Below are 908,560 nucleotides of genomic sequence, written 5' to 3'. Positions count from 1 at the left end.
CATTCTCCAGCCGCGACAGCGTCGGTTGGGAACACAGATCGCGGCCCGTGTCCGGCAGCCGTCCGCAGGCCAGCTTGAATGCGGGATCGGACCGCAGATGATCGAGGTCGTCGGCGTCCTCGTAGCCGCAGCAGATCGCGAACATGCGCGCGCGGAACATATCGACAAGGCTGTGCACGACCCGCGTCGGATCGCGCCGATCCGGGAACACCCGGGCCAGATTGTCGGCCAAGCCGAGACGCCGCTCGGCCATCGCCAGAAGCATCACGCCCCCGTTCGAGGTTAGGCGCCCACCATCGAAGGCAGCTGTGACTTTCTTGGCGTGAATGGCTGGAAACGAGAAGGGCAGAATCGTATCATCGGTCATGGCGGGCGTGGCGTTCGCGGTTGAAGGTGATGGGGTGGCTTCGCAACCGAATCCTACGCCGCATCAGCGCTTTACACCACGCTCGCCAGCCCTCAGGCGCACTCTTACGAATAAGACGGGTTAGAGCGTCTGCAGCACAGTAACGCCAAAGAGCGTGTTGAATAAAGCGCGGAAAGTCGGCCGGAAAATTGCGATCAAACTGCCGTGCGTCGATCTTTGCCGAGATAAGCCGCAAGACGGCCGCGCAGCCGCCAGTTGCGTAACAACGTGGACCGTAAGGGTGATCGGTGCCGAGCCGTTTCAAAATTCCGGAGCGGACGAGGAAGTTATGCACCAAGCTATCTACAACGATCATGGCGCTGCCGACTGCAAACCAATCAGGGCGGCTCTCACGATCAGCCATGAGGACCGACGAGAGGGTCATCGTTAGAACTTTGTCTGAAACTCCAAAGACGTGACGGGTCGGACCGACCAAAGCCTCTTGAGCAGACGCGTAGCCAACCTCAGTTGCGGTTGAGAGTTGGTGATCGATCCAGGCAAACAGATCGGAATCGGCGACGTCTCTGACAAACAGAAAGAAGCTAAAGGCGGTTTGGTTGAGGTGACCGTTCCTGAGCGGAGCTTTCGGAACCGGACATCGGTCGATAAGTTTGAGATGGCTGCAAGCATGCCGGGTCTTGTCGTAGCGGCAGTTCTCGTAGGTCCAGTAACTGTCCAGGAGATGGCACGCTGGGTCACATGCCGTCTGACTGATCTCTTGCCAGGTTATTCCGCCGTGAGCCTGAAGGTACGACTTAGCGACTCTGTCTGAAATTCCCTGGAAGGAGAACGTTTCGACCATCCAGCTGAATAGGAGCGGCGTTTCCCGAGCTCGCACGATTTCATGAAGGTCGGCATCTGGCGAGCTGATACTGAGTTGAGGAGCGGACGAGAGTTGGCCACTGCTATTGCGGCATATGGCCTCGATCAGGCCGGTTGCGTACCTGACCGCCGCTGCGCCGGTGGACCGAGAGTGCCCCGTCGCTGCCAATGATCGAGGCTTTGCTAGATCAAAGATACGAGCCTCCTCTGGGCATCGCTGTCACCATCGATGTATCGCTGGGTTGTTTGGATCGAGCGATGGCCAGCCAAGAGCTGCACGTCTCTTAGCGAGCCGCCTGCCTTGTGAACGAGCCGCGCGGCTCGCGTAATAAAGGTTCGTCGGCCCGAATGTGAGGAGCAGCCACTGAGACCGATCGCCTGAAATGCCCGATTGAACCAGACTACGATACTGAGTGGCGTCATCGGTCCGCCGCGCTCAGATCTCACGATTGGCCCGTTCCCCGTGGGTCGGTCAAAATCCCCCGGGTATGGTCACTTGAAACTCCCCCACCTGATGATCGCCGTCAGCGCCGCTGAACAGCAGTAGCCGGTCAGGCAGGACGTTTATGTTCGACCCCTTTAGCCAGCAAGGGGCCGGGGAGTTGAACGTCTTGAAGCGACATCTGCAAAGCACCGTACTTACATTACTTGATCGCAACACCAGCCAGCGCGAGATTCACCGGCTGACGGGTGTCGATCGCAAGACGATCCGGCGTTATCAGGCGCTGCGGGCCGGTGCGGAGGCAAATTCCCCCGGGGAAGTGACCACCGGCTCGGTGAGCGCGGACGGCCAAATTCCTCCACCCCGACCACCGGCTTTTGGGACATCGGAAGCGACGGTCACCAGCAGCCTGGCCCGTTCGGCTTGCGAAGCGCATCGGACGTGGATCGAAGAACAGGTCCGGCTGAAGCGGAACGCGCAGGCGATTTACCAGGACCTGGTTGATCAATTTGGCTTTCCGTCCAGCTACCAGAGTGTCAAGCGGTTTGTGCGCCGGTTGCGGCACGCTGATCCTGAGCAGTTTGATCGTCTTGAGTTCCTCCCCGGCGAGGAAGCTCAGGTCGACTATGGCGAGGGCGCGCCGACGGTTGATCCGAAGAGCGGGCGGTACCGTCGTCCCCGCCTGTTCGTGATGACGCTACGCTACTCGCGGCGCAGCTTCCGGCGGGTAGTCTGGAAGTCCAGCCAACAAGTCTGGGCGCAGCTCCACGAAGAGGCGTTCCGGTATTTTGGCGGGGTCCCCAGCTATGTCGTGCTCGACAACCTGAAGGAAGGCGTCCTCAAGCCGGATTTGTACGAGCCCCAGCTCAACCCGATTTACAGCGCGATGCTGGCTCATTACGCCGTGGTCGCCGATCCCGCGCGCGTGGCCGATCCAAATCGGAAAGGATGCGTCGAGAATGCGATTCAACATACCCAGGGCACTGCGCTGGCCGGACGGCGCTTCGAGACGCTGGAGGCGCAAAACGAGTTCTTGAGGCACTGGGAGGAGAACTGGGCTTCCAAACGCATCCACGGCAGCACGCGCCGTCAGGTCGAGGCGATGTTCCAGGAAGAGAAGCCGCACCTGCGGCCGCTGCCTGTCGCTCCCTTCCGCATCTTCACCGAAGTCGTCCGGACTGTCTGCGACGACACCACCGTACGCGTCGACAACAGCTATTACGCCGCGCGGCCCGCGCCGATCGGCAGCCAGGTCGTCGTGCGCATCTACACCACCACGATCGAGATCCGTGATCGCCACACCCGTGCGCTGCTGCGTGTTCATTCCCGGATGGCGCACCCCGGTTCTGTCGTCCTGCCGACCAGCGAACGGCCGTTCAACCCGTCGCGGCAAACCGCCGTGCTGCTGGCGAGCGCCGAGCGCATCGGACCGCAGACCAGGGCCTTGTGCCAGCAGGTGTTCGACACCGAAGGGCGCCCCGGACAGCGCGCGATGTGGGGCATTGTCGGGCTGGGCCGGAAGTACCCGGCGCGGCTGGTCGAGCAGGCCTGCGCGCACGCCATCGACAACCGCATCTACCGCTACAAGCACGTGCGTGCGACCGTCGAGCGGTTGTTCGAACAGGCGATCGAGCAGGTTGGAGTGACGCCACAGCCGGCATCGCCGCTCACCCAGGATCATCCGCTGATCCGTACCCCCGCGGAATACGGCGACCTCTTCAGCCGCGCTGTGCGGCGCGACGCCGACGACAATGGTCGGCAGGCCGAGGCTCACGACGATCACGCCACGGCAATCCGCGCTCGTGTCGCCTGCGCAACCCCGGCCAACTCCGGCGCCACGAGCGCTCCCGCTGCACCTTCTCACCTTAAACTGGAGACCTAGCCACATGATGACCATGCCGGAAATTGAGCGTTGCCTACGACAGCTGCGCCTGTCGGGTGTCCGCGACACGCTGCAGACGCGCGTGCTCCAGGCGCAGGGCGCCAACCAGCCCTTCCTCGAGACCTTCTCCCTTATCCTGCAGGATGAACTGGACCGTCGTCAGTCCCGTCTTATCGAGCGGCGATACCAGCAATCCGGGCTCGACGAAAAGCTGACGCTCGCCGAGTTCGACTGGTCCTTCAATCCCAAACTGCCACGTCAGACCTGCTTCCAGCTCCACACCCTGGCGTTCATTGCCGCTGGCGAGAACGCTCTGCTTGTTGGCAAACCTGGCACCGGGAAGTCGCACATCGCCAAGGCGATTGCCTATCAGGCGATCCTGCAAAGCCACAAGGTCCAGTATCTTGAGACCGACGACTTCTTCCACCGCTACGCCCTGAACTCTCCGGCACAACGCGAGGTCCGGCTGCGAACCATCATCGACTGCGATCTCCTCGTGCTGGACGATCTATTCCTCGCACGCGCCATCCCCGACGACGCCGGCACTTTGCTGCAGACCCTGATCCATCAGCGTTACAAACTGCGCCGCAGCGTCATCGTCACCTCCAATCGCGTCGTGCAGGATTGGGGGGCATACCTTGGGGACAACACTATGAGCACGACGATCCTCGATCGCCTTATGCATCATTGCCATCTGCTTGAGTTCGACGGACGCAGCTATCGGCTCAAAGAAGCCGCTGAAGCTCTTGCCCGGGAAACAAACTCAAACTAACAGTCCCTTGTCCTGCCTCGCGGGTGGAGGAATTTGACTGACCACACCCGGAGGAATTTGAAGTGACCCGCGGGGCGTTTCCTGGAGACAGCCTTCGTAAGACGAGCAGTGCTTGTCGGAGATCCTTTTGAACCGGGATTCGTCGACCGTGGCGCTTCTTCGCGACGCTGTCCCGTACTTCAATCGTCGCGCCGATCTCGCCTTCGGCGCTTTCGACCATATCCCATGTCAATTTGGCAATCTCAGCGGCGCGTAAGCCTGCCTTCAACGACAGCAAGATGATGGCGCGATTTCTATCCGGGTGTCGGGTCATGTCGGCGAATGAGAGTAAATCTCGTGCCGCTTGATCAGAAAGTATCTTGGCTTGCTTGCCTGCCATCTCGATCAAACCGAATGCCAGATTCTAGCTGTTCGGCTGAGCGCTGCAACAGAATAAATGCTTATCAGTTCGCTCGATGCAATGAGCTTTCGCGAAGAGATCAGCCAAGAGGAAATGAAAGGCTCTCGGTTACTGATAAAATCAGAATATTCATTATCAGTCTTCAAACGGACGGAGGGCCTCGAGCTCGATCCAGCTGTCGGGTGTCACTTAGGCAGTCTCGTAAATGATCAAGCAGGCCCCAATCCGCGCTGCGCGGTAAGTCACAAAGACCACAAGAGCTGGCCCCGGTTGTTTGGACGGCGACGGTCATGCGGCCATCACCATAGCTTGCGTGCCGAAGTAAGCCTCGTCGGGCGTGCGCCCGTCAAGGCTCGAGTGAGGGCGTCCCTGATTGTAGAAGGCCAGATACTTGGCAATTGACGCTCGCGCCTCGGACACGCTGTCGTAGGCGCGGAGATAAACTTCTTCGTATTTGACCGTGCGCCAGAGCCGCTCGACAAACACGTTGTCGCGCCAGGCGCCCTTGCCGTCCATGCTGATGGCGATCTTCGCGTCCAGCAGCACATCGGTGAACTCGAGGCTGGTGAACTGGCTGCCCTGATCCGTGTTGAAAATCTCGGGCCTGCCGTGCTTCGCCAACGCCTCCTGGACCGCTTCGACGCAGAAGGCCGCCTCCATTGTGATCGAGACGCGATGGGCCAGGACCCGTCGGCTGAACACATCGACGACCGCCGCGAGATAGACGAAGCCACGCCGCATCGGAATGTAGGTGATGTCCATTGCCCACGCATGGTCGGGCCGCTCGATCTTCAATCCGCGCAACAGGTACGGGTAGATCTTGTGACCCGGAGCCGGCTTGCTCGTGTTCGGGCGACGATAGACCGCCTCGATCCGCATGCGCTTCATCAGCGTCGCGATGTGGCGGCGACCGGCGTATACGCCCTCCCGCCGCAGCAACGATCGCAGCATACGCGCTCCCGCGAAGGGATAATCGAGATGCAGCTCATCGAGCCGACGCATCAAGGCAAGGTCCTCGGCCGAAACTGGCCGAGGTTCATAGTAGACCGTGCTGCGAGCCAGCTTCAGGACCTTTAGATCATGACCGCGGTCGATCATCGCTTTGCGCTCAGCAGGCCCGCCTTGGTGAGCGCGCCGGACAAAAAATCGTTTTCCAACGCCAGCTCGCCGATCTTGGCATGTAACGCCTTCAAATCGACCGGCGTCTCGGCCGATGTCTTGTCATGCCCAAACACGCCGGCGGCGCCTTCCAGGAGCTGGTTTTTCCAGATCGTGATCTGGTTCGGATGAACATCAAACAGTTGCGCCAGCTCCGCCAGTGTCTTGTCGCCTTTGACCGCAGCCAAAGCAACCTTCGCCTTGAATGCCGGAGAATGCGTCCGGCGGCTCTTCTTCGTCATCTTCGCTCCTGATTCGCAGCAAGAATCCTCGCCGCTGTCAGGCAGAAAATCCACTCAAGCTACTGTCCGAATTTGCGGGGCCAGCTCTGATCGACGTTGACGTTCCATTCGACACCTCCGGGCTCAATGAGCCTACTACAGGTGTCCACTCATTCGGAGGAGGTCACAGCAAATTCTGCAACTCTAGCTGACCCCTGTTTGCGTCTGCCACAAGCGAAGGTAAGCGGCTTCACCCAGCAGATCAGTATGCCTGCCTTCAGCAACGATCCGCCCCTTGTGTAACATGACAAGCTTCTCGGCAGTGCGGATGGTGCTGGGTCGGTGAGAGATGACCACGATGGTCTTGCCGGCGCCACGCAAATCATCAAGGAGCTGGTGAATGGTGGCTTCGGCAACGGAGTCCAGAGAAGAGGTAGGCTCGTCAAGGATCAGGATGTCCGGATCCCGATACAGAGCTCGGGCCAACGAAAGGCGCTGCTTTTCGCCGCCAGAGAGCCGTACGCCGTTTTCGCCTAGATAGGCCTGGAAGCCTCCCGGCCAATTCTCGATCGCCTCCCGCAGCCCAGTTTGATCGCAGACCTTCATGATCCTGTCGATCTCCGGTTCGAACTCGCCGAGCGCGATGTTCTCGATCAGCGAGCCTGAGAATACGTCCGTCGACTGCGGTACCGAAGCAATAACCCTACGCAAGGATACGGTCGAGAAGTCTTTAAGGTCATAGGGACCGATCCGAATGCGGCCGCTTTCGAGCGGGTAGACGTTCTGCAGCAGCGCCGCAAGGGAGCTCTTGCCTGAGCCGCTTTCTCCCACCACGGCCGTCATTTCACCTCGACGAAAGGTGAGGTTAAGATCTTCAAAGAGCTTCGGCTGCGAGCCATGGCGGAAGGTGACGTTCTCCAGGCGGATATCACCAAGCTCGGATTTGGTGGCATCAATACCGCCGCTGCGTGCCGGCTCAAGGTCGAAAATCTCGAACAGGCGATCCGCCGCGATAAACGCGTCCTGAACGATTCTGTTGGTTTGGATCAGGTTGGCGACAGGCCGGGTGATATAGCCGAGCAGTGCGTAGCAGGAAAGTAACTCACCCGGAGTCACGGCCTGATCCATAGCAAGCGTCGCGCCAAACCACATTAGCAGGATTGTGAAGAGAGTTGAGAGAAAGGTAGAAGCATTGTCTCCGACGATCGAGATGAGGCCGGAGCTGTAGACCGATTGCAGGGTCTTGACAAAGCGAGTTTCCATCTTAAGGCAAGCGAAGCTCTCCACGCCGAAAGTCTTGACCGTGGAAACAGCTCCGAGTGATTCAACCAATTGCGCCTCCAGTTCGGCGGCATTCTCCATGATCGCGCGCTGGCGCTTCCTATTGAGTCGGTTAACGGTCCAATAGACTAAGACATATAGTGGGATGGAGATAGCCACGACCAAGGCGATCTTCCACGAGTAGATGAACATCAGGCCGAACGAGAACAGTATGACCAGCATGTTGACGAACATGGTGATCGAGACGTCGTTCAGAAAGCTCCTGATTTTCACCGCATCATTCATCCGGGAGACGATTTCTCCCATGCGCATGCTGTCGAAGAATTTTTGTGGTAGGCTTAGGATGTGATTGTAGTAGCCGAGGATCAAGCAGACATCGATCTTCTGACCTGTTTGCAGGACTAGCCGGTTTCTGAGCAGGTTGATTACGATCTGCGGCACCAGGATCAGCAGCATCACGACGCTCATGAGATTGAGCAAATTGCGGTTGCCCGCTGTGATCACGTGGTCGACGATCTTCTGGACGTAAATGGCTGTCGACAGCCCCAGGAGGGTGGTTACCAGTGCGCCGACGAGAGCCTGCGTTAGCGCCGCTTTGTGCGATGCAAGCAGCCGGGCGAAGCGGAGAAGAGGTGAGGTGGTCTCATCGCGGCGCTTGAAGGTGTCGGCCGGAACCAGGAGCACCAGGACGCCAGTCCATTGCCTCTTGAATTCTTCATGCGATAGCTTGCGGATTTCGCCGTACGCGGGGTCCATGACGGTGACCCACCTCGTGTCGATCGCCTGGATCACTACGAAGTGGTGCAAGACATCCTTGATGATCACATGCGCGATGGCCGGCTTGGGGATCTTGTACAAGCTGTCGAAGCCGCCCTTGACGCCCTTGGCAATGAACCCCAGCTGATGAGCCGCTAGCAGAAGACCCGACACGGTGGTGCCCGATTGGTCCGTCGACGCATACTGGCGAATGCGCGACAATGGCAACTTGTAACCGTAGAAGGCTCCAACGGAAGCGAGGCTGGCAGCCCCACAATCCGTGATGTCGCGCTGCTTGACTTTGATGATTTGACCCAACATGGCGGCTCACCGGCTTCTTGGAATGGATAATTAACGAGCCGCTAGGACCGGGTTGAGCCAATCGTCAATCTCATTGTAGAGAAGTTGCAGCAGAGTGCGCTCCGCCACGAGAAAACGGGCTCTCACCGTCATGCCTTTCTTCAGATGACCAATGATGCCATTTGTGAGCTCGAGGTAACTGCGAGAAAGCGCGCAGCGAACCTTGAAGACCGGGCTCTTCTCCTGCAGGGTAAAGTCCTGCGCGACGTCTAGCACTGTCGCGTCAATCATCCCCCATTGATTGTAGTTGAAGGCATCGACCTGGAGCCTCACCGCCTGGCCAGGCTGCACGAAGCCGATGTCTTTGGGCGAAACGTAGATATCCGCCACCAGTTCGCCGTCGGGCGAGACCCAACCGACAGTTTGCCCCGCCTGGACGTAGCTGCCTGGGGTGACGCCGTTGAATTGCTCGAGTGCGCCGGACACGGGAGCGCGAATCTGGGTCAAGTCGCGTTCGTTCTCAAGTTGGTGCAAGCTGGCGGTGAGTTCCTGAAGGCGGAGGTTTGTATCGAAGAGCTGCTGATTCCATTCGGCGGATTTGCTCCGGACGAGGATCTCGCCCTTCACCTCGAGGCTCTGCAACGCGAAAGCCTTTTCTTCAACCGCCTTGGTGGGCGCTGCAGCAACCGCGACGAGTCGCTGAGCGCGCTCGAGTTCTGCCGCGGCGTTGCTGCGGGCATATTGGTTCTCCCGCAACAGGTTGAGAAAATGCAGGCGCTCGGCCGTGGCGAACTCCGAGCGGAGGCGGACTGGGGCGTCGGACTGTGCGCCGGAAGAGATCAGGGCCTGGAGGTCGCTGGCACGATCGCGCTTCAGACGGATTTCGCCTGTAAGCGCACCGATCTTTTCCTTAATGACCACATCGTCGAGAGCTAGGATCTCTCGTCCTTGTGCAACGAGATCGTTCTCGACGGCAAGAACACGAGAAATTCGTCCGGAGACGGGTGCTATCAGAGGAGTTTTCTCGATTGTGGGACGAATGGTACCGGCACTTTGAGCAGACAGCGTCACGGTGATGACTGGCAGCGACACAAACGTCGCAACGACAGACAACACAATTATCTTGTAGATCGCCAAAGATCGTCCTGATTCTCGCGATAGGATGCTCTCTGCAGTGTAGCGGACCGTCTCCGGAGGCAGCATTACATCAGCCATAGCAGCCCTGTCACGGATTACGACGATTGGCAGTGCCAAACGACTCATCAGGATTGAGCGACGCACGGGGAAGGTGCGCCAGCTATTGTCCTTCACACCTAAGGGTAGCCAACTAACGTATCGACTTTCATTGTTATCTCCTTGTCAGATGTGGAACACTCGCTGGTGCTGCTCGGCCAATTTCGTTGATTACCCGAAAAGAGGTGTGGAGCGATCATGCGATTGCTCCACAACAAATCCAGAGCAGCCGCTTTGTATTTGATTTGCATTCGATCCTGCCACTCAGCTGAGAGCCCCCGCACGCCGGTGAAGTCTTATCGTTGCGCCCGCGACAGAGCCGTTGAACGGAATTTCTCAAACGTTCAACCGCGGCGCGCCCAAAGACCTTTCGTCCGGCACGAAACTTTCGCGGGGCGGCATGAAGAAGAGCCTGCCTGGCGCCGCAGGCAGGCTGCAGACACTTTTGCAATTAAGGGCTAGGCTCCTCAGGGCAAGGAATTGGAATGATGCTGCAACCACCGCCCTCAATGGGACGAACCTCCCAACCGCAACCGCGCCACGTCCGAGCGATACCTTCCTTCCCGCAGTTGCCCATGCTTCTTCAGGAGTCAATTCCGGAAGCTGACATATAGCTTCTCATGTTGTTTCCTTTTCAATAGCCGTGAGTGTGGTCGACCAGCAACTGCTGCCGACCCCGTAGCAACTTCAAGTCTCGTGCCAACTGCTCAGGAACGGCAGAAAACGCTCTCCTTGCTTTTATGATGCTAAACAGCAAATGTGCGGCAGACCGCCCGAACATCATTGTGGTTGCAAATGCGACAAATCGAACGGGGCGAACACGGCATGCTTCAGGAAGCCTTCGAGCTATCCGCCAGCTCACGTCGCTACCACCGCCCAACCTGGGCAAATCCAACAGCCGGGGCGAACTCAGGACTTGATAACACTTAGGGGCAAAAGGTCATGCCCCCTCAGCGTCACGAGCAATTGCCCCTTCTTGGATAGCTGAGGAGAGAGCGAATGAACGAGGAACGAATCACGGAAGGCTCCTCGTGGATTGATCCACGGGGGGCAGGTGATGAAGACGCCGGATGACGTGGCGGACGTGTTGCGCCTGAGGGCGTGCGGCTGGCTCTGAAGCGGATTCCGCGGCAGCTGGGCTGCAGCCATCTCGGTGAAAGACTACGTGGTGGCGGGCGGGGTGAAACGTTCAAGTCGCCTGAACGCCCCGAAACGACTCCATGGCCTTCAGGGTTGGCTGCGCGAGAGGTTCATTCGGCATCGCGGCAATGCGGATGTCGCCGCGGCCCCACTAGGTCGCTTTCGGTATCATCAAAGAAGCAGCGGGGCGAGCTGAGCGATCAAATCCAAATCGCTTGGCAGGCTTGGGCAAAGAACGGCGCAGAGTGCGACGCGTCGGGGCGCATAAAAGCGATTGTTCGCGTCGGTTTGCATACGTCCAGAGTGTGTTTCAGCTGCATGGCGTTGATGGGAACGAGCAGCCGGTTTTGCGGCTTAAATTGAGCCGCGGGCTGGTTTAGAAGTTCTTCAAGCGCTGCCGCGTGCGCTTGTGGCTCTGGAGGCCTGCGGGCATCGCATTGTTAGGCGTGGGAATTGCAATCAAACCGGCATGAAGTGGCGATGATGCCGATCGCAATATATTTGCGTGCGGCAAGCCGGCCGAAACTGCGTAAGAACTTTGTGCCCATCAAAAGTCCCGAGCAAGGGCGCACAAATGTTGGAGCGTGTGCGCAACCAGTTCATCGGCAGGCGGACCCGGTTTGCCAATTCAATCCGCGGCTACGCCGCGGAATACGGCTTTGCCGCGCCTAAGGGGCTTTCGCGGTTGCTGATCGACATTCAGGCCGACGCAAAGTCTCCGACTTTACAAAGCAGCTGGGTGGACGCTCTGGCAGCAGAACTGGCGCACGTCGAGGACCAGATCGCAAAGGTCGGCAAGTAGCTCATGCAACTCCGCCGGAGTAAAGAGATGAGTGAACGGCTGCCGGCTATCTCGGGGGTCGATTCGATCGTTGCGAGCTGCTGTCGATCAAGGTCGTGGATGCGCGCGGGTTCAAGTCGGCAAGAAACTTTGCGGCATGGCTCTGCCTGAAACTAAAGAACCGCTCGACGGCCGGAAAGAACAGGCTTGGCCTGACTACACGCGCCGGCGACAGCATCAAGAAGTGGCTCGAGCGGAAGATGAATTAGGGACGGCGAGGGAAAGCCGACATCGGAATGCGCGTCGGCACAACGAAAGGGAATGCTGGATACGCGCCGCGACATGAATGTCCAGCAGACGACGTTGGCACGAAGAGACCGCCGCGCTTTTCACATACGCTCCGGCAAAAAAGGCCTGTTTGGCGCCTCTATCGCCACTCCGCTGCGCGGCACGCGATTTGAATTCTCTGCGTTGCGGCAGCGGCAGCTGACGCCTTGTAGGAAAGGAAACAACTATGGATATCTCAGATTATGGCGTAACCGAACTGACTTTCGAAGATGCGTGCGCCGCTGTCGGCGGTCAGCCTTGGTGTGTTTGGAACCCGGATGAGCAGAAATGGTCCTGCCACCCCCTGAGCTCTCACGAGGAGCTCTTGTAAAGGCATTTTGTAGCCGGTCCGCGGCGCAGCCACGGACCGGCTTACCCCAGAACTCCTTTCGCGTGTCCGTAAGGACGCAGCCCTGGAAGGATTTCTGGTTCATCGTAGCCACCAGCAGCGAAGATGAAACAGAAATCCGGACCGGGCAAAGCGTCGGCAGACCAAGTGCGAAAGGACATTCGGCGCCAGAACCGCCGGCAGTATTCGGCGGAAGAGAAGATCCGCATCGTGCTGGAAGGATTGCGCGGCGAGGAGAACATCTCCGAGCTTTGTCGCCGAGAAGGCATTGCCGCCTCGATGTGTACTACGGCTGGTCCAAGGAGTTCTCGAGGCCGGCAAGCGCCGCCTGGCCGGCGACACGGCACGAGCTACGACCTCCGGCGAGGTGAAGGACCTCCGCCGGGAGGCCGCCGCCTTGAAGGAGGCCGTCGCCGATCTGCCCCTGGAGAACCGTCTGTTCAAACAAGTATGAACGGAGATGGGGAGGACGAGGCATGAGGTATCCCGCCTCAGAGAAGGCCGAGATCATCCATTTGGTCGAGCAATCGCACCTTCCGGCCAAGCGCACACTGGACAAGCTCGGGATCCCGCGCGCCACATTCTATCGCTGGTATGATCGCTACCGCGAGGGAGGCGTTGAGGCGCTGGCCGATCATCGGTCTCGACCAGACCGGGTCTGGAACCGCATCCCGGACGATGTGCGGGGCCAGATCATCGACCTGGCGCTGGAGTTACCTGAGCTGTCGCCACGCGAGCTGGCCGTGCGGTTCACCGACGAACGAAAGTACTTTGTATCCGAGGCGTCGGTCTATCGGCTGCTGAAGGCGCATGACCTCATCACCAGCCCGGCCTATGTGGTGATCGAGGCCGCGAACGAGTTCGAGGACAAGACGACGGCGCCGTCGCGCACTGGCCAAGGCTTCTCAGCGACAATGGTTCGAGTTACGTGGCGGATGATCTGGCCGAGTGGCTCGACCAGAAGGGCATGCAGCATGTGCGCGGCGCTCCGTACCATCCTCAGACCCAGGGAAAGATCGAGCGCTGGCATCAGACGCTGAAGAACCGCATCCTGCTCGACAACTATTACCTACCCGGTGATCTCGAGCGTCAAGTAGGAGCCTTCGTCGAACACTATAATCACGTCCGCTATCATGAGAGCATCGACAACCTCACGCCAGCCGATGTCTACTTCGGCAGGGCTGAGGCGATCCTCGCAGAACGAAACCGCATCAAGCGCGACACCATCGCGAACCGCCGCTTGCAGCATCAACTGCAGGTCGCTTAAACTCTAACCCTGATGAACCAGAGCCTCCCTTCTCAAAAAGTCTGACCAGTCTCAAATTATCTGACGACGGACAAAAAGCTTCGAACGCTCAGGACATCCTTTGTGTTACGACCGTCGATATATCACGTCGGTTCGGGTTCCTGTAGCCGCGCACCTCCGAGCAGTCCTTGCACCGCATGTAGCGCTCCAGTTCATGAACCGGCGTCGCCTTCGGTCGCCGCACGATGTCCAAGGGCGACGGTCTGGTGCGTGTCGCAGCCAAGGCAGCGCACTTCGAGGTAGCGGTAACCGGCATTAAGCGCATCGCCGAGCGTGGGCGACGGTTGCGCGGGCCCCTGGAAACCGAGCATGCGCGCGTTCCACGCCGCAACGGCGAGCCGGTCGGCCTCCTTCCGCGCTTCGGTCGCCCGTTCTGCCGCTGCCCGGACCGACCCACCGTAAATGGTCTCGCGTGATTTGGTGCCCATCGCGCGAGCATCGCCCGGAGGTAGAGCGTCGGCAAGCCGCTACAGCTTGCGGTGGATAACGCGCCGGGCACAACGGAGGCGACCACGTCCCAAAAGCGGCGGATCAAGCTGCTATCGTTTCCGGGTTTGCACGAGCGTGGTCACGACCACTGCCACCAGAACAAAAACAACGACTGATCTCCGTCAGGCCGGTCTCTTCCCTAATGTTAATTCATCAGAAGGACGGTCGCGTGCGACAAATCGCTACTGTGCGCTTTCGTCTCCGCGCATATCCAATGACGGTCACCACCACGCATCGAGGTCGAGGGCGATGCCGTACTCGATGCTCGACGTAATGCGCAGGCAGTGACGCCTACACCTAGTGCGGAAGTGGTCGGCTCTGCCATAAACCTTCGTATAGGTCCGTGACCCCTTTAGATGCCCGACGTTTACCTACGTGCAATTGAGCCGCTGATCGCGATCGTCTTAGCTAGGGTATGCGGTAGCGCTCTCGCTATCGCTGCCCTCCTTGGGCGTTTCCTCCCTAGACTTGGGCCGCTTGTGGCAACGCAGGCGGCCTCTCTTTTTATGTATGTCGTCACGTTCTCCAGAGCAGAATGAGGCCGAGCGGGTCTGCTCGTGCTTGTCCCGGCGCACCGCCCGTCGCGCTCACATTAGCCCCTCGAATTTTGTACCGATCCGCAACGCAATCTGAAAAATCGCCGGGTCAAATATCTTGACCGGGTCAAATATCTTGAAAGCGTGCCGTTGCGCGGTCCCCCCATCCGCCTATGCCCTTCAAAGGACCCCAGCCCCAGAAATCTCAGGAGATGTCTCTGGCGGCGGGCGGCGGCGGGCATCACGTCACTGACTTCGGCTCATGGCCCTCGTCGGACATCCGACTTGGCCTTCACAATGTCCGCCTTCGAGGGCTACGCGGACGTGGCTTCAGGTTGATCAGCCGCTTTGCGCCGAAGGGGAAAGCTCATCACGTCGCGCGATTGCGTCGCTCAAAGGCGGGCGATGAGCCGTGGTGCGTCTGTCCCGTCGCGCGCGTGATAGACATCCCCCAGCTCGTGAACGCACCAGCGCGCGTCCCTGCAGGAGCTGGGGATAGTCTCGAACACAACCACAAAGAAGGAGCCGAGCAGGCTACAAGCTCGGCTACAGAAGCGTCGCGTTGGGGAACCCTGCGAAGGGGACACTATAGGGACACTACTTTTGGTTTCCCATGCCCGATCAACAGGTTACATAGACCCTCATTCTCTCACAAGGGGAGAAGGGCAGGGGCGCCCCGCGGGGATTTACGCCACCGACACCAAAAACTCGGCGGAAACCTGTCGGCGGGAACGTAGGTAGCCCTCCCCCTGACTCAAACCCCCGACTGGTCAAATAGGCCGAGATGATTTCAGTGAGAGCAGATCGGAAGCTGACCACCGATTGACCACCGAAACCCCGTGAACGAACGGAGATAAAGGTGGTCGATCGGGAGCAAACTTCATTGTTTTTGTTGATCTTTTCGGCCGCTATTTACGTTCGGGACGCAGGGGTCGCAGGTTCGAATCCTGCCACTCCGACCATTCTTTCAAAAGTTACCGTTTTCCAGAGGCTTGGCGGACCGGCCGCCGGCGCCTCGGGAGCGCCTTTTTGCAACGATTTTCGGGGCGGGTCCACGGCCGATTTGGCCCAAGCAGGGCCGTCTGTGCGCGCGGCATGGCTCGCAAAGCTCGTCCCGCCGGCCAGCGCCTTGATGGCGTGAAGCGCGTCGCAAGGTTCACGAACGCGAATGGTGTCGTTGGAGCAGGATTCGCTCCGGCTTCTTCGGCTGCCGAAAAGTTCAACTTAAGCTCGCATTCATTTTGTAATACACATTACGCATTGTTTTTTTCTTCTTAAGGCATTGCGCCATGGAATTGACCCCCAACAATTTGGACCAGCTTTCCGGCATTGCCCAATGCCTTGACGATCAGTGGGCCCCGCCGGATATCGCCCAGGAAGCTGCAGAAAGTGAAAAGCCGCTTTCCGACTACGCCAAGCGGATACAGCCGGCGATGAAGATGGAGTTCTTCAAGGCGCTGCTCACGCTGCGTTCGGTGGTGGTCAATCGCGCGTACCTTCTCCACAATGAGGCGGTCAAGGAGCTCTATCTCGGCGGAGATTCGGAGGCGGAGTCGTTCGAAAGACTCGTGCAGGAACGCGCAATCATCCCATTCCTCTACGACGAGCGGCAGCTCTCGGACTTCAAGGGCACGGACCTGTCCCGCGATGTCGAGGACTACTGGGTCAAGGCCGAGGCGAAGGGTACAAGCTGCGATTGAGTTGGGACGACAAGCGAAACGGGACCCTGATCACCGATCACATTTCCAAGCGCTTTGGAGGTTTCTTCAAGACGATCGACGATCTCAGGCCTGATCTGCTTCGCAACGACTTCTCGCTTTCGACATTCGATGACGAGAGCATCAGGCAGATGCTCAAGAATATGCGCGACTTTGCCAATCGGGTGCAGGACGAGACCGGCCGCCCGGTCAAACGCAAGGAAATCTATCACGAGTTCGTCTGCGTCGGCGGCCTGCACAAGGACCACCTGGTTTTTGATCTCAAGAAGCCGCTGGCCATGCAGATCAAGGCGCTCGCGGACCTCAAGTACAACGTCAATTTGCCGGATGTTCTCAACCGCTATGTTGTCACGTCCCAAGGGTCGACCAGCCGTGAGTGTTTGCAGGAGATCAAGGAACTCACGGAGGGTATCAAGGAGGTGGACGAGAAGGAGTTGCAGGATCTCATGATGGCTGTCGCCGGGGTCGGTCTGGACATCGCCAGTAAAGCCGTTCAATTGACCGATATTGGTTCGGTGAGCCTGGACGACATCGTGGCAGTCCGGAACGATCCGATATGGGCGTTGCATCATCAGATCGCTGTCGAGAATCTGCCGGACAACAAGCGGCCGATGTCGGAGCAGAAGTTTGTTCAGGATCCCCTGGAGTCCATTCGGCGCGTCTCCGGTTCGCTGGGCAACGTCGTCGAGCGTTTAGGCCAGATCCAGCGCGACAGTCGCCTCCGCGAAGCCACTGAGCGTTGGGAGGTTCGACTGAGTGCGTTGGGCATTTTCGAAATGGTCGCCTCGGAAGCCGGCCACGCGTTTGGCTTGCCACATCTGCCCGAGGATCCGGTCAGCGAACACTCGCTGTCGCGAGGGATGGTGCCTCTCGTCGCTCACGCGGTCGTCTATCTCGAGGGAGGCGGGTTGAAGTATGAAATCAAGCAGCCGGTCTTTCAGGGTAAAATCTGGGCGGAAACCGCCGCAAAGATCGCTCGGGAGGTTCGTGGCCGACTGTCGTTCGAGGGGACCGAGATTGCGCCGACGGGCGATCAATTGCGTCCCGACCAGCAGGGTGGCGGACTTGAGGTCAAGGATCGGGACGATTGAATTGCGGCGCGACGCGCGGGAAGGCGGGCGGCGGGCAAGGCATTGCCGCCAAAACGACAAGAAGCGGCTCGACCGTGATCGTGGTTCACTGGCCAGCTGGTGGCAGCGGCAGGCCCGTATCAATCTTTATCGTTGACCAGGGGAAATCTGCTCGATCCAGCAGCCGGCATCGAGGCCTATTTCGAGGCGCTCGCCGAATACCCCCGGCTCTTCGAGCCGCGCCGATATCGGCGGCTCGTGCTCGACCGTGCCCGCCTGGTGAGCTACGCGCGCGAGCATGGTGTCGCGCTCGGGCTTACCTTCTCCAACGACTACGTGCTCGTGCTTGTCGATCTGGTCGAGGTGGGCGAAGGCCCGGCCACGATCGTCCATCCTTATTTTCGGATCGTCTCGCGCGGTCAACTGCTGGGTGGGCACAATGTCGTGGTGGTGGCCACGGTTGCCGACCCGAAGCTTGGGAATGTCGGCGACATCGTGATGGTCGAGCAGGAGCGTCATGCGCTCGGACGGCTCATGCTGGAGCTGCCGCGCGGATTTGCCGAGCCGGGGATCGGGTTGGAGGCCAATGCCTTGAAGGAGTTGGAGGAGGAGACCGGCTATCTCGGTGCCGAGCCGCGGCTGATCGGAACCGTCTTGACGGATACCGGCCTGATGGACAACGAGGTCCACATCGTGCACGCCTCGGTCGTCGGCCGCCGGGAGCGATCTCCCGAGATCCGCGAGGTCATTACCCGAACTCTGTTGATGCCGGCCGATATGATCTGGTCGAAAATCCTGTCGCGTGAGATCAAGGACAGCTACACGCTCGAGGCAATCGGGATCTGGAGCAGGCTGTCGACGCACAGCACTTCTCGATGATGCTCGCTACCGCCGCGCCACCAGCACGCCCACCAGGAACGCCACCATCAGCGACGGCAGCGGCGCCTCGCGCACCATGCTGCGGACGATGTCCGGCCAGTGCTGCTCCGGGACCAGCCTTGGAGACCTGACTTCGGCTATCGGCGTCATGCCCCAATCCGACGCGAGGTCGGCGATCTCGCTCGCGGCCAGACGCGAACCGTCGCGGACGCGGAAGATGGCGGCCTCCGATCGCTCGCGCGGCGCGAGCGCCATCAGCGTCGCGATCGCCGTGCGCAACGTCATCTCGCCAAAACCTTGCAGCCTCACCGATTCCTCGGGTTCCGACGTCATGCGAGATCCCTCACAGCGCGAAGTGGTGCGCGATGGTGAATGCTGCCGTCGCGCACAGGACCAGCGTGGAAACCGCGCCGGCCACGCCGCGCGCGAGATGGGCTCGCGTCAGGTGCCTGGTCATGATTTTGCTCCATGCTCCGCATGGCAATGGCGGCGGCGGATGTTGGTTCCCAACGCGACGCCGAATCGCCGCCGTCCCGCCTACTTCCGCAGCAATTCGCTCAATGCCGCGGTCGCCTCGGCGCAGCGGATGTCGTCGATCTCGCGCGACAGGCTGAGTGCGCTTGATCTCAGCTCTTCGACCTTCCAGCTCTCAGGATGCTGGCTTTCGAGCTGACTGAGACGCTTGTTCAGATCGTCCAGTCTGGATTGGAGCTGCCCGATGCTGGCGGCCCCGTTCACTTTCCAAACGCGTTGTGCACGCATCGTAGTTCCCCTGTAGTCTCACGGCGTTGTGAGCGGGGTTCGTGGCTGGAATGGGAGTTTCTTTTGTCCGGCTTCAGACCGTGGGGAACCGTTGCAAAAGGGCAACGCGCGTTCCTGCGCGTCGACCGGCGCGGACAGTGCTACCCTCCATAGCCCGCGCCCTCCTGCATATGCCGTCGCGTTGCCGGGTCGGGCCCGGCACTGTTCGCGTCAGGCGGCGTGCGGCCAGTCGGTTGATCGCTTTTCAATGCGGCTTTCCAGGATCGCGATGCTCACCTGGAGGTTGTCGCGCCGGGCTCTCAGGTTCTGCGCGAGTATCGGGTAGGCGAGATTCTTTGGATCGGAGATTCCGGCCTTCCGCTCTTCCTCCAGAATGTCGGCGTCGAGCAATTGCGCGCGCCAACGCAGATCGGAGATCAGGGCGTGGAGCTGTGTCGGGATAGTCGCTTCGAAACGGGACGTCGGCTGCATATGATCGCCTCACTATGAAACAGGCCCACTGCGGGTCTGAGGGATTGGCGGAAGAGCAGCAAGGAGAGTGCCAGCGCGCCGGCCGAGGGCGAAGGCCTGCCCTGTCGTTGGGCATCGTGCCGGACAGCGAGGCTGTGCGCGTGACGCGTCGCGCGTTAGGGTCTGCCTCGACGTGATTCCGAAAGAGAACGAAGGAACGACGCGTGGCGAGATTTGTGACTATCGCGGCCGGCCAGCTTGGCCCGATTGCCCGAGCTGAGACGAGGACGGAGGTCGTGGCGCGGCTGATGGCGTTGATGCGCCAGGCGCGGGCCAACGGCTGCGACCTGATCGTCTATCCCGAGCTCGCCCTGACCACGTTCTTTCCGCGCTGGTATTTCGAGGACCAGGCGGAGATCGACGCCTTCTTCGAGCGCGAGATGCCGGGGGCGCAGACGCAAGCGCTATTCGACCTCGCGCGCGAGATCGGTATCGGGTTTTACCTCGGCTATGCCGAGCTGACGGTCGAGGCCGGCGTCGCCAGGCGCTACAACACCTCCATTCTGGTGGACAAGAGCGGCGCGATCGTCGCGAAATACCGCAAGGTTCATTTGCCCGGCCATGCCGAGCATGAGCCATGGCGCGAATTTCAGCATCTGGAAAAGCGCTACTTCGAGCCCGGCAGCGGCTTTGGCGTGACCAATGCCTTCGGCGGCGTGATGGGAATGGCGATCTGCAACGACCGCCGCTGGAGCGAGACCTACCGGGTGATGGGCCTGCAGGGCGTCGAGATGGTGATGATCGGCTACAACACGCCGGTGCACAATCCGCCTGCGCCCGAGCACGACGATCTCTCGCTGTTCCACAATCACCTGGTGATGCAGGCCGGCGCCTACCAGAACGGCACCTTCGTGGTCGGCGTCGCCAAGGCCGGCATCGAGGAGGGCGTCGACCACATCGGCGGCAGCTGCATCATCGCACCTTCGGGTGAGATCGTCGCGGCGTGCACGACCAAGGGCGACGAGATCGCGCTGGCGCGCTGCGACCTCGATCTCTGCAACTCCTACAAGCGCACCACCTTCAATTTCGACGTCCACCGCCAGCCCCGCGCCTACGGGATGATCGTCGAACGCAAGGGCGTGACGACGATGGCGGATGGGACACAAGTGCCGACGAAGGGGTGATGCTCCCGCCCGTTGTCTTGCGTTTCCGTCTCTCCCGCGTCGTCCTTGCGAAAGCCAGGACCCATTACCACAGGGAGAAGTTTGGCGAAGACTGGTTGGGCGGGACTAATACTGCCTTAAATCGATAAACCTCGCGGTATGGGTCCTGGCTTTCGCCAGGACGACGGTTGAGTTGAGCGCTTCCCAGATCCGCGGAGCGTCACGGTTGCCCGACGGGCAAAACACCTGCGAAGCTGTCAACCCGCCTTCGCTAAAATATTCCACTTTACCGAAATTCGGAAATGGCGTACGTCTCGCCCATCCCGGCTCATCCTTGAGGGGCGATCTTGTGTCGTCACGTTTCGCGAGCCGGGCTTGCGGTGGACGCGGCAGCGTCGGGTGCGAGGCCAAGGGCAGGGCGGATTGCTCTCCGTGAGCCCAGAACTTCGTGCTGGATGAGCGGCGCTGTCAGGTTCGTCTCGTCTGTAAGTTTCCGGCTCCGTCGACAGGGCTGGGAAAACTGCGGCGAAATGGCGGGCCGTGCGTACGGCAAAACCGTGTGGTCCTGGCCGTCGTTGCTACGGTCAAGCCTTGGCGGATGCGGCAGTCGCGTCAACCGGCGCGGCGCCGGTGAATTTCGCTGGGGTGAGGGAGGCCAGAACGAACTCGGCTCCCGGGAGAGCACGGCATAAGCCGTCCAACCACTGCGCAGGGGTTCTCCGGCAGCAAAAATCCCAATAAAATCAATACTATGACGCGGATGTGTCCTCCGTTGTGTCCCGATCCGATGTTCTTGAAATATTTTCGTGGGATAGCTACCGGCGGGCGCGGGCCGGCTTAGACCCATCGCAATCCAAGCCCCCCGACCATCTAGGATGTTTACAACGCTCCTTTCGGAAACGTTGTGATTCGCTTTTGCATAGCTCTCGCCATCGGGCGAATCTCGGGTAAGGGTTGTGTTCAACTGTAAAGACTACGCCAGGAGGGGCTATGAACGTGCCGCCGCACTTCGTGCCGAACGAGACAAATGTGTTTCGGGCGGACGGAGGCTTCTCCCAGGATACGTCGCGTCTTCCGGTATCGATAAGATGCCCGCATTGCCGCGAATTGGGCTCTTTCAACGCAATCGGTCCCGCGAAGGCATTCAACAAGCCGGGGAAAGTTGGGAACAGTGGTGTAATCGGGACCTACTTTGCGACCATCAGGATTTGTCCCAACGTGAAGTGCTTCGGTTTGGTTTTTGTGATCGAAGCGGGAAACGCGGTTGTCGAAATTGAACCGCCGCAGTTGCTAGACTTCAACCCGGAAGGACTATCTCCGCGCCTCCAGCAGACGTTGAAGGAGGCTGTCGCGTGCCATGGTGCAGGCGCGTATAGGGCGGCCACGATGATGGTCCGAAGGCTGCTCGAAGAAATATGCGATGAGAACGGAGCAGCGGGAGCGAATCTGCACCAGCGACTTGCTTCGCTGAGGAACGCAATCGTGCTCCCGGAGCCGTTATTTGATGCGATGAACGAACTCAAAGCCCTTGGGAACGATGCAGCCCACGTTGAGGCAAAGGTTTACGACAACATCGGCGCAGATGAGGCGCAAGATTCAATTGAGCTGGCTAAGGAAATCGTTAAGGCGCTTTACCAGCTCAAGGGACTGATTGCACGCCTTCAGGCACGTAAGGCGCCCTGAGGACAGGAAATGCTGATCGAAATAGCTGGCGGAATCGTGCTTGCCGTACTGGTTCTGGCACTACTCCCTGCCCTTATTCAAGGTGCTCTCTGGCTCGTTGCGGTTGGCTTCGTCTTGATTGCAGTCATAGGTGCGGGTTGGCTCCTGTTCGCGGGAATGCAGTCGACTGAGGGCTTGGTTGTAGAGCTGACTATTGCTGGCGTATTTCTCATTTGGCTGCACTACGAGATCAAGGCGCGCCGAGAAATCGCTATTGAGAAGGCGGCCGAGAAGGCTGAGAAGCTCTGTAAAGCAGAAGACTAGGAGACTGCTGTGGACGAAGAGTTCATGGATATTCCTATCTCCAATGTCGAAATCACCTTCAGAGTGTCCACGGTAGACGGCAAACAGGTTTACTCCGCGGGCATCACGTATTCGCGGCCGCTTCCTTTGAAGGTTTATGGCATCTGGGCGCTCCGCCAAGGCATCCCAGTGGGCATACTGAATTTGACACAGGAAGCGCAGCCTCCGTTTGCAGAATGCTTCCAGGTGCTGATTGCAACCGATGAACGCGCGATGTGGGGGCGCAAATGCCCGCATTGCGGTGGATACTGGCGCACGGGCTCGCCCGGGCTCGTCCAGACTGCCGTTTGTTGTTATTGCGGCGGGCATTCCGAGGCGCACGAGTGTCTGAGCGACGCGCAGCGCGTGTACGTTGAGGCCTGCTGCGCTATTTTTCGGAGAGTATTGGACGAGAAGAAGGACGGCCAGTTCTCCATAGCAGCTCGCAAGCTGCTTGAGGGCGTTGAAGTAACAAGCTTCGATGGACCTCCGCCTGAATTCTTTGTCGAAAAATCAAGGCAGACAAAGTTTAGCTGCGTGGCGTGTGGAAACCACAACGACATCCTTGGCCGCTACGGATACTGCTCAACCTGCGGGACGAGAAATGACGTTTCCATGTTTGAGAGTGATATTGATGCGATCCGCTCAGCACTGAACGGTGGGGGCTCACCGACTACCGCCCTGAAGGAAGCGGTTGATGCGTTCGACACGGTTGGCCGAAACTTCGCTCGGCAACTGCTGGGGCAAGTGCCCATGACACCTTCGCGCCGAGCGAAGTGGGAGAGGGCCAATTTTGCGCAACTATCGGATGTGGCCGCTGATCTCAAAAGCGATTTCGACATAAGTATTTTGCAGGGAGTGGATGCTGTAGATTGCAGATGGGCAAATCTGATGTTTCACCGGCGCCATCTCTTCACTCACAAGGGAGGTATCGTCGATCAAAAATACTTGGATGATAGCGGGGACGCAGCCGTCCAACTTGGGCAGCTTGTCCGCGAAACGAAGGAAAACGTGCATCGATTGCTCTCTTTGTTGGTGCGGATGGCTCGCAATCTCCAACAAGGCTTTCATTCGATCATCCCTGTTCACCCAGACCCCGTCAGATACCATCAAGAGGCGGAGGCTCGGCGAAGGCGCTCGGAGGTGCCCTAGCCCCGAATGCTTGCAGGTGGTAGCCGACAGTGGTAGCAATGTTCTTGCAGTAAGGTTGGATTTGTTCTTGTTTTTCAGTTGGTTCCTTGCGTGCCCTTCGTCTCCCCTAGGGAGCGCGCTTTCGCCACCACAACAAGCCAGCCATCGTGGTGTCCCTTTACGGCGATGGCGAAACTGACATTCGGAGCGCCCTTCATAGAGGGCAAGATGCATCACGCTTTGCTGCAAATGCTCCATGGGTTTGTCCGCTCTCGGATAAACCTAGAAATAAACTCTGAGGCATTCGCCGGCAACCAATGAAACCCAACCTGCCGCAGCAACTCTGATTGCAGCTCATGATCGCCGTAGTCTTCTAAGAGTTCTTCGTATGCCTGCAACACCGCAGGTTCGACATTTGTCGCAGTCGCAGCGAGCCGGTCGAAGCATTCTGCAGCTTCGATGTTGCGTTCGTCAGGATATTCGCGCGCTTTCTGTCGTCGCCATTCTGCTTGCTCTCTGAACACCTCAGCAAGGTCCGTGCAGTCCATGAGATCAGTTCCGTGCGTGAAGTTGAGGGGACCGCCGGAGGTCATCCGGCGGCCCTATTTTGAGGTTCTGATTTTGCTGCTGGTCTCTGTCGGTGCGGGATGGTGCGAGAAACCCGATGATCAACCATGGTCTAATTTAGCGGCCACGATGATTGGTGTCGAGCAACTGACATGCGAATGAAAATAAAACACGTGAGTGCGATTGAAAATTCGGAGGGAACTGTTTGATCTGGAGCAGGAATTTTTTGTCGGAGTTTCTGTTGAGGTGATCGAGGGAGCGGAGCGCGACCTGAAGTCTGTTCAGCATCGCTGCCGCCGACGCTAGTCTAATGCAGCCGCTGTTGAGCGGGACGGACGTCACTCAGCAGAGCCAGCCGCTGCTCCAACTGCTCATTCAGCAGCATCAGCGCTCTGAGCGCACCGCGCAGGTCACCGTCACAAGCGGCGACGATCTCATCGACCGCCAGCTCGTATTGATCAAGATCAGAGTTGGTGCGTTGGCGTGGCATACGAACAACATCCAAGCAGAAATCTAAGTAGATGGTGCCACGGCACCACCTTTCTCCCCGCAATTCACAAGCGGCGTATGTTGTTGCAGGGTTACAACCTGCGCGACCATCATAGGTGCCAAGCTGGTCGATTGAGACCACCCAAAAGCGCATTTGATACTTGGTTCAATTAGTAGATCACGGGAGCGGAAAGTGTTTGATGTCTATCGCAACGGGACGCGTGACTTGCTCGTTCTAAGATTAGGCTCGCCGATACCGCCGGCTTACTCCGGCAAAAGGTGGCGCAAGAGTAGAAGAAGAATTCTGAAGGTGAGCGATGAGATCAAGTCAGCCGTTCAGCGGCACGGTTATTACGTCCGAAGCTTGCGGTTCGCAAAGCTAGTGATCGAAGTCAAGTAGATCGGCCCCCACACGTGAACGTGACAACTGAAGAACGCGATGTCTGGATGCTGGCGTCCTGGAATGAGATCAACGCGCTGCAACTGCCGTTGCTCAAGATTGTGATGCGGGGCGGAGAAGGAAGATCACGCGGTGGCGTGAGTTGTCGGCTTGGCTTCAACAAGCGGACCAAAGGCGGATAGTCCGGTATCGTCGCGATGGGCGAATAGCGGAACTTTTCATTTCATCGACGCGAACTGAAGAAACGCCTCAGGGAGTCTCAACAAGAATATACCCGCGATTTTCAACTGTATCGAAAGTCCGCATGCCCTTAACGAGGGCCGCAGTTGGCATCCACACCCAGCCAGCGCTCGCAGGGTTGACGTCAAGGACGAGGAATGAGTCGGATTGAGCGTCGTATGCGCCAAGCGGCGAGATATGACCGGGGCCCTGCTGGCCTACAGCCTTGCGTTGGTAGTTGACGATCACATAGTCACCCCGGCGCTTGAGGTTTTCAACCAAATCGGTCCGAATATCCTGCTCGAGCTTGCTGTCATCAACGATGACAAGCCGGGTCGTAAGACCATTTGCCCTCAGCATCTCATCGAGCTGACGTATCTGGTAGCCGAAGTCCTGTACCTGTTTTCCATTGATCGTGACCGGTTCGCCGAGAACTTGCGCGCGGGTCTTAGGGCCTTTGGTGATCACGTTGTCCTGTGTGAAGCGAGGGATCGTGGGATCGTAGGCGCTCGGAATGTATTTAAGGTCTTCTGAATGTAATCGACTCCGGTCCCGTGGCAGATCAGGGCTCCGGCCTCGAACGGCGTTGAGCACAATGGCGGCAGACGCGGGTCCACAGAACGCGACGTTCGACTCTGCTTCAAACTGATTGGCAAGCGCGGGAAAGTCCACCTTGGCAGTTGAGCGGGCAAGTCGCGCAAGCCCCTCATCGGACGAGAATTGCACAAGCTCCCGCGAAATGGTCGCTGGTGAATTGTCGAGCGCAAATGTTGCCGGAAGTTGCACCGTCGCCAGCAACAGCGCGAGTGCAATTCGCGCGAGGTGTAACATGGCTACCTCCTATTCTTGGAAGCCCGACCCAAAAAGCGATCGGAGTATTGATCATCTGAGTTTGATCTAAGCCAAGGAAAAGAGTTCGGGGCAGCTGTAGATCAGGTCCCTTTGTAAGCGTGTTCAGCCTCGACAGCGCGGACCAGGGCGGCAAGGCTGGGATATTCTACGCCATTGCGAACGTAGCGATTGATGTGCTCGACATATCGGGCCGTTCCGTCGGGCTTGCCGTGCCAGCTGAACAGCAGCACCGCACTGTTGTGCTGGCGCAGTACGTGGCCGACGCCATTACCGAAATACTTGCTCAGGGCGTGGCGCTTCATGGCCGCGCCTCCAGCTTCGCCAGAGCCTCGTCCGTTGCCGGAAACGGAGACGTTCCTACTCCTATCTAACGAGCCTCAAAGGCCGGTTACAGCAGAAATGTTGACACGTTTTGCGCCGGACGCCGCATTATTCGAGTACGCTGAACCCTACACCCAATGGGAACGGCTTCATATGTGCGATTGCCATCAAATGACCAGAGCGCTATTGCGATTTCTCTTGGCACGGAGTTTTCAAGGACGCTCGATATCAGGGTTGTCCTCGGCAGCGCGGTCCGAGCTTGGGCGGTTTCCCTGGCTACTCGTTTGAAGCTTGCAGCACGGCTTCTAATTCTGCGACGATATCGTGCAGGAGCCCGAGTGCGAGCGGATCGGTGACGTCGCGCTCCATCATGCGGTAGCACATGATCTGATCTTCAAGCTCTTGATGTTCCTCGTCGTCGTCCATTGCGCGCTCCTCAATTGAGCATGACGCCGAACAGGGCAGATGGTTGCGGCGGATTTCGAAAAATCTGAGCGAAATTAAGGCATTCGGCATGCGATATCTGAGCGGATGAGTGATCCATTCAGAACATCCCGATCAGGATGAAAAGGCCGATCTCGACCACGAAGGTCACGGCCATGACTGCGACCGTCAGGAGCACATCGCCCACCGGGACAGGGGTCATGGCACGCCTCGCACGTTGCGAAGCCCCGAAGCCCAATAGCCAACCTCCCGATCTCCGGAATGTTTCAGTTCCCCGGTCGGCGCTCGCCTAGCATTTCGAGTTCGGTGATCGCCTGCGCTGAAATCTGTGCAGGGTCTTTGAGCCCTTTTTGGGCGATCTTAATGATTGTTTTCGCCACCAGTTCCGTGAGCGGATCGTCGCGATCTTTAACGCACAGAGCACGTAACGTTTGTTCGTAAGCCTTTGTGATACACGCAATTTCTTTCAGTGCCATACCGTGGGTTTGCAAATGTAGGTAGATCGCCATGTCTCGCCCTCCAGCACGCCTATGAGGTCGGACAATACTATGGAACCGTAAGTTTACCGGCAAACCTTCATTGGAAGCGAACCGGAACGTCGAGCCGAGCGCGGCCGTCGCTGAACCAAGCCACCTCGGGTCTTCTGTTGTTTTTCTCGCTTTGATGCCGCTGGGCACCCCATCGGACCAGCCTGCCCTCCCTACGGGGGCTGGAGGGGGACATTAGGGGCAGGCGGCCCGACGGCTGGCGCGTCAAGAAACGCGCCATGCAATCGGATGCTACGCCATCTTGGTGATTTCGCTGTGTTCACTTGTGAGCTGGAGCGAGTATTTGTAATGTTCCCTCAAGGGAACATGGAGGCCGCAGATGAAAGACATGCAGGCCCAGCTAGAGAAGCTTCGGCGAGACGCTGCTGAGTGCGCCCTTATTCGAGACTTGGCAACCGATCCCAAAAAGCGCGAGTTGTTTACCAGATTGGCCGAACACCTTGCTGTGCTGGCATCGGCCGTGGAGCAAGCTAAAGGTGAGAACACCCGTAGCGAAATGACTGCTGATCTGCCGCCAAGGCCGTAGAGCAGGCCGCAGCTTTCGTCGGGTTGCTCCATCTCGCATTTTGGGCCGCGAATGCCTATTTTTCCCGCATGCGTTCATTTGAGTTTTGCCTGCCGACGAAGGGCATTGTAGTCCCGGACGGCCCCGATTGGCTCCATGAAGTAAAGTACGACGGTTATCGCCTCCGCTTGGAGCGCGCTGGCGACCGCGTGCGCCTGATCACGCGTGGCGGGCACAATTGGGCGAACCGTTATCCGTGGATCGTAGAAGCCGCTAGTAAGGTCCGCCAGAGGCACTTCGTACTCGATGGTGAAGCTGTCGTGCTCGGCGTTGATGGAATCTCGGACTTCAACGCGCTGCACTCCCGCAAGCACGATCACGAAGTGCAGTTCTGCGCCTTCGATATTCTCGCGGAAGGCGGCGACGACCTCCGCATGCTCCCCTTGTCGATGCGGAAGGCCAACTTGGAGCGTCTGCTTGCGCGGCGCCCTGAAGGTGTCTTCGTCAATCCCTTCGAACGCGGCGAGCTTGGGCCTGATCTGTTTCGCGCTGCCTGCAAGCTAGGACTTGAAGGGTTGGTATCGAAGCGGCGCGACCGGCCCTATCAGGCCGGACGTAGCAAGTACTGGGTTAAAGTGAAGAACCGGCAGCATCCGGCGATGGAGCGGGAGCTGTGAGCAGAGCGACAGGTCCGATCTGCAACTAACAGCGGACCTCAACGGCCGATTGGACCACTTCGCCTTGGGGCCAACAGGCGACTGAGGCGGCACTTACTCGGCTGGTGGGATCGCGTTGAGAAGCTGAGAAATGGCAGTGACAAGCTGCGCGGGCGCGAACGGCTTCGCCAACATGATGCTGTTAGGTACGCCCTTTGATGCCCAATCGTCTGCTTCGATGCCGCTCATGTAAACGACGGGAAAGTGGGGGCGATCTCTCTGGCGTGTCGCGCGACCTCCCACCCGTCGATCTCACCGGGCTTCAGATTGATGTCCGTGACGAGCGCCCGGTATTTGCCCTCGGCCACATCAAGTAGCTCAATGGCCTTTTCGCCGGACGGAGTTGCTACAGTCTCGAACCCGCCCTCGCACAGGCAGTCTTCGACAAGGTTCTGAACAAGCTGGTCGTCTTCAACGACCAGGATAAAAAGCTGTTGGTTTTCCACTCGGGGACCTCAGTGCGCCGCAATAGGAGCGCAAGGGCACACGCGGGGAACAGACTATCGTTCCGGGGAAAGTGAGCAATATTGCTCACAATGAAACTGGGGCCACTAGGGGTTAAAACACCCATCTTGAGAGAACAGACGGGAAAGTGGAACAAAACCCGGACGCGACTGCCTCTCTGGGCCTCGCAGTTTCCCATGGTCTGCTTGAGGCCCCCTATTCGGCAGCCTATTCGGAACAATGCTGTCTGGAAGCACTTGGCGCACTAGAGGTTGCCGATGCCCCGCTACTTTTTTGATGTTGAGGATGGCCACAGGCTTTTTGATTCATCGGGCTTTGTTTGCGACGACGATATCGCTGCAATCATCAGGGCGACAGTGCTGGCCATCGGCGTTTCACTTGATAAGCCCGAAGATGATCCTAAGCGTCGCATCGCCATAATCAGCGATGACGGACGTAAGATTGGCACCGTGCCCGTGTATTCAAGGCCCTCATACGAAAACCCGGCCCAATAAGGTGCAGCCGCTACGTCGGCGCTTGCAGTTGACCGTGAAGCCAGCCGGTTGTTCGCGGGGATTTCATCGGATCAACCAGATCGGCCACAAGCTGGTGGACGTCCTTGCACGCGGGGCACTCAAACGTCCGGATATCGAAGCCAAAGCGGCCGGGCGTAATCCGAGCCAGCACCGCTTCTGTTCGGCACGCTGGACATAGCGTTCGGGGATGGCGGAACATGTTGCACGCCTTGATCAGGCGGGAGCGTTACAGAACTCTCAGTCACCGGTAGTTGCCGTGGTGGGCGGTGATGGGACCCACTGTGGAACCGCCGCTGGGCTCGGCGCTGGTCAGTAGTGCTCACATGCCAAGAGAAATTAACGTGTCGTTAGTGAGTTAGGTCGCCGCTAGATATCTACAGGCCGACTTCTTCAACACAATCGCCCAGAAGTGGACAGCCTGAGATCATCATTGGCGGGCGTCCCTGAGACGACGCCAAACCCCGTCAGCCATCGTCCGGGGCCAGCGTTCATTCCCGCAAGCACCCGGTCGCGCAAGACTGTGGGGCAACGTTCGCCGCGCTGGGCCAGCTCGATGACTCTCGTTGCGATGGTCTCGCGAGCCGTGTCGCCGTTGATATGAAGGTAATGGCAGACTTCCTCACAAGCCAGGGACATCGCCTCAATATCGTTCGGCTCGAACACGCCCGCTGATAAGAACGGAAGGATGACACCCATAATTCAGCTCCTCTGTTACTGGGACGCCTCTTGGTTCGGCATCTCCATAACGAACGAGTCTGCGCACATTTGGAGCCGAAATCTGAGCTTTAGTGCTCACTTGGCCGCCGGGGACACGTGCCACTACACTGCCACCGACATCCGGGCCGGGTTTTCCTGATGTTCGGTTTGCCCTAGAATGTAAGCCAGTTGATAATTAAAGGCGGGAAGCGTGGCCAAGGCAACGAAGAAGCAGCCCTTCGACGTCCAGGAGTTCCTCCACACCGTGGCCTCGGGGAGGACCGTTTCAAACTATCGGAAGAATCGGAAGGTCTTCTCTCAGGGAGACCCCGGTGATGCGGTCTTCTACATTCAGGAGGGCAAGGTCAAGGTCTGCGTCGTCTCCGAGCAGGGCAAGGAGGCGGTCGTCGCGCTCCACGGAAATGGGGACTTCTTCGGTGAGAGCTGCCTAAATGGGCATCCGCTGCGGGTGGCGACGGTCGTAACGGTGACGGAGTGCGTCATCATGCGGCTCGAAAAGGCAGCTATCGTGCGTGTGCTCCATGACGAGCCGAAATTCTCTGAGATGTTCATGGCTCACCTGTTGTCTAGGAACGCCCGAGTCGAGGAGGACTTGGTCGACCAACTTTTTAATTCCAGTGAGAAGCGTCTGGCGAGGGTGCTCCTCTTGATGGCGAACTTCGGCAAGGAGAGTAAGCCCGAGCCGGTCATAGCGAAGATAAGCCAGGAGACACTCGCGGAGATGGTCGGGACCACCAGGTCGCGCGTCAGCATGTTCATGAACAAGTTCCGCAAGCTTGGGTTCATCAAATACAACGGATCACTGGAGGTCCATAATTCCCTGCTGAACGTGGTCTTGCATGACAGTCCTCACCTAAGAAAGCGTGCCGAAAAGGAAAAATGAATTGAACCTGCTCGGACGTTGCCCCTCTGGTCTAGCTGCCGCACCAGCGTGGGGTCATCTAGCCGGCTTGTGAACCTGACAGCCTCACGACCGCTACGGGTCAAAACGCGAAGAACCTCAGATTGAGCAAATCTGGTCCGCTCTGGCTCGACGAGCGGACTACCGACCCGGCCTTAGTTCAACTTACGCCGGAGCTTCTGGATGATCTCCCGCAGCTCGGCGGCATACTCCTCGATGATGCGCCGCGCCTCGTTCAGCCGTGATGGCTTGGCTTCCTTACCCTCGGTCTGGTTGTCAGGTTCGGGCATGGCCCGATGGTCCGGCATGGAGCTGTGCGCTGCTTGAGATAGATCAAGGAAGGTGCCTCACATTCCTCGGCAAGAGCCACGGCATCAGTAACGCCGCGCATGTGAATACGCCGCGCATGTGAATTCGATCATCCTTTTGGCATTCGGTGCTTTTGCTGCCGTTCCTGACGGCGTGCGAGGGATGCATCTAGTGTCGTTCCGTCGATTGCGCCGTAGTCGCACCGAACGCGCGGATGGCGACTTCCTGCGTTGCCCACATGCGCCACTCTTCGAGATCACCGGCATAGCGCAGCATCGATTCGCGAAATGCCGCATCATCGACGCTCATGCCTTTGTCGAGCAGCAGGTAATTTCCATGCTTGACCAATGCCTCGTTCCGACGATCGATAAACAATTGCCGTGCCTCTTCGAACGTCATTTCGAACCTCCGCGCTTAACTGCCAGTTTCCAAAATCCGCCTTCACCCGGCCGAACGCCGGTGGTTTCCGTGCCGGTATGCCAAATCGAACCCCCATGCGTGACGAAGGTCCCCGCCGGATAAGTCCGCGACGCGTCCCAAATGCCTAAGTAGCGGAGTGTCGGGCGCGACTCGAGTTCCTTGATCCGGTTTTTCAGCGGCGTGATTGCTGCCAGCACGAAATCGCCGATCACCGGTGCCAGCGATTTGACGAAGCCTTCGATCTCGGCTCGCCGCTGGGGCGACACTCTGGCTTCCAAAGCGCGACGTTCTTCGGGAGTCGGGAGGTTCGTCATTGGGGGGCTTTCCCATGGCGTCGCTCATACGCAAGCGACAGCCGAGCTTGCTCGCGGACCAACGCGCGACACGCGCGCATGTTGTCAGCATTATCGGGATGCCAGAGCAATTGGCGGATTCGCTTCTTGATCCGATGGATTGCAATCAGATCATCGGCTTCCGGCAAAATGCGAACCACCGAACGGGTCATCTTGCCGGCAACCAAACGGCGGCCAGTTTCCAGTTCACTCGCTGTTAGCCTGACGACCATTGTCGTCCCCCTTCATTTCGAAGTCGACCTTAGCAGATCGCGATCTCAACCTTCGTTACGCTGTAACTTGCGATGCTGTTTCCGCAGCGCCAGCTTCAGGGCCTGCGCGAGTGCTGGTGCATCGTCCTCGTCCCACTCCCGCAGCACGCCCTGGCTGCGAAGCCAATCTTTGTCGCTTCCGTCGAGATCAACGGCAATTCGCGTAGCGCCGATCGCCTGGCGCGCGCGGTATTCCCGCATGCGTTGGGCGGCGGCCGTCCGTGCAAGGTGCGCCTTCGCCTTGGTTTTCACGGTGGACCTCCTGGGCTGAATGTCGTCAAAACGCGCAACCCCCCGCTAGGAATTTGATCCTACTGCATACGAACCGGCCGGTGCGGTCCGGAACCCCCGGCGCATGGATTTCGACTTGCCCCCCCAGTGAACCGTCCCGGAGGGGGAAAGAAGGGAAAATGGGGGATTGCTGCGGTCCTCCCCGCGCATTTGGCACATGCCGCATCACTGATGCTGATGGAGTACACCTGACATCTGCGCGCGCGACGAATAAAACATCCCCCCATTTCCCAACTTTCCCCCACGTCAGCGGTCCTACCGAGGCTTAGCACTGTTACCGCCCTTGCTGATCATCACCCTGCTGCTCGGGCTTGCCCGCCTGCTGCGCCCGCTCGACCCACCACTGCGCACCGTGTTTGGGATCGGGCAGGTTCATGAATTTCTTGCCGCCAACAGGACGCCCCTTGAAGCGTTGCAGCCATTTGCCGAGCAAACGCGCATCGGGCAGTGTCGGCTTGCCCAGATAGCGTTGACCAACCACCTTGAGCGCAGCATTCAGGCGCGGATAGGTGGGAGCCAGCTCTCCGCCCTCGTCGTCGCGGCACATCGCGTCGGCGCGCAGCAAAACGTCGGAGAGCTTCGCGCGGCTCTCGCCACCAGTGCCCATGACCTCGCTCCACGCTTCCAACATCTCGGCCAATTCGACGAGTTCCGGGTCTTCCTGGCGGGCAAACTCCATCGATTTCACTGGGTCTTCCTTGCCAAGCCAGATCAAGGTGGAGCGCACCGTGTCGCTCCAGCCTTCGAACGACGCCAGTTTCGGTGCCTTGTCGGGACGACCTGCAACGAAGTAGGCGCGGACGACGGTCAACGCCGCCGCGATATATTTCCCGCGATCCGCAAGCACACGCTCGATGGGGTCGAAATCGAACTGGCGCATCTCGGGCCGCTCCATGCCCGCGTCGAGGTTGATGGTGATGACGCGGCGGCAGATGTCGCCCACGAGTGTGAAGTTGTTGCCCGTCGCAAAGACGGACGTGCCCCGTGCCTCAATCCGCATGTTCTTCGACTGGCCGAGCACGCGAATCTCCACCACCGGACGCTCAATGATCTGGCACAGGGCGTCGCCGCCAAGCTCGCCAGAGATGTTGTCGATCGAGATCAGCGGCTGCCCTGTCATGAGGGCCGCGCCGAGACGCTTCTCCATCTCGATTTCATCCTTGCCGGTCGAAATGACAGGCATGGGGTGGCCGCTGATGATTGCCGCCACGATGTCCCACAAGAAGCTCTTGCCCGAGCCGGCGGTCGGGGCGCGACTGGCGTGGAGCGGCGTCACGGGGAATGCACCGCGCGCTACAGCTGTGACAATGGCCGACAAGGCTCCGGCGCGAGCAACCTCATCGACAAAGGGGAACCCCGCGAGGAGGTCTTCCAGCAGCTTCAACGCGGCTTCTGCGTCAGCTTTTGTCGGTTTTTCGGGAATGTCCGGCATCGGCGGCGGTTCGACCAGCAACAGCCCCGTTTTGTGATCGTAGCCCGGCTCCATCAGCAACGAGCCATCGGGCCGCATCGTCGGTGCAGAGGTCACGCCGCAAACAGCCGGAAACAGCCGCCACTCTCCCGTGCGCGCCAGGATCGTCGCGGCGACACCACGCGGCGGATCAATCGGCACGGTCTTTCTGCTGCGCTCATCAAATGCCAGCCACCCAGCGTGGCGACACAACAAATCACGCAAGTAGTCCGGGACGACCGGAATGAGCTGACAGATTTTGGTTTTCCGGCCGCGCGTCGCGTCAACCTCCTCGATCACTGGCCGCACCAACTGGCGGCTGCGCTGGAAGATTTGAACACCTGCTTCGCCCAGGATTTCCTCCCCCCGGCTTGCCAGGTTCGAAAGCTCGCCACCGCGAACGACTACAACCGGGAGCGATGTCGGGTGCGTTGTCTCCTTGTTGGTCTCGGAGGTGCCATCCTCAGATGCAGGCTTGTTTTCCGCGCGTGCATCATCATTGCGAGACACGCTATAGCCGAGCCATTCAGCAACCTTGGAGGCAACCTTCTCGCCGAAGGTCTCCTTGAGCTTGGGATAGCCGCGCGTGTAGTCGCCCTTCTTGTAGGCGAGCGCCGCGCTGTGGGCGGCCGTGAGGCGGTCGCGCCATTCCTCATCCTGCGCTCCGCGCGCGATCCATTCGACGCACAGCTTGACGTAGCTCGGCTTGAACCCGCAGCGGGCGAGAAAGCCACCGACTGTGAGTGCCGCATCGTGACGGCCGCCGCTCTCATTCGGCTTGGGTTTCGGCGGCCAGTAGCGCGCCAGCAGGCAGAGTGCCGCTAGCTGCTCGGCCTTGCGCAACAGCTCGTCATCATCCACCTGCGCGGGCTCGCAATCCACCTCCCATTCGATCGGTTCGCCGCTCTCGTGAACCGAACCAGGGAAGACGGTCTGCGCGCCCTTGTCACCACCGCCGATCCGGACCTCCAGCAGCATGCTCTTGCTGATCGGGTCCTTGAACTGCAACGCAGCACGGTCGACCTTCGACGCCAGCGACGTGCTGTACAAGTAGTGGCTATCGCGCTTCGACGCGCGACCGAAGATCGCGGTCTTGCTCGGCAACACCGCCGGCGCCAAAAAGATCGCTTCCGCGCAATCGAGATCAACGTCGGTCAACCCGCGGGACTTCGAGCCGAGCTGCACGCCGATGTTCTGCGGCTTCTCGCCGAAGAAGCGCTCGACCTTGCTGCCGGTGATGACGCGGTGTTGCCAATCGTTGCCGGTCGGCTTCTTCTGACGAAATTCAATCGGCACCGGGTTCCAATCGCGCATGGCGTACTGGAGCGCAGTGGCCTCCGGCGTGCCCGCCTTCGGCCGTTGCTCCCACGGCGCAAAGAACGGCGCGCGGTCGATGGTCTCGGCCGAGCTGGCTGCGTAATCCTCGTAGAACTTTGCAAAGGCATCGAATTGTGTGCTATCAAGCATGAGTGGATTTCCCAAAAGTTCACATGAAGATGAACCAAGCGCTCACTTGGTTTTACGGAAATTAGGCCCGCCGCGACGACGGCGGGTCTTCGCGTTTTTCGGATCAGGCCGCATTCTCGCGCGCGCGACGCCAAGCCGCAGCAGCCTCGCGGGAGATCAAAACCCGCGTGCCAAGTTTGAAAGTCGCAGGCATCATGCCCTGCGCTTTCAGCTTGTAAAACAACTGACGGCTGATGCGATGACGCGCGCAAAATTCGTCGATGCCGTAGGCGTCGGCGTCATCAGTGTGGGTCGTCTTGCGGCCGGTTACTTCGGGGCGCATTCCTTGTCCTCCGGGTCCATGTGGCTACGTAGGAACAATCTGGAGGACTGATCGGAGTCGCGGTAGTTACATTATTAAAACCGGCAGCGGCGGTTCAAAGCGGTAAGTCGCCGGACTTCCTGTATTGATCAATGACCTTCGCGAGCCCGTGCGGCCCCGGTGCTCGGCCAGCGATGATTTTGATCGTCAGGGTGAGAAAGTCGATCAGCGGCCCGTAGGGTGTGTTGTCCGGTTTGCGGGCGAACGAAAGTTGCCCGCGAAGCGGCCCCACCCATACATTCAACAACCACACATAGAGCCAGTCGCGACCGAAATCCTCGCGCGGTGTGGATGACCCGTGGATAAGAATCCAATCCTCTAGGTCTTGCTCAAGGTCCGCCAGTGACTCGTGATGGTCCCCAAAGTCACCCAGCGCGTCTGCGTCTTGCAAGGCGCCTTGCAGTTTGCGAGTTTGTCGCAGCAGTCCATTCAGCGTGGCGCGGACTTTGGCTGGTTGCCCCAATTGCGATCTACTGCGACGCATCCATCGAAAGAAGCGCCCCGCTGCCTCGGTCCGCGCACGGGCTTTCTGCCAATCAATATCCTTGGACCTATCCTTTCGGGTCGCGCAAACGGACTGCCACTGCGCGTCGGTGAAGACAGCGGATGTGTCCTCAGGGGTCTTGGAAAAAACGATTGTGCGGAGCAAAATGTCTCGCAGCCAAGGAGGTATGCCCTCGACAGAAGGCAGGCTGTGCAGCCCTTCGGGGGGCAGTGGAACGGATGTCTTGTCGGATGTCTTGCCACTTGATCCGCGTTTAGGCATCGCAAAGCCCCGACCGATGGCACCTATAGCCAACAACGCAGATAGTTGTAGCGAGTTGCCACGCGAACTCCATGTATCTTCATTGATCAAGTTAATGCAAGACGACACGCAGTCCCGGCGTCGCCGGCTAGAGGCGCCGACAACTAATGTTTATCACCAAGTATCAGCTAACGTTGGTGACCAACTGTTGGATAACAACCGTTACAGGACAACGTTACTCGTCCACTGACGAATAGACTCGGGCTGATCAACTCGCCAGCGCTACGATCTTCGCGCCGCTCGGCGGCTCATCCTGCAGCAGCGCCTTGCGAGAGATGTCGTCGCTGTGCTCGGTAATGTACTTCGAATACGTTCGTTCGATCATGGTGACGCTGGTGTTGTGCAGCGACGCCACCAGCCTGATCGGAATGTTCTGCAAGAGCATTCGCACGATGCTCGAGTGTCTCAGGGCGTAGATCGTCACAACGGCAGGGTCGAGTCCGATCGCAGTGACAATCTTGTCGATCTGCCGATGATAGGTCTGGCCGGGATTCTCACCCCAGGGGCTGCCGTCGCTCTGCAAGAGCAGCGGCGCGTCGTCGGGGCGATTCTTAGCCGCTTGCGTCAGCTTCGCCGCCAGTTGCACGGTGATCGGTACTGAGTAGCGCTCGACCTTCTTCTTCGCGCGATTGCGTCCGCCGCCCTTGGCCGACTTCGGCATCATCAGCTTCGGCCGCACCGGATGATCGTGCAGGTCCTCGACCCGCATCCGCACGGCTTGGCTTGGCCGCGCGCCGGTGATCGCCAACGTATCGACCACCAGCCCCAGATTCCCGTCCAAGCTATAAGCGGTGGCGACGAATTCGCGCACCTTGTCGTCGGACAGGATGACGTTACGCGCTTCTATGGCGTCCGGTAACCCGGCAAGCCCGACTTCCCACGCCTGCTGGTTCTGAATGCGGTCATCATGCTGCCTCGCCAACTCCAGCGCGGCGCCGAGACAGCGGCAAAGGCGGTTGATGGTTGCCGCCGCCATCTTGGCGAGCAGGCTATCGCGCCATTTCTTCAGCTCAGCAGCGGTGAGCAGCGCCACCGGCTTCGCGAGCAGCACCTTGGAAAGATGCACGCGCGGCCATTCGGCATTGTAGGGATTGGCGCCGCGTGCTTCGAGGTCGGTCTTGTAGGCAGTAAGGGCACCATCGACGGTGATGAGTGCAGTGTCGGAATCCCCACGAGCCAACTTCTTTGCGGCGTCCTGCGCCTCGTAGAACGTGAGCACACTCTTGCCGTCGCTGTCCTCGTAGTCCTCGGCGAGCGCAAAGCCCTTGGTCCAGTAGGCGCCGTGACCATCGCTGGCCTTGAGCACCCAAGTGCCGTTGGTCTTGTTGCGGCGGTACATCAGCGAGATGCCGCGTGCCAGGGATGGGCCGCTGTACGGTCTGCGGCGGATTTTCAGACGCAGGCGAGCGCTGCGGCTTTCGAGGGCGCTAAAGCTGACTTTGCGAGCCATGATCGTGTCCCCCCGTTCTCGCGATGTGTCGCGATTGTGTCCGCGCACGCCGACGCACGCCTGCGGCATTATGGGGATAGAAGTTTTGAATAATCAACGAGTTGAAGAGTTCGCACGTGTACGCGCGCGTGCCTCGGCGTTTTTATTTTCCACTGCGCAGGGAAGGCCGAGTGATTGGCTACACCTGTATGCTGCTGTGCGGTTCTTTTGCGCTACATCTTCGCGCAGCGGACCGCGGGTGCCAGCCGGCACCCGGCCTTCCCTGCGCCCTCTTGGCTCAAGAGTGTGGAGCGACGAGGCAAAGCTCGGGCGAAATGCGCCGCGAGGATGCGAAGGCGCGTCTGCGAGTTGAGATGCGAGTTAGAGGATGACGACGATGCCCCTTGCTCCGTCATTGCGAGCGCAGCGAAGCAATCCAGAATCCCTCCGCGGAAAGACTCTGGATTGCTTCGCTGCGCTCGCAATGACGATGTGGAGGCGGACGTGCGCCATTTCATCACTGTCCCCCCCGCGCAACAGCGAAGCCGTCGTCGCCGGAGATGCGCGCTCAGTGGCGCAACCGCGCCGTTGAGCAAGCGACTGGTAACGGCACGCGGCAGGTCCCCCAATCACAACCAGGTGTCTTGATTAGGGAACAACCATTCCCTATTATCCCGCAATGCAAAAATCCGCCCGCCGATCGCAAGCCATTGCTCAACCACCCGGTCGTCCCCGGGAGTTTGACATGGACACCGCCCTGGACGGGGCGGTGCGGGTGTTTTGCGAGCGCGGCTATCATGCCACCTCGATCGGTGACCTCACTGCCGCGATGCGGCTTGCCACCGGCAGCGTCTACAAGGCGTTTCGCGACAAGCACGCCGTGTTCCTTGCCGCCTTCGAGCGCTACGCCACGGTGCGCCGGGAGCAGACCCGCAGCGCGGCCGCGCGCGGTGTGAACGGCCGCGAGCGGCTGCGCCATGTGCTGCTGTCCTATGTCGAGCACTCCCAGGGCAGCGAGGGGCGCCGCGGCTGCATCGTGGTCGGCAGCGCGGTCGAGCTCTCCGCGGTCGATCCTGCGGTCCGCGCCCGCGTCAATGCGCAGCTCGCGACCAACGAGAACTTCATCGCCGGCCTCATTCGCGAGGGGCAGGCCGACGGCTCGATTCCCCGCCATGTAGCGGCCGACGACACCGCGCGGCTGATGATCTGCATCACGCAAGGAATGCGCGTCGTCGGCAAGGCGCGCCTGCCGCTCGACGGGACGCGCCTCGTCGGCGTCGCGATGAAGCTGCTCGCCTGAATTCTTGTCATATTAGGGAATGATCGTTCCCAATCTCTGGAGACCGTGTAAATGACGATGAATGCCACCATCGAGACCGCGCCCGAACCGGATGCGGTGTCGCAGCGCCTGACCTTCGTGCCTGCCGCGGCCTGTGGCATGGTCGCTGCCAACATCTACTATGCCCAGCCGCTGATCGCCCCGATCAGCGCCGCGCTGGGCCTGTCGCACGCCGCCGCCGGGCTGATCGTCACCATGACGCAGATCGGCTACGGCACCGGGCTGCTCTTCATCGTGCCGCTCGGCGATCTCGTCGAGAACCGTACGTTGATTTGCTCCGTCATCACGCTCGGCGCCGTGGCGCTGCTCGCAGCCGCGTTCGCGACGCACGCCCTGCCGTTCCTGATCGCCGCGCTGTTCATCGGGCTCGGCTCGGTCGCGGTGCAGATCATCATTCCTTATGCGGCGCATCTGGCGCCGGAGGCCATCCGCGGCCGCGTCGTCGGCAACGTCTCGACCGGCCTGATGCTCGGCATCATGCTGGCGCGCCCGGTGTCGAGCTTCGTCACGGCGGCCTCGTCATGGCATGCGGTGTTCTTCGCCTCCGCGGCGCTGATGATTGTGCTCGCAGCCGTGCTCTGGATGGTGCTGCCGACGCGCAAGCCGGTGGCGCGCATGCATTACGGCACGCTGCTGCTGTCGATGCCGCATCTGGTGCGCACCATGCCGCTGCTCCGGCGGCGCGCACTCTACCAGGCGAGCCTGTTCGGTTGCTTCACCCTGTTCTGGACGGTCGCACCACTCCAGCTCGCCTCCGAGTTCGGCTTCTCCCAGCGCGGCATCGCGCTGTTCGCGCTGGCCGGTGTCGCCGGCGTGTTCGCCGCGCCAATCGCGGGGAGGCTCGCCGATCGCGGCCATAGCCGCATCGCGACGCTGATTGCGATGTTGCTGGCGGCCGCGGGCTTCCTGGTGACCTATATCGGCGCGGCCGGCTCGATGCTGAACCTCGCCTGCCTGGTCGTGGCCGCGATCGCCATCGATATCGGCGTCCAGGGCAACGTGGTGCTCGGCTTCCGCGCCATCTTCGCGCTCGGGCACGAGCATCGCAGCCGCCTCAACGGCCTCTACATGGCGACGTTCTTCGCGGCCGGCGCGGCCGGCTCCGCGGTCGGCGCCTGGGCCTTCGCGCAAGGCGGCTGGGCGCTCGCATCGGGAATCGGCCTCGCTCTGCCCGTCGCGGGCCTGCTCTATGCGGCCACGGAGTAGCGGCGGGATGGTGCGATGCGGCGTTTACCAAACGCCCGGGCATGCGTTTTCCGCCTCGCGATTTCCCTGCCGCTGTAGTACTTTGGTCGCAAGCGGGCCCGGTTAACGGGCGGCAGGGGGAGGCTGATGAGGCGTGCGGGGCTGTTTGGCGTACCGTGGGTACGGCCATGGTCGTGGCAGGCGTTTCTGCTGGGATTGGTCGTCGTCGGACTATCGGCGGTGTTTCAGGGCATCTGCGTCGCGCTCGGCGCAAAACTCTATTTCGCGGCGTTCCTGCCTGGCCTGTTCGTGCTCGGACTTGTCGCGGGCGCGCCGGCGGCGGCGTTCGCCGCGTTGCTCACCATTCCGCTGGTGTGGTGGGCGTTCATGCCGCCCTTCTTCGAGTTCAATGCGCTGACCAGCGCAAACACCGATTCCATCAACCTGTTCTGCCTCCTCGCCGTGCTCCTGATCGGCCTTGCCGATCTCTGCCGGGAGACGATGACGATCGTCAACCGCGGCGGGCTGAAGCGTTCGGGCGAGAGCGCGGCAACGAATTCGCAATAAATCGGCGATGCGCTCGCGCCCACGTTGCGCGCGCGCAACAGTCCGGCAACCATTCGCAAGCTTGCCGCGCGCCGCTAACTTTTCGAAAAAGATTTGGCCGCAATTTCTCCCCCGGGAATGACGAGGGAGTTTTCGGACATGAACGGCCAGATCAACGGACACGCCGTCTTGGAGAACGTGCGCCGCTATCGCGGCATCGCATCGCTCTATCGCCAGACCGCTGCATTCCGCCCGGGCCAGAGCTGGTCGCTGCTGGAGCAGGCGAGGGATTGGGAAGCGCGGGCGCTGTCGGAGCTGGAAGCCTATTTCGCCACGCACATGGATCGCGCCGCTCCGCGCGCGGCCTGATCGTTAACCATCGCCGCAAGCAGACCGGCGACGAACATCGGCGATCGCTGGCTTCATTCGGCAGCGGAACCCGTGGCGACTACGGGGTTACCCCGGCGCCCGCACATGATAGCCAGTCGCCCGGATCTCCTTCACGTCGGCCGGGGGCGAGCGATGACCACCTTCAACCGTATCTTCACGACAGAGCGCCTGCTTCAGATCATCGTCATCCTCGCGGCGACGATCGCAATGAAGCTGATGGGCTGAGCATCGGCGAGCTAGCGCTCGCCGAACTCGGGCACGTCGGGCAGATAGTTCGACCCTTCCGAGCCCAGAAAATCGAACATCGCCTGCGCCGGCGGCAGCAGCACCTTGTCGCTGCGGCGGATCACGTACCATTGCCGCACGATCGGCAGGCCGGCGACGTCAAGCACGATCAGGCGGCCCTCGGCAAGCTCGTGCGCCACGGTGTGGGCCGAGATGAAGGCGATGCCGAGCCCGGCGATCACCGCCTGCTTGATGGTCTCGTTGCTGCTCATCTCCATGCCGATGACCGGCTCGAGGTCCGACTTCTGGAACATGCCCTCCATCAGCGTGCGCGTGCCCGAACCCGGCTCGCGGGTGAGGAAGGTCTCGTGCACGAGGTCGGTCAGGCTGAGGCCGGAATCCTTCTCCAGCCAGTGCCCCTTGCGCGCGACGATGATGTGCGGATTGCGTCCGAGCTGACGGACGTCGACGCTGACGTCGGCCGGTGGCCGACCCATCACCGCGAAATCGAGGTCGTAGCCGTGCATGGCCTCGCGGATCTCCTCGCGATTGCCGATAGTGAGCCTGATCTCGATCTTCGGGTACCGCTTGGTGAAAGCCGCGATCGCATGCGGGACGAAATACTTCGCGGTCGAGACCGCGCCGAGATGCACGGTGCCGCCGGTTCGCCCCGCGAGCAGGTCGAGCGCGCCCTGGCAGTCCATGATCGCGGCCTCGACGCGCTCGGCGAGCGCCAGAACCTCCTTGCCGGCTTCCGTCAGCAGCATGCCGTCGCCGGTCCGCTGCACCAAAGGCAGGCCGGCGAGGTCCTGAAGCTGGCGCAACTGCTGGGTCACAGCCGGCTGCGTCAGGCCGAGATGGCCGGAGGCCGCCGTCACGCTGCCCTTGGCCGAAAGCGCCGCGAGCGAGCGAAGCTGCCGGATCGTCAGATGCCGGAGCTGGGCCGCCGCATGGCTGGGGCCATTATAAGAAAATTCTTTGGCGCTCATTATGAATAGAAATTTTCCTTATTAAGCCTCCCCTGTCAATCTCCTCATGCCGGGACCGACCGCATCGACCTCCACCGGGGAGGGAAATGGATGCGGCGCCGGCCAGGGGATGGACGCAGATGACCGGGCAACTCAGGCTGGACGACCACCTTCAACGGTACTCGGAGACCGCACCCCACGCGCTGGCGGTGGCGACCGCGGTCGATGCCATCGCGGCGGCGGCGATCGAGATCGCCGACCTCATCGGCGCCGGCGATCTCGCGGACGCCTCGGGCCTGACCACGGGCCGCAACAGCGACGGCGACGTCCAGCGCGATCTCGACGTGCAGGCGGACGCGATCCTGCGCCGCTGTCTCGGCAAGCTGCCGATCGCAGCGCTGGCGTCGGAGGAGATGCGCGAGCCGCAGATCGGCGACCGCGCGGCCAGGATCTGCGTCGCGATCGATCCGCTCGACGGCTCCTCCAACATCGACATCAACATGACCGTCGGCACGATCTTCTCGATTCTGCCCGCGCCCGACGATCTCGCGCTCGCCTTCCATCAGCGCGGCTCGGCACAGTTCGCGGCGGGCTTCGTCACCTACGGTCCGCAGACCTCGCTGGTGCTGACGCTCGGCGACGGCGTCGACATCTTCACGCTCGACCGCAAGGCCGGCTGCTTTCGCCTCGCGCGCAGCGCCATCCAGATCTCCGAGGCGGGCGAGGAGTTCGCGATCAACGCGTCGAATCGCCGGCATTGGGATCCTCCGGTGCGTGCCTTCATCGACGAATGCCTCGCCGGCGTCGAAGGCCCCGCCAATCACGATTTCAACATGCGCTGGGTCGGCTCGCTGGTCGCGGAGGCCTATCGCATCCTCACCCGCGGCGGAGTGTTCCTCTATCCCTCGGACGCGCGGCCCGGCTATGGCGACGGCCGCCTGCGCCTCACCTACGAGGCGCATCCGATGGCCTACATCATCGAGCAGGCCGGCGGCTCGGCCTCGACCGGACGCGAGCGCATCCTCGACCTGTCAGCGCAAAGCCTGCACCAGCGCGTGCCGCTGATCATGGGCTCGAGCAACGAGGTGCGGCGCGTCGAGGAGCTGCATTGCGATCCGCTGCTGGTTGCCAGCATCTCAGCGCCGCTGTTCGCGCGGCGCGGCTTCTTCCGGCTGTAAGCGAGGCGTCCCATGTCCAGGAAGCATCCGATCATCTCCATCACCGGCTCCTCCGGCGCGGGCACCACCTCGGTCAAGAAGACCTTCGAGCAGATATTCTTCCGCGAGAAGGTCAATGCCGTCTACATCGAGGGCGACGCCTTCCATCGCTACGACCGCGCCGAGATGCGCACGCAGATGGCGAAGGAGGCCGAGCGCGGCAACAGGCATTTCAGCCATTTCAGCCCCGAGACCAATCTGTTCGAGGAGCTGGAGCGCGCCTTCCGCGACTACGGCGAGACCGGCACGGCGGTGACGCGACACTATGTGCACGATGCCGAGGAATCTGCGCTGCACGGCACGCCTCCCGGCACCTTCACGGAATGGGAGCGGCTGCCGGAGAATTCGGACCTGCTGTTCTACGAAGGCCTGCACGGCGCCGTCGTCACCGACAAGGTCAACGTCGCGCGTTATGCCGACCTCAAGATCGGCGTCGTGCCGGTCATCAATCTCGAATGGATCCAGAAGCTGCACCGCGATCGCAGCGCGCGGGGCTATTCGACCGAGGCCGTCACCGACACCATTCTGCGGCGGATGCCGGATTACATCCACTACATCTGTCCGCAATTCACCGAGACCGACATCAATTTCCAGCGCGTGCCGACCGTGGACACCTCCAATCCGTTCGTCGCGCGCTGGATTCCGACGCCGGACGAATCGATGGTCGTGATCCGCTTCAAGAACCCGCGCGGCATCGACTTTCCCTATCTGCTCTCGATGCTGCCGCACAGCTGGATGTCGCGCGCGAATTCGATCGTGTGTCCCGGCGCCAAGCTTGATCTCGCGATGCAGCTGATCCTGACGCCGCTGATCATGCAGCTGATCGAGCGCAAGCGAAACCTGAAGTGAACAAGGGGAGAATTCGATGAACATCTCCGTCCATGCCGAAGCCGACGTTACGGCTGTCGCGCATAACGATCTCGCCAACGCCGTCCGCTTCCTCGCGGTCGATGCCATCGAGACCTCGCAGTCCGGCCATCCCGGCCTGCCAATGGGCATGGCCGATGTCGCGACCGTGTTGTTCTCGCGTTTCCTGAAGTTCGACTCGGCGCACCCGAACTGGCCGGACCGCGATCGCTTCGTGCTTTCCGCGGGCCATGGCTCGATGCTGCTTTATGCGCTGCTCCATCTCACCGGCGGCGATGTCAGCCTCGACGACATCAAGGCCTTCCGGCAGTGGGGCTCGAAGACGCCGGGCCACCCCGAATATGGTCACACGCCGGGCGTCGAGACCACGACGGGGCCACTGGGGCAGGGGATTGTCACTGCCGTCGGCATGGCGCTCGCCGAGCGCATGGCCAATGCGCGGTATGGCGATGGGCTCGTTGACCACTTCACCTATGTCATCGCGGGTGACGGCTGCCTGATGGAAGGCATCAGCCAGGAGGCGATCTCGCTTGCCGGCCATCTCCAGCTTGGCCGCCTGATCGTGCTGTTCGACGACAACGGCATCTCCATCGACGGGCCGACGTCGCTTGCGACATCGGACGACCAGCTCGCGCGCTTCGCCGCCTCCGGCTGGTCGGTGCGCCGCGTCGATGGGCACGATCCCGAAGCCGTTGCGCAGGCGATCGGCGAAGAGCGCGAGACCGCAAAACCGTCGCTGGTCGCCTGCCGCACCATCATCGGTTATGGCGCCCCGGACCGGCAGGGCACCGAGAAGGCCCATGGCGCGCCGCTCGGCACCGAGCAGACGGCGGCGGCGCGCCGAACGCTCGGCTGGGATTATCAGCCGTTCGTGGTGCCGATCCCGATCCTCAAGGCGTGGCGCATGATCGGACAGCGCGGGCAGGTCGAACGTCTCGCCTGGCTCGATCGTTACGAGAGTGCGACGCCCGAGCAGCGCGATTTGTTCGTCGAAGGCAAAGTCGTCGCTCTGCCGGCCGCCTATGCGCTGGCCGCGGCGAAGTTACGCGAACGCTTTGCGAGCGAGCGGCCGAAGCTCGCGACGCGGCAGGCCTCGCAACAGGTGCTCGACGGTATCGCCGGGACAATTCCGGGCCTCGTCGGCGGCTCTGCGGACCTGACCCATTCGAACCTGACCCATGCCAAGCCGCAGACTCCGGTCACGCGCGGCGCCTTCGCCGGCGACTATATCCACTATGGCATCCGCGAGCACGGCATGGCGGCCGCGATGAACGGCCTCGCGCTGCACGGCGGCTTCATTCCCTATGGCGGCACGTTCCTGGCGTTCTCCGACTATAGCCGGCCGGCGATCCGCCTTGCCGCTTTGATGCGGCTGCGCGTCATCCACGTGATGACGCACGACTCCATCGGTCTCGGAGAGGACGGCCCGACGCACCAGCCGGTCGAGCATCTCGCCGCGCTGCGCGTGATCCCGAACCTCCTGGTGTTCCGCCCGGCCGACGCGGTGGAGACGCTCGAGGCCTGGGACTGCGCCCTTGCGGCGGAGCATCGTCCTTCCGTGCTCTGCCTGTCGCGGCAAGCCTTGCCGACGTTCCGCAGCGATGCGCGCGGCAGAAACCGAGTCGCGCGCGGTGCCTATCTCGTGGTCTCGCCGGACGGCGGCCGCGATGTGACGCTGATGGCGACCGGCTCGGAAGTCTCGATCGCGCTGGAAGCCGCCCGCCTGCTCGCGACCGAGCACATTCGCGCGGCCGTCGTCTCGGCGCCCTGCTTCGCGCTGTTCGAGGAGCAGCCGGAGGATTATCGCGCCACCGTGCTCGGCATCGCGCCGCGTGTCGGGATCGAGGCGGCCGTGCTCGGCGACTGGCCGCGCTGGATCGGCGCCGACGGTGAATTCGTCGGCATGCGCGGCTTCGGCGCCTCGGCGCCGGCGCCGGTGCTGTATCGCGAATTCGGCATCACCCCGCAAAGCATTGCGGAAGCCGCCCGCCGGGCGATCGCCCGCAAGAGCCAATAAGGAGGACGACCCTTGGCCCGTATCACCCTTCGCCAACTGCTCGATCACGCCGCCAGCCACGGCTACGCGGTGCCGGCGTTCAACATCAACAACATGGAGCAGGGCATCGCGATCATGCAGGCGGCCGCCGAGGTCGATGCGCCCGTGATCATCCAGGCCTCGCGCGGCGCGCGCAGCTATGCCGGCGATCTCATGCTTTCGCACATGATCGACGCGCTGGAGCGGACCTATCCGGACATCCCGCTCTGCATGCACCAGGACCACGGCAATGACGAGGCGACCTGCGCGTCGGCCATAGCGCACGGCTTCACCTCGGTGATGATGGACGGCTCGCTGAAAGCCGACGCCAAGACCGCGGCCGACTACGACTACAACGTCGCGATCACCCGCCGCGTCGTCGATCTCGCCCATTGGGTCGGCGCCTCGGTCGAAGGCGAGCTCGGCGTGCTCGGCTCGCTCGAGCATGGCGGCGGCGAGCAGGAGGATGGTCACGGCGTCGAGGGCAAGGTCAGCCACGACCAGCTGCTGACCGATCCCGACCAGGCCGTCGATTTCGTCCGCGCCACCAAAGTGGACGCGCTGGCCATCGCGATGGGTACCTCGCACGGCGCCTACAAGTTCAGCCGCAAGCCCGATGGCGATATCCTGGCGATGCGGGTGGTCGAGGAGATTCACCGCCGGCTGCCGAACACGCATCTCGTCATGCACGGCTCGTCCTCGGTGCCGCAGCCGCTCCAGGACATGTTCAACCAGTTCGGCGGCGAGATGCCGCAGACCTGGGGCGTGCCGGTCGAGGAGATCGTGCGCGGCATCAAGAGCGGTGTGCGCAAGGTCAATATCGACACCGACTGTCGCCTGGCGATGACTGCCGTGTTCCGCAAGGTCGCGGCGCAAAGTCGCAATGAGTTCGATCCACGAAAATTCCTCAAACCCGCGATGGACGCGATGCGCGACCTCTGTCGCGAGCGCTTCGAGCAGTTCGGCACCGCGGGCCACGCCGGCAGGATCAAGGTCGTTCCCCTGAGCGAGATGGCGCGGCGTTATCGCGCCGGCGAGCTCGATCCGCGCGTCGATGCCCGAGAGTCAGTCGCCGCCTAGTCATTCAGAGAGAGAAGAACAGGAGAGAGTCATGAACGCACATACCGGCACGGTTCGCGGCAAGGAGCGTTATCGCTCGGGCGTCATGGAATACAAGCGCATGGGCTATTGGGAGCCCGACTACACGCCAAAGGACACCGACGTCATCGCGCTGTTCCGCGTCACGCCGCAGGAGGGCGTCGATCCGATCGAGGCGTCCGCTGCGGTTGCCGGCGAGTCCTCGACCGCGACCTGGACGGTGGTGTGGACGGATCGCCTGACGGCCGCGGAGAAATATCGCGCGAAATGCTATCGCGTCGATCCGGTGCCGGGCACGCCGGGCTCGTATTTCGCCTACATCGCCTACGACCTCGACCTGTTCGAGCCGGGCTCGATCGCCAACCTCTCGGCCTCGATCATCGGCAACGTGTTCGGCTTCAAGCCGTTGAAGGCGCTGCGGCTCGAGGACATGCGTTTCCCCGTCGCCTATGTGAAGACGTTCCAGGGGCCGGCGACCGGCATCGTGGTCGAGCGCGAGCGACTCGACAAGTTCGGCCGGCCGCTGCTCGGCGCAACCGTGAAGCCGAAGCTCGGGCTTTCGGGGCGCAACTATGGCCGCGTGGTCTACGAGGCGCTGAAGGGCGGGCTCGACTTCACCAAGGACGACGAGAACATCAACTCGCAGCCCTTCATGCATTGGCGCGATCGCTTCCTCTATTGCATGGAGGCGGTGAATCGTGCGCAGGCCGCTTCCGGCGAGGTGAAAGGCACCTACCTGAACATCACCGCAGGGACGATGGAGGACATGTACGAGCGCGCAGAGTTCGCCAAGGAGCTCGGGTCGTGCATCGTCATGATCGACCTCGTGATCGGCTACACCGCGATCCAGTCGATGGCCAAGTGGGCCCGGCGCAACGACATGATCCTGCATCTACATCGCGCCGGCCACTCGACCTATACGCGGCAGAAGAGCCATGGCGTGTCGTTCCGTGTCATCGCCAAATGGATGCGGCTCGCCGGCGTCGATCACATCCACGCCGGCACGGTGGTCGGCAAGCTCGAAGGCGATCCCAACACCACGCGTGGCTACTACGATGTCTGCCGCGAGGATTTCAATCCGACCAAGCTCGAGCACGGCCTGTTCTTCGACCAGTCCTGGGCGAGCCTGAACAAGATGATGCCGGTGGCCTCCGGCGGCATCCATGCCGGCCAGATGCACCAGCTGCTCGATCTGTTGGGCGAGGACGTCGTGCTGCAATTCGGCGGTGGCACGATCGGCCATCCCATGGGGATCGCGGCCGGCGCGATCGCCAACCGCGTGGCGCTGGAAGCGATGATCCTCGCCCGCAACGAGGGGCGCGACTACGTCCACGAAGGCCCGGAGATCCTGGCCAGGGCGGCCCAGACCTGCACGCCGCTCAAGTCTGCGCTCGAGGTCTGGAAGGACGTGACCTTCAACTACCAGTCCACCGACACGCCGGACTTCGTGCCAACGGCGCTGGAAACCGTTTGAGGAGATGAGACATGAAACTGACCCAGGGCTGCTTCTCGTTCCTACCCGATCTGACCGACGACCAGATCTATAAGCAGGTGCAGTATTGCCTCGCCATGGGCTGGGCGGTGAACATCGAGTTCACTGACGATCCGCATCCCCGCAACACTTATTGGGAGATGTGGGGCCTGCCGATGTTCGACCTCCAGGACGCCGCCGGCGTGATGATGGAACTCGCGGAGTGCCGCAGGGTGTATTGCGACCGCTACATCCGCATCAGTGGCTTCGATTCCAGCCCTGGCTGGGAGTCGGTGCGAATCTCCTTCCTCGTCAACCGGCCGCCGCAGGAAGTCGAATTCGAGCTGGTGCGCCAGGAAGTGGGGGGACGCGCAATCCGCTACACCACCGTGCGAAAGGCTCCCGCACACGTGTCCTGATCATCCGTTTCCGCGCGGAGCTCTCCCTGCTCCGTTTCCTTGGCGGACCACTGCTTCGCCGCCTCCCCGCGGCGAAGCTCTTTTCTTCGAGGTGCCGATGCTTGACGTGCCCCATGCGACGGCCGCCGAAGGCGGCGAGACCAATTTCGATCTCCGCAAGGAAGCCGAAGCGGCCGGGATCACGGATACGCTGCAGCAGCTCGAGCAGGAGCTGGTCGGCCTCCGGCCGGTCAAGAACCGTGTGCGCCAGATCGCTTCGCTTCTGCTGATCGAGCGCATCCGGCAGCGTGCGGGCCTCGCCTCCGCACCGCCGACGCTGCACATGTCGTTCACCGGCAATCCCGGCACCGGCAAGACCACCGTGGCGCTGCGCATGGCGAAGATCCTGCACGGCCTTGGTTTCGTGCGGCGCGGTCAGGTGATCTCGGTGACGCGAGACGACCTCGTCGGCCAGTATATCGGGCACACCGCGCCGAAGACGAAGGAGATCTTGAAGAAGGCGATGGGCGGCGTGCTGTTCATCGACGAAGCCTATTATCTGCACCGGCCGGACAATGAGCGCGACTACGGCCAGGAGGCGATCGAGATCCTGCTTCAGGTGATGGAGAACCAGCGCGAGGATCTCGTCGTGATCCTCGCCGGCTATGGCGAGCGGATGACCAGCTTCTTCGCCTCCAATCCCGGCTTCCGTTCGCGCATCGCCCACCACGTCGAGTTTCCGGACTATGCGGAAGCCGAGCTGCTCGTCATTGCCGAGCTGATGCTGAAGGAGCGCGGCTATCGCTTCTCGGCGGCCGCGCGCGAGGCCTTTGAGAGATACATCGCGCTGCGGCGGACCCAGCCGTTCTTCTCCAACGCCCGCTCGATCCGCAATGCCGTCGATCGCATGCGGTTGCGGCAGGCCGATCGCCTGGTGTCCGATCTCGACCGGGTGCTCGACATTTCCGACCTTGAAACCATCGACCCCGTGGACGTGCTGGCGAGCCGCGTCTTCAGCGGCGGGGCCGACGTGCGGAGTGCAAAGCCATGACCAGCGAGATTCTTATCGCCCCCTCGATCCTCGCTGCAGACTTCGCCCGTCTCGGCGAGGAGATCGCGGCCATCGACGCGGCCGGCGCCGACTGGATCCATTGCGATGTCATGGACGGACATTTCGTCCCGAACATCAGCTTCGGCGCCGACGTCATCAAGGCGATCCGGCCGGTGACGAAGAAGGTCTTCGACGTGCATCTCATGATCGCGCCGGTCGATCCTTATCTCGAGGCGTTCGCGAAGGCCGGGGCCGATGTCATCACCGTTCATGCCGAAGCGGGCCCGCATCTCGACCGCACACTGCAGGCGGTCCGTGCGCTCGGGAAAAAGGCCGGCGTCAGCCTGTGCCCGGCGACATCGGAAAGCGCGATCGAATACGTGCTCGACCGTATCGATCTGGTGTTGGTGATGACGGTCAATCCGGGCTTTGGCGGACAGTCCTTCCTCGAGTCCCAGCTTGAAAAGATCAAGCGCATTCGAACCATGATCGGCGACCGGCCGATCCGGCTCGAGGTCGATGGCGGCATCACGCGCGAGAACGCAGCTGCTGTAGCCGCCGCGGGTGCCGATACGCTCGTAGCGGGTTCCGCGGTGTTCCGCGGCAAGAGCAGCGCCGACTACGCCGGCAACATCGCGGCCATTCGCGTCGCCGCCGAGGCCGGCCGGGTTCCGAAGCTGCAGGATATTTCGGTGCAGCCGATGCGCGCCGGCGAAAGCGTGCGCGTCCGGTAGACTACGGGAGCCGTGCACTCCGGGTGCCGGTTGTGCCAACGCGTGCCACTTTCCTCCGGGGTTCCACGGAACTGCCGCACAAGGCGATCGGATTCCTTCAGGCCGGGGTAACCACCGCGTCCGAGGCGAAAGCGCGATTAACGCCCGCGCAATGCTAGTCGTGATTCAAGGTCGGGATGATACCCGAAGCAAGAGAAGTCCACCTTTCGAGGAAAGATCGCAAGGTGCTTGAGGCGTGCTGTCGCTCACCGGTGACGTTGCAGCGCGATTTGAAGCGGGCGCGGATAGTTCTGTTGGCGGCGGATGGGCGCAGCACCCGGTCGATCGCCAAGGAAGTTGGGGTCCAGCCGCGGATTGTCAGCCTTTGGCGGCATCGCTATGCCGACCATGGCCTTGAAGGGCTGCAAGACAAGCCGCGGCCTGGCAAGCAGCCGATCTATACGAAGACGACCGACAAGCGGATTCTGAAGCTGCTGGATAAGCCGCCACCGCAAGGGTTTGCGCGCTGGACCGGCCCCCTGCTGGCCGAGGCGCTGGGCGATGTCGATGTCCAATATGTCTGGCGGTTCCTGCGCAGCCACAAGATTGACCTGGTGGCTCGCAAGTCCTGGTGCGAGAGCAACGACCCGAACTTTACGGCCAAAGCCGCCGATGTTGTCGGCCTCTATGTCGCGCCGCCGGCGAAGGCCATTGTGCTGTGCGTGGACGAGAAGCCCTCGATCCAGGCTTTGGAGCGAGCGCAGGGTTATCTGAAGTTGCCCAATGGCCGCGCCTTGACCGGCCAAAGCCACGATTACAAGCGGCATGGCACCACAACATTGTTTGCGGCGCTCGAAGTCGCCACCGGAAAGATCATCGCGACCCATTCAAAACGCCGGCGCCGCGTCGAGTTTCTCGATTTCATGAACAGCGTCACCGCGGCTTTTCCGAACCGCAAGCTTCACGTCATCCTCGACAACCTCAACACCCATAAAAAGAACGAGGACTGGCTCAAGGCCCACCCCAACGTGCAATTTCATTTCACGCCGACAAGTGCGTCATGGCTCAATCAGGTCGAAGTATGGTTTTCCATCTTGCAGGGGCAGTCGCTCAGCGGCACCTCCTTCACGAGCCTCAAGCAGCTTCAGGAACACATCGATGCCTACGTCAACGCATACAACGACAGAGCCGAGCCCTTCGTCTGGACCAAGAAAAAGGTCCGTCAACGCCGTTTCAAAGGCCGCCGTATCACTCAGCTCTGATTCCGGGTACTAGGTGTCTCAATCTGCGGTTCAGGAACGCGAGAGAGCGCGGGGATGCGGATCGAAGACATTTGCGGGCATGAGGCCCGCACGCGGCGTGGGGCGATGGCATGAGCATGCATCGCTTGTTCGCCGAGCAGCTTCGCTGTGCGACGGGAGTGACCGGCCAGCTCGATGTCGTCAAGCTGGGCGAGCTCGTCAGTGCGGCCTATGAGGCGAACGAACGCGACCGCCACCGGGTCATCGACGCAAGTGCGCACACGCACGATGAGGTCGAGCAAGATCTGCTGCGGACCCGGGAGTTCCTCGACACCATCGTCGAAAACATCCCGATTGCCGTGTTTGCGAAATGCGCGAAGGATTCCCGCTACATCCTGCTCAACCGTGCCGGCGAGGACTATTACGGCCTGCCGCGTGAGCAGATGCTGGGGAGGACGCCCGAAGAGATTTTCCCGGCCGACGTCGCCCGCGTCGTCAACGAACAGGATCGCCGGGTCGTGGACACCGGCGAGCCGATGTTCCTGGAGGGGCATCTGCTCGAAGTTGGTGTCAACGGTCACGATCGCGTCGTCAATTCACGCAAGCTGCTGATCAGGGATGGGAACGGTACGCCTCAATACGTGATCGGCGTGATCGAGGACGTCACCGAGCAGCTCGCGAGCCAGGCACGCATCAGTCATCTTGCCCATCATGATGCCTTGACCGACCTGCCGAACCGCAGCGCCTTCAACGCGGAGCTGGACGAACGGCTGGAGCTGGCGCAGGAGGCGTTGACCAGTTTTGCGGTGCTCAGCCTCGATCTCGATCGCTTCAAGGAGGTCAACGACGTGTTCGGCCATCCCGTCGGCGACATGCTGATGCGGGCGGCGGCGGATCGCCTTGCCGCGGAAGCCGACGTCGCTTTCGTCGCCCGCATCGGCGGCGACGAGTTCATGATCCTGATGCCGGACAACGCCCGCCGCGAGGATATGCTGACGCTCGCCGAGCGCCTGGTCGAGGTCATAGGCAAGGAGCTCGAGATCGACGACTATCTCTCCCAGGTCGGCGTCAGCGTCGGCATCGCCGTTTATCCCGATGACGGCGTGGATGCCGCGACGCTGCTCGCCAACGCCGATTCCGCGCTCTATCGCGCCAAGCGCGAGGGCAGGGCCAGGGTCCGCTTCTTCGAATCCGAGACGGACCAGGAACTGCGCGATCGCAGGCTGTTGCAGCACGATCTGCGTCAGGCGCTGGAGCAGAACCAGTTCCTCGTCCACTTCCAGCCGCAGGCGCGGATGGATGGCGAGGTCATCGGCTTCGAGGCGCTGCTGCGCTGGAATCACCCGACGCGGGGCTTCGTGCCGCCGGACCGGTTCATTCCGCTCGCCGAGGAGAACGGGCTGATCGTCCAGATCGGCGAATGGGTTCTGCGCGAGGCTTGCCGCGAGGCGGCATCCTGGCCGCGGCCGCTGCAGGTCGCGGTCAATTTGTCACCGGTCCAGGTCCAGGCCGGCGACCTCGAGCGCTCGATCCACCAGATCCTGCTGGAGACAGGGCTTGCGCCGACGCGGCTCGAGGTCGAGATCACCGAGGGCGTGCTGATCGGCGATTTTACCCGCGCGCTCAACCTGCTGCGGCGGTTGAAGGCTCTCGGCATCCGCATTGCGATGGACGATTTCGGCACCGGCTACTCCTCGCTGTCCTATCTCCAGTCGTTTCCGTTCGACAAGATCAAGATCGATCGCAGCTTCATCTCCAACCTCGAGGCGACGCCGCAATCGGCCGAGATCGTCCGCGCGGTCCTGAGCCTCGCGCACGCGCTGAATATTCCGGTCATCGCTGAAGGGGTGGAGACGGAGGCGCAGCGCGCCTTCCTGACGCGCGAGGCCTGCGAGGAGATGCAGGGCTATCTCGTCGGCCGTCCCGACCTGATCGAACGCTATCTCGACCTGGTCGGCGTGACCGTGGAACGCCGCCTCTACGCCTAGCCATCGCCGCCAGAAACGAAATGAGCCGCCGGTTCCATGCCCGCGCGGCTCCAAAGTCGCAGGCTGCGTTGATAGCGTAGCCTTGGTGTACCGCCGTTACCTTGTTTGCGGCCATACGCAAAAATTTATACGCGCGATAAGGACCTCCGGCTGTGCTTTGCCTCACACATGCCGTAACTTTGTGGCTGGGTCCGCATTGAGCCGTGCCAAGAACAATCGCCAAACAATTGTAAAGTTTGCGCCAAAGCAAAGCGGCCGCGTTGCAGCACAGGTTAACATTCCCGAGACTGACCGGCATTGCGCAGAAAATGTTTCGCACAAGTGCAATGCCCCTGACGCAAACCGGAGAAATAAGCCGGGTGTGACCGAGAGGGAGATTCTCATGGAGCGAGAGGGAGATTCTCATGGAGAACGTACGTCGCTACCGGGCGCTTGCGTCCCTCTGTCGCCAGCAGGCGGCCTATCGGCCGCTCCAGAACTGGGAACTCCTCGGCCAGGCCGAACATTTCGAATACCTCGCCGAGCTCGCGCTGAAGGCGCATTTCGATGCGTGCAATGTGCAACGCGACGAGGACGCCACCGCAACCGCTGGATGGGAGACCCCCGCTGCGGCTTGAGAGCGTCGGGCCGGCTTCGGTCAGTGCGACATCAGCGTCGGCACCGTCATGGCTTCCAGCATGGCGCGGGTGACGCCGCCGAGAACGCGCTCCTGCAATCGCGAATGGCCGTAGCCGCCCATCACCAGGAGATCGAGGCTCTCGTCGGCCGCCAGCGACAGGATGGTCGGCTGAATCTCGGAGCGGGTCGCTGACAGGCCGACCGTGCGGGTCGAGAGCCCGCGCCGGCCGAGATGTCTTGCCAGATTGCCTGCCGACACTTCGCCGGGCACCGTGTCGGCTTCGTTGATCGTGATGATCACGATCTCTTCGGCGCGGGCCAGGAACGGTGCGGCGTCGCGCATCGCGCGGGCGGCGAGCCGGCTGCCGTCCCAGCAGATGCCGATCCGGTTCGCCTTGAAGGCGCCACGGAAGGTGTAAGGCAGGAACAGCACGGGGCCGCCCGCGTGGAACAGAATCTCGCGCGGCAGGTCGTTGTCGAACGAGCCTTGCTCCGGATTCGGCTGAAGTACGATGCTGAGATCGTGCAGTCGCGCCATCTCGCCGAGCGAGCCGGCCGCGTCCGCCGGAATCGCGCCGATCGGGCGGCACGTGTAGGAAATGCCGGCGTTCGCCGCTTCGCTTCCGAACACCGCGAGCGCGGCCTCGGCCCGCTCAACTGCCCGCTCGCGTTCCAGTTCGAACACGGCCGCCACGGCGGCCCCGCCCTCCATGACATAAGCCGCGCTGGTTGCGACATAGCCGACCGCGACCGCGTCGAGATGGGCGTTGAAATGCGCCGCGAGCGAGATCGAGCCGTCGATCACGGGACGCATCGGGCGCTCGGTCGGGACGTGGACGAGAATATCTTTGTACATGGCGCGCCTCCGATGGACATCATTCGGTGGCCGCAGTCTTTCACCGCGCGAAGGGGCGGCGTTGAGCTGCATCAAATGTGCAGCCCCGATTTTTGACCCGGCCGCTGACCGCACCACCTTTGCCAAGATTTAATCGCGCGGACGGGACGCCGTAAGGTCGCGGCGGCCATGTTGCGTGCAAGGCGACACCTGACCCAACATGGACATTTCGACATGAATGACCGCGTCAATTCCGACATCACCACGTCCCGCAGGATCTTGAAGCCGCGCCGGCTCGCGCTGCTCGGCACCGTGGCCGCGCTTGGCGTGGCTGTGCTTGCGGCATCTCCCGGCTCTTCGCCGCTCGGCGTGACCTCCTTCATCGCGCCGGCCCAGGCCGCGGAAAGCGCTGCGACTCCGCCGGGCTTCGGCGACCTCGTCGCCAGGGTCAAACCTGCCGTCATCTCGGTGCGGGTCAGGATCGACCAGGACAACGACAAGAGCGCGATGCTGCAACAGAACCGGATGGATTCCGACGAGGACGCGCCGTTCGACCAGTTCTCGCGGCAGTTCGGCTTCCGCCTTCCGGGTGGCATGAACGGCATGCCGCGCCAGCGTCACCAGATGGTCACGGGCGAAGGCTCCGGCTTCTTCATCTCAGCCGACGGCTATGCCGTGACCAACAACCACGTCGTCGACCACGCCGAGTCCGTGCAGGTCACCATGGACGACGGGACGAGCTATACCGCGAAGGTGGTCGGCACCGATCCGAAGACCGATCTCGCCCTCATCAAGGTCGATGGCAAGAAGGACTTTCCCTTCGTCAAGTTCTCCGACCAGAAGCCGCGGATCGGCGATTGGGTGGTCGCGGTCGGCAATCCCTTCGGCCTCGGCGGCACCGTGACCGCCGGCATCGTCTCGGCGAGCGGCCGCGACATCGGCAACGGCCCCTATGACGACTTCATCCAGATCGACGCGCCCATCAACAAGGGCAATTCCGGCGGCCCGGCCTTCGACATGAGCGGCAACGTGATAGGCGTGAACACTGCGATGCTCTCGCCGTCGGGCGGTTCGGTCGGCATCGGCTTCGACATTCCGGCCACAACCGCAAAGCTCGTCGTCGCGCAATTGAAGGACAAGGGTGCGGTCACCCGCGGCTGGCTCGGCGTGCAGGTGCAGCCGGTGACATCAGAGATCGCCGACAGCCTCGGCCTGAAGGAGGCGCGCGGCGCGATCGTCGACAATCCGCAGGACAATAGCCCGGCGGCAAAGGCCGGCATCGAGGCGGGCGACGTCATCACCGCCGTCAACGGCACCGCGATCAAGGACTCCCGCGATCTCGCCCGCACCGTCGCCACGCTGGCGCCGGGCACGTCCGTGAAGCTCGACGTCTTCCACAAGGGCACGAGCAAGACGGTGACCCTCGCGCTCGGCGAGCTGCCGAACGAGCGGCAGGCCCAAGGCAAGGCCGACGATGGCAAGGTGCAGCCTGGCACGCCGCGCCTCGGGCTCAGCCTGGCGCCGGCCGGCGACGTGCAGGGCGCCGGCCAGAAGGGCGTCGTCGTCACCGAGGTCGATCCGCAAGGGCCGGCGGCGCAGCGCGGCATCCAGACCGGCGACGTCATCCTCAATGTCGGCGGCAAGCCCGTCGCCAATGTCGGCGACGTCCGCGCCGAGCTGGCGCAGGCTAAATCGTCCGGCAAGAACAGCGTGCTGTTGCAGATCAGAAGCGCGGACGCGACCCGGTTCGTCGCGGTGCCGCTCGCGTAAGTCGAGCTCCACCAGCGCAAATCCAAAAGGGCGGCCTTCGGGCCGCCTTTTCTCGTTTGCATCCGGGATACCAACAGCCCGCCGATAACATTCTCGTTAACGGCAGCATTGGTGACGGGTTCGTCCGAAAAAGCCGCGTTCGCTCGTCAGAATTCGAAATCGCTGTCGCCTTGGCGGCAATGAAGACGCCCAGGCGAGCTGCTAGAGTGGAACTTCGGACGTCCGGCCGTTTTGTGGAACCGGCCGGCGGTTCGTATTTGATCGGTGCCGACATGGATCGATTGAAGCTCTCGCTGAGATGTGCGCTGCTCGTTGCGCCGCTCGTGCTGTCGGCTGGAAGCGCCCTGGGGCGTGATGACGGCCGCTACGCCGATTCGCCGCTCAAGCCCTGGTTCGACAGTCTGCGCAGCCATCTCGGCCCGTGCTGCTCGGATGCCGACGGATTTGCCGTCTCCGATCCCGATTGGGAATCGCATGACGGGCACTATCGCGTACGCCTCGACGGGCAGTGGGTCGATGTGCCCGATGAAGCCGTCATTACCGAGCCGAACCGCGCCGGTCGCACCATGGTGTGGCCGGTGAAGACCGCGTTTGGCATCTCGATCCGCTGCTTCATGCCGGGCAGCATGATCTAGCGCCGATTGCCACTACCGCTTGGCGGATTTGCGCTTGGACTTTTTCTTGGCTGCTCTCTTGGCCGTCTTCTTCTTGGCAGTTTTCGAGGCCTTTTTCGGGACCTTCTTGCCTTTCTTGCGCGCCTTCGACAGGCCGATTGCGATCGCCTGCTTGCGGCTCTTCACGCGTCCGCCGCGACCACCGCGGCCGCTCTTGGCCGTGCCCTTCTTGTAGCGCCGCATTTCGCTTTCGACATCGCTCCCGGCGCTGCGCGAGTAACGGCGCTTCTTTGCCTTGCGTGCCATTCAGATTCTCCCTTGGCCGGGAGAAAACCATTCGACACAGGCATGGTTCCGAAGGCGCGCCCGCAACGTCCGGATGCGCGACGCAGCCTGGCTAGAAGGAATTCGCCAGTTCGATCTCCGCCTCGAGCACCTGGATGCGGCGCGCAGCTTCAGTGAAGGACAGACCCCGATCATATTGCGTGGGCTGATAGGCCTCCTCGCTGAGCCGCTTCAACCTCAGGCCTTGTGCCCGCGTCATCTGCTCCGCGAGGAAAACCCTGGCGTCGTATTTACCTTGAACCTGCATCTGGCCTCTCCGTTCTGAAATCGTGACTTGACTATATGTTCTTATTTTGTTCTAACAAGCTATGGACAACAGAATTAATGAAATTCGACGTAAGATCAGTGCCTTGAGGCTGGAAATGGCCGATGTCGAGGCGTCCGTGCGCGAGCTCGTCGACCGCGATCGCGACTGCACAGAAAAGGCCCTGGCGCAGATGGATCTGCGCCGGAAAATCAATCTGCTGATCGGCGAATGGAAGGCGGCTGGTGGTGGTGATGTCCTGCCGGATGTTCGCGATCGTGTACGTCTTCGTTCCCTCAAGAAAGCCGCTGATCCCGTGCGCGCAATCGTGCGTCGCTGAGACATTTGGGAGCGTGCCGTGGAGGAAGACCCGGACACGTACCGGATCTTGAGACTGCGCGCCGAGATCCTGGAGCTTGGGTCCGCGATCCGGCAATTGCAGCGTGAGGGTCTCGACGACGCTGCGGCCCAGCTTCTGATCGCGCACAAGCGGGCGCGGCTCGACCATCTCGTGAAGACGAACTCCGCAGGCGGCCTGAACATCGCCGACATCCGGCGCAGCTAAAGGCGTTTGCCGACGATGTGGCGTAAGAAGGATTGTATCGAACAGCAAAGCAAGAAGGCCCCGCGATCACGGGGCCTTCGATCAACGGCGGCGAGCCTACTTGGTGTTGCCAGTACCCTTGTTCGTCATGGTGCCGCCCTGATCGGAGCCGGGACCGGAGCCGCCCTGACCGGAAGGATCGGCGCCCTTGGATTTCGTGTTGGCGCCCGTCGTCTGCGAGGACGACGTCGAGGATTCATGTTTCGCCTTGTGCGACTTCGCCTGTGCGGCGAACGGGGCGGCGGCGAGGCCGGTTGCCAACATCAGGCGAGGGCGAGCTTGGTCGTCTTCATGCGCAGGAACTCCCTGAGTTAAAATGACGCAGGCAGCCAACTGCCATTCGCCGCAGGAGTTCCCGGCAAAGCAGCCTCGCGGGTTTCACGCTCGCTTCAAAATTCCTTGTCCTCGGCGATGATGAACACGATGCCCGTGAGCATCGCGCCGATCGCGAACGTCGTCACCAGCGTGACGACGAAAACGGCCGCGGCCGAATCTCCGCCATGGTTCAGCAAATTTGCCACCGCCGGGTTGGACAGAATGAGCACGAGACCGAAGGCGAGGCCGATCGCCGCGCCCATCATCGCGTGCGTCAAGAGCGTGATGATGCCGGAAGGAGAGATCAGCCTTGGCGACTTTTTCGGCGACTTTTTCGCGCCCATGGAACCGCCCTCGATCTTGCATGCAACGCAGCCGGCGATTGCGGGTTCCATCGGCATGAACGATTTGTCACGTCGGGCTTCATCCGACGTTCATGCCCACCTTGCGACCATGGAGCCCGTCAACACGGGAACATTCGATATGGGTAAGGTTGTCTTTCTCTATCGCTCGCTGGCCTATCGAAACGCGGCGGCCGATATGCTGCGCAAGGCGCGCAAGCTGCCGCGCGGTGCCGAGCGAAGCGCGGCCCGCCGCTATGCGATGGCGTTACGCGATCTCGCGCAAACGGAAGCCTGGCTCGAAGGGCGCATCGCCCATGAACCCCGGCCGGTGCGGCGCATGAAGGTCGCCGCGTCGGGTTAACCCGACGCGCGCTGGAGCGCGAGGGAGGTGGTGCCCTCGAACTTGCCGTGCGCGGCGCCGGTCGGGGTTTTCCGGGTCAACGGCACTTCCAGGCGGCACAACAGGCCCTCGGCGCGCCAATCGAATTGCGCCTTTCCGCCGAGCTGGGACTCGACGCTCGCAAGCAGGCTCCGCGTGCCGAAGCCGCGAGATTTCGGCGTCCTCACCAGCGGACCGCCGGATTCCTCCCAGATCAGTGTGAGGTGATCCTCCTCGACCTGCCAGCCGATCATGAGCCGGCCCGACCGCGTCGAGAGCGCGCCATACTTGGCCGAGTTGGTGAAAAGCTCGTGCAGCGCGAGCGCCAGCGTCTGGGCGGTTGCCGGCAGCAACTGAACCTCGGGCCCCGCCAGCTTGATCTGGCCGCCGAGCGAGTAGGGCGCGAGCTCCTCGTCGATCAGCTTCGAGAGTTCGGCACCCTGCCAGCTCGACAGCGACAGGATCGTATGCACGCGCGCCAGCGCGTTGATGCGTCCCTCGACGGCGTTGACGTAGGCCTTGACCTCGTCGGCACGGGTGAGACGCACGATCGATTGCGCCAGCGCCAGCGCATTCTTGGCGCGATGATCGACTTCCCGCGCCAGCAGATTTTGCCGCTCCTCGGCACGTTTGCGCTCGGTGATGTCCACGGTGACACCGCTCACGCGCACCACGCGGCCGCTATTGTCGGCGGTGGCGGCAGCCGTGCCGACACACCAGCGCACATCGCCGTCGGGCCGCACAATGCGGAATTCGGTCTCATAGGCGCGTGTGCCCTTGCTGAATTCGGCGATCGCCTTGCGCAATTGGTCGACGTCATCGGGATGCAACAGTGCCTGAACGTTGGCCGGATTGACCTCGAAGCTCTCCGGGCTCACGCCAAAGATGCGATACTGCCCCTCGTCCCACATCCAGTCGCCGCTGACCCAGTCCCAGTCCCATGATCCCATCTTGCCGGCGGCGATCGCCATGCTGCGACGCTCTTCGCTCTCGCGCAGCTTCGCTGTGGAGTTCTCCAATTCCGCGGTGCGTGCACGGACACGGTCTTCGAGATCGTGGTTTAGCCGTTCGAGCTCGCGGGTCTTCCGGTACAGCTCGGCAAACACCTTGACTTTGGCGCGCAGCACCTCCGGCACGACCGGCACCGGAACATAGTCGACCGCACCCATCTCATAGCCGCGCAACCGGTCGATGTCGCTCACCTGAATGGCCGAGATGAAGATCATCGCCGTCTTCTGGAAACGCGGATGCTCCCGGATCATCGCCGCAAGCTCGAAGCCGTCGAGCTCGGGCATGCAGACGTCGACCAGGATCACCGCGATCTCGGTCTTGAGCAGAACCTCCAGCGCCTCGCGGCCGGACGAGGCGATCACGAGGTTCTCGCCGAGTTCCTTCAAGATCACCTCATAGGCGAGCAGCTTGGCCGGCTGGTCGTCGACGAGGAGGATGTTGACCTTTTCGTGGTCCATCGCGCATCCAGCTCAGCGGTGCAGCCACATGCGGATCGCAAGCAGCAATTGATCGGTGTTGACGGGCTTGGCGAGGTAGTCGGACGCGCCGGCCTCCAGGCATTTCTCGCGGTCGCCCTTCATCGCCTTGGCGGTCAGCGCGATGATCGGCAGGCGCAAGAAGGCCGGGTTCTCGCGGATCACGCCAATGGTCTGATATCCATCCATCTGAGGCATCATGATGTCCATCAGGACGATGGCGATTTCCGGATTGGACTCGACCAGCGTTACCGCCTCGCGGCCGGTGGTCGCCGTCAGCACCTTCATGCCGCGCCGTTCCAGCACGCTCGACAACGCGAAGATGTTGCGGGCGTCGTCGTCGACGAGCAGCGCGGTCTTGCCGATCAGGTCCTCGTCGGAACTGTTCAGCTTCTCCAGCATGCGCTGCTTCTCGACCGGCAGTTCCGTGATCACGCGATGCAGGAACAACGCGGTCTCGTCGAGCAGGCGCTCCGGCGATTCCACGCCCTTGACCACGATGCTGCGCGCCATGGTGTGGAGCTCGGCATCTTCCTCCGCCGAGAGCTCGCGGCCGGTGAACACCACGACCGGAATGTTCGAAAGTGCTTCGTCGTGACGGATCTGGTCCAGCACCTCGAAGCCGCTCATGTCCGGCAATCTCAAGTCCAGCACCACGCAGTCGCAGGGCGCCTCGCGCAGCGTCGAGAGTGCGCCGGCGCCGGTGTCGGTCGTCACGATCTCGATATCGTCGTGATGCAGGAGCTCGCGGATCGAGAGCTGTTCGGCCTCGTTGTCCTCGACGATCAAGAGCCGCTTGCGTCGCGGCCGCGCATATTCCTTGATCTGCGTCAGCGCGGCCGAAACTCCTTCGGTCGTCGTCGGCTTGTTGACGAAGGAGAAGGCGCCGCGCGCCAGCGCATGCTGGCGGTCCTCGTCGAGCGTGATGATCTGCACGGGGATGTGGCGCGTCAGCGGATTGTGCTTGAGCTGGCTCAGCACGGTCCAGCCGAGCATGTCCGGCAGGAACACGTCGAGCGAGACCGCTCTCGGCTGGTATTGCTTGGCAAGTTCCAGCGCCTCGGCACCGCGGGCCGCCACCAGCACCTTGAAGCCCTTGTCGCGTGCGAGATCAACCAGCACGCGCGCGTAATGCGGGTCGTCCTCGACGATCAGGAGGATGCTGTCGCCGGGTTCGAGGTTAAGGCGGTCGTCGGGAAGCTGCTCGATGACGCGCTGCTCGGGCGCCGTCGGTTGCAGCGCCGATGGCTGGCTATATTGCTGTGGCGTGGCGCGCGGCGCAAGTGTCGGGCCGGAATATTTCAACGGCAGATAAAGGGTGAAGGACGAACCCTTGCCCGGTGCGCTGCGCAGATGGATTTCGCCGCCGAGCAGGCTGGCGAGCTCGCGGCTGATGGCGAGGCCAAGGCCGGTGCCGCCATATTTGCGGCTGGTGCCGGCGTCGGCCTGCTGGAAGGCCTCGAAGATCAGCTTCTGCTTCTCCAGGGGAATGCCGATGCCGGTATCCGACACCTCGAACGCAATCACGGCCGGCGCGGAGTTCAGCACCGGGTGATCCGTTCCCCACCCGCCGAGCGCACCGCCGACCTTCAGGCGCACTTCGCCTTCGGCGGTGAACTTGAAGGCGTTGGAAAGCAGGTTCTTCAGGACCTGTTGCAGGCGCTTGGAGTCGGTGACGATGCTGCGCGCGAGGTTCGGGTCGACGTCGATCTTGAACGACAGGTTGCGGTTTTCCGCCTCGTGCCGGAACGGCCGCCCGACGGTTTCGAGCAGGTTCACGGTCAGGATTTCCTCGGCGTCCACCGTCACCGTGCCGGACTCGATCTTGGAGAGATCGAGAATGTCGCTGATGAGGTTGAGCAGGTCGGTGCCGGCGCCGTGGATGGTGCGGGCGAATTCGACCTGCTTGGCCGAGAGGTTGCCGTCCGGGTTGTCGGTGAGCTGCTGTCCGAGGATCAGGATCGAGTTCAGCGGCGTGCGCAGCTCGTGGCTCATATTGGCGAGGAATTCGGACTTGTACTTCGAGGTCAGCGCGAGCTCGGTCGCCTTCTCCTCGAGCGCGCGGCGGGCCTGCTCGATCTCCTGGTTCTTGCGCTCGACCTCGACGTTGCGCTCGGCGAGCTGCTGCGCCTTCTGCTCGAGCTGGTCGTTGGTCTGCTGCAATTCGCGCTGCTGGGTCTGAAGCTCGCCGGCCAGCTGCTGCGACTGCTTGAGCAGGCCTTCGGTCTGCATCGTCGCCTCGATCGAGTTGAGCACGATGCCGATGGAGTCGGTGAGCTGCTCCAGGAAGGTCATCTGCGAGGTCGTGAACGAGGTCAGCGAGGCGAGCTCGATCACGGCCTTGACCTGGCCCTCGAACAGCACCGGCAGCACCACGAGGTTCTTCGGGGCGACGCGGAACAGCGCCGAGTTGATCGGCACCACGTCGGAGGGAATATCCGCGACCACGCGCGGCCGCCTGTCGAGCGCGCATTGGCCGATCAGGCCGTCGCCGAACGGCAGTACGCGCTGGTAGGGGTAGATGCCGTCGCCGGCGTAGGAGGCGAGCAGCAGGAGCTGTGGATTCTCCTCGTTCTCGACCTGGTAGATCACGCCGGTATGCGCGTTCACCAGCGGCGACAGTTCGGTCAGCAGCAGCCGGCCGACGGTGGCGAGGTCGCGCTGGCCCTGAAGCATGTTGGTGAATTTCGCGAGGTTGGTCTTCAGCCAGTCCTGCTCGGTGTTCACGTCCGTCGTGAGACGGAGGTTCGTGATCATCGTGTTGATGTTGTCTTTCAATTCCGCGACTTCGCCGCGGGCGTCGACCTGGATCGACCGCGTCAGGTCGCCCTTGGTCACGGCGGTCGCCACTTCCGCGATTGCGCGCACCTGCGAGGTGAGGTTGGCCGCCAGGAGGTTGACGTTGCCGGTGAGGTCCTTCCAGGTGCCGGCCGCACCGGGCACGTTGGCCTGGCCGCCGAGGCGGCCCTCGACGCCGACCTCGCGCGCCACCGACGTCACCTGATCGGCGAAGGTCGCGAGCGTCTCGGTCATGTTGTTGATGGTGTCGGCGAGCGCCGCCACCTCGCCCCGCGATTTCATCGTCAGGTTCTGCTTAAGGTCGCCGTTGGCGACCGCGGTCACCACCTTGACGATGCCGCGCACCTGCTCGGTCAGGTTCGCAGCCATCAGATTGACGGTGTCGGTGAGGTCCTTCCAGGTGCCGGCAACGCCGGGCACCGCGGCCTGACCGCCGAGCTTGCCTTCGGTGCCGACCTCGCGCGCGACGCGGGTGACTTCACCGGCGAAGGCGTTGAGCTGGTCCACCATGGTGTTGATGGTGTTCTTCAGCTCGAGGATTTCCCCCTTCACGTCGACGGTGATCTTGCGCGACAGGTCGCCGCGGGCCACGGCCGTGGTCACTTCGGCGATGTTGCGGACCTGCGTGGTGAGGTTCGCAGCCAGGAGGTTGACGTTGTCGGTGAGGTCCTTCCAGGTGCCGCCGACGCCGGGCACGACGGCCTGACCGCCGAGCCGGCCCTCGGTGCCGACCTCGCGCGCCACGCGCGTCACTTCGGCGGCGAAGGAGCGGAGCTGCTCGACCATGGTGTTCAGGGTGTCCTTGAGCAGCAGGATCTCGCCGCGCACGTCCACCGTGATCTTCTTCGACAGGTCGCCGCCGGCGATCGCGGTCGCGACCTCGGCGATGTTGCGGACCTGGGCCGTCAGGTTCGAGGCCATGAAGTTGACGTTGTCGGTGAGGTCCTTCCAGGTGCCGGCGACGCCGGGCACCTCGGCCTGGCCGCCGAGCTTGCCTTCGGTGCCGACCTCGCGCGCGACGCGCGTCACTTCGCCCGCAAAGCCGTTGAGCTGGTCCACCATCGTGTTGATGGTGTTCTTCAGCTCGAGGATTTCGCCGCGCACGTCCACGGTGATCTTGCGCGAAAGGTCGCCGCGCGCCACGGCGGTGGTGACCTCGGCGATGTTGCGGACCTGGGCGGTGAGGTTGCCCGCCATCGAGTTCACGCTGTCGGTGAGATCCTTCCAGGTGCCGGCGACGCCGGGCACGTTGGCCTGGCCGCCGAGCCGGCCCTCGGTGCCGACCTCGCGCGCCACGCGCGTCACCTCGCCCGCGAAGCGGTTGAGCTGGTCGACCATCGTATTCAGCGTGTCCTTGAGCTGAAGGATCTCGCCGCGCACGTCCACGGTGATCTTGCGCGAGAGGTCGCCGCCGGCGATCGCGGTTGCGACCTCGGCGATGTTGCGGACCTGGGCGGTGAGGTTACCGGCCATCGAGTTGACGCTGTCGGTGAGGTCCTTCCAGGTGCCGGCGACGCCGGGCACCTCGGCTTGGCCGCCGAGCTTGCCTTCGGTGCCGACCTCGCGGGCGACGCGCGTGACTTCGCCGGCGAAGGCGTTGAGCTGGTCGACCATTGTGTTGAGCGTTTCCTTCAGCTGAAGGATTTCGCCCGACACGTTCACGGTGATCTTCTTCGACAGGTCGCCCTTGGCCACGGCGGTGGCGACTTCGGCGATGTTGCGGACCTGCCCCGTCAGGTTCGAGGCCATCGAGTTGACGCTGTCCGTCAAATCTTTCCAGGTGCCGGCGACGCCGCGCACCTGGGCCTGGCCGCCGAGCTTGCCTTCGGTGCCGACCTCGCGGGCGACGCGCGTGACTTCGCCGGCGAAGGCGTTGAGCTGGTCCACCATGGTGTTGATGGTGTCTTTCAGCTCGAGGATCTCGCCGCGCACGTCCACGGTGATCTTCTTCGACAAGTCGCCGCCGGCGACCGCCGTCGTCACCTCGGCGATGTTGCGGACCTGTGCGGTCAGGTTCGATGCCATCGAGTTGACGCTTTCCGTGAGGTCCTTCCAGGTGCCGGCGACGCCGAGCACATTGGCCTGACCGCCGAGCCGGCCCTCGGTACCGACCTCGCGGGCGACGCGCGTGACTTCGCCGGCGAAGGCGTTGAGCTGGTCGACCATTGTGTTGAGCGTTTCCTTCAGCTGAAGGATCTCGCCGGACACGTTCACGGTGATCTTCTTGGAGAGGTCGCCGCCGGCGATGGCGGTGGCGACGTCGGCGATGTTGCGGACCTGCGCGGTCAGGTTCGAGGCCATGAAGTTGACGTTGTCGGTGAGGTCCTTCCAGGTGCCGGCCACACCGGGCACCTGGGCCTGGCCGCCGAGCTTGCCTTCGGTGCCGACCTCGCGCGCGACGCGCGTCACTTCGGAGGCGAAGGAGTTGAGCTGGTCCACCATGGTGTTGATGGTGTCCTTCAGCTCCAGGATTTCGCCGCGCACGTCCACCGTGATCTTGCGGGACAAGTCGCCGCGCGCCACGGCGGTGGTGACGTTGGCGATGTTGCGGACCTGCGCGGTCAGGTTGCCGCACATCGCGTTCACGGAGTCGGTGAGATCCTTCCAGGTGCCGGCGACGCCGGGCACGATCGCCTGGCCGCCGAGCTTGCCGTCGGTGCCGACCTCGCGCGCCACGCGCGTCACTTCGGAGGCGAAGGAGCGGAGCTGGTCCACCATCGTGTTGATGGCTTCCTTGAGCTGAAGGATCTCGCCGCGGACGTCGACGGTGATCTTCTTGGACAAGTCGCCATTGGCAACTGCGATCGTCACCTCGGCGATGTTGCGAACCTGGTTGGTCAAGTTGTTCGCCATCGAGTTGACGCTCTCGGTCAGATCCTTCCAGACGCCAGTCACCTCGGGCACCTGGGCCTGGCCGCCGAGCTTGCCTTCGGTGCCGACCTCGCGCGCCACGCGCGTCACCTCGGAGGTGAACACGCCGAGCTGCTTGATCATGGTGTTGACGATGTTCGCCGACTGCAGGAATTCACCGCGGAGCGGACGGCCGTCGACGTCGAGCTTGACGGTCTGGAGCAGGTCGCCTTGCGCCACCGCCGCGACCGCGCGGGTCACCTCGCGCGTCGGCCACAGCAAATCGTCGATCAGCGTGTTGACGGAGCCTTCCATGTCGGCCCAGGAGCCGGAGGCGAGGCCGAACTTCACACGCTGCCGGGTCTTGCCCTCGCGTCCCACCACCTGGCCGACCAGCTCGAGCTGCTGCGCCATGCGCTGGTTGGCGGCGATGATTTCATTAAAAGTGTCGGCGATCTTGCCGTCGATGCCGAGATAGTCGCCGCTCATACGCACGGAGAAATCGCCGCTGCGCATGGCCTGTAAGGCGAGGAGCAATTCCGGTCGGGAATCGGGCTCCGACGTACCGTTGATTTTTGGCTTTGGGACGCGACGACCGGAGCGTGATGCAGATCCGGGATCGAGGTCGCTCATACTGATTCCCCCGCAAGCGTGGGCCGAATCTTAGGCGTGACGCAATTAGTCAAACTAGAGCGTCAGCCTAATTCGAAATCAAGCGCCAAGGTTGCGGCGCGAGGAAATGGAACCTGCTTTGCTCAGCCCGACCACAGCAACGAAGAAAAAGCCGATTGGTTCCAAACGGCTCCAAAAGAATTTTGGCCGGTTCGCCGCCTCTGCTGGCACTTGCCTGCCAATCGGCGGGGCGGGCACCACGGGTGACGGCGGCCGGAGGACGAATGGGGGCTATTTGTCTGCCATCGTCCGCTCCACATCCTTCATCTGCGAACGCAGCACCGGTAGCTGGTCGTGGGCAAAGGCGGCCAGTGCGGCGTTGTCGGGAGCTTTGAGATAGTGCTCGAGCAGGCCAATGGTGGATTCATATTCAGGGATCTGCGCGGCATAGAAGGTTCGGACGTAGGCCGGTCCGTCCGAATTGTCGGGCTCGGCGAGGCTTGTGCTCGCCGTTGTCTTGCCGACGCGCGGCTCAGCGCCGATCGCCTCTTGTATGTCCTTCAACGCTTTGTCGCGTTTCGCCGCTTCCTCGGCGCGCAGGGCGGCGAGGTTCTTCACCTCCGCGTTGCCCTTCAGGTCGGTGCTTTCCAGCAGGCCCTGCTGGAAGCGGCTGAACGCGTAGAGGCCGCTGATGACATCGGTCGCCGTCGGCACGCGTTCGCCCGGCCTTCGCTCGCCGGTGCTATCGGCAAGCGCTGCGGTGCTGATGAACATCAGGATGATCGCGACAAGAACTCGCATCGATATCAATGACCGATGGCGTGCAAGGTTCCCTGAACGTTACGATCCGGTAAGGGCGGTTGCGACGCGACAGTTCCGTCCCCACGTCATGATTCATGAAACAGTCTGACATTTACAGGGACAACGCCGACAACTGCTTGCAACTCGCCGAGCGGGCGGAAGGGCAACCTGCCTATAAGCGCTATTTGCGCATGGCAGACGCCTGGACCGCGCTCGCGACAGAACAGGACTGGCTTGATGGCGAAATTCCGCCCGTAACGACCCGTGCCTCCCAAAAGCAGGATGCATAGGCGCTCTCGTTTGGGTGTGACGCCGCGCACGGAATGCAAGTGACCAATCCAGGATCATTCGGGAACAGTCAATCGCGTTGATTTTCGATTCCAGAAGGAGATTTTGCAATGGCTCCGCGTCTTGCTCTTCTTTCACTCATTCTCGCTTTTGGCGTCTCGGTGGCGTTCGCGACGGTGACGACGGTGCGGCAGGTGCATATGGAGAATGCATCGGCTGCGGTGCATGCGGCGCATAGCTAGCGCCGCGGCCTCTCGCCTGAACCGGAACATTCGACGCGCCGGTGCGTAAGCGCTTCAGGACATCTGGAGAAGCGAGAGGTATCATGGCGCATTCCGACCACGGTATCGTCAGGGATCAGCGCGCGGAGGATCAACCGCGCGACAAGCAGCGCGCGCAGACCGCGCAAGACGGGCTCGAAGGGCTCGCCGTCGCGTGAGGCGACCCGCGATCCCAAGCTCAACGACAACAACAAGACGCCTGGATCCGGCGTGATGCCGGACGATTCCGGCGACGCCCCGACAGGCTAGTTCTCGCAAGGAACGAATCCCTGCGCGAAGAGTCGACGGATTGCTTCCGGTCGTCATGCCCCCGGTGCGCCGGAAGCAATCTCCAAGGACGGCCCTGGCACCCCACTGTGCCGGGGTCGTTTTGTCTTGCGAGGTCGATCGAATCAATCCTCGGCGTCGTTCTCGGATTTTCCCGGGGCGTGTCCGTCTGGCCCCCGGCCAAATACACCAAACTCGCTTGATTTGACGCCCGTTGACGGGTCGATGCTCGTCTCGATGCCCGCGGCTGCGAGTCCGAATTTGAGCAGTTCGCGTACCGCTGCGGCACGCGTTGGCATGCGGTGCTTGAACCGGAAATCATCCACTGCGGCCAGCTCTTCCGGGGAAAGCATGACTTGGAGCCGCTCGGCGCGAAGGTCGTTCATGGTCAATCACGCAAATTGAGCAAGATGAGTAATTTGCTAAACCGGCCAACTTGCCGCGAGTTCCACAGGAGTCCAAAAAAGCGCCAGTTGAACAATATAGTCTAAATAAATCAATAGGTTAGTTGAAACGATTCGCGCGGAGGCGCATTCTCATAGGGAAAGGGAGATGCGTCATGACGGACGAGGTCAGGTTACCCCGCAAGCTTTCTGAGGAACGCGAAGCACAAAGACCGGTGCGTCCAAGCCATCAGAAGGTCATTGAGCAAGTCGAGCGCTGGGCCAACAGCCCGGGCCTGCAACCCCCGAGGACGGACGATGCGAAGACGGTCTGAGCCCCACACATTCGCGCAACGTCTCGACGCGCACAGGCTACGGCTCGAGCATGAGCTTGCGAGCTTGCCGGTCGGCGTTCAGCGCGATTCCGTTGCCGCGCGCATCGAGCAGCTTCAGACCGCGGCCGAGATGTTTGAATTCCTGATGCCGCGGGAAGCTCTGGTGCCTCGCTGACCGCGGCCGGCATCAGGACGTTGAGCGTCGGGAAGCGATGTGAAGCTTTCGCCTCAGCCACCAGATCGACACGGAGACCGCGGCCCAGGTTGCGACGGCAGCGACGAATGCGCCGATGGTGCCCACCCAGCGATGAAGCGCAGGACGTATTCGGTCATTGCCGTGCCCGCATCCTGCGCTTGTGGATCGGTTTCGCCAGCGTCCATTGCCGCAGCAGCCCGGCTAGTCGGCCGGATTGCGGCCGGTACGCGGATTGATGGGGTCGGTCGGCTTGCGCCGCAATCGCTCCGGCAGGAACGGTTCTTCCGGCGAGGCCGACGGCGCTGACCGTACGTCGGCATGGTGCTGCGCACGCTCATGCGGTGTCTGGGTGGAGTTGATGTGCCGCTTCACATCGAGCCCATCGACGGGATCGTTGACGCCGTGCTGGATGTCGCGAAAGTCGCTCATGGTTCATTTCCTTTAGAGACTCAGAGAACCGCTCGTTTCCGGCGATGTTCCTGATGAGTCGCCGAACCGACCCCAATTTGGAACGATCACAACCGGAACCGGTTGGTCCACGCACTGGCTGAGTGGAGAAATGAGATGTTGAATCAACGCGAACTGGACCGCAGCGAAATGGGCCGGTTGATCGGCAGCGACAGGGTCGAGGGAACGTCGGTCTATGGCGCGGATCGCAACAAGATCGGTTCGATCGAGCGGGTGATGATCGACAAGATCAGTGGCAAGGTGTCCGCGGTGCTCGGCTTCGGTGGATTTTTGGGCGTCGGCAATGACCACTATCCCTTGCCGTGGCAGTCCCTGAAGTACGACACCGATCTCGGTGGCTACGTGACCGGGATTACAGCCAAGGAGCTGCAAGGCGCGCCGAAATATGGTGAGCAGAGCGATTGGAACTGGAGTGACGATGCTGCGGTGCGCGGCATCAACTCCTACTATGGCGTTCCCTTCGCGTAGGCCCGCACCAGAGGAGATCCGATGAGCAAGGAAAAGCCGACCGACGATCCTCGTCATCAGAACGATTGGGGATCGCACGCCCAGACGGACAAGCCCTGGAAGGGAAATCCGGAGAAGGAGCAGCGATCGGGCGAGGCGAAGCCGGATCTGGAAAAATGGCAAACCACCAAGACGCACTGACCAAGGTGCGCCGAGGCTGAAAGTATCACGAATGAAGCGCGCGGCATCGCACCGCGCTTTCGCCCGTGATCGTCAACCGTGCCGATGATCTCACGGCGGCAGTGCTGCGCGCGCCAGCGCCGCTCAGCCCACCGTTTCCCTCCGCCCGGGCCCCGCATGCACATGCACCTGCTTTGCATGCAGCACCTCGCCGCACTCCGAGCACACCATCACCGGGTCGAACAGCTTGCCGCAAGTTTTGTGCTCATGCAGCATCGGGCGACCGCGCTCGTCGCCCATGTGGGTGTCGCCCCAATGCACCATCGCCATGATGATCGGGTAGAGGTCGAGGCCCTTCTGCGTCAGGATGTATTCGTAGCGCTTGGGCGCCTCGGAATAGGGGACGCGGCGCAGGATGCCGAAGCGGACCAGCTTCTTCAGCCGCTCCGAGAGCAGGTGCCGTGTGATCTGGAGCGAGGACTGAAATCCCTCGAACCGGCGCACGCGCAAAAAGCATTCGCGCAGGATCAGAAGCGTCCAGCGGTCGCCGACCACGGCGACGGTGCGGGAGAGCGAGCAGGACTCTTCGTCCAGCGTGTCCCACTTCATGATACGGTCTCCGACGCAGGCGTAGTAAGTCAGAAAAAGGAACTGACTTGAATGATCAGTGCAATTTGCACATTAGGCTAGCATTCTGCCTCGCAATTTGACAGTTCTATTTTAGAACTATAGCCTTTGCTTCAAACATATCCGCACCGGAGGAGGCGACCTTGTCCAAGCGAAACGCGACAGCTGCCGTGATCGGGGCCGGCGATTTCATCGGCTCCGAAATCGCGAAGAAATTCGCCGCCGAAGGTTTTTCGATCTTCGCCGGCCGCCGCAACGGCGACAAGCTCGCGCCGCTGGTGAAGGACATCGAGGCGGCCGGTGGCGAAATCCACGCGCGCTCGCTCGATGCGCGCAAGGAGGAAGAGGTCATCTCCTTCCTCGATGACGCCGACAAGCACGCACCGCTGGAAGTTTGCATCTTCAACGTCGGCGCCAACGTCAATTTCCCGATACTCGACACCACCGAGCGCGTGTTCCGTAAAGTCTGGGAGATGGCCTGCTATTCCGGCTTCCTGGCAGGCCGGGAAGCTGCGCGGCTGATGCTTCCGCGCGGCGGCGGCAAGATCTTCTTCACTGGCGCAACGGCCTCCTTGCGTGGCGGCAGCGGCTTTGCCGCGTTCGCCAGCGCAAAGTTTGGTCTGCGTGCGGTGGCGCAGGCGATGGCGCGCGAGCTTGGGCCGAAGAACATCCACGTCGCCCATCTCATCATCGATTCCGGTGTTGACACCGAGTGGGTGCGGCTGCGCCGGCTCGAAGCGCTCGGCCCGAACGCGCTGGACAATCCCGACCTGCTGATGCCGCCGTCGGCCGTGGCCGATTCCTATTGGCAGCTCTACCAGCAGCCGAAGAGCGCTTGGACATTCGAGATGGAGATCCGGCCCTTCGGAGAGAAATGGTGACCGCGGCACGAGACTGCGGCTAGCCCGTCCTATTCGTGAGAGTGCGGCTTTTGGGCCCGATTGATGCGGCCGCACATCTTGTCTGACGAGGCGCACAGGATTGCCTTCGGCTTTTCGCCGCCTGACGACCGGTACTTTGCAACGCGCTTGAGGGATGGGTTGGGCGAACGGGGGCGGACGCCCCGCCGGTCAAGGACCGAGCGGCAGCAGCGCGCCGGGCAAGCCGCAGATCAGGTCGGCTTCGGGACATGCCGCGGCAAACGCAAGGCGAATGCGGCTCGAGGTCTCGACCACACGGGCGGCGAGCTTCAAGAGCCGAAGACGCAGCGTCGCGAACTCGGCAGCGGCCAATTCCCGGACTTTGGGAATGGCCTCGCGCACGGTCAGCATCAGCCAATAAGCGGCCGTATGGAGCACGAGACGGACCTGGTTGGCGAGCGCCGAACGGCAGCTGGTGCGGTCGGAGGCGAGCTGTGTCTTATGCAGCTTGATCAGATTCTCTGCTTGGCCGCGCGCGCAATACAGGCTGTCGTAGATCCACTCGGCCGAGCCGACATCGAGGCTGGTGACGACGAAACGGATGTCGAGGCCGAGCATCGTCGCCTCAATACGGGCGACGGTGCGCCGTTCGCGATCCCAGGACTTTGCCTTGTGGCGCGTCTCGGTATAGCCACGCAGAACCGGCAGGTTCTCGATGGCGCGTCGGGTGCGGATGTCGTCGGCGACCTCGTCGACTTTTCTGGCGAGAGGCTTGGTGCCGGACAGACCGAAGATGTAGTCGATGCCGTTGGTCTCGCACCACGCCATGGCCTCCGGCCGGGCATAGTGCCCGTCGCCACGGAACGTAATTCGCGTGTTGTGCCACCGCGTCCGGATATGCCGTACCAGGCGGCGCAGAAGGGCACGCACCTCGACGCCGCCCGGCGTCTTGCCGGGCCTCAGCACGACCGCCACGGGACGGCTCTTCTCCGTGTCGTAGACGTGGATCGGCAGGAAGCAGCGTTCGTCATAATGAGCGTTGAACAGCGAGAGCTGCTGATGGCCGTGGACGACATCGCAGGTATCATCGATGTCGAGCGTGACGGATGCCGGCTCGCGCGGGTAGCTATCCATCCATGCGTCGACCAAAATGTAGGTCAGTCGGATCACGTCGCGCAGGCGCGGAGCATTCTCCAGCCGCGACAGCGTCGGCTGGGAACACAGATCGCGGCCCGTGTCCGGCAGCCGTCCGCAGGCCAGCTTGAATGCGGGATCGGACCGCAGATGATCGAGGTCGTCGGCGTCCTCGTAGCCGCAGCAGATCGCGAACATGCGCGCGCGGAACATATCGACAAGGCTGTGCACGACCCGCGTCGGATCGCGCCGATCCGGGAACACCCGGGCCAGATTGTCGGCCAAGCCGAGACGCCGCTCGGCCATCGCCAGAAGCATCACGCCCCCGTTCGAGGTTAGGCGCCCACCATCGAAGGCAGCTGTGACTTTCTTGGCGTGAATGGCTGGAAACGAGAAGGGCAGAATCGTATCATCGGTCATGGCGGGCGTGGCGTTCGCGGTTGAAGGTGATGGGGTGGCTTCGCAACCGAATCCTACGCCGCATCAGCGCTTTACACCACGCTCGCCAGCCCTCAGGCGCACTCTTACGAATAAGACGGGCTAGACTGATCCCAAGCAAACCGAAATCCGGGAGGAAGCCTACGTGAAGACCGCGATCACCGAACTGTTCGGCATCGAGCACCCCATCATCCAGGGCGGCATGCATTTCGTCGGCTTTGCCGAGCTGGCTGCCGCCGTCTCGAATGCCGGCGGGCTCGGCATCATCACCGGCCTCACGCAGAAGACACCGGAGCTGCTGGCGAAAGAGATCGCGCGCTGCCGCGACATGACCGACAAGCCGTTCGGCGTGAACCTCACGTTTCTGCCGGCCTTCTCGGCACCGCCTTATCCGGAATACATCGCGGCCATTGTCGAAGGCGGCGTCAAGGCGGTGGAGACTGCGGGTCGCAGCCCGGAACAGTATATGCCGGCACTTAAGGCGGCTGGCATCAAGGTGATCCATAAATGCACGTCAGTTCGCCATTCGCTGAAGGCCGAGCGGATCGGCTGCGATGCCGTCAGCGTCGACGGCTTTGAGTGCGGCGGCCATCCCGGCGAGGACGACATTCCGAACATGATCCTGCTGCCGCGCGCGGCAGAGGAATTGAAGATCCCGTTCGTTGCCTCCGGCGGCATGGCTGACGGGCGCAGCCTCGTCGCGGCGCTGTCGCTGGGCGCGGCCGGCATGAACATGGGCACGCGCTTCATCGCGACCAAGGAAGCGCCGGTGCATCAGAACGTGAAGAACTCGCTGGTCGCCGCCACCGAGCTCGACACCCGTCTGATCATGCGGAGCTTGCGCAACACCGAACGCGTCCTGAAGAACGCCAATGTCGATCGTCTGCTCGAGATCGAGCGCGAGAAGGGCGACAAGCTCACCATCGACGACATCCACGACCAGGTCGCGGGCGTCTATCCCAGGATCATGCTGGACGGGCAGATGGATGCGGGCGCCTGGAGCTGCGGCATGGTCGCAGGCCTCATCCACGACATCCCCTCCTGCAAGGAACTCGTCGATCGCATCATGAGTGAGGCGGAAACCATCATCCGCGGCCGCCTGATGGGGTTCCTGGACGGGACGGGTGCGACACGAAAGGTCGCCTGAACACCGCCGAACTTCTTAACCACGGTGGGACTTGACCGCTGGAATTGCGCGCGAGGCTTCCTAAATAGGGGTAAATTACCCCTTTAATAAATCAATTTCAGGAGGCGTCCGTGGTCCTGAAGAGCGTTCATTTTGCTGTTGCCGTTGCCCTCGTGCTCGCATGGGGCGGCGCATCGCGCGCTGATGACTACAAGCCCGATGAATATTTCGGTCTCGATCTGTCCAAGGCGGTGTTGTCGCCGAAGCGGCTCGGGCCGGAGACGCGGTTCGCACCGGTCGCGTTAGAGGCCCGCGGCGGCAACGAGGCGCAGGCCCGCGCCGAGCCGGTGGACGTGCCGAAAAAGGTCGCCGCCGAACGCGTGCATGTGGCCGAACCGAAGGTCGCGCACGTCAAGGCCGCGCAGCCGCGTGGTGCGGCCCGGACCAAGCTCGCGCATCGCCGCGGCAATCCGTTGGATGCGCAGGCGAGGGATACCCGCATCCAGACCTGGCCTTGCCGCTCCGGCGGCATCTGCAACTGGCAGCGTTAGCCGCGACGACGCGCCTTCTTCACCTCGCCCCGCTTGCGGGGAGAGGTCGGATTGCGAAGCAATCCGGGTGAGGGAGTACAGGTCTATCGATGATCTCACCTGTGGAGAGAGGCCCCTCACCCCAACCCTCTCAAGGCGAGCAAAGCTCGTCCCGACCCCGTAAGAACGGGGCGAGGGAGCGCACCGCGCTCGGGGCTGCATCTCACCCGTCATCCCCGCGTCGCAAAACCGTCGGCGCGGAGTCAAGAAACCGTAAGGGTAGGAGTCAAGGAGCGCAGGCACCTTCCGTCGCGATTCGACGAAGGTCTCCTGAATGGCAACGCTCCGCGCCCCGCGCGCATGGACCCGGCGGCAATTCCTGGTCCGCTCCACCTCCGGCCTCGCCTTGGCCGCGCTCGCAAAGCCATCCATCAGCCGTGCCGCCGACCGCCCGCGGATCGCCGGCGGCATCCAGTCCGGCGACGTCTCGGACGGCTCCGCCGTGATCTGGGCGCGCGCCGATCGGGCCGCGCGCATGCAGGTGGAATGCTCGACCGTCGAGAGTTTCAAGACCATTGTTGCCGCGGCCTCCGGCGACACGCGGCCGGACGCCGACTTCACCTCGAAGCTGCTGCTGAGCGATCTGCCGCCGGGGCAGGACATCTTCTATCACGTCCGCTTCGATGACATCGCGACCGGCATCGCCGGCGAAAGCCGCGTCGGCCATTTCCGCACTGCGCCGGCCGCAGGGCAATCGATCTCGTTCCTGTGGTCCGGCGACACCGCGGGGCAGGGCTGGGGGATCGACCTCTCGCGCGGCGGCTATCGCAGCTATCGCACCATGCTCGACAACCGCCCTGACTTCTTCATTCACTCCGGTGACCATATCTACGCCGACTGCACGATTCCATCCGAACAGAAGCTGCCGAGCGGCGAGACCTGGCGCAACATCGTCACGGAGGAAAAATCGGAGGTCGCGCACACGCTGGCGCAGTTTCGCGGCAACTACAAATACAACCATCTCGACGAGCATTTTCGCGATTTCCACGCGAATGTGCCGATGTTTGCGCAGTGGGACGATCACGAGGTCACCAACGACTGGTCACCGTCCGGCAGCTATGACGAGGCCGGTTATGAGGACGACGGCACGCCGCGCCTGGTCGCGCGCGCCCGCCGCGCCTTCTTCGACTTCATGCCGTCATCGGCGCACGGCAGGGGCGGGTCTATCGCAAGATCGCTTACGGTCCGCTGCTCGACGTCTTCATGATCGACATGCGCAGTTTTCGGGATGACACCTGGAACAAGGGCAGCGATCATCGCGGCTGGATACTCGGCGCCGAGCAGCTGGCCTGGCTGAAGCGGGAGCTGGCCGCCTCGCGCGCGACCTGGAAGGTGATCGCCGCCGACCTGCCGATCGGCCTGATCAGTCTCGATGCGGTCGCGCTCGGCAATGGGCCGCCTGATAGACGCGAGCACGAGATCGCCGATCTGCTCGGCTCCATCAGGCGCGCCGGCGTGCGCAACGTCGTCTGGCTCACCGCCGACATGCACTACACCGCCGCGCACTACTACGATCCCAACAGGGCGCAATTCCAGGACTTCGAACCGTTCTGGGAGTTCGTCTCCGGCCCGCTGCATGCCGGCACCTGGGGCCCGGGCGAGCTCGACGACACTTTTGGTCCGGTCGCGATGTACCAGAACGGATGCAGCGAAGCGCAGGGCGAGAACCTCGCGCCCTGCTTCGGATTGCAGTTCTTCGGCCGCGTCGACATCGATGGCACGAGCGGCGTGATGACCGTGACGCTAAAGGACGTCGACAACCGCGACCTCTGGTCGGTCGACATCGTGCCGCAGTCGCAGGCGCGCCCGACCGTGGTCGCGCAGCATTCGTGAGGCCGGTTCGTCATGCCCGGGCAGGAGCGCGAAGCGCGTCTTCGCGCTAGATGTCTCGGGCATCCACGTTCTGCGTGCCAAGGGGCAAGTCGTGGATGACCGGGGCAAGCCCGGTCATGACGTTGGGGAGGCACTCAGTGCGCCGACGCTAACCCGATCTTGATTGGCCGCTCCGCGTCTCCCGCGCTACACTGACCGCTCCCGCCACACGTTTCCATCAACGAAGCGTCTGTCCCCGCGGCCTCACCGCGGGCATCTCGCGGGCTGAAATACGTCAGGAGCCTGTTTTATGGACAATCTGAAGACACAGGGCATCAGCATGCCCAAGCTCGGCCTCGGCACCTTTCGCATGCAGGGCGATGCCTGCCGCGCCGCGGTCGAGAGCGCGCTGTCGATCGGCTACCGCCACATCGACACGGCTGAAATGTACGCCAACGAAGAACCCATCGGTGCCGCGCTCGCCGCGGCCCGGCTGCCGCGCGGCGAGTTGCACGTCACCACGAAGGTCTGGCACGAGAATTTGGCGCCGGATGCGATCCGGCGGGCCTTCGACGCCAGCCTGAAGAAGCTCCGGCTCGACCATGTCGATCTCTATCTCGTGCACTGGCCGTCCAGGTCCGCGAACTGGGGCGCGGTGTTCGAGACCTTGATGAAGCTGAAGGAGGAGGGACGCGCGCGGGCGATTGGCGTTGCCAATTTCACCACGGCGCTGCTCAAGATCGCGGTCGAGGACATCAAGGCGCCGATCGCCTGCAATCAGATCGAGTATCACGCGATGCTCGATCAATCGAAGGTGCTGGCCTATCTCACTGCCAGGTCGATCCCGCTGGTCGCCTATTGCCCGCAGGACGCGTTGCCTCCGATCCGGTGCTGGCGGAGATCGGCGCCAGGCACAACGCGACCGCTGCACAGGTTGCGCTGAAATGGCTGCTCGACCAGGGCGGCGTTGCGGCGATCCCGAAGGCCTCGCGCCGCGAGAGCCAGCAGGCCAATCTCGATGCGCTGAAGATCACGCTCGACGATGCCGACCGCAACAAGATCGCCGCGCTACCGAAGGACAGGCGTTGCGTCAATCCCGGCTTTGCGCCGGCGTGGGACTGACCATAAGAACGTCGCGAACGCAAAGAAATGGCCCCGCGAGGGGCCATTTCGATGTTGCGTTGCGCGTTAGTCCCAGTGGTGATGGCTGCGCTTGACCACGACGACACGATCGCGATGGTGCCAGCCGCGATGCCAGCCATGATCACGATGCTCGCGCATTTCGGCGCGGGCACCGTAACCGTAGCCATGGTGGCCGTTCCTGATCACCACCGTTTCGGCACTCGCCATCGTCGGTGCAATGATCGCGAGCGCGCCGAGAGCAGCAACCACATAACCAAGCTTCTTCATGATGTCCTCCTCCAACTCAATGCACATGAGAACCGCGCATTCGCGCGAACGTTCCGGAGGAACTGGCAGAGAATTCTGAACGGATGTTCAGATGCTCAATCGCAGCGTTGCTGCGCAGGGGGCGGCGCGCCCGTGGCGACGTATTTGCCGTCCCTGATCGTATATGCGCCGCGCTCGCTGCGATTGTAGATCGCGCGCAGGCTGCCGTCCTTGGCCAGCAGCAGCCCGAACTCGCGGGTCTGATGCAGCGATGGAAAGTACACCATCACATTGAGCAGGCCCTCGGCGTTGACCGTGGCGGACACGACTTCGTTCTCGTCCTTGGCCTCGCCGAAATTGCGCCGGTACATCACCCGGCCGTCCTTCTGGATCTCGTAAGTCAGGAGCGCCCCCCTGTCGCGGTCGGGCCGGGCCGCGCAATCGACCGCCCATGAGCCGAGCAGGCCCCATTGTTCGACCGTCGCCGCAAGCGTCTCGGCACCGGCCGTGGACGTGAACGCGACCCACACCACCGCCGCCGTGGTCCAGCGGCTCAACCAACGCGTCATGTCCTGAAAGGCCCCACCTCGAAGAATTCCAAAGTGTAGCATCCCGCCCGCGGTCGTCCACGGCAGCCGCCGATCGCTCGCGAATTTGATCCGCGTCAATGAGGCCGGCCGTATCGGGGGTAGGATGGCTGCTCCCGAAGGCGAACGTGGATAGACCAATGCTGAATCAAGTCATGGATTTTGCGGGCGAAGTGCTGCCGGGGAGCTGTGCCGTGCCGCCTTATTCGGAGACCGCGTTTCTGGCCGAGCTGGGCGACCGCTTGAAGTCCTCGCGCACGCGCTGCGACCTCTCGCGCCGGGAGCTGGCCCGCCGCTCCGGGATTTCCGAGCGCTATATCGCCCAGATCGAGGCCGGCAAGGGCAACGTCTCGATCGTCCTGTTGCTGCGGCTGGCCTCCGCGATCCACGGCAGCCAGCCCCAGGCGGCTTGACGAGGCGTTAAGCCCGCTTCTCCACATTGGCGCTGCGGGCCGGCACGCCGAACTCCTTGCGGCAGACCTCGGCCAGCACAGCGACGCCCTCGCGGATCTGCTGATGCGTCGGGCTGGCAAAGCACAGCCTAAGGCGTGAGCTGGAATGGCTCTTGCTGGTGGACCATTCCGGCCCCGGATTGATCGAGACACCGGCGGCAAGCGCGGCCTGATAGAGCTTCAGCGTATCGACCTGGTCGGGCAGCTTCACCCACAGGAAGATGCCGCCCTTGGGCTCCTCGAACTCCGCCGCCGTTCCGAACTGCTCATTGAGGGCTTCCATCAGCGTATCGAGCTTGGTGCGCAGCGTCTTCGTCAGGGCCGGCACGTGGCTTGCGAAATGCGGCTTGCAATAGGCCGCCAGCACCATCTGCTCCAGCGCACCGGAGCCGGCATCCGTCTTCAGCGACAGCATCCGCGACATCACATCCCAGGGCGCGACGATGAAGCCGACGCGCAGCGCCGGCGCGATCGATTTCGAGAACGAACCGATGTGGATCACGCCGCCGTTCGGGCTCATCGCATAAATCGCCGGCGGCCGCTGTCCCGACCAGACGAGATCGGCATAGCAGTCATCCTCGAAGATCGGCACCCCATACTCGGCCGCGAGCCGCACCAGCTCGGCGCGGCGGCTCTCCGGCATGATGCTGCCGGTCGGGTTCTGCACAGTCGGGATAGTGTAGATGTATTTTGGGCGGATGCCGCGGCTCTTCAAGTCGGCCAGCGTCGTGGCCAGCACGTCCATGCGCATGCCGTCCGCATCGAGCGGAATGCCTGCTACGTTGACGCCGAGCCGTGCCAGACGGTTCAGCGAGCCCTGATAGCTGTCCTGCTCGAAGATCACGGTATCGCCGCGGGCGAGCAGCGTATTGTTGACGAGGTCGAGCGCCTGGAGCGAGCCCGAGACGATCAGGAGATCGTCGACCGTGCAGTTGATGCCGGCATCGCGCTTCAGTTTTGTTACGAGGAATTCGCGCAGCGGCAGGTAGCCTTGCGGCCCGTGCGCCAGACCGTAAGTGGCGAGCGATCGGCCCTCGCGTTGCAGGGCGAGGTTGGCCGCCTCGATCAGCTCATCCAGCGGCACCTGCTCGGAATCATTGTTGCCGCCGACAAAGCTGTATTTGGCAAGGCCCGTCCAGCGCGCGGAAGGGGCCGGCAGCCCTGCGGGAAACAGGGGCGCGAAATCGAAGCTGGACGTCATGGGAGCGTTCCTCGTTTTGTTCTTGTTGAGCGGCCGGCTTTGCGCCGACCTGCTTTACGTCTTGCTGACCGTCCGGGTCGGTCGGTCTCTACTTCTTTGTGGCCGTCCGGGTCGGACGGCCCTGGCTGATGAAAGCGTAATGCGCATTGGCGACGCCGCCAACCATCAAGGCCTCGACCACCGGCTCGGCGATCTCGCCCGTTGCCGCCCAGTCGACGATGAAATTGGCTCCGGTCCCGCCGCGCACGTCATCGGTCGGAATGAAGATCGAGACGGTGGCGAGGGGCTTCAAGGCCACCGGCGCTTTCAGATAGCTCTCGACCTGTTTGCCTGCGGTGTCGAAATAGGCGATGCGGTTGACCACCGGCGGCTGGCTCTCGGAGGCGTTGTGAACGCTCAAGGTCACCGAGAAGTCGACGCGCAGCTTGCCCTGGCTCATCGCGACGCTGGAATAGGCCGGCACATAGAACCCGCCGGCGACGGCGAGTTGCTCCTTCGGCAGCACAGTGAGCGAATCGGCAAAGTTTTGTTCGATATTGACCTTGGATTGCGCCGCGGCCGGCAAGGCGAACGCGAACGGAGCTAGCACGGCTATCAGCCAGAGCACGATCCGCATGTGACGAATTGCTCGCTTGCCGCGGCGCAACCTGTCTCTAGGGTGCGGCAAAACGGACCAATTTCGCATGCATGAGCTTATTCGCGACATCACTCTCTGTATCCTGTTTGCCTGGATGCTGGGCCTGCTCGCCCATTTCTCCCGGCAACCTCTGATCCTGGCCTACCTTATCGCCGGCTTCTGCATAGGTCCATTCGGCGCCGGCTGGGTCAAATCGCAGGAATCGATCAGCGTCATCTCCGAGCTCGGCCTGATCTTCATGCTGTTCATGATCGGGCTGGAGATCGACCTGAAGAAGATCGTGCGGGCGGGAAAGGTGATCCTGTTCGCGGCGGGCGGCCAGCTGCTCGGCGGCTGCCTGCTCGGGGTCCTGTTTTTCGCCGGCATCGGCCTGTCGCTCGGCGGCGGGCATTTCGATGCGGTCTATCTCTGTATCGCCTGCGCGCTGTCGAGCACCGTCATCATCGTCAAGGTGCTCTACGAGAAGCGCGAGCTCGACACGCTGCCCGGCCGCATCACGCTCGGCGTGCTGGTGCTCCAGGACATCTTCGCCATCCTGTTCCTGGCGGTGCAGCCGAGTCTTGCCAATCTGCAAGTGAGCGTCATCCTGCTCTCGATCGGCCGCGTCGCGGTGCTGGTCGCCGCCGCGCTGCTGGTCAGCCGCTATGTGCTGCCGCGCCTGTTCCACCAGATCGCCCGCCGGCCCGAACTGATCCTGCTCGGCGCGCTCGCCTGGTGCTTCCTCGTGGCCGAGACCGCGGAGCGGCTGTCGCTGTCGCGCGAGATGGGCGCCCTGATCGCCGGCGTCTCGCTCTCGACCTTTCCCTATGCGCTCGACGTCACCGCCAAGGTCACCACGCTGCGCGACTTCTTCATCACGCTGTTCTTCGTCGCGCTCGGCATGACCATTCCCGTGCCCGGCCTCTCCGTGATCGGGCTTGCCTTGATGATCGCGGCGTTCACGGTGGTGAGCCGGCTCGTCACGACCTTCACGCCGCTCTACCTGATGAAGCAGGGGCTGCGTGCCAGCCTGTTGCCGGCCCTGAACCTCGCGCAGATCTCCGAGTTCTCGCTGGTCGTGATCCAGACCGGCGTCACCGACAACCACATCGCAGCCGAGACGGCGAACGCGGCCTCCTTCGCCTTCGTGGTGCTGGCCGTGCTCTCGACCTTCGTGATGACGCGCAGCGACGAGATCGCCCGCTGGGCGATCGGCCCGTTGAAGCGGATCGGCCTGCGCGATCTCGATCACGGCAACGGCCATGCCGAGGAGGGCCACGAGGGCGGCCATGGCGAGGCTCGCCGCATCGTCATCCTGGGCTTTTTCCGCGCGGCGAGCGCGCTGCTGGCCGAGATCGAACGGCAGGCGCCGGTGTTGCTCGAGCAGATCACGGTGGTCGATTTCAACCCCAATGTGTACCAGACCCTGCTTTCACGCGGCCTGCACGTGATCTATGGCGACATCAGCAGCGCGGACACGCTGCTCCATGCCGGCGTCGGCAAGTCCGAGATGATCATCCTCAGCGTGCCGGATGCGCTTCTCAAGGGCGCCAGCAACGAGAAGCTGGTCCGCCACGTCCGCACCCTCAACCCGACCGCCATGATCGTGGCTACGGCCGATCTTTTGTCGGATGTCGGCGAGCTCTACGAGGCCGGTGCCAGTTACGTCACCGTGACCCGACTCAGCGACGCCCACGAGCTGTTTACCGTGATCGAGGCCGCCCAGGCCGGCCTGCTCGCGGATAAGCGCGCCGAGCTCGACCTGCGGCTCGGCGAGCGGAGAGAGGTGCTGCCCTGACGGCGTCCGGCCGTCTTCCTTCCGGGGTTTGTGCGCCTATATCCCTGGTATCTTCGGTGCAAGCCTGAGACCCGCCGCCCTGACGGCCATCTGGCATATGCGGTTGCGTCCAGCTAGCGCTTGGGGCCAAGTCCGGCTAAGGCGTCCGGCTAAGCCTCCGGCCCATAACCGATAGAGATTGGGAAATGCCCGATACCGTCCAGGAAGTCTTGCAGGCCTTTGCCAGGGGCGAGCTCGTCGTCGTCACCGACGATGAGGACCGCGAGGGCGAGGGCGATCTGATCGTCGCGGCCTCGCTCTGCACCGCCGAGAAGATGGCGTTCATCATCCGCCACACCTCCGGCATCGTCTGCGCGCCCGTGACCACGGAGGACGCGCGCCGCCTGCGGCTCGATCCCATGGTCGCCCACAACGATTCCGCGCATACCACCGCGTTCACGGTCTCGATCGACTACAAGCCCGACGGCGGCACCGGCATCTCCGCCGAGGAGCGCGCCTCGTGCTGCCGCGCGCTGTCCAATCCCAATGTCGGCGCCAACGATTTCGCCCGGCCCGGCCACATCTTCCCGCTGATCGCCAAGGACGGCGGCGTGCTGCTGCGCTCCGGCCATACCGAGGCCGCCGTCGACCTCTGCAAGCTCTCCGGCCTGCCGCCGGTCGGCGTCATCAGTGAGCTGATGAACGACGACGGCAGCGTGATGAAGGGCGAGCAGGTCGCCCGCTTCGCCGCCCAGCACAAGCTCAAGCACGTCACCATCGCGGACATGATCGCCTACCGCCAGGTGCGCGAGAAGCTGATCGAGCGGGTCTCGACCTTCGTCACCGACAGCCCGATCGGCCCCTTGCAGGGCTATGCCTATCGTTCGCCGTTCGATTCCATCGCCCACGTCGCCTTCGTCTACAACGGCGTCGGCGACGGCAAGAACGTGCTGACGCGCTTCCACAAGCCGAACATCGTCAAGGACATCTTCACCGGGCACAAGCGCATGGCGGCCGTGCTCGAGCATTTCGAGAGGTCCGGCCGTGGCGTGCTGGTTTACTTGCGCGACGGCGCTGCCGGCGTGCCGGTGGCTCCGCTGCCCGACGAGACGTCGACGGAGGCCGACCGCAACCGCCAGTGGCGAGAGATCGGCGTCGGCGCGCAGATCCTGCGCGATCTCGGCGTCACCTCGATCCGGCATCTCACCTCCTCGGTGCACGACTACAAGGGCCTGTCGGGCTTCGGCATCGAGATCGTCGCCAACGAGCTGCTCGAAATCTGACGACGTCGTTTCCGGGCGCGCGCCGTTGCGCGAGCCCGGAGTGATCGAAACCAGGATGCAATTGAACTTGTTGCCGCGGCGCTTTACTTTGTCGGGCAATTGTTGACGGAACCAGACGCGAAAGGACGTTTCATGAGCGTGCGCCCTCAGACCAAGGACAAGCCGGCTGCGGCTTCTTTCCAGTGGGACGATCCGTTCCTGCTCGACGAGCAGCTTACCGAAGACGAGCGCATGGTGCGCAACACCGCGCGCGCCTACGCCCAGGACAAGCTGCTGCCGCGTATCACCAAGGCCTATCTCGAAGAGACGACGGATCGCGAGATCTTCAACGAGATGGGCGAACTCGGCCTGATCGGCATCACGCTGCCCGAGGAATATGGCTGCGCCAATGCGAGCTACGTCGCCTACGGCCTGGTCGCGCGCGAGATCGAGCGGGTCGATTCCGGCTATCGTTCGATGAACTCGGTGCAGTCCTCGCTGGTGATGTACCCGATCTACGCCTATGGCGACGAGAACCAGCGCAAGAAATACCTGCCGAAGCTCGCCAGCGGCGAGTGGGTCGGCTGCTTCGGCCTGACCGAGCCCGATGCCGGCTCCGATCCGGCCGGGATGAAAACCCGCGCCGAGAAGGTCTCCGACGGCTACCGCCTGACCGGCAGCAAGATGTGGATCTCGAACGCGCCGATCGCCGACGTGTTCGTGGTCTGGGCCAAGTCGGCCGCGCACGACAACCAGATCCGGGGCTTCGTGCTGGAGAAGGGCATGAAGGGCCTCTCCGCGCCGAAGATCGGCGGCAAGCTCAGCTTGCGCGCCTCCATCACCGGCGAAGTCGTGATGGACGGTGTCGTGGTTCCGGAAGACGCGCTGCTGCCCAACGTCTCCGGCCTCAAGGGCCCGTTTGGCTGCCTCAACCGCGCCCGCTACGGCATTTCCTGGGGCGCGCTGGGCGCGGCCGAGGACTGCATGCACCGCGCCCGCCAGTACACGCTCGACCGCAAGCAGTTCGGCAAGCCGCTGGCCGCGACCCAGCTCGTCCAGAAGAAGCTCGCCGACATGGAGACCGAGATCGCGCTCGGCCTCCAGGGCTCGCTTCGCGTCGGCCGCCTGATGGACGAGGGCAAGTTCGCCCCCGAGATGATCTCGATCATGAAGCGCAACAATTGCGGCAAGGCGCTCGACATCGCCCGCGTCGCGCGCGACATGCACGGCGGCAACGGCATCTCGATCGAGTACCACGTGATGCGCCACGTCCATAACCTCGAGACGGTCAATACCTACGAGGGCACGCACGACGTCCACGCCCTGATCCTGGGCCGCGCCATCACGGGCATTCAGGCGTTTTTCTGACGAGGTCATCCGTCATTCCGGGGCGCGCGAAGCGCGACCCCGGAATCTCGGGCCGCATTATTCCTGTTCCATCGAGATTCCGGGTCTGGCCCTGACGGGCCATCCCGGAATGACGTCAAAGAACAAAGAAGAAGCCATGTCCGACAACGACGACGTCCCGTTCAACCGCAACTTTCCACTCAAAGCCGGAATCGTCGAGGAAGTCCGCCCCGGCGTGCGGCGCGTGCTCTGCAACAATCCGAGCCCGTTCACCTTCAGCGGTACAGTCAGCTACATCGTCGGCACGGGCAACGTCGCGATCATCGATCCCGGTCCTGATGATGCGGCGCATGCGGCTGCGCTGCTCGATGCCGTGCGCGGCGAGACGGTGAGCCACATCTTCGTCACCCACACCCACCGCGACCATTCGCCGAACACCGCGCGGATCAAGCAGGCGACCGGCGCGCCTGTTTATGCCGAGGGCCCGCACCGCGCCTCGCGCCCGCGCTTCGAGAGCGAGAAGCACAATCCGGAATCCGGCGTCGATCGCGATTTCGCGCCCGATATCAGGATCGCCCATGGCGACGTCGTCGAGGGTGCGGGCTGGCGCCTCGAGGCGGTGGCGACGCCGGGTCATACCGCCAACCATCTCGCCTTCGCCTGGCCCGAGCGAAAATTCAACTTCGTCGGTGACCACGTGATGGGATGGTCGACCTCGATCGTTGCGCCGCCCGACGGGTCGATGATCGACTACATGGAATCGCTCGATTGCTTGGCCGCCCGCGAGGAGGATCTCTATTTCTCAGGCCATGGCCCCGAGATACCGGATGGTCCGCGCTTCGTGCGTTTCCTGATCCGCCACCGCAAGGCGCGCGAAGCCTCTATCCTGCATCGTCTCGCCAAGGGCGAGGCCGACATCCCGACCATGGTGCGTGCGATCTATATCGGCATCGATCTACGGCTGACGACGGCCGCGGGCTATTCCGTGCTGGCGCATCTGGAAGATCTGGTCGCCCGCGGCGTGGTGGCGACGGATGGCGATCCCGTGATTGGCGGGACATACCGGATGGCGGGAGCCTAGCTCACCGTCACTTCTTCACCGTCTTCGCCGGTGCCTTCGGCGGCGTCACCGGGGTCTTCTTCACCGGCTTCAGCGCGTCCGCATCGGCGGCGGTGTTGAGATCGTCGATGAATTTTGTGACGCGGGCGGCGTTGCTGCCGAGGTCGCTCTCGAAATAGCGCGAGGCGGAGCGGATATCGACGCGGGAATCGTCGCCGTCGGGCACGACCCTGATGGAAATGTCCTCGCGCAAACCCATGATCGGCGTGCGCGCCACCGCCTCGATGCGTCCGATGCGGCGCGGCGGCTGCGGCGCGCGCTCGTCGATGACGAGCCATTTGCGCTTGTTGACGATCTGGAGTGCGATCGCATAGGCGCGGTCGACCGGGATCTCGAGTTCGATCGGCTCGATATCGGGATAGAAATGGCGCTGCTGCTCGGCCGAATAGAGGCCGGCATAAACCGCGGTATTGGCGCCTTCACCGGTGCGCAGGCGCGCCAGCGCGTCGAAGCGGGGCGGGTCGATCGGGTCGGTCGTGACGTCGTGGATGGCCGGCAGCTTGCGGTATTGCAGGCCGAGATAGGCCGGGTAGGCGAGGATCATGCCGTCGATCAGGAAGGCGAGCAGGATGCGCGCCATGCCGCGCGAGCCGTTCTGCCAGATCGCGGCGAAGCCGGCGAGGCCGAACAGGATCGAGAGCGCGGCGATGGCGAGGCCGCCGAAGAAGGTGGCGAGCGCCGGCTTCGGCTCCAGAAAGCCGAACCGGACGACGAGGATCGACACCGCCACCGCCACCACCGCGAACACGGCCAGATTGCGCGCCCAGCTGGCGAGGCTGGACACGGGCTCCGACTGGTAGGGAGCGGAAAACCTGCGGGCCATCGGGTGAGCTCTGCCGGGGTTTCGGAGGCGGTGCCGCGCCGATCTGGCGCGACGACAGGAGGCGTTGAGACCACGCCCCGGCGGCAAATTCAAGGGAGACCGGGTTGCTACTGCCCGTCATTCCGGGGCGCCCGAAGGGCGACCCCGGAATCTCGAGATTCCGGGGTCGATGCCGTTGGCATCGCCCCGGAATGACGTGTAAGTCCTACGCCGCCGCGTTCGGGAAGCGGTAATCCTTGAACTGGTCGCGCAGCGCAGTCTTCAGGATCTTGCCGGTGGCGGTGTGCGGGATGCCTTCGACGAAGGCGACGTCGTCGGGCATCCACCATTTGGCGATCTTGCCGTCCATGTACTTCAGGATGTCCTCACGGCTGGCCTGCTGGCCCTGCTTGAGCTGCACGATCAGTAGCGGCCGCTCGTCCCATTTGGGGTGGAAGACGCCGATCACGGCGGCCTCCGCCACGGCCGGATGGCCGACCGCGAGGTTTTCGAGGTCGATCGAGGAGATCCACTCGCCGCCGGACTTGATTACGTCCTTGGAGCGGTCGGTGATCCGCATGTAGCCGTCCTCGTCGATGGTCGAGACGTCGCCGGTGTCGAAGAAGCCGTCCTCGTCGAGGATGTTGGCATCGAGCCGATAATAGGCCTTGGCGACGGCGGGGCCGGACACCTTGAGGCGGCCGAAAGTCTTGCCGTCCCAGGGCAGCTCCTTGCCGGCGTCGTCGGTGATCTTCATCTCGACTGCGAAGGGCGCGTAGCCCTGCATCTGGAGCACATCGAGCCGCGCATCGCCGGTCGCGTTCTGGAACGGCGGCTTCAGCGCCGCGACGCTGCCGATCGGGCTCATCTCGGTCATGCCCCAGGCGTGGCGGACGTTCGAGCCCATGTCGAGGAAGGCCTTGATCATCGAGCGCGGCATCGCCGAGCCGCCGCAGATCACCATCTTCAGGTGCGGCAGCTTCAGATTGTTGGCGGTCATGTGCTGGAGCAGCATCAGCCACACCGTGGGCACGCCGGCGGTGTGCGTCACCTTCTCGGTCGAGAGCAATTCATAGACCGAAGCGCCGTCGAGCTTGGCGCCGGGCATCACCAGCTTGGTGCCCTGCGAGGGCGCGGAGAAGGCGATACCCCAGCTGTTGGCGTGGAACAGCGGCACCACCGGCAGCATCGTCTCGGAGGCGCTGGTGCCGAGCGCATCGACGTTGTTGGCCATCAGCGCGTGCAGCACGTTGGAGCGATGCGAATACAGCACACCCTTCGGATCGCCCGTGGTGCCCGACGTGTAGCACATCGCCGCCGCCGTGTTCTCGTCAAAGTCCTTCCATTTGAATTTGCCGTCGGCCTGCGCAATCCAGTCCTCGTAGGCCACCGCATTCTTCAGCGTGGTCTCGGGCATATGCGCCTTGTCGGTCAGCACGACGTAGCGCTCCACGCTGGGCAGCTTGTCGGCGATCTTCTCAAGGATCGGAACGAAGGTGATGTCGGTCATCACGATGCGGTCCTGTGCATGGTTGATGATCCAGGCGATCTGCTCGGGGAAAAGGCGGGGATTGACGGTATGGCAGATGGCGCCGATCCCCATGATGCCGTACCACGCTTCGAGATGGCGCCAGGTGTTCCAGGCGATCGTTGCGACGCGGTCGCCGAGCTTGATGCCGTCGCGCTCCAGCATCTGCGAGACCTTGAGCGCCCGCTTGTGGATCTCGGCGTAGGTGGTGCGATGGATCGGTCCCTCGATCGATCGCGTGACGACCTCCTGCTTGCCATGAATCCTGGCGGCGTGTTCGATGATCCGGTGGCAGAGCAGGGGCCAGTCTTGCATCAAACCAAGCATTCCGACGTTCCTCCGAGAAGTCGCTGGACGCGTTATCGCTCTCAGCGTTGGGCCAAAGAATTGTCATGAGTTTTAGCCTGCCGGACTTTCGCCGCAAATGGTCTTGTCGCGGCTATATGTCCGCCGGCGCGGCAATGGTTACCGTCGCGCTGGGGCTGACGCTTGGGCTCGCGGATCGGGCGGAGGCGCGAAAATATGCTGCGCCGCTCGATATCTTTGGCTTTGGTACACCACGGCCGCGCGCGAAGGTTCATTCCGCCAAGATCCCGCTACCAAAACCTCGCCCCGCGGAGGCCCCCAAAGCACCGGACGGGGCCGCACCGGAGGCCGACGGCAAGCCTTCCCCGGACAAGCCTTCCCCCGACGAGCCGGCCGAGGCGCCGCCGCTGCCCGAGAAGCAGGTCTCGGCCTGCCGGCTCGCGCTGACCGAGGAGATCGCAATTGCACCCTCCATCCCCGATATCCGCGGCCCCGGCGGCTGCGGCGGCGAGGATCTGGTGCGGCTGGAGGCCATCGTGCTGCCGGACAAGCGCAAGGTGGCGGTCAAGCCGGCGGCGATCCTTCGCTGCACCATGGCGTCTGCGATAGCCGACTGGGTGCGCAAGGACATGGTGCCGCTGGCTACCAGTCTCGGCTCGACCATCAGCGATCTCGACAATTTCGATAGCTTCGAGTGCCGCGGCCGCAATCGCATCGTTGGAGCGTTGCTGTCCGAGCACGGCAAGGCCAACGCCCTCGACGTCCGCGCCGTCAAGCTCGCCAACGGGCAGTCGATTGGCCTCACCGATCGCACCATGTCGCGTGACGTGCGCGAGCGTGTGCTGCATTCGGTGTGCGCGCGCTTTTCCACCGTGCTCGGCCCTGGCTCGGACTGGTACCACGAGGACCATATCCATCTCGACCTGGCGCAGCGGCGCAACGACTATCGGATCTGCCAGTGGAACGTCTGGGATCCCCTGCCGCAGATCGCCCCGCTGCTGCCGGCGGAACGGCCCGAGGAGGCGCCGCCGCGCGAGGTCGCGTCCAAGCCTGAGGCAAAGGATGGGGCTGGTGACGAGGCGGCGGAGAAATCCCCCGCGCCTGCGGACAAGCCGGCGGCCGACAAGGTCCAGCCGTCCAAGCCGGCAACAAAAAAGCGCCGGTAAAACCGGCGCTTTTGAATGTCGGAGATCGGGAGAGGCGATCAGTAGCTGCCCGCCTGGCCAGTTCCGCCGGCGCCGAGCGCCAGGCGCGAATTGTAGGGCGAGTCGCCGTGCTTCGGCTCGAGCACCACCACGATGGTGCCGACCTTGACGCGGCCATAGAGGTCGATCGCGTCCTCGTTGGTCAGACGGATGCAGCCCGACGAGATCGAGGCGCCGATATATTCCGGCTGGTTGGTGCCGTGGATGCGGAACAGCGTGTCCTTGCCGCCCGAGTAGAGATACATCGCGCGGGAGCCCATCGGATTGTCCGGACCGGGCGCAACATAGGTCGGCACGCCCAGGCGCGAAATCTCGCCCGGGGTCGGATGCCAGGCCGGCCACTCGGTCATGCTGCCGACCTTGGCGATGCCCGACCAGGCCATGGCTTCTTCGCCGACGGTGATGCCGTAACGGATCGCCTTGCCGCCATCCAGCACGTAATAGAGGTAGTGGTTGTCGGAATCGACCACGATCGAGCCGGGCGATTCTTTGCGGTGATATTCGACGATGGCGCGGCGGAACGGCTCTGCGACCGGGGTGTTTTCGTACCGGACCTTGGCGAGCAGTTCCTTGTCCTTCGGCTTGAAGGCCTTGGTGTCGGTCGCTTCGAAATGCGTGGCCTGCATGCAGCCCGACAGCATCAGGCCAGCGGCCAAAATCCCCAACTTAACTTTCAGCGACGACATGATTTGGTTCCAATCAAAACAATACCGCGCGGGAAAGCCTGAGCTTAGCGCCCAACTTCCTCGACTCCGTTAATCCCATTATCGTTGAAATCTGCCACAATTCCAGCACTCAAGGCCTTTATCCCGCGCTGCGAGACCTCAGCTGTGGCTTTTTTGCCGCAAGTTTTTCAGGTTTACGCGGGTTTTGGGGCAAAGCGTGCCGGATTGTCGATTCTGTGTCACGGTTGGGCCACGGCGTCGCCACAAATGCAAACGCTCCGTTAATGTGCTTGTCATGATGAACTTGTCAGAATCGCGCTAAAGGCTGTCATTCTGTCGCAGGTTCTCTGGAGTTGTTCATGTTTTCGGTGTTTGTTCCCTCCGAGTCCTCCCTCAAGAAGGCCGTCATCGAGGATCTCACGGCGCTGCCGGAGAATGCGGTCTGGATCGACCTCTTCAGTCCGAGTGCGGCCGAGGACAAGGCGGTGGAGCGGCTTGCGAGCATCGCCATCCCGACCCGGGAAGACATGCAGGAGATCGAGATCTCCAGCCGCCTCTATATCGAGAACGGCGCGCGCTACATGACCGCGACGCTGATGTGCCACTCCGATACCGACATGCCCCGGACCACGGCGGTGACCTTCATCCTCGGCGACCACCGCCTGGTGACGGTGCGCTACGACCTGCCGAAGCCGTTCGCCCTGGTCGAGGCCAAGCTTGGCCGCTCGTGCACGCCGGCGATCACCGGCGAGATGGTGCTGATGGAACTGCTGGACGCCGTGATCGACCGCTGCGCCGACATTCTGGAGCGCTGCGGCGCCGAGATCGACCAGGTCTCGCACGACATCTTCGAGCCCGAGAGCGAGCGCCACGGCCACGCCAAGCAATATTCCCAGATCCTGATCTCGATCGGCCGCAAGGGCGATCTGACCTCCAAGGTTCGCGAGAGCCTGGTCTCGATCGGCCGCGTCGTCGCCTTCCTCTCGGCGGTGGTTGAGGGCGTGAAATGGTCCAAGGACATGCGCGAGCAGCTCAAGACCATGCAGCGCGACGTCTCCTCGCTGACCGACCACGCCTCCTATCTCTCCAGCAAGATTACCTTCGTGCTCGACGCCATGCTCGGCGTCGTCAATCTCGAGCAGAACAACATCATCAAGCTGTTTTCGGTCATGGCTGTTGTCCTGATGCCGCCGACGCTGATCGCCTCGATCTACGGCATGAACTTCAAGTCGATGCCGGAACTCGAATGGGCGCACGGCTACCCGATGGCACTGGTGCTGATGCTGATCGCGGCCATCGTCCCGTACTGGATCTTCAAGCTCAAGAAGTGGCTCTGATACCTACCGAGACCTTACGCCGTTCGTCGAGACACGGTGGTTGGTGTCGCAGAATAGAGCGGGATTGCGGCGTCGCGGTGATGCGTGGCTGCCGCCCCAATTCCTCCGGTAAAATTTGAGCGGTGAGCTGAACGTTTGCGCGAAACTTGTCTGCGATAAGTAGTGCGTAGCCGCGAGGAACAGCCATGGTTGAAAAACACATAACGTCGCCCCGGAACGTCATCGATCTGGCGAACTATCGTCAGGCCCTGGCGAACGGCAAGGCGTCGTCGATGTCGGCACGCATGTGCCGGCACTGTGGTGCTCCGCTGCTCGATGGTGAGAACGACGACGACTGCTCGACTGCATTCAGCACGGCCACGCCAAGGCCGCGCGAGAGGTCACGTCGGATTCGACTCGATTGAGCAACGGAAGGTAAGGGCGATCCAGGTCTTGCGGCGGCTTTGTCTGGATCGCCTGCTTCCCTAGGCACTGTTTCCAATTCCGTCATTGCGAGAAGCGAAGCGACGAACCAATCCAGACCGTCTCCGTGGAGGCGGCCTGGATTGCTTCGCTGCGCTCGCAATGACGACCGCTAAAGGATGGTCTAGACGTGCTGGCCGCCGTTGATGTGGATCTCGGCGCCGTTGACGTAAGACGAGGTGTCCGTGCACAGCACGTAGACGATCTTGGCGACCTCGTCGGGCGTGCCGAGCCGGTGCATCGGGATCTGCTGCTCCACGATCTTCTCGGTGCCGGGCGACAGGATCGAGGTGTCGATCTCGCCCGGCGCGATCGCGTTGACGCGGACGCCGACGCGGCCGAAGTCCGAGGCCATCTCGCGCGTCAGGGATGCAAGCGCGGCCTTGGAGGTGGCGTAGGCCGCGCCTGCGAAGGGATGCACGCGCGAGCCCGCGATCGAGGTGACGTTCACGACCGAGCCCCTGGCCGCCTTCAGCTCCTCGATCAGTCCGCGCGCCATCATGATCGGCGCGAAGAAGTTGACGTGGAAGACATGCGTCCAGGTATCGAGGTCGGTGTCGACCGAACCGAGCCGGGAGCCGCCCGGGCCCTTCGGCGAGATCGCGGCGTTGTTGACCAGCGCATGAAGCATGCCGCCCTCGAGGCGGTTGCGGATTTCGGAGATCGCGCGGGTCGTGTCCTTGGGGTCGGCGAGGTCGACCTGGATGTGGTCCTCAGGGCCCGCATCCCAGGGGCAGTCCTCCGGGAAGGGATGCCGCGAGCAGGTGATGACGCGCCAGCCCGCCGAGGAGAAGCGGATCACGGTCGCATGGCCGATACCGCGGCTCGCTCCGGTCAGGAGCAGCGTGCGTCGCGGTGCGTTTGACGAATGCGGCATGAAGGTCTTTCAGGTCGGGCCTAAGGGTACATCCGCGTCTTGGACCACTTCTGGCCCGCGGCGTCACGACGAAATTCGATGCGGTCGTGCAGACGGAATGGGCGATCGTGCCAGAACTCGATGCGGACCGGCGTGATGCGCCAGCCGCTCCAGCCGGGCGGCCGTGGCACCTCGCCGATGATGTATTTGGCCGCGACTTTTGCGATGGCCTGTTCGAAGGCGAAACGGCTCTCCAGCGCCTCGGACTGCTTGCTCGCCCAGGCGCCGATCTGCGCCTGCTTGGGGCGGGTGGCGAAATAGGCGTCGGCCTCGGCGTCGGTCACCGGCGTCACGTTGCCGCGGATGCGGACCTGACGGCGCAGCGACTTCCAGTGAAAAAGTAACGCTGCCTTAGGATTTGCGGCGAGTTCACGGCCCTTCTGGCTCGCGATGTGGCTGTAGAAGACAAAACCCTCGGTATCGAAGCCCTTCATCAGCACCATGCGCACGTCAGGCAAGCCGTCCGGGTCGACGGTTGCGAGCGCCATGGCATTCGGATCGTTCGGCTCGCTCTTGATCGCTTCGTTCAGCCAGGTCTCGAACAGCGCAAAAGGCTCGTCGGCGGCGGTGAAATCACCGGATGTTAAGGGTGTCTGGTGTTTCATCGAGGTCGTGTCGGTCATGTCTGGAGTCCGAGTTGCGTTCCGCGGCCCAAAACGCGTTGTTGTCCGCTACCGCCCTATATAGGGCATGGGGACGCGTTGGCCTATCGGCGATCCGGCCGTCCGGCCTTGTCATGACGATGGTCCTGATCGGCTTCGGCGCCGGCGGCTGCAGCTTTTCGCGCAACGACACCAGCGCCTATGCCAAGGCCGACGACAGCGACCTCACCGGCTCGATCGCGCGGCCGGCGAAGGACGCAGCACCGACCGAGACCGATCTTGCCTTCGCCCGCAACGCCGCCTCCGACGTGCTGAGCAAGGGCGACAAGGATTCCAGCCAGCACTGGGAGAATCCGGTGACCGGGGCGCGCGGCTCAGTGACGCCGATCGCGCAATCCTATGCCGCCGAGGATGGCCGCAGGTGCCGCGACTTCCTCGCCAGCTACGTCAACGGCAATACCGAAAGCTGGCTCCAGGGCGCCGGCTGCCAAAGCAGCCGTGGCCGTTGGGAGATTCATACGCTAAAGCCGTGGCGGAGCTAGGATTCGGCCGGCAATCCTAGTTGCAAAAATGCCACTCTCTCCCCACATGGTTCGCAGGTGGGGCGGGGAGCCCTTTGAACAATTCGATTTCTTTGAAGGAGACGTGACGGATGCGCGACCCCTATGAGGTCTTGGGGGTGCCGCGGAGCGCCAATGCTGCCGCGATCAAGAGCGCCTATCGCAAGCTTGCCAAGAAGCACCATCCCGACAGCAACAAGGACGACCCGAAGGCCGCCGAGCGTTTCGCCGAACTCAATTCGGCCAACGAGATCCTCGGCGACGAGGACAAGCGCAAGCAGTTCGACCGCGGCGAGATCGACGCCGACGGCAAGCCGCGCTTCCAGGGCTTTCCGGGCGGCGGCGGGCCGCGCGGCCGCGCGGGTCCCGGCGGGTTCGAGAGCTATACGTTCCGCTCCGGCGGCGGCCCGGGTCAGGGCGGCGGCGCGTTCGAGGACATCCTCAACAGCATGTTCGGCGGCGGGGTGCGCGGCGCGCGGCCGGGGGCCGGCGGCGCCGGGCAGTTCGAATTCGACACCGGCGGGATCGGGCTCGATCTCGACGTGAACGTCGCCATGTCCGTCTCGCTGGAGGAGTCGGTCAAGGGCGGCGAGAAGCGCGTCCGTCTGCCGACGGGCAAGGAGCTCAACGTCAAGATTCCGGCCGGCGTCACCGAGGGCCAGCAGATCCGGCTGCGCGGGCAGGGCGAGAGCGCCCAGGGCCATCCGCCGGGCGATCTTCTGATCACCATCGGCATCGCGCCGCACCCGTATTTCAAGGTCGAGGGCGCGGATCTCAGGATCGACCTGCCGGTCACGCTCTACGAGGCGGTGCTCGGCGGCAAGGTCCGCGTTTCGACCCTTGGGAATGCAGTCGAACTCTCGGTCCCGAAGAACACTTCCAGCGGCCGCACCTTCCGGCTGAAGGGCAAGGGCCTGCCGAAAGCAGGCGGAACCGGGGATCTCTTCGTCACTGTCAGGATTATGCTACCGGACGGGAACGACGCCGAGCTTGAAGCATTGATGGAGAAGTGGCGGGACCAACACCCCTACAATCCACGCAGCGGGCTTGGTTAGGGCGCGGTCGGAACTGAAGGGGTTTTCCCAAGGTCTACAGCATCCTCTCTTGCAGATGATGCTCATCATATGCCTGAGGCGCGATAGCGCTTCTCGGCTCATATGCTCGACGTGTCGGCTGTCCGGCGGGGCAGCCGATAAAAAGGTGCGGCCTCGAGAGGGGGACCAGCGCGGTACCAAAAACCCCAATCGAGGCCGCCCGCGTCGATCGGCGGATCGAACGCTGCTCATTTTCGCGTGATCATCCGGTGCGATAATGAGACGCGCCGATGTCTTGATTCCAAATTTTCAATGACGGAATCGAGGCACCGCGCTTGCGCGGTTGTCTAGGTGCCGTTTTTCTCTGCCTGGTCGTACACGGCCTGCGCCACCTTGGTCAGCCGGTCGCGATCGCCGCCGCCGCTGACGACGTAGCCGACCCCGCGCTCCGCCCAGAACAGCGCGCCGTCCTTGTCCGTCTTGGCGTACCGCATCTGCGTTGCACCATTCTCGGTCTTGGCGGTGTAGATCGTGTACCGCTCGCCCGAGGCGCCCTCATACATCAGGAACGACGCCGGACCGTTCGGCCCCGGCAGGAGCCGGCCGCCGACCAGCTTCAACCCGCTCGCCTCCAGGTTCGGCGCGAACACGGTCCAGCCGCAGCGCCGGGTCAGCCAGGCCTGGAGATGGTCACGCTCGTTGCCGCCGACCTCGACGGGGTGGCGGACCTCGACGACATAGAGACGGTGGGCGTCGAGTGCGTCGGCCGTAAAACTCTGGAAGGTCGAGGGGGAGTTGGCGGCGCCATGCGCGATCCAGCCGGCGGTGCCGCCGGCGACGAAGGCAACCAGCACAGCCGCGGCGGCGCCATAGAGCCATTGCCGGGGGCGGCGCTCCAGCCGTTCGAGCTCCAGCCGTACCGGCACCGGCTCCTGGGCGACGGAATCGTAGCGGGCGTGCAGCATCTCGGCCATGTCGCGCCAGGACTGCACCCGCTCGGCATCGTCAGGATGGGCGGCAAGCCAGGCCTCGACGTCGGCGCGGCGCTCGGCCGGCAGCTCGCCATCGACATAGGCGTGCAACTCGTCTTCGGTGATCGGAATATTGCGGTCGTTCATATCGATCGTCTCTGGCTCTGCGGCCCAAAATATCCTTCGTGACTCAACTTCGCTCGCTTTGTCGGCAGGCTGCGGACGGACCCAACGCGTTGCATCAATCCTGCCATCATTTCACCCGCCTGAGCGCCGGGCGCTCACCCTCCAGCGAGGCTTTAACGTGGGCGCGGGCGCGTGCCAGGCGCGACATCACGGTGCCGATCGGCACGCCCTGGATGTCAGCGACCTCGCGGTAGCTCATGCCCTCCAGCATCACCAAAAGCAGCACCGAGCGCTGCTCCTCGACCAGCGTTGCCAGCGCCTTCTCGATGTCGCGTCCCTCGGCTTCGGTCCCGCTGGCGTCCGGGTTGTTCTCTGTCAGCTGCATGAATTGCGGCCGCCTTGCCAGCGAGCGTCGCCGGTTCTTGTTGAGGTTGGTCAGGATCGTATAGAGCCAGCTCCTGACGTCGCCTCCGAGAAACAGGCGCTCCGAACGCAGAGCGCGCACCAACGTATCCTGCACCAGATCGTCGGCCGCATCCGCATCGCGCGTGAGCGCGCGGGCGTAGCGTCGCAACGCCGGGATCATGGCTTCCACACTTTGGCGAAACGCGCTCATTGCCGCCTTGACGTCCTGGTGTTCGGCGCAAGCGCCTTACCCATCATAACACCCGAACGGAACGGCTATTCCGGCGCTCGAAACAGCGTTAACGCCGCGTATTAGGACTGTACCGCGAAGGAGGGCTGGTGTACCTCCAAACCTCAACGAGAGCTCGACGGGACGTTCAAAAATGGCGCAGAATTCAGGTCTGATGCAAGGCAAGCGCGGGGTGGTCCTCGGCGTTGCCAACAACCGCTCGATCGCCTGGGGTATCGCCAAGGCATGCCACGCAGCGGGCGCCGAGCTCGCCTTCACCTATCAGGGCGATGCGCTGAAGAAGCGCGTCGAGCCGCTCGCCGCCGAGATCGGCGGACTCGTGCTCGGCCATTGCGACGTCACCGACGCTGCGACAATCGACGCCGCCTTCGCGGTGCTGAAGGAGAAGTGGGGCAAGATCGACTTCCTGGTGCACGCGATCGCCTATGGCGAGCAGCTCGACGGCCGCTACGTCGACACCACGCAGGAGAACTTCTCCAAGTCGATGCTGATTTCCTGCTACTCGTTCACCGCCGTGGCACAGCGCGCCGAGAAGCTGATGACCGACGGCGGTTCGCTCATCACGCTCTCCTATTACGGCGCGGAGAAGTGGATGCCGCATTACAACGTGATGGGCGTCGCGAAGGCGGCGCTGGAGGCGAGCGTGCGCTATCTCGCGGCCGACCTCGGCGAGAAGAACATCCGCGTCAACGCGATCTCGGCCGGGCCGATCAAGACGCTCGCGGCCTCCGGCATCGGCGACTTCCGCTATATCCTGAAGTGGAACGAGCACAACGCGCCGTTGCGGCGCAACGTCTCCACCGAGGACGTCGGCGGCAGCGCGCTGTATTTCCTCTCCGACCTCTCGCGCGGCGTCACCGGCGAGGTGCATCACGTCGATTCCGGTTACCACGTGCTCGGTATGAAGCGCCCGGACGCGCCGGATATCTCGCTCGGTGGCAAGGACTAGTTCTTGGAACGTGAGTCGTGATTCAAGGTCGGGATGATACCCGAAGCAAGAGAAGTCCACCTTTCGAGGAAAGATCGCAAGGTGCTTGAGGCGTGCTGTCGCTCACCGGTGACGTTGCAGCGCGATTTGAAGCGGGCGCGGATAGTTCTGTTGGCGGCGGATGGGCGCAGCACCCGGTCGATCGCCAAGGAAGTTGGGGTCCAGCCGCGGATTGTCAGCCTTTGGCGGCATCGCTATGCCGACCATGGCCTTGAAGGGCTGCAAGACAAGCCGCGGCCTGGCAAGCAGCCGATCTATACGAAGACGACCGACAAGCGGATTCTGAAGCTGCTGGATAAGCCGCCACCGCAAGGGTTTGCGCGCTGGACCGGCCCCCTGCTGGCCGAGGCGCTGGGCGATGTCGATGTCCAATATGTCTGGCGGTTCCTGCGCAGCCACAAGATTGACCTGGTGGCTCGCAAGTCCTGGTGCGAGAGCAACGACCCGAACTTTACGGCCAAAGCCGCCGATGTTGTCGGCCTCTATGTCGCGCCGCCGGCGAAGGCCATTGTGCTGTGCGTGGACGAGAAGCCCTCGATCCAGGCTTTGGAGCGAGCGCAGGGTTATCTGAAGTTGCCCAATGGCCGCGCCTTGACCGGCCAAAGCCACGATTACAAGCGGCATGGCACCACAACATTGTTTGCGGCGCTCGAAGTCGCCACCGGAAAGATCATCGCGACCCATTCAAAACGCCGGCGCCGCGTCGAGTTTCTCGATTTCATGAACAGCGTCACCGCGGCTTTTCCGAACCGCAAGCTTCACGTCATCCTCGACAACCTCAACACCCATAAAAAGAACGAGGACTGGCTCAAGGCCCACCCCAACGTGCAATTTCATTTCACGCCGACAAGTGCGTCATGGCTCAATCAGGTCGAAGTATGGTTTTCCATCTTGCAGGGGCAGTCGCTCAGCGGCACCTCCTTCACGAGCCTCAAGCAGCTTCAGGAACACATCGATGCCTACGTCAACGCATACAACGACAGAGCCGAGCCCTTCGTCTGGACCAAGAAAAAGGTCCGTCAACGCCGTTTCAAAGGCCCGCCGTATCACTCAGCTCTGATTCCGGGTACTAGCCTTTAGCTGGAATGCCCGTGCCCACGATCTACTATCTTCGCCATGGCGAGACCGAGTGGAATGCGCTCGGGCGGCTCCAGGGCACCAGGGACGTTCCGCTGAACGCGCGCGGCCGCAGCCAGGCCGTGCAGGCCGGCGGCATTCTCGCCGATCTGTTCAAGCGCGACGGCCGCGACAAGGCGGCGCTGCCCTATGTGTCGAGTCCGCTCGGCCGCGCGCGCATGACCATGGAACTTGCGCGCGGCATGCTCGAATTGCCCGTGGCCGACTATTCGCTCGACGATCGCCTGCGCGAGATCGGCTACGGCGTCTGGGAAGGGCTGACGCTGGCCGAGAGCGAGGCGACCGATCCCGAAATCTATGCCAGGCGCCTTGCCGACAAATGGACGGTGGGCCCCGTAGGCGGGGAGACCTACGCCGATGTACAGGTCCGCGTGCGGGCCTGGTACGATCAGCTCCGGACCGACACCGTCGCGGTCGCCCATGGCGGGACCTGCCGGGCCCTGATGGTTTCGCTTGGCCTGGAGACGCCGGCCAGCGCCGCCGAGCTCTATATCGAGCAGGGCGCCGTCTACGTGTTCCGGGACGGGCGGCTGGAGAAGTTTAGTTAAGCCAAGTTTTTGTCATTCCGGGGCGATGCGCAGCACCGAACCCGGTGCGCCCTTGCGCACCTGAGAATCTCGAGATTCCGGGTCTGGTCCTTCGGACCATCCCGGAATGACAGGGAGTGTGCGGGTTTGACCCCCGGCCCCCCGCGCGTTACCACACGCCGGAACCGAGCGAGCACCAATGTCCTTCAACACCTTCGGCCACATGTTCCGCGTCACGACCTTCGGCGAGAGCCACGGGGTGGCGATCGGCTGCGTGGTCGATGGCTGCCCGCCCATGATCCCGCTCACCGAGGCGGACATCCAGGGCGATCTCGACCGCCGCCGGCCCGGCCAGTCGCGCTTCACCACCCAGCGCCAGGAGCCGGATCAGGTGAAGATCCTGTCCGGCGTGATGGCGCATCCGGAGACCGGCGTGCAGGTGACGACGGGCACGCCGATCGGGCTCCTGATCGAGAACACCGACCAGCGGTCGAAGGACTATTCCGAGATCAAGGACAAGTTTCGGCCGGGCCACGCGGACTTTACCTACGAGGCGAAGTACGGCCTGCGCGACTATCGCGGCGGCGGCCGCTCCTCGGCGCGCGAGACCGCGACGCGCGTTGCCGCCGGTGCCATCGCGCGAAAAGTGCTGCCCGACGTCAAGGTGCGCGGCGCCCTAGTGCAAATGGGCCCGCACAAGATCGACCGCGAGAAGTGGGACTGGGACGAGGTCGCCAGGAATCCGTTTTTCTGTCCGGACAAGGACAAGGCTGCGTTCTTCGAAACCTATCTCGACGGCATCCGCAAGAGCGGCTCCTCGATCGGTGCGGTGCTCGAGATCGTCGCTGAAGGCGTGCCGGCGGGCCTCGGTGCGCCGATCTATGCCAAGCTCGATTCCGATCTGGCGGGTGCGATGATGACCATCAATGCCGTGAAGGGCGTCGAGATCGGCGCCGGCTTTGGCGCGGCTGAGCTGACCGGCGAAGAGAACGCCGACGAGATGCGCACCGGCAATGACGGTACGCGCTTCCTGTCCAACCACGCCGGCGGCGTGCTGGGCGGCATCTCCACGGGGCAGCCGGTGGTGGTGCGCTTCGCGGTGAAGCCGACCTCGTCGATCCTCCAGCCTCGCCTCACCGTCGATCGCCAGGGCGCCGACACCGAGATCATGACCAAGGGCCGCCACGACCCCTGCGTCGGCATCCGTGCCGTCCCCGTCGGCGAAGCCATGATGGCCTGCGTGCTGGCGGATCACTTCATCCGAGACCGCGGGCAGGTGGGACGCTAGAGCGGGGTGAGGCGTTAGTGTCGCGGTACCAGCCCACCGCGCAGCTTGACGTCCCCCGAACTTCGTCCGCAAATGCGGACATGCAAAACTCCGAGCTCCAGCGCATCACCAACTGGCTGATCGACGGCGCGAGGTCGTCCGGGACCCCGGCCGAGATGATCGCCGACGTTTGCGAGCATCTGGTCGCAGCTGGCCTGCCGCTGTGGCGGTTCGGCATCTTCATCCGTACGCTGCATCCCGAAATCTTCGGCCGCAACTTCATCTGGCGGGAAGGCCAGGAGGTCGAGATCGGCACTGTCGATTTCGAGATCCTGGACACGCCTGAATTCGCACGCAGCCCGCTGCGGATCGTGTTTGAGGAGGGGCTGGAGGTCCGGGGACGGATGGACGACCCCGACAGCAAGCGGTTTCCGTTCCTCGACGACATGCGCGCCGAAGGCGTGACCGACTACCTCGCGATGCCGATGCCGTATCTCGACGGCTCGATCCACGCAACGAGCTGGACCACGCGTCACCCCAGCGGTTTCAGCGACGACGACGTCGCGGCGATCCGGGCCATGATGGCGCCGCTCGCGCGCGTCAGCGAGATCGTCAGCCTGCGCCGTACCGCCGAGATGCTGCTCGACACCTATGTCGGTAACCGCGCCGGCGCGCGCATCCTCGGCGGCCAGATCCGCCGTGGCCACAACGACACCATGCAGGCGGCCATCTGGCTCTCTGACTTGCGCGGCTTCACCGCGTTGTCGGACCGGCTGCCGGCCGAGACCGTGGTCGAGATCCTCAATCAGTATTTCGACTGCCAGGTCACCGCAATCCGGGGCCATGGCGGCGAGGTGCTGAAGTTCATGGGCGACGGCCTGCTCGCGGTGTTTCCGATCGACGAGTATGTCGGCGATGCCGCCCATGTCTGTTCGCGCGTGCTGGAAGCCGCGCGCGAATCCCGCGCCAGCGTCGAGGCGCTCGCCTTTCCGGTCGGCGACGTCGTCGAGCGCTTCCGCTTTGGCGTTGCGCTGCATGTCGGCCACATCCTCTACGGCAATATCGGCGGCGGCAACCGGCTCGACTTCACCTGCATCGGCCCTGCCGTCAATCTCGCGGCGCGGCTGGAGAAGATCGCCGGCCGGCTCGGCCGCACCGTCGTGGTCTCGGAGGTTTTCGCGAACGCCTGCCGCCACGACTGGCGCGAGCTCGGCGAATTTCCGATCGCGGGGTTTTCGAAGGCGCAGCGTGTGTATGGGCTGGCCGAAGAGACGCCGGTGGTGATGGCCTAAGGGCGTTCAGGCCGACGATCGCGCCGGTCGGCTGAGCAGAGAGCTGCGGCCAGCGCTCTCGGCTGCTGCGCGCCTCAGTCCGTCCGCTCCAGGTTGTCGCGCACGCGCCGCTTCAGCGCATCGATGTCGATCTGATGCACGCTGCCGCTACCGGCGAGGTCGAGCGCGTGCGCAGCGGCGGCGCCCATCGCCATGCAGGGGCCCATCACCCGAACGCTGGAGAGTGCGGCCTTGTCGGCATCGATGCAACGGCCGGCGGCGACGATGTTGTCGGCTTCCTGCGGCGTCAGGCTGCCGAACGGCACATAGTGGACGTGGTCCTTGTCGAAGACGTGCCAATGATGGCCGGAGCCGTGGTCGTGCAGTTCGATCGGCCACGCCGTGCGGCCGATCGCGTCTTCGAATTTGGTGCCGGCGCGGACGTCGTCGACCGACAATTGCTGGCGGCCGACGATCCAGCGCGTCTGGCGGATCCCGGGAAAGCCATAGGCGCGGATGCGCGCCTTGCCGAAGCAGGCGGGGAATTCGTTCCTGAGGAAGGCGAAGGCGCGGTCGGCCTGGTCCTTGCCCTCGATGCCCTTGCGGCTCGCCTCTAGCGGCTCCAGTGGCGTCTCGACATGGGTCATGTTCATGGCGGCAACGCCGCGCCCGGGAATGACGAAGGACAGGCCCTCGCGCCGCAACAGGCCGTAGTCGCCGGCCTTCTCTCGCATGCGCGCCGGCAATTCCTCCCGGCTCGGCACCTTGCTCTCGTCGATATTCTCGACGATCAGCATTTGCGTGCCGTAGATCGGGCCGTCGTCCGGCTCGCGGCAGGCAAAGCCCGCCTGCCACACCAGCGCGGCGTCGCCGGAGGCGTCGACGAAGCCGTTCGCCTCGACCTCGACGTCACCGTAGCGGGTGGAGAGATCGATCCCGGTCACGCGCCGACCGGCGACGCGGACGTTGCGCATGACGGCGCCGACGATCACGGTGACGCCGGCCGCAAGCATCGCCTTCTCGACCCAGCGTCCGAGCGCGACCTCGTCGTAGTAGACGACGGTGGTGTGCGGCCCGCGGCGGTAGAACAGCGCGTTCTCCTGCGCACCGAGGTCGCCAAGGAGATCGTCGGCGATACCGTGGGTGAACTGGTAGCCGTCGCTGCCGTTCGAGAACAGGCCGCAGAAGGTGCCGATGATGGAGTTGACCGCCTGGCCGCCGAGCGCGGGCAGGCTGTCGACCAGCACCACCTTGCGTCCGGCACGCGCGCCCTCGATCGCCGCCGACATGCCGGCAGCACCCGAGCCGACCACGCAGATGTCGGCGACGACGCGCGAGGGCTTTTGGTTCGCGGCACGCCGGACGATTTTGGTGCCTGCGGTGACTTCGCTCGCGCTCATGGGTAGCTCCGTGTTCTTGTTGTCGTTGTCGTCAGTCATTTCGGCGCCGTCGGCCGGTCCGGGACGAAGGATTTGTCGATGATCTTCTCGGCATCGATATCGGGTTCGATCATCTTCTGGCGCTTGAACCAGGCGATCTGACGGGCGATGTCGGCGCTGTCGAGCGCGGGGTCGACGACCGACAGCCCGATGCGGAGCTGCTCGACCTTCTGCTCGGTGTATTTGGAGATGATCGCAAGCATCGCGTCACCTTCCTCGCTGCGGACGAATTTGCCGTCCGCATCGCGTTTCAACAGCACGCGCGCGTAGTCGTCGGCGCCGCGGCGATAGACGGCCAGCACCTTCTCGACCAGCTTGCGGTTCTTCTCGATCGTCGCGGTCGAAGCCACGACGCAGCCGAGCATCCAGGGCGTCTCGTCGCCGACGAAGCCGAGCACGATCGCGTCGCCGGAGGCGACCACCGGGCTGATCGTGGTCGTGGCGGTAAGCGCCGCGTCGAGCTGGCCGCCCTTGATGGCCGCGGCGACATTCGGCAGCGACTGCAGCGGAACGACCCGGACGGAGGTCACGTCGAATTTCAGCTTGTCGGCGATCAGGCCGAGCGAATAATGGAAAGTGGAGCCGACTTGCGTGATGCCGACGGAATGGCCGGGCAAGTCCTTCAGCGTCTTCAGGCCCGAATCATAAGCGCGCTTGGAGGCGACGTAGGCCGTGTTCTGGAAGCCGGGTGCCTCGCGCGCCGTGCCGGCAACCACCTTCAGTCCGCCCTTGCCCGCGAGGTTGTAGAAAGCGGCCGTGAAGCCGGTGAAACCGATGTCGATATCGCCGGACACGCTGGCTACCGCGATCGGCACGGCGGCATCGAAGAATTTCAGATCAGCCTCGATCCCTTCCTGCTCGAAATAGCCGCGCTCCTTGGCGAGGAACAACGGGGCTGCCGAGGAGAGCTTCAACAGCCCGATGCGGACCCTTTCGCCCGCTTGCGCCATGCCGGTGGTGAAGAAGGCGATCGCCACCAGCGTCAGGACCAGTCGGCCTCTTGTCACGAAGCTTCTTATTGATATGCCCACTTCCGTCGTTTCCCGCTTTGCTTATTGTTCGGCCTGCGCCGGTTTTGCGGCATTGTCGGCGATCCCCGGCGGGAATGCAAAGTCGGAAAGCGCGGATGGCTTATTCCTCCGGCTCAGTCGTCAAAAGCAGTGGCGCGATGTTTCTGTGATCACCGGCCACTGCGAGGCGTCCCCCTCAATAAGCGACCTTCATCGCATCTTGCAACTTCTCGTCACCATGGTGCAGGCCGGCCGCGGCATGGCCTGGCTGCCGGAGAGCCTCATCGCCGATCAGCTCGCATCGGGCGAACTGGTGAAGGCGGGCGGGCCGGAATGGGAGATTCCAATCGAGATCCACGTGTTTCGTCCGAGATCGCGACTGACGCCTGCGGCGGAGGCGTTCTGGAAACACGTTCAGGAGCATCCGCGCCCGAGCATTGCGCGCAAGCCAGTGCGCTCCCGTCGCGGCCGAGGCTAGCGGCCTATTCCTCCGGCTCGGTCGTGAACAGCAGCGGATAGCCCTTGGAGCGGCCGGCGTCGGTGGCGCGGGTTGCCTTGGTCTCGGCGACGTCCCTGGTGAACACGGCGACCACGCAGGCGCCCAGCTTGTGCGCCGTGATCATCACCTTGTAGGCCTGATCTTCCGTCATGCGGAACTCGGCCTTGAGGATCATCGTGACGAATTCGCGCGGCGTGTAGTCGTCGTTGATCAGGATGACCTTGTGCAGCTTGGGCCGCTCGACCTTGGTCTTGGTTCTGGTTTTCGGCTTGGTGACGGCGTCGTTCATTCCGCCTCCTTGACACGGCGGGCTCGGGTTCCCTGCCGGAGCGATCAGCTCGCGGCTTTCTCACCATATTGCAGGACCTGCACTTTCTCCAAGGTGATCAGCCCGCTCGACATCATGCCATCCAGGATGGGCAGGAATGCGTTGATGTTGTCCTCGCTGTCGACGATCTCGATCAGCAGCGGCAGGTCTTCCGAGAGCCGCAGGATTTTCGAAGTATGCAGCCGGCTCGACTTGCCGAACCCCATCGGACCGCGCAGCACGGTGGCGCCAGCGAGGTGCAGCTCGCGCGCCTTCATCACGATCGCTTCATAGAGCGGCTTGCCGTCGAAATGGTCGCTCTCGCCGATGAAGATGCGGAGCGAAACAGCCTGATTGGGAATTTGCATGGTCAGCTCCTTTTCAAGCGGTTGTAGCGGCTCGCCATGATATGGCCGAGCCAGACCGACACCAGCCAGCAGACGACGGAGGACGCGACATAGGCCAGCGCGGTGTATTTCATGCCGCCGTGGAACAGGCGGAATGTTTCCAGGCTGAAGGCCGAGAAGGTGGTATAGCCGCCACAGAACCCGGTCATGACGAACTGCCGGTGCTCGGGCCGTGCCAGCATCCGGCCGTCCGGGCCGGTCAGCGTCGCATAGAATCCGATGATCAGCGAGCCGGTGGCGTTGATGAACAGTGTCGCGAAGGGAAAGCCTGGACCGGTATCGAGCGCGAGCCCAACCAGGTAGCGCGTCAGGCCGCCGACGACGCTGCCGGCGGAAACCCAGGCATAGAGCATCGCGCTGCGCCAGCGCTCGGCGGAGGAGGGAACGTTCATCGGCCTCTACCCTCCAAGACCGTCAGCGAGCAGGAAGCCGCAACTCACTGCGGCGAGGCACAGTCCAACCGAGAAGGCGACATTGCCGAGCGCGTGCATCGGCTCGCCGTTGCGGGCGAGCGTCAGCGTTTGCAGGCTGAACGAGGACACCGTGGTGTAGCAGCCGAGGAAACCGGTCACTGCGAACAGCCATGGATTGGGCGAGGCGAACATCGAGCCCGGATGGGTTGCCAGCGCGCCAAAAATGCCGATCAGGAAGGCGCCGGTGACGTTGATGGTCATGGTGCCCCACGGAAAGGTCTCGCCCAGCCGCCGCGCGACAGCGCCGGAGATGAAGTAGCGCGCACAGCCGCCGAGCACGCTGCCGACCACGATTGCGATCACTCCGCTCAGCACGACGAACGACCCCCCATCCTCACTTGCCCTCCGCTGCCAGCCCGTTGCCGACGGCGAGCAGCACTACGAGCGACACCAGCGCGAAGCCGAGCCCTGCCAGGAACGTGCCGGCTGGACCATAGGCGTCCCACAGCGCACCGGCGATCACGCTCGCGGCCAGCAGTGCCAGGCCGGTGAACAGGTTGAAATAGCCGAATGCGGTGCCGCGCAAGCTTGGCGGCGCGGCGTCGGCGACGAGGGCCGAGAGCAAGCCTTGCGTCAATCCCATATGCAGCCCCCACAGCACGACCCCGAGCGCCAGGCCGCCAAGGTTCGGCAGCAGCGCGAGCGCGAGATCGGCGCCGGCGAGGAAGACGAGACCGAGCGCGAGCAGGCTGGTCCGGTTGATGCGGTCCGACAGCACGCCGGCCGGATAGGCCGACAGCGCGTAGACGATGTTCATCAGCACCAGCACCGCCGGCACCCACATCGCATTGAGGCCGTTGTTCTGCGCGCGCAGGATCAGGAAGGCTTCGCTGAAGCGCGCCAGCGTGAAGACGATTCCGACCGCCACGACACGCCAGTAGACCGCTCCGAGTTGCCGCATCGCGGCGAGATTGAGCGGATTTTTCGCAGATTCCCGGCTCGGGTCCGGCTCCGGCTCGCTCACGGCAAAGGCGATCAGGCCGAAGGACAGAAAGGCCGGCAGCACGGCAACCCAGAACACGGCGGTAAAATTGTCAGCCGTCCACCACATCAGGCCGATCGCCGCGAGCGGTCCGACGAAGGCGCCGATGGTGTCGAGCGATTGGCGCAGGCCAAAGCTCGCGCCGCGCAGGCCGACGGGTGCGATATCGGCGATCAGCGCATCGCGCGGCGCGCCGCGAATGCCCTTGCCGACCCGGTCGATGAAGCGCGCCGCCACCAGCCATTCGACGCTGGGCGCGAGCGGGAATAGCGGCTTGGTGACGGCTGCCAGCCCATAGCCGAGCGCGGCAAGCAGCTTGCGGCGGCCGAGCCAGTCCGACAGCGCGCCGGAGAAGATCTTGGTGATCGAGGCCGTCGCCTCCGCAATGCCCTCGATGAAGCCGACCGTGAGCGTCGAGGCGCTGAGCACGGTGACGAGATAGACCGGCAGCAGCGCGTGGATCATCTCGGAGGAGACGTCCATCAGCATCGAGACGAAGCCGAGCACCCAGATCCCCCTGGGCAGCCCCGCGCGCGCAGCATTCGGTGTCGTCGTCGTCACGCCTTGGACTTCCCCTCGAACGTCCCCTTGGCCTTCACGTCCCGGCCTTCGCCTTCAGGCAACAAAAAACCCGCCATTGGCGGGTTTGTCCATGCTCCCGCCAAAGGCAGAGGCTCAAAAATTGCCCCACCTCAAGCAGGAGTCATCAGCCCATCACGGTCACCGACCGCCGGGCGGTTGTCGGGGGACTCCATCCCCATCTGTGCGGCCAGCCTAGCATGGAAATCACGCCGGACAAGTGGGCGGGGTGCGTGTCCGGTACTGTCATTCCGGGGTCGGCTCTTCGAGCCACCCCGGAATGACGGAGCCTGTGGTCGCACGTGTTCCGATGACGCTAGCGCGGCAACACGGCGGCAGCTTTGCGTAATTCCTAACTCGAATGTGAAGCGCAGGCGATCTTCGCACTTTGCGGCAAGGCGATTGCATGTCACCATCGCGTCATACGACGGGAGACTGCGATGCGGTTGCTGTTCTCGATCGGGGCTGTGCTGGTGGCCGGCGTGCTTGCCGGGGGGGACGTCGCGGGCATCGCGGCACCAGGGCCGAAGTTTGAGCCGCCCAGGACTCAGCGGCTGGCGGCCGACAAGGATGCGCAGACGGTCGATGTCGAGCTGATCCTCGCGGTCGACGTGTCCTACTCCATGGACATGGACGAGCTGGCGATCCAGCGCGAGGGCTACGCGCAGGCGATCCAGTCGAAAGAGTTTCTCCAGGCGTTGAAGATGGGCCCGAACGGCCGGATTGCGGTGACCTATTTCGAGTGGGCTGCTTCCACCGACCAGAAGATCATCATTCCCTGGCGGCTGATCGACGGACCTGAGACCGCGGACGCGGTCGCCACCGAAATCATGAAGACGCCGATCCGGCGCGCCTCGCGCACCTCGATCTCCGGCGCGATCACGTTCGCGATGCCGCTGTTCGACGAGGATCCCTATCGGGGCTTGCGTCGCGTCATCGACATCTCCGGCGACGGCCCCAACAACAATGGCGGCCCGGTCACGGTGGCGCGCGACGCCGCGCTCGAGAAAAGCATCGTCATCAACGGCCTGCCGATCATGGTCAAGGAGCCGTCCTATTCGACCATGGATATCGACAATCTCGACTACTACTACGAGGATTGCGTCATCGGCGGTCCCGGCTCCTTCGTCATCACGATCAAGGACCGCGAGAAGTTCAAGGAAGCGATCCGCACCAAGCTCCTGATGGAGGTCGCAGGCCGCGTGCCCGATCGTCCCGTGATGCGGGTCGCCGACAAGGAGCCGCGCGTCAGCTGCCTGATCGGCGAGAAGATCTGGTCGGACCGCTGGGGACGCTAAGCGGCCCCCGGCTGAGACCTTTTGCCGTCTCGGCCGGCGGTTGAACTTAACGGCTCATTAACCTGCGCGTGGCCCTAATCGGATGGTTTCCGTTCGTTTCCGGTCAGCGTCCTGGCATGGCTGGAGCGAACGAAAGCGGATTCGCCAGACCTGTCCGCCGAGCAATCCAATGGCCATCGTCACATCGAGCACCAGCCAGATTTCGCCCGCGAACGAGCGGATCTTTCACCAGAGCGCTCTGGTCGGTGACTGGAAGGGCAATTGGGTGGGCAACAACCAGCCGGTCGGCTTCAAGGTCGTGAACATCCGCGGTGCGCGGGCGCAGGTCGAATACACCCATAACGGGCACACCGAGCGCGGCTTTGGCGAGGTCCAGGGCTCGCTTATCACCTTCGGCGGGGTCACGGTCGGCACCAAGGACGGCAAGAACATGGTGCTGCTGTTCTCTGCGGGCGGCGCCGGCAAGCAGACCGCCAATCTCGAGAAGCAGGCGCCGCCGGCCTCCGACAGCCGTCTCATGGGAAGCTGGGGCGGCTATTCCAGCGACAACGGCAAGAGTGCGAGCTTCAAGGTGCTCGCCGTCAACGGCAAGGAGGCGCAGGTCAGCGTCACCACCGACGGCATCACCCGGCAGGGCACCGGCTACGTCTACAAGAACGTCATCATGTTCGGGCAGGCGCAGATTGCGACCGATGACGGGAAGAACGGCAAGGTCATCTACCAGGTCGGCACCAAGTCCTTCATGGTGCCGGTGACGAAATATCCACCGGCCGATTCATCGTCTTCGGTCGACAAGACCGCCTGAACGCTTCGCGTTCCCGACGCGCGCGGCGGCCGGCCGTCCTCACCATTTCGGTGCCCGTTTCTCCACGAACGCCCTCAGACCCTCCTGCGCCTCGTCCGACGTCGCGACGTTGCAGAAGTCGTCCACGGCGCTGGCAATGCTGCGCCGATAGTCGAGGTCGATCTGGCGCATGAAGGCGGCCCGGCCCATCCGCAGCACCGCGGCTGATTTCGCGGCGAACTGCGCCGCGAGCCTCACGACTTCGGCCTCGAGCTCCGTATCTCCGACGACGCGGTTCACCACGCCGAGCTCGCGTGCCTCGGCGGCGCTGAAGACGCGGCCGGTGAACAGCAGCTCGAAAGCGCGGTGGCGCCCGATGATGCGCGGCAGATGCGCGTAGTGGATCGCGGGAATGACGCCGACGTCGATCTCGGGATAGCCGAACGTCGCGCTCTCGGATGCCAGCACCACGTCGCAGGACACCGCCATGGTCATGCCGCCGCCGCGGGCCGCGCCGCCGACCGCGGCGATCGACGGCTTTCCGAGCCCGTACTGGGCGTCGTAAAGGTCGATATAGAGTGCCTGGAGGAATTCGCGGATCTGGGCGCCGGATTTGCCAAGCAGGATGTCGAGGTCGAGGCCTGCCGAAAAGCGCCTGACGATCGCGCTCGCCAGCACGACCACGCGCGCATCCGGATCGTCGGCGGCGCGGCGCAGTGCCGCGACCACCGCCCGGATGACCTCGAGGCTCAGCGCATTGACCGGCGGGCGGTTGAGCGTGATGCGGGCGATGTTGCCCACGCATTCGTAGGCGACGGGGCTGTCAGATGTCACCGGGGTCTCCAGGCTTCTTGGGATCGTGCGGTATCAACCGCGGTTGCTGCGTGGCTATTTCGCAGCCAGCGGCGGCAGCGGGGGCACGCTGTCGTTCGGCGCTTCCGCCTGCATCGTGATCAGCGTCATCGAGACCAGGTCGTAATAGCCGATCAGGCCGATGACATCCATGATGCCGCGCTCGCCGAATTTTTGCTGGGCCGCGCGGTAGATATCGTCGGACACCTTCTTGTCGCGATAGAGCGCCATCGCGAGGTCGTAGAGCGCGGCCTCGTCGTCCTTCATCGCCTTCGGCCGCACGCCGTTGGCGACGTCCTTGGCGACATCAGGATCGAGCCCGGCCTTCATCGCAAGCGGATAATGCGCGAACCATTCATACTGCGCCGTCCATTGCCGCGCGGTGATCAGAATCGCGAATTCGCTGAGGCGCGCCGGCAGTGACGAATTCCAGCGCAGATAGTCCGACATCGCAGAGAGTTTTGGCGCCAGCTCCGGGTTGCGGATATAGGCGCGGTAGGGCGGGTTGGTGAATTTCGCGTTGCGCGGGGGCACCGCGATCGCGTCCGCCCATTCTCTCTGCGACGACGAAAGTTCGTCGGGTTGCAGCGGCACGAAGCGGGTCGGCTCGGCCGCGCGGCCGGCTTCCGAGGTCGCGATGGTGAACAGCACAGCCAGCGCCAGACCCAGATATCGCATCGTCATCCTCCCATTGCGGCGGACTCGCGCCGCCTGCTCGACGCCAGCTTACGTTGCGGCGCGAGTGAGGCAAGGATGTCGGCACCCGGCGAGGCTGCGGTACGGGCATGGCCGCATGCCGCCTCCCTTCGCCCGGCGCGATCGAGATCAGATCCGCGCCTCCAGGATCAGGTTGAAGGGCGTTTCGGCGGCGCGACGGAAGCGCGTCAGGCCGCCTTCGCGGGCGACCTTGCGCAGCCTTGCTTCGCCCGCTTGTGCGCCCAGCGCCAGGCCGACCTCCTGGTCGAGCGAGGCCGGTGTGCAGATCATGGTCGACGCCGCATAGTAGACGCGACCGACCGGATTGAGATTGTCTTCGAGGCGGTCGCCCGCGAACGGCTCGACCAGCATGCAGGTGCCGTCCTTGTCCATGGCTTCGCGTACGTGGCTGATGGCGCCGACGGGATCGCCCATGTCGTGCAGGCAATCGAAGAAGCAGACGAGATCATAGCCTTCGGCCGGATAGGTCTTGGCCGAGTGAACAGCGAAGCTGACCCGGTCGCCCAGCTTGGCCTCATTGGCCGCCTTTCGCGCGGCCTCGATCGAGCCCTCGTGATAGTCGAAGCCGTAGAACCGGGAGTTCGGGAAGGCGTTCGCCATCAGCCGCGTCGAAACGCCATGCCCGCAACCGACGTCGGCGACCTTGGCGCCGCGCTTGAGCTTGTCCACCACGCCGTCGAGCGCGGGCAGCCACTCCTGCACTAGATGATGCATGTAGCCGGTGCGGAAGAAGCGGGCGGTGCCGCAGAACAGGCACTCGCTCCGCCGGTTCCAGCCGACTCCCTTGCCGGACTTGAATGCATCCGTAATTTTCGGCTCGTCGAGGAACGCCGCGGCAATGACATTGCCGACTGCGCCGAGGAACACCGGGCTGTCCTCGTCGGCAAGCGCCATCGCCTGCTCCGGCAACATCGAGAATTTTCCTGAAGCGGTATCATATTCGACGTAACCAGAAGCCGCCTGGCTCGACAGCCACTCGCGGACGTAGCGTTCGTTCGTTCCGGTGGCGCTTGCGAGTTCGGCAGAGTTCATGGGCCCCTTGGCGGCGAGGGCGCGGTAGAGGCCGAGCTTGTCGCCCAGCAGGACCAGCGATGCGTTCATCGCGGCCCCGACCTCGGTGATCATCTTGCCCATAAAGGCATTCAACCTATCGGAATTGACCTCCATGACGACCTCCATGCTGTGTCGGGCATTTTCAAAGGTCAGCGCAAACTGCGCATTGCTGGATCGCACGAGGCTCTGGCGATCGCGATGACGGCTCGAGCTTGCGCGTCCTCTATGTGGGTCAATCCGGCGGATGGGAGGTTCAATTTGTCAGGAATACGTGACCCTGGAACCGGGGCCGCGGGGACCGCCATTGCTTCGCTGGCCATCGCGATATACCGAGGGTATAATTTGTGAGCATTTTGACGGTAGCCGGAATGTCCAGCCTTGCAGGTTCTTGCGGTCTCGCAGCTCTCTTCGCCGTGCTTTGCCTCGGCGGAGCGCCCGCTCATGCGCAAGTTGCACCCTTGAGGTATTGGATACCGGGCGGACCTTTCGGCTTTGGCGGCAGCGATGGCCAGCGCTCCGAAAGTTACGGCAATTTTCCAGGCTTCAGTGCCAGCGACGCAGGCGGGCGCGCCAACTTTGCGAACGGCTTCTTCGTCGGTAGCCAGCGTGGCAACCTCAATTGGAGCGGTCTCGGCCAGGCTGGACAGGCCGGCAATTTCAGCGCGCTCTCCTATGACAGCACGCAGTTCGGCTACAACACCAAGACGGCGGGCGGCATGCCCGTCACGTTCTTTGCCGGCTTCGACACGCTGAAATACGGCAACGGCATTGGCAGTTCGCTTGCGCCGCTCACCTCCGGCGCCGGGCCCGGCTACGGCGCGTTCGCGGGGGTCGAATTCAAGCCGACCTCCAACCTCAGCCTGTCGTTCGGGGCCGGGTTCACCCAGCAGGACTCGGGCCGCATGGACAGCGATATCAGATCGAACATGCTGCCCGGCGAGTCACCGGCGCTCGGCGGCCTTCGGCGCTAGGAGACTATTGCGTCGGCCGCATCACCAGTTCGGGAGCGCGGCGGAGCGATTTCGGCAGATCGGGCCCGGCTCCGAAGCGCATCACGATATCGGGACGCCGCTCGCCGAGTCCGAGCGAGACTGCGAACTGCGGCCTTAGCGTCGCCACCTCGATCGGCTGGTTGACGAAGGAATATTTGAGCCCGAGCGCGGTCGCCTGCAGGCCGAACCGCTGGCAGGCACGGCCGACCGCAATCCAGTGCGACGTGTCGCTACGATCGGCGGCAAGCACGACGACACCCGCGGAGCTGTCGAGCTCGGCGCGGTATTTCCCGCTCTCGCCGCTTTCGGTGAAGAAGAACCTGAGCAGCGGTCGCGCGATCCATGCCGGCAGGGACGGGCTTCCCGAGGCCCGCGAGAACAACCCGTCCATGGTCGCGACCGCATCGGCCTCGTTGAAGCGCATCCAGCCCACGAGCTCGCGCATGAAGGCCTTGTCGCGCATTTGCGCGGCATTGCCTTCGAGCACGTAGTCGGTGATCTTTGCGATGGCGGCGCGTTCGGTCATAAGGATTGCCGAGACGTTCGGCTCCCGGCAGGCGTTCTCGAGCTGGCGCAGAATGTCGGGCGCCACCGGCTTGCCGTCGAAGGCTGCACGGGTGCATTGCCTGAGGGGAATCGCGTTGACGAGCGACGACGCTTCGGGGCGCGCCTGCTCCAGCGCGATCCGGACCTTGTCACCGTCGATAATCGGGTTCGCGCGCCAGCCGAGCGCTGATGCCGCGAGAACGAGGTTCTCGGCGGCGCAGCCGAGGCTGACGAAAAGGTGGTGATCGTCCGGATCGACCACCGGACAGCGGCGCGCGAAATCGGGCGCAATCACGATTTCATTGCCGCGGGCGGAGAAGATCCAGGGTTGGGTGTTGTGGCTGTTGGCGGCGAGCGTGGCAAAGCGCACGAGCTCGCGGTCCCGCGGCACCGATTGCAGCGGCGCTCGCGACGCTCGCACCGTTTCCTCATAGGTCGTCGTCGCCGCAGCCGAGGGGCGGGCGGTGATTGCCGCCGCGGAAAGTCCGAGCGCGGTGGTCATGAGTTGTCGCCGGTCGATCGCCATCATCCGCTCCACGGCCCTTTCGCCACGACGCTTCTAGCGTCCCCGGAAGCTCGGGCGGTTGACCGGTATCAAGGTTCGGATCGGCACCGGGTGAGGCGCCCGCGGCGGGCCGTCCCACGAGGCTTGCAGCTACCGCGCAAACCGCGCCACCAGCTCGACATGCGGCGTGTGGCGGAATTGGTCGACCGGCACGACGCCGTCGATCCTGTAGCCGCCGTCGATCAGCAGCCGTGCGTCGCGGGCGAAGGTTGCAACGTTGCAGGACACCGCGACGATGACGGGCACCGTGCTCGCGGCGAGCTTCAGTGCCTGCGCCTGTGCGCCCTGGCGCGGGGGATCGAACACGACGGCGTCGAAGTCGCGCAGCTCCTGCGGCACCAGGGGGCGGCGGAACAGGTCGCGCGGCTCGGACCTGATTGGCTTCAGGCCGGGCGTGCGCGCGGCCTTTGCCAGCGCGGCAACTGCGCCGGCGTCGTTGTCATAGGCGGCGACGCGCGCCTTCTCGGCGAGCCGCAGCGCGAATGGTCCGACACCGCAGAAGAGGTCGAGAACCTCCTTGGCCTTGCCGACGCGTTCGGCGACGAGAGACGCCAGCGTCTCTTCGCCCGCGACGGTTGCCTGCAAGAACGAGCCCGGCGGCAGCGTCACTTCAGTGCGGCCCATCTTCACCGTCGGCGGCAGGCGCTGCAGCACCAGCTCGCCATGCCGCGTCAGCCGCGCCAGGCGATGCTGCTCGGCGACGCGCGACAGCGCCGTGACCAGCGGCGTCGGCAGCGGGCCGGAGCCGCGCACATCGACATCGAGGCCGTTCGCGGTCGCCGTGACCTGGATGTCGAGCGGCTTCGTCACCGGCATTTTGGACGTGAGCGGCTCGGCCAGCGCCCAGGCGGCATCGAGCGCGCCGTCGAGTGCGGGATCGAGGATCGGGCAGCGATGAATCGGGATGACGTCGTGCGAGCTCGCTGCCGAGAAGCCGACCTTGAGGATGTCATGCGTGCCGAACCGGCCGTGCAGCGTGACGCGCCTGCGCCCCACGCCATGGGCATCGACCAGCGGCGCGACCTCGCAATCGATGCCGGCCTGCGCCAGCGTCTCGACCACGATGCTGCGCTTCCAGGCATGATACGGCTCGGCCGCCCAGTGCTGGATCGCGCAGCCGCCGCAGATGCCGAAATGCGGGCAGAACGGCGCGACGCGCTCGGGGCTTGCGACGTCGACCGCCAGCAGCTTGCGGCGGTCGGGATGGTTGCCCGCGACGTGGTCGACCTCGACGGTCTCGCCGCCGAGCGCATACGGCACATAGATCGCTTCGCCGGCGCCGAGCGCGACGCCGTCGCCGCGATGGCCGACGTGATCGATCCTCAGGCGCTCAACCACGGCGCGCGCCCAGGAAGAATTCGATGTTGCCGTCGCCGCCGGTGATCGGCGAGGGGAACACCTCGATGTCGGTGCAGCCGAGCGAGGCGGCGAAGGCCGCGATATCGTCGCAGATCTGCTGATGCACGGCGGCGTCGCGGATGATGCCCTTCTTGTTGTGCTTCCGCTCGGCCTCGAATTGCGGCTTGATCAGCGCCAGCAGGCTCATCGGTGCGGCCGCCAGCGACAGCGCCACGGGCAGAACGGCCTTCAACGAGATGAAGCTGACGTCGATCACGACGAAATCGGGCCGCGCCGGCAGGCGTTTGCCTTCATAGGCGCGGATGTCGGTCTCCTCCATCGACACGATTTTGGGATGATCGCGCAGCGAGGGATGCAACTGGCTGGTGCCGACATCGATGGCGAACACCAGGCTTGCGCCATTGGCCAGCAGCACCTCGGTGAAACCGCCGGTGGAGGCACCGACGTCGAGGCAGACATGGTCCTCGATCTCGATCGGGTAGCGTTCCAGCGCGCCGGCGAGCTTGACGCCGCCGCGCGACACGTAGGGGTGCGCGGGCTCGGCCTGGATCACCGCGTCCTCGGCGATGGTCTCCGACGGTTTCGTCACCTGCTTGTCGTCGGCCGTGACGAGGCCGGCCTCGATGGCCGCGCGCGCCCGTGCCCGGCTCTCGAACAGGCCGCGCTCGACCAGCAGAATATCCGCGCGTTTGCGGGAAGGGGACATTACGCTCTCATGAGACGATTCTTGGGACGATTGATGCGCTTATGGTGCAATCAATCGCGCGGCCGCCATCCGGACGCAAGCCTCGAACACGGCGAGATCGTGCCAGACGTCGATCGGCATCGTGGCCGGCGTCACCAGCGGGCAGCCGTGCAGTTCCAGCGCATGGATCATCATGAGTTGTCGACGAGGCCAAAATCCTCGACCGTCAGGCCCTGCGCATCGACCAGCCGCCCGTCCTCGGACGTGACGTCCACGAAACGGCCGACGCGGTCGGCATAGGTGGCGCCATCGTTGGAATAGGCGAGACACAATTTACGGCGCCCGGCCATGTAGCCAAGCTCGTAGACGGTCCCTGGATCGGCGCCGGCACCGCGGAACGGCGTCAGGTTGGCGATGATGGCGTCGGCCGCATCCATCATCGCCTCGTTGCCGCAAAAGATCTGCCGCGAGGCGTCGGGGGCGGTGAGGTCGATCTCGTTGTCGAGAGGATAGAGGCCGGTGAGCCCGAAGCGCTCGCAGATCTCGGCCTTGCGCCGGCCGATCTCGACCGCATCCGGCAGGAACACGTCGGGGCCTGCCAGATAGATTTTCATGGGAATACCGACCGAGGAGGCATCGAGTTGCCGCGGCGTCGGCGGTGCAAAACCTCTCCCGAAGGGAGAGGTCGCGCCGAAGGCGCGGGTGAGGGGTTACGCTCTCACGTGGGACCTGAACCCCTCACCCGGATCGCTTGCGCTATCCGACCTCTCCCAATGGGAGAGGTGGGTCCAGTGCCCGTACGACGTATCAAGCCAGCTTGACCGTCTCGGTCTTCACGTCCTTGCCGAGCGCCTCGAACACCTTGGCGACGATGCCCTTGGCGTCGAGACCGGCACGGGCGTACATCGCGGCCGGCGTGTCGTGGTCCTGGAACACGTCGGGCAGCACCATCGTGCGGAACTTGACCATGCCGCTGTCGAGCGCACCCTGGTCTGTCAAGAACTGCGCGACGTGCGAGCCGAAGCCGCCGACCGAGCCTTCCTCGATCGTGATCAGGATCTCGTGGTCGCGGGCGAGCTTGAGCACCAGCTCGGTGTCCAGCGGCTTCATGAAGCGCGCGTCCGCAATGGTGGTCGAAAGGCCGTGCGCGGCGAGCTCGTCGGCTGCCTTCTCGCATTCGGCGAGGCGGGTGCCGAACGAGAGCAGGGCGATCTTGCTGCCCTGGCGGATCATGCGGCCCTTGCCGATCTCGAGCGGAATGCCGACCTCGGGCATCTCGATGCCGCGGCCTTCGCCGCGCGGATAGCGCAGCGAGCTCGGACGGTCGTCGATCGCGACCTGGGTTGCCACCATGTGCACGAGCTCGGCCTCGTCGGCCGCCGCCATGATCACCATGTTCGGCAGGCAGCCGAGATAGGCGTTGTCGAACGAGCCGGCATGCGTCGCGCCGTCGGCGCCGACGAGGCCGGCGCGGTCGATGGCGAAGCGGACGGGCAGGTTCTGGATCGCGACGTCATGCACGATCTGGTCGTAGCCGCGCTGCAGGAAGGTCGAGTAGATCGCGCAGAACGGCTTGTAGCCTTCGCTCGCCAGACCCGCGGCAAAGGTCACCGCGTGCTGCTCGGCGATGCCGACGTCGAAGGTGCGGTCCGGGAAGGCCTTGTTGAAGATGTCGACGCCGGTGCCGGACGGCATCGCCGCGGTGATGGCGACGATCTTCTCGTCCTTCTGCGCTTCCTTGACGAGGCTCTGGCCGAACACGTTCTGGTAGGCTGGCGCGTTCGGCTTGGCCTTGGCTTGCGTGCCGGTCGCGACGTCGAACTTGACGACGGCATGGTACTTGTCGGCGGAAGCTTCCGCCGGGCCGTAGCCCTTGCCCTTCTGCGTCACGACGTGGACCAGGATCGGGCCTTCCTCCATGTCGCGGACGTTCTTCAGCACGGGCAGGAGGTGGTCGAGGTTATGGCCGTCGATCGGGCCGACGTAGTAGAAGCCGAGCTCCTCGAACAGCGTGCCGCCGTCCATCATGAAGCCGCGCGAATATTCCTCGACGCGGTTGGCGCGGTTGGCGATGATCTTGGGCAGGCGCTTGTTGATCTGCTTGGCCGCCTCGCGCAGCGTGCGATAGGTCTTGCCGGAATACAGGCGCGACAGATAGGCGCTCATGGCGCCGACCGGCGGCGCGATCGACATGTCGTTGTCGTTGAGGATGACGATCAGGCGCGAGTTCATCGCCCCGGCATTGTTCATGGCCTCATAGGCCATGCCCGCCGACATCGCCCCGTCACCGATGACGGCGATAACGTTGTTCTTGCCGCCGGAGAGGTCGCGTGCCACGGCCATGCCGAGGCCGGCGGAGATCGAGGTCGAGGAATGTGCCGCGCCGAACGGATCGTAGTCGCTCTCGCTGCGCTTGGTGAAGCCGGACAGGCCGCCGCCGGTGCGCAGGGTGCGGATGCGGTCGCGCCGACCGGTGAGGATCTTGTGCGGATAGGCCTGGTGGCCGACGTCCCAGATCAGCCGGTCGCGCGGCGTGTCGAAGACGTAATGGATCGCGGTGGTGAGCTCGACCACGCCGAGACCCGCGCCGAAGTGACCGCCGGTTACCGAGACGGCATCGATGGTCTCCTGCCGCAGCTCGTCGGCGACCTGGCGAACCTGCTCGATCTTGAGCTTGCGCAGGTCGTCCGGCGTCCGGATGGTGTCGAGAAGCGGCGTCTTACTGTATGCGTTCACGGCGATTTCCAATTTGTCAGCGCCGGAAGGTCGTTCCGGTGCGCGATGGGTTTGCACAATATCGGCGCAGCGCGAGTCCTTAAACCGTCGGAGCCACCTGCATGGGGCAAGGCCCCGTCTTCAAGCTTAGGTGAGCTTAAGTGCGCTCCGGTTCAGTCTCTGTGATCCCTGTCACTTAGATCGGCTTCGTCCGTCCCAGCCAATTTCATTAGCAATTTGAAGCACTTGTCGTCGGTAATCGATGCCTACGCAAGGCTAACAAAAAGCCACACTCCGCGCAGCTTTACACCAAAGCTTGGGCCAAAGCCAACCCGCTGGGGCGATTACGGGCATACGCCTGCAACCCCCGGGCCAGAGTGGTTAACTGCGGCGCCCGCGGCGGAGTTCCTGCCTTGCCCGGCTCCCCGGCAGGATTTTCGGCGAGAGGAGGGCTATTTTCCGCTCGATTCGCGGGGCCGAATGGCCCCGGCGGGGGAACTCTTCGATCTCGGTGCCCGGCCGCCCGCCCCATGAGCACACACAGCTACGTGCGATCATGAAAAAATTGCAGGCGTCCGATGCCGAAAGAGGCTTGGTCGGGGTCCCTTACTGGACGTCGAGCGGTGCGGTGCCGGTGGCCTGGCCGCTCGCATCGGTGGTGATCTTGTCGACGCGGGCTTCGGCCTGGCGCAGCAGTTCCTCGCAACGGCGCTTCAGCGCTTCGCCGCGCTCGTAGATCGTCACGGATTCCTCGAGCGGCACCTTGCCGTCCTCGAGCCGCTTCACGATCGTCTCGAGTTCCTCGATCGCGCGCTCGAAGGTGAGCCTGGAGACGTCGACTTGGGTATTTTCGGCCATATCCGTTTCCGATTGCCCGATTCGCTTGCCTCGCAGTGAAGGCGGGTTTTGCGGGCTTAATGTGGCGGGCGTCGTCAGGCGCCCATCAGGGCGCCGACATGCGCCGTAACAGATTCTTTCAGTCCTTGCAGGTCATAGCCACCCTCGAGCACCGAAACAACGCGGCCCCCGGCGGTCCTGTCGGCAAGGTCCATCAGCTTGCGCGTCACCCAGGCATAATCCTCCGCGCGCAGATTCAGCGAGGCCAGCGGGTCGCGATAATGTGCATCGAAGCCCGCAGAGATGATGAGGAGCTCGGGGCTGAATTTTTCGAGCTGCGGCAGAATCAGGTTCTCGAAAGCGCTGCGGAATTCCGGGCCACCGTCCTCGGACGCCAGCGGCGCGTTGACGATGGTGTCGTGGTCGCCGCGTTCGCCCTTCGCGCCGGTGCCCGGAAACAGCGGCATCTGGTGCGTCGAGCAGTACATCACCGTGGGGTCCGACCAGAAGATGTCCTGCGTGCCGTTGCCGTGATGCACGTCGAAATCGACGATGGCCGCGCGCGTGATGCCGTATTTGCGCTGCGCGTGACGCGCGGCGATCGCAACATTGTCGAAGAAGCAGAAGCCCATCGGCTTGCCGATCTCGGCGTGATGGCCGGGCGGGCGCACCGCGACGAAGGCGTTGCGGTGCTCGCCCGCCATCACCGCTTCGGTCGCCGCGACCGCGCCGCCGACGCCGCGCATCACCGCTTCCCAGGTGCCCGGCGACATCGAGGTGTCGCCGTCGATATAGACGAGCCCGCTGGACGGCGCGATGTGGCGCAGCTCGGTGACGTAGTGCTCGTTGTGGCAGAGCGTGACGAGATCGAGATCGCCCTCCGGCGCCTGGTCGCGGACCAGGAACTGGAAGCGCTCGTGCGACAGCGCTTCCTCCACTGCGCGCAAGCGGTCCGGCCTTTCGGGATGTCCCGGCGGCGTGACGTGGTCGAGGCAGGCCTTGTGGGAGAGGAGAAGCGTGCTCATCAGGTCGGGCTCACTGGGAACGGGCTCTTGACGTCGCTTGGCGCATCCGGCGCCAAAACGCAATGCAAAACGCAATCTATGCGCTCCACCGGGAATGGCAAACGGTTGTCCCGTTCCGGCCCGTTTGATCCGGATCAATTCACGCGCAGGATGCGGCTCAGCGGCAGCGGACCGATCGGCCCGTGCGCCCGGAAAAACGCGAACAACGCGTCGGCGTCGTAGCCGCCATATTGCGGCGCCGTGCCCTGTCTGGCGACCGTGAAGCCGTCGCCGCCGACGGCGAGGTAATCGTTGAGGGTGACGCGGTAGCCGCTTCCGGGCTCCATCGGCCTGCCGTTGAGCGTCATCCTCTCGGCCATCACGCGTTCGCCGAACGGCTTCGACGCATCCCAGGCGTAGCTGAACCCGTTCGACACCTGGAGGATTCGCGGCCGCTTCGGATCGAGCCATTGCTGCTCCAGCATCTCCTTGAGCTGGCTGCCTGTCAGCGTCATGGTGACGAGGCGGTTGCGGAACGGCTGGCTCGCGAACAGCTCGCCGAAGGACACCGCGCCGTTCTCCTTCGGAACGATATCGGTGCGGATGCCGCCGGGATTGGTGAGCGCGATGACAGCGCTGCCATTCATGGCCTCCTTGGTCGCGGCGAGCTGCGCGTCCGCGATGACGTCGCCGAGCGGGCTTTCACCGGCTTCGTTCGGAATGCGCGACAGCGTCTGCGTCACCGATCCGGCCGGGCGATTGGCGATCGGCGCGGCGAGCTTGTCATAGGCCTCGATCAGCGCGGCCTGCTCCGCGTCCTTCGCCAGCGAGGCATTGGCGACGATGACGTTCTCGGCCTTGGCGGCGACGATGTCGCGCGTTGCCGGATCGAGCTTGAGATCGATCGCCGTGACCAGGGTGCCGTACTTGTCGCCGCTCGTCACCAGCCGCCCGTCGATATTGCAGACATAGGCGCGATGGGTGTGGCCGCTGACGACGACATCGACGGTGCGATCGAATTTCTTCACGATCTCGACGATCGGCCCCGAAATGCCCGGGCATTCATTGTAGTCGCCGGCAGGCTCGCCACCTTCGTGGATCAGCACGACGATCGCTTCCACCCCGCGCGCCTTCAGTTGCGGCACCAGCGCATTCACCGTTTCGGCCTCGTCACGGAATTCGAGGCCGGCAATGCCCGAGGGCGACACGATGCCGGCGGTGCCTTTCAAGGTCAGCCCGATGAAGGCGACGGGAATGCCGTCGAACTCACGGATCTCATATGGCGGCAGCACGCTTTGACCGGTCGCCGTCTCCACGGTGGAGGCGGCGAGATAGTGAAATTTGGCGCCCGTGAAGGGATGCGGTCCCTGGCAGCCGTCGACCGGATGGCAGCCGCCGTTCTGCATCCTGAGCAGCTCGGCCTTGCCCTCGTCGAACTCGTGATTGCCGACCGAGGTGATCGCGAGCCCCATCATCGAGAGCGCTTCGACCGAAGGCTCGTCGTGGAACATCGCCGATAGGAACGGGCTCGCGCCGATCAGGTCGCCGGCGGCCACGAAGATCGTGTTCTTGTGCCCGTCGCGCAATTGCTTCACCAGCGTCGCCATGTACTCGGCGCCGCCGGCCGCCACCATGACCTTCTTGGCTCTGTCCTCGGGATCGTTGATGCGGATGCCGCCGGGCGGCGGCCGCAGATTGCCGTGGAAATCGTTGATCGCAAGGATGCGCAGCTCGACCGGCGCGGCGGTCTGGGCAGAGGCGGGCAGGGCGGCGAGCGCAAGGGCGAAAATGGTCAGGCGGAGAAGATGTCGCATGGAATAAGATTAGTCGTTGCGCGCGAAGATTTCACGAAGGTTCTCGCTGTCATTCCGGGGCGCGCGTAGCGCGAGCCCGGAATCCATTCATCTACCAACTCTGCGGCCCAATGGATTCCGGGCTCGCCACTTCGTGGCGCCCCGGAATGACGGGATCTACCGCTTCTTCCTGCTCGCAAACGCGTTGAACGCAGCGATAGCATCGTCCGACTTCAAGCGCTCGCCGAACAGATGGGTCTCCTGGTCGATGCGGCGGGTGAGTTGCTCCGGCGGGGCACGCAGCAGCTTGCGCGAGGTCGCGACCGCCTCGGCGGGCAGCCGGCAGATATCGCGCGCCACCTTGCGCGCCTCGACCTCGGTGTGCCCCGGCGAGACCACGGTGTTGACGAAGCCGGCGGCGTGCGCCTCCGCGGCGGTGAAGGTCCGTCCCATCACCAGCATCGCGAAGGCGCGCTGGTAACCCATCGTGTTCGGCATCAAGAGGCTGGCGGCGCCGACCGGCACCAGCCCGAGATGGATATAGGGCGCGGAGAAGGTCGCCGCGTTCGAAGCGAGCACGTAGTCGCAATGGAACAGCATCACGGTGCCCATGCCGATCGACGCGCCGTCCACGGCCGCGATGATCGGCTTGACGTTGAGGGCGAGCGAATAGAGAAACTTGGCGCCGTCCGAAAGCGTCTCCGGGCGTGCCGTGTCGGCCTTGAGAAAATCGTCGATGTCGTCGCCGGCCGTGAACACGCCGGAGCCACCGGTGATGATCATGCAGCGGATATCGGGGTTGTTCTGCGCGGTGTCGATCGCGCGGCTCATCTCCCGATACATGTCCTGCGTGATCGCGTTCTTCTTGCCCGGACGGCGCAGGGTGATCACGCGCGTTCCACGCTCTTCGGCGACGATGATATTGCCATTCGGCATGATGACCCCCTGCGGTCGCCGCGACGGCTTGCCGCCGGCGAGTCTCGCAAGCATCAGCCTACATCATCTTGCAGACGTGCCAATCCGCCCGCTCGGCCTTTTCGACGACGATTCCCTTGATCCCGGCGCATGGCGCCGCCCGTCGCGGCGGTATTCCGTCCAGGGAACCATGATCGGCTGGATCGCACCGGCGCACCGCTCATGGGATCATTGCGCATTGCAACAAATGGCTACAATGTTTCATTTGAAAAACCGGTGGTTGTGGTGCACGATCGTGCCGTTCCATTTGGCCGATTGCTCGATTGATGATTGCCGCGACGAGTGTCGACGAATCCTCGCTGCATTATCGCGGCTGGCGCGTTGTGCTGGCCTGTTTCCTGATGGCCTTCTTTATGTTCGGCTTCGGCCTCTACGGCCAGGGCGTCTATCTCGCCGAGCTTCAGCGCGCCCATGGCTGGCCGGGCACGCTGGTCTCCGCGGCCAGCACCTTCTCGTTTCTGCTGACCTCCGTCCTCGTCATCTTCACCGACGATCTGCTCGCCCGTATCGGGCTGCGTTCGCTGATCCTGTGCGGCCTCTCGGCGCTCGGCGCATCGACCGTTCTGCTGGCGCTGATGCAGACGCCCTGGCAGCTCTATCTTGCCTATGCGCTGATGGCGGTCGGCTGGACCGGCATGGGCACCGTGGTGATCGCGACGGTGCTGAACTCCTGGTTCGATCGGCGCCGCGGCCTCGCGCTCAGCCTCGCCTTCAACGGCGCGACCTGCGGCGGCATCGTCCTCGTTCCGCTGTTGCTGTCGCTTACCTCCAGCATCGGCTTCCGCTCGGCGATGCTGGCGGCCACGACGGTGATGGTGCTGCTGGTGCTGCCGGTGGTCGTCGGCTTCATCGGCTGGCCGGCCGGGCTGCCGCTGGCATCGGGCGAACGCCCCGCCGGTGGCGGCACGCCCGCGCCGGCCCATTCCCGCAAGGCGCTGCTCGCCAACGCGGCGTTCTGGACCATGGTGCTGCCGATCGCGATCGCGCTGCTGGCGCAGATGGGCTTCATCGTCCACCAGGTGACATTCCTCGAACCGCTGATCGGGCGCGCCAGCGCCGGCCTTGCCGTGACCATCATGGCCGCGATGGCGGTGGTCGGGCGCCTGTCGCTCGGCCTGTTCGTCGACCGGCTCGATCCGCGGCTCGCCTGCGCGGCGTCGATGACGAGCCAGGCGGCGGCGCTGTTCGTGCTCCTGCAGAGCACGAGCCCGACGGCGCTGCTGGTGTGCTGTGCCGTCTACGGCTTCTCGATCGGCAACATGATCACGTTCCCACCTTTGATCATCCAGCGCGAGATCGGCTCTGCCGCCTTTGCCGCCGCGATGGGCCTGGGCACGTCGATCAGCGGCGTCGTCAGCGCCTTCGGCCCGGGCATCGTCGGCCTGGTCCGCAGCCTGACCGGCAACTACACGACGGCGTTTGCGATGTGTGTGGCGCTGGATCTCATCGCCGCGAGCATCGTGCTGCGGCGACCGGGGAGGCGGGCGAAGCTCGCAGCTTCATAGCCTGGATGGAGCGAAGCGCAATCCGGGATGACCGTTCTCGCTACGATCTGCGAGCGGGACGACACCGAATGTGTAGCAGCACCTTACCCCAGCAACACCGCATCCGCCGCCGCGACCGACTCCGCGCTTTCCGTCACGGTGCGCTCCAGCCCCGCCGCCTGCACCGTGATGTTCTCGGCGAAGAAGCGGGCGAGCGAGACGTAGCGCTGTGCATCGGCAAGGCCGTCGCTCTTCGCGGCGAGCGCCTCGGACGCCAGCATGCAGCCGCCGAGCGTGGCGCCGAACTGCTGCAGATACGGCGTTGCGCCGGCAAGCGCCTCGTTCGGCGCGGACGTGACGCGCTCCAGCAGCCACTTGCTGGTGCGCGTCAGCGCGTCCAGCGCTTCGCGCAGCTTTGCGCCCGTGGTGCCGAAAGCGGGGTCGTTGGAGGCTTCGACCTGCTTGACGACGGCCGAGAGCTCGTCGAGCAGCGCCCACACCGCGGCGCCGCCATTGGCCGCGAGCTTTCGCGTGACGAGGTCGATCGCCTGGATGCCGTTGGTGCCCTCGTAGATCGCGGTGATGCGGGCGTCGCGATAGTACTGCGCGGCGCCGGTCTCCTCGATGAAGCCCATGCCGCCATGCACCTGCACGCCGAGATAGGCGACCTCGTTGCCGATATCGGTGGAATAGCCCTTGGCCATCGGCGTCAGCAGCGCCGCGCGCGCGGCCGCGTCAGCGCGGACCTTTGGATCCCTGGCGCGGGTCGAAACGTCGATTGCGACGGCGGTCGCGTAGCAGATGGTGCGCGCCGCCGCGGTCTGCGCCCGCATCCGCATCAGCATGCGCTTGACGTCGGGGTGAACGAAGATCGCGTCCGAACCGTCGCCCTTCTTGCCGACGGCGCGGCCCTGCTTGCGCTCCTGCGCATAGGACAATGCCTGCTGATAGGCGCGATCGGCAACGCCGACGCCTTCGAGGCCGACGCCGAGGCGGGCCTGGTTCATCATCGTGAACATGCAGCGCATGCCCTGGTTCTCTTCGCCGATCAGGAAACCAATGGCGCCGCCATGGTCGCCCATGGTCATGGTGCAGGTCGGCGAAGCATGCATGCCGAGCTTGTGCTCGACGCCGCTCGCAAAAATGTCGTTGCGTGCGCCGAGCGAGCCGTCGGCATTGACCATGAACTTGGGAACAAGAAAGAGAGAAATCCCCTTGGTGCCGGCGGGCGCGTCCGGCAGACGCGCCAGCACGAAATGCACGATGTTGTCGGTCATGTCGTGCTCGCCATAGGTGATGAAGATCTTCGTCCCCTTGATGCGATAGGTGCCGTCGGCCTGCTTTTCGGCGCGGGTGCGCAGCGCGCCGACGTCGGAGCCGGCCTGCGGCTCGGTGAGCTGCATGGTGCCGGTCCATTCGCCCGAGACGAGCTTCTCGAGGTAGATCGCCTTCAGCTCGTCGTTGCCATGCGCATCCAGCGCCTCGATCGCCGAGGCCGTCAGCAGCGGGCACAGGCCGAAGGCGACGTTGGAGGCGCTCCAGATCTCGGTGCAGGCGGCGTTGATCGCAACGGGCAGGCCCTGGCCTCCGAACGCTTCAGGCCCGGACACCGCGTTCCAGCCGCCCTCGGTCCAGCGCTTATAGGCATCGGGCCAGCCCGGCGCAGTCGTGACTTTCCCGGCGTCGAGCTTGATGCCGTGCTCGTCGCCGACACGGTTGAGCGGCGCCAGCACGTCGGTGGCGAACTTGCCGGCTTCCTCCAGCACGGCGGCCACGATGTCGGCGTCGAAATCGCCGTAATGGCCGGCTTCCACGGCGGCCTTCAGGCCGGCGCCATGATTGAGCGACAGCAGCATGTCAGAGATTGGCGCGCGGTAGGTCATGGCTCACTCCCGTGGACAGATGTTGGCGCCGTCTTCCCATGAAACGCCGGAGGTCTCAACTGCCCGGACGCCGGCCGCCGGACGGCTCCGGCCCGGAACGGGCCTTCGTCCCGGGCGTATAATAGAGTGTGGCGCGGCCGGTCCCGGAAGCTGTGGTATTTTGCGCGTTCAGGCGGTTGAAATGCCGCGCCGCACCCTATAGACCGGCTGCGACCGAAGGGAATCTGCGGTAGCCAGTTCTTCCGCCGACCCCGGGTCGCCTGTTGGGGCGTAGCCAAGCGGTAAGGCAGCGGATTTTGATTCCGCCATTCGGAGGTTCGATCCCTCCCGCCCCAGCCAGCGCTTCCGACCAGCCTGAAATCGCGCACGAGGCCGGCCTGGCCGGGGAACTGCTGCACGGCTCTGCGACACATTGCTGCTGCACGGGGTGTCGTTCGAGATGGCTTTCCACACCTTTCGCCGGGACGCGGTGTATGTCTAAGGGGAAAATCGCGATCCGAAGGTTGCAGACAGAGCGACGCAATTCGTGGCACGATATGTTGCAGCATCTGGCGGGCCTTGCGGGTAAGCAAGGTTTGCGTCGAACTCGGAGCGGTTGATGAGGTTTCGGTCCGTTCTGAAGGCCGCACTCGGGCTCGCCCTGATCTGTCCGGCGGCAAGCGCGTTGGCCGCTGAGGCCGACGACGACAGCGACGGCGACAAAAAGCCGGCCGTGCCGACGATGTACCTCGATCTCAGAACCTATTACGCGCAAATCCCACCGGGATACTTGGCGTTTGGCTTTGGTCATCCCTCCTTCTTCAATGCGGTGCCAACGCTCGCCGGATCGAACGGCGCTGCATTGTCGACCGGATTGCCGGCAGCAAAATCACTCAACGTCGATCTTCCGTTTACGATCGATGTCACCGATCGCGTCTCGCTCTACGCCGGCGTGTCCGGCAGTTCCACGCAGTTTGCGGGCAGCGGATGGTCTTCGTTTGACATCACCAGTTGGAATATCGGTTTCCAGGCCGACATCTACCAGCAGAATGGCGGGAATTTCCCGACCGTGACGCTGCAATCCACGATCACCCAATCCGTTCCAAACGGCCCACTGACCGCAACGTCTTTCAACAACATTCTCGAGTTCGATTATGCTCTGGACAAGGACGAGACTCGCGGCTTTCTCGTAGGCATCCAGCACACACGCGTTGATGTGGGCAGCGCAGCGGTGAGAGTTAATCCAAATACGATCGGTTATGTCGGCGGCTATTATCAATGGCCGAATAACTGGAAGTTTACGGGGCGCGTCGGGGTACAGTCGTTCGAAGGCGCCCAGCTTCTGAACCTCGCGCCGATCCAGTCGTTCACCCAGCCCATCGTGCGACTCGATCTGGACCGCATGGACGACAATGACAACCGACTGTTTGGCTTGACCGCCGAGATCATGTGGCTGCCGAAACCGGCGTACCAGCTCACGCTCAGGACGCCACTATACGCGGTGCGCAACTAGCCGAGCGGCAGAGTCTCGCTAGTCGGCTATTGCTTGAGCTGCTTGATGAGATCTTCAATCTCGCGATTGCCTGGGATCAAGCGCGAGAGTTGCTCGGCATAGCCCAAGGCAGAGGCGGAATCACCTTCTTCGCGGCTCAGCGCGAGTGCCGCAGATAGGTGTCCCGATCATTCGGATGCGCTTGCAAGTTGGTACTTAGAACGGCAAGGGCGCGGACATTGTTCTGGTGCGATCGTTGACCTGCATCAAAATGTCGTGCTCTTCCACAACATATCCTGCCAACCTGGCGGTCGGTCTGTCAGGAAGGTTGCGATTATGAAATCCATAACACGCAGAACTTTTGCCTGCGGAATTGCTCTGCTCCCGTCTTTCCGTTCCGCGCTTGCGCGCGCACAAGCCGCGGTCAGTCCCACCGAAGCCCGCGCAATTGCCAAGGAAGCTATGTCTACGGCTACCCAATGGTGGATAGCTATCGCATCCAGCATGCCTATTTCGTGGATGCCCAGAACCCCGAATATAAAGCGCCATGGAACGAGCTCCGTAACTTCTCTCGTGTCTTCACCCCGGAAGACAAGGCGGTGCAAACGCCCAACTCGGACACACCCTACTCTTTCCTCGGCATGGACTTGCGGGCCGAACCCATCGTGCTCACCGTTCCGGTGATCGAAAAGGAACGGTATTTCAGCATTCAGCTCATTGACGCCTATACTTTCAACTTCGACTACATCGGGAGTCGTAGCACCGGCAACAATGGCGGTAGCTTCCTCATCGCCGGACCTAATTGGCAAGGCTCAACCCCGAAGGGGGTGACGAAGGTTTTACGCGCCGAGACCGAATTTGCGCTGGCTGCGTACCGCACGCAACTTTTCAACCCTGGCGACATCGACAACGTGAAGAAGGTGCCGGCCGGCTACAAGGTGCAGACGCTTTCGGCTTTCCTTGGCGCGCCGGCGCCGAAGGCCGCCTCCGCGATCGATTTCATCAAACCGCTTACGTCCGACACCGAAAAGACCTCGCTTGAGTTTTTCAACATCGTCAACTTCCTCCTACAGTTCTGCCCCACGAACCCCTCCGAGAAGGAACTGATGGCGCGGTTCGCCAAGATTGGCGTTGGGGCTGGCAAGAACTTCAACGCAAGCAATCTCACGCCTGAACTGAAAACTGCCATTGAGAGCTGGCCCCGGTTGTTTGGACAGCGCCCCGCTGGATTTAAGTGGATTCCTGCCGGGTTATGCTGAACGCGGGGCTTTACGGTTTTGTCGTTGCGTCGGGAGGGCGTAGCCCGACCAGAGCGACGACAAAACCGTCGGCGACGGTCATGCGGCCATCACCATAGCTTGCGTGCCGAAGTAAGCCTCGTCGGGCGTGCGCCCGTCAAGGCTCGAGTGAGGGCGTCCCTGATTGTAGAAGGCCAGATACTTGGCAATTGACGCTCGCGCCTCGGACACGCTGTCGTAGGCGCGGAGATAAACTTCTTCGTATTTGACCGTGCGCCAGAGCCGCTCGACAAACACGTTGTCGCGCCAGGCGCCCTTGCCGTCCATGCTGATGGCGATCTTCGCGTCCAGCAGCACATCGGTGAACTCGAGGCTGGTGAACTGGCTGCCCTGATCCGTGTTGAAAATCTCGGGCCTGCCGTGCTTCGCCAACGCCTCCTGGACCGCTTCGACGCAGAAGGCCGCCTCCATTGTGATCGAGACGCGATGGGCCAGGACCCGTCGGCTGAACACATCGACGACCGCCGCGAGATAGACGAAGCCACGCCGCATCGGAATGTAGGTGATGTCCATTGCCCACGCATGGTCGGGCCGCTCGATCTTCAATCCGCGCAACAGGTACGGGTAGATCTTGTGACCCGGAGCCGGCTTGCTCGTGTTCGGGCGACGATAGACCGCCTCGATCCGCATGCGCTTCATCAGCGTCGCGATGTGGCGGCGACCGGCGTATACGCCCTCCCGCCGCAGCAACGATCGCAGCATACGCGCTCCCGCGAAGGGATAATCGAGATGCAGCTCATCGAGCCGACGCATCAAGGCAAGGTCCTCGGCCGAAACTGGCCGAGGTTCATAGTAGACCGTGCTGCGAGCCAGCTTCAGGACCTTCGCCTGGCGCACGATAGAAAGATCATGACCGCGGTCGATCATCGCTTTGCGCTCAGCAGGCCCGCCTTGGTGAGCGCGCCGGACAAAAAATCGTTTTCCAACGCCAGCTCGCCGATCTTGGCATGTAACGCCTTCAAATCGACCGGCGTCTCGGCCGATGTCTTGTCATGCCCAAACACGCCGGCGGCGCCTTCCAGGAGCTGGTTTTTCCAGATCGTGATCTGGTTCGGATGAACATCAAACAGTTGCGCCAGCTCCGCCAGTGTCTTGTCGCCTTTGACCGCAGCCAAAGCAACCTTCGCCTTGAATGCCGGAGAATGCGTCCGGCGGCTCTTCTTCGTCATCTTCGCTCCTGATTCGCAGCAAGAATCCTCGCCGCTGTCAGGCAGAAAATCCACTCAAGCTACTGTCCGAATTTGCGGGGCCAGCTCTTGTTGTGATCCTTGCCGAACCACGAAGTCGCGTAGCCGTTCGCCTTCAGAATGGTGCCGATCGTGCCTTTCTCGATCGGGATGATCGAGTCGTAACCCGGGAAACCCGTTGCGATTTCGCCGACCACCCCATAGCCGACCGAGTGATGGTTGCGTCCGGTGATCAACGCTGCGCGGGTCGGCGAGCATAGCGACGTCGAATGGAAGTTCGTGTAGCGCAAGCCGGCCTTTGCGATCCGGTCCATGCTGGGCGTCGGGATGATGCCGCCGAAGGTGCTCGGTGCGCCAAAACCCTGGTCATCCGTCATGATCACTAGCACGTTCGGCGCGCCCTTGGGCGGCACGACGCGCGGCGGCCACCATGGCGTCGACTCGGATGCCTTGTCCTTGATGACCCCACCGAACTTCGGATCGGGAGGCGGGAGCTGGTTGCCGGGAATGGTGATGGTCGCGGCCGGGGAGCCCGGAGGCGGCGTGGTCGGTTGCGCTTGCTGCGCAAATGCAGGGGCGGATATCGCCGATGTCAAAAATAGTATGGAAACAATCGCACGAAAATTCATTGCATGCCCTCCTGAGAGGTGCGCAAAACGCGCGGATGTTGTCATCCTTCAGGATCATGCAGAGAGTGACGTTGATGCAGATCAACCCACCGGGGGCGACGCCGAGGGGCAGCGTCGGTCGCCCGGCTATCCTAACCAGCAGGGCATGCTCATCTTTTGTATGGGTTTACCGGTGCCACGCGGGTCAAGCATCTGCAACACGCCAGCACATTGGAGAGCAGAACGCGCTCACACTCGCCATCGTGTACCGGACGGCCGAACGACGGAGCTTGAGCGAAATCAACGGGACGAAATTTCAGGGTCGCACACTTCCAAGGGCAAGCTTTCTTGACCTTCACCCCGGATCGACAGCGACCCGCTATGCGCGTCCACAAGCTCAATCATCCCGTCGCCGGTGCCGTGCTCGCGATCACCTTGGTTGCAGCAATTTCGTTGGCGTCCTGGCAGAAGCTTCCTGCGAAGCACCGGCTTGCAATCAAGAGCGATCGTCTCGAGCAAATCGATCCTCGTGACCCGGGGCTCGGTTGTGCGCAAGCCGTGTGGCCCTATGGATGTGGTTGGCAACTGCCTCCGGAAGGACGAGAGACGAAAAGGCACTTCCCAAAACGGCGGCAGGGATTGCTTTGGTTTTTCTCATGACCAGGCGCGAGGTCTTCACCGCAGCGGCTCGACCTTTGCAGCCATGTCGGGCGCACGGCTGACCCTGTAGGTCGCGTTGCCACACTTCAGCACCCACACGGCGTGGTCGGGCTTTGATCGTTGTCGATCCCTGACTGCACCGAGTGGCTTGTCACAGGCAAAGCCTTGCATGCGTATCTGCGCCGCGAGCATGCTCTGCGGCGTTTCCTGAGCGGCTTGGGCGGGCCCTGTCGTCAGTCCGCCCATCGTGCTTGCCAGCACCAGTACACCAAGCGTCCTGTAAACGTTACCCTCCTGCTGTGACCGGGGACCTGCCTTCGCGAGCTTTGGCATGAATCATGTGGCCGGAACCTTCCGTTCGCCAACGAACCTACTGCTTGTCTCGCATTGTCTTCGCGACCGTCTCCTTTTCCGCGGGCGACATCTCGTTCGGCCCGAGCTTCACCGTCAGCTTGTTGAGCTTGCCGGTGAAGCGGAATGGCACCTGATAGTCCTGGTCATCCACCGACGTGCCGGTATCGAGGCCGACGTTGAAGGTCTCATCCCACATCAGGGTTATGGGAAGACTGCGCGGCATCGGATGGCTGTCCACCACCTTGCCGTCCACCTTCAAGGTGCCGGTGCCGCCCTTGCCCAGGCCCGGTCCGTCATATTTCCAGTCGAACTCCAGCGTGTGCTTGCCCGGAGCGAGCGTCTCCTTGGCCTGCCACTACTTGACGCGCTCCAGGGCGACCAGATTCCAGGTAAACACCGGCTGGCCCTTCAGCAGGTAGAAGCCGTAGCCGGCGAACCGGCCGCCGTCGGTCATCAGCATGCCGTCGCCGCCGCCTTGGGGAACGTCGACCTCGGCGGTGACCGTGTACGACCGGTTCAGCAGGCTCGGCGCGGAGCCTGTTTCCGGGAACGGCACGTTGCTCAGCTCACCCGAATAGGTGAACTGGGTCCGGCCCGGAGCGTAGCTCGGCTTGTGCGAAATGAACCTGGTCAAACGCGTGTCGTCGAGCGGGAACACCTGGTACTTCGCAGCTTCCATGGTGAACAATTGCTGCATGTCGCGCAGCTTGTCCGGCATCTTGGCGGCGAGGTCGTTCGACTGCGTCCAGTCTTCGTTGATATTGTAGAGCTCCCAACGGTAGGCGTTCATGACGTCCGAGGGCGGCTCCGCCAAACTGAGGTCCCAAGGCGGGCTCAGCGGAGGCGTCGAGGCCATCCAGCCATCCTGATAAACGGCCCGCTTGCCGAACATTTCGAAGTACTGCGTCGTCCTCCGGCTGGGCGCGCTGCCACCTTCCCAGGTGTAGGCCATGCTCACGCCTTCGATCGGCTTCTGGGCGATGCCGTTGACCGTCACCGGCTCGGGGACGCCAACCGCCTCGAGGATTGTCGGCACGACGTCGATTACATGGTGGAATTGGTGACGGATGCCGCCAGCGTCCTTGATTCGCGCCGGCCAGGCCATGGCCATGCCGTTGCGGGTGCCGCCGAAATACGACGCGATCTGCTTGGTCCATTTGAAGGGCGTATCCCAGGCCCACGCCCAGCCCACCGCGTAGTGGGGGTAGGTCTGGTCGGAACCCCAGGCGTCATAGAACTTCATGTTCATTTCGACCGTCGGGTGCACGGCGTTGGCAACCGCGAACTCGTTGTAAAGACCATGGAGCGTGCCCTCCGGGCTCGCGCCGTTGTCACCGCTGACGTAGATGACGAGCGTGTTGTCGAGCTTGCCGGTGTCCGCGATGGCCTGGATGACACGACCAATCTCGTAGTCGGTGTAAGCTAGATACGCAGCATAGACGTCGGCTTGCCGGGTGTAGAGCTTCTTCGCCTCGGGCGAAAGCGTATCCCACTTCGGGATGCTGTCCGGCCAGGCCGTTAGCTGCGCGTTCTGCGGAATCACACCCAGTCGTTTCTGGTTAGCGAAGATCTGTTCACGCAGGTCGTTCCAACCCTTGTCGAACAGATGCAAATCGCTGATCTTCTTGATCCACTCGGGCGTCGGATGGTGCGGCGAGTGCGTGCCGCCGGGCGCGTAGTAGATCATGAAGGGACGGTCGGGCTGGACGTCGTTCAGCATCTTGATGCGCCCGATCGCCTCATCGGCCATCGCGGTGATCAGATTCCAGCCGGGATTTCCCTGGAAGGGTTGGATCGGAGTGGTGTTGCGGAAGAGATTGTTCGGCTGCCATTGGCTCGTGTCATCGCCTGGGAAGCCGTAAAAGTAGTCGAAGCCCTTGATGGGTCCGGTCGGCCAGTTGTGGAAGGGGCCAGCCTGGCTCGCCTCCCACTGCGGCAGGTTGTGGTCCTTGCCGTACCACGAGGTGTCGTAGCCGTGCTGCCGGAGGATCTCGCCGATGGCGACGGCGTCGCGCGGGATGATGCTGTTGTAGCCGGGGTAGCCGGTCGCCTGATCGACGACGACGCCAGTGCCCACGGAGTGATGGTTGCGGCCGGTGAGGAGCGCAGCGCGCGTTGGCGAGCACAGCGCCACGGTGTGGAACGCCGTGTAACGCAGACCCGTCTGGGCGATACGGTCCAGCGCCGGCGTCGGGATCACGCCGCCGAAGGTGCTTGGCGCGCTAAAGCCGACATCGTCCGTCATGATCAGAAGCACATTGGGCGCGCCCTTTGGCGGGACAATGCGCGCCGGCCAGTACGGCTTCGATTGCACGGCGTTGGGATTGATCTCGCCCCTGAACGGCTGCGGCGGATTCGGCAGGTACCTGCCGTCGATCGTGGTCGTCGCCCCGGGCGAACCGGGAGTGCCAGTGGTTTGCTGGGCGTTGGCGTTGAGGGCTGTCAACGGCATCAGCAAGAGAGCAGCGAGCAGAAAGCGCGAACTAATTCGGCGATGCAGGCTCGAGGCGCTCATCATTGGCTAACTCCCGAAAACCGAACTGATCTGACTTGGCTGGAAACCGAAATCTTCTCTCCTGGTCGGCGGTACGTAGCCCCTACGTGAACCTCGGGGCAGTTTCCGTCTTAATCTGATCAAGACGGATCGCGCGCGAGCGGTGCTTTGAGCAGCTCATGGCGTTATGTTTGCGGTGCAAATGCTGGAGGCGTGACGGTGAAGGCAGGGATCAGCGCAATAAGTATCTTGCGAGTATCCATTGCAATATACTCCGAACACGCGCGAACACTCTACTTCGGATCGCATCCGGCTGTCGAGCGCTGATCCAACTCGATGACACCCGAACGATGCCGGAGACATGAGCGACACAAAAGGCTGAGGTTTGCTCGCTTATCATCCCGCACGAGTGCGTGACGAATGTCACAACGACTTAACCAAGAGCGTTCGATGTGGCCGCCGCCTGAGCTATGGCGGAATCTGGGTGATGACGGTGTGAGGAAGGCGGCGTATCGAGGCGGGTGACGAGCCTGCCAGAACCTCTCGAGGAGAGCGATACGCCATGACCGAGACTACCAATGTTCTTGCTTTCCGTCAGCCGTCCGCGGTTGATGATCCACTGACCGATATCGTTCGAGCCGGCGCGCGGGACCTGCTTGCCAGGGCGATCGAGATCGAGGTTGGCGCGTTTCTGGCCAGCACGGCCAATCTGACGCTGCCCGACGGTCGAGCGCGCCTGGTCCGACATGGGCACGGTCCGGTGCGCGAGATTGCGACCGGCATCGGTCCGGTGGAGGTCGCTCGTCCCAAGGTCCGCGACCGCGGAGCGAGCGGGCCAGGCGACCGCCTCCGCTTCAGTTCGGCAATCCTGCCGCTATGGGCGCGGCGGACGAAGAGCCTGGATGCCTTGATCCCGGTCCTCTATTTGCGCGGCATCTCGACCGGCGACTTCCAGGAGGCGCTCTCGGCGCTGCTCGGCAAGGATGCGCCGAACCTGTCGCCTTCGGTGATCGCCGGCCTGAAGGCCGATTGGCAGGTCGAGTACGAACGCTGGCAGAGACGCGATCTGTCGGCGCGTCGCTATGTCTACATCTGGGCCGATGGCGTGTACCTGCAGGCCCGCATGGAAGATCACAGCGAATGCATGCTGGTGCTGATTGGCACCACGCCGGAAGGCAAGAAGGAGCTGATCGGCTTCCAGGTCGGCGTGCGCGAGAGCGCGCAGAGCTGGCGCGAACTCCTGATCGACCTGCGGCAACGCGGGTTACGGATTGCCCCGCAACTCGCCATCGGCGACGGCGCCCTCGGCTTCTGGAAGGCACTGGACGAGGCCTTTCCCGGCACGCGGCACCAACGATGCTGGTGCCATAAAGTGAGCAACGTACTCGACAAGGTCGCCAAATCCGTGCAGGGCCCCATGAAGAACGACCTGCGGAACATCTATCTGGCCCCACACCGGGCCGAAGCTGAAACCGCGATCGACGTCTTCGTCGAGAAATACCACGTCAAATACGGACGTGCGGTGGAGTGCCTGATCAAGGATCGCCATGCGCTGCTCGCCTTCTTCGACTTCCCTGCTGAGCACTGGATCCACCTACGCAGCTCGAACCCGATCGAGAGCGTCTTCGCCACGGTGCGCCACCGAACGGTGCGGACCAAGGGATCGCTGTCGCAACAAACTGCGAAGCTGATGGTGTTCAAGCTCATCGACGCCGCATCGAAGACCTGGCGGCGATTGAAGAGCACGAACCAGTTGCCGAAAGTCATCGCCGGTGTAAAGTTCATCGACGGAATCGAAGTCATTCCGAACACTGAAAGCCACGCCGCCTGATCAGGCCGCGTCACCCAAAATCAGCCATAGCTCCCGCCGCCTCTGGCAGGGGCACTATCTTGCAGTCTTCTTGCTACACACGGGCGCTGCTTGCCTAGATATGGATACCTCCGGTCAACGATGCTGTCGGTAATCCTACGGGCCAGCGGCGATGCTGAGTGCTTTTAGCGCAACATGTTGAGCCGAATCTGACGAAGTCGTTACCTTGGAGCGAGACATTGAATCGCCGATCGATACACTGTCATTCGTCGGCGGGAGGACGAGCGGATGAAGCGGTACCTATCCGAACCAAAGTCTCATTGTCGGCTTATTCGCGCAACGATCGGTCTGGCTGTGGCATTGGCCGGAGTTTCGTCCGACCCAGCATATGCCGACGAGGATGGCGTTTCATACTGGCTTCCGGGGCGCTTCAGCAGCCTCGCGGCAGTCCCTGCGGTCCCCGGCTGGTCGATGGCCGAGGTCTATTATCACACCAGCGTGTCGGCCTTCGGTAACGCAGCCGCGGCAAGAGAAATCCGCGTCGGCCGGATCCCCGCTAACGTCAATGTCGATTTGAATCTGCGTTTAAACGCGCAGGCGGACCTTGTCCTGCTCAACCCGACCTACACGTTCGCGACGCCGGTACTTGGCGGACAATTGGCAATCGGCATCACCGGCTTGTTTGGCCGATCCGCCGCAACCCTCGACGGAACGCTGACAACAGCGGTCGGGCCCTTTGTGACGACCCGCACGGGGACCCTCTCTGATTCAATCACCTCGGTGGGCGATCTGTATCCGCAAGCAACGCTGAAGTGGAACGCCGGCGTCCACAATTTCATGACCTATTTGACCGGCGACATTCCTGTTGGCGCCTACTCTCCAACCCGTCTTGCTAACCTCGGCATCGGACACGGCGCGATCGACGGCGGCGGCGGCTACACCTATTTCAATGAGAAGGCGGGGCACGAATTTTCCGCAGTCGCCGGGTTCACCTACAATTTCAAGAATCCTGACACGCAATATCGGAATGGCGTCGATTTCCACATCGATTGGGGTGCTTCGCAGTTTCTCTCGAAGCAGCTCTTCGTCGGGCTGGTCGGCTACTACTATCAACAGGTCACGGACGATTTTGGTCAGCCCCCGATCCTTGGGGGTTTTCGGTCGCGCGTGGTGGGAGTCGGTCCTCAGATCGGATACCTGTTTCCGGTCGGTGACCTGCAGGGATATTTGAACCTGAAAGGGTACGGCGAGTTTGCCGCAGAAAATCGGCCAGCCGGCTGGAATACGTGGCTGACTTTCTCGCTGTCGCCAATGGCGCCGACCAGCACGGTCGCGCCGACGCGAAGGATCGTGACGAAGTAAACGCGGCCTACGTTCGTCATCGCGCTTCGATTCTCTCAGCGATTCAGTGACGGGCTTTGGCGACCTGATCCCCCAGTTCGCACTGCGCTGGAATGCGGGCGTCAACAACTATATGACCTACGTCATGGGTGACATCCCGGTCGGCGCGTGCCAGTCCGCGCGCCTCGCCAATATCGGGCTCGGACATGGGACGATCGATGCAGGCGGTGGCTACACCGATTTCAATCCGCAGACCGGCCATGAACTCTCTGGCGTGCTCGGCTTCACCTACAATTTCAAGAACACTGACACGCAGTATCAATGCGGCGTCGGCATGTACTTCGACTGGGGCGCCTCTCAAATCCTGACCAAGCCAATCCAGATCGGTCTGGTGGGCTACGTCTATAAGCAGCTCGGTTGCGATAGCGGCTCCGGCGATCGCCTCGGCTGCTTCCGCTCGCAGGTCGCGAGCGTCGGCCGGCAAGTCGGGTTCATCTTTCCGGTTGGCGACATGCAGGGCTATCTGAACCTGAAGGCCTACAAGGAATTTGCCGCGGAAAACCGGCCCGACGGCTGGAATGCCTGGGTGACGTTTGTCATCTCGCCGGCAGCGCCTGCGCCGACCGCGCCACCGAAGCGGATGACTACAAAGTAGTACCCACATCGCGCTGACGATCTCTCTGGAGACCAGCGGCAACACCTGTTGCGCGCATCATCAAGGCTGACGCCCATGGGCGGTCGGCCTTTGCTTCCCATTCAAGAGCGCGAGTCGTTTGAGATGGATCAAACCGATTGATCGCGGCTCATCGATTATTGACAACTAGGAAAAAAGGGCATCCGGGCGTGTACTGCTTCGAGGAGGCAGGCCATGGCGCAACAAGTACTGGGTGGGACTGCCGAAAACCTCGGCCTTGAGGGCCGCGACGTCGGCGAAGCAAAGTCGACTTTCGATCGCTTGTTGAGAGCTTATTTCGCAAGGCTGGTCGGAGAGTTTCCGGCGCTGAGCGACGTCAGCCACGAGCCTCCCCCTGGTCGACGAAATCGCCACTCCCCCTCGAACGAGCCGCACGTAGCGCGCGACGGAGTGGCGTAGCTCTCGCGCCCTGCGCAATGCGGGAACGCCGACGTGAGCTTGATCTGGATCAAGGCCGGTCCCGTAACGTCGTGCCCCGTTATGCCCGACGTTCGCCGAGTGCCGGAGAGTTCACATGTCTCTTGCTGCATCACGTGCCCGCACCGTGTTTCGTCCGTCGCAATCGCGGGCACAGCACTCGCTCCGGCGACTATCCCCATCCGCCTTGTTACCGAACGACGGGCCGTTTGACCGGCGCGGTCGGTTTACCGCCTGCGCCCGGCCAGCAAAGGAGCGCTGATCCCATGAAGAAGACGTGCTTGCTTACCGTCCTTTGCGGGCTTGAGGTTGTCCTGGTCACGGCCGCCCTCGCCAAGGCGCCGCACGCAAAGATCGCGGCGGCCGCCGATGTTCGCCGGCCTGCTCCTCCGGCGGTTAGCTGCGGGAACGGCTTCATCTGCAGGCAAGACCTCTTCGATCGCAACAACAGGAGCAACCTGCGATCCGATTGGCCCGGTCCCCCGGCTCAACCGGGGCAATTCTAGCGCGGTGCCTCGTGGTGGCAGTTCAAGGGGGGTCATTTGATAGAGCTTGAAGGAGGTCAAGATGACGATGGCAGCATTATCCGCAGCGCTCCTCGGGACCCAACTGCTCGTGATGCCCGTCTCCGATCGCGTCCCCGAATTGAAGGTAGAGGCGACGTGCCAGGCGACCACGGCTGATGACAAGGCAATGGGGCTTGCCCTTTCCCAGAGCTTCGCAGACTGCATGCGCGATGAGTTGGCTGCGCAGCAACAGCTCAGCACGGTGTGGAGCGCTGCGCCAAATCCCCTTCGCGATAGCTGCGAAGGGGAAGCCTCGGCCGGCGGAAGTCCGAGCTATGTCGATCTTCTCACCTGTATCCAAATGGCGGAGTGGGTGAAGTCGCCCACGACGGCACCGCGTTTGAGAGGAGCGAGCAAGAACCGAAATTCGCAGTGATCCGGCGCTCGCTCGCGGAGCGCAGCTAGCTCCTACTGGAAGCCCATTCGCCAGGGGCTCTCCTGATCATTTGAACGAAGGAGTGATTTGTATGAAACATTTTCCGATCGTTGTCGCCGTGATGACAGCTGCGCTTGCGCCGACTCTTGTGTCAGCCCAGTTGATCAATCTGACCGGCATCTACAAATGTGTTCGAGTATGCCGGGGAAATTTGCCGGCTTACATTACCCAAAACGGGACTGAACTTAATCTCTTGACGGAAGCGGGGCAGCCGTCCCGCGCGTGGCCCGACTGGTACTGGCCGGCAACCCGGATCTGGATCGACGCATTCAACCAGAGTGCGGTCTATTCGCCGGATGGCATGCTCATTCAGTTCGACAATGGCACCATCTGGCAGCGCGATTTGGGGCCCGTCCCGCCACCGCCGCGCTCTCGCCGGTAAGAGACGGCAGGTGGCAAATTTCGCCATCGGTGCGCCCGTCGCTGTTGGGCGCAAGACTCGAAACGAATAGCGATTCAACAACGGAAGAAGGAGGTCGACCATGAAACATACCTGCAGAAACTGGTGCTTTGGAGCTGCCATTATTGCCGTCGCCGCGATCGGTTCCGTGCAATGGTCGCACGAGCGTGGTCCGTCATTTTCGGTCGACAGCGCGCAGGCGAGGGTATCGACGCCCGCAAGTGTTGCCGGAGTCGCGCGACGGACCACGCGCCGCGCTGTCGTGGGCGGCGCGGTAGCGGCAGGCGCTGCGGCCACCGTCGTGGCGCCGGCATGCGCCCGTGTGCTGGTGAACGGAGTATGGGTCTGTCGCTAGGCAGCGCAAACGATCGAAATCTGATCTGTTCACCGAATAACGGCACGAGCAGCAAGACCATCAGAGATGTCAATATGACTACTGCGCGGCGGGTTGCCTGGTGCAGTGTTGCCAAGGCCGCTCAACCCTGGCGGCGTAGAAAGCCCGTGATCGTGACCTTGTCCCAGATGCCGGCCGCGGCGAAGGGATCGGCGCGGTTGAAGGCTTCGACCTCCGCTCGGCCCGGCGCCTCGATCAGAAACAGGCTGCCGATCATGGTTGCGCCGTCGTCGGAGACGAGCGGCCCCGACATCACGATCTTGACGCCGAAGCGCGAGGTGTCGCTGAGGAAGGTCTTGTGGGCGTCGTAATTGGCGAGCCGGGTCGGCAGCGCGCCGGTGCGGTCGATGGCATGAATGGCGAACAGCATGGTGTCTCCGTTTATGTCTTGGTCTTCTTGGGACGGCCGCGGGTGCGGCCGTCCGTGCTTGTGATGATCGGTTGGGTTACTTGGCGGCGAGCTTGCCGGCGTCCTCGAAGGTCGGGCAGGTCCGCTGCTCCAGCGGCACGTCGAACGGCTGGAAATTGTCCTTGGTGATGACGGTCGGCTTCAGCACGATCTCGCCGATGACGGGCTGACTACGCAAGGAGCGGATCGCCATCATGGTGCCGAGGCAGCCTTGCGCAAATCCGTCGTAATCGCCGCTCGCGAGCAGCTTGCCGGACTTGATCGCGTCGATCGCCTCCTTGGTGCCGTTGATGCCGATCACCTGCGCCTTGCGGTTGGCGCCGTCGAGCGCCTCGATCGCACCGACCGCCATGGCGTCGTTGGCGGCCAGCACGCCGTCGATCTGCGAATTCGACTGCATCAGGTTTTCCATCACCTGGAGCGCCTGGAGCCGCTGGTAGTTGCCGGGCTGCGAGGCCAGCAGCTTGGCGCCCGCGTTTTCCTTCAGCGCGTCGTTGAAGCCGCGGACGCGGTCGACATTGGTCAGGGAGCCCTTGACGCCCTCGATGATGACGATGTTGCCCTTGCCACCCAGCGTCTTGAGCAGGAAGCGTGCGGTTTCCAGCCCAAGGCTGTAATCGTCGGCGCCGACGAAGGACAGGAATTTTCCGCCGGCCGAGCGGTCGGTGATGTTGACGACGGGGATCTTGGCTTCGTTGATCTTCTCGACCCCCGGCACCATCGCCTTGTAGTCCACCGGCGTGAAGACGATGGCGCTCGGCTTCTTCACCACGACGTCCTCGATCTGGCTGAGCTGCTCGGGGATCGAGTCCGGCTTGGTCGGGATGTACTGCAGCGTCTTCGCGTTCAGCGCTTTCGCCATGTTGTCGGCGCCGACCCGCACCGTCTGGAAGAACGGGTTGGTCTGGTTTTTGGTGAAGACGGCGATGGTCTCGCCGTCGGCACGCACCTCGGTGGTGATCGCGGCCGCCATCAGCAGTGGCAGCGCCAGATAGCCCAGTTTCAGTCTCATGTTGCCTCCATCCCTCATTTTGCTTGTTGGAACTCTAGGAACTCATTGCGCGCGGCGGCGGGTCTTCATGTCGAGCCAGACCGCGAGGATGACGATGACGCCGGTGACGAGCGGCTGCCAGTTGGCGCTGACCGAGAGCAGGTTCATGCCGTTCAGCACCAGCGTCAGGATCAACGCGCCGATGAAGGTGCCGAACACGGTGCCGACACCGCCGAACAGCGAGGTGCCGCCGATCAGCACGGCCGCGATTGCCGGTAGCGTCAGGCTCTCGCCGATGTCGGCCTCGGCCGAATTGAGCCGCGACAGGAAGATGATCGAGGCGAGCCCCGCCATGGTGCCGGAGACGGCATAGACCAGCAGCAGGCGCCGCGCGACCGGAATGCCGGAGAGCCGCGCCGCGACCGGATTGGCGCCGATCGCGTAGATCTCCTGGCCCCAGATCGTGCGCTGGGCAAACAGCGTTCCGATGCCGAGGAAGACCAGCAGCAGGTAGACCGGGATCGGCAGGCCGAACAGATAGCCGCTGCCGATCTGGCGGAAGCCTGCCGGAAAACCGTGAAGGGTCTCGCCCGCCATGTACCAGTAGGTGAGGCCGTTCAACACCCAGAGCATGCCATAGGTCGCGATAAAGGAGGGGATGCGCAGTGCGGTGACCATGACACCGTTGAGAAGGCCGACGATACCGCCGCAGGCAAGGCCGGTGAGGATGCCGAGTGCCGGCGAGCCGGTCTTGTGGATCACGGTTCCGGCGATACAGGCCGACAGCGCGACATTGGCGCCGACGGAGAGATCGAGGCCCGCGGTCAGCACCACCAGCGTCAGGCCGGAGGCGATGAAGAAGGTCAGGCTCGCCTGCCGGAGCACATTGAGGATGTTGCCGAGGCTGAGGAAGGAATCGCTGAGCACGGCCAGCACGGCGCAGATCAGCAGCGCCGCGAGCAGGCGATAGAACACCTGGATCGCGTCCTGCGACAGGAAGGAGCGGGGCGGCACGATCGCCTCCTTGGTGATGTCGGTCATGCGCGGCTCCGCAGGCCGTCGAGGAATAGTGCGACGATGACGAGGACGCCGACGCTTGCGACCTGCACCGAAGAAGGCATCGAGATCAGGTTGAGCCCATTGCGAAGCACGCCGACCGCGATCACGCCGAGCAACGTGCCAAGCAGCTAGCCATTGCCGCGCTCAAAGGATGTACCGCCGACCGCGACCGCTGCGATCGCATCGAATTCAAGGCCGAGGCCCGCGGTCGGATGACCTGAATTCATCCGCGCGGTCATCAACAGGCCCGCGATGCCGGCCATGGCGCCGCCGAGCGCATAGACCGCGATCAGCAGCTTGTTCGGTGAGAGGCCGGCATAGCGCAGCGCCTCGCGGTTGCCGCCGAGCGCGAAGATGTAGGTGCCGAAGCGGGTGTGATAGAGCAGGCCGTGAAACGCGGCGTAAGTCACCAGCGCCATCACGATCGGCACGGGCACGCCCAGTAGCGTCGCCGAGTAGATGTCGCGCACGCTGTGAGGAATGCCGACCACGCTCTGGCCGTCGCTGACGATCAGCGACAGGCCCTGGGCCATGCCGAGCGTGCCGAGCGTTGCGACGAATGGCGGAATGCCGAGAATGGCGACCAGCCAGCCGTTGACGGTGCCGAAGGCGGCGCCGACCAGCAGGCCGGCACCTAAGCCCAAGAGCATCGACTTGGTCGCGAGCGATACGATCGCGACACAGAGCGAGGTCAGCGTCAGCACCGCACCCATCGACAGGTCGAGCCCCTCGGTCATGATGATCAGGGTCATCGGCAGCGCCAGCATGGTCAGGATGGTCGACTGCACCAGCACGTTGGAGAGGTTGGCGACCGACAGGAAGCCGGGTGCGATCGCGCTGAACAGCGCGATCAGCAGCACCAGCACGATGGCAACGCCGGGAATGCGTTGCAGCGGATTGGGCTCGGAAACGACCGCAGCTTCACGCATGATGCATCCCCAGTCGCACGATGTTCTCCTCGGTCAGTTCGTTGCGCGTCAGGTGTCCCGCGATGCGGCCCTCGCGCATCACATAGGCGCGGTCGCAGACATGGCAGATCTCGACCTGCTCGGACGAGATCATCAGTGCGGCGGCGCCTTCCGCGACCAGGCGGTCGATCAGCGCAAAAATCTCGGACTTGGCGCCGATGTCGATGCCTCGCGTCGGCTCGTCGAAGATGAAGAGCTTCGAGCCGGCGGCCAGCCACTTGCCGATCACGACCTTCTGCTGGTTGCCGCCCGAGAGCAGGCCGACGGTCTGGCGCGCGCTGGGCGTCGCGATCCTCAGCTGCCGGATCAGGCCGTCGGAGGTGCGCTGCGCCGAACGCTGGTCGAACAGTCCGCTCGGGAACAGTTTTCGCAGCGCCGACACCACCAGATTGTCGCTCACCGACCGCAGCAGAGCGAGGCCCTCGCTCTTGCGGCTCTCCGGGATCAGCGCGATGCCGCGGCGGGCGGCGAGATCAGGCTCGCCGGAGATGGTCTTGCCGTCGAAGATGATCTCGCCGGAGCTGACGGGATCGGCGCCGAAGATGGCGCGCGCGACTTCGCTGCGGCCGGAGCCGACCAGGCCGCACAGGCCGACGATCTCGCCCCGGCGCACCTCGATGTTGATGTCGGAGATCCCGGTCGAGGAGCTCAGGCCCTTGACCTGCAGCAGCACCTCGCCGGGCTTGTCGGCGAAATTGCGCGGATAGGTCATGTCGACGGTGCGTCCGACCATCATGCGGACGAGCTGGTCCGGCGTGACGTCGGCCGGGCGGACGCCGTCGATGCGGCGGCCGTCGCGCAGCACCGTGATGCGATCGCCGAGCGCGAACACCTCCGCCATGCGGTGCGAGATATAGACGATCGACACGCCGTCGGCTTTCAGCCGCGCGATCAGCGCGAACAGGAGCTCGGTCTCGCGGTCGGACAGCGCCGCGGTCGGCTCGTCCATGACGAGGATGCGGGCGTTCTGGCTGATCGCCTTGGCGATCTCGACCATCTGCTGCTGCGCCACCCCGAGCTTGTCCACGATCGTGGAGGGATCGATGTCGAAGCCGATGGTGCCGAGCACGCGTTTGGCGTCGGCGAGGATCTTGCGCCGGTCGATCGTGCCGGGGATGCGGCCCTTCGGCTCGCGGCCGAGGAAGATGTTCTGGGCGATGTCTAGATGGGGGACCAGCGAGAACTCCTGAAAGATCACGGCAATGCCGAGCTTCTGCGCATCCGCGGCGGAGCCGATCGCGACCTTCTCGCCCCTGTAGTAGAACTCGCCGGCATCGGCGCTGTAGGCGCCGCACAGCACCTTCATCAGGCTCGACTTGCCGGCGCCGTTCTCCCCGAGCAGCATATGGACTTCGCCGGGGAAGACGGCAAAGGACACGTCATCCAGCGCCTTGACGCCGGGAAACTCCTTGCTGATGCCGCGCAGCTCGAGCAGTGGCGTGGGTGAGGTGACCTCGATCGGAAGCGCGTCGCTCATGCCTTGGCTCCGCTCGCAAAGATCTTTCCGGGATTCATCAGTCCATCAGGATCGAGCGCGGTCTTGATCTGTCGCATCACATCCACGGCCTCGCCGAGCTCGTCAGCGAGATAGTCGATCTTGCCGAGCCCGATGCCGTGTTCGCCGGTGCAGGTGCCGTCCATGGCAATGGCGCGGGCGACCATGCGGGCCTGGAGCGCCTTGGCGCCCTCAGCTTCGTCCGGTTTTGCCGGATCGATCAGGATCAGCATGTGGAAGTTGCCGTCGCCGACATGGCCGACGATCGGCGCGGTGAAGCCGTGCTCGTCCGCATCGCGCCGCGTCTCGGTCAGGCATTCCGCCAGCCGCGAGATCGGCACGCAGACATCGGTGATCACGGCGCGCGCGCCGGGCCGGAGGCCTAGTACCCACTTTTCTTGGAACGTGAGTCGTGATTCAAGGTCGGGATGATACCCGAAGCAAGAGAAGTCCACCTTTCGAGGAAAGATCGCAAGGTGCTTGAGGCGTGCTGTCGCTCACCGGTGACGTTGCAGCGCGATTTGAAGCGGGCGCGGATAGTTCTGTTGGCGGCGGATGGGCGCAGCACCCGGTCGATCGCCAAGGAAGTTGGGGTCCAGCCGCGGATTGTCAGCCTTTGGCGGCATCGCTATGCCGACCATGGCCTTGAAGGGCTGCAAGACAAGCCGCGGCCTGGCAAGCAGCCGATCTATACGAAGACGACCGACAAGCGGATTCTGAAGCTGCTGGATAAGCCGCCACCGCAAGGGTTTGCGCGCTGGACCGGCCCCCTGCTGGCCGAGGCGCTGGGCGATGTCGATGTCCAATATGTCTGGCGGTTCCTGCGCAGCCACAAGATTGACCTGGTGGCTCGCAAGTCCTGGTGCGAGAGCAACGACCCGAACTTTACGGCCAAAGCCGCCGATGTTGTCGGCCTCTATGTCGCGCCGCCGGCGAAGGCCATTGTGCTGTGCGTGGACGAGAAGCCCTCGATCCAGGCTTTGGAGCGAGCGCAGGGTTATCTGAAGTTGCCCAATGGCCGCGCCTTGACCGGCCAAAGCCACGATTACAAGCGGCATGGCACCACAACATTGTTTGCGGCGCTCGAAGTCGCCACCGGAAAGATCATCGCGACCCATTCAAAACGCCGGCGCCGCGTCGAGTTTCTCGATTTCATGAACAGCGTCACCGCGGCTTTTCCGAACCGCAAGCTTCACGTCATCCTCGACAACCTCAACACCCATAAAAAGAACGAGGACTGGCTCAAGGCCCACCCCAACGTGCAATTTCATTTCACGCCGACAAGTGCGTCATGGCTCAATCAGGTCGAAGTATGGTTTTCCATCTTGCAGGGGCAGTCGCTCAGCGGCACCTCCTTCACGAGCCTCAAGCAGCTTCAGGAACACATCGATGCCTACGTCAACGCATACAACGACAGAGCCGAGCCCTTCGTCTGGACCAAGAAAAAGGTCCGTCAACGCCGTTTCAAAGGCCGCCGTATCACTCAGCTCTGATTCCGGGTACTAGGCCCGCATAGAGCGTGTTGTCGCGGGCGTGCCAGAGCCGGCTGCGGTCTTCCTGCGCCTTGGCCCAGGCAAAGCCATGACCGCCATGGTCGGCGGCGATCGCCTCTGCGGCCTCGGCCTGCTCGGCGACGGAGGCCTCGGAGCCGTGGAATTCGAAGAACAGGGTCGGGGCCTCGCGATAGCCGAGCTTTGCGTAGGCATTGATGCCGCGCATCATGACGTCGTCGAGCAGCTCGATGCGCGCCACGGGGATCGCGGACTGGATCACGGAGATCGCGGTGTCCACGGCATTATGCAGGGTGTCGAAGCTGCAAACCGCGGCCGAGATCGCCTGCGGCACGGGATGCACCTTCAACGTGATCTCGGTGATGAGCCCGAGGGTGCCTTCGGCGCCGACGAACATGCGCGTCAGGTCGTAACCGGCGGCCGATTTGCGGGCGCGCCTGGCGGTCCGGATCACGCGCCCGTCGGCCAGCACCACTTCCAGCGCCATGACGTTGTCCTTCATGGTGCCATAGCGCACCGCCATGGTGCCGGAGGCCCTCGTCGATGTCATGCCGCCGATCGAGGCGTCGGCGCCCGGATCGATCGGGAAGAACAGGCCGGTGCCGCGCAGCTCCGCATTGAGCTGCTTTCGCGTGATGCCGGGCTGCACCACGACGTCCATGTCGCTGTCGTGCACGGCGAGCACCTTGTTCATGCGCGCGAAGTCGAAGCAGACGCCGCCGGCAACGGAGGCCGCATTGCCCTCGAGCGAGGTGCCGGCGCCGAACGGGACGATCGGCATGCCCGCGCTTGCGCACAGCTTGACGATGTCGACCACTTCCTGCGTGGTTTCAGGAAAGACGACGATGTCGGGCGGCAAATTGCGATAATGCGACTCGCTCTGGCCGTGCTGATCGAGCACGCCGCGCGCGACGCTCGCGCGCGGGCCGATCATGCCGGTGAGGCGATCGGCCAATGCTCCTGTGCTGACCCGCGGTCCCATCCTTGCTCCCTGTCTGCCCCGATGACGGACTCTTGCCGGTCCGCTGCGTTGTGGTTCGGCTTAGGCGGCTCTTGCGCTGCTCGCAACCTGCTTCAGGCCGAAATCGTAGTTGAGATGGAAATAGTCGGTGTCCACCATGCGACCATCCGGCGCACGGCCCGCCGGGTGGCGGACGAACTCGCGGATCAGGCTGTCCTTGACGCCGAACACCACGTCGCTGTCGAGATATTTGTCGCCGGCGACGAACACATGGGTCACGAGCTGCTCGAAGCCGGGCGCCGAGATCATGAAATGCACATGCGCCGGACGCCAGGGATGGCGGCCCTGCACCTCCAGCATCTCGCCGACCGGGCCGTCATGCGGGATCGGATAGGCGGCCGGCTTGATCGACCAGAAATGGAAGCGGCCATTGGCGTCGGTGTGGAAGCGCGCGCGCATCGCGAGATCGCCGATCTGGTCGAGCTGCTGCACGTCGTAATAGCCGTCATCGTCGGAATGCCAGACGTCGACGACGGCGCCCGCCAGCGGACGTCCGTCGACGGTCGAGACCGATCCGGTGACCAGCATGGGATCGCCTTCCATGGGACCGGAGATGTCGGAGCCGATGTCCTTCTCCGGCGCGGCCTGGACGAAGAACGGGCCGAGCACCGTGGTCTCGGTCGCACCTTCCGGCACCGGGTGGTTGATCGCGTCGACCAGCATGGAGACGCCGAGCGTGTCCGACAGCAGGATGAACTCCTGGCGCTTGTCGTCGCACATGTGGCCGGTGCGGGTCAGGAAGTCGATGCCGTATTCCCATTCCTTCTGGGTCGGGCGGACCTCGCGGACGAAGGCGTGAAGGTGGCGCACCAGCGCCTCGCTGACCTGCTTGATGCGCGGATCGGTTGCGCTTGCGATCCGCTCCAGCACCGCCTCCGTGATCGTGGTCTCGTTGAAGTTACGCATGGATGTCTCCGTTGATCAGAGCTTCGGTTCGCCGAGGCCGGACAGCCGCTCGAGATGCTTGACGGTCGCGATGAAGTCGGCCTCGCCGTCGCCCTGCGCGACCAGCGAGCCATAGGTCTCGCGCACTTGGGCAGCGAGCTGCAGCGGCACGCCGACGGCGTGGCCGGCGCCGAGAATGAGATCGAGGTCCTTGGCCATCTGCTTGCAGGAGAAGGTCGATTCGAAATCCCGCGTTCGAAGCGGCGCGGTCTTGTACTTCACCATCGGCGAGGCCACCGCGCTGTCGTCGAGCACTTTCAGGATGTCTTGCCAGGCGATGCCGCCCTTGCGCGCCAGCGCCAGGCTCTCCGCCATCATCGCGGCCGACACCGCGATCATCAGGTTGACCGCGAGCTTGGCGTAACGGGCCTCCTCGCCGGGCCCGAGATAGGTCTGGGCGCGGGTGAAAGCGGCGAACAACGGTTTTGCGTTGTCGAAGGCGTCCTTCGGACCCGAGACGAAGCAGGTCAGCGCGCCGGTGTGGACGATGCTGGCGTTGCCGGAGACCGGCGCGCGCAGATAGAGAACGCCGCGCGCCTGCGCGCTGGCCGCAACTTCGGTGGAGGCTTCGACACTCACGGTGCTGGTCTCGATCAGAACGGCTCCGGGGGCCATCGCGGCGATGACGCCGGTGGGACCGAGCAACGCGCCGCGCAAGGCTGCGTCGTCCGGCAGCGACGTGATGACCGCTTCCTTGCCGCTTACGGCCTCGGCCGGTGAGGCGGCGATCGAAATGCCCTGTGTGCGCGCCTCGTTGGTCCGTGCCGCGCTCCGATCGAACGCGGTGACGGCATAGCCGGCCTTGGCGACGAGCTGCGACATCGGCAGGCCCATCTTGCCGATCCCGATGAACGCGACATGTTTTAAAGCGTCAGTCATTGTTGTTGTCCATTGGCGCCTTCAGGCGGCGCGTCCCTGTCGTTCGATATCCTGCACCAGCCGCCGGCCCGATTGCGCCAGCAGCTCCTTCTTCGCCTCCAGCCCCTCGACCAGAAGCCGGCCGTCCCGTTTCTTCCAGGCGCCGCCGATCATGACGGACTCGATGTTGGCGAGGCTCGTCTGCATCACGACGGTCGCGACGGGATCGTGCACCGGGACGAGATTGAGATCGGATGCGTTGATGATGACGAGGTCGGCGAGCTTGCCCGGCGTCAGCGAGCCGATCTGGCTCTCCCGGCCGAGCATGCGGGCGCCTTCCATCGTGATCCAGCGCAGCGCCTCGCGCACGGGGATGGTGGTGGTCGCAGGAATGGTGCCGCTGCCCCGGCGCGACTCCGCATTGTCGAGCGCCCGCTGCATCGACAGCGCGACGCGCGCGGCGGAGAAGAGATCGCCGGCCAGCACGGATTCCAGATCAATGCCGATCGTCGGCCGGACGCCGCGCTTCAGCAGCCGTCCCGTGATCGGGAAGCCGTGGCCCTGGATCATCTCGTTCTCGGGCGTGACCGAGAACGACACGCCGAGATCGACCATCCGATCGAGGAGATCGTCGGGCAGATCGTTGCCGTGGACGATATTGACGCCGGCGCCGACGAGGCCGGCCGCGATCAGCTTCTCCCAGCCATCCGGCGTCTTGGCCGGACCGCCGCCCTGGTGCATCGAAGCGATCAGCTTCAGCTCCCGCGCCAGGCGGAAGTCGTGCATGGCGACGTCGAGCGTCGAATAATGCGGACCGAGGATCGCAAGCCCGAGCGTGACGAGACCGTCGCGGTCGGCGAGGGGGCCGGCGAGCAGCCGCTCGACCTCGCGGCGCGGATGCGGCACTTCCGAGAAATGCGGCTCGCCGGGCTTCGGCTCCGGCTTGGGCGAGCCGTGGAAGAACGCGGCGCGGATGCCACTCTCGATCAGGCCGCGCACGGCGGCATCGGTGTGATCGGGCGTCGGATTGTTGTGGCACCAGTCAACCAGAGTGGTGGTGCCGCAATTGATCTGGTTCAGCGCGCCGACCAGCGTGGCGATGTAGATGTCGTCGGGCCGGAACACGGTCGCGAGCCCGGCGTGCATGCGGCGGAAATATTCTAGCAGCGTCCAGTTCGCGGCATAGCCGCGTAAGCCCGTCTGCCAGGTGTGCATATGCGCGTTGACGAGGCCGGGGATGACGATGCGCCCCTTGCCGTCGACGATCTCGGTCTCGGCCGCGCCGCTGCCGAGGTCGATCGACGGCCGCACGTCAACGATGCGGCTGCCTTCGACCAGCACGTCGCCGGTGCGGAGGTCGCCGATAGCATCATCCATGCTGATGATGGTGGCGGATCTGATCAGCGTGCGCCGCATCGCTTCAAGCCACAGCTTTGGTGGTAACAGGCGGCTCGCCGGCCCAGGCGCGCGCGATCAGGTCGCGGATGGCGCCTCGCTCGAGCGGCCGCGGATTCCAGTAGGCGTTGGTGACGGCGAGATCGGCCGCCTTGTCGATGCCGCTCTCGGGCATGCCGACATCGCGTAGCGCCAGTTTTGCATTCAGCCGTTTCGCTAGCTCGTAGAGTCCCTGCGACGCATCGGCCGCGCCGATCGCGCGCGCGACGCGCGCCATCGCCTCGGGCACGGCGGGGGCGTTGTAGGCCAGCGCATGCGGCAGCACGATGGTGTGCGTCTCGGCGTGCGGCAGATCGAAGGTGCCGCCGAGCGTGTGGCAGAGCTTGTGATGCAGCGCCATGCCGACCGTGCCGAGGCAGACGCCGCACAGCCAAGCGCCATAGAGCGCCTCGGTGCGGGCCTCGCGATCGTCGCTTCTGGCGGCAATGGCGGGCAGGGCACGCGCGAGCGCGCGAATGCCTTCTTCCGCCATCAACGAGGTTACGGGATTGGTGTCGCGCGCATAAAGCGCCTCCACCGCATGCGCGATCGCGTTGATGCCTGACGTCGCAGCCAGGCTCGCCGGCAGCGTCAAGGTGAGATCGACGTCGTAGATCACGGTCTCCGGCAGCACGGCCGCATCGCGCACCGTGGTCTTCAGGCCGTTCTCGGTCTGGCCGATGATCGGCGTCATCTCAGAGCCGGCATAGGTGGTGGGGATGCAGAGCTGGTTGACGCCGGTGCGCAAGGCGAGCGCCTTGCCGAGGCCCGTCGTGGATCCGCCGCCGAGCGAGACGACGCAATCGGCATCGCACGCCTTCATCGCCGCGAGCGCCCGTTCGGTAACGTCAACCGGCGTATGCATGGTCGCACCCGGAAAGATGCCGGCATAAATCGGGCCGAGCGCGGTCCCTAAGCTTTTGCCCTGCGCCTCCTGCTGCGGCGTCGTCAGCACCAGTGCGCGCTTGCCGCCGAGTCGCTCCACCTCGGCCTTGGCGGTAGCCAACGTTCCGCTGCCGAACACGACGCGGCAGGGCAGGTTTTCGAAGGTGAACGAACCGATCATGCGCCGGTCTCTTTGATGGGATAATCGACCTGAAAGCGGCCGATCCGCAAGTCGCCAAGCGCCTCGCGCACGCGCAGGTGCTCCGGGTGGGTGGCGTAGGCCGCAAGCGCGGCCTGGTCGGTGAATTCGGAGAACAGCACGACGTCGCAGGCGTAATCGACAGCGCTGACGTCGAGGCCGACTTCGATATGAGTGAGGCCGTCGATCCGGCCGCGCAGGCCCTCGAACAGGGTCTTGACCTTGGCCCGGGCGGCGGACCGCTCCTCGGGGGTCTCCCCGCGCAGCCGCCACATCACGATGTGCCTGATCCGGCCCGACATTTCCCAGTTTCCTCGCCTGTCATCTTGCTTGTGTTGGGGCCATTTTGGCTTGCGGGATACGGAAATAAAGGCCAATACTTGTAAGTCTCTTTTCCTAAAAGTGGAAAAATGGATCGCCTGCTCCAACTGGAGGTGTTCGCCAAGACGGCCGAGCTCGGCAGCCTGTCCAAAGCAGCCGAGGCCTTGCGCGTGTCGAACGCGGCCGCGAGCCGCCATCTCAGCGCGCTCGAGGAGCGCCTCGCCGTTCGCCTGATCGAACGCAACACGCGCCGCCTGTGGCTGACGGAGGCGGGGCTAGAGCTGCTGGAGCGGTCCAGCCGGGTGCTGAGCGAACTGGCGGAAGCGGAGGACATCGTCAGCGATCGCGCGCTGTCGCCGCAGGGCATGCTGCGGGTCACGAGCTCGCTGTCCTTTGCGGTGATCTACCTGGCGCCGATGCTGCCGGCCTTCCGCGCGCGCTATCCGAAGCTCAACATGCAGATCACCACCGCCAACCGCTATCCCGACTTCATCGAGGCGGGCATCGACGTGGCGATCCGCACGCGCGAGCAGGAGCCGGATTCGAACATCATCGTCCGCCGCATCGGCCAGATGCGTCGCGTGCTGGCAGCCGCGCCCTCCTATCTCGCAAGCGCAGGCGAGCTGGAACAGCCCGCCGATCTCGCGCGCCACAACATGCTCGTCTACAACCTTGCGAACGATCCCTATTCGCTGCGCCTGCGCAAAGGCAACGGCGCGCAGACGGTGCGCATCACGCCGACGCTCGACAGCAATGACGGCCAGGTCATCCGCGGTGCGGCGCTGGCGGGTCTCGGCATCCTCATCCAGCCGCTCTACATCGTCCAGAGCGATATCGCGGCGGGCCGTCTCGTCCCGGTCCTGCTGGATTGGGAGCTGCCTCTGCTCACCATGAACATCGCCTACCAGAACCGTGCCGGGCTGCCGGCCAAGATCAGGGCCTTTTCCGACTTCCTCGTCACCCACATCCGCGAGCATTCGCAGCCGGGGATATGGATGGACGCGGCGAAGTAAGTGACAGACACTGAAATCCCGACTGTTTCCGAGAAGGCATATCCATTGAAATCCAGGACATCCGGGACGGCGTGGCGGCATGCCAATATCGGCCGCCTGCTCAACAACGCGGTGCGACGTTTCGAAGGCCGCGTGCTCGAATTGATGAGCGAGCGGGGGCATGACGAGACGCGCATCGCCCATGTCAGTCTCACCCGCAATCTCGACGTGGAGGGGACGCGGCTAACGGAGCTCGCCCGCCGCGCGTCGATGAGCAAGCAGGCGATGGGCGAGCTGGTCGATCAATGCGCCGAGCTCGGATTGGTGGACCGCATCGCCGATCCGACCGACCGGCGCGCGCGCATCGTCATGTTCACGCCGGCCGGACGCAAATGGCTCGATGCGTTCCGCGATGCCGTCGACATCGCCGAGCAGGAGATGCGCGCCGAGCTCGGCAAGGCCACGATGGAGGCGATCTTGAAGGGCCTGGCGGTCTATGGCGCGCAGTTCGACACGCTCGACGACGCCGAATAGTCAGGCTACTTGACGATATCGTCAGGCAACCTTACCATGCAAGATAATGCTGGTAGGGAGAAGCGCCTTGGAAACACGTCTGACGGCCGCCGTGCTCATCGTAGGCGGGGGCCCATGCGGGCTGATGCTGGCTAACGAACTCGGCCGCCGCGGCGTGTCCGCGATCCTGGTCGATGAAAAGCCGGGTACGGCGTTCAATCCGCAAGCCAATGCGACGCAGGCGCGCTCGATGGAGCATTATCGGCGGCTGGGTTTTGCCGACGAGATCAGGCGCGAAGGCCTGCCGGCCGATTATCCGACCGACGTCGCGTATTTCACCCGCTACACCGGCTATGAACTGGCGCGGTTTGCATTGCCGTCGTCCTCGCGCGCGAGCGAACTCGTCAAGGGCCTGTCCGGCTCCTGGAGCGCCGCGGAGCTGCCGCATCGCGTCTCGCAGAAATATGTCGAGGCGGTGCTGCGCCGGCACGCCGAACGGCTTCCCGGAATCCAGCTCAACTACGGTCATCGCCTCATCGGCTACGCCGAGAGCGACGACGGCGTCGTCGGCGAGATCGAATGTCTCGATGATAACAGCCGCTTTCAGGTTCGGGCCGACTTCCTGGTCGGCGCGGACGGGCCGCGCTCGCAGGTCCGGCAATCGCTCGGCATCGTCTATGGCGGCGAGACCGGGACGCAGCGCGACTTCATGGGGGGCCGCATGCTGGCGGTCTATGTCCGTTCGCCGGAGTTCTACGCCGGCATCCCGCATGCCAAAGCGTGGATGTATAATTGCTTCAACGGCGACCGCCGCGCCTTCATGGCCTCCGTGAACGGGCGCGACGAATTCGCGTTCCACACCCAGCTCCGGCCGGGCGAAGACGAGAGCGCGATCACGGTCAACGAGGCCAAGGCGGCGTTCCAGCGCGCCTGCGGCGCGCCGATCGCATGCGAGGTGTTGTCGTTCCTGACCTGGACCGCCGGCCACGCGCTGGTCGCGAATGCGATGCAGCGGGGCAGGGTGTTCCTTGGCGGCGATGCGGCGCATCTGTTCACGCCGACTGGAGGCCTCGGCTACAACACCGCGATCGAGGATGCGGTCAATCTCGGTTGGAAGCTCGCAAGCGTCGTCAAGGGCGTGAGCCCGGCCGCGCTGCTCGACAGCTACGAGGTCGAGCGGCGTCCGGTGGCGCTTCGCAACACCGACTATGCGCGCCGCTTCGCCGACTCCCTCGGCCTGTTCGCGCCCGCGCCGGAGATCGAGGACGCCACTGACGCCGGCGGCGAGGCGCGGCGGATCGCGGGCGTCTATCTCGAGCAGCACGCCCGCGCCGAGTTCAACATCCCCGGCATCACCTTCGGCGGACGTTACGACGGTTCGCCGATCATCGTCTCCGACGGCAGCCAGCCGCCGCCGGACGCCGCGAATGTCTACGTTCCGAGCGCCTGTCCCGGCGGCCGCGCACCGCATGTGTGGCTGGACGACGGCGTGTCCTTGTACGACCTGTTCGGTTTCGAGTGGACGCTGCTCCAGTTCGGCGACGTCACGTCCAGCCATGCTCCGCTCGGCGAGACGGCCCGCGCGCTCGGCGTCGACGTCAAGCTCGTCACGCTGCCGAAGTCGCTGCGCGATCTCTACGAGGCGGACCTCGCTCTGATCCGACCAGACCAGATCGTGGCCTGGCGCGGCAGCGCGTCACAGGCCGGGACGATCGGACGCGTTCTTGCCCGCGCGCTCGGGCACGGCGCGGGCGATGGCGCGCGGCTGGCAAGCTGATCTGTTCCCGCGGCCACATCCAACCCGTGGCCGCACGGCAATAACAACAAACGCAATAACAACAAGCAACGACAACGGAGGAGGAAAACGTGACCACAGGAGCATTCGAGGACTACGACGAACATGCCGCCACCGCTGCCGCTACCGCGCAGACGGCGAGCGGCCGCTGGCGCATTCTGATCGCCGGCACCATCGGCACGGCGATCGAATGGTACGACTTCTTCATCTACGGACTGATCGCGCCGCTGGTGTTCGATCAGTTGTTCTTCCCGAAATTCGATCAGCTCACGGCGACCATCGCTGTCTTCGCGACGTTCGCCGTCGGATTTCTGGCGCGTCCGCTCGGCGGCATCGTGTTCGGACATTTCGGCGATCGCCTGGGCCGCAAATCCGTCCTGCTGTGCACGCTGCTCATGATGGGACTTGCGACCATGTCGATCGGACTGTTGCCGACCTACGCCAGCGCGGGCGTGGCCGCGACGATCGCGCTCGTCGTGCTGCGCTTCCTCCAGGGCTTTGCGCTCGGCGGGGAATCGACCGCGGCGATCCTCATGGCAATCGAGACGGCGCCCGGCAACCGACGCGGCTTATCTGCCGCGGTGATCCAGGCCGCGGGACCCGTCGGCGTCGTGCTGGCCTCGTTCGCGGCGCTGGCGATCTCGCGGCTGCCGGAGGCGGATCTGCTGTCCTGGGGCTGGCGCGTTCCGTTCCTGATCAGCGCGGTGCTGGTCGCGCTCGGCGTCTAGATGCGCCTGCGCATCGAGGAGAGCGCGACCTTCCGCGAGGCGAGGCCGGCTGAAACCGTGCCTGTCGTCGAGGCGGTGAAGGGACATTGGCGGCCGATCCTCATCGTGTTCTTCGCCGAGATGGCGCAGACGTCCTACTTCTACCTGACGGCCATCTTCACCATCTCGTTTGCGACGCGCCAGCTCGGCGTTCCGAAGGACGTGATCACGCAGGCCGTGCTGTTCGCCAATCTCGTCGGGCTCGTGGCCATGCCCCTGATCGGGGCCTGGTCCGACCGGATCGGACGCAAACGCCTGTTCCTTGCCGGCGTTGCGCTCGCAACCATCTCGATGTTTGCATTCTACGGTGCGATCGCGAGCCGTGACACGCTGCTGGTGACCTGTGCGGTGATATTGGCCGCAGGCGTAATCCATCCCCTGATGTTCGGCACCGAAGGGAGCTATTTCCCGGAGCTGTTTCCGACCCGCATCCGCTTCACCGGCGTGTCGATCGGAAAGCAGCTCGGCACGGTGCTCGGCGGCGGCATCGCGCCGCTCGTCGCCACCAGCCTGTTCGCGCAGACGGGCTCCACCTACGCGATCACGGGATACTACGTCGCGCTCGCGCTGGCAGCGATGATCGCGCTCGGCTTCGCGCACGAAACCAGCAAATCGCGGCTGCTCGGCTGAGCCCAGCCACAAACATCAGGGAGGTTCTCATGGACGTCAATCTTCTCATCAACGGTCAGGATCAGGCCGCTTCGACCGGCAAGGTATTCGAGCGGCGCAATCCGCTCTCGCAGGAGGTCGCGAGCCGCGCGGCCGCCGCGACGGTTTCCGACGCCGACGCGGCGGTGGCGGCGGCATCCGCCGCGCTCGCCGCGTGGTCGGCGCTCGGGCCGAACGCGCGGCGCGCTCTGCTCTTGAAGGCCGCCGATGCGCTTGAGGCAAAGCGCGACGCCTTCATCCGGATCATGATGGCCGAGATCGGCACCACCGAAGTCTGGTCGGCCTTCAACGTCAAGCTCGCAACCGGCATGCTGCGCGAGGCGGCGTCGCTGACCACGCAGGTCGCGGGCGAGGTGATCCCGTCCGACAAGCCGGGATGTCTGGCGATGGCCGTCCGCCAGCCGGCCGGCGTGTGCCTCGGCATCGCGCCCTGGAACGCTCCGATCATTCTCGGCGTTCGCGCCGTGGCGACGCCGCTCGCCTGCGGCAACACGGTGGTGCTCAAGGCCTCCGAGATCTGTCCGGGAACGCACCGGCTGATCGGGGAGGTGTTCAGGGACGCGGGATTTCCGCCCGGCGTCGTGAACGTATTGACCAATGCGCCGGCCGATGCGCCGGCGGTGGTGGAACGTCTCATTGCAAATCCGGCGGTGCGGCGGATCAATTTCACCGGCTCGACTCGCGTCGGCCGCGTCATCGCCGAGCTCGCCGGCCGCCACCTCAAGCCGGTGCTGCTCGAGCTCGGCGGCAAGGCGCCACTGGTCGTGCTCGACGATGCCGACCTCGATGCCGCGGTCGCCGCCGTGGCGTTCGGGGCCTTCATCAACCAGGGCCAGGTCTGCATGTCGACCGAGCGCGTGATCGTGGATGAGAGCGTGGCCGATCAGTTCGCCGCTAAGCTTGCCAAGAAAGCCGGTGCGCTTCCGGCCGGCGACCCGCGCTCCGGGCCGGTGGTGATCGGTTCGATGATCGACGAGGCGCCGGCCAGGCATGTCGTTGCGCTGATCGATGACGCGATCGGCAGGGGCGCCGTCAAGCTTGCGGGTGGAGAGCGGGCCGGAACGGTCGTGCCCGCGACCGTGCTCGACCGCGTCGTCCCGGGCATGCGCATCTACAGCGAGGAGAGTTTTGGTCCCGTCGTGTCGGTGATCCGCGCGCGCGGCGTGGATGATGCGGTCCGCCTCGCCAACGATACCGAGTACGGTCTTTCGGCCGCCGTGTTCGGCCGCGACGTCGCGCGGGCGCTGACGGTGGCCCAGCGCATCGAAAGCGGCATTTGCCACGTCAACGGACCGACCGTGCACGACGAGGCGCAGATGCCGTTTGGCGGTGTGAAGGGATCGGGCTACGGCCGTTTCGGCGGTCAGGCCGGGATCGCCGAATTCACCGATCTGCGCTGGATCACGATCGAGACCCAGCCTCAGCACTATCCCTTCTGATCGCGTCACCACACGGCGAAGCATGCCGGGAAATCAACCCATGAACTCAAAAGTCCTGACGGTCCGGGAAGCAACCCTCGGCGTGCTTCGTTCCTTCGGTGTCGATCGTGTGTTCGGCAATCCGGGCTCGACCGAGCTCGCCTTTCTCGGCGACTGGCCCGACGACATCGATTACGTGCTCGGCCTGCAGGAAGGCTGCGTCGTCGGCATGGCCGACGGCTATGCGCAGGCGACCGGGCGTCCGGCCTTCGTCAACCTGCACTCGGCGGCCGGGCTCGGCCACGCCCTCGGCAATCTCTTCACCGCGTTCCGCAACAAGACGCCGATGGTCGTCACGGCGGGCCAGCAGGCGCGCAGCCTGCTGCGGATGCGGCCTTATCTCTTCGCGGAGGATGCCGAGCAGTTTCCGAGGCCCTATGTGAAGTGGAGTTCGGAACCTGCGCGGGCGGAAGATGTGCCCGCGGCCATTGCGCAGGCCTTCCTCACCGCCATGCAGCATCCGCGCGGCCCGACATTCGTGTCGGTGCCGTCGGATGATTGGGCGCGGGCGGCCGTCGCGCCGCCGGTGCGCCACATCGCAACGGAGTTTGCGCCCGATCCGGCGGCGATCGTCCGGCTCGGCGCAGCCATCGCAGCGGCCAGCAAGCCTGCCTTTGTCGTCGGACCCGAGATCGATCGCAACGGCTGCGTCGATGCCATGGTCGCGGTCGCCGAACAGGCGAGGGCGGCGGTTTGGGCAAGCCCGATGTCGAGCCGTTCGAGCTTTCCGGAATTGCATCCGCAATTCGCAGGCTTCCTTCCGGCAGCGCCCGGAGGGCTCGCGCGCGCCTTGCGCGGCGTCGATCTGATCGTCGTGGTCGGAGCGCCGGTGTTCACCTTCCACGTCGAAGGACAATGCGAATTGCTCGACGACGGAACGCCGGTCTGGCAGATCACCGACGATCCGGCCGAGGCCGCGGCCGCGGCGGTCGGTGACACCATCATCAGCACGCTCCCGAAGGCGCTCGTCGCGCTTCGTTCGGCGCTGCCCGACATCGCCAAGCGCGAGGGGCCGGCCGCGCGGACCCGGCCTGCCGTTCCCGCCGCGCAAAATCCGATTCCTCCGGCCTATGCGCTGAGCCGGCTGTCGGCGCTGATGCCGCGCGATGCGATCGTGGTCGAGGAGGCGCCGTCGCATCGTCCCGCCATCCAGCAGTTCCTGCCGCGGCCGGGCGCGGACAGCTTCTACACCATGGCAAGCGGCGGGCTCGGCTACAGCCTGCCGGCCTCCATTGGCGTGGCGCTGGCGCGGCCGGGCCGTCGCATCGTCGCACTGATCGGCGATGTACTGCATCCAGGCGATCTGGACTGCGGCGCAGCGTCGCCTGCCGATCACTTTCGTGATCATGAACAATTCCGGCTATGGCGCGATGCGGGCCTTCAGCCAGCTGATGCAGGCGCATCGTCCGCCTGGAATCGACCTGCCCGGGCTCGACTTCGTTGCGCTCGCCAGGGGGCACGGTTGCCCGGGCCGCCGCATAACCGACGTCGCCGATCTCGACCGCTGTCTCGCCGAAGCATTGGCCTCGGGCGGCCCCGCGCTGGTCGACATCGCCGTCGACGACGCCACGACGGACCTGTTCAACCATCCGCGCTAGATTTGTTCGGCGATGAAACCCCCTTTCGCGTCAGCGCGCGCCGGGTCCTTCAGCATCGGCGTCCTGCGAACCTTAAGAGCTCGTGGAGCTGCGGATCGCTTCGCCGGCACCGATCACCTGCGATCGCAGGCGACGGTCGGCGGAACGCGCGACCAGACAATACAAGACCAGCGCGAGGAGCGACGACGCTGCCATGACCGCCGTCATCGAGAGCGCAGTCCGTCCGTCGAAGCGAACCGCCACCAGCCCGCTCGATATGGCGCCGGCGATCAGTTGAGTGCTCCCGGCAGCCGCGCTGACGGCGCCGGCCGATCCTGCGGTCGATCATGCCGATGAGAAGCGGCCCCACGATCATCGCCAGCGTGAAAGCACCGAGCTGGTTGCCGGCCTCGACCCGCGTCAGTCCCTTGATCTCCATCAGCCATGGTCCGCCCCACAGGCCGCGCAGCACCAGCGAACTCGCCAGCGACACCAGCGCCAGCGCGATCAGGCCGCGCAGCGGCCGCGACAGGCCGAGCCTGAGCACCTCGATCATCTGCGCCATCGGCGAGGAATGGTCCTTGTGCTCGGCCGGCTGGTTCGGCACCAGCGCGAACACTGCGAGCGCCACCACGACGCCGCCAGCTGCGGAGATCCAGAACCCGGCACGCCAGCCCCAGGTGTCGACCACGAAGGCGAGCGGGCTCGACGACAGCAGCATGCCGATATTGCCGATCGAGAGGATCGCGCCCGACCACAGTCCAAATCGCGCCGCCGACAATTGCTTGGCCGCGAGCGTCATCGGGCACATCAGCATGCCCGAGGTGGCGACGCCGAGCATGAGCTGGCCGACCGCAAAGCTCTCGGGGCCTGTCGCAAAGCCCGACGCGACCGCACCGAACACGGTTCCCGCCAGCAGGGCAAGCGACACCGGCCGCACGCCGAAGCGATCCATCGCCGCGCCGACCGGAATCTGCGCGGCGGCAAAGGCGAAATGATAGACCGAGGTCAGGCTCGCCAGCGCCTGCGGCTCGATATGGAAGTCCGCCGCCATCAGGTCGAGGCTGATGGCCGGAATGGTGCGCAGCAAGGTCGAAAGCATATGACCGCATGCTAGCGCGACCAGCGCGAAGATCAGCGCGCGGGTGGCGCTTCCCGCGTCGTCAGTGGCAGCGGTCCCCATGAGTGTCCCGTCCCGTGAAGGTTTTGGCTGGGGTACATGATTGACGGGACGGTGCCAATGGGGGAAGGGCAGGCCCGGCTATTCGAGATTGTGGCGTCCGAACTTTCAGCTCGTCGGGTGGGTCGAGCAACACGAAACCCCTCAACCCGATTGCAACGAAGATGAGTCTCGCGAAGAGCTCGGCCCATCCAACGAGCTTAGTCGTCGCTGTCAGGCGCTTGTAACGCCATCTCGGGACCTTGGCCCCTTATAGGCTGTGGTGCCACGCTTCGAGATACAACGGAGACCTGCGCACCTCTTCAACAGTGCTCCTCGATAGGCCCAAGTCGGCGAGCAGCCGATCATCGAGTTCGAGAAGTTCCCCGTACTGGCGCCGTCGTTCCCACGCGCACACCATTCCAGCCAGCCACACAAGTGGAAGCTTCCACCATCGCAGGTCGGGAAGAGGCAGTGAGGGCGGGTTGATGATGTAAGCGGAATTGGAAGTAGTGCTGCCGCAAGACATGTTTCACCTCCATATTGGAGCGAAACAACACTTGGCTGCGGGAGCTCATCGGGCGGTTGTCAATGTCCCAAGCGATCTATGTATCACACGCTCCGTGGGTGCTCAAGCGATAGTCAGTGAATATGAACTCAGTCATCCGCAGCAGCGGTTGGGGAAGGGCAGGCCCCTTATTCCGGATTGTGACCTTGCGATCCGGTCCTAGAGGTTCTTGATGATCGAGACGAAAGTCGGCGGCGCCTTGGTGGACGTGCCGGTCGAAAGACCGCCTCCGGCTTCGAATGCGCTTTCCGCGATCTCGTAGCCGAGCATGCGGTAGCTCTCGAATTGCGACTCCGTGAAGAATTGATTCAACGTCGTCTCGTGCGGAAAGGTCGGGTGGGATATCGCGTAGCTCAGGACGCCCATGGGCTCCGTGCCGTGCAGGCCCGACCTGAAGTACAACAGCAGTCCGTTTTGCGACGTGCCGCCGTCGGCCTCGCCATAGAGAATATCGCCGACCGCCCAGTAAGGCGCTTTCGTTGCAGGGCTTGGCCGTTCCGTGAAGCGCTTCTTGAGCAGGTCCAGGCCCCGCAGGTCGATGCGCACGCCGAGATCGATCCAGATCTTGCGCAGCGCGTTGCCGAGATCCTCGAAGGAATAATCGGGGTCGCAGCCGGCGTCGCTGACAACGATCACGCGGCAGCGCCGGCGGACCATCTCGTAGAGGCCGAGGTTCTCGAAGTGCCCGCCGTCGGTCAGGTAGACCCAGCGCTCGGTCTCGCTGGTCAGGCCGAACATCTCCATGAAGAACGGCCGGAGCGCATCTGTCGGCTTGACCTCCGCGTAGTAGGCATTGTCGCCGCGCGGGTTGGCCAGCCACCAGCCGAGGCGCACGTTGAACAGCGCCATCAGGAAAGCGACGCCGGGCGAGGAGTTGTAGCCCATGCTCGGACTGACGGCCGCGCCTGAAATCGCCATGGCGGTCCCAAGGGTGAGCATTCCGCCGTAGGGCCGGGGCTGCTTGGTCGTCGCGTAGGTCGTCCGGTAGGCACCGTCCGAAAATACGGCGCTGCCGCTGCCGCAATGGAGCGGCGAGAACGTGAAGGGCGCCGCCATCCGTTCTTGCCAAGCCAGATTCCTGGACGACACGAGGTTGAGTGCCGCGCCGATGACGTGGAACGGCTTCCAATTGGCCCCCGTCGGTGCGACGCCATGCTCCCAGAGTTCATACAGATACGGGCTGTCGCGGCCGTCGAAATCCGTAAAGGCATTCTTGGTCTTGTCACGGTCCTTCTCTTTGCGCGACGCACCGAGAAAGGCGCGAACCAGTCGGTTCCGGTAGAGGCTGTGGAGCGAATAGCGGTTGATGCTGAGGACATGCGAGGCTGCATAGATCAGCACGCCGAGCGCGACGCCGGCTATGAGGACGACTTTCCAGGGTAGATGATCGGCGCCAGCCGCGAGTGTGAACGCCCTGTCCCAGGCGATGGACAGTAGAGCGACCAGGACCGACGCGAAAATTCCCGCCGCGATCGCCGCAATCGTGTTGAGCCCGAGATATTGGCGAACGCCCGACGCCTGCTCGGCGGCGGCCCTGGTCTTCGAGCTCGCTCCCAGGATGACGGAAAGCAGGCCTGAAAGACCTCCCCCGGTCGCAAGCGAGGGGACGAACGCGCTGCCAAGCTGACTCTCGATCCATCTTGCGGCCGGTGGCGTGCCAAGCACGAGCCCGAACCACAGCAGCCAGCCGAGATAGGCCAGCGTGAAGAGTCCGCTCGACCGCGCCTGGAATTCGAGCCCGACGTCCACCTCGGACAGGAATTCGGCAAACGAGATGTAGATCACGTCGGCGACGATCCGCGCCATGACGATCCAGGGCAGGCCGAGGACGCAGGCAAAACCCGCCGTCGTGGCAACGGAACCCGATGGGCCGTAATGCCAAAGCAAGACCAGTCCCGCGGCACCCAGCACGCCAAAAGCGGCGCCGGCGACGCACCAGGCGAAGAGATCGATCCATGGATGCTTGGGACGAGCCGCGAGCGGTGGGCGGGCCGACTTTCCAAAGACCAGGGTCCACAGGCGCGCCAGCACCCAGGAGGCAAGAAAGAATAGAACGCCAAGGATGGCGCCGCGAAGCACCACGACGGGGTAAAATTGAGCTTTTTCGACCTGCTTGTCGACTTTGAACCCGACGGCCGTGGTCACGTCCGTGAGCATCGACAGACCGTATTGGCTTCGCAACACGAAAACCAGCAATGCAGCACCGACAAGGAAGGGCATGAGATCGCAAACGAGAAACCGGGGTTGCGAGACATTGATGCATCCGCGGCCGGGACGGTTCGCGACGGAGAACGACAAGGACGCCAGAAAGCAGAGGGTTGGTATGAACATGACAACCAGGAACCAGGCCGACGTATTCTCGCGTCTGATGCTGTCGGCATCGATGACCGCAAAGTAGAGTGCGTTGGTGATGAGCACCGCAAGGATCATCGGAGGAACGAGCAGGACCCAGTTCAGGAACAGGTTGCGCAGGACACCGGCAACGTCGCTCCACAGGTCGGGAGAAATCGGCGAAAAGCTGGGGGCGAGAAAGTGCGAGTTGCGCCGGAGGTTGGAAACCGGCTCGGCTTCTTCGTGATCGCCGAGTTGACCGACGCTGTCTCGCCGATTGAGCGCCGAAACCACCGTGCCTGGACTGGAGCGCCGCTCGCGCTCCTGATGGAGCCAGGCTGATAGCCAACTGCCGATATAACCGCCGCCCGACACGGTCGACAGATACTCGAACTCCGTCAGGGCCGAGCCGGTCTTCCCGCCCTGGCGCTTCGACGTGACCTCCAGGGCCGCAAGTCGTTGCAGAATGCCGAGCGCAAACGCCGCGCTGCGAATTCCTCCGCCGGAAAGGCACAGGGCCCATCGGTCGTCCGCGTTCAACGCCTGGTAGACGTCGAGGAGTTTTCCCGGGACCGGGTCCGTCGGCGATGGTCTGGGCAGTGTTTGGGAGGGCTGCTGCGCAGGTTGCGGCGATGTCGCGGACGGCGGTTGGGTTGGTGTCTGCGAAGCGCCGGATGCCGGCTGCGCTGGTGTCCGCGAGATGTCGGGATCTTTTGGTGCGAATTCCAGGCGAACGCCCGCGAGCGCCCGCCGCTCCTCCCAAAGGACCTGTGAAAGGTTCAATGCCCCATGACGCCTCTCCCCCTGTTTCACTGAGATCGGCCCAAGCGGCCTGTTCAGTGTCTCCGCTGGGTCAGTTCTGGTCGGCGGGCGGAGCGTAGGCTTGACCGGAGCAAGCTAGCGGCACCGGCGACAGCAAGCGTGTGAAGCAATTCACAAACACGTAGAAATTGTCATGGCAACCGCGTGGAAGCGGTCGTGACGCTAGGCACGTTGTCCATCAAAACGAGTCTGACGCCGCTGCCTGAGACGATGAACCAGGCCGGCCGTCAGGACGTTGTTCGCGGCAAGATGTGGTATCATGGGGACCTGGATCTGCAGCTGGCGGCGGCAATGTCTTCCACCGAGAGTGCAAGCAAGACGACCAGTGAGGCGGCCCGCCGGGAGCGGAGGAGGAGCAATTCCTTACTGTTCGCTCTCGCCGTTGGATTTCTTGTCTTCGGTGCGGCCGCGGGTGCGCTCTATTACGCATTGCGGCCGGAGGTTCTGCGGATCGCCGTTGGACCGCCCGGCAGCGACGATTACAAAGTCGTCGAGGCAATGGCCGATGCCTTCAGGAGGGAAAGTCGAACCGTCAGGCTGTCCCCGGTCAAGACTGACGGGGCGGTGGAGTCACTCGCCCTGCTTGGGGCAGGCAAGGCGGACCTTGCCGTCAGCCGCGGTGATCTGGAAATGCCCGCCGAGGCGCAGACCGTCGCCGTCGTGCGCAAAAACTTCGTTGTGCTGTGGGCGCCCTCCGAGCCTGCTGGCAAGGGCGCGAAAAGAAAGCGGTCGCCGAAAATCAAGGAGGTCGCCGATCTCGCAGGGCACCGTGTCGGCGTGATTGGGCGGACCCCCGTGAATGCCGCGTTGCTGCGGGTCATCCTGAGCGCCTCCGGCGTGGACGCCGAGAAAGTCGCGGTGACGCACTTTGGCACTGAACAGATCGGGGAGCTGGCGCGCGATCCCGCCCTCGATGCATTCATGGCAGTCGGGCCACTCGACAGCAAGATCACATCCGACGCCGTTGCTGCTACGGCGCGGGCCCGCGGTGAACCGAAATTTCTCGCCATCGAGACATCGGAAGCGATCGCCTTGAGGCATCCCCGGTATGAATCGGAGGAAATTCCGCCCAGCGTCTTCAATGCGGATCCGGCTTGGCCGGGTGACAAGGTCGAGACGGTCAGCGTCAGCCACCTCATCGTGGCCAGAAAGAGCATGTCCGAAACCACGGTAGCCGCGTTTTTCCGGCAGCTCTTTGCCGTCCGTCAGGCGATTGCGCGGCAGGTACCTGGCGCTGCTCACATCAGCAAGCCGGACCTCGAGAAGGATACCGAGCTGCCGGTCCATCGGGGAGCGGCGGCCGTCATCGACGGCAACGAACGCACCTTTCTCGACCGGTACGGCGATTACTTCTGGTTCGGGCTCCTGCTTCTCTCCGGGATCGGCTCGGCCGGCGCCTGGTTGCGCCGCTATTTGAACCGCGAGGAAAGGGAGGACAACACCAGCCATCGCAAGAGAATCCTGGCCATGGTCGCGAGCGCGCGGACCGCGGAATCCAACCAGGAACTGCTGACCCTGCAGCGTGAGGCGGACGCCATCATCGCTGAAACCCTCGAGTGCTACGATGACGGCGCTGTCGAGGAAGAGGAACTCGCCGCATTCGGGCTGGTGCTCGATCTCTTGAGCAACGCCATTGCCGAGCGGCGAGCCGCGTTGCAACGAACCAGCTTCGAAACCGTTCGAGGCGCGACAGCAGGCTCCACGCTGCGAGGATAAGGGCGGCCATTTGAACCGGCCGTTGCGGATTCCGCCGCGCCGGCGCCGCCGTACGCGGGATCTCCGATTTCGTCGAGGGTTGCGGCGCCGGCGCGCGGCCACTGGCTGACGACGATGGCCGCCATCGCGCCTTTCCCGAACGTGCAGGTCGACTCGACAATGATGATCCAGTTCTCGGTCGTCAGCTTGATCTGCTTATCGGAGTGTCGCTGCTTGGCATGGTGAGCCAGATCGATGTCTGTGCGTTTTAGAAGCGATACAATTGCGGCGGGAATCTCTGTACAACAACTACCTGCATCGTTATCTATCGCGAAGGCCATGCTCTTCGGAAGTCGATCCGCGACCTCGATGCGTACCAATTCGTCCGAACTCCGACCTCACGATGTGTCGACACATTATCTGATCGACGTCTTGCTCGACGGAGCGCACGAATCTTACTCTGTGTTCTGGGCGCTGAAGGCCATCGGCTTGCTTGCAGTTATCACGGAAGCGCAGCAACAATCTTGTCACGCACTCGCGACTTGCCAAGTTGCTCGGTGCTTCCAGATCCGGTCTGTCGCATTGTCTCGCCTATCTTGACAGGCTCCGAATCTTGCACACGCAGCGGATGCATTTGCCCGGCTGCCTTGCGCCTACTCAAGTGTATTCAGTGCCGATTATGGCGCGCTGGCGCGACGATCATGGTTCGCCACTCACGGAGTCGGCCGAGCACGCGCAGGCCGCCAATTTGTCGACGCCAGCCCTGGCTTATCGATATGCGGAACTGCATGCGTCGATGCACATCTACGCTCGATCGAACTGCAGTCGAAAGAGACGTTGTCATCATGAAACGCTGGTTCAAACTCTTCGAGACCGCGTCGCGGCACTTGCAAGCCAAGGAGCGTGGTCTCTTCGTTGTGGTCGTCGGCTGCATGTTGATCGCCGCGGGATGCATGGCAATAACTCCATACATTCTCGGCGTCCTAACGGACAGATTGCTGGAGGGCCGCGCGTCGCATGATGTGCTGGTGCTAATGGCCGGGGCTTATCTGGCGACGGTGGCGATGCCAAGGATACTTCAGACCGTCGCCCTCCATCGACAAAGCAGCCTTCGTGTTCACGCCAATCGCTCGCTGCTGTCGAGCTATTTCAACTATCTGTGTGAACAGCCGGAAAGTTTCTTTACGAGCAGGAATTCCGGTGAGCTAAGTCAGGAGGTTACACAGGCGTCGAACGATCGGTACGTCATCATTCGCAACTTTTCATCCTCCATCATTTCCCCAATCGTCCAGATCAGCATTGCAATCGTTATTCTAGTACCCGGAATCAGAGCTGAGTGATACGGCGGCCTTTGAAACGGCGTTGACGGACCTTTTTCTTGGTCCAGACGAAGGGCTCGGCTCTGTCGTTGTATGCGTTGACGTAGGCATCGATGTGTTCCTGAAGCTGCTTGAGGCTCGTGAAGGAGGTGCCGCTGAGCGACTGCCCCTGCAAGATGGAAAACCATACTTCGACCTGATTGAGCCATGACGCACTTGTCGGCGTGAAATGAAATTGCACGTTGGGGTGGGCCTTGAGCCAGTCCTCGTTCTTTTTATGGGTGTTGAGGTTGTCGAGGATGACGTGAAGCTTGCGGTTCGGAAAAGCCGCGGTGACGCTGTTCATGAAATCGAGAAACTCGACGCGGCGCCGGCGTTTTGAATGGGTCGCGATGATCTTTCCGGTGGCGACTTCGAGCGCCGCAAACAATGTTGTGGTGCCATGCCGCTTGTAATCGTGGCTTTGGCCGGTCAAGGCGCGGCCATTGGGCAACTTCAGATAACCCTGCGCTCGCTCCAAAGCCTGGATCGAGGGCTTCTCGTCCACGCACAGCACAATGGCCTTCGCCGGCGGCGCGACATAGAGGCCGACAACATCGGCGGCTTTGGCCGTAAAGTTCGGGTCGTTGCTCTCGCACCAGGACTTGCGAGCCACCAGGTCAATCTTGTGGCTGCGCAGGAACCGCCAGACATATTGGACATCGACATCGCCCAGCGCCTCGGCCAGCAGGGGGCCGGTCCAGCGCGCAAACCCTTGCGGTGGCGGCTTATCCAGCAGCTTCAGAATCCGCTTGTCGGTCGTCTTCGTATAGATCGGCTGCTTGCCAGGCCGCGGCTTGTCTTGCAGCCCTTCAAGGCCATGGTCGGCATAGCGATGCCGCCAAAGGCTGACAATCCGCGGCTGGACCCCAACTTCCTTGGCGATCGACCGGGTGCTGCGCCCATCCGCCGCCAACAGAACTATCCGCGCCCGCTTCAAATCGCGCTGCAACGTCACCGGTGAGCGACAGCACGCCTCAAGCACCTTGCGATCTTTCCTCGAAAGGTGGACTTCTCTTGCTTCGGGCATCATCCCGACCTTGAATCACGACTCACGTTCCAAGAAACGTGGGTACTAGCCCTGAATCGAGACCTCATAGTTGCCGCAGCGATCTTGATTTATGCGGTCCTGTTTCTCACCAATAACGCCATACAAGGCAGAAGGCTGATGCAGCTCAGGGACGGCCTCATGGAGGCCGGGCGAAAGTCTTATGCAACACTTTCCGATTCCATCTCCAATATCGCAGTTGCGCGCCAGTACAACGGGTACGACTTTCTGCTTTCCCGGTATCGCGCGGTGCTGGACGAAGATCGCCACGCGCAAGGTCGATACTGGGCTGTTAGTCTTCAGATGCAGATCATCAACGCGCTGCTGTTTGTCGGCTTTTTTGGAGTGTCATTCGGGGTGGCTTTGTACGGGGTGGTTCACGGAGAGCGCTCCGTTGGGAGTATGGTGCTCGTCGGTGCGTACACGTTGACGCTGTTGGCCCCGATCGAAGGCCTCGGCAACATGCTTACCGAGATCACTCAGTCGCTAAGGACGTTCGGCGTGTTCATGGACAAGCTGGAATCCGTGCGCCCGTCGTCCAGGCGCCATGCCGAAGTGGTGCCGATGTCATCTTTCCAGCCGGCGATCGAATTTGACGATGTATCGCTGATCTATCCAGGCGCAACCGTGCCGGCCCTCAGGGGTATCAGCTTCTCCATCGCACCGGGACAGCAGGTGGTCATCACGGGTCCGAGTGGCGCGGGCAAGACTTCTATCATCAAGGCGTTGACCCGACAGTATTCGCCGGGCACAGGATCAATCCGCCTATTTGGACAGGATATCGCGACGATAGACGTGCGGACCTTGAGCGACCGGGTTGGATATGTTTCACAGGAGGTGCTCATTCTCAAGGACACGCTCCGCTTCAATCTGAAGATTGCGCGAGCAGAGGCATCGGATGAAGAAATACTCCACTCGCTCGAGAAGGCCGGGCTAGGCGATCTCGTTCCCAGCTTGCCGGCCGGTCTCGACACGATACTCGGTAATCGTGGTGCAACCCTTTCGGGAGGGCAGAGGCAGAGACTGGCCCTCGCCAGGCTGTTTCTACGGAAGCCTGACGTTGTCGTGATTGACGAAGGCACCGCGGCTCTGGATATCGTCACCGAGCAACGGGTGCTCGAAGAGTGTCTGACAACTTTTGACGGGAAGACGATTGTGATCGTCACGCATCGTCCGAGCGCGATGGTGTTGGGAGACACGTTGATCGTTGTGCAAGACGGGCGGGTCGAGGACAGCGGAAAACACGATGAACTGAGGTCGCGCAACGGTTTCCTTTCGCGCGTTCTCAGCGGAGCAGCGTCATGATCCGGCTCTCCCGAGGCGCTTCAAGCGGAATAAGCCGGTTTGGCTCATCCGGATGACTGCATCATTCTTTCGGCCTTGGTCACGAACAGGAGTGGCTGGTGAAGTGGAGTACCATTTGTTTGGTGGGCGTCGCGTCGGCATTGTTCGCGCAGTCCGGAGCCGTAATCCGATTGACGGCTGAAAGGCAGGTCTTGTTTCCAGCAACGGTGGTGCTTCCTCTGCCTTGGGATCCGACCTCGCCCGAGTGTCGCGAGGATCCAATGCCGCCAGGCTTTCGGGTGAATGGGGAGATCAGCTCGGCTGGTCCGCAAGGCCGGTGCGCGCAAATTGACGGACAGCCGATCTGATGCGGTTTGCGCCGTTACGTAGGCCGCACTTGGGCGATGATTGGCCGGCCTATCTCCAAACGCCGAGGAGATGAGCAGTGCTGGTGTCAAAAGGCATCCTGCTTAGGCTGCGTCAATTTCCGCAGTAGAGTTTGTGCGTCATCCAGCAATGCCTGCAGCTGCTGCCGCTCGCTGATCGCATCCCTCGTGAATAGCCCGTGCGTGCGCGCATTCTGATTTCCCTTCGGCGCGCCGGACCCTAGCGCGCCGCCGTGCATGCGGCAGCGTGTCTTGCCGTGCGCCGCTGGCGCGCGGCACGGGCTGCCGTCGCGGGTTCGGGCGCCGCAGCGGGGGCTGGTGCGCATCGGGACCGTGTTGCGGGTGTGGCCGCCGGTCATGGGGTGGCGCCTTGCGTTGCCTCGCTCCGGCTCGCCTCCGCAACAAGCACGTTCGTATGCTGCGTGACGTTGCCCACGATCGCTCGTCCTCCGTCCTGAACGGACAGGTTTTTCACCGTGATCGCGCGCTCGTCGCTGTTGCGGTGGCGGCTCAGGGCCTCGACCTGAGCGGCAAAGGTGCGGGTCAGCCGGGTCAATGCGCGCGTGACACTTTCCTGCGGGAGGTTGTCGGTGCAGGCGAGGCGGCAGGCGCAGCGCATCGTCGCCAGGTGCACCGAGACCATCTGCGACACCAGCATGGCTTCGATGGAATCCTTCGGTGCGATGCTCCTGATCATCGAGACCATGAAGGCGAGATTGGCCTCATCGGGTTTCTGTCCGACCGCGCTCGCTTTCACCAATTGCCTGAGAATGCCGTGCAGCGCGTCGCGGTCAACGGCACCGAGTGCCTCGGCCAGCAGGCGCTCGCCGGCTTGCGGGTCCGGATGGGTGATCGCAATGCGCCGCTTGTACAGTCTTATCCGCGGGCTCGCGGCGGGGCCGCCGCGATCGCTTGCTGCAAGCGGCGAGGTGATGCGGCGGTTCGGTGCTGTTGTCATGTGCTGTGTCCTTTGCTGGCGCAGGCGTGCGCGAGCGACCGTTCGCTGCTGCGCGCGGATGCGAATTTCGGGATGTCGATGAAGGGCTTATGCGCAACCACGTCGAGGCGGCCCGGATGAGGGTGGCCGTCACGCTGACGATGGTTGCGATGATGGCATTCTGCCGGTGTTTTGCCCGACGAGTCAAACGGCGTTGCGAAGCGCGCAAGTCCTTGTTCTTCCAAGCACCGGCTACTGTGCATGGGGTTGTTTTCGCGCTTTTTGTTTTGAGCCGGCGCTTACGTGCCGTGCGACGGAATTGCGAGGCGCGTCGTGTGTGGAAACGCGATTGCGCAATCCCGTGCGGCCGCTCATCATGATCCCCGAGCGCGCCGCACCAACAAGCATGCACACGCGGCGCCGAAGTCTGGGGAGAGAACGAATGCAACGAACGGCTCGCCTGCTGGCAGTCATCGCCGGATTGTGCGCCTGTGCGCCGGCGACAGAGGCCCTCGCGCAGAAATATCCAACGCGGCCGATCAAGATCATGGTCGGCTTCAGCGCGGGCGGGCCGGTCGATGTCGTCGCTCGCATCATCGGCGACCGGCTGGGCAACAAGCTCGGGCAGCCCTTCGTGGTCGAGAACCGCGCCGGCGCCAACGGCATGATCGCCGCCGAAGGCGTGGCTCGTGCGGATGCGGACGGCTACACCATGCTCGCCTGCAACTCGTCCACCATCACGCTCAACAAGACGCTGTTCAAGGACATCCGCTACGACCCGGAAAAGGACTTCGCGCCGTTGACCACAGTGGTGTCGGCGCCGCTGGTGCTGGTGGTCAATCCGGAGAATCCCAGGACGGCCGACATCAAGACCGTGGCCGATCTCGTTGCCGCGGCGAAGGCGAGGCCCGGCGAGCTTGCCTACGGTTCAGGCGGCAACGGCAACCTCGCCCATCTCGCCATGGAGCTGCTCGGCCAGAAGGCCGGCATCAAGATGATCCACGTGCCCTATCGGGGCGGCGCCGCGTCCGAGGTCGGCATCCTCGCGCAGGAGGTGCTGGCGGTGTTCGATCCCCTGTCGGCCGTGCCGCTGGTGAAGGCCGGCAAGCTGCGCGCGCTCGCGGTGTCCTCCGCCGAGCGGCTGCCGTCGCTGCCTGATGTGCCGACGGTTGCGGAGGCAGGCTATCCCGGCTTCGACCTGTCGTTCTGGGTCGGCTTCTTCATGCCGAAGGCGACCCCCGCGCCGATCCTGGAGGCGCTGCACCGGGAGATCGTCGCCGCCGCCAGGGATCCGGCGGTTGCGGAGAAGCTCGGCTCGCAGGGCGTGGTTAGCGTGCTGAGCCCGGCCGAGTACGCCGCGAAGATCGCGAAGGAGACCAAGGAGCTCGCCGAGGTCGTGGCGGCGGCAAACATCAAGGCGGAGTGAGGTGGCCGCTTGGATTTAGGCATGATCGTACGGCTCGCTCCGCTGCACCCCTCCCGCTTGCGGGAGAGGTCGGCGCGCAGCGCCGGGTGAGGGCTTTTTCCTCTGGGGGATTGTCCCGCCGCGGAGACACCCTCTCCCCACCCCTCTCCCGCGAGCGGGAGAGGGGGCGCACCTCCTTCGCGGTAGCCATCACGGCCACAGGATTTGCTTGCGGCAGCCCAAATCGTTCAGCAGCGACAAGCCGGTGTGAGCTAGCTCGAGGAGCGTTCGCGCGCCGCAAAGCGGATCGCACGAGCTTTTGCACTCTTTCCGGCCGCGCGGGCCGCGATCATGCTCCGCGCCTTGCCGTGGGCCCCGGCATTCCTGCGCAGCAAGGTTGCGAACCGCTTGCGTGCACGGCTAGCCGAGAGCCGCGCCGCGAGCTGCTCGGCCTTGCGCATGATGGTGACGACCGACGGTGTCAGGTTCACCGGAACCCAGGCGACGTCCTTCGTCTTGGACAGGCTGCCAACGCCTTCGCAAGGCGCTTCGCGCGGTAGGTCGATCCGGATTGCGAGAGCCTCCGCGCGCTCGGTCCAGTCCTCGGCCCTGGTGCCCGTGATGATGCGGACATAGTCGCGCGTCTCGCGCGGCAGCTCGCTCTCTCTGGCGAGCCACTTCTGGATGCGGCCGGGACCTGCGTTGTAGGCGGCCGCGGCGAGGCCGAGATTGCCGAAATCGTCACGCAGCTTGCGCAGGAATTTTGCTGATGCGGGCAGCGCCTTCACGGGATCGAAGGGATCGTCCAATCCGACCTCGGCCGCCGTTTCCGGCATGAACTGCGCGACGCCCTGTGCGCCGGCCGAGCTGACCTCGTTGGAACGAAAGCGGCTCTCCTGCCAGAGCAGGCGCGCGAAGAACGGCACGGGAATGCCGCTGGCCTCGGCGGCTTCGCGAAGCGCGTGGCAGAATTGTTCGGTCGGTGAAAGCGGGGCCTGCGCGACGGGTTCGACTGTGGGGACCGGCTCGATCGTCTCGATGTAGGCCGCGCGCGCATTTGCCAGCTCAATGGCCTGCACGCTTGCGAGGAAGAGTTCGGCGAGGGGAACCAGAGAAGGACCGCGATCAGTCTTGAGAGCAGCGTGGTCGATGCTTGACGGCTGCCAGGAGGACGACGAGCCGACGTCGCACATCAGAATCAGGAACGCAGCGCAAGCCGCGACGACAAATCGCATCTCGGTAAGAGTCCTCGAACTGTGGGGGAACGACCAGCGCGTGCGCCGGTGAGGAGGACTTCATTAACCGTAATTGCGGCGAAGCTGCGATTCCGCGCGAGGGCAGGTGTTAGTACGGGGGCCTGCCGCAGAACATGCGCCGCCGGCCCCGCGGATCTACGGGGACCGCGAGCAAATGCGACGTGCGAGTGGTGGCACGGAGGCTAGTCCTTCGGAAAGTCCTTGCGCATCGCGATCTCGGCGGCATCGCCGGGCGACAGCACGGTCTGGTCGAAGGCCGGCTGCGGCCTCGTCATGATGTCGTAGAGCGAGATGCCCTTGATCGGCTTGTCCATGAGCACGCGGACGCAGTCGGCGAGCGTGCCGTTGTAGACGAGATAGGGCGGACCCCGATCCTTCTGCCTCTCGCCCTTTAGCGATGGCCACTTCTTCAGTTCGGCCGGCGCGTCATAGGCGATCGGCGATCCTTCTTTGAACATGCGTTCGGCCCTGGACGGCTTGGATTGCCGGGAATCCTAGAGCCGCCGGGTAAACACACGTTAAAGAATTAGTTCAAATCAGCCGGCAACGAAGGCGAGCAGGGTGCCGTTGGCCTTGGCCGGCGGCACGACGATCGCAGGTCCACTGCGCAGCGCCGCCGCGCCCAGCGCCTTCTCGGTCGCCGCGAGATCGCCGCTGACCAGCACCAGCGCCGCGCCGCCGCGCTCGGAGAGGCCCGCTAGCGGCACGCCGGGATAGCGTTTGCCGAGCTGGTCCAGCGTCAAATAGACGAAGTCGGCACGATCGCCGCCGGAGGGCACGGTGACCGCGCCGTCGGCCTCGGTCTTCGGTTCGCGGTCGATCAGGCGCGCGAGGTGCGCGGCTTCCTTCGCGGGATCGGGCGTTGCGATCAGCGTCTGCTTGATCCGCTTGGCCGCATTGGCATGCTTCATCAGTTTGGGGATCCACACCGTCTCGCGGGTCTTGTGCTGGCAGGCGAAGATGCGCACGCCGCCCGGTGCTTCCGCGGTCGGCCACATGAAGGTGCGGAATTTCGCCGCCGAGACTGTGCCGTCAGGCAGCGTCACCGGCCGCTCGAAATCGGTCGGGCCGATCGGCGTCAGGCCACGCGCGCGGATTTCCTCTGCGCCGGCGGCGCTATCGACCGCCGTGAAGGCGATACGCTCGATGCCTTCGCCGCGTGTGTCGAGGAAGGCGCGGGCCGGCGCATTTTGCTCGGTCGCGGCCAGCAGGCCGAGCAGCTCCATATAGTCCGGGTCGAACATGATGGTGTAGTTGCCGGTGCCCATATGCGCGCTGTGGGTGCCGCGCGGCGACACCGTGAAGCCGAGCTGCCGGTAGTTCTCGGCGGCCTTGTCGAGGTCCTTCACCATGACCACGGCGTGGTCGATACCGATGACGTTCTTGAGGGCCACTGTGATTTCCCCGCGGCAGATGCAGATTGAATTTGGACGGCACGAGCGGCCGCTGTCCCTATCTACGCCGGATAGACGATCAAGTCATTTTCAATTCAGTGGGACATGCGGAAATTTCATTCCGCGAAACGTGATATCGACGCGCGATGGCGTCAGCGCGCCTGCTCGATATAGGCGGCGAGGATGGCACGCTCCTCGCCGGTCATTTCGGTGATGTTGCCGGGCGGCATCGCGGTGGACCAGGCCGCGACGCGGCCGATCAGGCGAATGTTGCGCTGGATGTGCTCGGGCGCGTCGAGCAGGATGCCCTTCGGCGCGGTGACGATCCCGGCCCAGACCGGTTCGGCCGCGTGGCACATGCTGCAGCGGGACATCACGATCTCCTCGACATTGGCGACCGTGACCGGTGCCGATAGCGCGCCGGTCTTCACCTCGCGCGGGCCGGCGGCGGACAGGAAGAGGATCGCGATCGCGCCCACGGCGGCCACGCCCCACACCCACCACGGCGATTGGCGCCCGGCATGGCGCTCGTTGAAGAAGTGGCGGATCACGGGGCCGAGCGCCAGGATGATCGCGACGATGATCCAGTTGAAGCGCGTGGCGTAGAGCAGGGGATAGTGGTTGCTGATCATCAGCACGACCACCGGCAGGGTCAGATAGTTGTTGTGGACCGAGCGCTCCTTGCTGGTCTTGCCGAGCTTCGGATCCGGCGCCTGTCCCGCGATCAGCGCTGCGACGATCTTCTTCTGGTTCGGGATGATCAGCGTGAAGACGTTGGCGACCATGATGGTGCCGATGATCGCCGCGATCTGGTTGAACGCGCCGCGACCGCTCAGCACATGGGTGAAGGCGTAGGTCAGCGCGACCAGGAACAGATAGCCGCCGATGGCGAACGGCAGCTCGCGCTGGGCAAGCCCGGTGCGGCAGGCAGCCTCGTAGAGCGCCCATGCCAGAGCCAGGCTGAAGAAGCTGAACAGCCCGGCCTGGAATGGCGTGAGGTCGAGGATCGACTTGTCGACCAGGAACAGGTCGGCCTCGAGATAATAGACCACCACCATCAGCGCGAAGCCGGATAGCCAGGTGGTGTAGGCTTCCCATTTGAACCAGGTCAGCTCATCCGGCATCTGGCTGGGCGCCACCAGATATTTCATGATCCGGTAGAAGCCGCCGCCATGGACCTGCCAGGCTTCGCCCTGAACGCCGTCAGGCAGATCGCTCTTGGGCTTGAGGCTGAGGTCGAGGGCGATGAAATAGAAGGAACTGCCGATCCAGGCGATCGCCGCCACCACGTGCAGCCAGCGGAGCAACAGGCTCGCCCATTCCGATATGATGGATCCCCACATGATCACCCCATCAGGTGCGACACAAATGCCGCAGCTTTGATCACCGCAACCGGCGGTCGCGCCCATACAATGTGTCGCACCGATCAACGGCATTTTCCAGTACGATGGGTCGTGGCTGATGCACATCGTGCGGGCATGAGCTGATGTGGGATTCGGCAGGCGTTTTTCCCGCCGGATCGATCGGCGTTGACGCTTGAGACATGCGCGCCGGGAGGAAGACGACGTGAAAAACAGGATATGGTCCGCAGCGATGGCCGCGGGATTGCTGGTCGCGGCCGCGACATCTGCGCAGGCCGAGCCGGTGATGCAGGGCAGGGACGCCTATGGCGACTGGCAGTCCGACAGGCCCGGCACGGTCAGGTTGATCCGGCCGCAGGATCTGGTCAAGCCTGGTGCCACGCGGTCGGTTGCGAGCTTCGCGCGCGTGGTGTCGCGGCCGTCGGATGCCTCGCCGCAGGTGCCTCCGGGTTTCAAGATCGAGCTGTTCGCCGAAGGCTTGCGCGCGCCGCGCATCGTACGCGTCGCGCCGAACGGCGATGTCTTCGTCGCGGAGACGCGGGCGGGCACCATCCGCGTGCTTCGTGCAGGAGAGGGCGGCAAGGTTGCGGCCAACGAAGTCTTTGCCAGCGGTCTGCGGCAGCCATTCGGCGTTGCCTTCTTTCCGAACGGCGACAATCCGCAATGGGTCTATGTCGCCAACACTGACAGCGTCGTCCGCTTTCCCTATCAGGCCGGTGACCTCAAGGCGCGCAGCAAGGCGGAGAAGATCGTTGCGAGCCTGCCGCATGACGGCGGCCATTCGACCCGCGACATCGTCTTCACGCCCGACAACAAGCGCATGCTGGTCTCGGTCGGCTCGCTCAGCAATGTCGCCGAGGGCATGGGCACGCCGCCGGGCGGGATGGATGCGTGGTCGAAAACGCAGCCGCTCGGCGCGGCCTGGGCCAGCGAGACCGAACGCGCCACCGTGCTGGCGTTCACTCCCGACGGCAAGGAGCGGAAGATCTACGCCACCGGCATCCGCAATTGCGTCGGCCTCGCGATCCAGTCGCAGACCGGCCTGCCGTGGTGCTCGACCAACGAACGCGATGGCCTCGGTGATGACCTCGTGCCCGACTACGTGACCAGTGTGAAGGAGGGCGCCTTCTACGGCTGGCCGTGGTTCTATATCGGCGGCAACGAAGACCCGCGTCATGCCGGTGCGCGACCGGACCTCAAGGACAGGGTGACGATCCCCGACGTGCTGATACAGCCGCATTCGGCCTCGCTCGGTATGACCTTCTATGAAGGCACGCAGTTTCCGTCCGACTACCAGGGCGATGCCTTCGCCGCCGAGCACGGCTCCTGGAACCGCTCCAAGCGCACCGGCTACAAGGTGATCCGCATCCGGATGAAGGACGGCAAGCCGACGGGCGAGTACGAGGACTTCGTCACGGGGTTTGTGCTGAGCGACACGGAGGTGTGGGGACGGCCGGTGGGCGTGGCGGTGGCGAAGGATGGGGCGCTGCTGATCTCGGAAGATGGCAATGGCACGATCTGGCGGGTAAGCCACCCATAATTTTGGAGATGGCGTCGCTATCTTGTCGACACCCCTTAACAACGGGTGAAAGCCGCCGAAACTACTTGCAACAACCGTTGATACTAGCCAAGGTAGAGCGTTCTTTGGGGGGAGAGCAAAATGGAAGGACTGGGGACAACTGAGCCGTTGGTTACGGCGGCTTGGCAGTGGTTTAGTATCGGACTAGGCGTCGCTTTCCTGGTCACCATCGGCATCATTGTCCTTTTTGTTTTCAAGGGAGATACCGAGTACGGGATCGATCAAGGATTTCTCGGACTTATTTTGATGCTGACTACCATTTTCTATCTTGTGGCTTTTTCATTTTTGGTCGCCGCGTCGACTAAGGGGTTGGATATTAAGGTGACGGTCGTAGTTGTCGATGCTCTCGTCCTGATCGGAAGCAAACTATTGGCGCCGCGCTTCCTCACCTACTTATCGTCATGAACGTCCGGAGTTGAGTGCTATCCTCTTCTCACGCTCGCCCCTCCATCCACCGGCAGCGTCACACCCGTAATGAAATTCGCCTCGTCCGACGCCAAAAACAGCGCGGCGTTCGCGACGTCCCATCCCGTGCCCATCTTCCTGCGCAGCGGCACCTTGCTGTCGCGCTCGGCTTCGACCTCGGCGCGGGTCTTGTGCCATTCGCGGGCGCGGGTATCGACCGCCATCGGCGTGTTCATCAGGCCGGGCAGGATGACGTTGGCGCGGATGCCGTATTCGGCGTTCTGGTAGGCAAGCTGTTCGGTGAAGGCGATCATCGCTGACTTTGTCGCCTTGTAGGCGACATATGGATACGTCGTGATCGCCGCCATCGAGGAGATGTTGATGATGGTGCCGCTTCGTTGCGCGCGCATGATCGGGATGACTTCTTTCGCCGCCAGGATGCAGCTCTTCAGATTGATGGCGACGACGCGGTCGAACGCCTCTTCGGTGATCTCTAGCAATTCGGCATCGCCGCCGGACAGGCTGACGCCGACATTGTTGTGCAGCACGTCGATCCGGCCCCAGCGCGACTGCGCCTCCTTGACCATCGCCTTGATGTCGGCGGTTTTGGTCACGTCGGCCTTGAAGGCTGCGGCGATGCCGTTCGTCACGGCGATCATCGCGACGGTTTCCTGCGCCGATTCCAGATGATGATCGACGCACAATACCTTGGCGCCCTCGCGCGCGAAGGTCAGCGCGGTGGCGCGGCCGTTGCCCATGCCTTCGCCGGGGCTCTGGCCGGCGCCGACGACGATTGCAACCTTGTCCTTCAAGCGCATGTCAGTTCACTCCGGGGATCGGGTACTGCTGGAGTACCTCTTTGTAAGTGGGCTCGTTGTCGATCTTCATGGTCGCGAGCACGCGCACGACGCCGCAATAGAAGGCAATGGTGAGGACGAGATCGACCATGTGCTCGTCGGAAACATGCTGCTTGATCTCGGCAAAGGTCGTGTCCGACATCGCGAGCTCGCGTACCATCTCGCGGGCGCCTTTCAGGACCGCCCTGGCCAGCGGCTCGAGCTTCGAGGGCTTGCCCTCGGTCTCCGCCATCAGGCCTGCGATGTCCTCGTCGGTGACGCCGAACTCCTTGCCGATCTTCACGTGATGGGTGAACTCGTATTCCGATTTCTCCATCCAGCCGACCTGGAGGATCGCAAGCTCCCGCAGGCGCGGGTCGAGCTTGCTCTTGAAGCGGATGTAGCCGCCGATGCCGTTGAAGGCGCGCGCCATCTCCGGCGAGTTGACCAGCAGCTTGTGCAGATTGGTGTTGCGCTTGAGCATGTCGCGATATTCAGGCGCGACCTGGTCGGCCTCGAGATAGGGCAGGCGGGCCATCGTGTGTCTCCTCAGTGTTCTCTGGACTCGCGTTCGGGGGCCTGCAGCGTCACGCCGCCATCGACCACCAGCACTCTTGCGCCGGCGCGTGCCAGCAGAATTGCTGCAGCGCGGCCGTTGCCGATGCCGTCGCCCACGGCGCCGCCGCTGATGAGCGCCACCTTGCCGGCGAGGCCGGCATCGTCCTCAGGGCCCTGCATCCCGTTTCATCCCGATATTTTCGTGCAAACTAGCAATGGAGTGCGGAGGTGAGAAGGCCGGCCGTCCCGCGTAGATGTCATTGACATCGCATGGAATTGCATGCCGCCGCGCGAGACGCTCCGCGGTTGAGCAGGCGCGGCGCGGAACCATCTTCACACAACTGCGTTTGCGGCGGGGGCGTTTTTCACGTTAGGCTTGCCCCCGGGGCTTCCCAATCGCCAGTGGCTTGCCGATGAATCTGCTCGATCCACAAGGGCCGGTGGCTGCCGCCAACAGCACCATCCTGGTCGATTCCGTCTTCATCATGCTTACGATTGTGGTGCCGACCATCATCGTGATCCTGGCGTTTGCGTTCTGGTTTCGCGCGTCCAATACCAAAGCGCGCTTCCAGCCGGACTTCGTCTATTCCGGGCGCGTCGAGATGGTGGTGTGGGCGATCCCGGCGCTCACCGTGATCCTGCTCGGCGGCGTGGCCTGGATCGGCTCGCATCGACTCGATCCCGCGGCGCCCGTGCCGGGCACCGGCAGTCCGGTGCGCATTCAGGCCGTCTCGCTCGACTGGAAATGGCTGTTCATCTATCCCGACCAGCGCATCGCCACCGTCAACACGCTGACGGTGCCGGCCGGCGCCGAGCTGAATTTTCAGCTCACCTCGTCGAGTGTGATGAACGTGTTCTTCATCCCGCAGCTCGGCAGCATGATCTACACCATGAACGGCATGGTGACGAAGCTGAACCTGCGCGCCGACAACGAGGGCAAGCTTCAGGGACTGTCGGCGCATTTCTCCGGCGACGGCTTTCCCGACATGATGTTCGACGTCAACGTGATCTCGCCGCTCGCCTTTCCGGATTGGGTCGCGAGCACGGCGAAGTCCGATGCCGTGCTGAACGAGGAGAGCTACAAGAAGCTGATGCAGCAGGGCATCGAGAGGGGCAGGCCGACCTATCGCCTGGAAGATCCCCGCCTGTTCGACCTGATCGCGACCCAGCACATTCCGCCGGGGCCTGGTCCGGAACTGCTATCCGATGCGGGCCGGCCGCACAGTGGAGGCCACGATGCTCGGTAAGCTCGATTGGTCGGCCATTCCATTTGATCAACCCATTCCGCTGATAGCGGGCGCGGTGGTGCTGGTCGCGATCCTCGCGGTGCTGGTCTGGGTCGTGGTGAAGGGGCATCTGCCGTATCTCTGGCACGAGTGGATCACCAGCGTCGACCACAAGCGGATCGGCGTCATGTACATCTTGCTGGCTTCGATCATGCTGCTGCGCGGCGGCAGCGACGCGATCATGATGCGGATCCAGCAGGCCGTGGCCTACCAGTCGCAGGGCTATCTGCCGCCGGAGCATTACAACCAGATCTTCTCGGCGCACGGCACCATCATGATCTTTTTCGTGGCGATGCCGTTCGTGATCGGGCTGATGAACCTCGTCGTGCCGCTCCAACTCGGCGTCCGCGACGTCGCATTTCCGACGCTCAATTCGGTCGGGTTCTGGCTGACCGCGACCGGCGCGCTGCTGGTCAATCTCTCGCTCGTGATCGGCGAGTTCGCCCGTACCGGCTGGCTCGCCTTCCCGCCGCTGTCGGGGCTGTCCTATTCGCCGGGCGTCGGCGTGGATTACTACGCCTGGTCGCTCCAGATCTCCGGCGTCGGCACGCTGGTCGCCGGCATCAATCTCGTCACCACCGTGCTGAAGCTGCGTACCAAGGGCATGAACTATCTGCGCATGCCGATGTTCTGCTGGACAACGCTGGCCTCCAATCTCCTGATCGTCGCGGCGTTTCCGATTCTCACCGCCACGCTCGCGATGCTGCTGCTCGACCGTTACCTGGGCTTCCACTTCTTCACCAACGAGGCCGGCGGCAATGTCATGATGTTCATGAATTTGATCTGGGCCTGGGGGCATCCGGAGGTCTACATCCTGGTGCTGCCGGCCTTCGGTATCTTCTCCGAGGTGGTGTCGACCTTCTCCGGCAAGGCGCTGTTCGGCTATCGCTCGATGGTGCTCGCCACTATGGCGATCTGCGTGATCTCCTTCATGGTCTGGCTGCACCACTTCTTCACGATGGGGGCGGGACCCGACGTCAACGCCATCTTCGGCATCGCCAGCATGATCATCGCGGTGCCGACCGGGGTGAAGATCTACAACTGGCTGTTCACGATGTATGGCGGCCGTATTCGCTTCGCGACCCCGATGCTGTGGGCAGTCGGCTTCATGGTCACCTTCATCATCGGCGGCCTGATCGGCGTGCTGGTCGCGGTGCCGCCGGCCGACTTCATGCTCCACAACAGCATGTTCCTGGTGGCGCACTTCCACAACGTCATCATCGGCGGCGTGCTGTTCGGCGCGTTCGCCGGCTTCGAATACTGGTTTCCGAAGGCGTTCGGCTTCCGCCTCGACGAGCGCTGGGGCAAGCTCGCGTTCTGGTTCACCTTCCTCGGCTTCTATGTCACCTTCATGCCGCTCTATATCGCCGGCATGCTCGGCATGACCAGGCGGTTGCAGCATTACGACGTCGCGGCGTGGCGGCCCTGGATGCTGGTTGCGGCGGCCGGCATGGCCGTGCTGACGATCGGTGTGATCTGCCAGATCATGCAGCTCGTCGTCAGCATCAGGAATCGCGAGGCCCTGCGCGACCGCACCGGCGATCCCTGGGACGGGCGTTCGCTGGAATGGGCGACCTCCTCGCCGCCGCCGGTCTTCAACTTCGCTTTCAGTCCCGATGTGCGCGGCGAGGATGCCTATTGGGACATGAAGACCCATGCCCGGCAGCAATCGTTCGAGCACGATGCGCCCGAATATCACGACATCGAAATGCCGCGGAATTCCCCGACCGGCTTCATCTGCGCGTTCTTCGCCACCATCATGGGCTTTGCGCTGATCTGGCACATCTGGTGGATGGTGATCCTGGGCGGCATCGGCGCGTTCGCGACCTTCGTCGTGTTCGCCTGGCGCGACCATGACGAATACGTCATTCCGGCCGACGAGGTCGCCCGCATCGATCGCATCAATCTCGAGGAACGTCGCAGCCTCGTCAGCATGGCGGGGGTGGTCTAATGTCGATGACCGCGACTGTCGGCCGTGCGCATGCCGATCCCCATCATATCGGGCTCGTGGTCGAGCATCCCGGGCCGGCGTCGAAGCGGATCGTGACCGCCTACGGCTTCTGGGTGTTCCTGCTCTCCGACATCGTGATGTTCTCCTGCTTCTTTGCGGCCTATGCGGTGCTGTCTGGCCAGACCGCCGACGGTCCCAAGGGCTCGGAAATCTTCGAGCAGCGGAACGTCGCGATCGAGACGGTCTGCCTGCTGCTGTCGAGCTTCACCTGCGGCATGGCCAGCATCGCCGCCGACGTGCGCAACCGGTTCTGGTTCTATCTCGGCATGGCCGTGACCTGCGTGCTTGGCCTGATTTTCCTGACCATCGAGTTCCGCGAGTTTGCCGATCTCGTCGCGCGCGGCTACGGCCCCTCGCGCAGCGCCTTCCTGACCTCGTTCTTCTCGCTGGTCGGCTGCCACGGCCTGCACGTCTCGGCCGGCGTGCTCTGGCTGCTGACCATGATGGCCCAGGTTTTTGCAAAAGGCTTTCGCGCCGACGTGTTGCGGCGGATGATGTGCTTTGCGCTGTTCTGGCACGCGCTTGATATCATCTGGGTCGGGGTGTTCTCCGTCGTCTACCTGCTTGGGGGGGCCGCATGAGCGATCAGACCCATTTTCCGACCGGGCACGATCTCGCGCCGGGCGAGGAAGAGCAGCATAGTGTCGGTGAGCGGATCCTGGGTTACGTCGTCGGTCTTGTGCTGGCGCTGTTGCTCACGGCGACGTCGTTCTTTATCGCCGGCACCGATCTGGTCTGGCAGCCTTCGATCCCGGTCGCGCTGATCGTGCTGGCGATCGCGCAGATGGGCGTGCACCTGGTGTTCTTCCTGCACATCACCACGGGCCCTGACAACACCAACAACGTGCTGGCGCTGGCCTTCGGACTGCTGGTCGTCTTCCTGGTGGTCGGCGGCACGGTCTGGATCATGTCGCACCTGAACGGGAACATGCCGCCGATGGACCAGATCATGCGGATGCGGAACTAGGGGGCACAAAAAAGAAGAGCCGCTTGTTTGTGACAAGCGGCCCAAGTCTAGGGAGGAAACGCCCGAGCAAAGCAATCCGAACCGGATTGCTGCCAAGGAAACGCACGCGCAAGCGCTTGCGTAGGCTTATAAGCTAAGCAACTCCCGACGGAGTGCAATTCCGGATCAATACTGTCTCCGGCTACCGCTCACGGCGGCGTGAACGGCTTGTTCACTTGGGCCGGCGGCAATTATAGGCCCTGCGGAAGCCGGCGGCCTGGGCGTCGTCCTCCGAGCAGAACCAGCGGTCCGGCTTGGTGGTTGCCGGATAGCTCGGGCAGCCCCGCAGATGATAGATGCCGATATTGCCGGTGACGCGGGCGCGCACCGCGAGCTTGCCCTTGATGCTGCAACTCGGCGGCATCGTCAGCTCGTCCGGAAACAGCACGGCGCGGATTTCCTTGTCGCGGTCGGGCCGGCAGGCGGTGCCCAGGAGCGCGCCGTCCTTCTTGCCGGTCCGGAATTCTTGCGGTGCAACAAAGCAGCCCTTCCAGATTCCGGACGAGGCCGTCTTGGCTTCGGCCGCCGCCGGCTTGACGTTCGCCTTGATCGGCTCGCGCGCGATGGCGAAGCCGAGCTTGACCAGTTGCTCGTTCAGGCTGGCCTTGTCGCCCTCGGCCGTGCAGATGGCGCGGTGGCGTTTGCCAAAGCTCTTTTCCGGCCCGACATCGTCACAGCGCACCGCCCGTTTGCCGATCAGCTTGGCCAGCTGGTCGCGGGCCTCGATGCCACAGGTCCAGGGATCCGCGTGATCGTCGATGCAGACCTGGTCGAGCTCGGGCGCGTCGACGCCGTCGAGCCGGTAGGTGACGTCGCCAAGCTGGATGGAATTGGCGTCCCGGACGGTCGCCGTCGCGGTCAGTGCGAACGCAGGCGCTGAGGAGGCCAGAAATCCGGGCAGAGCAAGAAACAAAACAAGCGCGAAAGCGCGGGCGGCGGCAAATGAATTCTCGAAGGACATACGGTCTCGCTATCGATTGCTCTTTCGCCTCGTTCCTAGCATCCGGATGTGGCGATACCAATGGTCTGCGCCCTGCGAAGTGCGACATTCCGGCCCCGCGGCTTTACTCAGCCGTCGCTCTGACCCTATCGTTTGCGCCGGCCTCACGGACTGCGGAGGCCGAATCGCCCGGGAAGCGGCGAGGGGAGGAAAAAGATCGCGATGAAAGACCCCGTGGACGTCCTGATCATCGGCGCCGGCGCTTCAGGCGCGGCGGTGGCGTGGTCGCTGGCCGAGACCAAGATGCACATTCTCTGCCTGGAGCAGGGCGGCTGGATGAACCCGGCGGAATATCCCAGCACGGGCCGGGACTGGGAAGCCAAGTTCTACGGCGAGTGGTCGTCGAGCCCGAACGTCCGCGGCCGGCCCGAGGACTATCCGATCAACGACGACAATTCGCCGATCAAGGTCGTCAACTACAATGCGGTCGGCGGCTCGACGGTGATGTACACCGCGCACTGGCCGCGGCTGCATCCTTCCGATTTCAAGGTGAAAACGCTCGACGGCGTCGCCGACGACTGGCCGATCGACTACGACGCGCTGACCCCGTTCTTCGAGGAGAACGACCGGATGATGGGCACATCCGGCCTGTCGGGCGATCCGCTCTCGCCGCTGACGCATCCGCCGATGCCGCAGCAGCCGATGGGATTGTCCGGTGCGATCATCGGCAAGGCCATGAACAAGCTCGGTTGGCACTGGTGGCCGTCGGACACCACGGTCGCGACCATGGATTATGAGGGCCGGGCCCGCTGCATCAATCTCGGCCATTGCACGCCGGCCTGCGCGCAAGGCGCCAAATCCTCGACCGATATCACCTATTGGCCGCATGCGGTCCGCGCCGGCGTCGAGCTGCGCACCCATTGCCGGGTGCGCGAGATCACCACCGACGAGAACGGCATGGCATCGGGCGTGGTCTATTACGACAAGGACGGCGTCGAGCAGTTCCAGCCGGCGCATGTCGTCATCGTTGCCTGCAACGGCGTCGGCACGCCGCGGCTGCTCTTGAACTCGGCGTCGGGGCGCTTTCCGAATGGGCTTGCCAATTCGTCGGGCCTCGTCGGCAAGAACCTGATGTTCCATCCCTATGCGCAGATCTACGGCTATGTGAAGGAGCCGACCGATAGCAACCGCGCGCCCCCGACCTGCCTGTGGAGCAAGGAGTGGTATGACACTGATCTGTCGCGCGGCTTCGTGCGCGGCTACGGTGTCCAGTTCGTGCGCGGGGCAGGGCCGGTGTTCGAGGCCGTCGTCAGCGAGCAGAAGGGCATCCTGCCCTGGGGCGCCGATCATCACCGCGTGTTCCGCAAGCTCAACGGCCATCGGCTGGGTTTCTCCGCGATCTGCGAGGACCTGCCGGAAGAGCACAATTGCGTCACGCTCGATCCTGTCCTGAAGGACAGCCACGGCATTCCCGCGCCGAAGATCGACTATACGATCAGCGAGAACAGCCGGAAGATGATGGAGCACGCGCTGGCGCGCGGCCGGGAGGTTCTCGAAACCGCCGGTGCGACCGACATCTGCGTCAACTCGCCGATCCCGTGGGGCGGCTGGCATCTGCTCGGCACGGCGCGGATGGGCACCGATCCCGAACGTTCCGTCGTCAACGAATGGGGCCGCTCGCACGACGTGAAGAACCTCTTCATCGTCGACGGCAGCATCTTCGTCACCTCGGGCGGGGTCAACCCGACCTCGACCATCCAGGCCCTCGCGCTCTACATCGCCGACCAGATGAAGCAGCGTCTCGCCAATTTGTTCGATTGAGGATTTTCATGACCGAACAGATCACCCTCACGCCGCGGCAGCGCCAGGATTTGCGCGCCATCGCCGCGATGATCATTCCACCGAGCGAGGAATACCGGGTTCCCGGTGCCGATGACGAGATCATACAGGCCGACATTCTTGCGACCCTCGGCCGCGACACGAGGCCGGTCGCGGCTGCACTCGATCATCTGGCGCGGCTCGCCGGCATGCCGCTGGCGGACCTCGAACCCGCCGCGCGCGATGGCGTCGCGCAGCAGTTCCGCAGCTCCGGCGGCGCGGCTACCCTCGTCCGCGTGGTGCTGCAATGCTACTACCGCGACGACCGCGTGCTGCGCTCGCTCGGGCTGGAGCTGCGCGCGCCGTTCCCGAAGGGCTATGTGCTCCCGGATGGCGACTGGTCGCTGCTCGACCCGGTCAAGGCGAGGGCGGGCACGCTGCGACGGGCGCCCTAGCCACTTGGGCAGTCAATACCCGGCAGTCCAGCCTTGCGCCCCAGGCGGGCTACTTGCGCGAGGGGGAACAGGCCACCATCTGTGTGAGCCTCAAGGACTCTTGCCATGCTGGATTTTACCTCAGACATCGCCGATGACGCCTCGTCATCGCGAACGACAGCTTCTGCGCCGGTCGATGACCGGGCGCTGCTGGATGCCTATTCCAATGCCGTGATCGACGTCACCGACCGCGTCGGCCCTGCCGTCGTGCGCGTCGAGACCGGGCCCAAGGTGCCGAACGGCCGCGAGCGCGGCGGGCTCGGCTCGGGCATCGTGATCTCGCCGGATGGGCTCGTGCTCACCAACAGCCATGTGGTCGGCGCCTCCAAGGAGATCCGGCTGCGGGATGTGGAAGGCCATGTCGGCGACGCCCAGGTGCTCGGCGCCGATCCCGACACCGATCTTGCGCTGCTGCGCGCCAACGGCGTGCGCCACTTGCCCTATGCCGCGCTCGGCAACTCCAAGACCCTGCGGCGCGGCCAACTCGTGATCGCGATCGGCAATCCGCTCGGATTCGAATCGACCGTGACCGCGGGCGTGGTCTCGGCGCTGGGACGCTCGATCCGTTCGGTCAGCGGCCGCACCATCGAGGACGTCATCCAGACCGATGCCGCGCTCAATCCCGGCAATTCCGGCGGGCCGCTGGTGTCGTCGAATGCCGAGGTGATCGGCATCAACACCGCTATCATCAATGGCGCGCAAGGCATCTGCTTTGCGGTCGCCAGCAACACCGCCCAATTCGTGCTGGCGGAGATCATCCGCCACGGCTATGTCCGCCGCGCCTATATCGGCGTCGCCGGGCAGACCGCGCCGGTCCCGCGGCGGCATGCGGTGCTGGCCGGCGTCGAGAATAAGATGGGCGCGCTTCTGATGCAGATCGAGCCGGACGGGCCGGCCGCGAAGGCGGGCCTGTTGCCCGGCGATGTCGTGATCAGGCTCGACGGCGTCGAGATCAACGGCGTCGACGACCTGATCCGCGTGCTCGACCGCGACCGGATCGGCCGGCGGCTCGCCATGGACGTGCTGCGGCTCGGCCGCCTGCGGGCGATAGACATCGACCCGATCGAGCGCAAGCCCGCCCGCTAGCTGCGAGCCGCGGGCGAGGTATGACGATGTCATGCCTCGCCTCCGGAAAATTGCCGCATGATGCCGGCGCATGAGACTTACGACGTCATCGTCGTCGGCGCCGGTGCCGGCGGCATGACGGCGGCGGCGGTCGCCGCCGCCGAAGGCCTGAGTGTGCTCGTGATCGAGAAGACCGCGTTCGTCGGCGGCACCACCGCGTGGTCCGATGGCATGGTCTGGATTCCTGCCAATCCCAAGATGAAGGCGGCGGGGCTTTCCGACAGCGTCGCCGATGCCGTGCAGTATCTGTCGAGCACGGTCCCCGAGCCCGCCAATGCCGGCCTGCGCGCGGCCTTCCTCGCGCGCGGGCCTGAGGCCGTCACCTATCTCGAAGCCAAGACGGAAGTGCGGCTCCAGCCGGTGAAGACCTGTCCGGACTATTATCCCGAACGGCTGGGCGCAACATCAGGCGGGCGCGCGCTCGAGCCCGTGGCTTTCGACGGCACGCGGCTGGGCCGGGCTTTCGCGCGATTGCGGCCGCCGCTGCCGGAGTTCACGCTGTTTGGCGGAATGATGGTCAATCGGCTCGACATTCCCCACCTGCGCCGGATCGGAAAATCGCTGCGTTCGAGCCTGCGCGCGGCGCGGCTGGTCTCGGAATACATGATGCAGCGGCTGCGCAGCTCGCGCGGCACCACGCTGCATCTCGGCAACGCGCTCGCCGCGCGGCTCTACGCCTCGCTGCTGGCGCGGCAGGGCGAGATCCTCTTTAGCGCGGATGTCGAGGATTTGTCGATGCAGGGCGATCGCGTCAGCGGGGTGGTGATCCGTCACGGCTCCCGCGACCGCGCGATCGCGGCGCGCCGCGGCGTGGTGCTTGCGACCGGCGGCTTTTCGCACGATGCCGCTTTGCGTAAGCGGTTCTTCCCGCCTGCGGCAGGATTTGTCTCGGCGACCAGTCCATCAGGCACAGGCGACGGGCTTCGGCTCGCGGCGACGGCCGGTGCTGCGCTCAATACCGAGGCGACGAGCCCGGCCTATTGGGTGCCGGCCTCGCTGTTCCGCCGCGCTGACGGCAGCCGTGGTGTTTTCCCGCACACGGTGACCGATCGCGCCAAGCCCGGCGTGATCGCCGTCAACGCCGCGGGCCGGCGCTTCGTCAACGAGGCGCTGTCCTACCATGAGTTCGTGCTCGCCATGCTGCGCGACGGCCATGGCGAGCCCGATCGGCCGTTCTACCTGGTCTGCGATCGTCAGTTTTTGTGGAGCTATGGCCTCGGCCGCATCAAGCCGTTCACGCGTAACTTTCGGCGCTATGTCGCGAGCGGCGAGTTGGTCGAAGCTCCCGACATCACGCAGCTCGCTGCGAAGATCGGCATCAAGCCGTCTGTGCTCACAGCGACGATCGCGGCCTACAATATTGACGCGAAGGAGGGACGCGATCCCGAATTCGGCCGCGGCAGCACGATTTACCAGCGCCATCTCGGCGATATCAGCCACAAGCCGAACCCTTGCGTCGCGCCGATCCTCCGCGCGCCGTACTTCGCGCTGCGGATCTATCCGGCCGATCTCGGCACGGCGATCGGCATGAAGGTCGATGCGCAGGCCCGTGTGCTGCGGGGCGACGGCACGCCGATTGCGGGCCTTTACGCCTGCGGCAATGACATGGGCTCGATCATGAACGGCAACTGCCCTGGCCCGGGGATCACACTCGGGCCGGCGCTGACGTTCGGGTATATCGCGGGACGGCATCTGGCGGAGGGTGGTGTGACGCGCGAGTTGGCAAAAGAGCAGATGTGATCTGGGCGGCGGCCTCTTCGCCTCTCCCCGCTTGCGGGGAGAGGGAGAGAAACATTACTCCGCCGCCGCTGCAAACCGGCTGTTCTCGAGCTCTGCTTCCAGCCGCGCCGTCTCGGCCATCGCCTGCTTGATATTGCCTTCCTTGACGTGGCCGAAGCCGCGGATCGTCTCGGGCACGCGAGCAAGCCTTGCCAGCAGCGGGATCTGCGCCGCTTTCAGCCCAACGATCCGCTGATCGATCATCGTCAGATAATTCTCGATCAGCTTCCGCTCGGTCCGGCGCTCCTCAGTGCGGCCGAACGGATCGAACGCGCCACCGCGCAGGAATTTCAGCTTGGCCAGCACGCGGAAGGTGTGGATCATCCAGCCGCCGAACTCCTTCTTCCGGAGATGCCCGGTCGTCTTGTCGCGCTGCGCGAAGATCGGCGGGGCGAGGTAGAACTTCAGCGAAAAGTCGCCGTCGAACTTCTCCGAGACCTTCTTGGCAAAGCTGCCGTCGGTGTAGAGCCGCGCGACCTCGTACTCGTCCTTGTAGGACATCAGCTTGAACAGATTCTTGGCCACGGGCTCGGTCAGCTCCGTGGACGCGGGCGAGGCCGCGCTCTCCGCCTTGCGCACCTTGGCGACGGCTGCGAGGTAGCGGTCGGCATACGCCTTGTCCTGATAGCCGGTCAAAAATTCCGCGCGCGTTGCGATGATGTCGTCGAGCGATTTGGTCGGCGCGGACGCCCGGCTCTTGAACTGGAGCACGCTGCGCACCCGCGACATGTCGTGGGCGGCCAGGCGCCCCCAGGTGAAGGCGAGCTTGTTCATCTCGATTGCGGCGCCGTTGATCTCGATGGCGCGGAGCAGGGCCTCCAGCGACAGCGGAATCGCGCCCTTCTGGAAGGCGAAGCCGAGCATGAAGGGATTGGTCGCGATGGAATCGCCCATCAAGGCTGCGGCAATGCCTGTCGCGTCGATGATGTCGAGATTCTTGTCGCCGACGGCGTCGCGCAACACGGTCTGCATCGTGCCCATCTCGAAATCGAGATCGGGGTTTTGCACGAAGCTCGCGGTCGGCTGCAGATCGGCATTGATATAGGCCTTCGTCACCCCGCGTTCGGCGCGGCTGAGCGCGGAGGGACCTGCCGAGACGATCATGTCGCAGCCGAGGATGACGTCGGCGCCGCCGGTGGTGATGCGGACGGCGGAGATATCCTCAGGCTTCGGCGCGATGCGGACATGGCTCATCACCGCGCCGTTCTTTTGCGACAGGCCGGTGAAGTCCAGCGCCGAGCAGCCGCGGCCGTCGACATGGGCGGCCATGCCGAGCAGCGCGCCGATGGTGATGACGCCGGTGCCGCCGATGCCGGTGACGAGGATGTTGTAGGGTCCATCAAGCTCACGCGCCGGCGGCAGCGGCAAATCGGCGAACAGCTGGCCGGAGTCCACTGACGACGTCTTGATCCGCTTCAGCGTGCCGCCGTGCACGGTGACAAAGCTCGGGCAGAAACCTTCGACGCAGGAAAATTCCTTGTTGCAGTTCGACTGGTCGATCTGGCGCTTGCGGCGAACTCGGTCTCCAGCGGCTGCACCGAGACGCAATTGGAAGCTTGCGAGCAGTCGCCGCAGCCTTCGCAGACGAGCTCGTTGATGAAGGCGCGCTTGGCGGGATCGGGATAGAGCCCGCGCTTGCGGCGGCGGCGCTTTTCGGCCGCGCAGGTCTGGTCGTAGATGACGACCGTGAGGCCCTTGATGTCGCGCAATTCGCGCTGCACGGCATCGAGCTCGCGGCGGTGATGGATGGTCGCGCCTTGCGGGAAGTAGTTGCCTTCGGGGTATTTGCTCGGATCATCCGAGACGATCGCCAGCCGCTTGACGCCTTCGGCCCAGACCTGATGCGCGATCTGCGCGACGTTGAAGGCGCCCTCGGCGGGCTGGCCGCCGGTCATCGCGACGGCGTCGTTGTAGAGGATCTTGTAGGTGATGTTGATGCCGGCGGCGGAGGCGGCGCGAAGGGCGAGAAGCCCGGAATGGGTGTAGGTGCCGTCGCCGAGGTTCTGGAAGATGTGCTGCTCGGTGGTGAAGGGCGACTGGCCGATCCAGTTCACGCCCTCGGCGCCCATGTGCGAGATCAAATCGGTGCGGCGGGTCGGCATGCTCAGGGCCATGCCGTGGCAGCCGATGCCGGCTATGGCGCGGCTTCCCTCCGGCACGCGCGTCGAGGAATTGTGCGGGCAGCCCGAGCAGAAGAACGGCGTGCGCGCGAGCTTGATCGGCGCGCTCGTGGTGACGGGATTGTCGAACGCCTCGAGCCGGGCCAGGCGCTGCTCGAGCACCGGGCTGTGATGGCCGAGCTTGCGCAGCCGCGCCACCAGCGCGCCAGCCACGATGGTCGGCGTCAGCTCGCCCTCGCTCGGCAGCAGCGGCGCGCCGCGCTCGTCGCGCTTGCCCGTGACGGTCGGGCGCCTCGACGCGTCGATGTTGTAGAGGATGCGCATCAGCTGGTCTTCGATGAAGCCACGCTTCTCCTGGACCACCAGAACATCCTGAAGTCCTTCGGCGAAACGCCTGGCGCCGCTCTCCTCCAGCGGCCAGGTCAGCGCGACCTTGTAGATGCGAAGGCCCAGGTCCTGCGCGTCCTTGTCGGTAATCCCTAAGTCGGCAAGTGCCTGACGCAGATCGAGATAGGCCTTGCCGGTTGCGACAATGCCGAGCCGGGCCGGCTTTGAATCGAGCACGATGCGGTCGAGCTGGTTGGCGCGGGCAAAAGCCTGCACTGCGGCCATCTTCGGGCCGAACAGGCGCCTCTCGGCGTCCAGCGGCGGATCGGGCCAGCGGATGTTGAGGCCGCCGGGCGGCATCTCGAAATCATGGGGCAGCTTGATCTGGATACGTTCAGGGTCGCTGTCAATCGACGCCGAGCTTTCGACGGTCTCGCTGATCGCCTTGAAGCCGACCCAGCAGCCGGAGAAACGCGACAGCGCAAAACCGTAGAGGCCGAGATCGAGATAGTCCTGCAGCGTCGCCGGATTGATCACGGGGATCAGCGCCGCCGCGAACACCTGCTCGCTCTGATGCGCGAGCGTCGAGGACTGGCAGCCATGGTCGTCGCCGGTCAGCGCCAGCACGCCGCCATTGAGCGAGGTGCCGGCCGCATTGGCGTGCTTGAGCGCGTCAACCGAGCGGTCGATGCCCGGGCCCTTGCCGTACCAGATGCCGAACACGCCATCGACCTTGGTGCCGGGAAACAGCCCGACCTGCTGGCTGCCCCAGACCGCGGTCGCAGCCAGGTCCTCGTTCAGGCCGGGCACGAAGGCGATGTCGTGCTGCTGGAGGAAAGACTTCGCCCGCCACAGCGCGTGGTCGTACATGCCGAGCGGGGAACCGCGGTAGCCGGAGATGAAGCCGCCGGTGTTGAAGCCCTGAAGCCGGTCGCGTTCGCGCTGCAACATGGGCAATCGAACCAGGGCCTGCGTGCCGGACAGGAATATCCGCTTCGATTCGAGCCGGTATTTATCGTCCAGCTCGACCTGCATCAGCGTCATTTCGGAAGTCCTTGTTGTCTTGGTCGGGCGAGGGATTTTGCGCCGCGGGAGGCTTGCGGCCGAGCGAAGCGGGAGATCGCAGTCAAGAGCATGGGCCGGCGAAGTCAATATCGCTGGCCGCATCCGTGGCGCTCCTGCTAGTCATGGCTTGTTGTGGAGAACATCATGACCGCAGACGCATTCGACACCGAGATCACCGAGACGGCCGAGGCCTTGATCGGGCCGTGGCGCCAGCCGCGCCAGATGCTTCACGCGCAGGTCTACGATGCGCACGCCTCGATCCATGACGATGCCACCGCGCAGAAGCTCGGCTTCAAGGGCGGCACCATCGAAGGACCGACGCATTTCAGCCAGTTCGCCCCGCTTGGCGCGCGGTTGTGGGGACAGGCGTGGTTCGAGAGCGGCTGCCTGTCCGCGCATTACCGCAGCGTCTGCTACGAGGGCGAGGAGGTACAGGCGATTCTGTCGAAGCCATTGCCGGGCGCGAGCCAGTGCCAGATCCAGATGGTCAAGCGCGACGGCACCGAAGTGCTGCGCGGCACGGCCTCGGTCGGCGAACCGCACGCGGCGACCGCGCTGGAGACCCGCCTCACCGAGCTCAAGCCGCTCGCCGATCCCGTGATCCTGCGCGAAGTGACGGTCGCGCAGACCAGCAAGCGCCAGCCGGTGCGGATGGCGTTCGACCAGACCATGGGCGACCTCTATCCGTTCTCGCTCAGGCAGAAGCTCGCCGTCATCACCGAGAACTCTCCTTACTATTCGGGCTCAGACCATCCGTGGGGCAGGGCGATCATCCCGATGGAGATGCTAAGCGTGCTGTTCCAGTACCGCTCCAAGGACGATCCGCTGCCGGCCAAGGGCCCGGCGGTCGGTCTGTTCGCCGACCAGGAGATCAGGCTGGTGAAGGGCCCGCTCTTCGTCGACGAAGGGTACGAAGTCGAGCGCGAGGTGGTCGCGCTGTCCGGGAGCCGCCGCACCGAAAGCGCCTGGGTCAAGACGCGCGTGTTCGACAAGACGGGCACGATGGTGGCCACCATGCTGCTCAACATGGCGACGCTGAAGGATTCCTATGCGCCGTATGAGGAAGAGTATCGGCGGCTGTACGGGGCGGGGCGGTAGAGGCAAGGCGTCGCCACGCACACTTCTCGTCATTCCGGGGCGACGCGGAGCGTCGAGCCCGGAATCCATTTCGCCTCGGGTATTGTGGCCCGATGGATTCCGGGCTCGCGACTTCGTCGCGCCCCGGAATGACGCCGCTTCCCCGCCCATCCTTTAAGCAAATGCACGTCGCAAAGCCGTCGCACAGGGAATAAGCAGCCGTCAGCTGCCTGACGTAACCTTCTGAGTGCGCAGCAAATTCTCTCGCGGCCTGTGTCCCACCGCAATTGTACACAATGGCACGGCGTTTGCAGAACTGCCGGCAAAGAGAGAGTTCTCGCGGGGGCCTTGAGTCATGTTGAACTCGACCAAGCCGACACTGGGCGTCATCAGCGCCGAGCCCGAGCCGATCAGGCTCGACTGGCCCGCCACCGCGCTTCTCATCATCGACATGCAGCGCGATTTCATGGAGCCGGGCGGCTTCGGCGAAACGCTCGGCAATGACGTCAGCCAGCTTGCGCGTGCGGTGAAGCCGATCGGCGCGGTGCTGAAGGCGGCGCGCGACACCGGCATGCTGGTGATCCACACGCGCGAGGGCCATCTGCCCGACCTCTCCGACGCGCCGCCGGCGAAAGTCGAGCGCGGCGCGCCGAGCCTTCGCATCGGCGATCCCGGCCCGATGGGGCGCATTCTCATTCGCGGCGAGGCCGGCCATGACATCATCCCCGAGCTCTATCCGCTCGACAGCGAAGTCGTGATCGACAAGCCGGGCAAGGGCGCGTTCTACGCCACCGAGCTCACCGACGTGCTGGAGAAATACGGCATCGAAAATCTGCTGGTGTGCGGCGTCACCACCGAAGTGTGCGTCAACACCACGGTGCGCGAGGCCAATGACCGCGGCTATCGCTGCGTCGTGATCTCGGACGGCTGCGCATCCTACTTTCCCGAGTTTCACGAGATGGGCCTAAAGATGATCAAGGCCCAGGGCGGCATCTTCGGCTGGGTCGCTGACTCAGCCGCAGTACTGGAGGCGATGAAGATTTCCACATCAGCTTAGGGGCATCACCATGAGCACAATGACGGGGACGGCCGGCAAATCTGATCTGAACACGTCCGGGTTCAAGCCGGCACTATGGACATCGGGCGACTGGAACGCGTTTTTCGGCTTCGGCACCAACATCCTCGTCAACATGCTGGTGCTCACGGGCCTCTTGCGCTTCGTGCTGAAGATGCCTGATAGCCTCGTGTTCGGCCGCATCCTGCCCGCGCTCGGGCTGATGATGTGCCTGTCGACCTTCTATTACGCCTACCTCGCCTACCGCTTGGCACAGAGGACCGGCCGCACCGACGTCTGCGCGCTGCCCTCGGGCGTCAGCGTGCCGCACATGTTCATCGTCACCTTCGTGATCATGCTGCCGATCACGATCAAGACCGGCGATCCGCTCAAGGGCTGGTCGGCCGGCCTCGTCTGGGTGTTCTTCCAGAGTTTTATTCTCATGATCGGCGGCTTCATCGCGCCGTTCATTCGAAAAATCACGCCGCGCGCGGCGCTGCTCGGCACTCTCGCCGGCGTCTCCGTCACCTTCATCTCGATGCGCCCGGCGCTCGAGATGTACATGACGCCGCAGATCGGTCTCGTCTGCTTCGCCATCATTCTGGTGAGCTGGTTCGGCGGGGTGAAATACTGGCGCGGTATTCCGGCGGGTCTCGTCGCCATCGCGGCCGGCATGATCATCGCCTGGGGCTCGAACCTCTTCGGCCTCGGCCTCGGTGGGCTGAGCGTCAAGGGCGTCGGTGATGCCTTCGCCAACTTCGGCTTCTCGGTGCCGATCCCGGCGGTGGGCTACGTCTTCTCCGGCTTCGAATTCCTCGGCATCATCCTCGTCACCGCCATTCCGTTCGGTATCTATGACCTCGTCGAGGCCATGGACAATGTCGAGAGCGCGGAAGCCGCCGGCGACGAATATCCGACCACGCGCGTGCTCACCGCCGACGGCGTCGTCAGCCTGATCGGCTGCCTGATGGGCAATCCCTTCATCAACGCCGTCTATATCGGTCATCCCGGCTGGAAGGCGATGGGCGGCCGCATCGGCTATTCGGCTGCGACCGGCATCATGGTGGTCGTGCTGGCTTGGTTCGGCATCATCTCGGTGCTGCTGGCGCTCGTGCCTGTCGTCGCGATCTCGCCGATCCTGCTTTACATCGGCATGCTCATCGGTGCGCAGGCGTTCCAGACCACGCCGGTCAAGCATGCGCCCGCGATCGTGCTGGCACTGACGCCGCATCTGGCCGCCTGGGCCAAGCTCCAGATCGACACCATGCTGGGCTCGACCATGATGGCGGCGACCTCGGTCGGCGGGCTCGCCGCCGACAAGGCCGACGCGGTCAAGGCGGCGGCGATCGCTGCGCTGCCGCAGCAGGGCGTGTTCTATCACGGGCTGGAGGTGATGGGCGGCGGCTCCATCCTCGGCGGCCTCATCCTGGGCGCGATCGGCGTCTTCATCATCGAGCGCGACTTCGAGAAGGCCTCGGCCTTTGCGCTAGCCGGCGCGGTGCTCACCTATTTCGGCTTCATGCACGGCGAAGCCGTCGGCATCGGCGGCGGCTTTGGCGTCACGCCCGCGGTTGCGTTCGCCTATGCGGTGATGGCGGCCGGCCTGTTCGCGGCCAGCAAGCTGGGCACCACCGAGCACTATGCCGCGCATCCGGAGATGCACGCCGCGCCGGCGGAGTAGGGAAGCGAAGCTATCTCGCGGCCGGACGACGATGAGTCGCCCGGCCGCTTTCTTTCTGGCCCTCTACGCCGGGCCGACTCAGCCGAGCCGGCCAATCCATTCGCGGAATAGCTCCGGGCCGGCTTCCACCGCCGCTGCAAGGTCCTGCAGGCGGGTGTCGCGCGCTATGCGCGGCGAGTAGCCGAAGTGCTGCCGGAAGCTGCGGCTGAAATGAGCCTGGCTCACGAAGCCGAACGCGGCGGCGATCTCGGCATTCCAGCGATCTTCATCGGCGTCATCAAGCAGCACATGGATCGCTTCGAGCCGCCGCCCGCGAATGTAGTCGGCGACGCCCGCGAGCGGCGCGAAGACGCGATAGAGCACCGAGCGCGACACGCCGATCTCGCGGCAGATGGTTGCCACCGACAGGTCGTTGCGGCCCAGATTCTGGTCGATGAAGCGGCTGGCGCGGTGAAGGATGGCGATGTCACGCCGGGCAAGCCCCTGCTCGCGCGGCCGGGCGGCCACGCCGAAGCATCCGCGCAGCAGATCGAGCGTCGTCCGGACCGCATCGGGCGCATCGTTCTCCTCCATCGCCGGAAGCCTGCGCCGCAACAGCGCCATATGATCGGCGAGAACGCGGCCGGCGGCGCCGTCAAGGACGAGGCCGTGCAGGTCGAGGCCATCGGGCGCGGCACTGACGATCGGATCGCGCTCGACGTCGAGGCTGATGGTGTCGGTCGCGGTGGCGATGCCGTCGAAGGGCCGGGTCAGATCGAGCACCAGCACCTGGCCGGGACCGGCCGAGATCGGCTCGCCATCGACTTCGCCGCTCCAGGCGCCGCGCCTGAGCAGCAGCAGCGCGAATGAATTGCGGCCATCGGCCTTGGCCAGTGCGGCGGAACGGGTGAAGCGCACCGGCGCCATCCGGGTGGACGCGGCGACCAGGCCACCGAGCAACCAGGCCTCGGCCAGGACCTCGAAGTCGTCCCGGTCCGTGCCCTCGGGGACCGACACGTCATAGTGCGTGAGAATCGCCCGGTAGCGGTCGAGCCGCTCGGCGACAGGCAGCTCCGCGGTGTCGAAGCGCAGATACGGAATTTTCGTCATGCCAGGCCGCTCCCTCGCAGTTGGTCTGCAAATTGGGACGATCAGGCAAGTTTCCGCACCGTCGAACCGCAGTCTCCGGACATGAATATTCATATTATTGCGCGCGGGCCAGACGTGCGTGTTTGCCGGCCCGCGCAATTTGCAATGACGTGAAGGTAAGGCGATGGACATGCGGGGGATGACGGTTGCGGTGGGGCCGGACGAGGATCGGGTTGTCGCGAGGGGGACGCCGCGGCGTGCCTGCAGGCAGTCCTTGCTCGGAATTTGCACCGCCGCGGTGCTTGCCCCCTTGGCTGTCCTGCTGGATGCGTCGTCGGCGCAGGCGCAGTTCGTTTGCGTCAATGCCAGCAACAGTGCGGCCGGTGCGAGCGCGAGCTCGATAGAAAGCGTGGCTTGCGGCACCAATGCTTCCGCGACCACGGGTGGCTCCGCATTCGGCGAATCGAGCTCTGCCGGTCCCGAGGCCGCGGCCTTTGGCGCCGGCAGTCTGGCCTCTGGCGGCCTCAGCACAGCGCTGGGTTATCGAAGCACCGCAAGCGGCTTCTTCAGCACAGCTGCTGGCAGCGCCAGCGCGGCCACCGGCGCCCTGACCTCGGCATTTGGCTACCAAAGCTCCGCGAGCGGTTACACCGCCACGGCCGTGGGCTATCGGGCAGGCGCAGGTGGCGACGGCAACACGGCTCTTGGCTACGCGACAGTCGCAGGCGGCAACGCCAGCACGGCCGCGGGCAATTCCAGTCGCGCGGACGCCGAAAATGCGCTTGCAGTGGATACAAACGCGAACGTCTATGCTGCCGGCACCAACGGCACGGCCGTCGGTTACAATATCGGCGTGAACGGCGCCAATAGCACCGCGGTCGGCGCGAGCAACGCGATCTCCGGCGACAACAGCGGTGCGTTCGGCACCGTGCAGATTGTCCGAGGCGACCGCAGCTTCACACTGGGCGGCAACAACACGATCAACGGCACCAGCCAGGCCGGCTGGGGCAACGTCGTCAACGTGGTCGGCTCCAATAACACCGTGGCCGGCACCGCGAGCGCGGCCGGCTCCTCGGTGTTCGGCACCGGCAACGCCGTCAACGCACCCAATGCGCTGGTGATGGCGAACACGGCGACCGTGGCCGGGTCAGGCGGCATCGCGATCGGCAACACCGTATCGGTCGCAGGCGCCAACGCCGTCGCCGTCGGCAACAACACCAGCGCCGGCTTCGCCAACTCCGCCGCGATCGGCAACGGCGCCGCAGCGACGCGCGCCAATCAGCAGGCGTTCGGCACGGCAGGCAACACCTACACCATGGCCGGCATCGCCTCGTCGGCCAGCAAGGCCGCGCAAAGCGGCGCGACGCAGCTTGTCACGTCCGACGGCGCCGGCAATCTTGCGACCACCACGCTCGCCAATCTCGGCCTGGCCTCGACGAGCGATCTCAGCGCCATCAATGCCCAGCTCGCCAGCATCAATGGCCGCCTCGACGACCTCAGCACGCGAACGAGCAAGGCGACCAGCGGCGTCGCCATGGCCTTTGCCATGGCCGGCGTGCCGACGCTGCTGCCGGACGAGACCTTTGCCATGACGATGAACTACGGGACCTTCGAGCGGGCCAACGGTCTAGCGTTCAATGCGGCGCTGCGTATCAATCGGAACATGCAGTTCAACGGCGGCATCGGCTACGGGCCGGACGAGAAGGTCGCCGGCGGACGCGTGGGCCTGCGCGTGGGCTGGTGAGCCCACCGCGATCGTTGTCTTACGATGGGCGGCGTCGGGTGGATCACCCGCCCTTGACTGCACCCGCGGTGAGCCCGGCCACGATCTGCCGCTGCGCAAACACCGTCAGCAGCAGTACCGGGAGGGTGACGATCAGCGCGGCAGCGGCGAGCGGCCCCCAGCTCAGCTGGTCGAACGAGATCATGTTGTAGACCGCGACGGGCAGGGTGCGCGTCTCGCGTCCGGCCAGCACGATGCCGAAGACGAAGTTGTTCCAGGAGAAGATCACGGCGAGGATGAAGGCGACCGCGATCCCCGGCTTGGCGATCGGCAGGGCGACGTGGCGAAAGACCTGCCAGCGCGTGGCGCCGTCGATCAGGGCGGCCTCTTCCAGCTCGAGCGGCGTGGTCTCGAAATAGCCGATCATGATCCAGATCACGATCGGCACCGTCACGACGAGGTGGATGATGATCTGCGGCACCAGCGTGCCGAGCAATCCCAGCCACTGGAATAGCAGGAACAGCGGGATCAGGTAGGACAGGCCGGGCGTGATGCGGGCGATCAGGATCACGATCGCGGATTTATGCGCGGCCATGCGCGCGATGCCGTAGCCGGCGGGGACGCCGACGATCAGCGCCAACGCGGTCGCACTGCCGGTGACGACCAGGCTGTTGATGAAATAGGTCAGGAAGCGATTGGAGGCCAGCACGTCGGCATAGTTCTTCCAGGCGATATGCTCGGGGAAGAACACCGGCGGGTAGGCGGCGTTGTCGATCTCGAATTTGAGCGACAGCGACAGCATCCAGAGGAAGAACAGGATTGCCGGCGACACGATGACGAACACCGAAAGCCACAGGCCGATCTTGCCGATGATCTGACGAGGTGTCATGAGTCGCTCGCGATTTCGGTCCACACCATGCGCTGGCGGGCATACAGCATCACCGCGGCAAGTAGGACGATCAACAGGAAGAACACCACCGCGATCGCCGAGCCGTAGCCGAGGTCGTAGTAGGTGAAGGCGACGCTGTAGAGGTAGATGTTGATCGTCTCCGACGCCGAGCCGGGTCCGCCTTGCGTGATCGCGAAGATGATGTCGAAGCTCTTCACCGCGTCGATCATGCGGATCATGCCGGCGATGAACAGGAACGGCATGATCAGCGGCAGCGTGATGAAGCGGAACACCTGCCAGAGATTGGCGCCGTCGATCTGCGCGCTCTCATAGGGCTCGGTCGGGATTGCGGCGAGGCCGCCGAGCACGATCAGCATCACGAGCGGCGTCCATTGCCAGGTCTCGACCAGCACCAGCGAGGGAATGACGGTCGCGGGATGAAACACCCAGAGCTGCGCAGGTATCCCGACCAGCGACAAGATGTAGTTCAGCACGCCGAGCTGCGGGTGGAACATCATGGTCCAGACCAGCGCGATCGCGACGGGCGTCGCCATCATCGGCATGATGAAGACGCCGCGCAGGAAGCCGCGCCCGGCGAATTTCTGGTGAAATACAACGGCTGCGAACGTGCCGAGCACCAGCGGCAGCAGCACCGACAGCGCGGTGTAGACCATGGTGTGGCCCACCGCCTCGATGAAGCGCGGATCGCTGGTCAGCCGCAAATAGTTGGAGAGCCCGACGAAGGTGGTCGGCGAGCCGACCTTCCACTCGTTCAGGCTCATCCAGATGGTGAAGACCCACGGGAAGATGATGATGGCGAGCACGACGACCAGCGCCGGCACCACGAACGGCCAGTAGGACGGCGGGCGCAACTCTTTCTCCGGCGCGGCATCGGACCGTGCCGCGGCCGGATCAGCTTGTGTCAACGCACTCACGCCTTTTCGCTACGCTCCAGGATCGGCCGGAACTGGTCGTTGGCCTTCTTCAGCTCGGCGGCCGGGTCGGCCCCGGACAGCGTCGCGGTGAGCGCCGCGCCGACGATATCGCGGAATTCGGCGACGGGGACGACCACGGGCAGGCCGAGCTTGCTGATCTTGCCGGACTCGATCACCGATTGCAGCCACTCCGGCGGCATCTTCACGCCCTTCTGGATCTCGGGATCGTTCAGGATCGAGCTGCGGAACGGGACGCCGCCGCCGGCCTGGAGCAGGCGCGCGCCCTGCTGTTTCGAGACCACCCACTGGCAGAGCAGGTAGGCGGCTTCCTTGTTCTTGCTCGCCGCCGCGATGCCGATGCCGTCGCCGTAAGTGGACGAATAATGTCCCTTGGGTCCGGCGGGCACGACGGTGTAGCCGACCTTGCCGACGACGCGCGAGGCGGCCGGATCCTCCAGCGGCGGCGCCCAGCCGACGCCGTCGATCCACATCGCCGAGCGTCCTTGCGTGAACGAGGCCATCGACTCCATCCAGTTGAAGCCGGCGACGCCGGGCGGGGCGGACTTCGTCAGCAGCGTCTGGTAGAGTTTCGTTGCCGCGATCGCCTCCGGACCGTCGGTCAGGATGTTGCGTTTGTCGTCGAGGAATTCGCCGCCATAGTTGAGGAAGAAGTTGGTCCACAATGCCATATTGGCGTTGCGCAGGCCCCGCCCGACGAAGCCATAGGTGCCTTCCTTGGGATCGGTGAGCTTCTCGGCGGCAGCGACCATCTCGTCGAGGGTCTTCGGGACGGCCACGCCCTTCTTCTGGAACAGCTCCTTGTTGTAGTAGAGGATGAAATAGTCCACCGACCACGGCAGCGACAGCATCTGCCCCTTGTCGTTCTTGGCATATTGCAGGCCCGCGGCGGAAAAATCGCTCTCGACGAGATCGGGCGCGGTCAGCGACGGGTCCTTCATGAAAGGCGTCATGTCGGCGAGCCAGCCGGCTTTCTCGAACTGCCGCTTCTGCACGTGATAGCTGAGATGGACGACGTCGAAGCTTGGCCGGCCCGAGGTGAACTCGATCACGACCTTCTGGCGCTGCTGCTGCTCCGGGATCTGCTCCGCCTCGACCTGGATGCCGGTGAGATCGGTGAACTCCTTGATGTTCTTTTGCAGGTTGTCGCCGCGCGGACCCTTGGCGAGGATCACCTCCAGCTTGGTCCCGGCATATTTCTTCCAGTTGACCTCGGCGCGCGCCGGCAATCCGGTCAGGCTGAGCGCGCCAGCCGCTGCCGTGCCCGTCAAGAGCGTACGGCGCGAGATTCTGTAGTCGACCACTTCAAGTCCTCCCTGTGACTCATCGTCTTTGGGAGGGATACTAGCGACCGTGCCACGCCTGCCTAGTCCTAATTCGAAGGAATCAAGGCCGCACGGCCGGTGTTTCCATCGGCAGGCCGCGCGCCCGCGACATCAAATAGAGCTCGAGCGCGACGAACTCCGGTGCGCCGTAATCGTAGGCCTGGGCGCGGACGCCGGACATGCAGCTTCGCAGACGCCGCTCCAGCGACCCCAACGTCTGCCATTCCAGCCGATACAGCGGATAGCCGGTCGGCTGCGCTTGCGTGATCGGCGCGCCGGCGAGATGCTTGTCAAAGTTGTCGTCGTGGCAATTGGTGCAGGCGAGGTTGAGCTGGCCCTCGCGCTGCATGAAGAGGTCGCGGCCCTGTTCGACGAACGGCTTGAGTTGCGGGTCGTCGCCAGCCGTGATCGCGACGCCGCGCGACTGGTGGGCGACGAAAGCGGACAGCGCCAGCAGGTCGCGGCTCTCGTAGGGGAGCGGCGTTGCCTGCTGATGATTGGCGCGGCAGAGATTGATGCGTTGATCGAGTGTGATGGGACGGCCCACCGCCTTCTCGAAAGCGGGATAGCGCGCTGCGACGCCTTTCATGCTGCCTCGCGCATCGCCGTGGCAATTCGCGCAGGCCTTCTCCGCGCTGCCGGTCTTCTTCGTCCAGAGCGCCTCGCCATCGAGCACGAACAGCATGCCCGGATTGGCGGTGTCGTCATCCTGCATGGCACGCGTGTCCGGCCCCATGAAGGCGTAGCCGGAGCGACGCGCCTCGGGCGCAATCTCGCCGGCAAGCAGGGCGGGGCCCGCGGAGAGCAGTATTGCCACCGCTATCGCGCGCCAAAATTTCATTCGACCGTGATCAATGCCGACGCGGTGGAGGTATAGCCGTTGTCGCCGGTCCATTCGAACTCGAACTTGCCGCTCTCCTTCGCAACCGTGAAGAACGAAAGATATGGGTTCGCGGCGATCGCCGGAAACAGATCGGCGCGAAAGACCTCGGTGCCGTTGTAGCGGCAGGTGAAGCTCGTGATGATGTCGCGCGGCACGAGCCGGCCATCGGCGGTGTGGCGGAAGCCGGTTTCCATGATGTGCGAGGTCAGCGTGCGGATCTCGATGACGTCGCCGCGCCTGGCCTTTGCCGGAACGTTGATCAGCGCGGCCATCAGTTCATCTCCTCGGTGCAGGCGGCCAGCGTCACGACGACGTCGGCGGCGACCTGCCAGAAGCTGTCGTCGGAGAGACGCGCGATCGCGACCACCTTCTGAGTATCGGCGAGCCGGATCCTCGTCGAGACCTGGGCTCGGCCGGCCCACGGGCCGAGATGGAAATTGCCGATGTTCGGCTGCGGGTTCTTCTCGTTGAAGACGTGGATGCTCTTGACGTAGTCATCAGGCGTCATCGGGCTTGCGACGCTGACGGTCATTGGCACGGTGTTGCCGTTCTCGACCAGCGGCGGAATGTCGAGCTTCACCCTGCCGGTGCGAATCGGGGCTTCACCGACGACGTTGCGGATCGCCGTGTTGAGCATCCCGGGCGTCGCCTCCAGCGGCCGCAGCGTGACGATCGGGATCGTTCCCGCAGCGGTGATGCCTCCGGCAAGGCTCAGGAATTGTCGTCGCGTGGTTGGCATGAGCAGTCCTAGTCCCGAAGCGTTGCTAGATAGGCCACGATGTCCTCGATCTCCGCGGCGGACAATATCGGCTTGCCGGCAAAATTGCGCCCGACGCGCACGAGGCCGTCATTGCGATAATAGGACGGCATGATGGTCTCCGCGTTGAAGCGCGCCGCATCGACCAGACGAAGCCGCAACTGGCTCACCGACCACCGGTTCCCGGCGCCGGAGAGATCAGGCGCGAGGTCGCCCTGGAACCGCGTTTCCGGGAAGGGGCCGGAATGGCAGAGGATGCAGGTCGTCGTGCGCGCCAGCACCAGCGCGCGTCCGCGCGCGGCATCGCCGGGCGTGCCGGTGAGCGAAGCCGGAATGCCGTCGCCGACGATTGTGTAAGGCGCGAGCTCGTCCGCTTGGGTGGGCAGGGCCAAGGCAAGGCTCGCTACGATGAATACCGCAATCGCAGATATTGGATTGAATGACTGAGGCCGCCGCGAACTCCTCTTACCTCTCCCGCTTGCGGGAGAGGTCGCCGCGTAGCGGCGGGTGAGGGCTCTTTCCTCTTGGGGGTTCTCGCGGGCGGAGACACCCTCTCCCCAGCCCTCCCCCGCACGCGGGGGAGGGAGCGCGTCGTGTTCGTGGCGGCAGGCTCGTCCCATCATTGCCTTAGCCAAAGGTGTCTGCCGTGATGGTTTGAACCAGCGCGCGGCCTCGTCAGCCTCGCGGGCGCGCAGCTCGCGCGGGGCATCGACCGGGCTGGTCGCGCCGCCCTCGACCTCGGCGTAGATATCGCCTCTGGGTTGGTAGTTGCCGGCGAGCGAGAAGCCGTAACTGGGCGCGACGGTGGTGTAGCAGACACCGGTGAGCCGCGGCGTCTCCGGGGCGCGGCCTGCGAGCAGGTTGACGATCGCAGCGGCGCAGGCCTTGCCTTGCGCGCTCGCGGCCGATGCCGATTTGGGCATGCCGCCGCCGAGGCAGGCATCGCCGATGATGTGGATGTTTCGGACGAGCTTCGACTCGAAGGTCATGGGATCGATCGGGCACCAGCCGGTCGCATCCGCTGCACCCGCGATCTGAGCGACGTGGCCGGCGCGTTGCGGCGGGATGACGTTGGCGACGTCGGGGGTGTAGTTGCCGAACTCGGTGACGATGGTCTTCGTCGAAGCGTCCACGGAGGTCACGCCGCCGCCTTGCGACAGCGCGATGCGCTCGATCATGTCCCCATAGAGCTCCTTCCAGGCCCGCTCGAACAGCCGCTGCTGGGAGAAGCTATCCTTGGCATCGAGGATCAGCACCTTCGCGCGCGGCTTCTTCGTCTTCAGGTAGTGAGCGATCAGGCTCGCGCGTTCGTAAGGCGCCGGCGGACAGCGCGAGGGATTGGCGGGGATTGCAATGGCGACCGTGCCACCGTCTTCCATCGCCTCCAACTGCCGGCGCAGCAGCAGCGTCTGCGCGCCGGCCTTCCAGGCGTGCGGCATCTTTTCCGACGCCGCCTCGTCGTAGCCGGGCAGGGCTTCGACATGGAAGTCGATGCCGGGCGAGAGCACGAGGCGGTCGTAAGTGAGCGTGGCGCCGTCGGTCGTCGTGACGCTGCGCCTTTCGGGATCGACGGTTGTTGCCGCCTGGGCAATGACGGTGGTCCCTTCGGCGACAAGCTTGTCATAGCCGAACTGCTGCGCCTCGATCTCGCGCAGGCCTGCGATCACCTCGTTGCTGAATGGGCAGGATGTGAAGACCTTGTTCGGCTCGATCAGCGTCACCTGCAATTTGGCGTCGGCGCGTTTGAGCGCGCGGGCACAGGCCGCGCCGCCAAAGCCGCCGCCGACCACGACGACGCGGCCCGCCGATTGCGCGCGCAGGATTGAAGGTACTGCGTACGATGTGGCCGCGGCGGTGATGCCGAGGACGACATTCCGCCGTGTCACCGGCGCATTCATGGGTCTCATCCGGAAAATGCCGCGGCGGCCGTCGTGGCCGCCGCGAGTTGTTGCTTGAGCGTGATCTTCTCGGAAAACCGCTTCGCTCTTTGCGCTGACGCGGCCCTTCGGGTCCGGATCATGCTCTAGGCGAAGGTGATGTTCTGGTCGCGCAGCGGCACGGAGCGGATGCGCTTGCCGGTCGCGGCGAAGTACGCATTGAGCACGGCCGGTGCCGCAACGCCGATGGTCGGCTCGCCGACGCCGCCCCAGAACCCGCCGCTCGGCACCATCACCGATTCCACCTTCGGCATCTCGTTGATACGCATCGAGTTGTAGGTGTCGAAGTTGGTTTGCTCGATCTTGCCGTCCTTGACGGTGCAGCCGCCGTAGAACAGCGCGGACAGGCCATAGACGAAGGAGCCAGCGATCTGCCGTTCCACCTGCGCCGGATTGACGACGTAGCCGGGGTCGGTGGAGGCGACGATGCGGTGCACCTTGATCTTGTTGCCGTCGGTCACCGAGATCTCGGCGGCGCCGGCGACGTAGCTCCCATAGCCCATGACCTGCGCGATGCCGCGATAGACGCCTTGTGGCGCCGGCTTGTCCCAGCCGATCTTCTCGGCCACGGCATTGAGCACCGCCAGATGCTTGGGGTGATTGCCCATCAGCTTGCGGCGGAATTCGAGCGGGTCCTGGCCTGCGGCATGGGCCAGTTCGTCCATGAAGCATTCCATGTAGATCGCGTTGTGATTGACGTTGACGCCGCGCCAGAAGCCCGGCGGAACGTGCGGATTGCGCATCGCGTGCTCGATCAGCAGGTTCGGCACCGAATAGCCGAACGCGGCTTCGCCGGATTGGGCGACACCCTGGAACGCGGCCGGATCCATCCCGTTCTGGAGCGCTTCGGGGCGAAGCGAGAACAGGATCGACTGTCCCGACAGGCGGTAGTGCAGCGCGACCAGGTTGTTGTCGGCGTCGAACGCGCCGGTCATCTTGCACTGGGTGATCGGGTGATAGCGGCCGTGCGCCATGTCCTCTTCGCGCGACCACAACAGCTTGATCGGCGTGCCCGGCATCTGCTTGGCGATCATGACCGCCTGGCGGACGTAGTCGGTCTGGCCGCGCCGGCCGAAGCCGCCGCCGGGCATCACCTTGTGCACGTCGCACTTCTCCGCCGGCAGGCCGGAGGCCTCCAGTGTCGCCGCGAAGGCTGCCTCGCCATTCTGCGTGCCGCACCAGACCTCGCATTTCTCCGCCGTGTAGAGCGCGGTGGCGTTCATCGGCTCCATCGTGGCGTGGTTCTGGTAAGGGTAGTTGTAGACGGCCTCGACCTTCTTGACGGCGCCGGCAATCGCCGCCTTGGCGTCGCCGTTCTTGTTGCCGACATAGGCCGGCTGCGCGTTGTCGAGGCCTTCCGCCAGCCACTTCGCAATCGACGCGCTGGAGACCTTGGCGTTGTCGCCCTCGTCCCAGACGATCGGCAGGGCTTCCAGCGCGGTCTTGGCGTGCCACCAGGTATCGGCAACGACCGCGACCGCGGTATCGCCGACCGTGACGACCTTCTTGACGCCTTTCATGCCGGCGATCTTGGCTTCGTCATAGCTCTTCAGCTTGCCGCCGAACACCGGGCAGTCCTTGATCGCGGCGTTCAGCATGCCCGGCAGCTTGACGTCGATGCCGTAGACCATCGTGCCGGTGGTCTTGTCGGCGGTGTCGAGGCGCAGCACGCCCTTGCCGATCAGCTTCCAGTCCTTCGGATCCTTCAGCTTGACGTCGGCCGGCGGCATCAGCTTGGCCGCAGCCTCGGCGACCTTGCCGTAGGTTGTGGTCCTGCCCGACGGCGTATGGGTGATGACGCTCTTCGCGGCGGTGCATTCGGATGCCGGCACTTTCCACGAATCGGCGGCGGCCTGGATCAGCATCACGCGCGCGGTGGCGCCGCCCTTGCGGACATGCTGTCGCTCACCGGTGACGTTGCAGCGCGATTTGAAGCGGGCGCGGATAGTTCTGTTGGCGGCGGATGGGCGCAGCACCCGGTCGATCGCCAAGGAAGTTGGGGTCCAGCCGCGGATTGTCAGCCTTTGGCGGCATCGCTATGCCGACCATGGCCTTGAAGGGCTGCAAGACAAGCCGCGGCCTGGCAAGCAGCCGATCTATACGAAGACGACCGACAAGCGGATTCTGAAGCTGCTGGATAAGCCGCCACCGCAAGGGTTTGCGCGCTGGACCGGCCCCCTGCTGGCCGAGGCGCTGGGCGATGTCGATGTCCAATATGTCTGGCGGTTCCTGCGCAGCCACAAGATTGACCTGGTGGCTCGCAAGTCCTGGTGCGAGAGCAACGACCCGAACTTTACGGCCAAAGCCGCCGATGTTGTCGGCCTCTATGTCGCGCCGCCGGCGAAGGCCATTGTGCTGTGCGTGGACGAGAAGCCCTCGATCCAGGCTTTGGAGCGAGCGCAGGGTTATCTGAAGTTGCCCAATGGCCGCGCCTTGACCGGCCAAAGCCACGATTACAAGCGGCATGGCACCACAACATTGTTTGCGGCGCTCGAAGTCGCCACCGGAAAGATCATCGCGACCCATTCAAAACGCCGGCGCCGCGTCGAGTTTCTCGATTTCATGAACAGCGTCACCGCGGCTTTTCCGAACCGCAAGCTTCACGTCATCCTCGACAACCTCAACACCCATAAAAAGAACGAGGACTGGCTCAAGGCCCACCCCAACGTGCAATTTCATTTCACGCCGACAAGTGCGTCATGGCTCAATTAGGTCGAAGTATGGTTTTCCATCTTGCAGGGGCAGTCGCTCAGCGGCACCTCCTTCACGAGCCTCAAGCAGCTTCAGGAACACATCGATGCCTACGTCAACGCATACAACGACAGAGCCGAGCCCTTCGTCTGGACCAAGAAAAAGGTCCGTCAACGCCGTTTCAAAGGCCGCCGTATCACTCAGCTCTGATTCCGGGTAATAGTCCTGCGAAGAGCGGATGCCGCGGCTGCCACCGGTCGAGAAATCGCCCCAGACGCGCTTGCGGGCGACGCTCTGGCCGGGTGTCGGATATTCGGTCGAGACCTTCGACCAGTCGCATTCGAGTTCCTCGGCGACGAGTTGGGCGAGGCCGGTGAGCGAGCCCTGGCCCATCTCGGAGCGGGCGATGCGGATCACGACGGTGTCGTCGGGCCTGACCACGACCCAGGCGCCGATTTCGGGCGAGCCGTCGGCTGCGCGCACCACGGCGGGTCCGCCGAAGGGGATATCGAGGCCAATTGCGAGGCCTGCGCCGACCGCGGCGGTGCCGATGACGAAGGCACGGCGGTTCATCTTGGGAGAGACGTGCTTGTTCATGGGGCGGTTCCTTACGCGCTGGCGATCGTGTGGATCGCTTCGCGCACCTGCTGGAAGGTGCCGCAGCGGCAGATATTGGTGATGGCCTCGTCGATGTCGGCGTCGGTCGGCTTCGGCTTCTCGTTCAGCAGCGCCGCCACCGCCATGATCATGCCACTCTGGCAATAGCCGCATTGCGGAACGTCCTTGGCGATCCAGGCTTCCTGCACGTGGTGATCTTCTTGCCTTCGGCCTCGGCGACCGAAACGCCGCAGGCGCGGGTCGCGATGCCGTCGATGTGAACCGTGCAGGCGCCGCATTGTGCAATGCCGCAGCCATATTTGGTTCCGGTCAGGCCAGCATTCTCGCGGATCGCCCAGAGCAGCGGCGTATCCGGCTCGACGTCGAGTGTGAGGGATTTTCCGTTGATTGTAAGGTTTGCCATCGCAGTCCCCTGATTGGTCCAATCCACCGATTGGACTCAGGGCGCAATGTGTCCGGCAAATTGGAACTGTTCAAATCAACAGTCCGCGGGGTGGCCGTCAAAGAGATCGGGGGGCGCCGGGAAGATTGTTGGGTGTTCGGTGTTGCAGTCAATTGCCCGCTCGCGACCGCGGAGGCGATCGTTCATGAAATGGCCCGTCACAAGCTGAGGGCGTTTGGTGTCGCAAACGAGAATGGGATCCGGATCATCAGCAAAAGACGAGCTCTATCCCAGTCCGGTCCGCAGCGACATCCGCGCCCTGCTGGCGCGCAATGCCTCGCGGATGGAGAAGGGCTTCGAGACGTTGCGGCAGCATGCCCGCACTGACGCGCCCGGCCGCGAGTTTCTCGGCGCGTTCTTCGCCTGGTGCAGCGATGTCCTGGCGAGCAGCCGGAAGCTGCTTGCGAGCGAACGCTGCTGATTGCTCGCTGCGCCGCGGGCCGGGTTCCAGGCGCCAATCCGCGGCTTGGGGCGACGCCCGGCCGTGGACGCCGGTTCCAGGCCCGATCACCGCTGCATTGCGGCGACAGTTTGTCCCCTTTTGCCGGGATGCAAGACGAGGTCGCTCTGGTACACTGAGTCGAAGCCAGAGGAGTTCCATGGACGTGCCGAGCCCCTGCAACGTGTTGATGCTCTACCCGCTGTTCACCGCGGAGTCGTTCTGGAGTTTTGGCGAATCCTGCAAGCTGATGGGCGTGAAGCGCCCCGCTGCTCCCCTCGGCCTGATCACCGTTGCCGCGATGCTGCCTGCCGACTGGACGGTGCGCCTCATCGACTGCAACACGTCCCCCCTGGGTGACGAGGATCTCGCCTGGGCCGACGTCGTCTTCACCGGCGGAATGCTGCCGCAGCAGGCCGACACGCTGCGCCTGATCGAGCTATGCCGCGCTGCGGGCAAGCCGGTGGTCGTCGGCGGCCCCGATCCGACCTCGAGCCCCCACATCTATGAGAGGGCCGACTTCCGGGTGCTCGGCGAGGCCGAGAGTGTCATCGACGAATTCATCGCGGCCTGGGAGGGCGGTGCGCGCTCCGGCGTCTTCACTGCGCCGAAATTCCAGGCCGACGTCACCAGGACGCCGGTGCCGCGGTTCGACCTGCTCAAATTCGAAGATTATCTCTATATCGGTGTGCAGTATTCGCGCGGCTGCCCGTTCACCTGCGAGTTCTGCGACATCATCGAGCTCTACGGTCGCGTGCCGCGAACCAAGACGGCCGAGCAGATGTTCGTCGAGCTCGAGACGCTCTACCAGATGGGCTACCGCGGCCATCTCGACTTCGTCGACGACAATTTCATCGGCAACAAGAAGTCGCTGCGGCTGTTCCTCCCGCAGCTCGCCGAATGGCAGCGCGCCCACGGCTATCCGTTCGAATTCTCCACCGAAGCCTCGATCAACCTCGCCGACGATCCGGAACTGCTGGAGCAAATGGGGGCGGCCAATTTCTTCGGCATCTTCGTCGGCATCGAAAGTCCGGATCCGGCGACGCTGGTCGCGATGCGGAAGAAGCAGAACACGCGGCGCAACATCGCCGAGAGCATCCACAAGATCTACGCCGCCGGCATTCTCGTCACCGCGGGCTTCATCGTCGGCTTCGACAATGAGAAGGTCTCGATGGCGGAGGCCATGATCGAATTCATCGAGGAGGCGGCGATCCCCGTCAGCATGGTCGGCCTGCTCTATGCCTTGCCGAACACGCAGCTGACGCGCCGCCTGGAGCGCGAAGGCCGGCTGCACCCGGGCCACGATCTGGCGCCGACCATCGGCGCCGATCAGTGCACGGATGGGATCAACTTCGATCCGGTGCGCCCGCTGCGCGACATCCTGATGGATTACAAGCGGGTGCTGGAGCGCATCTACAGCCCGGCTGCCTATGCCGGACGCATCGACCGCTTGATGACGCTGCTCGACCGTTCGCGGCAGCGCCACGCGCTTGCGGAGGGCGATATCCGTGCCAAGCTCGGGGCGATGGAGACGGTGCACCGCGTGGTCACCGCCATTCCCGAGGCGCGCGGGCCGCTCTGGCAGACCTTCATGAACTGCGCCAAGCGCGACACGTCATCGGCGCGGATCGCGGTGCAGATGATCGCGGCCTATGCCCATCTCGGTCCGTTCTCGCGCAAGGTCATCGACGCCATCGACGCGCGCCTTGCCGCGCTGGACGACGAGACCGTCATCCCGGCGGCGACCATCGACGCGACCGCAGCGCGGCACCTGGCCTGAAGGCCCTACTTCACCGCCAGCCGCAGGAAGCTCATCACGCTGCCGAGCGCGGCAAAGCCTGCACCGAGTGCGAGTGCGACGGTCGCGCCGTCGTGACCGGCGAGGGCGAAGCAGAGCGCCGCGAGCGCAGCCCCCGTCGTCTGTCCGGTCAGGCGCGCGGTGGCGACGATGCCGGAGGCGCTGCCGCTGCGGTGCGGCGGCGCGCTCGACATCACCGCCTTCATGTTCGGCGCCTGGAAGAAGCCGAACCCCATGCCGCAGATCACCATCCGCCAGATGATGTCGGCGATGGCGGGATTGGCCGGCAGCAGCGCGAGTAGCGCCATACCGAGGCCAAGCAGCACGAGGCCAATGCCGCCGAGCAGCCCGACCGCATGCCGGTCCGACAGGCGCCCCGCGATCGGCGCCATGATGCCGACCACCAGCGGCCACGGCGTCATGAAGAAGCCGGTCTCGACCTGCGAGCGTCCCAGCACGTCCTCGAAATAGAACGGCAGCGAGACGAAGGCGAGGCCCTGCACCGCGAAGGAGCACACCGCCGTTGCCGCCGACAGCGCGAACATCGGCCGGCTGAACAAATCGATCGGCAGCATCGGCGCGGGGTGATCGGCGTGGCGGCGCGTCAGGATGAAGCCGAGCGCGAGGGCCGTGACGAGCTCGATGCCCACGACGACCGGCGACAGATTGTGCGCGGCGCTGCCGATGCCCGTGATGAACAGGCCAAGGCGGGCCGACGCCAGGATCGCGCCGAGAAAATCAAAACCGTGATCGGCCCGCGGCGTCTTCGGCAGCATCGCAAAGCCGATGCCAATCGCAACGAGGCCGAAGGGAATGTTGACGGCAAACAGCCACGGCCAGGGGCCGAGCGCCAGGATCGCGGAGGCGATCGACGGCCCGAAGGTGAAGGCGGTCGCGACCACCAGCGCGTTGTGGCCGAAGCCGCGGCCGAGCATCCTTCCGGGATAGACGAAGCGCACCAGCGCCGTGTTGACGCTCATGATGCCGCTGGCTCCGAGGCCCTGCAGCGTGCGCGCGACCAGCAGGCTGTCCAGCGACCATGCCACGGCGCAGAACAGTGAGGCGATGGTGAACAGGATCAAGCCGCCGAGATAGATGCGCTGGTGCCCGACGATCTCGCCGAGCGCGCCGAGCGGCAAGAGCGTTGCCACCAGCGCGATCTGGTAGACGTTGACGACCCAGACCGACTGCTCCGGACTGACATGCAGGTCGGCGGCAATGGCGGGCAGCGCGATGTTGGCGATCGCGGTGTCGAGCGAGGCCATCGCCAGCGCGGTGAAGATGGCAGCGATCGCCCAGCGCCGCTGCGCGGCCGGCAGGCCGTCGGACATGGCGTGGTCGGGCTCGCGCGCGGCGGCAGGTAACGTGATCGTCATTGCGTTGGCGCGTTGCTCCGGCGGCGTGGCTATGCGGACTTTTGGCATGTACTACGCCGCAGGCCGCTTCCACAGGCATATGCTTGCATGCTGTGTATGCGCGAAGGTGAGGCGATGCCGCCGGGCTCTGGCGTATGATCGCGCCGGCGCTGCAATTTTGGGGAAACGTCATGCAACTCGTCGTTCTGCCCGGTGACGGCATCGGACCGGAGATCACGACCGCGACATCGGGTGTGCTGCGCGCGGCCTCGGAGCGCTTCCAGCTCAATCTGCGGCTGGAGGAGCACGCGGTCGGGCACGCGAGCCTGAAGCAGTTCGGCACGACGGTGCGGCCCGAGCTGCTCGACATCGTCCGCGGCGCCGACGGCCTGATCCTGGGGCCGACCGCGACCTTCGACTTCAAGGACGAGGCGCATGGCGAGATCAATCCGTCCAGGCACTTCCGCAAGAACCTCGACCTCTACGCCAATGTCAGGCCCGCGCGCACCTATGCCGGGCGGCCAGGCCGCCTCGGCGATTTCGACCTCGTCGTGGTGCGCGAGAACGCCGAAGGCTTCTACGCCGATCGCAACATGGAGCAGGGCAATGGCGAGATGCTGGTCACGCCTGACGTCGCGATCTCGCTGCGCCGGATCACGCGGGCGTGCTGCGAGCGCATCGCGCACGCCGCCTGCCGTCTCGCGATGAAGCGGCGCAGGCACCTCACGATCGTGCACAAGGCCAATGTGCTCAAGATCGGCGACGGGATGTTCCTGGACATCTGTCGCGCGGCGGCGAAGGGCTATGCCGGCCTCGAAGTCGACGACATCCTGGTCGACGCCATGATGGCGCATGTCGTGCGCAACCCCGATCGCTTCGACGTCATCGTCGCCACCAACATGTTCGGCGACATCCTGTCCGATCTCACGGCCGAGCTGTCCGGCAGTCTCGGCCTCGGCGGCTCGCTCAATGTCGGCGACCGCTATGCCATGGCGCAGGCGGCACACGGCTCGGCGCCTGACATCGCCGGGCAGGACGTCGCCAATCCGGTCTCGCTGATCCTGTCGACCGCGCTGCTGCTGGCCTGGCATGGCGAGAGGAGCGGCGCGGTGCGCTACGAGGAGGCCGCGCGTGCGATCGAGACGGCGGTGGCAAAGGCGATCGGCGAGGGCAGGGCAACGCGCGATGTCGGCGGCAGGCTCGGCACGATCGCGGCGGGGGCTGCGATTGCGGAGATCTTGCAGGGGGCGTGAGGTGCTTCGGCGCGTGCTTTCCGGCTCTTTTTGGGCGAAACAAAGAAGTCGAAAAACAACCCCATGCACAGTAGAACACCCCTTGATCGATAAGGGATTTTCGCGATGCGTCGCGGCGACATCGGCAGCTGCGATCGCGTTGACCCGTCGGGCAAAACACTGGCAGGATGCGATGCTGGCGGCGATCGGGGACTGGGCCATGGCGCGTTCTCGTCACGCGCAATGTGGGCCTCGGACCGCACGGCGGCGCGTCTCCTCCGGCCCACGTTGAGGCAGATCAATACTCGCCTCGCAGGCCCGCCAGACCCTTCCATCAGCGCATCCATGGAAAGGGCGGCCGACATGCAAACCCTGCTCAGGGAAATCCGGAATACGCCGTTGCTCTGGATGCTGGTCTTCGTGCCCATCGTGCTGCTGGCCGAGGCGGCTGCCCCGCATTCCCACACGCTCCTCTTCGTGCTGGCGGTGCTTGCGATCGTGCCGCTGGCGGCGCTGCTCAGCCACGCCACCGAAGCGGTCGCCGCGAAGACCGGCGATGCCGTGGGCGGACTGCTCAATGCAACGCTCGGCAATCTGACGGAGCTGATCATCGCCATCACGGCGCTGCGTGCCGGCCAGTACATGCTGGTAAAGGCCTCGATTGCGGGGGCGATCGTCACCAACGCGGTGTTCATGCTAGGGGCCTGCCTGCTGCTCGGCGGCCTGCGCTACCACGTGCAGGAGTACAACCGCGCCGGCGCGCGGCTCTCGTCGGGCCTGTTGCTGATGGCAACCGTCGCCCTGCTTGCGCCTTCGGCGGTCGCCGATCTCGAGCACCTGCCGCAGGGCGGAGGCATCTTGAACAAGCTCAGCGTCGGCATTTCAGTCCTGCTGATCGTCGCTTACGCGCTCGGCCTGTTGTTCTCGCTCGGGACGCACAAGGAATTGTTCGCAAGCGCCGATCATGGCGACGACAAGGAGGCGCATTGGCCGATCGGCATCGCCGTCGGCACGCTGCTGGTCGTCACGGTGCTGGTCGCGCTGGTCAGCGAAATCTTCGTGGAATCGGTGCAGAAGGCGGCGGAAACCTTCGGGATGAGCCCGGCCTTTGTCGGCTTCATCATCGTTTCGCTGGTCGGCGCTGCCGCCGAATTTGCGGTGGCGTTCGGCGCGGCGCGCAAGGACCGGCTCGACATGGTCGTCAGCATCGCGCTCGGCAGCGCCTCGCAGATCGCGCTGTTCGTCGCCCCCGCGCTGGTGCTGCTCAGCTACGTCGTGGGGCCGACGCCGATGAACCTGCAGTTCTGGCCGGGCGCCGTCACCATGGTGATGATCGCCACGGTCACGTCGGCGTTCATCACGGCCAGCGGACGCTCGGCATGGTTCGTCGGCGCGCTGATGATCTTCATCTATGCAGTGTTTGCGCTGACCCTGTATGTTGTCCCGCCGGCGGGCGAGGGATGAGGTGCTGTTGCCCGTCGGCACGAGGGTGAACTAGCTCGTCCGGGAAATGGCGGCCCGCGGCAAGCCATCCTCCGGAACGGCGAATGCGTCTTCGCTAGTAGGCCCAGTAGCTGCCGGAGGGCAGGCAATTGTCGTCGCCATAGCCGTAGCCATAGCCGCCGCCATAACCGTAATAGGACGCGGGCGGGTAGCTGTAGCCGTAGGCGGGATAACCGCCATAGCTGCCATAATAGGCGCTCCGCGCAATCGCGCCGCCGACGACGGCGCCGGCAACGCCATAGCCGAGTCCGCGATAACCGTAGCCGCGATAGCCCCAGCCGCCGCGGTAGCCCCACCCGACGCCGCGATAGCCATAGCCGCCACGCCAGCCGCCGACCCATCGCACTTCAGTGGTGTTCTGATCGACCATCGATTTCATCGTCGCCAGATGCGTCGGGATCGGCCCGGCCTGGACACCCATGGCGGGCAGCAGGGCGCCGGCTCCGGCGAGAATGAGGGTGCGCAAAGACTTCGAGGAGGTCATGATCGATCATCTCCTTGGCTACGGGCGGCGCTTTCTGCGCCACCATCGACAATTGATTCCGGCGTGGCGTTGCCGTGGCGGGCTTGATCTAGTACCCGGAATCAGAGCTGAGTGATGCGGCGGCCTTTGAAACGGCGTTGACGGACCTTTTTCTTGGTCCAGACGAAGGGCTCGGCTCTGTCGTTGTATGCGTTGACGTAGGCATCGATGTGTTCCTGAAGCTGCTTGAGGCTCGTGAAGGAGGTGCCGCTGAGCGACTGCCCCTGCAAGATGGAAAACCATACTTCGACCTGATTGAGCCATGACGCACTTGTCGGCGTGAAATGAAATTGCACGTTGGGGTGGGCCTTGAGCCAGTCCTCGTTCTTTTTATGGGTGTTGAGGTTGTCGAGGATGACGTGAAGCTTGCGGTTCGGAAAAGCCGCGGTGACGCTGTTCATGAAATCGAGAAACTCGACGCGGCGCCGGCGTTTTGAATGGGTCGCGATGATCTTTCCGGTGGCGACTTCGAGCGCCGCAAACAATGTTGTGGTGCCATGCCGCTTGTAATCGTGGCTTTGGCCGGTCAAGGCGCGGCCATTGGGCAACTTCAGATAACCCTGCGCTCGCTCCAAAGCCTGGATCGAGGGCTTCTCGTCCACGCACAGCACAATGGCCTTCGCCGGCGGCGCGACATAGAGGCCGACAACATCGGCGGCTTTGGCCGTAAAGTTCGGGTCGTTGCTCTCGCACCAGGACTTGCGAGCCACCAGGTCAATCTTGTGGCTGCGCAGGAACCGCCAGACATATTGGACATCGACATCGCCCAGCGCCTCGGCCAGCAGGGGGCCGGTCCAGCGCGCAAACCCTTGCGGTGGCGGCTTATCCAGCAGCTTCAGAATCCGCTTGTCGGTCGTCTTCGTATAGATCGGCTGCTTGCCAGGCCGCGGCTTGTCTTGCAGCCCTTCAAGGCCATGGTCGGCATAGCGATGCCGCCAAAGGCTGACAATCCGCGGCTGGACCCCAACTTCCTTGGCGATCGACCGGGTGCTGCGCCCATCCGCCGCCAACAGAACTATCCGCGCCCGCTTCAAATCGCGCTGCAACGTCACCGGTGAGCGACAGCACGCCTCAAGCACCTTGCGATCTTTCCTCGAAAGGTGGACTTCTCTTGCTTCGGGTATCATCCCGACCTTGAATCACGACTCACGTTCCAAGAAAAATGGGTACTAGATCAAGCGTCGGGGTCGCGGCACCGCCGCGCCGTCAGGAGACGCTGCCCGATGCTCTAGGCCTGCAACCGCGGAACGAGACGAATCGCGTTCTCATGGCCAATCGCATCGAGATCCTCAGTCGAAAGGCCAAGCTTCTGCAACTGCGCGAACTGGCCAAGGCCGAAATACGGATAGTCGGTGCCGTAGGTGATCTGGGAGGCGGGTACGAGCTTGAGCAGCGCGGCCATGGACGGCGCGAACGTTGCATTCGCGGTGTCGTAGTGAAGCCGGGCTAGCTCGCCTTCGATCCCCTCCGGCGCAAACTCCTTGAGATCGGGCCGCGCCCCATAGAACGAATTGATGCGCCCGGCCATCATCGGAATCGTGCCGCCGGCGTGCGAGAACAGCCATTTGATGTCGCGGTGGCGGGCAAATGCACCGCTGAGCAGAAGGCTCGTCACCGTACGTGTGGTGTCGTGCGGCACTTCGATCACCGCCGGAAACGTGCCGACGCTGAGCGCGCTGCAGCAACTCGCGACCAGCGGATGCACATAGACGACCGCCTTGCGACGGTTCAGCTCTTCGAACACCGGCCTGTAGGCGGCATTACCGAGCCATTTGTCGCCGTAGCTGCTTTGCAGCCCGATCCCGTCCGCCTTCAGCGTGTCGAACGCATATTCGATCTCCTCGAGCGTGGCATCGACATCCAGCATCGACAAGGTCGCGAACAGGCCGAAACGGCCCGGATGGTCGCGCATCATGTCCGCCGCGTACTCGTTGCAGGTGCGCGCGAGCCGGCCAGCTTCCGCCGGCCCGAGGTCGAACCACACCCCTGGCGTGGAGGCGACCGACAGGATGCCTGTGCGTATGCCATTGCGGTCCATGTCCTCGACGAGCTTCTCGCGGGTCCAGGCAACCTGACCGGGAAAGTGCGGCTGCTTGCGGGCGTCTTCGTAGCCAAGCCAAAGCTTCTGGTATTCGGGCGGATAGAAATGAAGGTGGGTATCGATCAGCGCCGGCCTGGTCTGTCCGCGCACCGCAACGGCCGGGATGGCCGAGGCAAGGCCGAGCGCACCCACTCCCGCGAGAAAGCCGCGCCGCGACCAGGACGGGCCGCAACAGGTAGAGCAGCGTTTGATGCCCTCCCGATTTCCGATCCCAAATGAGCATGTTGCGGGTCTCCTGTTACGAATTGGCATGGACGGGGGGCCTGTGGTGCTTCCATAGGCAGGAGGTTTCGCCCATCTGCAATCCGCGGTGCGGCTGCAACATGGGCGGTGATTGTTGGGGATTGGAATGTGCCCATTTTTCGTCGCTGAGCGATGTCTATCGTCACGTCGTCGCATCACAGCAGCAACTTTGTGTGAACGCGGCCCGGCGTTGCGTCCCATGACTCCGGCTCGCCCGACAGCCGACGGGGCTCGCAATAGTCCGGCGGAAAATTGTCGCGCGTCTGTTCGCTCATGATGCGCCGGGCGGTCTTCGAGGAGTCGAAGCGATGGACGTTTTCCCGATCAGCGCCGGTCGCCGTCATCCTTGTCCGAGAGGCCGTTCGATGAACGTTCGTCGTATTCGGCCCTGAGCTTCGCAAGGATGGATTGCAATGTCTCCTGCTCAGTCGAGCTCTCGTCATTGCTCTGCCCCCGCAGGCGCCGCAGCCTGCTGCGGAGCATATCGTACGCTTCGAGAAGGGGCGGGCTCAGCGAAAAGAAGGCGCCGAGCGCAATCGCGATGATCACATGGCGAAGCGAAACGGGGGGATCCTCGCCGGGCGTAGCGGCATCATGGCGGACTGGCACGGGCGAAAGACCGGCTGACCCGCCGTCGGCGCGGGACGGCCGCGGTTTTCGCGGCGGGATCACGACGACGACAAAAAGGATGTTGAGCAACAGCCAAATGCCTAAAATGACGAGCAGCGTACGCATGAATAATCCAAGGACAGCGTTACCTGAGCTGACGGCAGTATGGTTTCAAATATCGATGCTTCCACGAATCCGATCACGCGACCGGCAACTCGCATGCAATGAAAAAGCTGTCTGATGCCGGACAATGAAGCCGTTACCTTAATCTCGAGCGTGGACAGCAGAGGTCGGGACACGGCATCGCGCGGCATGATCCTGGCGCCTGCCATGGCGCTACGGGACGCTGAGTTCGACAAGGTGAGTTAAGCCGGTCGGGTCCCGTCGGACGGAAAAATCGAGGCGATCGAAACCGGCCGCCGTCGCGATTTTCCGAAGTTCCGGCTCGGAGCGATGAACCAGCTTCCAATCTGCGATGGCCTCCATCCACACGCGAAACGGATTCCCTGCGGCGATATTGGTGAAGACGATCGAGCCACCGCCCCTCAGAAGGCGGCAGCGCAATTCCCCCAGAATGGAGATGATCGTTCGGTCGTCGAGGTAGTCGGACAGGCAGCCGCAGACGACGACATCGAACGGGCCTTCGTCCTGGACCTGTCGGATCGCCCGTCTCACGTCGCCGCACACGATGTGAACATCGCAATAACGGCTCAGTCGCTCTTCGGCGAGAGCCAGGGCTTGCCTGTCGAGATCCACGAGAACGACCGTGGATCCCGTAAATCGATGTGGTGCGATCTGGAAGTCGGCACCTCCGCCACACCCAATCGAGAGGATGCGCCCCGGCGTCGTGGCGCACATCTTGAGGTACTGCCACCAGATCCTGTTTCGATGCTGTTGCACGATGGCGGTATTGAGTGCGTGCCATTCGATCCAGTCGCCCGGATCGGCCGTGGTCGGCAGGCTCGCGCCGGCTGCGAGCAGTTCGACAGTTTCGAAATCACCGGGATAGCCGCGCGGCCACTCCTGAAGTCTGCGGACAAATGAGGAGCGGGCGTGGAGATGACGGGCGGGTGCGAGGAGCCTTTGAATATTCGGTGAGTTCCATGCCGGAGCCGGAAGCTTGGCCAAGGCGCAGCAAAGAGCGTGCATTTGAGAGGCTGTCCCGTGCATTGCCGCTGCTGGATCCCTCGGCATCAGCTCAAAGAAGCGGCAGAAGTCGCCCACCTCCCGGTCAAGCTCGTCCAAATCAATCCCGCTGTGCGTTTCGTCCATTCGTCCCAACCTCCAGGATCGGGATAGAGTGGCGAAGGCCGGCCATTCGCGCATGACCCAGTTGGGTCATGCCTGCGGAATTGCTCGAGAACCCAATGCGCGCAGCACGTTATCCAGAGCCGGTGTCGATTGACAGCGGCGGGCAAGTATCCAAGGATTGTCCGAATATGGACGATTTCTTTCTGGGTGATGCGATTGCGGCGTTTTGATTTCCAGCGATTGGAGCAGTCGAAAGCCCGGTTGGGCGAAGTGGTGCTGGACCCCGGCCAGTGGATACCGCTCATGGAGGACATTTGCTCCGCGGCAGCGACGTCCGGTGCGGGGCTGCTCCAGAGTGATGTCCGGACTTCCGATGTCCCGGTGACGCCTTCGACGAAAGAGGCTTTCCAGGGCTACTTTGCCGCCAATCTTCACGTAGAGGATGTTCGTGCCGTCAGGGGAGTTCCGCTACTGCTTTCCGGCAGGAAAGTTCTGCGCGACCAGGATATCTTCTCCTCCGAGCGAGACATGCTCAAGACTCCCCTCTACAGACATCTCGGACAGCTTGGATTTCAATGGTGGTCGGCGATTTCCTTTTGGGCAGGGCCGGCAATGTGGGCCCTCGCGCTACAGCGCAAGCGTGGGGAAGGAGCCTTCGAAGATGACGACCTGAAGGCGTTTGCGCTGCTCTCGGACGCGCTGACCGAGGCCGCCACGCTCTCCCATGCAGTGGGAAGGCAGGTGTTGCTCGGGTCTTTGAGCGCTTTCGATTCGATCAACGAGCCGGCGCTGTCAATGACCGGCATGGGGCGCGTGCTGGAGATCAATGCGGCGGCGGCCGAAATCTTCGATGCCGACTTCCGCGTCCATAACAACAGATTGTACATGCGAGATGGCAAGGCAACTCGTGCTCTTGACGCGAGGTTGACTAACTCCGATCGGGAGCTCCGTCTTCGCGCCGGCAGCCGCATTGGCGACATCATTGTCGCGCGGCGAGAGACCAAGCGTCCGATCGTCATCAAGCTGTTGCCCGTACCGGGGGCGGCTCGATCGCCATTTCTGGGGGCGAGGTTCATCCTGACGCTCACGGACATGGAGGTCGTCCGCAAATCTGAGATTGAATTGCTCTCGGCAATCTTTGCGCTGACGGCGGCCGAGGCAAAGGTGGCGCGACTGATAGCTGCAGGATGGTCGCCGGAAATGATCGCCGACGACCTGGCGCTGTCCCGCGAAACGGTCCGCAACCAGATCAAGGCGGTCTTCAGCAAAACGGCCACGCATCGACAGAACGAGTTGGCGGCTTTGATCGGTCACATGCGCAATCTCTAGCCGAGATACTCCTTACCTTTTGAACGCGTTTGACAACGTGGTCATTGCCCGCAACGTGCCCGCTGTTGGCCTGCGGCCAACTCGTCAAGGCAAGCTGACGCCAGCCGCTCCCGAGAGCACAGCGAACATGTCATGCTCTCGTGCCCGATCGGTTTCAGAGCCCCATCCTAGAACTGATACCGCCGCAGCCCCCCATCCACCGGGATCACCGTCCCCGTGATGTACCGCGCCACCGGCGAGGCCAGGAACACCGCGAGTGCCGCGAGATCCTCCGGTTCGCCCCAATAGCCGACCGGGATCTCTTCTTCCGCAAAACGCTCGCGATAGTCCGGCGGATAGTTGCGGCGGATCTGCTCGCTCATGATGCGGCCGGGCGGGATGCAGTTGATGGTGATGCCGTGCTCGCCGATCTCGCGCGACAGGCCCTTGGCCCAGGCGTGCACGGCGGCCTTCGCGGCAAAGGCGGCGTTCAGGCCTTCCGGCTCGGACTTGCCTGTGATGTTGACGATGCGGCCCCATTTGCGTTCGATCATCTGCGGCAGCAGCGCGTGCGCAATGCGGCGGTAGCTGGTGAAATTCAGCGCGATCGCCTCGTCCCATTTGCTGTCGGGCGCGTCGACCGGCAGCGGGCGGCTGCCGCCGGCATTGTTGACGAGGATGTCGACATGGCCGAGCTCGGTCACGGCGAAGGCTGCGATCTTCTCCGCGGCGTCCTTGGCCATCACGTCCTGCTCGAACGGCGTGATCAGTCCGCCGCCGACTTCGCTCACCAGCTCGGCAAGGAGATCGGTCCGCCGCGCCACGCCGACGACGCGCACGCCTTCGGCCGCCAGGCCCTTGGCGATGGCGCGGCCGATGCCGATGCTCGCTCCGGTGACGACAGCGGTTTTCGATTTGAGCCCGAGGTCCATGGTCGCACGCTCTCTTGTTTGCTTTTGCTTGTTGCCGTTTCCTGCCCATCCCTGCCAGGACGAATTGCCTGACCGGGACGAGCAGTGGTAACCAAGAGCCACGTTGAAGGAAACACGAAAAACAAAAGGCGTCGAACGATGGTCTGGGATCCGCAGCAGTATCTGAAGTTCTCCGGCCACCGGCTCCGCCCCGCTGTCGACCTCCTGATGCGGATTCCGGATTTCGCGCCGCGCGAGATCGCCGATCTCGGCGCCGGCGCGGGCAACGTCACCAAGCTGATCCGGGAGCGCTGGCCGGATGCGACCGTGACCGGCGTCGAGGGCTCGGCGGAGATGGTTGCCGCCGGCCGCAAGGCGGCGCCGGACGTGCAATGGTCCCATGAAGACCTCGGCCAATGGCGTCCCGCCAAGCCATATGACCTGATCTATTCCAATGCCGCACTGCACTGGCTGCCCAATCATGCGGCACTGTTTCCCTCGCTGATGGAGAAGGTCGTGCCCGGCGGCATGCTGGCGGTGCAGATGCCTCGCAACTTTCTGGCGCCTTCACACGTGCTGATCGGCGAGACCGCGCTGAACGGACCGTGGCGCTCCAAGGTCGAGCATCTCGTCACCCCGCCGCCGGTCGAGGGGCCGGCCTTCTATCATGATCTTCTTGCGCCGATGTCCGTCAATATCGACATCTGGGAGACCGAATATCTTCAGGTGCTGGAAGGCGAGAACCCCGTGAAGGAATGGACCAAGGGGACCTGGCTGACGCGCTATCTCGACGTGCTCGCGGGCGACGAGAAGGCCGCCTTTGAGGCGGCCTATGGGATGCGGGTTGCGAAGGCGTATCCGAAGAATGCGGCGGGGCAGACGCTGTTCCCGTTCCGGCGTCTGTTCATGGTCGCCCAGCGCAAGGGCTGAGGGCATTGCCGCAATGCGACATAAGCGTTCGTCGTGTCTTGCGGCGTGACATCAGACCTTCATGGTGAGGAGCCCGCCAAAGCGGGCGTCTCGCACCATGCAGGCCGAGCACCTTCGGTAAGCCTCGGATCTCATATGCGGTAGCCCGGGAGAGGGGCTAGCCCCGGGTTGCGCGCTCAGTGGCAGACAAGCTAGCTTGGCTGCGGGAAAATTGGGCTTAGGTCTAGTTGTTCGGCTGGCGGATTGCTGCCACTACTGGCCTGCAAAACAAAAAGAACCCGGTTTCCTAGGGGTATTGGGGAGGTCCTTCATGCGCAAACTGCTTCTTGCGGTCGCAGCGGCCACGTTTGCTTTGGCTCCGGCGATTGCCCAGGCCCAGAGTCCCATTGTCATCAAGTTCAGCCATGTCGTCGCCAACGACACCCCGAAGGGCAAAGGTGCGCTGAAGTTCAAGGAGCTCGCCGAGAAGTACACCGACGGCAAGGTCAAGATCGAAGTCTATCCGAACTCCTCGCTCTACAAGGACAAGGAGGAGATCGAGGCGCTCCAGCTCGGCTCGGTGCAGATGCTCGCGCCCTCGACCGCGAAATTCGCGCCGCTCGGGATCAAGGAATTCGAGGCACTCGACCTGCCCTGGCTGTTCAAGGACGACGAGACCTATGCCAATGCGATGAAGGGCACGGTCGGCAAGTGGCTGTTCCAGAAGCTGGAGGCCAAGGGCATCACCGGCCTCGCCTATTGGGACAATGGCTTCCACATGGTGTCGTCGAATCGGTCGCTGATGAAGCCGGAGGATTTCAAGGGCCTGAAATTCCGCATCTCCGGATCGAAGATCGCGGACCAGTACTTCCGCCTGATGGGTTCGATCCCGCAGATCATGGCGTTCTCCGAGGTCTACCAGGCGCTGCAGACCGGCGTGGTCGACGGCTGCGAGAATACCGCGTCCAACTACTGGACGCAGAAGTTCTACGAGGTGCAGAAGGACATCACCGTGTCCTATCATGCCCATCTGCAATATGCGGTCATCGTCAACTCCAAATTCTGGTCCGGCCTGCCGCCCGACATTCGCGCCCAGCTCGAGAAGGCGATGAACGAGGCGACCGACTACACCAATTCGATCGCGCGGCAGGAGAACGAGGACGCGCTCGCCGAGATCAAGAAGGCGGGCAAGACTACGCTGCATTATCTCACGGACGCCGATCGCAAGGCGTGGCAGGAAGCGATGCAGCCGACTTACAAATGGGCCAAGGGGCGGGTCGGGCAAGAAGTGCTCGATCTCGTCGCCAAGGAACTCGACGTCAAGATGAACTGACGCGATTTCCGGAGAAATAATACAAACGGTCGGGAGTGTGTGCACTCCCGGCCGTTTCGCATCGGTAGGGGGACCTTGATTTGCTTCGCGTGCTCAATCAGGCGCTTAATCATCTCGAAGAATGGTTGATCGCGACGCTCATTGCGGCCGCAACCGGCCTGATCTTCATCGCGGTCATGCACCGCTATGGCGCGGGCGAGTCGATCGTCCTGTCGCGCTGGGCGACCGCGCACGGGATGACCTGGCTCGCGACGCTGTCGATGACGGTGTTCACCTTCCTGTCCGAGCTCGACCTGTCATGGGCGCAGGAACTCTGCATCTACATGTTCATCTGGATGGCGAAGTTCGGCGCGGCCTATGGCGTGCGCACCGGCATCCATGTCGGCGTCGACCTGCTCGTCAACCGCCTGCCCGAACATTCGCGCAAGCACGTGATCCTGTTCGCGCTGCTCTGCGGCGCGCTGTTCACCGGCATGATCGCCGCCTTCGGCGCCTCCTTCGTGAAGGAGATGTTCCACACCGGGCAGCAGTCCAACGATCTGGAAGCGCCGATGTGGTTCGTCTATCTGGCGATCCCGCTCGGCTCCGGCCTGATGTGCTTCCGCTTCCTCCAGGTCTCATGGTTCTACTACTGGACCGGCGAGCTGCCGCACCACGACGAGACTCATGTCGAAGGCGTGGAGGCCGACGTCTCGCCCGCGCTGCATCCGCAGCCCGCCGGCGCCGAGACCAAAGCCGCCGCGCGAAAAGTGTCACCGCTCGGCGTCATCCTGATCCTGGCGCCGATCCTGATCTTCGCCATGTGCCTCGCCGAGAAGTTCGGCGTGGTGCTGCTGCCGCACTGGATGCGGGCCGCGACCGTCTTCGCGCTGCTGATCGCGCTGATGCTGACCGGCATCCCGGTCTCGATCGCGCTCGGCCTCACCGTGATGACGTTCCTGTTCACGCTGACCACGGTGCCGATCGAGGCGGTCTCGATGAAGCTCTTCACGGGCATCGAGGGCTTCGAGATCATGGCGATCCCGTTCTTCATCCTCGCCGGCAATTTCCTCACCCATGGCGGCGTCGCGCGCCGCATGATCAATTTCGCGACCTCGCTGATCGGCCACTGGCACGGCGGTCTCGGCCTGGCCGGCATCGTCGCCTGCGCGATGTTCGCGCTGGTCTGCGGCTCGAGCGTCGCGACCGTCGCCGCGATCGGCGCGATCGTGCTGCCCGAGATGGTCCGCCACGGCTATCCCATGCATTTCGGCGCCGGCATCATCACGGTCGCGGGCTCCCTCGGCATCCTGATGCTGCCGTCGATCCCGAAGATCGTCTACGCCGTCTCGACCAATACCTCGATCGGCGCGCTGTTCGTCGCGGGCCTCTTGCCCGGCATCATGCTGACGACGATGCTCTGTATCGTCACCTGGTGGCTCGCGCGCAAGCGCGACTATCCGCGGATGCCGAAGGCGAGCTGGGGCGAGACCGTCCGCACCTTCCGCGAGAGCATCTGGGGATTGATGCTGGTCGTCATCATCATCGGCGGCATCTACAGCGGCCTGTTCACCGCCACCGAGGCGGCGGCGATGGCCGCGGTCTACTCCTTCGTCATCGCGGTGTTCGTGTACAAGGCCATCGGGCTGAAGGACGTGCCGCGGGTGCTGCTCCGTGCCGCCAACACCAGCGCGATGCTGCTCTACATCGTCACCAACGCGGTGCTGTTCTCCTTCGTGCTCTCCAACGAGAACCTGCCGGCGACGCTTGCCGACTGGATCGCGGCGCAGAACCTCGGCTGGGTCGGCTTCCTGCTGGTGGTCAACGTGCTGCTGCTGCTCGCCGGCAACTTCATGGAGCCGAACTCCATCATCCTGATCATGGCGCCGATCCTGGCGCCGGCGGCCAAGAAGCTCGGCATCGACCTCGTGCATTTCGGCATCGTGATGGACGTCAACATGGAGGTCGGCCTTTGCCATCCGCCTGTCGGCCTCAACCTCTATGTCGCCTCGATGATCGCGCGAATGCGAATAACCGAGCTCGCGGTCGCGGTGCTGCCGTGGCTGATCACCATGCTCGGCTTCCTCGTCATCGTGACCTACTGGCCCGATTTGACGCTGTGGCTGCCGCGGGTGCTGGGGATGCATTAGCGAGGGCGGCGAATTCGGTCCCTCTCCCGCTGTGAGAGAGGGTGTCTTCGCGAAGCGAAGCCGGGTGAGGGGTTCTCACCGCGAGTCCCCATCACAAGTGAATTCGCGGAGACAACCCCTCATCCGGCGCTTCGCGCCACCTTCTCCCGCAAGGGAGAAGAGAAGGACGCCTGTGCGGCCTCCGCCAATGATGGCAATCACCCGCGAGATGCGGTTAGATGCGCGCAACAGGCCGGAGGAAACCAAAATGACTGAACTCAGCCGCTCGCCCAAGGACGCGACGCCGTCCGTCATCGCGCAGCAAACGGCGATGCTGAATGCGCTGCCGTTTTCCGACACGCGGGATTTCGACGATGCCGCGCGCGGCTTTCTCGGCACGATCGAGAATGCGGCGATCACCAATCCGCAGGGGCGGACGGTCTGGAGCCTCGAGCCCTACGGCTTTCTCTCGGCCGACGAAGCGCCACCCACGGTCAATCCCAGCCTGTGGCGGCAGTCGCGCCTCAACATGCAGCATGGGCTGTTCGAGGTGGTGCCCGGCGTCTACCAGGTGCGCGGGCTCGACATCGCCAACATGACGCTGATCGAGGGCGACAGCGGCGTCATCGTCGTGGACACGCTGACCTCGATCGAAGGCGCGCGCGCCGCGCTCGATCTCTATTTCAGGCATCGCGGCATGAAGCCGGTGGCCGCCGTCATCTTCACCCATACCCACACCGACCACTGGGGCGGCGCGCGCGGCGTGCTGGAGGAGGACGCGCTCGCCACGGGACGCGTGCCGATCATCGCGCCGAACCTGTTCATGGAGCACGCCGTCTCCGAGAACATCATCGCGGGACCGGCAATGCTGCGCCGGGCGCAGTATCAGTTCGGCTCGTTCCTCGCCAAGGGCGTGCGCGGGCAGGTCGATTGCGGGCTCGGCAAGTCGATGGCGGCAGGCTCGGTCGCGCTGCTGCGCCCGACCGATCTGATCATGGCGACCGGCGACAGGCGCGTGATCGACGGCGTCGAATTCGAGTTTCAGATGGCGCCGAACAGCGAGGCGCCGGCGGAGATGCACTTCTTCGTTCCGCGCTACAAGCTGTTGAACCTCGCGGAGAACTGCACCCACAATTTCCACAATCTGCTGCCGTTCCGCGGCGCCGACGTGCGCGATGCGCTGGCCTGGTCGAAATACCTGGGCGAGGCGTTGCGGCTATGGGACGGCAAGGCGGAGGCGATGTGCGGCCAGCATCACTGGCCGGTGTGGGGCCGCGAGCGTATCGGCACCATGATCCGGCAGCAGCGCGATCTCTACAAGTTCGCGCATGACCAGACCATCCGCTTGATGAACCATCGCCTGACCGCCGCCGAGATCGCCGAAACGATCCAGCTGCCGAAGAGCCTGGAGGGCGCTTGGCACGGCCGTGGCTATTACGGCCACATCCGCCACAATGTGAAGGCGATCTACCAGAAATATCTCGGCTGGTACGACGCCAATCCGGTCAATCTCGATCCGCTGCCGCCGGTCGCCTCGGGCAAGAAATATGTCGAGTACATGGGCGGCGCCGACGCGATTCTCGCGCGCGCTCGGACGGACTTCGACAAGGGCGAATTCCGCTTCGTCGCGCAGGCGCTCGGCCATCTCGTCTTCGCCGAGCCTGACAACGCGGCGGCACGTCACCTGCTGGCCGATACGCTGGAGCAGCTCGGCTACGCCGCCGAGAGCGCGACCTGGCGCAACGCCTATCTGTTCGGCGCCCAGGAGTTGCGCCAGGGCATGCCGAAGGCCCCACCGCGCCCGCCGATGCCGCGCGAGACGCTGGCGGCGCTGCGCACCGAGCAGCTCTGGGACGTGCTCGGTATCCGCCTCAACGGCCCGAAGGCGGAAGGCAAGCACATCGTGCTGAACTGGCGCTTCTCCGACACCGGCGAGACCTTCGCGCTCAACCTGGAAAACTGCGCGCTCACCTATAGCGAGGGCGTGCAGGCGGAAAACGCCGACGCGAGCTTCACGCTGGCGCGCGCGACGCTCGACGAGGTGATCGCGAAGCTGACGAGCTTTCCGGAGGCGGTCGCCGCCGGCAAGGTCCAGCTCGCCGGCAACCCGATGCGGCTCGCCGAGCTGATGGGCCTGATGGACGAGTTTCCACGCATGTTCGAGATCGTGGAGCCGAAGCGGGCGGCGGTGGGGTAAGCGAGTGCGGGAATGCCTTCGGGTGTGGAGGCAACCCCTCACCCAAACGAGTTTGAGGCTTGGCTGTCGCAGCCCTCTCCCACAAGGGGAGAGGGCACTTCGACTGGCAGCGGCGTAGAAGTGCTACTCCGCGCTGCTCACCAGCTTGATCTTCGGTGCCTGCGCTTCCGTCAGGCTGCGATAGGCCGCGAGATAGTCCAGCGCCATTCGCCGCGCCGTGAAGCGCTTTTCGAACTGCTTGCGGATCGCCGCGCGGTCCAGTTGCGGAAGGCGCTTGACGACGCCGGCGGCGCTGATGATGTCCTCGACGACGAAGCCGGTCAGGCCCTCGTCGATGATCTCCGGCACCGAGCCGCGGTTGAAGGCGACGACCGGCGTTCCGCAGGCCATGGCTTCGATCATCACGAGGCCGAACGGCTCGGGCCAGTCTATCGGCAGCAGAAGTCCGAGCGCACCGCTCAAGAATTCCGACTTCTCGTGATCGCTGATCTCGCCGATGAACTCCACCAGCGGATTGTTCGCGATCATCGGCCGGATCAGCTCGTCGTAATAATCCTGGTCGGCGCGATCGACCTTTGCCGCGATCTTCAGCGGGATGCCGCAATGGGTCGCGATCTTGATGGCGCGGTCGACGCCCTTCTCCGGCGCGATGCGGCCGAGCACGGCGAGATATTCCTGCCTGGCCGGCTTCGGCGTCAGCAAGTTCTCCGGCAGGCCGTGATGGATCGTCGTCACCCAGTTCGCCTGCGGCACCGGCCGCCGCTGGGCATTCGAGATCGAGATCACCGGCATCTTGGAGAAGATGTTGAACACCGGCTGATGCTCCGGCAGGTCGAGCCGGCCGTGCAGCGTGGTCAGGAACGGTGTGGGCTGCCGGTGGAACAGCGACCACGGATAATAATCGAGATGGAAGTGGAGGAAGTCGAACTCCTCGTCGTCACATTTCTGCCGCACGCGCTCCAGCAGCACCATGTGCAACGCGTTGGGATCGCGCACGGAACCGTCGAGGCGAAGCGCCCGCGGCCAGAGGGCGTCCAGCTTCGCCGACGTCTGCGAGTCGCCGCTGGCGAACAGCGTCACGTCATGTCCCAGGGCCACCAGCTCTTCCGTCAACCAATGCACCACCCGCTCGGTGCCGCCATACAGCTTGGGTGGAACAGCCTCCGTCAACGGAGCTACCTGCGCGATGCGCATCTCGCCTTCTCCTCTGCGATCATGAACGTTGGAAAACCCCCAACCTGTACGGCACCGGCCATGCCAGCGAAGGGAACGTTCCCGCACTTGCGAAGTTCCTCTCAACAAACGTTACATATTCGACACATCGCGCGCCTGTCTCGATGCTGCCATCTCCTCTTCGCAGATCGTCCGCATCCGCATGTCGTGATCGCCTGGCCCGGAACCCGGGCGAAGCGGTCGATGTTCAGTCGGCTGGTACAAAAAAACTCTAATCAACACGACGGGGCGATAGCCATATGGATCATCTTTCTGGATACGCGCGCAGGCCATTCGCCTTTGTCTTGCGCTATCTTCGGCGACGGCTTGCCTCGCACCTGGTGATCCTGACCGCTGTTGTTGCAGCCGTTGCCTGCTCGGTAGGCACGCAGTATGGCGTCAAATCCCTGGTCGACAGCCTGTCGGCGGGAACCGCGCATGGCGGCAGCGTATGGCTGGCATTCATTCTGCTCATGTCGCTGATCGCCGCCGACAACTTCCTGTGGCGGATCGCGAGCTGGACGGCGAGCTTTACGTTCGTTCGCGTCACCGGCGATCTGCGCCGGGACATCTTTCGCCATCTGACCGGACACGCGCCGAGCTACTTCTCCGATCGTATGCCTGGCATGCTGACCAGCCGTATTACGGCAACATCGAACGCGGTGTTCACGGTCGAGAACATGTTCGTCTGGAACGTGCTGCCGCCGTGCATTGCCACAATTGCGGCAATCATGCTGATTGGAACCGTCAGTCCTTACATGGCGCTCGGCCTGATCGTGGTCGCGGGCGGCATGGTGATTGCGATGTTCCATCTGGCCGCGGCCGGCAAGCCGCTGCATGACGACTTTGCCGACAAGGCCGCCGTCGTCGACGGCGAGATGATCGACGTCATCAGCAACATGCCGCTGGTCCGGGCCTTCTGCGGCATCAGCCACGAGCACGAGCGGTTCGATGCGACCGTGAATCGGGAACTCACCGCGCGCGGCCGCAGCCTGCGCTATCTGGAGAAGCTGCGGCTCACGCATGCCGGCGTGACCGTCGTGCTCACCATTGCGCTGATGGCCTTGGCGATCACGCTCTGGCAGGACGGTGAGGCGACGACCGGCGACGTCGTGCTGGTCTGCACCCTCGGCCTGTCCATTCTCAACGCGACGCGCGACCTCGCCGTGGCGCTGGTCGACGTGACCCAGCATGTCGCGCGCCTGACCGAGGCGATCGCGACGCTGCTGGTGCCGCACGACTTGCGCGATCACCCCGAGGCCGAGCCGCTGGTCAAGAGCGGCGCCGCGATCGCGTTCAACAACGTCACCTTCGGCTATCCCGGCGGCGAGAAGATTTTCGAGCGGTTCAGCCTGCGGCTCCAGCCCGGCCAGCGCGTCGGCCTGGTCGGCCAGTCCGGCGGCGGCAAGTCGACGCTGTTCACGCTGCTGCAGCGCTTCTACGACGTGGACGAAGGCAGCGTCACCGTCGACGGCCAGGACATCGCGATGGTGACCCAGCTCAGCCTGCGTGAAGCGATCTCCGTCGTGCCGCAGGACATTTCCCTGTTCCACCGCTCCATTCGCGAGAACATCCGCTACGGCCGGCCGAACGCGACCGACGACGAGGTGCTGCGCGCGGCGATCGCGGCGCGCTGCGATTTCATCGATAGCCTGCCGGAAGGTCTCGACACCATGGTTGGCGACCGCGGCGTCAAGATGTCCGGCGGTCAGCGCCAGCGCATCGCGATCGCACGGGCCTTCCTGAAGGACGCGCCGATCCTGCTGCTGGATGAGGCCACCGCGGCGCTCGACAGCGAATCCGAGGAGGCGATCCGCGAGGCGCTGACGCGCCTGATGCGTGGCCGCACCGTGATCGCGATCGCGCACCGCCTCGCGACCCTGCGCAATTTCGACCGCGTGATCGTATTGAAGGGTGGTAAGATCATCGAGGACGGCTCGCCCGAGCGTCTGATGCAGGGCCATGGGCCCTATCGGGAGCTGGTGACGCAGGAAATGAGCCGGCTCGCGCAAGCCGCCGCGTAAACCCGACAGTCGCGTTCGCGTTGGTTGCGTTTCCAAACAGGCGCAGGGGAGCAGCTCATGGCAGCCGAAGTCGTCACCAAGTTCGTCTCTGTGGCGCGGACCGTGGAGCAGGTCGCGGAGCAGCCGTTCTATATCCCGATGACGGGGCCGTCGGCGCGGCCGCGGCGCTCGCTCAAGCACGACGACACCTTCATCGTGCTCGACAGCCATGGCGACATCGGTGCATCGGCCGGCGGGCCGGACGGCCTGTTTCACCATGACACGCGCTACCTCGCGCGGCTGGAGCTCGTGCTCGACGATCTCCAGCCCCTGCTGCTCGGCTCCAACCTGCGCGACGACAATTCGGCGCTGACCGTCGATCTGACCAACCCCGACATCTACCGTCAGGGCAGCCTCGCGCTGCAAAAGGACCTGCTGCACATCGTGCGCACGATCTTCCTGTGGCGCGGCACCGCCTATCAGCGCATCGGCGTGCAGAACCACGGCGACCGGCCGGCCGGCTTCGAGCTGACGCTGCTGTTCGACAATGATTTTGCCGATCTGTTCGAGGTCCGCGGCGAGCGGCGCCCGCGCCGCGGGACCGGCGCCAGCCGCCTGCTCGGGCCGACCGACGTCCTGTTCGAATATCGTGGCCTCGACGATGCCGAGCGCACCACCGGCCTGCATTTCGACCCGCGTCCGACGCGGCTGTCCGTCAACGCCGCCACTTGGCAGCTCGAGCTCGATCCGCATCAGTCGAAATCGCTGTTCGTGGCTGCGTCCTGCAACCGGCCGGTGGCGGAGAAGCCGACGCGCTTCTTCAGGGGTCTGCTGGCCCACCGCCGCGAGATGCGCCACTCGACCATGGGCGCGGCCAGCATCGAGACCTCCAACAACATCTTCAACGAGGTGCTGTGCCAGGCCATGGCCGACCTCAACATGCTGATGACGGAGACGCCGCAGGGCCGTTATCCCTATGCCGGCATTCCCTGGTACTCGACGACCTTCGGCCGCGACGGCCTGATCACGGCGCTCCAGATGCTCTGGGTGGACCCGCGGGTCGCCAAGGGCGTGCTGCGGCGGCTGGCGCATTTCCAGGCGAAGGCGATCGATCCGCTCGCCGATGCCGCGCCCGGAAAGATCCTGCACGAGATGCGCGGCGGCGAAATGGCGGCGCTGCGCGAGGTGCCGTTCTCGCAATATTACGGCAGCGTGGATTCGACCGCCTTGTTCGTGCTGCTCGCCGGAAGCTATTTCGAGCGCACCGGCGACGCGGCCACGTTGATCGAGCTGTGGCCCGCGATCGAGGCGGGGCTGGCGTGGATCGACGGTCCCGGCGATCCCGATCAGGACGGGTTCGTCGAATACCAGCGCGCGACCGAGAAGGGGCTGGCCAACCAGGGCTGGAAGGATTCCTACGATGCGATCTTCCATGCCGACGGCCGGCTCGCGGAGGGCAATATCGCCCTCGCCGAAGTCCAGGGCTACGTCTACGCGGCCAAGCAGCTTGCCGCGCGTTGTGCGCTGCGGCTCGGCAAGCCGGACCGCGTGCGCAAGCTCGAGGCCGAGGCCAAGGCGCTGGCCGCGCGTTTCGAGCAGGCGTTCTGGTGCGAGGAGCTCGGCACCTACGCGCTTGCCCTCGACGGCGACAAACGGCCCTGCAAGGTGCGGACCTCGAATGCCGGGCAGATCCTGTTCAGCGGCATGATCCGCGAGGACAGCGCCCGTCTCGTCGCCGCCGACCTGATGCAGCCGCATTTCTTCTCGGGGTGGGGCATCCGCACGGTCGCGCAGGGCGAGGTGCGCTACAATCCGATGTCCTATCATGACGGCTCGATCTGGCCGCACGACAACGCGCTGATTGCGCTCGGGCTCGCGCGCTACGGGCTCAAGCATTCGGTGGCGCATGTCTTCAAGGGGCTGTTCGACGCCGCGACCTACATGGATCTGCGCCGGCTGCCCGAATTGTTCTGCGGCTTCCGGCGCGAGAAGCGGCGCGGCCCGACGCTCTATCCGGTCGCCTGCGCGCCGCAAGCCTGGGCCAGCGCGACGCCGTTCACGCTGCTGGAGGCGGCGCTGGGCATCGAGTTCGACGTGGCGCGCGGCGAGATCCGCCTGCGCAATCCGCATCTGCCGGCGTTTCTGAACGAGGTCATCGTGCGCGATCTGCGTCTGGGCGAGTCCAGCGTGGACCTGCGCGTCAGCCGCCACGGCGAAGACGTGGCGCTGGAGGTATTGCGCACGCGCGGACAGATACAGGTGTCGATCGTGCTGGCGCGCTGACGGCGCGCCGCGAGGAGGGTTCATGCGTACCGCCGGATGGTTGGCCTTGAGCGTCGCGATCGTCGCGGGATGGACGGTCGCGGTATCGCGCGCCGCGGAGGAACAGCCCGTGGCGCCAAGTACACCGCGAAGCGAAGCGAACGCGCCGGCGACGGCCCAGCCGCCGGCCTCGGCGGTGCAAGTCACGCCGAAGGATGCCGCGCCGCCGCCGTCGGTGACCATCATCGGCGCGAGCGATGCGCACGGCGTGCTCGGCCGCGACGTGCTCAGCGCCGCGAACGAGGACATGGGCCGCATCGTCGACGTCATCGTCGATCGGAGCGGGCACGTGCGTGCCGCCGTGATCGATTTCGGCGGCTTCCTCGGCGTCGGCAGCCGCAAGATCGTGGTGGACTGGAACGCGATGCGGTTCGGCAAGATCGCCAACAAGAAGGACAGCATCACGCTGGAATTGACCAAGGCGCAGGTTGCGGCCGCGCCGGAATACAAGGAAGACACGCCGATGGTGGTGCTCGGCGCATCCGGGAGCCTGCAACCGCTGCAAGCGATTCAGTGAGGCGCGGGGAGGGATGGCCGCCGGTGCTGTTGTCGAGAAAGCCGAACCAAGCAGCCGAGGATCGCGCTCGCGGCGTTGAACAGGACAACGTTGCAGCGCCGTCGGCCGCAGGTCTTCCGGCACCGTCGCGCCGGAGCCTGCGCGGCCTCGACTGGTTCATCTTCTTCCTCGCCGACGTGCAGACCGGCTTCGGCCCCTTCATCGCGGTCTATCTGACGACGGAGAAATGGACGCAGGGCCAGATCGGCCTCGTGCTGTCGATTGGCGGCATCGTCGCCCTGATCGGGCAGATGCCGGGCGGGGCGATCATCGACGCGGCAAAATCCGAGCGGCTGGTCGCCGCCCTTGCCATCGCGACCATCGGCGGCTGCGCGCTCGCCTATGCCGCCATGCCGATCTTCCCCGTGGTCGTGACCGCCGCGACGCTGCATGCGGCGGCGAGCTGCGTGCTGGGCCCGGCGATCGCCGCGATCAGCCTCGGCCTCGTCGGTCCGCTCGCGATCGGCGAGCGGCTCGGCCGCAACGCGCGGTTTGCCTCCCTCGGCAATGGCGTTGCCGCCGCCGTGATGGGCACGGCCGGCTATCTGCTGTCGAGCCGCTCGGTCTTCCTGGTCACGTTCCTGCTCGCGATCCCCACCCTGATCGCGCTGTCGCGCATCCGCGAGGAGGAGGTCGACATCGCGCGCTGCCACGGCGAGATGCCGCGCGAGGCGCAGGATCGCGGCGACACCAATGTCTGGCATCTGATCCGGCAGCGGCCGCTGATCGTCTTCGCGCTCAGTGTGCTGTTGTTGCAGCTCGCAAACGCCGCGATGATGCCGCTGATGGCGAGCGCGGTGACGGCGCGGTCGAGCCAGTGGGCGACGGTGCTGGTCGCCTTTTGCATCGTCGTCCCGCAGGCGATCGTGGCGCTATTGTCGCCAACCGTCGGGCGCAAGGCGCAAGCGTGGGGCCGCAGGCCGCTGCTGCTGATAGGATTCGGCGCGCTGGTGATTCGCGGGCTGCTGTTCGCGACCGTGCGCGATCCCTATCTGCTGGTCGCGGTGCAGGTGTTCGACGGCATCACCGCGGCGGTGTTCGCGGTGATGATTCCGCTGATCGTCGCCGACGTCGCCTTCGGCAGCGGTCACTTCAATCTGGCGCAGGGCATCGTCGGCACCGCGACCGGCATCGGTGCGTCGCTGAGCACGGCGCTCGGCGGCTATGTCAGCGACAAGTTCGGCAACGCCACCGCCTTCATCGGCCTGTCCGGCGTTGCTGCGACAGGGCTCCTTTTGATCCTCCTCGTGATGCCGGAGACCCGGCGCACCACGCTCTGAACCACAAAAGAAATGGCCGGCCGAATCGGGTTCGGCCGGCCAAGTAGGGGGAGGAAGATGATCAGGCGTCGAGATTGTGCAGGCGCTGACGGTTGCGCAGCACGATCTGGCGGGCGCCGGAGAAGCCGAGAATGCCCTGGGAGTGAAGCTGCGACAGCGCGCGCGACACGGTTTCGAGGGTGAGGCCGAGATAGTCGCCGATGTCGCGGCGGCACATCGGCAGCGCCATCATGCCGGCGACGGCGAGGCGGCGGTCCATTTCGAGCAGGAAGGTCGCGACGCGCTCCATCGCGGTCTTGCGGCCGAGCAGCAGCATGTGGTCCTCGGCGTGGCGAAGTTCGCCGGCGGTCATCGCCCAAAGCTTGCGGGCAACCTGCACGTCGGTGCCGGCGGCCTTCTCGAGGCTGGAGCGCTTCACGAGGCGCACGCTGGTGTCGATGATGGCTTCGGCGGCAAGACGGTGGCTGGGGCCGGATTCGAGGCCGAACACGTCGCCGGGAAGATGGAAGGCGCCGATCTGGCGGCGGCCGTCGGAGAGAAGCTTGTAGCTGCGCACGGCACCGGTGACGACCTGGTAGACATATTCGGCCGGCTCGTCCTCGCCATAGATCTCCTCGTCCTTGCGGTAGGAGAACTCGGTGGCGACGAGGCCAACATGGCCCGTGATCGCACCGAACTGGTCGGACACCTGATGGGGCGGGGCAATCTTGCCACCGATTTGGGTGTTGATCACCTGGGTCTTGAGTGTCTGGGTCAGCATCTGCGCCATCTCCGTTGTGATGACGCATTGGTACGCGGTATCGGGAGGTTCGAAAATTTCGAGCGATATCTTAAGGGGGGTGCCTTACGTAGAACCCCGTAGGTCACGCCCGAGGCCGGTCCTGGATGGCGCGGCGGATACGCTTGAGCAGGTTTTCGTCGAGAAGCGGCTTCAAAACCACGTCTTTTACGCCGGCCGCGGCGGCCCGGGTCGAGATGTTTTCGTCCGGATAGCCGGTGATCAGGATCACGGGCGTTTCGCCGTCCGATTTACGCAGGCGGCTGGCGAGCTCGATTCCATTGATGTCGGGCATCTTGTAGTCGATCACGTAGCAGTCGGCCCCGGGCGCGCCGCCGGCATTCAGCAGCGCCGTGCCGCTCCTGAAGGTCCGCACGGCAAAGCCGTCGGTTTCCAGCAGGAACCGCAGGGATCCCAGGACTGCGGCGTCATCATCGACCACAAAGACGGTGGGTTTTGTGGAGGACGGCAGCCGCTCGTGATGTGAACTGACCTCGATCATGCTGCATGGCTAGCACAGCATCCGGCAAGGGCCTTGACTTGGCTCAATCGTTGAGCATGCCGGCGCGCATCGCGAGGCGAACCAGCTCCGAAAGGCTGTTGGCCTGCATCTTGGTCATGACGTTGGCCCGGTACACCTCGATGGTGCGGGGGCTGATGTCGTATTCGCGGGCGATCAGCTTGTTGGAAAGGCCGGCGATCAGCCCTTCCATGACCTGGCGCTCCCTGGGGCTCAAGGAGGCGACGCGGGCGGCGATATCCTGCGCGACGGCCTCGCTCTTGGCGGCCGGCTCGGCCTGGCGGATCGCCGTTTCGATCATGGCGGTGAGGCGGTCGTCCTCGAACGGCTTTTCCAGGAAGTCGACCGCCCCTAACTTCATCGCCTCGACCGCGAGCGGCACGTCGCCGTGGCCGGTCATGATCAGGATCGGAAAGGGGCTTTGCTGCGCCTTCATCCGCTTCAACAGCTCGATGCCGTCAAGGCCCGGCATGCGCACGTCGGAGACGACGCAGCCGAAGGAGAGACCCGGCAGGGCGTCGAGAAAGGCTTGCGCGTCGTCAAACAGCGTGACGCCGAAGCCGGCAGAATCCAGCAGGAAATTCAGCGAATCCCGCATCGCCGCGTCGTCGTCGATGACGTAGATATGTCCCTTGGTCGTCATGCATCAATTCTCGTCGGCTGCCGGGAGGGTGAAGCGGAAGGTCGCCCCGCCCGATGCGTTGCTCTCGGCCCACATGCGCCCGCCGTGAGCTTCGATGATCGAGCGGCTGATGGACAGTCCCACGCCCATGCCGGTGTCCTTGGTGGTGAAGAAAGTCTGAAACAGGTTCGGAATGACGTCGTCCTGGAAACCGCTGCCGGTGTCGGACACTTCGACCTCGATCATGTCGTCGGCGGCGGGGGTGTTGGTGACGACGAGCTCGCGTCGCTGTGACTGAGCCATCGCTTCCAGCGCGTTGCGGAACAGGTTGACCAGGACCTGCTGGATCTGCACCCGGTCGGCGAGAACGAGATCGGCGCCCGGATCGAGACTGAAGCGGAGCTGCACGTTCTGCTCGCGCGCGCCGGCAAGCCCGAGCGCGCCGGCCTCCTCGATCAGCTTGGAGAGACTCTCGACCCGCTTCTCCGATTCGCCGCGGGCAACGAAGTCGCGCAGGCGCCGGATGATCTGGCCGGCGCGCAGCGCCTGCTCGGCGGCGCGGTCCAGGGCGCTTTCGACCTTCGGTGTGTTCGGATCACTGCTGCCGGCAAGCAGCCGCCGCGAGCCCTTCATGTAGTTGCTGATCGCCGCCAGCGGCTGGTTGAGCTCGTGCGCGAGCGCGGACGCCATTTCGCCCATGGCGCTCAGCCTGGAGACGTGGACGAGCTCGGATTGCAGTTCCTGGAGACGCGCCTGGGTCTGCTGGTGCTCGGTGAGATCGCGGACGAAACCGGTAAAATAGGGCTCGCCGCCGGACTGCATCTCGCCGATCGACAGGTGCATCGGGAAGGTGGTGCCGTCGCGGCGCTTGCCGGTCACGATGCGCCCGATGCCGATGATGTGGGGATCGCTCGTGGTGCGGTAACGCGAAATGTAGCTGTCATGCCGGGAGCGGTCGGGCTCCGGCATCAGGATGTTGACGTTCTGGCCGATCGCCTCGAGCTCGGACCAGCCGAACAGGCGCTCGGCGGCGGTGCTGAACAGCTGGATGATGCCGTGGCCGTCGATGACGATCATGGCGTCGGGAATTGTGTGGAGGATCGAGCGGAGGTGGTTCTCGCGGGTACGGAGCGCACCCTCGACCTGCTTTTCCTGGTCGATATCGAGAAAGATGCCGCTGAGATGGCGGGCGGTGCCGGCTTCGTCCCGAATGAGTCCGGCCCGGGCGCGAATCCACTGTCCTGCGTTGGAGGTGCCGGCGACCCTGAAGGACACGTCGAAGCCGCCACCGCGTTCGGAGACGCGCTTGATCGCGCTCTCCACGCGCTCGCGGTCCTCGGGCTCGAGGCGTGACAGGAAGAGGTCGTAGCTCGCCGGCTGGTCCTGCCCGATCCCGAGCAGCGTCCGCGCGGTATCCGACCAGTCCAGCGCCCGGGTCTTGAGGTCGAGATCCCAGGTGCCGACGCCGAATCCCTCGATCCGGACTCGGAAATGCTCGCCCCGGCCGTCATCCGGCGGATGCGTTACGCGGGTCGGCGCCAAGGTGTCACTCCCATTCTCGTGCCACGGGCCGGGTGCCGCAACCACGGCGGCAATTTCGCCCAAGCCCGGGCTGGAGGCAAGTTCCGATGTTTGATTCCATTGGCGTAATTCCGGTGGTCCCGTGTGGGCGACGGTTTGATCTATCTCATCCTGCCTCGCGCCGGCACAGCTAGATTTCATAGCAGTTCATTGCCCGGAGAATTCTAATGACATACGCGACCGTGATGGTCAGCTTGGCGCTCGACCAGTCCAACGAGGCGCGTCTTCAGGTCGCGGGCGAGCTCGCCGAGCGATTCGAGGCAGCCATCGTCGGGGTTGCCGCGGCGCAGTTCGCCCCGCCACTCTATTTCACCGACGGCGCCGCCGCCCAGGGACTGATCGACGAGGGCGAAGCGTCCGTCAGGCGACGGCTGGCGGCTCTGGAGGCGCAATTCCGCGCCGCCACCAAGAATCGCGGCGGGCATGCCGAGTGGCGCAGCGCCATGGATTTTCCGGCGCGATTCGCCCTTGCGCAGGCGCGCTGCGCCGATATCGTCGTCAGCGGCGGGCAGAGCCCGGCCTTCTCCGACGCTTTCGCGCTCGCAAGCCCCAAGGATCTGGTGATGCAGGCCGGACGCCCGCTTCTCGTCGTCCCCGATGGGGCCAACTGGCTCGACCTGCGCAGCGTGCTGGTGGCCTGGAAGGATACGCCGGAGGCACGGCGGGCGGTGGCGGACGCGCTGCCGATGCTGCGCAAGGCGAGGGACGTCACCATCGCTGCAATTCCGGAGCGCGACGACGACCGCTCGGTTGTGATGGCCGGCGTCACCGACGTAGCCGCCTGGCTCGCCCGCCACGGCGTCACCGCGACCGCGCGCGTCTCGGAGGCTACGGGAGACGAACCCGCCGCCGCGCAACTGGAGCAAGTCGCCGGCGACGTCGGAGCCGGCCTGATCGTGGCGGGCGCCTATGGACATTCGCGGTTTCGCGAGCTGATCCTGGGAGGCGTCACCCAGTATCTGGTCACTCAATCCGCCCGTAGCGTGTTGCTGTCGCACTGACGGCCGTTCGGCCAAAAGCTATTCGAGGAGGACGCGCCGTGTACAGATTTCTTGAGCAGACCGTCGACGGCTACATGACGCGCAACGTCAAGACGGTGCAACGTGACATCGACATGCTCGAGCTCAGCGAGATGTTCGAGCGCGACGATTTCAATTCCTATCCGGTCGAGGACGACGGACAGGTGGTCGGCATCGTCACCAAGTTCGACATCCTGAAATGCTTCGCCTTCACGCCGAGCCAGATGCTGCCGCGCTATCATGACCTGATGAGCCGCAAGATCGGCGACGTCATGACGCCGGAGTTCATCTATGTCAGCCCCGACACGCGGCTGACGCGCGTGCTCCAGATCATGGTCGAGCACCGCATCAGGAGCATCATCGTGCTCGACGGCGCGCAGAAGCTCGTCGGCATCATCGCCCGCGAGGACGTCATCGCGGCGCTCAAGGCGACCGCGCGCGACTGACGGGGCCTCCAGTTCCCGCGATTTCAAACTCCGTGATTTCACGGAAGCGATCGGTCGACGCGCGCGCGGCGCCGGCCGCAGGCGATTGATATGGCTCTCTGATCCGCGAAAGCCTCACATTAACAGAAATCCACCTATCTTGATTTCAATCAATTCCCCGCGAGGGTGAATGTGGTTTCTGGCGCTGTGTTCTTTCAGAGAGAATCCGTATGAGCCAGCCCTCCATCTCCAAATCCATGACCATCGGTGAAAGCGGCCTGGCTGTCGTGTTCGCAGCCACCGCCTTCCTCTGCGTGATCGCCGCGGCCAAGGCGCTCGACGCGCCCTTCGCCTTCCACGCCGCGCTCAGCGCGGCGGCGAGCGTGGCGGCGGTGTTCTGCATCGTCAACCGCTACTTCGAGCGCCCGGCGGCGCTGCCGCCGGCGGAGATCAACGGCCGTCCCAACTACAACATGGGGCCGATCAAGTTCTCCTCCTTCATGGCGATGTTCTGGGGCATTGCCGGCTTCCTCGTCGGCCTCATCATCGCCTCGCAGCTGGCCTGGCCCGCGCTGAACTTCGATCTGCCCTGGATCAGTTTCGGCCGCCTGCGTCCGCTGCACACCTCCGCCGTGATCTTCGCCTTCGGCGGCAACGTGCTGATCGCGACATCCTTCTACGTCGTGCAGAAGTCCTGCCGCGTGCGCCTTGCCGGCGATCTCGCGCCCTGGTTCGTCGTGGTCGGCTACAACTTCTTCATCCTGGTCGCAGGCACCGGCTATCTGCTCGGCGTCACCCAGTCGAAGGAATATGCCGAGCCGGAATGGTATGCCGATCTCTGGCTGACCATCGTCTGGGTGGTCTATCTGCTCGTCTTCCTCGCCACCATCATCAAGCGCAAGGAACCGCACATCTTCGTCGCGAACTGGTTCTATCTGGCCTTCATCGTGACGATCGCGGTGCTGCATCTCGGCAACAACCCCGCGCTTCCCGTCTCGGCGTTCGGCTCGAAGTCCTACGTCGCCTGGGGCGGCATCCAGGATGCGATGTTCCAGTGGTGGTACGGCCATAACGCGGTCGGCTTCTTCCTGACCGCCGGCTTCCTCGCCATCATGTACTACTTCATCCCCAAGCGCGCCGAGCGGCCGATCTACTCCTATCGCCTGTCGATCATCCACTTCTGGGCGCTGATCTTCCTCTACATCTGGGCAGGTCCGCACCATCTGCACTACACGGCGCTGCCCGACTGGACGCAGACGCTCGGCATGACCTTCTCGATCATGCTGTGGATGCCCTCCTGGGGCGGCATGATCAACGGCCTGATGACGCTGTCGGGCGCCTGGGACAAGCTGCGGACCGATCCCGTGCTGCGCATGCTCGTGGTCTCCGTCGCCTTCTACGGCATGTCGACCTTCGAAGGCCCGATGATGTCGATCAAGGTGGTCAACTCGCTCAGCCACTACACCGACTGGACAATCGGCCACGTCCACTCCGGCGCGCTCGGCTGGGTCGGCTTCGTCTCCTTCGGCGCGCTGTACTGCCTGGTGCCGTGGGCCTGGAATCGCAAGGGCCTCTACAGCCTGAAGCTCGTCAACTGGCACTTCTGGGTCGCGACCCTCGGCATCGTTCTCTACATCTCGGCGATGTGGGTGTCCGGCATCCTCCAGGGCCTGATGTGGCGCGCCTACACCTCGCTCGGCTTCCTCGAATACTCCTTCATCGAGACCGTCGAGGCGATGCATCCCTTCTACATCATCCGTGCTGCCGGCGGCGGGCTGTTCCTGATCGGCGCGCTGATCATGGCCTACAATCTCTGGATGACCGTTCGCGTCGGCGAGGCGGAAGTCCAGATGCCCGTCGCTCTTCAGCCGGCGGAATGAGGAGCTAAAGCAATGTCGTTCTGGACACGCCACCAAGTCTTCGAAAAGAACTCGATCATCCTGATCGTCGGCATCCTCTTGGTGATCGCGATCGGCGGCCTCGTCGAGATCACTCCGTTGTTCTACCTCAAGAGCACGATCGAGAAGGTCGATGGAGTGAGGCCCTATACGCCGCTGGAGCTCGCCGGCCGCAACGTCTACGTCCGCGAAGGCTGCTATCTCTGCCATTCGCAGATGATCCGGCCGCTGCGCGACGAAGTCGAGCGCTACGGCCACTTCTCGCTGGCCGCCGAGAGCATGTTCGACCATCCGTTCCAGTGGGGCTCCAAGCGCACCGGTCCGGACCTCGCCCGCGTCGGCGCCAAGTACTCCGACGACTGGCACGTCACCCATCTGACCAACCCGCGTGCGATCGTGCCGCAGTCGGTGATGCCGGGATATCCGTTCCTCAGCGCAACCGAAGTCGATCCGGACACCATCGCCGACCACATGCGTACGCTGAGGACCGTCGGCGTGCCCTACACGGACGACCAGATCGCCAACGCGAGCGCCGATCTGAAGGCCCAGGCCGATCCGGACAATGCCGGCGCCGACGCCTTCAACAAGCGCTACGCCAAGGCCGTGGTGCGCAACTTCGACGGCAAGACCGGCACGCCGACCGAGATGGACGCGCTGATCGCGTATCTGCAGATGCTCGGCACGCTGGTCGACTTCAAGATCTACAACGAGAAAGCCAATCTTCGCTGAGAAGGCATCAACGATGAAAGCCATCCTGACCCTCGACAATCTCGCGTCCGGTCTCGTGACCACGATCTGGACGCCGGTGTTCGTCGCGATCTTTCTCGCGATCATCGCCTACGCATTTTGGCCCCGTAACAAGGCTGCGTTCGACGAAGCAGCACACCTGCCGTTGCGGGAGGAGTGAGAGACCATGACCGATCATAGCGAATTCGATTCTGTTTCCGGCAAGACGACGACCGGACATGAGTGGGACGGCATCAAGGAGCTCAACACGCCGCTGCCGCGCTGGTGGGTGATCTGCTTCTACCTCACCATCGTCTGGGCGATCGGCTACTGGATCGTGTATCCGGCCTGGCCGCTGATCTCCAACAATACGACGGGCCTGTTCGGCTACTCCTCGCGCGCCGACGTCGCGGTCGAGCTCGCCAATCTCGAGAAGATCAGGGGCGACAAGATGGCGGCGCTCGGCGCGGCCTCGCTCGCCGACATCGAGAAGGACCCGGCCCTGCTGGCGCTTGCGCGCGCCAAGGGCAAGACCGTGTTCGGCGACAATTGCGCGCCGTGCCACGGCTCCGGCGGCGCCGGCGCCAAGGGCTTCCCGAACCTGAACGACGACGACTGGCTGTGGGGCGGCACGCTCGACCAGATCATGCAGACCATCCAGTTCGGCGCGCGTTCCGGCCACGCCAAGACGCATGAGGGCCAGATGCTCGCCTTCGGCAAGGACGGCGTGCTGAAGGGTGACGAGATCGTCACGGTCGCCAATTACGTGCGGTCGCTGTCGGGGCTGCCGACCCGCAAGGGTTACGACGCCGCCAAGGGCGAGAAGATCTTCGTCGAGAATTGCGTCGCCTGCCACGGCGACGGCGGCAAGGGCAACCAGGAAATGGGCGCACCGAACCTGACCGACAAGATCTGGCTCTATGGCTCGGACGAGGCTGCCCTGATCGAGACCATCAGCCAGGGCCGCGCCGGCGTCATGCCGGCCTGGGAAGGGCGGCTGGATCCCTCCACCATCAAGGCGATGGCGGTCTACGTCCACTCGCTGGGCGGTGGAAAATAGCAGATCCGCGGCAAACGGGGGCGAACAAAAGTGCCCCCGTTTGAGCTGGATCAACTGACGCGGCGACGTCGGGTCTAGGTTTAATCGCACCTCCTCGAAAAGTTTCAGGCGATGAACAAGACCGTGAACCCGAAAGACCTCACATCGGAAGATGACGTCGGGCGGCTCTACGCAGCCCGCAAGAAGGTCTATCCCCAGAGCGTCTCCGGCACGTTCCGCCGGATTAAATGGGGCCTGATGGCGTTCTGCCTCGGCGTTTACTACTTCCTGCCGTTCGTGCGCTGGAATCGCGGCCTTGGCGCGCCCAGCCAGGCGGTGCTGATCGATCTTCCCAACAGCCGCTTCTATTTCTTCTTCATCGAGCTGTGGCCGCAGGAGGTCTACTACTTCACCGGCCTGCTGATCGTCGCCGCGGTGGCGCTGTTTTTGATGAACTCCATCGGCGGCCGGATCTGGTGCGGCTATCTCTGTCCGCAGACCGTCTGGACCGACCTGTTCTACGCCGTCGAACGCCTGATCGAAGGCGACCGCCGCGAGCGGATGAAGAAGGACAGATCATCCGACCCGATGAAGCTCGAGCGCATCTCCGAGATCGTGCTCAAGCATTCGATCTGGCTGCTGATCGCCTGGTGGACCGGCGGCGCCTGGGTGCTCTATTTCAACGACGCGCCGACCCTGGTGAAGGAACTCGTGACCTTCCAGGGGCCGATGATCGCCTATATCTGGATCGGCATCCTCACCGCGACGACCTATCTGCTGGCCGGCTACATGCGCGAGCAGGTCTGCACCTATATGTGCCCGTGGCCGCGGATCCAGGCAGCGCTCACCGACGAATGGGCGCTCAACGTCACCTACCGCTACGACCGCGGCGAGAAGCGCACCTCGGTGAAGAAGGCGGCCGAGCTGCGCGCGCTCGGCCAGCAGGTCGGCGATTGCGTCGATTGCTACCAGTGCGTCGCGGTGTGCCCGACCGGCATCGACATCCGCAACGGACCGCAGATGGAATGCATCCAGTGCGGCCTCTGCATCGACGCCTGCGACAACGTGATGACCAAGATCGGCCGGCCGAAGCGGCTGATCGGCTATGACAACGACATCAACATCCATCGCCGCCAGGAAGGCAAGGCGCCGATCTATCGGATCGTCCGGGCGCGCACCGTGGTCTACAGCGCGATCATCGCGGCCATCGGCGGCTTCATGATCTACACGCTGGCGACGCGCAGCCTGCTCGACGTCAACGTGCTGCACGACCGCAATCCGGTCGCGGTCAAGCTCAGCGACGGCTCGATCCGCAACGCCTACACGGTTCGGCTGCTCAACAAGAGCGGCTACGACCGCGTCATCGCGATCGACGCGAACGGTCCGGCCAATTTGACGGTCCACGTCATCGGCGTCGATTCGGTGACGCCGGACCGGCCGATGATCGTGATCCCCCGCGACTCCACCAGCGAGCTGCGCCTGCTGGTCACGGCGCCGGCGGAGACCAATCCCGAGAAGTCGATCCCGGTTCGCTTCCACGTCACCGATATCGGGCTCGGCGAGGTCGCGTCCGCCACCGACAATTTCGTCGCGCCCTAGGATCAGGAGACAGCCATGGCCTCCAAGCCGCTGACCGGAACAAAAGTCTTCCTGATGCTGGTCGCCTTCTTCGGCGTCGTGATCGGCGTCAACGTGACCATGATGAAGCTCGCGATCGCGACGCTGCCCGGCACCGACGTCGACAGCCCCTATGCCGCGGGTCTCACCTATGATCGCGAGATCTCGGCGGCGCAGGACCAGGCCGCGCGCAAATGGAAGGTCAACGCCCATATCGAGCGCGGGACCGATGGCGGCGCCGTGCTTCAGGTCGAGGCACGCGATGCCAGCGGCCAGCCGGTGTCCGGATTGAAGTTCGGCGGCCGGCTCGAGCGACCGACCGACAAGCGCGCCGATCTTTCGGTCGAGCTCTCGGAGGCAGGCATCGGCATCTATCGCGGCAGTGCCGCCTCCGTCGCGCCGGGCCAGTGGGACCTGGTGATCGAGGGCGAGGCGCGGGGGACGCGCGTATTCCTGTCGCGCAACCGCGTGATCCTGAACTGAGGACGTCGTCATGCACGTCACGCGGGATTTCTCGCACTACGTCCGGACCGCGGGCGAGGGTATCAAGCACATCGATCTCGCGGTCGAGGGGGTTCACTGCGCCGGCTGCATGGCCAAGATCGAGCGCGGATTGTCCGCCATCCCCGACGTCACGCTGGCGCGCGTGAATCTCACCGACCGCCGCGTCGCGCTGGAATGGAAAGCGGGCACGCTCGACCCGGGCCGTTTCATCGACCGGCTCGAAGAGCTCGGCTACAAGGCCTATCCGTTCGAGACCGAGAGCGCCGAAGTGGCCGAGGTCGCCGAATCGCGCTTCCTGCTGCGCTGCCTCGGCGTTGCGGCGTTCGCCACCATGAACGTGATGATGCTGTCGATCCCGGTATGGTCGGGCAACGTCTCGGACATGCTGCCCGAGCAGCGCGACTTCTTCCACTGGCTGTCGGCGCTGATCGCGCTGCCGGCGGCGGCCTATGCCGGCCAGCCGTTCTTCCGCTCGGCTTGGCGCGCGCTGTCGGCCAAGACGACCAACATGGACGTCCCGATCTCGATCGGCGTGATCCTCGCGCTCGGCATGTCCGTGGTCGAAACCATCCACCATGCCGAGCACGCCTATTTCGATGCGGCGATCATGCTGCTGACATTCCTGCTGGTCGGCCGCTTCCTTGACCAGAACATGCGGCGGCGGACGCGCGCGGTCGCCGGCAATCTCGCCGCGCTGAAGGCGGAGACGGCGGCCAAGTTCGTCGGGCCCGACGAGATTTCACAGGTGCCCGTCGCTGCGATCAGTCCTGGCGACATCGTGCTGCTGCGGCCCGGCGAGCGCTGTGCGGTCGACGGCACAGTGATCGAGGGGCGTTCCGAGATCGACCAGAGCCTGATCACCGGCGAGACGCTCTATGTCACGGCCGAGCAGGGCACGCCGGTCTATGCCGGCTCCATGAATATCTCCGGCACGTTGCGGGTGCGCGTTTCTGCGGCCTCCGAAGCGACGCTGCTCGCCGAGATCGCGCGGCTGCTCGACAACGCGCTCCAGGCACGCTCGCGCTACATGCGGCTCGCCGACCGCGCCTCGCGGCTCTACGCGCCGGTGGTGCATGCGACCGCGCTCATCACCATTTTGGGCTGGGTCATCGCGGGTGCGTCCTGGCATGATGCGATCGTGACCGGCGTTGCCGTGCTGATCATCACCTGTCCCTGCGCGCTTGGGCTCGCGATTCCGACGGTGCAGACGGTGGCCTCGGGCGCGATGTTCAAGTCCGGCGTGCTGCTCAACTCGGGCGATGCGATCGAGCGGCTGGCGGAAGCCGACCACGTCATCTTCGACAAGACCGGCACGCTGACGCTGCCCGACCTCGAAGTGATGAACGCGGCTGACATTCCCGCCGACATCTTCGAACTCGCCGGCCGCCTCGCGCTGTCGAGCCATCATCCGGTTGCCGCCGCGGTGGCGCAGGCCGCCGGCGCCAGGTCGCCGATCGTCGGCGCGGTCGAGGAGGCCGGGCAGGGCGTGCGCGCAGACGTCGACGGCGCCGAGATCCGCCTTGGCCGTCCGTCCTTCTGCGGCGCCGAGGCGCTGGTCGGCAACGGGACGAGGCTCGATCCCGAAGCCTCCATCGTGGCCTTCAGCAAGGGAGCCGAAAAATTCATCCTTTGGGTGCGTCAGGGCCTGCGTCCGGACGCTCAGGCCGTGATCGCGGCGCTGAAGGCGCGCAACATCGGCATCGAGATCCTCTCCGGCGACCGCGAGCCGGCGGTGAAGGCCGCGGCCCATGCGCTCGCCATTCCGGAATGGCGTGCCGGCGTCACGCCGGCCGACAAGATCGCGCGGATCGAGGAGTTGAAGCGGCGCGGTGCAAGAGTGCTGATGGTCGGAGACGGCGTGAACGACGCGCCCTCGCTGGCGGCCGCCCACGTCTCGATGTCGCCGATCTCGGCCGCGCATCTCAGCCAGGCCACCGCCGATCTCGTCTTCCTCGGCCGGCCGCTGGCTCCTGTCGTCGCCGCGATCGATTCCGCGCGCAAGGCGCTGCACCTGATGCGGCAGAACCTCTGGCTTGCCATCGGCTATAACGTCCTCGCGGTGCCGGTTGCGATCAGCGGCGTCGTGACGCCCCTGATTGCCGCTGCCGCCATGAGCGGATCGTCGATCCTGGTCATGCTGAATTCGCTGCGCGCCCGCAGCGGCTCGCGGGAGATCGTGTGATGGAAATCCTGGTCATCCTGGTTCCGCTGGCGTTGATGCTCGGAGGCGCCGGTCTCGTCGCCTTCCTCTGGTCGCTCAGGAGCGGCCAGTACGACGATCTCGACGGGGCGGCGTGGCGCGCGATCGCCGATGACGAGCCGCCGCAGGAAGCGCCGGTCAAGCGCTAGCGCTTCAGGGCGAATGTGAGCATGGCCGCGGCCGCGAGGGCCACGCCGACACCGGCGACGCAGGCGTGCCAGCCGAAACTGTCGAACAGTCGCCCGAGCACGGCCGTGCCGATCAGCCCGCCGCAGAAGTAGCAGGCAAGATAGGTTCCGCTGGCGACGCCGCGGTTGTCGGTGGCGGCCTGTCCGACGAAGCCGGTCGCGGCGGCCTGCGCGAAGAATGTTCCGACACCGACCAGAACCATGCCGATGAGCACTTCGCCCAGATGCGGCGCCAGCATCAGCGGCAGGCCCAGCCCGGCGACGGCGAGCGAGCCCCATATTGTCGGCCGCGTCCCGAGCCGCGAGGCCACCCTGCCAGCGAGCGACGTCGTGACGACCGACGGCAGGAAGACGAAATAGACGAGGCCCAGATCCATCATGCCGAGCGACAGCGGCGGCCGGACCAGCACGAAATTGACGAATGTGAAGGTGCCGATGAAGGCGAACAGGATGCAGAAGCCGATGCCGTAGGCGGCGCGCAGCCGCGGATTGCGCCAATGCGCGATCATGGCGACAAGCGGCGGGCCCGCCGGCGTCATGGCATGCATCGGCTGCACGCGCCTGATGGTGAAATAGACCAGCGCCGCGCCGGCGAGGTTGAGCGCCGCGAAGAAATAGAAATTCCAGGCGAGACCGAGGCCGTCGGCGACCGCCGCCGAGATCAGCCGGCCGACGAGGTTGCTGGCGACATTGCCGGTGATGTAGGCGGCAAACGCGCCGCCGGCGTCCATCGCGCTGCATTGCTCGCCGAGATAGGCGAGGGTGAGCGCGAAGGCAGATGCCATGCACAGGCCCTGCGCGATCCGCAAAGCGGTGAAGACGCCAAGATTTGGCGCGATCGCCAGCAGGCTCGTAGGCACCGCCAGCAGCGTGAGGCTGAGCAGGATGCCGGTCCGCCGGTTGATATGCGGGCTGAAGAAGCCGACGACGAGGCTAGCAATCGCCATGCCGAAGGTGCTGGCGTTGACGGCAAAGCCCATCGCCGCCGGCGTGACGCCGTAATGGCGCGCCAGCGAGGGCAGGATCGCCTGCGTCGCGAAGAGATCGACGACGGTCAGGAAGGCGGTGAGGCCGATGACGAGCGAACGAAGCGCAAGGCCCGGGGAATGCGCGTCCATCGTCATCGCGGCCGGTTTGATCGACGCGGAAAGATCGGTCATGGCACGGCTCTCCGTTGATCTGTCATTCCGGGCTGGTGCGGACGGGACCGCAAAGTGCGGCTCGGAGCACCAGACCCGGAATCTCGAGGTTCCCAGGTGCGCAAATTGCGCACCGTAGTTTGATGCTACGCATCGCCCCGGAACGGCGGCCTGTTCAAGCGCGCGTCACATGTGGTGGTCGTTGGGGTCCCTGCGGACGTCGCCGACATAGAGAACGACCGTCTCCTTGCCGAGGTTCTTCCACCAATGCGAGGTGCCAAACACCTCGGGGCGGATGTCGCCGGCCTTGTGCACGATCGGATCGACGCAGTTGGAGGCATATTCGACGATCTCGCCCTGCTGCACGAAGATCAGGGCAGGACGGTCGTCGTGGCTGTGCCAGGGCACGATGCCGCCGGGCTCGATGGTGAGCTTGCGGAAGCGCAGCTCGCGGCCCTCGATATGCGCCGGCTGCTTGCCGAGGTCGATGGCGCCGAGCGTGACGTCGGTGACGCCGACCGGCTTGTAATCGACCATCTGTTGTGCGTTCGGCTTGACCTTGTCGGCGGGACATTCGCCGGCGAGCGCCGGCTGCGCCGCAAATGTCAGTGCACCGAGAACGGCTGCGCCCGACCAGACCAGGCGCGACAAGATGTGCTGCTTGAACATGGGAACTCTCCTCTGTTGGCCGCAACCTCGCTGGTCGCCGGCTATGGCAGGAGCTTCGTCGAGACCGCGTCGATTATGAAATACCGGCTTGCTTTCGATGCGATAGCGCTGCGCTATGTTGATGCGCGGCGGCTATCGAACCGATTGGGCATCGGCATTTCCGCTTCCGGGGTATCCGGCGTCCGATGGCGGGGCGCCCGATTGGCGGGCGTTCACGTCAATCCGGAGGAGTATCTCATGACGAAAGTGTCCAAGACCCTGATTTTTACCGCCGTCTTCGCGGTGATCGCCACCTCGGCCTTCTCGGAAGCGGCCTGGGATTTGAAGGCGGGCATGGCCTATGTCTATGGCGGGCCCGGCAAGATGTCGGCGATGGCCATGGCCCCGGCCGAGAAGAACCACGACGTGATGATGAAGCACGCCAAGAAGGTGCCCGACAACACCGTCTTCTTCATGGACAACGGCACGCTGTACTCCGCGTCCGGCCGGCTCGACCCCACCGGCAATTTCTACGTGAACTGAACCGGCCCTCGCGTAACGGCCGCCCCTTGCGGGCGGCCGAACCAGGAACCTAATATTCGCCCTTCGAACGCCGGAGCGGAAGAGGACCTCTCTCTCACCAGCTGACGCCGAGCAGCTCAAGCTTGCCTTCCAGCGCTGCCGCGAGATGGAGGGAACCCTGAACGAGCAGCTCCTCGCGTATGCCGGCGCAAGCCGCCAGGTGTTTCCGGCCTATGGCGAGGCGGTCGATCGCCTGGTGGCGCGATTGAACGGGAACGGCGGCGGGGAGAACGCGCCGCGTCCGGGCGATGCGATGCCGCCATTCATGCTGCCTGACGAGGGCGGGCGTCTCGTGACGCTGCCCGCGCTGCTGGCGCAAGGCCCCGTCGCGGTGATGTTCTTCCGCGGCCACTGGTGTCCCTATTGCCGGCTCAATGTCCGCGCCGTGGTCCAGGCGCAGGACGGTATCAAGGCGATGGGCGCGCAGATCGTTGCGATCATGCCGGAGACGCAGGAATACACCTGGCAGCTCAAGGCTGATTCTGGTGCGCCATTTCCGATCCTGACCGATCTCGACAACGGCTATGCCCTGTCGCTCAATCTCGCGATCTGGCTCGGCGCCGAGATCCAGAGCCTGTTGTCCTATCAGGACATGGCGAAATTCCACGGTAATGACGGCTGGATGCTGCCGATCCCTGCGGTGTTCGTGGTCGGCCGCGACGGCATCGTCAAGGCCCGCTTCGTCGATCCGGATTTCCGCAAGCGCATGGAGATCGACGATCTGCTCGAGGTGTTGGAGAGCGCGAGCCGGGAGAACTGAGGCTCGCGTTTTCTTCCCCGCTCCCCTTGTAGGAGAGGGTGGCTCGCCGCATAGCGGCGAGACGGGCGAGGGGTCTCTCTCCTCCAACGCTGAGCTGAGTTTAAGGAGACATACCCCTCATCCGGCGCTTCGCGCCACCTTCTCCCACAAGGGGAGAAGGTGGACTCCATAGCGCTCCATACAGCTCCATGCAACTCTACTAAGTGATTGTGATTGCTGATTTTATCTCTACTGCGCTACAGTGGGCTCCATACTGCTTCACCCCTGTGTTGGGGACATTTTGAGGGACACTATGGCCCGCCGAACACGTTCTGCATTTCTGGAAACCCGCACTGCACGCCTGAAACTCGCCACACGCAAGAAGCCTTACACCGCGTTGATCGCACCCGGCATCTTTCTCGCCTATCGCCGCAACGCGAGCGTTGGCACGTGGAGTGTGAAAGCCCATGGTTGGCTGAAGCGCTTTTCGCTCGCCGACGATCATGAGGACGCCAACGGCGAGAGCGTGATGACGTACTGGCAGGCACTGGAGAAAGCCAAGGCGCTGGCGCGAGCTGGCGAAGGCACCAGCGAACAGCCGATCAGTGTCGCCGCGGCAATCGACGCCTATGAAGCCGATCTCGAAATGCGTGGCGCCAGTAAATACAATGCGTCCGAAATCCGCTTGCACTTGACTGACGCCTTGAAGACCAAGGCGGTCGCGCTGCTCACCGAGCGCGAGCTGCGCGAATGGCGCGGTGGTCTGGTTAAAAAAGGCCTCAAGCCTTCGTCAGCCGACCGCATTGGGCGCTCGCTGAAGGCCGCGCTCGCGCTTGCCGCGCGCCATGACAAGCGCATCAGCAATGCATCGGCATGGAAGAACGGCCTCAAGAAGCTGCCCGACAGTGAAGTCGCGCGCAACGTCATCCTGCCCGATCAGGCTGTCGCTGCGCTGGTCAGTGGCTCGTATGATGAGGATCGTGACTTCGGGCTGCTTATCGACGTGCTGGCCGAGACCGGCGCGCGCGAAAGTCAGGTGTTCAAACTGACGCCCGATGACCTCCAAGACCATCCGATTGCGCCGCGGTTGATGATGCCGACCAGCCGCAAGGGCAAAAACCGCAAGATCGAATATCGCCCGTTACCTATCTCGGTAAGGTTGTCGAAGGCGCTGCGAGAACAGGCGAAAGGCAAGGTTTCGCACGCGCCGTTGTTCGAAAAGATGTGGAACTTGGCGACAACCTTTCGTCCGATGGTCGAACGCCTCGGACTTGGTGTCGGGGTGACGCCGTATGCGCTGCGCCACAGTTCGATTGTGCGGCAACTGCTGAAGCACGTGCCGACGCGCGTGGTCGCCGCGCATCATGACACGAGCGTCCAGATGATCGAGCGGAACTACAGCCGGTACATCATCGGCGATCCAACCGACGCGCTGACACGCGCGACGCTGATCGATTTCGGATCACAATCTCGCCCAGCAGATGATCTCGATCCACCCATGCGATTAGCGTCATGACGCGCGCTGCGGGCTAACTCGTGAAGTGTTTTTAAACCAATCGCAGGCAGTCGATGGTGGCGTGAACCAGGGAGTTACAAGCGGCGAAAATACAACCGACATAGGCAGGAACTGTTTGCCTCTAGTATTGGTCTGTCTGGACTTCGCCCTGCTGATGAATTTAGCATTTCGGTCGCGTTAGCGGCGCGCCTCGGATGATCCATTGGCTCGGAACCTTAGTGGATTAAGCTCATGACCAAGAAGGATTCAAAGATACCCATGGATCGTTGGAAGCCCAGCGAACTTGCTGCTTCCGCAGAAAGCTGGATGCGCGCTGACCGCACCGTCATTGGCAAACTCCACCGGCGCACAAGGGACGGCTGGCAGGTCAAACGCGTCAAAGAGTTGCTACCAAAGGCATTTCCGCCGGACGGACATCCGCCGGACAATATGACCCTGCAAGCAATCCAGACCCGTTTGCGGTCTCTTTTGGAAAAAGGCGCCAAGCTGCCTTCAACCGACAGCATTGCACGCGCACTGGGCCGTCGAGGCTCCCGCGCCTGACCGCACGCAAATACGCATGCGTGTTTGCGTGCTGGCCTGAAACTGCACCGCGCTCCACAGTCCTCCTTACCGCTTCTCGAACAAGGAGGACATCATGGCAGCCATTGCCGGTGACAACACACAACCGGTGTCACGCGGCGCTTATACCATCCCGGAATTCTGCGAGGCACACCGCATCTCGCAATCCATGTACTTCAAGCTCCGTAATGCCGGCCTCGGCCCGCGCGTGATGCGCGCCGGGCGCCGCGTTACCATCAGCATGGAAGCGGCGACCGCTTGGCGTCGTGCGCGCGAGAAGGCGGCCTAGGCCGCGCCATCCACCATCACCGAACGACTTAACGCGAAATCCCGGAGCGTTGCCGCGCCCCGGGACCTTCAAAACCTCATAGGAAACAAGTCAATGCAACCCGCATATAGCAATCGCGCAACAAAAGCGCAAGTTGAGCCCGTCGCGCCCGATACGGGAGCGATCAGCGCGCACATGTCGGCGCTGTTCTCGCCGCAGTTCGTGCACGGACGCCCGGATAGCTGGGTCGAGATCGCCTATGCTCGCCCCGGCAATCCCCTGAACACGAGCCGCATCTTCTCCGCGCACGACCTGAAGGCCATCATCGAGTTTGTTGCCAAGGCCAATGCGACCGGGTTCAACGTGTATGTCGGCGCCGCCTTGCGCAAAGGTAATCCTCCGCTGTCCGGCCGCGCCAACAAGTCTCACTTCGGCGCTGCTCGTTATGCCTGGATCGAATACGACGCCGCGGGCGATCATGAGCGCGTCGTTGCGATCTGCAAGGCCCAGCGCCTCGACCCGGCACTGATGGTGGTGACAGGCAACACGCCGCATAAGCGCTGTCACCTGTACTTCCTGCTCGCCGAAGCGATTACCAATCCCGACGACTTGAAGGCTACGAATAGCGCGTTGAAGAAACTGTTCGGCAGCGATCATGTAGACGATCCCACTCGTGTTCTGCGCGTTGGTGGAACGGTGAACTACGCCTCGTCGGCGAAGGCTGCGCGTGGCTATGTCACTGAGGTTACGACCGTTCACGTCAATCGTCGTCCCACTGCCTACTCTGTCCAAAAGCTGCGCGCACTGCTGCCGCCCGACACCGAGCCCGATTGTCCGTGGGCCGCTTTTGCCAAGGCGCACATGCCGAAGCTCGGCAAGAGCGTTGATGAACTGTTGGCGCTCCTCGACGCAAGTCGGGAGCCGCATTGTTGGTGGATCAGCATGCGTAGCGCTATCGCTTCCATGGTTGGCAAAGGGTGGTCTGAACAGGCGGTCATGTTCGCTTGCGCGCCGTATGCCTCAGGCGGCATCTACGACAAAGACGTGAAGAAGCTCTTCGACGACGCCGTCGCCAAATTCGGCAAGAAGCCGGAGGTGCGGTCGTGAACACGATGTCCCCCCTCGAGGGTGCCGCCGATCCGAGCTTGCTGCCCACCGGTGACAAGCGGCTCGACGGCATGAACGCCCGCTACTTTGTCGTCCAGGAGGGCGGCAAGTCGTTCGTCGGCACGTTTGAGCATGAGCGCGGTCGCTGGAAGCTGGTCCTGATGCGCTTTGCCGACTTCAAGAACCTGCACATGAACAAACGTGTTGACGTTGGCGACAAGACCGTGCCGCTGGGCACGTGGTGGCTCAACCAGGCCAAGCGGCGCCAGTATGACGGTCTGACGTTTCACCCGGGCAACAATGCCCGGGTGATCAACGGCAAACTCAACCTGTGGCGTGGATGGGCATTCCAGCCGAAGCCGGGCGACTGGAGCAAGCTCCGCGACCACATCTGGATCGTGGTTGCCTCTCGCAAGAAGGAGGTCTTCAACTACGTCATGAACTGGCTTGCCTGGTGCGCGCAGCATCCGGACGAGCGCGCCGAGGTGGCTCTCGTGATGCAGGGCAAGCGCGGCGCTGGCAAGGGCACCGTCGCGAACGCGATGTGCAAGTTGCTCGGCCAGCACGCCTTGCAGATTTCGAGCGCTGAGCACCTTGTCGGCCGCTTCAACGGCCACTTGCGCGACACCGTGTTGTTGTTCGCGGACGAGGCGTACTGGCCCGGGAACAAGGGCGCCGAAGGCACCATCAAGCGGCTGGTCACCGAGCCAACCATCTTCATCGAGGCCAAAGGTCGCGATGGCGTCGAGGTCCCGAACCTGCTGCATGTGATGATGGCTAGCAATGAGGACTGGGTGGTGCCGGCCGGCGAACGCGAGCGGCGCTACTTCGTTCTGAAGGTCAACGACGACAAGCTCCAGGACCATGAGTGGTTCAAGGCGATCAACGACCAGTTGGAGAATGGCGGTTACGGCGCCATGCTCTACGACCTGCTCCAGCATGATCTGGCGGACTTCCATCCGCGCCAGCTCCCGAAGTGCAATGACCTCGCTGGTCAGCAGGCGCTGTCGCTGGGACCGCTGGATAGCTGGTGGGTTGAACTCTTGGAGACCGGCATCTTGGCCGGTTGCGACCCGCACGAACCCAATCGAGCAGTCTCGAACAAGTACGACTATAAGGTCACAGTGGGGATGGGCGACCGCTGGGTGACCCAGCCCGGTATCTATGATCAGGCCCGCAACATCGAGCCGCGACTGCGCACCGTGAGCGATCACAAGCTCGGGGACTTCCTGCGCGAGCAGGGCTGCACGAATGACAAGAAGGTCATGCGGCATCGCGGCTGGACGTTTCCGGAGCTGAGCGAAGCCCGGCGAGCATGGGAGAAGCGCTTCCCTGGCTGGCCGTGGCGCAATCCGAACCTCACGAAGTGGCAGGCGGACAACACCGACGATGAGCTGGAAGAGACTGCCTGTGACGGCGCCGAGGTGCCGTTTTGAGTGCCCCTTCGGGACGCTGCGCGGAACGGGATTTCTGCAAGCTCGCGAATGGCTTGCGAGCCCGTTCCGCGTGTGCCGCTATGGGAAAGCACACAGCGCCCGCTGTCGTGTAATTCTTTCTCTCTTTAAAGCGGAACAAGAGGAACAAGGAGGCAAGGAAGGTGGAAACCTCTTGTACGACAGGAAGTTGGTGCCGTTCCACTTTGCGCGCCGAAAGCGGCCCGGGGCGGCACATGCGGATCACCGCAGGCGCGAAGAACGGGGCCGAACGCTCGGACTTCGGGGTCCTCCCCGGCGCCGGCCAATGCGGATTTGGCGAAGCCGTGGTGGCTCGGTAGCTCTAGCTTTCGCCAAGGGGTTACAAAGTGTCCACGATCTCCGAGGTCTGTAGGTGGTGCGGCATCAGTCGGCCGACGTTCTACCGCGCGCTCAATCGGGGCGTCGTGACGGCGAAGCCGCGCGGCCGGTATGACATTCAGGAGGTCGCGCGGGCATTGATCAAGGACGGTCAGGCCGCCAAGGGCGGTCACGGTGACTACGCGTCCAAGCTCGCATTGTCCGAAGCCCGCGCGGCGCTGGCACGCGAGCAGACGGCTGCACTGCGAATGAAGAATGCCGTCATGCGCCGCGAATACGCGCCGCTGTCGGCGGTCCAGCGGCAAGTAGAGATCATCTTTGCCGCATTCCGCGAGCGCATCTTGTCGATCCCCGGCAAGCTCGCAGCAGTCTGCGAGATGCGCTCCCGTGCCGAGGTCGAGCTGGTTCTGCGTGACGAATGCTGGGAGGCACTGGAGGAGTTTGGCGGGCAGTCAATGTCGCTGACTCCAGCGACACCACCGCCAGTTGCCAAAAGGAGGTGACCTGATGCTTGATCGCAATCGCATGATCGAACTGCACTTGCAGATGCTTGCGGAACTGGGATGGAAGCCGCCATCCGGTGATGTGATTGATGAGATTTCCAACGGTGGCTTGCTGACTGTCCAGCGGGCGGCGATCATCTGCGAAGTTTCGGACCAGACAATTTATCGCTGGAACGACGATGCCACCGGCAAGGGGCAGTCGCTCGGCAAAAAGGGCGCGACGTGGTTGATCGGCACGGCCCGGCTGCTCGACTACGTCGAGAAGTATCAGGGCGGGTTGCCGGCGCGGGTGAAAGCCCAGAACCGGCTGCGCGAATATTGGCCGATCTGGTCGAAGCCGCAGGCGCTGCGCCCAATATGAAGAAAGTGTTTGGCGGACTGAGCCCAGCGCTATCCGGATCGGATACTATGCGTCATGGACGCCTGATAGTTACATGAGGTATCGAGCTACATGGCGACCATCGGCACCTTCAAGAAGACCGGCAACAACGAGTTCAACGGCGAAATCGTCACCCTCTCGCTTCAGGCCAAGAACGTCCGCATCGTCCCCGAAACCAACCGCTCGGGCGACAACGCCCCCAGCCACCGGATCTATGTCGGCCGTGTGGATTATGCGTAGAGCGGCATTATGCGGAGTGTTGGCCTGTGAGGCTGGATTTCCGCCGGTTTTGGCGGATTTTGCTTCGCATAATGTCGAACACCTTGGGCCGTCGTGATGCATAGTCCGCCTTAAACGGAGGTCGTCTTTGGTCTATGATTGCGGGCGACATGAACATTTAGGCGTAGGCTACAAAGTTGGTCGACAAGAATGACGCTTCGGGGGAAATCGCACGCATTCGACGGCGGTTAGCTGATCTGAATGCAGAGCGGACGGAGCTTGAGCGTGAACTGGAAGCGCTTGAGCAAAAGCCGATCTCCGGTAGCCGTGCGACCGAACGGCACGCTTTTGCCGATGCCGCTGTTACCAACAACTCGTCGTCTCTCGAGAAAATCGAGTTGTTCCGGCGCCTGTTCGCCGGGCGTCCTGATGTTTTCCCGGTGCGATGGGAAAATAGAAAAGCTGGACGCTCCGGTTATTCGCCGGCCTGTTCTAACGAATGGGCGAAAGGAATCTGCGGGAAACCGAAGGTAAAATGTGGGGAATGCCCGCATCAGGCTTTCATTCCTCCTTCCGAGGACATCATCGAAAAGCACCTTCGTGGCGGCGATGCCCGCACCGGTGACTTTGTCGCCGGTGTATATCCATTGCTCCAGGACGAAACATGCTGGTTCCTCGCCGCCGACTTCGACAAGGAGGCGTGGGCGGAGGACGCCGGGGCGCTCCTGCAAACCTGCCGCGGCAGGGGCATTGCTGCCGCTCTCGAGCGGTCTCGATCGGGAAATGGCGGCCATGTCTGGATATTCTTCAGCGAGCCGATCCCGGCGCGGATCGCGCGTCAGATGGGGGCGGCCCTGATCACGGAGACGATGGAGAAACGTCCCGAGATCGGCTTCTCCTCTTATGATCGGTTCTTTCCCAACCAGGATACGATGCCACTTGGTGGCTTCGGCAATCTGATTGCACTTCCCCTCCAACGAAAAGCTCGCGAAGTTGGCAACAGCGTTTTTGTCGACGGAGATCTGCAACCTTACGATGACCAATGGGCGTATCTGTCGTCTCTCCCAAGATTATCAGCTGATGCGGCCTTCGGGATCGCGAACGAGGCGGAACTGTCGGGACGGGTGTTGGGCGTCCGGATGCCGGTCGATGACGAACATGCTGACGAGCCGTGGAAGATGTCGCCGTCACGCCGTAGTGAGCCACGGCGTATCATTGCTGCGATACCACAGCAGATCAGGATCGTGGTCGCTGATCAGGTCTACATCGACAGGACAGAACTTCCGCCGGCCCTGATTGCGCAGTTCGTTCGCTTGGCAGCGTTCCAGAACCCGGAATTCTATCGCGCGCAAGCAATGCGTTTGCCGACATTCGGCAAGCCTCGGATCGTCTCGTGCGCCGAGCTCCATCCGCGACATGTTGCTCTGCCTCGCGGCTGCTTCGACGAAACTGTCGAACTCATTAAGAGTCACGGGGCGGTCGCCATTTTGGACGATCATCGCGAAGATGGAACGGCGCTGCCTGCCGGCGTCTCGTTCCAGGGCGGACTGCGAGGGCCACAATCCCGGGCTTTCGATGCTCTCGTTGCCTACGACAACGGCGTGCTCGCCGCCACGACGGCCTTCGGCAAGACGGTTGTCGCAGCCGCACTCATCGCACATCGCGCCCGCAACGCACTGGTTCTCGTTCATCGCCGGGAACTACTCACTCAATGGGTGGAGCGCCTGAGTTCCTTCTTGAACATCGACCCGAAACAGATCGGCGTTATCGGGGGTGGAAAAAGAAAGCCAACCGGCGTCATCGATGTGGCGCTCATCCAGAGCCTCGTCCGCAATGGAGAGGTCGCTGATATCGTTGCCAATTACGGTCATCTGATTGTCGACGAATGCCATCATCTGTCCGCTGCAAGCTTTGAGCTTGTCGCTCGGCGGTCAAAAGCGCGATACGTCGTCGGCCTGTCCGCGACCGTTGCCCGAAAAGACGGGCATCATCCCATCATCTTCATGCAATGCGGCCCTGTTCGCCATCGGGTCGATGCAAGAGTTCAGGCTGCCGAACGTGGCATTCGTCACCGCGCGCGCGATCGCTCGACGAAATTTGAATTGCCGCCGTCCTTGGCGTTGGCCGAACGCCCGTCAATGCCGACGATCTATGCAGCCCTGGCGCAGGACAGTGGCCGGAATGACCTTATCTTTGATGATGTATTGAAATCGCTTGAAGCCAAGCGTTCGCCCATCGTTCTGACGGAACGAAAAGACCATCTCGATTATCTTCAGCAGAGATTCTCGCCATTCGTGAAAAATCTTGTGGTGCTGCGTGGCGGCATGTCCGCGAAGGATCGCAAGCAGGCCAATACGAAATTGAATGTCTCTGACGATGATGAGCGCCTGATACTCGCAACAGGTCGCTATATCGGCGAAGGCTTCGATGACGCCCGATTAGACACGTTGTTCCTGACGATGCCGATCGCCTGGAAGGGCACCCTGGCGCAGTATGTCGGCCGTCTGCATCGCCAGCATGATGGCAAGAGAGACGTTTTGGTCGTCGACTATGTCGATAATACCGTTCCCGTTTTGGCCCGGATGGCAGCGAAGCGACGGGCGGGTTATCGCGCGCTAGGCTACGTGATCGAGTAGTGGCGCCCCGCTGAGAGCGGAGCGCCCTTGGCCGGTTCATCGCGACCAGATGAGCTTGTGCTCGCCCTTGTCACCCTGAACGAGGGAGGCGTAGACCGGAGCCGTGAAGGACGGATCGTCGAGCTTGAGCGAGAGGTACTCGGCGCCTGTCTCACGGGCGGTCCTGCTCCAGCCGGCGCCGAACTCGACACCGTTGGCGGTGATGCGATAGTCGGGCGCCTTGTCGTTGTCGCGGTCGCAGGGTTTGATGGTAGCCTTGACGTTGAGGGTGAGGGTCTTGATCGTGCCGGCGTAGGCGCCGTTGTCGTCGCGGGTGAAGGTGCCGATCTGAGCCATTGTCGTATCTCCTGAGAGTTGCCCGAAGCCGCCCGATGCGGCCTCGATGGCGGTCGTGAGGCGACGGACCGGACGACTGCACCCTTGGGCCGCAGCGTGAGCGGAGGACGGCGGTAGCCGAGCTTGTTGCCTCGCGAGGAATGCGGCGCAGCCGCAGGGGAAGAAGGTCGGCGGAGCCGTTGCAGGCCAAGTCCGGACCGGCGCCAGAACAGCCCAGAAGAGAGGCCGCCTGGGGCTTCGCCGGCATTGTCGGCAGAGAACGACGTTGGCGGTCGGCGCCTCTTCAGCACGTTCGGCGCCGCCGGCGCGTCAGCCCTCCGGCAATACGGCCACCATGCTCCGACGCAACGACACACGCCGCGCCCGACGGGTCTCCACGGACACGTCGGGTTCGGATCCAGTGGGCAAAACGCCTATCGCATGGAATGGGATCGAAACCTCCGGTTTGCTCGACGCGCCGGGCGCTCCCGGCGTGAACAAGCAACTCGAAGGAAAACGTGGTGACAAAACGAAAGCGCAGACATCGTCGAAGCGTCGATGTCCGGATCAACTGGCTGCAACCGCATGTCGATGGCTTCAAGGACTGGCTCGCGCAGCGGAAGTACACACCGGCGACAATAACAGAAGTGGCGCGCCTGCTCGCGCTGTGGGCCGATTGGGTCCGCGCGTCCGGCTTCGAAGTCGAAACGCTCGCCGCCGGGTTCGCCGCATCGGCGTCGGTGTTCCGGGGCGGCAAGACAACTCGTGCGCCACAGGGCGCCGCCGCGCTGTTCATCGCCTATCTGCGCGAGAAGAACGTCCTGCCGCCGGAGCGGCAGCCGTCGCTGGAGGAGACCTGGCCATCGCTGGCCGTCCTCGATGCCGCCGGCAGGCTCCGGCAGCAGAAGCCCAATCCCCTGCGTCACCAGCTCTACGTCATGCTGTTCGGGCTGATCGCCGCCACCGGACTGCGCGTCTCGGAGGCGATCGCGCTCAAGCTTGACGACATTGGGCCCGATAGTGTGCTGCACGTCCGCGAGACCAAGTTCCGCAAGAGCCGGCTCGTGCCACTGCATCCGACGGTCATCGAGGCGCTCGGCCGCTATCTCGAGGCGCGCCGCCAACACGCCGGCGCAAGCGATTGGCTGTTCCCATCCGTCCGGCACAGGGCGCTCTGCCCGACGACCGTGAATTACACGTTCCGCTGCGTCTTGCGGCGAGCGGGAATTGCGCCGGAGCGAAGCCAGCAGCCTCGCATCCACGATCTTCGCCATACCTTCGCAACTCGCGTGCTCGAACAATGCGGCGTCGAGCGTGGCGCGGTCGCCCGGCACTTCGTCGCTCTGTCGACCTATCTCGGCCATGTCGACATCCGGAACACCTATTGGTATCTCCAGGCGACGCCGGAGATGATGGCGGATATCGCCTCGGCGGCGGAAATGCTGGTTGGAGGGAGCGTCGCATGACGAAGCTCGCCCCTCTCATCACAGGCTTCCTGCGCGACTACATGCCCCGCCAGCGCGGCTACAGTCCGGAAAGCTGCGAGACCTATGCGTTCAGCTTCAAGCTGTTGTTCGACTTCGCCGCGAAACGGCTCGGCACGCGTCCGTCACGGCTGACGATCGAAGACCTGGACGCGCCGCTGATTGTCGCCTTCCTGGCCCACATCGAACAGGAGCGCGGCAATGGCGCCGCCACGCGCAACCTGCGGCTCGCCGCCATCAAGACGTTCATGCGCTATGTGGAGCACCGGGTGCCCTCCGCCCTGGAGCAGATCGGTCGCGTCCATGCCATCCCGGTCAAGCGCCACGACCAGAAGCTCATCCGCCATCTGACGATGGAGGAGGTTCGCGCGATCCTCAACGCCCCCGATCTTGCGACACGATCCGGCGTGCGCGACCGGGCGATGATGCACCTCTGCTTCGCCGGGGGCTTGCGGGTCTCCGAGCTGGTCGGCGTTCTGACCGAAAACCTATCGCTCCAGCACGGAGCGAGCGTGACGATCCGGGGCAAGGGCCGCAAGGAACGCTGCCTGCCACTCTGGAAGGACACCGCGCGCGACCTTCGCGCCTGGTTGAGCGTCAGGGGAGCAGTCCGCGTGCCGGAGCTGTTCGTCAACGCACAGGATGAGCCGATGACCCGTGCGGGCTTCGAGTACGTGCTCGACAAGCACGTTCGTGCTGCGGCCGAGGCGTGCCCGTCGTTGCGCAGCCGTTCGATCTCTCCGCACCAGCTTCGGCATAGCTGTGCGGTGATCATGCTGCAGGCGACGCACGATATCCGAAAGGTGGCGCTGTGGCTTGGGCATGCCGATATCCGCACAACCGAGGTCTATCTCCGCATGGATCCCTCGGAAAAGCTTGAGGCAGTGGAAGCGGTCGTTCCGCCGGAGCTGCGCCGCGGTCGGTTCAGGGCGCCGGATGCATTGATCGCCTCTTTGTTGGAGAACGCATCTGCGTCCGACACGACGTGAGGCTTCATTATCATGCTCCGGTGACACGCCTTCGGTCCGTTCGGTGCGGCTGCACGATCACGCCGGCCGCATCAGCAAGTTGAGCCTTCTCCCGTTCGATCTTGGAACCGGAGAAGGACTCTCTTGTTGCGCACGAATCTGGTTGGTGCGGTGACGCCGTCATTGGCCTTGGTGATGCCTGTGAGCCGATGCTCTCCTGTGAGGCTGCTTGGGCCCACGTCCATACCGGCCTTTTGCTGGCGGATCACGCGCCACAATACGCTCGCTGCGCTCGCCGACCTTTACCCGCAATGGCTCGTTCGCGATCTTCTTCCCCTGCCGCCAAACGGCGGCATTCCTCGCGAGGCAACAAGATCGCTCAGCCCGCCATCCTCCGCTGACGCTGCAGGCCAAGGCTGCGGGGCGGTCGTTGCGGCGCTCAAAGATCGCCATCAAGGCCGCGATGGTCGCGGGCTTGAAACAGCAACAGGAGATTACCATGGCTCAGATTGGCACCTTCACCCGCGCCGAAGATGGCTCGTACACCGGCACCATCAAGACGCTCTTGCTCAACATCAAGGTACGCTTCCTACCGACCGAACCCTCCGACAACGAGAAGGCGCCGGACCTGCGCGTGATGGCCGGCAACGTTGAGATAGGCGCCGCGTGGCAGCGGACCTCGAAAGAGAACACCGTCTATCACTCGGTGAAGCTCGACGACCCGTCCTTCCCGGCGCCGATCTACGCCAACCTCGTCGCGGTCGATGACGGCTACGCGCTCGTCTGGTCGCGCTGACCTGGGCTTGCGGCGTCTCGCCTCGCGCGAGGCGCCGCGGCTCTCCTCAACGATATTATGCGGAGCGCCGCCATCCAAAACCCGCTGAAAAACCTGCGCTCAAATCACGCTACTCCGCATAACGCCACGCTCCGCATAATCGGTCTTATGTTGTGCACCACATAAGGCCGAGATCGGGGCCGCTTGGGCCAAGCGCTCCAACGAGGGCCGTGATTATCTCGGCCTCAAACTCGACGATCCGAGCTTCACCGCGCCGATCTTCGCCAACCTCTTCGACGACGAGGACGGTGAGGGCTTCAGCCTGATCTGGTCTCGCCCCGGCCGTCGGAACGGCGACTGAGCCGACCCGCAATGCCTCGCCCGGCTGGCCCGGGCGAGGCATTGCAAAGCTTAAGAATCGCGACAAAGTGCCTGAGAGAAACCAAGCTTGCGATCAGCGGGCACGTATCGCCTTGATCGGCCGGCGTTGATTGGCCTCCAACACGCTGTCGACGATGTCTCCCCAGTCGGGGCACGCCGCAACCAAACGATCCAGCACCGTGGGATCCCGCTCGATCTGGCCGAGTGCCTGAGCGCGCCATTGATCGTTGAAACTGATGCTCATCAGGCCCACGCATTCGACGACCGAACTATCGGGCTGCATGTGCTCCAATGTTGCCGTCATCAAGGCGGTCCATTGTTGGATCAAATTCCAAGGCTCCCGCTCAGTCATGGCTTCCAACTTCTCTCCGAGCAGGCCGATCAATGCGAGGAATCGAGCCGGCCAGGGCTGCGGTTTGAGTTCCACCACCAGAGCGTCAACCGTCTCGCGGATGTCGACTGGCAAGTGCTCGTACAGGGTCATGAAGCCAATTCCATCTCACTCAACATGCACTGCTAAGTTACGCAGTTTGAATGAGACCAGCATCATGTGAAGCTGGCTATCAACTTATGCGTGACAAGACGCAGAGTTAAATCTCAACATGGCAGCGTTGTGGCAGAGCACAAATGCAACCCGTCATCGAGCCCGGTGAGGATGAGCGGCCGTTCGCTTGACGAGATCGGCTGCTTCGACGCCTAGCGCCTCCGCGATGCGGCCGAGCACCGTGACGCTGGCCGACACATCGGCGCGTTCAATTGCGCCGACGTAGCGGACACTTAGCCCTGCGCCATCGGCCAACTCTTCCTGCGTCATTTTCTTCACATGGCGTATCCGACGCAAATTGACCGCCATGACCTCCTTGAGATCCATGGCGACGAGGGAACTTGCATCGGCACGATCGTTCCAGGAATGATCGTTCCGATTCGCATCGCGCTGTGATAATCATTCCTTCCCGTTTGGCTCCAGTTTGCTACTTCCGGGGAGGGCCGTGATGCAGCCCGTGCATCACCACACAAATCGTGCGTGACGATTTCGCAGCTTGTAAGAATTCGGGGTTAGATGAATTCTAATCGCTGCATCAATGCTGAGGGGCAATTGCAATGAACGAAGCGCCATTTCAGGACAGGCCGCCAATAACGGAGCGCGTCAACGCCTATGACGAGAAACATCTCGCAATCCATGTTCGGTTGTTGATGGCCGAAGAGGAAGGCGCTGACTGGCGTGAGGTGGTCAGTGTGATCTTCGGCCTCGACCCCGCGCGCGAACCAGATCGTGCCAGAAATGTCCATGATAGCCATCTCGCGCGCGCGCGATGGATGGTGGAAGCCGGATATCAGGACCTTTTGGAACCGCGGATGCAATGAGTTTGCGCCCAATCACGCAAATTGCGATCTCGCGTGATGCAACCTCCGGGTCTACTCTCTTGTAGCGTCTTTATGGAAACGTGGTGCGGGGCACAGAACAAAAAGACGAGAAGACAGACGATGCCGACCCAGTACTGGCGCTCGCCGGAGACCGTCGAACGCCTGAATCGCCTTGAGCGTCCGGGCTTCGCCCTTGAGTTCCTGCGCCGCAATGCCGACTACCGCCGCGACTTCGCGCGAACTGAGCGCGAGATCGCGCGCCCTGGCGCTGATCCCGAAACCATCCGAACTAGTTTCGCGCGTCGATGGAGGTTGCGGTGTCGCCCATGACCCCGCCTCTCCGGTTGGGCCCGAACCAGCTCTTTGGCTGCCTGAGGCATCACCGGGAACTTTGATCCTGACGCCTGCACCGCCGGATTTCGAGACCGTTCATTCGATTGATCGCGACGCTTTCGGACTGCCGATCGTCGAGCGGACAGATGCGGACGGTCGCGAGCTAGTTGTCGCTGACGGCTCGGGTGAGCTCCATGTCGGTTTACGCGACGAGCAAGCCGCACGCCGCCCCGCCGTGCTTGTGCCGCTCGACAGCATGGGCGAACTGCGGGCCGACGTGGCGCTGCACTTCGCCCGCCGCCTTGCTGGCCAGCGCACCAGTCTCCTGCCGGCAGCGCTGCGGCTGACGTCGTTTCAGAAACGGCGACTGATACAGCTTCTTCATGCCTTCGACGTCCACGACCTGGGCGGCGGCCCGCGAGACGTGGCAGCGAAGGTGCTCGCCTCCGAACATGCCCAGCGTCGTTCGGTCGAGTGGAAAGATTCTCATGCCCGCCGTAAGGCCAACCGGCTCATTCATGATTCCGTTGCCCTGGTCGAGCGCGGCTATCTGAAACTTCTACGCGGCCTATGATCGGCCCCAATCCCTCAAAGCCATCGTCCCGATGAGTTAACTCGCGCCTTCTGGTAGCGCCTGGCTTCGCCTGGTTGCGACTATGGGGGGACACAAACATACGTAGATTTTCGTCCACCCCCAACGCCTGAACTCTCCGCCACTGTGGCCCGGACATGCCGCGACTTGGCCGCGGCGCTTCGAGGCAAGACGGAGATCTCCCATGCTCGATAGGCCTGCGCAACCCGCGACCCGCTACGTGCGCACCCCCGAGGCCGCGCGCCTCCTCGGCATCTCGCCGCGCACGCTCGAGAAGTATCGCTGTCATGGCAATGGCCCGACCTTCCGCAAGCTCGGAGGCCGCGTCGTCTACGCGATCGGCGATCTCGAAGCATGGGCCGATCAGGCCGCCTGCACTTCAACGTCGGATCCTCGCTATCTCGAGGCACGCGCCGCCGGTAACGCGCACCGCTAAGGCAGCAATCTCCATGTCGCGTCGACTCATCACACCCAGCGAGCGCAGCAAGCTCGACCCGTTCGTTGTCGCCACCGGCGATGCCAGCCCGCGCGATCAGCGCGACTTGATGGAGCGGCCGTTCTTTTCGCTCGCCAAGGCCAAGCGGACGGCGCCAATCCTTTACGAGGCCGGCGACGTCCGCGTCGAGGTTTATGCGGTTCCAGAGCACGGTATGGCCACCATCTGGGATGCCGACGTGCTGATTTGGGCAGCCAGCCAGATTGTCGAGGCCGAGAACGTTGGCCTGAAAACCTCGCGCTTCCTCCGTTTCACGCCCTACCAACTCCTGATCGCGGTTGGCCGGCAAACGGGGGCGCGGGACTACAAGCTCTTGAAGGGCGCACTGACCCGTCTGCAAGCGACCGTCATCCGCACCAGCATCCGGCAGGGCGAGCACTGGCGGCGCCACCAGTTCTCATGGATCAACGAATGGGAGGAATGCGCGACGCGCGACGGTCGGGTGCAGGGAATGGAATTCGTTCTTCCCGACTGGTTCTATCGCGGCGTCATCGATCGCTCACTCGTTCTCACGATTGATCCGGCCTATTTCAGCCTGACCGGCGGAATCGAGCGCTGGCTCTACCGCGTCGCGCGCAAGCACGCCGGCCGTCAGCCGAGAGGATGGCCGTTCGAGGTCGCACACCTCCACAAGAAATCCGGCAGTCTCGCCAAGCCTGCTGACTTCGCCTTTGATCTCCGCCGGATCGCGGCGCGTCAACCGCTGCCAGGCTACCGCCTGAGCATCGAACGCAGGGAACGCCGAGAACTGCTGCGCATCCTGCCAGGCAAGTCATTCACAGCACCTGTGGATGGCGCTGTGAATCATCTCGGGACTTCGGGCGTTCACGCTATCGGGACTCCGGGCGTGCCGGTATCGGGATTCCGGGAGTGCAAACCACAGCTAACGCTTTGGCCGGAAACCGCGATCGCTCGTCCTAACTTAGAGTCTAACTTAGAATCTAACTGTTGTAGTGAGCCGGTACGTCCTGAGGATAACAACTCGGACGCATCGCCGTGCGCTGAGGCGCCGTCAACCAAGCACCCAACACAACAATCTCTGCCGCTTCTCGACCACAAGCCGGGAGGCAAGCGATGATCGTCGCCGTGCTCAACCAGAAGGGCGGTGTTGGCAAGACCACGCTCGCCCTGCATCTTGCCGGTGAATGGGCGCTGCGCGGCAGGCGCGTGACGCTAATCGATGCTGATCCCCAAGGCTCGGCATTGGACTGGTCGCAGCAGCGGGCACGGGAGAACGTGGCGCGGCTATTCGGCGTCGTTGGCCTTGCGCGCGATACGCTCCACCGCGAGGCGCCGGAGATCGCTCGTACGGCCGATCATGTTGTCATTGATGGGCCGCCGCGCGTCGCTGGGTTGATGCGTTCGGCGCTGCTGGCCGCCGACCTGGTGCTGATCCCCGTGCAACCCTCGCCGTTCGACGGCTGGGCGTCGGCCGAGATGCTCGATCTGCTGCGCGAGGCTCGCATCTATCGTCCGCAGCTTGCTGCTCGTTTTGTGCTCAATCGTTGTGGTGCGCGCACGATCATCGCGCGCGAGACCGCTGAAACTCTCGCCGATCACGACCCGCCGGTGCTCGCCAGCACCATCGGCCAACGCGTTGTCTTCGCCGACGCCGCTCAGTCAGGACGGCTCGTCTTCGAGTTCGCCGAGCAGAACGCCGCCGCCCGCGAGATCGCCGCGGTCGCGGCTGAAGTTGCGAGGTTCGCGCCATGAGCGAGCGCTCCACCAAGCGCGGCGTCGCTTCGCGTCCCGGCGATGCCGAAAGCTGGATCAAGGCCAACGACGCACCGCCGCGCCGCGTGGATGAGGGGGACGCATTCACCGCGCGTTTGACCATCGACGTCACGCCGACGCTGCGCGGCCGCATCAAGGTCGCCGCGTTCCAGCGCGGCGTGACCGTCGCCGACATGCTCCGCGACTTGCTGGCGCGAGAGTTCCCCGCCGATACCCTGGAGAGCCGTCATGAACGACAATGAGGCCTTGCCGCCGCGCGCCGTGCCGTCCTCGCACCGACGCGACGTTGCGCTCACCCATGTCGAGCTGACCTGGATCGAGAAGCGGATCGAGCACTGGCTGCGCTTCGGCCGCCGTGCCGAAGAGAAGATCCTCGACCGTCGCCGCAGCATCTCCATTTTTGCGCCCGGCAGCATCTTCGGCTTCGTCCGCTGGGCATCGAATGACTACGGCACCGTGGTATCGCGCATGGACATCGTGCGCGCCGTGGAGTCCGGCCAGCGCTATCAGACGCTGCCATTCGTTCGCCCCGGCGGCGAAATCCTGCTGCGTGTCGACAGCTGGCCGAAGGTTGAGCGCGTGTTGCAAGCAATCGACGCCATTGAGGCGCTCTGCATCGATCCGGCCGACGCCGCGCCGGAATACTGGCGACATCTGCACAACCGTCTCGCTGCCGACCATGTGCCGCGCGCCTACACGCGCGAGCAGCATGTCGCCTGGCTCAAGCGCCGGAGTGTCACGCCATGACCCGCTTCGGCTATCTCATGTTGACCTACATTGCGGCGTTGGTCGCCGGTGCCTTGGCGCTGGTCCATCCCGCACCGCGGCTGATCTGGAACGCTACCGCGAGCACGCCAAGAGGGCTCTACGCGCTGCATTCGGTCGGAGAGTTGCGCGACTTGGAACTGGTTGCAGTCCGGCTTCCAGAACCAATCGCGAGCTTTCTCGCCGATGACGGCTTTCTTCCGAAAGGTCTGCCGCTGCTGAAGCGTGTGATGGCGCTGCGCGGACAAACTGTGTGCCGGTCGGGCGATGCCATCACGGTCGATGCAGTCGATGTCGGCGCCGCACACGACGACGATCATCTCGGCCGTCCGCTGCCGCGTTGGAGCGGTTGCCACACCCTCGAGCCGGGTGAGGTCTTCCTTATGAATCCGACCGTCCCGGACAGCTTGGACGGCCGCTATTTCGGCGCGCTCCCCGTCACCTCGATCGTCGCGCGCGCGGTCCCGCTTTGGACCGACGAGGCCGGCGACGGCCGTTTCGTCTGGCGCGCCGCCACCCATTGACCCGCTTCTTAAACCCGCCAACCCAGGAGCTTTCCCATGGCGCAAATCGGCCAGTTCACCCGCGACAAGTCCGGCTTCACCGGACGCGTTGAAACACTGTTCTTCGAGCGGATTCTCACCCTCGTCCCGGCCGAATCCTCGGATGCCGAGAACGCGCCGGACTACCGCATCCGCCTCGGCGATGCCGGCGGCCCGGAGATCGGCGCAGGTTGGAAGCGTACCGGCGAGAAGGCCGGTGATTACGTTTCGCTCGTCATCGACGACCCCGCGCTGCCGCGGCCGATCCGAGCAAATCTCTTTCAATCGACCGACGACAAGTCGGCCTGGACGCTCAACTGGAATCGTCTGCCCCAGCGCGCCGAGCGGGACTGATTGCATGCAGGGTCCCGTCACGCGTGCCGCCGACGAGGCGCGTCGAAGCTCTATCCCTTTGTTTGCGGTAAAGCCGTCTCATCGCTCCGGTCCGCGCAGCCGTCGGCCGGCCGCCGCGCACGGCGGTGGTCAAACCGGCGGTCCGTGCTCGCCGTTGGTGAGCAGCACGAGGTCTCGCCGTGATGTCGGAACCAGGGCGGGCTTTGCCGTTCTCCTCCTTACCGGCCTGCTGGCGATTGGTGGGTCTGTGCCGTCGGCGTCTGCACAGAAAGCGTCGACGCGAAGTCAAACAGCAAGCGACCGCTATGTCGCTGATGTAGCAGAAGCTGCGCAGCGTTTTGGCATTCCGGCTGCGTGGATACGCGCCGTCATGCGGGTCGAGAGCAACGGCGATCGGCGTGCCGTCTCACCGAAAGGTGCGCTCGGCCTGATGCAGCTCATGCCCAAGACCTGGGCGGATATGCGCGCTCGTTACGGTTTCGGGCGTGATCCCTTCGATCCCCATGACAATATCCTCGCCGGTGCCGCCTTCCTTCGCGAACTGCACGACCGTTACGGTTCGCCGGGCTTTCTCGCGGCCTATAATGCGGGTCCCGGCCGCTACGAGGAGTTTCGCGACAGACATCGTCCCCTACCTGCCGAGACCGTCGCCTATGTCGGGGCCATCGTCCCTTTTGTCGATGCGGAGAGGGCACCAAGACCTCTTCTCATCGCGGCCTCTTCTCGTTCATCCTGGACGCGAGCGCCACTGTTTTTCGGCCACGTTGACGGTCCGTCTCGTAGCGCGCGAGCGGCGCTCGATCAACCCGCGGACGGCGGCTCAGTTGCCACTCCGGTGCATGATATTTCGGCGATTGCGCCGCAGTCGGAGGGCCTGTTCGTCGCGCTCTCGGCCACGGGGCGAACGCAATGACTGCACGGCGTTTTCAAGATCAATGCGCGGATCGCGTGACGTCTGCACACACCCTTGTTGCGGAGATCTGCGTATCCGCCACGCGACGGCGGCTTACCAGCACCATCGGATGGGATAGGGCGATGCCTTCGGCCCGCGCTCTACTCGTCGCTTCGCTCCTCACCGAGCCACCCTACGGGTGTCTCGGCCCTTCGGGTAACGATCGCTATCGCAAACGCTCGCAAGCAGCGGGGCTTCGCAAGTCAACTGCCAAGTCGCGGCGGCTCTTTCGCAATGAATCGGCCGCCAGCCAACGTGTTCGGGCAGGCGCTATTGAAGGATCTACCGCAATGACCCGACCCTGTCGCAAATCGCCGCAAGTACCGACCGGACGATGGCGAGATAAAAGGCCGCAATGTGCGGCTCGGTCGGTGGGTTGTTTGTGCTGCCATTTTTCCTCGGGTCCGCAATGTGCGGCTTCGGCGCGCAATGTGCGCCTCGCCAGCAACTCATTGTGGGGATTCGACGTCTCGCACATTGCCGGGCCTGGCCATGGCTGAAGAGAACGATTTTCAGCCTCGGCCCGGCCGCATCCGCTCCTCGCGGGCCCAGCGGGCAAAACCCTTCATCGCCCAGGCGCTCGCTGCCGCTCAGCGCGCCGGTGGCGGCATTTCGCGAGCTGGCCAACTCGTGAGCCGTCATTCGCGCTTCGGCCGCGGCCGCCTCGCCAGCGTGCGGGCGAACCGTTTGCTGACCGGGCGCTCGCGGCTGGTGACGATCAAGACACGCGTTGTCCGGCATAGAGCGAGATCGGCGCCGCTCGCCGCCCATCTCGGCTATCTCCGGCGCGAGGGCGTCACCCGGGACGGGGAGAAGGCCCACCTGTTCGGCCCCGACACCGAGGATGCCGATCCCAAGGCCTTTGCCGAACGCTGTCAGAATGACCGCCACCATTTCCGCTTCATCGTCTCGCCCGAGGATGCGCCTGATATGGCCGACCTCAAGGGTTTCGCCCGCGATTTGGTTAGTCAGATGGAAGTGGACCTCGGCACCAAGCTCGACTGGGTGGGCGTCGATCACTGGAACACTCAGCACCCGCACGTGCACATCATCGTGTGTGGCGTCGCCAGGGACGGCCAGGACCTCGTCATTTCCCGCGACTACATCAAGGAGGGGATGCGCGCTCGCGCGCAGGACTTGGTCACGCAAGAACTCGGACCGCGCTCCGAACTCGACATCCGCCGTTCGCTCGAGCGCCAGGTCGAAGCCGAGCGGTGGACACAGCTCGACCGCCAGCTTGTTCGCGATGCAGACCGGCATGGCCTCATCGACCTTGCCCCCGATCCGGTGCAGCAGCCGGATCAGTTTCATGCGTTGAAGGTCGGGCGGCTGCGGCGCTTGGAGCGCCTCGGCGTTGCTCATCAGATCGGGCCAGGCCAATGGGTCATGGACGAGGCGGCCGAGACGACGTTGCGCGAACTCAGCGAGCGCGGCGACATCATCAAGCGTATCCACCGAAGCCTGACCGAACGCGGCATCGAGCGCGGGAGTGGCAGCTACGTGCTGGCAGGCGAAAGCCTGGACGTTCCCATCATTGGACGCCTCGTCGATCGCGGTCTGGACGACGAACTCAAGGGGACCGCCTATGCCGTGGTCGATGGCGTCGACGGCCGCACTCACCACATCAGGTTCCCCGACCTCGACGCGGCTGGCGACAGCGCGCCGGGCTCGATCGTCGAGCTCCGCAAATTCGACGACACGAGAGGGCAACGGCGCGCAGCGCTCGCCGTCCGCTCTGATCTGTCGATCGAAGCGCAGGTGACCGCAAGCGGTGCGACATGGCTCGACCGGCAGGCCGTCGCGCGCGATCCAGTGTCACTCGGCCAGGCCGGCTTCGGCGCCGAGGTTCGCGATGCCATGCAACAGCGGGCCGGGCAGCTCATCGAACAGGGACTCGCTGAGCGCCAGTCGCGCGGGCTCGTGTTCGCGAAGAACCTTATCGGCACCCTGCGGCGCCGAGAATTGGAGGATCTCGGCAAGCAGCTCGCAGCCGAGACCGGCCAGCCGTTCAATCCGTCGGCCGCGGGCGAATATGTCGCCGGCACCTATCGGCAGCGCTTCGCGCTCGCCTCCGGCCGCTTCGCCATGATCGACGGTGGTCTCGGCTTCCAACTGGTGCTCTGGACGCCCTCACTGGAAAAGCAACTCGGCCGGCATGTCTCCGGCGTCGCGCGCGCGGATGGCGGCATCGATTGGGGTTTTGGGCGCAACCGTGGGCTTGGCCTATGAGCGAATCCTCCAATCACCGACACCGGGAAAGGGCGGCCGCCATGTCCGCGACCAAGATCCTTTGGGGCCAGGTCGTCACAGTCTTCGCGATCGTCGTACTGACTATTTGGGCTGCGACCGAGTGGACCGCCTGGCGGCTTGGCTTCCAGCCGCAACTTGGGCAGCCCTGGTTCGAGCTCTTGCATTTTCCCTTCTATCTCCCGCCGGCCTTCTTCTGGTGGTGGTACGCTTACGACGCTTACGCGCCCTCAATCTTCACCGAGGGCGCCTACATCGCGTCATCCGGCGGCATCATTGCCGCGGCCGTCGCGATCGGTATGTCAGTGTGGCGCGCCCGCGAGGCGGAGAACGCCGAGACCTATGGCTCCGCGCGATGGGCGGAGGAGAAGGAGATCGAGCAGGCGGGATTGCTCGGACCTGACGGCGTCGTGCTCGGCCGGTTCGAGCGCGCCTATCTTCGCCATGATGGACCGGAGCATGTCCTGTGCTTCGCACCGACTCGGAGCGGGAAGGGCGTCGGTCTCGTCATTCCTTCGCTCCTGACGTGGCCGGGCTCGGCGATCGTCCACGACATCAAGGGGGAGAACTGGCAGCTCACCGCCGGCTTTCGCGCCCGTCACGGCCGCGTCCTTCTGTTCGATCCGACCAACACGAAGTCGTCGGCCTATAACCCGCTGCTCGAGGTTCGCCGCGGCGAGTGGGAGGTGCGCGACGTCCAAAATATCGCCGACATCCTGGTCGATCCCGAGGGCAGCCTTGAGAAACGGAACCATTGGGAGAAAACCAGCCACGCACTCCTGGTCGGCGCGATTCTTCATGTCCTATACGCCGAAGAGGACAAGACACTCGCCGGCGTCGCAGCCTTCCTGTCCGATCCCAAGCGGCCGATCGAGTCAACGCTCGCCGCGATGATGCGGACGGCGCATCTCGGCGAGGCCGGCGTGCATCCCGTGGTCGCGTCCGCCGCCCGCGAATTGCTGAACAAGTCCGGCAACGAGCGCTCCGGCGTCTTGAGCACCGCCATGTCCTTCCTGGGCCTCTACCGAGATCCCGTGGTGGCGGAGGTGACACGGCGTTGCGACTGGCGGATTACCGACATCGTCGGCGGAGACCGAGCGACCACGCTGTACCTGGTCGTGCCGCCATCGGACATCAATCGCACCAAGCCGCTAATCCGTCTGATCCTCAATCAGATCGGTCGGCGTTTGACCGAGGATCTGCAAGCCAAGGCCGGCCGGCGTCGGCTCCTCCTGATGCTCGACGAATTCCCGGCGCTAGGCCGGCTCGACTTCTTCGAGTCCGCGCTGGCCTTCATGGCGGGTTACGGCATCAAGAGCTTCCTGATCGCCCAGTCGCTGAACCAGATTGAGAAAGCCTACGGCCCCAACAACTCGATTCTCGACAACTGTCACGTCCGGGTCAGTTTCGCGACCAACGATGAAAGGACGGCCAAACGGGTATCTGACGCGCTGGGGATGGCGACCGAGATGAAAGCGATGAAGAATTATGCCGGCAGCCGGCTCGCGCCTTGGCTGGGTCACCTCATGGTGTCGCGATCGGAGACCGCCCGCCCTTTGCTGACGCCCGGGGAGATGATGCAGCTCCCGCCATCAGACGAGATCGTCATGATGTCGGGCCTCCATCCGATCCGGGCCAAGAAAGCGCGCTATTACGAGGACGGGCGCTTCCAGGAGCGCATCATGGCGCCGCCGACCCTGACCAAGGCCGACGACAGGCGACCGGATGACTGGAGCTCGCGACCATTGCCGCCGCGTCCATCGGCTTTAGCGGCCCCGACCGACGACCAGGCGGACGACGAAGATCCAAAGACCGCGGATCGGCGGCGTCATCCGGAACTGGATCAAGAGATGGCGGAAAAGAAGGCATCCCCCGACAACGAGTTCGTGGCCGACCTCGCCGACGAGTTCGATGACGATGCTCCGCGGATCAGGCGCATGAATGACATGATGCAGGGTGTCGCGCGCCAAGCATCACTCGATCCTGGCGACGACCTTGGACTGTGAGGCAGCATGACCGCGCCGAAGAAAAAGGCCCAGATGTCGGTCTATCTCGATCCGGGTGTTATGAAGGCGCTATCTGCCTATGCTGCCCGGCGCGAGCAATCGCTATCGCTCATCGCCGAAGCCGCCATTGCGTCCTTCCTGTCGCCGGACGCCGACGAGCGGCGGGAGGCCGCGATCGCCAAGCGCCTCGATCAAATTGATCGCCGCATTGCGCGGCTTGAGCGGGATGTCGGGATTTCGGTCGAGACCGTTGCACTCTTCATCCGCTTCTGGCTCACGACGACACCGCCACTCCCTGAACCGGCCGCCAAGGCCGCGAGAGCACAGTGAAATGGACCCCGGTTTTGGGACCAGAGGCTAAGTTGGAAAAGGGCCGCTCCGTTTGATAGACGGAGGGCATGATGACGAAGAAGACACGACGGAAGATCGACGCGGCGTTGAAGGCAAAGATCGCGCTGGAAGCGGTGCGGGAGCAGGCGACGGTGGCCGATCTGGCCCAGCGCTATGAGGTTCACCCGAACCAGATCTATGCCTGGAAGAAGCAGCTGCTGGACCAGGCGGCCCGGGCTTTTGACGCGGGTGTCGGGCGCGAGAGCGAGGAAACGCGCGAACGCGAGATCGAGAAGCTGCACGCCAAGATTGGACAACTGACAGTCGAGCGCGATTTTTTAGCGCGGAGGTCCGGAAGATGAGCACGCCGGACCGTCGAGGAATGCTCGATCGCGCCGACCAGGCGCTGTCGATCCGCCGGCAATGCATGTTGCTTGGCATCGCCCGTTCTGGGGTCTACCGGCCGCCACAGCCGGCCAACGACAACGACCTTGCCCTGATGCAGCGGATCGACGAGCTGTTCACCGCCTGGCCATTCCTGGGCTCGCGGCGAATGACCGCGATGCTGAAGGCTGAGGGGCTTCAGGTCAATCGCAAGCGCGTGCAGCGGTTGATGCGCAAGATGGGCATCGCGGCGCTGGGACCGAAGCCGAACACGACAAAGCCGGCGCCGGGCCACAAGATCTATCCCTATCTGCTGCGCAACATGACGATCGACCGGCCGAACCAGGTGTGGGCGGCCGACATCACGTATCTGCCCATCGGCCGCGGCTTTCTCTATCTCGTCGCCATCATCGACTGGGCGAGCCGTGCGGTTCTGGCGTGGCGGTTGTCGAATACGATGGACGTCTCGTTCTGCGTGGCGGCTCTGGAAGAGGCGCTGGCGACGTACGGCACGCCGGAGATTTTCAACACCGACCAGGGCAGCCAGTTCACCAGCGTGGCCTTCACCGGCGCGTTGGTGGGCGCAGGGATCAAGATCTCCATGGATGGCCGCGGTCGTTGGATGGACAATGTCTTCATCGAGCGGCTGTGGCGGTCGCTCAAGCATGAGGACATCTATCTCAAGGGCTATGCCGACGGCCGCGAGGCCAAGGCAGGGATCGCGAGCTGGATCGCCTTCTACAACGATCGTCGCCTTCATCAGTCCCTCGGCTATCGCACGCCGATGGCGGTCTGGCGCGAACGGATGCAGGCCGCGCAGGCTGTGGACATGGTGGACAACGCTGACGCGTTGACCACATGCCCACAGCAATTCCAGCAGACAGAGTCTCTGGCTGCGTGATAGAAAGGGATCAGGAGCGATCCGTTTCCAACTAACAAACCGGTTCAACCGGTCCCGCTCCGCGGGTCCATTTCACAGGCCGGCGCGCGGTATGATAACTTCGTTGCGGCGCTCGGGCGACGGCTCAGTCAAGGCCCGAAGCTTCGGCAGGAAATCCCGGAAGATATCCAGGAGAGCGAGCCGACGTGAGGATAGCCGCTTGACGTGCCGATGATCGCTAGCCGCGTGGACGAAAATCCCGCCGCGGCGGGGGTTCAATGCCGTGCATCGCGAGCAGTTCCTGTGCGAGAACCGACGCTGCGTAACCGATCTCCTCAACACACGCGGACGCGTCTTTCTCAACGTCGGTCGGCGAGAAGGTGAGGATAGGAACGCCAGAGACGATCATTGTTCGGGCTCGAACCCGGCTGTGAAGGTCGTCAGGTAGCGTGCGGTTGGGCGCATGGCACTCAACCGCCAGCCATCGAAAGTCCCCCTTCATGCAAATCTTCAGCACGAAAGCCGGTGTGAAATCCCGGATCTTCTGTTTGACTCCCCATAACGTACCCCAATCCGGGCTACCCTGTGCCCCCCAAGCACACTGATAGCCGATTTCGTTGTACCCATCGGATCCTTCCAATGCGAGATATGCGGCGAGCCGTGCAAGGAGCGGATCATCTGCCTGCTCGGTTGCGAGGAAGAGGTCGTCCCCAAATCGCTCAAGAAACCGTCGCGCGACCCGAATATTCGCAATCATAGTGTCTGTATCGTCGTGGCCCGCGGCAATTGCTTCCGCAACCGCCTCGATAATGATCTCTTCGCCCCGGTCCGCGACCGCCTCATAGAAGTCGAGCGGCGGAATCGGAATTCCGTGCTCCGACAATTTGCAAGCTGTCGCGAGCACGACCTTGCGGAGTAAGCCAGGATGCCAACCGCGAAGCGGATTGAGGTCTGAATGGTTATCGCTCATGTCACTTACAAGGTCCGAGATTCTTGACCCAAACTTATACTGCTGAGTCTGGCCGATCTAAATCGCTGTCGCGAGCACTCCATCGGCGCTGCACCGTCCTCAGCAATTCGGGGGGAATCGACTGGTGTGCGGGGGCCGTTGAAATCACCCTTTGCTGACAGCAGAGGTGAAATTCTTGCGTTAGGGTTCGATTAGTACACATTCTCCACAGCAAGTATTTTTTCTCTGCTCTACGCCGGCTCTCTACGACGACTGAATACTTGTTGAACTAACCCATTTCCTGCCTTTTCTATCCATCCCCGTTGCTGATCGCTTGCCGCGATTGGCCTTTGGGGGACGATCGTGGCGGGCACTTCACTCAATTCGGAAGCATTCTCGCGTGGCGCACGCATGCTGCGCACCGCGCTTGGTCCCGCGATCGCGACGTTCGAAGATCCGGCGATCGTCGAGGTGATGCTCAACCCCGATGGTCGGCTCTGGATCGACCGGCTGTCCGGCGGATTGGAGGATAGCGGCCGGACGATGTCCGCCGCCGACGGCGAGCGGATCGTGCGTCTGGTCGCGCACCATGTCGGCGCTGAGGTGCATGCCGAGAAGCTGCGGGTCTCGGCTGAGCTTCCCGAGACGGGGGAGAGGTTCGAGGGGCTTCTGCCGCCCGTCGTGGCGGCGCCGGCCTTTGCGATCCGCAAGCCTGCGGTCGCTGTTTTCACTCTGGACGATTACGCGGCCGCGGGCATCATGACGGCCGGACAGGCGGGCGTGCTCCGCGAAGCGGTCGCCGCCCGCAAGAACATCCTGGTCGCCGGCGGCACCTCGACCGGCAAGACCACGCTGACAAACGCGCTGCTGGCCGAGATCGCCGGCACCACCGATCGCGTGGTCCTGATCGAGGATACGCGAGAGCTGCAATGCCGCGCTCCGAACCTGGTCGCGCTGCGGACCAAAGATGGCGTCGCGTCCCTGTCGGATCTGGTTCGGTCCTTCCTGCGCCTACGCCCCGACCGGATTCCGGTCGGCGAGGTACGGGGCAGCGAAGCCCTGGAGCTCCTCAAAGCCTGGGGCACGGGCCATCCCGGTGGGATCGGAACGATCCACGCCGGCACGGCACTGGGCGCGCTTCGCCGCCTCGAGCAGCTCATCCAGGAAGCCGTCCTCACCGTTCCCAAGGCGCTGATCGCGGAGACCATCGATCTCGTAGCGGTGCTGCGCGGCCGCGGCAGCGAACGCCGCCTCGCCGAACTCGCTCTCATTGCCGGCCTCAATCCCGCCACCGGCGATTACCGCGTCCAGTCCGCCGGGGCGGGCGGCCAATCCTCGCTTTTCAAGGAGCCGTCATGATCCAGTTCCCTCCCGCGATCCGTCACGTTCACCGCCGCTTCACTGAGCTTGCGGCGATTGCCTTCATCTCCATCGCTGTCGCGCCCGCAGCCTACGCCTCCGGCTCCTCGATGCCGTGGGAGACGCCGCTCAACCAGATCCTGGAGTCGGTGCAAGGCCCGGTCGCCAAGATCATGTCGGTCATCATCATCACCGTGACCGGCCTGACGCTCGCGTTCGGCGACACGTCCGGCGGCTTCCGCCGGCTGATCCAGATCGTTTTCGGACTGTCAATCGCTTTCGCCGCATCGAGCTTTTTCCTGACCTTCTTCAGTTTCTCCGGCGGAGCCTTGGTGTGATGGCTGCAATCGTCGATCCGGAAGTGCCGGGCCTTTTCGCGCCGGTCCATCGCGCGCTCACCGATCCGATTCTGATGGGCGGCGCGCCCCGCACCGTTGCGATCGCTAACGGCACGTTGGCGGCGGCAATAGCGCTCGGCCTCCACCTCTGGATTCCCGGCGCGCTGATTTGGGCTGTGGGCCATGCGGCGGCCGTCTGGGCGGCCAAGCGTGATCCACAGTTCGTGGACGTCGTGCGACGTCACCTCCGCTATCCATCGTATCTCGGCGCGTGAGGCTTCCATGCTGAACCTCGCTGAATATCGCAGCCGGCCCCACAGCCTCGCCGACTTCTTGCCCTGGGCCGCCTTGGTCGAGAAAGGCATCGTCCTCAACAAGGACGGCGCCTTCCAGCGCACGGCGCGCTTTCGTGGTCCGGATCTCGACAGCGCGACGCCGGCCGAGTTGGTCGGCGTGACGGCTCGCCTCAACAACGCGCTCCGCCGTCTTGGTTCAGGCTGGGCGATCTTCGTTGAAGCCCAGCGTATCGCCGCCCAGACCTATCCGCACAACACCTTTCCGGACGCCGCATCAGCGCTGGTCGATCTGGAACGGCGGGACGCTTTCGAGGAGGCGGGGGCGCATTTCGAGAGCCGCTACTTCCTGACCTTCGTCTGGCTCCCACCGGCTGAGGACGCCTCACGCATCGAGGGCTGGCTCTATGAGGGCCGCGCGCAGGGTGGCGTCGATCCGTACGAGCTGCTGCGTGGCTTCGTCGACCGGACCAACCGCGTCCTGCAACTGGTCGAAGGGTTCATGCCGGAGGTGGCGTGGCTCGATGACGGCGAGACACTGACCTACCTGCATTCGACCATCTCCACCCGGCAACAGCGCGTCCGCGTCCCCGAGACGCCGATGCATCTTGACGCGCTGCTCGCGGACGAGCCGCTCGCCGGCGGTCTCGAGCCCCGCCTCGGCAGCCACCACCTTCGCACGCTCACCGTGGTCGGTTTTCCGACCGCGACCCATCCCGGAATCCTCGACGAGCTGAACCGGCTCGCCTTTCCCTACCGCTGGTCGACCCGCGCAATCCTCCTCGACAAGACCGAGGCGGTAAAACTGCTGACCAAGATCCGCCGACAGTGGTTCGCCAAGCGAAAGTCGATCGCCGCCATCGTCAAGGAGGTGATGACCAACGAAGCCTCGACACTGGTCGATAGCGATGCGGCGAACAAGGCCGCCGATGCCGATCTCGCCTTGCAGGAGTTGGGCACCGATGACGTCGGCCAGGCCTATGTCACCGCGACCGTCACTGTCTGGGACGAAGACGCCGGTCTCGCCGCCGAGAAGCTGCGCCTCGTCGAGAAGGTGATCCAGGGGCGCGACTTCACCTGCATGCCGGAAGGGGTGAACGCGCTCGAAGCCTGGCTCGGCTCTCTGCCGGGGCAAGCCTACGCCAACGTCCGCCAGCCGCCGCTCTCGACGCTGAACCTGGCCCACATGATCCCGCTGTCGGCGGTCTGGGCCGGGCCGGACCAGGATGAGCATTTCCGCAGCTCACCACTGTTTTTCGGCAAGACGGAAGGTTCAACTCCGTTCCGCTTCTCGCTGCATGTCGGCGACGTCGGCCACACCCTGATCGTCGGTCCCACCGGCGCCGGCAAGTCCGTGCTGCTGGCGTTGATGGCTGTTCAGTTCCGCCGCTACCGGAAAAGCCAGATCTTCGCCTTCGATTTCGGCGGTTCGATCCGCACAGCGGCGCTTGCCATGGGCGGCGACTGGCACGACCTCGGCGGCAGTCTGTCGAACAGCGCGGAGGACTCCGTGTCTCTTCAACCGCTCGCACGTATCGGCGACGCGGCAGAGCGCGCCTGGGCTGCCGAATGGGTGACCGCGATCCTCGCAAAGGAAGGCGTCACCATCGATCCGACCGTGAAGGAGCATGTCTGGTCGGCGTTGACCTCGCTGGCGTCCTCACCGGTCGAGGAACGCACGATCACCGGTTTGACGGTTCTGTTGCAATCGACCGCACTCAAGCAGGCGCTGCAACCTTATTGCGTCGGCGGCTCCTCCGGCCGTTTGCTCGACGCGGAGGCCGAGCAGCTCGGCTTTGCGTCGGTGCAGGCGTTCGAGACCGAGGGCTTGATCGGCGCAGGCGCGGCGCCTGCCGTCCTCACCTACCTCTTCCATCGCATCGAGGGCCGGCTCGACGGCCGGCCGACCCTCCTCATCATCGACGAGGGGTGGCTCGTCCTCGACGATCCAGCCTTCGCGCAACAGCTCAGGGAATGGTTGAAGACCCTGCGGAAGAAGAACGCCTCCGTCGTCTTCGCCACCCAATCGCTCTCCGACATCGACGGCAGCAATATTGCGCCGGCGATCGTCGAGAGCTGCCCGACGCGCATCTTCCTGCCGAACGAGCGCGCGATCGAACCGCAGATCACCGCCATCTACCAGCGGTTCGGCTTGAACGATCGCCAGATCGAGATCATCGCGCGGGCGACGCCGAAGCGGGACTATTACTGCCAGTCCCGGCGCGGCAATCGGCTCTTTGAGCTCGGCCTCGGCCCGGTCGCGCTCGCCTTCTGCGCTGCGTCCTCCAAGGCCGACCATGCCGCCATCGAACGGCTGCTCGCCGAGCACGGCCGAGACGACTTCACGCCCGCCTGGCTCGCCGATCACGAGCTGCTCTGGGCCGCCGATCTCATCCCCGACCTGACAAACCTGGAGGTGCAATCATGACCGCCCACATGACACGGCGCGTTGGCTCGGCCGCTGCGACCGCTCTCGCGCTCGCTCTATCGATCTCGTCGCCTTTGACGACACCAGCGTCCGCGCAGTGGATCGTCTACGACCCCACCAACTTCAGCCAGAACGTGCTGACCGCGGCGCGCGAGCTGCAGCAGATCAACAATCAGATTCAGATGCTAACCAATCAAGCCCAGAGCCTGGTGAACCAAGGCAAAAACCTCGCCAGCCTGCCGTTGTCGACGCTGACTCAGCTTCAGTCACAGGTCGCCCGGACCCAGTCGCTGCTGAGCCAGGCCCAGAACATCGCTTTCAACGTCGAGCGCATCCAGACGGCGTACTCCAGCACATACGGCACGGCGGCGGCCACGGGCTCCAATGCGACAATGTTTGCCGCGGCTCAAACCCGCTGGCAGAACTCGGTGGGCGCTTTCGAAGACTCACTGAAGGTGCAAGCCGGCGTCGTCGGCAATATCTCGACCAACTCCAGCGCAATGAGCTCGCTGGTTACCGCCAGCCAGTCGGCAAGTGGCGCTCTGCAGGCCGCTCAGGCCGGCAACCAGCTCCTGGCCCTGCATTCCCAGCAGCTTTCCGATCTTGTCGCGGTTCTCGCCGCTAAGGGGAGGGCGGACGCGCTGGAGCAGGCGCGTGTGACCGCGACCGAATCCCAAGGCCAGCAGCAATACAAGATCTTCTCGACACGCAGCGGCTATCAGCCCGGCAACGTCACCATGTTCAGCGGCAACTGAGGCACCGACTATGGAGCGCTCGGATATCCTTCGCGCAGGCGCGATGATCATCGTGTTCGTGATTTTCCTTGGCACGCTGCACGTCATCCATCGGCGTCCGGCTGAGCAGCCAGTATCCGACGCTCCCTCTGCCTCCACTCCCGATGACCTCTCGGCCGAGCTGCTCCGCTGCGCCGAGCTTGGACCCCAGGATGCCGAAGATCCGCACTGCCAGGCGGTTTGGAAGGAGAACCGCGCGCGCTTCTTCGGCAGGCCGGCGCGGCCACGTCTGCCGCAAGCCGCGCCGGCCACTCAGCCGATGACGGCTGTTCCAAAGGGAGAGAAGCCGTGAACAACGTCGGCGTCATCGACACCTTTCTCAATACTTTCACGACCTACATCGATTCAGGTTTCGGCCTGATCAAGGGCGAGGTCACGTATTTGTCGTCGACGTTGATCGTCATCGACATCACGTTGGCCGGTCTGTTCTGGGCCTGGGGCGCAGACGAAGACATCCTCCAGCGGCTGGTGAAGAAGACACTCTACATCGGCTTCTTTGCCTTCATCATCACCAACTTCACCAAGCTCTCAGGCATCATCTTCAACAGCTTCGCTAGTCTCGGATTGAAGGCCGGCGGCTCGTCGATCTCGACCGCGGACTTCCTGCGGCCCGGCCGGCTTGCGCAGGTCGGCCTCGACGCTGGGCAACCGCTGCTCGACGCAGCAAGCCAGATGATGGGGTTCACCAGCTTCTTTGCCAACTTCGTCCAGATCGCGGTGCTGATGGTGTCTTGGCTCCTGGTGCTGATCGCCTTCTTCATTCTTGCGGTGCAGCTCTTCGTCACGCTGATCGAGTTCAAGCTGACGACGCTCGCCGGCTTCATCCTCATTCCGTTCGCGCTCTTCAACAAGACCGCCTTTCTCGCGGAGAAGGTGCTGGGCAATGTCGTTGCCTCCGGCGTGAAGGTCATGGTGCTCGCCGTCATCGTCGGCATCGGCACCGGGCTCTTTTCCCAGTTCACCACCGCCTATGCCGGCGGCCAGCCGACGATCGAGCAGGCGCTCTCTGTCGTGCTCGCGGCGCTCGCTATGCTGGGCCTCGGCATCTTCGGGCCGGGCATCGCGACCGGGCTTGTTTCCGGCGCGCCGCAGCTTGGTGTGGGCGCTACCGTCGGCACGGGTCTGGCTGTTGCCGGTACAGCGATGGTCGGCGGCGCGGCGCTCGGTTTGGCCGGAAGGGGAGCGATGGCAGCCAGCTCTGGTGCTGCGGCTGCCGCGCGTGGCGGTGCGGCGATGGCGGGCGGCATGTCCTCCGCCTACAGCCTCGCATCAGCCGGTCGGTCCGGCGCCGGCGGCGTCGCGTCCGGTCTCGGCGGTGCAGGCCGTGCGGCGGCTAGTCACGCGGCAGCTCCCGTTAGACGCGCCGCTGCGCAAGCGGCAGGGACAATGACGGAGAGCTTCACTTCTGGCGCCCGTGCCGGCGTCGCCAACACGGGTGGCTCCTCGACGATGGGGACCATTCGGAGCGGCGAGGCCGCAAACGATGGAGCCGCATCTCAAGTGCGGAGCGAGAGCGGTCCGCCCGCCTGGGCCCAGCGCGTCAAGCGCAATCAGACCGTCATTCACGGCGCTCAGACCGCCGCGCAAGCCCTCAAATCCGGCGACAGCCACGGCGGCGGCCACGCCGTCGACCTCTCGGGAGGAGAATAATCAATGTCAGTCTTCCGGCGATCGTCGGTCCGCTACGGCCGCACACCCGATCCCGAAACGCCGTACCAGCGCGCAGCGCAAGTTTGGGACGAGCGCATCGGCTCCGCCCGTGTGCAGGCCAAGAACTGGCGGCTGATGGCCTTCGGTTCGCTGATCCTCGCTTCTGGCCTCGCCGGCGGGCTCGTCTGGCAATCTACCCACGGCACCGTCGTTCCCTGGGTGGTGCAGGTCGACAAGCTCGGCGAGGCGCAAGCTGTTGCGCCTGCCACCGCCGACTACAGGCCGAACGACCCGCAGATTGCCTGGTATCTCGCCCATTTCATCCAGATTGTGCGCTCGCTTCCGGCCGACCCGATCATCGTGCGGCACAACTGGCTGCAGGCTTATGATTTCACGACGACGGCGGGCGCGGCGGCGCTGAACGACTACGCCCGCGCCAATGACCCCTTCGCCAATCTCGGCAAGCAGCAGGTCGCCATCGACGTCTCCAGCCTCATCCGCGCCTCGCCCGACAGTTTTCGCGTGGCCTGGATCGAGCGCCGCTATCAAGACGGGGCACTCGCCGGAACCACACGTTGGACCGCGATCCTCACCATCGCAATTCAGCCACCCACGGACGCCGATCGGCTGCGCAAGAATCCACTCGGCATCTACGTCAACGCCATCAACTGGTCAAAGGAGCTGGGACAATGACCCCGCCGATTTTATTGAAAGCCGGCGATCCGGCTTCACGTTTCTTGATCGTTCATCAAAACCGGAAAGCCGGCGATACGTGCTTCCGTAAATCCGCCTTCGCGGCTCTGCTGACGGTCGCATCAGTGCTTGGTGGCTGCGCGCACAATTTCATCCCGCCCGACATCAACTACGATAGCGCTGAGCCCGCGACGCTTACCACTGATCCGCCAGCTCCCGTCCAGATCGTGGAATTGCCAAAGCCCCTGCCGCTGCCTGGGCAGTTGAAACCACTTGCCGCGGGCAAACGCGTCGCGGAAGCCGCTGATCCGAAGGTCCGCGTCAAGCAGGCCAACGCCGCGGCGCGGGTACAGCCGGTCCGCACCGGCTTCATCAACGCGGTGCAGGTCTATCCCTTCTCTGGCGGAGCCCTTTACCAAGTCTACGCGGCGCCCGGCCAGATCACCGATGTCGCCCTGCAGGAAGGCGAACAACTCGTTGGCTCCGGGCCGGTAGCCGCTGGCGACACAGTGCGCTGGATCATCGGCGATACCGAGAGTGGCGTGGGCGCGACCAAGAAAATCCACATTCTGGTCAAGCCGACGCGACCGGAACTGGTCACGAATCTCGTGATCAACACCGACCGGCGGACCTATCTCCTCGAACTCCGGTCAACGGAGAAGACCTACATGGCCTCGGTCTCCTGGCAGTATCCTGAAGACCAACTGATTGCGCTTCGGCGCCAGAATGCGGCGGCTGAAACCGCAGCGCCCATTGCGGCCGGCGTCGATCTCGCCTCGATCAACTTCCGCTACTCAATTGAGGGCGACGATCCGGCTTGGCGTCCACTGCGCGCCTTCGACGACGGTAACAAGGTTTACATCGAGTTTCCGAGTGGGATCGTTCAAGGCGAAATGCCGCCGCTGTTCGTCATCGGTCCGGCCGGCGGCTCTGAACTCGTGAACTATCGCGCCAACCGCAACTACTACATCGTCGACCGCCTGTTCGCCGCCGCCGAATTGCGTCTTGGCGACAAGGACAGCGAGCGGCGCGTGCGCATCGTCCGCACCGACGGAAGGCCGCGCGCATGGCGATAGATGGCGAAGACGAACATCAGCGCGAGATTCCGCCCGTCGCGCCACCGGACCTCCGGCTTCGAGGCGAGCGGCCCCGTGTCACGCGGCTCTCGCGCAAGGTTCTGATCGGCCTCGGCGCAGTGTCGGCCCTCGCCGTCGCGGGCGCGCTCGGCTACGCACTGCAGACTGGGAACAAGCAACAGGCCGGCCAAGAGTTGCTCAGCACCCAGAACAGGCCTTCGGCCGACGGCCTCGCCGCCTTGCCGAAAGACTATACCGGTCTGCCGCGCCAGGCGCCGCCGCTCGGGCCACCGCTGCCCGGCGATCTCGGCAAGCCGATCCTCAACGCCGGAGCTGCACCGAACACCGTGGCAGCGACGTCAGACCCGGAGACGCAGCACAAATCCCAGGAAATCGAGGCAGCGCGGGTAAGCCGCCTCTTCGCCCAAACCGCTCAGCAACCGCAGAGTGTCGGCCAAGTCATCCCGAATGCCGCGGCCGGCATAGTGGCGGCTCCAGCCGCGACACCGCCCGTCGACGCCGGGTCCGCCCAGAACATGCAGGACCGCAAGACGGCCTTCCTTACCGCTGCGACGGACAAGCGCACAGTCAGTCCGGACCGGCTCGAGGCGAGCTATGGCTGATTTTGGGTGACGCGGCCTGATCAGGCGGCGTGGCTTTCAGTGTTCGGAATGACTTCGATTCCGTCGATGAACTTTACACCGGCGATGACTTTCGGCAACTGGTTCGTGCTCTTCAATCGCCGCCAGGTCTTCGATGCGGCGTCGATGAGCTTGAACACCATCAGCTTCGCAGTTTGTTGCGACAGCGATCCCTTGGTCCGCACCGTTCGGTGGCGCACCGTGGCGAAGACGCTCTCGATCGGGTTCGAGCTGCGTAGGTGGATCCAGTGCTCAGCAGGGAAGTCGAAGAAGGCGAGCAGCGCATGGCGATCCTTGATCAGGCACTCCACCGCACGTCCGTATTTGACGTGGTATTTCTCGACGAAGACGTCGATCGCGGTTTCAGCTTCGGCCCGGTGTGGGGCCAGATAGATGTTCCGCAGGTCGTTCTTCATGGGGCCCTGCACGGATTTGGCGACCTTGTCGAGTACGTTGCTCACTTTATGGCACCAGCATCGTTGGTGCCGCGTGCCGGGAAAGGCCTCGTCCAGTGCCTTCCAGAAGCCGAGGGCGCCGTCGCCGATGGCGAGTTGCGGGGCAATCCGTAACCCGCGTTGCCGCAGGTCGATCAGGAGTTCGCGCCAGCTCTGCGCGCTCTCGCGCACGCCGACCTGGAAGCCGATCAGCTCCTTCTTGCCTTCCGGCGTGGTGCCAATCAGCACCAGCATGCATTCGCTGTGATCTTCCATGCGGGCCTGCAGGTACACGCCATCGGCCCAGATGTAGACATAGCGACGCGCCGACAGATCGCGTCTCTGCCAGCGTTCGTACTCGACCTGCCAATCGGCCTTCAGGCCGGCGATCACCGAAGGCGACAGGTTCGGCGCATCCTTGCCGAGCAGCGCCGAGAGCGCCTCCTGGAAGTCGCCGGTCGAGATGCCGCGCAAATAGAGGACCGGGATCAAGGCATCCAGGCTCTTCGTCCGCCGCGCCCATAGCGGCAGGATTGCCGAACTGAAGCGGAGGCGGTCGCCTGGCCCGCTCGCTCCGCGGTCGCGGACCTTGGGACGAGCGACCTCCACCGGACCGATGCCGGTCGCAATCTCGCGCACCGGACCGTGCCCATGTCGGACCAGGCGCGCTCGACCGTCGGGCAGCGTCAGATTGGCCGTGCTGGCCAGAAACGCGCCAACCTCGATCTCGATCGCCCTGGCAAGCAGGTCCCGCGCGCCGGCTCGAACGATATCGGTCAGTGGATCATCAACCGCGGACGGCTGACGGAAAGCAAGAACATTGGTAGTCTCGGTCATGGCGTATCGCTCTCCTCGAGAGGTTCTGGCAGGCTCGTCACCCGCCTCGATACGCCGCCTTCCTCACACCGTCATCACCCAGATTCCGCCATAGCTCCTCGAGGCCAAGGCCTCACCTTACGTCGTGCAGGCTGGCACCGTGATCCCGGCCGCGCTCATCACGGGCATTAGGTCCGATCTGCCTGGCCAAGTCACTGCTCAGATCACGGAGGCGGTCTGGGACAGCCCGTCCGGAAAATATCTTCTGATTCCGCAGGGTGCGAAACTGATAGGCCAGTACGACAGTTCCGTTGCGTTCGGCCAGTCCCGCATCGTCTGGACTCGCATCATTATGCCGGACGGCAACTCGATCGTGCTGGAGTGCCAGCCTGGCGCTGACACTGGTGGTTATGCTGGACTCGAGGACGAGGTCGACAACCACTGGGGTATGCTGTTCAAGGCCGCCGCTCTCTCGACCATGCTCAGCGTCGGAGCGGAGGCGGGGACGAGCCAAAATGAGAACAACCTCGTTCAAGCGATCCGTAGCGGTGCGTCCAACAGTATCAGCCAGACCGGCCAACAGATCGTGCAGCGCCAGCTCAACATCCAGCCGACGCTGACCATCCGGCCAGGTTTCCCGGTGCGGGTTATCGTCACGCGGGATTTGGTATTGGCTCCGTACGGAAAGGGGCGAACGCCATGACGAAGCTCAAGCTCGGGCCGCTTGAAGACGACAAGCCGGTCAAGCTCACGATCGAGCTGCCGGCGGCGGTTTTCAGGGACCTCAAGAGCTACGCCGAGATTTTAACGCGTAGCGGAGGCGCGACGACGCCGGCCGAGCCTGCCAAATTAATCGCGCCGATGATCGAGCGTTTCATGGCAACCGACCGCGCCTTTGCGAAGGCGCGGCGAAATGCTACTCAGCCAGCACTTGGGGCAGCGGAAAGATCCGGATAGCGTTCGCGGAGCAGGTCGAGGAAAGGACGCAACGACGGATTGCTGTTGGCCTGCCGCCAGTAAGCGCGGAAACTCAGCCGCGTTGGCCCCTCGGCATCATGCACCTCGCGGAAGGTGACACCCGGATAGGTCGCGCCAGTCGCACCTTCCAATGCCAGTAGGACACCCCAGCCCGCACCGACCAAGGTGAGAAGCCGGTCGAGCGCCACATCATGGCGAAGCACCGGGCAGGGATCGGAAGCTCCCATTTTGCTGACGAGCAGCTTGTGGAATTCCGGTCCCGGGCCGTGCTGTGATAATAACAGCGTTTCGTGCCTCAGTTCGCCCCAATGAACCACATTGCGGGCTGTCAGCGGATGGTTCTCAGGAAGAGCGACGACGAGACGTTCGCTCCAGACCAACAGTGATCTGTCGCTCCACCTTGGATTGGGCTCTGCCACAAAAGCGATGTCAATGGTGGAACCGAAGAGGTCCGAGATCAGATGGTCTCTCGCTCCGTCCACCAGATGTGTATCGACATCGGGGAAGCGGTGCCGGTGGTCGATAAGGGTAGCCCGAAGATTGCCGGCTGAGAGCGAAGCGTGGATGCCGATCGTCAATCGACCGCTCTCGCCACGCGAGCGGGTCTTGATGCGGCTCGCCATGGCTTCCGTGTCAACGACGATACGCCGGGCGGCATCGAGGAATTCCTGGCCTTCGATGGTCGGCCGTGTGCCACCATTGGTGCGCTCAAAGAGCGTGCTGCCCAACCCATATTCGAGATCTCGCAAGCAGCGGCTGAGAGTCGATTGCTTGATTTTTAACGTCTCTGCCGCTTGACGCAGGCTTCGGTGCTCCGATGCAACGATCGCCCAGCGTAGATCTCGAAGTTCCACTGGCACTGTTGGAGCCCTATGGTGAGTTGCCGATGACCAAAGCTCTACCTGAGTGGGTCATTCCATTTGCTTACGTTGCTTCAGCGCTCCTTCACTTCAGGCCTCAAGACATTGTCGGTCAACGTGTGCCATCACAGGTGCCAAGATCAGCTTTCGTGGGGGAGTACAGCTAGTACCCGGAATCAGAGCTGAGTGATACGGCGGCCTTTGAAACGGCGTTGACGGACCTTTTTCTTGGTCCAGACGAAGGGCTCGGCTCTGTCGTTGTATGCGTTGACGTAGGCATCGATGTGTTCCTGAAGCTGCTTGAGGCTCGTGAAGGAGGTGCCGCTGAGCGACTGCCCCTGCAAGATGGAAAACCATACTTCGACCTGATTGAGCCATGACGCACTTGTCGGCGTGAAATGAAATTGCACGTTGGGGTGGGCCTTGAGCCAGTCCTCGTTCTTTTTATGGGTGTTGAGGTTGTCGAGGATGACGTGAAGCTTGCGGTTCGGAAAAGCCGCGGTGACGCTGTTCATGAAATCGAGAAACTCGACGCGGCGCCGGCGTTTTGAATGGGTCGCGATGATCTTTCCGGTGGCGACTTCGAGCGCCGCAAACAATGTTGTGGTGCCATGCCGCTTGTAATCGTGGCTTTGGCCGGTCAAGGCGCGGCCATCGGGCAACTTCAGATAACCCTGCGCTCGCTCCAAAGCCTGGATCGAGGGCTTCTCGTCCACGCACAGCACAATGGCCTTCGCCGGCGGCGCGACATAGAGGCCGACAACATCGGCGGCTTTGGCCGTAAAGTTCGGGTCGTTGCTCTCGCACCAGGACTTGCGAGCCACCAGGTCAATCTTGTGGCTGCGCAGGAACCGCCAGACATATTGGACATCGACATCGCCCAGCGCCTCGGCCAGCAGGGGGCCGGTCCAGCGCGCAAACCCTTGCGGTGGCGGCTTATCCAGCAGCTTCAGAATCCGCTTGTCGGTCGTCTTCGTATAGATCGGCTGCTTGCCAGGCCGCGGCTTGTCTTGCAGCCCTTCAAGGCCATGGTCGGCATAGCGATGCCGCCAAAGGCTGACAATCCGCGGCTGGACCCCAACTTCCTTGGCGATCGACCGGGTGCTGCGCCCATCCGCCGCCAACAGAACTATCCGCGCCCGCTTCAAATCGCGCTGCAACGTCACCGGTGAGCGACAGCACGCCTCAAGCACCTTGCGATCTTTCCTCGAAAGGTGGACAGAGCTGGCCCCGGTTGTTTGGACAGCGCCCCGCTGGATTTAAGTGGATTCCTGCCGGGTTATGCTGAACGCGGGGCTTTACGGTTTTGTCGTTGCGTCGGGAGGGCGTAGCCCGACCAGAGCGACGACAAAACCGTCGGCGACGGTCATGCGGCCATCACCATAGCTTGCGTGCCGAAGTAAGCCTCGTCGGGCGTGCGCCCGTCAAGGCTCGAGTGAGGGCGTCCCTGATTGTAGAAGGCCAGATACTTGGCAATTGACGCTCGCGCCTCGGACACGCTGTCGTAGGCGCGGAGATAAACTTCTTCGTATTTGACCGTGCGCCAGAGCCGCTCGACAAACACGTTGTCGCGCCAGGCGCCCTTGCCGTCCATGCTGATGGCGATCTTCGCGTCCAGCAGCACATCGGTGAACTCGAGGCTGGTGAACTGGCTGCCCTGATCCGTGTTGAAAATCTCGGGCCTGCCGTGCTTCGCCAACGCCTCCTGGACCGCTTCGACGCAGAAGGCCGCCTCCATTGTGATCGAGACGCGATGGGCCAGGACCCGTCGGCTGAACACATCGACGACCGCCGCGAGATAGACGAAGCCACGCCGCATCGGAATGTAGGTGATGTCCATTGCCCACGCATGGTCGGGCCGCTCGATCTTCAATCCGCGCAACAGGTACGGGTAGATCTTGTGACCCGGAGCCGGCTTGCTCGTGTTCGGGCGACGATAGACCGCCTCGATCCGCATGCGCTTCATCAGCGTCGCGATGTGGCGGCGACCGGCGTATACGCCCTCCCGCCGCAGCAACGATCGCAGCATACGCGCTCCCGCGAAGGGATAATCGAGATGCAGCTCATCGAGCCGACGCATCAAGGCAAGGTCCTCGGCCGAAACTGGCCGAGGTTCATAGTAGACCGTGCTGCGAGCCAGCTTCAGGACCTTCGCCTGGCGCACGATAGAAAGATCATGATCGCGGTCGATCATCGCTTTGCGCTCAGCAGGCCCGCCTTGGTGAGCGCGCCGGACAAAAAATCGTTTTCCAACGCCAGCTCGCCGATCTTGGCATGTAACGCCTTCAAATCGACCGGCGTCTCGGCCGATGTCTTGTCATGCCCAAACACGCCGGCGGCGCCTTCCAGGAGCTGGTTTTTCCAGATCGTGATCTGGTTCGGATGAACATCAAACAGCTGCGCCAGCTCCGCCAGTGTCTTGTCGCCTTTGACCGCAGCCAAAGCAACCTTCGCCTTGAATGCCGGAGAATGCGTCCGGCGGCTCTTCTTCGTCATCTTCGCTCCTGATTCGCAGCAAGAATCCTCGCCGCTGTCAGGCAGAAAATCCACTCAAGCTACTGTCCGAATTTGCGGGGCCAGCTCTGACCTCTCTTGCTTCGGGTATCATCCCGACCTTGAATCACGACTCACGTTCCAAGAAAAGTGGGTACTAGGATGAGGTCACTCCATCTTGAGGGGGCGGTTCTGCGGTTGTGACGTGGATATCGTCGCTCCGTAGCGGAGCGCGGTCGCGAACCGCGTGCTGCGTCACTTTGCCGTTTAAAGTTCGAGCTACGGCAACAACGACATATTGGAGTTGACCGAAGACGGCACCGGTAACTCGAATGATACTTACGTTCGAGGGTTGCTTGCTGGTCGATCAGTTCCCAGAAACGATCGAAACCTCTCGGATTGAGGATTGGCCATGATGTCGTGCGGCGCGCCATGTTCCACGATCACGCCACCGTCCATGAAGATGACGCGATCGGCAACCTCTCGGGCGAAGCCCATCTCATGCGTGACCACGATCATCGTCATGCCTTCGTTGGCCAATTCCCGCATGACGCGGAGCACTTCGCCGACGAGCTCGGGGTCGAGGGCCGATGTCGCTTCGTCAAAGAGCATAACAGCCGGGCGCATCGCGAGAGCGCGGGCGATTGCCACGCGCTGCTGCTGGCCGCCGGAGAGGCGGGCGGGATATTGGTCGGGCTTGTCGGCCAAGCCGACCTTCTCGAGCAACTCCAGCGCCTGCTTCCTCGCCTCAGTCTTGTCTCGGTGTTGGACCGACACGGGCCCCATCATGACGTTCTGTAGGACGGTCCGATGCGGGAACAGATTGAAGCTTTGAAAGACCATGCCGACATGCTCACGGTTCTTCGCAACCACCTTCTCATCAAGCATGCGGCGACGGCCTTCGCTGTCGCTCCAATAGCCGACCGGTGCGCCATCCACTGTGATGGTGCCGTCCTCGAATGTCTCAAGGAAGTTGACGCAGCGCAGCATGGTGGACTTGCCCGATCCGCTCGGGCCCAGAACGACTACGACTTCACCGCGCCGGACATCGAAAGAAACGCCGTTCAGGACACGATGCGTCCCGAAGGATTTCACGAGGCCATTCACCGACACGACGATGGGTGATTCAGCGGAGATGGTCATGGGCACCCTCAGTGATCGAAGGAGAGTTTCCGCTCGCAATAGTTCGCGAGCAACGAAATGGGGTAGCAGATCAAAAAGTAGATCAGCATGACACCCAGGAAGATTTGGAAAGCCGCGAGTGTTCTCTCTACGACCTCGCGAGCCGCAAAGGAGAGTTCCCAGGCTCCGACGACCGAGGCGTAAGAGGTCTGCTTGATCGCCATAAGCGAGATGTTGAGGATCGGCGCAATCGAGAGACGGGCTGCCTGAGGGAGGACGACCTCACGGAGCATCGTCAGCCGCCGCATGCCAAGGCTCTTAGCTGCTGCGATCTGACCGGTCGGCACGGCTGCGATGGCGCCGCGCACTGCCTCGGTGACGAAGGCGCCGACATAGAAGATCATCGATATCATGACCGCGGCGTAGGCGCTGAGACGGATCCCAAATGCCGGGAAAGTGTAGAAGCCGAGAAACATCACGACCAATACCGGGATGCCGCGAAACACGAAGACGTAGGACGTGACGATCGTCCGGAGGATCGGTCCGCCGCCGCTCGCGATTGTTCCAACGACCGCGCCAAGAAACGTGCCGGCTATGACGACGACGAAGGCAAGCCAAAGCGTCACCAGAGCCCCCTGCAACAGGTAGGGCAGATTTGCGAGAAGGACGGATATGCTCATCCGAGCCTCCGCGCGAAGCGCATCTCGCTGATCCGAAACCCGACGCCGATGACGGAAGTCAGGATCAGATAGAGCGCTGCAACGAGGATGAAGACTTCGAAGGATGCCCCTGATCTTTCGATGATGACCTTGCCCGATAGCGTCAGGTCGAGCACACCGATCGCAGATACGAGAGACGTGTCCTTCACAAGGACGATCAGTTGGTTCGAGACGGGTGCCATGACCTTGATAACGGCCTGCGGAAGAACGATCTGGCGAAAAACCGCCCAACGACGCATGCCGATCGCCTGTCCTGCCTCCCACTGCTTGGTGCCCACGGCCGCGATGCCGCTGCGAATGAGCTCAGACAAAAAGGCTGCGTGCTGAAGTGCGACGGCGAGGACACCGCAGGTGATCTCACCCCAGAAGATTCCCACGAGTGGCAGGCCGAAGAAGAGGAGGTACATCTGGACGAGGAGCGGTGTATTCCTCATCACCTCGACATAGGCTCGTACAAGAGCGCTGGGTAGCCGCCAGCCGGCGACGCGAGGAACAGTGAGAAGAACGCCGATAGCGAGAGCCGTCGGTGCCGCGAGCGCCGCGACAGCGATGGTAACGAGCATCCCGTTCCAGAGTTGCGGAAGGTAGCGGACGGCGAAGTTGCCAAACTGTGACCAATCCATCACCCGTCCTCTCTGCGCAGTCGATCAGTTATTGTTGAGGTACCACTTCGCATTCTTCGGCTTTTCGCCGAACCACTTCTCGTAGGTCGCGCTGTACTCGGCGAAGAGATAGCCGCCGGTCATCTCGGACACGACGAGGTCGAGGTACTGCCAAAGTCTGAAGTCGCCAGGCTTCATAAAGAGGCCTGTGTTGACGACATCGGTCAGGCGAGTTTCCATCACGCGCATGTCCGGGTTGGACTTGACATACCAGGCGGCGACGGGAGCATCGAGCTGAGCGGCCTGGGCTCGGCCAAGCTTCACAGAGTTGAATTGCGAGGCGATGCCGTCAAAGGTCTGGAGCTTGGCCTGCGGGAAGAGGCGCTTGGCGCGCTCCTCCTGGGTCGGCGTGGTCAGATTGGCGATGGTGACGTTCGGCTTGTTCAAATCGTCGAGCGTCTTGAAGGGCGCATCCTTGCGGACGATGAGGACGATGCCGCCATCGATATAGTTGCGGGTGAACGCGACCCGCTGCGCGCGGTCGGCGTAGATGGTTGTCGTCTGCGCGCCAAAGTCGATCGTGCCGTTCTGGGCATTGGGCCAGCGCTGGGCTGCGCTCTGGCGAATGAACTCGACCTTGTTGGGATCACCGAAAGTCGCTTTGGCGATCAGCCGGGCAACATCGATGTCGAAGCCGACCAGCTCCCCCTTCTCGTCGACGAAGCCGAGAGGAGGTGACTCGCTCGACACGCCGACGACCAGCTTGCCCCGTGCCAGGATTTCATCCAGCCTGGACTTCTCCTGAGCGTGGCTCGCCCCGGCCGCGAGCGCGAACCCGCAGAATGCCGCAACCAGACCGGTGACGAACCGCAGTCCATAGCTTCGCATGTCCATGCTCCATTGGTTGTTAGAAGATGTGGCCTTTGCTCAACGACTAGCGCTCGACTTGCCGCGGCGAAAGAACACGGCTCCTGACGGAGCACGTTAGAAATAGTTACGCTGCCAACGTTTTAGAGGCGGCAATTGAGGGCCGCTCGCTCCAGGGCCGCCAATGCAGCGGCAACGATAGGGCGCCGGGATGTGCCCTTGGGAACGGCGCTGAATATGTGTCTGTGTAAGGCGGGCGCAATGGGAAGAACGCGAAAGTCGGGATCCTTGTCGAGGGGTTGCACCGCAAGACCGGGCAGGACTGTTACGAATTGTCCGGTGCGTACCATCTCAAGGGTGGCAGAAATATTACGAGCGCTGCAGCCAATTTTCATTTCGAATCCGGCAGCCAAGCACGCGTTAGTCAAGTTCTGCTGATAGGCGACCGCCGTTTGGTTGATAGCCCACTTCTCGTTCGAGAGATCCTTGAGCTCTATGCTTGTCAAGTCGGCCTTCGCGAAGCGGTGGTCTGACGAAAGGATCGCATTCAAGGCGTCGACATAGAGGGGATGGAATTCGAGGGCCTGTTGGTACGCACTTGCATCGGCATAATCGTCGACAATTGCGATATCGACCTGCTTGGCGACAGTTGCCTTGAGGCCCTCGGTCGGCTCGAGTTCGACGAAGCTTGCATCGATCAGGGGGTGTGTCTTGTGGAGATAGCCCAAGGCTCTTGGAACGATGCTGGTCGCGACACTCCCGAATGCGGCAAGTCGTAGTTCGCCCGCAGGAGGTCCGTCCTTCTCGTCGAGTTCGGCTTCGATGCGCTCTGCCAGTTGCAGCAGCGGCGTGACGCGATCCAGGAGTTGCTGCCCTTTGGTTGTCAGGCGCAGCCCTCCTGCCGAACGCTCGAAAAGTACCGCTCCCGCCTCGCGTTCGAGCAGCGCCAACTGTTGAGACACGGCCGGCCGTGTTTGGCCGAGCGCTCGTGCCACCGCCGAGATCGTGCCGAGCTCGGAAAGCTCATGAAAGAGACGTAGTCGTGAAAGACTGAGGGCCAAACTCGCATATCTCCAAAGAACCAGAGAGTAAGAATTTCTTTCGCCTCGCGTCAATTGGACTGGTCTTCCGGGGCCGGTCGAACCGGCCCAAAACCGCCCGCATCACCCCTGTGATCGCGATCATCGCGAAGATGAGGCCGCGATCGCCGAGTTTTGACCGGCCTATTGGCCAATATCGCGAGGATTTATCGATGCCGACGATCGCCTTCTTGGGTGTTGGCCGCATGGGTTCACATATGGCGCGTCGGCTTGCCGAAGCCGGACATAAGGTGCGGGCCTTCGATCCCAACGCGCCGGCCGTCGCCAAGCTTGCCTCGGCTGGCGTGGAAGCTGCCGCAAGCCCCAAGGCCGCTGCCGCCGGAGCCGATTTTATTCTGGCGAGCCTCCCTTCTCCAGTGGCCCTGAGGGCGGCAGTAACCGGTGAGGACGGGATCCTCGCCGCTGCGAAGAAGGGCGCGACTGTGGTCGATTTCAGTACGGTAGACCCCGCGACCACCAAGGCGGTCGCTGCGATCTGCGACAAAGCCGGGATCAACTATCTCGATGCGCCCGTCAGCGGCGGCGTCGCCGGCGCAGAAAATGGCAAGCTCCTGATCATGATCGGGGGCGACCAGACCGTGCTGGATGCGACACGCCCTGTGCTTGAGACGCTGGCTGGCAAGATCATTCATTGCGGTCCAGTCGGTTCCGGACAACTTATGAAGTTGAGCCACAACCTGTTGACCGCGATCAACACGGTAGCACTCGGCGAGGTGCTGGCAGCTAGCGTGAAGTCCGGCGCGAAGCTCGACGTGTTGCTTGAGGTTCTCGGCGGAGGTCTCGCCGGCAGCAAGATGCTGGATTGGCTCGGCAAGACGCTCTTTACGCAGGAACGGCCAGCCTTCTTCGCGCTCGACCTGATGCACAAGGACATCTCGCTCGCACTCGACGAGTTCACGGCTTCACCGATGTATCTCGGGCAGCTCGTTCGCCAGATCTACAATACCGCCCGCGCGGACGGTCTGGGCGGAAAGGATTCCACTAGCGTCTCGGAGGTCTACGAGCGACTGCTCAAGGTCAATCTCCGTCGGCCCGCAGCATGATTTCGAAGAACAGGAACGAAAAAATGAGAGCGCAACTCGCCACCACCAGCTACGATTCCGAACTGACGTTGCCCCGCTCTGGGCTGCTTGGCAACTTCATCGGCGGAAAGTGGATCAAGCCGGTCTCGGGCCGCACGATGGCAGTCGAGAATCCCTGCCGACGCGATACCATCGCCATGGTCGGGGCTGCGGACAAGCAAGACGTCGATGCCGCAGTCGCGGCGGCCAAGGCGGCCTTTCCGAACTGGCGCCGCATGGCGGCACGGGCCCGCGGCGCGCTTTTGACTGAACTCGGCAATCGCGTATCGGCGCATGCCGAAGAGATCGCCAAGGTCCTCGCGGCCGAGACGGGTAACGCGCTGCGCACGCAAAGCCGACCTGAGGTCGCGAGCACTGCCGAGGTCCTGCGCTACTACGGCGGCGTGGTATCCGAGCAGAAGGGCGAGACGTTGCCGCTCGGCCCGGGGATATTCAGCTACACTACGCGAGAGCCGCTTGGCGTCGTCGGCGCGATCATCCCCTGGAATTCGCCCCTCGTACTCGCAGCCGTGAAGATCGGCATGGCGCTCGGCACCGGTAACACGCTGGTTCTGAAACCTGCCGAGGACGCGCCGCTAGCGGTCATCAAGGTCGCGGAACTTGCAGCCGACATCTTCTCAGCCGGCGTCTTCAATGTCGTCACCGGAACGGGCATCGAGGCCGGTGCGCCGCTTTCGAACCATCCCGACGTGTCGAAGATCTCGTTCACAGGCTCGGTCGAGGTGGGAAAGCTCGTGGCGCATGCCGCCGCCGACCGCATTGCGAAGGTCACCCTTGAGCTCGGCGGCAAGAGCCCCTGCGTCGTCTATCCAGATGCGGCGACGCCCGAGCAACTCGATACCTGCGCGACAAACGTCATCAATGCCATGCGCTTCGCGCGCCAAGGGCAGTCCTGCACGGCGGGCTCGCGGCTCTTCATCCACCGGGACGTATTCGAGCCGGTGATTGCAAAGGTTGTCGAGAAGCTGAAGGCCATGAAAGTCGGCGACGCGCTCGACGAGGCCTCCGACATCGGCGCGATCATCAACGCCGAGCGCTACGGAGAGGTTTGCGCTTTTATCCGCGAGGCCGTCGATCGTGGCGCGAAGGTGGAGATTGGCCAGGTCCCAGCTCCCGCCAACGACACCGACGGCTTCATGCCGGGCCCCGTCGTGCTGACGGGCGTCGACAATAGCTGGCGAGTTGTGCGCGAAGAGGTCTTCGGGCCTGTCCTGGTTGCGATCCCCTGGACGAACGAAGACGAGATGATCGGCTGGGCGAACGACACCCATTACGGTCTCGCCGCCTACATCTTCACGAACGACATCACCACCGCCCTGCGCGCAGCGGAGCGAATCGATGCAGGCTGGCTCCAGATCAACCGTGCCGGCGGTCAGATCCCGGGCATGTCCTACGGCGGCGCCAAACAGAGCGGCATCGGCGCCGAATATTCCATCGAAGGCGCCCTCGAGAGCTACACCTATCGCAAGAGCGTGACCGTCACGGTGTGAGCCGACAGACAGGCCAAGAGGTCGCCATGGTTATGCTCTTAACCGAAGACTCCACGGGTCCGGACTCCCTTCTGGCCATGGCGGGCGAGCGGTTCGATCGTCTGATGACGATTGAATCCCGTCCTCTTTCGGGCGGGCTTCCACCGGGTCTCGTCGTTCCGATGTACGAGATCTGCCGTCGTCATCACGGCGAGCCGTTGTCCACGTTGGCAGCCAGGGCACTCATGTCGCGCGTCGTCTACGGAGACAACGTCATCGTGGCGACAGGTGCCGGCGTTCCGCCCAAACTCCCGCAGGGCGAAACCGACGGACCGCCAGGCGCCGCTGTCCTTGCACGGGCCATAGCTCTCGGTCTTGGCGCCCAGGTCACAATTGTTTCGGAGGAGGCTCATTCTAAGCCGGTGGAGGCCTGCGCCGCGCTCGTTGGATCTTCTACCGCAAGGCCAATCAAGGTGGAGACTATCCCGCCTCATCCTAAGTATGGGCCCAAGGCCGTCGAGGCGCTGATGGCGCGATACCAGCCATCGGCAATCGTCTTCGTCGAACTCGACGGCCCCAACCCCGATGGTCTTTTCCACGGTGTCCGGGGCGACCGTCGCCCTGCAGGCACGATGGCGCATCTTCATTTGCTCGCGGAGGCCGGACGCGCGGCGAAGCGCTTGACGATAGGAATTGGCGACGGCGGTAACGAGGTCGGCTTCGGTGCGGTGCGGACCGCGCTTGCCGCGTTCCATCCCAACAGCTTCGTTGTCACGGCAGTCGAGACAGACGTGGTCGTCAGCGCTGCGATATCGAACTGGGGCGCGTACGCCGTTTGCGCCGGACTTGCTGTCGGAATAGGCAGTCCCGACCTGCTACATAACGATGCTCTCGAAGGGGATCTGATCAGAGCCTGCGTTAGTGCGGGCGCTCGTGATGGCGCTACGGCAAGCACCGAACCTCTCGTTGACGGTGTCCCTGAGAGCGGTCATCGGGGCTTTGTCAGTCTACTCCAAAGCATCGTTGCAAGTTCGTCAAGCGAACCTGGTCCGGAGTCACCATCGCGTCAGCGATCTCGTGAGGTGACGTCGTGACGCCGAGCTACGACTTCGCTGTTGGGCCCGACTTCATCGGTCTCGTACCGGGCTTGAAGCATCGAGAATGTCTCGCGTGGCGTATTCGCGCGGCAAGACGCTTTCGCCGAATGCTCCTGACAAGAACGCCCATTTCATCGCGCGTCGCCGGTCACCTTGGCTCCCTGGTTGTCCGCATCGCCAAGTCACACTGGTTCTAGGAGAAGATGATGACAGCCGTCGCCTCGGAGTCGAAAACGCAATCCCCGAAGCCCACAGATCGCTTCGGCAATCCCATCGATCCCATTGTCGGCTTTGCGCGTGGTACCATCATCCGATCCAGTGTCGACGAAGCGCGTCGCCTTCGGCACGGACAGGCCGTAGCGGCCGATCGTGTCCGCAAGCTCGGCCCGCATTCCATCGGTGTGTTCACGGGAAATCAGCGAGACTTTCCGCTCAAGCCGGAGGATCTTACGACACTGTGCGAGGAATGGGTCGGCCCGGGCCTCTTCGCCGAAGACCTCAGAGTGGCCGCGATCACTCACCTCGGTGGCGAGGACGGGGATGGCGTCGCTGTATTCAATCGCACCAGCGCGGGAATCATTGCCACCATCGTCGCTCATGCCGCCGGCAGCCCCGTGATTTCGGTCGTCCCTCCGGGCGGGCGATCGCACGCTTCGGTGATCCGAGGCTGTTCCATCGCCCGGGTGGAACTCGTCGAAATCGGGGGCGATCGCGACTGGCAGGCAGCTCTGACCAAGGCGAAACCCAACCTCGTCGTCGTCACCACCGTAACGAGCGCCCTCGAGCTTCTGGACGACACCGTGACCTCGGCTGTCGTCAAAGCCTCCCACGCGGTCGGCGCTATTGCGTTCGTGGATGATGCTTATGGCGCCCGTCTGCGTCCTGTGCTCCACGGCGGTAAGCCGGGCCTCGCCCTCGGCGCCGATCTCGCGATTACCAATTGCGACAAGGCGGGTCTCGCCGGACCGCGCGCAGGCGTCCTTGCCGGCCGCCCCAATCTTGTCACGGCGGCGTCAGCTAAGGGCGCTGAATTCGGGATGGAGGCACGCGCGCCGATCGCGGCTGGCGCCATGCGGTCTCTCCAGGCTTTTCGGCCCGAGGACCTGCGGGAGGAGGCTCGCTCCGGACAGGCGCTCGCTGTCGCACTCGCCGAGAAGCTGGGTCGCGACCTCGTGGTTGTCAGCGATCTCGGACCAATGGTCGACGAGCAAGATGTGCTCGCCGTTGTCCTGCGGCGCGCCGGCCGTTCCGCCGAAGGCCTCGGGCTCGTTCCCTGCGAGGTCTCCACTGCGCTCGGCATGGTCCTCCTGCGCGACGCCGGAATCCTCACGGTCAACACCCACGGACAGCCTGGGGCGCGTGTGTCGCTGCGCCTGAAGCCGACACTCGACGCGATCGGGAGAGTTGGCGGCCAGGATGCCGTCGTCGCCGCCGTCGATACTGCACTCGATCATCTCGCCTCGCGGATCGACGATGTCTCCGCAATCTCACAGCTCGTTCTCGGAGACCAGGCATGAGTAACGCCAACACTGCCTTTGCGGGCATGGATGACCGGCTCGACCGACTGGTCAATCTCGATCTCGGGGGCCGAGGCGTCGAACATCTTTACGAGGCGGCTCGCGCGCGGCAAGGCGGTGCCCTGTGCGGCGCGGCCGCCGAGGCGCTCGCCGCTATCCCGGTGGGGGCGACGGTCGTGGTGACGACGGGCTCCGTCTCGCGGGCCTGGATTTCGCCCACTATCGGCGAGAACGACGGGCCTGCCGGCGCCGCCGCGGTCGTGCGAGCGCTTGCCCTATCCAAGCGAGCGACCTGTGTCGTTGTCGCGGAGGAGACCCTGCTCGACGGCACCGCCAAGATCCTTACCAGCGCCGGCCTGTCGGTGCTCCCCTACGAGCAGGCGCGGATTGCGAGCGGCGACGGAAGCCTCGCGGTCGCCAGCACGCGCTCCTTTCCCGTGACGGACGCCGAGGCGAAGGCCGCCTCCGCCGCCTTGCTCGATGAATTAAAGCCTGCCTTGGTCTTCTCAACGGAGCGGGTCGGCCGTAACGCCGACGGCATCTATTGCTCGATGCGCGGCATCGACTACGGCATGGGGCGGGCCCGGATTGACTACTTGTTCGACGAGGCGCTCGCCCGCGGGATTCCTAGCGTCTGCGTGGGCGACGGGGGCAATGAGATAGGCATGGGGGTCGTCACCGACGCCGTGCGGCGTCATGTGAAGTTCGGCGACGCGCGACCGGAAGGCGGTGCCGGCATCGGAGCGGTGACTGGCACCGATGTCCTAGTCACCGCAGCCTGCTCGAACTGGGGTTGCTACGCCATCCTGGGGGCGCTTGCGGCCCGTCTGAAGAGGCCCGACCTCCTCCATGGGCCAAAAATGGAGGAACACCTGCTGCGTCGCGGTGTCGACATCGGCTTGATCAACTCAGTCGGCAACGTCGTCGATGCTGACGTGGATGGGATTCCTCTCCAGACGCATGTCGCGATGACCGACCTGATCTCCGCGGTCGTTCGACCAGCGTTGCGCTGAAAACAGAGAGGCGCCCAGTGTCAACTGAACCGATTGCACGCTTCCTCGATCTGCGTGGCATACGCGTTTCGTACGGATCAAACGAGGTTCTGAAGGGCGTCGATCTCTCGGTTCGTCAAGGCGAGGTCGTCGTCATCATTGGCCCGAGCGGCAGCGGCAAGAGCTCGCTCCTGCGAACGGTTAACATGCTTCAGCCGGTCGTCGGCGGTGAGATCGTGCTGGAAGGCCAGGACTTGCTCTCCGGCAAGCAGGACGTGAATAAGGTCCGCCAGCGCGTGGGAATGGTGTTCCAGCACTACAACCTGTTTCCGCATCTCACCGTTTTGAAGAATCTCACCTTGGTTCCGCGTCGCGTCTTGAAGGAGCCGACTGCGGAATCGGAAGCGCGCGCCCGAGAGTTGCTCGCGAAGGTCGGTTTGGCAGACAAGGAGAGCAGTTATCCCGACCAGCTTTCGGGAGGCCAGCAGCAGCGTGTCGCGATTGCCCGAGCCCTAATGATGCGCCCTCACGTGATGTTGTTCGATGAGGTCACATCGGCGCTCGATCCTCAGCTCGTACGCGAGGTCTTGAACGTCATGAAGGATCTCGCGCGCTCCGGCATGACTATGCTTGTCGTGACGCACGAAATGAGTTTCGCGCGAGAGGTCGGCGACACACTCGTATTTATGGCCGACGGTGTGGTCGTTGAGAAAGGGCATCCGGCCGACGTCCTCGATCGACCAGGTCACGACCGCACGCGCCAATTCCTGTCGCACACTGACGTCTGACCTACTTTTTTCGCCATACCAAGATCAACAGGAAAGCGGAGATTATGAACATGCTGAAATGCCTAGCCGCGATCGCGGCCCTGTCATTTTCGATAGTGGCGTTGCCGGCCATCGCGCAGTCGAAGGTGGACGTGCCGCTGCCCACGGACCTCGCCACGCCAAAGGTTCTGACGATCGGCATCAATTGCCAGTATCCGCCTGCAGGCTATGTCGGGCTCGATGGAAAGCCTGCCGGCTTTGAGTATGGGCTCGTCAAGCGCATCGCCGAATTTGCCTTCGGCACCGAAGCCGGTCTCCAGACCCAATGTATGAACGACAGCAACCGTATCCCGTTCTTGCAGTCCAGCAAGGTCGACCTCGTGCTCGCCTCGCTTGCCAGAACTCCGGCGCGCGCCGAGCAAATCGACTTCTCGGATCCGATCTGGTTGAGCAATCTCCAGCTCGTTGTGAAGAAGGATTCTCCCATCAACAACTACGCCGACCTCGCCGGTCGCACGGTCGTGACGCCGACAGGGAGCACCTACCAGACCTGGTTACAGAAGTGTCATCCGAAGGCGAACCTGATCACGGCCCAAAGCCCGGCCGATTCCTCCACGATGCTGATCCAGGGGCGTGCTGACGCCTTCGCCTATATCGACGTCTACGACTACAACTTCGTGCAGAACAACAAAAACTTCAAAGTCGTTGGCGAGCTCGCTTCACCTGCGATCCAGGGTATTGGCGTCAAGAAGGGCAATGCGGCCATGCTTGCCTGGATCAACGCAGTGATCGCCAAGATGCGCGAAGAAGATGCCTTCTACAAAGCCTTCGCCGAAGAAGTCAAGGATCCGACGATGGTCGCGAAGTATCGCAATGTCGTCCCGGGGCCGAAGGTCAAGCTCGACTATGCCGGCGTCGATCCCATGGAGTGCAAATCTTGAGGGTCCCGGCAGCGCGATAGCGTCCCAATTCGGCTTGAGCGGAGGTGCGGATCGTGCAGAACGATCTCATGAAAGAGGTAACTGAGCTGCTGGCGGGGCTCGGCAACAGCCTCCTCATCAGCGCGATCGGCATCGCGCTCGGAATTGGGATCGGGCTCGTGCTCGGGGCAATACGCTATGCACGGATCCCCATCACCAACATTGCAATCGTTGGATTCGTAAATGCATTCCGCTGCACGCCGCTCCTCGTACAGATATTCCTCCTGTTCTACGCGCTACCCGACATAGGCATCCGTCTGACGCCATTCGAAACTTCCTGGCTAGCGCTCGCATTGTGGGGCGGTGCTTATCAAACGGAGGTCTTCAGGGCCGCATTCGAAGCTGTGCCGAAAGGCGAAGTGACGGCAGCTCGCGCTCTCGGCTTGCCGGCGTTCCAGACCTTTCTTGACGTCACACTCCCGATCGCGTTGCGCATGGCGATCACCGGAACAACGACCACGGCGATCACGCAGTTCAGATCGTCCTCCTTCATGATCGTCGTCGGCTATCAGGAATTGACCTATGTCGCCAACCGGATCGTGTCAGATACGTTTAAAGTGTTTGAGACCTTCGGCATCGCTTGTCTCATGTACCTGCTGGTGTGCAGCATCCTCAGCGCTTTGTCTCGTACGTTCGAGCGCAGGCTCGCGATTCCGGGGCTGGGAGTAGTTAAATGAACAACTGGGTTTGGCCTGTCACCCTTTACCTTGGTAAGGGCCTTTTGGTCACTTTGTGGATCTCGCTGCTCACCGTCATTTTGGCGACAATGCTTGGTCTCCTGATCGCGGCACTGTCGCAAAGCACGCTCACGTTCGCGCGCTTTCTCGGACGGCTTTACGTCGAGTTGTTCCGCGGCGTGCCGTCGCTTATGATACTCCTCTTCGTGTTCTTTGCCCTTCCGCAAATTGGTCTCCGCACGGGCCCACTCACGGCCGCAATAATCGGATTGGGGCTCTGGGGCGGGGCGAACATCGGTGAGGTCTTTCGAGGCGCCTTGGATTCAATTCCACATCGCCAAGAGCAGGGTGCCCGAGCGCTTGGCTTGAGTGCAACGGAAGCGCTTGTGTTCGTCATTTTGCCACAAGCATTTCGGCGTGCGTTGCCGCCCTACGTCGGGCAGCTCACCGTTCTTGTCCAGGCGAGTGCACTGACGTCCGTTGTCGGCGTGTCAGATCTCCTGGGATCGGCGCGTCAAATGATAGAAAGACTAGCGTATGTCGGAACCGGAGACTCACACGCCATCGAGATCTATCTGGGTGTGCTGAGCATATTCTTTGTGATCTGCTACTCGTTGACCGGGCTGGCCAGTATGATCGAACGCCGTCTTCGAGTCTGAAATCAATTCCTAGTCGATCGAAACCTTCGAGGGAAAGGCAATTGCCCCGTTTTGGCGAGACCCGATCGACTCCATCGAGGGCTTTTCGCGGAGACTTGTTCTAGTTCAAGCAAAGCCCAAACTGCACCGAGAGCGCGCCCACGCCCGTCAGATCATCGCCTAAAAAGCGGCCGCGCGGACGGCCATCGACCGTCAACGCTAACTTACAAGGATTGTGCAATGAGCATCTACAGCGGACCGGTGTTCGCAATGGCGCAGGAGCAGTTTAATCTTGTCGCAGACTACATCGGAATCGAATCGGAACATCGTGACCGGTTGCTATACCCGAAGCGCGCGATCAGCGTGTCGATACCGCTGCACACAGACGATGGGCGAACAAAAGTGTTCCAAGGGTATCGTGTTCAGCATCATCTTACTTTGGGACCGACAAAGGGCGGTACTCGATTCTCGCCGCAGTTAGATGTTGGCGAAGTCGCTGCCCTAGCGATTTGGATGAGTTGGAAATGCGCATTGTCGGGGTTGCCTTATGGTGGCGCTAAGGGCGGAGTTGCCTGCGATCCCAATAGCCTCTCCGCGCGCGAACTCGAGGCGATAAGCCGCCGCTACATGCAAGAGATGATTCCTTTCGTAGGACCGAATACGGATGTCATGGCGCCCGACATGGGGACGAATGAACAAGTCATGGCCTGGTTCATGGACACGTACTCCATGTACAAGGGGCACGCGATCAATGAGATAGTAACCGGGAAGCCCGTCGCGATTGGCGGCACTGCGGGACGGCGGGAGGCGACTGGACGGGGTGTTGCGCATCTCGTCAAACGCGCGCTGGAGTCAATTCAGCTCGATTCGTCCAGATCGACAGCGATCGTTCAGGGGTTTGGCAACGTAGGAAGTATCTCGGCGTATATTTTGGCCCGAGAGATGGGCGTGAGAATTGTAGGTCTGAGCGATCACACGGCTGCCTACTACGATCCCGCTGGACTACCGGTAGATGCGATTGAGCGCTACGTCGGTCAGAAGCGGTATTTGGCTGGCTGGTCCAGCGAGTCGGCCATTGATCCTTCGGAGCTTTTGACCCGCGAATGTGACATTTTGATCCCCGCCGCCACCGAACAGGTCATTACAGCCACAAATGCTCCGGAGCTTTCGTGTCGGATTCTAGCCGAGGGAGCAAATGGTCCGACAACGCCAGATGCCGACGCGATTATCGAAGAACGAGGCGATATCTTTGTATTGCCGGATATCCTCTGCAACTCCGGCGGAGTGATCGTTTCCTATTTTGAGTGGGTTCAAGACCTGCAACGGCTCTTCTGGACTGAGAAAGAAGTGAATGATCGATTGAAAGACATCCTAAATGTGACTTTCGATCGGGTCATTCGCCGCGCCCGCAAGGATGGCATTTCCCACCGCATGGCTGCAATGGCGATAGGGATTGAAAAGGTTCGTGAAGGGAAAAAGCTGCGTGGATTGTTTCCTTAATTGAGCTTGGCGTGGTCATCCGACCCGCTGAAGCTGAGACGGTGAAAAGTTCAACATGACGGTAACAAGGTCGTGCAAGCGACCCATGATCTTACGGTGGGCCGTGCTGAGCATCGGTGAATTCGATGTGGGCAATCTTCGTTGCGGATGCGGGAGGACCCTCCTGTCAAGATGTGTTGACCAATGTTCCCAGTTCCTCCCTGACTGGGCCACCGCGTGAGCGGTGGCCCTTCTTTTTGTCGAGCTAGCAAATCTTAGCTTCGCCGCAGTCGCAAGGTGACGTCGCCGTTCGCTAATAAAGAAGCATTCGACCCCAGTTTCGAAGCATGCGTGAGTTGGACATTATGGACTTGAATTTCTCGCATCCCTTGCGTGCGGAGCTTCACAATGAACTCCACGCACGACCATCCTTGTATTTCGAGGGTGATACAGACGTCTGGCATGTCGCCATAGTAGACGACAACCGTCAGCCCTGTGTACCGAGTTGCCTCTCATCCCTTGAGGGATTGTGGATCACGCAGCAAGGGAAGCATGGGATCGCACGCTATATGGACGGGCGCATTAAGTGGGAGTTGCACGCTGAGTTTCTTACGTTGACCTTTGTCACTGCCCCCTCGGAACAATCGGCGGTGCCACCGGAGTCATTTCTCAAGCTGTGCGCTCTTGTTGAAGGACAGACAATTGCGGCGATTCATGTGCGCGTTCGCGATGAAAAGTGCGGCAAGCGAACTGATGAGCCAAACGCCGATTGTGTGGCCTCCGAAGTCGGGGGTGGCGACGCGGAAGTGCACTCTAACTTCCGCCTCGACCAGAATGGTTTTGTTGAGATGATCCTCTTCAATAAGAGTCTGAATGCATATCGAACCGGTCGGATGGTTCGCCGCCTTCTCGAGATTGAAACGTATAGAATGATGGCGTTGTTGGCCATGCCAGTGGCGCGTCGGACTCTCCTAGAGCTTGCCGGATACGATCGTCGGTTGAGCCGTCTGATTGCACATATGCAGAGTGCTACAAAAGTCGACAAAGCGTTGCTGTCGGAAGTAACCAGCCTTTCATCCGATGTCCTCAACTTTTCTGCGACGGCGCGCAAACGATTCGGAGCGGCCAGAGCATATGCCGAAATTGTCGCAAGCAGGATCGAGGAGATTCGGGAGGGGCGCGTCGAACAGCGACAAAGAATTGGAACGTTCATAGGGAGGCGCTTCCAACCAGCGATTCGTACCTGCCACGCCGCCGAAAGGCGCTTGGACGAGTTGTCGGAGCGGGTCCGTTTGGCAGGAGATCTCTTGCGCACTACCGTCCAGGTGCAACTGGAGGACCAGAACGCGTCTCTTTTGGCTGCGATGGGGGAGCGCGCGAAAGCCGCGCTGCACATACAGCAGGCGGTAGAAGGTTTTTCGGTTATAGCGATCACCTACTACGTTATCGGCCTTGTAAAGAACGTTCTAGTACCCACTTTTCTTGGAACGTGAGTCGTGATTCAAGGTCGGGATGATACCCGAAGCAAGAGAAGTCCACCTTTCGAGGAAAGATCGCAAGGTGCTTGAGGCGTGCTGTCGCTCACCGGTGACGTTGCAGCGCGATTTGAAGCGGGCGCGGATAGTTCTGTTGGCGGCGGATGGGCGCAGCACCCGGTCGATCGCCAAGGAAGTTGGGGTCCAGCCGCGGATTGTCAGCCTTTGGCGGCATCGCTATGCCGACCATGGCCTTGAAGGGCTGCAAGACAAGCCGCGGCCTGGCAAGCAGCCGATCTATACGAAGACGACCGACAAGCGGATTCTGAAGCTGCTGGATAAGCCGCCACCGCAAGGGTTTGCGCGCTGGACCGGCCCCCTGCTGGCCGAGGCGCTGGGCGATGTCGATGTCCAATATGTCTGGCGGTTCCTGCGCAGCCACAAGATTGACCTGGTGGCTCGCAAGTCCTGGTGCGAGAGCAACGACCCGAACTTTACGGCCAAAGCCGCCGATGTTGTCGGCCTCTATGTCGCGCCGCCGGCGAAGGCCATTGTGCTGTGCGTGGACGAGAAGCCCTCGATCCAGGCTTTGGAGCGAGCGCAGGGTTATCTGAAGTTGCCCAATGGCCGCGCCTTGACCGGCCAAAGCCACGATTACAAGCGGCATGGCACCACAACATTGTTTGCGGCGCTCGAAGTCGCCACCGGAAAGATCATCGCGACCCATTCAAAACGCCGGCGCCGCGTCGAGTTTCTCGATTTCATGAACAGCGTCACCGCGGCTTTTCCGAACCGCAAGCTTCACGTCATCCTCGACAACCTCAACACCCATAAAAAGAACGAGGACTGGCTCAAGGCCCACCCCAACGTGCAATTTCATTTCACGCCGACAAGTGCGTCATGGCTCAATCAGGTCGAAGTATGGTTTTCCATCTTGCAGGGGCAGTCGCTCAGCGGCACCTCCTTCACGAGCCTCAAGCAGCTTCAGGAACACATCGATGCCTACGTCAACGCATACAACGACAGAGCCGAGCCCTTCGTCTGGACCAAGAAAAAGGTCCGTCAACGCCGTTTCAAAGGCCGCCGTATCACTCAGCTCTGATTCCGGGTACTAGAAAGTGTTTCTGAGCTGGGGGTTAATACGCATTTTGCGAAACCTCTATTGCTCTTGGCAGTCCCGCTTGTTCTCTTTGCCGTCTGGCGGAGCATTCAGCACATCCGCGGATCCCATCCGTCGCTTAGTTGAATCCGTAACGTAACGCTGCGGCAATCGCCAGTGCACCAACTCGGGTGTTCGCGCCCCGCCGGTGGGTCGACTCGCAAGTTATCTTGCGTCGCCGCAAGGGGCGGGTTTCCGTCGGTGAGAGATGAGAATCGTATGGTAAAGCCGCCGAAATCTGACGGACCTCTCGACCGCGCATTCGCGATCGTTGGCCATGTCGCCAATCAGACGAAGGCCATTTCGGTTGCGGAGATTGCGAACGCGCTTTCGTTGCCTCTTCCGACCGCACACCGGCTCGTCGGAAACTTGGAAGAACGCGGGCTACTTCAGAAGGCGCTTGGATCTAAGCGCTACGTGGTCGGCAATCAATTGGTTACGCTGTCCGCCAAGGTGATCGGCGCAGCCTTTCGAACGGCGAGCCGGCACGCCGTATTGCGCACCGTTGCGGACGAAATCGGCGAGCAATGTGAAATCGGCGTCGTGCGCGACAACGTTGTCACCTATGTCGACAGCGTGCGCGTATCCCAGCCGCAAGGCCTTCAATTCAATCCGGGCGAAGCCGCCCCACTTCACTGCACGTCGACAGGAAAAATCTACATGAGCCGCTTACCCGCGAGAGCGCGTGAGAAATTGTGTCGTTCACTCGCTCTGACCAAGTACACGGAGAACACTATCGTTGATTGCGATGCGTTCCTGACGGTTCTTGAGGAGACCCGCCGTCGCGGCTGGGCTAAGACGAATGAGGAGTACGTGAAGGGCGTTGTCGGTTGCGCCGTGCCCATCGTTTCGCCGGATCGCGAGCTGATCGCTTGCCTTGGCGTATCCGTCCCCGTGGCACGGGTCAGTCTCGCTGAATTAGACCGGTTCATTCCCCCGCTGCAAAAGGCCGCCGCCCTCCTATCGGAAACTATCCTTCAGACCGACAGCGAGGACGAAACGCTAAAGGACGCTTGAAAGCGAAATTCGCCTCATCGGCTTAGATCGTCATCATGGAGCAGAGGAGGGTATGACGTTGCACGTCTATTGGGAGTTTTGCCCGCCCTCATGATGGCGAGCACAATGGTCGAGCCGCCGGCTGCAGCCGACAGTCCGACGCTGAACAAGATCAAGTGCAGTGGCGCCATCACGATAGGCTACCGTGAGGCCTCCATTCATATTTGATAGAGGTAGTTCGCGCTTGTGCGCTCATGTCGGCTTTGTTGCTTCCAATGATGCCGGCGCAAGTTGATGTCAAACATTTCATTTCCGAGGGTAAGCAAGCGAAATTATCATTTTTCGGAATTGACGATCCGATGAGGTTAGCCAAGGCAATCTGATCTTAATTCTTGTCAAACAGGATATGTCGATTCCAACTTGGAGACGTCAGGTGAAGCAAACCAAGATTGCGTGGCGCCTTGCTATCATTACTCTCGTCATGTTCGTCGGCGTGATTGCCGTGGCGACAACGGCGTTGCTCGAGCTGCGGACTCAGATCGAATCTGAAAGAGAGCGGTCGCTGCGCAGCGTCGTGGATGTAGTTGCGTCGCAGATCGACGGCCTGGCGCCTGATTTGCGCTCGGGACGACTGACAAGGGATGGTCTCATACAAAAGGTGAGATCGATCGTCTCCGCGGCTCGATACGATGGAAACAACTACTTTTTTGTTTGGGACTGGGATGGGACCATCCTGGCGGACCGCGGTACTCCTCAGAACATCGGGAAAAACCTGCTCGATAAGGGAGACGTGAAGGGGACCCTGTTCCGCAAGGAGATTGTAGACAAGGCGCAGCAGACGGGGTCCGGCGTCGTTACTTATTACTTCCCTCGAGCGGGGCAAACGGAGCCACTCCGAAAGAAGGCGTTCGTGATAGGTCTTCCGGAGTTGAAACTGATCGTCGCCTCCGGCATGTACGTAGACGATCTCGAAGCTGCTTTCGGTGCCGCTGCGTTTCGACTTGGTGGATTTATGCTGCTGATCGTCCTGGTCAGCGGAGCTTTCACGATGCTGGTTGCGAGGTCCATCTCGAGACCGCTTGTGGCGATGGATCGGCGTCTTCGGGAGATGGTCGCGGGCGACCTCGACGGGGACATACCCGGACTGGATCGCCGTGATGAGATTGGTCGGATGGCGTCCTCGGTGGCGGTACTGCGGGATCACTCGGTCGAGGTCGTGCGTCTGAGAAAGCTTCAAGAGGAGGGTGAGCGACAGGCTGCAGAAACCGAACAGTCTGGCTGACCGGTTCGAGCAAGCTGTGGGCGAAGTCGTGGAAGCCGTATCATCTGCTTCGACTGAACTCGAAGCGTCGGCAAAGGCCTTGCGGAACACGGCGGACCATTCCGAAAACCTCACAGGCATCGTCGCGGATGCATCAGGGGTGGCTTCGACGAATGTTCAATCCGTAGCTGCCGCAACGGAACAACTGTCATCGTCGATCAATGAGATCAGCCGTCAGGTTCTGGAATCTGCCCGAATTTCTTCTGAAGCCGTCGGCCAAGCGCAGGATACGAACAAACGTGTCAGCGAACTGTCAGAGGCTGCCGGCCGCATCGGAGATGTAGTCGAGCTCATCAACGGCATTGCCGGACAAACCAATCTCCTGGCCCTTAACGCCACGATTGAGGCGGCGCGGGCTGGTGAGGCGGGGCGAGGCTTCGCGGTAGTGGCCTCTGAAGTGAAAGCGCTGGCGGAGCAGACGGCAAAAGCGACGGGCGAAATCGGTCAACAAATATCGGGAATTCAGGCTGCGACGCAAGAATCGGTTGCTGCGATCAAGGCGATCTCAAATACCATCGAACGTCTCTCTGGATTCGCTTCGGCTATTTCAGCCGCAGTCGAAGAGCAGCACGCTGCCACCAAGGAGATTTCACGCAACGTCCAGCACGCGGCCGAAGGTACCCACCAAGTGTCGGCCAACATCGCGGATGTTAAGCGCGGAGCAACGGACACGGGGGCAGCGTCCGCCCAAGTCTTGTCCGCTGCCCAAACTCTGTCGGTCGACAGCGAGAAACTTAGGTCCGAGATCGGCCACTTTCTCTCGTCGGTCCGGGCGGCGTGAAAGCTAGAGGCGGTCGCGCGGACGCGGTCCCAATCGCCTAGAGCGGAAACCCAGAGATCCAACCTAACACCGAGTTGGCTTCTGGCTTTTCACCGCCGCAAAGCCGCATCCGAGGAAAGACATCGTCACGATCGGAACGGACTGACTACAAAGAGCCTGAAAAAGCATGTACGCTGCGTCTTTCGGCAGGGATGACGCTAATGGCAGCACAAACACAGACTGTGACATGCAAATTTATTGGTGATTTTAAGGTAGGCGACAACATCGTTTCAAACGCAAACGCACTTTGTCATCTGTCGTCAAACAATGAAAAGGGCGTGTTCAACAAATTGCTAGTGGTTCAGTCAGGCTCCATTGTGGAGGCCGCGCTGGACCAGATTATCTATCGCGCACAGAATTACACCAAAGAAGGCGTACCCAACATACCTGAGGACGTGCTGAAGAAAATCCGCGATTCTAAGATTGAACGATTCAACAACATCATTCAGGCAATGGAAACGCACAGGCTGCTCGATGAACTCGGCGCCAACATTTACAAAGACCTTCATCGTCTTCGAAAGCTTCGCAACCGCATCCATATTCAGTTTGACGACGAACCGGAAGATGTAGATCGGGACGACTCAAAAGCGTTTGTCGATGCCACCGTGAAATGGGGCTTGTCCCTATGTCTTTCTGTGCTCAAACATCTGGGTGAGAAATACCCTCGACCGCCTGAGCTTGGAGTGTATGCACAGGATGTCTCGATCCCGGCGTCATAGTCATCATCGTTGCGATGGCTTGAGCTAACGGTCGGTCGGCGAAGCCGAGGAAAGGCGCGAATGATTGTTTTCAAATGAACAGACGATAGTCATAAGATGCTGTGCCAAATCGCTGTAGCAGCGAACCAATGCGTGCAATCTCATTCGAAGAATGAAGGGTCGCAGGCAGTTTGGTATAAGGTCGAACGTATTCCAATTCATTTTTGAGAGACCCATAATCTCTTCGGCAAGCTGGCGCAGCTCGCTCTGTCCAGCATGTCGTCGAATGATGAGGGGCGCCGGGATGCGCCGCTTACCTTGAAAGTATTTGAATCGTGGATGCAAAGCGGTCGTCGCTCCATGTACCCAGAGCAAAGCCGAGAAGTCATCGACCTTCATGACAGTTCCGCGCCGAACCGGGTAGTTGTCGTCATCAAAGCTACCTTTGCCGTCAGGGATAGACGCTACATATCGCAGGGCGCTATCAATCTGGATCTCGACCATATCGAGGTGCTTTACACCGCCGAGCCCCTCGGCTAATCCCTCGCGCTCGTCAGCAGTAAAGTTCGTTCGTTTGTGTAAGACGACCCGTTCTGGAAGTTTCAATCGGGCGTCGAAGAAGAGTTGCCGAATGGTCTCGCCCGTGCGCCGGGCATCTTCTTTCGACATGAACGGATTCTTGCCATAGAAAATCGGATCTTCGATCTTTGAGAGCCTGTACTGAAGGCCTTCGCCCTTGCCGCTGTAGATGTGGCTGCATCCCAATACGACGTGCTTTCCTTTTTCGGCAGTCGGGTCGATGCTGAATCCGAGGCCGACGAAAGCCGTATTATCGGCAAGGCTATTCAAAACCCACGGAGTCCGCATCGATTTCACGTAGAGCGCAAGTGAGAGCCACCACCAGACCCGACACTGATAATTGTCCGCAAAAGTGTCCTCATCGAAAAACTGTGAAGCGATGCCACGTTGTACGCAGAACGCTTTCACGAAATCATGGACGTCGAACCGCTCGGCTTCGGTGCGATACCCGCGGAAGTTGCTCCAACGAGACGGATATAAGATCATCACGACATGAGGAGCGTAAGTGGATTGCAACGCCTCAATGCCCTTTGTGATGTGCGATGCGATCTGGAGCGCGCCTGTCTGAGGATCAGAGCTAGTTGGCTCTGGGCAGAAGAACCATCCTTTACCACCCGGCTGCGGGATCTCTAAAGGCAGACCGTAAGCCATCGCGAAACCGGGATAATCGACCAGGTAGTCTTTTTCGTTCTGACTCGGGGAGAGTACCCGATTTGCATTCTGGAGATAAGAATGGAGACCTCGTGATTCGGCTGAAGCACAGATGACGCCCAATCGCAGCCCAGTAAAGAAACCTTGAGCCGTTAGCGAGTAATCAAATGGACGGTTCTGAGCTAGGCCCCGCACTGGATGTGGCGAGCGTATGAGACCGGTTCCCGATTTGTTGGAGAAAACCAACTCTGGTTCGTCCACTTCAATCCCGGTGTACCTGACCAGCGGCTGCAAGGAATCCGGCGTTGGCGTGATTTTCCCACCTTTCGGAAGTCCGATCTCTCCGAAAACAGGTGAGCGGCGAATTTTGAATCGAAAGCTTGAGCCGCAATTGCGCGGGAACTCGTAGACCGTTTCCGGTGCCGTAGGAAGAAGCCGCTTTCGCCATTCCATGACGGCTTGATTGAACTGCTTATTGTGCTGATAGCCAAGGATCGCGAGTTTGACTGGATTGGCGACTTCTCGCGGAGCGGGCTGTCCGTCCTTTGTGAACACCTTAATCGTCGGCATGATGGCCAAATATTGCGTTCCCGCATCCCGGCGTAGATAGAGATGGACTGAATCGTGGGTGACATATCCGGCGGGGCACCGACGCTGATCGCTTCGCGGTTCTGTCTTCCAAATTTCGTGCCGCCCGTCCGTGGGCAGCGCTACCGTTTCAGACATTGATTTCGTCAGAGCTTCGCGCATGAGCGAAATCATCGCGCCATCATCATAGGCCAGGTCGTTCGGCCCTACAGGTGTTCTTTCAATCGGTCCTTTAACATTCGAACCGAACGCATCCTTGATTTGGTCAACTTGCCCAAGAGCAAAGATCTTTCCTTTGAACGGAACAGCGATAATCGATTTGTCAGCCGTGATCTCGCGGAGCGCCGACCACACGTGGTCCTTGGGCCATACTTTCAGGTCAAACAGCAGCACTTCTGACGGACACTCTAACGCGTAAGCATTGCTTTTGATCAGCGTGGTTGCCCGATGCTTAGGTAGAGTAAATGGCAAACGGGCAAGCCTGTCTTGCCCCGCTGCGGCTTCCATTGCATTAAGAGCAGCTTGACGAGACTCGCCCTTGAGACAATGAAGTCCCAGCCGGGTGAGCAAGTCGTCGAAGCCCATGCCAGGGACGAAGTATGCTTGCCTTCCGTGGGCTCGCGCATGTTGTATTAAGCTTTCGATATGAGGAGGACAGTCCGCGTCTCCAAAGCTGCACCAGTAAAGGACACCGTTGCCCGATTGACCGTAAGCGTCACGGAACGCATCCATCAGTGATTGGTCACGCCCGCTGTAACCCGAGACGATTATAGATGTGTTCTGAAGTTCCGCGACTAGAGCCGAGCGTAACGCCGCTTCCTGTCGTTGAAGCTCGCTCGAAGTATTCTTCAGCCTATCGTACCGGTAGTCGCCGTGCATCGACACGCAAAGAAGCTCGCCTTTTGTCGGAATTCGATCGACGCGGTTTTGCGAGTCGATACCGACCTCAATGGGCGCAAGCGAGAAATTGGCCGCAGCCCGTGCTGCCAAGCCGTCAAAATTGGGGGACCAAACCGAGCGAACGATATCCGCCTCGGCTAAATGGCAAAGTAGACGATATCCAATATGTGGCGTCGCATTACGCACTAGCTCTTGAAAATAGGCGCGCCGATCCGGCTCGATAGGGAAGCAACGGTCAATATAGAAGCTGTACTCTTCGGGAGAGTTTTCGGTCGGATATCCGCCTTGCTTATTAAACCAACCCTGGATGCGGCGACGCACGCCATCGAGCGATAGCTCCGAAAACTGCTCTTCCAGACCGGGATTGTTTGTCAAAAAGATCTGACGCTTCCATTCCCAGATGCACATCTGGGCCGAAGGCAGGCCGGAACTGGTTGACGCGCCTGCGCCCAGAAACAGGGCCAAGGGCATGCCGCGGCGCACGCCGATCGATCTGATCAAGGCGTCGAGGGAAAGCAGGATCGGCTGGTCATCGCCAACGGACGTTTGCTCGGCAATAGTAGTGGCAGCGGTAGTCATGGGCTCTCGCAAATTTCTGAAGCTCTATGCGAGGCAAAATGGCCTCGGCATATCAACGGACTGCGTTGATATGCTCCCTTCCAACGGACATTCGTTGGCCCGGGTCGACGAGGGGGCGAGCAAGGTGTCCCGGAAAGGCCGAATCGAATCTTTGCTCGGCAAGGTAGCAATCGTGGGAAGCGAGAGGCCCGGTTGTCAAGGAAGGCGTCTGTTTATCCGTAAGCGGAGCTTTTCTCCCATTTGATTGACTGGTTTCGCTTCGGCTTTCGCTCTGCGATCCTTGGCTTGTCAGAGAGCCGAGAGGAGACTGAAGGCGATGGAACAATCGGGGGAGGAAGCCGAAGCTGATGGCTTTTTAGGGAAGCTTACGCGCCGGACGCGTTCTGGAGGCCGGTTATGGTCTGCGGAGATCAAGGGGCGCGCTGTTTTCGAGAGCATGAAGCCCGACGCCCGGGTATGTGATGTCGCACGGCGTTACGGTGTGAAGGCCCAGCAGTTGACGACGTGGCGCAGATTGGCGCGTGCTGGCCGGCTCGCATTGGTCACGGACGACGCGGCGGATTTCGTGTCGATCGAGCTGAGCGATCCAGTGGCGTCAGGCAAGAGCGAGGGGCCCGTCGAGATTACGATTGGCAAGGTTTCGGTCCGCCTGGATGCGGACGTGTCGGCGGTGCGGATCGCGGAGATCGTGACTGCGATCGAGCGCGGCGCATGATCATTCCGGCGCAGGGACTGCGGATTGTGCTTGCTGTGCGTCCTGTTGACTTCCGGTGCGGGCACGACGCGCTGGCCGGTCTTGTGCAAAACACGCTTGGGCTCGATCCGCATTCGGGCCTGATCGTGGTTTTTCGTTCGAAGCGCGCCGACCGGCTGAAGATTTTGCTATGGGACGGCACGGGCCTCGTTTTGGTCTACAAGCGCCTTGGCCGCGATGGTCGTTTCGAGTGGCCGCAGATCAGCGACGGCGTCATGCATCTGACGCGCGTGCAGTTCGAAGCTACCCATGTTGATGCCCCTCCTTGTTAGGCTGACAGATTCTTAGATCAAGTTGCGCGATGACGTGGTTTCGAAGGTCTCCGATGGCGTGAAGAACGGATGGTGTATTCGGGAAGAGATAGGCGCCGCTGGGCTGGCGATCAATTAGCAAACGCTTGGTTCGGATCTGAACATAGAGCCAGTTTACTGGAATCTCGAGCCTTCGGGCCAGTTCGGGCGGGCTGAGGTATGAGTCGTCATGCTCCCATCGGCTGCGCTGGGCAGTTACCTTGATGGCGGCGGCACGACGGAGCCGCCCAACGGTGATAGGCAGCACCTTATCGGCGCAACGGGGAGAGCGGTGACCTTCCCGAGTAAGGATTGTGGCGATCTTGTCGTCTGGGACGCCGTCGCGAGCGAGCGTCAGAAGGCGTTCCCGCATCTCTGTGCCTCGCGTCAATCTGGTGACGGAGTTGACGCTCATCTTCACTTCGAGCTCCGTCACGGCGCCTCCCCGCCAGACGATCCTAGCCAGGGCCAAGTCGCGCTCACCGCGGTCGAGAACGACCTTTTCGATGAGACATCGCAACAACGCCTTGCGATGCGCATCCGAGATAGTCTCGTCACCCCATATCTGCGGGAGGCGGCCGGTGAGGCTGATGACCTTGTCGTTGAGCTCCTTGCTTATGGCCACTTGTGTGATGGCTTTGGGCGGCGTCTGTCGGGCAAGCGCCTCTTCGGCGGCGCGCACGTCGTTTAGCGCCGCTTCCCATCGACGCTCGAGTTCCGAGGCGACCAACCGATTATCTGGATCAGCTCGGTTGAACTGCCGTTCGGCGAGCGCCGCCGTGTATCGCTTGCGCTCGAGCTCTCGTTCTGCACTGGAGCGTAGCGCATTGTTCGTCTGCTGCTGCACCCGGCGGGAGCGCGACAAGGCATCGAGTTCGGCCGGCGCTAGTGCGGTTAGGAATGCGTCGCCAACGGCTGCATCGATATGGGCGGCGCGGATGTGTTGGCAGGTTGGCTGACCTTCCTGGGTACGCAGGTGATTGCATACATATTCGCCGCCGCCCTTGTAGCGGACGTACATCTTATGGCCACATCGTGCGCACCAGGCAATGCCGTGGAGCAGGAGCTCGCCATTGCGAGGCGCGCCGCGGGTTTTGATGCGCATGTATTCGGCTCGGTTATCTCTGATGACGGATCGGATTTTTTCATAAATTGGCCAGTCGATATAGGCTGGATATCGATCTTTAACGACGATCCGCCACTCCTCCATCGGCCGCGGAGCCTTTTGTGGCAGGGCCCCCTCCCGCTTCGGCGGCCGGAAGCGGGTTCGTCCATAGACAAAGGCGCCCGCGTATGCGGGGTTCTTCAAGATCGCCGCGACGGCAGCCAGCGTCGCGCGCGTCCAGCACAAATCGCCATATCGATCACGACGCGGCAGTTCCAGGTCACGCTCGTTCAACGCTCGCATGACCTTGGCAACGCTGCGCAGCTGCAGGAATAACTGGAAGACGAGACCGAGCCGCCCTTGCACGGCCATGTCGGGATCCTTAACGACCACACCGCTCGGGTCCCGCATCAGCCCGATTGGCAGCATAACCGCAAGTTCGCCGCGTTCGGCTTTGGCCAGCAGGCCGGCGGTCAGCCGGCTGCGGATCGTATGTAGCTCAAGCTCGGAGATCGAACCCTTCAGCCCGAGAAGCAACCGTCCGTTGGGAGTGCCCGGATCATAGACACCATCGCGGTCGGCGATCAGGCAGCCACGTAGACCACAGATATCCAGGAGCGGATACCAGTCGGTACAATTACGCGCCAAGCGGGTCACGTCGATCGACAGGATGAGTCCCACTTCACTCAGGCCAACACGGCCAACGAGTTCCTTGAAGCCGTTACGCTGTGCTATAGACGCGCCGCTCAACCCGAGATCGGCATCAATCACGTCGATGGCCGCCTCACGCCATCCGAGTTCGCGGGCGCGCTGGCGAAGCGCGTATTGAAGGCGCAGGCTCTCCTGATTGCTTACGACCTGATGGGGCGTCGACTGCCGGATGTAGACTACGGCTTTGCGCGCCAAGTGGCTTGGTGTGACCAGCTCGGACTTCATGAGGGATCTCCGCCAAAATTGCGGCGACGTCTTCGACGATCTGGCGTCGGAGCGCGGGCGTCAGCGTCGACCAAAGATCGGCTGGATCCATGCTCATGTGCGTCGGGACAATCCGCTGTCGATAAAAGCTCGAGTAGAGCCTCCATACTCAGCTTAATCTGATTTGCCTCTTGCTCATAATATTCGATTGCGGTTGCTTGAATCAGAAGACTGCTTCCTGCGCGATACTCAACTTCATACGAAGCGGGAATGCCTCGGCCTCGCTGACCGATCTTCCTAATCACTCGATATGAGCGCCCCCACAAAGGATGGTGGGGGTCCCGAACCTCGACCACCTCCGGAAATGATTCGTCAGACTCACTATCAGGGACATTCCTCAATCCCCTCGTTTGAAGGGCTGAACTGGAAGCGAGTGGGCGAACGGATTGTCGCGACGCCAGCTGCGGCGAACTGACTCAGACCCGACAACCTGTTTCGCGCGGGGCTTTGGGATGATAGCTTGCGGATGTGCCGCCGTCCCCCATTGATCCCGCCCGTCTTGCAGCGCTGCCCGCCGATTTGCGCGCGCTCTTCCGCGCGCAGGAAGCGATGATTGAAGCCGAGCGTCGTCGCGCAGACGATGAATGCTCGGCGCGCCTTCATGTCGAGAGTGAACTGGCTGCGTCCAAAGAGAGCGTCGAACGCCTCGAACTGCTCGTGAAGGAGTACGAGCGCGCACGTTTCGGTAAACGCTCGGAAAAGTTCAATCCCGATCAGATGCAACTGGTTCTCGAGGACATCGAGATTGCCATCGCCGAAGTCCAGGAACGCCAGGACGATCGTGCGCGCCGCGCCGGCACGGCGCCGTCCAGCCGCCGGACCAGGCGCGCTGCCCGTGCCTTTCCCGCGCACCTGCCGCGCATCGAGCAGGTGATCGAACCCGAGAACCTCGAGTGTCCCTGCGGCTGCGGCCGGATGGTCCAGATCGGCGAGGATCGCTCCCGCCGTCTCGATGTCATGGCCGCCCAGTATCGTGTGATCGAGACGGTGCGACCGCGCTACGCCTGCGCAAAGGGCTGCACCGGTGTTGCTCAGGCGCCGGCGCCCGCCCATCTCGTGGAGGGTGGCATCCCCACCGAGGCGCTGCTGGCGCAGGTGGCGGTCGCCAAGTTCAGCGAGCACATGCCACTCTATCGTCAGTCGCAGGTTCTGGCTCGGCATGGCATCTTCATCGATCGCGCCGTTCTGGCAGACTGGATGGGAACGGTCGCCTTCCACCTCGCGCCGCTGGTCGAGCGCATGAGCGTCGTGATGAAGCAATCGGGCCGCTTGTTCATAGACGAGACCAGGGCGCCTGTGCTCGATCCGGGCCGGGGCCGAACGAAGACCGGCTATCTGTGGGCTGTCCTGCGCGACGATCGCGGCCACGGCGGCGCTGATCCACCAATCGTGGTCTACCACTACGCGCCAGGACGCGGTGGTGACCATGCTGAGCGCATCCTCGAGGGCTTCGACGGCATCCTTCAGGTCGACGGATACCAGGGCTATCATCGGCTCGCACGGCCCAAGCGCAAAGGCGGCGTGCCGCTGCGGCTGGCCGCATGTTGGTCCCACTCAAGGCGCAAGATCATCGCAGCGACTCCGAAAGCCGGCTCACCCATCGCCGAAGCCGTTCTCGCGCGCATCGCCGCACTCTATGCGATCGAGAAGGAGATCCGTGGCGCCGACGCCCCGGCTCGGCAAACGACCCGTAACGAGCGATCACGGCCGCTCGTCGCTGAACTCGAGAGGTTTCTGCGCGAGCAAGCCGCTCGCCTGTCGCCGGGCAGCGAGATGGGCAAGGCGATCGCCTATCTCCTGAACCATTGGGATGGCCTCACCTTGTTTCTCGACGATGGTTGCGTTGAGATGGACACCAATCCCGTCGAAAATCAAATCAGGCCGCTGACTCTGACGCGTAAAAATAGTTTATTTGCTGGTCACGACGAAGGTGGTCGTTCATGGGCGCGCATAGCTTCGCTCATCGCCACCTGCAAAATCAACAGCGTGGAGCCCTACGTCTGGATGAAAGCGACGCTCAAAGCGATCGCAACCGGTCACCCGCAGTCCCGGATCGACGAGCTCCTGCCCTGGTCGTTCGGCCGCACCTCGTAATTCTCCGTCGTTGCCGCCTCCATACCCCCCGCCAACGATTTGCAAACACGTTGATCAACAGACTGCAATCCCCACGCCAAACCTTTGCGAATGGGACGCGAACGTCGCTTACGTTTATCCAGAACTCTTTGTCTTGGGTTCAGAGGCCCGGCAGCAGAGATCCAGCAGCGGCACGCTGACGATGGGGGCCCTCGGGGGAGCGTTAGACCGTCCACTGGTCCTCCATGGTTCGGTGCCAGTGGAGGGGAGGCTTTCCTGGAGTTCTTCGGACGGGCGGCTGGATGTTCGGCATACCGGGAAAGACCCAGTTCGAAGCATCGCCGCCGGCGGGCCTGACGACATTGGCGGGGCCGTTTCCCGCACAGCGCGTGACAATGCCCAGATACCCGCGCATTATGTTGAGACAGCCTGGGCGCACGGCGTTTCCGGGAATGGGCCAGAGCGGGGGCTTGGATGAGATTGAGCATCAGATCAGCAATAATATTGGCGTCAGCCGTGGTAACGAGCGTCGCCTTATGGCCCGGTCATGCGATAGCCGATGCTGGAATCCAGGAATACGGAGCGGCGCTGGTCCAATATTTCAATAGCCTCCGGGGCGGCTACGAGCCCTTCATCATATCGGAAGGCCAGCAAGTCGGTGACCTGATAGATGTGAGGACGCGATCCGTGCTGAAGCGCCGAGCCGCGTGTTTTCCCAATCTCGTCCCGCCCCAGCCTCAAAAATTTGAACTTCCAAAGTTCGTGGGGATGTCCCAGACAGCCGCTTCGTTCCTTTTCGAGGTCAAGCAGTGGTTCGGCCTCACGGCCAACGACAAGCTCGTGGACAGCGTCTCGCTAGTCTTCAGCGAGGGCACCATTGAGGACGTGATGCTCGACGATTTGCAGTCCAATCTGTCCAAGGAGTGCGAATTCCTCAAACCGCTGATTATGGAGGGTAAGGTCATCACGCTGTTCGGACGAACCACTACCCTCATCCGAACCGTGATCAGGGCCAAGACGAACACCGTCATGTCTTTCGGTACCGATGCCACCGCGGAGGCAAAGATTGAGCAATTGAAGAACCTGCTGCCGGGAGGCGCGGCAAGCGTTTTGCCGGTCGACGCGTCGATCGGGGCCAAGATAGACCTCAAGGGACAGAAGGCGGTGACGCTCCAGACCGAGGGTCCCTCGTCCGTTGCGTTCCGGCCGACCCACATCCCGCGCAAGCTGCTCGGCGGGGAGCCCGCAGACGGCTTGATCCCCTTCGATGCGACGAATGGCGTCCAGATCGAAATCCAGGAGCGAGCTGCTAGTGCTTGGATCAAGACACTCAAAGAGACGTCCGCTTCAGCTAGGCTTTTCTCAGCTCTTTCTGAGATCATTGTTCGTCGCCGCGTTCACCGCCGTGCTTGCGGAGAATGCCGCAGCCGAAGGCGGGGGCCTGACTATTTGCCCGAGAATCGACCAGAATCTAGCGCCATCACCTTCCGTAGCATCTCTACTCGCCCGACTGACGTCGGGCAGCGATCCGAGAACCCTCGATGCGTTAAGACGCGACCTTATCGCAGAAGGAAACGAGATCTCGGGCCGCGCCGACGACAACGATCCACACGTGGCCGCTCAAGCCGCGAAAGACATCTCGTACCTCGACGCCGCCCTTTCCCGTCGGCAGGACACTGCCTGGTCCGACTTCCTGCCGGACCAGCGAATTCGCCTCCGCTTGACGCTGTCGAAGCTTTATCTGCACTTCGGCTGCAGAAGAGAAGCGACAGGGACGCTCGAGGACGCTATCGCGCTCGCGCCAAGCGGTTCGCTACAGCGTGCGCAATTGCTTACGAACCTCGGTGTTCTCTATACCGACCTGGATCGGTTGGACGAGGCAGCTCCGAAGCTACGCGAGGCACTTGAGATCGTGCCCTCATCGAAGGACTACGCTTCAGCCAAGACCAGATTGGGAGCGTTGTCGACCTCAGCTCGCTTGGCTCGCAAACGCGGCAGCCGTCAAGATGCCTTCGAATTTAACAGATTGCTGATCGCCGAACTGGATGATCCGAAGGTCGCCGATTATTTCCGGGCGGCCGCCGCATCGGACGAGCATCAGCGTATTTTGGCGATCACGCTCACAAACAACGCCATTCTTCTTGGCTACGAAGAAAGAATGGCCGAAGCCGGTCCGCTGTTCGAGCGTTCGTACAAGATGGTGGTCGGCCGCCCGGACGCCATCACGCTGGGCCTCCCCGATCTCCTCATAGCGTGGTCCGACAACCAGCTCGACTCGGGCAATCCGGAAGGTGCGATCCGCCGCTTGGACGAAGCGATCGCTCTTCTCAGGGCGAAAGGAGGTCGTCCGGAAGTTCTCGCGAGAGCGCTTCAGAAACGATCGTCGATGGCGATCAATTCGGGCGAAGCAAGGAAGGCGCTCGAGCTGATCCGAGAGCTCGACGGTATTCCGCAGTCCTCGCTCACTCCGCTGGAACAAGCCAACATAGCGGCCACGAAGGGCGCACTACTCGAAGCAACTGGCCGGTTCGACCAATCATTACCCTTCTACGAACAGGCGCTCGCCGGAACGAGGCGAGCAGTGCCCGAGGGAACGTTCGAGGTCGCGAAGGCGTGATTGATCTCGCATTCGCAAAAGGTAAGTCGGGCGATCTCGACGCCGCGTTGGAAGGAGCGCGGGCAGCCGACCGTGCGCTAGTACCCGGAATCAGAGCTGAGTGATACGGCGGCCTTTGAAACGGCGTTGACGGACCTTTTTCTTGGTCCAGACGAAGGGCTCGGCTCTGTCGTTGTATGCGTTGACGTAGGCATCGATGTGTTCCTGAAGCTGCTTGAGGCTCGTGAAGGAGGTGCCGCTGAGCGACTGCCCCTGCAAGATGGAAAACCATACTTCGACCTGATTGAGCCATGACGCACTTGTCGGCGTGAAATGAAATTGCACGTTGGGGTGGGCCTTGAGCCAGTCCTCGTTCTTTTTATGGGTGTTGAGGTTGTCGAGGATGACGTGAAGCTTGCGGTTCGGAAAAGCCGCGGTGACGCTGTTCATGAAATCGAGAAACTCGACGCGGCGCCGGCGTTTTGAATGGGTCGCGATGATCTTTCCGGTGGCGACTTCGAGCGCCGCAAACAATGTTGTGGTGCCATGCCGCTTGTAATCGTGGCTTTGGCCGGTCAAGGCGCGGCCATTGGGCAACTTCAGATAACCCTGCGCTCGCTCCAAAGCCTGGATCGAGGGCTTCTCGTCCACGCACAGCACAATGGCCTTCGCCGGCGGCGCGACATAGAGGCCGACAACATCGGCGGCTTTGGCCGTAAAGTTCGGGTCGTTGCTCTCGCACCAGGACTTGCGAGCCACCAGGTCAATCTTGTGGCTGCGCAGGAACCGCCAGACATATTGGACATCGACATCGCCCAGCGCCTCGGCCAGCAGGGGGCCGGTCCAGCGCGCAAACCCTTGCGGTGGCGGCTTATCCAGCAGCTTCAGAATCCGCTTGTCGGTCGTCTTCGTATAGATCGGCTGCTTGCCAGGCCGCGGCTTGTCTTGCAGCCCTTCAAGGCCATGGTCGGCATAGCGATGCCGCCAAAGGCTGACAATCCGCGGCTGGACCCCAACTTCCTTGGCGATCGACCGGGTGCTGCGCCCATCCGCCGCCAACAGAACTATCCGCGCCCGCTTCAAATCGCGCTGCCTAGGTGCCTGGCTGGCTGAGGAATCGTCGGGTTGCCGCGCCGGCGTCGCGCCGAATCGGCAATTGGTAGCCAAGATCCGCGAAAGTCGCGGCATGTTCGCCATCCTCAAGCGGCAGGCGCTACGGAAGCAGGGAGGAGCAAGCGAAGAGGAGTTCCGAAAGATAGACCGCGACATCTTCGATCTCGTTCGAGAGAGAGAACTCGACCGGGTCGGAGTGGCCATCGAGCGCGGCATGCTTCGGCGAACCAACGAAGAAACGATACGGCGTCTCCAGCAGTCTCTCGCCGAACTCTGCGCAGCGCGATCTGCCTTCGATGACGCAGTCAAATCAAGGCGGCCGAACCTGGATTCGTCTGTGGAGCGCCTGAACAGGGCACGAGCCGCAATGGCTGAAAGCGAACGTACGATCCAGTCGGACGTAAGGCTGAAGTTCGCCACCGGAAGGCTCAAAGTGTCGATGGAGGACTTGCCGGATATTCTGCGTGACCGCGAAGCAATGATCGCCTTCCGGGTGGGTAGCGATTTCTCGGTCGTATTCATCGCCGCCCGCCGCGGCGCGAACGTCATCACGGCCTCGGCTCTATCGAAGACCGCATCCCGGGGCGATATCGCGGCGGCCGTCACGTCGGTGATCGATGCGCGGAGGCAGGGGGATTTTCGCGCAGCGACGGATCGGCTCGGGACCGTACTTGGGCTCGAAGATCTAAAAGGACTCTTCGAAGGAACCGACCACATATTCCTGGTAGCCGACGGAGACCTGCAACGCCTTCCTGCACACCTGCTACCGATCGGAAGCACGCTTCTAGGCGACTTGTCCGCGACGTCGACGCTCTCCTCCCTGTCGATGCTGGCCGCATTGCGCAATCCCGCCGTCGCGGACAAGCAACCCTCGCGCTCGTCGTCCGGCTTCGGCGATCCGATGCTTGACGATAGCGGATGTCCGAAGCCGGACGCGAGCGAACCACGGCAACTCGTGAACTGTTTGGGCAAGGCCTATGGATCGGCAGCCCTTCTCCAGGCAACGTTTGCCATGTTCGGCGGCGCCGCTCCTCAAACCGGCATCAACGCGACGGTCCAGACCTTTCGCAAAGCCGATTTGAGTAAGGCGGCGGTACTGGTGTTGGCTACCCATGGATTGGTCGGCGGCGACAAGCTCTCCAAGCTGCCGGCCATTGTATTGACGCCGGATCCATCCGATCCGAAAGACAGCGGTCTTTTTACGACCGCAGACATCGCGGACATGGATCTAGACGGCGTGTCGCTGGCAATAATCGCCGCCTGTCACACCGCAGGAGCTGCTCCCGACTCTCTCGAAGAGGGACTTTCCGGCCTCGGACTAGCGTTCGCCACCGCCGGAGCCAAGGCTCTCATACTGTCCTATTGGGATGCCGAACCGAGCGCGACCGAGAAGCTTCTCGAACAGGCATTGACGCTGATGAATCGCGATCATCTGTCCGTGGCGGCTGCCTTGACCGCTTCGATGAGCGAGCTCCGCAAGAACAGATACACGCCCGAACAATGGGCTCCGTTCGTCGTGATCGGAGACGGGACTGTCAAGATTCCCGAACAGTAGGTTCCGAACATCGGGCTGGTCATGAGGGGCGGGGGCGGGCCCCACGATGAGGCAAAAAGCGAACTATTTTATTTCTTCGCCCGCTTCAGAGCAATGGCTAGCGCGGACGGAGAACACGCACATCAATGTCGAGCAGATCGGCCAAGCGCGCAAGGTCGTCCGGCAGTTTCCGTTCGGACACGAGACAGGCTCTCACTTTGGACGTGATCCTGTCGGCTTTGTTTTGAGCCTCTAGCACAGTGCGATACTTAACGCACTGATAGATGCCACGTTGAAGGTCAAAGTCGTTTGACCGGCGTGACTTGACCTCGACGGCCAACTCCTTACCTGGGCTCATGAACCAGACATCGATTTCATCGAGACTTCGCAATTGCTTTTCGGGCCAGCCTTTCTTGCAGCCCTTTGGCGCACCAACCAAGAGCGGGTTATTGCACACATATTCCTTGAGACGGATATGCTCCTCGCTTTCCGGTGGACCGCCGCGGGCTAGGCCCAGACGCTGAGCCTTTCCGTCTGCCTCCACGGGCTCGGACGGCTCGATTTTCGGCAGCGTGATGCCGAAGACCCGCTTTGCCAACTTTGGCCAGCCCTTGAACTCGTAGACCTCATCCACGAACGGTCGCAATACTGAGCGCTTTCGAGCGTTCTTTAGGCGCTTGTAGTTGATGTCCGGATTGTACGCTTTGAGAAAGTCGTGCGCGCCCGTGCCTGGAAGCTTGGTCGTGCCATTTACGCAGAGAAGATTGAGGAGTGGCGCGTCAGGCTCAACATCCTGAATCGCGAACATCATGCTTCCGACCACATTGCCAATATGTTCGTGGGCCACGGTGGTGCGAAGCACGGGCTCAATACGCTCAGTGATCTGCTATAGGTGATTGGATGCCGTTCGGCCGCGGCCTCGACCAGCGCGGTCATGGCTATCGGCCGTCCGACCTCTATCAATTCCTCTACCGTATAAGACATCGTGCCGCCCGTTCGGTCAGAAAACTGGAAGCGGAACGACGAATCCGCCGAAATCGCCGTTATGTCGGGGCGGATTGGTCAGATCGATGTCGACGCTCAGCGTTTTGCCCGTCGCCTGGTCTGTCCAGTTCATATCGAGAGGCGGCACCTGAGCCAGGTGCCACATCGGCGTCTTGCCGCCGAAATAGTTGCAAGTCCCATTCCAGCCGGTCGAGGCTGCGGCGACCCAAGTATATTTGCAAGCGTGCTTGCTTAGCAACGTACTGCATACGAAGCCGCTGCCGTAAACGGCGAGCGCATACCTGCCGGCAATTTTTGCCGTAATGCCGGACCAATAGTTTTCGATGTCAGACACATCGCCTTGGCCGTAGTCTCCCTCGACCGAAAAATAGATAGCTGAACCCGGTGGCTGACCAATGTCACCCGCCATCTTTAGCGCAATCTTAGCGTCAGCAGTTCCCTGATCGGCGGTCAGGTTTAGGTTAGGACGTGAAGCGTCCTCGAATACCACGAAGATTTGCATGCCGTTCCTGCAAAGCTCTATCGCTTCCTGTGCATCGAGCAGATCCTTGCTGTTGGTTGTGGCGCCGTAATAGCGGCCAACAGCCGTAACACCTTGGCTCTTCAGCCAGGGGCCAAATCCCCTGTAACTCGTATTCGTATCGATGACCAACATTGTGCTTCCCCCCGTTCCCCACCAAGATTCATCCTCGGGTCTGGTCTGAACCTCGCTTCGCGCGGCGGTCATCCGTCTTCGGCGCAAGCTTCTTCAGTCCCGCATCCATGAATTGTCGGACAAGCTGATTGCCGGCAGTAACCGGATCGTCGGGCATTTCCCCCCGCAATTTCTTTGCCGAATCGATGAAGTCAACGACCAAGCCCTGCAAGTCTTCGGGCGACTTATCCAAGCGCTTGAGCATGCTCAGACCATTTTGAGCGTATCCGAGAAAGGCCTGATTTCTCTCGATGATCTGCGCGAGCATTTCGTCCGTAATCCGCTCGCTCGGCGAGACGAACTCGCCATCCTTCCAGTCGACATAAAGAGAGAGCTGGCCCCGCAAATTCGGACAGTAGCTTGAGTGGATTTTCTGCCTGACAGCGGCGAGGATTCTTGCTGCGAATCAGGAGCGAAGATGACGAAGAAGAGCCGCCGGACGCATTCTCCGGCATTCAAGGCGAAGGTTGCTTTGGCTGCGGTCAAAGGCGACAAGACACTGGCGGAGCTGGCGCAACTGTTTGATGTTCATCCGAACCAGATCACGATCTGGAAAAACCAGCTCCTGGAAGGCGCCGCCGGCGTGTTTGGGCATGACAAGACATCGGCCGAGACGCCGGTCGATTTGAAGGCGTTACATGCCAAGATCGGCGAGCTGGCATTGGAAAACGATTGTTTGTCCGGCGCGCTCACCAAGGCGGGCCTGCTGAGCGCAAAGCGATGATCGACCGCGGTCATGATCTTTCTATCGTGCGCCAGGCGAAGGTCCTGAAGCTGGCTCGCAGCACGGTCTACTATGAACCTCGGCCAGTTTCGGCCGAGGACCTTGCCTTGATGCGTCGGCTCGATGAGCTGCATCTCGATTATCCCTTCGCGGGAGCGCGTATGCTGCGATCGTTGCTGCGGCGGGAGGGCGTATACGCCGGTCGCCGCCACATCGCGACGCTGATGAAGCGCATGCGGATCGAGGCGGTCTATCGTCGCCCGAACACGAGCAAGCCGGCTCCGGGTCACAAGATCTACCCGTACCTGTTGCGCGGATTGAAGATCGAGCGGCCCGACCATGCGTGGGCAATGGACATCACCTACATTCCGATGCGGCGTGGCTTCGTCTATCTCGCGGCGGTCGTCGATGTGTTCAGCCGACGGGTCCTGGCCCATCGCGTCTCGATCACAATGGAGGCGGCCTTCTGCGTCGAAGCGGTCCAGGAGGCGTTGGCGAAGCACGGCAGGCCCGAGATTTTCAACACGGATCAGGGCAGCCAGTTCACCAGCCTCGAGTTCACCGATGTGCTGCTGGACGCGAAGATCGCCATCAGCATGGACGGCAAGGGCGCCTGGCGCGACAACGTGTTTGTCGAGCGGCTCTGGCGCACGGTCAAATACGAAGAAGTTTATCTCCGCGCCTACGACAGCGTGTCCGAGGCGCGAGCGTCAATTGCCAAGTATCTGGCCTTCTACAATCAGGGACGCCCTCACTCGAGCCTTGACGGGCGCACGCCCGACGAGGCTTACTTCGGCACGCAAGCTATGGTGATGGCCGCATGACCGTCGCCGACGGTTTTGTCGTCGCTCTGGTCGGGCTACGCCCTCCCGACGCAACGACAAAACCGTAAAGCCCCGCGTTCAGCATAACCCGGCAGGAATCCACTTAAATCCAGCGGGGCGCTGTCCAAACAACCGGGGCCAGCTCTGTATTGTTGTCCAAGCGAAATGCAAAGAAGTTCCGAAGGGTGATGCTAGAGATGCGAGTTGGCTGATAACCCAACTGAAGGCGGAATTCGGGAAGTATCAAAAAAACAAGCGTCTTCGACGCCCAGACTACTACATCATAGCGACTAACTCCACGAGATCAGGCGACTTCGGTTTAGTGCTGCCGGCGGCCACCGGTCAGTGAGCTTGGCGCCGAGCTCCTTCCTGAGTGAGGTTGACTACGCCTCGATTCTCAGGGACGGGGCTCTCCACTGCTACCAATATCCTCTCAACTGGCTACCGACCTCTCGCCTCTGGCTCCCGCGCAGCGGGCTGGAGCGCAGCGACTTAATTGGAAAATCTGCTTTTGCCATTTCATCGAACGGGACAGCAGTGCTGGCTTGAAGAGCGTCGCCGCCAGTCACATGTGATAAGGATCGGGGATCGTTGGCCCGACACAGTGGCAACGCACCCACCGGCCTCATTGAAGGTCGTGTGCGTCCAAATAAGAGCAAGCACGGGCTGCGTTCGAGCACCGCTCGACGCAGTACCTTTACTCAAATGCAACGGCACGAGCCGTCGAGGGAGACCTTGGCGGCTTTTTGCGTGTGGCCAGATATGCGCAAAGAAAAACGGCCCCTTGGGGAAGGTCGGCCAGCCGAGGTTCTTGCACCTGGGTATGGAGATCGGCCGCGCCTTTCATGCCATTACGGTGACAGTGCACAAGACTCTCGACGCGGGGAGTGCCCCATCCGCAACGCTGCTCAAAGCCAGTTTTGTCCGCGGTCACCGCCGTTCGCGATGCGCTATCGGTAGCGAGCCAAGGACGTTCATGGACAAGCAAGCCGGAATTACGGTGACAGTGCACGAAACTGCACGACGTCAGGCGACTTCAGTTTAGTGCAGTGTCACCGTAATTCCGGTCACAGCGCCGCCGCGGTCCGGAAGAAGGCGTCGATCTGGGCATCGCTCCAGCCGTAAGCGGCGCCGATTGCCGCCGTCATTGGATGGCTGCGCTGAAACACCGTGGCGTTGGCATTTGCGGCCGCGACCAGCGCGTCGAGCACATCCCTCGAAAACATGGATTTCCCCTCTCGAATGCGAAAGGCCGCCCGATAGGGGCGGCCTTTCATTGGACTCCGGGCATAAGGCCCGATCAGGAGTTGTTAACGCACTGCAAAACCGCGCACAGCCTCCGGTTGACACAATCAGCGGTTAGGTGTCAGAATTTTCTCTCGCATTTGGAAAAACATTGACGATTTTGGAAGAACATTGCCGATGTCAAATTGCATTGACCAGAAACAGCAGCATCATTCCGGCGACAGCGATAACGACTGGCGCATTGCCACACTCTTCGTGATTTGCCTGCTCGCCTTCGCCGTCTGCCTCAAACTCGGCGAAAAGCTCTACTCGTCGAACGTCAATCTCAGAATTGCCGAGTGCAGCGCGATTTATTGGAAGGGCCGCGCCGAAGGACGCCCCGAAAACTATTGCGCGCCGGGATGCTGCACGCCGCCGAGCGCCCCCTAGGAGCCTCCTCCCCGTCAATCTTCTCCGGTCACAGCGTCGCGGCGGCCCGAAAGAATGCGTCGATCAGGTCATCGCTCGAGCCATAAGCCGCTCCGATCGCCGCCGTCATTGGATGGCTGCGCTGAAACACCGTGGCGCCTGAGAGCAGCATCTCGGCGTTGAATTGCTGATCGGCCGGCATCGCGCTCACGATGGCCATTAGCGGCGCCGGGATGTCGCCCGTCTTGACCGCTGCCAACGCCTCGGCCGTCGTGACGATGTTCGATAGCGCGAGTTGCTGGAAGAACTGGCGGTCCGAAATGTTCTCCGGCACCGGCAGCGGCGAAATCTCGGCCGGATCGCACTACGGTGACGGTGCACAAAACTCTCGACGCGGGGAGCGCCCCATCCGCAACGCTGCTCAAAGCCAGTTTTGTCCGCGGTCACCGTAGCTCCTCGGTTCGCAATGCGCTATCGGTAGCGAGCCAAGGACGTTCATGGACAAGCAAGCCGGGCGAAAAAGATCGTGAGTTTCTTCGAGCGTCTCAAGACAGCAGCATCCGTTGAGTGGCGGGCCTACACCGAGCATCCCTTCACGAACGGATTGGCAGACGGCTCGCTCCCCGAAGCGGCGTTTCGTCACTACCTCGTTCAGGACTACCTGTTCCTCATCGAGTTTGCTCGCGCCTACGCGCTCGCGGTCTACAAGTCGCCCAGACTTGCCGACATGCGTGAAGCCGCGGCCGGCCTTTCGGCCATCCTTGATGTCGAGATGAACCTGCATGTGAAGCTCTGCGCCGATTGGGGTCTGTCCCCGACAGACCTTGAACAGACCCCTCCGGCGGCCGAGATGCTGGCCTATACACGCTACGTGCTCGACGCGGGAATGCGCGGCGATCTGCTGGCACTCAAGGTGGCGCTTGCCCCCTGCGTGATCGGGTACGCGGAGATCGCCACACGGCTCGCCTCGCGACCCGATGCGGACGCTGCGACGAACGCCTATCGCGTCTGGATCGCCGAGTACGCCGGCGCGCCGTACCAGGAGGTCGCTGCCAAGGCGCGGGCGCACATGGAGCATCTCGCCGATCTCTACGCCACGCCGGCCCGCGAGGCAGAGCTGATTGCGATCTTCAAGGAAGCCACCCGACTCGAGGCAGACTTCTGGGAGATGGCGTGGCGCGCGGGCCAGCTTGTTCAATAGCCCTTTCGGCAGTGAGGCTCATAACCTGAAGGTTATACAATTACGATGACGATGCTCCTCGATCTGTCGGGTCGAGCTTCCGTCACGATTCCTGAAAGCCTGACGGAAACCACGTCTGTCGGCGCGACCTACCTCACCCCCGCCACCACCATCACCACCACCGGCAACGTCACCGCCGCCAGCAGCGTGCCCAGCGCCACAGCCCCCGACACCGGGTTCACCAGCCGCTGATACTGAACCGCGAAGATGTACGCGTTCGCGCCGGTCGGCATTGCCGCGAACAGCACGACCACGCCGGCCGCGGTCGGCGGCAGGCCGAGCAGCTTGGCCAGCACGAACGCGGCCGCCGGCATCGCCAGCAGCTTGAGCGCGCTCATCACGACGACGCTCGACATCTCGCCCTTCACCTCGAAGCGGAACAGGTTGATGCCGAGCGCGATCAGCGCCGCCGGGGATCCCGCCTGCGCCAGCAGCTCGATGGTCCTGTCCACGACGGGATTGAGGCCGAGGCCGGTGAAGCGCCAGACCACGCCAAAACCGATCGCCAGCATCAGCGGGTTGCGGGCGAGGTCCGCGAGCACGGGCTGGATCACCGAAAGCGCCGAGCCGGTCCGCTTGCGGCTGACAAGCTCCATCTGCAGGATGCCGCAGAGCCAGAGCAGCGGCGTGTTCACCGACAGGATCAGCGCCATCGGCCCCGCCGCCTCGTTGCCGAGCGCCGAGAGCGTCAGGGGAATGCCGAGCATCACGATGTTGCCGTAGACCGAGCCGATCGCGAACACGACGCCGTCCTCGCGGTCCTCGCGCCCCGCGCGCAGCAGCGCCGAGAGCGCCAGCGCCGCGATCCAGGTGACGGCGAGGGCGCCGTAATAGGCGCCCCACATCCGGTAGGGGCTGACGTCGGGGAATTCCGAGACGACGATGGTGCGGAACAGCAAAGCGGGGATCGCGATGCTGAAGGCGAATTCGGAGATGCCCTTGTGCGCGGTCTCGGTGACGAAGCGAAACAGCACCGCGGCATAGCCTGATGTGATCAGGGCAAACACCGGCGCGACGATCAACACGGTGGCCATGCGCCCCCTCTCCTCACGGGGATATCAGCCGACCACCCCACGCACTCTCGACGATGCCATCATGCCCCTGTTTTGCCCGACGAGTCAAAACCGCTTCGTAAAATCCGCAAGAGGCGATTTCACTGGGCATATCAAGGCCCCGGCTACTGTGCATGGGGTTGTTTTCGCGGTTTTTGTTTTGAGGGGCCCGGGGCCAGCGGTGGAAACCGATCTCGCCAGATTTGCCAAAGGGTTAGGCTCCCGAGGAGCAGCCCCACCCACAACTGTCGTCACCCGCCTTGTGCGCGATTGCGCACTGGGGCGGGTGACCCAGTATTCCAGAGACGCCTGAAGTTTCCCGAGGGGCCGCGGCGTACTGGATCCCCCGCTTTCGCGGGGGATGACACCTGTGTGTGACGCCGCAGATCCGCCCCGGCCGCTTGCCGCCGCTAGTTCGGCTGATGGCCACACCGCCCTGTTGCCGAGAGCGCACACATCAGGGGTTTCGCCTCCGGCCTCGTTGCCAACGAACGGCGGTTCACCCACACTCCGCCCCGACCAGACATTTGGGGGGATCGATGCCCGCTTTTCACTTCAGGAAGTCCGCTCTTGCTGCCGCGTCGGGGCTTGCCCTGGCCGTCCTGGTCCACCCCGGCGCCGGCTTCGCCTACACGCAGGAGGAGCAGCAGGCCTGCACGCCGGATGCGATGCGGCTGTGCGGCGAGTTCGTGCCGAACGTCGACGCCATCACCGCCTGCATGATCCAGAAGAAGGCGCAGCTCTCGCCGCAGTGCAAGGTGTTCTTCCGCCAGGGACCCGAGCCGGGCCAGGCCCGCGCCGGCAAGCCGACCAACATCGCGCCCAAGACTGCGAAGAAGAGCACCAAGCCGGCGCCGAAAGTGGCCAGGAAGAAGAAATCCGAAGAAGGCTGAGCGCGGCCGCTGCGTTCCTTCGCTGAAACTCAGGCCCGGGCAAGCGTGCGAAGCGCGGCTCCGCGCTTGACGACATAGGCTCCGCGACAGCTACCGGACTCCTTTTGTTCGCGCGCCCTGCGCGCCTGCTTGCGGAAATTACCGCCACACGTGATCGAAAAGAGTCGCGAGACGGTTTGCGCGGCAAGGTTGCATTCCGGCTTTCCCCTTCTCGCTGCTCAAAAAAACCAACGATTGCGCGCATCGCAGGCTCTTGATTGCTGTTCGTGTCTTGTCGCGCGCAGCAGTGTGACTCAAAAGCCAACACGTCTTGTTATTTCGTGGCTGCAGAGCAACTCTCGGTAAATTTTTCTTTCCCGAATCAGCGCGGTGATTCATTTTCGGAGCCTGGGGTCAATCTGGAGGCCGAAGGTATGAACGTTATTGTTTTTGCATCGCGTAAAGGCGGCTCGGGCAAGAGTACCCTGGCCGCACATCTCGCCGCGCAGATCAAGGCGAGCAAACAGGTCATGCTCGTGGACGCGGATCCGCAGGGGTCGCTCACGCTGTGGCACAAGCTGCGGGGCACCAACGAACCGCCGATCAAATCGGCCGTGAACTCCGTCAGCGGCATCGTCTCCGCCGCCAAGCGCGACGGTTATGAATGGGTGTTGATCGACACCCCGCCGAACCTCTCGGCCGTCGTCGACGACGCGATCAAGAACGCAACCATGGTGGTCATTCCGGCGCGGCCTGGCGTGTTCGACGTCAACGCGGTGCAGGAAACCATTCAGATGTGCCGCGCGGCGCGCAAGCCCTACGCGGTCGTGCTCAACGGTGCTCCGGCCAAGCGCGACGAAGCCGAAAGCCCGATCGTCACCATCGCCCGCGAAGCGCTGGCGAAATTCCGTGCTCCGGTGTGGGGCGGTCAGATCACCAATCGTTCGGATTTGTTGATGGCGCTCAGCCACGGCGAAGGCGCGCGTGAGTATCAGGCCGAGAGCCGTGCGGCTCAGGAGATTGCAAGGCTGTGGGCGGCGATCGAGCGTTCGGTCAAGGCCATTCGCGGCACGGCGTCGGCATCCGGCGCAATGCACAAGCAGGCGGCATAATTTTCACAAATCATTCCCCGGACGAAAAACGCGCGGATGTCTGCGCGTTTTGCGTTTCTGGGCCTCACTCTGTCATTCCGGGATGACGCGCAAGCGCCAGACCCGGAATATCGAGATCAACGTTACGCCACCATCAGCATGTAGAACACGATGACCGGCGACAGCGTCAGGATCACCGACCAGATGCCGGCGGCCCAGAGAATGTCCTCGGTGGTGAAGCTCTCCTCGGTGGTAAAGCTCTGTCGTGCGTCGTAATGCGACGCCATTTCATTCTGACTATTCACAAACGCCCCCGCGATTTCTTCGCTTATGGGCATCACGCTACGCGAGATGTTTTAAAATTCCGGGTTGCTGCGCCGCTCGCATTTTGAACGCATTTGTGACGCGGGTTTAACCATCCGCGCGCGTTCTCGTCAGCCGACGAGCCAGACCCGAAACAGCAGCACCGGCATCAGGCCGAGCATCACCGCCCAGAACCCGAACGACGAAACCACCAGGATTCCCCGCAAAAGATCGGCGGGCGCGAATTGCTGTGCGGCCGTAGGCCGGGCGCGACGTCCCATGGTCATTCCCCCTTTGGAAGGCTTTGGAGAAAAACGATAGGCGCCAGAGCGTAAACGAGACGTGGATGCGCCATGCGGCGGATGCGAAGCCGATTGGGGCGCGGTTAACCACGAGGTCTCTTACCGCCCCCCTTGTGGGGGAGGGTGGCTCGCCGCGTAAGCGGCGAGACGGGTGAGGGGTTTCCCTCCCCACGGACAGTTTGCGCGCGGAGAGAAACCCCTCATCCGGCGCTTCGCGCCACCTTCTCCCACAAGGGGAAAAGGTTAGCTGTTCGCGGCTATTCGCGGCCATCCTTTGTTATTCGGAAGCCCCCGTAACCTATTGAACCACGAACCTTTCTCGATACGTTCCCGTCAACGGCCGTTCGCCGCCATAAGCCGCTAGCCGGGGCCATTTACAGTACCGATTACAGTATCGGCACCCGCGCTGGCAATCGAAAGCCAAACCGGGAAGCATCATGAAAACCATCACCACCGACGTACAGGTCCGCAATCTCAAACCCGCCGCCGAGGATTATCGCCGCACGGTCGGCGGTAATCTCTATCTGCTGATCAAGGCCAATGGATCGAAGCTCTGGCGCTACGACTACAAGGTCGGCACGCGGAAGACGCTCGCGATCGGCGCTTACCCGGAGGTCTCGCTCTCCGATGCGATGACCGCACGCGACAACGCCGCCCGTCTGGTCAAGCGCGGCATTGATCCGAAGGACCATCGCGATCAGGAGCGCCGGGCCGAGGCCGAGAGGAAGGCCGCCGAAAGCCCTTTCGGCGCTGACGCCGACGGATGGCTCAAGACCCGCGAGGGCAGCGCAAAGAAAACCTACCTGCGCGACGAATTGATGGTCCGTTATCTCAAGGAAGGCGCCGACAGCATCCCGGGCTTTGGCGCGGTCAATACCAATCAGGTCGCATTGAGCCACATCCTGCCGCTGCTCAACCATTTCAATCACGAAACCCGGCGGCGCCTTCTCTCGACCGCCCGCAACGTCATCTCCTTCGCCCGGGTCCACAACCACTTTCCGCAGGATCGGCAATCGCCATTTGCCGAGATCAAGCTGGGCGACGGCTTCGCGCCGCACCAGACGAAGAACCGGCCCGCGATCATCCAGCCCGATGACTTCGGCGACCTCATTCGCCAGATCGATGATTTCGGGACCATCATTCCCTCGATGTCAGCGCGGCGCCGGAAGTTGATCCGCTACGCCTTGCAGTTGCTGGCGCTCACCTTCGTGCGCCCGGGCACTATCGAGACGGCGGAGTGGGATCACTTCCATTTCGGCAAGGACCACAGCTTCTGGATCGTGCCGTTCGCGAAGCTCAAGATGCGGACCGAGCGCGCCAAGAAAGGCAACCGGAACGATTTCTTGGTGCCGCTCTCCCGCCAGGCGGTCGCGCTCTTGCGGGAATTGCGCACGATCACCGGATCGAGCCGCTACCTATTCCCCGGCGCCGATCGCAAGGCGACCGCGAAGAAGGCGGCCAGCAGTGGCATGATCGCCGAGGGCAGTCTCAACGACGCGCTGCACTTGCTCGGGTACAAGGGCAAGCATTGCGCCCACGGCGTCCGATCGAGCGCCTCGACCATGCTCAATCGCGAGCGTATCAATGGGCGCCGCCGGTTCGAGCAAGCACTGGTCGAGATGCAGCAGGACCGCCTCGATGCATCGACCCGGGCGATCTACGATCGCGACGATCGCTTGCCCGAGCGCATCGAGCTAATGCAGTTTTGGGCGGATATGGTCGATACGTTGCGCGCAACCGGCGCCCCGAAACTGCGGGTGGCCGCCTGACCGCTGGCACAAACTGCATAAAAATAGGGCCGCTTCGCGCGGCCCTATTCGTCGCGGATCAGGAGATTGCATGGATCGGAGCGCCACGTCGAGCTGCCGCAACCCGTCGGCCAAGCCCATTGTGGTGTAAGAAGAAGGTGTGGAGGAATTCATGAAAGACCCGCCCCCGCGGATGGTGCGAGGGCGGGCAAGTAGGCGGGTGGCCGCCTGACCACGATCAGGTCGGCGCGTGTGCGAATTCCCGCCACAACCTCAATACGTCGGATGACCGCTTTGGTCACCGTCAAAATGCATGGCGGTTATCAGAAAATCGCGGGGCGCGCTGCGTCGAGGGTTTCCAACTCTCGGGCAGCGGTGATGATCGCCTCGCGGACTTTCGTCATGTATGCGGCGTCAACTCGGGCCGCGAAGAAGTCGGGATTGGCGCGATAGTCGCGACCGACCCTGCTGGTGACGCCCTCGCGGATCAGTGCGCGGACGGCACGCTGAACATTGGAACGAGGAACTCTCAGAATTTTCTCGATGTCGGCAATCGATAATGGCGGCTTTCCCGCCTCATCGTTCCGCCTCACCACCATCGACACGAGCAGTTCTTCCCAGCTCGCCCCAACATGCTTGCGGCGATAAACGCGCTGCATCGCCGCGACAATCGTGAGAACCATATCGGCGACAATCGCCTGCTGCCGTTGCCGTTTGATCACATCTTGTTTTGTATCTCGTGCCATGAACCTCACTACTACGCGCCCTGGAATAGATCGAGATGGAGTGCGCGCGACGTTTCTTGTGATTTGACTCGATTGATAATGCTTCTTTTTCCCTGACCAACTTGGTCATCTCGCGCGAGGCGAATGCACTCTTGCGCTCATTCGCTCCGAGGTCGTCAGGATCTCGGAGCAATGATGTTCGCGGGTATCGGGCTAACTCTCGCCGTATTTGGTATTCCAATGATGATGTAAGGAGACGCGGGCACAACTGCTCGCGTCGCCATCGCAGCGGGCAAACCGCGCGAACAAAAGAAGCGTGTGTGGGAGTTTGACGGGCCATGCGAAGGTGTGGAGACTGTCAGCTGTGCTGTAAGCTATTGCCGGTGCCGCCCTTGAGGAAAGGCGCTGGCGTCGCGTGCCGCTTCCAGAAATTCCACAAGGGCTGCATTGTCTATCACACGCACCAGATGCCGCCCGAATGCGGCCTCTGGAACTGCCGCTGGCTGATCAACGACGACGCCGCCGAACTCTCCCGGCCCGATCGCTCGCACTACGTCATCGACCTGATGCCGGATTTCATCACCATCACGAATGGTGACGGCTCCAAGCAGAACATCCAAGTCGTCCAGATTTGGGTTGATCCCAAATACCCGGACGCGCACCGCGACCCGGCCCTGCGCCGTTGGCTCTATCGCCGCGCCGAGGACGGCATCGCCGCGCTCATTCGCTTCAACGCCTGCGACGCCCTGACCGTGTTCGCGCCGCCCTTCGACGACAAAGGCGAATGGCACGAGATCAGCGGCGCCAGGACCGGCGCCACGCATTCATTCGCAGAGATCGATGCGGCGCTCGGCGGTCGCGCGGCGGCGATCGTCTAGCCATAGAGAAGGAAGAAGGAGCTAACAACCATGGCCTACTCCAATGAGCTGACCGAGATCGCGGTTAACGAGCTGAAGGCGCACGGGATCAAGGCGCATCTCCGCGACACCAATGGCGGCCATATCGAGATCGCGTGGCAGGTCGTTCCCGAGAAGGAGGTTCGCAAGATCGTCGTCGCCAAGTCCACCAGCGACTGGCGCTCACGCATGAATACCCGCGCCGACGTGCGCAGGCTGCTCCGTGCCGACAACGTCTCGCCGAAGATGTCGCAGGAGAAGCCGAAGAAGCCGGCGCAGTTGCTGGTCCAAAAGGCAATGTCGTTGCCGCAGCCCGACGTGCTGCCCATACCGGTCCAAGTCGCCGCGATGCGCAGCGAGATGGCTGATCTCAGCGAACTGGTGGTGCGCCTCATCAAGATCGTGACCGGCGTTCGCGACACCATCGCGGCCTATGTGCCGAAGCCCGTGGAAGCCGCTCCGAAACCGACCTCGTCGCGCAGCGTCAAATTGGTCGAATACCTCTCGCGCGACCGATGGGTGACCATCGACACGCTGCCGCGAGACACCGGGCTCACAGCAGAGCAGATCAAGCTGAAGCTTCAGTATCTGAAGAACCACGACGAGATCGAGATATTCCGGGGACAGGTCAAGCTGAAGCCGCCGAAGGACGGCAAGGCAGCGAAGAAGAAGGTTCACTGGAAGACCGCGCAGAAGATGGCGAGGGAGGCGGCCGAGGCCGCGAAGCCGCCAGCAGGGAAGAACGGGAAGACCGCGAAGGCCGCAGTTCGTGCGGCTGGGTCGATCCGCCCCGCTCGTGCCGCTCGCGCAGTTTTCGGCTGATGTCGAACGCGAGCGCAAGGCCGGCTGGCTCGCAAACAGAACCGCGGCGCCAAAAAGAAGCGGAAGGCCAACGGCCACGCAAAAAAATGAAGGAGAAAGCCAGTCCTTCGGCGCGAGCGCGCGGATGGTCGATGGCGGCACCGCCGCCAGCACCGACATCATCGCTGACATCTTGCGGGCGTCGAATTCGATGCGCGGCGGGTCGAAGGCGAAATCGATGTTGACTGGCAGGCCCGCCGCCTCGATGTCGGCACCGGTCGGCTCGCGGAACGTGATCTCGCTGATCTTCTCGCCGTGGGCATCCACCGGCTTTCGGAGCTTGAAGGTGAGCGGCTTGATCTGCGGCGGCGGCGCCTCGTCGGCCACCGCCTCAAGTTTCGGATTGGCCTCGGGCATTAGCTGATCTCGTCACAGGCTTGGCCCTCGAACCGGGCGCGGAACTGACCGTCGTGCGTGTTCAATTCGAGCGCGGATTTGCACCACGCATTCCGCAGGACGTAGACCTTGCCGTTGATCAATTCCGCGGTGACCGTCGCGTCGGTGATCAACTCCATGTCTTCCAGCGAAATCTCGGGCCGCGAGGAGATGTCGCCCTCGATGTATGGGACGCGCGGCAATTCCGAGTAGCCGTGCACGTAGTCCTGCCCGGCGATGCCAGCGCGCTCGACCGCGCTCGGGCTGACCACGAACGAGCCCTTGAGCGGGTATTGATTGCCGTCCACCTTGAGATAGGCGGTGCCTGCGATTGCGACGCCCATTGCCGTGCTCCCTGTTGCGAATGAAAAAGCCCGCCGCGCGCTTCACGCGCGGGCGGGCATGGCGGATTGAGCGACGCGGGGCCTAGATCACCGACTGATCGAAGCCCCGGTCGTATTGCAGGCGGAATTGCGCCAGCACCGCAAAGATGCGGAGTTGGTTGATCAGATCGGGCGGATACAGCACGTTGACCCGGTTCGGGTTGGTCGTATCGCGCTCGACGATCAGATTGTCCTTGAAGGCTTTCGCGTTCTCGACGAGGCCCTTGAATTCATCCTGGCGATATTGCGCGACCAGTTCGGCCTTGATGATCTTCGGCGTGACAATCGCCTGACCGGGACCGAACCGCGTGCCGTCATCCGCGAGCTTGTGGCGCGGGAACTTGCTGGTGATCGCGTGTTTCTGCCGCCGCAGCAGCGCCGACAACGTGGCGAGCGTCGTCACCAGTTCGTAAGCGTCGTCGGGCTGGTCGTAGAGGTTCTTCTGATACGTCGTGGTCTCTCGGCGGATCGCCGGGACATTGTTGGCGCCGACGCCCTGCGTCGCGAGCCCCGCGCCCGCGAGCGCGTTGCATTCGGACAGCAGGAACCGCTGGTGCTTCGGCGGCGCGAGCACGCCGGTCAATTCCAAGGTTTGCAGCGGGCGGGCCGGATCATTGATCAGGGCGCGGCCCGATTTGGCCGCATAGGCCGTCGCCACTTCCCACGGCGCTGATGGCATGGCGGGCTCCATGCTCATCACCGAGATCACGCCCGAATTGTTGTTCGGGCCCCATTGCAGCAGATCGGCATAGGTGCCGCGCCGCGCGCTAAAAACGTGGCCGTAGAGTTCGCGCATCCAGCCCCAGCGGCCATTGTCCGAGAACCCGTATTCCATGTCGATCGCATCGAGCGACGTGCTGTCGGTGAACGGGAACGCAACATAGTCGTAAACCTCGTCGCCCATCGCCGAGATCGCGGCGTCCAGATCGGGCACGCCAGTGCCGCCCGCGAGCATTCCGGTGCCGATATCGATGACGAGACCGGCGGGCAACGTCTCGCCCGCGAGCGAGCCGCCGTAGTTGATCGCGATGGTGATGTCGTTGCCTTCGACGCCCTTGTGCCTGGCGGTCAGATTCACGTCGGCGGAGGCGGCGGTAGCGGTCACCGGCATCGAGAGGTCGGCGCCGATCGCGTCGTTGATCGATTGCGCGACGATCGACATCGTATCATCGGCGTCGATATGCACCGGCACGCGGCGCCCTGCGATGTAGACATAGATCGTGCCCGCCTGCGTCGGCGCGGCAGTCACGGAGATTTTGCCAGTCGCCGCGACGCCCGTCGCCGGTTCGGCGATCGGCACCATCCAGACTTCCTGCGAGGCGCTGTTCTTGAAGAAGACTTGCGCCATGGCATCGAGCATCGAGCCCATCCCGGCGCCTTGCTGCGCGTCGGCGAGTGAGCCGATCGGCACCGGCACATCGACCGTCGCGTGACCGGTCGGGAGCTTGTACCCGAACAGCAACGCCGGTTGCCGCTGGGTGAGCGATCCCGCTTTCGACGGATCGACCTCGACCCAATACAGCGGCATTCTCCAGTTGGCCGGGATGTCATTGAACGAGATGGGCATCGGGATTTCTCCTTCGGGTTACGGCATGGCGACGCCCATCGCCGACCTGCGCGGTCGGACGCGGAACGGATCAGCGATGTCGGGGAAGCGAGCGGCTAGCTGTGCGGAGCGGTCGCGGCCTTGGCCTTCGGCTCGGGCTTCGGCTTCGCGGGCTCGGTCGTGTCAGCGGTGATGACGCCCTCGCGCAGGCGGCGGAGCGTGAATTGATCGGCCGGCCACATCGAACCCTCGGGCCGGATCATCCCGGCGCTGGGGTGCTTCAATTTCAGATCGCCCACGGCCTTGACCCGGAGTTTGCGGACCATCGTGCGCTCCTTTCGCATCTTGCGGGATGTCGTATTCCTGCGTGATCTGCTGCACCTCGGCGGGATCGGCATCGGCGGTCGGATACCGGGTCTCGACGTGCATGGTCTTGAAGTCGTCGGGCACGACCGGCTCCCAATAGGTGCGGAAGGTGACGACCATCTCGATTTGGATTTCGGCGACTGGCGTCTCGGCGACTTGCGCGTATTGCGACCGCCGATCCATCGCGGTCACGCCCTCGATCATGCAGACGAATGCGGGATTGGTAAGCAGCCGCTCGTCGATGCCGGCCATCCGCTCTTCCAAGATGCGCAACTGCTCGCCGGGGTCGGCGTTCGAGATCGCGCCCGCGATGCCAAGATGCAGCCGGTGGATGAAACGGATTTCGCCCGCGTTCTCGTCGCCGTCGGGCCCGCGCGTTTCGCGCAGGATGTAGACGCCGAGCAACGGCAGATCGGAGGCCGCGACTTGCCGCATCGGCGTGCGCCAGTACGACTTGAAGAACGGCGTCGGCTCGTCAGCCGTCGGGGCCTTGAGCAATTCGAGCACCCTGTCGGCGATTTCGATCGCGTAGGTGCTCATTCGGGCCGGTCCGTCTTGCGGAGTGTGAGTGTCATTCCGCCCTGGCCGTCGCCGCTGCTATCGGCGACCCAAAAGGTGGTGCCAGCGGCAACGCCTTCGTTGATGGTGATCCGATCGCCGTTGACCGGCGGCACGGTCCACTCGCGCAAGCGGATGCCGAGCGTCGTCTGCTGATCGGAAAAGATGGTGCCGTCCTGCATCTGCACGTCGGTCGGACCCGACGAGAAGACGCCGCGCGCCGCATAGTCGGGCGCGCCGGGTTGCGAGACCTCGGGCCGCACCGTCACCGAGATCGCGAACGTGGTCATGCCCGGCAGAAGGACGAGCGTGGAAAAGTCCATTCCCATGGCTCGCCCCGCTGCGGTTAGGCCGTCCGCCTGCCTTGGATCAGCGTGCCCGGGCGCGTGCAGATGTTGAGATTGTTGGTCTGCACGTCGAGATGGACGCCCTTGTTGTTCGCCATCATGTACTGCCGGGCGTACCGGTTCTGTCCGAGGGTGTTCACCGTGTCGAAGTAGTCGGCGGGCGCGAAGTAGGTGCGGAACAGTCCCGGGACGCCGCTCGCGAAGATGTGGCACTTGTCCGTCGCGATGAACGGCGTGGTGCCGACTTGGCCGCGGTAGTTGGTCCAGAGGATGCCGCCGAACGGGAACGTGCCGTAAATCTGCCCCGAGGCGACGTAGCCCTGGCGCAGTTCTTCGGCGGCGGTCCAGTTCTTGTAGGTCTCGCGCACCTCGGGATGGGCGATCAGATCGTCGAAGAACGCATCGCCGCAGATCGCTTCCACGCCAGTGAATGGCGTGCCATCGAGCGCCACCGCGATGGTGCGGGTCACTGTTGAGCAGAGCTTCCGCAGCACGCCGGAAGCCGGGTTCGCATTGCCGAGATCGAACGGGACCTCGGCAGGCTGCGCGACGTTGAACAGCGTGTAGAGATTGAGCGTGCTGCCATCGGCATAGGTGACGATGCCCTTGACGGCACCGATCCGCGAATACTCGATGGTCGCTTCCTGCGACTGGCCGTCGGTCTGCATGCGCTCGCCGACGAGCCGCATCACGCTATCCTCGCCGCTCTCCTGACCGAACTGGCGGATGTTCTGCACTTCCTCGGCGTAGACCGCATCGTTGACCTCGAAATGCGGGACGTTGATCGAGAGCAGCGAGCGCTTGCCCTTGTCCAGCGTCACGCCGGGGCCGCCGCGCGGCGTGGGCGGGACGAGCGCGAGCACGTTGTTCTTCTGCTCGATCGCGACGGACGTGGTGGTCACGCCGCTCTCGGTGAACAAGCCGCGCGACCCGAGATAGCCCGGGACGAATTTCAGCTTGTTGATGGCATCGGTCAGCGACGTGACGCTGAATGCATCGCTGTTGAAGATGTCGAGCATGGGCATTGCCGTTTCCTTTCAAAAAGACAAAAGCCACCCGCACCCCCGACAGCACGCCGCCGTGGTTGTTGAGGTCGGATAGATTGCTGGGATGGTTGGGAGGGGTTTGCCGCTAGCGGACGATGATCTGCTTGCCCGCGAGATCGGTCGCGATTTGCGCGATCTGCGGAGCGGTCAGGCCCGTTTTGTACGACAGAGTCTTGCCGTTCACTTCGGCCTCTCGGACGATCGCGGAGATGGCTGCGGTCGCACCGGCACCCGTCACCGCGCCATAGAGCGCGATAGCGCCCGCCGTCTGCGAACCATCGGCTGCGGCGGGATCATGCGCGACCCAATTGCCGCCGGTGATCTGGCCAAGCACTTGGCCGGGCACAATGGTTTGCATGGCACCGATGGTGATGTTGCCGCGCGAGCGCTGGCCGTTCGCCTCGGACAGCAAAAACTCGGCGGGGTGCCGACCCTCGTTGAAGGTAGCCATGGTTGCTTCTCCTGTAGCGGCTGGGTTAGATGCGGATGCGCGCGTTCAACTGCTCCGCGATCCGCGACCACGCAGCAGTGTTCTTCTCGCGCATCGCCTGCGTCGGCATCGCGCGATGATGTTGGGTCTGGAGCTTCTCGTCGGCGGCGGCCCGCGCATCGATCAGCTTGGCGCGCACGTTCTCGACGGTCTCGCCCGCCTTGATGAAATCGCGCGCCAAGGCGGGAAGGCCCGCGAGCGCGCACAGCGAATTCACCTCGTTGACGTAGGCGATCGTGCTCTCGCGCCCTTCCTTGCGTGCTGCATCGAGGCTGATGACCTCGGCGCCGCTGCGATTGACAGGACCCGGGTCCGCCGCCGTCTCCGGCTTCGGACCCGGTTCCTCAACAGCCGGAGCAGGAGGCGGCTCCCGTTCGGCGGTTGTCTTGATGGTGGCCTTGAATTTGACCGCAGCGGCGGGAGGCAGGAGCCGCAGCGAGTAGTTGGCCGCCATCTTGACCTCGCCGCTGATCTCGTCGGCGAGACCGAATTCCTTCGCTTCCTCCGCCGACATCAGGCGGTCCTCTTTCATCAGCGCGCGCACGTTATCGACCGGCTTGCCGCTCCGGTTCGCATAGGTCGCGGTCAGGGATTGGTCGATCCGGTCGAGATCGTCGGCCATCGCGCGCATGTCGTCGGCATTGCCGAACGAGAAGCCGCTGGCGCCGTGCACGAGCAGGAACGAGTTCGCGGGCATGATGATCTTGTCGGCGGCCATTGCGATATAGGACGCGGCCGAGGCCGCGATCCCATCGACATAGGCGGTGACGTTCGCCGGATGATGCCGAATGGTGTTGTGGATGCTGACGCCATCGAACACGTCGCCGCCGGGCGAGTTGATCCGCAGGTCAAGCCGGGTGATGTCGCCGAGCGCCTTCAACTCGGTGTCGAAATCCTTGGCCGAGATCGTGTCCTCACCCCAATAGGAGCGGCCGATCTCGTCATAGATCATGATCTCGCCGGTCGTATCGTCCGTCTTCTTCATCGAGAACCATCGGCGCATGGTCGTACTCCTATGCTGCGGCTTGATTGTCGTCGGCCTCGTCGGCGGTCTCGTCGGCGACCTCTTGCGGATCGGGCGCGACGGGATCGGCGTTCGGATCGACGGGTTGCGTCGAGGACGCGCCGTGGATCGGGAAGTCGAGCCCGAGCTTCTTCTCGCGCTCCTTGTCCGCCGCGATCCGCTCGTCGGTCTCCTCGGGGTCGTAGCCCTCGGCCTCGATGACATCGCTGCGCGACTTGAAACCGCTATCGACCGCGAGCTTCTCGGCTTGCCGGTCCTTGAGCGGATCGACCCACTCAAAGCGCGGCGCGATCCACTTCGCCCGCTGATAGGCGATCGGATTGTCGGCATAGCCGGGCAACGCGATCGTGCCCGCGAGCACGGCGTCATTCATCCAGCGCAGCCAGATCGGGCGGCACATCTGGAAAACCATGACGTTGTGCTGCAATTGCTCCAACCGGCGCCGATATTCGACGATGACGCCGCGCAGCGACGAGTAGGACGCGCGCCGGGTATCGCCGGTCCCGAGCATGTAGGGCACGCCCATCGCCGAGAAGCAGGCAAGCTGGTTACGATACTGGAATGCCTCATAGGTGCCGCCGACATCGGCGGGCTCGGAAAACTTGATATCCTCGCCGGGCAGCAGCGCTTGCATCGTGCCCGGCTCAAGCGGCGCGATGCCGACTTGATCGCTGGTCTCCGAGGGCTGGACATCCGGCAAGATGTCCTCGGGCGCGGGCGTGGTGATGAAGCCCGCATACATCGCCGCAAGCTTTTTGCGATCGAGTTCGGCGTCGTCGTACTGGTCGAGGAAATACAGCTTGACCAGCGCAGGCGTCACTAACGGAACGCCCCGGACTTGGCCGGGGCGCGTTGCTCGAAAGATGTGGAGGACTTGATCGGCGGGCACTCTCACCTGATCGGTATTGATGCCGCCCATCTCGATCGGCCCGTCGCCAGGATGGTTGACGAAGAACCAGTAAGCGACGCGCCGCCCGATGAAATCGAACTCGACGCCGTTCATCACGTAGTTGCCGTTCGGCGCGATGCGGTTGTCCCAATAGGGCAGCATTTCGCTTTCAAGCATCTGGATTTGCAGCGGCACCGAAAGTCCGTCCTCAACGCGTCGGGCGCGGAAGCGGATGAAGCACTCGCCCGCCTCGAACAGGGATCGCGCGGCCATCGATTGCAGGCCGTAGAAGTCGGCGAGGCCGTCGGCGTCGCACTCGTCGGTCCAGTCGAGCCATGCGGTCATCACCGCATCGCGCTGGCCCTCGGTGGTGATCAGCGACGACGGCTTGATCCCGGCGCCGATCAGGTTGCCGACAAAATTCTCGGACGCGGCGGTCGCATGCGGATTGTTGCGCAGCACGTCCCGGGCGCGGGCGCGCAGCATGTCGCCCTGCCAAGACATGATGACGTTGGACGTAACCGTCGCCGGGCGCCACGGCGCAAGCCGCCGGGCATAGCGCGCCGCATCAAAGCCGGTCTGGCGCGGCGTTCCGCCTATGGTCGCGGGCGCCGTCGGATCGGCTTGATTGCGGATCGACGGCGCCTTGACGCGATAGCGCGGCTTCTCGACGGCGGCGGGGACGGGCATCGATCAGAGGCCCTTGTCCCACGGCGAGACCATGCGGAACGTGCGGCGCGCCTTCACGCCGCTCAGATCGGCATCGATCCCCGCGAGGATTTCCCGCAACTCGGACAACGATCGATATTCGACTGACTTGTCCGAATAGCTGACGCGCTCGGCGCCCGATGCAATCGCGGTCAGCAAGTCTTGCTGCTGCTGTTGCGTGAACGTCAGCGTGCCCGGTTTCTTCGCCATGGCTCACACTCCCAAATAGCCCGACCGCACGATCCGGCGCGGCGCGCGCGGCATGGGCCGGTGCGTCGGCGGCACGTCATTCGGCGGCGGCGGATTTTCGTTTGTCCTGGCGGGCGTCTCTCGCTCTCGCGGCATGCCGACCCGCTGCATGTTCATGAGGTAGCTGGTCGCGGCCAGCATCGCCTCGCAGTCGAGGAAATGGTTGTTCTTCGACCGCCTGATCCACTCCGGTCGCCCGGTCGGCGATTTGACCCGCGCCTCGGAAACGATCTGGTGGCAATAGTCGTCATCGATGCCGACGGGCACTTGCCACGAGCCCGGAGTTTCCGGCGGCCAGCGCAAGCGCTCGTGCACCCAGCATTTCCAATGATCGGTATCGAGCCGCACCAGATCGAGACCGAACTTCGCCGCCTTGCCCGATCGATTGACCTCGATCTTGGACAGGAGCAGCGGCACCCGCATCGGCGCGCTCGATCCCTTGGTCGGGCGGACCCGCTTCGGAAAGCGGCGGCAGAATTCGTAAACGCGATTGAGCGGCAATGTGTCCGCCTTGCCCGGGCGGAAGCCGCTATCAACGAATGTCAGATGGATCGGCAGGCCATCGATCGGCGTCGAGATCAACTCGGCGAGCTGGTCCCACACCTCGGTCTCGGCGGTATCGCCGCGCAGGTATCCCCAATCGATCAGCCATGACGTGGCGCGCGGACCCCAGCCGCGAATGACGTAGGGGATGGACTGCTTTTGCACGTCGGCGGCGATCGAGAGGCGAAGGACGCCGTCGGGGACTTCACCGCGCCGGTATTCGGCGTGGCGCGCCTTCTCCTTGATCTCGGCCCATTCCGGCACCTCGCCGCCGCCGGGCGAATACTACTCACCGAAGCCTGCATTGATCGCCTGTTGCACCATCGCGTCGTCGCCAAGCGCGATAGCTTCTAGATAGACCCGAATGCGATCACCGAACGAGACGAACGGCGATGCGAGGCCCGAGACCCAATAGCTCACCGACATCGTATCCGGCGGATCGCCGGAAACCTGGCCGTTGCGATCGATGGTCTGGCCGGGCGCGACGTACCGGCCGCGCTCATTCATCGCCGCTTTGTAGCCGTCCTCGATGATGCCGCCGCAATGCGGGCATTCCAGATAGGTTTCGCGCGCCGCCGCCATCGGCGAGGCTTTCGCCGGGTAGCGCATCAGGTTAAAGCGCGGGACGAAGTATTCGCCGCAATGCGGGCACGGCCACCACCAGTGATGCCGGGTGCCTTGCTGCCAGAGTTGCCAGATCGGGCTCTCGATGTCGTCGGCCACGGCAACGTCCCAAAAGAACAGCTTGGATCGCTTGTCCTCAACGGCCTCGACGCGCCCGCGCTTTGGTGTCGACGTGACCACGCAAACGAAATCCGCATAGGTGTCGCCGCGCCGCTCAACGAGACCGAGCGGGCCGCCTTGCTCGTTCACGTTCGAGCGCATCTCGTCGTATTCATCGACCAGCGCCAGGACTGCCGGGTCCGATTTGAGCGCGGCCGACGATCCGGCATGAGCGAGACGGAACGGGACGCCTGCGACCGTCTTGCGGGTCTTCGTCATCCGCTTGCCGCGCGCGAGCTTCTCGGTCAGCGTCGGCGCCTGATCGAGCAGCGCCATGACGCGCGGCTCGAACTGCTCGGTGAGGAATTGCCGGTTGGGACCAACGTACAGGATGGGGCCCGGTCGCTGATCGAGCCGCTGCCCCGCGACATCGAGCATCGCCTCGGACTTGCCGGTCTGCGCGCCGAAGACCATGACGACGCGCCGATACTCGCCGCTCGCGATCACGCGCTCGGGCTCGATAACGTAAGGCGTCAGATGCGGGTCACGCGGCCCGGGGATCGCGGCTGTCTGTGGATAGATGCGGTTCGTCGCCGCCCACACGTCGGGCGGCGTTGGCCGCGACGGTCTCGCTAGCAACGCGAGCCGATGCCACAGCACGTCCCCTTTCGGCGGCAATATCTGCGACCCGTTCGAGGATGTCATTCAAAGCCGTTTCAATTGTCTTGCGGAATTGCAGATCGCGCGTCACGCGCGCCGGAAGCCCGGCGGTCTCTGCTCTGAAAAGCCCGGTGATCTGCTCGACGATCGCCATCGCCTCGTCGATCTCGATCAGGCGGCCTTCGCGCACCGCGTTGCGCAACTCGATCTCGCGCGCCCTGGCGTCGCGGACCCGACTGTCAGCGGCGGATTTCTGCGCGCGCCGATCCGCGTCGTTGCGAAAGCGGATGTAACCTTGCACGACATCGACCAGATAAAACTGGTCCTTGCCTTGCTTCTCGATCCATCCCTCGCGGGCGAGTTGGCGCACGCGCTCTGCCGAGACCATGAGGAGCCGCCCGGCAAGATTGCTCGTCAGTAGTTGGCCGCGCCCGCCGCCGTCCGCGCCCGCTGGTGCGGCATTGCCGCCCGGGGCGCCGGAAGCCCCGCCGGGATCGGCGAGGCCCTGTGAGGCCCCTACGGGCCTTTGCGGAGGCGCCGTAACCCTTTGATCTTCCGTCATTTTAAGCCCCGGAATTCGACTCGAAGGATCTTCCAACCACCGACCAGTGGCCTAAATCTGGGCCATTCCGCCGGGGATTTGGCCCATTACCGGGCCGCCGCCGGTCTCCCGCCGGGCGCTGACCGATCCAGCCACCCGGCCTCGGGGGTCGAGACCTTTCGCAATTCCGCGAGAGGCCGAAAGGAGACCCACCGATGCAACGCTTTTTCGTCAGCATCAAAACCGAGCACGACGCCTTCGCGGGCGATCAATTCGAGCCCGAGATCGCGCGCATCCTGCGCCAGATCGCCGATCGCCTTGAGGCCGGGCACCGCGCCTGCGGATCGGTACAGGACGCCAACGGCAACCGCGTCTGCGAATACGGCACGGAGTAACGTGATGGCACGCACTCCCGCAGACATCGGCGCCGCCGCCGCGCAGATCGAAGACGCCACGCGCCTGTTCGGCACCGCTCAATCGCTGACCGAATGGCGCCAGCGCTTCGACTACTCGCAACGCCAAGCCGCCGACGCGATCGGCTGCTCGCGCGGCGCATGGGCCGGTTATGAGCACGGCGACCAGCCGATCCCGAAATACATCTCGCTCGCAATCGCGGCGCTATCGCTCGGGGTTGGCCGATGACGCTGACCGAGATCGAGGCCCGCGCGGTCGAGGCGATCCGCAAAGCGGATTACTTCACCGCTTCGCTTTTCCTCGGGCGCGGTCAGTACCGCGTCGAGAAGCGATCCACGGTGCTCGCCGCCATGGAGGCCGCCCGCGAGATCGAGAGCGATCCCGCTGCCTTCACCCGGCGCGCGATCATTTACGCCATTGCGCCCGACGGCCACGCCACGCTGCTGACCGCCGCGCTGATCGAGAAACTGCTTTCCCTCAAATCGAAAGGATAGCCGCCCAGCACAATTCCCGATCCCGCCCGGCGCCGCGAGGCTCCCGGGCGTGAGGGGTCGAAGGCGCCCGCACGGTGCGGCGCCCGATCAAAGGGAAATACCCATGAAGATATTCACCAAAGAAATCCTCGACCAACTCGCCGCCAATGGCGCGGCCACGCGCGCCGCGCAGAATGCCGGTCAGCGCGAGCCGGATCACGTCCCGGTCGTCAAGGTCTTCAACCCCTACGGCGACGCCACTTGGCTGCTGACCGAGAGCGATCCCGCCGAACCAGATCGCCTGTACGGTCTCTGCGACCTCGGCATGGGCGAGCCCGAGCTTGGATATGTCGCGCGATCGGAAATGGAGAGCGTGCGGGTCAATATCGGCGGCCATGGTCTACCGCTCGAACGCGACCTGTATTGGTCAACCGAGGAGCCGCTTTCGGTCCATACCGAACGCGCACGGCAAGCCCGAAGGATCATGTCGTGAAGGTGAGCACCATTCGTGGTTTCGGCGCTCCTTTCCTGCTCTTGCTGATCATCATCGGCGCCGCCAAGACGCCGACCAGCAGCGCCCCGGAAGCCCCACGAGAGACCTCCGAGCAATCAGCCGAGAAGAAGCGAGAGTTGGAAGAGTTCAAGCACGACTATCGCATCATCATGAGCATCAAAGAGACTGCGGTCAGGACGGACATCGCCACGAGCGCGTCCTTTAGCGCTTTCAACGCCAGCGTCGACTTGACCATCGGGAGCCGCAGCCCCGCTAGGGCCGATGCCATCGCAGACGGCATTTGCCACCGCGCAAATCTCGGCCTGATCGACAGAAGGCGGTGGAAGGTCCGCGTCTATCTGGCCGATGGCACTCTCGGCAGCGAGTGCCGCATCACGAACTGATGGCTATCGAGCAAACCGGCCCCGGGCGATCCCCGGGGCCTTTTTATCGATCCGCCTATGATGGAGCGTGGGGGTCGGTGCTGCGCCGCCGCTGTTCCGAGGGGGCCTCGGCCATCGCCTGCTTCCCACGCGCAATTCCCCGATACATTCCGGCGCCGCGCCGCTCGATCTCGGAATATTCGATTTCCTTCGGCACCAGCCGCGCGCGCGCCGCCGGATCGAGGAAATAGATGTACCGCATCTGGTAGCCGTCGAGCGGCGTGCCCTGACCCGACCATGATCCGCCAGTCCTGGCGAAGTGGGCCGCACGGTTCTTGCCGGTCACTTGCGTCATCTTGTGCGTAACCGAACCGTCGGGCAGTCGCAGAAGGCTCTTGTTCACCTTGATCCCGGTCAGGACGAAGCCCGATGCGCGATAGATCGTGCCGTCGCCGCACTGGCATCCATCGGCGAACGAGATCACCCAGCCGATGTGCGGATAGTGCTTCTTGATCATCCGCATCGCAATAGCGAGCGCGCGGCTCTCGCTATTGCGAGGCAGCGCCTCGGAGAAGGCGAGCCGGTTCAATTCTAGGAAGCCGTTCCACGGCGTCTCGCGCACCAGCCCTTGAATGTTGCTCTTGTCCATCGACGGGGCGAACGTCATCGCGCCTTCGAGGCGCGCGCCGAGAAAGACGCCCAGCGCTAGGAAAGCATTGTTGACCGTCTTGTGGCTGTAATGCAGCCGCATGAGCAGCGCGTCTGCGTCTCTCTTCGCGATCGGCGTGACGCGGATTCCTTTAGCCTGTCCCACGGCTAGTCACTTAGTTCGCAGCGCATGATTCGAGGCTCCGGTATTGGGATGGTCCACAGCCCACAACAACAGCCCGTCGCCAATGCTCTGAATTCACTTCGGCTTTCGGGGCATAGCGGATAGGGCCGCACTCGCCGCAGGCTTGGGTCGGTCGAGAATGACCCAAAGGTGCCCCCGTCCTAAGTCGCAGTTGCGACGCAGCATTTGCACCGGGTGCGACGATCTGCATCGAGATCATCGTCTCTTCTCGGGCTAATCTCCGCAACCGCAGATGGAATTGCTGTAGGGCAACTTGGTACTTGCTGGGTGCCTGCATCTGTGGGACCCGGCGTCGCGTGCTGGAGGCTCTTATGTTCCTCAGGCGGTCGCTTCTTCCTCTATCCATCGTCGTCGCTGTTTCATTGAGCAGCATGCCACAAGCGCGAGCTTCGGATCGTCTTGACACTGCGATGACGTTTTGGGAAGCGCGCCTGCCATTCTGCGAGGGCTTCTTGTCAAAGGAGTTTGACGAGCCAAAAACGCGCGAAGATGGGACGACCTATTTCCTGCCTTGCAACGATGGCGACACCATACTTTTCAGCGGACTGACCTGCAGCGTGGGAGACAAGCGAGGGTGCGATACCGTCAAGAGATCTCAGGGAACTGATGGTCGATGGTGGCGCTCTCCGCGGAAGCTACGCGAGGGTGCTGCTGATGGAGGGTCGGAGACAACCTTTAGCAACGACCATGCGGCCGGTGTATGGGCTTACATCGCCGAGGAGCGCGATACCGAAGCTTTTCGCAAATGGACGCGCTGGATCAAGAGGAACGATAAGCTTCTCGGTTTTATTCCGAAGTATTGCGAAGACAGCCGTTGCGGATTCAAATTTATGGATTGTCCTATGCTTGATCGGCTCGCTGTTGTCCTCAATGTTGCGAACCCTGTCTGTGATGAAGCTCCCCTCCCTCCGCTCCCCATTATTCTGCCTTCACCGACGAAGACCATTCACGAAATCCGCAACGCTCTCAATGACGTCGAGAATGCGATTAAGAACCTGCCCGTTGCAGGTGAGATCATCAAGTACGAACCAAGCAAGATATTGGTAGAGAAGCAGCTTGCAGAAATGGAAAAGCTCAGCACAAGGCTCGAGGACCTTCGTTCGCGGATTATGGTGCTGGCGCGGGTCTCTGCCGACACGACTGGAATCATTGGACGACTAAATGCGATCGTGAACGATCCAGGCTTCTCGCGTCACAATATTGCAGTGAACGCTTATCTCTTGCAGAAGTACACGGCAACCGCGAGTCCGTTGACGCTGGATGCGGTAAGGAAAGTTGCGGCAATCGAGCCAAAAAATCGCCTTTATTAACTTCGTGGCGTACGGACCAAGCCCTGAAATGGTCGGCTTGATTCTCGACAAGTGTCGCACTGAGGACCCCAAGGAAGTAAGGCCGCGCTTCCAGTGGATTTGGGAACGCGCTGACAATGACAAGAGCGATCCACCTCGCGACACGATGTACTGGGACTGTCTTTTTACTGCCAAGCTTTACAAGGGCGGACCCGTGCAAAAAGTCTCGCTACCGGAGCTCCCAGGCATGATCGAACTCTACAAGGCTGAGCAAGCCGCATTCGACGGGGCAAAAGCACGCGCTGAGGAAGGTATCGCGGCAATTAAGGCGATGATCAAGAAGCCAACGGTGGGGAATGTGATAGATGCCGCAACGACGCTGAATGAAATCCCAGCGGCAGCAGCGGCAGGCGCCGCCGCGTCAGGGGCTGCCACTGTAGTGGGCGGTGTAGTTGGGGGTGTTGCAGGAAACAAGGCGGGCCAGCAAGCTGGCCAGACAGCAGCGACAATCACCAAGACCGTTGTAAATCCTGGTCCGACGGTTCGGAGGACTGTAAGGAGGGTCTGTCGACGATGCTGAAGTGGTGCGCAGTCACCTTTATGTCCTTAGCCATCGGTGACATGACGCGCCAGGTATTCTTCACAGATGCGAGCGAGCGCATTGCCCTGCGGCGATCGGTTCGGGTTGGCATCGCCCGGCTTGCGCGGCAGGATCGCGAGCTTGATTGCGCGGTCGACCGTCTCCCACTGCTCGCCATACAGTATGAAAGTCATGTCGCGATATGGGGAGCGGTCGCCATCCGGCAATTCCGGCATCGCTTCCAGCTCGCCGACGCCGACCGAGAGCCGCGAAAGCTCGCCCTCGGTGATGCCGGTAAGCGATAGCTCAAAGCCGCCTTCGAGAAGGTCGTTCAATTCGAGCCGGAGCATCTCGTCATCCCACTCGGACGCATCGGTGAGCCGATTGTCCGCGATGACATAGGCGCGCTTTTGCTGATCGCTCCAACCGCGCGCCACGATAACCGGCACCTCGGCGATAGCGAGGAGCTTGCCCGCCGCCAGTCGGCCGTGCCCGGCTAGAACCATGCCGTCATCCGCCGCGAGGATCGGCATCGTCCAGCCCCACTGGCGGATAGATGCCGCGATCTGCTCGATTTGCTGCGGCGAGTGACGCCGGGAATTCCGCTCATAGGGCCGCAGGCGCCCGATCGGCCATACCTCAACGGTGGCTTTATCGATCAAAGCGTCCATTTCAGAGCCGATGATTTCCCGATTTCTTGGCCGTTTCCCGGGGGCCGGGGCTCAATCAAAGCCCAAAACGGAAGGGCCCTAATATGCTCAAGGTTCGCGGTCCCGCGTACCCGCGCAAGCTCGTCTCATCGGTAGGACGTAAGCGACGTTCGCGTCCCATTCGCAAAGGTTTGGCGTGGGGATTGCAGTCTGTTGATCAACGTGTTTGCAAATCGTTGGCGGGGGGTATGGAGGCGGCAACGACGGAGAATTACGAGGTGCGGCCGAACGACCAGGGCAGGAGCTCGTCGATCCGGGACTGCGGGTGACCGGTTGCGATCGCTTTGAGCGTCGCTTTCATCCAGACGTAGGGCTCCACGCTGTTGATTTTGCAGGTGGCGATGAGCGAAGCTATGCGCGCCCATGAACGACCACCTTCGTCGTGACCAGCAAATAAACTATTTTTACGCGTCAGAGTCAGCGGCCTGATTTGATTTTCGACGGGATTGGTGTCCATCTCAACGCAACCATCGTCGAGAAACAAGGTGAGGCCATCCCAATGGTTCAGGAGATAGGCGATCGCCTTGCCCATCTCGCTGCCCGGCGACAGGCGAGCGGCTTGCTCGCGCAGAAACCTCTCGAGTTCAGCGACGAGCGGCCGTGATCGCTCGTTACGGGTCGTTTGCCGAGCCGGGGCGTCGGCGCCACGGATCTCCTTCTCGATCGCATAGAGTGCGGCGATGCGCGCGAGAACGGCTTCGGCGATGGGTGAGCCGGCTTTCGGAGTCGCTGCGATGATCTTGCGCCTTGAGTGGGACCAACATGCGGCCAGCCGCAGCGGCACGCCGCCTTTGCGCTTGGGCCGTGCGAGCCGATGATAGCCCTGGTATCCGTCGACCTGAAGGATGCCGTCGAAGCCCTCGAGGATGCGCTCAGCATGGTCACCACCGCGTCCTGGCGCGTAGTGGTAGACCACGATTGGTGGATCAGCGCCGCCGTGGCCGCGATCGTCGCGCAGGACAGCCCACAGATAGCCGGTCTTCGTTCGGCCCCGGCCCGGATCGAGCACAGGCGCCCTGGTCTCGTCTATGAACAAGCGGCCCGATTGCTTCATCACGACGCTCATGCGCTCGACCAGCGGCGCGAGGTGGAAGGCGACCGTTCCCATCCAGTCTGCCAGAACGGCGCGATCGATGAAGATGCCATGCCGAGCCAGAACCTGCGACTGACGATAGAGTGGCATGTGCTCGCTGAACTTGGCGACCGCCACCTGCGCCAGCAGCGCCTCGGTGGGGATGCCACCCTCCACGAGATGGGCGGGCGCCGGCGCCTGAGCAACACCGGTGCAGCCCTTTGCGCAGGCGTAGCGCGGTCGCACCGTCTCGATCACACGATACTGGGCGGCCATGACATCGAGACGGCGGGAGCGATCCTCGCCGATCTGGACCATCCGGCCGCAGCCGCAGGGACACTCGAGGTTCTCGGGTTCGATCACCTGCTCGATGCGCGGCAGGTGCGCGGGAAAGGCACGGGCAGCGCGCCTGGTCCGGCGGCTGGACGGCGCCGTGCCGGCGCGGCGCGCACGATCGTCCTGGCGTTCCTGGACTTCGGCGATGGCAATCTCGATGTCCTCGAGAACCAGTTGCATCTGATCGGGATTGAACTTCTCCGAGCGTTTACCGAAACGTGCGCGCTCGTACTCCTTCACGAGCAGTTCGAGGCGTTCGACGCTCTCTTTGGACGCAGCCAGTTCACTCTCGACATGAAGGCGCGCCGAGCATTCATCGTCTGCGCGACGACGCTCGGCTTCAATCATCGCTTCCTGCGCGCGGAAGAGCGCGCGCAAATCGGCGGGCAGCGCTGCAAGACGGGCGGGATCAATGGGGGACGGCTGCACATCCGCAAGCTATCATCCCAAAGCCCCGCGCGAAACAGGTTGTCGGGTCTGAGTCAGTTCGCCGCAGCTGGCGTCGCGACAATCCGTTCGCCCACTCGCTTCCAGTGAACTGCACGCGCGTCAGATGCATGACGCCGTCGCTGATCTGCGGCCACTCGAAACGACCATCGCGGCCAAGGCGCTTGTAGACCAAAACGAGGCCCGTGCCGTCCCATAGCAAAATCTTCAGCCGGTCGGCGCGCTTCGAACGAAAAACCACGATCAGGCCCGAATGCGGATCGAGCCCAAGCGTGTTTTGCACAAGACCGGCCAGCGCGTCGTGCCCGCACCGGAAGTCAACAGGACGCACAGCAAGCACAATCCGCAGTCCCTGCGCCGGAATGATCATGCGCCGCGCTCGATCGCAGTCACGATCTCCGCGATCCGCACCGCCGACACGTCCGCATCCAGGCGGACCGAAACCTTGCCAATCGTAATCTCGACGGGCCCCTCGCTCTTGCCTGACGCCACTGGATCGCTCAGCTCGATCGACACGAAATCCGCCGCGTCGTCCGTGACCAATGCGAGCCGGCCAGCACGCGCCAATCTGCGCCACCTCGTCAACTGCTGGGCCTTCACACCATAACGCCGTGCGACATCACATACCCGGGCGTCGGGCTTCATGCTCTCGAAAACAGCGCGCCCCTTGATCTCCGCAGACCATAACCGGCCTCCAGAACGCGTCCGGCGCGTAAGCTTCCCCACAAAGCCATCAGCTTCGGCTTCCTCCCCCGATTGTTCCATCGCCTTCAGTCTCCTCTCGGCTCTCTGACAAGCCAAGGATCGCAGAGCGAAAGCCGAAGCGAAACCAGTCAATCAAATGGGAGAAAAGCTCCGCTTACGGTAGGACCCCGTGAAAGTTCAAATCAACGACGACACAGCGCGGTCGTCGAGGACGCGCACAGAAGACCCTGTTGAAATCGCACCGCCGGAGTCTGCACGCGTCAGCGTGCGCACCGCGCGTAAGAATGAAATGCTGCGCAAGGCCTGCCCCGCACATTCAGCGCGCGCGCGGGCCACTGTCGGGCACTGGCTGCGCCGACTGTCGGTATCGAGACCAATGTCAGCAACTTGACGCTACATGCCGCGACGAAGTGCCTTCGCAGCCTGCGAATTCACTTCGGCACGCGGTTTGCTTTGTTCACGGCATCATCACCAATCGCAGTGCGGTGATCTTCGGGGCGGACTCGGCGCGCGTCGCTGTTAGCGTCTGGTCCGCCCCGACGGTTTGCTGCGCGATAGCTTAAGGACGCTCGGTCGTGGACCGAGAAAATGCAGGGAAGTGTTGGATGCGATCTGGAGTTCTTCTTTTAGGAGCCACGACAATTGCGTTCGTCGCAAACGGTGCAGCGAATGCGGCAGACCTTGAGCCAGAAGTGAAACTGCCACCCGCGGTGTGGAACTGGTCAGGCGGCTATATTGGCGGACACGTCGGCGGCGGGTACGGCCGAACCTCCTTCAGCAATCCCTACGGTCAGTCAATCTATGGCGGTGTCGTCGATACCCCAGTGTTTCTCGCGGGTGGCCAGGTCGGCTACAATTGGCAGAACAGCAGTTGGGTGTTTGGTCTCGAACTCGACGCCAGCGGTGTTGTCTCCGAAGGCACAAACACCTGCCTCGCCGCCTCCGGCTTCGTCGTGAGCGCAAACTGCAAGGCAGGTCCCAACCTCTTTGCTACCGGGACAGCCCGCGTTGGTTACGCTTTTGGCGCACTCGGCCACACACTGGCCTATCTCAAGGGAGGCGTAGCTTGGCAAAACAATCGGGGCGACGTCATCAACAACAACGAATATTACGGCTCTTACACCCAGGAGAAAACCCATTTCGACTATGGTCGAGTCGGTAGCATCATCGGGCTGGGCGTCGAGCAAGCACTTACGCCTGCATGGTCGGTCAACGTCGAGTATGACTATCTCCATTTCGGCGGGCCGAGTGTCGCAACGCCTCCGACGGTGCAGGATCCGCCGTTCGCAATTCTTCCGGCGAACATAACCAGCCTCTCCAGCAGCTATCACATCGGAAAGATAGGGTTGAACTACCATTTTGGCGCCGACCCGTGGGCGGTGCAATGGCCCGACGCGCCGCTATACGCAAAAGCCCCCGCCAGCGCGCCGCCGATTGCTTACACGGCCGGTTGGTCGTTCGAAGGCGGATCGCGGCTCTGGCTCAGCCGGGGACGCTTCCAATGGGACCACAGCGCAGTGGGCGCCGGCGGCCTTGATGACCCCAGCATTCTTCAATCGAGGCTCACCTATCACGGACTTGACGGACTTTCCGGAGAGCTATTTGGCCGTGTTGACAGCCCGTGGGGAGTGTTCCTGAAGGGCAACATTGGCCTCGGGCGCTTCGACAAAGGACACATGAACGATGAAGATTGGGGGCTCCCCCCGAACTTCTCCTATGTCAACACGATCTCAGGCCAGGCAAACGGGAGGTTCACGTACTACACGGCCGATGTAGGTTACGATTTCCTGCGCGCCGCCAACTACAAGGTCGGCGGATTTATCGGCTGGACCTACTACGAACAGAGCTCCGACTCGAGGGGCTGTGTACAGATAGCTGACCCGGAACCCTGCTTGCCGCCGGGTGACGACAGGGTCGTTGGAAGCCAGAATACTCAGTGGAATGCAGCTCGGATCGGCCTGAGCGCCGAAACCATGCTCACCGAGCGTTGGCGTTTGAACGCTGACGTCGCTTACCTGCCCTGGACCGATTTCAAGGGGCGTGACAACCATCTCTTGCGCCCTATGACCACCTTCGCTGAGCAACGGGGCAATCGTGGCGGCGGCGTTCAGGTTGAAGGCGTCTTGTCCTACTTCATCACCAGGAACTTCAGCGTCGGCGTCGGTGGCCGCTATTGGGCGATGTGGACCAACAGGCGGAGCGACATGTTGCCGTGCAGCGACAGCGGCTGCGTTGGTGCACCCATATTTGCAAAGCACAGCATGGAGCGCTGGGGCACGTTCTTTCAGGCGTCCTATAGGTTCGATTGAAAAGATCACACCTATAGCCAAGCTCCAGGCCTCTTCGACGCTAAGAAATGGCGCGAATCGAGTAAGGATCATTAGCCATGTCCTTGCCGGGCGCGGGCCTTATCCAACTGAGCAGTTCGATCTTGAGCGCTTGGTCCCGGTAGCCGAGGGAGACCAGCGCATTGTGGGCGTCGGCCCATGACATCGCGCGAGCGATGTATCGCTCGACGATGTTGCGATGGTAGGCGCGCCATTGCGCGAGGTATTCGGGATCGAGCCGGTTGACAGCACGATCTCGCGCAACGCGCTGGATCAGCACGGCCTAGTCCTTGTAGGGCGGCACGCCGGGCGGGGGATCTTCCGGCTTATCCGCGTTCGGCTGCTCCTGTTCGGCCTTGTCCGCCGGCGGCTTGTCCGCATGGCGCCGGTCCTCGTGCTCGTCCTCTTTCGGCTTGCCTGCCATGGCACCCTCAGTGTTAGCGGCGCCGGGTCGACATCGCCCGGATGACCGCGATTGCGAGGTTTAGCGTCATCTCCTGCCGCATCACCTCGGCGAAGTCCTTGTAGAACGGCACGTCTTGCCGGATCGGGACCGACGGCCGCAGCGAATACATCAGCTTGATGCGGCCCTTCGCCTTGCGTGTCGATCGGCCCTGACGTTGGAAGATGAAGCGCCCGCGCTTGAAGCTGTTCCGTAAATTCTTCGGCTGCTGCTGCGTCCGCACGGCGCCGCCGCTCGTCCGCTGCACGTTGACCGACGACGGGATCGAGAGGTTGCCGCCCTTCGCCCGGCGCGTGCCGCCCTTGGCATGCAGAAACAGGTTCGCCCGACCGATCTTGTCGTAAATCTCGACCGTCAGATCGCCCTTCGTGGCGCGCGAGCCCTTCGTGGTCAGCGCGGCATTCATGAACGAACGATTCCGGACGGTCACTGACGACGGCCATGTCGTCTCGATCAGGTACGACCGGGTATTCTCGGCAGCCATGTTGAGTGTGGTCGCCATGATGTAGGGGATTTGATCGACCGTCGCGCCGAGGTCCATGGCACGCTGCGCGATCTGCGAGAAATCGAAATCAACCCCGAGCGTTGGCATGGGTGGTGGGTGTGCTCATAAGGCGTAGAGGTCAAGCTTCTGACGGCCAGGCGGAATTCTTACGCTTAGCCAGAGCCTTACTGCTTTTGCCCCTCAACGGAACATGTGCTCTCAAAAAAAGCGAACGCTGCTGCTCTCCGGACTGCTATATTTTGGCTGCCGGGCGGCTCGAATTCTGGTGAACGACCATGAGGCGGCGCGATTTCGTTGCCTTGATCACGTTTGCGGCGTTGTCGCTTCCACGACGGGCGCTTGCGCAAAAAAAGCCCCTTCGGATCGGTTGGCTCGTGTTCGACGATGCATCGCTGGGGCGGATCGATCAATCGCTGAAGGATGCGCTCGCGCAGGGCGCCTTCGCGAGCGGCAGCAATCTCCAGATCATTTACCGTTACGCCGAAGGCAACTCGACGCGACTCCGAGAGTTGGCGGAGGAACTCGTTGTGCAGAAGCCCGACCTACTGCTTGCGATTGGTGGCGACCTCATCAAAGCGCTGTTCGATGCAAGCGGGGGCGTCATACCTGTCGTGGGTGGCGTCAGCGACAGTCCGATACGAGCAGGTCTGGCCACGTCTCTCGCCAACCCTGGCAAGAATTTTACCGGTGTAACCTTTCTTACCGATGAAATGGCGGTCAAACGGGTGGAATTGCTAAGCGAGGTAGCTCCTAAGGCAAAGCGGGTGTCAGTCATTTTCAATCCGCAACATCTCGATGATGAGCTAACGTTTGCACGGAAAGCGGCACAATCGCTTGGCATCGATATAACAGCGCATCCGATTGGTAGCCCCGGAGAACTTGAGCCCGCGCTTCGTGCAGCAAGTACCAACGGCGCGAACGGTTTGTTTGTGGTCGCCTCGCGCCTAACTAATTTTGTCGCCCCAAGAATTGCCCAATATGGATTGGAGCAGCGGCTTCCGGTCATCGCAGCGTGGCGCGAATTCGCCGCCAGCGGGGCCTTGTTGTCGTATGGACCAGATAGGATTTTTGAGGCCAAGCGCATCGCAGGTTACGTGCAGAAGGTGCTGAACGGTACAAAACCGGCCGACCTGCCGATTGAGCAACCAGTGAAGTTCGAGCTTGTGATTAATCTGAAAACAGCGCGCAGCATTGGATTGCCGATTAGCCGAGAGTTGTTACTGCGTGCAGATGACGTGATTGAATGACCGCTCTTGGCCCAACCCCGACCTCGAGATCCGCTCTCGCGCCCGCTAACAGGGGGGGCAGCGGGCCACTGTCATATGCGCCCGGATCTGCGGCACGTGGTTCTTGAGTACGTGACCCCAAAAAACCGACCCCGCCGCCGGGATCGGTCGAACAGTCTTGCGTTAGTGGGAAATACCACGGCGGCCCGATCCATCAGCGCGTGGCTTTGGCCTCGGGCGCGTGCGCGTGCGCGTGCGCGAAGAAGGCACCGGTTTTTTCAAGTCGTCAACGTAATTTTCTGCGCGCTCTTTCGGCAGTTCGGGGAAGATGCCGGGCAAGAGATCGGCGTCCAAATTGATTACGTCGAGAGTAATCAGCCGTTTAGTCACCGCTTTGCGCAGCCGCGCGAGCGCCTCGGCGTAGCTCATGACGCGCCCAATTTTTTCTGCTTCGATCCGCCAGGCCCCCGCGGGTCACTTCAAATTCCTCCGGGTGTGGTCAGTCAAATTCCTCCACCCGCGAGGCAGGACAAGGGACTGTTAGTTTGAGTTTGTTTCCCGGGCAAGAGCTTCAGCGGCTTCTTTGAGCCGATAGCTGCGTCCGTCGAACTCAAGCAGATGGCAATGATGCATAAGGCGATCGAGGATCGTCGTGCTCATAGTGTTGTCCCCAAGGTATGCCCCCCAATCCTGCACGACGCGATTGGAGGTGACGATGACGCTGCGGCGCAGTTTGTAACGCTGATGGATCAGGGTCTGCAGCAAAGTGCCGGCGTCGTCGGGGATGGCGCGTGCGAGGAATAGATCGTCCAGCACGAGGAGATCGCAGTCGATGATGGTTCGCAGCCGGACCTCGCGTTGTGCCGGAGAGTTCAGGGCGTAGCGGTGAAAGAAGTCGTCGGTCTCAAGATACTGGACCTTGTGGCTTTGCAGGATCGCCTGATAGGCAATCGCCTTGGCGATGTGCGACTTCCCGGTGCCAGGTTTGCCAACAAGCAGAGCGTTCTCGCCAGCGGCAATGAACGCCAGGGTGTGGAGCTGGAAGCAGGTCTGACGTGGCAGTTTGGGATTGAAGGACCAGTCGAACTCGGCGAGCGTCAGCTTTTCGTCGAGCCCGGATTGCTGGTATCGCCGCTCGATAAGACGGGACTGACGACGGTCCAGTTCATCCTGCAGGATAAGGGAGAAGGTCTCGAGGAAGGGCTGGTTGGCGCCCTGCGCCTGGAGCACGCGCGTCTGCAGCGTGTCGCGGACACCCGACAGGCGCAGCTGTCGTAGGCAACGCTCAATTTCCGGCATGGTCATCATGTGGCTAGGTCTCCAGTTTAAGGTGAGAAGGTGCAGCGGGAGCGCTCGTGGCGCCGGAGTTGGCCGGGGTTGCGCAGGCGACACGAGCGCGGATTGCCGTGGCGTGATCGTCGTGAGCCTCGGCCTGCCGACCATTGTCGTCGGCGTCGCGCCGCACAGCGCGGCTGAAGAGGTCGCCGTATTCCGCGGGGGTACGGATCAGCGGATGATCCTGGGTGAGCGGCGATGCCGGCTGTGGCGTCACTCCAACCTGCTCGATCGCCTGTTCGAACAACCGCTCGACGGTCGCACGCACGTGCTTGTAGCGGTAGATGCGGTTGTCGATGGCGTGCGCGCAGGCCTGCTCGACCAGCCGCGCCGGATACTTCCGGCCCAGCCCGACAATGCCCCACATCGCGCGCTGTCCGGGGCGCCCTTCGGTGTCGAACACCTGCTGGCACAAGGCCCTGGTCTGCGGTCCGATGCGCTCGGCGCTCGCCAGCAGCACGGCGGTTTGCCGCGACGGGTTGAACGGCCGTTCGCTGGTCGGCAGGACGACAGAACCGGGGTGCGCCATCCGGGAATGAACACGCAGCAGCGCACGGGTGTGGCGATCACGGATCTCGATCGTGGTGGTGTAGATGCGCACGACGACCTGGCTGCCGATCGGCGCGGGCCGCGCGGCGTAATAGCTGTTGTCGACGCGTACGGTGGTGTCGTCGCAGACAGTCCGGACGACTTCGGTGAAGATGCGGAAGGGAGCGACAGGCAGCGGCCGCAGGTGCGGCTTCTCTTCCTGGAACATCGCCTCGACCTGACGGCGCGTGCTGCCGTGGATGCGTTTGGAAGCCCAGTTCTCCTCCCAGTGCCTCAAGAACTCGTTTTGCGCCTCCAGCGTCTCGAAGCGCCGTCCGGCCAGCGCAGTGCCCTGGGTATGTTGAATCGCATTCTCGACGCATCCTTTCCGATTTGGATCGGCCACGCGCGCGGGATCGGCGACCACGGCGTAATGAGCCAGCATCGCGCTGTAAATCGGGTTGAGCTGGGGCTCGTACAAATCCGGCTTGAGGACGCCTTCCTTCAGGTTGTCGAGCACGACATAGCTGGGGACCCCGCCAAAATACCGGAACGCCTCTTCGTGGAGCTGCGCCCAGACTTGTTGGCTGGACTTCCAGACTACCCGCCGGAAGCTGCGCCGCGAGTAGCGTAGCGTCATCACGAACAGGCGGGGACGACGGTACCGCCCGCTCTTCGGATCAACCGTCGGCGCGCCCTCGCCATAGTCGACCTGAGCTTCCTCGCCGGGGAGGAACTCAAGACGATCAAACTGCTCAGGATCAGCGTGCCGCAACCGGCGCACAAACCGCTTGACACTCTGGTAGCTGGACGGAAAGCTAAATTGATCAACCAGGTCCTGGTAAATCGCCTGCGCGTTCCGCTTCAGCCGGACCTGTTCTTCGATCCACGTCCGATGCGCTTCGCAAGCCGAACGGGCCAGGCTGCTGGTGACCGTCGCTTCCGATGTCCCAAAAGCCGGTGGTCGGGGTGGAGGAATTTGGCCGTCCGCGCTCACCGAGCCGGTGGTCACTTCCCCGGGGGAATTTGCCTCCGCACCGGCCCGCAGCGCCTGATAACGCCGGATCGTCTTGCGATCGACACCCGTCAGCCGGTGAATCTCGCGCTGGCTGGTGTTGCGATCAAGTAATGTAAGTACGGTGCTTTGCAGATGTCGCTTCAAGACGTTCAACTCCCCGGCCCCTTGCTGGCTAAAGGGGTCGAACATAAACGTCCTGCCTGACCGGCTACTGCTGTTCAGCGGCGCTGACGGCGATCATCAGGTGGGGGAGTTTCAAGTGACCATACCCGGGGGATTTTGACCGACCCACGGGGCCAGGCACGATAGGCGGCGTTGAACCAAGCGAGATCACCGGTCGCGTTAGCGTGGTTGATTGTCTCTTGCACATGGCGAACCGCCGCATGCACCCGCGACATCGCCGCGTCGTGGTTCGTCAGCGTGATCTTCCAGCGCGCGGCGACCGCCTCGACTTGGCGCCGGGCGAACTCGGCGCGGACCGCAAGCCTCCCCTCGGGATCGCGCGGCAGCACCTCGGTCGCCTCGGCCACGATCGCCTCGGCGGTGTCGCGGTCCTTGACCCAATACGCGCAGCCGATCTCCGACAACGGCCAATTGTCCCGGATGCCATCGAAGGTCCGGCCGAGGTCGCGGGAGACGCCGACGATGCACGGCTCGCCGCGCGGGATCGTGGCGATATAGATCGCCGCCACGCCGAAAACGATCAGGTACTCCCTGTCCGCGCCATGGGGGATTTCAAGGTCCATCGTATCTCCACCCGCGCTTGCCGTCGCTCATTGATCACCTTGCAATGCGGCGTGCAGCGCCGCCGCCGCTTCCGCGCGGCAGGCGTCGCGCAGTTTCGCGGGCAAAGCCGCCCATGGCTTTCCCCGACGCCGGGCTTCCTCGCCGACAACCCTGTTCGCGACCGCGTCCCTGATCGCGATGGCGGCGGTCTCAATCATCGCCTCGGTGATCCGCATGGTGCCCTCCCTTAGAAGACCGGCTCGAGCTCGCCGCGCAGACCCTCGGCGATGACATCGCAGCCGCGATCGTGGTTGGCCCGCCATGTGTCGGCATAGCCGCCGCGCTTGACCGCGACCCATCCCGCGTCGCGTTCGAGAGAGTGCGCCAGGGCGACACAGTTGACCGCCCGGAGCAGATGCATTTGGCCGAGCAGGTAGCGGGCGGGCCAGCAGATCGCCGCCTCCATGCGGGTGACATCGCTGAAGGACGGCAGCAGGCGCGTGCGGTTCTGCATCCGCATCGTTTTCTCGAGTTCGCCTTGCGCCTGTTGAGCGAGCAAGTCCTCGAACTCGTAACTGTGGGCAGGCCACGGCGCGCCATAGCCCGCGACCGCGCGCATCGGGATCAGGCGCAGGGTTCGCATCGCCTCGGCGAGACGCTTGCCGACATGCGGGCCGCTCCAGACCGAGGGGGCGATGTCCTCCATTACGGCGTCTTCGAGCGGGTTGAATTTCAGCGGGTCATCCCGGCGGATCACGGGCACGTCACTCAAGGGCCATCTCCTTCTGCTTTTCGGCCAGTTCCTCGAACCGTTGCGTCTGCACGTCGAACCCCATGTTGATCGCGCCCTTGAAGCCGGTTTCCTCGAACCGAACCTTGGCGATGTGCACGGTGGATCTGTTGGCTTCCGGCGCGCGTTCGATGACGACGCCGTGGTCGCATTTGTTGAACCAGTGGGCCGACCCCTCGATATCGTAGAGCGTGGCGGTTCGGGCCCGGCCGTGCTCCCACACGTCCTTGGTCGGATGCGCCAGGACGATCACGGCGACCTCGTATTGCCGCCCGAAGCGCTTCAGCATGCGGATGGCCCGGCCGATGTATTCCGTCGAACTCTCATCGCGGCGCCGGGCGTGCTCGATCTCGTTCCATGGGTCGATGACCAGCACGCGGATGCCATCGCGCAGCACCGCATCGCGGGCTTTCTCGATGATCCATTCCAGCGTGATGTCTTCCTCGTCGGCGTCATTCGGATCGTGGTCGATGAACGTGAAGCTACCCTCGATGAACTCGTCGGCCTCGGCCGATGCAGCCGCGGTGCCCGCGATGATCCGGCGCAGCTTGTCGCGGAGATGCGGCACCGTTGGCATCTCGGCGGAGAAGACGGCCGAACGCCATCCGTAGGCGCGGGCGATGTTGACCAGCACGTTCAGCACCCAAGTCGATTTGCCGTGGCTCGGGATGCCGGTGACGACCATGAACTCGCCCGGGAACAGCTTCAGCCAAGCATTGTTGGCGGACGCGACGCTGTCGCCGTCGAACAGCGGCCAGCCGATCGAGATCGGGTGCAGCGCCGGGAGCGCCGGATACTCCGAGAGCCGATAGAGCCCGCGAACCGGATACTGTTTGGCCTCCCGCAGCACGGCGCTGACCGCATCGCGCCCGCACTGGCGCAGCACCTCGTTCAAGTCCTTGCAGCCCGGCGGGAACGTCACGAACAGACAGCGCACGGCGCCGAGCCGACGGACGATTTCGGCAGCGAGCCGTTGTCCTGGCCCGTCGTCATCGACTGCGAGAATGAACCGCTTGATCCGCTTCAACCGATCGCGGTTGAGCCACAGGAACTCGAACTTGCCGCTCGCCTCGGTCTGCGGATCGAGCGGCGACAGGCGTCCATCCTTCGGGACCGGCGGCGCGCCATCGGGCACCGAGACCGTGAGCGGCCAGCCGCAATCGATCGCGACCATGCCGTCCTCGATGCTCTCGGTGATCACGAGCGCTTGCGTGCCCGCTTCCAGAAGCGGGTCATCGAGCACGTCGGCGTTCCAGAACGTCCGCTTGCCGCCCTTGCGATGCCAGAAGAACTTCTCGCCATCGCGCTCGGTGCGATATTTCTCGTTCACGACGACGCCGTGCTCGATGAACGGATAGACGAGGATGTTGCCGCTCGGGTTGGCGACGACATGCCGGTTCGGCTTCTCACCGACGAGAGTACCCGTATAAATCTCGAACTTGGCGGCCAGCTCGGGCGATATCCCCCGGGCCTCGAAGAACTCGACGTGTCGCGTCGCGAGCGTCGTCATAGCGATAGCTCCCATGGAATTCGTCGCAGTGGAAACAGCGGAAGAAAAAGCCGTCCGCATCGCAGCGGATGGACAGGCACTTGTGGGTCTTCTTGCGCCGCAGATGTGAGCAGGCCGGGCAGCGGAGTTCGTGGGTGCCGCTATGCGAGCGCGGGTCGAAGCCGATCCGGGCGAACATCCGCAGCACCTCGTCCAGCGACAGGCGGCGCGTCATGGCTGCACCACCCTTGGCGGCTCATGCTCGGGCGGGGCCCGGATGATGGCGCCGATGTATTCGCGGGGATCGTGCTTGGTGGACGCCTGTTCGATCGCCGCACGCGCCAGCGGGACCTTGCCGCCCTTCGCTTTGAGCAATCGCGAGACGAGGCCTCCCGCAGCACTGCCGAGGACTTCCTTGCCGCGCCGGAACAGTTCGGTCTCCGCGTCAGACGGCGGTGGCACCTTGGCCGGTCGCGGCGGCGGGACCGTCTCGCCGAAGTCCAATTCGCCAGAGCCCGAGCGCGCGCCAATCGGCGCGGCATGGTCCTCGGTCCTAGGTCCATGGTCCACGGTCCTAGGTCCAAGGTCCGTCGACGAGGGCTCGCGAGGGCTCGCGAGCAATCGCGTAGCCTCGCTGACAACCGGCAAACGCGAGGGCGTCGGGCGATCAATCTTCTGGTGTTTCAGCCAGTTATCGATTTGCAAATACGTGGCGCCCTCAACCACGTAACGGGTGATGCAACCATGGCGTTCAAGCTCGGCGAGCCAGCCGTCCATGAGCCCCGGCGCATCGTCGTCGTATGGGTAGAGAAGGCTCGCGAGCATTCGCGAGGCCGCGCGAGCCCTCCCTTCGTCATCGGCGAGGGTCCACAACTGGATGAACAGCAGGCGCGCCTCGCGGGACAGTTTGCCGATGGTCTCAGATTGCGGAAACTCGGGCTTGATCGTCCTGATGCGTGCCATCAGACCCTCCCGGCGTTGGCTCGAAATACCGCGCTCGCGAAACCTGCGGCGTGATCCTGCGGGTGTCGGCGCGATCGGCAGTCGGCGAGAAATTGAGGATTGCGGAGCCCAGCACCGGCTCGACGCACGTAGGCTCGGCGAACAGATCACCGACCCGGACCTTCTCCGGCATGACGAACCCGCCGCCAACCCACAGGCACGTTTGCTTTGTATAGGGGGCGTCGTAGTCGCAGGGGTCGAACGTGTAGTCGGGATCGCGCCAGTAGGTCGAAAGCGTCGAGACAGGGTTCTCGATCATGTAGGGCGCGCCGCTGTCCTCGCAGGCACGCCGAGAGGCATCGACAACTTGCAGCGCATGGATCAGCGCGCCGAGGCCCTTGCCCTTGAACCACCAGCGCGCGCCCGAGACCGCGAGATGCGAGCACGGCGGAAATGCAAAGACGATGACCGGGCGCGGCAGATGGGGCGGATACCGCCATTGCGTGATGTCGGCGACGACATGCTGGCGGCGATGATGCTCCCGGGGCGCCGGTTGAAGATCGACGGTGATCGCCGAATAGCCCGCCTCGATCCACGGCAGCACCATGGTGCCGGTTCGATCGCAGAGCGACAGGACAATCCCGCCCGCGTTCATGCAATCCTCCGCCGGAACAGGGGTGAGGTTTGCAGCGCGAGCTTCGGGTCGAAGACCGAGGCTTGATAGTGCCAGAGCGCTAGCGCATCGGCCGCATTGTCATCGCTCGGCGCCCAGCCGAGACGATTGCAGGCGTCGATGGTCGCCGACTTCGCTTCCTTCCGCTTGATCCGGTTGGTGCCGAGGAAATGCTCGCGGACCTCCGAGACCTTGGCCTCGCGCACGTCATAGCCGCCCGCGTGGCCGTATTCCTCGACCACGGCGCAAAGCCCGATCAGCACGCGGATGATGTGCGCGGTCGTGAAGCCCGCCATGTGTTGGGGCGCCATGGGCGCCTCGAATACGATCAGCCGCACGTCGGGCTCAGTAGCAAGGAAGTCGGCGAGCCATTGCCGACACCCCGCATAGATCGCGCCGAGGCTGGCGCCCTCGCGGGCATAGCGCACCGAGCCGGATCGCGGCTTGTCCTCGTGGGGAAAGCCGCAAGCCCAGCCGGTGCGCGATGCGAGATCGAGCGCCAGAATACGGGGCGCGTGCGCCATGCCGCCCTCCCGTCAGTGGGCGGTCGCGCTGACGTTTCCGTGCACGGCGGACATCGCCGCCGCCCGCCAGAGCGGCAAATCCTTCACGCCCTCGGCCGTCGCGAGCATCGAGAGGATGTGCTGCTGGTCCTGCTCCAGCTCCTCGTAAATCTCCCGGTTCTTCGCCTCGTTGATCCTGATCTTGACCAGCGACCGAAGCTCCTTGGTGGGGATGCCGCGCGCCTTCGCGTCCTTGAAGCAGGCGTTGATGCTCTCGCGGATATTTCGGCACCGGGCCATCGATGACCCGCGCTCGGACGCCAGATCGGCATGATAGCCGTCGATCTTGCCGAGGACTTCCTGCACGATCTCGGGGTCGAGATCGTTCGTCTGCGTTGCTGCTGCCTTCGCCATATGAAAGGTCCCTTTGCGTTAGCGGGGCCTCGGCGAACTGGGATCATCGCCGGGCCGCGCGTGGTCGCATCGGGGCCCCGGGCATTAGTCCCTCCCGTAGGTGACGAACAGGGCGTGGTGTTTCGGGCACCATGACGAGCCGGGCCGGTTCTTGGCGCCGCAGAACATGGCGAGGCCGTCCTCGCCACGTTCATCGAGCACGGCGCGGCAGTGGAAGCTTTTGGCTTGCAGGAACGGCACCGGCTTGCCGTTGGCCGCCTCGACCGGCGCGAGCTTGCGCTCAGGCTTCGGCGCCAGGACGACGACCGACGCCTTGGCTTTCGGCGGCTGCTTGGCGCTGGCTTTCGTCATCGGCGACTGGCCCTCGGGGCGTTTAAGCTTCAGGCGCAAGATTTTCCCGGAGACCGCGCTGCGCGTGCGGTGCATCGCGTCGGCGATGACCGATGACGACGCGCCCTCGGCGACCCAGCGCCGCAGGGTTTGTTCAGCCGCATCATCCCATGTCGAGTGAAAGACCATCGGGCCGCCCCGTTTGTCGCGAAGCACGACGGTCGTTTTAATAGTCACTGCTTCGCGTCATCGTCATCTGTTTTCTGCGGCCCGTACCCACCAATTGCGTAACTCATGACCGGCGGACAAACGCGAACTAACGCTGACAACTCGCTGCGAGTTCGTTGGTTGGTGGCAGCAGTTGTGGCGACACGTTGAAGTTGATCCGTACCCGCTTTTTTTGATCGTCCATGTTGACAGCTTGATCGAAGCGGGCGGACAATCGCGATGACAGGCAGATTGAAGCAAACAATAACGCACTGACCTGATCACCACGGCGCACCGCCTGCGGACTACGAGCGGGTGGCCCTCACACCAGACAAAAGCATCAGCGATGCCGCGCTCCAAGTGCACCTTGGGACCGGTGGGATTGGTTTCTGTGCGTTCCTTGCAACGCTGCAAGGCTAAGGGAGGTCGGCATGCAGTCGATCCGGTGGGACGGGAAAACGATCACGGTACCCGGCATTTATCGGGATATCCCGCTGCACGACTATCACCGCGCCGACCTCTGCGATGCGATCAGCGTCTCGTCGTCGATGTTTCGCAACATCGTTAACAAATCACCAAAGCACGCGTTCGACAAATCGTCGCTCAACCCCGATCGCGAGGACAGCGAGATCGAGAGCGAGGCCATGGTCCTCGGTCGTTTCGTGCACAAGGCAGTTGCGGGCGAGCCCTTCGATGACGACACGGTCATGCGCCCGGCCACCGTCGGCGGGTTCGCGTACAACGCGAACAGGAAGGAATGGCGCGACTGGCTCAAGGAGCAGCGCGACGCCGGAAAGTTCGTCATCTCGCCCGCGCTCGCCGAGCGGGCCAAGGGCATGATCATCGCGCTCGGTCAGTTTCCGCTCGTGCAGCAGGGCATGCTGGGCGGATCGCCCGAGCGCTCGCTGATCTGGAAGGACCCGCGCGGCTTCTGGAAGAAGGCGCGGCCCGACGAGATACCGAACGACAGCGGCGATTTCATCGATCTGAAATCGACCCACTCGGTCCTCTATCGCGACACGCAGCGCTCCATCATCGACTACGGCTATCACCAGCAGGGCGCGATGGTGATCGAGGGCGCGCGGGCGCTCGGCATTCCGGCATCATCGTTCACGCTGCTGTGGGTCGAGAGCAAGCGTCCGCATTGCGTCCGGGCGCAGACGCTCAAGGACGAGGACTTGGCGCGCGGCGCCGCCCTGAATGAACTCGCCGCCAAGACGTTCTGGCAGTGCTTCCAGAGCGGCGTCTGGCCCGGCCCGGGCGATGATCGCGCCGACGCAGAGTATGTCGATTTGCCCGACTGGTATCGCCAATCGGTTGATGACCGGATCAAGTTCGAATTGCGGGAGGCTGCGTGATGACTGATCAAACCGTCACCACCGAGGCCCCGCAGACGCCGCCGCCCTCGCAACAGCAGGCGCAGCCCGATCGTGTGACCCGCCGCGACCTTGTGGAGGGGAACGCGGAGAAGGTGGTCACCGAGCGCACCGAGGCCGTGACGCTGTTCAAGGGCGGGGGCGTCGATTACACGAACCTGCGCGATCTGGTCGATGCCGCGAAGCTGCTGGCGGCGTCCGGGCCTTATCTGCCGCCCTTCATGCAGGGCAACGTCGGCGCCTGTTTCGCCAATTGCATGCGGGCGCAGGAGCTTGGCGTCTCGCCGCTCGCCCTGGCGAAGTGGACCTATGTCGTCGAGCAGTTTGTCGGCGGCCAGAAGGTCGAGCAGGTCGCCTACGAGAGCCAGATGTTTCACGCGGTGGTCGAGGCGCGCGCCCCGATCACCACGCGCCTACAAGTCGCCTATGAGGGCGAAGGCGACATGCGGCGGTGCCGGGTGTGGGCGACCTTCAAGGGCGAGAAAGAGCCGCGCCATTTCCCGCCGCTCGATGCTGCGCCGGATCAGTTCACGCTCGGCAAGCTGCGCCCGAAGCGGAACGACAGTGGCCGGATCAAGGGCTCGCCGCTTTGGGACACCAAGCCAGACCTGCAACTGTTCTACAACATGAGCCGCGATTGGGCGCGCATGTACTGCCCCGATGTCATCTCGGGCATGTACGGCCGCGACGAGATGGAGGACGCGGGCTTCACCGTCGCATCTGAGGCCGCGCGCGATGTCTCCCCGCGTCTGACGGAACGCCTGCGCGGCACCGCGCCGTCGATCGGTCAGGCGGCTATTGCCGCGATCGATGCGCAAGCCGCAGAACACGCCCCGAAATCAAAAGCGAAGGCGCCTACCGAGGGCCCCTCGGGCGACGCGTAAAGACTGGAAGGAGTGGGAAATGCCTGACTTCTGCGACCGCGACGGCTCGTCCTGTGCTGCGCCTATCACCGCAACCCGGCTCGGCGACGTTCTCCGCATCGAGGCGGCCCCGCGCCATGGCGGCGCGTCCCGCCCGTTGCTCCCCTCGCAGGACATCCGCGTCATGCTGTTCGCCGAGCGGGAGTTTCGGCGCCAGCGCGCCGCGCGCGGCTACATGAAGCAGTGCGATCAGGCGTTCGCCTGCATCGTCAAAGGTTATGGCGCCCAGCCCAGCGTCGTCACTCGGCCCGATCGCGACCCCGAGCTGATCGAGTTGCGCCAGAAGATGATGGCGTTCGTCGCGGTCGCGACCGGGGCCACGCACCGTCAGGTCGGGCTGGTCTTCAAGCGCGATCACTCCTCGGTCGGATCGGCCTGCGCCCGGTTCGCCGCCGCTGTTCGCGCCACCATCTCGTCGGCCCAACCAACGAGCGAGCCTGATGCGGAAACTGATGCGTGAGATTGTCACCTTGGTGCGGCAGGCCGGGGGATCGGACGTGTGGGTCTCCGAGGGCGGCAAACACACGCGCGTCCACTTCACCGGCCCGAACGGTCGGAAATCCCATCTCCTGATCCATCGCGGCGCGACGGTCACCACCCGCTACGCCGCGATGATCCGCTCCCAACTCCGTCGGAAGATCGCGCCACGAGCGTGTAACCCGGAGTGTCACCGAGGATGAGCGCGGCATTCACGGTCGGTCTGATCGCTGGCCTCGTCTGCGTCGGCAGTCTCGGCGCAATCATCATGGCGATTTTCGTCATGGGCAAGGACAGCGATTTTCCAAGGAGAGCACTATGACCCTCGCGAGCGAAATCACCAATTTGGAGACCGAGTTGCAAAGCAGCCGCGTTGAGGCCGAAGCGCTCGGCAAGAGGAACGCCGTCCTTGAATTTGAGAATGACAGCTTGAAGCAGCAACTTGCCAAGGCAAACGCCGACCGCGACGCGCTGATCCGGCGCTCGGAGGCGATCAAGAGCCTGCTCGATCAATGCGGAGCCACCTTGATGCACGGCTTGAAGCAATACGCCGCCGAGCGCGAGGTCGAGCGCCGCGAGGAGGCGAGCGGCGAGATCGAGAGCGGCATGGCCGCGATCGTCGCCCGCCGCAACGGCGGGGCCATTCATACGGATGGCCCGCAAACCGACCACTGACCATGACAACGGGAGACTGACGTGAGCACCGAACCGATGCTGCAATTCTTCGCCTACTCGCATTTGAAGCCCGAACTTCAACCAACCAGCGCCAAGTTTGCCGAGGTCGCCGAATGGGTGGTCTCGCTGCTGCCGCGCAATCCCGAGCGCACCGCCTGCCTTCGCAAACTTATCGAGGCGAAGGACTGTGCGGTGCGCGCCGCGATTTACAAGGAGGACGGACAATGAGAATCCCGAAATGCGCCGACATCCAACTCAAGACCGAGGGCGGCCAGGTTGAATTGCACATCAACGCCGCGGTGACTACGCGCACGGCTGCGGCCGAACTGATCGCGGCGATCCGGCAGATTGCCGGGGCGCTGGAAGCTGAGAAGCGCGGTCCGCGCAAGAAGGCCGTCACGACCGCCGAGGCCGCCTGACATGGGCGAGCGTCGGGCCTTACCGCAAAGGCGGCAAGCCGAGACCTTCGAGATCGAATTCGGGGGCCTCGAACGCCGCTATGCGGTGACGCTCGGCTTCTACGATGACGGCGCTCTGGGGGAGGTTTTCATCAGCGGCGGCAAGTCCGGTCAGACGGTCGAGGCGATCGCCCGCGATGGCGCGGTTCTGCTTTCGCCCGCCCTGCAATACGGCGCGTCGCTCGACAATATCGCCAGCGCCATCACCCGCGATGATCGGGGCGGCCCGTCATCGGTGATCGGCGCGGTGATCGATCGGCTCGCGCGAGGGGGCGACCAATGAATGAAGAACAGAGTACCCGGAATCAGAGCTGAGTGATACGGCGGCCTTTGAAACGGCGTTGACGGACCTTTTTCTTGGTCCAGACGAAGGGCTCGGCTCTGTCGTTGTATGCGTTGACGTAGGCATCGATGTGTTCCTGAAGCTGCTTGAGGCTCGTGAAGGAGGTGCCGCTGAGCGACTGCCCCTGCAAGATGGAAAACCATACTTCGACCTGATTGAGCCATGACGCACTTGTCGGCGTGAAATGAAATTGCACGTTGGGGTGGGCCTTGAGCCAGTCCTCGTTCTTTTTATGGGTGTTGAGGTTGTCGAGGATGACGTGAAGCTTGCGGTTCGGAAAAGCCGCGGTGACGCTGTTCATGAAATCGAGAAACTCGACGCGGCGCCGGCGTTTTGAATGGGTCGCGATGATCTTTCCGGTGGCGACTTCGAGCGCCGCAAACAATGTTGTGGTGCCATGCCGCTTGTAATCGTGGCTTTGGCCGGTCAAGGCGCGGCCATTGGGCAACTTCAGATAACCCTGCGCTCGCTCCAAAGCCTGGATCGAGGGCTTCTCGTCCACGCACAGCACAATGGCCTTCGCCGGCGGCGCGACATAGAGGCCGACAACATCGGCGGCTTTGGCCGTAAAGTTCGGGTCGTTGCTCTCGCACCAGGACTTGCGAGCCACCAGGTCAATCTTGTGGCTGCGCAGGAACCGCCAGACATATTGGACATCGACATCGCCCAGCGCCTCGGCCAGCAGGGGGCCGGTCCAGCGCGCAAACCCTTGCGGTGGCGGCTTATCCAGCAGCTTCAGAATCCGCTTGTCGGTCGTCTTCGTATAGATCGGCTGCTTGCCAGGCCGCGGCTTGTCTTGCAGCCCTTCAAGGCCATGGTCGGCATAGCGATGCCGCCAAAGGCTGACAATCCGCGGCTGGACCCCAACTTCCTTGGCGATCGACCGGGTGCTGCGCCCATCCGCCGCCAACAGAACTATCCGCGCCCGCTTCAAATCGCGCTGCAACGTCACCGGTGAGCGACAGCACGCCTCAAGCACCTTGCGATCTTTCCTCGAAAGGTGGACTTCTCTTGCTTCGGGTATCATCCCGACCTTGAATCACGACTCACGTTCCAAGAAAAGTGGGTAAGAGGGCCGAGGAACGGGCCGAACGTGACGCCGAGATCGCGCGCGACGCGGCCAACATTATCCTCGATCTGATGCAGGGTGCGCCCGTCAGCATCGCCTACAACATCATCGGCAACATCACCGTGTCGGTCTTTACAGCGGGCCGTTCCTCGAACCCGGCGCCGCCTTGGAGGAGTTCGATCATTAGGCGGCGTACACGCGCCAGATGATCGCCGAGCAGACCAAGGAGCGGCTGCAATGAGGAAAGAAATCTGGAAAGACGTGCCCGGGTTCGAGGGTCTGTATGCGGTATCCGACCTAGGCCACGTGAAGTCGCTTGAACGGGTTGCGCGCGGTGGTGCTATGCTGGTACCGGAGCGCATCTTGAAGCCAGCCAAGGCAACGCGCGGCGGTTATGACGTAGTGCAATTGCACAATCACGGCAGGCGCACGCTGCGCACCGTTCATTCGCTTATGGCTGCTGCCTTCATCGGTGCGCGCCCGCCAGGGATGGACATTTGCCATCGCAACGATGATCGGATTAACGATCTCGACAATCTTCGCGATGACATCCGCGCCGGTAACATCGCCGATGCAATGCGGAATGGTCGCACACCGAAAGGCGTTGCGCATTGGAATGCGAAGATGACGCTCGAAAAAGCAGACGAAATCAGGGCCGCCTATGCCGGTAAACGCGGAACGATGGCAGAGCTGGGTGACGATTTTGGCGTGACCGCATCGACTATTCATCGCGTCGTTCGTGGAGCCTGGAAATGAGGCGACGGGACTACATACCGCTCAAAACCCGGCTCGCGGCGACTCTCTGTGAGATACTGACCGACGACGGCACTGGGAAGCTTGTGAAGGTCATCCCGCACGAGGACGCGGTAAAGATGACCGAGGATCAAGTGCTGTCGCTCTTTCATTTCGACCACGCAATTTACCACGCGCAGGGCGGGGCGGATGCGTCCTGGAATTTGACGCCCACGCTGATCCCCGAGCACCGCGAGAAGACCCGCAAGCGCGATATCCCGCAGATCGCGAAGACCCGGCGGATCGAACAGCGCGAGGCCGAGTTTCGCGCCCGGCTGCTCGCGAAGCATCGAGGCGAACCGCGCCCGCCGAACCGCTGGCCGAAGAGCTCGTTCCAGAAGCGGAGGGCGCAGTCATGAGCGCGGACAAGGCGTTCGTTCACACGACTGTGCCGTATGGCGATGACGGCAAGCTGGTGCGCGGGATCATCGCCCGATGCGGTGCGCCGGGCTGCGAGGCCGCGATCCCGCTGCCGGTCAACACCTTGCAGAATTCTCGCGGCGACGACACCGAGATCGAATGGCGCTTCATCGCGCGCAAATTGGAGGCGAAAGGCTGGCGTGTCGGCCGCAGCCACGATGCCCATCGCTGCCCGCGCTGCTGCAAGGCCGCGAAATTCTCATCGATCAGGAAGGCGGAAGCCATGCAGAACGGAAACGCGATGACCGACAAACTCAAGGTCGTGAAGGACAACATGCGGGTGATGAGCCGCGAGGATCGCCGCATCATTTTCGAGAAGCTGAACGAGGTCTACGTCAACGACAAGATCGGCTATGGCGATGGGTGGACCGACGAGAAGGTCGCGAACGACCTCGGCATCCCGCGCGCATGGGTCAAGCTGATCCGCGACGAGAATTTCGGCGACGAGGTCGGCAACGAAAGCATCCGCGAGCAGATCAAGGACGCGCGCGAACTGCTCTCGCAGATCAAGGCGATCGAGCCGGGCATCAGCGAGGCGCAGCGGCTGATCGCGGTCGCCGACAAAATCGAGAAGTCGCTGGCCGAGATTGCCAAGGTGCTCAAGTGACCGAGGGGCCGGCCGTCCTGGCGACGATGATTTGCAGGAAATGCGAGCAGGAGAAGCCCGAGGCCGATTTCTACATGCAGGCCCGCGACGGCTATGCGCCCCGGCGGATGACAGTCTGCAAAGTCTGCCATCGGGCGCGCACCGCGCAGAGCACGCAGGAGCGGCGCCGTCGGGCGAGGGAAACGAGGCAATTGACGATGACCGAGGACGTAAAGGTGAGCGCGATCGATACCGCGAGCGGCCACCGGCTCGCGACCGTAAAGGAGGCGTGCCGCTACGGGAAATTCTCGCACACCAAATGCTACGAACTGATCAATGCCGGGCGGATCAAGGCGAAGAAATTCGACGCCCGGACTCTGATCGACCTCGATAGCATCGACGTCATGTATGCGGCGCTGCCCGATCTGGTGCCCAATCCGGGCGCTAAGTCTTAAGGGGCCCAGGCGATTCAAAGAAATGCGCCATCATCATCGCCACGACAGGACGGGCACTCATAAAGGCGCCGATGTCGGCTTTGAGGGCTAAGCTGAAATTTTCTGCTCAATCAGAGCATTGCCGATTTTGACCCAACTCAGACACCGCAAATGCAGCAATCGCCAGCATCATAACCAAAAAAGCCCCGGCGAGCCGGGGCTTTGGTTTGCGCAGACTGAAGCGATTAGTATCTGGCCGCGACCGGAGCGCCGTAGCCGCCGAAGCGATAGTTCAACCGGACGGTGACCATGTCCACATCCTGGCTGAACCGCTCGCCAAGGAGGGTGACGCCACCGGGCGTGACCACGCCTGCACCCACGAAGGTGCGGGTGTCATTCCCCATCCAGAGGTGGTCGTATTCAACACCGACCGACCAGTTCGGCGCGAAGCCATACTCCCAGCCGACGCCCAAGGCGCCGCCCCAGCGCGTGTGACTTGCCGAGTCCAGGCCGACTCCGGTGAGGTTGTTGAAGACATCAAGACGATTGTGGGTCACGGCGGCACCACCCTTCACATAGAGCAGCGAGGCGTTCCACGCCCAACCGAGTTGGGCCGTGAAGAGACCAATACCGTCGGTTTTTCCTGTGGTCGAAAGCAGCGGATCGATCAGGCTGACGCGCGTGTTCTTAATGTCGGCCCAATCGCCCTGCGCTTCCAATCCGAACACGAACTGATTGGTTTGCCAGCGATACCCGATCTGTCCGCCGACTAGGCCTCCGGAGCGAGAAGCGCAACCACCTGCGACTGTTCCAAGGTCAGTTACGAAATCCAAGCAACCGCGGCTTTGGCCCCATCCGCCGTTAGCGCCGATGTAGAAGCCAGTCCAGTCATAGATCGGAGAGACAATCGGGGGCGGCGCCTTGGTGTACGGACGCGCCGCCAGATCAGCCGCGGACGCAGGAGCAGATAGACCCACGGCCATCATCCCGGCCGCGGCAACCAGAAGCTTCTTCATGTAAGTGATCTCCCCAGAAACAAATACGAGAAACGGCGTGACGCCCCACTTTCGGAATCAATATTAGCCGGTTCGACTCTTGGTTGCTGTAGCTCGGCTACAACACTTGCCTCGGAAAACATCGCGCAAAGTGTTGATTTTCATTAAGAAATAAGGAGCATAGTACCGCCAACGTTCATGCGTCACGAAAAGAAACCAGCCTGACGATCTTTTGGGCTGCGATCGCTGGCTCGAACTGCACGAGAGCGGGACCTACGTACGGCTAGGAGCCGGCGCGGCTTGAGGTAGATCAACTGCCGAAGACGAGCACCGACGTGGCTGCGACGGTGAAGACTGCGGCCAAAATGACTAGTGTGAAAACTACGCTGTCGTTCATTGTTCAAAATTAGCATGGGCCAATTTCGGCTGACTATGCAGTTTCTGCCAGTTCTGCCAAGGGAAACCACGGGATCGATATCCAAGAGCAGAAAAATCAGGGAATCCAACTCCAGTTCGGTTGCCCATTTTCTCCCGGTCGACAAGAATGGCTGCATTGTTAGGCACGTGAATATTTCACTAATGAAATGCAATCGCACCCGCAGTGATGGCGCAGGCATGCAAAGGCAGATTAGCGCTTTGAGGTCAGAGCGCGGCGTAACGCGGCCCGAACTATCCGAAAGGGAAAAGCTGCTCGGCGAGATCCGACAGGCGATCAAGAAGCCTGGCGATGAGCAGCGAATCATCGCCTGGCTACTTAGCCGGCTCCGCATTCCTGACGCCGACCGCTGAACGCTCCGACGCGCGTCCGCGCCAACGACCGAGATGGGTCAGCCGGCCCGGCGTTACCCAGGCCCCCCTGCGAGCCGGCGCCTAGCCTCCGATCGGCCCTGAAAGCGTCTGCAACTCGGCCTCAATGGTCGCGATATCCTGCTCCAGCTGCGCAATAGACGACCGACAATCGAAGCCCGTCCTGGCCTTCAGGTCGACTGCCAAGCGCCGACGATGCGTCCTCAGATTCTCCAGCGACTGGCGGTCCTTAAGTCTTGTATAGCCGTCCACAATCAACTCAATCGCAGTCGACATGATCTTACCTCACAATCAAATTTCGGATCTGCAATACGGATAGGCTTTAGCGAGGAACGGGGGCGGAGTAAATCGACAAAGAAAAACCGCCGACCTTTGCGAGCCGGCGGGAGTTTGGACTGTAGATTGCGATCGGGGCTTCCGGTCGCCGTTCGACGGTAGCATGGCGGCACGCCAGCGAGAACCGCGTTACAAACCTGTGGCATGACCATTGCATAATTCAGGGCAACTGGGATTTCAGCGCTCAGTTAGAGAATAGGCGCTGCCGGGACGCTTAATTCGAGCCCGGCGACGCTTCACTTCCTTTCCCCTTGCGCCATCGCTACGGCGCATTTTGTTTCGACGGCCGGGATATTTGGCGCATGGCATACGACACGGCAACAGTACATATGCTCCGCAACGTTCTAGACGACGTTCTTTCCAGCCCGTCGTTCACTCGTCAGCAGCAGCGATCTGCCGTGGAAGTGGCCGAGCGTGTTCTCTGGCTCGCTTCGCAAGGGGAGCGTGAACCGATTAGGATCAAGCGGCACCTGCTAAATGAGTTCTTGGTGTCTGCTGAGAGTGATGCCGAACCGGTCGGCCCCCTCGCATGATCGACTGCTAGCGACTAAGCTCAAAGTCCGTTGGCCCGACTCGGACCTCGGGCGATGTCCGCCCTTCGAACCGCTGTTGATCATCCACCGCGCCTGATCCGCTACGTCTCTTTTGTAAGTACACGTCCGGAGACTACGACGGCGCCGTTCGCCGCCCGACGATATTGAGCCGCATGGCCGCCCTCCGATCCGGGCCCCATGAAAGGGCCCGGGCCCCGATCCGGGCTTTTTTAATGGGGATAGGCGGCTCCGGGAAAATACAGTATCGGTTTACAGTATCGCCCGGCGGCCGAAAGCGGGAAGAACCTTTCTTCTCAATGCCTTCGGCCATTTCGTCCCTTTCCCACAAGGGGAGAAGGAAGAAGAGCAGCGATCGTTCTCGCGGCTACCCCGCAATCGCCCGCCAGTCCGCACCGCGCAGCATGCGCATCACGGCGTTGGCCACCGCCGTGCGCTGGCGGCCGGCGACGCCATAGAGGCTGACGGTGCGGCGGGCATCGAGGCCGGCAACCGCGGCGCGTTTCAGGCTCTCCGGCACGGGCGAGGTGTGGGGCATCATGGCGATGCCGATATCGGCCTCCACCAGTTCGACCAGGTCGCGTTCGCTCGAAATCTCGTGGCCGTGATCGACATCGATGCCGTGCTCGCGCAGGTTCGCTGCGATGCGCTTGGAATGCTCGCAATAGCTGCGGCCGAGCAATTGTTCCGCGCGCAGGTCGTCCGGCTCGATCGTGTCGTGCTCGGCAAGCCGGTGCTCCCTGCTGACGATGAGATCGAACGCCTCGGTGAACAGCGGCCAGACGTCGAGCCGTTCCCAGGCCTCGTCGATCTCGGCGGCGATGCCGAGCTCGGCCTCGCCCTTCTTCAGGAATTCTGCGACCTCGCGGCTCGTCCCGCGCAGGAAGCGGAATTCGAGCCGGTTGAACTGCCGCCTGATCTCGTTGAGGTGCGGGATGAGCAGCGCCAGGTCGACCGAATGCGTCAGCGCAACGCGGAGCGCGCCGACCTCACCACTTTTGAACGAGGAGGCGAGCGAGCGCGCACCGGCGGCGGCGTCATAGCACTGCTTCAGCAGCGGATGCATGCGCTGGCCGAGCTCGGTCAGTTGCGCCGCCGGCCGTTCGCGGCGAAACAGGTCGCCGCCCAGCTCGGCCTCGAGCTGCTTGATCGCGCGCGTCAGCGAGGGCTGCGTGACGTTGCACTCCTCGGCGGCGCGCGTGAAATTCAAGAGCTGCGCCACCGCGAGGAAATAGCGGACCTGGTGCATTTCCATGGATCGGCTCCCGGCAGGATCGGCCGGAAATCTAACCGATCGGGACAGGGAATGATATCCTGGCCGCCATAGCGCGTGCGTATGGTTTCGGAAGCCAAGCGGCATTTCCAAAAGACCCGGCAATCGCGAAAAATGGCAAGACGTAACAATAGCCTTACGCCTGACGAATGATAACCATAGGCCCGACAGGAGCGAGACATGAACGGCATGCGGGACAACGGGCAACGAAAGAGCATGGACCTGCCGGGTCAGGTCGTTCTCGTGCTGCAGGGCGGCGGCGCGCTTGGCTCCTACCAGGCCGGCGTCTACCAGGCGCTGCACGAGGCCGGCATCGAGCGGGACTGGATCATCGGCACCTCGATCGGCGCCATCAATGCGAGCCTCATCGCGGGCAATGCGCCGGAGCATCGGCTGGCGCGCCTGAAGGAATTCTGGAAGCGGATGGAGCAGAACCCGGTCTGGAACTGGCGCACCGCGTTTCCCGACTTCAACGAGAAGCTCGCCTATTGGTCGACCGTGACCCAGGGCATTCCCGGGTTTTTCCAGCCCAACCCGCTGGCGCATGCCGGGGAGTCCTATCCGCTCGGCGCCGATCACGCCGGTTTCTATTCGACCGCGCCGCTGGAGAAGACGCTGAGCGAGCTGGTCGATTTCGACCTCGCCAATCGCTGCGCGCCGCGCCTGACGGTCGGAGCGGCCCATGTCGGCACCAGCGAAATGCGCTATTTCGACAGCCGCGACGGCGAACTGACGGTGAAGCATGTCATGGCCTCCGGCGCATTGCCCCCGGCCTTCCCGGCGGTGCGCATCGACGGCGAACTCTATTGGGACGGGGGCATCCTCTCGAACACGCCGACGGAGGCGGTGTTCGACGACAATCCGCGCAGGGATTCGCTGATCTTCTCCGTGCATCTGTGGAATCCGGTCGGCGCCGAGCCAACCACGATGGCGGAGGTGCTGAACCGGCACAAGGATGTGATGTATTCCAGCCGGATCGCGAGCCAGATCGCCCGCCAGCAGCAGGCCCATCGCCTGCGGCACGTCATCAACCAGCTCGCCGCGCGTCTGCCCGAGAGCGAGCGCAGCGATCCCGCGGTGAGGGAGCTGATGAGCTACGGCTGTTCGACCCGCATGCACGTCGTGCGGCTGCTGGCGCCGCAGCTCGACCGCGAGACCCACACCAAGGACATCGACTTCAGCCCGTCAGGCATTACGCGGCGCTGGCATGCGGGCTATGCCCATACGAGGTCCGTGCTCGCACGAAAGCCGTGGATCGGCGAATTCGATCCGCTCGCCGGCGTGGTGCTGCACGAGCATATGGACGAGATGCCGATTGCGGCGGAGTAGGCGCCTTGTCCGTCATTTGTATCGGGCCGTGACGATTTCACGAGCGCGCTGTCTGGGCTATTATCGCGGCGTCTTCGTCGCGAGGCTCGCAATTGGTCGTTGAGAAAGATCTGGAGGCGGCGCTCGATCAGGTCCGCGCTGACGCGGCGGGGCCGGTCCCCGGCGTGTTCGGCCCGTCCTCGGTCACCTGGTGGATCGACCGGGAGGCCGTCATCTTTCTCGGCGCCGGCCGCGCGCTGCTGCTGCAACTGGCTCACCCCTGGGTCGCCGCCGCCATCGCCGAACATTCCCGGACGTTGACCGATCCGATCGGCCGCTTTCACCGCACCTTCGACATCGTCTTCGCCATGGTGTTCGGCTCGCTCGATCGTGCCTTGCTGTCGTCGCGGCAACTGTACCGGCGTCACAGCATGATCGTCGGAGAGATGCCCGAGACGGTCGGCCCCTTCGCTGCCGGCTCGCGCTACTGCGCCAACGACATCCCGTCATTGCGCTGGGTTCATGCGACGCTGGTCGAGACGGGGCTGATGGCGCATGATCTGGTTCTGCCGCAGCTCTCCGTGGAGGAGCGCGAGCGCTACTGGACCGAGGGCCGGCTGTTCGGCGCCTTGTTCGGATTGACCGGGGATGATTTGCCGGCGGACTGGTCCGGCTTTGCCGCCTACACCGCGGCGATGGTGCAGTCGGAGACATTGACCGTCAGCCCGGCCGCGCGCGAGATCGCGACACAAATCTTCACCGGCGCCCGTCCTTGGTTGCGGCCGCCGCGCTGGTATCGCGCGCTGACGGCAAGCCTGCTGCCGGAGCGATTGCGTGCAGGCTTCGGGTTCGAACTGGACGAGCGCGATATCAGATCCGCCGACAACGCGGTGAAATGGATCAGGCGCGTCTATCCGAAATTGCCGGACAGGCTGCGCTATGTCGGTCCCTACCAGGAAGCGCAGGCGAGGCTGCGAGGAGAGTTGCAGCCGGACTGGATAACCCGTTGCCTCAACCGCGCCTGGATCGGACGGCCGCAGATGGACGTGCGCGGCAAGGGGTGAAGGCCTCGGTCCTCACCCCGTCATCCTGAGAGCTTGTGACCCTATGGGTCGCGAGGGCATCTGACGCGATAAGGCGATAGCGTGAGGTGCGAGCGGCGCGATGCGAGAGCATCGCGCCGGGAGCCTCGAAGGATGCACGGCCCCGCTGCAGCCGGGCCGTCGCCCTTCGAGGCTCGCCGAAGAGGCGAGCACCTTCCAGCGACAACGGCTCCGCCGTTGCGCGGGGGTGACGGGGAGAGATAAGCGCTCGCAATGACGGAGTATGTGGAAGCGCCGTCGCGCCTCACACCGCTGCCAGCTTCCGGTACAGCGCGCTATAGCTGCCGGCCGAGATGCTCCAGGAGAACGACCGTCCCATGGCGCTGCGGCGCATGGAGTCGAGCTGGTCCTGCGCCATGAAGGCTTCGAAGGCCCGGCGGACGCCGCCGAGGAAGGATTCGTGCGAGGGTCTCGAGAACAGGAAGCCGGTCTCGCCGTCGGTGATGGTCTCGGCCAAGCCGCCGGTCTGGTGCCCGATCGGCAGCGAGCCGAAGCGCTGGGCGTACATCTGGCTGAGGCCGCACGGCTCGAAGCGCGACGGCATCAGGGTGAAGTCGCTGCCGGCGAAGATGCGCCGCGCCTGGGCGTCGTTGAAGCCGATCGCAACGCCGATCGCCTCGGGGCGGCGGCGATGCGCGTCGATCAGCGCCTGCTCGAGCGCCGGCTCGCCGGAGCCGGTGACCACGATCTGGCCGCCGGCATCGATGATCTCGTCGGCCGCGGACAGCACGAGGTCGATGCCCTTCTGGTGCACGAGCCGCGCGACGATGCCGAACATCGGGCCGCGCGACACCGCCAGCCCGAACTGCTTGCGCACGTAGTCCGCATTGGCCTTCTTGCCGACCCAGTCGCCGGCGCCGAATTGCTGGGCGAGCTGGGCGCAGGAGCGCGGGTCCCAGCTCTCGTCGATGCCGTTGAGGATGCCGGTGAGCTCGGCGGCGTCCGAGCGCAGGCGGAGCAGACCCTCCAGGCCGCAGCCGAACTCGGCCGTGGTGATCTCGCGCGCATAGGTGCCGCTGACGGTGGTGAGATGCGAGGCGTAGACGAGGCCAGCCTTGAGGAAGGAGACCTGGTCGTAGAATTCGAGGCCGTCGATGTGGAAGGCGCTTTCCGGTGCGCCGATCCGCCGCAGCGAGTCCTTCGGGAAGAGGCCCTGATAGGCGAGGTTGTGAATGGTCAGGATCGACGGCAGCTTGGCGCCGCGCCAGGCGAGATAGGCGGGCACGAGCGAGGCCTGCCAGTCGTTGGCATGGATCAGGTCTGCTGCCCAATTCTTGTCCAGCTTGCCCATGGCCAGCTCAGCGGCTGCCGAGGCAAAGCGCGCGAAGCGGATGTCGTTGTCCGGCCAGTCGCGTCCGGACTCGTCGCCATAGGGATTGCCGGGCCGGTCGTAGAGTTGCGAGCATAACAGCACATAGACCGGCAGGCCGTCCTTGGTCGCGGCCCGGCCGAGCGAGCAGGCCGGCAGATCCGCAAACGACGGGCAGCGGCCAACGATCTGAATATGCGTGAGTTGCTCGATGATGTCGCGATAGCCGGGCAACATGATCCGGATATCGGCGAAGGGGCGAAGGGCTCTGGGCAGGGCAGCGGAAACGGCTCCAAGTCCGCCGACGCGGACGAAGTCGTCCATTTCTGTCGTAACGAACAAGACCCTCAAGAACAGTTGCCCCTTGCCGATCCGGTTTGCTGCTATGCAAGAACGGGTCCAGTTGCCCCGCAATTCCCAAGCACGCCTGCGAAACGCCTCCGCTCGGTAAAGACTTTCCTACTCAGCCGCCGCCCTCTAGGGTCGGCGCACCAACAACAGAGAACATTCATTGTTCCCAGGATACGCCAGGAGACGCGGCACGCATGCAGCTAGCAGATAAGCATGAGAGCACGACGACAAAGGCCTTCGCCGGACTCAGGGTGCTGGATTTTTCGACCACCATCGCCGGTCCCCATTGCACGCGGATGCTCGCCGATATGGGCGCCGAGGTCATCAAGATCGAGACCGACGGCGGCGAGACAATGCGGACCCGGCCGCCGCTGCGCAAGGGGTGCAGCACCGTATTCGGCCAGCTCAATGTCGGCAAGAAGAGCGTCGTGCTCGACCTCAAGTCCGAGGACGGCAGGGAGGCGATCCTCCGGCTGGCCGCGACCGCCGACATCCTGGTCGAGAACTTCCGGCCCGGCGTGATGCACCGGCTGCGGCTCGACTACGACAGAATGCGCCCAGTCAATCCCAGGCTGATCTATTGCTCGATCTCGGGCTACGGCCAGAGCGGCCCCTCGGCCGAGCTGCCGGCCTATGCGCCGGTGATCCACGCGGCCTCCGGCTATGACATGGCGCATCTCGCCTACCAGCCCGGCCGTAACCGCCCCGACTATTGCGGCATCTACCATGCCGACGTCGTCACCGGCACCTACGGTTTTGGGGCGATTGCGTCGGCGCTCTATCAGCGCACGGTGACCGGGCTTGGCCAGCACATCGACGTCTCCATGCTGGAGTCGATGCTGACGCTGACTCTGATCGAGTTGCAGAGCTCGCAGTTCGCGGTGAAGCCGCCACCGCGCCCGATGTTCGGGCCGACCGAGACGGCCAATGGCTATGTCATGATCACGGTCGCGAGCGAAAAGACGTTTCAGTGCTTGATGGGCGTGATCGGCCGCCCCGACTGGATCTCCGATCCGCGCTTCTCCGCCTACGCTGCGCGCCGCGAGAACTGGGCCGACTTGATGGACGGCGTCGAGGCCTGGTCGCGGCAGCTCTCGACCGAGGCATGCCTCGTCGCACTCGGTGCGGCCGGCGTGCCGGCCTCGGCCTATCGCACCGTCTCCGAGGCGCTGGCCGATCCGCAGCTCGCGCACCGGCAGGCGCTCTCGTCGGTGGAGGATGGCGGCGGCTCGTTCCAGGTTCTCAACCTGCCGTTCCGGATGTCCGGCGCCGACACGACGCCGGCCAGGGCGATGGCCGCGCTCGGCGAGCACACGGATGCGTTGCGCGACGAGATTGGCCTCGCCGATGACGCGTCAATTCCGTCAGGCAAAACGGCCGCGCAAGGGTGACGGAAGGCTCGGTGCGGCGAGCAATGCGGCCTTGCGCGCGGCCGGCTTGCCACCGTCGGCCGGCGTAAACTAGACAGGTGCGCGTTTGTCTCGCCTCGCCGGCCGTGGCATGGTGGCGCGACAACAAGAAGCATGCGGGAGGACGCCTATGAAGAGTTTCAAGGTCGCCGATTTCAAGGCGCCGCTGCAGGAGTTCGACGAGCCCACGCCGCAGCCGTCGGGCACGCAGGTGCTGATCAAGGTGAAGGCCGCCGGCGTCTGCCACAGCGACCTCCATATCTGGGAAGGCGGTTACGATCTCGGCCATGGCCGCAAGCCGCTGTCGCTGAAGGACCGCGGCATCAATCTGCCGCTGACCATGGGCCACGAGACGGTCGGTGAAATCGTGGCTTTCGGTCCTGACGTGAAGCCGACCGACCAGGGTGATCTCAGGCTCGGCGATGTCGGCCTGGTCTATCCCTGGATCGGCTGCGGCAAGTGCGCGACCTGCCTTGGCGGCGACGAGAACATGTGCCTGACGCCGCGCTCGCTCGGCGTCTATTGCGACGGCGGCTATTCCGATCACATGCTGGTGCCGCATCCGCGTTATCTGCTGAACCTCAAAGGGCTCGATCCCGCGACCACCGCGCCCTATGCCTGCTCGGGCGTCACCACCTACAGTGCGCTGAAGAAGGTCGAGCAGCATTTCGACACGCCGATCGTGATGTTCGGCGCCGGCGGCCTCGGACTGATGGCGCTGTCGCTGTTGAAAGCGATGGGCGGCAAGGGCGCGATCATGGTCGACATCGACGCCAGGAAGCGCGAGGCGGCGGAGAAGGCCGGCGCGCTTGCGACCGTCGATCCCAAGGCGCCGGACGCGCTGGAGCAGCTTGCCAAGAAAGCGGGCGGGCCGATCCGCGCCGTCATCGACCTCGTCGGCAATGCCGCGACGACGCAGCTCGGCTTCGACTGCCTGACCAAGGGCGGCAAGCTCGTCATCGTCGGCCTGTTCGGCGGCGGCGCGACCTGGGCGCTGCCGCTGATTCCGATCAAGGCGGTGACCATCCAGGGCAGCTATGTCGGCAATCTGCGTGAGACGCAGGAACTGCTCGACCTCGTGCGAACGAAGAACGTGCCGCCGATCCCGGTGACGCGTCAGCCGCTCGCCAAGGCCAACGACGCGCTGGTGCAGTTGCAGCAGGGCGCCGTGGTCGGACGCACGGTGCTGACGCCGTAGTTTCTCTTTACGTCATTCCGGGGCGATGCAAAGCATCGAACCCGGAATCTCGAGATTCCGGGTTCGGTCCTGCGGACCGCCCCGGAATGACGCCCGAAAATGCAGGAACCCCCATGTCCGCAAACAACGCCTTCCACATTGCCGTGCTCGCCGGTGACGGCATCGGCCCTGAAGTCATGGCTCCGGCGATCCAGGTGCTGCGCAAGATCGAACAGAAATCGGATCTGCGCTTCCGCTTCACCGAGGCGCCGGCCGGTGCCAACAATTATCTCGCCACCGGCAAGTCGATGCCCGAGAGCACGATCAAGCTGTGCGAGGAGGCGGATGCGATCCTGCTCGGGGCCTGCGGCCTGCCGTCGGTGCGCTACCCCGACAACACCGAGATCGCGCCGCAGATCGAGCTGCGCTTCATCTTCGATCTCTATGCCGGCGTGCGGCCGGCGCGGCTCATTCCGGGCGTGCCGAGCCCGATCGTCGGCGCCGACACGCGCGGCATCGACCTCGTCGTGATCCGCGAATCCACCGAGGGCCTGTTCGCCTCGATGGGCAAGGGCGTCGTCACCCATGAGGATGCGCGCGAGACCATGGTGATCACGCGCCGGACCTCCGAGCGCCTGTTCGAGTTCTCGTTTCGCCTCGCCGCACGCCGCAAGGCGCGCGGCAAGCCGGGGATGCTGACCTGCGTCGACAAGGCGAACGTGTTCAAGGCCTTTGCCTTCTTCCGCGGCATCTTCGACGAGATTGCCAAGAAGCATCCGGAGGTGAAGACCGACCGGCTCTATGTCGATGCCTGCTCGGCGATGCTGGTGAAGCGTCCCTGGGATTTCGACGTGATGGTGATGGAGAACATGTTCGGCGACATCGTCTCCGACATCACCGCGAGCCTGATCGGCGGTCTCGGCATGGCGCCGTCGGCCGACATCGGCGACAAATACGCCGTGTTCCAGCCTTGCCACGGCACCGCGCCCGATATCATGGGGCAGGGCAAGGCCAATCCGACCGGCATGATCCTGTCGGCCGCGATGATGCTGGACTGGATCGCGGACAAGCACGGCGTCGAGAGCGCGGCAGAAGCCGGCGAGACGATCGAACGTGCGGTGGACCAGGTCTATGCCGGCGGCATCAAGCCGATGGAGTTCGGCGGCAGCAACGGCACGGCCGACATCACGAAGGCGGTGCTGGGGGCGCTGTAGTCAGATGCCAAGAGAAAGGGGCCTCGCGGCCCCTTCGTCGTTCACCAGCGGTGCCAGTGGCGGTGACCCCAGCCCCATGGGCGCGGGCCGCCATAGTACCGGCGCGGGCCATCGTAATAGCCATAGGCGCCATAATAGTTCGGACGCCACCAGCAGCGGCCCCACTGATTACAGACCATTCGGACCTGATCGACGTTGGCGGCCGGGCCGCGATCGGCCTGCGGAATGCCGTTCGGCATCGCCGCGAGCGCTTGCCCTGACGTCAGCGCAGCGCTGCCGAGCGCGGCCAGACCAAGCACAGCAAACTTGAGTTTCATCGCAATCTCCCTCGTTGGTGGCGGAAGAACTTGCGACGGATCAGTTGGTTGCTATCGCGGTGCAGGAGACAGAGGAATTTAATCTTCCTGAATGCCGGTTCAGCTTCACCGCCCCGAAAATTGCGGCTTGCGCTTCTCCATGAAGGCCTGCCGGCCCTCGCGAAAATCGGCGGAGTCCATGCAGGCATGGCCGATCGCCTTGATCGCCTCCATGTCGCGACCGCTTTCGTCCTTCAGCACCTGTGCGATGGTGATCTTGGCGGCCTTGATCGCGAGCGGGGCGTTCTGCGAGATCGTCGCGGCGATCGCCATGGTCTCGCCCCAGAGCTGATCGTCCGGGACCACGCGCTCGACGAGGCCAATGCGCAGCGCTTCCGCGGAATCGATCCGCATGCCCGTGTACATCAGCAGCCGCGCCCAGGACGGGCCGACCAGCGACACCAGGTGCCGCAATCCGTCGTAGCCATAGGCGATGCCGAGCCTTGCCGCGGGAATGCCGAACTGGCTGCCAAGCGCAGCGATGCGGATGTCGGCAAGCATCGCGACCTGCATGCCGCCGCCGAGACAAAAGCCCTGGATGCAGGCGATCGTCGGCTTGGGATAGTCGGCGAGCAGCGCGCGCTGGGCGGCGCTGCGTCTGGCGTAATCCTCGGACGCCGCCGCGTTGTGGCGCGTCTTCTCGAACTGGCTGATGTCGGCGCCGGATACGAACGCCTTGCCGCCGGCGCCGCGCAGGATCACGACGCGCACCGCGTCGTCGTCGCGCAAGGCCGTCAGTGCCTCGCCAAATCCCTCCCACATCTCCAGCGACATCGCATTGCGCTTGTCGGGATTGTTGAAGGTGATCACGCCGACGCCATCAGTGGCGTGCTTGAGGATCTTGCCGTCGGCGTAGGAAGTTTCATTGGAAATGTCGGGCATCGCGCGCTCGCTTGTCGTAGGCCGGGCGCAATGTGCTGCCGGGCCGAGGTCCGGGTCAACCGCGGCGAGGCGATGGGCTCTGCATCCGCCTGTGCCGCGATTGCATGGCGCGGCTACTGCGCCAATCCTAGCGCGTCATGTGCGCGGTCAGCGGATGGCTGCCGGCATTGCTGAAGAAGGCCGCCTCTTCCGCGGTCGCTTCCAGCAACTGCTCGTCCTGGTTATAGACGTCGTTGCGGAACTGGACGGTCTGGTCCTTGGTCATCCACGCCGTGAGATAGGTCCAGGCCACCGGGACCTTCTTCGCCATGGCGACGTCGAGGTGCTGGCCGCTCGCGATTTCAGCGTCGATCGCGGCGCGGCTCCACTTCGGCTGGTCCTTGAGCAGCCAGGCGGCGAGATCGCGCACGTTGTCGACGCGCGAGCAGCCGTGGGAATCGAAACGGTAGTCGTCGCTGAACAGATTGCGCTGGTTGGTGTCGTGCATGTAAACCGAGTAGGCGTTCGGCATGTCGATCTTCACCGCGCCGAGCGCGTTGAAGGTGCCGTTCTGCTGGCGCACAGTGAAGTTCGGCGTATGCGTGCCGGACCAGTCGACCGAATGCGGATCGATCGGATTGTCGTGGGCGTCGAGCACCTCCATGTGCATACGCGACAGGTAGGTCGGGTCCTTGCGCATATGCGCGGAGATTTCGGTCTTGGCGATCGATGACGGCACCGTCCAGGTCGGATTGAGAACGACGCTGGTGATCTGGGCCGTCAGTGTCGGCGAGGGCTTTTCGGTCTTGCCGGCGATGACGCGATAGCGCCGCACCACGACGTCGTTCTCGACCGCTTCGGCAAAGGCCGCGGGGATGTTGACCACGACATAGCGCTGGCCGAAGCCGAAATCCATGTTCTCGAGCCGCTGGAGCGAAGCCTCCAGCTGCCGGATGCGCTTCTGCACGGAAACGTTCATCGCCGCGAGCGTGCGCGGCGTCACCATGCCGGTCGGCGCCAGCCCGTGGCGAGCCTGGAAACGCTTCACCGCGTCCGCGAGATCCTGGTCGAAGGCGCCGCTTGCCTTGTCGGCGGAAAGGTCGCCGGAGACGATCAGCCGCTTGCGCAGCAGGTCGTCATTGGCGCCCTGGACGCCGAGTGCGAATTTGGCGTCTGCCGGGATCGTCGGCCAGCCGCCGCGCACCGCGAGATCGGAATAGCTGAGCGCCGCGTCCTTGATGCGCTGGGCTGAGCCCTCGTCATAGGTCGGCTCGTGCGTCATCGCGAGCGCTGCGGCCGAGCGGCTTTCCGGCGTCGAGGCCGAGGTCGACGCGGCGGTTTTCGGCGCGGCCGCGTGGGCCGGATTGGCGGCGGCCGGCACGGTGCCGCCCGACGCCGCCGGGCTGGAGCCGGCCTGGCCCGTGGTCTCGGTCTGCGCGAGCGCGGAAGCGCTGGCGAAGAGGCCCATGGCAATCATCACGGCATGGCGCTTCGACATCTGTCTTGTTCTTCCCCTGAGGACGAGGCCCGGACGAGCGCTCGCATTGGCAATTTCCCGGTCGCCGCGCCGCGGGCGCCGATTGGTAAGATCGGCGGGAAGCTAGGGCATCAATATTGAGGTCCCATTAAGCACGGCAGTCGAAAACTCCGCGCGTCCAGTGCGGAGTCTCTCGATTGGGTCGCGGCAGGGTGGAGATGGGTTCGCGAAAACCGCGGGCGGGGGCAGGGAAAAGATGAAGAAAAAGATCAAGAAAAAGGCCAAAAAAAAGGGCGGTCAGGCCGCCCGAATGCCGCGCGCGGACGGCGCGCAGGCCAAATCCGATCCAGCAGGTCTCGTTCAATCCGGCCGCGCCCCCGTGACGCGGTGGATTGAACGTCGGCCTTGAAGGCCAGACCGCCGAGATGGATCAGGCTTCGTTCGCCGCGATCGATTCCATCAGCGAGACGAGCTGACGCTGCACCGTCTGGTCCTTGATCTTGCTGTAGGCGCGCAGCAGGCGGAGGCTGAAGGCCGAATCGAGGAACAGCAGGCTCTCGACTTCGCGCGCCTTGTTGTCGCCGTCGTAGAAGAAGGTCACGGGCACGTCGAGGGCGGTGGCGATCTGCTGAAGCCGAGCCGCGCCGACGCGATTGACGCCCTTCTCGTATTTCTGAACCTGCTGGAAGCTGACGCCGAGCTTCTCGCCGAGCTCGGCCTGCGAGATCTTCATCTCGACGCGCCGCAGACGGATCCGTTTGCCAAGCTCGATGTCGGGCTTGCCGGCACTGCGTTGCTTCATTCTTTTCGCCGCTGTTTTCATGTTCGTTCTCACCGTTCTTCGGTTGAAAATCCCCCGAAGAGCTGGGTCAGGGGTTCGCCCATATACGAGTCCTTGAATTCATGCGGGTGCACGAACTCTTCCTTAAACCACGGGAAGCGAGCCGGATTGAAAGCCTCGATCAGCCAGTCAATCATGTGCCGTACCCGCGGAATTCGGCCGCTACCGGGATGGTAGGACAACCAGATATCCAGCGGTCGGTTCAGCTCGACCTCCAGTGGAATCAACTTCCCGCCAAGCGCGACGGCGTAGCTCGGGAATACGCCGATTCCGGCGCCATTCGCGACAGCCCAGTAGTTGGCGCTTGAGACGTTGGTCTTCATGACCAGAAGGTCACGTTCAGGAACGCCCGGGAAGAAGCTCTCGAAAGTTTCCTTGGCGGCGAGCTGGTCGGCGAATTGCAGCACCAGGCGGTGCTTGATCAATTCCATTGCCGAGCGCGGAGCGCCATGTTTCTCGATGTATTTCTCGGAGGCCCAGAACATCAGATGCATGCGGCCGAGCCGCACCAGCTTGACGTCGAGCGCGGAAGGACGCGACAGGTGGATGGCGACGTCAGCCTCGTGGCGGGAGACGTCTGCGGATCGCATCGCGCAATGCAGGTCGACCAGAATCTTCGGATAGGCCTGCTGGAATTCGACCAGGCGCGGGGCGAGCCAGAACGTCCCAAGGCCCTCGGTCACCGCGACGCGGACCTCGCCGGACAGGACATTGGCCGTCGAATCGCTGGTGCGCAGCACGTCGAACGCAGCCGCCTCCATTCGTTCGACGGCGGAGACCACCATCGTGCCCTCGTCAGTCAGGTGGGTGCCGTGCACGTCGCGGGTGAAAAGGGTAGTGCCGGTCTGACGCTCGAAATCGTCGATGCGTCGGCGGACGGCGTTGATCGACAGCGACAGACGTTCGGCCGCCGAGCGGAAACTTCCGGATCGGACGACTTCCAGGAAAATCCGGGCGGCATCCCAATCCGAGAGGCCGCTGAGATTTGCTTTTTGGCGTTCCTCTAGTGGAACGCCCCTTTCCGCCAAGGAGTGCATACAAGTCCCTTCGGGTTGTTAAACTGGCAGAATCTGGCGCAAACCACAACCACGACGGGTTGGGGAATGGCGAGTTTTGAACGCCATCCTTACTACCTCGAAGGTGGTATCTGAGTGCGGCCAAGGGCTGGGAATCGGGCAAACTTTCGCCCGAATGAGGGATGTCGCGTGAGTTCCGTTGCGAGCCGTGAAATGGCTGCGGGATTGTCGGCGCTGTCCGCAGTGGATCTGCTTGCGAGAGAGGCGTTCCCGCCTTCCAGGACGGATCGATCACAGCGCATCGTGCGTTCTACCCTTCGTCGTTTCGATGATGGCCAATTAAGCAGCGGGGCGATGTTCGCCGGAACCGCAGTTTCAACGCAGAAACACACTGAAATCATGTTCAGAGGCGCAGCGGCCTCGTGCTATCGTTGGCTCTCCATGGGGGCCAGAGGGGTCGTCACCAACACGTCTCGCAGGCCGAATTAACGGAAAGAACGCCGGTGTCGCATTCAGACGAACAGTTGCAGTCGGTGCTGGAAACGCTCGAGGAGTGCCGCAGGGTTCTCAACGAGATCAATAGCCGTGAGTCGGCCGAGCTGCTGTCCATTGTCATCCTGGACGTGCGGATGAAACTCAAAGGAATTGACAGTGCCGATCTCAAGGCATTGTGCGACGAAATGCTGCGGAGCGCTGCAAGCGAACCGCCACCCCCCTCCAAGCAGACGCAGGACCAGCCCCGGCGTCCGCTGCTCCGCGTGGTGAAGTAGCCGCGCCGCCGGATCTCGCTTTTTGGCAAGGTTTGTGCGCGTCCCGATGCCGCATCTGTGATTGCGGACGGCATCGGGAGGAGCCCTGGTTTTGTGCGCCTCTGTTGCGCATTTTCCGGCATCGGCTACACCAGAGCCGGTGCTCCGGGCCGCGCGCATTCCCCGCGCGCCGCGCCGGCGCCTGAGATGGCTCCGACTGCATCATGCAAAATGTTTCGATCCCGGCGGCGCTGATTGCCGGCCTCGTCAGCTTCCTCTCCCCATGCGTCCTGCCGCTGGTCCCGCCCTACCTGATCTATCTCACGGGCGCGACGATCGAGCATGTCGAGAGCGACGAGCCGTCATCGGCCTCCAAGCGCGCAATCATGATGTCGGCGCTTCTGTTCGTGCTCGGCTTCTCCACCGTGTTTGTGGCGCTCGGCGCCAGCGCCTCGCTGGTCGGCGGGCTGATCCGGGCCTGGTCGGCGGAGCTGTCGATCCTCGCCGGCGTCGTCATCATCGTGATGGGTCTGCACTTCCTCGGCCTGACGCGCATCGGCCTGTTGATGCGCGAGGGCCGGCTGCCGATCCCGAAACCCGTCGGCCTGTGGGGCGCCTACATCATGGGCCTCGCCTTCGCCTTCGGCTGGACGCCCTGCATCGGCCCGATCCTCGCCGCGATCCTCTCGATCGCCGCGGCCGAAGCCACGGTGACCAAGGGCGCAGGGCTCCTCGCGGTCTATTCCGCGGGCCTCGGCATTCCCTTCCTGATCGCCGCGCTGATGATCGAGCAGTTCTCCGCGCTGTTCGCGCGCATGAAGGGCCATCTCGTCAATGTCGAGCGCGCCATGGGCGTGTTGATGGTGATCACCGGCATCGGCTTTCTCACCGGCGCGGTCTCGAATGTGAGCATCTGGCTGCTGGAGACGTTTCCGGCGTTGCAGACGTTCGGGTAGGGCGTGTCGAATGGGAGTGCTGCAATCATTCCATGCTCAGCAAAGCCGGAAGGTCGCTCATGCGATGAAAGAGGTCGTCGCAGACAGCTGCTAACTCTTGCTCAATTTCCGGATCACCTCCGGTAAAGCCGAGGACCCTCATTCCTGCGGCCTTTGCTGCGCAAATCCCGGATAACGAGTCCTCAACAACGATGCAACGTGAGGGGTGAGCGCCCAACGTCTGCGCAGCATGCAGAAACAGGCCGGGGTCCGGCTTCCACGAACCAACCTCGTACGCACTGAATATGCGTCCTTCGAAGTGCCCCAGCAGGCTCGTCAATCCGAGTGCATGCGTGAGTTTCGACATGGGTCCGTTAGACGCCACGCAAACCGGAGCAGTGATTGCAGCCAACGCTGCATGGATTCCCTCGACAGGCCTCAGTTCGGCATCAAAAGCCAGCGCGGTTGCTTGCCGAACGTCGGCGACGAAAGTGTCTCGGACACTGCGGCCTAACCGGCGCTCGATTTCGCGCACGCAATCCGTCATCTTCACCCCTCGGAACGAACGTATCGCGTCTTCCATGCTGATCGACACGCCTTCCTCAGATGCTGTCCGGACCAGCACGGTCAGAGCAATGATCTCACTATCGACCAGGACACCGTCCGAATCGAAGATAATGAGTTCGGGACTTGCACAGGTCATCCTTGCGATGCTCCAAGCACATAGTTCATCGGTACTTCTCGCTATATCCGGGTCGGTGGACGGGGGCCATACCGGGCTGATTGAATTCAGGGCGCGTACTCACTAACGTCATGAGCACGCGCCCCGTTCGGCCTAACTCAACAGGCGGTCAGTAGTCCCAGAAGGCCGGCACAAAACGGAAGGCGTCGCCGTCGATCGCCACCCGGCCGATGGACGGGAACGGCAGGTGAGTGGCCACCAGCATCTCGCCGGTCTCGGCAAGCTCTCGCAAGAGACGGACACGAACGCGCGCGGCCTCCTCGGGATCGTGCTCGAAGCCGTTGTGCCAGTCGGGCTGTTCGAACCCGACCGCAAACACGGCGTCGCCGGCGAATGTCAGCGCATCGCCGCCGGACGCTACGCGCACCACGCTGTGTCCGGGGGTGTGACCGCCGGTGCGACGGGCGATGACGCCGGGCGCAATCTCGTGGGTCTCATCGAACTGCCGCAACTGACTGCCGTACTCGCTCACGAACCGCTTGGCGGTCGCGCGAAGCGCGTCCGGGAATCCCTGCGGCATGGCGGTCTGCGAGAAATCGGGCGACTCCCAGAATTTGACCTCGGCGGCGGCCACGTGGATCCGAAGGTCCTTGCGCAATCGCTTTTTCACCCCGTCGACGAGCAGCCCGCCGATGTGGTCCATGTGCAGATGGGTCAGCACCAGATCGGTCACGGACGACAGATCGATGCCGGCAGCCTCCAGTCGCTTGATCAACTGTCCGGCCCGCGGCAGGTGCAAGTTTGGGTCGGACCCCAGTCCAGCGTCGATCAGGATGGTCTTGCCGCCGCTGCGCACCATGACCGCATTCAGCGCCCAGTCGAAGGCATCCTGCGGCAGGAACATGTCGTGCAGCCAGGCCGCACGTTCGGCCGGGGCGGCGTTGTGCGCCAACATCGTGGTTGGCAGCGGCAGCACGCCGTCGCTGACCACCAGCACGTCGATCTCGCCGACCTTCAGCGCGTAGCGCGACGGAACGAGCTCTTCAGGTCCGGATGACACGGGGTACGAGGTGTTGTGCAGATTCATGTCTGTCTCCTGTTTCATGGGAAAGTGGTTGGTCCTGGTTCTGGCTGGTCTTGGTTGAGCGGACCGCGTAGCCAGGAGAGCGCGGCCGTCATCGCCTCGTGTAGTTAGAGACTGGTCACGCGCTCCGGATCGGCCGACGCGAGCGCCGCGGCGCGCTCGGCCTTCGGCGGATAGATCCAGACGGTGTTGATCTCCTGCTTGGTCTTCTTGGCGACGTCGCCGACCAGCTCGACCTTGCGCTCCCAGCCGCGCGTGAACACCGCGCCGGCTTCGCCGAGATCGAGGCAGGTGACGTAGGCCTTCTGGTGATACGGCCTGGTCGGAACGCCCAGCAGCTCGGCGGCGGCGTTGTTGCCGGCAAAGGCGCCCATGCGCGTGGCGTGCTGGCACGACATCAGCGCGTAATTGCCCTCGTCGTCGCATGCTGCGCGCGCAGCATCGCCGGTGGCGAAGACGCCGGCGACGACAGGCACGCGCAGATCTCGGTCCACCAGCAGGCGGCCGAAATTGTCGTGCTCGGCTGGAATCTGCGCGGTCAATGGCGCGGCGCGGATGCCGGCCGCCCAGACCACCGTCTCGGTTTCGATATGTTCGCCGGTCGATAGCGTCACGCCGGATTTGTCGAGCGAGACGACGCCGGCCCCGAGCCGCATCTCGACGCCGAGCTTTCGCAACGCATCCTCGATGAGCGGGCGGGGGTTTTCGCCCATGTCGGGCGCGATCGCGCTGTTGCGCTCGACGATGATGACGCGCGTCCTGGAGTCCTTGCCGAAGATGTTGCGCAGGCGCGCGGGCAGCTCGGTTGCCGCCTCGATGCCGGTGAAGCCGCCGCCGGCAACGACGACCGTGTCGCGTCCGTTCACGGCCGGCCGGTCGGCCAGACCGTGCAGATGCTTGTCGAGTGCGATCGCGTCATCGAGCGAGTCGACGCTGAAGCCGTGCTCGGCAAGGCCGGGAATGTTGGGGCGGAACAGCCGGCTGCCGGTGGCGATCACGAGGCGGTCGTAGGACAGTGTCGTGCGCGTGCCCCTGGGAGTGGCGATCTGCACCATCCGCGCCTTGGTGTCGATCGTCTCGGCGCTGCCCTGGATGTAGTCGACGTCGATCGCCCTGAGGACATCGAGCAGCGGTGCCGTCAGGGTTTCCGGCTTCGGCTCGTAGAGCCGCGGGCGGACCACCAGCGTCGGCTCCGGTGCGATCAGGGCGATTTCGAGATCGTCAGGCGAAACGCCCTGGATGTCGCGCAGGCGGGCCGAGGAGAGGGCGGCGTACATGCCGGCGAAGCCGGCGCCAATGATGAGCAGTCGCATGTGGTTGACTCCTGGGGTTAGTACTCGGGACGTGCGCGCGTCATCGCCGCCGCCTTGTGTGGGCAGAGCCTGTGCGATCGACGATGACGCGACGAGGTGAAACGGAGACCGCCGGACCCTTACGGCGCGGCGCAGTTCGGCAGTGAGGACAGCAGCGCAGGGCCATCACATGCCGCCGGGCAGCTTCTCGGGCCCGATGTCCAGCCGCGCAGAGCTGCCGGCACCATCGGTTTTCTGGGCCAACCCTGATTGATCAGGATTGACGTCGCGGGATTGGCGTTTTGCGTCGCTTGTAAGGTCGCTTCTTCGGCTGTCGGCTGGGTGAAGCGTACGGTCAGCGAGAGCCCATACAGCAGCGCCGACGTGATGGCTTTCCGTCGCGGTGCGATTGCAAGGTGTTTCCAGTCCATCGTTGGTCTCCGTCCGCGTCGTGCGATGCCAAGATGTTTAGCGAACCAGATATCCGACTGCCCCAGAGCGATTGCCGTCCCTGTCGAGAGATTGCTGCTAACGCATGCGCCTGCGCCAATCGCTCGGCGTTTCACCCGTCAGCTTCTTGAAGGCCGCGGCGAAGGCGGTCTGCGAGGAATAGCCAAGCGCTGCGGCAACCGAGACGACCGATTCGTCGCTCTCCCGCAGCATGTTCATGGCCTGCTCGAGCCTGTGCTGGCGCAGCCAGGCATGCGGCGAGAGCCCGGTGCTCTCCTTGAAGGCACGGCAGAAGTGAAAGCGCGAGAGGCCGGCATCGGACGCCAGCGCATCGAGCGAGATGTCCGCATCGCTGTCCGAGCGCAACCGTTCGATCGCACGGAGAAGGACCTTCGGCGACAGCCCGCCCATGGTCTGTTGAAAATTGGTCGGCGAACCGGTGTGGGCAACCAGCAGGCGGGTGGCCAGAAGATCCGTCAGTTGATGACGGAACAACGTATCCAGGGCTCCGTTGCCCCCCAGCGCATCCGCTGCACTCAAGAGCAGTCTGGACGTGATGGGATCGGGATGCGCAGTCCGCTCCAGCAGGTCGGCCGGTTTTGCGGTCCCGGCTTCGTCGGCAACGCGCTTCAGTGTTGCATTCGGAAGATAGAGCTGGACCACATCGACAGGCTTCGGAATATCCCATCGGGAGCTCGATCCTTCTGGAATGATGATCACCACTCCAGGACGAAACGTGCCGATCGCAACCGATTTTCCCGACCGCCGCTCCATGCGCTGCATCATGCCGTTGTACGCCATGATCACATGGTGGCTCATGGGCTCGACGACGTCGTGCAATGGATCATGTTTCCAGTGGGCGATGCCGGCGCCGGAGGAATCCAATGCCATGCGAGCCGGTTCGGTCCTGAGCACCCGCGCCATCTCTGCGTCGGCGGCCCGCCGTTCGGAGGTCGAGCCATCGTCCGGCTGTGCGCCGGGTGCGGACGGCACGCCGTTGTGCGAGGGATTGCGCATGAGTGTGCTGCTCTCGATCATTGCGTGGCTCCTCCTGATCGCATCGAGCTTCGGATCAGGTGCCCGTATTTGTACGGGTCGGCGCACGTTCTAGGCGGCGCAAACTCCCAGCGTCTTTCCTGAAGCGGCCATGCTTTGTCCGATCCTGCTCCGGGCAGGCGCGCGTTTTCGAAAATGCACGACGGGCGGCGCTGAGTTGCCTGGGTCTTGAACGGAGATTTTGTGAAAGACGTTTTATGACAAAGGGTGCGAGGCCTTCACATGGCTATCGCTCTAACCTGCAAATCCGGCATTGGGGATGACCATCCCGTTGATTCACCGCGCCTCGTCCAGCGCGCAGGTCACTGTGCAGACGACGCCGCGCGGCAGGAAATCGACGGTTGCCTCGCCGCCGAGCTGGTCGCGGGCGCTGCGTTCGATCAGGCGCGAGCCGAAGCCGCGCCGCACCGGCGCCGTCACCGGCGGTCCGCCTATCTCGCTCCAGATCAGCCGCAGCCGCGGCTTCGGTGTGTCGGCGATGACTTCCCAGTCCAGCGTCACCCGGCCGGTCTCGTTGGACAGCGCGCCATATTTCGCGGCGTTGGTGGCGATCTCGTGCACGATCATCGACAGCACCACGGCAAGTCGCGGCGACAGCGGCACCGCGGGGCCGTCCATCCGGATGCGCTCGGGCGTATTGAGCAGGAACGGCTGGAGCGCGCGCGTGATCACCTCCTTCAGTTCCGAGCCGGCCCATTTCTCCTGGCTGAGCAGATTGTGCGCCTCGGCGAGCGCGCCGAGGCGGCCCTCGAACTTGGCGCGCTCCTCGCGGCTCGCGCTGCGGAAGGTCTGCACCGCGATCGCCTGCATCAGGGCCAGCGTGTTCTTGACGCGGTGGTTGAGCTCCTCGATCAGCAGATCGTGCAGCATCTCGCCGCGTGCGATCGTCGTCGCCATGCGGACCGCAAAGGTGAGGCCGGTGAGCAGCAGGATGCCGCCGATCAGGCTGGTGACGGCGATGTTGCGCCAGAGCGGGGCGATCAGCGAACTCTCGGCGACGCCGGCAGCCACGGTCCAGCCGGTCAGCCGCGAACGGGTGTAGGCGGCGGCGAGCGCGACGCCGTCGAGCGACACGGTCGGAAGTGCCGCCTCGTCGCTGCGGAACATCTCGGCGTAGAGCGACGGCGAAGCCCGTTTGCCGAATGTCTCGCTGGGGTTCGGCGCGCGCGCGAACACGGTGCCCTTGGCATCGAGCAGGCTTACCGTCCATTGCTGGTCCGGGCGCTGCTTCTCCACCAGATCCTGAAAGATGCTGATCGGCGGGCTGAAGCAGAGGTCGTAGATCACCTCGCCGTTGCGAAACACCGGCACTTCGACGGTGAGAACCTGCCGCCCGTTGAGCGCGCCGGTGAACAGGTCGGAATATTGCGGCGCCCTGGTCGCAAACACCTTCTCGACGATCTCCAGATTGCCGCGCGGCGGCAGGCTCGCGGTGTCCTCCGTCGCCGAGGAGAACAGCAGCCGGCCCTTGCGGTCGGAGATCAGCACCAGGCCGCCCTTGCCATACTGGTCGAGGAAGCCGAGCGCGATGCGGCGAAAGTTCGGGAAGTCGTCGTTGCGCAGCGAGTTCGTCAGTGCGAGCACCTGCAAGCCGCCGGTCATCCGCTGCACCTCGGAATCCATTACCAGGCGCATGCTGCGCACGTTCTCCAGCACGCGGCGCGTCGCGTCGCTGCGGTCCTGCTTGTAGTTGTAGACGGCAATGCCAACGGCGAAGACGATCAGCGGCAACATCGTCCCCGTGACCAGGAGAGCGAGCCGGACCGGAAGGGTGAACCTGGACAAACGTGGGCGTCCCGATTCCAGCGCGACGGCGCCGGATTATGATTTTGTCAGACCATACGGTCAGGACGTGCGTCGCGCCATGATTTTTGCATTCAGCGAGCAGACCAGACGGAATCTTTGCAGCGCGGTCGCAGGTGTCTGCCGGTCAGCTCATGCCGATTGCGGCCAGCAACAGGCAGATGGCGCAGATGGCCGCCAGGCTGACACCGGCGATCCGGGCCTCTCGATGCGACGTCATCGTCAACTCCGGGAGGAGGCCGTCCTTGATGCGGCCCCCTCCATCACGTCTTGTCAGTCGATTTCCTGGACGACCGTCCGGGAGCCCGGATCCACCAACATCACGCGCTCGCCGGAATAGACGTAGCGGTACTTGGTGAGTGCGGGCCCCCAGTCGGCAGGAACCGCCTCGAGCTCGACATCGCTCGGCACCGTCGCGCCGACGATGATCTTCTCCTTCGTCGTCACGGGGCGAACGCGATGTTCGGTGATGTAGGATTTGATCCTAGTTCGGTATTCCGGCTCGATCTGAACAGCGGCCGCGTGCCCGGTTCCGGTGGTCGTCACCACGGTGGACTGCGCGAACGCGCCAGTCGAGATCATCACCGCCGCGGCGGAAAGCAGAAACAGCTTCTTCATCTTGTTCTCCTCGTTGGAATAAGTGCGGCGTCAACATCCCACTGCGGACGGCGTTCCTCTTGCTTAGGAACAAATTGCCATTTGTTCCCGTTCAAGAATCGGCCGGGCGGAAACGTCCGGCGATTGGAGGAGGATAAAATGAAGCTGAAGATCGCAACTGCAGCATTGATGGTTGCTGCATTGTCCCTGCCGGCGTTCGCGGCCGACGAGTTCTACGTCGTCCAGGACGTCAAGACGAAGAAGTGCACCGTTGTCGACAAGAAGCCCACGGACACGTCGATGACCGTCGTCAGTCCGTCGGGCACGATCTACAAGTCGCGCACCGAAGCCGAGAGCGGCATGAAGACCGTCAAGGTCTGCACGTCAAACTGAGGAGGATGACAAACGGCGGTGCGTGTCGCTGTTCCTGCCGCGCCTGATCGTGCCGGAGATGCTCAAATGAGCGTCTGATATTGAGATTCCGCGGCCGACGGCCGCGGAATCGATTCAAGCGGTTACAGATTGCTCTCGGTGATCGCGGCATACACCATGCTGCGCAGCTCGCGCCGGAGCGGGTAGGCGCTCGACGGCAGCACCTGCGTCATGAAGATGGTGATCAATTCCTCGGCCGGGTCGATCCAGAATGAGGTCGTCGCCGCGCCGCCCCAATTGTATTCGCCGGGGCTGCCGGCGATCAGCGTCTCGGCCGGGCGCATCGTCACGGCAAAGCCGAGGCCGAAGCCGATGCCGTTATAGGTGGCTTCCGAGAACAGCGAGCGCGATACCTCGGGGAGGAAGCGGCCGCCCGGAATGTGGTTGGTCGTCATCAGTGCCAGCGTCTTCGGCCCGATCAGCCTGACGCCGCCGAGCTCGCCGCCGTTGAGCAGCGCGCGGCAGAAGGTGAGATAGTCCGCGGCCGTCGAGCACAGGCCGCCGCCGCCGGATATGAAGGAGGGCGGGGACAGGAACGAACTCGTCGCCGGATCGTCCTGGAGCGTCAGGCCCTCGCGGCGCTGGCCGGCATGGAAGGTCATGCCGCCGCCCGGGTCCGCCGAATAGCAGGCAGCGAAGCGATGGGCCTTCGAGGCCGGCACGTGGAAATCGGTGTCGGTCATGCCGAGCGGATCGAGAATGCGTGCTTTCAGGAACTGCTCTAACGGCATGCCGGAAATCTTGCCGACGAGGTAGCCGAGCACGTCGGTCGCGACCGAGTAGTTCCAGGCCTCGCCCGGCGAGAACTCCAGCGGGATCTTCGCGAGCGCCTCGATCATGGTCTGGAGCGTGCCCGACTTCTCGACCTCGCCGATCTTCTCGGCGCGATAGGCGGCATCGACATTGGAGCGCTGCTGGAAGCCGTAAGTCAGCCCGGAGGTGTGGCGCAGCAGGTCGACGATCAGCATCGGCCGGGACGGCGGCCGGGTCAGGAAGGCCGGCGCGGTGCCGGCGACGAACACGCCGAGATCCTTCCATTCCGGAATGTATTTCGCGACGGGCTCGTCGATCGCGACGAGGCCTTCCTCGACCAGCATCATGAAAGCGACGCTGGTGAGCGGCTTGGTCATGGAATAGATGCGGTAGATGGTGTCGTCCTTGACCGGCACCTTGCGCTCGACATCGGCCAGGCCCTGGACCGAGCTGTGCGCGATCTTGCCGCGGCGGTAAACCAGAAGCTGGGTGCCCGGGAAGCGGCCGGCATCGATGTACCGGTTCTTCAGGTGCGCATCGACGCGGTCGAGCGCGGCCTTGGACATGCCGACGGATTCGGGCGAGGCGGGGGTGGGGGCGAGCATCAGTTCCTCCGGGGCAGTTTCTCGACAAGGTGATAGCCAAATGGCAGCCCCATTCCAAGCCGGTTGCGCTTAACGCGGGCCGGCCGGGTGGTGTAGTGTCCGGCCTGGAACGCTTCCAGGGAGCCCGCCCGGGCCAACGAGAAAAATGCAAGGCAACGCACCATGACCCAGTTCAACGAGACCGAACTCACCGCAGCCGTGGTCGAAAGCTTCGACAAGACGCCGAACCCGCGGGCGAAATTCCTGCTCCAGGAACTGGTGAAGTCGCTGCACGATTACGTGAGCAAGACCGGTCTCACCTTCGAGGAATGGGAATACGCCATCGATTTCCTGACCCGCACCGGTCATAAATGCACCGACACCCGCCAGGAATTCATCCTGCTGTCCGACGTGCTCGGCGTCTCCATGCTGGTGGACGCGGTCAACCACAGGGATCGCGAGGGCGCCACCCAGACCACGGTGCTCGGCCCGTTCTATGTCGGCGAGCACAAGGTGACCGCGCACGGCACCGACATCTCGCCGAACAATCAAACCGGCGAGCGGATGTTCGTGCAGAGCCGCGTCACCGACCTCAAGGGCAAGCCGCTGGCGGGCGTTCCCGTCGACGTCTGGCATGCCGACGACGACGGCTTCTACGATTCACAGAAGCCGAACTATGACGAGGTCGGCGCCTCGGCGCGGGCGCGTTTCATCACGGACAGCGACGGCCGCTTCTTCTTCCGCACCATTTTGCCGTGCAGCTACCCGATCCCGACCGATGGCCCCGTCGGCGAGATGATCGTGCAGACCAACCGCCATCCGATGCGCCCGGCGCATGTGCACTTCCTCGTCAACGCGAAGGGCTATGAGCCGCTGATCACGCATGTCTTCATGGACGGCGACAAATATCTCGATTCCGACGTGGTGTTCGGCGTCAAGGATGATCTCGTCGCCAAGGTCGAGCCGCGCAACGACATCGAGATGCCCGACGGCACCAAGGCGAGCGGGCAGTGGCATCTGATGACCTACGAATTCCACCTCAAGCCCGGCGGCGGCATGGCGCCGAAGCCGCTGGGGGTGAAGGCGGCGGAGCCGGCCTGAACCGACCTTGTCCGGCTATCGCAGCCGAAGCACCGCGAGCAGCGTGATGACCGCGCAGGCCAGGATCGCCGTGGTCAGCTTCCAGAACAGCAGCGGGTTGCGCTCCAGAAGCGGCGTGGTCCGCGTGGCGAGATAGGCCGGGTTGGGATTCCTGAGTTCGAAGACGAATTCGGAGAGGTCCTCGTGGCGCTTGTAGGGATCGGGATGCAGCGCCTTCCTGAGCGCGCCGTCGATCCAGCCCGGGATGCCCCGCTCGGCATCGATGGCCGGGCGATATCTCAACTTCCACGCGTCCGATCGTCCCCTGATCTTGGCGAGCTGGGCGCCGTAGGGGAGATGTCCGGTGAGCATATGGTAGCAAATGGCGGCCAGCGAAAACATGTCGGACCGCGGCGATCCCCCCTCGCCGAGGAAATATTCCGGGGCCGTGTACTGGACCGTGCCGAGAATTTCCTCGTCCGCCGATTTCGGCGCCGCCTCGGCGACGCCGGCGACCCTGACCGATCCGAAGTCGATGATCTTCGCAGTGCCGGTCTTGTCGATCAGGACATTGTCGGGCCTGAGGTCCTGGTGCAGCATCTCCATGCGGTGGAAGGCGCGAAGCCCCGTGGCGATCTGCTCGACGATTCCGCGGACCGTCTCCAGATCGGGACGCGGGTTGTCCAGCATCCACTGCCTCAGGGTCTGGCCCTCGATGAACTCGGTCGCGACATAGAGGTAGCTGCGCCGCCGCGACTGTGACAGCGGTTTGAGCACGTGCGGGCTGTCGATGCGGCGTGCGATCCACTCCTCCATCAGGAAGCGCTTGAGATAGGCGGCATTGTCGCGCAGGTCGATCGACGGCAGCTTGAGCGCGACCGGCCCCTCGGTCTCCGCATCGACGGCAAGGTAGATGTGACTGCGGCTGCTGCCGTGTATCTCCCGGACGATCCTGTAACCGTCGAACATCGCCCGTGGCTCGGGCAGCGCAGGAAGCGGCAGTTCGAAGGTCTGATTGAAGATGCCGGCCGAGTCGCGCTGCGGCACTGCGTCAACGCGGAGGATCTGGACGGTGATGTTGTCGTCGCTGCCGCGCCGGTACGCTTTGTCGACGATCGCCTTCGCGGCCCCGTCGAGCTCGGCTGCATGCTCGGCGATAGCGCTCGTGATGAAACGCTGGTCGACGAATTCGTAGGCGCCGTCGGTTGCGAGGATGAAGGTGTCGCCCGCCTCGATCTCGACCGTCTGGTAGTCGATCTCGAGCTGCGGGTTGATGCCGAGCGCGCGGCCGAGATAGGTCTGCTCCGACGACACGATGATGCGGTGATCGTCGGTCAGCTGCTCGAGCGCCTTGCCGGCGACGCGGTAGATGCGGCAGTCGCCGACATGGAAGATGTGCGCGGTGGTCGCCTTGATGACCATGGCGCTGAGGGTGCAGACATAGCCCTTGTCGCGGTCATAGGCATATTGGCTCTTGCGCGTCTGCGCGTGCAGCCAGGAATTGGTTGCGTCCAGCACGCGGCGGGCGGAGGTCTTCACCGTCCAGGATTCCGACGTGCAGTAATAGTCCATCAGGAAGCTCTTGACCGCCGACTCGCTGGCGATCTGGCTCACCGTGCTGCTGGAGATGCCGTCGGCGAGAACCGCCGCGATGCCCTTCAGGCTGAGCAGCGGCTCCTCCGGAATCAGGATGCCGTGAAAATCCTGGTTGACGGGCTTGCGACCCCTGTCGGAGTGCTGGCCGATCGAAATCAGGAGTCCGCGGGTCATCGTCATCACCGGCAAAGGAGAGCCTCACCCTGCTCGGGCGAGGCTCCCCTGTCGAGACGTTGTTTGATCAGGCCGCGACGCGGGACGGCGTGGTCTTGCCGGCCTGGCGCTTCGGCTGGGTCATGACGTGCGTGGCGTAGAGCGTCATGCCGGTGAAGGCGAGGCCGCCCACGAGGTTGCCGAGCACGGTCGGGATCTCGTTCCAGATCAGATAGTCCATGATCGAGAACTTCGCGTGCAGCATCAGGCCCGACGGGAACAGGAACATGTTCACGACGGAGTGCTCGAACACCATGTAGAAGAACACCAGGATCGGCATCCACATCGCGATGACCTTGCCGGGCACCGAGGTCGAGATCATGGCGCCGACGACGCCGGTCGAGACCATCCAGTTGCAGAGCATGCCGCGCAGGAACAATGTCGCCATGCCGGCCGCGCCATGCGCGGCATAGCCGAGCGTTCGGCCCTCGCCGATATTGCCGATGGCCGTGCCTATCTTGTCGGGGTCTTGCGTGAAGCCGAAGGTCGTGACGAAGGCCATCATGAAGGCCACGGTGAAGGCGCCGGCGAAATTGCCGACGAAGACGAGGCCCCAGTTGCGCAGCACGCCGCCAAAGGTGACGCCCGGGCGCTTGTCGATGAGGGCGAGCGGCGAGAGCACGAACACACCGGTCAGCAGGTCGAAGCCGAGCAGGTACAGCATGACGAAGCCGACCGGGAACAGCAGCGCCCCGACCAGCGGCTGGCCGGTGTTCACGTTGATGGTGACGGCAAACCAGGCCGCCAGCGCGAGGATGGCGCCGGCCATATAGGCCCGGATGATGGTATCCCGGGTGGACATGAAGATCTTGGACTCGCCCGCATCCACCATCTTGGTGACGAATTCCGAAGGCGCGAGATACGACATCAATAGTTCCTTTTGCTTCGTAAGTGAGATCGACACGCCCCCAAAGAGAGCGCGGCTGAACATCTTGGGCCGTGCGGACGGTTCTGCCGCGCACGAGGGCTATGGAGGTCTGGAAGCCTTGGGAATCGCGTCACGAGGACTGAGCCGAGAAGGGCCGCGAAGCAGTTGAGCTTCCGGTTTGCAGCCGCCAGAGGCTGCAACAATGCGGCAAGCCGCAGTCTTCGTTGACGACAATGGAAATGCAAGTCGCGTGCCGCTTGGGCGCGATAGAAAAGGTAAGCGATTTCAATTGGATGGTACGCGCCTCGACCCGGCTTTTGCCGGCTCTGCGGCCTTTTGCTTAGGCGGCTGCATAAGATTTGTGCGGCGCACAAGAAATGAGCAGTCCGCAAATTTCGCGTGCGCAGCAAGGCTGCGACAGACTGGCGCGGTGCATCTAACGTATTGAATTTTTAGATGTTTATGAGGTGCGGCGCTTGGCATGAAGCTTGAATAGTTCCAAGCCGACGCCATTGAAGCCGTCCCGCGAGACTTCTCATCCGATTTGCTGACGCCACCCGAACGGGGGTCTCCCCGTCGTGCGTTCGCATGCGCCTTTTTCTGGCGTCACGGACGGACGGGCTGCTCGTGCGCACTGACGCAATCATTCGCAACGACGCAAAAGGACGACACCGCCTATGACCAAGCGCATTCGCCGGCCTTCGGATACTGGCCTCAGCCGCCGTCAATTGTTGAAGGCCACGGGCAGCACCGCTGCCCTTCTTGCCGCCGCCAAGCTCAATTTCCCCGCCGGTGCGTTCGCGCAGGACGCCGGCCCCGAGGTCAAGGGCGCCAAGCTCGGCTTCATCGCGCTGAGCGATGCCGGTCCGCTCCTCGTCGCCAAGGACAAGGGCCTGTTCGCCAAATACGGCATGCCCGATGTCGACGTGCAGAAGCAGGCCTCCTGGGGCACCACGCGCGACAACCTCGTGCTCGGCTCGGAAGGCAACGGCATCGACGGCGCGCATATCCTCACCCCGATGCCGTACCTGATCTCGGCCGGCAAGGTGACGCAGAACAACCAGCCGACGCCGATGTACATCCTGGCGCGGCTCAATCTCGATGCGCAGTGCATCTCCGTCGCCAAGGAATATGCCGACCTCAAGGTCGGCGCCGATGCGTCAGTGTTGAAGGCGGCGTTCGAGAAGAAGAAGGCCGAAGGCAAGTCCGCCAAGGTCGCGATGACCTTCCCCGGCGGCACGCACGATCTCTGGGTCCGCTACTGGCTCGCGGCCGGCGGGATCGATCCTGACAAGGACGTCGAGACCATCACTGTGCCGCCGCCGCAGATGGTGGCCAACATGAAGGTCGGCACCATGGACGCCTTCTGCGTCGGTGAGCCCTGGCCCGGGCAGCTGGTCCACCAGGGCATCGGCTACACGGCCGTCAACACCGGCGAGATCTGGAGCAAGCATCCGGAAAAGTCGCTCGGCATGCGCGCGGCCTGGGTCGACAAGAATCCGAAGGCGGCCAAGGCGATCCTGATGGCGGTGATGGAGGCCCAGCAATGGGCCGACAAGATGGAGAACAAGGAAGAGCTCGCCACCATCATGGGCAAGCGGCAGTGGATCAACTGCCCGGTCGAGGACATCGCCGATCGCGCCAAGGGCAAGTTCGACTACGGCAACGCCGGCAAGGTGGTCGAGAACTCGCCGCACATCATGAAGTACTGGCGTGATCATGCCTCCTATCCGTTCCAGAGCCATGATCTCTGGTTCATGACCGAGGACATCCGCTGGGGCAAATACGAAGCCGGCTTCGACAGCAAGGCCCTGATCGCCAAGGTCAACCGCGAGGACCTCTGGAAGGACGCGGCCAAGACGCTCGGCGTCGCCAGCTCCGACATCCCGGCCTCCACCTCGCGCGGCAAGGAGACCTTCTTCGACGGCAAGGTATTCGATCCCGAAAATCCGGCGGCCTATCTCAAGTCGCTCGCGATCAAGCGCGTCGAAGTCTGATGGAGCCCTGCGGCCGCCGCGAGGCGGCCGCATCGTCCCGGAGCCGGAGAGAGATAGCGATGAACATGCCTGCCACGAAGATTGAGGTTGAGACCGCGACACCCGCGGGAAGCGCCGCGCCCGTCGTCGCGATGACGCCGAAGCGGCCGCCGCGGAGCGAGGCCTACGCGCGCATGGCGCGCGAGACCGCTGTGCGCGTCATCCCGCCGCTCGTCGTGATCGCGCTGCTGACGCTGGTCTGGGAGCTGGTCTGCCGCCGCGCCGGCTCGGCACTGCCGCCGCCGTCGCGGGTATTCAAGGACACCAAGGAGCTGATCCTCGATCCGTTCTTCGACCATGGCGGCATCGACAAGGGTCTGTTCTGGCATCTCTCCGCCAGCCTTCAGCGCGTCGCCTTCGGCTATTCGCTCTCCGCGATCGCCGGCATCGCGCTCGGCGTGCTGGTCGGCCAGTCGGTCTGGGCGATGCGCGGGCTCGATCCGCTGTTCCAGGTCTTGCGCACCATCCCGCCGCTCGCCTGGCTGCCGCTCTCGCTCGCGGCGTTCCGTGACGGCCAGCCCTCGGCGATCTTCGTCATCTTCATCACCTCGATCTGGCCGATCATCATCAACACCGCGGTCGGCATCCGCAACATCCCGCAGGACTACCGCAACGTCGCGGCCGTCGTGCAGCTCAATCCGCTGGAGTTCTTCGGCAAGATCATGATCCCGGCGGCCGCACCCTACATCTTCACCGGCCTGCGCATCGGCATCGGTCTGTCGTGGCTCGCCATCGTCGCCGCCGAAATGCTGATCGGCGGCGTCGGCATCGGCTTCTTCATCTGGGACGCCTGGAACTCCTCGCACATTAGCGAGATCATCCTGGCGCTGATCTATGTCGGCATCGTCGGCTTCGTGCTCGATCGTCTGATCGCCGGCCTCGGCAAGATCGTCACCCGCGGCACCGCGACGAACTGAGGAGGGGGACACATGACCGCCTATCTGAAGCTCGACCACATCGACAAGATTTTTACCCGCGGCGCCGCCACCACGGAGGTCCTGAAGGACATCAACCTGACCATCGAAAAGGGGCAGTACGTCTCGATCATCCGCCATTCCGGCTGCGGCAAGTCGACCCTGCTCAACATCATCGCAGGGCTGACCAACGCCTCGACCGGCGGCGTGCTGCTCGAGAACCGCGAGGTCAACTCGCCGGGACCCGACCGCGCCGTGGTGTTCCAGAACCACAGCCTGCTGCCCTGGCTCACGGTCTACGAGAACGTCAGGCTCGGCGTCGACAAGGTCTTCGCCAAGGCCAAGACGCGGGCCGAACGCGACGCCTGGGTGATGCACAATCTCAATCTCGTGCAGATGGCGCACGCCAAGGACAAGCGTCCTTCCGAAATCTCCGGCGGCATGAAGCAGCGCGTCGGCATCGCGCGGGCGCTGGCGATGGAACCGAAGGTGCTGCTGCTCGATGAGCCGTTCGGCGCACTCGACGCGCTCACCCGCGCGCATCTGCAGGACTCGGTGATGGCGCTGCACCAGAAGCTCGGCAACACCATCCTGATGATCACCCACGATGTCGACGAGGCCGTGCTCCTGTCCGACCGTATCGTGATGATGACGAACGGGCCGAGCGCGCGCATCGGTGAGGTGCTGGAGGTGCCGCTGGCACGTCCCCGCAAGCGGCTCGAGCTCGCCACCAGCACCACCTATCTGAAGTGCCGGCAGCGCGTGCTCGAATTCCTCTATGAGCGTCATCGCTTCGTCGAGGCCGCGTAAACGCGGCGTTAACGCGTGATGTGTCTCGCCTAATTTTGAGACATCAAGCTCAATCCTTGTGCGGCGCACAGGGATTGAGCGAATCGCAAAATTTGCGTGCGAAATAGCCCTGCAAAAATTTCGGGCAATTCGAACAAGCCCCTGAATTCCCTGTATTTCCCGAGCGCGCGCAATTGGCACGGAAATTGAAGCGTGTTTGTGCGACGCCAACGACGACGTCCCTCAACATCATCAATCAGCATCGTGAACTCGCCACCGGGGTGAAGCCTCGGAGCGCGCCTCCGTGGCCGGAGGCAGAGCCTGCAACGACGCAGCGGTGAGCCTAGAAGGGATACTCAATGACGAAGAATCCGACCTGGATTTCAGACTGGCGCCCCGAGGATGAGGCGTTCTGGAATGCGACTGGCAAGACTATCGCGCGACGCAACCTGATCTGGTCGATCGTGGCCGAGCATATCGGCTTCTCGGTCTGGCTGATCTGGAGCATCGTCACCACCAAGCTGCCGCAGGCAGGCTTCCATTACACCACCGACCAGCTGTTCCAGCTCGTCGCAGTGCCGGGCCTGATCGGCGCGTTGATGCGCTTTCCCTATACATTCGCGGTGACGACGTTCGGCGGTCGCAACTGGACCATTTTCAGCGCGGCCATCCTGTTCATTCCGACGTTGTCGCTCGCCTGGTTCGTCAGCCAGCCCGACACGCCGTTCTGGCTGATGCTGCTGATCGCCTCGACTGCCGGTCTCGGCGGCGGCAATTTCGCCTCCAGCATGACAAACATCTCCTTCTTCTTCCCGGACAGGATGAAGGGATGGGCGCTGGGCCTCAACGCGGCCGGCGGCAATATCGGCGTCTCCAGCGTGCAGCTCCTGACCCCGATCCTGATGACGCTCGCCGTCATCAACCTGTTCCAAGCAACCCCCGTCGACGGCGTGTTCCTTCAGAACGCCGGCCTGATGTGGGTGCTGCCGATCGCGATCGCGGTGTTCGGCGCGGTGTTCTTCATGAACAACCTGACCACGGCCAAGTCGTCGATCAGCAATCAGCTGGCGGTGGTCAAGCGCAAGCATACCTGGATCATGGCGTACCTCTATATCGGCACGTTCGGATCCTTCATCGGCTACTCCGCGGCGTTTCCGCTGCTGATCAAGACGCAGTTTCCGTCGGTGACGATCGCGATCGCGTTCCTCGGGCCTCTCGTTGGTTCGCTGTCGCGCCCGTTCGGCGGCTGGCTGGCCGACAGGATCGGCGGCTCGGTCATCACCTTCTGGAACTTCATCGTGATGGCGGGCGCCACCGTCGGCGTGCTCTATTTCGTCGGGCAGAAGGATTTCATCGGCTTCCTGTCGATGTTCCTGATCCTGTTCGTGACGACGGGCATCGGCAACGGTTCGACCTACCGCATGATCCCCTCGATCTTCCGCGAGCAGAACCTGTTCAAGGTGCGCGGCAAGGGCGATGCGGCGCGCGCAGCCGCCCTGAAGACGGCGAGCATCGAGAGCGGTGCGGCGGTTGGCTTCATCGGCGCGGTCGGCGCGGTCGGCGGCTATCTGATCCCGAGCGGTTTCGGCAAGTCGATCGCCATGACCGGCGGGCCGCAGCTTGCGCTCGCGATCTATCTCGCCTTCTACGCCTCCTGCCTCGGCCTGACCTGGTGGTTCTACCTGCGTCGCAGCCCGCAGCGTGAAGGCGCGCCAAGCCTCGCCGAAGCTCGCGTTTAGAGACTTGGTACGAATCTCGCTTCTCCCCGTACGCGGGGAGAAGACTCTCTGATGACGTTTGACCCATGAACCTTGTTCGCAACGACGCGGACAAAGGCAGACCGAAACAGACAGGAGAACATCATGACGCCCGAACAGATTACCCTCATCCAGCAGAGCTTCGCCAAGGTAGCGCCGATTTCGGAGACCGCCGCGGTGCTGTTCTACGATCGCCTGTTCGAGGTGGCGCCGTCCGTACGCGCGATGTTTCCCGAGGACATGACCGAGCAGCGCAAGAAGCTGATGGGCATGCTCGCCGCCGTCGTCGGCGGCCTGTCGAACCTGGACTCGATTCTTCCCGCGGCGTCGGCGCTCGCCAAGCGTCACGTCGCCTACGGCGCCAAGGCCGAGCACTATCCCGTGGTCGGCGCGACCTTGCTGTGGACCCTGGAGAAGGGTCTCGGCGAGGCTTGGACGCCCGAACTCGCCACGGCCTGGACCGACGCCTACGGCGTGCTGTCCGGCTACATGATTTCCGAGGCCTATGGCGCTCAGGCGCAGGCCGCCGAATAGGAGATGCCTTGTGAGTGAACCGCTGGTCATCGTCGGTAACGGTATGGCGGCCGCGCGTCTGGTCGACGAGCTCGCCAAGACTTCGCTTGGCCGCTACGCGGTTGCCGTTATCGGCGATGAACCGAGGCTCGCTTACAACCGCGTGCTGCTCTCCTCCGTGCTGGCCGGCGAGACCGGCTCGCACGAGATCGAGCTGCGGCCGGCCGACTGGTGGCGCCATCGCGGCGTCACCGTGCGCTACGGCTACCGCGTCACCGAGATCGACACCGGCCGCCGCGAGCTCAAGATCGAGGGTGAGGAGAGCATGGAATATTCCAAGCTCGTGCTCGCCACGGGATCGACGCCGCTGCGGCTCAACGTGCCGGGCGCCGATCTCGCCGGCGTGCACACGTTCCGCGACACGCGCGACGTCGACCTGCTGCTGACGCTTGCGGCGGCGAAGAAGCGCGTCGTCGTGGTCGGCGGCGGTCTGCTCGGGTTGGAGGCGGCCTATGGACTTGCCAAGGCCGGCGCCCCGGTGACGCTGCTGCATCTGATGGACCGGCTGATGGAGCGCCAGCTTGATGGGCCGGCCGCCGATCTGCTCAAGACGCTGGTCGAGCGCAAGGGCATCCGCATTCTGCTCAATGCCAGCACGAAGTGCATCCATGGCGACGGCCACGTCGAGGCGGTCGAGCTTGCCGACGGCAGCCGCATCGAGGCCGATGCCGTGATCTTTGCCGCCGGCATCAGGCCCAACATCGCGCTGGCCAAGGACGCCGGCATCGCGGTCAACCGCGGCATCGTGGTCAACGACGTCATGCAGACGGCGTCACCCGACATCTTCGCGCTCGGCGAATGCGCCGAGCATCGCGGCACCTGCTATGGCCTGGTCGAGCCGGCCTATGAGCAGGCGCGCGTGCTGGCGCGGCATCTCGCCGGCCGGCCCGCCGCCTATCAGGGCAGCGTGGTCTCGACCAATCTGAAGGTCTCGGGCGTCAGCGTGTTCTCCGCCGGCGACTTCATGGGCGGGGAGGGCAGCGAGAGCCTCGTGCTGTCAGACCGCAGGCGCGGCACCTACAAGAAGCTCGTCATCGCCGACGGCCGGCTCACCGGCGCGGTGCTGATCGGCGATACCGTCGATGCGCTCTGGTACCTCGAGCTGATCCGCAACCGCGACAAGGTGGCGGCGATCCGTACCGACATGATGTTCGGCCGCGCGCTCGCGCGTCCTTCCAGGGCGGCTTGACAAGGCAGCTCGATATGACGGCGATCGACCCGAAGCTCCGGACCACCAAGACCACCTGCCCCTATTGCGGCGTCGGCTGCGGCGTGCTCGCAACGCCGGAGGGCAAGGGCGGCGCGGCGATCGCCGGCGACCCCGATCATCCCGCCAATTTCGGCCGGCTGTGCTCCAAGGGCTCGGCGCTCGGTGAGACCGTCGGGCTGGAGGGCCGGCTGCTTTACCCGATGATCCGCTGCAAGGGCGTGCTGGAGCGCGTTGCCTGGAGCGATGCGCTCGACCACGTCGCCCACCGCATGCAGCACATCGCGGCGCGCGACGGTGCCGACGCGGTCGCGTTCTATCTCTCCGGCCAGCTCCTGACCGAGGATTACTATGTCGCCAACAAGCTGATGAAGGGCTTTGTCGGCACCGCCAATGTCGACACCAATTCGCGGCTCTGCATGTCGTCCTCGGTCGCCGGCCACCGCCGTGCCTTCGGCGCCGACACCGTGCCCGGCTGCTACGAGGATCTCGACCAGGCCGACCTGCTGGTCTTCGTCGGCTCGAACGCGGCGTGGTGTCACCCCGTGCTGTTCCAGCGCATGCTGAAGAACAGGCAGGAGCGCGGCGCCCGCATGATCGTGATCGACCCGCGCCGCACCGACACCGCGAGCGACGTCGATCTGTTCCTGGGGCTGAAGCCCGGCACCGACACCGCCTTGTTCTCGGGCCTGTTCGTCCATCTCGCCGACAGCGGCGCGTTGGACCAGGCCTACATCGCGAGCAACACGTCGGGCTTCGACGACGCGTTGGTGCGCGCGCGCAACATCGCCGGCAGCGTCACTGCGACCGCGCTGGCCACAGGCCTCTCCGAGCAGGACGTCGCGACCTTCTTCAAGATGTTCCGTGACACGCCGCGCGTCGTCACGCTCTATTCGCAAGGGGTCAACCAGTCGGCGCAGGGCACCGACAAGGTCAACGCGATCCTCAACTGCCATCTCGCCACGGGCCGCATCGGCAAGCCGGGCGCCTCGCCGTTCTCGCTCACCGGCCAGCCCAACGCGATGGGCGGCCGCGAGGTCGGCGGCCTCGCCAACCAGCTCGCCGCGCACATGAACTTCACGCCGCCGGACATCGACCGTGTCAGGCGGTTCTGGAAGGCACCGCGCATCGCTACCCATGAGGGGCTGAAGGCGGTGCAGCTGTTCGAGGCGATCAACCGCGGCGAGGTCAAGGCGCTGTGGGTGATGGGGACCAACCCGGCGGTGTCGCTGCCCGACGCGGACTTCGTGCGCGAGGCGCTGAAGAAGCTCGAGCTGTTCGTGGTCTCCGAGAACGTGCTCTCCAACGACACGGTCGAAGCCGGCCCGCACGTGCTGCTGCCCGCGCTCGCCTGGGGCGAGAAGTCGGGTACGGTGACCAACTCCGAACGACGCATCTCGCGCCAGCGCTCGTTCCTGCCGGCGCCGGGCGAGGCGCGGCCGGACTGGTGGATTCTCAGCGAGACCGCCAAACGTCTCGGCTTCGGCGACAGTTTTGACTACAAATCCGCCGCCGATATTTTCCGCGAGCACGCGGCGCTTTCGGCGTTCGAGAACGATGGCAGCCGCGATTTCGACATCGGCGCGTTGACCTCGCTATCGAACGAGGCCTTCGACGCCTTGAAGCCCGTGCAGTGGCCGGTGCGCGAAGGCGGGGCGCCCGGCGAGCGCTTCTTTGCGAGCGGTGGTTTCTTCACCAATAACGGCAAAGGCCGTTTCGTCGCGCCGGAGGTGCCGGCGCTGCGTAGCGAGACCGGCGCGTCGCGCCCCTTGCGGCTCAACACCGGGCGCATCCGCGACCAGTGGCACACCATGACGCGCACGGGCCTCAGCCAGCGGCTGGGCGCGCATCTGCCCGAGCCGTTCGTCGAGGTCCATCCCGACGACGCCGGCAAATTCGGCATCGCCCATGACGGCTATGCCCGCATCACCACCGATTACGGGCAGTGTATCCTGAAGGTGGTCGTCAGCGATCGGCAGCAGCGCGGCACGCTGTTCGTGCCGATCCACTGGAGCGCGATGAATGCCTCGCACGGCCGCGTCGGTGCGCTGGTGCAGTCCTTCACCGACCCGTTCTCGGGCCAGCCGGAATCCAAGGCGACGCCGGCCGCGATCGCGCCCTATGAATACGTCTTCCGCGGCTTCGCGCTGTCGCGCAAACAGCTCGACCTGCCGCCCAATCTGTTGTGGACCCGCGTCACGGTCAACGGCGGCTTCGGCTATCTCTTCGCCGACAATGCCGACCTGTCGCGCTGGCCCGCCTGGCTCGAGGGTGTCGCGGGCGAGGATGTCGCCGAGTACCGCGATTTCGGCGGCGGCGTCTATCGCGCGGCCTCGTTCGCGGGCGATCGCATCGAGACCTGCCTGTTCGTCGGCCCCGCCCATGATGCCGGCGACTGGGAGGTGGTGAAGGGCCTGTTCGTGGCCGATCAGGTCACCGACGACCAGCGCCGCATGCTGCTGTCCGGCAAGTCCGGCGAAGGCGCCGCCGCGACCGGCCCGATCGTCTGCGCCTGCTTCGGCGTCGGCCGCGGCACCATCTGCGACACCATCGCGAGCGGCGCGCGCACGACGGCCGAGATCGGCGCCAGGCTCAAGGCTGGCACCAATTGCGGCTCCTGCATCCCCGAGCTGAAGCGCCTGATCGCGACGACGGAGGTCGCGCCAGTGAAGCAGGCCAAGGTGGCCGGCGCGGCGGGTTAGCGGTCGGCTCTTTCCATCGTCATAGCGAGCGCAGCGAAACAATCCAGCGTCTCTCCGTGGAGACAGCCTGGATTGCTTCGCTGCGCTCGCTATGACGATGTTGATGCATTGCGCAAGCTAGCTCCCCATCGTCGTCCTGGCGAAAGCCAGGGCCCATTATCCCGGTCAGCGTGGCGAAGGCACGCTGGGGCCACCATCTACTGCAACAACACCTCCTTGTGGTAATGGGTCCTGGCTTTCGCCAGGACGACATGAATATCGAAGATCGGACCGCACATGAACACAAACCCCTTCGGCAAGACCGGTGCCAACGTCTCCGTCATCGGGCAGGGCACCTGGTATCTCGATCATGGCGATCGCAAGCGCGCGATCGCGGCGCTTCAGCGCGGGCTCGATCTCGGCATGACCCATATCGATACCGCCGAGATGTATGGCGATGCCGAGCTGGTCATTGCGGACGCGATCGCGGGTCGTCGCGACGAAGTGTTCCTCGTGTCCAAAGTGCTGCCGAGCAACGCCTCGCGCCGCGGCACCATCACGGCCTGCGAGCGTTCGCTAAAGCGGCTCAAGACCGATCGCCTCGACTGCTATCTTCTGCATTGGCGCGGCTCCTATCCGCTCGAAGACACCGTCGCTGCGTTCGAGGAACTTGTGAAGGCCGGCAAGATCAAATCCTGGGGCGTCTCCAATTTCGATGCCGACGATCTCGACGAGATGCTCGACGTGGCGGGCGAGGGCCGCATCGCCTGCAATCAGGTGCTCTATCATCTCAAGGAACGCGCGATCGAGCATGCCGTGATTCCGTGGTGCGAGCGGCATGGCGTCGCGGTCGTCGCCTATTCGCCGTTCGGCCATGACGATTTTCCGGCAAGCAACAGCAAGGGCGGCGCCGTGCTGGCGCGCATCGCGGAGGCGCGGCGCGTGACACCGCGTCAGGTCGCGCTGAGCTTCCTCACCCGTGCGATTACGGTGTTCGCGATCCCGAAGGCGTCGTCGGCGGAACATGCCGGCGAAAATGCCGCTGCCGGCGATCTCGTGCTGACGAAAGAGGAGATTGCGGCACTGGATGCGGCGTTTCCGCGCGGTCCGAAGCCGCGAGGTCTGCCCATGCTGTAGTGCAGCAAGCGCGCATTCTTAATGGAGTATTGACGCGCGCAGCCCTCAGCGCATATCGGCATCCTGTTTTCGGAAGTTGTGAACGCGGCGCATTTGTCGTTTTTTACGAGCGCTCGATTCGCATTTTTCCCGAGTTCCAGCCGTGACCCCGCCGCCAGCCGCAGCCGCAAGGCTCGACAGTATTTCCGTGTCCATGCCCGAGAAGAAGCATGTCGGCCGCCGCGCACCTGCGCGCGTCGATCATCCCTTCAAGGGCATCGCGCTGATCCTGTTGTCGACGGTGTTTCTCGGGTGCTCCGTAAGCGGAGCTTTTCTCCCATTTGATTGACTGGTTTCGCTTCGGCTTTCGCTCTGCGATCCTTGGCTTGTCAGAGAGCCGAGAGGAGACTGAAGGCGATGGAACAATCGGGGGAGGAAGCCGAAGCTGATGGCTTTGTGGGGAAGCTTACGCGCCGGACGCGTTCTGGAGGCCGGTTATGGTCTGCGGAGATCAAGGGGCGCGCTGTTTTCGAGAGCATGAAGCCCGACGCCCGGGTATGTGATGTCGCACGGCGTTATGGTGTGAAGGCCCAGCAGTTGACGACGTGGCGCAGATTGGCGCGTGCTGGCCGGCTCGCATTGGTCACGGACGACGCGGCGGATTTCGTGTCGATCGAGCTGAGCGATCCAGTGGCGTCAGGCAAGAGCGAGGGGCCCGTCGAGATTACGATTGGCAAGGTTTCGGTCCGCCTGGATGCGGACGTGTCGGCGGTGCGGATCGCGGAGATCGTGACTGCGATCGAGCGCGGCGCATGATCATTCCGGCGCAGGGACTGCGGATTGTGCTTGCTGTGCGTCCTGTTGACTTCCGGTGCGGGCACGACGCGCTGGCCGGTCTTGTGCAAAACACGCTTGGGCTCGATCCGCATTCGGGCCTGATCGTGGTTTTTCGTTCGAAGCGCGCCGACCGGCTGAAGATTTTGCTATGGGACGGCACGGGCCTCGTTTTGGTCTACAAGCGCCTTGGCCGCGATGGTCGTTTCGAGTGGCCGCAGATCAGCGACGGCGTCATGCATCTGACGCGCGTGCAGTTCAATGTTGATGCCCCTCCTTGTTAGGCTGACAGATTCTTAGATCAAGTTGCGCGATGACGTGGTTTCGAAGGTCTCCGATGGCGTGAAGAACGGATGGTGTATTCGGGAAGAGATAGGCGCCGCTGGGCTGGCGATCAATTAGCAAACGCTTGGTTCGGATCTGAACATAGAGCCAGTTTACTGGAATCTCGAGCCTTCGGGCCAGTTCGGGCGGGCTGAGGTATGAGTCGTCATGCTCCCATCGGCTGCGCTGGGCAGTTACCTTGATGGCGGCGGCACGACGGAGCCGCCCAACGGTGATAGGCAGCACCTTATCGGCGCAACGGGGAGAGCGGTGACCTTCCCGAGTAAGGATTGTGGCGATCTTGTCGTCTGGGACGCCGTCGCGAGCGAGCGTCAGAAGGCGTTCCCGCATCTCTGTGCCTCGCGTCAATCTGGTGACGGAGTTGACGCTCATCTTCACTTCGAGCTCCGTCACGGCGCCTCCCCGCCAGACGATCCTAGCCAGGGCCAAGTCGCGCTCACCGCGGTCGAGAACGACCTTTTCGATGAGACATCGCAACAACGCCTTGCGATGCGCATCCGAGATAGTCTCGTCACCCCATATCTGCGGGAGGCGGCCGGTGAGGCTGATGACCTTGTCGTTGAGCTCCTTGCTTATGGCCACTTGTGTGATGGCTTTGGGCGGCGTCTGTCGGGCAAGCGCCTCTTCGGCGGCGCGCACGTCGTTTAGCGCCGCTTCCCATCGACGCTCGAGTTCCGAGGCGACCAACCGATTATCTGGATCAGCTCGGTTGAACTGCCGTTCGGCGAGCGCCGCCGTGTATCGCTTGCGCTCGAGCTCTCGTTCTGCACTGGAGCGTAGCGCATTGTTCGTCTGCTGCTGCACCCGGCGGGAGCGCGACAAGGCATCGAGTTCGGCCGGCGCTAGTGCGGTTAGGAATGCGTCGCCAACGGCTGCATCGATATGGGCGGCGCGGATGTGTTGGCAGGTTGGCTGACCTTCCTGGGTACGCAGGTGATTGCATACATATTCGCCGCCGCCCTTGTAGCGGACGTACATCTTATGGCCACATCGTGCGCACCAGGCAATGCCGTGGAGCAGGAGCTCGCCATTGCGAGGCGCGCCGCGGGTTTTGATGCGCATGTATTCGGCTCGGTTATCTCTGATGACGGATCGGATTTTTTCATAAATTGGCCAGTCGATATAGGCTGGATATCGATCTTTAACGACGATCCGCCACTCCTCCATCGGCCGCGGAGCCTTTTGTGGCAGGGCCCCCTCCCGCTTCGGCGGCCGGAAGCGGGTTCGTCCATAGACAAAGGCGCCCGCGTATGCGGGGTTCTTCAAGATCGCCGCGACGGCAGCCAGCGTCGCGCGCGTCCAGCACAAATCGCCATATCGATCACGACGCGGCAGTTCCAGGTCACGCTCGTTCAACGCTCGCATGACCTTGGCAACGCTGCGCAGCTGCAGGAATAACTGGAAGACGAGACCGAGCCGCCCTTGCACGGCCATGTCGGGATCCTTAACGACCACACCGCTCGGGTCCCGCATCAGCCCGATTGGCAGCATAACCGCAAGTTCGCCGCGTTCGGCTTTGGCCAGCAGGCCGGCGGTCAGCCGGCTGCGGATCGTATGTAGCTCAAGCTCGGAGATCGAACCCTTCAGCCCGAGAAGCAACCGTCCGTTGGGAGTGCCCGGATCATAGACACCATCGCGGTCGGCGATCAGGCAGCCACGTAGACCACAGATATCCAGGAGCGGATACCAGTCGGTACAATTACGCGCCAAGCGGGTCACGTCGATCGACAGGATGAGTCCCACTTCACTCAGGCCAACACGGCCAACGAGTTCCTTGAAGCCGTTACGCTGTGCTATAGACGCGCCGCTCAACCCGAGATCGGCATCAATCACGTCGATGGCCGCCTCACGCCATCCGAGTTCGCGGGCGCGCTGGCGAAGCGCGTATTGAAGGCGCAGGCTCTCCTGATTGCTTACGACCTGATGGGGCGTCGACTGCCGGATGTAGACTACGGCTTTGCGCGCCAAGTGGCTTGGTGTGACCAGCTCGGACTTCATGAGGGATCTCCGCCAAAATTGCGGCGACGTCTTCGACGATCTGGCGTCGGAGCGCGGGCGTCAGCGTCGACCAAAGATCGGCTGGATCCATGCTCATGTGCGTCGGGACAATCCGCTGTCGATAAAAGCTCGAGTAGAGCCTCCATACTCAGCTTAATCTGATTTGCCTCTTGCTCATAATATTCGATTGCGGTTGCTTGAATCAGAAGACTGCTTCCTGCGCGATACTCAACTTCATACGAAGCGGGAATGCCTCGGCCTCGCTGACCGATCTTCCTAATCACTCGATATGAGCGCCCCCACAAAGGATGGTGGGGGTCCCGAACCTCGACCACCTCCGGAAATGATTGGTCAGACTCACTATCAGGGACATTCCTCAATCCCCTCGTTTGAAGGGCTGAACTGGAAGCGAGTGGGCGAACGGATTGTCGCGACGCCAGCTGCGGCGAACTGACTCAGACCCGACAACCTGTTTCGCGCGGGGCTTTGGGATGATAGCTTGCGGATGTGCCGCCGTCCCCCATTGATCCCGCCCGTCTTGCAGCGCTGCCCGCCGATTTGCGCGCGCTCTTCCGCGCGCAGGAAGCGATGATTGAAGCCGAGCGTCGTCGCGCAGACGATGAATGCTCGGCGCGCCTTCATGTCGAGAGTGAACTGGCTGCGTCCAAAGAGAGCGTCGAACGCCTCGAACTGCTCGTGAAGGAGTACGAGCGCGCACGTTTCGGTAAACGCTCGGAAAAGTTCAATCCCGATCAGATGCAACTGGTTCTCGAGGACATCGAGATTGCCATCGCCGAAGTCCAGGAACGCCAGGACGATCGTGCGCGCCGCGCCGGCACGGCGCCGTCCAGCCGCCGGACCAGGCGCGCTGCCCGTGCCTTTCCCGCGCACCTGCCGCGCATCGAGCAGGTGATCGAACCCGAGAACCTCGAGTGTCCCTGCGGCTGCGGCCGGATGGTCCAGATCGGCGAGGATCGCTCCCGCCGTCTCGATGTCATGGCCGCCCAGTATCGTGTGATCGAGACGGTGCGACCGCGCTACGCCTGCGCAAAGGGCTGCACCGGTGTTGCTCAGGCGCCGGCGCCCGCCCATCTCGTGGAGGGTGGCATCCCCACCGAGGCGCTGCTGGCGCAGGTGGCGGTCGCCAAGTTCAGCGAGCACATGCCACTCTATCGTCAGTCGCAGGTTCTGGCTCGGCATGGCATCTTCATCGATCGCGCCGTTCTGGCAGACTGGATGGGAACGGTCGCCTTCCACCTCGCGCCGCTGGTCGAGCGCATGAGCGTCGTGATGAAGCAATCGGGCCGCTTGTTCATAGACGAGACCAGGGCGCCTGTGCTCGATCCGGGCCGGGGCCGAACGAAGACCGGCTATCTGTGGGCTGTCCTGCGCGACGATCGCGGCCACGGCGGCGCTGATCCACCAATCGTGGTCTACCACTACGCGCCAGGACGCGGTGGTGACCATGCTGAGCGCATCCTCGAGGGCTTCGACGGCATCCTTCAGGTCGACGGATACCAGGGCTATCATCGGCTCGCACGGCCCAAGCGCAAAGGCGGCGTGCCGCTGCGGCTGGCCGCATGTTGGTCCCACTCAAGGCGCAAGATCATCGCAGCGACTCCGAAAGCCGGCTCACCCATCGCCGAAGCCGTTCTCGCGCGCATCGCCGCACTCTATGCGATCGAGAAGGAGATCCGTGGCGCCGACGCCCCGGCTCGGCAAACGACCCGTAACGAGCGATCACGGCCGCTCGTCGCTGAACTCGAGAGGTTTCTGCGCGAGCAAGCCGCTCGCCTGTCGCCGGGCAGCGAGATGGGCAAGGCGATCGCCTATCTCCTGAACCATTGGGATGGCCTCACCTTGTTTCTCGACGATGGTTGCGTTGAGATGGACACCAATCCCGTCGAAAATCAAATCAGGCCGCTGACTCTGACGCGTAAAAATAGTTTATTTGCTGGTCACGACGAAGGTGGTCGTTCATGGGCGCGCATAGCTTCGCTCATCGCCACCTGCAAAATCAACAGCGTGGAGCCCTACGTCTGGATGAAAGCGACGCTCAAAGCGATCGCAACCGGTCACCCGCAGTCCCGGATCGACGAGCTCCTGCCCTGGTCGTTCGGCCGCACCTCGTAATTCTCCGTCGTTGCCGCCTCCATACCCCCCGCCAACGATTTGCAAACACGTTGATCAACAGACTGCAATCCCCACGCCAAACCTTTGCGAATGGGACGCGAACGTCGCTTACGGTGCTCCGACATCACCGCGAAATATCTTTCGACCAGCCTGCCGTCGATCCAGATCACCTGGATCCGCTTCCTCACCTTCGCGCTGATGTTCACGCCGGTGATGCTGCCGGCTTCGCCGCTCTACGCGATGCGCACCCAGCGCCTTGGCCTGCACGTGATGCGCGGTGCGGCGCTGCTCGGCTCCTCGCTGTTCTTCATCACCGGCCTGCGCTTCCTGCCGATCGCGGAAGCTTCCGCTACCGACTTCGTCGCGCCGCTGTTCGTCACCGCGCTCTCGATCGTCTTCCTCGGCGAGAAGGTCGGCATGCGCCGCTGGTTTGCGACCGCGCTCGGTCTCATCGGCGTGCTCATCATCCTGCGCCCGGGCACCAGCGCGTTTCATCTGGCGGCGTTCTTCCCCGTGGTCTCGGCGGCCTGCTGGGCCGGCACGCTGATCCTGACGCGCATGATGAGCGGCCGCGAAGCGGTCATCACCACCATGGCCTATTCCTCGTTGACCGGTCTTGCGATCCTGACCGCGATGGTGCCGTTCGTCTGGGTCACGCCGTCCTGGACCGCGATCGCGCTCGGCATCTTCATCGGCGTCGCCTCCACCGCGGGCCAGTGGATCGTCGTGCTCGCCTATCGCTACGGCGACGCCTCGGTGCTCGCGCCGTTCTCCTATACGCAGCTGCTCTGGGTCAGCATTCTCGGCTTCTTCATCTTCGGCGAGGTGCCTGATGTCTGGACCGTCGTCGGCGCGGCCTTCATCGTCGCCAGCGGTCTCTACATCGCCCATCGCGAGCGCGTCCGCCGGGCCCAGCTCCTGGTGCTGGAAGAGCGTTCGCCGAACGCCTGACGCAAGTGCGCGCATCGCGCGTCGTGCTATCAATGCCTCCAACAACACGGGAGGAGCCGGATGCGCGCTGCGATCTTCAGGAACGGTGAGATTGTCGTTGGTCAGATGGTCGAGCCGAAGCCGGGCCCTGGCCAGGTGCTGGTCAAGACGCTCGCCTGCGGCATCTGCGGCTCCGACCTGCATGCGCGCCAGCACGCCCACCGCATGGTGGAGATGGCGCGGAAGGTTGGCCGCAAGCCGATGGACCTTACCCGCGACGTCGTGTTCGGTCATGAATTCTGCTGCGAGATCGTCGACTACGGCCCTAGCACCGCGCGCAAGCTCAAGCCCGGCACCCATGTCTGCTCGCTGCCGGCGCTGGTGACGCCGCAAGGCATCGAGGGCATCGGCTATTCCAACGACAATGTCGGCGGTTATGCGGAAGCGATGCTGCTCAGTGAAGCGCTGCTGCTCGAGGTGCCCAACGGTCTGGCTCCCGAACATGCCGCACTGACCGAGCCGCTCGCCGTCGGCGTCCACGCCGTCGCCAAAGCCAACATCAGCGGCGGCGAGGTGCCGCTGGTGGTCGGCTGCGGACCGGTCGGGCTCGCGGTGATTGCCGCGCTGAAGATCAGGGGGCTGCATCCGATCGTCGCCGCCGATTATTCGCCGGCGCGGCGTGCGCTCGCAGCTCAGCTCGGCGCCGACATCGTGGTCGATCCCAAGGTGTCGCAGCCCTACACGGCCTGGGCCGAGCACGCGCAGATGTCAGACGCCGAGAAGGCGGCGCGACCGCCGTTCCAGGCGATGCTGCCGGCGCTCAAGCCCGCGATCATCTTCGAATGCGTCGGCGTGCCCGGTCTGTTGCAGCAGGTGTTCGAGGGCGCCCCGCGCGATGCCAGGATCGTCGTGGTCGGCGTCTGCATGGAGAGCGACAGAAACGAGCCCATGCTCGGCATCATGAAGGAGCTCAACGTCCAGTACGTGCTCGGCTACACGCCGGAGGAGTTCGCAAGCTCGCTGCGCCTGATCGCGGAAGGGCAGGTGGACGCCGCAGCCATGGTGACGGCCGAGGTCGGCCTCGACGGCGTCGCAAAAGCCTTCGCCGACCTCGCCAATCCCGAGGCGCACACCAAGATCATCGTGCAGCCGTGGCGGTGACAGTGCCGTAGGGTGGGCAAAGCGAAGCGTGCCCACCATTCTCACCGCCAACGCGGGCACATGGTGGGCACGGCGCTACGCGCCTTTGCCCACCCTACGAAACTGCGGCCCTCAGTATTTCGCAGGCACGTACATCTCCGGCGGGATCGGCCCGCGGTGGTAGTCGGGGTTACGGACGCGCGGCGGCAGCACCACCGGCGCGCGGCCGACCTCCCGGTAGGGGATCTGGTTCAGAAGGTGCGCGATGCAGTTGAGCCGCGCCCGCTTCTTGTCCACGGCATCGACGATCCACCATGGCGAGTCGGGCAGGTGGGTGTGCTCCAGCATCGTCTCCTTGGCCTTGGTGTACTGCTCCCAGCGGCTGCGCGCCTCGACGTCCATCGGGCTCAGCTTCCACTGCTTGAGCGGATCCCTGATGCGCATGCTGAAGCGGAACTGCTGCTCGTCGTCGGTGATCGAGAACCAGTACTTGACCAGGATGATGCCGGAGCGGATCAGCATCCGCTCGAACTCCGGCACCGTCTTGAAGAACTCCTGGTACTGATCTTCGGAGCAGAAGCCCATCACGCGCTCGACGCCGGCGCGGTTGTACCAGCTGCGGTCGAACAGCACCATCTCGCCGCCGGCGGGAAGATGCGCCACGTAGCGCTGGAAATACCATTGCGAGCGCTCGCGCTCGCTCGGCGCGGCGACGCGACAGATGCGGGGATTGAGCCGCTGGGTGATGCGCTTGATGACGCCGCCCTTGCCGGCGGAGTCGCGGCCCTCGAACAGCACCACGACCTTCTTCTTTTCGCTCTGCACCCAGTCCTGGAGCTTGACCAGCTCGCCCTGCAGCCGCAGCAGCTCACGGAAATAGAGCCTGCGATCCACCGTCGGGCGGAGCGTGCCGGTCTCGTCCAGCAGCTCGTCGAGCCTGCTGTCATCGAGCTCCATCTCCAGCTCTTCGTCGAGATCGTCGGTCATTTCCCGGATGATGCGCTCGCGTTTGGCCATTTCAGGGGTGCGGTCCGATGCGGTCATGGGTCCTTCTTTCGGCAGGGTGCCTGTCGCCCGTGACCATCGGCGGGGTTTATTGCGCCCTTGTGACACCGGTTCCGAAATAACCCGGCGGGGCCATCAGACCGGCAACGCGATCGAATATTTCACCTGACTGAGCGCAAAGCTCGACTCGATCGAGGCGATGCCGTCGAGCCGGGTCAGCTTGGTCTTCAGGAAGGTTTCGTAGGAGGCGAGGTCGGCTGCGACCACGCGCAACAGATAGTCGCGGTTGCCGGTCATCAGATAGCACTCCAGCACCTCGTCCCATTTCGAGATCGCGCGCGCAAAGCGGTTGAGGTCCTCCTCCTTCTGTCGCGCCAGCTTGATCGAGATGAAGACGCTGACATGCAGGCCGAGCGCCTTCTGGTCGACGGTCGCGATATAGCGCGAGATGACGCCGCGCTCCTCCAGGAGCTTGACACGGCGATGGCAGGGCGACACCGAGAGCCCGACCTTGTCGGCGAGCTCCTGCATGGTCAGCCGGCTGTCGTTCTGGAGGTAGCTGAGGATCTTGCGGTCGATGGCGTCGAGCTCGGGCATTGGGATGAAACCTGGGTCAGGGGGCATTCGATTGGTAAAATATCCCAATATCGGCAGGTATGGCGCGAAAAATTGAGAAGTTTGGCGGGGCCGGCAGGCGTATCATCGGGGCGTCATTTTCCGGAGCATCGCCATGCCCGTCGATTCCGCGCGCCTCGAAACCCTGACCGCCCTCAGCCGCAAGGCGCTGTGGCTGTCGTCATGGACCATCCACCACGCCAACCATATCCGTGCGAACGCGGACGGGTTGAAGGTCGGCGGCCACCAGGCCTCGTCGGCCTCGCTCGCCACCATCATGTCGGCGCTGTATTTCCATGTGCTGCGCCCTGAGGACCGCGTCGCAGTGAAGCCGCATGCGAGTCCGGTGTTCCACGCCATCCAGTATCTGTTCGGCCGGCAGAGCCGCGAGAAGCTGGAGAATTTTCGCGGCTTCAAGGGCGCGCAGTCCTATCCCTCGCGCACCAAGGACGTCGACGACGTCGACTTCTCGACCGGTTCGGTCGGCCTCGGCGTCGCGCAGACGCTGTTCGCCTCGCTGGTGCAGGACTACGTCAAGGCGCATGGCTGGATGAAGGACCGCCGCGAAGGGCGGATGATCGCGCTGGTCGGCGATGCCGAGATGGACGAGGGCAATATTTTCGAAGCCTTGGCAGAAGGCTGGAAGCACGGCCTGCGCAACACCTGGTGGGTGGTCGACTATAACCGCCAGTCGCTCGACGCCGTCGTGCGCGAAGGGCTGTGGGAAAAGTTCGAGACCATGTTCCGCAATTTCGGCTGGGACGTCGTCATCGTGAAATACGGCCGCCTGATGCGCGAGGCCTTTGCCGAGCCCGGCGGCGAGGCGCTGAAGAGGTGGATCGACAATTGCCCGAACGCGCTTTATGCGGCGCTGTGCTTCCAGGGCGGCGCGGCCTTCCGCAAGCATCTCCACGACGAGATCGGCGACCAGGGGCCGATCACCAAACTGATCGACAAGCGCAGCGATGAGGAACTGCTGGCGCTGATGTCGAACCTCGGCGGCCATGACATGGCGAGCATGCTGGAGGCGTTCGAGTCCATCGACCACGACCGTCCGGTCTGCTTCATCGCCTACACCATCAAGGGCGTGGGCCTGCCGTTCCAGGGCCACAAGGACAACCATGCGGGCCTGATGACGGTCGCGCAGATGGAGAAATATCGCGAGAGCCAGAACATCCGCCCCGGGCACGAGTGGGACAAGTACGAGGGCCTCGCGCAAAGCTCGGCCGAGCTCGACGCGTTCCTCGCGCGCGTGCCGTTCAACCAGGACGGCCGCCGGCTGACCGCCCCGGTGGTCGAGGTGCCCGCGCAGCTCGCCTTCAAGCCGGCGCCGCAGATGTCCACCCAGCAGGGCTTTGGCCTCGTGCTGAACGAGATCGCGCGCGGCGACAGCGAGCTCGCCAGGCGCATCGTCACGACCTCGCCCGACGTGACCGTTTCGACCAATCTCGGCCCGTGGGTGAACCGGCGCGGCCTGTTCGCAAACGCCGAGAAGGCGGACTTATTCCGCAGCGAGAAAATTCCGTCCACCTACAACTGGGACGCCTCGCCCAAGGGCCAGCATCTCGAGCTCGGCATCGCCGAGATGAACCTTTTCATCATGCTCTCGGCGCTTGGCCTGTCGCACCAGATCAACGGCGCGCGGCTCTTGCCGGTCGGCACGCTCTACGATCCCTTCATCGAGCGCGGCCTCGATGCGCTGAACTATGCCTGCTACCAGGATGCGCGCTTCATGGTGGCGGCGACGCCGTCAGGGATCACGCTTGCGCCCGAGGGCGGCGCGCATCAGTCGATCGCGACGCCGCTGATCGGCATGGCGCAGGATGGCCTCGCCTCGTTCGAGCCAGCCTTCGTCGACGAGCTCGCCGTGATCATGGGCTGGGGCTTCAATCACATGCAGCGCGATCCGGGCGAGGGCGGTTCCGTCTATCTGCGGCTCTCGACGCGCAGCATCGAGCAGGCGCAGCGGATCATGACGCCGGAGCTTCAGCAGGGCATCACCGACGGCGCCTATTGGCTGCGTAAGCCGGGCCCCAATGCCGAGCTCGTGATCGCCTACACCGGCGCGATGGCGCCCGAAGCGATCGAGGCGACCGGCTTCATCGGCGAGAGCCGGCGTGACATCGGGCTGCTCGCGATCACATCGGCCGACCGCCTGCATGCGGGGTGGACCGCAGCACGGAAATTGCGGCGTGACAGGCGCGGCGTGCAGCACCTCAGCCACATCGAGAAGCTGCTGGCGCCGCTGCCGCGCGACTGCGGCATCGTGACCGTGATCGACGGCCACCCGTCCGCGCTCGGCTGGCTCGGCAGCGTCCGCGGCCACCGCGTCGAGGCGCTCGGCGTCGAGCAGTTCGGCCAGACCGGCAGCATCGCCGACCTCTACCGCCACTACGGCATCGATGCCAACGCCATCATCGATGCGGCCGAAAGCCTCACCACCGGCGCGCCGGTGCTGCATCGGAAGATGGCGGTGTAGTTGAGGTAACTGCCCTGTCATTCCGGGGCGACGCGTAGCGTCGGGCCCGGAATCCATACTCCCGATCGTGGTCATGGATTCCGGGCCCGCGCCAAGTGGCGCGTCCCGGAATGACGCCTGAGGGAGCCTTGCCTCGTTCCCGCCATCGGCTCATATATCCTCCGTCCGCCGCAACGCTGGCCCCGCATATGGCGGGTTCAGTTGCCGGCGCTTTCGTGCAAGGATGCCTGCCGAAACGCCCCCACCATGCCCCCAAGAAGAGGTTAACGATGGTCAATCGCATGCAATTCTACATCGACGGCGCCTGGGTCGATCCCGCCGTCAAGAAGTCCACCGTCGTGGTCAATCCGGCGACGGAAGAGGCGATGTACGAGGTTGCGCTCGGCTCCAAGGCCGATGTCGACAAGGCCGTTGCCGCCGCCAAGCGCGCCTTTGCAACGTTCTCCCAGACCAGCCGCGAGGAGCGCGTCGCGCTGCTCACGAAAATCATCGAGATCTACAAGGGGCGCCTCAAGGAGATCGGCGCCGCCGTCTCCGACGAGATGGGCGCACCGCTGCCGATGGCGGAGAAGCTGCAGGCCGGCGCCGGCCTCGGCCATCTCATGACCACGCTCGACGTGCTCAAGAACTATCATTTCGAGGAGCCGGTCGGCACCGCCATGGTGCTGCGCGAGCCGATCGGGGTGGTCGGCATGATCACGCCCTGGAACTGGCCGCTCAACCAGATCGCCTGCAAGGTCGCGCCCGCACTCGCCGCCGGCTGCACCATGATCCTGAAGCCGTCGGAGTTTACGCCGACCTCGGCGCTGATCTTCGCGGAAATCCTCCATGAAGCCGGCGTGCCGAAGGGCGTGTTCAACCTCGTCAACGGCCTCGGCCCCGAGGTCGGCGCCGCCATGAGCGAGCATCCCGATATCGACATGATCTCGTTCACCGGCTCGACCCGCGCCGGCATCGACGTGGCCAAGCGCGCCGCGCCGACCGTGAAGCGCGTCAGCCAGGAGCTCGGTGGCAAGTCGCCGAACGTCATCCTCGAAGGCGCCGACCTCACGAAGGCGGTGACCGGCGGCGTGATGCACATGTTCAACAACTCCGGCCAGTCCTGCAACGCGCCCTCGCGCATGATCGTGCCGCTGTCGAAGATGAAGGAAGTCGCCGCGATCGCGAAGGCCGTCGCCGACAAGACCAAGGCAGGCGATCCGCGCGCCGAAGGCACCACCATCGGCCCCGTGGTCAACCGCGGCCAGTGGGACAAGATCCAGGGCCTGATCAAGAAGGGCATCGACGAGGGCGCAACGCTCGTCGCCGGCGGCCCGGGCCTGCCCGAAGGCGTCAACAAGGGCTTCTACGTCCGTCCGACCATCTTCGCCGACGTCACTCCCGACATGACGATCGCCCGCGAAGAGATCTTCGGACCGGTGCTGACCATCATCGGCGCCAAGAACGAAGCCGACGCCGTGCAGATCGCCAACGACACGCCCTATGGCCTTGCCGGCTATGTCTCGGCCGACACGGTCGAGAGCGCCAAGCGTGTCGCCCGCCAGATCCGCGCCGGCAACGTCAACCTCCAGGGCGTGCCCAACGACCGCACCGCACCGTTCGGCGGCTACAAGCAGTCCGGCAACGGCCGCGAGTGGGGCAAGTACGGCCTCGAGGACTTCCTCGAAGTGAAGGCCGTCGCCGGCTTCAACGCGGCGTAAGGCTTAGCGCCTGAACCAACATGACGCCGGAGCGGGAAACCGCTCCGGCGTTTTTCGTTTGGTCTCTCTCCCGTCATTCCGGGGCGTCGCGAAGCGACGAGCCCGGAATCCATTTTGCCTCGGACGCTGCCGCACGATGGATTCTCAGATGCGCAATTGCGCATCATAGCTCGCGCCGAAGACGGCGCGCCCCGGAATGACGGAGGAGAGAGCTGCGCCTATCCCCCCAGCGCGCCTTGCGTGTTCACATACAGCGCGTAGATCGACTGGCTCGCCGCCATGAACAGGCGGTTGCGCTTGACGCCGCCGAAGCAGAGATTGGCGCAGCGTTCGGGCAGGGCGATGCGGCCGATCATGACGCCGTCGGGCGCGAACACCACGACGCCGTCGAGCTCGGGATCGCCCATGCCCCAGCCGCACCAGAGATTGCCGTCGATGTCGCAGCGCATGCCATCAGGCGTGCCGGGACCTGCGTCGATGTGCACGCGCTTGTTGGAGATCGTGGTGCCGTCGGCTGAGACGTCATAGGCGAGGATCTTGCGGTTCGGCACGCCGCGCGATTCCACGACATACAGAATCTTCTCGTCCGGCGAGAAGCACAGCCCGTTCGGCCCGAGCACGCCCTCGGCGACGATGTTCGCCTTGCCGGTTGCGGGATCGAGCCGGTAGACGTTCGGCTCGATCTCGGGCTCGGCCTTGTAGCCTTCGTAATTGCCGAGTAGGCCGAAGGTCGGATCGGTGAACCAGACGGAGCCGTCGGATTTCACCACGACGTCGTTCGGCGAGTTCAGCCGCTTGTCGCCGAAGGAATCCATCAGCACCGTGATGCTGCCGTCATACTCGGTGCGGGTTACGCGGCGCCCGCCATGCTCGCAGGTGACGAGCCGGCCCTGGCGGTCCCGCGTGTTGCCGTTGGCGAAATTGGAGGGCTTGCGGAACACCGAGACGGCGCCGGTCTCCTCCTCCCATTTGATGATGCGCTGGTTCGGGATGTCGCTGCACAGGAGATAGCGGCCGTCGCCGAACCACACCGGACCCTCGGCCCAGCGCAGGCCGGTCGTCAGCCGTTCCACCGCCGACAGTTTCAGCCAGTATTTTTCGAAGCGGGGATCGAGTGCCTTTATCGCCGGATCGGGGTAATAGGTCGCCGGCCGCCAGCCTTGAGTGTGGGACGATGCATCGTTCATGTGCAGGTCTCGTTGTTGCGTTCCCTCTGTCCAAGTCTGCTAGCATCAGTTATCTACGGCCGCAAATCGGTCACCACAGGTGAGGGAAGACATGCCGCGTATTCTGATGACGGGAGCTTCGGGCGGAATCGGCACGAGCCTGCGAAAGCTGCTGCCGCCGATCTATCCGAATCTCCTGCTCTCCGACATCAAGCCGCCCGCCGATCTCGGCGCGAACGAAAAATTCAAGGCGGCGGATCTCGCCGATCTCGCGCAGTGCGAGGCGATCTGCGAGGGCGTCGACGGCATCATCCATTTCGGCGGCTATTCGGTCGAGGGCCCGTGGGACGACATCCTCCAGGCCAACATCATCGGCGGCTACAATCTGTTCGAGGCGGCGTACCGCAAGGGCGTCAAGCGCGTGGTGTTCGCCTCGTCCAACCACGCCGTCGGCTTCTATCCCCGCCACCACAAGATCGGGACCGATGTCACCCCGCGCCCCGACGGCCGTTATGGCGTCAGCAAGGTGTTCGGCGAGGCCGTCGGTGCGCTCTACGCCGACAAGCACGGCCTGAAGGTGACGTGCCTGCGCATCGGCAATTTCGGCGACATGCCGCTCGACCAGCGCCGGCTCTCGATCTGGCTGAAGCCCGACGACCTCGTGCAGCTCTGCCGCATCGGGCTCGAACATCCCGACATCCATTTCGAGGTCTTCTACGGCGCCTCCCTCAACGAGCGCGCCTGGTGGGACAACCACCGCGCCTACGAATTCGGCTATCGCCCCACGGGACGCGCCGAGGATTTCCGCGAGCACGCGATGGCCGAGCAGGCCAAGCTGAAGCCGGATCCGGTCGGCGACCACTACCAGGGTGGCGCATTCTGCAGCAACGAGTTCGACGGCGATGCGAGCCGCATCATCGACTGGACCAAGCGCTAGCGTCGTTGCCTGGAGGAATGCAGGTGCGCTCTCCCGGCCCCGCTTGCGGAGCCGGGAGAAATTCACTCGTGCGGTGAGCGTTGGGATTCCCGGTGGGGCGGGCCAGACTGGTGGAGGGGCCCCATCCCGAGTTGACGCGCATACGATCGTGATGGCGGCAGATATCCGAACGGCTCCTTGCGACTAACGTCTGTGTGCACACCGTAGAGTTCCGGATTTCCGTTTTTGGAAATAGGCGTTCTATTGTCGGAACACGTCAACGTTTCTTCTATGCATTGCGTTGCGCGGAAGTGACCGCCCTTTTCATTCTAGCGATTGTGGAAGCAAGATGCGCAAGATGGTTCTGTCAGGGGCCGCGGTGTTGACTGTCGTTCTCGTCGCGGCAGCATCCTGGCCAACGCCACGTCCGGATGTGGATCGATTCGGGGACAGTGTCTACGAAACCATCTGGTTCTGGCGCATCCCGGCCTACGCCTACAATCCGGCCTGGCGCGTGCGCTGGATGTGGAGCGATCCGCTCCGCGCGCAGGCAAGATGCTGCCGGATCACGCCGCAGCCAGTGTCCGGACCGGACTTGCGGGTTCCTCCGGCCGGTCAGACGATCGCGCGCTTGGCGGGCAAGTAGAGCGGCTCGCTGATCAAGAGCTTCATGGGACCGCGCGCTGAAATTCGCGCTTTCCACCTTGCGTGTGAATCGCAAGGGCGCCGAGCGTCTGATACGATCTTGAGGCGTCCGGGTGCGTCGCACGCTGCTGCCAGGAAGTCGCGTGGTTCCAGATATCTTGCATTTCTCTTCAAATGAGTTCCTTGCTTTAAGCTTAACCAGAAACCTGATCTTCGATTTACAGAAGCAATTCACAGTTTACCTTGTTCTTGAATCGGCAATTCAAGGACGCCAAACAATGCGCCGCTTAGCGCCCAACCTATGTCTTGTTATTGTTCTGGCGGCATCCAGTTTCAGCGCGCATGCCGACGAGAACAAATCTGGCGGCAGCTCCGCGTCGCTTGTTCCCCGCGCCAGGATCGAATGTTCGCTCAAGCGCAAGCCCGGCGAACCTCTCGATCCCCCGTCAACGGCGGCCATTCCCCACGCGGAATCCTTCGTTGCGAGCGAGCATTTCAAGGAGGACATCACGCCGACCGCGCCTGTCAAGATTTCGTGGCTCGGCGCGACCTTTGCGCGCCGGTTCGCCGTCAAGGTCGAAGCCGCGGACGATACGTCTCTGCAGACGCATGTTTTGAACAATCCCTCGAATTCCGGGCAGATCCTCGGCGAGCTGGGCGCTCGCGCCGAGAGCAAACTTGCCGACATCTGGTGTCTCTTGAGGCTGCAGGCCAACGGCGAAAGCGGGGCGCTGCAGACCAGCTCCGCTCCGAACCTCTTCTTTGTCCGTGACGGCGCGGGTGATCTTGGCGTGGTTGATGCCCTATGGGGTGGCGCTGGCTGGGAAATCGGGGCCAGTCAGGTCGGAAACCAACGGGCATGGACCTCAGGCACGCGCGTCTTCTCTCACTGACATCATCCGGCCTTCGCCCGGCCTCGGGACGTTTGACCGCCGCGCCTGTGGCCTATCCCTCCGAAGGATCGAGCATTTCGCTGAGCTTGCGAACGGCGACATTGATCGACATGCCGAGGTAGTCGCCGGAATCGCCGAACCACGAGCCGGCCAGCGGCACGGCCTGCCCCGGATGCCGCGCTATGGCCACCGGGATGAGGTCGAAGCCGGCGCTCACGCTGTTCGTTGGATCGTAATCGAGCCAGCCAGCGCCGGGCAGGAATACCTGCACCCATGCATGGGTGGCGCCGGAGCCGGTCATCCCCACGGCGCCGCCGTCGAGCGCGGCGTCATAGAGATAGCCGCTGACGAAGCGCGCGGCAAAGCCGAGGCGGCGCAACGTCTCGATCATGAGCCAGGCGAAGTCCCGGCAGGTCCCGGATTTCGTACGCAGCGTCTCGCCGGGGGACTGGGTGCCTTCCGCATCTCTTCCGCGATAGCTGAACTCGCTGCGAAACAGGCCCAGCATCCGGCGCAGCACGTCGGCGGTCCGGTCCTGATCGCCGGCAACGAAGCTCTTGGTCCACGCCGCATGGCTGCCGTCTGGATCGTCGGCATGCGGACGCAGGTATCCTGCAAGATCGGTCCACTCATCCGGCGTGTACTGCACGGGGACTTCCTCGGCCCGCGGCTCCAGCGGAAACGTCTCCAGCCCCTTGACGCCGAAATAGATGCCGCGAACCTTGAAGGTGAAGGTCAGCTCGCTGCCGGGCTCGCTGAAGTCCATCACGGTGACGGCATTCGAGCGGGCGTCGGTGATCCAATGCACCTTTGATGGCAGACTGGTCGAAGCGGACCAGCGAAGCAGCCGGGTGGAGGCGCCGCGCCGCGGCAGGAACATGGCCCGGTGCGTGCCGAACGTCACCGGCTTTGCATAGCGATAGGTCGTCGTGTGCGTGATCTCGCCGATGATCGCCATGCATCATCCCGCTTCGCGTTGCGGAGCTCGTTGAGCGCCGTCTCACCAGGAAGAGCAGCCTGCAGCTTTCCGCTCGGCTGCTTTGGCCCATTGATCTAGATCAACGTCGTTCCCGGCGTCGTCTGGCCCATCAAGCGATCACGCATTCCTTCAGACGTTTGATGTCTCGAATTGACCGAATGGAGCGATGGACATGAGCATCCTTTGGACGATCATCATCGGATTTCTCGTCGGACTGGTCGCGAAGTTCATCATGCCCGGCGATAAGTCCGAGCCCAAAGGGTTCATTTTGACCACGGTCCTGGGAATTGTCGGCGCGTTCGTTGCGACCTGGCTCGGCCAGGCCGTGGGATGGTACCGGTTCGGGGAGGGCGCCGGCTTCATCGGAAGCGTGGTCGGTGCCATCATCCTCCTGTTTCTGTACGGCCTTTTCATGAGTCGTCAGGGGCGCGCCTGATCGATCCACATGATCGGCCGAGCATGAAAATCAAACTGCCAGCCGTCGCGTTGCTCGCACTAATCGTGTCAGGGCGGGCGCAGGCCGCGACGCTCAGCGAGGCCGAAGCAACGTTCCTCGACCAGCTCGTCACCGCATCCGCGGTGCTGGAGCAGCGATGCACCGGCTATGAGGTCGATGGTGCCGGCAGCGTTCAACTCGGCGCCCGACTTCTCGGCAGCCCTGATGCCGCGATGGCGATGATCGACGCCTATGCTGCGGCCATCAAGGCCCATGACGGCGAGAGCTACGATCCCGGAAAATTCCGCCCAGAGGTGGCCGAGTCCGCCGGAAGGACATTCAGGCGGGTCCGGACGGACTTGATCAGGAATCCGAAACGGGCCTGCGCCGGTCATGGCGAGACCAGCGTGGCGCGCGGCCTGTTGAGACGGTACTGAATGGTCATTGCGCGCCCGGCGACGAGCGAAGCGCGTCACCGAAATCAGCCGCTGGCGATGTCGCGGCTTATCTTTTGCAACCGCGCGAAAGCTGCCCACGCTTTTGGATATTCGGCGTGTCTTGAATCGATCGTGAGTAGCGCGCGGCATGCCTCGTTGATGTCCTCCGGTGATGGGCGCATCGAAATGTCGGCCGACGACTCCGCCTGCTTCCAGCGGTCCTCGACGTCTTTCGCCAGGGCCAGTGCTTCGGACGGGGTTCGTTTCCGGGTTGATCTCGCCAATGCGTGATCCGGAGGAAATGTGGGCCACGCGGCCGGAGGTCGATCGGCTTGCCACTCACTCTCCTTGGCGACCCCACGGTTCGCGGTCGGGCTTGGTGGCTGTCCATTTGCAGCATCAGGCGGAACGGTCCGGGCGGCCAGCTCGCGGACCTGCTGCTCCATTGTGCCGCCAGATGACGATCCGCCCGCCGACGGTGCAGGCGTCGTCAGGCCGGGTGCAACCGACATGTGCACGTCGGGGGCGACTTTCAGAACGGTTCTGACGACCGACGACACGCCGGGTGACAGAGCCGGCCGCTGCTGCACGACCTTGTCCTCCTCAGTCGGGCAAGGTCTGTATCCCGAATGCTGATGCGTGATCCGTCCGTCGTCATCGATGCGGGCAAAATCAATGGCCACGGTATAGACGAAAGCGGTTCCGATGGACTGGCCGGACTTGTCCCTTGCCTCGACACCGCCGCAAACATACCTCGCCGCGCCGGCCTCAATTGAACGCAATGCGCTGAATTTGGCCGAGTCTGGATCGATCAGCGCTTTTCGGACTGCTGCGCGCGCTTTCATATGTTCCGAGGAGAACGTGCTGATCAAGACGTCCGGGTTGATGAAAGCGGGCTGGTAGTACCACACATACTCCCCGGCAAAAAATGCTGCGCCAAAGGCCGTTGCGATCAGGAGACCAGGTACATTCATGCGATTGCTCCGGGCAATGGAACCCGGCACGGTTGTTATTTGTTCCAGAAACCATTTGGGATAGAGTCCTCTAACAACCCGTTAATCGGTTGAGCGATTGAGCTGCTTCTACCAGAAGATTATCGTCTGGTTGGATGAGTTCCGCCGGGTTCCATTGCCCGGGCGAGTGGTTCATCCTTCTCCGCATCGGCTGTTGCTGCGCCGGCGGGCCGACAGGCGCACGCGCTTCTTGGAACGTGAGTCGTGATTCAAGGTCGGGATGATACCCGAAGCAAGAGAAGTCCACCTTTCGAGGAAAGATCGCAAGGTGCTTGAGGCGTGCTGTCGCTCACCGGTGACGTTGCAGCGCGATTTGAAGCGGGCGCGGATAGTTCTGTTGGCGGCGGATGGGCGCAGCACCCGGTCGATCGCCAAGGAAGTTGGGGTCCAGCCGCGGATTGTCAGCCTTTGGCGGCATCGCTATGCCGACCATGGCCTTGAAGGGCTGCAAGACAAGCCGCGGCCTGGCAAGCAGCCGATCTATACGAAGACGACCGACAAGCGGATTCTGAAGCTGCTGGATAAGCCGCCACCGCAAGGGTTTGCGCGCTGGACCGGCCCCCTGCTGGCCGAGGCGCTGGGCGATGTCGATGTCCAATATGTCTGGCGGTTCCTGCGCAGCCACAAGATTGACCTGGTGGCTCGCAAGTCCTGGTGCGAGAGCAACGACCCGAACTTTACGGCCAAAGCCGCCGATGTTGTCGGCCTCTATGTCGCGCCGCCGGCGAAGGCCATTGTGCTGTGCGTGGACGAGAAGCCCTCGATCCAGGCTTTGGAGCGAGCGCAGGGTTATCTGAAGTTGCCCAATGGCCGCGCCTTGACCGGCCAAAGCCACGATTACAAGCGGCATGGCACCACAACATTGTTTGCGGCGCTCGAAGTCGCCACCGGAAAGATCATCGCGACCCATTCAAAACGCCGGCGCCGCGTCGAGTTTCTCGATTTCATGAACAGCGTCACCGCGGCTTTTCCGAACCGCAAGCTTCACGTCATCCTCGACAACCTCAACACCCATAAAAAGAACGAGGACTGGCTCAAGGCCCACCCCAACGTGCAATTTCATTTCACGCCGACAAGTGCGTCATGGCTCAATCAGGTCGAAGTATGGTTTTCCATCTTGCAGGGGCAGTCGCTCAGCGGCACCTCCTTCACGAGCCTCAAGCAGCTTCAGGAACACATCGATGCCTACGTCAACGCATACAACGACAGAGCCGAGCCCTTCGTCTGGACCAAGAAAAAGGTCCGTCAACGCCGTTTCAAAGGCCGCCGTATCACTCAGCTCTGATTCCGGGTACTAGCGCTCGGTTTCGCCAGAAATCCGCGCCAGATAATCCGACTTGCTGAACTGCATGTGATCGACGCAGAGCTGCGCCAATGCCCAGCTGTCGCGGCCCTTCAAGAGCTCGATCATCAGCTCGTGCTGGCGCCGCGATTGCGCGAGCCCGTCGCGGTCGGCGAGGTTCTTGGCGCGCATCGGCAGCGTCAGGTTCATGTAGTCCTGGAGCGAGCGCACCAGATAGGGATTGCCGCAGGCGGAGAACAGGGCGAGGTGGAAGGCGTCGTTGGCCTCGTGGATGCCGCGCAGATCCTGCACGTCGGCCTTGGCGCAATATTGCCGTTGCAGTGTGGTCAATTCGTCGATCAGGCCTTGCGGTGCGGGCAGGGGGATCATCAGCGCGGCCTGCCGGGTCAGCATCTCCCGGACCTCGTAGATCTGCCGAACCTCCTCGGCCGAATAGAACCGCACGGTGGCGCCGACATTCTTCTCGCGGCGGACGATGCCGCGCCGCTCGGCAACCACCAGCGCCTGGCGCACGAAGTGGCGCGAGGTGCCGTAAGCCGACATCAGCGCGTCCTCGGTCAGGCGCGCGCCGGGCGCAAGGCGGCCGAAGATGATGTCCTCCTCCAGCCGCGCGACCACGTCGTCCGGATCGTCGCGCCGGACCGTCATGGCGTCTGCGGTGTGAATGTCGGACATCCTCTCAGCCTTCAGCACCGGGCCGGTCCGTCCTGTGGAGTAGGGAAGGGGCAGATTGTCAATAATTTGTGTCGCGGGCGGTGTCAGGAGCCGGAGATTGCCACCATAGGCGCCTGCGTTATTGACAATCAGGGGGTAGCCTGTACGACAATGGCAAGGTGAACGGAGTGGCATGATGACGAGTGGCTTGCGCAAGGGTCTGACGAGCTATGGCGATGCCGGCTTCTCGCTGTTCCTGCGCAAGGCGTTCATCAAGGCCATGGGCTATTCCGACGACGCGCTGGAGCGCCCGATCGTCGGCATCACCAACACCTACAGCGACTACAATCCCTGCCACGGCAACGTCCCCCAGATCATCGAAGCCGCCAAGCGCGGCGTGATGCTGTCGGGCGCGATGCCGTTCGTGTTCCCGACCATCTCGATCGCCGAAAGTTTTGCGCATCCGACCTCGATGTATCTGCGCAATTTGATGGCGATGGACACCGAGGAGATGATCCGGGCTCAGCCGATGGATTCGGTGATCGTGATCGGCGGCTGCGACAAGACTCTTCCCGCGCAAGTCATGGCCGCGATCAGCGCCGACCTGCCGACCGTTGTCATCCCCGTCGGCCCGATGGTGGTCGGCCACCACAAGGGCGAGGTGCTGGGCGCCTGCACCGATTGCCGCCGGCTGTGGGGCAAGTATCGCGCCGGTGAAATGGACGATGCCGAGATCGAGGCGGTCAACGGCCGCCTCGCGCCGTCGGTCGGCACCTGCATGGTGATGGGCACGGCCTCGACCATGGCCTGCATGATCGAAGCGATGGGCCTGTCGCTGCCGATGAGCGCGACGATCCCCGCGCCGCATGCCGAACGCTTCCGTCTTGCGGAAGCGAGCGGCCGGGTTGCCGCCGAGATGGCCAAGACCAAGGGCCCGAAGCCGAGCGAGCTCTTGACGCCGGCATCCTTCAAGAACGCGCAGGTCGTGCTCCAGGCGATCGGCGGCTCGACCAACGGCCTGATCCATCTGACGGCGATGGCGCATCGCTCGCCGCACCGGCTCGATCTCGAAGTGTTCGACCGGATCGGCCGCGAGGTGCCGGTGCTGGTCGATCTCAAGCCGTCGGGCGAGCACTACATGGAGCATTTTCATCACGCCGGCGGCGTGCCGAAATTGCTGGCGCAGCTCGGCGATCTCGTCGATCTCGATGCGAAGACCATTACCGGCCAGACGCTGCGCGATATCGCGGCGAATGCGGAAGACGTGCCCGGCCAGGACGCGATCCGCCCGCGCGACAATCCGATCAAGAAGGAAGGCGGCCTTGCCGTCCTGCACGGCAATCTCGCCCCGCGCGGTGCCGTGATCAAGCAATCGGCTGCGAGCCCCAAGCTTTTGCAGCACACGGGGCGCGCGGTGGTATTTGAATCCGTCGAGGACATGACCTTGCGGGTCGACGATCCCGATCTCGACGTGACTGCCGACGACGTGCTGGTGCTGCGCAACGCCGGCCCGAAGGGCGCGCCGGGCATGCCCGAGGCGGGCTATCTGCCGATCCCGAAGAAGCTCGCGCGCGGCGGCACCAAGGACATGGTGCGCATTTCCGACGCGCGGATGAGCGGCACGGCGTTCGGCACCATCGTGCTGCACATCACGCCCGAGTCCGCCGTCGGCGGGCCGCTGGCGCTGGTGAAGAACGGCGACATGATCCGGCTCGACGTTGCCAGGCGCAGCATCGAGCTGCTGGTCGACGCCGCCGAGCTGGAGCGCCGGCGCGCCACGCTCAAGCCGGCGGCGGCGCCCGAGGAGGCGCGGCGCGGCTACGCCTGGCTGTTCAACGAGACCATCATGCAGGCCGACGAGGGTTGCGATTTCGATTTCATGCAGAGGACTGGGAAGCAGACCGAGAAGGGGTGACCAACCACCCGAACGAACGCCCAGACCGCTGAAGCGGCGGGCGATAAAACAGGGGGAAACGATGATTGCACGATCCATGCGTGGGTTGGCGGTTCTGTCCGCCATGCTGTTCGTCACGGCGGCCGGGGCGCAGGAGGTGAAGCATTATCGCTTCGCCTACGACCAGCCGCGCAACACCGGCTATTCGATCGCGGGCGACCTCTTTGCCGACAAGCTCAAGGAATTGAGCAAGGGCACCATGATCATCGACCAGTATCCCGGCGCGCAGCTCGGGCAGGAGCCGCAGGTGCTCCAGCTCGTCAAAGCCGGCGACGTCGAGTTCGCCATCATCTCCTCGGCCAACACCGCGACGATCTCGCCGCAGGCCGGCGTGATGTCGCTGCACTTCCTGTTCCGCGACGAGAACCACGTCGTCAAGGGCCTGGCCGATCCCCGCGTGTTCGAAGCGCTCAAGACCATGATCGACGAGACCACGCAGGGCCTGCACGTGATCGCGACCGGCTCGCAGGGCGTGCGCCATATGTACAGCAGGCGGGAAATCCACAATGTCGGCGACGTCAAGGGCCTGAAGGTCCGCGTCCAGGCGACCGCGACCGAAGACCTGATGTTCCCGGCCTATGGCGCCCAGACCGTGCACATGCCGTTCGGCAGCGTCTACACGAGCTTGCAAACCGGCGTGGTCGACGTCGCCGAGAACAGCATCAACGTCTACCTCGTCAACAAGCACTACGAGGTCGCGCCGGTCCTCAACATCACCGAGCACGAAGCCAACAACGCGCTGGTGTTCATCTCCGACAAGCTATGGCAGAGTCTGTCGGCGGAGCAGAAGGGGTGGGTGCAGGCGGCGGCCAACGAGATCAGCACCAAGGAGCCGCAGAAGGCGTTCGATCTCGAGCGCACGGCGGCCGACAAGCTGAAGAAGATGGGCGTCAAGATCGTCGACAATGTCGACAAGAAGAGTTTTACGGCAATCGCCGATCCCTATCTCGACAAGCTCGCCAAGGAGCTCGGCCCGCATGCCGAGAAGATCAAGAATTTGATCCGGTCGGTTAACTAACGTGATGCCGGAAGACGGTGCGCTCCTTCTCCCGCTCGCGGGAGAGGGTAGGGGAGAGGGTGTCTCCGCGGAGAGACTCCCAATGAGGAGGCAGCCCTCGCCCGGCGCTCCGCGCCGACCTCTCCCGCAGGCGGGAGAGGTTCACCCAACCAGCAGTCGCCGATTCAACTGAAGCATTCTGCACTAGGCCCGGGACGACGGGGACGTAAATGGCCATCGCCGACAAACTGCTCGTTCAGCGCCAACGCCACCTGAAATGGCGCGGGCTCGACTGGCTCGAGCTTGCGCTGATGATCCTGTGCGGCGTGCTCTGCTTCGGCTTCTCGCTGTCGGTGATCGCCGACATCGTCACCCGCACCATCGGCCATCCCTGGCTGTGGCTTCAGGAAGTCACCTCGACTCTGTTCATCTACGCGATCTTCGTCGGCACGGCGGCCGCGACGCGGCGCAACGATCACCTCTATCTCACTGCCATATCCGAGGCGATGCATGGAACGCCACGGCTGATCGTCGAAGTCATCATCCGCCTGGTCGTGCTCGGCGTCGCCTTCTGCCTGATCTGGTACGGCTACCAGAACTATCTCCGCGGCTTCGGCAGTTTTCGCCTGCCGTCGGGCACGCCGATCGCTTCGCTCTACGCGATCATCCCGCTCTCGGGCGTGCTGATCGGCCTGTTCACCATCGAGCAGCTCGTCAACGGCCTGCGCAACGGCTTTGACCATCCCGAGCCGCCGGGCGAGGATGCCGCGCCCGGCCTTACAGAGGCGCAGATGAGGGCGCAGCCATGAGCGCACCTGTCGTCCTGGCGTTGATGTCGATCTGCTTCCTGTCCTTCGGTTATCTCGGCGTGCCCGTGCCGTTCTCGCTGATGGCCGGCGTCTTCATCGGCGCGATCCTGTCCGACGTCTCGCTCGCCGCCATCATCCAGAAGATCTTCGACGGCGTCGATTCCGAGGCGCTGCTGGCGATCCCGTTCTTCCTGCTGGTCGGCGAGCTCATGAGCTCGGCCAATGTGGTCGTGCGGATCGCCAACCTGTCGGTGTCGTTGGTCGGGCACATCAGGGGCGGGCTGTCCCAGGTGGTCGTCGTCTTCAGCATGTTCTTCTCGGAGATGTCGGGCTCGACCACCGCCGACGTTGCGGTGATGAGCCGCGCGCTGGGTGGCCCGATGAAGCGCGAGGGTTATGAGCCCGCCTTCATCGCCGCGATCATCGCATCCGCCTCGACCATCGCCGCGCTGGTGCCGCCGAGCATCACGGCGGTGGTCTATGGCGCGGTCGGCAACGTCTCGATCGCCGGCCTGTTCATGGCGGGCGTGGTGCCGGGCCTGATGATCGGCATCGGCCTGATGATCTACTGCTACTTCTTCGGCCCCTCCGGCCTGCGCAAGCCGCGCGCGCCGCTGCGGCAGGTGGTGTTCGCGGCCGGCGATGCGGCCCTGCCGCTGATGATCCCGGTGATCCTGCTAGGGGGCATCCTGACCGGCTGGTTCACGCCCACGGAAGCCGGCGTCGTCGCGGTGGCCTGGATCGTCCTCGTGGTCATCCCCGCGCTCAATCGCGGCCACTTCAGGAAGATCCCCTATGATTTCTGCCTCGCCGGGCTGATCTTCTCGCTGCCGCTGATCACCATCGGCGCCGCCAACGCCTTCGGCTGGATGCTCGCTTACCTGCGCGGCGCCAGTTACATCGCCGAATTGATCACCTCGATCGCGGGTCACGATCCGCACCTGATCATGCTGCTGATGATGCTGCTGTTCACCGTGGTCGGCGACTTCATCGAGCCGGTGCCGACCATCATCATCTTCATGCCGCTGGTGAACACGCTGACCGAGGCGGGCGACATCAATGCCGTGCATATGGGGGTGGTGCTGATTGCCACGCTCGCCTTCGGCCTGATCACGCCGCCTTATGGTTTGGTGCTGCTGATGGCGTCGAAATTCGTCGGCATCAGCTTTGCGAAGGCCCTGCGCGCCGCACTGCCGATCTATGTGGTGTTCCTGGCGACGATCGCGTTCGCGATCTATTTCCCGAGCGTCGTGCTGTGGCTGCCGCGCCACGTGCTGCCGGAGTCGGTCGGCTGCTTCAAGTCGCCGGCGGGGACGGGCTATATCTGTCCGCAGTAGCGCTACTTGCCCTTGCTCGTGAATTTCTTCACGGCGAGCCGAAACTCCTCCGTGTTCATCGCCATGATGATCTTGTGCTCCTCGGCGTCGAGCTGCTGTTTCACCGGCGTGGTGGCCGCCTGGTAGACCAGCGACTTGGTGCCGGCGATCGCGGCAGGCGGGTTCTGCGCCAGACGCTCGGCGAGCTGCCGCGCGCCGCCTTCAGCTCGGTCGCGGGAACGATCTTCGCGACCAGGCCCCATTCATGGGCCTGCTGCGCGGTAAAATTGTCCTCCGACAGGAAGATCTGGAGCGCGCGGCGGGAGCCGACCGTGCCGACGATGCCCACTGTAGAGCCGCCGTCCGGCGACACCCCGATCTTGGCATAGGCCGGCGTGAATTTGGCGTCCTCCGCGGCGATGCAGAGATCGGTGACGAAGGCGAGGCCCATGCCGGCGCCGGCGGCCGAGCCGTGGACGCTGGACAGCGACAGCTTCGGCATGCGCCGGATCGTCTCGATGAAGGCGTGATAGTGCTTGAGCAGCTCGCCGACGACAGGCGTCACCGTGCCCGCTTCGGCCGCAGCTCCAATCGTCTGCAGATCGCCGCCGGCCGAGAAGGCGCGGCCTTCGCTCTCGATCACCAGAACCCGGATGGCGTCGTCGCCCTCGATATAGGAGGCGAGCTGCTCGAGCTTTTGCGCAATGGCCAGGTTGATCGAGTTGAACGCGGCGGGGCGGTTGAGCGTGATGGTCGCGATCGGGCCGTCGATCCGCAGCAAGGCGGGATCGTCGGGTTGGGAGATGGGAGCTGGCATCTTGGAAATCCCCGGCATGAGGTCGTTCGTGCAACTAAATCGCAGAAGGCGAGGGGAGACAATCCCCGCGCGCCGCTCTTGCGCAAGGCGGAACGATAGGCTCAAATGGGGCCGCCTTCGTTGAGGGACGGACACGAGCGCCGGCTCCTCCTAGGCTAGCCAAGCCAATATCAGCATGAGAGGAGACGACATGGGTCACGCTCGTGTCTCCGGAAGTGGGCTGTTCCAATGACTGGCGGTCCGGTGATCATTGTCGGTGCCGGCCATGGCGGCTACCAGGTCGCGGCATCCCTGCGGCAGGCCGGTTTTTCCGATCGCGTCTGCCTGATCAACGACGAGGCGCATCTGCCCTATCAGCGGCCGCCTCTGTCCAAGGCGTACATCAAGGGTTCGGCCGGGCCGGAGAGCCTGATGTTCCGGCCGGAGAAATTCTATGCGGATCAGAAGATCGAGTTGATCGCGGGCCGCGCGGTCTCGATCGACCGCGCCGGGCGCAGGCTGCATCTCGCATCGGGCGAGATGCTTGATTACGGCCACCTCGTGCTGGCGACAGGCGCGCGCAACCGGCTGCTCGATCTGCCCAACGCCAATCTGCCCGACGTCAAATATCTGCGCATCCTCGACGACAGCGAGGCGCTGCGAAAGATCATGGCGTCGAAGACGCGGGTGGTGGTGATCGGCGCCGGCTTCATCGGCCTCGAATTCGCAGCGACGGCCCGGATCAAGGGGCTGGAGGTCGACGTGCTCGAGCTCGCCCCGCGCGTGATGGCGCGCGCGGTGACATCAGAGGTCTCGGAGTATTTTCAGGCGCGGCATCGTGAGGCCGGCATCCGCATTCATCTCGGTGTGCAGGCAACCAGTATCGAGGCCGAGGACGGCAAGGTCACCGGCGTCTCCTTGAGCGACGGAAGGCATCTGCCCGCCGACCTCGTCGTGGTCGGCGTCGGCGTGCTGCCGAACATCGAGCTCGCGGCCGAGGCGGGGCTGCCGGTCGCTGCCGGCATCATCGTCGACGAATATCTCTCGACGGCCGATCCCGACATCTCGGCGATCGGCGACTGCGCGCTGTTCGCAAGTCCGCGCTTCGGCGGTTCGCTGCGGCTGGAATCGGTGCAGAACGCCACCGATCACGCCCGCTGCCTCGCGGCCCGGCTGACCGGCGACCGCAAGCCTTACGACAGCCATCCCTGGTTCTGGAGTGACCAGGGTGACGACAAGCTCCAGATCGCGGGCCTCACCACCGGCTACGATCGCGTCGTTCTGCGCGGCGATCCCGCCAAAAAGGCATTCTCGGCGTTCTGCTACAGGGGCGACAAGTTGGTCGGCATCGAGTCCATCAACCGGGCCGGCGATCACATGTTCGGCCGCAGATTGCAGGGCATGGACCGCTCGATCACGCCGGAGCAGGCCGCAGACGAAAGTTTTGACCTGAAGAGCGCGCTGGCGTGAACTCTACTCCCTCTCCCCGCAGGCGGGGAGAGGCGGAGGAAGCGCCACGCTCTACAGAACGGCCGCCACTTCCGCGGCCGTCGGCATCGACGGCCCCGCGCCCATGCGCTGCACGCTGATCGAGGCGGCGGCGTTGGCGAAGGCGAGCGCCGTGCGCAGGGGGACTTCGTCGGCGAGTTGCGCCGCGAGCGCGCCGACGAAGCAATCGCCGGCGCCGGTGGTGTCGACCGCCTTCACCACGCGGCCGGGCACCGCAAACTCCTGGTCGCCGGCGAGGGCGAGCACGCCGCGCTTGCCGAGCGTGACGCAGATGGTCTGGTCCTCGCGCGCCTGAAGCTGCCGCGCGACCTGGATGATCCGCGCGGCCTCGTCGTTGTCGGACAGCTCGGTGCCGGCGAGGAAGCCGAGCTCGGTCTCGTTCAGCACGAGGATGTCGACCAGCTCAAGCAGCTCGCGGCCAAATTTTTGTGCCGGCGCCGGGTTCAGCAGCGTGGTGGCCTCCGCCGCCCGCGCCCGCCGGAAGAAGGCGGCAATCGTGGGGAGCGGAATCTCGAACTGGCTGATGGCGACATCGCCTTTGACGAGCGGCACGACACTGACGTCGTCGGCGCCGACCAGCGCATTGCTGCCGGGAATGACCACGATGGTGTTGTCGGCCGCCGCAACCGTGATGATGGCGGTGCCGGTGTGCGCCTCCGCCGTCTCCTGAACGTAGCCGAGATCGATGCCCTGACCGCCGAGGAACGCCCTCAGCTCGGCGCCGAATGAATCCTTGCCCAGGCGGCCGATCAGCGTGGTCCGGGCGCCGAGCCGCGAGGCCGCGACGGCCTGGTTGGCGCCCTTGCCGCCGGGGAAATACAGCACTTGCTTGCCGGCGACGGTTTCGCCGACTTTTGGATGGCGGTCGGCCGTCGCCACCACATCCATGTTGATGCTGCCGGCGACGTAAACGCGCCCCATTTGAACCTCTGCGAAGACTAGGCTTTGACCTCGAACTCGTGCCTGACTTTGGCGATGTCGACAAGGGTCGGCAAGCCGGCCTCGTTGCCGAGGCGCTGGATCTTGAAGGTGGAGGCGGCGCGGGCGAAGTCGAAATGCTCGCGCCAGCTTTTGCCGGGATGGGCGAGGTAGGAATAGACATAGGCGCCGTGGAAGACATCGCCGGCGCCGTTGGTGTCGATCACGCGCTCACGCGGGATCGGCATCGCCGGCATGATCTCGACCGCGCCTGTCTCGTTGTACCAGAGCAGGCCCTTCTCACCCATGGTGACGCCGCCGATCTTGCAGCCGCGGCTCTTCAGGTAATCGAGCATCTTCTCCGGCGTCAGGTCCATCTGCTCGCAAAGGCGCTCGGCGACGATCGCGACGTCGATGAATTCCAGGAGCTCGTGCGTGTTGGTGCGCAGGCCGCCGCCGTCGAGCGAGGTCAGGATGCCGGCCTCGCGGCAGACTTTTGCATAGTGGATCGCCGCATCGGGCTGGTGGCCGTCGATGTGCAGCGCGCGGCAGCCGCCGAGATTGAGGATCGGGAACGGATGGATGTGCTCGTCGTCGCGGCAGCGGACGATGGCGCGCTTGCCGTCCTTGGGCATGATGAAGGACAGCGAGGACTGGTTCACCTTTCGCGCATGCAGCGAGATCGCGTATTTCGCGCACATGTCCTGGAACATGCGCCCCAGCCAGTCATTGGCCGCCGTGGCGATCAGGTCGGGCACGATGCCGAGCTTGGCGCAGCAGAACGCCGCCGTCACCGCATTGCCGCCGAAAGAGACCGCGTAGTCGGTCGCCACGTGCTTCTCGTCGCCGGTCGGCATGTGGTCGGTGAGGAAGACGACGTCGATATAGGTCTGTCCGATAAAGAGAGCCTGCATTGGTTGTCCGTGATGCGCTGGGTGGTCCCGGCCGGCTGCTTACCTTAGCACCGCTTCGGCGGGAGCCAAAAATATTCGCAGAGCCAAAATATTTGCAGAGTCATGGCGATAGGCGCTTGAGGTCGGTATGGGGCCGGAATACGACCGTGGCAGGGCCAGCGTTGCCCGGGCAGAGCCGACGCCCGCAGGACGTTCGGTTCCGGCCCCGTCGGGAGGGAGGGAACATGATCACCGGCCTCGATCACGTCGTCGCTTTGGTCAGGGATATCGGTGCAGCCAAGGCGGCCTATCAGACGCTGCTCGGCCGCGCGCCGGCCTGGCAGAACTCGGGTGAGGGGGCCGACCGGGTGCTGTTCACTCTCGAGAACATGACGATCGAATTGATGGCGCCGAGCGGTTTCAGCGTGACCGCCGACCGGATGCGCGCGCTGCTCGACGACCAAGAGGGCGTGCTCGCCAGCCTGTGCTTTCGTGTCGCAGACATGAGCAGGATGCACCGGCGGCTGGAGCGGGTGGCCCTGAAGCCGGATCCGGTTGCCGAGGTCGAAAGCAGCGATTCTGAATCCGATGCCGTCCTGCATTGGAAACGCACGCGCGCCGCCACGGAACTCACGCGCGGCGTGCGGATGTTCTTCCTCGAGCTTGCCGAGGAGCGCCCCAGATCGGTCGCGACCGACATCGCGCCGATCGACGCGCTCGACCACGTCGTGATCACCACCGAGGATTCCGAGCGCGCCGCCGCGCTCTATGGCGCGCGGCTCGGGCTTGATCTCGCGCTCGACCGCTCGCACCAGGATTGGGGCCAGCTGATGTTCTTCCGTTGCGGCGACCTCATCGTCGAGGTGGTGCGCCGTCCTGTGGCGGGCAGTGACCTCGCGCATGACCGTCTCTGGGGCCTGAGCTGGCGGGTCGCCGACATCGACGCCACGCGCGCCCGCCTGATCGCGAGCGGCCTCGACGTCACCGAGGTGCGCAACGGCCGCAAGCCAGGCACGCGGATCATGACGGTGAGGAACGGCACCTGCGGCATCCAGACGGTGCTCCTGGAGCGCTCGCCGAAGCCGGTGGATTGAGGGTGTCATTCCGGGGCGTCGCGCAGCGACGAGCCCGGAATCCATTCATCCATTGACCCTGCTGCACGATGGATTCCGGGCTCGCGCCCAAGCGGGCGCGCCCCGGAATGACGAAACATTCTCAAACGCCCGCCCGCGTGTTACACGCGTACTTTGAGAGCCCCCAGCGAGCACCCGGTTTGGCAAAGGCAAAGAGAACTCTGAAATGGCAGCGCGATCCCGAGGGGATGCGGCTGCGCATTCTCGAGGCCGCCAAGCAGGAGTTTTCCGCCCATGGGCTTGCCGGGGCGCGCGTCGACCGCATCGCGGCCAAGGCCGGCGCCAACAAGCGCATGCTGTACTATCACGTCGGCAACAAGGACGAGCTCTATCTCGCGGTGCTCGAAGGCGCCTATGACAAGATCCGCAGCGAGGAGCGCGGGCTCGATCTCGAACATCTCGATCCGCCCGAGGCCATCCGCCGCCTGATCGAGTTCACCTGGGGCTATTTCCTGCGCAACCCCGAGTTCCTCTCGCTGCTCCAGACCGAGAACCTCGCACGCGCCAAGCACCTGAAGCGCTCGACCAAGGTCAAGTCGATGCACTCGCCCTTCGTCGAGATGATCGGCACCGTGGTGCGGCGCGGCGTCGAGAGCGGCGACTTCCAGGTCGCGGTCGATCCGGTGCAGCTCTACATCTCGATCGCGGCCCTCAGCTTCTTCTATCTCTCGAACTCGGCGACGCTGAGCGTGATCTTCGGCCGCGATCTGCTGGCCAAGGACGCCAAGGATGAGCGCCTCGCGCACATGGCCGGCCTCGTGCTGGCCGCGCTGACGGGGCGGTCCACGGAGTTGCTGGAGATCGTCAAGGCGCCGAAGAAGCGTGCCGCGGTGGTGCAGACGGTTTAAGGCAAACTCTTTCCCCATCGTCGTCCTGGCGAAAGCCAGGACCCATGCCGCGTGATCTATCGATTGTATGCGGCGCTAATCCCGAACGACCAGTCTTCGCCAAACTTCTCCCTGGGGTAATGGGTCCTGGCTTCCGCCAGGACGACATCGGGGATTTGGCGCGACCTTCAATCCCAAACGCTGTCAAACTTGCCGGGAACCCCCGCGCAAAACGTCACAGGGAAAGGTCTGGACAGTATTTATCCAACGAGTTAATTTCTCCCAAGTGCGAACGAGAACGAAGAAGAATGCCGGGAGTGAGACGTGGCTGAATTGAAGCCGCAGAGTGCGGTGTCCAAGATGCTGAATGCGGCCTGGGTTCGGCCGTTTTTGTTCCTGGTCTTCATCGTGATCGCCTGGGATCTGGCGATCCGGCTGTTCAGGATCCCCGCCTACCAGATCCCGTCGCCGGGCGATGTCATCGCGGTGCTGCGCACCGAATGGCCGGAACTGCTGCGCCAGTCCTGGCCGACCACCTATGCGACGGTCTGCGGCTTCCTGCTGTCGGCGCTGTTCGGCATTCCCGTCGCCATGCTGATCGCGGGCTCGAAGACGGTAGAGAGCTACGTCTATCCGCTGCTGGTGTTCTCGCAGTCCGTGCCGAAGATCGCGATCGCGCCGCTGTTCGTGGTCTGGTTCGGCTTCGGCATCATTCCGAAGGTGATTTCGGCCTTTCTCCTCGGCTTCTTCCCGGTGGTGGTCTCGGCGGTGCAGGGCTTCAAATCGGTCGATCCTGACATGGTCGATCTCGCCCGCGCGATGCAGGGCAGCCGCTTCCAGGTGTTCCGTGCGGTGAACCTGCCGCATGCGCTGCCGGCGATCTTCTCAGGCCTCAAGGTCTCGGTGACGCTCGCCGTGGTCGGCGCCGTCGTCGGCGAGTTCGTCGGCTCCAATTCCGGCATCGGCTACGTCATGCAGCGCTCGATCGGCACGTTCGACCTGCCGACGATGTTCGCAGCGCTGGTGATCCTCGCGCTGCTCGGAGTCGTGCTGTTCTGGATCGTGGACCGGATCGAGAAGCTGGTCATTCCCTGGCATGTCAGCCAGCGCGAGGACGTGATTTTCGCCTCTTAACTTAAGCAACGGCCACCAACGGCCAAAACATAACGACAAGGGAGAGTGACGATGAAGCGGTGGATTGGGGCTGCATCGGTGGCGCTGATGGCGTTCGCGGCCATGCCGGCGCAGGCGGCCGACAAGGTCGTGCTGATGCTGAACTGGTACGTCTATGGCGAGCACGCGCCGTTCTATTACGGCAAGGCCAAGGGCATCTACGCCGCCGAGGGCATCGACCTCGAGATCCAGGAAGGCCGCGGCTCGGCTGCGACCACGCAGGCCGTCGCCGCCAAGACCGCCGACTTCGGCTATGTCGACGTGCCCACCATGATGCGCGCCGCCATCAAGGGCGCGCCCGTGGTCGCGACCGGCGTCCTGCTCCAGACCTCACCGATGTCCGCCATGGGCTTCGTCGACAAGAACATCAGGAAGCCCGAGGACATCAAGGGCAAGACGGTGGCGATCACGCCGGCCGACTCCATGACCCAGATCTGGCCGCTGTTCCTGAAGAAGACCGGCCTGAAGGAGAGCGACTTCCAGACGGTTGCGGGCGACGGCCAGACCAAGCTCAACGCGGTCATCAACGGCCAGGCCAATCTGCTGCTCGGCTACGTCATGGACCAGTCGATGAAGATCAAGGACGCGACCGGCAAGGACGTCTATCCGATCAAGTTCGCCGACTACGGCATCAACATGGTTTCGTCAGGCATCATCGCCAACTCCGATTATGTGAAGGCCAACGCCGATCTCGTCCGCCGCTTCATGTCGGCGACGACCAAGGCGGTCGAGGCCGCCGAGAAGGAGCCGAAGGCCGCGGCGCAGTCGATCCTCGATGCCAACCCGAAGGGCGGCAAGATCGACACGCTGACGCAGGGCTTCGAGCTGACCATTCCGCTCTACCGGACCGCGGAGACCAAGAGCAAGCGGCCGTTCCAGGTCACCGAGCAGAACATGACCGAGACCGTCAACCTGCTGGTCGAATATGGCGGGCTCGACGCCAAGGCCAAGGACAACCCGAAGGCCTTCTACACCAACGACTATCTGCCGAAGAGCGGCTTGTGAGCGACACACACCGTCATTCCGGGATGGTCCGAAGGACCAGACCCGGAATCTCGAGATTCCGGGTTCGCCCTTTGGGCGCCCCGGAATGACGGGCATATCGTCGAGTGGACCTGGTTAGATGAACCCAGCAACAAGACCGAATGACACCGTGCAGCCGGCCGCGCATCTGAGACTGGTGAGCGACCGGGCCGCCGGCGAGGCGTCGGGCATCAAGCTATCAAGCGTGTCGAAGACCTACCGGACGCGCGACGGCGACGTGCCGTCGCTGCGGCCGCTCGATTTCCACATCAACGAGGGCGAGTTCTTCGTCGTGGTCGGTCCAAGCGGCTGCGGCAAGTCCACGCTGCTCAAGCTGATCTCGGGACTGTTGCCGCCGTCGGCCGGCGAAATCCTGGTCGAGGGCGAGAAGGTGACGAAGCCGCACGGCAATGTCGGCATCGTGTTCCAGAACGCGCTGCTGCTGCCCTGGCGCAACATCCTGTCCAACGTGATGCTGCCGATCGACATGAAACGGTTGCCGCGGCAAAAATATCTCGACCGCGCCAAGGCGCTGTTGAAGCTGGTCGGGCTCGAAGGTTTCGAGAAGAAGCTGCCGTGGCAGCTCTCCGGCGGCATGCAGCAGCGGGCCTCGATCTGCCGCGCGCTGGTGCACGATCCCAAGATCATGCTGATGGACGAGCCGTTCGGCGCGCTCGATGCGCTGACGCGCGAGCGCATGAATGTTGAGCTGATGCGAATCCAGCGCGAGACGAAGAAGACGGTGCTGCTGATCACGCATTCGATTCCCGAGGCGGTGTTCCTCGCCGACCGCGTGCTGGTCATGACCGAGCGTCCCGGCGCGGTCGCCGCGATCTACGACGTGCCGCTGCCGCGCCCGCGCTCGCTCGACGTGATGGCCGACCCGGTCTTCACCGAGCTCGTGCAGCGCATCCGCAAGCATTTCTTCTCGCAAGGGGCATTGGATTAAAGCCATGGCGCCGCGCCTGAAGCTTCGAGATATCACCTTCTTCGAACGTCCCGTGCAGTTCGCGCGGCCGTTCCGCTTTGGCGCCATCACCATCAACGCGACGACGCAGCTGTTCGTGCGGGTCGAGATCGAGGTCGAGGGCAGGGGAAGCGCCGTCGGCGCCAGCGCCGAGCTGCTGGTGCCGAAATGGTTCGACAAGCGGCCGGAGTTTTCTCCGGCGCAGACGGTCGACGGTCTGCGACGATCCCTGGAAATTGCGCGCGGGCTTTATCTGGCGCGGACCGGGTTCCTGACCGCGTTCGATCTCCATGCCGCGTGCATTGGTGCCCAGATCGCGACCTGCGCGAAGAAGAACATTCCGGCGCTTGCGGCGGCTTATGGCCCGGCGGAGATCGACAAGGCGATCCTCGATGCGCTGCTGCGCGGCGTTGAGACCGGCTTTTTCGACGGAATGGCCGGCAACGTTGCCGGCATCGATGCGCGACTATCGCCCGCCCTGAAGGACGCGGAGATCGCGGCGTTTCTGTCCAGTCGGAAGCCGTTGCCGCGCGTTGCTATCAGACATACCGTCGGCCTCGACGATACCGTGGAGGGCAAGGGCGGCGTCGCCGACGCTCATGAGAACGCCTGCGCGAGTTACTTCAAGCTGAAGCTGTCGGGCGATCCCGCAGCCGACGCAGCGCGATTGATGCGGATCGGCAAAGAGCTCGATACACTTGAGCGCCGCTACAAGGTGACGCTCGATGCGAACGAGCAATACGCCGATCTCGCGGCGTTGCAGGCCCTGATGGATCGGCTCGATCATGATTCCGACTTGCGGCCGATCGCTTCTCGCTTGCTCTATGTCGAACAGCCGATGCCGCGTGACATTACACGGCAGTCGCCGCTCGGCTCGCTCGCCGCGCGCGGCTTCATCATCGATGAAGCCGATGATTCCTACGATGCCTTCCCTGCCGCTCGGGCGCTCGGCTATCACGGTATCTCCTCGAAATCCTGCAAGGGGCTCTACAAGTCCATCGTCAACGCCACGCGCGCGGCAAAATGGAGCGGGGGCGGCGAAAAGTTCTTCGTCACCGGCGAGGACCTCACTTGCCAGGCCGGCCTTGCCGTGCAGCAGGACCTTGCGCTCGGCGCCTTCCTCGGCGTCACCCACGCCGAACGCAACGGCCACCACTACGTCGACGGCTTCGGTGAGACGCCGGCCGCTGAAGCTGCGGCCTTCGCGGCTGCACATCCCGATCTCTATGCCGATGCCGGGCAGGGCATCCGTCTCTCCATTCACAACGGCGATCTCCTGACGGGATCGCTTCATGCTGCGGGCTTTGCGACGTCGGTCCATCCGGACTGGTCGGCGCTCCGCCCGCTCGAACAGCCAACATCACTTCAGGAGCAATTGGCATGACCACCCAGCGCCTCGGCCTCATCATGAACGGCGTCACCGGCCGCATGGGGCTCAACCAGCATCTGATCCGCTCGATCGTCGCGATCCGCGACCAGGGCGGCGTCCGCTTGAAGAACGGCGACCGCATCATGCCCGATCCGATCCTGGTCGGCCGCAGCGCCGAGAAGGTCGAGGCGCTTGCAAAGCGCTTCAACATCGCGCGCTGGACCACCGACCTCGATGCGGCGCTCGCCGACAAGAACGACACCATGTTCTTCGACGCCGCGACCACGCAGGCGCGGCCGGGCCTGCTGACCCAGGCCATCAATGCCGGCAAGCACGTCTATTGCGAGAAGCCGATCGCGACCAACTTCGAGGAGGCCCTCGAGGTCGTCAAGCTCGCCAATTCCAAGGGCGTCAAGCACGGCACCGTGCAGGACAAGCTGTTCCTGCCCGGCCTGAAGAAGATCGCCTTCCTGCGCGACTCCGGCTTCTTCGGCCGCATCCTCTCGGTGCGCGGCGAGTTCGGCTATTGGGTGTTCGAGGGCGGCTGGCAGGAGGCGCAGCGGCCGTCCTGGAACTACCGCGACGAGGACGGCGGCGGCATCATCCTCGACATGGTCTGCCACTGGCGCTACGTGCTCGACAACCTCTTTGGCAACGTCCAGAGCGTGGTCTGCATCGGCAACACCGACATCCCCGAGCGTTTTGACGAGCAGGGCAAGAAGTACAAGGCGACCGCGGACGATTCCGCCTACGCGACCTTCCAGCTCGAGGGCGGAGTCATCGCCCACATCAACATGTCCTGGGTGACGCGCGTCTACCGCGACGACCTCGTCACCTTCCAGGTCGACGGCACGCACGGCTCGGCGGTCGCGGGGCTCACCGACTGCATGATCCAGGCGCGGCAGGCAACGCCTCGGCCGGTGTGGAATCCGGACGAGAAGCGGCTGCATGATTTCTACGGCGACTGGCAGAAGCTGCCGGACAACGTCTCCTACGACAACGGTTTCAAGGAACAGTGGGAGATGTTCATCCGTCATGTCTACGAGGACGCGCCCTACAAGTTCACGCTGCTCGAAGGCGCCAAGGGCGTGCAGCTCGCCGAATGCGCGCTGAAGAGCTGGAAGGAGCGGCGCTGGATCGACGTCGCCCCGATCAAGGCCTGAGGAGGGAAGCATGAACAAGCCCGTGCTGCCCAAGCCTGCTCCTTCAATGTCGTCCTTGTCGCTCAAGCTGCCGAAAGCCGACCGCTCGATCGAGACCTACCGGCTCGCGGCCTCGCGCACGTTCCCGGCGAGGCTCGAAGGCCCGCTGAACCGCATCGCGTTCTCGGCCGTGCACACGGTCGCCGATCCCTTCGCCGACAACGATCCCTGGCTCTCGGTGTCCGTTGACTGGGACAAGACCATCGCCTTCCGCGAGCATGTCTGGGACCTCGGTCTCGGCGTCGCCGAAGCCATGGACACCGCGCAGCGCGGCATGGGGCTGGACTGGCCGACCTCGCTGGAGCTGATCACGCGCTCGGTCGCCGCCGCCAAGCGTCGCAACGCGCTGGTGTTCTCCGGCGCCGGCACGGACCATCTCGCGGTGGAGGATGCCAGGACCATCGACGATGTGATCCGGGCCTATGAGGAGCAGATCTCGGCGGTCGAGAAGGTCGGCGGCCGGATCATCCTGATGGCGTCGCGCGCGCTGGCAAAGCTCGGCCGCAATGCCGACGACTATGCGAAGGTCTATGACCGCGTGCTGTCGCAGGTCCGCGAGCCCGTGATCATCCACTGGCTCGGCGACATGTTCGATCCGGCGCTGACGGGATATTGGGGCACCAAGGACCTCGACAAGGCCATGGATGTTGCGGTGGCCATCATCAACGCCAACGCCGCCAAGGTCGACGGCGTCAAGGTCTCGCTGCTCGACAAGCAGCGCGAGATCGACATGCGTCGTCGCCTCGACAAGCGCATCAGGATGTACACCGGCGACGACTTCAACTACGCGGAGCTGATCGCCGGCGATAGCCAAGGTTTTTCGCACGCGCTGCTCGGCATCTTCGATGCGATCGCACCAGCGGCGTCCTATGCGCTGTCGCGGCTCGCTGCCGGCGACGAGGCCGGCTTCCACGACGTGCTGGGACCGACCGTGCCGCTGTCGCGCCACATCTTCAAGGCGCCGACGCGCTTCTACAAGACCGGCGTGGTGTTCATGGCGTATCTGAACGGCCATCAGGATCATTTCACCATGGTGGGCGGGCAGGAGAGCGCGCGCTCGATGCTGCATCTGGCCGAGCTGTTCCGGCTGGCCGATCAGGCCGACCTGCTCGCCAATCCTGAGCTGGCGACGCGGCGGATGACGACGGTGCTGGCCTCGCACGGGATCGAATCCTGATGCGCGATTTCTCTTCCGACCACCGCTGGCTGTCGCTGAATACGGCGACGGTCCGCAAGCAGGGTGACCTCGTCGCGATCATCGATGCCTGTGCGAAGCACGGCATCCGCGCCATCGACCCCTGGCGCGACCAGGTCGCATCCGTCGGTCTCGACCGTGCCGCGCGCGCGGTGCGCGATGCCGGCCTCGAGCTGTCAGGCTATTGCCGTGGCGGCATGTTCACCTCCGATGCCTCGCGCCGGGGCGAAGTGCGCGACGACAACCGCCGCTGTGTCGATGAAGCCAAGTCGTTGGGCGCGCCGTGCATCGTCCTCGTCGTCGGCGGCCTGCCGCAATATTCGCGGCCGGGGAGCGAGCCGTCGAAGGACATCGCGGGTGCGCGCGGGCAGGTCGAGGAGGCGCTTGCCGACATGCTCGACTATGCCAGGCAGGCAAGGCTGCCGCTGGCCATCGAGCCGCTGCACCCTGCCTACGCCGCCGACCGCGCCTGCGTGAACACCACAAAACAGGCGCTCGATATCTGCGACCGGCTCGACCCCGGCCGCACCGGCATGCTCGGCGTCGCACTTGATGTCTATCACATCTGGTGGGACCCGGAGCTGATGAGCCAGATCGCGCGCGCGGGCAGGGATCGCCTGCTTGCCTTCCATGTGTGTGACTGGCTGGTGCCGACCAGAGACATCCTCAACGACCGCGGCATGACGGGCGACGGCGTCATCGACATCAAATCGGTGCGCAAAGCGGTCGAGGCGCAGGGTTTTGCCGGCTATTCCGAGATCGAGATCTTCTCCAACGACTGGTGGGCCAAGCCGATGGACGAGGTGCTGCGCACCTGCATTACGCGGCACAGGACGGTGGTGTAGGCGCCCCGCGCGCCGCCCTTGCGCTCGTTCAAGTCTGCGTCGGCGGGATTGTCATGCGATGGACCTCCATCTTTTGACCGATGCCCTTCAGGTTCTCGTAGTTGCGCGACACCGAGCGTGAATTGACGATGTCACCGACGCCCGGCGCCTCCATCGCGGTCGCACTGATGCAAACTTCGTCGACATCGGCGAGACCTTGCACGCGTGCGGCGATATTCACGTCCTGTCCGAAATAGTCGATCCGGTCGTTGAGATTCACCGCAATCGCCCGCCCCCTGTGGACACCGACCTTGAGGCCCAGCGGCCGCGAAGCGGTTTGGTTGAATCGCGACAGCTCTTCGATCATCTCGATGGCGGCGCAAACGGCATCCTGCGGACGCTCGAACCCGGCCATGACCGCGTCGCCGATCGTCTTGATAAGGTGCCGGATCGTTCCCGGATGATCCTGTTCAAGATCTCGAAGTGTTGGCGAACCAGAAAATACGCGTTCACGTCACCGACGCTTTCGTACAGCGGGGTCGACTTCTTCAGATCGGTGAACAGGAAGGTCATGTCTGAGACCTTGATGCTCTCGCCCTCATCCACCAGCTGCGCCTTGTAGAGTTCGCGGAAGCTCGGGGTGAGCAGCAACCGCTTGCCGGAAAGAAACGGTTCATACTCGACCAGATGGGGCGCGAAACCTGGGGGATACTGGACGAACCAGAAGCGACCGCGATCGTCGGTGCGGTTCTCGATCCGGATGGTGTGCTTGCCTGGGCTGAGATCGGCCGTCTGCCGGAACGAAAACTGCCCGTTGCCGAGGACCATGTCTTTCGGTGCCGTCGGCCGGTCCGGTACATGGAAGCGGCCCGACTCAAGTTGGACCAGCGTCTCTTGCGGCTCTGCCGGCTCCCCGTCCGCGAAGAAGACCAGAAGGAGTTTGTGGCTCAAATCCAGCACCTCGAAGCGGCCAGCCGTGACCTCGAAGTCGAAGCTGCGGTGCTCATGCGCCTCGATATCGGCGAATCCCCGTGAGAGCGCGGCAACGAGCTGCTGATGCGTCATTCCGTGCGGAGCGATGAAGCCCTTGGAGAAGTTGTAGCGCAGGTAAAAATCCTCGACAGACAGCCTTTCGGGATGGCGGAATATGATGTCGCGGACGCCGCTCGAGACCGTAAATGCGACCTGAATGTAGTCGTCCAGCGCCACATCATTGATCGCGTTGCAGAACGCGCACTGAAAGCGTGGATGGACCTGGTCGAGCTCGCGGAAGCTGCCAGCGACCTGCGGGCAATAGGCGCAGATCAGCAGCCAGTCCATATCGAACAGGCCCACCTTGGCAGCGTGCACGAACAGCTCGATCGCGTCGGCCTCGGACATGCGGACGGCGCCGCCGTATTGGATGGGGTTGACGCGAAGAAGATCATAGTCGTCGGCGGTCCGGATGAAGTGCTCGAGCTCCGGCAGAACATTCGGTGCCCAGCTTCTTGCCGCTCCGAGCGCGGCGAGACGCTGGCTCAGGAGACTCTCGTTGACTGGAGACGGGACACTCATCTCACGCTCCCTGCCTGATGGGCTGACTACGCGATTGGTCTCCGGCCGAACTCCGCGACGGACGGCACCATCGCCTCGTCCGGCGCGATAGGCCCCAGGCTCTCGACGATCTCGAAACGGCCGCTCTTTGCCCGCGCGATATACATGTTCATGCGGACGTGGTGCTGGCCGGGAACCATTTCCGCTGGACCACCCGGCCCCTCGGCGATCCCCGCGTGATCAGGCGCAGCGATGACGTCCTTCTGGCGCAGCGAGCCGGCCTCTTTCACGGCCGCCGCCCAGAGCTTGATCCCGCGATAGAGGCCGGAGCAGGCGCTGCCGCCCGTGAACTGCTCCTTGCCGGGATAGCGCTTGTCGTACGCGCCGAGCAGCGTCTTGCTGAAGGGATCGCTGACGTTCTGGTAGAAGTCGAGGCAGCCGTAGAGGCCTTCCACATGCGGCGCGGGCAGCAGGCCGAGCAGGTTCTCGTCGAAATAGGTGCAGATCAACTGCCCGCCGCGGTCCTGAAAACCGGCGTTGTGGAGTTGAGCGAAGAAGGGCACCACCCCGGGTGGAACGATGGTGTTGAACACCACTTCCGCGCCGCTGGACATGATCCTCGCAACTGTTTCGTCGTACTCCATGTGATCGAGGGGATGGTATTTCTCGCCGACGATGCTGCCGCCATTGGCGGTGACGAGCCTGCGGACCCTCTCGTTCATCACGTGCGGCCAGATGTAGTCTGCGGACGGCAGGTAGAATGTCCTGGCACCGGTCTTGTGCATCAGCCAGGGAATGAGCGGGTCGAGCTGCTGCGCCGGCACCGGGCCGGTGCAGAAGATCAGCGGGTCGCATTCCTGCCCTTCGTATTGCTCGGGGTAGATGTAGAGCGTCCTGCCCTTCACGACGGCGGGGCCCTTGATGGCCTGCCGCGTGGAGCTGTAGATGCCGCCGAAGATCACATCCACCTTGTCCTGCAACACAAGCTTGGCCGCCTTGGCCTCCGCGACCGCGTCGGTCGTTGCACCGTCCTCGAGGTAGAGTTCGATCTTCCGCCCCAGCAGGCCGCCATTGGCGTTGATCTCGTCAACCACCATCCTTGCCACGTTGGCGTTTGCGCGGCCCATGAACGAAAGTGCTCCGGTCTCCTCCGCGATCATGCCGACTTTGATCGACGCTTGTGTCATGGCAGACACTCCCCTGAGCTTTGTGCCCGCAAGCCGAGGCCGCTGCGCCCACCAGGAAATTCAGCGACCGACTAGTGCTACGGCCTCCTGCTCCTCGGCAGGTGCGCCTTCATTGGTCCGCACAAATACAAAGCGGGATACCACGGAGATCTGTGCGTCGGCGCTGCCATCCTGGCCGATGAGAATGAGTCCCGCTCCGCCATTGGCTACATTCAAGATGACGGGGGCGCCCTTCCACGTCCTGATCGGCTCCATTCCGATGATGAGAAATTCGCCGATCCGCTGGTCAAAATATTGCAGCCTCAGCTGTGGCCCGACTTCTGCGGCCGCGAGTCCGAAACCCAGCTGCTTGGCGCGCGCATAAATGTCCGCCAGCGACGCGGTATGACGAACTCAATATAGGTCAGCGTGGGTGCACTTCTTGCGGAGGGGCTTGAGCGCACCAGGGTAGCGATAACGGAGCGGAAGGTGCGTGCCGCGACGGCAGCGGAGATCGAGCTGCAGCTCGTGTTGGTCAGCGAGCTGGGAGTACCACCAATGATGAGGTGGACAGCCATCAGCTTTCAGGCAGAATGTCATCACCCCGATGCCGCAGCCTCGCCACAGTATGTGCCAGATCGGATGTGGTAATCGGTGGCATCAACGATCAGCAGGCTCGGCGGATGTACCCACGCCTGATGATCTTGAATGGCCCCGACGTGTCATCCGTCGAGGCCATTGTTGTCGGGGCCATTGTCGTGATCGGCGTGCAAGACTGGCGACCTTTGCCGAGCCGGCGTGGTCCAGCCTGGGACCCGTTTCGTTGCGGCGAAAGGAAAGACCGCCGGAAGGCGGTCTTGCAGTCCAATGTGCCGGGCCAAAATAGTTTCGGGATCAAACTTTGTCCGGCCCGGTCTAATTGCAAGTTAACCATCATCCAGGGAAGGCCGCTCACAATTAAGATTTCAGTCCTGAAATGGAATGCACCGGCGACGTAGGCCTCTGGGGGGCCGCCGGACGCGCTGCCATTCTGCCCAGCGCCCCTTGCTGCCGCCAATGCCCGCGTCGTTCGGCTCGACTATTTCGCGAAAAGTCAGACGATTGCGCTGTCATCGATTGACCGTCAAACACCGGACTATCACTCGTCAATTCAATCTGCAAAGCTGTGACAACACAAATGCGCCTGTAAACAAACAAGCGCGCGAAGGAGGTTCGCAGTGGAGAAGGTGCAACGCTTGCGTGCGATGGGTTCGCTGTGCCGTCAACAGGCCGCATACAACAGCATGAACAAATGGAAGCTGCTCGCAGAAGCAGAATACTGGGATCACCTGGCCGATCTCGAGTTGTCTTCCTACTTCCAGCAATGCAACGCCGCTGGCTCGGACGAGATGGAGCGGTCTCAAGCGATCACAAAAACGGATGAGGCTGGGCAGAAGACGATTCCCGCCGCGTGAGGTCGGAACGCGGCTGTCGGCTGCATCCCGCGGCGTCTCGCAGGGAGCCGCGGCCCGGACTCGCGTGTTCTCGTGGAACTTCGAAGCTGGGTGATTACGTTACCCCACATCGTTCGGCCGCTGCGCGATTGCAGCGAGAGAATACGACGCCGCCCTCATGGGCCTTCGACCTGTTGCAGCGTGTTGAAGTGCGCCTTCTGCTCGCTGCTCAGCGTGGCATAGAACTCGCCCAGGGTAGGCTCGACCACTTTGCGGCCCTCAGCATGGCCCCTCTGAATTGACTTCCGCTTTCAGCGGCAGAACGGGCATTGGTCGGACTTGCCGCTGGATCGACACGGTCGCGGATGCCCCCAAAACGGACATGCCGCTGGCAACATTGGAGCGAATGAGCGGGGATGTGACATTTTTCCACTTGCCGAGAGACGCAACAGCCTAGACTGGCTTCCAGCTGGGCCAATCGCGGCCAATGTGTGCGTTGCCAACGAGCCTGGCCGGATCTGGAAGTGACCCCCAATGAAGCATTGGATCGATTGGCTGCCGGCAATCGAAACCCTCCGCCGATATGAGGCGGCGTGGCTTCCGCGCGATATCTTCGCCGGACTCGTCCTGGCGACGATGCTGGTCCCGGTTGGAATTGCCTACGCGGCAGCATCGGGCTTGCCTGGCATCTCCGGTCTGTACGCAACGATCGTGCCGTTGTTGGTCTACGCGTTGTTCGGCCCCAGCCGCATCCTCGTGCTGGGCCCTGACTCGGCGCTGGCAGCCGTCATCCTCAGCGTTGTCGTCCCACTGTCTGGTGGCGATCCTCTTCGCGCCGCGACGCTCGCTGCGATGATGGCGATCGTTTCGGGGACGGTATGCATTCTGGCCGGCATCGCGCGCTTGGGTTTTGTCACCGAGCTGCTCTCCAAGCCGATACGATACGGCTATATGAACGGAATTGCATTGACCGTTTTGATCAGCCAACTGCCAAAGCTCTTCGGCTTCTCGATCGAGAGCGAAGGACCTTTACGAAGCCTATGGGCGATCGCCGATGCAATCCTTGAAGGAAAGACAAACTGGGGCGCATTCGGGATCGGGCTCGGCACGCTGACGGTCATCCTGCTGCTCCGGAACAGCAAGCGGCTGCCAGGCATTCTGATTGCGGTAGTCGGGGCGACCGCTATCGTCGGCGTGCTTGATCTTGGGACCCGTTACGGCGTGGCGGTTTTGGGTCCTCTTCCGCAGGGCCTGCCGGGTTTCGCGATCCCCTGGATCACCTACGGCGATATCGTGCCGGTACTGATCGGCGGCTGCGCAATCGCGCTGGTATCATTCGCTGACACCAGCGTGCTTTCGCGCGCCTATGCCGCACGATTGGGCACCCATGTCGATCCCAACCAGGAGATGGTGGGGCTTGGCGCGGCCAATCTGGCAACCGGCTTTTTTCAGGGCTTCCCGATCAGCAGCAGCGCTTCGCGCACTCCCGTTGCAGAGGCCGCCGGCGCCCGTACCCAGCTAACCTCAGTCGTCGGCGCGCTTGCCATCGCCATCCTTCTACTGGTGGCGCCAAACCTCCTTCAGCATTTGCCCACCGCTGCATTGGCGGCCGTCGTAATCGCCGCTGCGATCGGCTTGTTTGAGGTCACCGACCTCAAGCGAATCTATCGGATTCAGCAGTGGGAGTTTTGGCTATCGATGGTCTGCTTTGTCGGCGTGGCGGTGCTCGGAGTGATCCCAGGAATTGGTCTGGCAATAGCAATCGCCATCGCCGAGTTCCTGTGGGACGGTTGGCGCCCACACTCCGCCGTGTTGGGTCGCGCCCATGGCGTCAAAGGCTATCACGACATCACAAGATATCCGGATGCACGCCAAATCCCCGGGCTGGTCCTGTTTCGGTGGGATGCGCCGCTGTTCTGTAAGCGACGTTCGCGTCCCATTCGCAAAGGTTTGGCGTGGGGATTGCAGTCTGTTGATCAACGTGTTTGCAAATCGTTGGCGGGGGGTATGGAGGCGGCAACGACGGAGAATTACGAGGTGCGGCCGAACGACCAGGGCAGGAGCTCGTCGATCCGGGACTGCGGGTGACCGGTTGCGATCGCTTTGAGCGTCGCTTTCATCCAGACGTAGGGCTCCACGCTGTTGATTTTGCAGGTGGCGATGAGCGAAGCTATGCGCGCCCATGAACGACCACCTTCGTCGTGACCAGCAAATAAACTATTTTTACGCGTCAGAGTCAGCGGCCTGATTTGATTTTCGACGGGATTGGTGTCCATCTCAACGCAACCATCGTCGAGAAACAAGGTGAGGCCATCCCAATGGTTCAGGAGATAGGCGATCGCCTTGCCCATCTCGCTGCCCGGCGACAGGCGAGCGGCTTGCTCGCGCAGAAACCTCTCGAGTTCAGCGACGAGCGGCCGTGATCGCTCGTTACGGGTCGTTTGCCGAGCCGGGGCGTCGGCGCCACGGATCTCCTTCTCGATCGCATAGAGTGCGGCGATGCGCGCGAGAACGGCTTCGGCGATGGGTGAGCCGGCTTTCGGAGTCGCTGCGATGATCTTGCGCCTTGAGTGGGACCAACATGCGGCCAGCCGCAGCGGCACGCCGCCTTTGCGCTTGGGCCGTGCGAGCCGATGATAGCCCTGGTATCCGTCGACCTGAAGGATGCCGTCGAAGCCCTCGAGGATGCGCTCAGCATGGTCACCACCGCGTCCTGGCGCGTAGTGGTAGACCACGATTGGTGGATCAGCGCCGCCGTGGCCGCGATCGTCGCGCAGGACAGCCCACAGATAGCCGGTCTTCGTTCGGCCCCGGCCCGGATCGAGCACAGGCGCCCTGGTCTCGTCTATGAACAAGCGGCCCGATTGCTTCATCACGACGCTCATGCGCTCGACCAGCGGCGCGAGGTGGAAGGCGACCGTTCCCATCCAGTCTGCCAGAACGGCGCGATCGATGAAGATGCCATGCCGAGCCAGAACCTGCGACTGACGATAGAGTGGCATGTGCTCGCTGAACTTGGCGACCGCCACCTGCGCCAGCAGCGCCTCGGTGGGGATGCCACCCTCCACGAGATGGGCGGGCGCCGGCGCCTGAGCAACACCGGTGCAGCCCTTTGCGCAGGCGTAGCGCGGTCGCACCGTCTCGATCACACGATACTGGGCGGCCATGACATCGAGACGGCGGGAGCGATCCTCGCCGATCTGGACCATCCGGCCGCAGCCGCAGGGACACTCGAGGTTCTCGGGTTCGATCACCTGCTCGATGCGCGGCAGGTGCGCGGGAAAGGCACGGGCAGCGCGCCTGGTCCGGCGGCTGGACGGCGCCGTGCCGGCGCGGCGCGCACGATCGTCCTGGCGTTCCTGGACTTCGGCGATGGCAATCTCGATGTCCTCGAGAACCAGTTGCATCTGATCGGGATTGAACTTCTCCGAGCGTTTACCGAAACGTGCGCGCTCGTACTCCTTCACGAGCAGTTCGAGGCGTTCGACGCTCTCTTTGGACGCAGCCAGTTCACTCTCGACATGAAGGCGCGCCGAGCATTCATCGTCTGCGCGACGACGCTCGGCTTCAATCATCGCTTCCTGCGCGCGGAAGAGCGCGCGCAAATCGGCGGGCAGCGCTGCAAGACGGGCGGGATCAATGGGGGACGGCGGCACATCCGCAAGCTATCATCCCAAAGCCCCGCGCGAAACAGGTTGTCGGGTCTGAGTCAGTTCGCCGCAGCTGGCGTCGCGACAATCCGTTCGCCCACTCGCTTCCAGTTCAGCCCTTCAAACGAGGGGATTGAGGAATGTCCCTGATAGTGAGTCTGACGAATCATTTCCGGAGGTGGTCGAGGTTCGGGACCCCCACCATCCTTTGTGGGGGCGCTCATATCGAGTGATTAGGAAGATCGGTCAGCGAGGCCGAGGCATTCCCGCTTCGTATGAAGTTGAGTATCGCGCAGGAAGCAGTCTTCTGATTCAAGCAACCGCAATCGAATATTATGAGCAAGAGGCAAATCAGATTAAGCTGAGTATGGAGGCTCTACTCGAGCTTTTATCGACAGCGGATTGTCCCGACGCACATGAGCATGGATCCAGCCGATCTTTGGTCGACGCTGACGCCCGCGCTCCGACGCCAGATCGTCGAAGACGTCGCCGCAATTTTGGCGGAGATCCCTCATGAAGTCCGAGCTGGTCACACCAAGCCACTTGGCGCGCAAAGCCGTAGTCTACATCCGGCAGTCGACGCCCCATCAGGTCGTAAGCAATCAGGAGAGCCTGCGCCTTCAATACGCGCTTCGCCAGCGCGCCCGCGAACTCGGATGGCGTGAGGCGGCCATCGACGTGATTGATGCCGATCTCGGGTTGAGCGGCGCGTCTATAGCACAGCGTAACGGCTTCAAGGAACTCGTTGGCCGTGTTGGCCTGAGTGAAGTGGGACTCATCCTGTCGATCGACGTGACCCGCTTGGCGCGTAATTGTACCGACTGGTATCCGCTCCTGGATATCTGTGGTCTACGTGGCTGCCTGATCGCCGACCGCGATGGTGTCTATGATCCGGGCACTCCCAACGGACGGTTGCTTCTCGGGCTGAAGGGTTCGATCTCCGAGCTTGAGCTACATACGATCCGCAGCCGGCTGACCGCCGGCCTGCTGGCCAAAGCCGAACGCGGCGAACTTGCGGTTATGCTGCCAATCGGGCTGATGCGGGACCCGAGCGGTGTGGTCGTTAAGGATCCCGACATGGCCGTGCAAGGGCGGCTCGGTCTCGTCTTCCAGTTATTCCTGCAGCTGCGCAGCGTTGCCAAGGTCATGCGAGCGTTGAACGAGCGTGACCTGGAACTGCCGCGTCGTGATCGATATGGCGATTTGTGCTGGACGCGCGCGACGCTGGCTGCCGTCGCGGCGATCTTGAAGAACCCCGCATACGCGGGCGCCTTTGTCTATGGACGAACCCGCTTCCGGCCGCCGAAGCGGGAGGGGGCCCTGCCACAAAAGGCTCCGCGGCCGATGGAGGAGTGGCGGATCGTCGTTAAAGATCGATATCCAGCCTATATCGACTGGCCAATTTATGAAAAAATCCGATCCGTCATCAGAGATAACCGAGCCGAATACATGCGCATCAAAACCCGCGGCGCGCCTCGCAATGGCGAGCTCCTGCTCCACGGCATTGCCTGGTGCGCACGATGTGGCCATAAGATGTACGTCCGCTACAAGGGCGGCGGCGAATATGTATGCAATCACCTGCGTACCCAGGAAGGTCAGCCAACCTGCCAACACATCCGCGCCGCCCATATCGATGCAGCCGTTGGCGACGCATTCCTAACCGCACTAGCGCCGGCCGAACTCGATGCCTTGTCGCGCTCCCGCCGGGTGCAGCAGCAGACGAACAATGCGCTACGCTCCAGTGCAGAACGAGAGCTCGAGCGCAAGCGATACACGGCGGCGCTCGCCGAACGGCAGTTCAACCGAGCTGATCCAGATAATCGGTTGGTCGCCTCGGAACTCGAGCGTCGATGGGAAGCGGCGCTAAACGACGTGCGCGCCGCCGAAGAGGCGCTTGCCCGACAGACGCCGCCCAAAGCCATCACACAAGTGGCCATAAGCAAGGAGCTCAACGACAAGGTCATCAGCCTCACCGGCCGCCTCCCGCAGATATGGGGTGACGAGACTATCTCGGATGCGCATCGCAAGGCGTTGTTGCGATGTCTCATCGAAAAGGTCGTTCTCGACCGCGGTGAGCGCGACTTGGCCCTGGCTAGGATCGTCTGGCGGGGAGGCGCCGTGACGGAGCTCGAAGTGAAGATGAGCGTCAACTCCGTCACCAGATTGACGCGAGGCACAGAGATGCGGGAACGCCTTCTGACGCTCGCTCGCGACGGCGTCCCAGACGACAAGATCGCCACAATCCTTACTCGGGAAGGTCACCGCTCTCCCCGTTGCGCCGATAAGGTGCTGCCTATCACCGTTGGGCGGCTCCGTCGTGCCGCCGCCATCAAGGTAACTGCCCAGCGCAGCCGATGGGAGCATGACGACTCATACCTCAGCCCGCCCGAACTGGCCCGAAGGCTCGAGATTCCAGTAAACTGGCTCTATGTTCAGATCCGAACCAAGCGTTTGCTAATTGATCGCCAGCCCAGCGGCGCCTATCTCTTCCCGAATACACCATCCGTTCTTCACGCCATCGGAGACCTTCGAAACCACGTCATCGCGCAACTTGATCTAAGAATCTGTCAGCCTAACAAGGAGGGGCATCAACATGGGTAGCTTCGAACTGCACGCGCGTCAGATGCATGACGCCGTCGCTGATCTGCGGCCACTCGAAACGACCATCGCGGCCAAGGCGCTTGTAGACCAAAACGAGGCCCGTGCCGTCCCATAGCAAAATCTTCAGCCGGTCGGCGCGCTTCGAACGAAAAACCACGATCAGGCCCGAATGCGGATCGAGCCCAAGCGTGTTTTGCACAAGACCGGCCAGCGCGTCGTGCCCGCACCGGAAGTCAACAGGACGCACAGCAAGCACAATCCGCAGTCCCTGCGCCGGAATGATCATGCGCCGCGCTCGATCGCAGTCACGATCTCCGCGATCCGCACCGCCGACACGTCCGCATCCAGGCGGACCGAAACCTTGCCAATCGTAATCTCGACGGGCCCCTCGCTCTTGCCTGACGCCACTGGATCGCTCAGCTCGATCGACACGAAATCCGCCGCGTCGTCCGTGACCAATGCGAGCCGGCCAGCACGCGCCAATCTGCGCCACGTCGTCAACTGCTGGGCCTTCACACCATAACGCCGTGCGACATCACATACCCGGGCGTCGGGCTTCATGCTCTCGAAAACAGCGCGCCCCTTGATCTCCGCAGACCATAACCGGCCTCCAGAACGCGTCCGGCGCGTAAGCTTCCCCACAAAGCCATCAGCTTCGGCTTCCTCCCCCGATTGTTCCATCGCCTTCAGTCTCCTCTCGGCTCTCTGACAAGCCAAGGATCGCAGAGCGAAAGCCGAAGCGAAACCAGTCAATCAAATGGGAGAAAAGCTCCGCTTACGCTGTTCTTCGCCAACGCCGAATTCTTCAAAGAGCGCGTACTGGACGCCGTGGCGAAATCGCCGACGCCCGTACGCTGGCTGGTCGTTGCGGCGGAGCCTGTCACCAGCGTGGACGTCTCCGCCGGCGATACAATCGCCGAATTGGACGAGGCGTTGCACGCGCAGGGTATCGAGTTCTGCTTTGCCGAGCTGAAAGATCCAGTCAAAGACAAGCTGAAGAGATTTGGACTGTTCTCGCAGCTTGGCGAGCAATATTTCTTCCCAACCATTGGCGCAGCCGTTTCCAGTTACCTGGAAATCAATGGTGTAGAGTGGGAGGACTGGGAGGACCAAGCCAAACGTTAGGAAGTGGCATGCCGGGCTTGAATACACACGCCGATTGACCCCCGATTCCGGCCCTAATGCGAATATGCTTTTTGCAAAGCGCGCAATCAGTAACGGTGCGCACCTGCATCGTTCGGCACCGGACGTGTAGCTCCCGCGACGTCGCCGTCACGGGCCTGCGACCTGTTGCAGCGTGTTAAAGCGCGCCTTCTGCTCGCTGCTCAGCGTGGCGTAGAACTCGTCGAGGGCAGGTTCGACCAGCTTGGCGGCCGTCAGCATGGCCTCGAGCCGGCGCTGCATCGCCTCCAGCCGTCCGACCGGCGTCAGCGGCACATCGTTCGGGCAGGCCGCCTGCAGGCCCTCAACGCCTTTCGCCGTGGCCTCGCTGAGGCGGTCGAGCGCCTCCTTCTGCTTGCCCGCGGGGTGGAGCACAGCCTCGATCCTCTGGATCGGCAACTGGGTCAGGCCGGACTTCGGATCGCCGCATCCCTCTCCACTGGCTAGCTGCTGCGGCGGCGAGCGGTCGCCGATATTGGGGCCGAGCGCGTTGAAGCGGGCCTGCTGCTCGTCACTGAGCGAGTTGTAAAAATTCTCCAGTGCCGGGCGCACGATCTTGACCGCTTCCAGCGTCGCGCTGACGCGGTTCATCATTGCGCGCAAGCGGCCGGGCGGAGTTAGTGCGTAAGTGTCCGCGCAGGAGTCCTTGAACACACCGGCAGCGTTGGCAGCCGCGGTCTTCAATTGGTCGAGCAGCGCGCGTTGCTCCGGCGTCGGCCGCACCGCCCGCGCGATATCGGCAAGCGGCCAGGCGGTGACGCCCTTGTCCGGTGTGCCGCACAATTGCTGCAGCGTTTGCGGGCTCACGCTGGCGCGCTGGCGCGCGCGGGAGCCGCCGCCGGCTTGCGGATAGTCGTACGGGTTGATGCTGGCATAGGCGGCGTAGGGGCTGTCACCACCCCAGAACACGGTGTCGACGAAGTCGTCATAGGCGTACGCCCAATAGCCCGGCTCGTAGGCATAGGACCAGAACGTGTAGTCAAAAATGTCGGAATAGGCGTAAGGCCAGAACACGGGCCCAAGCCACGCCACGAACACCGCGGGATGGCGGTGTCGCCAGGCCTGCCGGGGCGCCCAGCCGCTCTGGCGGGCGACGAGGGCCGCCTGGGTTTGCGCAGAGGCCTGCTCGCGGAAGCGCTCGGCAAACCGCCCGCGCTCGGCGGCTCGCGCGGCGGCCGCCGCTGCGGTTGCCGTAGCGGCTGCAGTGGGAGCCTGCAGTCCCAGCCGCTGCTGGCGCGCCAGATCCGTCTGCTGCGTGCGCTGCTCGCGCTGCAGCAGGCGGTTCTGCGTCTGGAGCATCCGTTGCTGCTCGCGTTGCGCCCGCGCGCCCTCCGGCTTTTGCGACTGCAATTGCTGCACGCGCTGCTGCAGGCGATCGATGCGGGTCTGGCGCTCGGCGGTCTGGCGCGACAGCACCTCGCGCTGCCGCTGCTGCACGATCTGCTGGCGCTGCTGGATCTGTTGCTGATGCTGTTGCGCGCGCTGGTCGATCTGCTCCCGTCGCGACAGCCGCTCGCTCACGGCCGGCGCTGCGCCTGGGCCGGACGGGGCGGCAATATGCGGCGTCGGCCGCGGTGCCATGGCCGGACGTTGCGGCGCTGCCGGCGCGCGATGGAATTCAGGCCGCGGCGCTGCCACGTGCGGGGCGACCCGCTGCGGCGGTGCAGCGAAGTGGGGCGTCGGGCGCGGCGGTGGTGAGGCGATGTGCGGCGCGGGATGTGGCGCCATGGCCGGGCGCTGCGGCATGGCCGGGGGATGGAATGCCGGCGCGGCGGGACGCGCCATGGCTGGGGGCGCCGCCGGACGTGCCATGGCAGGTGGTGGTGCCGGCCGGGCCGCCGGCGCTGCGGCCGGTCCCGGTGGTCCACCTCTTCCGTGTCCCTGGCCGGGTCCCTGGGCGGACGCGCCGACGCTCGTCGCCAGCACCGAGACACCAACCAGAAAAGCCCTCAGGCAAACGCCACGCGGACGCATGATCGTCGCTCCCAGCTCGTAATCGCCCACGACTTTCAACGCACGGGTAGCGGAATCGTTCGTTGTCGGCCGCGGCCGGCATTGCGATCTTCCGACGCAGGCAGCTTCCGGCACGCTAAGACGCGCGGTTGAGAAAGATCGGCAGCCCCTGCTTGTTGGCGTAGATGGGGCGGTAGCGCTCCGTGTTGTAGCTGCTCGCAACGTCCAATTTGCGCGGACCGAGCTTGGCGTCAGGGATGGGCACGAGGTCGTAGCGGCCCTCGACCAGCGCCGACATGAGGCCGGTCTTGCTTTCCAGCATGGCATCGTAGGCCATGTTACCGAAAGTCAAGGCCACAAGCTTGTCGATGAAGTCCGGATCGCCCGATCGCAGATCGTAGGTGAGATCGGAGGTGATTGTCTCCTCGCCGGTGCGCTGCTTGATCTCGTCGGCAAGCGATTCCGCCACGTTGGCCTTCTTGCGGTGACCGTAGGCGTCAGGCTCGCCGTATTCCCGCAGCTTGTAGCCTTCCCACTGAGCTCCCTCGCTGAGCACGATCAGCGCGTAGTTGCTTGGATTGGCGCGCTTGTCCTCGATGAGCAACTGGATCAGCTTGTCGAGGTCGACCTTATGCTCCGGTATGACGCATCGTATCGAGGTCGCATACGCGGTGTAGAGTGCCGTAAATCCGGCATCGCGGCCAAAGACGCGGAAAATGCCAATTCGCTCATGCGAGCCGACGGTGGTGCGCTGCCGCTGGATGGCATCGCTGGCGCGGGTGATCGCGGTCGAGAAGCCGATGCAGTACTCGGTGTTGCGGACGTCATTATCCATCGTCTTCGGGATGGCGATGATCTTGACGCCGAGTTCGTTGAGCTTGGCCGCATAACTGAGCGTGTCGTCGCCACCGATGGCGATCAGGTGTTCGATGCCAAGTCCCGAAAGGTTAGCGAGCACCCGGCTGGTGAGGTCCCATGTCTTTGTCGCGATGCCGCCGTTGGTGCTCAGCGAGACCGGAACCTCATTGCCGACGAGATGACCGGGCAGCTTTTGTATTTTGGAGGGATTGACGCGGCTCGAGTGCAGCACGGTGCCGCCGCGCCGGTCGATGGTTCGCGTGTTTTCACGGTTCAGCGGGATGACGTAGTGGGACCTGCTGTTTGGGTCGTCGAGGTTCAGGTGCGTGAGGGCCTCCCAACCACGGCGCAGACCGACAACCTCGATGTCGTCCTCACTGCCGCGATAAGTCACGCTTTTGATGACTGCATTGAGGCCGGCGACGTCGCCACCGCCCGTGAGAATGCCGATGCGTTTTCTTGCCATATCCACCTCCGGATCGGCATGTCGTCATAGCGCCTGCATCTGTCGATTGAACGGTGAACATCGCTCCAGCTTGTGATTGGAGGCGGCCGCTACTCGGCCGCTTCCGGCTTGCTCGTCGCGCAGTCGAAAACGCTCCAGCAGTCCGGACACGGTGTCGCGGAAGCCGCCATATTCCAGTTCGGAATAGGGTAGCATGGCGGCGCCGGACCAGCCTTGGCTGCGCATCTCGATGGCCTTGCGCTGGGCACGCCGGCGGACCTCATCCCATGCCGGGTTGTCGAAGAAATCGGTGTAGGACTCGGCAAAGCGGCCTTCCCTGTCGATCGAAAAGCCGACGCAAGAAACGATCGGCAGGCAGTACATGCCGGTAACGGGCGTGTTGAGTGGCACCGGCATGAGCGGCATCACATGCGAGCCGCGTGCATCGCCGCCCACGAAGTGCGCTTTGGCGAACGGCGAGATTATTTCCTCCGGAGCTGGGAAAATCCCCTGGTTCCTGACGATCGCGACTGGATCATCCTTGCCGGTGTACTTGCCTGCGATCGCGTGGAGGCGCTGTGCCGAAACGGCCACGACGACCTCGCCATGGGTTCGAGAAATGATGCGATCGATGCCGAAGCGCTCGTTGTCGCGAAGCAGGGCGGCAATGTGGTAGCTGTCGTCGGGTGCGTCGAGCTCGAGGAGGCTGTCGCCGGCTGTGTTGTCCATGTCGATGACATGGAAACGGAATCCCTTGATCATCGGAGGCAGCATCAGCCCCGCGCAGTACATGGGGTCGGCAAAGGCGAGATATAGCGGCAGGTTGTAGGCGCCGGGGCCGCATTTGTCGGCCGCGAACACCATGAAGGACTCCGCGGGTCGCGCGCCGGAGAGGCTGTGGTCGAAGCTGAGCTCGGCGACGCCTGGGCCGGCGCCGCGAATGTTCCCGGAAGGGGCGTCGGCGAGAAGATCCTGGCCAGCGCCATAGAGCCCGGAGGTTTTCGCGACCGAGGTGGCCGCGAGAAACGTCTTCCAGGCGAGTTGATGGACCTCGGAGCTTCCTTCGCCCCGTGTGTGCGTCATGATGATCGCAATGTCGTCGCCGGTGTGGCAGATGAAACCGTCGATCAGCAGACCATTGCAGATCGCCTTGGCAACCTCGCCCTCGACAGTCGCCATCATGCGTGAAGACGGTTTCGTATGCCCGCCAACGGAGCCAACGTCAGCTTTGATGACTGAAAGAGTGAGTATCATGAGCGTTTCTCCGATCAGCGCAGCTCGGCGCCTCCGGCTGCGCCGGGCACGGCGCTGCTCATTCGCGGACAAAAACGTCCGTCGCTCCGATAGGTTCCACGCACCCGTTCATCCGGTTGCCGGGATCATGCCGAGTTTTGCCTTAGGACCATGCGTCACTACTTGCTGCGCTGCACGAGTCCGGTTCTGGACCCGAAGCCAACGTTTCGGGCGTTTGCCACCTCGCCCAGCGCGTCAATGTAACCACGCGCAGACCCATCATCAAAAAGTGGAAGACCCGAGAACCTGAGGGTGAAGCCCAGCTTTTTCGACTATCGCCTTGCAGCGAGCTAGGGTCCAGACTCAATTGAGCCAATATGCGACGAGAGCGGCGAGATGAACAGCGGCCAAAAAATTACGGGCGAGCTTGTCATATCGCGTGGCGATGCGCCGGAAGTCCTTGAGCCTGCAAAAGCAGCGTTCGATGACATTTCGTCCTTTGTAGGCGCGTTTGTTGAAGCGATGGATGACGACACGGTTAGATTTATTGGGGATTACGGGCTTGGCGCCACGACGAATGATTTCGCCGCGAAGCTTGTCGCCATCATACCCTTTGTCGGCGAGGAGCACGCTCATGGGTGGCGCGAGCGCCAGGACATCGGGAGCCGCAGCGATATCGGCATCCTGGCCTGGAGTCAGATGCAGGACGACCGGCCGGCAGAGCGGATCGCTCAGCGCATGGATTTTTGTCGTGCGGCCTCCGCGCGAGCGGCCGATTGCTTGATTGTGCTCCCCCCTTTTCCGCCGGAGGCACACCGGTGAGCTTTAATCGAGGTCGAGTCGAGCGACAGTACGACGCCGTCTTCGCCAGGCTTGGCCAGCGCTTCGAAGATTGCGCACCATCGTCCTCGCTTGGCCCAGCGATTGAAGCGATTGTAGATCGTCGTGTAAGGGCCGTATTCACGTGGACAATCACGCCATCGTGCACCCGATTGCAGCATGTGAATGATGCCGCTGACGATGCGTCGGTCGTCGTCCCGATCCGGCCCCGTCAGTCCCCTCGGCAGATGCGGTTCGATACGCGCCCATTGCCTGTCGTTCAGCCAAAACAAACCAGCGCGCATTCTCTCGCCCCCGAATCAACACGTAGGCAAGAGAATCACGTGGCGCTATTTAGGTACAGACCCTAGCACCCCCAAAAGCGCTCTTGACCCTTGATCTAGATCAAGCAGCGTTTGCGGCATTCTGCCCAATAGCCAGCATCCAGCGTGGTTTTCGATGTCTCCCGCAGAAGTCCGCCAGTCGGGGAAGATCGGAAGTGAGCGGCGCGCGGTCAAAGTGACGCGATTGACCCAAAGCCGTCCCAATCCTGGCGGTGCAATTTCCGCCGAAGTGGCACAGTCGATAGGCGACTGCCAGACGTGGCATCTTGCGCCACGGTCCAACTGCAAGGAGCAAGCCATGATGAATCTAAAAGTTCTTGCCGCAGTCGTGATTGCGGCATCCGCCCTGTCCAGCTCTGCTGCACTGGCGCAGGCGGCCCTTTCCAATCCTGACGAATGCCAAGCTGAATTCGCGAGTTGCACGGGTCTTGGAACTGGGGGTACCCCCACCGGCGTCCATCGGCAATCAACTCGGCGCTCGGCGTATCGCCAGCCGGCGGCGGCGGCCGCTACCGTCGGCAGCTGGGGCAATTCCTACGCCATGTCCGGCGAGATGGGCTGGCACGGCAACTGGAATACGTATGCTGCCCGCAACGGCATCGTCTGCAAGCCCGGCACCTATTTCAAGGGTGCTGACGGTCTCCGGCATCTCTGCCAATAGGTCATCCGCTCTGATCAGGCGGCCCCAACGGGCCGCCTGTTTCATGCCGGAGAGTAGCTCTCGTTCTGAGTGGGCCAGCATGGAGGCAAGCAGGCGCTTGTCTGCCAGCTGATGACCGCTTCTGGCCCAGGCTGTGTGATAACCCTTTTGTCGACTGGCAGGTCGAGGGGCCCGGGATCGGTTTCGCGGCTAGAGTTGGCTCCGATACAAACTCCCCTACGCCTGCATCGCTTCCAGCAGCGTTCGGCAACCCAAGATCGCTATTACGCGTTTCATATTGTAGGCGAGCACATTGAGCGCCATCTCGGTCGCAACCTTGTGCCGTCTTCGCATCAGGAAGTGCGTCGCACCCATCCCGTCGTGCCGCGCGCCACGCATTGGCGCAGTCCTGAGCACGAGAGTTCTACTTAGGCCTGCGCTTAGCCGCCGACGATGCGAAGTGACCGGCCCGCGCGACAGATTTTTGAGCAGATCCCGGACTCGTCAGGGAAGGACTCGGAGCGGACAAATGGCTGGTTACGGTCCGCTCACTTATTTCTCAACGTGACGCCAGACACCGTCCCAGTCCGCGGCCGGAGGCGCGTGACCCAAATGCGCGATTCGTTCCAGAAAGACGCGCGTCGGACCGTCGTCGGGGATCTTGCACAGGCAGCTTTCGAACGCCGTCTGCGCAGTAGACCAGTTCCGGCTGCGATATGCGGCAAGTCCTTGCGCGAACAACACCCGCAATTAGTCCCGCGTGGATTCGAGCTCGCCGGCGCGACCCATCAACTCATAAATTCGCACCGGCTCGGTTTTTCCGGCGACCGTGATGGTGTCGATTTCGCGCGCTTCAATCGCGCCTTGTGCGAGCCGGAAAGTCTCCTCGCTGATGATGATGAGGGTTCCGTAGATCTTGTTCATGCCCTCGAGGCGCGAGGCAAGGTTTACGCTGTCGCCGATAACGGTGTAAGAACGAGCGGAATCCGAGCCAATGGTGCCAATCACGGCTTCGCCGGTGGCAATACCCATCCGGATCACCAGCTCCGGTGCGTTGCGCCGCATTCCAGTGATCTCCGGTACTTGCTCTCGCAGAGCGGCAATCGCGTCCTGCTGCTCCAGCGCCGCTCGGCAAGCATCGCTTGCATGTTCGTCTCCGTTTGAAAACGGCGGCACCCAGAACGCCATGACGGCGTCCCCGATGTATTTGTCGATGATCCCACGATGGCCGTGAATGACATTGGCCACCGCGCCGAAATAGTTGTTCAAGAGGTGAACGACGGCGCTGGCGGTTAGCTGCTCGCTGATGCCCGTAAACTGCTTGATGTCGGAAAAGAAGATGGTGAGGCTGCGCCGTTCGGCCTGATCCGCGCCACTGGCGATCAGCCGGCTGACGAGCCTGGGATCGACGAATTTTCCGAAGGTGTCCTTGACGCGGTCTCGCGCGCGCAACTCGTCGACCATCCGGTTGAACGAGAGTGCCAGCTCGCCGACCTCGTCGCGGGTGGCTATCAAAACCGGCTCGGCGTTCGTGCCCAGTTCAAGCGCCTTCGTGGTTGCGACAAGCTGACGCAGACCGGAGACCACGCGTGTCGATCCGATGGCGCTAACGCCCAGACCGATGCCGCATGCCGCAACGAAAAGGGCAAGGCTCAAATAGGTGTTCAACCGCTGCCTCGCGAGAACCCTGCGGGTCGACCGGTCGGTCAGATTGGCAAGCTCACGTCGAATCTGCGAGAGATCGGGGCCGAACGCCTGGGCGAATTTGGCAAAGCCGCGCGAAATGGTCCGGGCCTCGTCGCGACGTCCCTCCGAGATAGCCGCAAGCGTGGCGTCCCCCACGGCGAAGAAGTCTTCCAGACTACGGCCCATGTACTTGAGGACGCCGGCCATGCGAGCCAGGTCGACGCGATCCTCAGTGTCGTAGCCGGGGTCGCCGGTTGCTTTGTGGAGCAAGGCTTCACCTGTCTTGACGGTATCGCGCAGCTCGTCGGCCGTTGCCCGCACTGCGGCCATCGCCGTCCGCTCCGTTCCAGCATCGGCTCGATCGGATATCAGGACACGCAAGACTTCGAGCTCGTATCTATCGGTAAGGACATCGAATTCAGAAACCATGCGCGATAACGGCAGCTCATATTCGGTGATGTTCCCGAGCTGATCGCTGTCGAGCTTTTGCGCGAAGCCGAGAACGCCGACGACTGCGCCGAAAATTGCCAGCAGAATGCCTGCAAGCAGAAAGATTTTCTTACGAATCGTCATGGTTAGCCATCGCCGCCACGGGTGAGCAAAAAGCGAAGACCGGGCGGACATGCAGTCCGCAACTCATCTAATCCTAAAGCAACGCCCTCTGACTACTCAAGGCCCCCTTGAGCTTGCAATATGCTAATTTGAGCCGGCATGATCCCCGGTTTTTCAGCCCGGACGTTGCACCGTGACCGATGGTCGTCACCCGGCATGGACCGAGGAAAGCCGCTTCCGCGGTGCCCCCGACGATGTGGTTATCATCCCACTTGTTGTTATCACGCTCGCCACAAACAAGATCCTGCGTTTCGTTCTTTCGATCTTGATGCGGATGCTCGACTACGCCTTCCCTTTAGCAATGCAGATCGTCTGGCTTCCGCTCTTCGCGGCCAAGGTTCTTGGCGATGTCATCGTTACCGTCATAAACGGCGCGTTGCGCTTCCTTCCCCTATCCGAGGCGAAACGTCGACAGTGGAGTAGATCGATTCGCCGGAACTGGTTGTGTTCCGGCGGAAGATTAGCTATCGGGCGTTCGAACAAGCTGTACATGATGCGTTTGAAGGCGGCATGGCATGGGTGTTCAGAGAATGCCGGCATCTCACGCCGAACACCGCATTGCTCGTGATCCTGTGCGCGGTACTTTGGCTGCCGATCTCTTTCGGGGCTGCAACGGCGATGCACGCGGTATTGTTTGCCAAGGTCACCTCCTGGCCAGCTTGGATGCAACTTTTGCATCCGCTCGCAACCGTCATAGCTAAGAGCAAGCTTTTGGTGCTACCGGTCTACCCGGCAGCCTGGCCGCAGGCCAAGAAACATCCATTCGTTCAACTCGTATTCAAGGGCTACGAAACCATCAAGTGCGTGTATGTGATCAGAAAGGTCGGCTTTCGCTATCGGCAGGCAGAGATCGCCGGAATCGCGGCGGTTGAGAGGCTCGAGCGCACCGCCGGCCTCACATCGGCGGTGAGGTGGCTGCGCGAGGCGCATGTCGCCGAACATTTCGGCGTCGAAAAGCCCACTCAGGAATTGCGTTCGTTCTTCGCGCGATGGTCAATTAAGTTTTCAGCTGAATACTACGAAGCGAAGGAACGGCAAGCGGGTGTCCCATCATCAAACAGCAGCAAGCCGCGAACGCTGAGGTGATCATCAGTCTTAAAACCGCCAACGGCCTCACCGTGCCGCCGTCGCTGCCTGGCTGCGCAACGAGGCGCAATTTGCTGCGATGCATGAGACCGGAAGTGGCCCATCGCGTCGTCTGGCCGCGGTGCGGAATTTGATCGCTACCAGGGTACAACGGACACTGGGCAAGCCTGCACCAATCAAGCTTGATTTCTGAGGACGCGCCCTGGCAATCGCCCACAACTTTCAGCGCACAGGTGGCGTAATGGCTCGTTGTTGGCCGCGGCCGGCATTGCGATCTTCCGACGCAGGCAGCCTCAGGAGAAATCCTGCGCCAGGGTCGTGGCGAACTGCTCCAGCGCCCAGAGCTACTTCAAATGCCTCGGTCCGCGCGGCGTCGCTGGTTTCTCTGGCGCTGAGGGCGCAAAACTCAGCGTGACCATCGCGAATTGGGTCGTCGGCCGGTTCTCGGTGGCGACGTCCCAATAGCCGCGGATGTTCAGATAGCCCGTGTATCCCTCGAACGCGGGAAAGAAGATGCCGATCTGCGGGCCGATGCCGACCGAGTGGCCCTTGAAATCGCCGAGCTTTGCGCCGGCGCCGCTGTCGCCGGTGACCTGCTGGTAGACATAACCGGCGATGCCGACATGCACGCTTTTGCTGACAAAATGCGACGCCGCCCAGTCGAAATGGAAGTCGATACCGTTTCGATATTGCAGGGCGTCGTTCATGCCGCTGTAGGTGAAGCCGGCAACCGCCGAGAGTTCGTGCCCGGTTTGAGGGTTGAGGTAGGTATAGCCCACGCCGCTATCCACGGCGGTGTAGCCGGGGCTCAGATTTGCCAGGCGCGCGGAGTCGTAGGTACCGCTCGGGATGTTGCCGAGCACGTACCACATGAAATTGTTGACGCCCTGGTTCCATTTCAGGGTGACGAGGTAGTACACGTCGGCGAAGGTCGTGCGCTCGTCGTGGGCGTTGCCCGAAATCTGGTTGCCCCGCGGGCCGGTCAGCGTCGCGCCAATGTTGACCCCGACATTACCGGGGACGCCGGCAGCGCCGACCGTCAGCTGGCCACCCAGCACCGGCGTCTCAAACGTATAGGCCGGCAGGAAGCCGACGGCGTCAGCGCGCGCATGCAGCCCGCTGACGATGGATGAATTGTTCTGCAGCTCCTTGCCGCCGCCGGCATTTGCCTCAAGGTGAAGATAGACGGTGGTGAAACTCCAGCCCGCTTGCCCCGGCACGGCGGAAAGACTGCCCATGCTGCCCGGCAACCAAAAGCCGACGCCGCCGGCGTCGGCCTTCGCATGGTGTGTTGAACTTGCAGAGATGCTGACAATGAGAACTACGGCCGTAAGGAGTCGGTGCCTGTTGCCGCTAGATCCCATGGTCCCTCCACTACCGGCGAACGCGAATGACAACTCATCAGGCCGATAAGGAATGCGGACGATTATGGCGCTCTAGGATTCCCGCGCCAGACCATTTCCGGAATTTGCGGGCGACCACTCCAGTTTATCCTGTCGCGTGACAAACGCATCACACTTGCGCGCACTTTTGTCGATGCGCGTAGTTCCAATTCCCGTTATCACGCATTGGCCAAAGCATCCGCTGTTTTGGTAGGGCAACGCTTCTGACCTTTGAATTCTCAGCGCCAATCCAGAAGCCGCTTATACTGAAGGTCAATCTGGAGTTGATGCTCCGGTGCGGAGGCGGATCGTTCAGATCGCACCAAGAGGTTGCTACGCGGGGATTCTGGGACGTCTGCCGTCAGCGCGCACTTCTGGAGTAACGTTCATGACGTTGCCGCTGACCGATGAGCGGAACGATCGGCCACCGGAGGATGGCCGGACGGCCGACATGGTCCGGATTCCCGGCGGCACGTTTCGCGTGGGCTCCAACGACCATTATCCAGAGGAAGCGCCGGTCCATCGGGTGACGGTGGACAGCTTCTGGATCGATCGCACGCCGGTGACGAACCGGCAATTCAAGGCGTTCGTCAAGGCGACCGGTCACAAGACCTACGCCGAGATTCCGCCCGACCCGAAGGATTATCCCGGCGCGTTGCCGCACATGATCTACGCCGGCTCGCTTGTGTTCACGCCGCCGCCGAGCGTCGCGAATTTGCGCGACTGGAGCCAGTGGTGGCAATTCATGAAAGGCGCGGACTGGCGCCATCCCTATGGGCCGAAGAGCAACATCAACGTGCACGATAATCACCCTGTCGTGCATGTGTCGTTTTCGGATGCGCTGGCCTACGCGCAATGGGCGGGGAAGGATTTGCCGACCGAAGCGGAATGGGAATTTGCCGCGCGCGGCGGGCTCGACGGCGCCGAATATGCGTGGGGCACGGAATTCACGCCCGCGGCGTGCACATGGCCAATACCTGGCAGGGTGAATTTCCCCGGCAGAATTTGAACGCCGACGGCTACGAGCGGACCTCGCCGGTGACGGCGTTTCCGCCGAACGGCTACGGCGTTCATGACATGATCGGCAATGTCTGGGAATGGACGTCAGACTGGTATGCGCCGAAACACGAGGCGGATGCGCCGAAGGCCTGCTGCGTTCCCGTGAACCCGCGCGGCGGCCGCGAAGACGGCAGCCATGATCCCCATCAGCCGAACATCAGGATTCCGCGCAAGGTGATCAAGGGCGGCTCGCATCTGTGCGCGCCGAACTACTGCCGCCGCTACCGTCCGGCGGCGCGTCATGCGGAGGCGATCGACACATCCACCAGTCACCTCGGATTCCGCTGCGTAAGGAGGACGCCTGCCGCGGGATAGTTGTCAGTCCTCGTTGTGAAGGAGCAAAACAATGCCCGGCGACACAAAGAAGCAAGACGGACACCACGCCTCACCAAGCGAGACCGAAGACCGCGCCCTCAGCCGCCGGAATGTCTTGCTGGGCACATCGACGCTGGTGGCGGCGGCGACGCTGACCTCCGGCGCGCTCGCGCAGGCCCAGAAGGCGGCGCCGGCGCCCGCCGCCACGCCATCCGGCCGCAAGCCGAACATCCTCGTCATCTTCGGCGACGATATCGGCCAGACCAACATCAGCGCCTATTCTTTCGGCCTGATGGGCTACAAGACGCCGAACATCGATCGCATTGCCAAGGAAGGCATGATGTTCACCGACTACTACGCTGAGCAGAGCTGCACGGCGGGACGGTCGTCCTTCCTCACCGGTCAATGTACGCTGCGCACCGGCCTTTCCAAGGTAGGCATACCGGGCGCAACGGTAGGCCTGCAGGCAAGAGATGCGACCATCGCCGAGTTGCTCAAGCCGCTCGGCTACGCCACAGGCCAGTTCGGCAAGAACCATCTCGGCGACCGCAACGAGTTCCTGCCGACGGTGCACGGCTTTGATGAGTTCTTCGGGAATCTCTATCATCTTAACGCCGAGGAAGACCCGGAATCGCGGACCTACCCGCGTGACCCTCGCTTTCGCGAGTCCCTCGGTCCCCGGGGTGTCCTGCGCTGCAAGGCGTCGGACCGGGACGATCCGACAGAACATCCCCGCTGGGGGCGGGTCGGCAAGCAGACCATCGAGGACACCGGGCCACTCACCAGAAAGCGAATGGAGACGGTCGACGACGAAACATCCGCCGCGGCAATAGACTTCATCCAGCGTCAAGCCCGCGCGAACACGCCGTTCTTTTGCTGGTTCAACGCCACCCGCATGCACCTCCGCACCCATGTGCGGCCGGAGAATCGTGACAAGCCCGGCCTTACGTCAAGGACCGAGTACAACGACGGCATGATCGAGCACGATGCTGTCATCGGGACGATCCTCAAGGCGGTGGACGATCTCGGCATCGGCAATGACACCGTCGTGCTCTACACCACGGACAACGGCCCGCATCAGAACACCTGGCCGGATGCCGGCACGACGCCGTTCCGCAGCGAGAAGAACACCAACTGGGAAGGTGCGTTCAGGGTGCCGTGCCTGATCCGCTGGCCGGGACGAATCCAGCCCGGTTCAGTCTCGAATGATATCGTCAGCGCGCTCGACTGGCTGCCGACCCTGATGGCGGTCGCGGGCGAGCCGGACATCAAGGAAAAGCTGCTCGGGGGTCATCAGACCGGAAGCAAGACCTACAAGGTCCACCTCGACGGCTACAACCAGCTTCCATATCTCACGGGACAACAGCCACGCGGCGCGCGCAAGGAGTTCGTCTATTTCAACGACGATGGCGATCTCGTCGCGCTCCGCTATGAAAACTGGAAGTTCGTGTTCGAGGAGCAACGCGCGACGGGCACGATGCGGATCTGGGCCGAGCCGTTTACCAAGCTGCGTGTCCCGAAACTGTTCGACCTACGCTCCGATCCCTACGAGCGCGCCGACGTCACGTCGAACACCTACTACGACTGGTTCATATCGGACGGATCGGGTCCGTTCATCGCGTCTCAAGCCATCGTGGCGCCGTTTCTGGCCACCTTCAAGGAGTTTCCGCCCAGCCAGCGGCCATCGAGCTTCAGCATAGACCAGCTCGTCGAGAAGATGCAGCGGAGTTTTGAGGCGACATCGCAATGAGTATGAGTTTTGCCGCCCCAATAGCGATCCCACTCCTGGGTGGAAACGATATCCAGTGCTGCTGCTCCTGAACCTCTTCCGACGCAGGCAGCTTCAGGAGAAATCCTGCGTCAGGGTCGTGGCGAACTGCTCCAGCGCCCAGTCGACCTCGTCGCTGGTGATCACCAGCGGCGGGGCGATGCGGATCGTGTGCCCATGGGTGTCCTTGGCGAGGATGCCCTTGCCCTGGAGCGCCTCGCAGTAGCGGCGCGCGCGGCCGGCTTCGGGATTCAGCTCGACCGCCAGCATCAGGCCGCGCCCGCGTACCTCGCGGACCGTGTTGGCGCGGATGTCCTTCAAGCCTTCCAGAAGGCGCGCGCCCTGCCTGGCCGCGTTCTCGATCATGCCTTCCTCGACCAGCACGCGCATTGCCGGGCGCGCCACCGCGCAGGCCAGCGGGTTGCCACCGAAGGTTGAGCCGTGCTGCCCGGGTCGCAATGTCCCGAGCACTTCGTTGTTCGAGAGCACGGCCGACACGGGATAGAAGCCGCCGGACAAGGCCTTGCCGAGCAGGGTCACGTCCGCCTCGATTCCCTCGTGCTGTTCGGCGAGCAGCTTGCCGGTGCGGCCGAGCCCGGTCTGGATCTCGTCGAGCACCAGCATGACGTTGTTGGCCGTGCAGAGCTCCCGCACCTTGGTGAAATAGCCCGCCGGTGGAATGATGACACCGGCTTCGCCCTGGATCGGCTCGACCAGAAAGGCGACCGTGTTGGGCGTGATCGCTTGTTCGAGTGCCGCGGCGTCGCCGAACGGGATGATCCTGAAGCCCGGCGCGAACGGTCCAAAGTGTCCGCGGGTTTCAGGGTCCGTTGAGAAGCCGACGATGCCCAGCGTGCGTCCGTGGAAATTGTCGGCGCAGACGATGATCTCGGCCTGGTCGTCCGGCACGCCTTTCACCTCGTAGCCCCATTTGCGCACCGACTTGATCGCGCTTTCGACCGCCTTGGCGCCGCTGTTCATCGGCAGCACCTTGTGGGAGCCGGTCAGCGCAGCGATCTCCTCGTAGAACGGGGCGAGTTGGTCGTTGTGGAAGGCGCGCGAGGTCAGCGTCAGCCGGTGTGCCTGTTCCACCATCGCCGCCAGAATCTTGGGGTGGCAGTGGCCCTGGCTGACCGCGGAATAGGCCGAGAGGCAATCGAGATAACGGTTGCCGTCGGTATCCCAGACCCAGACACCTTCGCCGCGCGACAGGACGACCCCGATCGGCTCGTAATTATGGGCGCCAAGGCGCGTTTCCGTTGCGAGGTAATCAATGACGGACGAGCTCATCTTTCGTCACTCCATTGCTGCGTGCCGGCGTCAACCGACTGCACCGCGCTCAAATCGGTCCGAGCCCGGCGCGATGCGCGAAGCCGCTGGTTTGCCTCCCTTTGTCAAATGGTTATGCGGATCCACCGAGGCAATCTTCCGTTAGCCTCCGCTACTGTGCATGGGGTTGTTTTCAACATTTTTGTTTCGAGGCCTCAGCCGATCGCGCAGGGCACGCTCAAAAAGCCGCGGAACCGCACCCGTCCGCCGCGCACCGGCCGGCCGTTCACGGCGTAGTTCGGGAAGCGCGCCAGGAAGCGCGAGATCGCGATGGCGCCTTCGAGCCGCGCCAGCGCCATGCCGGCGCATTGATGCGCGCCGGTGGCGAAGGCGAGGTGCCGGTTCGGCGTCCGCGCGATGTCGAAGCTTTCAGGGTCGGGAAACTGCGCGGGGTCGCGGTTGGCCGCCCCGATGCACAGCGTCACCGACGTGCCGGCATCGAGCATGACGCCGCCGAGCTCGACCCGTTCGGTGGTCATGCGGTTGCCGAGCTGGTTGGAACTCTCGTAGCGCAGCATCTCCTCCACCGCCGTCTTGATCATGTCGGGGTGGTCGATCAGCCGCTGCTTCTGATCGGGATGACGGTCGAGCGCGACGAGGCCGTTGCCGATCAGGTTGGTGGTGGTCTCGTGCCCGGCATTGAGCAGGAAGATGCAATTGTGCAGCAGCTCCTTCTCGGTCAGCCGCTCGCCGTTCTCCTCGCCGTTACCTTCTCCCTGGATCAGGCGCGTCAGCACGTCGCGTTCGGGATTGCCGGGCTTGCCGCGCCGGCGTGCGACCAGCGTTTCGAGATAGGCGAGAAAGTCCTTCACCGCCTTGTTGCCGCGCGCGGCCGCTTCAGGCGACACCACGGGTTCGAGGGCACCGAGGATCGCCAGCGACCAGTCGCGAAGCGGCGCGCGCTCGTCATGTGGAACGTCGAGCAGATTGCCGATCACCTCGATCGGGATCGAGGCGGCGAAGTCCTCGATCAGCTCGCAGCTTCCTTTGGCCGCGATGGCGTCGAGCAGGCTGTCGACCAGCTTGATGAGATCGGCCTCCATCCCTGCAATCGCCCGCGGCGACAGTGCCCCCATGATCAGGCGGCGTACGCGGGTGTGTGCCGGCGGATCGTTGAAGACGAGGCTCGTGGTGTGATGCTCGTAGAGCGGGGTGTTGCCGTATTTCGGCGCGAACTCGCGCTTCTTGTCGGAGCTGAACGACTTGGTGTTCTTGTAGGTGGTGACGAGGTCGTCATAGCGGGTCAGGAACACGGTGCCGTTCGGCAGGCGCTTGACCGGCTCGTTCTCCCGCAGTGCACGATAGGTCGGGTAGGGGTTGTCGTAGAACTCCGGCGTCAGCTTCTCGAGGTCGAAGCTTGCCGCCAGCTCGTTCGCATCTGCGTTCATCCCGTTATACTCGCCGGTTAGGGCCGATATGCCGTTTTTGTTGTTCTGGTCGACGCGAGCATGCGTCTACAGTCTTCGCACCTTGCTAGCCGACCGGACAGGAAAATGCACGCACGCACGGATGCTGCCGACACGGCTCCTTCATGGACGGAATTTTTTTTTGCGACCTTGCAACGCTTCGACGTCCGGCAGGTGCCTTACGTGCCCGATGCCGGCCATTCGAAGCTGATCCAGCGCGTGCTGGGGTCCTCCACGATGCGCGGCATTCCCTTGACGACGGAGGAGGAGGGCGTGGCGCTTCTCGCGGGCGCCTGGACGGGCGGCCAGCGCGGCGTCCTGCTGATGCAGTCGAGCGGGGTCGGCAATTGCATCAACATGCTGTCGCTGATCCCGATCCTGCGCTTTCCGTTCCTCACCCTGGTGACCATGCGTGGCGAGTGGGGCGAGTTCAATCCATGGCAGGTGCCGATGGGATCGACCACGCAGGGCGTGTTCGAGCTCTCCGGCGTCAAGGTGCTGCGCGCCTCCAGTGCGGCCGAGGTACCGGCGGTGTTGGAGGCAGCCGCAGCGCAGGCCTATAACGCGCTCACGCCCACCGCCGTCCTGTTGTCGCAGCACCTGATCGGCGCCAAGGTCTTCACCAAATGAGCAAGGCCAATCTCCTCGACCGCCGCCAGGTGGTCTCGACGCTGCTTGCGGACCGCAAGGACGTGGTGGCGATCGGCGGCCTCGGGGCCTCCACCAACGACATCTGCGCGGCCGGCGACCACGCCCGCAACTTCTATCTCTGGGGCGGGATGGGCGGCGCGGCGATGATCGGCCTCGGGCTGGCTTTGGCGCAGCCAAAGCTGCCGGTGCTGGTCATCACCGGCGACGGCGAGATGCTGATGGGCATGGGCAGCCTTGCCACCATCGGGCTCCAGAAGCCGTCCAACCTCTCGATCGTCGTCCTCGACAACGAGGCTTATGGCGAGACCGGCGGCCAGACCAGCCACACCTCGGCGGCCGCCGACCTCGTCGGCATCGCCCGGGCCTGCGGCATCGAGGACGCGCGCGCGATCTCGACGATGGCTGGCGTCGAGGCCTTTGCCAAAGCCGTCCACGACGTCTCGGCGGGCCCGCGATTTGCCAATGTGAAGATCGACAGCGCCAGCCTTGAGCGGATCTTGCCAAGCCGGGACGGGACCTACATCGTCAACCGGATCCGCGGCGATCTCGGCTTCCAGCCGATCTAGGTCCATTCCCCGCGGCGAACCTCGTCTGCACGTGGGCCGTGCAGGCGGGGCAATTTCCACTGAAACTACAACGCTTCCAGGTTGCGATGCAGCATAATGCTTGACTTTTGCGTGGGTGAGTGCTTACTCACTATCCTATGAGCTCACTGCGAATGACGAGCGACCTGAGGCGTCAATTGATCCTCGGCGCCGCAAAGCGCTGCTTTGCCCGACACGGCTATACCGGCACCACGACCAAGAGCGTGGCGGCTGCCGCTGCCATTTCCGAAGCCCTGCTGTTCAAGCATTTCCCGTCCAAGGCGGCGCTCTACGCCGAAATCCTCAGCGACGAATGCGAGGCGGACCCGGCATTGATGGAGCTGCTCGGGCGGGTACCATCGACCGCCACTCTGGTCGAAGTGATCCGCGGCATGATCGAGCATTTCCTCGAGATCGCCGACGGCCCCGACCAGGAAGAGGCGCAGCGCCTGCGACTGATGGCCACGAGCCATTTGGATGATGGCGAATTCGCGCGTTTGCTATATGCCAAGATCGAGACGCTGATCGGGGCGATTTTCGTCGCCTCGCTCGAGCGCGCGGTTGCTGCCGGGGACGCGCGGCCGTGCACCGGCGATCCGCTCAACCTGTTCTGGTTCGCACATCATTCGGTGATGACTGTTGCCCTGACCAGGCTGCCGGCTGCGCCCTGTCTCGCTTACGGCAAGGCGAACGATCTGGAGCGCCAGCTCTGTGAGTTTCTCCTGAGAGGTATTGGACTTAACGACGCCGCAATTGCTTCGCATTTGGGCCGCGATCAGGCCGCGGATGCGGGCAAGACGGCGATTGCAGAAAGCGCATGACATGAACATCGTGACCGAACACAAGATTTCGGGCGAACCGATCGACAAGGCTCCCAAGCGTCCGGTCCGGCCGGTGCTCTGGTTCGTCATTATCGGCACGCTGCTCGGCGCGCTCGTTGGCGGCCTCGTCTGGTTCAATTACTTCCGCGGCCAGATGATCAAGCAGTTCTTCGCCAACAACAAGCCGCCGCCGACCATGGTCAGTGCGGCCGAGGCGAAGTCCGAGGTGGTGCCTAACCTGCTGACTGCGGTCGGCGGGCTTGCCGCCGTGCATCAGGTCGACGTCAGCGCCGACGTCAACGGCCGCGTCACCGAGATCAAGTTCGAGCCGGGTTCGCATGTCGAAGCCGGCATGCCGCTGGTGCAGCTGTTCGACGCGCCTGATCAGGGCGACCTCGCCAACTACAAGGCGCAGGCGACCGTCGCGCAGCTCTCGCTCGATCGCGCCAAGCAGCTCGCCTCGCGCCAGTTCGGCCCGCAGGCGACCGTCGATACCGCGCAGGCCGCCTACGACCAGGCGATGGCCGGCATCGCCAAGACCGAGGCATTGATCTCGCAGAAGCTGGTGCGCGCGCCGTTCTCGGGCGATCTCGGCATGCGCAAGGTCGAGGTCGGCCAGTATCTGACGGCCGGCACGGCGATCGTGTCGCTGACCGATCTGTCGGAGCTGTGGGCCAACTTCACGGTGACGGAAAAGGACTCGGGCAACCTCAAGGTCGGCCAGCCGGTCCGGCTGAAGGTCGACGCCTATCCGGGCCGCACCTTCGACGCCAAGATCACCACGATCGAGCCGCAGATCGCGACCGACACCCGCAACATCCGCGTGCAGGCGACCGTCGCCAATCCGGACAAGATCCTGAAGCCTGGCATGTTCGTGACCACCACGGTTGTGCTGCCGGACAAGCCGGCGGTGATCACCGTGCCGGAAACGGCGGTCGATTACACGCTGTACGGCGATTCGGTGTTCGTGATCACCGAGAAGAAGGAAGAGGATGGCAAGACCAGCCTCTCCGCGGTGCGCACTTTCGTGCAGACCGGTAGCCGGGTCGAAGGCCGCGTCGAAATCATCAAGGGTGTGAAGCCGGGCGACAAGGTCGTCGCCGTTGGCCAGCTCAAGCTGCAATCGGGCGCGCCGGTGTCGATTTCGACCGATCCCGCTCCGCAGATCCCGGCGCAGCCGCCGCGCTACTGACCCCTTGCCACCCTTAAGTGATCCGGCTCGGCCGGGTCACTTTTCTAAAGAAAAAGAAATCGAGATCGCCGCGATGGCCTTTACCGATATTTTCATCAAGCGTCCGGTTCTGTCGGTCGTCGTCAGCCTGCTGATCCTGCTGATCGGCCTGCGCGCGGCGATGGTGCTGCCGATCCGGCAATATCCGAAGCTGTCGAACACGGTCATCAACATCACGACCGTCTATCCCGGCGCGTCCGCGGACCTGATCCAGGGCTTTATCACCACGCCGATCGAGCAGGCGGTCGCCTCGGCCGAAGGTGTGGACTACATCACCTCGTCATCCGTGCTCGGCACCTCGACGATCCAGGTCTACATCAAGCTGAACTTCGATCCGAACCAGGCGCTCACCGAGGTGCTGGCCAAGACGAACTCTGTCAAATACCTGATCCCGAAGGAGTCGAACGACCCGATCGTCACCAAGACCACGGGCCAGACCACGGCCGTGATGTATCTCGGCTTCTCCTCCGAGGAGCTGTCAGGCTCGGCGATCTCCGACTATCTGACGCGCGTGGTGCAGCCGGTGCTGTCGACCGTCGACGGCGTGGCCTCGGCCGACATTCTCGGCGGCCAGACCTTTGCGATGCGGCTGTGGCTCGATCCCGTGAAGATGGCCGGCCGCAACGTGTCGCCCGCGGATGTTGCCGCCGCGATCGCCGCCAACAACTTCCAGTCCGCGGCGGGTCAGACCAAGGGCTATCTGATCGTCTCGAACATTTCCACGAACACCGGCCTGACCGACGTCAATCAGTTCAGGAAGATGATCGTCAAGGCCAAGGACGGCGGCTTCGTGCGGATGGAGGACATCGCCACCGTCGAGCTTGCAGCCCAGAGCACGGACGCGAGCGTCGCCTTCAACGGCGAGCATGCGATCTTCATCGGTGTGCAGGCAACGCCGCAAGGCAATCCGCTGACGCTGGTGAAGGGCGTGCGCGCGCTGTTCCCCGAACTGGAACGCAATCTCCCGCCGTCGATGAAGATGAAGGTCGCCTACGACTCGACCAAGTTCATCCAGTCCTCGATCGACGAGGTGGAGAAGACGCTGGGCGAAGCCGTGATCATCGTGATCGTGGTGATCTTCCTGTTCCTGGCCTCGCTCCGCTCGGTCATCATTCCCGTCGTCACCATTCCGCTGTCGATGATCGGCGTCTGCACGCTGATGCTGGCGTTCGGCTTCAGCTTCAACCTCTTGACGCTGCTCGCGATGGTGCTTGCGATCGGCCTCGTGGTCGACGACGCCATCGTGGTGGTGGAGAACATCCACCGCCATCTGGAGGAAGGGAAGACGCCGGTCCAGGCATCGCTGCAAGGCGCGCGTGAAATCGTCGGTCCCGTTGTCTCGATGACGATCACGCTCGCGGCCGTGTACGCGCCGATCGGCTTCCTCGGCGGTCTCACCGGTTCGCTGTTCCGCGAATTCGCCTTCACGCTCGCAGGCTCGGTGATCGTGTCAGGCGTGATCGCGCTGACGCTGTCGCCGATGATGTGCTCGGTGTTGCTCAAGAACACCGAAGAGGGCCGCTTCGCCAAGGCCGTCAACAAGGTGTTCGGCGCCCTGACGCGCTGGTATGGCCGCAGGCTCGATCGCTCGCTCGACTACAAGGCCATCACCGGCCTGTTCGCGGTGACGATCCTCGGGCTGGTCGGCTTCCTCTACATGCACACGTCGAAGGAACTGGCACCGGAGGAAGACCAGGGCATCGTGTTCGCGGTGACCAAGGCGCCGAAATACGCCAATATCGACTATGTCGATTTCTACGGCGAAAAGCTCGACGAGAAATTCCAGAAGTTCCCGGAGACCGATCTGCGCTTCGTGCTGAACGGCATCAACGGTCCGCAGGGCGGCATCGCCGGCATGCTGCTGAAGCCGTGGGAGGAGCGCAAGCGTTCGTCGATCCAGTTGAAGTCCTTGGTGCAGGCCGAGCTCTCCAAGATCGAGGGCGTGCAGGCTTTCGCCTTCAACCTGCCGCCGCTGCCCGGCGGACCCGGCGGCCTGCCGGTGCAGATGGTGATCAACTCCACCGCCGGATTCCAGACGGTCTATGAGCAGATGGAGAAGCTGAAGGACGCCGCGCGCAAGAGCGGCATGTTCATCGTCTCCGACAGCGACCTCGCCTATAACCAGCCGAACGTGCAGGTCACGATCGACCGTACCAAGGCCCAGGACCTTGGCATCAACATGCAGAACCTCGGCAGCACGCTCGCGGTGCTGCTTGGCGGCAATTACGTCAACCGCTTCAATCTCGAGGGGCGCTCCTACCAGGTGATTCCGCAGGTGCCCCGGGGCAATCGGCTGTCGCCGGAATCGCTCGGCGGCTACTATGTTACGACCAATACCGGCCAGCAGCTTCCGCTGTCGACCGTGGTCTCGATCAGGACCAAGACCGACCCGAACTCGCTGACCCACTACAACCAGCTCAATTCGGCGACGTTCTCGGCCGTGCCGATGCCTGGCGTGACTGTTGGTGCTGCGGTCGACATCCTCGAAGGCGAGGCCAAGAAGCTGCCGCAGGGTTTCAGCCACGACTATCTCGCGGACTCCAGGCAGTATGTGCAGGAAGGCAACCAGCTCGCGATCACCTTCGGCTTCGCGCTGATCATCATCTTCCTGGTGCTGGCGGCCCAGTTCGAGAGCTTGCGTGACCCGCTGGTGATCATGATCTCGGTGCCGATGGCGATCGTCGGCGCGCTGATCCCGCTGTTCTTTGGCGTGGCGACCATGAACATCTACACGCAGGTCGGTCTGCTCACCCTGGTAGGCCTGATCACCAAGCACGGCATCCTGATGGTGGAGTTCGCCAACGAGCTCCAGGTCAACGAGCGGCTCGATCGCCGCTCTGCCATCGAAATGTCGGCCCGCATCCGCCTGCGGCCGATCCTGATGACCACGGCCGCGATGGTGACGGGTCTGATCCCGCTCCTGACCGCGACCGGCGCGGGCGCCGCCAGCCGCTTCTCGATCGGTCTGGTCGTCGTCGCCGGCATGTCGATCGGCACGCTGTTCACGCTGTTCGTGCTGCCGGCGGTCTACGTGGTGCTGGCGACCGACCATCGCGCGGCGGCCGATTCCGAGCGGAACAAGCAGGTCAACGAGCTCGACCTCGGCGCCAAGGCGCTGCGGCCGACCTGAGGCCGGAAGCAACGAAGCAAAGGGCGGCAGCGGTCAATCCGCTGCCGCCCTTTTTTGTTGTACCCGGCGACGCTGATGCGGCGGCCACCGCGGCCGCCGGGCGGGCCCTTTGCCGCGCTCGCGAGAGACAACGTCTCGTCTTCTTGCTAGATTCCGCCGGATGAGCCTCTCCCTGCATCCCGACACTCCTCAAGCCAGGACGTTGCCGAGCGCGGCCCCGGATGGGGCCGTGGCCGGCGAGGCGGTGGGGCGGGGGATCAGGACCCGGCTGTTCACCAAATACGTCGCGCTGTTCGTGGCCGTCGTCGCCGTTGCGCTGCTCGCCAACGGGCTGTTCGAAGTCTTCTTCTATTATCGTGAGCACAAGGCCTCGCTGATCCGGGTCCAGCATGAGCAGGCTGAGGCGGCGGCCGCCAAGATCGGCCAGTTCGTCAAGGAGATCGAGAGCCAGCTCGGCTGGACCACGCAGCTGCCGTGGTCGGCGGGCTCGATCGAGCAGCGCCGGTTCGACGCGCTGCGGCTGCTGCGTCAGGTGCCAGGGATCACCGAGCTCGCCCAGGTGGACTCGAGCGGCAAGGAGCGGTTGCGGGTCTCGCGGCTGGCGATGGACGCGATCGACAGTGGGATCGACCTGTCGGGGGATCCAAAGTTCACCGAGGCGGTTGCGCACAAGGTCTATTACGGGCCGGTCTATTTCCGCAGGGACTCCGAGCCCTACATGACGCTGGCGCTGGCCGGCGCGCGCAAGGATGCCGGCGTCAGCATCGCCGAGGTCAATCTGAAGCTGATCTGGGACGTCGTCTCCCAGATCAAGGTCGGCGAGCACGGGAACGCCTACGTGGTCGGGCCGGAGGGGCGCCTGATCGCGCATCCCGATATCAGCCTGGTCCTGCGCAACACCGATATGTCCGGGCTCGCGCAGGTGCGCGCCGCGCAGGCCGGAGGCGGCACCATGTCCGATCCGCTTCCTGAAGCGCGCAACATCCAGGGGCGGAAGGTGCTGACCGCATCGGCCCCGATCGAGCCGCTGAGCTGCCGGTCGAGGAGGCCTATGCCGCACTCTATGCCTCGTTGCAGCGGCTTGCGATCGTGCTGCTCGCGGCGTCGATCTTCGCGGTGCTTGCGGGGATATTTCTCGCGCGCCGCATGGTGGGACCGATCCAGGCGCTGCGCAGCGGCGCCGAGCGGATCGGGGGTGGCGACTTCTCCCAGCGCATCGCGATCCGGACCGGCGACGAGCTCGAAGGGCTCGCCGATCAGTTCAACGAGATGGGCGCGCGCTTGCAGGAATCCTATGCCGACCTTGAAAACAAGGTCGAGCAGCGGACCGCGGAATTGAGCGAGTCGCTGCAGCAGCAGACGGCGACCGCCGATGTGCTGAAAGTCATCAGCCGTTCGGCGTTCGACCTGCAAACCGTGCTGAACACCCTTGTCGGCTCGGCGGCGCGCTTATGTGACGCGGACGAAGGCACGAACTTTCGGCCTAGCGACGGCGTCTTCTATTTGGCGGCAAGCTACGGGCTTGACGCGGAGCAGGAAAACAAGCTTCGGACATTCGCTTCCGTACCCGAGCGGGGAAGTGTGGTCGGGCGTACGCTGCTCGACGCTAAAACGGTTCATGTCCCGGATGTGCAGGCCGACCCCGAATATGCGCCTTCGTCCGCTCGAAGGCGTTCAAACGTGCGTACGATGCTCGGTGTGCCTCTGCTTCGCGAGGGGACGCCAATCGGCGTGTTTGTCTTGACGCGGCATATGGTGCGGCCGTTTAGCGACAAGCAAATCGAACTCGCCACCACATTTGCAGATCAGGCCCTCATCGCGATCGAGAATGTCCGATTGTTCGAGGAGGTCCAGGAACGCACCAGAGAGCTGTCGCGATCGCTCGATGATCTGCGCGCCGCGCAGGACCGGCTGATCCAGACCGAGAAGCTTGCCTCCCTCGGCCAGCTCACCGCCGGCATCGCCCACGAGATCAAGAACCCGCTCAATTTCGTCAACAATTTCTCGTCGGTTTCGACGGAGTTGATCGACGAGCTCAACGAGGTGCTCGAAGCGGCAAAGCTCGACGGCAAGACCAAGGCGGAAGTTGACGAGCTGACCGCCATGCTCAGGGGCAATCTCGAGAAGGTGGTGCAGCACGGCAAGCGCGCCGATTCCATCGTCAGGAACATGCTGGTGCACTCGCGCCAGGGTTCCGGCGAACATCGCCCCGTCGATATCAATGCGGTCGTGGAGGAGAGCCTCAATCTGGCCTATCACGGCGCGCGCGCCGAAAGGCCCGCCTTCAACGTCACGCTCCAGCGCGCATTTGACCCCGCCGCCGGCCTGGTCGACATCTATCCGCAGGAGATCACGCGCGTCTTCCTCAACCTGATCTCGAACGGTTTCTATGCTGCGGCCAAGCGCAAGGAGAGCGCGGCGGACAGTTTTGAGCCGATCCTGAGTACCGCAACCAGGAGCCTCGGCGACACGGTCGAGATCCGGATCCGTGACAACGGCACCGGGATTCCGCCCGAGGTGAAGGAAAAATTGTTCAATCCGTTCTTCACGACCAAGCCGGCCGGTGAGGGCACCGGGCTCGGCCTGTCCATGAGCCATGACATCGTCGTGAAGCAGCACGGCGGCACGATCGACGTGAAGACCGAGCCCGGTATATTCACCGAATTCATCATAACGCTGCCGCGCACGATGGCAGCGGGCGACACTGCCGGAGGCAAGACTTGAACGTTTATATCCTGGTCGTCGATGACGAGCCCGACGTCGAGCCGCTGTTCAGGCAGCACTTCCGGCGCGACCTGCGCGCCGGCCGCTTCCAGATGGAGTTTGCTCCCTCTGCGGCCGATGCGCTGAGGCGTGCCGCCGAGGTTCGCGATCCTTCGCTGATCCTGATTCTGTCAGACGTCAACATGCCCGGCATGAGCGGGCTCGACATGCTGCCGAAGGTGCGCGCCGACTATCCGCACGTTCCCGTCATCATGATCACCGCCTATGGCGACGCCGAGACGCGCAGAAAGGCGATCGAGCGAGGCGCCCACGCGCTCCTGACCAAGCCGATCGACTTTGCGCTGCTGCGCCAGGAGATCGACACGAGGCTCGAGCAAGCCGCATGACTGCGACCATCCTCTTCGTCGACGACGAGCCGGACCTCGAGGCGCTGATCCTGCAAAAGTTTCGCAGGCAGATTCGCGATGGGCTGCTCACCCTCATGTTCGCCCGCGACGGCCTCGAGGCGCTGCAGGCACTTGAGCAGAATCCGCATGTCGACATGGTGGTCTCCGACATCAACATGCGGCGGATGGACGGGCTGTCGCTGCTGGCGAAGCTTCAGGAGGCAGAGGACAAGAAGTCGACCATCATCGTCTCCGCCTATGGCGACATGAGCAACATCCGCATCGCCATGAACCGCGGCGCGTTCGACTTCCTGACCAAGCCGATCGACTTCGCCGATCTGGAGGCCACGATCCAGAAGACCATCGGCCACGTGGAGATGCTGCGTGAGGTGCGGCGGCGCCAGATGGAAGCCGAGCGCGCCCATGCCTCACTGTCGCGCTTCTTCTCGCCGGAGATCGCAAGGCGTCTGGCGGCGGATGTCGAAGGCAGCATGGAGGTGCAGTGGCGCGATGTCGCCACCCTCTTCACCGACATCACCGGATTCACGTCGCTGGTCGAGAGCGCGGCCCCGCAGACGCTCGGCGAGCTCCTCAACGAGTATGTCAGCGGCATGACCGAGATCGTCTTCGCGCACGAGGGGACGGTCGCCAAAATCATCGGCGATGCGATTCAGGTGCTGTTCAACGCGCCTGGCGACCAGCCGGACTATGCGGCGCGCGCGGTCGCCTGTGCGCATGATCTCGATGCCTGGGCGGAGGATTTCTCCGCACGCTGGAAGGCGAGAGGCGTCAATTTCGGGGCGACCCGCATCGGTGCCCATGCGGGCCCGGCGCTGGTCGGCAATTTCGGCGGCAATCGTTTCTTCGATTACACCGCCTATGGCGACTCCATCAATATCGCGGCCCGGCTGGAGGCTGCGAACAAGCACCTGGGAACACGCATCTGCGTCAGTGCCAGCATCGCCGAGGGGGCCATAAATTTCCATGGCCGTCCCGTGGGTGACCTGATGTTGCGCGGGCACAGCGAACCCCTGCGCGCGTTCGAACCACTGGCGCCAGCGAAATTCGAGGCGGCGGCGACAACGCGGTACTCCGAAGCCTTCGCCAAGATGGAGGCCGGCGACGCAGCCGCCATGCCGGCTTTTGCCGCGCTGGTCGGGATGCACGCCGACGATGCGCTGGCCGGTTTTCACCTGAGGCGCCTGCTCAACGGCGCCAAGGGCATTCGCATGCAACTGGAATAGGAGTTCGTCATGACGCGTGAGTTCTCTGCGGGCAATTATCGTTTCATTCCATCCGTGTTCCAGTATTCGGCCGGCGCGGCCGCGGATGATGGCTATGAGATCGAGCGCGTCCGGCTCGATCGCCTGGTGCCGCTTGCCGAGGGCTTTGCGCTCGCGGCGAAATTCATCCAGGAAGCCGGACGTCCGCTGACGGCGTTCTGCGCCTGCGAGTTGCGCTCACCAGCCGCCTTCAGCGAGGAGGGCTTTCGTGCGTTCAACCTGCACTATGTGAAGACGCTGTCCGAATGGGGCATCTTCGACGGCACCACCAATCCGGTGGCGCGCAGCAATGTCTGTCCCGAGATCGATCCGCCGACCGAGCCATCGTTCTACGCGTTCTCCTTCACGCGCCCGACGCGGTCGAAGGCGCCGAGCTTCGTGATCGCCGGCGGTGCCGAAGCACGCGAGGGCAGCGGAAGCTACGTCGAGCGCACGGTGCGCTACCGCGACCTCAGCCCGGAGGGGCTGCGGGAGAAGGTGCGGTTCACCACCACCTCGCAGATGGAAAACCGGATGGCGGCCTTCGGCTTCGGCTGGAAGGACACCACCGGCGTGCAGGCCTATTCCGTGCATGACTTCCACCACGCGCTGGTCGACGAACTGGTCCGCCGCGGCGCGCTGCGCTCCGGCCTGACCTGGCATTATGCCCGCCCGCCGGTGGTCGATCTCGAATACGAGATGGATTGCCGCCGCGTGATGCGCGAGGCAGTGATCTAGCGCTGGCGGTTGATCTTTACCTCTCCCCGTCGGGGAGAGGAGCTAGCTTTATCGCTGCCTTGGATCGAGCGCGTCGCGCAGGCCGTCGCCCAGCAGGTTCAGCGACAGCACCACGAGGAAGATCGCAAGCCCCGGCCAGATCGCCATCCAGGGCGCCTGGGTCAGGAAGCGCTGCGCCGCGTTGAGCATGCTGCCCCAGGACGGTGCCGGCGGCTGCTGACCAAGGCCAAGGAACGAGAGCGCCGCCTCGGCGATGATGGCGGCGGCGATCGACAGCGTCGCCTGCACCAGCAGCGCCGGCAGGATGTTGGGCAGGATATGCGAGAACGCGATCCGCCAGCCGGGGTTGCCGAGCGCCTCAGCACCTGGCCGCGGGTCAGGCGGATGAAGATCGGGGTCGCCGAGATGCCGATCGCGATCATGGCATTGCCGAGGCTCGGTCCGAGAAACGCGGCCAGCGCGATCGCCAGGATCAGGAACGGGCAGGCCAGCATCGCATCCGTGATCCGGCTGATCAGCGCATCGACAAATCCGCCGCGATAGCCGGCAAGCAGGCCGAGCGGCACGCCGACGCCGAGCGCGATCGCGACCGAGATCAGGCCCGCGAGCAAGGAGGCGCGCGCGCCGTAGACGATGCGGCTGAGGATGTCGCGGCCGAGCTCGTCGGTGCCGAACCAGTGCGCCGCGGTCGGCGGCTTGCGTACCAGGCTCCAGCTCGTCGCGATGGGATCGTAGGGGACGATGAGAGGAGCAAGCGCCGCAAGCAGGATGAACGCCGTGATCACGACGAGTCCGAATACGGCGGCCTTGCGCTTGAACAACCGCCGCCGTGCGCGGCGCGCCGGGCTGTCTAGTTCGGACGCGTGCGCGGTGGAGGGAGCGGCGGGCAATGCGGCATCGGTCATGGCGCTAGCCCCGCAGCCGCGGATTGACGAGAATATAGGCGACGTCGGCAACGAGGTTGAGGGTGATGTAGACCGTGGCCGTCACCAGCACCACGCCCTGCACGACCGCGTAGTCGCGGTTGAAGACGGCGTCCACGATCAGCTTGCCGAAGCCGGGAATGGAGAAGATCTGCTCCGTCAGCACGGCGCCCGACAACAGCGTGCCAAGCTCGAGCGCGCCGAGCGTGATGATCGGCGTCAGCGCATTGCGCATCGCATGCTTGAGGATGACGGAGCGCTCCGACAATCCCTTCGCACGCGCCGTGCGGACATAGTCGCTTTCCAGCACCTGGAGCATGGCGCTGCGGGTGTGCCGCATCAGGATCGCGGAAATCGCGTTGCCGAGCACGAAGGCGGGCATGATGGTGGCGGCCAGGCTCGCGCGCCAGTCCTCGGTCAGCGGCACGTAGCCCGAGGCCGGCAGCCAGCCGAGCTTGATCGAGAACAGGAAGATCAGCAGGATCCCGAGCCAGAAATTCGGCGTCGAGATGCCCCACAGCGCAAACAAATTCGCGCCATAGTCCCAGGCCGTGCCCTTCTTCACTGCGGAGACGATGCCGGCGGGAATGCCGATCAAGAACGCGATCAGGATCGCCATCGAGCCGAGCTGGAGCGTCACCGGCAGTTTCTGCGCGATCAGCTCGCGCACCGGCATCTTGTTGCGCAAGGACTCGCCGAAATTGCCGGTGAGGACTCCCTTGAGCCAGTAGACATACTGCACGGGGATCGGCTGATCGAGCTTGTACTGCTGCCGGATCTGCTCGATCGCGGCGGGATCGCGTTCCTCGCCGGCCATCACCAGCGCCGGATCGCCGGGCAGCAATTGCTGGAGCGAAAAGATCAGCACCGACACGAAGAACAGTGTCGGCACGATCTGCGCGATGCGATGGGCGAGGAAGTTCAGCATGGCCCCACGCGTTTCCCGGGTGATGTCGCGATCACTTGAACTTCAACCCGACCACGCGCACGAGGCCATCAGGCATCTGCCGGTAGCCCTCGAGCTTCTTCGTATGCGCGATCAGGAGCGTGCGATGATAGATGTAGATGATCGGCAGGTCGTCGAGCAGGATCTTGGTCAGCCTGGCGTAGATCGCCTTGCGCTCCTCGACATTCGATGTGGCCCGTCCCTCTTCCATCAGCTTGTCGGCCTCGGGGTTCGAGTACACGCCGTCGTTCTGCGGCGCCTTGCTGCGCATGAAGATGTAGGAATTGCCGTCCGGGTCGATGCGTCCGCTCCAGTTGATCTGGAACACCTGGAACTCGCCGGCCTGCGCCTGCTTGAAGGTGGTCGCGAATTCGACGACGCGGACCTTGATGTCGAAGCCCGCCTCGGCGGCCATGGACTGCACGACCTGGGCGACGGCCTCGTACTCGGTGCCCTTTGGCACCATGTAGTCGACGGTGACGGGCAGGCTGACACCGGCTTCCTTCAACAGCGCCTTGGCCTTGGCGATGTCGCGACCCGGAATGGGGAAAGCCTTCTGATAGTATGGATGCGTCGGGCTGACCCATTGATTGCCCGGCGTGAACTCGCCGTTGAATACGACCTGGTTGATGGCCTCGCGATCGATCGACAGGCTGAGTGCCTGACGCACCTTCGCGGATTGGCTGAGTGGCCCCTTGGTCTTGTCGTTGCCGATGTTGATGGTCAGGCCCTGATAGCCGAGCTCGGGCGCCGTCGACAGCACCAGCTTGGGATCGGCGCGGACGTCCTTGATGTCGGTGGCGAGCACGCGCTCGATCAGATCGAGTCCGCCGGACTTGAGGTTGGCAAGGCGCACCGTGGCATCGACGATCGGCAGGAACACGACGCGATCGATATGGATGTTGTCCTTGTTCCAGTAGTCGGCGAACTTCTCGAACACCATGCGATCCTGCTGCACGCGCTCGACGAACTTGTAGGGACCTGCGCAGACCGGATGCAGGCCGAACTTGTCACCGGCCTCCTTCGCCGCCTTGGGCGAGACCATCATGCCGGAGCGGTCGGTGAGCTGGGCGATCAGGGGCGAGTACGGCGTCTTGAGCACCAGCTTGATGGTCAGGGGATCGACGACCTCGACATGGTCGACGCTGGCGAGCTCGGACTTCCGGAACGAGGCCGGCAGCGTCATGTGACGTTCGATCGAGAATTTTGCGGCTTCGGCGTCCAGCGGCTCGCCATCGTGGAATTTGACGCCTGGCCGGAGCTTGATCGTCATCTCCTTGCCGTCGGCCGACGTCTCGTGAGACAGCGCGAGCTGCGGCACGATGTTGAGCTTCTCGTCGATGTCGAACAGCTTGTCGCAGAACGCGGAGAATACGATGCGGCCGACATAGGTGCGGCCGATGCTGGGATCGAGGATGTCGGGGTCTTCGGCGATCCCGATGCGAAGCGTGGTCTGAGCCTGGGCCGTGCCCACGAGCGACGTCAGCAAGGCCGACGCCAGGATTGTCAAACGCATAAAGCTCATCGCTCTCGACCTCTGTTTCACGGCTATGCGGGGTCCGTCCCCAATGAACTAACCCCGCCGCCGCGTGCTGCTTCCGGACCGCCGCTGAAGGCGGCAACCAATTTTTCGAGAACCGGCGAGAAGCCGCCATCCATGGGGACGATGGCCGCGGAGGACGGCAGTTCCGACGTTCGGTGGCAAGCTGTTGCATGTCCGATGCCATCCGAGACAAGCTGAGGCATTTCGCTGCGGCAGCGGTCCACGACATAGGGACAGCGGGTGTGGAAGCGGCATCCCGGCGGCGGATTGAGCGCGCTGGGGATCTCCCCCTGAAGCACAATCCGGCTGCTCTTTGCCCGCGGTTTAGGCACGGGAATCGCGGACAGCAGCGCGCGGCTATAGGGGTGCCGGGGCGCGGCAAACAGCGCGTCCGCCTCCGCGGTTTCGACGATCTGGCCGAGATTCATCACCGCGACGTGGTCGGCGATGTGCTTGACCACGGCGAGGTCATGCGAAACGAAAATGTAGGCAAGGCCGAGCCGGTCCTGGAGCTCGCGCAGGAGATTGAGGATCTGCGAGCGGATCGAGACGTCGAGCGCCGAGACCGGCTCGTCGCAGATGATCAGTTTTGGTTCGACCGCGAGCGCGCGGGCAATGGCGATGCGCTGGCGCTGGCCGCCGGAGAATTCGTGCGGATAGCGTCGCTCGAGCCGCGGCTCCAGCCCGACCAGCCGCAGGATTTCCGCGACCCGTTCGCGTCGCCGTGCGGGTGGGACGAGATCGTGCAGCGCCAGCGGCTCGGTCAGGATCTGGCCGACCGTCATGCGCGGATTGAGCGAGGCGTAGGGATCCTGGAAGATGATCTGCGCTTCGCGGCGGAACGCGCGGAGCGCTCCGGCGTCGAGCGAGAGCAGGTCGCGGCCACCGAAACGGATCGTGCCCGCATCCGGCTCGATCAGCCGCAGCACCAGACGGCTGACGGTGGATTTGCCGCAACCGGATTCGCCGACCAGGGCCAGCGTCTTGCCGGCCTCGAGCGAGAAGCTGACGCCATCGACCGCCTTGACATGCGCGAGCGCCCGGCCGAACAGCGAGCGCTCGGCGACGAAATGCTTGACCAGACCTTCGACCTCGAGGAGCGCCATCACGACACCAGAAGTTCGAGCGGCGCGCGGATGCAGCGCGAGAGGTGACCCGGGCCGATTTCCACGAGCGGCGGCGGCGCCCTGGTGCAGGCGTCGAGAACGAAGGGGCACCGTGCGGCGAAGCGGCATCCGGCGGGCGGTTGCGCCATGTTCGGGACCATGCCTTCGATCGTCGCGAGCTGCTCGGCACGGTGGTCGAGCCGCGGGATCGAGCCGAGCAGGCCGACGGTGTAGGGATGCTGCGGGGCGGCGAACAATTCATCCACCGGCGCGCGCTCGACGATCTCGCCGGCATACATCACCGCGACCTCGTCGCAGACCTCGGCGACCACGCCGAGGTCGTGCGTGATCAGGATGATCGCCGCACCGCTCGCCGCCTTCAACTCGCGCATCAGTTCAAGTATCTGCGCCTGCAGGGTGACGTCGAGCGCGGTGGTCGGCTCGTCCGCGATCAGGAGGCGGGGGTCGCAGGCCAGGGCCATCGCGATCATCACGCGCTGGCGCATGCCGCCGGAAAGCTTGTGCGGATATTCGTCGACGCGCCGTTCGGGCGAGGGGATGTGGACGCGGCGCAACAGCTCGATCGCGCGCTCCCGAGCGCTGCGCCGCGAGCCGCCGCGATGGCGCAGGATGGTCTCGATGATCTGGTCGCCGATGGTGAAGCTCGGGTTGAGCGAGGTCATCGGCTCCTGGAAGATCATCGCGAGCCGGTTGCCGCGGAGGTCGCGCAAGGTCTGGTCCGGGGTCTTCAGCAAATCGAAGCCGTCGAAGCGGATCGCGCCCGATATCTCCGTGCTTTGCTTCGGCAGCAATCCCATGATCGCGAGCGACGTCACGCTCTTGCCGCAGCCGGATTCGCCGACGAGGCCCAGTGTCGCGCCATTGGCGACGCTGAGATCGACACTGTCGACCGCATGGGTGACGCGGCCATCGTCGCCGTGGAAGCGGATGCGCAGATCCTTGATCTCGATGAGAGGGCTTGTGCTCATGATTGTCTTGCACGGGCCGCGGCGATGCTCGCGTCGATGACGCTGCGATCGGTGTTGCCGGCCGGGTTCTGCCGCGTCGGCATGGAGTTGCGGAAATGCACCCAGAGCTCGTGGCTGACCCGTTCGAGCCGCTCGAGCTCGCCGAGCGGATCGGAATGGTCGTCGGCGCGAATGTCCAGCGCCGGCCATTCCTCCTCGCCGTGGATCAGGAGCGCAGCGGACTGCTTGCCGCGTTTGTCGCCGCCGGCGGCTTCGCCCGCGCGCATCGCCGCGAGCAGGCGGCGCGGGAAGGGCAGGCTGTCATTGGCGATGTAGGTCTTGGCGGTCTCGTCGAGCACGTCGGCACCCGCGAGCATGTTGCCGGCGATGGAGAAGCCGCTGCCCGCGATGTGGCCGCACCAGTCGACGCAGTCGCGCCCGGTGTGCGCAGCAATCTCGCCGCTCGCGTCCATGATGTGGATCTGGCGGCTTTCGCGCCCGTCGTCGGTCGCGAGCAGGCTGGCGAGTACGTCATGCGCGTTCAAGCCTTCACGCAAGAGCTTGACGCCGTCGATGCCGTAATAGGGATTCACGAAGGCCTGGGTTGCGATCGCGCCGAGGCCGGCGGCGATATAGGGCACGCGCGCGCCGACGGCGAAGAAGCGGGTCGCAACCGCGATGCCGAACTGGCCGGTGGCAGGATCGCGTGCGATGATCGACCAGGTCATATTCTGTCCATCAGCGTCCTGCTGCGTAGCCTTGCATGCCGCGCGGATTGGCGGCGGCGCGGCGGCGTACCCCGACGCGCGAGGCCGCGGTGAGGCGGCCTTCCGACCAGTCGGACCCGATCTCGATGATATGTCCGCGCTCGCGCAGATTCTCGATCGTTGCCTTCGGTACGCGGTTCTCGACCACGAGCACGCCGGGGCGCGCGGTGCGCGGCCAGAACGAGATCGGGAAATGCTCGGAATGCCAGGCCGGTGCGTCGATCGATTCCTGAAGGTTGAGATTGCAATGGACGTGGCGCAGGAAGAATTGCGTGATCCATTGGTCCTGCTGGTCGCCGCCCGGCGAGCCCCAGGCGAGATACGGCTCGCCGTCGCGCAGCGCCATGGTCGGCGACAGCGTGGTGCGCGGCCGCTTGCCCGGCGCAAGCGCGGCGGGATGGTCTTCCTCCAGCCAGAACATCTGCGCGCGGCTGCCGAGGCAGAAGCCGAGCTCCGGAATGATCGGCGAAGATTGCAGCCAGCCGCCCGATGGCGTCGAGGAGACCATATTGCCGGCCTTGTCGATGATGTCGAAATGCACGGTGTCGCCGCGTACCTCGCCGAAGCGTCCGACCGTCGGCTCGCCGGCGCCGAGCGCGCCGACCGCTTCGCGCTGGCCTTCGGCGCGCCGCAGCTTGACGACACCGCCAAAGCCCTCGACCGAGCCGGGGCGGAAGTCGAGCGAGGCCTTGTCGGTGACGAGCTTGCGGCGTTCGTCGTTATAGGCATCCGACAGCAGCGTCGCGATCGGGATCTCGCTGAACTTCGGATCGCCGTAGAACTTTTCGCGGTCGGCGAAGGCGAGCTTGGCGCATTCGATCTGGAGATGGATGAATTCCGGCCCGGTCGGGTCGAGTCCGTCGAGCGCAAAGCCCTTGAGCAGTGCGAGTTGTTGCAGCGTGACCGGGCCCTGGCTCCAGACGCCGGCCTTGCAGACAGTGTAGCGGCCATAGTCGTAGGTAAGCGGCGCCTCGATGGTCGGCTGCCAGCGCGCCATGTCGTCGGCCGAGAGTACGCCGCGATGCGGCGAACCGCTGACGTCCATCACCTCTTGCGTGCGGCAGAATTTGTCGATGGCTTCCGCGACGAAGCCGTGCGACCAGGCCCTTCGCGCACGCTCGATCTCGGCGTCGCGGCCACCGTCGCCGCTCTCGGCCTCGCTGAGAATGCGGGCGTAGGTCGCGGCCAGCGTCTTGTTGGTGAAGAGCGCGCCGGGTTTCGGCACCTCGCCATTGGGAAGATACACCGCGGCCGAGGTCGGCCAGTGCTTGCGGAATAGCTGCTCGACGGTCTGGATCGTGGCGCAGGCGCGCTCGACCAGCGGATAGCCGTCGCGCGCGTAGGAGATCGCGGGCTCCAGCACGTCGCGTACGCGCATGGTGCCGTAGTCTCGCAAGAGCATCATCCAGGATTCGAAGGTCCCGGGCACGCAGGCGGCGAGCAGGCCGGTGCCCGGCACCATGTCGAGGCCTTCGCTCCTGTAATGCGCGATGGTGGCGCGCGCCGGCGCCGGGCCCTGGCCACAGATCACCTCGGTGCGGCCGCGCTTCACGTCGTGCACGATGACAGGCACGTCGCCGCCGGGGCCGTTCAGATGCGGCTCGACCACCTGGAGCGTGAAAGCGGTGGCGACGCCGGCATCGAAGGCGTTGCCGCCCTTTTCCAGAATAGCCATGCCGACGGCGGTCGCGATCCAGTGCGTGGTGGCGACGACCCCGAACGTGCCCTCGATCTCGGGGCGCGTCGTGAAGGGATCCGGATTGACGTTGCTGGCCATGGGATTTCGTTACCTTACTTGTGGCGCGCGCAATTGATCACAGGCGATGCCGTGCCGCCAATGCGCAGGCCGCATGGCACGCGCGCGTCACGCCGGGACCGGCGCGGTGTTAACCGCATGGCAGGCAACGCCGCCGATCAGTTCCGGGGCTTCCTTGCGGCAGAGATCGAACGCCAGCGGACAGCGCGGATTGAAGGCGCAGCCGGGCGGCGGATTGATCGGGTTCGGAATCTCGCCCTTGACCGGAATGCGCTGGCGGCCGCTCATGGCAAGATCGGGCACGGCGCCCAGCAGCATCTTGGTGTAGGGCATGCGCGGGCGGGCAAACAGCTCGCGGCCTTCCGCGATCTCGACGATGCGGCCGAGATACATCACGCCGACGCGGCTCGCCATGTGACGGACCACGGCGAGGTTGTGGCTGATGAACATGTAGGTCAGGCCGAACTTGTCCTGGAGGTCGCGCATCAGGTTCAGGATTTGCGCCTGCACCGAGACGTCGAGCGCCGAGGTCGGCTCGTCGCAGACGATGAACTCGGCATCGGAGGCAAGCGCCCGGGCAATCGCGATACGCTGGCGCTGGCCGCCGGAGAACTCGTGCGGAAATTTCAGCCGGTCGTCGGGATGCAGGCCGACGAGGCTGAGCAGCTCGCCGACGCGCGCCTGGATGTCGCGCTCGCCCTGGATCAGGTCGAAGGCGCGGATCGGCTCGGAGATGATGGCATCGACCCGGAAGCGCGGATTCAGGCTCGCATAGGGATCTTGGAAGATCATCTGGATGCGACGGCGCAGCTTTCGCCGCGCCGGCGCCTGCCGCGGATCCGCCATCGAGACGCCGTCGATCTGGACGTCGCCCGAGCTCGGCGGCAACAGGCCGACCACCATCCGCGCCACTGTGGTCTTGCCGGAGCCGGACTCGCCGACCAGCGCAAAGGTCTCGCCCTTCCTGATGTCGAAGGTGACGTTGTCGACAGCCTTGAGATATTCGAGGTGCCCGCCTTCCAGCACGCGGTTGAGCCAGGGCTTCGAGACATCGAAGACGCGGCGCAGATTTGTGGCCTGGACGAAAGGAGCGCTCATGCCGCGCTCTCCGCCGGCACATTGTCGTAGAGATGGCAGGCGACCGATTGGGCGCCCTGCGGCAGTGGCTCCGGCCGATCGACACGACAGCGGTCAAATGCGAACGCGCAGCGCGGATTGAATGAGCAGCCGCGCGGAATCGCCGACAGGCGCGGCATGGAGCCGGGGATCTGCACCAGGCGCTTGTCCTCGCCCGCGAGCGTCGGGATCGCGCCCATCAATCCTTTTGCGTAAGGATGCAGCGGGTTCCTCACGACGTCCTGCACCGGACCGATCTCGGCGACGCGGCCGGCATACATCACCGCGACGCGGTCCGAGGTCTCCGCGATCACGCCCATGTCGTGGGTCACCAGCATCACCGCGGTGCCGTGGTCGCGCCCGAGCCGCTTGATCAGTGAGATGATCTGCGCCTGGACGGAGACGTCGAGCGCGGTGGTCGGCTCGTCCGCGATGATCAGCTCAGGCTCGGCGCAGATCGCGAGCGCAATCACGACGCGCTGGCGCATGCCGCCGGAGAACTCGTGCGGATAGCCGTCGATGCGCTTTTCCGGCGCAGGGATGCCGACTTCGGCGAGCAGGTCGATGGCGCGGCGGCGGGCCGCCTGTTCGGACAGATTGAGGTGGGTCCGGATGGTTTCCACGATCTGGTCGCCGACCCGGTACAGCGGATTGAGCGAGGTGAGGGGATCCTGGAAGATCATGCCGATGCGTTTGCCGCGGATGCGGCGCATCTCTTCCGGCGGCAGATTGTCGATGCGCAGGCCGGCGAGATGAATCTCGCCGCCGGCGATGCGGCCGGGAGGATCGATCAGGCCGATTACCGCGAGGCCGGTGACGGATTTTCCGGCGCCGGATTCGCCGACTACCCCCAGCACCTCGCCCTTGGCGATGTCGAAGGAGACGTCGTCGATGGCGCGCAGCGTGCCGCGGCGGGAGGCGAACTCCACCTGGAGATTGCGCACGGAGAGAACAGGTTCGGTCATGGGCGACGCACACTCATCGAAGTTTCGGGTTGAGCGCGTCGCGCAGCCAATCGCCGAGCAGGTTGATGGAGAGGATCAGCGCGGCGAGCGCGAGCCCGGGGAAGGCGACGATCCACCATTCGCCCGCGAACAGATAGTTGTTGCCGATGCGGATCAGCGTGCCGAGGGAGGGCATGGTGTCGGGCAGGCCGACGCCGAGGAAGGACAGCGTCGCCTCGGTGATGATGGCGAGCGCGAGGTTGATGGTGGCGATGACCAAGATCGGGCCCATCGTGTTCGGCAGCACATGCCGTAGCATGATCACGGGCGCGGGCAGGCCGATCAGCTGCGCGGCGGCCACGTAGTTCTTGTTCTTCTCGACCATCACGGAACCGCGCACGGTCCGGGCATACCCGACCCAGAAACTCAGACCGATCGAGATCACCAGCACCACCAGCATGCTGGTGGCATCCAGCCGGTTGCCGAGGATCGATTTCGCGATGCCATTGACCAGCAGCGCGATCAGGATGGCGGGGAAGGTGAGCTGGACGTCGGCGATCCGCATGATCACGCCGTCGACCGCGCCGCCGAAATAGCCGGCCATCAGGCCGAGCGCGATGCCGAGCGCACCGGCGAAGATCACGCCGGCCACGCCGACGGCGAGCGAGATACGCATGCCGTAGAGGATGGCGGAGAACACGTCGCGGCCCTGCTCGTCGGTGCCGAGCAGGAACGGGCTCTGGCCGTCGGCGGTCCACAGCGGTGAAATCCGCGAGTTCATCAGCTGAAGTTGCGCCGGATCGAACGGGTTCTGGACCGCAAGCCAGGAGGCAAAGATCGCGAGCAGGAAGAACAAGACCGTGATGGCGGCCGCAACCATGGTGAGCTTGGAGCGGCGGAAGGAATAGAAGACGTCGCTATCGAGCGCGCGGCTGAGCCAGCCGCGGGCAGCGTGGGTCGGCTGCGTGCTCTGCTTGTCGGAATTGGAGACGACTGCGTCTGACATGCAAATTGCCCTATGTCGCGCGGCCGACGGTCGAGCGCAGGCGCGGATCGACCACGGTGTAGAGGATATCGACCACCAGATTGATGGTGACGAAAATCAGCGAGACCATCAGCAGGTAGGCGGCCATAATCGGGATATCGACGTTTTGCACGGCCTGAACGAACAGAAGTCCCATGCCCGGCCACTGGAACACGGTTTCGGTGATGATCGAAAATGCAATAACCGAGCCAAACTGGAGCCCGGCTACCGTGATCACGGGAATGAGCGTGTTCTTCAGCGCGTGGCCGAAATGGATGGCGCGGGTGGTCAGTCCCCGGGCGCGGGCGAAGCGGATATAGTCGGTTCGCAGCACTTCCAGCATCTCCGCCCGCACCAGCCGCATGATCAGGGTCATCTGGAATAGGCCGAGCGTGATCGAGGGCATGATCAGCGCCTTCAGGCCCGACAGCGTGAGCAGGCCCGTCGTCCACCAGCCGAGCTTGACCACCTCGCCGCGGCCGAACGAGGGCAGCCAGCCCAGCGTCACCGCGAACAGATAGATCAGGAGGATGCCGATCAGGAACGTCGGCAGCGAGATGCCGATCAATGAGACCGCCTGGAATAATTTGGCGAGCGCGGTGTCGCGCTTGAGCGCCGAATAGACTCCCATCAGGATCCCGAACACCATTGCGAACACGGTCGCGCAGATCGCAAGTTCCAGCGTCGCGGGCATGCGCTCCATCAATAGCGCCGAGACCGGCTGGCGGAACTGGTAGGAGACGCCGAACTTGAACTGCGCGGCATCGCCGAAATAGCGCACGAACTGCACCGGCACGGGATCATCGAGGCCGAGCGACTTGCGCACGGCTTCGCGTTCGGCCGCCGACGTGTCGATCGAGACGATCTGGTTGACGGGATCGCCGGCGAATCGGAACATCGAGAACGCGATGATGCCGACGGCAAACATGACGCCGATAGCCTGAACGGCGCGGCGTAGAGTGAAAGCGAGCATTTCTTCCACTGTCCTTGGGTGCGCTTACAGCCGACGACTTTGTCGGCCGGAAAAGGAAAGGTCCCGGAAGCCTGACGCTCCCGGGACCTCGTGTTCAACTGACGCTATTCCTTCTTGGTCGCCCAATGGAACATGACCAGATTGTCGGCGCGCTGCGGCAGGTTGACCTTCTTCGATACGCCCCAGGCCAGCGCCTGCTGGTGCAGCGGGATGTAGGACCAGTCCTTGTTGCCGATTTCGTAGGCCTGCTTGATCAGCTGGTTGCGCTTGGCGGTGTCGGTTTCGACCAGCACCTTGTCGGTGATGGCGTCGAACTCCTTGTTGCAGTAGCCGCCGAGATTGGCCTCGCCCCGTGAGGATTTCGCATCGTCGCGGCAGCCCATGATGTCAAAGAGCACGTTGTGGGAGTCCATCGTGCTCGGCGTCCAGCCCAGCATGTAGAACGAGGTCTGGTAGCCGCCTTGCTTCAGCACCTTGGCGAAGTACTGTGCCTTCGGCTGCGCCAGCAGATTGATCTTGACGCCGATGCGGGCAAGCATGCCGACCACGGCCTGGCAGATCGCGGCGTCGTTGACATAACGATCGTTCGGGCAGTCCATGGTGACCTCGAAGCCGTCGGGATAGCCGGCCTCGGTCAGGAGCTTCTTGGCGCCGCCGGGATCGAATTTCGGCCGCGTGAATTCCTTGGACAGTATGAACAGCTCCGGCGCGATCATCAGCGCCGACGGCGTCGCCAGCCCGCGCATCACCCGCGTCTTGATCAGCTCGATGTCGATCGCCTTGTAGAACGCCTCGCGGACCTTGATGTCCTTGAACGGGTTCTTGCCCTTGATGTTGGAGTAGAGCAGCTCATCCCGCATCTGGTCGAAGCCGATGAAGATGGTGCGCAGCTCCGGCCCCTTCAGCACCTGGGCATTCGGGCTGGAATCGACGCGGGAGATGTCCTGGATCGGCACCGGCTCGATGACGTCGACTTCGCCCGAGAGCAGGGCGGCGACGCGGGTAGCGTCGGAGGAGATCGGGGTGAAGATGATCTCCTTCAAATTGCCTTCGACCTTGCCCCAGTAATTGGGATTGGCCTTGAACACCGTCTTCACGCCGGGCTGATGGCTCTCGATGATGAAGGGGCCGGTGCCGTTCTCGTGGAGCGAGGCGTAGCTCGGCGTGGTCGCCGCCACCGGCGTCGGGTCGACGACGTTGTTCTCCTCGGCCCATTTCTTGTCCATGATGTACCAGACATCCCACGCGTTATGCAGGATGGGGTTGGGCGAGGGCAGGACGAAATCGACGGTGTAGTCGTCGACCTTGACCACCTTGACGTCGGGCGCAAGGCGGGTCTGCATGTTGGACCCCTTCTTGCGGACGCGATCGGCCGAGAACACCACGTCGTCTGCGGTGAAGGGGTCGCCGTTGTGGAATTTCACGCCCTTGCGCAGATGGAAGCGCCAGCGCGTCGGTTCCGGGGTTTCCCAGCTTTCCGCCAGCGCCGGAATGATCTTGAGGTCCTTGTCGCGCGCGGTGAGGCCTTGATAGACGTGACCGAGATGAGCGTGGGTGGTGCTCTCGTTGAGCGTATAGGGATCGAGCGACTTCAGGTCACCCTGGTTGGCATAACGTAGCGTCTGGCTCGACGCCGGCGAGACCGCCAACGCAAGCGTACCGGCGAGCGTCGCCGCAAACAGAGTTCGTCCGACTGACATTCTTGACCCTCTCCACTCTGCCGCGCCGTGATTTTTGATTGTTCGGCGGGGCTGATCGATCCATGTTGCCCAGAGTTCACGACCCGTGCAAGCGCCATTCCAGCAAGGAACGCGCCAAGTTGCACCGCTGTGCAGCAATGCTGACCGGCAATCTAGGGGCGGCTGGCGCGCGAACGACATTCGACTTTCGACCTGTGAAGTCCCGGGGTAAAGGGAAATTGGCCCTGTCGGCCGTTGGCGTCTCAGCCGTCCGAGCTGCGGTCGCGGCCGAGCAATTTGATTGACCATACCCGCCGATTGCGGGAGCCGGCGCCCCGCGGCGCGTCTGAGGTCGCTTGCGTTGCACACCGTGTCGCGGCGATACTCCAACAGAGTGCTCGAATCTCATCCGGAGGGGACATGAAAGTTAACATCGAAATCGACTGCACCCCCCTCGAGGCCCGTCAGTTCTTCGGATTGCCGGACGTCTCGCCGATGCAGATTGCCGTCATGGACAAGCTGCAGCAGCAGGTCCTGAGCAATATCGACAAGGTCTCGCCGGAATCGCTGATCCAGAGCTGGTTCACTTTCGATCCGAAGCTTGCCGAGCGGTTTCAGGACATGTTCGTCACCATGGCCGGCCTCGGCGGAACGCGCAGCAGCGATAAGAAGAAATAATGTCGGCCGGGCGGGACGGGCCGCAAGCGTCTGACCGGCTTCGTCCGCCGGGCCTTGGTTTGCTGCTCGCCGAAGCCCGCGGCCTGTTCGAGTTGAACGCCAGCCTGCTGTTGTCGCCGTTGCTGATGCGCGCGCCCAGGGGCGACGGCCATCCGGTGCTGACGCTGCCGGGCTTTCTCGCCAGCGATCTCTCGATGGCGCCGATGCGGCGCTATCTGAGCGAGCTCGGCTATGAGGCACATGCCTGGCGGATGGGCCGCAATCTCGGCGGGCTGGGGCGGATGCGGGAGGCCTTGCGCACCCGTCTCGCCGAGATCCACGCCGCGAGGGGGCGCAAGGTCAGCCTGGTCGGATGGAGCCTCGGCGGCGTCTATGCCCGCGATCTCGCGCTCCAGGCGCCCGACATGGTCCGTTACGTCATTACGCTCGGCAGTCCTTTTGCCAACGACGTGCGGGCGACCAACGCCACGCGGCTCTATGAGGCGCTGTCCGGCGAGCGGGTCGAGGATTTTGCCGAACTGCGCGAGGCGATCGCCGGCGATCTGCCGGTGCCGGCGACGTCGATCTATTCCCGCGCCGATGGCGTCGTGAACTGGCGGACCTGTCTGTTGCGCCCCTCGGACCATGCCGAGAACATCGAGGTGCACCTGGCGAGCCATATCGGGCTCGGCGTTAACCCCGCCGCGCTGTGGGCCGTGGCGGACCGGCTGGCGCAACCGGAGGGGGAGTTCTGGCCATTTGACCGGGCAGGGCCGTTTGCCATTGCATATGCCCCGCCGGAGCGGGCAATATCGGCCTGACGAGAAGCGCCGTCCAAGGCGCCCGTCAAATCTTGCGGGAGGGAACCATGGCTGACGGTAAGAAGCTGTCGTCGCTGGATGCGTCGTTTCTCTATCTGGAAACGCCGGAAATGCCGATGCATGTCGGCAGCATGGCGATCTTTCGCCTGCCCGACGATTACAGGGGCGACTTCTTCGAAGACTTCAAGGCGATGATCGTCTCGCGCCTGCACATCGCGCCGATCCTGAAGGCGCGGCTGGAGAAGGCGCCGCTCGACATCGACCATCCCTCCTGGGTCGAGGACGATCAGTTCGACATTGACCGTCACATCTTCCGCGCCAGCCTGCCGCAGCCGCGCGACCGCGCCACGCTGGAACGCATCGTCGGCTGGATGCACGCCAAGCTCTTGAACCGCGCCCGCCCGCTCTGGGAATTCTACGTGTTCGAGGGCATGAAGGACAACGAGGTCGGGCTCTATTCCAAGATGCACCATGCCGCCATCGACGGCGGTGCCGGCGCGGCGCTGACCAAAATGATCTACGACATCTCGCCGATCCCGCGGAAGGTCGATCCGCCGGCGGCGGGAGCCAAGCCGGGGCAGGAGCCGCGTGACATCGCCGCCAACCTGCTCGATTCCTATCAGCAGCTTTTCAGCCAGCCGCTCGATGCTTCGGCCGCTGCGAAGAACCTGCAGCTGCCCCGCACCGGCAAGAGCGACATCGGCTCGATCCTGTTCGACAACGCGATGTACCAGATCGAGAGCGCGGTGCGCTTCGCCGGCAACATCCCGACCGTGCTCAAGAGCGTGTCCGACGTGCTCGGCAAGGTCGCCGATCCGAAGTCGCGCGAGAGCCTGGCCAGCATGGTGTCGCCGCCGACCATGCTCAACAAGACCATCTCCTCGGAGCGCAGCTTCGCCGGCGTGTCGATCCCGCTGTCGCGGGCGAAGGCGCTGGCCAAGCAGGCCGGCGGCAAGCTCAACGACGTCGTGCTGGCGCTCGCCTCCGGCGTGGTCCGCCGCTATCTCCAGCAATATGGCACGCTGCCGGCGAAATCCTTGACCGCCGCCGTGCCGATCTCGCTGCGCGAGGAAGGCAACACCGAGGCCAACAACCAGGTGTTCGGCATGATCTGCGCGATCGCGACCGACATCGACGATCCCAAGGCCCGACTGGAGGCGATCATCGCGCAATCGACCAAGTCCAAGGAGATGTCGCATCCGCTGCGCGCCCTGATGCCGCAAGTGTCCAACATCTCGATGCTGGGCGCGCCGATCATGGTGCAGATCCTGGCCTTGCTCTACAGCCGCTCGAACCTGTCGGACGTGCTGCCGCCGGCCGCCAACATCACGGTGTCCAACGTACCCGGGCCGCGGCAGACGCTCTACGCCGCCGGCGCGGAGCTGCTGCATATCTTCCCGGTGTCGATCTCGACGCACGGGCAGGCGCTCAACATCACGGTGCAGAGCTATCGCGACCAGCTCGATTTCGGTTTCATTGTCGGTGCCAACATCATTCCGCATGTGCAGGTGATGTGTGACATGCTGCCCGAGGAGTTTGCTGCGCTGGAGGCGGCCTATGCGCCGCCAGCGGCCGACATCAAGGGCGCTGCTGAGTAGGAATGTCCCGATGATCGAAATGCCGCCGCTCAAGTTCGTGCAGACGAACGGAATCCGCATGGGTTACTACGAGGCGGGTCCGGTCTCCGACACCCCGCCGATGGTGCTGTGCCATGGCTGGCCGGAGCTCGCCTTTTCCTGGCGCCATCAGATCAAGGCGCTGAGCGAGGCCGGAATCCGGGTGATCGCGCCGGACCAGCGCGGTTATGGCGCGACCGACCGGCCCGAGCCGGTCGAGGACTACGATATCGAGCACCTGACCGGCGACCTCGTCGGTCTGCTCGATCATCTCGGGATCGACAAGGCGATCTTCGTCGGCCACGACTGGGGCGGCTTCATCGTCTGGCAGATGCCGCTGCGGCATATCGGCCGCGTCGCCGGCGTGGTCGGCATCAATACCCCCCATACCAACCGGGCTTGGGCCGATCCGATCGAACTCCTGCGCGCGCGGTTTGGCGACAAGATGTACATCGTGCAGTTCCAGGACCCGTCGCGTGAAGCCGACAGGATTTTCGGCAGCCGCGTCGAGCAAACCTTCGATGCATTCATGCGCAAGCCGGCGCCGCGCCCGCCCGATGCGCCGGCGGAGGAAGTGATTGCCGGCGTGGGCGCTTCGCCGCGGGTCAATCTGGCGTTTCCGCAGATGATTGCGGCCTATGACGCCAGGCACGATCCGCGTACGCCGATCCTGTCGCCGGAAGAGAAGAAGGTGTTCGTCGACAATTTCACCAGGACCGGCTTTACCGGCGGCATCAACTGGTACCGCAACATGTCGCGCAACTGGGTGCGCGCCGAAGGGCTCGATCATACGGTACGCGTGCCGTCGCTGATGATCATGGCCGAGAACGACGCGGTGCTGCCGCCGTCTTCCGCCGATGGCATGGACAAGCTGATTCCCGATCTCGAAAAATATCTGGTCCGCGACAGCGGCCATTGGACGCAGCAGGAGAAGCCGGACGAGGTCAGCGCCAAGCTGATCGAATGGCGTAGAAGGCGGTTTGGGTGACGATGCCGTCGTCAGTGTAAATGGAACGTCATTCCGGGGCGCCCGAAGGGCGAACCCGGAATCTCGAGATTCCGGGTTCGATGCTGCGCATCGCCCCGGAATGACGCGATCAGGGGGAAGCGCACGTCAATGTCATCCAAGAACCGTCTGGACCCGATCCCGCAGCCGCCGACCAAGCCGGTGGTCGGCAATATGCTGTCGCTGGACTCGGCGGCTCCCGTGCAGCACCTGACGCGGCTCGCCAAGGAGCTCGGCCCGATCTTCTGGCTCGACATGATGGGCTCGCCGATCGTCGTCGTCTCGGGCCACGATCTCGTCGACGAGCTGTCCGACGAGAAGCGCTTCGACAAGACGGTGCGCGGCGCGCTGCGGCGCGTGCGTGCGGTCGGCGGCGACGGCCTGTTCACGGCCGACACCAGGGAGCCGAACTGGAGCAAGGCGCACAACATCCTGCTCCAGCCGTTCGGCAACCGAGCGATGCAGTCCTACCACCCGAGCATGGTCGACATCGCCGAGCAGCTCGTCCAAAAATGGGAGCGGCTCAACGCCGACGACGAGATCGACGTCGTCCACGACATGACCGCCCTGACGCTGGACACGATCGGCCTGTGCGGCTTCGAGTACCGCTTCAATTCATTCTACCGGCGCGACTACCATCCCTTCGTCGAGTCGCTGGTGCGCTCGCTCGAAACCATCATGATGACGCGGGGTCTGCCGTTCGAGCAGATCTGGATGCAGAAGCGGCGCAAGACCCTCGCCGAAGACGTAGCCTTCATGAACAAGATGGTTGACGAGATCATCGCGGAGCGCCGCAAGAGCGCGGAGGGGATCGACGACAAGAAGGACATGCTCGCGGCGATGATGACCGGCGTCGACCGTTCGACCGGCGAGCAGCTCGACGACGTCAACATCCGCTACCAGATCAACACGTTCTTGATCGCCGGCCACGAGACCACAAGCGGCCTGTTGTCCTACACGCTCTATGCGCTCCTGAAGCATCCCGACATCCTCAAGAAGGCCTATGACGAGGTCGATCGCGTCTTCGGTCCCGATGTCAACGCGAAGCCGACCTATCAGCAGGTAACGCAGCTCACCTACATCACGCAGATCCTGAAAGAGGCGCTGCGGCTGTGGCCGCCGGCGCCGGCCTACGGCATCTCGCCGCTCGCGGACGAAACCATCGGCGGCGGCAAGTACAAGCTCAGGAAGGGCACGTTCATCACCATTCTGGTGACGGCGCTGCATCGCGATCCCTCCGTCTGGGGGCCGAATCCCGATGCCTTCGATCCCGAAAATTTCAGCCGCGAGGCGGAGGCCAAGCGGCCGATCAATGCCTGGAAGCCGTTCGGCAACGGTCAGCGCGCCTGCATCGGCCGCGGATTTGCCATGCACGAGGCGGCGCTCGCGCTCGGCATGATCCTCCAGCGTTTCAAGCTGATCGACCACCAGCGCTACCAGATGCACCTGAAGGAAACGCTGACGATGAAGCCGGAGGGCTTCAAGATCAAGGTTCGTCCGCGCGCCGATCGCGAGCGCGGTACCTATGGCGGGCCTGTCGCGGCTGTGTCCTCGGCGCCGCGAGCACCGCGTCAGCCGACGGCGCGGCCCGGCCACAACACGCCGATGCTGGTGCTGTACGGCTCCAATCTCGGCACCGCCGAAGAACTCGCGACACGCATGGCCGACCTCGCCGAGATCAACGGCTTTGCCGTGCATCTCGGGGCGCTCGACGAATACGTCGGCAAGCTGCCGCAGGAGGGCGGCGTGCTGATCATCTGCGCCTCCTATAACGGAGCGCCGCCGGACAATGCGACGCAATTCGTCAAATGGCTCGGCAGCGACCTGCCCAAGGATGCCTTTGCCAATGTGCGCTACGCCGTGTTCGGCTGCGGCAACAGCGACTGGGCTGCGACCTATCAATCGGTGCCGCGCTTCATCGACGAGCAATTGTCGGGGCATGGCGCGCGCGCGGTCTATCCGCGCGGCGAAGGTGACGCGCGCAGCGATCTCGACGGCCAGTTCCAGAAATGGTTCCCGGCAGCTGCCCAGGTCGCGACCAAGGAGTTCGGCATCGACTGGAACTTCACCCGCACCGCGGAGGACGACCCGCTCTACGCGATCGAGCCTGTCGCGGTGACTGCCGTCAACACCATCGTGGCCCAGGGCGGCGCGGTGGCGATGAAGGTGCTGGTCAATGACGAGCTTCAGAACAAGAGCGGGTCCAATCCGTCGGAGCGCTCGACGCGCCATATCGAGGTGCAGCTGCCGTCCAACATCACCTACCGCGTCGGCGATCATCTGAGCGTCGTTCCGCGCAACGATCCGACGCTGGTGGATTCGGTCGCCCGCCGCTTCGGCTTCCTGCCGGCCGACCAGATCAGGCTTCAGGTGGCCGAAGGCCGCCGTGCCCAATTGCCGGTCGGCGAGGCCGTGTCGGTCGGCCGCCTGCTCAGCGAGTTCGTCGAGCTGCAGCAGGTGGCGACGCGGAAGCAGATCCAGATCATGGCCGAGCACACGCGCTGCCCGGTCACCAAGCCGAAGCTGCTGACCTTCGTCGGCGAGGAGGCCGAGCCGGCCGAGCGCTATCGCACCGAGATTCTGGCGAGGCGCAAATCGGTGTACGATCTACTGCTCGAATATCCGGCCTGCGAATTGCCGTTCCACGTCTATCTGGAGATGCTCTCGCTGTTGGCGCCGCGCTATTACTCGATCTCTTCCTCGCCTTCGGTCGATCCGGCGCGGTGCAGTATCACGGTCGGCGTCGTCGAGGGGCCGGCCGCTTCCGGGCGCGGCGTCTACAAAGGCATCTGCTCGAACTATCTCGCCAACCGGCGCGCGAGCGATGCGATCTACGCCACGGTGCGCGAGACCAAGGCCGGCTTCCGGCTCCCGGACGACTCATCCGTGCCGATCATCATGATCGGGCCGGGCACGGGACTGGCGCCGTTCCGCGGCTTCCTCCAGGAGCGCGCCGCGCGCAAGGCGAAAGGCGCTGCGCTTGGCCCGGCGATGCTGTTCTTCGGCTGCCGCCACCCCGATCAGGATTTTCTCTACGCCGACGAGCTGAAGGCGTTGGCGGCAAGCGGCGTCACCGAGCTCTTCACCGCGTTCTCGCGCGCGGCCGGACCGAAGACCTATGTGCAGCATGTGCTCGCGGCGCAGAAGGACAAGGTCTGGCCGCTGATCGAGCAGGGCGCCATCATCTACGTCTGCGGCGACGGCGGCAAAATGGAGCCCGACGTGAAGGCAGCGCTCGTTGCGATCCGTCGCGAGAAGAGCGGTAGCGATGCCGCCACGGCCGCGCGCTGGATCGAGGAGATGGGCGCGACGAATCGCTATGTGCTCGACGTCTGGGCGGGCGGTTAGGCCGGGCTACGAAGCAAATCGTGCTAAAGCTCTCCCATGATTCCCTGGGAAAAGATCGACACCGCCAAAATCCCCGGCTCCGACGAAGAGCTCCGCCTGATGCGGCGGGGCAAGGAGTTCTCCATCAAGCTCGGCACCAACGAGCTGATGAACAATCGTCTGTCGGGCTCCGAGGCGGCACTTGCGACGCTGGCGGCGAAGCAGATCGAGACGGTCGCAAAGCCCGTTGTCCTGATCGGCGGCCTCGGCATGGGCTTTACGCTGCGTGCGGCGCTGGCCGTGCTTGGAGCTAAGGCGAAGATCGTGGTGTCCGAGCTCGTGCCGGCGGTGGTTGCCTGGGCGCGAGGTCCGATGGCGGAGGTTTTTGGCGACAGCCTCGACGATCCCCGTGTCAAGATCCGGGAGACCGACGTTGGAGAAATCATCCGCGCGCAGCGATCGGCCTTCGATGCCATCCTCCTCGACGTCGACAACGGGCCGGAGGGGCTGACCCGGAAGGGCAATGATGCGCTCTACAACGCGGGCGGGTTGAAGGCGGCCAAGACGGCGCTGCGGCCGGGCGGCGTGCTCGCCGTCTGGTCATCGGGGCCCAACCCGGCATTCACCAGGCGCCTTAGGAGCGCCGGCTTCGACGTGAATGAAGTCAGTGTCCGCGCCACCGGCAGAGGCGGCGGCGCGCGTCACGTGATCTGGATCGCGCGGAAGAGCTAGGCGGTTCTTTTGCGCTGCGCTTGATCCGGCCTGCGCATCCACGATGTCAGAATCGTAGGGTGGGCAAAGCGACTTGTCCGCCGTAGCTCGAAGAGCATAGGCGGAAGCGGCGCGCGAAGGGCGCGCCTTTGCCCACCCTACGAGCTAGAACATCGTGTTGTTGTTCGTCGGATTTTCCGGGATCGGCTGTACGACGTCCCAGTGCTCGACGATCTTGCCGTTCTCCAGCTTGAAAATGTCGACGATCGCGTTACCCCTTGTGCCGGGCTCGCGAACCGCGTGCACGTGGAGAATGACATAGTCGCCGTCGGCGAAGGAGCGTTTGATCTCGCTGTGCGAGTTCGGAAACTTCTCGCGCAGGAAGCCGATGAATTTGCGGAAGCCGTCCGGACCATCGGCGGCATTGGGATTGTGCTGGACATAGCGGTCGCCGACATGGGCGAGGGCGGCATCGGCGTCCTTCTGATTGAGGCCCTTCTCGTAGAAGGCAAGCACGGCGGTACGGTTGGCCTCTTCCTGTGCGCTGGCGGCGCTCGCGGCGCCGTTGCCGAGGGACAACATGAGAATGGAGGCTGCAATCATTGCGACCGGCCGGACGATGGGGTGCATGTGAACTCCGAGAGGCCGCGGCCTCTTTCTCTTGCGACTGAGGGAGGCTTGTATAGCTTCCGTGCCGGCGTGCGTTAAGAGAGTAACCGGCAGCTCACATGGTTACCGTGAGGAGACTGCTCGCATCGGCTCTACGCTGCCTGTGCTGCCGCTCCATGCGCGTGCTTGTCGATGGCGCCGATAATCTTGGGCCAGAAACGCATCGGCAGCGCGTGGCCCATGCCTTCGACCATCAACAGCTTCGCACCCGGAATTGATGCGGTCGTGTCCCTGCCACCTTCGGGATGGACCAAGGGATCAACCGTGCCGTGGATCACCAGCGTCGGCGTCTTCACGGCATGCAGCCGCTCCTTGCGGCTGCCCGAGGCAAGCACGGCGCGGAGTTGCCGGCCGACACCGGCCGGATTGAGCCCGCGCGCGAACACGCGCTCGGCACGATCAGGGTCGAGTGCTTCCTCTTCCGGAAAGGCCCCGGCGCGCAACACCTTCCAGGTCTGTCCGTAGCGGATGACGAACTCCTCCTTGCTGCGCGGCGGCGGCGCCATCAGCATGGCGGCGGCCTCGCGTGTCGGCGGCGGCACGCGCGGATTGCCCGTCGTCGACATGATCGAGGTCAGCGAGCGCACGCGCCCGGGAAACGACAGCGTCACCTCCTGCGCGATCATGCCGCCCATGGAGGCGCCGACCAGATGCGCCGACTTGATGCCGAGCGCGTCCATCAGGCCGACGGTGTCCCTGGCCATGTCGATCAGCTTGTAGGTTGCGGCTACGGGAATCCTCAGGAAGCGGAGCTTCAACAGCTCGAGCGGCGTCAGCCGCTTGCCGCCCGCGAGATGGCTCGACTTGCCGATGTCGCGGTTGTCGAAGCGGATCACGCGAAAGCCGTGCACGGCGAGCTGCTCGCAGAACGCATCGTCCCAATGGATCATCTGCGCCCCGAGCCCCATGATCAGCAGCAGCGGCTCGGCGTTGTCGTTGCCAAAAATCTCGTAGCAAATGTCGATGCCGTTGGCGCGGACGGTCTGGGGCGGCTGATGGGCGTTCACGGGCGCGGTCCCTCCTGCTGATCGATGCTGTATCGCACGGTTTTCCGCCGCAATGAAGCGGCGCGCGCATCAGCGCACCCGCTGCTTGCCGGTTGACCGGCACCGCGCAACGGTGTGGTATGGCAAGAAAGAAGGGCATCGCAGCTCTCGATACCAGGAGGACGCCGATGACCGACAAGACCAACGATCCCGTTGCCGTGTGGCAGAAGATGGTTGGCGAGATGGAGAAGGGGTTCAACTCTTTCGCCAATCAAGCCATGTCGTCGCCTGAGTTCTCGCAAGCGATGAATCGGGCCGGCGGCGTTGCTGCAGGTGCTCAGAAGCAGCTCGGCGAGCTCATGGAGAAATACCTCGTCAGCATGAATCTGCCGAGCCGGGAGCAGGTCACGGGTCTTGCGGAACGGCTGCAGTCGATCGAGGTCCAGATCGGCGAGATGAAGTCGATGCTGAGCCAGATGGCGGCAGGTTCCGGACTGTCGCAAGGCTTCGACGGTGCGCCGCGGCCGCCGCGGACGAAACGCCCGCCCTCCGAAGGCGGAGAGCCCAAATGAACGCGCCGACGGGACTTGATTTCGCCTCCATCCCGGAGCGCATCCAGTCCGAGGTGCAGCGCGCAATCCAGCGCAGCATCAAGGGCGTCGAATATTTCTCGACCTCCGGCCCGACGCTCGGCTCGACGCCGAAAGACGTGCTGCATTCGCGCGGCACGATGAGCCTCTACCACTATCGGCCGATGTCGGATGAGATCTACCGGGTGCCGGTGCTGATCGTGATGGCGACCACCAATCGAGGCTACATCCTCGACCTCGTGCCCGGCCAGAGCTTCATCGAGTTCCTCCTGAGGCGCGGCTACGACGTCTACATGCTCGACTGGAGCGCGCCGCGTCCGGAAGAGAAGAGCCTGCGCATGGAGGACTCGTCCTCGACTTTATCCCGGATTGCGTCCGCCGCGTGCAGCAGGATTCCGGCGAGCAGGACGTCTCCGTCATCGGCTACTGCTTCGGTGGCGTGCTGTCGCTGCTCTACGGCTCGATCCACAAGGACGGGCCAATGAAGAACTTGATCTGCTTCACTACGCCGATCGACTTCCGCGAGATGAAGCTGTTCTCCAATTTCTCCGACCGCCGCTATTTCGACGTCGATCGCCTCGTCGACAGCATCGGCAACGTGCCGCCGGAGATGATCCTGTCCTCGTTCGAGATGCTGCGCCCGGCCTCGCGCACGGTGAGCCAGATCCAGCTCTGGGAAAACATCTGGAACGACGAGTTCGTCAAGTCCTACCGGATGTTCGATCGCTGGGCGACCGATACGCTGCCGCTGGCGGGCGAGTATTTCCGCACCATCACCAAGGACCTGATGTGGGACAACAAGCTGTTCAACGACACCATGTCGGTCGGCGGCCGTGCGGCGAAGCTCGAGGATATCAAGGTGCCGATCCTGCATGCGGTCGCCGAGCACGACCACATCGTGCCCTATGATGCCGCAAAACATTTGATCGCGAAGATTGGATCGGCGGACAAGGAAGAGGTGATGCTGAAAGGCGGTCACGTCTCGCTGGTCGCCGGCGCCAACGCGGTGAAACGGCTGTGGCCGAAACTGGACTCCTGGCTGGGGAAGAGATCGACATGAGTGAGCAGCGTTCCTATCCGCGTCAGGTCAAGACCGACGCCGGCGATATCGAGATCCGCTTGATGTCGCCTGCGGACGAAGCCGCGGTGCTCGCCTTTGGCAAGGGCCTGCCGACGCACGATCTGCTCTTCCTGCCCCGCAACATCAGCGAGCCAAAAGTGCTCTCGGCCTGGGTCAAGGAGATCGAGCGCGGTGCGATCACGAGCCTGCTCGCCGTGAAGGACGGCAAGGTCGTCGGCTGCGGCACGCTGGTGCGCGATCCGCATTCCTGGTCGCCCCATGTCGGCGAGATTCGCATGGTGGTCTCGCTCGACGTGCGCGGGAAGGGGGTGGGGCGGGCGCTGTCGCAGGAGACCTTTGCGCTCGCGCTCGGCGCCGGCCTGGAAAAGCTCTCGGTCCAGATGACGGTCGACCAGCAGGCGGCGATCGCGGTGTTCGAAAGCCTTGGCTTCAAGGCCGAGGCGCTGCTGCGCGACCACGTCCGCGATGTCGATGGCAAGACCCACGACATTGTCGTGCTCGGCCACAACATCGCGCAGGTCCAGGCCCAGATGGAGGCCTATGGGCTGCCAGGTGCCGTCCAGCTCTAAAGACCGCGATCAGGCACGCGTTCGCGGGGATTGGTGAGGGAGGCATCATATTGCCTCCTGTTAAGGCTGTTCACGATTTCGTGATACTGCAGTGCAATATGAATGTTGCATTGCACAATTAACTATGCCATATAAGCCGTGCCCCGGGCCAATGCGGACGGGGTGAGCCCATAGCTCAGACCATTGAGGATGGAGAGAACCCCATGACCACTGAAACCAACACCGCTTTCGAGGGCTTCAAGGACGCTTTCAAGAACATCCAGAACCTGGAAGTTCCCGAGGCCGCCCGCGAATTCGTCAAGAAGACCGCCAACACCGCCAAGGACCGTGCTGCCGAGGTGTTCGCTGGCTCCGAGCGCGTGACCGCCGCCGTCGAGAACGCGGTGACCGAGTCCGTCACCGAGGCCGGCAAGATCAGCCGCAACATCCAGCAGGCGATCTACGAGGACGCTGAAGCGTTCTTCTCGGGCATCGACAAGCTCGCGTCCGCCAAGTCGTTCAGCGAAGCCGTCGAGATCCAGTCGAGCCTGCTCCGCTCCCGCGGCGAAGCGTTCGTCTCGCGCGCCAAGGCGACCACCGACTATCTCGGCAAGCTCGCCGCCAATGGTGCGAAGTCCGCTCAGGACAACTTTGCCAAGGTCTACAACAAGACCGCCTGATTGCGCGTCGCGTTGATAAACTGAATTTTGAGGCCCGCTTCGGCGGGCCTTGTTTTTTGCGCCGCCGTCATCATCGGTCGTCATTCCTGGTCCGGTCCTGCGGATCGTCGCGGAATGACGTAAGCTCGGTGAATCATGACTTCTCCCGCCACATTCTCCTTCGACACTCCCGGTGACGCCGAGCGGGCGGCCGAGTTGCGCCGCGTGAAAGCATTGGCGACGTTGGTGCTGGCCTCGACGCTGGCCTTGTTCGTCGTCGCGAAATGGCTTCTGCCCGTGCATCCCGCGTTCGGCTTCATCGCGGCCTTCGCAGAAGCCGCGACCATCGGCGGCCTCGCCGACTGGTATGCCGTGGTCGCGCTGTTCAAGCGGCCGCTCGGCCTGCCGATCCCGCATACCGCGATCATCCAGAGCAACCAGGCCCGCATCGCCGACAAGCTCGGCGAGTTCATCCAGGTGCATTTTCTCGAGGCCGGACCCGTCGAGGCCAAGCTGAACGAGATCGATTTCGGCTCCTTCGTTGCCGACTGGCTGCGCGACCGCAAGCGCAGCGAGGATCTCGCGCGCTTCGCGCTGCGTTTGTTGCCGGAGGCCTTCTCCGCGACCGAGACCTCCGGCCTGATGACCTTCATCATCCGTCGCATGTCCTCGCAGCTCCAGGCGATCGACCTCGCGCCGCTCGCCGCCGGCACGCTGCGCGGCTTCGTTGCGGAAGGGCGGCACCAGATCCTGTTCGACGATCTCCTGCGCGTGATGCATGACACGCTGAACCAGAAAGAGACGATGGCGATGATCCGCGAGAAGGTGCGCGCGGAGTTGCCGACCCTGCTCAGGCTCTACCGCGCCGACAAGTTTCTGGTGAACAAGATCGTGGCGTCGGCCACGGCCTTCTTCAACGAGGTGCGCAGCGATCCCAAGCATCCGTTCCGCGGCGAGTTCGATCGCATGGTGCTGACCTTCGTCGACCGGCTCGGCACCGACCAGGCCTACATCGATCGCATCGACGGCCTGAAACGCGATCTGCTGGCGCGGCCCGAGCTTGCAGATCTCGCCCGCACCGTCTGGGCCAACACGCGCTCCTTCATCGAGCGCAGCGCCTCCGGCGAGACACAGGTGCTTCAGCATCATCTCGTCGGCATGTTCGTCGCCGCGGGCGAGGCGCTCGCCGGCGATGCCGAACTGCGCGGCGAGATCAACAAGGGTCTGGTGACGGTGCTGCGCAGCTTCGTCGCCGACCAGAAGAGCGGCGTCTCCACCTTCATCTCCGACCAGGTCAAGGCCTGGGATATGGCGCAGCTGATTTCGCTGATCGAAATCAACATCGGCCGTGACCTGCAATACATCCGCTTCAACGGCTCGCTGATCGGCGGGCTGGCCGGACTCGCGCTCTACTCCGTAGAATTCCTGCTTCGATTGCTGTGACTTTTGCGTCACTGACGTTAGCATTAACGCGCGGGCCTATTGTGGCCCCGCGTCTCTGCCACTTGAATGTCGGGCACCGGCCGCCTAGCTGATTCATGTTGCGCTGCGGAACGTTCAAGAAGCCGGCGTACTGGAATTCATGCCCATTTGCCGGCATCGCGGCCGGCGCCGTCCCAAGGGAAACATTGATGACCGCTACTGCCCAGACGCTGCGTCCGCCGTCCCGTACCCTGATGTTTCTGGAAGGGCGCGCGATCCACGAGTTCGGCGCATTCCTCGGCGCGCTGCCACTGCTGAGCCTCGCGCCGCGCGGCGATGGGCATCCGGTGCTGGTGCTGCCGGGCCTTGTGGCCTCCGACGCGTCCACGCGCGCGCTACGCACCTTTCTGTCAGGCAAGGGCTACGCGGTGAGTGGCTGGCGCCAGGGCCGCAACTACGGCCTGCGTCCGGGCGTGCAGCATGCGATGGTCGACCTGGTCCAGGAGCTCAGCGACACGCATGGCCGCAAGATCAGCCTGGTCGGCTGGAGCCTCGGCGGCCTCTATGCGCGCCAGCTCGCCAAGATGATGCCCGAGCGCGTGCGCCAGGTGATCACCCTCGGCAGCCCCTTTGCCGGCGATCCGCGTTCCACCAATGCCTGGCGCGTCTATGAATGGGCGAGCGGGCAGAAGGCCGATCAGGTCGATCCGCGCTTCGGCGGCGAACTCGCCGTTCCGCCGCCGGTGCCGACCACCGCCATCTTCAGCCGCACCGACGGCGTCTGCGCCTGGCAGGGCTGCATGGAGAAGTCCGGCGCGCAGACCGAGAGCATCGAGATCGAGAGCAGCCATTGCGGCATGGGGCATCACCCGGCTGCGGTTTACGCTGTCGCCGACCGGCTTGCGCAGAAGGAAGGCCAGTGGAAGCCCTTCGACCGCAGCGGCTGGCGCAGCCTGGCGTATCCCGATCCGCATAGGTAGCTTCTTTGCCTCTCCCCGCGTGCGGGGAGAGGCCGGATTGCATCGAAGATGCAATCCGGGTGAGGGGGAGTCTCCGCGAGTCCGTCTCTTACCGTTTTTGCAGAAGCAGCCCTCTCCCCGTAAGAACGGGGAGAGGGAGAGTAACGGCGTCGCTCCCGTCCATTGTCGCGCCTGCACCAAACGCGCTATGCCTCGCACATGGCGCATCCGCTCTCCCGCATCATCGACCAGCTCAAGCGCGAACCGTCGCGCACCGGCTCCATCGTCATCACCGTGTTCGGCGACGCCATCGTGCCGCGCGGGGGCTCGGTGTGGCTCGGCACGCTGCTGGAATTCTTCGAGAGCCTGGACATCGACAGCGGGGTGGTGCGCACCGCGATGTCGCGCCTGGCGGCTGACGGCTGGCTGACGCGTGAAAAGGTCGGCCGCAACAGTTTCTATCGTCTCGCCGACAAGGGCCACCAGACCTTCGAGGCCGCGACGCGCCACATCTACGATCCGCCGCCGTCGGACTGGACCGGGCGTTTCGAGCTGCTGCTGATCAATGGCGAGGACCGCGACGCCTCGCGCGAGGCGCTGCGCAATGCCGGCTTCGGCAGTCCGCTGCCCGGCGTGTGGGTTGCGCCGTCGGGCGTGCCGGTGCCGGACGAGGCTGCGGGCGCTATCCGTCTCGAGGTCTCCGCGGAGGACGACAGCGGGCGCCGGCTGCTCAGCGCAAGCTGGCCGCTCGATCGCACCGCGGATGCCTATCTGAAGTTCATGAAGACGTTCGAGCCGTTGCGCACCGCGATCGGCCGCGGAACGACTCTCTCCGACGCCGACGCCTTCACCGCGCGGATCCTGCTGATCCACCACTATCGCCGCGTCGTGCTGCGCGATCCGCTGCTGCCCGAGAGCCTGCTGCCTGCGGATTGGCCGGGCAGGGCCGCCCGCGAACTCTGCGGCGAGATCTATCGCGCGCTGCTTGCTCCGTCCGAACAATGGCTTGATGGCCATGGAACCAATGAAAAAGGGCCATTGCCGGTGGCGCGAAAACTCCTGGAACGGAGGTTCGGCGCCTGACCTTTATGTTACAGAAATATCTTGCATGACGTAATTTCTGTTATATATTATCTCCCAATAAAATGGGAGGATGCGCATGTACACCCGGGCGCTGAATATGGCCGAGACTGATGATCGCGGTCTTGAGGACGCAGGCAGCGCTGCGCAGTTCCAGGCTCGCATCGATGCGGAGGAGCGCATCGAGCCGAACGACTGGATGCCGGCGGCCTATCGCAAGACGCTCACCCGCCAGGTCTCCCAGCACGCCCATTCCGAAATCGTCGGCATGCTGCCCGAAGGCAACTGGATCACGCGTGCGCCGACCTTGCGCCGCAAGGCCGCGCTGCTCGCCAAGGTGCAGGACGAGTGTGGCCACGGGCTCTATCTCTATGCCGCCGCAGAAACGCTTGGCGCCTCGCGCGAGGAGCTGGTCGATGCCATGCTCGCCGGCAAGGCCAAGTACTCGTCCATCTTCAACTATCCGACGCTGACCTGGGCCGACATCGGCACCATCGGCTGGTTGGTGGACGGCGCCGCGATCATGAACCAGATCCCGCTGTGCCGCTGCTCCTACGGTCCCTATGCGCGCGCGATGATCCGCGTCTGCAAGGAGGAATCGTTCCACCAGCGCCAGGGCTACGAGATCATGCTGACGCTGTGCCGCGGCTCGGACGAGCAGAAGGCGATGGCGCAGGATGCGCTGAACCGTTGGTGGTGGCCGGTGCTGATGATGTTCGGTCCGCCCGATGCCACGAGCCAGCACAGCGACACCTCGACGAAGTGGAAGATCAAGCGCTTCTCCAATGACGAGCTGCGCCAGAAATTCGTCGATGCCACCGTGCCGCAGGCGCAATATCTCGGCCTCACCATTCCCGATCCCGGCATGACGCAGGATGCCGAGGGGCACTGGCGCTACAGCGAGATCGACTGGACCGAATTCAAGCAGGTTCTTGCCGGCAACGGCCCCTGCAATCGGGATCGCATGGCGGCGCGCCGCAAGGCGCACGAGGAGGGGGCCTGGGTGCGCGAAGCCGCCGCCGCCTATGCCGCGAAGCGCGCGCGTCGCCAGACCGCGCAAGCAGCCGAGTAAGGAGATCACGATGGCCACGCCGAACACGCCGCTGTGGGAAGTCTTCATCCGCAGCCGCAACGGGCTCGCGCACAAGCATGTGGGATCGCTGCATGCCAACGATGCCACCATGGCCCTCCAGGCCGCCCGCGACATCTACACCCGCCGCGGCGAGGGCCTGTCGATCTGGGTCGTGCCGTCCACCGCGATCACCGCGAGCGATCCGGCCGAGAAGGGCATGATGTTCGAGCCGGCGGAGTCAAAGATCTACCGGCACCCGACGTTCTATGAGGTCCCCGAAGAAGTGGGGCACATGTAATGTCCGTCGCCAACACCCAGGTCTCCGAAACACCGCTGGTGCTCTACGCCCTGCGCCGCGCCGACGATGCGCTGATCCTCGGTCACCGGCTGTCGGAATGGTGCGGGCATGCGCCGATGCTGGAAGAGCACATGGCGCTCTCCAACATCGCGCTCGACCTCATCGGCCAGGCGCGCGAGCTCTACACCTATGCCGCCAAGGTCGAAGGCAAGGACAATGACGAGGACAAGCTCGCATACCTGCGTGACGTCAGGCAGTACCGCAACCTGCTGCTGGTCGAGCAGCCCAACGGCGACTTTGCCCAGACACTGGTGCGGCAGTTCTTCTATTCCGCCTTCGCCGACCTCTACTGGCGCGCGATGATGACCTCGCGCGACACGACGCTCGCCGCCATTGCCGCCAAGTCCGAGAAGGAGAGCGCCTATCATCTGCGTCATGCCTCGGAATGGATCATCCGGCTCGGCGACGGCACGGACGAGAGCCATCGACGAGCGCAAGCCGCGATTGATCATCTCTGGGCCTTCACCGGTGAGATGTTTGCCGTCGACGACGGCGAGCGCGCCCTGATCCATGCGGGTGTCGCCATCGATCCCGGTATCTTGCGCGGTCGTTGGCTGAAGATGCTTTCCGATGTCGTCAGCGAGGCTACGCTCGAGCTGCCGCAGAACGACTGGATGCAGCAGGGCGGCCGCGCGGGCCGGCACAGCGAGCACCTCGGCCATCTCCTGTCGGAGCTGCAATCGATGCAGCGTACCTTCCCGGGGCAGACATGGTGACGGTGCTAGAGAGCGGTGCCGATCTGCGTCAGCGCGCCTGGGATGCTGCGGCGAGCGTGGTCGACCCGGAAATCCCGGTGCTGACGATCGCCGATCTCGGCGTACTGCGCGACGTCGTTCTCGACGGCGACCATGTCGAGGTCGCGATCACCCCGACCTATTCGGGCTGCCCGGCCATGAACATGATCGCGCTCGAAATCGAGGTCGCGCTGGAGCGCGCCGGCTTCCATCGTCCGAAGGTCCGCACGGTGTTGTCGCCGGCCTGGACCACCGACTGGATGAGCGAGGAGGGGCGGCGGAAGCTGCGCGCCTACGGCATCGCGCCGCCAAAGGCTTCGAACTCGCGCCGCGCGCTGTTCGGCGAGCAGTCTGTCGCGTGTCCGCAATGCGGTTCTGACAAGACCGAGCTGTTGTCCGAATTCGGCTCGACCTCCTGCAAGGCGCTCTGGCGCTGCAAGGCCTGCCGCGAACCCTTCGATTACTTCAAGTGTCATTGATCATGTCAGCAGCCGCACCGCGCTTCCATCGCCTGGCCGTCAACGATCTCCGCCGCGAGGCCTCGGACGCCATTTCGGTGACCTTCGCCATCCCCAGCGAACTCGCCAGCGATTACGCTTTCACGCCCGGGCAGTACCTGACGCTCCGCACGATGCTGGACGGTGAAGAGGTGCGCCGCTCCTACTCCATCTGCTCCGGCCCCGACGACGGCGAGATCCGCATCGCGGTGAAGAAGGTCGATGGTGGTGCGTTTTCGAGCTGGGCCGCCGATGAACTCAAATGCGGCGACGAACTCGACGTGATGACGCCGACGGGCCGCTTCGGCGCTGTCGCGCCGGCCGATACGGGGCGGATCCATGTCGGCTTTGCCGCCGGCTCCGGCATCACGCCGATCCTGTCGATCGTCAAGGGCGTGCTCGCACGCGAACCGGATAGCCGCTTCTTCCTGTTCTACGGCAACCGCACGACCGACAACATCATGTTCCTCGAGGCGCTCGAGGAGCTCAAGGACCGCTTCATCGACCGCCTCTCGATCTTCCACGTCATCTCCGGCGAGGAGCAGGACATTCCGATCCTGCATGGCCGGCTCGACGGCGACAAGGTGAGGGTGCTGCTGCGCTCGCTGGTGCCGGCGGGAAGCGTCGATCACGTCTTCATCTGCGGTCCGTCTGGCATGAGCGAGGACATCGAGGCGACCTGCCGCGATCTCGGTATCGCCGAGGAGCGCATCCACGTCGAGCGCTTCGTCTCGGAATTCGGCGGCAAGCCGCGGCCGAAGAAGGCTGTTGCACCCGACGCGCCACCGAAGGCGATCGCCTCGCTGATCATCGACGGCAAGCGCCGCGACGTGCCGGTCGCCGAGGACGAAGCGATCCTCGATGCCGCGCTGCGCGCCGGCGTCGATCTGCCCTTCGCCTGCAAGGGCGGCATGTGCTCCACTTGCCGCGCCAAGCTGGTCGAGGGCGAGGCGCCGATGGACATCAACTATTCGCTGGAGCCGTGGGAGCTGAAGGCCGGCTTCGTCCTGACCTGCCAGGCCAAGCCGTCGTCCGAGCGGGTCGTGGTCGACTATGACCATGTCTGATCGGGCGGATCAGTACCCAACAATGCAAATGCGTCGCATTATTTGACAGCTCGAACCAACCAGCAGAACATCATGTGCAGGAAATTGGCCGGGAGAAGCGCGTGAACGTCAAAGCCGCCCTGTCGCCTGAGGATATTGCCCGCGCCTGCGCCGATGCGATGTGGGCGGAGGACGATGCCTCCAAAGGTCTCGGCATGGAGATCGTCGAAATCGGCCCGGGCTTCGCGACGCTGGCCATGACGGTGCGGCCGGACATGGTCAATGGCCAGCGCATCGCCCATGGCGGCTTCATCTTCACGCTCGCCGATTCCGCCTTTGCGCTTGCCTGCAACTCGCACAATGAGCGCGTGGTCGCGGCACAGGGCCAGATCACCTTCATCACGCCCGGCAGGCTCGGCGATCGTCTCGTCGCGAAGGCAAGAGAGGTCACCCGCAGCGGCCGCTCCGGCATCTACGACGTGCGCGTCACCGCCGGCGACATCGTCATTGCGGAATTCCGCGGGCATTCGCGCGTCATTCCCGGCACGTGGTTGCCGGCACACGACCAATAAAGAAAAGAACAGATCAATGTGGGGAAACGAGGATGGCTCTGACCAGGCTCAAGGAAGGTGGCACCAGCTATCGTGCCGAAATGGATGCGCATGAGCGCGCCTCACGTGACGAGATCATGGCGCTGCAGAAGCAGCGGCTGGGCTGGTCGCTGAAGCACGCCTACGACAACGTCGCGCATTATCGCAAGGCCTTCGACAAGGCCGGCGTGCATCCGTCCGACTTTCGCGAGCTTCCCGATCTCGCGAAGTTTCCGTTCACGGTGAAAACGGATTTGCGCGACAATTATCCTTTCAACATGTTCGCTGTGCCGCGCGAAAAACTGGTGCGCGTGCACGCCTCCTCCGGCACGACAGGTAAGCCGATCGTCGTGGGCTACACCCAACGCGATATCGACACCTGGTCGGAAGTCATGGCGCGCTCGATCCGCGCTGCCGGCGGCCGCACCGGCATGATCATCCACAACGCCTACGGATACGGCCTCTTCACCGGCGGGCTTGGCGTGCACTACGGTGCCGAAAAGCTCGGCTGCACGGTGGTGCCGATCTCCGGCGGCATGACCGAGCGGCAGGTGCAGCTCATCAACGATTTCCGCCCCGACATCATCACGGTGACGCCGAGCTACATGCTGGCGATTCTCGACGAGTTCAAGCGCCAGAAGCTGGATCCACGCCAGTGTTCGCTCAAGGTCGGCATCTTCGGCGCCGAGCCCTGGACCAATGCGATGCGCGGCGAGATCGAGGACGCCTTCGACATGGATGCGACCGACATCTATGGCCTCTCCGAGGTGATCGGTCCCGGCGTCGCGCAGGAATGCATCGAGACCAAGGACGGCCTGCACATCTGGGAGGACCATTTCTATCCCGAAGTGATCGACCCCGAGACGGGCGCGGTGCTGCCAGATGGCGAGAAGGGCGAGTTGGTGTTCACCTCGCTCACCAAGGAAGGTTTTCCGGTGATCCGCTATCGCACCCGCGACCTGACGCGGCTGTTGCCGGGCACGGCGCGGCCGGGCATGCGGCGGATGGAGAAGGTAACGGGCCGCTCGGACGACATGATCATCCTGCGCGGCGTCAATCTGTTCCCGACCCAGATCGAGGAGGTGCTGCTGGCCACCGACTGGTGCGGCGGCCACTTCATCCTCGAATTGACCCGCGAAGGCCGCATGGACGAACTGACCATCATTGCCGAGGCGCGGCCCGAGAGCTGGGACGGCCGCGGCCTCGTCGACCATGCCGACCGGATCTCGACCCACATCAAGAACACGATCGGCATCAGCTCCAACGTGCGGGTGGTCGCGCCCGCCACGCTGGAGCGCTCGCTCGGCAAGGCCAGGCGGCTCTACGACAAGCGCCCGAAGGATTGACTTGACCACCCGTAAGGGCGACAAGGCCCGCGAGAAATCGCGGGTCTTTCCATGTCACCAGCCGATACCAAAGCCGTCGAAGCGCGCTGTGTGCGCCTCAATGCCAAGGCCGAGAACGCGGCCGCGCTTGCGCCGGTTGTCGAGCGTCAGACGCTCACGCGGGGTCCAAACGATCTCCTGATCGAGGTGAAGGCGGCTGCCGTCAATCCGTCCGACGTCAAGGCCGCGACCGGGCTGATGCCCTATGCCGTGTTTCCGCGCACGCCGGGCCGCGACTACGCCGGCGTGGTGATCGATGGACCGACCGGTGCGGTCGGCCGCGAGGTGTTCGGTTCCTCCGGCGATCTCGGCATCCGCCGCGACGGCACCCACGCAACCCATCTCGTCGTCGAGGCCGATGCTGTCGTGGAGAAACCCAGGACGGTGTCCTGGGAGGAGGCTGCCGGCATCGGCGTTCCCTTTGTCACCGCGATGGAAGGCTTTCGCCGCGCCGGCGTGCCGAAGGCCGGTGAGACCGTTCTGGTGTTCGGCGTCAATGGCAAGGTCGGCCAGGCCGCGGTGCAGATCGCGACATGGCAGGGCGCGCGCGTCATCGGCGTGGTGCGCAAGGTCGAGACCTATGAAGGCCATAGCAACGCGTCCATCGAGGTGATCGATGCCTCCGCGACCGATGTCGCCACGCGGGTGCGCGAAGTGACCGGCGGTAAGGGCGCCGACATCGTCTTCAACACGGTCGGCGATCCCTATTTCCAGGCCGCGCACAAGTCGCTCGGCTTGCGCGGCCGCCAGATCCTGATCGCCGCGATCGACCGCATCGTGCAGTTCAACATTCTCGAATTCTACAGAGGCCAGCACACTTACGTCGGAATCGACACGCTCGGCTTGTCCTCGACGGCGACTGGCGCGGTGCTGCGTGACCTCGGCCCCGGCTTTGCGGGCGGTCACCTGAAACCGTTTCCGATCAAGGCGAATGCCGTCTATCCGCTGGAGCGTGCCAAGGCAGCGTATGTCGCGGTCGCCGGCTCCTCGCGCGACAGGGTAATCCTGCGGCCGTGAAACGCGTCATTGCTTCGCTGCGCTCGCAATGACGGAGAATGACGAGAGATCTGAGAACAACCGATGGAATCCGCGCAACTCGTCATCCTCGCCGGCCTCGTCATCGGCCTGATCTACGGCGCCGTGGGTCTGCTGAGCGGCTTCTGCCTGATGAGCAGCATGCGCGGCCTTCTGGCGGAAGGAGACGGCCGGCTGGTGCGGTCCTATGCGCTGGCGATCGCTGTCGCGGTCGCCGCGAGCCAGGTCCTGGCCGGCAGCGGCGCCGTCGATCTCGGCAAGTCGATCTACCTGCAACAATCCTTCTCGGCGCCGGTGCTGTTCCTCGGTGGCCTGCTGTTCGGCTACGGCATGGTGCTGTCGAACGGCTGCGGCTCGCGCGCTCTGGTGCTGCTCGGCCGCGGCAATCTCCGTTCCTTCGTGGTGGTGATCGTGCTCGCCATCGCCGCGCAGATGACGCTCAAGGGCCTGGTTGCACCGGCGCGCATTGCGCTGGTCCAGGCCTCGCAAGCCACGGTCAACACGAATTCGCTGCCGTCGCTGCTGGCGGCGTTCGGTCCCTCTGAGGCTCTCTCGCGCGCGATTGCCGCTGCCGTGATCGTCGTCGCGTTGACCCTGTTTGCGTTCGCCCAACCGACATTCCGCCGTTCGCCCGGCCAGATCGCGGCAGGAATCATCGTCGGCGTCCTCGTCGCCGGCGGCTGGTTCGTCACCGGCTATCTTGGCGCCGACGACTTCAACCCCGTCCCGGTGACCTCGCTCACCTTCGTCGCGCCGATCGCAGATGCCTTGCAATATGCGATGCTCTCGACCGGCCTGACGCTCAATTTCGGCGTCGCGACGGTTGCCGGCGTCTTCGCCGGCAGTCTGGTGACGGCACTCGCTACTGGCCGCTTCAAGCTCGAAGGCTATTCATCGCCGCGCCATATGCTGCGCTCGGCGGGCGGCGCCGCGATGATGGGGATCGGCGGCGTGATGGCGTTCGGCTGCTCGATCGGACAGGGGCTCACCGGTGTGTCGACGCTGGCGCTGGGCTCGTTCGTTGCGCTCGCCGGCATCCTGCTCGGCACGACGGCGGGCCTGCGCGGCGCGCTTCGCGTTCAACCTCTCGCGATGGCCTGACTGCGCAGCAGGCGATCGCCGAGCGTTGCCAGGCCTATGCCGGCGACGATCAGTCCGGCCGCGACGGCAAGGCTCACGTCGATCGGTTCGCCGAGGAGGATCGCCGCGCTGGCAATGCCGACGAGTGGCGTCGCCGTGGTGCCGAGCGACGTCGTCAGCGCCGAGATGCTCTTGTTGACCATCGACATCGCCCAATAGGCAAGCGCCGTCCCGATCAAGCCGGAATAGAGGAACAGGAGCACGAGCCTCCACGACCAATTTACGTGCGGTATGCCGTCCACGATTGCCGCGGTGATCGACAGCACCACCGTTGCCACCAACACCTGCCAGATCAGGAGCTGAAGCGGGGAGGCGAGTCAGCGATGCGCGCGTATATAGATGATGTTTGCGGCCCACGAGATCGCTGCGAGGATGACCATGCCGGCGCCGAGCATGACGTTGCCATTGGTCCAGTCGATCGACGTCGGGTTCAGGATCACGGCAAGGCCGATCAGTCCGAGCAGGGCGCCGGCGACCTTTGGCGCGGTCAGCGTGTCCTTCCCGATCAGGGGCGCGGCGATCGCGACCCAGAGCGGCGTGGTGTAGCCGAGCACGACGGCCTTGCCCGCGGGCAGGAAGCGCACACCGGCCGCAACCAGGACCGAGAACACCGTCATGTGCAGAAGTGCCACGCTGAGAACCACCGGAAAGTCGCGTCGCTCCGGGATCACGAGATTGTTGCTCAGTCCAAGGATCACGAACAAGGCAGCCAGGGCTATCCAGCTGCGGATCGCCGAAGTCCACAGTGGCGAAAGGAGCTGGACGAGCTGCTTCGTCACCGACCAGTTCACACCCCAGGCCAGCACGACGATCAGGAACAGGCCGACGGCCGCGCGGGGTGACAGGGAGTTCATCTCGGAGGTCCTTGAAGCAGTCTGGCCTCGCGGATAGCATCCGGGCTGGCACCTGGAAAAGTGCCAGATCGAGAAGGAACAAGGTGCCAGTTTCAGAAGAGATGATCGCCGGCTTGATCGAGTTGAAGCGGACCGGTGAGGAAGGGCTGATGGCTCAACTGACGAGCCAGCTCAGGGAGCTGATCGGAAGCGGCCGCATCGGCAAGGGCCGCGGGCTGCCGTCGAGCCGACAGCTTGCGAGTGATCTCGGGGTCTCGCGCAACACCGTGACCTATGCGTTCGAGCAGCTTGCCGCCGAAGGGTACTTGGCTGCGTCGCACGGGCGACGCCCGGTCGTGACGGTCGACGGCGGTGAGCGTATCGAAGCAGCGGGCGCTGCGACATCAGGTGTCCGCTCCGGCATGCCGCGCCTCTCTCCCTGGGCCTCAAAGCTCAAGCAGGCGGACTGGCCGATGTCTTATCTCGCGCCGCTAAAGCCGTTGCGACCGGGGCTTGGCGATGTCAGGGAGTTTCCAAACGAGATCTGGGCCCGCTGTCTGCGCCGCAGCGCGGTGCGTGCGGCGAGGCGCGATCTCGGCCCCGTCAACCGGCCGCGCTTGCGCGAGGCGCTGGCGCATTATCTGGCGACCAGCAGAGGCGTTCGCGCCACCGCGGACCAGATCATGATCCTGCCAAGCGCACAGGCGGCGCTCACTTTGATCGCGGCTGTCGTCATCACGCAAGGTGACGAGGTCTGGGTCGAGGATCCCGGCTATCCCGGCGCCGCGGCTGCCTTTCGTGCCTCCGGCGCGCGCGTGACCGGCATCAGGCTGGACGTGCAGGGCATGCAGCGGATGCCTGGCCTTGCGGCTCCAACGCTGATCTTCATGACACCGTCGCACCAGCATCCGACCGGCCGGCTGATGTCGCTGGCCCGCCGCACAGAGTTTCTTGGCCTGAGCAGGCCCGGCAAGACCTGGATCGTCGAAGACGATTACGACGGCGAATTCCATTATGACAGCCGGCCGGTGCCGGCGTTGCAGGGGCTCGATACCCATGGTCGCGTCTTCTATGTCGGCACGTTCTCGAAGGCGATGACGTCGGATATCCGGCTCGGCTATCTCGTGGTGCCGCCGGCGCTGGTCGGCACCCTGGAGATCGCGCAGCGGCACATCGGGCTGATCGCCGCCAGCCACATCCAGGAAGCGCTGGCCGAGTTCATTGCCGACGGGCATTTCCTCGCGCATCTGCGCCGGATGCGCCGGCTCTACCATGCGCGCCGCGATCATCTCGTCGAGGGGCTGGAGCGGCATCTCGGCGAGGTACTCACGGTCGAGGTGCCCTCGGGCGGCATCCAGCTCGTCGCGCGCCTCAAGCGTGGTCGCGCTGATCAGGCTGCTGTCAAGCGGCTGGTCGCAGCGGGGGTTGAAACGCGCGCCTTGTCCAGCCTTGCGCTCGGCCGGCCGCGCGATCACGGCCTGCTGCTCGGCTTTGCAGCCTGGCGCGAGAACGAGATCAGCGCCGCCGTGCGGACGATGGCATCGTGCTTCTAGAGCATGATCCGGAAAAGTGTGAAGCGGTTTTCCGAAAAGATCATGCTTAACCAATAAGGCGCTAGTCCACGGCCTTGGTCACGATGCGGATCTCCGAGGTCAGCGTGCGGTGCACCGGGCATTTGTCGGCGATCTCCATCAGCTTCCTGCGCTGCTCGGCGTCGAGCGCACCGTCCATCGCGATGTCGCGCTCGATCTGGTCGAGCATGCCCTCGCGCGTCTCGCATTCCGCACAATCCCTGGCGTAGATCTTGGAATGTTTCAGCGTGACCGTGACGCGGTCGAGTGGCAGCGATTTACGGTCGGCATAGAGGCGCATGGTCATAGAGGTGCAGGCCCCTAAGCCTGCGAGCAGGAAGTCATAGGGGCCGGGCCCGGCATCCTCGCCGCCGGCCGCGACCGGTTCATCCGCCACCAGATGATGCGGCCCGACGGTGATGATCTGATTGAACTTGCTCCTGCGGGTCTCCTGCACCACGACCTTGCGCGGTTCTTCAGCGAGATCCATCGGCTGTGCGGGCTTTGCGGCGTCGATATAGTGGCTTGCCCAGGCCGCGATCACGTCGGCCGCGTAGAGCGCGTCGGCCGGCCTGGTGAGGAGATGGTCGGCGTGGTCGAGCGAGACGAAGCTCTTGGGATGCTTGGCCGCGACGAAGAGCTTGGTTGCATTGTCGATGCCCACGGTGTCGTCGACCGGCGAGTGCATCACCAGCAGCGCCTTGTGCAGGCCGGTGACGTCCTTCATCAGCTCATGCTCGGCGATGTCTTCGAGGAATTCGCGCTTGATGCGGAATGGACGCCCGGCAAGCGACACTTCGACCTCGCCCTGTGCGCGGATCGCGTCGACATGTTCCCTGAACAGGCCGGTGACGTGGGCGGGGTCGGATGGCGCTGCAATGGTCACCACCGCTTTCGCCTCGGGAACCCTGCTGGCCGCGGCGAGGATCGCAGCGCCGCCGAGGCTATGGCCGATCAGGATCGAGGGCGCCTTGCGCGTCGACCGCAGATGATCGGCCGCGCGTACGAGGTCGGCGACGTTCGAGGAGAACGTCGAATTGGCGAAATCACCCTCGCTGGAGCCGAGCCCGGTGAAGTCGAAACGCAGCACCGCGATGCCCTTGGCGGCGAGCGCGACCGAGATGCGCTTGGCCGCCAGCGTGTCCTTGCCGCAGGTGAAGCAGTGTGCGAACAACGCGAAAGCCGCGGGCTCGCCGTCCGGCAGCTCCAGCGCGGCCGCGAGCTGATGGCCGCCTTCGCCGGTGAATTGAAAGCGTTCCGTCGGCATGGCCTTTCCCCGTCTCTTGGTTGGACTTAATCGCCTGAATAGCGCTGCTCGGCCCAGGGATCGCCGCGGTTATGATAGCCGCGGACTTCCCAGAAACCCGGCGCGTCCCCGGTCAGGAATTCGATCGCCTGGAGCCATTTGGCGCTCTTCCAGAAATAGAGATGCGGCACGACCAGCCGCACCGGGCCGCCATGCTCCTCCGAGAGCGGCTGGCCGGACCAGCTATGGGCGAGCAAAGCGTCCTCGGCGGCAAAGTCTTCCAGCGTAAGGTTGGTGGTGTAGCCGTCATACGAATGCAGCACGACGAAGCGTGCATCCTCGCGCGGCTGGCAGGCCGCGAGCAGCTCGCGCGTGGCGAGGCCTTCCCAAAGGTTGTCGTAGCGCGACCAGGTCGTCACGCAGTGGATGTCGGAGGTGAACTCGGCCTGCTTCTGTGCAGTGAACTCGGCGAAGGTCCAGAACACGGGATGTTCAATCGCACCGTAGACGTCGAGCCGCCAGCGCTCACGCGAGACCGGTGGCACGACTCCGAGGTCGAGCACCGGCCAGTCCTTCGTGAGGTGCTGGCCCGGCGGTAGCCTTTGATCTTCCGGACGCGTGATCTTGCCCGTGAGGAAGCGGCCCTCGCGCGCCCATTTCTCCTTGGTGCGCGTCAGCTTGCTGTCGGGTGGCTCGTTGTCGTCGGCCATGAGCTTACTCGTGGCGATGCATTGCGGAGGCGTGCTTGGTGTCGCGCATGGTGGAATAGATGATCAGCGACAGGCAGATGACGCCGGCGAGGTAGAAGTAGAACCATTCCTCGTGCCCGATGCTCTTGAAGTAAAGCGCGATCGCCGGTGCCGTGCCGCCGAAGATCGAGACCGTGATGGCATAGGGCAGGCCGACGCCGAGCGCGCGGACATTGGTCGGGAACAGCTCGGCCTTCACCACGGCGTTGATCGAGGTATAGCCGGCGACGAACAGCCAGGCACAGCAGATCAGGATGAAGGCCATGAATGGCGACTTCGTCTCCTTCAGCGTCATCAGCAGCGGCACGGTCGCCAGCGTGCCGGCGACGCCGAAGAAGATCAGCAGCGGCTTGCGGCCGATCTTGTCGGAGATCGCACCGTAGATCGGCTGCAGGATGGTCGCGAAGATCAGCGTGCCGAAGATCACGAAGGTGGTCTGGTCTTCGGTCAGCCCGACCGAGAGCTTGACGAAGGTCTGCATGTAGGTGGTGAAGGTGTAGAACGCGGCGGTACCGCCGGCGGTGAGACCCACCACCAGGAGCAGCTCGCGTGGGTAGCGCAGCAAATTGGTGATCGAACCGGTCGGCTTCACCACCTTTTTGGCTTCCTCGAAGGCCTCAGTCTCGTGCAGATTGCGCCGCATCACCGCGGCAAAAATCGCGAGCGCCGCGCCGATCGCAAACGGGATGCGCCAGCCCCAGGCCTTCAGCTCGTCGGGCGTCAGGAAGACCTTTTGCAGGAGCAGCAGCACGATGATTGCGGTGAGCTGACCGCCGATCAGGGTGACGTATTGGAAGCTGGAATAGAAGCCGCGGTGCTTGGGATCGGCGACCTCGCTGAGATAGGTGGCGCTGGCGCCATATTCGCCGCCGAGGCTCAGGCCCTCGATCACGCGGGCCAGCGCCAGGATCACCGGCGCTGCAAGGCCGATCGTGGCATAGGTGGGTGTCAGGGCAATGATCAGCGAGCCGAAGCACATGAAGACGACGGACAGCGTCAGCGAGATACGGCGGCCGAAATGGTCGGCAAGGTAGCCGAAGAACCAGCCGCCCAGGGGCCGCATCAGGAAGGTCGCTGCGAATACGACGGCGACGTTCAATTGCTGCACGACCGGGTCGTTGCCGGGGAAGAAGGCCGGGGCGAAATAGAGCGCGAACGCCGTATAGGCGTAGAAATCGTACCATTCGACGAGATTGCCGATCGAGCCGATGAAGATCGCCTTGATCCGCCGCTCGGCGTCGGCGACGTCAAAATGCTCGGAGGCCGGTTTGATTACTTGGTCTGTCACGTCCGGCCTCTCTCTATCCCTGTTTGGAGAGGCCTACATCGCCTTTCCGAGCAGAAATGGCAACTGCCGGGGGCCTCTCACCGTGCCCTGCGACCAGGTCACGGTGCCTGCCGGATCGAGGCGAAAATCCGGGATCCGCTTCAGCCATTCCTCCAGCGCAACCTGCATCTCCATCCGCGCAAGGTTGGAACCGACGCAGCGATGGATACCGAGACCGAACGCGGCGTGGCGGTTCTCCCGACGATCGATCACGACTTTGTCAGCGTCCGGAAACGTCAGCGTCCGGAAACATTTTTGGATCGCGATTGGCGGCCGGGAAGGACAGCAGCACCATGTTGCCCGCCTTGACCGGGCAGCCCGAGATCGTGGTCTCCTTGACCACCTCGCGCGCCATGGTCACCGGCGAATAGGCCCGCAGCAGCTCCTCCACGGCGATCGGGATCAGACCAGGCTCGGCGATCAGCCGTTCGCGGTCGGCCGGCGTTCTGGCGAGATGCCAGAGCGAGGAGCCGATCGCGCTCCAGGTGGTGTCGATGCCGGCGATCAGGAGCAGGCGGAGTGAGCCCAGCACGTGGAACTCTTCCAGCGGCTGACCTTCCTTGTCCTTGGCGTTCATCAGATAGGAGATGAGATCGTCGGTCGGCCTCGATCTGCGCTCCTCGATATGCGTCCTGAAATAGGCGCTCATCTCCTGCACGGCCTGGAGCAGCATGGTCTCGTCCTTGATGCCGAGCTCCAGGATCATGTGGATCCAGTTCACGAAGAGGTCGCTGTCGCTCTCGGAATGCCGAGCATATGGGCGATGGCCCGAACCGGGATGTATTTGCTGTAGCGCGCTGCGGCATCGACCTTGCCGTCGGAGATGAAGCCGTCGATCAGCTCGTTGCAGATGGCGCGGACCCGCGGCTCGAGCTTCTTCATCGCGTCCGGGGTGAAGGGCGGCAGCAGCAACTGCTTGGCCGGCTTGTGCACGGGAGGATCGGAGGTGATCGGCGGGGCGGCATTCCTGGCAATCTCCGGCCGCACGTCGCGGACGATGATGCGGCGCGAGGAGAAATGCTCGGTGTCGTTGGCGATCTCGCGCACCGCCTCGTAGGTCGTCGGCATGTAGCAGCCGAGGAATCGCTCGGTGTGCACGACCGGGCTTGCGGCGCGCAGCTCATTCCAGATCGGAAACGGATCGTCCGTCCATTGCGGATCGGTGTGGTCGAAATCGTTGACCCAGTCGGTGACGGGCGGATGGGCGACGGGCTCGCTGACGTCGGACATGTCGGGGGCAATCCTCGGCTGGTGGTCGCTGGAATCACGCGCACGCGGGCAGACAGGAAGCTCGCGCTACTCCTCGATCACATCGATTGCGATTTCCGGGCAGTTGGATTTGGCAAGCCACGCCTTGTCTTCGAGTCCCGGCGGGACCGTGCCATCGCCGGCTTCATGCGCGTTGCCGTATTCGTCGAGCTCGAACAGCTCCGGCGCCAGCGCCTTGCAGCGCGCGTGGCCCTGGCATTTGTCGGGATCGACGTGAACCTTCAGTCGCTCTGTCATGGCGGCTACCCTGGTCGTATGCGCGCGGCGCCTGAAGGGCGGCCCGCGTTCCTCATGTCAATTTTATCGGCGGCTTTGCCGCTCGGTCTAAGTTATATGCTATTACATTCGCGGCGGGCTTCCCCTGTCAAGCGCAAACTTATAGGCTTTGCCGTAACATGCGTTCACAACTCGCTCGCAAGCCCGAGAATACCTACCACCATGGCGATCTCCGTGACGCCCTGATCAAGGCCGCGTTGCGCGAGGCAGAGCAGGGCGGCGCCGAGGCGATCAGCATCAAGGCGCTGGCAAAGCAACTCGGCGTCTCGCAGCCGGCGCCCTATCGGCACTTCGCCGACCGCGAGGCGCTGCTGGCGGCAGTGACGGCGGAGGCGTTCCGGCAGCTCAGCGCGATCCTGCGCGAGGCGATGGCAAAGCCGTCCAGGCAATCGAAATTGTCGAGGCTGGCGCAGGCGACGCTCGATTTCGGCCTGCGCCGCAACGGCATCTACCGCCTGATGTTCGCTTCGCGCACCGTCTCATGCGCGGCCAAGGGCAGCGAGCTGCACGAGGCGACGCGCGAGACGCTTGGGCTCGTGATCGAAGCCCTGGAATCGCCGGCGGTCGGTTATTTGCGCGAACGGCAAGCGCTGAAGATCTGGGCGGCGGTGCATGGCGTGGTGATGCTGGCCGAGCAGGGCCTGTTCACCGGCGAGCCGGCGCATGCCACGCGCGAGGAGCTGGTCGAGGATTTTGTGAGCGAAACCAAGGCCGCGCTCGCACTGGCAATCAAGAATGCACGGCGCCGGACGAAGGCGGGCGCCTAAGCGCTGGCTTTCAGCAGCCTCATCAGCTTCTCGATCGCGCTGTCCGGCGTCGTCACGACCGGGCGACCGGTGGCCTTCGCGACCAGCGGCGCCGTCGCCGCGATGCTGAACTGTGCCAGCGCGATGACGTCGCAATCGCGTAAGTGGCGCGAGGCGTCCGCGATCAGCCGGTCGTGCGTGGCGCGGTCGCCGCGATCGAGCGCCGCCAGTGCGCCCTCGGCGAGTTTCGGCACGATCTGGACCGAAGCGGGGAATTCCGGCGGCATCGAGACCAGCGTCGGCGGGAAGGTCGAGAGCAGGCCGATCCGCTTGCCCATCGTCACCGCGCGCTCGATCATCGCTTCGTTCGGCTTCAGCACTGGCATCGGCGCATGGGCGCGCGCCACCGCCTCGATACAGGGGCCGAAGGCCGAACAAGTGAAGAGGATCGCGTTTGCCCCCGTTGCCACCGCGTAGTCGCCGAGCGCGAGGAAACGCTCGGTCATGGCGTCGGTGAGCTGGCCGTCGCGCGCGAGATCCGCAGACAGGCTGTCGTCGAGTAGGTTCATCAGTCGCGCCTCGGGCCACGCTGTCGCGAATGCCGCCTCGATCGGGGCAATGGAATGCTTCAGGGCGTGGATCAGGGCGATGCGCATGGGATCTCTCTTCTCCCTCTCCCCCTAAGCGGGGGAGAGGGAGAATTCCTTACTTGAACGGCACGGCGTACATCAGGCCGCCCTTGCTCCAGAGGCCGTTGAGGCCGCGATCGAGCTTGAGCGGGCTCGCCTTGCCGACATTGCGCTCATAGATCTCGCCGTAATTGCCGGTGGCCTTGATCGCCGTGACCAGCCATTTGTTGTCGAGCCCGAGCCGCGAGCCGAGATCGCCGGAGGCCCCCAGCAGCCGCTGGATCGCCGGCGTCTGCGACTTCGCCATCTCATCGACGTTGGCCTGGGTGACGCCGAGCTCTTCGGCCTCGATCAGCCCGTAATGCAGCCAGGTGATGATGTCGCTCCAGACCTCGTCACCGTTGCGGGTGAAGGGCCCGAGCGGCTCCTTGCTGATGGTCTGCGGCAGCACGACGTAGTCGGCCGGGTTGGGCGCTGCGGTCGTCACGGCGCCGGCAAGCGCGGACGCATCCTGGGTCATGGCATCGCAGCGGCCGCCGAAGAAGGTCTGGTACATGGTGTCGACGCGGTCGAACACCAGCGGCTTCCAGTCGATGCCGTTGGCGCGGCCGTAGTCGCCGAGCGTGACCTCGTGCGTGGTACCCTGCGCAACGCAGACCGTGGCGCCCTTGAGGTCCTTGATGTCCTTTACGCCAAGGTCCTTCTTCACGACAAAGCCCTGGCCGTCGTAGAAGTTGATCGGGCCCTGGCGCAGGCCCAGCGTCACGCCGCGCAAATAGGTCTGCGTCGAGTTGCGGTAGAGCACGTCGATCTCGCCCGATTGCAGCGCGGTGAAGCGATTCTGCGCTGTCAGGGAGACGTAACGCACCTTGCTGGCATCGCCCAGCACGCCGGCCGCAAGCGCGCGGCAATAGTCGACGTCGAGGCCCTTGTAATTGCCTTGCGAGTCCGGCGCCGAGAAGCCGGCAAAACCTGCGCTGACGCCGCACACCAGCGTGCCGCGGCTCTTTACCGTGTCGAGCGTCGCCGCCTGCGCGGCCACCGCCGATGCTGCGAGCACGCCGGCTGCGATAACCACTTTCCTCATCATGCTACTCTCCCCTCAATGATTGACACTACGCAACACGTTGTCGACGGCGGTGCCGAGCTTGTCGACGATCAGGTCGATCTCGGCGACTGATGCGATATAGGGCGGTGCCAGCAGCACGTGGTCGCCGCGGACGCCGTCCACGGTGCCGCCGCCGGGATAGCAGCCGAGGCCGTTGGCGAAGGCCTCCGCCTTGATCTTCTGGTTGAGCTTGAGCGCCGGATCGAACGAGGTGCGGCTGGCGCGATCGGCGACGAGCTCGATCGCCCAGAACAGGCCGCGCCCCCTGATATCGCCGACATGGCGGTGATTGCCAAAGCGCTCGGTCAGTCGCTGCTCGAGTTGTCGGCCGCGCTCTTTCACGCGATCGAGTAGGCCGTCCTCGCGGATCACGTCCTGCACCGCGAGCGCGGCCGCGCAGGCGAGGGGGTGCGCCAGATAGGTATGGCCATGCTGGAAGGCGCCCGAGCCTGACCGGATGGTGTCGATGATCCTGCCGCTCGCGAGCATCGCGCCGATCGGCTGGTAGCCGCCGCCGAGCCCCTTCGCGATCGCCTGGATGTCTGGGGCGACGCCTTCCTGCTCCCAGGCATGCGTGGTGCCGGTGCGGCCCATGCCGCACATGACCTCGTCGAGGATCAGCAGCGCACCATGCCGGTCGCAGATTTCGCGCACGGCCCTGAAGTAACCGTCCGGCGCCGTCACCGCGCCGGCGGTGGCGCCGACGACGGGTTCGGCGAGGAACGCCGCAACGGAGTTGGGACCGAGCCGTTGAAATTCAGCTTCTAGCTCGGCTGCGAGCCGCGCTACGAACTGCGCATCCGACTCGCCGTCGTGTTTCTCATGATAAGCAAAGGCGGGAGTCACATGGTTGAAGGCGGCTGACAGCAGCGGCGCATAGGGCGCCCGGCGCCAGGCATTGCCGCCGGCGGCGAGCGCGCCGAGCGTATTGCCGTGATAGCTCTGCCGCCGCGCGATGAAATGCTGTCGCTGCGGCTCACCGCGCTCGATGAAATATTGCCGCGCGAGCTTGATGCTGGCCTCGATCGCCTCCGAACCGCCGCTGACGAAATAGGCGTAGGCGAGACCGCCGGGCTCGTGTCCGACCAGCGTCTCGGCCAGTGCTTCTGCCGGCTCGGAGGAGAAGAAGGCGGTGTGCGCATAGGCCAGCGTCGACGCCTGCTTCGCCATCGCCGCGATCACGCGCGGATGCTGGTGGCCGAGACAGGAGACCGCGGCGCCGCCGGAGGCGTCGATGACGCGCCGTCCGTCCTCGGCGAAGAGATAGACGCCTTCGCCGCCGATCGCCTTGGGCGGCGTTTCGCGTAGCGAGCGGTGCAGCACGCGGCTGGTGCGAGTGCTCATGGATCAACCTTTCTCCGAGACGTAGGTGGTAGCTGCGGCAAGCCGCGCCTCGGTATTCTCCAGACGCTTCTTCGCGGCGATGCCGCCGAGCGAGAACGTCACCGCGGCAAGCGACTGTGCAATCGCGATCGCGCCGGTAAGGCTTGGGAAAAAGCCCGGGGAAGAGGCTGCCTCGAACAGCAGCACATGGTCGGCGCCCTCGGCCATCGGTGCTGATACGCTATCGGCGATCGCAATCAGCGTCGCGCCGGCACGATAGGCGGCCTGCGCGACCCGGACGCTCGCGTGCGTATAGGGCAGGAAGCCGATGACGATGACGGCTTCGCCGGGGCGGAAGGCGCCGAGATCCAGATCGTCAGGACCGGACGCGCCGACGAGTTGCACCTGTTCGGGGCGAAATAGCCGCAGTTCGTAGTTCAGAAGTTCCGCGACGCTGCGGCAGCTGCGATAGCCCGCGATCCAGATCCGCTTGGCGTCGTGCAGCGCGCCGGCCGCCTCTGCAATCGGCTGCGCCGGAATGCGCGGAAGGCCGGCGGCCTCGGCCTCGAGCTTGTCGGTAACGAGCGCGACGTCGGCGTGCGGACCATGACGCCGGCTCTTGGCGCGGCCGGAGAAGGGCGAGGTCTGCGACGGCCGCCGTGCCTCGGTCAGCGCCGCGCGCAACGCGTCCCAGCCGGAATAGCCGATGGCTTTTGCAAGCCGCGTGAACGCGGCGGGATCGGCGCCGGCAACGGCCGCGAGATCGCGCATCGAGCGGGTGGTGGCGTCGTAATCATTGGCGGCGACGAAGCGTCCGACCTCCTGCAAGCGCATCGGGAGCGATGGCAATGCAATGCGCAGTTCGCTCAGCGGCGAGGATTTCGCGGGCTCGGCCATGAAACATTTGTTGCATGAATTGGCTTTTGGTGCAACAGTTGACGTGCGCCGCCGGAAATCGTTGCTTTTGAGAAGGATTTTTGCGCTGTGACATCAGATGGTCCGAGACCGCCGCCGCGCCGCCGCTTGTTCGGCGGCTTCGGACAACGGGAGCTGAAAGGCCTGTTCTGGCAGGTCCTGGTGGTCGGGATCGCGGTCGGGGTGATCGCCTTCCTCTGGTCCAACACCGTCACCAATCTCTCCGCTCGCCGGATCACCACGGGCTTTGCCTTTCTCGGCCGCGAAGCGGGCATGCCGATCGCCGACAGCCTGCTCGCCTATAGTCCGCGCGACACCTACCTCTGGGCCTTCGTCGTCGGGATCGCCAACACTCTGCGCGTTGCGGTGATCGGCATCGTGCTCGCGACCATCCTGGGCACGCTGATCGGGATCTCGCGGCTGTCGGCCAACTGGCTGCTGTCGCGGCTCGCCGCCGTCTATGTCGAGACGCTCCGCGACATCCCGCTGCTGCTTCAGCTCCTGTTCTGGTACGTGCTGATGCAGGGGCTGCCGGCCGCGCGCGCGGCGTTCCGGCCGCTCGAGGGAGTGTTCCTCTCCAATCGCGGCCTGATCCTGCCGGCGATCCCGATCGGGGCGCCGCAACTCTGGGTGCTCGGCACCGCCGCGCTGGGCTGCGCCGTATTCTACGTCTTCAGACGATGGCAGATCGCGCAGCAGATGCGGGACGGCAAGCCGCGGCCGGCATGGACGTTTGCGCTCGGCCTGATCGTCATGCTGCCGGCGGCAGTGTCGGTGCTGCTAGGTGTGCCCTGGGCGATCGAATGGCCCGAGCTGCGCGGTTTCAACTTCGTCGGCGGGCTGACGCTGGCCCCGGAATATTTTGCGCTGCTGATCGCGCTCGTCACCTACACCTCGGCCTTCATCGCCGAGATCGTGCGTAGCGGCATCCAGTCGGTGCCGCGCGGGCAGTGGGATGCCGCCAACACGCTCGGCCTGCGCCGCAGCTTCATGCTGCGGCAGATCATCCTGCCGCAGGCGCTCCGCGTCATTGTGCCGCCGATGACGAGCCAATACCTCAACCTGACCAAGAACTCCTCGCTCGCGGTCGCGATCGGCTACCAGGACGTGGTCTCGGTCGCCAACACCACGCTGAACCAGACCGGGCAGGCGATCGAGGCGATCGCGCTGATCATGGCGGTGTTCTTGACCATCAGCCTCGGCATCAGCTTCTTCATGAACTGGTACAACGCGCGTATCGCGCTGGTGGAGCGCTGAGCATGACGGCGATCACCGATAGTCCGGGTGCACCGCGCGCCGCGCGCCGCCCGCAGATGGGAAATCCGGTGCTGCGCTGGCTGCGCACCAATTTGTTCTCGTCGATCCCCAACGGCATTCTGTCGGTCGTGCTGCTGGCGATCCTCGCCAAGGGCATCTTCAGCTTCGTGCAGTGGGGCATCGCGAATGCAGTGTGGCTGACGCCCGCGAACGATTCCAGCGCGTGCCGTGCCGTCCGCGGCTTCGGCGCCTGCTGGGCGATCATCCCCGAGAAATATCGGTTCATCCTGTTCGGCACCTATCCGTTCGACGAGCAATGGCGGCCGGCGCTGTCGGTGATGCTGTTCATCGCGCTGTTCTATCTCTCCAGCCGCCGTGCTTTCTGGCGGCGCGAGCTGGTCTATCTCTGGATCGGTGTGCTGGCGCTGATCAGCGTGCTGATGTGGGGAGGCGTGTTCGTCCTGTCCTTCGTGTCGCAGGACCGCTGGGGCGGACTGCCGGTGACGCTGATCCTGGCGACCTTCGGTCTCGCCTTCGGCTTCCCGCTCGGTATCCTCGTCGCGCTCGGCCGGCGCTCAAAGCTGCCGGCGATCCGCTCGCTCAGCGTGCTCTATGTCGAGCTGATCCGCGGCGTGCCGTTGGTCAGCCTGCTGTTCATGGCGAGCGTGATGTTTCCGCTGTTCATGCCCAGCGGCTTCAACATCGACAAGCTGCTGCGTGCGCAGATCGCGATCATCCTGTTCGCGGGCGCTTACCTTGCCGAAGTCATTCGCGGCGGCCTTCAGGCCGTGCCGCGCGGACAATACGAGGCCGCCGAGGCGCTGGGGCTGTCCTATTGGCGCAAGCACCGGCTGATCGTCCTGCCGCAGGCGATCCGCCACGTCATCCCGCCGCTGGTCAACACCTTCATTGCCTTCTTCAAGGACACCAGCCTCGTCCTCATCATCGGCATCTTCGACCTGCTGACGACGGCCAAGACGGCGATCATCGATCCGGCCTGGCAGCAGTTCTCGGTCGAAGTCTACATCTTCGTCGCCGCGATCTATTTTGTGTTCTGCTTCGCGATGTCGCGCTACAGCCGCGGCCTGGAGGCGGCAAGCGGACGGTGAGGTGATCTTCCTTCTCCCCTTGTGGGAGAAGGTGGCGCGAAGCGCCGGATGAGGGGTTCTATCCTCGAGTTCGGACGGTGAGGGAGTCGCTCGCGGAGAGATACCCCTCACCCGTCTCGCCGCTTTGCGGCGAGCCACCCTCTCCCACGAGGGGAGAGGGGAACTACCGAGTACGCGTTGTAGATCGTGCTACTTCTTCACCTTCGGATCAATCGGCGTCGTGCCGCGCAGGCCCAGAATATCCTCCAGAACCTTCGCGCCCGCGAGCACTTGTGCATCAGCGCGGGGGGGCCCCACCACTTGGACGCCGACCGGCAGGCCTGACGCCGTGAAGCCGCAGGGCAGCGACAGCGACGGGCAGCACGCCAGCGTGATGGCGTAGACGATGCCGAGCCACTCGACGTAGTTGTCGAACCTCTTGCCCACGCATTCGGCGACATAGCGGTCTTCGATCGGAAAGGGCGGCACGATCGTCGTCGGCACCAGCAGGAGATCGTAGGTCTTGAAGAACTCCACCGCGCGTGCAGTCATGCCGACGCGTTGCGCCTCGGCGCGCGCGAGCTGCTCGACGGTGAGCTTGAGGCCTTCCTCGATGTTCCAGATCACCTCGGGCTTGAGCAGGTCCCGCTTGGTGCGCAGCAGATTGGCCTTGGTGATCGCGAAATCGAACGCGCGCAGCACGTGGAAGCATTCATGCGCCTCGCGCCAGTCCGGATGGGCCTCCTCGACGATGGCGCCGGCCTCGGCAAAGCGTTCAGCGGCCTTGCGTGTGATGGCCTTCACCTCAGGATCGACGGGCGTGATGCCGAGATCGGGTGAATAGGCAATGCGCTTCGGCTTCTTGCCCGCCTGTGTCGCCGACAGGAACGACGTCGTAGGCGCAGGCAGCGACAGCGGATCGTCCGCATAGTCGCCGCTCATGGCATCCAGCAGCAGGGCGAGATCCTCGACGTTGCGTGCCATCGGGCCCACCACGCCGAGATTGCGATCGATACCCGATTTTGGGGTGTGGGCGACGCGGCCGATGCTCGGCCGCATTCCGACGACGCCGCAGAAAGCCGCCGGGCTGCGCAGGCTGCCACCCATGTCGGAGCCCTGGGCGAGCCAGGCCATGCCGGTCGCAAGCGCCACCGCCGCGCCGCCTGAGGAGCCGGCGGCGGACTTGGACGTATCCCAGGGATTGAGGGTTGCGCCGAACACCTCGTTGAAGGTGTTGGCGCCGGCGCCGAATTCCGGCGTGTTGGACTTGGCGTAGACGACTGCGCCGTTGGTTTCGAGGTTCTCGACCATGAGGTCGGACTTCGCAGGGATATTGTCCTTGAAGATCGGCGAACCCTGCGTGTTCAGCACGCCGGCAACGTCGGTCAGGTCCTTGATCGGCACCGGCAGGCCTGCGAGCAGCCCGCGCGCACCGGCCGGTTTCTGCATCAGGGCCTTCGCATTGGCCCGGGCGCGATCGAAGCACAGCGTCGGCAGCGCGTTGACCTTGCCGTCGACCTCGGCGATGCGCTTCTCCAGCACATCCAGCAGTTCGAGCGGCGAGACGTCGCCGGAACGCAGCTTGTTGACGACGCTGCAGGCGGTTTCGCGGATCAGGTCTTGAGACAACTATTTTACTCCTATCTCTTGATTGTCATTCCGGGGCGCCCGAAGGGCGAACCCGGAATCTCGAGGTTCCGGGTTCGATGCTTTGCATCGCCCCGGAACGACGGTGGCTAAATAACCTTGGAGAAACTAACCCCACCCGGCACTGATGCCGCCATCCACCGTATAGATGACCCCGGACGTATAGCCGGCGCGATCCGACGCCAGGAACGCCATGAGATCGCCGATCTCGCGCGCATGTGCGGGACGGCCCAGCGGCAGGCTCTTCTGGAATTCCTTGTAACGGCTCTCGTCGCCGAACTGGTGCTTGGCCCGCGTCTTCAGCAGCGTGACGTGGCGGTCGGTGCCCACAGGACCGGGATTGATGCCGACCACGCGGATGTTGTCGGCGAGGCTCTTGCCGCCGAGCGCGCGGGTGAACGCCATCAGCGCGGCATTCCCGGCGCTGCCGCAGATGTAGTTCGCGTCGAACTTTTCGCCGGCCGCACCGATGTCGTTGACGATGACCCCGCCGCCCTTCGCCTTCATCTGCGCGTAGATCTGCCGCGTGAGGTTGATGTAGCCGAACACTTTCAATTCCCAGGCGTGGCGCCAGGTCGCCTCGTCGATCTTGTCGATCGAGCCGCCGGGGATGTCGCCGGCATTGTTGACGAGGATGTCGATGTCGGCGGCTTCTGTGGCCAGCCGTGCGATGTCTTCGCTCTTGCGCAGGTCGACGATGCTCGTCGCGGCGTCGATCTGGTGAGCAGACCGCAAGCGGTCCGCCAGCGCCTTGAGCTGATCGCCGCTGCGCGCGGCGAGCAGGAGATGCGCGCCTTCCTCGGCGAACGCCTCGGCGGCGGCGGCGCCGATGCCCTTGGACGCGCCCGTGATCAGGACGCGCTTGCCACGCAGATGCAGATCCATGGGGGTTACTCGCAAGATGGGAATACGATGAAATCAGTAGGCGGTCGGCCGTGCCACCGTCAACATTGCAGTGCAGCGTTGCACTGCCGGCGACTTTGGTTCATTGCAGGGCGATCAAAAGACGGCGGCTGCCGGACCAACCAAGGACGTTCTCGATGAGCAAGAAACAATACCGGATCGCGGTCATCCCCGGCGACGGCATCGGCAAGGAAGTGATGCCGGAGGGCCTGCGTGTTTTGGAGGCGGCCGCCAAGAAACATGGCGTGTCCCTGCATTTCGACCATTTCGACTTCTCGTCATGGGACTATTACGAGAAGCACGGCCAGATGATGCCGGACGACTGGAAGGAGAAGATCGGCAAGCACGATGCGATCTATTTCGGCGCGGTCGGCTGGCCGGCCAAGATTCCGGATCATGTTTCGCTGTGGGGCTCGCTGATCAAATTCCGCCGCGAGTTCGACCAGTACGTGAACCTGCGGCCGGTACGGCTGATGCCCGGCGTGCCGTCGCCGCTCGCCAACCGCAAGCCCGGCGACATCGATTTCTGGGTGGTTCGTGAGAACACCGAAGGTGAATATTCCTCCGTCGGCGGCCGCATGTTCCCGGACACCGACCGTGAATTCGTCACCCAGCAGACGGTGATGACCCGCACCGGCGTCGACCGCATCCTGAAGTTTGCCTTCGAGCTCGCGCAATCGCGACCGAAGAAGCACCTCACCTCGGCGACCAAGTCGAACGGCATCTCCATCACCATGCCCTATTGGGACGAGCGCGTGGAGGCGATGGCCAAGAAGTTCCCGGGCGTGAAGTGGGACAAGTACCACATCGACATCCTCACCGCGAACTTCGTGCTGCATCCTGATTGGTTCGACGTCGTTGTCGGCTCGAATCTGTTCGGTGACATCCTCTCCGATCTCGGCCCGGCCTGCACCGGCACCATCGGCATCGCGCCATCAGGTAACATCAATCCCGAGGGCGATTTCCCCTCGGTGTTCGAACCGGTGCACGGCTCGGCGCCCGACATCGCGGGCCAGGGCATCGCCAACCCGATCGGCGCAATCTGGTCCGGTGCGATGATGTTCGAGCATCTCGGCGAGAAGGAAGCCGGCCGATCGATCGTGGAAGCGATCGAGCGCACGCTCGCCGAGCGCACGCTGCGCACCAGGGATCTCGGCGGCAATGCCGACACGACGGCCTGCGGCAAGGCGGTCGCGGATATGGTGGATTAAGCAGAGCTGCTAACCGAGGCGTCGTCCCGGCGAAAGCCGGGACCCATTACCCCAGGGAGTAGTTGCGGCGCGACGTTGGTGACTACGAGTCTTCGCCAAACCACCTTCTGTGGTTATAGGCCCCGGATCTGCGCTTCGCTGCGCTGATCCGGGACGACAGCAGTTGCGGTTTCCTACCCCGCGATCTTCTCGATCGCGGCCTGATCCAGCCCGAACTTCTGCCCGGCCGCGAGAATCTCCTGCCAGGTGGTCGGATCGACCGGAATGCCTTCTGCGAGGCGCTTCTTCTTGGTCTCGCGCTCGGGCTCGCCGGCGATCTTGACCTTGTCGACGCCGGGGCCAGGCGGTGAGCCGGTGTGCCAGACGACGAAGCTTTCGACTTCGCGTGCGAGGTTTTCGCCGGTGCCGAGCTTGCCCGGGTCGATGATGATCGAGAGCATGCCGTTGAGGACGTTGTACTTGCCGTCGGACGGGCCCTTGACCACCTGTCCGCCGGAGAGCGCGCCGCCGAGGATTTCGCACACGAGCGCGAGCCCCGAACCCTTGTGCTCGCCGAACGGCAGAATAGCGCCGTACGGCGGGATCACGGTGTAGCGCGGATTGACCGTGGGCTTGCCTTCATTGTCGATGATGGTGCCGGGCTCCAGTTCGACGCCCTTGTTGTGGGCGACGCGGGTCTTTCCCTGCGCGATCCTGCTGGTGGCGAAGTCGAGCACGATCGGCTCTTTGCCCCTGCGCGGGATGCCGACGCAGAACGGGTTGGTGCCGTGGCGGGCATCGCTGCCGCCCCAGGGCGCCACGATCGGGCGCGAGATCACGTTGACGAAGTGGATCGATACAAGCCCGTGGTCGATGCACTGCTCGGCCCAGTGGCCGATGCGGCCAATGTGGTGCGCATTGGAAAGACCGACGAGACATACGCCGTTGCTCTTGGCACGCTCGGCTGCCAGCTCCATCGCTTCGTGGCCGATCACCTGGCCGTAGCCGGTGAGGCCGTCGAGGGTGAGGAGCGGGCCAGTGTCGAGCACGATCTTGACGTGCTGGTTCACGGCGAGGCCGCCGTTGGTGACGCTCTGGACATAGCGCGGGATCATTCCGACGCCGTGCGAGTCATGTCCCCTAAGATTGGCCTCGACGAGGTTGGTGGATACGAGCTCGGCCTCGCGGTCCGAGGAGCCGCCGGCCTTGACGATGGCGCGGACGACGCTGGTGAGCGCTTCGGCCTTGATGGTGCGATAGTCAGCCATTTGTTGTTGCTCTTATCCCTTCACGATCCGGCGGCAGTGAATCCAGGCCGCTTCAATCAGGTTCTCGCTGGCCTCCGGCGTGCGGAACGCCGAATGCGCCGACAGTGTCACGTTCGACAGTTTTGTCAGCGGATGATCGCCGGGCAGGGGCTCGATGTTGAAGACGTCGAGGCCGGCGTGACGGATGTGGCCCGACTTCAGCGCGTCGATCATGGCGGCCTCGTCGACGACCGCGGCGCGCGCGGTGGTGATGAGGATGACGCCGGGCTTCATCGCAAAGATCTTCTCGCGCGTGATCATGCCGCGCGTTTCTTCGTTGAGCAGCAGGTGCAGCGACACCACGTCGCTGGTCGCCAGCACCGTGTCGAGATCGGTGAACGTGACGCCCGGGGAGCTCTTCGGCGAGCGATTCCAGGCGATCACCTTCATGCCGCTGCCGGACGCAATGCGCGCGACCTCTGCTGCGATGCCGCCGAAGCCGATAGGGCCGAGCGTCTTGCCGGTGAGCTGCATGCCGTCTTCGCGCAGCCAGTTGCCGACGCGCATCTCGCGGTCCATCATCGCGATGACGCGGGCGGAGGCCCACATCAGCGCGATCGCGGATTCTGCCACGGCGGTGTCGCCATAGCCCTTGATCAGGTGCACGGAGATGCCGAGCTCGGCGAGCTCTTCCGGATTCAGGTAGCTGCGCGCGCCGGTACCGAGGAACACGACGTGCTTCAGCCCCGCGCATTTCTTCGCGACGTCGGTCGGCAGCGCGGTGTGGTCGACGATCGCGATCTCCGCGCCGTCGAGGATTTCAGGGTATTGCTCGGGCTTGATGTCCGGGTCCCTGTTGATCCGCACCTTGGGATCGCCTGGTTTCTCCAGCCGCTCCATGATCACGGCGAGGGCTTCGTTGGCGTCGACGAAAACTCCGCGCATGGCTCTCTCCGGTCAGGACGCGACGCCGGCGATCGCCAGCACGGTGTGCATCAGCACGTTGGTGCCTGCGGCGCAGTCGGGCTGCGTGGCATCCTCAAGCTCGTTGTGGCTGATGCCGTCCTTGCAGGGCACGAACACCATCGCCGCCGGCATGACGGTGTTGAGGTTGCAGGCGTCGTGGCCGGCGCCGGAGGTGATGCGGCGAGAGGAATAGCCAAGCGTCTTCGCCGCGTTCTCGACCGCCGCGATCAGCTTGGGATCGAAATGCGTCGGCGGCTTGCGCCAGACCAGGTCGATCTTGACCTCGACCTTGCGGCGGGCGGCAATCTCGGCAATCGCGGCGCGCAGATCGTGATCGAGCGCGTCCATGATCGCGCCATCGGCACTGCGGCAATCCATGGTGAAGGCGATCTCGCCGGGAATGACGTTGCGCGAGGGGTTTGCGATCACGGCCTCGCCGATGGTGCCGACCGCGTTCGGCCCATGCTTCTTTGCAATCGCCTCCATCGCCAGCACGATTTCGGAGAGCGTGGCCAGCGCATCGCGCCGCAGCGGCATCGGGGTCGATCCCGCATGGCTCTCGAAGCCGGAAATCTTGCCGTCATACCAGAGCACGCCCTGGCCGGAATCGACGACGCCGATGGTCTTGCCCTCGGCCTCCAAAATCGGGCCCTGCTCGATGTGCAGCTCGACGAAGCAGCCGAGCTTCTGGAAGCCGACCGGCTTGTCGCCGCGATAGCCGATGCCGTCGAGCGCCTGGCCGACGGTGATGCCCTCGGCGTCCTTGCGCGACAGGATGTCGTCGGTGGTGAAATCGCCGACGTAAGCCGCGGACGCCATCATCGCGGGCGCGAAGCGCGAGCCTTCCTCGTTGGTCCAGTTGACCACACAGATGGGCGCCTCGGTCTCGATGCCGGCGTCGTTCAGGGTGCGGATCACTTCCAGCGCGCCGAGCGTTCCCAGGATGCCGTCATATTTGCCGCCGGTCGGCTGGGTGTCGAGATGCGAGCCGATGCCGACGGGCGGCTTCGACATGTCACGCCCCTTGCGCAGGCCGAACTGTGAGCCGAGCGCATCGACATGAACCTCGAGACCGGCATCCTCGCAGGCCTTGCGGAACCAGTCGCGCACCTGCTTGTCCTCGGCGCTCAGCGTCAGCCGCCGCACGCCGCCCTTGGCCGTCCCGCCGAATTGCGCGGTCTCGTGGATGGAGCCCCAGAGGCGGGCGGAATCGATTTGCAGGTTGGTGGCGGCTCGGCTCATGCGGGTCAGTCTCTCAGTTGTCATTCCGGGGCCCGACGAGCGAACCCGGAATCTCGAGATTCCGGGTCTGGTGCTTGCGCACCATCCCGGAATGACGTTGAAGGTTGTCCAGCATCCGTTTCAATGACGCGCCAGCGCGGGCGCGTCAACCGCGAGGCTGCTCTGCGCAATCTGACATGCAAGCTCGGCGACGCGCTCCACCGCCACGACGTCGGGCGAGGCGAGCCAGCTCGCCGTGAACGTCAGCGGTGTGATTTCGAGATCGGTGTCGAGCAGTTGCAGCCGCCCGTCGGCGAGCTCGTTCTCGACGATGGCGTCGGGGATCACGGCGATCCCGAGGCCCTCGACCGCCATGTGGATAACGGTCGCGAGCGACGCAGAGGCATGCAGCCGTATCGGCGGCAATTCCGGCCGGTCGAACACCTCGCGCACGACCTCGTAAGGCTTGGTCTTGCGTGGGAAGGTGATGATCGGAAACCGTGCGAGCTCCGCCGGCGTCACCGGACCTTTGCCGAGCCCGAGCGAGGGGCTTGCGAGAAAGCCGATCGGGTAGTCGGCGAGCACGCGATTGTGCACGCCGGAGGCGGACAGCGGCCCGACCACGAAAGCGAGCTCGATCTCCTGCGCGAGCAGGCGTGCCGTGAGGTTCGGGGTGATGTCGACCTCGATCTCGAGCGACAGGTTCGGATAGATCTGGTTCACGCTTTTCACGAGGCGCGGCAGCCAGGTGTGCACGATGGTCTCGGCGACGCCGAGCCGCATCACGCCGCGCATCGCTGAGCGGTCGCCGATCTCCGCCATCATCTGAGCGCGGAGACCGATCAGCTTCTCCGCATAGACCATCATCTGCCGGCCGCTCGGCGTCGGCGAGGCCACGCGATGGTCGCGGTTGAGCAGCTTCACGCCCATCTCGCGCTCGAGCTGGGCGATGCGCTGGGAGATCGCCGGCTGGGTCGTGTTGAGGCGGGCCGCAGCGCCGCGGAAGCTGCCGAGCTTCACAACCCAGAGGAACGTCTCGATCGATCTGAAGTCCAGCATTGGAAGGATTTCCCCGATCGATAAATTGGATTTATCGATATTGATTAGAAAGGACGATTAGACTTTATAGCACGCTTGGTGTTGGCTGTCCTTGTCGAGCTTATAGGCAGGTCGATCAGATGACTGTTTTGGTGGCAGCGCAGCAAACTGAAATGCCCGACTCACTCCCGAGCCGCCAGGCGCGGCTCGCCTATCGCGGCGGCGAGGTGGGGTCCACCGCCGGGGTCGCCCCCGGCTTCGTCCAGGGCAATCTGGCGATCCTGCCGGCGGAATACGCCAGCGCCTTTCACCGCTTCTGCCAGCTCAATCCGAAACCCTGCCCGATCATCGGCATGTCCGACGTCGGCAGTCCGCATATCCCCGCACTCGGCGCCGATCTCGACATCCGCACCGACGTTCCCCGTTACCGTGTCTGGCGCGACGGCGAAGTGGTCGACGAGCCGACCGACGTGAGGGGCTACTGGCGCGACGATCTGGTGACCTTTGTGCTCGGCTGTTCGTTCTCGTTCGAGGAGGCGCTGCTCGACGAGGGTATGCCGATCCGCCACATCGAGCAGAACGTGCGCGTGCCGATGTATCGCACCAACATCGCCTGCGGCGAGGCCGGTCCGTTCGCCGGTCCCATGGTGGTGTCGATGCGTCCGTTCAAGCCGGCCGATGCGATCCGCGCCGTGCAGATCACCTCGCGCTATCCAGCCGTGCACGGCGCGCCCGTGCATCTCGGCCATCCGCATCTGATCGGCATCAAGGACATTGCCAAGCCCGACTATGGCGATCCCGTGCCGGTTGCCGACGACGAGATTCCGGTGTTCTGGGCCTGCGGCGTGACGCCGCAATCGGTGATCAACGCCGCCAGGCTGCCGTTCGCGATCACGCATTCTCCCGGCCTGATGCTGGTGACGGATCTCAAGAACAGGACCATGGCCGTGATATAGTGGGCAGCGTTTGCTGCTTCTTCGGGCTTTACCGCATCCATCAATCGCTTCATTCGATCAGCCGAAATTCCGTAACAGAGGACTTTGCCATGACGATCTCTCGCCGCGACGTGTTGCTGGGTGCCACCGCCACTGCAGCGCTGGTGCCGCTCGCTGCACGCGCCCAGACCTCGGAAGTCGTGATCGGCGTCATCTATCCGTTCTCCGGCGGCAGCGCGCAGCAGGGCGTCGATGCGCAGAAGGCCTATGAGACCGCGCTCGAGGTCATCAACAAGGACACCGATTTCGACCTGCCGCTGGCGAAGGGCGAAGGCCTGCCGGGCCTCGGCGGCGCAAAAGTCCGTCTCGTGTTCGCCGACCACCAGGCCGATCCGCAGAAGGGCCGCGCCGAGGCCGAGCGCCTGATCACGCAGGAGAAGGTCTCCGCCATCATCGGCACCTACCAGAGCGCGGTCGCCGTCACCGTCAGCCAGATCTGCGAGCGTTACCAGATCCCGTTCGTCTCCGCCGACAACTCCTCTCCGAGCCTGCATCGCCGCGGCCTCAAATATTACTTCCGTGCCGCGCCGCATGACGAGATGTACTCGGCCGCGATGTTCGACTTCTTCGACGCCATGAAGAAGAAGGGCACCAAGATCGAGACGCTGTCGCTGTTCCACGAGGACACCATCTTCGGCACCGACTCCGGCAACGCCCAGGCCAAGATCGCCGGCGAGCGCGCCTACAAGATCGTCACCGACATCAAGTACCGCGCCAACTCGCCGTCGCTCTCCGCCGAGGTGCAGCAGCTCAAGACCGCCAATGCCGACGTGCTGATGCCCTCGAGCTACACCACCGACGGCATCCTGCTGGTCAAGACCATGGCCGAGCTCGGCTACAAGCCCAACGCGATCGTGGCGCAGGACGCAGGCTTCTCCGAGAAGGCGCTCTACGACGCCGTCGGCGACAAGCTCGAAGGCGTGATCTCGCGCGGCACCTTCTCGCTCGACCTCGCGCAGAAGCGCCCGATGGTCGGCAAAATCAACGAGATGTTCAAGGCGCGGTCGGGCAAGGATTTCAACGACCTCACTTCGCGCCAGTTCATGGGCCTGATCATCCTCGCCGACGCCATCAGCCGCGCCAAGTCGACCGACGGCGAGAAAGTCCGCGATGCGCTGGCCGCCACCGACATCCCGGGCGAGCAGACCATCATGCCCTGGAAGCGCGTCAAGTTCGACGAGATGGGCCAGAACAACGACGCCGACCCGGTGCTGCTGCAATATGTCGGCGGCAAGTTCGTCACCATCTTCCCGCCGCAGGCCGCGATCGCCGAAGCGATCTGGCCGATGAAGTAAGCGTTTCGGAGAGCGGGAGCTCAGACTTGGCTCCCGCCCTCATCCTGAGGAGCGGGCGTAGCTCGCGTCTCGAAGGACGAGGGTGGGCCCATCCTTCGAGACGCGCGCCGCGGCGCGTTCCTCAGGATGAGGGCGTATTGTGGGGGACGACTTTTGACAGCTCAAGCCATTATCCAGAGTCTCGCGAGCGGCCTTCTCATGGGCCTGCTCTACGGACTGATCGCCGTCGGCCTCGCGCTGATCTTCGGCCTGATGGACGTCGTGAACTTCGCCCATGGCGAGTTCCTGATGATCGCGATGTATGCGAGCTTCTTCCTGTTCGCGTTCTTCGCCATCGACCCCCTGCTGTCGGCGCCGCTGGTCGCCGCGGCCCTGTTCGTGTTCGGGGCGGTCGTCTACCTCTTGATTGTACGCTTCGCGATGCGCGCCAAGGCAAACGCCGGCATGGTGCAGATCTTCTCGACCTTCGGCCTTGCCATCGTGATGCGCGGGCTCGCGCAGTTCTTCTTCACGCCGGACTATCGCAGCATTCCGCAGTCCTGGCTCGGCGGCAAGACGATCTCGATCGGCGGCATCTTCCTGCCGGAGCCGCAGCTGATCGGCGCGCTGGTCTCGATCGCGGCTTTCGCCGGCCTCTATTTGTTCATCAACCGCACTGACTTCGGCCGCGCGCTCGAAGCCACCCGCGAAGATCCCGGTGCAGTCGCACTCGTCGGCATCGACAAGAACCGCGTGTTCGCGCTGGGCTGGGGCCTGGGCGCCGCACTGGTCGGTCTCGCCGGCGCGATCATGGCGGTGTTCTTCTACATCTATCCGGACGTCGGCGCCTCCTTCGCGCTGATCGCCTATGTCACGGTTGCGCTCGGTGGTTTCGGCAGTGTGTTCGGCGCGTTCGCCGGCGGCATCATCGTCGGCCTCGTCGAGGCGACCACCGCCCTGGTGCTGCCGCCTTCGCTGAAATCGGTCGGCATCTACGCGGTCTATCTGCTCGTCGTCTTCATCCGGCCGCGCGGCCTGTTCGGATCGATGTGATGGACCAGAATTTTGCTACGCGGCGCCGCCGCGACCTGATCATCGCCGCGGTGCTGGCCGCGCTCGCGGCCCTTGCACCGCTGTTCATCAAGGATGTCTACGTCCAGAACATCCTGATCCTGACCCTGATGTACGCGGCGCTGTCGCAGAGCTGGAACATCCTGTCCGGCTATTGCGGACAGATCTCGCTGGGGCACGCGCTCTATTTCGGCATCGGCGCCTATACCACCGAGCTGCTGTTCACCAAGTTCGGCGTATTGCCCTGGTTCGGCATGCTCGCCGGCGGCGTGATCGCGGCCGTCATCGCAATGGGGCTTGGCTATCCCTTCTTCCGTCTGCGCGGCCATTACTTCGTGATCGCGACCATCGTCATCGCCGAGATCGGGCTGCTCCTGTTCCAGAACTGGGAATGGGCGGGTGCTGCGATGGGAATCACCATTCCGGTGCGCGGCGACAGCTGGCTGAAATTCCAGTTCATGCGCAGCAAGCTGCCTTACTTCTATTTCGCGCTGGTGCTGTGCAGCCTCGCCTGGTTCGTCACCTGGTGGCTCGAAGATTCCAAATGGGGCTTCTGGTGGCGCGCCGTGAAGGACAATCCGGAAGCGGCCGAGAGCCTCGGCGTCGTCGTGTTCAATTCCAAGATGGGCGCGGCGGCCGTCTCCGCCTTCCTCGTCGCCATCGGCGGCGCCTTCTATGCGCAGTTCCTCGCCTATATCGATCCCGAGAGCGTGATGGGCTTCCAGTTCTCGCTGCTGATGGCGCTGCCGGCCGTGCTCGGCGGCATCGGCACCCTGTGGGGGCCGGTGCTCGGCGCTGCCATCCTGATCCCGATGACGGAGCTGACGCGCTCCTATATCGGCGGCTCCGGCCGTGGTGTTGACCTTATCGTCTATGGCGCACTGATCGTGGCGATCTCGCTGGCCCTGCCGCGCGGTCTGGTGAGCCTGTTCTCCCGTTCAAAAGCAAAGGGAGCCACGCGATGACCGCGCTCCTTGAAACCCGCGGCGTCTGGCAGCGGTTCGGCGGCCTCGTCGCCAACAGCGACGTGTCGATCTCGGTCGGCCGCGGCGAGATCGTCGGCCTGATCGGCCCGAACGGTGCCGGCAAGTCGACATTGTTCAATCTCATCGCCGGCGTCCTGCCGCCGACCCAGGGCTCGATCTGGTTCGACGGCGAGGACGTCACCCACATGCCGGCGGCCGAACGCTGCCAGCGCGGCGTCGGGCGCACCTTTCAGGTGGTCAAGAGCTTCGAGACCATGACCGTCATCGACAACGTCATCGTCGGTGCGCTGGTGCGCAACACCGTGATGCGCGAGGCGCGGCGCAAGGCGCATGAGGTGCTCGAATTCACCGGCCTTGCAGCACGCGCCGACGTGCTCGCGAGCGATCTCGTGCCGGCCGAGAAGCGCCGCCTCGAAGTCGCCCGTGCGCTCGCGACCGAACCAAAGCTGCTGTTGCTCGACGAAGTCCTCACCGGCCTCACGCCGACCGAGGCGCAGACCGGCGTCGCGCTGGTGCGCAAGGTGCGCGATGCCGGCATCACCGTGCTGATGGTCGAGCACGTCATGGAGATCGTGATGCCGCTGGTCGACCGCGCCATCGTGCTTGACCTCGGCAAGGTGCTGGTCGAGGGCAAGCCTGCCGACGTCGTTCGCGATCCCAAGGTGATCAGCGCATATCTGGGAGATCGTCATGCTGTCAGTGCATGAAGTCACGACCGCCTATCAGGGTCTGGTCGCGATCTCCGCAGTCTCGATCGAGGTCGAGAAGGGTGAGATCGTCTGTGTGGCCGGCGCCAACGGCGCGGGCAAGTCGACGCTGCTGAAGTCCATCGCCGGCGCCGAACGCCCGCGTTCGGGCACCGTGACGTTCGACGGCAAGCGCCTCGACGGCATGGCGCAGCACCACATTACGGCCACCGGCATCGCCTATGTGCCGGAGAACCGCCGCCTGTTCCCGCGCCTGTCGGTGCGCGACAACCTTCGCCTCGGCAGCTATCTCTACCGCGGCGAGGCGAACCGCGAGGGACCGCTCGACCTCGTCTTCAACCTGTTTCCGCGTCTTCAGGAACGTTTGGAGCAGCGCGCCGAAACGCTCTCCGGCGGCGAACAGCAGATGCTCGCCATCGGCCGCGCGCTGATGACGCGCCCGCGGCTGCTGATGCTGGATGAGCCCTCGCAAGGCATCATGCCGAAGCTGGTGGACGAGATTTTCCAGGCAGTATTGCGCATCCGTGACGCCGGCATGACCGTCCTGATCGTCGAGCAACGCATGGCCGAGTGCCTGGAGATCGCCGACCGCGCCTACATCCTGCAAACCGGCCGCGTGCTGATGCAGGGCGCGGCGAGCGAGATCAAGGGCAATCCCGACGTGCGCAAGGCGTATCTGGGGCTGTAGCTAGACTGCCACGCTCTTTGCGCGCCTCGAAGGATGGGCCGCAAGCGCCTGTAGCCCATCCTTCGAGGCTTCACCTTGCGATGCATTGCATCGCAAGGCTCGCACCTCAGGATGACGGCGGAGTATGCGGTTAATGTCCGTGCCCGTGCCCATGCTCCGGCAACGTCACCCCGAACACCTTCACCAGATCCGTCACCTGCTCCGGCGACAAATATCGCGGGTTCAACCCGCGCAGCAGCAGATACAGCTTCGCCGTCTCCTCCAGCTCCTCGGTCGCGAACACCGCGGCCTCCAGCGTGTCGCCGGCGACCACCGGGCCGTGATTGGCGAGCAGCACGGACGAATATTTCCCCGCCAGCCCCTTGATCGCATCCGCCACTGCGGGATCGCCGGGGCGGTAGTAGGGCACGAGCGCGGTGGCGCCGCATTTCATCAGATAATAGGCCGTCATCGGCGGCAGCGCGGCGCGCGGGTCGATCTCGGGCAGCATCGAGAGCGCAACCGAATGCGTCGAATGCAGGTGCACGATCGCGCGTGCGCTGCCGCGCGTTTCGTAGAGCGCGGTGTGCAGCGGAACTTCTTTGGTCGGGGCATCGCCCGAAATCAGCCGGCCGGTTTCGTCCAGCCGCGACAGCTTTGCGGGATCGAGGAAGCCGAGCGAGGCGTTGGTCGGCGTCACCAGCCAGCCGCCGCCGTCCAGCCTGACGCTGATATTGCCAGAGGAGCCCGGCGTCAGCCCGCGCTCGAACAGGGACCGTCCGAAGCGGCAGATATCCTCACGCAGCCTTGTCTCGTTGCTCATGGCCGTCATGCCTGCTTGTCTCACGCTTTGGCAGCGCGGCCAAGCCGTGTTATTCGGTTGCCAAGCTGCCGCAAAGGGCGGCTATTCGGGAAACGTTCGCAAGGGTCAGTTGCATATGTCCGCCTCCACGTCACAGAATCAGCGTATCGCCGTCGTCGGGCTTGGCTCGATGGGGTTTGGCATGGCGACCTCGCTGAAGCGCGCCGGTCACGCCGTCACCGGCTGCGACGTTTCGGCTGACGCGGTGGCGCGGTTTGTGAAGGACGGCGGCGCGGGCGCCAAAACGCCGGCCGAGGCGGCCAAGAGCGCCGACATCGTCGTCAGCGTCGTCGTCAATGCTGCGCAAACCGAGGCGATCCTGTTCGGCAAGGATGGCGTGGCCGAGACCATGCCGAAAGACGGCGTCTTCATATCCTCCGCCACCATGGACCCGGACGTGGCGCGGCGCCTCGCCAAACAGCTGGAGGCGACGGGCCGGCACTATCTGGACGCGCCGATCTCCGGCGGGGCGCAGCGCGCCGCGCAGGGCGAGCTGACGATCCTTGCTTCGGGCAGCCCGGCCGCCTTTGCAAAGGCACGGCCGGCGCTCGATGCCATGGCGGCAAAGCTCTACGAGCTCGGCGACGCCGCCGGGCAGGGCGCCGCCTTCAAGATGATCAACCAGTTGCTGGCCGGCGTGCACATCGCCGCCGCCAGCGAAGCGATGGCGTTCGCAGCCAAGCAGGGCCTCGACATCCGCAAGGTCTATGAGGTGATCACGGCCTCCGCCGGCAATTCCTGGATGTTCGAGAACCGCATGCCGCATGTGCTCGACGGCGACTATACGCCGCGCAGCGCGGTCGAGATCTTCGTCAAGGACCTCGGCATCATCCAGGACATGGCGCGCAGCGCCAGATTCCCGGTGCCGGTCTCCGCCGCCGCCCTCCAGATGTTCCTGATGACGGCTGCCGCCGGCATGGGCCGCGACGACGACGCCTCGGTTGCGCGCATGTATGCGCAGGTCACCGGCGTGAAGCTGCCCGGCGACAAGTAAGGATAAGAGGATTCCAATGCCCCGTTTCGCCGCCAATCTCTCGATGATGTTCACCGACGTGCCGTTCCTCGATCGCTTCGAGGCCGCCGCCCAGGTCGGCTTCACGGCCGTCGAGTTTCTCTTTCCTTATGAGCATCCGGCCGAGGCGGTCGGCGAGCGGCTCAAGCGCAACGGTCTGACCCAGGCGCTGTTCAACCTGCCGCCCGGCGACTGGAATGCGGGCGAGAAGGGTTTTGCTGCGCTCCCGGCGCGCTTCGCCGATCTCAAGGCGAGCCTCGAGACCGCGCTGCCTTACGCCAAGGCCACCGGCGTCAAGCGCCTGCACCTGATGGCCGGCCTTGCCAACCGCGGCGAGCGCGTCGCGATCGAGGCGTTCTACAAGTCGGTGGCGTGGGCGGCGGAGTTCTTCGCGCCGCATGGCATCGACATCGTGCTCGAGCCGATCAATGCCCGCAACGTGCCCGGCTACTTCCTCAACGATTTCGGCTTCGCGCGCGACCTGATCCAGGAGTTGCGGCTCCCGAACCTCAAGCTCCAGTTCGACATCTATCACTGCCAGATCATCCATGGCGACGTCACCATGCGCTTGCGCGAGATGATGCCGATCATCGGCCACATCCAGATCGCCAGCATTCCATCGCGCAACGAGCCCGACGGCGAGGAGCTGAACTATCCCTTCCTGTTCGAAGAGCTCGACCGGCTCGGCTATGCCGGCTTCGTCGGCTGCGAATACAATCCGCGCGGCAAGACCACCGACGGGCTCGCCTGGTTCAAGCCCTATGCGGGAGTGAAGCCGTGACTCTTGCACTGGGTTGCATCGCCGACGACTACACCGGCGCCTCCGATCTTGCCAACACGCTGACCCGTGCGGGCCTGCGCACCTTGCAGACCATCGGCATTCCTGCCGACGATCTGGCGCTGCCCGAGGTCGACGCTGTCGTGGTGTCCTTGAAGAGCCGCTCGATCGAAGCAGGTCTTGCTGTATCGCGCTCGCGCGCGGCGGAGACATGGCTGCGGGGCCGCGGCGCGAGCCATGTGCTGTTCAAGATCTGCTCGACCTTCGATTCCACCGACGCCGGCAATATCGGCCCTGTCATGGACGCGTTGCGCGACGATTGCGGCGAGGGCATCGTTCTGGTGACGCCGGCCTTCCCCGAGACCGGCCGCACCGTCTACCAGGGCAACCTGTTTGTCGGCGCCGTGCCGCTGAACGAGAGCCCGCTGAAGGACCATCCGCTCAACCCGATGCACGATTCCAGCCTGGTGCGGGTGCTGGCGCGCCAGAGCCGGACACAAATCGGCCTCGTCGATCTCGCCGCCGTCACGCGCGGCGCAGATGCCGTCCGGGCACGGCTGGCCGAACTCGCGGGCAAGGGCATTGGCGCTGCGATCATCGACGCCGTCTTCGATCGCGATCTCGAAACCATCGGCCTCGTAGCCGCCGAACATCGGCTGTCGGTCGGCGCCTCCGGCATCGGCCTTGGACTGGCGCGCGCGCTGGTGTCGACGGGCAAGGTCAAGTCGAATGCGGCAGGCGGCGAATCCGGAGCTGCCGTTGGTGGGCCGGCGGCGTGTCTTGCCGGCAGCTGCTCGCAGGCCACGCTCAAGCAGATCGCCAGCGCCGAACAGGTCATGCCGGTGTTTCATCTCGATCCGGACCGTATTCTTACGGGGGCGGACGAAGCGCAGCGTGCGCTGGACTGGGCAAGGCCGCGGCTGGCGGAGGGGCCCGTGCTGATCGCATCGAGCTCGACACCGGATCAGGTCGCCGCGCTTCAGGCACGTCACGGCCGTGACGCAGCCGGACATGCGATCGAGCAGGCCATGGCCGACATCGCCGAAAACCTTGTGAAATCAGGCGTGCGGCGATTGGTCGTTGCCGGCGGCGAGACGTCCGGCGCCGTGGTCGACCGGTTGAGGATTCCCGGATTTCTCGTAGGGGTAGAGATGGCTGCAGGCGTTCCGGTGCTGCGCGCGGTCGGCGCCGGGGGCGGGATGCTGCTCGCGCTGAAGTCCGGCAATTTCGGCGGCCCGGAGTTTTTCTCCGATGCGCTTAGGCTCATGCGCTGAGCGCAGAGCGTTCTTAGCTGCCTGTTCATTTCTTTCAGGCTCCGTACTCGCACGGAGTCGTAGTTAACATCTGCTCAGTCGCTCTGTTGTCTGATGTCGGCGTCGCTCCCTTTGGTTGATTCTTTAGACCTCCCGGACGCGCGCCCGCGCCAGCATAAAGAGAGCTGACTATGTTCGCCAAGATCTCCATCCGCGCCAAGATCATCAGTGTCGTGGCGTTCCTGCTGGTCGCGATGACCGGCATGGGCCTGCTCGCCGTCGTGAAGATGCGCGCGATGAACGCGAACACCACCGACATCACCACGAGCTGGATGCCCAGCGTGAGGGTGCTGGGCGAGCTCCGGGCCAGCGTCATCACCTATCGCAGTGTGGTCCGCGAGCACATGCTGGCCGAGACCCTGGAAGAAAAGCTCGCGATGGAAAAGATCGCGGTCGCCACCAGCGAGACACTGGCCAAGGCCCGCCAGAGCTACGAGCCCATGATCACCTCGCCGGAGGAGCGGGCGCTCTACACCGAATGGTCCAAGCTGTGGGACGACTACAAGAAGAGCGCCGACGAGGTCTTTGCAGTGTCGCGCAAGGAGGTCGGCAAGGTCCCGCACGAGGCGCATGAGCTGAACGTCAAGACCGCCAACAAGATCGGCATCCAGTCCGACGAGGTCCTGCGCAAGGATATCGACCTCAACACCCGGGGTGGCGACCAGGCCGCGCGGGATGCCGCCGACAGCTATTCCTTCGCCTTCCTGCTGGTCGCGATCATCCTGGGCGCGGCCGTCCTGACAGGCATCGGCGTCAGCGTCTATCTCGTCCACGACGTCTCCAGCGGCATCAACTCGATCGTCGAGCCGATGCAGGCGCTGGGCAAGGGCGACCTCTCCGCCGAAGTCCCGCATCGCGGCGAGAAGACCGAGATCGGCGCCATGGCCGACGTGCTCCAGGTCTTCAAGGAGGCGTTGATCGCCAAGAAGGCCGCCGACGAAGCCGCCGCGGCCGACGCCGAAGCCAAGATCGAGCGCGGCCGCCGCGTCGACAATATCACCCGCGAATTCGAAACGATGATCGGCGAGATCGTCCAGACCGTGTCATCGGCCTCGACCCAGCTCGAAGCTTCTGCCTCGACGCTGACCTCGACCGCCGACCGCTCCCAGCGGCTCGCGACCACGGTTGCCGGAGCTTCGGAGGAAGCCTCGACCAACGTGCAGTCGGTGGCTTCGGCGACGGAGGAGATGGCCTCCTCGGTCGGCGAGATCAGCCGTCAGGTGCAGGAATCGGCGCGGATGGCGGGCGACGCCGTCGGCCAGGCCCGCGCCGCCACCGAGCGCGTCAGCGAGCTCTCCAAGGCGGCGTCCCGCATCGGCGACGTCGTCGAGTTGATCAACACCATCGCCGGCCAGACCAACCTCCTGGCGCTGAACGCCACCATCGAGGCGGCGCGCGCGGGCGAAGCCGGCCGCGGCTTCGCGGTGGTCGCCTCCGAGGTGAAGGCGCTCGCCGAGCAGACCGCGAGGCGACCGGCGAAATCGGCCAGCAGATTTCCGGCATCCAGGCGGCGACCAACGATTCGGTCGGAGCGATCAAGGAGATCTCCTCGACGATCGAGCGTCTCTCGGAGATCTCGTCGGCGATCGCTGCGGCCGTCGAAGAGCAGGGTGCAGCGACCCAGGAGATCGCCCGCAATGTGCAGCAGGCGGCGCAGGGCACCCAGCAGGTCTCCTCCAACATCTCCGACGTGCAGCGCGGTGCGACCGAGACCGGCACCGCCTCCTCGCAGGTGCTGTCGGCGGCGCAGATGCTGTCGAACGACTCGAGCCGGCTCAAGACCGAGGTCAGCAAGTTCCTGACCAGCGTTCGCGCTGCGTAAGGCCGTCAGAGCAGGTATCGGACTACGCAAGAGCGGCGCCGTCGGCGGCGCTCTTTGATTTTGGCGCATGGCTTGGCGCCTGCTGACTTATTTCTCACGTGGGTCATACGGTTCCAATTCTTTACGGGTTCCCAACCCTGCGAACCTTAACTCGTCGCAGTGTTTTGGAGACTCAATCGTGAAGTTATTTTTATTTTCCGCCATTCGCTCCATCCAGTTGAAGATCGCCCTGATTGCCGGCCTCTGCCTGGCAGTGACGTGCATCGTGCTGATCGGCTACGGCCTCTTCTCCACGCAGAGCATGAACCAGTACGTGACCCACGAGGTCATGCAGCTGGTCGACCGTCAGACCAAGGAGAGCCTGATGAACCGGGCCTCCACCGAAGCCAACGCCATCAAGGCTGAGCTGGAGGTCGGGTTTGATGCGGCGCGCACCACCGCACATGCCTTCGCGACCCTCGCCGACGAGAAGACCGGCACTCCGATCGCGGCGCGGCGGACCCAGTTCAACGCGCTTCTGCGTCACGTGCTCGAGCTCAACCCTGCCTTCAACGGCACCTACTCGGCCTGGGAACCCGGCGCGCTGGATGGTGACGATGCGTCGTTCAAGGGACGCAAGGAGGCGGGATCGGACAATACCGGCCGCTTTCTGCCCTATTGGACGCGCAACGCCAGCGGCGCCATCGCCGTTCAGCCGCTCGTCGAGTACGACAGCAGCGAGCGGCATCCCAACGGCCTCGTGAAGGGCGCCTGGTACATCAACCCGAACACCACGGGTAAGGAAAACATCCTGGGTCCGTTGCCCTACATCGTTCAGGGCAAGGCCGTCTTCCTCGCGACCATGTCGGTACCGGTCATGATCGACGGCAAATTCCGCGGTGTCGCCGGCGCCGACTACAATCTCGACTTCGTGCAGAAGCTGGCCGTCAAGATCAACGGCTCGCTGTTCGAGGGCAAGGGCAAGGTCGCGATCCTCAACGACACCGGGCTGACCGTCGCCAACAGCGCCAATCAGGACGTGATCGGCAAGAACGCCTCCGAGGCCGACGCTCGCTGGAGTGAAAGCCTCGCCATCGTCAAGGCCGGCAAGGGCACGGTGCAGGACGATCCGAAGTTCGCCAACATCGACATCTATGCGCCGATCCGCTTCGGGCTCACCGAGAACGCCTGGTCGATCGTGATCTCGATCCCCCGCGACGTGGTGCTTGCGTCTGCAAGGCAACTCGACGCCTCGCTAAGTGCCCGTGCGACCTCGAACACGTTCTGGCAGCTCGGCGTTGGCCTGGTCATCGTGCTGGCGGCGATCTTCCTGATCTCGTTCGCCGCACGCAAGATCGCGCGGCCGATCCAGGATTGTGCCAATTTCGCCGATGGCATCGCCAAGGGCGATTTCAATCAGCAGCTCGGGATCGAGCAGGCCGACGAGGTCGGTAGGCTGGCGACGTCGCTCAGGTCGATGCAGGGCGACATCAAGCGCAGCATCGAGCAGCGTGCCCAGGACCAGGCGGCTGCCGACCGCGAGCGCCGGCGCGCGATGAACGAGCTGGCCGACAGCTTCGAAGCGTCGGTCGGCGGCATCGTGGAGACGGTGTCGGCCGCGTCCGGTGCGCTGGAATCCTCGGCCGGAACGCTCAGCTCGACCGCCGAACGGGCGCAACAGCTTACCAAGGTCGTCGCTGCGGCGTCAGACCAGGCATCGGGCAACGTGCAGTCGGTGGCCTCGGCAACGGAGGAGATGGCCTCTTCGGTCGGCGAGATCAGCCGTCAAGTGCAGGAATCGGCGCGGATGGCGAGCGACGCCGTCGGCCAGGCCCGAGCCACCACCGAGCGCGTCAGCGAGCTCTCCAGGGCGGCCGCCCGCATCGGCGACGTCGTCGAGCTGATCAACACCATCGCCGGCCAGACCAACCTGCTCGCGCTGAACGCCACTATCGAGGCGGCACGCGCCGGCGAGGCCGGCCGCGGCTTCGCCGTGGTGGCCTCCGAGGTGAAGGCGCTCGCCGAGCAGACCGCGAAGGCGACCGGCGAGATCGGCCAGCAGATCTCCGGCATCCAGCTTGCGACCAACGACTCGGTCGGCGCGATCAAGGAAATCTCCTCGACCATCGAGCGTCTGTCGGAGATCTCGTCGGCGATCGCCGCCGCGGTGGAAGAGCAGGGCGCGGCCACGCAGGAGATCGCCCGCAACGTGCAGCAGGCGGCGCAAGGAACCCAGCAGGTCTCTTCCAACATCACCGACGTGCAGCATGGCGCGACCGAGACCGGCACGGCCTCTTCGCAGGTGCTGTCGGCGGCGCAAATGCTGTCGAACGACTCGGGCCGGCTCAAGAACGAGGTCAGCAAGTTCCTGACCAACGTCCGCGCCGCGTAGACCCTCGCACAACCCGTCGATCGAGTGAGGAGCGGCGCCAAAAACATCGCTCCTTTCATTCTTCCGGTAGCATGATGTCGCTTTTAGGTGGCGTTACGAGGGGCACCCGTAGTCTTGCGGACAGATCGTTTCATCGATGGTTAAAGCGGATTTTCAAGAATTGGGCGAGGGCGGTCTCGCGCTGCGGCAGTCCTGATTGGAATGATTTCAGACTGAATTCGGTCTTTGGGGGCTTCGATGCGCAAGAATTTTCCTGTCACTGATGTCGAATATCCGGTCAGTGACGAGACACTGATCGTCTCCCGGACCGACCTCAAGGGCAAGCTCACCTACTTCAACGAGGATTTCCTCGCCGCCGCCGGCTTCACGTCGGCCGAGCTGATGGGCCAGCCGCACAACATCGTCCGTCATCCCGACATGCCGCCGGAGGCGTTCGACAATCTCTGGGACGCGCTGAAGGCCGGCAAGCCGTGGCTCGGCGCGGTGAAGAACCGCCGCAAGAACGGCGACTTCTACTGGGTGCTGGCGACAGCCTCGCCGATCCGCGAGAACGGCCAGGTCACCGGCTATACCTCGATCCGCACCAGGCTGCCGGCCGACCAGCGCAAGCTTGCCGAAGAGGTCTATGCCGCGATCCGCGAGAAAAAGCCGCATGGTTATCGCGTCGATGCCGGCATCATCCGCCGCCGCTCGCTGCTCGACCGCTTCAGCGTCTTCACCGGGACGCTGAAGGCGCGCCTGGTCACGACGATGACGCTCCAGGCGCTGTTCATGCTGGCGCTCGGCATCGGCGGCGCGCTCTCCACCGGCGGTTCGACCAGCCTGGTTCTGACGCTGCTGGCCTTGGTCGGCATCGCCATCGTCGGCTTCGCCGGCCTTGCGACCATGCGCGCGATCCAGGGCCCGATGCGGCACCTCAACGACACCATGCTCAACCTCGTGCAGGACAAGCTCGACAACCGCATCGTCATCGAACGCGACGACGAGATCGGCGAGGCGCTGCGCAACCTCCAGACCGTGCAGACCATCATCCGCTTCAGCCGCGACGAGGTCCAGGCGGTGCAGCGCCGCGCCGAGGAGCAAGCGCAAGGCCGGCATGACCAAACTTGCCGACGGCTTCGAGGCCGCGATCGGCGAGATCGTCGAGACCGTGTCGTCAGCTGCGACCGAGCTCGAGGCGTCGGCCTCGACGCTGTCCTCGACGGCGGGCCGGGCGCAGGAACTGGCGACGGTGGTCGCAGCCGGCTCGGAAGAAGCTTCCACCAACGTCCATTCGGTGGCATCGGCCGCCGAGGAGATGTCGTCGTCGGTCCACGAGATCGGTCGCCAGGTGCAGGATGCCACCCGGATTGCGAGCGAGGCCGTCAGCCAGGCGCACGCCACCACCGAACGCGTCAGCGAGTTGTCGCGGGCGGCCTCTCGGATCGGCGACGTCGTCGAGCTCATCAATGCCATCGCGGGCCAGACCAATCTCCTGGCGTTGAACGCCACGATCGAAGCGGCACGTGCCGGCGAGGCCGGCCGCGGCTTTGCGGTTGTGGCTTCCGAGGTCAAGGCGCTCGCCGAACAGACGGCGAAGGCGACCGGCGAGATCGGCCAGCAGGTCGGCGGCATCCAGGCGGCGACGCAGGAATCGGTCGGCGCCATCAGCGAAATCTCCGGCACCATTGCGCGTCTTTCCGAAATATCCTCGGCGATCGCCGCAGCCGTGGAGCAGCAGCGCGCGGCGACCCAGGAGATCGCCCGCAATGTGCAGCAGGCGGCCAACGGCACCCAGCAGGTGTCTTCCAATGTCGGCGACGTCCAGCGCGGCGCATCCGAAACCGGATCGGCGTCTTCGCAGGTGCTGTCGGCGGCGCAGATGCTGTCCCGCGACTCCAACCGCCTCAAGCTCGAGGTCGGCAAGTTCCTGAACTCCGTCCGCGCAGCGTGACGCGTGCGGCCGCATAGCTGCGATGCCGATTTCGCAGTGCGGTAGCAGGGAAGTGAATGCAGGAAAGCTGCCGGTGATTAGCGTTTCCGACGGTGCTCAGGTAAAGGGGAAATAGGATCCCCGTGGGGGCGGATTCCGTATCCCTGCCTGACCTGGAATTGCCTGGCGCATGATTGCTCTGGTCCGTATTGCCCTGAGCCGACCCTATACGTTTGTCGTGCTCGCGCTCCTGCTCCTGATCATCGGACCGCTGGCGGCCCTGCGGACGCCGACCGACATCTTCCCCGACATCCGCATTCCCGTGATCGGCGTGGTCTGGCAGTACACCGGCCTGCCGCCCGACCAGATGTCCGGCCGCATCACGACGCCGTTCCAGCGTGCGCTGACGACGACGGTCAACGACATCGAGCATATCGTCGCCAACTCCTATAACGGCTTTGGCATCATCAAGATCTTCTTCCAGCCGAACGTCGACATCCGCACTGCCAACGCACAGGTCACAGCGATCTCGCAGACGTTGCTCAAGCAGATGCCGCCGGGCGCGACGCCGCCCTTGATCCTGAACTACTCCGCCTCGACCGTGCCAATCATCCAGGTGGCCTTGTCGGGCGACGGCCTGACCGAGCAGAACCTCGCCGATATCGGCATTAACAATCTGCGCACCCCGCTGGTCACCGTGCCTGGTGCGGCGATTCCGTATCCGTTCGGCGGCAAGCAGCGCCAGGTCCAGATCGACCTCGATCCGACCGCGCTCCAGGCCCGCGGCCTGTCCGGCCAGGACGTCGCCAACGCGCTGGCCGCCCAGAACCTGATCACGCCGGTCGGCACCCAGAAGATCGGCACCTTCGAATACAACATCCAGCTCAACAACTCGCCGCTGAAAATCGACGAGCTCGGCAACCTCCCAATCAAGACCGTCAACGGCGCGATGGTCTATGTGCGCGATGTCGCGACCGTCCGCGACGGCAATCCGCCGCAGACCAACATCGTTCATGTTGACGGCAATCGCTCGGTGCTAATGATGGTGCTGAAGGCGGGCGCGACCTCGACGCTCGATATCATCGCCGGCATCAAGCAGAAGGTGATCGAGGTCAAGGACCAGCTCCCGGACGCGCTGAAGATCGGCTTCATCGGCTTCATCGGCGACCAGTCGGTGTTCGTTCGCGGCGCGATCGAGGGCGTCGCCTTCGAGGGCGTGATCGCGGCGCTGCTGACCAGCGTCATGATCCTGCTGTTCCTCGGCAGCTGGCGCTCGACCATCATCATCGCGGTCTCGATCCCGCTGTCGGTGCTGGGCGCCATCATCATGCTCTCGGCGATCGGCGAGACGCTGAACATCATGACGCTCGGCGGTCTCGCGCTCGCCGTCGGCATCCTCGTCGACGACGCCACCGTGACCATCGAGAACATCAACTACCATCTGGAGCAGGGCAAGCCGGTCGAGCAGTCGATCCTCGACGGCGCCAACCAGATCGTCACGCCGGCCTTCGTCTCGCTGCTCTGTATCTGCATCGTGTTCGTGCCGATGTTCTTCCTCACCGGTGTCGCGCGCTTCCTGTTCGTGCCGATGGCCGAAGCGGTGATGTTCGCGATGATCTGGTCGTTCATCCTGTCGCGCACGCTGGTGCCGACCATGGCGAACTATCTGCTTAAGGCGCACGTCCATCACGAAGGCGAGCCGCCGAAGTCGCGCAATCCGCTGGTCTGGTTCCAGCGCGGGTTCGAGAAGCGTTTCGAACGCATTCGCGGCGGCTACCATGATTTCCTTGGGCTGGCGCTGGCGCATCGCGCGGTGTTCGTGATCGGCTTCCTCTGCGTGGTCGGTGCGTCCTTTGCGCTGGTGCCGTTCCTCGGGCGCAACTTCTTCCCCGCGGTCGATGCTGGCAACATCCTGATGCATGTCCGCACCCAGGTCGGCACCCGCGTCGAGGAGACCGCGAACCAACTCGCTGACGTGCAGAAGGCCGTGCGCAAGCTGATCCCGGGTGAGATCGAGACCATGACCGACAACATCGGCATGCCGATCTCCGGCATCAACATGACCTACAACAACACCGGCGTGATCGGCCCGCAGGACGGCGACATCCAGATCAAGCTGAGGGAAGGCCACAAGCCGACCGAAGAGCACGTCAAGGTGCTGCGCGAGCAGCTGCCGCGGCTCTTCCCCGGCGTCAGCTTCGCGTTCCTGCCGGCCGATATCGTCAGCCAGATCCTGAACTTCGGTGCGCCGGCGCCGATCGACCTTCAGATCCGCGGCGCCAATATCAGTGCCAACTTCGCTTACGCCAACAATCTGCTGGCCAAGGTCCGCAAGATTCCCGGCGTTGCCGATGCGCGCATCCAGCAATCGCCGAACAACCCGACCTTCAATATCGATGTCGACCGTACCCGTGCGCAATATGTCGGCCTGACCGAGCGCGACGTCACCAACAGTCTCGTGGTCAATCTTGCCGGTTCCTCGCAGGTGGCGCCGACCTACTACCTCAATCCGGATAACGGCGTGTCCTATTCGATCGTGATGCAGACGCCGCAATACCAGATCGACTCGCTCGGCGCGCTGCAGACGCTGCCGATCACCGCCACCGGCAACGCGCAGTCGCCGATCCTCGGCGGCATCGCCGACATCAAGCGCTCGACGTCGAGCGCGGTGGTGTCGCAATACGACATCCAGTCGATGGTGCAGATCTTCGCTACGACCTCGGGCCGCGATCTCGGCGCGGTTGCCGCCGACATCCGCCAGGTGATCGCCGACACCGCGAAGGAGGTGCCGAAGGGATCTTCCGTCGTGCTGCTCGGCCAGGTGCAGACCATGAACAGCGCCTTCACCGGCCTGCTGTTCGGCCTGCTTGGCGCCGTCGTGCTGATCTACTTCCTGATCGTCGTGAATTTCCAGTCCTGGTCCGACCCGTCGTTCGTGATCATCACGGCGCTGCCGGCCGCGCTCGCCGGCATCGTGTGGATGCTGTTCATGACCGAGACCACGCTGTCGGTCCCGGCGCTCACCGGCGCCATCATGTGCATGGGGGTTGCCACCGCCAACAGCGTGCTCGTGATCTCCTTTGCGCGCGAGCGCTACGCGGAGCTCGGCGATCCCGTTGCGGCTGCGCTCGAAGCCGGCTTCGTCCGGTTCCGCCCGGTGTTGATGACCGCGCTTGCCATGATCATCGGCATGGCGCCGATGGCTCTGGGCCTCGGCGAGGGCGGTGAGCAGAATGCGCCGCTCGGCCGCGCCGTGATCGGCGGCCTGATCTTTGCAACCTTCGCCACGCTGATGTTTGTTCCCGTGGTGTTCAGCATGGTACACAAGAAACAAGGCGCCGAAGCCGCCGCCCCCTTGGAGACTCCGCATGTCGCCCACTGAATCCCGCTCCCCGGTGTCGCACCGGAAACTGGGCATCTTCGGCGTGGTGGCGCTGATTGCGGCAGGCCTTGTCGTCGGCACCGGCATCCGCGCGCGCGAGGAGCAAGGCTCCAAGCTGAAGGATTGGACCGACGATCAGGCCGTTCCCAGCGTCGCGGTGACCCAGCCCAACGCCAAGGCGCTCAACGCCACCCTCGATCTGCCGGGCCGATTGGAGGCCTACTACCGTGCCCCGATCTTCGCGCGCGTGTCGGGTTACCTGAAGAGCTGGAGCGCCGACATGGGCGCGCGCGTCAAGGCCGGGCAGGTGATTGCCGAGATCGAGGCGCCCGACCTCGACCAGCAGCTCTTGCAAGCCCGCGCCGACCTCGCCAGCCAGCAGGCCAGCGCAAGGCTGTCGGAGGCAACGCTGAACCGGCGCAAGACGCTGGTCGCCTCCAACTTCGTCTCCGCGCAGGAGATCGACGAGCGCACCGCCGATCTTTCCAACAAGAACGCCGCGGTGCATTCGGGGCAGGCCAATGTCGAGCGGCTGGAAGCACTGGCCGGCTACAAGAAGATCACCGTTCCGTTCGACGGCGTGGTCACGGCGCGCGATACCGACGTCGGTGCGCTGATCAATGCCGGCGGCGGCTCGGGCCCGGCAATGTTCGTGGTCTCGGACATCACCAAGCTGCGCGTCTATGTCAACGTGCCAGAATTACGTGCCGGCCATCAAGATCGGCGCAAAGGCCACCATCGCGCTGCCGGAGTATCCGAACCGGACCTTCCAGGCGACGGTTGAAGCGTCTTCGCAGGCCGTCGACGTTGCCTCCGGCACCACGCGCATGCAGCTTGGCCTGGACAATTCCTCGGGCGAGCTGATGCCCGGCGGCTATGCTAGCGTGAAGTTGAGCCTCCAGCGCGGCTCTGCGCCGCTCAGCATTCCCGCCAGCGCGCTGATCTTCAACGGCAGCGGCCTGCGTGTCGCGACCGTCGGTGCGGACGACAAGGTGCTGTTCAAGGCCGTGACGATCGCGCGCGATCTTGGCAAGGAAATCGAGCTCGCATCAGGCATCACGCCGGACGACCGCGTCATCACCGCCCCGCCGGACGGCCTGTCCGACGGCGATCAGGTCCGCGTGGTTGGCGCCGGCGCCAGGGGCAAGCCGGCCACCGCGTCGGAAAAGCAGGCGCCGAAGAGCTGATGAGTGGCATGGTCATTCCGGGGCGGCTCGAAGAGTCCGGTAGGGTGGGCAAAGCGAAGCGTGCCCACCACGGCAAAGTGATCGCAGAGAAAATGGTGGGCACGGCGCAAGAGCGCCTTTGCCCACCCTACGAGAGCTAAGCCACCCGCCACTCCGGTACGCCATCGCCGGCCATCGCGATCTCGCCAAGCGAGCCGACCGGCGTGCGATCCATGTTGAGGAGATGCGCCAGCGTCGCGCTATCGCCCGCGGGTATCCGCGCCAGCGTGCGGCGGTCATCCTCCGTGCGCAGCATCACCACACCGTGCTCGACATCCCCGCCGCGGCTGTAGAGCACCGTAAAGCTCTCGACCTTGCCCTTGCCTGAGGCTTCCGCGACGAAGTCCGGCACCGCGCGCTTGTTGCGGTCGGCCTCTCCTTGCACGCTCGTCTCCTGCGCCAGCGCCTCGCGCGGAGGCGCCTTTGAAACCACCAGCGCATGATGCTTGGTGACGAAGCCGCCCTGGCCGTAGAGCAGGCCGAGCCTGGCGCCATCGCGCAGGCGCCGCACCATCGCGCAGGCCGCATGCGTCATGTAGGTGTTGAGCGGCGCGCCGAAGAAGGTGAGGCCGCCGGTCACGGTCGGCTGCACGTCGGCGGAAAGGCCCAGCGTCCGCCGCGCCATCTTGGGCACGCAGGGGAAGCAGCTATAGAGTTCGATTGCGTCGAATTTTTTGCCGTCGCCGCCGGCGATATCCATCACGGCCTTCAGTACCGCGTTCTGCGGATGGCTCTCGTAGAACTGGTCGCGCAGCAGGTAGTCGCGCGGCTCTTCCGCCGAGGCTCCGCCGAGCGGATAGACGAGCTTGTCTTCCGCGATGCCGGCCGCGCGCGCCTTGGCAAGGCTGGTGAGCAGCAGCGCGCCACCCATGTTGACGCTGGGATTGGCGACCATGAGCTTGTTGTAGGGCCAGGCGATCAGCCGGTTGTCCGCGGTCGGCGTCGTGATCTCCTCCGGCGCATAGCGTCGCTTCAGCCAGGCACTCGGATTTTGCGCGGCGGCTTCCGAATAGCGCGACCACAGTGTGCCTGACTCCGCCATCGCCTCGCGCGGCGTCTGGCCCCAATGCGCGGACGAGGCCGCCTCGTAGAACGGATAGACCGTGACGGGCCGGAACACGCCGAGCTTCACGGCCAGCGGCTTCTGGAATGCCGCGCCGCGCTTGGGCTCCTCGACATCATGCGCGAACGGCGTCCATGGCAGCTTTGCGCCGGCGCGCTCGGCCTTGGTGGCGGTCGACTGCGCCTCCGCGCCGCAGACCGCGGCAACGCTGCATTCCCCGCGCGCGATACGCTTTGCCGCCTCGTGGATGTAACGGATCGGGCTCTCGCCGCCGACCGGGCCGTAATAGCAATGCGAAGGCGTGATCCCGAGCCGCTGCGCCAGCAGCTTTTCCGGGTCGCGGTAGCGCCAGCTCAGGAAGTTGACGACGTCGAGCGACTGCACCTCGCCGAGCAGCTTTGCCCCGGCATCCGCTTCAGCGCGTCGCAGCGCCTGTTCGAGCAGATCGAGCGGCTCGAGGCCCTCGGTGATCTCCTTGGGGCGGTCGACGATCTCGCCGATGCCGACGATGACGGGGATGCGGTCTTCGGGGATGTTGGTCATTTCTTCTTGCTTTACGGTTTAAGTCTCGGGCACGCCGTCGCCCTTCGAGGGCCGCTGAAGAAGCGGCCACCTCAGGGTGACGGCTACGGAGAAAGCGTCATCCTGAGGTGCGAGCCGAGCGACGCCTGCGGCGCTTGGCGAGCCTCGAAGGAGGGGCCGCGGGCAATCACTCCGCCACCAGCGCATTCATGTGCTCGACGGCCTCGGCAAACTCTTCCTTGAACTCCTGCACCACGGCGCCCGCCGACTTCACGCTGTCGATCAGGCCGACGCCCTGGCCGACGAAGTAGCTGACGAGATCGCGCGCTTTGGCGTTGCCAGCCGCCGCCGCGCGGTCGATCGAATTGAAGGCGTCGCGGCTGATGATGCTTTGCAGCGGCATCGGCAGTGCACCCGGGCTTTCCGGCGCGCGGTCCCAGGCATCGGTCCAGACCGAGCGGAGCTGCCGTGCGGGCTTGCCGGTGCGTCCCTTCGAGCGCACCGCGTCACGCGAGGACGCAGCGATCATCTTTTCGCGGAAGATTTCCGTCGTCTCGGCTTCCACGGTCGCGAGCCACACCGAGCCGGTCCAGGCGCCGGCCGCGCCCATCGCCATGCAGGCCGCCATCTGCCGTCCCGTCATGATGCCGCCGGCCGCCAGCACCGGCACGTCGCGGATCTTCTTGATTGCCTTGATCACCTCCGGCACCAGCACCATGGTCGACACCTCGCCGCAATGGCCGCCGGCCTCGGTGCCCTGGACCACGAGGATATCGACGCCCGCCGCGACCTGGCGTAGCGCGTGCTCCTTGGCGCCGACGAGAGCTGCGACCGGCACGCCGTGCTTCTTGCCCATCTCGATCATCGCTTTCGGCGGCACGCCGAGTGCGTTCGCGATCAGCCTGATCGGATGATTGAACGAGACCTCGAGCAGCTGAAGCGCCGTCTTCCCGTCGAACGGCTGCGGCTGGTTGTCGGCCACGTCAGAGGTCGTCAGCTCGATGTCGTACTTCTTCAGGAGGTCGCGCGTGTAGTTGCGATGCTCTTGCGGCACGCGCGCTTCCAGGCTCTTCCAGGTGACGTCCTTCTCGCCCGCCGTCGAGATGTTCTCGGGGATCAGCACGTCGATGCCGTAGGGCTTGCCGTCGACGTGGTCGTCGATCCATTTCAGCTCGCGTTCGAGCGTATCAGGCGTGTGCACGGTGGCACCTAACACGCCGAAGCCACCGGCGCGGCTGACGGCGGCGACGACGTCGCGGCAATGGCTGAAGGCGAGCAGCGGGAACTCGATGCCCAGCATGTCGCAGATCGGCGATTTCATGGCTCTCTCCCGGCGGCCGTCGCGTTGCTGTTATTGCTTTGCGTTCTTGTTGTCCTTGGCGAAGGCCGTGCGACGCTAGCCCATCGTCGCCGGCGATGCCAAGCCGGATTTCGCCGCGCATCTTGCGTATAGGCGCCACGCCACGCGAGGAGCCATTCCGTCGCGCAAAATAAGCGGAGCTGCGGCCGCGAATGAGCCTCTTGCGCTTTGGCCGACGTGAGAGAATGCTGGCGAACAACAACAGACAACAACGAGGGAGCGCCAACCGATGTCGCCAGCGCAATCGAGTCCGGCCAAGGCCAGCGAAGCCTACGACGTGGTCGTCGTCGGCGCCGGCTTTGCCGGCATGTACATGCTGCATCGGCTGCGCGGGCTTGGCTTCTCGGCGCGCGTCTACGAGCAGGGCGGTGATGTCGGCGGCACCTGGTACTGGAATCGTTATCCGGGCGCGCGCTGCGATGTCGAGAGCATGCAATATTCCTACTCGTTCTCGGATGAGCTCCAGCAGGAATGGGACTGGAGCGAGCGCTACGCGCCGCAGGCAGAGATCCTGAAATATGCCAACCATGTCGCGGATCGTTTTGATCTGCGCCGCGACATCCAGTTCGACACGCGCGTCGAGCGCGCTGTCTTCGATGAACAGACCAATGGCTGGTCGGTGACGATTTCCGGCGGAAAGACGGTCGAAGCGAAGTTCGTCGTGCTCGCCACCGGCTGCCTGTCGAACGCGCGCAAGCCCGACATCAAGGGTCTCGAAAACTTCAAAGGTCCCGTCTACCACACCGGCAACTGGCCGCACGAGCCCGTGGACTTCACGGGCTTGCGCGTTGGCCTTATCGGCACCGGTTCATCCGGCATCCAGTCGGCGCCCATCATTGCCGAGCAGGCAAAGCATCTCACGGTCTTCCAGCGCACCGCGAATTTCTCGATTCCCGCCCGCAACGGTGCGCTGACCGACGAGGAACGCAATGCGTTCCGGGAGAACTATCCGCAGATCCGTCGCTTCGCCCGCGAGGTCGCGCGCAACGGCATCTATGCCGAGCAGCCCGATCGCGGCGCTCTCGACGACAGCGAGGATGAGAGGTGCGCCAAATACGGGGCGCGTTGGGATCGCGGCGGGCTCACCTTCATGTACGCCTACAACAATCTCGGCCTGGATCTGGCCGCGAATGACACCGCCGCCGACTACGTGCGCGGCAAGATCACCGAGATCGTCAAGGACGCCAGCACTGCGGAATTGCTCCAGCCGAACAGCCATCCGATCGGCACCAAGCGCATCTGCATCGACACCGATTATTTCGCGACCTTCAACCGGCCGAACGTCTCGCTGGTCGACATCAAGACCAATCCGATCGAGGAGATCACCGCGAACGCTGTCCGTGTCGCGGGGGCAGATCACGAGGTCGATGCGCTGGTGATGGCGACCGGCTTTGACGCCATGACCGGATCGGTCGCCCGGATCGACATTCGCGGGCGCGGCGGGCGGACGCTGAACCAGAAATGGGCCGAGGGCCCCAAGACCTATCTCGGCCTGATGAGCGCAGGCTTTCCCAATCTCTTCATCATCACCGGGCCCGGCAGCCCGTCGGTGCTGTCGAACATGATCGTGTCGATCGAGCAGCATGTCGACTGGATCGCCGACTGCCTCCTCCACATGCGCAAGCAGGGCCTCGCCACGATGGAGGCGGACGGAGGGGCGGAGGACAAGTGGGTCGCGCACGTCAACGAAGTTGCCCATGGCACGCTCTATCCGCAGGCCAATTCCTGGTACATGGGCGCCAACATCCCCGGCAAGCCGCGCATCTTCATGCCCTATATCGGCGGCGTCGGCGTCTACCGGCGGATCTGCGACGAGGTCGCGGGGAAGGGGTATGAGGGGTTCGTGATGACACGGGCGGAGCAGCCGCGCAGGCTGGTGACGGGTTAGGCCGGATGCATGACACCGGCGTGAGGCCCGCGCCGGACGCAGAGCCGGCAGGGCTTGTCATCGGCCGCTCGCGGGCTAATTAATGCAGGCGCATCTTTCCGCCGGAGCCCCGCATGACTGACGTCCCCGCCTACGTGCCGCCCAAAGTCTGGACCTGGAACAAGGAGAATGGCGGGCAGTTCGCCAGCATCAACCGCCCGATCGCCGGCCCCACCCACGACAAGGAGCTGCCGGTCGGCCGCCATCCGCTTCAGCTCTATTCGCTGGCGACCCCGAACGGGGTGAAGGTCACGGTGATGCTGGAGGAGCTTCTGGCGCTCGGCCACAAGGGGGCCGAATACGACGCCTGGCTGATCAGGATCGGCAACGGCGACCAGTTCGGCAGCGGCTTCGTCGACATCAATCCGAACTCGAAAATCCCGGCGCTGATGGACCGCTCCGGCCCCGAGCCGGTCAGGGTGTTCGAGTCCGGCTCGATCCTGTTCTATCTCGCCGAGAAGTTCGGCGCCTTCCTGCCGAAGGACATCAAGACCCGCACCGAAGCGATGTCCTGGCTGTTCTGGCAGATGGGCAGCGCGCCGTACCTCGGCGGCGGTTTCGGCCATTTCTACGCCTACGCGCCGACCAAGATCGAATACGCCATCGACCGTTTTGCGATGGAAACCAAGCGCCAGCTCGACGTGCTCGACCGGCGCCTCGCCGACAACGAATATCTCGCGGGCAGCGAGTACACCATCGCCGACATCGCGGTGTGGCCCTGGTATGGCGCGCTCGCCAAGGGGCTGGTGTACGGCGCCGGCGAATTCCTCTCGGTGCAGGACTATAAGAACGTGCAGCGCTGGACCGACGAGATCGCCAAGCGTCCGGCCGTGAAGCGCGGCCGCATGGTCAACCGCGTCTCCGGCGACCCTGCCAGCCAGCTCCACGAGCGCCACGACGCATCCGATTTCGAAACCAAGACGCAGGACAAGCTCGCGCCGGCGACGTAGGTGTCGCTGTCTTCGCCTCTCCCTGCGTGCGGGGAGCTTCGTAGGGTGGGCAAAGCGGAGCGTGCCCACCACGTCATGCGAAGAGCCGAGACGGTGGGCACGGCGCGCGAAGAGCGCGCCTTTGCCCCCCCTACGGGACTCTCCCCGCAAGTACGGAGAGAGGGACGGATAGAGTTCAGGCCATGCTCAGCTCGTGCCGGCCGACGACCATCCAGTGCACCTCGTCCGGACCGTCGGCAAAGCGCAGGTGGCGCACGTCCTGGTACATCTCGGCGAGCGGGGTCCAGTGCGAGATGCCGGTGGCGCCGTGCATCTGGATGGCCTGGTCGATGATCTTGCAGGCGCGCTCGGGCACCATGGCCTTCACCATTGAGACCCAGACGCGGGCTTCCTTGTTGCCGAGCACGTCCATGGCCTTCGCCGCCTTCAGCACCATCAGCCGCATCGCCTCGATCTCGCAGCGCGCCTGCGCGATGATCTGCATGTTGCCGCCGAGATGGGCGATCTTCTTGCCGAAGGCTTCGCGGGTCAGGCCGCGCTGCACCATCAGATCGAGCGCCTTCTCGGCCTTGCCGATGGTGCGCATGCAGTGATGGATGCGCCCCGGGCCGAGGCGGAGCTGCGAGATCTCGAAGCCGCGGCCTTCGCCGAGCAGCATGTTCTCCTTCGGCACGCGCACATTGTTGAAGCGCATGTGCATGTGGCCGCGCGGGGCGTGGTCCTGGCCGAACACGTACATGGGTCCGAGCACCTCGACGCCGGGCGTGTCGCGCGGCACCAGGATCTGCGACTGCTGCTTGCTCGGCGCCGCATCCGGGTTGGTCTTCACCATCACGATGAGGATCTTGCAGCGGGGATCCCCTAGGCCGGAGATGTAGTACTTCTCGCCGTTGATGACCCATTCGTCGCCGACGAGCTTGGCCGTCGTCGAGATGTTCTTGGCGTCGGAGGAGGCGACGTTCGGCTCGGTCATGACATAGGCCGAGCGGATCTCACCGTTGAGCAGCGGCTTCAGCCACTTCTCCTTCTGCTCCTTGGTGCCGACGCGCTCCAGCACCTCCATGTTGCCGGTGTCAGGCGCCGAGCAGTTCATCGTCTCGGAGGCCAGTGGGCTCTTGCCGAGCTCGGAGGCGATATAGGCATAGTCGAGATTCTTCAGGCCCTGGCCGGTCTCGTCATCGGGCAGGAAGAAGTTCCAGAGGCCTTCCTTCTTGGCCTTGTTCTTGGCGACCTCGAGCACTTCGAGCTGCTTCGGCGTAAAACTCCAGCGGTCTTCCTTGCTCTCGCCGGCCTTGGCGAACTCGATCGACATCGGCTCGACGGTGTCGCGGATGAACTTCCTGACGTGATCGTAGAGCGGGCGAACCTGATCCGACATGCGGAGGTCGTTGAGCTCGTCGCCCGGATTGAGCGTGTAGTTGGTGGTGCGGGGAATGTAGGTGTGTTTTGTCATTGTTCCTCCCGGGGGCGCTGAGTTCGTGCTGAACGCGAGAATAGTCGCAGCGTGGCCAAAGTGCGAGCGCGCATTTTTCACGCGAGCCATGCCACGCGATGGAATATCGCGAGGGCGTTTGAAATGTTGTTTGAACGGAGTGAGGTGGCAGGCGCGGGCCGCACTCACGGTTGTCATCGCCCGGCTTGACCGGGCGATCCAGTACTCCGTGACGTCAGCGACTCACGGAGAAGCCGCGGCGTACTGGATTCCCCGCCTTCGCGGGGAATGACAGCGTCCTGGGGCAATCAGTTCGGCATCCGGTGCATCGCGCAGATCTTGTTGCCGTCGAGATCGCGCAAGTAGGCGAGATAAAGCTTGTTCCCCGCGCCCTCGCGGATGCCGGGCGGATTCTCGATCGGCGTTCCGCCGGCGGCGACGCCGGCCGCGTGCCACCTGTCGACCTGCTCAGGCGAGTTGGCGGCAAAGCCGATGGTGCCGCCGTTCGCGCAGGTCGCTGGCTCGCCGTTGATCGGCTTCGTCACCGACAACACGCCGGTCTTGGTGATGTAGAAGATGCGATGGCCGTCGACCCGTGCAGGCCGCACCTCGAGCGTGCTGAGCAGCTGGTCGTAGAAAGCCTTCGCCTTGTCGAGGTCGTTGGTGCCGATCATAATGTGTGAAAACATTCGCCCTGTCCCCTCTGCGCTCACAAAACGAGAAGCCGTAGGGTGGGCAAAGCGCAGCGTGCCCACCACGGCCTTCGAAAGTATTTCTGGTGGGCACGGCGCAAGAGCGCCTTTGCCCACCCTACGAGATGTCAAAACGCGGTATAGCCGCCATCGATCACGAACGTATCGGCCGTATGATACGACGACGCCCTGCTCATCAGATACACCGCGATGCCGCCGAAATCGCTGGCCTCGCCGAAGCGACGCTGCGGAATGCGCGGCATCACATTGGCGACGAACTTGTCGTTGGCCATGAGGCCGGCTGTCATGTCGCTCTTGATCCAGCCGGGCAGGATCGCATTCGCAGTGACGCCGTGGCGTGCCAGCTCGACGCCGAGCGCGCGCACCAGCGCGTTGATGGCAGCCTTGGTCGCGGCATAGTGCTCGTTGCGCGCGGTGCCGAAGATCGAGGCGAGGCTCGAGGTCGCGACCAGCCGGCCGAAGGGATCGCCGGCATTGGCGCGGTCGGTCATGTGTCTGGCGGCCGCCTGGAACGCGTGGAACACGCCGTCGAGATTGGTCGAAAACATCGTGCGCCATTCCTCTTCGGTGCGCTCGATGAAGGAGCGCCGGCCGCCGCCGCCGATGCCGGCATTGGCGAAGCAGCCGTCGACCCGGCCGAAGGTGTCGAGCGTGGCCTTCATCGCGGCATTGACCGATGCCGGATCGGTGACGTCGCAGACGCGGGTATCCACCTTGCCGGCAAGTCCCGCCAGGCTCGCGGCAGCGCTTCTGTTCTTGTCAGGATTGCGGCCCCAGATCGAAACGTTGCAGCCCTGGCCGGCCAGTGCCTGCGCGATGCCGAGCCCGATGCCGCCATTGCCGCCGGTGATCACGGCGACACGGCCGGAGAGGTCGAAAAGGTTCATGGCGCGTTTCCCGTTTTTGGCAAGACTTTCTGGCATGACGCGCACCAGCCGCTGCGCGCAAGATTGCTTGTTATGCTCCGATCACCATGGACAAGACCGCGCCAAAAATCAAATATGCGCCCCGGCAAAAGTAGTTCCGGTCTGCGAAACTGTCGCAGGCCGCAACTGACGAGGAAACCATGCAGTTCAAACACGTCACGCTCGATTTCGATGGTTCGGTCGCGATCCTCAAGCTCGACCATCAGGAGGTGATGAACGCGGTCTCCGTGGACATGCTGGGTGGCCTTGCCGAGGCGCTCGATGCGATCGAAGAGAAGAAAGACGAGGTGCGCTGCGTCGTGTTGACCGGCGCGGGGCGGGCGTTCTGCACTGGCGCTAATCTTCAGGGCCGCAACAACCAGTCGAAGAAGACCAAGGCCGGCCTGACGCTGGAGACCGGCTTTCACCCGTTCCTGCGCCGCATCCGCAATCTGCACTGCCCGATCGTCACCGCGGTGAACGGCCCTGCCGCCGGCGCCGGCATGAGCTTCGCATTGCTCGGCGACATGATCCTGTGCGCGCGCTCGTCCTACTTTCTGCAGGCGTTCCGCCGCATCGGCCTCGTGCCGGATTGCGGGTCGACCTGGCTGCTGCCGCGGCTCATTGGTCGGGCCCGCTCGATCGAGCTGTCGCTGATGGGCGAGCGGCTCCCGGCCGAGAAGGCGCTGGAATGGGGCCTCGTCAATCGCGTCTATGATGACGGCGTGCTGATGGAGGAGGCGATGAAGCTGGCGCGCGAGCTTGCCAGCGGCCCGACAGTCGCGCTGTCGCTGATCCGCAAGCTCTATTGGGACAGCCCGGAAAATTCCTTCGAGGATCAGCTCAATCTCGAGTTCCAGTGCCAGCTTCGCGCCGGCGACACGCAGGACTTCCGTGAAGGCGTCGGCGCGTTCCTGGAGAAGCGCCCCGCGCAGTTCAAGGGCAAATGATCGAAGCGCAACTCTCCCGCAGCGTTCGGCGCTGGTGCGAGGGGGCGACCGGCGTCACCGGCGCGGCCAAGCTGTCCGGCGGTGCCAGCCAGGAAACCTGGCGCTTCGACATCGTGCATCCCGACGGGCCGATCGGTGCGATCCTGCGCCGCTCACCGAAGGGTTATGGCGCGGCTCCGACGCGCGCGGCGGGGCTCGGCGCTGAAGCGCAATTGATGCAGCTCGCCTATGAAGCCGGTGTGCCGTCGCCGCGCGTGATGCATGTCCTGACGGCCGAGGACGATCTCGGCACCGGCTTCATCATGCAGCGGGTCGAGGGCGAGACCATCGCGCGCAAGATCCTGCGCGACGACGAGTTCGCGTCGGCACGGCCGCATCTCGCGCGGCAGATCGGGGGCGTGCTTGCGGGCCTGCACAGGCTGCCGCTGGACAAGCTGCCTGAGCTCCGGCGCATGACGGCAGCGAAGGAGATCGGCGAGTTCGAGCGCGACTATCGCAGCCTGAACTGGCCCAAGCCCGTGTTCGAGCTGGCGCTGCGCTGGCTGCGCGACCACGATCCCGGCCCCTCGGCCGAGGAGACGCTGGTGCATGGCGATTTCCGCAACGGCAATCTCATCATCGGCCCCGACGGCGTCCGCGCCGTGCTCGACTGGGAGCTCGCCCATCTCGGCGATCCCATGGAGGATCTTGGCTGGGTCTGCGTTAACTCTTGGCGGTTCGGCGAGATCGACAAGCCCGTCGGCGGTTTTGGCACTCGCGAGGAATTGTTCGCGGGTTACGAAGCGGCAGGCCGAAAAGTCGATCCTGCGCGCGTAAGATTCTGGGAAGTGATGGGCACGCTGCGCTGGGGCATCATGTGCGGCGGCATGATGCAGCGGTTCCGCGAAGGACCGGACCATTCCATGGAGCGCGCCATGATCGGGCGTCGCGCCTCCGAGACCGAGATCGATCTGTTGCGGCTCTTGGCGCCGCGCGGGAGGTGACTCATGCAGGACGAACCGACACCGGTCGAGCTGACCAAGTCAGTCGCCGATTTCCTCCGCAGCGACATCGCACCGCTGATCTCCGGCCACCAGGCCTTCAAGCTGCGCGTCGCCATCAACATCCTCGACCTCGTCACGCGGCAGTTGACGCAGGAGGAGGGGAGCGATGCGAAAGAGGTGGAGCGGCTGCGTGCACTGCTCGGCATTGACGGCTCGGTGACGGACCTCAACCGCGTGCTGGCCGAGCGTATCGCCAGGGGCGAGGTGGATATCGCAACGCCGGGCCTCGCCGAGCATCTGTGGGCGACCACGATGGACAAGCTTGCGGTGGATCAGCCGAATTATGCGTCGTACAAGCGCGAGCTGGGGCGTGGCGGGTAGGCGGCGCTACATTCTCCGTCATTGCGAGGAGCCCTTGCGACGAAGCAATCCAGAGTGTCCCCGCGGAGGTAGTGTGGATTGCTTCGCTGCGCTCGCAATGACGGCGTTGATGCAGTGGTGCGCCACACTCTCCTCGTCATTCCGGGGCGTCGCGAAGCGACGAGCCCGGAATCCATTTATCCGCGGTCGCCGTGGCCCGATGGATTCCGGGCTCGCGCCTGACGGCGCGCCCCGGAATGACAGGAGGGATTACTTCCCCACCCATTTCGGCGGCCGCTTCTCCGAGAACGCCTTCGGGCCCTCGATGTAGTCCTGCGAGGCCACCATCGCCTTCACCGCCGGATATTCCCGCTGCTCCTCGATCGCCTGCTCCAGCGAGACGCCAAGCCCCTTCTGGATCGCCTGCTTTGAAGCGCGGATCGACATCGGCGAGTTCTTGGTGATCATCTCCGCCCAGCGCAGCGCGGCTGCAAGGGCCTCGCCCTGCGGCACCACCTCGTTGACGAAGCCGAGTTCATGACCCTCCTTGGCGCTGACATGGCGCGCGGTGAGGATCATGCCCATGGCGCGCTTCAGCCCGATCTGCCGCGGCAGCCGGTGCAAGCCGCCGGCGAGTGCGGCGAGGCCCACGCGCGGCTCGGGCAAGGCGAAGGTCGCGTTCTCCGCGGCGATGATCAGGTCGCAGGCCAGCGCGATCTCGAAGCCACCGCCCATGGCAACGCCGTTGACGGCGGCAATGATCGGCTTGTCGCAGTCGAAGCGCGAGGTGAGGCCGGCAAAACCGCCCTTGTCCCAGCCGCGTTTGCCGCCGGCCGCCTGCCACTTCAGGTCGTTGCCGGCGCAGAACGCCTTGTCGCCGGCGCCCGTGACGATCGCGACCCATTGCTCGGCATCGGCCGAGAAATCGTCGAACACCTTCTGGAGCTCGAAATGCGCGTCGGTATGCAGCGCATTGTAGACCTCGGGCCGCGACAGCGTGACGATCGTGATCGGTCCCTTGCGTTCCACCTTGGAAAATTTTAGCTCCATCGCTCGCTCCCGCTTTTTCTCCTGAAGGAATATTGTCGTCATACTAGCGTGCACAAGCGCCGGGGCACCATCGAATTGCGCAATGCGCCTTGCGCAGCCGGCACGCCTCGGCTTGCTTGACTTGCGCGCGCTCTTCTCACCTTAATCGTGCGAAGCAAAAGCGTGCTTAGCGCCTTAACGCAAAACGAAAAAATCATCCGGGAGAGAGCCGTGGATTTCTCATTGCCAACAGATCTCGTCGCCTATCTCGGAGAGCTCGACCGTTTCATCGAACGCGAGATCAAGCCGCTGGAAGCGGCCGACGACAACATCCGCTTCTTTGATCATCGTCGCGAATGGGCGCGCACCGATTTCGAGAACGGCGGCCTGCCGCGGCACGAATGGGAGGCGCTGCTGCGCAAGGCCAAGGATCTCGCGGACGCCGCCGGGCACCTGCGCTTCCCGGTGCCGAAGCAGTATGGCGGCAAGGACGGCTCCAACCTCTGGATGGCGGTGATCCGCGAGCATTTTGCCGCCAAGGGCCTTGGCCTGCACAACGACCTTCAGAACGAGCATTCCATCGTCGGCAATTTCCCTGTCGTCACCATGCTCGACCGCTACGGTCGCGACGACCAGAAGGCGATGATCGACGACTCGATCAAGGGCAAGTACCGCATCACCTTTGGCCTCACCGAGCCGCATCACGGCTCGGATGCCACGCACATGGAGACACGTGCGGTGCCGGCGACCCGCGACAACGTCAAGGGCTGGATCATCAACGGCGAGAAGATGTGGACGACGGGCATGCACGTCGCCACGCATTGCGCGCTGTTCGCACGCACCTCGGGCAATGACGGCGATGCGCGCGGCATCACCTGCTTCCTGGTGCCGGCCAAGAGCCACGGCGTCAAGGTCGAGGAGTACATGTGGACCTTCAACATGCCGACCGATCATCCCCGCGTCAGCTTCACCGACGTGTTCGTGCCCGAGGATGCGCTGTTCGGCGAGGTCGGCCGCGGCCTGTCGCTGGCGCAGTGCTTCGTGCACCAGAACCGCATCCGTCAGGCGGCGAGCTCGCTGGGCGCCGCCGTCTATTGCATCAATGAAAGCGTCAAATATGCGCGCGAGCGAAAACCATTCGGCAAGGCGCTCGCCGAGAACCAGGCGATCCAGTTCCCGCTGGTCGAGCTCGCGACGCAAGCCGAGATGCTGCGCCTTCTGATCCGCAAGACCGCCTGGGAGATGGATAAGCTCACCGAGGAGCAGATCGAGCGCACGCTCTCCGACCGTGTCTCGATGTGCAACTACTGGGCAAACCGCCTCTGCTGCGAATCCGCCGACCGCGCCATGCAGGTCCACGGCGGCATGGGCTATTCACGCCACAAGCCGTTCGAGCATATCTATCGGCACCATCGCCGTTACCGGATCACGGAAGGCAGCGAGGAGATCCAGATGCGCAAGGTGGCCGGGTTCCTGTTCGGATATATGGGACCGGGGAAGCATTGAGGCTTGCACGGCTGTCGTAGGGTGGGCGAAGCGAAGCGTGCCCACGATCCCTCGAATACGAAACGAGACCGTGGGCACGGCGCGTTGCGCCTTTGCCCACCCTACGGCATCGCGCGATCAGTTCACCCGCCGATCCTTCCCGGCCCAATACGGCTCCCTCAATTGCCGTCGCAAAATCTTGCCACTCGGATTCCTCGGCAGCGCCGGCAGAAACTCCACGGTCTTCGGCGTCTTGAACCCGGCGATGCGCTCGCGGGTGAAGTTGATGATGTCGGTCGCGGTCGCCTGCTTGCCGGGCTTCATCACCACCATTGCCTTCACCGCTTCGCCCCATTTATCGTCGGGCACGCCGATCACGGCGGCCTCGGCGACATCTGGATGATCGCATAGCACGCTCTCGACCTCGGCCGGATAGACGTTCTCGCCGCCGGAGATGATCATGTCCTTGATGCGGTCGTGGATATAGAGGTAGCCGTCCTCGTCCATGTAGCCGGCATCGCCCGTGCGCAGCCAGCCGTCGCCGCGCAGCGTCGACGCGGTCGCCTCCGGCAAATTCCAGTAGCCCGCCATGTTGGAGCTCGAGCGCGTCGCGATCTCGCCAACCTGGCGCGGCGGCAGCGGCTTGCCGTCCGCATCCAGAATGGCGATCTCGACACCGGGGAGCGCCTTGCCGGCCGAGCGCATCCGCTCCAGCCCCTCGACGTGATCCTCCGGCGGCAGCGCGACGATGGTGCCTGTCGTCTCGGTCATGCCGTACATCTGCACGAAGCCGCATTTGAAGACCTCGATGCACTCCTTCAGCAGCGCTGCCGGAATCGGCGAGGCGCCGTACAGCATGTATTTCAGCCTGGAGAAATCGACCGTCTTCGCGCGCGGCTGCCGCACCACGAACTGCATCGCTGCCGGCACCATGAAGAGCTTCGTGATGCCCGACTGCTCGAAGAAATCCAGCACCTTGGTCGGATCGAACTCGCGTGCGATCACGCCGCGGGCGCCGTGATAGAGACCCATCACGCCCCAGCCCGAGCCGCCGATGTGGAAGATCGGCATCGCGACCAGCGACACGTCGTCGGTCGACCACCGGTTCCACTCCGGCTTGTCCGCGGCGTTGCCTGTCTGCACCAGGTTGAGGAAGTTCGCGTGGCTCAGCATCGCGCCCTTCGGCTTGCCCGTGGTGCCTGACGTGTAGAGCTGGATCGCGATGTCTTTCGTATCGATCGGTACCTTCGGATCGTCGCTGCTCTGCGCATCGCGCCAGGCCATAAAATCCCGCCATTCAGGGGCGCCGCCCTCGGTCGTGATGATCGTGCGCACGCCCGGAATCTGATCCTTGATCTGACGGACCAGTGTGATGAACTCCGGTCCCACGAACAGCACCGGCGCATTGCAGTCGCCAACGATGAAGGCGACCTCGGGCCCGGCAAGCCGCCAGTTCACCGGCGCCATCACCACGCCGGCCTTCATCGCGCCCATCAGCAGCTCGAAATAGAAGTCGCTGTTCTTGCCGAGATAGGCGATGCGCTCGCCTTTCTTCAAGCCCATCGCGATCAGCGCGTTGGCGACCTTGTTGGTCCTGGCGTCGAACGCGGCAAAGCTGGTGACGCGGCCCTCGAACTCGTAGGCGGTGGCATTGCCGCGACTCGTCGCGCGCTCGCGCACCATGTCGGCGAGATTCGCCAATGGCTGTGTGGACATGTTCCTCCCGTGACGTCTTGTTCTTATACCGCGGAGTGTGGCGTCATCCGCGGGTGAAGACAAGATGGAGGAGCCCCGCCGTCGTCCTGGCGAAAGCCAGGACCCATAGCCGTAAAACGCAATTTGGCGAAGACCGGTCATGACCAATCTTCGCCAAACGACATTCGGTGGTAGTGGGTCCTGGCTTTCGCCAGGACGACTACGGAGAGAGCGGCTACCCCCGCTTCGCCCGGTCCTTCTCGTTCTGGGCCATGATGCTCTCGCGCGCGGCCTTCCAGTCGTCGTCGCTCCAGTCGCGGAGCTGGTAGAAATTGCCGCCCATCGCGAGCGCCTGGGCGCCGTCCATGGCGATGGTCTCGCCGGAGATCCAGTCGCAGCCGCCGGAGATCAGGAACACGGCGACGTTCTGCAACTCCTCCATGGTACCGACGCGGCCCATCGGGTTCATCGCCTTGGTGCGCGCGCCGGCCTCGTCGCCCGGCTTGATGCGCTTGCTCATGCCCTCGGTCGGGATTTCGCCGGGCGCGATCGTGTTGAGGCGGATGCCGTAGCGGCCCCATTCGGTCGCAAGCGACATCGTCATGGCGTGGATCGCCGACTTGCTCATCGCCGACGGCACCACATAGGGCGAGCCGTTGCGCACCCAGGTCGTGGTGATCGAGACGACGTTGCCCGGCTGCTTCAAGGTGATCCAGCGCTTGCCGACCGCATGCGTCACGTAGAACGTGCCGTGCATGACGATGTTGGCGACGGCGTCGAAGCCGCGCGGCGACAGCTCTTCGGTGCGCGAGATGAAATTGCCGGCGGCGTTGTTGATGAGATCGGTGAGGGGCGCTTCGCGAAAGATGTTTTCGATCATCTCTTCGACCGCGAGCGCGTTGCGGATGTCGACGCCGTGGCTGGTGACGCGTCCGCCATAAAGATCCATCAATTCGGTCGCGGTCTCGTCGCACACGATCTTGCGTCGGCCGCAGATGTGCACTTCGGCTCCAAGCTGGAGGAAGCGCGCCGCCATCGACTTGCCGAGCCCGGTGCCGCCGCCGGTCACGAGGATGCGCCGGCCGGCCAGAAGATTTTCCTTGAACATGGGTGTTTCCCCCGTAGGGATTGTCGGTTAATTGATCGTTTGACTAAATCCGGCCGCCGGCTTCCTGTAAAGCGGCACTGAACAAGAACAGGGGAGAATTCATCCATGGAAGAGCGCGTCTCGATCTCGATCTCGGAAGGCGTCGCCGACGTGCGCCTGGTGCGCGCGGACAAGATGAACGCGCTCGATCAGGCCATGTTCGAGGCCCTTGTTGCCGCAACAGACCGGCTTTCGAAGGACAAGAGCGTCCGCGTCGTCGTGCTGTCCGGCGAAGGCCGGGCCTTCTGCGCCGGCCTCGACATGGGGCGTTTTGCCGCCATGAAGGAGAAGGGCGGCAACGGAATTCCGGGTGGCGAAAATCGCGATCTCACCAAGCGCACGCATGGCCAGGCGAACGTTCCGCAACAGGCGGTATGGGGATGGCGCCAGCTTGCTGTTCCCGTAATCGCGGCCGTGCATGGCGTTGCCTTCGGTGGCGGCTTCCAGCTCTCGCTCGGTGCCGACATGCGCTTCCTCTCCCCCGATGCGCGGATGTCGGTGATGGAGATCAAATGGGGCCTCGTGCCTGATATGGCGGGCACGCCGATCCTGGCCAGTCTCGTGCGCGACGACATCCTGCGCGATCTCACCTATACGGGGCGCATCTTCTCCGCGCAGGAGGCGATGGCTTACGGCCTTGCCACGCGGATCTGCGACGATCCGCGGGCGGTCGCGCTGGAAGTGGCGCGCGAGATCGCCGGCAAGAGCCCCGATGCGATCCGCGCCGCCAAGCGCCTGCTCAACAATCTCTCGGTCGATCCGGGCCCGGCGCTGCTGGCCGAGTCCGTCGAGCAGCAGAAGCTGATCGGTAGTGCGAACCAGACCGAGGCGGTCCGTGCCAATCTGGAAAAGCGCGCGCCGAAGTTTGCGGATTAGTTCTCTGTCGTTCCGGGATGGTCCGAAGGACCAGACCCGGAACCTCGAGATTCCGGGTTCGATGCTGCGCATCGCCCCGGAATGACGGCCACTAACCACAACAAAGAAAAACAACAATGAGCGAAACGTCCCAATTCCTCGGCATCGTCTCCGGCGACCGCCGCCGTTCCCACGCCGAGGTCGCCAATCGCGCCGACCGCATCGCGAACGGCCTCAGCAAGATCGGCGTCCGCCCGGGCGATTGCGTCTGCATGCTGATGCGCAACGACATCGCCTTCCTGGAGGCCGCCTACGCCGCGATGCGGCTGGGTGCCTATGGCGTGCCGATCAACTGGCACTTCAAGCCGGAAGAGATCAACTACATCCTCAACGACACCGGCACGTCCGTGCTGATCGGGCATGCCGACATGCTGCACGCGCTGCGCGATGCGATTCCATCGGGCGTCGCCGTGCTCAGCGTGCCGACGCCGCCCGAGATCCTGTCCAACTACAAGATCGATCCGGATCATCTGGCAACGCCGGCCTTCGCGATCGATTTCGAATCCTGGCTCGCGCAGCATCAGCCTTATGACGGTCCAATCGTGCCGCAGCCGATGAGCATGATCTATACGTCAGGCACGACCGGCCATCCCAAGGGCGTGCGGCGCAATGCGCCGACGCCGGAGCTGCAGGCCGCCGGCGAGCGCATGCGCGCGATGATCTATGGTCTGAAGCCCGGCGCCCGCGCGATCCTGCCGGGCCCGCTCTATCATTCCGCGCCGAACTCGTTCGGCATCCGCGCGGGAAAACTCGGCGGCGCGCTGGTGCTGATGCCGCGCTTCGAGGCGGAAGAGTTTTTGGAGCTGATCGAACGCTACAGGATCGACACCGTCTTCATGGTGCCGACCATGTTCATCCGCCTGATGAAGCTGCCGGAACAGGTGCGCAAGAAGTACGATATCTCCTCGCTGCGCCATATCATCCACGCGGCAGCGCCTTGCCCGGCCGACGTCAAGCGCGCCATGATCGACTGGTGGGGGCCGGTGATCTACGAATTCTACGGCTCGACCGAATCCAGCGCCGTCACCTTTGCGACCTCCGAGGACGCGCTCAAGAAGCCCGGCACCGTCGGCAAGATTTCTCCCGGCGCCGAGCTGCGCTTCCTCGGCGAGGACGGCCGCGTGCTGGGTGTGGGTGAGATCGGCGAGATCTATTCCCGCATGGCGGAGATGGCCAACTTCACCTATCACAACAAGCCGGAGAAGCGCGCCGAGATCGACCGTGACGGCTTCATCACCTCCGGCGACGTCGGCTACATCGACGAAGACGGCTACGTCTTCATCTGCGATCGCAAGCGCGACATGGTGATCTCGGGCGGCGTCAACATCTATCCGGCCGAGATCGAGTCCGTGCTGCACGCCGTGCCCGGCGTGCATGATTGCGCGGTGTTCGGTATCCCCGACGCCGAATTCGGCGAGGCATTGATGGCGGTGGTCGAGCCGCAAGCCGGCATCACGCTCGATGCCGCGGATGTCCGCGCGCGGCTGAAGACCTCGCTCGCCGACTACAAGGTGCCCAAGCACATCGAGATCCGCAGCGGGCTGCCGCGCGAAGACTCCGGCAAGATATTCAAGCGCCGCCTGCGCGATCCCTATTGGGAGCAGGCGGGGCGAAAGATCTGACAACTCGACGAGAACCCGTAGGGTGGGCAAAGCGGAGCGTGCCCACCATGACAAACGAGGTTGCTGATGGTGGGCACGGCGCAAACGCGCCTTTGCCCACGCTACGAGACACAGGACGGGGAAACATTAGTCATGACCGACGCCGCAAACGAAGTCCTCTACACAGTCGCCGATCACATCGCGACCATCACGCTGAATGCGCCGGAGCGCATGAACACGATCTCCGGGCCGATGCTGAACGATCTGGCGCGGCTCTTGACCGAGGCCAATGAGGACAAGAACGTCCGCGTCGTGATCCTCACCGGCAAGGGGCGGGCATTCTGCGCGGGTCTCGACCTGCGCAAGGAGCGCGACGGCAATGGCCTGAGCGCGGCGTCCTCTCCGACCACGATCAACCTGCGCAACACACCGCCGACGGTCTTGCAGGCGATGGACAAGCCGACCATCTGTGCCGTCAACGGCGGCGCCGCCGGCTACGGCATGGACACCGCGCTCGGCTGCGACATCCGCATCATGGCGGAATCCGCAAAACTCGCCGCAGCCTTCGTCAAGCGCGGCGTGGTACCGGAATCCGGCGGCACCTGGCTGCTGCCACGCATGCTCGGTTGGGCCAAGGCCTCCGAGCTGATTTTCACCGGCCGCACGCTGAGCGCACGCGAGTGCCTGGACTGGGGCCTTGCCAACGAGGTCGTGCCGGACGCCGACTTGATGAGCCGCGCCACTGCGATTGCCCGCGAAATCGCCGCCAACGCGCCGCTCGCGGTGCAAGCCTCCAAGCGCATGACGCGGATGGGCCTCAACGAGAACTTCTCCGACCACGTCCACCACGTCTATCTCCAACTCCTGCCATTGTTCAAAACCCAGGACATGGCCGAGGGCATGAAGGCCTTCATGGAGAAGCGCGAGCCGAAGTTCGAGGGGCGGTAGGCCAGGTCGGATGGCACACGCAAGAGTGGCAATTATGGATCGGCTCGGCTAGATTGGCGGTCCCGCTCCAGCCGCTTGCGATCACCTATGCCCTCATTCCGCGCCAGCTTCTTCGAAGTCCCTCATGCGGCCGTCTACGCGCTGATGACGGTGACGGTCCTCACGTCGGGGTTTTGCTTCATCCAGGCGGGCGGTCCGTCGGCGCCGGCGGAGTTGCTGTATCGCTACGGGGGCATGTACACGACCGCAATCGCGCGGCATGAGTATTGGCGACTGCTCGCTTATGGCTTCCTGCACGTCAATTTCGTCCACCTCACGATGAACATGTTGTGTCTGGTGCTGTGGGGCGGGCATCTCGAGCGGCGGGTGGGACCGGCCTATTTCCTCATCATCTACCTCTGCGCGATGGTGTTCGGCGCCGTCATCGGCAATGGCATTCATTCCACGCCCTATTTGACGGTCGGCGCGTCCGGCGCCACATCGGGCATTCTGGGCGCGCTGCTTTGCCTGTGGATTCTCGGCAAGCTCGATGTCGGGTTCGATTTCTTCGCGATCAACATCGGATTGAACATCGCGTTTGCGTTCGGCAATTCACGGATTGACTGGGGTGTCCATCTTGGTGGTTTTGCAGCTGGCTTGATCGCCTGCGCATTGCTGGACCTCATCGAGAAGGCGAATATCCATGTGCTTCGGTGCAAGTTTCCGGAAGCGGTAAAGGTCAATCTCACCCTGCTTGCCTGCGTTGCCGCACTGTGGGCCTGGCGCGGCCAGGCTCAGGCGATCGCCGCCGGGGGCGCCGGATGGGGCGCGGCCCTCGTCGTCGTGGCCGCATGTTGTGCCGTCGTGAAGATGGTTGATCTCATCCTCTCCATGAAGAAAGGCCTCGCGATCGTCGTGACGGTTCTGGCCGGAGCGAACGCTGCGGCCGTGATGCTTTCCGGTGGGGCTTTGGCATCTACCTGCAGCCCACGCTGGCCAACTGGCTCCGTTCCGCTCGACAATCTTCTCGTCATCTTCTGCCCCAATCCTGTTCTCATTTCGGGGCTGGCCGCCGTTGGCGCCGCCGCGGTGACGCTTTGGCTCTGCGCGAAGGAGATTTCGCGGGGAATCGAGGATGTTGGATTTGTCGGCACATCGCTGCGTGCCGAACGCAGCCGACGTCATGGACTATGACCTCGGAAGTCGTGCTATAGAGATGCGTCATTGACCACGGATCGTCCCATGGCCCCCGTTTCCATCCTGCTCAACCTGCTCTGGATCCTCATCGGCGGCGCCTGGATGGCGTTCGGCTGGCTGGTCGCCGCCATCATCATGGCCATCACCATCATTGGCCTGCCCTGGGCGCGGGCGGCGTTCAACATCGCCGTCTACACGCTGCTGCCGTTCGGCTCGAAAGCGGTCAGCCGCTACGAGGTCACGGGTGTCGAAGATATCGGCACCGGCCCGCTCGGCGTGATCGGCAATATCATCTGGTTCGTGCTGGCCGGCTGGTGGCTGGCGCTCGGCCACCTCGTGACCGCTCTGGTCCTGGCGATCACCATCATCGGCATCCCCTTCGCCTGGGCCCATCTGAAGCTCGCCGGCATCGCGCTCTGGCCGATCGGCAAGGTGATCGTGCCGGCCTAGCGGCAGTCCCGGTCCCAAGTAACACCCCAAGTGTGCGCCGCCCCCAACTTCACCTTGCGCTGCGGCAAAAAACTTGCACACTCGGCTGAACCGGGCAGTCAAGCGAGCTCGAACCAGGGGAGCGAGCCATGTCCTTCCAGACATTACCATCCGACGCCGCAGATTCTCGCCCCAATCGCCCGGAGGACGTCCAGGCGCTGGAGGCGGATGCCCGCCTGCGGGACGACATTCGCCTGCTCGGACGCATCCTGGGCGACACGGTGCGCGACCAGGAGGGCGCCGACTTGTTCGACCTGGTCGAGCGCATCCGCCAGACCTCGATCCGGTTCCACCGCGACGAGGACCGGCTCGCCCGCCGCGAGCTCGAGCAGATCCTCGACAGCATGTCGACCTCCGAGACGGTGCGGATCGTCCGCGCCTTCAGCTATTTCTCCCACCTCGCCAACATCGCCGAGGACCAGAACAACATCCGTCAGATGCGCGCCCGCACCGCGGCCAAGATCGGCGGCTCCGGCGTGCTGGCGGACACGCTGGCCCATGCCAAGGCCGCGGGCATCGGCCCTGACGCCTTGCGCAACTTCTTCAAGACCGCGCTCGTCAGCCCGGTGCTGACCGCGCACCCGACCGAGGTCCGCCGCAAGAGCACCATGGACCGCGAGATGGAGGTCGCTAGCCTGCTCGACCGCCGCGAGCGCGTCGCGTTGACCGAGGACGAAGCCGCCGCCAGCGACGAGCAGCTCCGCCGCGAAGTGCTGACGCTGTGGCAGACCAATCTGCTGCGCCGGACCAAGCTCACCGTGCTTGACGAGGTCGCCAACGGCCTGTCCTTCTACGACTACACGTTCCTGCGCGAGGTGCCGCGGCTGGTCAACGTGCTGGAAGACCGGCTGGAGGAGGAAGGCGAGCAGGCGGCCGGCGAGCTCGCCTCGTTCCTGCGCATGGGCAGCTGGATCGGCGGCGACCGCGACGGCAATCCCTTCGTCACCGCCGACGTGATGCGCGGCACGCTGCGGCTGCAGTCGAGCCGGGTGATGCAGTTCTACCTGAACGAGCTGCACGTGCTCGGCTCCGAGCTGTCGATCGCGGCCCATCTCGCCGACGTCTCGGAGGAGCTGCGCACGCTGGCGGAGCGCTCACCCGATACGTCGCCGCACCGGAGCGGCGAGCCGTATCGCCTCGCGGTCTCCGGCATCTATGCGCGCCTGACGGCGACGGCTGAAGCGCTCGAGGTCGAGATCACGCGCCGGCCGGTCGGCAAGGGCAGGCCTTACGAGAGCGTCAAGGAGTTGCAAGCCGATCTCGACGTGCTGCACCGCTCGCTGATCTCCAACAACGCCCGCGTCATCGCCCGCGGCCGGCTGCGGCTGTTGCGCCGCGCGGTGGACTGCTTCGGATTCCATCTGGCGCGGCTCGACATCCGCCAGAACTCGGCGGTGCACGAGCGGACCATCGCCGAGCTGATGGACGCCGCCAACCCCGGCATGTCCTATCTCGCGCTCGGCGAGGACGCGCGCATCTCGCTGCTCACCAACGAACTCCGCAGCACGCGCGCGCTGGTGTCCCCGTTCGTCAAGTACAGCGACGAGACCATGGGCGAGCTCAACGTCTTCCACGCCGCCGCGGAGGCGCATGCGAAGTTCGGCTCGGACGCGATCCCCCAATGCATCATCTCGATGTGCAAGGGCATGTCGGACATGCTCGAGGTCGCTGTGCTGCTCAAGGAGGTGGGCCTCGTCCATCCCTCCGGGCGCAGCGCGATCAACATCGTGCCGCTGTTCGAGACCATCGAGGATCTGCAGGCCTCCAGCGCCATCATGGACCGCATGCTGTCGCTGCACGATTACCGCCGCCTGGTCGACAGCCGCGGCAGCGTGCAGGAGGTCATGCTCGGCTATTCCGACAGCAACAAGGATGGCGGCTTCGTCACCTCGGGCTGGGAGCTCTACAAGGCCGAGATCAACCTCGTCGACGTGTTCGAGCGCCATCACGTGCGCCTGCGCCTGTTCCACGGCCGCGGCGGCTCGGTCGGCCGCGGCGGCGGGCCGAGCTACGACGCGATCATCGCGCAGCCCGGCGGCGCGGTGAACGGCCAGATCCGCATCACCGAGCAGGGCGAGATCATCTCGTCGAAATATTCCAACGCCGAAGTCGGCCGCAACAATCTGGAGATCCTCGCCGCCGCGACGCTGGAGGCGAGCCTGCTGCATCCGCGCCAGAGCGCGCCGCGCCGCGAATACCTCACTGCAATGGACGAATTGTCGAGTCTCGCCTTTAGGGCTTATCGCGGCCTCGTCTACGAGACCGACGGTTTCGTCGATTACTTCTGGGCCTCGACCGTCATCAACGAGATCGCGACGCTCAACATCGGCAGCCGCCCGGCCTCGCGCAAGAAGACCCGCGCGATCGAAGACCTTCGCGCCATTCCCTGGGTGTTCTCCTGGGCGCAATGCCGCCTGATGCTGCCGGGCTGGTACGGCTTTGGCACCGCGGTCGAGCAATGGATCGCCGAGCATCCGCAACAGGGCATGCCGTTCCTCAAAGAGCTCTACAAGGAATGGCCGTTCTTCCGCATGCTCTTGTCGAACATGGACATGGTGCTCGCCAAAAGCTCGATCGCGATCGCCTCGCGTTATGCCGAGCTCGTACCGGATGAGGCGTTGCGCGAAAAAATCTTCGGCCGCATCCGCCGCGAATGGCATTCCTGCATCGAGACGCTGCTGGACATCATGGGCCAGGACCGGCTGCTGCAAGGCAACCCGCTGCTCGAACGCTCCGTGCGTCACCGCTTCCCCTATCTCGACCCGCTCAACCACGTGCAGGTCGAGCTCTTGAAGGAACACCGCGCGCAGAACCCGGACGAACAGGTGCTGCGCGGGATTCAGCTGACCATCAACGGTATCTCTGCGGGGCTGAGGAATACGGGCTAACCTCAGCCGTCGTTCCGGGGCGCCCGAAGGGCGAACCCGGAACCTCGAGATTTCGGCTCTGCGAGCCGCCCCGGAATGACGGCGCACACATCAACAGAAATGCGCCCCCTGTGTCTCCACATAGACCGCATAGAGCGACTGGCTCGCGGTCATGAACAGGCGGTTCCTCTTCCTGCCGCCGAAGCAGACATTGGCACAGGTCTCGGGCAGCAGGATCTGTCCGATGCGCGCGCCGTCGTTCGGTGCGAACACCTGCACGCCGTCATAGCCCGGACCGACCCAGCCGGCGCCGACCCAGATGTTGCCCTCGGTGTCGACCCGCAGGCCGTCGGGGAAGCCTGACTTGCCGTCGAGCTTCATGTCGATCAGCCGCTTCGGGTTCGACAGCTTCGACCCGTCGATGTCGTAGGACCACACCACGTTCTCCGCCTGCGGATAATGCGTGATGCCGGTGTCGCAGACATAGAGCTTCTTGTAGTCGTGAGAGAATGCGATGCCGTTCGGCTTGAACGGCTCGTCGGCGACCTTCGCGACCTGTCCGGTCTGCGTGTCGAGACGATAGACCGCTTCCTTCTGATACGGCTGCAACGAGCCGGTATTGGCAACCTTGCCCTCGTAGATGCTGATCGCGCCATAACCGGGATCGGTGAACCAGATCGCCTTGTCGTTGGGGTGCACGACCATGTCGTTGGGGCCGTTGAGCGGCTTGCCGCCAGCCTGCTCGGCCAGCGTCGTCACCGAACCGTCATGCTCGTAGCGGACGAGGCGGGTGCGCTCGGCGCTGATCTGGCGGCCCTCAGTGTCGAACGAGTTGCCGTTGGCCTCGTTCGACGGCTTGTGGAACTGCTCGGAGATGTGCCCGTCGTCGTCGAGATAGCGCAGCTGCCGGTTGGCCGGGATATCGCTCCAGACGAGATATTGGCCCTGCGCATTCCACGCCGGTCCCTCCGCCCACAGGCAGCCGGTATAGAGCCGCTTGATCGCGGTGTTGCCGACCTTGGCCTTGAAGCGCTTGGGGTCGATGGCAATGATGTCAGGGTCGGGATAGCGTTGCGGCTCGGCATTGGCGCCGAACTCGCGGGCGTCAGCGCGCGAGGCGAGCAGGGCGGTTGCGGCCACCGTGGCCGCGCCCTTGAGAAGAGTACGGCGGCCGAGACCGCCACGCTCGCTTGCAGTCGTATCGTCGGAGTTGGTCAGTATTCTTGTCATGGTTTCCTCCCAAAGTTTTGTTGGGAGGACAGCATCCGCCTGCAATCGGGCGTAAACCGGGGCGATCTCTGATCGAGACAACCAGAGATCGCAGGGCAGGGATGCCGGAATGGACGGATCCTTACACGGGATCCCAGGGGAAGATGTCGGCGGAGCGGTCGAGCTTGTAGAACGAGCCCTTCAGCGCCGGCATGCCGTGTTCCGCGATCGATTGCGGCGTCCAGCCCTCGCTCCGATGCACCGAGCGCAGCGGGCGGTTCTGGCTGAACAGGAACAGCTCGTTCATGCGCGCGCCGAAGATCTGCCCGCTGACGTCCTTGGCGGCATCGGACAGCAGATAGGCGCAGACCGGCGCGATCTTCTCCGGGCCCATCTGCTTAATCTTCTCGACGCGCGCCTTCTCGGCCTCGGTCTCGGTCGGGATGGTGCCGATCATGCGGGTCCAGGCGAACGGCGAGACGCAGTTGGAGCGGACGTTGAAGCGGCCCATGTCGAGCGCGATCGACTTCGACAGGCCGACGATGCCGAGCTTGGCGGCGGCGTAGTTGGCCTGGCCGAAGTTGCCGATCAGGCCCGAGGTCGAGGTGAAGTGCACGAAGGAGCCGGACTCCTGCTCACGGAAAATCCGCGCCGCGGCGTGGCTGACATAGAACGAGCCCATCAAATGCACCTTGATGACGGCCTCGAACGCCTCCACGCTCATCTTGTGGAAGATCATGTCGCGCAAAATGCCGGCATTGTTGACGACGCCGTCGAGCCGGCCGAAATGATCGGTCGCGGTCTTCACGATCTTGCTGGCGGGAATCGCTTCCGCCACCGACTCGAAATTGGCAACCGCCGCGCCGCCGCGCTTCTTGATCTCCTCGACGACTTCCTCGGCGGGAGAAGCGCTCGAGCCGGCACCGTCGGCGGCGACACCGGGATCGTTGACGACGACCTTGGCGCCTTCCGCCGCGCAGAGCAGCGCGATCTCCCGCCCGATGCCGCGGCCTGCGCCGGTGACGATGATGACCTTGTCTTGCAGTGATTTTGTCATGTGGGTGCCTCCTGTTATGCCCGTCATTCCGGGATGGTGCGAAGCACCAGACCCGGAATCTCGAGATTCCGGGTTCGCGCTGCGCGCGCCCCGGAATGACGGTGCGTTACCTCTCGTTCGTAAACACGATCGTGCCCGATGCCGCGAACATGCCGCCGACGCCATGGCACACCGAAATCTTCGCGTTCGGCACCTGCGCCGGCGCGATGCCGCGCATCTGGCGCACGCTCTCCTGGAGCGCGTACATGCCGTACATGCCCGAGTGCATGTAGGAGAGACCGCCGCCATTGGTGTTGAGCGGTAGCTTAGCCCCGGGCCGCGTGTTGCCGTCGGCGATGAACCTTCCTGTCTCCTCATGCGGCATGAAGCCGAGATCGCCGAGGCCGAACAGCGGCAGATGCGCGAACGCGTCGTAGATCATGAGATGATCGACGTCCTTGTGCGCGATGCCGGCTTCCTTGAACGCGAGGGGACCCGCGGTCTTGAACGCGCGCGAGGAATTAAACGTCTCCATCTGGCTGACCATCGGCGTTTCCACGCTCTCGCCGGTGCCCATGATGTAGACGGGCTTGCGCGGGAAATCCCTGGCGCGGTCCGCCGAGGTCAGGATCAGCGCGCCGCCGCCGTCGGTGACGAGGCAGCATTGCAGCAGGCGGAACGGATAGGCGATCATGCGCGAATTGAGGACATCGGCGACCGTGATCGGGTCCTTCATCATCGCGCGCGGATTTTTCGCCGCCCATTCCCGCTGCACCACTGCGACCGCGGCAAGCTGCTCGTGGGTGATGCCGTAGGTTTTCATGAAGCGCAGCACGGGGATCGGGAACATGCTGGGCGGGCCATAGACGCCATAGTACCCACTACAGCGTCACCGCGGCTTTTCCGAACCGCAAGCTTCACGTCATCCTCGACAACCTCAACACCCATAAAAAGAACGAGGACTGGCTCAAGGCCCACCCCAACGTGCAATTTCATTTCACGCCGACAAGTGCGTCATGGCTCAATCAGGTCGAAGTATGGTTTTCCATCTTGCAGGGGCAGTCGCTCAGCGGCACCTCCTTCACGAGCCTCAAGCAGCTTCAGGAACACATCGATGCCTACGTCAACGCATACAACGACAGAGCCGAGCCCTTCGTCTGGACCAAGAAAAAGGTCCGTCAACGCCGTTTCAAAGGCCGCCGTATCACTCAGCTCTGATTCCGGGTAATAGGGCGCCTCGAACTGGCCGTTGAGGCTGTCCGCCGGCGTCGAGCGCGGCAGCTTGCCGATCATCGACTTGCCGCTCTCGGCATGCGTGATCAGCACGGTCTTGCACAGGCCGGCCTCGATCGCCGCGGCGGCATGACGAACATGCAGCATGAAGGAGCAGCCGCCGACCGAGGTGCCGTCCACCCAGGTAGGCCTAATGCCGAGATAGTGGCAGACCTGCTGCGGCGTTTCGACCGCGGTGGCAAAGCCGTCGATGTCCGAGAGCTTCAGCCCGGCATCGGCGATGGCATTGAGCGCCGCGTCCGCGTGAAGCTGGAGCTGCGAGGCGTTGGGGATGATTCCGAGCTCGGTGGTCTCGGCCGCGCCGACGACGGCGACCTGGTTGCTGCGCATGGCTTACCCCTTCGCCGGACGGAAGACGGGAAGGGTGATCTTGTCGTCGAGCTCCTGGAAGGCGACCTCGAGCTTCATGTCGAGTTCGAGCGCTTCCGGGGTCTGCGGGCAGTCGATGATGTTGCTCATCATCCGCGGTCCCTCGGCAAGCTCCACCACGGCGATCGCATAAGGCGGCGTGAAGCCGGGCGCGGCGGGACGGTGGTTGATCACGTAGCTGTAGAGGAAACCCTTGCCGCTCGCCTTGAAGATGCTGACCTTGCGCGAGGCGCAGGACGGGCAGAACGGGCGCGGCGGGAAGTAGACATGTGCGCAGGCGTCGCAGCGCTGCAGGCGCAGTTCGCCCGCTTTCGTGCCGTCCCAGAAATGCTGGGTCTCCGGCGTCGGTTTCGGTCGCGCGCGCTGCGGTTCGGCCATGTCGGCGGGTCCTCCCGGGCGGCAGGCCTTTGTGCCTGCCTGCTTCGACCTTGATGCGACAATCGACCATGGCGCGTCAACGGTCCAGCAATGCGCATGCATGCCATCATGCGCACAATGCTTGTGTCGAACTGAAGCAGCGCTATAGATTGCGCGCGCAAATATTCCGTGAGACAGACATGCCCGATTTTCCGACACTGGCGAAGCTCGCCGACGACCTCGAAAGCGGCCGCACCACCTCCCGCAAGCTGGTCGAGGCCTGTCTCGCCAGGATCGCCGACCCCGCCGGCGAGGGCCAGCGCACCTTCATCCACGTCGACAAGGACGCCGCGCTCGCGGCGGCGGATGCGATGGACGCCTTGCGCAAGGTCAAGGCCGCACCGTCGCGCTATGCCGGCATCCCGATCTCGATCAAGGACCTCTTCGACATCAAGGGCCAGGTGACGCGCGCCGGCTCCCGCGCGCTCGACGATTCCCCGGCGGCCGAGCACGACGCCGCGACGGTCGAGCGGCTGCGCAAGGCCGGCTTCGTCCTGATCGGCCGCACCAACATGACCGAGTTCGCCTATTCCGGCATCGGCATCAATCCGCATTACGGCACGCCGAAGGGCGCCTGGAACCGGGCCGAGGGCCACGTGCCAGGCGGCTCGTCCTCGGGCGCGGCGGTCTCCGTGCTCGACGGCATGGCGCATGGCGCGCTCGGCACCGACACCGGCGGCTCCTGCCGGATTCCGGCCGCCTTCAACGGCATCGTCGGCTACAAGCCGACGCAGCGTCGCGTGCCGCTCGACGGTGCGGTGCCGCTGTCGGTCTCGCTCGACAGCATCGGGCCGCTGGCGCGATCGGTCAGCTGCTGTGCCATACTCGACGCCGTGCTCGCGAACGAGCCGGTCGTCGCGCTGAGGCCGCGCCCGGTGAAGGGCATGCGGCTGGCGGTGCCGACCACGATTGCGCTCGACGACCTCGACAAGGCTGTGGCCGAGACGTTCGAGCGCGCGCTGAAAACGCTGGCCGATCACGGCGCCATCATCGATCGCATCGAGATGGCCGAATTCCACGATATCGGCCCGATGAACGCCAAGGGCGGCTTTGCCGCGTCCGAGAGCTACGCCTGGCACCGCTATCTCATCACGACCAAGGGGGACGTCTATGATCCCCGCGTCTCCGTGCGCATCATGCGCGGCGAGGCGCAGAGCGCGGCGGATTACATCGATCTTCTCAACGAGCGCCGCTCGCTGATCGCCCGCGTCAATGCGCACATCGCCCCCTATGACGCCTTGGTGCTGCCGACCACCGCCAACACCCCGCCGAAGATTGCCGACCTTGCCGACGACAAGGCGTTCACCACCCAGAACCTGCGCGCGCTGCGCAACTGCACCCTGATCAACATGATCGACGGCTGCGCCATCTCGCTGCCCGCACATCGCGAGGGCGACGTTCCCGTCGGCCTGATGCTGGCGGGTGCGGGCGGATCGGACCGCCGTATCTTTGAACTTGCTGCCGGCATGGAGGCCGTAATTCGTGTTTGACCTGACTTTCACCGTCGATGCCCAGGACGCCACCACGCCGCTGACGCTGGCGATCGACCAGATGGTCATCGCCGGCTGGACCGGCCGCGATCCCGTCGCGCGCGACAAGCACATCGCCGAGCTGCAAGAGATGGGCATCGCCCCGCCGGCCTCGACCCCGATCTACTACCGCGCCTCGGCGCGGAGGCTGACCATGGAAGACCGCATCGAGTGCTGCGGCGGCGACTCGTCCGGCGAGGTCGAGTTCGTGCTGATCGGCTGGCAGGGCCGCATCTTCGTCGGCTGCGGCTCCGATCACACCGACCGCAAGGTCGAGGCCTACAACGTCACAGTCTCCAAGCAGATGTGCGACAAGCCGATTGCGTCAGTGCTGTGGGAGCTCGAGGAGGTCATCGGCCACTGGGACAGGATGATTTTGCGTTCCTACGCCACGATCAAGGGCGAGCGCGTGCTCTACCAGGAGGGCACGCTCGACGCGATGCTCCCCGTCGCCGACCTGATCGCGCGCGGCTTCGACGGCACCAGGTTCCCCGACGGCTGCGCCATGTTCGGCGGCACGTTTGCGGCCAAAGGTGGCATCCGCCCCGCCGACCGGTTCGACTTCGAGCTGGAAGACCCCGTGCTGAAGCGGACGATCAGGCATGGGTACGACGTGGTGACGTTGCCGGTGAGGGGCTGAGGCTCTCCACCGTCATTGCGAGGAGCCCTTGCGACGAAGCAATCCAGACTGGTTCCCCGGTGGGATTCTGGATTGCTTCGCTGTGCTCGCAATGACGGGGAGGCAGTCGGAAATCGGGTGGTTACGGTCGTCAGGACTTGCGACACGACCTCCGTCATTCCGGGGCGCGACGACGTCGCGAGCCCGGAATCCATTCATCCGCAGTCTCTGCGGCTTGATGGATTCCGGGCTCGCACCCAAGAGGGCGCGCCCCGGAATGACGGAGACTGGATAGGATGAGCCATGGGCGTCGCCAAACGTATTGCCGCAACTGAATCCGGAACTGACGTTGCCTCCCAGGTCGATGCCCTCGACTGGCCCCGGATCACCGGAGAACTCGATATCCAGGGCTGCGCCGTCCTCAAGGGCCTGTTGACGCCGGACCAATGCCGCGCCATCGCCGCGCTCTATCCCGATGACGCGCACTTCCGCAGCCGCATCGTCATGGGCCGCCACGGCTTTGGCCGCGGCGAGTACAAGTACTTCTCCTATCCGCTGCCTGATCTCATCGCGCAGCTGCGCCCGGCGCTCTATGCGCACCTGCAAGGCGTCGCCAATCGCTGGAACGAAGCGATGGGGATCGACATTCGCTACCCCGCCGCGCACGCGGCGTTCCTGAAGCGTTGCCACGAGGCGGGGCAGGCGCGGCCGACGCCGCTGCTGCTGCAATACGAGGCGGGCGACTACAACTGCCTGCACCAGGACCTCTATTGCGAGCACGTGTTCCCGCTCCAGGTCGCGATCCTGCGCTCCGAGCCCGGACGCGACTTCACCGGCGGCGAGTTCGTGCTGACCGAGCAGCGCCCGCGCATGCAGTCCCGCGCCGAGGTGGTCCCGCTGGCGCAGGGCGATGCGGTCGCCTTCGCTGTGCATCACCGCCCGGTGCAGGGGACACGCGGCACCTATCGGGTTAACCTCCGCCATGGCGTCAGCCGTATCAGGTCCGGCCAACGCCATACGCTGGGTGTGATCTTTCATGATGCCAAATGAGCGCAGGCGTTGACGTCGGATTTGTTTGATAGCGTTGCCGAGGCGCAGCCCTCGCGCGAGGAGATCGCCGACGGCGCCGTCTTGCTGCGCGGCTTCGTCAGGCCGATCGAGAGTGAGCTGATTGCCGCCGTGCGCGCCGTCGTGGCGCAATCGCCATTCCGGCGGATGACCACGCCCGGCGGCTATCAGATGTCGGTGGCGATGACCAATTGCGGTGAGCGCGGCTGGATCACCGATCACACCGGCTATCGCTACGACCCGATCGATCCGCGAACCGGCGCGCCATGGCCGGCGATGCCGCTGGTGTTCCGCGATCTCGCCCGCCGCGCGGCGGAGCAGGGTGGTTTTGACGGCTTTTCGCCCCAGGCCTGTCTCGTCAATCGTTACGAGCCGGGCACGCGGCTGTCGCTGCATCAGGACAAGGACGAGCTGGATTTCGCCGCGCCGATCGTCTCGGTTTCGCTCGGGTTGCCCGCGACCTTCCTGTTCGGCGGCATGGCGCGCAGCGACAAGCCGCGCCGTTTCCGGCTCGTCCATGGCGACGTCGTGGTCTGGGGCGGGGCTAGCCGGCTCGCCTATCACGGCGTGGCGCCGCTCGCCGACGGCGAGCACGCGCTGCTCGGACGGCAGCGCATCAATCTGACCTTCCGCAAGGTGCTCTGAAGCATTTCCTTAGGGCCAGTCTGTCGTCTAAGCTTCGGCGAGGGGGAGGCGGCGACATGACCACTGCACAGGTCTCGACTGGCGCGAGCGCAAACGCGGCTCGCACGGGACTTTATCTCGCCGTGCTGCAATTGGTGTTCACACTGGGCTGGACGACCTACGTCGTCTACCTGCCAAGGCTCGCGGCGGATGTCGGCCTCGCGCCGGCGGTCGTGATTTTCATCCTGATGCTGGACCAGGCCATCTTCACCATCGCCGATACCGCGATGGGGATTGCGGCCGACAGGATCGCGCCCGTCGTCGGGCGGCTCGGCCTGTTCGTCGGCGTGCTCGCGGCGATCTCGTGCGCGGCCTTCGTCGCGCTGCCTTTCGTGGCCGGGGTCGGCGCGGGTGCGCAGGTAGGGTTGATCGCGCTGATCGTGGTCTGGTCGGTCACGTCGTCGGCCCTGCGCGCGCCGCCGCTGACCTTGCTCGGCAAGTACCGCGCCAGGCCGCAGGTGCCGTTTCTCGCGGCGCTGGCCATGCTGGGCTATGGCCTCGCCGGCGCCGTCTCGCCCTATCTCGGCGTGATGCTGCGCGAGCACGACGCGCGGCTGCCCTTCGTGATCTCCGGCGCGGTGCTGCTGCTGACGGCGCTCGGGCTGTCGCGGATCGAGTACGATGTGGCGCGCGACACCTCGCCGCCGACGCCGGCCGAGGCGGCCAAGCCGCTTGGCCTGGTGCCGATCGCCTTCATCGTCGCGATGGTGGCGCTCGCGCTCGGCTATCAATTGCACTTCGCCATGAACAGCGCGCCGTTCTATCTGCGGTTCGCCAAGCCGGACGAGCTGCAATGGCTGATGCCGGTGTTCTGGATCGGCTTCAACATCGCGATGTTTCCGGCGAGCCTCGTCGTCAAGCACCGTGGCGGCCTGATTGTGATGGGCGCCGCCGGATTGCTTGGAGCGGTCGCGATCGCGGCGGCGAAGCTTGCCGGCAGCCTCAACACGCTGATCGCCGCGCAGTTTCTCGCCGGCGCGGCCTGGGGCTGCATGCTGATGAGCGCGATCTCGGCCGCGCTGGCGATCGGCTCGACCGGTGCGGAGGGGAAGGTCACCGGCCTCGTGTTCTCGGCGCTGGCGCTCGGCACCTTCGCGCGGATGGCGGCGGTCGCCGGCGGCTTGCAGAAAATGCCCGAGTACGCGCCGCTGCTGCACTGGGCCCCGGTCGCCTGCTGGTCGGTCGCAGGCGCGGGCCTGTTGGTGATCGCGGCGGCGCGACTTCAGGGCGCGCCCGGCCTCAAGGCTTCGGCGGGTGGATGAACGCCCACGGGCTGATTTCGGAGTCCCGCGTCACCTCGACCGAGATCAGATACGGCCCGCCGTGGCTAAGCGCCTTCTCCATCGCCGCCTTGAACTGGTCCGGTGCGGTGACGCGCGCCGCCGCCACGCCAAAGGATTCCGCGAGCTTGACGAAATCCGGGTTGACCAGATCCGACGCCACCACGCGGCCGTCGAAGCGCTCGCGCTGGTCGCGACGGACATTGCCATAGGCGTTGTTGTTGAACACCAGTGTCACCACGCCGATGTTGAACTGCACGGCGGTGGCAAGTTCCTGCACGCCGAACATGAAGCCGCCGTCGCCGGTGATCGCCACCACCGGCTTGTCCGGGTTCGCCACCTTGGCGCCGAGCGCGGTCGGAAAGCCCGAGCCGAGCGTGCCCTGGTAGCCTGACGTGATGAAGGTGCGCGGCTCGTAGATCGGGAAGCCGTACCAGGAGGCGAAGCCGACTTGCGACAATTCATCGGTGACGATCGCGTTCGCCGGCAGCACCTCGCGCAGGATGTTGAGATACGCCATCTGCGGCTGGATGCGCTGAATTTCCTGCTGCGCCGCTGCGGTGGCCTCGCGGATCGCGCCGCGGCGGCCGGTGGTCTTGCTGTAGCCCGCCTTGCTGACGGCGGCGGCGAGATCGGCGGTCGCCGCCTTGGCATCGGCGACGATGGCGGTGTCCGAGATGAAGCGCCGCATCTCGACCGGATCGATGTCGATGCGGATGCTCTTCAACCCGTCGGGGCGGTAGGGCCAGCGCGACATGGTCGGCAGCTCCAGCCGCGAGCCGATGCCGATCATGAGGTCGGTGTTCGGCCACAGCTTGTAGGCGGCGGCCATGGTGAGGCCGAGCTCGTGCGCATTGGAGACGATGCCGCGGCCGCTGCGGAACGCGACCACGGGCGCGTCGATCATCTCGGCGAGCTCGAGGATCTCCTCGCCTGCGTCGATCGCGCCGCTGCCGACGAAGATCATCGGCGCTTTGCTCGCCTTGATCAGTGCGGCCGCCTGCTTGATCATATCGGGGTCGGGAAGCGGTGCGGGCAGGGGCTCCAGCACCTGCGCCGCAGCCGTGTCCGCGCGCTGGGTGAAGATATCCCAGGGCATTTCAACCGAGGCGGGCCCGCGCCGTCCCGATGCCATCTCCTGGAAGGCGCGCGCCACGGTGGTTGGCGCGTTGCCGGGCGCTTCGATCCGGTCGGCCCATTTCACATAGGTGCGCAGGGTCGCGAGTTGGTCCGGCATTTCGTGCAGATGGCCGCGGCCTTTGCCCAAAAACTGCGTCGGCACCTGGCCGGTGACGCATAGCACCGGCTCGTTGCAGCCGTATGCGGTGAGCAGCGCCGCGCTGGCGTTGAGCACGCCGGGGCCGGGCACCACGCTGAACACGCCGGGCCTGCCGCTGGAGCGCGCATAACCGAACGCCATGTAGCCGCAGGCCTGCTCGTGCCGCGCGCCGATCACCTTGAGCTGCGCCTGGTGGAAGGCGTCGAACAGGCCATAGATTTGCGCGCCGGGCAGGCCGAACACGGTATCGACGCCATGGGCAACAAGGCCACTTACGATCGCTTCGCCGCCGGTGAGGGTGGTCATTCTGCTATTCCATTTCAATCGTTGGTCAGGCTTCGTCGACGACGCCGTTCCGCAGGCGCCCGATGCCCTCGGCTTCGATCTCGATCACATCGCCGGGCTTCAGGTATCGCGGCGGATCGAACCGCGCACCGGCGCCGGTCGGAGTGCCCGTGACGATGACATCGCCGGGAACGAGCGTTGCGAAGGTCGAGATATAGCTGATGAGATAGCGGAACGGAAACATCAGCCGGCTGGTACGGTCGTCCTGCCGCAGCTCGCCGTTGACATGTGTGGTGAGCCTGATGTCGGCGATCTGCGATTCCCGCATGTAAGGCACCAGCCACGGGCCGAGGCTGCCGCTGGAATCGAAATTCTTGCCCTGCGTGACGTTGAACTTGGCGTGGCGCAGCCAGTCGCGCACCGAGCCTTCGTTGCAGAGCGTGAGGGCGGCGATGTGGTCGAGCGCGGTGCTTTCCGGAATGTGCCGGCCGGCCTTGCCGATGACGAGCACGATCTCGCCTTCATAGTCGAGCTGCGCGGAGGCGCGCGGACGGACCAGCGGCGTATCATGGCCCACGAACGAGCGGGGCGAGCGCATGAACATGCTCGGATATTTCGGCGCGTCCTGGCCGTCCTTGTACTCGGCATTGCGGTCGGGATAGTTGACGCCGATGCAGATGATCTTTTCCGGCGCAGGCACCGGCGGCAGCCAGGTGATCTCGCCGAGCGCGTGAACCGGCGTGCGGCCCGCGGCTTCCTCAGCAAGGCTGACGAGCTTTCCGGCGGCGATCACCTCGCGCAGCGTCGGATAATCCTTGGCGTAGCGCGCGGAGAGATCGACGATGCCGCCCTCGAGGACGGCGCCGTACCTGGGTTCACCCTTGACGGAATAGGTGGCGAGGCGAGGGAGCTTCCTCGCTTAATCCGCCACCAGCACGTCGGCGACGAATTTCGGCTCGCGCACGGTCTGGCCCGTGAAGGGTGAGCCTTGCTCGAACCAGGAGCGCGGGGCAGGTGCGCCCCACAACGTTTGGCGGCGCGGATCGCGCAGCGACCAGCGCAGCGGCTCATGGTCGTGATCCCCGGTGAAATAGTCGCTGGTGTAGAGCTCGAGGCGGTGTCCGTCAGGGTCGCGGACGTAGAGGAAGAACGCATTCGAGATGCCGTGGCGTCCGGGGCCGCGCTCGATGTTCTTGACGAAGCCCGAGGAGGCCATGACATCGCAGAGATGGATGATGTTCATCGCCGTCGGCGTCCAATAGGCGAAGTGATGCAGCCGCGGGCCCTTGCCGTTGGTGATGGCGAAGTCGTGGACATTGCCTTTGCGGTGCATCCAGGCGGCGGCGATGCGCCCGTTCGGCCCGTCCTCCTCGGCATATTCGGTGAGGCGGAAGCCAAGCCGCGCATAGAAGTCCACGGTGTCCTGCACCTCGGCGGCGAAGACGTTGAAATGGTCGAGCCGCTGCGGGTGGCAGCCCCGGTAGAGGTCGTAGCGGCGAAGCAGATGCGGCCGCTTGTCCATCGCCGCATAGAGCTCGATCTGGAAGCCGAAGGGATCGGTGAATTGCAGCGTGCGGCCCTGGAAGGGCTGGTCGGCGAAGGCGTAGGCGAGGCTGTTCTCGGAGAGGAACGCGGCGGCCTTGTCGAGGTCTTTGTCGTTGCCGACCTTGAAGCCGAGCCGGGCGCAGGCGGGAGCCGCCGCCTTGCGCAGCACCAGCGAGTGATGCTGATGCTCCTCGGCCGCGCGCAAATACACGACCTTGTCGTCGGCATCCTCGACATGCAGGCCGACGGTGGTCTCGTAGAACGCGCGGCTGAGCTTCAGATCGGTCACGTCGAGCACGACGTGGCTCGAACGGATGATGTTGAAGGGCGGCTCGAAGATATGTTGCGGTACCGGCATTGGCGTTTCCCCTCGGTCCTGTCATTGCGGGGCGGCTCGCAGAGCCGAACCCGGAATCCATCGCGCAGCAGAGTTGGTGGATGAATGGATTCCGGGCTCGCTTCGCGCCCCGGAATGACCGTTTCCCTAAATTCCCAGTTTCTGAATCTTATGCGTGCCCCGCGCCAGCGAGACGTGCTTGGTTTCCATGTAGAAGTCGAACGAATAGTCGCCGCCGTCGCGGCCAATGCCTGAGGCCTTCATGCCGCCGAACGGCGTCGGCAGATGGCGGACGTTTTCCGAGTTCAGCCAGATCATGCCGGCCTCCAGCGCGTCGGCGACGCGCAATGCGCGGCCGACGTCGTTGGTCCAGACATAGCCGGTCAGGCCGTAGCGAATATCGTTGGCGACCTCGATCGCATCGGCTTCGTCCTTGAAGGGCAGCACGGTGAGGAAGGGGCCGAACACCTCTTCCTGCGCGACGCGCATCTTGCCATGCGCGCCAGTGACCAGCGTCGGCTCGACATAATGTCCGCCGCCGGGTCCGTCATAGGCCTTGCCGCCGACCGCAATGGTCGCGCCGTCCTGGCGCGCGACGTCGAAATAAGAACAGACCTTTGCGAGGTGCCGCTCGTGGATCAGCGGTCCGATCTCGGTTGAGGGGTCGAGGGGATGGCCGACCTTCAGCGCCTTCACGCGCGCGGTCAGCTTCTCCACGAACTTCTCCGCGATGCTTTGCTGAATCAGCAGCCGGCTTGACGAGGTGCAGCGCTCGCCGTTGAGCGAGTAGATCATGAATACGACGGCGTCGAGCGCGCGGTCGAGATCGGCGTCGTCGAACACGATCACCGGGTTCTTGCCGCCGAGCTCGAAATGCACGCGCTTCAGGGTCGGTGCGCCCTGAACCATGATCGCCGAGCCCGTCGCGCTCTCGCCGACGAAGCCGATCGCCTTGATGGCGGGATGCTCGGTCAGCGCCTTGCCGGCCTCTTCACCGAAGCCGTGGACGGTGTTGAGCACGCCGTCGGGCACACCGGCTTCCTTGACAAGTCTTGCGAGAATGGCGGCCGTCACCGGCGACCACTCCGCCGGCTTGTGCACGACGGTGCAGCCGGCGGCCAGCGCAGGGGCGATCTTCCAGGTCGAGAGCATGAACGGCGTGTTCCACGGCGTGATCACGCCGACCGGGCCGATCGGCACGCGGGTCGAGACGTTCCAGTGCTCATCGCTCGGCATGTTCTGGCCGTCGCGGGCTTCAGCGCATTTGTCGGCGAAGAAGCGAAAATTCTCAGCGGCGCGGATCGCGGCCTTGGCCATGAAGCGATAGGCCTGCCCGGTGTCGATGCATTCCAGCACGGCGATGTCGTCGGCATTGTCCTCGATGGCATCAGCCACGCGATGCAGCAGCTTCTTCCGCATCGCGGGCCCCATCTCGCGCCACGACTTGAAGGCGAGCGCTGCGGCGGTTGCCGCGCGATCGATATCCTCGGCATTGCCGCGCGCAACGCTCGCGAGCACAGCGCCATCGACCGGCGACTTGGTCTCGAAGGTCTCGCCTGAAATCGAGGGGACGATCTTGCCGTCGATCATGTGGCCGATGCCGTCGGCGCGCAGCGTCTTCAAGAGCGGCGCGACGCGGTCGCGGTTGGCCTGGAACACATCGGCTTTCGGCGTGGGCTTATCCATGGGTGGCCTCCACTTTCAGGGCGTCGTGGATGTTGTTGCGCTTCCAGCTGGTGTCCTTGTCGTTGATCTGCATATCGAACGAGAGGGCGAACTTGCTGGCGGCGAAGACGGGATCGAGATGCCGCGAGAGGGCCTGGAAGACGTGCTCGCCGGCTGTCTTGCGGGTGGGGAGGTCGCGGCCCTCACCGATGCGCAGCACCATGTCGAGAAAGCCGTAGTCCTGCCTGCTATCCGCGATCGCATAATGCTCACACCTGACAGCGCGGACGCGGATGCCCCCGAGCGGGAAGATGCCGGTCTCCACCGCCGCCTTGCGCACCACTTCGCAGACCGCGCCGATGTCGAGGCGGCCGTCGAGATTGGCCGAATACTCGATCGTGAAATGCGGCATGGCGGTTTCACTCCCTGTCTTTTTTGTTCGCCTAGGCGAAGTAGCAGCTCGCCGAGCCGTAGGCGCCATAATCGGCCTGAATTGTGTCGCCCTTGCGGGTCTCGATCGGGCGGATGAAGGAGCCGGCGAGCACCACCTGGCCGGGCTCAAGCGCAAGGCCGAGCGGCGCGATCTTATTGGCAAGCCAGGCCACGGCGGTGGCGGGATGATTGAGCACGCCCGCGGCAAGGCCGGTCTCTTCCAACTGGCCGTTCTTGAAACACAGCGCGCCGATCCAGCGCAGATCGGCCTCAAGCGGGCGGATCGGCCGGCCGCCAAGCACGATGCCGGCATTCGCCGCATTGTCGGCGATGGTGTCGAAGATTTTTCGCGTGGCTTTGGTCTTGGGATCAACGCGCTCGATCCGCGTGTCCAGGATCTCCAGCGCCGGCACCACGAAGTCGGTGGCGTTGAGCACGTCGAACATCGTGCAGTCGGGGCCGGCGAGGCGCTTGCTCATGACGAAGGCGAGCTCGGCCTCGACACGCGTCGCGATGAAGCGCTCGGTCGGAATGATCCCGCCATCGGCGAAGAACATGTCGTCGAGAAGCACGCCGGAATCCGGCTCGTCGATGTTGAGCGCGCTCTGCATCGCCTTCGAGGTCAGGCCGATCTTGTGGCCCTTGACGAGGCGCCCCTCGGCGATCTTGACGTCGACCCAGGCCTTCTGAATCGCGTAGGCGTCAGCGATGGTGATGCCAGGGAAATCCTGCGAGAGCTGCCGGATCTGCGTACGGGTCTTCTCCGCCTGGTGCAGACGTCTCGCGCAAGCTCGGATATCGTCGTTGGAAAGCGCCATCTGTGATCTGACAAATCGTGGTGCGGGGAGATACTTAACATGTTAAGTGAATGCGTCAAACAGAATCTGGCCGTGCTGCACTGCAAACATTTTGCGGCTTGAAAGGGCGTCATGACGAAGAGACCGGCTGATCCCGCCAACGCTAGCGCGCCTGCCGCACGGCAGGTTCCGATGCGCGATTTCTCGCGCTCGCTGCCGATGTCGCTCTTGCGCGCGCGAGAGGCGGTGATGCGGCAGTTTCGTCCCTCGCTGCGCGAGCACGGCCTGACCGAGCAGCAATGGCGCATCCTGCGTGCGCTGGCGGCCATCGACGCCGCAGAGGTCACGGAACTCGCGCGCACGGCGTTTCTGCTCGGGCCGAGCCTGTCGCGCATCCTGCGCGATCTCGAGGCGCGCAATCTGATCGAGCGCAAGACTGCGAAGGCGGACCAGCGCCGCAGCATGGTCTCGATCTCGAAGGAGGGCGTGAAGCTGATGGCCTCTGTCGCGCCGACGTCGGAGGCGATCTACGCCGAGATCACCAGCCGCTTCGGCGCCCGCAAGCTCGCCGAATTGCAGGAGATGCTCGGCGAACTCGAACAGAGTCTTGCGGGGCTCGGCGCCGGCAACGCGGCAAGTGCCGAGGAGTGAGGGCCAGGGGCGCGCTGACCGGAACCGGGGCCACCTCCTGCGGCCGGCGCTTTGCCGACCGCATGCTGGCCTTCCCTGTCGATCCCCAAGGTGGTCGATACCTACCATGTGTTCGATGCAGAGGTCTTGCGCCATGTCGACTTCAAGCCGGTAGCAGGGCTCGATCAGGTGCTGATTCCCGGCGATCCCGGGCGGAAAACCCGCATCCAGCGCACCCAAAACGGCATCCCCTTGCCGGATGACACCCGGGCGGCGATAGTGAATACCGCCCGCGAGGTCGGCGTCAGCGAAGGCAGCATCCAGAGGGCGACTGCATAGGTCTTGCGTCATTGCGAGCGTAGCGCGGCGCTCCGGTTCGCGCTAACAGCGGGGCCGTGCTGTCGCGGCGCTCGTCATGGTGACGACGGCCCAAACAACAAAGAAGGAAGGCAACGTGGCGAACAAGGTCAAGGAAATCTGGAAGTCGGGCAAGGCCGTGGTCAACGCGTGGCTCGCGATTCCCTCCGGCTTCTCGGCCGAGATGATCGCGCAATGCGGCTTCGACAGCGTCACGGTCGACATGCAGCACGGCGTGCAGGACTATCTGTCGATGGTGCAGTGCTTCCAGGCCATGGACAAGCATCCGGTGACCCCGATGGTCCGCGTGCCCTGGAACGAGCCCGGCATCATCGGCAAGGTGCTCGACGGCGGCGCCTATGGCGTGATCTGCCCGATGGTCAACACGCCGCAGGAGGCCAGGAACCTCGTTTCCTATTCGAAATATCCACCGCAGGGCGTCCGCTCCAACGGCCCGATCCGCGCCGGCATGTACGGCACCGCGGGCTCCTACCAGAAGACGGCGAACGCCGACACCATTCTGCTGCCGATGATGGAGACCAAAACCGCGGTCGAGAACATGGAAGCGATCCTCGACGTCGAGGGCATCGACGGCGTCTATATCGGCCCGTCCGATCTCGGCTTCTCCTACGGTCTCGAGCCGAAGCTCGACCGCAGCGAGCCGGAGATCCTCGCGATCTACGAGAAGATCATCAAGGAGTGCGGCAAGCGGGGCCTCAACCCGGGCATCCATTGCAGCGGCGCCGAAGGCGCGGCGCGCGCCATCAACATGGGCTTCAAGCTCGTGACGCTCTCGAACGAGGTCGGCCTGATGACCACCTATGCCAAGATGCAGGTGAATGCGACCCGCAAGGATTCGGGCGGCAAGGCCTAATCTCTCGTGTCCCGGACGCGATGCGGCGCCTAGCGCCGCTTCGCAGAGCCGGGACCCAGAAGCCAGTGAAGTACATGACGTAACAACTGGGCCCCGGATCTGCAGCGCAACGCTTCGCGCTGCGCAGCGTCCGGGGCACGATACGTTGAAGACCTAAGGAGACCTCTGATGACCATCAGCCCCGCCATCCGCCTGCATCCCGATGATGGCGTGCTGATCGCGCGCGCCAGCCTGCCGCCTGGAACAGCGGTGGCCGACGGCGTGACGACGGTCGAACGCATTCCCTCCGGCCACAAGGTCGCGATCAAGCCGATCGCGGTGGGCGAGCCGATCAAGCGCTACGGCCAGATCATCGGCTTTGCCACGGTGCCGATCGCGCCCGGCCAGCACGTGCACACCCAGAATTGCGGCATGGGCGATTTCGCCAAGGACTATGCCTATTGCGCCGACGTCAAGCCGACGCCGAACTTCGACCTGCCGGCGACCTTCGAAGGCATCCGCCGCCCGGACGGCCGCGTCGCCACGCGCAACTATATCGGCATCCTCACTTCGGTGAATTGCAGCGCGCATGTCGCGAGCCTCGTCGCCGACGTCTTCAAGAAGAACCCCTTCAGCGGCGACAACCCGCTGGCCGATTTCCCCAACGTCGACGGCGTGGTCGCGCTGACGCACAAGACCGGCTGCGGCATGACGCAGAACGAGCCGCTGGCGCTGCTCCGCCGCACGCTCGGCGGCTACGCGCGCCACGTCAATTTCTCCCACGTCATCGTGCTCGGCCTCGGCTGCGAGGTGAACCAGATCGGCGGCCTGATGGAGGAGCAGAAGCTCGCCGGCCGCCTGCGCGCGATGGACATCCAGGAGGTCGGCGGCACCCGCAAGACGGTGGAGGCGGGCATCGCCTTCGTGCGCGAGGCGCTCGCCGACGCCAACAAGGTGAAGCGCGAAACGGTGCCGGCAAGCGAGCTCACCGTCGCCCTGCAATGCGGCGGCTCCGACGGCTATTCCGGAGTATCGGCCAACCCGGCGCTCGGCGCCGCCAGCGATCTCATCGTGCGCCACGGCGGCACCGTGATCCTGTCGGAGACGCCGGAGACCTACGGCGCCGAGCACCTGCTCACCCGCCGCGCCGTCAGCCGCGAGGTCGGCGAGAAGCTTGTCGATCTCATGCGCTGGTGGGATGCATACACCGAGCGCGAAGGCGCCGAGATGAACGCCAATCCGAGCCCCGGCAACAAGGCCGGCGGCCTCACCACCATCCTGGAAAAGTCGCTCGGCGCGATGGCCAAGGCCGGCACCACCAACCTCGTCGAGGTGCTGCGCTACGCCGAGCCCATCACCAAGAAGGGTTTCGTGTTCATGGACACGCCCGGCTACGATCCCGTCGCGGCGACCGGGCAGGTCGCCGGCGGCGCCAATCTGGTCTGCTTCACCACCGGCCGCGGCAGCGTGTTCGGCTGCAAGCCGGCGCCGTCGATCAAGCTCGCCACCAACACGCCCATGTACAAGCGCATGGAAGAGGACATGGACGTCAATTGCGGCACCATCCTCGAGGGCGAGGAGAGCGTCGAGCAATGCGGCCAGCGCATCTTCGAGCTCATCCTCAAGACGGCCTCGGGACAGCCGACCAAGAGCGAGAGCTTCGATTTCGGCGGCGCCGAGTTCGCGCCCTGGGTGCTGGGCGCGACGATGTAGCGGTGCTGATGCACCTCGCTGCAGGACGCGGACACCTAAGTAGTCATACGTAGGTGTCATATGACCGCAGGAGCTCCTGCGGTCACTCGGGATTAACATTTCGCACCGTAATCGTGAGGTGATGCGGGCGACTCCTTCGAGGGCGCTGCCCTTCGTGAGGAGTCGTCAACGATGACGCGTGCGATACGGCCGACTGGCGTGGAAAATCTCCTCGGTGAGGAGGAGCTGATCGTATCGAAGACCGACCTCAAGGGCCGCATCACCTACGCCAACGACATTTTCATCCGCATGGCGAAATACAGCTATGCCGAGCTGATGGGCGCCCCCCATAGCCTGATCCGCCACCCCGACATGCCGCGCTGCGTCTTCAAGCTGCTCTGGGACACGCTTCAGTCCAAGCAGGAGATCTTCGCCTACGTCGTCAATCTGGCGAAGGACGGCACTCATTACTGGGTGTTCGCCCACGTCACGCCGACGTTCGACGAGCGCGGCAATATCGTCGGCTATCACTCCAACCGTCGCAAGCCGGATCCGGCGCAGGTCGAGCGCATCAAGCCGATCTACAAGACGCTGTGCGCGGAAGAAGCGCGGCATGCCAATGCCAAGGACGGCATGCATGCGAGCTTCGATGCGATGGTCGGCCTGCTCAAGCAACAAGGTGTCGGTTACGATGAATTTGTGCTCTCTCTCTAAGGCGCAGGGAGCGACCGCGCTCGCGTGTATCCTCGCCGTCGTTGCCTTCGGACTCTCGCTTCTCGGTGTGACTGGAATCATCAGTGCGGCGCTGTCAGGCGCGACGGTCGCGCTGCTCGGCTATGCCGTCTGGTGCCAGCGTCGCACGGCGGTGGCCGTCGATGAGGTCGCGGATGTCTGCCGCAAGGCGGCGCGCGGCGATCTCGAGGCGCGCATCCTGAGCGACCGTCAGGCCGGGCGGATCGGCGCTATCCAGAAGTCGGTCAACGACATGCTCGACATCACCGACGCCTATCTGCGTGAAGCCTCGGCGTCGATGGAGTATGCCAGCCGCGGCAAGTATTTCCGCAAGATCCTGGCGCGCGGATTGCCCGGCTCGTTCCGCCGTTCGGCCGCCGTCATCAATTCCGGCACCGACAGTCTCGGCCGCAGGGTCGTCGAGATCGCGGACCTCGCACAGCAGTTCGGCACGCATCTCGACCAGGTGGCCGGCACCCTCATGGGTGCCGCGACCGATCTCGAATCCGACGCCGGCCAGATGGCGGCGGCGGCCGAGAAGACCAGCCGGCAGACCTCCGGCGTGCTCAGCGCGTCCGATCATGCCTCGCGCAACGTCGCCACCGTCGCCAGCGCAGCCGAACAGCTTGCGTCCTCGATTGCCGAGATCGGCCGTCAGGTGACCGGCTCGACCGCGAGCACCGGACGCGCCGTGAACGAAGCCAATCGCGCCGGCAGCGAGATCCGCACGCTTGCGGATGCGGCGATGCGGATCGGCGACGTCGTCAAGCTGATCAGCGAGATCGCCGAGCAGACCAACCTCCTGGCGCTCAACGCCACGATCGAGGCGGCGCGTGCGGGCGAGGCCGGTCGCGGCTTCGCGGTGGTGGCCTCCGAGGTCAAGAGCCTCGCCAACCAGACCGCGAAGGCGACCGAGGAGATCAGCGCCAAGGTCGGCGAGATGCAGCAATCGACGACCAATTCGGTCGCAGCGGTCGAGGCGATCGCGCAGACCATCGCCGAGATCGACGGGATCACCGCTTCGATCGCGACCGCGATCGAGCAGCAAGGTCTTGCCACCCGCGAGATCGCCCACAACGTCCAGGAGGCGTCGGCCGGCACCTCCCAGGTCTCCTCCAACGTGACAGGCATCAGCGAGGCCGCCGCCGACACGGGGCGGGTTGCAAGCCGCGTCAACAGCGCCTCCGAACGCGTCCATGGCGAGGTCGAGACGCTCAAGCGCGAGGTCACGCAGTTCCTGCAGCGGCTGACCTCGGCGGCGTAGCGTCACCCTACAAGAGGTCGTCATGCCCGGGCTTGTCCCGGGCATCCACGTTCGTAGGGTGGGCAAAGGCGATCTTGCGCCGTGCCCACCATCGATCCACACGACGGAAGCGGTGGGCACGCTTCGCTTTGCCCACCCTACGATACTGCCCGTGTAGCTCGGATTATGCTTCGCTCCGTCCAGGCCTACGGGGCAACGACGGATACTTCCTAGGCACGGTCTGCCCGTTGTTAGTGCTTGATCGCACTGACGTCAGGTGTTCTGCTCAAAAAAGCTGCTGGAGCACCGTACCCCGTGTCGATCTACGTCGCGTTACACCACGTCACGCACTACAAATACGACCGCCCGATCGATCTCGGCCCGCAGACCATCCGTCTGCGGCCGGCGCCGCACACGCGCACGCCGATCCTGAGCTATTCGCTCAAGGTCACGCCGGCCAACCATTTCGTGAACTGGCAGCAGGATCCGCAGGGCAACTGGCTGGCGCGCTACGTTTTTCCGGAGAAGACGACCGAGCTGAAATTCGAGGTCGATTTCACGGCGCAGATGACCGTGGTCAACCCGTTCGACTTCTTCGTCGAGCCCTATGCCGACAGCTTCCCGTTCGAATATCCCAAGGACCTGAAGACGGAGCTGGCGCCCTATCTCGAGACCGTCAAGCCGGATCGCCTGTTCGCGAAATTTCTCGACACGATCCCGCATGAAGCCCCGAACACCGTCAACTTCCTGGTCGATCTCAATCGCGAGCTTCAGAAGCACGTCCGCTACATCATCCGCATGGAGCCCGGCGTGCAGACGCCGGAGGAGACGCTCTCCTCTGGCGCCGGCTCGTGCCGCGACTCCGCCTGGCTCCTGATCCAGACGCTGCGTCATCTCGGGCTCGCCGCCCGCTTCGTCTCCGGCTACCTGATCCAGATCCGTCCCGACATCGATCCGATCGAGGGACCGCCCGAGGTCGAGAACGACTTTACCGACCTGCACGCCTGGGCCGAGGTCTACCTGCCGGGCGCGGGCTGGATCGGGTTCGACGCCACCTCCGGCATGCTGGCGGGCGAGGGGCATATCCCGGTGGCCGCCACGCCGCATTATCGCTCGGCCGCGCCGATCTCCGGCGGCGCCGGCTTTGCCGAGGTCGAGTTTGCCTTCGACATGAGCGTGAAGCGCATCCGCGAGGCGCCGCGCATCACCAAGCCGTTCTCCGACGAATCCTGGGCGCGGCTCAACGATCTCGGCGAGCAGGTCGACGGCGATCTCGCGAGCGCGGACGTGCGGCTCACGATGGGCGGCGAGCCGACCTTCGTCTCGGTCGACGATCTCGAGGCGGCGGAGTGGAACACGGAGGCCGTCGGCCCGACCAAGCGCGCGCTCGGCGACGATCTGATCCGCCGCCTGCGCACGCGCTTCGCGCCGGGCGGGCTTCTGCATTACGGCCAGGGCAAATGGTACCCGGGCGAGAGCCTGCCGCGCTGGGCCTTCGGCCTCTATTGGCGCAAGGACGGTGTGCCGATCTGGAAGAATGTTGACCTGATCGCCAAGATCGAGAATCCACGGCCGGCCCGGGCGAAGGACGCTGAGGCCTTCATGGAGGGCGCGGCGCTGCGGCTTGGGCTCGATCCCGGCTACATCATGCCGGCCTATGAAGACACCGCACTCTGGCTTCAGAAGGAGGCCGAGCTTCCCGTCAACGTCGATCCGACCGACTCCAAATTGTCCGATCCGGAGGCACGTGCGCGGATCGCGCGGGTGTTCGAGCAGGGCCTCAACACCCCGCGCGGCTTCGTGCTGCCGGTGCAGCGCTGGAACGCGCCGCCGCGCTGGCGCAGCGAGCGCTGGACGTTGCGGCGCAATCATTTGTTCCTGACGCCGGGCGATTCCCCGCTCGGCCTGCGTCTGCCGATCGGTTCGCTCGGCTACGTCCCGCCGAACCAATATCCCTACATCATCGAGCGCGACCCGATGGAGGCGCGGGGCAAGCTGCCGGTGTTCACCCTCGCGGCGCGCCCGGAAGCGCCGCCGCGGGTCGCGCCCGAGCATCTCAACACGTCGATCCCGGTGCGCACCGCGATGTCGGTCGAGGTCCGCGACGGCGTGCTCTGCGCCTTCATGCCGCCGGTCGAGCGGATCGAGGATTATCTCGAACTCGTCGCGGCGCTCGAAGCGACCGCCGAGGAGATGCAGCTCCAGGTCCATGTCGAGGGCTATCCGCCGCCGTTCGACCCGCGCATCGAGGTCATCAAGGTGACGCCCGATCCCGGCGTCATCGAGATCAACATCCAGCCGGCCAAGAGCTGGCGCGACGCGGTCGACATCACCTCCGGCCTCTATGAGGACGCGGCGAAGGTTCGCCTCGGCGTCAACCGCTTCCTGGTGGACGGCCGCCACACCGGCACCGGCGGCGGCAATCACGTCGTGGTCGGCGGCTCCTCACCTCAGGACTCGCCGTTCCTGCGCCGGCCCGATCTGCTGAAGAGTCTGGTCTTGCACTGGCAGCGGCATCCGTCTCTGTCCTACTTCTTCTCCGGCCTCTTCATCGGCCCGACCAGCCAGGCGCCGCGCATCGACGAGGCCCGGCACGACAGCATCTACGAGCTCGAGATCGCGCTCTCGCACGTGCCGCCGCCGGGCTACCAGACGCCGCTGTGGCTGGTGGACCGGCTGTTCCGGCATCTGCTCGTCGACATCACCGGCAACACCCACCGCGCCGAGATCTGCATCGACAAGCTCTATTCGCCCGATGGTCCGACGGGGCGGCTCGGCCTCGTCGAATTCCGCGCGCTCGAAATGCCGCCCGATCCGCGCATGTCGCTGGCGCAGCAGCTCCTGATCCGCGCGCTGATCGCAAAGTTCTGGCGCGAGCCGCAGGCAGGCAAGTTCGTGCGCTGGGGCACGGCGCTGCATGACCGTTTCATGCTGCCGCATTTCATCTGGGAAGACTTCCTGGACGTGCTCTCCGAGCTGAAGCAGTTCGGCTATCCGTTCGAGCCGGAATGGTATCTGGCCCAGCTCGAATTCCGCTTCCCCGCCTTCGGCCGCGTCCATCATGGCGGCGTGACGCTGGAATTGCGCCAGGCGCTGGAGCCTTGGCATGTGCTCGGCGAGGAGGGGTCGGCCGGCGGCACCGTGCGCTATGTCGACTCGTCGGTCGAGCGCCTCCAGGTCAAGGCGGAGGGTTTCGTCGAGGGCCGCCACATCGTGACCTGCAACGGCCGCCGCCTGCCGATGACCTCGACCGGTCGCTCCTCGGAGGCCGTGGCCGGCGTCCGCTTCAAGGCCTGGCAGCCGGCCTCCGGCCTGCACCCGACCATTCCGGTTCACGCGCCCCTGACCTTCGACCTGATCGACACCTGGAACGGCCGCTCGCGCGGCGGCTGCGTCTATCACGTCGCCCATCCGGGCGGGCGCAGCTACGACACGAAGCCGGTCAACACCTATGAGGCCGAGGCGCGGCGGCTGGCGCGCTTCCAGGACCATGGCCATACGCCGGGGCCGATGCAGCCGCCGCCCGAGGAACGCACAAATGAGTTTCCGCTGACCCTCGACTTGCGAACCCCGCTCCTGCAATGAGTATGAGGGTGGGGCAGGGAGAGGCGCATGGGCGAGGGCGCAGCCGAAGAGGACGACAAGGCGGGTAAGGCGCAAAGCCAGCGCCGGCTCGCGCAATGGGTCCGCGACTATAGCCGCCTGCCCGGCATTCCCGACGAGTTCCTGGGGCCCGACGGCGCCCCGCGCGCGGTCTGGAGCCGCTTCTTCGATGCCTTCGGCGCGCTTGCGCCCGACGAGATCGAGCGGCGGTTCGGCATGGCCGACCGCCACCTCCGCGAGGCCGGCGTCACCTACCGCGCCCCCGGCGACAGTGCCGACCGGCCGTGGTCGCTCAGCCATCTGCCGCTGCTTATCGACGAGGCCGACTGGAAGCAGCTTTGCGACGGCATCACCCAGCGCGCCGAGCTGCTCGAGCTCGTGCTGCGCGACATCTATGGCGAGGGCCGGCTGGTCGCGGAAGGCGCGCTGCCGGCGGCCGCGATCGCCGGCAGTCCCGAATATCTCCGTCCCGTCTGCGGCGTGCCGCCGCCGGGCGGGCGCTATCTCTCGCTCTACGCCGCCGATGTCGGCCGCGGGCCCGACGGTCGCTGGTGGGTGCTCGGCGATCGCACGCAGGCGCCCTCAGGCGCGGGCTATGCGCTGGAGAACCGCCTGGTGCTCTCGCGCGCCTTCTCTGATCTCTACAAGTCGATGAACGTGCCGCGCGTCGCGCCGTTCTTCGAGGCGTTTCGCGACAGTCTTCGCGCACGCGCCGACCGTGACGAGCCCAGGATCGGCGTGCTCACGCCCGGCAGCTTCAGCGAGACTTATTTCGAGCACGCGACGCTGGCGCGCTATCTCGGCTTCCTCCTGGTCGAGGGCGACGATCTCGCAGTCAGCGACAACCGCGTCCACATCCGCACCGTCGCCGGCCTGAAGCGGCTCGACGTGCTGCTCCGCCGCGTCGATTCCAACTCGCTCGATCCGCTCGAGCTCGATGCGTCTTCGCGGCTGGGGGTGCCCGGCCTGATCGACGTGCTGCGCAAGGACGGCGTCGTCGTCGCCAACATGCCGGGCTCCGGCGTGCTGGAGGCGCGGGCGCTGCTCGGCTTCCTGCCGGCGCTCAGCCGCCGCCTGCTCGGCGAAGAGCTGAAGATGCCGCACATCGCGACCTGGTGGTGCGGCCAGCGCATCGCGCGCGACGAGGTGTTGTCGCGGCTCGACGAGGTCGCGATCGAGGGCGCCTACCGCCGCGGCGTTCCCGGCTTCGACAGCAACGGTCCGGTGCTGGCGAGCGAGCTCGACGCCGCCGGACGCCAGCGCCTGATCGACGCCATCGGCGCACGCGGCATGGACTATGTCGGCCAGGAGGTGGTGCGGCTCTCGACCATGCCGGTGTGGGAGCAGGGCCAGATCACGCCGCGCCCCTTCGTGCTGCGCGTGTTCGCAGCCGCCACGCCGTACGGCTGGGCCATCATGCCCGGCGGCTTCTGCCGCATCGCCGAGCAGGCCGATGCGCGCGCGGTGTCGATGGGCGACGGCGCCCGCGCCGCCGACGTCTGGGTCGTCTCGGGCAAGCAGGTCTCGACCGCGACGCTGCTGCCCGCGACCGACAAGGTGCGGATCCGCCGCATCGCCGGCGTGCTGCCGAGCCGCGCCGCCGACAATCTGTTCTGGCTCGGCCGCTATCTCGAGCGCGCCGAGGCGACCCTGCGGCTGGTGCGCGCGCTGGGCTCGCCGAGCGGGCCCAACAAGGGCACCGCGGCCTCGCTGCAATCGGCCGAACGCATCCAGCGCCTGCTGGTGGCCTGGGGCGCGATCTCGCAGACCTCGCGCGCGGCCCCCGGGCGGATCGCCGCCGAGGCGTTGCAGAGCGCGGAGCGCTTCGGCTCGGCCTTGTCGCTGGTGCGCGCGGCGCAGCGCACCGCGACCTCCCTGCGCGAGCGGCTGTCGCCCGATGCCTGGCAGGTCATCACCGAGATGGCTGAGCGCCTCGCCTACGAGGTCGAGGACGACGACAGCGTGCTGAGCGCGGCCGAGCTGACCTTGCAGGAACTGGCGAGCTTTGCCGGCCTTGCGCAGGAGAACATGAACCGCGCCGCCGGCTGGCGCTTCCTCGACATCGGCCGCCGCACCGAGCGCGCCATCAACACGGCGCGATTCGCGCGCCAGTTCGCCTATGACGAGGCCGGCGACGAGGATCTCGACATCCTGCTGACGCTGGTGGATTCCCAGATCACCTACCGCTCGCGCTATCTGCTGGCGCCGATCCTGGCGCCGGTGCGCGACCTCGCGGTGCTCGACGGCTTCAACCCGCGTTCGGTCGCGTTCCAGGTGGCGACGCTGAACGAGCACATCGCGGCGCTGCCGAGCCTGAAGGAGCACGGCCTGATCGAGCAGCCGCAACGGCTCGCGGTGGCGGTGCAGGCGATGCTGGCGACGGCCGAGGCCGAGAAGCTCGAGGTCAAGACGCTGTTCTCGCTGGAGCAGGATCTGCTCAGCCTCGCCGAGGCGATCGGGCTGCACTACTTCCCGCATGGCCCCAATGCCAGCCGGCCGGAAAAGCTGACGGGGGTGGGGTGATCTACGACATCCGTCACGTCACCACCTACGAATACGAGAGTCCGGTCAGCTTCGCCCGCTGCACGCTGCGGCTGGAGCCGAAGAGCGGCAGCGGCCAGGAGCTGATCTCGCACCAGGTCGAGATCCGTCCGCGCCCGTCCGAGCGCAATATCCGCCGCGACTTCTTCGGCACGCTGACCGAGAGCGTGGTGATCGAAGCCGCGCATCGCAATTTGCGCATCGACTCGCGCTCGCGCGTCGCCGTCTCGCGCCAGCCGCCGGCGCGCGATGCTGTCAGCCCGGCCTGGGAGAGCATCCGCGACATCGCATTCGAGGCAACCAGCCTCGGGCCGTCATCCCCGGTCGGCTACGTCTTTGCGAGTCCGCTGGTGCCGGTGCTGCGTCCGGTCAGCGCCTATGCGGCGGAGAGCTTTCCACCCGGCGAGGGCATCCTCAAAGGGGCGGTCGATCTCATGCACCGCATCCGCAACCAGTTTCGCTACGATCCCAAGGCGACGGTGATCTCGACGCCGCTCAACGAGGTCTTCGACAAGCGGCACGGCGTCTGCCAGGACTTTGCCCATGTGATGATCGCAGGGCTGCGCGGGCTCGGCCTGCCGGCGGCCTATGTCAGCGGCTATTTGCGCACCATCCCGCCGCCGGGTCAGCCGCGGCTGCAAGGCGCCGACGCCACCCACGCCTGGGTGTCGCTGTGGTGCGGGACGGAGCTGGGCTGGGTCGATTTCGATCCGACCAACGATCTTCTGGTCGCTGGCGACCATATCGTGCTCGCGGTCGCGCGCGACTTCTCCGACGTCTCCCCGGCCGATGGCATTATCGTCGGTTCGCCGAAGCAGAAGCTCGGCGTCGCCGTCGACGTGCTGCTGGTGGAATGACTGCGGGTCTCCGCCGTCCAGGACGATGCCGGCGCATGCGCCAGGCGGCGGCCCGTTCCCGTGGTCTCTTGTCAACATCCGATAAAGCGAATTTGATTTGTGTTGGGCGGCCGCAGTCCTGCCGGGCCCGCCCCGGGTGTATCGCGCCGTGACCGCAAACGCGATGTCGCAGCGCGCAACGCAACATATTTCCGTATTTTTGTTCCGGGATTTGGTCACCCGGCAAAAGATGGGCTATGCTGGCCTTTGCGTCGAGGACATGAATGAGACGTGGGGAGTTGGCGTGGAACACCACCGACAAGCGGGGCTGCATCCATGATCACGTTACCGAGGCTGGCGGCCGAATCCCTGGAGAAGTTGCTCGGTACGTTCATGCGTCGCCGGTACGACGAGACTTCTGCAAGTATCGTCGAGAGCGCGACCCGCACCGCGATGGAATGCATCGGCAATAGCGATGCGCTCTATCACAATATCGAGCATACGATGCTGGTGACGCTGGCCGGCCATTCCATCCTCAGTGGCCGAAGTCTTCATACGCATCTGTCGGCCGCGGATTACGTCCATATCCTGATCGCCTGCCTTGCCCACGACATCGGCTATGTGCGCGGCCTGTTCGAGGAGGATGACGTCGATGGCTTCGTGATCGATGCGGCCGACACCAAGATTTGTTTGCCGCGCGGCGCATCGGATGCCAGCTTGATGATGTATCACGTCGATCGGTCGAAGCTTTACGTGACGCGGCGGCTGCGACATATTCCGGGACTCGATCCGGAACGCATTGCCCGCGCCATCGAGGGCACGCGGTTTCCGGCCCGGGAAGGCCAGGACTATGACGACGAGGCCTCGATCCTGCGCGCCGCCGACTTCATCGGCCAGCTCGGCGATCCCAACTATTTGCGCAAGGCCAACGCGCTCTATTACGAGTTCGAGGAGGTCGGCATGAACCGACAACTCGGCTACGACTCGCCCGCCGACATCGTGAACCGCTATCCACAGTTCTATTGGAACAGCGTCGCACCGCATATCCAGACCGAGATCGGCTACCTCAACAAGACCGAGATCGGCCGGCAGTGGATCGCCAACCTCTACAGCAACGTGTTCCGCGCCGAACGCGACATCTCGCTGTCGGGCCCGCAGAAATAGCCCCGTTGTAGCCTGGATGGAGCGCAGCGACATCCGGGATTCGCGGATGCAGGTGTCCCCGGATTGCGCTGCGCCCCATCCGGGCTACGAAGTCCCAAATCCGTAAGCAAATCATGCAACAAAAGACCATCACTACGGATGTCCTCGACATCGCCTATCTCGAATACGGCGCGCCAGACGGCTGGCCCTGCATCATGGGCCACGGCTTCCCCTACGACGTGAATGCCTATGCCGAGACTGCGCCGATCATCGCGCAGGCCGGCGCGCGGGTGCTGGTGCCCTGGCTGCGCGGCTACGGGCCGACGCGGTTTCGTTTCCCGGAAACGCTGCGCTCCGGCGAGCAGGCGGCGCTGGGCGCCGATCTTCTGGCCTTCATGGATGCGCTTCGCATCGAACGCGCGGTCGTCGGCGGCTATGACTGGGGCGGCCGCGCGGCCTGCGTGGTTGCGGCGTTGCACCCCGCGCGCGTTGTCGGGCTCGTCTCCGGCAATTCCTACAACATCCAGGACATCGCCCACGCCATGGAGCCCGCGGCACCGGCGCATGAGGCGGCGCTCTGGTATCAATATCTCTTCCACAACGAGCGCGGCCGCCGCGCGCTGGAGCGCAACCGGCGCGGCTTCGCCCGCCAGCTCTGGTCGATGTGGTCGCCGACATGGGCCTTCGACGATGCGACGTTCGAGCGGAGCGCAACCTCGTTCGACAATCCCGATTTCGTCGAGGTCGTGATCCACTCCTACCGCCACCGTTACGCGCTGGTCGCGGGCGATCCCGCCTATGCCGGGATCGAGGAAAAGCTTGCGGCACAGCCGCCGATCCGCGTCCCGACGATCGCAATCGACGGCGACAGCGACGGCGTCGATACCGGCACCGCCCATCACGCGCGCAAGTTCGAGGGCTTTTTCGAGCGGCGCGTGTTCGCAGGCGCCGGTCATAACCTGCGCAGGAGCGGCCGGCCGAATGGGCGCAGGCCGTGGCCGACGTGCGCAAGGCGGTTGCCGGGTCCTGATTTTAGCGATCGCGGGAACTTTTCGCCGGTCCCGCCGTCCAATCCTGAGCTGCGCGTTGAGTTGCGAGGGAGATGACCATGAGCGAGGAAAGCAAGCCCAGCGGACCGGATCTGACCGAAGGCGTGGCGCTCACCGCGTTCAGGGACGGCAAGCTGCTCGGCCATGTCGGCGCGGAAGATGTGCTGCTGGTCCAGGCGGGCGGCGAGGTCTTCGCGATCGAACCCGCCTGCAGCCATTATCACGGCCCGCTCGCCGAAGGCCTGGTAGTGGACGACACCATCCGCTGTCCCTGGCATCACGCCTGTTTCTCCTTGCGATCGGGCGAGGCGACGCGCCCGCCGGCCTTGAGCGCGCTGGCCGTATGGGAGGTGACGCGGGACCAGGACAGGATCATCGTTCAGCGCAAGCGTGAGGCACCGAAGCCGACGGCCCGCAGCGCGCCGGCGCCCGAGAAATTCGTCATCGTCGGCGGCGGCGCGGCCGGCTTCGCGGCGGCCGAGATGCTCCGGCGCGAGGGCTTTGCCGGCGCCATCACCATGCTCAGCGATGACGGCGCCATGCCGGTCGACCGGCCGAACCTCTCCAAGGACTATCTTGCCGGCAACGCACCGGAGGATTGGCCGCCGCTGCGGGGCGAGGACTATTATCGGGACGCGGGCATCGATCTCAGGCTGAACACGAATGTCTCCGCGATCGATGCGAAGACACGCAGCGTCACGCTGGGCAATGGCGACAGACTGCCGTTCGACCGGCTGCTGCTCGCGACCGGCGCCGAGCCGGTCAAATTGCAGATTCCCGGTGCCGACCAGCCCCATGTCCACACCTTGCGGTCTGTCGCCGACAGCCGGGCCATCATCAAGGCCACGGGCAGCGCGAGGCGCGTGCTGGTGATCGGCGCCAGCTTCATTGGCCTCGAAGTCGCGGCCTCGTTGCGGGCACGCAAGCTGGAGGTCCATGTGGTCGCTCCGGAGGAGCGGCCGATGCAGCGCGTGCTCGGACCGGAGATGGGCGATTTCGTTCGCGCGCTCCATGAAGAGAATGGCGTCAACTTCCACCTCGGGGACACTGTGGAGAGGCTCGACGGTACGCGCGCGACGCTGAAGAGCGGCGGCGTCATCGAGGCCGACCTCGTCGTGGTCGGCATCGGCGTCAAGCCGCGCCTTGCGCTGGCCGAGAAGGCGGGGCTTGCGGCGGATCGCGGTGTCAGCGTGAGCGAATATCTCGAAACCAGCATCGCCGGCATCTTTGCGGCTGGCGACATCGCGCGCTGGCCCGATCCGCATTCGCGGCAAACCATCCGCGTCGAGCACTGGGTGGTCGCGGAGCGGCAGGGCCAGACCGCGGCGCGCAACATGCTGGGCCGGCGCGAACGCTTCGATGCCGTGCCGTTCTTCTGGAGCCAGCACTACGATGTGCCGATCAACTATGTCGGCCACGCCGAGAGTTTTGACGACATCGTGATCGACGGCAGCATTGCCGGCATGGACTGTCTGCTGAAGTACCGCAAGGCCGGCCGCGTGCTTGCGGTCGCCTCGATTTACCGCGATCTCGACAGCCTCAAGGCCGAGCTCGACATGGAGCGGCGGGGCCTGTGAGCCGCCGCCGTCGCTCCGGCGGTGCCCCCGGCGCGCCAATTCACCTGCCGGATCGTCGCAGGCGAGCAGCCGCGGCTCTGCCGCTTCCCTCGCGGTTGCTGCACGTATAGATTGCATACGCTGCAAAAAGGGCGGAAACATCGCTGACGTTCGATTCGAGCCGTCCCTTCTCAAAGATAGCGATATGGACAGCGGGGCCAGCACTGCAAATCGATCGCTCAGTGTCGCGGGCGTCCTGATCGCCTTTGGCATTGGCAGCGTGTTTCTGCTCGGCGCCGGACGACAGAACTATCCGGAACTCCACACCATTCTCGACACCAGCATCACCCTCATCACGGGGCTGCTGGCATTGCTGCTCTGGGATATGGGCGCGCGCATCGAACAGCCGCTGTCCAAGCGGCTCGCGATCGCCTTCGGCGCGACCTTCGTCCTGGAGTTCCTCCACGTGCTGGTGATCGTGGAATGGTCGGGGTCGCTGGCGTTCGTCATGCAGCTGCGGGAATTTCTCCGGCCGGCGACATGGCCGCCGGCGGCCCACATCCTCGCGATCGGAATTCTCGCCGCGATCTGGTCGGCGCGGCGGGATCGGGTCGGGATGCCGGCCTTTGCACTGTTCATGGCCGTCGTCGCCGTGCTGCTGATTGCGATCTTCCAGCGCCTTCCGCCATATCGCCCGCCGGGCCTGCTCGATATCACCCGTCCGGTGTTGATCGTGGCGCCGCTGTTGTGGGCAATCACCTGCGTTCTGTGCTGGCGGCTGCGAGCGACCGACCGCATCTTCGGGCCGCTGGCCCTGATGGGCGCGGTCGTTCTGCTCGGCCACGTCGCGATGCTCTACTCGCAGGCACCGCACGACACTGAGGCGATGGTCGCTCACCTCGGCAAGGTCGCCGGGCGCCTCGTCCTGCTGCTCTCGATGATGCGGATGGCCTCGTCGGACATGCTGGAGCGGATGCGGGCGGAAGCCCAGCTCGCGCGCTTGAACGAGGAGCTGGAAGTGCGTGTCGAGGAGCGGACCGCACAGCTTGCAGCGTCCAATCTTGCGCTGGAATCCGAAATTCTCGTGCGCAGGCACGCGGAGCAGAAGGCCCAGGCGCAACTCGCCCGATTGAGCCTGCTGCACCAGATCACTCGCGCGATCGGCGAGCGGCAGGATCTCAACAGCATTTTCCAGGTGGTGGTTCGCAGTCTCGAAGACCAGTTGCCGGTGGATTTCGGCTGCCTGTGCTTTCACGACGCGGTCGATCACGTGCTGACGGTGGAATGCGTCGGGATCAAGAGCGGTGCGCTGGCCATGGAGCTAGCGATGCCCGAACGGTCGCGGATCGACATCGACGAGAACGGCCTTTCGCGTTGCGTGATGGGTCAGCTCGTCTATGAGCCTGACATCACGCGGTCGTCCTTTCCGTTCCCGGTCCGACTCGCGCGGGGCGGGCTGCGCGCGATGGTGCTGGCCCCGCTCCAGGTGGAGAGCCGGGTGTTCGGCGTCCTCGTCGCGGCGCGGAAGGAGCGGGACAGCTTCAGCAGCGGCGAATGCGAGTTCCTGCGGCAATTGAGCGAGCACGTCGCGCTCGCCGCCCATCAGGCGCAGCTCCATGGCGCCCTGCAACAGGCCTACGAGGATCTGCGGCAGACCCAGCAGGCCGTGATGCAGCAGGAGCGGCTGCGCGCCCTTGGGCAGATGGCGAGCGGCATTGCCCATGACATCAACAATGCGCTCTCGCCGGTGTCGCTCTACACCCAATCGCTGCTGGAACGGGAGCCGGGCCTGAGTGCGCGCACGCGCGATTATCTGGAGACGATCCAGCGGGCGGTCGAGGACGTGGCTTATACCGTGGCGCGCATGCGCGAGTTCTACCGCCAGCGAGAGCCGCAACTGACGCTGATGCCGGTTCATCTCAACCAGCTCGTGCAGCAGGTCGTCGACCTCACGCGGGCGCGGTGGAGCGACATGCCGCAGCTTCGCGGAACCGTGATCGCGCTGCGCACCGAGCTCGCGGAGCAATTGCCTGCGATCTCCGGCATCGAGAGCGAAATCCGCGAAGCGTTGATCAATCTCATCTTCAATGCCGTCGATGCGGTGCCCGGCGGCGGCACGCTGACGCTGCGCACCAGGCTTGCCGGCGGCGCGGACGGGCACGGCCAGGTGCGGGTCGAGGTCGGTAACGACGGGCTGGGCATGGACGAGGAGACCCGCCGGCGCTGCCTCGAACCGTTCTTCACGACCAAGGGGGAGCGCGGAACCGGATTGGGCCTCGCGATGGTCTACGGCGTCCTGCGGCGGCACAACGGCGAGATCGAGATCGACAGCGCCGTCGGTCGCGGCACCATTGTGTCGTTGAATTTTCCGGTCCCGCAGGCGGCGCCGGCCACGCCGTCGCAGGACAGGCTCGATTCCGCGAGGCTCTCCCGGCTGCGGCTGCTGCTGGTCGACGACGATCCGCTCCTGCTGAAATCATTGTGCAATACGCTGGAGGCGGAGGGGCACGTCGTGACGACGGCCAATGACGGCGTCGCGGGCATCGCCGCGTTCCGCGCCGCCTCCGCGCGCGGCGAGACCTTCGCCGCCGTGATCACCGATCTCGGCATGCCTGATGTCGACGGCCGCAAGGTGGCGAGCGCGATCAAGGCCGCGTCGCCCGCCACGCCCGTGATCATGCTGACCGGATGGGGCAAGCGCCTGATGTCCGAGGATGACATGCCGGCCCATGTCGACTGCCTCCTGAGCAAGCCGCCGAAGCTTCGCGAATTGAGGGAAACGCTGGCGCAATGCTGCGAGCCCGGCCGCGCACAGGGTGCGATAGAGGTGAGCGAATAGGAAATGCCGACCGCAAAGTCAAAGGCCCGCATCCTGGTGGTTGACGACGAGGCTGCGCAGATGCGGGCGCTGTGCGACACGTTGCCAGTCGAGGATTACGATGCGGTCGGCTTCACCGACGCCAGATCCGCGCTGGCGGAGCTGCAGCGCACGAAATGCGACCTCCTGCTCGCCGACCTGATGATGCCGGGCATGGACGGCATCGAGCTGCTGCGGGCCGCGCGGGAGATCGATCCGCATCTGGTCGGCATCATCATGACCGGCGACGGCACCATCGCGACGGCGGTCGAGGCCATGAAGGCGGGGGCGCTCGACTACATTCTCAAGCCGTTCAAGCTCAGCGTCGTCATTCCCGTGCTGGAGCGCGCGCTCGCGGTGCGGCGCCTGCACCTGGAGAATGCGGAGCTGGCGCTGCGGGTCCGCGAGCGGACCCTCGAGCTCGAAGCCGCCAACCGGGAGCTCGAGGCATTCGCCTATTCCGTCGCGCACGATCTGCGCGGTCCGCTCTCGGTCATCGTCGGCTATGCGGAGACGCTGATCGAGGATCATTCCGCGCAATGGCCGGACCAGCCGCGGCAGCTGGCCGGCGCCATCCTGGCAAGCGGCGAGCACATGCAGCGCCTGATCGACGGACTGTTGCGCCTGTCGCGGTTCGGCCGCCAGCCGCTGTCGAAGGGGCCGGTCGATACCAGAGCACTCGTCGGCGAGGTCGTCGACGAACTGCGCCGGCAGCATGCCGGCCGTGGGGTCTTCGTCCATGTCGGCGAAATTCCCGGATGCGTCGGCGATCAGGCACTGCTGCGGCAGGTGCTCGTCAATCTTCTTTCCAATGCGTTCAAGTTCACCCGCACCCGGGAGAAGCCGCTGGTCACGGTGATCGGCTGGACCGAAGGGCGCGAAACGGTCTATTGCGTGCGCGACAACGGCGCCGGCTTCGACATGCAGCAGGCCGACAAGCTGTTCGCGGCGTTTCAGCGATTTCACGATTCCGATGAGTACGAGGGCACGGGGATCGGCCTCTCGATCGCATCGCGCATCGTGCAACGCCATGGCGGACGCATCTGGGCCAGCGCCGAGGTGGGCAAGGGGGCGGCGTTCTATTTCAGCATTCCGGACTGAAGCGCCGCATTCGATCTTGATTTGCGTCAATGTTGCTGCCGGTGAAGGCTGCTCTGCTGGCTGTTGCCCGGGTGCGGTGCGTGCTAGTCTGGCGTGTGCCCGCGGGCTTCGCATGCAGGAGTGGCCGCCATGACAAGTGCTTCGGATACGTCTCACCATCCCAGTCTCGGCTCGGGCATCACCGCGCTGCATGCCAAATGGGGATGGATCGTCGCGCTCGGTGTCGTTTATCTCGTCGCCGGCTTCGTAGCGCTCGGCAGCATGGTCATGGCGACGGTGGCGAGCGTGATCGTGGTCGGTGCGATGATGATCGTGGCCGGGGTCACCGAAATCATCGGGGCGTTCCAGATGAAGAGCTGGGGCAAGTTCTTGATCTGGGCCCTGCTCGGCGTGCTCTACGTCGTCGCGGGCTTCCTGACCTTCGAGAATCCGCTGTTCGCCGCCGTCCTGCTGACGCTGTTCCTCGGCGCCTCGCTGCTCGCTTCCGGCGCGGTCAGGTTGTTTCTCGCCTTCAGCATGAAGCGCGAAAGCCCGTGGGTGTGGGTGGCGCTCTCGGCCGTGATTACGCTGCTGCTCGGATTGTTGATCCTGGCGCGCTGGCCGGTCAACAGCGTCTACATCCTCGGCCTGTTCCTCGGCATCGACCTGATCATGGCGGGCGCGGGCTGGGTCAGCCTGGGCTTCAGCCTGCGGCGGCGCCACACTAGCTAACCAGCAACTCGACGCAAGACCGTGTTGCGGAACTCCGGTGATCTGACGCGCTGACAAAAAGCAGCGCGTCGCGCGTTCGCCTGATGGCGTCGCGCGGCGATAATCATCGGGGAGAAACCATGAAAGCCGCTTTGGCCCTGGCCGCAGCATTGGCTGTCGCCTCCCTGTCCACGCCCGCTTCCGCACAGAAATCTACGGTCCCGGCGTCAGCGACACCGAGATCAAGATCGGCAACACCATGCCCTATAGCGGGCCGGCTTCGCCGCTCAGCATCACCGGCAAGGTCATCGCGGCCTATTTCGACGAGGTCAACGAGAAGGGCGGCGTCAACGGCCGCAAGCTCAATCTGATCTCGCTCGACGACGCGTTCTCGCCGCCCAAGACCATGGAGGCGGCGCGCCGGCTGGTCGAGAGCGACGGCGTCGCCTTCATCTTCGCCACCATGGGCACGGCGCCGAGCTCGGCGATCGCGAAATATCTCAACAGCAACAAGGTGCCGCAGCTCTTCTTGATCAGCTCCGCCTCGAAGTGGAACGATCCCGTCAACATGCCGTGGTCGATGGCGCTGCCCTGGGCGCCGAACTACACCAGCGAGGCCGCGATCGACGTCGCCTATGCCCGCGCCAAGAATCCGAATGCGCGGTTCGCCGTGCTCTATCAGAACGACGACGCCGGCAAGGAATATCTGCGCGGCGTCAAGGAAGCGCTCGGCGCTGACGCCGACAAGGCGATCGCGATGGCCTCGAGCTTCGAGGTCGCCGATCCCACCGTCGATTCCCAGGTGCTGACGCTCGCCAACACCAAGGCCGATGTCTTCCTGATCTATTCGGTGACGCCGCGCGCCTGCGCGCAGGCGGTCCGGAAGGCGCACGAGGTCGGCTGGCAGCCGCAGCGCTTCATCGCCAGCGGCTGCGCCAACAAGGCCACCGTGATGGTGCCGGCCGGCCTCGATGCCGGCAAGGGCGTGCTGTCGCTCGGCTCGCTCAAGCCGTTCGTCGAGGCGCCGAAGGACGATCCGGCGATGACGGCCTATATCGACTTCATGAAGAAGCGCCTGCCCAATGCCGACATCAACAATGTCGCCGGTCTCTACGGCTACACCGTCGCCGAGGCCCTAGTGGTCCTGCTGAGGCAGTGCAAGGACAATCTGACGCGCGAGAACATCATGGCGCAGGCGGCCAACTTAAAGAGCGTGCCGCTGTCGCTGCTGATGCCCGGCATCACGCTCAACACCACGCCGCAGGATTTCCGCCCCATCAAGGACGGCTATATGCTCCAGTTCGACGGCAACGACTGGGTCGTGGCGAGCGAGCTGTTGCGCGGGACCTGACGCGCGGAGAAGCGAGCGGGAGACCGAGACGGTGCACCCTCTTCCCTCTCCGCGAGTTCGGAATCGTAGGGTGGGCAAAGGCGCACTTGCGCCGTGCCCACCACCGATCCAACACTGCAACAGAAGCGGTGGGCACGCTTCGCTTGGCCCACCCTACGATACTAGCCCACAGCGAACCGGAGGATGCAGATGGACTTTCAACACTCCGCCCGTTCGCTGGAGCTCCAGGAGCGCGTCCGCCGGTTCATGCGGACGCATGTCGAGCCGGTCGAGGAGCTCTATTACGAGCAGGTGAAACCGGAAGCCACGCGTTACAAGACGCCGCAAATTCTCCAGGACCTGAAGCGGCTGGCGCGCGAGCAGGGGCTCTGGAACCTGTTTCTGTCAGGCGAGCACGGACCCGGATTGACCAACCTCGAATACGCGCCCGTAAAGGAGATCATGGGCCGCATCCTCTGGGCGCCCGAGGTCTTCAACTGCTCGGCGCCCGATGTCGGCAACATGGAGGTGCTGGCGAACTACGGCACGCCGGCGCAGCAGGAGCGCTGGCTGACGCCGCTGCTGGAGGGGCGCATCCGCTCCGCTTCTCTATGACGGAGCCGCAGGTCGCCTCCAGCGACGCCACCAACATCCAGTGCGAGATCAAGCGCGACGGCGACAGCTACGTCATCAACGGCCGCAAATGGTTCACGTCGGGCGCGATGAACGAGGATTGCGAGATCCTGATCGTGATGGGCAAGACCGCGCCCGATCATCCCGACCGCCATCGTCAGCAATCCATGATCCTGGTGCCGAAGGCGACGCCGGGCGTGCGCATCGTCCGCGACATGCTGACCTACGACTATGACGACGCCCCGGTCGGCCATCCCGAGATCGTCTACGACAACGTCCGCGTGCCCGCGGAGAACATCCTGCTCGGCGAGGGCCGCGGCTTCGAGATCGCGCAAGGGAGGCTCGGCCCCGGCCGCATCCATCACTGCATGCGCCTGATCGGCTGCGCCCAGCGTGCGTTGGAATTGATGTGCCAGCGTGCGGTCTCGCGCACAGCCTTCGGCAAGCCGCTCGCCGAGCAGGGCTCGGTGCGCGAGGACATCGCCAACTCCTTCTGCGAGATCGCGCAGGCGCGGCTCTTGACGCTGCAGGCCGCCGACAAGATGGATCGCGAGGGCAACAAGGCGGCGCGCGACCTGATCGCCGCGGCCAAGATCGTGGTGCCCAGCATGGCCGCCCGCGTCATCGACCGCGCCATCCAGATCCACGGCGCCGCCGGCGTCTCGCAGGACACCTTCCTCGCCCGCGCCTATGTCTACGCCCGCTTCATCCGCATCGGCGACGGGCCTGACCAGGTGCATCTGGCCGCGGTCGGCAAGGAGTTGATCAGGCGGGGTGGGCGTGGCGTGACGACCCGGGCGCCGTGAACTAACCCAGTTGCTCCCCGATTTCGACTTGATCGGCCGATGGCAGCGCCGCTCTTCCGCGGGAAATCAGTCTTCGCGACTGGCAAGCTTGCGATAGACCGCGAAATCGTCAAGCGCCGGCGCCTCGCCACGCCGGACGTTGGAATTGATGTCGGGCCCGATAACCAGCGATGTGCCGAGACCGGCATAGATGTATCGCGCGCCGAATGCCTTCTTCAGCGCCGCAAACGTCGGTTCACCCGTGCAGTGACCGGGGGCAATGTTCTCGACCCGGAACTTGTCCTTGAGGGCGATCACGATCTTCTCGATGGCGTCGTCGGTGGCAACCACAAGGTGGAAGCCGCCGGCAACGAGATGAATCTTCGGATTGATGACTGTTGCGGCCTCTACGATGCGTTCGATTCCGGGATGCGAACAGCCGACCACAAGAACCACACCATCCGGCGTGTTCACGGCAAGAGAAAGTTCCTTGAGTTCCTTCGTCCCGGGAAGATCGGAGATCAGAGCGATCAGGGTGATGCCCGGCATTATCTCCGTCGTCTGATCGATCAATTGGAAGTTGGCAGTGGGCCAAAGTCGTTTGCCCAGTTGATTTCTCTCGATCCGGTTTTGGCATCGACGCCAGGCCGGGAGCGCGTCAATACCCCCAGGTCGTCGCGATCTCGTTGTTTGTATGCGCGCGGTTGTTTGCCTGCGCGATCTTCTTGATTTTGGAGCTGCACGATCCCTTCACGGGACTCCTCGGGATTGCAAGCTCGATACTGCGCACTTTTACCGCCGTACTCACACGGCCGCGCTATTTAGCGGTGGCTCTCGTCGGTCATTCTGCTGACGCAATCCCTGTCTTAGACGGCGAGAATTAAAACACTCCGTGGGACCGCTCTGGTTCCCACAACGGTTCCGTAGCCAGGGGTTGGCTCGAATCCGCAAAAGATTGGCGCAAGTTCCTGAACGCTTCAGCGTTCGCTTGTCCATGTCTTGCGGCATCCGGAACCGGACGATCGAGAAAATCAAAGGAGATATAATGGTGTTCCGCTCGAGCGCCGCAATTTGCGGCGCCGTGGTTGCGCTTGCCGTTTCTGTTACCGCTGCTCGAAGTGAAACGGGTGGAGCTCACTCAAGCGCTATCGTCAATGCCGCCTCTGGGGATGCGATCGTTGGCGCAGCATCCATGTACAATCCGTTCAAGCCCGGCAAGGAGGAGGGCGGCCCAAGCACAGCCTCGGGCGAGCGTTATGATCCCTCGCTGTGGACGGCTGCCATCAAGACGAGTTTGCGTCAGAAATTTGGTGGGGTCCAATTTGGCGCTCGGCCGAAATATGCTCTCGTCGAGGCCGCAGGCAAGAAGGTCATCGTCAAGATAAACGACGTGGGGCCGCTCAGGCCTGGCCGCATCATTGATCTCAATGAGCGGACGATGCGCCATTTCGATCCGAGCCTGGAGCTCGGGGTCATTCCCGACGTAACAGTCAGGCCGCTTTCCGGCGACGATTGGATCCCCGGACCGGTTGGCTGAACAAAGAGGGAGAGCACGGCCGTTCGGGACGGTGGAAACGTCTCGATGGTCTCCTCGCGAGGTTCGTCAACGAAGAGGTCGATCTTCGGGGCGGAAGGGTACGGTTCGGCGAACTGCACCGCCGCCATGGTGACATCATGCCGGTGTTTTGCCCGACGAGTCAAATCGACTTCGTAAAATCCGCAAGGTGTCGCGCCGCCGGCCAAGTTATTGAAAAAACTGTCCCCGGCTACTGTGCATGGGGTTGTTTTCGCGTTTTTTGTCTGGGGCGTGCCACCGCCGGCTTCACGCCGGCAAAGGCGCGCTATCCCGCCCTGGCCGCGCGGGCATCCGACCGCAGGTTCTGGAAGAACTTCTCCACCTCGCGCGACAGCGTCTCCGCGGTCGCGGTCAGGCTGCTCGCCGCGGTCAGCACGGAGGATGCCGCCGTATCGGTCTCGCCGATGGCGTCGCGCAGCGAGGTGATGTTGGCGACCAGCGTCTCGTTGCCCTGGGCGGCGCTTTGCGCGTTGGAGGAGATCTCGCGCGTGGCCTGGTCCTGCTGGCCGACGGCGCCGGCAATCGCCGAGGTGACCTCGTTGATCTCGCGCACCGCGCCGCCGATCTCGCGCACGGCATCGACCGCGTTGCGGGTGGAGGCCTGGATCATGGAGACGTTCTCGCCGATCTCGGCGGTCGCCTTGGCGGTCTGGCCTGCGAGCGCTTTCACTTCGTGCGCGACAACGGCAAAGCCGCGGCCGGCGTCGCCGGCGCGGGCGGCCTCGATGGTGGCGTTGAGCGCGAGCAGATTGGTCTGCTCTGCGATCGCCTGGATCAGGTTGAGCACGCCGTCGATGCGCTGAGTGGCGGCGGCGAGGCTCTCGATCTCCGAGATCGATTTCTCGGTGCGCTGGCCGGTCTGCTCGACCGCGCCGGCGCTCTGCCGGACCTGCCGGCCGATCTCTTCGACGGAGGCCGACAGCTCCTCGGCCGCGCCTGCGACCGCCGTGACGTTGTGCGAGGCCTGCTGGCTGGCGTTTGCGGCCATGCCGGCCCGGTTGCTTGCATCCGCGGTGACGCGCGTGATGGTCTGCGCGGTCTCGCGCATGACCGAGGCGTTGTCGCCGAGGCCGCGCATGATCGCGCCGATCGCGTCGCGAAACTCCTCGACGGATCGTTCGATATGGCGGGCGCGCTGCTCGCGCGCGGCGGAATCCTGCGAGACCTGCGAGGCGAGGTTGCGGTTGCGCCCCATCGCGTCCTGGAAGATCTGGATCGCGCGGGCCAGCCCGCCGATCTCGTCGGCGCGGTTGCCGTACGGCACCACGACGTTCTCGGCGCCATCGGCGACCTGCTTGATGGTGGCGGTGATCGAGGCGAGCGGCCGGGCGATCGAGCGGGCGATGATGACGATGCCGATCACGACGAGCGCCAGCGCCACGCCGGCAAGGCTGGTCAGGACGAAGGACAGGGTGCGGTTGGTCTCGGTCTGCCGGGCGATCTGTTTGCCGCGCTCGGCATAGACCTTGGACAGTGCCTCGAGATCCTTGTTCAGCGCCGAGCGCACGGCGCGGTTGGCGTCGTTGTCGCCCCATTCGCGGCCCGCGGCCGCATTGATTTCGACGCCGCGGCGGACCAGCTCCTTGCGAAACTCGACGAACTGCTCGATGCGCTTCCTGAAGGTGGCGAACTGCTCGGCATCGTCGTCCCTGACGATGGTTTCCCAGCGCTTCACGACGTCGAGGATCTGCGCGTTGAACTTGAGCAGGCCCTCGCCGTATTTCTTCACGACGGCAGGCTCCGTCGACATGTAGACGCCGCGCGATTCCATCACCACCGCATAGACCAGCGAGTTGACGCGCTCGACGTTCAGCGCGGCCGCGTTCGCCGTCTCGATCGCGCTGATCAGGTCGGCGCTGCGGCGGCTGTTGTAGTCGGACAGCATCGCAATCGCCGCCGTGAGCAGTGCGAACAGCGCGAAGATCGCATAGAGCTTGGTGGCAAGCGTGAAGCGGCCGGCCAGGCCGGCGGCATTCCCAGATTGGTCGATGGTCATGGTTTTCAGGGGCCCGAATGGCCTGAGGCGGCCGGTGAGCGCGGTCGTGTAAAAATCTATGCAAAACTATGCAGAATGAAGATGGACGCGGCGTTAACGCGCCTTTGTCCTTGGTCGAAAGAAAGGTAAGTTATTTCAGCGTCTTGATCCGAAGGTATAGTTTCAGGATAGTCCTGGAGTCGGCCTTTGGCCGACGAACCCCGGAGGGGACCTTGGTCTATCGCCATACCATCGACGCCACGACCTATGCCTTCCCGGATCTGCGCGACCTGCTCGCCAAGGTGACGCCGCCGCGCTCCGGCGACCGGCTGGCCGGAATTTCCGCTGCCAGCGCCGAGCAGATGATCGCGGCGCGGATGGCGCTCGCGGATGTTCCGCTCGGACAGTTCTTGCAGGAAGCGCTCATCCCCTACGAGACCGACGAGGTCACCCGCCTCGTCATCGACAGCCATGACGCAAGGGCCTTTGCGCCGGTGGCCTCGCTCACGGTCGGCGCCTTCCGCGACTGGCTGCTGTCGGACGCGGCGACGCCCGAGATCCTGCGCAAGCTCGCCCCCGGTATCACGCCGGAAATGGCGGCCGCGGTCTCGAAACTGATGCGCAACCAGGATTTGATCCTGGCGGCGCGGAAATGCGAGGTGACCACCGCCTTCCGCAATACCATCGGGCTGAAGGGGCGGATGAGCACGCGGCTCCAGCCCAACCATCCGTTCGACGACGCGAGGGGCATCACCGCCTCGATCCTCGACGGCATCCTGCTGGGGGCCGGCGATGCCTGCATCGGCATCAATCCCGCCAGCGACGACCCGACCGTCATCGCCCAATTGCTGCGCCTGCTCGACGAGATCATCGCGCGGCTGAAGCTTCCGACGCAAGGCTGCGTGCTCACCCATGTCACGACGACGCTGTCGCTGATCGGGCAGGGCGTGCCGGTCGACCTCGTCTTCCAGTCGGTCGCCGGCACCGAGGCCGCCAACCGTAGCTTTGGCGTCGATCTCGCCTTGCTCCGGGAGGCGCAGGAGGCCGGGCTGTCGCAGCGGCGCGGCACGGTCGGGCAGAACGTGATGTATTTCGAGACCGGCCAGGGCTCGGCGCTGTCCGCCAATGCCCATCACGGCGTCGACCAGCAGACCTGCGAGGCGCGCGCCTATGCGGTCGCACGCGCCTATGCCCCGCTGCTGGTCAACAGCGTGGTCGGCTTCATCGGCCCGGAATATCTCTACGACGGCAAGGAAATCATCCGGGCGGGGCTGGAGGATCATTTTTGCGGCAAGCTGCTCGGCCTGCCGCTCGGGGTCGACATCTGCTACACCAACCACGCCGAGGCAGACCAGGACGACATGGACAACCTGCTGACGCTGCTCGCCGCCGCCAGCGTCACCTTCATCATGGGCGTCCCCGGCGCCGACGACGTCATGCTGAATTACCAGTCGACGTCTTTTCACGACGCGCTCTATGTCCGCGACGTCTTCGGTTTGCGCCGCGCGCCGGAATTCGACGACTGGCTGGCGCAGTCGGGCATCGTGGGCGCCGATTTCCGCCTTGCCGGCGATGCAGGCCTGCTGCCCGATTTTGCCTCCCGGCTGATCGCCTGAGGTGAGAGAGGCGCCAGCTCGCCCCCGGAAACCATTGGCCGCTCTCGGAATTAAGCTCACGCCACAATATTGAGAAATTCCGGCGACAGCATTACGCTATGTGTCTGGCTGGCAATTTCCGCAACCAGGTCGAGCGTGGCGGGGGAGCTTTGATGCGAGCTGAAAGCAACGGTACGTCGCGGCGGATTCTTTGCGTGTTTCCGCGTTACACGTCGTCGTTCGGTACGTTCGAGCATTCCTATCCGCTGACCGACGGCGTCCGCGCCTTCATGCCGCCGCAGGGGCTTTTGCTGCTCGCGGCCTATCTGCCCGAGGACTGGCAGGTCAAGTTCGTCGACGAGAACCTGCGCCGCACCACGAAAGAGGAGTTCGGCTGGGCGGAAGTCGTCTTCGTCAGCGGCATGCACATCCAGCGCCAGCAGATGAACGACATCTGCCGCCGCGCCCATGAATTCGATCTCCCGGTTGCGCTCGGCGGGCCCTCCGTCAGCGCCTGCCCGGATTATTATCCGTCCTTCGACTATCTGCATGTCGGCGAACTCGGCGACGCCACCAACCAGCTGATCGAGATTCTGTCGCGCGACATCTCGCGCCCCGAGACCCAGGTGGTGCTGACCACCAAGGACCGGGTGCCGATGACGGAGTTTCCGATCCCGGCCTACGAGCTTGCCGACGTGAAGAAATACTTCCTCGGCAGCATCCAGTATTCAAGCGGCTGTCCCTATCAGTGCGAGTTCTGCGACATCCCCGGCCTCTACGGCCGCAACCCGCGCATCAAGTCGCCGGAGCAGATCATCGCCGAGCTCGATCGCCTGCGCGAATGCGGCATGACCGACACGGTCTATTTCGTCGACGACAATTTCATCGGCAATCGCAAGGCGGCGATGGACCTGCTGCCGCATCTGATCGAATGGCAGAAGAAGACCGGCTACGTGGTGCGGCTCGCCTGCGAGGCGACGCTCAACATCGCCAAGCGCCCCGAGATCCTGGAGAAGATGCGCGAGGCTTATTTCATCACCATCTTCTGCGGAATCGAGACGCCCGATCCCGATGCGCTGAAGGCGATGCACAAGGACCACAACATGATGGTCCCGATCCTGGAGGGCGTGCGCACCATCAACTCCTACGGCATGGAGGTGGTGTCCGGCATCATCATGGGGCTCGACACCGACAAGCCGAACACCTCGGAGGCGCTGCTCGCCTTTGTCGAGGAGTCCCGGATTCCGCTGCTCACGATCAACCTGCTCCAGGCGCTGCCGAAGACGCCGCTGTGGGACCGTCTGGAGCGGGAAGGGCGCCTGATCGAGGACGACGGCCGCGATTCCAACGTCGACTTCCTGTTGCCCTATGACGACGTCGTCGCATCCTGGAAGCACGCCATGGGCGTCGCCTACGAGCCCGAGAAGGTGTTCGCGCGCTTCCAGTATCAATGCGACCACGTTTATCCTCATCGTCTCAAGATGCCGGTGGCGGACGAGATGAAGACCTGGCCCAACATCAGGCGCGGTCTCGTCATGCTGCGCAACATCTTCTGGAAGGTCGGCGTGCTCGGCGACTACAGGCGCGTGTTCTGGAAGTTCGCGTTGGGTCGCATCAAGCGCGGCGACCTCGAAGGCCTGATCGGCTGCACCCTGATCGCGCACCATCTCATCACCTTTGCCCGCGCGGCCTCCAGCGGCAAGCAGAACGCCTCGAACTATTCGATCCGGCTGCGCGAGGCTTCCGTTCCCGCCGAATGACGCAACATGTCTGATCCGGCCGTCCCGCGCCGCCCGACCCTCGATCTGCGGTCGTTCACGCCTGCGCGCGTTGCACTCGGCCGCAGCGGCGCAAGCGTGCCGACACGCGCGCTGCTCGACTTCACGCTGGACCACGCCCGCGCCCGCGATGCCGTGCATGCAGTCTTCGACGTACCGCGGCTGCTCGCGGATCTCGGTGCGCTCGGCCTCGCCGTCACCGAGGCGAGGAGCCGGGCGGCCGACCGCAGGGACTATCTGCGGCGGCCGGATCTGGGGCGGCAGCTTGATGCCGGCTCAATCGAGGCTCTGGCGCGAATTGCCTCAAGGCCATGCCAGCTTGCGATCGTGATCGGCGACGGCCTGTCGGCGGCGGCGGTCCACGCCCATGCGGTGGCGCTGGTGACGCGCCTGCTGCCGCTGCTCGCAGCCGACGATGTTGTCGCGCTCGGCCATGTTGTCGTCGCCTCCGGCGCGCGCGTCGCGCTCGGCGATCAGATCGGCGCCATTCTCGGCGCGCGCATGGTCGTGACGCTGATCGGCGAGCGACCCGGCCTGTCCGCGCCCGACAGCCTCGGCGCCTATCTGACCTTCGCGCCGACGCCGGGCCGCACCGATGCCGAGCGCAATTGCGTGTCGAACATCCACCACGCTGGGTTGAGCAATGACGAGGCCGCCTTCAAGATCGCCTGGCTCCTCCGGGAGGGGCTGGCAAGGGAGGTCACCGGCGTCGCGCTGAAAGACGAGAGCGCGGACCGGGCGCCGCGTCGAATTGGCACGTCCTTGCCCGAATAACGGGCATTCCGGCAAAATCGCCACATCTTGATCGGTTTGGCCACACTTCGCCTGCTTGCGAGGGAGGCTATGGACCTGCTAAACCCCTCGCGGCGATTTTCCGCGCATTTTCAAGGGGCAAGCCTCCCATTGGTATGGCGTTTTCAAGCCGTTCGCGGAGCGCAATAAGCTCACAGACCGAGCCGATTTAGGAACTGGATAAGGCATGCTCGAAAAGCACAGCGAGAGTGAGGTTCATGTCGACAAGGTCGAGCAGGGACCCGCGTCCTCCATCGCCTTCGGGTTGGAGCGCATCGGGCTGATCGCCGTCCGGGCGCCGATCGTCTCCTGCATCGTCCTGCTCGTCCTGATCGTGGGCGCCGTATTCGGCATCCACCGGATCAAGATCGACGATTCGCTGTCGCAGCTGTTCCGCTCCGACACCCGCGAATTCCACCAGTACGAAGAGGTGACGAAGAAGTTTCCGGCCGAGGAGTTCGACGTCCTCGTCGTGGTCGAAGGCAAGAACCTCCTGGCTCGGAACAACCTCGAGAAGCTGCGCGACTTCATCACCGACATGCAGCTGGTCGAAGGCACCCGCGGGCTGGTCTCGCTGTTCTCGGCGCGCCAGGCGCCGGCCCCGGGCAAGCTGCCGGCGGCGCTGTTCCCGCCCGAGCTGCCCGAGGGCGCGGCCTATGACAAGTTCATCGAAACCGTCAAGAACAACGAGATCATCCGCGGCAAGCTGTTGTCGGAGGACGGCACGCTGGCCCTGATCGTGCTGTCGCTCGATCCGGAGGTGGTCGCCTCCAGCAAGCTGACCAAGACCGTCGCCGACATCCGCGCGCTGATGAAGGAGGATCTCGGCGACACCGGGCTCAACGTGCAGCTGTCCGGCGTGCCGGTGATGCAGCTCGAGATCCGCAACGCGGTCGAGCGCGACGGGCTGACCTACAACATCCTCGGCATTCTCGCCGGCTGCGTCATCGCCATCATCTTCTTCCGCAAGATCTCGTTCATGATCGCGGCCGCGTTCCCGCCGATGATCGCGATCCTGTTGGCGCTCGGCGCGCTCGGCTGGGCCAATTTCAATCTCAACATGTTTCTGAACGTGATGACGCCGCTCATCATGGTCATCAGCTTCTCGGACTCGATGCAGCTGACTTTCGCCGCGCGCGACCGGCTGATCGCGGGCCAGGACAAGTTCACCGCGTTCAAGAACGCCGTGCTCGTGGTGGGACCCGCCTGCGTGCTGACGCACGGCACCGCCGGTATTTCCTTCATCGCGCTCCAGTTCTCCAGCTCCGACCTGATCCGCAAGTTCGGCGAGGCGGGGCTCGCCGCCACCATCATCGCGCTGGTCGCGGTGCTGTCGCTGGTGCCGGTGTTCGGCGTGCTGTTCGTGCGCAACGAGAAGGTCTTCGCGGTCAAGTTCCAGGGGGCGGACGCCGGCGTCCAGGCGCTACGCAATTTCTGCTACTGGATCGCGGTGCGCATGGTCGGCCGGCCAGGCCTGTTCAGCCTGATCGCGGTGCTGTTCGTCGGCGGCCTCGGCGTCATCTACGCCAATCTGGAGCCGCGCTACCGGCTTGCCGACCAGGTGCCGGACAAGCGCCAGGCGGTCGCCGCCAGCGACCGGCTCGACGCCAAGCTCACCGGCGCCAACCCGGTCAACGTGCTGGTCCAGTTCCCCAAGGGTGAATCGCTCTATTCGCCGGAGACGCTGCAGACGATCGCCGACGTGCATGCGACCGTGGAGAAGGCGGCCGGTGTCGGCAACGTCTGGTCGGTCGAGACCCTGCGCCGCTGGCTCGCGGAAAAGGCCGGCAGCGCCGACGTTGCGACGCTGAAGGAATATATCGGTGTCATTCCCGAGCATCTGGTGCGGCGGTTCATCGACGCCGAGCAGGATGCGGTCGTGGTCGCAGGCCGCGTGCCGGACAAGGATTCCAGCCAACTCCTGCCGATCGTGGACAAGCTCGATTCCGAGCTCGACGCCGTCCGCAAGAAGCATCCCGGCTACGAGGTCGCGGTGACGGGCCTTGCCGCCATCGCGGCGCGCAATTCCGCCAGCATGATCGAGAAGCTGAACCGCGGACTCACCGTCGAATTCGCGCTGGTCGCGATCTTCATCGGCCTCGCCTTCCGCTCCTGGGTGGTGATGTTCGCCTGCATCCTGCCGGGCATCTTCCCTGTCGTGATGTCGGGGACGGTGCTGTGGGCGATGGGCGAGGGGCTGCAATTCGCCAGCGTCGTCGCGCTCACCGTCTCGTTCGGCCTGGGATTGAGCGCCACCATCCACTTCCTCAATCGCTTGAGGCTGGAGAGCAAGCCGGGCGTCGGCTCGGCGCTCGCGGTGGAGCGGGCGACCGTGCTGGTCGGACCGGCCTTGATCCTGACCACGGTGGTGCTGGCCTGCGGCCTCGTCGTCACCGTGTTCTCCGACCTGCCGTCGCTGCGGCTGTTCGGCTGGCTCAGCGCCTTCTCGATGGTCATGGCCCTCGTCGCCGACCTCTTCATCCTGCGGCCGACGGCGATGTGGCTGATCAACCTGCACGCCAAGCTTCAGGGCGCGGACAAGCGCGCGATCTAAGCGCGGGGCGGCGAACGCTGCCCTGTGCTCAGGCTTCGATGCGGATGATGCCGTACGGGTTGAACTTGAAGTCGTCCTCGGCGTAGTCCTGTTCCCGCGAGCGCGTAAGCTTGCGATCGCGCAGCGTCGCGTCGATGCCGCGCTCGGCCATCGCGTTTGCGATCTCCTCCATGAGCATCACCGCGGACCATTCGTTGCCGCGCGATTTCGCGACATAGACCTCCGGCAAACCGAGGAGGTGATAGCCGACGGTCTCGTAATAGCGATCGCCGCCGAGCGGGCGCTTGGCGAAGGCAAGACGACAGGCCTTCGCGAGGGCGAGCGTCATGCCGAGGCCCTCGCTCGTCTTTGCGCCTGTGCGTGCCTGATCGGCGAGACTGCGCCATCGCGCAAGCCCGTGGGCAACGCCTGCGCTTTCGCCCTTCACGGCGGTGGCACTGGCCTCGATCATCTCCTCGACGATGCGCAAGGCCGCTGCCGAATAGGCGACCGTCTTCTGCTGGTCCATCGGCGGGCTCAGCACGTAGAGCACCGATTTGTGGTTGGCCACGGCTGCTTCGTCGGCGGCAGACCATGCATTGGGAAAAATCGGTCCCAGCACACGCCGAACGACCGCTCCATGTGCGGATCGGGCTTGGCTTGCGAATATGTGCGGTCGATCTCGAAGTTGAAATCCGCGATCGTCCTGGCCACCGCCTTCGGTGGCTGCAGCAGGCTGTCGTCCTTGCCGAGGAAGCAGAGCACGTGACGTGGCTTCACGGATGAAGGCTGCATGCTCGTTCCCTGCTGGTCATTTGCGAAGGCGCGACTGGCGACGAAAAGGCCGGCGGCCTTGAGCAGATGTCTGCGAATTGGGTCCATATCCGCAACAATGTCAGCAAAAAGCCCCCGGCTCGCGAGAACCGGGGGCGTGTTCCTCTCGACGCGGGAAGGGCGTCAGCCCTTCGTCATCGTGATGTTGACGCCGCGGATCTCGCCCTTGGAGCTGATCTGCACCGTCTGCTTGGTGCCGTTGGTGCGCAGCGACAGGTTGGCGGCGAAGCCGTTGGCCTCGACGAACACCTCGATCTGGCCGCCGCCGGCGGTGCCCTGGAGATTGCCGAAGATGTTGCGGCTGGCCTCGCTCCAGTTGCCGGAGATGCGGTCGCCCTGGCTCGTCACGTCGCTGGTGAGGTCGAACTTGTAGCTGTCGGACGCGCAGTGCAGCGCCTGCTTCAGGTTGAGACCGCTGCCGGCGACCTTGTAGTCGGCCTTGCAGCGGATGCGCTCGGTGGAGCCGTCGGACAGCGACACCGTGCCGGTGCCGGTCCACGCGCCGTCAAAACCGGCAAACGGTCCGGACGACTGTGCGTGGCTTGCCGAAACCGAGAAGAGCAGCGCCGCCCCGATGCCGGCCGCCTTGATTGCCAGTCCAGATCGCCCAAAGAATTTCATCACAAATATCCCGTTTTGGAACGACGTCCGCTCAAGATCGGGACGTCTCGCCACATCGAAGGTTTAGTGCTTCGAGCCCGTGTCAGGTTCAAAGCCTGGCCGCCAGAGATGGCGGTTCATGAGGCTTTGCGCCATGCCCGGCGGCTGCGATTTCCCATGTTTCGGCATGTTTCCGGCCGAAACGGAGGGGTTGAGCGATGCAGCTCTGCAACAGGCGTGCAGCAAAATGCGGGCCGCCTGAATTATGACGTAGTATCAAACTCTTACATCTGCCAATGAAGGCGCAGGGAAGACCTGATTTGGTGGGTGTGGCGCCAATTTGGCCGCATTTGCCAGTGCTTGTGCCTTCTCCGAGGCCGCACGCTCCGCGGCGACTTGCCATCAGAACATTCCGTTCCGGTCGTCCGCCCTGTGCTGTCCGGGATTGGTGCGATTCTGCCGTCAGAATGAAGGAATACAATGCGTAAGCTTCTCGTCGCTCTCACCCTGCTGTCGGCGTCCCTTTCCACGGCGGCATTTGCCCAGCAAGGGCGTGGCACGGACTCCGAGCAGAAGGCCTGCACGCGCGATGTGCAGAAGTTCTGCCGTCCGGTCATCGATCAGGGCGATTTCACCATCCTGGCCTGCCTGAAGGAGAACCGGACCAAGATCTCGCAGGCCTGCGACCAAGTTCTGAAGAACCACAACCAGTAAGCTCGGCCACTGGCCCACAAGGGCGGCCCCGGGGCCGCCTTTTTCAGGCCGGATCCGCAGGGCAGCCTTCGAGAGACAGGATTGGTTTTGCGGCCGTATTCCCCTATATGGGGGCCGCGGCGGCATCGCCGGCACGAGCCCGCGCGAGCGAAAAAGCTCTTCCTGTCCAAACGATTGTAAACCAGCCCTCGATGACCTCTGCGAGCGAATTGCGATCCGGCAAGGGTGACCGCGACGAGAATTTTCCCGTCGCGTCCTGGATCATTCATCCGCGTCATCGCGCGCTGATCCTGGCGTATTACAATTTCGTCCGTACTGCCGACGACATCGCCGACCACGCGACGCTGCCAGGCGACCAGAAGCTCGCCTATCTCGATCTGCTCGAGGCGGAGCTGCTCGGCAAGGGCGACACCCAGGCCGAAGCCGTCGTCTTGCGGCGCGCGCTGGCCGAGCGCGGCATGGCGCCGCGCCACGCGCTCGACGTGCTCATCGCCTTCCGCATGGACGTCACCAAGCTGCGCTACGAGAACTGGGACGAGGTGATCCACTATTGCCGTTACTCGGCGATGCCGGTCGGCCGTTTCATGCTCGACGTCCACGGCGAGAGCACCTCGACCTGGGCCGCGTCGGACGCGCTTTGCGCGGCGCTCCAGATCAACAACCACCTCCAGGATTGCGGCAAGGATTTTCGCGAGCTCAACCGCGTCTATCTGCCGCGCGATGCGCTGGCCGCGAGCGGCGCCTCGGTCGAGCAGCTCGGCCTTGCCCAGTCGCCGCCGGCGATGCTGGCCTGCCTGCAGTCGCTCGCCGCGCGCAACGAAGCGCTGCTCGACGAGGGCAGGTCGTTAGCTGCGGAGATCCGGGATTTCCGCCTCGGCATCGACGTCGCGGTGATCCAGGCCTATGCCGACCGCATCGTGCGCCTGCTCAAGGTGCGCGATCCCCTGCGCGAGCGCGTGCATCTCAACAAGTTCGAGCTCCTCACCTTCAGCCTCGCCGGCATGATCGGCGAAGTCGGCCGCCGCGCGATCGGACGCAAGGCCATTTCCAGACCGGGGACTGCACATGACGCTTGAGGCGACCTCGCCCGGCGCCAGTTATGGCTCGACCGCATCCGGCAGCTCGTTCTACGCCGCGATGCGCATCCTGCCGCATGACCAGCGCGAAGCGATGTTCCAGATCTACAGCTTCTGCCGGCAGGTCGACGACATCGCCGATTCCGACGGCCCGCGCGAGGAGCGGCTCGCCGCGCTTCAGGCGTGGCGCACCGACATCGACGCGCTCTATCAGGGCAATCCGCCGCCGCGGCTGAAGGACTACGTCGCCTCGGTGAGGACCTTCGGGCTCAAGCGCGAGGATTTCCTGGCCATCGTCGACGGCATGGAGATGGACGTGCCGCAGGACATCCGCGCGCCCGACATGGCGACGCTCGATCTCTATTGCGATCGGGTCGCCAGCGCCGTGGGGCGGCTGTCGGTGCGGGTGTTCGGCCTGCCCGAAGAGGACGGCATCCAGCTCGCCTATCATCTCGGCCGCGCGCTTCAGCTCACCAACATCCTGCGCGACATCGACGAGGACGCCGGCCTCGGCCGGCTCTATCTGCCGCGCGAAGCGCTGCTGCATGCCGGCATCACCTCCAACGACCCGAACCGCGTCATCGCCGAACGCGCGCTGCCGAAGGTCTGCCTGCCGCTGGCGCAGCGTGCGAAGGTGCATTTCGAGAAGTCGGACGAGATCATGAACCGCAACAAGCGCCGCACCGTGCGTGCGCCGCGGATCATGTCGAAATACTATCATTCCATTCTGGACCTCCTGATCGCGCGCGGCTTCAACGCGCCGCGCGAGCCGGTGCGTGTGTCGAAGGTCACACGCATCCTGATCCTGCTCCGTTACGCTTTCATCTGATGCAAAACACAGCTCACATCATCGGCGCTGGAATTTCCGGCCTCTCCGCCGCCGTGCGGCTCGCCAATGCCGGCTTCAAGGTCGCCGTGCACGAGGCGACGCACCAGGCCGGCGGCCGCTGCCGTTCCTATTTCGACGGCGCAACCAACCTCACCATCGACAACGGCAATCATCTGCTGCTGTCGGGCAACAGCCATGCGCGCGCCTACGCGCGCTCGATCGGGACCGAGGCGGGCCTGGTCGGCCCTGAAAGCGCGCAGTTTCCCTTCGTCGATATCAAGACCGGGCAGCGCTGGCAGATCGATCTCGGCACCGGCCGGCTGCCGACCTGGGTGCTCGACGAGAGCCGCCGCGTTCCCGACACAGGCCTCACCGACTATCTCAAGCTGGCGCCGCTGATCTGGGCCTCGGAGGAGACGCTGGTCGGCAAGTCCATTCCTACCGAAGGCGTGCTCTATCAGCGCCTGGTGCAGCCGCTGCTGCTCGCCGCGCTCAACGTCGATCCGCCCGAGGGCTCGGCCGGGCTCGCCGGCGCGATCGTGCGCGAGACGCTGCTTGCCGGCGGACAGGCTTGCCGTCCCTTGATCGCGCGCGACGGCCTTAGCGCCGTGCTGATCGAGCCCGCCGTGAAGTTCTTGCAGGAGCGCGGCCACTCGGTTCAGCTCGGCCATGAGCTGCGCGCGTTCGTGACCAGTGACGGCAAGGCCGGCGCGCTGAATTTCGGCGGCGAGGACGTGATCCAGCTCGCCGACGGCGATGTCGTCGTGATGGCGGTGCCGCCGCGTGCCGCCGCCAGCCTGCTGCCGGGCCTGAAGACGCCGACCGAATTCCGCGCCATCGTGAATGCACATTTCCGTTTTGAGCCGCCGCCGGGTTCGCCGCCGATCCTGGGCGTGATCGGCGGCGTCGTGGAATGGCTGTTCGCGTTCCCGAACCGGCTTTCGGTGACCATCAGCAACGGCGACCGTCTCGTCGACATGCCGCGCGAGGAACTCGCGCAAGCGATCTGGAACAACGTCTGCGAGGCAGGCGGCGTTTCCGGCGAGCTGCCTCCCTGGCAGATCGTGCGCGAGCGGCGCGCCACCTTTGCCGCCACGCCGGCGCAGAATGCCCTGCGTCCGGGGCCGGTCACCGCGCTGAAAAACCTGTTCCTCGCCGGCGACTGGACTGCTACGGGATTGCCTGCAACCATCGAGGGATCGGTCCGGTCCGGTGATCGCGCCGCCGATCTGGTGCTGGCCGCACAGCGGCCCTGACGGGAATTTGTCCCGGTCAATTCACATCAACTATCGGAGTAATCGAGCCAGATGGATTCCGTGAACGCGACCGCCCGCGAAGCCAAGGAATGCAAGATCTCGGAATCGGAGATCTTGGAATCGAGCATTGCGTCAGCCACGCAAGGCGTCCTCGGCTTCCAGCAATCCGACGGCCATTGGGTGTTCGAGCTCGAGGCCGACTGCACGATTCCGGCCGAATACGTTCTGTTGCGCCACTATCTCGCCGAGCCGGTCGACACCGTGCTCGAGGCCAAGATCGGCAATTATCTCCGTCGCGTGCAGGGCGCCCATGGCGGCTGGCCGCTCGTGCATGACGGCGAGTTCGACATGAGCGCCAGCGTGAAGGCGTACTTCGCGCTGAAGATGATCGGGGATTCCATCGACGCCCCGCACATGGTGCGTGCGCGCGAGGCGATCCACGCCCGCGGCGGCGCCATTCACAGCAACGTCTTCACGCGCTTCATGCTCGCGATGTTCGGCATCGTGACCTGGCGCGCGGTGCCGGTTCTGCCGATCGAGATCATGCTGCTGCCGTTCTGGTCGCCGTTCCACATCAACAAGATCTCCTACTGGGCGCGCACCACCATGGTGCCGCTGATGGTCATCGCCGCGCTCAAGCCGCGCGCGAAGAATCCGAAGGGCGTCGGCATCGACGAGCTGTTTCTCCAGGATCCGCGCTCGATCGGCATGACCGCGAAGGCGCCGCACCAGAGCATGGCCTGGTTCCTGCTGTTCCGTTCGCTCGATGCGATCTTGCGCGTCATCGAGCCGCTGTTTCCGAAGAGCCTGCGCAAGCGCGCCATCGACACCGCGCTCGCCTTCAGCGAGGAGCGGCTCAACGGCGAGGACGGCATGGGCGCGATCTATCCGCCGATGGCCAACCTCGTCATGATGTACGACGCGCTCGGCAAGGACGAGAACTATCCGCCGCGCGCGTTCACGCGCCGGGGCATCGACAAGCTGCTCGTGATCGGCGACGACGAGGCCTATTGCCAGCCCTGCGTCTCGCCGGTGTGGGATACGACGCTGACCGCCCACGCGCTGCTGGAGGCCGGCGGCGACAAGGCCGTGCCTGCGGCGAAGCATGGCCTCGACTGGCTGATCCCGAAGCAGGAGCTCGAGGTGAAGGGCGACTGGGCCGTGAAGCGGCCCGACGTGCGCCCGGGCGGCTGGGCGTTCCAGTACAACAATGCCTACTATCCCGATCTCGACGACACCGCGGTCGTGGTGATGTCGATGGACCGGATGCGCCGGGAGCACGGCGTCACCGGCTATGATTCCGCGATCGACCGTGGCCGGGAGTGGATCGAGGGCATGCAGAGCGACGACGGCGGCTGGGCCGCCTTCGACGTCAACAACCTCGAATATTACCTGAACAACATCCCGTTCTCGGACCATGGCGCGCTGCTTGATCCGCCGACCGAGGACGTCACCGCGCGCTGCGTCTCGATGCTGGCCCAGCTCGGCGAGACCGCCAAGACCAGCAAGCATGTGGCCGACGGGGTCGCCTACCTCCGCAAGACCCAGCACCCGGAAGGGTCCTGGTACGGCCGCTGGGGCATGAACTTCATTTATGGAACCTGGTCTGTGCTCTGCGCCCTGAACATGGCCGGCGTCCGCCACGACGACCCGATGATTCGGAAAGCCGCGGCCTGGCTGGCCTCGATCCAGAACAAGGACGGGGGCTGGGGCGAGGACGCCGTCAGCTACCGGCTGGACTACAAGGGCTGGGAAGCCGCCCCCTCGACCGCCTCGCAAACGGCATGGGCCTTGCTTGCCCTGATGGCGGCAGGCGAGGTTGATCACCCGGCCGTCGCCCGCGGGGTGGAGTACCTGATTGCAACACAGAACGAAAAAGGACTGTGGGACGAGCAGCGGTACACCGCCACAGGCTTTCCCCGTGTATTCTATCTACGGTATCATGGTTACTCGAAGTTCTTCCCGCTGTGGGCGCTGGCGCGGTACCGGAACTTGCGGAACACCAACAGCAGGGTGGTAGGGGTCGGAATGTGACTTTGGGGACGGGGGACTATCTTACCGCGGGCAATGCCATTGATCCGCGGCCAATACTCATTGTGACCGGTCTGGTTCAGGAGGCCCGCATCGCGGCCGGCCCCGGAATGGCCGTCATCTGCTCGTCCAGCAGCCCGACCCAGTTGCGGGCGCTCCTGACCGTGGTGGATCCTGAGACGATTCGCGGCGTGATCTCGTTCGGCGTGGCCGGCGGGCTCGACCCGACGCTGCGCTCCGGCGACGTCGTGCTGGCGACCGAGGTGCTGTCAGGCGACACCCGCTGGGCCGCTGGCCTATCGCTCGGCGACGACCTGATCGACCGCCTGACGTCAGGGCGCCGCCGTGTCGTGCGCGGCAGCCTCGCCGGCGCCGAGGAAGTGGTCACCGGGCGGTCCTGCAAGGCGGCGCTGCATTCGGAGACCGGCGCCTCCGCCGTCGACATGGAAAGCCACATCGCGGCCGCCTACGCCGCCGAGGCGGGGCTGCCCTTTGCCGCGGTCCGCGTCATCAGCGACCCCGCCCATCGCGCGCTGCCGGCGCTCGCCCGCGCCGCGATCAAGCCGAACGGCCAGATCGACCTCGCGGCCGTCCTGCGTGGCATCGTGCGCAATCCGACGACGCTGCATGCCCTGGTCTCGACCGGCATCGACTTCAACCGCGCGCTGCGCTCCCTGCGCGGCTGCCGCGACTTCCTGATCGGCACCGAGCTGGTCGACAGCGAGGCGCTGGTCGCCGAGACGGTCTGAGCGTCTCGATCTGACAAAAGAAAAGGCCCGGTCGCCATTGGCGACCGGGCCTTTTTCGTTCGTGGCGTTGTTCTCGCTTACGCCGCCGTCGAGGCCTTCCGTGCGGCCTTCTGCTCGGCGGCGGCGGCCTCGTCCTTGCGGATCTCGGAGAGCTTCTTCTGGACCTGCTCCGAGAAGATGTACTGCGCCGGGCGCTGCTTGCTCATGTCGATCTCCGGCGCCATCGGGCCAGAGGTCTTGACGCCGCGCAGCGACACCCACATCGCCTTCAGCGGGTTGTTCAGCGCTGCGGTCGCCGCGGTCGGCTCGTAGCCGCAATGGGCCATACAGTCGGCGCACTTCTCGTACTTGCCGGTGCCGTAGGTCTCCCAGTCCGTGGTGTCCATCAGCTCCTTGAAGGTCTTGGCATAGCCTTCACCGAGCAGATAGCAGGGCTTCTGCCAGCCGAAGATGTTGCGCGCGGGCATGCCCCAGGGCGTGCACTCGTATTCCTGGTTGCCGGCGAGGAAGTCGAGGAACAGGCCGGAATGCATGAAGTTCCACTTCTTGCCCTTGCCCATCGCGAAGACGTCGCGGAACAGCTTCTTGGTCTTGGTGCGGTTGAGGAAGTGCTCCTGGTCCGGCGCACGCTCATAGGCGTAGCCCGGCGACATCGAGACGCCGACACCGAGCTCGACGGTGAGGTCGAGGAACTTCGCGATCTCCTCGGCCGGATGGCCGTCGAAGATGGTGGCGTTGACGTTGACCGTGAAGCCGCGCGCCTTGGCCGCCTTGATCGCGGAGACGGCGCGGTCGAACACGCCCTTCTGCGACACCGCCTTGTCGTGATGGTCCTTCAGGCCGTCGAGATGCACGGAGAAGAACAAATACGGGGAGGGCTCGAACAAATCGAGCTTCTTCTCGAGCAGCAGCGCGTTGGTGCAGAGCGAGACGAACTTCTTGCGCGCGACGAGGCCGCGCACAATCTCGCCGATCTCCTTGTGGATCAGCGGCTCGCCGCCGGGAATGGCGACCATCGGCGCACCGCATTCGTCGGCCGCGTCCCAGCAATCCTGCGCCGTCATGCGGCGGTTCAGGATCGCATCCGGATAATCGATCTTGCCGCAGCCGACGCAGGCGAGGTTGCAGCGGAACAGCGGCTCCAGCATCAGCACGAGCGGATAGCGTTTGCGGCCAAGCAGTTTCTGCTTGAGCAAATAGCCGCCGATACGCATTTCCTTGAAGAAGGGGATAGCCATTACACGTTTCTTTCTGGGCTTGAAATTCGGGTGGGTCAGCTCGCAGCCAGTTCGGCCGGAAGCCGGAATTCGATGTTTTCCTCGCGGCCCGGCAGCACCTGGACCTTGACTGGTCCGATCCGCCGCATCGCTTCGATCACGTCATCCACGAGTACCTCGGGCGCCGAGGCGCCGGCCGTGACGCCGACGGTCCTGGCATCTTTCAACCACTCCGGATTGAGCTCGCTGCCGTCGGCAATCAAATAACTCGCGACACCGGCTTCAGTGCCGATTTCGCGGAGCCGGTTCGAGTTCGAGCTATTGGCAGCGCCCACCACCAAGATCACGTCGACCAGCTTGCTCAAGTCCCTTACCGCAGATTGGCGGTTCTGTGTCGCATAGCAGATATCCCGGATATCCGGGCCTTGAATATCTGTAAAGCGGGCCTGAAGGGCCGAAATGATGTCCCTGGTGTCGTCCACCGACAGGGTGGTCTGGGTGATGTAGGCCACTGGCGTATCCGCCGGCAGCGTGAGGGCGTTAACCTCTTCAACGCTTTGAACAAGCAGCACGGGGGCGGGAACCTGGCCCATCGTGCCCTCGACCTCGGGGTGGCCGGCATGGCCGATCAGGATCAGGGTGCGGCCCTTGGTGATATAGCGCTTCCCCTGATTGTGAACTTTCGTGACCAGGGGGCAGGTGGCATTGGGCACCGGAAGGTCGCGCGCGGCGGCCTCTTCCTCGACGCTGCGGGCGACGCCATGGGCGCTGAAAACGGTCACCGCCTTCGGCGGAACCTCGGACAGCTCCTCGACGAAGATGGCGCCCTTGTTCTTCAGGCTCTCGACCACGTATTTGTTGTGCACGATCTCGTGGCGCACGTAGACGGGCGGGCCGAACTTCTCCAGCGCCCGTTCCACGATCTCGATCGCCCGCACCACGCCCGCGCAGAAACCGCGCGGTTGCGCTAGATAAACTTCCATAGGACGCCCATCACGCAAGTTGCACCAATCCGCTTCAAAGTTCCCGGCGGCACCTCGATACTGACCAATGAGTTGCAATATCCGCACCATTGGTTTCGCGCACGCGGTAGCCACCCACCCCCGTCGGGGCTCCGGCGCATGGAGGCGCAATACTTTGTGTCAAAAAATCGGCAGAAAGGAAAGGTCGGATAGACCTTTGGTTCCCCGCCGGGTATTATAGTATGGAAATTGCGATGAGCAAAATGGCGACATTTGTGCTCACCCCTTCGTCACTTTCCCGCCTCAACTCCCCGGCTATACCGACCGCCCCGCATGATTTTGCCACGGTCCGCGCCGTTTACCTCGAACCTTCTTGCGGCGAGAGCCACTTAAAACAGCAATAGGTTTCGCCCGGGAACTCCGATAAACAGCGGGCGTTTTCGGCAAGCTGTTAACACCAGAAAGAAAAGATGTGCTGCAAAGCGTAGTCGTTGCCATCGTCAGGGCCTGTACCCGGTTTGCCTCCCTCGTCGTCGTTCTCGGGCTCCTGCTTGCGGTGGGGGCCGGCTATTACACGTCCAAGCACTTCGCCATCAACACCGACATCAACTCGCTGATTGCCCAGAATCTGGACTGGCGCCAGCGCGACCAGCAATTCGACCGCGCCTTCGACCGCGACGCGACGATTACGGCAGTGGTCGAGGCAAAGACGCCGGAAATGGCGACCGCGGCATCGGACGCGCTGTTTGCCAAGCTGAAGGACGACAAGACCAACTTCCAGTCGATGCAGCAGCTCGGCACCGGCGAGTTCTTCGAGAAGAACGGCCTCTTGTTCCTGCCGACCGAGGAGGTCGCCAAGGTCACCGGCGAGTTCGAATCGGCGGCGCCCCTGATCGAGATCATGGCGGGCGACCCCTCGATCCGCGGCCTGACCGGCGCGCTGGAGACGGGACTTGCCGGCGTCAAGCGCGGCCAGGTCAAGCTCGACAATACCGCGCGGCCTTTCAACCTGATCGCGCAGACGGTCGAGACCGTGCTCAACAAGGGCAATGCGAGCTTCTCGTGGCGCGAACTCGTCAGCGACGAGCCGCTGTCGGATTCCGACAAGCGCGCCTTCATCGAGTTCAAGCCGATCCTCGACTACAACGCGCTGGAGCCCGGCAAGGGCGCTACCGACGCGATCCGCAAGGCTGCGGCGGATCTGGATTTCGCGACCAAATACCAGGCGCGGGTGCGACTGACCGGCCCGGTGCCGATCGCCAATGAGGAATATGCCACCGTCCAGGAAGGCGCCGTCGTCAACGGCGTCGGCACCGTCCTCGTCGTGCTGCTGATCCTGTGGCTGGCGCTGCACTCGGCGAAGATCATCTTCGCGGTGTTCGTCAATCTCTTCGTCGGCCTTGCCATCACGACCGCCGCCGGCCTGATGATGGTCGGATCGTTCAATTTGCTGTCGATCGCGTTCGCGGTGCTGTTCGTCGGCCTCGGCGTCGATTTCGGCATCCAGTACAGCGTCCGCTACCGCTCGGAGCGCTACAAGCACAACGACCTTTCGGGTGCGCTGGTGCTGGCAGCGAAGCGCTCTGCGGTGCCGCTGTCGCTTGCGGCGATGGCGACCGCGGCAGGCTTCCTTTGCTTCATGCCTACGGACTATCAAGGCATCGCGGAGCTCGGCCAGATCGCCGGCGTCGGCATGCTGGTGGCTTTCCTCTCTTCGATCACCGTTCTGCCGGCAATGCTGAAGCTGCTCAACCCACCCGGCGAGAAGGAGCCCGTGGGCTACGCCTTCCTGGCGCCGCTCGATCACTTCCTGGAGAAGCATCGTGTGCTGGTGGTGGGGGGCACGCTGCTGCTCGCGCTCGCCGGCTTGCCGCTGCTCTATTTCATGAAGTTCGACTTCAACCCGATGAACCTGCGCAACCCGAAGGCCGAATCGATCGCGACCTTCCTCGACCTGCGCAAGGATCCCAACACCGGTGCCAATGCCATCAACGTGATGACGACGTCCGAGGAGCAGGCACGGCAGGTCGAGGCGAAGCTGGAGAAGGTGCCGGAGGTGCTGCGCGTGATGTCGCTCGACAGCTTCGTGCCGCAAGACCAGCAGCCGAAGCTGAAGCTGATCGCACAGGGCGCCAAGGTGCTGAACCCCGCGCTCAATCCCGACCAGATCGATGCCGCGCCGTCGGACAAGGAGAACGTCGATGCGCTGAAATCCTCGGTCGACAATCTGCGCCGGACCGCCGGCGATGCGAAGGGGCCGGGCGCGGTCGCCTCGCGCCGCCTTGCGGACGCGCTCGAGAAGCTCGCCAATGCCGACGAGGCCATGCGCAACAAGGCGCAGGACGTGTTCGTCACGCCGATGAAGATCGTGTTCGACCAGCTCAGGAACGCGATGCAGGCCGAGCCGGTCACCCTGAAGTCATTGCCGCCCGATCTGGTCAGCGCCTGGAAGAGCAAGGACGGCATCATCCGCGTCGAGGCGCTGCCCAAGGGCGATCCCAACGACAACGACACCCTGCGCAGATTTGCGGCGGCGGTGCTCGTTGCCGAGCCGACCGCGATCGGCGGGCCGGTCTCGATCCTGAAATCCGGCGACACCGTGGTGAAGGCGTTCATCCACGCCGGCGTCTACGCGCTGCTGGTGATCGGCCTTCTGCTGTGGATCACGCTCCGCCGGTTCGTGGACGTGCTGATGACGCTGGTGCCGCTCCTGGTTGCCGGCGCGGTCACGCTCGAGATCTGCGTGCTGATCGGCCTGCCGCTCAACTTCGCCAACATCGTCGCGTTCCCGCTGCTGCTCGGCGTCGGCGTTGCCTTCAAGATCTACTATGTCGTGGCCTGGCGCTCGGGCAGAACAAACCTGCTTCAGACCAGCCTGACACGCGCGATCTTCTTCAGCGCGCTGACGACGGCGACGGCGTTCGGCAGCCTGTGGCTGTCGAGCCATCCCGGCACGTCCAGCATGGGCAAGCTGCTGGCGCTCTCACTGGTGACGACGCTCGCCGCCGTGCTGCTGTTCCAGCCGGCCCTAATGGGCAAGCCCCGCAATCTCAGGGAGTAGGCAGATGTCGCCGACGGGGTCGGCGGCGCCCTTCTGACCGGGCTTGGCCGTCGTGGCGGTTTTCGGGGCCGGCGCGGGCGCAGGCGCTGTGGCGCCCGTCGTGCCTTGGGGCGCTGTGCCTTGGGGTGGTGCAGTGCCTTGGGCTTTCGGCGCCGCGCCGGTGGGCTTCGGCGCGCCCTTGGCCATGGCGTTGGCGGGGCTCAAGGGGATCGGCGGTCCGACCCGGGTCCAGGTTTCGCCGCCGCAGAGGAAGCCCATCACGCAGCCCTTGATCTCAAGCTGGTCGGTACCGGCCGGAGTGATGGTCGCGCTGTAGAGCTGGCCGTCTTTCGCGTTGTAGACCTGTCCTTCCCACTGATCGACGCCGGGCTTCTTCTTCATGTCGATCAGGGTCGCCATGCCCAGCGTCGGCCTGTTCTGTTTCGAGACATCCGGGTTGTTCTCGTCACGGCCGCCAGGCTGCTTTTCCCAGGAAACCGCGCCCCACATGCTGCCATTGCATTGGGCGACACGGATGTTGGCGACGCCGTCGGCGACCCGCCAGTCGCCGGTGGGGTCGGCGGCGAGAGCAGGAGTCAGGCAGGCGTAACCGCCAGCCAGTATAATTCCGGTGTAAAGGGCCAAACGCATGAGTGTTCCTTGGCAGTGCAACATGGTTTAAAGCTGTGCTTGCGAAGATGGTCCGAAAAAGGGCAAAAGGCCGCACAGACCGTTTTCTGTAACGGTCCGTTTCCAGTTGACGAGACGGCCCTCAACCGAAGTATGTAGCGGATGCACAGCCCAAATCCAGACATGTCTCAACTGTTCGCGGACCGTCAGGCCCAGCGCAGTGCCCTGCATAATCGGTATCTGAACGAGCAGTTCGTTCGGGTTCTCAAGACCATCGGCTACGACGTCGGCTTCCAGAAGGGGCAGGGGCAGTACCTCTACGACCGCGACGGGGCGCGCTATCTCGACCTGTTGTCCGGCTTTGGCGTGTTTGCGATCGGGCGCAATCATCCGGTCATGCGCGATGCGCTCAAGAGCGTGCTCGATGCCGACCTGCCCAACCTCGTCCAGTTCGACGTCTCGACGCTCGCCGGCGTGCTCGCCGAGCGCCTCCTGAAATACGTTCCCTATCTCGACAAGGCGTTCTTCGCCAATTCCGGGGCGGAATGCGTCGAGGCCGCGATCAAGTTCGCACGTGGCGCCACCGGCCGTCCCGGCATCGTCTATTGCGCCCACGGCTATCATGGCCTGACCTATGGCGCGCTGTCGCTGACGGGTGACTCGAACTTCCGCACCGGTTTCGAGCCGCTGCTGCCCGGCTGCACCCCGGTCCCCTTCAACGATCTCGCCGCGCTCGAAAAGGCGCTGGCCTCGCGCGAGGTCGCGGCCTTCGTCGTCGAGCCGATCCAGGGCAAGGGCGTCAACATGCCCACCGACGAGTTCCTGCCCGGTGCGGCAGCGCTCTGCAAGAAATACGGCACGCTGTTCGTCGCCGACGAGATTCAGACCGGCATGGGCCGCACCGGCCGCTTCCTCGCGGTCGAGCACTGGAACGTCGAGCCCGACATGGTGCTGCTGTCGAAGTCGCTGTCGGGCGGCCACGTGCCGGTCGGCGCGGTGCTGACGCGCAAGGGCATCTTCGACAAGATCTTCAACCAGATGGATCGCGCGGTGGTGCACGGCTCCACCTTCTCCAAGAACGATCTGGCGATGGCCGCGGGCATCGCCACGCTCGATGTCATGGAGTCCGAGAAGCTGATCGAGTCCGCCGCCAAGCGCGGCGCCGAGCTGCGCCTTGCGCTGACGCGCATGGTGCCCGGCTACGAGCTGATGAAGGAAGTGCGCGGCAAGGGCCTGATGATCGGCGTTGAGTTCGGCCCGCCGAAGTCGCTGCGCCTGCGGGCGTCCTGGAACGTGCTGGAGGCCGCCAACAAGGGCCTGTTCTGCCAGCTCATCACCGTGCCGCTGTTCAAGGATCACAAGATCCTCACCCAGGTCGCCGGCCACGGCAGCCACACCATCAAGCTGCTGCCGCCGCTCACCATCACCGAGGAAGACTGCGGCTGGATCGAGCGCGCCTTCGACGACGTCATCGCCGGCAGCCACAAGGTGCCCGGTGCGATCTGGTCGCTCGGCAAGACGCTGGTGGACAACGCGGTGCGAAGGTCGGCCTAGGCACCGTCCGCGTTATCGATATAGTTTGCGGAAGCGCTTGGCCTCGCGCAATGCGGGCAAGGGTAGAGATCTCGTTCTATGCGATCGATGATTGCGCTTGTCTCGGTTCTCTTATTTCTGACGTTCGCGATATCCGTCTCTTTCGCTTGGCTCAGCTATGATAGTTACAAGCGATCGGTGCCTAAACCCCACATAGTCGGACCTCTCACCGCCATACGTGCGTCCATGCGTACAGTGCACCTTCCTTACGAGCCTGCTCTGTCCGAGGCCTGCTTGATGTACCTTAAGCGCTTCAGGATCGCGGCCATGGTTGCCGCCATGGCGTCGATCCTGATGGTGGCATTTGTCGTGGCAGTGCGAGCGCTTGATCTCCAGCGTCACCTTGACTGAAGAAGCTACCCCTCCACATTCACCTTCATCGCCGCCCCGAACTTGTCGACGAACTCGGCCAGCTCGTCGGCGCCGAGATCGCTGACCGCCCAGAAATTCAGGCCGCGATCGCCCCAGCGGCGGCAGTTGAAGCCCTGCATGGTCTGGGTCTTCGGCGGCCGGTGTTCGGTGCTCGAGGTCTGCGACACGAACAGGTTGATCACGTGCTGCCGGCGCCGGTAGACGACGGCGCCGATGGCGCGGGCGTCGATATAGTCGAGCCGGCCGCCGACCAGCGTAAAACCCTGCGCGGTGAGGTCGATCACGGGCGGGGCGACGTCGAGCTTGCCGTTGAACCAGGGTTTGACGGTGTGCTGGTCGGTCGAGATCACGTCGGTGAGATGGCCGGCCTGAAGCGAGCGCAGATGGGCGGAGACGACCTCCGACAGGATGCGCTGCTGGTCGTCCTGGCGCAGCACCACGGCGACGACGCCGGAGGCGGCGAGCGCGGAGACCGCCGAGCCCATCGCAAAGCCGCGCAACACGGAGCGGCGGGTCGGTTGCAGGCGCTGCGGCTGAGGCATCGAGGCCTCGATGCGGGCGCGCAAGCTCGCCGGTGCGGTGTAGCGCAAATCGGTGTCGGCGAGCACGCGCTGCATCTCGCGTTGTGCCGCAAGCTCCGCGGCGCAGGCCGGGCAGCCGGCGATATGGGCTTCGACTTCACGCGCGTGGCCGGCATCGAGCTCGTTGTCGATCAGTGCGTGAAGCAGGATTCTTGCCTCGTCGCAGGTCATCTTGGATGCTCCTCTTCCGCCGTCCAGGCCGCGCGCAGCATGGCGCGGGCGCGGGCGAGGCGGGACATCACGGTGCCGACGGGGGCGCCGACGGCCTCGGCGATTTCACGATAGGACAGGTTGTTGATCTCGCGCAGCACGAAGGTTTCCTTGAACGGCTCGGCGAGCGCATCGATCAGCTTGCGGATGGCGCCGGCATCGCGGCTGCGCAGCACTTCGGTTTCCGGGCTTGCCCCGGTCTCCTGCCAGATCGGCGTGTGCTCGGCGGCGCCGGGCGTATCCTCGATCGCGCTGGGTCTGTGCGCGCGACGCGCATATTCTGCGTTGCAGACGTTGCGCAGGATCGCGAACAGCCAGGGCTTCATCGCCGGCCCGCGATAGCTGTCGAAGTGCTTCAGCGCGCGCAGATAGCACTCCTGCACGGCGTCCTCGGCATCGGAGGCGTCGCGCAGCAGATAGCGCGCGAGCGTGTAGACGTCGTCGAGATAGGGCAGCGCCGCTTCGCGGAAGCGCTGCGCCTTCTGCAGATCGTCGGTGGCGGGCATCGCTCCTCGCTTTGCCTCTTGTTCTGCCTGTGGCTTCGTTCCGTCCCTGTGTGTGACGGAACGCACACGAGCCCGGCCGGCGTGGGACCACCGGCCGGGCAAGACGTTGATGCCTTGGTTGGAGACGTTACTCAACCTTGATCACCCCCGTCATGTGCGGGTGCAACGAACAAAAATATTTGTAGTCGCCCGCATTGGTGAAGGTGAACGAGAACTTGTCGTCGGTGTCCAGGGTCTTGGACCTGAACTTGCCGGCCGAGACGATCGTGTGCGGGATGTCGTCCCGGTTGGTCCAGGTCACGGTGGCGCCGACCTTGATCTTGAGCTCGGCCGGCTGGAAAACGAAATTGTCGATGTGCACGTCCATGTCGTCGGCCCGGGCGGTTGTTGCGGGCAGCAGGACGGCCGCGGCCAGAGCGAGACCGAGGTCGACGCCGAAGTCGCGGCGATTGAGTGTCTTCATTGTCAGCTTCCATTCAACCTTGGATTCAGCCTTGGAGCGGCGTGTCGATGATCGCGAGCCGCTGCTCGTTCTGCTTGAAGTTGATGCTGGCGACGCCGAGCATCGAGCGCAGCCTTGCGTCCTCGACCTTCATCGGTCCGGGCGAAGGAGCTGCCCCCGGCGCCGGCTGCGGGAAGGCGGTCGAGCGCGCGGTGTGAAAGGTGACGTTGCCTTCGACCTTCTGCATTACCTGGTGGATGTGGCCGTTCAGCACGGTGACCGAGCCGAAGCCCTTGACGTATTCGAGCGCGCGGCCGCCATCCTCGGTACCCCAGCCCCATTCGGGATAGACGGTCCAGAGCGGGATGTGGGCGAACAGCACGATCGGCGTCGATTTCGACTTGCCGCGCAGGTCGTCCTCCAGCCAGGCAAGCTGCTCGGCGCCGAGATTGCCGAGGCCGCCGGCCTTGAGGTCGACGACGTTGACGAGGCCGACGAAGTGCACGCCGCCGGCATCGAAGGAGTACCAGCCGTGCCCCTTGGTGCCGCGGCCGTAGCGCTCGCGATAGAGCTTCACCTCCTCGTCGATGAAGTCATGCTCGCCGGGGACGTAGTGCACGTCGAGCTTGGTCTGCGAGATGATGCGTTCGGCATTGTCGAACTCGGCGGCTTTCGACAGATGGGTGATGTCGCCGGTGTGGATCATGAACGACGGCTTGGCCGGCATCGCGTTGATCTTGTTGATGGCTTCCTCCAGCGTGCCGAGCGCGTTGGGATTGGCCGGCTTGTCGAAGCCGACATGGCTGTCGCTGATCTGGAGGAAGGTCATGCCGGGCGCGGCCGCGGTGGCGGCTTGCGCGGAATCGATGATGCCGAGCGAGCGCGGCACGCCGCCCGTGATGGTCCAGAGCACCCCGGTGCCGGCCCAGGTCATGCATTCCAGCACCTTGCGGCGGTTGACGCCGTCATCCCCGTGATCGTGTCCGCTCATCGCAACGTCTCCACTTCGCCCGGAATTGGGCTTCGGGGAGGTGATTGGGGGAGGGCGGGGTTTATTCCTGGATGGGATGACGATTTCGTGAAGTCGGAAGGTGCCGCGACTTGGAAAGCATGGAAATCTTGACCTCGGAGGTCATTTTCTATGGCCGGGCTCAAAGCTAGGCTGGCCCCATGACAGCACACCAGCTTCCTTTCGGGATCCTCTTGAGGCGTTGGCGCGAGCGGCGACGCCTCACGCAGACCGATCTGGCTCTCGCGGCCAATAGCTCAACCCGGCATTTGTCATGCCTCGAAACCGGGAAAGCGCAACCAAGCCGGGCCATCATCAACCGTCTGACAGACCTTCTCGATGTTCCGCTTCGGGATCGCAACAGATTGCTGCTCGCGGCGGGGTTTGCGCCAGCGTACGAGGAGACGTCGATCGACGGCCTCGAAGCAGCAAGGGCGGCGATGGATCGCATTCTCCAGGCGCACAAGCCCTTTCCCGCCTTCGCAGTGGATCGGCGCTGGAACGTGGTGCTTTCAAATGGCGCGCTTCCCCAGCTCTATGAAGGATGTTCGGAAGCACTCCTAGAGCCACCCATCAACGCGATGCGTCTCATGCTGCATCCGGCAGGCATGGGACCGCGAATCCTGAACCTCGCGGCATGGCGCGCCTATTGCTTGAGTGTGTTGCGTCAGCAGATCGAGGCCGGGGCCGATCCCTGGCTGCAAAATCTGCTCGCAGAGGTCGCAGCGTATCCCGCCCCGTCAGACTCGACCACCAGCATGGGCTTCGAGCAGTCCGAGCGGCTAGCCACCCCGCTGCGTATCACGACGCGCCTCGGCACCATGTCCTTTCTGAATACCGTGACCGTCTTCGGCACCGCCACTGACATCACCTTGGCCGAACTCGCCCTCGAAATGCTGTTTCCGGCAGACAACCGTACGATCGAGCTTGCAAACCTGATGCAGTCGGAGCTTGTCGATCAGGCATCGCCGGTCGCTGTCGAGAGGGGACGGGCAGGCGCCAGAGAGCACGTGCTCATGCGCAGATAGCGCCGCCCGATTCTCCACGAGGTCATCTGGTCTTCGGGGAGCGCTTCGGATCCGCCCTGATTGGTTCCCACACGCCGATTTTGCGCTCACTCGCCAGTATTCTCGGGAGAGCATCATGCCACGCGTGCCGGTAGGGACGGTTTAGTTGCACGTTGACGACATCATCGTGGTTGTCCCACGTCTCGTAGAGCATGAAGTGGTTTTCGGACGTCGGATCCTGGTGCAGGACCGCCTCACAATATGTCGTCTCGACCTTCATCGCGTCCAGGACTTCACAGAGGCGCTCCAGAAATTCCTCCCGCTTGCCGGGGACAACTTGAAACTCGATGGCATATGAAACGGGCATGAATCACTCCGCCTTCGTGTCGTCGGACATTGCGATGCGGGCCTGTCAGGCCGGATAGAACTGGTAGTCCTGGACTATCTTTCCAGCATCCGAGACGACAACGAATTCCAGGCCTTTGCCCAGCACGGTATCCGCGTTGGCTGGCAACATCTCCCAATAGAATGCCACCACGTTGCCTTCCCGGCGAGCGCCGGGCACTGCGCGAAAGCGATTTCCCGCATCGCGCACGAATTCGTTGTGCGATTCAATGATGCGCAGCTCGAGCGCATCATGCCCAACGACCTTGCGCGACTCGACATAGTGCTCACCTTGCGGAATCCATAATTCCGCGACTTGTCGCTTCCGCTTTTCAGAGTCCCGCTCGTTCCACACAGCCACATATCGATCGGCAAGCTCGTTCAAATTCATTTTCTGCTTCCTCGTCTTGCGTCACCCGCTGAGAGCGCAGACGCCTGTCCGCGCTGCGCCTGGCCCTCATACCTGCAGGCCGACGGGCGGTCGATGACGTGGGAAGTCAAAAACGAAATCATCCGACCTAAGGACTGGAAGTTTGACTTACTTCGCATCCTCCAAAATCATCGTCGCACCTTTCTCGGCGATCATTGCGGTCGGCGTGTTGGTATTGCCCGACGTGATCGTCGGCATGATCGAGGCATCGACGATGCGAAGGCCGCTGAGGCCGTAGAAGCGGAGGCGTTCGTCGACCACCGCCATCGGATCGTTCGCCGCGCCCATCTTCGCCGTGCCGACGGGATGGAAGATGGTGGTGCCGATATCGCCCGCGGCTTTGGCGAGCGAGGCATCGTCGTCGCCGACGGAAGGGCCGGGCAGATATTCGCTCGGGTGATATTTTGCCAGCGCCTTCTGCTGCATCAGGCGGCGGGTGGTGCGGATGGCGTCGGCGCCGACCTGGCGGTCGTCGTCGGTCGACAGGTAGTTCGGCGCGATGATCGGCTTCTCGTCCGGGCTCGCCGAGCGCAGCCGCACGGTGCCGCGCGAGGTTGGCTGCAAGTTGCAGGCGCTCACGGTGATGGCGGGGAAGCGGTGCAGGGGATCGCCGAACTTGTCGAGCGACAGCGGCTGTACGTGGAACTGGATGTTGGCGCGTGCGCGCGTCGCATCGGAACGCGTGAAGATGCCGAGTTGCGACGGCGCCATCGTCAGCGGCCCGCGGCGGCGGAAGGCGTAGTCGAGCCCCATCAGGCCGCGGCGGAACAGGTTGTAATAGGTCTCGTTCAGCGTGCGCACACCCTCGACCTTGTAGATCGCGCGCTGCTGGAGATGGTCCTGCAGATTGCGGCCGACACCGGGCTTGTCCATCATCACGTCGATGCCGAGCGGCGACAGCCAGTCGGCAGGCCCGATGCCGGAGCGATGCAGCACCTGCACCGAGCCGATCGCGCCGGCCGACAGGATCACCTCGCGCTTCGCGCGCGCTTCGATGATCTCGCCGTTCTGGACGAAACGCACGCCGACGGCGCGGCCCTGCTCGATGATGAGACGGTCGACCAGCACGTGCTTCTCGAGCCGCAGGTTGGGCCGGTTCAGCGCGGGCTTGAGGAAGCCGCGCGCCGAGGACCAGCGCCGGCCGCGCTTCTGGTTGACGTGGAAATAACTGGTGCCTTCGTTGTCGCCGGTGTTGAAATCCGGGATGCGCTTGATGCCCATTTCTTCTGCGGCATCGCCGACGGCATCGAGAACCTCCCACGACAGCCGCGGCGCCTCGATGCGCCAGCCCCCGCCGACGCCGTGATGCTCGCTCGCGCCCAGGAAGTGATCCTCGATCCGCTTGAACAGCGGCAGCACGTCGTCATAGCCCCAGCCGGTCATGCCGAGCTGGCGCCAATGGTCGTAATCGGCGGCCTGTCCGCGCATCGAGATCATGGCGTTGATCGCCGAGCAGCCGCCGATCACCTTGCCGCGGGGATAGGCCAGCGCGCGGCCGTTCAGGCCCGGCTCGGCCTCGGTCTTGAACATCCAGTCCGAGCGCGGATTGCCGATCGCGAAGAGGTAGCCGACCGGAATGTGGAACCAGATCCAGTTGTCGTCGCCGCCGGCTTCGAGAATGAGGACGCGATTTTTCGGATCGGCCGATAGGCGGTTGGCGAGAATGCATCCTGCCGTGCCTGCCCCGACGACAATGTAGTCAAACTCACCTTCGAGCCGCCTTGGCATTCTGCTTCCACCCGGATGGTCACTTGATGTTCCGTCCTAATAGGCAGACGCAGCGGTTTGGGACAAGTCCGGCCATGACGAGAGGGCAGGGCTCCCCCCGATCCGCGGCGGTTAGGTGGACTGCGGCTTGCATGGTAGACAGTCCTGTATTCCCAACAAAGCTTGAGACCATCCATGCCCATCGTGAACCGCGTCGCCGACCTTCAACCCGATATTCAGGCCTGGCGCCGGGACATCCACCAGCATCCCGAATTGCTGTATGACGTTCACCGCACCGCAGCATTCGTCGCGGACCACCTGCGTGAATTCGGCTGCGATGAGGTTGTGACCGGCCTCGGCCAGACCGGCGTGGTCGGCGTGATCAAGGGCAACAAGCCAGCCGGCGAAGGGCTCAAGACCATCGGCCTGCGCGCCGACATGGACGCGCTGCCGGTCGAGGAGCAGACCAACCTGCCTTACGCCTCGAAGAATCCGGGCAAGATGCACGCCTGCGGCCATGACGGCCACACCGCGATGCTGCTTGGGGCGGCCCGCTACCTCGCCGAGACCCGCAATTTTGCCGGCGATGCTGTCGTGATCTTCCAGCCGGCCGAGGAGGGCGGTGCCGGCGGCGCGGCCATGGTCAAGGACGGGCTGATGGAGCGCTTCGGCATCGAGCAGGTCTACGGCATGCATAACGGCCCGGGCATCCCGATCGGCTCGTTCGCGATCCGGCCGGGCCCGATCATGGCGGCGACCGACGAGGTCGATATCATGATCGAGGGCCTCGGCGGCCATGCCGCGCGACCGCACAAATGCATCGATTCCGTGCTGGTCGGCGCGCAGGTGATCACCGCGTTGCAGTCGATCGTGGCGCGCAGCGTCGATCCGCTGGAATCGGCCGTGATCTCGATCTGCGAATTCCACGCCGGCAACGCCCGCAACGTCATTCCGCAGACCGCGACGCTGAGGGGCACCATCCGCACGCTGTCGCCGGACGTGCGCAAGCTGGTCGAGAAGCGCGTGCACGAAGTGGTGGCGGGCGTGGCGCAGATCACCGGCGCGAAGATCGACCTGCACTACAAGCGCAACTATCCCGTCGTGAACAACCACGCCGCGGAGACCGAGGTGGCGCGGCGTATCGCAAGGCAGGTCGCGGGCGAAGCCAATGTGCACGAGATGCCGCCGCTGATGGGCGGTGAGGATTTTGCCTATATGCTGGAAGCGCGCCCCGGCGCCTTCATCTTCTGCGGCAACGGCGACAGCGCCGGCCTGCATCACCCCGCCTATAATTTCAACGACGAGGCGATCGTGTTCGGCACGTCCTACTGGGTCAAGCTGGTCGAGGAGTCGCTCGCAGCGTCGTAGACGCGGCGTCCTTCACCTCGCCCCGCTTGCGGGGCGAGGTCGGATTTTTCGCGAAGCGTAAAATCCGGGTGAGGGGGACTCTCCGCGAGTCCGTCTCTCACCGTGATCGCGGAGGCAGCCCCTCACCCCAACCCTCTCCCCGTAAGAACGGGGAGAGGGAGAGGAGAGGTCTTCAGAAGATTCGCGAGAAGATCACGTAGAGCGTGGCCGACAGCATGATCGCGCAGGGCAGCGTCAGCACCCAGGCCATCAGCAGGTTGCGGATGGTCGCCATCTGCAGGCCCGAGCCGTTCGCGGCCATGGTGCCGGCGACGCCGGACGACAGCACGTGGGTGGTCGAGACCGGCAGGCCGAACACGTCGGCGGCACCGATCGTGGCGGCGGCGACGAGCTCGGCGGAGGCGCCCTGTGCGTAGGTGAGATGGGTCTTGCCGATCTTCTCACCGACCGTGACGACGATGCGCTTCCAGCCGATCATGGTGCCGAGGCCGAGCGCGATGGCGACCGCGATCTTCACCCAGTTCGGGATGAACTTCGTGGCGGCGTCGAGCGAGCCCTTGTAGGCGTTCAGGGTCGCGACCTCGTCCTTGTTGAGATCGTTCTCCTTGTCCTTCATCAGGAAGCGGATCGCTTCCGAGGTCAGGTACATGTCGTTGCGGGTGTTGCCGACGGCTTCCGCCGGCACCTTGTTCAGCGTGCCGTATTTGGCGACCTGGTCGCCGACATCCTTCACCAGCACGGCGAGCGAGGGATAGGTGCCCTCGTTGATCTGATGCAGCGCGATGTACTGCGTCACCGCCGGACGGGGATCGCCGATGATGCTGTGCCCGGCGCCCTTGGCCGAGATCACCCTGGCGGCGGCCTCCGAGGTCTTCTGGAACTGGGCGACCTGGGATTCCGGCAGAGCGCGGTTGAGCGCGTAAGCGGTTGGAACGGTGCCGATCAGGATCAGCATGATCAGGCCCATGCCCTTCTGGCCGTCGTTCGAGCCGTGCGCGAAGCTGACGCCGGTGCAGGTCAGGATCAGGAGGCCGCGGATCCAGAGCGGCGGAGCCTTGTTGCCTTCGGGCGCGGCGTACAGAGCCGGGTTGCGCACGATGAACTTGAGCACCAGCAGCAGCACGGCGGCGCAGGCGAAGCCGACCAGCGGCGACAGCAGCAGCGCGTAGCCGATCTCGGTAGCCTTGCTCCAGTCCACGCCCGAGGTGCCGTCGCGGCCGCGCATCACGGCGTTGGCGATGCCGACGCCGATGATGGAGCCGATCAGCGTGTGCGAGGACGAGGCGGGCAGGCCGAAATACCAGGTGCCGAGATTCCACAGGATCGCGGCGATCAGCAGCGCGAACACCATTGCGAAGCCGGCGCTGGAGCCGACCTGGAGGATCAGCTCGACCGGCAGCAGCGAGACGATGCCGAAGGCGACCGCGCCGGAGGACAGCAGCACGCCGAGGAAGTTGAAGAAGCCCGACCACATCACGGCGACTTCAGCCGGGAGCGAATGGGTGTAGATCACGGTCGCCACCGCATTGGCGGTGTCGTGGAAGCCGTTGACGAATTCGAAGCCGAGCGCGATCAGCAGCGCGACGAACAGCAGGATGTAGGGCAGGAAGGTCGTGACCCGCGTGCCGGTCGCGTTGACGTCGGCATAGATGCTGTAGGCGACGAACAGCAGGCCCGCGGCGAGGATGCCGAAGAACAGGATCATCGTCAGCGGATTGAAGCCCTTGTCGAGATTTGGCCGCGAGGCCGGCTGGATCGGCGCGGGATCGGCTACCGCGCGGTCGAATGCTACATCGGTCATGTCTGGACGCCCCTTAACTTTCAGGTAAGGGTATTGTCCGCGATGGATTTGAAGGCTGGATGACAAGCGGTGGTTGAAAGGCGTTTTCCCGCCCGTATTTAGGCGGCGCGCGCGGATTTCCTCTGCAGGCTGGCGGCGATCTTCAGGTCTTCGACAAAGCGCTGATATTCCAGCACTTTGGCTTCCGGGTCGGGCAGTCGCAGCAGATAGGACGGGTGCACCGTCACCAGCGCCTTGCGGCCGTCGGGAAGGTCGATGAGCCGGCCGCGGGTCTTGCCAATTGGGGTGATCTTGCCGAATACGCTTTGCGCGGCGGTGGCGCCCATCGCGACGATGAGCTCGGGCTGGATTGCCGCAACTTCCCGCTCATACCATGGCCGGCACGCTTTGATTTCCGGTGTTGCCGGCTTCTGGTGCAGGCGGATCTTTCCGCGCGGCACGAATTTGAAGTGCTTCACCGCATTGGTGACATAGACCTTCTTGCGGTCGACGCCGGCTTCCTCCAGCGCGCGGTCGAGCATCTGCCCGGCCGGTCCGACGAAGGGATGGCCGGCGAGGTCTTCCTTGTCGCCGGGCTGCTCGCCGACCAGCATGATGGTGGCGTCTTTCGGGCCTTCGCCGAACACGGTTTGCGTCGCGTCCTTGTAGAGCGGGCAGGCACGGCAATGCGCGGCCTCCTCGCGGAGCGCTTCGAGATCGTTGGCGGCGGCTTTGTGTCCCATGATGGCTTCCGGACGTGGGGAGATCCGTCCGCCGGTCCAGCGTTCGGCATCGGCGAGCAAGGGTCCCAAGTATCGATCCAAGTACCGATGCGTCCTGGAGGTTCCTCCGGCGCTTCACCGGCGCGTCGGTCGTCATCAGCCGGCCGGGCTGGAAATGGCGCCGCCAGGTTTCCTCCAGGCGGCCTGGTGCCGGCCACTCCGTCCGGCTGATTCCGGGCGTGAAGGAGATCGCGTGACCATTCCAATGGGCACAAACGTCAGGCGTGAGGATCGACCAGGGCATGTCGGCAAAACGACGCGCAAAGAACGGCGCGGCGAATGCGACGATGTGATGCTCCGGCTCGAACCAGGCGGCGTAATGCGCCTTCTGCTCGCGCCCGATCTCGCGGAAGCGGACGAGATCGCGCATCCGCTGTGCATCGCGCTGCACGCTGCCAGCCATCGCGGTTGCCTGCGCCACGTCGGGATCGCTCATCGTTACGAGCAGGTCGTGATCGGCCTTCAACCGCCAGAGCAGGCGATAGAGCAGCGCAAAACGCTCGCCCTCGCGATGCAGGATCGCGATGCGGGCAAGCTCGATGAAATTGGCCGGCACGGTGAACGTGCTCTCGGTCTCGATCGGCGGAAGGCTCGGCGCTTCGGACAGGCCGGGCGGCATCTGGTCTTTCGTCTGGCCTTGCACGTGCCACACCACGTCCGCTGGGGCGACGTGGTGCAGCGCGAATGCGCGTGCGGCTTTACGCCAGCCGTCGAAATCGGTCTCGCTGTCCAGGGTGACGAGGTACATGGCACTCGAATCCTCTTGATTCCGCTCATGAATCCATGGGCGCGCCAATTCGATTGACTCCAGGCGCGCCGTTAGCTTTATATTAGAACATATCATGAACAAATGAGCCAGCCGCTGGTTCTCTTTTTGAGAGCCACCGGCAATCACCTCTGAAGGAGCGGCGTATATGAGCGGCGCACGCACAAGCGCGCTTGCGACCTTGCGCAGCCAGATCGAGCGCATCGAGACGGCGGAGGTCGTGCATCAGCATGATCGCGTCGCGCTTGGCCACGGCGAGGTCGACAGCGCGCTGAAGGGCGGGCTCGCGCGCGCGGCGATCCACGAGGTGTTTTGCGAGGGGCGCCAGGGCGCCGCCGCGACCGGGTTTGTCATGGGCGTTGCGGGACGCGTGACCGCGCGCCGGCCGCTGTTGTGGGTGCGGCAGGATTTTTCGGAACTGGAAGCCGGCGCGCTGTCGATGAGCGGGCTCGCCGAGCTCGGCCTCGACCCGCGCCGCGTGGTGATGGTGCGCGCGGCCGATGTGGAGGGTGCGCTGCGCACTTCGGCCGATGCACTGGCCTGCGATGCGCTCGGCGCGGTCGTGCTCGAGCTCTGGGGCGAGACGCGGCAATTCGATCTCGTGGCGAGCCGCAAGCTGACGCTGGCCGCGCAAGGCTCCGGCGTCACCGGCCTGCTGTTGCGGATGGCCGCGCAGCCGCTGCCCTCGACTGCCGAGACCAGATGGATGCTGCGCGCGGCGCATTCGCCGCCGGGCACGATGTGGAATGCCTGGGGCGCGCCGCGCTTCGATGCCGAGCTGTTGCGCAATCGTCATGGCCCGTGCGGCCGGTGGATCATGGAATGGAAATGTGATGAGTGCCAGTTCAGTGAACCGTCGACGTATTCTCAGCCTGTGGCTGCCGCGCCTGCCCATCGACCGGATCCAGCGGTTCTTCAACGGCGGGCTGGGTAAGACCAAAGCGTTTTCGAGCGAAGTGGGTACCGGTTCGCGTGAAGAAAACGCGTCAAAACAAAAAGACGAGCCCAGCATCGTCGTCATCAAAGAGACCAATGCGCTGGTGATCCATGCGCTTGACGATGCGGCGTCGCGGCTGGGCCTGCATATCGGCCAGCCCCTGGCCAATGCGCGGGCGATGTGCCCGGACTTGCGGGTGTTCGATGCCGATGTCGTCGCCGATGCGAAGACGCTGAGCGACATCGCCGACTGGTGCGACCGTTTCACGCCGCTAGTGGCGCTCGATCCGCCGCACGGGCTGTTCCTTGATATCACCGGCTGCGCGCATCTGTTCGGCGGCGAAGCCGCGCTGTTGCAGACGCTCATTCGCGCGCTCGGCCGACAAGGCTTTGCCGTCAGCGCGGCGATTGCCGGCACCTCGGTCTGCGCGCGGACGCTGACGCGCCAGGTCTCCGGCACCATCGTCGTCGATGGCGGGGAGGCGGAGGCGATCAGCCGGCTGCCGGTGTCCGCGCTCGGCGCGGGCGAGGCCATCACCACCGGCCTGCGCCGTGCCGGCCTGAAGACCATCGGCGATGTCGCATCGCGCGGCGCCCACGAGATCACGGCGCGGTTCGGCGCGCGGTTCTCCACGCTGCTCGCGCATGCGCTGGGGCAGGGCGATGCGCCGATCAATCCGCGAAAGCCGCTGCCTGACTACATCGTAGAGAAGCGCTTTGCCGAGCCGATCGCGACCGACACGATGATCGCGATGACGCTGTCGCGGCTCGCCGACACGTTGATCGCGTCCATGGAGAAGCAGGGCAAGGGCGCGCGGCGGCTGGAAGCCGCCTTCTTCCGCACCGACGGCGTGGTGCGCGCGATCATGGTCGAGACCGGACGGCCGGTGACGCGAAGCGCCGTCATCGACCGCCTGTTCCGCGAGCGGCTCGATGCGCTCGCCGATCCCCTCGATCCCGGCTTCGGCTTCGACATGGTGCGGCTGTCGGCGAGCCGCACCGAGATCGTGGTGCAGGAGCAGCGCGATCTCGACGCCCATGTCCACGACAATGACGAGCTCGCCGCGCTGATCGACCGCATCGCGGCGCGGATCGGCGGAAAGCGCGTCGTCGTGCACTTGCCGCAGGACACGCATGTCCCTGAATGTGCGGTGCTGGCCGCGCCGGCGCAGCATCACCTTGCCGCCGCCATGCAGGCCGAATGGCCGGCGCGCGCCGAGGGCGAGCCGCCGCTGCGCCCCCTGCGGCTGTTCGACAAGCCGGAGCCGGTCACAGTGCCGTTCGCGACCGTGCCGGATGGTCCGCCGCATCAATTCACCTGGCGGCGCGCGAAACACGCGGTGGTGCGGGTGGAAGGGCCCGAGCGCATCGCGATGGAATGGTGGCGTCAGGACGGCAAGCAGTTGACGCGGGATTATTTCCGCATCGAGGATGCCGAAGGCCTGCGCTTCTGGATTTTTCGCGACGGTCTTTACGAGGGGGAGGTGTTCGACGCCGACGGCAAGCCCGCTCCTCCCAACTGGTATGTGCACGGTCTCTTCGCATGAACACGCCTGCTTATGCCGAGATCGGCATCACTACCAATTTCTCCTTCCTGCGGGGCGGTTCGGATCCGCGGGCCTATGTGCATCAGGCGAGCATCCTCGGCATTCCCGTGATCGGCATTGCCGATCACAACACGCTGGCCGGCGTGGTGCGGGCCTACAAGGAGCTCGACAATGACAAGGTGCTGCACAAGCCAAAACTGCTGATCGGCGCGCGCATCGTCTTCATCGACGGCACGCCCGACATTCTTGTCTATCCGCGCGACCGTGCGGCCTATGGCCGGCTCTGCCAGCTCCTGACCCGGGGCAAGCGCGGCGACGACGTCACGCGGATCGAGAAGGGCGAATGCCGTCTCACCCTCTCCGATCTCCTCGCGTTTTCGGAAGGCCAGCTCCTGGTCTTGACCCTGCCGCATCGCTTCGAGCCGGCGCAGGCGCTGGATGTCCTTGCAAAGCTCAAAGCGACCCGCGCCGAGGGCGTGTGGCTGGCGGCGAGCCTGGTCTATCGCGGCGATGACCGACGCCGCCTGGCGCGGCTCGACGATCTCGCGACGACGGCAAAGGTGCAGTTGCTCGCGACCAACGAGGTGCTCTATCACGATCCTGTGCGCCGTCCCCTCCAGGACGTGCTCACCTGCATCCGGGAAAAGACCACGATCGAGGCGGTCGGACGAAAGCTCGAGGCCAATGCCGAGCGCTTTCTCAAAACTCCGCGCGAAATGTCGCGGCTGTTCCGTGACTTCCCCGACGCGATCGCGGAGACCATGCGCTTTGCGAACAAGATCGACTTCTCGCTCGACCAGCTTAGATATCAATATCCGGACGAGCCGGTGCCGCCGGGCAAGACCGCGCAAGGGCATCTGGAGGACCTGACCTGGGCGGGCGTCGATAAATATTTCGCCGGCAAGATCGATGACAAGCTGCGTGCTACGCTCAAGAAAGAGCTCGCGCTGATCGCCGAGCTGAAATACGCGCACTACTTCCTCACCGTGCACGACATCGTCCATTATGCGCGCAGCCAGAACATCCTGTGCCAGGGGCGGGGATCGGCGGCGAATTCAGCGGTGTGCTACGTGCTCGGCATCACCTCGGTCGACCCGACCAAGGTCGATCTCTTGTTCGAGCGCTTCATCTCCAAGGAGCGGCTGGAGCCGCCCGACATCGACGTCGATTTCGAGCATTCGCGGCGCGAGGAGGTGATGCAATATGTCTATCGCCGCTATGGCCGTCACCGCGCCGCGATCATCGCCACGATCATCCATTATCGTCCGCGTAGCGCCATCCGCGACGTCGGCAAGGCGCTGGGCCTGACCGAGGACGTCACCGCCGCGCTCGCCGACACCGTCTGGGGAAGCTGGGGCAGTGGCCTCAACGACATGCAGGTGAAGCAGGCCGGGCTCGATCCGCAAAACCCCATGATCAACCTCGCGGTCGAGCTTGCGACCGAGCTGATCGAATTCCCGCGCCATCTCTCCCAGCATGTCGGCGGCTATGTGCTCACCCAGGACCGGCTCGACACCTATGTGCCGATCGGCAACGCCGCGATGGACGACCGCACCTTCATCGAATGGGACAAGGACGACGTCGACGCGCTCAACATGATGAAGGTCGACGTGCTTGCACTGGGCATGCTGACCTGCATCCGCAAATGTTTTGATCTGATCGCGGACCACAAGGGCGAGCGCTGGGTTCTGGCGAGCGTTCCGCAGGACGATCCCAAAGTCTACGACATGCTGTGTGACGGGGAGTCGCTCGGCGTGTTCCAGGTCGAGAGCCGCGCCCAGATGAACATGCTGCCGCGCCTGAAGCCGCGGACCTTCTACGACCTGGTGATCGAGGTCGCGATCGTGCGGCCGGGGCCGATCCAGGGCGACATGGTGCATCCGTATTTGCGGCGACGGAACGGCCAGGAGAAGGTGAGCTATCCCTCGCCATCGCCCGAGCATGGTCCCGCGGACGAGCTCTACAAGGTGCTACACAAGACGAAGGGCGTGCCGCTGTTCCAGGAGCAGGCAATGCGCATCGCGATCGAGGCGGCCAAATTCACCTCCGAGGAGGCCAACGGCCTGCGCCGCTCGATGGCGACCTTCCGCAATGTCGGCACCATCGGCAAATACGAAGACAAGCTGATCGGCAACATGGTCGCGCGCGGCTACGATCCCAACTTCGCCAGAAGCTGCTTCGACCAGATCAAGGGTTTTGGTTCCTACGGTTTTCCGGAGAGCCACGCCGCGAGTTTTGCGCAGCTCGTCTACATTTCGTCATGGCTGAAATATCATCATCCCGATGCGTTCTGCTGCGGCCTCTTGAACTCGCAGCCGATGGGCTTTTACGCGCCGGCGCAGATCGTCGGCGATGCCCGCAAGAACGGCGTCGAGGTGCGCGACATCGACGTGTCCTACAGCTTTGCACAGAACACGCTGGAGCAGGGGAGCGGCAAATACCGCGCGGTACGCCTCGGCTTCCGCCAGATCGACGGTTTTCATTGGCTGGACGAGGATGAGGAGCGCCTGAAACACTCCCAGCTGTCATTCCGGGGCGACGCGTCAGCGTCGAGCCCGGAATCCATAACCACGATCGGGAGTATGGATTCCGGGCTCGCGCCAAGAGGCGCGCCCCGGAATGACGGCGGAGCGTTAGACTGGGCCGACCGCATCGTCGCCGCCCGCAACCGCCGTCCCTTCACCTCGCTCGAAGATTTCGCCCGCGACACCGGCCTGCCCAAGCGCGCGCTGATCCTGCTCGCCGATGCCGACGCCTTCCGTTCGCTCGGGCTCGATCGCCGCGAGGCGCTGTGGCAGGTGCGGCGGCTGCCAGATGACGTGCCGTTGCCGCTGTTCGAGGTCGCCACCGCCCGTGAGCAGCCCGACGAGCATGCAAAGCCATTGCCCTTGATGCCGCGCCCCGAGCAGGTGGTCGCGGACTACCAGACTATCCGGCTATCGCTGAAGGGCCACCCGATGGAATTCCTGCGCGAGATGTTTTCGCGCGATCGCGTCGTCGCCTGCAAGGACGTCAATCATCAGAACGAGCGGCGGCGCGTCCGCTGCGCCGGCGTGGTGCTGGTCCGGCAGCGGCCGGGCAGCGCCAGCGGCGTCGTGTTCATGACGCTGGAGGACGAAACCGGCATCGCCAATGTCGTGGTGTGGCCCAAGATCATGGAGCAGTACCGCAAGGAGGTGATGGGCGCGCGCCTCATCCTGGTCGAGGGCTATATCCAGAGCAGCCCCGAGAAGGTGACGCATCTCATCGCCCAGCGCATGGTCGACCGCTCGCACGATCTGATTGGACTGGCCAACGATGCCTTGACCCGCAGGCATCCGGTGCCATCAGGCGCCGCCCTGATCGAGCCGCTCAACGACGACCGTCGCGACCACGCGGATGCTCCGGCACAGAAAATCCGTCACCCCCGCAACGTCCGCATCCTGCCGCCGTCGCGGGATTTTCATTGAGGTTGTCGCGCGGGATGCTGCCACGCCGTCATTGCGAGCGTAGCGAAGCAATCCAGACTGTTGCCGCGGAAAGATTCTGGATTGCTTCGCTGCGCTCGCAATGACGAGTTTGTTGAAGCGATCGCGCCTCACTCTCAGTCGTCATACCCCGCAAAGGCGGGGTATCCAGTACGCCGCGGCCTCTCGGTTCTAGCCGCACTGTTTCTGGAATACTGGACCGCCCGCCTTCGCAGGCGATGACAGCGTGCCCCTCAAAAATTCACCCGGTTCGAGATCGCGCCGTCCACGACCAGATTGGATCCCGTGGTGAACCCCGACACCGGGCTGGCCAGAAACACCGCCGCGCTTGCGATCTCCTGCGGCGTTGCCATGCGGCCGGTAGGGTTGCGCTTCATCGCATCCTTGTAGCGCTCGGGCATGTTCTGCTCGATCGTGTTCCAGACGCCGCCCTTGAAATAGACGGTGCCGGGCGAGACCACGTTGACGCGGATCTTCTTCTTCGCATATTGCCGCGCCAGCCCCTTGGCCATGTGGATCAGCGCCGCCTTGATCGGGCCGTAGGAGCTCGCGAGATCGGCCTGTGCCGCCGAGATCGAGGCGATGATGACGAAGGCTGCGTCGCCGCTTGTCTCGCCGCTCGCCTCGAGGAACAGTCGCGCGGCATCGAACGCATGCACGGCGCCGAGCACGTCGAGCCGGAAGTTCTGCTCCCAGGACGCTGCATCCTGACCTTGCGCCATCGCGCCGGCATTGGAGAACAGCATGTCGATGCCGCCGAGCTCCTTTGCAGCGCCCTCGACCCAGGACTTCAACGCCGCGCCGTCGGTGACGTCGACCGGGCTGCCGGTGGCGCGGATGCCGCTCGTCTTCAGCTCAGTGACGGTGGCGGCAACCTGATCCGCATTGCGCGCGCACACCGCGACATTGGCGCCTTCGCCGGCCAGCGTCGCCGCAATCGCCCGCCCGATGCCGCGCGTGCCGCCGAGCACGATGGCGTTCTTTCCCTTGAGACCGAGATCCATTGTTTTGTCTTCCTTGTTGTTGGTCGCGCGCCGTCGTCGCGAACGAAGCGCAGTGCCTCCTCCAATGTCGTCCTGGCGAAAGCCAGGACCCATTACCACGAACTTGCGCTGCTGTGCGATGTTGTGGCCAAGACGTGCTGTAACAACATTCGACCGGGGTAATGGGTCCTGGCTTTCGCCAGGACGACACCGAGCGTGTGGTTAGTTGCTTCGCCTGCGGCGACGACCTCACTCCGGTGCCGCCCCCACCGGCGGGCCGCCGGGCGGGCGGTGCAAGTAAGTCAGCGAGACGTAGGCGCCGGCCCAGGAGCCGAGCGCCGCGAAAGCGACATAGAAGGCGTTTTCGGTGTAGCTGATCACCGCGTAGGAGGAGAGCAGGTACCAGACCGCGCTCCAGTTCGCCGCTGGCACGCGCTTGCGCGCGATCACGGCGGAGGTGAACATGACATAGACCGCGTCGGTGGCCGCCGTTGCGATGAACACGGCGCCGGCGGTAAGGGGATCGATGGCGGCCATTGCATTCCTTTCTGCGATCATGACATGGTCGCGAAAAGTACAGCATGATCCGGAAAAGTGCGCAGCGGTTTTCCGGAAGGATCGTACGCAAAACAACAACCCGAAAGGGAGAGAAGCGGCCATGCAAAGCCCTGCCGATATTCTCGAGGGCATCTGGACCTCCGCCGGCGGCGATAAGGCCGCGCTTGCACGCGTGCGACTGACCGGCGAAGAGCCGCAGATCCCGTCCTCGTTTCGTGTCGCTGTCGCCGGCCAAACCACAATCGCTGCCGCGGGCCTTGCTGCCGCCGAAATCACGCGATTGCGCAGCGGCGAGGTGCAGGACGTCCATGTCGACATGCGCCATGCCGTGGCCGAATGCCGTTCCGAGCGCTATTTGCGGCTCGACGACAAGCCGCCGCCACCGGCCAGCGACGCCATCGCCGGCGTCTACAGCACAGGCGATGGCTGCTTCGTCCGCTGCCACACCAACTTTCCGCATCACCGCGACGCGGTCTGCAAGGTGCTGGCTTGCGAGGCGGAGCGCGAGAAGGTCCAGGCCGCGTTGATGCGGTGGAAGGGCGAGGATTTCGAAACCGCGGCCTACGCTGCCGGCGGCGTCGTTGCCCTGATGCGCTCTCACGACGAGTGGTCCGCACTGCCGCAGGCACGTGCGCTCGCCGAACTGCCGTTGATCTCGATCGAGAAGATCGGCGAGGCCCCGCCAAAGCCGTGGCCTGAAGGCGATCGCCCGCTCGCCGGCCTCCGCGTGCTCGATCTCTCCCGCGTCATCGCGGGCCCCGTCGCCGGCCGCACGCTCGCCGCGCACGGTGCGGATGTGCTCCTGGTCTCGGGACCTGAGTTGCCCGCCATTCCCTGGCTCACCATCGACACCGGCCGCGGCAAGCTCACCACCTTCATCGAGCTGAAGAGCGAGGCGGGCAGGGCGCAGATGCGTGCGCTGTTGAAGGACGTCGACATCTTCTCGCAAGGCTATCGCCCGCACGCGCTCGCAGCTCTGGGTTTCTCGCCCGAGGAGGCAGCGAAGATCAATCCCGGCATCGTCTACGTGACTCTGTCAGCCTACGGTCATGCCGGACCCTGGGCCGAGCGGCGCGGCTTCGACTCTCTGGTGCAAACCACCACCGGCTTCAACCATGCCGAGGGGAAGGCCGCCGGCATCGACGGTCCCAAGGAATTGCCGGCACAGATACTCGATCACGCCACCGGCTATCTCATGGCGTTCGGCGCGATGATGGCCAGGGCGCGCCAGGCCCGCGAAGGCGGCAGCTGGCACGTGCGCGTGTCGCTGGCGCAGACCGGCCGCTGGTTGTGGAATCTCGGCCGGCTCGACGGCGGACTGGACACCCCGGATCTTACGGGCGAGGCTGTACATGCAGCGTTCATCGAGAGCATGCCATCTGGCTTCGGCACGTTGAAAGCGGTGCGCCATTCGGCGCTGCTGTCGAGAACGCCGGCGCAATGGAGCCGTCCGGCGATGCCGCTCGGCAGTCATCCGGCACAGTGGCCGGTGAGAAGCTGACACTGAGCTTACTTGGCTTACTTGGAGCTGACGCGTCGCAAAATTTTAACGCAAACGGAAAGGTGCCGGGCGTTTTTTAGGTTGTTTGAAATCTGAATTCGGCACTATTAGCGCGACCGATGAGGCAATTGTTTGCCGAGATCGTCGCAGACATGACCGGGCCCCATGGTAGTTGAAAATACCAAGCGATTGCAGGTGCTTACAAAACAGCGGGTGATCTCATCCGTAGTTTTACTGGCACTCGCCGGCGCCGGTGCCTACGGCTTCCTCTATGCGGGGACCAAGGAAAAAAGTCATTCCGAGGTCTCCAGCCAGTCGCGCAGGAATGCGCAGAATTTCACGCCGACCCCGTCCGAATGGGCGACCCTGACGATCGAGCCGGTCAAGGCCAAGACCTTCCGGGCCGAATATGTCACCGAGGGCAAGGTCGCGGTCGACGAGGACCGCTCGACGCCGGTGTTCTCGCCCTATGCGGGCCGGGTCACCAAGCTGCTCGCCAAGCCCGGCGAGATGCTGAAGCAAGGTCAACCGCTGTTCACGATCGAGGCCGCCGACACCGTGCAGGCCCAGAACGATTTCATCGCGGCGATGACCTCGCAGAACAAGGCGAAGTCGGCGATCGATCTTGCCGACATCCAGTTCAAGCGGGCCAAGGATCTCTATGAGGGCCACGCCATTCCGCTGAAGGACTATCAGCAGGCGGAAGCCACCCAGGTCCAGGCGCAGAACGACATGCGCTCCTCGGCGACGGCGCTGGAAGCCGCACGCAACAAGCTGCGGATTCTCGGCTTCACCGACGAAACCATCAAGGCGTTCCAGGACAAGGGCGTCATCGATCGGGAGATCACGATCTACTCGCCGATCTCCGGCACGGTCGTGCAGCGCAAGATCGGCCCGGGCCAGTACGTCAATTCCGGCGCCAGCGATCCGGTCTTCGTGATCGGCGACCTTTCCACGGTCTGGCTCACCGCCTTCGTGCGTGAGAGCGATGCGGCCGCTGTGTGCATCGGGCAGGACATCACCGTCAACGTGATAGCGCTGCCGGGCCGGCCGCTGACCGCCAAGATCAACTACGTCGCCGCCGCGATCGATCCCAGCACCCGCCGTCTGCTGGTTCGCGCCACCATCGACAACAAGGACGGCGTGCTCAAGCCGGAAATGTTCGCCAACGTCACGATCTATTCGGCCGGCGACCGCGCGGCACCTGCGGTGCCGAAACAGGCGTTGATCTATGAAGCCGACAAGGTTCGCATCTGGGTGGCGCGCGAAGACAAGTCGGTCGAGCTGCGCCAGATCAAGATCGGCCTGATCAACGGCAACCTCGTCGAAGTCACGAGCAACCTGCAACCCGGCGAGCAGATCGTCACCAAGGGCAGCCTGTTCATCGACCGCGCGGCGTCCGGCAGCTGATCGACGACCCAAAAACTGAAAACAAACTGAAGACCTGAATGGATCGTCTCGTCGCCCTTGCCGTCAACCGGCGCTACCTGATGGTCGGCATGTTCGTTGCCGTGCTGATCGGCGGCTTGATCGCGTTCAACCAACTCAATATCGAGGCCTATCCCGACCCGACCCCGCCGATGGTCGACATCGTGACGCAGAGCCCGGGCCTGTCGGCCGAGGAAATCGAGCGTTACATCACGATCCCGATCGAGACCCAGGTCGCGGGTCTGAAGAACCTCACGACCATCCGCACCATCTCGCTCTACGGCCTCTCTGACATCAAGCTCCAGTTCTCCTTCGCCTACACCTACGACGAGGCGTTGCAGCAGGTCTTGAACCGCCTGGCGCAGCTCGCGCCGCTGCCGGGCAATGTGCAGCCGCACATCTCGCCGCTCAGCCCGATCGGCGAGATCTTCCGCTACCGCCTGGTCGGCCCGCCGAACTACAGCGTGCTCGACCTGAAGACGATCCAGGACTGGATCCTCCAGCGCCGCTTCCGCGCCGTGCCGGGCGTCATCGACGTCACCGGGTGGGGCGGCAAGAGCAAGACCTACGAGCTCCAGGTCGATTTCAACAAGCTCGTCGCCAACGGCCTGACGCTGCCGCAACTGCTCCAGGCGGTCGGCAATGCGAACGTCAACGTCGGCGGCAACACCGTCAATATCGGCCAGCAATCGGCCGTGGTGCGCGGCGTCGGCCTGATACGTTCGATCGACGACCTTGCCAACACCATGGTCTCGCAGACCAACGGCAACCCGGTGCTGGTCAAGGACGTCGCCACAGTCACGGTCGGGCAGAGGCCTCGCCTCGGTATTGCCGGCATCGACGATGCCGACGACATCGTGCAGGGCATCGTCCTGATGCGCCGCGGCGAGCAGAGCTCGCCAACCATCAAGCGCGTCCACCAGCTCGTTCAAACCATCAACAACTCCAGCATTCTGCCGCCCGGCGTGCGCATCGAGCGCATCTACGACCGCGGCGACCTGATTGAGCTCACGACCCACACCGTGCTGCACAACATGGTGGTCGGCATTCTGCTGATCGTGCTGTTGCAGTGGATCTTCCTCGGCGACCTGCGCAGCGCGCTGATCGTCGGCGCCACCATTCCGTTCGCGCTGTTCTTCGCGGTGATCATCCTGGTGCTGCGCGGCGAATCGGCGAACCTGCTGTCGGTCGGCGCGATCGATTTCGGCCTGATCGTCGATGCCACCGTCATCATGGTGGAGGCGATCTTCCGCCGCCTGACGCAGACGACCCCGGTGTCCGAATCCGAGCACATGTCGTCCGAGACGCTGTTCGGCATGAAGAGCCACGCCATCCTCAGCGCCGCGGCCGACGTGTCGCGCTCGATCTTCTTCGCCGCCGCCATCATTATCGCGGCCTTCCTGCCGCTGTTCACGCTCTCCGGCGTCGAAGGCAACATCTTCGGACCGATGGCGCGCACCTATGCCTATGCGCTTGCCGGCGGGCTGCTGGCCACCTTCACGGTGACGCCGGCGCTGTCCGCGATCATCCTGCCCGCGCATGTCGAGGAAACCGAGACCAAAGTCATGTTGATCCTGCACCGGATCTACATGCCGGTGCTGCATTGGGCCGTCGCCAATCGCGGCATCATGCTCGGCGGTGCGGTCGGCCTCGTGCTGATGACGGTGGCGCTCAGCCGGCTGCTCGGCCTCGAATTCCTGCCCAAGCTGGAAGAGGGCAATCTCTGGATCCGCGCCACGCTGCCGCCGACCATCTCGCTCCAGGAAGGCAACACCTACGTCAACGAGATGCGCAAGGTGATCCGCGCCCGGCCCGAGGTGGAATCGGTGGTGTCGCAGCACGGCCGTCCCGACGACGGCACCGACGCGGCCGGCTTCTTCAACGCCGAGTTCTTCGCGCCGCTCAAGCCCGTGAGCCAATGGCCCGGCACGCGTGACAAGGAAGAGCTGACCGCGCAACTGCTCAAGCAGCTCGACGACCGCTTCCCCGGCGTCGAGTTCAACTTCTCGCAATATCTCCAGGACAACGTCTCCGAGGCCGTCTCCGGCGTGAAGGGCGAGAACTCGATCAAGCTGTTCGGCAGCGATCTGCAGGCGCTTACCGACACCGCCAACAAGATCAAGCAGGTGCTGTCGACGGTGCAGGGTGTCACCGACCTTGCGGTGTTCACATCGCTCGGGCAGCCGACCATCCAGATCGACATCGACCGCGCCAAGGCCGCGCGCTACGGCCTCGCACCGGGCGACATCAACGCCACCATCAAGGTCGCGATTGGCGGCGACACCGCGGGCGATCTCTACGAGCCCGGAAGCGACCGCCATTTCCCGATCATCGTTCGGCTTGCGCCGGAATACCGCCGGAGCGCGGAGGCGATCCAGAATTTGCGGATCGGTGCGCCGGGGCCGAACGGGACCGTCACGCAGATCCCGTTGAGCGAGGTCGCCACCATCAGCCTCGTCTCGGGCGCGGCCTACATCTACCGCGAGCAGCAGGAGCGCTACCTGCCGATCAAGTTCTCGGTCCGCGAGCGCGATCTCGGCAGCGCGATCCGCGAGGCGCAGCAGAAGATCGCCGACCAGGTGCAACTGCCGCCCGGCGCGCACATGGACTGGGTCGGCGAGTTCGGCAATCTCCAGGACGCGATCCGGCGCCTGTCGATCGTGGTGCCGATTTCGCTGGCGCTGATCGGTGTTCTGCTCTGGTTCAATTTCGGCTCGATGACCGACACGCTGCTCGCGATGAGCGTGATCCCGATGGCGATCTTCGGCGGCGTGCTCGGGCTGTTGATCACCGGCACGGCGTTCAGCGTCTCCGCGGCGATCGGCTTCATCGCGCTGTTTGGCATTGCGGTCATGGATGGCATCATCATCCTGTCGCAGTTCAACCAGCTCATCGAGGAAGGCATGGACCGCGTGAGCGCGGTGATCCGCACCGGCGAGCTTCAGCTCCGGCCCGTGCTGATGACCTGCGTCGTCGCCGGCGTCGGCCTCTTGCCCGCTGCCCTGTCGGAGGGCATCGGATCGCAGGTGCAGAAGCCGCTCGCGGTCGTCGTCGTCACCGGCATGATGCTGGCGCCGGTCGTGATCCTGGTGACCTTGCCGGTCCTGATCTCCTTCTTCTCCCGCCGTGCGCGCTGATCGCGGGCGGCCGTCGCGACTCAGAATCCGTAGAGCCGCCCCGGATTGTCGACCAGGATCTTTTTGCGCACATCCGCATCCGGTGCCCACACCGGAAGTTGGTTGAGCAGGCGGCCGTCATCGATCTGGTAGAGAGGCGCGACGTCGGTGGCTTTCCGTCCCTCGACATGACTCGAATCCGGATGCGGCCAGTCGGTGCCCCAGACGATGCGATCCGGATTGGCCTCGATCAGCGCGCGCGCAAAGGGCACCATGTCCTGATAGTCCGGCGCGAGTTTTGACGAGCGATAGGCGCCGGAGATCTTCACATAGGCCTTGCCGGATTTGACGAGCGCGACCAGGTCGGAAAATCCCGGCTGCTCCAGCCCGAGCGAAGCCTCGAGGCCGCCGAAATGATCGAACACCGCGGGCACGGGCGCGGCCAGCACCAGGTCCTTGATCGCCGAGATCATCGGCAGCGTGGTGTAGAGCTGCACGTGCCAGCCGCGCGCCTTCATGCGCTCGACGGCCGCAGTGAAGCGGGCCCGGCCGACATTGGGATCGCTGATGCCGCCGGTCGCAAGGTTGATGCGGATGCCGCGGAAGCCTTCCTGCTGCATCGCATCGAGCTGCGCGTCGGTCGTCTTGTCGTCGATCACGGCGACCCCGCGCGCGGTTCCGCCACGCGCCTTCATGCCGAACAGAGTGGAGGAATTGTCGGTGCCGTAGACGCTTGGCGTGACGATCACCACGCGCTCGATATGCAGCGCCTTGTGCAGCGCGGCCATTTCTTCAGGGCTCGCCGGCTCCGGCGTATAGACGCGGCCTGCGAAGAACGGAAACTTTTCGGGATCGCCATGGATGTGGGTGTGGCAGTCGCAGGCATGCGCCGGAACGTCGAAATTGACCGGCGTCGCGGGCTGCGACGCGCGGGCGTGGGCTTTGCTGGTCATGGCTACTCCGGCGGCAAGTGAGGCAAGCAGGACACTGCGTCGGTCGAGCATGGTTTCTCTCCCTGCTTCGTTATTTGGAGGTTGAACCGAAATAGTATCACATCAGCCCGGCAATCGCTCCGCTTCGCTGCATAGCTGCTCGACAAGGTTCGCAAGCGGGTGTGAGCCGTCAACGCGCACGACCGGGCAGGGCAGGCCCGCGAGCCAGGCCTCATGCTTTGCAAGATTGCGGCCTTCGCGATCACCGGCCTCGTAATGGGAGGCCCATTCGACGAAGGCTTCGGTCTCGTCATGGCGCCAGCCGCCCGGCGCGACCGCCTCAACGCCAAAATGGGCGGCCTCGCGGGCGCGCAATCGCTTCAGCCGGATTTCGCGCGGTGCGGTGACGAAGACGACGAGATCGAACAACGGAACGAGTTCCTCGCCCCAGCCGGTGACCGATCCGCTGAGCACCCAATCGAGACGCGGCAGAAACATCTCGCGCATCAGGCGCAGGCGCTCCGCGCCGGGGCGCGTCGTCTGGTAGGGCGGCGCGGTCGGCAGCCAGAAATAATCATCGCTGTCGTGATGCGGAAGCGCAAGCCGCCCGGCAAGCGCGCGGCCGAGCGTCGTCACGCCGGACCCCGAAGCTCCCATCAGATGGATGCGGCGGCTCTTCATGGCACCGGCCAAAAGATTGAAACTACTGCCCCGACGGCGTGCGCAGGCCGTGCCAGGCGTCGCGGACCTGCTGGTAGTGCACCTCCGGCAGGTAGTCCGGCGTGTTCAGGCTCAAGGTCTTGACGTCGAGATGGCCGACGGCGCTGAGTAGCGTGTAGGAGGCGATCACGCGGTCGCGCAGCGCGCCGATCAGACGGGCCTTGGCCTGGATCAGATCGGCCTGCGAGTTCAGCACGTCCACCGTCGTGCGCTGTCCGCCGGCGGCCTCGCGCTGCACGCCCTGGAGCGCGACGGTCGCCGCCTTCACCTCGGACTCGGAGGCCGAGACCGCGATCTTGGCGCCTTCATTGGCAACCCAGGCGCTGACCGCCGCGGTGCGGGCCTGATTGCGCACCTGGTCTAGCACAAGCCGGCTCTGCGCGGTGACTTCCTTGGCCTGCCGGGTCTGCGCGGCGGCCTGGCCGCCGTCATAGATCGGCGCGGTGACGCTGGCGACGATTGAAGCCTGGTCCTCTGCGAAGGTGCCGAGTGTCGGGTCGTTGTTGCGGCTTTTGCTGGCGCTGCCCTGGATGCTGGCGCTCGGCAGCAGGGCGCCTTCCGCGACGCGGATGTTGGTGGAGGCGACATCGACGTCGAAGCCTGCCGCCATCACGGCCGGATGCTGGCGGATCGCCATTGTCAGCGCATCCTCGCGGCTCTTCGGCAGATAGCGGTCGACCACTTCGGCGGCCCGAAGCTGCGATGGCGCATTGCCGATCACCTGCGCGTATATTGCCTGGCTCACCGCGAGCGCGACTTCGGCGGCATTGAGGTCGGAGAGCCCGCGGTTGAGACGGGCCTCGGCCTGCGCGGTGTCGGTCGGCGTGACGTCGCCGGCGTTGAGGCGGCGCTGGGTGACGGAAAGCGTCTCGCGCAGGAAGGCGACGTTGGAGCGCTGCGCCTCCACCAGCGACTGATTCGCCAGCACATTGGTGTAGGCGGTGACCGCGTCGAGCAGCACGCCCTGGCCGACATTGCGCAGCGCCTCGCGGCCCGACTGCACCTGGAGCTCGGCGGCCCGCACGTTATTGGCGGTGCGGAAGCCGTTGAACAGGGTCTGCGTCACGGTGACGCCGATGACCCATGGCGTCAGATTGGCGGTCTGGATCGTGTTGTTGGGCAACAGGTTGCGCACCGACTGCAAGCCGGCGCTGAGGCTTGCAACGAGTTGCGGCCGGTAGCCGGCGAGCGCCTGCGGCACGTTCTCATCGGTCGCACGCTGCCGCGCGCGCTCGGCATTGAGCTGCGGGTTGGTCTGGTAGGCCTTGGCCAACGCCTCCGGCAGGGCTTCGGCCCCGGCGGCCGAGGGCAGGGCGCAACAGAGCGCCAGCGCGGTCCATGTCGCAAGCACAGGACCCACGCCCGATCGATGCCGCGTCATCACGCGACCAACTCTCGCGGCACGCCCAATCATGTAATCCCGCTAAACCCCGGCTGTCCGCCCCCGCCGACGGTGGCCTCTTAACTGTTTAACCAGCCGGGGTCCCGCAGGCAAACTGCCGCGGGGAAAACCCCCATGTATTCCGTGCTTGTTGCAGGCGCGTCACAGGGGTTGTGCGGGAAAGCGTCAGAGCCTTACACCGGCCTGACCAGGTGCCGCCTCAGCGGTTCTTGTTCACCGGCTTGCGCTTCTCGATGAACGCGGCCATGCCCTCGGAGCGGTCTTCCAGCGCGAAGGTCGAGTGGAACAGGTTGCGCTCGACGCTCATGCCCTCGGCGAGCGTGGTCTCGAAGGCGCGGTTCACCGCTTCCTTGGCCATGGCGACGGCGGGCCGTGACATCGACGCGATCTTTTCGGCGGCCGCCATCACCTCGTCCATGAGCTTGTCGGCGGGCACGATGCGGCTGACAAGGCCGCTTCGCTCGGCTTCCGCCGCATCCATCATGCGGCCGGTGAGGCAGAGGTCCATCGCCTTGGACTTGCCGATCGCGCGGGTCAGGCGCTGGGTGCCGCCGATGCCGGGAATGGTGCCGAGCGTAATTTCGGGCTGGCCGAACTTGGCGGTGTCGGCGGCGATGATGAAGTCGCACATCATGGCGAGTTCGCAGCCGCCGCCGAGCGCGTAGCCCGCAACAGCGGCGATGGTCGGCTTGCGGCAGCGCGCGACGCGGTCGCCGCCGATCGCGGCGAAATCCTCGGAGAACATGTCGATGAAGCCCTTCGGCTGCATCTCCTTGATGTCGGCGCCGGCGGCAAAGGCTTTCTCGCTGCCGGTCACGACGATGCAGCCGATGGTATCATCGCCCTCGAGATCGTCGACGGCGGCCGCAATCTCGCGGAAGACGCCGAAGGAGAGCGCATTGAGCATCTTCGGCCGGTTCAGCTTGATGATGCCGACCGCGCCTTGGCTTTCGACGATGATGTGTTCGAACGTGCTCATGCTCCACCCACGCTTTTGATTGGGCGGGCAATGTGCCTGCTGCCGCAGTGGGCTTCAAGGGGCCCCGAAAAGCTGCCGGAACAAGGCCGCCCGGGACGTGCAGCCAACTGCGCGTCCCGGGCGAGGTTCGTCGGGCCAAAAGATCAGGCCAAAAGATCAGGCCAAGAACTCAGGCCAAGAGATCAGGCCATGAACATCCGCGCGGCGGAGGCCAGCGTCAGCAGCGTGCCGACGCCGATGAAGATCTTGCCGATCAGGGAGCTCTGGTCCCAGGCCGAGCTCTGGTGGCTGCTCGCCATCACCGGCGCGGGTCGCGGCTGCGCGTCGGTTGCGGCGATCACCGCGTTCTGCTTCTGCGCCGGCGGGCTGTCCTGTTGCAGGGCGCGGTCGAGATCGTTGAGCTGGTCGGGCGCCACCACCTGGCTCTCGGCATTCGGGGCGGCGGTATTATCGGCCGCTGCCTGGACGTTGTCGTTGGCGCGGTCCGTCATCGCGGAGGCCGCAGCCGCGGGCGGCGTATCGGCGGCGGCGAGCTGAGCCTTAGCGTTGGCGACCTCCGGCGGCATCTGGCTCGAGGCCGGCACATCGCCACCAGCCTTGTTGTCGGCCTTGCTGTCAGCCCTGGCCGCGTCGGACTTTGCCGCAGCGTCCGTCTTGCCGGCCTTGTCGTCGGAGGACTTCTGCGCCGTCTTGCTGCTGGTGCGGCGCGCAGAGTGACGCCGGTGCTTGCTCGGCTGGACTGCATCAGCCTGTTTGCCTGCGCTGTCCGATGGGCTGCTCGCAGCCGAACTCGGCGCCGCCTGTGCAGCGCCTCCGAACAGCAGGAAAAGCCCGGCCAAAAGAATCAGGGCAGCGCGCCCGCTGGCTTTGATCATGTTGACGATCTCCCCAATCCACCCATGCCCGGACCGAACAGAGACGCCGTGGCGTGACGATAGCGGGGCAAAAAATGGGAATCTTCGGGCTAGACCGGGCAAAAACGGGGCAAGCCGCCCCCTCCGGGGCCGGCCGCCGGATGCGGACGGGACCGATCGGTGTTATGAGCCGTCGCGGATTTCCACGGCCGCATTGGACGGTGGCACAGCATCTATCACGAAACCGTGATCGTACCGGTGCCGGCGTAACAAATTGAAAGAGCGGCCGAATTGCATGATGAGGGCGCGGGTGCGCGGACGTGAGGACGAATGGACCGGCCTGATGCGGTCGGCCATGGCGGGCGATGATGCGGCGTATCATCGCCTGTTGAAGGCGGTCACGCCGGTGCTGCGCGCTGCCGCGAGGCGCGGGCTGGCGCGGGCCGGCCAGCCTCCCGACCAGGCCGAGGATATCGTGCAGGAGATTCTGTTGGCGGTGCATCTGAAGCGGCACACCTGGGACAGCGAAGCCCCCTTCGCACCCTGGCTGTTCGCGATCGCCCGCAACAAGCTGATCGATGCGCTAAGACGACGTGGCCGGCGGGTCTTCGTCAACATCGATGATTTCGCCGAGACCCTGCCGGGCGAGACGCCGCAGGAGACTGCTTCGGCGGGCGAGGTCACGGCGCAGCTCAACACGCTGCCGCAGCGCCAGCGCGACGTGTTGCAGTCGATCGCGGTCGACAGCGCGTCGATCAAGGACACGGCGGCAAAGTTTTCGATGAGCGAGGGCGCAGTACGGGTCGCGCTGCATCGCGGACTTGCGGCGCTCACGGCCAAACTGCGGGACCACTAGTCATGGATACCGATCAACTCATTCGCTCGCTTGCGGCCGACAACGCCCATCGCACCCCGCGCGTCGGCGCCGTGCTGACCATGGCGCTCCTGGTCGCCGCGCCGCTGTCGATCCTGATCTTCGCGACGTTCCTCGGCGTGCGGCCCGACGTGATGAGCGCCATGCACAACCCGTTCTTCGACATGAAGTTCGCGGTGACGCTGTCGCTCGCGATCCCCGCGATCATCGTCAGCCTGCATCTGTCGCGGCCCGAGGCCTTGCTGCGCGGCTGGGGCTGGCTGTTGCTGCTTCCCGTCGGCCTTCTTGCGGTCGCGATCGGCGGCGAGACGATGATGGCGCCGGCCATGCCGATGTCGATGCGCTTGATGGGCAAGAACTCCAGGGTTTGCCTGCTGGCGATCCCGGCGATGTCGCTGCCGCTGCTGGCGGGGGCGCTGTTCGGCCTGCGCCACGGCGCGCCATCGCACCCCGCGCTCGCCGGTGCGCTCGCCGGCCTGGTGTCGGCCGGGCTCGCTGCGACGCTCTACGCCTCGCACTGCACCGACGACTCGCCGCTGTTCGTCGCGACCTGGTACACGATCGCGACGGCGCTGGTAGCCGCGATCGGAGCGCTGCTCGGGGCGAGGGTGTTGCGGTATTAGGCCGCGGGCGTCGTGCCGTGCTGCATGCGGTGGAAACGCAGCACCTGCTGCGCGGTCGATGAGCGCAGGGCCTCGTAGGTATCGCGCAGCGTCAGCATGTCGGTCTGCGAGCCGCCCGAGAGCTTTTCGCGCAGGGCGATGATTGCGCGCACGCTCGCCCACGACATGCCCGCGACCTTGGCGAGGATCATCACGCCCTCGGTGCGGCTCTCGATCATCATGTTCTCGGCGGTCTCGACCGCAACGCCGGCGAGCGCCGCGAGGCCCGCATTGGTCTCGTCGAACTTGCCTTGCTCGGCGAACGCGGTGACCTGGAATTCGTTGAGGCGGCCGTCCTCGTGGAGCGACTTCACCAGCGCGCGCGCTATCTCGGTTTGCCGGGTCATGGCCGCGGCGCGGACCCGCTGGGCCGCTTCCTGGACCACGCTCGACACCTCGTCCGCGAGCTCCGGATGCGCGGCCTCGAGCTTCCTGCGCACGCTCAGGGACGCCTTCGCGACCAGCTTCAGGTAGTGATGGCGCGGCAGGTCGGGCCGCAGGCCGATGCATGTGGCGAGGTCGTCATCGCGCTCGGCCCGCGTGACGAGGTCGGAGAGGCTGTCCTCGGAGAGCTGTGCGCCGGGATTGCCGACGGTCGATTGCACGACGTCCTCGTTGCCGCGCGTCACCAGCACGTCGGTGAGTGCTGCCGACAGCACCCGCCGCAGCGAGATCGCCTTCAGATGCGCCTGACCCCGCGTGCGCGCGATCTCGATCAGGGTCGCCTCGTCCAGCCGTTCCGATTTCGACAGCACCGGTCCTGCGACCTCGATCACCTCGTCGAGCGCGAGCGTGCGGATGATCTTCGGCGGTGCCGCCGCGATCGGTGCGAGGCGGTCGGCGAGCAGCGTCCTCGCCGAGGTCTCGATCTGTTCGATCAGGCACTGGAATACGTCGTCGAACACGCGGATGTGCTCGTCGGAGTAATCCACTGCATTGCCCACGAACAGATCGGTGACGCGGCGCAGCGCCTCGACCCGGCGCACAACGGTGCCGTGCGAGAGCGCAGCCTGCAATTCCTCGAGCAGGTTCTCGGATGGTCTGGCGGATCTGGATATCATTGCCCTGTCCTGGAGCGTTTGGTCCGGCGGCGGCTTCTCACGTGCCGGAGAAAATGGGTTGGTCAGTTCGTTGCAATACGGTTGCGGCCTTGCGCCTTGGCTGAATAGAGCGCGCTGTCGGCGCGCGCGAGAAACGTGTCGGCAGTATCAACGTCGCGCAGCGTCACGACGCCCGCGGAAATCGTCACGCGCATGCCGGGGGAGAATGCGCTCCAGTCGAGATCGGCGACGATGCTGCGCAAGCGCTCGAGCATGCGCGAGGCCGCCTCGCCGTCGGTGTCCGGCAGCAACAGCAGGAATTCCTCGCCGCCGTAGCGGCCGAAGCAGTCGGTCGGGCGGATGTTGGCGAATATGGTGATCGCGAAGGTGCGCAGCACCTCGTCGCCGATGGGATGGCCGTGGGCATCGTTGATGCGCTTGAACCAGTCAAGATCGATCAGCGCGATCGCGCAAGATGTCGATGCCCGCCGCGACTTGTCCATCTCGGCGTCGAGCAGTCGCATGATGCAGCGGCGGTTGTAGGAGCCGGTCAGCTCGTCGAGCTCGGCCAGTTCCTCGATGCGCTGATAGGCAGCCTTCAGCTCGATGCTGCGCTGGTACAGGATCTTGCGTAGCGTGGCGCCGAACAGGCCGAGGAAGGCGCACTGGCCGATCACCAGCACGAAGCACAGCATCGAGGCGGTCCGCTGCAGCCGGGTAGCAACGGGCATGCCGATCGGCAGGTCGGAGGCAAGGAAGACGGCGGCAAGGCCGATGGCCGCGAGTGTCCAGGTGATCATCGCCTGGGCCGAGGTCATGCGCAGCGTGCCGAAGGCGAAGATCAGGAACAGCACGCAGATGAAGGCGATGCCGATGGTCGGGACCGACAGCAGGAACACGAATTGCAGCGCCATATGCGCCGAGATCTGGAAGACGGTGAGGTAGTGGTCGGTGAATCTGTCGCCGATGCCGGCTTCCGACAGCACGGTGAACGTGCCGATGATCAGGAGGCCGCCGAACCAGAACAGCGAGGCAATGTCGACCGAGATCGCGCCGTCATAGGCGTAGATCAGCAGGACCGAGGCGCCGAGCGAGTAGCTCGCCACCTGGCCGACATACATCTGGCGGCGCTGCCGGGCCCGGCGCTCCCGGACTTCGGGGGCCGCCGCCTCGGGCGCGAGAACGAGTTCCGCGACCTCAGCGGCATTCCTCTCCGGAAAGGACGTCGCGGCCGTGTTCATGGTCCCGCCAATGGTGGATGTCAGCCCAAAAATCTACGTGGCAAGCCTTTAGGTTTGGTATCCTTTGAAAGCGAATCCGAACCGTGCAGCGCAGAACAGGGTGATGTCGGTCGCTGGGGGAATTTGCCGGCGATTAGGCATCGTTTGCGATGCGGTCGAGCCAAAGCAGGCCTTCGTGAGACATACGTCGTGCAGGACTGCTATGGAACCGAACTTGGTCGGCCCGCCCGTGACCGGGCAGGCGTTCCGCAGGGAAATGTTGCAGTATTATGTTACCGATCTGGATCCAAACGGCCGACCCGCACGGGCGGGACAGGAAAAATCCGCGTATGTGGGGTAGAGCACACAAGCTCCCGTATGACTGCGGTAGGTTGAACAATTTTGCACCTGCCGTCGAACCGTCCGCTGCATCGACCCGACCAACCTTGCGAGACGGCCTTTGAGCGTGACACAGGCGGCTTCGGACGAGATCCTCATCGCCAGGATCGCTCAGGGTGACCGGCTTGCCATGCAGGTGCTGTACGGGCGGCACCATGTCAGGGTCTACAGGTTCGGCCTCAGGCTCGTACGGGACGAGCAGGCGGCGGAAGACCTCATCAGCGAGGTGTTTCTCGACGTCTGGCGTCAAGCCGGCAAGTTCGAGGGTCGATCCGCAGTTTCCACTTGGCTGCTGGCCATTACCCGATTCAAGGCCCTCTCGGCGCTCCGGCGCAGGAAGGACTTTGAGTTGGACGAAGACGCCGCGAACGCGATTGAGGATACGTCCGACAATCCGGAAACGGTGGTGCAGAAGAAGGATACCAGTGAAGCGTTGCGGGAGTGTCTGACAGGCCTCTCGCCGGAACACCGGGAAATCGTCGATCTCGTCTACTACCACGAGAAGTCCGTGGAAGAAGTGGCCGAAATCGTCGGGATACCGGAGAACACTGTAAAGACGCGCTTGTTCTATGCGCGCAAGAAACTGGCCGAACTGCTGAAGGCAGCCGGCGTTGAGCGAGGCTGGCCATGATGGCTTTGAGCAAAAAGATGCTGGAGCAAGAGCCCAGTGAGATTGAACTGCTGCTGCCGTGGCACGCGGCCGGCACGCTGAACGCGCGCGACGCCCGCCGCGTCGAGGACGCGCTGGCGCGTGATCCCGAGCTCGCGAAACAATATGCCGCGATCCGCGGCGAGTACGAAGAGACCATCCATCTGAACGAGAGCCTGGGGGCTCCGTCGGCACGCGCGATGCAGAAGCTGTTCGGCGCGATCGACGCCGAGCCGGCGCGTGAGACCGGATCGCTGCCGCTGTCGGCGCGCATCGCGACCTTCTTCGCGAGCCTGTCGCCGCGGACCCTGGCCTGGTCGGCGAGCCTCGGTGCAGTCGCGCTCGTGCTCCAGGCCGGCATCATCGGCGCGGTGCTGATGAAGACCCAGCCCACGACCTTCCAGACCGCCTCGCTTTCGACCAGCGCGCCGATCACGCGCGAGCTTGGCGCTGCCGTTGCGCCGGCGCGCGCGCTGGTGCGCTTCACGCCCGAGGCGCGGGTCGCCGACATCACGGCGCTGCTCGACAGCTACCAGGCCTCGATCATCGGGGATGCCAAGGGCGGCATGTTCCGCCTCCAGTTCGACAAGGCGATGAGCCAGGACGAACTCGCCTCGCTGCTCGGCAGGATGCAGCGCGAGAAGTTCGTCAACCTCGCCGTCGCGGCGCCGTAAGGCGCCGCTGAACCGATGACGCGCAAGTCCGAGAGTAAGTCGCGAGCCGGGGCCTACGCTTCGTCGGTCGGAGCCGCGCTCCTGCTCGCCGCCAGTCTCGGCGTCGAGGTTGCGCAGGCGCAGGCGATCATGCGCACGCCCACGATCAGCGTTCCCTCGCGCACGCCGACCATCTCTCCCAACGTTGCTGCGCGGGCGGTAAGCATTGATCGCGGCCCGCGCACGATGACGACCGCACGTATCTCTACGCCCCGAATCGGGCCGGCGCCGGTGCTGCCTTATGCGCGCTACTCGCCGAACCTGTATCCGTCCTGCACGGCACCGTACCGCGACGCCGACGGCGAATGCCTGGCGCAGCCAAATACAGGCGGTGACGGCGCCGGCAAGTCCGGCAAGAAGAGCGCGGGCAAGGGGCGCGGCAACAACACGCCCGTCGCCCTGAACCAGCGCATCTTCGCAGGCGAATTCGTCGCCGAGATCGACGGCGCGCTATCGGTGACCGAAGCCGATGAGCTCGCGCGTCGCCACGGCCTCGCGCGCGTCGCGTCCGAGAATTTCCCGCTGATCGGGGCGACCTTCGGCCTGTTCCGCATCACCGACGGCCGGCCCGCCGAGACGGTGCGGCGCGAATTCGCCGCCGACGGTAGCGTGCGCTCGGTCCAGCCCAACTTCCGCTACGTGCTCCAGGACCAGAAATCCTCCGTGCCGACCGAGGGCGATCCCGCGCAATATGTGCTGGGAAAGCTCCGCCTCCCGCAGGCGCACACGCTGGCGCACGGCGCCAACGTGACGGTTGCCGTGATCGACTCCGGCATCGACGCCAAACATCCCGAGCTCGCCAATTCCATCGCCGACAATTTCGACGCGCTCGGCAGCGCCGAGGGCCCGCATATTCACGGCACCGGCATCGCCGGGGCGATCGTGGCGCATGCCCGGCTGATGGGCAGCGCGCCCGAGGCGCGCATCATCGCGATCCGCGCCTTCGGCGGCACCACGGGTGGCGCCGAGAGCTCGTCCTATATCATCCTGCGCTCGTTGAACTACGCCGCCGAGCATGGCGCGCAGATCGTCAATATGAGCTTTGCAGGTCCGAAGGATGCCGTGATCGAGCGGGCCATCGCGGCGACCGCGGCGCGCGGCCTCGTGCTGATCGCGGCCGCCGGCAATGCGGGTGCGAAATCGCCGCCGCTCTATCCCGCCGCCAATCCCAACGTGATCGCGGTCAGCGCGACCGACCAGCAGGACAAGCTGTTCACCGCCTCGAACCGCGGCAACTACATCGCGCTGGCGGCGCCGGGCGTCGACATCTTCCTGCCGGCGCCGGAAGGCAAATACCAGATGACGTCGGGAACCTCGTTCTCGGCGGCCTATGTCTCCGGCGTCGCGGCGCTGCTGCTCGAGCGCAACTACGCGCTCAAGCCGGAGGCGCTGCGCATGACGCTTGCGAAGACCGCGCGCGATCTCGGCTCACCCGGGCGTGATGATCTGTTCGGCGACGGCGAGGCCGATGCGTTTGCCGCGGTCATGGCTGTTCCCGCCGACAGCGCGACGCCGGTTGCGGCCGCGTCCGGTACAACAAAACGTGAAGATGGGCAGCCACGTCGCGACGAGCCCGGCATCCGCGCGATCGAGCAGCCCTCGCTGTCGAGCTCGAATGATAAATCCACGATTTCTCAGGTGGATAGGCCGGCGACGCGATAGGCGCTGCGACAACTTTGCGCGCGGGCCGAAGGTTAAATAATCGAACGCCGCATTGAACGTTCAGCCGGCTGCCACGACCAAATTATGTGGGAGCGGTCATCCCTCCCCATCAGTCATATCAGGCGCGAGCGCCCATCCACCCCAAGCGCCCATATGGCTCGACCCGTCCGGTTGTCCCCCCGGACGGGTCTTTTCTTTTCGGGGCATCCGATTCCTTGAAGCCGTGTTTGAGATCAGCTTCCGGTAGAGCGATCGCGCTTGCGTTCATCGCCATCGGTCGGCCGGCATCCCGCACTCCCGCTATGCTTGTGCGAAGCTTGACTCGAAAACACAGCAAATCTCCGCACGACTACGGTCTTTGACGACGAACGAGGTGTCGTTGCTGGACAAGTCAAAACTTTTCCACAAAATATTCATGTCGCGTCTAAATTGATTCGTGTGCGTTGCGTCCCCCGCGTCCGTATTTTTCTCCTGACGGGCTGGTCCATGACACATCGCCAAGAGTCTGTTCGCGATCTTGTTCGCGGCGCGGCTGGTAGCCGTGAGATCGCGGCACGCTGGTGCGTTCTCGCCGAACAGCGGCTGCAACATCTCTCCGAAATGTTCGAGACCGGACGCTGGCGCCGCTATCACTCCGAGATCGCATTCCTCGAAAACATCCAGGAAGCCAAGCGCGCCGTCCAAACCTGGCGCGCCATCGCCACCGGCGGGGACGTTGCCGCGGCGGCCGCGAGCGTCACCCCCGCATTCGGCTGGTCGCCGGCGACGATGCCCCGCAGGGCGCCGCGCGAGCAGCAGGCCCAGACCATGCAGCCGAAGGCGGTCCACATCGCCCCCGAGACCGCCGTGCCGGTCAGGCTCGCCCCCACGCCGAATGTGCTCGCCGAGGTGACCGAAGCCCCGCTCGTGCCGCTCGCTCCCAGCGCACCGCTCGCGGCGCCCGCTGCGGTGGCATCGTTCACTGCACCCGCCGCCGTCCCCCCGCTCAAGGCTCCCGCGGCGAGGGCGCTGCCGACGGTACCTGTCGTGAGGCCGCCGTCCGCAGCGCCTGCTGCGTTGGCGCCGCCCACCGCGCCTCCCGTGAGGTCGCCGTTCGCCGAACCCGCTGCAATAGCATCGGTTGCCGCACCTGCAGTGAAGGCGCCTGCCGCGGTGGCAACGCTGCTGCAGCAATTCTCGCCCCCGGCGGACGAAATCGTCGCCGCCCCCGAGCGCGTCGTCGAATTCACCCTCAGCCTCGACGGCATCGAAGCGAAATACCCGCTGCTGCGGAATACGTTCTAAGAGGAAAGGTGAGGCGGCCGCGCCTTTTCAAACCCGTCATCCTGAGGTGTGAGGCATGGGACGCAACGCGTCCCATGGGGAGCCTCGAAGGATGAACGGCCCGTCCGCTGCCGCGCATCTACCGCCGCACCGCGTTCCCGCCGACCATCACCTGCGCAAAGCGCTGCGCGCCGTCCGCCGCCAGATCCGCCGTCACCGCGCGCGCGTGATCGAGGCCGACCACGGCGCCGCGCGGGGTCTCGGAGATCATGTTGTTGTTGACGAGCGCGGTGCCGGCGCCCGGCACCACGGAGACGCCGATTCCGGCCAGCGCCTTGCGGATCACGTTGCCCGTGATCGCGACGTCGCGCAGATATTTGCCCCAGCCGGCGACGATGCCGTAGGACGGCACGTTCTCGATCACGTTGCCGGTCACCGAGGTATCCGCCTCGATGTAGATGCCGACGCCGGCATCGTCGTCAGGCGCGGTGCCGATCGGCCGCTTCGGGATCAGATTGCGGATGATGTTGCCCTGGACCACCGCGATGCGGCCGCCCTCGTTGAAATTGCAGACGGAGACACCGACGGCGGCGCCGTCCACAATGTTGTTGGCGATCACCGCCGCCTCGAACGCGAACTCGGAATAGAGCGCGACCTCGCGCACATCGCTGACGCTGTTGCCTGTGATGTGGATGTTGGAGGCGGAATTGCCGCGCACCGCGGAATAGTCGCAATTTTTGATGCGGTTGCCGCGCACGATCACATTGCCGGCGCGGAAGGCGTTGATGGCGTTGCCGTACTGGCCGGAGCCGCCGGGGCCGGCCTTGATGTCCTCGATGCGGTTGTCTGCGACCAGCGTGCCGTCATCGCCGATCGCGCTGCGCAGGATCTCGATGCCGTTGTCGTTGGTGCCGATGATGGTGTTGCGGGCGACGCTGAGGCCCTTGGCGTCGAACGAGACCACGGCCGTCACCGCGATGCTGGTGAAGATGTTGCCGGAGATATCGCCTGAGATCTGCTCGAGCCAGATGCCGCTGCCGCCGGAGCCTGTGATCTCGCAATCGGTGATGCGGACGTCGCGGCCGCCGAGAACGTGGATCAGTCCGCGCCGTGTCGGCAGCGGGATGCCGCCACCGTCGAAGGTGATGCCGGAAAGGCCGATCGCATCGGCGCCGTCGCTCTGGATCGCCGACGGCCCGCCGGTGAAGACGAATTTCGTCGCGCCGCGCACGCCGATCAGTTGTGTGCCGTTCGGCAGCCGTAGCAATCCGCTGCGGTAGACGCCTGGCGGCAGCGCCAGCGGCATCTGCGCTCGCGCGGCCTCGTCGATGGCGCGCTGGAGTCCGCGGGTCTGGTCCTCGCTGCTGCCGGGCCGCACGCCATATTGCGTGGCATCGCGGCCGAGCAGCGACGTCAGCGGCGCCGCGCGCGCAGCGTCGGCCGGCATGGCCAGCGCGCCGGCGATGCCGGCGGTCGAGGCTCCGATGAGATGACGCCGGTTGAGGTCCATGGATGCGTCCTCCGGCGGACGCGGGAAGTGTCCGCAGCGGTTAGGTAGCGCAGAAATGGCGCACGGCGGCCGGGGCGATGAGGATTGTTCGCGGTAGGGTTAAATGTTTACGCAAAGCGAGGTGCCGTAGGGTGGGCAAAGCGCAGCGTGCCCACCATTGTCACCCGGATTGAAAGAGAAGGTGGGCACGGCGCAAGTGCGCCTTTGCCCACCCTACGAAGTGCGGGCCTTCCGGGCCAATCGCACCATTTCCATCAGCATGGCTTCCCCGGCATCCACCAGTTCCTCCAGCGTGATCCGTGGCGCACCCTTGAGCCGCACTGTACCGCTGCGCGCAAGCAGCGGAATATGGATGAACGCCGCCAGCCGTGGCCCGCCGTCCCTCGCGTTCTCGATCGCGCGCCAGCTTAAGTAGTTGCAGAGATAGGCGCCGGCATCGCGCGAGGCGCGTGCATCGATGCCGGTGAGGCGTGCGGCGCGCAGCAGCCTTGCGGTGTGCGGGCCGAACAGCATCGCATCCGCATGGCCGGCGATGCCGCGCTTGCTCGAGCGCGTGTTCGCGGCATCGGGCCAGAGCATGGTGACCGCGTTGCGCGCGCGGGTCTCGACGCGCAGGTACGAGGTCCGCGCCGCAAGGCCGAACATCAGCAGCGCGTCGGGCTTTTGCGCCGCGAGCACCTCCGGCAATTGCCGGTCAACGGCGGCATAGGTCACAGGGAAAATGTGGGTCGCAAGTTCGACGTCGTCGAGTGCCGGGCGGCGCAGCCGCGCCAGCCGTGCCACCAGCGGCTGTGTCGGGTTATAGGGCGCGCCGGGGAAGGGACCGAAGCCGGTCAGGAGAACGCGGAGCTTCTGGCTCATTGCAGCAGCCCCAGAATCTGCTCGGCGGCGAGCGCCGGCGTGAGATGGCCGTCGGCGACTTCGGCCTCGATCTTCCGAACCTTCGTGCGGACCGATGCCTCGCTGCGCAGCCGCGCCAGCATGCGCTGCTCCAGCATCGACCACATCCATTTCACCTGCTGCTCGCGCCGGCGCGCGGCGAAATCGCCGGACGCGTTCATCGCCTTGTGGTGATCGAGGACCTTTTGCCAGATCTTTGCGATGCCGTCGCCGGTCAGCGCCGAATAGGTCTCGACCGGCGGGTGCCAATGCTCGGACCGCGGCGCCAAAATATGCAGCGCGCTGCGATAGTCGGCGGCGGTGATGTTGGCGCGCTTGAGATTGTCGCCGTCGGCCTTGTTGATCGCGATCATGTCGGCGAGCTCGACCAGGCCCTTCTTGATGCCCTGGAGCTCGTCCCCGCCGCCGGGCAGCATCAATGCGAGGAAGAAGTCGGTCATGTCGCAGACCGCCGTCTCGGACTGGCCGATGCCGACGGTCTCGACCAGCACGACGCCGAAGCCGGCCGCCTCGCATAGCAGCATCGCCTCGCGCGTTTTCGCGGCGACGCCCCCGAGCGTGCCCGAGGATGGCGAGGGGCGGATGAAGGCGTCATCCGACGCCGATAGCCGCGCCATCCGCGTCTTGTCGCCCAGGATCGATCCGCCGCTGCGCGCCGAGGACGGATCGACCGCGAGCACTGCGACCTTGTGGCCCTGCTCGATCAGATAGGTGCCGAGCGCGTCGATGGTGGTGGACTTGCCGACCCCGGGCGAGCCGGTGATGCCGACGCGAAACGCCTTGCCGGTGTCAGGCAGCAGCATCTGCACCAGCTCGCGCGCCAGCGCCTGGTGGTCGCCGCGCCGGCTCTCCACTAGCGTGATAGCCCGGGCGAGGGCCGCGCGACTGCCGGAGCGGAGATCGCGGGCGAGGGATTTGATGTCCAGTGAAGCCTTCTTCTCAACCATGCCTTGCTTTACAACGCCCCGGCGGGGCAGGCGAGGGCCGCCCGCCCCCTATCACCGGGATGTTGCTGCCGCCGTTTGCACCGGTTTCACCTTGCGCCAGACCCATACCATCACCGGCCACAGCAGTGCGCCGATCGCCATGGCGGCGAGGATGGCAGCGACGGGGCGCTCGAAGAACGGCAGGATACTGCCGTCGGACTTGATCAGCGAGGTCACGAAGGCCTGCTCGACCATGGTGCCCATGACGATGCCGAGCACCATCGCGGCGACGGGATAGCCGTTCGCCTCCATCACGTAGCCGATCACCCCGAAGGCGGCGACGGTGACGACGCCGAACATGTTGTTGCCGATCGCGAACGAGCCGACCGCGCAGCACAGCATGATGATCGGCATGATGGCGGAGCGCGGTGCCAGCAGGATGTAGGCGGCGATCCTGATCATGGCGATGCCGAGCGGGATCATCAGGATGTTCGCGATGATGAACATCAGGTAGATCGCGTACATGCTCGACGCCTTCTCGGTGAACAGCGTCGGGCCGGGATTGAGCCCCTTCATGTAGAGCACGCCGATCGCGATCGCGGCGATGGTGTCGCCGGGAATGCCGAACAGCAGCGAAGGCACCCAGCCCGAGGCGATGCTGGCATTGTTGCTGGCGCCGGCCTCGACCAGGCCCTCGACATGGCCGGTGCCGAATTTCTCCGGCTCCTTGGAGAAGCGCTTGGACATCGCGTAGCTGACCCAGGCGGCCATGTCGGCGCCGGCGCCGGGCAGCACCCCGATGATGATGCCGACGATGTTTCCGCGCGTCATCTGCCAATGGTATTTCCTGGTCAGCTTCCACTGGCCGGCCATGATGCTTCCGAATTTTCGACGCGGCAGTGGAGGTGGTTCCGGCGTCAGCATCGCGCGCATCACCTGCGCCACCGCGAACACGCCGACCAGCGCCGGAATCGGCTCGATGCCGCCGAACAGGTCGGTGATGCCGAAGGTGAAGCGCGGCACGCCGCCCGGATTCTCGATGCCGATGCAGGAGACGAGCAGGCCGAGGAACATGCCGGCGATCGCCTTCACCGGCGAGGAACGCGCGACCAGGGTGGCGCACATCAGGCCGAGCAGCGCCAGCCAGAAATATTCGAAGGTGGAGAACGACAGCGCGACCTCGGCGAGCGGCGGCGCCAAGATCATCAGCGACAGCACGCCGGCGATGCCGCCGACCGCGGAGAACCAGACGCCGGCCCCGAGCGCCAGCTCGGCCTTGCCCTTGCGCGTCATGGCATAGGCTTCGTCCGCATAGGCGGCGGACGCGGGCGTTCCGGGAATGCGCAGCAGGGCGCCGGGAATGTCGCCTGAGAAGATCGCCATCGAGGACGCCGCGACGATGGTCGCGATCGCGGCGATCGGCGACAGATAGAAGGTGACGGGGACGAGCAGGGCGGTCGCCATCGTCGCCGACAGGCCCGGCAGCGAGCCGATGACGAGGCCGTACACGGAGGCCGCGAACATCGCGATGACCACCTCCCAGGTGGAGATCAGCGCGAACGCTTCAATCAGGGTCTTCAGCATGGATCACCAGGGCGTCGGCAGCAGGCCGGCAGGAAGCGGCACGCGCAGCAGCTTGCCGAAGATGAGGTGGATGGCGAAGGGCGACAGCGCGGCGAGCGGCAGCGCCAGCTTCCACTTCGCGCCGAGCGCGGTCGAGGTCACGTAGACCATGATCGCCGCGGTGATGATGAAGCCGAGCCGGTCGGCGGCGACGACGTAGAACAGCAAAAGCGCCGGCGGCAGCAGCGCACGCAGGCCGTAGAGCTTGCCCTGCGGCGGCGGGCTTGCTGCCTGGCCGCCCTCCAGCGGGATCAGCTCTTCCTCCTCCTCGAAGGAATGGCCGATGCCGAACACGATCGCGAGCCCGCACAGCGCAAGCCCGGTGCCGATCACGAGCGGAAACACGTTGGGGCCGACCGGCTGCCCCGGCACCGGTGGCAGGATGTAGCCGCCATAGGCTGCGGCCGCGCCGAGCACGACGAGAAACGAGCCCGTGACGGAGTCGGGAAGACGCATGGGAGGAGTCCTGTGGGGTTTCTTCTCCCTCTCCCCGTTCTTACGGGGAGAGGGAGACTTTCCGCGCGGACGGTGAGAGTTGGACTCGCGGAGACCCCCCTCACCCGAATTCGAGCGGAGCTCGAATTCGACCTCTCCCCGCACGCGGGGAGAGGTGAAGGTTCACGCCTTGCTCAAACCTGCGGCCTTCATCGCTTCGCCCATCTGGGCGTCGCCCTTGTCCATGAAGCCAGCGAACTGGCCGGCATCGCCCCACACCGTGCCGAAGCCGCGATTGCTCATGAAGTCCTTGAACTCGGCGGAGTCGTAGACCTTCTTCAGCGCCGCGGTGAGCTTCGTTGCGAGCTCCGGGGGCAGGTTCTTGGGTGCGCCGATGCCGCGCCAGGCGCCGGTCGCGTATTCGATGCCCATCGCCTCCTTCAGCGTCGGCACGTCCGGGAAGATCGGGTTGCGCGCCGGTGCCATGATGGCAAGGCTTCTGGCCTTGCCGGCCTCGATGATGGCGCGCGCTTCCGGTACCGAGCAGGTGGTGAGGTCGAGGCCGCCGGCGGCGAGATCCTGCATCGCGGGCGCGGCGCCGTTCGACGGCACCCAGGCGACCTGGTTGGCGGGCAGGCCCATCGCCTGCATCCAGCCGACCAGCGCCAGATGCCAGATGCCGCCCTGGCCGGTGCCCGAGGCCTTGAACTTGCCGGGCGGCGCGGTCTTGATCGCTTCGGCAAGGTCCTTGACCGTCTTGTAGGGCGAGGAGGAGGAGACCTGGATGCCGGGCGGGTCCTCGTTCATCAACGCCAGCGGGGTGTAGCTCTTCGGCGTCAGCTCGGTGAGGCCCTGCCAGTGCATCATCGAGATCTCGACCGTGAGCATGCCGATCGTGTAGCCGTCGGGCTGCGCAGTCGCGATCGCGGTATGGCCGACCACGCCGGAGCCGCCGGTGCGGTTCACCACGTTGAAGGGCTGGCCAAGGTCCTTTTCCAGCAGGGCTGCGACAATGCGCGCAGTCGCGTCGGTGCCGCCGCCGGCGCCCCAGGGCACGATCACGGTGACCGGCCGCGCCGGATAGGCTTGGGCGCGGGCGGGCGTGAGACCGAATGCGGCGGACGCCGCAACCGCGGCGGATGAAGCCGCAAAAGCGCGGCGCGTAATCTTGGACATGAATGCCTCCCAGCGGCGCCCGTAACACCGGGCGCTCTTAATGACGGCATTCTAGTCAGCTTTGCAGCGCGGCTGCAAGGTAGCGCTACCAGAGCGCTGTGAGCAATGTGTCGCTGCTCACACGACGATCATTGCGGCTCCTCCGCATCGCCCTTCGGCCGTGCGCCACCGAAGATCCGCGTGCCCTCCGCGGTGAGGTAAGGCTTCAGCATCTCCCACGGCACGAATGCGACATATTCGCCTTCGGCGTAGGGACCGACCGCGTAAGGCGGATAGTGGAACGTGAGCCCGGAACTCTTGCCGGCTTCGGTCGACGGGGCGAGCGTCACGGCGCCGATCTTGAGCAGGCTCGGCTCCACGCTCTTGAACCACTCGTCGGTTGCAGTCTCGCTGGTGTCGCGCTTCTTCTTCTCGGCCTTGAGCGAGGCGATCACGGCTTTCACCATCGCCTTCATGGTCGGGCCGCCATCGGCGGTCTCGTTGAAGAACGGGCGGATCGAGATGCGCTTGCGCTCGGTCTTGTCCCAGAGGATCGTGTTCACGTCCGAATTGGGATGGGCGCCGTGGGTGTCCATGTAGTCGTTGCGCAGGATGCTGGCATAGCGGTCGGCAACGACCGAGCGGATCGCATATTTGCGCTCGAAGTCCCAGCCGCCGTCCTTGAAGAACTGCGGATCTTCTTTGCGCTCGGCGGCGGCCTCGGCCGCGTTCTTGTCGAGCCACTTCCTGCCTTCGGCCAGGCAATCCGCCGCGAGCGCTGCATCCGCCTTGATCCTGTCGTCGAGGAAGACGCGCGCCTCGATGCTCTTGGTCTTGACGACGGCGTCGGGCTTTGGATCCGCGGCGAAGGCGGAGATCACGCACGTTGCGCCAAGCGCCATGGCGACGCTCAAACCGATCATGAACTTCAAGGGGAGTGCTCCTTACGTGAGCGTCAGAATATTTCGAGGATGTCGTCTGCGATCTGCTGCGCAGAGTGGGGGGAGGCGGAGCGCCGGACAGTCGCCTGCGCCTGCAAGCCGGTCGCGTCCTCGATGATCTGCTCGACGTCGATCAGGTTGAGCAGCGAGAAGGAGGCCTCCGGTTCGACCTCGACCAGGACATCGATGTCGCTGTCCGGCCGATAGTCGGCGTCGGCCCGCGAGCCGACGATGGCGAGCTTCGAGACGCCCTTGGCTTTGATGGCATCGGCGTTCTTGCGGATCGCAGCGATGATCTCATCACGTGTCATGAAGACAACCCGACCGGTGATACGGCCAGCGTAGCATCTACTCCGCCGCCTCGCTATGCCCGAGCCGGGCGTTCAGCTTGCGGATCAGCTCCTCGGCGGCGTCGGCGATCACCGTGCCGGGCGGGAAGATCGCTTCGGCACCGGCCGCGTAGAGCGCCTCGTAGTCCTGCGGCGGCACCACGCCGCCGACGATGATCATGATGTCGTCGCGGCCCTGCTTCTTCAGCGCGGCCTTCAGTTCAGGCACGGCGGTGAGGTGGGCCGCGGCAAGCGAAGAGACGCCGAGGATGTGCACGTCGTTCTCGACGGCCTGTCGCGCCGCTTCATCGGCGGTGGCAAACAGCGGCCCGATGTCGACGTCGAAGCCGATATCGGCGAACGCCGAGGCGATCACCTTCTGGCCACGGTCGTGGCCGTCCTGGCCGATCTTGGCGACCAGGATGCGCGGGCGGCGGCCTTCCGCCTCCTCGAAGGCGTCGATCAGCGCCTGAACCTTCTCGACCCGGTTACCCATGCTGGACGCCTCCCGCTTGTAGACGCCGGTGATGGACTTGATCTCGGCGCGGTGCCGGCCGAACACCTTCTCCATCGCGTCCGAGATTTCGCCGACGGTCGCCTTGGCCCGCGCCGCGTCGATGGCGAGCGCGAGCAGGTTGCCGTTGCCTTCGCCGGCCGAGCGCGTCAGCGCGGCGAGCGCGGCATCGACGTCCTTCTGGTTGCGCTCGGACTTCAGCCGCGTCAGTTTGTCGATCTGGAGCCGGCGGACGTTGGTGTTGTCGACCTTGAGGATATCGATCGGTGCCTCGTCGGTCGGCTTGTACTTGTTGACGCCGATCACCGCCTGCTTGCCGGCGTCGATACGGGCCTGGGTCTTGGCGGAAGCCTCCTCGATGCGCAGCTTGGGCACGCCGGCCTCGATGGCCTTCGCCATGCCGCCGAGCTCCTCGACCTCCTGGATGTGGCTCCACGCCTTCGCGGCGAGATAGCGCGTCAGGCGCTCGACATAATACGAGCCGCCCCAGGGATCGATGATGCGGGTGGTGCCGCTCTCCTGCTGGAGGAAGAGCTGGGTGTTGCGGGCGATGCGGGCCGAGAAATCGGTTGGCAGGGCCAGCGCCTCGTCGAGCGCGTTGGTGTGCAGCGACTGGGTGTGGCCTTGCGTGGCCGCCATCGCCTCCACCGTCGTGCGCATCACGTTGTTGAAGACGTCCTGCGCGGTCAGCGACCAGCCCGAGGTCTGGCAATGCGTGCGCAGCGACAGCGAGCGCGGGTCCTTCGGGTTGAACGGCTTGAGCAGCTTCGCCCACAACAGGCGCGCGGCGCGCATCTTGGCGACTTCCATGAAGAAGTTCATGCCGATCGCCCAGAAGAACGACAGCCGCGGCGCGAAGCGGTCGACGTCGAGGCCTGCGGCAAGTCCGGCGCGCAAATATTCGACGCCGTCGGCGAGCGTATAGGCGAGCTCGAGATCCTGCGTCGCGCCGGCCTCCTGCATGTGATAGCCGGAGATCGAGATCGAATTGTATTTCGGCATCTTCGTGGAGGTGTAGGCGAAGATGTCGGAGATGATCCGCATCGAGGGCGCAGGCGGATAGATATAGGTGTTGCGCACCATGAACTCTTTCAGAATGTCGTTCTGAATGGTGCCCGAGAGTTTTTCCGGCGGCACGCCCTGTTCGCCCGCGGCGGCGACGAACAGCGCGAGGATCGGCAGCACCGCGCCGTTCATGGTCATGGACACGCTCATCTGGTCGAGCGGGATGCCCGCAAACAGCGTGCGCATGTCGTAGATGGAATCGATGGCCACGCCGGCCATGCCGACGTCGCCGCCGACGCGCGGATGATCGCTGTCATAGCCGCGATGGGTGGCGAGGTCGAAGGCGACCGAGAGGCCCTTCTGTCCGGCAGCTAAGTTGCGGCGGTAGAACGCGTTGGAATCCTCCGCCGTGGAGAAGCCGGCATATTGCCGGACGGTCCAGGGCTGGTTGACATACATGGTCGGGTAGGGGCCGCGCAGGTAGGGCGCGATGCCCGGATAAGTCTCGAGGAAATCGAGCCCGGCGAGGTCGGCCTCGCCATAGGCGGGCTTCACCAGGATGCCCTCGGGCGTCAGCCACGGCTCGGCGCTGCCGGCCGGCGCGGCGGTGGTTGCTCTCTCGAAGGCGACATCGGCGAAATTGGGAATGCGGCTCATGGTTTCGACCATATCATAGACGCTCAATCATGGTCCGGATGCTGATGGCTGACGATGGTCGCCATCTTCTCCGGCCCGTAATTCTGTTGCGTGGTCTGGCTCGGCAAATTGGCGATCCCGACCACCCAGCCGAGGCGGGATTCGGTTCCATATTGCCGTGTCGGCACCACGTGATCCGGACGATCGAACGTACCGGTCATGATCTCGATGCGCGGGCCGTCGATGCGGCGGAAGCTCAGCGGCGTGCCGCAGGCGGCGCAGAAATCGCGCATCGCGATGGACGAGGAGCGGAACGCAGAGGGCGTGCCCTTGGTCCAGGCGAAATCACCCTTCTCGATGTCGGCATAGGAGGCGAACGGCGCACCGGTCGCCTTCTGGCACATCCGGCAATGACAGATGCTGATCTTCGCCGGCGCTGCCAAGACCGCAAAGCGGATGGCGCCGCATTGGCAGCCGCCGGTGAGAACTGGTTTGCCTGGCTCGGTCATGCCTGCTCCATCCGTCGATAGGCGTCTTGCAGCGTGGCAAGCGCATCGCCCCCGGCGAAGACAAAACCCGTGACGCCGGCGGCCCGTAAACCTGCCTCGGCCTCGGTCGGGCGGCCTGCCAAATAGATATGTCTGGTGCCTGCGGTTTGCAGGGCCTTCGCCGCGGCTTCGGCGTGTTCCGCATAGACCTTGTCGCTGGAACAAAGGCAGGCAAGCTCTGCACCGGAGGCCCTGAACGCGGCGACCAATTTGGCCGGATCGGCAAAACCCTCGCTGTCGATGGCCTGGATGCCGCCGGCCTCGAAGAAGCTCTTCGCAAAAGTTGCGCGCGCCGTGAAATCGGCGGGCGTGCCGAGATTGGCCAGGAACACCTTTGGCCGCGCGCCGCGCGCCTTCAACGCCGCGTCGGATTTGTCGCGCAGCGCTTCGAACGGTTCCGCCAGTCGTATCGGCGGCAGCGCGTCGAACTTGTATTTCTGTTCGCCGTAGGGTGCGAGCGCGACCGGCGTCGTCTTCAGCACCGCCGTCTCGCGCTCATGCAGGTTCGGAAACTCGCTCGCGCCGGTCAGGACGTCGCGGCGTTTTGCGATGTTGGCATCGCGCGCTTTGCGGGCGGCCGCGACCTTGCTCTGGAACAGGGCCTGCTGAAGCGCGGCAAAGGCGCCGCCGGCCTTCTCGCTCTCCTGGAACAGCGCCCAGGCCGCCTCGCAAAGCTGTGCCGTGAGCGTCTCGATGCCGCCTGCGCCCGCCGCGGGATCGCTGACCTTGGCGAGGTTGCTCTCCTCCAGCAGCAGCAGTTGCGTGTTGCGCGCCACGCGCCGCGCGAACGGATCGGGTAGTCCGAGCGCCAGCGTGTGCGGCAGCACCGTGATCGCGTTGGCGCCGGCAAGCCCCGCCGCGAACGTCGCCATGGTCGCGCGCAGCATGTTCACATAGGGGGCGCGCTGCGTCAGCATGCGCCAGGCAGTATCGGCGGCGATGAACAACGGCTTCGGCGTCAGTCCGCATGCCGTCTCGATGCGCGCCCACAAGAGCCGCAGCGCGCGGAATTTTGCCATGGTCAGGAACTGGTCGGCGTCCGCGGCGAGCCGCGCATAGACCATGCCCTGCGCGGCTTCCAGCGGAACGCCGGCGCCTTCGATCGCGCGAAGATAGGCGACGCCACAGGCGAGCACGAAGGCGAGCTCCTGCACTTCCGAGCCGCCGGCATCGTGGATCACGCGTCCGTCGGCGGACGCAAATGGCCCCTTGAAGCCGAGCGCGGCGAGACCCTTGATCGCGCCGGTGAGGGCAGGAGCGATCTCCTCCCAGGTGTAAGGGCTGTGGCCCCACACCGCGCAGGCGGCGAGCGGATCGAGACCGAAGCGGATGTCGCAGGCCGCGGGATCGAGGCCCTTGCTCTTTACATATTCCGCGACATGGATCGCGGCCATCCGCGATTGCGGACCGATTTGAAGCTCGATGCCGATGCCGGCATCGAGATGAATGTCCTTTAAGACCTTTGCGATCGCGTCGGCTGTCGGTTCCAGGCCGAAACCGTGGGCGTCATTGCCACCGGCGAACACCAGCGCGAGCCCGGTCGCGCCATTCTCCAGATCCTGCAAGGCCTGCGCGTTCGCGGCCGCCGCGTCGGGATGGTCGATCCGCTGCATGATCTGCCACGGCGCGGCCGCAGCCCGTCCGACCACGGGCGCAACGCCCCTGGCGCGCGGATAGAGCGGATCGATCTTCAGGCCGTCATAGGTCTTGCCGACCAGCTTCTCGAACGGCGCGCCCTTGAGCACGCCATCGACCAGCTTGCGCCAGTCTTCGACCGTTGCCTTGGGAAAATCCGCCGCCAGCGGCAGGTCGTCAGTCACGGAGGTCATGCGGCGAGGGGCTCCCGAAAATCTTGTTGTTCGCAGGCGAAATTGCCACGGCGGACCGTCCCTGCAAACGGTTGTTTTTGGTTAACCGGTATCCGGAAGCCGCTCAATGCCTTGCGTCGAGACGCTGGAAAGCCCGTCACGTACGCGAATGCCCGAGATCACGCGGTCGGGCGCGATCTCGGCCAGCGGCACCAGCACGAAGGCGCGCTCGAACAGGCGCGGATGCGGCAAGGTCAGGTCGGGCTTCTGCAGCCTGACATCGTCATAGGCGATCATGTCGAGATCGAGCGTGCGCGGCCCCCAGGGCCGCTCCTTGGCCCGCGTACGTCCGAATTTCTGCTCGACCTTCTGCAGGACGAACAGCAGCGCGTGCGGATCGAGGCCGGTTTCGATCTCGATGCAGGCATTGATGAAGGGATCCTGCTCCTCATCGCCCCAGGGCGGCGTTGCATAGTCCGAGGAGCGCGCGGTCAGCGCGGCCTGTGCCATGCCGCAGATGTGCGCGATCGCCCTGTCGAACGTCGCGCGGACATCGCCGACATTGCCGCCCAGTGCGATCAGCACGCTTGCCATATCAAGGGTGCCGCGAGCGCGTCAGCATGATGCCGACATCGTCGAAGATCGCCGCGATCGGCGCATGCGGCTTGTGCACGGTGATCTTCACGGCGCGGATGCGCGGGAAGTGCGACAGGATGGCGTCGGCCACCGCGCCGGCGGCGCGTTCCAAGAGCTTGTAATTGGTGTTCTTGAACGCCGCCGTCGTGGTCGCCACGACTTCGGCGTAGGACACCGTATCGGCGAGCCGGTCGGTGCGCGAAGGCTCCGACAGGTCGGTATAGAGCTCGAGATCAATCACGAAACGCTGGCCGACTTCGGTTTCGTGATCCATCACGCCGTGGCGAGCGTGGATCGACAGGCCGGTCACGAAGATCGTATCGGTCATTGCTTGCTCTCGATTGCGTTCGCGACCCGCAGGGCCTGCAAGGTCTCGGCGACGTCATGGGTCCGGATGATCCTGGCGCCGCGCTGCGTGGCGATGAGATGCGCCGCGATCGAGCCGGCGAGCCGCTCTTTCGGTTCCGACGGCGACACCGAGGCGATGAAGCGCTTGCGCGAGGCGCCGACCAGGATCGGCAGGCCGAACATGTCGAATTCGCGCAGCCGCGCCAGCGCGGTCATGCTCTGCTCGGCGGTCTTGCCGAAGCCGATGCCGGGATCGAGCACGATCTTGTCGCGTGCGATGCCGGCCCTGGCGGCGATATCCAGCGAGCGCAGGAAGAACGCCTTCATGTCCGCGATGATGTCGATGGCGGAATCCACGCTCTCGCGGTTGTGCATGACGATGACGGGGACGCCTCTAGCGGCCACCAGCGGCGCCATGCCGGCATCGCGTTGCAGGCCCCAGACGTCGTTGGCGATCGCCGCGCCCTGGTCGAGCGCGAAGGCCACCACCTCCGCCTTCATGCTGTCGATCGAGACCGGCACGCCGAGCGCAACCACGCCCGATAGCACCGGCCTCAGCCGGGCAAGCTCGTCCTCGGCCGTGACTGCCTTGGCGCCCTTGTAGGGCCGGGTGGATTCCGCGCCGATGTCGATGATGTCGACGCCATCGGCGATCATCGCCCGGGCCCGTTCGAGCGCCAGGTCGGGCGCGATGAAATCGCCGCCGTCTGAGAAGGAATCCGGGGTGACGTTGAGCACGCCCATCACCGCCGGGAGTGGCCGTTCCAGCAGTGTCCGCAGCACGTCACGCCCGGCCGAGCCGGCCGGCGGGACGGAAGGGGATGGCAAGGCATTCATGCGCGTGGATGTGCGCGGTCGGGGAGGGGGAGTCAAGACGGGATTGGGGGCGATCCGGTCGCTCCGATCCGTTCCGGGGCCAGTGAGGGAACGTTGCTCTTGCCCACGCTCCGTCATTGCGAGCGCAGCGAAGCAATCCAGATTCTTTCCGCGGCGGCAGTCTGGATTGCTTCGCTGCGCTCGCAATAACGTTGTTGAGACAGCCGTCCACTCTTACCCCCGGTGTCGTCCCGGCGAAGGTGTGGCGTCAGCTCGTATGCGGTGAGCAGGCCTAATACGTGATCTTCGGCGGCAGCTTCTTGGCCTTGGCGATGATGTCGCCGACCGATTTCTCCGAGGGCAGGATGCGGAGGAGCTTCTTCTTCTCGTTGGCTTCGCGCATGCTCTGGGCGAGTCTTGCCGGATTCCGATAGGCGAGCTCGCGCACGGTGGTGACGCCGGCGGCACGGACCAGGCCGACCTTGGCACGGCCCATCCCGGGAATGCGCATGTAGTCGGAGACGTTGGCCCATTCCAGAAGCTGCTGCTCGCTGATGCCGGTCTTGGCGGACAGCGCCTTGCGGCCCTTCACGGTTGAGGCCGCCTCGAGCAGCGCGTCCGTCGTGCGGATTCCTTGCGCCTTCAACTTGTTGGCGGCAAAGGCCGGCAGGCCCTCAATCTCGGAAATCGGATATGTCATGATGCTCGATATGAAAAGCGTAGCTCAGGTAAATTGGCTGAGGCCCGGCGTCCCTGCGATGATCTTGCCCATCTGATCCGCTCCGATTTTGTCTCGGCCGAAGCGAAAAAGTTCACGAGCAATGGTCTGAATCTCGGACATGCCAAGTCCCAAGCCCATCAGGCGCGTGCCAACCGCCATCAGGCCGCCGCCCATCAGCCGCGACAGTCCGCCACCGCTTTTGGACGCCGCGATCGCCGCTTCCGCGCCGGGAATATGATTGATCAGGGCTTCGACGTTCTCGGAAGGGCCTTCGTTGCGAAGGAAGCCCAGGATAATGCCGACCGTCTTTTCAGCGACAGCACTATCTATGCTGGCGTTCGTCGCCAGCCGCCCGATCAGCTCGTCCATATGGCCTGCCCCTCAGCCGGTTCACATGCCGGAGTATTGTTTTCAAAATGATCTTGAGCCGGTGTGGTGTGAAATACAAGCTATGAACGGAGGCGAACATGCGATTCAGCTTAGAACGCGCGAAAAGTGTTGCAGCGATGCAAGAGCGGAGACGAAATCAGCAGTAAATTACCGCGGTGCGAACGCGCAGTTCCTACTTTCGGCGGATGTCGTGCACTTGTTTTCCGACAATGTCGCATGATCAGGTCGCGTTGAACGGTTTCAATCGGCGCGCGACATGCGTTAAACTACGGAACTGGCATTTGAGTTTCAATACGCGAAATACGGCAGACGGATCAGAGAGAATAATGACCGCACAGAACAGCAAGCTCGGCGACACCGACGACAAGATCTTCGTCGGCAAGGGAGACGAGCAGGCATGGCTGACGCTGGCGCTCGCCAATCGCCACGGCCTCGTCACAGGTGCAACCGGAACCGGCAAGACGGTATCGCTGCAAGTCATGGCAGAGGGATTTGCGCGCGCCGGTGTTCCGGTCTTCGCGGCCGACATCAAGGGCGACCTCTCCGGCATCTCCGAGGTCGGCGTGCCCGCGGACTTCATCGTCAAGCGCGCCACCGAGATGGGGCTGACGTTCCAGCCCGACCAGTTCTCGACGGTGTTCTGGGATGTGTTCGGTGAGCAGGGCCACCCGGTGCGGGCGACCGTCACCGAGATGGGGCCGCTTCTGCTCGCGCGCATGCTCGACCTCAACGACGTGCAGGAGGGCGTGCTCAACGTCGCCTTCCGTGTCGCCGACGACAACGGCCTTGTCCTGATCGACATGAAGGATCTGCGGGCGTTGCTCGATGCCATCGTGCCCGACAGCAGCAAGAAGGGGCCGGACGCCGCCGACGATCCGCTTGCCGACATCCGCAAGGCCGCCCAGGGCTTTGGCAACGTCACCAAGGCCACCGTCGGCACCATCCAGCGCCAGCTCCTGGTGCTGGAGAACCAGGGCGCCACCAAGTTCTTCGGCGAGCCGGCGCTGACGCTGAAGGACTTCATGAGGACCGACCGCGACGGCCGCGGCATGGTCAACATCCTCGTCGCCGACAAGCTGCTCCAGAGCCCGCGGCTTTACGCGACATTCCTGTTGTGGATGCTGTCGGAGCTGTTCGAGGAGCTGCCTGAGGCCGGCGACCTGCCGAAGCCGAAGCTGGTGTTCTTCTTCGACGAGGCGCATCTGCTGTTCAACGACGCGCCCAAGGCGCTGATGGACAAGATCGAGCAGGTGGTCCGCCTGATCCGCTCCAAGGGCGTCGGCGTCTACTTCGTGACGCAGAACCCGATCGACGTGCCCGACCGCGTGCTCGGTCAGCTCGGTAACCGGGTGCAGCACGCGCTGCGCGCCTTCACCCCGCGCGACCAGAAGGCGGTCGCTGCCGCGGCCCAGACCTTCCGGCCCAACCCGAAGCTCGACACCGCCAAGGTGATCATGGAGCTCGGCAAGGGCGAAGCGCTGGTGTCCTTCCTCGAAGGCAACGGCACGCCGGCGATGGTCGAGCGGGTGATGATCCGGCCGCCGTCGGCCCGGATCGGATCGATCACGCCGGAAGAGCGCAAGGCGATCATGGATGCGAGCCCGGTGAAGGGCAAATACGACACCGCCGTTGATGAAGAGTCCGCCTACGAGATGATCCAGAAGCGCATCGCCGGCACCGCGGCGACGGCGGATGCTCCGGCGGGCGGAGGCGGCAGCATCCTCGGCCAGATCGGCTCGATCGTCGGCACCATCTTCGGCACCAATGTCAAGCGCGGCCGCCTGTCGGCCGGCCAGGTCATTGCGCGCGACGTGACGCGATCGGTGACCAACCAGGTGATCGGAGGGATGGCCGCCAATCTCGGCAAGTCGGTCGGCGGCCAGCTCGGCGGCTCGATCGGCCGCACCTTGGTTCGCGGCGCGCTCGGCGGCTTGCTGCGTCGGTAGGCAGAAAGCCCGATTGGAGGCAATCCGCGCGCTGGCGCGGCCGCCTCGCCACGGGTACAATTTCAGGTGAGGTGCTCTCCAACCGTTCGTCGGTCTGCTACGTGCTATGTCGACGCTGGACTGGACCCTATTGTGACCTCAACCGACCCGCTAGCCAAACCTGATGCGCCGAGACGCCTGTCGCTGCGCGCGCCGCTGGACCTGCTCTTCCTCTTTTGCTGCTTCATCCTGACCGCGGACGTCCTCGGCCCGGAGATTTTCGGCCACGGCAAGACCAAGGACTATGCGCTTTGGTATTGGGCCGGGCAGCAGGTGCTGCATGGTGGCTCGCTCTATCCGAGCGACTTCCGTTATCCGTTCGAATTCATCTATCCACCCCTGCCGGCGATCCTGCTGGCGATCCCGAGCTGGTTCGGCAAGATCCCGCTCTACATCGTGCTGTCGGTCCTGAATGCGCTGGCGTGGTGGTACACCGGGACACTCTCCAATGTCATGACCGGCTCGGGCCGCAAGCCCGGTCCCTGGTTGGAGGCACTGCCCGCCTTCGTCACCGTGACCTTCGTGTTCGACATGTTCGACCTCGGCCAGCCAAACCTCGTCCTGCTGGCGATGATGCTCTACGGTTTTTGGTGCTTGCAGCATCAGCGCGTCTGGCTCGCGGGCTTGCTGTTCGCGCTCGCCACCGCCATCAAGGTGTTTCCGATTGCGGTGCTGCCCTATCTGGTCTGGCGGCGGAAGTGGGCGGCTGCCGTCGCTACGGTCGCCTTCACCGGCATCCTTCCCTATGTTGTGCCGGCGCCCATTCGCGGCTTCGAGCGCAACGCGGCCGAGCTTGCGACCTGGTATCAGGGCATGGTCGGGGCGAGCTCGGAAAAGGGCTTTGGCCAGCGCGACGACCAGAACTGGTCGTGGGTCAACCAATCCATCATTGCCGTCACGCACCGCCTGGTTCGTCCGATCAACTACAATCAGGAGGATCCCAGCAAGCCGCCGCGCACGATGAATATCATCGACGTCGATTACAGGACAGCGAACTGGATCGTGCTAGCGCTGTCGGCGTTGCTCGGGCTCGGCTTCGTCGCGGTCATGCCGCCGCAACGGCTTCGAACGGCGCGCTCGGATGCCGAGGAGCTCGGCATTCTGTTCTGCCTGATGACGGTGGCATCGCCCCTGGCGCGGCAATACTACTTCATGTGGCTGTTCTTCCCGATGACGGTGCTGATGCATCGCGCCGCCTTCGACGAGCGGGCGAATGTGCGGCTGGGAACCTGGCTTGCCCTCGGCGCGGCCGGATGTCTCATGCTGCTGGCACTGCCGTGGTTTCCCAATGCCTTCCAGGCCTGGGGCAACAACCTCCTCGCCACAGCCATCCTCGCGGGGAGCCTCGCATGGCACATCCGGCATCCGCCGGTTGCGGCTGGCTCCGGCGCCGCGGCAGCGCTAAAACCCAAGATCTCTTGAAACCCAAGACCTCTTGAGAAGCCATCTTGAGACTCGAAAGTCAGGAATCCGACCATGGCCAATGCCCAGCTTCAATCCGTGCTCGACCACATCGACAAGGATTTCGACAACAGCCTTGAGCGCCTGTTCTCGCTGTTGCGGATCAAGTCGATCTCGGCGGATCCGGCCTTTGCCAACGACTGCAAGGCCGCGGCCGAGCATCTCGCCAAGGATATCGCGAGCCTGGGTGTCGCCACCGAAGTGAGGCCGACCGCCGGCCATCCCGCCATCGTCGGCAAGACCGGAGCGGGCGGGCGGCCGCATGTGATCTTCTATGGCCATTACGACGTGCAGCCGGTCGATCCGCTGGACCTCTGGCACCGTCCGCCGTTCGAGCCTGCCGTCACCGATCATGCCGATGGCCGCAAGATCATCGTCGCCCGCGGCGCCGAGGACGACAAGGGCCAGGTAATGACCTTCGTCGAGGCCTGCCGCGCCTGGAAGAAGGTGACGGGCTCGCTGCCGATCGACGTCACCTTCCTGATCGAAGGCGAGGAGGAGGTCGGCTCGAAGAATTTCGTGCCCTTCATCGAGGCCAACAAGGACGAGTTCAAAGCCGATTACGTGCTGGTCTGCGACACCGGCATGTGGGACCGCAACACGCCGGCGATCACGACGTCGCTGCGCGGCCTGCTCTATGAAGAGCTGAAGATCACCGCCGCCAATCGCGATTTGCATTCCGGCGTGTTCGGCGGCAGCGCGATGAACCCGATCCGGGTGCTCACGAAAATTCTCGGTGGGCTGTTCGACGACGATAACCGCATCACCATCCCCGGCTTTTATGACGGGGTGAAGGACCTGCCGCCTGATATCCTGGAGCAGTGGAAGAAGCTCAACCTGACGCCGGAGATGTTCCTGAAGCCGATCGGCCTGTCGATCCCGGCCGGCGAGAAGGGCCGGCTCCTGATCGAGCAGGCCTCCTCGCGTCCGACCTGCGACGTCAACGGCATCTGGGGCGGCTATATCGGCGAAGGCTCCAAGACGGTGATCCCGTCGCATGCGTCCGCCAAGGTCTCGTTCCGTCTGGTCGAGGGACAGGACCCCGCAAAGATCCGTAAGGCCTTCCGCGACTACGTGACGGCACGGCTTCCGGGCGACTGCAAGGTCGAGTTCGGCGACCATTCCGCCGCGCCCGCGGTCGCGCTCGACTGGAACATGAAGCCGCTCGCCGCCGCCAGCAAGGCGCTGACCGAGGAATGGGGCAAGGAGACCGTGCTGATGGGCTCGGGCGCCTCGATCCCGATCGTCGCCGACTTCAAGCGCACGCTGGGACTGGACTCGCTGCTGGTCGGCTTCGGCCTGGATGACGACAACATCCACTCGCCGAACGAGAAGTACGACCTCCGCAGCTTCCAGAAGGGGATCCGCTCCTGGGCGCGCATCCTCGCCGCGCTGGCCGAGGTGAAGTAGCACACGGTGCCGTAGGGTGGGCAAAGGCGCGCTCTTCGCGCGCGGTGCCCACCATCTCTCCGCGATTGCGATCGAAGGGGTGGGCACGCTTCGCTTTGCCCACCCTACGAAATCTCTATCTTCGTCATTGCGAGCGAAGCAATCCAGAATCCCTCCGCGGAAACAGTCTGGATTGCTTCGTCGCAAGAGCTCCTCGCAATGACAGCGGGGCCAAATAAAAACGCCGCCCGGAATTGGGCGGCGTTTCATTCCAGAACGTGCAGAGGTAGTTGAGAGCTACCTTACACGAAATCCCGAAAATCTAAAGACCGATAGCCCGGCAGCTCGCGGTCGAGCTTGCGCAGCAGGGGCGGCCAGACGAGGTTGGTCGCACGCAGCTCGGCGCGGTCGCGATTGGCGAGCAGCTCGGTGTTCTTCTCGATCGCAATCTCCTCGACCGGATAGACCGGCGTGCCGAGCGCGCGCGTGCGCACCTGCATCGAGCAGGCGCGCTCGAGGTGATACATGCGCTCGAAGGCCGAGGCGACCGAGCGGCCGACCGTCAGCGTACCGTGGTTGCGCAGGAGCATGTGGTTGTGGTCGCCGAGGTCCTTCTGCAGCCGCGGCCGCTCGTCGTGGTCGAGCGCGATGCCTTCATAGTCGTGATAGGCAAGGTCGTGGGTGACGAGCTGGGCGGTCTGGTTCAGCGGCAGCAGCCCTTCGGCGCTGCTCGACACCGCGGTGCCGTCGAGGGTGTGGAGATGCAGCACGCAGATCGCGTCCTCGCGCACCTCGTGGATCGCCGAATGGATGGTGAAGCCGGCCGGGTTGATGCTGTACTCGCTCTCGGAGAGCTGGTTGCCGTGCAGGTCGACCTTGACGAGGCTCGAGGCCGTGATCTCGTCGAACATCAGCCCGTAGGGGTTGATGAGGAAGTGATGCTCGGGGCCGGGCACGCGGGCGGAGATGTGGGTGTCGACCAGATCGTCCCAGCCGTACAGCGAGACGAGGCGATAGGCGGCGAGGTTGACCCGTTGCTGCCACTCGGCCTCCGCCATGTTCGACGGCACTTCCTTCAGGCGCGCTTCCGCTGGTGACATGGCAAATCTCTCCGAACCTCGTTGTTGCGGAGCGAGAGCCTAGTCTCGGGTGAGGTCGGCGGCAAGGCGCTCAAAGCGCGGCAGTTCAGCGTCGCCCGCATGGAGTGTGCGTTTGAGGTTCCGGATTTCAGAACCGTCCGACGCGACGTTTCGTCTACGCGGCCGTCCGATCGGACAATGATCTTACGGTGCCGGGATCGAGAGCAGGCTGGAAATGCTGCTGCCGCGGATGTCGTAGACGCGGGCGAACACCACGTCGTCGCGCTTGATCTCGACCATGACAGGCGCGGTCAGGCCCTTGCAGTAGAACTCGCCGAGCGTCATGGCGAAATCGGCGGCATTGGAGTCCCAGCCGATGGTGAAGTCGGGCCCGAGCGCGACCTGCGCCGGACGCTGCGGACCGCACACCGCGACCTTCCATATGCGGTTGCGCGGCGGCACTTCCTGGCGCTCGACCAGCTGCTCGCGCAGCTCGTCGGAGGCCTGCTTCAGCGCGAGGCCCCAATAGTCCAGCATGAAGCGGTCGTCGGCGGCGCGCACCGTGCCGGCGATGTGGTTGAAGTGGGTGTATTGATAGGGATGCAGCCGGATCATCTCGGCGAGCGGGAGCGCGAGGCCAAAGCAGAAGGTGGCGAGCACGACCGGCTGCCAGGTGCGGTGGTTGGCGCGCAGGCGCTCCATGGTCCAGGCGAAGGCGACGCCGCCGAGCACTGCCATCGGCGGGATCACGAAGACGAAATGGCGGATGCCGTTGTACAGCGCGGGCCGCTTCACCATCGCGATCGCGAGCGGCAGGGTCGCGGCGAGCGTCAGCATCAGCAGGATGGTCTTGCGGCGGGCCGGAACCTCGCCGCGCGGCAGCAGCGCGAAGGTGCTGACCACGGCGCCGGTCATCAGCACCAGCATCACCTCGGGCAACTGAAGCGCGAACAGCGTCGGCAGATAGGACCAGGGCATGTCGGGGACCGACACGATCGCGCCGTCGAACATCTCCTTCCAGGGCTTCTCGAAGAAGTGCGAGAAGTAGGTCAGCGCCTCGAAGGGATTGCCGGGCTCCATGATCGACCACGGCCAGATCAGGCCCATCACGAGATAGCCGAACACCAGGCCGGGCAGCAGCAGGTAGACGACATGGGCGAAGCGGCGGGCCGCCTCGCGAACGCCTTCGGTGCGCAGTTCCTCCAGGAACAGCGGGATGAAGCCGATCAGGGCGTAGACCAGCGCAAGCCCGCCGAGGATGCGGCAGCCGATCGACAGGCCGGCACCTAAGCCGACGATCAGGATCGTGCGCGGCGAAGGCTGCGGATATTCCTCCGCGAGCCGGACGAGGCCCAGCATCAGGATGATCATGGCGACCGCGAAGGGCGCGTCCTTCGGGTTCATGAACATGTGGCCGTAGAAGATCGGGCAGAGCGCGAGCAGAAGCAGCGCAGCGAGGCCCGCGAGCGGCCCGCCGATGCGGCGGCCGAGCCGCCACGTCACGGCAAGCCCGATCACGCCGACGATCGCGCCGACCAGGCGGCGCGTCTCGAACAGCTCGAGCGGAATGACCTTGTGCAGGAGGGCCGCGACCATGTCGAAGCCGCCGCCATACATATAGAGGTTGGCGAACGAGAGCGCCGCGGTGTCCTTGAAGCCGGAACCGAACATGCGCAGCAACAGATCGGCATATTCAGCGTGGGTGTAGTCGTCCCAGCCGAGCCCGTAATCGCGGAAGGTCAAGCCTGCGATGACGGCGACCGCGGCCAGCACCAGCATGGCGAGATCGTCGCAAGTCCGTTCGACCGAGCGCCGCAGAGGCGTGTCGATCGCCGAAGTCGTGATGGATGTCATGGCTATTGGTGACCCGGAATCCCCTCTCGGCCCTGCTGGTGCGCGCGGGCCTGCTCCCCGGACTCCGTATAGCGCAGTTCCATTACCAAGTAATTGGGCATTATGGCTAAATTCCTGATGCGACGCAGCAAATCCAGAAACTCAAGAGCACTCTAGCAGTAGCGATCCGTAGCTGAAGGGAATGTGAATAAGTCCCTGATTTCCTTCCCTTTAGGAACGCTGATCGCAATTCGTCGTTGGCGAGCAACACAGGAAGACGGTATCGTGGCGTGTGTCGCGTATGGATGCGCGGCCGGGGGTGAGTTCGATGACGTTGGCATTATTGATCGCGGGGATTGTCGCCGTCCTGGCGGGCCTCCTTGCGATCCTGTTTGGCTTCACCGTCAGGGAGTTCAGCCTCGGCAGTACCCTCATAATCTCGGGCACGATCGGCGTCTGCTCCGGAATGTTACTGGCGGGCCTCCATTTGGTGGTGCTGGAACTGAAGGGCATCGCCCGCCGGCTGGCCGGTGCCGCCGCACCGTCCGAAGCGCGCGTCAGGCCCGTGCTGCCGGGTCTCGCGCTGCCCGGCGCGCCTGCGCCCGAGCCTGCTCCGGCGAAGCGCGCCGAGCCGACGGCCCCGCCATCGCCGGCCGCGCCGCCGCCATGGCAAGGCGAGGCACCGATGCGCGAGCGGCCGCGCGTCGAGCCGCCACCGGAGCCGGAACCTCCGGCGCCGCCCGCAGCTCCGGAAGCGCCGCGCCGGCGCAACCTGCTGTTCGCCTCGACCTCGCGAAAGGAACGCGAGCGTGCGGAGGCCAAGGCCTCCGAGGGCCCGCCGCCGCATGCCGAGCCCGCGGCGCCTGCCGGCCCGGACACGCCGCCTGCAAGCTTCGACGACGCCTGGCCGAAGCCGGATCGTATGCGCCCGCCGGAACCGCCGGCCGCCTCGCGCCGCCCGCCGCCGCGCTCGCCCTCGACCTTTGTCGAGGCTACCCCGCCGCCTGCACCCGAGCCGGAGTCGGAGCCGGCGGTCGAGCAGGCGCCCGTGACCGTGCTCAAATCCGGTGTCGTCGACGGCATGGCCTATTCGCTCTATTCCGACGGCTCGATCGAAGCGCAGATGCCGGAAGGCATGATGCGCTTTGCCTCGATCGACGAGTTGCGCGCGCATCTTGACCAGCGCTCCTGAGGACTGCCGGGGCCAAGTAAAGCGCCAGCTTTCTTGTCACTTCGCCAGTCATCAGCCCATAGTCGTCAGTCCTGTATTTTGGCCGAACGTATTGTTGACACGGAATACTTCGAAGTCGTCTCTCCCGTGAGACGCAAGGTGGAGAAAGGTCGGGCCCATGTCGGATGCCGGGGCTAAGAATTTCATTGAGCTGACAGCGAGCATCGTCTCGGCCTATCTCGGCAACAACCCGACGCCGGCCGCGGAGATCCCGAACCTGATCAGCCAGGTGCACGGCGCGCTGGTGCGGGTCTCGTCGGGCCGCGTCGAGGCGGCGCCGCTCGAGCCGGCCAAGCCGGCGGTGTCGCTGAAGAAGTCGATCGCGCCGGACTATCTGGTCTGCCTGGAAGACGGCAAGCGCTTCAAGTCGCTGAAGCGCCATCTGCGCACCCAGTACAACATGACGCCCGAGCAGTACCGCGAGAAATGGGGCCTGCCGGCCGACTATCCCATGGTCGCGCCGAACTACGCGGTGGCGCGCTCGCAATTGGCGAAGCAGATGGGTTTGGGACAGCAGCAGCGGAAGCGGAAGTAGAGCCGGCCTCGAATCTCGTAGGGTGGGCAAAGCGAAGCGTGCCCACCATCCGGCTCACAATTGTTGATAGATGGTGGGCACGGCGCAAGTGCGCCTTTGCCCACCCTACGAAACTTGAGGGTCTTCAGGTGGCTTCCGCCAGCGCCTCTTTCGCGTCGGTCTTGATGCGTTCGACCATCGAGCGCAGGCCGTTGGAGCGCTGCGGGGTCAGGTGATCGCGAAAGCCGAACTCGTCGAACACCGCGATCGCGTCGGTCGCGAGGATCTGCTGCGGCGTGCGGCCCGAATAGAGCGCGAGCACGATCGCGACCAGGCCGCGCACGATATGAGCGTCGCTGTCGCCGCGATATTTCAGGATCGGCGCGCCGCCATCGCGCTCGACCAGCTTCTGGAGCCAGACCTGGCTGACGCAGCCATTCACCTTGTTGGCGGCCGAATGCTCGGCCTCGGGCATCGGTTCCAGGGTGCGGCCAAGCTCGATGACGTACCGGTAGCGGTCGTCCCACTCGTCCAGAATCTCGAAATTGTCCCTGATTTCGTCGATCGTCGTCATGCTGGCCTATCGTTCCCGTTCAGCCCAATATAAGGACGCGAAGCCGTGAAATCGATAGGGTTTGGGGGCTAATTCGCAAGCCCCGGTCCGCGCCATTCCAGCGCGAGGTCGTCCTGGGTCAGGGTGTCGCGCGGCGCCTCGCTCCCAGCCGTGTCGCCTTCGCCGGCCAGTGCTATCGAGCCGGTGTGGTCGGGCGCCTTCTTGTCGCTCTTCTCGTTCTTCTCGTTCTTCTCGTTGGTGATCTGCTCTTTCTTGTCGTTGATGATCTGATAGATCTTCTTCGCGCCGTCCTGGGCGCGCTGGCCGATGATCGACGCGGCCTGTCCGCCGACCTCGCACGCCGCCGGCTGGCGCTTGCAGAACTGGGTCATGTCGGAGACGGCCGCGGTCGCAGCCTGCACCGCGTCGGCGGCGCCGATCTGCGGCAGCTTCTCCGATTCGGGCGTCTTGTCCCGCGGCAGGAGCACCAGCACCAGCCCGAGCCAGAATGTGATGCGGAGCAGAAAGCGCATCTTATCGACCTGTATGTTAGATCCCGCCGCGGCGATTTCCGCAGAGCGCGTCGGACCTAGCAACTCTCGATAAATCGCAAGTGATTGCCTTGAGCTTAATTCGCGGAATTTTTACGCAAAAAACTTCGAAAATGGCGGCCTCGTAAATTTTTCATTGATGCCGTGCCCCCGTGATCCTGCGGTCTTCGGTATCTACCAATTCGAAACCATGCGGGCCGGGGTGAAACCCTGTGTTCACCATCCTCGCCGAAGACGTCGTCAAATCGTCTAAAAAGCTCCGCGATGACACGGTGTCCGGCGCCGGGCCGCGCCGCCTTAGCACTCGTTTAAGGTCGCTCTGACACGGTGGCTCAACGACAAGGAGGCGTTCCGGCGCGTCTCTCCGACGAATGAGCCGAAGCGCGAGACCCGTGACAGTTTTGAGTATCATCCGCGATTGTCTCGATGCGCTGCTGCATCCCTCCGCGCGTTACGACGCGCTGACGCGAGCGCGCCATCGTGCCTTCATGGCGCCGCGTCTGCTCGGCAGCCTGGCAGCGTTTGCCGCATTCCCGATCTATCTCGCCATGCGTGGCGCACCGAGCGCGGTCGAGGTCGCGGCCTTTGCCTGGCTGATCGCGCCGATCATGTTGTCCTGGTTCCTGTCGCGCACCGGCCGCTACGAAGGCGCGCATGTGCTGTCGTCGCTGGCGCTCGCCGGCCTGATCATGGCGGTCGCAATCACGACCGGCGGCATCGAATCATTCGCTGCGGTGTGGCTGATCGTCGTTCCCCTCGAGGCTGCGCTGTCGGCCTCGCGCCGCGTCGCCGCCTTTGCCTCGCTGCTCGCGCTCTCCTGCGCGGGGATACTAATTTTCGTCGGCCAGCTCGGCTGGCTGCCGCTGGACGCGCCGAGTGCCGCGGAGCGTAGCCTGCTGATGGCGTTCGGCGTCGCCTCGGCCACCCTCTATGCTGCGGGCCTCGCTTTCGGCGCGGAGTCGCTCGCACGCACCGGCGTTGCGCTGCTGTCGCGCGAGGAGGAGCGTTATCGCCTGCTTGCGCGCAACATGAGCGACGTCATCTCGCGGCATCGGCGCAACGGCGCGGTGCAGTTCATCTCGCCGGCCGCCGAGGCCATGCTCGGAATGCCCGTTGCGCAGCTGCACGGCCACGGTCTGTTCGATCGCGTCCATGTCGCCGACCGGCCGGCCTATCTCACCGCCTTGTCCGATGCCGCGCGCGGTAATGTGCGCAGCGTCGAGTTCCGGCTGCGGCGGGAACCGACCGGCTCGGAGCGCGGCCAGGTTGACTTCATCTGGGTCGAGATGCGCTGCCGGCCGCTCGACCAGGATCTCGGCCGCCAGGATATTGACCGTGATGTCGCACGCGAGACGGAGGTCGTCGCCGTGATGCGCGACGTCACCGATCGCAAGCTCTCCGAGCAGGCGCTCGATCAGGCCCGCAGCGCCGCCGAAGCGGCCGACGCCGCCAAGACGCGCTTCCTCGCCACCATGAGCCACGAGCTGCGCACGCCGCTCAACGCCATTATCGGCTTCTCCGACATGATCGCGCAGGAGCAGGCCCTGATGCTGGGTGCGGCCCAGCGCAAGGAATATGCCCAACTGATCAACGATTCCGGCCAGCATTTGCTGTCGGTGGTCAACGGCATCCTCGACATGTCCAAGATGGAATCGGGCAATTTCGAGATTGCGTCGGAGCCGTTCGCGCCGCGCGCCTCGCTCATGCATTGCTGCAATCTGCTGGCGCTGAAGGCGCGGGAGAACGGCATCGACCTCATCACCGACGCGCCGCAGGACCTGCCCGTCATGACCGGCGATCCCAGAGCCTTCAAGCAGATCGTGCTCAACCTCGTCGCCAACGCCATCAAGTTCACCGAGCGCGGCGGCCAGGTCTCCGTATCAGCCGCGGTGTCGGGGTCGCACCTCACGCTGCGTATCAGCGATACCGGCGTCGGCATCGCGCCCGACGACCTCAAGCGTATCGGTGCGCCGTTCTTCCAGGCCGGCAAGACCTATCAGCGCCGTCACGAAGGCACCGGACTCGGACTTTCGATCGTGAAGAGTCTTGTGGCGTTGCATCTCGGCGATTTGACGGTACAAAGCAGGCTCGGCGAGGGCACCGCCGTCACCGTCAAGCTGCCGCTGGTCTACACGTCGCCGCAAGCCAAACCTGCCGATAGAATGCCGGCCGAGAGCAAGATCGCGACTTTGACGCCGGTGCCGCGCCAGGAACATCACGACCAACATCACGACCAACTTCAGGACCAACCTGCTCTGGTGAAGAAAAGTGCCTAAGAAGTCTGCAAAGGGCGAAGCTGCTCCGCGCCGTCGTGGCGCCAAGGCTGCGGCTGTCGACGTCGAGACCGAGCGCAACCTCGTGATGCGCGTGCTGCTGCACAGTCCCAAGGATACGCTGGCCGGCCTCGTCGCCGTTGCCGCCATCAGCGCGATCGTTGCCAATGCGCTGTTCCTCCAGACCGGAAGGCATCCGGCACCGATGTTCGGCACCGTGATCAACCTTCCCGCGCCGTCGTCCGTGTCGCTGTCGAACCCCTTGCCGCGTCCGCGCCCCGTCGGCGCCGATACCTCGCCGCTCGAGCCGAGAGCAACGGAGTTCCGCGCCGAGCCCAAGTCCGTAGAGCCCCGGCCTGTCGAGCCCAAGCCTGTCGAGAGAGTTGCCGAGAGGGCACCGGAGAAGCCGGTCGAGGCGACCGCATCGACGCCGCGCTCGGCCAGCGATCCCATGACAAATCTGGTCAAGGCGACGACCTCGACGCCGCCGTCCATTGCTGTCGCGCGTCCGCCGGCCCCGATCCCGGCGCAGCAGAGCCCGGCCGTACGGCGTATCGCCGGCGTGCAGCGCGCGCTGTCCGAATACGGCTACGGCAATTTGAAGGTCACGGGCGCGATGAGCGGCGAGACCCAGTCCGCGATCCAGAAATTCGAGCGCGAGCACAAGATGCAGGTCACCGGCCAGGTGTCCGATCGCTTGCTGCGCGAGCTCGCCGCCGCGATCGGTCATCCCGTCGAATAGCGACATTAGTCGTCGTCATTGACGCGGATCAATTGGCCGCGCGTGATCCGCAAGGGGATGCCAGCCCTGCGCCGGCTTGATTTGTCCGGGATCAATGACTGTCGGCGGCGTCAGGGAAGATGATCGCTCATCCTCATCAAGGAAGAGAGGTCATCATGTTCAAGGTCTCGATTCTCGTCTGGATCATGCTGGGTACCGTGCTGGCGGGCGTCAGCCTGATCGTGGTGCTGATGGTGCCGAGCCTTGCCGCGGAGGCGATCAAGAACATCCCCTATGCCGCGGCCATCGGGTTTGCGCTTGCGATGCCGCTGTCATATCTCGTCGCACGCCAGATCGGCGGCGGACAGGGTGCAGGCAAGGCGTAGCGAGCGCGCGCCGAGACTGGCGGGACGCGTCGTACTGGCCTATCGTCCGACTCATGCGTTTGAAATCCAACATATGGGTCGCGGCTTATTTGCGCCGGTGCCAGAGCGAGGGCGTGTTCGGGGCGGTGCGCCGTCGCGGCGCCGAGGAGGCGGGCGCGGTGTTCGTGAAGGTGTCGCTGCTCGACGGCAATGCGATGCTCTACGTGCCGGCGCCGCAGACCGTCTATGACGACGGCCGGCCCGTCGACCGCTTCTTCGTGCCGGTTGCATCGCAGCCGCTGCCGGAGCCCGCCGTCGAGGAACGGCTGACCAAGGAAATCCGCTTCGATTCGGATGCCTGGATCGTCGAGACCGAAGACCGCGCCGGGCGGCACTTCCTGGAATTGGCGAAGACCTGACTAGTGATCCGACGACCCGCCGGTGCCGGTCCGCACCGTTGGGCTGGAGCCGGGCTGCACGCCGGGCCGCGTCTGGCTTGCGCCCGCACGCGCACGCTGGCGTTCGCCATCGTGCAGCGACGACTGATACTTTGCCCGCGTCACCGCGAGCGTGGAGCCGCGCCAGGCGGCCAGCATCACCAGCGCGGAGCGCTCGCCGAGGCGATCGTAGAGCCGCGACAGCCGGTACACGCTGTTCACGGAGTTGCCGATCTCCGGTTTGAAGAACAAGAGGATGCGCTGGAAGTTCGGGCTCGGCATGTCGAGCGCGCGCGCGGCGACCGCGAGCGCTTCGCCGCCGGGATCGTCGACGATCTCTGCCGCGACGCGCGAGGGCAGGATCAGGCTGTCGCCGAGCTCGTAGGTGAAATTCTCGACGTCGCCCGCGATCGCCGCCATCTCCAGGATCTGGATCGCGCGCTTGGCGCGCACGGTCGGAATCCGCGGCGCGGCCTTCAGCGGCGTCTGCTCCAGATTGTGCAGGATCAGCGCGCGCTGGGACGCATCGGCGCCGAAGAACATGTCGTGGATTTCGGCGGCGTCCGTCGGCTGCATCGCCATGTTCGAGGCCATGCGCTGCTCGGCCTCGGTCGGCGCGCGGACCGGGGAGGGCGCGGGCGGGGGCGCCGCGATTTCGCGCGCGAGCGGAACCCTGCGGCCTTCCTGGGCGGCGACCAGCCCGAGCTTCTGCAGGATCGGGACGGGCGTCTGCGGATAGACCGCAAGCCGCGCCTTGACGGCGGCGCGCGTCGCATCGTCCACCTGGTCGATCAGTCGCGTGGCGAGTTCGACGAATTGCCGCTGTTCGTCCTCGCTGTGGACGCGCGTCTGGACATAGAGGTCGGTCAGCACGCGCAGCAGCGTCGGGCGAACATCGACGCCTTCGCGACGGGAGAGGGTCATCAGCCCGTCGAATCCGGGAAACAGCGACTTGGTCATGGAGGCGTACGCAACTCGGAAAAGAGACTTGCGAGTGAGCCTAGCGCAGGTTCTTTTAAAGCCTCGTTAAGGAAAACGAGGCGTGAAGCCGCCCCCGCAATTCAAGGCATTGTCGTGCCGCAACGGGACGGCGCGGCGGGTTCCGTGCGGTTACGGTCCAGAGCACATCTTTACACCCCGTTAACCATGAGCTGATCTTAATGATCCGCATGTTGCAGGGGCGCATTCGGTCGCGCGGCAATTGAAGAGAGCTGACATGGGGACCATCATCGAATTTCCGGCCGGTCGCCGGGTAGGCTCGTCGGGGGACGTCGCACCGCGCGCGGACATGGGAACGATTCTGATCCTTCCCGTGATCCGCATCGAGCGCGAGGCGGATGAAACCAGCGGCGATCGTGGGCCGGAAGCGGGCACAGCGCCGGGGCGCCGTCGTCGTCGCCGCTAGATCCGGCTTTTGCAATGCCGGACACCATCCACCAGATCCGGCCCTTCGTATCGGCCGTCCTGCTCGCGCTGCTCGGCGCGGCACTCGGGGCCTGTAGCGGCGGCGATTTCGGCCGCACCCGCGCCGATATGCGCAGCGACGACATGCATCGCTGGCTCGGCACCGAGGCCACCGGCAGCGTCGGGTTGAGGCCGTCGCAATTCCAGCTCACCGACGAGGAGCGCCAGCTTCGCGACCTCGCCTATCCCCTGATCGAGCCGCCGCTGTCGCGCCCCGCATGGAAGAGCGTGTTCGGCGACTACAAGGCCTTGCCGTCACCGTGGCGGCAGAAGGTCGTGTTCGACCGCACCATGTACGGGCGCACGCTGATCGACGAGCCGCACCGCTCGCACTCCTCGCGCTATGCGCAGCTGATCGAGGACGTGCGCAACGACACCACCCGCTTCGAGCCGTTCTTCGCCTCCGCGATCAAGGTCATCGACCTCGACAGGAAGCGCGATGCCAGCATGGCGCGCGTCTCCGTCCTCTCTCCGAAGGAGAGAGACGATGCGGTCGCGCGCATGCAGGAGAACTCGCTGATCATCCAGTGGGTGCAGCAGTGCCTGGAGCAGCGCGTCTCCTCCTATCGCTGGGCGTTGGAGCGCCTGGTGATCCAGGCGCCCGACGGCATGGCCGCCGACGCCGACCGCCTGATCGGCGAGCTCGCGGCCCAGACCGCCAACCCGCCGGTCCAGGCGCAGCCGCCCTACGGCCGCGCGGTCATCTCGAAGGGCTGAGCGTCTTGCGCACACTGCGCTGGCGCGCAGTCCGATCGGGCTTCCGCCGCTGCTTCTGAAGTTTCCCGACAAGATCCTTCAGCGCGTCCGCCAGCGGCACTGATGCGCGGTAGGCGAGGCCGACCTCGCGCTTGACCTTGACCTCGATCTCACGCACCGCGACGTCAGGATTGCCCTTCGCCACGCCCTCGGGGACGATGGCGATGCCGATTCCGGCGGCGACCAGCGCCATGGCCCAGTCTTCCGATTGCGCGATCGCCGCGGTCTGGCGCCGCTGCGCGGCGCGGCCGAAGAATTGGCTTTGCTCGCAATGGCAGCGGTCGATCATGGCAGCGCCGGCGAGATCGGCGGCACGGAGCTTCTCCTTCAGCGTCAGCGGATGCGACGGCGGCAGCGCGGCGACATAGCGCTCGCTCCACAGCGCGACGAAATGCTCGTCAGCGCGCAGCATGGACTTCGAGATGATCCGCGCATCGGCGCGCTCGTCGCTGCCGACGAGGCGCAGCGCGATGTCGCTGCGCGCCGTCAGCGGCTTCAGCAGCGCGATCGTTCGGGGCACGTCGAGCGTGCGCATCAGGCCGAGCGTGACCGTGGTCCTGGTCGCCGGCTTCCTGAACAGGCTGCGCGCGGCGTCCGACTCGTCGATGATGCGGCGGGCCAGCGCGTGAAACTGCTCGGCCGAGGCGGTGGGCGCGACGCCCTTCTTGTGCCGGATGAAAAGCGTGGTGCCGAGCTCGGCTTCCAGATTGGTGATCGCGGTCGAGATCGATGGCTGCGACACGAAGCAGGCCCGCGCCGCGGCGGTCAGGTTGCGCGCGCGATAGACGGCGGCGAAGTAGCGGAGTTCGCGGATGTCCATAGGATGAGCCTAGAGATATGATCAATATTCAATATTTTACCTATGGATCGGACGATGACAAGAACGCCCTGTTCACAACGGGCGAGGTCCTCCATGAAAATCCATCATCTCAACACCGGGACGATGTGCCCGATGGGCCGCCGCCTGGTGAACGGCACCGGCGGCCTGTTCCAGCGCGCCCGCATGGTCTGCCACTGCCTGCTGGTCGAAACGGGTGGCGGGCTTGCCCTGGTCGATACCGGCATCGGGCTTGGCGATATCGCAGCCCCTGACCGGCTCGGACGGCGATGGCTGCGCCAGACCGCGCCAAGGCTCGATCCGTCCGAGACGGCGCTCGAGCAGGTGGAGGCGCTCGGCTATTCACCCAAAGACGTGCGCCACGTGCTGCTGACGCATCTCGATCGCGATCACGCCGGCGGCGTGCCCGACTTTCCCCATGCCGCGATCCACGTCCATCGCGCCGAATACGACATGGCGGTGCAGCGCAAGCCGGCGCCGCCGGAAGGGCGTTATGTCACCGGGCAGTGGAGCCATGGTCCGAGCTGGACGTTCTATGGCGAAGCCGGCGAAGACTGGTTCGGCTTCAAGGGCGTGCGCGCGCTCGGCGACAAGGAGGCGGACATCCTGATGATCCCGCTCGCCGGCCATACGCTCGGCCATTGCGGCATCGCGGTCCGATCAGGCGACACATGGCTCCTGCATGCCGGCGACAGCTATTTCCATCACGGCCAGCTCGCGGCATCCCCGCGCATGCCGCTGGTGCTCGGCTATTTCCAGCGCCGCGCCGACATGGACCGCACGCAGCGGATCGCCAACCAGGCGCGGCTGCGCGCGCTGAAGCTCGACCACGGCGACCGCGTGAGGATCGTCAACAGCCATGATCCCGTCGATTACGAGAACTGCCGGTGCGGGACGCACTGAGTGCGCGCCGGACCCGTCAAGGCTTCATGCGCGCAGACGTCCGACGCCTTAGGTCCCCCGATGCGCGCGCGTGAGGCGGCCGCCGGCCGCCCTCGCAAGCCCGAACGGCGCACGGGCTTTTTCCGGCTGGCGTGTTATTTTCGAGAATGACTGCGACTCCAGCCGGCGCGCGTCAGGATCACGGCGATTTCCTATCTTCCTCGTCCCGATGAATCGTCGCCGGCCAATTCCACTTCAGGAGATATCCTCGCGCAACGACCGCCTTGCAATAATTTTCGTAAACAGTATTATTTTCGAAAATGCAGTTTGGGGAGGCGAGGCGAAATCATGAGGGCGGTGCTGGTGCGTCAGCCGGGTGGGCCGGATGCACTCGAATTGGTCGAGCTTCCGGTGCCCGTGCCGGGCGCCGGGCAGGTGCAGATCCGGGCCGAGGCGTTCGGGGTCGGGCAGCCCGACGCGCTGATCCGGCGTGGCGTCTACAAATGGATGCCGCCGCTGCCGGCCAATCCCGGCAATGACGTCGCGGGCCGCATTTCCGCGCTCGGGCCCGGCGTGGAGGGGCTTGCCGTCGGCCAGAAGGTGCTGCTGAGTGCGCGCGACCTGTCGCAACGTGGCGGCTGCTACGCCGACTACGTGGTTGCCCCGGCGGACGCCGTTCACGCATTGCCCGACCATGTCGATCTGCAAGCCGCCGTGTGCCTGTCGAACTATCAGGTCGCCTACGCACTCCTGCACGAATGCCGCCACCCGCGCGCGCCGACAAGCGTGCTGGTGATCGGCGCGGCCGGCGGCGTCGGCACCGCGCTGGTGCAGCTCGCCAAGCTCGCGCAGATGACCGTGATCGGCACGGTCTCGACCGAAGCGAAGGCGGAGTTCGCGAAGGCGAACGGTGCCGATCACATCATCTTCTACCGCCGCGAGGATGTCGTGGCGCGAACCCGCGAGCTGACCAACGGCGAGGGCGTCGGCCTCGTGCTCGATCACGTCTGCGGGCCGGAGTTCACCGCCTATCTCGGCGCGCTCGGCAAATGGGGGACGCTGCTCTCCTACAACGCCTTCGCGGGCCTTCCGGAAGAGAACCTGATGGCGGCGATGCGCAATCACCTCGACATCTGTCCCGCCGTGCGCTGCTTCTCCTTCCACATCTACGACCACGATCGCGACGGCCGCCGCGCCCTGATGCGCAGCGTGATCGAGGCCCTGAGCCGCAATGCCATCAAGCCGGCCGTCTCGGCGGTCCTGAAGCTGGACCAGGTCAGGCAGGCCCACGCGCTGCTCGAGCAGGGCGCGGCGCTCGGCAAGATCATCATGACGCCATGAGGGGATGGACGGCACGATGACATCACACGCCGAACTTCGCCCGGGCGCCCGTTCGGAGCATGCCGCCATCGCCTGAATGCGCCGGGTTCGCCCGTTGGGCAGCCCGGCCCGGAGAACGCCGCCTTCGCTGCGGCCAACGATAGAACGGTCAAAAAAGGGAGAACGCATCCATGCGATGGATGAGACGGCTTGCTGCGGCAACGTTTCTGCTTGGCGGGTTTCTCGCCGCCGGCACAGTGGCACTTGCGGACAATTATCCGTCGCGCCCGATCCGCCTGCTGCACGGATTTGCCGCAGGCGGCGCGGCCGACACGCTGTCGCGCATCATCGCCGACGGGCTCGCGAAGCGGCTCGGGCAGCCGATCATCGTCGAGGCCAAACCGGGCGCCGGCGGCAACCTCGCGGCGGATGCCGTCGCCAAGGCGGCGCCTGACGGCTACACGCTCGGGCTCGTCACAGGCGCCCACGCGATTTCCGCGGCGACCTACAAGAGCCTCGCCTACCAGCCCGCGGACAGTTTCGAGATGATCTCGACGCTGGTCTATTACGCGCTCGTCATTGCCGTGCGCAGTGACTACCCGGCGAAGTCGCTGGGCGAGCTCGTCGCCATGGCGAAGGAGAAGCCCGGCTCGCTCAGCTTCGGTTCGGTCGGTTTCGGCAGCACGCATCACCTTGCGGGCGAGCTGCTGAATGCAACGGCCGGCATCGAGATCGTGCATGTGCCGTATCGCGGCGATTCGCAGTCCGTCACCGCGCTTCTCGGCGGAGAGGTTCCGGTCATCGTCGGCACGCCGGTCCTGCTCGCGCCGCAAATCCAGAGCGGCGCGATCCGCGGCCTTGCGGTGACCTCGCCGACGCGGACTGCGCTATTGCCTGACGTCCCGACGGTTCAGGAGGCCGGCATCAAGGGATACGACGTGCGCACCTGGGCCGGCCTGCTGGCCCCGAAGGGAACGCCGCCCGCCATCATCGCCGCGCTCAATGCAGCGACGCTCGATGCGCTCAAGGACCCAGACCTCAGGCAACGTCTGGAGACGGCCGTCGGCGGCGAGGTCCGTGGCGGCTCGCCGGCGGAGATGAAGGCGCTGATCGAAACCGAGATCACCAAATGGTCGGGCGTGGTCGAGCGGGCGAAGATCCCGAAGATCTGATCCAGGGGAGGCCGCAGCGCCGCTGCTGCGGCCTCCATCAGGTGCCGTCTTCTCCTATCTGCCGGAGCCGGCCTCCTGGGTTGTCAGCAGGCGGTGCTTCACCGTCCGCGCAATCGTCGCAGGTGCCTCGTCGGGAATCGCAAAACAGGAACTCGCGTTGATCTCGCACAGGACGTATGTGTCGGCGCCTGCCGCGTTGCGAGGTCCGTAGAGAAAGTCCGCGTCCCAGATCACCGGCAGCGAGGATTCATCGATGTCGAGCGTGTCCATCATCTGCGGCGTCCATTCGTTCTCCATCGATCTTCGCAGCGCCTGGAACGGTGGAGCATCGGGTCCGTGCATGATGCGCGGGCCGGGTTGCGCCTCCGCTGCATCGGGGCCTTCCGGCGGCGGCGGGATCAAGGCCTTGATCCGTTGCTGGCCAAAGCCCGCGACCTTGGAGCCGCTCATGTAGCAGCGGATCATCCCGTCGGGCAGGCGCGATTGAAATGCCTGATCGATGATGCAGCCGCCCCAGCCGAAATAGGGTTCGCACCGGGCGATGAAGGCATCGAGCGGCATGTCCTCAGGCAGGCTGCCGCGCGTTGCATGGAGGACGCGAACCATGGCGCTCGCCTCTGCAATGGCCTCCACTTTCCAGACGCCCTGGCCTCCATTGCCGCGGTTTTGTTTCAGCACGCGCGGTCCGTCGGTCTGAAGGCGCGACGGAAACTCGGCGCGGAAGCTTGCGGCCGTGTCGTAGCGATGCGTGTCGGCGCCCCAGCCCAGGTGGCGCGTTCTGTAAAGGACTTCCTTGACGCCCATCTTCAGGATGACGTCCGGGTGCGCGCTCACCCATGGCCCTCGCGCCGCGACGTCGCGGAGCAGGGGATCGAGGTCAGCGCGTGTCTTGCCTTGATGGATCGGGTCGACCCAGACGAGCACGCCGTCGACCGCAAGCAATTGATCGCGGACGGCGTCGGCAAAGGTTTCGTCGTAGATGACGGGCCGGGCTTCGATGCCGGCGGCGGCGAGTGCCTCGAAGACGCGGACGAAGCGGCTGTTCTGCGGTGTGGCATCCGCCCGCGCGGCGGCATCGCCGCGTGAGAGGATGGCAACGGTGGATCGGAGAGGAAAGTGTTGTTCGGTATCCATGCGCAAGCTCCACGAAGTGCGTGCTGCGCAGAGCTTGGACCGAAGTCTCATGGGGGGTCTGCATTGCCCCCATGCGGACGACCTTACGTGAGATCGGCCTCGGCTTTCAAGACGGTCGCGCGGTTCCACCCGGGGCCTGCCCGGTGCTTTCGCGCGACGCGCAGGTTGACAGCTCGGCGTTCCGGGTTTTCTATTTCAGGCAACGGGGATGTGCGATCTCCCCGTGAGGCGTCATGCCCAAGAATCGCGTCCTGATCGTCACCAAGGGCGCAGCATGTCACCCCACACTCCGAATTCATCCGACAGATCGTTTCGGCTCATCGCTCCCGCGCGGCGCGCCGGAGCCTGTCGGCGCGCATACCGACAAGGGCGTCCCGGCGGACCTGCGTCAGGGGCGTGACCTCTCGATCTGCGCCATTTGGAAGGGCAGCGTCGCAAAAGCGGACTTCACCTGGGGCGGGACATGACCGGGAGAACGACCATGCGAACATGGACAATCCTTCTCACCTTCCTGTTTCTGGCGATCGCGGCTGGCGTGCCGACCGCACGCGCACTGACTCAAGACGAGTTGATCGCCAGGATCCAGGCGGCTGGCTACACGCAGGTCAGCGAGATCAAGTCGACGGCGGAGGGGAGACGACCGCCAAGGCGGTCAAGAACGGCAAGCCGGTGCGGCTCCTTATCGACGGTGCCGGCCAGATCAAAGAGCAGAACTGAACTCCGGAAACCGGATTTCGCTCGAGGGAGCAGATCAATGCGAAGTGCAATTCTGCCGCTGATGGGCATCGGCGCATGCTTCATCGCGACCGCTCACGCGCAGGATGTCGACTGGCAGAAGGTCGATGATGCGCTGGGCCGAAAGCCGGCCGTCGCCGGTGACGTGCATCGTTATGGCTTTCCCCGCACCGACCTCACGGTGACGCTCGACGGCGTCACCATCAAGCCTTCGCTGGCGCTGGGCGGCTGGGTCGCGTTCAAGCCCGCGCATGGCGCCGTCATGGCAATGGGCGATCTGGTGCTGCTCGAATCGGAAATCAACCCGGTCATGCAGAAGATGATCGAGAGCGGGTTGGAGATTACGGCTGTTCACAACCATCTGCTCGGCGCGGTTCCGGCGACATTCTACATGCATGTGGCTGGGCACGGTGATCCGCTCAAGATCGCGACCGCCATCAGGACCGCGCTTGCCGAGAGCAAGACGCCTATGTCGGCGCCGGCTCCGGCGGTCCCGCCGCCTGCCATTGATCTCGACACGGCCAAGCTCGATCAGATCATCGGCGTCAAGGGGCAGGCCAACGGCGGCGTCTATCAGTTCAACGTTCCCCGCCGCGATCCGATCACCGAGCACGGAATGCAGCTAAGTCCCGTCGGGCCCATGGGCGTTGCGACCGGTGTCAACTTCCAGCCGACCGGCGGCGGCAGGGCGGCCATCACCGGCGACTTCGTGCTGATCGGCGACGAGGTGAATCCCGTGATCATGGCGCTCCGGTCCCATGGCATCTCCGTAACGGCGCTTCATAGCCACATGCTGGACGAGCAGCCGCGCCTTTTCTTCATGCACTTCTGGGCGAACGACGACGCGATCAAGCTCGCCAATGGCGTGCGTGCCGCGCTCGACAAGACGGCGAGTACGAAGAACTGATGTCCGATCTGTATCGGTCTCTGATCGGGCCGTCGGGGCGAAATGCGTTCTTCGTTCGTGCCTACCTGGCTTCGATCACCTCGCCGTCCTCCTTCACAAACCGGCCGAGGGGATTGTCCAGGAGGTCGACGACGGCTTCGGATGGCCGGCACAGTCGCGTGCCCTTCGCCGTCACCACGATCGGACGATTGATCAGAATGGGATGTGCCATCATCGCGTCGAGCAGTTCATCATCCGTCCATTTGGGATCGGCGAGGCCGAGTTCCTTATAGGGGGTCCCCTTCTCGCGCAGCAATGCGCGGACCGATATTCCCATCGCTGCGATAAGTTGCTTGAGCGTTTCGCGCGATGGTGGGGTCTTGAGGTATTCAATAACGGTGGGCTCGGCACCGCTCTGCCGGATCATCGCGAGCGTGTTGCGCGAGGTTCCGCAATCCGGGTTGTGATAGATCGTGACGCTCATGATCGGGTCTCCGCAACAGCAACCGGGCCGCGCACTTCGGCGCGCCCGAGCAGCCAATTCATCAGCAGCATGCCTGCGATCGCTCCGCAGAGCTCCGCGAGAATGAACCCGGGAAGATCGACGGGCCGGATGCCGGAAAAGGTGTTCGTGAGCGAACGCGCAATTGCGACCGCCGGATTTGCAAACGACGTCGATGCGGTGAACCAATATGCGGCCGTGATGTAGAGGCCGACCAGCCAGGGAATGGCCGCGCGCTGAAAGCGGATGCCGGCGAGGATCGTGACGATCAGTCCGAAAGCGGCGACGGCTTCCGCGAACCACTGCGCTCCGCCGGTCCGGACCTTCATCGACAGGTCGATCACGGGGTGCGCAAACATCAGGTGCGCCGCAATCGTCCCGATCGCGCCACCGACGATCTGAGCGATGACGTATAGCGCGGCTTCATTCGCCGGCAGCTCGCGCTTGCCGGTGAAGACCAGCGTCACTGCCGGATTGAAATGCGCGCCGGAGATCGGACCGAGCACGGTGATCAGGACAACGAGAATGGCCCCGGTCGGCAACGTATTGCAGAGGAGCGCAAGAGCCACGTCCTTGGTCAGCGTCTCGGCCATGATGCCGGACCCGACGACGGTGGCGACGAGAATGCCGGTGCCGAGCGCTTCGGCGACCAGGCGTCGGGAAAGGTCGAACGTGTCCATCAGCCGGCCTTTGGCGCTGGACGTGCTGCGCCCTCGGCGCGGCCGATCTCGCGCAGCTTCGTGCCAAGTGAAAGCCTGTCGATACTTCTCAATGGGAGGTTCACGAAGGTATCGATCCGATTCTTGAGGTAGCGGAACGCTGTGACGAACGCCGCCTGCTTCTCAAGATCGGTGCCCTCGGCTGCGGCGGGATCCTCGATACCCCAGTGCGCGGTCATCGGCTGCCCCGGCCAGATGGGGCAGGCCTCGCCGGCGGCATTGTCACAAACGGTGAAGACGAAATCCATCACCGGCGCATCGGGAGCAGCGAACTCCAGCCAGCTCTTCGAGCGCATCCCGTCGGTGGGATAGTCCATGCTTTCCAGCGTGCGCAGCGCCAGCGGGTGGACCGAGCCTTTCGGGGTGCTTCCGGCGGAGAATGCCTGAAAGCGGCTGGCTCCGTCCTTCCTGAGGATCGACTCGGCGAGGATCGAGCGCGCCGAATTGCCGGTACACAGGAACAGGACATTGTAGATTCGATCAGGCACGGATACGCCCCTTTCGCTTTGGAGAGCAGCAGGCTTGGAGGCTTTCGACGACCGGCTCGCAAACTTCCGGTCGCCCGCCGCAGCAATCCCGAAGCAGGAAAACCGCGACGTCGCGAAACTCGGCGAGGTTGGCGCGATAGACGATCGAACGGCTGCGCCGCTCGGAGGTCACGAGGCGCGCGCGCGTCAAGATCGACAGATGGGCCGAAAGCGTGTTGGGCGGCACTTCCAGCTGGCGCGCGAGGTCGCCTGCCGCAAGGCCATCGGGCTCATGTTTGACCAACGTCCGGAAGGCCTCCAGACGGGTCGATTGGGACAGCGCCGCGAGGGCGAGAACGGCTTCTTCAGCTTCCATATATCCAGATTTATGGAATTATTAGATGCTCGTCAATCCGAAATCCGGAGGGCCCGTCAAGCGTCGGAAGGAGCTATTCGGCCGCATTGGCTTGAGGGCATCGATTGGCGCGCATCGCAAATTACCGCATCAAGTGGAAATCATGGCGGGCGGGTGCCAACGGCGGCCACAGAAGCGCGCGAACGATAAGCGGAATACCAACGGCCAGCGGTATCAGCCAGTACATGAAATGGGGCAGGTCCTTCCAAAGCGGAAGCTGCCTTCCATTGTCTACGTAGAAAGCAACCAGCACCAGTATGTACGACAGGCCCATCCCAGCTATATGCAGCCTGACCCAATACCACCAGCGGCGCCGGAGCGCGGTGCGCCCGATCCAGGCGCAAGTGAATGACAACACACCGAGTACGAACAAGTGATAGTTTTCGGCCCAGCGCATAAGTGACAGTAACGTCGCGGACGCGACGAGCGCCAGCAGTGACCAGAAATAGGTCGTCCCAAGTCTCGAATGACGCCCGCGACGCTTCTCACTCAACATCGCGATTGCGCCGATCGCAACGCACGCAAGGCCCAGGGGAATATGCAGTCCCAGGACCACCGCCAGAAAGAAGGCGTCGGTCGAAGGAATTTCGATGCCAGCCACGATGGTCGTTTCTCCGCCTGTCATGGCGTTGCTCCCATCTTGCAGTTCATCATCGGATCGGCCGACGAGAACGGTCGTTTGACGGCGAATGCTCCGGCGCCGCAGACAATGCAAAGCATGCAGCAACCGATCAGGACGGCCGCATAGCTTCCGGCCCAATCGACGCTTGCCGCGAAAGGCAGTGGGCCGAATGCTGCGCCGGCAATGCCGAAGACGAACGACGCCCTCCTGATTGCGCCGAGATGGTCGCGGCCGAAATACTGCGCATAGCCGGCGGCGTTGATGGCTTGCTGCGAACCGTACGCCCCTCCCAGGCTGAGCGCGTACAGCACACTGATGGCGACGCCGCTGCTAAACGCCGGAAGAGCCGTCGCCAGCGCAAGCATGAACATCGCGAACGGAACCAGGTGCCGGGGTTCATAGCGATCCACCAGAAATCCGGTGCCGAGTGTCGCAACGGCTTGAACGCCGGCAAGAAGCGACAGCAGTAGCAGCGCGTCGCTGTGTGCGATCCCGGCCGTCCGCATGATTGAGAAGTGATTGAGCAAGAGCGCGGTGCCGATGGCATTGGTGAGAAAGCCTGCCGCGCACAGCAGCCAGAATACGCCGGTACGGAGCGCCTGCTTGCGCGTAAACGAAGGCTCCTCCCGTAGATCTTGCGTAGTCGGCGGCAGCCCGGCGTCCGTGCTGAGGCCGTATTTCTCCGGCCGATCGCGAAACAGGGCAGCCGCAACCGGCAGAATGGTGAGTGCAACAATTCCCGCAAGCGTTCCCACTGCATAAGCGATTGAGGCCGATGTGCGAGAGATTCCGAGATCGGCGGTGATGGGGTCGAAGAAAACGGAAACGCCTGCCGTTTGGCCGGGCAGCGTCATGAACGAGCCGAATGTGCCCGCGCCCAGTACGATCCAGCCATAATGGAGAGCCGACGTTCGGGGGCTCACCATCCGCATCTGATCAACTCGCCCGGCGTGTCGCCGCCGCCGGCGCGTCACTCGCAAATCCCTCGCAGCAATGCTCGCGCAAGAACGCGATGACTCCGTCCATGCGATCGTATCGAGCGCGGCAGATCACCGTGCGCCCGTTTTTTTCCTGTGCGACGAGGCCAGCGGTGACCAGCCCGCGGAGATGAAAGGCGAGCGTCGAGGCCGGTACGTCGAGGCGGGTCTGGATATCGGTGATGCTAAGGCCGGGCGGCCCGGCTCGAACCAGCAGCCGATATATGTCCAGGCGCGTCAAATTGCCTAGTTCCGCCAGACAGCGCGCAGCGATTTTCCGGTTCATGGGTTCTACGATACCGCAAGCCCTAGGTAATTACAACTATAATGCTAGTTTTATGGTCTGATGGAGATCGGGCTCCGAAAGTAACACGACCTTTGTTGGCGCGTTGGCGCCAAACGACTAGAATGGGTCTTGTCGATCGAGGAAAGCCGGCAATGCAAACGCAATCGGTTATTACGTGTCCGGTCTGTCATCACGCGTCAGCCGAGACCATGCCGACTGACGCCTGCCAGTTCTTCTACGATTGCAAGGGGTGCGGGGCCCGGCTCAAGCCCAAGAGCGGCGATTGCTGCGTCTTTTGTTCGTACGGATCGGTCCCTTGTCCGCCGATCCAGCAGAACGGAAAGTGCTGTTGATGCCAGCCTCCGCCGGAGCGGTCTCAACTGTATTTCCAATATTCTAGAAATATAGTTGACCGCGCCGGCGGCTCGGTGCATTGTCTCGTCATGAAGATCGACGACGCAGCAGCACGCCTGGAAGCCCTGGGTAACCGGACACGGCTTCAGATCTATCGGGCCCTGGTCCGGGCCGGACGGTCGGGCATGCCCGTCGGCCGCTTGCAGGACAAGCTGAAGATCCCGGCCTCGACGCTGTCGCATCACATCAAGTCTCTGGTCGCGGTCGGACTCATCAGCCAGGTCCGCGAATCGACGACCCTGGTCTGTCACGCGAACTATGACTTGATGCGGGGCCTAGTCGATTTCCTCGCGGCGGAGTGCTGTGCGGACGAAGCCGGATGCAAGGGCGCCCGGACGGCGGCCTGATTTTTTCGGCTCGGTTATTCGAAATTTCTAGAATTATAGGATGACAAGATGCGTGATGGGAAGATGGTAGCTATCGTCGGGGCAGGGCCCGTCGGCCTCGCTGCGGACGCGCATGTGCTCGCACGGGGCATGTCGCCCGTCGTGCTGGAGGCCGGGCCGGAGGCTGGACATGCGATCCGCCAGTGGCAGCACGTGCAGCTGTTCTCGCCGTGGGAGTACAACATCGACAAGGCCGCCGCGCGTCTGCTCGCGCCGACGGGATGGAATTCGCCGGACCCTCAGTCCTATCCGACCGGCGGCGAGCTGCTCGATCGATATCTCGCGCCGCTTGCGACGCGAACGCCGCTGCGTGAGGCGATCCGGACCTCCAGCCGCGTCTCGGCGATCAGCCGTGTCGGCTTCGACAAGGCCAGGACCAGGGGACGCGAGCAGGCGCCGTTCGAGATCCGCTACCGGAACGGCAGCGGCCCCGAAGTGCTGCGCGCGGATGCTGTGATCGATACGTCAGGCACATGGTTCTCCCCCAATCCGGCCGGGAGCAACGGTTTGCCGGCGATCGGCGAGCCCGAGTGCGCCGGCCGCGTCGCCTACAGCATGCCGGATGTGCGAGGCGCCGCCCGTTCCAGATATGCCGGGAAGACCGTTGCCGTCCTGGGCGCCGGCCATTCCGCCGTGGGCACGCTGATCGATCTCGTGCATCTCGCGGGCGAGGTGCCGGGTACGCAACCGGTCTGGCTCTTGCGCGGCGCCGATCCCGCCAAGGCTTTCGGCGGCGGCCGCAACGACAAGCTGGCCGCGCGCGGCGAGCTCGGCAGCGCCTTCGCCGCGCTCGTTGCCGCCGGGAAGATCAGGATCGAGACCGAATTCGGCGTCTCGCATCTTTCGGACTCCGAGGGCCGGCTCAAGATCGCCGCCGGCGCCTTGAGCGGTGCGCGACACGTGATCGTGGACGAATTGATCGTGTCGACCGGTTTCCGTCCCGACTTTTCGTTCCTGTCCGAGCTGCGCCTGCGGCTCGATCCCGCCATCGAGGCACCGGTCGCGCTGGCGCCGCTGATCGATCCCAACGAACATAGCTGCGGCACGGTGCGCCCGCACGGCGCCCGCGAGCTCGCGCATGATGAGCCGGGTTTCTACCTGGCCGGCATGAAGTCATATGGCAGGGCCCCGACCTTCCTCATGATGACGGGTTATGAGCAGGTCCGCTCGATCGTGGCCGATATCGCCGGCGACAAGCGCGCCGCGGCGAGAGTCGAGCTTGTGTTGCCCGAGACCGGCGTCTGTACGCGCGGCGGCCTTGAGACCGCTGCCGCCGCGTCGGGATGCTGCGGCGGACCGGCGAAGGACGTTTCGTCGGCCTGCTGCGCCGCCGACGAAACCGCGAAGACGTCGGGCGCTTCGGGGTGTGGCTGCTCATGAGGCACTCCGCTCCGCACCCGCTCGCCGAAGGACCGGCGCTCGGCACCCTGCCAACCCCGGCGCTGTCTTCCCCGCAATGGAGGGCAAAATTCGAAGCTTGAGCGGCCGGTCTCTGATTGCGGTGATGTGCATCGGCCAGGTCGGCAACTTGCTGCCGCATGTGACGCTGTCCGCGAACCTGGCGCAGCACCTGATGCCGGCGTGGGGACTTTCCGCGGCCGAAGGCGGTCTGATGGCAAGCGGCTATGCGTTCGGGTACATGCTCGCAGTGCCGGTGCTGACGACGCTGACCGACCGGATCGATGCGCGGCTGGTCCTGCTCTGGGGCTCGATCGTCAGCGGGCTCGCCACCGCGGCGTTCGGCATGTTCGCGCAGGGGTTCTGGTCGGGCACGGCGATCTGGTCGCTTGCAGGGCTCGGATTTGCGGGCACCTACATGCCCGGCCTGAAAGCCCTGACCGACCGGCTTCCCGCGGGCGACACCTCGCGGGCCGTCACGCTGTACACGTCGAGCTTCTCGGTGGGTGTCGGCCTCTCGTTCCTGGTGGCGCAACTGATCGCCGACAGGTGGGGCTGGCGGACGGCTTTCGTTGTGACCGGCTTCGGTCCGGTCGCAATGGTCGGCGCGTGCCTCCTGATCGACCCTCGGCGACCCGTGCCGAAAGCCGGGCGTCTGCTGAACTTCGCTCCCGTCTTCGCCAACCGCGAGGCGCTCGGATACATCCTCGGCTATGGTGCGCACTGCTTCGAGCTCTACGGCATCCGCACCTGGCTGGTGGGGTTCTGGACCTTCGTCGTCGCTCATCAGGGCGCGCCGGCCTGGTTGAGCCCTGTTGTGCTGAGCTTCTGCTTCGCGGTGATCTCGATGCTCGCTAGCATCCTTGGCAACGAGGCGGCGCTGAAATTCGGCCGCCATCGCGCGATCACGATCGTGATGATCGCGTCGGCTTGCGTCGCGCTGGTCATTGGCCTCAACGCGACGGCCCCGGCATGGCTGCTCGCACTGCTGCTGCTCCTCTATGGCCTGACCGTGCCGGCCGATTCCGGCGCGTTGACCGCGGGCATGTCGGCCGCCGCCGCATCCGAACATCGCGGCGCGACGCTCGCCTTGCACTCGACGGTTGGTTTCGGCCTGTCAGCGGTTGGCGCGTGGGGGACCGGCGCTGCGCTCGACGCGGCCGGAGGCCCGCAGAGCGCGACCGGCTGGCTGCTGGCGTTCATCGTCCTCGCCGCCGGCATCGCGCTGGGGCCGCTCGCGCTGCTGTGGGCGCGGAGCGGCGCCGACGGGGGCCGGAAGCGGACAATCAAACGGGCAGGACTAGAACGTCTCTGATGCTCGCTCGCGCCGTCATCGTCGGCCTGGAGGATGGTCTCCGACAGCAGCGCAGCGGCTTTCTGCAGCGGAGCGATGAACCGATCCAACTCGGCGAAGCTCACGCGGGCCACGGGAACGGAGACGCCGAGGCACGCGATCAGTTCGCGATCCGGAGACAGGATGGGAACGGCGCAGCCGACGACCCCTCGCACGTACTCTTCGTTGGTCTTGGCCCAGCCGCGTTTGCGCGTCTCGTCGAGGACTTTCATCAGGCTTTCGACGTCGACGATCGTCGTCTCGGTGTATTTGGTGAGCGTGAGTGCGCGGCACAGCTTCTCGCGCGCTCGCTCCGGCAATCGGCTCATGTAGATCTTGCCGGTCGACGTGCAGTGGAGCGGTGCCGCTTCGCCCGGATTGAACTGGAGCCCCTGCGGTTGCGACACGCGGACGCTGTCGACGTAGGCGACGACATTGTCCCGCACGACACCGATCTCGCATTGCTCGCCGATTTCGGCCGCGACTGCGCGGAGCACGGCGTGCCGGCGCGCGGTGCGGAAAGCTGCGCCGATGACCTTGGCCGACAGCGTGACCAGCTGGTTGCCGACCACGTAGCGCTTCGTTCCCAGGGCTTTCTGAAGCAGCCCGCGCTGCTCCAGATTGCCGATCAGGCGATGCGCCGTCGGCAGCGGGAGAGCCAGCGCGTTGGCGATTTCCGCGACCGAGACAGCTCTGACTTGACCGGCGACATGGCCAACGATGGCGAAGGCCCGGTCGAGCGGTCCGTCGGAACTGGTTTGCGGCATCTACTCATCCTTGCGTGACATCCATATAATTATCATTTTTCGGAATAAATACTATTGAAATATGAAAATTATTCTTGGCCGTACCGACGGATTGCTCATATCGTTGGCGTCGCCGAAAGGTGATCAGGATTTGTGCAGCGCAGCCAGAGCCCTGCCGGGCGCGCTCATCAGGAGAGTGGGATGTCTCGCCATTACGACGTCGGTGCCGTGCGGAAGGAATTTCCGGCTGTCGAGCGCATCACCTATCTCGACGCCGGCTTCCAGACGCCGCTCGCGCGCCCGGTCAAGGCGGCGATCGATCTCTTCCTCCGCGAGGGCCTTGAGACGGCCGGCCCCAAGAGCGTGTGGCTCGATCGCGTCGAGCAGACCCGCGAGAAGCTGGCGCGGTTTCTCGGCGTAGCGGCCGACGAGATCGCCTTCACCAAGAACACCTCGGAAAGCATGAACATTGCCGCCAACGCGCTGCCCCTGCGCGCCGGCGACAAGGTGCTGATGATCCATGGCGATCATCCCAACAACGCCTATGCGTTCCTCAATCTGCGGCGCAAGGGCGTGACGGTCGAGTTCGTGCCGATGACGGAGATCGTGAACGCCGACAGCCTTCGTCCGCACATCGACGCGAGCACGCGGGCGATCTCGATGTCGCAGGTGACCTTCCACGCCGGTCATCGTTTTGACGTCGAAAGCGTCGGCGCCCTCTGTGACGAGAAGGGGCTCTATTTCGTCGTCGACGTCATGCAGGCGATCGGCGTCGTGCCGATCGATGCGAAAGCCATGCGGGCGACCTTCATCGGGTCGGGCAGTCACAAGGGGCTGCTCGTGCCGCAAGGGCTTGGGCTGCTGTATTGGGACAAATCGAGGATTGAGCTCGAGCCCGCCTATCTCGCCGCCGCCAGCCTTGCGGAGGTCCCGGCCGATCTCATCGCCCGGCCCGACCAGCTCGACCTCGCCACGAGCGCGCGCCGCTTCGAGCTCGGCAATTTCAATCTTCCGGCGATCCACGCGCTCGGTGCCTCGCTCGACATGATCGAGGCCCTGGGCGTGCAGAACATCCAGAACCACTGTTTCGATCTCGGCGATCATCTCATCGCGGGGCTCGACGCGCTGGACGTTCGTCTCGTCGGTCCCCGCGATCGGCAGCACCGCGCGCCGCACATCTACGTCATCGCGCTTCGCGCCGCCGAATGGCTCGGCCATTTCGAGCAGAACGGTGTGCGCGTGTCGCCGGAGCGCGATGGCATTCGCGTGTCGTTCGGGATGTTCAACACTTTCGCCGATGTCGATCGCCTGATCGACATCATCAAGCGGCGCGGCGTGAAGCCGTCGTCCAGGGCCGCCTAGGCTGTTCTTCGGAGGGGAGATGCACATGACGAGTTTTGCGCGTGTATGGGGCGGCCTAATCGGCCTTGCGGCCGTCGGCACCCTCGCTGGGCCGTCGATCGCGGCCGACAGTCCCACGCTCGCCAAGATCAAGTCGAGCGGTGCCATCACCATCGGTCACCGCGAGGCCTCCATTCCGTTCTCGTATCTCGGTCCCGATCAAAAGCCGATCGGCTTTTCACTGGACCTCTGTGCCGGCATCGTCGAGCGCATCAAGGCGGAGCTCAGCCTGCCCAATCTCGCCGTCAACTATACGCCGGTGAACTCGTCCAACCGGATCCCGCTCATCCAAAGCGGCACCGTCGACATCGAGTGTGGCGGCACGGCGAACGACAGGAAGCGGCAGGAGCAGGTCTCGTTCTCCGTCGCCACCTTCGTCAGCCAGCCGCGCTGGCTGGTCAAGGCGGACAGCGGCCTGAAGACGGCCGGCGATCTCAAGGGCAAGACGATCGTCGTGACCCAGGGTTCCAATGCCGTCGGCTTCGCGCAAGGCGTGAATGCAAAGGAGCAGCTCGGATTCAACATCGTCCAGGCGAAAGACCATGCGGAATCCTTCCTGATGCTCAACACCGGCCGCGCGGCCGCCTTCATGGAGGACGATATCCTTCTTGCCGGCCTCAAGGCCGCAGCGCCGAAACCGGATGCGCTGATCTTCCTCCCCGAGGGCTATGCCAAGATCTATTATGGTCTGATGTTCACGAAGGGCGATGCCGGCTTCAAGGCGCTCGTCGACGACGTCTTGTCGAAGCAGATGGCGTCGGGGCAGTTCGAAAAGACCTACGCGAAGTGGTTCACGCGGGGGATTCCGCCAAAGGGCGAGAATCTTGCCTTTCCGCTGACCGACGAACTGAAGGAACGGATCGCGCATCCCAGCGATGCCGTCGATTAGTCGGAGAACCATATCGCGGAATCTTTCCGCACGCTGATCCTCTCTTGTATCCGGAGCTTCGAGGTTCGCCATGTTCGCGGTGCTCTTTGAACAGACGGCGGATGGCCAGCGCTACATCGACTGGCTTCTGTCGGGCCTCGGCTGGACCCTGGCCCTGGCGTTTTTCGGCTGGTGGATTGCCTTTGCGATCGGGATCGTCGTCGGGATCGGCCGCACCGTGCAGAACCGGGCCATCGCTGCGCTTGCGCGCCTGTATGTGGAGATTTTCCGCAACATCCCCGTCCTGGCGCAGATGTTTCTCTGGTACTTCGTCCTGCCGGAGATTCTTCCCGTCACGCTCGGAAATGCCATCAAGCAGATTCCGCCGCCCTGGGGATCATTCGTCCCCGCACTTCTGTGCCTCGGCCTCTACACCGCGGCCCGGATCGCCGAGCAGGTTCGGGCCGGGATCGAGGCCCTGCCGAAGGGGCAGACCGAGGCGGCAAGCGCACTCGGACTCACGGGCTATCTGACCTACCGCCATATCATCGTGCCGCAGGCGCTGCGTTTGATCGTGCCAAGCCTCACCAGCGAGGTGATGGGCATCTACAAGAACACCTCGGTCGCACTGACGATCGGGCTGATGGAGCTCACGGCTCAGGCGCGCCAGATCAGCGAGGCGACGTTCCAGACCTTCACGGCTTTCGGCGCCGCGACCCTGATCTATCTCGCGCTGGCGCTGATCGCCTATCAGGGGATGGCGCTGATCGACAGGGCCGTGCGCATTCCGGGCACAGGGCGTGCGGAGGATGCGATCGAGCCGAGCCTGGCCGACGACGTCGAGCAGGCCGGCTCGTTGCCCTCAGGGATGGAGGTCGTGAAATGAACAGCCTCGATTTCTCGATTGTTCTGCAGGCGTGGCCCTATCTCTGGTCCGGATTGCTGTTTTCGCTGGCGCTGACCGCGGTGGCCTTCGTGGTCGGCATGATCCTGGGCACCTGCCTTGCGCTGTTGCAGCACTTCGAGGTGCCGGTGATCGGGAAGGTCGTGCGCGGCTACATCGCCCTGATCCGCTCGATCCCCCTGATCCTCGTCCTGTTCTGGTTCTTCTTCCTGGTACCGATCGTGCTCGGCCATCTCGCCGGCAACGGTCGCCCGATTCCGATCGGCGCCACCTGGACCGCCTTCATCACCTTCGGCCTGTTCGAGGCGGCCTATTATTCGGAGATCATTCGCGTCGGATTGCGTGCGGTAAACCGCGGACAGTTCGAGGCGTGCCAGGCGCTCGCATTGTCCACCTTCGAGACCTATCGCAGCGTGATCCTGCCGCAGGTGCTCCGCGTGGCGAGCCCGATCATCCTGAGCCAAACCATCATCCTGTTCCAGGATACCTCGCTGGTCTACGTGCTCTCGCTCACCGACCTGCTCGGCGCGGCCTCGAAGCTCGCGCAGCTCAACGGTCGTCTCGTCGAGATGTATCTCGTGGTCGTCGTGGTCTACCTCGCCATCAGTTCGGCGGCATCGCAAGGCGTCGCATTGCTGCGCAAGCGCTATGCCATCGCCGGAGCACGCCGATGAAAAATCCTGGGGAGACGAAGATGGTTCGGGAGATTGCCGCGAACGAGACGAGCCGATCCGCGGCCATCGTCACCGTAGAAAACGTGGTGAAGCGGTTCGGCCGCTTCACGGCCCTGAGTGACGTCAATCTCAGCGTGAGGGCAGGCGAGAAGATCGTGCTTTGCGGACCTTCGGGCTCGGGCAAGTCGACGCTGATCCGTTGCATCAACCACATCGAGAAGCATGACGGCGGCCGCATCGTCGTCGACGGCATCGAGCTGTCGGACCGGATGAGCGACATCAACGACGTCCGCCGCGAGGTCGGCATGGTGTTCCAGAGCTTTAACCTGTTTCCGCATCTCTCGGTCGTCGAGAACTGCATGCTGGCCCCGATCAAGGTGCGCGGTCTGTCGCGCGCGGCGGCGCATGAGCGTGCGATCGGCGTCTTGCGCAAGGTACGCATCCACGACCAGGCGAGCAAATATCCGGGACAGCTCTCCGGCGGCCAGCAGCAGCGCGTTGCCATTGCCCGCGCCCTCTGCATGCAGCCGAAGATCATGCTGTTCGACGAGCCGACCTCCGCACTCGATCCGGAGATGGTCAAGGAGGTGCTCGACACCATGGTGGAGCTCGCGCGCGACGGAATGACCATGGTGTGCGTCACGCACGAGATGGGCTTTGCCCGCGAAGTCGCTGACCGGGTGGTCTTCATGGATCGCGGCTCGATCGTCGAGGAGGCCGATCCCGAAACCTTCTTCCGCGCGCCGAGGACGGAGCGGGCGAGGGCGTTCCTCGGCCAGATCATTCATTGATCGGGAGCGGCGTCAGGTTTCAGGAAGATGGCGGCACGCGACTGCGAATTCGTATGCTTGCGGGAGCCTGGCATCCAAGGCCGTGTACCTATAAACCCAGCCGCATCATATGACTGGTGACTACGTCGGCTTTGCTACCGTAGGACCAAGTTCGTGCGGCAGCGCAGTATGTCGCGATGGGCCAACAACGGAAGTATTGATGGGCGAGCCGGTTGCGACGAATGTCAGCGCCCACTTCTTGGATACTCTGTGGTGCCGCTTGGTCGTTGGCGCGCGCTATAGAGATTAGATGGGGCAGGGCAAGCAAAACTACTCCTGTCCAGAGTCGCCACTCCTTGTAGGGTTGGCAGCCCTGCCTAGGGGGTTCGGGTCAACAGTGCTCCTAGTAGCGGGCGCCACCAAAGTTCCTTGGCGCTGGGCTGGGTGATCGTCGGCATCGGCCGGTGCACTAGCCCCATAGCACGTGATCCCGTTCGGTTCGTCTCTTACGCGACTGACCGCACTTGCGGCGATCCTTTCGCGTCAAGCGAATAACTGCCAGCACCAAACGCGACAAACGCCAGCGAGCCGCCAACGATCGCCATGTTCTTCATGAAATGCTGGAATTGATTAAAGTCGCTGAGTTGAAAGTGCCCGATAAACGCAGAAACCAGGGTGTAGATCGCGAGCCCGAGAGCCACGAGCCGAGTTTCATAGCCAACCAGTATCAACAAGCCACCGCCGATCTCAATGATGATGGCGAGCAGAGTGAACAGTGCGGGCGCAGGGAGTCCAAGTGAACCCATATAGCTAGTAGTGCCGGCAAAGCCTGTTATCTTTCCGTAACCGAACAGAAGAAACATCGATGCATACAGAATGCGGCCGACGAGCGCCGCATGATCACCATACTTTGAGAGGTCGATCATCGTGCGTTCCTCCAATCGCGGGTCGTACAACAGCATTACGCTCGTTGATCCGAACCGATCTGCATTAGAGGACCCTTGATCTAAAGAGTTAATCGCGACCACATCCGGCGGCATTACTACGAGAGCCACACGACCATCAATCCGACGGGTGTGGTGCCGCTTGGACCGATCATCGACTTCGCGGTGCCGGCAAGCGGTCGGAAACAGGTCGCCGGGTGATGCCAATGACCGACGGCACCGACCACGACAATCGCCTCGTCACTGGGTCAGTATTCCTTTCCCGCGCACAAGAGAGGCTGACGTTCGATGTGCCGGCAGCGCTGACCAACCCGGACGCCATTGCGCGCTCCGACGCGCATAATGCCGATCCTGCTTTGCTTGCCGCTATTGCGGCCGTGAGGCCGATCCGGCCAGCGGCGGTGCTGGTCCCGGTGGTCCAACGTAACGAGCCGGGCGTCCTGTTTACCGGGCGCACGGCACGTCTCAACGATCATGGGGGGGAGATTTCGTTTCCCGGCGGCAAGATCGATGCCGGCGACGCCAGCCCGATGGCCGCCGCCCTACGCGAGTCCGAGGAAGAAATAGGGCTTGCACGGAAATTTGTTGAGCCGATCGGCTATCTCGACATTCACATAACGCCCTTCGGCCATCGGATTTTGCCGGTGCTGGCGCTCGTGTTGCCTGGCTTCACACTTCGGCTGAATCGCGACGAGGTCGAGGATGCCTTCGAACTGCCGCTGGCTGACTTGATGACCTCACAAAATCACAAGCGTGAAATCCTCGATTGGAACGGCTTCCCTCTCGAGTCCTACACTATGCAATTCGGTCGTCGCAAAATCTGGGGCGCGACAGCCATGATCCTTCGAAATCTGTATGAGCGCGTGTGCCTTGGATGACAGTCGCGCTACCGCTCCACTTTCACGCTGCCAACAAGAGGAGGCATGCATGATTCTGGTAACTGGAGGTACGGGCATGGTCGGCGGCGATATCGTGCGAATGCTGTCGCAACAGGGCGTTGCCGCACGTGCAATGACCCGAAATCCCCAAAAGGTGCCAAATCTGCCGGGTATCACATGGGTGACCGGAGATCTCGCGAAGCCAGACATTGCCCGCCGCATTCGAGGGCGCGGACACGTTATTCCTTGTTTCGAGTATTGGCGAAGACACGGTGGCGCAGCAGCACAACGCCATCGAGGCAGCACGGGCCGCCGGGATCACGCATATCGTGAAGCTGTCGGCATTCGGCGCCACGGACCACTCGTTAGCGCCGATCTGCCTTTGGCACTATCAGATCGAGCAGGAGATGCAGGCATCGGGAATGGATTGGACCATTCTTCGACCTCACCATTTCATGCAGAACCTGCTGACCCAGACCCAATACATCATCAACGACGGCGTGGTCTATTCGGCTTCGGGCGACGGTTTGATCCCCTACATCGATGCCCGAGACATCGCCGCGGTCGCCGTCGTCACACTTACTCAACCTGGACATCGGGGCCAGATATACGTGGTTACCGGCAGCGAGGCGCTGTCTTACCGTCAGGCAACAGAAATCATCAGCAATACGATTGGCAAGCCGCTCCGCTTTATTGACGAGACTCCGGATGACGCACGGGCGCGTCGAAAGCGAGAGGGCTATCCACCGGCCATCCTCGAAAGCGCCCTCGCCATCAGTGCTTATCAGCGAGCGGGCGGAAAGACCGTGACGATCACCAGCGTAGTCGCCGACCTGACCGGCCGGCCGCCGCGCACTTTCCCCGAATTCGCACGGGATCATGCCGCCATGTTCCGTGGCTAATGCGACATCGAAGGACGACTGCCATGACGAGCACGTCAGAGACCGAGCGGCCGTTCATCAGAGCGAAACAGCGCCCACCGTTCGAACGAATAGCGCTTCTCCTGCAAGGTGGGGGCGCCCTCGGTGCTTACCAAGCAGGAGTCTATGAAGCCCTGACCGAGGCCAACCTCGACCCGGATTGGATCGCTGGCATTTCGATAGGCGCGGTGAATGCCGCCCTAATCGCCGGTAATGTCCGGGAAAAGCGCGTCGGGAAACTACGAGAATTTTGGGAAGCCGTCAGCACACCACCGTTGGGCGTCCCCTATTTGAAGTCCGTCGAGATCACCGACGAACCTACGCGGCGTCTGGTCAATCAGACACGGTCACTTGGTACCTTGCTATTTGGCGCGCCGCATTTCTTCACTCCTCGAATGCTTCCGCCATTGTTCTGGCCCGCTGAAACGGCCGCTGCCGTCAGTTACTACGATGTCGCTCCGTTGAGGAACACACTTGAACGCTTGGTTGACTTCGATTGCATCAATTCAAAGCGCATGCGGTTTAGTGTGGGTGCGGTAAATGGTAAGCGGAGCTTTTCTCCCATTTGATTGACTGGTTTCGCTTCGGCTTTCGCTCTGCGATCCTTGGCTTGTCAGAGAGCCGAGAGGAGACTGAAGGCGATGGAACAATCGGGGGAGGAAGCCGAAGCTGATGGCTTTGTGGGGAAGCTTACGCGCCGGACGCGTTCTGGAGGCCGGTTATGGTCTGCGGAGATCAAGGGGCGCGCTGTTTTCGAGAGCATGAAGCCCGACGCCCGGGTATGTGATGTCGCACGGCGTTATGGTGTGAAGGCCCAGCAGTTGACGACGTGGCGCAGATTGGCGCGTGCTGGCCGGCTCGCATTGGTCACGGACGACGCGGCGGATTTCGTGTCGATCGAGCTGAGCGATCCAGTGGCGTCAGGCAAGAGCGAGGGGCCCGTCGAGATTACGATTGGCAAGGTTTCGGTCCGCCTGGATGCGGACGTGTCGGCGGTGCGGATCGCGGAGATCGTGACTGCGATCGAGCGCGGCGCATGATCATTCCGGCGCAGGGACTGCGGATTGTGCTTGCTGTGCGTCCTGTTGACTTCCGGTGCGGGCACGACGCGCTGGCCGGTCTTGTGCAAAACACGCTTGGGCTCGATCCGCATTCGGGCCTGATCGTGGTTTTTCGTTCGAAGCGCGCCGACCGGCTGAAGATTTTGCTATGGGACGGCACGGGCCTCGTTTTGGTCTACAAGCGCCTTGGCCGCGATGGTCGTTTCGAGTGGCCGCAGATCAGCGACGGCGTCATGCATCTGACGCGCGTGCAGTTCGAAAATGCCCCTCCTTGTTAGGCTGACAGATTCTTAGATCAAGTTGCGCGATGACGTGGTTTCGAAGGTCTCCGATGGCGTGAAGAACGGATGGTGTATTCGGGAAGAGATAGGCGCCGCTGGGCTGGCGATCAATTAGCAAACGCTTGGTTCGGATCTGAACATAGAGCCAGTTTACTGGAATCTCGAGCCTTCGGGCCAGTTCGGGCGGGCTGAGGTATGAGTCGTCATGCTCCCATCGGCTGCGCTGGGCAGTTACCTTGATGGCGGCGGCACGACGGAGCCGCCCAACGGTGATAGGCAGCACCTTATCGGCGCAACGGGGAGAGCGGTGACCTTCCCGAGTAAGGATTGTGGCGATCTTGTCGTCTGGGACGCCGTCGCGAGCGAGCGTCAGAAGGCGTTCCCGCATCTCTGTGCCTCGCGTCAATCTGGTGACGGAGTTGACGCTCATCTTCACTTCGAGCTCCGTCACGGCGCCTCCCCGCCAGACGATCCTAGCCAGGGCCAAGTCGCGCTCACCGCGGTCGAGAACGACCTTTTCGATGAGACATCGCAACAACGCCTTGCGATGCGCATCCGAGATAGTCTCGTCACCCCATATCTGCGGGAGGCGGCCGGTGAGGCTGATGACCTTGTCGTTGAGCTCCTTGCTTATGGCCACTTGTGTGATGGCTTTGGGCGGCGTCTGTCGGGCAAGCGCCTCTTCGGCGGCGCGCACGTCGTTTAGCGCCGCTTCCCATCGACGCTCGAGTTCCGAGGCGACCAACCGATTATCTGGATCAGCTCGGTTGAACTGCCGTTCGGCGAGCGCCGCCGTGTATCGCTTGCGCTCGAGCTCTCGTTCTGCACTGGAGCGTAGCGCATTGTTCGTCTGCTGCTGCACCCGGCGGGAGCGCGACAAGGCATCGAGTTCGGCCGGCGCTAGTGCGGTTAGGAATGCGTCGCCAACGGCTGCATCGATATGGGCGGCGCGGATGTGTTGGCAGGTTGGCTGACCTTCCTGGGTACGCAGGTGATTGCATACATATTCGCCGCCGCCCTTGTAGCGGACGTACATCTTATGGCCACATCGTGCGCACCAGGCAATGCCGTGGAGCAGGAGCTCGCCATTGCGAGGCGCGCCGCGGGTTTTGATGCGCATGTATTCGGCTCGGTTATCTCTGATGACGGATCGGATTTTTTCATAAATTGGCCAGTCGATATAGGCTGGATATCGATCTTTAACGACGATCCGCCACTCCTCCATCGGCCGCGGAGCCTTTTGTGGCAGGGCCCCCTCCCGCTTCGGCGGCCGGAAGCGGGTTCGTCCATAGACAAAGGCGCCCGCGTATGCGGGGTTCTTCAAGATCGCCGCGACGGCAGCCAGCGTCGCGCGCGTCCAGCACAAATCGCCATATCGATCACGACGCGGCAGTTCCAGGTCACGCTCGTTCAACGCTCGCATGACCTTGGCAACGCTGCGCAGCTGCAGGAATAACTGGAAGACGAGACCGAGCCGCCCTTGCACGGCCATGTCGGGATCCTTAACGACCACACCGCTCGGGTCCCGCATCAGCCCGATTGGCAGCATAACCGCAAGTTCGCCGCGTTCGGCTTTGGCCAGCAGGCCGGCGGTCAGCCGGCTGCGGATCGTATGTAGCTCAAGCTCGGAGATCGAACCCTTCAGCCCGAGAAGCAACCGTCCGTTGGGAGTGCCCGGATCATAGACACCATCGCGGTCGGCGATCAGGCAGCCACGTAGACCACAGATATCCAGGAGCGGATACCAGTCGGTACAATTACGCGCCAAGCGGGTCACGTCGATCGACAGGATGAGTCCCACTTCACTCAGGCCAACACGGCCAACGAGTTCCTTGAAGCCGTTACGCTGTGCTATAGACGCGCCGCTCAACCCGAGATCGGCATCAATCACGTCGATGGCCGCCTCACGCCATCCGAGTTCGCGGGCGCGCTGGCGAAGCGCGTATTGAAGGCGCAGGCTCTCCTGATTGCTTACGACCTGATGGGGCGTCGACTGCCGGATGTAGACTACGGCTTTGCGCGCCAAGTGGCTTGGTGTGACCAGCTCGGACTTCATGAGGGATCTCCGCCAAAATTGCGGCGACGTCTTCGACGATCTGGCGTCGGAGCGCGGGCGTCAGCGTCGACCAAAGATCGGCTGGATCCATGCTCATGTGCGTCGGGACAATCCGCTGTCGATAAAAGCTCGAGTAGAGCCTCCATACTCAGCTTAATCTGATTTGCCTCTTGCTCATAATATTCGATTGCGGTTGCTTGAATCAGAAGACTGCTTCCTGCGCGATACTCAACTTCATACGAAGCGGGAATGCCTCGGCCTCGCTGACCGATCTTCCTAATCACTCGATATGAGCGCCCCCACAAAGGATGGTGGGGGTCCCGAACCTCGACCACCTCCGGAAATGATTCGTCAGACTCACTATCAGGGACATTCCTCAATCCCCTCGTTTGAAGGGCTGAACTGGAAGCGAGTGGGCGAACGGATTGTCGCGACGCCAGCTGCGGCGAACTGACTCAGACCCGACAACCTGTTTCGCGCGGGGCTTTGGGATGATAGCTTGCGGATGTGCCGCCGTCCCCCTTTGATCCCGCCCGTCTTGCAGCGCTGCCCGCCGATTTGCGCGCGCTCTTCCGCGCGCAGGAAGCGATGATTGAAGCCGAGCGTCGTCGCGCAGACGATGAATGCTCGGCGCGCCTTCATGTCGAGAGTGAACTGGCTGCGTCCAAAGAGAGCGTCGAACGCCTCGAACTGCTCGTGAAGGAGTACGAGCGCGCACGTTTCGGTAAACGCTCGGAAAAGTTCAATCCCGATCAGATGCAACTGGTTCTCGAGGACATCGAGATTGCCATCGCCGAAGTCCAGGAACGCCAGGACGATCGTGCGCGCCGCGCCGGCACGGCGCCGTCCAGCCGCCGGACCAGGCGCGCTGCCCGTGCCTTTCCCGCGCACCTGCCGCGCATCGAGCAGGTGATCGAACCCGAGAACCTCGAGTGTCCCTGCGGCTGCGGCCGGATGGTCCAGATCGGCGAGGATCGCTCCCGCCGTCTCGATGTCATGGCCGCCCAGTATCGTGTGATCGAGACGGTGCGACCGCGCTACGCCTGCGCAAAGGGCTGCACCGGTGTTGCTCAGGCGCCGGCGCCCGCCCATCTCGTGGAGGGTGGCATCCCCACCGAGGCGCTGCTGGCGGTCGCCAAGTTCAGCGAGCACATGCCACTCTATCGTCAGTCGCAGGTTCTGGCTCGGCATGGCATCTTCATCGATCGCGCCGTTCTGGCAGACTGGATGGGAACGGTCGCCTTCCACCTCGCGCCGCTGGTCGAGCGCATGAGCGTCGTGATGAAGCAATCGGGCCGCTTGTTCATAGACGAGACCAGGGCGCCTGTGCTCGATCCGGGCCGGGGCCGAACGAAGACCGGCTATCTGTGGGCTGTCCTGCGCGACGATCGCGGCCACGGCGGCGCTGATCCACCAATCGTGGTCTACCACTACGCGCCAGGACGCGGTGGTGACCATGCTGAGCGCATCCTCGAGGGCTTCGACGGCATCCTTCAGGTCGACGGATACCAGGGCTATCATCGGCTCGCACGGCCCAAGCGCAAAGGCGGCGTGCCGCTGCGGCTGGCCGCATGTTGGTCCCACTCAAGGCGCAAGATCATCGCAGCGACTCCGAAAGCCGGCTCACCCATCGCCGAAGCCGTTCTCGCGCGCATCGCCGCACTCTATGCGATCGAGAAGGAGATCCGTGGCGCCGACGCCCCGGCTCGGCAAACGACCCGTAACGAGCGATCACGGCCGCTCGTCGCTGAACTCGAGAGGTTTCTGCGCGAGCAAGCCGCTCGCCTGTCGCCGGGCAGCGAGATGGGCAAGGCGATCGCCTATCTCCTGAACCATTGGGATGGCCTCACCTTGTTTCTCGACGATGGTTGCGTTGAGATGGACACCAATCCCGTCGAAAATCAAATCAGGCCGCTGACTCTGACGCGTAAAAATAGTTTATTTGCTGGTCACGACGAAGGTGGTCGTTCATGGGCGCGCATAGCTTCGCTCATCGCCACCTGCAAAATCAACAGCGTGGAGCCCTACGTCTGGATGAAAGCGACGCTCAAAGCGATCGCAACCGGTCACCCGCAGTCCCGGATCGACGAGCTCCTGCCCTGGTCGTTCGGCCGCACCTCGTAATTCTCCGTCGTTGCCGCCTCCATACCCCCCGCCAACGATTTGCAAACACGTTGATCAACAGACTGCAATCCCCACGCCAAACCTTTGCGAATGGGACGCGAACGTCGCTTACGGTAAATGTCCGCACCGGCAATTTCATCTACTTCGATAACAGCACCCATCGCATCACACCGGCCCACATCGTCGCCAGTGGATCGCTGCCGCCCGGCTTTCCTGCGACGGAGATCGATGGCGAGTATTACTGGGATGGCGGTCTTGTATCCAATACGCCGTTGCAGTGGATGCTGGACAATAGGCCCCATCGGGACACGCTTGCCTTTCAGGTCGATTTGTGGAGCGCGGACGGACAACTCCCGAGTAATTTGCAGGAAGCGGAAGTGCGTCAAAAGGAAATCCAATATTCGAGCCGCACTCGTGCGGCGACGAACCAATTCAAGTATGCCCAGATGCTACGCAGGACTTTTAGGGAAGTTCTTGGCCACCTGCCTGACGACCTGCGGGCAATGCCCGAAGTGGAGATTCTTGCCAAGGAAGCTGACGAGAAAGTCTACAACATCGTTCACTTGATTTATCATTCGAAAATTTACGAAGGAACTTCGAAGGACTATGAATTTTCCCGCCGGACCATGGAAGAGCACTGGCGAGCCGGATACGACGACGCCGCGCGCAGCCTGCAACATCCGGAGGTGTTTGAACGGCCTGACAATCCGGAAGGTGTCCGCACTTTCGATTATTGCAAAAAGAAGCGGGACTGAACATCGGCCCGGCAGGTGTGGCTTGGCCGGGGTGACGAGCGAGCGCCGGATAGGAGCGCTTGGGAGATCCTCACTAGCGTTGCTACGTACACAGAACGTGGATCGACATCCTGTCGGTACTGCGCAACCAGTCGTGGCTACAGATCATGAAGCGGCCCCTGAATTACGTCCTTTGATCCAAATCAAGGGTTGTCCGGTAGGCAGATGGTTCTGTTTTGTGTGAGGCGGCCAATATCCGCGGCTGGGTGCAGCCGCTGGGCTTGATCTCCTCCCTCATCAGGCGAAGCAACAATTTCCTGAAGAACGCCCTGATCAAAGGGTGCGGCCTCTTTGACGCAGCCACCAAGAGGAAACCGCCATGTCAGTCTTCTCCAAACTTCTTCCGGGTGCAGTTGCCACTGCTCTCGCGTTGTTGGTTCTATCGCCGACTTCAAGCGCGTTCGCCCAATCGGATCGTCCCACGCAAGGTGCAAGCGTGTTGCCTACAGGCGGAGGCGCTGCACTCTTCGACGCGTCGGACGCCGTCATCCTGTTGTTGGATCACCAGTCCGGCTTGTTTCAGACAGTGAAGGACATCGACGTCGCCGAATTGCGGTCGAACACAGTAATGCTGGCGAAACTCGCGACCCTTTTGAAGATTCCTGTCATAACAACCGCGTCAGAACCAAATGGGCCAAACGGACCGCTCATGCCGGAAATCCAACAGTTCGCGCCCCATGCAATCTACGTTGGACGTAAAGGAGAAGTGAACGCCTGGGACAACGAAGACTTTGTCAAGGCAGTGCGTGTCACCGGAAAAAAGACCCTGATCATGGCCGGCGTCTGGACGAGCATCTGTGTAATGTTCCCGGCTTTAGATGCAAAAGCAGCTGGCTACAAAGTCTATGCCGTGATCGATGCGTCAGGCGATCCGAGCGAGATGACGTCACGCACGACAGTCGCCCGCTTCATCCAAGCGGGCGTAATCCCCACATCCACGAACGCGGTGCTGTCCGAAGCGCATCGCACCTGGAACCGTCCAGAGGCCGCTGAACTCGCAAAGCTGTACGCCCTGGTTGCACCGAACTATGGGGCTGTCATCGAGAGCTATCAAAGAGCCAGCGACGTTGCGAAGCAAACGACTACCGGTGCTGCCGCGAAGTGAAGCGCAGGTTGTTGCCAACGAAATGAAGGTGGCGGATCAAGTGCGAGCACACGTTCGCGCTTGATCAACGCCTTCCTGTGCCCGCCGATGACCGCTTTGGCTTTGCCCCAATAGCGCCGGTGCCCAGACCGGAGCGAAGGGCATTGAGCTTGGCCGGATGCCTATGATTCAAACTCCCAAACCGGGGGCTCGAATCATGCGCTATGAACTCACCGACAATGAATGGACCGCCATCAAGCCCATGCTGCCCAACAGATGCACTTGCCGTTGCCGCCAATTACCTCGCCTTCGTCCAACTTGCGTCAATCAGGCTATGGCTGCGGGTTAATGAGTCCACGCCCTAAATCTAATTCTAGGCTCCGACATGAAAACACCCGCGGCGGATTGCTCCGCGCGGGTGTTACGAACTTTTCGATCTTGCCATTCTGCCAGTGTTTTGCCCGACGAGTCAAAGGCGGCAAAAATGGTCGCGTGGCTGAGGTCGCGCGGCTGCTGATGGGTCGCTTAAATTAGCTAACAGTTTCAATGCCCCGCTACTGTGCATGGGGTTGTTTTTCAGGTTTTTGTTTTGAGCTGTCCGAAACGGCCGTGCTCAGCGCCGTCCGCGCGGCGTCTCGGCCTTGGCCGGCACCTCGGTCTGCGGCGCGCAGGTCGCGGCCGCAAGCGTCGCTTGCGCCTGCGGCATCAGGCCCGGCTCGGCGGCGAGCGCCTTCATCACGATCAGGCCGGTGGTAGCAGGGGAATCGATGATCAGGCGGTCGGCCGCGGTGATCTCCTCGTCCTCGGGCAGCTCGTTGTGCTGCGCTTCCGTCATCAGGTCGAGCTCGATCACCTTCTTGCCCGCGGAGCGGTCGTTGATGGCGTAATAGGCGATCTCGTTGCGGGTGTAGAACGACACCGAGGTGTAGGCTTGGCTGACGGGGACGGTGAGCTTGATCGGCCCGCCCGACAGGTCGTAGCGGCAGATCGCCAGCGCAAAGGCCGGGTCCATGAACGGCATCGGCGAGGTGTTGGGATCGGCGAGGGGAAGCTGGGTGACGCCGTTGAGCTTCGTCATCGGCGTCAGCCGCGAATAGGCGTCCTGCGTCGCGATGCGCGGCAGCGCCAGCACGCTGACGAGATGGACGACGAGGCCGAGCACCACGCCGGCAACGATGGTGAAGGCGAGCCGGATCATGAGCAGCCCACCGTCGAGATCGTCGGCATCGGCGCATCGCGCTGGGTGCGCGTCGCAACGCCGACCGGGGTGTCGTAGAGGCGCAGCATCAGGGCGTAGCGCTCGATGCCGCCGGTCGGCAGCCAGTTGCCGGAGCGCGAGCGCGAGGCGATGCGGATCTCGAATGTGCCGTCGGACTGCCGCACGATCTCCTGGCTGGTGAAGCCGTAGCGCTGCAGCGAATTGGCGACGAGATGCCCCTTGCGGTCGTACAGCGTCAGCGTCCAGAACCGCGCCGGCGGCGTCACGCCGGAGACGATCACATCGCAGCGGCCGTCGAGCGCCTTCTTCTTGTCGTCGGCGGTGGCGGTGAAGGCGACCCCGTCGCCGGTGCCGATCGGCAGCTCGCCGTTGCGCACGATGGTGGCGCGCGAATAGGGGTCGACGTCGGCGGTGCCGGTGCGCGGGCGCGCGGTCCAGGGGCCGATGGTCAGCGCGCCGATCTCGGTGCCGCGCGTCGTCGTCATCCAGGTCGCGCCGACGCCCACCACGGTCGCGAGCAGGAGGGCAGTCAATGTGGTCAGGATCAGCCGCACGGGTTTCGATCAGTTCTTACGCGGGGCGGATGCGTTCGCATTCTCTTCCGCATAGTTCTGCGGGAAGGCGAGCGCGCTTGTCGATGAGGCCGGCCTGGCGGGCTTGCCGTCGCTCGCGGCCGACTTGTTCGCGGTCTTGGCCGCGTCATCCAGCAGCTTCTCGACGCGCACCAGGATGTCGGCGCCGCGCTTGGTCAGCACGGGCGGCGGACCGGGCTTGGTCTCCAGCACTTTTGGCGCTGCATTGGCTTGCGCGGCCATCGGCTGCGGCGGCAGCTTCTGGCCCATGCCGATGCCGGGGATTTCCCGGACCTCGACGCCCTGATGCGCCGCGACCATGATGTCATGCCAGGTCTGCGCCGGCAGCGAGCCGCCGGTCATGCGATTGGTCGGCGAATAGTCGTCGTTGCCGTACCAGACCGCGCAGGTGAAATTGCCGGTGTAGCCGACGAACCAGGCATCGCGATACGCATTGGTCGTGCCGGTCTTGCCCGCGGTCGGAATGCCGTCGAGCGCGGCGCGGCGCGCCGTGCCTTCGCTGACGACGTGGCTCATCATCCCGGCCATGTCGGCGGCGATGTTCGGCGGAATGGCCTGCTTCGGCTTCGGGCCGTCGCGGTCCCAGCGCCAGACGAGATCACCGGCGCCGGTGCGCACCTCCAGCACCGAATGCGGCGTCACCGACTTGCCGCGATTGGGGAAGGTCGCGTAGGCAACCGCGTGCTCGAGCACGGTGACTTCGTCCGAGCCGATCGGCAGCGACGGCGTGTCGGGCAGCGGCGCCTTGAGGCCGAAGCGGCGGGCGACCTCGACGATCTTGGCGCGGCCGATCTTGGCCGGGTTCGGCGCCTTCGGCTGCTCCTTCTGCCCGATCGCGATCGAGAGCTTGACCGGCACCACGTTGATCGAGCGCGTGATCGCCTGCGTCAGCGTCACCGCGCCGGAATAGGAATGGCCATAGTTCTGCGGACACCAATTGCCGATGCAGACCGGGCCGTCGACCACGATCGAGTTCGGCGTGAAGCCGTTCAGAAGCGCGGTGGTGTAGACGTAGGGCTTGAACGAGGAGCCGGGCTGGCGATAGGCGTCGGTGGCGCGGTTGAACTGGCTGGCGCCGTAGTCGCGGCCGCCGACCATGGCGCGGATGCCGCCGTCGAGATCGGACACCACGGTCGCCGCCTGGGTCGCGTGATAGTCGCGGCCAAACTGGCGCAGCTGGTTCTCGATGGCGTCTTCCGCGGCCTTCTGCACGTTGGCGTCGATGGCGAGGCGCACCACGAAGACGCGCTCGGTGTAGGACTTCGGGAAGGTGTCGACCAGCTTGCGCATCTCGTCGAAGGCGTAGTCGAGATAGTAGTTCGGCGAAGCCTCGTCGCGGCGGTCGACCGCGAAGGCGGGGTTGCGGCGGGCGCCGAACACCTGGCCCTCGGTCATGAAGCCGGCATCGACGAGGTTGTCGAGCACGACGTTGGCGCGGGCGCGCGCGGCAGGCAGGTTGATGTGGGGGGCGTATTTGGTCGGCGCCTTGAACAGGCCGGCGAGCATCGCAGCCTCCGCCAGCGTCACGTCGCGCGCGGACTTGTTGAAGTAGAAATGCGCCGCGCCGTCGACGCCGAACGTGCCGCCGCCCATATAGGCGCGGTCGAGATAGAGCTTGAGGATCTCGTTTTTGGTCAGGCGCCATTCCAGCCAGACCGCGAGGAAGGCTTCGTTGACCTTGCGCTCGATGGTGCGCTCGTTGCTCAGGAACAGGTTCTTGGCGAGCTGCTGGGTGATCGAGGAGCCGCCCTGCCGGACGCCGCCGGCCTGGGCGTTGGTGACGAGCGCGCGCGCGGTGCCGGCGATGTCGATGCCGAAATGCTCGTAGAAGCGGCGGTCCTCGGTCGCCAGCGTCGCCTTGATCAGCACGTCAGGAAAATCTTCCAGCGGGATCGAGTCGTTGTGCTTGATGCCGCGGCTGCCGATCGGGTTGCCGTAGCGGTCGAGGAAGGTCACCGCGAGGTCGGATTTCTTCAGCCAGTCCTCGTCCGCGGTCTCGCGGAAGGCGGGGATGGCGAGCGTGAGCATCACGACGAGGCCGCCGAGCCCGAGGGTCGCGGCTTCCGACAGCGGCTCGATGAACACCCAGCGCTTCCACCGCCCGACATAGAAGCGGTCCATGAAGGTCGAGTAGCGCTCGTAGAGCTCGCGGATGCCCTTGGCCGAGGAGAACAGCGAGGAGTCGATGCGCGCATCGAGATCCAGGAAGAAATTCCGGACCTTCTGCTTCCAATGCGGTGGTATGATCTGGCGCACCTAGAACCCTTGAGGCTCGGTTCGAAACCGTTCAAGCACCCGGCCGGGGCGGCATCGAGACGTCTTGAGGGAATGTTGCGGCAAACCCAAGGCGCCCGGTTCGCGTCCTTTGGGGACTTGCTGTTCCTTCTAGCCGAGCAGGGCCTATAAACCAATGGTCAGGCTCGCGATTTTGAACAACAGGCCTAATTGACCCCGGGTCATTACGGGCCTCCCGGGGGCGTTGCTTGCAGCATCGCAGGCACACGGCCTAGATGGGTTAACCGTAGCTCTTTCGAACTCTTGTTGAGGCGCATGACCGCAGCTCCCAAACGACCTTCTGGCCGGGAAGGATTCTTCTGGAAAACCAAGACGTTGGAAGAGATGTCGGGGGCCGAATGGGAGAGCCTGTGCGACGGCTGCGGCCGCTGCTGCCTGAACAAGCTCGAGGATGAGGACACCGGCGACATCTATTTCACCCATGTCGGCTGCAAGCTGCTCGATGCCGGGACCTGCGGCTGCAAGGACTACCCGAATCGTTCCGACAAGGTTCCGGACTGTGTCCGCCTGACCCCGGCTAATGTCCGCACCCTGAACTGGCTGCCGCCGAGCTGCGGCTACAAGCTCGTCGCCGAGGGCCGCGACCTCTATTGGTGGCATCCGCTGGTATCGGGTGATCCCAACACCGTGCATGAGGCGGGCGTCTCCGTGCGCGGCCGGGTCGAGGGCAGCGAGGAGGAGATCCCGGACGCGGACCTCGAGGACCACATCGTGCAATGGCCGGCCCTGCTGCCGAAACGGGCACGCCTGAAGCGACGTCCGAAGGACTGATCCGCCGCACGGATCACGTGTTCGGGATGACCCGGCGGCGGGATGCACCCATGCGCCGCGGTGCCTGCCTGGGAAGAACTTTGCTGTCTACATTGGACTGCATAGAACGAATCCTTCGCGGCGTTGCGCCGCCTCACGGCTTCCGATCGAGATGAACAAGTTCGACCGGCAGAGCAGTTCTGCCGACATCCAGGCGTTGCCCGACGACATTGCCGAAGAGCTGTCCCGCCTTCCGAGCGAGGTCATCAGCGTCGATGACGCGCCGTCCATCGCGCCGCCGGTGCCGCTGACCTCCGACGAGGTCCGCACCATCGTGTTCAGCCTGATGCTGACGATGTTTCTGGCAGCCCTCGACCAGACCATCGTCGCGACCGCGCTGCCGACCATCGGGCGCCAGTTCAACGACGTCTCCAATCTGTCCTGGGTCATCACGGCCTATCTGCTCGCCTCGACCGCGGTCGCACCGGTGTTCGGCACGCTGAGCGACATCTACGGCCGCCGCGTCATGATCATCATCTCGCTCAGCCTGTTCGTCGCCGGCTCGGTGCTGTGCGCGATCGCGCCGAACATGCCGATGCTGATCCTGGCGCGCGGTCTCCAGGGACTGGGTGGCGGCGGCATCATGCCTGTCGTGCAGACGGTGATCTCCGACGTCGTGAGCCCGCGCGAGCGCGGCCAGTACCAGGCCTATTTCTCCAGCGTCTGGATGGTGGGCGGCATCCTCGGCCCGGTCATCGGAGGCGTGTTCGCCGAGCATCTGCACTGGTCGATGATCTTCTGGATCAATCTGCCGCTCGCCGCCGCGGCGATCGCGATGCTGCTGCCGAAGATGAAGAAGATTCCGGTGTTCCACCGCAAGCGCAAGGTCGACTGGCTCGGCGGCATTCTGCTGATGGCCTCCGCGGTCGTCTTCATGCTGGTGCTGACCTGGGGCGGCACGCGCTATCCGTGGCTCTCGCCGACCGTGCTTGCGATGGTGGGCGGCGCTGTCGCGCTCGCGGTCACCTTCGTCTGGCACGCGCGCCGCGCCGACGAGCCGTTCCTGCCGCTGAAGCTGCTGACGGGATCGGTGGCGCCGTTCGCGCTGACGGCCGGCGGCTGCGGGCTCGGCGCGATCACGGGCCTCACCGTGCAGCTCCCGCTCTATTACGAGTCGGTCTACCATCTCAGCGCCAGCGAGGCGGGGCTTGCGCTGATTCCGCTCGCGGCGGTCTCGACCTGCGGCGCGGCGATCGCCGGCCGCACCATGGCGCGCGCCAAGCACTACAAGCGCGTCGCCATTGTCGGCACGTCCTGGGCCGCGATTTGCGCGCTGGGCCTGACGCTCACCACCTTGCCGCTCTGGGGCCTGCTGACGCTGATGGCCGCGTTCGCGCTCGGGCTCGGCACGACCTTCCCGGTCTGCGTGGTCTCGCTGCAGAATTCGGTCGCGCGTCCGCAGGTCGGCACCATCACCGGCGCGATGAACTTCTTCCGCTCGCTGATGTCCTCGTTCACGGTCGCGGCCTTCGCCGCTATCCTGCTGATCGCGCTCGGCACCGACATTCCGCTCGCGGGCGAGCATCACGCGGCCGGCGGCATCCCCGCGATCCCCGCCGACGACATGCGGCACGCGTTCCGCTACGTCTTCGGCGCCGCGACCGCGCTGATGACCACCGCCTCGCTCTGCCTGATCATGATGGAGGAGCGGCCGCTGGCCGGCCCGACCGTCACGCAGCAGGTGGAGATGGCGGAGTAGCGATTAGCCGCCGCGATCGCGATCATCGTCGGCATTGCCTGCGCCGGTCTTCCGCGCTTTCGCAGCAAGCTGCTCCCTGAGCTGCGCCAGCGCGTCGGTAGACCAATCACGGACATCGGTGACCGCCACCCAGGCATCGACGTAGTGCTCGGGCGCGTAGACATGGCCGAAGCCCATCGGCGTATTGGTCGCGACCGCCATGTCGAGCGCGAGCTGCAGCATCGTCACGATCGGATACCATCGCAGCTCGGGCGACACGTCGGGTCCGCGCGGTGCGCTCATCCAGGCTGGAGCCTGATAGGCATCGCGGTAGTCGAAGAAGGTGATCGCGTCGCTGGCATATTGCAGATAGACGACGCGCATCGGACCCCAGGGCGCATCTGCTGGCACCGTAGGTCCGTTCTGGTTCATGAAGCGGACGAAGCGGCTGTCGCGGAACTCAGGTAGCCAGGCCGGCGTACCCGGATTGCGGTTCGTGGTGACCGAGCGCCAGATGCGGCTCTCGAACGGCGCCCCGCTCCACAGCGCGCCGGCAATGGGATCGCCGATCGTCTCGAACAGTTCCGCGGATTTTTCCGAGTTCATGGCGCCGAGGCTCAGTCCGTGCAAATACAGCTTCGGCCGCTTGTCCTTCGGCAAGCCCGTCCAGTAGCCGTAGATCTCCGTGAACAGGGCGCGCGCCGCCTCCGCGCCGTACTCGGGCTGAAACATCAATGACAGCGGGCTGTTGAGATAGGAATATTGCATCGCGACGCTCGCGACGTCGCCATGATGGAGATATTCGACCGTGTCCATCGCGGACGGATCGATCCAGCCGGTGCCGGTCGGTGTAATGACGATCAGAATCTTTCGCTCGAAGCCGTGTTGGCGCTTGAGCTCCTCGAGCGCAAGCTTGGCGCGCGCCTGCGCCGTGTCGCGGCTAGCGAGGCCCACATAGACGCGCACGGGGTCATGCGCAGGCCCTCCCGTAACGGCGCTGATCTCCGCTGCGGTTGGACCCGAGGCAATGAATCTGCGCCCCATGCGCCCGAGCTCCGTCCACTTCACCAGCGACGCAGAACTTCCTGTTTGATCCGGGGCGGCCGGTTGCGGCCGCTCGGGCTCTTGCAACGCGTCGAGCTCGCGGAAGGAGGAGTCGAGCGCGTTGAACGCCGTGCGGATCAGGACATTGCTGGCAATCGACCAGAACAGCAGGCCTGCGACCAGCACGCCGAGGACGTTGGCGACCTTCCGCGGAATCACGAGCCTCGCGCGCGTAGCGAGGAAGCGGACGACAACCGCGAACAGCCGCCCCAGCACCAGCAGCACTGCGAACGTGATCAGGGCGATGACGCAGACCTTGAGCGGATGGGCGGTCTCCACCGGCGCCATCTTCATCACAGTGCGGATCGAGTTCTGCCATTCGGCGGCGCGCCACAGGAAGATGATGACGATGAGCAGGCAGATTGCTGCGGCCAGCGCATTCGCGATCGATCGCGCCCGCGCCGAAGGCTCGGGCAGTTCGAGATAATGCCACAGCCGGCGCCACAGGATTCCGGCGAAATAGCCGATCGCAAAGCAGCCACCGGCGAGGGCACCTTGCGTGAGATAGCTGCGCGGGATCAGCGTCGGCGTCAGCGCGGCCGCGAAGAACAGCGCGCCCAGCATGAGGCCGATACCTGATAGCGAGAGGAGTTGTCGCCGAATGAACCACGCGAGACTCTTCAAGACATCCTCCGGGGTGATGCTATTTCTTGTTGTTCTCCGCAAAGCTGCTCTTGCGCGGCAGCAGGATCGTGAATTCCGTGAACTTGCCGGGCTCTGTCGTGACGTCGATCGTGCCGCCGTGCTGCTTCACGATGATGTCGTGGCTCATCGACAGCCCGAGACCGGTACCTTCGCCGGCCGGCTTGGTCGTGAAGAACGGATTGAACATCTTCTCCTTCACCTCGTCCGCGATGCCGGTGCCGTTGTCGCGGATGCGGATCTCGATGCTATCGCCGCGATCGCGCGTCGTGGCGATCACCACCGGCTCGTAACCGGCGGCGCCGCTGCCCATCTGGCGCTTGGTCACCGCATAGAAGCCGTTCGAGATCAGGTTCAAAAGCACCCGGGAAATCTCCTGCGGAAACACCTCTGCCGAACCTGCCGCCGGGTCGAGCTCGCTCTTCAGCGTCACGTCGAAGAGCGGCTTCTCGGCACGCGCGCCGTGATAGGCGAGGTTGAGGCTCTCCTCGACCAGCGCGTTGATGTCGCTCAGCCGATGCTCGCCGCCGCCCTCGCGCGAATGCAGCAGCATGTTCTTGACGATGGAATCGGCGCGCCTTCCGTGCTGCACGATCTTCTGCAGGTTGCCCTTGAGCATTCCGGACAGTTCGTCGACCTCCTCGCGGGTCGTGTCGGTGAGCTTTGTGTCCGCAAGCGACCGGTTCAGCTCGTCCATCAGTTCCGCGGAAACTGCCGCGAAATTGTTGACGAAGTTCAGCGGGTTCTTGATCTCGTGCGCGATGCCGGCCGTGAGCTGGCCCAGCGAAGCAAGCTTCTCGGTCTGCACCAGGCGATCTTGCGCGGCGCGCAGGTCGTCGAGCGATTTTGCAAGCTCCCGGGTGCGGGCCTGCACTTGCTCGAACAACCGCACATTGCCGATCGCGATCACGGCCTGGTCGGCAAAGGTCTGCAGCAGAGCGACCTGCTTGTCGGTGAACGGATGCACCTCGTTGCGGCGGAGCACGATCGCGCCGATGCTCTCGTTCTCCTGCAACAGAGGCACGCTCAGAATGCTGCGGTGGCCCATGCGCAGCGCGTGTGCGCGTCCTTCCGGGAACTCATCGCTCTCGCTGAGATCGGCGACATGCACGGGAAGCCGGTCGACGAAGGCACGGCCCGCGGTCCAGTTGCTATTGATCGGCCATTTCTCGAGGTTGATCGGAATCGGCCCATGGTGGGCGCTGAAGCGCAAGCTGTCGCCGTCCTTCAGCGCTACGGCGGCGTCATAGGCATCGCAGAGCTCGCAGGCGCTCTCGACGATCGCTTTCAGAGCCGGTCCGACATCGGTCGGCGAGGACGCGATCACCTTCAGGATGTTGGCGCTGCCGGTCTGGTGTCTCAGCGCCTCGGTCAATTCCTCGGTGCTCCCGCGCAATTCGCGGAGCAACCGGGTATTCTCGATGGCGATCACGGCCTGCGCGGCGAACTGCTGGAGCAGCCTGATCTGCTTGTCGGTGAATCGGCGCTGCTCCTGCCTGAAGATCATCACATTGCCGACGACGCGGTCGTCTTTGATCAGAGGCACGGTCAGCAGGCAGCGCGCGCCGCCGAGATCGACCAATGCCCGGCGATTGGCGTCGCCGCTTCGATAGGCCGCCGTATCGTCGAGATTGTCGATCTCGACATACGGCTCGCCCAGCAGCAGGCGAGCCGGCGCCGTGCCCGGGCCGTATTCGAGCGGCTGCATGCGCCGGTATTCGTCGTAGGCGGGCGGCAAGCCGTAGGTCGCAGCGCTGTGGAACGACTTGCCGTCAAAAGTGTTGAGCACGCCGAAATTGGCGCCGCAAAGCTGCATCGCCTTGGCGAGCATCGCATCGAAGACCGGAACGAGGTCACCGCCCGAGCTGGAGATGACGCTCAGGACTTCGGCTGTCGCTGTCTGTTGCTCGAGCGCTTCGGTGAGCTCATTCGTGCGCTGCTGCACCTCGTTGAACAGCCGCGCGTTATCGATCGCGATCACGGCCTGGTCGGCGAAGGTCTGGAGCAGCCTGACATGGTGCTCGCCGAACGCGCCGGTCTCCCGGCGCGTGGCGATGATGACGCCGATCGCCTCGCCCTCGCTCATCAGGGGTGCGAACAGCATGCTGCGGTAGCCGCGGGCGCGCGCGATGTCGCGTGCGGCCGGCTCGAGCTCGGTGTCGGGCAATTGCGCCGCCGCACCATTGGCCACAAGCGGGTAGGGCGGAAACCGTGCGAACGGCACCGGGAACGAGGATTGGAGCACGCGATCGCCGACCGGATCGGTCGGCGTGAACGCCGCAAGGTGCGCGGCGCCGTCGAGATAGCGCAGCACCGCCGTGGAGAAGCCGCCGATCAGCCGGTTGGCGTTGGCGGCGATGGCGTCGAACACCGGCTGCACGTCCGAGGGCGAGCCGGCCATCACCTTCAAGATGTCGGCGGTCGCGGTCTGGCGCTCCAGCGTTTCCTTCGTCTCGTTGAACAGCCGCGCATTCTCGATCGCGATCACGGCCTGGTCGGCGAAGGTCTGGAGTAGCTGTACGAGATCGGGCGCGAACGCGCCGGGCTCGGCGCGTGTGACACTGATCATGCCGACCGCCGCGCCCCGGTTCATCAGCGGCATGAAGAGCACACTGCGGAAGCCGCGCAGCCGCGCCAGATTGCGGTTCAGCTCCGGGACGTGCTCGGCCTCGCTGTCGGGAAACTGGATCGTCTCGCCGCCGCGAACGAGGGCAAAGGTCGGAAAATCCTCGATCCGGCGCGGGAACGATGCTTTCAGCCCTTCGTCCGCGTCCGGGCTGGTCGGCGTGAACGCCACGAGGTGCAGCTCGTCGCCGATGAACTGAAGCACGGTGGCGGAGAAGCCGCCGAGCAGGCGCTTCGAGCTGGACGCGATCGCAGCGAGCACCGGCCGGGTATCCGAGGGAGATGCCGCGATGGTGCGCAGGATCTCGGCGCTGGCGCTTTGCCGATCGCGCAGCCGCGCATTCTCGGCCGCGGCCGACTGCAGTTGCCGTTTGAGCTCGTCGATCCCGGCGACATCGTTAGAAGGCGTGGTCATTCGCAATCCGGCCTGGTGTCGCGACGGGCGCCGCACCCGGCCGGATTATCACATCTCCTGCGGCCGGAGCCAGCGCCCGCGGCCCTGCCGCCGAGACCGGGCTGCCTCACGTGCCCGGCCGCGACACCTCGGTCTCCTTGCTGGTGATGAACTCCAGCAGCACCGGCACGCCTTCCTTCGTCTTCTGGATGCCGCGCTTGATCGCCGGGATGATGTCCTCTGGTCTGGTCACGCGCTCGCCATAGCCGCCGAAGGCGCGCGCCATCGCGGCATAGTCGCCGGAAATGTCGGTCGAGCGATATTTCTCGGTCGAGACCGGCATCACCTTCAGCTCGATCGCCATGGAGAAATTGTTGAGCAGGATCGACATGATCGGGATGCGCTCGCGCACCGCCGTCTCGAAATCCATGCCGGTGAAACCGATCGCCGCATCACCCCAGACATTGATGCAGAGCTTGTCGGGCTTTGCGAGCTTGGCGCCCATCGCGAGGCCAAGGCCGTAGCCGAGCTGCGTCGTCTTGCCCCAGCCGAGATAGGAGAGGGGTTCCACGGCCTTCCAGAACGGCGACAGCTGGTCGCGCGGGCTGCCGGCATCGTGCGTGATGATGGTGTTGCTGATGTCGACGGTGTGCTGGAGGTCCCACAGCACGCGATAGGGGCTCAGCGGCGCGTCGTTGCTGGCGAGTTTCGGCATCCACTTTGCCAACCACTCCTTGTGAGAGGCGGCGATCTCCGCCGCGACGGCCGAGGCATCGCGATCCTTCGTGACGGTCTTGCCGATCTCCTCCAGCAGCGCATCGAGCACGAGGCCGGCATCGCCGACGAGGCCGATCCTGGCTTCCACGTCCTTGTTGAGATGGTTCGGATCGAGCGTGGAATGGATGATGGTCTTGCCCTTCGGCATCGCGACGCCAAAACTGGTCTCGGTGAAGGAGCAGCCGATGCCGAAGATGACGTCGGCCTCGCTGAGGAACTTCGGAACCGCGCGCGGCACCGCGAGGCCGCCGGAGCCGAGCGAGAGCGGATGCGTCTCCGGAAACGACGACTTGCCCCCCAAGCTGGTGGTGACGGGAATGGCGAGCCGCTCGGCGAGCCGTTTCAGTTGCGGCCACGCCTGCGCATAGTGCACGCCCTGGCCGGCATAGATCACCGGCCGTTTGGCGTTGACGAGCAGGGCGGCCGCTTCCTTCACATGCACGGGATCGGCGCCGTAGCGGGTGCGCAGCACCGGCGTGTAGTTCAGCGGCTCCGGGACCTCCTCGTTCCACATGTCGGAGGGGATTTCGACGATGACGGGTCCGCCGCGGCCGTTCTTGAGCTTCGTGAAGGCGCGGCGGAAGATGTTGGCGACTTCCGCCGCGAGGATGATCGGCTCCGAGGACTTCGCGAACGGCTTCATCGCCTCGCTGGAATTGAAGTTCGGCTCGATGTGCGCCAGCCGGCGCGGATAGCCCATCGGCAGCACCAGTACGGGCACGGATTCGCCAAAGCACTGCGCGACTCCGCCCATTGCATTTTCCGCGCCCGGCCCATGCTGCATGCAGAACGCGCCGATCGTGCGTCCCGAGGTCACGCGCGAGATCGCGTCCGCCATGTGGATCCCGACGCGCTCCTGCCGCACCATCACGGGACGGATCTCGGCCTTCGCCGCATGCTCGATCAGGTGGTTGACCGGATAGCCGCAGAGGATCTCGATGCCCTCGCGCCTCATGATTTCCGCAATGGCGGTGCCGAGCTTCATGGCGTCTCACCGGCCGATTGAGGGAGAGAGGATCAGGAATTTGGGGAAGGGTAAAGCGCGGGACTGCGAAGGAGGCGGTAGGTCAGGTATGCAGCGCCGGCGTCCAGCCGCACGGACCCGCAAGGCCATTGCATCAGCGCTTCGGTGCTGTGGCCTCTACTTGCAGTTTTTGCAGATCGTCAGCTTACGTTTTAACGCCTCATCTTCTTGATCGATCGATTGCTGCGCCGTATCCGGATTGGGCTTGGAGCCCTTTGCTGCGCGCGACGTCATGGGGCGCGTCACCGGCTCCGGGGTATCATTGTCGTCGACGGCGCTAAAGCCGTCATAGTCGGCGGCAGAATTCGGCGGTTGTGGGACGCCGCCAGTCGCTGGTGTCGACGATCCCCTGTCGGACGCTGCCGGGGAATTCTTGGCGCTCGCCCGCGGCGGCGATTCCTTGGGTGGAGCAAGCGAAACCGGCGGCGCGACCGAAGTCTGGCCTCTCGCGCTGTCGTACGACCATGCGCCGACAAGCATGAAGCCGAGAGCCAAGAGCGTCACGCTTCTCATTCGCATCCTCTCGGCAGCTCTGGTTCAACGATCGATGGCATGGCCCGCCGAGCCACGACGGCGTGCAGAGTATCAGGACTCACATGGCCGTCAAAGCGCCGTAGCCCGGATGGTGAGCGGCCCAATCCGGGACACGACCGCATCGATTCGCGGGCCCGCTATTGCCTTCCGCGCCATCCGGGCTGCGCCCGACAGGCAAAACACACGATCGCCGGGCGACCGCGATCGTCGGCTCAGATCAGCGTCCCCGAGTGGATGCTCGCATGGGCGAGCAACGACTGAATCACGACGTTGTCGCCGGGCCCTCCGTCCAGCACGTCGACGCCGCCGCCGCCGATCAGCACGTCGTCGCCGAGCCCGCCAAGCAGCGTATCGTTGCCCGCGCTGCCGAGGAGCAGGTCGTCGCCGGCGCCGCCGTCGAAAATGAGGTGCGGCCCGCCGGGGCCGACGCCCGACGCCTCGATCACGTCGTCGCCGCCGAGACCGTTGATGGTGATGGTGTCGTTGAAGTCGAAGTTCTCGATCACGATCTGGCTTGCGAGACCGTCAATCACCAGCGCGCCATTGCTGTTGAGCGAAAGCGAGATGACGTCGTCCCCGCCCGTGCCGTTGATCACGATCTTGTCGGCCGCGCCGTCGCCGCCAGGGGTGCCGGGAACGCCGCCCAGATCGATCTTGACCTCCGTCACGTCGGTGCCGCTCATGTCGCCGACATTGATCGTGTCGGCGCCGCCGCGGGCATTGAACGCGATCGTCTCGACGCCGTGCGTGTCCATCGTGATCGAGGCGACGTCCCGCGTCAGCTCGGCACGCCCTCCATTCGCGAAGATGTTGATGGTTTCGGCGATGTTGGCGCCGTTGAACAGCAGCGTGTCGGTGCCGCCCTGGCCCTCGATCGTGTCGTTGTCGTCGCCTGGATTCCAGACGAAGGTGTCGTTGCCCGCACCCATCAGCGCGACGTCGTTTCCGTCGCCGCCATTGATCAAGTCGTCGCCCTGACTGCCACGGATGGTGTCGTTGCCAAGTCCGCCGTTGATCGTGAGTTGCAGCACGCCGGCCGCAAGCCCGCTCGCATCGATCACGTCGTCGCCGCCGAGGCCATTGAGTGTCAGTTGATCGGTTGCGTCCATGGAGGCCAGGTTGGTGGCCGCGTGGAGGCCGAAGACCGTCACGCCGCCGGCATTGCCTGCGACGCCGAACGTGTCGGCACCCTGGGTCGCATCGACCGTGACGGTGTCGATGGCGCCGTCCGGCGTTCCGGCCGAACCGCCGAGGTCGATGTTCACCCGCGTCACATCCGTCCCGGTCAGGTCGCCCACCACGACATGGTCGGCGCCGCCCAGCGCGTGGATATCGACGTGCTCGACCCCGTGCAGGTCCATCGTGATGTTGCCGACGTCGCGCGTGAGCAGGGCGTGATCGCCGTTCGCCGTTATGGTGAGGTTCTCGGCGATGTTGGCACCGGAGAACTGCAGCGTGTCGACACCGGCGCCGCCTTCGATGGTGTCGCTGCCATCGCCCGGATTCCACTGGAACACGTCGCGGCCGGCGCCGAGCTGCACGAGGTCGTCGCCGCGGCCGCCGACGACGGAATCATTGCCGTCGCCGCCGATCAGTGTGTCGTTGCCGGCGCTGCCAACGATCGTATCGTTGCCGGCGCCGCCGTCGATCGTCAGGTGCACGACCCCCGCGGCAAGCGTCGCCGCCGAGATCGTGTCGTTGCCGCCGAGGCCGTCGATGACGAGCGCGTCGTTTGCGCCTTCCGCGTTGGTAATGGCGAGAGCGGCGGGCAATCCTGTGACCGAAATTGACGTGCCCGAGCCGGACACCTGGATCGTATCGGCTGCGCTCGTGCCGTCGAGCGTCACCGTATCGGCCGCGCCGTCCCCGGTCCCGGTCGATCCGAGATCGACATTGACCTGTTTGACATCGGTTCCCGCGAGATTGTTGACAACGATGTTGTCGCTGCCGCCGCGCGCATTGATCGTGATGGTCTCGATGCCGTTCAGGTCCATCGTGATGTTGCCGACATCGCGGGTCAGCAGCGTGCGTCCGTCATTTCCAGCGGAAACAACGATGTTCTCACCGATGTTCGAACCATTGAACAGCAGGGTGTCGGCTCCGGCCTGTCCTTCGACCTTGTCGCTGCCGTCGCCCGGGTCCCACTGGAAGGTATCGTTGCCGGCGCCGAGCATGGCGGTGTCGTTGCCCTGGTTGCCGTCGATGAAATCGTTGCCGTCGCCGCCCAGCAGGTGGTCGGCACCGTTGCCGCCGAGGATCGTGTCATTGCCGGCGCCGCCGTCGATCGTCAGATTGATGAGCGCGGCGAGATTGCCGCTGGCGGTGATGACATCGTCGCCGCCATTGGCATGGACTACGAGGTTTTCTGTGGTGCCGATGTCTAGCGAGAACGGCGCGGGGTCGACGCGGTCGAAGCGCACGCGCGTGCCGTTGGCCGTGATGGCGAAGGTCTCGCTGCCGTTGCCGCCGTTCACCTCGGCGGTGTCGATGCCTTCGCCGCCTTCCATCAGGTCGCTGTCGTCCCCGGGATTCCAGATCATGCGGTCGTTGCCGGCCTCACCGAACATCTGGTCGTTGCCGTCGCCGCCGATCAGCACGTCATTGCCGGCACCGCCGAACAATAGATCGTTGCCGCCTTTGCCGAGCAGCGTGTCGTTGCCGGACTGCCCGAACAGCATGTCGCCGCCGGACCCGCCGGTCAGCGTATCGTTGCCGGCGCCACCGAACAGATTCGCCGCAGGCATCGCGCCGTTGCTCTCGTCGATCGTGATGGTGTCGTTGCCGTCTTGGCCGAAGGCCTGTATCAACTTGGTGTTGGCGACCGTCGCGGGTCCGCCTTTGATCGCGACCGCGCCGCCGTTGACAACGATCGTTCCGGCCGCATTGCGGCCCAACGCGATTGTGTTGTTCTGGCCGTTGCCAAAGGTGGTGAGAATTCCGGCGGAAAAGTTTGCTGTGACAGCCATGTGCGCTTCTCGCTCGCGTCATCGTCGGAACGGACCGTATGGCAGGATCATGACGCGTTTCGCGATGCCACCGGGGTGAACGGACGACGGCTGTAGGCCGAGATGCAAGTTCCAGCTTGGTGGAATCCTTCGGGAGGGCTTTTGTTTGTCTTGAGAACAGCTTGATTTTCCGGAGAGCCGCGGCATTACCGGCTGATCGATCTTCGCGGCCGGTAGGATGCGTCCGCCCAGCGTCAAGAACATGGTTCACAAACCGTAACCAGCCCGCCCTGCGCTGGACCAGCGCGGTGAGCACCAAAGAAGAATTTAACGCTTGGGCCTTAAGTTGCGCTCGCCATGAGTGAGCAGGTCGTGCACAGCGAGGTTCAACCGTTTTCGGCGCGTGCGGCGCTCCCCTGGCTGGTGAGCCTTGGCGTCTATGCCACGGTGCTGATCCTCGGACAGCGGCTGCTCAATGATCCCGACAGCTATTCTCACATCGAGGTCGGGCGCTGGATCATGGCGCATGGCGCCCTGCCGGCGAGCGACCCTTTCTCCTTTTCGATGCACGGCGCGCCCTGGATCACCTTCGAATGGCTCTCGGAGATGGTCTACGCCGGAGTCTACGCGCTGTCCGGCTGGCCGGGCGTCGTCGTCGTCGCCGCCGCGGCGATCGCGCTCGCCTTTGGCCTGCTGACGTTCTTCCTGCTGCGCGAGCTCTCGCCAACCCTGACGCTGCTCATGGTGATCGCGGCCGTCATCCTGTCGGCGCCGCATATGCTGGCGCGGCCACACGTCCTCGTGCTGCCGGTGATGGTGACTTGGGCCGCTGCCCTGGTGCGCTGTATGGATCGTGGGGGGGCTCCGCCCTACTGGGCCCTGCCGCTGCTGGTCCTGTGGGCCAATCTGCACGGCAGCGTGGTGCTGGCGCTTGGGCTGATCGGCCCGGCGGTGCTCGAGGCGCTGCTGCGTGAGGGGCGAAGCGGATGGTCGCACGTGCTGTTGCGATGGCTGCCATTCGCGGCGCTCGCGCTCGCTGCGTCCTGCCTGACGCCCTACGGGCCGGAACCGCTGCTGATGCCGCTGACGACACTCGGCCTCGGCCCCGCGCTGGCCTGGATCTCGGAATGGCGGCCGCAGGATTTCAGCCGCATCGGCGGCTTCGAACTGCTGCTGCTTGCCGGCATCTTTGCGCTCTCGCGCGGCGTGACGCTGCCGCTCGTGCGGGCCCTGGTGGTGATCGGCCTGCTCCATTTCGCTTTGGCCCAGATACGCAATGCGGATCTGCTGGCCATGCTGGCGCCGCTTTACCTCGCGGCTCCGCTGGGTCGGAAGTTCGGCGGACCGACCGGCGACGATGCGGCCGGCTCGTCGCGCGGTTTGACTCTGGCCGCGTTCGCCGGGTTGATCGCGGTGAGCGCGGCGGCCCTGGCGCATGACATCCGGCCGGCTCCGATCATCACCCCTCAGGCTGCCATCGCTCAGGCCGACCTCGCCAGGGCGGGGCCCGTGCTCAACGATTATTCCTTCGGCGGCTATTTGATCTTCGCCGGCATTCCCACCTTTATCGATGGTCGCGGCGAGCTGTACGGGGGACCGTTCATCGACCGCTACAACCGCGCCGTAGCGCTGGTCGACCTCGGAGATTTTCTCAAGTTGCTCGATGAATACAAGATCGGCGCCACGCTGCTCGCACCGCGGACGCCGGCGGTCGCGATGCTCGACCGGCTGCCCCAGTGGCAGCGCGTCTACAGCGACGATGTGGCGGTCGTGCACAAGCGGCGAGATGCGCCGCAGAGATAAGTCAAGCGGTCCCGAAGGCCGCGTATTGGCCTCCGAGCGACACGCCGCTCAGGGCACCTTCCAGGCGCCGCGCCGGTTTGGTGTCCCAGGGGAGCAGCAGGAAATGGCGCGAGCCGATCTCGCGTAGACCGTCCGCAGCCATCAACTTTCGGGCCGTGCCGGCGCTGAGCAGGACGGCGTCCCGGTCGAACTCACAGCGCGCAACGGCAAGGCGTGTCAGCGGGTTGTACGGATTGTGCTCGATCACGCAGACGAGCCCGCCGGGGCGCGTCACGCGCCGCATCTCGGCGATGAACTGCGCCCATTCGGCCGGCACGACATGGTGCATCACGCAGACGGCCGTGACCAGATCGAAGCTGGCGTCGTCGAAAGGAAAGCTGCGGCCGTCGAACTCACGGTAGTCGACCCCGCGGTTGTCGGCGCGAGCCTGCGCCAGGCTGGCCGAAGACACGTCGATACCGCTCAAGCGGCCGACCATGCCGTGCAGCAGGGGATGAAGGCTGCCGACGCCGCAGCCGACGTCCAGCATTTCGGGCCGCTCTGCGTCGAGCCGCTCCGCGATCAGATCGCGCAGGAGATCGGCCTTGGCGCGCATGAAGAAATGATGCGGCAAGCCCGAAAAGTCGATCGATGATTGGACCACGTCACGGTAGTTGTCGTGATAGCCGTCGAAGAGCTCGGTCATGCGCCGGGTCACTCGTTGACGGCGTGGATAGCGGGTGCCGCGGCCGGCGCCTCGCTGCGATCGAAGCCGGCGCGCGTCTGCACCACGTAGAGCGGGCGGCGTTTCACCTCGGCATGGATGCGGCCGACATAAAGCCCCACGATGCCCGTCATCAGCATGTTGATTCCGCACAGCAGGGACACGACGACGATCGTCGAGGACCAGCCGGTCACGAGATGACTATCCTTGCTGAGCCACAACAGGATCACCCAGCCACCGTAGAGGAGTGCGAGTCCGGAGACCGTCAATCCGCACCAGATGGCAAGCCGCAAGGGCAGATCCGAAAAGCCAAGCGCGGCGTTCATCGCGAGCCGCACCATCTTGAACAGCGGGTATTTGGTTTCGCCCGCCGCGCGCTCGAGACGATGGAAGGTGACCTCGGCCTGCCGGAAGCCGAGCCAGGCGATCATGCCGCGGACGAAGCGGTCCTGCTCCGGCATCTGCCGAAGTGCGTCGAGCACCTTGCGGTCGATCAGGCGGAAGTCGCCGACATCGGCGGGGATGCCGACAGAGGACATCCTGCCGAGGAGCCGGTAGAAGAGATGTGCGGTCGAACGCTTGAATCGGCTTTCGCCGTCGCGCGACAGGCGGCGGGCGTGGACGATGTCGTTGCCTTCCTTCCATTTTGCGATCAATTGCTCGATCACTTCGGGAGGATCCTGCAAATCGGCATCCATGACGATGATCGCTTCACCTTGCGCGGCGTCCATGCCGGCGGTGATGGCGACCTGATGACCGAAATTTCGCGACAAGCCGATATAGCGGAAGCGCGGGTCGCGCGTGGCGAGCGCCCGTAGCACGATAGAGCTGGAATCGCTGCTGCCGTCGTCGACGAAGATCGCCTCTGCGGGCCCGTCGAGCCGGGACAAGACCAGGTCGAGCCGGCGCAGCAGGATCGGCAGCACGGCTTCCTCGTTGAACACGGGGATGACGAGGCTGTAGCGGATCGATTTGAAACTGGCCGCCATGCGAGAGGGTCCAACTCGGTTGCAGGGGCGGAAGCCTAATCCGTGGGTGGTTAAGGTGGCCTTGCCGCAACTGTTAAGGATCTAGTACCCGGAATCAGAGCTGAGTGATACGGCGGCCTTTGAAACGGCGTTGACGGACCTTTTTCTTGGTCCAGACGAAGGGCTCGGCTCTGTCGTTGTATGCGTTGACGTAGGCATCGATGTGTTCCTGAAGCTGCTTGAGGCTCGTGAAGGAGGTGCCGCTGAGCGACTGCCCCTGCAAGATGGAAAACCATACTTCGACCTGATTGAGCCATGACGCACTTGTCGGCGTGAAATGAAATTGCACGTTGGGGTGGGCCTTGAGCCAGTCCTCGTTCTTTTTATGGGTGTTGAGGTTGTCGAGGATGACGTGAAGCTTGCGGTTCGGAAAAGCCGCGGTGACGCTGTTCATGAAATCGAGAAACTCGACGCGGCGCCGGCGTTTTGAATGGGTCGCGATGATCTTTCCGGTGGCGACTTCGAGCGCCGCAAACAATGTTGTGGTGCCATGCCGCTTGTAATCGTGGCTTTGGCCGGTCAAGGCGCGGCCATTGGGCAACTTCAGATAACCCTGCGCTCGCTCCAAAGCCTGGATCGAGGGCTTCTCGTCCACGCACAGCACAATGGCCTTCGCCGGCGGCGCGACATAGAGGCCGACAACATCGGCGGCTTTGGCCGTAAAGTTCGGGTCGTTGCTCTCGCACCAGGACTTGCGAGCCACCAGGTCAATCTTGTGGCTGCGCAGGAACCGCCAGACATATTGGACATCGACATCGCCCAGCGCCTCGGCCAGCAGGGGGCCGGTCCAGCGCGCAAACCCTTGCGGTGGCGGCTTATCCAGCAGCTTCAGAATCCGCTTGTCGGTCGTCTTCGTATAGATCGGCTGCTTGCCAGGCCGCGGCTTGTCTTGCAGCCCTTCAAGGCCATGGTCGGCATAGCGATGCCGCCAAAGGCTGACAATCCGCGGCTGGACCCCAACTTCCTTGGCGATCGACCGGGTGCTGCGCCCATCCGCCGCCAACAGAACTGCAAGACGGCGCACGGCCTCGCGTGCCCGCACTGGCTGCTTGCCCGCTTCCGTGAACAAATTGGGCACGAAGGCGTTGGCATAGTGCACGGCCAGCGTCGGCGCATAGAACATTGGATAGGACGTGAGGTCGGCGAAGGGCGGGTCTCCAGCGTCGCCCGTGCTGCCAATGAGGACGCGTGAGCCGCGATCGATCTTGTGGAATGACGCGACGATAGCCGCATAGTCGGCGCGATAAGGCTGCCACACCGCGAGGACCACGGCGAGATTGATCAGGGTGATTCCGCTGATCACAGCGAGGGCCGCCATTCCCCAGGCACGGCTGGGCAGCGAGAGCGAGCAGAAGGCCGGCAGGATCAGGGCCGCGGCGGGAATCACGCGGAGGTCGACAAACGAGGTTCCGAACAGCTTCGAGGGAATGACCAGGTACAGGAGCGCAAAGCCGATCGCGAGCCAGATTCCGGCCGGCTCGAGCTTGAGAACGCCGCGTCTTGCGGCGAAAAGCAGCGAGATCATCAGCGCCAGTCCGGTCATTGCCGATACCGTCAAGCTGTAGCCGTTCATGATGCGTAGCGGCCAGATCGGCTTGAATCCGAGGAACCAGCTCGTGCCTTCGCTTCCGATCGAGCCTGCAGTCACTTGCATGATGGCGAACAGGACGAGCGCTGGTATGGCCAACGCGCCAAGCCGCGCGGCCGCGACCCGGTACGATATTCCCTGGTGGCGGATGCGCCAGAGCTCGAAGAGGCCCAGCGTCGCGCCGTAGATGCCGAGGGAGAAGAAATGCGCCGCATACAGCGCAGCGACGAAGATCGCGTTGACGGCGAAGCGCGCTGGCCATGGGCCTTCTGCCAGCATCAGATAGACGGCGATGCCGCAGAGGGCGAGGCCCAGTCCGAACTCGAAATTGACGAAGCCCCAGCTGAACGGCAGACAGTAGAGGAAAGCGAGCGCCGCAAAGCCGGCGAGATGAACACGTCCCTTGCGGGCCCATTCGAGCAGAAGCGCGCCCCCTACGATCAACAATTGGCTGAGGAGCAGGAACAGCCGTGTGGCGCTCTCGACGCTCATCAGCCGCGCCATCTGCGGGACCAGCAGGTCCATTCCAAGATTGGGATAGAACGCCCAGGCCACCTCGTAATGCGGATTGGCGTTGGGAGTGCCGCTCTGGCTCAAAATATACATGCGGGCGAGGTGATTGGGATAATCGACCATCGCGGGAATAGGGGTCAGCAGCACCGGAAGAAACGAGACGGCCGCGAGCATTCCAAGAACGGTGATCGTCACCGATCGGTCCGAGCCAAGACGAGCCCGGATCGTCAAGGTCGGCCTGTCGGAAGAAGCCATGTGATCGGGCCGCCGGAGTTCGAGCCTACGCTCTGCAAAGGTGCAATTGCACGACACAACGCCATAACGCGAACATCGTAAAGATCAAACGTCACGCGGCAGTAGGGTGCCGTTGCCGTCGGCACAGCACTAATGAAAAGGAAATTCCGCCGTGTTCGTGTTGTTGCGTTAACGCAGGCTCAATTTTGCCTCGCTAGCGTGGCGACAGGGCCGTGGTGACCAGGCCGGCGATCGGATGCCCCCATGCCAGACAGGCTGAGTCTGCCAGATATCCACCTTGTCCAATTGAAGCGTGCCGATCGTGTCGTCTGGATCGCGATCGGGGCCTCGGCCGGCGCTGTGTTGATCGCGTCGACGCTTGGGCCGTTTCAGATGGAATGGCTTTCATTCTGGAAACCCGCCCTCGTTGCCGGCCTGCTCGTATTGATGGGCTGGTTCTATGCGACCATCAGAAGGGACGCGGCTCTCGCCGATGCGCTGGTCAGCGCCGCCCAGGTCGTCGCATTTGCGGCGGTGGGAGCTCCGCTGTCATACGTCGCGGCAAGCGCTGCATTTCCGCTGTGGGACAGCGAGTTCGCCGTACTGGACCAGCGGCTTGGCTTTGACTGGATGGCGTGGCTTGCGGCGATGAATGCTGCGCCGCTTCTGCATAGGATCCTGGCGGGTGCGTATGCGAGCTTTGCCGTGCAAACGACGGCCGTCGTCCTCGTATTGGCCGCGGCGGGCCATGCCCTGCGATTGCGCATCTTCATGCTGAGCTTCGTTCTGACGACGCTTCTGACCATCGGCGTTTCCGCTTTTATGCCGGCGCAGGGTGTTTGGGGGCATCTGCATCTGTCAGCAGTCGATTCTCCCGCCATCGTGCCGATGACGCGAGATCTGCCGCTTCCCGTATTCTTTGGGTTGCGGGACGGGACCTTACGCCATCTGGTCGCGGAAGGCGCCGAAGGGATCATCAGCTTTCCGAGCTTGCACGCCGCGCTTGGACTTCTCTTCCTGTTGGCGCTTTGGCCGGTCAGATATGTGGGTTGGATCGCCGTGCTGCTCAATGTTGCGATGATTGCGGCCACGCCGGTGGACGGAAGCCATTACTTTTCCGATGTGGCCGCAGGTCTGGCGATCGCACTCCTGAGCTGGATCACGATGCAACGTGCCCTCACCACGAGCGGACGAATGGAAACGGCTCGCGCGTTGTATTCGCGCGCGTTTTAGCCCCTTTCCGACAAGGGCGACATTCCGCGTCGCTCTACTCATTCTCCTGCAGCGCGCGCCGCAGCCTGCGGATGATGACGCCGCGGGCGCGGTCGTCGGCGGCGGCTGCGACCTTGTCGCTGATGTCGAGCATCAGCTCCGACATTTCGTTGTGCCAGTCGAGATGCGTGACGGCCTCGGGCGCCAGCCGGCGGCGATGGTCGACGTCGAGCACGCGCGGCTCGGGCGCCTCGAGCTCGTAGATGTCGTCGAGCACCGGCTGATAGATCTTTGCGGCCGGGACAATACGTTCGCCCAGCCGTTCGGCAAGCCCGGCGATTGCATCCTGCTCGCCGTGGGTGAGGAACAGGCCGCGGGCGATCGGGCGGCGCGCCGCGATCCAGCCGGCGATGCCGGCGGCGTCGGCATGTCCGGAATATTCGTCGATCATCCGGATGCGCGCAGCGACCCTGATCTCGTCGCCCTGGATCCGCACGGCCTTGGCGCCGTCCTGGAGGAAGCGGCCGAGCGTGCCGTGCGCCTGGAAGCCGGAGAGGAGCACAGTCGCGCGCTCGTTCCACAGCCAGCGCTTGAGGTGATGGCGGATGCGGCCCGCGTCGCACATTCCGCTGGCGGCGATGATGATGTGAAAGCCGGTCAGGCGCATGATCGCCTTGCTCTCGGCAACCGTCTCGGTGAATTTGAGATGCGGCGAGTTGAGCAGGCGGTCGACGTCGACGCCGGGATCGAGGCTCGCGGCATGCTCGCGGAAGACTTCGGTGGCATGGATCGCGAGCGGGGAATCCAGAAAGATCGGCGCTGCCGGAACTTCGCCGCGCTCCATCAGGTGGACGATGTCGACGATGAGCTCCTGGGTCCGCTCGACCGCGAAGGCGGGGATGAGCAGGGCACCCTTGGCCGCGGCGGCATCGCGGATCTCGCTTGCGAGATGCTGCCGGCGCTGCTCGGGCGTGGTGACGGGGCGCACGCGGTCGCCATAGGTGGATTCGCAGATGACGTAGTCGAGGTCCACCGGCGCCTCGGGATCGGGCTGGAGCAGTTTAGCTTCCGGCCCGACGTCGCCCGAGAGCAGGACGCGCAACGGGCGTTCCCGGCCGTCCCGGCCGAATTCCAGCTCGATCGAGGCGGAGCCGAGCAGGTGGCCGGCGTTCCAGTAGCGCGCGCGAACGCCGGGCATCACGTCGGTCCAGCGCTCATAGTCGACCGGGCGGAACGATTGCAGCGAGGTGATCGCATCGGCCTGCGTGTAGATCGGTTCGACCTCGTTCCGACCGCGTGCCGCGTTGCGCCGGTTGAGCTGCGTGACCTCGGACTCCTGGATGCTGCCGGCGTCCGGCAGCATCCAGGAGCAGAGGTCGATGGTGCCGCGCGTCGCCAGGATCGGTCCGTCAAAACCCTCGCGCACGAGTTTCGGCAGCAGCCCGCTGTGGTCGATATGGGCGTGCGTGAGCAGCACCGCCTGGATGTCGGCGGGGCGGAAGGGAAAGGCGCCGTAATTGAGTGCCTTGAGCGTCTTCTGTCCCTGGAACAGGCCGCAGTCGACCAGGAAGCGCCCGGCCGCGGTCTGGAACAGGTAGCTCGAGCCGGTCACGGTGCGGGCGGCGCCGCAGAATCGAACAGTCACGCTCATGTCGTCGTCTCCGGCGGAAGTGTCGGGTTGAGCTCGCGCTTGAGAGCCGCGGCCAGAATTTCGTCGAGTGAGATCGCGTTGGTCGGATGTGGCACGCTGTCGCTCGAGCGAATGGAGCGGATGCCTGCGTCGGCGAATGCGGCGCTCATCGCGGGTGGAAACAGCGCGTGCGTCACGATCGAATCGACGGCGCTTGCGCCCATCGCTCGCAATGTTTTCGCCGCGATCATCAGCGTCGTCCCGGAGGAGACGATGTCGTCGACCATCAGCGCCGGCCGTCCCGCGAGCAGGGCGGCGTCGGCAAAATCGATCTCAACGGAGCGATCGCCGCGCCGGAGCTTTCGCGCGACCGTGTGCTGCAAGTCCAGCCGTCCCGCGAGGTCTCTCACCCAGGGCTCGGATTCGGCGTCGGGGCCGATCACGACGGTCGCGGGATCGATGCCGGCCGCGACAAGCGCGTTCGCAATCGCGGGCATCGCGGACAGGTTCTCGGCCTCGATGCCGGGAAACACGGCGGCGATGTCGGGGGTGCGGTGCAGGTGCGCATCCACGGTGACGACGCGGTCGACGATCGTCGCAAGCAGAGTGCCCATGGCGCGCTGGCTGATGGCCTCGCCCGCATGAAACGCAATGTCCTGCCGCATGTAGCACAGATAGGGCGCGACCAGGACCAGCCGCTTTGCGCCGCCGCGACGCAGCGCCTCTGCGGCGAACAGCAGGGCGATCAGCTTGTCGTTGGGTTGATCGAGCGCGGCATAGAGAATGGTGGTGTCGGCCGCGGGCGCGACCGTGACGCGCAGCTCGCCGTCCGGGAAGCGGTGCAGGGTCATCTCGTCGCAGGCAAGCCCAAGCCGCGCCGCGAGACGCTTCGCCGCCTCGGTGCCGAACGGCAGGGTCTGGAACGCGATCATGCTCACGACGCCGTCTTGCCCGGGAGCGCGTCGTGACCATCGACGGTGTAGCCGTTCCCTGCCGCTGCGGCGGAGGCTGCGAGATCATGCTCCGGCTGATCGAAGGCGTAGACGCGGTAGAGCGGCTCGCCCTGCTCGACGTGGTCGCCGATCTTCTTGAACAGGCGGATGCCGGCGCCCTTGTCGAGCGGCGCGCCGGCGGTGCGGGCGAGCCGGTTCAACCGCAGACAGTCGATCGCGGACACCGTGCCGTCATGCGCCGCCTTGATGTCGAAGCTGAGCGATCCCAGTTCGGTGCTGCATGTCGACGGGCCCTGGGCGTCGATGATCTTCTGCATCTGCTTCAGCGCCGCGCCGCTGTCGAGCAATTCGCGCGCCCGTGCGTAGCCCGCGCCGCCGCGCAGCTTCGGATCGTATTCCAAGAGATGGGCGGCGAGCCGCAGTGATTTCTCGCGCAGGTCGCGCGGGGCATCCTTATCGTTACCGAGCACCGCCATCACGTCGTTGGCCTCGAGCACCGGCCCGATGCCGTTGCCGATCGGCTGGCGGCCGTCGGTCGTGATCACTTCGACCGTGCGGCCGAACCGGTCGCCGACGAATTCGAACAGCTTTCGCAGCCGCATCGCCTCGACGGCGCCGGTGACCTTCGCGGTCGGCCCGACCGGAATGTCGATCAGCAGATGCGTCGAGCCCGCCGCGATCTTCTTGGACATGATGGAGGCGACCATCTGCTCGCGAGTATCGAGGCTCAGCGGTCGCTCGACCGAGATCAGGACGTCGTCGGCAGGCGACAGGTTCACGTGGCCGCCCCAGATCAGGCAGCCGTTACAGGACGAGACGATCGCCTTCATCTCCTCGACACCGACATTCACCCGCGCCAGAACCTCCATCGTGTCGGCGGTGCCGGCGGGCGAGGTGATGGCGCGCGAGGAGGTCTTGGGGATCGGCAGGCCGTGCGCGGCGACGATCGGCACCACCACCATCGAGGTGCGATTGCCGGGAATGCCGCCGATGCAGTGCTTGTCGACGACCACAGGGTCCGGCCACACCAGTTGAGTGCCGGCCTGGGCCATCGCCCCGGTGAGGGCCAGGAGCTCGTCGCTGGTGATGAAGCTCGCCGAACCGATCAGGAAGGCGGCGATCTCCATGTCGGAGTAGCGATAATGCGCGAGGTCGTTGATGATCGCGCCGATCTCCGCCTGGCTCAAGGTTCGCCCGCGGATCTTCGCACGCACCGCTTCAAGGCTCTCCGGTGGCGTGGCGGGCGTCACCGCGACCAGCGTGCCGACCGGTTCGGCGAAACGGCGGAATGCGGGCTCGGAGAGGCCGATCTCGTCCTGGGCGGCCAAAGTGTCGTCGTCAGTGATCAGCAGCGTCGCCAGCAGCACCTTGCCGTTGAGACGGAGCTCGACGCGGCTGAAGCCGCGGAAGATCTCTGCGCGCAGCGCCTTCGATTGCCTGGAGATGACGACGACGTTCTCGCGGCCGGTATCGAGGCGAACGCGGCGGATCTTCAGTTGGGAGTGGGGGAGGTCTGGGTGCATGGACGGGCCGACAGGGAGGAAGCTCGGCCTCCATGCTTAGCCGTCGCCGCCCTGGTGCTGTTGACCCAGATCATGGTCTGTTACGCCGGCGGGCCTTGCGTGCCGGCACGGTCTCGCCGATGTCGGAAGGTGACTTCGGGCCGGGGCATGCGGCCTACTTCGTGGCCGCGTCGATCGAGTTGAACTTGTTGTTCAGGAGCGCGCTGCCCGTGTTGTTCACGACCGTGACGATCACGAGCGCGATGCCGGCGGCAATCAGGCAATACTCGATAGCGGTGGCTGCACTTTCATCGGCAAGAAAGGACTTGAGCAATGCCATCGTCAACTCCCGTTCATCCGTCCAACGTAGGCTGGCGCCGTTTTCGGAATGGTAAATTGATTCACTAAATTTCGCAGGGCGCGCGTCAAAGTGCTGGCGGGGCGGTCCCGACCTCAGGCCTTATATGCTGGCATTCATTGACTTAAGGTTTCGTCACCCAACTCGGGTGGATTTGACGGCGTCGTTGCTTTCAGGACTTGATCGCGCGTCCAGGGGGGCCTTGCCGGGGCGTCTCAGCGCCGCTGCGAGGCGTCCGACCAGATAGCTCATGACGCGCGGCTGTGACCGCGCCGCGCTGTCTGCAAGGCGCTTGTCCTCGCTCGTGTCGTTCACGAGGCCGATGTAGTTCTTTCTGGCGTCCTGCTGCTGCACCGCGTGCAAACCCTGGTTCAATCGACCGCGCGACCTTGTGGTGCGCAATGGGAATCGAGGGTTAATTTTGTCTTCCGTAGGATTACTTGCTGCCTCGCCGGAGGGCGCCGAAGGCGATGGCGCCGCTTAACCGATTGTTGAGGCTATGTCTCGGCGGGGCGAGGGAGGGCGAATGCTGCAAGCGCCACCGCGCCAGGTGGGGCTTACTTGCGACTGACGTCCGCGTTCAGCGCCCGCAACATCGCGATGCGGGCGAACATCGTCCAGCCGCCGCCCGTCTCGGCCGCGTGGATCAGGGTCTCGATCGCGGTCTGCCAGTGGCTCGCGTGCTGCGCGTCCTCGGGCAGCTGCATGATGTGATCGGCCGCCTGTTGAAGCGTCCGCAGCTTGCGCCCGTTGCGCAGCGAGATCGGATCGTCGAACGCCGCCGACCAGGGCATGTCAGGCCGGCCGACGGGCGAGGGGAGACATCACGGCGCGATCGTAAGCGGCGTGCCGCTAACCGGCCTTCTTCGCCCGCGCCGGCGCGCGCACCGGCTTGTCGGCCTTCTTCGAGGCTTCCTTGGGGGCCGTTTTCGCCGCAGCTTCCTTGCCGCCCTTGCCGGCGATCGGCAGCAGCATCTCGCGCTGGCCTTCGACGCGCTTCTTCGGCTTCTTGCCCTTGACGGTCTCCTTGACGACCTTCGCCACTGGAGCAGCGTCCTTCTCGCTCGCGAGGCTCTTCTTCAGAGCGTCCATCAGGTTGATGACGTTGCCGCCCGTCTTCGGCGCCGCTTTGGCCGCGATCGGGGCGCCCGAGCGCTTCTTGTTGATGAGATCGATCAGCGCGGCCTCGTAATGGTCCTCGAACAGCTCGGGCTCGAACGCTCCCGACTTCTTCTCGACGATGTGTTTTGCAAGGTCGAGCATGTCCTTCGTCAGCTTCACGTCCTGGATGTCGTCGAAATATTCCTTTTCGCTGCGGACCTCGTAGGGGTAGCGCAGCAGCGTGCCCATCAGGCCGCTCTCGAGCGGCTCCAGTGCGATGATGTGCTCGCGGTTGGTCAGCACCACGCGGCCGATCGCGACCTTGTCCATGCTGCGGATGGTCTCGCGGATCACTGCAAAGGCGTCGTGGCCGACCTTGCCGTCCGGCACGAGATAATAGGGGCGGATCAGATAGCGGTTGTCGATGTCGGCCTTCGGCACGAATTCGTCGATCTCGATCGTGTGCGTCGAGTCGAGCGCGATCTCGTCGAGCTCGTCCTTGGTGACCTCGATATAGGTGTCGGTGTCGACCTTGTAGCCCTTGACGATGTCCTCGGAGGTCACCTCGTCACCGGTCTCGGCGTCGACCTTGAGGTACTTGATCCGGTGGCCGGTCTTGCGGTTGATCTGGTTGAAGGAGACCTTCTCGGTATCCGAAGTGGCCGGATAGAGCGCGACCGGGCAGGTCACGAGCGACAAACGCAAAAAACCCTTCCAATTGGCGCGGGGGGCCATGGGCTACTCCAAACGCAACGGGGACAGACTTATGAGAATACCATCGGGGAACACCGAATCAAACACGGCGCGGTGCGGAATCTTGCAACTGCGTTAACCAGCCGCCCCGCGTCCGGTTGCTGCCCGAGCCCGCGGCAAAAGCCGGAACATCGTATCGGATCGGGCGTTGCCTCAGGACACAGGGCCGTGAGGCGGTCGCGGTCATCGGAGGCGACACGCAGAGATTGAGGGCATCATGGCAACCACGCGAGACCAGCATCAGATCGTCGAAACTGCAACCGAGGCGCGCCAGGGCGAACCCGGGCCGTCGGTGGCCGCGCTGCTCGCCATCTCGACCGGGCTCGCGATCCTGATCCTCGCCGTCATCTGGTTCGTATTCTTCCGGACCTGACAGCCGGATCCGAACGTCACGGGCCTTCCGACTCGCCGCGTAACGCGGCACATTGCGCCCGCCATGCCGCCGGCTCGTCCGGCAGCCTGGCGGGCGCAGTCGCGTCGGCGCGTGACAGGGCGTATATGACCAAAAAGTAACGCGGCCGGTTCCCCGCGTTCATATTCAGTTCACGCCGGAATTGCTCATCTGAGGCTGTTGTTCATGCGGCCTATCTTTGGAGAGAAGCGTGCGCCTGCTCGTTGTTGAGGACGACCCCGATCTCAATCGCCAGCTCACCAAGGCGCTGACGGACGCCGGCTATGTCGTCGACCGCGCCTTCGACGGGGAGGAGGGGCACTATCTCGGCGACAACGAGCCGTACGATGCCGTCGTACTCGACATCGGCCTGCCGAAGAAGGACGGCATCTCGGTGCTGGAGGCCTGGCGCCGCAACGGCCGCACCATGCCGGTCCTGATCCTCACCGCGCGCGACCGTTGGAGCGACAAGGTCCAGGGCTTCGATGCCGGCGCCGACGACTATGTCGCAAAGCCGTTCCATCTCGAGGAGGTGCTGGCGCGCATCCGCGCGCTGCTGCGCCGCTCCACCGGACATGCCCAGAGCGAACTCAGCTGCGGCCCGGTCACGCTCGACACCAGGACCGGCCGGGTCAGCGTCTCCGGCAATCCCGTCAAGATGACCTCGCACGAATATCGGCTTCTGGCCTACCTGATGCACCATTCCGGACGCGTGGTCTCCCGCACCGAGCTGGTCGAGCATCTCTACGACCAGGACTTCGACCGCGACTCCAACACCATCGAGGTCTTCGTCGGCCGTATTCGCAAGAAGCTCGACGTCGACATCATCCAGACCGTCCGCGGCCTCGGCTATCTCCTGACCCCGCCGCCCGCTCCGGGCGCCTGAGGCGTTGCGGGCTTGACGGGAGGCCGAACAGGGGGCCTTGGTCCGGTTATGACGTCCGACGCCCTGCCATCCTGCGCCTCCCGGGATCGTTCCGATGCCCGCTAGCTCGCTTGCCAACCGCCTGTTCCTGTCGGCGACGGCGTGGCTCGTGGTGATCCTGGCCATCACCGGCGTGGTGCTGTCGTCGGTCTACAAGAACGCGACCGAACGCGCCTTCGACCGCCGGCTCAATCTCTATCTCCGCACGCTGATCGCGGAGGTCGCGACCCCGGACGAGCCCCCGGACCGCCAGTTCCAGTCGCTCGGCGAGCCCCTGTTCGAGCTGCCGCTGTCCGGCTGGTATTGGCAGATCACGCGCACCGACACCGAAAAGCCGGAGGTGCGCTCCTCGCGCTCGCTCTGGGACAAGAAGCTGCCGAAGCTGGAGGAGCACGGTGCCGAGCTCACCGCCGCCGGCATCCGGCTCGGCTATGTCGATGGTCCCGAGGGGCAGAACCTGCGGATGGTGGAACGGCCGGTCGATCTCGGCGCCGACGGCAAATATTTGGTCAGCGTCGCCGGCGACGACAGCGAGATTTTCGACGAGACGCGCAGCTTCGACTATTACCTCGGCGGCACCTTCACCGCGCTCGGCATCGTGCTGCTCCTGACCACGGTGTTCCAGGTCCGCTTCGGCCTCGCGCCGCTCAAGCGCATCTCGGAGTCGATCGCCGACATTCGCTCCGGGCGGGCAGAGCGGCTCGAGGGCGAATTCCCGGTCGAGATCGCGCCGCTCGCGCGCGAGACAAACGCGCTGATCGATGCCAATCGCGAGATCGTCGAGCGCGCGCGCACCCATGTCGGCAATCTCGCCCATGCGATCAAGACGCCGCTTTCGGTCATCGTCAACGAAGCCGGCGTTCACGCTGCCGATCCGTTCGCGGCCAAGGTGATGGAGCAGGCGGACGTGATGCGCGACCAGGTCGCCCATCACCTGGAGCGGGCGCGCATCGCCGCGCGCGTCTCGGTCGTCGCGACCGTGACGGAGGTGGCACCCGCCATCGAGGCGCTGCGGCGGACGATGGAGAAGATCCACCGCGACCGCGGCATCATGGTCGAGGCCAAGGCCGATCCGTCGGCAAAATTCCGGGGCGAGCGGCAGGATCTGGAGGAGATGGTCGGCAATCTCGTCGACAATGCCTGCAAATGGGCGGCCTCCCGGGTCTTCATCGAGGTGCTGGTGGAAGTGCCGCATAAGGCCGGCGCCGGTCCGCGCCTGAGGATCATTGTCGACGACGACGGCCGCGGCCTGTCGGAGGCGGAGCGCACCCAGGTCTCCCGGCGAGGCCAGCGGCTCGACGAGTCCAAGCCCGGCTCGGGGCTCGGGCTTTCCATCGTGGTCGACCTTGCCGCGCTCTATGGCGGCAGCCTCTCCCTCGGCGCCGCGCCAATCGGCGGCTTGCGGGCCGAGTTGGTCCTCCCCGGAATATAATCCTTTGTTTCAACAGGATTTTTTGGTTCCGGGACGGCCGATCCGCAAGCAAACGGGAGGATTCGGGCCAACGTCCTCAACGGCTTCTTAAGGCGCAGCCTTCTATGATCGCGCTCGGACGCATCCCATGTCCGCCACTTTACCGTGCATTACCTGGGCGCATGAGCCAGACATCGATCGAGCGGCTGAGGGAATATCTCGCGCAGCTCCCGCCGCAGTCGCAGGCGCTGCTGATGCGGGAGTTCGAGCGCGCGCTCGAGCGCGGCCAGGACACGGCTGTGGCGACCCTCGTGCTCGAGCAGCTGCGCAGGATCGTCCGCAAGACGGAGGCCGACGAAACCCCACCCCCGCGGACGGACGACCTGTCGCGGCTCCTGTTCCAGGTGCTGGAACCGTTCCTCGTCGAGGCGGGCGCCCCGATCCGGGTCGGACAGATCCGCCGCTCCTCGCTGCATCCGATCTGGCAATGGCTCGGCTGTGACGGTGCTCCGGACAAGCTGAACGAATTCGAGGCGGCGCTGGCGCGCATGCCGGCCGCTGACAGTGCGGGGCAGGTCGAAGCGCTCGCCCAGAAGCTCCAGGCGGTGGCTGCGGACGCCATCTTCCAATTGACGGGGCCGGGCGGCGGCGACAAGTCGCGCGCGCTGGCCCGCGTCGGCCCGCCCAACGTGATCGAGGACCTCTATTCGGTCGGAGCGGTACTCCAGGTCCGAGAGGCCATCGCCACCCTGAACGAGAAGCTGCCGCGCTTCCTGCGCGCCTTCGGCGACTCCCAGATCGCCTCGGTGACGTCGGCGCTCAACATCCCTGTCCTCCAGACGCCGCAGATGCTGCCCTTCGCGCTGTCGATCGTCGTGCAGCGCATGACCGCGCCGTGGCAGATCATCCGCCTCGCCATCAAGATTGCCGCATCGGACGACGAGATCCGCGTGGCGGCAACGCCCTATGGCGTCGCCGTCACGATCGCCCTGCACGATTTGTCCTGCGTCGCCGCGATCCTGCGCATGGACATCAAGCGCGGCCAGTTCGACAACGTCGCCGATAATCTCAAGGCGCTGCACGACGGTGTGCGCGGCCTGCGCACCGAGCTCGACCTGCGCAACGATTCCGCCTGGGGTAAGCAACTGACCTCGATCCGGGCCGATATCTCCAATGCGCTGCAATCCGAGATCGACAGCGTTCCCGGCCGCGTTCGCCGGATCCTGCGCCAGCGCCCCGAGAAGGACATTCCGCCGGGCGCGCGGATCGACAGCACCGAGGTGGAGGAAACCGCGGCGCTGATCGATTTCGTCGCGACCTGCCGCAACTACGCCAGCGAGCTCGCGATCAACGAGGTGACGCTGCGCACCTATTCCGACCTGCAGCAATATGTCGAGCGCTCGACCGAGCAGCTGGTGCAGTCGCTGCGCGCCGCCGATCTCAAGGTCCGCACCTATCGGCAACAGCAGGTGCAGGCTGCGATTCGCTTCTGCCAGGTGCTGTTCGGCGATGACTACGCCTCGCTGATGAGCCGCGCCGCGGAGAACGCACTCACGGGCGAGCGCAAATCGTCGCGCGCAAGCTGATTCAAGCGCATATTTTTGTGATCACAATTTGTGGTTGAAGCTGTCGGTGACGGGCCCTACGGTCCCGATGCAAGTCCGGGGAATTCTATTTGTGGGCGCATGAAACCCGTTATCAGCTCCATCGAAATCGAGAACCGCGTCATTGTTGCCAAATATCAAAGACTGATGGTCGGCGCGAAGGTGGTGCTGGTCGAGAAGGCAAGCGGTCGGCAACTGCCTGAGACGGTCACGAGGGTTGCATCTCCGGTTCCGGTCGGAGCGTTGCGCATCAGATTGCCTGACGCCATCGAGCCGGGAACATACTTCCTGAAGGCCCTCAACGGTCACGGCGAGGACGCGGCTCGAAGTGTGGACTTCGAGATCGGCTAAGCCGTTGGATTTTCGCCGTTTCGGGGCTGTGGCCGGTCGCGCCGAATTGACAATTGTCAATTGCCGCATCGTCCGGCCGTGGTGTAAAGCCACCTATGGGCGCGGGTGGCGCGCTGCCGGAAGCTTGCCAGATGACGTTATGGTTCGTGTTCGCGCTGATGACGGTCGCGGCGATTTTCGCCGTGCTCTGGCCGCTCGGCCGCAGCGCGCGCGCGCAAAATCAGGGCAGCGAGGTCGTCGTCTACAAGGACCAGTTGACCGAGATCGAGCGAGACCTTGCCTCGGGACTGATCGCTGCGCCTGAAGCCGAGGCTGCGCGTGTCGAGATCAGCCGCAGGCTGCTCGCTGCCGCCGGCAGCGAGCCTGTGTCGGAGCCCAAATCGAGCCTCAAATGGCGCCGCGCGGCAGCGGTGCTGGCGCTTGTCGGTCTGCCGCTCGTTGCGATCGGCGTCTACATGCCGCTCGGCTCACCCCGGCTTCAGGACTTTCCGCTGGCGCAGCGGGAGCGCGGGTCCGGCTCCGGCATGGCGGGATCTCTGGAGAACCTCGTCGTGCAGGTCGAGCAACATCTGGAAAAGAATCCGACCGATGGACGCGGCTGGAACGTGCTCGCGCCGGTGCTGGAGCGGCTCGGCCGCTTCGACGATGCGGTGCGGGCCTATCGCAACTCGATTACCTACAATGGTGAGAGCCCGGAGCGCAGATCCGATCTCGGCGAAGCAATCTCGGCCGCTGCGGGCGGCGTGGTGACCGCCGAGGCCAAGACCGAGTTCGAACGGGCGCATGCCCTGAACGCAGACGATCCCAAGGCGAACTACTTCCTCGGTCTCGCCGCCGAGCAGGACGGCCGCAAGGACGATGCCGCCACCATCTGGCGCGCGCTGCTGGCCAAGGCTCCGGCGGATGCGCCGTGGCGGCCCCTGGTGCAGTCCTCGCTGGTGCGGGTCGGCGGCGGCACGATGCCGGCACTGTCCGATGAGACGATCGCCGCATCGAAGGACATGAGCGAGGGCGATCGCGGCGCCATGGTCCGCGGCATGGTCGAGCGACTGGCGACGCGCTTGAAGCAGAACAGCGACGACGTCGAGGGTTGGCTGCGCCTCGTGCGTGCCTATCTCGTGATGGGCGATCGCGACAAGGCGGTCGGCGCGTCGAGCGATGCCCGTCAAGCGGTCGCCAAGGATACCGAACGGCTCCGCCAGCTCAATGAAGGCCTCAAAACTCTCGGGCTCGACGGATGACGATGTCAGGACGAGACGAGAGAACGGATACGCCATGACCCGCAAGCAGCGACGCATGACCATCATCGGCGGCTCACTCGCCGTGCTCGCGCTCGCCGCCGCGCTGGTGCTCAACGCGCTGCGCGACTCCATCGTGTTCTTCTCGACCCCGACCATGGTCGCCGAGAAGCACGTTCAGGCCGGCAAGCGGTTTCGCCTCGGCGGCCTGGTGCAGCCGGGCTCGCTCCAGCGTGGCGACAATCTCGCGGTGAGCTTCGAGGTCGCCGACGGCAACGCCAAGCTGCCGGTCGCCTACAAGGGCATCCTGCCCGACCTGTTCCGCGAAGGGCAGGGCGTTGTCGCCGAAGGCGCGCTCGATGCTAACGGCGTGTTCAAGGCCGACACGGTGCTTGCCAAGCACGACGAGACCTACATGCCCAAGGACGTCGCAGATGCCCTGAAGAAGCAGGGGCACTGGAAAGACGATTACGGCGGCAAGGCTTCTGATGGCGTCAAGCCTGCGGCCACGACAGCGCAGGGCAACCCGCAAGGAGCGGTGCGGTGATCGCGGAATCCGGGCATTACGCGCTGGTGCTGGCGCTCGGCCTGGCACTGATCCAATCCATCGTGCCGTTGATCGGCGCGCGGCTGCGCGACGATGCGCTGATGAGCGTGGCGCGCTCCACCGCGCTGGCGCAGCTGCTGTTCGTCGGCGCCTCGTTCGTGGCGCTGGTGATGCTGCATGTGAATTCGGATTTCTCCGTCGCCAACGTCTACGAGAATTCGCATTCGATGAAGCCGCTGCTCTACAAGATCACCGGCGTGTGGGGAAACCATGAAGGCTCAATGCTGCTGTGGGTGTCGATCCTGGCGCTGTTCGGCGGATTGGTCGCGGCGTTCGGCAACAATCTTCCGCTGTCGCTGCGCGCGCATGTGCTCGCGGTGCAGGCCTGGATCGCCAGTGCCTTCTATCTCTTCATCCTGGTGACCTCGAACCCGTTCCTGCGTATCGCCAACCCGCCGATCGAGGGACGCGATCTCAATCCCGTGCTGCAGGACATCGGTCTCGCCGTGCATCCGCCGATGCTCTATCTCGGCTATGTCGGATTCTCGATCTCGTTCTCCTTTGCCATCGCGGCGCTGATGGAGGGGCGGATCGACGCCGCCTGGGCGCGATGGGTGCGGCCGTGGACGCTGGTTGCCTGGATATTCCTGACGCTCGGCATCGCGATGGGCTCCTACTGGGCCTATTACGAGCTCGGCTGGGGCGGCTGGTGGTTCTGGGATCCGGTCGAGAACGCCTCGCTGATGCCGTGGCTTGCCGGGACGGCGCTGCTCCATTCGGCGCTGGTGATGGAGAAGCGCAACGCGCTGAAGGTCTGGACCATCCTGCTGTCGATCCTGACCTTCTCGCTATCGCTGCTCGGCACCTTCCTGGTGCGCTCGGGCGTTATCACCTCCGTGCATGCCTTTGCCACCGATCCGACCCGCGGCGTGTTCATTCTGCTGATCCTCTGCCTGTTCATCGGCGGCAGCCTGTCGCTGTTCGCAGGCCGTGCGACTTCGTTGAAGCAGGGCGGCCTGTTCGCGCCGATCTCGCGTGAGGGCGCGCTGGTGCTGAACAATCTGCTGCTGACCGTCGCCTGCGCGGTCGTGCTGTTCGGCACGCTCTATCCGCTGGCGATGGAGATGCTCGCCGACTTCAAGATGTCGGTTGGCGCGCCGTTCTACAACCTCACCTTCGCACCGCTGTTTGCCCTGTTGCTGCTCGCCGTGCCGTTCGGGCCGATGCTGGCGTGGAAGCGCGGCGATCTGCTCGGCGTCACCCAGCGGCTGCTCGCGGCCGGCGTTGCCGGGCTCGTTGTAGTCGCGATCGTCTGGGCCTGGACGCGTGGCGGCAGCGCGCTCGCACCGCTCGCGATCGGACTTGGCGTCTTCGTCATCGCCGGCGCCGTCACCGATCTGGTCGAGCGGACGGGCCTGGTTCGTCTGCCGCTCGCAACAGCGCTGCAGCGGGCGCGCGGCCTGCCACGCTCGGCCTGGGGCGCGGCATTGGCGCATGCCGGCCTCGGCGTCGCGCTGATCGGGATCGTCTGCGAGATCACCTGGAACAGCGAATATATCGCGACGATGAAGCAGAGCGACATCGCCCATGTCGCCGGCTACGACGTGAAGCTCGACGGGTTGTTTCAGCGTCAGGGCCCGAACTACCGCGAGATGATCGCCGAGTTCAACGTCAGCCGCGACGGTGAGACACTGAGCGTCATGACGCCGTCCAAGCGCAGCTTCACCACCCGCGGCTCCTCCACCACGGAGGCCGCGCTGCTGACCCGCGGGGCGAGCCAGCTCTACATCTCGCTGGGCGATGCCAATGCCGAGGGCGCGATTGCCGTGCGGGTCTATCACAAGCCGCTGGTGCTGCTGATCTGGTGGGGTCCGGTGCTGATGGCCTTCGGCGGCGTGCTGTCGCTGTCCGATCGCCGCCTGCGGGTCGGCGCGCCAAAACCGGCGCGGGCCAAGCAGCGCCTGCAGCCGGCGGAGTGATCCGATGCGCCGGATGATGGCCGCGTTCGTCGCGCTTGCGCTGCTGGCTTCGCCCGCGGTGCATGCCGTGCAGCCCGACGAGATCATGTCGGATCCGGCGAAGGAGACGCGCGCGCGCGACCTGTCGCGCGAGCTGCGTTGCATGGTCTGCCAGAACCAGTCGATCGACGATTCCGATGCGCCGCTGGCGCGCGACCTGCGGCTCCTGGTGCGCGAGCGCATCGCGGCCGGCGACAGCAACTCGCAGGTGCTCGACTTCCTGGTCGCGCGCTATGGCGAGTTCGTGCTGCTCAAGCCGCGCTTCGAGCGGCAGACCTTGCTGCTGTGGCTGCTCGGCCCCCTGCTGCTGACCGGCGGTGGCCTGGCGCTGTGGCTGCAAATCCGGCGTCGCTCGCGGAGCGGTGCAGACCTACCTGCGCCGCCGCTCACGCCCGATGAAGAGGCGAGACTCGCGGCATTGATGTCGGACGAGGCCAAATCGTCCTAGCGACGTGAAATCCTCCCGGCTACGTATTGATACGTAATCTGCCGGCCGCCGCCGGGTGTTTCATGCTATGTTGACCTTTGTCTGGAAGCTTGTCCCGAGATTTGATTCCAGACTCTGAGTTCCCCAATGTTCGCGAACAGCAATCTGACGATCCGCTTCCTGGTCGGCGCCGTCGTCGCTGCATTATTGTTCCTGCTGGGCATCGGCGGCGGCACCGGATTCGTCGCGGTGCTCTATCTCAACAACGAGATCACCAGCCTGTCGTCGGACTTTGCTGCGCTGAGCGGGCCCGCACGCGATCACGCGATGCAGATCTACCAGCAGGCACAGGCCGCATTCTCCTACTTCCTAATCGCCTGCGGTGTGATTGCGGTCGTCGCCTGCGCGATCTGCCTCACGACCTGGTTTGCAGTGCGCAACGGCATCCTCAGTCCGTTCGCGGCGATCGTGCATGCCATGCGCGAGGTCGCCGACCAGAAGTTCGAAACCCCCGTGCCGGGGCTCGGCGGCACCACGAAATCGGCCTGCTCGCCGGCGCGCTGGAGGTCTTCAAGACCAACGGGCTCGAACGGCGCCGCCTCACCGAGCAGCAATTGCGTGAAGCGCAGCACCAGGCCGAGCGGTCGAAATTCCTGGACGCCCGGATCAAGCGCTTCAACGATCTCGTTGCCAGCGTCGTCGATAGCGTGGCCTCGTCGGCCGTGCATCTGAAGAGCAATGCCGAGACGCTGTCGCGGACGGCCAACGACACCAGCACCAAGGCCAATGCGGTGGCGAGCGGAGCGAGCCAGGCCAGCGCCAGCGTGCAGACGGTCGCGGGCTCCGCCGAGGAGATGACGAATTCGATCGGCACGATCAGCCGACGCGTCACCGATGCGACCCAGCGCGCCGAGGGCGCGGCGGCGCAAGCCGAGAAGAGCCGCGACACCATCCACACGCTGTCGGACGCCGCCGACAAGATCGGCGAGGTCGTGCAGCTCGTGCAGGCGATCGCATCGCAGACCAACCTTTTGGCGCTCAACGCCACCATCGAGGCGGCGCGGGCGGGGGAGGCCGGCAAGGGGTTTGCCGTCGTCGCCTCCGAGGTGAAGAGCCTCGCGCACCAGACCAGCAAGGCGACGGAGGAGATCACCTCCCATGTCGCCAGCATCCAGGGCATCACCGCGGAGACGCGCGGGGCGATCGACGGCATCTCGAAGACGCTGTCGGAGATCTCGTCGATCATGTCCGGCATCGAGGTCGACACTGCCCAGCAGCGCAACGCCACCCAGGATATCTCGCGCAGCGTCCAGGACGCCGCGCGCGGTACGCTCGACGTGTCAAACCACATCGCCCAGATCACCTCGACCTCCGCCGAGACCGGTCGCATGGCGGCCGAGGCCCGGGATTCCGCTGTGGATCTGTCGCAGCAGGCCGAGACCCTGAAGCGTGAAGTCGACGAGTTCATCGTCAGCGTCAGGGCAAGCTGAGGTCGCCTAAAACCTCGCCGGGGAGGCGGTCACCGGAACTCGAATAAGTTCCTGTAAGACCACAATTTTCGGTCTGCGCTAAACTGCCGCATCAACGCCGCCCCTTATTACGAAAGTTTAACCCCGCCGCCAGCGCACGGTAAGGCGCGAGCCCCCATCTTCAGGTCCGTAAGGTGCTGCCATCCCGCACCAAATGGATTTCAAGGCCCTGGAGAGCTCTGCATGACCGAACGTCCCGACCTTTCGAACCTTCCGTCCTACCGGCAGCCGCGCCGGTCGGTCTTCTCCGCGCGCAAGATCGCGCTGATGGCCTCGGTCGTCGCCGGCTTCGGCGCAGCCGTCTACGGCTTCAGCCCGTCGGTGTCGCCGGCCGACCTGTTCTCGAGCCCGGCGCATGCGCAGGTCAACAACGAGGTCCGGAAGGTTGAACGCCCGGTCGGCTTCGCCGACATCGTCGAGCGCGTGAAGCCGTCGGTGATCTCGGTGAAGGTCAACATCAAGGAAAAGACCGCGAGCAACGATGACGGCGACGATTCCTCCTCGCCGTTCCAGCCGGGCTCGCCGATGGAGCGCTTCTTCCGGCGCTTCGGCGGTCCGGATGGCATCCCGGGCATGAAGGGCGGCCGTGGCCGCGTCGTGCAGGGCCAGGGTTCCGGCTTCTTCATCTCGGCTGACGGCTTTGCCGTGACCAACAACCACGTGGTCGACGGCGCCGACAAGGTCGAGGTCACCACCGACGACGGCAAGACCTATACCGCCAAGGTGATCGGCACCGACCAGCGCACCGACCTTGCCCTGATCAAGGTCGAGGGCGGCTCGAACTTCCCGTTCGCAAAGCTTGCCGACGGCAAGCCGCGGATCGGCGACTGGGTGCTCGCAGTCGGCAATCCCTTCGGTCTCGGCGGCACCGTGACCGCGGGCATCGTCTCGGCCAGCGGCCGCGACATCGGCAACGGTCCCTATGACGATTTCATCCAGATCGACGCGCCCGTGAACAAGGGCAATTCCGGCGGTCCGGCCTTCAACACCGACGGCGAGGTGATGGGCGTCAACACCGCGATCTACTCGCCCTCCGGCGGCAGTGTCGGCATCGCGTTCTCGATCCCGGCCAACACCGTGAAGACGGTTGTTGCCCAGCTCAAGGACAAGGGTTCGGTCAGCCGCGGCTGGATCGGGGTGCAGATTCAGCCGGTGACGTCGGATATCGCCGACAGCCTCGGCATGAAGAAGGCCGAAGGGGCGCTGGTGGCGGAGCCGCAGGCGAACGGTCCGGCGGCGAAGGCCGGCATCGAGTCCGGCGACGTGATCACCTCGGTCAACGGCGAATCCGTCAAGGACGCCCGCGAGCTCGCCCGCACCATCGGCGGCATGGCGCCCGGTGCGATCGTGAAGCTCAACGTGCTGCACAAGGGCCAGGACAAGGTCGTGAACCTCACCCTCGGCCAGCTGCCGAACACGGTCGAGGCCAAGGCCGATACCGATAACGACAGCGGCAAGGGCGCGACCAAGGGCACCGACGTGCCCAAGCTCGGCATGACCGTTGCGCCCGCGAACTCCGTGGCAGGCGCCGGCAAGGAAGGCGTCGTGGTTACCGAAGTCGATCCGAAGAGCGCCGCGGCCGAACGCGGCTTCAAGGAAGGCGACGTGATTCTCGAAGTCGGCGGCAAGAGCGTCAGCACCGCCGGCGATGTCCGCGAGGCCATCAACACGGCGCGGACCGACAACAAGAACAGCGTCCTGATGCGCGTGAAGAGCGGCGGCCAGTCGCGCTTCGTCGCGATTCCCCTCGCCAAGGGGTAAGCGTCAGGAGGCTACGCAATGAAGGGTGTCGCCGGCATCAGTCGCCCCAGCCGCCGGCGCCCTTCGGGGGAGCAGCGTAACATTCGCTTCCCCAATCTACCTTCCGGTGGAATTACGCCCCCCTCCGTCGGAAGGCCTAGGGCGGTGAGGTCCCCCCAGCTTCACCGCCCGCCTTTTTCTCGACCCGAGGCTCTCCCACTCGGCTTGCATGCGATTGCCGCTCGCGCCATGTTTAGAGAAGGTGACCTCCTTGACCGCCGCCGAACGCACGATGCGCCTCCTCATCATTGAAGACGACCGCGAATCCGCCGACTACCTCGTGAAGGCGTTTCGCGAAGTCGGACACATTGCCGACCACGCCCCCGACGGCGAGGAAGGCCTCGCCATGGCCGAGAACGGGGATTACGACGTGCTGGTGGTCGACCGCATGCTGCCTAAGCGCGACGGCCTGTCGTTGATCGGCGCGCTGCGCGACAAGGGCAACACCGCGCCGGTGCTGATTCTCTCCGCGCTCGGGCAGGTCGACGACCGCATCAAGGGCCTGCGCGCCGGCGGCGACGACTATCTGCCCAAGCCATATTCGTTCGCCGAGCTCCTGGCGCGGGTCGAGGTGCTGTCGCGCCGCCGCGGCGGCCCGGCCGAGGACACGCTCTATCGTGTCGGCGATCTCGAGCTCGACCGGCTCTCCCATCGCGTTGCCCGCGGCAAGGATGAACTGACGCTTCAGCCGCGCGAATTCCGCCTGCTCGAATACCTCATGAAGCACGCCGGCCAGGTGGTGACGCGCACCATGCTGTTGGAGAACGTCTGGGACTATCATTTCGATCCGCAGACCAACGTGATCGACGTGCACATTTCGCGGCTGCGCTCCAAGATCGACAAGGGTTTTGAGCGGCCGCTGCTGCACACGATCCGCGGCGCCGGGTATATGATCCGTGACGGCATTCGGTAAACTGATCCGCACCACGGCATTCCGGCTGACGCTGGTCTACCTGTTTCTGTTCGCGATTTTCGCAGCCTCGCTGCTCGCCTATTTCGCCTGGAATACGCGGCGGCTCATCACCGAGGAAATCACGCAGACGGTGAATGCCGAGACCTCGGAGATCAACGAGATCTACGGCCGCCGCGGCCTCGTCGGCCTCGTGCGCGCGATCGAGTATCGGGCGCTGCGACCGGGCGCCAATCTCTACCTCGTGACGACGCCGACGGGGCAGGCGGTGGCCGGCAATGTCGGCTCGCTGGCGCCGGGCGTGATGGCAACGCGCGGCTGGACCGAGACGGCCTATCGGCGGATCGAGGACGCCGACGAGCGCGATCACCGCGCGCTCGTGCGCGTCACCGAGCTCGAAAACGGCTTCCGGCTGCTGATCGGCCGCGACCTCGCCGAGCGGCGTCGTCTGTTCGGCATCGTCGCCAAGGCCGCGCAATGGTCAGTCCTGATCGTGGTCGTGCTCGGGCTCGGCGGCGGCGTCTTCGTCGCGCGCAGAGTGCTCAGGCGCATCGACGCGATGAGCGGCACGGCGCACCGCATCATGACCGGCGATCTCAGCGAGCGCCTGCCGGTGGGGCGCAGCGGCGACGAGCTCGACCGCCTCGCCGAAAACCTCAATGCCATGCTGGAGCGCATCGAGGCGCTGATGGCGGGGCTGAAGGAGGTTTCCGACAATATCGCCCACGATCTCAAGACGCCGCTGACACGCTTGCGCAACCGCGCCGAGGAAGCGTTGGCGAAATCCGGCTGCGAGGCCGACTACCGCGCCGCGCTGGAGCGGACCATCGAGGAATCCGACGGGCTGATCCGCACCTTCAACGCGCTGCTGATGATCGCGCGCGCCGAGTCCGGCCAGGCGCGCGGCAACATGGACGATTTCGATGCCGCCGATGTCGCGGGCGGCATCCACGAGCTCTACGAGCCGCTGGCTGAAGACGACGGCATGACCCTGAAGGTCAAGGCCGATCCGACGCCGGTTCACGGCAACCGCGAGCTGATCAGCCAGGCGCTCGCCAATCTGGTCGAGAATGCCATCAAATACGGCAAGCCGGTGACGCAGGCCGGCGGAACCGTGGTCAGCATGGACTCTGGGCAGATCATGATCGAGGCGAAGCGCGAGGGCGACCAGGTGCTGCTGAGCGTCACCGATCGCGGCCCCGGTATTCCGGAAGCCGACCGCAAACATGCTGTCGAACGATTCGTCCGGCTTGAAGCTAGCCGCACGCTGCCGGGCTCCGGCCTCGGCCTCAGCCTTGCCTCCGCAGTTGCGACGCTCCATGGCGGAGAATTGCGGCTGGGCGATGCCCATCCCGGCCTCGTCGCCACGCTGGTGCTGCCGGCGCGCGCGGGCGCGGGCGACAGGGTTGCTCCTCCAATACCGGATGTGCCACAGAAGGTGGCATGAACCACTCCGCGCCGGGAAACGCGGACAAGCATGGTGAGAGCCTGGCCGCACGCTTCGCGGAGGCTCCCCATATTGCCGCTTCCACAACCGACGAACGACGTTTTGAAAGCTGGCTGGCCGAGCTCGAGCCGGCACAATCGGCTCGTCTCGAAGCGCTGCTGGTTCAGCCCTTCGGCCGGAATATCCTCGTCGGCATCGCGGAATTCTCGCCCTATCTGTTCGATCTGGTGCGCGCCGATCCGCTGCGCCTGATCCGGCTGCTCGAATGCGATCCGGATACTCATCTCGCCGCACTGATCGCGGAGGCGAGGGGCGCGGTGCTCGCGGCACCTGACGAGGCCGAGGTGATGCGGCTGCTTCGCCGCATGAAGGCGGAGGCGGCGCTCCTGACCGCGTTGTGCGACATCGGCGGGGTCTGGCCGGTGATGCGGGTGACGTCGGCGCTGACCGATGTCGCGGTCTCCTCCGTGCAGGCGGCGCTCCAGTACCTGCTGCGGCAGGAAGCCGCACGAGGAAAGCTTTTCCCGCCTAATCCCGAGGCACCGGAAGAGGGCTGCGGCCTGATCGTGCTCGCGATGGGCAAGATGGGGGCGGGCGAGCTGAACTATTCCAGCGACATCGACCTCATCGTGTTCTTCGACCCTGACGCCACGACGCTGGCGCCGGATATCGAGCCGCAGCCGTTTTTCGTCCGCGTGACGCAAGGCATGGCGCGCATTCTCCAGCAGCGTACCTATGACGGCTATGTCTTCCGCGTCGATCTGCGCCTGCGCCCCGATCCGTCCTCGACGCAGGTGGCGATCTCACGGGACGCCGCGCTGCATTACTACGAGCGGGAAGGGCGCACCTGGGAACGCGCCGCGATGATCAAGGCGCGCGCCTGTGCCGGCGATGCCAGGGCAGGCGAGGCGCTGCTCGCCGAGATCGCCCCCTTCGTCTGGCGCAAGCATCTCGACTTCGCCGCGCTTGCCGACGTCCACGACATGAAGCGGCAGATGCAGACCTATCGCGGCCAGAGTGAGGTCGCGGTCGAAGGCCACAACGTCAAGGTCGGCCGCGGCGGCATCCGCGAGATCGAATTTTTTGCGCAGACCCAGCAGTTGATCGCCGGCGGCCGCCATCCGGAATTGCGGGTGCGGCCGACGCTCGCCGCGCTCGATGTGCTCGCCAGCAGCAACTGGATCACCCTTGCGGCGCGTGACGAACTCGCCAGGGCGTACGAATTCCTGCGCCGGGTCGAGCATCGCCTCCAGATGGTCGCCGACGAGCAGACCCATGCGCTGCCCGACGACAGGGAAGCGGTCGAGCGCTTTGCCCGGTTCTTCGGCTATCCGGATCGCGAGGCCTTTGCGCGCGACCTGCTGCGGCAGCTCGAGATCGTGCAGGGGCACTACGAGAAGCTGTTCGAGGGCGATGACCCGACCGGCACGGCAAAGCTGCCGGCGCTCGACTACAGTGCAGGTCCCGACGATCCGCGCCTATTCCAGCACCTGACGACGCTCGGCTTCAAGAAGCCTGCCGCCGTGGCGCAGACCGTGCGCGACTGGATCACGGGCGACTATCGCGTGTTCCGCAACGAGGCGACGCGAAGCGCCTTCATCGAATTCGTGCCGGCCCTGATCGACGGCCTCGCCCTCGCCGAGGAGCCGGACCGCGCCGTCGTGGCGTTCGATCAATTCCTTGGGGCGCTCCAGCGTGGCGGCCGGCTGATCACGCTGCTTGGCCAGAACCGCGATCTCGTCGCGCTCGTGGCGCTGGTGCTGGGCGCGGCGCCGCGGCTCGGCGAGATGCTGGCGCGGCAGCCGCAGCTCATGGATGGGTTGATCGATCCGCGCTTCTTCGGCGCGATGCCGGACAGGCGGGAATTGTCGGGGCGGCTCGCCGCCACCGTGCAGGATGCCGCCTCATATGAGGAATTCCTCGATCGCCTGCGCCTGTTCGGGCAGGAGAGCCTGTTCCTGATCGGCACGCGCATCCTCTCCGGCACGGTCTCGGCGCAGCAGGCGAGCACGGCCTTTGCCGACGTCGCCGAAGGCGTCGTCCACACAGTGCATGACCTCGTTGCCGATCGCTTTGCTGCCCAGCACGGCCGGATCAAGGGGCAGGAGACGGCGATCATCGCGATGGGCCGGCTCGGCAGCCGCGAAATGACCGCGTCGTCCGATCTCGACCTGATCCTGCTGTACGATTTCGACAGCGAGAATCCGGACTCGGACGGGCCGAAATCGCTTCAGGGCGCGCATTATTTCGCGCGCTTCACCCAGCGCCTGATCAGCGCCTTCACGACGCGCACCAATTACGGCGTGCTCTATGAGATCGACATGCGGCTGCGCCCGTCGGGGCGGGCCGGCCCGGTGGCCTCGAGCCTTGCCTCCTTCGCGGATTATCAGGCCAACGAGGCCTGGACCTGGGAGCACATGGCACTGACGCGAGCCCGCGTGGTGTCGGCATCGGCTGAATTCGGCGAGCGGATCGCGGGCGTCATCCGCGATGTCCTGACCCGCCGCCGCGATCCTGCCACCATCGCCAACGACGTCGCCGACATGCGGCGCGCGATCGCGCAGGAGAAGGGCGAGACCGACTATTGGGATCTCAAATATGCCGCCGGCGGCATGATCGACATCGATTTCATCGCGCAATATCTCCAGCTCGTGCATGCCCATCACAAGCCCGATATTCTCGACGTCAGCACGCTTCAGGTGCTGGACAATGCGGCGAGGCTCGGCGTGCTGCCACAGTCGGAGGCCGAGATCCTGCGTGCCGCAGCGCGGCTCTATCACGACCTGACGCAGATCCTGCGGCTCTGCGTCAGCGACCGCTTCAAGCCGGAAACCGCCGGCACCGATCTCCAACGCGTGATGGCGCGTGCCGGCGATGCGCCGGATTTCTCGTCGCTGGAGGCGCGTGTGAAGGAGACGCAGAGCGAGGTGCGGCGCGTGTTCAGGGCGTTGCTGGAAGGGACGTCGCCGGCTTCAGCGAGGTGAGGGCCTCGCGGACATTGGGCTCCAGGCCCGTGCCGCCGGCGTCGAGATGGGCGAAGATCGCGCGCTTCATCCGGGGATCCCAGAACTTCTTGATATGCTCGGCGATTCCCGGCACGGCCTTGTCGTGGCCCTGGCTCTGGAAGAACCTGCCGATCTGGTTGGCCATGTAGATCAGGCGGTCAGGCGACATCGGCAACCTCCGTAGCATGGCAGGCGACGATGCGGCCGCCATGCGTGAACACTTCGAACCCGTCTTGCCGGGCAATGGCGATCAGCGTGATGCCGGCGGCTTCCGCGGTGCGGACCGCGAGCGCGGTCGGCGCGGAGACCGCGACCATCAGCGGGGCGCCGATCGCGGCGGTTTTCTGCACCATCTCGACCGAGACGCGGCTCGTCAGCAGCACCATGCCGCCGCGCGCATCCGTCCGGCTGCGCGCCAGCGCACCGGCAAGCTTGTCAAGCGCGTTGTGGCGGCCGACATCCTCGCGCAGCGCGACGATGTTGCCGGCAGGAGACCAGAACGCGGCGGCGTGAACGGCGCGGGTCTGCATGTTGATCGATTGCAGCGGCGCGATGGCCTGCATCGCCGTCATGATCTGCTCGGGCGTGAAGGTCTGCCCCGGCGGCACGACGGCCGCAGGCCGCACGGCTTCGGCAATGGACTCGATGCCGCAGATGCCGCAGCCGGTCGGGCCGGCGATATGACGCCGCCGTTCGCTGATGCGCGCGGCTTGGTCCGGCGCAAGCCACATGCGCAGCTCGATGCCGTCGTCGAGGCGGACTATTTCGAGCGACCGGATGTCGTCGACCGATCTGACGATGCCTTCGCTGAGGCTGAAGCCGACTGCGAAGTCCTCGAGGTTTTGCGGCGTCCCCATCATGACGGCATAGGTGCCGCCATTGTAGGTCAGCGCCAGCGGCGTCTCCTCGGGGATCAGCCGCGTGCCCTCGGACGCAACGCTGTGGCGCCAGATCTCGCGGTCGATGGCCTGGACCGGCACGTGCATGCGCTTACTCCGCAGCCTCGGCGGGCGCGATGCGGCGGGAGTGCCGCGCCTGCGCGTCATAGGACTTCTGCCAGTCGGACGGGCCGTTCGACGGCGAGATCTGCACCGCCGTGACCTTGTATTCGGGACAGTTGGTCGCCCAGTCCGAATAGTCCGTCGTGATGACGTTGGCCTGTGTGTCCGGGTGGTGGAAGGTGGTGTAGACGACGCCCGGCGCGACGCGATCGGTGATCTCCGCGCGCAGCGTGGTCTCGCCGGCGCGGCTCGTCAACCGCACCCAGTCGCCGTCGCGCACCCCGCGCTGCTCGGCGTCGTGTGGGTGGATCTCCAGCCGGTCCTCGGCATGCCAGACCACGTTCTCGGTCCGCCTTGTCTGCGCGCCGACATTGTACTGGCTGAGGATGCGCCCCGTGGTGAGCAGCAGCGGGAAACGTGGGCCGGTCCGCTCGTCGGTCGCGACATTTTCGGTGACGATGAACTTGCCCTTGCCGCGGACGAAGCCGTCGATATGCATCACCGGCGTGCCCTCGGGCGCCTTCTCGTTGCACGGCCACTGCACCGAGCCGAGCTCGTCGAGCTTGGCATAGGAGACGCCGGTGAAGGTCGGCGTCAGCGCCGCGATCTCGTCCATGATCTCGGACGGGTGGCTGTAGTTCATCTCGAAGCCCATGGCCTTGGCAAGGCCGATGGTGACTTCCCAGTCGGCCATGCCGTTCTTCGGCGTCATCACCTTGCGCACGCGCTGGATGCGGCGTTCAGCGTTGGTAAAGGTGCCGTCCTTCTCGAGGAAGCTCGAGCCGGGCAGGAAGACGTGGGCGTAGTTCGCGGTCTCGTTCAGGAACAGGTCGTGGACGATCACGCATTCCATCGCCGACAGCGCCGCCACCACATGCGAGGTGTTGGGGTCGGACTGGAGGATGTCCTCGCCCTGCACATAGATGCCCATGAAAGTGCCCTCGATCGCGGCATCGAACATGTTGGGAATACGCAGGCCCGGCTCCGGATTGAGCTTGACGTTCCAGAGCGCCTCGAACTGGTCGCGCACGGCATCGCCCGAGATGTGGCGGTAGCCGGGCAGCTCGTGCGGGAACGAGCCCATGTCGCAGGAGCCCTGCACGTTGTTCTGGCCGCGCAACGGGTTCACGCCGACGCCGGGACGGCCGATATTGCCGGTCGCCATCGCGAGGTTGGCGATCGCGATCACCGTGGTCGAACCCTGGCTGTGCTCGGTGACGCCGAGACCGTAATAGATCGCGCCGTTGCCGCCGGTGGCGTAGATGCGGGCCGCTTCGCGCAGCGCCTTGGGGTCCACGCCGGTGAGGATCGCCGTTGCTTCCGGGCTGTTGTTCGGCTGGGCGACGAAGGCGGCCCATTCCTCGAACTCGGTCCAGTCGCAGCGCTCGCGCACGAAGGCTTCGTTGACGAGGCCCTCGGTGACGATGACATGCGCCAGCGCGGTGACGACCGCGACGTTGGTGCCGGGCATCAGCGGCAGATGCAGCGCCTTCACATGCGGCGATTCCACCATCTCGGTGCGGCGCGGATCGATCACGATCAGCTTGGCACCCTGGCGCAGGCGCTTCTTCAGGCGCGAGGCGAAGACGGGGTGTGCGGAGGCCGGATTGGCGCCGATGACGACGGCGACGTCGGTGTTCTCCACGGAGTCGAAGTCCTGGGTGCCGGCCGACGTGCCGAAGGTCTGCGACAGGCCATAGCCGGTCGGCGAGTGGCAGACGCGGGCGCAGGTATCGACATTGTTGTTGCCGAAACCGGCCCGGATCAGCTTCTGCACCAGATAGGTCTCTTCGTTGGTGCAGCGGGACGAGGTGATGCCGCCGATGGCGTCGCGGCCGTACTTGTTCTGGATGCCGCGCATCCTGGCGGCGGCGAAGGAGAACGCCTCATCCCAGGACACTTCGCGCCAGGGATCCTCGATCCGTTCGCGGATCATCGGCTTGAGGATGCGTTCCTTGTGGTTGGTGTAGCCCCAGGCGAAGCGTCCCTTGACGCAGGAATGGCCGCGATTGGCCTTGCCGTCCTTGTACGGCACCATGCGCACGACTTCCTCGCCGCGCATCTCCGCCTTGAAGGCGCAGCCGACGCCGCAATAGGCGCAGGTTGTGACGACCGAATGCTCGGGCTGGCCGATCTCGATGACGGATTTTTCGGTCAGCGTCGCGGTCGGGCAGGCCTGCACGCAGGCGCCGCAGGAGACGCATTCGGAGCCGAGGAAGCTCTCGCTCATGCCGGGCGAGACGCGGCTGTCGAAGCCGCGGCCCGAGATCGTCAGCGCGAAGGTGCCTTGCACCTCCTCGCAGGCGCGGACGCAGCGCGAGCAGACGATGCACTTGGAGGGATCGTAGGCGAAGTAGGGGTTGGACTCGTCCTTCGGCATCCAGGCGGCGTTGACCTCGCCGTTGGATTTCGCGAAGACGTGGTTCTCGCCCTCGTAGCCGTAGCGCACGTCGCGCAGGCCCACGGCGCCGGCCATGTCCTGCAACTCGCAATCGCCGTTGGCGCCGCAGGTGAGGCAGTCGAGCGGGTGATCGGAGATGTAGAGCTCCATCACGCCCTTGCGCAGCTTCTTCAGCCGGTCGGTCTGGGTGTGCACGACGAGGCCCGGCATCACGGGCGTAGTGCAGGATGCCGGCGTGCCGGCGCGGCCCTCGATCTCGACGAGGCAGAGGCGGCAGGAGCCGAATGCATCGACCATGTCGGTCGCGCAGAGTTTCGGGATCTGGTGGCCGGCTTCCATCGCTGCGCGCATGATCGAGGTGCCCTCGGGCACCGAGATCTCCTTGCCGTCGATGGTCAGCGTCACCATCGTTTCCGATTTGGCGCGCGGCGTGCCGAAGTCGATTTCTTCGATCAGAGACATTGTCGTTCTCCCTATTCCGCGGCCTGAAGCGTGGTCGGCGCCGGGACGAAGTCCTCCCGGAAGTGCTTCAATGCGCTGAGCACAGGATAGGGCGTGAAGCCGCCGAGCGCGCAGAGCGAGCCGAATTTCATGGTGTTGCAGAGGTCTTCGACCAGCGCGAGGTTTTCGCTGACGCGTTCGCCGTTGATGATCTTCTCGATGGTCTCGACGCCGCGGGTCGAGCCGATCCGGCAGGGCGTGCACTTGCCGCAGGATTCGACGGCGCAGAATTCCATCGCGAAGCGCGCCTGCCTGCGCATGTCGACGCTGTCGTCGAACACGACGATGCCGCCATGGCCGATCAGCCCGTCACGCGCAGCGAAGGCCTCGTAGTCGAACGGCGTGTCGAACAGCGCGCGGGGGAAGTAAGCGCCAAGGGGCCCGCCGACCTGCACCGCACGGACCGGGCGGCCCGTGAACGTGCCGCCGCCGATGTCGTCGACAAGCTCGCCCAGCGTCACGCCGAACGCGGTCTCGTACAGGCCGCCATGGCGGATATTGCCGGCGAGCTGGATCGGCATCGTGCCGCGCGAGCGGCCCATGCCGAAATCGGCATAGGCCTTGGCGCCTTCGGCGAGGATGAAGGGGATCGCCGCGAACGACAGCACGTTGTTGATCACGGTCGGCTTGCCGAACAGGCCGTGATGGGCCGGCAGGGGCGGCTTGGCGCGCACGATGCCGCGGCGGCCTTCGAGGCTCTCCAGCAGCGACGTTTCCTCGCCGCAGACATAGGCTCCGGCGCCGACGCGGACTTCGAGGTCGAAGCTGTAGGTCGAGCCGCCGATCTTGTCGCCGAGATAACCGCCGCGCTTCGCAGCCTGGATCGCGGCCTTCATCGCCTCGACCGCGTGCGGATATTCGCTGCGGATGTAGATGTAGCCCTTGGTCGCGCCGACGGTGATGCCGGCGGTGGTCATGCCCTCGATCACCAGGAAGGGATCGCCTTCCATGATCATGCGGTCGGCGAAGGTACCGCTGTCGCCCTCATCGGCGTTGCAGACGATGAACTTGCGGTCGGCCTTGGCCTGGGCAACCGTCTTCCACTTGATGCCGGTCGGAAAGCCCGCGCCGCCGCGGCCGCGCAGGCCCGATGCCGTGACCTCGGTGAGGATGGCCTCCGAGCCGAGCGACAGCGCGCGCTCCAGGCCCTTGTAGCCACCGTGGGCGCGGTAGTCCTCGAGCGAGCGCGGATCGATCACGCCGCAGCGGGCGAAGGTGAGGCGGGTCTGGCGCTTCAGCCAGGGAATCTCGTCGGTCGCCCCTAACCGCAGCAGATGCGGCGTATTGCTGGCGAGCGCGTCGAGCAGGGAGGGCACATCGGCCTCGGTGACCGGACCGAACGCGATCCGGCCCTGCGGCGTCGCGACCTCGACCAGCGGCTCCAGCCAGTACATGCCGCGCGAGCCGGTCCTGATGATCTCGACGGCGACGCCGCGCTTGGCCGCAGCCTGTTCCAGCGCCAGCGCAACCTCGTCGGCGCCGACGGCCAACGCACCCGCGTCGCGTGAGACGAAGAGACGCATGCTCATCGCTGTGCCTCCGCAACCAGCGCATCGAGACGCTTCTCGTCGAGCCGGCCGACGAGGCGGCCGTCGAGCATCGCGGACGGTGCGGTCGCGCAGAGTCCGAGGCAGTAGATCGGCTCCAGCGTGACGCGATCATCGGCCGTCGTGTTGCCAAGCGACACGCCGAGCCTGGCCTCGGCACGCGCGGCCAGCGCATCGCCGCCCGCAGCCTGGCAGGCCTCGGCGCGGCAAAGCTTCAGCACGTGGCGGCCGGCCGGCTTGTGCCTGAAATCATGATAGAACGTGAATACGCCATGCACCTCGGCGCGCGACAGATTGAGCGCTTGCGCCACCATGGGAATGGCGGCCTCCGGCACGTAGCCGAACGCCTCCTGGAGCGCATGCAGGATGACCAGCGTCGCGCCCTCCTGCCTTGCATGTTCGGCGATGATCTCGGCGCCGCGCGTCTCGTCCCAAGGCTCGTAACAAGGCTCGTAAGTCGCTGTCATTCTTTGTTCTCAACCTGAGCGTTCCTGCCTCGCAAACTATTTGGAATCATTCGAAGATCAATAAAGCTGTCTCATGCTGCGATTGCGAATTCAGATCGATTGGCGGATGCAATCGATCGATACGGAAGTGCAATTAATCGCATTTCGCCTGCCGGTTTTTCCGTGTTGGCAAGGACCTGCCGTGCTAGCTTGCATGCCACGACAGAATTCGAGGGGACGTCCGGTTGATCGACAAGCTTGAACTGCTGCTGGCGCTGGCGAAGGAACGGCATTTCGGACGCGCGGCGGAAGCCTGCGGGGTCACCCAGCCGACGATGTCGACCGGGCTCAAGCAGCTCGAGGAGATCCTCGGCGTGATGCTGGTCCAGCGCGGGTCCCGCTTCCAGGGCTTTACGCCCGAGGGCGAGCGGGCGCTGGACTGGGCGCGGCGGATCGTTGGCGATGCCCGCGCGATGCGCCAGGAGATCAACTCGCTGAAGGACAAGCTCTCCGGTGAGATCCGCATCGCGGCGATCCCGACCGTGCTCGGCATGGTTGCCGCGCTGACGACGCCGTTCCGCGCCAGGCATCCCGAGGTGCGCTTCCGCATCCAGTCCACAACGTCATCGGAGGTGCTCGGGCTGCTCGAAAATCTCGAGGTGGACGCGGGGCTGACCTATATCGAGAACGAGCCGATCGGCAAGGTGCGCACCATTCCGCTCTACAACGAGAGCTATCGCCTCCTCACCGCGCCTGATGCGATGTTCGGTGATCGCGAGACGGTGACCTGGACCGAGGTCGGGCAGGTGCCGCTGTGCTTGCTCACGCCCGACATGCAGAACCGCCGCATCATCGACCGCGCGCTGCGCTCGGTCGGCGCGGAGGCGACGCCGACGCTGACCTCGAACTCGCTGCTCGTGCTGTTCACGCACGTGAAGACGGGACGCTGGGCGAGCGTGATGCCGGCCAAGCTCGCCGAGACGCTTGGCCTGTCCGATACTGTGCGTTCGATCCCGATCGTCGACCCCGAGGTCAATTACAGCATCGGCATGGTGATCCCGCAGCGCGATCCGATGACGCCGCTGATCGCGGCGCTGGTCAATGTCGCGCGCGAGGTCGCGCCGACGCTGCAATTGTAGCTTCAGGCCGCGGCCGATATCCCGGACGCCGCCTTGACGGCGTCGCGCGGCAGCGTCACGCGGACGACGGTGCCGACATCGATCTTCGAGCGCAGCCGCATCGAGCCGCCGTGGAGTTGCGCCAGCGAGCGGGCGATGGCGAGGCCCAGCCCCGAGCCGTGATAGGTCTTCGTGAGCTGGCTCTCGACCTGCTCGAACGGGCGTCCGAGCCGCGCCAGGGAGTGCGGGGCGATCCCGATGCCGGTGTCGGCGATCATCAGCACGATCCTGTCGTCGAGCTGCCGGCTGCGCACGACGATGCGTCCGCCGTCGGGCGTGAACTTCACCGCGTTCGAGAGCAGGTTGACGATGATCTGCTTGGTGGCGCGGCGGTCGGCGACGACGGAGATCGATTTCTCGATATCGGCATCGAGCGTCAGGTGCTTGTCCTGCGCGCGGCCGGAGACGACGCGCAGGGATTCCGCGAGCGTCCGCGCGAGGTCGAGCTCCTCCATGTCGAGCTTCATGCGGCCGGCCTCGATTTTGGACATGTCGAGGATGTCGTTGATGACTTCGAGAAGGTAGTGGCCGCTGGTCAGGATGTCCTGGCAATATTCCTGGTACTTCTCGCTGCCGAGCTCGCCGAACAGGCCCGAGCCCATGATCTCGGAGAAGCCGATGATGGCGTTGAGCGGCGTGCGCAGCTCGTGGCTCATATTGGCGAGGAATTTCGACTTGGTCTGGTTGGCTTCCTCGGCGCGGGTCTTCTCGCGCTGATACTTCTCGGCGAGGTCGGCGAGCTCGTTGGTCTGGCGTTCGAGCGCGGCCTGCGAGCGCTTCAGGTCGATGACGGTGGCGCGCAGGCGCAGATCGTTGTCGACCAGCTTCTGCTCGTGCTCCTTGATGCGGGTGATGTCGGTGCCGACCGAGACGTAGCCGCCGTCCTTGGTGCGGCGCTCGCTGATGTGCAGCCAGCTGCCGTCGTCGAGCTGCGCCTCGAAGGTGCGCGCGCCCGGGCCTTGGGCAGCCGTCTCGTTGTGGCGGGTGCGCACCTCCGGCATGCGGCCGACCTCGAGCACGGTTTCGTAGGAGGTGCCGGGAATGACGGCGCTGTCGGGCAGCTTGTGCAGGCGCTGGAAGTGCGAGTTGCAGAGCACGAGGCGGTCGCTCGCGTCCCACAGCACGAAGGCCTCCGGAATGGTCTCGATGGCGTCGCGCAGGCGCAAATCGGCTTCCACCGTGCGCTCGGCGAGGCTCTTCTGCTCGGTGATGTCGACGGCGATTCCGATCAGGTGAACGCTGGAGTCGGTCGCACCGCTCGTCTTTTCGCAGCGGACACGGAGCCAGATCCAGTGACCGTCGACATGCTGCATGCGGAAGGTCTGGTCGATGTGGTCGATCTTCTCGGAGATGAGCTGGTCGGCGATCTCGAACAGGTCGATGTCGTCGGACTTCACCAGCGCGTTGACCTCGCCGAAGGTCAGGAGCTCGTTGCGGCCGTCGAGGCCCAGCATCGAGAACATCGACTGCGACCAGAAGATCCGGCCGCGCGACAGGTCCCAGTCCCAGAGGCCGCAGCGGCCGCGGTTGAGCGCGGTGTCGATGCGGCCGCGCACCGCGTCGTTGATGAGATCGCCCTCGCGGGCGCGGGTCGACTGCCAGTGGAAGGCGAAACCGAGGATCAGGACGACGAAGCCGGTGGTGGCCGACAGCGTCACCGAGAGCGCGGCGTCCGAGCCCCAGATCGGCTCGTTGCGCTCCTGGATCACGGTGACGAAGCCGGGCAGCGACTTGATCTGCCGCGAGATCGCCATCGCGGCGTTGCCGTTCGGCAGCGTCATGTCGGAGATGTTGCCGTCGCGCGGCGGCGCCGCGAGCAACTGCGCCGTGGTGATGGAATCGAGCAGGCGGTCGTTGCCTGAGGGATCGCTGTCGACGGGAATGCGGGCGAGGATGCGGCGGTCGACGCCGGCCGAGGTGACGATGACATGGCGGCCCGTGGCCGTGCCCCAGGACGGGATCAGGTCGGGCAGCAGCGTCGGCATGTTCTCGATGTTCTTCAGCCGTTCCTGCCGCGAGGTGGTGAGGCGGTCGATGCGCTCGGCGAGCAAATCGGCGAGTGCCGAGATGTCATGGCGGATCACCAGCCGCTTCTGGCGCGTCTGGTCGACGACCTGCACGAACGCGCCGAGGCAGATCGTGATCAGGAACGCGATGATGAGCGTCGGCACGGCGCGACGCAGCGCCGGCTCCGCGATCAGCAGCCGGTGATAGGCAGGTTTCGCGATCGATTGCGCCAATCCTTTGATCGAATCGGATTGGACGCACGCGTTCGCGGCGTCTGCACGCGACATGCCTTCGGCCCCCTGGAAAACTTGCTTGCAACTTGAGTTCGGAAGCAGCCCCACATCGCTTCCGAATCACACCGATTTGAATCCAGTTTTGTCGGGCTGTCGAGAGTCAACGAATCGTTAACGCGAATTTATTCTTATCCAATGAGCAGTTTGCGCGTCGCGTGCCCGCAAACTCACGTGCGTGACGAGTCCGAAACGAGAACGTGTGACTCCTCGCACATTCTGCGTCACGTGCGCGGCGGCTCGGCGTGGCTGATCACGCGCTTCACGCTCGGGAACGCGCGGCGCAACGCGCGCTCGATCGCGTCGACATGCTCGTGCACCTTGATCACGCTCATCGACGGCGTGGCGCGGCAATGAAAGTTGACGATCTCGCCGGCATCGGTGTTGCGGACGCGCACATTGTGGATGTCGTGGATCTCGCCCTCGCCGGCGAATTCGGCCAACGCGGCGGCGATGGTCTGCACCCGTTCCGGCGTGGCATCGACGCCGAACGGCAGTTCCGGTTCCAGAGGCTCGATATGGACGTCGACCTCGACGTCGGCGCCGAACTCCTCCTGGATGTTCCGCTCCAGCGTGTTGGCGACGTCGTGGGCGGCGTCGAGCCGCATGCCGGCGTCGACCTCGAGGTCGATGCTGACGATCAGCTTGGCGCCGAGGTCGTGCACCGTGACGTGGTGGACGGCGAGGCTCGAATTGCGGGCGATCACCATGATGCGGTCGCGTACGGTCTCGTTGTCGCGGGCGACGGGGACCGGGGTGAAGGTGAGGTCGGCATCGCCGAATGCCTTGTCGACGGCGGCCTGCACCTTGCGCTTGATCTCCTCGACGCGGTCGATTGGATAGGTCCGCGGCACCTTTGCGATGGTGTCGATGAAGGTGGTCGCGCCGACCATGCGCACCCGCAGCCGCTCGACGCCGATCACGCCGGGGACGCTGCGGATCGCGGCCGTGGCCTTCTCCTGCGCGCCCTCCGGCGCGCGGTCGACCAGCGTCTGCACGGTCGAGCCGGCCATGCGCAGGCCGAGCGCTGCGATCATCACCGCGACCGCCGCGGCAGCCGCCGCGTCGCCCCACCAGAAGCCGAGAGCGGCGAGGATCAGGCCCACGATCACGGCGAAGGAGCCCATGACGTCGGAGGCGAAGTGCAGCGCGTCGGCGGCGAGCGCCTGGCTGCGCGTCTCCCGCGCGGCGCGGTGCAGGGCGCGGGCGCGCCACAGGTTGACGACGATGTCGATCACCAGCACCACGAACGGTATGGCCGAAATGGTCGGCGGCGGGGTTCCCTCGCGCAGCCGGCTGTAGGCCTCGACCAGGATGCCGCCGGCGAGCACGTAGAGCAGGGCGGTGACGCCGAGCGCGGAGATGCTCTCCAGCTTGCCGTGGCCGTAGTGATGCTCGTCGTCGGCCGGCTTGTCGGACACCCGCACCACCGCCCAGGTGATGATGGTTGCGACCAGGTCGACCGAGGAGTGCAGGGCTTCCGAGATCAGCGCGAGCGAGCCGATCGCCACGCCGACCACGAACTTCGCCGCCGCCATGCCGCCGCTGGCGAAGATCGAGATGGCCGCGACCGAGGTCTTGTTGTGCTGGGAGGTCATGGCGGGGGATTTAGCAGCCCGGCGCGGGACATCAAGCGATGATCCACAGGAGTAGTCGCTAGTGAGTTGCAGGAGCGGTCACGATGTCATTCCGGGTTCGGCTCTTCGAGCCGCCCGGAATGACGGCCACCCTCACACCGTCACGACAATCTTCCCCAGATGCTTGTTCGCTTCCATGTGCTCGAACGCCTTGTCGATGTCGGCGAATGCAAACACCCTGTCGATCGGCAGTTGCAGCTTCCGCGATTCCACCGCACCCCAGATGTCCTTGCGGACCTCCTCGAAGATCTCGCGGACTTCCTCGATGGTGCGGGTGCGGAAGGTGACGCCGACATAGTCGATCCGGCGCGCGGCGTGCAGGTCGAAGTTGAAATCGGCATGGGTGCCGCCGAGCCGGCCGACATTGACGATACGGCCCTTGATCCTGGTGGCGGCGAGGTTCTGGTTGGCGACCTTGCCGGAGACCTGGTCGACGATGAGATCGACGCCATCGCCGTTCGTCGCCTTCAGCACCTCCTCGACCCATTTGGGATCGGACGAGTCGACGGCGAGGTCGGCGCCGTACTCCGTCAGCCGGCCGCGCCGATAGGCGTCGGTCGACGAGCCGATCACCAGCTTGGCGCCCTTGAGCTTGGCGATCTGCATCGCCATCAGGCCGACGCCGGAGCTGGCGCCCTGGATCAGCACGCTCTGGCCCGCCTGCACGCCGCCGACGGTGACGACCGCGTTGTGCATGGTCGCGAGCGCGACGGGAAGGGTGGCGGCCTCCTCGAAATTCATGTTCGAGGGCGCGCGGAACAGCCGGCCGTGATCGGCCAGCGTGTACTCGGCAAACGCCGCGCCGCCCGAGCCCATGATGCGGTCTCCGACCTTCACGCCCCTGGCATCCGGTCCGAGCTCGGCGACCTCGCCGGCCCATTCCATGCCGAGTACGGTGCCGACCCCGCCGGCCGCGCCATGGGCGTGGCCCTTGCGCATGCCGGTGTCGGCACGGTTCAAGCCGCAGGCACGGACGCGGACGAGCACCTGTGTGCCCTTAGGTTTTGGTTGAGCGACGTCGGAAATCCTAGCGCCCTCAGGGCCGTAGACGTAAGCCTTCATGCATTACCTCGGAGCTCAATTGAGTTTGTAGGTGAAGAGCGGTGCCGTTCTTCGCCTCTCCCCGCTTGCGGGGAGAGGCCGACGCGCGGAACGCGCGGTGGGTGAGGGGGAGTCTCCGCGAGTCCAATTGTCACCGTCAGCGCGGAGACTCCCCCTCACCCCAACCCTCTCCCCGCAAGCGGGGCGAGGGAGCATACCTTCGGCGTGGCGGGCGTCGTGTTCAAATCACTTCAGCGAATTATTCCGCCGCTTCGCGTTGCGGCTGAACGATCATTCCCTCCAGCCGGCTTCTGATGATGGCTTGCGCTTCGGACACGATGCGGGAGACGAGCTCGGCGCAGCTCGGGATGTCGTGGATCAAGCCCTGGACCTGGCCGGCCGACCAGATGCCTTCGTCGGAGTTGCCGGTGGCATAGACCATCTTGCCGCGGGCGCCGACGACGAGCTCGCGGATGTCCTCGAACTTGGCGCCTTCCTTCTCCATGGCGACGACCTTGGTCGAGACCGCGTTCCTGGCGACGCGGGAGGTGTTGCGCATGGTGCGGAAGATCAGCTCGGTCTCGCGCTCGTCATTGGCGACGATCTTCTCCTTGATGGACTGGTGGATCGGGCTCTCCTTGGTGGCCATGAAGCGGGTGCCCATGTTGATGCCCTCGGCGCCGAGCGCCAGCGCCGCGACGAGGCCGCGCGCGTCGGCGAAGCCGCCGGAGGCGATCATCGGGATCTTGACCTTGTTGGCGGCGGCCGGGATCAGGATCAGGCCGGGCGTGTCGTCCTCGCCGGGATGGCCGGCGCATTCGAACCCGTCGATCGAGATGGCGTCGACGCCCATGCGCTCGGCCGAGAGCGCGTGGCGGACGCTGGTGCATTTGTGCACGACCTTGACGCCGTGCTTCCTGAACTCGTCGACATGCTCCTGCGGCTTGTTGCCGGCGGTCTCGACCACCGTGATGCCGCTCTCGATGATGGCGGCGCGGTATTCGGCGTAGGGTGGCGGCTTGATCGCGGGCAGGATGGTGAGGTTGACGCCGAACGGCTTGTCGGTGAGGTCGCGGCAGCGCGCGATCTCCTTGGTCAGATCCTCGGGCGTGGGCTGGGTCAGCGCCGTGATGAAGCCGAGCGCGCCGGCATTCGCAACGGCGGCGACCAGCTCGGCGCGCCCGACCCATTGCATGCCGCCCTGGACGATCGGGTGCTCGACGCCGACGAGCCTGGTGAACCGTGTCTGCAACATGATGCGTTTCCCCCGCCTGCGCGGCAGGCCCTGTTATCGATTGATGGCGGCAGGATGCCGCCCAGGTCGGCAAAAGTCTATTGCGCCGGCGTGCGGTGAGGGCGGGGCGATCATGCGGGAGGCGGGGGGATTCCGTGGGACGGATAATTGGGGGGCTGCAGTATTCGTCCCGTCATGACCGTCATAAAATTAAGCTCGCGGCCGCAACTCGCTCCCATACCGCAAGGCACACCTTCGCCTTCTCGCGGCATGGTCCGCCCGAGCTCTGCTTCATCGCATTGCCCTCATCGGAACAAGGGCGCAGGGAAGGCCGGGCGCGGCTGGCACCCGCAAGTCCGTGCGCTACAAAAGATGCACACGGGGTGGACCACAGGTCTCGCCGGACGCCCGGCCTTCCCTGCGCGATGGGTTACGGCTTACTTCGTGCTCTCCCCGGGGAGCGATGCACTATTGCCCCCATCGCCTTGCGGATGGCTGATGCACGCGGTCCGGTCGGGCCGCGCATATCACCACAAGACTTGACGCACAGACCCCGGGCGTCAGGACCACACGACTTCGCCGTCCGCGCACGTCCTCGCTGGGACTTCGAGAGCTGGCGTGTGCTCGCGCCCGAAGCCATGCGAAGACGCTGCCGGCGCCGTGTCGTTCGTGCGAGCGCTCCTTGCTCACTGTTTCCCGCCCTGCAATGCTGCCCGCGCCCGACGCCGTCGCGTCCATCGCTGCCCGGCCCGCGGTTCGTGACGATCGCGATCCGCCCCTTGTCTCGGGCCAGGGTGTTTCGTGTGTACGATAAATCCGAATTTCGGTAAAGTGGAATATATCTGCGGCGGCGGATTGACAGGCGAGGCGGGAGATTTGTGCGGGGTGTCTTGCCCGACGGGCGAGGTGCCGCTCCACCCTACGCTGTCATGCCCCGGCTTGACCGGGGCATCCAGTACGCCGCGGCGTCTTCGTGTTACCGCGCCGCCTCTGGAATACTGGATTGCCCGCCTTCGCGGGCAATGACAGCGAGGGGGTGATAACGGGACCCGAATGTTCGCGAGATGTCGTCGCCCGCAAGGGCTTTGAGGCTTCGGCTACTCCGCCGACAGCCGCACCATCTGGCGGCCGCCGTTCATTTCCTTGAGGCTGTTGACGAAGTTCTCCGGGCGCTGCCAGCGATAGGGGACCTTCAAGCCCATGAACTCGGCGATGTCGCCGATAAAGCCGGTGCAGTTGGTGGTCTCGGCGTTCCAGACCGGCGAGCTCGACTGCAATTTCTTGATGTAGGCGAACACGCGCTTGGCGTCGGCTTCGTTCAGATAGACGCGATAGCTCGCGGTCAGATATTCCGGATCGAGATCGCCGTAGCTCGCGCCGGTCTCTGACGGCACCCAGGTGAGGTGACCGAGCACGTAAGCAAGGGTGTCGCCGGCGGGCGTCAGGCCCGCGACCTCGACGGCGCGCTCGCTGGTCTTGCCGTACCAGACGAAGGCGTGGCCCCAGCTCGCCGCCGTCCGGGCGCGGAAGTCGACGTAGTAGGGGCCTTTCTCCGCACGCGCGACGGGCCGCCGCGACTGCGGCGCCGGTCGCGATGCGGTGTCGGTCGTCGCAAGCGCATTGGCGTCGGCCATGCGCTTGTTCGCTTCGTGGGCCGAGGCCGAGGGCGTCGTGCACGCGATCATCGCCGCGAGCGCGAACCCCGCAAGGATGCAGGATCCCGATCGATCAGGTTTGTTCGTCACGCTGTGCCCCGTCGACTGTCGGCCGCTTACGCAGATGCTGCGCGTATGTCGCCGTGCGTCAGTAGCGCGCCGCGACCGGGCCGGGCGCCTTGCCGATCGGGGCCTTGCCAACCGGGCTCTTGCCAATCGGCATCTTGCCGATCGGCGCCTGCTCCGCCGGATAGACAGGCACGGGCTGCCGGCGCGGCAAATCGGCAGCGTTCGCAGCCGTCACCAGAGCAAGCGTCGCACCCAGAACAAATACAATCTTCTTCACAGTCATACCCCTGAAGGTTTGGTCCAAACACGGCAGTGCCGTGCCCCCAGACACGCCTCACAGAAGGGCGGCCGAATGCGTCCAAGTTGCGGCGCGCGCGGGACATGTTGGCGGCATATGTCGGGCGCGCGGAGATGTGATGTGTCTGGATGTTTCGGCAGCGTCCACGGCCGCGAGCGTTTCCTCACCCGATCCGGTTCAGGCTGTTCCTGATCGTCGAGAAGATGCCGCCGATGTCCTTGCGCAAGGCATCGAGCGCATTGAAATTGTCGAAAATGCGGGCGAGGCGGTCTTCGACGTCGCGCTTGCTTTTCGCCAGCGCGTCGACGCGCGAGGCGAGGGGCACGCCGCCGTTCGCCTCGATCTCGCCGACGGTTTTGGCGAGCAGGTCGCGGGTGGTGCCGACTTCCGCGATCAGCGCCTCGATGCCGAACACCGGGGCCTTCAGCGGGACGAGGTCGGCCTGAGACTTCGACAAGTCCGTCTTGAAGGCGTTCAGCGTCGCCAGCGTCTCCTGCAACGCGCCGAGGCGCTGGCGCGACTGGATGACGAAATCGTTCAGCGCGTTCTGGCGGTCGACGAGGGTCGTGCCGTCGGGATCGGTCTCGATCTCCGCAAGCGAGCGTTCGAGCTGGGCCTGGCGCTGGCCGAGCTCCTCGAAGTCGAGGCGGATCGTCTTGAGGATGTTGAAGCTGTCGTCGATGCGGGCGAGGCGCTGCTCGATCTCGATCCTGTTCTTCGACAGCGTCTCGACGCGGGTGCCGAGCGGCGCTTCGCCGCCGGTCTCGAGCTCGTCGATGCTCTTGGCGAGGCGGTCGTGGCTGAGGCCGAGCTCGCTGATCAGCGCGTTGATACCGGCGTCCGTCGATCGCAGCGGCATGAGCTCGGCGTGGGATTTCGCCAGATCTTTCTTGTACTGGTTCAGGGTCGCAAACGTGTCCTGGACCGTGTTCACCCGCGCGAGCAGCGCCGAGATGTCGTGCGCGATGTCCTTGAGCCGGTCGGCGAGGTTGTTCTTGCGGTCGTCGGTCTCGAGGTCGTGGAGCGACCGTTCGAGCTGATTTTGGCGGTCGCGGATCTCGGTGAAAATCGGCTCGACCGCGCGGCGCTGCTCGGCGACCTTGCCGACCATCTCGCGCAGGCCTTGCTGGCGGCGGCGGATCTCGGCGAGCTGGTCGTGCATGTCGGTGGATTCGTTGCGGCCCTGCTGGAGCAGGGCGCGCTGCTCGGTCTCGCCAAGCTTGTCGTGGAGGGCGGAGACGGCCTCCCTCGGGTCGCTCTCGATCAGGTGCTGGACGGTGGCGTCGAGGTGGTTTTGCAGGGCGTGCGCGACGACGACGTCTTCGCGGGTCTTCTTCAGGCGGTCGCGCAGCTTGCCCAGTCGCCGATCCTGGCGCGAGAGCCGAAAGGCGGTTGCGCCGATCAGCGCCAGCGCCACGGCCAGCAGCGCGCCGGTCGCGATGCGCTGCGGCATGGGAAGGCCCGCAAACAAGGCGGGCAGGTGGGTGACGTCGTAACCGGACGCCTGCTGGGCGAAGATCGCGATGGCAGCGAGCAGGACGAACCAGGCAACCAGGAAAAACAGCCACATCGTGACTTCCTCACGCCGGCACACATTTTTGCCATGATTGCTATTGGAGAGCGGAACCGAGATCAAGGGGCGCGCGGCTTGCCGGACGTGTCAGCGAGCGCGATCCACAGCGATCGGCGTCGGCCGATTGGTGGAGGGCGGCGCGGAAGGTTGCCGGATTTTCCCGAGGTGGGGCGCTGGCCAGTCCTCAGTCGTCATTCCGGGGCGGCGCGTAGCGCCGAGCCCGGAATCCATAGCCACAGGCAGCAGTTGTGGAGCGAGATCGACGTGGCGCGTAATCCCTCACCCAAATTGCATTCGTGGTTATGGATTCTCAGATGCGCAATTGCGCATCATAGCTCGCGCTACGCGCGCCCCGGAATGACGGAGGGCTACAACCGAAACTCGTTGGTCAATTCGCCGATCCCGTCGATCGCGACGGTGACCGTATTCACCGGCTCCTTCATCACGCCGACGCCGACCGAGGTGCCGACCGCGATCAAGGTCGCCGGGGAGCAGGGTCATGTCGTGGGAGATCCTGCTCACCAGCTCCTGCGCGCCAAAGATCATGTCCGAGATCGGGTAGTTCTGCCGCTCCGCGCCGTTGAGGATGGTGCGGACCACGAGCTTGGCCGGATCGAGGCCGGTCGCGATGGTGGGGCCGAACGGGCCGTAATCGTCGATGCCCTTGGCGCGGGCCCATTGCGGGAAGGTGGGATCGCTGGTCAGGATGTCGTTGGCGGTGATGTCGTTGACGCAGGTATAGCCGAAGATGAAGCTGTCGGCCTCACCAGGCGAGACGCGGGCGCAGGTCCTGCCGATGACGATGCCGAGTTCGCCCTCATAGGTGGTCTTGCCGTCGTAATAAGAGGGACGGCGGATCACCGCGCCGGGGGCCGCGATGCTGGTCGTGGCCTTCAGCAGGTAGAGCGGCTCCGGCGGCTCGGGCTGGTTCAGCTTGGCCGCGAGCGCGTGAAAGTTGTTCCAGAGCGCGACGATCTTGCTGGGTGCGCAGGGTGCGAGCAGCTCGACCTCCGACAGCGCCAGCGTCCTGTCGGTAGCTGCATGGCGGCCGAACATCTCGCCCTCGTGCACGCTGATGCCGGATGAGGTCAGCGTGCCGAAACCGGTCGCGCCATTATTCCGGAAGCGCAGCCATTTCCTGATCTCGCCGGTCATCACGCCACCGCCAGCGCGCGGGGATCGGTGGGCGCGGAGACGCCGTCATAGAGACCGGCGATGCGGGCGCGCTGGGTCACCATCGCCAGCACCGAGTCCAGTGCGGGCGTGGAAATGCCGGTGAGGCGGCCCATCTCCTGCACGACGGTGACGAGCGGGTCGATCTCCATCGGGCGGCCGCGCTCGAGGTCCTGGAGCATCGAGGTCTTGTGCGCGCCGACCTTGCGGGCGCCCTCGATGCGGCGCTCGACATCGACGCGGAATTTGACGCCGAACGTCTCGGCGATGCCTTGCGTCTCCACCATGATCGCGCGCGACAGCGCGCGCGTGGCCGGATCGGTGCAGATCACGTCGAGCGTTGCGTGCGTGAGCGCGCTGATCGGGTTGAAGCAGACATTGCCCCAGAGCTTGAGCCAGATCTCGTCGCGGATGCGGTCGAGCACCGGGGCCTTCAGGCCGGCGGCGACGAAGAGATCGGCGAGGCGCTGCACGTCGGACGTGATTTCGCCGGAGGGCTCGCCGAGCGGGAAGTTGTTGCCGTAGACGTGGCGGATCACGCCGGGCGCCTCGATCTCGGTGGCGGGATAGACGATGCAGCCGATGGCGCGCTCGGCGCCGATCTCGCGCCATTGCCGGCCGCCGGGGTCGATGCTCTCCAGCGTCGAATTCTCGTATTTGCCGCCGTGCTTGTAGAAGTACCAATAGGGGATGCCGTTGACCGCGGTGACGATGCGGGTGTGCGGGCCCAAGAGCGGCTGCATCTTCTCGATCACGCCGGTGATCGAATGCGCCTTGAGCGTGATGATGATGTAGTCCTGCACGCCGAGCTCGGCGGGATCGTCGGTGCAGCGCGGATGCACGGTGTGCGTCTCGTCTCCCGCGAGAAGCGTCAGGCCGCGCTCGCGCATCGCGGCGAGATGCGCGCCGCGTGCGACCAGGCTGACGTCGGCGCCGGCGCGCGCCAGCTGAACCCCGAGATATCCGCCGATTGCGCCGGCGCCGTAGATGCAGATCTTCATGAAATCCTCGCGGGTGACCGGAATTTTGGGACGAAGGATCCGGTCCGGCGCGGTGGGATCCGAGCCGGGGCCGGTAGTCGCAGGGGAAGGGTCGTGGCGCTTTAAGCTGCTGCTTGCGGCGTGCCGTTGATCGCCTCGTCAACGGCAGCGGCGATGTCGCGCATGCTGATGACGGAGATGAGGCTGTAATCGTCGATCACGGGCAGGTGGCGGATGTGATGACGGTTCATCAGATGCCGCACGTGCTCGATCGTATCGCTCGAGGTGCAGGAGACGAGCTGCTGCACCGACACGAGCTGCGAGACCTTGACGTTGATGGCATTGGCGCCGTGCTCGGCGACGGCGCGCACCACGTCGCGCTCGGTGAACATGCCGACCGCGGTGTTGCCCTCGGAGCGGACCACGTCCTTCACCACGAGGGCGCTGATGTTGTTGGCGCGCATCAGCTTGGCGGCGATACCCACCGTTTCGTTCATTCGCACCGTGACAACGCGCGGCGTCTTCTTGCGCAGAATGTCTCCGACCAGCATTGCAACCTCCCTAGGTGAATGACGAGGTAAGTGTGGTATACATAATGCCAATCGTCAAGCGTTGGATTTGGCGGATCCGAAAAATCTTGCGACAGCATTATTGACGTTTGCGGTGCCTCCGGCCTCGGCCAAAAAACCTTGGCCAAAAAGAAAGGGGCGCATTCTGCGCCCCTTTTTCAACCGTGCAAAGTGTGTGGCTTGTCACGCCGTCTCGGTCTTGGCGTCGCCCGTTGCAGGGCTTGCGCTCTCGGCTTCCTTGCCGAGGATGAAGGAGCGGCGCAGCGGCTTGATCACGAACAGCGCCGTCAGCGCCGCCGTCGCGTTCAAGGCGACAGCGACCACGAACACGGCCTTCCAGCCGTACGTTGCCGAGATCACGCTTGCGAGCGGAACGAGCAGGGAGGCGGTGCCCTTCGCGGTGTAGAGCATGCCGTTGTTGGTGGTCGCGAACTTCGAGCCGAAAGTGTCGCCGCAGGTCGCGGGGAACAGCGAGTAGATCTCGCCGAACACGCCGAAGTAAATGGCGGTCGCGAGCACGAACACGATCGGAACGTGGCCGTAGGCCGACAGCGTCAGCAGCATCACTGCGGCGGTGCCGAAGGCGATGAACATGGTGTGCTCGCGGCCGATCGTGTCGGAGACCCAGCCGAAGAACGGACGTCCGAACCCGTCGAAGATGCGGTCGAGCGAGATCGCGAAGGTCAGCGCCGCCATCTGGAAGCCGGCGAGCGTCACCGGCGTGTCGGCGATCTTGAAGTCGTGTGCGATCGGGCCGATCTGCGCCGCGGTCATCAGGCCGCCGGAAGCGACCATGACGAAGACGAGGTACATCACCCAGAAAATAGGGGTGCGCAGCACTTGCGGCGGGGTGAAGTCGATCTTGGTCTGCGGCAGGTTGAGCTGCTTCTTCTTCGGCGGGATCGAGATCCGCGGCGGCTGGATGAAGAAGGCGAGCACGAAGACGATCAGGCCCTGGCCGATGCCGAAGGTGAAGAACGCGCTCTGATAGCCGCTTGCGGCGATCATGGTCGCGATCGGCACGATGGTGAGCGCGGCGCCCGCGCCGAAGCCGGCGGCCGTCGCGCCGGCGGCGAGGCCGCGGCGGTCGGGAAACCATTTCAGCGCGTTGCCGACGCAGGTGCCGTAGACGGCGCCCGCGCCCATGCCGCCGACGATCGCGGCCGCATAGAGCAGGGTGAGCGAGTCGGCGTAGGAGTTGAGCACCCAGGACAGCGCGATCATCACGCCGCCGAACATGATGACGATGCGGGGGCCGTACTTGTCGACGAACCAGGCCTCGACCGGCACCAGCCAGGTTTCGGTGACGACGAAGATGGTGAAAGCGAGCTGGATCGCGGCGCGTCCCCAATGGTGGGCCGCATCGATCGGATCGACGAACAGCGTCCAGCCATATTGCAGGTTGGCGATCATCGCCATGCAGACGATGCCCATGGCAAGCTGGAACCAACGGAAACCTGTGCGAAGAGGCGCGGCCGTGACGGCGCCGTCCGTGCTGGAAATCATCAAGAACCTCCCAACGCGCTTGTCTGGTCGACACCGGTTGCCAAGATGACCTGATGTCGCAAATATTGTGGCTTATCGTCGCAAGCGCGGCCCAAAGCTTGGTATACCATATCCCAGAATGCAAGCCCAATCTTGGCTTGCCCGTTACAAAATCGGCAGTTCCGTTCGGACACGGGTTCCGAATCCTCAAAACGAAAACGCCCGGCCATGAGGCCGGGCGTCCCGTCGGAATGAAGTGTGGTGAAGCGCGTCAGACCGTGGACTTCGCTACCACGACCTTGCGCCAGGGCTTGAGCACCGCGATCGCCAGCGCCGAAGCCATGATGTTGGCGCCGGCTGCGATGATGAACACGCTGTCCCAGGTCCCTGACGACTGCTGCATGTAATTGGCGATCGGAACCAGCAGCGCGGCCGTGCCCTTTGCGGTGTAGAGCAGGCCCGCATTGGTGGTCGCGAACTTGGCGCCGAACGTGTCGGTGCAGGTCGAGGGGAACAGCGAGTAGATCTCACCCCAGGCGAAGAACACGAAGCCCGAGAGCAGCACGAACCAGATGGGATCGTGGCCCCAGAGGTAGAGCATCCAGATGCCAACACCTTCCATGCCGAAGGCAATGAACATCGTGTTCTCGCGGCCGATCATGTCGGAGATCCAGCCGAAGAACGGACGCGTCAGCCCGTTGAGCACGCGGTCGATCGTGGCTGCGAAGGTCACCGCGGTCATCGTCACCGCCATCAGCGTCACCGGAACGCTGTCGACCTTCCAGTCAACCGCGATGGGCTTCAAATTGGCCGTCACCATCAGGCCGCCGGCGCCGACGATCACGAACATGAAGTACATCAGCCAGAAGATCGGCTGACGCAGCACCTCGGTCGGCTGGTAGTTGCGACGCGTCTGCACCAGCGTGGCGTTCGCCACGACGACCGGCACCTGGCCAGGCTTCGGCGCCAGCAGGAAGAAGGCGAGGATGCAGATGATGAGGCCTTGCCCGAGGCCGAAATACAGGAAGGTGGTCTGGAAGCCACTGTCCTTGATCATGGCCTGGATCGGCGCGACGGTCAGCGCGGAGCCCGCACCGAAGCCGGCCGCCGTGATGCCCGCAGCGAGACCGCGCTTGTCGGGAAACCATTTCAGCGCGTTGCCGACGCAGGTGCCATAGACGCCGCCGGCGCCGATGCCCGCGATGATCATGCCGAGATAGTAGCCGTTGAGCGTGGTGGCCTGTCCGTTGATCGCCCAGCCCATGGCGCAGAGCACGCCGCCGACCAGCACGACGATGCGCGGACCGTATTTGTCGACGAACCAGCCTTCGACCGGCACCAGCCAGGTCTCGAACAGCACGAAGAGAGTAAAGGCCCATTGGATCGACGCGCGATCCCAGCCGAACTTTTTCTGGATGTCGGGGACGAAGAACGTCCAGCCATATTGATAGTTGGCGATCATCACCATCGCCGCTACACCGATCGCCAATTGCGCCCAGCGATACGTGTCGCTAACGCGCGCGGTTGTAGGGGCCGTTGCCTGCACCATGTCCGTCATAAAGCCTCCCGTGGCGCCTCTAATTTTTCTGCGAGCGCTGGAGAGGCATTCTTGTATTCATTATGCCAAGGTTCAAGCGCTGGTCCGGTCACCGTGCGCAAATGCCGCAGGACCCTTCTCCGGCCGCGGCAGTGACTCAGGACAGCACAAGTAGAAATGGCCCCGTCCTGCGGGGCCATTCATCAAAAGTAGCATGTCGACACCTGTGAAACCGGCGTGCGGCTTCCGCGGCGCAGGAAGCGCGCGCTTACAGGCCGAAACGCGGCAGGTCGCCGTTGTGATTCGAGATCTCGGCGCTGGCCATCAGGAAGCGGTCGACCGCGGCCATGAAACGCGCGAACAGGGTGGAGGAGGGGGCGAGAGCGACGGAAGCGGTCTTGGACATCGGAATTCCTTTCTTGAGACGGTCAGTAGCGCTGTCTCATTTCGAAAGGGAATTTATGTATACCAGATGCCAATGTCCATGCATGCCATTGCATAGCAGCATGCGCCATCCCGCATTGCAACATAATATTCCGTTAAAGGGACCGTACCGGGCTTAAAATTGCTGGAAGGGCGGCCGAAACGAGCTGCCGGCTCCGAAATGCCCCAGTTTGCCGCCGCAACTGGCTTAAACGGTCGCCCCACGGGCACGAATTCCGGCGGGGGCAAGCCGCGGGCCGGGTCTTGGCACGGCAAGTCAAAGCCGCTAGTGGTCTGCCCCCTTCCAATCATCTGTCAGAGTGGTTCATGTCGAGCGCCTCGCCCGCCGTCTCGATCGGCATCGATTTTGGGACCAGCAATACGGTCGTCGCCCTCGCGGCGGACGACCGCCGGGTCGAGGCCATCCGCTTCGATCACGGCGGACAGCGACACAGCGTCTTTGTGTCGGCCCTGTGCTTCTGGGAGGACCGGCCGGGAGCCGGCGCCCAGGCCGAGGGCGGCCCGTGGGCGATCGAGCAGTTTCTCGAAGGACGCCACGTCTACCGCTTCCTCCAGTCGTTCAAGACCTTCGCCGCGAGCAGCAGCTTCAACACCACCCAGGTGTTCCGGCAGCGCTTCAAGTTCGAGGATATTCTGGCGGCGTTCCTGCGGACGCTGGCGCGCCATGGCGGCGACCGGTTCGGCTTCGAGACGTCAACGATCACGGTCGGTCGTCCCGTGCGCTTCGCCGGCGGCAATCCCGACGAGGCGCTGGCGATGCAGCGCTACCGGGCCGCGTTCGAGCGCCTGGGCGCCGGCCACGCGCGCTATGTCTACGAGCCCGTGGGCGCCGCGTTCTCCTTCGCCCGCCGCCTGGAGCGCGATGCCACCGTATTGGTCGCGGATTTCGGCGGCGGTACCAGCGACTTCTCCGTGATGCGCTTCTCGCGCAAAGGCGGCGCCTTGCGCGCCGAGCCGCTCGGTCATGCCGGCATCGGCATTGCGGGCGATACGTTCGATTACCGCATCGTCGACCACGTCGTCTCGCCGCGGCTCGGCAAGGGCTCCAGCTTCCGCTCGTTCGACAAGGTGCTCCCGGTTCCCAGCGGCCACTACACCAACCTCGCGCGTTGGCATCAGCTCGCGATGATGAAGAGCAACGGCGATCTGCGCGAGCTCCGCGAGCTTGCGCGCAGCGCGCTGAAGCCGGAGCTGCTCGAGGATTTCATCACCATCGTGGATCTCGACCTCGGCTTTTCGCTGTACCGCGCGGTGTCGAACGCCAAGGTCGCGCTGTCGGCGCAGGATCAGGTGGACTTCCGTTTCAAGGGCGGCGGCGTCGACATCGGCTCGACCATCACGCGGAAGAATTTTGAATCCTGGATTGCCGACGATATCGCCAGGCTGGGGGCGACCGTCGACAAGGTGCTGGGCGAAGCCCGCATCACCGCGCGCGAGGTGGAGAAGGTGTTTCTGACCGGCGGCACATCGTTCGTCCCCGGCGTCCGAAAGCTGTTCGCCGACCGGTTCGGCGCCGAGCGGCTGATGTCGGGCGACCAGTTCGAGTCGATCGCCTACGGCCTCGCGCTGATCGGACACAGTCCAGATCCCGATCGCTGGACCGCAGACGGTGGGCTGGCGCCGAAGGCGGGCGGGTAGGGCACCCTCGGCCTTCATGGTTCGAGACGCGCCGTGAGGCGGCGCTCCTCACCATGAGGGACTAAGACTTCGCCGCGAAGCACGACCTCATCCTGAGGAGCCCGCCAAAGCGGGCGTCTCGAAGGATCGGCCGCAAGGAAGCTCCCCACCCGGTCATTGCTATTGCTTGATGTCGGGCTCGACGAGCTTCGCGAGATTCCGTAGCGATTCCTGCCAGCCGAGATAGCAGGCTTCGGGCGGGATGAGGTCCGGAATGCCGGCCTGCGTGATGTCCACCTCGGTGCCGACCGAGACTTTCTTCAGCAGCACGGTCACCTGAATTTCGCCGGGCAGATTGGGGTCGTCGAACTTGTCGGTGTAGCGTAGGCGTTCGCCGGGAACGAGCTCGAGATATTCGCCGCCGAAGGCGTGGCTGTTGCCCGTCGTAAAGTTCCGAAACGACATCTTGAACGTGCCCCCGACCCTCGGCTCGAAATGATGCACGGTGCAGGTGAAGCCGTTCGGCGGAAGCCATTTTGCCAGCGCATCGGCCTCGAGGAAGGCGCGATAGACTTTCTCGGGGCTGGTCGTGAGAACGCGGTGCAGGCGGACAGTGCTGGGCATGTTCATTCATCCTCTTGCATTGGCGGGCGCGACATCAACGTCTGTTGCCCGTTCATGATACGAGGACGAGCAAGACGTCGTTGACCCGACAGGACATCCCGATTTTTTTGAGGGGGGCTGGCCGTATGTTCCACACTGCGGCGATATCCTGCGGCGTTGCCGCAATTCTGCCCACGCATCTGCACTGACGTTCCGGCGGGATTCGACCGGGCGGCTTTTCACCGCGGCGAATTGACCAGCTCTATCCCGCGAAACCCCGATATCGCTGCGTTACGTCGGCGCCCTCAGGCCCGGAGAGCTGAGCCACGCGTCGATCTGGATGGCCGTCTCGTCCTGCCGCACCCTTCGCAGCAGCATCTCGCGGCGCCGGCCGGGAGGGAGTAAGCGGGCCTCGTCGCGCAGACGGCCGACCTCATTGACGAGCCGCTGTTTCAGAGTTTGACTTTGTTTGAAGCGACGCCGTTCCATGGAAGTGCTCCCCTTGTTCGGATGGGGGCGGGAGCGCGACTGGCGTTCTCATCACCGGTAGAAGCCACGGGCCGGGCGGTGATGAGGAAGCATCCCACAAATCCGTGGCGTGTATGTCTACTAAGACACGTTGTTCGCCCGGAAGTGTCGCGAGCTTCAACCGTTCCGCCGGAGCCGGCGCGCAATTAAATCCGGTCCAAGCCTTGTAACTGACCGTGATGGGGTATAGCCTCTCGCCATTCGTTCAGCCGCTGTGCCTTGTTGAATGCGCCCGCGGGCTCCTTTTTCCAGAGACATCGACGAATTGAATCGATTCTGCGTGAGCGTCACGCGGGTTACGCGCATGCGCGCTTTGGAGAAGAACAATGCCGACAGGTACAGTGAAGTGGTTTAACGGCCAGAAGGGCTTTGGATTCATTCAGCCCGACGACGGCGGCAACGACGTGTTCGTTCACGTCAGCGCGGTCGAGCGGGCTGGTCTTTCGGGTCTCGCCGAGGGCCAAAAGGTCAACTTCGAGGCCAAGACCGACAAGATGCGGGGCAAGGTCAGCGCTGAGAATCTCTCGCTGGCCTAAGCTCTCCAGTGCCGTTTCACGGATGTACTGAAACGGCCATGCGACCCGCTCGATCCCTGGATTGAGCGGGTTTTGTCCGTTGCCAAGCAGGGTGGAAGATGAGCGCCAGGAAATCGGCAGAACCTTCGCCCGCAGGCATCGCGCGTTCCAACCGCCAACGCCTGGCGGCTGAAGAGGGCGCGCGCGCGATGGCGGATGCCGAACGGCAGTCCGCCGAACTCCGCAAGAACATGGCGCGGCTACGCGAGTTGCGGGAGGCCAAGGAAGCGGCCGACGCGGATATTCGCGCGTCGTTGCCAGCGCCTGTGCCGAAGAAGCGCGCGCGGAAATCGCCGCGCTAGAGCGTTTTCGAGCGAAGTGGATACCGGTTCGCGGCAGGAAAACGCGTCAAGACAAGAATCTAGAGCCCCGTTCCGATTCCATCGGAACGGGAAAGGCTCTAGTCGGGCTCGATAGCGCCGACGATCATTTCCGAGAGGGCCGGTCACATGCCAAAGAGTGCGGATCGTGCCTAGGATCAAGCCGGATGGCGGCGGCACAATCACCTTTTTCCTCGCGCTTGGCGCGGGTCGTCAGATGTGCCGGCTTGCCACCACGTTTCAGACGCAGAAACAGGCCTTCAGCTATCTTCAGAAGTACCGGACCGAGTTCGAGCGTATCGCGCGGATACGGCTGGCGTCCGGCGAACTTGAAGACGGGATCGTCGTGCTCTCGATGCTATAGGCCAGGCGCGGGCGCCGATCGTGACGCGCCCCTTCAGCCGCCCCTATTCGGAGCGATCACTCGGCTTGGTCTCGCGGGCCAATCGCTCCGCCTTCAGCCGCTCACGGTTCTCGTTGAGGGCGTGCTGGTCCTTCGCATAGTCGCTCATCGGCTTGTGCGTGTTGGCGGGCTTGAACGCCTTGTTGGCTTCACGCTTGGCGCGATCAGAGGATTGATGTCTCAACATATCGACCTCGTTTGATCAACGGGCGTGGTCCCGGCAAGTGCTGGACGCGACGCCTCCCGCTCGCAAGCTGAGATGGGTCGACTTGTCACCCTCGGGACGAGGAGGACAATTCTTCAGCGTTGGACAGGTATTCTGCGAGGCGCCTGGTCACTCGCTGTGGAGGCGGCTCGCTCGCATTTCCGCGAGCGCGCCGGCAAAAGAATAACGGCCGGCGGCCGCATTTGTTCCCCCGGACCCATCCTCAATTCGGTGTCGGCTGGTTCATCGCAGCAAGCGTGCCGATTGCGGGATGCAGTCCCTCTCGCCACCAACAAAAAGGCCGCCGAAACCGGCGGCCTTTCGTGTCTCTGGTCGAACCGCTTACTCGGCGGCCTGCTTCTGCGGCGGGGCGAGCGCGCCGGACTTGTGGATGTCGGCGACCTGGTGATCCGAGAAGCCGAGCACGCTGCGCAGGATCTCGTCGGTGTGCTCGCCGAGCAGCGGGGAGCGCTGCACGTCGCTCGGGGAATCCGACAGCTTGATCGGGTTGCCGACCGAGATGTACTTGCCGCGGGTCGGGTGGTCGACCTCGACCACGGTGCCGGTCGCGCGCAGCGACTGGTCCTCGGCGATCTCCTTCATCGACAGGATCGGGCCGCAGGGGATGTCGTCCTTGTTGAGGATTTCCATCGCCTCGAACTTGGTCTTGGTCATCGTCCACTGCTCGATGCGGGCGAAGATCTCGTTCAGCCGCGGCAGGCGGGCCGCCGGCTTGGCGTAGTTCGGGTCGGTCTTCCAGGTCGGCTCGCCGATCACGTCGCAGATCTTCTCCCAGACCGGCGCCTGGGTGATGAAGTAGATGTAGGCGTTGGGATCGGTCTCCCAGCCCTTGCACTTCAGGATGCGACCGGGCTGGCCGCCACCGGAGTCGTTGCCGGCGCGCGGCACGGCATCGCCGAACGGAATGCCCTCGCCGAACTGGCTGTATTCCCTAAGCGGGCCGTGGGCGAGGCGCTGCTGGTCGCGCAGTTTGACGCGGGCGAGGTTGAGCACGCCGTCCTGCATCGCGGCGGTGACGCGCTGGCCCTTGCCCGAATGCGTGCGCTGATAGAGCGCGGTGACGATGCCGAGCGCCAGATGCAGGCCGGTGCCGGAATCACCGATCTGCGCGCCGGTCACGAGCGGCAGGCCGTCGCGGAAGCCGGTGGTGGAGGCGGCGCCGCCGGTGCACTGCGCGACGTTCTCATAGACCTTGCAGTCCTCGTACGGTCCGGGACCGAAGCCCTTGATCGAGGCGACGATCATCTTCGGGTTGATCTGCTGGATCTTCTCCCAGGGGAAGCCCATGCGGTCGAGCACGCCGGGGCCGAAGTTTTCGACCAGCACGTCGCACTTCTTGATCAGCTCGGTGAGGACTTCCTTGCCCTTGGGGTTCTTGGTGTCGAGCGTGATCGAACGCTTGTTGTGGTTCAGCATGGTGAAATACAGGCTGTCCACGTTCGGGATGTCCTGCAACTGGCCGCGGGTGATGTCACCCACGCCCGGGCGTTCAACCTTGATCACGTCGGCGCCGAACCAGGCGAGCAGCTGCGTGCAGGTCGGTCCGGACTGGACGTGGGTGAAGTCGAGAATGCGAACGCCCGTGAGCGCTTTGGTCATCGTATTGCTCCGTATATACTCTGTCTGCCCCTGCACCCGCAGGGAGTAATGGGTTGAAGGGGAGGACTTACTTCTTCTTCTGCAGGACGCTCTGCGGATTGAGATTGCCGATGCGGCCGCTCTCCGAGCCTGCGGCCGGATCGATCACCGCGTTGATGAGCGTCGGCTTGCGTGAAGCCATCGCCTCGTTGACGGCGCGCTTGAGCTCGTCGGGCGAGGTGGCATTCACGCCGACGCCGCCGAAGGCTTCCATCATCTTGTCGTAGCGCGCGCCCTTGACGAACACGGTCGTCGCGGGATCCGCGTTGACGCTGTTGACGTCGGTGCCGCGATAGATGCCGTCATTGTTGAAGATGACGACGCAGATCGGGAGGTTGTAGCGGCAGATGGTCTCGACCTCCATGCCGGAGAAGCCGAATGCGCTGTCGCCTTCCACCGCGAGCACGGGGTGGCCGGTCTCCAGCGCGGCCGCAATCGCCTGGCCCATGCCGATGCCCATCACGCCCCAGGTGCCGACGTCGAGACGCTTGCGCGGCTTGTACATGTCGATGACGCCGCGGGCGAGGTCGAGCGTGTTGGCGCCTTCGTTGACGAGGATCGCCTCGGGATGATCCTTGATGACGTTCTTCAGCACGCCGAGCGCGCCGTGATAGTCCATCGGCGACTTGTTGTTCATGAGCTTCGGCGCCATCTTGGCGACGTTCTCTTCGCGCTTGGATGAAATCGCCTTGGTCCAGTCGGCCGGCGGGGCGGTCCAGCCCGAAGCCATCGCCTGATTGAAGGCGGAGACGACCGAGCCGATGTCGCCGACGACGGGCGCGACGATCTCGACGTTGGAGTCCATTTCCCGCGGCTCGATGTCGACCTGGATGAACTTCTTGGGCGCTTCGCCCCAGCTCTTGCCCTTGCCGTGCGAGAGCAGCCAGTTCAGCCGCGCGCCGATCAGCATGACGACGTCGGATTCCTTCAGCACCGTCGAGCGAGCCGCGCCGGCGCACTGCGGATGCGTGTCGGGGAGGAGGCCCTTGGCCATGCTCATCGGCAGGAACGGTACGCCGCTCTTCTCGACGAAGCTCTTGATCTCCTCATCGGCCTGCGCGTAGGCCGCGCCCTTGCCGAGGATGATGAGCGGACGCTTTGCGCCCTTGAGCACGTCGAGCGCGCGCTTGACCGACGCGGGCGAGGGGATCTGCGCGGGTGCTGCGTCGATCACCTTGACCAGTGATTTCTGGCCGGCCTCGGCGTTCATCACCTGGCCGAACAGCTTGGCCGGCAGGTCGAGATAGACGCCGCCCGGACGGCCCGAGACCGCGGCGCGGATGGCGCGGGCAAAGCCGATGCCGATGTCCTGGGCGTGCAGCACGCGATAGGCCGCCTTGCACAGCGGCTTCGCAATCGCGAGCTGGTCCATTTCCTCGTAGTCGCCTTGCTGGAGGTCGACGATCTCGCGCTCCGAGGAGCCCGAGACCAGGATCATCGGGTAGCAGTTGGTGGTCGCATGCGCGAGCGCGGTGAGACCGTTGAGGAAGCCGGGCGCGGAGACCGTGAGGCAGACGCCGGGCTTCTTGGTGAGGTAGCCGGCAATGCCCGCGGCATAGCCGGCGTTCTGCTCGTGGCGGAAGGAGATCACGCGAATGCCTGCGGCCTGCGCCATGCGGCCCAAGTCCGTGATCGGGATGCCCGGCACATTATAGATGGTGTTGATGCCGTTCAGCTTGAGCGCGTCGATGACGAGATGGAAGCCATCCGTCAATTCCTGCTCGGTGCCCGGTGCCTCGGACTTGGTCGCGGTGTTCAGCATGGGCCTTGTCTCCCTGGTCTCAATACTGGGGCGAATGTTTCGCCCTTCTGGTGAACGTTGCTAGGTAAAGAGTTCCTGACCGTGCGCTTCGACGTAAGCGGCAAGGCCAAGGGTGTGGTCGCGGGCGCGCTTCTCGGCGAGCTCGGTGTCGCGCGCTTCCAGTGCTTCGATCATGCCGAGATGCTCGGGCAGCGAGGTCGCGGTGCGGTCCTTGCGTCCGATGGTCAGCTGCCGGTAGCCGCGCACGTGCAGCAGCAGGTCGTTGGTGAGATCGACCAGCACGGGGGATTCCGACAGCGAGATCAGCGCCTGGTGGAAGGCGATGTTGGCGCGCGAATATTCCTCGACGTGATCCTCGGGCAGGCGGTCCTTGCCGAAGTCCTTGAAGAAGTCGCGCAGCGCCGTGATGTCCTTCTTGCGCGCGGTGGTGGTGATGAGGCGGGCCGCCATGCTCTCCAGCGCCGCCCAGGCGCGGATCATGTCGACGATCTCGCTCTTGGTCCGGCGCACCACCATGATGCCGCGGCGCGGAACCGTCTTCACGAATCCGTCCTGCTCGAGCATCGCGATCGCTTCGCGGATCGGTGTGCGGCTGACACCCAGGCGCTCGGACAGCGCGCGCTCGTCGAGCATCACCGGCTCGGGCGTCGAGTAGATGTCCATCTTGAGGATGGCTTCCTTCAAGGCGTCATACGCCTTGTTCTTGAAGCTGCTCTCCGGGGCAATACGAACGATTGCGATATCTGCCTCGGCCATGTTCGGCAACGCCTTGGTTGGTTTCCGCAGTGACACGACGAATCTCCTCCAGTGGGAGTCGTCTTTTACAGGATTATTAACGGGAAAGTTTTTGGCATACCACATGCCAGAATGTCAAGCTGCCTATTTTTTGCGGCGTTCCAGGGGCGCCGCAGCTTGACAAATTGGCTTCTGGCATACCAAATGCCATCGCCAGCCATTTTTGATCCAAGCGGGCGGAGTAATCTCGGGCTTTATGCCACTCCGTTCCGCCGCATGGAACAGAGCGCGGCGAATGGCAAGCATCACGGGCAGCCGCAATACGCGCGCTTTGCAAAGAACGAACCAGGTCAAGGGAGAAGCCACATGTCCAATTCCAAAGATGCCGTCCGCAAGGTGCTCGACCAGGTCAAGGCGGACAACCGCACGAGCCTGACGGCGCCGGAAGGCAAGCTGGTCTGCGACGCCTACGGCATTCCGGTGCCGGAGGAGGGCGTGGCAAGGTCGGCAGGCGAGGCCGGCAAGATGGCCGCCTCGATGGGCTTCCCAGTGGTGATGAAGATCGTCTCGCCGGACATTCTCCATAAGACCGAAGCCGGCGGCGTCATCGTCGGCCTCAAGACGGCGGAGGATGCCGAGAAGGCCTACGAGACCATTCTCGGCAACGCCAAGAAGTACAAGGCCGATGCCAAGATCGAGGGCGTCCAGGTGCAGCAGATGCTGGCCGGCGGCACTGAGGTCATCGTCGGCTCGATCACCGACGGCTCGTTCGGCAAGCTGGTAGCCTTCGGCCTCGGCGGCGTGCTGGTCGAAGTGCTGAAGGACATCACCTTCCGCCTCGCGCCCGCGACCAAGGAAGACGCGCTCTCGATGCTCGACGGCATCCAGGCCCATGAGATCCTGAAGGGCGTGCGCGGCGGCGAGCCCGTGAACCGCACGGCGCTTGCCGACGTCATCGTCAAGGTCTCGCAGCTCGTCACCGATTTCCCTGAAATCGTCGAGCTCGACCTCAATCCGGTGTTCGCGACGGCGAAGAGCGCGATTGCGGCCGACGTGCGTATCGTCGTCGACTTCGCCTATGTGCCCAAGCCGAAGCCGCGCCCGACCGAAGAGATCGTAGCTGCCATGAGCCGCATCATGCAGCCGAAGGCGGTCGCCGTGGTCGGCGCCTCCGCCGAGGACGGCAAGATCGGCAACTCCGTGATGAAGAACCTCATCAACGGCGGCTACAAGGGCGACATCTATCCGATCCATCCCAAGGCCACCGAGATCCTCGGCTACAAGGCCTACAAGAGCGTCAAGGACGTGCCGGGTGTGATCGACACGGCGGTGTTCGCGATTCCCGCGAAGTTCGTGGCTGCTGCGCTGACCGAATGCGGCGAGAAGAAAATTCCGGGTGCGGTGCTGATCCCGTCGGGCTTCGCCGAGGCCGGCGCGCCGGAGCTGCAGGCCGAGATCGTCGAGGTCGGCAAGAAGTACGACATCCGCCTGATGGGGCCGAACATCTACGGCTTCTACTATACGCCGGCCAATCTCTGCGCGACCTTCTGCACCGCCTACGACGTCAAGGGCCACGCGGCGCTGTCGTCGCAGTCGGGCGGCATCGGCATGGCCATCATCGGCTTCTCGCGCTCGGCCAAGATGGGCGTCTCGGCGATCGTCGGCCTCGGCAACAAGTCGGATATCGACGAGGACGATCTGCTCGCCTTCTTCGAGCAGGATCCCAACACCAACCTGATCGCGCAGCACTGCGAGGACCTCAAGGACGGCCGTGCCTTCGCGGAAGCCGCCAAGCGCGTCTCCAAGAAGAAGCCGGTCGTCGTGCTCAAGGCCGGCCGCACCTCGGCCGGCGCCAAGGCGGCGTCCTCGCACACCGGCGCGCTCGCCGGTAACGACAAGATCTACGAGGACGTCCTGGCGCAGTCCGGCGTGATCCGCGCCCGCAGCTTGCGCCAGCTGCTCGAATTCGCCCGCGGCGTGCCGGTGCTGCCGACGCCGAAGGGCGAGAACGTGCTGATCATCACCGGTGCGGGCGGCTCGGGCGTGCTGCTGTCGGACTCCTGCGTCGACAACGGCCTGTCGCTGATGTCGATGCCGCCGGATCTGGATGCGGCCTTCCGCAAGTTCATCCCGCCGTTCGGCGCGGCCGGAAATCCTGTGGATATCACCGGTGGCGAGCCGCCGATCACCTACGTCAACACGGTGAAGCTCGGCCTGTCGGACGAGCGCATCCATTCGCTGATCCTCGGCTACTGGCACACCATCGTCACCCCGCCGATGGTGTTCGCCCGCAACATGGTCGAGGTGAAGAAGGAGATGGAGGCCAAGGGCTTCGTGAAGCCGATTGTGGCCTCGCTCGCCGGCGACGTCGAGGTCGAGGAAGCCGCCGAATATCTCTACCAGAACGGCATCCCGGCCTACGCCTATTCGACCGAACTGCCGGTCGAGGTCCTGGGTGCCAAGTACAAGTGGGCGCGCGGGGCAGGGCTGCTCTGAGCGTTATCTCTGACGTCATCCCGGGGCGACGCGAAGCGTCGAACTATGGTGCGCACTTGCGCACCTGAGGATCTCGAGATTCCGGGTCTGGTACGCCAGGCCCGCGCTGCGCGCAGTCCCGGCGCACCATCCCGGAATGACGGATGCACAAGCGGCAGGTCGCGATGAGCAAGAACGTGATCCGGCGCAAATCGCTCGAGCCCAGGTCGCCTTCGGAGGCCGACCATGACGCACGCGACGGCGGCGTGCAGTCCGTCGACCGCGCGCTGTCGATCCTCGAGACGCTGGCCGAAGACGACGAGGGCTATCGCCTCAGCGACCTCGCCGTGCGCACCGGCCTGTCGGCCTCCACCGTCCATCGCCTGCTGGCAACGCTGGAAAGCCGCCGCTTCGTGCAGTTCGACCGCGCCGAATCCAAATGGCATGTCGGCGTGCGCGGCTTCACGGTGGGCGCGAGCTTTGCCCGGCGGCGTAATTTCTCCACGCAGGCGATTCCCTATTTGCGCAAGCTGCGCGATCTCACCCGCGAGACCGCTAATCTCGCCGTCGTCGACGATGAGTTCATCATCGTGCTGACCCGCATGGAGAGCCGCGAGATCATGCGCTCGCTGACCCAGGTCGGCGGCCGCGTCGCCATGGTGACGTCGGGCGTCGGCAAGGCGGTGCTCGCAACCTATTCCGACGAGGACGTCGGCGCCGTCATCCGCCATCACGGCATGCCACGCCTGACCGAGAAATCGATCGTGCGGCCGAGCGACCTGTTCAAGGAGCTCGCGACGATCCGCAAGCAGGGCTTTGCGATCGATGACGAAGAGGCCTGCATGGGCCTGCGCTGTATTGCCGCAGTCGTCTACAACGACTGCGCCGAGCCGCTGGCGGCGATCTCCGTCTCCGGCATGACCAGCCGTCTGACCGACGACAGGCTGCCGGAAATCGGGCGAATTGTGCGCGATGTCGCCGGTGAGCTGACGGTTGCGCTCGGCGGGGTGATGCCGAACTCCCGCTGAAGGATCACCGGCGCCGTCGCTGGACAGCATCGGCCGTTTTGGCTGATATGCGACCAAACGACACAATGCGGCAGCTGATCAGCAACGTCCGCACGAGCCTGGAGAATGCCCTCATGTTTCGATTTCCCGCGCGCCTTGTCGGCGCAGCCGTTGCGCTGACCCTTGCGGCAGCCACGCCGAGCCTTGCCCAGCAGCTCGAGCTCAAGCTGATGGCGCCGGCGGCACCGGGCGGGGGCTGGGACCAGACCGCGCGCTCGATGCAGCAGGCGCTTGTCGCCGCGGGCGTCGCGCGCAGCGTGCAGGTCACCAACGTTCCTGGCGCCGGCGGCAGCGTCGGCATCGCGCAGTTCGTCAACGGCGCCAAGGGCGACGGCAACCAGCTGATGGTCAACGGCTTCGTCATGGTCGGCGCGCTCGCCATGAACAAGTCGCCGGTGACGCTCGAGCAAGTGACGCCGATCGCGCGCCTCACCGAGGAAATCCAGGTGATCGTGGTGCCCGCGAATTCGCCGATCAAGACGGCGCAGGATCTCGCCGCTGCGGTGAAGGCCGATATCGCCAAGGTGACCTTCGCCGGCGGCTCGGCCGGCGGCGTCGACCATGTCATGGCGGCACTGTTCGCCGGCGCCGTCGGCGCCGATGCGAAGAAGATCAACTACATCCCGTTCTCCGGCGGCGGCGAGTCTCTGGCGGCGATCCTCGGCGGCAAGGTCACCGCGGGCATTTCGGGGATGAGCGAATATGAAGGGCAGATCAAATCCGGCAAGCTGCGCGCAATCGGCGTGACCTCGGAGAAGCGCATCGCGGGCAGCGACATCCCGACCTTCAAGGAGCAGGGCATCGACCTCGTGATCGCCAACTGGCGCTCGGTGGTCGCGCCTCCCGGCATCACCGCGGAGCAGCGCAAAACCCTAGGCGATGCGGTCGAGAAGATGGTGAAGTCGGACGCCTGGAAGGACATCCTCAATCAGAAGGGCTGGGAGGACGCCTATCTCGGCGGCGACGCTTTCGCCGACTTCCTGAAGAAGGAAACGGTGCGCGTCACCGACGTGCTGAGGTCGGTCGGCCTGGTCAAGTCATGACCTCAGGCGATCCCGCCCAGCCGCCGCGGCGCGTCGATCGCGCCGGCATCGTCATCGCAGCATTGCTCGCAGGTCTTGCCGGGGTGCTGGTCTGGGACGCGCGCGGCCTGCAATCCACCGCGATGTACGGGATGGGGCCGGAGGCGATGCCGGTCGTGATCGCCACTGGCCTCGCGCTGCTCGCGATCGGCAATCTCGTCGACGCGCTGCGCGGGAACCTGCCGGCGCGCGAGAGCGCCGATCCCGTGCCTGTGGTCTTGATCCTCGTCGGCCTTGCGCTGCTGATCGCCATCATCGGCTTCGGCGGCGGCTTCATCCTGGCGACGTCGGCGCTGTTCGTCACGACGTCGGCGGCGTTCGGACGCCGTGCCGTCCTTGTCGATTCCGTCATCGCGCTCGTGATGTCGACCCTCATCTATCTCGCGTTCGACCGGCTGTTGACGCTGAGCCTTCCCGCTGGCCCCCTGGAGCGACTGCTGTGATGGACACCTTCGCCGCGCTGGCGCACGGCATGGCGGTCGCCGTCCAGCCGATGAATCTGCTCTATGCGCTGATCGGCGTATTCCTGGGCACCGCCGTCGGCGTGCTGCCCGGCATCGGCCCGGCATTGACGGTCGCGCTGCTCTTGCCGGTCACGTACAAGCTCGATCCCGGCGGCTCGCTGATCATGTTTGCCGGCATCTATTATGGCGGCATGTATGGCGGCTCGACCACCGCGATCCTGATCAACACGCCGGGCGAGAGCGCCTCGATGGCGACCGCGCTCGAGGGCAACAAGATGGCCAAGGCCGGCCGCGGCGGGCCGGCGCTCGCGACCTCCGCGATCGGCTCCTTTGTCGCCGGCACCATCGCCACCATCGGGCTCGCCTTTCTCGCGCCGTGGCTGGTCGATTTCGCCGTGCGCTTCGGCCCCGAGGACTATTTCGCGCTGATGTGCGTCGCCTTCGTCACGGTGTCGGCGACCTTCGGCGATTCCCCGATCCGCGGCCTCACCAGCCTGTTCATCGGCCTGACGCTGGGCCTCGTCGGCATCGACAAGCTGACCGGTCAGGCGCGGCTGGCGTTCGGCGTCCCCGAACTGCTCGACGGCGTCGAGGTGACGACGCTTGCGGTCGGTTTGTTCGCGGTGGGCGAGGCGCTCTACGTCGCATCGCGCCGCCACCACACCGAGGAGAAGCTCGAGCCGGTGCGCGGCTCGCTGTGGATGACGAAGGAAGACTGGAAGCGGTCGTGGAAGCCGTGGCTGCGCGGCACCATGTTCGGCTTCCCGATCGGCGCGCTGCCGGCGGGCGGCGCGGAGATCCCGACATTCCTGTCCTATTCGACCGAGAAACGGCTGACCAAATATCCCGAAGAATTCGGCAAGGGTGCGATCGAGGGCGTCGCGGGACCGGAGGCCGCCAACAATGCCTCCGCCGCCGGCACGCTGGTGCCGCTCTTGACGCTGGGATTGCCGACCTCGGCGACGGCCGCGATGATGCTGGCGGGCTTCCAGCAATACGGCCTCAATCCGGGGCCGCTGCTGCTCGCCGAGCGGCCTGACCTCGTGTGGGGCCTGATCGCGAGCCTCTTCATCGCCAATTGCATGCTGCTGGTGCTCAACCTGCCGCTGGTCGGGCTGTGGGTGCGGCTGCTCGCGATCCCGCAGCCATGGCTCTATGCCGGCATCCTCGTCTTCGCGACCATGGGCACCATCGCGGCCAAGCCGTCGGTGGTCGAATTGTCGATGCTGGCCGGCTTCGGCGTGCTCGGCTTCCTGATGCGCCGGTTCGATTTTCCGATCGCGCCGGTCGTTGTCGGCCTGATCCTCGGCCCGATCGCCGAGAGCCAGTTGCGCAGAGCGCTTGCGATCAGCCTCGGCGATCCCATGACGCTGCTCCAGAGTCCGATCTCGGCGACGCTGCTCGTCATCGCGCTGGTTGCGTTGCTGGCCCCGTTCGTGCTGAAGGGGATGGGGCGCTTCAAGGCGAATGAGGACTAGCCGTCCCGGCGCGCGCGTCCTTGAATGCTGCGTCCAGCTCGTTGAGGAAACGCCATGCCGTCGGAACTTCGCTCGCCCCGTCTCGCCGTCCTGATCGATGCCGACAACGCCTCCGCAAAGATTGCGGATGGCCTGTTCGAGGAGATTGCCAAGATCGGCGAGGCCAGCGTTCGCCGCATCTATGGCGACTTCTCCAGCTCGCGGTCCAAGGGGTGGGCTGATATTCTGTCGAAGCACGCCATCATCCCGCAGCAGCAATTCGCCTATACGACGGGAAAGAATGCGTCCGACATCACCCTGGTCATCGACGCCATGGACCTGCTCCACAGCGGCCGGTTCGACGGCTTCTGCCTGGTGTCATCCGACAGCGACTTTACCCGTCTGGCCGCCCGCATCCGGGAACAGGGCGTCGACGTCTTCGGGTTCGGCGAGCAGAAGACGCCGGAAAGCTTCAGGCAGGCCTGCCGAAGGTTCGTCTACACCGAGAACCTGCTTGCCGCCCCGACGACCAACCAGGACGCCGCCGCAAGATCGACGTCGCTTCAGCCGCCTGATGCAGCGACCCCCATCATCAAGAAGGTCATCACCCAGATGGAGAGCGAGGACGGCTGGGTCGCGCTCGGGGAAGTCGGACGGCAGCTCGCCAATCTGGCGTCCGATTTCGATCCGAGGACGTTTGGGTTCCGCAAGCTGAGCGACCTCGTGCGCAAGACCAACTCATTCGAGATCGACGAGTCAAAGGGCCGCTCGATGCGGATTCGGGTCAAGCCCGCCGCCGCAGCGCCGCCGAGAAGGCGGAACCCGCGCAGGCCTGCAAGGGCGGCGGCGGGCGGCTCGGCGCCTAAGGCGTAAGCAGGGCCTGCCGTTATATTTGCGCTTGCCCGCCATGGCGCGGGGCGTAACCATCGCTGGGCCGTAACGCCATGCGAGGGTCCCGATGACCAGACTTACCCGCTTCGCCGTCGCACCACTGCATTCGATGACCCGGCGTCTGGCCGATGTCGCCTCCGCGCGCGTCGCGCCGGATCTCGTGGTCACGGGCGCCCGGGTGCTTTCGACCTATTCGGAGCGTATCCACGCGAACCGCGAGGTCTGGATCACGGGCGGCCGTGTCGCCGCGGTCAAGCCGGCTGGAACGGCCAGGAAGGCGTGGAGCGGCGTTGCCCTCTACGACGCGGCCGGCGGCATCATCGCGCCGGGGCTGGTCGATCCGCATATCCACATCGAATCCTCGATGGTCACAGCCTGCGCCTATGCCGAGGCCGCACTGCTGAACGGGACCACCACGATCTTCTGCGACAGCCACGAGATCGGCAACGTCATGGACGTCGCCGGCGTCGAGGCGATGCTGGAGGACGCGCGGCAGGCGCCGCTCTCGATCTTTTTGACGGTGCCGTCGACCGTCCCGGCCACGTCGGCGGAGCTTGAGACGGCGGGCGGCGACCTCACGCCGGACAAGATCGCCGGCCTGTTCGACCGTTGGCCCGAGGCGGTGGCGCTCGGCGAGAAGATGGATTTCATGCCGGTGACCATGGGCGACGAGCGGAGCCACGCCATCCTCGCCGCCGCCTTGAAGCGCGGACGCCCGGTGTCCGGCCACGTCTATGGCCGCGAGTTCGTCGCGGCCTATGCGGCGAGCGGCGTCACCGACACCCATGAGGCGATCGACCGCGACATCGCCGACGATCTGCTCGACGCCGGCGTCTGGGTGTTCCTGCGCGGTGGCCCGCCGACCACGCCCTGGCACTCGCTGCCGCAGGCGATCCGGACGATCACCGAGCTCGGGGCCTCGCACAAGCGCACCGCCGTGTGCACCGACGACCGCGACGCCGACGATCTCCTGCTGTTCGGCCTCGACTGGGTGGTGCGCGAGGCGGTGAAGGCGGGCATGTCGCCCGAACAGGCCTGGTCGATGGGCTCGCTGCACGGCGCCACCCGCTTCGGCATGGAGGGCGATATCGGCGGGCTCGGTGGCGGCCGCCGCGCCGATCTCGTGCTGATGGACGATCAGCTCAAGCCGCAATGCACCTGGTATGGCGGCGAGCTTGTGGTCGAGCACGGCAAGATCACGCCTCGGCTCGATCAGGCGCTGTCGCAGCGCTATCAATATCCGAAGGCGGCCTATGCGACCGTGAAGCTCCCGGAGAAGGTCAAGCTGACGCCGGAGCTGCCGGCGAAAGCCTGCACCGTCAACGCCATCAAGACCGCGCTGCCGGGCATCACGCTGATCCACGAGAAAGTCGCAATCGAGCCGGCCAAGGACTGGCCGACGCTGTTCGCACGCTACGGCCTGTGCTTCGTCACCGTGGTCGAGCGCCACGGCAAATCGGCCGGCAACGTTGCTTATGGCCTGCTCAAGGATTTCGGCCTGAAGCGTGGTGCGGTCGCCTCCAGCGTCGGGCACGACAGCCACAACATCATCGTTGCCGGAACCAACGAACCCGACATGCAGGTCGCGATCGCGGCGATCAAGGAGCACCAGGGCGCTGTCTGCGTCGTCGCCGACGGCAAGGTGAGAGCGCTGGTGCCGCTGCCGATCGCGGGACTGTTGTCCGACAAGCGTGTCACGGAGGTGGCCGAGGAGGTCAAGGTGCTGAAGAAGGAATGGGCGGAAGCCGGTTGCACCATCCCCTACATGGGCTTCAATCTGATTCCGCTATCGGTCATTCCGGAAATTCGCATCACCGACAAGGGCCTCGTGCTGGTGCCGCAGATGGAGCTGGCGCCGCTGTTCGAGTGAAGCGCTTTCACGGATATCTCGATCTAACTGATTGACACACCCACGATTTTTCCACGGCTGCCGCATCGTGGAAAATAAAATCGATCTCGTTGAGATCGCACCTTGCGCGCCCGATGATCTCGCTCGCTGACGCAACTCGAGCGAGGTCCGATATGGCGAAGATGCGAGCTATCGATGCGGCCGTGCGAATTCTGGAGAAGGAAGGCATCTCGACTGCCTTCGGTGTTCCAGGGGCCGCGATCAATCCGCTTTACTCGGCGTTGAAGAAGCGCGGCTCGATCCGCCATATCCTGGCGCGTCATGTCGAGGGCGCCTCGCACATGGCCGAGGGCTATACGCGGGCGAAGGCCGGCAATATCGGGGTCTGCATCGGCACCTCGGGGCCGGCCGGCACCGACATGATCACCGGGCTCTATTCGGCGATCGCCGATTCGATTCCGATCCTCTGCATCACCGGGCAGGCGCCGCGGGCGCGGCTCTACAAGGAGGATTTTCAGGCGGTCGATATCGAGTCGATCGCAAAGCCCGTGACCAAATGGGCGGTCACCGTGCGCGAGCCGGCGCTGGTGCCGCGGGTGTTCAGCCAGGCGTTTCACGTCATGCGCTCAGGGCGGCCGGGGCCGGTGCTGATCGACATGCCGCTCGACGTGCAGCTCGCCGAGATCGAGTTCGACGACGAGACCTATGAGCCGCTGCCGGTTTACAAGCCGGCCGCGACCCGCAAGCAGGTCGAGAAGGCGCTGGAGATGCTCAACGCGGCCGAGCGGCCGCTGATCGTGGCGGGCGGCGGCATCATCAACGCGGCCGCCTCGGACCTCCTGGTCGAATTCGCCGAGATCGCCAACGTGCCGGTCGTGCCGACGCTGATGGGGTGGGGAGCGATCCCCGACGATCACGTGCTGATGGCCGGCATGGTCGGCCTTCAGACCAGTCACCGCTACGGCAACGCCACGATGCTCGAATCCGATTTCGTGCTCGGCATCGGCAACCGCTGGGCCAACCGCCACACCGGCTCGGTCGAGACCTACACCAAGGGCCGCACCTTCGTGCATGTCGACATCGAGCCGACGCAGATCGGGCGGGTGTTCAATCCCGATCTCGGCATCGTCTCGGACGCCAAGGCCGCGCTCGAGCTTTTCGTCACCGTCGCCAGGGAGTGGCGTCGGTCAGGCAGGCTTCGCGAGCGCCAGGCGTGGCCCGCGGCCTGCCGCGATCGCAAGCGCTCGATGCTGCGCAAGAGCCATTTCGACAACGTCCCGATCAAGCCGCAGCGCGTCTACGAGGAGATGAACAAGGCGTTCGGCCGCGACACCACCTATGTCACCGTGATCGGCCTGTCGCAGATCGCGGGTGCGCAGTTCCTCGGCGTCTACAAGCCGCGCAACTGGATCAATGCGGGGCAGGCGGGGCCGCTGGGCTGGACGCTGCCCGCGGCGCTCGGCGTGCGCGCGGCCTGCCCGGATCGCGACATCGTCGCGCTGTCAGGCGATTACGATTTCCAGTTCCTGATCGAGGAGCTCGCGGTCGGGGCGCAGTTCAACCTGCCCTACATCCACGTCGTCGTGAACAATTCCTATCTCGGCCTGATCCGCCAGGCCCAGCGCGGCTTCGACATGGACTACCACGTCCAGCTCTCGTTCGAGAACATCAACGCGCCCGAGCTCGGCGGCTACGGTGTCGACCATGTCGCCGTCGCCGAAGGCCTCGGCTGCAAGGCGATCCGCGTCACCGATCCCAAGGACTCGCAGGCCGCGTTTGCGACGGCGCGCGAGCTGATGGCGAAGCACCGCGTGCCCGTGGTGGTCGAGTTCATCCTCGAACGCGTCACCAACATCGCGATGGGGACGGAGATCGACAACATCGTCGAGTTCGAGGAGGTGCTGGACCTGGCCCTCGACGAGGTCGGGACCAAGCGGCCCGGCGTGCTTCAGCCGGCGGAATAGGGGACAGCATCATGCCGAAGTTTGCCGCCAACCTCACCATGCTCTTCAACGAGATGCCGTTCCTCGACCGCTTCGCCGCGGCGAAAGCGGCGGGCTTTGCCGGGGTCGAGTATCTCTTCCCCTATGATTTCGACAAGGCGCAGCTCCGAGAGCAGCTCGAGGCCCACGGGTTGACGCAGGTGCTGCACAATCTACCGGCCGGCAATTGGGCCGGGGGCGAGCGCGGCATCGCGATCCTGCCAGACCGCACCGCCGAATTCCGCGACAGCGTGTTCCGCGCCATCGATTATGCCAAGGCGCTCGATTGCGAGCAGCTCAACTGTCTCGTCGGCATCGCGCCCGCCGATGCCGATCCGCGCGAACTCAACGAGACCCTCGTCGGCAATTTGCGCTTTGCCGCCTCGACGCTGGCGCGGGAGAACATCAGGCTGCTGGTCGAGCCGATCAACACGCTCGACATTCCCGGCTTCCATCTCAACGGCACCGAGCAGGCGGTGCAGCTCATCTCCGAGGTGCGGTCGAACAATTTGTTCATCCAGTACGACATCTACCACATGCAGATCATGGAGGGCGATCTCGCCCGCACCATGCAGGAATATCTCCCCCAGATCGCCCACGTCCAGCTCGCCGACAATCCCGGCCGTCACGAGCCGGGCACCGGCGAGATCAACTACCCCTTCCTGTTCCGCCACCTCGACGCGATCGGCTATCGCGGCTGGATCGGCTGCGAATACAAGCCGCGCACCACGACGCTGGAAGGCCTGTCCTGGCACGCGGCGCAGACCTTCGAGACGTAGTCATAGCCACGGTCACGGTGCGCTCCCTCTCCCGCTTGCGGGGGAGGGCTGGGGTGAGGGTGCCTCCGCAACGGGGCCCGTGAGATGCGTCGATAATCCCGATGCGGACAGAACCCTCACCCGGCGCTTCGCGCCGACCTCTCCCGCAAGCGGGAGAGGTGCACCGAGCCCGCGGATCGACTTAGCCTGAACAAAGAGGAATGATTTGACATGATCGACATCGGCTTTATCGGACTTGGCACCATGGGACGGCCGATGGCCGGCCATCTTCTGGCCGCGGGCCATCGCGTGCTCCTGCACGACGTTGCGCCGGTGCCGCCCGAGCTGATCGCGGCGGGCGGCATCGCCTGCAAGTCGGGCAGGGAGGTCGCGGAGGAGGCGGATGCCGTCATCATCATGGTGCCGGATACGCCGCATGTTGAGGCCGTGCTATTCGGCAAGGACGGCGTCGCGAGCGGCATCTCCAAGGGCAAGATCGTCGTCGACATGAGCTCGATCTCGCCGCTGGCGACGAAGGAGTTTGCCAAGAAGATCGAGGCGCTGGGTGCGGACTATCTCGATGCGCCAGTATCGGGCGGGGAGGTCGGGGCGAAAGCTGCGAGCCTCACCATCATGGTCGGCGGGCCGGAGCGGGCCTTTGGCACCATGAAGCCGATCTTCGACAGGATGGGCAAGAACATCACGCATGTCGGCGCCAATGGCGACGGACAGACCACGAAGGTCGCCAATCAGATCATCGTCGCGCTGACGATCGAGGCGGTGAGTGAAGCGCTGCTGTTCGCATCGAAGGCCGGGGCCGATCCGGCGCTGGTGCGCAAGGCGCTGGTGGGCGGCTTTGCCTCGTCGCGGATTCTCGAAGTGCATGGCGAGCGCATGGTAAAGCGCAATTTCGATCCCGGCTTCCGCATCGAGCTGCACCAGAAGGATCTCAATCTCGCGCTCGAAGGCGCTCGCTCGCTCGGACTGTCGCTGCCGAGCACAGCGGTGGCGCAACAATTGTTCTCATCCTGCACCGCGCATGGCGGCAAGGGCTGGGATCACTCGGCGATGGTGCGCGCGCTGGAACTGATGGCGGGGCACGAGATCGCCGCTGCGTAAGTGTACGCAGGAACGCTCTCCAGATTTGACCTGTCTTTCGTCGCGCGGGAACCGGAACAATGGTCCGCTCCCGCGGGTTGGGAGTGCATGACAATCACTGGAGAGATAAGCACATGAAAACCCGTCTTGCGATTTCGTTGGCTGCCGCGTCCCTGCTGGCGTCGAGTGCGGCCTTTGCTCAGTCGACGACCGAAGAGGGCGCGAGGAACGGCGCACGCGCGGGCGGCGATATCGGTGGCCCGGTCGGAGCGATGGTCGGCGGCACCGTCGGTGCGGCCGTCGGCGCCGGCCTCGAAATCCCGAATGCGATCCTGGGCGGAATCCCGCGCGATGACTCTGTCGTGATCCACGAGCGCGTCGTGGTCGGCGAGCCGCTGCCCCCGACCGTGGTGCTGCGTCCCGTGCCGAACTACACCGAATATCGCTATGCGGTCGTGAACGACCGCCGCGTCCCGCGGACGCGCCGCGTCGTCAAGATCATCGACTGACCGTGAAAACGGGCCCTGCGGAGCGTCATTCCGCGGGGCCTTCGCTTGTGACGGATACGCTGGGGCGTAGGCGTGTCATGACCCAATCGGCTGCGGCTGCGAGCGCGAAGCCGGCGCAGGCGGTGGCGGCATCGACCAGAAAATCCTCCAGCCGTGCATGGCGTCCCGGCGTCCAGAACTGCATCAGCTCGAGCAGGCCGATCAGGATGACCGAGACGGCCGCCGCTGCCAGGCGTCGCTTCCGATAGGCGAGGCCGAAGGCCAGCCCGACCAGGATGAAGGCGAGCGCATGCTCGCCGTCCTGGCCGAGGTTGGAAATGGGGGCGCAGGCCGGGCGGACCGAGGGTTGCAAAGCTCACGGCGACGGCGAGCAGCCAGGCAAAGGCGCGAACATAAATGGACATCCGCACCGCTTAGCACGGTTTTGCAGGGCCTGCGCGGGCTGCGGATCAGATCGCCGTGTAGTTAATGACGAAACGTTAAAGTGGTTCGCGCACGCCGAGGCCCTGCATGAATCGCTCCCGGATCTGCACGGGGTCACGCCGGGTGGTGCCGACGCCCGGCTTGTCGTCGATGCGGACCGCGATCAGGCTCGGCTCGGGGGCCGACATGGCCTCCTCGACCAGACGCTCGAAATCCTCCTCGTCCGCGGCCCAAGCGCTGTTGGTGAGCCCCGAAGCGGTCGCGATGCCGACGATGTCAGCCACGCTTGCTGCCGGCGTCGGCTGCGCGCCGGTGATCTGGTAGATGCCGTTGTCCATCACGATCATGATCAGGTTCTTCGGCTTCAACATCGCGATCGTCGAGAGTGCGCCGAGCTGCATCAGCAGCGAGCCGTCGCCTTCGAGCGCGAAGACGCGGCGCTCCGGCTGCGCCAGCGCAACGCCGAGCGCGATCGGGAAGGCGAGCCCCATGCTGCCGAGCATGTAGAAATTCTGCGGGCGGTGGCCGGCGGCCCAGAGGTCGAAATTGGTGTTGCCGATGCCGCCGATCACGGCTTCCTCGTGCTTGAGCTTTGCGATCAGGCGCGAGGTGACATCGAAGCGGTTCATCACCTTGGTGTTGCGCGTGTTCATGTTTGAACTCATTTGGCCGGCCTCACTTGTCGAAGACCTTGCCGCCGGTGAGCAGCGGGTTGAGGATCAGGGCCACCGGCGCTTGCGTGGTGATCGCCTGCTTGATCGAGCGGTCGGCGATGAATTCAAGCTCGTCGAGCCGGGTGATGGTGTGATGCTCCAGCGCCAGCGAATCCAGCACCGGGCGCATGGTCCGGCAGACCAGCGACTGGCCGTAGTTGAACTCGCCGAGCGTGCCGCGCTCGGACACGAACATGATCAGCGGGATCTGGTAGGGCACCGCGAGCGAGGCGAGCACGTTGGCGAGCGTCGCAAAGCCCGAGGTCTGCATCAGCACCGCGCCGCGCCGTCCGCCCATCCAGGCGCCCGAGACGATGCCGACGGCTTCCTCCTCGCGGGCGGTGGCGAAGGTGGTGAAGAAGGGATCGGCATGCAGGTTCTTGATCAGCGGCGTCAGCACGCGGTCAGGCACGTAAGGGATCAGGCTGATCTCGTTCCGCTTCAGGGTCTGCAGGACGATGCCGTGCCAGCTCCCGTCGCCGGACCCCTGCGTCGAGGTCTGCTGTTCCGCAATCGCCATTGCGCTCTCCCTTGGCGTATTCCTTGGGCCGCGCATGCTTCTTGGTCTTTGCCATTGCCCTGGCCGTCGCGGCGATCCGCCGAACTTGACGCAGGCCGCGGGATTGTCAACATGTCCGGGCCGGCACCGTGATCTGCGCCAGGCGGCCTGCCGTGGCCGGCACCGCCATGTCATAAGCGGCGACAATGAGAAATTGGGAGGAAGGCATGGACGGGCGCGCGCCGCGCTGACCTTGTGGGCCTCCTCGAGAGAGCCGGAAGGGTCCTGATGTCCGTCAACAACAAGCGCGTCTTCTACGTCAAATATCTGGCCAATCCGATCTATATCGACATCCTCAAGGCGCGACCCGACGTCCGGCTCGACCGCATCGAGAACGAGAGCCCCGAAGACTTCTATGCGCCGATCGTCTCGGCCGCCCGTGTCTACCAGATCGGCGCGGCCCGCGACGAGCTCGCCCCGCATTTCCATGTCGATGCCGCCTTCCTGAAACGGACGCCGAATTTGCTGCTCGTCTCCAGCAACGGCGCGGGCTTCGATCCCGTTGACGTCGAAGCCTGTACCGATGCGGGCGTGCTGGTCGTCAACCAGTCCGGCGGCAACGCCCATTCGGTCGCCGAGCACGCGCTGGCGATGATGCTGACGCTGTCCAAGCGCATCATCCAGTCCGACCGTCGCTTGCGCCGCGAGCGCGACGTCAACCGCAACGACCTCGTCGGCAACGAGGTCGAGCACAAGACCGTCGGCATCATCGGCCTCGGCAATGTCGGCCGCCGCATCGCCGCGCTGTGCAAGGGCCTGCTCGGCATGAAGGTGCTGGCCTATGACCCGTATCTAACCGCCGAAGTGATGGCCGAGCGCGGCGGCGAGAAGGTCGAGCTCGACGAGCTGCTGCGCCGCGCCGACTTCGTCTCGATCTCCTGCCCGCTCAACAAGGGCAGCCGCAACATGATCAGCGTGCGTGAATTCGCGCTGATGCAGCCGCATGCATATTTCATCACCACCGCGCGCGGCTTCATCCACGACGAGGACGCGCTGCTCCAGGCGCTGCGCGACAAGCGCATTGCGGGGGCCGGTCTCGACGTCTGGTCCAAGGAGCCGCCGCCGCCCGAGCATCCGCTGCTCCAGTTCGACAACGTGCTGGCGAGCCCGCATACCGCGGGCGTGACGACCGAGGCGCGCCAGAACATGGGCCGCATCGCCGCCGAGCAGGTGCTGGACACGCTCGATGGCAAGCGCCCGCCGCGCATCATCAATCCCGAGGTCTGGCCGCGCTACGCCGAGCGCTTCAAGCAGGCGTTCGGCGTGATGCCCGGGTAGGGACGCGCACGACGTTTGATTGCGCTCCAGTCATTGGTTACCGCGATGAAAATACAAAGTGGCGCATCTTATCGATTGCGTGAGGGAACGCGTATTGCTTGTCCTGTAGATGAAAGGCCATGAGCATATTTTCGATTGCGACGTCCGGACTTTCTGCGGCGAGCCTGCGCGTGAACGTGGCCGCGAGCAATATCGCCAACGTCAACACGACCGGCCCGCTGCCAGCGTCAGGCGGATCGAGCACATCGGCCGGTGCGGGCAGTTCGAGCATTGCTCCGACCTTTCCCGCGGCTTATGTGCCGCTGCGCGTCGATCAGGTCTCCCAATCGAGCGGCTCGACGCCCGGCGGTACGGTCGCGACCGTGTCGGCGGTTTCGCCGAGCTATATCGCACAGTCGGATCCGAGCGCTCCCTTCGCAAACCAGGACGGCCTGGTCGCAGCGCCGAATGTCGATCTCGCCAACGAATTCGTTGAACTGGCGACCGCGAAGTACAGCTTCATTGCCAATGCGAAGGTCATTCAAGCCTACGCCGAGACGACAGAGTCGCTGCTCGATATCAAGACGTAATGGTTGACGTCGGCCCGTGCGCCCGGTGTCGCGCGCGCCTTCCGCGAGGCTTTGGGAAGGCGGGGCGGCAGACGGATCGAACCGGCGCCTGGACCGGCGGCGGGAACCGTTGCCGGCCTTGATCCCGGTCAAAATCTGCCTCCCCGAAACCGGGTAAATGGGATTAGAGTGCTGCCGAGGCAGCAGGAGGTCCCATGTCCACTTATGTCGTCAGGTTCATGAAGGACGTGCTCGGGGAGTACGGCCGGCAGATCGAGGTCTGCCAGGGCACGCTCGAGATCGACGCCGCCGACGAGGACGAGGCCAGGGAACGGGCGAAGGCGCGGTTTTGCAAGGACCAGGCGTTGTGTGACTGGTCGCTGCATGCCGATCGCATCCACGTCAGACCGGCCGACTTCCCCTCGTAAGGCTTACCGGCCGGGTGCCGTTGCCGGCGGCGGCGCGGTTGCGCCCGCGCCGAGCGAGCGTTGCACCATGACGGTGTCGGACCAGCGGCCGTGCCGGTAGGCGACGCCGCAGAGCAGGCCGGCGCGCGCGAAACCGAACTTTTCGTGCAGCGCCAGCGAGGGCGCGTTGTCGGCGTCGATATAGCCGATCATCTGGCGGAAGCCGGCCGCCGCACAAACATCGACCAGCTCCTGGAGCAATAGCCGTCCGACGCCGCGGCCGAGATGCGCGTGGTGGACGTAGATCGAGTGCTTGGCGGTGTAGCGATAGGCCGGGCGCTTGCGGAACAGCACCGCATAGGCGTAGCCGACCACCTCGCCGCGATAGGTCGCGACCAGATGCGGCAGGCGGGTCTGCTTCAGGTTCTTGCGCCGGTCGCGCAGATCGTCCGGCTCCGGCGCGCCGGTTCCCTCGACATCGCGCGGCACGCCGTTGCGGACATGATGGCGGTAGATCGCCAGCATCGCCTCGACATCGCTCTCGCGCGAGGGGCGGACCTGGACCGGCTCGTCATCCGCGCGGATTGCGGCTGTTTCGTTCATCGGCACCTACTCGGCAACGACGTAAGTATAGAGCCCGATACGGCCCTGGGCATCGATCTCCTTGTAGACGCCCTGGATTTCGACGTCGAAGCCCGGGAACGTGTTGAAGCAGGTCTCGAACATCTTGAGATAGTCGACCATGGGCTTGGCGCGTTCCGTCAGCCGCTCGCCGGGCACGATGGTGGCGATGCCGGGCGGATAGACCACGAAGGGCGTGGTGGCGATGCGGCCCGCGATCGCCTCGATCGGCAGATAGTCGACGTCGTTGCGGAACAAATAGCGGGCGGCATCGCGGGGCGACATCGCGATCTCAGGCATGTGCTCGGGCATGAACTGCCGCGCCTGGAGCGCGCTGACATCGGCGGCGCGGAAGAAACGGTGCATGTCGCCGCAGAGATCGCGCAGCCGCACGCCGGCATAGCGCGCCTGCCGCCGCTGGTAGAATTCCGGGATTGCGTCCGCCAGCAACGCATTGTCGTCGTGCAGCCTCTTGAAGGCGACGAGGCCGGAGATCAGCGTGCCGGCCTTGCTCGCCTCGACGCCGGGAGTGAGCAGGAAGAGCAGGGAGTTGAGGTCGTTCTTCTCCGGCACGATGCGGTTCTCGCGCAGATATTGCGCGACGACGGGGGCGGGGATGCCGTGCTCGGCATAGGCGCCGGTGGTGCGATCGAAGCCAGGCGTGAGCAGCGTCAGCTTGTTCGGATCGGTCATGGCAAAGCCTTCCGCGAGATCGGGAAAGCCGTGCCAGTTGGTATCCGGAGAGAGTTGCCACAAGGCGGGATTGGTGGCGAGCTCGTCGGTGGATAGCGTCTCCCAGGCGACGTTGTGGGCGGCACCGGGGCGGCTGACGTCGGGGATGGCGACGCGATCCGGGACGAAGGGCTCGAAGAACCAGCGCCGATCGGGGTTCTGCTCCTTCTCCTCGAACTCACGCCGCATCGCGCGGATCTTCTTGCGCAGCTCGATGCCGAGCCGGATCGTGTCGTCCCACAGCACTTCGCCGGAGCGCCCCTTCATCATCTGCGCGCCGACGTCGAGGGATGCGAACAGCGGGTAGAACGGTGACGTGGAAGCGTGCTGCATGAAGCTTTCGTTGAAGCGGCGGTGCTCGACCCGCCGCTTCTGGCCGCGGATGTGACGGTCCTTGATGTGGATTTGCGAGGCCTGCGAGAAGCTCGCGAGTTGCTTGTGGGTCGACTGCGTCGCGATGATGCCGGGCGCTTCCGGGGGAAGGTTCGCCAGCCCCATGGCGAAACGGCCGGCATAGAGCGGGTGGAATTTCATGAAGCCGGCCCAGGCCTCGTCGAACAGGATGTACTCGCAGAGATGGCCGATGCGCTTCAGGATCATCTCGGCGCTGTGGATCGAGCCGTCATAGGTGCACTGTTCGACCACGGCGACGCGGAACGGCCGTTCCTTGCGCCAGGCGTCGCGATCCCTAACCAGCGGATGGTTGCGGATCGCCTCGCGCAGGGCCTTCTCGTCGAGCATGTCCCAGCGCATCGGGCCGATCAGGCCCCAGGCGTTGCGGATGGTCGGGACGTAGACCGGGATGCCGCCATTGATCATCAGCGCGCCGTGATGAGCGGCCTTGTGGTTGTTGCGGTCGAACAGCACGAGGTCGCCGTCGGTGACGAGCGCGCCGAGCGCGACCTTGTTCGAGGTCGAGGTGCCGTTGAGCACGAAATAGGTCTTCTCCGCGCCGAAGATCGCCGCTGCCTCCTTCTGCGCCTTCAGCGCCGGGCCCTCATGGGTAAGGAGGTCGCCGAGGTCGAGCACGGAATTGTCGAGGTCGTCGCGGAACACGGATTCGCCGAGATGCTCGACGAACACCCGGCCGATGGGGCTGCGATTGTAGAACACGCCGCCATTGTGGCCCGGACAGGTCCAGAGCTGGTTGCCTTCCTCGGCATAGTCGACCAGCGCGCCGAAGAACGGCGTCTTCAGCGTCTCGGCATATTGCTTGAGCCGGCTGATCAGGTTCTTGGCGATGAAGGTCGGCGTCTCCTCGGAGAGGAAGACGTAACCGTCGATGAAGTCGAGCACCTCGACCGGCAAATCCTCGAAGCGCTTGCGCCGGATCAGGAGGATGATCGGGAAGTCGAGGCCGCGGCGCCGCATCAAATTGATCAGCGCCGAGGTCTTGCCCTCCAGGCCCTTCTTGCCCCAGTCCACCACCATGCAGCCGATCGCGGCGTCGGTCTGCACCGCCATCTCCGCGTCCTCCAGCTTGCGGGCCCGGACGACCTCGAAGCCGGAGCGCTGGATCTCCTCGATGATCTGGTTGAAGCGGACGCCTTCGAGGTCGTCGGCGTCGAACACGGGTGCGGCGAACAGGAAGTTGAAGCGCTTGAAATAGTCCATTGTCTGTCCCGAATGTACTGGAGACACAGCTCTCGGCACATTCGATGACAGTTGGATGACAGGATGTGCGGCTGGCGTTTCGCCTCTCCCCGCTTACGGGGAGAGGCCGGATTGCGCAGCAATCCGGGTGAGGGGGAGCTTCCGCGAGTCCGACTATCACCGCCTTTGTGGGTGCAGCCCCTCACCCCAAGCCCTCTCCCGTAAGAACGGCGAGAGGGAGAAGTCCGTTACCGCTTGGCCTCGCTGAACACCACCGTCGGCACGGCGCGGTTGACGACTTCGCGCAGCGCGAAGCTCGATTGCACCCGCGCGACGCGCGGCAATCGCGACAGCTCGGTGCGGTGGATGCGCTCGAAATCCTCGATGTCGCGCGCGAGCACGATCAGGATGTAGTCGTCGGTGCCCGACATCAGGAAGCAACGCACGACGGAGGGGCATTTCACCACCTCCGCCTCGAACGCTTTCAGCGCCTCGTCGCTCTGGCTCTCCAGCGCAATGCGCACCAGCACCGTCGTGGTGAGGCCGAACTGCGCCAGGTCGAGCGCGGCCTGATAGGCCTGGATGTAGCCGTCGTCCTCCAGCGCCTTTTGCCGCCGCGCCAGCGCCGTGCTGGATAGTCCGACCTTGTTGGCAAGCTCGGTGTGGCTGGCCCGCGCGTTGGTCGTGAGTTCCGCGAGGATGGCGAGGTCTTTCCGGTCGAGGGCCAATGTTTCGTTTCCAGCGTGAAAGGGCACTTCGGCGCCGGAAACCGGCGCGGAGATCGCGAAACTAGCTGATATTTGCACGAAACCAAACTGGACCCGTCGCTACCATGGCGAGGTGAATCAAGACGTTGGAAGGAGCCCAGGATGCGTGTCGGTGTGCCCAAGGAGATCAAGGTGCAGGAATATCGCGTCGGGCTCACCCCGGGCGCGGTCCGTGAATATGTCGCGGCCGGGCATCAGGTGACGGTCGAGACAGGCGCTGGCAGCGGCATCGGTGCTTCTGACGAGGTCTATCGGCGGGCAGGGGCGGAGATCGCCGGGAGCGCCCGCGACGTCTTCGCCAGTTCCGACATGATCGTGAAGGTGAAGGAGCCGCAGAAGAGCGAATGGACCCAGCTTCGCGAAAGCCAGATCCTGTTTACTTACCTCCATCTTGCACCGGACCCCGAACAGGCCAAGGGCTTGCTCGCCTCCGGCTGTACGGCGATCGCCTATGAAACCGTCACCGACGCGGCCGGTCACCTCCCCCTGCTTGCGCCGATGAGCGAAGTCGCCGGCCGCCTCGCCATCGAGGCCGCTGGCGCCGCGCTCAAGCGGTCGGCCGGCGGTCGCGGGCTTTTGCTGGGCGGCGTGCCCGGCGTGCAGCCGGCGCGGGTCGTCGTGCTCGGCGGCGGCGTGGTGGGAACACAGGCCGCGCGCATGGCCGCGGGCCTTGGCGCGGAGGTCACGGTGATCGATCGCTCGATTCCCCGGCTGCGCGAGCTGGACGATGTCTTTCTCGGACGGGTGCGCACCCGCTTTTCAACCATCGAGGCGGTCGAGGAGGAGGTCTTTGCCGCCGACGTCGTGATCGGTGCGGTGCTGGTGCCGGGCGCGAGCGCGCCCAAACTCGTCACGCGCGCGATGCTGAAATCGATGCGGCGGGGCGCGGTGCTGGTCGATGTCGCCATCGACCAGGGCGGTTGCTTCGAGACCTCTCATGCGACCACGCACACGGACCCGACCTACGAGGTCGACGGCGTCGTGCATTATTGCGTCGCCAACATGCCGGGTGCGGTGCCTGTCACGTCGAGCCAGGCGCTGAACAACGCGACGCTGCCGTTCGGCCTGATGCTCGCGAACAAGGGTTTTACGGCGGTGCTGGAGAACCCGCATTTGCGCAACGGCCTGAATGTCCACCGTGGCCGCATCACCAACAAGGCGGTCGCGGAAAGCCTCGGGCTGGAGTTCGCTCCGGTGGAGACCGGGCTCGCGGCGTAGACGGGCCGCCAGTTCCGTCATTGCGAGCGTAGCGAAGCAATCCAGAGTATCTCCACGCAAAGATTCTGGATTGCTTCGCTGCGCTCGCAATGACGACGTGGAGAGAGGGTGCGCCGACGTTGTGGGCGCCATCAACTCTACGCCTTCGTCAGCCTGTACTGCCCAAGATCCGGATCATGCGTCATGCGCCAGTAATCCACGAAGCGCCAGGGCATGGCGGAAAACACGCGGCCGCTTGAGTTGCGATAGTAAGTCGTCATGCCCGGATGGGTCCAGATCATGCCCTCGTGCTCGGCGTCGACCTTGCGGACGTAATCGTCGAGCACGTCCGGACGGACGTCGATCGCTGCGACATCGCGCGCGATCATGTCGGCCAGGCACGCCGAGATGTAGCGGCTCTGGCACTCCGACTGGAAGATGACGCTGCCGCCATGCGCGGGACCTGAGTTCGGGCCGAGCATGCAGAAGAAGTTGGGGAAATCAGGCACGGTAAGGCCGAGGAACGCGGTCGGATTGTCGTTGCCCCAGGCCTCGCGCAAATTCTTGCCGTTGCGGCCGCTGATGTTCAGGCGCGCCGCCATCTCCGTGACCTTGAAGCCGGTCGCGACCACGATGATATCCGCGGGGCGGTGCTTGCCGTCCGCGGTGACGATGCCGCCCTGGTCGAAACGGTCGATCGCGTCGGTGACGAGCTCCACGTTCGGTCGCGTCAACGTCTTGAACCAGTTGTTGTCGAGCAGGATGCGCTTGCCGTAAGGCGGATAGGTCGGCACGCATTTTTCGATCAGGTCGGGGCGGTCCTTCAGCTCGGTGAGGATGAAGTCGGTCAGCTCCTGCCGGTGGCGGTCGTTGCCCTTGTTGACGGCGCGCTCCGGATGCGGCCAGGCCGGGTCCTTGCGCAGGAACGGCAGCAGGCCGTCGCCATAGCGCCAGAACATGTTGAAGCGATACCACTGCACATAGAACGGCAGATGCGCCAGCAGCCAGCGCGCACCCTCGCTGATCGGGTCGGAATAGCCCTTCACCGGCCGCGCCCATTGCGCGCTGCGCTGATAGACGGTGACCGAGGCAACACGGCCGGCAATCGCCGGCACCAGCTGCATCGCGGTCGCGCCGGTGCCGATCACGGCGACATGCTTGCCGTCCAGATCGATATCGCCGGACCATAGCGCCGAATGCAGGATCGTGCCCTTGAAGCTTTCTTCGCCTTTGAAGCGCGCGCGGGAGGGATCGTTGAGCTGGCCGATCGCGCTGACCAGCGCGGTGGATTCGAAGGTCTCTTCTCCGTCCTTGGTCCTGAGCGTGGAAATCCAGCGCTTCTTGCCTTCGTCCCAGCGCGACGAGGTCAGCTCGGTGTTGACGCGCAGATGCTTGCGGATGCCGTATTCATCGGCGACCTTCAGGAGATAGCCGAGCAGCTCCTCGCGCTGGCAGAAGTACCGCGTCCATGCGTTGCGCGAGCCGAACGAATACGAATAGGAATGGTTCGGTGTATCGACGCCGCAGCCGGGATAGCGGTTGATCCACCAGGTGCCGCCGAGCTCGTCGTTCTTCTCGACGATGGTGTAGGGGATGCCGAGATGACCGAGCGCCACGCCGAGCGCAATGGCGCAGACGCCGGCGCCGACGATCAGAACGTGCTGCTCCGCGAGCTTGTCGTCGGAAGGACGCGTCGTCCATCGTGTCTCGCGCGGCACAAAGCCCATCTCCTCGCGCATCAGGGGCGCATATTCCGGCGCGACGTTCTCGCCGAGGCAGGCGCGCATCATCTTCAAGAGCAGCTCTTCGCCGGGGTCGGTAATGACCGGCTGCGGTGAGCCATTGGCGAAGAGGTTGACCACCGCGGCGCGGATTTCGTCCTGGATCTCCTTCGGCACGCCGGCTTCGGGATCGGGAATGAGGCGGATGTCGCGCTTGGGCAAGTACGGCGGCTCGAGCCAGCGCGCCTCGCCGGTCATGTGCACCAGCACCATCAGGAGGCAGCGGATGTCGCCTTCCGCGATCGCCGAGGCGATATCGAGCGGGTGGTGGGGAGATGCGATGTTCATGGCGTTTCCTGATCTCCCGATGAACTGAACAGGCCGCGCGTCATCAGCTTGCGATAGGCGGAGATGACGTGGTCGGGCACGGCGGTGACGCCGCCTTCCGAATAGGAGTAGCGGCGGCTGAGATAACCGCGCGCGCCCATCAGCATGTGGACGATCGCCTCGAATTCCTCGTCGCTGTAATCCTCGATCGCGCCCGCAAGGCGGGCGCGGCGCAGGATGCGCACATAGGCGACCGAGATGTTGTCGAGATGCTTTTGGTAGCCGATCGGGGCAAAAAATTCGGCCTCGTTGAGGATGCGCAGGAATTCCGGCACCTCGCGGATGAAGTCGAAGAAGGCGGAGAAGCGCTCGATCTCCTGCCGCGCCGCGTGCGCATTGCCGGTGCGGGCGCGGATGAACCCGACCATGTCGAGGCCGATCTTGGGCAGCAGCTGGTCGAGCAGCTCCTGGCGGTTCTCGAAATGATTGTAGAAGGTGCCTTGCGCGACGCCGGCCTGCTCGGTGATGCGGGCGACGGAGGCTTCGGCATAACCATGCTTGCCGACGACCTTGGTCGCGGCGTCAAAGATCTTCTGCTTGGTCCAGGCGTTGCGCTCGACGCGGTTGAGCTTTGTGACCTTGGCATTCGCTTGCGTCATTCAGACGTCTCCAGCTCGGCGCGCAGCACGCGCTTGAGGATCTTTCCGCTCGGGTTGCGCGGCAGGCTGTTGCGGACGACGAGCTGCTTCGGCACCTTGAAGCTCGCCAGCCGCGCGCGGCAATGTTCGGTAAGGGCAGGGAGCTCGAGGCTCGCACCTTCCGCCAGCACGACGATGGCGACGGGCCGCTCGCCCCAGCGCGCATCGCGCAGGCCGATCACCGCGACCTCGCGCACCTCTGATAGCTCGTAGATGACGCGTTCGACCTCGGAGGAGGCGATGTTCTCGCCGCCGGAGATGATCATGTCCTTCTTGCGATCGGTCAGATACAGAAAGCCCTCGTCGTCGAGATAGCCGACGTCGCCGCTGCGGAACCAGTCGCCGAAGAAAGCCGCAGCCGTCTTCTCCGGGTCCTTGCAGTAGCCGCGCGTGATCTTCGGCCCGCGCAGGCAGATCTCGCCGTTGACGTTCGGCGGCAGCGTCCTGCCGTCCTCGTCGCGGATCTCGATCTCGACATGGGCGATGGCGCGCCCGGTCGAGCCGATCTTCTCGATCTCGCGGCCGGCCTCCATGAAGGTGTCGCCGCCGACGGTCTCGGTGAGGCCATAGGCGTCGATGTAGCGCGCATTGCGGAAATATTCCGAGAAGGCGCGGATGCGCAGCTCCGGCGTCTTCTCGCCGCCGCCGATCGCCCATGTCAGGCTGGAGACGTCGTAGCGATCGCGGGTGGGGCAGGTGAGCATCGCCGTGGTCATGACCGGCGCGAACCATGCGGCGTTGAGCTTGTCCTCCGCAATCGCTGCAAGCGCGGTCTCCGGTTCGAAATTGCGTTCGATGCGGATCAAGCCGCCATGCCAGAGCACGGCAATGCCGGGCAGGTCGAGTGCTCCGACGTGATAGAGCGGACCGACGACGAGGAGGCGCGTCTCGGCGCTGAGACCCAGCGCGATGGTCTGGTCGGCGGACTTCCAGTAGAAATTATCGTAAGACAGCATCACGCCCTTGGGGCGGTCGGTCGTGCCCGAGGTGTACATGAGCCGCATCAGGTCGGACGGCGCGCGGACGTGCATTGGCGCAGCCGCAGCGTCGCCCGCGAGACGCGTAACGCTCTGCTGGGCGGCTTCGTCCAGCACGACGATCTTCGCGCCCGCCGCGTTCGCGGCCAATTCCTCATCGACGATCAGAAGGCGCGCGCCGGCATTGCCGGCGATGTAGCCGACCTCGTCAAGGGAGAGGCGGAAGTTGATCGGCAGAAAAACCGCGCCGAGATGGCTGGTGGCGAACACCAGCTCCAGGAACGCCGCGCTGTTCTTCATCAGCACGGCCACGACATCGCCGGCGCTAATGCCCTGCGCGGCCAGCCAGCCGGCCGCTTTCCGGATGCGCGCGTCGAAGACGGCGTAGGAGATCTCCTCGCCGCGGTATTTCAGCGCGGGCCGCTCCGGCGTGCGCCGGGCATGAAAGGCGATAAAGCTCGACAGGTTGATCATTGTGCGGGTTTTGGGCCGGTTGCGGCCTCATGTCCTCTTTGATGAATTCTGACTCGTAATTCATCTTTGGCTTGACGTCACCCCCCTACCTCTGAAATCCTTGGGAACACGGAGACGAGACGATCTCCGACAGGGATTTGGAAACGCCGACCCGACAGAGGGAGGGAAAAATGACGAGAACCCGCACGCCGGGCATCAGCCGCCGTTCAACGCTGGCGCTGATGGGCGCCGGTGCGATGAGTGTTGCAGCGCCCTGGGTGGCGCGCGCCCAGGCCAAGACCATCAAGGTCGGCATGCCGACGATTCTGTCGGGCCGCGTGGCGCAGCTCGGCACGTCCTCGCGCAACGCGGTGATGCTCGAGGTCGACAAGGTCAATGCCGCCGGCGGCCTTGCCGGGCGTCCCATCGAGATGGTGATCCGCGATTCCAAGGGCCAGCCGCAGGAAGCCGCGCGCGTCGCGCGCGAGCTCGTCAACACCGATGGCTGCGAATGGCTGATCTGGCGAGGCCTCGTCCGGATCGTTCGCGGTGCACGAGGTGGCGCGCGATCTCGGCGTGCTCTGCGTCCACACCTGCTCGGAGGCATCCTCGCTCACCGCCGATCCGAAGCAGCACATCCCGAACGCGTTCCGCTGCGTGCGCCAGGGCATCCACGATTCCATCGTCGGCGGCAGTTATGCAGCGGCGATCTCCAAAGCCAAGGGCCTGAAGAAGTGGCGACCTGTTCGCCGGACTATGCCTATGGCCGCGACACCACCGGCGAGTTCACGCTATACCTGAAGCGCTTCGCGCCGGACGTCGAGGTCATCAGCGAGTCCTGGCCAAAGCTGTTCCAGCCCGACTACACCGAAGTGGTGACCAAGATCCTCCAGGCCAAGCCGCAGGCGCTGTACTCCTGCCTGTGGGGCGGCGATCTCACCTCGTACATCGACCAGGCCAACATCTACGCGATGTTCAGCCAGATGGAGGTGTTCGCGGTCAACATGGCCGACTACACCGCGCTCACGGTGGTGAAGAACCTGCCCAAGGGCATCCACTCCGGCAACCGCTACATCAAGACCTTCCCGACCACGCCGGAGAATGCCGCCTGGGGCGATGCCTACAAGTCCAAGTACAACGAGTACCCGACCAACTGGTCGTGGCAGAACGCGACCGCGGTGATGTTCCTGGCCGAAGCCGCCAAGAAGGCGAACTCCACCGACGGCAAGAAGATCGCCGAGGTGCTGGCCGGCCTCACCATCAAGTGCCCGTTCGGCGCCGACGGCACCGTGACCATGCGCGGCGATGATCACACCCTCGTCGGCTACGCCATCGGCTGGGGCACCACGATCCCGCAGGAGCCTTATGTGCCCGAGGTCAAGGCCGGTGACTGGAAGACGATCTTCGAGCTCGAGGCCGAGTGGAAGAAGAGCAAGGGCTACACCTGACCGCGCGCGAGGCGGAGGCGGCCAACCGTCTCCGCCTGTTTCGTTTGATTCTCCGCGCCAGGTCCGGCGCGCTGCAATGAAAGTGCTCCCGTGGATCTCGACGCGCTCGCCGGCTGCCTCTCCAGCTCCGCCTGCTTGGTGACGCAAACCACCAGCGGCCTCATCATCGGCATGCTGCTGTTTCTGGTCGCGGTCGGGCTGACGCTGATCTTCGGTGTGCTCAAGGTCGTCAATTTCAGCCACGGCGCCTTCTATATGTTCGGCGCCTATTTTGCGATGACGGCCTATCATCTCACCGACAGCTTTGCGCTGGCGATGCTGGCCGGTGCGGGCGGCACCGCCATCCTCGGCTTGATCTTCGAGCGCGTCTTCATGAGCCGCGTCTATGGCGCCGACGTCTTGATGCAGCTCCTCGTCTGCTACGCCTTCGTGCTGATCTTCGATGATGTCGTGCGCATCATCTGGGGCCCCGAGTTCAAGTCGATGGGCATGCCCGCGGCGTTCCAGGTGATGCCGCTGTTCATCGCCGGCGGCGTGGTGCCGCCTTATTACCTGCTGCTGATCGGCGTCGCGCTCGTCGCGGCCATCGTGCTCGGCATCGGGCTGTCGCGCAGCCGCATTGGCAAGGTGATCCGCGCCGCCGCGCACAATCCCGGCATGGTGTCGGCGCTCGGTATCAACACTGGCCTGATCTATGGCGGCGTGTTCGCGCTCGGCGGCATGCTGGCGGGGCTTGCGGGTGCGCTCGCGGCGCCGGTGCGGTCGCTGACCCCCGGTATGGGATTCTCGGTGCTGATCGAATCCTTCATCGTCACCGTGATCGGCGGCATGGGCTCGGTCCTGGGCGCCCTGATCGGCGCGCTGCTGATCGGCCTGATCCGCTCGTTCGGCTCGCTCGGCTTTCCCCTGTTCACGGAAGGCCTGATGTACCTGTTCATGGTGATCGTGCTGGTCTCCAAGCCCACCGGCCTGTTCGGCAAGGAGGCGGCATGACCGAGCTGGAGGCCGGACGCGCGCAGACGCTGGCGCCGGTGCGCAGCGGCGCGGCACTTCATCGCTACCGCGACGTCCTGATCGCGCTGATCGCCTTCGCCGTGCTGGCGAGCCTGCCGCTTTTCACCGGCAGCAAGGCGCTGCTCGACTTCGTCATCCGGTGCTCGGCTTACGGCCTGTTCGCGACCTCGCTCAACCTCCTGGTCGGCTACACCGGGCTGACCTCGTTCGGCCACGGCATGTTCTTCGGCCTTGGCGCCTACAGTTTCGGCCTGATCATGCAGAAGCTTGGCCTGCCCATTCCGGTCGCCTTCGTCGCGACGCTGGTGATCACGGCGCTCATCGCCGCCGTGATCGGCGCGATCTGCGTGCGGCTGAAGGAGATCTACTTTGCCTTCGTCACGCTGGCGTTCCAGATGCTGATCCACTCGACCATCCTGTCCTGGGCGTCCTTCACCGGTGGTGACCAGGGCCTGCGCGGCGGCATCCCGCGTCCCGCGTTCCTCGGCATCGATCTGTCGAACCACGTCCATCTCTATGTCACGAGCTGCGCGCTCCTCGTCCTTGGCCTGCTCGCGATGCGCCAGATCGCGCAATCGCCGTTCGGCTACACGCTGCGCATGATCCGCGACAACGCCGCGCGCGCGAGCTTCCTCGGCATCGATGTCTGGCGCGCAAAGCTCACCGTGTTCGTGCTGGCGGCGCTGTTCGCGGCGATGGGCGGCATGGTGATGGCGCTGTTCGTCTCCGGCGCCTATCCGGAATTCGCCTATTGGACCATTTCGGGCGAAGCCATCTTCATCAACATGCTCGGCGGCGTCTCGACCTTCCTGGGGCCGATGGTCGGCACCGTGCTGCTGCTGCTGCTCAACGACACCGTGACGCGGTTCACCGAGTACCATGGCATCGTGCTCGGCGTGGTCATCCTGTTCTTCGCACTGGGCCTGCGTAAAGGCCTGCTCGATTTCGTCGCCGAATGGTTCGCACACCGGCGCGACGCCGGCGAGGGACGCTAGCGATGTCAGGTGTATCCACCGGGCAGTCATTCCGGGGCGCACGAAGTGCGAACCTGGAATCTCGAGATTCCGGGTCCGGTCCTGGACCATCCCGGAATGACGATGGCAGTCAACGGCGCGAGACAGGCGAGGGGCGCTAGCGATGCTCGAGATCCGCAACCTCGCAAAGTCCTTTGGCGGCGTGAAGGCGACCAACGACGTCACGCTCGACTTCCCCGATGGCTCGCTCACCGCCGTGATCGGCCCGAACGGCGCCGGCAAGAGCACCTTCTTCAACCTGATCACCGGCGCCTTGAGGCCGGATTCCGGCGAGGTCCTGCTCAACGGCGTCGATCTCGCCGGGCGTTCGCCGCCGGAGATCGTGCGCCACGGTATCGGCCGCGCTTTCCAGGTCGCCAGCATCTTCAAATCGCTGACGGTGCAGGAAACCATGCTCGCCGCGGTCAGCGCCGATCAGCGCACTTCCGCAGTGCTGCACAAGCGCTTTCCCTTGCCCGAGACGCGCGATCGCGCCGAGCATGTGATGGAGCTGTTAGGCCTGTCCGGCAAGCGCAACCGCACCGCGGCGACGCTGTCGCATGGCGATCAGAAGCTGCTCGACATCGCGCTGGCGCTCGTGCTCGAACCAAAGGTGCTGCTGCTGGACGAGCCGACCGCCGGCATGGGCCCGGAGGAGCGCTGGCGCATGATCGACAAGGTGCGCGAGCTCTGGGAGACGCAAAAGATCACCGTCGTCTTCATCGAGCACGACATGGACATCGTGTTCAAGATCGCGCCGAAGATCGTCGTGCTTTGCTATGGCCGCATCCTCGCCACCGGCACGCCGGACGAGATCCGCAACAACAGCGCGGTGATCGAGGCCTATCTCGGCACCGAACATGCGGGAGCGGCCGCATGAGCGCAGCCATCATCGAGGTCGCCGATCTCGACGTCTATTACGGTACCAGCCAGATCCTGTTCGGCGTCGGCCTTTCCGTGCGGCAGGGCGAGACCATGGCGCTGCTCGGCCGCAATGGCGCCGGCAAGTCGACGACGATGAAGGCGATCATGGGCCTGGCGCCGCCGCGGCGGGGCAGGGTCAGCCTGCGCGGCGCGGTGATATCCGGCCGGAAGCCGCACCATATCGCCCGCGCCGGGCTCGGCTTCGTGCCGGAGGACCGCCAGATCTTCCCGGAGCACACGGTCGAGGACAATCTCGTCATCGGTCGCAAGAAGGGGCCGGAAGGCCAGGACGAGTGGCCGATCAAGCGCATCTATGAAGTCTTCCCGCTGCTGGAGCCGCTGCGCCATCGCATCGCCGGACGCCTGTCGGGCGGTGAGCAGCAGATGCTGGCGATCGCGCGCACGCTGATGGGCAATCCGGCGCTGCTGCTGCTCGACGAGCCCAGCGAAGGGCTCGCGCCGATCATCGTGCAGCGGATCGGCGAGCTTTTGCGCCAGCTCCGCCAGCTGGGCTCGACCGTGCTGATCGCCGAGCAGAACATGCATTTCTGCCTTGGCCTGGCGAGCCATGCCACGGTGATCGACAAGGGCCAGATCGTCTATGCCGCCGGAATCGACGAGCTGAAGGCCAACGAGGCGATCCGGCGGCGTTATCTGGCCCTTTAGCCTGGGCGCCGGTGTCCAAATAGGCCGGAAGAAGAAAACTATTGTCCCGGGGGTGTCCGACGGAAGGAGTTTCCCCGTCGAGGCGCAAAAACGCCAATCGCTTCCATTGCCGTTTGGGGCCGAAACGACGACATTCCGTTCAGAATTTGATGGATTGGCGCAAGCTATGGAACGCACTCGATTTGAACCCTTCGGCGAGCAGCTGGTGTCCGCGACGGACACCCAGCCCAAGTCGCGCGCCTCGAAGCTCCTGTTGCGGGCCGGTACCACGCTGTTCTGGTCGCTAGTCGCGGGCATCGTGCTGGCGCGCGCGGCCTTCTTTGAGCCGGGCATCTATGACGGCTTCAGCCGCGTCGCCTCGCTGGCCAAAAACCTGATCTTCTGAGCCGGTTTATTCCGGGTCGAGGACAGAACTTCCCTCGGCCCTGATATGTCGAAAACTTATTTCCCAATTGGATCGTGCTGCGTATAAATCTTTCTCCTCTGGGAGAGATTTGTGTCGCAGAATCAAGCATCCAGCCCGGCCGATGCCAAGCCGGCCACCGCCATAAGCCGCATTGCGGCGCTGATTCCGGGCATCCTCCTCTGCATTGCCGTCGCCGGCGTCTCCGCCCTGCTGGAGCGGGCGGAACTGGGCGTGTTCGAGCATCCCTATGTCGAGGCGCTGGTGATGGCGATCCTGCTCGGCATGGCCTTGCGCAGCTTCTGGAAGCCCGCGCCGCGCTGGCAGGCCGGCATCGCCTTCAGCGCAAAACAGCTGCTTGAAGTCGCAGTCATGCTGCTCGGAGCCTCGATCAGCTTCGCGGCCATCGCCGCCTCGGGCATCGCGCTGCTCGCATCGATCGCCGCGGTCGTCGTCATCGCGCTCTGCGTCTCCTTCGGCCTCAGCCGGCTGCTCGGCCTGTCGACGCGGCTGTCGATCCTGATCGCCTGCGGCAACTCGATCTGCGGCAATTCCGCGATCGCGGCCGTGGCGCCGATCATCGGCGCCAACAACGACGAGATCGCGTCCTCGATCTCCTTCACGGCGATCCTCGGCGTGATGATGGTGCTCGGCCTGCCGTTGCTGATCCCGCTGCTGCAACTCTCCGCTACGCAATACGGGATTCTCGCGGGCCTCACCGTCTATGCGGTGCCGCAGGTGCTCGCGGCGACGGTGCCGGCCGGGCTCGTCTCGACGCAGATCGGCACGCTGGTGAAATTGATGCGTGTGCTGATGCTCGGACCGGTCGTCGTCGGCCTGTCGCTGGTCGCCTCGCGTTGGCAGAGCGACGCCAAGAAGACCAATGTCGGCTTCTTCCGCCTGGTCCCGTGGTTCATCCTCGGCTTCCTCGCGCTGGCGACGCTGCGCTCGCTGGAGATCGTCCCTAGCACGGTGGTCGGACCGGTGACCAAGATCACCAGCTTTTTGACGGTGGTGTCGATGGCGGCGCTGGGCCTCGGCGTCGACGTCCGCGTGCTCGCCAATGTCGGCGGACGGGTGACGGCTGCGGTGACGCTGTCGCTGATGCTGCTGCTCGGCATCAGCATCGCGCTGGTGCATTGGTTTAAGTGATCTTGCCGCGATGGCGGTGCTGACCCTCTCCCCTTGTGGGAGAGGGTGGCTCGCCGCGAAAGCGGCGAGACGGGTGAGGGGTTGTCTCCACGAGTACTTCTCTCACGGTGTCATTCGCGGATAGAACCCCTCATCCGGCGCTTCGCGCCACCTTCTCCCACAAGGGGAGAAGGGAAGTAAGAGCGCTAGCTGCGCCTAAATCACATCTGCCAGCGAATGCCCGTGCAGCTCGATGTTCAGCCCCTGCATGCCCATGTCGGTGATCTCGCCGCCCATCGCCTTCAGGCTTTCCTCGCGGATCAGCGACATCAGCCCGCGGCGCAGGCCCAAGAACTCCGACGACATCATCATCGCTTGCTGCCGCGGCCGCTCCAGCGGGATCGGAATCTCCGCCTTGATCGAGCCGGGGCGGGCGGTCATGCAGTAGACGCGGTCGGATAGGAAGATCGCCTCGTCGATGTCGTGGGTGACGAACAGCACCGAGATCTTCAGCCGCTGCCACATGTTGGTGAGGATCTGCTGCATGATGACGCGGGTCTGCGCGTCGAGCGCGCCGAACGGCTCGTCAAGCAGCAGCACCTTCGGTCCCGTCGCGAGCGCGCGGACGATGCCGACGCGCTGCTTCATGCCGCCGGAGAGCTTTTCCGGATAATGCTTCTCGAAGGCCTCCAACCCGGCAAGCCCGAGCAGCGTGCGCGCGGCGCGCTCACGCTGGGAGCGCGCCATGCCGCGCATCTTCAGGCCGAACTCGAATTCTCCCGCACCGTCTTCCAGGGAAACAGCGAATATTGCTGGAACACCATGCCGCGCTCGGCGCTGGGGCCGTTGACGCGCTCGCCGTCGACGGTGACGATGCCTGTGGTGGGCTTGAGGAATCCCGCGACCGCGTTGAGCAGCGTCGACTTTCCGCAGCCGGAGGGACCGACGATCGAGACGAACTCGCCGGGCTTCACATCGATCTGCGTATCGGTGACGGCCTGAACCGGTCCCTCGATACTGTCATAGCTGAGCGAGAAGCTCCGGACTTCGATATGGCCCTTCGACGGGTTCGCGAGCATCTCGCTCATGTCGACCTCCACGGCATCACCAATTGTCCCGCGCCCCTGATGAGCAGGCTCGATCCGAGGCCGAGCACGCCGATCGCGATCATGCCGAGCGCGATGTCGGCATACTGGACCAGCGAATAGGCCTCCCAGGTGAAGTAGCCGATGCCGTACTGACCCGAGATCATCTCGGCGGCGATCAGCGACACCCAGGCGACGCCCATGCCGACTGTGAGGCCGGTGAAGATGTGCGGCAGCGAGGCCGGGAAATACACCTCGCGGAAGATCGAGCGTTCGCGCGCGCCGAGACACTGCGCGGCGCGCACCAGCACCGGATCGACCAGCGACATGCCGTGCAGCGTGTTGACCAGGATCGGAAAGAACGAGCCGAGGAAAGTGATGAAGACGATGCTCTGCTCGTTGGTCGGCCACAGCATGATCGCCATCGGCACCCAGGCGATCGCCGGGATCGGCCGCAGCACCTCGGCGACCGGGAAGATGATCTCGTGGACCAGCTTGAAACGGCCCATGATCAGGCCGAGCGGCACGCCGACGATGGCCGCGAGCGAGAAGCCGATGAAGATGCGCCGGCAGCTCAGCACGATGTGCATCAGGAACTTGGGATCGTGGATCGCCTTGGTGAAGCTGGCATAGACCGCGAGCGGCGAGGGCACGTTGGTGAAGCGCACGAAGAACACGACGCGGTAGGTCGTGAGCAGGTGCCAGACCAGCAGGAACGCGATCAGCGAGGCGATGCCGATCGCGGTGGCGCGCAGCCGGCCCTGGTTCAGGCGATACCAGCGCAGCGCGAGCGTGCCGAAGGAGTGCGGTGTCTGGGGCGGCGTGACGGCGGGCATGGGGCCCGCCTCAGCCATTGCAGTTGTTGCCGGCATGCTGTCCTCGGACTGTCTGACGAGGGCGGGACTGCTCACGTCTTGCCTCCGCCGACCGCCGCCTTCACCGCATCGTCGAAGCCGAGCACCTTGCCGCCGATCTTGGCGGCATGGGCTTCGGCATCCTTCTTCAGCAGGAACGGCGCGACGTCGCCATCGCCGACCGCGAAGAAGGCCTGGTCGGCGAACAGCTTGATGCCGCGGGTGGTGTCGAAGACGTAGGCGACGTTGATCTTCTTGCCCTTGGCCTTTAAGTCGGCATAGGCGCCTAACGTGCAGGCCGCGGACGCGAACGGCAGGATGCCGGCTTCATCCACCCAGACCTCGCCGGCCTTGCGCGGATCGGTGATCGGCCTCTTGCAGAAGCTGTCTTCGCCCGAGATTTCGTAGTTCTTGGTGCTCGCAAGCTGCGCATTGTAGTCGAGCTTCATCTCGGCATAGGCCTTGCGGATGTAGCTGTCGTCGACCCATTTCTTCGGATCGAACTCCTTCATGCGGCCGAGGTTCTGCAGCACCTTGACGTCGGTCGTGGCGGCATCGATCAGCGCCGGCTTGATCGTCGGGTCTGTGGTCATGTTGCCGCTGGGGCCGAGGAAGATATAGACGACCTCCTTGTTGATCCCGGTCCATTCCTGGATCTTCTCGGCGGCAAGCTTGGGATCGTCGCGCAGCCACTGGTTGGCGGCGATCAGCGCCTTGAAGTAGGCGACGACGACTTCAGGATATTTCTCGGCGAAGTCGGTGCGGACCACGATGCCGTGGAAGGTCGGCAGATTGGTCTCGACGCCGTCAAAGATCTTTCGCGCGAAGCCGCGGAACGGCAGCAGCTCGGCGAAGGGGACGAAGTCGGCATGCGCGTCGATCTTCTTTTCCTGGAGATTGGTCGAGCCGACCTCCGGGCTCTGGCTGACGAGTTGGAAGAAGTCGGATGCGTAGCCGCGGTCCTGCATCGCCTTGAGCACCATGCCGTGCGCGGCGGAGCCGAACGGCACGCTGACCAGCTTGCCCTTGAGATCGGCAAGGTCGTAGTAGGGCGAGTCCTTGTGGACGACGAGGCCGTTGCCGGAGCCGGACAGGCTGTAGGCGGCGATGCCGATCAGGCGGCTCTTGCTCTCCGGATTGCTCTCGAAGGTGAAGCCGTTCACGATCAGCGGATAGTCGCCCATCATGCCGATCTGCAGCTTGTTCGCCATCATCGCGTTGGTGACGGGCGGGCCGGAGGTGAAGTTCTGCCACTCCAGCTCGAACTTGATGTTGGCGTATTTGCCGTCCTTCGGCAGATATTTTTCGAGGAGATGAAGCTGGCGGATCACGACGCCGGCGGTCACCGTGTTGGTCGTGGTGTCCTGCGTTCCGATGCCGAGCGTCACGGTTTCCGCCGAAGCCGGCTGCGCGAGGATCAGCGCCAGCGACGTCACCGACATCGCGATCGAGAGCGTGGGAAGATGGCGGACCATTCTCATCCTCATTCGGTTGGATGTGCTGTGGTTGCCATGATTGGGTGAGGGCCTGGACAGGGCAAATCCGGAATGAGCGCCGCAGTCGATTAGTTGCCGGGAAAAGCTGATTGCATACTCCTTGGGCAGTCCTGCACTATAAAGCCGCTTGCCTGTGCACCGGCCCTGGCCGCAGGCTTCCTTAATCGGACGCCTGGCCGCGCATCTCCTCCAGCACGTCGGTCCGGCACACCACGATCTGCGAGCGCTTGGTCACGACGATTCCCTTCTCCTGCATGCGCTTCAGGCTGATCGTCACCCATTGCCGGGTGGCGCCGACCATGTGGGCGATGTCGGCATGGGTGAAGGCGGCCGCGATCACCCGGCCGTCCGCATCATCGACGCCGTAGAGCTCGACGAGATGCAGCAAGCGATGCGCAAGGCGCTGGGTGATCGAGCGCGTTCCCAGCATCTGCGCCAGCGCGGAATAGCATTTGCCCTTGAAGGTGAGACCTTCGATCAGGCCGATCGCAAGGTTCGGGATCTCTGCGGCAAGGGACGGCAGTTCCTTTCCGGGAAGGTGCACCACGCTGCAATTGCTGGATGCGACGCCGGACCATTGATGCACGGTGCCTTCGAACACCTCCGGCCCGCCGACGAAATTGCCGACATGCCAATAGGCCAGCGTGATCTCGCGTCCGAGCGGGGAGGTGTAGAACACGCGGATGCGGCCGCTCTCGATCAGCCAGATGCCGTCATGCTTGCCGCCCTGGCTGAACAGCGTCTGGCCGCGGTTGAGCACCTTGCGGCGCCCCTGCTTCAGCACCAGCTCCCGCTCGCGCGGCGTCAGCTTGTCCATCAGCGCCGGCGGTCCGCCGATCCATTGCTGGTTCTCGGTGAGCAGCAGCGAGGAGCTTCCGGCAGGCCGGACTGCCGGGGGAACAGCCCCGCGAACCACATTGGCCGCCTGCAACATCACCTGCCTCCGGAACGTTCAAGTCGCTCTAAAGAGGAGCAATGTCCGTGCCAGATTCACTCCGCTGTCATCGCCCGGCTTGACCGGGCGATCCAGTATTCCAGAGGCGTCAATGGGTTATCGAGAGGCCGCGGCGTACTGGATTCCCCGCCTTCGCGGGGAATGACAGCGGAATTTGTGGCTTGGCTAGCGTGCCTCACCAACATCGTCGTCCTGGACAAGCGAGCGAAGCGGAGCGCTGATCCAGGACCCATTACCACACGTGTGCGTTGTTGCGCGGCCATGTTGCCACAGCCCGCTTTTGCAACTTGCTCTTGGGGTAATGGGTCCTGGCTTTCGCCAGGACGACATCGTTGGGTCAGCGCCCCGCCAGGCTCAGCAGATACGGCTTGGGATAGATCCCCCGGTTGTGCCCATCCGAAAATGAGATGTTCAGCCCGTAACCGAGATCGCCGATCTCGGTGATGGCAATCCCCGGAAACGCGTCCGGGAAGCGGCCGTCGAAGCGGGCGCGGGTGCAGTGGGCGCATTTGCAGGAGAGGCGGAGTGTTTCGGCGGGCAGGCTTAACGCATCGTCCTGCGTGGTGCGGACGAGGAGCGCGGCGAGATCGGCGCTGGCTTCGTAGACGGCTACGGTCGGTGCCACCAAAGTCATGGTCATGACGAACCTCCGACTCCTCTCTACGTCGTTGTGACGCCACTGCGATAGCAACTAATTGCCAGCGCGCGTGCGCTCGCCTGACCTTCGCTGCCTCCTCTTCAGTCACCGCCCGCGAAATGTGAAACTAATCGACCGGGAATTTCACTTCCGAATTGCCGGACTCTCCTCGCTCCGAAACCTTGGGCGTCGTCGATGGCCAAGGAGAGACCATGAGCGCATTTCAGAGGGAAACGGTGTTGTCGGTCCGCCACTGGACCGAGTCCCTGTTCAGCTTCACCGCGACCCGCGATCCGGGCTTCCGCTTCCAGAACGGCCAGTTCGCCATGATCGGCCTCGAGGTCGAGGGCAAGCCGCTGATGCGGGCTTACAGCATGGCGAGCGCCAACCACGAGGAGGCGCTCGAGTTCTTCTCGATCAAGGTGCAGGACGGCCCGCTGACCTCGCGCCTCCAGAAGATCAGGGAAGGCGACATCATCCTGGTCGGCCGCAAGGCGACCGGCACGCTGATCACCGGCAACCTCATTCCCGGCAAGCGCCTCTTGCTGCTCTCGACCGGCACGGGGCTTGCGCCGTTCGCCAGCCTGATCAAGGACCCTGACGTCTACGAGAATTACGAGACCATCGTGCTCGCCCATGGCTGCCGCCAGGTCTCCGAGCTCGCCTATGGCGAGCACCTCGTCGAAGGCCTGCGCAGCCACGAATTCTTCGGTCCCCTGATCCGCGACAAGCTCGTCTACTACCCGACCGTGACCCGCGAGCCATTCAGGAACCGCGGCCGCATCACCGATCTGATCGCCTCGAACCAGCTGTTCGACGACATCGGGCTGCCGGGCCTCGATATCGAGACCGACCGCATCATGCTGTGCGGCAGCCCGGCGATGCTGGAGGAGCTCCCTGCGATGTTTTCCGCGCGCGGCTTTGTCGAGGGCAATCACAGCCAGCCCGGCCATTTCGTGATCGAAAAGGCCTTTGTCGAGCGCTGAGGCGCAAATCGCGGCCCGGCGACAACTAATTGCTATCGCCGGAACGTCGCCTGAACAAATCTGATGCAAAGGCGCCGGCTATCGGCGAACCAGGAGCAAGCGATGGCACTAGGGTCTGTACCTAAATAGCGCCACGTGATTCTCTTGCCTACGTGTTGATTCGGGGGCGAGAGAATGCGCGCTGGTTTGTTTTGGCTGAACGACAGGCAATGGGCGCGTATCGAACCGCATCTGCCGAGGGGACTGACGGGGCCGGATCGGGACGACGACCGACGCATCGTCAGCGGCATCATTCACATGCTGCAATCGGGTGCACGATGGCGTGATTGTCCACGTGAATACGGCCCTTACACGACGATCTACAATCGCTTCAATCGCTGGGCCAAGCGAGGACGATGGTGCGCAATCTTCGAAGCGCTGGCCAAGCCTGGCGAAGACGGCGTCGTACTGTCGCTCGACTCGACCTCGATTAAAGCTCACCGGTGTGCCTCCGGCGGAAAAGGGGGGAGCACAATCAAGCAATCGGCCGCTCGCGCGGAGGCCGCACGACAAAAATCCATGCGCTGAGCGATCCGCTCTGCCGGCCGGTCGTCCTGCATCTGACTCCAGGCCAGGATGCCGATATCGCTGCGGCTCCCGATGTCCTGGCGCTCGCGCCACCCATGAGCGTGCTCCTCGCCGACAAAGGGTATGATGGCGACAAGCTTCGCGGCGAAATCATTCGTCGTGGCGCCAAGCCCGTAATCCCCAATAAATCTAACCGTGTCGTCATCCATCGCTTCAACAAACGCGCCTACAAAGGACGAAATGTCATCGAACGCTGCTTTTGCAGGCTCAAGGACTTCCGGCGCATCGCCACGCGATATGACAAGCTCGCCCGTAATTTTTTGGCCGCTGTTCATCTCGCCGCTCTCGTCGCATATTGGCTCAATTGAGTCTGGACCCTAGTACCCGGAATCAGAGCTGAGTGATACGGCGGCCTTTGAAACGGCGTTGACGGACCTTTTTCTTGGTCCAGACGAAGGGCTCGGCTCTGTCGTTGTATGCGTTGACGTAGGCATCGATGTGTTCCTGAAGCTGCTTGAGGCTCGTGAAGGAGGTGCCGCTGAGCGACTGCCCCTGCAAGATGGAAAACCATACTTCGACCTGATTGAGCCATGACGCACTTGTCGGCGTGAAATGAAATTGCACGTTGGGGTGGGCCTTGAGCCAGTCCTCGTTCTTTTTATGGGTGTTGAGGTTGTCGAGGATGACGTGAAGCTTGCGGTTCGGAAAAGCCGCGGTGACGCTGTTCATGAAATCGAGAAACTCGACGCGGCGCCGGCGTTTTGAATGGGTCGCGATGATCTTTCCGGTGGCGACTTCGAGCGCCGCAAACAATGTTGTGGTGCCATGCCGCTTGTAATCGTGGCTTTGGCCGGTCAAGGCGCGGCCATTGGGCAACTTCAGATAACCCTGCGCTCGCTCCAAAGCCTGGATCGAGGGCTTCTCGTCCACGCACAGCACAATGGCCTTCGCCGGCGGCGCGACATAGAGGCCGACAACATCGGCGGCTTTGGCCGTAAAGTTCGGGTCGTTGCTCTCGCACCAGGACTTGCGAGCCACCAGGTCAATCTTGTGGCTGCGCAGGAACCGCCAGACATATTGGACATCGACATCGCCCAGCGCCTCGGCCAGCAGGGGGCCGGTCCAGCGCGCAAACCCTTGCGGTGGCGGCTTATCCAGCAGCTTCAGAATCCGCTTGTCGGTCGTCTTCGTATAGATCGGCTGCTTGCCAGGCCGCGGCTTGTCTTGCAGCCCTTCAAGGCCATGGTCGGCATAGCGATGCCGCCAAAGGCTGACAATCCGCGGCTGGACCCCAACTTCCTTGGCGATCGACCGGGTGCTGCGCCCATCCGCCGCCAACAGAACTATCCGCGCCCGCTTCAAATCGCGCTGCAACGTCACCGGTGAGCGACAGCACGCCTCAAGCACCTTGCGATCTTTCCTCGAAAGGTGGACTTCTCTTGCTTCGGGTATCATCCCGACCTTGAATCACGACTCACGTTCCAAGAAAAGTGGGTACTAGATCAGATCGTCGACGGACTTTCGGAGGTTTCCTGCGATGTGCTGGTCATCGGCGGCGGCACGGCCGGCCCGATGGCGGCGCTCAAGGCGAAGCTGAAGAATCCGAAGGCCAATGTCGTCCTGCTCGAGAAGGCGAACGTCAAGCGCTCCGGCGCGATCTCCATGGGCATGGACGGGCTCAACAACGCGGTCATCCCCGGCTACGCGACGCCGGAGCAGTACACCAAGGAAATCACTATCGCCAATGACGGCATCGTCGACCAGAAGGCGGTCTATAAATACGCGCAGAACTGCTACAAGATTATCGAAGAGCTCGACAGTTTCGGCATCCGCTTCCTGAAGAACGAGAACGGCGACTATGCCGTCAAGAAGGTGCATCACATCGGCACCTATGTGCTGCCGATGCCGAACGGCGAGACCGTGAAGAAGGCGCTGTACCGTCAGCTCCGCCGTGCCCGCATCCTGATCTCCAACCGCTACATGGCGACGCGGCTGCTGAAATCGTCTGATGGCCGCATCGCCGGCGCGATCTCCGTCAACACGCGAACGGCCGAAATGCTGGTCATCAAGGCCAAGGCGGTGATCCTGTGCATGGGCGCCGCCGGCCGCCTCGGTCTGCCGACCTCCGGCTACATGTTCGGCACCTATGAGAACGCCGCCAATTCCGGCGACGGCTACTCCATGGCCTATCACGCCGGCGCGGCGCTCGCGAACCTCGAATGCTACCAGATCAATCCGCTGATCAAGGACTATAACGGCCCGGCCTGCGCCTATGTCGCCGGTCCGTTCGGCGCCTTCACCGCCAACAACGAAGGCTCGCGTTTCATCGAATGCGACTACTGGTCCGGCCAGATGATGCTGGAGTTCTACAATGAGCTCTTGTCCGGCAAGGGGCCGGTGTTCCTCCAGCTCAAGCATCTTCACCCCGACACCATCTCGGAGATCGAATCCACGCTGCACAAGGTCGAGCGTCCGACGCGCGGCCTGTTCCAGCAGGGACGCGGCGTCGACTACCGCAGCGAATCGATCGAGATGCACATCTCCGAGATCGGCTTCTGCTCCGGCCACAGCGCCTCCGGCGTGTTCGTCGACGACAATGCCCGCACCACCGTGCCCGGCCTCTACGCCGCCGGCGACATGGCGAGCGTGCCGCACAACTACATGCTCGGCGCCTTCACCAACGGCTCGGTCGCCGGCATCGACGCGATGGAGTTCGCCGACAGCCACGACTTTGCGGAGTTCGACGCCGCCGATGTCGCGCTGGAGCGCGACCGCGTGATGGCGCCGACCAAGCGCGAGGACGGCATTCCGCCGAACCAGGTCGAATACAAGAGCCGGCGCCTGGTCAACGACTATCTCCAGCCGCCGAAAGTCACGCGCAAGTACGAGCTCGGCATGCGCCGCCTTGCCGAGGCGCGGCAGGACATGCAGGAACATATGATCGCGCGCAACGCGCACGAGCTGCTGCGCGCGCTCGAAGTGCAGTCGATCATGGACTGCGCCGACATGGCGGTGCATGCCTCGCTCTACCGCGAGGAGAGCCGCTGGGGCCTCTATCACTGGCGCACGGATTTCCCGGAGAAGGACAACGAGAACTGGTTCTGCCACACGCTGCTCTCCAAGCAGGACGGCAAGATGACCAGCGAGAAGCGCGCGGTGGAGCCCTACGTCGTGCCGATCGCCGACGACGAGAAGGACCTCTACGACAAGCAGCGCATCCGCGCCTCCGCCTGATCCACCAGACCATAGCAACAGGAGACATAAAATGCCTCTCGCGTCCTATCAGACATCGGTTCCGGTGGTCGTCGACGACGCCAAATGCATCGCCGACAAGGGCTGCACCGTCTGCGTCGACGTCTGCCCGCTCGACGTGCTCCGCATCAGCGAGATGACCAACAAGGCCTACATGGCCTATGACGAGTGCTGGTACTGCATGCCCTGCGAAGCCGATTGCCCGACCGGCGCCGTCACCGTCAACATTCCCTATCTGCTGAGGTGATCATGTCGAGCCCGTTCGAATCCTATGACGACCTCGAAGACGCCGACGAGCGGCTTCAGGCCGCCGATCCCGCGGAGCGCCGCGTCGCCATCATCGCGCTCGGTCATTCCGGCGATCCGGCGGCGGTTGCGCATCTCGCCAACATGGTCGCAGATCCCGATGCCGGCGTACGCCAGCAGGTCGCGATAGCGCTCGGCGAGTTCGACGGGCCGGAGGCCGCGAGCGCGCTGGTCAAGCTGCTGGTCGACCCTGAGAGAATCGTGGCGTCGGCCGCTGCCGACAGCATGGCCGAGTTCAAGGATCCGGCCTGTGCCGGAATCATCCTGCCGCTGGTCAAGCACGCCCACGCCTTCGTCCGCATGGGCGCGCTGCGCGCGCTGAAGGAATTGCGCTGCAAGGACACGCTGAAGCCGGCGCTGGAAGCGCTCCAGGACACTGACGCCGCCGTACGCGTGCAGGCGATCGGCGTGATCGGCTTCCTCAAGCTGGAAGAATCCATCCCGGCGCTGACCGCGCTGATCAACGACCCTGATGCGCATGTGCGCCGCGCCGCCGTGAGTGCGCTGGCGTTCTCGCAGATGAAGCCGGCCGCCGAGACGATCACACGCGCGCTGAAGGACAGCGATTGGATGGTGCGCGAGATGGCGGCCGAAACGCTGGGCCTCAACGTCAACGGCTCGCTCGCCGCAGACCAGCTCGTGGCTTCGCTTGGCGACGAATTCTGGCAGGTGCGGCTGAAGGCGATCCGCAGCCTCGGCAGGATGAAGATCGAGCGCGCGGTGCGCCCGATCGGCAATTGCATCAACCATGACCAGGCCAATTTGCGGAAGGAGGCGGCCGCCGCGCTCGGCGAGATCGCCCATCCCGACGGCGAGGCGTTCCTCGCCGTCATCGCCGACGATGCCGACCCTGATGTCCGCAAGAACGCACGCTGGGCACTCCAGCAGATCGCGGCCCGCAAAGCGCGCGCAGGCGCATAGAGGCGCGCGCAGGGGCATAGCGGCTCTTCGCTGCCGGTCTGGACTTCCCCTGCCAGACGTTTATTGGTCTTCGCCAATGGGATCGGCCTGCCGTTCGAACGCGGCCGGTCCGAAAAACAGCGAGGACGCCGGCCATGACGACACTGTCCGTTAAAGACCTTCTCCCCGAAGATGGAACGAAGGGGACGCTGGTCGGCCGCGTCTGGCTGCCGCAGGCGAACGGTCCCGCCGTGGTCGCCGTGCGCGGCGACGGTGTCTACGACGTCACCGCCAAATTTCCGACCGTCAGCGCGCTTTGCGAAGAGGACAATCCGGCCAAGGCGCTCGCCGCGACCAGGGGTGAGCGCATCGGCGATCTCGACGCCATCGTGGCCAATACGGCCCCCGATGGACGTGACCCCAAGAAGCCGTGGCTGCTCGCGCCGGTCGATCTCCAGACCCTGGAGGCGGCCGGCGTCACCTTCGCTATCTCGATGCTGGAGCGCGTCATCGAGGAGCGCGCCAAGGGCAATCCGGCCTCGGCCGAAGCGATCCGGAAAGAGGTGACGCGGTTGATCGGCGACGATCTGTCAAAGCTCAAGCCGGGCTCGGACCAGGCGATGCACCTGAAGCAGGTGCTGATCGATCAGAACGCCTGGAGCCAGTATCTCGAGGTCGGCATCGGTCCCGATGCCGAGGTCTTCACCAAGGCACCGACCCTGTCCTCGGTCGGCACCGGCATGGACGCCGGCCTGCATCCGAAGTCCACCTGGAACAACCCCGAGCCGGAGCTCGTGCTGTTCGTCTCGAGCCGCGGCAAGATCGTCGGCGGTTCGCTTGGCAACGACGTCAATCTGCGCGACTTCGAGGGGCGCTCGGCGCTCTTGCTCTCGAAGGCCAAGGACAACAACGCGTCCTGCGCGATCGGTCCGCTGCTGCGCCTGTTCGACGACACCTTCACGCTCGACGACGCGCGCAAGCTCGACATCAGCCTGAACGTGAAGGGGACCGACGGTTTCATCCTCGACGGCCATTCCTCGATCAGCAAGATCAGCCGCGATCCGACCGACCTTGTCGAACAGACCATCGGCAAGGTCCATCAATACCCTGACGGCTTCGTGCTGTTCCTCGGCACCATGTTCGCGCCGGTCAAGGACCGCGATGCGCCGGGGCAGGGCTTCACCCACAAGCGCGACGACATCGTCACCATCGCCGCGCCCCAGCTCGGCAAGCTGGTCAACCGCATGCGCACCAGCGACGAGTGCGAGCCGTGGACGTTTGGCATCGGTGCGCTGATGAAGAACCTCGCGCAGCGGAAGCTGATCTAGCTTCTTTTTCGCCTCTCCCCGCTTGCGGGGAGAGGCCGAAATTTGCGCGAAGCGCGAATTCCGGGTGAGGGGGAGTCTCCGCGAGTCGATTTGGTCGACCTACGCCGAGCTCCACACATCGTCATTGCGAGCGCCCTCACCCCAACCCTCTCCCCGCAAGCGGGGCGAGGGAGCGCACCTTCATCTCCTCGTTGCATCGCTGGAACAAAATCGCGCTGGGTGTGTCATAGAGCCACCCAGTCCGCCAACGCGCGTTTCCTCCAAATAGTCAGATAATATGACTAGTCGGAACCGATCTTCCGTGAAATAGCGCCTCCCGCCGTCCGCAAAGGACGGTTCGCAGGTGTCATGCTACCAATCGGCGCCTGAGATAAACACAAGATCACTTCTTGGGAGACACGCCTGATGATCCTCAAAGCCCTCTTTGCAGCCAGCGCCACGGCCGCGTTGCTGCTCGCGCTGCCGGCGAATGCCGCCGAGCTCACCATCGGCTTCTCGCAGATCGGATTGGAATCCGGCTGGCGCGCGGCTGAGACCTCGGTCTCCAAGCAGGAGGCCGCGCAAGGTCAATCTCAAGATCGCCGACGCCCAGCAGAAGCAGGAGAACCAGATCAAGGCGATCCGCTCCTTCATCGCGCAGAACGTCGATGCGATCTTCCTCGCGCCCGTCGTCTCGACCGGCTGGGACTCGGTGCTGAAGGAAGCCAAGGAGGCCAAGATCCCGGTCGTGCTGCTCGACCGCGACATCGATCCCTCCGGCAAGGAACTCTATCTCACCGCCGTCACGTCGGACAGCGTGCACGAAGGCGAGGTCGCCGGCGACTGGCTGGCCAAGACCGTCGGCGGCAAGGCCTGCAACATCGTCGAATTGCAGGGCACGGTCGGCGCCAGCGTCGCTGCCAACCGCAAGAAGGGTTTTGACACTGCCATCGCCAAGCACGCGAACCTGAAGGTGGTGCGCAGCCAGACCGGCGACTTCACCCGCGCCAAGGGCAAGGAGGTGATGGAGAGCTTCATCAAGGCCGAAGGCGGCGGCAAGTCGATCTGCGCGGTCTACGCGCACAACGACGACATGATGGTCGGCGCGATCCAGGCGATGAAGGAAGCCGGCCTCAAGCCCGGCAAGGAGATCCTCACCGTCTCGATCGACGCGGTTCCCGATATCTTCAAGGCGATGGCCGCCGGCGAAGCCAATGCCACGGTCGAGCTGACGCCGAACATGGCGGGCCCCGCGCTCGATGCCATCGCGGCCTTCAAGGACAAGGGCACTGTTCCGCCCAAGTGGATCCAGACCGAGTCCAGGCTCTATACCGCGGCCGATGATCCGCAGCTACGACAGCAAGAAGGGCCTCGGT

Annotated in this window: 814 protein-coding genes, 1 tRNA gene, 63 pseudogenes and 1 riboswitch (2 of these 879 cut by a window edge); of the genes and pseudogenes, 479 read left to right on the top strand and 399 right to left on the bottom strand. The window is 64.0% G+C overall.

Features of this window, described 5'->3' with window-relative positions; genetic code table 11:
- The 3 genes from ACFLEY_RS34775 to ACFLEY_RS34765 all read right to left on the bottom strand — a co-directional run.
- A protein-coding gene (locus ACFLEY_RS34775) for an IS1380-like element ISBdi2 family transposase (RefSeq protein ID WP_060907971.1) crosses the window boundary here: on the bottom strand, positions 1 to 367 show its start. It extends 977 nt beyond the left edge of the window; 367 of the gene's 1,344 nt are visible here — the first part of the coding sequence; it begins with the start codon at positions 365 to 367; the stop codon falls past the left edge of the window.
- Positions 357 to 1,208 carry a hypothetical protein gene (locus tag ACFLEY_RS34770; RefSeq protein WP_249163603.1) on the bottom strand — a complete coding sequence of 284 codons (852 nt, stop codon included), beginning with the start codon at positions 1,206 to 1,208 and terminating at the stop codon, positions 357 to 359. The genes ACFLEY_RS34775 and ACFLEY_RS34770 overlap by 11 nt, the downstream gene beginning before the upstream one ends.
- Positions 1,209 to 1,411: 203 nt before the next feature.
- Positions 1,412 to 1,651, bottom strand: coding sequence for a site-specific integrase (locus tag ACFLEY_RS34765; protein WP_129557535.1), 240 nt, complete (start codon positions 1,649 to 1,651; stop codon positions 1,412 to 1,414).
- Between the two features lie 143 nt (positions 1,652 to 1,794).
- Between ACFLEY_RS34765 and istA (ACFLEY_RS34760) the strand changes: the two genes are divergently transcribed.
- Positions 1,795 to 3,552, top strand: a complete 1,758-nt coding sequence (gene istA, locus ACFLEY_RS34760; RefSeq protein ID WP_100214066.1) for an IS21-like element IS1631 family transposase — start codon at positions 1,795 to 1,797, stop codon at positions 3,550 to 3,552.
- 4 nt (positions 3,553 to 3,556) lie between these two features.
- Positions 3,557 to 4,324, top strand: a complete 768-nt coding sequence (gene istB / locus ACFLEY_RS34755) for an IS21-like element IS1631 family helper ATPase IstB (RefSeq protein WP_038952109.1) — start codon at positions 3,557 to 3,559, stop codon at positions 4,322 to 4,324.
- On the opposite strand, the gene ACFLEY_RS34750 is transcribed toward istB (ACFLEY_RS34755), so the two are convergent.
- From ACFLEY_RS34750 to ACFLEY_RS34735, 4 genes are all read right to left on the bottom strand, one after another.
- Positions 4,278 to 4,703 (bottom strand): tyrosine-type recombinase/integrase, encoded by a 426-nt coding sequence (locus ACFLEY_RS34750; protein ID WP_396604992.1) that lies wholly within the window; start codon positions 4,701 to 4,703, stop codon positions 4,278 to 4,280. The two genes, istB (ACFLEY_RS34755) and ACFLEY_RS34750, sit on opposite strands and share 47 nt — an antisense overlap.
- A gap of 309 nt (positions 4,704 to 5,012) precedes the next feature.
- A protein-coding gene (locus tag ACFLEY_RS34745; protein WP_396604991.1) for an IS3 family transposase occupies positions 5,013 to 6,124 on the bottom strand; the annotation gives its coding sequence in 2 pieces (ribosomal slippage) (positions 5,013 to 5,872 and positions 5,872 to 6,124; 1,113 coding nt in all).
- A gap of 183 nt (positions 6,125 to 6,307) precedes the next feature.
- Positions 6,308 to 8,461: a peptidase domain-containing ABC transporter gene (locus ACFLEY_RS34740; RefSeq protein WP_018273888.1), complete on the bottom strand. Its 2,154-nt coding sequence runs from the start codon at positions 8,459 to 8,461 to the stop codon at positions 6,308 to 6,310.
- A 30-nt stretch (positions 8,462 to 8,491) separates the two neighbouring features.
- Complete coding sequence (locus ACFLEY_RS34735; RefSeq protein WP_018273889.1) at positions 8,492 to 9,577, bottom strand: HlyD family secretion protein; 1,086 nt, start codon at positions 9,575 to 9,577, stop codon at positions 8,492 to 8,494.
- Between the two features lie 1,810 nt (positions 9,578 to 11,387).
- Between ACFLEY_RS34735 and ACFLEY_RS34730 the strand changes: the two genes are divergently transcribed.
- From ACFLEY_RS34730 to ACFLEY_RS34720, 3 genes and pseudogenes are all read left to right on the top strand, one after another.
- A complete protein-coding gene (locus tag ACFLEY_RS34730; RefSeq protein ID WP_018273891.1) occupies positions 11,388 to 11,615 on the top strand; it encodes a hypothetical protein in 228 nt (75 codons plus the stop codon).
- 95 nt (positions 11,616 to 11,710) lie between these two features.
- On the top strand, positions 11,711 to 11,863 hold the full coding sequence (locus tag ACFLEY_RS34725; protein WP_018273892.1) for a transposase: 153 nt from the start codon (positions 11,711 to 11,713) through the stop codon (positions 11,861 to 11,863).
- Between the two features lie 512 nt (positions 11,864 to 12,375).
- Positions 12,376 to 13,537: pseudogene (locus ACFLEY_RS34720) on the top strand (transposase).
- A 142-nt stretch (positions 13,538 to 13,679) separates the two neighbouring features.
- Here ACFLEY_RS34720 and ACFLEY_RS34715 read toward each other — a convergent pair.
- Positions 13,680 to 14,004 (bottom strand): annotated as a pseudogene (locus tag ACFLEY_RS34715) (hypothetical protein); the annotation flags it as partial.
- Positions 14,005 to 15,890: 1,886 nt separating this feature from the next.
- Here ACFLEY_RS34715 and ACFLEY_RS34710 point away from each other — a divergent pair.
- The 3 genes from ACFLEY_RS34710 to ACFLEY_RS34700 all read left to right on the top strand — a co-directional run bounded on the left by ACFLEY_RS34710 (position 15,891) and on the right by ACFLEY_RS34700 (position 18,268).
- The gene (locus ACFLEY_RS34710) at positions 15,891 to 16,301 is read left to right on the top strand and encodes a hypothetical protein (RefSeq protein ID WP_060910891.1); all 411 of its coding nucleotides are present in this window, start codon (positions 15,891 to 15,893) and stop codon (positions 16,299 to 16,301) included.
- Positions 16,298 to 17,410, top strand: coding sequence for a hypothetical protein (locus tag ACFLEY_RS34705; RefSeq protein WP_060910892.1), 1,113 nt, complete (start codon positions 16,298 to 16,300; stop codon positions 17,408 to 17,410). Before ACFLEY_RS34710 ends, ACFLEY_RS34705 begins: the two co-directional genes overlap by 4 nt.
- Before the next feature lie 99 nt (positions 17,411 to 17,509).
- Entirely contained in the window at positions 17,510 to 18,268 is a 759-nt protein-coding gene (locus ACFLEY_RS34700; RefSeq protein ID WP_171901237.1) for an NUDIX hydrolase, read from the top strand.
- A 6-nt stretch (positions 18,269 to 18,274) separates the two neighbouring features.
- On the opposite strand, the gene ACFLEY_RS34695 is transcribed toward ACFLEY_RS34700, so the two are convergent.
- From ACFLEY_RS34695 to ACFLEY_RS34685, 3 genes are all read right to left on the bottom strand, one after another.
- Positions 18,275 to 18,601: a hypothetical protein gene (locus ACFLEY_RS34695; protein WP_028175643.1), complete on the bottom strand. Its 327-nt coding sequence runs from the start codon at positions 18,599 to 18,601 to the stop codon at positions 18,275 to 18,277.
- A gap of 204 nt (positions 18,602 to 18,805) precedes the next feature.
- A complete protein-coding gene (locus tag ACFLEY_RS34690; protein WP_011085360.1) occupies positions 18,806 to 19,030 on the bottom strand; it encodes a hypothetical protein in 225 nt (74 codons plus the stop codon).
- A 210-nt stretch (positions 19,031 to 19,240) separates the two neighbouring features.
- Positions 19,241 to 19,501, bottom strand: coding sequence for a hypothetical protein (locus ACFLEY_RS34685; protein ID WP_011085361.1), 261 nt, complete (start codon positions 19,499 to 19,501; stop codon positions 19,241 to 19,243).
- Between the two features lie 203 nt (positions 19,502 to 19,704).
- On the opposite strand from ACFLEY_RS34685, the gene ACFLEY_RS34680 reads away from it, so the two are divergent.
- The 4 genes from ACFLEY_RS34680 (at position 19,705) to ACFLEY_RS34665 (ending at position 23,799) form a co-directional block, all read left to right on the top strand.
- Positions 19,705 to 20,664, top strand: coding sequence for an N-carbamoyl-D-amino-acid hydrolase (locus ACFLEY_RS34680; RefSeq protein ID WP_011085362.1), 960 nt, complete (start codon positions 19,705 to 19,707; stop codon positions 20,662 to 20,664).
- A 969-nt stretch (positions 20,665 to 21,633) separates the two neighbouring features.
- Positions 21,634 to 22,326 (top strand): DUF4145 domain-containing protein, encoded by a 693-nt coding sequence (locus tag ACFLEY_RS34675; protein WP_396604340.1) that lies wholly within the window; start codon positions 21,634 to 21,636, stop codon positions 22,324 to 22,326.
- Between the two features lie 9 nt (positions 22,327 to 22,335).
- On the top strand, positions 22,336 to 22,629 hold the full coding sequence (locus ACFLEY_RS34670) for a hypothetical protein (protein WP_396604339.1): 294 nt from the start codon (positions 22,336 to 22,338) through the stop codon (positions 22,627 to 22,629).
- Positions 22,630 to 22,638: 9 nt separating this feature from the next.
- A complete protein-coding gene (locus tag ACFLEY_RS34665) occupies positions 22,639 to 23,799 on the top strand; it encodes a hypothetical protein (protein ID WP_396604338.1) in 1,161 nt (386 codons plus the stop codon).
- A 212-nt stretch (positions 23,800 to 24,011) separates the two neighbouring features.
- Here the strand turns inward: ACFLEY_RS34665 and ACFLEY_RS34660 are convergent, their stop codons facing one another.
- Together ACFLEY_RS34660 and ACFLEY_RS34655 are read right to left on the bottom strand one after the other, a co-directional pair.
- Positions 24,012 to 24,371 (bottom strand): hypothetical protein, encoded by a 360-nt coding sequence (locus tag ACFLEY_RS34660; RefSeq protein WP_396604337.1) that lies wholly within the window; start codon positions 24,369 to 24,371, stop codon positions 24,012 to 24,014.
- Between the two features lie 281 nt (positions 24,372 to 24,652).
- Entirely contained in the window at positions 24,653 to 24,835 is a 183-nt protein-coding gene (locus tag ACFLEY_RS34655) for a hypothetical protein (RefSeq protein ID WP_396604990.1), read from the bottom strand.
- A 192-nt stretch (positions 24,836 to 25,027) separates the two neighbouring features.
- On the opposite strand from ACFLEY_RS34655, the gene ACFLEY_RS34650 reads away from it, so the two are divergent.
- Positions 25,028 to 25,234: a hypothetical protein gene (locus ACFLEY_RS34650; protein WP_396604336.1), complete on the top strand. Its 207-nt coding sequence runs from the start codon at positions 25,028 to 25,030 to the stop codon at positions 25,232 to 25,234.
- A gap of 249 nt (positions 25,235 to 25,483) precedes the next feature.
- Here the strand turns inward: ACFLEY_RS34650 and ACFLEY_RS34645 are convergent, their stop codons facing one another.
- The 4 genes from ACFLEY_RS34645 to ACFLEY_RS34630 all read right to left on the bottom strand — a co-directional run bounded on the left by ACFLEY_RS34645 (position 25,484) and on the right by ACFLEY_RS34630 (position 27,579).
- On the bottom strand, positions 25,484 to 26,284 hold the full coding sequence (locus tag ACFLEY_RS34645) for a phytochelatin synthase family protein (protein WP_396604335.1): 801 nt from the start codon (positions 26,282 to 26,284) through the stop codon (positions 25,484 to 25,486).
- 101 nt (positions 26,285 to 26,385) lie between these two features.
- Entirely contained in the window at positions 26,386 to 26,607 is a 222-nt protein-coding gene (locus tag ACFLEY_RS34640) for a hypothetical protein (RefSeq protein WP_396604334.1), read from the bottom strand.
- Positions 26,608 to 26,902: 295 nt separating this feature from the next.
- The gene (locus ACFLEY_RS34635; protein WP_396604333.1) at positions 26,903 to 27,052 is read right to left on the bottom strand and encodes a hypothetical protein; all 150 of its coding nucleotides are present in this window, start codon (positions 27,050 to 27,052) and stop codon (positions 26,903 to 26,905) included.
- A 284-nt stretch (positions 27,053 to 27,336) separates the two neighbouring features.
- On the bottom strand, positions 27,337 to 27,579 hold the full coding sequence (locus ACFLEY_RS34630) for a hypothetical protein (RefSeq protein ID WP_396604332.1): 243 nt from the start codon (positions 27,577 to 27,579) through the stop codon (positions 27,337 to 27,339).
- A gap of 358 nt (positions 27,580 to 27,937) precedes the next feature.
- On the opposite strand from ACFLEY_RS34630, the gene ACFLEY_RS34625 reads away from it, so the two are divergent.
- Complete coding sequence (locus tag ACFLEY_RS34625) at positions 27,938 to 28,144, top strand: hypothetical protein (protein ID WP_396604331.1); 207 nt, start codon at positions 27,938 to 27,940, stop codon at positions 28,142 to 28,144.
- A 68-nt stretch (positions 28,145 to 28,212) separates the two neighbouring features.
- Entirely contained in the window at positions 28,213 to 28,800 is a 588-nt protein-coding gene (locus ACFLEY_RS34620) for an RNA ligase family protein (RefSeq protein WP_396604989.1), read from the top strand.
- A 224-nt stretch (positions 28,801 to 29,024) separates the two neighbouring features.
- Here the strand turns inward: ACFLEY_RS34620 and ACFLEY_RS34615 are convergent, their stop codons facing one another.
- Positions 29,025 to 29,285 (bottom strand): response regulator transcription factor, encoded by a 261-nt coding sequence (locus ACFLEY_RS34615; protein ID WP_396604330.1) that lies wholly within the window; start codon positions 29,283 to 29,285, stop codon positions 29,025 to 29,027.
- A 276-nt stretch (positions 29,286 to 29,561) separates the two neighbouring features.
- Between ACFLEY_RS34615 and ACFLEY_RS34610 the strand changes: the two genes are divergently transcribed.
- Entirely contained in the window at positions 29,562 to 29,798 is a 237-nt protein-coding gene (locus ACFLEY_RS34610) for a DUF6894 family protein (protein WP_396604329.1), read from the top strand.
- Between the two features lie 411 nt (positions 29,799 to 30,209).
- On the opposite strand, the gene ACFLEY_RS34605 is transcribed toward ACFLEY_RS34610, so the two are convergent.
- A complete protein-coding gene (locus ACFLEY_RS34605) occupies positions 30,210 to 30,515 on the bottom strand; it encodes a hypothetical protein (RefSeq protein WP_396604328.1) in 306 nt (101 codons plus the stop codon).
- Positions 30,516 to 30,726: 211 nt separating this feature from the next.
- Between ACFLEY_RS34605 and ACFLEY_RS34600 the strand changes: the two genes are divergently transcribed.
- Positions 30,727 to 31,419 (top strand): Crp/Fnr family transcriptional regulator, encoded by a 693-nt coding sequence (locus tag ACFLEY_RS34600; RefSeq protein ID WP_038944727.1) that lies wholly within the window; start codon positions 30,727 to 30,729, stop codon positions 31,417 to 31,419.
- A 173-nt stretch (positions 31,420 to 31,592) separates the two neighbouring features.
- Here ACFLEY_RS34600 and ACFLEY_RS34595 read toward each other — a convergent pair whose 3' ends face one another.
- The 9 genes from ACFLEY_RS34595 to ACFLEY_RS34555 all read right to left on the bottom strand — a co-directional run bounded on the left by ACFLEY_RS34595 (position 31,593) and on the right by ACFLEY_RS34555 (position 38,663).
- Positions 31,593 to 31,727 carry a hypothetical protein gene (locus tag ACFLEY_RS34595; RefSeq protein WP_396604327.1) on the bottom strand — a complete coding sequence of 45 codons (135 nt, stop codon included), beginning with the start codon at positions 31,725 to 31,727 and terminating at the stop codon, positions 31,593 to 31,595.
- A 187-nt stretch (positions 31,728 to 31,914) separates the two neighbouring features.
- The gene (locus tag ACFLEY_RS34590; RefSeq protein ID WP_057750256.1) at positions 31,915 to 32,145 is read right to left on the bottom strand and encodes a hypothetical protein; all 231 of its coding nucleotides are present in this window, start codon (positions 32,143 to 32,145) and stop codon (positions 31,915 to 31,917) included.
- Positions 32,142 to 32,480, bottom strand: coding sequence for a hypothetical protein (locus ACFLEY_RS34585; RefSeq protein ID WP_396604326.1), 339 nt, complete (start codon positions 32,478 to 32,480; stop codon positions 32,142 to 32,144). Before ACFLEY_RS34585 ends, ACFLEY_RS34590 begins: the two co-directional genes overlap by 4 nt.
- A complete protein-coding gene (locus tag ACFLEY_RS34580) occupies positions 32,477 to 32,731 on the bottom strand; it encodes a hypothetical protein (protein ID WP_396604325.1) in 255 nt (84 codons plus the stop codon). The genes ACFLEY_RS34585 and ACFLEY_RS34580 overlap by 4 nt, the downstream gene beginning before the upstream one ends.
- Before the next feature lie 45 nt (positions 32,732 to 32,776).
- Positions 32,777 to 33,022, bottom strand: a complete 246-nt coding sequence (locus ACFLEY_RS34575; RefSeq protein ID WP_396604324.1) for a hypothetical protein — start codon at positions 33,020 to 33,022, stop codon at positions 32,777 to 32,779.
- 313 nt (positions 33,023 to 33,335) lie between these two features.
- Positions 33,336 to 35,978 carry a bifunctional DNA primase/polymerase gene (locus ACFLEY_RS34570; RefSeq protein ID WP_396604323.1) on the bottom strand — a complete coding sequence of 881 codons (2,643 nt, stop codon included), beginning with the start codon at positions 35,976 to 35,978 and terminating at the stop codon, positions 33,336 to 33,338.
- A 103-nt stretch (positions 35,979 to 36,081) separates the two neighbouring features.
- Positions 36,082 to 36,300: a hypothetical protein gene (locus tag ACFLEY_RS34565; RefSeq protein WP_396604322.1), complete on the bottom strand. Its 219-nt coding sequence runs from the start codon at positions 36,298 to 36,300 to the stop codon at positions 36,082 to 36,084.
- A 94-nt stretch (positions 36,301 to 36,394) separates the two neighbouring features.
- Positions 36,395 to 37,105 carry a hypothetical protein gene (locus ACFLEY_RS34560; RefSeq protein ID WP_396604321.1) on the bottom strand — a complete coding sequence of 237 codons (711 nt, stop codon included), beginning with the start codon at positions 37,103 to 37,105 and terminating at the stop codon, positions 36,395 to 36,397.
- A 247-nt stretch (positions 37,106 to 37,352) separates the two neighbouring features.
- Positions 37,353 to 38,663 (bottom strand): site-specific integrase, encoded by a 1,311-nt coding sequence (locus ACFLEY_RS34555; RefSeq protein WP_396604320.1) that lies wholly within the window; start codon positions 38,661 to 38,663, stop codon positions 37,353 to 37,355.
- Between the two features lie 655 nt (positions 38,664 to 39,318).
- Between ACFLEY_RS34555 and ACFLEY_RS34550 the strand changes: the two genes are divergently transcribed.
- The 4 genes from ACFLEY_RS34550 (at position 39,319) to ACFLEY_RS34535 (ending at position 42,012) form a co-directional block, all read left to right on the top strand.
- Complete coding sequence (locus ACFLEY_RS34550) at positions 39,319 to 39,873, top strand: TetR/AcrR family transcriptional regulator (RefSeq protein ID WP_236842199.1); 555 nt, start codon at positions 39,319 to 39,321, stop codon at positions 39,871 to 39,873.
- A gap of 51 nt (positions 39,874 to 39,924) precedes the next feature.
- Positions 39,925 to 41,118 (top strand): MFS transporter, encoded by a 1,194-nt coding sequence (locus ACFLEY_RS34545; RefSeq protein ID WP_211434126.1) that lies wholly within the window; start codon positions 39,925 to 39,927, stop codon positions 41,116 to 41,118.
- A gap of 126 nt (positions 41,119 to 41,244) precedes the next feature.
- Entirely contained in the window at positions 41,245 to 41,664 is a 420-nt protein-coding gene (locus ACFLEY_RS34540; protein WP_011085365.1) for a hypothetical protein, read from the top strand.
- Positions 41,665 to 41,802: 138 nt separating this feature from the next.
- Positions 41,803 to 42,012, top strand: a complete 210-nt coding sequence (locus ACFLEY_RS34535) for a hypothetical protein (RefSeq protein WP_060910895.1) — start codon at positions 41,803 to 41,805, stop codon at positions 42,010 to 42,012.
- A gap of 257 nt (positions 42,013 to 42,269) precedes the next feature.
- Here the strand turns inward: ACFLEY_RS34535 and ACFLEY_RS34530 are convergent, their stop codons facing one another.
- Positions 42,270 to 43,247, bottom strand: a complete 978-nt coding sequence (locus ACFLEY_RS34530) for a LysR family transcriptional regulator (protein WP_011085366.1) — start codon at positions 43,245 to 43,247, stop codon at positions 42,270 to 42,272.
- A gap of 119 nt (positions 43,248 to 43,366) precedes the next feature.
- Between ACFLEY_RS34530 and ACFLEY_RS34525 the strand changes: the two genes are divergently transcribed.
- The 11 genes from ACFLEY_RS34525 to ACFLEY_RS34475 all read left to right on the top strand — a co-directional run bounded on the left by ACFLEY_RS34525 (position 43,367) and on the right by ACFLEY_RS34475 (position 55,922).
- Positions 43,367 to 44,404: a class 1 fructose-bisphosphatase gene (locus ACFLEY_RS34525; RefSeq protein WP_060912962.1), complete on the top strand. Its 1,038-nt coding sequence runs from the start codon at positions 43,367 to 43,369 to the stop codon at positions 44,402 to 44,404.
- Positions 44,405 to 44,416: 12 nt separating this feature from the next.
- Positions 44,417 to 45,292, top strand: a complete 876-nt coding sequence (locus ACFLEY_RS34520; RefSeq protein WP_011085368.1) for a phosphoribulokinase — start codon at positions 44,417 to 44,419, stop codon at positions 45,290 to 45,292.
- Positions 45,293 to 45,308: 16 nt separating this feature from the next.
- Complete coding sequence (tkt, locus tag ACFLEY_RS34515; RefSeq protein WP_396604319.1) at positions 45,309 to 47,327, top strand: transketolase; 2,019 nt, start codon at positions 45,309 to 45,311, stop codon at positions 47,325 to 47,327.
- Positions 47,328 to 47,339: 12 nt separating this feature from the next.
- Positions 47,340 to 48,425 (top strand): class II fructose-bisphosphate aldolase, encoded by a 1,086-nt coding sequence (gene fba, locus ACFLEY_RS34510; protein ID WP_028175387.1) that lies wholly within the window; start codon positions 47,340 to 47,342, stop codon positions 48,423 to 48,425.
- Between the two features lie 31 nt (positions 48,426 to 48,456).
- A complete protein-coding gene (locus ACFLEY_RS34505) occupies positions 48,457 to 49,917 on the top strand; it encodes a form I ribulose bisphosphate carboxylase large subunit (RefSeq protein WP_028175386.1) in 1,461 nt (486 codons plus the stop codon).
- Positions 49,918 to 49,928: 11 nt separating this feature from the next.
- Complete coding sequence (locus tag ACFLEY_RS34500; RefSeq protein WP_060910897.1) at positions 49,929 to 50,333, top strand: ribulose bisphosphate carboxylase small subunit; 405 nt, start codon at positions 49,929 to 49,931, stop codon at positions 50,331 to 50,333.
- A 97-nt stretch (positions 50,334 to 50,430) separates the two neighbouring features.
- Complete coding sequence (gene cbbX / locus ACFLEY_RS34495) at positions 50,431 to 51,363, top strand: CbbX protein (protein ID WP_060910898.1); 933 nt, start codon at positions 50,431 to 50,433, stop codon at positions 51,361 to 51,363.
- Positions 51,360 to 52,097 (top strand): ribulose-phosphate 3-epimerase, encoded by a 738-nt coding sequence (gene rpe, locus ACFLEY_RS34490; RefSeq protein WP_060910899.1) that lies wholly within the window; start codon positions 51,360 to 51,362, stop codon positions 52,095 to 52,097. The genes cbbX and rpe overlap by 4 nt, the downstream gene beginning before the upstream one ends.
- A 176-nt stretch (positions 52,098 to 52,273) precedes the next feature.
- Positions 52,274 to 53,338, top strand: a complete 1,065-nt coding sequence (locus ACFLEY_RS34485) for an IS630-like element ISRj1 family transposase (protein WP_026192128.1) — start codon at positions 52,274 to 52,276, stop codon at positions 53,336 to 53,338.
- A 110-nt stretch (positions 53,339 to 53,448) separates the two neighbouring features.
- The gene (locus ACFLEY_RS34480; protein WP_060910900.1) at positions 53,449 to 55,305 is read left to right on the top strand and encodes a bifunctional diguanylate cyclase/phosphodiesterase; all 1,857 of its coding nucleotides are present in this window, start codon (positions 53,449 to 53,451) and stop codon (positions 55,303 to 55,305) included.
- A gap of 404 nt (positions 55,306 to 55,709) precedes the next feature.
- Positions 55,710 to 55,922 (top strand): hypothetical protein, encoded by a 213-nt coding sequence (locus ACFLEY_RS34475; protein ID WP_028175381.1) that lies wholly within the window; start codon positions 55,710 to 55,712, stop codon positions 55,920 to 55,922.
- A gap of 20 nt (positions 55,923 to 55,942) precedes the next feature.
- Here the strand turns inward: ACFLEY_RS34475 and ACFLEY_RS34470 are convergent, their stop codons facing one another.
- On the bottom strand, positions 55,943 to 56,779 hold the full coding sequence (locus ACFLEY_RS34470; RefSeq protein ID WP_028175380.1) for a universal stress protein: 837 nt from the start codon (positions 56,777 to 56,779) through the stop codon (positions 55,943 to 55,945).
- Between the two features lie 213 nt (positions 56,780 to 56,992).
- Here ACFLEY_RS34470 and ACFLEY_RS34465 point away from each other — a divergent pair, with 213 nt between their 5' ends.
- On the top strand, positions 56,993 to 58,528 hold the full coding sequence (locus ACFLEY_RS34465; protein WP_396604318.1) for a Do family serine endopeptidase: 1,536 nt from the start codon (positions 56,993 to 56,995) through the stop codon (positions 58,526 to 58,528).
- 272 nt (positions 58,529 to 58,800) lie between these two features.
- Positions 58,801 to 59,163, top strand: a complete 363-nt coding sequence (locus ACFLEY_RS34460; protein WP_028175378.1) for a hypothetical protein — start codon at positions 58,801 to 58,803, stop codon at positions 59,161 to 59,163.
- A 12-nt stretch (positions 59,164 to 59,175) separates the two neighbouring features.
- Here the strand turns inward: ACFLEY_RS34460 and ACFLEY_RS34455 are convergent, their stop codons facing one another.
- On the bottom strand, positions 59,176 to 59,448 hold the full coding sequence (locus ACFLEY_RS34455) for a DUF6496 domain-containing protein (RefSeq protein ID WP_060910902.1): 273 nt from the start codon (positions 59,446 to 59,448) through the stop codon (positions 59,176 to 59,178).
- 91 nt (positions 59,449 to 59,539) lie between these two features.
- A complete protein-coding gene (locus ACFLEY_RS34450; RefSeq protein WP_028175376.1) occupies positions 59,540 to 59,734 on the bottom strand; it encodes a DUF3072 domain-containing protein in 195 nt (64 codons plus the stop codon).
- Positions 59,735 to 59,849: 115 nt separating this feature from the next.
- Here ACFLEY_RS34450 and ACFLEY_RS34445 point away from each other — a divergent pair, with 115 nt between their 5' ends.
- Both ACFLEY_RS34445 and ACFLEY_RS34440 read left to right on the top strand, forming a co-directional pair.
- Positions 59,850 to 60,071: a hypothetical protein gene (locus ACFLEY_RS34445; RefSeq protein WP_028175375.1), complete on the top strand. Its 222-nt coding sequence runs from the start codon at positions 59,850 to 59,852 to the stop codon at positions 60,069 to 60,071.
- Positions 60,072 to 60,089: 18 nt separating this feature from the next.
- On the top strand, positions 60,090 to 60,296 hold the full coding sequence (locus ACFLEY_RS34440; RefSeq protein WP_060910903.1) for a hypothetical protein: 207 nt from the start codon (positions 60,090 to 60,092) through the stop codon (positions 60,294 to 60,296).
- 96 nt (positions 60,297 to 60,392) lie between these two features.
- Here the strand turns inward: ACFLEY_RS34440 and ACFLEY_RS34435 are convergent.
- Positions 60,393 to 60,628, bottom strand: a pseudogene (locus ACFLEY_RS34435) (hypothetical protein).
- A gap of 96 nt (positions 60,629 to 60,724) precedes the next feature.
- Positions 60,725 to 60,994: a hypothetical protein gene (locus ACFLEY_RS34430; protein WP_028175372.1), complete on the bottom strand. Its 270-nt coding sequence runs from the start codon at positions 60,992 to 60,994 to the stop codon at positions 60,725 to 60,727.
- On the opposite strand from ACFLEY_RS34430, the gene ACFLEY_RS34425 reads away from it, so the two are divergent.
- The gene (locus ACFLEY_RS34425) at positions 60,936 to 61,355 is read left to right on the top strand and encodes a hypothetical protein (RefSeq protein ID WP_231166658.1); all 420 of its coding nucleotides are present in this window, start codon (positions 60,936 to 60,938) and stop codon (positions 61,353 to 61,355) included. The two genes, ACFLEY_RS34430 and ACFLEY_RS34425, sit on opposite strands and share 59 nt — an antisense overlap.
- On the opposite strand, the gene ACFLEY_RS34420 is transcribed toward ACFLEY_RS34425, so the two are convergent.
- The 3 genes from ACFLEY_RS34420 to ACFLEY_RS34410 form a co-directional block, all read right to left on the bottom strand.
- The gene (locus tag ACFLEY_RS34420) at positions 61,352 to 62,842 is read right to left on the bottom strand and encodes an HWE histidine kinase domain-containing protein (RefSeq protein WP_011085384.1); all 1,491 of its coding nucleotides are present in this window, start codon (positions 62,840 to 62,842) and stop codon (positions 61,352 to 61,354) included. The genes ACFLEY_RS34425 and ACFLEY_RS34420 overlap by 4 nt on opposite strands.
- Positions 62,843 to 62,854: 12 nt before the next feature.
- Positions 62,855 to 69,142, bottom strand: coding sequence for a HAMP domain-containing protein (locus tag ACFLEY_RS34415; protein ID WP_060910904.1), 6,288 nt, complete (start codon positions 69,140 to 69,142; stop codon positions 62,855 to 62,857).
- A gap of 270 nt (positions 69,143 to 69,412) precedes the next feature.
- Complete coding sequence (locus ACFLEY_RS34410) at positions 69,413 to 69,922, bottom strand: DUF4142 domain-containing protein (protein ID WP_060910905.1); 510 nt, start codon at positions 69,920 to 69,922, stop codon at positions 69,413 to 69,415.
- Between the two features lie 95 nt (positions 69,923 to 70,017).
- Here ACFLEY_RS34410 and ACFLEY_RS34405 point away from each other — a divergent pair, with 95 nt between their 5' ends.
- The 3 genes and pseudogenes from ACFLEY_RS34405 to ACFLEY_RS34395 all read left to right on the top strand — a co-directional run bounded on the left by ACFLEY_RS34405 (position 70,018) and on the right by ACFLEY_RS34395 (position 70,740).
- Positions 70,018 to 70,212, top strand: a complete 195-nt coding sequence (locus ACFLEY_RS34405; RefSeq protein WP_028175368.1) for a hypothetical protein — start codon at positions 70,018 to 70,020, stop codon at positions 70,210 to 70,212.
- Positions 70,213 to 70,320: 108 nt separating this feature from the next.
- Complete coding sequence (locus tag ACFLEY_RS34400) at positions 70,321 to 70,452, top strand: hypothetical protein (protein WP_256380402.1); 132 nt, start codon at positions 70,321 to 70,323, stop codon at positions 70,450 to 70,452.
- A gap of 83 nt (positions 70,453 to 70,535) precedes the next feature.
- A pseudogene (locus ACFLEY_RS34395) lies at positions 70,536 to 70,740 on the top strand (hypothetical protein).
- A gap of 143 nt (positions 70,741 to 70,883) precedes the next feature.
- Here ACFLEY_RS34395 and ACFLEY_RS34390 read toward each other — a convergent pair.
- A complete protein-coding gene (locus ACFLEY_RS34390) occupies positions 70,884 to 71,144 on the bottom strand; it encodes a hypothetical protein (RefSeq protein ID WP_028175367.1) in 261 nt (86 codons plus the stop codon).
- 315 nt (positions 71,145 to 71,459) lie between these two features.
- Here ACFLEY_RS34390 and ACFLEY_RS34385 point away from each other — a divergent pair, with 315 nt between their 5' ends.
- A complete protein-coding gene (locus tag ACFLEY_RS34385; protein WP_060910906.1) occupies positions 71,460 to 71,651 on the top strand; it encodes a hypothetical protein in 192 nt (63 codons plus the stop codon).
- Positions 71,652 to 71,873: 222 nt separating this feature from the next.
- Here the strand turns inward: ACFLEY_RS34385 and ACFLEY_RS34380 are convergent, their stop codons facing one another.
- A complete protein-coding gene (locus ACFLEY_RS34380; RefSeq protein ID WP_027546226.1) occupies positions 71,874 to 72,101 on the bottom strand; it encodes a hypothetical protein in 228 nt (75 codons plus the stop codon).
- Between the two features lie 135 nt (positions 72,102 to 72,236).
- Between ACFLEY_RS34380 and ACFLEY_RS34375 the strand changes: the two genes are divergently transcribed.
- Both ACFLEY_RS34375 and ACFLEY_RS34370 read left to right on the top strand, forming a co-directional pair.
- Positions 72,237 to 72,608: a PRC-barrel domain-containing protein gene (locus ACFLEY_RS34375; protein ID WP_396604317.1), complete on the top strand. Its 372-nt coding sequence runs from the start codon at positions 72,237 to 72,239 to the stop codon at positions 72,606 to 72,608.
- Positions 72,609 to 72,629: 21 nt separating this feature from the next.
- Positions 72,630 to 72,788, top strand: coding sequence for a hypothetical protein (locus tag ACFLEY_RS34370; RefSeq protein ID WP_165448145.1), 159 nt, complete (start codon positions 72,630 to 72,632; stop codon positions 72,786 to 72,788).
- A 123-nt stretch (positions 72,789 to 72,911) separates the two neighbouring features.
- On the opposite strand, the gene ACFLEY_RS34365 is transcribed toward ACFLEY_RS34370, so the two are convergent.
- A complete protein-coding gene (locus ACFLEY_RS34365; protein WP_028175364.1) occupies positions 72,912 to 73,376 on the bottom strand; it encodes a helix-turn-helix domain-containing protein in 465 nt (154 codons plus the stop codon).
- Positions 73,377 to 73,537: 161 nt separating this feature from the next.
- Here ACFLEY_RS34365 and ACFLEY_RS34360 point away from each other — a divergent pair, with 161 nt between their 5' ends.
- A complete protein-coding gene (locus ACFLEY_RS34360) occupies positions 73,538 to 74,275 on the top strand; it encodes an SDR family oxidoreductase (RefSeq protein ID WP_060910908.1) in 738 nt (245 codons plus the stop codon).
- Between the two features lie 189 nt (positions 74,276 to 74,464).
- Here ACFLEY_RS34360 and ACFLEY_RS34355 read toward each other — a convergent pair whose 3' ends face one another.
- Positions 74,465 to 75,808: an IS1380-like element ISBdi2 family transposase gene (locus ACFLEY_RS34355; RefSeq protein ID WP_060907971.1), complete on the bottom strand. Its 1,344-nt coding sequence runs from the start codon at positions 75,806 to 75,808 to the stop codon at positions 74,465 to 74,467.
- A 163-nt stretch (positions 75,809 to 75,971) separates the two neighbouring features.
- Between ACFLEY_RS34355 and ACFLEY_RS34350 the strand changes: the two genes are divergently transcribed.
- The 4 genes and pseudogenes from ACFLEY_RS34350 (at position 75,972) to ACFLEY_RS34335 (ending at position 80,476) form a co-directional block, all read left to right on the top strand.
- Entirely contained in the window at positions 75,972 to 76,973 is a 1,002-nt protein-coding gene (locus ACFLEY_RS34350; RefSeq protein WP_060910909.1) for a nitronate monooxygenase family protein, read from the top strand.
- A gap of 110 nt (positions 76,974 to 77,083) precedes the next feature.
- The gene (locus tag ACFLEY_RS34345) at positions 77,084 to 77,503 is read left to right on the top strand and encodes a hypothetical protein (RefSeq protein WP_011085393.1); all 420 of its coding nucleotides are present in this window, start codon (positions 77,084 to 77,086) and stop codon (positions 77,501 to 77,503) included.
- Positions 77,504 to 77,816: 313 nt separating this feature from the next.
- Positions 77,817 to 79,375, top strand: a pseudogene (locus ACFLEY_RS34340) (alkaline phosphatase D family protein).
- Between the two features lie 289 nt (positions 79,376 to 79,664).
- A pseudogene (locus ACFLEY_RS34335) lies at positions 79,665 to 80,476 on the top strand (aldo/keto reductase).
- Between the two features lie 66 nt (positions 80,477 to 80,542).
- On the opposite strand, the gene ACFLEY_RS34330 reads toward ACFLEY_RS34335, so the two are convergent.
- Complete coding sequence (locus ACFLEY_RS34330) at positions 80,543 to 80,764, bottom strand: hypothetical protein (RefSeq protein ID WP_028175359.1); 222 nt, start codon at positions 80,762 to 80,764, stop codon at positions 80,543 to 80,545.
- 95 nt (positions 80,765 to 80,859) lie between these two features.
- Complete coding sequence (locus ACFLEY_RS34325) at positions 80,860 to 81,312, bottom strand: hypothetical protein (protein WP_060910911.1); 453 nt, start codon at positions 81,310 to 81,312, stop codon at positions 80,860 to 80,862.
- A gap of 158 nt (positions 81,313 to 81,470) precedes the next feature.
- On the opposite strand from ACFLEY_RS34325, the gene ACFLEY_RS34320 reads away from it, so the two are divergent.
- Positions 81,471 to 81,743: a helix-turn-helix domain-containing protein gene (locus tag ACFLEY_RS34320; RefSeq protein WP_028175357.1), complete on the top strand. Its 273-nt coding sequence runs from the start codon at positions 81,471 to 81,473 to the stop codon at positions 81,741 to 81,743.
- A 7-nt stretch (positions 81,744 to 81,750) separates the two neighbouring features.
- On the opposite strand, the gene ACFLEY_RS34315 is transcribed toward ACFLEY_RS34320, so the two are convergent.
- Positions 81,751 to 82,983: a PLP-dependent aminotransferase family protein gene (locus ACFLEY_RS34315; protein ID WP_011085398.1), complete on the bottom strand. Its 1,233-nt coding sequence runs from the start codon at positions 82,981 to 82,983 to the stop codon at positions 81,751 to 81,753.
- Positions 82,984 to 83,071: 88 nt separating this feature from the next.
- Positions 83,072 to 83,599: a DUF3124 domain-containing protein gene (locus ACFLEY_RS34310; RefSeq protein ID WP_211434175.1), complete on the bottom strand. Its 528-nt coding sequence runs from the start codon at positions 83,597 to 83,599 to the stop codon at positions 83,072 to 83,074.
- Positions 83,600 to 83,666: 67 nt separating this feature from the next.
- Between ACFLEY_RS34310 and ACFLEY_RS34305 the strand changes: the two genes are divergently transcribed.
- The 4 genes from ACFLEY_RS34305 to ACFLEY_RS34290 all read left to right on the top strand — a co-directional run bounded on the left by ACFLEY_RS34305 (position 83,667) and on the right by ACFLEY_RS34290 (position 89,066).
- Positions 83,667 to 85,397: a cation:proton antiporter gene (locus tag ACFLEY_RS34305; RefSeq protein WP_060910913.1), complete on the top strand. Its 1,731-nt coding sequence runs from the start codon at positions 83,667 to 83,669 to the stop codon at positions 85,395 to 85,397.
- Between the two features lie 185 nt (positions 85,398 to 85,582).
- Complete coding sequence (gene ribB / locus ACFLEY_RS34300) at positions 85,583 to 86,659, top strand: 3,4-dihydroxy-2-butanone-4-phosphate synthase (protein WP_011085401.1); 1,077 nt, start codon at positions 85,583 to 85,585, stop codon at positions 86,657 to 86,659.
- 132 nt (positions 86,660 to 86,791) lie between these two features.
- Complete coding sequence (locus ACFLEY_RS34295; protein ID WP_060910914.1) at positions 86,792 to 88,006, top strand: acyl-CoA dehydrogenase; 1,215 nt, start codon at positions 86,792 to 86,794, stop codon at positions 88,004 to 88,006.
- Positions 88,007 to 88,142: 136 nt separating this feature from the next.
- Positions 88,143 to 89,066: an MBL fold metallo-hydrolase gene (locus tag ACFLEY_RS34290; protein WP_060912963.1), complete on the top strand. Its 924-nt coding sequence runs from the start codon at positions 88,143 to 88,145 to the stop codon at positions 89,064 to 89,066.
- Between the two features lie 7 nt (positions 89,067 to 89,073).
- Here ACFLEY_RS34290 and ACFLEY_RS34285 read toward each other — a convergent pair whose 3' ends face one another.
- Both ACFLEY_RS34285 and ACFLEY_RS34280 read right to left on the bottom strand, forming a co-directional pair.
- On the bottom strand, positions 89,074 to 89,928 hold the full coding sequence (locus ACFLEY_RS34285; RefSeq protein WP_011085404.1) for a DUF1499 domain-containing protein: 855 nt from the start codon (positions 89,926 to 89,928) through the stop codon (positions 89,074 to 89,076).
- A 205-nt stretch (positions 89,929 to 90,133) separates the two neighbouring features.
- Positions 90,134 to 91,762, bottom strand: coding sequence for a fatty-acid--CoA ligase (locus ACFLEY_RS34280; protein ID WP_011085405.1), 1,629 nt, complete (start codon positions 91,760 to 91,762; stop codon positions 90,134 to 90,136).
- Positions 91,763 to 91,827: 65 nt separating this feature from the next.
- Between ACFLEY_RS34280 and ACFLEY_RS34275 the strand changes: the two genes are divergently transcribed.
- Complete coding sequence (locus ACFLEY_RS34275; RefSeq protein WP_211434173.1) at positions 91,828 to 92,907, top strand: extensin family protein; 1,080 nt, start codon at positions 91,828 to 91,830, stop codon at positions 92,905 to 92,907.
- Between the two features lie 38 nt (positions 92,908 to 92,945).
- Here ACFLEY_RS34275 and ACFLEY_RS34270 read toward each other — a convergent pair whose 3' ends face one another.
- Complete coding sequence (locus tag ACFLEY_RS34270) at positions 92,946 to 93,632, bottom strand: L,D-transpeptidase (RefSeq protein WP_011085407.1); 687 nt, start codon at positions 93,630 to 93,632, stop codon at positions 92,946 to 92,948.
- A 338-nt stretch (positions 93,633 to 93,970) separates the two neighbouring features.
- On the opposite strand from ACFLEY_RS34270, the gene ACFLEY_RS34265 reads away from it, so the two are divergent.
- Both ACFLEY_RS34265 and ACFLEY_RS34260 read left to right on the top strand, forming a co-directional pair.
- Entirely contained in the window at positions 93,971 to 94,948 is a 978-nt protein-coding gene (locus ACFLEY_RS34265) for a magnesium transporter CorA family protein (protein ID WP_060912964.1), read from the top strand.
- A gap of 185 nt (positions 94,949 to 95,133) precedes the next feature.
- Positions 95,134 to 95,352 carry a hypothetical protein gene (locus ACFLEY_RS34260; RefSeq protein ID WP_074077209.1) on the top strand — a complete coding sequence of 73 codons (219 nt, stop codon included), beginning with the start codon at positions 95,134 to 95,136 and terminating at the stop codon, positions 95,350 to 95,352.
- A gap of 182 nt (positions 95,353 to 95,534) precedes the next feature.
- On the opposite strand, the gene ACFLEY_RS34255 is transcribed toward ACFLEY_RS34260, so the two are convergent.
- Positions 95,535 to 96,287 carry an SDR family NAD(P)-dependent oxidoreductase gene (locus tag ACFLEY_RS34255; RefSeq protein WP_011085409.1) on the bottom strand — a complete coding sequence of 251 codons (753 nt, stop codon included), beginning with the start codon at positions 96,285 to 96,287 and terminating at the stop codon, positions 95,535 to 95,537.
- 20 nt (positions 96,288 to 96,307) lie between these two features.
- A complete protein-coding gene (gene pdxH, locus ACFLEY_RS34250; protein WP_011085410.1) occupies positions 96,308 to 96,949 on the bottom strand; it encodes a pyridoxamine 5'-phosphate oxidase in 642 nt (213 codons plus the stop codon).
- A gap of 113 nt (positions 96,950 to 97,062) precedes the next feature.
- Here pdxH and ACFLEY_RS34245 point away from each other — a divergent pair, with 113 nt between their 5' ends.
- A complete protein-coding gene (locus ACFLEY_RS34245) occupies positions 97,063 to 97,470 on the top strand; it encodes an RT0821/Lpp0805 family surface protein (RefSeq protein WP_028175353.1) in 408 nt (135 codons plus the stop codon).
- A 110-nt stretch (positions 97,471 to 97,580) separates the two neighbouring features.
- On the top strand, positions 97,581 to 98,543 hold the full coding sequence (locus ACFLEY_RS34240; protein WP_211434172.1) for a DnaJ C-terminal domain-containing protein: 963 nt from the start codon (positions 97,581 to 97,583) through the stop codon (positions 98,541 to 98,543).
- Positions 98,544 to 98,869: 326 nt separating this feature from the next.
- On the opposite strand, the gene ACFLEY_RS34235 is transcribed toward ACFLEY_RS34240, so the two are convergent.
- Positions 98,870 to 99,640: an anti-sigma factor gene (locus ACFLEY_RS34235; protein ID WP_011085413.1), complete on the bottom strand. Its 771-nt coding sequence runs from the start codon at positions 99,638 to 99,640 to the stop codon at positions 98,870 to 98,872.
- Between the two features lie 106 nt (positions 99,641 to 99,746).
- Positions 99,747 to 100,235, bottom strand: coding sequence for a sigma-70 family RNA polymerase sigma factor (locus ACFLEY_RS34230; protein WP_011085414.1), 489 nt, complete (start codon positions 100,233 to 100,235; stop codon positions 99,747 to 99,749).
- Between the two features lie 172 nt (positions 100,236 to 100,407).
- On the opposite strand from ACFLEY_RS34230, the gene fabI reads away from it, so the two are divergent.
- The 5 genes and pseudogenes from fabI to ACFLEY_RS34205 all read left to right on the top strand — a co-directional run bounded on the left by fabI (position 100,408) and on the right by ACFLEY_RS34205 (position 105,485).
- Positions 100,408 to 101,223 carry an enoyl-ACP reductase FabI gene (gene fabI, locus ACFLEY_RS34225; RefSeq protein WP_011085415.1) on the top strand — a complete coding sequence of 272 codons (816 nt, stop codon included), beginning with the start codon at positions 100,408 to 100,410 and terminating at the stop codon, positions 101,221 to 101,223.
- 33 nt (positions 101,224 to 101,256) lie between these two features.
- A pseudogene (locus tag ACFLEY_RS34220) lies at positions 101,257 to 102,322 on the top strand (IS630-like element ISRj1 family transposase).
- 25 nt (positions 102,323 to 102,347) lie between these two features.
- Complete coding sequence (locus tag ACFLEY_RS34215) at positions 102,348 to 102,947, top strand: histidine phosphatase family protein (RefSeq protein ID WP_011085416.1); 600 nt, start codon at positions 102,348 to 102,350, stop codon at positions 102,945 to 102,947.
- Between the two features lie 178 nt (positions 102,948 to 103,125).
- Positions 103,126 to 104,214 carry a chorismate synthase gene (gene aroC / locus ACFLEY_RS34210; protein ID WP_011085417.1) on the top strand — a complete coding sequence of 363 codons (1,089 nt, stop codon included), beginning with the start codon at positions 103,126 to 103,128 and terminating at the stop codon, positions 104,212 to 104,214.
- Positions 104,215 to 104,294: 80 nt separating this feature from the next.
- Positions 104,295 to 105,485 (top strand): adenylate/guanylate cyclase domain-containing protein, encoded by a 1,191-nt coding sequence (locus ACFLEY_RS34205; RefSeq protein ID WP_060910916.1) that lies wholly within the window; start codon positions 104,295 to 104,297, stop codon positions 105,483 to 105,485.
- Positions 105,486 to 105,559: 74 nt separating this feature from the next.
- Here the strand turns inward: ACFLEY_RS34205 and ACFLEY_RS34200 are convergent, their stop codons facing one another.
- Together ACFLEY_RS34200 and ACFLEY_RS34195 are read right to left on the bottom strand one after the other, a co-directional pair.
- Entirely contained in the window at positions 105,560 to 106,903 is a 1,344-nt protein-coding gene (locus ACFLEY_RS34200) for an FAD-dependent oxidoreductase (RefSeq protein WP_082756097.1), read from the bottom strand.
- Positions 106,900 to 107,910, bottom strand: a complete 1,011-nt coding sequence (locus ACFLEY_RS34195; RefSeq protein ID WP_060910917.1) for an ABC transporter substrate-binding protein — start codon at positions 107,908 to 107,910, stop codon at positions 106,900 to 106,902. The genes ACFLEY_RS34200 and ACFLEY_RS34195 overlap by 4 nt, the downstream gene beginning before the upstream one ends.
- 16 nt (positions 107,911 to 107,926) lie before the next feature.
- Between ACFLEY_RS34195 and ACFLEY_RS34190 the strand changes: the two genes are divergently transcribed.
- Positions 107,927 to 108,391 (top strand): substrate-binding domain-containing protein, encoded by a 465-nt coding sequence (locus ACFLEY_RS34190; protein WP_396604316.1) that lies wholly within the window; start codon positions 107,927 to 107,929, stop codon positions 108,389 to 108,391.
- Between the two features lie 4 nt (positions 108,392 to 108,395).
- Here the strand turns inward: ACFLEY_RS34190 and clpS are convergent, their stop codons facing one another.
- Genes clpS through ACFLEY_RS34165 form a run of 5 tightly spaced genes read right to left on the bottom strand, consistent with a single transcriptional unit; the run spans position 108,396 to position 111,142 of the window.
- Positions 108,396 to 108,701, bottom strand: coding sequence for an ATP-dependent Clp protease adapter ClpS (clpS, locus tag ACFLEY_RS34185; protein ID WP_028175348.1), 306 nt, complete (start codon positions 108,699 to 108,701; stop codon positions 108,396 to 108,398).
- A 44-nt stretch (positions 108,702 to 108,745) separates the two neighbouring features.
- Positions 108,746 to 109,087 (bottom strand): DUF190 domain-containing protein, encoded by a 342-nt coding sequence (locus ACFLEY_RS34180; RefSeq protein ID WP_011085423.1) that lies wholly within the window; start codon positions 109,085 to 109,087, stop codon positions 108,746 to 108,748.
- Positions 109,088 to 109,089: 2 nt separating this feature from the next.
- Positions 109,090 to 109,518 carry a fluoride efflux transporter CrcB gene (gene crcB / locus ACFLEY_RS34175; protein WP_028175347.1) on the bottom strand — a complete coding sequence of 143 codons (429 nt, stop codon included), beginning with the start codon at positions 109,516 to 109,518 and terminating at the stop codon, positions 109,090 to 109,092.
- A gap of 6 nt (positions 109,519 to 109,524) precedes the next feature.
- Positions 109,525 to 109,914, bottom strand: coding sequence for a fluoride efflux transporter CrcB (crcB, locus tag ACFLEY_RS34170; RefSeq protein WP_060910918.1), 390 nt, complete (start codon positions 109,912 to 109,914; stop codon positions 109,525 to 109,527).
- A 19-nt stretch (positions 109,915 to 109,933) separates the two neighbouring features.
- Positions 109,934 to 111,142: an MFS transporter gene (locus tag ACFLEY_RS34165; protein ID WP_396604315.1), complete on the bottom strand. Its 1,209-nt coding sequence runs from the start codon at positions 111,140 to 111,142 to the stop codon at positions 109,934 to 109,936.
- Between the two features lie 129 nt (positions 111,143 to 111,271).
- Positions 111,272 to 111,349, bottom strand: a riboswitch (Fluoride riboswitch).
- Positions 111,350 to 111,600: 251 nt separating this feature from the next.
- Here ACFLEY_RS34165 and ACFLEY_RS34160 point away from each other — a divergent pair.
- Entirely contained in the window at positions 111,601 to 112,458 is an 858-nt protein-coding gene (locus ACFLEY_RS34160; protein ID WP_060910920.1) for a DUF1194 domain-containing protein, read from the top strand.
- A gap of 169 nt (positions 112,459 to 112,627) precedes the next feature.
- Positions 112,628 to 113,263 (top strand): hypothetical protein, encoded by a 636-nt coding sequence (locus ACFLEY_RS34155; RefSeq protein ID WP_060910921.1) that lies wholly within the window; start codon positions 112,628 to 112,630, stop codon positions 113,261 to 113,263.
- A gap of 39 nt (positions 113,264 to 113,302) precedes the next feature.
- On the opposite strand, the gene ACFLEY_RS34150 is transcribed toward ACFLEY_RS34155, so the two are convergent.
- The 3 genes from ACFLEY_RS34150 to ACFLEY_RS34140 all read right to left on the bottom strand — a co-directional run bounded on the left by ACFLEY_RS34150 (position 113,303) and on the right by ACFLEY_RS34140 (position 115,978).
- Positions 113,303 to 114,076, bottom strand: coding sequence for an enoyl-CoA hydratase/isomerase family protein (locus tag ACFLEY_RS34150; protein ID WP_060910922.1), 774 nt, complete (start codon positions 114,074 to 114,076; stop codon positions 113,303 to 113,305).
- 54 nt (positions 114,077 to 114,130) lie between these two features.
- Positions 114,131 to 114,772 (bottom strand): carboxymuconolactone decarboxylase family protein, encoded by a 642-nt coding sequence (locus ACFLEY_RS34145; protein WP_249163247.1) that lies wholly within the window; start codon positions 114,770 to 114,772, stop codon positions 114,131 to 114,133.
- Positions 114,773 to 114,919: 147 nt separating this feature from the next.
- A complete protein-coding gene (locus tag ACFLEY_RS34140) occupies positions 114,920 to 115,978 on the bottom strand; it encodes a class I SAM-dependent methyltransferase (RefSeq protein ID WP_028175341.1) in 1,059 nt (352 codons plus the stop codon).
- A gap of 254 nt (positions 115,979 to 116,232) precedes the next feature.
- Between ACFLEY_RS34140 and ACFLEY_RS34135 the strand changes: the two genes are divergently transcribed.
- Positions 116,233 to 116,835, top strand: a complete 603-nt coding sequence (locus tag ACFLEY_RS34135) for a hypothetical protein (RefSeq protein WP_396604314.1) — start codon at positions 116,233 to 116,235, stop codon at positions 116,833 to 116,835.
- A gap of 4 nt (positions 116,836 to 116,839) precedes the next feature.
- Here ACFLEY_RS34135 and ACFLEY_RS34130 read toward each other — a convergent pair whose 3' ends face one another.
- From ACFLEY_RS34130 to ACFLEY_RS34090, 9 genes and pseudogenes are all read right to left on the bottom strand, one after another.
- Positions 116,840 to 117,931: an Acg family FMN-binding oxidoreductase gene (locus tag ACFLEY_RS34130; protein WP_304568803.1), complete on the bottom strand. Its 1,092-nt coding sequence runs from the start codon at positions 117,929 to 117,931 to the stop codon at positions 116,840 to 116,842.
- A 126-nt stretch (positions 117,932 to 118,057) separates the two neighbouring features.
- Entirely contained in the window at positions 118,058 to 119,305 is a 1,248-nt protein-coding gene (locus ACFLEY_RS34125; RefSeq protein WP_060910923.1) for a class I SAM-dependent RNA methyltransferase, read from the bottom strand.
- Positions 119,298 to 120,032 (bottom strand): TlyA family RNA methyltransferase, encoded by a 735-nt coding sequence (locus ACFLEY_RS34120; RefSeq protein WP_060910924.1) that lies wholly within the window; start codon positions 120,030 to 120,032, stop codon positions 119,298 to 119,300. Before ACFLEY_RS34120 ends, ACFLEY_RS34125 begins: the two co-directional genes overlap by 8 nt.
- 39 nt (positions 120,033 to 120,071) lie before the next feature.
- Positions 120,072 to 120,625: pseudogene (locus ACFLEY_RS34115) on the bottom strand (nucleoside 2-deoxyribosyltransferase).
- 193 nt (positions 120,626 to 120,818) lie between these two features.
- Positions 120,819 to 122,747 carry a 1-deoxy-D-xylulose-5-phosphate synthase gene (gene dxs, locus ACFLEY_RS34110; RefSeq protein ID WP_028175335.1) on the bottom strand — a complete coding sequence of 643 codons (1,929 nt, stop codon included), beginning with the start codon at positions 122,745 to 122,747 and terminating at the stop codon, positions 120,819 to 120,821.
- A 585-nt stretch (positions 122,748 to 123,332) separates the two neighbouring features.
- Complete coding sequence (locus ACFLEY_RS34105) at positions 123,333 to 123,584, bottom strand: exodeoxyribonuclease VII small subunit (RefSeq protein WP_008132970.1); 252 nt, start codon at positions 123,582 to 123,584, stop codon at positions 123,333 to 123,335.
- A gap of 74 nt (positions 123,585 to 123,658) precedes the next feature.
- A complete protein-coding gene (locus ACFLEY_RS34100; RefSeq protein ID WP_011085438.1) occupies positions 123,659 to 124,588 on the bottom strand; it encodes a histone deacetylase family protein in 930 nt (309 codons plus the stop codon).
- Between the two features lie 134 nt (positions 124,589 to 124,722).
- Positions 124,723 to 126,381, bottom strand: a complete 1,659-nt coding sequence (locus ACFLEY_RS34095) for a bifunctional UDP-sugar hydrolase/5'-nucleotidase (protein ID WP_060910925.1) — start codon at positions 126,379 to 126,381, stop codon at positions 124,723 to 124,725.
- 156 nt (positions 126,382 to 126,537) lie between these two features.
- Entirely contained in the window at positions 126,538 to 127,296 is a 759-nt protein-coding gene (locus ACFLEY_RS34090) for an enoyl-CoA hydratase-related protein (RefSeq protein WP_060912967.1), read from the bottom strand.
- Between the two features lie 129 nt (positions 127,297 to 127,425).
- Between ACFLEY_RS34090 and ACFLEY_RS34085 the strand changes: the two genes are divergently transcribed.
- Both ACFLEY_RS34085 and ACFLEY_RS34080 read left to right on the top strand, forming a co-directional pair.
- Positions 127,426 to 127,602, top strand: a complete 177-nt coding sequence (locus ACFLEY_RS34085) for a hypothetical protein (protein ID WP_157839390.1) — start codon at positions 127,426 to 127,428, stop codon at positions 127,600 to 127,602.
- Positions 127,602 to 128,840: an MFS transporter gene (locus ACFLEY_RS34080; protein WP_060912968.1), complete on the top strand. Its 1,239-nt coding sequence runs from the start codon at positions 127,602 to 127,604 to the stop codon at positions 128,838 to 128,840. Before ACFLEY_RS34085 ends, ACFLEY_RS34080 begins: the two co-directional genes overlap by 1 nt.
- A gap of 83 nt (positions 128,841 to 128,923) precedes the next feature.
- On the opposite strand, the gene ACFLEY_RS34075 is transcribed toward ACFLEY_RS34080, so the two are convergent.
- Positions 128,924 to 130,702 carry an acyl-CoA dehydrogenase gene (locus ACFLEY_RS34075; RefSeq protein WP_396604313.1) on the bottom strand — a complete coding sequence of 593 codons (1,779 nt, stop codon included), beginning with the start codon at positions 130,700 to 130,702 and terminating at the stop codon, positions 128,924 to 128,926.
- Between the two features lie 264 nt (positions 130,703 to 130,966).
- On the opposite strand from ACFLEY_RS34075, the gene ACFLEY_RS34070 reads away from it, so the two are divergent.
- The 3 genes and pseudogenes from ACFLEY_RS34070 to ACFLEY_RS34060 form a co-directional block, all read left to right on the top strand.
- Positions 130,967 to 131,041 (top strand) — tRNA-Gln (locus ACFLEY_RS34070).
- Positions 131,042 to 131,300: 259 nt separating this feature from the next.
- Complete coding sequence (locus ACFLEY_RS34065) at positions 131,301 to 132,194, top strand: hypothetical protein (RefSeq protein ID WP_060910935.1); 894 nt, start codon at positions 131,301 to 131,303, stop codon at positions 132,192 to 132,194.
- Between the two features lie 315 nt (positions 132,195 to 132,509).
- Positions 132,510 to 133,366 (top strand): annotated as a pseudogene (locus ACFLEY_RS34060) (DUF1254 domain-containing protein); the annotation flags it as partial.
- A gap of 144 nt (positions 133,367 to 133,510) precedes the next feature.
- Here ACFLEY_RS34060 and ACFLEY_RS34055 read toward each other — a convergent pair.
- The 5 genes and pseudogenes from ACFLEY_RS34055 to ACFLEY_RS34035 form a co-directional block, all read right to left on the bottom strand.
- Positions 133,511 to 134,640 (bottom strand): IS3-like element ISRj2 family transposase gene (locus tag ACFLEY_RS34055; protein WP_129557324.1). Its coding sequence is split into 2 segments (ribosomal slippage): positions 133,511 to 134,388 and positions 134,388 to 134,640, totalling 1,131 coding nucleotides; the frame shifts between segments, so codons are not numbered across the junction.
- Between the two features lie 89 nt (positions 134,641 to 134,729).
- Positions 134,730 to 135,287: pseudogene (locus ACFLEY_RS34050) on the bottom strand (sulfatase-like hydrolase/transferase); the annotation flags it as partial.
- 279 nt (positions 135,288 to 135,566) lie between these two features.
- Entirely contained in the window at positions 135,567 to 135,785 is a 219-nt protein-coding gene (locus ACFLEY_RS34045; RefSeq protein ID WP_161536004.1) for a hypothetical protein, read from the bottom strand.
- Between the two features lie 156 nt (positions 135,786 to 135,941).
- The gene (locus tag ACFLEY_RS34040; protein WP_249163525.1) at positions 135,942 to 136,259 is read right to left on the bottom strand and encodes a hypothetical protein; all 318 of its coding nucleotides are present in this window, start codon (positions 136,257 to 136,259) and stop codon (positions 135,942 to 135,944) included.
- A 37-nt stretch (positions 136,260 to 136,296) separates the two neighbouring features.
- A pseudogene (locus ACFLEY_RS34035) lies at positions 136,297 to 138,798 on the bottom strand (arylsulfatase).
- 538 nt (positions 138,799 to 139,336) lie between these two features.
- Between ACFLEY_RS34035 and ACFLEY_RS34030 the strand changes: the two are divergent.
- The 5 genes and pseudogenes from ACFLEY_RS34030 (at position 139,337) to ACFLEY_RS34010 (ending at position 144,420) form a co-directional block, all read left to right on the top strand.
- The gene (locus tag ACFLEY_RS34030) at positions 139,337 to 140,605 is read left to right on the top strand and encodes an IS256 family transposase (RefSeq protein ID WP_038952271.1); all 1,269 of its coding nucleotides are present in this window, start codon (positions 139,337 to 139,339) and stop codon (positions 140,603 to 140,605) included.
- A gap of 267 nt (positions 140,606 to 140,872) precedes the next feature.
- Entirely contained in the window at positions 140,873 to 141,946 is a 1,074-nt protein-coding gene (locus tag ACFLEY_RS34025; protein ID WP_011085453.1) for a transporter, read from the top strand.
- 19 nt (positions 141,947 to 141,965) lie between these two features.
- A pseudogene (locus ACFLEY_RS34020) lies at positions 141,966 to 142,580 on the top strand (transporter); the annotation flags it as partial.
- A 1,023-nt stretch (positions 142,581 to 143,603) separates the two neighbouring features.
- Positions 143,604 to 143,978: a hypothetical protein gene (locus ACFLEY_RS34015; protein WP_211434369.1), complete on the top strand. Its 375-nt coding sequence runs from the start codon at positions 143,604 to 143,606 to the stop codon at positions 143,976 to 143,978.
- A 91-nt stretch (positions 143,979 to 144,069) separates the two neighbouring features.
- The gene (locus ACFLEY_RS34010) at positions 144,070 to 144,420 is read left to right on the top strand and encodes a hypothetical protein (RefSeq protein ID WP_060910942.1); all 351 of its coding nucleotides are present in this window, start codon (positions 144,070 to 144,072) and stop codon (positions 144,418 to 144,420) included.
- A 494-nt stretch (positions 144,421 to 144,914) separates the two neighbouring features.
- Here ACFLEY_RS34010 and ACFLEY_RS34005 read toward each other — a convergent pair whose 3' ends face one another.
- The 6 genes and pseudogenes from ACFLEY_RS34005 to ACFLEY_RS33980 form a co-directional block, all read right to left on the bottom strand.
- Positions 144,915 to 145,202, bottom strand: a complete 288-nt coding sequence (locus tag ACFLEY_RS34005; protein ID WP_011085458.1) for a YciI family protein — start codon at positions 145,200 to 145,202, stop codon at positions 144,915 to 144,917.
- A gap of 76 nt (positions 145,203 to 145,278) precedes the next feature.
- Positions 145,279 to 146,253: a sugar ABC transporter substrate-binding protein gene (locus ACFLEY_RS34000; protein WP_060910943.1), complete on the bottom strand. Its 975-nt coding sequence runs from the start codon at positions 146,251 to 146,253 to the stop codon at positions 145,279 to 145,281.
- A gap of 42 nt (positions 146,254 to 146,295) precedes the next feature.
- Positions 146,296 to 147,273 carry an ABC transporter permease gene (locus ACFLEY_RS33995; RefSeq protein WP_011085460.1) on the bottom strand — a complete coding sequence of 326 codons (978 nt, stop codon included), beginning with the start codon at positions 147,271 to 147,273 and terminating at the stop codon, positions 146,296 to 146,298.
- A pseudogene (locus ACFLEY_RS33990) lies at positions 147,270 to 148,220 on the bottom strand (ABC transporter permease). Before ACFLEY_RS33990 ends, ACFLEY_RS33995 begins: the two are co-directional and overlap by 4 nt.
- The gene (locus ACFLEY_RS33985) at positions 148,213 to 149,736 is read right to left on the bottom strand and encodes a sugar ABC transporter ATP-binding protein (RefSeq protein WP_060910944.1); all 1,524 of its coding nucleotides are present in this window, start codon (positions 149,734 to 149,736) and stop codon (positions 148,213 to 148,215) included. The pseudogene ACFLEY_RS33990 and the gene ACFLEY_RS33985 overlap by 8 nt, the downstream one beginning before the upstream one ends.
- Positions 149,733 to 150,140, bottom strand: a pseudogene (locus ACFLEY_RS33980) (FAD-linked oxidase C-terminal domain-containing protein); the annotation flags it as partial. The gene ACFLEY_RS33985 and the pseudogene ACFLEY_RS33980, both read right to left, overlap by 4 nt.
- Positions 150,141 to 150,182: 42 nt before the next feature.
- Between ACFLEY_RS33980 and ACFLEY_RS33975 the strand changes: the two are divergent.
- On the top strand, positions 150,183 to 151,247 hold the full coding sequence (locus ACFLEY_RS33975; protein ID WP_026192128.1) for an IS630-like element ISRj1 family transposase: 1,065 nt from the start codon (positions 150,183 to 150,185) through the stop codon (positions 151,245 to 151,247).
- Here the strand turns inward: ACFLEY_RS33975 and ACFLEY_RS33970 are convergent.
- The 6 genes and pseudogenes from ACFLEY_RS33970 to ACFLEY_RS33945 form a co-directional block, all read right to left on the bottom strand.
- Positions 151,240 to 152,247, bottom strand: a pseudogene (locus ACFLEY_RS33970) (FAD-binding protein); the annotation flags it as partial. The gene ACFLEY_RS33975 and the pseudogene ACFLEY_RS33970 sit on opposite strands and share 8 nt — an antisense overlap.
- Positions 152,248 to 152,307: 60 nt before the next feature.
- Positions 152,308 to 153,192 carry an intradiol ring-cleavage dioxygenase gene (locus ACFLEY_RS33965; RefSeq protein ID WP_060910947.1) on the bottom strand — a complete coding sequence of 295 codons (885 nt, stop codon included), beginning with the start codon at positions 153,190 to 153,192 and terminating at the stop codon, positions 152,308 to 152,310.
- Positions 153,193 to 153,207: 15 nt separating this feature from the next.
- The gene (locus tag ACFLEY_RS33960) at positions 153,208 to 154,110 is read right to left on the bottom strand and encodes an NAD(P)-dependent oxidoreductase (protein WP_060910948.1); all 903 of its coding nucleotides are present in this window, start codon (positions 154,108 to 154,110) and stop codon (positions 153,208 to 153,210) included.
- A gap of 21 nt (positions 154,111 to 154,131) precedes the next feature.
- On the bottom strand, positions 154,132 to 155,505 hold the full coding sequence (locus ACFLEY_RS33955; protein WP_060910949.1) for an amidohydrolase family protein: 1,374 nt from the start codon (positions 155,503 to 155,505) through the stop codon (positions 154,132 to 154,134).
- A gap of 4 nt (positions 155,506 to 155,509) precedes the next feature.
- Entirely contained in the window at positions 155,510 to 156,589 is a 1,080-nt protein-coding gene (locus tag ACFLEY_RS33950; protein WP_060910950.1) for a maleylacetate reductase, read from the bottom strand.
- The gene (locus ACFLEY_RS33945) at positions 156,586 to 156,909 is read right to left on the bottom strand and encodes a Dabb family protein (RefSeq protein WP_028175559.1); all 324 of its coding nucleotides are present in this window, start codon (positions 156,907 to 156,909) and stop codon (positions 156,586 to 156,588) included. The genes ACFLEY_RS33950 and ACFLEY_RS33945 overlap by 4 nt, the downstream gene beginning before the upstream one ends.
- 108 nt (positions 156,910 to 157,017) lie before the next feature.
- Between ACFLEY_RS33945 and ACFLEY_RS33940 the strand changes: the two genes are divergently transcribed.
- The 7 genes and pseudogenes from ACFLEY_RS33940 (at position 157,018) to mdlC (ending at position 164,740) form a co-directional block, all read left to right on the top strand.
- Positions 157,018 to 157,941, top strand: a complete 924-nt coding sequence (locus ACFLEY_RS33940) for a LysR family transcriptional regulator (RefSeq protein ID WP_060910951.1) — start codon at positions 157,018 to 157,020, stop codon at positions 157,939 to 157,941.
- A 45-nt stretch (positions 157,942 to 157,986) separates the two neighbouring features.
- Positions 157,987 to 158,454 carry a MarR family winged helix-turn-helix transcriptional regulator gene (locus ACFLEY_RS33935; protein ID WP_028175557.1) on the top strand — a complete coding sequence of 156 codons (468 nt, stop codon included), beginning with the start codon at positions 157,987 to 157,989 and terminating at the stop codon, positions 158,452 to 158,454.
- A gap of 46 nt (positions 158,455 to 158,500) precedes the next feature.
- Entirely contained in the window at positions 158,501 to 160,210 is a 1,710-nt protein-coding gene (locus ACFLEY_RS33930) for an FAD-dependent oxidoreductase (RefSeq protein ID WP_060910952.1), read from the top strand.
- A gap of 89 nt (positions 160,211 to 160,299) precedes the next feature.
- Positions 160,300 to 160,956 (top strand): MFS transporter, encoded by a 657-nt coding sequence (locus tag ACFLEY_RS33925; protein WP_309142129.1) that lies wholly within the window; start codon positions 160,300 to 160,302, stop codon positions 160,954 to 160,956.
- Complete coding sequence (locus ACFLEY_RS33920) at positions 160,957 to 161,625, top strand: MFS transporter (protein ID WP_249163321.1); 669 nt, start codon at positions 160,957 to 160,959, stop codon at positions 161,623 to 161,625.
- 29 nt (positions 161,626 to 161,654) lie between these two features.
- Positions 161,655 to 163,103, top strand: a complete 1,449-nt coding sequence (locus ACFLEY_RS33915; RefSeq protein ID WP_060910953.1) for an aldehyde dehydrogenase — start codon at positions 161,655 to 161,657, stop codon at positions 163,101 to 163,103.
- 22 nt (positions 163,104 to 163,125) lie between these two features.
- Positions 163,126 to 164,740 (top strand): annotated as a pseudogene (gene mdlC / locus ACFLEY_RS33910) (benzoylformate decarboxylase).
- Between the two features lie 49 nt (positions 164,741 to 164,789).
- Here the strand turns inward: mdlC and ACFLEY_RS33905 are convergent.
- The 3 genes from ACFLEY_RS33905 to ACFLEY_RS33895 all read right to left on the bottom strand — a co-directional run bounded on the left by ACFLEY_RS33905 (position 164,790) and on the right by ACFLEY_RS33895 (position 169,317).
- Entirely contained in the window at positions 164,790 to 165,902 is a 1,113-nt protein-coding gene (locus ACFLEY_RS33905) for an MFS transporter (RefSeq protein WP_249163322.1), read from the bottom strand.
- A gap of 247 nt (positions 165,903 to 166,149) precedes the next feature.
- Complete coding sequence (locus ACFLEY_RS33900; RefSeq protein ID WP_249163325.1) at positions 166,150 to 166,299, bottom strand: DUF1127 domain-containing protein; 150 nt, start codon at positions 166,297 to 166,299, stop codon at positions 166,150 to 166,152.
- A gap of 306 nt (positions 166,300 to 166,605) precedes the next feature.
- Complete coding sequence (locus tag ACFLEY_RS33895) at positions 166,606 to 169,317, bottom strand: patatin-like phospholipase family protein (RefSeq protein WP_249163323.1); 2,712 nt, start codon at positions 169,315 to 169,317, stop codon at positions 166,606 to 166,608.
- 573 nt (positions 169,318 to 169,890) lie between these two features.
- Here ACFLEY_RS33895 and ACFLEY_RS33890 point away from each other — a divergent pair.
- Together ACFLEY_RS33890 and ACFLEY_RS33885 are read left to right on the top strand one after the other, a co-directional pair.
- Complete coding sequence (locus ACFLEY_RS33890) at positions 169,891 to 171,315, top strand: TAXI family TRAP transporter solute-binding subunit (protein ID WP_060912972.1); 1,425 nt, start codon at positions 169,891 to 169,893, stop codon at positions 171,313 to 171,315.
- A gap of 824 nt (positions 171,316 to 172,139) precedes the next feature.
- The gene (locus ACFLEY_RS33885; protein WP_396604312.1) at positions 172,140 to 172,634 is read left to right on the top strand and encodes an ABC transporter transmembrane domain-containing protein; all 495 of its coding nucleotides are present in this window, start codon (positions 172,140 to 172,142) and stop codon (positions 172,632 to 172,634) included.
- On the opposite strand, the gene ACFLEY_RS33880 is transcribed toward ACFLEY_RS33885, so the two are convergent.
- A complete protein-coding gene (locus ACFLEY_RS33880) occupies positions 172,621 to 173,685 on the bottom strand; it encodes an IS630-like element ISRj1 family transposase (RefSeq protein ID WP_396604311.1) in 1,065 nt (354 codons plus the stop codon). The two genes, ACFLEY_RS33885 and ACFLEY_RS33880, sit on opposite strands and share 14 nt — an antisense overlap.
- Positions 173,686 to 173,766: 81 nt before the next feature.
- Between ACFLEY_RS33880 and ACFLEY_RS33875 the strand changes: the two genes are divergently transcribed.
- Complete coding sequence (locus tag ACFLEY_RS33875) at positions 173,767 to 175,005, top strand: ABC transporter ATP-binding protein (protein WP_211433967.1); 1,239 nt, start codon at positions 173,767 to 173,769, stop codon at positions 175,003 to 175,005.
- 433 nt (positions 175,006 to 175,438) lie between these two features.
- Here ACFLEY_RS33875 and ACFLEY_RS33870 read toward each other — a convergent pair whose 3' ends face one another.
- Positions 175,439 to 175,729 carry an HGGxSTG domain-containing protein gene (locus ACFLEY_RS33870; protein ID WP_060910959.1) on the bottom strand — a complete coding sequence of 97 codons (291 nt, stop codon included), beginning with the start codon at positions 175,727 to 175,729 and terminating at the stop codon, positions 175,439 to 175,441.
- Complete coding sequence (locus ACFLEY_RS33865; protein ID WP_060910960.1) at positions 175,726 to 176,328, bottom strand: hypothetical protein; 603 nt, start codon at positions 176,326 to 176,328, stop codon at positions 175,726 to 175,728. The genes ACFLEY_RS33870 and ACFLEY_RS33865 overlap by 4 nt, the downstream gene beginning before the upstream one ends.
- 421 nt (positions 176,329 to 176,749) lie before the next feature.
- Here ACFLEY_RS33865 and ACFLEY_RS33860 point away from each other — a divergent pair, with 421 nt between their 5' ends.
- Complete coding sequence (locus tag ACFLEY_RS33860; protein ID WP_060910961.1) at positions 176,750 to 177,733, top strand: tripartite tricarboxylate transporter substrate binding protein; 984 nt, start codon at positions 176,750 to 176,752, stop codon at positions 177,731 to 177,733.
- 251 nt (positions 177,734 to 177,984) lie between these two features.
- On the opposite strand, the gene ACFLEY_RS33855 is transcribed toward ACFLEY_RS33860, so the two are convergent.
- The 4 genes from ACFLEY_RS33855 to ACFLEY_RS33840 form a co-directional block, all read right to left on the bottom strand.
- Positions 177,985 to 178,947, bottom strand: a complete 963-nt coding sequence (locus ACFLEY_RS33855; protein ID WP_060910962.1) for a lytic transglycosylase domain-containing protein — start codon at positions 178,945 to 178,947, stop codon at positions 177,985 to 177,987.
- Between the two features lie 203 nt (positions 178,948 to 179,150).
- Positions 179,151 to 179,426, bottom strand: a complete 276-nt coding sequence (locus ACFLEY_RS33850; protein WP_060910963.1) for a hypothetical protein — start codon at positions 179,424 to 179,426, stop codon at positions 179,151 to 179,153.
- Between the two features lie 78 nt (positions 179,427 to 179,504).
- Entirely contained in the window at positions 179,505 to 180,362 is an 858-nt protein-coding gene (locus tag ACFLEY_RS33845) for a VOC family protein (RefSeq protein ID WP_060910964.1), read from the bottom strand.
- 152 nt (positions 180,363 to 180,514) lie between these two features.
- On the bottom strand, positions 180,515 to 181,705 hold the full coding sequence (locus tag ACFLEY_RS33840) for a urate hydroxylase PuuD (RefSeq protein WP_060912973.1): 1,191 nt from the start codon (positions 181,703 to 181,705) through the stop codon (positions 180,515 to 180,517).
- Positions 181,706 to 181,928: 223 nt separating this feature from the next.
- Between ACFLEY_RS33840 and ACFLEY_RS33835 the strand changes: the two genes are divergently transcribed.
- The gene (locus ACFLEY_RS33835) at positions 181,929 to 183,263 is read left to right on the top strand and encodes a sorbosone dehydrogenase family protein (RefSeq protein ID WP_060912974.1); all 1,335 of its coding nucleotides are present in this window, start codon (positions 181,929 to 181,931) and stop codon (positions 183,261 to 183,263) included.
- Between the two features lie 120 nt (positions 183,264 to 183,383).
- Positions 183,384 to 183,707 (top strand): hypothetical protein, encoded by a 324-nt coding sequence (locus ACFLEY_RS33830; protein ID WP_011085495.1) that lies wholly within the window; start codon positions 183,384 to 183,386, stop codon positions 183,705 to 183,707.
- A 17-nt stretch (positions 183,708 to 183,724) separates the two neighbouring features.
- Here ACFLEY_RS33830 and ACFLEY_RS33825 read toward each other — a convergent pair whose 3' ends face one another.
- Genes ACFLEY_RS33825 through ACFLEY_RS33815 form a run of 3 tightly spaced genes read right to left on the bottom strand, consistent with a single transcriptional unit; the run spans position 183,725 to position 185,281 of the window.
- Positions 183,725 to 184,525 carry an SDR family NAD(P)-dependent oxidoreductase gene (locus tag ACFLEY_RS33825; RefSeq protein WP_060910965.1) on the bottom strand — a complete coding sequence of 267 codons (801 nt, stop codon included), beginning with the start codon at positions 184,523 to 184,525 and terminating at the stop codon, positions 183,725 to 183,727.
- Position 184,526: 1 nt separating this feature from the next.
- Entirely contained in the window at positions 184,527 to 185,081 is a 555-nt protein-coding gene (locus ACFLEY_RS33820; RefSeq protein ID WP_028174718.1) for a carboxymuconolactone decarboxylase family protein, read from the bottom strand.
- An 11-nt stretch (positions 185,082 to 185,092) separates the two neighbouring features.
- Positions 185,093 to 185,281: a hypothetical protein gene (locus ACFLEY_RS33815; protein ID WP_060910966.1), complete on the bottom strand. Its 189-nt coding sequence runs from the start codon at positions 185,279 to 185,281 to the stop codon at positions 185,093 to 185,095.
- Between the two features lie 233 nt (positions 185,282 to 185,514).
- Between ACFLEY_RS33815 and ACFLEY_RS33810 the strand changes: the two genes are divergently transcribed.
- The 4 genes from ACFLEY_RS33810 to cyoD are packed head-to-tail and all read left to right on the top strand — an operon-like array spanning position 185,515 to position 189,365.
- Positions 185,515 to 186,348 carry a ubiquinol oxidase polypeptide II gene (locus ACFLEY_RS33810; protein WP_011085499.1) on the top strand — a complete coding sequence of 278 codons (834 nt, stop codon included), beginning with the start codon at positions 185,515 to 185,517 and terminating at the stop codon, positions 186,346 to 186,348.
- Positions 186,338 to 188,338: a cytochrome o ubiquinol oxidase subunit I gene (gene cyoB / locus ACFLEY_RS33805; protein ID WP_060912975.1), complete on the top strand. Its 2,001-nt coding sequence runs from the start codon at positions 186,338 to 186,340 to the stop codon at positions 188,336 to 188,338. The genes ACFLEY_RS33810 and cyoB overlap by 11 nt, the downstream gene beginning before the upstream one ends.
- Complete coding sequence (locus tag ACFLEY_RS33800; RefSeq protein ID WP_011085501.1) at positions 188,338 to 188,979, top strand: cytochrome (ubi)quinol oxidase subunit III; 642 nt, start codon at positions 188,338 to 188,340, stop codon at positions 188,977 to 188,979. Before cyoB ends, ACFLEY_RS33800 begins: the two co-directional genes overlap by 1 nt.
- Positions 188,976 to 189,365, top strand: coding sequence for a cytochrome o ubiquinol oxidase subunit IV (gene cyoD, locus ACFLEY_RS33795; RefSeq protein WP_060910967.1), 390 nt, complete (start codon positions 188,976 to 188,978; stop codon positions 189,363 to 189,365). Before ACFLEY_RS33800 ends, cyoD begins: the two co-directional genes overlap by 4 nt.
- Before the next feature lie 211 nt (positions 189,366 to 189,576).
- Here the strand turns inward: cyoD and ACFLEY_RS33790 are convergent, their stop codons facing one another.
- Positions 189,577 to 190,365: a thermonuclease family protein gene (locus tag ACFLEY_RS33790; protein WP_060910968.1), complete on the bottom strand. Its 789-nt coding sequence runs from the start codon at positions 190,363 to 190,365 to the stop codon at positions 189,577 to 189,579.
- A gap of 201 nt (positions 190,366 to 190,566) precedes the next feature.
- Between ACFLEY_RS33790 and ACFLEY_RS33785 the strand changes: the two genes are divergently transcribed.
- The 4 genes from ACFLEY_RS33785 to ACFLEY_RS33770 all read left to right on the top strand — a co-directional run bounded on the left by ACFLEY_RS33785 (position 190,567) and on the right by ACFLEY_RS33770 (position 195,521).
- The gene (locus ACFLEY_RS33785; RefSeq protein ID WP_060910969.1) at positions 190,567 to 192,165 is read left to right on the top strand and encodes a GMC family oxidoreductase; all 1,599 of its coding nucleotides are present in this window, start codon (positions 190,567 to 190,569) and stop codon (positions 192,163 to 192,165) included.
- An 8-nt stretch (positions 192,166 to 192,173) separates the two neighbouring features.
- On the top strand, positions 192,174 to 192,617 hold the full coding sequence (locus tag ACFLEY_RS33780) for a hypothetical protein (RefSeq protein ID WP_060910970.1): 444 nt from the start codon (positions 192,174 to 192,176) through the stop codon (positions 192,615 to 192,617).
- A gap of 105 nt (positions 192,618 to 192,722) precedes the next feature.
- Entirely contained in the window at positions 192,723 to 193,742 is a 1,020-nt protein-coding gene (locus ACFLEY_RS33775) for a S1C family serine protease (protein WP_060910971.1), read from the top strand.
- Between the two features lie 57 nt (positions 193,743 to 193,799).
- Positions 193,800 to 195,521 (top strand): FAD-dependent oxidoreductase, encoded by a 1,722-nt coding sequence (locus tag ACFLEY_RS33770; RefSeq protein ID WP_060910972.1) that lies wholly within the window; start codon positions 193,800 to 193,802, stop codon positions 195,519 to 195,521.
- Between the two features lie 54 nt (positions 195,522 to 195,575).
- Here ACFLEY_RS33770 and ACFLEY_RS33765 read toward each other — a convergent pair.
- A pseudogene (locus tag ACFLEY_RS33765) lies at positions 195,576 to 199,051 on the bottom strand (indolepyruvate ferredoxin oxidoreductase family protein).
- A 165-nt stretch (positions 199,052 to 199,216) separates the two neighbouring features.
- On the opposite strand from ACFLEY_RS33765, the gene ACFLEY_RS33760 reads away from it, so the two are divergent.
- From ACFLEY_RS33760 to ACFLEY_RS33750, 3 genes are all read left to right on the top strand, one after another.
- The gene (locus tag ACFLEY_RS33760) at positions 199,217 to 200,170 is read left to right on the top strand and encodes a hypothetical protein (RefSeq protein ID WP_060912976.1); all 954 of its coding nucleotides are present in this window, start codon (positions 199,217 to 199,219) and stop codon (positions 200,168 to 200,170) included.
- A gap of 334 nt (positions 200,171 to 200,504) precedes the next feature.
- On the top strand, positions 200,505 to 201,206 hold the full coding sequence (locus ACFLEY_RS33755) for a cysteine hydrolase family protein (protein ID WP_027546369.1): 702 nt from the start codon (positions 200,505 to 200,507) through the stop codon (positions 201,204 to 201,206).
- A gap of 10 nt (positions 201,207 to 201,216) precedes the next feature.
- Complete coding sequence (locus tag ACFLEY_RS33750; protein ID WP_060910973.1) at positions 201,217 to 202,884, top strand: regulator; 1,668 nt, start codon at positions 201,217 to 201,219, stop codon at positions 202,882 to 202,884.
- A 78-nt stretch (positions 202,885 to 202,962) separates the two neighbouring features.
- On the opposite strand, the gene ACFLEY_RS33745 is transcribed toward ACFLEY_RS33750, so the two are convergent.
- On the bottom strand, positions 202,963 to 204,393 hold the full coding sequence (locus ACFLEY_RS33745) for a helix-turn-helix domain-containing protein (RefSeq protein WP_309142106.1): 1,431 nt from the start codon (positions 204,391 to 204,393) through the stop codon (positions 202,963 to 202,965).
- Here ACFLEY_RS33745 and ACFLEY_RS33740 point away from each other — a divergent pair.
- On the top strand, positions 204,362 to 205,696 hold the full coding sequence (locus ACFLEY_RS33740; RefSeq protein ID WP_396604310.1) for a hypothetical protein: 1,335 nt from the start codon (positions 204,362 to 204,364) through the stop codon (positions 205,694 to 205,696). The genes ACFLEY_RS33745 and ACFLEY_RS33740 overlap by 32 nt on opposite strands.
- Before the next feature lie 43 nt (positions 205,697 to 205,739).
- Here the strand turns inward: ACFLEY_RS33740 and ACFLEY_RS33735 are convergent, their stop codons facing one another.
- The 9 genes and pseudogenes from ACFLEY_RS33735 to ACFLEY_RS33695 all read right to left on the bottom strand — a co-directional run.
- Entirely contained in the window at positions 205,740 to 206,564 is an 825-nt protein-coding gene (locus ACFLEY_RS33735; RefSeq protein ID WP_028174730.1) for a carbohydrate ABC transporter permease, read from the bottom strand.
- Positions 206,561 to 207,499 carry a carbohydrate ABC transporter permease gene (locus tag ACFLEY_RS33730; RefSeq protein ID WP_060910976.1) on the bottom strand — a complete coding sequence of 313 codons (939 nt, stop codon included), beginning with the start codon at positions 207,497 to 207,499 and terminating at the stop codon, positions 206,561 to 206,563. The genes ACFLEY_RS33735 and ACFLEY_RS33730 overlap by 4 nt, the downstream gene beginning before the upstream one ends.
- Positions 207,496 to 208,821, bottom strand: a complete 1,326-nt coding sequence (locus ACFLEY_RS33725; protein ID WP_060910977.1) for an ABC transporter substrate-binding protein — start codon at positions 208,819 to 208,821, stop codon at positions 207,496 to 207,498. The genes ACFLEY_RS33730 and ACFLEY_RS33725 overlap by 4 nt, the downstream gene beginning before the upstream one ends.
- An 82-nt stretch (positions 208,822 to 208,903) precedes the next feature.
- On the bottom strand, positions 208,904 to 209,683 hold the full coding sequence (gene soxA, locus ACFLEY_RS33720) for a sulfur oxidation c-type cytochrome SoxA (RefSeq protein WP_060910978.1): 780 nt from the start codon (positions 209,681 to 209,683) through the stop codon (positions 208,904 to 208,906).
- A complete protein-coding gene (gene soxZ, locus ACFLEY_RS33715; protein WP_060910979.1) occupies positions 209,680 to 209,997 on the bottom strand; it encodes a thiosulfate oxidation carrier complex protein SoxZ in 318 nt (105 codons plus the stop codon). Before soxZ ends, soxA begins: the two co-directional genes overlap by 4 nt.
- The gene (locus ACFLEY_RS33710) at positions 209,997 to 210,464 is read right to left on the bottom strand and encodes a SoxY-related AACIE arm protein (RefSeq protein ID WP_060910980.1); all 468 of its coding nucleotides are present in this window, start codon (positions 210,462 to 210,464) and stop codon (positions 209,997 to 209,999) included. Before ACFLEY_RS33710 ends, soxZ begins: the two co-directional genes overlap by 1 nt.
- 8 nt (positions 210,465 to 210,472) lie before the next feature.
- Positions 210,473 to 211,102, bottom strand: a complete 630-nt coding sequence (gene soxX / locus ACFLEY_RS33705) for a sulfur oxidation c-type cytochrome SoxX (RefSeq protein ID WP_249163188.1) — start codon at positions 211,100 to 211,102, stop codon at positions 210,473 to 210,475.
- Between the two features lie 7 nt (positions 211,103 to 211,109).
- Positions 211,110 to 212,380: pseudogene (locus tag ACFLEY_RS33700) on the bottom strand (FCSD flavin-binding domain-containing protein).
- 125 nt (positions 212,381 to 212,505) lie between these two features.
- A pseudogene (locus ACFLEY_RS33695) lies at positions 212,506 to 214,317 on the bottom strand (xanthine dehydrogenase family protein molybdopterin-binding subunit); the annotation flags it as partial.
- Here ACFLEY_RS33695 and ACFLEY_RS33690 point away from each other — a divergent pair.
- Positions 214,214 to 215,320 (top strand): annotated as a pseudogene (locus tag ACFLEY_RS33690) (IS630 family transposase). The pseudogenes ACFLEY_RS33695 and ACFLEY_RS33690 sit on opposite strands and share 104 nt — an antisense overlap.
- 9 nt (positions 215,321 to 215,329) lie before the next feature.
- Here ACFLEY_RS33690 and ACFLEY_RS33685 read toward each other — a convergent pair.
- Positions 215,330 to 215,707, bottom strand: a pseudogene (locus tag ACFLEY_RS33685) (molybdopterin cofactor-binding domain-containing protein); the annotation flags it as partial.
- 11 nt (positions 215,708 to 215,718) lie between these two features.
- Positions 215,719 to 216,131: pseudogene (locus ACFLEY_RS33680) on the bottom strand ((2Fe-2S)-binding protein).
- A 232-nt stretch (positions 216,132 to 216,363) separates the two neighbouring features.
- Here ACFLEY_RS33680 and ACFLEY_RS33675 point away from each other — a divergent pair.
- On the top strand, positions 216,364 to 216,591 hold the full coding sequence (locus tag ACFLEY_RS33675; protein ID WP_060910984.1) for a hypothetical protein: 228 nt from the start codon (positions 216,364 to 216,366) through the stop codon (positions 216,589 to 216,591).
- A 178-nt stretch (positions 216,592 to 216,769) separates the two neighbouring features.
- Positions 216,770 to 218,389, top strand: a complete 1,620-nt coding sequence (locus ACFLEY_RS33670) for a B12-binding domain-containing radical SAM protein (protein WP_211434425.1) — start codon at positions 216,770 to 216,772, stop codon at positions 218,387 to 218,389.
- 5 nt (positions 218,390 to 218,394) lie between these two features.
- On the opposite strand, the gene ACFLEY_RS33665 is transcribed toward ACFLEY_RS33670, so the two are convergent.
- A complete protein-coding gene (locus ACFLEY_RS33665) occupies positions 218,395 to 219,783 on the bottom strand; it encodes an MFS transporter (RefSeq protein ID WP_060912977.1) in 1,389 nt (462 codons plus the stop codon).
- Positions 219,784 to 219,953: 170 nt separating this feature from the next.
- Here ACFLEY_RS33665 and ACFLEY_RS33660 point away from each other — a divergent pair, with 170 nt between their 5' ends.
- Together ACFLEY_RS33660 and cax are read left to right on the top strand one after the other, a co-directional pair.
- Entirely contained in the window at positions 219,954 to 221,015 is a 1,062-nt protein-coding gene (locus ACFLEY_RS33660; RefSeq protein WP_060912978.1) for an isocitrate/isopropylmalate dehydrogenase family protein, read from the top strand.
- A gap of 342 nt (positions 221,016 to 221,357) precedes the next feature.
- On the top strand, positions 221,358 to 222,458 hold the full coding sequence (cax, locus tag ACFLEY_RS33655) for a calcium/proton exchanger (RefSeq protein WP_060912979.1): 1,101 nt from the start codon (positions 221,358 to 221,360) through the stop codon (positions 222,456 to 222,458).
- Between the two features lie 94 nt (positions 222,459 to 222,552).
- On the opposite strand, the gene ACFLEY_RS33650 is transcribed toward cax, so the two are convergent.
- The 5 genes from ACFLEY_RS33650 to ACFLEY_RS33630 all read right to left on the bottom strand — a co-directional run bounded on the left by ACFLEY_RS33650 (position 222,553) and on the right by ACFLEY_RS33630 (position 227,245).
- Positions 222,553 to 222,981 (bottom strand): hypothetical protein, encoded by a 429-nt coding sequence (locus ACFLEY_RS33650; RefSeq protein ID WP_028174745.1) that lies wholly within the window; start codon positions 222,979 to 222,981, stop codon positions 222,553 to 222,555.
- A 101-nt stretch (positions 222,982 to 223,082) separates the two neighbouring features.
- Positions 223,083 to 224,147 carry an IS630-like element ISRj1 family transposase gene (locus ACFLEY_RS33645; RefSeq protein ID WP_026192128.1) on the bottom strand — a complete coding sequence of 355 codons (1,065 nt, stop codon included), beginning with the start codon at positions 224,145 to 224,147 and terminating at the stop codon, positions 223,083 to 223,085.
- 101 nt (positions 224,148 to 224,248) lie between these two features.
- Entirely contained in the window at positions 224,249 to 225,253 is a 1,005-nt protein-coding gene (locus tag ACFLEY_RS33640) for an amidohydrolase family protein (RefSeq protein WP_304565998.1), read from the bottom strand.
- 435 nt (positions 225,254 to 225,688) lie between these two features.
- Positions 225,689 to 226,099 (bottom strand): hypothetical protein, encoded by a 411-nt coding sequence (locus tag ACFLEY_RS33635; protein WP_011085529.1) that lies wholly within the window; start codon positions 226,097 to 226,099, stop codon positions 225,689 to 225,691.
- 210 nt (positions 226,100 to 226,309) lie between these two features.
- Positions 226,310 to 227,245: a class I SAM-dependent methyltransferase gene (locus ACFLEY_RS33630; RefSeq protein WP_249163058.1), complete on the bottom strand. Its 936-nt coding sequence runs from the start codon at positions 227,243 to 227,245 to the stop codon at positions 226,310 to 226,312.
- A gap of 195 nt (positions 227,246 to 227,440) precedes the next feature.
- Here ACFLEY_RS33630 and ACFLEY_RS33625 point away from each other — a divergent pair, with 195 nt between their 5' ends.
- Positions 227,441 to 228,553, top strand: a complete 1,113-nt coding sequence (locus tag ACFLEY_RS33625; protein WP_162185824.1) for a helix-turn-helix transcriptional regulator — start codon at positions 227,441 to 227,443, stop codon at positions 228,551 to 228,553.
- 167 nt (positions 228,554 to 228,720) lie between these two features.
- Here the strand turns inward: ACFLEY_RS33625 and ACFLEY_RS33620 are convergent, their stop codons facing one another.
- Positions 228,721 to 229,464 carry an SDR family NAD(P)-dependent oxidoreductase gene (locus ACFLEY_RS33620; RefSeq protein WP_060910990.1) on the bottom strand — a complete coding sequence of 248 codons (744 nt, stop codon included), beginning with the start codon at positions 229,462 to 229,464 and terminating at the stop codon, positions 228,721 to 228,723.
- Between the two features lie 138 nt (positions 229,465 to 229,602).
- On the opposite strand from ACFLEY_RS33620, the gene ACFLEY_RS33615 reads away from it, so the two are divergent.
- The 5 genes and pseudogenes from ACFLEY_RS33615 to ACFLEY_RS33595 all read left to right on the top strand — a co-directional run bounded on the left by ACFLEY_RS33615 (position 229,603) and on the right by ACFLEY_RS33595 (position 235,990).
- On the top strand, positions 229,603 to 230,373 hold the full coding sequence (locus ACFLEY_RS33615) for a methyltransferase domain-containing protein (RefSeq protein WP_060910991.1): 771 nt from the start codon (positions 229,603 to 229,605) through the stop codon (positions 230,371 to 230,373).
- Positions 230,374 to 230,683: 310 nt separating this feature from the next.
- Positions 230,684 to 231,685, top strand: coding sequence for a DctP family TRAP transporter solute-binding subunit (locus ACFLEY_RS33610; RefSeq protein ID WP_028174751.1), 1,002 nt, complete (start codon positions 230,684 to 230,686; stop codon positions 231,683 to 231,685).
- 176 nt (positions 231,686 to 231,861) lie between these two features.
- Positions 231,862 to 232,239: pseudogene (locus ACFLEY_RS33605) on the top strand (TRAP transporter small permease); the annotation flags it as partial.
- Between the two features lie 291 nt (positions 232,240 to 232,530).
- Positions 232,531 to 233,814 carry a TRAP transporter large permease gene (locus tag ACFLEY_RS33600; RefSeq protein ID WP_028174752.1) on the top strand — a complete coding sequence of 428 codons (1,284 nt, stop codon included), beginning with the start codon at positions 232,531 to 232,533 and terminating at the stop codon, positions 233,812 to 233,814.
- A 247-nt stretch (positions 233,815 to 234,061) separates the two neighbouring features.
- Positions 234,062 to 235,990: an alkyl/aryl-sulfatase gene (locus ACFLEY_RS33595; protein ID WP_396604309.1), complete on the top strand. Its 1,929-nt coding sequence runs from the start codon at positions 234,062 to 234,064 to the stop codon at positions 235,988 to 235,990.
- Between the two features lie 123 nt (positions 235,991 to 236,113).
- Here ACFLEY_RS33595 and ACFLEY_RS33590 read toward each other — a convergent pair whose 3' ends face one another.
- The gene (locus ACFLEY_RS33590) at positions 236,114 to 237,184 is read right to left on the bottom strand and encodes a glycosyltransferase family 4 protein (RefSeq protein ID WP_028174754.1); all 1,071 of its coding nucleotides are present in this window, start codon (positions 237,182 to 237,184) and stop codon (positions 236,114 to 236,116) included.
- Between the two features lie 278 nt (positions 237,185 to 237,462).
- Here ACFLEY_RS33590 and ACFLEY_RS33585 point away from each other — a divergent pair, with 278 nt between their 5' ends.
- Genes ACFLEY_RS33585 through ACFLEY_RS33570 form a run of 4 tightly spaced genes read left to right on the top strand, consistent with a single transcriptional unit; the run spans position 237,463 to position 243,363 of the window.
- Positions 237,463 to 239,226: an ABC transporter ATP-binding protein gene (locus tag ACFLEY_RS33585; RefSeq protein WP_060910992.1), complete on the top strand. Its 1,764-nt coding sequence runs from the start codon at positions 237,463 to 237,465 to the stop codon at positions 239,224 to 239,226.
- 57 nt (positions 239,227 to 239,283) lie between these two features.
- Positions 239,284 to 241,488 (top strand): amylo-alpha-1,6-glucosidase, encoded by a 2,205-nt coding sequence (locus ACFLEY_RS33580; protein ID WP_060910993.1) that lies wholly within the window; start codon positions 239,284 to 239,286, stop codon positions 241,486 to 241,488.
- Positions 241,489 to 241,510: 22 nt separating this feature from the next.
- Positions 241,511 to 242,044, top strand: coding sequence for a PRC-barrel domain-containing protein (locus ACFLEY_RS33575; RefSeq protein ID WP_028174756.1), 534 nt, complete (start codon positions 241,511 to 241,513; stop codon positions 242,042 to 242,044).
- A gap of 23 nt (positions 242,045 to 242,067) precedes the next feature.
- Positions 242,068 to 243,363 (top strand): MFS transporter, encoded by a 1,296-nt coding sequence (locus tag ACFLEY_RS33570; RefSeq protein ID WP_038965827.1) that lies wholly within the window; start codon positions 242,068 to 242,070, stop codon positions 243,361 to 243,363.
- Between the two features lie 61 nt (positions 243,364 to 243,424).
- Here ACFLEY_RS33570 and ACFLEY_RS33565 read toward each other — a convergent pair whose 3' ends face one another.
- The 4 genes from ACFLEY_RS33565 to fixL form a co-directional block, all read right to left on the bottom strand.
- Positions 243,425 to 244,123: a helix-turn-helix domain-containing protein gene (locus tag ACFLEY_RS33565; protein ID WP_060912982.1), complete on the bottom strand. Its 699-nt coding sequence runs from the start codon at positions 244,121 to 244,123 to the stop codon at positions 243,425 to 243,427.
- Between the two features lie 103 nt (positions 244,124 to 244,226).
- Positions 244,227 to 244,643: a response regulator gene (locus ACFLEY_RS33560; protein ID WP_011085543.1), complete on the bottom strand. Its 417-nt coding sequence runs from the start codon at positions 244,641 to 244,643 to the stop codon at positions 244,227 to 244,229.
- A gap of 43 nt (positions 244,644 to 244,686) precedes the next feature.
- The gene (gene fixJ, locus ACFLEY_RS33555; protein ID WP_060910994.1) at positions 244,687 to 245,304 is read right to left on the bottom strand and encodes a response regulator FixJ; all 618 of its coding nucleotides are present in this window, start codon (positions 245,302 to 245,304) and stop codon (positions 244,687 to 244,689) included.
- A gap of 3 nt (positions 245,305 to 245,307) precedes the next feature.
- Complete coding sequence (fixL, locus tag ACFLEY_RS33550) at positions 245,308 to 246,825, bottom strand: sensor protein FixL (RefSeq protein ID WP_060912983.1); 1,518 nt, start codon at positions 246,823 to 246,825, stop codon at positions 245,308 to 245,310.
- Positions 246,826 to 247,031: 206 nt separating this feature from the next.
- Here fixL and ACFLEY_RS33545 point away from each other — a divergent pair, with 206 nt between their 5' ends.
- From ACFLEY_RS33545 to ccoS, 10 genes are all read left to right on the top strand, one after another.
- A complete protein-coding gene (locus ACFLEY_RS33545) occupies positions 247,032 to 247,865 on the top strand; it encodes a universal stress protein (protein ID WP_060910995.1) in 834 nt (277 codons plus the stop codon).
- Between the two features lie 38 nt (positions 247,866 to 247,903).
- Positions 247,904 to 248,329: an HPP family protein gene (locus tag ACFLEY_RS33540; RefSeq protein WP_011085547.1), complete on the top strand. Its 426-nt coding sequence runs from the start codon at positions 247,904 to 247,906 to the stop codon at positions 248,327 to 248,329.
- 209 nt (positions 248,330 to 248,538) lie between these two features.
- The gene (gene ccoN, locus ACFLEY_RS33535) at positions 248,539 to 250,188 is read left to right on the top strand and encodes a cytochrome-c oxidase, cbb3-type subunit I (RefSeq protein WP_011085548.1); all 1,650 of its coding nucleotides are present in this window, start codon (positions 248,539 to 248,541) and stop codon (positions 250,186 to 250,188) included.
- A gap of 12 nt (positions 250,189 to 250,200) precedes the next feature.
- A complete protein-coding gene (gene ccoO / locus ACFLEY_RS33530) occupies positions 250,201 to 250,935 on the top strand; it encodes a cytochrome-c oxidase, cbb3-type subunit II (protein WP_011085549.1) in 735 nt (244 codons plus the stop codon).
- A gap of 13 nt (positions 250,936 to 250,948) precedes the next feature.
- A complete protein-coding gene (locus ACFLEY_RS33525) occupies positions 250,949 to 251,113 on the top strand; it encodes a CcoQ/FixQ family Cbb3-type cytochrome c oxidase assembly chaperone (RefSeq protein ID WP_015687703.1) in 165 nt (54 codons plus the stop codon).
- 6 nt (positions 251,114 to 251,119) lie between these two features.
- Entirely contained in the window at positions 251,120 to 251,992 is an 873-nt protein-coding gene (ccoP, locus tag ACFLEY_RS33520; RefSeq protein WP_060910997.1) for a cytochrome-c oxidase, cbb3-type subunit III, read from the top strand.
- Between the two features lie 111 nt (positions 251,993 to 252,103).
- Positions 252,104 to 253,570 (top strand): cytochrome c oxidase accessory protein CcoG, encoded by a 1,467-nt coding sequence (gene ccoG / locus ACFLEY_RS33515; protein ID WP_211433818.1) that lies wholly within the window; start codon positions 252,104 to 252,106, stop codon positions 253,568 to 253,570.
- 15 nt (positions 253,571 to 253,585) lie between these two features.
- Positions 253,586 to 254,071 carry a FixH family protein gene (locus ACFLEY_RS33510; protein WP_060910999.1) on the top strand — a complete coding sequence of 162 codons (486 nt, stop codon included), beginning with the start codon at positions 253,586 to 253,588 and terminating at the stop codon, positions 254,069 to 254,071.
- A 10-nt stretch (positions 254,072 to 254,081) separates the two neighbouring features.
- Entirely contained in the window at positions 254,082 to 256,274 is a 2,193-nt protein-coding gene (locus ACFLEY_RS33505; protein WP_060911000.1) for a cation-translocating P-type ATPase, read from the top strand.
- Positions 256,274 to 256,441: a cbb3-type cytochrome oxidase assembly protein CcoS gene (gene ccoS / locus ACFLEY_RS33500; protein ID WP_008138466.1), complete on the top strand. Its 168-nt coding sequence runs from the start codon at positions 256,274 to 256,276 to the stop codon at positions 256,439 to 256,441. The genes ACFLEY_RS33505 and ccoS overlap by 1 nt, the downstream gene beginning before the upstream one ends.
- Here ccoS and ACFLEY_RS33495 read toward each other — a convergent pair.
- Positions 256,438 to 257,640, bottom strand: a complete 1,203-nt coding sequence (locus ACFLEY_RS33495) for an MFS transporter (RefSeq protein WP_060911001.1) — start codon at positions 257,638 to 257,640, stop codon at positions 256,438 to 256,440. The genes ccoS and ACFLEY_RS33495 overlap by 4 nt on opposite strands.
- A 165-nt stretch (positions 257,641 to 257,805) precedes the next feature.
- Complete coding sequence (locus ACFLEY_RS33490) at positions 257,806 to 258,288, bottom strand: cupin domain-containing protein (protein ID WP_060911002.1); 483 nt, start codon at positions 258,286 to 258,288, stop codon at positions 257,806 to 257,808.
- Positions 258,289 to 258,525: 237 nt separating this feature from the next.
- Between ACFLEY_RS33490 and ACFLEY_RS33485 the strand changes: the two genes are divergently transcribed.
- The 11 genes and pseudogenes from ACFLEY_RS33485 (at position 258,526) to ACFLEY_RS33435 (ending at position 268,570) form a co-directional block, all read left to right on the top strand.
- Positions 258,526 to 258,810 carry a hypothetical protein gene (locus tag ACFLEY_RS33485; protein ID WP_060912984.1) on the top strand — a complete coding sequence of 95 codons (285 nt, stop codon included), beginning with the start codon at positions 258,526 to 258,528 and terminating at the stop codon, positions 258,808 to 258,810.
- A 145-nt stretch (positions 258,811 to 258,955) separates the two neighbouring features.
- On the top strand, positions 258,956 to 259,609 hold the full coding sequence (locus ACFLEY_RS33480) for a peroxiredoxin-like family protein (protein WP_396604308.1): 654 nt from the start codon (positions 258,956 to 258,958) through the stop codon (positions 259,607 to 259,609).
- Between the two features lie 292 nt (positions 259,610 to 259,901).
- Complete coding sequence (locus ACFLEY_RS33475; RefSeq protein WP_060910516.1) at positions 259,902 to 261,104, top strand: hypothetical protein; 1,203 nt, start codon at positions 259,902 to 259,904, stop codon at positions 261,102 to 261,104.
- Between the two features lie 231 nt (positions 261,105 to 261,335).
- Entirely contained in the window at positions 261,336 to 261,647 is a 312-nt protein-coding gene (locus ACFLEY_RS33470) for a hypothetical protein (protein WP_129557511.1), read from the top strand.
- A gap of 94 nt (positions 261,648 to 261,741) precedes the next feature.
- Complete coding sequence (locus ACFLEY_RS33465; protein ID WP_060910517.1) at positions 261,742 to 261,954, top strand: hypothetical protein; 213 nt, start codon at positions 261,742 to 261,744, stop codon at positions 261,952 to 261,954.
- A gap of 93 nt (positions 261,955 to 262,047) precedes the next feature.
- Positions 262,048 to 263,040: a hypothetical protein gene (locus ACFLEY_RS33460; protein WP_060910518.1), complete on the top strand. Its 993-nt coding sequence runs from the start codon at positions 262,048 to 262,050 to the stop codon at positions 263,038 to 263,040.
- Positions 262,938 to 264,476: a primase-helicase family protein gene (locus tag ACFLEY_RS33455; RefSeq protein ID WP_129557512.1), complete on the top strand. Its 1,539-nt coding sequence runs from the start codon at positions 262,938 to 262,940 to the stop codon at positions 264,474 to 264,476. Before ACFLEY_RS33460 ends, ACFLEY_RS33455 begins: the two co-directional genes overlap by 103 nt.
- Before the next feature lie 365 nt (positions 264,477 to 264,841).
- A complete protein-coding gene (locus ACFLEY_RS33450) occupies positions 264,842 to 265,336 on the top strand; it encodes a hypothetical protein (RefSeq protein ID WP_060910520.1) in 495 nt (164 codons plus the stop codon).
- Between the two features lie 4 nt (positions 265,337 to 265,340).
- On the top strand, positions 265,341 to 265,697 hold the full coding sequence (locus ACFLEY_RS33445; RefSeq protein ID WP_060910521.1) for a hypothetical protein: 357 nt from the start codon (positions 265,341 to 265,343) through the stop codon (positions 265,695 to 265,697).
- Between the two features lie 90 nt (positions 265,698 to 265,787).
- Positions 265,788 to 265,946: pseudogene (locus ACFLEY_RS33440) on the top strand (DUF736 family protein); the annotation flags it as partial.
- A 185-nt stretch (positions 265,947 to 266,131) separates the two neighbouring features.
- Complete coding sequence (locus ACFLEY_RS33435) at positions 266,132 to 268,570, top strand: DEAD/DEAH box helicase (protein ID WP_060910522.1); 2,439 nt, start codon at positions 266,132 to 266,134, stop codon at positions 268,568 to 268,570.
- A 36-nt stretch (positions 268,571 to 268,606) separates the two neighbouring features.
- On the opposite strand, the gene ACFLEY_RS33430 is transcribed toward ACFLEY_RS33435, so the two are convergent.
- Complete coding sequence (locus ACFLEY_RS33430; protein WP_060910365.1) at positions 268,607 to 268,906, bottom strand: DUF736 domain-containing protein; 300 nt, start codon at positions 268,904 to 268,906, stop codon at positions 268,607 to 268,609.
- A 500-nt stretch (positions 268,907 to 269,406) separates the two neighbouring features.
- Between ACFLEY_RS33430 and ACFLEY_RS33425 the strand changes: the two genes are divergently transcribed.
- From ACFLEY_RS33425 to ACFLEY_RS33410, 4 genes and pseudogenes are all read left to right on the top strand, one after another.
- Positions 269,407 to 270,351, top strand: a complete 945-nt coding sequence (locus tag ACFLEY_RS33425; protein WP_396604307.1) for a tyrosine-type recombinase/integrase — start codon at positions 269,407 to 269,409, stop codon at positions 270,349 to 270,351.
- Complete coding sequence (locus ACFLEY_RS33420) at positions 270,348 to 271,358, top strand: tyrosine-type recombinase/integrase (protein WP_060910363.1); 1,011 nt, start codon at positions 270,348 to 270,350, stop codon at positions 271,356 to 271,358. The genes ACFLEY_RS33425 and ACFLEY_RS33420 overlap by 4 nt, the downstream gene beginning before the upstream one ends.
- Before the next feature lie 478 nt (positions 271,359 to 271,836).
- Positions 271,837 to 272,133, top strand: coding sequence for a DUF736 domain-containing protein (locus ACFLEY_RS33415; RefSeq protein ID WP_060912888.1), 297 nt, complete (start codon positions 271,837 to 271,839; stop codon positions 272,131 to 272,133).
- Between the two features lie 163 nt (positions 272,134 to 272,296).
- Positions 272,297 to 272,473, top strand: a pseudogene (locus tag ACFLEY_RS33410) (DUF736 domain-containing protein); the annotation flags it as partial.
- Between the two features lie 93 nt (positions 272,474 to 272,566).
- Here the strand turns inward: ACFLEY_RS33410 and ACFLEY_RS33405 are convergent.
- Both ACFLEY_RS33405 and ACFLEY_RS33400 read right to left on the bottom strand, forming a co-directional pair.
- On the bottom strand, positions 272,567 to 272,977 hold the full coding sequence (locus ACFLEY_RS33405) for a hypothetical protein (RefSeq protein WP_060910524.1): 411 nt from the start codon (positions 272,975 to 272,977) through the stop codon (positions 272,567 to 272,569).
- A gap of 153 nt (positions 272,978 to 273,130) precedes the next feature.
- Positions 273,131 to 273,364, bottom strand: a complete 234-nt coding sequence (locus ACFLEY_RS33400) for a helix-turn-helix domain-containing protein (protein ID WP_060910525.1) — start codon at positions 273,362 to 273,364, stop codon at positions 273,131 to 273,133.
- Positions 273,365 to 273,594: 230 nt separating this feature from the next.
- On the opposite strand from ACFLEY_RS33400, the gene ACFLEY_RS33395 reads away from it, so the two are divergent.
- The 16 genes and pseudogenes from ACFLEY_RS33395 to ACFLEY_RS33320 form a co-directional block, all read left to right on the top strand.
- Positions 273,595 to 273,858 carry a DUF2285 domain-containing protein gene (locus ACFLEY_RS33395; RefSeq protein ID WP_082755975.1) on the top strand — a complete coding sequence of 88 codons (264 nt, stop codon included), beginning with the start codon at positions 273,595 to 273,597 and terminating at the stop codon, positions 273,856 to 273,858.
- A 120-nt stretch (positions 273,859 to 273,978) separates the two neighbouring features.
- Positions 273,979 to 274,188, top strand: a complete 210-nt coding sequence (locus ACFLEY_RS33390) for a transcriptional regulator domain-containing protein (protein WP_171901222.1) — start codon at positions 273,979 to 273,981, stop codon at positions 274,186 to 274,188.
- Between the two features lie 61 nt (positions 274,189 to 274,249).
- The gene (locus ACFLEY_RS33385; RefSeq protein ID WP_171901223.1) at positions 274,250 to 274,765 is read left to right on the top strand and encodes a DUF2285 domain-containing protein; all 516 of its coding nucleotides are present in this window, start codon (positions 274,250 to 274,252) and stop codon (positions 274,763 to 274,765) included.
- 202 nt (positions 274,766 to 274,967) lie between these two features.
- Complete coding sequence (locus ACFLEY_RS33380) at positions 274,968 to 275,219, top strand: AlpA family transcriptional regulator (RefSeq protein ID WP_060910527.1); 252 nt, start codon at positions 274,968 to 274,970, stop codon at positions 275,217 to 275,219.
- Between the two features lie 13 nt (positions 275,220 to 275,232).
- Positions 275,233 to 276,357 carry a replication initiator protein A gene (locus tag ACFLEY_RS33375; RefSeq protein WP_211434197.1) on the top strand — a complete coding sequence of 375 codons (1,125 nt, stop codon included), beginning with the start codon at positions 275,233 to 275,235 and terminating at the stop codon, positions 276,355 to 276,357.
- Positions 276,354 to 276,992 carry a ParA family partition ATPase gene (gene parA, locus ACFLEY_RS33370; RefSeq protein WP_060910529.1) on the top strand — a complete coding sequence of 213 codons (639 nt, stop codon included), beginning with the start codon at positions 276,354 to 276,356 and terminating at the stop codon, positions 276,990 to 276,992. Before ACFLEY_RS33375 ends, parA begins: the two co-directional genes overlap by 4 nt.
- A complete protein-coding gene (locus tag ACFLEY_RS33365; RefSeq protein ID WP_060910530.1) occupies positions 276,989 to 277,255 on the top strand; it encodes a hypothetical protein in 267 nt (88 codons plus the stop codon). The genes parA and ACFLEY_RS33365 overlap by 4 nt, the downstream gene beginning before the upstream one ends.
- Positions 277,242 to 277,760: a DUF2840 domain-containing protein gene (locus tag ACFLEY_RS33360; RefSeq protein WP_060910531.1), complete on the top strand. Its 519-nt coding sequence runs from the start codon at positions 277,242 to 277,244 to the stop codon at positions 277,758 to 277,760. Before ACFLEY_RS33365 ends, ACFLEY_RS33360 begins: the two co-directional genes overlap by 14 nt.
- Entirely contained in the window at positions 277,757 to 278,302 is a 546-nt protein-coding gene (locus tag ACFLEY_RS33355) for a S26 family signal peptidase (protein ID WP_060910532.1), read from the top strand. The genes ACFLEY_RS33360 and ACFLEY_RS33355 overlap by 4 nt, the downstream gene beginning before the upstream one ends.
- Positions 278,303 to 278,338: 36 nt before the next feature.
- A complete protein-coding gene (locus ACFLEY_RS33350; protein WP_060910533.1) occupies positions 278,339 to 278,674 on the top strand; it encodes a DUF736 domain-containing protein in 336 nt (111 codons plus the stop codon).
- Positions 278,675 to 279,044: 370 nt separating this feature from the next.
- Positions 279,045 to 279,587, top strand: coding sequence for a lytic transglycosylase domain-containing protein (locus tag ACFLEY_RS33345; protein WP_373565993.1), 543 nt, complete (start codon positions 279,045 to 279,047; stop codon positions 279,585 to 279,587).
- 531 nt (positions 279,588 to 280,118) lie between these two features.
- Positions 280,119 to 281,855, top strand: a complete 1,737-nt coding sequence (locus ACFLEY_RS33340; protein ID WP_060910534.1) for a VirD2 family relaxase/mobilization nuclease — start codon at positions 280,119 to 280,121, stop codon at positions 281,853 to 281,855.
- A gap of 41 nt (positions 281,856 to 281,896) precedes the next feature.
- Positions 281,897 to 283,879 (top strand): conjugal transfer protein TraG, encoded by a 1,983-nt coding sequence (locus tag ACFLEY_RS33335; RefSeq protein ID WP_060910535.1) that lies wholly within the window; start codon positions 281,897 to 281,899, stop codon positions 283,877 to 283,879.
- Between the two features lie 6 nt (positions 283,880 to 283,885).
- Positions 283,886 to 284,206 (top strand): annotated as a pseudogene (locus ACFLEY_RS33330) (CopG family transcriptional regulator); the annotation flags it as partial.
- 74 nt (positions 284,207 to 284,280) lie between these two features.
- A protein-coding gene (locus tag ACFLEY_RS33325) for an IS3 family transposase (protein ID WP_244433177.1) occupies positions 284,281 to 285,494 on the top strand; the annotation gives its coding sequence in 2 pieces (ribosomal slippage) (positions 284,281 to 284,557 and positions 284,557 to 285,494; 1,215 coding nt in all).
- Positions 285,495 to 285,566: 72 nt separating this feature from the next.
- Positions 285,567 to 285,683: pseudogene (locus ACFLEY_RS33320) on the top strand (CopG family transcriptional regulator); the annotation flags it as partial.
- 28 nt (positions 285,684 to 285,711) lie between these two features.
- On the opposite strand, the gene ACFLEY_RS33315 reads toward ACFLEY_RS33320, so the two are convergent.
- Positions 285,712 to 286,443 carry a hypothetical protein gene (locus tag ACFLEY_RS33315; protein ID WP_129557513.1) on the bottom strand — a complete coding sequence of 244 codons (732 nt, stop codon included), beginning with the start codon at positions 286,441 to 286,443 and terminating at the stop codon, positions 285,712 to 285,714.
- A 342-nt stretch (positions 286,444 to 286,785) separates the two neighbouring features.
- Here ACFLEY_RS33315 and trbB point away from each other — a divergent pair, with 342 nt between their 5' ends.
- From trbB to ACFLEY_RS33265, 10 genes and pseudogenes are all read left to right on the top strand, one after another.
- Positions 286,786 to 287,781 carry a P-type conjugative transfer ATPase TrbB gene (trbB, locus tag ACFLEY_RS33310; protein WP_060910538.1) on the top strand — a complete coding sequence of 332 codons (996 nt, stop codon included), beginning with the start codon at positions 286,786 to 286,788 and terminating at the stop codon, positions 287,779 to 287,781.
- Positions 287,778 to 288,119, top strand: a complete 342-nt coding sequence (locus ACFLEY_RS33305; RefSeq protein ID WP_060910539.1) for a TrbC/VirB2 family protein — start codon at positions 287,778 to 287,780, stop codon at positions 288,117 to 288,119. The genes trbB and ACFLEY_RS33305 overlap by 4 nt, the downstream gene beginning before the upstream one ends.
- Positions 288,119 to 288,394: a VirB3 family type IV secretion system protein gene (locus ACFLEY_RS33300; protein WP_060910540.1), complete on the top strand. Its 276-nt coding sequence runs from the start codon at positions 288,119 to 288,121 to the stop codon at positions 288,392 to 288,394. The genes ACFLEY_RS33305 and ACFLEY_RS33300 overlap by 1 nt, the downstream gene beginning before the upstream one ends.
- 7 nt (positions 288,395 to 288,401) lie before the next feature.
- Positions 288,402 to 290,840 (top strand): conjugal transfer protein TrbE, encoded by a 2,439-nt coding sequence (trbE, locus tag ACFLEY_RS33295; RefSeq protein ID WP_060910541.1) that lies wholly within the window; start codon positions 288,402 to 288,404, stop codon positions 290,838 to 290,840.
- Positions 290,837 to 291,595, top strand: a complete 759-nt coding sequence (gene trbJ / locus ACFLEY_RS33290) for a P-type conjugative transfer protein TrbJ (protein WP_082755981.1) — start codon at positions 290,837 to 290,839, stop codon at positions 291,593 to 291,595. Before trbE ends, trbJ begins: the two co-directional genes overlap by 4 nt.
- A gap of 43 nt (positions 291,596 to 291,638) precedes the next feature.
- Entirely contained in the window at positions 291,639 to 291,926 is a 288-nt protein-coding gene (gene trbK-alt, locus ACFLEY_RS33285) for a putative entry exclusion protein TrbK-alt (protein WP_249163293.1), read from the top strand.
- Positions 291,923 to 293,284, top strand: coding sequence for a P-type conjugative transfer protein TrbL (gene trbL / locus ACFLEY_RS33280; protein ID WP_060910544.1), 1,362 nt, complete (start codon positions 291,923 to 291,925; stop codon positions 293,282 to 293,284). Before trbK-alt ends, trbL begins: the two co-directional genes overlap by 4 nt.
- A gap of 3 nt (positions 293,285 to 293,287) precedes the next feature.
- A complete protein-coding gene (trbF, locus tag ACFLEY_RS33275) occupies positions 293,288 to 293,977 on the top strand; it encodes a conjugal transfer protein TrbF (protein WP_060910545.1) in 690 nt (229 codons plus the stop codon).
- A complete protein-coding gene (gene trbG, locus ACFLEY_RS33270) occupies positions 293,974 to 295,053 on the top strand; it encodes a P-type conjugative transfer protein TrbG (protein WP_211434196.1) in 1,080 nt (359 codons plus the stop codon). Before trbF ends, trbG begins: the two co-directional genes overlap by 4 nt.
- Positions 295,044 to 295,664 (top strand): annotated as a pseudogene (locus ACFLEY_RS33265) (conjugal transfer protein TraI); the annotation flags it as partial. The gene trbG and the pseudogene ACFLEY_RS33265, both read left to right, overlap by 10 nt.
- A 32-nt stretch (positions 295,665 to 295,696) precedes the next feature.
- Here ACFLEY_RS33265 and ACFLEY_RS33260 read toward each other — a convergent pair.
- The gene (locus ACFLEY_RS33260) at positions 295,697 to 296,965 is read right to left on the bottom strand and encodes an IS256 family transposase (RefSeq protein WP_038952271.1); all 1,269 of its coding nucleotides are present in this window, start codon (positions 296,963 to 296,965) and stop codon (positions 295,697 to 295,699) included.
- A gap of 97 nt (positions 296,966 to 297,062) precedes the next feature.
- On the opposite strand from ACFLEY_RS33260, the pseudogene ACFLEY_RS33255 reads away from it, so the two are divergent.
- Both ACFLEY_RS33255 and ACFLEY_RS33250 read left to right on the top strand, forming a co-directional pair.
- A pseudogene (locus ACFLEY_RS33255) lies at positions 297,063 to 297,647 on the top strand (TrbI/VirB10 family protein); the annotation flags it as partial.
- Positions 297,644 to 297,901, top strand: coding sequence for a DUF2274 domain-containing protein (locus ACFLEY_RS33250; protein ID WP_060910548.1), 258 nt, complete (start codon positions 297,644 to 297,646; stop codon positions 297,899 to 297,901). The pseudogene ACFLEY_RS33255 and the gene ACFLEY_RS33250, both read left to right, overlap by 4 nt.
- On the opposite strand, the gene ACFLEY_RS33245 is transcribed toward ACFLEY_RS33250, so the two are convergent.
- The 8 genes from ACFLEY_RS33245 to ACFLEY_RS33210 form a co-directional block, all read right to left on the bottom strand.
- The gene (locus ACFLEY_RS33245) at positions 297,865 to 298,776 is read right to left on the bottom strand and encodes a LysR substrate-binding domain-containing protein (protein ID WP_396604306.1); all 912 of its coding nucleotides are present in this window, start codon (positions 298,774 to 298,776) and stop codon (positions 297,865 to 297,867) included. The genes ACFLEY_RS33250 and ACFLEY_RS33245 overlap by 37 nt on opposite strands.
- 182 nt (positions 298,777 to 298,958) lie before the next feature.
- Positions 298,959 to 300,041, bottom strand: coding sequence for an IS630-like element ISRj1 family transposase (locus ACFLEY_RS33240; protein ID WP_396604988.1), 1,083 nt, complete (start codon positions 300,039 to 300,041; stop codon positions 298,959 to 298,961).
- Between the two features lie 107 nt (positions 300,042 to 300,148).
- Positions 300,149 to 301,278, bottom strand: a protein-coding gene (locus ACFLEY_RS33235) for an IS3-like element ISRj2 family transposase (protein ID WP_085967151.1) whose coding sequence is annotated in 2 segments (ribosomal slippage) — positions 300,149 to 301,026 and positions 301,026 to 301,278 — 1,131 coding nt in all. Because the reading frame shifts where the segments join, the coding sequence is not laid out codon by codon here.
- Positions 301,279 to 301,614: 336 nt separating this feature from the next.
- Positions 301,615 to 302,418 carry an amino acid ABC transporter ATP-binding protein gene (locus tag ACFLEY_RS33230; RefSeq protein ID WP_211434291.1) on the bottom strand — a complete coding sequence of 268 codons (804 nt, stop codon included), beginning with the start codon at positions 302,416 to 302,418 and terminating at the stop codon, positions 301,615 to 301,617.
- An 8-nt stretch (positions 302,419 to 302,426) separates the two neighbouring features.
- Positions 302,427 to 303,077 carry an amino acid ABC transporter permease gene (locus ACFLEY_RS33225; protein ID WP_060910551.1) on the bottom strand — a complete coding sequence of 217 codons (651 nt, stop codon included), beginning with the start codon at positions 303,075 to 303,077 and terminating at the stop codon, positions 302,427 to 302,429.
- Positions 303,074 to 303,739, bottom strand: a complete 666-nt coding sequence (locus ACFLEY_RS33220) for an amino acid ABC transporter permease (RefSeq protein ID WP_060910552.1) — start codon at positions 303,737 to 303,739, stop codon at positions 303,074 to 303,076. Before ACFLEY_RS33220 ends, ACFLEY_RS33225 begins: the two co-directional genes overlap by 4 nt.
- A 24-nt stretch (positions 303,740 to 303,763) precedes the next feature.
- Entirely contained in the window at positions 303,764 to 304,606 is an 843-nt protein-coding gene (locus tag ACFLEY_RS33215; protein ID WP_249163386.1) for a transporter substrate-binding domain-containing protein, read from the bottom strand.
- A 122-nt stretch (positions 304,607 to 304,728) separates the two neighbouring features.
- Positions 304,729 to 305,646 (bottom strand): LysR family transcriptional regulator, encoded by a 918-nt coding sequence (locus ACFLEY_RS33210; protein WP_060910554.1) that lies wholly within the window; start codon positions 305,644 to 305,646, stop codon positions 304,729 to 304,731.
- 110 nt (positions 305,647 to 305,756) lie between these two features.
- Here ACFLEY_RS33210 and ACFLEY_RS33205 point away from each other — a divergent pair, with 110 nt between their 5' ends.
- The 3 genes from ACFLEY_RS33205 to ACFLEY_RS33195 are packed head-to-tail and all read left to right on the top strand — an operon-like array spanning position 305,757 to position 309,330.
- Positions 305,757 to 306,728, top strand: coding sequence for an NAD(P)-dependent oxidoreductase (locus ACFLEY_RS33205; protein ID WP_082755982.1), 972 nt, complete (start codon positions 305,757 to 305,759; stop codon positions 306,726 to 306,728).
- A gap of 23 nt (positions 306,729 to 306,751) precedes the next feature.
- Complete coding sequence (locus tag ACFLEY_RS33200; RefSeq protein WP_249163387.1) at positions 306,752 to 308,257, top strand: aldehyde dehydrogenase family protein; 1,506 nt, start codon at positions 306,752 to 306,754, stop codon at positions 308,255 to 308,257.
- Positions 308,258 to 308,283: 26 nt separating this feature from the next.
- The gene (locus ACFLEY_RS33195; RefSeq protein ID WP_129557514.1) at positions 308,284 to 309,330 is read left to right on the top strand and encodes a glutamate cyclase domain-containing protein; all 1,047 of its coding nucleotides are present in this window, start codon (positions 308,284 to 308,286) and stop codon (positions 309,328 to 309,330) included.
- Between the two features lie 185 nt (positions 309,331 to 309,515).
- Here ACFLEY_RS33195 and ACFLEY_RS33190 read toward each other — a convergent pair whose 3' ends face one another.
- Positions 309,516 to 309,932 (bottom strand): hypothetical protein, encoded by a 417-nt coding sequence (locus tag ACFLEY_RS33190; RefSeq protein ID WP_249163388.1) that lies wholly within the window; start codon positions 309,930 to 309,932, stop codon positions 309,516 to 309,518.
- A gap of 84 nt (positions 309,933 to 310,016) precedes the next feature.
- On the opposite strand from ACFLEY_RS33190, the gene ACFLEY_RS33185 reads away from it, so the two are divergent.
- The 13 genes and pseudogenes from ACFLEY_RS33185 to ACFLEY_RS33125 all read left to right on the top strand — a co-directional run bounded on the left by ACFLEY_RS33185 (position 310,017) and on the right by ACFLEY_RS33125 (position 322,873).
- A complete protein-coding gene (locus ACFLEY_RS33185; protein ID WP_249163389.1) occupies positions 310,017 to 310,850 on the top strand; it encodes a hypothetical protein in 834 nt (277 codons plus the stop codon).
- On the top strand, positions 310,847 to 311,863 hold the full coding sequence (locus ACFLEY_RS33180; protein WP_060910556.1) for a glutamate cyclase domain-containing protein: 1,017 nt from the start codon (positions 310,847 to 310,849) through the stop codon (positions 311,861 to 311,863). The genes ACFLEY_RS33185 and ACFLEY_RS33180 overlap by 4 nt, the downstream gene beginning before the upstream one ends.
- Positions 311,864 to 311,880: 17 nt before the next feature.
- Positions 311,881 to 312,630 (top strand): amino acid ABC transporter ATP-binding protein, encoded by a 750-nt coding sequence (locus ACFLEY_RS33175; protein ID WP_082755985.1) that lies wholly within the window; start codon positions 311,881 to 311,883, stop codon positions 312,628 to 312,630.
- A 44-nt stretch (positions 312,631 to 312,674) separates the two neighbouring features.
- Positions 312,675 to 313,550 (top strand): transporter substrate-binding domain-containing protein, encoded by an 876-nt coding sequence (locus ACFLEY_RS33170; protein WP_035677874.1) that lies wholly within the window; start codon positions 312,675 to 312,677, stop codon positions 313,548 to 313,550.
- 53 nt (positions 313,551 to 313,603) lie between these two features.
- Positions 313,604 to 314,266 carry an amino acid ABC transporter permease gene (locus ACFLEY_RS33165; RefSeq protein ID WP_225005044.1) on the top strand — a complete coding sequence of 221 codons (663 nt, stop codon included), beginning with the start codon at positions 313,604 to 313,606 and terminating at the stop codon, positions 314,264 to 314,266.
- Complete coding sequence (locus tag ACFLEY_RS33160) at positions 314,263 to 314,925, top strand: amino acid ABC transporter permease (RefSeq protein ID WP_060910558.1); 663 nt, start codon at positions 314,263 to 314,265, stop codon at positions 314,923 to 314,925. Before ACFLEY_RS33165 ends, ACFLEY_RS33160 begins: the two co-directional genes overlap by 4 nt.
- A gap of 219 nt (positions 314,926 to 315,144) precedes the next feature.
- Positions 315,145 to 316,404 carry a Glu/Leu/Phe/Val dehydrogenase gene (locus tag ACFLEY_RS33155; RefSeq protein WP_060910559.1) on the top strand — a complete coding sequence of 420 codons (1,260 nt, stop codon included), beginning with the start codon at positions 315,145 to 315,147 and terminating at the stop codon, positions 316,402 to 316,404.
- Between the two features lie 344 nt (positions 316,405 to 316,748).
- Complete coding sequence (locus ACFLEY_RS33150) at positions 316,749 to 317,876, top strand: DUF3422 domain-containing protein (protein WP_211434292.1); 1,128 nt, start codon at positions 316,749 to 316,751, stop codon at positions 317,874 to 317,876.
- Positions 317,877 to 317,895: 19 nt separating this feature from the next.
- Complete coding sequence (locus tag ACFLEY_RS33145) at positions 317,896 to 318,960, top strand: IS630-like element ISRj1 family transposase (RefSeq protein WP_026192128.1); 1,065 nt, start codon at positions 317,896 to 317,898, stop codon at positions 318,958 to 318,960.
- A 276-nt stretch (positions 318,961 to 319,236) separates the two neighbouring features.
- Positions 319,237 to 320,034, top strand: coding sequence for an IclR family transcriptional regulator (locus ACFLEY_RS33140; protein ID WP_060910560.1), 798 nt, complete (start codon positions 319,237 to 319,239; stop codon positions 320,032 to 320,034).
- A 385-nt stretch (positions 320,035 to 320,419) separates the two neighbouring features.
- Positions 320,420 to 320,938: pseudogene (locus ACFLEY_RS33135) on the top strand (cache domain-containing protein); the annotation flags it as partial.
- A 45-nt stretch (positions 320,939 to 320,983) separates the two neighbouring features.
- Positions 320,984 to 322,115: pseudogene (locus tag ACFLEY_RS33130) on the top strand (methyl-accepting chemotaxis protein); the annotation flags it as partial.
- Positions 322,116 to 322,315: 200 nt separating this feature from the next.
- On the top strand, positions 322,316 to 322,873 hold the full coding sequence (locus ACFLEY_RS33125) for a hypothetical protein (RefSeq protein WP_171901225.1): 558 nt from the start codon (positions 322,316 to 322,318) through the stop codon (positions 322,871 to 322,873).
- Between the two features lie 24 nt (positions 322,874 to 322,897).
- On the opposite strand, the gene ACFLEY_RS33120 is transcribed toward ACFLEY_RS33125, so the two are convergent.
- Entirely contained in the window at positions 322,898 to 326,149 is a 3,252-nt protein-coding gene (locus tag ACFLEY_RS33120) for an SIR2 family protein (protein WP_211434447.1), read from the bottom strand.
- A 316-nt stretch (positions 326,150 to 326,465) separates the two neighbouring features.
- Here ACFLEY_RS33120 and ACFLEY_RS33115 point away from each other — a divergent pair, with 316 nt between their 5' ends.
- Complete coding sequence (locus ACFLEY_RS33115; protein WP_060912919.1) at positions 326,466 to 326,864, top strand: transposase; 399 nt, start codon at positions 326,466 to 326,468, stop codon at positions 326,862 to 326,864.
- The gene (gene tnpB, locus ACFLEY_RS33110) at positions 326,861 to 327,175 is read left to right on the top strand and encodes an IS66 family insertion sequence element accessory protein TnpB (protein ID WP_060909080.1); all 315 of its coding nucleotides are present in this window, start codon (positions 326,861 to 326,863) and stop codon (positions 327,173 to 327,175) included. Before ACFLEY_RS33115 ends, tnpB (ACFLEY_RS33110) begins: the two co-directional genes overlap by 4 nt.
- Here the strand turns inward: tnpB (ACFLEY_RS33110) and ACFLEY_RS33105 are convergent.
- A complete protein-coding gene (locus ACFLEY_RS33105) occupies positions 327,147 to 329,234 on the bottom strand; it encodes a recombinase family protein (protein WP_049810452.1) in 2,088 nt (695 codons plus the stop codon). The genes tnpB (ACFLEY_RS33110) and ACFLEY_RS33105 overlap by 29 nt on opposite strands.
- 588 nt (positions 329,235 to 329,822) lie before the next feature.
- Between ACFLEY_RS33105 and tnpC (ACFLEY_RS33100) the strand changes: the two genes are divergently transcribed.
- Both tnpC (ACFLEY_RS33100) and ACFLEY_RS33095 read left to right on the top strand, forming a co-directional pair.
- Positions 329,823 to 331,367 carry an IS66 family transposase gene (tnpC, locus tag ACFLEY_RS33100; RefSeq protein ID WP_224517700.1) on the top strand — a complete coding sequence of 515 codons (1,545 nt, stop codon included), beginning with the start codon at positions 329,823 to 329,825 and terminating at the stop codon, positions 331,365 to 331,367.
- Between the two features lie 1,360 nt (positions 331,368 to 332,727).
- Positions 332,728 to 333,963: a tetratricopeptide repeat protein gene (locus ACFLEY_RS33095; RefSeq protein WP_211434591.1), complete on the top strand. Its 1,236-nt coding sequence runs from the start codon at positions 332,728 to 332,730 to the stop codon at positions 333,961 to 333,963.
- 90 nt (positions 333,964 to 334,053) lie between these two features.
- On the opposite strand, the gene ACFLEY_RS33090 is transcribed toward ACFLEY_RS33095, so the two are convergent.
- Positions 334,054 to 335,130: an IS630 family transposase gene (locus ACFLEY_RS33090; RefSeq protein ID WP_060910569.1), complete on the bottom strand. Its 1,077-nt coding sequence runs from the start codon at positions 335,128 to 335,130 to the stop codon at positions 334,054 to 334,056.
- Here ACFLEY_RS33090 and ACFLEY_RS33085 point away from each other — a divergent pair.
- On the top strand, positions 335,129 to 336,610 hold the full coding sequence (locus tag ACFLEY_RS33085; RefSeq protein WP_060910570.1) for a CHAT domain-containing protein: 1,482 nt from the start codon (positions 335,129 to 335,131) through the stop codon (positions 336,608 to 336,610). The two genes, ACFLEY_RS33090 and ACFLEY_RS33085, sit on opposite strands and share 2 nt — an antisense overlap.
- 97 nt (positions 336,611 to 336,707) lie before the next feature.
- Here ACFLEY_RS33085 and ACFLEY_RS33080 read toward each other — a convergent pair whose 3' ends face one another.
- The 3 genes from ACFLEY_RS33080 to ACFLEY_RS33070 form a co-directional block, all read right to left on the bottom strand.
- A complete protein-coding gene (locus ACFLEY_RS33080) occupies positions 336,708 to 337,451 on the bottom strand; it encodes a hypothetical protein (RefSeq protein ID WP_060910571.1) in 744 nt (247 codons plus the stop codon).
- Positions 337,452 to 337,589: 138 nt separating this feature from the next.
- The gene (locus ACFLEY_RS33075) at positions 337,590 to 338,249 is read right to left on the bottom strand and encodes a glycoside hydrolase domain-containing protein (protein ID WP_396604305.1); all 660 of its coding nucleotides are present in this window, start codon (positions 338,247 to 338,249) and stop codon (positions 337,590 to 337,592) included.
- A 28-nt stretch (positions 338,250 to 338,277) separates the two neighbouring features.
- Positions 338,278 to 338,634, bottom strand: a complete 357-nt coding sequence (locus ACFLEY_RS33070; protein WP_060910573.1) for a hypothetical protein — start codon at positions 338,632 to 338,634, stop codon at positions 338,278 to 338,280.
- A 72-nt stretch (positions 338,635 to 338,706) separates the two neighbouring features.
- On the opposite strand from ACFLEY_RS33070, the gene ACFLEY_RS33065 reads away from it, so the two are divergent.
- Positions 338,707 to 339,836 (top strand): IS3-like element ISRj2 family transposase gene (locus ACFLEY_RS33065; RefSeq protein ID WP_396604987.1). Its coding sequence is split into 2 segments (ribosomal slippage): positions 338,707 to 338,962 and positions 338,962 to 339,836, totalling 1,131 coding nucleotides; the frame shifts between segments, so codons are not numbered across the junction.
- A gap of 1,067 nt (positions 339,837 to 340,903) precedes the next feature.
- Here the strand turns inward: ACFLEY_RS33065 and ACFLEY_RS33060 are convergent.
- Positions 340,904 to 341,062, bottom strand: a complete 159-nt coding sequence (locus tag ACFLEY_RS33060; RefSeq protein WP_122975533.1) for a hypothetical protein — start codon at positions 341,060 to 341,062, stop codon at positions 340,904 to 340,906.
- A gap of 190 nt (positions 341,063 to 341,252) precedes the next feature.
- On the opposite strand from ACFLEY_RS33060, the gene ACFLEY_RS33055 reads away from it, so the two are divergent.
- Positions 341,253 to 341,510, top strand: a complete 258-nt coding sequence (locus ACFLEY_RS33055) for a hypothetical protein (RefSeq protein WP_171901226.1) — start codon at positions 341,253 to 341,255, stop codon at positions 341,508 to 341,510.
- Between the two features lie 28 nt (positions 341,511 to 341,538).
- On the opposite strand, the gene ACFLEY_RS33050 is transcribed toward ACFLEY_RS33055, so the two are convergent.
- Positions 341,539 to 341,823: a hypothetical protein gene (locus ACFLEY_RS33050; protein WP_060910574.1), complete on the bottom strand. Its 285-nt coding sequence runs from the start codon at positions 341,821 to 341,823 to the stop codon at positions 341,539 to 341,541.
- A 192-nt stretch (positions 341,824 to 342,015) separates the two neighbouring features.
- On the opposite strand from ACFLEY_RS33050, the gene tenA reads away from it, so the two are divergent.
- Positions 342,016 to 342,690, top strand: a complete 675-nt coding sequence (tenA, locus tag ACFLEY_RS33045) for a thiaminase II (protein WP_060910575.1) — start codon at positions 342,016 to 342,018, stop codon at positions 342,688 to 342,690.
- 128 nt (positions 342,691 to 342,818) lie between these two features.
- Here tenA and ACFLEY_RS33040 read toward each other — a convergent pair whose 3' ends face one another.
- Complete coding sequence (locus tag ACFLEY_RS33040; RefSeq protein ID WP_211434426.1) at positions 342,819 to 343,763, bottom strand: AEC family transporter; 945 nt, start codon at positions 343,761 to 343,763, stop codon at positions 342,819 to 342,821.
- A gap of 557 nt (positions 343,764 to 344,320) precedes the next feature.
- Here ACFLEY_RS33040 and ACFLEY_RS33035 point away from each other — a divergent pair.
- Positions 344,321 to 344,674, top strand: a complete 354-nt coding sequence (locus tag ACFLEY_RS33035; RefSeq protein WP_028172833.1) for a hypothetical protein — start codon at positions 344,321 to 344,323, stop codon at positions 344,672 to 344,674.
- 413 nt (positions 344,675 to 345,087) lie between these two features.
- Positions 345,088 to 345,765, top strand: coding sequence for a ParA family protein (locus ACFLEY_RS33030; RefSeq protein WP_027547672.1), 678 nt, complete (start codon positions 345,088 to 345,090; stop codon positions 345,763 to 345,765).
- A gap of 122 nt (positions 345,766 to 345,887) precedes the next feature.
- On the opposite strand, the gene ACFLEY_RS33025 is transcribed toward ACFLEY_RS33030, so the two are convergent.
- Both ACFLEY_RS33025 and ACFLEY_RS33020 read right to left on the bottom strand, forming a co-directional pair.
- On the bottom strand, positions 345,888 to 346,082 hold the full coding sequence (locus tag ACFLEY_RS33025; protein WP_028172834.1) for a hypothetical protein: 195 nt from the start codon (positions 346,080 to 346,082) through the stop codon (positions 345,888 to 345,890).
- 96 nt (positions 346,083 to 346,178) lie between these two features.
- Positions 346,179 to 346,328: a hypothetical protein gene (locus ACFLEY_RS33020; protein WP_165448175.1), complete on the bottom strand. Its 150-nt coding sequence runs from the start codon at positions 346,326 to 346,328 to the stop codon at positions 346,179 to 346,181.
- Between the two features lie 458 nt (positions 346,329 to 346,786).
- Between ACFLEY_RS33020 and ACFLEY_RS33015 the strand changes: the two genes are divergently transcribed.
- Positions 346,787 to 348,118: an integrase arm-type DNA-binding domain-containing protein gene (locus ACFLEY_RS33015; RefSeq protein WP_166352141.1), complete on the top strand. Its 1,332-nt coding sequence runs from the start codon at positions 346,787 to 346,789 to the stop codon at positions 348,116 to 348,118.
- Positions 348,119 to 348,420: 302 nt separating this feature from the next.
- Here the strand turns inward: ACFLEY_RS33015 and ACFLEY_RS33010 are convergent, their stop codons facing one another.
- Positions 348,421 to 348,843 (bottom strand): hypothetical protein, encoded by a 423-nt coding sequence (locus tag ACFLEY_RS33010; RefSeq protein WP_035679974.1) that lies wholly within the window; start codon positions 348,841 to 348,843, stop codon positions 348,421 to 348,423.
- A gap of 362 nt (positions 348,844 to 349,205) precedes the next feature.
- Between ACFLEY_RS33010 and ACFLEY_RS33005 the strand changes: the two genes are divergently transcribed.
- Together ACFLEY_RS33005 and ACFLEY_RS33000 are read left to right on the top strand one after the other, a co-directional pair.
- Positions 349,206 to 349,700, top strand: coding sequence for a hypothetical protein (locus tag ACFLEY_RS33005; RefSeq protein ID WP_373565337.1), 495 nt, complete (start codon positions 349,206 to 349,208; stop codon positions 349,698 to 349,700).
- 30 nt (positions 349,701 to 349,730) lie between these two features.
- Positions 349,731 to 350,540, top strand: a complete 810-nt coding sequence (locus ACFLEY_RS33000; RefSeq protein WP_060909881.1) for a hypothetical protein — start codon at positions 349,731 to 349,733, stop codon at positions 350,538 to 350,540.
- Between the two features lie 159 nt (positions 350,541 to 350,699).
- On the opposite strand, the pseudogene ACFLEY_RS32995 reads toward ACFLEY_RS33000, so the two are convergent.
- From ACFLEY_RS32995 to ACFLEY_RS32935, 13 genes and pseudogenes are all read right to left on the bottom strand, one after another.
- Positions 350,700 to 350,936 (bottom strand): annotated as a pseudogene (locus ACFLEY_RS32995) (phage tail assembly protein); the annotation flags it as partial.
- On the bottom strand, positions 350,936 to 351,298 hold the full coding sequence (locus ACFLEY_RS32990) for a phage tail tube protein (RefSeq protein ID WP_028152434.1): 363 nt from the start codon (positions 351,296 to 351,298) through the stop codon (positions 350,936 to 350,938). The pseudogene ACFLEY_RS32995 and the gene ACFLEY_RS32990, both read right to left, overlap by 1 nt.
- 82 nt (positions 351,299 to 351,380) lie before the next feature.
- A complete protein-coding gene (locus ACFLEY_RS32985; RefSeq protein ID WP_060909883.1) occupies positions 351,381 to 352,904 on the bottom strand; it encodes a phage tail sheath C-terminal domain-containing protein in 1,524 nt (507 codons plus the stop codon).
- 162 nt (positions 352,905 to 353,066) lie between these two features.
- The gene (locus tag ACFLEY_RS32980; protein WP_060909884.1) at positions 353,067 to 353,789 is read right to left on the bottom strand and encodes a hypothetical protein; all 723 of its coding nucleotides are present in this window, start codon (positions 353,787 to 353,789) and stop codon (positions 353,067 to 353,069) included.
- Positions 353,786 to 354,130, bottom strand: coding sequence for a hypothetical protein (locus tag ACFLEY_RS32975; RefSeq protein ID WP_060909885.1), 345 nt, complete (start codon positions 354,128 to 354,130; stop codon positions 353,786 to 353,788). Before ACFLEY_RS32975 ends, ACFLEY_RS32980 begins: the two co-directional genes overlap by 4 nt.
- A 23-nt stretch (positions 354,131 to 354,153) precedes the next feature.
- Positions 354,154 to 355,179 (bottom strand): major capsid protein, encoded by a 1,026-nt coding sequence (locus tag ACFLEY_RS32970; protein ID WP_249163060.1) that lies wholly within the window; start codon positions 355,177 to 355,179, stop codon positions 354,154 to 354,156.
- 106 nt (positions 355,180 to 355,285) lie between these two features.
- A complete protein-coding gene (locus ACFLEY_RS32965) occupies positions 355,286 to 355,651 on the bottom strand; it encodes a head decoration protein (RefSeq protein WP_060909887.1) in 366 nt (121 codons plus the stop codon).
- Between the two features lie 25 nt (positions 355,652 to 355,676).
- Positions 355,677 to 356,693 carry a head maturation protease, ClpP-related gene (locus tag ACFLEY_RS32960; RefSeq protein ID WP_060909888.1) on the bottom strand — a complete coding sequence of 339 codons (1,017 nt, stop codon included), beginning with the start codon at positions 356,691 to 356,693 and terminating at the stop codon, positions 355,677 to 355,679.
- Positions 356,694 to 356,703: 10 nt separating this feature from the next.
- The gene (locus tag ACFLEY_RS32955; RefSeq protein WP_082755800.1) at positions 356,704 to 358,293 is read right to left on the bottom strand and encodes a phage portal protein; all 1,590 of its coding nucleotides are present in this window, start codon (positions 358,291 to 358,293) and stop codon (positions 356,704 to 356,706) included.
- A 3-nt stretch (positions 358,294 to 358,296) separates the two neighbouring features.
- Complete coding sequence (locus tag ACFLEY_RS32950; protein ID WP_049831874.1) at positions 358,297 to 358,521, bottom strand: phage head-tail joining protein; 225 nt, start codon at positions 358,519 to 358,521, stop codon at positions 358,297 to 358,299.
- 3 nt (positions 358,522 to 358,524) lie between these two features.
- The gene (locus ACFLEY_RS32945; protein WP_060909889.1) at positions 358,525 to 359,367 is read right to left on the bottom strand and encodes a terminase gpA endonuclease subunit; all 843 of its coding nucleotides are present in this window, start codon (positions 359,365 to 359,367) and stop codon (positions 358,525 to 358,527) included.
- Positions 359,368 to 359,388: 21 nt separating this feature from the next.
- Positions 359,389 to 360,333, bottom strand: a complete 945-nt coding sequence (locus ACFLEY_RS32940) for a phage terminase large subunit family protein (RefSeq protein ID WP_396604304.1) — start codon at positions 360,331 to 360,333, stop codon at positions 359,389 to 359,391.
- Between the two features lie 37 nt (positions 360,334 to 360,370).
- Positions 360,371 to 361,048: a hypothetical protein gene (locus tag ACFLEY_RS32935; RefSeq protein ID WP_171901178.1), complete on the bottom strand. Its 678-nt coding sequence runs from the start codon at positions 361,046 to 361,048 to the stop codon at positions 360,371 to 360,373.
- A 194-nt stretch (positions 361,049 to 361,242) separates the two neighbouring features.
- Here ACFLEY_RS32935 and ACFLEY_RS32930 point away from each other — a divergent pair, with 194 nt between their 5' ends.
- The 5 genes from ACFLEY_RS32930 (at position 361,243) to ACFLEY_RS32910 (ending at position 362,811) form a co-directional block, all read left to right on the top strand.
- Positions 361,243 to 361,422 carry a hypothetical protein gene (locus tag ACFLEY_RS32930; RefSeq protein ID WP_060909892.1) on the top strand — a complete coding sequence of 60 codons (180 nt, stop codon included), beginning with the start codon at positions 361,243 to 361,245 and terminating at the stop codon, positions 361,420 to 361,422.
- Between the two features lie 4 nt (positions 361,423 to 361,426).
- A complete protein-coding gene (locus ACFLEY_RS32925) occupies positions 361,427 to 361,669 on the top strand; it encodes a helix-turn-helix transcriptional regulator (protein WP_129557427.1) in 243 nt (80 codons plus the stop codon).
- On the top strand, positions 361,666 to 361,935 hold the full coding sequence (locus ACFLEY_RS32920) for a hypothetical protein (RefSeq protein WP_060909894.1): 270 nt from the start codon (positions 361,666 to 361,668) through the stop codon (positions 361,933 to 361,935). Before ACFLEY_RS32925 ends, ACFLEY_RS32920 begins: the two co-directional genes overlap by 4 nt.
- A gap of 103 nt (positions 361,936 to 362,038) precedes the next feature.
- Positions 362,039 to 362,407 (top strand): DUF2958 domain-containing protein, encoded by a 369-nt coding sequence (locus ACFLEY_RS32915; protein WP_060909895.1) that lies wholly within the window; start codon positions 362,039 to 362,041, stop codon positions 362,405 to 362,407.
- The gene (locus ACFLEY_RS32910) at positions 362,404 to 362,811 is read left to right on the top strand and encodes a hypothetical protein (protein WP_060909896.1); all 408 of its coding nucleotides are present in this window, start codon (positions 362,404 to 362,406) and stop codon (positions 362,809 to 362,811) included. Before ACFLEY_RS32915 ends, ACFLEY_RS32910 begins: the two co-directional genes overlap by 4 nt.
- Before the next feature lie 55 nt (positions 362,812 to 362,866).
- On the opposite strand, the gene ACFLEY_RS32905 is transcribed toward ACFLEY_RS32910, so the two are convergent.
- Entirely contained in the window at positions 362,867 to 363,604 is a 738-nt protein-coding gene (locus ACFLEY_RS32905; RefSeq protein WP_396604303.1) for a hypothetical protein, read from the bottom strand.
- Between the two features lie 350 nt (positions 363,605 to 363,954).
- Between ACFLEY_RS32905 and ACFLEY_RS32900 the strand changes: the two genes are divergently transcribed.
- Positions 363,955 to 364,953, top strand: a complete 999-nt coding sequence (locus ACFLEY_RS32900) for a hypothetical protein (RefSeq protein ID WP_211433824.1) — start codon at positions 363,955 to 363,957, stop codon at positions 364,951 to 364,953.
- Complete coding sequence (locus ACFLEY_RS32895; RefSeq protein ID WP_129557429.1) at positions 364,919 to 365,512, top strand: hypothetical protein; 594 nt, start codon at positions 364,919 to 364,921, stop codon at positions 365,510 to 365,512. The genes ACFLEY_RS32900 and ACFLEY_RS32895 overlap by 35 nt, the downstream gene beginning before the upstream one ends.
- Before the next feature lie 26 nt (positions 365,513 to 365,538).
- Here the strand turns inward: ACFLEY_RS32895 and ACFLEY_RS32890 are convergent, their stop codons facing one another.
- From ACFLEY_RS32890 to ACFLEY_RS32875, 4 genes are all read right to left on the bottom strand, one after another.
- Positions 365,539 to 366,183, bottom strand: a complete 645-nt coding sequence (locus tag ACFLEY_RS32890; RefSeq protein WP_060909900.1) for a ParB/Srx family N-terminal domain-containing protein — start codon at positions 366,181 to 366,183, stop codon at positions 365,539 to 365,541.
- A gap of 250 nt (positions 366,184 to 366,433) precedes the next feature.
- Positions 366,434 to 367,978 (bottom strand): IS66 family transposase, encoded by a 1,545-nt coding sequence (gene tnpC, locus ACFLEY_RS32885; RefSeq protein WP_224517700.1) that lies wholly within the window; start codon positions 367,976 to 367,978, stop codon positions 366,434 to 366,436.
- A 61-nt stretch (positions 367,979 to 368,039) separates the two neighbouring features.
- On the bottom strand, positions 368,040 to 368,447 hold the full coding sequence (tnpB, locus tag ACFLEY_RS32880; RefSeq protein ID WP_396604302.1) for an IS66 family insertion sequence element accessory protein TnpB: 408 nt from the start codon (positions 368,445 to 368,447) through the stop codon (positions 368,040 to 368,042).
- Positions 368,444 to 368,842: a transposase gene (locus ACFLEY_RS32875; RefSeq protein WP_026193420.1), complete on the bottom strand. Its 399-nt coding sequence runs from the start codon at positions 368,840 to 368,842 to the stop codon at positions 368,444 to 368,446. The genes tnpB (ACFLEY_RS32880) and ACFLEY_RS32875 overlap by 4 nt, the downstream gene beginning before the upstream one ends.
- Positions 368,843 to 369,387: 545 nt before the next feature.
- Here ACFLEY_RS32875 and ACFLEY_RS32870 point away from each other — a divergent pair.
- Complete coding sequence (locus ACFLEY_RS32870; RefSeq protein WP_063824262.1) at positions 369,388 to 371,091, top strand: outer membrane beta-barrel protein; 1,704 nt, start codon at positions 369,388 to 369,390, stop codon at positions 371,089 to 371,091.
- Between the two features lie 40 nt (positions 371,092 to 371,131).
- Here ACFLEY_RS32870 and ACFLEY_RS32865 read toward each other — a convergent pair whose 3' ends face one another.
- The 3 genes from ACFLEY_RS32865 to ACFLEY_RS32855 are packed head-to-tail and all read right to left on the bottom strand — an operon-like array spanning position 371,132 to position 372,164.
- Complete coding sequence (locus ACFLEY_RS32865; protein ID WP_028154636.1) at positions 371,132 to 371,389, bottom strand: hypothetical protein; 258 nt, start codon at positions 371,387 to 371,389, stop codon at positions 371,132 to 371,134.
- A 3-nt stretch (positions 371,390 to 371,392) separates the two neighbouring features.
- Positions 371,393 to 371,533, bottom strand: coding sequence for a hypothetical protein (locus ACFLEY_RS32860; RefSeq protein WP_155258309.1), 141 nt, complete (start codon positions 371,531 to 371,533; stop codon positions 371,393 to 371,395).
- Between the two features lie 13 nt (positions 371,534 to 371,546).
- A complete protein-coding gene (locus ACFLEY_RS32855) occupies positions 371,547 to 372,164 on the bottom strand; it encodes a hypothetical protein (protein WP_028154635.1) in 618 nt (205 codons plus the stop codon).
- Positions 372,165 to 372,352: 188 nt separating this feature from the next.
- Between ACFLEY_RS32855 and ACFLEY_RS32850 the strand changes: the two genes are divergently transcribed.
- On the top strand, positions 372,353 to 373,324 hold the full coding sequence (locus ACFLEY_RS32850) for an ABC transporter substrate-binding protein (RefSeq protein WP_028153571.1): 972 nt from the start codon (positions 372,353 to 372,355) through the stop codon (positions 373,322 to 373,324).
- A gap of 162 nt (positions 373,325 to 373,486) precedes the next feature.
- Here the strand turns inward: ACFLEY_RS32850 and ACFLEY_RS32845 are convergent, their stop codons facing one another.
- The 12 genes from ACFLEY_RS32845 to ACFLEY_RS32790 form a co-directional block, all read right to left on the bottom strand.
- On the bottom strand, positions 373,487 to 373,732 hold the full coding sequence (locus ACFLEY_RS32845) for a hypothetical protein (RefSeq protein WP_129557430.1): 246 nt from the start codon (positions 373,730 to 373,732) through the stop codon (positions 373,487 to 373,489).
- 111 nt (positions 373,733 to 373,843) lie between these two features.
- Complete coding sequence (gene istB, locus ACFLEY_RS32840; protein ID WP_038952109.1) at positions 373,844 to 374,611, bottom strand: IS21-like element IS1631 family helper ATPase IstB; 768 nt, start codon at positions 374,609 to 374,611, stop codon at positions 373,844 to 373,846.
- A 4-nt stretch (positions 374,612 to 374,615) separates the two neighbouring features.
- Entirely contained in the window at positions 374,616 to 376,373 is a 1,758-nt protein-coding gene (gene istA / locus ACFLEY_RS32835; RefSeq protein ID WP_129557431.1) for an IS21-like element IS1631 family transposase, read from the bottom strand.
- Positions 376,374 to 376,402: 29 nt separating this feature from the next.
- Positions 376,403 to 376,930, bottom strand: a complete 528-nt coding sequence (locus ACFLEY_RS32830; RefSeq protein WP_060909902.1) for a hypothetical protein — start codon at positions 376,928 to 376,930, stop codon at positions 376,403 to 376,405.
- A gap of 27 nt (positions 376,931 to 376,957) precedes the next feature.
- The gene (locus ACFLEY_RS32825; protein ID WP_028153569.1) at positions 376,958 to 377,146 is read right to left on the bottom strand and encodes a hypothetical protein; all 189 of its coding nucleotides are present in this window, start codon (positions 377,144 to 377,146) and stop codon (positions 376,958 to 376,960) included.
- 11 nt (positions 377,147 to 377,157) lie between these two features.
- Positions 377,158 to 377,682, bottom strand: coding sequence for a hypothetical protein (locus tag ACFLEY_RS32820; RefSeq protein WP_129557432.1), 525 nt, complete (start codon positions 377,680 to 377,682; stop codon positions 377,158 to 377,160).
- Complete coding sequence (locus tag ACFLEY_RS32815) at positions 377,675 to 379,210, bottom strand: DnaB-like helicase C-terminal domain-containing protein (protein ID WP_060909904.1); 1,536 nt, start codon at positions 379,208 to 379,210, stop codon at positions 377,675 to 377,677. Before ACFLEY_RS32815 ends, ACFLEY_RS32820 begins: the two co-directional genes overlap by 8 nt.
- 210 nt (positions 379,211 to 379,420) lie before the next feature.
- Positions 379,421 to 380,152: a hypothetical protein gene (locus ACFLEY_RS32810; protein ID WP_060909905.1), complete on the bottom strand. Its 732-nt coding sequence runs from the start codon at positions 380,150 to 380,152 to the stop codon at positions 379,421 to 379,423.
- Complete coding sequence (locus ACFLEY_RS32805; protein WP_304567010.1) at positions 380,109 to 380,738, bottom strand: hypothetical protein; 630 nt, start codon at positions 380,736 to 380,738, stop codon at positions 380,109 to 380,111. The genes ACFLEY_RS32810 and ACFLEY_RS32805 overlap by 44 nt, the downstream gene beginning before the upstream one ends.
- 44 nt (positions 380,739 to 380,782) lie before the next feature.
- Positions 380,783 to 381,328: a hypothetical protein gene (locus tag ACFLEY_RS32800; protein WP_049831971.1), complete on the bottom strand. Its 546-nt coding sequence runs from the start codon at positions 381,326 to 381,328 to the stop codon at positions 380,783 to 380,785.
- 12 nt (positions 381,329 to 381,340) lie between these two features.
- Positions 381,341 to 381,721: a GapR family DNA-binding domain-containing protein gene (locus tag ACFLEY_RS32795; RefSeq protein ID WP_060909907.1), complete on the bottom strand. Its 381-nt coding sequence runs from the start codon at positions 381,719 to 381,721 to the stop codon at positions 381,341 to 381,343.
- 84 nt (positions 381,722 to 381,805) lie between these two features.
- Positions 381,806 to 382,240, bottom strand: coding sequence for a GcrA family cell cycle regulator (locus ACFLEY_RS32790; RefSeq protein WP_129557433.1), 435 nt, complete (start codon positions 382,238 to 382,240; stop codon positions 381,806 to 381,808).
- Positions 382,241 to 382,689: 449 nt separating this feature from the next.
- Between ACFLEY_RS32790 and ACFLEY_RS32785 the strand changes: the two genes are divergently transcribed.
- From ACFLEY_RS32785 to ACFLEY_RS32750, 8 genes are all read left to right on the top strand, one after another.
- Entirely contained in the window at positions 382,690 to 383,616 is a 927-nt protein-coding gene (locus ACFLEY_RS32785; RefSeq protein ID WP_060909909.1) for a PD-(D/E)XK nuclease-like domain-containing protein, read from the top strand.
- On the top strand, positions 383,616 to 384,518 hold the full coding sequence (locus tag ACFLEY_RS32780; RefSeq protein ID WP_028153563.1) for a recombinase RecT: 903 nt from the start codon (positions 383,616 to 383,618) through the stop codon (positions 384,516 to 384,518). The genes ACFLEY_RS32785 and ACFLEY_RS32780 overlap by 1 nt, the downstream gene beginning before the upstream one ends.
- Before the next feature lie 19 nt (positions 384,519 to 384,537).
- Positions 384,538 to 385,017 (top strand): hypothetical protein, encoded by a 480-nt coding sequence (locus ACFLEY_RS32775; RefSeq protein WP_028153562.1) that lies wholly within the window; start codon positions 384,538 to 384,540, stop codon positions 385,015 to 385,017.
- A gap of 216 nt (positions 385,018 to 385,233) precedes the next feature.
- Positions 385,234 to 385,356 (top strand): hypothetical protein, encoded by a 123-nt coding sequence (locus tag ACFLEY_RS32770; protein WP_256461382.1) that lies wholly within the window; start codon positions 385,234 to 385,236, stop codon positions 385,354 to 385,356.
- Complete coding sequence (locus ACFLEY_RS32765) at positions 385,353 to 385,709, top strand: hypothetical protein (protein ID WP_028153560.1); 357 nt, start codon at positions 385,353 to 385,355, stop codon at positions 385,707 to 385,709. Before ACFLEY_RS32770 ends, ACFLEY_RS32765 begins: the two co-directional genes overlap by 4 nt.
- A gap of 21 nt (positions 385,710 to 385,730) precedes the next feature.
- Positions 385,731 to 385,937: a hypothetical protein gene (locus ACFLEY_RS32760; protein ID WP_028153559.1), complete on the top strand. Its 207-nt coding sequence runs from the start codon at positions 385,731 to 385,733 to the stop codon at positions 385,935 to 385,937.
- Positions 385,934 to 386,128, top strand: a complete 195-nt coding sequence (locus ACFLEY_RS32755) for a hypothetical protein (protein ID WP_060909911.1) — start codon at positions 385,934 to 385,936, stop codon at positions 386,126 to 386,128. The genes ACFLEY_RS32760 and ACFLEY_RS32755 overlap by 4 nt, the downstream gene beginning before the upstream one ends.
- Before the next feature lies 1 nt (position 386,129).
- On the top strand, positions 386,130 to 386,450 hold the full coding sequence (locus tag ACFLEY_RS32750) for a hypothetical protein (RefSeq protein ID WP_028153557.1): 321 nt from the start codon (positions 386,130 to 386,132) through the stop codon (positions 386,448 to 386,450).
- A gap of 22 nt (positions 386,451 to 386,472) precedes the next feature.
- Here ACFLEY_RS32750 and ACFLEY_RS32745 read toward each other — a convergent pair whose 3' ends face one another.
- Complete coding sequence (locus ACFLEY_RS32745) at positions 386,473 to 387,537, bottom strand: IS630-like element ISRj1 family transposase (RefSeq protein WP_026192128.1); 1,065 nt, start codon at positions 387,535 to 387,537, stop codon at positions 386,473 to 386,475.
- Between the two features lie 35 nt (positions 387,538 to 387,572).
- Here ACFLEY_RS32745 and ACFLEY_RS32740 point away from each other — a divergent pair, with 35 nt between their 5' ends.
- The 5 genes from ACFLEY_RS32740 (at position 387,573) to ACFLEY_RS32720 (ending at position 389,832) form a co-directional block, all read left to right on the top strand.
- Positions 387,573 to 387,788 (top strand): hypothetical protein, encoded by a 216-nt coding sequence (locus ACFLEY_RS32740; protein WP_129557435.1) that lies wholly within the window; start codon positions 387,573 to 387,575, stop codon positions 387,786 to 387,788.
- A 28-nt stretch (positions 387,789 to 387,816) separates the two neighbouring features.
- Positions 387,817 to 388,335: an NUMOD4 domain-containing protein gene (locus ACFLEY_RS32735; RefSeq protein WP_082755803.1), complete on the top strand. Its 519-nt coding sequence runs from the start codon at positions 387,817 to 387,819 to the stop codon at positions 388,333 to 388,335.
- 116 nt (positions 388,336 to 388,451) lie between these two features.
- A complete protein-coding gene (locus tag ACFLEY_RS32730) occupies positions 388,452 to 388,730 on the top strand; it encodes a hypothetical protein (RefSeq protein WP_129557436.1) in 279 nt (92 codons plus the stop codon).
- Positions 388,727 to 389,398: a hypothetical protein gene (locus tag ACFLEY_RS32725; protein WP_060909914.1), complete on the top strand. Its 672-nt coding sequence runs from the start codon at positions 388,727 to 388,729 to the stop codon at positions 389,396 to 389,398. Before ACFLEY_RS32730 ends, ACFLEY_RS32725 begins: the two co-directional genes overlap by 4 nt.
- Entirely contained in the window at positions 389,395 to 389,832 is a 438-nt protein-coding gene (locus tag ACFLEY_RS32720; RefSeq protein WP_207794713.1) for a helix-turn-helix domain-containing protein, read from the top strand. Before ACFLEY_RS32725 ends, ACFLEY_RS32720 begins: the two co-directional genes overlap by 4 nt.
- Positions 389,833 to 390,056: 224 nt before the next feature.
- Here ACFLEY_RS32720 and ACFLEY_RS32715 read toward each other — a convergent pair whose 3' ends face one another.
- Positions 390,057 to 390,827 (bottom strand): outer membrane protein, encoded by a 771-nt coding sequence (locus tag ACFLEY_RS32715; RefSeq protein ID WP_060909915.1) that lies wholly within the window; start codon positions 390,825 to 390,827, stop codon positions 390,057 to 390,059.
- Positions 390,828 to 391,217: 390 nt separating this feature from the next.
- Here ACFLEY_RS32715 and ACFLEY_RS32710 point away from each other — a divergent pair, with 390 nt between their 5' ends.
- Positions 391,218 to 391,595: a hypothetical protein gene (locus tag ACFLEY_RS32710; protein ID WP_129557437.1), complete on the top strand. Its 378-nt coding sequence runs from the start codon at positions 391,218 to 391,220 to the stop codon at positions 391,593 to 391,595.
- 81 nt (positions 391,596 to 391,676) lie between these two features.
- Here the strand turns inward: ACFLEY_RS32710 and ACFLEY_RS32705 are convergent, their stop codons facing one another.
- On the bottom strand, positions 391,677 to 391,889 hold the full coding sequence (locus ACFLEY_RS32705) for a hypothetical protein (RefSeq protein WP_035669564.1): 213 nt from the start codon (positions 391,887 to 391,889) through the stop codon (positions 391,677 to 391,679).
- A gap of 362 nt (positions 391,890 to 392,251) precedes the next feature.
- Here ACFLEY_RS32705 and ACFLEY_RS32700 point away from each other — a divergent pair, with 362 nt between their 5' ends.
- Positions 392,252 to 392,482 (top strand): hypothetical protein, encoded by a 231-nt coding sequence (locus ACFLEY_RS32700; protein ID WP_028154370.1) that lies wholly within the window; start codon positions 392,252 to 392,254, stop codon positions 392,480 to 392,482.
- Positions 392,483 to 392,867: 385 nt separating this feature from the next.
- Here the strand turns inward: ACFLEY_RS32700 and ACFLEY_RS32695 are convergent, their stop codons facing one another.
- Positions 392,868 to 393,755, bottom strand: coding sequence for a LysR family transcriptional regulator (locus ACFLEY_RS32695; protein WP_060911004.1), 888 nt, complete (start codon positions 393,753 to 393,755; stop codon positions 392,868 to 392,870).
- A 198-nt stretch (positions 393,756 to 393,953) separates the two neighbouring features.
- On the opposite strand from ACFLEY_RS32695, the gene ACFLEY_RS32690 reads away from it, so the two are divergent.
- Both ACFLEY_RS32690 and ACFLEY_RS32685 read left to right on the top strand, forming a co-directional pair.
- Positions 393,954 to 395,102: a patatin-like phospholipase family protein gene (locus ACFLEY_RS32690; RefSeq protein WP_060911005.1), complete on the top strand. Its 1,149-nt coding sequence runs from the start codon at positions 393,954 to 393,956 to the stop codon at positions 395,100 to 395,102.
- Between the two features lie 92 nt (positions 395,103 to 395,194).
- A complete protein-coding gene (locus ACFLEY_RS32685; RefSeq protein ID WP_060911006.1) occupies positions 395,195 to 396,145 on the top strand; it encodes an oxygenase MpaB family protein in 951 nt (316 codons plus the stop codon).
- A gap of 283 nt (positions 396,146 to 396,428) precedes the next feature.
- Here the strand turns inward: ACFLEY_RS32685 and glgA are convergent, their stop codons facing one another.
- Positions 396,429 to 397,817, bottom strand: coding sequence for a glycogen synthase GlgA (gene glgA / locus ACFLEY_RS32680; protein ID WP_249163154.1), 1,389 nt, complete (start codon positions 397,815 to 397,817; stop codon positions 396,429 to 396,431).
- Positions 397,818 to 398,038: 221 nt separating this feature from the next.
- Here glgA and ACFLEY_RS32675 point away from each other — a divergent pair, with 221 nt between their 5' ends.
- The 3 genes from ACFLEY_RS32675 to ACFLEY_RS32665 all read left to right on the top strand — a co-directional run bounded on the left by ACFLEY_RS32675 (position 398,039) and on the right by ACFLEY_RS32665 (position 401,644).
- Positions 398,039 to 399,235 carry a CaiB/BaiF CoA-transferase family protein gene (locus tag ACFLEY_RS32675; protein ID WP_060911008.1) on the top strand — a complete coding sequence of 399 codons (1,197 nt, stop codon included), beginning with the start codon at positions 398,039 to 398,041 and terminating at the stop codon, positions 399,233 to 399,235.
- A 148-nt stretch (positions 399,236 to 399,383) separates the two neighbouring features.
- The gene (locus ACFLEY_RS32670) at positions 399,384 to 400,451 is read left to right on the top strand and encodes an alcohol dehydrogenase (protein ID WP_011085564.1); all 1,068 of its coding nucleotides are present in this window, start codon (positions 399,384 to 399,386) and stop codon (positions 400,449 to 400,451) included.
- A gap of 113 nt (positions 400,452 to 400,564) precedes the next feature.
- Positions 400,565 to 401,644 carry an isocitrate/isopropylmalate dehydrogenase family protein gene (locus ACFLEY_RS32665; protein ID WP_060911009.1) on the top strand — a complete coding sequence of 360 codons (1,080 nt, stop codon included), beginning with the start codon at positions 400,565 to 400,567 and terminating at the stop codon, positions 401,642 to 401,644.
- Between the two features lie 41 nt (positions 401,645 to 401,685).
- On the opposite strand, the gene ACFLEY_RS32660 is transcribed toward ACFLEY_RS32665, so the two are convergent.
- The 3 genes from ACFLEY_RS32660 to ACFLEY_RS32650 all read right to left on the bottom strand — a co-directional run bounded on the left by ACFLEY_RS32660 (position 401,686) and on the right by ACFLEY_RS32650 (position 404,359).
- Complete coding sequence (locus ACFLEY_RS32660) at positions 401,686 to 401,961, bottom strand: hypothetical protein (RefSeq protein WP_396604301.1); 276 nt, start codon at positions 401,959 to 401,961, stop codon at positions 401,686 to 401,688.
- Positions 401,962 to 402,066: 105 nt separating this feature from the next.
- Positions 402,067 to 402,882: an enoyl-CoA hydratase gene (locus tag ACFLEY_RS32655; RefSeq protein ID WP_011085567.1), complete on the bottom strand. Its 816-nt coding sequence runs from the start codon at positions 402,880 to 402,882 to the stop codon at positions 402,067 to 402,069.
- 127 nt (positions 402,883 to 403,009) lie between these two features.
- Complete coding sequence (locus ACFLEY_RS32650) at positions 403,010 to 404,359, bottom strand: murein L,D-transpeptidase (protein ID WP_211433945.1); 1,350 nt, start codon at positions 404,357 to 404,359, stop codon at positions 403,010 to 403,012.
- Positions 404,360 to 404,594: 235 nt separating this feature from the next.
- Between ACFLEY_RS32650 and ACFLEY_RS32645 the strand changes: the two genes are divergently transcribed.
- Positions 404,595 to 404,747 carry a hypothetical protein gene (locus ACFLEY_RS32645; protein ID WP_171901239.1) on the top strand — a complete coding sequence of 51 codons (153 nt, stop codon included), beginning with the start codon at positions 404,595 to 404,597 and terminating at the stop codon, positions 404,745 to 404,747.
- A gap of 21 nt (positions 404,748 to 404,768) precedes the next feature.
- Here ACFLEY_RS32645 and ACFLEY_RS32640 read toward each other — a convergent pair whose 3' ends face one another.
- Together ACFLEY_RS32640 and ACFLEY_RS32635 are read right to left on the bottom strand one after the other, a co-directional pair.
- Positions 404,769 to 405,140: a helix-turn-helix domain-containing protein gene (locus ACFLEY_RS32640; protein ID WP_014497036.1), complete on the bottom strand. Its 372-nt coding sequence runs from the start codon at positions 405,138 to 405,140 to the stop codon at positions 404,769 to 404,771.
- 29 nt (positions 405,141 to 405,169) lie between these two features.
- Entirely contained in the window at positions 405,170 to 406,216 is a 1,047-nt protein-coding gene (locus tag ACFLEY_RS32635) for a LysR family transcriptional regulator (protein WP_011085570.1), read from the bottom strand.
- 482 nt (positions 406,217 to 406,698) lie between these two features.
- On the opposite strand from ACFLEY_RS32635, the gene ACFLEY_RS32630 reads away from it, so the two are divergent.
- Together ACFLEY_RS32630 and ACFLEY_RS32625 are read left to right on the top strand one after the other, a co-directional pair.
- Positions 406,699 to 406,965: a hypothetical protein gene (locus tag ACFLEY_RS32630; protein WP_011085572.1), complete on the top strand. Its 267-nt coding sequence runs from the start codon at positions 406,699 to 406,701 to the stop codon at positions 406,963 to 406,965.
- Positions 406,966 to 407,168: 203 nt separating this feature from the next.
- On the top strand, positions 407,169 to 407,900 hold the full coding sequence (locus ACFLEY_RS32625; protein WP_011085573.1) for a cytochrome c biogenesis CcdA family protein: 732 nt from the start codon (positions 407,169 to 407,171) through the stop codon (positions 407,898 to 407,900).
- A 25-nt stretch (positions 407,901 to 407,925) separates the two neighbouring features.
- Here the strand turns inward: ACFLEY_RS32625 and ACFLEY_RS32620 are convergent, their stop codons facing one another.
- The 7 genes from ACFLEY_RS32620 to ACFLEY_RS32590 form a co-directional block, all read right to left on the bottom strand.
- Positions 407,926 to 408,582, bottom strand: coding sequence for an HAD family hydrolase (locus ACFLEY_RS32620; RefSeq protein ID WP_060911012.1), 657 nt, complete (start codon positions 408,580 to 408,582; stop codon positions 407,926 to 407,928).
- A gap of 148 nt (positions 408,583 to 408,730) precedes the next feature.
- Positions 408,731 to 409,648 carry an MBL fold metallo-hydrolase gene (locus tag ACFLEY_RS32615; RefSeq protein WP_028174779.1) on the bottom strand — a complete coding sequence of 306 codons (918 nt, stop codon included), beginning with the start codon at positions 409,646 to 409,648 and terminating at the stop codon, positions 408,731 to 408,733.
- A gap of 104 nt (positions 409,649 to 409,752) precedes the next feature.
- Positions 409,753 to 410,958: an NAD(P)/FAD-dependent oxidoreductase gene (locus ACFLEY_RS32610; RefSeq protein WP_011085576.1), complete on the bottom strand. Its 1,206-nt coding sequence runs from the start codon at positions 410,956 to 410,958 to the stop codon at positions 409,753 to 409,755.
- 119 nt (positions 410,959 to 411,077) lie between these two features.
- Positions 411,078 to 411,368 (bottom strand): hypothetical protein, encoded by a 291-nt coding sequence (locus ACFLEY_RS32605; RefSeq protein WP_162494074.1) that lies wholly within the window; start codon positions 411,366 to 411,368, stop codon positions 411,078 to 411,080.
- A gap of 97 nt (positions 411,369 to 411,465) precedes the next feature.
- The gene (locus ACFLEY_RS32600; protein ID WP_370165409.1) at positions 411,466 to 412,425 is read right to left on the bottom strand and encodes an AraC family transcriptional regulator; all 960 of its coding nucleotides are present in this window, start codon (positions 412,423 to 412,425) and stop codon (positions 411,466 to 411,468) included.
- A 294-nt stretch (positions 412,426 to 412,719) separates the two neighbouring features.
- On the bottom strand, positions 412,720 to 414,177 hold the full coding sequence (locus ACFLEY_RS32595) for a sensor histidine kinase (protein ID WP_060911013.1): 1,458 nt from the start codon (positions 414,175 to 414,177) through the stop codon (positions 412,720 to 412,722).
- Positions 414,178 to 414,519: 342 nt separating this feature from the next.
- Positions 414,520 to 414,864 (bottom strand): DUF1236 domain-containing protein, encoded by a 345-nt coding sequence (locus ACFLEY_RS32590; RefSeq protein WP_011085580.1) that lies wholly within the window; start codon positions 414,862 to 414,864, stop codon positions 414,520 to 414,522.
- Between the two features lie 138 nt (positions 414,865 to 415,002).
- Between ACFLEY_RS32590 and ACFLEY_RS32585 the strand changes: the two genes are divergently transcribed.
- Entirely contained in the window at positions 415,003 to 415,236 is a 234-nt protein-coding gene (locus ACFLEY_RS32585) for a hypothetical protein (RefSeq protein WP_011085581.1), read from the top strand.
- 122 nt (positions 415,237 to 415,358) lie between these two features.
- Here ACFLEY_RS32585 and ACFLEY_RS32580 read toward each other — a convergent pair whose 3' ends face one another.
- Entirely contained in the window at positions 415,359 to 416,633 is a 1,275-nt protein-coding gene (locus ACFLEY_RS32580; RefSeq protein ID WP_060911014.1) for a serine hydrolase, read from the bottom strand.
- Positions 416,634 to 416,795: 162 nt separating this feature from the next.
- Between ACFLEY_RS32580 and ACFLEY_RS32575 the strand changes: the two genes are divergently transcribed.
- Positions 416,796 to 417,713: an intradiol ring-cleavage dioxygenase gene (locus ACFLEY_RS32575; protein WP_060911015.1), complete on the top strand. Its 918-nt coding sequence runs from the start codon at positions 416,796 to 416,798 to the stop codon at positions 417,711 to 417,713.
- A 15-nt stretch (positions 417,714 to 417,728) separates the two neighbouring features.
- Here the strand turns inward: ACFLEY_RS32575 and ACFLEY_RS32570 are convergent, their stop codons facing one another.
- Positions 417,729 to 419,468, bottom strand: coding sequence for a bifunctional protein-serine/threonine kinase/phosphatase (locus ACFLEY_RS32570; protein WP_060911016.1), 1,740 nt, complete (start codon positions 419,466 to 419,468; stop codon positions 417,729 to 417,731).
- A 61-nt stretch (positions 419,469 to 419,529) separates the two neighbouring features.
- Positions 419,530 to 420,369, bottom strand: coding sequence for a formate/nitrite transporter family protein (locus tag ACFLEY_RS32565; protein WP_028174787.1), 840 nt, complete (start codon positions 420,367 to 420,369; stop codon positions 419,530 to 419,532).
- A gap of 677 nt (positions 420,370 to 421,046) precedes the next feature.
- Between ACFLEY_RS32565 and ACFLEY_RS32560 the strand changes: the two genes are divergently transcribed.
- The 11 genes and pseudogenes from ACFLEY_RS32560 (at position 421,047) to tnpB (ACFLEY_RS32510) (ending at position 432,560) form a co-directional block, all read left to right on the top strand.
- Complete coding sequence (locus ACFLEY_RS32560; RefSeq protein ID WP_060911017.1) at positions 421,047 to 422,366, top strand: CmpA/NrtA family ABC transporter substrate-binding protein; 1,320 nt, start codon at positions 421,047 to 421,049, stop codon at positions 422,364 to 422,366.
- A 59-nt stretch (positions 422,367 to 422,425) separates the two neighbouring features.
- On the top strand, positions 422,426 to 423,322 hold the full coding sequence (ntrB, locus tag ACFLEY_RS32555; protein WP_060911018.1) for a nitrate ABC transporter permease: 897 nt from the start codon (positions 422,426 to 422,428) through the stop codon (positions 423,320 to 423,322).
- A 12-nt stretch (positions 423,323 to 423,334) separates the two neighbouring features.
- The gene (locus ACFLEY_RS32550) at positions 423,335 to 424,129 is read left to right on the top strand and encodes an ABC transporter ATP-binding protein (RefSeq protein WP_060911019.1); all 795 of its coding nucleotides are present in this window, start codon (positions 423,335 to 423,337) and stop codon (positions 424,127 to 424,129) included.
- Positions 424,130 to 424,467: 338 nt separating this feature from the next.
- Positions 424,468 to 425,847, top strand: coding sequence for an MFS transporter (locus ACFLEY_RS32545; RefSeq protein WP_011085590.1), 1,380 nt, complete (start codon positions 424,468 to 424,470; stop codon positions 425,845 to 425,847).
- A gap of 123 nt (positions 425,848 to 425,970) precedes the next feature.
- A complete protein-coding gene (locus ACFLEY_RS32540; protein ID WP_011085591.1) occupies positions 425,971 to 426,399 on the top strand; it encodes a globin family protein in 429 nt (142 codons plus the stop codon).
- A 10-nt stretch (positions 426,400 to 426,409) separates the two neighbouring features.
- Positions 426,410 to 427,627, top strand: coding sequence for an NAD(P)/FAD-dependent oxidoreductase (locus tag ACFLEY_RS32535; RefSeq protein ID WP_171901240.1), 1,218 nt, complete (start codon positions 426,410 to 426,412; stop codon positions 427,625 to 427,627).
- 14 nt (positions 427,628 to 427,641) lie between these two features.
- A complete protein-coding gene (locus ACFLEY_RS32530; RefSeq protein ID WP_211433946.1) occupies positions 427,642 to 430,347 on the top strand; it encodes a nitrate reductase in 2,706 nt (901 codons plus the stop codon).
- 276 nt (positions 430,348 to 430,623) lie between these two features.
- Positions 430,624 to 431,463, top strand: coding sequence for an aldo/keto reductase (locus ACFLEY_RS32525; protein WP_060911022.1), 840 nt, complete (start codon positions 430,624 to 430,626; stop codon positions 431,461 to 431,463).
- Positions 431,464 to 431,650: 187 nt separating this feature from the next.
- Positions 431,651 to 431,761, top strand: a pseudogene (locus ACFLEY_RS32520) (EamA/RhaT family transporter); the annotation flags it as partial.
- 98 nt (positions 431,762 to 431,859) lie between these two features.
- Positions 431,860 to 432,258, top strand: a complete 399-nt coding sequence (locus ACFLEY_RS32515; protein ID WP_026192391.1) for a transposase — start codon at positions 431,860 to 431,862, stop codon at positions 432,256 to 432,258.
- On the top strand, positions 432,255 to 432,560 hold the full coding sequence (tnpB, locus tag ACFLEY_RS32510) for an IS66 family insertion sequence element accessory protein TnpB (RefSeq protein WP_396604300.1): 306 nt from the start codon (positions 432,255 to 432,257) through the stop codon (positions 432,558 to 432,560). Before ACFLEY_RS32515 ends, tnpB (ACFLEY_RS32510) begins: the two co-directional genes overlap by 4 nt.
- Here the strand turns inward: tnpB (ACFLEY_RS32510) and ACFLEY_RS32505 are convergent.
- The gene (locus ACFLEY_RS32505; protein ID WP_396604299.1) at positions 432,535 to 434,619 is read right to left on the bottom strand and encodes a recombinase family protein; all 2,085 of its coding nucleotides are present in this window, start codon (positions 434,617 to 434,619) and stop codon (positions 432,535 to 432,537) included. The genes tnpB (ACFLEY_RS32510) and ACFLEY_RS32505 overlap by 26 nt on opposite strands.
- Before the next feature lie 588 nt (positions 434,620 to 435,207).
- Between ACFLEY_RS32505 and tnpC (ACFLEY_RS32500) the strand changes: the two genes are divergently transcribed.
- From tnpC (ACFLEY_RS32500) to ACFLEY_RS32490, 3 genes are all read left to right on the top strand, one after another.
- Positions 435,208 to 436,752: an IS66 family transposase gene (gene tnpC, locus ACFLEY_RS32500; protein ID WP_224517700.1), complete on the top strand. Its 1,545-nt coding sequence runs from the start codon at positions 435,208 to 435,210 to the stop codon at positions 436,750 to 436,752.
- Between the two features lie 90 nt (positions 436,753 to 436,842).
- Positions 436,843 to 437,703, top strand: a complete 861-nt coding sequence (locus tag ACFLEY_RS32495) for a DMT family transporter (protein ID WP_249163413.1) — start codon at positions 436,843 to 436,845, stop codon at positions 437,701 to 437,703.
- A gap of 60 nt (positions 437,704 to 437,763) precedes the next feature.
- Positions 437,764 to 438,843 carry a zinc-binding dehydrogenase gene (locus ACFLEY_RS32490; RefSeq protein WP_060911023.1) on the top strand — a complete coding sequence of 360 codons (1,080 nt, stop codon included), beginning with the start codon at positions 437,764 to 437,766 and terminating at the stop codon, positions 438,841 to 438,843.
- Positions 438,844 to 438,954: 111 nt separating this feature from the next.
- On the opposite strand, the gene ppk2 is transcribed toward ACFLEY_RS32490, so the two are convergent.
- Complete coding sequence (ppk2, locus tag ACFLEY_RS32485; protein ID WP_211434329.1) at positions 438,955 to 439,866, bottom strand: polyphosphate kinase 2; 912 nt, start codon at positions 439,864 to 439,866, stop codon at positions 438,955 to 438,957.
- 96 nt (positions 439,867 to 439,962) lie between these two features.
- Positions 439,963 to 440,424, bottom strand: a complete 462-nt coding sequence (locus ACFLEY_RS32480; protein ID WP_027546512.1) for an Lrp/AsnC family transcriptional regulator — start codon at positions 440,422 to 440,424, stop codon at positions 439,963 to 439,965.
- Between the two features lie 133 nt (positions 440,425 to 440,557).
- On the opposite strand from ACFLEY_RS32480, the gene ACFLEY_RS32475 reads away from it, so the two are divergent.
- Both ACFLEY_RS32475 and ACFLEY_RS32470 read left to right on the top strand, forming a co-directional pair.
- Positions 440,558 to 442,921, top strand: coding sequence for a transketolase (locus tag ACFLEY_RS32475; RefSeq protein ID WP_060911024.1), 2,364 nt, complete (start codon positions 440,558 to 440,560; stop codon positions 442,919 to 442,921).
- 269 nt (positions 442,922 to 443,190) lie between these two features.
- Complete coding sequence (locus ACFLEY_RS32470) at positions 443,191 to 444,621, top strand: aldehyde dehydrogenase family protein (RefSeq protein WP_211434328.1); 1,431 nt, start codon at positions 443,191 to 443,193, stop codon at positions 444,619 to 444,621.
- 218 nt (positions 444,622 to 444,839) lie between these two features.
- On the opposite strand, the gene ACFLEY_RS32465 is transcribed toward ACFLEY_RS32470, so the two are convergent.
- Positions 444,840 to 445,808 carry an SMP-30/gluconolactonase/LRE family protein gene (locus tag ACFLEY_RS32465; protein ID WP_060911025.1) on the bottom strand — a complete coding sequence of 323 codons (969 nt, stop codon included), beginning with the start codon at positions 445,806 to 445,808 and terminating at the stop codon, positions 444,840 to 444,842.
- Between the two features lie 91 nt (positions 445,809 to 445,899).
- Here ACFLEY_RS32465 and ACFLEY_RS32460 point away from each other — a divergent pair, with 91 nt between their 5' ends.
- The 3 genes from ACFLEY_RS32460 (at position 445,900) to ACFLEY_RS32450 (ending at position 448,241) form a co-directional block, all read left to right on the top strand.
- On the top strand, positions 445,900 to 446,724 hold the full coding sequence (locus ACFLEY_RS32460; RefSeq protein ID WP_396604298.1) for an NAD-dependent epimerase/dehydratase family protein: 825 nt from the start codon (positions 445,900 to 445,902) through the stop codon (positions 446,722 to 446,724).
- 328 nt (positions 446,725 to 447,052) lie between these two features.
- Positions 447,053 to 447,349 carry a hypothetical protein gene (locus ACFLEY_RS32455; protein WP_028174799.1) on the top strand — a complete coding sequence of 99 codons (297 nt, stop codon included), beginning with the start codon at positions 447,053 to 447,055 and terminating at the stop codon, positions 447,347 to 447,349.
- Positions 447,350 to 447,491: 142 nt separating this feature from the next.
- Positions 447,492 to 448,241 (top strand): hypothetical protein, encoded by a 750-nt coding sequence (locus ACFLEY_RS32450; protein WP_309142155.1) that lies wholly within the window; start codon positions 447,492 to 447,494, stop codon positions 448,239 to 448,241.
- A gap of 52 nt (positions 448,242 to 448,293) precedes the next feature.
- On the opposite strand, the gene ACFLEY_RS32445 is transcribed toward ACFLEY_RS32450, so the two are convergent.
- Positions 448,294 to 449,199, bottom strand: coding sequence for a transglutaminase family protein (locus tag ACFLEY_RS32445; protein ID WP_060911027.1), 906 nt, complete (start codon positions 449,197 to 449,199; stop codon positions 448,294 to 448,296).
- A gap of 193 nt (positions 449,200 to 449,392) precedes the next feature.
- On the opposite strand from ACFLEY_RS32445, the gene ACFLEY_RS32440 reads away from it, so the two are divergent.
- Both ACFLEY_RS32440 and ACFLEY_RS32435 read left to right on the top strand, forming a co-directional pair.
- Positions 449,393 to 449,656 carry a GlsB/YeaQ/YmgE family stress response membrane protein gene (locus ACFLEY_RS32440; RefSeq protein WP_038965812.1) on the top strand — a complete coding sequence of 88 codons (264 nt, stop codon included), beginning with the start codon at positions 449,393 to 449,395 and terminating at the stop codon, positions 449,654 to 449,656.
- A 23-nt stretch (positions 449,657 to 449,679) separates the two neighbouring features.
- Positions 449,680 to 450,093: a hypothetical protein gene (locus tag ACFLEY_RS32435; RefSeq protein ID WP_060911028.1), complete on the top strand. Its 414-nt coding sequence runs from the start codon at positions 449,680 to 449,682 to the stop codon at positions 450,091 to 450,093.
- Between the two features lie 44 nt (positions 450,094 to 450,137).
- On the opposite strand, the gene ACFLEY_RS32430 is transcribed toward ACFLEY_RS32435, so the two are convergent.
- Positions 450,138 to 451,067: a hypothetical protein gene (locus ACFLEY_RS32430; RefSeq protein ID WP_060911029.1), complete on the bottom strand. Its 930-nt coding sequence runs from the start codon at positions 451,065 to 451,067 to the stop codon at positions 450,138 to 450,140.
- 259 nt (positions 451,068 to 451,326) lie between these two features.
- On the opposite strand from ACFLEY_RS32430, the gene ACFLEY_RS32425 reads away from it, so the two are divergent.
- The gene (locus tag ACFLEY_RS32425; protein ID WP_026192128.1) at positions 451,327 to 452,391 is read left to right on the top strand and encodes an IS630-like element ISRj1 family transposase; all 1,065 of its coding nucleotides are present in this window, start codon (positions 451,327 to 451,329) and stop codon (positions 452,389 to 452,391) included.
- A 9-nt stretch (positions 452,392 to 452,400) separates the two neighbouring features.
- Here the strand turns inward: ACFLEY_RS32425 and ACFLEY_RS32420 are convergent, their stop codons facing one another.
- Positions 452,401 to 453,084 carry a GntR family transcriptional regulator gene (locus tag ACFLEY_RS32420; RefSeq protein ID WP_060912985.1) on the bottom strand — a complete coding sequence of 228 codons (684 nt, stop codon included), beginning with the start codon at positions 453,082 to 453,084 and terminating at the stop codon, positions 452,401 to 452,403.
- 175 nt (positions 453,085 to 453,259) lie between these two features.
- Here ACFLEY_RS32420 and ACFLEY_RS32415 point away from each other — a divergent pair, with 175 nt between their 5' ends.
- The 4 genes from ACFLEY_RS32415 (at position 453,260) to ACFLEY_RS32400 (ending at position 458,160) form a co-directional block, all read left to right on the top strand.
- Positions 453,260 to 454,978, top strand: a complete 1,719-nt coding sequence (locus ACFLEY_RS32415) for an IlvD/Edd family dehydratase (RefSeq protein WP_060912986.1) — start codon at positions 453,260 to 453,262, stop codon at positions 454,976 to 454,978.
- A gap of 61 nt (positions 454,979 to 455,039) precedes the next feature.
- Positions 455,040 to 456,035 carry a TRAP transporter substrate-binding protein gene (locus tag ACFLEY_RS32410; RefSeq protein ID WP_011085611.1) on the top strand — a complete coding sequence of 332 codons (996 nt, stop codon included), beginning with the start codon at positions 455,040 to 455,042 and terminating at the stop codon, positions 456,033 to 456,035.
- Between the two features lie 209 nt (positions 456,036 to 456,244).
- Entirely contained in the window at positions 456,245 to 456,823 is a 579-nt protein-coding gene (locus ACFLEY_RS32405; protein WP_060911030.1) for a TRAP transporter small permease, read from the top strand.
- Complete coding sequence (locus ACFLEY_RS32400) at positions 456,820 to 458,160, top strand: TRAP transporter large permease (protein ID WP_211434171.1); 1,341 nt, start codon at positions 456,820 to 456,822, stop codon at positions 458,158 to 458,160. The genes ACFLEY_RS32405 and ACFLEY_RS32400 overlap by 4 nt, the downstream gene beginning before the upstream one ends.
- Positions 458,161 to 458,162: 2 nt before the next feature.
- Here ACFLEY_RS32400 and ACFLEY_RS32395 read toward each other — a convergent pair.
- A pseudogene (locus ACFLEY_RS32395) lies at positions 458,163 to 458,956 on the bottom strand (enoyl-CoA hydratase/isomerase family protein).
- Between the two features lie 228 nt (positions 458,957 to 459,184).
- Here ACFLEY_RS32395 and ACFLEY_RS32390 point away from each other — a divergent pair.
- Entirely contained in the window at positions 459,185 to 460,405 is a 1,221-nt protein-coding gene (locus tag ACFLEY_RS32390; protein ID WP_060911032.1) for an NAD(P)/FAD-dependent oxidoreductase, read from the top strand.
- 51 nt (positions 460,406 to 460,456) lie between these two features.
- On the opposite strand, the gene ACFLEY_RS32385 is transcribed toward ACFLEY_RS32390, so the two are convergent.
- Positions 460,457 to 461,365: a ribokinase gene (locus tag ACFLEY_RS32385; RefSeq protein WP_060911033.1), complete on the bottom strand. Its 909-nt coding sequence runs from the start codon at positions 461,363 to 461,365 to the stop codon at positions 460,457 to 460,459.
- A 17-nt stretch (positions 461,366 to 461,382) separates the two neighbouring features.
- Positions 461,383 to 462,276, bottom strand: a complete 894-nt coding sequence (locus ACFLEY_RS32380; protein WP_011085617.1) for a sugar kinase — start codon at positions 462,274 to 462,276, stop codon at positions 461,383 to 461,385.
- Positions 462,277 to 462,500: 224 nt separating this feature from the next.
- Between ACFLEY_RS32380 and ACFLEY_RS32375 the strand changes: the two genes are divergently transcribed.
- From ACFLEY_RS32375 to ACFLEY_RS32335, 9 genes are all read left to right on the top strand, one after another.
- Positions 462,501 to 463,349, top strand: a complete 849-nt coding sequence (locus ACFLEY_RS32375) for a VOC family protein (protein WP_060911034.1) — start codon at positions 462,501 to 462,503, stop codon at positions 463,347 to 463,349.
- Between the two features lie 179 nt (positions 463,350 to 463,528).
- Entirely contained in the window at positions 463,529 to 464,236 is a 708-nt protein-coding gene (locus tag ACFLEY_RS32370; protein ID WP_171463747.1) for a TetR/AcrR family transcriptional regulator, read from the top strand.
- Positions 464,237 to 464,539: 303 nt separating this feature from the next.
- Positions 464,540 to 465,349, top strand: a complete 810-nt coding sequence (locus tag ACFLEY_RS32365) for an ABC transporter permease (protein WP_011085620.1) — start codon at positions 464,540 to 464,542, stop codon at positions 465,347 to 465,349.
- Positions 465,350 to 465,400: 51 nt separating this feature from the next.
- The gene (locus ACFLEY_RS32360; protein WP_060911035.1) at positions 465,401 to 466,393 is read left to right on the top strand and encodes an ABC transporter substrate-binding protein; all 993 of its coding nucleotides are present in this window, start codon (positions 465,401 to 465,403) and stop codon (positions 466,391 to 466,393) included.
- Positions 466,394 to 466,511: 118 nt separating this feature from the next.
- Complete coding sequence (locus ACFLEY_RS32355; protein WP_060911036.1) at positions 466,512 to 467,360, top strand: ABC transporter ATP-binding protein; 849 nt, start codon at positions 466,512 to 466,514, stop codon at positions 467,358 to 467,360.
- 4 nt (positions 467,361 to 467,364) lie between these two features.
- Positions 467,365 to 468,762: a hypothetical protein gene (locus ACFLEY_RS32350; RefSeq protein WP_060911037.1), complete on the top strand. Its 1,398-nt coding sequence runs from the start codon at positions 467,365 to 467,367 to the stop codon at positions 468,760 to 468,762.
- On the top strand, positions 468,759 to 469,910 hold the full coding sequence (locus tag ACFLEY_RS32345) for a Gfo/Idh/MocA family protein (protein WP_060911038.1): 1,152 nt from the start codon (positions 468,759 to 468,761) through the stop codon (positions 469,908 to 469,910). Before ACFLEY_RS32350 ends, ACFLEY_RS32345 begins: the two co-directional genes overlap by 4 nt.
- A 10-nt stretch (positions 469,911 to 469,920) precedes the next feature.
- Positions 469,921 to 471,126 carry a dihydrodipicolinate synthase family protein gene (locus ACFLEY_RS32340; RefSeq protein ID WP_060911039.1) on the top strand — a complete coding sequence of 402 codons (1,206 nt, stop codon included), beginning with the start codon at positions 469,921 to 469,923 and terminating at the stop codon, positions 471,124 to 471,126.
- Positions 471,126 to 471,989, top strand: coding sequence for a sugar phosphate isomerase/epimerase (locus ACFLEY_RS32335; protein ID WP_060911040.1), 864 nt, complete (start codon positions 471,126 to 471,128; stop codon positions 471,987 to 471,989). The genes ACFLEY_RS32340 and ACFLEY_RS32335 overlap by 1 nt, the downstream gene beginning before the upstream one ends.
- Positions 471,990 to 472,017: 28 nt before the next feature.
- Here the strand turns inward: ACFLEY_RS32335 and ACFLEY_RS32330 are convergent, their stop codons facing one another.
- From ACFLEY_RS32330 to ACFLEY_RS32315, 4 genes and pseudogenes are all read right to left on the bottom strand, one after another.
- The gene (locus ACFLEY_RS32330; protein ID WP_249163297.1) at positions 472,018 to 472,383 is read right to left on the bottom strand and encodes an adenylate/guanylate cyclase domain-containing protein; all 366 of its coding nucleotides are present in this window, start codon (positions 472,381 to 472,383) and stop codon (positions 472,018 to 472,020) included.
- On the bottom strand, positions 472,332 to 473,522 hold the full coding sequence (locus ACFLEY_RS32325) for a DUF5939 domain-containing protein (protein ID WP_249163298.1): 1,191 nt from the start codon (positions 473,520 to 473,522) through the stop codon (positions 472,332 to 472,334). Before ACFLEY_RS32325 ends, ACFLEY_RS32330 begins: the two co-directional genes overlap by 52 nt.
- Positions 473,523 to 473,548: 26 nt before the next feature.
- Positions 473,549 to 474,688 (bottom strand): substrate-binding protein, encoded by a 1,140-nt coding sequence (locus ACFLEY_RS32320; protein ID WP_060911041.1) that lies wholly within the window; start codon positions 474,686 to 474,688, stop codon positions 473,549 to 473,551.
- A gap of 60 nt (positions 474,689 to 474,748) precedes the next feature.
- Positions 474,749 to 475,072 (bottom strand): annotated as a pseudogene (locus ACFLEY_RS32315) (hypothetical protein); the annotation flags it as partial.
- A gap of 812 nt (positions 475,073 to 475,884) precedes the next feature.
- Here ACFLEY_RS32315 and ACFLEY_RS32310 point away from each other — a divergent pair.
- Together ACFLEY_RS32310 and ACFLEY_RS32305 are read left to right on the top strand one after the other, a co-directional pair.
- Complete coding sequence (locus ACFLEY_RS32310; protein ID WP_011085631.1) at positions 475,885 to 476,121, top strand: hypothetical protein; 237 nt, start codon at positions 475,885 to 475,887, stop codon at positions 476,119 to 476,121.
- 513 nt (positions 476,122 to 476,634) lie between these two features.
- Complete coding sequence (locus ACFLEY_RS32305) at positions 476,635 to 478,188, top strand: SulP family inorganic anion transporter (protein WP_396604297.1); 1,554 nt, start codon at positions 476,635 to 476,637, stop codon at positions 478,186 to 478,188.
- Here the strand turns inward: ACFLEY_RS32305 and tnpC (ACFLEY_RS32300) are convergent.
- The gene (gene tnpC, locus ACFLEY_RS32300; protein ID WP_224517700.1) at positions 478,131 to 479,675 is read right to left on the bottom strand and encodes an IS66 family transposase; all 1,545 of its coding nucleotides are present in this window, start codon (positions 479,673 to 479,675) and stop codon (positions 478,131 to 478,133) included. The genes ACFLEY_RS32305 and tnpC (ACFLEY_RS32300) overlap by 58 nt on opposite strands.
- Before the next feature lie 588 nt (positions 479,676 to 480,263).
- Here tnpC (ACFLEY_RS32300) and ACFLEY_RS32295 point away from each other — a divergent pair.
- Complete coding sequence (locus ACFLEY_RS32295; protein ID WP_049810452.1) at positions 480,264 to 482,351, top strand: recombinase family protein; 2,088 nt, start codon at positions 480,264 to 480,266, stop codon at positions 482,349 to 482,351.
- On the opposite strand, the gene tnpB (ACFLEY_RS32290) is transcribed toward ACFLEY_RS32295, so the two are convergent.
- On the bottom strand, positions 482,323 to 482,637 hold the full coding sequence (gene tnpB / locus ACFLEY_RS32290; protein WP_060909080.1) for an IS66 family insertion sequence element accessory protein TnpB: 315 nt from the start codon (positions 482,635 to 482,637) through the stop codon (positions 482,323 to 482,325). The genes ACFLEY_RS32295 and tnpB (ACFLEY_RS32290) overlap by 29 nt on opposite strands.
- Positions 482,634 to 483,032 carry a transposase gene (locus tag ACFLEY_RS32285; protein WP_026192391.1) on the bottom strand — a complete coding sequence of 133 codons (399 nt, stop codon included), beginning with the start codon at positions 483,030 to 483,032 and terminating at the stop codon, positions 482,634 to 482,636. Before ACFLEY_RS32285 ends, tnpB (ACFLEY_RS32290) begins: the two co-directional genes overlap by 4 nt.
- 99 nt (positions 483,033 to 483,131) lie before the next feature.
- Between ACFLEY_RS32285 and ACFLEY_RS32280 the strand changes: the two are divergent.
- A pseudogene (locus ACFLEY_RS32280) lies at positions 483,132 to 483,476 on the top strand (sodium-independent anion transporter); the annotation flags it as partial.
- Between the two features lie 147 nt (positions 483,477 to 483,623).
- Here the strand turns inward: ACFLEY_RS32280 and ACFLEY_RS32275 are convergent.
- From ACFLEY_RS32275 to ACFLEY_RS32260, 4 genes are all read right to left on the bottom strand, one after another.
- A complete protein-coding gene (locus ACFLEY_RS32275) occupies positions 483,624 to 485,033 on the bottom strand; it encodes a Spy/CpxP family protein refolding chaperone (RefSeq protein ID WP_396604296.1) in 1,410 nt (469 codons plus the stop codon).
- Positions 485,034 to 485,601: 568 nt separating this feature from the next.
- On the bottom strand, positions 485,602 to 486,789 hold the full coding sequence (locus tag ACFLEY_RS32270) for a 6-phosphofructokinase (RefSeq protein ID WP_060911046.1): 1,188 nt from the start codon (positions 486,787 to 486,789) through the stop codon (positions 485,602 to 485,604).
- A 24-nt stretch (positions 486,790 to 486,813) separates the two neighbouring features.
- Positions 486,814 to 488,022, bottom strand: a complete 1,209-nt coding sequence (locus tag ACFLEY_RS32265; RefSeq protein WP_129557541.1) for a fructose-1,6-bisphosphatase — start codon at positions 488,020 to 488,022, stop codon at positions 486,814 to 486,816.
- Between the two features lie 342 nt (positions 488,023 to 488,364).
- A protein-coding gene (locus ACFLEY_RS32260; protein ID WP_110115998.1) for an IS5 family transposase occupies positions 488,365 to 489,125 on the bottom strand; the annotation gives its coding sequence in 2 pieces (ribosomal slippage) (positions 488,365 to 488,786 and positions 488,786 to 489,125; 762 coding nt in all).
- A 337-nt stretch (positions 489,126 to 489,462) separates the two neighbouring features.
- On the opposite strand from ACFLEY_RS32260, the gene ACFLEY_RS32255 reads away from it, so the two are divergent.
- Positions 489,463 to 489,825 (top strand): hypothetical protein, encoded by a 363-nt coding sequence (locus ACFLEY_RS32255; RefSeq protein ID WP_038965801.1) that lies wholly within the window; start codon positions 489,463 to 489,465, stop codon positions 489,823 to 489,825.
- 729 nt (positions 489,826 to 490,554) lie between these two features.
- Here ACFLEY_RS32255 and ACFLEY_RS32250 read toward each other — a convergent pair.
- Positions 490,555 to 492,063 (bottom strand): adenylate/guanylate cyclase domain-containing protein, encoded by a 1,509-nt coding sequence (locus ACFLEY_RS32250; RefSeq protein WP_060911047.1) that lies wholly within the window; start codon positions 492,061 to 492,063, stop codon positions 490,555 to 490,557.
- Between the two features lie 172 nt (positions 492,064 to 492,235).
- On the opposite strand from ACFLEY_RS32250, the gene ACFLEY_RS32245 reads away from it, so the two are divergent.
- Entirely contained in the window at positions 492,236 to 492,670 is a 435-nt protein-coding gene (locus tag ACFLEY_RS32245) for a hypothetical protein (protein ID WP_249162748.1), read from the top strand.
- Positions 492,613 to 493,188 (top strand): hypothetical protein, encoded by a 576-nt coding sequence (locus ACFLEY_RS32240; protein ID WP_249162749.1) that lies wholly within the window; start codon positions 492,613 to 492,615, stop codon positions 493,186 to 493,188. Before ACFLEY_RS32245 ends, ACFLEY_RS32240 begins: the two co-directional genes overlap by 58 nt.
- 344 nt (positions 493,189 to 493,532) lie before the next feature.
- Here the strand turns inward: ACFLEY_RS32240 and ACFLEY_RS32235 are convergent, their stop codons facing one another.
- The gene (locus ACFLEY_RS32235; protein ID WP_060911048.1) at positions 493,533 to 494,552 is read right to left on the bottom strand and encodes a transporter; all 1,020 of its coding nucleotides are present in this window, start codon (positions 494,550 to 494,552) and stop codon (positions 493,533 to 493,535) included.
- Between the two features lie 469 nt (positions 494,553 to 495,021).
- Between ACFLEY_RS32235 and ACFLEY_RS32230 the strand changes: the two are divergent.
- Positions 495,022 to 495,944, top strand: a pseudogene (locus ACFLEY_RS32230) (formylglycine-generating enzyme family protein).
- 31 nt (positions 495,945 to 495,975) lie between these two features.
- Positions 495,976 to 497,694: an arylsulfatase gene (locus tag ACFLEY_RS32225; protein WP_060911049.1), complete on the top strand. Its 1,719-nt coding sequence runs from the start codon at positions 495,976 to 495,978 to the stop codon at positions 497,692 to 497,694.
- Positions 497,695 to 497,787: 93 nt separating this feature from the next.
- On the opposite strand, the gene rocD is transcribed toward ACFLEY_RS32225, so the two are convergent.
- Together rocD and ACFLEY_RS32215 are read right to left on the bottom strand one after the other, a co-directional pair.
- The gene (gene rocD, locus ACFLEY_RS32220; RefSeq protein WP_060911050.1) at positions 497,788 to 499,002 is read right to left on the bottom strand and encodes an ornithine--oxo-acid transaminase; all 1,215 of its coding nucleotides are present in this window, start codon (positions 499,000 to 499,002) and stop codon (positions 497,788 to 497,790) included.
- A gap of 194 nt (positions 499,003 to 499,196) precedes the next feature.
- Entirely contained in the window at positions 499,197 to 500,429 is a 1,233-nt protein-coding gene (locus tag ACFLEY_RS32215; RefSeq protein WP_060911051.1) for a cytochrome P450, read from the bottom strand.
- Positions 500,430 to 500,534: 105 nt separating this feature from the next.
- On the opposite strand from ACFLEY_RS32215, the gene ACFLEY_RS32210 reads away from it, so the two are divergent.
- The 9 genes and pseudogenes from ACFLEY_RS32210 (at position 500,535) to ACFLEY_RS32170 (ending at position 511,974) form a co-directional block, all read left to right on the top strand.
- Positions 500,535 to 501,077, top strand: coding sequence for a phosphonopyruvate decarboxylase (locus tag ACFLEY_RS32210; protein ID WP_396604295.1), 543 nt, complete (start codon positions 500,535 to 500,537; stop codon positions 501,075 to 501,077).
- Complete coding sequence (locus ACFLEY_RS32205) at positions 501,074 to 501,664, top strand: thiamine pyrophosphate-dependent enzyme (protein ID WP_060911053.1); 591 nt, start codon at positions 501,074 to 501,076, stop codon at positions 501,662 to 501,664. The genes ACFLEY_RS32210 and ACFLEY_RS32205 overlap by 4 nt, the downstream gene beginning before the upstream one ends.
- Positions 501,665 to 501,816: 152 nt before the next feature.
- Complete coding sequence (locus ACFLEY_RS32200; protein WP_060911054.1) at positions 501,817 to 502,503, top strand: TetR/AcrR family transcriptional regulator; 687 nt, start codon at positions 501,817 to 501,819, stop codon at positions 502,501 to 502,503.
- Position 502,504: 1 nt separating this feature from the next.
- Positions 502,505 to 503,695, top strand: coding sequence for an efflux RND transporter periplasmic adaptor subunit (locus ACFLEY_RS32195; protein ID WP_028172437.1), 1,191 nt, complete (start codon positions 502,505 to 502,507; stop codon positions 503,693 to 503,695).
- 73 nt (positions 503,696 to 503,768) lie between these two features.
- Positions 503,769 to 506,864: a MexW/MexI family multidrug efflux RND transporter permease subunit gene (locus ACFLEY_RS32190; RefSeq protein WP_060911055.1), complete on the top strand. Its 3,096-nt coding sequence runs from the start codon at positions 503,769 to 503,771 to the stop codon at positions 506,862 to 506,864.
- Positions 506,865 to 507,024: 160 nt separating this feature from the next.
- Positions 507,025 to 509,588 (top strand): annotated as a pseudogene (locus tag ACFLEY_RS32185) (ATP-binding protein).
- Positions 509,585 to 509,974 carry a response regulator gene (locus tag ACFLEY_RS32180; protein WP_011085647.1) on the top strand — a complete coding sequence of 130 codons (390 nt, stop codon included), beginning with the start codon at positions 509,585 to 509,587 and terminating at the stop codon, positions 509,972 to 509,974. Before ACFLEY_RS32185 ends, ACFLEY_RS32180 begins: the two are co-directional and overlap by 4 nt.
- Positions 509,971 to 511,218 (top strand): adenylate/guanylate cyclase domain-containing protein, encoded by a 1,248-nt coding sequence (locus ACFLEY_RS32175; protein WP_060911056.1) that lies wholly within the window; start codon positions 509,971 to 509,973, stop codon positions 511,216 to 511,218. Before ACFLEY_RS32180 ends, ACFLEY_RS32175 begins: the two co-directional genes overlap by 4 nt.
- A 9-nt stretch (positions 511,219 to 511,227) precedes the next feature.
- Positions 511,228 to 511,974, top strand: coding sequence for a hypothetical protein (locus tag ACFLEY_RS32170; RefSeq protein WP_028172435.1), 747 nt, complete (start codon positions 511,228 to 511,230; stop codon positions 511,972 to 511,974).
- A gap of 48 nt (positions 511,975 to 512,022) precedes the next feature.
- Here the strand turns inward: ACFLEY_RS32170 and ACFLEY_RS32165 are convergent.
- From ACFLEY_RS32165 to ACFLEY_RS32110, 12 genes and pseudogenes are all read right to left on the bottom strand, one after another.
- Positions 512,023 to 512,879, bottom strand: a pseudogene (locus tag ACFLEY_RS32165) (ABC transporter permease).
- A gap of 4 nt (positions 512,880 to 512,883) precedes the next feature.
- A complete protein-coding gene (locus tag ACFLEY_RS32160; protein WP_060911057.1) occupies positions 512,884 to 513,825 on the bottom strand; it encodes an ABC transporter permease in 942 nt (313 codons plus the stop codon).
- 31 nt (positions 513,826 to 513,856) lie between these two features.
- Positions 513,857 to 515,368 carry an ABC transporter substrate-binding protein gene (locus ACFLEY_RS32155; RefSeq protein ID WP_060911058.1) on the bottom strand — a complete coding sequence of 504 codons (1,512 nt, stop codon included), beginning with the start codon at positions 515,366 to 515,368 and terminating at the stop codon, positions 513,857 to 513,859.
- Between the two features lie 23 nt (positions 515,369 to 515,391).
- Positions 515,392 to 516,492: an ABC transporter ATP-binding protein gene (locus ACFLEY_RS32150; RefSeq protein ID WP_039184056.1), complete on the bottom strand. Its 1,101-nt coding sequence runs from the start codon at positions 516,490 to 516,492 to the stop codon at positions 515,392 to 515,394.
- Complete coding sequence (locus ACFLEY_RS32145; protein WP_011085654.1) at positions 516,492 to 517,481, bottom strand: ABC transporter ATP-binding protein; 990 nt, start codon at positions 517,479 to 517,481, stop codon at positions 516,492 to 516,494. Before ACFLEY_RS32145 ends, ACFLEY_RS32150 begins: the two co-directional genes overlap by 1 nt.
- Positions 517,478 to 518,188 carry a DUF1028 domain-containing protein gene (locus ACFLEY_RS32140; protein ID WP_011085655.1) on the bottom strand — a complete coding sequence of 237 codons (711 nt, stop codon included), beginning with the start codon at positions 518,186 to 518,188 and terminating at the stop codon, positions 517,478 to 517,480. The genes ACFLEY_RS32145 and ACFLEY_RS32140 overlap by 4 nt, the downstream gene beginning before the upstream one ends.
- A gap of 10 nt (positions 518,189 to 518,198) precedes the next feature.
- Positions 518,199 to 520,004, bottom strand: coding sequence for a gamma-glutamyltransferase family protein (locus ACFLEY_RS32135; RefSeq protein ID WP_060911059.1), 1,806 nt, complete (start codon positions 520,002 to 520,004; stop codon positions 518,199 to 518,201).
- Between the two features lie 87 nt (positions 520,005 to 520,091).
- On the bottom strand, positions 520,092 to 521,081 hold the full coding sequence (locus ACFLEY_RS32130; protein WP_060911060.1) for an ABC transporter ATP-binding protein: 990 nt from the start codon (positions 521,079 to 521,081) through the stop codon (positions 520,092 to 520,094).
- A complete protein-coding gene (locus tag ACFLEY_RS32125) occupies positions 521,078 to 522,064 on the bottom strand; it encodes an ABC transporter ATP-binding protein (protein WP_011085658.1) in 987 nt (328 codons plus the stop codon). The genes ACFLEY_RS32130 and ACFLEY_RS32125 overlap by 4 nt, the downstream gene beginning before the upstream one ends.
- Positions 522,065 to 522,077: 13 nt before the next feature.
- Positions 522,078 to 523,049: an ABC transporter permease gene (locus ACFLEY_RS32120; RefSeq protein ID WP_060911061.1), complete on the bottom strand. Its 972-nt coding sequence runs from the start codon at positions 523,047 to 523,049 to the stop codon at positions 522,078 to 522,080.
- Positions 523,050 to 523,059: 10 nt separating this feature from the next.
- Positions 523,060 to 524,040 carry an ABC transporter permease gene (locus tag ACFLEY_RS32115; protein ID WP_038965796.1) on the bottom strand — a complete coding sequence of 327 codons (981 nt, stop codon included), beginning with the start codon at positions 524,038 to 524,040 and terminating at the stop codon, positions 523,060 to 523,062.
- 104 nt (positions 524,041 to 524,144) lie between these two features.
- Positions 524,145 to 525,740, bottom strand: coding sequence for an ABC transporter substrate-binding protein (locus tag ACFLEY_RS32110; protein ID WP_060911062.1), 1,596 nt, complete (start codon positions 525,738 to 525,740; stop codon positions 524,145 to 524,147).
- A 399-nt stretch (positions 525,741 to 526,139) separates the two neighbouring features.
- On the opposite strand from ACFLEY_RS32110, the gene ACFLEY_RS32105 reads away from it, so the two are divergent.
- The 6 genes from ACFLEY_RS32105 (at position 526,140) to ACFLEY_RS32080 (ending at position 533,878) form a co-directional block, all read left to right on the top strand.
- Entirely contained in the window at positions 526,140 to 526,397 is a 258-nt protein-coding gene (locus ACFLEY_RS32105) for a DUF6489 family protein (protein ID WP_011085662.1), read from the top strand.
- Positions 526,397 to 527,197, top strand: a complete 801-nt coding sequence (locus ACFLEY_RS32100; RefSeq protein ID WP_011085663.1) for a triacylglycerol lipase — start codon at positions 526,397 to 526,399, stop codon at positions 527,195 to 527,197. Before ACFLEY_RS32105 ends, ACFLEY_RS32100 begins: the two co-directional genes overlap by 1 nt.
- Positions 527,198 to 527,244: 47 nt before the next feature.
- The gene (locus tag ACFLEY_RS32095) at positions 527,245 to 528,795 is read left to right on the top strand and encodes a wax ester/triacylglycerol synthase family O-acyltransferase (protein ID WP_060911063.1); all 1,551 of its coding nucleotides are present in this window, start codon (positions 527,245 to 527,247) and stop codon (positions 528,793 to 528,795) included.
- A 10-nt stretch (positions 528,796 to 528,805) separates the two neighbouring features.
- Positions 528,806 to 529,801 carry an alpha/beta fold hydrolase gene (locus tag ACFLEY_RS32090; RefSeq protein ID WP_060911064.1) on the top strand — a complete coding sequence of 332 codons (996 nt, stop codon included), beginning with the start codon at positions 528,806 to 528,808 and terminating at the stop codon, positions 529,799 to 529,801.
- 129 nt (positions 529,802 to 529,930) lie between these two features.
- Positions 529,931 to 533,167, top strand: a complete 3,237-nt coding sequence (locus tag ACFLEY_RS32085) for a bifunctional cytochrome P450/NADPH--P450 reductase (protein WP_211433409.1) — start codon at positions 529,931 to 529,933, stop codon at positions 533,165 to 533,167.
- Positions 533,168 to 533,203: 36 nt separating this feature from the next.
- Entirely contained in the window at positions 533,204 to 533,878 is a 675-nt protein-coding gene (locus ACFLEY_RS32080; RefSeq protein ID WP_060911065.1) for a spermidine synthase, read from the top strand.
- Positions 533,879 to 534,022: 144 nt separating this feature from the next.
- On the opposite strand, the gene ACFLEY_RS32075 is transcribed toward ACFLEY_RS32080, so the two are convergent.
- Both ACFLEY_RS32075 and ACFLEY_RS32070 read right to left on the bottom strand, forming a co-directional pair.
- A complete protein-coding gene (locus ACFLEY_RS32075) occupies positions 534,023 to 534,487 on the bottom strand; it encodes a nuclear transport factor 2 family protein (protein ID WP_060911066.1) in 465 nt (154 codons plus the stop codon).
- A gap of 131 nt (positions 534,488 to 534,618) precedes the next feature.
- Positions 534,619 to 535,533, bottom strand: a complete 915-nt coding sequence (locus ACFLEY_RS32070; RefSeq protein ID WP_211433410.1) for an alpha/beta fold hydrolase — start codon at positions 535,531 to 535,533, stop codon at positions 534,619 to 534,621.
- 167 nt (positions 535,534 to 535,700) lie between these two features.
- Between ACFLEY_RS32070 and ACFLEY_RS32065 the strand changes: the two genes are divergently transcribed.
- The 16 genes and pseudogenes from ACFLEY_RS32065 (at position 535,701) to ACFLEY_RS31990 (ending at position 549,669) form a co-directional block, all read left to right on the top strand.
- Positions 535,701 to 536,084, top strand: coding sequence for a hypothetical protein (locus tag ACFLEY_RS32065; protein WP_038965792.1), 384 nt, complete (start codon positions 535,701 to 535,703; stop codon positions 536,082 to 536,084).
- Positions 536,081 to 537,162: pseudogene (locus ACFLEY_RS32060) on the top strand (PHA/PHB synthase family protein). Before ACFLEY_RS32065 ends, ACFLEY_RS32060 begins: the two are co-directional and overlap by 4 nt.
- Entirely contained in the window at positions 537,159 to 537,752 is a 594-nt protein-coding gene (locus tag ACFLEY_RS32055; protein ID WP_060911068.1) for a GNAT family N-acetyltransferase, read from the top strand. Before ACFLEY_RS32060 ends, ACFLEY_RS32055 begins: the two are co-directional and overlap by 4 nt.
- Before the next feature lie 203 nt (positions 537,753 to 537,955).
- Complete coding sequence (locus ACFLEY_RS32050; RefSeq protein WP_011085671.1) at positions 537,956 to 538,411, top strand: phasin; 456 nt, start codon at positions 537,956 to 537,958, stop codon at positions 538,409 to 538,411.
- A 135-nt stretch (positions 538,412 to 538,546) separates the two neighbouring features.
- Entirely contained in the window at positions 538,547 to 539,833 is a 1,287-nt protein-coding gene (locus ACFLEY_RS32045) for a DUF445 domain-containing protein (protein WP_060911069.1), read from the top strand.
- A 188-nt stretch (positions 539,834 to 540,021) separates the two neighbouring features.
- On the top strand, positions 540,022 to 540,792 hold the full coding sequence (locus ACFLEY_RS32040) for an alpha/beta fold hydrolase (RefSeq protein WP_038965790.1): 771 nt from the start codon (positions 540,022 to 540,024) through the stop codon (positions 540,790 to 540,792).
- A 198-nt stretch (positions 540,793 to 540,990) separates the two neighbouring features.
- On the top strand, positions 540,991 to 541,854 hold the full coding sequence (gene paaX / locus ACFLEY_RS32035; RefSeq protein ID WP_060911070.1) for a phenylacetic acid degradation operon negative regulatory protein PaaX: 864 nt from the start codon (positions 540,991 to 540,993) through the stop codon (positions 541,852 to 541,854).
- A gap of 76 nt (positions 541,855 to 541,930) precedes the next feature.
- Positions 541,931 to 542,923 carry a 1,2-phenylacetyl-CoA epoxidase subunit PaaA gene (paaA, locus tag ACFLEY_RS32030; RefSeq protein ID WP_060912987.1) on the top strand — a complete coding sequence of 331 codons (993 nt, stop codon included), beginning with the start codon at positions 541,931 to 541,933 and terminating at the stop codon, positions 542,921 to 542,923.
- 10 nt (positions 542,924 to 542,933) lie between these two features.
- Positions 542,934 to 543,221 (top strand): 1,2-phenylacetyl-CoA epoxidase subunit PaaB, encoded by a 288-nt coding sequence (paaB, locus tag ACFLEY_RS32025; protein ID WP_014496929.1) that lies wholly within the window; start codon positions 542,934 to 542,936, stop codon positions 543,219 to 543,221.
- Positions 543,221 to 543,997 (top strand): 1,2-phenylacetyl-CoA epoxidase subunit PaaC, encoded by a 777-nt coding sequence (paaC, locus tag ACFLEY_RS32020; RefSeq protein WP_060911071.1) that lies wholly within the window; start codon positions 543,221 to 543,223, stop codon positions 543,995 to 543,997. The genes paaB and paaC overlap by 1 nt, the downstream gene beginning before the upstream one ends.
- Positions 543,991 to 544,494, top strand: coding sequence for a 1,2-phenylacetyl-CoA epoxidase subunit PaaD (gene paaD, locus ACFLEY_RS32015; RefSeq protein WP_060911072.1), 504 nt, complete (start codon positions 543,991 to 543,993; stop codon positions 544,492 to 544,494). The genes paaC and paaD overlap by 7 nt, the downstream gene beginning before the upstream one ends.
- A 2-nt stretch (positions 544,495 to 544,496) precedes the next feature.
- Positions 544,497 to 545,579, top strand: coding sequence for a 1,2-phenylacetyl-CoA epoxidase subunit PaaE (gene paaE / locus ACFLEY_RS32010; protein WP_038965787.1), 1,083 nt, complete (start codon positions 544,497 to 544,499; stop codon positions 545,577 to 545,579).
- 101 nt (positions 545,580 to 545,680) lie between these two features.
- Positions 545,681 to 546,130 (top strand): hydroxyphenylacetyl-CoA thioesterase PaaI, encoded by a 450-nt coding sequence (gene paaI / locus ACFLEY_RS32005; protein WP_060912988.1) that lies wholly within the window; start codon positions 545,681 to 545,683, stop codon positions 546,128 to 546,130.
- 32 nt (positions 546,131 to 546,162) lie between these two features.
- Positions 546,163 to 547,494: a phenylacetate--CoA ligase PaaK gene (gene paaK, locus ACFLEY_RS32000; RefSeq protein WP_060911073.1), complete on the top strand. Its 1,332-nt coding sequence runs from the start codon at positions 546,163 to 546,165 to the stop codon at positions 547,492 to 547,494.
- A gap of 51 nt (positions 547,495 to 547,545) precedes the next feature.
- Positions 547,546 to 548,550 (top strand): zinc-binding alcohol dehydrogenase family protein, encoded by a 1,005-nt coding sequence (locus ACFLEY_RS31995; RefSeq protein WP_211433412.1) that lies wholly within the window; start codon positions 547,546 to 547,548, stop codon positions 548,548 to 548,550.
- Positions 548,551 to 548,613: 63 nt separating this feature from the next.
- Entirely contained in the window at positions 548,614 to 549,669 is a 1,056-nt protein-coding gene (locus ACFLEY_RS31990) for a YeeE/YedE family protein (protein WP_060911075.1), read from the top strand.
- Here the strand turns inward: ACFLEY_RS31990 and ACFLEY_RS31985 are convergent.
- Both ACFLEY_RS31985 and ACFLEY_RS31980 read right to left on the bottom strand, forming a co-directional pair.
- Positions 549,648 to 549,974: an EamA family transporter gene (locus tag ACFLEY_RS31985; protein WP_309142066.1), complete on the bottom strand. Its 327-nt coding sequence runs from the start codon at positions 549,972 to 549,974 to the stop codon at positions 549,648 to 549,650. The genes ACFLEY_RS31990 and ACFLEY_RS31985 overlap by 22 nt on opposite strands.
- Before the next feature lie 51 nt (positions 549,975 to 550,025).
- On the bottom strand, positions 550,026 to 550,562 hold the full coding sequence (locus ACFLEY_RS31980) for a DMT family transporter (protein ID WP_249162752.1): 537 nt from the start codon (positions 550,560 to 550,562) through the stop codon (positions 550,026 to 550,028).
- Positions 550,563 to 550,663: 101 nt separating this feature from the next.
- Here ACFLEY_RS31980 and ACFLEY_RS31975 point away from each other — a divergent pair, with 101 nt between their 5' ends.
- Positions 550,664 to 552,094 (top strand): PLP-dependent aminotransferase family protein, encoded by a 1,431-nt coding sequence (locus ACFLEY_RS31975; RefSeq protein ID WP_171901331.1) that lies wholly within the window; start codon positions 550,664 to 550,666, stop codon positions 552,092 to 552,094.
- A gap of 61 nt (positions 552,095 to 552,155) precedes the next feature.
- Here the strand turns inward: ACFLEY_RS31975 and ACFLEY_RS31970 are convergent, their stop codons facing one another.
- The 5 genes and pseudogenes from ACFLEY_RS31970 to ACFLEY_RS31950 all read right to left on the bottom strand — a co-directional run bounded on the left by ACFLEY_RS31970 (position 552,156) and on the right by ACFLEY_RS31950 (position 556,940).
- On the bottom strand, positions 552,156 to 553,379 hold the full coding sequence (locus tag ACFLEY_RS31970; protein ID WP_060911077.1) for a bifunctional alpha/beta hydrolase/OsmC family protein: 1,224 nt from the start codon (positions 553,377 to 553,379) through the stop codon (positions 552,156 to 552,158).
- Positions 553,380 to 553,405: 26 nt separating this feature from the next.
- Positions 553,406 to 554,068 carry a sulfite oxidase-like oxidoreductase gene (locus ACFLEY_RS31965; protein WP_060911078.1) on the bottom strand — a complete coding sequence of 221 codons (663 nt, stop codon included), beginning with the start codon at positions 554,066 to 554,068 and terminating at the stop codon, positions 553,406 to 553,408.
- Between the two features lie 4 nt (positions 554,069 to 554,072).
- Complete coding sequence (locus ACFLEY_RS31960; protein WP_060911079.1) at positions 554,073 to 555,395, bottom strand: MFS transporter; 1,323 nt, start codon at positions 555,393 to 555,395, stop codon at positions 554,073 to 554,075.
- Positions 555,396 to 555,428: 33 nt separating this feature from the next.
- Positions 555,429 to 556,664, bottom strand: a pseudogene (locus ACFLEY_RS31955) (cytochrome P450).
- 66 nt (positions 556,665 to 556,730) lie between these two features.
- Complete coding sequence (locus tag ACFLEY_RS31950; RefSeq protein WP_060911080.1) at positions 556,731 to 556,940, bottom strand: ferredoxin; 210 nt, start codon at positions 556,938 to 556,940, stop codon at positions 556,731 to 556,733.
- Between the two features lie 158 nt (positions 556,941 to 557,098).
- Between ACFLEY_RS31950 and ACFLEY_RS31945 the strand changes: the two genes are divergently transcribed.
- Complete coding sequence (locus ACFLEY_RS31945; protein WP_028172406.1) at positions 557,099 to 557,746, top strand: TetR/AcrR family transcriptional regulator; 648 nt, start codon at positions 557,099 to 557,101, stop codon at positions 557,744 to 557,746.
- Here ACFLEY_RS31945 and ACFLEY_RS31940 read toward each other — a convergent pair.
- From ACFLEY_RS31940 to ACFLEY_RS31925, 4 genes are read right to left on the bottom strand one after another with little or no spacing between them, the layout of a single operon-like run.
- Positions 557,743 to 558,381, bottom strand: a complete 639-nt coding sequence (locus ACFLEY_RS31940; RefSeq protein ID WP_060911081.1) for an aspartate/glutamate racemase family protein — start codon at positions 558,379 to 558,381, stop codon at positions 557,743 to 557,745. The genes ACFLEY_RS31945 and ACFLEY_RS31940 overlap by 4 nt on opposite strands.
- Before the next feature lie 49 nt (positions 558,382 to 558,430).
- Positions 558,431 to 559,444 carry an amino acid ABC transporter substrate-binding protein gene (locus ACFLEY_RS31935; protein ID WP_011085693.1) on the bottom strand — a complete coding sequence of 338 codons (1,014 nt, stop codon included), beginning with the start codon at positions 559,442 to 559,444 and terminating at the stop codon, positions 558,431 to 558,433.
- Positions 559,445 to 559,456: 12 nt separating this feature from the next.
- Positions 559,457 to 560,806, bottom strand: coding sequence for an aspartate aminotransferase family protein (locus ACFLEY_RS31930; protein WP_060911082.1), 1,350 nt, complete (start codon positions 560,804 to 560,806; stop codon positions 559,457 to 559,459).
- A gap of 3 nt (positions 560,807 to 560,809) precedes the next feature.
- Positions 560,810 to 561,682 carry a MurR/RpiR family transcriptional regulator gene (locus tag ACFLEY_RS31925; RefSeq protein WP_060911083.1) on the bottom strand — a complete coding sequence of 291 codons (873 nt, stop codon included), beginning with the start codon at positions 561,680 to 561,682 and terminating at the stop codon, positions 560,810 to 560,812.
- Positions 561,683 to 561,769: 87 nt separating this feature from the next.
- Here ACFLEY_RS31925 and ACFLEY_RS31920 point away from each other — a divergent pair, with 87 nt between their 5' ends.
- Positions 561,770 to 562,957 carry an ABC transporter permease subunit gene (locus ACFLEY_RS31920; RefSeq protein WP_060911084.1) on the top strand — a complete coding sequence of 396 codons (1,188 nt, stop codon included), beginning with the start codon at positions 561,770 to 561,772 and terminating at the stop codon, positions 562,955 to 562,957.
- Positions 562,958 to 562,959: 2 nt separating this feature from the next.
- Entirely contained in the window at positions 562,960 to 564,066 is a 1,107-nt protein-coding gene (locus ACFLEY_RS31915) for an amino acid ABC transporter permease (RefSeq protein ID WP_211433413.1), read from the top strand.
- 189 nt (positions 564,067 to 564,255) lie between these two features.
- Here the strand turns inward: ACFLEY_RS31915 and ACFLEY_RS31910 are convergent, their stop codons facing one another.
- Together ACFLEY_RS31910 and ACFLEY_RS31905 are read right to left on the bottom strand one after the other, a co-directional pair.
- On the bottom strand, positions 564,256 to 565,674 hold the full coding sequence (locus tag ACFLEY_RS31910; RefSeq protein WP_060911086.1) for an amidase: 1,419 nt from the start codon (positions 565,672 to 565,674) through the stop codon (positions 564,256 to 564,258).
- Positions 565,675 to 565,800: 126 nt separating this feature from the next.
- On the bottom strand, positions 565,801 to 566,577 hold the full coding sequence (locus ACFLEY_RS31905; RefSeq protein ID WP_060911087.1) for an SDR family oxidoreductase: 777 nt from the start codon (positions 566,575 to 566,577) through the stop codon (positions 565,801 to 565,803).
- A gap of 155 nt (positions 566,578 to 566,732) precedes the next feature.
- Between ACFLEY_RS31905 and ACFLEY_RS31900 the strand changes: the two genes are divergently transcribed.
- Positions 566,733 to 567,806 carry a tartrate dehydrogenase gene (locus tag ACFLEY_RS31900; protein ID WP_011085700.1) on the top strand — a complete coding sequence of 358 codons (1,074 nt, stop codon included), beginning with the start codon at positions 566,733 to 566,735 and terminating at the stop codon, positions 567,804 to 567,806.
- A gap of 173 nt (positions 567,807 to 567,979) precedes the next feature.
- On the opposite strand, the gene ACFLEY_RS31895 is transcribed toward ACFLEY_RS31900, so the two are convergent.
- The 4 genes from ACFLEY_RS31895 to ACFLEY_RS31880 form a co-directional block, all read right to left on the bottom strand.
- A complete protein-coding gene (locus ACFLEY_RS31895; protein ID WP_060911088.1) occupies positions 567,980 to 569,053 on the bottom strand; it encodes a malate/lactate/ureidoglycolate dehydrogenase in 1,074 nt (357 codons plus the stop codon).
- Between the two features lie 12 nt (positions 569,054 to 569,065).
- Entirely contained in the window at positions 569,066 to 569,977 is a 912-nt protein-coding gene (locus ACFLEY_RS31890) for an NAD(P)-dependent oxidoreductase (RefSeq protein WP_396604294.1), read from the bottom strand.
- A gap of 12 nt (positions 569,978 to 569,989) precedes the next feature.
- Complete coding sequence (locus ACFLEY_RS31885) at positions 569,990 to 571,240, bottom strand: Zn-dependent hydrolase (RefSeq protein WP_060911090.1); 1,251 nt, start codon at positions 571,238 to 571,240, stop codon at positions 569,990 to 569,992.
- A gap of 120 nt (positions 571,241 to 571,360) precedes the next feature.
- Positions 571,361 to 572,278: a LysR family transcriptional regulator gene (locus ACFLEY_RS31880; protein ID WP_011085704.1), complete on the bottom strand. Its 918-nt coding sequence runs from the start codon at positions 572,276 to 572,278 to the stop codon at positions 571,361 to 571,363.
- A gap of 119 nt (positions 572,279 to 572,397) precedes the next feature.
- Here ACFLEY_RS31880 and ACFLEY_RS31875 point away from each other — a divergent pair, with 119 nt between their 5' ends.
- The 6 genes from ACFLEY_RS31875 to ACFLEY_RS31850 all read left to right on the top strand — a co-directional run bounded on the left by ACFLEY_RS31875 (position 572,398) and on the right by ACFLEY_RS31850 (position 577,978).
- Positions 572,398 to 573,213 (top strand): putative hydro-lyase, encoded by an 816-nt coding sequence (locus tag ACFLEY_RS31875; protein WP_396604293.1) that lies wholly within the window; start codon positions 572,398 to 572,400, stop codon positions 573,211 to 573,213.
- 89 nt (positions 573,214 to 573,302) lie between these two features.
- Positions 573,303 to 574,547, top strand: a complete 1,245-nt coding sequence (locus tag ACFLEY_RS31870; RefSeq protein WP_038965775.1) for an ABC transporter substrate-binding protein — start codon at positions 573,303 to 573,305, stop codon at positions 574,545 to 574,547.
- Positions 574,548 to 574,745: 198 nt separating this feature from the next.
- A complete protein-coding gene (locus ACFLEY_RS31865; protein WP_249162761.1) occupies positions 574,746 to 575,579 on the top strand; it encodes a branched-chain amino acid ABC transporter permease in 834 nt (277 codons plus the stop codon).
- Positions 575,579 to 576,562 carry a branched-chain amino acid ABC transporter permease gene (locus ACFLEY_RS31860; RefSeq protein WP_038965773.1) on the top strand — a complete coding sequence of 328 codons (984 nt, stop codon included), beginning with the start codon at positions 575,579 to 575,581 and terminating at the stop codon, positions 576,560 to 576,562. Before ACFLEY_RS31865 ends, ACFLEY_RS31860 begins: the two co-directional genes overlap by 1 nt.
- Positions 576,559 to 577,290: an ABC transporter ATP-binding protein gene (locus ACFLEY_RS31855; protein WP_011085709.1), complete on the top strand. Its 732-nt coding sequence runs from the start codon at positions 576,559 to 576,561 to the stop codon at positions 577,288 to 577,290. Before ACFLEY_RS31860 ends, ACFLEY_RS31855 begins: the two co-directional genes overlap by 4 nt.
- Positions 577,274 to 577,978, top strand: coding sequence for an ABC transporter ATP-binding protein (locus ACFLEY_RS31850; protein WP_011085710.1), 705 nt, complete (start codon positions 577,274 to 577,276; stop codon positions 577,976 to 577,978). The genes ACFLEY_RS31855 and ACFLEY_RS31850 overlap by 17 nt, the downstream gene beginning before the upstream one ends.
- A 130-nt stretch (positions 577,979 to 578,108) precedes the next feature.
- Here the strand turns inward: ACFLEY_RS31850 and ACFLEY_RS31845 are convergent, their stop codons facing one another.
- Entirely contained in the window at positions 578,109 to 578,789 is a 681-nt protein-coding gene (locus ACFLEY_RS31845) for an aldolase (RefSeq protein WP_060911093.1), read from the bottom strand.
- Positions 578,790 to 578,895: 106 nt separating this feature from the next.
- Between ACFLEY_RS31845 and ltnD the strand changes: the two genes are divergently transcribed.
- The 8 genes and pseudogenes from ltnD (at position 578,896) to ACFLEY_RS31805 (ending at position 592,596) form a co-directional block, all read left to right on the top strand.
- Positions 578,896 to 579,813 carry an L-threonate dehydrogenase gene (gene ltnD / locus ACFLEY_RS31840; protein WP_060911094.1) on the top strand — a complete coding sequence of 306 codons (918 nt, stop codon included), beginning with the start codon at positions 578,896 to 578,898 and terminating at the stop codon, positions 579,811 to 579,813.
- A 16-nt stretch (positions 579,814 to 579,829) separates the two neighbouring features.
- Entirely contained in the window at positions 579,830 to 580,612 is a 783-nt protein-coding gene (otnI, locus tag ACFLEY_RS31835) for a 2-oxo-tetronate isomerase (protein ID WP_011085713.1), read from the top strand.
- Entirely contained in the window at positions 580,609 to 581,883 is a 1,275-nt protein-coding gene (gene otnK / locus ACFLEY_RS31830) for a 3-oxo-tetronate kinase (protein ID WP_396604292.1), read from the top strand. Before otnI ends, otnK begins: the two co-directional genes overlap by 4 nt.
- Before the next feature lie 170 nt (positions 581,884 to 582,053).
- Positions 582,054 to 583,744 (top strand): annotated as a pseudogene (locus tag ACFLEY_RS31825) (methyl-accepting chemotaxis protein).
- A gap of 67 nt (positions 583,745 to 583,811) precedes the next feature.
- Positions 583,812 to 586,115, top strand: a complete 2,304-nt coding sequence (locus ACFLEY_RS31820) for a methyl-accepting chemotaxis protein (protein ID WP_082756239.1) — start codon at positions 583,812 to 583,814, stop codon at positions 586,113 to 586,115.
- A 237-nt stretch (positions 586,116 to 586,352) separates the two neighbouring features.
- Positions 586,353 to 588,048, top strand: a pseudogene (locus ACFLEY_RS31815) (methyl-accepting chemotaxis protein).
- A 169-nt stretch (positions 588,049 to 588,217) separates the two neighbouring features.
- Positions 588,218 to 591,409, top strand: coding sequence for an efflux RND transporter permease subunit (locus tag ACFLEY_RS31810; RefSeq protein ID WP_396604291.1), 3,192 nt, complete (start codon positions 588,218 to 588,220; stop codon positions 591,407 to 591,409).
- A pseudogene (locus ACFLEY_RS31805) lies at positions 591,396 to 592,596 on the top strand (efflux RND transporter periplasmic adaptor subunit). Before ACFLEY_RS31810 ends, ACFLEY_RS31805 begins: the two are co-directional and overlap by 14 nt.
- Before the next feature lie 136 nt (positions 592,597 to 592,732).
- On the opposite strand, the gene ACFLEY_RS31800 reads toward ACFLEY_RS31805, so the two are convergent.
- Positions 592,733 to 594,241 carry an acetyl-CoA acetyltransferase gene (locus ACFLEY_RS31800; RefSeq protein WP_060911098.1) on the bottom strand — a complete coding sequence of 503 codons (1,509 nt, stop codon included), beginning with the start codon at positions 594,239 to 594,241 and terminating at the stop codon, positions 592,733 to 592,735.
- A gap of 166 nt (positions 594,242 to 594,407) precedes the next feature.
- Positions 594,408 to 595,541, bottom strand: coding sequence for a nitronate monooxygenase (locus ACFLEY_RS31795; RefSeq protein WP_060911099.1), 1,134 nt, complete (start codon positions 595,539 to 595,541; stop codon positions 594,408 to 594,410).
- A gap of 268 nt (positions 595,542 to 595,809) precedes the next feature.
- On the opposite strand from ACFLEY_RS31795, the gene ACFLEY_RS31790 reads away from it, so the two are divergent.
- Together ACFLEY_RS31790 and yghU are read left to right on the top strand one after the other, a co-directional pair.
- Positions 595,810 to 597,468: an NAD(P)/FAD-dependent oxidoreductase gene (locus ACFLEY_RS31790; protein WP_060911100.1), complete on the top strand. Its 1,659-nt coding sequence runs from the start codon at positions 595,810 to 595,812 to the stop codon at positions 597,466 to 597,468.
- Between the two features lie 113 nt (positions 597,469 to 597,581).
- Entirely contained in the window at positions 597,582 to 598,457 is an 876-nt protein-coding gene (gene yghU / locus ACFLEY_RS31785) for a glutathione-dependent disulfide-bond oxidoreductase (RefSeq protein ID WP_011085723.1), read from the top strand.
- Positions 598,458 to 598,632: 175 nt separating this feature from the next.
- On the opposite strand, the gene ACFLEY_RS31780 is transcribed toward yghU, so the two are convergent.
- The 3 genes from ACFLEY_RS31780 to ACFLEY_RS31770 all read right to left on the bottom strand — a co-directional run bounded on the left by ACFLEY_RS31780 (position 598,633) and on the right by ACFLEY_RS31770 (position 601,489).
- Complete coding sequence (locus ACFLEY_RS31780; protein WP_028172378.1) at positions 598,633 to 599,910, bottom strand: acyl-CoA dehydrogenase family protein; 1,278 nt, start codon at positions 599,908 to 599,910, stop codon at positions 598,633 to 598,635.
- A gap of 287 nt (positions 599,911 to 600,197) precedes the next feature.
- Entirely contained in the window at positions 600,198 to 600,578 is a 381-nt protein-coding gene (locus tag ACFLEY_RS31775; RefSeq protein ID WP_060911102.1) for a VOC family protein, read from the bottom strand.
- A gap of 131 nt (positions 600,579 to 600,709) precedes the next feature.
- Entirely contained in the window at positions 600,710 to 601,489 is a 780-nt protein-coding gene (locus tag ACFLEY_RS31770; RefSeq protein WP_060911103.1) for an SDR family NAD(P)-dependent oxidoreductase, read from the bottom strand.
- 179 nt (positions 601,490 to 601,668) lie between these two features.
- Here ACFLEY_RS31770 and ACFLEY_RS31765 point away from each other — a divergent pair, with 179 nt between their 5' ends.
- Genes ACFLEY_RS31765 through ACFLEY_RS31755 form a run of 3 tightly spaced genes read left to right on the top strand, consistent with a single transcriptional unit; the run spans position 601,669 to position 603,821 of the window.
- On the top strand, positions 601,669 to 602,457 hold the full coding sequence (locus tag ACFLEY_RS31765) for an enoyl-CoA hydratase/isomerase (RefSeq protein WP_011085727.1): 789 nt from the start codon (positions 601,669 to 601,671) through the stop codon (positions 602,455 to 602,457).
- Positions 602,454 to 603,440: a phosphotransferase family protein gene (locus tag ACFLEY_RS31760; protein WP_060911104.1), complete on the top strand. Its 987-nt coding sequence runs from the start codon at positions 602,454 to 602,456 to the stop codon at positions 603,438 to 603,440. Before ACFLEY_RS31765 ends, ACFLEY_RS31760 begins: the two co-directional genes overlap by 4 nt.
- A gap of 3 nt (positions 603,441 to 603,443) precedes the next feature.
- Complete coding sequence (locus ACFLEY_RS31755; protein ID WP_011085729.1) at positions 603,444 to 603,821, top strand: DUF6285 domain-containing protein; 378 nt, start codon at positions 603,444 to 603,446, stop codon at positions 603,819 to 603,821.
- 249 nt (positions 603,822 to 604,070) lie between these two features.
- Here the strand turns inward: ACFLEY_RS31755 and ACFLEY_RS31750 are convergent, their stop codons facing one another.
- Positions 604,071 to 604,850 carry an enoyl-CoA hydratase-related protein gene (locus ACFLEY_RS31750; protein ID WP_060911105.1) on the bottom strand — a complete coding sequence of 260 codons (780 nt, stop codon included), beginning with the start codon at positions 604,848 to 604,850 and terminating at the stop codon, positions 604,071 to 604,073.
- 210 nt (positions 604,851 to 605,060) lie between these two features.
- Between ACFLEY_RS31750 and ACFLEY_RS31745 the strand changes: the two genes are divergently transcribed.
- Entirely contained in the window at positions 605,061 to 606,335 is a 1,275-nt protein-coding gene (locus ACFLEY_RS31745) for an acyl-CoA dehydrogenase family protein (RefSeq protein WP_060911106.1), read from the top strand.
- A gap of 117 nt (positions 606,336 to 606,452) precedes the next feature.
- Here the strand turns inward: ACFLEY_RS31745 and ACFLEY_RS31740 are convergent, their stop codons facing one another.
- On the bottom strand, positions 606,453 to 608,030 hold the full coding sequence (locus ACFLEY_RS31740) for a fatty acid--CoA ligase (RefSeq protein ID WP_060911107.1): 1,578 nt from the start codon (positions 608,028 to 608,030) through the stop codon (positions 606,453 to 606,455).
- Positions 608,031 to 608,244: 214 nt separating this feature from the next.
- Positions 608,245 to 609,117 (bottom strand): SDR family oxidoreductase, encoded by an 873-nt coding sequence (locus tag ACFLEY_RS31735; protein WP_060911108.1) that lies wholly within the window; start codon positions 609,115 to 609,117, stop codon positions 608,245 to 608,247.
- 105 nt (positions 609,118 to 609,222) lie between these two features.
- Between ACFLEY_RS31735 and ACFLEY_RS31730 the strand changes: the two genes are divergently transcribed.
- The 6 genes from ACFLEY_RS31730 (at position 609,223) to ppc (ending at position 617,173) form a co-directional block, all read left to right on the top strand.
- Positions 609,223 to 610,032: a crotonase/enoyl-CoA hydratase family protein gene (locus ACFLEY_RS31730; protein ID WP_060911109.1), complete on the top strand. Its 810-nt coding sequence runs from the start codon at positions 609,223 to 609,225 to the stop codon at positions 610,030 to 610,032.
- Between the two features lie 116 nt (positions 610,033 to 610,148).
- A complete protein-coding gene (locus ACFLEY_RS31725; protein ID WP_060911110.1) occupies positions 610,149 to 611,693 on the top strand; it encodes an acyl-CoA synthetase in 1,545 nt (514 codons plus the stop codon).
- Between the two features lie 132 nt (positions 611,694 to 611,825).
- Positions 611,826 to 612,620, top strand: coding sequence for an enoyl-CoA hydratase/isomerase family protein (locus ACFLEY_RS31720; RefSeq protein ID WP_211433423.1), 795 nt, complete (start codon positions 611,826 to 611,828; stop codon positions 612,618 to 612,620).
- Positions 612,621 to 612,707: 87 nt separating this feature from the next.
- Entirely contained in the window at positions 612,708 to 613,793 is a 1,086-nt protein-coding gene (locus tag ACFLEY_RS31715) for a rhomboid family intramembrane serine protease (protein ID WP_060911112.1), read from the top strand.
- 48 nt (positions 613,794 to 613,841) lie between these two features.
- Positions 613,842 to 614,246, top strand: a complete 405-nt coding sequence (locus tag ACFLEY_RS31710) for a YccF domain-containing protein (RefSeq protein ID WP_060911113.1) — start codon at positions 613,842 to 613,844, stop codon at positions 614,244 to 614,246.
- Between the two features lie 128 nt (positions 614,247 to 614,374).
- Entirely contained in the window at positions 614,375 to 617,173 is a 2,799-nt protein-coding gene (ppc, locus tag ACFLEY_RS31705) for a phosphoenolpyruvate carboxylase (protein ID WP_060911114.1), read from the top strand.
- Between the two features lie 90 nt (positions 617,174 to 617,263).
- Here the strand turns inward: ppc and ACFLEY_RS31700 are convergent, their stop codons facing one another.
- The 3 genes and pseudogenes from ACFLEY_RS31700 to ACFLEY_RS31690 all read right to left on the bottom strand — a co-directional run.
- Positions 617,264 to 618,382, bottom strand: a complete 1,119-nt coding sequence (locus ACFLEY_RS31700; protein ID WP_060911115.1) for an SMP-30/gluconolactonase/LRE family protein — start codon at positions 618,380 to 618,382, stop codon at positions 617,264 to 617,266.
- Between the two features lie 121 nt (positions 618,383 to 618,503).
- Entirely contained in the window at positions 618,504 to 619,418 is a 915-nt protein-coding gene (locus ACFLEY_RS31695) for an SDR family oxidoreductase (protein ID WP_011085741.1), read from the bottom strand.
- A gap of 106 nt (positions 619,419 to 619,524) precedes the next feature.
- Positions 619,525 to 620,271 (bottom strand): annotated as a pseudogene (locus ACFLEY_RS31690) (thiolase C-terminal domain-containing protein); the annotation flags it as partial.
- Positions 620,272 to 620,282: 11 nt separating this feature from the next.
- Here ACFLEY_RS31690 and ACFLEY_RS31685 point away from each other — a divergent pair.
- Positions 620,283 to 620,615, top strand: a pseudogene (locus ACFLEY_RS31685) (transposase); the annotation flags it as partial.
- Between the two features lie 408 nt (positions 620,616 to 621,023).
- On the opposite strand, the gene ACFLEY_RS31680 reads toward ACFLEY_RS31685, so the two are convergent.
- On the bottom strand, positions 621,024 to 621,437 hold the full coding sequence (locus tag ACFLEY_RS31680) for a Zn-ribbon domain-containing OB-fold protein (RefSeq protein ID WP_028172362.1): 414 nt from the start codon (positions 621,435 to 621,437) through the stop codon (positions 621,024 to 621,026).
- A 179-nt stretch (positions 621,438 to 621,616) separates the two neighbouring features.
- Between ACFLEY_RS31680 and ACFLEY_RS31675 the strand changes: the two genes are divergently transcribed.
- The 5 genes from ACFLEY_RS31675 to ACFLEY_RS31655 all read left to right on the top strand — a co-directional run bounded on the left by ACFLEY_RS31675 (position 621,617) and on the right by ACFLEY_RS31655 (position 626,638).
- Complete coding sequence (locus ACFLEY_RS31675; RefSeq protein WP_060911116.1) at positions 621,617 to 622,966, top strand: amidase; 1,350 nt, start codon at positions 621,617 to 621,619, stop codon at positions 622,964 to 622,966.
- Positions 622,959 to 623,645, top strand: a complete 687-nt coding sequence (locus tag ACFLEY_RS31670; protein WP_060911117.1) for a DUF2848 domain-containing protein — start codon at positions 622,959 to 622,961, stop codon at positions 623,643 to 623,645. Before ACFLEY_RS31675 ends, ACFLEY_RS31670 begins: the two co-directional genes overlap by 8 nt.
- A gap of 282 nt (positions 623,646 to 623,927) precedes the next feature.
- Complete coding sequence (locus ACFLEY_RS31665) at positions 623,928 to 624,674, top strand: 2OG-Fe(II) oxygenase (protein WP_060911118.1); 747 nt, start codon at positions 623,928 to 623,930, stop codon at positions 624,672 to 624,674.
- 9 nt (positions 624,675 to 624,683) lie between these two features.
- On the top strand, positions 624,684 to 625,337 hold the full coding sequence (gene alkB / locus ACFLEY_RS31660) for a DNA oxidative demethylase AlkB (protein WP_060911119.1): 654 nt from the start codon (positions 624,684 to 624,686) through the stop codon (positions 625,335 to 625,337).
- Positions 625,338 to 625,393: 56 nt separating this feature from the next.
- Positions 625,394 to 626,638: an MFS transporter gene (locus tag ACFLEY_RS31655; RefSeq protein ID WP_060911120.1), complete on the top strand. Its 1,245-nt coding sequence runs from the start codon at positions 625,394 to 625,396 to the stop codon at positions 626,636 to 626,638.
- Here ACFLEY_RS31655 and ACFLEY_RS31650 read toward each other — a convergent pair.
- From ACFLEY_RS31650 to hpaH, 6 genes and pseudogenes are all read right to left on the bottom strand, one after another.
- Positions 626,616 to 628,241: a thiamine pyrophosphate-dependent enzyme gene (locus ACFLEY_RS31650; RefSeq protein WP_060911121.1), complete on the bottom strand. Its 1,626-nt coding sequence runs from the start codon at positions 628,239 to 628,241 to the stop codon at positions 626,616 to 626,618. The genes ACFLEY_RS31655 and ACFLEY_RS31650 overlap by 23 nt on opposite strands.
- Before the next feature lie 25 nt (positions 628,242 to 628,266).
- A pseudogene (locus ACFLEY_RS31645) lies at positions 628,267 to 629,133 on the bottom strand (fumarylacetoacetate hydrolase family protein); the annotation flags it as partial.
- 6 nt (positions 629,134 to 629,139) lie between these two features.
- Positions 629,140 to 630,123: a 3,4-dihydroxyphenylacetate 2,3-dioxygenase gene (gene hpaD, locus ACFLEY_RS31640; protein WP_011085751.1), complete on the bottom strand. Its 984-nt coding sequence runs from the start codon at positions 630,121 to 630,123 to the stop codon at positions 629,140 to 629,142.
- A gap of 126 nt (positions 630,124 to 630,249) precedes the next feature.
- Complete coding sequence (gene hpaE / locus ACFLEY_RS31635; RefSeq protein ID WP_060911123.1) at positions 630,250 to 631,788, bottom strand: 5-carboxymethyl-2-hydroxymuconate semialdehyde dehydrogenase; 1,539 nt, start codon at positions 631,786 to 631,788, stop codon at positions 630,250 to 630,252.
- Positions 631,781 to 632,179, bottom strand: coding sequence for a 5-carboxymethyl-2-hydroxymuconate Delta-isomerase (locus ACFLEY_RS31630; RefSeq protein WP_011085753.1), 399 nt, complete (start codon positions 632,177 to 632,179; stop codon positions 631,781 to 631,783). Before ACFLEY_RS31630 ends, hpaE begins: the two co-directional genes overlap by 8 nt.
- Positions 632,180 to 632,210: 31 nt before the next feature.
- Entirely contained in the window at positions 632,211 to 633,017 is an 807-nt protein-coding gene (hpaH, locus tag ACFLEY_RS31625) for a 2-oxo-hept-4-ene-1,7-dioate hydratase (RefSeq protein WP_060911124.1), read from the bottom strand.
- Between the two features lie 111 nt (positions 633,018 to 633,128).
- On the opposite strand from hpaH, the gene hpaR reads away from it, so the two are divergent.
- The 17 genes and pseudogenes from hpaR to ACFLEY_RS31540 all read left to right on the top strand — a co-directional run bounded on the left by hpaR (position 633,129) and on the right by ACFLEY_RS31540 (position 656,648).
- A complete protein-coding gene (hpaR, locus tag ACFLEY_RS31620; protein WP_060911125.1) occupies positions 633,129 to 633,647 on the top strand; it encodes a homoprotocatechuate degradation operon regulator HpaR in 519 nt (172 codons plus the stop codon).
- A 90-nt stretch (positions 633,648 to 633,737) separates the two neighbouring features.
- Positions 633,738 to 633,965, top strand: a complete 228-nt coding sequence (locus tag ACFLEY_RS31615) for a hypothetical protein (protein ID WP_011085756.1) — start codon at positions 633,738 to 633,740, stop codon at positions 633,963 to 633,965.
- Between the two features lie 76 nt (positions 633,966 to 634,041).
- Positions 634,042 to 634,857, top strand: coding sequence for an HpcH/HpaI aldolase/citrate lyase family protein (locus ACFLEY_RS31610; RefSeq protein WP_011085757.1), 816 nt, complete (start codon positions 634,042 to 634,044; stop codon positions 634,855 to 634,857).
- A gap of 168 nt (positions 634,858 to 635,025) precedes the next feature.
- On the top strand, positions 635,026 to 636,549 hold the full coding sequence (locus ACFLEY_RS31605) for a UxaA family hydrolase (protein ID WP_011085758.1): 1,524 nt from the start codon (positions 635,026 to 635,028) through the stop codon (positions 636,547 to 636,549).
- Between the two features lie 171 nt (positions 636,550 to 636,720).
- Complete coding sequence (locus tag ACFLEY_RS31600; protein ID WP_060911126.1) at positions 636,721 to 637,242, top strand: PAS domain-containing protein; 522 nt, start codon at positions 636,721 to 636,723, stop codon at positions 637,240 to 637,242.
- Positions 637,220 to 638,524, top strand: coding sequence for a methyl-accepting chemotaxis protein (locus tag ACFLEY_RS31595; RefSeq protein ID WP_028172347.1), 1,305 nt, complete (start codon positions 637,220 to 637,222; stop codon positions 638,522 to 638,524). Before ACFLEY_RS31600 ends, ACFLEY_RS31595 begins: the two co-directional genes overlap by 23 nt.
- A gap of 294 nt (positions 638,525 to 638,818) precedes the next feature.
- Entirely contained in the window at positions 638,819 to 642,088 is a 3,270-nt protein-coding gene (locus ACFLEY_RS31590; RefSeq protein ID WP_060911127.1) for a DUF2126 domain-containing protein, read from the top strand.
- Positions 642,089 to 642,115: 27 nt separating this feature from the next.
- Positions 642,116 to 644,629 carry a circularly permuted type 2 ATP-grasp protein gene (locus tag ACFLEY_RS31585; RefSeq protein ID WP_060911128.1) on the top strand — a complete coding sequence of 838 codons (2,514 nt, stop codon included), beginning with the start codon at positions 642,116 to 642,118 and terminating at the stop codon, positions 644,627 to 644,629.
- Positions 644,626 to 645,504, top strand: a complete 879-nt coding sequence (locus ACFLEY_RS31580) for a transglutaminase family protein (RefSeq protein WP_060911129.1) — start codon at positions 644,626 to 644,628, stop codon at positions 645,502 to 645,504. The genes ACFLEY_RS31585 and ACFLEY_RS31580 overlap by 4 nt, the downstream gene beginning before the upstream one ends.
- 315 nt (positions 645,505 to 645,819) lie before the next feature.
- Entirely contained in the window at positions 645,820 to 646,647 is an 828-nt protein-coding gene (locus ACFLEY_RS31575) for a metal-dependent phosphohydrolase (protein WP_028172344.1), read from the top strand.
- A gap of 113 nt (positions 646,648 to 646,760) precedes the next feature.
- Positions 646,761 to 647,656: pseudogene (locus ACFLEY_RS31570) on the top strand (alpha/beta fold hydrolase).
- Positions 647,657 to 647,734: 78 nt separating this feature from the next.
- Positions 647,735 to 649,252, top strand: coding sequence for an FAD-dependent oxidoreductase (locus ACFLEY_RS31565; protein WP_211433395.1), 1,518 nt, complete (start codon positions 647,735 to 647,737; stop codon positions 649,250 to 649,252).
- Between the two features lie 184 nt (positions 649,253 to 649,436).
- Positions 649,437 to 652,070 (top strand): ATP-binding protein, encoded by a 2,634-nt coding sequence (locus ACFLEY_RS31560; protein ID WP_396604290.1) that lies wholly within the window; start codon positions 649,437 to 649,439, stop codon positions 652,068 to 652,070.
- A 3-nt stretch (positions 652,071 to 652,073) separates the two neighbouring features.
- A complete protein-coding gene (locus ACFLEY_RS31555; protein ID WP_060911131.1) occupies positions 652,074 to 653,189 on the top strand; it encodes a response regulator in 1,116 nt (371 codons plus the stop codon).
- Positions 653,190 to 653,318: 129 nt separating this feature from the next.
- Entirely contained in the window at positions 653,319 to 653,900 is a 582-nt protein-coding gene (locus ACFLEY_RS31550; protein WP_028172340.1) for an HdeD family acid-resistance protein, read from the top strand.
- A 119-nt stretch (positions 653,901 to 654,019) separates the two neighbouring features.
- Positions 654,020 to 655,230, top strand: a pseudogene (locus ACFLEY_RS31545) (ABC transporter substrate-binding protein).
- A gap of 189 nt (positions 655,231 to 655,419) precedes the next feature.
- Positions 655,420 to 656,648: pseudogene (locus ACFLEY_RS31540) on the top strand (acyl-CoA dehydrogenase family protein).
- Between the two features lie 66 nt (positions 656,649 to 656,714).
- Here ACFLEY_RS31540 and ACFLEY_RS31535 read toward each other — a convergent pair.
- Entirely contained in the window at positions 656,715 to 657,200 is a 486-nt protein-coding gene (locus ACFLEY_RS31535) for an MBL fold metallo-hydrolase (protein ID WP_249162740.1), read from the bottom strand.
- A 472-nt stretch (positions 657,201 to 657,672) separates the two neighbouring features.
- Between ACFLEY_RS31535 and ACFLEY_RS31530 the strand changes: the two genes are divergently transcribed.
- Positions 657,673 to 658,164: a septal ring lytic transglycosylase RlpA family protein gene (locus tag ACFLEY_RS31530; protein WP_082757228.1), complete on the top strand. Its 492-nt coding sequence runs from the start codon at positions 657,673 to 657,675 to the stop codon at positions 658,162 to 658,164.
- A 304-nt stretch (positions 658,165 to 658,468) separates the two neighbouring features.
- On the opposite strand, the gene ACFLEY_RS31525 is transcribed toward ACFLEY_RS31530, so the two are convergent.
- The gene (locus tag ACFLEY_RS31525) at positions 658,469 to 660,199 is read right to left on the bottom strand and encodes a methyl-accepting chemotaxis protein (RefSeq protein WP_060911133.1); all 1,731 of its coding nucleotides are present in this window, start codon (positions 660,197 to 660,199) and stop codon (positions 658,469 to 658,471) included.
- Between the two features lie 212 nt (positions 660,200 to 660,411).
- On the opposite strand from ACFLEY_RS31525, the gene ACFLEY_RS31520 reads away from it, so the two are divergent.
- The 4 genes from ACFLEY_RS31520 (at position 660,412) to ACFLEY_RS31505 (ending at position 666,897) form a co-directional block, all read left to right on the top strand.
- A complete protein-coding gene (locus tag ACFLEY_RS31520) occupies positions 660,412 to 661,794 on the top strand; it encodes an ethanolamine ammonia-lyase subunit EutB (protein WP_211433397.1) in 1,383 nt (460 codons plus the stop codon).
- A gap of 152 nt (positions 661,795 to 661,946) precedes the next feature.
- Entirely contained in the window at positions 661,947 to 663,533 is a 1,587-nt protein-coding gene (locus tag ACFLEY_RS31515; protein ID WP_028172333.1) for a B12-binding domain-containing radical SAM protein, read from the top strand.
- A 6-nt stretch (positions 663,534 to 663,539) separates the two neighbouring features.
- A complete protein-coding gene (gene eutC / locus ACFLEY_RS31510; protein ID WP_060911135.1) occupies positions 663,540 to 664,325 on the top strand; it encodes an ethanolamine ammonia-lyase subunit EutC in 786 nt (261 codons plus the stop codon).
- Positions 664,326 to 664,530: 205 nt separating this feature from the next.
- The gene (locus ACFLEY_RS31505; protein ID WP_011085781.1) at positions 664,531 to 666,897 is read left to right on the top strand and encodes an RND family transporter; all 2,367 of its coding nucleotides are present in this window, start codon (positions 664,531 to 664,533) and stop codon (positions 666,895 to 666,897) included.
- Between the two features lie 28 nt (positions 666,898 to 666,925).
- Here the strand turns inward: ACFLEY_RS31505 and ACFLEY_RS31500 are convergent.
- Together ACFLEY_RS31500 and ACFLEY_RS31495 are read right to left on the bottom strand one after the other, a co-directional pair.
- Positions 666,926 to 667,758 (bottom strand): annotated as a pseudogene (locus tag ACFLEY_RS31500) (hypothetical protein).
- A gap of 75 nt (positions 667,759 to 667,833) precedes the next feature.
- Entirely contained in the window at positions 667,834 to 668,331 is a 498-nt protein-coding gene (locus ACFLEY_RS31495; RefSeq protein WP_027544089.1) for a hypothetical protein, read from the bottom strand.
- A gap of 459 nt (positions 668,332 to 668,790) precedes the next feature.
- Between ACFLEY_RS31495 and ACFLEY_RS31490 the strand changes: the two genes are divergently transcribed.
- The 6 genes from ACFLEY_RS31490 (at position 668,791) to ACFLEY_RS31465 (ending at position 674,965) form a co-directional block, all read left to right on the top strand.
- Complete coding sequence (locus ACFLEY_RS31490) at positions 668,791 to 669,024, top strand: hypothetical protein (RefSeq protein WP_028172330.1); 234 nt, start codon at positions 668,791 to 668,793, stop codon at positions 669,022 to 669,024.
- 191 nt (positions 669,025 to 669,215) lie between these two features.
- Entirely contained in the window at positions 669,216 to 670,100 is an 885-nt protein-coding gene (gene hpnC, locus ACFLEY_RS31485; protein WP_060911136.1) for a squalene synthase HpnC, read from the top strand.
- Positions 670,090 to 670,929, top strand: coding sequence for a presqualene diphosphate synthase HpnD (hpnD, locus tag ACFLEY_RS31480; protein WP_060911137.1), 840 nt, complete (start codon positions 670,090 to 670,092; stop codon positions 670,927 to 670,929). The genes hpnC and hpnD overlap by 11 nt, the downstream gene beginning before the upstream one ends.
- Positions 670,929 to 672,185, top strand: coding sequence for a hydroxysqualene dehydroxylase HpnE (hpnE, locus tag ACFLEY_RS31475; protein WP_060911138.1), 1,257 nt, complete (start codon positions 670,929 to 670,931; stop codon positions 672,183 to 672,185). Before hpnD ends, hpnE begins: the two co-directional genes overlap by 1 nt.
- A gap of 51 nt (positions 672,186 to 672,236) precedes the next feature.
- On the top strand, positions 672,237 to 674,219 hold the full coding sequence (gene shc / locus ACFLEY_RS31470) for a squalene--hopene cyclase (protein WP_396604289.1): 1,983 nt from the start codon (positions 672,237 to 672,239) through the stop codon (positions 674,217 to 674,219).
- Complete coding sequence (locus ACFLEY_RS31465) at positions 674,216 to 674,965, top strand: phosphorylase (RefSeq protein ID WP_028172326.1); 750 nt, start codon at positions 674,216 to 674,218, stop codon at positions 674,963 to 674,965. The genes shc and ACFLEY_RS31465 overlap by 4 nt, the downstream gene beginning before the upstream one ends.
- Before the next feature lie 77 nt (positions 674,966 to 675,042).
- Here ACFLEY_RS31465 and hpnH read toward each other — a convergent pair whose 3' ends face one another.
- Together hpnH and ispH are read right to left on the bottom strand one after the other, a co-directional pair.
- On the bottom strand, positions 675,043 to 676,203 hold the full coding sequence (hpnH, locus tag ACFLEY_RS31460) for an adenosyl-hopene transferase HpnH (RefSeq protein ID WP_060911140.1): 1,161 nt from the start codon (positions 676,201 to 676,203) through the stop codon (positions 675,043 to 675,045).
- Between the two features lie 35 nt (positions 676,204 to 676,238).
- Positions 676,239 to 677,165 carry a 4-hydroxy-3-methylbut-2-enyl diphosphate reductase gene (gene ispH / locus ACFLEY_RS31455; protein WP_060911141.1) on the bottom strand — a complete coding sequence of 309 codons (927 nt, stop codon included), beginning with the start codon at positions 677,163 to 677,165 and terminating at the stop codon, positions 676,239 to 676,241.
- A 451-nt stretch (positions 677,166 to 677,616) separates the two neighbouring features.
- Here ispH and ACFLEY_RS31450 point away from each other — a divergent pair, with 451 nt between their 5' ends.
- Positions 677,617 to 680,205 (top strand): MMPL family transporter, encoded by a 2,589-nt coding sequence (locus ACFLEY_RS31450; RefSeq protein ID WP_011085792.1) that lies wholly within the window; start codon positions 677,617 to 677,619, stop codon positions 680,203 to 680,205.
- On the opposite strand, the gene ACFLEY_RS31445 is transcribed toward ACFLEY_RS31450, so the two are convergent.
- Positions 680,173 to 680,835 (bottom strand): DUF2147 domain-containing protein, encoded by a 663-nt coding sequence (locus ACFLEY_RS31445; RefSeq protein WP_028172324.1) that lies wholly within the window; start codon positions 680,833 to 680,835, stop codon positions 680,173 to 680,175. The genes ACFLEY_RS31450 and ACFLEY_RS31445 overlap by 33 nt on opposite strands.
- A gap of 141 nt (positions 680,836 to 680,976) precedes the next feature.
- On the opposite strand from ACFLEY_RS31445, the gene hpnO reads away from it, so the two are divergent.
- Complete coding sequence (hpnO, locus tag ACFLEY_RS31440) at positions 680,977 to 682,368, top strand: aminobacteriohopanetriol synthase HpnO (RefSeq protein ID WP_011085794.1); 1,392 nt, start codon at positions 680,977 to 680,979, stop codon at positions 682,366 to 682,368.
- A 395-nt stretch (positions 682,369 to 682,763) separates the two neighbouring features.
- Here hpnO and ACFLEY_RS31435 read toward each other — a convergent pair whose 3' ends face one another.
- From ACFLEY_RS31435 to ACFLEY_RS31420, 4 genes are all read right to left on the bottom strand, one after another.
- Positions 682,764 to 683,531 (bottom strand): anti-sigma factor, encoded by a 768-nt coding sequence (locus ACFLEY_RS31435; protein WP_011085797.1) that lies wholly within the window; start codon positions 683,529 to 683,531, stop codon positions 682,764 to 682,766.
- Positions 683,528 to 684,076 carry a sigma-70 family RNA polymerase sigma factor gene (locus tag ACFLEY_RS31430; protein ID WP_396604288.1) on the bottom strand — a complete coding sequence of 183 codons (549 nt, stop codon included), beginning with the start codon at positions 684,074 to 684,076 and terminating at the stop codon, positions 683,528 to 683,530. Before ACFLEY_RS31430 ends, ACFLEY_RS31435 begins: the two co-directional genes overlap by 4 nt.
- A 127-nt stretch (positions 684,077 to 684,203) precedes the next feature.
- Positions 684,204 to 684,539, bottom strand: a complete 336-nt coding sequence (locus ACFLEY_RS31425) for a cupredoxin family copper-binding protein (RefSeq protein WP_060911143.1) — start codon at positions 684,537 to 684,539, stop codon at positions 684,204 to 684,206.
- Between the two features lie 25 nt (positions 684,540 to 684,564).
- Positions 684,565 to 685,509 carry a metallophosphoesterase gene (locus tag ACFLEY_RS31420; protein WP_060911144.1) on the bottom strand — a complete coding sequence of 315 codons (945 nt, stop codon included), beginning with the start codon at positions 685,507 to 685,509 and terminating at the stop codon, positions 684,565 to 684,567.
- A gap of 179 nt (positions 685,510 to 685,688) precedes the next feature.
- Here ACFLEY_RS31420 and ACFLEY_RS31415 point away from each other — a divergent pair, with 179 nt between their 5' ends.
- Entirely contained in the window at positions 685,689 to 686,555 is an 867-nt protein-coding gene (locus tag ACFLEY_RS31415) for a helix-turn-helix transcriptional regulator (protein WP_060911145.1), read from the top strand.
- Between the two features lie 22 nt (positions 686,556 to 686,577).
- Here ACFLEY_RS31415 and ACFLEY_RS31410 read toward each other — a convergent pair whose 3' ends face one another.
- The 3 genes from ACFLEY_RS31410 to ACFLEY_RS31400 form a co-directional block, all read right to left on the bottom strand.
- Positions 686,578 to 686,901, bottom strand: a complete 324-nt coding sequence (locus ACFLEY_RS31410; RefSeq protein ID WP_011085802.1) for a putative quinol monooxygenase — start codon at positions 686,899 to 686,901, stop codon at positions 686,578 to 686,580.
- Positions 686,902 to 686,946: 45 nt separating this feature from the next.
- Positions 686,947 to 687,309, bottom strand: coding sequence for a hypothetical protein (locus tag ACFLEY_RS31405; protein WP_011085803.1), 363 nt, complete (start codon positions 687,307 to 687,309; stop codon positions 686,947 to 686,949).
- Between the two features lie 147 nt (positions 687,310 to 687,456).
- Positions 687,457 to 689,076: a GMC family oxidoreductase gene (locus ACFLEY_RS31400; RefSeq protein ID WP_028172319.1), complete on the bottom strand. Its 1,620-nt coding sequence runs from the start codon at positions 689,074 to 689,076 to the stop codon at positions 687,457 to 687,459.
- A 174-nt stretch (positions 689,077 to 689,250) separates the two neighbouring features.
- Here ACFLEY_RS31400 and ACFLEY_RS31395 point away from each other — a divergent pair, with 174 nt between their 5' ends.
- Positions 689,251 to 690,423: a M20 aminoacylase family protein gene (locus tag ACFLEY_RS31395; RefSeq protein WP_060911148.1), complete on the top strand. Its 1,173-nt coding sequence runs from the start codon at positions 689,251 to 689,253 to the stop codon at positions 690,421 to 690,423.
- A 172-nt stretch (positions 690,424 to 690,595) separates the two neighbouring features.
- On the opposite strand, the gene ACFLEY_RS31390 is transcribed toward ACFLEY_RS31395, so the two are convergent.
- Both ACFLEY_RS31390 and ACFLEY_RS31385 read right to left on the bottom strand, forming a co-directional pair.
- The gene (locus ACFLEY_RS31390; protein WP_011085806.1) at positions 690,596 to 692,224 is read right to left on the bottom strand and encodes an inorganic phosphate transporter; all 1,629 of its coding nucleotides are present in this window, start codon (positions 692,222 to 692,224) and stop codon (positions 690,596 to 690,598) included.
- Positions 692,225 to 692,322: 98 nt separating this feature from the next.
- Positions 692,323 to 693,733 (bottom strand): annotated as a pseudogene (locus ACFLEY_RS31385) (UdgX family uracil-DNA binding protein).
- A 166-nt stretch (positions 693,734 to 693,899) separates the two neighbouring features.
- Between ACFLEY_RS31385 and ACFLEY_RS31380 the strand changes: the two are divergent.
- The 3 genes from ACFLEY_RS31380 to ACFLEY_RS31370 are packed head-to-tail and all read left to right on the top strand — an operon-like array spanning position 693,900 to position 699,683.
- Entirely contained in the window at positions 693,900 to 694,685 is a 786-nt protein-coding gene (locus ACFLEY_RS31380) for an ImuA family protein (RefSeq protein ID WP_028172316.1), read from the top strand.
- On the top strand, positions 694,585 to 696,234 hold the full coding sequence (locus ACFLEY_RS31375; protein WP_039184086.1) for a DNA polymerase Y family protein: 1,650 nt from the start codon (positions 694,585 to 694,587) through the stop codon (positions 696,232 to 696,234). The genes ACFLEY_RS31380 and ACFLEY_RS31375 overlap by 101 nt, the downstream gene beginning before the upstream one ends.
- Positions 696,231 to 699,683, top strand: a complete 3,453-nt coding sequence (locus ACFLEY_RS31370) for an error-prone DNA polymerase (RefSeq protein ID WP_396604287.1) — start codon at positions 696,231 to 696,233, stop codon at positions 699,681 to 699,683. The genes ACFLEY_RS31375 and ACFLEY_RS31370 overlap by 4 nt, the downstream gene beginning before the upstream one ends.
- 251 nt (positions 699,684 to 699,934) lie before the next feature.
- Here ACFLEY_RS31370 and ACFLEY_RS31365 read toward each other — a convergent pair whose 3' ends face one another.
- Both ACFLEY_RS31365 and ACFLEY_RS31360 read right to left on the bottom strand, forming a co-directional pair.
- Complete coding sequence (locus ACFLEY_RS31365) at positions 699,935 to 700,705, bottom strand: SDR family NAD(P)-dependent oxidoreductase (RefSeq protein WP_060912992.1); 771 nt, start codon at positions 700,703 to 700,705, stop codon at positions 699,935 to 699,937.
- A 228-nt stretch (positions 700,706 to 700,933) separates the two neighbouring features.
- Positions 700,934 to 701,221 carry a hypothetical protein gene (locus ACFLEY_RS31360; protein ID WP_028172312.1) on the bottom strand — a complete coding sequence of 96 codons (288 nt, stop codon included), beginning with the start codon at positions 701,219 to 701,221 and terminating at the stop codon, positions 700,934 to 700,936.
- A 121-nt stretch (positions 701,222 to 701,342) separates the two neighbouring features.
- Between ACFLEY_RS31360 and ACFLEY_RS31355 the strand changes: the two genes are divergently transcribed.
- The 3 genes from ACFLEY_RS31355 to ACFLEY_RS31345 all read left to right on the top strand — a co-directional run bounded on the left by ACFLEY_RS31355 (position 701,343) and on the right by ACFLEY_RS31345 (position 707,308).
- Positions 701,343 to 702,743 (top strand): CoA transferase, encoded by a 1,401-nt coding sequence (locus ACFLEY_RS31355; protein ID WP_060911150.1) that lies wholly within the window; start codon positions 701,343 to 701,345, stop codon positions 702,741 to 702,743.
- A 165-nt stretch (positions 702,744 to 702,908) separates the two neighbouring features.
- Positions 702,909 to 704,153, top strand: a complete 1,245-nt coding sequence (locus ACFLEY_RS31350) for an efflux RND transporter periplasmic adaptor subunit (protein WP_028172310.1) — start codon at positions 702,909 to 702,911, stop codon at positions 704,151 to 704,153.
- A gap of 38 nt (positions 704,154 to 704,191) precedes the next feature.
- The gene (locus tag ACFLEY_RS31345) at positions 704,192 to 707,308 is read left to right on the top strand and encodes an efflux RND transporter permease subunit (protein ID WP_060911151.1); all 3,117 of its coding nucleotides are present in this window, start codon (positions 704,192 to 704,194) and stop codon (positions 707,306 to 707,308) included.
- A 20-nt stretch (positions 707,309 to 707,328) separates the two neighbouring features.
- Here ACFLEY_RS31345 and ACFLEY_RS31340 read toward each other — a convergent pair whose 3' ends face one another.
- The 5 genes from ACFLEY_RS31340 to ACFLEY_RS31320 form a co-directional block, all read right to left on the bottom strand.
- Positions 707,329 to 708,291 (bottom strand): amidohydrolase family protein, encoded by a 963-nt coding sequence (locus ACFLEY_RS31340; RefSeq protein ID WP_060911152.1) that lies wholly within the window; start codon positions 708,289 to 708,291, stop codon positions 707,329 to 707,331.
- 51 nt (positions 708,292 to 708,342) lie between these two features.
- On the bottom strand, positions 708,343 to 708,900 hold the full coding sequence (locus ACFLEY_RS31335) for a hypothetical protein (protein ID WP_060911153.1): 558 nt from the start codon (positions 708,898 to 708,900) through the stop codon (positions 708,343 to 708,345).
- A gap of 22 nt (positions 708,901 to 708,922) precedes the next feature.
- On the bottom strand, positions 708,923 to 710,353 hold the full coding sequence (locus ACFLEY_RS31330) for a TolC family outer membrane protein (RefSeq protein WP_082756278.1): 1,431 nt from the start codon (positions 710,351 to 710,353) through the stop codon (positions 708,923 to 708,925).
- A gap of 187 nt (positions 710,354 to 710,540) precedes the next feature.
- Positions 710,541 to 711,320: an enoyl-CoA hydratase gene (locus tag ACFLEY_RS31325; protein ID WP_060911155.1), complete on the bottom strand. Its 780-nt coding sequence runs from the start codon at positions 711,318 to 711,320 to the stop codon at positions 710,541 to 710,543.
- Between the two features lie 182 nt (positions 711,321 to 711,502).
- Positions 711,503 to 712,195 (bottom strand): hypothetical protein, encoded by a 693-nt coding sequence (locus tag ACFLEY_RS31320; RefSeq protein ID WP_060911156.1) that lies wholly within the window; start codon positions 712,193 to 712,195, stop codon positions 711,503 to 711,505.
- Between the two features lie 289 nt (positions 712,196 to 712,484).
- On the opposite strand from ACFLEY_RS31320, the gene ACFLEY_RS31315 reads away from it, so the two are divergent.
- Positions 712,485 to 713,030, top strand: a complete 546-nt coding sequence (locus ACFLEY_RS31315; RefSeq protein WP_028172304.1) for a sigma-70 family RNA polymerase sigma factor — start codon at positions 712,485 to 712,487, stop codon at positions 713,028 to 713,030.
- A gap of 2 nt (positions 713,031 to 713,032) precedes the next feature.
- Complete coding sequence (locus ACFLEY_RS31310) at positions 713,033 to 713,671, top strand: NrsF family protein (protein ID WP_011085823.1); 639 nt, start codon at positions 713,033 to 713,035, stop codon at positions 713,669 to 713,671.
- Here the strand turns inward: ACFLEY_RS31310 and ACFLEY_RS31305 are convergent.
- Together ACFLEY_RS31305 and ACFLEY_RS31300 are read right to left on the bottom strand one after the other, a co-directional pair.
- Positions 713,668 to 714,771 carry a DUF2336 domain-containing protein gene (locus ACFLEY_RS31305; protein ID WP_060911157.1) on the bottom strand — a complete coding sequence of 368 codons (1,104 nt, stop codon included), beginning with the start codon at positions 714,769 to 714,771 and terminating at the stop codon, positions 713,668 to 713,670. The two genes, ACFLEY_RS31310 and ACFLEY_RS31305, sit on opposite strands and share 4 nt — an antisense overlap.
- A 62-nt stretch (positions 714,772 to 714,833) precedes the next feature.
- Positions 714,834 to 715,991: a GGDEF domain-containing protein gene (locus ACFLEY_RS31300; protein WP_211433400.1), complete on the bottom strand. Its 1,158-nt coding sequence runs from the start codon at positions 715,989 to 715,991 to the stop codon at positions 714,834 to 714,836.
- A 439-nt stretch (positions 715,992 to 716,430) separates the two neighbouring features.
- Between ACFLEY_RS31300 and ACFLEY_RS31295 the strand changes: the two genes are divergently transcribed.
- The 4 genes from ACFLEY_RS31295 to ACFLEY_RS31280 all read left to right on the top strand — a co-directional run bounded on the left by ACFLEY_RS31295 (position 716,431) and on the right by ACFLEY_RS31280 (position 720,677).
- Positions 716,431 to 717,000, top strand: a complete 570-nt coding sequence (locus ACFLEY_RS31295; protein WP_038965738.1) for a sigma-70 family RNA polymerase sigma factor — start codon at positions 716,431 to 716,433, stop codon at positions 716,998 to 717,000.
- Positions 716,997 to 717,692 (top strand): hypothetical protein, encoded by a 696-nt coding sequence (locus ACFLEY_RS31290; protein WP_011085827.1) that lies wholly within the window; start codon positions 716,997 to 716,999, stop codon positions 717,690 to 717,692. Before ACFLEY_RS31295 ends, ACFLEY_RS31290 begins: the two co-directional genes overlap by 4 nt.
- A 15-nt stretch (positions 717,693 to 717,707) precedes the next feature.
- Positions 717,708 to 719,393 carry a S8 family serine peptidase gene (locus tag ACFLEY_RS31285; protein WP_060911159.1) on the top strand — a complete coding sequence of 562 codons (1,686 nt, stop codon included), beginning with the start codon at positions 717,708 to 717,710 and terminating at the stop codon, positions 719,391 to 719,393.
- A 486-nt stretch (positions 719,394 to 719,879) separates the two neighbouring features.
- A complete protein-coding gene (locus tag ACFLEY_RS31280; protein ID WP_211433401.1) occupies positions 719,880 to 720,677 on the top strand; it encodes a TIGR03809 family protein in 798 nt (265 codons plus the stop codon).
- A 118-nt stretch (positions 720,678 to 720,795) separates the two neighbouring features.
- On the opposite strand, the gene ACFLEY_RS31275 is transcribed toward ACFLEY_RS31280, so the two are convergent.
- The 16 genes from ACFLEY_RS31275 to ACFLEY_RS31200 all read right to left on the bottom strand — a co-directional run bounded on the left by ACFLEY_RS31275 (position 720,796) and on the right by ACFLEY_RS31200 (position 735,876).
- On the bottom strand, positions 720,796 to 722,166 hold the full coding sequence (locus ACFLEY_RS31275; RefSeq protein ID WP_060911162.1) for a TIGR03808 family TAT-translocated repetitive protein: 1,371 nt from the start codon (positions 722,164 to 722,166) through the stop codon (positions 720,796 to 720,798).
- A 213-nt stretch (positions 722,167 to 722,379) separates the two neighbouring features.
- Positions 722,380 to 723,027 carry a pyroglutamyl-peptidase I gene (locus ACFLEY_RS31270; RefSeq protein ID WP_028172297.1) on the bottom strand — a complete coding sequence of 216 codons (648 nt, stop codon included), beginning with the start codon at positions 723,025 to 723,027 and terminating at the stop codon, positions 722,380 to 722,382.
- Entirely contained in the window at positions 723,024 to 724,013 is a 990-nt protein-coding gene (gene meaB, locus ACFLEY_RS31265; RefSeq protein ID WP_060911163.1) for a methylmalonyl Co-A mutase-associated GTPase MeaB, read from the bottom strand. The genes ACFLEY_RS31270 and meaB overlap by 4 nt, the downstream gene beginning before the upstream one ends.
- A gap of 51 nt (positions 724,014 to 724,064) precedes the next feature.
- Positions 724,065 to 725,576: a tripartite tricarboxylate transporter permease gene (locus ACFLEY_RS31260; RefSeq protein WP_060911164.1), complete on the bottom strand. Its 1,512-nt coding sequence runs from the start codon at positions 725,574 to 725,576 to the stop codon at positions 724,065 to 724,067.
- A gap of 3 nt (positions 725,577 to 725,579) precedes the next feature.
- Positions 725,580 to 726,071 (bottom strand): tripartite tricarboxylate transporter TctB family protein, encoded by a 492-nt coding sequence (locus ACFLEY_RS31255; protein ID WP_060911165.1) that lies wholly within the window; start codon positions 726,069 to 726,071, stop codon positions 725,580 to 725,582.
- Positions 726,072 to 726,233: 162 nt separating this feature from the next.
- The gene (locus tag ACFLEY_RS31250; protein ID WP_060911166.1) at positions 726,234 to 727,226 is read right to left on the bottom strand and encodes a tripartite tricarboxylate transporter substrate binding protein; all 993 of its coding nucleotides are present in this window, start codon (positions 727,224 to 727,226) and stop codon (positions 726,234 to 726,236) included.
- Between the two features lie 128 nt (positions 727,227 to 727,354).
- Complete coding sequence (locus tag ACFLEY_RS31245; RefSeq protein WP_060911167.1) at positions 727,355 to 728,128, bottom strand: RsiV family protein; 774 nt, start codon at positions 728,126 to 728,128, stop codon at positions 727,355 to 727,357.
- Positions 728,129 to 728,160: 32 nt separating this feature from the next.
- Positions 728,161 to 728,457 carry a nucleotidyltransferase family protein gene (locus ACFLEY_RS31240; RefSeq protein WP_011085837.1) on the bottom strand — a complete coding sequence of 99 codons (297 nt, stop codon included), beginning with the start codon at positions 728,455 to 728,457 and terminating at the stop codon, positions 728,161 to 728,163.
- A gap of 37 nt (positions 728,458 to 728,494) precedes the next feature.
- On the bottom strand, positions 728,495 to 730,651 hold the full coding sequence (gene scpA / locus ACFLEY_RS31235) for a methylmalonyl-CoA mutase (RefSeq protein WP_060912993.1): 2,157 nt from the start codon (positions 730,649 to 730,651) through the stop codon (positions 728,495 to 728,497).
- Between the two features lie 23 nt (positions 730,652 to 730,674).
- A complete protein-coding gene (locus tag ACFLEY_RS31230; protein ID WP_011085839.1) occupies positions 730,675 to 731,139 on the bottom strand; it encodes a GFA family protein in 465 nt (154 codons plus the stop codon).
- Entirely contained in the window at positions 731,136 to 733,007 is a 1,872-nt protein-coding gene (locus ACFLEY_RS31225) for a methylmalonyl-CoA mutase family protein (RefSeq protein ID WP_060911168.1), read from the bottom strand. Before ACFLEY_RS31225 ends, ACFLEY_RS31230 begins: the two co-directional genes overlap by 4 nt.
- 81 nt (positions 733,008 to 733,088) lie before the next feature.
- The gene (gene folK / locus ACFLEY_RS31220) at positions 733,089 to 733,580 is read right to left on the bottom strand and encodes a 2-amino-4-hydroxy-6-hydroxymethyldihydropteridine diphosphokinase (RefSeq protein WP_060911169.1); all 492 of its coding nucleotides are present in this window, start codon (positions 733,578 to 733,580) and stop codon (positions 733,089 to 733,091) included.
- A gap of 1 nt (position 733,581) precedes the next feature.
- A complete protein-coding gene (gene folB / locus ACFLEY_RS31215; protein ID WP_027544155.1) occupies positions 733,582 to 733,950 on the bottom strand; it encodes a dihydroneopterin aldolase in 369 nt (122 codons plus the stop codon).
- Positions 733,947 to 734,807, bottom strand: a complete 861-nt coding sequence (folP, locus tag ACFLEY_RS31210) for a dihydropteroate synthase (protein WP_060911170.1) — start codon at positions 734,805 to 734,807, stop codon at positions 733,947 to 733,949. Before folP ends, folB begins: the two co-directional genes overlap by 4 nt.
- Positions 734,808 to 735,078: 271 nt before the next feature.
- Positions 735,079 to 735,486, bottom strand: coding sequence for a DUF4332 domain-containing protein (locus ACFLEY_RS31205; RefSeq protein WP_011085844.1), 408 nt, complete (start codon positions 735,484 to 735,486; stop codon positions 735,079 to 735,081).
- Positions 735,487 to 735,510: 24 nt separating this feature from the next.
- On the bottom strand, positions 735,511 to 735,876 hold the full coding sequence (locus tag ACFLEY_RS31200) for a hypothetical protein (RefSeq protein WP_060911171.1): 366 nt from the start codon (positions 735,874 to 735,876) through the stop codon (positions 735,511 to 735,513).
- Between the two features lie 347 nt (positions 735,877 to 736,223).
- Between ACFLEY_RS31200 and ACFLEY_RS31195 the strand changes: the two genes are divergently transcribed.
- The 3 genes from ACFLEY_RS31195 (at position 736,224) to ACFLEY_RS31185 (ending at position 740,753) form a co-directional block, all read left to right on the top strand.
- On the top strand, positions 736,224 to 737,843 hold the full coding sequence (locus tag ACFLEY_RS31195; protein ID WP_060911172.1) for a helicase HerA-like domain-containing protein: 1,620 nt from the start codon (positions 736,224 to 736,226) through the stop codon (positions 737,841 to 737,843).
- A gap of 132 nt (positions 737,844 to 737,975) precedes the next feature.
- The gene (locus ACFLEY_RS31190) at positions 737,976 to 739,304 is read left to right on the top strand and encodes a glycosyltransferase family 87 protein (RefSeq protein WP_211433402.1); all 1,329 of its coding nucleotides are present in this window, start codon (positions 737,976 to 737,978) and stop codon (positions 739,302 to 739,304) included.
- Between the two features lie 54 nt (positions 739,305 to 739,358).
- Complete coding sequence (locus ACFLEY_RS31185) at positions 739,359 to 740,753, top strand: M20/M25/M40 family metallo-hydrolase (protein WP_011085848.1); 1,395 nt, start codon at positions 739,359 to 739,361, stop codon at positions 740,751 to 740,753.
- 281 nt (positions 740,754 to 741,034) lie between these two features.
- Here ACFLEY_RS31185 and ACFLEY_RS31180 read toward each other — a convergent pair whose 3' ends face one another.
- Both ACFLEY_RS31180 and ACFLEY_RS31175 read right to left on the bottom strand, forming a co-directional pair.
- The gene (locus ACFLEY_RS31180) at positions 741,035 to 741,832 is read right to left on the bottom strand and encodes a class II aldolase/adducin family protein (protein ID WP_211433403.1); all 798 of its coding nucleotides are present in this window, start codon (positions 741,830 to 741,832) and stop codon (positions 741,035 to 741,037) included.
- A 183-nt stretch (positions 741,833 to 742,015) separates the two neighbouring features.
- The gene (locus ACFLEY_RS31175) at positions 742,016 to 743,665 is read right to left on the bottom strand and encodes a glycosyltransferase family 39 protein (protein WP_211433405.1); all 1,650 of its coding nucleotides are present in this window, start codon (positions 743,663 to 743,665) and stop codon (positions 742,016 to 742,018) included.
- A gap of 307 nt (positions 743,666 to 743,972) precedes the next feature.
- Between ACFLEY_RS31175 and ACFLEY_RS31170 the strand changes: the two genes are divergently transcribed.
- Together ACFLEY_RS31170 and ACFLEY_RS31165 are read left to right on the top strand one after the other, a co-directional pair.
- Entirely contained in the window at positions 743,973 to 744,836 is an 864-nt protein-coding gene (locus tag ACFLEY_RS31170) for a hypothetical protein (protein ID WP_060911175.1), read from the top strand.
- Positions 744,837 to 744,993: 157 nt separating this feature from the next.
- Positions 744,994 to 745,410 (top strand): MucR family transcriptional regulator, encoded by a 417-nt coding sequence (locus ACFLEY_RS31165; protein WP_011085852.1) that lies wholly within the window; start codon positions 744,994 to 744,996, stop codon positions 745,408 to 745,410.
- Between the two features lie 124 nt (positions 745,411 to 745,534).
- On the opposite strand, the gene ACFLEY_RS31160 is transcribed toward ACFLEY_RS31165, so the two are convergent.
- Positions 745,535 to 745,963 carry a SufE family protein gene (locus tag ACFLEY_RS31160; RefSeq protein ID WP_011085853.1) on the bottom strand — a complete coding sequence of 143 codons (429 nt, stop codon included), beginning with the start codon at positions 745,961 to 745,963 and terminating at the stop codon, positions 745,535 to 745,537.
- A gap of 68 nt (positions 745,964 to 746,031) precedes the next feature.
- A complete protein-coding gene (locus ACFLEY_RS31155; RefSeq protein ID WP_060911176.1) occupies positions 746,032 to 746,475 on the bottom strand; it encodes a DUF5330 domain-containing protein in 444 nt (147 codons plus the stop codon).
- A 389-nt stretch (positions 746,476 to 746,864) separates the two neighbouring features.
- On the opposite strand from ACFLEY_RS31155, the gene ACFLEY_RS31150 reads away from it, so the two are divergent.
- The 4 genes from ACFLEY_RS31150 (at position 746,865) to ACFLEY_RS31135 (ending at position 750,271) form a co-directional block, all read left to right on the top strand.
- A complete protein-coding gene (locus ACFLEY_RS31150) occupies positions 746,865 to 748,769 on the top strand; it encodes an ATP-binding protein (RefSeq protein WP_082756288.1) in 1,905 nt (634 codons plus the stop codon).
- On the top strand, positions 748,762 to 749,508 hold the full coding sequence (locus ACFLEY_RS31145) for a peptidoglycan-binding domain-containing protein (protein ID WP_060911178.1): 747 nt from the start codon (positions 748,762 to 748,764) through the stop codon (positions 749,506 to 749,508). The genes ACFLEY_RS31150 and ACFLEY_RS31145 overlap by 8 nt, the downstream gene beginning before the upstream one ends.
- Before the next feature lie 155 nt (positions 749,509 to 749,663).
- A complete protein-coding gene (locus tag ACFLEY_RS31140) occupies positions 749,664 to 749,873 on the top strand; it encodes a hypothetical protein (RefSeq protein ID WP_028172283.1) in 210 nt (69 codons plus the stop codon).
- A 53-nt stretch (positions 749,874 to 749,926) separates the two neighbouring features.
- On the top strand, positions 749,927 to 750,271 hold the full coding sequence (locus ACFLEY_RS31135) for a DUF1491 family protein (protein WP_011085858.1): 345 nt from the start codon (positions 749,927 to 749,929) through the stop codon (positions 750,269 to 750,271).
- On the opposite strand, the gene ACFLEY_RS31130 is transcribed toward ACFLEY_RS31135, so the two are convergent.
- Complete coding sequence (locus ACFLEY_RS31130; protein WP_060911179.1) at positions 750,272 to 751,249, bottom strand: DUF2336 domain-containing protein; 978 nt, start codon at positions 751,247 to 751,249, stop codon at positions 750,272 to 750,274.
- Positions 751,250 to 751,505: 256 nt separating this feature from the next.
- Between ACFLEY_RS31130 and ACFLEY_RS31125 the strand changes: the two genes are divergently transcribed.
- The gene (locus tag ACFLEY_RS31125) at positions 751,506 to 751,694 is read left to right on the top strand and encodes a hypothetical protein (protein ID WP_028172280.1); all 189 of its coding nucleotides are present in this window, start codon (positions 751,506 to 751,508) and stop codon (positions 751,692 to 751,694) included.
- A gap of 14 nt (positions 751,695 to 751,708) precedes the next feature.
- Complete coding sequence (locus ACFLEY_RS31120; RefSeq protein ID WP_060911180.1) at positions 751,709 to 752,470, top strand: hypothetical protein; 762 nt, start codon at positions 751,709 to 751,711, stop codon at positions 752,468 to 752,470.
- Here ACFLEY_RS31120 and ACFLEY_RS31115 read toward each other — a convergent pair.
- The gene (locus tag ACFLEY_RS31115) at positions 752,454 to 753,329 is read right to left on the bottom strand and encodes a LysR family transcriptional regulator (RefSeq protein WP_060911181.1); all 876 of its coding nucleotides are present in this window, start codon (positions 753,327 to 753,329) and stop codon (positions 752,454 to 752,456) included. The genes ACFLEY_RS31120 and ACFLEY_RS31115 overlap by 17 nt on opposite strands.
- Positions 753,330 to 753,422: 93 nt before the next feature.
- On the opposite strand from ACFLEY_RS31115, the gene ACFLEY_RS31110 reads away from it, so the two are divergent.
- From ACFLEY_RS31110 to ACFLEY_RS31100, 3 genes are all read left to right on the top strand, one after another.
- On the top strand, positions 753,423 to 754,250 hold the full coding sequence (locus ACFLEY_RS31110; protein ID WP_060911182.1) for an MBL fold metallo-hydrolase: 828 nt from the start codon (positions 753,423 to 753,425) through the stop codon (positions 754,248 to 754,250).
- Between the two features lie 327 nt (positions 754,251 to 754,577).
- Positions 754,578 to 755,570: a zinc-dependent alcohol dehydrogenase family protein gene (locus ACFLEY_RS31105; protein WP_060911183.1), complete on the top strand. Its 993-nt coding sequence runs from the start codon at positions 754,578 to 754,580 to the stop codon at positions 755,568 to 755,570.
- A 170-nt stretch (positions 755,571 to 755,740) separates the two neighbouring features.
- The gene (locus ACFLEY_RS31100) at positions 755,741 to 756,721 is read left to right on the top strand and encodes a tripartite tricarboxylate transporter substrate binding protein (RefSeq protein WP_060911184.1); all 981 of its coding nucleotides are present in this window, start codon (positions 755,741 to 755,743) and stop codon (positions 756,719 to 756,721) included.
- Positions 756,722 to 756,775: 54 nt separating this feature from the next.
- On the opposite strand, the gene ACFLEY_RS31095 is transcribed toward ACFLEY_RS31100, so the two are convergent.
- Complete coding sequence (locus ACFLEY_RS31095) at positions 756,776 to 757,855, bottom strand: Cj0069 family protein (RefSeq protein ID WP_060911185.1); 1,080 nt, start codon at positions 757,853 to 757,855, stop codon at positions 756,776 to 756,778.
- 233 nt (positions 757,856 to 758,088) lie between these two features.
- Between ACFLEY_RS31095 and ACFLEY_RS31090 the strand changes: the two genes are divergently transcribed.
- Genes ACFLEY_RS31090 through ACFLEY_RS31080 form a run of 3 tightly spaced genes read left to right on the top strand, consistent with a single transcriptional unit; the run spans position 758,089 to position 759,497 of the window.
- Positions 758,089 to 758,322: a hypothetical protein gene (locus ACFLEY_RS31090; protein WP_060911186.1), complete on the top strand. Its 234-nt coding sequence runs from the start codon at positions 758,089 to 758,091 to the stop codon at positions 758,320 to 758,322.
- 22 nt (positions 758,323 to 758,344) lie between these two features.
- Positions 758,345 to 758,572, top strand: a complete 228-nt coding sequence (locus ACFLEY_RS31085) for a hypothetical protein (protein ID WP_373565255.1) — start codon at positions 758,345 to 758,347, stop codon at positions 758,570 to 758,572.
- Between the two features lie 37 nt (positions 758,573 to 758,609).
- Positions 758,610 to 759,497: a DUF1259 domain-containing protein gene (locus tag ACFLEY_RS31080; RefSeq protein ID WP_028172271.1), complete on the top strand. Its 888-nt coding sequence runs from the start codon at positions 758,610 to 758,612 to the stop codon at positions 759,495 to 759,497.
- A 61-nt stretch (positions 759,498 to 759,558) separates the two neighbouring features.
- On the opposite strand, the gene arsC is transcribed toward ACFLEY_RS31080, so the two are convergent.
- The 7 genes from arsC to ACFLEY_RS31045 form a co-directional block, all read right to left on the bottom strand.
- Complete coding sequence (arsC, locus tag ACFLEY_RS31075) at positions 759,559 to 759,960, bottom strand: arsenate reductase (glutaredoxin) (RefSeq protein ID WP_060911187.1); 402 nt, start codon at positions 759,958 to 759,960, stop codon at positions 759,559 to 759,561.
- Positions 759,957 to 760,658 carry an MIP/aquaporin family protein gene (locus tag ACFLEY_RS31070; protein WP_060911188.1) on the bottom strand — a complete coding sequence of 234 codons (702 nt, stop codon included), beginning with the start codon at positions 760,656 to 760,658 and terminating at the stop codon, positions 759,957 to 759,959. The genes arsC and ACFLEY_RS31070 overlap by 4 nt, the downstream gene beginning before the upstream one ends.
- Complete coding sequence (locus ACFLEY_RS31065; protein WP_060911189.1) at positions 760,658 to 761,185, bottom strand: arsenate reductase ArsC; 528 nt, start codon at positions 761,183 to 761,185, stop codon at positions 760,658 to 760,660. The genes ACFLEY_RS31070 and ACFLEY_RS31065 overlap by 1 nt, the downstream gene beginning before the upstream one ends.
- On the bottom strand, positions 761,178 to 761,540 hold the full coding sequence (locus tag ACFLEY_RS31060; RefSeq protein ID WP_060911190.1) for a helix-turn-helix transcriptional regulator: 363 nt from the start codon (positions 761,538 to 761,540) through the stop codon (positions 761,178 to 761,180). Before ACFLEY_RS31060 ends, ACFLEY_RS31065 begins: the two co-directional genes overlap by 8 nt.
- A gap of 121 nt (positions 761,541 to 761,661) precedes the next feature.
- Positions 761,662 to 762,204 carry a hypothetical protein gene (locus ACFLEY_RS31055; protein ID WP_060911191.1) on the bottom strand — a complete coding sequence of 181 codons (543 nt, stop codon included), beginning with the start codon at positions 762,202 to 762,204 and terminating at the stop codon, positions 761,662 to 761,664.
- The gene (locus tag ACFLEY_RS31050; RefSeq protein WP_060911192.1) at positions 762,201 to 763,133 is read right to left on the bottom strand and encodes an MFS transporter; all 933 of its coding nucleotides are present in this window, start codon (positions 763,131 to 763,133) and stop codon (positions 762,201 to 762,203) included. The genes ACFLEY_RS31055 and ACFLEY_RS31050 overlap by 4 nt, the downstream gene beginning before the upstream one ends.
- A gap of 4 nt (positions 763,134 to 763,137) precedes the next feature.
- Entirely contained in the window at positions 763,138 to 763,464 is a 327-nt protein-coding gene (locus ACFLEY_RS31045; protein WP_028172265.1) for a helix-turn-helix transcriptional regulator, read from the bottom strand.
- Positions 763,465 to 763,616: 152 nt separating this feature from the next.
- Here ACFLEY_RS31045 and ACFLEY_RS31040 point away from each other — a divergent pair, with 152 nt between their 5' ends.
- From ACFLEY_RS31040 to ACFLEY_RS31025, 4 genes are all read left to right on the top strand, one after another.
- Entirely contained in the window at positions 763,617 to 763,817 is a 201-nt protein-coding gene (locus ACFLEY_RS31040) for a GDCCVxC domain-containing (seleno)protein (RefSeq protein WP_074077126.1), read from the top strand.
- Between the two features lie 90 nt (positions 763,818 to 763,907).
- Positions 763,908 to 764,225 carry a helix-turn-helix transcriptional regulator gene (locus ACFLEY_RS31035; RefSeq protein WP_060911193.1) on the top strand — a complete coding sequence of 106 codons (318 nt, stop codon included), beginning with the start codon at positions 763,908 to 763,910 and terminating at the stop codon, positions 764,223 to 764,225.
- A gap of 48 nt (positions 764,226 to 764,273) precedes the next feature.
- On the top strand, positions 764,274 to 765,644 hold the full coding sequence (locus tag ACFLEY_RS31030) for an NAD(P)-binding domain-containing protein (RefSeq protein ID WP_060911194.1): 1,371 nt from the start codon (positions 764,274 to 764,276) through the stop codon (positions 765,642 to 765,644).
- A 124-nt stretch (positions 765,645 to 765,768) separates the two neighbouring features.
- A complete protein-coding gene (locus tag ACFLEY_RS31025; RefSeq protein ID WP_211433406.1) occupies positions 765,769 to 766,977 on the top strand; it encodes an MFS transporter in 1,209 nt (402 codons plus the stop codon).
- A 5-nt stretch (positions 766,978 to 766,982) separates the two neighbouring features.
- Here the strand turns inward: ACFLEY_RS31025 and ACFLEY_RS31020 are convergent.
- Positions 766,983 to 767,762, bottom strand: a pseudogene (locus ACFLEY_RS31020) (IclR family transcriptional regulator); the annotation flags it as partial.
- A 180-nt stretch (positions 767,763 to 767,942) separates the two neighbouring features.
- Between ACFLEY_RS31020 and ACFLEY_RS31015 the strand changes: the two are divergent.
- The 5 genes from ACFLEY_RS31015 (at position 767,943) to ACFLEY_RS30995 (ending at position 772,379) form a co-directional block, all read left to right on the top strand.
- The gene (locus tag ACFLEY_RS31015; protein WP_171901243.1) at positions 767,943 to 769,103 is read left to right on the top strand and encodes an aminotransferase class V-fold PLP-dependent enzyme; all 1,161 of its coding nucleotides are present in this window, start codon (positions 767,943 to 767,945) and stop codon (positions 769,101 to 769,103) included.
- A 19-nt stretch (positions 769,104 to 769,122) separates the two neighbouring features.
- Positions 769,123 to 770,031, top strand: coding sequence for an amino acid ABC transporter substrate-binding protein (locus ACFLEY_RS31010; RefSeq protein ID WP_011085880.1), 909 nt, complete (start codon positions 769,123 to 769,125; stop codon positions 770,029 to 770,031).
- 70 nt (positions 770,032 to 770,101) lie between these two features.
- The gene (locus tag ACFLEY_RS31005; protein ID WP_060911197.1) at positions 770,102 to 770,896 is read left to right on the top strand and encodes an amino acid ABC transporter permease; all 795 of its coding nucleotides are present in this window, start codon (positions 770,102 to 770,104) and stop codon (positions 770,894 to 770,896) included.
- On the top strand, positions 770,893 to 771,588 hold the full coding sequence (locus tag ACFLEY_RS31000) for an amino acid ABC transporter permease (RefSeq protein WP_060911198.1): 696 nt from the start codon (positions 770,893 to 770,895) through the stop codon (positions 771,586 to 771,588). The genes ACFLEY_RS31005 and ACFLEY_RS31000 overlap by 4 nt, the downstream gene beginning before the upstream one ends.
- Before the next feature lie 20 nt (positions 771,589 to 771,608).
- Entirely contained in the window at positions 771,609 to 772,379 is a 771-nt protein-coding gene (locus ACFLEY_RS30995; protein ID WP_060912994.1) for an amino acid ABC transporter ATP-binding protein, read from the top strand.
- A 485-nt stretch (positions 772,380 to 772,864) separates the two neighbouring features.
- On the opposite strand, the gene ACFLEY_RS30990 is transcribed toward ACFLEY_RS30995, so the two are convergent.
- Entirely contained in the window at positions 772,865 to 773,284 is a 420-nt protein-coding gene (locus tag ACFLEY_RS30990; protein WP_060912995.1) for a DoxX family protein, read from the bottom strand.
- 87 nt (positions 773,285 to 773,371) lie between these two features.
- Here ACFLEY_RS30990 and ACFLEY_RS30985 point away from each other — a divergent pair.
- From ACFLEY_RS30985 to tnpB (ACFLEY_RS30955), 7 genes and pseudogenes are all read left to right on the top strand, one after another.
- A pseudogene (locus ACFLEY_RS30985) lies at positions 773,372 to 773,503 on the top strand (glutathione S-transferase family protein); the annotation flags it as partial.
- 5 nt (positions 773,504 to 773,508) lie between these two features.
- The gene (locus tag ACFLEY_RS30980) at positions 773,509 to 774,180 is read left to right on the top strand and encodes a CoA pyrophosphatase (RefSeq protein WP_082756305.1); all 672 of its coding nucleotides are present in this window, start codon (positions 773,509 to 773,511) and stop codon (positions 774,178 to 774,180) included.
- Positions 774,158 to 774,373, top strand: a pseudogene (locus ACFLEY_RS30975) (NAD(P)H-binding protein); the annotation flags it as partial. The gene ACFLEY_RS30980 and the pseudogene ACFLEY_RS30975, both read left to right, overlap by 23 nt.
- 16 nt (positions 774,374 to 774,389) lie before the next feature.
- Positions 774,390 to 775,082 (top strand): NmrA family NAD(P)-binding protein, encoded by a 693-nt coding sequence (locus ACFLEY_RS30970; protein ID WP_060911199.1) that lies wholly within the window; start codon positions 774,390 to 774,392, stop codon positions 775,080 to 775,082.
- A gap of 23 nt (positions 775,083 to 775,105) precedes the next feature.
- Entirely contained in the window at positions 775,106 to 775,669 is a 564-nt protein-coding gene (locus ACFLEY_RS30965; RefSeq protein WP_060911200.1) for a patatin-like phospholipase family protein, read from the top strand.
- A gap of 72 nt (positions 775,670 to 775,741) precedes the next feature.
- Positions 775,742 to 776,140, top strand: a complete 399-nt coding sequence (locus ACFLEY_RS30960; protein ID WP_026192391.1) for a transposase — start codon at positions 775,742 to 775,744, stop codon at positions 776,138 to 776,140.
- On the top strand, positions 776,137 to 776,439 hold the full coding sequence (tnpB, locus tag ACFLEY_RS30955; RefSeq protein ID WP_396604286.1) for an IS66 family insertion sequence element accessory protein TnpB: 303 nt from the start codon (positions 776,137 to 776,139) through the stop codon (positions 776,437 to 776,439). The genes ACFLEY_RS30960 and tnpB (ACFLEY_RS30955) overlap by 4 nt, the downstream gene beginning before the upstream one ends.
- Here the strand turns inward: tnpB (ACFLEY_RS30955) and ACFLEY_RS30950 are convergent.
- Positions 776,393 to 778,498, bottom strand: a complete 2,106-nt coding sequence (locus tag ACFLEY_RS30950; RefSeq protein ID WP_396604285.1) for a recombinase family protein — start codon at positions 778,496 to 778,498, stop codon at positions 776,393 to 776,395. The two genes, tnpB (ACFLEY_RS30955) and ACFLEY_RS30950, sit on opposite strands and share 47 nt — an antisense overlap.
- A 588-nt stretch (positions 778,499 to 779,086) precedes the next feature.
- Between ACFLEY_RS30950 and tnpC (ACFLEY_RS30945) the strand changes: the two genes are divergently transcribed.
- From tnpC (ACFLEY_RS30945) to ACFLEY_RS30935, 3 genes and pseudogenes are all read left to right on the top strand, one after another.
- Entirely contained in the window at positions 779,087 to 780,622 is a 1,536-nt protein-coding gene (tnpC, locus tag ACFLEY_RS30945; RefSeq protein ID WP_396604986.1) for an IS66 family transposase, read from the top strand.
- A 113-nt stretch (positions 780,623 to 780,735) separates the two neighbouring features.
- Positions 780,736 to 781,377 (top strand): annotated as a pseudogene (locus ACFLEY_RS30940) (DUF3734 domain-containing protein); the annotation flags it as partial.
- A 358-nt stretch (positions 781,378 to 781,735) separates the two neighbouring features.
- A complete protein-coding gene (locus tag ACFLEY_RS30935) occupies positions 781,736 to 782,521 on the top strand; it encodes an isochorismatase family protein (protein ID WP_082756311.1) in 786 nt (261 codons plus the stop codon).
- A gap of 592 nt (positions 782,522 to 783,113) precedes the next feature.
- Here ACFLEY_RS30935 and ACFLEY_RS30930 read toward each other — a convergent pair.
- From ACFLEY_RS30930 to ACFLEY_RS30920, 3 genes are read right to left on the bottom strand one after another with little or no spacing between them, the layout of a single operon-like run.
- Entirely contained in the window at positions 783,114 to 783,698 is a 585-nt protein-coding gene (locus ACFLEY_RS30930; protein WP_011085884.1) for a DUF1254 domain-containing protein, read from the bottom strand.
- Positions 783,695 to 784,273, bottom strand: a complete 579-nt coding sequence (locus tag ACFLEY_RS30925) for a DUF1214 domain-containing protein (RefSeq protein ID WP_011085885.1) — start codon at positions 784,271 to 784,273, stop codon at positions 783,695 to 783,697. The genes ACFLEY_RS30930 and ACFLEY_RS30925 overlap by 4 nt, the downstream gene beginning before the upstream one ends.
- A 9-nt stretch (positions 784,274 to 784,282) precedes the next feature.
- Entirely contained in the window at positions 784,283 to 786,568 is a 2,286-nt protein-coding gene (locus tag ACFLEY_RS30920; protein WP_028172255.1) for a transglycosylase domain-containing protein, read from the bottom strand.
- A gap of 294 nt (positions 786,569 to 786,862) precedes the next feature.
- Between ACFLEY_RS30920 and ACFLEY_RS30915 the strand changes: the two genes are divergently transcribed.
- A complete protein-coding gene (locus ACFLEY_RS30915) occupies positions 786,863 to 787,378 on the top strand; it encodes a YcgN family cysteine cluster protein (RefSeq protein ID WP_060911202.1) in 516 nt (171 codons plus the stop codon).
- A gap of 151 nt (positions 787,379 to 787,529) precedes the next feature.
- Positions 787,530 to 789,116 carry an MDR family MFS transporter gene (locus ACFLEY_RS30910; RefSeq protein ID WP_060911203.1) on the top strand — a complete coding sequence of 529 codons (1,587 nt, stop codon included), beginning with the start codon at positions 787,530 to 787,532 and terminating at the stop codon, positions 789,114 to 789,116.
- A 3-nt stretch (positions 789,117 to 789,119) separates the two neighbouring features.
- Here ACFLEY_RS30910 and ACFLEY_RS30905 read toward each other — a convergent pair whose 3' ends face one another.
- The 5 genes from ACFLEY_RS30905 to ACFLEY_RS30885 all read right to left on the bottom strand — a co-directional run bounded on the left by ACFLEY_RS30905 (position 789,120) and on the right by ACFLEY_RS30885 (position 799,161).
- Entirely contained in the window at positions 789,120 to 790,763 is a 1,644-nt protein-coding gene (locus ACFLEY_RS30905) for an alpha/beta-hydrolase family protein (RefSeq protein ID WP_082756314.1), read from the bottom strand.
- A gap of 79 nt (positions 790,764 to 790,842) precedes the next feature.
- A complete protein-coding gene (locus ACFLEY_RS30900) occupies positions 790,843 to 793,881 on the bottom strand; it encodes a GAF domain-containing protein (RefSeq protein WP_060911205.1) in 3,039 nt (1,012 codons plus the stop codon).
- A gap of 106 nt (positions 793,882 to 793,987) precedes the next feature.
- Positions 793,988 to 795,622 (bottom strand): thiamine pyrophosphate-requiring protein, encoded by a 1,635-nt coding sequence (locus ACFLEY_RS30895; protein WP_060911206.1) that lies wholly within the window; start codon positions 795,620 to 795,622, stop codon positions 793,988 to 793,990.
- 156 nt (positions 795,623 to 795,778) lie between these two features.
- The gene (locus ACFLEY_RS30890; RefSeq protein WP_060911207.1) at positions 795,779 to 796,174 is read right to left on the bottom strand and encodes a hypothetical protein; all 396 of its coding nucleotides are present in this window, start codon (positions 796,172 to 796,174) and stop codon (positions 795,779 to 795,781) included.
- Between the two features lie 233 nt (positions 796,175 to 796,407).
- On the bottom strand, positions 796,408 to 799,161 hold the full coding sequence (locus tag ACFLEY_RS30885; RefSeq protein ID WP_060911208.1) for a calcium-binding protein: 2,754 nt from the start codon (positions 799,159 to 799,161) through the stop codon (positions 796,408 to 796,410).
- Positions 799,162 to 799,497: 336 nt separating this feature from the next.
- Here ACFLEY_RS30885 and ACFLEY_RS30880 point away from each other — a divergent pair, with 336 nt between their 5' ends.
- The gene (locus ACFLEY_RS30880) at positions 799,498 to 800,943 is read left to right on the top strand and encodes a hypothetical protein (protein WP_396604284.1); all 1,446 of its coding nucleotides are present in this window, start codon (positions 799,498 to 799,500) and stop codon (positions 800,941 to 800,943) included.
- 1 nt (position 800,944) lies between these two features.
- On the opposite strand, the gene ACFLEY_RS30875 is transcribed toward ACFLEY_RS30880, so the two are convergent.
- From ACFLEY_RS30875 to ACFLEY_RS30865, 3 genes and pseudogenes are all read right to left on the bottom strand, one after another.
- Positions 800,945 to 801,628, bottom strand: a complete 684-nt coding sequence (locus tag ACFLEY_RS30875; RefSeq protein WP_060911209.1) for a class I SAM-dependent methyltransferase — start codon at positions 801,626 to 801,628, stop codon at positions 800,945 to 800,947.
- A gap of 8 nt (positions 801,629 to 801,636) precedes the next feature.
- Positions 801,637 to 802,635, bottom strand: a complete 999-nt coding sequence (locus ACFLEY_RS30870; RefSeq protein WP_060911210.1) for a glycosyltransferase family 2 protein — start codon at positions 802,633 to 802,635, stop codon at positions 801,637 to 801,639.
- 94 nt (positions 802,636 to 802,729) lie between these two features.
- Positions 802,730 to 803,689, bottom strand: a pseudogene (locus ACFLEY_RS30865) (IS630-like element ISRj1 family transposase); the annotation flags it as partial.
- A gap of 1,584 nt (positions 803,690 to 805,273) precedes the next feature.
- Between ACFLEY_RS30865 and ACFLEY_RS30860 the strand changes: the two are divergent.
- Positions 805,274 to 806,242 carry a phosphatase PAP2 family protein gene (locus ACFLEY_RS30860; protein WP_082756325.1) on the top strand — a complete coding sequence of 323 codons (969 nt, stop codon included), beginning with the start codon at positions 805,274 to 805,276 and terminating at the stop codon, positions 806,240 to 806,242.
- Between the two features lie 34 nt (positions 806,243 to 806,276).
- Here the strand turns inward: ACFLEY_RS30860 and ACFLEY_RS30855 are convergent, their stop codons facing one another.
- The 7 genes from ACFLEY_RS30855 to ACFLEY_RS30825 form a co-directional block, all read right to left on the bottom strand.
- Positions 806,277 to 807,872 (bottom strand): MBL fold metallo-hydrolase, encoded by a 1,596-nt coding sequence (locus tag ACFLEY_RS30855; protein WP_060911212.1) that lies wholly within the window; start codon positions 807,870 to 807,872, stop codon positions 806,277 to 806,279.
- Positions 807,869 to 808,789, bottom strand: coding sequence for a ribose-phosphate pyrophosphokinase (locus ACFLEY_RS30850; protein ID WP_396604283.1), 921 nt, complete (start codon positions 808,787 to 808,789; stop codon positions 807,869 to 807,871). The genes ACFLEY_RS30855 and ACFLEY_RS30850 overlap by 4 nt, the downstream gene beginning before the upstream one ends.
- Positions 808,786 to 810,327, bottom strand: coding sequence for a thymidine phosphorylase family protein (locus ACFLEY_RS30845; protein WP_060911214.1), 1,542 nt, complete (start codon positions 810,325 to 810,327; stop codon positions 808,786 to 808,788). Before ACFLEY_RS30845 ends, ACFLEY_RS30850 begins: the two co-directional genes overlap by 4 nt.
- A gap of 154 nt (positions 810,328 to 810,481) precedes the next feature.
- Entirely contained in the window at positions 810,482 to 810,646 is a 165-nt protein-coding gene (locus ACFLEY_RS30840) for a Flp family type IVb pilin (RefSeq protein ID WP_011085902.1), read from the bottom strand.
- Positions 810,647 to 810,799: 153 nt separating this feature from the next.
- The gene (locus ACFLEY_RS30835; RefSeq protein ID WP_171901093.1) at positions 810,800 to 811,039 is read right to left on the bottom strand and encodes a hypothetical protein; all 240 of its coding nucleotides are present in this window, start codon (positions 811,037 to 811,039) and stop codon (positions 810,800 to 810,802) included.
- 182 nt (positions 811,040 to 811,221) lie between these two features.
- Positions 811,222 to 811,458 (bottom strand): hypothetical protein, encoded by a 237-nt coding sequence (locus ACFLEY_RS30830; protein ID WP_028172241.1) that lies wholly within the window; start codon positions 811,456 to 811,458, stop codon positions 811,222 to 811,224.
- Between the two features lie 58 nt (positions 811,459 to 811,516).
- A complete protein-coding gene (locus ACFLEY_RS30825; RefSeq protein ID WP_028172240.1) occupies positions 811,517 to 812,500 on the bottom strand; it encodes a Ku protein in 984 nt (327 codons plus the stop codon).
- A 235-nt stretch (positions 812,501 to 812,735) separates the two neighbouring features.
- On the opposite strand from ACFLEY_RS30825, the gene ACFLEY_RS30820 reads away from it, so the two are divergent.
- The 14 genes and pseudogenes from ACFLEY_RS30820 (at position 812,736) to ACFLEY_RS30755 (ending at position 830,100) form a co-directional block, all read left to right on the top strand.
- Complete coding sequence (locus tag ACFLEY_RS30820) at positions 812,736 to 812,891, top strand: hypothetical protein (RefSeq protein WP_165448146.1); 156 nt, start codon at positions 812,736 to 812,738, stop codon at positions 812,889 to 812,891.
- A gap of 229 nt (positions 812,892 to 813,120) precedes the next feature.
- Positions 813,121 to 813,795, top strand: a complete 675-nt coding sequence (locus tag ACFLEY_RS30815; RefSeq protein ID WP_011085905.1) for a response regulator transcription factor — start codon at positions 813,121 to 813,123, stop codon at positions 813,793 to 813,795.
- A gap of 94 nt (positions 813,796 to 813,889) precedes the next feature.
- Positions 813,890 to 815,266, top strand: a complete 1,377-nt coding sequence (locus ACFLEY_RS30810; protein WP_011085906.1) for a sensor histidine kinase — start codon at positions 813,890 to 813,892, stop codon at positions 815,264 to 815,266.
- A 161-nt stretch (positions 815,267 to 815,427) separates the two neighbouring features.
- Positions 815,428 to 816,831 (top strand): hypothetical protein, encoded by a 1,404-nt coding sequence (locus ACFLEY_RS30805; RefSeq protein WP_060911215.1) that lies wholly within the window; start codon positions 815,428 to 815,430, stop codon positions 816,829 to 816,831.
- A gap of 99 nt (positions 816,832 to 816,930) precedes the next feature.
- Positions 816,931 to 817,200, top strand: a complete 270-nt coding sequence (locus ACFLEY_RS30800; RefSeq protein ID WP_028172238.1) for a hypothetical protein — start codon at positions 816,931 to 816,933, stop codon at positions 817,198 to 817,200.
- A 131-nt stretch (positions 817,201 to 817,331) separates the two neighbouring features.
- Entirely contained in the window at positions 817,332 to 818,441 is a 1,110-nt protein-coding gene (gene ccmI, locus ACFLEY_RS30795) for a c-type cytochrome biogenesis protein CcmI (RefSeq protein ID WP_011085909.1), read from the top strand.
- A 34-nt stretch (positions 818,442 to 818,475) separates the two neighbouring features.
- Entirely contained in the window at positions 818,476 to 818,985 is a 510-nt protein-coding gene (gene ccmE, locus ACFLEY_RS30790) for a cytochrome c maturation protein CcmE (protein WP_011085910.1), read from the top strand.
- Complete coding sequence (locus ACFLEY_RS30785; RefSeq protein ID WP_060911216.1) at positions 818,982 to 820,964, top strand: heme lyase CcmF/NrfE family subunit; 1,983 nt, start codon at positions 818,982 to 818,984, stop codon at positions 820,962 to 820,964. Before ccmE ends, ACFLEY_RS30785 begins: the two co-directional genes overlap by 4 nt.
- 4 nt (positions 820,965 to 820,968) lie before the next feature.
- Positions 820,969 to 821,451 (top strand): cytochrome c-type biogenesis protein, encoded by a 483-nt coding sequence (locus ACFLEY_RS30780; RefSeq protein WP_011085912.1) that lies wholly within the window; start codon positions 820,969 to 820,971, stop codon positions 821,449 to 821,451.
- A 126-nt stretch (positions 821,452 to 821,577) separates the two neighbouring features.
- A pseudogene (locus ACFLEY_RS30775) lies at positions 821,578 to 822,920 on the top strand (methyl-accepting chemotaxis protein).
- A 222-nt stretch (positions 822,921 to 823,142) separates the two neighbouring features.
- On the top strand, positions 823,143 to 824,720 hold the full coding sequence (locus tag ACFLEY_RS30770; RefSeq protein WP_011085914.1) for a Do family serine endopeptidase: 1,578 nt from the start codon (positions 823,143 to 823,145) through the stop codon (positions 824,718 to 824,720).
- Between the two features lie 271 nt (positions 824,721 to 824,991).
- Entirely contained in the window at positions 824,992 to 825,672 is a 681-nt protein-coding gene (locus ACFLEY_RS30765; RefSeq protein ID WP_038965709.1) for a response regulator transcription factor, read from the top strand.
- Positions 825,656 to 827,116 carry an ATP-binding protein gene (locus tag ACFLEY_RS30760; RefSeq protein WP_011085916.1) on the top strand — a complete coding sequence of 487 codons (1,461 nt, stop codon included), beginning with the start codon at positions 825,656 to 825,658 and terminating at the stop codon, positions 827,114 to 827,116. Before ACFLEY_RS30765 ends, ACFLEY_RS30760 begins: the two co-directional genes overlap by 17 nt.
- A complete protein-coding gene (locus ACFLEY_RS30755; protein ID WP_011085917.1) occupies positions 827,113 to 830,100 on the top strand; it encodes a bifunctional [glutamine synthetase] adenylyltransferase/[glutamine synthetase]-adenylyl-L-tyrosine phosphorylase in 2,988 nt (995 codons plus the stop codon). Before ACFLEY_RS30760 ends, ACFLEY_RS30755 begins: the two co-directional genes overlap by 4 nt.
- On the opposite strand, the gene ACFLEY_RS30750 is transcribed toward ACFLEY_RS30755, so the two are convergent.
- The 5 genes from ACFLEY_RS30750 to ACFLEY_RS30730 are packed head-to-tail and all read right to left on the bottom strand — an operon-like array spanning position 830,057 to position 836,038.
- A complete protein-coding gene (locus ACFLEY_RS30750; protein ID WP_060911217.1) occupies positions 830,057 to 830,290 on the bottom strand; it encodes a formate dehydrogenase subunit delta in 234 nt (77 codons plus the stop codon). The genes ACFLEY_RS30755 and ACFLEY_RS30750 overlap by 44 nt on opposite strands.
- Positions 830,280 to 831,107, bottom strand: coding sequence for a formate dehydrogenase accessory sulfurtransferase FdhD (gene fdhD / locus ACFLEY_RS30745; protein ID WP_060911218.1), 828 nt, complete (start codon positions 831,105 to 831,107; stop codon positions 830,280 to 830,282). Before fdhD ends, ACFLEY_RS30750 begins: the two co-directional genes overlap by 11 nt.
- 4 nt (positions 831,108 to 831,111) lie before the next feature.
- Complete coding sequence (fdhF, locus tag ACFLEY_RS30740; RefSeq protein ID WP_060911219.1) at positions 831,112 to 833,985, bottom strand: formate dehydrogenase subunit alpha; 2,874 nt, start codon at positions 833,983 to 833,985, stop codon at positions 831,112 to 831,114.
- An 11-nt stretch (positions 833,986 to 833,996) separates the two neighbouring features.
- Positions 833,997 to 835,553: an NADH-quinone oxidoreductase subunit NuoF gene (locus ACFLEY_RS30735; RefSeq protein ID WP_060911220.1), complete on the bottom strand. Its 1,557-nt coding sequence runs from the start codon at positions 835,551 to 835,553 to the stop codon at positions 833,997 to 833,999.
- A complete protein-coding gene (locus ACFLEY_RS30730) occupies positions 835,550 to 836,038 on the bottom strand; it encodes a formate dehydrogenase subunit gamma (protein WP_028172230.1) in 489 nt (162 codons plus the stop codon). The genes ACFLEY_RS30735 and ACFLEY_RS30730 overlap by 4 nt, the downstream gene beginning before the upstream one ends.
- A gap of 224 nt (positions 836,039 to 836,262) precedes the next feature.
- Between ACFLEY_RS30730 and ACFLEY_RS30725 the strand changes: the two genes are divergently transcribed.
- Complete coding sequence (locus tag ACFLEY_RS30725) at positions 836,263 to 837,156, top strand: LysR family transcriptional regulator (RefSeq protein ID WP_011085923.1); 894 nt, start codon at positions 836,263 to 836,265, stop codon at positions 837,154 to 837,156.
- Positions 837,157 to 837,158: 2 nt separating this feature from the next.
- On the opposite strand, the gene ACFLEY_RS30720 is transcribed toward ACFLEY_RS30725, so the two are convergent.
- From ACFLEY_RS30720 to ACFLEY_RS30660, 13 genes and pseudogenes are all read right to left on the bottom strand, one after another.
- Positions 837,159 to 839,489, bottom strand: coding sequence for a PAS domain-containing sensor histidine kinase (locus tag ACFLEY_RS30720; RefSeq protein ID WP_060911221.1), 2,331 nt, complete (start codon positions 839,487 to 839,489; stop codon positions 837,159 to 837,161).
- A 227-nt stretch (positions 839,490 to 839,716) separates the two neighbouring features.
- The gene (locus ACFLEY_RS30715) at positions 839,717 to 841,090 is read right to left on the bottom strand and encodes a cation-efflux pump (protein WP_028172229.1); all 1,374 of its coding nucleotides are present in this window, start codon (positions 841,088 to 841,090) and stop codon (positions 839,717 to 839,719) included.
- 132 nt (positions 841,091 to 841,222) lie between these two features.
- Positions 841,223 to 842,191: a zinc-binding dehydrogenase gene (locus tag ACFLEY_RS30710; protein WP_060911222.1), complete on the bottom strand. Its 969-nt coding sequence runs from the start codon at positions 842,189 to 842,191 to the stop codon at positions 841,223 to 841,225.
- Between the two features lie 238 nt (positions 842,192 to 842,429).
- Entirely contained in the window at positions 842,430 to 843,425 is a 996-nt protein-coding gene (locus tag ACFLEY_RS30705) for a nitronate monooxygenase family protein (protein WP_060911223.1), read from the bottom strand.
- Positions 843,426 to 844,501: 1,076 nt separating this feature from the next.
- A complete protein-coding gene (locus tag ACFLEY_RS30700; protein WP_028172226.1) occupies positions 844,502 to 845,149 on the bottom strand; it encodes a hypothetical protein in 648 nt (215 codons plus the stop codon).
- Between the two features lie 58 nt (positions 845,150 to 845,207).
- Entirely contained in the window at positions 845,208 to 845,411 is a 204-nt protein-coding gene (locus ACFLEY_RS30695; RefSeq protein ID WP_018647766.1) for a hypothetical protein, read from the bottom strand.
- Positions 845,412 to 845,589: 178 nt separating this feature from the next.
- The gene (locus tag ACFLEY_RS30690) at positions 845,590 to 846,996 is read right to left on the bottom strand and encodes a hypothetical protein (protein WP_060911224.1); all 1,407 of its coding nucleotides are present in this window, start codon (positions 846,994 to 846,996) and stop codon (positions 845,590 to 845,592) included.
- A gap of 371 nt (positions 846,997 to 847,367) precedes the next feature.
- A pseudogene (locus ACFLEY_RS30685) lies at positions 847,368 to 848,154 on the bottom strand (fumarylacetoacetate hydrolase family protein).
- A complete protein-coding gene (locus tag ACFLEY_RS30680) occupies positions 848,154 to 849,173 on the bottom strand; it encodes a 2-dehydropantoate 2-reductase (RefSeq protein WP_060911225.1) in 1,020 nt (339 codons plus the stop codon). Before ACFLEY_RS30680 ends, ACFLEY_RS30685 begins: the two are co-directional and overlap by 1 nt.
- 101 nt (positions 849,174 to 849,274) lie before the next feature.
- Positions 849,275 to 849,703, bottom strand: a complete 429-nt coding sequence (locus ACFLEY_RS30675) for a CBS domain-containing protein (protein ID WP_028172222.1) — start codon at positions 849,701 to 849,703, stop codon at positions 849,275 to 849,277.
- 201 nt (positions 849,704 to 849,904) lie between these two features.
- On the bottom strand, positions 849,905 to 851,227 hold the full coding sequence (gene oxlT, locus ACFLEY_RS30670; protein ID WP_028172221.1) for an oxalate/formate MFS antiporter: 1,323 nt from the start codon (positions 851,225 to 851,227) through the stop codon (positions 849,905 to 849,907).
- A gap of 250 nt (positions 851,228 to 851,477) precedes the next feature.
- Positions 851,478 to 852,764 (bottom strand): oxalate/formate MFS antiporter, encoded by a 1,287-nt coding sequence (oxlT, locus tag ACFLEY_RS30665; RefSeq protein ID WP_060911226.1) that lies wholly within the window; start codon positions 852,762 to 852,764, stop codon positions 851,478 to 851,480.
- Between the two features lie 247 nt (positions 852,765 to 853,011).
- Positions 853,012 to 853,149 carry a hypothetical protein gene (locus ACFLEY_RS30660; RefSeq protein ID WP_165448147.1) on the bottom strand — a complete coding sequence of 46 codons (138 nt, stop codon included), beginning with the start codon at positions 853,147 to 853,149 and terminating at the stop codon, positions 853,012 to 853,014.
- Between the two features lie 344 nt (positions 853,150 to 853,493).
- Here ACFLEY_RS30660 and ACFLEY_RS30655 point away from each other — a divergent pair, with 344 nt between their 5' ends.
- Positions 853,494 to 854,825, top strand: a complete 1,332-nt coding sequence (locus ACFLEY_RS30655; protein WP_060911227.1) for an Hsp70 family protein — start codon at positions 853,494 to 853,496, stop codon at positions 854,823 to 854,825.
- Between the two features lie 159 nt (positions 854,826 to 854,984).
- Here ACFLEY_RS30655 and ACFLEY_RS30650 read toward each other — a convergent pair whose 3' ends face one another.
- Positions 854,985 to 855,428: an SRPBCC family protein gene (locus ACFLEY_RS30650; protein ID WP_060912999.1), complete on the bottom strand. Its 444-nt coding sequence runs from the start codon at positions 855,426 to 855,428 to the stop codon at positions 854,985 to 854,987.
- Between the two features lie 270 nt (positions 855,429 to 855,698).
- Entirely contained in the window at positions 855,699 to 855,896 is a 198-nt protein-coding gene (locus tag ACFLEY_RS30645) for a hypothetical protein (RefSeq protein ID WP_028172218.1), read from the bottom strand.
- 365 nt (positions 855,897 to 856,261) lie between these two features.
- Between ACFLEY_RS30645 and ACFLEY_RS30640 the strand changes: the two genes are divergently transcribed.
- From ACFLEY_RS30640 to ACFLEY_RS30630, 3 genes are all read left to right on the top strand, one after another.
- The gene (locus ACFLEY_RS30640; protein ID WP_011085938.1) at positions 856,262 to 856,471 is read left to right on the top strand and encodes a cold-shock protein; all 210 of its coding nucleotides are present in this window, start codon (positions 856,262 to 856,264) and stop codon (positions 856,469 to 856,471) included.
- 98 nt (positions 856,472 to 856,569) lie between these two features.
- Complete coding sequence (locus ACFLEY_RS30635; RefSeq protein WP_027546334.1) at positions 856,570 to 856,812, top strand: hypothetical protein; 243 nt, start codon at positions 856,570 to 856,572, stop codon at positions 856,810 to 856,812.
- Between the two features lie 157 nt (positions 856,813 to 856,969).
- Positions 856,970 to 857,194, top strand: a complete 225-nt coding sequence (locus tag ACFLEY_RS30630; protein WP_011085939.1) for a hypothetical protein — start codon at positions 856,970 to 856,972, stop codon at positions 857,192 to 857,194.
- A gap of 43 nt (positions 857,195 to 857,237) precedes the next feature.
- Here the strand turns inward: ACFLEY_RS30630 and ACFLEY_RS30625 are convergent, their stop codons facing one another.
- The 4 genes from ACFLEY_RS30625 to ACFLEY_RS30610 all read right to left on the bottom strand — a co-directional run bounded on the left by ACFLEY_RS30625 (position 857,238) and on the right by ACFLEY_RS30610 (position 861,615).
- Entirely contained in the window at positions 857,238 to 857,420 is a 183-nt protein-coding gene (locus ACFLEY_RS30625; protein WP_028172216.1) for a hypothetical protein, read from the bottom strand.
- A gap of 360 nt (positions 857,421 to 857,780) precedes the next feature.
- A complete protein-coding gene (gene frc, locus ACFLEY_RS30620) occupies positions 857,781 to 859,058 on the bottom strand; it encodes a formyl-CoA transferase (protein ID WP_011085940.1) in 1,278 nt (425 codons plus the stop codon).
- Between the two features lie 67 nt (positions 859,059 to 859,125).
- Positions 859,126 to 860,859 carry an oxalyl-CoA decarboxylase gene (gene oxc, locus ACFLEY_RS30615; protein WP_060911229.1) on the bottom strand — a complete coding sequence of 578 codons (1,734 nt, stop codon included), beginning with the start codon at positions 860,857 to 860,859 and terminating at the stop codon, positions 859,126 to 859,128.
- 60 nt (positions 860,860 to 860,919) lie between these two features.
- Positions 860,920 to 861,615: a GntR family transcriptional regulator gene (locus ACFLEY_RS30610; RefSeq protein ID WP_161537124.1), complete on the bottom strand. Its 696-nt coding sequence runs from the start codon at positions 861,613 to 861,615 to the stop codon at positions 860,920 to 860,922.
- A gap of 345 nt (positions 861,616 to 861,960) precedes the next feature.
- Here ACFLEY_RS30610 and ACFLEY_RS30605 point away from each other — a divergent pair, with 345 nt between their 5' ends.
- The 11 genes from ACFLEY_RS30605 to ACFLEY_RS30555 all read left to right on the top strand — a co-directional run bounded on the left by ACFLEY_RS30605 (position 861,961) and on the right by ACFLEY_RS30555 (position 875,226).
- Complete coding sequence (locus ACFLEY_RS30605) at positions 861,961 to 864,090, top strand: acetate--CoA ligase family protein (protein WP_060911230.1); 2,130 nt, start codon at positions 861,961 to 861,963, stop codon at positions 864,088 to 864,090.
- A gap of 164 nt (positions 864,091 to 864,254) precedes the next feature.
- Positions 864,255 to 865,097: an IclR family transcriptional regulator gene (locus ACFLEY_RS30600; RefSeq protein ID WP_028172212.1), complete on the top strand. Its 843-nt coding sequence runs from the start codon at positions 864,255 to 864,257 to the stop codon at positions 865,095 to 865,097.
- A gap of 113 nt (positions 865,098 to 865,210) precedes the next feature.
- Positions 865,211 to 866,179, top strand: a complete 969-nt coding sequence (locus ACFLEY_RS30595; RefSeq protein ID WP_060913000.1) for a tripartite tricarboxylate transporter substrate binding protein — start codon at positions 865,211 to 865,213, stop codon at positions 866,177 to 866,179.
- The gene (locus ACFLEY_RS30590) at positions 866,176 to 866,661 is read left to right on the top strand and encodes a tripartite tricarboxylate transporter TctB family protein (RefSeq protein WP_028172210.1); all 486 of its coding nucleotides are present in this window, start codon (positions 866,176 to 866,178) and stop codon (positions 866,659 to 866,661) included. Before ACFLEY_RS30595 ends, ACFLEY_RS30590 begins: the two co-directional genes overlap by 4 nt.
- Positions 866,661 to 868,160 carry a tripartite tricarboxylate transporter permease gene (locus tag ACFLEY_RS30585; protein WP_060911231.1) on the top strand — a complete coding sequence of 500 codons (1,500 nt, stop codon included), beginning with the start codon at positions 866,661 to 866,663 and terminating at the stop codon, positions 868,158 to 868,160. The genes ACFLEY_RS30590 and ACFLEY_RS30585 overlap by 1 nt, the downstream gene beginning before the upstream one ends.
- A gap of 54 nt (positions 868,161 to 868,214) precedes the next feature.
- On the top strand, positions 868,215 to 869,012 hold the full coding sequence (locus tag ACFLEY_RS30580) for an NYN domain-containing protein (RefSeq protein WP_060911232.1): 798 nt from the start codon (positions 868,215 to 868,217) through the stop codon (positions 869,010 to 869,012).
- Between the two features lie 85 nt (positions 869,013 to 869,097).
- Positions 869,098 to 870,900, top strand: coding sequence for an adenine deaminase C-terminal domain-containing protein (locus ACFLEY_RS30575; protein WP_396604282.1), 1,803 nt, complete (start codon positions 869,098 to 869,100; stop codon positions 870,898 to 870,900).
- Positions 870,901 to 871,052: 152 nt separating this feature from the next.
- On the top strand, positions 871,053 to 872,843 hold the full coding sequence (gene gcl, locus ACFLEY_RS30570; protein WP_211433545.1) for a glyoxylate carboligase: 1,791 nt from the start codon (positions 871,053 to 871,055) through the stop codon (positions 872,841 to 872,843).
- A gap of 11 nt (positions 872,844 to 872,854) precedes the next feature.
- The gene (hyi, locus tag ACFLEY_RS30565) at positions 872,855 to 873,640 is read left to right on the top strand and encodes a hydroxypyruvate isomerase (RefSeq protein WP_060911234.1); all 786 of its coding nucleotides are present in this window, start codon (positions 872,855 to 872,857) and stop codon (positions 873,638 to 873,640) included.
- 210 nt (positions 873,641 to 873,850) lie between these two features.
- Positions 873,851 to 874,738 carry a 2-hydroxy-3-oxopropionate reductase gene (locus tag ACFLEY_RS30560; protein WP_396604281.1) on the top strand — a complete coding sequence of 296 codons (888 nt, stop codon included), beginning with the start codon at positions 873,851 to 873,853 and terminating at the stop codon, positions 874,736 to 874,738.
- 113 nt (positions 874,739 to 874,851) lie between these two features.
- On the top strand, positions 874,852 to 875,226 hold the full coding sequence (locus ACFLEY_RS30555) for a DUF1236 domain-containing protein (RefSeq protein WP_060911236.1): 375 nt from the start codon (positions 874,852 to 874,854) through the stop codon (positions 875,224 to 875,226).
- A 25-nt stretch (positions 875,227 to 875,251) separates the two neighbouring features.
- Here ACFLEY_RS30555 and ACFLEY_RS30550 read toward each other — a convergent pair.
- The 3 genes and pseudogenes from ACFLEY_RS30550 to ACFLEY_RS30540 form a co-directional block, all read right to left on the bottom strand.
- Positions 875,252 to 875,630, bottom strand: a pseudogene (locus tag ACFLEY_RS30550) (VanZ family protein).
- Between the two features lie 75 nt (positions 875,631 to 875,705).
- Positions 875,706 to 876,314: a thiamine pyrophosphate-dependent enzyme gene (locus tag ACFLEY_RS30545; RefSeq protein ID WP_060911237.1), complete on the bottom strand. Its 609-nt coding sequence runs from the start codon at positions 876,312 to 876,314 to the stop codon at positions 875,706 to 875,708.
- A 10-nt stretch (positions 876,315 to 876,324) separates the two neighbouring features.
- Positions 876,325 to 876,882: a thiamine pyrophosphate-binding protein gene (locus ACFLEY_RS30540; protein ID WP_028172200.1), complete on the bottom strand. Its 558-nt coding sequence runs from the start codon at positions 876,880 to 876,882 to the stop codon at positions 876,325 to 876,327.
- 267 nt (positions 876,883 to 877,149) lie between these two features.
- Here ACFLEY_RS30540 and ACFLEY_RS30535 point away from each other — a divergent pair, with 267 nt between their 5' ends.
- From ACFLEY_RS30535 to ACFLEY_RS30525, 3 genes are all read left to right on the top strand, one after another.
- Entirely contained in the window at positions 877,150 to 878,199 is a 1,050-nt protein-coding gene (locus ACFLEY_RS30535; RefSeq protein WP_060911238.1) for a hydroxyacid dehydrogenase, read from the top strand.
- 119 nt (positions 878,200 to 878,318) lie between these two features.
- Entirely contained in the window at positions 878,319 to 878,768 is a 450-nt protein-coding gene (locus tag ACFLEY_RS30530) for a flagellar basal body rod protein FlgC (RefSeq protein ID WP_211433543.1), read from the top strand.
- Between the two features lie 194 nt (positions 878,769 to 878,962).
- Complete coding sequence (locus tag ACFLEY_RS30525; RefSeq protein WP_028172197.1) at positions 878,963 to 879,175, top strand: hypothetical protein; 213 nt, start codon at positions 878,963 to 878,965, stop codon at positions 879,173 to 879,175.
- 3 nt (positions 879,176 to 879,178) lie between these two features.
- Here the strand turns inward: ACFLEY_RS30525 and ACFLEY_RS30520 are convergent, their stop codons facing one another.
- From ACFLEY_RS30520 to ACFLEY_RS30510, 3 genes are all read right to left on the bottom strand, one after another.
- Positions 879,179 to 879,757 carry a GNAT family N-acetyltransferase gene (locus ACFLEY_RS30520; protein ID WP_028172196.1) on the bottom strand — a complete coding sequence of 193 codons (579 nt, stop codon included), beginning with the start codon at positions 879,755 to 879,757 and terminating at the stop codon, positions 879,179 to 879,181.
- A gap of 6 nt (positions 879,758 to 879,763) precedes the next feature.
- Positions 879,764 to 882,121 carry an Orn/Lys/Arg decarboxylase N-terminal domain-containing protein gene (locus ACFLEY_RS30515; RefSeq protein ID WP_060911240.1) on the bottom strand — a complete coding sequence of 786 codons (2,358 nt, stop codon included), beginning with the start codon at positions 882,119 to 882,121 and terminating at the stop codon, positions 879,764 to 879,766.
- A gap of 227 nt (positions 882,122 to 882,348) precedes the next feature.
- Positions 882,349 to 882,828, bottom strand: a complete 480-nt coding sequence (locus ACFLEY_RS30510; protein ID WP_060911241.1) for an Lrp/AsnC family transcriptional regulator — start codon at positions 882,826 to 882,828, stop codon at positions 882,349 to 882,351.
- A gap of 141 nt (positions 882,829 to 882,969) precedes the next feature.
- On the opposite strand from ACFLEY_RS30510, the gene ald reads away from it, so the two are divergent.
- Positions 882,970 to 884,085 carry an alanine dehydrogenase gene (gene ald / locus ACFLEY_RS30505; RefSeq protein ID WP_060911242.1) on the top strand — a complete coding sequence of 372 codons (1,116 nt, stop codon included), beginning with the start codon at positions 882,970 to 882,972 and terminating at the stop codon, positions 884,083 to 884,085.
- Between the two features lie 137 nt (positions 884,086 to 884,222).
- On the opposite strand, the gene ACFLEY_RS30500 is transcribed toward ald, so the two are convergent.
- Genes ACFLEY_RS30500 through ACFLEY_RS30490 form a run of 3 tightly spaced genes read right to left on the bottom strand, consistent with a single transcriptional unit; the run spans position 884,223 to position 888,261 of the window.
- Positions 884,223 to 886,133, bottom strand: coding sequence for an NAD(P)/FAD-dependent oxidoreductase (locus ACFLEY_RS30500; protein WP_060911243.1), 1,911 nt, complete (start codon positions 886,131 to 886,133; stop codon positions 884,223 to 884,225).
- On the bottom strand, positions 886,130 to 886,771 hold the full coding sequence (locus tag ACFLEY_RS30495; protein ID WP_060911244.1) for a TetR/AcrR family transcriptional regulator: 642 nt from the start codon (positions 886,769 to 886,771) through the stop codon (positions 886,130 to 886,132). Before ACFLEY_RS30495 ends, ACFLEY_RS30500 begins: the two co-directional genes overlap by 4 nt.
- A complete protein-coding gene (locus ACFLEY_RS30490; RefSeq protein ID WP_060911245.1) occupies positions 886,768 to 888,261 on the bottom strand; it encodes an AMP-binding protein in 1,494 nt (497 codons plus the stop codon). The genes ACFLEY_RS30495 and ACFLEY_RS30490 overlap by 4 nt, the downstream gene beginning before the upstream one ends.
- A 170-nt stretch (positions 888,262 to 888,431) precedes the next feature.
- On the opposite strand from ACFLEY_RS30490, the pseudogene ACFLEY_RS30485 reads away from it, so the two are divergent.
- The 7 genes and pseudogenes from ACFLEY_RS30485 (at position 888,432) to ACFLEY_RS30455 (ending at position 894,860) form a co-directional block, all read left to right on the top strand.
- Positions 888,432 to 889,688 (top strand): annotated as a pseudogene (locus ACFLEY_RS30485) (ABC transporter substrate-binding protein).
- A gap of 90 nt (positions 889,689 to 889,778) precedes the next feature.
- Positions 889,779 to 890,681, top strand: coding sequence for a branched-chain amino acid ABC transporter permease (locus tag ACFLEY_RS30480; protein ID WP_396604280.1), 903 nt, complete (start codon positions 889,779 to 889,781; stop codon positions 890,679 to 890,681).
- Positions 890,678 to 891,697: a branched-chain amino acid ABC transporter permease gene (locus tag ACFLEY_RS30475; RefSeq protein ID WP_060911246.1), complete on the top strand. Its 1,020-nt coding sequence runs from the start codon at positions 890,678 to 890,680 to the stop codon at positions 891,695 to 891,697. The genes ACFLEY_RS30480 and ACFLEY_RS30475 overlap by 4 nt, the downstream gene beginning before the upstream one ends.
- 142 nt (positions 891,698 to 891,839) lie before the next feature.
- Positions 891,840 to 892,595 carry an ABC transporter ATP-binding protein gene (locus ACFLEY_RS30470; RefSeq protein WP_060911247.1) on the top strand — a complete coding sequence of 252 codons (756 nt, stop codon included), beginning with the start codon at positions 891,840 to 891,842 and terminating at the stop codon, positions 892,593 to 892,595.
- The gene (locus tag ACFLEY_RS30465) at positions 892,592 to 893,305 is read left to right on the top strand and encodes an ABC transporter ATP-binding protein (RefSeq protein ID WP_011085971.1); all 714 of its coding nucleotides are present in this window, start codon (positions 892,592 to 892,594) and stop codon (positions 893,303 to 893,305) included. Before ACFLEY_RS30470 ends, ACFLEY_RS30465 begins: the two co-directional genes overlap by 4 nt.
- A 52-nt stretch (positions 893,306 to 893,357) precedes the next feature.
- Entirely contained in the window at positions 893,358 to 893,690 is a 333-nt protein-coding gene (locus ACFLEY_RS30460; protein ID WP_011085972.1) for a hypothetical protein, read from the top strand.
- Positions 893,691 to 893,801: 111 nt separating this feature from the next.
- Complete coding sequence (locus ACFLEY_RS30455; RefSeq protein WP_011085973.1) at positions 893,802 to 894,860, top strand: YeiH family protein; 1,059 nt, start codon at positions 893,802 to 893,804, stop codon at positions 894,858 to 894,860.
- Between the two features lie 195 nt (positions 894,861 to 895,055).
- On the opposite strand, the pseudogene ACFLEY_RS30450 reads toward ACFLEY_RS30455, so the two are convergent.
- The 5 genes and pseudogenes from ACFLEY_RS30450 to ACFLEY_RS30430 form a co-directional block, all read right to left on the bottom strand.
- Positions 895,056 to 895,927 (bottom strand): annotated as a pseudogene (locus ACFLEY_RS30450) (ABC transporter ATP-binding protein).
- On the bottom strand, positions 895,924 to 896,835 hold the full coding sequence (locus ACFLEY_RS30445) for an ABC transporter permease (protein WP_082756356.1): 912 nt from the start codon (positions 896,833 to 896,835) through the stop codon (positions 895,924 to 895,926). Before ACFLEY_RS30445 ends, ACFLEY_RS30450 begins: the two are co-directional and overlap by 4 nt.
- Entirely contained in the window at positions 896,832 to 898,253 is a 1,422-nt protein-coding gene (locus ACFLEY_RS30440; protein WP_060911249.1) for an ABC transporter substrate-binding protein, read from the bottom strand. The genes ACFLEY_RS30445 and ACFLEY_RS30440 overlap by 4 nt, the downstream gene beginning before the upstream one ends.
- A gap of 181 nt (positions 898,254 to 898,434) precedes the next feature.
- Positions 898,435 to 899,208 (bottom strand): Crp/Fnr family transcriptional regulator, encoded by a 774-nt coding sequence (locus tag ACFLEY_RS30435; RefSeq protein ID WP_211433541.1) that lies wholly within the window; start codon positions 899,206 to 899,208, stop codon positions 898,435 to 898,437.
- 358 nt (positions 899,209 to 899,566) lie between these two features.
- On the bottom strand, positions 899,567 to 899,863 hold the full coding sequence (locus tag ACFLEY_RS30430; RefSeq protein WP_060913002.1) for a gamma-butyrobetaine hydroxylase-like domain-containing protein: 297 nt from the start codon (positions 899,861 to 899,863) through the stop codon (positions 899,567 to 899,569).
- Between the two features lie 215 nt (positions 899,864 to 900,078).
- Here ACFLEY_RS30430 and ACFLEY_RS30425 point away from each other — a divergent pair, with 215 nt between their 5' ends.
- A complete protein-coding gene (locus tag ACFLEY_RS30425) occupies positions 900,079 to 900,852 on the top strand; it encodes a ferredoxin--NADP reductase (protein WP_028172180.1) in 774 nt (257 codons plus the stop codon).
- 174 nt (positions 900,853 to 901,026) lie between these two features.
- Positions 901,027 to 901,787, top strand: a protein-coding gene (locus ACFLEY_RS30420) for an IS5 family transposase (RefSeq protein WP_110115998.1) whose coding sequence is annotated in 2 segments (ribosomal slippage) — positions 901,027 to 901,366 and positions 901,366 to 901,787 — 762 coding nt in all. Because the reading frame shifts where the segments join, the coding sequence is not laid out codon by codon here.
- A 22-nt stretch (positions 901,788 to 901,809) separates the two neighbouring features.
- On the opposite strand, the gene ACFLEY_RS30415 is transcribed toward ACFLEY_RS30420, so the two are convergent.
- Entirely contained in the window at positions 901,810 to 902,874 is a 1,065-nt protein-coding gene (locus ACFLEY_RS30415; protein ID WP_026192128.1) for an IS630-like element ISRj1 family transposase, read from the bottom strand.
- An 84-nt stretch (positions 902,875 to 902,958) separates the two neighbouring features.
- Between ACFLEY_RS30415 and ACFLEY_RS30410 the strand changes: the two genes are divergently transcribed.
- From ACFLEY_RS30410 to ytfQ, 5 genes and pseudogenes are all read left to right on the top strand, one after another.
- Positions 902,959 to 904,653, top strand: coding sequence for a fumarate reductase/succinate dehydrogenase flavoprotein subunit (locus ACFLEY_RS30410; RefSeq protein ID WP_396604279.1), 1,695 nt, complete (start codon positions 902,959 to 902,961; stop codon positions 904,651 to 904,653).
- A 31-nt stretch (positions 904,654 to 904,684) separates the two neighbouring features.
- Positions 904,685 to 904,918, top strand: a complete 234-nt coding sequence (locus tag ACFLEY_RS30405) for a ferredoxin family protein (protein ID WP_011085981.1) — start codon at positions 904,685 to 904,687, stop codon at positions 904,916 to 904,918.
- A gap of 2 nt (positions 904,919 to 904,920) precedes the next feature.
- Positions 904,921 to 905,898 carry a HEAT repeat domain-containing protein gene (locus ACFLEY_RS30400; protein ID WP_060911251.1) on the top strand — a complete coding sequence of 326 codons (978 nt, stop codon included), beginning with the start codon at positions 904,921 to 904,923 and terminating at the stop codon, positions 905,896 to 905,898.
- Positions 905,899 to 906,032: 134 nt separating this feature from the next.
- Entirely contained in the window at positions 906,033 to 907,205 is a 1,173-nt protein-coding gene (locus ACFLEY_RS30395; protein WP_060911252.1) for a fumarylacetoacetate hydrolase family protein, read from the top strand.
- Positions 907,206 to 907,610: 405 nt separating this feature from the next.
- Positions 907,611 to 908,560 (top strand): annotated as a pseudogene (gene ytfQ / locus ACFLEY_RS30390) (galactofuranose ABC transporter, galactofuranose-binding protein YtfQ) (it continues 6 nt past the right edge of the window).

This window comes from Bradyrhizobium sp. YCK136 (assembly GCF_044570075.1).
Classification (GTDB): Bacteria; Pseudomonadota; Alphaproteobacteria; order Rhizobiales; family Xanthobacteraceae; genus Bradyrhizobium; species Bradyrhizobium diazoefficiens.
This window is presented reverse-complemented; position numbering and strand designations above follow the sequence as displayed.

Coding starts and splice junctions, on each gene's coding strand:
- ACFLEY_RS34770 (WP_249163603.1), bottom strand. CDS start 1,208: ATGGTCGAAACGTTCTCCTTCCAGGGAATTTCAGACAGAGTCGCTAAG.
- ACFLEY_RS34765 (WP_129557535.1), bottom strand. CDS start 1,651: ATGACGCCACTCAGTATCGTAGTCTGGTTCAATCGGGCATTTCAGGCG.
- istA (WP_100214066.1), top strand. CDS start 1,795: ATGTTCGACCCCTTTAGCCAGCAAGGGGCCGGGGAGTTGAACGTCTTG.
- istB (WP_038952109.1), top strand. CDS start 3,557: ATGATGACCATGCCGGAAATTGAGCGTTGCCTACGACAGCTGCGCCTG.
- ACFLEY_RS34750 (WP_396604992.1), bottom strand. CDS start 4,703: ATGGCAGGCAAGCAAGCCAAGATACTTTCTGATCAAGCGGCACGAGAT.
- ACFLEY_RS34740 (WP_018273888.1), bottom strand. CDS start 8,461: ATGTTGGGTCAAATCATCAAAGTCAAGCAGCGCGACATCACGGATTGT.
- ACFLEY_RS34730 (WP_018273891.1), top strand. CDS start 11,388: ATGTTGGAGCGTGTGCGCAACCAGTTCATCGGCAGGCGGACCCGGTTT.
- ACFLEY_RS34710 (WP_060910891.1), top strand. CDS start 15,891: ATGGAATTGACCCCCAACAATTTGGACCAGCTTTCCGGCATTGCCCAA.
- ACFLEY_RS34695 (WP_028175643.1), bottom strand. CDS start 18,601: ATGACGTCGGAACCCGAGGAATCGGTGAGGCTGCAAGGTTTTGGCGAG.
- ACFLEY_RS34690 (WP_011085360.1), bottom strand. CDS start 19,030: ATGCGTGCACAACGCGTTTGGAAAGTGAACGGGGCCGCCAGCATCGGG.
- ACFLEY_RS34685 (WP_011085361.1), bottom strand. CDS start 19,501: ATGCAGCCGACGTCCCGTTTCGAAGCGACTATCCCGACACAGCTCCAC.
- ACFLEY_RS34675 (WP_396604340.1), top strand. CDS start 21,634: ATGAACGTGCCGCCGCACTTCGTGCCGAACGAGACAAATGTGTTTCGG.
- ACFLEY_RS34670 (WP_396604339.1), top strand. CDS start 22,336: ATGCTGATCGAAATAGCTGGCGGAATCGTGCTTGCCGTACTGGTTCTG.
- ACFLEY_RS34660 (WP_396604337.1), bottom strand. CDS start 24,371: ATGACCTCCGGCGGTCCCCTCAACTTCACGCACGGAACTGATCTCATG.
- ACFLEY_RS34655 (WP_396604990.1), bottom strand. CDS start 24,835: ATGCCACGCCAACGCACCAACTCTGATCTTGATCAATACGAGCTGGCG.
- ACFLEY_RS34645 (WP_396604335.1), bottom strand. CDS start 26,284: ATGTTACACCTCGCGCGAATTGCACTCGCGCTGTTGCTGGCGACGGTG.
- ACFLEY_RS34640 (WP_396604334.1), bottom strand. CDS start 26,607: ATGAAGCGCCACGCCCTGAGCAAGTATTTCGGTAATGGCGTCGGCCAC.
- ACFLEY_RS34635 (WP_396604333.1), bottom strand. CDS start 27,052: ATGGACGACGACGAGGAACATCAAGAGCTTGAAGATCAGATCATGTGC.
- ACFLEY_RS34630 (WP_396604332.1), bottom strand. CDS start 27,579: ATGGCGATCTACCTACATTTGCAAACCCACGGTATGGCACTGAAAGAA.
- ACFLEY_RS34625 (WP_396604331.1), top strand. CDS start 27,938: ATGAAAGACATGCAGGCCCAGCTAGAGAAGCTTCGGCGAGACGCTGCT.
- ACFLEY_RS34620 (WP_396604989.1), top strand. CDS start 28,213: ATGCGTTCATTTGAGTTTTGCCTGCCGACGAAGGGCATTGTAGTCCCG.
- ACFLEY_RS34610 (WP_396604329.1), top strand. CDS start 29,562: ATGCCCCGCTACTTTTTTGATGTTGAGGATGGCCACAGGCTTTTTGAT.
- ACFLEY_RS34605 (WP_396604328.1), bottom strand. CDS start 30,515: ATGGGTGTCATCCTTCCGTTCTTATCAGCGGGCGTGTTCGAGCCGAAC.
- ACFLEY_RS34595 (WP_396604327.1), bottom strand. CDS start 31,727: ATGCCCGAACCTGACAACCAGACCGAGGGTAAGGAAGCCAAGCCATCA.
- ACFLEY_RS34590 (WP_057750256.1), bottom strand. CDS start 32,145: ATGACGTTCGAAGAGGCACGGCAATTGTTTATCGATCGTCGGAACGAG.
- ACFLEY_RS34585 (WP_396604326.1), bottom strand. CDS start 32,480: ATGACGAACCTCCCGACTCCCGAAGAACGTCGCGCTTTGGAAGCCAGA.
- ACFLEY_RS34580 (WP_396604325.1), bottom strand. CDS start 32,731: ATGGTCGTCAGGCTAACAGCGAGTGAACTGGAAACTGGCCGCCGTTTG.
- ACFLEY_RS34570 (WP_396604323.1), bottom strand. CDS start 35,978: ATGCTTGATAGCACACAATTCGATGCCTTTGCAAAGTTCTACGAGGAT.
- ACFLEY_RS34565 (WP_396604322.1), bottom strand. CDS start 36,300: ATGCGCCCCGAAGTAACCGGCCGCAAGACGACCCACACTGATGACGCC.
- ACFLEY_RS34560 (WP_396604321.1), bottom strand. CDS start 37,105: ATGCCTAAACGCGGATCAAGTGGCAAGACATCCGACAAGACATCCGTT.
- ACFLEY_RS34555 (WP_396604320.1), bottom strand. CDS start 38,663: ATGCCGCAGGCGTGCGTCGGCGTGCGCGGACACAATCGCGACACATCG.
- ACFLEY_RS34550 (WP_236842199.1), top strand. CDS start 39,319: ATGGACACCGCCCTGGACGGGGCGGTGCGGGTGTTTTGCGAGCGCGGC.
- ACFLEY_RS34545 (WP_211434126.1), top strand. CDS start 39,925: ATGACGATGAATGCCACCATCGAGACCGCGCCCGAACCGGATGCGGTG.
- ACFLEY_RS34540 (WP_011085365.1), top strand. CDS start 41,245: ATGAGGCGTGCGGGGCTGTTTGGCGTACCGTGGGTACGGCCATGGTCG.
- ACFLEY_RS34535 (WP_060910895.1), top strand. CDS start 41,803: ATGAACGGCCAGATCAACGGACACGCCGTCTTGGAGAACGTGCGCCGC.
- ACFLEY_RS34530 (WP_011085366.1), bottom strand. CDS start 43,247: ATGAGCGCCAAAGAATTTTCTTATAATGGCCCCAGCCATGCGGCGGCC.
- ACFLEY_RS34525 (WP_060912962.1), top strand. CDS start 43,367: ATGACCGGGCAACTCAGGCTGGACGACCACCTTCAACGGTACTCGGAG.
- ACFLEY_RS34520 (WP_011085368.1), top strand. CDS start 44,417: ATGTCCAGGAAGCATCCGATCATCTCCATCACCGGCTCCTCCGGCGCG.
- tkt (WP_396604319.1), top strand. CDS start 45,309: ATGAACATCTCCGTCCATGCCGAAGCCGACGTTACGGCTGTCGCGCAT.
- ACFLEY_RS34505 (WP_028175386.1), top strand. CDS start 48,457: ATGAACGCACATACCGGCACGGTTCGCGGCAAGGAGCGTTATCGCTCG.
- ACFLEY_RS34500 (WP_060910897.1), top strand. CDS start 49,929: ATGAAACTGACCCAGGGCTGCTTCTCGTTCCTACCCGATCTGACCGAC.
- cbbX (WP_060910898.1), top strand. CDS start 50,431: ATGCTTGACGTGCCCCATGCGACGGCCGCCGAAGGCGGCGAGACCAAT.
- rpe (WP_060910899.1), top strand. CDS start 51,360: ATGACCAGCGAGATTCTTATCGCCCCCTCGATCCTCGCTGCAGACTTC.
- ACFLEY_RS34485 (WP_026192128.1), top strand. CDS start 52,274: ATGATACCCGAAGCAAGAGAAGTCCACCTTTCGAGGAAAGATCGCAAG.
- ACFLEY_RS34480 (WP_060910900.1), top strand. CDS start 53,449: ATGAGCATGCATCGCTTGTTCGCCGAGCAGCTTCGCTGTGCGACGGGA.
- ACFLEY_RS34475 (WP_028175381.1), top strand. CDS start 55,710: ATGGAGAACGTACGTCGCTACCGGGCGCTTGCGTCCCTCTGTCGCCAG.
- ACFLEY_RS34470 (WP_028175380.1), bottom strand. CDS start 56,779: ATGTACAAAGATATTCTCGTCCACGTCCCGACCGAGCGCCCGATGCGT.
- ACFLEY_RS34465 (WP_396604318.1), top strand. CDS start 56,993: ATGAATGACCGCGTCAATTCCGACATCACCACGTCCCGCAGGATCTTG.
- ACFLEY_RS34460 (WP_028175378.1), top strand. CDS start 58,801: ATGGATCGATTGAAGCTCTCGCTGAGATGTGCGCTGCTCGTTGCGCCG.
- ACFLEY_RS34455 (WP_060910902.1), bottom strand. CDS start 59,448: ATGGCACGCAAGGCAAAGAAGCGCCGTTACTCGCGCAGCGCCGGGAGC.
- ACFLEY_RS34450 (WP_028175376.1), bottom strand. CDS start 59,734: ATGCAGGTTCAAGGTAAATACGACGCCAGGGTTTTCCTCGCGGAGCAG.
- ACFLEY_RS34445 (WP_028175375.1), top strand. CDS start 59,850: ATGGCCGATGTCGAGGCGTCCGTGCGCGAGCTCGTCGACCGCGATCGC.
- ACFLEY_RS34425 (WP_231166658.1), top strand. CDS start 60,936: ATGATGCCGGAAGGAGAGATCAGCCTTGGCGACTTTTTCGGCGACTTT.
- ACFLEY_RS34430 (WP_028175372.1), bottom strand. CDS start 60,994: ATGGGCGCGAAAAAGTCGCCGAAAAAGTCGCCAAGGCTGATCTCTCCT.
- ACFLEY_RS34420 (WP_011085384.1), bottom strand. CDS start 62,842: ATGGACCACGAAAAGGTCAACATCCTCCTCGTCGACGACCAGCCGGCC.
- ACFLEY_RS34415 (WP_060910904.1), bottom strand. CDS start 69,142: ATGAGCGACCTCGATCCCGGATCTGCATCACGCTCCGGTCGTCGCGTC.
- ACFLEY_RS34410 (WP_060910905.1), bottom strand. CDS start 69,922: ATGCGAGTTCTTGTCGCGATCATCCTGATGTTCATCAGCACCGCAGCG.
- ACFLEY_RS34405 (WP_028175368.1), top strand. CDS start 70,018: ATGAAACAGTCTGACATTTACAGGGACAACGCCGACAACTGCTTGCAA.
- ACFLEY_RS34400 (WP_256380402.1), top strand. CDS start 70,321: ATGGCTCCGCGTCTTGCTCTTCTTTCACTCATTCTCGCTTTTGGCGTC.
- ACFLEY_RS34390 (WP_028175367.1), bottom strand. CDS start 71,144: ATGAACGACCTTCGCGCCGAGCGGCTCCAAGTCATGCTTTCCCCGGAA.
- ACFLEY_RS34385 (WP_060910906.1), top strand. CDS start 71,460: ATGCGAAGACGGTCTGAGCCCCACACATTCGCGCAACGTCTCGACGCG.
- ACFLEY_RS34380 (WP_027546226.1), bottom strand. CDS start 72,101: ATGAGCGACTTTCGCGACATCCAGCACGGCGTCAACGATCCCGTCGAT.
- ACFLEY_RS34375 (WP_396604317.1), top strand. CDS start 72,237: ATGTTGAATCAACGCGAACTGGACCGCAGCGAAATGGGCCGGTTGATC.
- ACFLEY_RS34370 (WP_165448145.1), top strand. CDS start 72,630: ATGAGCAAGGAAAAGCCGACCGACGATCCTCGTCATCAGAACGATTGG.
- ACFLEY_RS34365 (WP_028175364.1), bottom strand. CDS start 73,376: ATGAAGTGGGACACGCTGGACGAAGAGTCCTGCTCGCTCTCCCGCACC.
- ACFLEY_RS34355 (WP_060907971.1), bottom strand. CDS start 75,808: ATGACCGATGATACGATTCTGCCCTTCTCGTTTCCAGCCATTCACGCC.
- ACFLEY_RS34330 (WP_028175359.1), bottom strand. CDS start 80,764: ATGAAGAAGCTTGGTTATGTGGTTGCTGCTCTCGGCGCGCTCGCGATC.
- ACFLEY_RS34325 (WP_060910911.1), bottom strand. CDS start 81,312: ATGACGCGTTGGTTGAGCCGCTGGACCACGGCGGCGGTGGTGTGGGTC.
- ACFLEY_RS34320 (WP_028175357.1), top strand. CDS start 81,471: ATGCTGAATCAAGTCATGGATTTTGCGGGCGAAGTGCTGCCGGGGAGC.
- ACFLEY_RS34315 (WP_011085398.1), bottom strand. CDS start 82,983: ATGACGTCCAGCTTCGATTTCGCGCCCCTGTTTCCCGCAGGGCTGCCG.
- ACFLEY_RS34310 (WP_211434175.1), bottom strand. CDS start 83,599: ATGCGGATCGTGCTCTGGCTGATAGCCGTGCTAGCTCCGTTCGCGTTC.
- ACFLEY_RS34305 (WP_060910913.1), top strand. CDS start 83,667: ATGCATGAGCTTATTCGCGACATCACTCTCTGTATCCTGTTTGCCTGG.
- ribB (WP_011085401.1), top strand. CDS start 85,583: ATGCCCGATACCGTCCAGGAAGTCTTGCAGGCCTTTGCCAGGGGCGAG.
- ACFLEY_RS34295 (WP_060910914.1), top strand. CDS start 86,792: ATGAGCGTGCGCCCTCAGACCAAGGACAAGCCGGCTGCGGCTTCTTTC.
- ACFLEY_RS34290 (WP_060912963.1), top strand. CDS start 88,143: ATGTCCGACAACGACGACGTCCCGTTCAACCGCAACTTTCCACTCAAA.
- ACFLEY_RS34285 (WP_011085404.1), bottom strand. CDS start 89,928: ATGGCCCGCAGGTTTTCCGCTCCCTACCAGTCGGAGCCCGTGTCCAGC.
- ACFLEY_RS34280 (WP_011085405.1), bottom strand. CDS start 91,762: ATGCTTGGTTTGATGCAAGACTGGCCCCTGCTCTGCCACCGGATCATC.
- ACFLEY_RS34275 (WP_211434173.1), top strand. CDS start 91,828: ATGAGTTTTAGCCTGCCGGACTTTCGCCGCAAATGGTCTTGTCGCGGC.
- ACFLEY_RS34270 (WP_011085407.1), bottom strand. CDS start 93,632: ATGTCGTCGCTGAAAGTTAAGTTGGGGATTTTGGCCGCTGGCCTGATG.
- ACFLEY_RS34265 (WP_060912964.1), top strand. CDS start 93,971: ATGTTTTCGGTGTTTGTTCCCTCCGAGTCCTCCCTCAAGAAGGCCGTC.
- ACFLEY_RS34260 (WP_074077209.1), top strand. CDS start 95,134: ATGGTTGAAAAACACATAACGTCGCCCCGGAACGTCATCGATCTGGCG.
- ACFLEY_RS34255 (WP_011085409.1), bottom strand. CDS start 96,287: ATGCCGCATTCGTCAAACGCACCGCGACGCACGCTGCTCCTGACCGGA.
- pdxH (WP_011085410.1), bottom strand. CDS start 96,949: ATGACCGACACGACCTCGATGAAACACCAGACACCCTTAACATCCGGT.
- ACFLEY_RS34245 (WP_028175353.1), top strand. CDS start 97,063: ATGACGATGGTCCTGATCGGCTTCGGCGCCGGCGGCTGCAGCTTTTCG.
- ACFLEY_RS34240 (WP_211434172.1), top strand. CDS start 97,581: ATGCGCGACCCCTATGAGGTCTTGGGGGTGCCGCGGAGCGCCAATGCT.
- ACFLEY_RS34235 (WP_011085413.1), bottom strand. CDS start 99,640: ATGAACGACCGCAATATTCCGATCACCGAAGACGAGTTGCACGCCTAT.
- ACFLEY_RS34230 (WP_011085414.1), bottom strand. CDS start 100,235: ATGAGCGCGTTTCGCCAAAGTGTGGAAGCCATGATCCCGGCGTTGCGA.
- fabI (WP_011085415.1), top strand. CDS start 100,408: ATGGCGCAGAATTCAGGTCTGATGCAAGGCAAGCGCGGGGTGGTCCTC.
- ACFLEY_RS34215 (WP_011085416.1), top strand. CDS start 102,348: ATGCCCGTGCCCACGATCTACTATCTTCGCCATGGCGAGACCGAGTGG.
- aroC (WP_011085417.1), top strand. CDS start 103,126: ATGTCCTTCAACACCTTCGGCCACATGTTCCGCGTCACGACCTTCGGC.
- ACFLEY_RS34205 (WP_060910916.1), top strand. CDS start 104,295: ATGCAAAACTCCGAGCTCCAGCGCATCACCAACTGGCTGATCGACGGC.
- ACFLEY_RS34200 (WP_082756097.1), bottom strand. CDS start 106,903: ATGACTGACGACAACGACAACAAGAACACGGAGCTACCCATGAGCGCG.
- ACFLEY_RS34190 (WP_396604316.1), top strand. CDS start 107,927: ATGCCCACTTCCGTCGTTTCCCGCTTTGCTTATTGTTCGGCCTGCGCC.
- clpS (WP_028175348.1), bottom strand. CDS start 108,701: ATGAACGACGCCGTCACCAAGCCGAAAACCAGAACCAAGACCAAGGTC.
- ACFLEY_RS34180 (WP_011085423.1), bottom strand. CDS start 109,087: ATGCAAATTCCCAATCAGGCTGTTTCGCTCCGCATCTTCATCGGCGAG.
- crcB (WP_028175347.1), bottom strand. CDS start 109,518: ATGAACGTTCCCTCCTCCGCCGAGCGCTGGCGCAGCGCGATGCTCTAT.
- ACFLEY_RS34160 (WP_060910920.1), top strand. CDS start 111,601: ATGCGGTTGCTGTTCTCGATCGGGGCTGTGCTGGTGGCCGGCGTGCTT.
- ACFLEY_RS34155 (WP_060910921.1), top strand. CDS start 112,628: ATGGCCATCGTCACATCGAGCACCAGCCAGATTTCGCCCGCGAACGAG.
- ACFLEY_RS34145 (WP_249163247.1), bottom strand. CDS start 114,772: ATGCGATATCTGGGTCTGGCGCTGGCTGTGCTGTTCACCATCGCGACC.
- ACFLEY_RS34140 (WP_028175341.1), bottom strand. CDS start 115,978: ATGGAGGTCAATTCCGATAGGTTGAATGCCTTTATGGGCAAGATGATC.
- ACFLEY_RS34135 (WP_396604314.1), top strand. CDS start 116,233: ATGTCCAGCCTTGCAGGTTCTTGCGGTCTCGCAGCTCTCTTCGCCGTG.
- ACFLEY_RS34130 (WP_304568803.1), bottom strand. CDS start 117,931: ATGATGGCGATCGACCGGCGACAACTCATGACCACCGCGCTCGGACTT.
- ACFLEY_RS34120 (WP_060910924.1), bottom strand. CDS start 120,032: ATGTCCCCTTCCCGCAAACGCGCGGATATTCTGCTGGTCGAGCGCGGC.
- ACFLEY_RS34105 (WP_008132970.1), bottom strand. CDS start 123,584: ATGGCCGAAAATACCCAAGTCGACGTCTCCAGGCTCACCTTCGAGCGC.
- ACFLEY_RS34100 (WP_011085438.1), bottom strand. CDS start 124,588: ATGAGCACGCTTCTCCTCTCCCACAAGGCCTGCCTCGACCACGTCACG.
- ACFLEY_RS34095 (WP_060910925.1), bottom strand. CDS start 126,381: ATGCGACATCTTCTCCGCCTGACCATTTTCGCCCTTGCGCTCGCCGCC.
- ACFLEY_RS34090 (WP_060912967.1), bottom strand. CDS start 127,296: ATGCCGAATGGCAATATCATCGTCGCCGAAGAGCGTGGAACGCGCGTG.
- ACFLEY_RS34085 (WP_157839390.1), top strand. CDS start 127,426: ATGGCGCCGCCCGTCGCGGCGGTATTCCGTCCAGGGAACCATGATCGG.
- ACFLEY_RS34080 (WP_060912968.1), top strand. CDS start 127,602: ATGATTGCCGCGACGAGTGTCGACGAATCCTCGCTGCATTATCGCGGC.
- ACFLEY_RS34075 (WP_396604313.1), bottom strand. CDS start 130,702: ATGACCTACCGCGCGCCAATCTCTGACATGCTGCTGTCGCTCAATCAT.
- ACFLEY_RS34065 (WP_060910935.1), top strand. CDS start 131,301: ATGAGGTTTCGGTCCGTTCTGAAGGCCGCACTCGGGCTCGCCCTGATC.
- ACFLEY_RS34040 (WP_249163525.1), bottom strand. CDS start 136,259: ATGCCAAAGCTCGCGAAGGCAGGTCCCCGGTCACAGCAGGAGGGTAAC.
- ACFLEY_RS34030 (WP_038952271.1), top strand. CDS start 139,337: ATGACCGAGACTACCAATGTTCTTGCTTTCCGTCAGCCGTCCGCGGTT.
- ACFLEY_RS34025 (WP_011085453.1), top strand. CDS start 140,873: ATGAAGCGGTACCTATCCGAACCAAAGTCTCATTGTCGGCTTATTCGC.
- ACFLEY_RS34015 (WP_211434369.1), top strand. CDS start 143,604: ATGACGATGGCAGCATTATCCGCAGCGCTCCTCGGGACCCAACTGCTC.
- ACFLEY_RS34010 (WP_060910942.1), top strand. CDS start 144,070: ATGAAACATTTTCCGATCGTTGTCGCCGTGATGACAGCTGCGCTTGCG.
- ACFLEY_RS34005 (WP_011085458.1), bottom strand. CDS start 145,202: ATGCTGTTCGCCATTCATGCCATCGACCGCACCGGCGCGCTGCCGACC.
- ACFLEY_RS34000 (WP_060910943.1), bottom strand. CDS start 146,253: ATGAGACTGAAACTGGGCTATCTGGCGCTGCCACTGCTGATGGCGGCC.
- ACFLEY_RS33995 (WP_011085460.1), bottom strand. CDS start 147,273: ATGACCGACATCACCAAGGAGGCGATCGTGCCGCCCCGCTCCTTCCTG.
- ACFLEY_RS33985 (WP_060910944.1), bottom strand. CDS start 149,736: ATGAGCGACGCGCTTCCGATCGAGGTCACCTCACCCACGCCACTGCTC.
- ACFLEY_RS33975 (WP_026192128.1), top strand. CDS start 150,183: ATGATACCCGAAGCAAGAGAAGTCCACCTTTCGAGGAAAGATCGCAAG.
- ACFLEY_RS33965 (WP_060910947.1), bottom strand. CDS start 153,192: ATGCGTAACTTCAACGAGACCACGATCACGGAGGCGGTGCTGGAGCGG.
- ACFLEY_RS33960 (WP_060910948.1), bottom strand. CDS start 154,110: ATGACTGACGCTTTAAAACATGTCGCGTTCATCGGGATCGGCAAGATG.
- ACFLEY_RS33955 (WP_060910949.1), bottom strand. CDS start 155,505: ATGCGGCGCACGCTGATCAGATCCGCCACCATCATCAGCATGGATGAT.
- ACFLEY_RS33950 (WP_060910950.1), bottom strand. CDS start 156,589: ATGATCGGTTCGTTCACCTTCGAAAACCTGCCCTGCCGCGTCGTGTTC.
- ACFLEY_RS33945 (WP_028175559.1), bottom strand. CDS start 156,909: ATGTCGGGCCGGATCAGGCACATCGTGATGTGGCGGCTGCGCGGGGAG.
- ACFLEY_RS33940 (WP_060910951.1), top strand. CDS start 157,018: ATGGATCGCCTGCTCCAACTGGAGGTGTTCGCCAAGACGGCCGAGCTC.
- ACFLEY_RS33930 (WP_060910952.1), top strand. CDS start 158,501: ATGCTGGTAGGGAGAAGCGCCTTGGAAACACGTCTGACGGCCGCCGTG.
- ACFLEY_RS33920 (WP_249163321.1), top strand. CDS start 160,957: ATGCGCCTGCGCATCGAGGAGAGCGCGACCTTCCGCGAGGCGAGGCCG.
- ACFLEY_RS33915 (WP_060910953.1), top strand. CDS start 161,655: ATGGACGTCAATCTTCTCATCAACGGTCAGGATCAGGCCGCTTCGACC.
- ACFLEY_RS33905 (WP_249163322.1), bottom strand. CDS start 165,902: ATGGGGACCGCTGCCACTGACGACGCGGGAAGCGCCACCCGCGCGCTG.
- ACFLEY_RS33900 (WP_249163325.1), bottom strand. CDS start 166,299: ATGGTGTGCGCGTGGGAACGACGGCGCCAGTACGGGGAACTTCTCGAA.
- ACFLEY_RS33890 (WP_060912972.1), top strand. CDS start 169,891: ATGTCTTCCACCGAGAGTGCAAGCAAGACGACCAGTGAGGCGGCCCGC.
- ACFLEY_RS33885 (WP_396604312.1), top strand. CDS start 172,140: ATGAAACGCTGGTTCAAACTCTTCGAGACCGCGTCGCGGCACTTGCAA.
- ACFLEY_RS33880 (WP_396604311.1), bottom strand. CDS start 173,685: ATGATGCCCGAAGCAAGAGAAGTCCACCTTTCGAGGAAAGATCGCAAG.
- ACFLEY_RS33870 (WP_060910959.1), bottom strand. CDS start 175,729: ATGACCGGCGGCCACACCCGCAACACGGTCCCGATGCGCACCAGCCCC.
- ACFLEY_RS33865 (WP_060910960.1), bottom strand. CDS start 176,328: ATGACAACAGCACCGAACCGCCGCATCACCTCGCCGCTTGCAGCAAGC.
- ACFLEY_RS33860 (WP_060910961.1), top strand. CDS start 176,750: ATGCAACGAACGGCTCGCCTGCTGGCAGTCATCGCCGGATTGTGCGCC.
- ACFLEY_RS33855 (WP_060910962.1), bottom strand. CDS start 178,947: ATGCGATTTGTCGTCGCGGCTTGCGCTGCGTTCCTGATTCTGATGTGC.
- ACFLEY_RS33850 (WP_060910963.1), bottom strand. CDS start 179,426: ATGTTCAAAGAAGGATCGCCGATCGCCTATGACGCGCCGGCCGAACTG.
- ACFLEY_RS33840 (WP_060912973.1), bottom strand. CDS start 181,705: ATGTGGGGATCCATCATATCGGAATGGGCGAGCCTGTTGCTCCGCTGG.
- ACFLEY_RS33830 (WP_011085495.1), top strand. CDS start 183,384: ATGGAAGGACTGGGGACAACTGAGCCGTTGGTTACGGCGGCTTGGCAG.
- ACFLEY_RS33825 (WP_060910965.1), bottom strand. CDS start 184,525: ATGCGCTTGAAGGACAAGGTTGCAATCGTCGTCGGCGCCGGCCAGAGC.
- ACFLEY_RS33820 (WP_028174718.1), bottom strand. CDS start 185,081: ATGGCCCGCCTGCCCTATCTCGAGGCCGACCAGGTCGCGCCTGAATAT.
- ACFLEY_RS33815 (WP_060910966.1), bottom strand. CDS start 185,281: ATGCAGGGCCCTGAGGACGATGCCGGCCTCGCCGGCAAGGTGGCGCTC.
- ACFLEY_RS33810 (WP_011085499.1), top strand. CDS start 185,515: ATGAATCTGCTCGATCCACAAGGGCCGGTGGCTGCCGCCAACAGCACC.
- cyoB (WP_060912975.1), top strand. CDS start 186,338: ATGCTCGGTAAGCTCGATTGGTCGGCCATTCCATTTGATCAACCCATT.
- ACFLEY_RS33800 (WP_011085501.1), top strand. CDS start 188,338: ATGTCGATGACCGCGACTGTCGGCCGTGCGCATGCCGATCCCCATCAT.
- cyoD (WP_060910967.1), top strand. CDS start 188,976: ATGAGCGATCAGACCCATTTTCCGACCGGGCACGATCTCGCGCCGGGC.
- ACFLEY_RS33790 (WP_060910968.1), bottom strand. CDS start 190,365: ATGTCCTTCGAGAATTCATTTGCCGCCGCCCGCGCTTTCGCGCTTGTT.
- ACFLEY_RS33785 (WP_060910969.1), top strand. CDS start 190,567: ATGAAAGACCCCGTGGACGTCCTGATCATCGGCGCCGGCGCTTCAGGC.
- ACFLEY_RS33780 (WP_060910970.1), top strand. CDS start 192,174: ATGACCGAACAGATCACCCTCACGCCGCGGCAGCGCCAGGATTTGCGC.
- ACFLEY_RS33775 (WP_060910971.1), top strand. CDS start 192,723: ATGCTGGATTTTACCTCAGACATCGCCGATGACGCCTCGTCATCGCGA.
- ACFLEY_RS33770 (WP_060910972.1), top strand. CDS start 193,800: ATGATGCCGGCGCATGAGACTTACGACGTCATCGTCGTCGGCGCCGGT.
- ACFLEY_RS33760 (WP_060912976.1), top strand. CDS start 199,217: ATGACCGCAGACGCATTCGACACCGAGATCACCGAGACGGCCGAGGCC.
- ACFLEY_RS33755 (WP_027546369.1), top strand. CDS start 200,505: ATGTTGAACTCGACCAAGCCGACACTGGGCGTCATCAGCGCCGAGCCC.
- ACFLEY_RS33750 (WP_060910973.1), top strand. CDS start 201,217: ATGAGCACAATGACGGGGACGGCCGGCAAATCTGATCTGAACACGTCC.
- ACFLEY_RS33735 (WP_028174730.1), bottom strand. CDS start 206,564: ATGACACCTCGTCAGATCATCGGCAAGATCGGCCTGTGGCTTTCGGTG.
- soxA (WP_060910978.1), bottom strand. CDS start 209,683: ATGAAATTTTGGCGCGCGATAGCGGTGGCAATACTGCTCTCCGCGGGC.
- soxZ (WP_060910979.1), bottom strand. CDS start 209,997: ATGGCCGCGCTGATCAACGTTCCGGCAAAGGCCAGGCGCGGCGACGTC.
- ACFLEY_RS33710 (WP_060910980.1), bottom strand. CDS start 210,464: ATGCCAACCACGCGACGACAATTCCTGAGCCTTGCCGGAGGCATCACC.
- soxX (WP_249163188.1), bottom strand. CDS start 211,102: ATGGGACGAGCCTGCCGCCACGAACACGACGCGCTCCCTCCCCCGCGT.
- ACFLEY_RS33675 (WP_060910984.1), top strand. CDS start 216,364: ATGGGATCCGGATCATCAGCAAAAGACGAGCTCTATCCCAGTCCGGTC.
- ACFLEY_RS33670 (WP_211434425.1), top strand. CDS start 216,770: ATGGACGTGCCGAGCCCCTGCAACGTGTTGATGCTCTACCCGCTGTTC.
- ACFLEY_RS33665 (WP_060912977.1), bottom strand. CDS start 219,783: ATGACGATCACGTTACCTGCCGCCGCGCGCGAGCCCGACCACGCCATG.
- ACFLEY_RS33660 (WP_060912978.1), top strand. CDS start 219,954: ATGCAACTCGTCGTTCTGCCCGGTGACGGCATCGGACCGGAGATCACG.
- cax (WP_060912979.1), top strand. CDS start 221,358: ATGCAAACCCTGCTCAGGGAAATCCGGAATACGCCGTTGCTCTGGATG.
- ACFLEY_RS33650 (WP_028174745.1), bottom strand. CDS start 222,981: ATGACCTCCTCGAAGTCTTTGCGCACCCTCATTCTCGCCGGAGCCGGC.
- ACFLEY_RS33645 (WP_026192128.1), bottom strand. CDS start 224,147: ATGATACCCGAAGCAAGAGAAGTCCACCTTTCGAGGAAAGATCGCAAG.
- ACFLEY_RS33635 (WP_011085529.1), bottom strand. CDS start 226,099: ATGCGTACGCTGCTCGTCATTTTAGGCATTTGGCTGTTGCTCAACATC.
- ACFLEY_RS33630 (WP_249163058.1), bottom strand. CDS start 227,245: ATGGACGAAACGCACAGCGGGATTGATTTGGACGAGCTTGACCGGGAG.
- ACFLEY_RS33620 (WP_060910990.1), bottom strand. CDS start 229,464: ATGGACCTCGGGCTCAAATCGAAAACCGCTGTCGTCACCGGAGCGAGC.
- ACFLEY_RS33615 (WP_060910991.1), top strand. CDS start 229,603: ATGGTCTGGGATCCGCAGCAGTATCTGAAGTTCTCCGGCCACCGGCTC.
- ACFLEY_RS33610 (WP_028174751.1), top strand. CDS start 230,684: ATGCGCAAACTGCTTCTTGCGGTCGCAGCGGCCACGTTTGCTTTGGCT.
- ACFLEY_RS33600 (WP_028174752.1), top strand. CDS start 232,531: ATGCGGGCCGCGACCGTCTTCGCGCTGCTGATCGCGCTGATGCTGACC.
- ACFLEY_RS33595 (WP_396604309.1), top strand. CDS start 234,062: ATGACTGAACTCAGCCGCTCGCCCAAGGACGCGACGCCGTCCGTCATC.
- ACFLEY_RS33590 (WP_028174754.1), bottom strand. CDS start 237,184: ATGCGCATCGCGCAGGTAGCTCCGTTGACGGAGGCTGTTCCACCCAAG.
- ACFLEY_RS33585 (WP_060910992.1), top strand. CDS start 237,463: ATGGATCATCTTTCTGGATACGCGCGCAGGCCATTCGCCTTTGTCTTG.
- ACFLEY_RS33580 (WP_060910993.1), top strand. CDS start 239,284: ATGGCAGCCGAAGTCGTCACCAAGTTCGTCTCTGTGGCGCGGACCGTG.
- ACFLEY_RS33575 (WP_028174756.1), top strand. CDS start 241,511: ATGCGTACCGCCGGATGGTTGGCCTTGAGCGTCGCGATCGTCGCGGGA.
- ACFLEY_RS33565 (WP_060912982.1), bottom strand. CDS start 244,123: ATGCTGACCCAGACACTCAAGACCCAGGTGATCAACACCCAAATCGGT.
- ACFLEY_RS33560 (WP_011085543.1), bottom strand. CDS start 244,643: ATGATCGAGGTCAGTTCACATCACGAGCGGCTGCCGTCCTCCACAAAA.
- fixJ (WP_060910994.1), bottom strand. CDS start 245,304: ATGACGACCAAGGGACATATCTACGTCATCGACGACGACGCGGCGATG.
- ACFLEY_RS33545 (WP_060910995.1), top strand. CDS start 247,032: ATGACATACGCGACCGTGATGGTCAGCTTGGCGCTCGACCAGTCCAAC.
- ccoN (WP_011085548.1), top strand. CDS start 248,539: ATGAGCCAGCCCTCCATCTCCAAATCCATGACCATCGGTGAAAGCGGC.
- ccoO (WP_011085549.1), top strand. CDS start 250,201: ATGTCGTTCTGGACACGCCACCAAGTCTTCGAAAAGAACTCGATCATC.
- ACFLEY_RS33525 (WP_015687703.1), top strand. CDS start 250,949: ATGAAAGCCATCCTGACCCTCGACAATCTCGCGTCCGGTCTCGTGACC.
- ccoP (WP_060910997.1), top strand. CDS start 251,120: ATGACCGATCATAGCGAATTCGATTCTGTTTCCGGCAAGACGACGACC.
- ccoG (WP_211433818.1), top strand. CDS start 252,104: ATGAACAAGACCGTGAACCCGAAAGACCTCACATCGGAAGATGACGTC.
- ACFLEY_RS33510 (WP_060910999.1), top strand. CDS start 253,586: ATGGCCTCCAAGCCGCTGACCGGAACAAAAGTCTTCCTGATGCTGGTC.
- ACFLEY_RS33505 (WP_060911000.1), top strand. CDS start 254,082: ATGCACGTCACGCGGGATTTCTCGCACTACGTCCGGACCGCGGGCGAG.
- ccoS (WP_008138466.1), top strand. CDS start 256,274: ATGGAAATCCTGGTCATCCTGGTTCCGCTGGCGTTGATGCTCGGAGGC.
- ACFLEY_RS33495 (WP_060911001.1), bottom strand. CDS start 257,640: ATGACCGATCTTTCCGCGTCGATCAAACCGGCCGCGATGACGATGGAC.
- ACFLEY_RS33490 (WP_060911002.1), bottom strand. CDS start 258,288: ATGTTCAAGCAGCACATCTTGTCGCGCCTGGTCTGGTCGGGCGCAGCC.
- ACFLEY_RS33485 (WP_060912984.1), top strand. CDS start 258,526: ATGACGAAAGTGTCCAAGACCCTGATTTTTACCGCCGTCTTCGCGGTG.
- ACFLEY_RS33480 (WP_396604308.1), top strand. CDS start 258,956: ATGGAGGGAACCCTGAACGAGCAGCTCCTCGCGTATGCCGGCGCAAGC.
- ACFLEY_RS33475 (WP_060910516.1), top strand. CDS start 259,902: ATGGCCCGCCGAACACGTTCTGCATTTCTGGAAACCCGCACTGCACGC.
- ACFLEY_RS33470 (WP_129557511.1), top strand. CDS start 261,336: ATGACCAAGAAGGATTCAAAGATACCCATGGATCGTTGGAAGCCCAGC.
- ACFLEY_RS33465 (WP_060910517.1), top strand. CDS start 261,742: ATGGCAGCCATTGCCGGTGACAACACACAACCGGTGTCACGCGGCGCT.
- ACFLEY_RS33460 (WP_060910518.1), top strand. CDS start 262,048: ATGCAACCCGCATATAGCAATCGCGCAACAAAAGCGCAAGTTGAGCCC.
- ACFLEY_RS33445 (WP_060910521.1), top strand. CDS start 265,341: ATGCTTGATCGCAATCGCATGATCGAACTGCACTTGCAGATGCTTGCG.
- ACFLEY_RS33430 (WP_060910365.1), bottom strand. CDS start 268,906: ATGGCTCAGATCGGCACCTTCACCCGCGACGACAACGGCGCCTACGCC.
- ACFLEY_RS33420 (WP_060910363.1), top strand. CDS start 270,348: ATGACGAAGCTCGCCCCTCTCATCACAGGCTTCCTGCGCGACTACATG.
- ACFLEY_RS33415 (WP_060912888.1), top strand. CDS start 271,837: ATGGCTCAGATTGGCACCTTCACCCGCGCCGAAGATGGCTCGTACACC.
- ACFLEY_RS33405 (WP_060910524.1), bottom strand. CDS start 272,977: ATGACCCTGTACGAGCACTTGCCAGTCGACATCCGCGAGACGGTTGAC.
- ACFLEY_RS33400 (WP_060910525.1), bottom strand. CDS start 273,364: ATGGATCTCAAGGAGGTCATGGCGGTCAATTTGCGTCGGATACGCCAT.
- ACFLEY_RS33395 (WP_082755975.1), top strand. CDS start 273,595: ATGAACGAAGCGCCATTTCAGGACAGGCCGCCAATAACGGAGCGCGTC.
- ACFLEY_RS33390 (WP_171901222.1), top strand. CDS start 273,979: ATGCCGACCCAGTACTGGCGCTCGCCGGAGACCGTCGAACGCCTGAAT.
- ACFLEY_RS33380 (WP_060910527.1), top strand. CDS start 274,968: ATGCTCGATAGGCCTGCGCAACCCGCGACCCGCTACGTGCGCACCCCC.
- ACFLEY_RS33375 (WP_211434197.1), top strand. CDS start 275,233: ATGTCGCGTCGACTCATCACACCCAGCGAGCGCAGCAAGCTCGACCCG.
- parA (WP_060910529.1), top strand. CDS start 276,354: ATGATCGTCGCCGTGCTCAACCAGAAGGGCGGTGTTGGCAAGACCACG.
- ACFLEY_RS33365 (WP_060910530.1), top strand. CDS start 276,989: ATGAGCGAGCGCTCCACCAAGCGCGGCGTCGCTTCGCGTCCCGGCGAT.
- ACFLEY_RS33360 (WP_060910531.1), top strand. CDS start 277,242: ATGAACGACAATGAGGCCTTGCCGCCGCGCGCCGTGCCGTCCTCGCAC.
- ACFLEY_RS33355 (WP_060910532.1), top strand. CDS start 277,757: ATGACCCGCTTCGGCTATCTCATGTTGACCTACATTGCGGCGTTGGTC.
- ACFLEY_RS33350 (WP_060910533.1), top strand. CDS start 278,339: ATGGCGCAAATCGGCCAGTTCACCCGCGACAAGTCCGGCTTCACCGGA.
- ACFLEY_RS33345 (WP_373565993.1), top strand. CDS start 279,045: ATGCGGGTCGAGAGCAACGGCGATCGGCGTGCCGTCTCACCGAAAGGT.
- ACFLEY_RS33340 (WP_060910534.1), top strand. CDS start 280,119: ATGGCTGAAGAGAACGATTTTCAGCCTCGGCCCGGCCGCATCCGCTCC.
- ACFLEY_RS33335 (WP_060910535.1), top strand. CDS start 281,897: ATGTCCGCGACCAAGATCCTTTGGGGCCAGGTCGTCACAGTCTTCGCG.
- ACFLEY_RS33315 (WP_129557513.1), bottom strand. CDS start 286,443: ATGAGCGATAACCATTCAGACCTCAATCCGCTTCGCGGTTGGCATCCT.
- ACFLEY_RS33305 (WP_060910539.1), top strand. CDS start 287,778: ATGATCCAGTTCCCTCCCGCGATCCGTCACGTTCACCGCCGCTTCACT.
- ACFLEY_RS33300 (WP_060910540.1), top strand. CDS start 288,119: ATGGCTGCAATCGTCGATCCGGAAGTGCCGGGCCTTTTCGCGCCGGTC.
- trbE (WP_060910541.1), top strand. CDS start 288,402: ATGCTGAACCTCGCTGAATATCGCAGCCGGCCCCACAGCCTCGCCGAC.
- trbJ (WP_082755981.1), top strand. CDS start 290,837: ATGACCGCCCACATGACACGGCGCGTTGGCTCGGCCGCTGCGACCGCT.
- trbK-alt (WP_249163293.1), top strand. CDS start 291,639: ATGATCATCGTGTTCGTGATTTTCCTTGGCACGCTGCACGTCATCCAT.
- trbF (WP_060910545.1), top strand. CDS start 293,288: ATGTCAGTCTTCCGGCGATCGTCGGTCCGCTACGGCCGCACACCCGAT.
- trbG (WP_211434196.1), top strand. CDS start 293,974: ATGACCCCGCCGATTTTATTGAAAGCCGGCGATCCGGCTTCACGTTTC.
- ACFLEY_RS33260 (WP_038952271.1), bottom strand. CDS start 296,965: ATGACCGAGACTACCAATGTTCTTGCTTTCCGTCAGCCGTCCGCGGTT.
- ACFLEY_RS33250 (WP_060910548.1), top strand. CDS start 297,644: ATGACGAAGCTCAAGCTCGGGCCGCTTGAAGACGACAAGCCGGTCAAG.
- ACFLEY_RS33230 (WP_211434291.1), bottom strand. CDS start 302,418: ATGACCATCTCCGCTGAATCACCCATCGTCGTGTCGGTGAATGGCCTC.
- ACFLEY_RS33225 (WP_060910551.1), bottom strand. CDS start 303,077: ATGAGCATATCCGTCCTTCTCGCAAATCTGCCCTACCTGTTGCAGGGG.
- ACFLEY_RS33220 (WP_060910552.1), bottom strand. CDS start 303,739: ATGGATTGGTCACAGTTTGGCAACTTCGCCGTCCGCTACCTTCCGCAA.
- ACFLEY_RS33215 (WP_249163386.1), bottom strand. CDS start 304,606: ATGCGAAGCTATGGACTGCGGTTCGTCACCGGTCTGGTTGCGGCATTC.
- ACFLEY_RS33200 (WP_249163387.1), top strand. CDS start 306,752: ATGAGAGCGCAACTCGCCACCACCAGCTACGATTCCGAACTGACGTTG.
- ACFLEY_RS33195 (WP_129557514.1), top strand. CDS start 308,284: ATGGTTATGCTCTTAACCGAAGACTCCACGGGTCCGGACTCCCTTCTG.
- ACFLEY_RS33190 (WP_249163388.1), bottom strand. CDS start 309,932: ATGAGCGACGATGGTGGCAATGATTCCCGCGCTGGTGCGATTGAATAC.
- ACFLEY_RS33180 (WP_060910556.1), top strand. CDS start 310,847: ATGAGTAACGCCAACACTGCCTTTGCGGGCATGGATGACCGGCTCGAC.
- ACFLEY_RS33170 (WP_035677874.1), top strand. CDS start 312,675: ATGAACATGCTGAAATGCCTAGCCGCGATCGCGGCCCTGTCATTTTCG.
- ACFLEY_RS33160 (WP_060910558.1), top strand. CDS start 314,263: ATGAACAACTGGGTTTGGCCTGTCACCCTTTACCTTGGTAAGGGCCTT.
- ACFLEY_RS33155 (WP_060910559.1), top strand. CDS start 315,145: ATGAGCATCTACAGCGGACCGGTGTTCGCAATGGCGCAGGAGCAGTTT.
- ACFLEY_RS33150 (WP_211434292.1), top strand. CDS start 316,749: ATGGACTTGAATTTCTCGCATCCCTTGCGTGCGGAGCTTCACAATGAA.
- ACFLEY_RS33145 (WP_026192128.1), top strand. CDS start 317,896: ATGATACCCGAAGCAAGAGAAGTCCACCTTTCGAGGAAAGATCGCAAG.
- ACFLEY_RS33140 (WP_060910560.1), top strand. CDS start 319,237: ATGGTAAAGCCGCCGAAATCTGACGGACCTCTCGACCGCGCATTCGCG.
- ACFLEY_RS33125 (WP_171901225.1), top strand. CDS start 322,316: ATGGCAGCACAAACACAGACTGTGACATGCAAATTTATTGGTGATTTT.
- ACFLEY_RS33120 (WP_211434447.1), bottom strand. CDS start 326,149: ATGACTACCGCTGCCACTACTATTGCCGAGCAAACGTCCGTTGGCGAT.
- ACFLEY_RS33115 (WP_060912919.1), top strand. CDS start 326,466: ATGGAACAATCGGGGGAGGAAGCCGAAGCTGATGGCTTTTTAGGGAAG.
- tnpB (WP_060909080.1), top strand. CDS start 326,861: ATGATCATTCCGGCGCAGGGACTGCGGATTGTGCTTGCTGTGCGTCCT.
- ACFLEY_RS33105 (WP_049810452.1), bottom strand. CDS start 329,234: ATGAAGTCCGAGCTGGTCACACCAAGCCACTTGGCGCGCAAAGCCGTA.
- tnpC (WP_224517700.1), top strand. CDS start 329,823: ATGATTGAAGCCGAGCGTCGTCGCGCAGACGATGAATGCTCGGCGCGC.
- ACFLEY_RS33085 (WP_060910570.1), top strand. CDS start 335,129: ATGTTCGCCATCCTCAAGCGGCAGGCGCTACGGAAGCAGGGAGGAGCA.
- ACFLEY_RS33090 (WP_060910569.1), bottom strand. CDS start 335,130: ATGCCGCGACTTTCGCGGATCTTGGCTACCAATTGCCGATTCGGCGCG.
- ACFLEY_RS33075 (WP_396604305.1), bottom strand. CDS start 338,249: ATGTTGGTCATCGATACGAATACGAGTTACAGGGGATTTGGCCCCTGG.
- ACFLEY_RS33060 (WP_122975533.1), bottom strand. CDS start 341,062: ATGTTTTCGAGGGATGTGCTCGACGCGCTGGTCGCGGCCGCAAATGCC.
- ACFLEY_RS33040 (WP_211434426.1), bottom strand. CDS start 343,763: ATGGCCACCGTGTTGATCGTCGCGCCGGTGTTTGCCCTGATCACATCA.
- ACFLEY_RS33035 (WP_028172833.1), top strand. CDS start 344,321: ATGCCCGCTTTTCACTTCAGGAAGTCCGCTCTTGCTGCCGCGTCGGGG.
- ACFLEY_RS33030 (WP_027547672.1), top strand. CDS start 345,088: ATGAACGTTATTGTTTTTGCATCGCGTAAAGGCGGCTCGGGCAAGAGT.
- ACFLEY_RS33025 (WP_028172834.1), bottom strand. CDS start 346,082: ATGCCCATAAGCGAAGAAATCGCGGGGGCGTTTGTGAATAGTCAGAAT.
- ACFLEY_RS33020 (WP_165448175.1), bottom strand. CDS start 346,328: ATGGGACGTCGCGCCCGGCCTACGGCCGCACAGCAATTCGCGCCCGCC.
- ACFLEY_RS33015 (WP_166352141.1), top strand. CDS start 346,787: ATGAAAACCATCACCACCGACGTACAGGTCCGCAATCTCAAACCCGCC.
- ACFLEY_RS33010 (WP_035679974.1), bottom strand. CDS start 348,843: ATGGCACGAGATACAAAACAAGATGTGATCAAACGGCAACGGCAGCAG.
- ACFLEY_RS33000 (WP_060909881.1), top strand. CDS start 349,731: ATGGCCTACTCCAATGAGCTGACCGAGATCGCGGTTAACGAGCTGAAG.
- ACFLEY_RS32990 (WP_028152434.1), bottom strand. CDS start 351,298: ATGGGCGTCGCAATCGCAGGCACCGCCTATCTCAAGGTGGACGGCAAT.
- ACFLEY_RS32985 (WP_060909883.1), bottom strand. CDS start 352,904: ATGCCCATCTCGTTCAATGACATCCCGGCCAACTGGAGAATGCCGCTG.
- ACFLEY_RS32980 (WP_060909884.1), bottom strand. CDS start 353,789: ATGAGCACCTACGCGATCGAAATCGCCGACAGGGTGCTCGAATTGCTC.
- ACFLEY_RS32975 (WP_060909885.1), bottom strand. CDS start 354,130: ATGGACTTTTCCACGCTCGTCCTTCTGCCGGGCATGACCACGTTCGCG.
- ACFLEY_RS32970 (WP_249163060.1), bottom strand. CDS start 355,179: ATGCCCATGCTCGACATCTTCAACAGCGATGCATTCAGCGTCACGTCG.
- ACFLEY_RS32965 (WP_060909887.1), bottom strand. CDS start 355,651: ATGGCTACCTTCAACGAGGGTCGGCACCCCGCCGAGTTTTTGCTGTCC.
- ACFLEY_RS32960 (WP_060909888.1), bottom strand. CDS start 356,693: ATGCGCCGATGGTTCTCGATGAAGAAGACGGACGATACGACCGGCGAG.
- ACFLEY_RS32955 (WP_082755800.1), bottom strand. CDS start 358,293: ATGCCCGTCCCCGCCGCCGTCGAGAAGCCGCGCTATCGCGTCAAGGCG.
- ACFLEY_RS32950 (WP_049831874.1), bottom strand. CDS start 358,521: ATGGCGAAGAAACCGGGCACGCTGACGTTCACGCAACAGCAGCAGCAA.
- ACFLEY_RS32935 (WP_171901178.1), bottom strand. CDS start 361,048: ATGACGGAAGATCAAAGGGTTACGGCGCCTCCGCAAAGGCCCGTAGGG.
- ACFLEY_RS32930 (WP_060909892.1), top strand. CDS start 361,243: ATGCAACGCTTTTTCGTCAGCATCAAAACCGAGCACGACGCCTTCGCG.
- ACFLEY_RS32925 (WP_129557427.1), top strand. CDS start 361,427: ATGGCACGCACTCCCGCAGACATCGGCGCCGCCGCCGCGCAGATCGAA.
- ACFLEY_RS32920 (WP_060909894.1), top strand. CDS start 361,666: ATGACGCTGACCGAGATCGAGGCCCGCGCGGTCGAGGCGATCCGCAAA.
- ACFLEY_RS32915 (WP_060909895.1), top strand. CDS start 362,039: ATGAAGATATTCACCAAAGAAATCCTCGACCAACTCGCCGCCAATGGC.
- ACFLEY_RS32900 (WP_211433824.1), top strand. CDS start 363,955: ATGTTCCTCAGGCGGTCGCTTCTTCCTCTATCCATCGTCGTCGCTGTT.
- ACFLEY_RS32890 (WP_060909900.1), bottom strand. CDS start 366,183: ATGGACGCTTTGATCGATAAAGCCACCGTTGAGGTATGGCCGATCGGG.
- tnpC (WP_224517700.1), bottom strand. CDS start 367,978: ATGATTGAAGCCGAGCGTCGTCGCGCAGACGATGAATGCTCGGCGCGC.
- tnpB (WP_396604302.1), bottom strand. CDS start 368,447: ATGATCATTCCGGCGCAGGGACTGCGGATTGTGCTTGCTGTGCGTCCT.
- ACFLEY_RS32875 (WP_026193420.1), bottom strand. CDS start 368,842: ATGGAACAATCGGGGGAGGAAGCCGAAGCTGATGGCTTTGTGGGGAAG.
- ACFLEY_RS32870 (WP_063824262.1), top strand. CDS start 369,388: ATGCGATCTGGAGTTCTTCTTTTAGGAGCCACGACAATTGCGTTCGTC.
- ACFLEY_RS32860 (WP_155258309.1), bottom strand. CDS start 371,533: ATGGCAGGCAAGCCGAAAGAGGACGAGCACGAGGACCGGCGCCATGCG.
- ACFLEY_RS32855 (WP_028154635.1), bottom strand. CDS start 372,164: ATGCCAACGCTCGGGGTTGATTTCGATTTCTCGCAGATCGCGCAGCGT.
- ACFLEY_RS32850 (WP_028153571.1), top strand. CDS start 372,353: ATGAGGCGGCGCGATTTCGTTGCCTTGATCACGTTTGCGGCGTTGTCG.
- ACFLEY_RS32845 (WP_129557430.1), bottom strand. CDS start 373,732: ATGAGCTACGCCGAGGCGCTCGCGCGGCTGCGCAAAGCGGTGACTAAA.
- istB (WP_038952109.1), bottom strand. CDS start 374,611: ATGATGACCATGCCGGAAATTGAGCGTTGCCTACGACAGCTGCGCCTG.
- istA (WP_129557431.1), bottom strand. CDS start 376,373: ATGTTCGACCCCTTTAGCCAGCAAGGGGCCGGGGAGTTGAACGTCTTG.
- ACFLEY_RS32830 (WP_060909902.1), bottom strand. CDS start 376,930: ATGGACCTTGAAATCCCCCATGGCGCGGACAGGGAGTACCTGATCGTT.
- ACFLEY_RS32825 (WP_028153569.1), bottom strand. CDS start 377,146: ATGCGGATCACCGAGGCGATGATTGAGACCGCCGCCATCGCGATCAGG.
- ACFLEY_RS32815 (WP_060909904.1), bottom strand. CDS start 379,210: ATGACGACGCTCGCGACGCGACACGTCGAGTTCTTCGAGGCCCGGGGG.
- ACFLEY_RS32810 (WP_060909905.1), bottom strand. CDS start 380,152: ATGGCACGCATCAGGACGATCAAGCCCGAGTTTCCGCAATCTGAGACC.
- ACFLEY_RS32805 (WP_304567010.1), bottom strand. CDS start 380,738: ATGGTGCTGCCGTGGATCGAGGCGGGCTATTCGGCGATCACCGTCGAT.
- ACFLEY_RS32800 (WP_049831971.1), bottom strand. CDS start 381,328: ATGGCGCACGCGCCCCGTATTCTGGCGCTCGATCTCGCATCGCGCACC.
- ACFLEY_RS32795 (WP_060909907.1), bottom strand. CDS start 381,721: ATGGCGAAGGCAGCAGCAACGCAGACGAACGATCTCGACCCCGAGATC.
- ACFLEY_RS32790 (WP_129557433.1), bottom strand. CDS start 382,240: ATGGTCTTTCACTCGACATGGGATGATGCGGCTGAACAAACCCTGCGG.
- ACFLEY_RS32785 (WP_060909909.1), top strand. CDS start 382,690: ATGCAGTCGATCCGGTGGGACGGGAAAACGATCACGGTACCCGGCATT.
- ACFLEY_RS32780 (WP_028153563.1), top strand. CDS start 383,616: ATGACTGATCAAACCGTCACCACCGAGGCCCCGCAGACGCCGCCGCCC.
- ACFLEY_RS32775 (WP_028153562.1), top strand. CDS start 384,538: ATGCCTGACTTCTGCGACCGCGACGGCTCGTCCTGTGCTGCGCCTATC.
- ACFLEY_RS32770 (WP_256461382.1), top strand. CDS start 385,234: ATGAGCGCGGCATTCACGGTCGGTCTGATCGCTGGCCTCGTCTGCGTC.
- ACFLEY_RS32765 (WP_028153560.1), top strand. CDS start 385,353: ATGACCCTCGCGAGCGAAATCACCAATTTGGAGACCGAGTTGCAAAGC.
- ACFLEY_RS32755 (WP_060909911.1), top strand. CDS start 385,934: ATGAGAATCCCGAAATGCGCCGACATCCAACTCAAGACCGAGGGCGGC.
- ACFLEY_RS32750 (WP_028153557.1), top strand. CDS start 386,130: ATGGGCGAGCGTCGGGCCTTACCGCAAAGGCGGCAAGCCGAGACCTTC.
- ACFLEY_RS32745 (WP_026192128.1), bottom strand. CDS start 387,537: ATGATACCCGAAGCAAGAGAAGTCCACCTTTCGAGGAAAGATCGCAAG.
- ACFLEY_RS32735 (WP_082755803.1), top strand. CDS start 387,817: ATGAGGAAAGAAATCTGGAAAGACGTGCCCGGGTTCGAGGGTCTGTAT.
- ACFLEY_RS32730 (WP_129557436.1), top strand. CDS start 388,452: ATGACCGAGGATCAAGTGCTGTCGCTCTTTCATTTCGACCACGCAATT.
- ACFLEY_RS32725 (WP_060909914.1), top strand. CDS start 388,727: ATGAGCGCGGACAAGGCGTTCGTTCACACGACTGTGCCGTATGGCGAT.
- ACFLEY_RS32715 (WP_060909915.1), bottom strand. CDS start 390,827: ATGAAGAAGCTTCTGGTTGCCGCGGCCGGGATGATGGCCGTGGGTCTA.
- ACFLEY_RS32710 (WP_129557437.1), top strand. CDS start 391,218: ATGGGCCAATTTCGGCTGACTATGCAGTTTCTGCCAGTTCTGCCAAGG.
- ACFLEY_RS32705 (WP_035669564.1), bottom strand. CDS start 391,889: ATGTCGACTGCGATTGAGTTGATTGTGGACGGCTATACAAGACTTAAG.
- ACFLEY_RS32700 (WP_028154370.1), top strand. CDS start 392,252: ATGGCATACGACACGGCAACAGTACATATGCTCCGCAACGTTCTAGAC.
- ACFLEY_RS32695 (WP_060911004.1), bottom strand. CDS start 393,755: ATGGAAATGCACCAGGTCCGCTATTTCCTCGCGGTGGCGCAGCTCTTG.
- ACFLEY_RS32690 (WP_060911005.1), top strand. CDS start 393,954: ATGAACGGCATGCGGGACAACGGGCAACGAAAGAGCATGGACCTGCCG.
- glgA (WP_249163154.1), bottom strand. CDS start 397,817: ATGGACGACTTCGTCCGCGTCGGCGGACTTGGAGCCGTTTCCGCTGCC.
- ACFLEY_RS32675 (WP_060911008.1), top strand. CDS start 398,039: ATGCAGCTAGCAGATAAGCATGAGAGCACGACGACAAAGGCCTTCGCC.
- ACFLEY_RS32670 (WP_011085564.1), top strand. CDS start 399,384: ATGAAGAGTTTCAAGGTCGCCGATTTCAAGGCGCCGCTGCAGGAGTTC.
- ACFLEY_RS32665 (WP_060911009.1), top strand. CDS start 400,565: ATGTCCGCAAACAACGCCTTCCACATTGCCGTGCTCGCCGGTGACGGC.
- ACFLEY_RS32660 (WP_396604301.1), bottom strand. CDS start 401,961: ATGAAACTCAAGTTTGCTGTGCTTGGTCTGGCCGCGCTCGGCAGCGCT.
- ACFLEY_RS32655 (WP_011085567.1), bottom strand. CDS start 402,882: ATGCCCGACATTTCCAATGAAACTTCCTACGCCGACGGCAAGATCCTC.
- ACFLEY_RS32650 (WP_211433945.1), bottom strand. CDS start 404,359: ATGTCGAAGCGCCATGCCGTGATGATTGCCATGGGCCTCTTCGCCAGC.
- ACFLEY_RS32645 (WP_171901239.1), top strand. CDS start 404,595: ATGAAGAAAAAGATCAAGAAAAAGGCCAAAAAAAAGGGCGGTCAGGCC.
- ACFLEY_RS32640 (WP_014497036.1), bottom strand. CDS start 405,140: ATGAAGCAACGCAGTGCCGGCAAGCCCGACATCGAGCTTGGCAAACGG.
- ACFLEY_RS32635 (WP_011085570.1), bottom strand. CDS start 406,216: ATGCACTCCTTGGCGGAAAGGGGCGTTCCACTAGAGGAACGCCAAAAA.
- ACFLEY_RS32625 (WP_011085573.1), top strand. CDS start 407,169: ATGCAAAATGTTTCGATCCCGGCGGCGCTGATTGCCGGCCTCGTCAGC.
- ACFLEY_RS32620 (WP_060911012.1), bottom strand. CDS start 408,582: ATGACCTGTGCAAGTCCCGAACTCATTATCTTCGATTCGGACGGTGTC.
- ACFLEY_RS32615 (WP_028174779.1), bottom strand. CDS start 409,648: ATGAATCTGCACAACACCTCGTACCCCGTGTCATCCGGACCTGAAGAG.
- ACFLEY_RS32610 (WP_011085576.1), bottom strand. CDS start 410,958: ATGCGACTGCTCATCATTGGCGCCGGCTTCGCCGGCATGTACGCCGCC.
- ACFLEY_RS32605 (WP_162494074.1), bottom strand. CDS start 411,368: ATGGACTGGAAACACCTTGCAATCGCACCGCGACGGAAAGCCATCACG.
- ACFLEY_RS32600 (WP_370165409.1), bottom strand. CDS start 412,425: ATGATCGAGAGCAGCACACTCATGCGCAATCCCTCGCACAACGGCGTG.
- ACFLEY_RS32595 (WP_060911013.1), bottom strand. CDS start 414,177: ATGTTGCCGCTGATCGTCTTCGCCGTTGGCATTGCCGTCTACAACTAC.
- ACFLEY_RS32590 (WP_011085580.1), bottom strand. CDS start 414,864: ATGAAGAAGCTGTTTCTGCTTTCCGCCGCGGCGGTGATGATCTCGACT.
- ACFLEY_RS32585 (WP_011085581.1), top strand. CDS start 415,003: ATGAAGCTGAAGATCGCAACTGCAGCATTGATGGTTGCTGCATTGTCC.
- ACFLEY_RS32580 (WP_060911014.1), bottom strand. CDS start 416,633: ATGCTCGCCCCCACCCCCGCCTCGCCCGAATCCGTCGGCATGTCCAAG.
- ACFLEY_RS32575 (WP_060911015.1), top strand. CDS start 416,796: ATGACCCAGTTCAACGAGACCGAACTCACCGCAGCCGTGGTCGAAAGC.
- ACFLEY_RS32570 (WP_060911016.1), bottom strand. CDS start 419,468: ATGACGATGACCCGCGGACTCCTGATTTCGATCGGCCAGCACTCCGAC.
- ACFLEY_RS32565 (WP_028174787.1), bottom strand. CDS start 420,369: ATGTCGTATCTCGCGCCTTCGGAATTCGTCACCAAGATGGTGGATGCG.
- ACFLEY_RS32560 (WP_060911017.1), top strand. CDS start 421,047: ATGACCAAGCGCATTCGCCGGCCTTCGGATACTGGCCTCAGCCGCCGT.
- ntrB (WP_060911018.1), top strand. CDS start 422,426: ATGAACATGCCTGCCACGAAGATTGAGGTTGAGACCGCGACACCCGCG.
- ACFLEY_RS32550 (WP_060911019.1), top strand. CDS start 423,335: ATGACCGCCTATCTGAAGCTCGACCACATCGACAAGATTTTTACCCGC.
- ACFLEY_RS32545 (WP_011085590.1), top strand. CDS start 424,468: ATGACGAAGAATCCGACCTGGATTTCAGACTGGCGCCCCGAGGATGAG.
- ACFLEY_RS32540 (WP_011085591.1), top strand. CDS start 425,971: ATGACGCCCGAACAGATTACCCTCATCCAGCAGAGCTTCGCCAAGGTA.
- ACFLEY_RS32530 (WP_211433946.1), top strand. CDS start 427,642: ATGACGGCGATCGACCCGAAGCTCCGGACCACCAAGACCACCTGCCCC.
- ACFLEY_RS32525 (WP_060911022.1), top strand. CDS start 430,624: ATGAACACAAACCCCTTCGGCAAGACCGGTGCCAACGTCTCCGTCATC.
- ACFLEY_RS32515 (WP_026192391.1), top strand. CDS start 431,860: ATGGAACAATCGGGGGAGGAAGCCGAAGCTGATGGCTTTGTGGGGAAG.
- tnpB (WP_396604300.1), top strand. CDS start 432,255: ATGATCATTCCGGCGCAGGGACTGCGGATTGTGCTTGCTGTGCGTCCT.
- ACFLEY_RS32505 (WP_396604299.1), bottom strand. CDS start 434,619: ATGAAGTCCGAGCTGGTCACACCAAGCCACTTGGCGCGCAAAGCCGTA.
- tnpC (WP_224517700.1), top strand. CDS start 435,208: ATGATTGAAGCCGAGCGTCGTCGCGCAGACGATGAATGCTCGGCGCGC.
- ACFLEY_RS32495 (WP_249163413.1), top strand. CDS start 436,843: ATGGGACGCGAACGTCGCTTACGGTGCTCCGACATCACCGCGAAATAT.
- ACFLEY_RS32490 (WP_060911023.1), top strand. CDS start 437,764: ATGCGCGCTGCGATCTTCAGGAACGGTGAGATTGTCGTTGGTCAGATG.
- ppk2 (WP_211434329.1), bottom strand. CDS start 439,866: ATGACCGCATCGGACCGCACCCCTGAAATGGCCAAACGCGAGCGCATC.
- ACFLEY_RS32480 (WP_027546512.1), bottom strand. CDS start 440,424: ATGCCCGAGCTCGACGCCATCGACCGCAAGATCCTCAGCTACCTCCAG.
- ACFLEY_RS32475 (WP_060911024.1), top strand. CDS start 440,558: ATGCCCGTCGATTCCGCGCGCCTCGAAACCCTGACCGCCCTCAGCCGC.
- ACFLEY_RS32470 (WP_211434328.1), top strand. CDS start 443,191: ATGGTCAATCGCATGCAATTCTACATCGACGGCGCCTGGGTCGATCCC.
- ACFLEY_RS32465 (WP_060911025.1), bottom strand. CDS start 445,808: ATGAACGATGCATCGTCCCACACTCAAGGCTGGCGGCCGGCGACCTAT.
- ACFLEY_RS32460 (WP_396604298.1), top strand. CDS start 445,900: ATGCCGCGTATTCTGATGACGGGAGCTTCGGGCGGAATCGGCACGAGC.
- ACFLEY_RS32455 (WP_028174799.1), top strand. CDS start 447,053: ATGCGCAAGATGGTTCTGTCAGGGGCCGCGGTGTTGACTGTCGTTCTC.
- ACFLEY_RS32445 (WP_060911027.1), bottom strand. CDS start 449,199: ATGGCGATCATCGGCGAGATCACGCACACGACGACCTATCGCTATGCA.
- ACFLEY_RS32440 (WP_038965812.1), top strand. CDS start 449,393: ATGAGCATCCTTTGGACGATCATCATCGGATTTCTCGTCGGACTGGTC.
- ACFLEY_RS32435 (WP_060911028.1), top strand. CDS start 449,680: ATGAAAATCAAACTGCCAGCCGTCGCGTTGCTCGCACTAATCGTGTCA.
- ACFLEY_RS32430 (WP_060911029.1), bottom strand. CDS start 451,067: ATGAATGTACCTGGTCTCCTGATCGCAACGGCCTTTGGCGCAGCATTT.
- ACFLEY_RS32425 (WP_026192128.1), top strand. CDS start 451,327: ATGATACCCGAAGCAAGAGAAGTCCACCTTTCGAGGAAAGATCGCAAG.
- ACFLEY_RS32420 (WP_060912985.1), bottom strand. CDS start 453,084: ATGTCCGACATTCACACCGCAGACGCCATGACGGTCCGGCGCGACGAT.
- ACFLEY_RS32415 (WP_060912986.1), top strand. CDS start 453,260: ATGACGAGTGGCTTGCGCAAGGGTCTGACGAGCTATGGCGATGCCGGC.
- ACFLEY_RS32410 (WP_011085611.1), top strand. CDS start 455,040: ATGATTGCACGATCCATGCGTGGGTTGGCGGTTCTGTCCGCCATGCTG.
- ACFLEY_RS32405 (WP_060911030.1), top strand. CDS start 456,245: ATGGCCATCGCCGACAAACTGCTCGTTCAGCGCCAACGCCACCTGAAA.
- ACFLEY_RS32400 (WP_211434171.1), top strand. CDS start 456,820: ATGAGCGCACCTGTCGTCCTGGCGTTGATGTCGATCTGCTTCCTGTCC.
- ACFLEY_RS32390 (WP_060911032.1), top strand. CDS start 459,185: ATGACTGGCGGTCCGGTGATCATTGTCGGTGCCGGCCATGGCGGCTAC.
- ACFLEY_RS32385 (WP_060911033.1), bottom strand. CDS start 461,365: ATGGGGCGCGTTTACGTCGCCGGCAGCATCAACATGGATGTGGTGGCG.
- ACFLEY_RS32380 (WP_011085617.1), bottom strand. CDS start 462,276: ATGCAGGCTCTCTTTATCGGACAGACCTATATCGACGTCGTCTTCCTC.
- ACFLEY_RS32375 (WP_060911034.1), top strand. CDS start 462,501: ATGATCACCGGCCTCGATCACGTCGTCGCTTTGGTCAGGGATATCGGT.
- ACFLEY_RS32360 (WP_060911035.1), top strand. CDS start 465,401: ATGAAGCGGTGGATTGGGGCTGCATCGGTGGCGCTGATGGCGTTCGCG.
- ACFLEY_RS32355 (WP_060911036.1), top strand. CDS start 466,512: ATGAACCCAGCAACAAGACCGAATGACACCGTGCAGCCGGCCGCGCAT.
- ACFLEY_RS32350 (WP_060911037.1), top strand. CDS start 467,365: ATGGCGCCGCGCCTGAAGCTTCGAGATATCACCTTCTTCGAACGTCCC.
- ACFLEY_RS32345 (WP_060911038.1), top strand. CDS start 468,759: ATGACCACCCAGCGCCTCGGCCTCATCATGAACGGCGTCACCGGCCGC.
- ACFLEY_RS32340 (WP_060911039.1), top strand. CDS start 469,921: ATGAACAAGCCCGTGCTGCCCAAGCCTGCTCCTTCAATGTCGTCCTTG.
- ACFLEY_RS32335 (WP_060911040.1), top strand. CDS start 471,126: ATGCGCGATTTCTCTTCCGACCACCGCTGGCTGTCGCTGAATACGGCG.
- ACFLEY_RS32330 (WP_249163297.1), bottom strand. CDS start 472,383: ATGGCCGGGTTCGAGCGTCCGCAGGATGCCGTTTGCGCCGCCATCGAG.
- ACFLEY_RS32325 (WP_249163298.1), bottom strand. CDS start 473,522: ATGAGTGTCCCGTCTCCAGTCAACGAGAGTCTCCTGAGCCAGCGTCTC.
- ACFLEY_RS32320 (WP_060911041.1), bottom strand. CDS start 474,688: ATGACACAAGCGTCGATCAAAGTCGGCATGATCGCGGAGGAGACCGGA.
- ACFLEY_RS32305 (WP_396604297.1), top strand. CDS start 476,635: ATGAAGCATTGGATCGATTGGCTGCCGGCAATCGAAACCCTCCGCCGA.
- tnpC (WP_224517700.1), bottom strand. CDS start 479,675: ATGATTGAAGCCGAGCGTCGTCGCGCAGACGATGAATGCTCGGCGCGC.
- ACFLEY_RS32295 (WP_049810452.1), top strand. CDS start 480,264: ATGAAGTCCGAGCTGGTCACACCAAGCCACTTGGCGCGCAAAGCCGTA.
- tnpB (WP_060909080.1), bottom strand. CDS start 482,637: ATGATCATTCCGGCGCAGGGACTGCGGATTGTGCTTGCTGTGCGTCCT.
- ACFLEY_RS32285 (WP_026192391.1), bottom strand. CDS start 483,032: ATGGAACAATCGGGGGAGGAAGCCGAAGCTGATGGCTTTGTGGGGAAG.
- ACFLEY_RS32270 (WP_060911046.1), bottom strand. CDS start 486,789: ATGGCAAGAAAACGCATCGGCATTCTCACGGGCGGTGGCGACGTCGCC.
- ACFLEY_RS32265 (WP_129557541.1), bottom strand. CDS start 488,022: ATGATACTCACTCTTTCAGTCATCAAAGCTGACGTTGGCTCCGTTGGC.
- ACFLEY_RS32255 (WP_038965801.1), top strand. CDS start 489,463: ATGATGAATCTAAAAGTTCTTGCCGCAGTCGTGATTGCGGCATCCGCC.
- ACFLEY_RS32250 (WP_060911047.1), bottom strand. CDS start 492,063: ATGACGATTCGTAAGAAAATCTTTCTGCTTGCAGGCATTCTGCTGGCA.
- ACFLEY_RS32240 (WP_249162749.1), top strand. CDS start 492,613: ATGGCATGGGTGTTCAGAGAATGCCGGCATCTCACGCCGAACACCGCA.
- ACFLEY_RS32235 (WP_060911048.1), bottom strand. CDS start 494,552: ATGGGATCTAGCGGCAACAGGCACCGACTCCTTACGGCCGTAGTTCTC.
- ACFLEY_RS32225 (WP_060911049.1), top strand. CDS start 495,976: ATGCCCGGCGACACAAAGAAGCAAGACGGACACCACGCCTCACCAAGC.
- rocD (WP_060911050.1), bottom strand. CDS start 499,002: ATGAGCTCGTCCGTCATTGATTACCTCGCAACGGAAACGCGCCTTGGC.
- ACFLEY_RS32215 (WP_060911051.1), bottom strand. CDS start 500,429: ATGAACGCAGATGCGAACGAGCTGGCGGCAAGCTTCGACCTCGAGAAG.
- ACFLEY_RS32210 (WP_396604295.1), top strand. CDS start 500,535: ATGCACGCACGCACGGATGCTGCCGACACGGCTCCTTCATGGACGGAA.
- ACFLEY_RS32205 (WP_060911053.1), top strand. CDS start 501,074: ATGAGCAAGGCCAATCTCCTCGACCGCCGCCAGGTGGTCTCGACGCTG.
- ACFLEY_RS32200 (WP_060911054.1), top strand. CDS start 501,817: ATGACGAGCGACCTGAGGCGTCAATTGATCCTCGGCGCCGCAAAGCGC.
- ACFLEY_RS32195 (WP_028172437.1), top strand. CDS start 502,505: ATGAACATCGTGACCGAACACAAGATTTCGGGCGAACCGATCGACAAG.
- ACFLEY_RS32190 (WP_060911055.1), top strand. CDS start 503,769: ATGGCCTTTACCGATATTTTCATCAAGCGTCCGGTTCTGTCGGTCGTC.
- ACFLEY_RS32175 (WP_060911056.1), top strand. CDS start 509,971: ATGACTGCGACCATCCTCTTCGTCGACGACGAGCCGGACCTCGAGGCG.
- ACFLEY_RS32170 (WP_028172435.1), top strand. CDS start 511,228: ATGACGCGTGAGTTCTCTGCGGGCAATTATCGTTTCATTCCATCCGTG.
- ACFLEY_RS32160 (WP_060911057.1), bottom strand. CDS start 513,825: ATGCTGAACTTCCTCGCCCATCGCATCGCGCAGATCGTGCCGACACTG.
- ACFLEY_RS32155 (WP_060911058.1), bottom strand. CDS start 515,368: ATGAGCTTTATGCGTTTGACAATCCTGGCGTCGGCCTTGCTGACGTCG.
- ACFLEY_RS32150 (WP_039184056.1), bottom strand. CDS start 516,492: ATGGCGCTCCTCGAGGTCGAAGGTCTGGTCAAGCATTTCGTCGCCGAG.
- ACFLEY_RS32145 (WP_011085654.1), bottom strand. CDS start 517,481: ATGAGCACAAGCCCTCTCATCGAGATCAAGGATCTGCGCATCCGCTTC.
- ACFLEY_RS32140 (WP_011085655.1), bottom strand. CDS start 518,188: ATGACCTGGTCGATCATCGCACGCGATCCTGCCACCGGCCAGTTCGGC.
- ACFLEY_RS32135 (WP_060911059.1), bottom strand. CDS start 520,004: ATGGCCAGCAACGTCAATCCGGATCCCTTCACGACGCGCCCCGAGATC.
- ACFLEY_RS32130 (WP_060911060.1), bottom strand. CDS start 521,081: ATGAGCGCTCCTTTCGTCCAGGCCACAAATCTGCGCCGCGTCTTCGAT.
- ACFLEY_RS32125 (WP_011085658.1), bottom strand. CDS start 522,064: ATGACCGAACCTGTTCTCTCCGTGCGCAATCTCCAGGTGGAGTTCGCC.
- ACFLEY_RS32120 (WP_060911061.1), bottom strand. CDS start 523,049: ATGTCAGACGCAGTCGTCTCCAATTCCGACAAGCAGAGCACGCAGCCG.
- ACFLEY_RS32115 (WP_038965796.1), bottom strand. CDS start 524,040: ATGCTCGCTTTCACTCTACGCCGCGCCGTTCAGGCTATCGGCGTCATG.
- ACFLEY_RS32110 (WP_060911062.1), bottom strand. CDS start 525,740: ATGTCAGTCGGACGAACTCTGTTTGCGGCGACGCTCGCCGGTACGCTT.
- ACFLEY_RS32105 (WP_011085662.1), top strand. CDS start 526,140: ATGAAAGTTAACATCGAAATCGACTGCACCCCCCTCGAGGCCCGTCAG.
- ACFLEY_RS32100 (WP_011085663.1), top strand. CDS start 526,397: ATGTCGGCCGGGCGGGACGGGCCGCAAGCGTCTGACCGGCTTCGTCCG.
- ACFLEY_RS32095 (WP_060911063.1), top strand. CDS start 527,245: ATGGCTGACGGTAAGAAGCTGTCGTCGCTGGATGCGTCGTTTCTCTAT.
- ACFLEY_RS32090 (WP_060911064.1), top strand. CDS start 528,806: ATGATCGAAATGCCGCCGCTCAAGTTCGTGCAGACGAACGGAATCCGC.
- ACFLEY_RS32085 (WP_211433409.1), top strand. CDS start 529,931: ATGTCATCCAAGAACCGTCTGGACCCGATCCCGCAGCCGCCGACCAAG.
- ACFLEY_RS32080 (WP_060911065.1), top strand. CDS start 533,204: ATGATTCCCTGGGAAAAGATCGACACCGCCAAAATCCCCGGCTCCGAC.
- ACFLEY_RS32075 (WP_060911066.1), bottom strand. CDS start 534,487: ATGCACCCCATCGTCCGGCCGGTCGCAATGATTGCAGCCTCCATTCTC.
- ACFLEY_RS32065 (WP_038965792.1), top strand. CDS start 535,701: ATGACCGACAAGACCAACGATCCCGTTGCCGTGTGGCAGAAGATGGTT.
- ACFLEY_RS32055 (WP_060911068.1), top strand. CDS start 537,159: ATGAGTGAGCAGCGTTCCTATCCGCGTCAGGTCAAGACCGACGCCGGC.
- ACFLEY_RS32050 (WP_011085671.1), top strand. CDS start 537,956: ATGACCACTGAAACCAACACCGCTTTCGAGGGCTTCAAGGACGCTTTC.
- ACFLEY_RS32045 (WP_060911069.1), top strand. CDS start 538,547: ATGACTTCTCCCGCCACATTCTCCTTCGACACTCCCGGTGACGCCGAG.
- ACFLEY_RS32040 (WP_038965790.1), top strand. CDS start 540,022: ATGACCGCTACTGCCCAGACGCTGCGTCCGCCGTCCCGTACCCTGATG.
- paaX (WP_060911070.1), top strand. CDS start 540,991: ATGGCGCATCCGCTCTCCCGCATCATCGACCAGCTCAAGCGCGAACCG.
- paaA (WP_060912987.1), top strand. CDS start 541,931: ATGTACACCCGGGCGCTGAATATGGCCGAGACTGATGATCGCGGTCTT.
- paaB (WP_014496929.1), top strand. CDS start 542,934: ATGGCCACGCCGAACACGCCGCTGTGGGAAGTCTTCATCCGCAGCCGC.
- paaC (WP_060911071.1), top strand. CDS start 543,221: ATGTCCGTCGCCAACACCCAGGTCTCCGAAACACCGCTGGTGCTCTAC.
- paaD (WP_060911072.1), top strand. CDS start 543,991: ATGGTGACGGTGCTAGAGAGCGGTGCCGATCTGCGTCAGCGCGCCTGG.
- paaE (WP_038965787.1), top strand. CDS start 544,497: ATGTCAGCAGCCGCACCGCGCTTCCATCGCCTGGCCGTCAACGATCTC.
- paaK (WP_060911073.1), top strand. CDS start 546,163: ATGGCTCTGACCAGGCTCAAGGAAGGTGGCACCAGCTATCGTGCCGAA.
- ACFLEY_RS31995 (WP_211433412.1), top strand. CDS start 547,546: ATGTCACCAGCCGATACCAAAGCCGTCGAAGCGCGCTGTGTGCGCCTC.
- ACFLEY_RS31990 (WP_060911075.1), top strand. CDS start 548,614: ATGGAATCCGCGCAACTCGTCATCCTCGCCGGCCTCGTCATCGGCCTG.
- ACFLEY_RS31980 (WP_249162752.1), bottom strand. CDS start 550,562: ATGAACTCCCTGTCACCCCGCGCGGCCGTCGGCCTGTTCCTGATCGTC.
- ACFLEY_RS31975 (WP_171901331.1), top strand. CDS start 550,664: ATGATCGCCGGCTTGATCGAGTTGAAGCGGACCGGTGAGGAAGGGCTG.
- ACFLEY_RS31970 (WP_060911077.1), bottom strand. CDS start 553,379: ATGCCGACGGAACGCTTTCAATTCACCGGCGAAGGCGGCCATCAGCTC.
- ACFLEY_RS31965 (WP_060911078.1), bottom strand. CDS start 554,068: ATGGCCGACGACAACGAGCCACCCGACAGCAAGCTGACGCGCACCAAG.
- ACFLEY_RS31950 (WP_060911080.1), bottom strand. CDS start 556,940: ATGACAGAGCGACTGAAGGTTCACGTCGATCCCGACAAATGCCAGGGC.
- ACFLEY_RS31945 (WP_028172406.1), top strand. CDS start 557,099: ATGCGTTCACAACTCGCTCGCAAGCCCGAGAATACCTACCACCATGGC.
- ACFLEY_RS31940 (WP_060911081.1), bottom strand. CDS start 558,381: ATGCGCATCGCCCTGATCCACGCCCTGAAGCATTCCATTGCCCCGATC.
- ACFLEY_RS31935 (WP_011085693.1), bottom strand. CDS start 559,444: ATGATGAGGAAAGTGGTTATCGCAGCCGGCGTGCTCGCAGCATCGGCG.
- ACFLEY_RS31930 (WP_060911082.1), bottom strand. CDS start 560,806: ATGAGCACTCGCACCAGCCGCGTGCTGCACCGCTCGCTACGCGAAACG.
- ACFLEY_RS31925 (WP_060911083.1), bottom strand. CDS start 561,682: ATGGCCGAGCCCGCGAAATCCTCGCCGCTGAGCGAACTGCGCATTGCA.
- ACFLEY_RS31915 (WP_211433413.1), top strand. CDS start 562,960: ATGACGGCGATCACCGATAGTCCGGGTGCACCGCGCGCCGCGCGCCGC.
- ACFLEY_RS31905 (WP_060911087.1), bottom strand. CDS start 566,577: ATGGATCTGCATCTGCGTGGCAAGCGCGTCCTGATCACGGGCGCGTCC.
- ACFLEY_RS31900 (WP_011085700.1), top strand. CDS start 566,733: ATGAGCAAGAAACAATACCGGATCGCGGTCATCCCCGGCGACGGCATC.
- ACFLEY_RS31895 (WP_060911088.1), bottom strand. CDS start 569,053: ATGGCTGACTATCGCACCATCAAGGCCGAAGCGCTCACCAGCGTCGTC.
- ACFLEY_RS31890 (WP_396604294.1), bottom strand. CDS start 569,977: ATGCGCGGAGTTTTCGTCGACGCCAACGAAGCCCTCGCCGTGATCATG.
- ACFLEY_RS31885 (WP_060911090.1), bottom strand. CDS start 571,240: ATGAGCCGAGCCGCCACCAACCTGCAAATCGATTCCGCCCGCCTCTGG.
- ACFLEY_RS31880 (WP_011085704.1), bottom strand. CDS start 572,278: ATGCTGGACTTCAGATCGATCGAGACGTTCCTCTGGGTTGTGAAGCTC.
- ACFLEY_RS31875 (WP_396604293.1), top strand. CDS start 572,398: ATGACTGTTTTGGTGGCAGCGCAGCAAACTGAAATGCCCGACTCACTC.
- ACFLEY_RS31870 (WP_038965775.1), top strand. CDS start 573,303: ATGACGATCTCTCGCCGCGACGTGTTGCTGGGTGCCACCGCCACTGCA.
- ACFLEY_RS31865 (WP_249162761.1), top strand. CDS start 574,746: ATGGGCCTGCTCTACGGACTGATCGCCGTCGGCCTCGCGCTGATCTTC.
- ACFLEY_RS31860 (WP_038965773.1), top strand. CDS start 575,579: ATGGACCAGAATTTTGCTACGCGGCGCCGCCGCGACCTGATCATCGCC.
- ACFLEY_RS31855 (WP_011085709.1), top strand. CDS start 576,559: ATGACCGCGCTCCTTGAAACCCGCGGCGTCTGGCAGCGGTTCGGCGGC.
- ACFLEY_RS31850 (WP_011085710.1), top strand. CDS start 577,274: ATGCTGTCAGTGCATGAAGTCACGACCGCCTATCAGGGTCTGGTCGCG.
- ACFLEY_RS31845 (WP_060911093.1), bottom strand. CDS start 578,789: ATGACGGCCATGAGCAACGAGACAAGGCTGCGTGAGGATATCTGCCGC.
- ltnD (WP_060911094.1), top strand. CDS start 578,896: ATGTCCGCCTCCACGTCACAGAATCAGCGTATCGCCGTCGTCGGGCTT.
- otnI (WP_011085713.1), top strand. CDS start 579,830: ATGCCCCGTTTCGCCGCCAATCTCTCGATGATGTTCACCGACGTGCCG.
- ACFLEY_RS31820 (WP_082756239.1), top strand. CDS start 583,812: ATGGCTTGGCGCCTGCTGACTTATTTCTCACGTGGGTCATACGGTTCC.
- ACFLEY_RS31810 (WP_396604291.1), top strand. CDS start 588,218: ATGATTGCTCTGGTCCGTATTGCCCTGAGCCGACCCTATACGTTTGTC.
- ACFLEY_RS31800 (WP_060911098.1), bottom strand. CDS start 594,241: ATGACCAACATCCCCGAAGACCGCATCCCCGTCATCGTCGGCATCGGC.
- ACFLEY_RS31795 (WP_060911099.1), bottom strand. CDS start 595,541: ATGAAATCGCCGATCTGCGACATGCTGGGCATCGAGTTCCCGCTGCTC.
- ACFLEY_RS31790 (WP_060911100.1), top strand. CDS start 595,810: ATGTCGCCAGCGCAATCGAGTCCGGCCAAGGCCAGCGAAGCCTACGAC.
- yghU (WP_011085723.1), top strand. CDS start 597,582: ATGACTGACGTCCCCGCCTACGTGCCGCCCAAAGTCTGGACCTGGAAC.
- ACFLEY_RS31780 (WP_028172378.1), bottom strand. CDS start 599,910: ATGACAAAACACACCTACATTCCCCGCACCACCAACTACACGCTCAAT.
- ACFLEY_RS31775 (WP_060911102.1), bottom strand. CDS start 600,578: ATGTTTTCACACATTATGATCGGCACCAACGACCTCGACAAGGCGAAG.
- ACFLEY_RS31770 (WP_060911103.1), bottom strand. CDS start 601,489: ATGAACCTTTTCGACCTCTCCGGCCGTGTCGCCGTGATCACCGGCGGC.
- ACFLEY_RS31765 (WP_011085727.1), top strand. CDS start 601,669: ATGCAGTTCAAACACGTCACGCTCGATTTCGATGGTTCGGTCGCGATC.
- ACFLEY_RS31760 (WP_060911104.1), top strand. CDS start 602,454: ATGATCGAAGCGCAACTCTCCCGCAGCGTTCGGCGCTGGTGCGAGGGG.
- ACFLEY_RS31755 (WP_011085729.1), top strand. CDS start 603,444: ATGCAGGACGAACCGACACCGGTCGAGCTGACCAAGTCAGTCGCCGAT.
- ACFLEY_RS31750 (WP_060911105.1), bottom strand. CDS start 604,850: ATGGAGCTAAAATTTTCCAAGGTGGAACGCAAGGGACCGATCACGATC.
- ACFLEY_RS31740 (WP_060911107.1), bottom strand. CDS start 608,030: ATGTCCACACAGCCATTGGCGAATCTCGCCGACATGGTGCGCGAGCGC.
- ACFLEY_RS31735 (WP_060911108.1), bottom strand. CDS start 609,117: ATGTTCAAGGAAAATCTTCTGGCCGGCCGGCGCATCCTCGTGACCGGC.
- ACFLEY_RS31730 (WP_060911109.1), top strand. CDS start 609,223: ATGGAAGAGCGCGTCTCGATCTCGATCTCGGAAGGCGTCGCCGACGTG.
- ACFLEY_RS31725 (WP_060911110.1), top strand. CDS start 610,149: ATGAGCGAAACGTCCCAATTCCTCGGCATCGTCTCCGGCGACCGCCGC.
- ACFLEY_RS31720 (WP_211433423.1), top strand. CDS start 611,826: ATGACCGACGCCGCAAACGAAGTCCTCTACACAGTCGCCGATCACATC.
- ACFLEY_RS31715 (WP_060911112.1), top strand. CDS start 612,708: ATGCCCTCATTCCGCGCCAGCTTCTTCGAAGTCCCTCATGCGGCCGTC.
- ACFLEY_RS31710 (WP_060911113.1), top strand. CDS start 613,842: ATGGCCCCCGTTTCCATCCTGCTCAACCTGCTCTGGATCCTCATCGGC.
- ppc (WP_060911114.1), top strand. CDS start 614,375: ATGTCCTTCCAGACATTACCATCCGACGCCGCAGATTCTCGCCCCAAT.
- ACFLEY_RS31700 (WP_060911115.1), bottom strand. CDS start 618,382: ATGACAAGAATACTGACCAACTCCGACGATACGACTGCAAGCGAGCGT.
- ACFLEY_RS31695 (WP_011085741.1), bottom strand. CDS start 619,418: ATGACAAAATCACTGCAAGACAAGGTCATCATCGTCACCGGCGCAGGC.
- ACFLEY_RS31680 (WP_028172362.1), bottom strand. CDS start 621,437: ATGGCCGAACCGCAGCGCGCGCGACCGAAACCGACGCCGGAGACCCAG.
- ACFLEY_RS31675 (WP_060911116.1), top strand. CDS start 621,617: ATGCCCGATTTTCCGACACTGGCGAAGCTCGCCGACGACCTCGAAAGC.
- ACFLEY_RS31665 (WP_060911118.1), top strand. CDS start 623,928: ATGGGCGTCGCCAAACGTATTGCCGCAACTGAATCCGGAACTGACGTT.
- ACFLEY_RS31655 (WP_060911120.1), top strand. CDS start 625,394: ATGACCACTGCACAGGTCTCGACTGGCGCGAGCGCAAACGCGGCTCGC.
- ACFLEY_RS31650 (WP_060911121.1), bottom strand. CDS start 628,241: ATGACCACCCTCACCGGCGGCGAAGCGATCGTAAGTGGCCTTGTTGCC.
- hpaD (WP_011085751.1), bottom strand. CDS start 630,123: ATGCCGGTACCGCAACATATCTTCGAGCCGCCCTTCAACATCATCCGT.
- hpaE (WP_060911123.1), bottom strand. CDS start 631,788: ATGGATAAGCCCACGCCGAAAGCCGATGTGTTCCAGGCCAACCGCGAC.
- ACFLEY_RS31630 (WP_011085753.1), bottom strand. CDS start 632,179: ATGCCGCATTTCACGATCGAGTATTCGGCCAATCTCGACGGCCGCCTC.
- hpaH (WP_060911124.1), bottom strand. CDS start 633,017: ATGGCGCTTTCCAACGACGATATCCGAGCTTGCGCGAGACGTCTGCAC.
- hpaR (WP_060911125.1), top strand. CDS start 633,129: ATGACGAAGAGACCGGCTGATCCCGCCAACGCTAGCGCGCCTGCCGCA.
- ACFLEY_RS31610 (WP_011085757.1), top strand. CDS start 634,042: ATGGTGACGACGGCCCAAACAACAAAGAAGGAAGGCAACGTGGCGAAC.
- ACFLEY_RS31605 (WP_011085758.1), top strand. CDS start 635,026: ATGACCATCAGCCCCGCCATCCGCCTGCATCCCGATGATGGCGTGCTG.
- ACFLEY_RS31600 (WP_060911126.1), top strand. CDS start 636,721: ATGACGCGTGCGATACGGCCGACTGGCGTGGAAAATCTCCTCGGTGAG.
- ACFLEY_RS31595 (WP_028172347.1), top strand. CDS start 637,220: ATGAATTTGTGCTCTCTCTCTAAGGCGCAGGGAGCGACCGCGCTCGCG.
- ACFLEY_RS31585 (WP_060911128.1), top strand. CDS start 642,116: ATGGGCGAGGGCGCAGCCGAAGAGGACGACAAGGCGGGTAAGGCGCAA.
- ACFLEY_RS31575 (WP_028172344.1), top strand. CDS start 645,820: ATGATCACGTTACCGAGGCTGGCGGCCGAATCCCTGGAGAAGTTGCTC.
- ACFLEY_RS31565 (WP_211433395.1), top strand. CDS start 647,735: ATGAGCGAGGAAAGCAAGCCCAGCGGACCGGATCTGACCGAAGGCGTG.
- ACFLEY_RS31560 (WP_396604290.1), top strand. CDS start 649,437: ATGGACAGCGGGGCCAGCACTGCAAATCGATCGCTCAGTGTCGCGGGC.
- ACFLEY_RS31555 (WP_060911131.1), top strand. CDS start 652,074: ATGCCGACCGCAAAGTCAAAGGCCCGCATCCTGGTGGTTGACGACGAG.
- ACFLEY_RS31550 (WP_028172340.1), top strand. CDS start 653,319: ATGACAAGTGCTTCGGATACGTCTCACCATCCCAGTCTCGGCTCGGGC.
- ACFLEY_RS31530 (WP_082757228.1), top strand. CDS start 657,673: ATGGTGTTCCGCTCGAGCGCCGCAATTTGCGGCGCCGTGGTTGCGCTT.
- ACFLEY_RS31525 (WP_060911133.1), bottom strand. CDS start 660,199: ATGACCATCGACCAATCTGGGAATGCCGCCGGCCTGGCCGGCCGCTTC.
- ACFLEY_RS31515 (WP_028172333.1), top strand. CDS start 661,947: ATGCGAGCTGAAAGCAACGGTACGTCGCGGCGGATTCTTTGCGTGTTT.
- eutC (WP_060911135.1), top strand. CDS start 663,540: ATGTCTGATCCGGCCGTCCCGCGCCGCCCGACCCTCGATCTGCGGTCG.
- ACFLEY_RS31505 (WP_011085781.1), top strand. CDS start 664,531: ATGCTCGAAAAGCACAGCGAGAGTGAGGTTCATGTCGACAAGGTCGAG.
- ACFLEY_RS31495 (WP_027544089.1), bottom strand. CDS start 668,331: ATGAAATTCTTTGGGCGATCTGGACTGGCAATCAAGGCGGCCGGCATC.
- ACFLEY_RS31490 (WP_028172330.1), top strand. CDS start 668,791: ATGCGTAAGCTTCTCGTCGCTCTCACCCTGCTGTCGGCGTCCCTTTCC.
- hpnC (WP_060911136.1), top strand. CDS start 669,216: ATGACCTCTGCGAGCGAATTGCGATCCGGCAAGGGTGACCGCGACGAG.
- hpnD (WP_060911137.1), top strand. CDS start 670,090: ATGACGCTTGAGGCGACCTCGCCCGGCGCCAGTTATGGCTCGACCGCA.
- hpnE (WP_060911138.1), top strand. CDS start 670,929: ATGCAAAACACAGCTCACATCATCGGCGCTGGAATTTCCGGCCTCTCC.
- shc (WP_396604289.1), top strand. CDS start 672,237: ATGGATTCCGTGAACGCGACCGCCCGCGAAGCCAAGGAATGCAAGATC.
- hpnH (WP_060911140.1), bottom strand. CDS start 676,203: ATGGCTATCCCCTTCTTCAAGGAAATGCGTATCGGCGGCTATTTGCTC.
- ispH (WP_060911141.1), bottom strand. CDS start 677,165: ATGGAAGTTTATCTAGCGCAACCGCGCGGTTTCTGCGCGGGCGTGGTG.
- ACFLEY_RS31445 (WP_028172324.1), bottom strand. CDS start 680,835: ATGCGTTTGGCCCTTTACACCGGAATTATACTGGCTGGCGGTTACGCC.
- hpnO (WP_011085794.1), top strand. CDS start 680,977: ATGCACAGCCCAAATCCAGACATGTCTCAACTGTTCGCGGACCGTCAG.
- ACFLEY_RS31435 (WP_011085797.1), bottom strand. CDS start 683,531: ATGACCTGCGACGAGGCAAGAATCCTGCTTCACGCACTGATCGACAAC.
- ACFLEY_RS31430 (WP_396604288.1), bottom strand. CDS start 684,076: ATGCCCGCCACCGACGATCTGCAGAAGGCGCAGCGCTTCCGCGAAGCG.
- ACFLEY_RS31425 (WP_060911143.1), bottom strand. CDS start 684,539: ATGAAGACACTCAATCGCCGCGACTTCGGCGTCGACCTCGGTCTCGCT.
- ACFLEY_RS31420 (WP_060911144.1), bottom strand. CDS start 685,509: ATGAGCGGACACGATCACGGGGATGACGGCGTCAACCGCCGCAAGGTG.
- ACFLEY_RS31415 (WP_060911145.1), top strand. CDS start 685,689: ATGACAGCACACCAGCTTCCTTTCGGGATCCTCTTGAGGCGTTGGCGC.
- ACFLEY_RS31410 (WP_011085802.1), bottom strand. CDS start 686,901: ATGCCCGTTTCATATGCCATCGAGTTTCAAGTTGTCCCCGGCAAGCGG.
- ACFLEY_RS31405 (WP_011085803.1), bottom strand. CDS start 687,309: ATGAATTTGAACGAGCTTGCCGATCGATATGTGGCTGTGTGGAACGAG.
- ACFLEY_RS31400 (WP_028172319.1), bottom strand. CDS start 689,076: ATGCCAAGGCGGCTCGAAGGTGAGTTTGACTACATTGTCGTCGGGGCA.
- ACFLEY_RS31395 (WP_060911148.1), top strand. CDS start 689,251: ATGCCCATCGTGAACCGCGTCGCCGACCTTCAACCCGATATTCAGGCC.
- ACFLEY_RS31390 (WP_011085806.1), bottom strand. CDS start 692,224: ATGACCGATGTAGCATTCGACCGCGCGGTAGCCGATCCCGCGCCGATC.
- ACFLEY_RS31380 (WP_028172316.1), top strand. CDS start 693,900: ATGAGCGGCGCACGCACAAGCGCGCTTGCGACCTTGCGCAGCCAGATC.
- ACFLEY_RS31375 (WP_039184086.1), top strand. CDS start 694,585: ATGAGTGCCAGTTCAGTGAACCGTCGACGTATTCTCAGCCTGTGGCTG.
- ACFLEY_RS31370 (WP_396604287.1), top strand. CDS start 696,231: ATGAACACGCCTGCTTATGCCGAGATCGGCATCACTACCAATTTCTCC.
- ACFLEY_RS31365 (WP_060912992.1), bottom strand. CDS start 700,705: ATGGATCTCGGTCTCAAGGGAAAGAACGCCATCGTGCTCGGCGGCACG.
- ACFLEY_RS31360 (WP_028172312.1), bottom strand. CDS start 701,221: ATGGCCGCCATCGATCCCCTTACCGCCGGCGCCGTGTTCATCGCAACG.
- ACFLEY_RS31355 (WP_060911150.1), top strand. CDS start 701,343: ATGCAAAGCCCTGCCGATATTCTCGAGGGCATCTGGACCTCCGCCGGC.
- ACFLEY_RS31350 (WP_028172310.1), top strand. CDS start 702,909: ATGGTAGTTGAAAATACCAAGCGATTGCAGGTGCTTACAAAACAGCGG.
- ACFLEY_RS31345 (WP_060911151.1), top strand. CDS start 704,192: ATGGATCGTCTCGTCGCCCTTGCCGTCAACCGGCGCTACCTGATGGTC.
- ACFLEY_RS31340 (WP_060911152.1), bottom strand. CDS start 708,291: ATGCTCGACCGACGCAGTGTCCTGCTTGCCTCACTTGCCGCCGGAGTA.
- ACFLEY_RS31335 (WP_060911153.1), bottom strand. CDS start 708,900: ATGAAGAGCCGCCGCATCCATCTGATGGGAGCTTCGGGGTCCGGCGTG.
- ACFLEY_RS31330 (WP_082756278.1), bottom strand. CDS start 710,353: ATGATTGGGCGTGCCGCGAGAGTTGGTCGCGTGATGACGCGGCATCGA.
- ACFLEY_RS31325 (WP_060911155.1), bottom strand. CDS start 711,320: ATGAGCACGTTCGAACACATCATCGTCGAAAGCCAAGGCGCGGTCGGC.
- ACFLEY_RS31320 (WP_060911156.1), bottom strand. CDS start 712,195: ATGATCAAAGCCAGCGGGCGCGCTGCCCTGATTCTTTTGGCCGGGCTT.
- ACFLEY_RS31310 (WP_011085823.1), top strand. CDS start 713,033: ATGGATACCGATCAACTCATTCGCTCGCTTGCGGCCGACAACGCCCAT.
- ACFLEY_RS31305 (WP_060911157.1), bottom strand. CDS start 714,771: ATGATATCCAGATCCGCCAGACCATCCGAGAACCTGCTCGAGGAATTG.
- ACFLEY_RS31300 (WP_211433400.1), bottom strand. CDS start 715,991: ATGAACACGGCCGCGACGTCCTTTCCGGAGAGGAATGCCGCTGAGGTC.
- ACFLEY_RS31290 (WP_011085827.1), top strand. CDS start 716,997: ATGATGGCTTTGAGCAAAAAGATGCTGGAGCAAGAGCCCAGTGAGATT.
- ACFLEY_RS31285 (WP_060911159.1), top strand. CDS start 717,708: ATGACGCGCAAGTCCGAGAGTAAGTCGCGAGCCGGGGCCTACGCTTCG.
- ACFLEY_RS31280 (WP_211433401.1), top strand. CDS start 719,880: ATGACACATCGCCAAGAGTCTGTTCGCGATCTTGTTCGCGGCGCGGCT.
- ACFLEY_RS31275 (WP_060911162.1), bottom strand. CDS start 722,166: ATGGACCTCAACCGGCGTCATCTCATCGGAGCCTCGACCGCCGGCATC.
- ACFLEY_RS31270 (WP_028172297.1), bottom strand. CDS start 723,027: ATGAGCCAGAAGCTCCGCGTTCTCCTGACCGGCTTCGGTCCCTTCCCC.
- meaB (WP_060911163.1), bottom strand. CDS start 724,013: ATGGTTGAGAAGAAGGCTTCACTGGACATCAAATCCCTCGCCCGCGAT.
- ACFLEY_RS31260 (WP_060911164.1), bottom strand. CDS start 725,576: ATGCTGAAGACCCTGATTGAAGCGTTCGCGCTGATCTCCACCTGGGAG.
- ACFLEY_RS31255 (WP_060911165.1), bottom strand. CDS start 726,071: ATGCGTCTTCCCGACTCCGTCACGGGCTCGTTTCTCGTCGTGCTCGGC.
- ACFLEY_RS31250 (WP_060911166.1), bottom strand. CDS start 727,226: ATGTCCAAGATTACGCGCCGCGCTTTTGCGGCTTCATCCGCCGCGGTT.
- ACFLEY_RS31245 (WP_060911167.1), bottom strand. CDS start 728,128: ATGATCGGTTTGAGCGTCGCCATGGCGCTTGGCGCAACGTGCGTGATC.
- ACFLEY_RS31240 (WP_011085837.1), bottom strand. CDS start 728,457: ATGACACGTGATGAGATCATCGCTGCGATCCGCAAGAACGCCGATGCC.
- scpA (WP_060912993.1), bottom strand. CDS start 730,651: ATGAGCCGCATTCCCAATTTCGCCGATGTCGCCTTCGAGAGAGCAACC.
- ACFLEY_RS31230 (WP_011085839.1), bottom strand. CDS start 731,139: ATGACCGAGCCAGGCAAACCAGTTCTCACCGGCGGCTGCCAATGCGGC.
- ACFLEY_RS31225 (WP_060911168.1), bottom strand. CDS start 733,007: ATGACCTCCGTGACTGACGACCTGCCGCTGGCGGCGGATTTTCCCAAG.
- folK (WP_060911169.1), bottom strand. CDS start 733,580: ATGGCAAGCGTGCTGATCGCACTGGGCGGCAATGTCGGCGATGTCCGC.
- folB (WP_027544155.1), bottom strand. CDS start 733,950: ATGACCGATACGATCTTCGTGACCGGCCTGTCGATCCACGCTCGCCAC.
- folP (WP_060911170.1), bottom strand. CDS start 734,807: ATGAATGCCTTGCCATCCCCTTCCGTCCCGCCGGCCGGCTCGGCCGGG.
- ACFLEY_RS31205 (WP_011085844.1), bottom strand. CDS start 735,486: ATGACATATCCGATTTCCGAGATTGAGGGCCTGCCGGCCTTTGCCGCC.
- ACFLEY_RS31200 (WP_060911171.1), bottom strand. CDS start 735,876: ATGGACGAGCTGATCGGGCGGCTGGCGACGAACGCCAGCATAGATAGT.
- ACFLEY_RS31195 (WP_060911172.1), top strand. CDS start 736,224: ATGACCGCACAGAACAGCAAGCTCGGCGACACCGACGACAAGATCTTC.
- ACFLEY_RS31185 (WP_011085848.1), top strand. CDS start 739,359: ATGGCCAATGCCCAGCTTCAATCCGTGCTCGACCACATCGACAAGGAT.
- ACFLEY_RS31180 (WP_211433403.1), bottom strand. CDS start 741,832: ATGTCACCAGCGGAAGCGCGCCTGAAGGAAGTGCCGTCGAACATGGCG.
- ACFLEY_RS31175 (WP_211433405.1), bottom strand. CDS start 743,665: ATGACATCCATCACGACTTCGGCGATCGACACGCCTCTGCGGCGCTCG.
- ACFLEY_RS31170 (WP_060911175.1), top strand. CDS start 743,973: ATGACGTTGGCATTATTGATCGCGGGGATTGTCGCCGTCCTGGCGGGC.
- ACFLEY_RS31165 (WP_011085852.1), top strand. CDS start 744,994: ATGTCGGATGCCGGGGCTAAGAATTTCATTGAGCTGACAGCGAGCATC.
- ACFLEY_RS31160 (WP_011085853.1), bottom strand. CDS start 745,963: ATGACGACGATCGACGAAATCAGGGACAATTTCGAGATTCTGGACGAG.
- ACFLEY_RS31155 (WP_060911176.1), bottom strand. CDS start 746,475: ATGCGCTTTCTGCTCCGCATCACATTCTGGCTCGGGCTGGTGCTGGTG.
- ACFLEY_RS31150 (WP_082756288.1), top strand. CDS start 746,865: ATGAGCCGAAGCGCGAGACCCGTGACAGTTTTGAGTATCATCCGCGAT.
- ACFLEY_RS31140 (WP_028172283.1), top strand. CDS start 749,664: ATGTTCAAGGTCTCGATTCTCGTCTGGATCATGCTGGGTACCGTGCTG.
- ACFLEY_RS31135 (WP_011085858.1), top strand. CDS start 749,927: ATGCGTTTGAAATCCAACATATGGGTCGCGGCTTATTTGCGCCGGTGC.
- ACFLEY_RS31130 (WP_060911179.1), bottom strand. CDS start 751,249: ATGACCAAGTCGCTGTTTCCCGGATTCGACGGGCTGATGACCCTCTCC.
- ACFLEY_RS31125 (WP_028172280.1), top strand. CDS start 751,506: ATGGGGACCATCATCGAATTTCCGGCCGGTCGCCGGGTAGGCTCGTCG.
- ACFLEY_RS31120 (WP_060911180.1), top strand. CDS start 751,709: ATGCCGGACACCATCCACCAGATCCGGCCCTTCGTATCGGCCGTCCTG.
- ACFLEY_RS31115 (WP_060911181.1), bottom strand. CDS start 753,329: ATGGACATCCGCGAACTCCGCTACTTCGCCGCCGTCTATCGCGCGCGC.
- ACFLEY_RS31110 (WP_060911182.1), top strand. CDS start 753,423: ATGAAAATCCATCATCTCAACACCGGGACGATGTGCCCGATGGGCCGC.
- ACFLEY_RS31105 (WP_060911183.1), top strand. CDS start 754,578: ATGAGGGCGGTGCTGGTGCGTCAGCCGGGTGGGCCGGATGCACTCGAA.
- ACFLEY_RS31100 (WP_060911184.1), top strand. CDS start 755,741: ATGCGATGGATGAGACGGCTTGCTGCGGCAACGTTTCTGCTTGGCGGG.
- ACFLEY_RS31095 (WP_060911185.1), bottom strand. CDS start 757,855: ATGGATACCGAACAACACTTTCCTCTCCGATCCACCGTTGCCATCCTC.
- ACFLEY_RS31090 (WP_060911186.1), top strand. CDS start 758,089: ATGCCCAAGAATCGCGTCCTGATCGTCACCAAGGGCGCAGCATGTCAC.
- ACFLEY_RS31085 (WP_373565255.1), top strand. CDS start 758,345: ATGGACAATCCTTCTCACCTTCCTGTTTCTGGCGATCGCGGCTGGCGT.
- ACFLEY_RS31080 (WP_028172271.1), top strand. CDS start 758,610: ATGCGAAGTGCAATTCTGCCGCTGATGGGCATCGGCGCATGCTTCATC.
- arsC (WP_060911187.1), bottom strand. CDS start 759,960: ATGAGCGTCACGATCTATCACAACCCGGATTGCGGAACCTCGCGCAAC.
- ACFLEY_RS31070 (WP_060911188.1), bottom strand. CDS start 760,658: ATGGACACGTTCGACCTTTCCCGACGCCTGGTCGCCGAAGCGCTCGGC.
- ACFLEY_RS31060 (WP_060911190.1), bottom strand. CDS start 761,540: ATGGAAGCTGAAGAAGCCGTTCTCGCCCTCGCGGCGCTGTCCCAATCG.
- ACFLEY_RS31055 (WP_060911191.1), bottom strand. CDS start 762,204: ATGACAGGCGGAGAAACGACCATCGTGGCTGGCATCGAAATTCCTTCG.
- ACFLEY_RS31050 (WP_060911192.1), bottom strand. CDS start 763,133: ATGCGGATGGTGAGCCCCCGAACGTCGGCTCTCCATTATGGCTGGATC.
- ACFLEY_RS31045 (WP_028172265.1), bottom strand. CDS start 763,464: ATGAACCGGAAAATCGCTGCGCGCTGTCTGGCGGAACTAGGCAATTTG.
- ACFLEY_RS31040 (WP_074077126.1), top strand. CDS start 763,617: ATGCAAACGCAATCGGTTATTACGTGTCCGGTCTGTCATCACGCGTCA.
- ACFLEY_RS31035 (WP_060911193.1), top strand. CDS start 763,908: ATGAAGATCGACGACGCAGCAGCACGCCTGGAAGCCCTGGGTAACCGG.
- ACFLEY_RS31030 (WP_060911194.1), top strand. CDS start 764,274: ATGCGTGATGGGAAGATGGTAGCTATCGTCGGGGCAGGGCCCGTCGGC.
- ACFLEY_RS31025 (WP_211433406.1), top strand. CDS start 765,769: ATGTGCATCGGCCAGGTCGGCAACTTGCTGCCGCATGTGACGCTGTCC.
- ACFLEY_RS31015 (WP_171901243.1), top strand. CDS start 767,943: ATGTCTCGCCATTACGACGTCGGTGCCGTGCGGAAGGAATTTCCGGCT.
- ACFLEY_RS31010 (WP_011085880.1), top strand. CDS start 769,123: ATGCACATGACGAGTTTTGCGCGTGTATGGGGCGGCCTAATCGGCCTT.
- ACFLEY_RS31005 (WP_060911197.1), top strand. CDS start 770,102: ATGTTCGCGGTGCTCTTTGAACAGACGGCGGATGGCCAGCGCTACATC.
- ACFLEY_RS31000 (WP_060911198.1), top strand. CDS start 770,893: ATGAACAGCCTCGATTTCTCGATTGTTCTGCAGGCGTGGCCCTATCTC.
- ACFLEY_RS30995 (WP_060912994.1), top strand. CDS start 771,609: ATGGTTCGGGAGATTGCCGCGAACGAGACGAGCCGATCCGCGGCCATC.
- ACFLEY_RS30990 (WP_060912995.1), bottom strand. CDS start 773,284: ATGATCGACCTCTCAAAGTATGGTGATCATGCGGCGCTCGTCGGCCGC.
- ACFLEY_RS30980 (WP_082756305.1), top strand. CDS start 773,509: ATGACCGACGGCACCGACCACGACAATCGCCTCGTCACTGGGTCAGTA.
- ACFLEY_RS30965 (WP_060911200.1), top strand. CDS start 775,106: ATGACGAGCACGTCAGAGACCGAGCGGCCGTTCATCAGAGCGAAACAG.
- ACFLEY_RS30960 (WP_026192391.1), top strand. CDS start 775,742: ATGGAACAATCGGGGGAGGAAGCCGAAGCTGATGGCTTTGTGGGGAAG.
- tnpB (WP_396604286.1), top strand. CDS start 776,137: ATGATCATTCCGGCGCAGGGACTGCGGATTGTGCTTGCTGTGCGTCCT.
- ACFLEY_RS30950 (WP_396604285.1), bottom strand. CDS start 778,498: ATGAAGTCCGAGCTGGTCACACCAAGCCACTTGGCGCGCAAAGCCGTA.
- tnpC (WP_396604986.1), top strand. CDS start 779,087: ATGATTGAAGCCGAGCGTCGTCGCGCAGACGATGAATGCTCGGCGCGC.
- ACFLEY_RS30935 (WP_082756311.1), top strand. CDS start 781,736: ATGTCAGTCTTCTCCAAACTTCTTCCGGGTGCAGTTGCCACTGCTCTC.
- ACFLEY_RS30930 (WP_011085884.1), bottom strand. CDS start 783,698: ATGATCCGGCTCGCCTTCACCATCGTTGCCGGCGTGGTGCTCGGCCTC.
- ACFLEY_RS30915 (WP_060911202.1), top strand. CDS start 786,863: ATGACCGCAGCTCCCAAACGACCTTCTGGCCGGGAAGGATTCTTCTGG.
- ACFLEY_RS30910 (WP_060911203.1), top strand. CDS start 787,530: ATGAACAAGTTCGACCGGCAGAGCAGTTCTGCCGACATCCAGGCGTTG.
- ACFLEY_RS30905 (WP_082756314.1), bottom strand. CDS start 790,763: ATGCTGGGCGCGCTGTTCTTCGCGGCCGCGCTGACGCCGACGCTGATC.
- ACFLEY_RS30900 (WP_060911205.1), bottom strand. CDS start 793,881: ATGACCACGCCTTCTAACGATGTCGCCGGGATCGACGAGCTCAAACGG.
- ACFLEY_RS30895 (WP_060911206.1), bottom strand. CDS start 795,622: ATGAAGCTCGGCACCGCCATTGCGGAAATCATGAGGCGCGAGGGCATC.
- ACFLEY_RS30890 (WP_060911207.1), bottom strand. CDS start 796,174: ATGAGAAGCGTGACGCTCTTGGCTCTCGGCTTCATGCTTGTCGGCGCA.
- ACFLEY_RS30885 (WP_060911208.1), bottom strand. CDS start 799,161: ATGGCTGTCACAGCAAACTTTTCCGCCGGAATTCTCACCACCTTTGGC.
- ACFLEY_RS30880 (WP_396604284.1), top strand. CDS start 799,498: ATGAGTGAGCAGGTCGTGCACAGCGAGGTTCAACCGTTTTCGGCGCGT.
- ACFLEY_RS30875 (WP_060911209.1), bottom strand. CDS start 801,628: ATGACCGAGCTCTTCGACGGCTATCACGACAACTACCGTGACGTGGTC.
- ACFLEY_RS30870 (WP_060911210.1), bottom strand. CDS start 802,635: ATGGCGGCCAGTTTCAAATCGATCCGCTACAGCCTCGTCATCCCCGTG.
- ACFLEY_RS30860 (WP_082756325.1), top strand. CDS start 805,274: ATGCCAGACAGGCTGAGTCTGCCAGATATCCACCTTGTCCAATTGAAG.
- ACFLEY_RS30855 (WP_060911212.1), bottom strand. CDS start 807,872: ATGAGCGTGACTGTTCGATTCTGCGGCGCCGCCCGCACCGTGACCGGC.
- ACFLEY_RS30845 (WP_060911214.1), bottom strand. CDS start 810,327: ATGCACCCAGACCTCCCCCACTCCCAACTGAAGATCCGCCGCGTTCGC.
- ACFLEY_RS30840 (WP_011085902.1), bottom strand. CDS start 810,646: ATGGCATTGCTCAAGTCCTTTCTTGCCGATGAAAGTGCAGCCACCGCT.
- ACFLEY_RS30830 (WP_028172241.1), bottom strand. CDS start 811,458: ATGCCCTGGTCGGCGGCGTTCGACGATCCGATCTCGCTGCGCAACGGG.
- ACFLEY_RS30825 (WP_028172240.1), bottom strand. CDS start 812,500: ATGGCCCCCCGCGCCAATTGGAAGGGTTTTTTGCGTTTGTCGCTCGTG.
- ACFLEY_RS30820 (WP_165448146.1), top strand. CDS start 812,736: ATGGCAACCACGCGAGACCAGCATCAGATCGTCGAAACTGCAACCGAG.
- ACFLEY_RS30810 (WP_011085906.1), top strand. CDS start 813,890: ATGCCCGCTAGCTCGCTTGCCAACCGCCTGTTCCTGTCGGCGACGGCG.
- ACFLEY_RS30805 (WP_060911215.1), top strand. CDS start 815,428: ATGAGCCAGACATCGATCGAGCGGCTGAGGGAATATCTCGCGCAGCTC.
- ACFLEY_RS30800 (WP_028172238.1), top strand. CDS start 816,931: ATGAAACCCGTTATCAGCTCCATCGAAATCGAGAACCGCGTCATTGTT.
- ccmI (WP_011085909.1), top strand. CDS start 817,332: ATGACGTTATGGTTCGTGTTCGCGCTGATGACGGTCGCGGCGATTTTC.
- ccmE (WP_011085910.1), top strand. CDS start 818,476: ATGACCCGCAAGCAGCGACGCATGACCATCATCGGCGGCTCACTCGCC.
- ACFLEY_RS30780 (WP_011085912.1), top strand. CDS start 820,969: ATGCGCCGGATGATGGCCGCGTTCGTCGCGCTTGCGCTGCTGGCTTCG.
- ACFLEY_RS30770 (WP_011085914.1), top strand. CDS start 823,143: ATGACCGAACGTCCCGACCTTTCGAACCTTCCGTCCTACCGGCAGCCG.
- ACFLEY_RS30765 (WP_038965709.1), top strand. CDS start 824,992: ATGCGCCTCCTCATCATTGAAGACGACCGCGAATCCGCCGACTACCTC.
- ACFLEY_RS30755 (WP_011085917.1), top strand. CDS start 827,113: ATGAACCACTCCGCGCCGGGAAACGCGGACAAGCATGGTGAGAGCCTG.
- ACFLEY_RS30750 (WP_060911217.1), bottom strand. CDS start 830,290: ATGTCGCCTGACCGCCTGATCTACATGGCCAACCAGATCGGCAGGTTC.
- fdhD (WP_060911218.1), bottom strand. CDS start 831,107: ATGCACGTGCCGGTCCAGGCCATCGACCGCGAGATCTGGCGCCACAGC.
- fdhF (WP_060911219.1), bottom strand. CDS start 833,985: ATGTCTCTGATCGAAGAAATCGACTTCGGCACGCCGCGCGCCAAATCG.
- ACFLEY_RS30735 (WP_060911220.1), bottom strand. CDS start 835,553: ATGAGCATGCGTCTCTTCGTCTCACGCGACGCGGGTGCGTTGGCCGTC.
- ACFLEY_RS30730 (WP_028172230.1), bottom strand. CDS start 836,038: ATGACAGCGACTTACGAGCCTTGTTACGAGCCTTGGGACGAGACGCGC.
- ACFLEY_RS30720 (WP_060911221.1), bottom strand. CDS start 839,489: ATGTCGCGTGCAGACGCCGCGAACGCGTGCGTCCAATCCGATTCGATC.
- ACFLEY_RS30715 (WP_028172229.1), bottom strand. CDS start 841,090: ATGACCTCCCAGCACAACAAGACCTCGGTCGCGGCCATCTCGATCTTC.
- ACFLEY_RS30710 (WP_060911222.1), bottom strand. CDS start 842,191: ATGAAGGCTTACGTCTACGGCCCTGAGGGCGCTAGGATTTCCGACGTC.
- ACFLEY_RS30705 (WP_060911223.1), bottom strand. CDS start 843,425: ATGTTGCAGACACGGTTCACCAGGCTCGTCGGCGTCGAGCACCCGATC.
- ACFLEY_RS30695 (WP_018647766.1), bottom strand. CDS start 845,411: ATGACTGTGAAGAAGATTGTATTTGTTCTGGGTGCGACGCTTGCTCTG.
- ACFLEY_RS30690 (WP_060911224.1), bottom strand. CDS start 846,996: ATGTGGCTGTTTTTCCTGGTTGCCTGGTTCGTCCTGCTCGCTGCCATC.
- ACFLEY_RS30680 (WP_060911225.1), bottom strand. CDS start 849,173: ATGAAGATCTGCATCTACGGCGCCGGCGCAATCGGCGGATATCTCGGG.
- ACFLEY_RS30675 (WP_028172222.1), bottom strand. CDS start 849,703: ATGCTGGTCGGAGACATTCTGCGCAAGAAGACGCCGCGCGTTGTCACG.
- oxlT (WP_028172221.1), bottom strand. CDS start 851,227: ATGATTTCCAGCACGGACGGCGCCGTCACGGCCGCGCCTCTTCGCACA.
- oxlT (WP_060911226.1), bottom strand. CDS start 852,764: ATGACGGACATGGTGCAGGCAACGGCCCCTACAACCGCGCGCGTTAGC.
- ACFLEY_RS30660 (WP_165448147.1), bottom strand. CDS start 853,149: ATGTCCAAGACCGCTTCCGTCGCTCTCGCCCCCTCCTCCACCCTGTTC.
- ACFLEY_RS30655 (WP_060911227.1), top strand. CDS start 853,494: ATGTCGAGCGCCTCGCCCGCCGTCTCGATCGGCATCGATTTTGGGACC.
- ACFLEY_RS30650 (WP_060912999.1), bottom strand. CDS start 855,428: ATGCCCAGCACTGTCCGCCTGCACCGCGTTCTCACGACCAGCCCCGAG.
- ACFLEY_RS30645 (WP_028172218.1), bottom strand. CDS start 855,896: ATGGAACGGCGTCGCTTCAAACAAAGTCAAACTCTGAAACAGCGGCTC.
- ACFLEY_RS30640 (WP_011085938.1), top strand. CDS start 856,262: ATGCCGACAGGTACAGTGAAGTGGTTTAACGGCCAGAAGGGCTTTGGA.
- ACFLEY_RS30635 (WP_027546334.1), top strand. CDS start 856,570: ATGAGCGCCAGGAAATCGGCAGAACCTTCGCCCGCAGGCATCGCGCGT.
- ACFLEY_RS30625 (WP_028172216.1), bottom strand. CDS start 857,420: ATGTTGAGACATCAATCCTCTGATCGCGCCAAGCGTGAAGCCAACAAG.
- frc (WP_011085940.1), bottom strand. CDS start 859,058: ATGACCAAAGCGCTCACGGGCGTTCGCATTCTCGACTTCACCCACGTC.
- oxc (WP_060911229.1), bottom strand. CDS start 860,859: ATGCTGAACACCGCGACCAAGTCCGAGGCACCGGGCACCGAGCAGGAA.
- ACFLEY_RS30610 (WP_161537124.1), bottom strand. CDS start 861,615: ATGGCCGAGGCAGATATCGCAATCGTTCGTATTGCCCCGGAGAGCAGC.
- ACFLEY_RS30605 (WP_060911230.1), top strand. CDS start 861,961: ATGTCCAATTCCAAAGATGCCGTCCGCAAGGTGCTCGACCAGGTCAAG.
- ACFLEY_RS30600 (WP_028172212.1), top strand. CDS start 864,255: ATGAGCAAGAACGTGATCCGGCGCAAATCGCTCGAGCCCAGGTCGCCT.
- ACFLEY_RS30595 (WP_060913000.1), top strand. CDS start 865,211: ATGTTTCGATTTCCCGCGCGCCTTGTCGGCGCAGCCGTTGCGCTGACC.
- ACFLEY_RS30590 (WP_028172210.1), top strand. CDS start 866,176: ATGACCTCAGGCGATCCCGCCCAGCCGCCGCGGCGCGTCGATCGCGCC.
- ACFLEY_RS30585 (WP_060911231.1), top strand. CDS start 866,661: ATGGACACCTTCGCCGCGCTGGCGCACGGCATGGCGGTCGCCGTCCAG.
- ACFLEY_RS30580 (WP_060911232.1), top strand. CDS start 868,215: ATGCCGTCGGAACTTCGCTCGCCCCGTCTCGCCGTCCTGATCGATGCC.
- ACFLEY_RS30575 (WP_396604282.1), top strand. CDS start 869,098: ATGACCAGACTTACCCGCTTCGCCGTCGCACCACTGCATTCGATGACC.
- gcl (WP_211433545.1), top strand. CDS start 871,053: ATGGCGAAGATGCGAGCTATCGATGCGGCCGTGCGAATTCTGGAGAAG.
- hyi (WP_060911234.1), top strand. CDS start 872,855: ATGCCGAAGTTTGCCGCCAACCTCACCATGCTCTTCAACGAGATGCCG.
- ACFLEY_RS30560 (WP_396604281.1), top strand. CDS start 873,851: ATGATCGACATCGGCTTTATCGGACTTGGCACCATGGGACGGCCGATG.
- ACFLEY_RS30555 (WP_060911236.1), top strand. CDS start 874,852: ATGAAAACCCGTCTTGCGATTTCGTTGGCTGCCGCGTCCCTGCTGGCG.
- ACFLEY_RS30545 (WP_060911237.1), bottom strand. CDS start 876,314: ATGAGTTCAAACATGAACACGCGCAACACCAAGGTGATGAACCGCTTC.
- ACFLEY_RS30540 (WP_028172200.1), bottom strand. CDS start 876,882: ATGGCGATTGCGGAACAGCAGACCTCGACGCAGGGGTCCGGCGACGGG.
- ACFLEY_RS30535 (WP_060911238.1), top strand. CDS start 877,150: ATGTCCGTCAACAACAAGCGCGTCTTCTACGTCAAATATCTGGCCAAT.
- ACFLEY_RS30530 (WP_211433543.1), top strand. CDS start 878,319: ATGAGCATATTTTCGATTGCGACGTCCGGACTTTCTGCGGCGAGCCTG.
- ACFLEY_RS30525 (WP_028172197.1), top strand. CDS start 878,963: ATGTCCACTTATGTCGTCAGGTTCATGAAGGACGTGCTCGGGGAGTAC.
- ACFLEY_RS30520 (WP_028172196.1), bottom strand. CDS start 879,757: ATGAACGAAACAGCCGCAATCCGCGCGGATGACGAGCCGGTCCAGGTC.
- ACFLEY_RS30515 (WP_060911240.1), bottom strand. CDS start 882,121: ATGGACTATTTCAAGCGCTTCAACTTCCTGTTCGCCGCACCCGTGTTC.
- ald (WP_060911242.1), top strand. CDS start 882,970: ATGCGTGTCGGTGTGCCCAAGGAGATCAAGGTGCAGGAATATCGCGTC.
- ACFLEY_RS30500 (WP_060911243.1), bottom strand. CDS start 886,133: ATGAACATCGCATCTCCCCACCACCCGCTCGATATCGCCTCGGCGATC.
- ACFLEY_RS30495 (WP_060911244.1), bottom strand. CDS start 886,771: ATGACGCAAGCGAATGCCAAGGTCACAAAGCTCAACCGCGTCGAGCGC.
- ACFLEY_RS30490 (WP_060911245.1), bottom strand. CDS start 888,261: ATGATCAACCTGTCGAGCTTTATCGCCTTTCATGCCCGGCGCACGCCG.
- ACFLEY_RS30475 (WP_060911246.1), top strand. CDS start 890,678: ATGACCGAGCTGGAGGCCGGACGCGCGCAGACGCTGGCGCCGGTGCGC.
- ACFLEY_RS30470 (WP_060911247.1), top strand. CDS start 891,840: ATGCTCGAGATCCGCAACCTCGCAAAGTCCTTTGGCGGCGTGAAGGCG.
- ACFLEY_RS30465 (WP_011085971.1), top strand. CDS start 892,592: ATGAGCGCAGCCATCATCGAGGTCGCCGATCTCGACGTCTATTACGGT.
- ACFLEY_RS30440 (WP_060911249.1), bottom strand. CDS start 898,253: ATGGTCCGCCATCTTCCCACGCTCTCGATCGCGATGTCGGTGACGTCG.
- ACFLEY_RS30435 (WP_211433541.1), bottom strand. CDS start 899,208: ATGTTGCAGGCGGCCAATGTGGTTCGCGGGGCTGTTCCCCCGGCAGTC.
- ACFLEY_RS30430 (WP_060913002.1), bottom strand. CDS start 899,863: ATGACTTTGGTGGCACCGACCGTAGCCGTCTACGAAGCCAGCGCCGAT.
- ACFLEY_RS30425 (WP_028172180.1), top strand. CDS start 900,079: ATGAGCGCATTTCAGAGGGAAACGGTGTTGTCGGTCCGCCACTGGACC.
- ACFLEY_RS30415 (WP_026192128.1), bottom strand. CDS start 902,874: ATGATACCCGAAGCAAGAGAAGTCCACCTTTCGAGGAAAGATCGCAAG.
- ACFLEY_RS30405 (WP_011085981.1), top strand. CDS start 904,685: ATGCCTCTCGCGTCCTATCAGACATCGGTTCCGGTGGTCGTCGACGAC.
- ACFLEY_RS30400 (WP_060911251.1), top strand. CDS start 904,921: ATGTCGAGCCCGTTCGAATCCTATGACGACCTCGAAGACGCCGACGAG.
- ACFLEY_RS30395 (WP_060911252.1), top strand. CDS start 906,033: ATGACGACACTGTCCGTTAAAGACCTTCTCCCCGAAGATGGAACGAAG.